The organism is Christiangramia lutea, assembly GCF_022489035.1.
Taxonomy (GTDB): domain Bacteria; phylum Bacteroidota; class Bacteroidia; order Flavobacteriales; family Flavobacteriaceae; genus Christiangramia; species Christiangramia lutea.
In genome coordinates, this window is the sequence record NZ_JAKVTV010000001.1 from 519,044 (window position 1) to 1,396,025 (window position 876,982).

Sequence of the window (876,982 nt, forward strand, 5' to 3'; positions counted from 1 at the left end):
AAAGAATCAGGTCATCACGAATTATTTCCCAAAAACCATCATCCTGCCTGTTAGAAAGACACTCAAATTGATTACTGCTTATTCCCGGGCTAAAACTCATTTGTGCGTTCTCGGTAAAAAAAGTGGCATTTTCAAAGAATTCGATACGCATATCATCGAAGCAATCGGTCTCAAGCAATAGATTCGTATTGGCTTCACCATCGGCATTGAGATCTACAGGAGTATCTGCCAACATCACAGATAGCTGCCAGTTTCCATATAATCGTTTTGGCTGAATGTTTGCATCGGAATACTGAACCGGTATTTCTTCCTCAACCGGAAGCTTAGTTCTATTACAAGAAATAAGGAGGCTTATAAAAAGGATAAAAACAGGAAATATAAAAGTCTCGTTCAGTTTCATATTCAGCACAAATACGCACTAAAATAACTAACCAATATGTTGATTTACAGTATTTTAATTAGTTTTCTATGAAAAACTGTTTTTCATCCTGAAAAACACTGAATTATGTTAAGACTGTAAGAAAGCCCTCCTATATAAAATAAAAAACCTCACAGAACTAAATCTGTGAGGTTCTCCAACTAACACTAAAACTACAATTAGAATGGGTATCCTAAGATTTGGTATACTCCAATTCTAAAATTCTTATAGGTGAAGCCTGGGTATCTCCAGGGTCGTTCACATATTGATCAGATTCCAGTTTGGTCACTTCCAATGAAAATTTGTTCGAGGCAAGATCAATTACCTTTTTATGAGTATAGGTTTTCCCATCCATTAAAAACGTTAAAATCAAACTGTTATTACTAACCTCCCATTCACCATCATCCATCCTATCAGACAAGCAAAAGAACTCATTATTTGAGGCTCCCGATTCAAAGGTCATCTGGGCGTTGTTAGATATAAACGTACCATCTTCATTAAATGTTATACTCATTGTGTTAAAACAAGAGGTTTCATTTAAAAGATTCTTGTTGTAATGATTGTCGCTATTAAGATCTATTTCCGTATCTGCTATCATGCCGGATAATTCCCAGTGACCTATCATATCATTACTGGAAATTGCGGTAATGTTACTAACTTTTAAGGTCGAATTCAATGCAGATTCATCTTTAGTACAACCGGAGATAATGAACATTAGTGCTAGAATTACCGGTAGATAATTCATTTTAAACAGGTTATTCATAATTTAGGGCATTTAATTACAACACAAACATAAAATTAAATGTAAGAATTTTATGACTTTTTTAACATTAAAATGAACACTTATCTAGATTTAACTATTTTGCAGGATACAATCAGTTTTGTATTTAAAATTAACAGCCAGAAATTTTCAAATGTCATTGAACTAATAGTTGTATTCTAAAAAAATTATATTTGATCCTAGATTTACCTGAGGCTCAGTCCATTCAAAGCAAATAAAATAATCTTTTCGCTATTTGCTATTAGAATTTATAATTGTACATTTGCAGCCCTGTTTTCCCGATTGAGATTCGGGCAAACGGGATTGGAATGTTTAATAATAAGTAAAATCAATTGGTGTGGACACATTAAGTTACAAAACAGTATCGGCTAACAAAGCCACCAGAACCAAAGAATGGGTTGTGGTAGATGCTGACGGACAAAATTTAGGTCGTCTTGCTTCTAAAGTAGCATACCTGCTTAGAGGAAAGCACAAGCCTAACTTCACCCCACACGTTGACTGCGGAGACAATGTAATCGTTCTTAACGCACAAGGAGTCAACTTAACCGGAAAGAAATGGGACGCGAAAGAATACATCCGTCACACAGGCCACCCGGGTGGGCAAAAAAGTCTAACGGCTGCCGAATTATTCGAAAAAAGTCCTGAGAGACTTGTCGAAAAGGCAATCAAAGGAATGCTTCCAAAGAACAAACTTGGAGCAGACCTATTCAGAAATTTAAAGGTTTATGCAGGATCTGAACATGATCACGATGCTCAAAAACCTAAAACTATTAACTTAAACGACGTTAAGTAATGGAGGTAATTCACAAAATTGGCCGTAGAAAAACAGCTGTGGCCCGTGTATATGTTTCAGAAGGAAAAGGAAACATTACCGTAAACAAGAAAGACCTTAAAGATTACTTCACAACTGGTACACTTTTATATAAAGTAAACCAGCCAATGATGCTTACCGAGAACGAAGGAAACTTCGACGTTAAAATTAACGTTTACGGTGGTGGTATCACTGGACAGGCTGAAGCGATCCGTCTTGCACTTTCCAGAGCTATGGTAGCGCTAGACGAAGAAAACCATGGTGCTCTTAAGCCAGAAGGTCTTCTTACTAGAGATCCACGTATGGTAGAACGTAAGAAATACGGTCAGAAGAAAGCCCGTAAGAAATTCCAGTTCTCTAAACGTTAATCTTATTACCGGATTGGTTTCCGGGAAGTTCATTAAAAAATTAATTTTTTGTTGTTATTCTGTTCATGCCGGGCAGAAGTTAGTTTAGCATCTAAACAGTCAGGGCCGTACTTAAATGTAGCCACCTGAATGTTGCTATCTCAACAGAACGTAAACTATTACAAAAATGGCAAACAAAGTAGAAGTAAAAGAATTACTTGATGCTGGTGTTCATTTTGGACATTTAACCAGACGTTGGAATCCAAACATGGCTCCATATATCTATATGGAACGTAACGGGATCCACATCATCAACTTATATAAAAGTGCTGCTAAAATGCAGGAAGCTGGTGATGCTCTTGCAAAGATCGCAGCAAGCGGAAGAAAGATCCTTTTCGTAGCTACAAAGAAACAAGCGAAAGAGATCGTAGCTGAGCAGGCTGAAAAGGCAAGCATGCCTTATATCACTGAGCGTTGGCCTGGTGGTATGCTTACCAACTTTGTTACTATTCGTAAAGCTGTTAAGAAAATGGCTTCTATCGATAGAATGAAGAAAGACGGAACTTTTAACTCTCTTTCTAAAAAAGAGCGTCTTCAGGTAGATCGTCTTAGAGCTAAGCTAGAGAAGAACTTAGGTTCTATCGCAGACATGTCCAGACTTCCAGCTGCGCTTTTCGTTGTAGATACTACACGTGAGCACATCGCGATCAAAGAGGCACAAAAACTAAACATTCCAATTTTTGCGATGGTAGATACCAACTCAGATCCACGTGAGGTTGATTATCTAATTCCATCTAACGACGATGCTTCTAAATCTATTGGCAAAGTTGTTTCTTATGTTGCAGATTCTATCGTAGAAGGTCTTTCTGAAAGAAAGTCTAATAAAGACGCTAAGAAGAAAGAAGAGAAAGCTTCAAAAGAAGGAAAAGAAGCAAAAGCTCCTAAAGCTAAAAAGGAGAAAGCTGAAGTTCCTTCAAAAGATGCCGAAGATAAAAAGGCAATGAAAGAAGCTAAGAAAGATGTAAAGCTTGAGTCTAAAAGCGAAACTTTAGACAAGGCAAAATCATCTAACGAAGAAGAATAAATAACGTTTTCATAAAATCTAAAAGTCGTTTAGTTTCTTTCTTTATAGTGAGTTTCTAAACGACTTTTTTTAAATAAAAGACAATATTATGGCTAAGATAACCGCCGCTGAAGTAAATAAATTAAGAAAAGCTACCGGTGCAGGAATGATGGACTGCAAGAAAGCATTAGTTGAAGCAGAAGGTGATTTTGATGCTGCAATCGAACTGCTTCGTAAGAAAGGCCAGAAAGTTGCTGCCAAGAGAGCCGACAGAGATTCTGCTGAAGGAGCTGCTATTGCACAGGTAAATGGAGATAACTCTAAGGGAGTTATCATTTCTTTAAACTGTGAGACTGACTTCGTTGCTAAGAATGATGACTTCATCAAACTAGCTAACGATTTCGCTAACATGGCACTTAACTACTCTACTAAAGAGGAGTTGCTTGCTGCAGATTACAACGGGATCACTGTAGAAGACAAGCTTACAGAGCAAACAGGAGTTATTGGTGAGAAGATCGAGATTGGTGCATTCAGAACTATGGAAGCTCCATTCGTAGGATCTTACATCCACGCTGGTAACAAGATTGCTGTTCTAACAGGTCTTTCTAAGAATGTTGAAGGAGCTGAAGAAGCTGCGAAAAACGTTTCTATGCAGGCTGCGGCTATGAACCCGGTTGCTCTTAACGAAAAAGGTGTTGACCAGGCTACTATCGACAAAGAGATCGAGATCGCAAAAGACACTTTAAGAGAAGAAGGTAAGCCAGAAAACATGCTGGACAAGATCGCTCAGGGTAAACTTCAGCGTTTCTTCAAAGATAACACTCTAGTACACCAGGCGTATATCAAAGACAACAAGCAAAGCGTTGCACAGTACGTTAAGTCTGTAGACGGTGACCTTGAAGTTGTAGGGTTTGAAAGAGTAGCTTTAGGATAAGCTAATTTTTATAATTTCAATTAAGAGGTTTTATTCATTTAAAACCTCTTTTTTTATGTCCTATTTTTGCATCGTCAAGCTGAAATTGTTTCAGCTTCTCAAAGATCCTGAACCAAGTTCAGGATGACTTATTATGTCATTTCGAAGAATCGAAGGGACTGAGTAATCTAATTTTAGTATTAATATTGAAACCTTGAGATTTCTCCCGGCGGTCGAAATGACTAAATTGCGAGACCTTCATTATTTCATTGATTAATTGATTCATTAAACCCATGTCCAACAAGCCCTTCAAATTCAAACAATTCAGTATAGACCAGGATCGTTGCGCCATGAAAATAGGCACCGATGGAGTTCTCCTTGGAGCATGGTCTTCACTAGAACATCATCCGGAAAGCATTCTCGATATTGGAACCGGCACAGGACTTATTGCATTGATGCTGGCCCAGAGATCAGATGCTGAACTTATCGACGCCCTTGAAATTGAAGAAAATGCTTACGAGCAGGCTGTGGAGAATTTTGAAAAAAGTGACTGGGGCGACCGACTTTTCTGTTACCACGCAGGTTTCGATGAATTTGTTGAAGAGATGCAGGACGAAGAAGAATACGACCTGATCATCTCCAATCCTCCCTTTTATTCTGAAGATTATAAAAGCGGAATAGAAAATCGCGACCAGGCTCGTTTTGCTGATGCCCTACCTCTGGAAGAACTAATTAAAGGGGCTTCTCTTCTACTTTCAGAAAAAGGACATTTCGATATCATCATTCCCTTCACAGAAGAAACCAAAGGCATTGAATTAGCTAAAAAAAACAGACTGTTTCCTGTCAGGATAACGAGGGTAAAAGGCACTGAAAATTCTCCGATCAAAAGAAGCCTGATAAGTTTTGGTTTCGAGAATGTTGAACCAGAAATCGATGAACTCATCCTGGAGATATCAAGGCATAATTATACCGAAGATTTTAAAGAACTGGTTAAAGATTTCTATTTAAACCTGTGAGGTTTTCGAAACCTCACAGGTTTAATCCTTAAAAATAAGATTGCTTCTCATAAAAGTCTTGGTTACATTTGTTAGAAACACTACACAAAATGAAACCAGATCTTTTTCAGGCTCCCGATTATTACAATCTTGATGAGCTGTTGACCGATGAACATAAAATGGTACGTGACGCAACACGTGAATTCGTAAAACGTGAAGTTTCCCCAATCATAGAAGAAGCAGCTCAAAAAGCTGAATTTCCGAAACAGCTAATTAAAGGACTTGCTGAAATTGGTGCTTTTGGACCCTATATTCCTGAAGAGTATGGTGGAGCAGGCCTGGACCAGATCTCTTATGGTTTGATTATGCAGGAAATTGAACGTGGGGATAGCGGAATTCGCTCTACCGCATCGGTTCAGTCTTCCCTGGTGATGTATCCAATTTTCAAATACGGAACCGAGGAGCAGAAAAAGAAATTCCTTCCGAAACTGGCCTCCGGAGAAATGATTGGTTGCTTTGGATTAACCGAACCTGACCACGGATCCAATCCTGGTGGGATGACTACAAATTTCAAAGAGAAAGGAGATCATTACTTGCTAAATGGAGCAAAAATGTGGATCTCCAACTCACCTTTTGCAGATATCGCGATAGTTTGGGCCAAAAATGAAGACGGACGAATTCATGGACTTATAGTAGAACGTGGAATGGAGGGATTTACGACTCCTGAAACTCATAACAAATGGTCACTGCGTGCCAGCGCAACAGGTGAATTGATCTTCGATAACGTAAAAGTACCGAAGGAAAACTTAATGCCAAATAAAACAGGATTAGGAGCTCCGCTTGGCTGTCTTGACTCAGCTCGTTATGGAATTGCCTGGGGAGCCATTGGAGCAGCTATGGATTGCTACGATACTGCTTTGCGCTACGCTAAGGAAAGAGAACAATTTGGAGTTCCTATTGCTTCAAAACAGCTTCAGCAGAAAAAACTGGCCGAGATGATCACCGAGATCACTAAAGCTCAGCTAATGGCATGGAGACTAGGAACACTAAGGAATGAGGGTAAAGCAACCTCAGCCCAGATCTCTATGGCAAAAAGAAATAATGTGGAAATGGCTATTAAGATCGCCAGGGAAGCAAGGCAGGTGCTTGGGGGAATGGGTATCACCGGCGAATACAGCATCATGAGACATATGATGAACCTGGAAAGTGTGATCACTTATGAGGGTACTCATGATATTCATATACTTATTACAGGTTTAGATATTACCGGGCACGCTGCATTTTAAATTCAGAGGATATGAAAAAAGTTCATTACCAGGTAGAGATTGAGTGCCCAAAAGAAAAGGTATTCTCAATAATGCTGGATGAAGCACATTACCGCAAATGGACCGCTGAATTCAACCCAACCTCACATTACGAAGGCACCTGGGAAGAAGGCAGTAAGATCTTGTTTCTCGGTGAGACTGAAGATGGTGAAAAGGCTGGAATGCAAAGTGAGATTGCAAAAATGGATCCTAATACATTTATTAGCATCAAACATCTTGGGATGCTTGAAAAAGGCAAGAAAACTCCTTTTGAAAATGAGCTTTACGAAAATTACTATTTCGAAGAGCAAGAAGGAACAACCTTACTAAAAGTAGAAATGGATACGGAAGATGACTGGATGGATTACTTTGGAAAAACCTGGCCAAAGGCTCTAAAAAAGTTGAAAGAAATCTGCGAAAAGAACTTCTAGGTCAAAGAAGATCGAAACAAGGGCAACGCTTACACCGCTTGCCCTTTTTATATTTTTCGCAACATTCTTTTTTCAAAGGCTTCGGTTTTTTAGCATAAACTCCGTCTACCCTCAAATAATCTTTAGATTTATTTGAATAGAATACGATTACAAATACAGACTTCTCAGTTTTAACCCTCATATTTTTAATTTAACTCAAAAGCCTGATTTTCTGCGTTAAACAAGCGATAAAAACCTTCAAAGATTTTCTAAATACTTCTTCAGCTTTTAACTTTGCAAAAAATTAAAAGCATATATGATCAAAGAGATAAACGAAAGTTTAGAACCTCTAACCAACCAGTTACTGAATCATTCATTATATAAAAAGATAAATACCCCGGAGCAGCTTCAAATCTTTATGGAGCACCATGTATTTGCCGTATGGGATTTTATGTCTTTGCTTACATCCTTACAGGAGATCTTAACCAAAACTACGAATCCCTGGTTACCTATTGGAGATCCTGAAGTGAGATATCTTATCAATGAGATCGTATTAGCCGAAGAGACCGACATCAATATTCATGGTAAAAGGCAAAGTCATTTTGAAATGTATCTTGACGCGATGGATGCTGCCGGAGCCAGTAGAGAAAAAATTGAATATCTATTGATGCAGGTTACTCATGGAACCGATATTTTCCTGGTGATCGCCACCAGCAAACTTCCTATAAGTATTAAGCAGTTTCTAAAGCAAACCTTTGAAGTGGTTTATAGCCGGGAACCTCATAAAATCGTCTCTGCCTTTACTTTTGGACGGGAAGGGTTAATTCCTGAAATGTTTTCTTCTATCATTGAGAAAGTGCAGAAGAATTTTCCTGAAGACGATCTAAGCCTGTTCAAATATTACTTTGATCGTCATATAGAACTCGACGGCGATGAACACGGGCCTATGGCTTTTAAGATGGTAGAAGACCTCTGCGGAAAGGATGACAGAAAATGGCAGGAAGTAAAAGAAATTGCTGAAAGATCATTGCAAAGCAGACTTGAACTTTGGAATGGAATTGAAGCCGAAATTGAAGCTAAGACAGAAATGGAATATGCTTAATTTCGAATTATATTGATCAAACAAAAAAGCCTGAATTTAAGTTTCAGGCTTTTTTGTTTTAGTGTGTTTCAGTAGAGATTAGATTTCCATCTGAATCGTAATATTCCGTTTTTAGCAATCTCTGGTTGGGATCATAAAATTTGATAAAATAGCTTCCATCCTCATCAAAAATTGTAACGTTTCTTGACCAATCAGCATTTGTAATAATAATTTCTTTCAAAAAATCGGTAACGTATATTTCGTCTTTGTAATGACGCTCAGTTTCATCGAAATAGGATACTTTTTTATAATCTATATCTGAAGTTTTGGTTTCAATAACCTTATCTAAAGAATAGTTTGAATTATAAACAAATTCTGTGGTTATAATATCTTCACCTTCCGTTCCTAAAATTCTTGTTTGAGTAATTACCTCACCTATTATATTATATTCATATTCTTTAATGATAGTTGCCGGATCGTAATACGGAGTAAAATTTGTTTCCGATTTCAAATTTCCAGATTCGTCATATTCAAAGCTTGTTGTTCCAGCTTCGCTTCCCATGAGATAAAGATCCCATCCCAAAATTTTGAGACCCTCTGAACCATTAATAGTCTTTTTATATTCGTAACCACTATCTAGACTATAGCCCCTGTCTATTAAAGATTTGATTTCAGAATTTTCGTCATATTCTAAAAAATAAAATTTAGGATAATTCAATTCTCCGTCAGAATCGATTGAATAAGAAATAAAATGTGTTGGAAAGTCCCTCTGGTTATAGTCGGAATACTTCAATTGTCCAATTTGCTTTTGAGGGTACTTTTCGTAAATTTTAGATTCAACAATTCTATTTTCTTCATCAAATGAATGAACCCATAATGGTTTTCCTATGTAAGGTGACCAATAAATTCATTCTAATACGTTGAAAAAAGTAATAGACTCAAGTCCTTGAAAAGAATATTCTTCATCAAGTGTTTGAGCCAAATGAACTGTTGCCTCTTCAGGCATTACCACTTTTAGATCAGCTAGGGTATTTTTATTTATTTCTAATACCAGATTACCAAGGACCTCTATAATATTTGAACTAAAGTCAATTTGACTTTCAGGCAAAAAATCTATTGCCTCCTGACTAATTGTAATTCCATTCGATGGATCTTTATCGGCATCTAAAGTTTGTAGTAATGCGCTAATGTTTTTAACTTCTTGAGTTTCCAGAGTTGGATAGGATGCGGTAGCAATATCAATTGGTGTAATTACTTCATCACCTGCTGCACTACCTAATGTTATACCTCCTACTTTGAAACTAACAATTTCACCTTCTAAATATTCAAACTCACCTTCAGAATTGGTTATTCCCTCTCGAGTAGGAGTGGAATAAATTAAACCCTCAACTTCGGAATCCAGGAATTTACCCACTAAAACCTGTTCTTGAGGACCGGGTTGAGAATCAGGAGAATCACTTATTTCTTCCTGGGAACATGCATAAATAAATAGTAAGGAAAATGCGGCGAGTCTATTCAATAACCCCATTATATTATTTTAACGTTGGCAGCTAAAATAACCTAAAACTTTAAGTTTTTTATAACATTTGAGAAATTATTCAGAAGCCGGGGCAATCTTTACCTCAAGTCCGTCCAGACCATCTGTAATAGGTATCTGGCAGCTCAGCCTGCTATTATCTTCAACGAAAAACGCCTGATCAAGCATATCTTCTTCTTCATAACTCTTTTCCGGAAGCATATGCTCAAAATTCATAATATAACACTGGCAGGATGCACACATCGCCATTCCGCCACAAATACCAATTGTACCTTCTGGAGCAAGCTCATAAGAACGGATCACCTCCATCAAGTTCATGTTCATATCTGTGGGAGCATCTACTACATGAGCTTCTCCCTCGCGGTCTATTATGGTGATCTTTACGTCTGACATTTTTTATAAAAATAAACCTCACAGGTTTTAAAAACCTGTGAGGTTTCTGGTTAATTTATACTTTTTACTACTTCTCTTTTTGCTTCTTTTTTACTTCCATCAAATCCGCTTACACCACTTACAGTCGTATACTTCATCACATATTTCTTATCGGGATTGATTCGCTGGTAGGCGCTTTGACACATGATCGCCGCTTCATGAAAACCACAAAGAATAAGCTTCAACTTACCTTTATATGTATTTACATCTCCAATGGCGTAAATACCAGGAATATTGGTTTGATAATCGTAAGAATTATCTACCTTGATGGCGTTCTTTTCAATTTCCAGACCCCAATCACCTATAGGCCCTAGTTTTGGAGATAAGCCGAAAAGTGGAATAAAATGATGGGTATCTTTGATCTCTTCCTCTCTTGCTTTATCCTTATGACGTATCACTACCGATTCCAGTTCATCTTCACCTTTCAAGTCTACGACTTCAGCATCGGTGATCAAATTGATCTTTCCGATTTTTGAAAGCTCTTCAACTTTCTCTACTGAATCCAGAGCGCCACGGAAATCCTTCCTCCGGTGAACCAATGAGACCTCAGCAGCAACATCGGCCAGGAAAATACTCCAGTCCAGAGCAGAATCTCCACCACCGGCGATCACCACTTTTTTATCACGATAAACTTCCGGATCCCTGATAATATAAGCGACCCCTTTATCTTCGTAATTCTTAATTGAAGGGATAGGCGGTTTTCTAGGCTCAAAACTTCCAAGCCCACCAGCGATCACCACTACAGGAGCGTGATGTTTGGTTCCTTTGCTTGTAGTTACTATAAAGCTACCATCGTCCTGCTTGTCGATCGTTTCAGCCCTTTCTCCAAGTGTGAAACCAGGCTCAAAAGGTTTGATCTGCTCCATCAGGTTATCTACAAGATCTCCTGCCAGAACTTCCGGAAATCCCGGGATATCATAAATAGGTTTCTTTGGATATATTTCTGAACATTGACCTCCCGGTTGGGGTAGCGCATCGATAAGATGACATTTCAGTTTTAACAATCCTGCTTCAAAAACGGCAAAAAGACCCGTAGGTCCTGCACCTATAATAAGTATATCGGTTTTAATCATGTATCATTTCAATTAAAAAGCGGTGAAGTCTAATTCTCGACATTCACCACCTGTTCGATCTGAGGCACGTATTTTTTAATGGTCATCTCTACTCCACTCTTCAGGGTCATCTGGTTAACCGTACAACCAACGCAAGCTCCTTCAAGTTGCACCTTTACCAGGCGGTCATCTTCAATAGAGACCAAAGAGATATTTCCACCGTCACTTTCCAAAAACGGACGTATCTCTGCCAATGCCTTTTCAACATTAATTTTAACTTCTTCGCTAGTCATTTATTTTTTATTAACAGCACTACAACCAGCCATAGTGGTAATCTTAATGGCTTCAGTTGGAGGTAAATTCTTGTTTCTGTTTACGGTTTCCTGTACCATATTTCTGGTTATTTCCTCGAAGGATGATTCAAGAGGCGTCGCGGTTTGTAAAGCAGCCGGTCTTCCAATATCTCCAGATTCCCTCAGGCTTTGTACCAGTGGAATTTCTCCCAGGAAGGGCACTTTAAGATCGTCTGACAGATTCTTAGCCCCTTCCTGACCAAATATATAGTATTTGTTTTCAGGTAATTCTTCAGGTGTAAAGTAGGCCATATTCTCAATGATCCCAAGTACAGGGACATTAATGCTTTCCTGCTGAAACATTGCCACACCCTTTTTAGCATCGGCCAGGGCTACATTTTGAGGAGTACTCACTATCACCGAACCTGTGATAGGTAAAGATTGCATAATAGATAAGTGAATATCTCCCGTTCCCGGAGGTAGGTCTACCAGCATAAAATCAAGCTCACCCCAGTCGGCATCAAAGATCATTTGGTTAAGAGCTTTCGCTGCCATTGGACCCCTCCAAACCACTGCCTGGCCAGGCTTGGTAAAGAATCCAATAGAAAGGATTTTCACCCCATAATTCTCAACGGGTTTCATTTTAGACTTTCCATCCACATTTACTGAAAGAGGTCTTTCTGCTTCCACATCGAACATGATAGGTGCAGATGGACCATAAATATCAGCGTCTAGGATTCCTACTTTGAATCCCATTTTGGATAGAGTCACCGCAAGATTAGCAGTAACGGTAGATTTACCTACGCCCCCTTTCCCGGAAGCCACGGCAATAATATTCTTGATACCGGGAATTGCTTTTCCTTTAATTTCAGGTTTTTTCTTTTCGGTTGCCTGAACTTTTATATTGACCTTAACCTTGGCTTTTTCGTATACTTTTTCATGTATCACCTTCATCACATCAACCTCGGCTCTTTTCTTAATATGAAGAGCAGGTGTAGCAAGTACCAGGTCTACTACAACCTCATCATCAAAGGTCATTACGTTCTGAACTGCGCCACTTTCCACCATATTATTTCCTTCTCCTGCTACAGATATGGTTTCCAGGGCTTTTAAAATATCTTTTCTGTTTAATTTCATATATGAATTTTAATCAGATTCTTAAGCTTATATAGACTGATTCTAAATGCAAATATAGTTGGAAAAGCTAAGAATACGAAGAATTTAGCAATATTAGATTTATGTAGGAATAGGCTGGAATTATAGATTGTTTTTGCCTAAATCTCCCTGGAAAGCTCCTTCATTGGATCCCAAAAAACTGCATCAAAATTAATAATCTGGAGGTCTTTTACCTTCACCCCTTCTTCTTCCAGCAATTGCTGCATGGCATTAGTTCCGCCAAAATGATGCTTTCCGGTAAGTACGCCGTTTCTATTGACCACCCGGTGCGCAGGAACATCCTCAAGGCTATGTGAGGAGTTCATGGCCCAGCCCACCATTCTTGCACTTCTGGCGGCACCGAGATATTTTGCTATCGCACCGTAGGAAGTAACTCTACCCCTTGGTATCAACCTGCAGACTTCATATACCCTTTGAAAAAAACCGGAGTTGTCTTTCATTTCAATCAGGCATTAAAAATTCTAACAAGGGCAATAATGATCAATACAAGCATCAAGGATGCCATGAAATAATTGGAATATTTGGCAAAGGATTCTGCTCTTTTTTCAATCTTATCAAAAAGGACTACATATAAGTAAAGTGAAGTAAAGCTACCCGCACTCGCTGCTATGGCAAAGGAAACTATTAGTGACCAGTCATATTCCATACCGCCACTTAGGTCCATTGCTCCAGCAATCGCCACGAAGTAGGGAATAGGAAAAACATTGAGGGCTGCGATCAGCATTCCTTTAAAAAGGCTATGTGCTTTTGCAGTTTGCCGGTTATGCTTAACCCCTTTTTTATGTCTTGCTTTAATAAAAAAGTAGACCCCGAGGACACAAAAAACAACCAGGCCTGCTCTTAGTATCATTTTCCTAACAAAAGGGTGATCGAAAATGTATTTAGCCAGAAGAACAGCGATAAACGCCTGTATAAGGATCACAATTCCTGCACCTATAGCAACGAACAAACCACTTTTCTTGCCTTTTTCAACACAGGTTTTGGCTACCGTCATATTCACGAGTCCCGGTGGAACCACGCCTATGAATGCTGCGAAATATGTAATCAGGAAAAGCTTTGTTTCTTCCAATACCCCCTATTTTATCTTGAACCGAATATACGTAATTGGTTTTCCTTTTTCAAGGTATTGTTTTTCATAGAATGTCTGGATGCCCGTAACCTCTTTTGGAGAATATTCATTTTTGTAAATATCATGGTGGGCATATAAGATCTCATGTCCTTCACCATGGAGTAAACCAAGGGTGTAGCCATGCATAAATTCAGAATCTGTTTTTAGATGCATTACCCCATCCTCTTTCAGGATATTCTTGTAACGCTGAAGAAAATCGGTATTGGTTAGTCGATGCTTGGTCCGTTTATATTTGATCTGTGGATCAGGGAAAGTGATCCAGATCTCGCTAACTTCACCAGCTGCAAAAACATGTTCAATTAACTCGATCTGAGTTCTTACAAAAGCTACATTTTCCAGGCCTTCTTCCAATGCGGTCTTCGCCCCGCGCCAGAACCTGGCTCCCTTAATGTCTATTCCTATAAAATTTTTTTCAGGATTCTGCCTGGCCAACTCCACGGTATATTCTCCTTTTCCACAACCAAGTTCAAGCACTATTGGCTGATCATTCTTGAAAAAATCCTGACTCCATTGATTCTTAAATTTGAATGATTCATCTGTTAGCTCCTCCCTGGAGGGCTGGATCACATTCTCGAATTCTTCGTTTTCTTTAAAGCGCCTTAGTTTATTCTTACTTCCCACTAAAATTTGATATTTTGGCAAAATTAAAGAAAATAGACCACCTACCGAACTATAGACAATCGTAAAATGAGAAATAAGAGGATTTTGGTGGCTGCACTTAACTGGGGTCTGGGTCATGCAACAAGATGCATCCCCATTATAAAAGAATTAGTAGCAAATGGCTATGAGCCCATTATCGCTTCCGATGGCAAAGCACTAAAACTTCTTAAAAAGGAATTCCCGCATTATCAGGCCATAGAACTGCCCTCCTACAATATTACATATTCCAGGAAAGGTTCAGATCTGAAATGGAAATTAGCCAGGCAGGCACCGGGAATTTTAAAAACAATCCAGGAAGAACGACGACTTACAGAAAGGCTGGTTGAGCAGTTTGAACTTTTCGGAATCATTTCAGATAATCGATGGGGTGTGAGAAGTGATAAGATCAAAAAAAATGTTTTTATCACGCACCAGATGAATGTGCTTAGTGGAAAGATCACTTTTTTAAGCAGCTATATTCAGCAGCGATATATTCAAAAATTCGATCAATGCTGGATCCCGGATTTTGAAGATGAAACTAACCTTAGCGGTAAACTTGGTCATCTTAACAATACTCCGGAAAATGTAAAATATATAGGGACTTTATCCAGATTTCAGAAAAATGAATGCCCAATTATTTATGATTACCTGGTTCTTTTGAGTGGTCCTGAACCACAACGGAGCATCCTGGAATCGAAACTTCTGAAAGAATTCGGTAGAACTGATTTAAAAATCCTGTTTATAAGAGGAATTATCTCAGAAGAAAAAATTCCAAATGCACTAGCTCACATTAGCATAAAAAATTATCTCTATGGTGAACTGCTTGAAAACGCAATCAATTCGAGTGAGATGGTAATTGCAAGATCGGGCTACACGACCTTGATGGATCTTTCCAAGCTTGAAAAAAAGGCGTTTTTTATCCCAACTCCCGGGCAAAAGGAACAGGAATACCTGGCAAAGAGATTAGAGGAGCTAAAATATGCTCCCTACTGTGAGCAGGAAAACTTTACCATTACTCAAATAAAGAAATCAGGGAAGTATAAAGGTTTAAGTAATTTCGGGGATCACTCTCTCCTCAGGGACCGCCTTGCTTTTTTCGAGCGTGAATGAGAATTCACTTCCTACGCCAAACACACTTTCAACATATATTTTCTCCTCGTGAGCTTCAAGAATATGCTTAACAATTGACAAACCCAGACCAGAACCACCTTCCTTTCTGGATCCACTTTTATCTACCCTGTAGAAGCGTTCAAACAATCTGGGAATATTTTCAGATTCTATTCCCTCGCCATTATCAGTCACTCTAATAATGACCTTATTCTTAATAAGATTTTCGATACTTATTTCTGTAGTCCCACCCTTCTTACCGTATTTTATTGAATTTACTATGAGATTGGTAAGGACCTGCTGGATCCTCTCTCTGTCTGCCCTTACGTAAACTGGCTCTTCATATTCAATATCAAAGGTGAGGGTGATCTCCTTTTTAGCGGCTTTCATTTCCAGCAGATCGAAGGATGCCTGGATCAGTTCCACTATATCAAAAGTTTCATACCTAAGATGAAGATCACCTGTTTCAAGTTTGGTGATCATATCGAGGTCTTTCACGATATAAATTAAACGCTCAACACCTTTATTTGCGCGGGCAAGATATTTTTTCCTGATAGCCTTATCTTTGTGAGCTCCGTCCAGAAGCGTGAGAATATAACCCTGAACTGTAAAAAGAGGGGTTTTTAATTCGTGGGAGACATTTCCCATGAATTCCTTCCTATAGGCTTCCCTTACTTTAAGGGTTTCAATTTCCAGTTTTTTATCTTCAGCAAATCGCTTTACTTCCTGGGTTAAACTGGACATATCTGTAGTGATCCTGTTCGGACTCAAAGTTGTCGAATCCAGAAGAGAAACATTATCATAAACCTTTTTAATCCTTCTATATATAAAACGTTCTACCCGGTACTGGATAATTAAAAAAGTAAACAGATAGGAAAGCAAGGCAAAAACCAAAAGCGAAATCCAGATGTAGCTGAATTCCAGAAACAGGAAAACAGCCAATATACTAGTAAGAAATATACTTATATATAGAGATGTTCTTAAGGCAAAACGATATGAACGTTTAAATTTTTGTGGCATTAAACAATATACTTATATCCCACTCCTTTAATGGTCTTTATTTTTTCATCGCCTATCTTCTCACGTAGTTTTCTTATATGAACATCAATGGTTCTTCCTCCAACTACAATATCATTCCCCCAGACCGTATCAAGAATTTCCTCACGTTTGAAAACTTTGCCTGGTTTGGAGGCTAACAGGGACAACAATTCGAATTCTTTCCGGGGAAGGTTCATTTCATTCCCTTTCTGGGTAATCTTATACTCTTCATGATTAATGGTAATATCCCCAAGCTTCACAACACTGGAAGATTTCTCTTCTTCTTTATATCGTCTTAAGAGCGCCTTTACTTTACTTACCAACACTTTTGGTTTAATAGGCTTGGTAATATAATCATCGGCACCGGCATCAAATCCAGCCATTTGAGAATAATCTTCCCCACGGGCTGTTAGGAATGTAATAATGGTTTCCTCCATCCCGGGAATTTTCCTGATCTGCTCACATGCTTCGATACCGTCCATCTCAGGCATCATCACATCCAGAATTATGAGATGTGGCTTATTCTTCTTAGCCAGTTTTACGGCATCTGAACCATTTTCGGCGGTGATAACATTATAACCTTCAGAAGACAGATTATAACCTACAATTTCGAGGATATCTGGTTCATCATCTACCAGTAGTATTGTAATGTCTTTTTTCTTCATAATGAGTTTAAGATGTGGTTTAGCGACCATAAAATTAACCAATAATTTGGACTATAAACGCCTTAACACATTAGTAACATTAAACTAACTCTTTCATGACGAACCATTAATCCTTAGATAACATCGGGCATCTGTCTTCGTCGTTAATTTGCAGCGAGATTTTATAGCAAAAACAAAATGAAACGATTTCTATTACTATCATTACTTTTAATTGTAACAGCCATGCAGGCTCAGGATGCTACTACCGGAGCTATTGGAGGTAAACTTTCAGACAAGGAAATGGGTGGAGAGCCCCTGCCTTTCGCTAATGTTTTACTGAAGAATTCTGCAAAAGGAACCACATCAGATTATGACGGAATATACCTTTTAGACAAATTAGAACCTGGAACTTACACAGTAGTATTTAGCTTTGTAGGATATGAAACTCTTGAAATTCCTGATGTAGTTGTTGAAGCAGGAAAGGTAACAGAAATAAATACAGAACTGGGATCCAGTGCTGCGGCTTTAGATGAAGTAGTGATCACCACTGTTTCCAGAAGAGACTCACAGGTAGCTCTTCTAATAGATCAGAAAAATTCAGTAGATATAAAAGAAAGCATCGGGGCTCAGGAATTAGCCAAAATGGGAGTTTCCGATGCTGCGACGGCAACCACCAAAATATCTGGTGTAACCAGCAGTGAGGCTTCAGGAGATATCTTCGTTAGAGGTCTGGGTGACCGTTACCTATATACTACTATGAACGGATTACCAATCCCTTCAGACGATGTAGAACGTAAGAACATCGATCTTGGGCTTTTCCCTACCAGGGTAATCCAAAATATTTCTATCAGCAAGAACTATTCTTCTGAAAATTCAGCTGACCAGGCTTCAGGTAGTATTGATATTACTTCAAGAGAACTTAGAGGTAAAAGCGAACTGGACCTGGGTATGAGATTTGGTGCAAACACCAATGCTGTTGGTCAATTCAACGATTTCAAAGTATCACCAAACCAAAAGGATGTTTATTTCGGATTTTACGATCAGGCGATCCCAACACGTTTTACCTTGAACAATCAGGGATGGGATCCGGGAAATGCAGTTCTTCCAATTAACAGAAGGTATGCGCTTACCGCTGGAAAAGAATTCGGTGATCTAAGAGTATTATTTACCGCATCTAATTCGGTTGATTTTGAATATAACCAGGGAACTTTCGCGGTATACCGAAACAACGATTTTGAAGATGGATTCACCGATGCGACGAATTATAAAAAGACCGATAACAATACCGCTCTTTTAGATCTTGGTTATGAAATAAACGATAACAACAGAATTAAAGCTACCAGTCTTTTCATCAATAAAGTTTCTGATGAAGTTTTTGAAGGAGGTAGAAATGGAGAAGGTATCGTTTTTGAAGAAAGTGACCGAAATGACGATTACAGCCAGTTCGTTAGAGACCAGAATACCAAGCAAACAAGGCTTTGGGTAAATCAGCTACACGGATACCACGACATGTGGGATGAGAAGAATGAACTAGAATGGGCCGCTGGATACAACCTTGTAGATGCAGATGAGCCGAATCGTATAAGAAACGAAGTAAACCTTCACCCTACAGAGCCTATTTTACTTGGTGAGACTAATGCATACCAGCAGAGAAAATCTGTACAGCAGATAGACGATATGGAGTTTAATGCCTTTATACAGGATCAGTACAATTTCATTAAAGATGATGAGACTGAGAAAAAAGTCTTCGTAAAAGCAGGAGGAAATTACCGAAACAAACAAAGAGATTTCTTTTCCCAGTTCTTTGGAGCTGAAGAAAGAGACTTTAATACAGTAAACCCTACCTCAATAGATAACTTTGATGGAATTTTCACTACTGAAAACTTCAATAATGGATCGTTGTTATTCAATGTTCTTACTCCAGACAGGTATGAAGCAACTTTAGAGTCTCGTTCAGGATTTGCCTTTTTCAATTACGGGAACAAGAAGTGGAACCTTAACATCGGAGCGAGATACCAGGCTGATGATATAGATGTTGTTTTCGATGTAAACAACTATCCGCAGAACCTTCCAAACTTTGTTTATAAGTCTTACGACAACATTTACCCAAGTGTAAACTTCAGGTTTTCGCCTAACGAAGATTCAAACATCAGGCTTGCAGCGAGTAGAACCATTACTCTTCCGGAATTTAAGGAAATTGCTCCTTTTGAATATGTTTCTCAAACAGGATTGGTTACCAGAGGTAATCCAGACCTGGAAGCTTCCAGAAATACGAACGTAGATCTTAAATATGAGATCTTCCCAAGTTCAGGAGAAGTGATCTCACTTACAGGATTCTATAAAAACATTAAAGACCCTATCAACAAAGCCAGAGAAAGAGGATCTGCACCGGTATTCTCTTATTTCAACGCAGGGGAAGAAGCTAATATCTACGGTCTTGAACTTGAGGCCAGAATGGATGTGATCGAGAACGAGAATGAAGCAGGACTTGACTTTGCAGTATCAGGAAACGTTACCAGAATGTGGCACACACAGGATCTGAAAGACGTGTATGATGAAAATGGAACTTTCATCAGGACCTTCCGTTACAACGGGAAAGATGAGATAGGACTTCAGGGAGCCTCAGACTGGATCTTTAATGCATCATTGAATGTTTCAACAGAAACTGAAAATCCATTTACGGCAACCCTTGTTGGAGCTTATGCTTCAGATAAGATCTTCGCTTTAGGTAATCCTGAAAGCCAGAGACTGGACCAGATCGACATTCAGTTTAACGATGAGATCATTGAAAAAGGCTTTGTAACCCTGGATCTTATCATGTCTAAAGAATTGAACGACAACTGGGAACTTGAATTCAGAGGACAAAATTTATTAAATCCTGAAATTGAAAGATACCAGGCGGTTAGACCAATTTCCGGGAACGCTCCGGAAACGAACCAAACAGTGAGATCTTATGATCGTGGAGCTGTATTAAGCTTAGGAGTAAGCTATAGTTTTTAACCTAATTTTTATTAAACCATAAACCACTTAAAACTTAGATTTTTAAAATTCAGATTATGAAAAACCTAAAAAAATTCACATTAATGTCTGCAATTGCTGCAGGAGTTCTGGCAACATCTTGTAGCAGTGACAACAACATTGAACCGATCGACCCTACTGATGATGGGGGAGGAGAGGTAATCGATCTTGAACTAAATGGATCTGTTCAGGAAGACATGACTCTTGATGGTTCAGAGACTTACAACCTTACTGGAATACTTTCAGTAGAAACAGGGGCTACTTTAACTATTCCTGCAGGAACTGAGATAGTCGCTAATCCAGACACCGATGAAAGTGACGCTACCAATGTATATATCGTAGTACAAAAAGGAGGTCAGATTGAAATTCAGGGAACTTCTTCAGCTCCTGTGATCATGAGATCTTCGAACGGACAGGCTGGAACCTGGGGTGGATTGATCATCGCTGGTAACGCATCAACTTCTGAAGGTGTAAACGCAACTGCTGAAGTAGGTGGAATTCAGTACGGTGGTGAAGACGATTCAGATGATTCTGGGTCTATCAACTACCTGGTACTTTCTGATGCCGGTGCATCCATTAACTCTGAGTCTCAGTTCAACGGACTTTCTCTTTACGCGGTTGGATCTGAAACTTCTATCCAAAACGTCGCCTTGATCAACGGAGCTGATGATGGTGTAGAATTCTTTGGAGGAACTGTTTCTGCTTCGAATCTTTACCTTGAAAATAACGAAGATGATGCTGTAGACTGGACAGAGGCATGGAGTGGATCTTTAGATAACGTATATGTTCTTCATACTATCGAGAACTTTTCTACTGCGATCGAAGCAGATAAAGATAACGGAAACCCAATGATATCTAACTTCACAGCTGTTTCAACAACTGGTGGAACTGCACTACAGTTTAAGTCGGTATCTGGAGCTACTATCACAGGTCTTTCTCTTTCTGGATACGACACCGCTGTAGATATCGCTGATGACAACAGAACAGATCTTTCTGAGATCATCCTTAACGGTGCTGCTGCAGATCTTGATATGGATTACTCTGGTGACCCAACTGTAGATGTTACAATGTTCGACTGGATCACAAACAGAGGCCAGGTATCAGTATTACCTTCTACAATTGAAGGTGACCTTACTCTTGATTCAAACAACCAGTACGTGATTAGTGGTACTGTTTCTGTAGAGGACGGAGCAAGTCTTACTATTCCTGCAGGAACCCAGATCACTGCAAGAAGTGATAGCGAAACTGATGCAACTAACATCTATATCGTTGTTCAAAAAGGTGGTATGATCGATATCCAGGGAACTGAAAGCAACCCTGTGGTAATGTCTTCTACTTCCGGACAGGCTGGAAGCTGGGGTGGTCTTGTGATCGCCGGTAATGCATCTACAGACGAAGGGATTAATGCTACTGCTGAAGTAGGTGGAATTCTTTACGGTGGTGAAGATGACGAGGATATTTCAGGTTCTATTAGCTACCTTATCCTTAAGGATGCCGGAGCTTCTATTAACTCTGAATCTCAATATAACGGACTTTCTCTTTATGCAGTTGGATCTGGAACTACTATCGAAAACATTGCCATCATAAATGGAGCTGATGATGGTGTTGAATTCTTTGGAGGAACTGTTTCTGTAATGAACATCTACTTAGAAAACAACGAAGATGATGCTGTAGACTGGACTGAAGGATGGAATGGTACCATTGAAAATACATATGTAAGTCATACGATCGAAAACTTCTCAACTGCGATCGAAGCAGACAAGAGAGATGCATCTCCAAAGATCATCAACTTCACTGCCGTATCTACCACTGGTGGAACTGCACTTCAGTTCAAAGCAACTTCTGGAGCAGAGATCGAAGGACTTTCTTTAAGCGGATATGAAACAATCATTGATATTACTGATGACACCAGAACAGATATTTCAGGTATCACAGTAGACGGAAATGAAGTAGACCTTGATGCGTCTTATGATGCTGAAGCTACTGTAGATGTTAGCATGTTCGACTGGGTTAACTAAATACTAGTTTTGTTTTTAATAGATTGAATATCAATTATTAGCCTTAAAAAAGGATTGCAACGTGCAATCCTTTTTTTTATTATATTTTATTATATTTAAGCAAATCATTTATCAAGATTTTTAAATTTTTATTTGTAAGTTTGTTTAAACCTCGACCTCGAAGAATGAAGCAAAAGTACCTGATCATCTTTTTTCTTTTCTGTTTCCTGATGGTTGCCGCACCGGCAAACGCTCAGGAATCTTCGCGTGTTCCAGATCGAACAGAGATCCCCATAGACGGTTTATCGATTTATCCTAACCCTGTTACTGGTGGAAAGGTTTATATTTCTACAACCAAAAATCAGGATAAGATAATTGAGATCTATAATGTACTTGGAAAACCCGTTCATAAGACCAGGCTTAGAGGTAGAGAAATGGACGTTTCAACTCTTACTCCCGGGATCTATATCTTAAAGATCCAGGAAGGAAAGGCCAAAGCTACAAGGAAACTCGTAGTAAAATAGGCATTTTCAATTTCAGCAAATATTCAGCTTCTGTTTCAGAGGCTTTTTTTATTCCTTAATTTTGATAAAAATTTCATCGATCTCCATGCTAGAAAAAAGAATATTTGAAATTTCAGATCAAAATGAATTTGAAAGTCTTGCCCTGGAGGTCTTCGAATATCAATACAAGCATAACAAAGTTTACCAAAGCTTTTCCACATTACTTAACCGGAAACCTGGAGAGGTTACTGAAATAAATCAGATCCCCTTCCTGCCTATAGAATTCTTTAAAACCAAGGAGATCATTAGCGATAAAAGGATGCCACAGATCACCTTTACCAGTAGCGGAACAACGGGCTCATCTACCAGTAAGCATCATGTGACTGACCTTCGGCTATACGAGAAGAGTTTCATGGAAGCTTTCATACGTTTTTACGGTGAACCTTCAGATTATATTTTCCTTGCCTTGCTGCCTTCCTACCTGGAAAGAAAAGGCTCTTCTTTGATTTACATGGCAGACCATCTTATTAAAAGTTCAAATAATAAAGAAAGTGGATTCTACCTGAACGAACTCGATTCACTTTCTGAAAAACTAAGCAGCCTTGATTCCAGCGGTGCAAAGGTGTTTCTTATAGGTGTATCCTTCGCCCTTTTAGATTTAATCGAAAATAATAAGTTCGATCTTAGTAATACCATCGTAATGGAAACGGGAGGGATGAAAGGCAGACGTAAGGAAATGATAAGAGAGGAACTTCACGAGCATTTAAAACAAGGCTTTGGGGTAGATCAAATTCATAGCGAATATGGAATGACCGAATTACTGTCGCAGGCATACTCAAAAGGAAATGGTGTATTCGATACTCCTCCCTGGATGAAATTCTTAATTCGGGACCCTGAAGATGCCTTAACCCTCCTTCCTGAAAAAAGGACCGGTGGAATAAACATAATCGACCTGGCTAACCTAAATTCATGCTCATTCATTGCTACTCAGGACCTTGGAAGAATAAAAAATGATAAAATAGAAATGCTGGGAAGGTTTGATAACAGTGACGTTAGAGGATGCAACCTATTATTACTATAAAAAAATTTCCCCTTAGTGTAAAGTATAAGAAAATTTTACGACCCAAATAATGCAGAATAGTAAATGACACCCAAGTATTTACATTCTGTGGCTAAGTGAAAATTTTTCATATTAGATTGGTTAGTTAGTTGCGAAGCCTTCAGGATCTCTCCTGAAGGCTTTCGTATTTAACCAAATATCTAGATTAAATCCCTTTTTAAAATCAATAGCTAATCGCAATAATATATATCGAAATTAAAGCAATCGCGATGATTAAATAGCTTATGATATTTTCTGAATCTGGATTTTTCATGTTGGATCACTTACTATATACGTAAATGTCCCATACATGGTTTTACAAAACAGACCGGCTCATATTAGAACCTAATTGGCTTTAATAATATATGTATTCTTTTTCCCTTTATTAAGGATCACGTATTTCCCATTGATTAGATCTGATGTAGAGATGGTATAATCCTCCTTTACCTTATCCTTATTTACAGATACAGAATTTTCCTTTAAGGCTCTCCTGGCTTCACCATTTGAATTTAGAAATCCGGTTTTTGCTGATAGAGCGCCTATCATATCCAGCCCTTCTTCAATTTCGCTCATAGCAACCTCGGCCTGTGGTACTCCTTCAAAAACATCCAGGAAAGTTGCTTCATCCAATTTCCTGAAATCATCTGCGGTACTTTTGCCAAACAGAACTTCTGAAGCAGCAACTGCGTTTTCATATTCTTCAGCTGAATGCACCATGGTAGTTACTTCCTTCCCAAGAACTTTCTGCAGCTCTCTCTGGTGAGGAGCCTCCCTGTGTTTTGCCACTAACTCTTCGATCTCCTGTTTATCTAATAATGTGAAGATCTTGATGTATTTTTCCGCATCCTCATCACTGGTGTTTAGCCAGTATTGGTAGAATTTATAAGGTGAAGTCCTTTTAGCATCAAGCCAAACATTTCCTCCTTCGGTCTTACCGAATTTAGTTCCGTCAGCTTTTGTGATCAACGGGCAGGTTAAAGCGTATCCTTTCCCATCCCCTATTCTACGTATTAGCTCGGTTCCGGTGGTGATATTCCCCCATTGATCGCTTCCTCCCATTTGAAGAGTACATCCGTTTTCTCTGAACAAGTGAAGAAAATCATAGCCCTGAACCAACTGGTAAGTAAACTCGGTAAAAGACATTCCTTCTGAAGATTCTGATGAAAGACGTTTCTTCACTGAATCCTTCGCCATCATATAATTTACGGTAATATGCTTCCCTACGTCCCTGATAAAACCAAGAAAGGAAAAATCTTTCATCCAGTCATAGTTATTAACTAGAACGGCTGAATTACCCTGATCTGAATTGAAATCAAGAAACCTGGATAATTGTTCCTTCAATGCATTTTGATTATGTCTTAAAGTTTCTTCATCAAGCAGATTTCTTTCTGAAGATTTCCCGGAAGGATCTCCGATCATCCCGGTAGCCCCTCCAACTAAAGCATAAGGCTTATGCCCGCAAAGTTGAAAGTGTTTTAGCATCATCACCCCAACCAGGTGACCAATATGAAGCGAATCTGCAGTAGGATCTATCCCTACATAAGCTGAGCGCATCTCTTCCATTAAATGTTCTTCGGTTCCCGGCATAGAATCGTGCAACATGCCTCTCCAGGTAATCTCTTCAACGAAATTCTTTTCCATATTCTGATAATTCAAATAAAAACAGCGGTAAAGATACCATAATGCTTTATTTTTCCTAAGTGCTTTAGCTATATTTACCACATGATTCTGGTAACCGGAGGTACAGGTTTGGTAGGCGCACATCTATTGTATGAACTCGCGCAGCAAAACGATAACATTAGGGCGATTAAACGCGCTTCCAGCGATATTCATCTTGTCAGGAAAATTTTTGGATACTATTCAAGCCAAGAAGATGCTGATAAATTATTTGAGAATATCCATTGGGTGCAGGCCGATATTAATGACATCCCCGCCCTGGAAAAAGCCTTTGAAAGTATAAAATTCGTCTACCACTGTGCGGCCTTAATATCGTTTGATCCTTCAGACGAAAAGAAGCTTCGAAAGATCAATATAGAGGGAACGGCCAATATTGTAAATCTCTGCATCTCCCATAAAATTGAGAAATTATGTTATGTAAGCAGTGTGGCGGCATTGGGATCGACCGGTAAGAATCCGGAAATTGATGAATCGGCAAAATGGAATCCTGAAGAAAGTCATAATGACTATGCTATCTCCAAATATGGAGCTGAAATTGAAGTCTGGCGGGGAACTCAGGAAGGTATAGATGTCGTAATTGTGAATCCTGGAATAATAATTGGCCCTGGCATTTGGGATTCAGGTAGTGGCAAGATCTTTAAAAGAATAGATAAAGGTTTAAAATATCATTTCCCTAAAGTTTCTGGATTTGTAGGTGTTCAGGATGTAGTAAAAAGTATGATTCTTTTAATGGAGTCTACTACAAAAAATGAAAAATTCATCCTGGTAAGCGAAAACCTGAGTTTCGAACACATCCTGAAAAAGACAGCACAATACCTCAGCAAACCAGAACCTTCCAAACAACTAAAAAAACGGATGATCACTCTTGGGTGGTTAATTCAAAAAGTAGGTAGCTGGTTCGGCTCCAAAAGGGAGATCACCAGGGAATCTAAAAATGGGTTATATGCTGAAACTTATTATCAGAATTCAAAAATTCGCAAAGAATTAAATTTCGAATTTACACCTGTAGACCAGGTGCTTAAAGAAACTTCAAAAAAATTCCGGCAGGAAAATTAGCTCTCAGCTTCTGAAGTAGATCCAAATTTTACCGGGGGAGCCAAACTGTCTTTTGCCCTGGTTCTGTCACCATTAGTTTTTAATTTCAAGGAGTCAACTTTAATCGAGTCAACCTCTACAGAGTCAACTGCTCTAATCGAGTCCTTTTTTGCCTTTTTGATACTATCCTCGATCTTCACCTCGATCTCCCTGATAGAATCCAGCCTGGTCTTTAAAACCTGAATCCTGAGCTTAACGCTATCATACATACGCTCGTATTGGTTATACTGCTCTGCATAATAATTATTGCTCCTTTCAAACTGAAGACTATCTATATCAAATCTTTCATAGATATACTCCTCTGGTTTGATACCGGTATTTTCAAGTTTTTGCTTGTTGTAATTCCGGGCTGCATACATGAGTGACATCTCTGTAAGCACATCTATCATCTTATCTTCCGGGATAAGATCATCTGGCTTTTCTGTTTTCTTTAGATCCTGACAGGAAAAAGAAAACATCAAAAGAAGGGAGAATATTACTCTATATCTTGATTTAACGATCAAAGCTCAGTCTTTCAGCTATTTTAGCGAATGGAGTGTGTTTGAAATTCTTATAAACCAGTTTCCCATTAACAAAAGTATGGGTGATCCTGGATTTAAAGGTAGTTCCTTCAAATGGAGACCATTGGCATTTAGAGTAGATATTATCTGGCTGTACAGCCCATGGAGAATTTAGGTCTACTAAAACCAGATCGGCTTTATAACCTTCTCTGATGAAACCACGTTTCTCGATATCGAATAATATAGCTGGATTATGGCAGGCCTTTTCAACGATTTTTTCAAGACTTATTTTTCCCTGGTGATGCATTTGTAAAAGTGCTGGAAGTGCGTGCTGCACCAAAGGTCCACCACTTGGCGCCTTGGTATAGACATTTTTCTTTTCCTCTTTGGTGTGTGGCGCATGATCTGTTGCCAGAACATCCAGCCTGTCATCATTTAGAGCTTCCAGCAATGCTTCCTGATCTGCCTTGGTTTTCACCGCTGGATTCCACTTTATAAAAGTCCCTTTTTTACCGTAGTCTGAATCGTTGAACCACAGGTGATGTATACAAACTTCAGCAGTGATTTTTTTATCTTTTAAAGGCTTTTTATTGGTAAATAAACTTAACTCCTTAGCTGTCGAAACATGAAAAACATGTAATCTGGCTCCAGTTTTCTTAGCTAAAGCAACCGCTTTGGAAGAAGATTTATAACAAGCCTCTTCACTTCTTATCTTCGGATGAAGTTCAATTGGAATATCGTCTCCATAACGCTGTATGCATTCCTCCAGATTCTTTTTTATAGTATCCTCATCTTCACAATGAACAGCAATCAGAACCGGAGATTTTTTAAAGATCTGTTCAAGGACCTTTTCATTATCCACGAGCATATTACCTGTGGAGGATCCTAGAAACAATTTTAAAGCAGCTACGGTCTTGGGGTCTATCTTTTCGATCTCCTCAAGATTATCATTCGTCCCGCCAAACATAAAAGAGTAGTTGGCGTAAGAAGTTTCTGCAGCGATTTGGAATTTTTTGTCTAGTTCTTCTTTAGTAGTTGTTTGAGGAAGAGTATTAGGCATTTCGATAAAGGAAGTGATCCCACCGGCAACTGCGGCTCTGGAACCTGTTTCTATAGATTCCTTATGAGTTAAGCCTGGTTCCCTGAAATGCACCTGGTCGTCTATAAGACCGGGCAACAAATAGGTTCCCTCGGCATCAAAAATATTAAGGTCGGGAGATTTAGCGCTGATGCTTTCAGCTATTTCTACGATTATTCCATCCTCAACGAAAACATCTCCTTCTGTAATCTTCCCTTCGTTTACAATCTTAGCGTTCTTGATTAATACCTTTCTCATCAGACTTTTTTCCTGTTAAACAGACTTTTAAGCTTCATTTTTATTACCCCAAACACGGCTTCTGAAATAATGGAGCCGCTCATTTTTGAAGTACCCCGGGTTCTATCTGTAAATATCACCGGCACCTCAACTATTTTAAATTCTTGAAGATGAGCTTTGAACTTCATCTCTATCTGGAATGCGTACCCAATAAACTGGATCCTGTCCAGATCTATTGCTTCCAGTACCTCTCTTTTATAACATACAAATCCAGCCGTGGTATCCTGAATATCCATTCCGGTAATAAACCTCACATACCTGGACGCCAGCCAGGACATTAAAACCCGGTTCATAGGCCAGTTGATCACATTTACCCCGGTGATATACCTGGATCCAATCGCAACATCTGCTCCATCTCTTTTGCAGGTATTATATAACCTGATGAGATCATTGGGATTATGAGAAAAATCGGCATCCATTTCAAAAATATAATCATACTGATTCTTCAATGCCCACTTAAATCCTTTGATGTAAGCGGTCCCTAACCCCTGTTTCCCCAGCCTTTCCACCAGGAACAGACGTTCTGGAAATTCTGCCTGTAAGGTTCTCACCCTTGTGGCAGTGCCATCGGGAGAATTATCATCTACCACCAGAATATGAAATTTACGTCTTTGAGAGAACACATTTCTTATAATGCGTTCTATATTCTCTATTTCATTAAAGGTGGGTATAATAATTATCCCATTAACCATTCCCAGATATTTTGCACAAATGTATGTAATTTAAAATTTCAAATCTTAATCTTCTAGCATAGGAATAAGGGTCAAAATTTTACATTTGTAAAAAAATCACTTCATGCAGGCAACTGAGAGAATTTATGATTATCAGGATTGGATCACCATTCTTTTCCTGGCGTGTTTAATTCTCCTGGTTATAGCAAAATCACTCTTTCCCCAACGTTTCGAGGAATTTACCTCCATGCTGAATTCAGGCAAATTTATAGCCTTTAAAGGAAAGGAGAATAAAGCTTTTCACGGTTTTAACATTTTATTACTGGTGCTTCAAGCGATCTCTGTATCTCTCTTCCTTTATATAGTATATAGTTTCTTTTCTACAGATGAAACTTCAGATATTATCATTTTCATAAGAATCTTTACGGCTTATTTCTGCTTTATTCTTATCAAGGCAGGTGTGGAAAAAATCATTGGAAATATCTTCGACATAGATGAAAAAATCGATTATTACCTTTTTCAAAAATTCAGTTACCGAAATTTTATCTCGATATTTCTTTTATTTGCGTCTTTATTCTTAATTTACACGCTCTACCCTACAGCTCTTATTATAGGTATAATAGGCGGTTTCATAGTAATCGCAAATACCATCGGTCTCGTTACCATTTATAGGAGAAATCAAAGTGTATTAAGCGGCAATTGGTTTTATTTTATTTTGTACCTTTGCGCACTTGAAATAGCACCTTATATAATTTTGTATAAGCTAATTACAAACTAAAGAGGACCTAATAAAGTTTTATATATGAAAGTGAAAACAATTTTGGTTTCTCAGCCCGAACCTAAGGTAGAAAATTCGCCATATTTTGAGCTTGAGGAAAAGCAAAAAGTAAAAATTGATTTCATCCCCTTTATTCATGTTGAAGGAGTTCCATCTAAGGAAGTAAGGCAACAAAAAGTTGATCTTTCGAAACACACGGCAATAATACTTACCAGTAGGAATGCTGTGGATCATTTCTTTAGAATTGCAGAGGAAATGAGATATAAGGTACCAGATACACTAAAATATTTTTGTTTGAGTGAGGCCGTAGCCTACTATTTACAGAAATATGTGGTTTACCGAAAAAGAAAGATCTACGTTGGAAAGAGGACTTTCGCTGAACTAGCTCCTCTTATCAAGAAATATAAGAACGAAAAATTCCTTTTGCCATCTTCCGATATGTTGAAGCCGGATGTTCCAAAAACCCTGAACAAATTGGGTGTGGAATGGCAAAAAGCTGTGTTTTACAGAACAGTTGTAAGCGATCTTTCTCACCTGAAAGACGTGACTTATGATATTCTGGTATTCTTTAGCCCAAGTGGAATTAAATCTTTATTCGAGAATTTCCCTGATTTTAAGCAAAATGACACAAGAATAGCTGTTTTTGGAAATACTACCATTAAAGCAGCGAAGGAGCATGGACTTACAGTAAATATCAAAGCTCCAACTCCTGAAACTCCAAGCATGACAATGGCGATCAACAAATACATTAGTGAAGTGAATAAAAAGTAACACTTCTTGTTTTAATCATAAAAAAATCCGGTCAATGACCGGATTTTTTTTTTCAACTAACAATTTAAAACTACTCTATTGGAGCTCCATTCATAATTTCTTCATTTGCGTATTCTTCAAATTTACTGAAGTTCTTTCTGAAAAAATTTGCCAGTTCTTTGGCTTTGCGATCATAAGCTTCCTTATCCTTCCATGTATTTTTAGGATTCAGCACTTCTGATGGTACACCTTCGCAGGTCTTAGGCATTTGTAATCCAAAGATCTCATGCTTTTCAAATTCAACCTCTTCAAGTTTTCCTTCCAGAGCTGAACTAATCATTTCACGGGTATACTTAAGTTTCATTCTGCTTCCAACGCCGTAAGGACCGCCAGTCCAACCAGTATTCACCAGCCACACATTCACCCCGGCAGCTTTCATCTTTTTACTTAACATTTCAGCATATTCTGTTGGATGTAAAGGCATAAACGGTGCACCGAAACATGCCGAAAAGCTAGGTACAGGCTCGTCTACACCAGCTTCAGTTCCAGCTACTTTTGCAGTATAACCACTAATAAAATGATACGCCGCCTGTCCAGGAGTAAGTTTACTAATAGGAGGCAAAACCCCAAAAGCATCAGCCGTAAGGAAAAATATATTCTTAGGATTCTTCCCTGAAGAAGGCTCCTGTATATTATTAATATGGTGAATAGGATAACTTACTCTTGTATTCTGAGTAATGGAAGTATTTTCAAAATCCACTTCTCCTTTATCATTTAGAACAACATTTTCCAGAATTGCTCCAGATTTTATGGCCCTATAAATATCCGGTTCGTTCTCTTCTGAAAGGTTAATAACCTTAGCATAACAACCCCCTTCAAAATTGAAGATGGTATTTTCTTCAGTCCACCCATGCTCATCGTCTCCAATTAGCTTTCTCTCCGGATCTGCAGATAAAGTAGTTTTTCCTGTTCCTGACAATCCAAAGAAAATGGCCGTATCACCATCTTCACCAACATTGGCAGAACAATGCATAGGAAGCGTATTCTTATATACCGGAAGTATGAAATTCAATGCAGAGAAGATCCCTTTCTTGATCTCACCAGTATAACCTGTCCCTCCAATTATCGCTATCTTTTTACTGAAATTAAGAATGGCGAAATTTTCCTGACGGGTACCATCCACAGCAGGATTTGCTTTAAACCCTGGAGCGTTTACAATAAGCCAGTCTTCTTTAAAGTTTTCCAGCTCATCATCTCCAGCCCTTAAGAACATATTAAAGGCAAAAAGATTAGACCAGGGATATTCATTGATAACACGAATATTCAAACGGTAAGCATTATCTGCACATGCATAGGCATCGCGAGCATAAACTTCCTTACCACCCAGGTAATCCACTACCTTATCGTATAATTTATCGAACTTTTCCGGATCAAAAGGAATATTGATGTCTCCCCACCATACTTTGTCTTTAGTTACCTCATCTTTAACGATGAATCTGTCTTTGGGAGATCTTCCGGTAAATTCTCCGGTATTAATTGCAAGAGCACCAAAAGAACTTTCAACTCCTTGATCAAGTCTAAGAGTTTCATCATGCAATTCCTTTGGACTAAGCTGATAGTGTACCCTGGCATTTTTGATCCCGTAATCCTCTAACGAAATCGTTTTCGTAATTTGAGTGTTATCGACCATAAAAAAATCAATTCTTTAGTTTGTTTAGGCGTACAAAAGTAAAAATCTTATGTAGATATCCCCTTAATCCAATTCAATTTATTTCTTTTTTAACTTTATGAAATTCAGGAGTAAAATGGTCCAGCTTATTATTAACAGGCTCCCCCCAAGTGGAGTTACTAAAGCAATACTACTAAAGTCTATTCCCGAAAGCTCTTTTGTAGCCAAAAAATAAATAGATCCGCTGAATAATATCACACCTAAAAGAAGCAGATAAAAAAGCCAGTTTGTCCTTATTCTACCTGGAAAATCTAAACCTCCTAAAATAAGCATAAGAAATGCATGATACATTTGGAAGCGTACTCCCGTTTCGAAGGAACTTAGGGATTCCGGAGAAAGATTTTCTTTCAAACCATGGGCGGCAAAGGCTCCAAGTATTACCGCAAGAATTCCGAAAATTGCTCCGGTAATCAAAAATCTTCTATTCATCATTTCAATTTTATTTAACTCAAAGTTTTAATACATTCGTCAACAACTACACAAAACTAACTTAATTTATGCGAGAAATTTTAATTGTGGGAGCAGGAAAATCTACTGCTGTTCTCATTAATTATCTGTTGGAACAGTCAGAAAAGGAAGACCTCTTTTTACGAATTGGCGATATAGATCTTGAAAACGCTAAAAAAGCATGTAATAACAGCTCAAAATGTGAAGCTTTTAGCTTAGATGTATTTAATGCTGAAAGTAGGGAACCTGCCATCAGGCGGGCAGATATTGTTATCTCAATGCTTCCGGCCAGGTTTCATATTGAGGTTGCCAAGGATTGCCTGAAATTCGGCAAAAATATGGTAACGGCTTCCTACATAAGCGAAGAAATGAAAGCTCTTGATGAGGAAGTAAAGGACAAAAACCTTGTTTTCATGAACGAAATTGGGGTAGATCCCGGAATAGATCATATGAGTGCCATGCAGGTGATAGATCGTATTCGCGATAAAGGAGGGAAAATGCTGTTATTTGAATCCTTTACCGGTGGTTTGGTTGCTCCTGAAAGCGACAATAACCTCTGGAATTATAAATTCACCTGGAATCCCAGGAATGTTGTAGTTGCTGGTCAGGGTGGTGTTGCTGAATTCATTCAGGAAGGCAAATACAAATACATCCCCTATCACAGGCTTTTCAGAAGAACAGAATTCCTGGAAATTGAAGGCCACGGAAAATTTGAAGGTTATGCCAACCGAAATTCTCTGAAATATCAAAGTATCTACGGACTTGAGAACGCTCTTACTTTGTACAGGGGAACTATAAGAAAAGTAGGATTTAGCCGGGCATGGAACATGTTCGTTCAGTTAGGAATGACAGACGACAGCTTCCAAATGAAAGATTCTGAAAATATGAGTTATCGTGATTTCATAAACTCTTTCCTGCCATATTCCCCGAGTGATTCGGTAGAATTGAAAGTTCGTCATAACCTGAAGATAGATCAGGATGATATCATGTGGGATAAACTTATTGAATTGGATCTTTTCAATTCAAAAAAGAAAATAGGTATCGAGAATGCTACTCCGGCCCAGGCACTTCAAAAGATCCTCATGGATAAATGGTCATTATCCCAGGAGGATAAAGATATGATTGTGATGTATCATAAGTTTGGGTATGAATTAGATGGCGAAAAAAGGCAGATAGATTCTACCATGGTTCATATTGGAGAGGATCAATCTAAGACCGCAATGGCAAAAACTGTGGGCTTACCGGTCGCTATGGCCACCATTATGATTCTTAATGGAGAGATCAAAACTCCGGGAGTTCAGCTACCTATAAAAAAAGAGGTATACCAACCTTTACTCAAAAAACTGGAAGAGCATGATATTATATTTAAAGAAAAAGAGACAGAATACCTAGGATATAATCCTTTTGGTGAGGTTGGCAATTAAAATTGACAAGCATTTTTGTATTTTAGCTTTACCACCCAAAAAATCGCCATATGAAGATTGTAAATGAAAACGTCAAACTAGACGGGATAGATAAGACGATTCTTAACTTCCTGATGAAAGATGCGAAAAAGCCGATTTTAGAGATCGCTAAAAATATAGGGATTACCGGTGCGGCGGTGCATCAACGATTAAGAAAACTGGAAAAATCTGGCCTTATTGAAGGGTCTAAAATGATGCTTGATGCAAGACTTTTAGGTTATAAAACCATGGCCTTTGTTGGGGTTTACCTGGACAAAGCGGTAAGTAACCCGCAGGCAGTAAAAAAGCTAAGCGAGATTCCTGAGGTCATAGAATGCCATTACACTACAGGGAACTGGTCAATTTTTCTGAAAATACTCTGTACAGATAATGAGCATTTAATGAATGTACTTAATAAGAATATTCAGGCGATCGAAGGCGTTTCCCGGACCGAAACTTTTATATCATTGAATCAACAGATCGATCGGCAGATAAAGATCTAACTAAAAAGACCGCCCATTGAGGCGGCCTTTTTTTATATCAGAAATTCAATATTAATCTCTTCCCATGAATATTCCCACGAAGTACAATAGTGTAGCCAACGATCCAACGGCCGCAACTACATAGGTTCTGGCTGCCCATTTCAAGGAATCCTCTGCTGCATCATGCTCAGCGGAAGTAAGCATATTTTCAGTTTCCAACCAAACCAATGCACGTTTACTAGCATCATATTCCACAGGCAGTGTAATAAAACTGAAAAGAGTTCCCATAGCATACATTATTATACCTATAAGCAGAACGGTTTGCCCTACTCCAACTCCAACCATGGTCATCAGAACAAGTCCTCCAAAAATTGCCCATTGTGACAATTTGGAAGCTACACTAACTACAGGCACAAGCTTACTTCTCATTTGAAGCCAGCTGTAAGCTTTAGCATGCTGAATTGCGTGCCCACATTCATGGGCGGCAACAGCTGCTGCAGCAGCATTTCTTTGGGAGTAAACGCCTTCACTAAGATTTACCGTTTTTTTAGAAGGATTATAATGGTCAGACAACATTCCCGGGGTTGAAATAACCTTCACATCGCTAATTCCATTATCGCGTAACATTTTTTCGGCAATCTCCTTACCACTCATTCCATTTTGCAAATGAACTTTTGAGTACTTCTTAAATTTGCTTTTAAGCTTATTACTCACAAACATACTTACCAAAAAGATAAGTCCTGCTATTATATAGTATCCCATCATAGGTGAAAAGTTTTTACTTGTTTATACGAATCAAAGATATCAAAAATCTGGCCATAGCAGTTAGAATTAAAGGCCTGAAGTATCTTAAGGCAAGTTAATTTTTATTAAAGGCATCCTAATCATTTTGAAAATAATCTCATTATATTTCACAAATTCAGATATTAGCTATATTTGCAACGATTAATAAAAATCAGCTATGCATTATAAAAGAATACTTTTAAAACTATCCGGAGAAGCTTTGATGGGAAACCGCCAATATGGCATTGATCCAGAGAAGCTGGCAGAATATGCAGAGGAAATTAGATCGGTAGTTGATAAAGGTGTTGAACTGGCTATAGTTATTGGTGGAGGTAATATTTTCAGAGGAGTTGCCGGCGCCAGCCGCGGAATGGATCGTGTGCAGGGTGACCATATGGGCATGCTCGCTACCGTTATAAATGGGCTTGCCTTGCAAAGCGCTCTTGAAGATGCCGATATTCAAACCAGGCTTCAGTCAGCAATCAAAATTAATGAGGTTGCCGAACCTTTTATTCGTCGTAAGGCTATAAGACATCTGGAGAAAGGAAGAGTGGTGATATTTGGAGGTGGAACCGGGAATCCTTATTTCACTACCGACTCTGCCGCTGTTTTAAGAGCGATTGAAATAAAGGCTGATGTTATCTTAAAAGGTACCCGTGTAGACGGAATTTACACCTCAGACCCTGAAAAAGATAAGGAAGCAACTAAATTCGATTTCATTACATTTGAAGATGTGATCAAGAAAGGCCTGAAAGTTATGGACACCACAGCTTTCACCCTTAGCCAGGAAAACGAATTACCAATTATCGTTTTCGACATGAACAAACCAGGCAACCTATTGAAAGTTGCTACCGGGGAACGTGTTGGAACCAAAGTGAACCTATAAATCTGAACTAGAAAATTACTATAAAATGGATGAAGTTGAATTTATTTTAGAAGAAGCAAAAGAAGGAATGGAAAAGGCCATTTCGCATCTTAAAAAACAACTTTCAAATATACGGGCAGGAAAAGCAAACCCAAGTATGCTTGGTAGTGTAATGGTGGAATATTACGGAGCCCAGACTCCGCTTCAACAGGTTGCCAATGTAAACACTCCAGATGCAAGGACTCTTTCTATACAGCCATTTGAAAAAAGCATGATTCAGGAGATCGAAAAAGGAATCCAGATTGCCAATTTAGGATTCAACCCTATGAATAATGGTGAAAGTGTGATCATTAATGTACCACCACTAACTGAAGAGCGCAGAAGACAACTTTCCAAGCAGGCAAAAGCAGAAGCTGAAGATGCCAAAGTAGGTGTTAGAAATGACAGAAAACAGGCAATGCAGGAGTTAAAAAAACTAGATATTTCTGAAGATCTTTTAAAAAGTTCTGAAGATGATGTTCAGGAATTAACTAATGAATACATTGAAAGGATCGATAAGATTCTTACTGTTAAGGAAAAAGAGATCATGACCGTATAATGTTCTCACAACCAAATAAATTTGCCGGATTAAATCTTACAAGCTCAGGTTTTGATCCGGCATTTTTTGTTTTAATTCTCTCCTAAAATTTACCGATACCCCTTATGCGTATATTTATATTCACTTTGATCTTTCTTTTTGGTTGTGGATTATATGCGCAAACGATTCCGGGAAGGGTGGTAAACAAACAAACCAGGACTCCCCTGGCGTACGCCAATATCCAGGTTGGCGGCGAACAAATTCTTTCAAATATCGATGGGAGTTTTGAGATAAATCTCGAGAAAAAACAAGACAGTATCAAAATTTCCTATGTAGGCTTCAGAACAATAAAAACCACTGTAAGCAGAGACACAAGATACCTGCAGGTTGGAATGACCCCCATCCAGGAACAGCTAGAGGAGGTAATGATCTCAGACGGAATTGATCCTGCTGAAATCCTTATTGAAAAAGCCATCAGGAAAAGAGGTGAGAACGATCCCGAGAAGGCTCTGCAGGGATTCAAATTTCATTCCTACTCTAAATTCATCATAGACAATCAATTCGGAAACCTTCAAATGTCTGCCGATTCTACATCGGTTTCCATGAAAACAATAATCAACGAGGGAAGAGCTTATTTATCAGAAAAGGTTTCAGAACATACATTCAGCGAAAAACATGGCAGTAAGGAACTTGTGACCGGCATCAATACAGCAGGATTTGAAGAACCTGTTTATGAAGTGCTGGCAATGGATCTTCACCCGCTTTCACTTTATAAAGAGAACTACAAGCTATACAAATCTGAATATGCCGGGCCGCTGGCAAAAAGTGCCCTGAAAAATTATGAATACCAGATCCTGGATACAATTTCTTCAGAAAGACCTGCCTATATGGTCTATTTTAAACCCAAACGCGAAAAAGTGGTCGCAGGACTGGAAGGAATCCTTTACCTGGATACCCTAAGCCTGGCCATTCAGAAAGCAAAAGCGCAATTACTTGGAGCCATAAAACTGGAGGTAGATCATAATTTCGAATATTATCCTGATGAGGATATCTGGTTCCCTTCAGAACAAATAACAGAAATAAGACCTGGTTCAGGAGGAAAGGAAGTTGCTGTTTTCGGCGGAAACATCAGGCTGGGCACCCTGCAGCAAAAAAAAGGAGTCTTTGATATTCTTTTAGGTTCTGAGGAAATTCCCGAAAATCTATACCTGAACTCAGTGGTGAGAAATTACAAGGTCAATCTGAATTATAATGAAGGGATCAAAAATCCCGGTGCAGAGATCGATGTTGCCATCAATGCCACTGACCAAGAACCTGAATTCTGGAAAACGAATAGAGAACTGGACTACACGTCCAGGGACGAGGCAACTAAAGTAAAGGTTGACAGCATACTCAATTCAGGAAAAACCAAAAGGAAAATTGAAGTAAAGAAAGCGATTGCCGCAGGTTCATATCCGGTTGGTTTCTGGGACATAGATCTTAGTAAGATTTTCAAATTCAGCAATTATGAAGGTATAAGGCTGGGTTTTGGTGGCAGAACCAATGATAAGTTTTCGGAATCATATAATTTAAACGGATATACCACTTACGGCTTCAAAGATGAAGTTTTGAAATACGGCCTCGGTACACAGATCTATCTCAATAGAAAAACAGGTACTTTTCTAAACTTTTCTATCGAAAAAGACATTCAGGAAACCGCTTCATTTAATTACCTGAAAGGAGAAAACACCTTTGCCATTCTTATACCCAGGTTTGTTAACATCAATTTTTTCTACGGATACCGGAAATATTCCTCCAGCCTTGAACACAGGATCAGTCCAAAATTCGATGCGGAATTTGAGGTAGCAAGGCAGGAGATCTGGCAAACCAGACCATATAGTTATATTAATGATGGTAAGCAGTATACAAATTACGATCTCTCCACAACAACTCTTTCGTTTATCTGGCGGCCATTTTCTAAATTCCTGAACACTCCTAAAAGTAATATCATACTTGAGAGAAATTTTCCTCAATTTACAGGACAGATACAGCAATCATTCGATATTCTAGGAGGTGATTTCAATTTTACCCGCATTGGCTTAAAAGCCGAACATGAGATAAAAAGGCTGGACCGGTCCAGAACAGAATTCATCATGGAAGGGAATTACGGGTTTGGCGACCTTCCTCTGACTCATGCATTTCATGCAAATCCCAATAATCCTGACAGGGATAATCTTTTCAGAAGGTTCTCTGTTGCCGGGAGAAACAGCTTTGAAACTATGTATTACAATGAATTCTTCAGCGATAAGCAGGTGAGCCTTCATGTAAGGCATCAATTGCGACCATTCAGGATTTCAAATTACTTCCAGCCGGAATTGGTCTTCATCTCACGCTATGTTATTGGAGACTTCGAAAACCCGGAAGCTCACCAGGACATCATTTTTGACACCCTCAACCATGGTTATGCTGAATCTGGAATAGAATTAAACAAGATCCTTGCAGGCTTTGGACTTGGAGCAGCATATAGATATGGAGCTTATCACCTTGATGATTTCAAAAAGAACTTTGCCTTTAAGTTCACCTTACAATTGCAGCTTTAAGACAGAAGATTAATCGTTTAATACGAACTATTTAAAGTAGGTTTTTCTAACTTTGCGCCGCTAAATTACAGCCATGCATAAGATATTCAGCTTCGGATTCTGGAATTCCATCGCCAGCCTTATTCTTAGAAACAGGATCGCGATTATCATCCTGATAGGCGTTGCTACTTTTTTACTTTCCACGCAATGGAAAAATATGCGCTTCTCTTATACTGAAGCCAACCTGATGCCAGATGATCACCCGGTTAACATCAGTTACAATGATTTCCTGGATAAATTCGGTGAGGAGGGCAACCTTATTTTACTAGGGGTTCAGGATTCAGCGCTTTTTACTCCGGAAAAATTTGCCGCATGGAATGAGCTCACAAACAAGCTTACCACTTATCCGGAAGTAGATCATATCATTTCTCCGGCTAGTCTGCAGGAACTTAAAAAGTTCGAGGATCCGAAAAGATTTGAAATGGTGCCCGTTTTAAAAGATAGTATTCCGTCCAGCACCGAACTAAAGGAGTTCGAAAACAAGCTTTTTACGGAATTACCATTTTACGAGAACCTTGTTTTCAGCTCTCACTCTAATACCATTCAATCTGCATTATACCTGAACAAGGAACTGGTAAACACAAAAGCCAGGAAGATATTTGTTCTGGAAGAACTGGATCCATTGATTCAGCAATTTGAAAAAGAGCATGGTATCGACATTAGGGTTTCAGGAATGCCATATATCAGAACCCTAAACGCTCAGAATATCGTGGACGAAATTGGTCTTTTTATTCTGGCGGCTTTATTGGTCACATCTCTGATCTTCTTTTTCTTTTTCAGGTCTATTCGTGCTACGCTTATCTCTATGATCACCGTATGTATCGGGGTAATGTGGGCCTTTGGAGTCATCGGGCTTCTGCATTATGAAATTACGATCCTGACGGCACTTATCCCACCACTAATTATTGTTATAGGGATTCCTAACTGTATTTTCCTTATCAATAAATACCAACAGGAGATCAAGAAACATGGTAACCAGGCGAAATCTCTGCAAAGGGTGATCACCAAGGTTGGGAATGCCACCTTAATGACCAACCTGACCACGGCTTCAGGTTTTGCAACTTTTATCTTAACAGACAGTCAGCTGCTGAGAGAATTCGGGGTAGTAGCTTCGATTAACATTGTTGCAATTTTCATACTTAGTCTGTTGATCATCCCAATCATCTATAGCTATTTAAGACCTCCCAAAGACCGCCATTTAAAACACCTTAATAAAAGATGGATTGGTGGGTTTGTAGACTGGATGGAGAACATGGTTAGAAATCACAGAATTGCGATCTATATTTCATCGGTTGTACTTCTTGCAGCCAGTATTATTGGAATTTATACCATCAAGATCTCTGGAAGTATTCTGGAAGATATGCCTAAGAACACTACTTTTTATAAGGATGTAAAGTTCTTTGAAAGCGAGTTCGATGGAGTAATGCCTATGGAAATACTCATCGACACCAAAAGGCCTAAAGGTGTGATGAAACTTTCTACCCTGAAAAGGATGGATGAACTGGAAGAATTTATTGTGGATGTTCCTGAGCTTTCTAAACCACTTTCGGTTAACCGCCTTGTGAAATATTCTAAACAGGCATATTACAATGGAAATCCAAAATATTACCAGTTACCGTCCTCGCAAGAGCGTAACTTTATAATGCCTTACGCCAAGAGTCTTTCTTCCAACGAAGGCATCATGCAATCTTATGTAGATTCAACAGGTCAGTATGCCCGCATCACCACTTTTATGAAAGATGTTGGTACCGAAAAAATGGAAGAGATCGAAAACGATCTTTTGCCACAAATAAAAAAGATATTCCCTGAAGAAAGATATGATGTTTCTATTACTGGAAAGGCGCTGTTATTTCAAAAAGGAACCAACTACCTGGTAAGAAATCTTATCATTTCACTAGGCCTTGCGATCATATTAATAGCATTATTAATGGCCTGGATGTTCAGAAGTTTTAGAATGATCATTATTTCTTTGGTACCGAATTTACTCCCTTTATTGGTTACGGCCGGATTAATGGGCTTCCTGGGAGTTCCAATAAAACCTTCAACAATCCTGGTCTTCAGTATCGCCTTTGGTATTTCTGTGGACGATACTATTCATTTCCTGGCTAAATACAGGCAGGAATTAAAGGCCAATAACTGGAAGATCAAACGCTCGGTTTATGCAGCTTTAAGAGAAACCGGGGTAAGTATGTTCTACACCTCTATTGTATTGTTCTTTGGATTCTCTGTATTCATGATAAGTAGCTTTGGCGGAACGGTAGCACTCGGTGGGCTGGTTTCAGCAACTTTACTATTTGCCATGCTGGCAAACCTGCTATTGCTGCCTTCCCTGTTACTTTCTCTGGAACGTAGTATCGCCAATAAAAAGGTATTAAAAGAACCTTCTATGAAGATCATAGAGACCGAAGAGGACGAGAAAAATTTTAAAGCTGAAGAGCGAAAGAATTAAAAATGTTAATAAAACAGCCTGCTTGCTAAGCTTCAGGCGAAAAACTATCTTTGTTTTTTCTAAATTTCAACTAAATGATACAAGCAAAAGTCGCTGAAATACTGGAAAGCGATCAGTTTTTACAGGAACACCATATTAAAGGATGGGTACGCTCTTTCAGGAGCAATAGATTCATCGCCCTTAATGATGGTTCAACCCTAAAAAACCTTCAGTGTGTTATCGATTTTGAAAATACCGATGAAGACCTTATTAAAAGGATTAATGTTGGTGCTGCGATCTCTGTGAAAGGAACTTTAATAGAAAGCCAGGGAAGCCAGCAACGTGTGGAGATCGAGGTTACAGATCTTGAGATCCTTGGAGATGCAAATCCTGAAGAGGTTAAATTAACCATCTTATCTCCTAAGAAACACAGCATGGAGAAACTTCGTGAGCAGGCTCATTTAAGAGTTCGCACCAATACTTTTGGAGCGGTGATGAGAGTTCGAAGCAGGCTGTCTTTTGCTGTGCATAAATATTTCCAGGACAGGAACTTTTATTATGTAAATACTCCAATAATCACAGGAAGTGATGCTGAAGGAGCCGGCGAAATGTTCAAGGTTACGAATATGGACCTGAAAAATCCGCCAAAGAATGAAGACGGAAGTATCAATTATAAAGAGGATTTCTTTGGTAAGGAAACCAATCTTACCGTATCAGGACAGTTAGAGGCTGAAACTTTTGCTTTAGGATTAGGACAGGTTTATACTTTTGGACCAACCTTCCGTGCTGAAAATTCCAACACTTCCAGGCATCTTGCTGAATTCTGGATGATAGAACCCGAAGTTGCCTTTTGTGACCTTGACCAGAATATGGATCTTGCAGAAGATTTTATAAAATATGTCCTGAAATATATTCTGAAGCATTGTAAGGATGATCTCGAGTTTCTTGCCCAGAGACAGGAGAATGAAGATAAGCTTAAGCCAAAGGCTGAAAGAAGCGATATGAACCTTCTGGATAAATTGAACTTCGTTTTGGAAAATAACTTCAAGCGTGTAAGTTATACCGAGGCTATCGAAATACTAAAAAATTCCAAGCCTAATAAGAAAAAGAAATTCAATTATATCATTGAAGAATGGGGTGCCGACTTACAGAGTGAGCACGAAAGATATCTTGTGGAGAAGCATTTTAAATGTCCGGTGATCTTATTCGATTACCCAGCAGATATCAAAGCTTTTTACATGCGTCTGAATGAAGATGGCAAAACTGTAAGGGCGATGGATATTCTATTCCCGGGAATTGGAGAGATCGTTGGTGGAAGCCAGCGGGAAGAACGCCTGGACGTGCTTAAGGAAAAAATGGCCGAACTGGACATTCCTGAGGAAGAACTCTGGTGGTACCTGGACACCCGTAAATTCGGAACCTGTGTGCACAGTGGCTTCGGACTTGGTTTTGAAAGACTGGTTCAGTTCACTACAGGAATGGGAAATATTCGTGATGTAATTCCTTTCCCAAGAACTCCGCAGAACGCAGAATTTTAATTACTTGAAAATACTTGAAACCCATATTGTTCCTGCAATCTTTAAGAAAATAAGATTGCAGGAATATGCGGTTTCTGTTTTTACTTCCATACAAACCCGCAGCGGACTTAAAAAAGCGATCAAAAAGGGTTTGCTCCTCATTGATGGTCGAAAAGCAACTACTGCCGACTGGATTAAAGAAGGCCAAAAAATAGATCTGCTTCAAACCGAAAACACCTCCAAAAAGATCTTCCGTTTAAATATGGAAATAGTCTTCGAGGACAACCATATTGCGATAATTAACAAACCTACAGGTTATCCTACAAGTGGTAATTATTTCAGGACTATAGAGAATGCCCTTCCCCATAATTTAAGTCCTTCCAAAGATATTGGATCACTTCCTTATCCTCTTCCAGCCCATAGATTAGACAATCCTACTTCCGGAATTTTACTCTGCGCGAAAACAAGAAATTCACTGGCGAATCTTCAGAAGAGTTTTGCCTCAAAAAATATCCAAAAGACCTATTTCGCCCTGGTACATGGAAAAGTCTTTTCAAACAGGGTAATAGATTCAGAAATAGATGGAAAACCTGCAAAAACAGTAATCGGGCCAATTAATTTTTTTAAAATTCAGGAAGCATTTTATACGTTGTTAGAAGCAAAACCGTTAACAGGTAAAACACATCAAATAAGGATACATCTACATAGAGGTGGCTATCCTATTGTTGGTGATAAAATTTACGGTAAAGGTGAAAAAGGTTATTTTAAAAATAAAAATCTTTTCTTGTTCTCGGGGAAAGTAAAATTTTTACATCCGGTGACAACACAGGAAATGAACTTCAGCCTTCAACTACCAAAAAAATTTAGGGTCCTTGAAAATTACAGGATCTCTTAACAAAATTTTACCACAAACATGGATAGTGCCAAAGCGAGGTTGGCCTGTATTTTCCTTATTTTTGTTAGAGACGCAAAATTTTATGCTGAAGCAACAATTAAATTTTAAACTATCACAGAAGCTATCTCCACAGCAGATTCAGCTTATGAAACTCATTCAATTGCCCACCCAGGCATTCGAACAAAGGATTAAGCAGGAACTTGAAGAAAATCCGGCGCTGGAAGATGGAAAGGAAGAGAAAATTGATGAGTACGAAGATCTGGGAAATGAAAATTCGGCTGAAGATGATTATGATAGTGAAACCATAGAAACTGAAATAGATGTTGATGAATATTTAAGCGACGACGAAATTCCAAGTTATCGACTCAACACCAATAATTACAGTCCAGACGATGATGACAAACAGGTGCCTTATGCCGCAGGAACTTCGTTTACACAACATTTAAAAACCCAGCTTAGTACGGTAAGGCTTGATGAAACTGAAGAAGAGATCGCAGAATTTCTGGTTGGTAGTGTGGACGAAAGTGGATACATACGCCGTAGTGTTCAGGATATAGTTGACGACCTGGCTTTTACCCAGAATATTTATACCGACGAAGAAACTGTGGAAAAAGTGCTTCAGAAGGTACAAAAACTAGATCCTGCAGGTGTTGGTGCAAGAAGTCTTGAAGAATGCCTTCTTATTCAATTGAATCGTAGAGAACAAACGAAACAGGTTGAACTGGCAAAAGACATTATGGAACGCTCTTTTGATCATTTCAGCAAGAAACATTACTCAAAACTTCTATCCAGGCATGACATTACTGAGGATGAGCTGCGCGATGCTATCGAGGTGATAGAACATTTAAATCCTAAGCCCGGTGGAGCTTATTCAGGTAACACCAGAATGGTTGAACATGTGATCCCAGATTTCACCATTAAGATCGAAGATGGTGAACTACAGCTTTCTCTCAATGGACGAAATGCTCCGGAAATGCACATTTCCCGGGATTATAACAATATGCTTAAAGGTTATAAGGAATCAAAAGAAAAGACTAAAGCTCAGAAGGATGCGGTGATGTTCATCAAGCAAAAACTGGATGCTGCAAAATGGTTCATAGAAGCTATTAAGCAAAGACAACAAACTCTGATGGTAACCATGAGTTCTATCATGAACTACCAAAAAGAATACTTCTTAACAGGTGATGAGCGTAATCTAAGGCCAATGATCCTGAAAGATATCGCAGACGAAATAGAGATGGATGTATCTACGGTATCGCGGGTGGCAAATTCAAAATATGTTGATACACCCTATGGCACTAAGTTGATCAAGGAATTCTTTTCTGAATCAATGAAAAATGACCAGGGTGAAGATGTTTCGACCCGCGAGATCAAAAAGATCCTGGAAATGTCTATTGAAGAAGAGGATAAAAGAAAACCCTTAACGGACGAAAAACTCGCCAAAGTTTTAAAGGGAAAAGGTTATCCAATAGCAAGAAGAACTGTAGCAAAATACAGGGAACAGCTAGACATTCCAGTAGCCCGTTTACGTAAAGAAATTTAATGAAAGTATTACTTAAGGTTGCCTCCTACTTATTTCATCCACTGTGGATGCCGTTTGCAGGCAGTTTATTCTATTTCCTGTTTACTCCAAGGTTCTTCCCGGAAGAGATCATAAAAGCCAAGTTAATGGCTATTGCCATTATCACGATTTTTATTCCGGTTGTATTTTATTTCTTATTAAAAAATCTAGGGAGGGCCGAGAATATTTTCCTGGATAAAGTAGGTGAAAGAAAGTGGCCTCTATTCTTTTTTATTTTACTCAGCTTAATGGTACTGAACCAGGTACTAAACATATACAACTATCCGGCACTTTTCTATTACTTCGCAGGAATCCTCATTTCATCGGTCATTGCATATATATTCACCTGGTTTAGAATTAAAATAAGTCTGCATATGGTTGGGATTGCCGGACTGCTCATGTTCGTAATCGGTTTCTGTATTTATTTTCACCTGTACTTCATTTATACCATTAGCTTTTTAATAATTGCGGCAGGATTAAGTGCTTCTTCCAGGCTATATTACAAGGCACATACCAGGTTTGAACTTACTCTTGGCTTTTTTACAGGATTAGCACCACAATTGGCAATGTTCAGCCTGTGGTTTACAGAATATAGAATGTCAGACCTATTTTTAAGGTAGAAAGGCCTAGCTCCTCATTATCTACCGTTGCATCCTTAAAGAATGGGTTTAGCGCGTAATAGAATTGAAAGTTGAACGTATTATAGCCAAAAGTAAAGGTAGCTCCCATTCGAAATCTATCCAATTCTGAAAGATTATTCACAATAATCTCTTGCGTATTGTCCCTATACCGGCTTTTGAAATGGTATACATAGCCAAGACGAAAGCCTCCATAAATTCTCCAAAACTTATAGGAATCAAATGTGGAAGTTCTCCATCTAAACTCAATAGGCGCTTCAATTAGCTGGGTGGTAAACCGATTAGTACTGTAATCATCTTCTCCATCAAGGGATTCAAAAATTGTATTCCCCTCGCTATCCTTTCCTATAAAAAGATTTTGCCCGTAGGTGTTTATAGACCATCCAAGACCAACTCCCAAGGCTATATTCCGCCTTCTATTTAGAGGAAAGTCACGAATAAAACCAAGGTTTAGACCACCGGAAAAACTTTCCTGGGAAATATTGGATGGCCTTTCTGTAACCAAATTAAAATGAAAACCTGCATAGAATTGATCTTCCCGGTAAAGGCTATCAATAGTAAAAGGGACGGTATCTGGTATTTTATACTGTTCCTTTTCCTCCTGCGATTGTGAAAGGAAAGGCACTAAAAAGAAGAAGAAGAGAAATAAATTCTTACAGTTCATTACTGGTTGGATCTAAAGTTTAAATATAAAAAAACATCCTGTCTGGATTACCCAAACAGGATGTTTTATATAATTAAATAGAAAAGATTATTCAACGTTTTGCCGGGCATCACCTACAACGGTCGTGTAGTTGATTTTAAGCGCCTCAGCTTTTCTTAATTCCTGTTTAATATCAGAAACAAGTCCCATGTTCGTCTCTTCATCTACCTTTAAAGCAGTAGTTAGATAGGGAATTAATTCCTCTCTTTTAGACTCTCTTTCAGAATAGATAAACTGCTGTACTTCTTCAACACTCGCAAATTTATCGTTTAACTGAATTCGGGCTTCTGTTCCATATTGAGCCTGATATCTTTTGCTCGGTTTTCCGGCATAGATATACATGATCAAATCTTTCTTATCAAGTTTTTCAACCTGGTCAGCAAATGGTAATTTGTTTTGTACCATCAGGGTATTCTGACGCATTACCGTAGCAACCATAAAGAAAAATAAGAGCATGAAAACGATATCAGGTAAAGATGCCGTACTAATTGCAGGCAAATCTCCAGATTTCTTCTTTTTAAATTTAGACATAATTAAAGTCGTTTTCGTTTGTTAATGCTCTAGCTTGTTGGTTCGGCTTCAGATAATTTCTGCGGGATCATATTGGTAACCACATCGATCTTCTCTTTCAGAGCATCTTTGTCTCCGTTAAATTGCGGATCGTTGTATTTGTCTTCCATTTCTGTAAAAGACATCCCATACATACGCTGTGCTTCCCGATCTCTTAGCTGATTATAAGCAGCCACAAGTTCATTCTGTACTGCTATATAAGTACCATATTCAGTACCCCTGTTGTTTACTAACGAAATAATGGCCTTTTGAGGATTCACAGAAGAGTTTGGATCTTTCGCTCCCTGGCAGAAGCTACATGCTTCATCACCAGTTCCAGCTCCATTATCCAGGAATTCTACTGCTGCATCTCTAAGGTCAGAAATTTCCATTTCCTCATCTTCAACAAGTAATTGGTTATTACTATTAACCAGCACTGTAAAGATGTTACGCTGTTTAATTACCGGCGGCTCAACGTCTTCGGGTTGCCATGGCGGTAATTTCCTACTTATCCCGCTATCTGTCTCAATGGTAGTAGTTACCAGGAAGAAGATAAGAAGTAAGAAGGCGATGTCTGCCATAGACCCGGCGTTAACTTCCGGTGCTGATCTCTTTGCCATATTATTTAGCCAATTTTTTAATTCCAGAGAATACCATCGAAGCGATAGCGATTCCGGCAAGGATGTAGAAGGTAATTAAACCTGCTCCAACCCAGTGATCTCCAGATGCTGAAAGCATGCTACCGTCCTTAAGTTCCTTTGCTGTACCATCACTTAGTACATAAGCAATGATTACGATCACTAGAAATGATCCTATAGCAATTATCGTGTTCTTAATATTACCTCTGAACAAACCTACGATCACAAATATTGCAACTAGTACTACAACTGCAGCCAGTACCAAATAAGCAATCCACATGTAAGGGTCTAGATGACTCCCCTGAAGGTCTGCCGAGGCTTTAATGGCATCGTCTCCGGTGGCGATGATCCTTCCCAGAAGGATCATACCTATCACACCAAGAACAAGTGCCAGATATTTTAATATTTTATGTAAGGTCATAATTTACTTTGTCTTAGATTCGTTTTTTATTCTTGTAAGCTACTAGCATATCAATAAGAAGGATAGAAGCATCTTCCATATCGTTAACGATACTATCGATCTTAGCAATGATATAGTTGTAGAAAATTTGAAGAATAATCGCAACGATCAAACCAAATACTGTAGTAAGAAGTGCTACTTTAATACCTCCTGCCACAAGTGATGGCTGCATATCTCCTGCTGCCTCAATACGGTCGAAAGCCTGAATCATCCCGATTACAGTACCCATGAACCCAAGCATAGGAGCAAGTGCGATAAATAAAGAAACCCAAGATACGTTCTTTTCAAGTTGTCCCATTTGAACACCTCCGTAAGCAACAACCGCTTTTTCAGCAGCCTCAATGCTTTCGTCAGCTCTGTCCAGACCTTGATAGTAAATAGAAGCAACAGGTCCTTTTGTATTTCTACAAACTTCCTTAGCTGCCTCGATACCTCCACTGTTAAGAGCATCCTCAACATTCTGAGCAAGCTTCTTAGTGTTGGTAGTTGATAGGTTTAAAAAGATAATTCTCTCAATGGCGATAGCCAGACCAAGAATTAAACACAATAGAACGATCCCCATAAAGGCAGGACCGCCTTCGATGAAACGTTTTTTAAGCTCCTGGTGAAAACCAAGCTCTTCTTCTTCCATATCACCGGCTGCTGCTTCCTCGTCTTGTACAAAGGTCACAATCGTTCCTGGCAAAGTATTCGCGCTGTTAGCCGCCTTTAGATTGTAGGCCCCAAGAACCGTAATCGCGGCGATTACCAAAATAGAAAATAATCTTTTCATTACTGTTTGTCTTAATTTAATTAGTTAAAGGGTTAAAGATATAAATTATTTTTAATAAAACACTTAGCAGAGAGGAAGGGATTCGAACCCTCGATACGCTTGTGACGTATACACACTTTCCAGGCGTGCGCCTTCGACCACTCGGCCACCTCTCTGTTTATTGTTTAGGGCCGGCAAATAACAAAAAAAAAACTTTCCCGTCAAGTACCAACCGTTAATTTTAGGACATTTCACCTCTTAATGAGGTTTCGTAAATGGTCTTAAATACTTTAGGTGATAAATCTTTTCCTAAAAGATACATCAATTTTGAAACTGCAGCTTCAGTTGTTATGTCTTTTCCAGATACTACACCAATTTTCTTTAATCCCACACTGGTTTCATATTGACCCATGGTCACGCTTCCTCCAATACACTGGGTAACATTCACAATTCTAAGCCCTTCCTTGATCTTATTCTTTAAAATATCAAGAAACCACGGTGCATTAGGTGCATTACCGCTTCCATAGGTTTCAAGCACCACACCTTTCAAATTCTCCTTGGAAAGAATATGCTCTACAGTACTTGCTGTAATTCCAGGGAACATTTTTAAAACCAGCACTTCATTATCAAAACCCGTATGCAATTTCGTCTTTTGCTTACGGTTTGGCTTCCACAATGACTTATAATTCACAGATAAGTAAACCCCAGATTCGGCCAGAGCAGAATGATTCATGGACGCAAATGCCTGAAAATGTTCAGCATTCACCTTGGTTGTCCTGTTCGCACGGTATAGCTTGTACTCAAAATACAATCCTACTTCTGAAATCACAGGCTTCCCGTTTTTCTGTAATCCAGCAATCTGGATGCTGGTAATAAGGTTTTCCTTAGCGTCTGTTCGAAGGTCTCCAATAGGTAACTGTGAACCGGTAAAAATGATAGGTTTGGTTAAGTTCTCAAACATAAAACTTAAAGCAGATGCGGTGTAAGACATAGTATCACTTCCATGTAAAACCACAAAACCATCATAAAGATGATAATGATCATTTATGGTTCTGGCGATCATCTCCCAGTAAGCAGGATTCATGTTCGACGAATCTATAGGATCCTCAAAACTTAAGGTTTCAATTTCGTGCTCAAGGATCTTTAATTCGGGAATATTCTGGAGCAATTCATCAAAATTGAAGGCTTTGAGGGCTCCTGTCTCATAATCCTTGATCATACCAATGGTACCACCGGTATATATCAGCAGTATTCTTGACCTATTCTTCATCCAGAGCCATTTTATTGATCACAGGGTTTGCGTACATCAATAAATAACTATTTAAAGCCAGCGGATTTTTCACATCTACCCTTCTGCTTATCCTTCTATCGAACTGCCTTTTTTCCTTTTCGGTATATTCATCTTCGAACTTGTTATCGTTTTTCAACAGATCGAAGGCTATATAGTTTGCCGGCCATAATTTATAATTTCGATGAATGGAATTATCGATGAGTGTAGCCACTTCTTTCAACTGATCGTTTACAGACAGTCCTTTTTCTCTAATTGTATCAAAATCTTCAGCAGTCAGAACCTGCCCGGCATCTATCTGAATACGTCCTTTTTGGCCCATCGCCCCCTGCATGATACTATTAAAATCTTCATTAGCCGATTTCTTATACTCTTCCTGCATTCTTTTTGCCATAACTTCTGGCATCTTCAACATATCGGTAGGATCGAATTCGTAAGAGATTGCTACAGGCACGATCTTCAATTTGGCGAAATAATCCAGGATATCATCCTTAGCCTTGGCCATTCCCAGCATCTTCAACACTCCTTGCTGGGTAAAGTCATTTCCATCTTTAGTCCTTCCTTCTCTTTGAGCCATCCACACCGATCTATTATCCTCATCAAGAAGCTTTTTAATATATTCTGAAAGCTTCATGGAACTTTTCAGCATTTCCCGGGGACTCTGACCTCGAAGTACAAGAAAATTCCTGTTCAATCTGGAAAGGGCCATCAAAAACGGCTTCTGTACCAAATTATCACCAATGGCAGAAGCTGTCATGATCAAATCATGATTATGAAGGGTATAATTTAAAAGACAGGTATCAAGAATAATATCCCTGTGGTTTGAGATATAAAAATAGGAATCATCCTTATCGAGATCTGCAAACCCATTATCGCTAAGACCTTCACTTGTTTTTTCCAGAACCTTCTCCACACTTAGGTAGATCACTTTGGTTTGAAAATCTGCTATGGAATGACATTCCTGAACGATAGCTTCGATATCTGAAGTTCCAAGCTCAGGAAAAGTAAATTGCAGCAAGGCCTTAACCATAGGATGTTTCACATACTCCTGCAAGGCAGTATGCACCTCATCATCCTTATAAAATCTTATATCATCAAAATTTTGCACCTATATCCAAATTATTTTGACAAATGAACAAAAAATCTGATTAACAGCTTCAAATTCCGAAAACTTCCTTAGAGTTTTTTGTGGTGATCTCGGCCACTTTCTCAACCGGAATTTCATATAACTCAGCAAGCTTTTCAGCTACCTTAAGTATGTAAACCGGATCGTTCCTTTTACCCCTAAAAGGCTTCGGTGCGAGATATGGTGAATCTGTCTCCAGAACAATTTCCTCAATTGGAATCTGAGGCATAAACTTGTCTATACCTCCATTTTTAAAAGTAACCACCCCGCCAATTCCAAGTTTCATATTATAAGACAAAGCTTGCTTTGCCTGCTCATGGGTTCCGGTAAAGCAGTGAAAAATACCAAAAAGTTTATCGTCCTTAACAGATTCCAGGACCTCAAAGATCTCATCAAAAGCATCCCTGCAATGTATCACAATTGGTAATTCACGATCTTTTGCAAACTGGATCTGCCTTTTAAAAGCTTCCTTTTGTATTTCCAGGGTTGATTTATCCCAGTAAAGATCGATCCCTATCTCACCAACCGCGTAAAACTTTCTTTTATCCAATTCTTCCTCTACATGCTTAAGCTCCTGCTCAAAATTCTCCTTTACATGCGTGGGATGTAAACCCATCATTAAAAAAACATTCTCAGGGAACGCTTTTTCCAGCTCGTACATACTTTTAGTAGTTTCTGAATCTATCGCCGGAATGAAGAACCTTTTTACGTTATTATTAATAGCTTCCTGAATTGCCTCATTCCGGTCTTCGTCAAATGAATCACTGTATAAATGCGTATGAGTATCGGTAATTATCATTCGTTTCCGTTCTTTTTAATATAGTCAGATAAATATTTTGCGTCTTTTTTTATTCCGCCTAAAGTTGCCGAACCACGAGTATGTAACCACGGAAGGCCAATAAAATAAAGTCCTTCAATATTACTCACACCACGATAATGACGGGGGTATCCATCCTTGGTGAGTTCCAGGCCTTCGATCCAGCTGAAATTTGGCCGGTAACCGGTAGCCCAGATAATATTTTTAAGGTCCTTTATTTTTTTCTTTTCGGTCACTACGAGTTCACCTTCGGCATTTTTTGTTTTGCCCACGGTTTCCACATTCTGTCTTTCCAGAATTTCTTTTACCGGAGTTCCAATTACAGGTTGCCTGGATTTGGAGATCTTTCTTCCCAGCCAGGTATCTCGGCTAAAACTTAAAAATCCAGATTTCGTAAACCACCACCAGAGTGTTTTTCCTAATATTTCCTGCGGAAGCACTTTTACATCGGTATCTCCAGAAAAGTAGACCTTCCTGCCGTTCTCACTGGAAACCTCGTCCAGGATCTGGAATCCGCTATCCCCGGCACCCACAACCATTGCTTCTCCTTCCTTAAGTTGTTCAGGATTTTTATAATAATTACTATGTATCTGGAAAATATCTTCGTCTATCTTTTTTGAAAAAGGAGGAGTATATGGAATATGAAATGGACCGGTAGCAATAATTACATTCCTGGCTTTCATTTCTCCTTCAGAGCTTTTCAAAATAAAATAATCGTCATGATGAGATATATTTTCAACCAGAGTATTCAACTGTACCGGGATATTGAACTTTTCCGCATAGTCCTTAAAATATGCGGCAACTTCGGTTTTGGAAGGATAATGTCCTTTTTGAGCAGGAAATTTCATTCCAGGCATGTTGTTGAATTCAGACGGAGTGAAAAGGGTAAGAGAATCCCAACGGTTCAGCCAGGAGGCACCAATTTCAGACTCCTTATCAACAACCAGGAAATCTTTCCCTTGTTTCCGCAGATAATAAGCCATAGCCAATCCCGCCTGAGCTGCTCCAACAACTATAAAATCCAACATTCCTTTCTTTTTTTGCAAAAGTAAGGTTATTTAAAGGTTTCTGAAAATGAGGCAGGTTTATAAAATAAAAGCTTTGTAAGACCAGAATTGATAAAGAAATAGAATTAGAAAGGCAAAGGTAACCACGAACTCCATAAAACTTGAAGCCAGCAGCCCAACGAAAGAACCGAATGCAGCCCTCCCGGCAACTTTAGAATTACTTTTATTCATGATCTCCCCTATAAAAGCTCCAATAAATGGGCAAATTAATATTGCGAAGGGAAAAGGAGCAAAGATTCCAATTATCAGACCAATGGTTGCGCCTATCATTCCTTTCCTGCTACCCCCGAATCTTTTGGTTCCCATGGCCGGAATTACCAGGTTCAAAATATAAAAGAGAACTGCCACTGCCAGGGTTATACCCAGGAAAAGATAGTTCATAGTAACTCCAGGAATCAAATAGAAGATCAGAAGACCTATCCAACTTAGGGGCACTCCGGGCAATACAGGCAGAAAACTCCCCAATATTCCCAGGATCATAAAAATGCCCGCTACTACCAATAACAATATTTCCATGCTCTTCAATTCAGTTTAAAGAACGAATATAATCAAGAATTTTTCAATTTTTAACTAATTTATTAGTTTGAACTAAAAACTTAGTTTATATTAGCAGAACTAAATTCATTAAGAATGAAACAATTAACGAAAGCGGAAGAAGAGATCATGCAGATCTTATGGAAACTAAAAAAGGCAAATGTAGCCAGTATCATAGAGGCGATGCCCGAACCTAAACCTGCCTACAATACCGTTTCCACCATTGTGAGAATCCTTGAGTCCAAAGGTTTTGTAGACCACAAACAAAAAGGAAAGGGATATATCTACTTCCCAATTCTTGAGAAGGAAACTTACAGCGACCAGAGCATGAAACAATTGATGAATAATTACTTCAACGGCTCCTTCAAAAGCATGGTTTCATTTTTTATGAAAAAGAATGACATGAGCACCGATGAGCTTGAGAGCATCCTGAAGGAGATCAATAAAAATAAAGAATCATGATACATTATATATTACAGGTACTGTTTTTCCAGTTACTTTTTTTAATGATTTACGATCTATTCTTAAAAAAAGAAACTTTCTTCAATTACAACAGGCTTTACCTATTAATTACTCCCGTTCTGGCATTTATAATTCCGTATTTAAAATTGCAATTTATTGTTAACTCCGTACCGGAAAATGCAAGGTTAATAATTCCTCCTTCTCTAACTACACAACCGGAATTATATGTTCAGAATTTACCGCTTGTGATAATAAATACCGAAGGAGCCTGGGAGCCAAACTGGTGGGTCCTCTCCTACCTTACAGGTTTTATCATTTCTTTGGGTTTTTTTGGCTGTAAGTATTTCCATTTAAAGAAACTTAAAAATTCAGGTAGTTCAGCATATGAAAATGGAATTAGGATCATAAATGTTCCCGAATCCAAGATCGCATATACTTTCTTTAACACCATTTACCTGGGAAACGATCTAAGTAAAAAAGAAAAGCAGCAGATCTTATCACATGAATTGGTTCATGTAAAACAGAAACACACTTATGACCTGGTATTTTTTGAATTCCTCAAGGTCGTCATATGGTTCAATCCGCTTGTTTATATATTTCAATCCAGGATCGCGGGAGTTCACGAATATATTGCAGATCATGAGGTTGTAAAAACCGTATCCCGGAAAACCTATTTTGAACAATTACTTAATTCCGCTTTCAATACAAAAGACATCTCATTTACAAATCAATTTTTCAATCAATCATTAATCAAAAAACGAATCGTTATGTTACAAAAGAACAAATCATCGAAACTTTCAAAATTCAAATTTCTACTTGTTGTTCCACTCATGCTGGCCATGCTTACTTATGTGGCTTGTTCAGATGATCAAAAAATTGAGAATATTACCGAGCAGTCAAATGCTGAGAATTTCTTAACTGTCGAGATTGAAGATTTCGAAAATCGAACGCCTGAAGAGAAAGCAAAAATGAAAGAAGCATTTGATGAGCTTGCAAATTCTGAAGGTTATACGGCTGTAAAAATCATAGATAAAAAAAAGACAATTATTTATAATAAAAATGCACCGGACGGAACCCCTTCTATTACTGTAGAAAACAATAATGGAAAAACGAGCAAACTAAATTCGAATAACTCTCAAGAAGGACTGGAGAAGTACGGAGACGAAATACCCTATGCTGTCATAGAAAAAACTCCGGCTTACAAAGGTTGTCAGGAATATACCGGGGAGGTAAGAAAGAAGTGTACATCTACAGAAATTTCATCTTTCGTAAATGAAAATTTCGATACTTCTTTAGGAAAAAAATTAGGACTTACCGGAATAAACCGGGTGATTGTCCAATTTAGGATCGATGAAACCGGTGAAATTCAAGACGTAAAAGCCAGAGCTCCACATCCTGAGTTGGAGGCTGAAGCTATAAGAGTAATTGCAAGTATTCCACAAATGGAACCTGGAAAACACAATGGCAAGCTGGTAAGTGTAATGTATTCTTTGCCAATTGCATTTAAAGTCAATTAGTAAACTAAAAAATAGGATTTTGAAAATACGAATGAAACAATATACTTTAAGTTTAATTTTTGCATTAATAGGAATTACCGGTTTTGGCCAGGAAACCGATGCTCTACCGTTTGAAGTAGTAGATCGCGTACCGGGATATCCAGGTTGCGAAGAACTTCAAAGTGCATTTGTCAAGGATTGCACGGTACAAAAAATATCGAATTTTGTGAACAAGAACTTCGACACCTCCCTGGGAAAAGAATTAAAAATCGAGGGGGTCACTCGAATTGTGGTTCAATTTAAAATCGATGAGAATGGGAAGGTGACAAATGTTCGTTCTCGTTCTATGGACGAAAAAGCTGAAGTAAGAAAAGCACTTCAAGCCGAAGCAAACCGGGTAGTGAGCAGTTTACCACAAATGCAGCCCGCCCAGAATGACGGCAAAAATGTAGCGATAATGTATTCATTACCTATTGCACTGGCTGCACCAAATATTGATGAAGAGAAAGAGGAAATTAACAAATAACACCTATGAAGTTTTTGTTAGTACTCTTAGTTCTAGTCTGTTCGCCATCGGTTAATTCCCAGGAGGAAAAAATCAAGATAGCGGACAGTCTTTATTCCTTCGGAAAACAAGCAGAAGCGATAGAACTTTTATAGTCTAAGGCCAAAAAACGAGCAGGTTCATTTAAAACTTGCCCATTTTTATAAAAATTCGGGTTATAAGAATTATGCACTTGAGCAATACAGAATTTTGCTGAAACGCAATCCGGGAAAGATCCTTGCAACTATCGAATTTGGAGAATTACTTCTGGAAACAAAGAATTTCAAAGAGGCAGATAGCCTTTTCAGCAAGCTCACCGCAAAATACCCGGATAATGCGAGTTTGACCTACCGACTCGCCTTGGCTCGTGAAGAACAAAAGGACAGTACGGCCATGGATCTATATTTTAAAACTGTTAGATTGGATTCCACACACCAGGGAGCCCTATATAAAACGGCAAAATTTGAATTGATGCGCAGAAATCGTCATAATGCGATCCTGTTAAGCCAGACCGGTTTAAGAACCAGACCAGAAAATGCTTCCCTGTTATCGATTCTTGGTCAGGCATACCTGGCCAGTCTTCAGTTCGAAAAAGCAACTGTTCCCTTTGAAAAATTAATTGAATTAGGCGAGGGTTCAGAATTCGTCCTGGAAAAATTAGCTTCGGTATATCGAAGATCCGGACAGATAGAAAAAGCGATAGCCACCTATGAAAAGCTGCTGGAAATGGATAATATGAATGGTGCAGTTCATACGAATTTGGGGGCGCTATATCTTAAAATAGATAATGCCAAAATAGCCCAAGAGCATTTTATGATGGCGTTATTCATCAAGAACCGGCCGGCCGATTCAGAATATATTAACCTTGGTCTCGCCTATAAAAGGCAGGAAGATTTCAGAAGTGCTTATATAAGTTTTCAAAAGGCACTCAAAGAAAATCCAGATAGCGAAAGAGCCCAAATTGAGTTAGCCCTTGCCGCAGATGCACATTTTGAAGATAAGGAGGCTGTGTTGAAACTTTACCAGAATTTTGTAGAAAAGCACCATAAAACCGGACGTAACGATATGCTTTCCATAGCAGAATACAGAATTAGAGAACTGAAAATTGAGGTTCACATGTTGGAGAAGTAAATAAGACCGAACAGAAAATTAGATAAGAAGACGCATTTTCACAATTATTGGTCAAGTAAGGAAATCATTGAATTTACCGAATTCATTAGTTCATCTTTATCAGGTTTTATTTTAGCAATTACCTTTAGACCGCTATAGAATGTAAACAGAACTTTAGCAATTGTGCTCAGATCCTTTTCAATAAGGATTCCCTGCTTTTCGGATGCTTTCAGCAAATATTCGTAAAATATTCCTTCCATAAAACCCTTATTTTCCAAGAGCTTTTTTTGAATTTCGATATCACCAGGAATCAATTCAGTAGTAGTATTCACGACAAAACATCCTTTTCTACATTCATCCTTAACAGATTCGTCAATAGCCATCTCAAAAAGTCTTCGGAAAGCTTTTTTTGGGTCAGGCTGCGTCGCCAGGAATTCTCTGATTCTGTTACTATTTATTTCTCGATAAAACTCAAATGAGCGGTTAAATAATTCATATTTACCCCCATAAGTATTATATAGACTTGCACGATTAATACCTAATTTATCTACAAGATCCTGAATGGAAGTTGCATGGTATCCATTTTCCCAAAAAAGTTCCATGGCTTTATTTAAAACCTCCTTTTCATCAAATGTCTTAGTACGTGCCATATCAGAATTATAAGGCCACTTTTTAAGGATATAAGTGACCTTACAATATTACAAATTCTTTATAACCTTAAAAAAGGCATTAACCTACCAAGGGATTAATGTTTATCCCACCATCAATATTATACTCAGCGCCTGTTATAAACGAAGCTTCATCAGAAACTAAGAACGCTATCAGGTTTGCAATATCTCCAGGTTCTCCGAATCGTTTTAAAGGAACTCTTTCCTGCATGGCTTCGGCAAAACTATTTAATTGCTCTTCTGGCATTCCGGTTTTACTGAAAATTGGTGTGGATACTGGACCAGGATTTACAGAATTTACCCTTATTTTTCTACCTGCTAATTCTGTAGCCGCTACCCTGGTGTAAGCATTTAAAGCCGCTTTTGAAGCAGAGTAGATAGATGTATTACTCATCCCGGCGTTAGCATTTACTGAAGAAAGGCTAATAATCGATCCACCTTCATTCATTAAGGGTAAGAATTTTTCAATAGTAAAAACGGCGCCCTTAAAGTTAATTCCCATTTGCTTGTCAAACTCCGGTTCCAAAATATTCCCTACTTCTCCTGGAGCAAAAATCCCCGCATTCACGAAAAGGATATCAATTTTTTCAAAAGTTTCCTGGACTTGACTCACCAAAGAATCTATAGCCTCAACCGAAGATACATCTGCGATCACACCTTTGACTCCCAATTCATTTGCTGCTGAATTGATGCGATCTTCAGATCTCCCGGTAATAATTACTTCAGCGCCCCTTTCCTTAAGGCGGGCTGCTGTTGCAAACCCAATTCCACTGTTTCCGCCTGTTATCACCGCCTTTTTTCCTTCTAAATTCATAATTATACAGTTTTTAAGTTATCTGGAACAATTGTTCCAAAAACAAAAATATAAATATTAGAATGATCGTTCCATTAATTAAATGTTAAATAACTTCATAGCAATTTTTCGCAACCTGCTATATTTCACTATTTTTGAAGTCCGAAAGCGGATTTCCAATGAGAAAAGTTTTACTTTTTGTATTTACTTTAATACTAACATCCTGCAATTTTGAGACGAAAAAGATCTCTTCAGAAGAAGTCCTGGAGCAGGAATCCCGTTCTCTAAACTGGAAGGAAGTAGATGAATATCCCGCTTTTGAAAAATGCCAGGAAGAAACCGGTCTTGCTGCAGCGAAGAATTGTTTTGAAAGACAGGTGGCCACAACCATTTACACATTTTTGGCAGGTCAGCAACCGGTAGTAACAGAAAGTATAAATGATACTCTATTTATTTATTTAGAGATCACCAAGGAAGGAAAGCCACAAATAGACTCTGTTAAAGTAGACTCTACTGTAACAAAACAGTTACCGGAAATCGAGCAATGGCTCCGACAAAGTATAGATTCACTTCCAAAGATTTATCCTGCCAGCAAAAGAGGTATTCCAGTTTCCACTGTTTTCAAGATGCCGGTAGTGGTCAAGGCAGAATAAGCTGCAATTAGAATTTAGAAGGAAGAAACTATAGACTGCTTCGTTTCACTCGAAGTGACTTTCTAATTAAATGCTGCCATGCTGAACTTGTTTAACTTCGTTGAATCTTCGATTTCAACATCTCAAGAATGAGACCCGGAAACAAGTTCAGGGTGAAGATATCTTTAAATTTCACTTGATTTAATTATCGATCTTACTTCCCACAACTGCGTTCCATTTTCTCACTTCCCATTGCTTAACCAATCCGTTTTTCACATAAGGATCACTTTCAGCAAAGCCTTTTGCAATTTTATCATTTTCACTTCTGAAAATAAGTACAGCTTCGTCTGCGGGCTCATCCATGGCACCGCCAAGAATAAGTTCTCCTTTTTCAGCGGCTTCCTTGGCCATTCCAAGATGCTCCGCGCGATATTTTCCACGGTCATTCAAATAACTATCTGCCAGTTTGTAGTTTAGGATGTAATAGTTCATATCTAAAATTTTAAATTTCGAACGTCATGCTGAACTTGTTTCAGCATCTCAAAATACCCAGAACCACGTTCAGGGTGACGTAAAAGTATAAGCCTGCTTCAGTCGCAAGCTCCTTTGCACTGACCATACTAATAAAAATATCAGTCTGAGCACAGGTAAGGAATACCATTGCCAATTTTCCATTCTTAATTGTTAATTACTTTTTAAACCGTCTTCCCTTCCATTCATAACCACTGAAAAAGGACAAAATCGCAACGTAAACGCTAAAAAATGGATAAACAATACTGCTCCATAAATACTGGCGCATTAGGCTTTCTCTATTCATAAATTTTGCAGCTCGATAGATCAGGATAAAATCTGAATTAAATTTTACCAGAAAAACAAGCATCAAATATTGAGAAGGAAAAATGTTTAAAAAAGCCAATACGGTAAAAATGATCAGGGATAAATTCATCAAAAGAACGATTAACCCGGTAAACTTCGCGAAAAAACTGGTATAGGCAGAAGTCTTAGCCGCCCAGCGAATACGTTGGTTGACAAGGTTTTTTAAGCTTTTTTGATAGTTGGTCCTCACTGTGGCTAAATCAGATTTGACAAATGAAACCCCAAAGTCTTTTTTTCTTAATTTCTGAAGCAAGAAAACATCATCCCCACTCGCAATTTCCCAGTTGTCTTCAAAACCAGATTCTTTAATAAACATCTTTTTCTCATAACACATGTTCGCCGCATTGCACATAAACGCTTTTTCGAGTCCGAAAGCTCCAACGGTTGAAGCCTGCAAGCTCATAAAATCCATCTCCTCGAAATTCTGAAAATATGTTTTTTTTACTCCTCTTGTTTGAATAAATCCAACCGGGCCGGCGATGAATTTAGAATTTGATCTTTGAATGCATTCATCAAAAAATAGCAGCCATTTTGGAGGCATCACGCAATCTGCATCCGTAGTCACGATGTAATCGAATTGGGAACTTTCAATAGCTGTTTGAATAGCGTCTTTTTTAGGAGAACCGGTTCTTCGATCATTATCCAGAAGATGAATATTCATTTCGGTAAAATCTGATCTGAATTTTTCAGCCAGCAGGACAGAATCATCTCCAGACTCGTCATTAACCAGCAAAATTTCATATTTGCTTCGGGAATAATTGAGACTGGTGAGCGATTTAAAAAGTTGCGGCAGGTTTTCAGATTCATTCCGATAGGGAATGATGATCGAAAATGTGTTCTCTGAAGCCATGCCTTCCAGCTCGAATTCTGGCACTTTTTTCCAACCTACTATAAATGCAATGATAAGCCCCAAATAGGCTGCCGTGATCACTCCTAAAATAACTGGCAAAAGCAAGGTTGATTAGTTTAATGCTGCCAAAGCAGAATTGATTAGCTTTGTGAAAGTCCCAAATTAGGTAATTTTTGTGAGCAAATCTTCGGAAAAAACGGTTTTGAAAAGTGAAAGGATCATCCTCGGCATCGACCCAGGAACTACAATCATGGGGTTTGGTCTCATTAAAGTGGAGAATAAAAAGATGAGTTTCATTCAAATGAATGAACTTCAGCTAACCAAATATAAAGACCATTATAAAAAGTTGAAACTGATCTTCGAGAGAACCATTGAGTTAATTGACAATTACCATCCCGATGAGATCGCGATCGAAGCACCCTTCTTCGGAAAGAATGTTCAGTCGATGCTGAAATTGGGCCGTGCCCAGGGAGTCGCTATGGCTGCGGGACTTTCAAGAGAAATCCCGGTTACAGAATATCTTCCGAAAAAGATCAAAATGGCCATTACCGGGAATGGAAGTGCCAGTAAGGAACAGGTTGCAAAAATGTTGCAGAGCCAGTTAAATATTGGCAAACTTCCTAAAAACCTGGATGCAACCGACGGACTTGCCGCAGCGGTCTGTCATTTCTATAATTCCGGAAAAACAGAAATAGGCAAAAGCTACACAGGCTGGGATGCGTTTGTGAAGCAGAATCCGAAAAGAGTCAAATAACAATTACCAATAAACAATTATCAATGGCTGATTTTGAGAAAAAGAATGTTCTGGCTGACAAATCTTATCAGTTTGCATTGAAAATTGTTTTTCTCTGCAAAAAATTAGATAATCAAAAAGAATACATTTTATCCCGACAACTATTAAAATGTGGCACTTCTATAGGTGCAAATGTCGCTGAAGCAAATGGAGCTATTTCAAATGCCGATTTCTCTTCAAAAATATCGATAGCGTACAAGGAAAGTCTCGAAACTAAATATTGGCTTAAACTGCTAAAAGATTCTGACTCCATCGAGGAAAATGAGTTCAGTAAACTTTTCAGTCTTGCAGATGAATTATCGAAAATCCTGTTCTCTATCTTAAAATCAACTAGATTGAAAAAATCTGATAATTGATTATTGTTAACTGATCATTTTTATGAGCGGAATTTATATCCATATTCCATTTTGCAAACAAGCCTGCCATTACTGCGATTTCCATTTTTCGACCTCAACCAAAAAGAAATCTCAGTTAGTGGAGATGCTTTGCAAGGAAATGGTTTTGAGAAAAGGTGAATTAGGGGAAACAATTAAAACCATTTATTTTGGCGGGGGAACACCTTCTCTGTTGAATGCTGAAGAATTAGATTCCATTTTCAAAACTATATTTGAAAATTTTGAAGTTTCAGAGGATGCCGAGATCACTCTGGAAGCCAATCCGGATGATCTTTCCGAAGAAGTCATCAAAATGCTGGATGCTTCTCCGGTGAATCGTTTAAGCATTGGCGTACAGTCATTTTTTGAAGATGACCTGAAATTGATGAACCGGGCACATAATTCTGAAGAAGCTTTAAAATCGCTACAATTTGCTAAGCAATATTTTGACAATATCAGCATCGATCTTATTTACGGCATTCCGGGGCAGGCAAACGAACAATGGAAAGAGAACCTGGAGATCGCGTTAAAACTCGATATTCCGCATATTTCCAGCTATGCGCTCACCGTGGAACCAAAAACCGCCCTGGAAAAATTCATTGAAAAGGGTAAAGTTAAACCCGTGGAAGACGAAACCTACCGGGAACAATTCGACATACTCGTGGAAAAGCTTACCTCAAACGGATTTGAGCATTATGAATTTTCCAACTATGGAAAATCCGGTTACCATTCTCAGAATAATATGGCTTACTGGTTAGGCAAAACATATCTCGGTATTGGGCCTTCTGCGCATTCTTACGATGGAACTTCTAGAAAATGGAACATTAGCAATAACAATCTCTATATCAATGCTATCGAATCCGGGATACTGCCCCGGCAAACCGAGGAACTTTCAACTACCGATTCTTACAACGAATATGTAATGACCCGACTACGTACTAAATTCGGCGTTTCGGTTGAAGATATTCAGCAGAAATTTGGCGAAAAATACCGCTCTCATTTTTTAAAGGAATCTCACAATTTCCTGGAAGATGGCCTAATGCAAAAAATCGAAAATACTTTTCATATCACCTCCAAAGGCAAATTCCTGAGCGACGGGATCGCAGCAGATCTTTTTTATATAGAATAAAACTCCGTCATGCTGAACTCGTTTCAGCATCTCAAGAAATGACCTTGAAATCGAAGATGCAACAAAATTAAACAAGTTCAGGGTGCCAAAATTTAGATTTCTCCCTCTGGTCGAAATGATTAAGAATGGGTCATTCCGAGCACAGCGAAGGAATCCCAATAATCTAAAGACTGCTTCGTTTCACTCGCAGTGACTATATTCATCTTAATTGAGCTAAGAATTACCAATTATCAACTAACAATACTACATTTGTTAGCACCAATCAAATAAAATGCTAGCGAACATCAGCCATAAGGGCAATTCCTATAAAATAGATTTTTCAAATCCGCTGGATATTTCTATCAGCCTTCGTGGAGATAATAAGAATCCGATGGCCTGGTATTTAAAGCACCCGGAAATAGAACCGGTGGTTGATGGCGATTTCATAGGGAAGGTAAGCAAGGGATCTTCAGTGAATTTCAATAATATCTGGTTCAATCCGCATGCTCATGCCACGCATACCGAGTGTGTTGGTCATATTAGCAATGAAGCGCATACTATTCAGAAACATTTAAAAACCTTCTTTTTTAAGGCCAAACTTATTTCGATTGAACCTCAGAAAAAAGGAGAAGATCTGGTGTTCACAAAAGAACAGGTCCGGAATAAATTAAAAGATTTTGAGGGAGAAGCGCTGGTACTTAGAACCCTGCCGAATTACATTGGTAAAATTTCCAAAAATCATTCGCATTCGAATTGGCCTTATATCGAGGAAGATGCCATGGTTCTGATAAGAGAAGCTGGAATTAAACATTTTCTTACAGACCAGCCTTCAGTGGATAAGGAGAAGGATGAAGGGAAATTACTCGCGCATAAAGCTTTTTGGGATTATCCTAAAAATACTCGTTTCGACGCAACGATCACAGAATTGATCTATGTTCCGAATAAAATTGAAGATGGAGAGTATTTCTTAAGTCTTCAGCCTGCTTCTTTTGAGAACGACGCGGCACCATGCAAACCGGTTCTATATAAAATAATAGACTGATGAAAAAGATCATTAAAACTGAAGAACTGGCCATGTTGCTTTTGGCGGTTTGGGCCTTTAGTCAGTATCAAATAAGCTGGTGGTGGTTTACAGGTTTTTTCTTTGTTCCCGATATTGGGATGCTGGGCTATCTCATAAACAATAGATGGGGCGCTTTTTTATACAATATCTTCCATCACAAAGCGATCGCCGTAGGTATTGGCTTACTTGGATTTTATCTTAAATTGCAGGTACTGGGAATAGCCGGAATCATTTTATTCGCGCATTCTAGTTTCGACCGTATGTTCGGTTACGGATTAAAGTATGAAAAAGGCTTTAAATTTACTCATCTGGGTGAAATAGGAAATTAATATGGAATTACTTTTTATAGGACTGGCCGTGGGGGCCGTTATCGCTTACTTTATTTTCGCTGGCTTTCACAAAGGCCGCAATCAAATGAAGACCAACGAACAATCGGTAGTCCTGATGGATAAGATAAAAAGTGTTTGCAAGTTTATTACCGTGGAAGGTGATTTTTCGGAGATCTATCATTACGAGAATTTAAAGGAAAAATACCTGAGTCTTATCCTTGGAAAGAAAAAAGCAATTGTTCTGGTTACTGCCAAGGCCCATGTTGGATTCGACCTTAGCAAGATTCAGATGCAAAGCGATAATGAGGAAAAAAAGATCATCCTCACCAATTTTCCGCAGCCGGAATTGTTAACTATTGAAACAGATTTTAAATATTACGACAAACGCGAAGGATGGGCGAACCCTTTTACCACTTCAGATCTTACCGATATTAACCGTGATGCGAAGAAAGCTATCGTAGATAAAATTCCGCAAAGCGGATTGCTGGACAAAGCAAGATCTGAAGCCCTGGAAACTATTTTATTAATGGAAAAGATCGTGGAAACCATCGGCTGGAAACTGGATTATACGGCATTGACGATTGAAGATACCGAAAATAAGAAGATCGAAAATCAATAGATGCTGAAACGAGTTCAGCATGACGGTGTTCAATAGTTCTATCATGAACCCAACGTTGCCCTGAACATTTTTATGCTAATATCAAGGCTCTAAAAAAAATAGGGCTCACATAAAGTAATTTAAAAAAGTTAATCGTTAATAATTACGTCACCCTGAACTTGTTTCAGGGTCTTTAGTTTATTAAAATGAAGGAAGGTTACACCTATATTTTGGCTAATAAGAACAGAACAGTCTTTTATATTGGTGTAACTTCTGATTTGAAGACCAGACTAATTCAGCACAAAAGAGGTGAAGGATCAATTTTCACCAGAAAATACAATATTAACGATCTGCTATATTTTGAAGAATTTACCAATATAAGTCAAGCGATTTCAAGAGAAAAGCAATTAAAAATTGGCATAAAGACTGGAAGTTGAACTTGATTAGAACTAAAAATACAGAATTGAAAGATTTGTTTTCCGAACTTTGAGATGCTGAAACAAGTTCATCATGACGGTATTTGATGATTTTTGTAATATAAGGTTGCATCACCCTGAACTTGTTTAACTTCGTTGAATCTACAATTTTAGGGTCTAAAAATAAATAATGAACATCGACACATTCAGAGATTATTGCCTTGCGAAAAAAGGTGTAAGCGAAGGCCTTCCATTTGGTCCGGATAATCTTGTGCTTAAGGTGATGGGAAAGATTTTTTCGATTATTTCCCTGGATGAAGTGCCGCTTAGAGCCAATTTGAAATGTGATCCTGAAAGAGCTATTGAGTTACGTGAAGAATTTGAGGACAATATTCTGCCAGGCTATCACATGAACAAACAGCACTGGAACACTTTGATTCTAGACGGAAGGTTAGATCCAAAACTCGTTTTTGAACTGATCGATCATTCTTACGATCTGGTGGTAGACGGACTTACCAAAAAATTGAAAAAGGAACTTGAAGATTTATAATGACAGAAGCTGAAGATTTTTACTCCTCGCGAAAGGCGAAATATTCTCAACAAAAAAAACAGATCACCAAAAAGCTCGCTTTCTCAAGTACGCTTAGACTTATCGTCTTTTTAGGAATATGCGCGGCTGTATATTTTTTCTTCGGAAATATCAACATCCTGCTTCCTCTGGGCATTGGGCTCATCGCCCTGTTTATCTTTCTTATTTCCCGGCATACTGATCTCAAGAAGGAAAAAGAAAAACTGAAAGCTCTAATCAAGATCAATGAATTGGAATTACACATTCTCAAAACCAGAGATTTTTCTGATCTACCAGATGGAAAGAAATTCGATCCCGAAGATCATGAATACTCCAGGGATATTGATCTTTTTGGCAAAAAATCCTTTTTTCAGTTCCTCAACCGAACGGCTTTAAAAGAAGGGAAAGCACGGCTTGCAAAGATACTTCTGGCAAATAAAACGGTCGATATTCTTAAAAAACAAGAAGCAGTTAAAGAACTTTCTTCAAAAGCCGACTGGAGACAGAATTATTCAGCCACCGCCACCCTAGTAAAAACCGAAACCGATTCCAGGTTCATCCTTAACTGGATCAGAAACTATAAGAGTTTCATTCCAAAATATATTAAATGGCTTCCTGCGGTTTTTTCTATTTTATCAATAGGCGTTCTTGTCATTTTTTACCTCGGTATCATTGGTAGCTTCCAAGTATTATTATGGTTTTTGATCGGGGTCATGATCACTGGGGTTTTCCTGAAAAAGACCAATGATCTGTCAGCTACGGTGAGTAAGGTACAGGACACATTTCAACAATATCATCAACTGCTTGATTTCTTGGAAACTGAAAATTTTGACTCGGAATTGATGAGGGAAGTGAAAGAATCTATCACCTCCGAATCTAAAAAAGCCTCTGTTATTCTAAAAGAATTTTCCCGGGCTATAGATGCCCTGGACCAACGAAATAATTTTCTGTTTGGAGTAATCGCTAATGGTTTTTTCCTTTGGGATCTTAGACAATGTTACCGATTGGAAAAATGGATTCAACATCATCATACCGCTGTAGAACACTGGTTTGAAGCGGTGGAAAGAACCGACGCTTATAACAGCCTGGGGAATTTTGCATTTAATCACCAGCATTATACCTATCCGGAGATCCTTCCTGAAGGACATGGCATAATTGCAAAGAACCTGGGGCATCCACTCCTAGAACCCTCCAAAAGAGTAAATAATGATTTTAAAATCGATGGAGAACAGTTCTTTATAATCACCGGCGCCAACATGGCTGGAAAAAGCACATTTTTAAGAACGGTTGCGCTTCAAATCGTAATGTCCAATATTGGTCTTCCGGTTTGTGCGGAGCGTTGTGAATATTCTCCGATTAAACTCATCACCAGTATGCGTACCAGTGATTCCCTGGGAGACGATGAATCATATTTCTTTTCAGAATTAAAAAGGCTGAAATTCATCGTAGATAAGATCCAGACCGAGAATTATTTCATCATCCTGGATGAGATCCTGAAAGGAACCAACAGCACAGATAAGGCCAGGGGTTCCCGAAAGTTCGTACAGCGACTTGTAGGCACCAATTCTACCGGAATCATTGCCACGCACGATCTTAGTTTATGCAAAATAAGCGAGGAACTTAAACAGGTAAAGAATTATTATTTTGATGCTGAAATAGTAAATGATGAACTTCATTTCGATTATCATTTAAAAGATGGTATTTGCCAGAATATGAATGCTTCATTTTTACTTAGAAAGATGAAGATTGTGGAAGAATAAGATGCTGAACTCGTTTCAGCATGAAGGAAGGCCCAAAAATCCATAACCCAATTACCAAAAAATCGTCACCCTGAACTTGATTCGGGGTCCTTACTTATGAAAAAAAGTTATATCTATATCCTATCAAATAAGAATAGAACAGTTTTATACATAGGTATGACTAATGATTTAATTAAAAGAATTACTGAACACAAAAATGGAATAAGTTCTGATTTCACTAGAAAATATGACCTTGAAGACTTGCTTTACTTTGAAGAATTTTCTGATATCAATCAGGCTATCTACAGGGAAAAACAATTGAAAAACTGGCGTAAAGACTGGAAATGGAACTTAATCAAAGATTTAAATCCAGAACTAAAAGATCTGTTTCTAGAATGATGAGATGCTGAAACGAGTTCAACATGACGTGGTTTCGATTAATTATTTTTTTTTCATCCTGAATATGTTTCAGGGTCTATTCAGGAGGTAAAACTCTAGAATTCTCTGGACAGCATAAAGCTGTTTCAAATTGACGCCACCCTGAAATTAATTCAGGGTCTCAAGTAAAACCTATATTTGCCAATTATGGATTCATTAACCCAGATAGTATTAGGAGCAGCCGTTGGCGAAGCCGTACTTGGTAAGAAAGTAGGTAATAAGGCAATGCTTTATGGAGCAATTGCCGGTACCATTCCAGATCTTGACACATTTGTCGGCAATTTTTTCGATACCATTACGGCTATCGAGATTCATCGCGGCTTTTCACATTCCATCGTATTTGCAGTACTTTTCGCTCCTGTTTTTGGCTGGATCATTTCAAAGATCGAATCAAATTCCTCGGCTACCTGGAAAAACTGGTCCTGGCTTATGTTCTGGGGATTGTTCACCCATCCCTTGCTCGACGCCCACACTACCTGGGGAACTCAATTATTCTGGCCTTTAGACCTACGATTGGCCTATAAGAATATTTTTGTGATAGATCCGCTCTACACTTTGCCATTTTTGGTTTTTCTTATCATGTCGATGCGATTGAAAAGGTCTAATCCAAAACGAAGAAAATATAACCGTTTAGGACTTATCATTAGCAGTGTCTATTTACTAATGGTCACTCCGGCTCTAAAATTCTATACTTTTCAGAAATTTGAAAATGCTCTGGAAAATCAGAATATTTCCTACGAACGAATGGACACGAGGCCGACTCCGCTGAATTCCATCCTTTGGACGGCCAATATTGAAACTGAAGATGCCTTCCTAATTGGTAACTATTCAATTTTCGACTCACAGCCAATTGAATATTACTCTGTGCCGAAGAATTATTCTCTGGCCAAGCCAATAGAAAATGATCCTAATCTTGAAAGGTTGAAGAAAATCAGTGAAGGCTGGTACACATTCTCAGAAAATAATGGAGACTTGTATTTTAACGATCTTAGATTCGGGACTATGGATATTGAAGATCCTGATTCCGAATTTATATTCAGCTACAAATTAACCAAGGAGCACGGTGAATTGACCGCTACCGAAACTGAAAAGGAAATGACCGATGCCAAAAACCTTCTACCGAGACTTTGGGCGCGCATCCTGGGTAATTAATTATTAAAAACGTCATTCTGAACTTGTTTCAGAATCTCCAATTTTGAGACCCTGAACTGAATTCAGGGTGACGAATTTGAGATTATTCTGAACCTAAAGTTTTTACAATTATTATATTTAGGGAAAATTCAGTTTATGCGAGCCCTACCGGCGTTTCTTGCCATTTTCATACTTTGTTCAAGTTCAGTATTTGCACAAAAAGATTCAATAGCTCTTGAAAAGATCATTAACAAATTCCAGAATCATAAAGCTTATGACCGCGAAGAGTATCCATTGGGACTTTACACGGAAGCATTTTATGAAAGTGAAGCCGATTTTGCTGAAGAGCTCCTTCAGGAATTAAATGAACTTGAATATTCTGAACTCTCTGAAACTCAAATGATCTCGGCAGATCTTCTGAAATATGACCTGAAGAACACAGTGAAAACTTATGAATTCAAGGCCTATCTGAATCCGCTTCTATCTGATTCCGGATTTCACCTCAGCCTTAATTATCAAATCCGTGACCTGAACAATTATGAACAGGTAAAAGCTTATTTAAATAAACTAAATGCGATACCTACTTATGTTGATCAGCATTTTAAACTTTTACGTGAAGGTTTAAAAAAGGGAATCACGCAACCGGTGGTGATCTTCGAAGGTTATGAGAGTACATATGACAGTCAGATCGTTGATAATTATAAGGAAAGTTATTTCTATCAGCCTTTCGAGAATCTACCTTCCAGCCTCTCTGAAAAACAAAAGGACTCAGTTTTAACAGCGGCTGAAAAAGCGATCACTAAAAATGTGATCCCTGAATTCATGCGTATAAAAAAATTCTTTGAGACTGAATATCTCCCGAAAACCAGAAAATCTTTAGGAGTTTCAGAAACTTCAAATGGCGAGGAATATTACGATTATTTGCTGGAGTATTACACAACCTTGGATATGAGTGCCGATGAGGTTCATAAAATTGGGCTATCTGAAGTGGAGCGCATCAATAAGGAAATGCGAAAAATAATGGCTGAAACTGATTTTGAAGGCACATTTTCAGAATTTTTTGATTTTCTAAGAACTGACGAACAGTTCTATGCTCAAACGCCTGAAGAATTACTTATGTTCGCCAGGGATATTGCCAAAAGAATAGATGCTAAATTACCGGCTTATTTTACCAAACTTCCGAGAAAACCTTATGGAGTGGCCGAAGTTCCAGCCGCTATTGCTCCAAAATATACTACGGGAAGATATATTGGAGCTTCAGATGAAACCCAACCTGGCTATTACTGGGTGAATACTTATGATCTACCCAGCAGACCAAAATATGTATTACCATCACTTACAGCACATGAAGCCGTTCCCGGACATCATTTACAGATCTCTCTGAACAATGAGCTTAGCGAGGAAATTCCTGAATTCAGGAGGAATTTTTATATCTCTGCTTTCGGAGAAGGCTGGGGATTATATTCAGAATTCCTGGCAGAAGAAATGGGTATTTATCGTAATCCCTATGAGATCTTTGGAAAACTAACTTATGAGCAATGGCGTGCCTGCAGATTAGTTGTTGATACGAGCATCCATGCTTTGGGCTGGACACGTGAACAGGCGGTTGATTTTATGAAAAAGAATACTGCCCTATCCATTCATGAAATAAACACCGAAGTAGACCGCTATATTTCCTGGCCCGGCCAGGCGGTTTCTTACAAGATCGGGGAATTAAAGATTAGAGAACTCAGAAAAAAAGCCGAAGAAGCCTTAGGCGGAAATTTCGATATTAGGAAGTTCCATGAGGTGATCCTGGAAGAAGGTGTGGTCACTTTACCAATACTGGAAGAAAGGGTGATGGATTATATCAATTCCAAGTCCGATCTGGAAAAGTAATTTCTGATTATTAACAGCCCAGGCTGACTTTAGATTATCTTAGCAGCCAAATTACCAAGTATGACCTTAGAACAAAGCTTAAGACAGCGTAGCGATTCCACCTGTGAATTATGCGGAAATAACGACAATCTGAATGTCTATGAGATACCAGATTCTCCTGAGGAAGTTCTTCTAAACAGTATTCTTATCTGTGATATCTGCAACGACCAGATCGAAGATCCTGAAAAGATAGAAGCTAATCACTGGCGCTGTTTAAATGATTCTATGTGGAGTACCGTACCTGCAGTTCAGGTGATGGCCTGGAGAATGTTATCCAGATTAAAAGCTGAAGGCTGGCCGCAGGATCTCCTGGACATGATGTATATGGCAGATGAAGTTAAGGATTGGGCAAAAGCTGGAATTCAGGAAGAGAAAGCTGAAAATGCTATAATTCACAAAGACAGCAACGGGGCGGTGATCGAAGCTGGTGATACCGTTGTACTTATCAAAGATCTTAATGTAAAAGGATCCAGTCTTACTGCAAAACGTGGAACAGCAGTAAGAAGAGTTTCGCTTGTTCACGATAATGCTGAACAGATCGAAGGTAAAGTAGAAGGTCAGCAGATCGTGATCCTCACTAAATTCGTTAAAAAAGTGTAGACTCAATTGAAAATTGAGAAGGGATAATTGATAATTATTCACAGAGATCCTGAAACAAGTTCAGGATGACGTGACAAAATTATATTATGCGTCAAGGTGAACTTGTTTCAGCTTCTCATTTTAAGACCCGAAATATGAATTCTGGGTGACGCTAAGCATTTTAAAGTCATTTCGAAGAAGCAACGCGACTGAGAAATCTAATATCAAAACAAATTTCTCCCAAAACCTGTACTGAGCGAAGTCGAAGTAGTCGAAAAAACTATGATAAAATTTAGCTAAAAAGCAACTATGGAATCACAACCCAATAATCTTTTACACGGAGTAAATCTGGCCACGATCGTTGAAAAACTTCATGATCATTATGGCTGGGAAGGACTGGCCGACAGGATCAACATCAATTGCTTTAAAAGCAATCCCTCGGTAAAATCCAGTCTGAAATTTCTTCGAAGAACTCCCTGGGCCCGGGAAAAGGTTGAAAGGCTTTATTTGAAGACGGATTTCAGATAGAAGAGATCCTGAATCAAGTTCAGGATGACCTGCTAAAATGATCTAGCGCGTCAAGCTGAACTTGTTTCAGCTTCTCATCTTTAGACCCTGAAATAAATTCAGGGTGACGTTTATGGCCATAAATTCATTTCGAAGAAGTGAAACGACTGAGAAATCTCTCGATCAATAGATTTCTCCCTACGGTCGAAATGACAAAAGATTCTGAATCAAGTTCAGGATTTATAAAAATTAACTTTCAAGTCGTCAAGCTGAACTTTTTTCAGCTTTTCAAAAGATAAAAAACAAAAAAAGCCCGGCGATTGCCGGGCTTTTTTTGTTTCAGAAAAGAAGTCTTACATCTCTGCTTCAACAGCTTCTTCTTTAGTTTCTTTCTTTTCAGTTAAAAAACTAAAGTTCTTAGCATAATCCATCATCTGCTTTTCGAAAGATTCAGGTTGAGTCACTTTTATCGCAGTGATCTCTCCATTCTCATCCATTTCAGGAACAAGAACAGGATTAATGAATCCGCTGTATGGAGCCGACTTGAATTTCGCATTTCTTTCAAGAACTTCCTTATGTAGTTTCTGGTCTACTTTTACTCCGTAGTTTTCTACAAGATTCCTAGCAGCTTCGTAATCACCTTCAGATTTGATTCTCTGAGTCTCTTTTAGAAGCTCTCCAAAAAGTTCTCTTAATTTCTGGTAATCCTTGATATCGTAATACGTTTTACCATCCTTTTCAACTTTTTCAATAACTCCTTCTTCCTTTCCTTTTTCAAAAACCCATGCACTCACCCACTGGCGGTTTCTCATATGAGCCTCTTCAACATCATCACCAAGCTCCAATCTTACTAATTGAGTTACGAGTCCGTTTCGGATATAATCATTATACGCAGCTTTTCCAAGCTCATCAGCATTATCAGTTAGTCCAAGTTCTTCAAGTTTTGGATCCATCAGGTAATAAAGCCCAACGAGATCTGCACGTCCTTCTTCCAGGGTAGAAGCGTAACTTTTCAAAGTTTCCTTTGTGGTACCAACACCCTGGTTTAATTGACCAGATGCATGACCAACCACTTCGTGAAGTGCTGTATGAAGTTTATCTGCCTGATTTCCATATTTTTCTGAAAGAGCAATTTCTTCTTCGTCATGAGCGAATTCCTTCAACTTATCGGTACCTCCGGCGTTCTCATAAGCGTTTATGATATTACCAAGAGATACAGATTTACTTCCATGAGCTTTTCTGATCCAACTTGAATTAGGAAGATTCACCCCGATTGGTGTACTTGGAGAAGCATCTCCAGCCTCACCCGCAACGATCACGGTTTTGTACGTAACACCTACTACTGAATCCTTCTTATGCTCATCCATAATTGGAGAATTATCTTCGAACCACTGAACGTTCTTTTCTACTACGCTCATTTTCTCAGACATATCAAAATCCTTGATCTGGATAATGCTTTCGTAAGAACCAGTGTATCCTTTAGGATCATTATATACTTCGATGAAAGAGTTGATATAATCGATGTTTCCTTCAGTAGCTTCTACCCAGGCAACGTTATAATCATCCCATGTTTGAAGATCTCCGGTTTTGTAATATTCGATCAAAAGACCTAAAGCGTTCGCCTGCTTTTCATTTTCAGCAACTCCTTTTGCTTTTTCCAGCCAGCCAACGATCTCATCGATAGCCTCACCGTAAAGCCCACCACTCTTATAAACTTTTTCTACTAGCTTTCCATTTTCCTTCACCAGTTTGGTATTAATTCCGAAAGCGAGTGGTTTTTCAGGATTCGGAGATTTCTTGTTCGCATAGAATGCATCCACCTCCGCGGCGGTTACCTCTTCGCCATACATATTTACCGCAGAACCTTTGATAAGTCCATCAGCTTCATTAAGATTTACTTTTTTAGCATCTTTCTCATTAAAGATTACTTCGTATGCTTCACCAGTTAAATCGGTATTGGTTTCCTTCAATAAAGTGTCGAAATACTCCTTGCTGAATTCCGGCTTCAACTTAGCGTTTGAATAATGATGGTGAATACCATTGCTAAACCATACTCTTTTCAGGTAAGTTTCGAAAGCATCCCAATCTTCTCCCGATTTCTCTCCTTCATAATTCGCATAGATATTCTCCAATGCCTCACGAATTTTAAGGTTATGCCGATAGTTCTGATCCCAGATAATATCACGTCCTGACAGTCCGGCCTGAGTTAGATAGTAAACCAGTTTTTGCTCTTTAAGGCTTAAGTTTTCCCATCCCGGGATCTGATAACGCAGAATCTTAAGATCTGCAAATTCATCAGCTTTAAAATTGAAATCTTCCTGTGAAGTTTTTTCTGTCTTAGCCATATCTGCCTCTTTTTTATCCTCGTTACAGGACACAAAAGAAAGCGCTGTAGCTAACAAACAGGTGCTTAATATTTTGTTCATATTGTTAAAAAATTTGAGGCGCTAAGATATAAAATCGGGGAATCAATTCTTAAAAAAACTGATTCCCCGGTTTTTATAAATTTCGGATGTCATTTCGAAGGCGCGAAGCAACTTAGAAATCTAATTCTTCCAAGAGATTTCTCCCTGCAGTCGAAATGACTTTTTACTCTAATATTATTTTTTTCGTCAAGCTGAACTTGGTTCATCTTCTCCACTTAAAGACCCTGAAATGAAATCAGGGTGACGTTTTATAGGACTATTTTTTACTCATCTCGGTAAAATGCTTATAGAACCACGGAATGGTTTCAATTCCTTTCAGGTAATTCCAAATCCCGAAATGTTCATTTGGGGAGTGTATCGCATCGGTATCCAGACCGAAGCCCATTAAGATGATCTTGCTTTCCAGCTCTTTTTCGAATAAGGAAACGATAGGAATACTTCCACCACTTCTCTGCGGAATAGGTATCTTACCAAAAGTCTCTTCATAAGCAGCACTAGCTGCCTGGTACCCAATAGTATCTATTGGGGTTACGTATGGATAACCACCATGATGAGGTTTCACCTCTACTATTACAGAATCTGGTGCAAGGCTTTCAAAGTGTTTCTTAAATAATTCAGTGATCTCTTTCCAGTCCTGGTTTGGAACCAAACGCATGGAGATCTTGGCATATGCTTTGGAAGGAAGAACCGTCTTTGCCCCTTCTCCAATATATCCTCCCCACATTCCATTCACATCTAAAGTAGGTCTTATAGACCCTCTTTCAAGCGTAGAATAGCCTTTTTCACCATGCACATCCTTTATGTCCAGTTTCTCTTTGTACTCCTTCAAGCTGAAAGGTGCTTCAGCCATTTTCGCTCGCTCTTCATCGCTAAGGTTCTTTACATTATCATAAAAACCTGGAATGGTGATATGGTTGTTTTCATCGGTTAATTGAGCGATCATCTGGCTTAGAATATTCAACGGATTCGCTACCGCACCGCCATATAATCCTGAATGCAGATCACGGTTTGCCCCGGTAACTTCAACTTCCACATATGAAAGTCCGCGAAGTCCGGTAGTGATAGAAGGAGTATCTTTAGAGATCATTCCAGTATCTGAAATAAGAATAACATCGTTCTGTAGTTTCTCTTTATTCTCCTTGATAAACCAGTCCAGATGTTCGCTCCCAACTTCCTCTTCACCTTCGATCATGAATTTCACATTACAAGGTAGCTCATCGTTTTTGGTCATATATTCCAATGCCTTAACATGCATATACATCTGGCCCTTATCGTCACAGGAACCTCTGGCATAGATTGCTCCTTCCGGGTGAATTTTGGTTTCCTTGATCACCGGTTCAAAAGGTGGCGAATTCCAAAGATCTAACGGATCTGGCGGCTGCACATCATAATGTCCATAAACCAGTACCGTGGGAAGATTTTTATCTATAATTTTTTCAGCGTATACAACGGGATGACCAGGCGTAGGAGAAACTTCTGCCATATCGCATCCAGCTTCCAGAAGCCTGGCTTTTACCGCATCAGCAGCTTTCAGCATATCTCCTTTATATGCAGGATCGGCTGAAATGGATGGGATCTTTAAAAGATCTACCAGTTCATCCAGAAACCTGTCCTTATTTTTTTCTAAATATTCTTTGATTGAATCCATGAATTTAATTTCAAGTTTGCGTAAAGTTACTAAGTTCTCTTTGGAAAACTATAATCGAATTCCTGTCTCTTTCTTAAGCAGAAGCCAAAATTTTTCGGGTTTTCTAAAAAAATTATAATTGCAGGAAAAACTGAAAATCAACATGTTGAAAATATCGGTTTTTACAGCCCGTTTTTTTCGGTAATTTTTTTGAATATTTTCTTCGATCACTGTTTGAAATTTAAAAACTATAATTATATTTGCACCCGCTTAGGTAATTAAGCAGGTATCACAACGAGTCCTAAGTGTTGTGAAACTTAAAATGCGGGCGTGGTGGAATTGGTAGACACGCTAGACTTAGGATCTAGTGCCGCGAGGTGTGAAGGTTCGAGTCCTTTCGCCCGCACGAAAAAAGCCGACTTTTTTAAGTCGGCTTTTTTATTTTACGGAATTATGAACTAAGAAAGTCTATTCCGAAAAATCAGGGTTTTCACCCAAATCATTTCCTACAACAAAAATCTAAATTTAAGGTCTCTACTTAAGCTCCTGATTAAAATTTACCCCCGGTTTACCTGAAAAAAGAACAACCAATCTTTTTTTTAAACCAATAAATGATGAAAAATTTCCAATTGAGGCTATTATGCTTCCTATTTTCTGCGCTGCTAATATCAGCCTGCAGCGGGGAAGACAATAATGCAATTGAAACTAACCAAACCGAAGAATTAGTCAATCTTTCCTTAAATATTAGCCTGATGGACCTAAACCGGGGCCAGGTAACGAAACAGGAAAATGGAGAATTCCCAGAATGTATCGTAGCAACGCCATATTATGTAGAAATATGCATAATGCAGGACGATGTTGAAGTTGTAGGTAAAATGGACGACCCTTTCAGAATAGACCTGGCTCCAAACCAGATGTTTACTCAGAATGTTCCTGAGATGGAGCTGCCAGCGGGATCCTATACTTTAGAATATTGTTCAGTATATGCCGAGGACGGAACTATTCTTTGCCTTGCTCCTAGAATAGACAGTCCAATGGCATTATTATCTGATGCTCCCATGCCAATGGCCATCAACCTAATTGCCGGAACCAAACCGTTCCCCGACGTACCTGTTTTTTGTATTGAAGACAGGGAAGTAAATGAATTCGGATATTTACTTTTCGATATTGAACCCACCATAGTTCGAAACTTCTGCTTTTTCGCCAATTATTGCAGTGACAGTGGCCGTCATTACCCGGCAAGATATTCAGTAGAAATATCTGTGGAAGGAGAAATCATTTATAATGATATTGTAAGTAATACTGGTGAGTATGAAGAAGGAAAATACTTTGCAGATCCGGTTTGCCTGGAGCTACCTGTTAAATTGGATTATGAAGAAGCTGAAGCATACATAAATTACAAACTTACCTTATTACCCTGGGACGATGTCTATGAAATTGACGAAGAAATTGAGATTTCTGGCAGCCTAAGCCGTGCAGATATTGAGGAGCATTTGGGTGAAGATGGAAATATTGAATATGAGCATATCTTTTTTAATTGTCAGGACTGAATATTGAAAGTCCCTTAATATTTTTGTACGGGATTCGGGTAAAGCTGCCCGGATTCTTCTGCTCATTTATTGTTCTGAACATGCTAATAATTGCCTTCCAGAAATTAACAATCCGGCTCTTTCCTTGTAATTTTTGTACTTTCAGCTTCAAATCCCGGTAACATGAAAATTCTTCCAGCAGGCGTTCTCAAGCCTGGTTATTTTATTGCAGCCTTGTTTTTTCTTAATTGTCTTTTGATTTATCCACAGTCTGAAAAAGAAGACCTGCCAAATGTAGTATTTATACTTGCCGATGATGTAGGTTATGCCGACCTGGGAATTGATGGAGGTACCGTTCCCACTCCCAATATTGATAGCCTGGCGAGAATGGGGATGCGATTTACCGATGCACATTCACCTGCCGCCCTTTGCGCACCTTCAAGGTTTAGCCTGCTTACCGGAAGTTATCCATATAGGAATGGCAGACCCGGCGGTTCATGGGATATAAATAATAGCTCTGGATTTAGTGCTAATGGAGATCGAACAAATGCCGGCAGGCACGTAACTGTTGCCGAGATCATGCAAAATGCAGGTTATAAAACTGCCTTTTTCGGAAAGATGCACCTGGGAGGGATTGTATACGATACACTCGGAAACGTGATCACCCAAAAGAATAAGATAAACTCCATGGAATATAGTCGCGGTGTTGATGATGGCCTAAACGAACATGGCTTCGATTACTGGCTAGGTTTGCTAAGCGGAATTCAGCATGAACCATATGCTTATTTCGAGAATGGAAATTACAAACCTATTGATCCTGAAAATCCGGCTACGAATGAAAGCACAAGACTACTAAAAGATGGATTTTATAAGGTTAGCGGAAATGGACTTTCTGAAATTGTTGAAGCTGCAAGGGTTCCCGCTCGCGGGGATGAAGATTATGATTCCAGCCAGGCCGGTATCATTCTGTCAAACGGAGCGGTTGATTTTATAGATAGACATATTCAGGAAAATGAAGAAAACGGCTCTGAAAAACCTTTTCTACTCTACTATTCTTCCCAGGCTATTCACGTTCCCCACTCACCTCCTTTCGATTTTGATGGTGATCCTGAAACCATTGATGAACAGGTTTACGGTAAAACGGGAGCCATGACCTCAGATGTTCTTTATGAACTCGATCTGCAAGTCGGCAAAATAATGGATAAGCTGAAAGATGAAGGCATCCTTGAAAACACTCTCATTATTTTTACAAGTGATAACGGAGCCCTCTGGCCCAGGATTACTCATTATGGCAACGCTTCCCACGACAACAACGGTCCTTTAAGGGATTACAAGGCATCGATTTACGAAGGTGGTCACCGAGTACCCTTCATTGCAAAATGGGGAGATGGCACGGAAAAAGGATCGGTTATCAAACCCGGCAGCATTTCAGATCAAACGATAGTTGGGCACGACTGGGTGGCAACCATGTATGAATTAACCGCTCAGAACATGGAAGAAGACCAGGCAAAAGACAGTTCCTCACTTTTACCGATACTTACCGGAAAACAATCTGAAAATGACTCGCTTCATGAATTCATCCTATATCAGGCAGGTTTTGCCAGGGACGGTGCGATTAGAGAAGGCGATCTGGTATTAATGGTTGACAGAGAGAATGAAGCTACAGAACTTTATGATCTTTCCAACGACCTGGGACAGGACAATAACCTGATAGAAAAACCGGAATTCCAGGAAACCATAAAGCGACTAAAGGCTAAATTCCTGAAGTATAACGATCACGATAATGATACAGTTGAACCAAGAACTACTAAAGCCTTCAGTATAAAATAGCCTAATCCAGATATACGGTTTTACCGGTCCTGGAGCTTTCCAAAGCTGCTCCAAGGATACGCATCACGATCATGTTGTTTTCCAGAGAACTTAAATCGTATTTTTCCAAGTTAACTTCATTCCTGATCACTGCTCTAAATAAAGAAAATGGATCGTTGAAGGGATATTCCCTTTCCTTTAGCTGAAAATTCTTTTCATTAAACCCATCATATCCTTCTGCAATTCTAAGTCTGAGATCATTGCGATTATCGGCATAGACTACACCATCAAGACCATAGATCTCCATGTCCTTTCTGCCAATTGGCCAATTCCATGATGCCTGTATCAGGGCATTGGAATCACCATAATCAAGGATAATAATAGCCTCGTCGTCTACCTTTGGATTATTCTCCTTTTGCAACTGCTGGGTGAAGGCCGTTACTGCTTTCGGAGTTTGCCCATGCTTTAACCAGGTCATCAAATTAGCGCCGTAACATCCAAAATCCATCAGGGCTCCAGCTCCATTCTCCTTTGGGTCTAGCAACCAATCCAGAAACTCCTTATTGATCCCAAGTTTTTTAGGTCCGCGATGACCGTCCCTAACAATTACTTTTTTCAATTCACCAATCTTTCCCTTTTTTATGATTTCCCTGGCTTTGTGATTGGTAGGATACCAGGTAGTTTCATAATTAGTTAAGAGGTGAATGTTGTGTTCTTCGGCAAGCTTCTGCATTTTTTCAGCGTGATCCAGGTTAACCGCCAGTGGCTTTTCCACCATCACGTGGACGCCTTCCGGAGCAAAGGTTTCCACTATCTCTAGATGATCGTATATTGTTCCAAATGCAGCAACGGCCTCAGGTTTAGTTTCGGCAAGGAATTCTTCCATAGAATTAAAAACCAGATCCATGGAATATCCATACTTTTTAGAATATCGTTTAGCCAGTTCCTGGTCTGGCTCAACGATGCCAACGATCTCAACATCGCCAATATCTTCTCTACCCAGGATCCAGTGTACATGAGTATGAGTTAAACCAATTACTCCTAATTTCAGTGGATCTTCTTTAGTTTGAGAATTAATATTGGAAATCATGGTTAGGCTTGCAAAAAGAAATAGGACTATTTTACATCTCATGTGCATTACTCTAAGTGAATAGATTTTTCTTTACTGAAAAGTGTTTTTCTAAATTCAGCAGGTTTTTTATCATTCAGTAATTCAAGATCACCCTTTATTTTCATCACTTCTGAAAAATGCTTTTCTCTCAGTTCGAACTCCGGATGGTTGGTATAGGTCGTTATCAATATAAAACTGATAGGATAATCTTCAGTTGCTTCTGTTTTTAGCATTTGAAAGGAATAAATATACCCTTTATCTAGCGCAATCTCCCTTAGTTTTTTCCAATTATTTTCATAGTAAAAAGCTGCTTCGGCATGGTTCCCATTCAATATTTCAACAAAATCCAGGGTTGAAATCTTTTCTTCTTTTTGGGCTAAACAGTTAAATCCACAAATTAGAGTGAACAATAGTATAATCCTCTTCATTTGAAATTTGATTTTGTAAGGAATCAGGAATATATTAAATACCGGAACATCCAATTTATAAAAACATCAACTATTTTAGGGCAGTTATAATCAGATCTCTAACACCAGCCTTATTTGAAGGATTTTTTACGAAATTCACTGCTTTTAACTTCATTTGATTTTCTTTTAGTGCCTCCACCAGGTATCCTGCTTCATGATAGTTTATATATAATTCTTCATCTGCCGATTCTGAACCTTCATAACCCGATTTTTCATTAGGTGCTTCCATCGTACTTATGAAAAGAACGCCATCCTTTTTTAAAATATTACTACACTTTTCAATAAAAGAGAGAGACTCATTTTTACTAAGGTAGGGCAGAAAAAAAGCGGCCACGACCCCATCATATTTTTCTCTAAGCCGAAATAACTCACGTCCATCTAAAACCTTAAATTGAGCAAATGGATTATTTTTCCGGGCCAGGTTCACCATATTCCTTGAAATATCGATGCCCTGAATTTCAAGGTCTTCTCGCTTTTCTAAAAGATAGCTACTAACATTTCCAGGACCGCAGCCAACATCCAGAATTTTCCTCTTTCCCGGTTCTATTTGTTGAAGAAATACGTCTAAATATTCAGCATACAATGAAACATCCATATATTTCTTCTCATACTTTATGGCATATTTATTAAAAATCTGTTCTGTTTTCTGAATTGATTCCATTTAGAAAAAGAGTTTAATCAAATTTAGCATATAGACTAACACTCATATATCACTCATTTACAATTATTTGATTTAATTTCATATATTTAGTTGCTTTTTGGACTGAATAATCAAACTAACAGAACAAAAGCAAGACTTCCCCCTCTTCATACCGCTGATTGTCATGATCAGTTTATTATTCCTGCTTTTTTAAAGAACTAACTAAATTCAACCAATTATGAGAATCAAGACTTTTTTTCTATTAAGCCTGAGTTTTTTTCTTTTTTCTTCCGTCACGTATGCACAGCAAATTATTGAATTAACGATCTTGGTGGAAACCAATACCATTACCCAGGATAATATCCCTGAAACATGTCGCTTTGAAAATCAACCTGAAGATACAAGTATCCTCGATTATACCACATATGTTAGTATAGGTGATAAGGTAAAGTGGAGAATAAAACGTGCTGATGATAACAAAGGTTCTGTAAAGCTCGTGAAATATAAACACGGAACAGGCCCGAGTTTTTTTAACCAGGATTCAATTCCTGAAAAAAATGGAAAAATAGAGGGAACGATCGTTTTAGGATCTGAAAATGAGGTGGATAAATATGCCATTGAAATCATGGTGAAGAAAAAAGGAGAGAACGAGTGGGTAAATTACATCATAGACCCCAAACTTCAAATCAAAGCGAGGGAATAAGGCTATATGCATAAAATTGAAGGGCATAGAAAAATGGAAGTAAGAATTTTAGCAATTCTGCTTTTCTCCTGTTTTTTTTTCACTGAATCAGTTTTTTCACAAACTCTATCTGAAGCAGACAGCCTTGAAAGTATTTATGAGAATGGCAGCAAAGAGCAAAAGAAAGATTTGAAGCTGCTTAGGAATCTTGCAGGCAAAACGAATGAACCCAATAAGAAACTCAAATATTCCCGTGAGCTTATTGAGGAAAGTAAAAATAGAGGAATAGATACTACTTTATATTTTGGTTTTCTTCAAATTGGGAACGCCTATGTTTCTAAAGCCGATTACAGTAAAGCTCTGGACAATTATTTTAAAGCCTCCAATTATGCCAGAACCGATTCTGATGCTGGTATCATAAAATTAACCATTGCAGATGTATATTCTCTAACCAATAATTATGAAAGATCTGTGGGTTATTACGAGGAAGCAATCGAATATTTTAAAAAGGCCAATGATTCCCTTGCTTTAGGATCTGCATTATTTAATGCCGGAGATGGTTATTTAAAAGCTAATCAACTGGAAAAAGCAGAGAATTATATCATTGAAGCGGAAGATATATTCAACGCTATTAACTATTCTACTGGTATAGCATATTGCACTGGTACACTTGGGTTAATTTATGCAGAACAGGGGAAAAATGATGAAGCTGAAGAGAATATTCAAAAAGCCATACAATTGCTGGAAAAAGAAGAAGATTATTCTCCAATTAGTGAATTTCTAACAGGAATGGCCGAGATCTATACTGAAAAAGACCAGGATTCCATTGCCCTGGAATTTGCCTTCATAAGCCGGGATCTAGCAAAAAGCTACGGATTTAAAAACGAAATCATTCAGGCAAATCAAAAACTTGCACAAATTTATGAGAAAACTGGAAATATACCAGAGGCTTATAAATATTACAAGGAGTATATTTTTTACAGGGATAGTGTATTAAATGTGGAAACTGCCCAGAACATCGCCGGTTTAAGGGCAGATTATGAAGTGTCTCAGAAACAGGCAGAAATAGACCTGCTTTCAGAACAAAGAAGGAACCAGCAGATCCTGGTTATTTCTATTGCTGTAGTTACTGCCCTTATAGGTTTATTAGCCTTCGGCTTATTCCGCAGAAATCGTTACATAAACAGAACGAGCAGTATTATTGAGAAAGAAAGAAATAGAGCAGAACTTCTTCTTCTAAACATTCTACCGGAACAAACTGCCGAAGAATTGAAAAAAAACGGAAGGGTAAAAGCCAAAAAATTCGCCTCAGTTACCGTTTTATTTGCAGATTTTAAAAGGTTTACCCTGGTTGCTGAAAAGTTACCACCTGAAAGACTCATTAAAACGATCGATTATTATTTCTCCCAGTTTGACAAAATCACAGACAAATATGGAATTGAGAAGATCAAAACCATTGGCGACAGTTATATGGCAGTAGGCGGTTTACCATATCCATCTCACGATCACGCCACTAGAATGCTGCTAGCCGCATTTGAAATGACCGAATTCGTAAAGGAAACTAAAGAGAAATCATTGTTTGATGATGCCGATTTTGAGGTGCGAATTGGATTGAATTCCGGACCCGTGGTTGCCGGCGTGGTTGGTACTAAAAAATTCGCATACGACATCTGGGGTGACACCGTAAATATTGCGGCAAGAATGGAATCTCATTCAGAAATAGGAAGGATCAATATTTCTGAAAATACCTATGACCTGATTAAAGATGAGTTTGAATGTGAGTACCGCGGAAAAGTAGAGGTGAAAAATCAAAGGATACTAAAGATGTATTACGTAAATGCCGTAAAGGAAGGCGTTAGAAAAAAGGCTGTTTAGATCATTTAAGGAAATAATTGGCCTTCTCAGCATATTTTATTCCGACCTTACCCTGGATTTCCTGGTTTTTCCATCAACCATAAATCTACCAGTGATCGTCCAGCCTATGCCAAGACCAATAAGCATTCCAGACAGTAAATGAACACCAGTTCTTTCAAAAAAATAACCAAGAAGAATTCCCGTGATAATACTTCCTACTCCCAGGATTCGCACTTTATTCATGATTTCTCATTTAAAGGTCCTCTACTAAAAAATGCGGAGTAGGGATAGCATTGTTAGATTAAGACCAGATTTGGATGTTAAACATAAAAATTAATTCTTGAATTCATCAGGATTAAAGCAACTTTTCGACAAAACACGCTGTTTTAACAAATGTTGACTATTTGCTTCTGAATTCCGGTTTCATATAATGATTATTATTCGGTCTTAAACTCATCCATTTTTGAAAGCCTGTACATAAGGATAGCCGCTCTTTTTGCCTGGACGGCAACTTTATCGATATTTCCTGTTTCATTTACCGTATGATTATTTGCACCGCTCAATCCAAGGCCATCGACGGCCATCTTTACGTGGCCCGAAGTGAAGGAAATATCAGCTGCCCCGGCATTTCTTGGGTTAACCGCATACACTTCACCAAAACCAAGATCCTGGCTTATTTTGTCATAAAACTCCAATATCTTTAAAGATCCATCTGTTTTAGCCAGCGGAGGGTAACCAGCATCGTCAAAGCTTAGTTCTGCTTTAGTTTGAGGATAGTTATCTGAAACTATATTTTGCATTATTTTCTTAGCCTTATCTAATTGTTGTAAAGACACTGCCCGGATATCTCCCCTAACGATCGTTCTTTCTGCAACTACATTGGTTTTTCCCAATGCAGAGCCCCCGGTTTCATCCTTTTTCAGGTCTACCGAGGTTCCGCCAAGAATAAACCCCGGATTAAAGGTGAGATTTTCTTCTTTAGCTAATTCCTGATAAAATCCAGTCAAAATCCTGGAGGCTTCATAAATTGCACCTGTTCCTACTCTATCTGTAAAAACCTGTGAAGAGTGAGCTGGATTCCCGGTGACTTCCAACTTCCAACTAGTAGATCCCCTTCTGGCCACCACTATAGTTTCATGTTTTCCATCGCCATTTTCAAACCCTAAAGCGACATCTGCACGTTTTGCTGCATCAACAAGGTCTTTTTTGGAAAGCTGTAAAGGATCTCCACTCTTTTCTTCATCTCCCGTCATCACGATTTCAATAGACATCTCATCAAGTAGACCGGCATCTTTTAAAGCTCGCATGGCAAGGATGATTATAACGTCGCCACCTTTCATGTCTCCTACACCGGGACCTTTCATAACCGTATCATTTTCCATAGAAGAATCCTGAAAAGGACTATCCAGTTCAAAGACAGTATCCAGGTGACCAATTAACAAGAGTTTCAAACCAGGTTCTCCTATATGCGTCGCTATCAAATGACCTGCTCTGCCATAGGCTTCACCTGAAGTTATTTCTGTTTTAAACCCAAGTTTATCCAGTTCTGCTTTAAAAAGATTTCCAACTTTCCGAACCCCCTCAAAATTCATGGTACCGCTGTTAATATTTACCGATTTTTCAAGTAATTCGAGAGCAGCCTTTTCATTTTCATCAATAGATTGAACGATCTTCTCTTCATTTTTATCCAGCTGAGCAGTTAAAAAGAATGGTGAGACAAATAACAAAAAGGCAAAGAATCCCTTTATTTTCATAAACCAGTTTTTTAATTTCTGCTCTAATTTACAAAAAACACCTTCTAATTTTTATGGGCGTCAATTTGTTCTTTGAATTTCAATTTATCATCAATATGCAAGGCTATAATTTTAAAATTCTTCCTTTTACCATAAAGGCTGGTCAAAGTTTCCTCTTTCTTTAAGTGAAGGATGATATTATGACTTTCCAGGTTACCAAGTAAGGATAATTTTGCAGTATCAGAGTCTAATTCAATATCCCTGCTGGAAATTTCTACGGTAACTATATTTTTCAGATCTATCACTGTTTCTTTCATAATCCCATAATTCAAAAATAATTTCTTATCAACTATATAAACAGGCCTTTTCGAAAGGGAACGGGTAAAACCAAACAACTGCATGATCGAATACAGCCCTAAAACAGTTAAAATTAATGCCAAAGTCTCATTCCACATTGCCAGTAAAATATGTAACACAACTGTTTCAACGAGAATAAGGAATATAATAGCCGAAAAAAGAGCGATGGAACCGCTTTCTTTATGATAATGAAATTCATGATCTTTCAGGTCTCTTTTTCTCCAGTTAAAAAATCCGTAATAGAATACAGCCATCTCTGTTACCATTGGAATTACAAGTGGTGCCGGAAAAATTTCTTTACAGGATTTCTTCAAAACGTTGTAAAAATCAGCATTCTCCTGGTTATTACTTCTGTAAATCTTTAAAGCCAAATACACTTTATGAACTACGAAGCCTAAAACAAAAACTTCAGCAACAGGAATCCCCCAGGTTTTAAAGAGGTCAAGAAAATATTGATTTTCAGCAGGTATAATGAATTTACAGATAATTAATCCCAGGATCATTATAGGAAGAATCGTTGTTTTAGGGATCTTCGTTTTTCTTATCAAAAGGAAATATAAAAACGGAATCAATATTAACAGGTCAAAAGTGAGGCCTATAGAAAGAAGGTCTGCGTTTTCCCTGAATCCTGCTACGGCGGTTAAGAAAACCAAACAGGTGATCAAAAATAGGGGGAGGAAAAAAATTAAAAATGTATGTTTTGAAGATGTAGCTCTCAGCATACCTATAGAGTATTTAATCTTTAGCTATAAGACGTCTTACTTCTTAAATGTTACACGTTGATTCCCATTAATTTACCCTTAGCTCATCTTTCATAAAATGATTTATATACCCGGCGATCTCCTCACCTTTTTCCTCCTGTAAAAAGTGACCGGCATTCCTGATAATGATCTTTTCTTGTTCTGAACTTGAAGGAATCAATTTATAGAAGAATTTTTCCATTCCACTGAAAACCCTGTCCTTATCTGAAAACATTACCAAAGCAGGCTTATTCCATTTTGAAAGGGTCTCCCTGGCTTTCAGCAATCTGTCAACTCCTTCTGCATCTGGCCTGGAAGGTACAAGTTGGGGAAAAGCCCTTGCTGAATCTTTATATTTTTTATTTGGAAAAGGCGCATTATAAGCTCCAACAACCTCTTTAGGTAATTTTACTACGGTCCCAAACTGGACAATATCACCAATGGGAATAGACGGATGATATTTTGAAAACCACTGCCATAATTTAAAAAACCAGGGAAGATTCTTTCCTTTCGGTAGAAACGTGTTCATGACTACTACCCTTTTAAACCTTTCCGGGTATTCCCCTAACAGGCTCAATCCTAACAAACCTCCCCAATCCTGAACAACAAGAGTGATATCATTCAGTTCAAGTTTATCTATAAAGTTTTTCAGGGACCTAAAATGCAGATCGAAAGTATAATTCTTCCTGCCGACGATCTTATCAGATCTTCCAAACCCGATCATATCTGGAGCAATAAATCGATAATCGTTCAGGACCGGGATAAATTTTCGATATAGATAAGACCAGGTTGGTTCACCATGAAGGGCGAGGATAATTTCCCCGGAACCTTCATCTACATAATGCATTTGAAGGGAACCAAAATTCACATAATTTTCCTGGTATGGGAAATCAGTGATCGATTTAAATCTTTCCGGATCGGTTTGTAAAATTTCCATCTTCATTCGGTTTTTAGCAACAAGGCAACAATGGTAAGACGGTAAATTGAGGATCTAACTTATAGGCTTCAAGTTAAATAAATAATATGGAATTGAAATAACTACCTATTCATTACAATTTAGCAATTCCTGGAACTTACTATAGAACAGCCCAAGATGATAACCATCCATCAAGGCATGGTGTACATGAACCGATACAGGCATAATCCTCCGATTATTTTCTGATGTCAGTTTCCCAAATGAAACCTTAGGGCAGCTGTCCTGAGAAGAATAGCTACGGGCATGGGAAAGGGAAGTAAATTTTAACCATGGAATGGCAGAATAATGAACTTCGTTCAAACGAACCTTCTCCAGCATTAATCCCCTTCCAGACCTGATTCGTTGAATCTCCTTTTCTGCATTCATTAAAAACCTGGAAATATCTTCATCATATATGATATGTGAAAAACCGAAGGTATTGTCTTCCCGACTTATCGTAGCCGAAGCATTGATTTTATCATAAATATAGACTTTCCCGTCGTCTATCCTGTACCTAAAAGCCTCAATTGAATTTACAGCTTTGGAAGCCAGATGTAAATAGTAGAGAAAAAATGAAATCTTCTCCTTTTTGCATCTTTCATATGCTTTAGTGCAATCTACATTCACTACCGATCCAAAGAATGGTTCTTCAAATTTGGAAAAAAATTCAAAATGCTCCTTTCGGTTCCAGGTAGAAATATCTAATTCGGTTCTCATTTCGGGCTTAAGATCTTCATTATTGAATGCACAAATCTACAGCATAATAATACTTCTGGAAATTTATAGACAAAATCCTTATAGAATAAAGGGGTTAGAATTATTGAAATTGAAATTTTGAAATTTCCGGTTTGCCTTAAGAAAAAAATCTATCAGCACGGAAACGCTAAGATTTTAAACTTAAATAGTTATTTTGCATATCAATTTTGGAAGCTATGAGAGCTATATTTGTTATACTTTTAGTGGTTTGTACTACCTTCTTGAGTGCCCAGAATGGCAAACCTCAGGACTATCTATCTTCTGAATTTCATAATAGCCGCCGGGAAGCACTTAGAGACAAAATGCCTGATAATTCCGTAGCAGTTTTTTTCGCGAATCCGGTAAGGAACAGGGCTAATGATGTAGATTATGTTTACCATCAGGATCCCGATTTTTATTACCTCACCGGTTATAAAGAACCCCATGCCGTCCTGGTCATCTTTTCTGAAAATCAAACCGACTCAAACGGTAAAACTTATGATGAGATATTATATGTTCAGGAAAAGAATGCCCGGGCTGAAATGTGGACCGGTTACAGGTTGGGAACAGAGGGAGCTAAGAATGAATTGGGTTTCGAAACCGTATTTAATGGTAAAGAATTTTTGAATAACAACATAGATTTTTCCAAGTTCGATAAGGTAATGCATAAACCATTTACGAATGACTATAGAGACACAAGAGATAAAGCCGACCTGGCAGGTTTGATCGAAAGTTTTAAAAATCAGGTTTACCTGGATAAAACTCCCGCGATTAGAAATGGCTCGATAAACGTGGAATTGAACCAGGAAGTAAGCACCAGTCCCGAGGTAAGGACAGACACCAAAAGCCTTAGAAATTTTATGGGAGAATTGAGACAAATCAAATCTCCTGAAGAGTTGAAATTGCTTAAGAAAGCAGTCCGTATTTCGGCCATGGGCCAGGTAGAAGTTATGAAAGCAATGCACCCTGGCATGTCTGAAACCGAGGTGCAAGGGTTGCACGAATATGTCTATAAAAAATATGGCAGTGAATATGAAGGTTATCCATCTATCGTTGGAGCAGGAAACAATGGATGTGTTTTGCATTATGTAGAGAATTCCAAAACAAAACTGGAAAATGACCTGGTCTTAATGGACCTTGGAGCTGAATATCATGGGTATACTGCCGATGTTACCAGAACCATTCCGGCCAATGGTAAATTCAGTGAAGAACAACGGGCTATATACGACCTTGTATATGAAGCTCAGGAAGCAGGTATCGCAGCAGCGAAGGTTGGAAACAATGCTTCAGATACTCATAAAGCCGGCCAGCAGATCATAAATCAGGGTTTATATGAACTGGGAATCATCAATTCTCCTGATGCCCAACATATGTATTTTCCTCATGGCACCTCGCATCATATTGGTTTGGATGTACACGACCTAAATACCGGTGGCAGCTTTGAACCTAATATGGTAATCACGGTTGAACCAGGAATATATATTCCCGAAGGCAGTGATTGTGATGAAAAATGGTGGGGAATAGCTGTTCGAATTGAAGACGATATCCTTATTACCGAGAACGGGCCTGTGAATTTATCTGCAGAAGCTCCACGGAAAGCTGATGAAATAGAGAAATTGATGGAACAGCCTTCGGTTTTTAACAATCTTGAATTACCTGAATTGAATTAATCTTTATCTGTTAATTCAGGCTGATGGTCTTATTGAAAATTTTATCGGCCTGGATCTTTATTCCAAGTGTAAACACGTCCTCATCAGCCACACCTATAGCATCTTCACTATTCGCAAAACGGAATTCACTGTAAATAAAAGTAAACCTGGATGGCCTGAATTCAAATCCTAATAAAACGTCCCGCGTTTTAAAATTTGCATTAAGTGGAAGGTCTTCCGCAATTCTTTCAATCTCTTCCAGATCTGGTTCATAATAATTATAGCCGGCAAGGATTCCAAATTTATTCCAATTATACCTGGCAAAGAATTCGAAACCGTAAGCATCAAATACAATGGTTGGACCCAAGCCGTCTTCCAGAGAAGCATCCCTAAAACCCCTTGTGAGATCACCATTTTCATGCTGGGTATAGATCGCGCTTAAACTCAATCCATCATTATCATAGGATAATCCTGCTCCAAAATACACGTGATCATCATTGTAACCCAGAATATTCAATTCCTCTACAAGCTCATCATTTACATAACTTCTGCTGAATGACACTCCGGCCTTGAGCATATCGATAATCTGCCACTGTAAACTAGCGCCAAATCCGTCTATAAAATTATTATTGATTGTATTTTTAGCTTGCAACTGCAATCCAAAACGCAAAGCACCAATGTCATTTCTGTAGATCAAGGCCTGGTCTGCCCTACCGGTACCACTAGCACCACCATCTGTTCCAGCAATAAAAGTTGAGGAACCACGGGCTCCAAAAACATTAAATTTATCTGTGTAGGAAGTGATATCATAAAAAACACTCCATTGTTTCCCTACCGAAATAGTACCGTATTTCCCCATTTTCAAGCCCATGTAGCCTAAGCGGGTATTAAAAACCTGGTTAGCCTGGTCATTCTGAATTATAAAGAATCCACTGGCATTATTACCATCGAAATTGAATTGAGAACTACTCTTAAATAAGTTGATACCCAGTTCTGCACCAAAAAAGAATTCATATTCCTTTTTTACAATACCTAATTGAAGGCCTATCCTGGAAGCGTTTTCCTGGAATTCAACCTCCTTATTGAAAATTGCAAAATGTCCTCTGAAACTTCCATAAGGATTAACCTTTATCTTTAAACTGTCTAATATTTCATTGTCTTGAGAAAAAACCTTCTGCGGATTCAAGAATGAAATCAAAAAACTAAAAAGAATAAATTTCAGCGTTCTCATAAAATGTTTTTAGACAAACCCATACAACTTAGCGGTTAAAATTCAGGGGTGGAGGCGATACTTCAGAGAGGTATAATTAAGAACATCAACACTTAACTGATTGAAATTTAATCATTTATATTGTTTTTTATTGATTTCGACCATAATTTTAAAAATTAGCAGAAGTCTTTTTATAAGAATTGTAATACTCTTAACTATTGTGAAGTCAAAATAATTACCGGAAATTATAATTTTGGTTAAGTCCTAATCTCATGGAAAAAAAAGACTATAAAATTCATATCATAGGCGCCGGACTAAGCGGATTGATCGCAGCCAGGGTGCTTGAGAATCATGGCTATTATCCGGAGATCTATGAAGCTGCCGGTGAACCCGGTGGGAGAATTAGAACTGATATTATAGATGGATATAAACTGGATCGTGGTTTCCAGGTTCTATTAAGTAAATATCCCAAAGCGAAACAATACCTAGATTATGAAGGTCTCGACCTAAAAAGCCTGAAACCGGGAGCGGTTATTTTCAACAATGGCAAGAAAACGAAAATTGGGGATCCAACCAGGGACACATCCATGCTGTTTTCCAGTATACTTTCAGGAATTGGGAACTTATCTGATAAATGGAAAATTCTAAGATTAAACCTGGAATTACGAAAATTAGATCCTGAAGATATCTTCAGCGAGAAAGAAACGACAACCTTAGAGTACCTGGAAAAGCAGGGTTTTTCCAAAGATATTATTCACAATCTCTTCCAACCCTTCTTTAGCGGAATATTCCTGGAACCAGACCTAAGAACCTCTTCAAGGATGTTCAGGTTCGTTTTCAAAATGTTCGGTGAAGGTGAAGCAGTAATACCTGCACAGGGAATTGGTGAGATTACAAAACAACTCGAAGATCAACTGGAACACACAAAGATTCATTTCAATTGTCCCGTGGAACAGGTAACAGATTCTAAACTAATTTTGAAAAACGGCAGGGAAATAAATAGCCATTTCAGCATTATAGCTACCGAAGCTTCTTCCCTGGTGTCCAATCTAAGAAATCAGGGGATTGACTGGAAGAGCTGCCATTGCTTTTACTTTACTGCAAAAAAAGCTGAAATTAAAGATAGAATTATTGGCCTTATCGCTGATGAAGCGGCTCTTATCAATAACATATTCTATCATTCATCATTAGTTGATTCAGATGAAAAAGAGCATCTGCTCTCGGTAACCATCGTAAAGAATTCTGATCTAAATCCTGAACAAATGGAATTCAGGATCAGGAAAGAACTTAAAAAATATTGCAGCATCGAAGTTGATAAACTGATAAAACATTATGAGATAAAGAAGGCGCTTCCAGATATCAAACCCCTGCATTACGGGATAATGCCGACTGAAACCAGGCTAAGCAACAGGATCTTCCTGGCTGGAGATCAGCTTTTAAACGGATCACAGAATGCCGCCATGCTATCTGGTGAACGAGCTGCGCTAGGTTTGATAGAAACCCTGGAAGGCGGCGCCATTACCGCTGAAATTACCAGCGAATACCGCTAAGAATTTCAGAAGAGAATTAAATTTTTAATTCCTGATCGATTAAGGAAATTACATAATCTATCTCTTGCATTAAGGGAAGGTAATGCGCCTTTTCTGTAGAATGACAGTAAAGAATGAACAATAAAACCTCATTCTCGAATTTTATGGAATCCATCAATTCGAGATTACTAAGATTCTCATCGCTTCGAGGTAATCCAACCTCTTCACTTACCCCGGTTTGATCAAGAATGGTTCTGAGACTGTAGGCATCAGATCTAAAAATATCGATCACACTTTCTCTTTGATGTTCTAGCTCCCGCTCCTGCCTGGAAATAACTTCCAATCTCGAAAACCAATTGGTAAGCCTGCCCCTTAGTTCGTTATCTTCGATATCCTTCAAGCTTCCGGAACTAATCATTTCCGTAAGAAGAGAGTTATTCGGATTGAAGGAAATGTTAGAAGAAAAGCTTTGGTAAATTATTTCAGAAAGCTCAACATTATCCTTTTCTCCTTCCTTTGCTTTTAGTTCAATTAAACGTTTTGCTCCGCGATAGTTATTTCGGTTTACCTCGATCAATTCAGCAAGTTTAATTTTACTGGTCTGAAATTCCTCTTTTAGCCCCTTTAGATAAGCCTGTTCTTTATTTCTTAAAGAACGTTCCTGATTATAATTATTAATAGCCAGAGCAATAAGGATACCTATTACTACCAGTACGATTTCTCCAATTGCATACAGTAAATATTTGGAGAATTTATTATCCACGAATAATTTCTTTCTAATCTTTCTAAAGAACCTCATCAGAATTGAGAATTGATGTCTTAGGTAAATTAAAAAGATTATTTGATAAAAATTATTACCGCAGAATAATCTAAAAATAAGAATGCAAACTCAATTATAGATAAACTCTAGCTTCTGACCCTCTCCAAATTCCGGACTCATTTGTACTACTGAAGTAGGGTAAGAATTACTGTTGTAGGTATATTCGAGGTTTATATGGTCAGTGACCCTCCCATTGGAAAAAGTATAGCTAATGGCATTATTCATTCCGCCACGATTCAGGGGTCCATTTAATAGTCCTAATAGATTTAAAACATCCCTGGCTTCAGCATTCTTAAAAATCCCATTTTTATCATCATACTCATAGACTATCTGGTAGTCTGAAGTAACTACTTTTGTGATGTTATTATTTGAATCACGCGTATAGGTGATCAAACCAACAAATTCATCTTGTTCTTCCAAATCACCATTATAATTTGAAATTTCAATTGTGTTTTCTGAATTGTAATCCAGGATCTTTTTGCTAGCCCAATTCTCAGCATTTCTACTAACCGTGTATTCTTCAAGTCTTTTATCAGAGTTGTATTCCAGATCAAAAACCTGGAAAAGAACTCCATCACCATCAAACTGATTGATCCTGGTAAGTAGGCCGTCTGTATACATAAGGTCTACACTTCCGGCACTTAATTCCTGGGCATTGCTAAAAGAAATGTTTTTTACCTGGTTTCCGTCATAATACATGGTTTTCGATCCAAAAAAATTACCATTTTTTGTGGAAGTAACAATTTTAGAGGGTAAAGTATCAACTTCCTGTATTTCTGGATTTTCATCGGTTTCACTACAAGCTATGAAAAAGAACAGGCTTAAGATTAAATAGATGTTTTTCATAATCAAGATTTATGATATTTAAAAATTGGGTGGAGAACTTTCTACTACCTGTAACCTGATCGCTTTTTAGCCTTTAAATATATTATTGGACCAAAAAATGGGAAGAAGATTGAGATCATTGCATATAGGATTTTATGCATCCCATCTTCTCCAGACCTGATGATCTTTCGTAGAGCAACCCACAATAGTACTACATGAGCTAACAATAGAGCCGGAAAAAGAAAATATAAAAATTGCCATATAGCTAAAGCTGCTCCAATTCCTTCCGAACTAACATCATATATGATCGAAAAACTATTGTCTTGTGATTCTATTTCTTTGATAAATTCATTAGCCTGTTTAGCCGAATTTACTTCGACCCTGTATTGTGCATTTTCATCGGTCTTGATGAGGACAGAATTTTCATCTTTTACAGTAACATTTTGAACATCTGCTTCCGGCAGTATAATTTTGATAAATTCAGATCTGGAAACATTCTTGTGGTCCTTGCTGCAAGACATCAGCATCATTAAAACTGAAGCAATAAATAGTAATCTTCCAGGCATTTAGTAGTTGGCTTAGGTTAGTTGGTAAAACTGCTGTGGTAGAGTTGGATATACGGTTTAATCCTTGGTTATAAAATAAAAAAATTAAAGCTCGATGAAGGATTCTACCCGATAGTATCAATTGATCTGCTCAGATTTTACCTTAGTTTCTGTTGGTTCTCCCAACAAACCTTTTTTAAAGTCACTCCAGTCATAAATGATAACAAAAAGGAGCATGGCAGTCACTCCAAGGATAAAAAATTTGAGGTCTCTGCCGGTAATTTCAAGTTTCATATGATTCAGGTATATACTTCATTATTTAGAAAGTATAAATCTAACGGTTTGAATTAATAAAAAAAATTATGGAGCAATTTTGTTAGTTTTTTTCGACATTTCACCATACATCATTTGCTCAGTTTTTTCCCATACAAATTGTTTTGCGTATTCACCTATATAGTAGTAATATTCACCTTCGGGATTTATAATCACAAAATATCCGTAGGTGAATTCAAACGGAAAAAATAATTCCGGTATTACACCCTTTTTATCTGTGAGCCAGTCTATGCGATCGCTATAAAAGTATTTCAGATTTTGTTTTTCCAGGGATGAGATCCAAAAATGGGAAACATCATCCATCCTTTTAAGTTTTCCGGTATAATTTCTATCAAAAATATTCCAGCTGGTTCTGGTTTTATGTCTTTTCTGTTCTTCTTCCGGAACCGTGGTAAGATAGTTGATAACTAAATAATCAGAAGAATCGATTTCAACTTCCTTTAATTCGCCAAGGTATTTCTTTAAATATCTATAGCTTGAATCATTTAATTTCCCGTAAGTTTCATAATGATATAAGATCCCGAATCTGGCGGTATCATTTTCCAGGTACAAAGGAAAATTATCTCTATTATATCGCATTTTATAAAATTCCTTTCTGCTTATGGGCCTGCCTTCCTCGTTGTAAAAATGGTAAGCCTTGCTTTGCGTATATCCCAGGAAGGATATAAAGAAAAGGATAAAAAGAATTGGTAATCTCATTAAAATGATTTGGTTGTTTTTTAATAACTCGGTAGAGTTTCCGCTAATTTAAATCTTTTTCCTTGGGCAAATTATATAATTCAAAATAGAAAGTGACGATATAAAAAAGCAAACCCGTGATCATTACTTCATAACCGCTTTCCATTTCCATTTCGCCACTTCGGAATATTATTTCAGAAATAGAATCGTAGATCAAAATAACGGCCCCAAAGATCATCGCTTGTTTTAACTTTTCAAACCTGATTGTATCCAGGTTCTGAATTTGGCTTTTCTCTTTAGCAAAGGCGATAAACAAAAGAGAGATCACAATCATATCTTTGGTGATAAAGCCAACAACTTCCCGGTCATAGCTCAAATCAAGCATTTCATGATCTATCCCGAACACGAAATAACACAGCGAGGATATAAGGCCCGTAATGATCCCGATCTTTTTAAAGTAATTTGGCAGTAAGACTACTTTCATTTTCGTTATAAAACTGATTTAGACAGATCTATTCTTCTCTTTCAATGAAAACATGCAAGATAGAATTTTGAACTAAAGTATAAAATGTCATTTCCATCATACCAATAAATACTGAAAAGTAATGTATTCAGGACCTTTACTTAAGTTTGAACAGGAATTTGATAGATGAATTTTTTCAAAGATCTTATATCGGCTGGTATATTTGTATTTAAACTGACGAATAAATAATATTATCAAACTCCTATAGCTCTTTGATGAAGGATAAAAAGGAACCAATAAAAAGATCCAAGAAACCCTGGCCTACAAAAGATGCCATGGAGCAGGTGTACGACCAGAACTTATGGGGTGAAAATGATACTTTATTTTATTCAGGTATTGGATCTCATCATCCGGATATTATTGAGCCTTATATCACAAGAATCTCTTCCTTTTTAAGTTCATTTGAGGAACCTCCCAGGGTATGCGACCTGGGTTGTGGTGATTTTAATGTTGGGAAAGATTTAGTGAAATATACCAGTACATATATAGCTGCAGATATTGTTGAATCACTAATCGTATATAATTCTCAAAAATTCGACCTGGAAAACGTTGAATTCCGTTGCCTGGACATTGCAACCGATCCACTTCCCTCCGGAGATATTGTTATTTTAAGACAGGTTTTTCAACATCTTTCCAATGCTGAAATAAAGTCGATTTTGAAAAAATTGAATGACTTCAAATATTTAATTCTAACCGAACATATTCCACAGGAAAATTTTGAATCCAACCTGGATATCATTTCAGGACAGGGAACCAGGCTAAAGAAGAAAAGCGGTATAGATCTAACTACTGCTCCATTCAATTTTCAGTTTATAGAGAAACAAACAGTCCTTTCTTTACCAGCAAAAGATCATATGGGCATCATTGAAACCAGCATTTTTAGATTAAAATAAAACCTATTGGTACCACAAATTATTAACCTATTTTTTAAATAATTCCTGCTCCTAAGGCTAGCGATACAACGATCAATAAAATAGCCACGATGACCTGCAAAAATCTTAAGGTCACTTTTTTCAGAAGAATATTTCCAAAATAGGATCCGGCAATACCTGAAATGGTAGCGAAAAAAACAAGACTTAAATTATCGATAAGGCCAGATTTTAAAAATCCTGAGGCATACATGCTTAACCTGGTAAAATCAACAAAGGTTGAAACAAATACAGCCGTTCCAATAAAGGCCTCTTTAGAAAGTCCGGCTTTGATAAGAAAGGCACTCCGCAGTGCTCCCTGATTACCAGACAGTCCACCAAAAAAACCGCTTAAGGCCCCTCCTAAGGGTAATTTACTTTTACCAAATTGAAGTTTATTGAAATACGGGATAAGATCCATGCTTGCAAAAATGATCAGCAGGATAGATATTAAGAATTTAACCGGGTAAACTTCGAATTGGGAACCGAAGGCATGATAGGTAAACAAGGGCTGAGTACCGGTAATGTTTATTAATATCCAGGAACCAATAAAAGCTGCGATCACAGCGGGAATCCCAAACCTGATCAGGACCTCTTTGTCCGTTTTGCCCCCTACCAAACCCAGCTTATAAACGTTGTTAAAGAAATGAACTACTCCGGTTAGGGCAATGGCCAGTTCCACCGGAAAGAAAAGCATAAAAACAGGTGTAAGTATAGTACCTAATCCAAACCCGGAAAAGAAGGTTAGTATGGCCGCCAGGAAGGCCGTTATTGAAATAATTACTATTTCCATTTATACTCTTTCACAAAATTTTCCTTTGTTAACTATGTATACACTGATATCTATTGACCGTTTTTGCAGCCAGATCCTTTTCTGAAAATTAAGCTTTTACATTTTTATGGATCCTGGCATATCCTGAAACTTTCTTTTTAATCAGGGAAATTTATTATAACTTGTTCTCAGATTTGTTTTATCACACCATAAAAACAGCTCTATTCCAGCAAATAAAAGGTCCCTACCGTGCACTCTGTTATTTAAAAATTATGATATGAAGATTTTCAGATCAACACTTTTACTATGCTCTTTTTTTATAAGTTTTAGCTTTTTCGGCCAGGCCAATGATTCTATACCAAACCTGAAGAGCAAAACATTTAGTTTATACAATACCAGTTCCAGATCCATGGATCAGCCGGTAACTTTGAAAAAGCTGGATATTGAGCCGGAAACACCTACGCTCGTACTTTATAACAACTCCACAAATCTATATGATATTTATTTCAACGTAAATGATGCATATAGCTATGGTGGTTCAAATACGATATTCGAAACCAATTCTAATTTCTTTACCACCCTGTTCCTGGGAAATGATTCTTTCACAGAAAGCAATACACTTTTACCCAACACATCTTTATTATTAGACCAGGACGTTAGGTATATAGCTCGGGATTCCTTTAACCCGAATGGCGCTTCCAATTTTTATGAAGCTGTACTAGGTGGAGTTTTAGGGCTATTATTTGATTAATTTTTATCAACTCTCAAGGTAAGCTGTTCAATTTCTCTATCTATATCTTCCAGGTATATCTTATCCATTGGATGGTTGTAGGGATCAAACATTTTTCTTCCTTTCAAATATAGCTTTCTGGCATTTTCTAAACTTATTCTACTTTCTGCCGTTTTACCCAATTTCTGTTGAGACAAAGCTAAATAATACTGATTTTCGGCTAAATCGTTATAGCCGGATTGCTTCTCAAATACTTCTATTGCTTTTTCAATTTCTCCTGTTTCTAAATAGAGAACTCCAAGATGCACATAATCATAAGCGCCAATGAAATCTTCTTCTTCATTAAGCTTTATCTGTTTTTCTATAATATCTATAGCCTTGTCTCTTTCACCAATTGCCTTGTAACATAAACCTTTAGCAATGTTTAAATGATACATGCCATTTTGAGATTGCCCAATATCATAATCAACTAACCGATCTAACTCTTCAATATCTTCTATCGCACCTTTATAATCCCTGAAAAACTGATAGCGACACCATCCTCTGTAACCTAATCTATCTTCCGGATTATACTTAACGGCTTTATCTATAAGTTTTTTCCAGGTTATAAAATCTCCACTTTTCAAATAGGCGATAGATTTTGCCCAGTAAGGATAATCGTAGGTAGGGTCGATCTCTATAGCTTCATCTAATTTTACCTGATATTCCTTACTAAACTGGTAATGACCTTTTGTCTCCATCGCCTTTTTACAAGATTCGTATTTCAACATTTCACCACGCATTTTAAAGGCCTCGCAATTTGGTTGCGCATTTATTCCGAAAAAGGAAAGTAAAAGAAAAAGGAGGATAAACTTTTTCATCAAGGTAAAATTTCTATGATTTTTCCATCTTTAATTTTGAAGATGAGATACATGTAGTAGTTAATGGGAAACTCATCTCTTTTTAAAACCTTCCACTTTTCAATTTCACTGGTGATTTTCAAAAGTTGGGAGACTATTTTTTTATCAAATTCCTTCTTAAGGTAGTTTTCGTCTGACTGTAAGACTCTATATCTTCCTGCTTCTCCCTCGCAGTTTACCACAAATCGAATCCTGATTAATCCGTTTTCATTTTTTCCGGTAACCGGTTGATATTTTGATTCAAAAAGATCTATAATTTTCGATTTTTCTCCGCTGTACACCGGTCCTTCTCCAAAATTAAAATATTGCAGAATTTTTTCGTCTCCGTTACAAATTTTGAAGTCAGGTTCATCAATTTCATCATTCTGTTCTATATCGCCTACCCAGCGTAAATATTCCTCTTCACGGCCGGTTCCTTCTTTACAACTCCAAATTATAAGACATAGTAATATGATGATTGAAAAGGATCTTCTCATTGGATTTTTATAGATTCTTAATTGAGAAACCCAAATCGTAAATTGGCTATAAAGCTTCCCTGGTCATCGGTAAATTCCCTTTCAACATAGAAGCTATCATTGTCTTTAATAGAGTTACTGGTTAACGCAATAACAATATTTCCATTTTCATCCAGGTAATTTAGAATGATCAGGTTTGAATCCCGGTTATATTCCCAATTACCAGTTTTTACACTAATTCCGCAATCCAATCCAGTATCATCATCTTCCCTTTCCATGATAATTTCTCTAAAACTGCCATCTGGATTCAATGCTAATTCGATAGTGAAACAAGAAGAATCCTCTGTTATATCGGTTGAAGTATTCCCGTCAAGATCGTAATCTATTTCTCTATCGGTTTCTGCTGAAACCACGATCCAGTCTCCGTAAAAACCTGCTTCCTGCAAGTCAACTGAATCATCTGTAGCACAGCCAAAAAGGAGGAAACAAAAACCTACATAAAAAATGTTCTTTATCATCATAGTTTATTATTAGTCTTAAATGCGAATGAAGCTCCGGTTATTTGATCAAGTTAATTATTTTATTACTAACGCTTCCGGCTATTAGCGTTGAAACGTTGTTCGGTATATTTTATTTTCCAATGGTTTAATTTACTATACATTATTTTAGAATAAGTTATAACCAACTATAACTGAAAAAGAAGAATAATCCGATTCCCAGAAAACATAATCTCCCATGATATCCTTTCCGAAATGATATCGCACCTCAGCACTAAATTTATCCAGAAGATTATATCCTAAGCCAATATCTATATTCCTGGTTGAGCTTATCTTTAAAGATTTTAAATCAGAACCATCGGCCCGGGTAAATTCAATTTCGGTATCTTCAGGAAAGCTCCAGACATATTGAATATTGGCGAAAAGTTTAGATTTCTCACTTAAAAAGAGATAGTGACGTATTCCAAGAGGGATTTCGATAGCACTATAATCTATTTTGGTTCTAAGTATTCCCCCATAAACATTATCTACTTCAATCTCATCCTCCGAATTGAAATATTGATAATTTGGTTCAAGGATAATACTCCATTTATCATTATTAAAAGGCATAATGTATTCCAATTCAACCCCTAATCGAAAATTAACCTGACTACCGTAATCATATGCTTCATGATCTCTGCTATTAGCTATTTTTATTTCCTGCATCTGTAAGCCCGGTCTAATACTTAGATTGAAGGCGTCTCTCTCTTTATTCGATTCGAATAAGGTATACTCAGAGTCTGTGCATTCATTATATTCTACGAAAAATGCTACCAGATCCTTTTTCTCATAATCCAGGCCTGCGACTTTATCAGAATTCAGGGAACCACAATTCAGGTCATTATATAACTGTCTTTTAAAGCTACTATTGCGAGCTATTTTATCATTCCTTTTAAATCGCTTATAAATAAGTTGTTTTACCCCTTGATCGCCTATAGCATAAAAATACCTAATTAGGTTTTCCCCTTTGTATAAATAAAGGGAAGCCTCACCCTTAACAAGTGCTTTAAGAAATAAAGTATCCTCTCTAAATTCAGGACCTTTTTCGTTGCTTAAGGACTGTAAAAAATCACTGGAAATATCAATACTAACCCTGTGGCGTTCAAACCTAGTACCATCATAAATACCAAATTCCTTAGTTTCAATACCAGCATTTTTAACTTCAGAATCTGATGATAATTTATAACTAAATCCGTCCGGATTATTTCGCCAGTCTAGGTTTTTTATTAAACAATCTACTTTCTCGCCAGTTTCAGTGATGAAATATCCGCTTTCAAAATCTGACTGTGAATAGGTATTTAAGAAAATAAATGCAAATACCAGGTTTAAGGTTTTTTTCATTTGGGAGAGTTTGACCGTCAAATCTAAGTATTTACACCTAAAAAATAACGTTTAGATATAAAATAAATGAAGTTGAAATAAACATTGATAATCAATATTGACTATAAAGTAATTATTTTAATTATGCGACATAAGCCTGAAACTGTCGAAAATAAATCCATATAGGCTCTTATAAAATTTCTGACCTTTACATACTACAGTTACCATCTGTAAGTTCCTGCCTGGATGGGTTAAAAGCATTATCCTTGATATCAAGGTCAATACTACTCAATCCTGCTATGTTCTCAAGACCACATAAATTCGCGAGAGATGCATTGTTCCAGATCAAGACCTTTTCACCCTCTTTTATTTGCTCTACATTGGAAATCCCGTCCAGGTTTGTAAGTTTCGCATTATCTGCAATTGAAATTTGCCCATCGGCATATTTAACGTTACTCAAACCATCTACATTCTTAAGCTTAGAGTTATCTATAATTATAATACCACCCATATTAGCTGGCAGGTTCTTAAATCCGTCAAGGTTTTCCAGTTCAGGATTAGACCATAATATGATACTACTGCCTGGTGAAAAATCCTTTAAGTTTTCTAGACCATTTACATCCTTTATCCCTGTTCCCTCTATCCAGATACCTCCATTAATTTGAGTTATTTCTTCAAAGCCTTCTATATTTTGAATATTCTCAGTTCGTAATCCCAAACTACCGTAAATGGCAGTGTAATTTAATGCCGCGAAAGAATCTACCTCTTTTTGTGTCTTAAAACTAACACTTCCATAATAAGGTTTTATACCAGATTCATCATCTCCTGAACAGGAAAACAGAAAGTTACAGAATAAGACTACAGTCAAGATTCGGAAAATTGGTTTAAACATGGATGAAAAGTAATTTTAAAATGCTACCTACCCGTAAGAGGCATGAAATAGAATTGTTGCTGATTGTTTCTTTATTGGTGAAGCAATTTAAAAATAAAATCAGACAAATCCCTTGCTATCAGGCCAATCCCGCAGCTACTCCCTCAATAGAAACCTGTAATCATTTCATTCAAAGATGATTATAGAAGTGAAAACGGAATGGGATTTTTAAAATTAAACAACTAACGTTCATGAATAAAAATAAGATTTTGAAACGCCACTTATTTATAAGGATCCATAAAAGCTTGAAGTAGTTCGGCAGAAATTTCAGGATTTGCACCTTCTTTTCCAGCTACCAAAGCTCCAATTGCACAGGCAGTATCTAATGCCCTTTGAGGTTCTTCTCCCAATAGAAGTTTTGCCAGTAGTGTTCCTAAAAATGAATCACCTGCTCCTACTGTATCCTTTACCTTCACTTTATAACCAGAATTGTAATACAACTTCTTATCATGCATCAAAACGGCACCATGTGGCCCCTTGGTTACGCAAATGGTATTCGCGTTAGATTTTACGGCCATAAATAGCAGGTTCTGCTCCAGGCTGTGGTACTTTGAACCCATTATTCCAGCAATTTCAAAAAGCTCATCGTCATTGAATTTGATAAATTCAGCATGCTGCATGAGTTCCATTAAATGCTCTTCCGAATAATGCGGTGGACGCAGGTTAAAATCCAGAACACGGTAACTGGCTTTCGGTATAAGTTCAAATAAGGTTTTCCTGCTTACCTCATCCCTGCAAACCAGGCTTCCGAAGATAAAAGCATCCGCCTCCTTAACTGAACGAGCCATGGTTTCGGTAAATTCTATTTTATCCCAGCCAGCAGGATATTTGATCTCGTAAGTTGCAGAACCACTGGAAGTGAGTTTCACCTGTACCACACCAGTTGAATTCACCTCATCTTTAATAATATTTGCAGTTCTAATATTGCGGGAATTAAGGTACTCCAGAAGTTTTTCTCCTTTTTCATCGGTTCCTACCCTGCTTATCATTTCGGTTTCCACACCCATACTGCTTAGCCTGCTGGCTACATTCAGGGGTGCGCCGCCAATACGTTCCATATCCGGAAACACATCATACAGGATCTCTCCAAAACAAACAGCCTTAACCTTTTTTGCCATAATTCTATTTTTCCATGATCTTGAACATTCCCGGCCTCGTTTCAGCCCGCTCCATATAATCGAACCGGGTGTAAAAATCTTTTACTCCTTCGGCAGCCATAAGACCTACGAATGAATTCTGATGTGAATTTTCCTTAAGCCATGATTCCAGCTCCATCATGACCATGTCGCCTAAACCCGTCTTCTGAAATTCAGGCAGTACGATCACATCCTGTATATAAAAATAGATAGCCCCGTCTCCCACGATCCTTCCGGCAGCGGCTATTTTTCCACCTACGGTAAAGCAGACCGAAAACAGTGAACCCTGCATTCCTTTTTCCACGGTATCATCGTTCAAAGACTCCCATCCTGTAGACGCCCGTAATAATTGATATTCCGGAACGGTCATATTACGATGCTCTATTTTTATATTCATAATTCTCGAATAAATGAAAATTCAAGATAGAAATAATCACTCTTTTACGAACCTCTTATCTTCCCAATAATTTCCTAAAGATCCAGTATTCATTAAGATTTAAACATTCATGTATTGCCGCTACATATTTCCTTCTTCAGTTCTGGCAGGAAAATTCAGTTCAAAAGCTTCAAAATCCTTTACCGTAAAAGACTGATTAGCCGTTGTAAATGAAAACTCTGTCCAGGGCTGATTTGGAAAGAAGATCTCGGTCATCACGGTTTTACCATTATCGAAGAACATTTCGATGGAAGTTTTATCGATTATAAGTATGACCTCAAGCTCATTGCCGGCAGATATTCTTGGAGCGGTAGATCGTTCTGTAGCAAAATTCTCTGAAAAATTTGTTTGCCCGGAATGAGATCTATCCACCACAAATTCTTTTTGAGCATGATCGTAAGATACAATGAACTCCTCCCCGGCCTCATTGCTTAGCCTGAAATTGTATGCCGTTTCCTTAAGATCTGGAATACTGAATCTGATCTCGGCTTTAGCCAGGTCTACCTCTGAAGAGTTCAGGACAACCTTATTATTATTTACTTCTATATTATTTTTGGCAATTCCAGGCCCACGGTATTTCTTCAATTCCTCCACAGGCAAGGAGGTAACCAGGTAACGGTCATCTTCCTTTATAAGTTTCAATTCACGGGCAACGGTCATAGCGCTTCTCCAGGTTTCTGTAGGAACTTTTTCCGCATACATCCAGTTAGACATCCAGCCTATAAATAGTTTCCTGCCGTCATCATCGGGAATATTAGACCAGGTAACCCCGGCATAATTATCCCTTCCAAAGTCTATCCAGAAATCATGTTTTTCCCCCAGGGCTTCCATATTCTTTTCCGGCGTAAAGGTTTTACCATCAAAATCACCTACAAAATACTGGGTCCCCGAACCACCATTATATCCGCCCGGGTTAAGGTTTTGTATCAATACCCATTTAGTTTCATCACTGCCTTCAACCTGCATCTGGAAAATATCAGGGCATTCCCATACTCCGTCATGAGCGCCGGTGTTCTCACCAAATTCAGAAAGTTTTTCCCAGTTCTTCAGATCCTGTGATGAATAGAAAAATGTTTCTCCTGTGGTGGCCAAACCCATCAGCCATTGTTTATGAACATCATCCCAGGTTACTTTAGGATCCCTGAAATCTGTTAATCCCGGATTTGAAATTACGGGGTTACCTTCATATTTGGTCCAGGTCATCCCTTCATCCAGACTGTAAGCTATTGCCTGGGTTTGATGATCTTTACCTTCTTCCGCGGCTTTCGCGTCGTGATAGGTATATATTGCCACGACCGGAGTTTTGCCATCCTCACCAAAACCTGAGGTGTTATTCTTGTCCACTACCGCACTCCCTGAAAATATATAACCCTTCTCATCTGGATACAGTGCGATCTCTTGTTCCTCCCAGGTGATCATATCCTTGCTGGTAGCATGGCCCCAGTGCATGGGCCCCCAGACATTATCATCTGGATAATATTGAAAGTATAAATGATAGATGCCATTTAGGTAAAACATCCCATTAGGATCATTCATCCAGTTCTTTTGCGGGGTAAAATGAAAATTAGGTCTGAAATCTTCATCCTGCTGTACTTCCATCTCCACAATATCCTCAGATTCTTCTTTTTTAGGATCATTCTTACAGGAGGTTAATATTAAAATCGCCATAACGGCTAAAACGGTCAAGTTTCTCATATTATAATTGTTTTATTTGGTAGAAGACATTTCAAGGCTCAATTCTTCCAGCGATTTCCCTTTGGTTTCCGGCATCATAAAGATCACAAATAGCAATTGTAAAAACATCATAAAGGCGAAGAACGCGAAAACATAACCGGGTCCTATGTTCGTAAATAAATACGGAATGGTTGAAGGGATAATTGCAGCAAGCACCCAATGAGTAGATGATCCAAAAGCCTGCCCCGAAGCACGTAATCGATTCGGGAAAATTTCAGAAATAAATACCCAGATCACCGCACCCTGGCCTATGGCATGAGAGGCAATAAACAGGAACAGGAAAATAGGAACCGACATGCCACCCCAGTTCAGAAAAAAGGCTGCTGCTACCAGGGAAAGTGAAATTATATATCCGATGGATCCAAAAAGCATCAATTGCTTCCTTCCCAGTTTATCTATCAGGAATACTCCTAATAAGGTAAAAAGGAGATTCACCACTCCAATTCCAATACTACTGAGGAAAGCCGTACTCTGCCCCAAACCAGCAGATTCAAAGATCCTTGGAGCATAATACAGAAATGCATTTATCCCGGAAACCTGGTTAAAAAATGCAATCAAAAATGCCAGAATCAATGGGAAACGATATTTTTTCATAAAGATATTCTCCCCGGTAAGTTCATTTTGATCCAGGTCTTTGATTTCCTGAAGTTTCATTTTAATGTCCATATCTGGATGGATCACCGCCAGAACTTTTTCAGCCTCCTGGAACCTGCCCTTCGATACCAGCCACCGCGGACTTCTTGGAATCATAAAAACAAAAATGATATACAGGAAAGCCGGAATGGCTTCTACACCTACCATCCATCGCCAGGGCTCATCACCGGTATTTCGAAGAAGATAGTTTGATAAAAATGCGATAAGAATACCTAAAACGATATTGAACTGGTACAGCGATACCAGTTTCCCTCTTTGATCTGCCGGAGCGATCTCAGAAACAAAAGCCGGTGCCGCAATGGTAGAAGCTCCAACCCCCAGTCCGCCTAAAAATCTGAAAACAGCGAAACTAATGGGATCATCAACCAGGGCAGAACCTAAAGCCGAGACAAAGTAAAGGATTCCGATAATTAACAATGTGTTCTTTCTTCCAAACCTATTGGTTGGAATCCCACCGAAGATCGCACCTACCACGGTTCCCCAAAGAGCCATAGCCATAACTACCGAGCCGTGAAAAGCATCAGAGGTATTCCATAATTCCTGCAGTTGCTTATCTGCTCCTGAAATGACTACCGTGTCAAAACCAAATAAAAAACCGGCTAAGGCGGCGCTAATAGACCAGATAAGGATTTTATTCATAGAAACTAATTTAAATCTTATAAAATAGTGATATAAAGGTCTATTCTTATCAATTTACAGGAATTTCAACCTGATCGTTAAAGAAGCCTCGGAAAATTTAAAGATTTTTTAAAAATTTATCTCGATTTTATTATAAAAATCAATTTTTATTTCACAACACCTTAGGATTAATAACCAATAAATAGCTTTATATTATAATCCACTTATTTTCATTCGATTAACCATCGAAATCTAAAACTTCTGAGACAAACAAAGCATATACTTATTATTCCCTTGATGAATGAAGAGACTTTTACTATTTATGCTTTTTCTGGTTCCGGTTTGTGGATTCTCCCAACCCTGGCTAACCCGGGAAGATACTTACTGGTTCGCCGGCACTGGGGTAGATCTTAGGAACGCTACCATAGGAGGAACGGTGAACGATGTAGCTTACGATGGCACTTTTAGCCTGGGCTATCGAAATGCCGGCTTTAGTCTCATCGCCTATTACGAAACATTTACAGCGATAAGATATGCTTCCCTGGGAGTAAATCCTGGGTTTGTGGTTAGGCCGGGCAAGAAACTGATCCCTGTTGCCGATATTTCACTTTCTCTTATTAGCCGTCCGTGGAAAGTCTATCCCTCTCTAGCCTTTAATGCCAGGGCTGAATATCATTTCGATCGTTTTTTCATTTACTTAAGAGGTGAAAATCGCTGGCGTACAGATTACGACTTTTACCAGTTTTCGGTTTATGGCGGGATAAGTTTTAAGTTCGGTTTTAAAGAATAAAATCATTCTTATTCCCGGTATATTTCCTTTGTAATAAATTTAACTACAACCTGTTGATTTTTGTATAATTTTGGTGCCGATCCAACCAATTTACTATGGAAATTTTTTTACAGCCCGATACCTGGGTAGCCCTGCTAACCCTTACCTTTCTGGAAATAGTTCTGGGGATAGATAATATAATTTTTATTTCGCTGGTAGCAGGAAAAGTATCAGAAGAAAATCAGAAAAAAGCAAGGCTGGGAGGATTATCCTTAGCACTGATAATGAGAATTCTTCTTCTATTAAGCATCACCTGGATTATAGGCTTAAAAGAACCAATTGTAACTTTGATTGGATTTGAATTAAGCTGGCGTGACATCATTCTTATCGCCGGAGGAATCTTTTTATTGGTAAAGAGTACGCTGGAGATCCATCATAAAGTAGAAGGTCAGGAAGGCAATCCTGAAAATGGTAAAAAATCTAAAACAATGAGTTTTAGTGCTGCGATTGTTCAGATCGTATTACTGGACCTGGTATTCTCCTTCGATTCTATCTTAACTGCTGTAGGTCTAACCGATGAGATCATTCTAATGATCATTGCCGTGGTAGTGGCAATTATTGTAATGATGATTTTTGCAAGACCCGTGGGAGAATTTGTGAATAAACACCCAACCATTCAGATCCTGGCCTTATCGTTTTTAATACTTATAGGCGTGATGTTGATCGTAGAGGGAGCCCATTATCATGTTCCGAAGGGATATATCTATTTCGCGGTTTTCTTCTCTCTGGCCATAGAAATGCTAAATATGAGGTACAGGAAAAAGAACTGATCACTCCAATATTTCGTAATGTATCGGTTTGAAACTCCCGCCATTACTGTCTTCAGCAGAACAGGCGGTTAGGCCTACGACGAGGTCCATTTGGGCTTTAAAGATCACATAATCTCCCGCTTTGCTTAAGGGCGGATCTACGCTTAGTTTACCATCGGGCTGAAACTGCACATTCATAAATATATTGAATGCTGTGGGAATATCATCTGGCTCAATGTCGAATTTCTTAAGGTTGGTATACAGGTTTTCAAAACAGCTGGGATGATAATCATTATTCCCATACATAATCTTAAAAGTTTCCGGACTGCAGGGAGCGAGTAGGAAATCATTTCTCCCATTCGTGTCTTCCAGTATCTCCATCATTTTATTGCTACGATTGCTCCATAGAAAATCTCCTTTGGTAATGAGTATATTTTCTTCAAAATCCAGGGTCTTCCCGCTCGAAATTTTCTCACGCTTATCCTTTGCATTGAACAAAACCATATCGCTCACCTGCTCTCCTTTTGGGTCGACTACTTTTAATCGCTGACCTTTCTGAATTTTAAAAGCAGCTCCGCTCTGTTTTTCTATAATGTTCATTCTAACGCCTCTTTATTTTATTTTGTGTTCTTTCTGAATTTCCTCACCCAGTTTTTGCTGCATGCTGTCATCAGAATTTTTGAGCTTATCCACCACAGATTCTACATCATGTCTTGGATAGGATTGGTGAAATTTCGCGATCCCTTCAACTTGGTAAGGCTCTAGCCAAAATCCTGTAATTAATGGCAAATGCTCTTTTAGCATTGGTTCAGGTATATCCTTGTAATAAAGTGGCTTTTGCTGATCTTTTTCAAAATAGGAAACCAGTGCCTCTAGAGATTCTTCCAGTTCTGACGAGGTCTGAATCTTTATTTTCGCATTTACATGAACCGCAGAATAATCCCAGGTACTTATATCCTTTTCTCTATACCATGAGGATGAGATATAAGCCTGGGGACCATGAAATATGACCAGAGCCTCAGCTCCGCCCTTTAAAAGTTCCTTTTGCTTATTATGATTGGCTATATGGGAGTACAGCTTCCAGTTTTTATTGTCGCCTTTTAAAAGCACAGGAATATGGGTCGCCATTAGTTCTTCCCCTTTTATCATGAAAGTCGCGAATGGATGCTGCTGAATAAACGGAACTATAAATTCCGGTTCGTCTTTGGTATATTTTTTTGGTCGGTACATCTTTCTTAATTACCGCTAAGAAAAGGACATTTCCAATCGTTCCCAACTTTTCTACCGCTATATTGTTTCGCTTCGCTGTTAGAACCAAAATCTTCCAGCATAGGATTTATACTGCCCTGCAAAGCCTTGTCTCTCTCCCTTATCCTATCCCTCACCATTTCGAAACTCCCCATTTCCCTGAGTTTCTCGAACTGCCAGTGCAGGTTAAAGGCAATAGCGGGATAAGGACTTTGCCTGGCTTTCCTGGAGGAACCGGGGTGCATACCAACAATATAAAATGCTTTTCCTGCAATACTAAAACTGAAATTATCATTTTCTGGATCTGAACTTACTGCATGATCCCATTCTTTGCTATCCTTCTTATGTAGTTTTTCCAGCTGTTTCCATAAAAGCTTTTCAAATTCAATCTCGGAATATTTTATGGATTCTGGAAATACGGCTAAAAAGGTCCTGAAATCATTAGATTCGAAATCGTAATTTTTAACATAGGTTTCAAGATCTTTAAGCAGGATTTCAGCAGTTTCAGCCGAACCTAAATCATGATAAGCCATAATTTCTAACTGATCCATACTAATAACGGTTTTAGCCATTATACAGGGATGGTCTTTATTCAAAATAAAATTCTTAAAATCACTTTTCAACCTGGCAGGATTAAATCCTTTCAGATTTGCCCTTCCTCTCTCTACCTTTTCTAATAACACACTCATCTGTATATCAATATTTTATGATTTTTTTGCAATTTGAATTATCTTTATTTCAATGGAACTATTTCAAGTCATATTAGCAGGAGTTTTAGGTACAGTTTTAATGACCGCCTTCAGCTATTTTCTTTCCAAGGTAAGGTCCAGACAATTCAAAGAGCCCAAACTGCTTAATATGATCTTAAGGCGATCCAGCCACGAACATATGAACCCCTCCAATAATTCTTTTATTGGCTGGGTGGTTCATTTTTCAATCGGTATTATCCTTATGACCCTTTTTTATCTTTTTCATCTCATCTTTTCTTTCCGAATATCTTTTCTTTCGATTTTTTTATATGGCATTATCACTGGTGCCATGGCTATTCTTAGCTGGCATTTAATGTTCTACATTTCGCCAAGACCTCCAGATGTGAACCTCAACGAATTCTATATTCAATTATTCATCGCACATGTTCTTTTTGCAGCAGGAGCGATCGCCTTTATAATGTGAGATCAAATTTCACTGAATTCCTATACTTCGGAAATTTGTAACTACTTATTTACATCCTGGATCAACCAGCCTTCTACTTCTTCATTCTCATCTTCAGTATGTAAAACAGAAATGTCACCCGTGGCCTCAAAAATAACTGCTCTTACCTCCTTTAGCCGAATTACATTTGCTTCCCTGAGCTTTGACCTAAGATCTTCCTCGGTCACCCTTGCCTTCTTCAGGTTTTCATGATAAATCTTTTCACCTTCCATCAACATTAATGGATTATTGTCTACAGTTTTTTTAATAACCCGGAATCGTCTTAGAATAGCCACAAAAAGCTGCAGAAAATAGACAATTGCCATTCCTACAACACCATCCCATAAACTGACACTTTTGGACAGTACGGTAGTGGCTATCATCGAGCCCAGGGCCACCGTCATTGCAAAGTCGAAACTCGACATTTTTGAAAAACTGCGTTTACCTGCAAGACGGGTGAAAATTATTGTAGCTAAATAGACCCCAATTGCAGTCAGGATTATTGCCAGCAGATCTGTTTCCTTAAAAGCGAACCATTTATCCATTTCAATAAATTTTAATTAGGCATAATAAGTTAAGACCTGGATGGAGTAAAGACTTATTCATTCGGTTTTTTGGTTGGTTAAGGCACTAAATTACAACCAGAGCTAATTAATTAAATGTTAAGCAGTCATAATCCTTTCTCAATTTTGAATTAATATTACCGATAGAGGTAACATTCAGATGAAATGAATTAATTGAATACATTTGAACATGAACAATTTTTTAAAGATAGGGCATCGAGGAGCTAAAGGCCATATGGCTGAAAATACCCTGGAAAGTATTCAGAAAGCCCTGGAAATTGGGGTAGATGCCATTGAAATAGATGTTCATAAATGCGCTAGCGGAGAACTGTGGGTGATCCATGATTTCACCCTGGATCGAACTACCGATGGAAGTGGCGAAATAGCTAAAAGACCTGCCGAGATCATCAAAAAATTAAGGATTGAGGGCAGATATAAGATCCCTTTATTAACCGAAGTCCTGGATCTTATCGAGGGAAAATGCATGATAAACATAGAGCTGAAAGGTCTTAACACGGCAGCGCCTGTATGTAAAATCGTAAAGGACAGGATCAAAGCAGGCAGCTGGAAATATTCAGATTTTATTATCTCCAGCTTTCAGAAAAATGAGTTGTTCGAGACCAGGAAACTAGACCCCGAAATTCCTATAGCGGTACTGAGTAAAGCCAGTGTTCCCGAAGCGATAGAATTAGGAAAAAAATTAAATGCGGTAGCTATTCACCCTTCGCTTGGCATCATCACCCGGGACCATACAAAATTGAGTCAGGATGCTGGTTTCAAAGTCAATGTATGGACTGTGAACGAAAGAGAAGACATCAGGCGAATGATAGATTTCGGGGTAGATGGGATTATTTCAGATTTTCCCAACAGGCTGCACAATCCACTTTTAAGCCTTAATTGCTAATCTAATTTCAAAAGACAGGAAGTTCTAACTATTTTTGCCCTCTAATATAAATCCTGAATTTGGACAATTACAACATTATAATTGTGGGCGGTGGAGCCGCTGGTTTTTTTACAGCTATTAATGCAGCGGAAAATAACCCGGAACTTAAAATTCTAATTCTCGAACGTGGAAAAGAAGTTCTTACTAAAGTTCGAGTTTCAGGGGGTGGACGTTGTAACGTCACCCATGCCGAATTCATTCCTGCCGAACTCGTTAAAAGATATCCCCGGGGAGAAAAAGAACTTCGGGGTCCTTTCCACAAATTCATGACCGGAGATACCATTGGCTGGTTCGAGGAACGCGGAATCGAATTGAAAACAGAAGAAGATGGGCGAATGTTCCCGGTTTCGGATAGCTCCCAAACTATTATTGATTGTTTTAAAAGAGAATGCAAAAGGCTGAATATCGAAATTAAGAATGGGCAAAGTCTAAAAAAATTGAGTCAGCAAAACGGAGAATGGCGAATAGAAACGAATACCGACAATTTCAGTTCTGAAAAGATCATGCTGGCAACGGGAAGCAATTCCAAAGTCTGGAATTTACTTCAGAAAATGGGACACTCAATTGTTCCGGCAGTACCATCATTGTTCACTTTCAATATAAGAGATCCAAGAATCGAGAACCTGGCCGGGATAGCTTCAGATGCCGAGGTTAAAATAATAGGCGAAAACCTGGAAAGCTCGGGACCGCTTTTAATCACACATTGGGGCATGAGCGGCCCGGCGATCTTAAAACTTTCAGCCTGGGGCGCAAGGGAATTGAACAAACTGAAATATAACTTTAAAATAAATGTGAACTGGTTGCCGGGATATTCAGAAAATGAGATCCTTGACCTATTAAAGGAAATCAAATTCGCCAATTCGAAACAACAGGTAACCAAAAGAGCTCAATTTGAACTTCCAAAAAGATTATGGCAAAGTTTAGTTTCCTCTTCCAGGATAAAAACTGAAATCAAATGGGCAGATCTCAATAAAGATCAGTTAATGAACTTATCTAAACAATTAACCTCAGCTATTTTCGCTGTTGAAGGTAAAAGCACTTTTAAGGAGGAATTTGTTACCGCCGGTGGTATTGACCTAAAAGAGGTGAATTTCAAAACCTTTGAAAGCAAATTGCATAAAAATCTATATTTCGCCGGAGAGATCTTAAATATAGATGCTATAACCGGAGGTTTTAATTTTCAGAATGCCTGGACCGGTGGATATTTGGCGGCACAAGCTATGAGTTAAGTCTCCAGATCGCGAAGTTAAAAACTAAGGCGAATAATACCCATACAGCGTATGGAATAAGTAAATAAGCTGCAGTAAGGCTTACAATTTTAAACCATTTAATTGTAAAGAGTATTACTATAAATAATAATAGAAGGTCAATTAAAGCTATAAACGGACTTTTAAGGGCGAAAAACAGAAGAAACCAGAAACCGTTCAAAAATAGTTGAAAACCAAAATGATACAGGGCCGTTTTCACCCACTTGTGATAAAAACCTTTACTCCAGACAATTCCTGCAGCAACGCCCATAAGCACATACATTAGAATCCAGATCGAACTGAAAAGGTCTTCCTCGATATGAAACCAGGGCTTTTCCAGCATAGGATACCAATCGGCCACACCTGTATGTGTAGCGACTGCCCCCATAAAACCGAAGACAAGGCAGATCGCAACTGCGAAGGAACTCCTTATGAACAATTTACTCGTCATAATCTGGCCGGTTGATTTCACTAAAATAGGAATTTATTTGAATTGTTATGGCCCGTATCAAACCGAGAAAAGTTTAACTTTGGCAAAAATTTTCGAGGATGACTCACACGGATTTTATCCCTAAACAGGAGCCTAAAAATGTAGAATTGGGTGAAGTGACCTGGCAATCACCAAGCAATATAGCCCTGGTTAAATATTGGGGAAAAAAGGAAAATCAAATTCCTGCCAACCCTTCAATCAGTTTTACCCTGGATAATTGCCGAAGCACAACTAAGCTTAGGTTTTCAAAAAAAATAAAAGGCGGTGATAATTTTGAATTCGACTTTTACTTTGAAGGTAAACCAAAGGAAGATTTTAAACCTAAGATCAAAAAATTCTTTCAACGCATAGAAAAGTATTGTCCATATTTAAAAAACTACAGTTTCGAGATCCATAGTGAGAATTCATTCCCTCACAGTAGTGGAATTGCCTCTTCGGCAAGCGGAATGAGTGCTATTGCCCTTTGTATTATGGACCTGGAAAAACAATTATTTCCGGAGATTAGTGAGGAATATTTCTCAAAAAAAGCATCTTTTCTTGCCAGATTGGGTTCTGGAAGTGCCTCCAGAAGTATTGATGGACGCCTGGTAGTTTGGGGAGAAAATGACAGCATAGAAGGGTCTTCAGATGAATACGCAGTGGAATTCCCTTATGAAGTTCATGAAACATTTAAAACATATAAGGACACGATTCTATTAGTTGATAAAGGTGAAAAGCAGGTAAGCAGTACTGTAGGTCATGGTCTTATGCATGGTCATCCTTTTGCTGAAAACAGGTTCGCACAGGCGCATGAAAACCTGGAAAGTATGATCCCGATCCTTAAATCTGGTGATACTTCCGCTTTTATAAGACTAGTGGAAAGTGAAGCACTTACTCTTCATACTATGATGATGAGCAGTAATCCATATTTTATTTTAATGAAGCCTAATACGCTGGAAATCATAAATAAGATCTGGGCATTCAGAGAGAAAAATGATATTCCAGTTTGCTTTACGCTAGACGCAGGAGCCAATGTACACGTATTATATCCCGAAAGCCAGGAATCAAAAGTTTTAGAATTCATTAATAATGAGTTAGTTGTATATTGTCAAAACGGGCAGTATATTTGCGACCAAGTTGGTGGTGGCGCAAAAAAATTGTAGTTTTAGTACGTTTATTGGCCAACATTTACCGGTTAGAACCATAGACGCTTATGAAAGGACCTCTATTTTATTCGAAAATCCTTCTCTTTGGAGAATACGGAATCATTAAGGATTCCAAAGGTTTATCTATTCCTTATAACTTTTATAATGGTGCTTTGAAATTGGATAAAAATCTAAGTGAAAAGTCCCGCAAATCCAATGAGAATTTAAGGAAGTTCGCAGCTTACCTGGAAGCACTACAGGAAAATGATCCCGGTCTTGTACAGTTCGATCTTGAAGAATTAAGGGAGGATATTTCTAAAGGCATGTATTTCGATTCCAGTATACCGCAAGGATATGGAGTAGGAAGTAGCGGTGCTTTAGTTGCTGCGATCTATGATAAGTATGCAACCGATAAAATTACCGTTCTTGAAAATCTTACCAGGGATAAGTTATTGAAATTGAAGAAAATCTTTGGAGAAATCGAATCTTTCTTCCATGGCAAATCCTCAGGACTGGATCCTCTAAATTCTTATTTAAGCATTCCAATCCTTATTAATTCAAAGGAGAACATCGAGCCTGCCGGAATTCCTTCTCAGACTGAAAATGGAACAGGCGCGGTATTTTTATTAGACAGTGGAATCACCGGTGAAACCGGGCCAATGGTGAGTATTTTCATGGAAAACATGAAGCAGGAACCATTCAGAAAAATGCTGAAAGATCAGTTTGTAAAGCAAACCGATGCCTGTGTGGATGATTTCCTAAAAGGTGATGTGAAATCATTATTCTCAAATGTTAAGAAACTATCCCATACCGTTCTGGACAATTTCAAACCAATGATCCCGGCCAAATTCCATAAGCTTTGGAAAAAAGGTATCGAGACAAACGATTATTACCTTAAACTTTGCGGTTCTGGCGGTGGTGGATATATTCTAGGATTCACCGAGGATATATATAAAGCTAGAAAAGCCCTGAAAGATTATAATTTAGAAGTAGTTTACAACTTCTAAATAAGGTTTATGCCAGCTTCAGCGAATAAACGCTTGCTTCTAAAAGTACTTAGTCTCTTTTCAGTAGTAAGAGGTTATAATATTCTGGTTGTTGTAATTGCTCAATACCTTACCTCTGCCTTTATTCTAGCCCACGATAAACCGCTTAGGGAAGTCTTTTTCGATCCTAACCTTTTCTTTTTGATCCTGGCTTCTTCCAGTGTGATCGCTTCGGGTTATATCATCAACAACTTTTATGATAGCGAAAAAGACCTGATCAACAGGCCCAAGAAAACGATGCTGGACCGCGTTGTAAGTCAGCGCACTAAACTTTCGGTCTATTTTATACTGAATTTTGCAGCGATATTTTTTGCCAGTTACGTTTCCTTCAGAGCGGTGGTATTCTTCTCTATATATATTTTCGTGATCTGGCTATATTCGCATAGATTAAAGAAGATCCTATTCCTGGGAAACCTCGTCGCATCCATTCTTACGATCACTCCTTTTTTCGTGATCTTCGTTTATTATAAGAATTTCGAAACCGTAATCTTCATCCACGCTACATTCCTTTACCTAATGATCGTAATGCGGGAACTGGTGAAAGACCTGGAAAACATGCAGGGAGATTTTGTTCAGAATTACCGTACCATTCCCCTGGTCTACGGTGAAAAATGGAGTAAATTCTGCCTCGCGGTATGTGCGATTTTTGCTATAATCCCCATCTATTTACTAATTACCCATTTCGAGACCGGGTATATGAACTACTACTTTTACACTTCCCTGGTTCTTCTCATCATTTTCCTTCTAATGCTTTATTTTAGCAAAGCCAAATGGCAATACCTCTTACTGCATAATATTTTGAAGCTCATTATTGTAACCGGAGTTTTCAGTATATTGCTTATAGATCTGGATGAGGTGATAAACAGGGTGTTTTAGATAAACCTCTCAGTTTAAATCTTTTCTCAAATACTTGGGCACCTCATTTGGGAAAATGTATCTTTGCAAAAATTTTAGCGATGAGCAGGCACGATAGATCTTCAGGTAAAAACAGTAAACCTTCTGGTAACAGAGGCAATAGATCTTCAGGCAAAAGTTACAGCGGAAGGCAGGGTGGAGGACAGAAAAAGAAATCCTATGCCCGTGGAAATGCACCCATCAAGAAGAACATGGAAAAAAGTCCATTATCTAATTCTGAAGGAATTCGTCTAAATAAATACATCGCCAATTCGGGGGTTTGCTCCCGCCGTGACGCAGACATGTATATTGCAGCAGGTAATGTTACCGTGAATGGGAAAACCATCACCGAAATGGGTTACCGTGTAAAGCTTGAAGACGATGTACGTTTCGACGGTAGAAGATTAAATCCGGAAAAACCTGAGTACATCCTTCTTAACAAGCCAGCCGGTTTCTTTGTTACCGGAAATCCGGAAAAAGGAGGCCGCACCGTTATGGACCTGGTTTCTAAAGCAACTTCAGCAAAAGTTAGTCCTGTTGGGAAACTAGATAACCAGGCCAAAGGTTTATTATTATTCACAAATGACGGTACTCTAGCTAAAAAACTCGCCAAGCCCAAGAATGGGATCAGGCAGATCTACCAGGTAAATCTTGACAAAAGCCTTTCTAACGAAGATTTGGAAAAGATCCAGGGAGGAGTCTATATTGAAGGTTCAAAAGTGGCGATCACAAGCATCAGCTTTATAGAAGACAAACCACACAATGAGGTTGGTATTGAACTTTATAGTATCAAGGAACATATAGTAACCAGGATCTTCAAAAGTTTAGGTTACGAAGTGGAAAGCCTGGATCGTGTTGTTTTTGGCGGACTTACAAAAAGGGACTTACCAAGAGGAAGGTATCGTAACCTTACTGAACAGGAGGTTATTAACCTTGGAATGCACTAGTAATTTTTTCTAATTTTAATTCTGTTTTTTTAATACATTTACTGCTTTAAAAACGAGGCTGAAAGCTTAGTCTCATTTCGATTTTTATGTAATTGCACAGATTTATTTTTTACAAAGCTGAAATCCTTTCAGCTACCAATATTCCTAATGCTGAGAGAACTTACCCGGGCATTGAGGATTCTTTGAACTTTATCTTAACATTAATTTACCAGTCGATACTTTCGACCTTTTAATATATTCTCTAATTTTTAGCCCTTAAACTCTTAATTAAATTGAATACCAAGTACAGCGATCTAATAGACCAAACTTACTATTTCCCTCAGGAAGAATTCAATCTGGATGGTGCACAACTTAAATTTCATGATATCGATCTCATGGAACTTGTAAAAGAATATGGAGCACCGCTAAAATTCACCTATCTTCCAAAGATCTCCCAGAATATAAACAGAGCTAAAGAATGGTTCAAATCAGCCATCGAGAAGCATGATTATAAAGGAGCTTACAACTATTGTTATTGCACAAAAAGCTCACATTTTGAACATGTTTTAAATGAAGCTTTAAAGAATGACATCCACATTGAGACTTCTTCTGCCTTCGATATTAATATTGTTGAAAAACTGAAGGAAACAGGAAAAATCTCGGATGACAGATGGGTGATCTGCAATGGTTTCAAAAGAGATCAATATATTGAAAATATCAGTAGGTTATTGAATGGCGGTCATAAGAACTGCCTCCCGGTAATTGACAATTACGAAGAACTAAACCTTCTGTCAGAAAGAATTAATGACAAATTCCAGGTGGGAATTCGAATTGCTTCAGAAGAAGAGCCAAAATTCGAATTCTATACTTCCAGGCTGGGAATTGGATACAAGAACATTGTTCCATTCTATAATAAACAGATCAAGGATAATAATCAGGTAGACCTGAGAATGCTACACTTTTTTATTAATACGGGAATTCGTGATACTGCCTATTACTGGAACGAACTCAACAAATGTTTAAAAGTTTATATCGCTCTCAAAAAGATCTGCCCTACCCTGGACAGTCTTAATATAGGTGGAGGTTTTCCGATAAAGAATTCACTCGCCTTTGAATATGATTATGCCTATATGGTAGATGAGATCATCAACCAAATCAAGCTAACTTGTGAGGAAGCAGAAGTGGACGTTCCAAATATCTTTACTGAATTTGGAAGTTTTACTGTAGGTGAAAGTGGTGGCGCGATCTATGAAGTTTTATATCAGAAGCAGCAAAACGATCGTGAAAAATGGAATATGATCAATTCCTCTTTTATCACAACACTTCCCGATACCTGGGCGATAAGTAAAAAATTCGTGATGCTGGCGGTAAACCGTTGGAACGATGAATATGAAAGGGTTCTTTTAGGCGGATTAACCTGTGACAGCGATGATTACTATAATTCGGAACAACACACCAATGCTATTTACCTGCCTAAGTTCAAAAAAGACAAACCTCTTTATATTGGTTTCTTTAATACAGGAGCTTACCAGGATACCATTGGTGGTTTCGGAGGTTTACAACACTGTTTAATTCCGCAGCCTAAGCATATCCTGATAGACCGTGATGAAAATGGCGAATTAACCACCAGGCTTTTCAGCGAACAGCAGAATTCTGAGGACATGCTGAACATTTTAGGTTATAACAGAAACAATTAATATTTTAAAGTTTTAATAATCAACTAACTATTCAATTTAATTAGCCATGAGCAAAAAGAATTATGCCGGGATACCCGATAAATACGCTCGCATAGACGAAGCAAAAGTGGTATTGATTCCTGTTCCCTACGATGGTACCAGTACCTGGCAAAAAGGCGCTGATAAAGGCCCTGATGCATTTTTAGATGCTTCCGAGAATATGGAGCTTTACGACATTGAAACCCGAAGCGAGGTTTATAAGAAAGGTATTTACCTGGCACCGCCGGTAACAGAAAATTCCTCTCCAGAAAAGATGGTGGAGGCCGTTTATAAAACCACCAAAAACTACATCAAACAGGAGAAATTTGTGACCTTATTCGGTGGAGAGCACTCGGTTTCTATAGGTAGCATTAGAGCATTTAACGAGTCTTTTGAAGATCTAACGGTAGTTCAGCTAGACGCACACGCCGACCTTAGACCAGAATATGAGGGTTCTAAATGTAATCATGCCTGTGCAATGCATGAAGCCAGCAAAACTACGAACCTTTTGCAGGTGGGAATCCGATCTATGGATATTTCTGAAAATGACCATATGGATGAAAACCAGGTATATTTTGCTCATGATCTTTATGACGACTGGCAGGATGATGCCATAGGGCAGATGACGCCGAACGTATTTATTACTATAGACCTGGACGCCTTTGACCCTAGTATAATGCCTTCTACAGGAACTCCGGAACCAGGAGGATTATTCTGGTATGAAACTCTGGAATTCCTAAAGATGATGTTCAAAAAGAAAAATGTTGTTGGTTTCGACATTGTGGAGCTTTGTCCGAACGACAAGGAAAAATCTTCAGATTTCCTTGCAGCTAAGCTTTACTATAAGATGTTGAGCTACAAATTCAAATATCAAAATTACAACGAAGACGACGAAGATGAGTAAAGGACAGATATCTCAGTTTATTGAGAAATACTATTTACATTTTAACGCGGCAGCCCTTGTAGACGCGGCAAAAGACTACGAAAAACAACTGGAGAACGGCTCTAAAATGCTGGTTTCCCTTGCCGGTGCGATGAGCACGGCTGAGCTTGGGAAGATCTTTGCTGAAATGATTCGCCAGGATAAAGTTCATATCATTTCCTGTACTGGTGCCAACCTGGAGGAGGATGTGATGAACCTTGTCGCGCATTCACACTACAAAAGAGTTCCAAACTATCGTGATCTCACTCCGCAGGAGGAATGGGATTTGTTGGAAAAAGGTCTGAATCGGGTAACCGATACCTGTATTCCTGAAGAAGAAGCTTTTAGAAGAATTCAGGAGCACATTTTCAAGATCTGGAAAGATGCTGAAGAAAAGGGAGAACGTTTTTTTCCGCATGAATTCCTTCACAAGCTTCTATTAAGCGGAGTGATGGAAGAACATTATGAAATCGATCTTAAGGATTCCTGGATGTATGCCGCAGCCGAGAAGAACCTTCCAATGGTTGTTCCAGGATGGGAAGACTCTACGCTAGGAAATATTTTCGCTTCTTACGTTTTAAAAGGCGAGTTAAAAGCAAGCACCATGAAGTCTGGTATTGAATACATGACTTTCCTTGCCGACTGGTATACCGATAATTCCAAAAACGGAATTGGATTCTTTCAGATTGGTGGTGGTATCGCCGGAGATTTCCCGATTTGTGTAGTACCTATGTTGTACCAGGATATGGAAAGAACAGATACTCCATTCTGGAGTTATTTCTGCCAGATCTCAGATTCCACAACTAGTTACGGATCTTACTCAGGTGCAGTGCCCAACGAAAAGATCACCTGGGGTAAGCTGGACATCAATACGCCAAAACATATAATTGAAAGTGACGCAACCATAGTTGCTCCCCTTGTTTTTGCATATCTGCTGGATATGTAGAAAAACTTTTAATAGCAGACCTCACAGGTTTTTAAAACCTGTGAGGTCTTTAGTTTCTACTGAATAGGGAATTAACAAATTATTGCAAAGAGTTAAAGCTGTTCCGTATTGAAAATTGATTAATATTGAACTGCTTAATTATTTCTAACCTATGCAGGACTGGCCAATTTTCGCGATCGGGTTTTTAGCCCAACTTCTGTTCTCTGCCAGGCTTATTTCTCAATGGTTCTTATCTGAAAAAGCCAAAAAAGTAGAAACTCCGGTACTTTTCTGGAAATTAAGTTTACTTGCTTCTATCCTGCTTTTCACTTATGGATATCTGCGAGAAGATTTTGCTATTATGCTCGGTCAGTTTTTGATCTATGGCATCTATTGGCGAAACCTGAACTTAATGGGCGAATGGAAGAACAGAAACATTTTTTTTAAATCACTCGTGATCGCTTTTCCAATTGGAATTACCGCTTATATTATTTTCTTTGGAACCCTTACCTGGGATGATGTATTGCTTAGCACAGGAAATATCCCCGGATGGGTAATAGGATTGGGAGTACTGGCTCAATTCGTTTATACCTCCAGATTCTTCTATCAGTGGTATTATTCTGAAAAACATCAGGAATCCGAGCTCCCCATGGGATTTTGGATCTTAAGCCTTATTGGAGCCTGCCTTTTATTCTCCTACGGAATATTAAGACATGACCCGGTACTTATCGCGGCTCACTTCTTCGGAGCGATCATTTACATAAGAGACATGTACCTACTCAAAAATTCTGACGCTCAAATAGGTGAAAAATTTGAAGCTTAAAATTTTCTTATTTTTACCATCTATTTGAAACAGATCATCAAAACCTTCTGGAACGACTATTATTAAAGGAAATGACATTAAGGTGACACCCAAATGTCACCTTAATTTCAAGGTTCGGTGTCTAAATTTGTTTCAAAACAATTTAATCATGGAAGCAAATAATTCGATTGCCAGAAACCTGATCTACCAAAGGAAATTAAAAGGGCTTACTCAAAAAGAGCTTTCAAATATAACCAATGTCACCGTTCGAACAATTCAGCGTATAGAAAAGGGTGAAACCGAACCTCATCTTCAAACGGTGAAATTAATCGCTGCTGCATTAGAAATTGAGGTAGATGAGCTAATCCCTCTTGATAATCCAAAAGAAGAAAACATTCAGAAAAAGTGGCTTATACTTTTTCACGCAACACCATTTATAGGTTTTGTACTCCCCCTATTCAATATTTTCATTCCACTGTTCCTGTGGATTCACAAGAGAGAGGATAACAAAATATACTATGAACACGGTAGAAAGGTGATCAATTTTCAGATCACTGTTGTTATTGCGATAATTCTCTCTTTTATTTCACTGGTTACCATCGAAGGTGCTGGTTTTTTCCTGTTTATAAGTGTTCTCCCTTTAGCTGTAATTATTATGCTATTGAACCTGATATTCGTAATAAATAAGGATAAATGCTATTACCCTTTTTCGATTCCATTTATTTCCCGCAAGAAATCTATTTCTAAGAAAGCCATAGCTGTTATTATTTGTTTAATAGGCATCAATTTTACAGGGACAGCTCAGGAGATTAAAAGACTGGATGATTCAGTTATAACTACAGATTCGCTTTCCAAAAAGATAAAACAGTTAATGCTGGAAGCCAATGTCCCCGGAATGAATTTCACAATTTTCAATGAAAATAAAATTGCCTTTACCGAAGCTTTTGGATATAGATTCAATAATGAAAAACTAAAGCTTACCGACAGCTCGAATATTTACGGAGCTTCTTTAAGCAAAGCGGTTTTTAGCGTTATCGTAATGAAGCTTGTTGAGGAAGACGTGATAGATCTTGATACACCATTACAATCTTATCTTCCAAAGAAGATATATGAATACGCACCTAAGGCTGATTGGCATGATGACTATTCAGATCTGGAAACAGATTCCCTGTATCACAAGATTACTGCCAGAATGTGCATGGCTCATACCAGTGGATTCCCAAATTGGAGATTTTTCGAAGACGATAAAATGCTTAGAGTGAAGCAAGAACCTGGAAGATCGTATCTATATTCAGGAGAAGGGATGGTTTATCTGCAAGTTGTTCTTGAAAAACTTACTGAAAAAAGTTTCGAGGAGCTGGCTCAAAGAATTGTTTTTGAACCTTTAAAAATGAATAGTTCAAGTTATCAATGGAAGGAAGAATTTGAGCCAGACTATGCTTATGGGCATAATGAAGAAGGACAGGCATACCAGAAAGACAAAGATAATGAGCCTCGTGCTCCCAGTACTTTAGAAACCACACTAGAAGATTACAATAAGTTTCTCCTGGCTGTTTTGAACCGAGAAATTCTTACTTCTAACTCCTGGAATGAAATCTTTACACCTCAGATAAGAATCAGATTCAAAAGCCAATTCGGGCCATTAGCCAGAGAAGTTACTTCAGAAAATGATGACATTGAGTTATCGTATGGGTTAGGATGGGGAATGTTTAAAACACCCTACGGCTGGGCCGTTTTCAAGGAAGGATATGGTAACGGATTTCAACATCATTCAGTATTATTCCCGGAAACTGGTAAAGGAATATTAATGATGACCAATAGCCAGAATAGTGGTGGTATATTCAAGGAACTGCTGGAAGTTGCTTTAAAAGATGAATACACGCCATGGAAATGGGAAAATTATATCCCTTATAACAACTAAACTATAGTTACCTTTTTGGGACCTTGTTTAAGCTCCTTCACGATATAAAACAGGACAATAAAATACTCAAGTGCAACTAACCACAAATTCTCCTGGAATTCTGGATTGGAATAAGCGAAATAGCTAATAAAGACAACTGCGGTCCATACGATCATATACCGGAATTCTGTAAAGAGACTTAACATCAATGGAATTGCCAGATACCAAGGATGCACCGTAGTGGAAAGCAAAAGATAGACCGTCACTGCAAAAAGCATATTTTCGATCAGTCTTTTAAAATCCATTTTTTTTCTGAATAAACTTAAACCAAGAATAGCTACAAAAGTAATAAGCGGCAGGACCTTTCCTGCCGTTTCGATGATATTATAGCCCTTCACCTGGAAGCCTATCCATCGAACCAGGTAATAAATACTGGCATTGAATTCAAATTTTCCGAACCAGAGGCCTATACTGGCCATAAAGTTTGAAAAGATTTCATGCGAATAAAAAGGTAAAAATGAGATAATTACGGTTATTCCAATTATTAGATAATACGCGATAAGCTTCAGAAAATTCAATGAAGTTTTATCAGAAGTAAAAAACCTGAATAATAGCGGCAATAACATTAACGGAAGAAGCTTAATTGAAATTGAAAGTCCGAAAATGATGGCACTCCAAATCCACTTTTTTTGATGTAAAAGATAGAGAGATAGTATTAACAAGAATACCATGACCGATTCGAAATGCAGGTTTCCGGTCATCTCGATAATGATAAAAGGATTTAAGATATACCAGAAGATGCGATGTTCGGGAAGTCCGATGGACTTCAATAATTTCCTTCCGAGGATAAAAGTCCCGATATCCGCAAGAATTATAATCAGTTTGAAAATAATAACTGATCCCAGTATACTCGAAGTTGAAATCCAGCCTGCAATCGCGAATATCAACTGATTTAATGGCGGATAATTGGAATAATGCCCCGCGCTTAAACTGCCCATTCCCTGGATCAATTCTTTTGCCTGTGAAATATTAAATGTCTGAAGTTGGATCAAATCATTCGGGATATACTGATAAGGGTTCCAGCCCTCAGCGATAAGTCTGCCATCCCAGATAAACCTGAAATAATCCTGCGAGAGATTCGGCAAAACAAAAAGAAATACCAATCGGAATAATACCGCAAGAATTACCAGTAATTTTAGTTTGGTTTTCAACTGTTGTATCAGCTTAAAACTCAGAAAAAACAAAGCTCCGTAGAGACCTATCAGTTTGAAAAAGTCTGATCTATTTAAATCGTAAGCAAAGGCGAAATAAAATGCAGCACAGGAAAGTGCCATTAGAATGGGAAACTTATAAAGTTTTAAGGTTCTCAGATCCATTGAAGAGCAGTAAGCTTTCGGCTAAAGTAGGAAAATTTATGCTCTCAAACTTTTAAAGAATACAAAGCCAAACCCTGTAAATAACATCAGGTGAAAGATCAGCAGGCCATAATCATTCAGTTTAAAAGCACTAAAAATTGCAAATCCGAAATAAAGAAAAAGAAGCCCCTCTATAATGACATTTTTCGAAAAACGACGGCTTAAATAGGTATTCCCTTTCCAGGAATCCTTGATTGAACTTATATTGAATTTGGGTGTTCTGATGAATTCTGAACGCTTTCCAAAATGACCTTCGAGCACCGCAAGACTGTTATGTACAGAAAAGCCCATGGCAATGGAAAAAAAGGTAAAGAACATCCCGATAAACCTAAAAAAGCTTTTGACTCCTTTACCATGAATTTTGGAATAAGCCACATAATAACAGGCAAAGAAAATAAGGGTGCTTATAGCAAAACCCGCCAGCACGTTGAAGTACCAGCTAAAAGCCGGGTTGTTATGTTTTATATAAAGCACCGGGACGCTGAAGACCGCTAGTAATAGTACGATCAGGAACATACTGGAATTAAGCAAATGGAAAAATCCGTGAAATTTTGTGCTAAACGATACTGAAGGATCCTTCAGCAGTTTCCCGTAATTCTTTCTGAAATTCTCTGCAGCACCTTTGTTCCATCGAAACTGCTGACTCCTGGCCGCGCTTATCACCACGGGTAGTTCTGCCGGAGTTTCCACATTCTCGAGATACTTGAATTCCCATTTTTTCATCTGCGCGCGGTAACTCAGGTCGAGATCTTCGGTTAGGGTATCTCCACTCCAGTTACCGGCATCCAGGATACATTGCTTACGCCAGATGCCCGCGGTTCCATTGAAATTGATAAAATTCCGCCCGAAATTTCTCCCGGTTTGTTCCAGGATAAAATGAAAATCCAATGCAAAAGCCTGAATTTTGGTGAGCAAGGAATAATCCCGGTTTAAATGACCCCAGCGGGTTTGCACCACTCCTACCTTTGGATTTTTGAAATATGGCAGTGTTTGCATTAACCAGTTTTCCCCAGGCACAAAATCTGAATCGAAAACAGCCACAAATTCTCCTTTGGCGATCTTTAATCCTTCTTTCAGGGCCCCGGCTTTAAAACCAGTTCTGTTTTCACGTCTTATATGCTGAATATTCAGTCCCTTTTTTTGAAGCTCTTTAATGATTTCAGAAGTCTTTTCGATCGAATGATCTGTGGAATCATCCAGCACCTGGATTTCCAGTTTGTTTTTGGGATAATTGATCCTGGCAATATTCTTCAGCAGTCTTTCAACTACATAATATTCATTGTAAAGTGGTAACTGAATAGTCACCAGAGGCAATTTCTCTTTTGAAAAATCGAATTTTTCAGAATCATCGGTAGATTTGACTGCTTTCAGATAGTTGATCAATAAATGTAGCTGGGAAAGACTGTAAATGAAGATAACTAGTAAAGCAAGAGTATAAAGTATGATTACCGCTAAATCTATCATTTAAAACTGTATTTAAAAATCCAACCGAGAATCTTTACGCCTGCAAAGATAGCACCTTTGATAGTTCCTGAAACTTTTGAAACACCAATCCTGTTTCTGTAATGCACGGGCACTTCGGAATAGCTTAGATTCTGTCGTAAAGCCTTTAACTGCATTTCAACCGTCCAACCGTAAGTTTTGTCTTCCATTTCCAGCTGTTGCAATTTTTCATACTTGATAGCCCGGAATGGACCAAGATCGGTAAACCTGGAGTTGAAGAATAATTTCATCAAACTTGTGGCCAGCCAGTTTCCAAAGATCTGCGGAAAAGTCATCGATCCTTTTTCCCGCCATTCATCAACCCTGGCTCCTACTACAAAATCCTTATTTTCTCCGATAATTGGCTGAAGGATCTTATCCATTTCCCCAGGATAATCAGAATAATCTCCGTCCAGGAATACGACAATATCGACTTCTTGGTCCTGTTTCGATATATAATCCATGCCTTTTAAACAGGCATAACCATAACCTTTCTGAGATTCAGTTAGAACCGTTGCTCCAGCCCTTCTCGCGTTTCCTTCGGTTTGGTCGGTAGAATTGTTACTTACCACGATCACTTCCTCTACATAAGATGGAATATCCCAGATCACATGAGCAATAGAATCGGCTTCATTATAAGCTGGAACTATAACCTTTATAATAATACTATCTGGGATCTTCAATTTTCAGAAGTTTTACGGAGGTGCGAAAATAAGTTATTTCTTTAGAACCTATTTGCTCTTCTGATCTATAAGATCAAGCAGATTTAAATTATCTCCCATCACCGCTTCCTGAGTTACAGTTCGGTTCTTTCGGGACCCATTTTCCAGCTTCAATACGCCTCTTGGGCAAACCGCTGAACAGATTCCGCAACCAACACAACTGGAGCGCACGATATTTTCACCCTTCTGGGCATAAGCCCGTACATCGATCCCCATTTCACAATATGTAGAACAGTTTCCACAGGAAATACACTGACCGCCATTGGTTGTAATCCTGAATTTAGAGAAAAGTCTTTGCTGCATCCCGAGGATTGCTGCCATTGGGCATCCAAACCTACACCAAACCCGGTTACCGAAAATGGGATAAAAACCGGTGCCAATCACCCCGCTAAAAACAGCTCCTATTAAGAAACCATAGGTCTGCCTTAAATTCTCAGCATTGAAAAGGAATAAATTTTGCCCGCTGAAATAATGCAAGCCAACTAAAGAAAGAATGATTACCAGGTAACCGATAGCTCCGTATCTCGCGTCCTTCTCCAATTCCTCTTTTTTAAAATACCAGATCCCGGCAAACAAAAGGGTCAGAAAAACAGCCACACTAATCAGAAAAACATCCTTGTTCAGCCAGTATTTATCGGCATCGTAGCCCAGGTAAGAATAGATCACTGCGGTGGTCATCAAAACCACAAATACGAGTACGCTGTGAATTACCCATCGCTCCACTTTCCAGGCAAAGAGACTTTTATCTGAAAGGTGCCTGTAGGGGTCACCGGCTGTTTCGGCGAGGCCACCACAACCACAGACCCAGCTGCAATACCAGCGTTTTCCGTATTTATAAGTTAGAATTGGCGTTATAATAAAGATCGACGCAATTCCAAGGAAGAGTAAAGCCAAACCAATATCACCTGAGGAAAGAAATCCGTCAACCCGGTATTGCTCAAAATTGTAGTAATTCAGGGGCCAGATATTCTTAAGGTCATAATAAGGAAGATTAAATCCCTCTTCTTTATTTAACCTTGACATCAATTCCGGAATCAAAAAAGCAAAACCGGTCTGGAAGAAAATCACTGAAATGGTTCGAAGCCTTTGATAAGTATTATGCCTGTATTTCCAGAAAAATTTAATCCCGAAAGCGGCAATGGCAATGGTATAAAGTGTTCCGTAGACAAACCACTGACTAGCCGGATTACCACTAAGAAGTTTACTTAAAGGATCGAAAAGAGCTATAAGACCAGTATTATCAGCGTCGGTTCTCAAACCAAGGTATTCCGGATAGAAATAGAGAATAATATAAAAACCCGTAAGGGCTATTCCGGTGATCCAGGCCAGGTAACCACGGTTGGTCATGGATTTGAACCAAACTCCGTCATTTTTGATCCCTTCATGTTTCCCGGCATAAGCTGCCCTGGCAAACCAGGCTATTCCGCCAAAAATAGATGCCAGCGAAAGGCTCAACCAAAGAGTTTTATTTGGAAAATTGACATTAAGGCTTGCCAGAAGAAGAATGATTAGCCCCGAAATTCCCAGAAACGAGGCTAGCTTTTGCTGTGTATTTATCGCTGCCGGAGCTTCCCCGGTTAATGACATGTTATGTTCTATCCTACTCATTTTATTTATTTTAGACCTCACAGGTTTTGGAAACCTGTGAGGTCTGTTCTAATCAAAATTTAAGTCCCATTTGGACTCTACTTCCGTTTGAGAATGCAGATAATCAAAATTATCTATACTATCGAACAAATCAATTACCTGATCTCTTTGCAAAAAAGTAGAAGAATCTGATACCAGTTTTGAAAAAGATGAAAATTGATATTCCCTGAAATTAGAAATTACTTTATGATTTTCAGGGTTTCGATGTATATACAGGATCAAATTTTGAAGATATTTTTCATCTTCGATCCTCTTTCTTTTGAACCGATCTTGAAACAGACTTCCTGTTCTATTATAAGCTTTATTAATGGCTTTAGCATATGAATTAAAGAAATTTGAAAATGCCTGAGAAATGGATCTATTTTCAATATCATTTTTGGTCCTAATCAGTAGATGGAAATGATTTGGCAGCATACAATATGCATAAATATCACAGACAGGTAAAAGGTATTTTTCAGTAAGCCTTAAAAAGTGGTGATAATTTCTCTCTTCAAAAAAAACCAATTGTTTATTATTCCCACGATTAAAAATGTGGTAATAAGAATCGGTTTTTATTGGTTCACACTGCATCATAGATATTTTACTAATCCTCACAGGTTTTGGAAACCTGTGAGGATTTAGTTCTTAGACATCTTGAAAATTATTTTTAAAACTGCTGAAGATCTCCTTTTCATGAGAATCATAAAATTCGGGGTCGAAATTTGCCTGCCTTAAATTGGCCAGAACCTGGTCTATGGATTTCTCTTCATGTAGCCAGCGATCGAAAACCTCATGGCGCATTCGTATTCCAAACGTATTTATACCCAAAAATTTCTTGGTTTCTGAATTAAAAGAAATAGTAATGGCTTTTGGTTCAGTTTTATTCTTCCAATAAAAATGCTGTTCATTCGATCTTGGTTCAGGCCAGACCCAACCATAGGTTTGATATTCGATATCAAAGAATTTCGCTGAATTAAACCAATTTCCGGGTTCATAAGCAGTTCTATCACCTGTTAATGTCCTGGCCAGCGTTTCGCCCATAATTCTTCCGGTGTACCAGACTGCTTCCACTGGTTTTCTGAGTCCGATAGCCTTTCTCTGCTGTGAACAATCACCAATCGCATAAACGCTAGGAATATTCGTTTCCAGATATTCATTTACCAAAACACCTCTATCGGTTTCTAAATCTGAATCCTTGAGAAAATCGATATTAGGTCGAACTCCGGCACAAAGACCTACCAACTCACATTCAATTTCTTCTCCGTTTTTGGTCTTAACAGCCCTTACCCTTCCGTTTTCATCGGGAATGATCTGTTCAAGTTCAGTATTGTGCCTTAGGTCAACGCCATGAGATTTTATATGTTCTGAGATCATTTCGGCTTCTGGCATCGGCAATACATTGTTCCAGAAAGCCTGCTCGCGAACCAGGAAAGTCACTTCAATATTACGCGTTCTAAGCATTTCTGCCAGCTCTACTCCTATTAAACCGCCACCAACAACCACTGCTTTTTTGGTATGAGCAGTATTCTCTTCCAGCTCAATGAGATCCTGTTTGGAAACAAGTCCCTGAACTCCTTTAAGGTCTTCACCATCCCAGCCAAATTTGTTATAAACCGAGCCCGTGGCAATAATTAGTTTATCATATTCTAAAGGCTCCCCGGCAGAAAAACTTAATTTTTTCTTTTCAAAATCCACCTTTTCCACCCAAGCCTTTTTCAATTCTATCCGGTTCTTTTCCCAGAACCAGTCTTCGTATGGTTTCAGGTGGTCCCACTTCATATGCCCCATGTAAACATACATTAAGGCAGTGCGGGAAAAGAAATAATCGTTTTCTCCGGAAATTACGGTGATTCTGTGATCAGATCTTTTACGAATATGCCTGGCAGCAGTAATTCCTGCAATTCCATTCCCGATAATAACGATATGCTCCATTAAATTTTCCTAATTTGGTGGTAAGCCGGAAGAACTCTAGTAAATTACGCTGAAAATAGAGAGAATCCCAAGTAGATAGTGGAATTTATATTTAAAAATAAATGTTCCGATTTGCCAAATTTCAAATACCTAACCATATACTGGTAATCATTGGAATTCTCCTGCATTCCTGCCAGGCCGAAATCCCGTCTCGAAAATACAACGGGATAAGTTTAGTGGCATCCAGGGACAGCCTGGAAGAATCACAGATCGATCGTATTTTAAGTGTCAATGCGAATGTAGTGGCTTTAATGCCATATGCATTTATGGGAAGTCCTGAGCAACCTGAACTTATTTTCGATGTAGACAGGCAGTGGTTCGGTGAAAGGGCAGAAGGAATTGAACAGGCGATATCTATTCTTCAATACAGGAAACTAAAGATCATGATTAAGCCACATATCTGGATAAGAAACGGGCAATTTACTGGCAACCTGAATTTCTCTTCTGAAAAAGACTGGTTGATATTTGAAGAGTCTTATAGAAAATATATGCTTCTATATGCAAATATTGCTGAAAAACATCAGATAGAGATGTTTTGCATAGGAACAGAACTTTTTAATTTTACTAATGAAAGACCAGAATTCTGGAAATCACTGATGAGGGATGTACGCAAAGTTTTTAATGGAAAAATTGTCTATGCTGAAAACTGGGATAAGGTAGATAAAACTGAAATCTGGAAGGAAACCGATTATATTGGTGTTGACGCTTATTTCCCAATTCACGATGCAGCCTCCCCGGAAAAAGAAGAAATAAGAGAAGGGTGGAAAGAGCATAAAAACATGCTACAGGAGTTGTCTTCAAAATATCATAAACCAATTATTTTTACTGAATATGGTTACCGAAATATTGATCATTCATTAAAAAAACCCTGGAAATCAGACAGGAATTATTCCAATATAAATAATGATCTGCAAGCCAGGGCACTGGAAATTATCTATGAAGAATTCTGGAATGAAAACTGGTTTTCCGGAGGTTTCTTATGGAAATGGCACCAGTATGAAAAAGCAGGTGGCACTGAAAATGACAGGTTTACTCCGCAGAATAAACCAGCCGAAAATATTGTGAAGGAATATTACCAAAAATTCAGGAACTAGTCCGTTTGTAGTAGTGGCTGTAGAGTTCTTCTGCAGATGCTCCAAACCTACGCTTCCAGTAAATTTCAGCAAAAAGCTTTTGTGTACTCCAGACTCCCATCTTTTCGTAGAGTCTCGCAGAGGTAGTGATCCAGCTTTTTATGACTTTAAAACGGCAATTATCATATAGCCTTTTAATAAATTCGTTGTCTTCATAAACGATATAAGATTCGTCAAATCCGTTTAGTTTTTTAAAAAGTTTTCTTTCCACAAACAAAGATTGATCACCACCCCTACAGGAAATGTGATTTATCCTGGTAAACTGACCCATCAGGTTCAACCACCAATGGTTCTTATCAAACCGCATCTGGAAACATCCGGCATTATTGCCTTTTTTAACTTCAGCTAGGATCAAGGAATCGAAATTCTCCGGGGGAAGACTATCGGCATGCAGAAAATAAAGAATTTCACTTTTTGCAAGCCCGGCCCCGGTATTCATCTGCACTGCCCTTCCTTTTTCAGAAGGTATATAAAATACTTTTGGATGATCTTTAGCAATTTGAACGGTATTATCAGAGCTTCCGCCATCTACAACTATAATTTCAGCCACAAATCCAGAAGACATTTTCTGTAAATGCCTTAATAGTATCGGGAGCTGTTCAGCTTCATTGTAAACCGGAATGATAATACTGACCATAAATACCTATTTCGCCTCGTTCAGGTTCCAGTTATACTCCTTGTAAGAAATTGAAGCACCTGATTCGATTTTAGTTTCAGAATACATATTCACGTAATCGATCAGACTTTTTCCTTTTTCAGTGAAGTCTCCTTTATACCAATCGAATATGGAAGACAATTTTACAGATGAGCCGGCAATCTCATTTTTTTCTGAATTCACAAACTCTTTAGTCACTTTTTCTAATTGCTCTTCTATCTTTTCTGCTGTATAAGCTTCATTAAGTAATTTAGGACAGGAGATCGAGGCACAATTGATCGCGAAATGAATTCTAGGTTCATTCATTTTTCTCAACAAACTATTCTCAATACCACCTAAAGAAATTTCGGTATCTCCAATCATCACAAATTCGCTTGTCCAGGCACCATTGATATCCTTGATACTTTTCACCGGATAATTTCTCAAAATTAGATCTACCGTGTAAGCATTATATAAATTGATATAGTAAGCTAACACCTCATCTGTAGACCAGCTATCATCGAGTTTTTGATCAGATAACAGGTTCAGATATTCGTTCAGCTTCTTTCGATCATTTTGAAAGCCTTTGTAATCTACCATTCCGGCATCATCTACATGCTTTTTCAAAAGCTCATCCCAAATCCCATGATCTAATTTAGCCTGCTCATCAGAGCTTCTTTCATTATTATTTACATCTGGAGTAGGCAGACCTTTACTATTGAAGCCGGCACTCGAAATCAAGTTACAGGAAGCAAACATACAGGCTCCCGAAATCAGGATCGCAAAACTTAAAATAAGCTTTTTCATAATCTCTTTATTTTAATTTTTAGCAACATCCACCACCATCGTAATGGAAAGTAGATTCACTAATGAATATATCATCTCTACCTAAAGAAGCTAAGGCTCCAGCAGTTTTATCGCATACTGCCAGTGGCTGATTCTTTAAAAGAATATGACCTTTATTATCATCAAAATGGTCATTATCTCCGAAATAGATCGCAGCTTTCCCGGTAAAAATACAAGGACCATCCTCTGGCATTGGATCTTTGATGGCTGCAACTTCTATAGACTCTATATATACGAGTTCTTCAGTAGGATAGTTTTTAGGATCCAGGATACGGTAAGGCTTTCGGGCCCTGATCTCTATGGTACCAAAACCAACATCGGTTAAAGCCTTTACATAGTCTTTAATAGACAGACTTCCGCTAAGGCAAAGTGCTCTAAGACGTTCATCGTTTCTCAAATCATCATTCATCTCCTGTTCACAAGTGGGATCGCTCATCACAAGCCTACCATGTGGTTTTAAGACGCGGTACATTTCCTTTAGAGCTTTGGTGAGTTCTTCGGTTTTAAAAATATTGAAAAGACAGTTCTGGGCAGCCACATCTATAGAGTTATCTTCTACCGGAAGATCTGTTGCATCTCCTTTTTTAAGATCAACAAATTCTGATCTAAACCAGGGATTCAACTCTTCTGCTTCCTTAAAATTCTTCCTGGAAGCTTCCAGCATTTCATCTACTACATCTATCCCTACAACACCCGATTTTTGTCTGGAAAAATAGGCGAACTGAAGCAATTCCATTCCTCCACCTACTCCTACATAAAGCGTTTTTGGGCTATTCGTTAGATCTCTTGCATGCACCGTAGTTCCACAGCCATAGTTCATTTCCTGCATAATCTTTGGGATCTTAAGACCAGGCAGCTCCCATATAGGATTTGTAGTGCAACATAATCCCACATCTGGGGTTAATGCTGCCTCTCTGTATACATCTTTGGTAGTTTCTAAATAACTCATGCTTATATCTTCTGAAGTAGTTCTTTAAATAATTTCACCATATCTGGTTCTGCTTTGGCCGCATTGGCCAGGATATCCTGAATATCCACTTTTTCCAGATTATCTGGATCGCCCTGATCTGTGATCACAGAAATTGCAGAAACAGGAATATTCAAGTGATTAGCAACAATCACCTCAGGGACGGTACTCATTCCAACGGCATCTGCACCTATAATTTTAAGGTACCGGTATTCGGCCCTGGTTTCTAATTGAGGTCCCATTACAGATGCATAAATTCCCTTGTGCAAAGTGATATCAAGCTTTTTAGCCGCTTCTTCGAAGGTTTTATTCATTTCCTTATCATAAGGCTCGTTCATATCTACAAAGCGCTCACCGAGTTTATCCACGCCATGAAATGCCAGTGGTGATCCACCCTGAAGGTTAATATGATCGTCTATAAGCATTAATTCTGCTTTCTTGAAATCAAGATTTATCGCGCCAGAAGCATTCGAGACCAACATCCTTTTAATACCAAGTCTCTTCATAACCCGAACCGGATAAGTAACATCAAACAGGCTATAGCCTTCATAAAGATGAAAACGCCCCTGCATGACAATCACCTTTTTGCCTTCAAGCGTACCGTAAATAAGTTTTCCTTTATGAAATTCTACCGTTGCTGTTGGAAAATAAGGGATATGATTATAACTAGCCTCTTTTTCGATCTCAATATCATCAAGCAGTTTTCCCAGCCCGGTTCCAAGAATAATTCCAACTTCAGGTTCTCCAAAACCTTTGGACTTTAAGTAATCTACAGATTCATCTATTCTATCTGTCATATATTTATAAATTTTTGAAATGCAGGGTGATCCTTAATATCATCCAGAACATCAATATCATTTTGAGTTTCTAATATTTTCACTTTTTGACCATTCATATTTTTTAAGGAATCATCAAAAACACTGGAGGTACTCCATTTTTTGTTTCTAAACAATTCCGAATTTAAAGATTTCATCCCTAACAAATAATATCCACCATCCTCAGCTGGCCCAATAACAAAATCGTTCTTTTCCAATTCTGAAAAAGCTAGCTCCAGGTCTGAAGTTTTTATATCGTAAAGATCTGTCCCGATAATGATGATTCTTTCGTATCCTTCGTCAAATCCAGCTTTAAAAGCATTCTCCATTCTTTCACCCAGATCTTTACCTTGTTGCTGTCTTTTTATGAATAGCTGTGAGCTCCAGATATCGATTTCAGGAATTTTATCTGAATAGTGCACCTGTTTATCTGCCTTTACTGGTTTAGTTACTTCAACAGAATGTTCGAGTAGAAATTTATAGACTTCAAGCGCCTGGTTGTTACCGAGGTCTTCGGCAAGTCTTGTTTTTACTTTTCCGGCAACCGGATTTTTGGTAAAAATGATGAGTAGGTCTTTATTCACTTAATATTCTTTTTCGGCATTTTTAAGCCATTTAGCCCAGGTTTTTGAAAAGGCATGTACTTTATTTGTTTCGTCACCTTCCGGATTAACTACGGGAAAACCTTTATTCTTCCATTCAAAAATCCCACCGTAGAGATTCTGAACATTTTTATAACCAGCCTTTTTAAGTTTTCGACCGATATTCTCGGAACGTATTCCCAAAGAGCAATAAACTACAATCGGTGAATCTTTTGCTATATCGTTTACTTTGGAAACTTCAAAATGGTTGTAGCCAACAAGAATAGCATTCTCAATATGGCTTACCTGAAATTCTTCTTTTTCCCTGGAATCGATAATGACAACCTCCTTATCCAACTGACGCATTCGGAGTTGCTCAACAGAGATATATCGCACAACTCCTGAATTGTATTTTTTCAGCAGATCTTCTACCGAATTTTGGGAGTATCCGGTAAGAATACCAGCCATTATAATTAATATGAAAATGAAGGATTTCATTTTACTAAGCTACAGTACCCTGGCAACTACTTCCTGCACCGGCTGTACAACCATAACAGTGTTGTGAGATTATAATATTTCGATCATTTAAAAGATCTTCGTTGTAATCACTTATATGCTTTACTTTACTATTCACCTTTAGATCCAGCATCTGGTTAAAATCACAATCATATAACCAGCCATCCCAGCTTATTGAAATGGTATTGGTACACATTACACTTTCTACAGCTGCAGGGTTATAGGCATCTACCAGGGCATACATATAGTCCTCATAATTTTCTGATGCGATCAAATACTCCAGAAAACGGCTGATAGGCAGATTGGTGATCGCATAAAGATTATCAAAATCTATATCAAAATCTTCTTTCAGAGCTTTTTTAAAGTCTTTCTCCATCGCATCCTGGTTGGTTGGCAAAAAGGCTCCTGAAGGATTATACACAAGATCCAGCTTTAAACCTGTTCCTTCTTGCGCATAGCCTACAGAATTCAGCATTTGCAGAGCTTTGATCGATTTATCAAAAACTCCGCTTCCACGCTGTTTATCGGTTTTTTCTCTCTTATAAAATGGTAAAGAAGAAACTACGTGAACATTATATTTTTTGAAAAATTCAGGAAGATCATGGTATTTCTTATTCGCGAGTATGATAGTAAGATTTGAGCGAACTATAAAGTCTTTGATCCCTGCTTTTGAAGCCTCTTCTACAAACCAGCGAAAATTTGGATTCATTTCAGGAGCACCTCCTGTAAGATCCAGTGTATGAGCACCCGTATTCTCTATAACTTCCAGGCATTGTTTCATGGTTTCTACCGTCATGATCTCTTTCCGATCTGGCCCTGCATCTACGTGGCAGTGGGAACAAACCTGGTTACACATATAACCAAGATTTAACTGAAGTATCTCGAGCTTTTTAGGTTTTAAAGGAAAGTTACCGGTTTCAGCAATTTTCTCCTTAAAAGTTGGAAGTTTTCCTTTTTGAAAAATTCCGTTGCTTAAAAATTTAAGTTGATTTTCGGGACTTGAAAGGTCATCCTTTCGAGCTTTAAGGGATTTAATGGTCATAAAAGATTGTTCATGCGTTGTAGGATTAGTTCAGAAAATTCGAACTAACTTACATACTTAGCTTTTTGTATTTATTCATCATTTGCACTCCGTGTACCAAAGTTGCTCCACTTTCTATAGCTGCACCTGCATGCACAGCTTCCATCATTTCTTCTTTTGTGATTCCTCGCTGCAATCCGTCCTTAGTATAAGCATCAATGCAATAAGGACATTTTACCACATGTGATACTGCAAGAGCTATCAGTGATTTTTCGCGAGCTGAGAGAGCTCCTTCTTCAAAAACCTTCCCATAGTAGTCGAAGAATTTAGTACCTAATTCTTCACTCCATTCGGTTATTTCTCCAAATTTTCGAAGATCGGCAGGGTCATAATATGTTTTAGACATTCTGTAAGTATTAAAATGGGTTATTATTTACGAGATTAACTGGCTAATAGTTTTTCAAAAATGCATTTAGCCTTTACCCTATGCGGATATTAGGCAAATTAATGATAACAATTCGTATAACAAATTATAATTCCTCCTTATAATTAATTAAGATCAAGAATTTTTCGATAGAAAAATTTCTAATTCAAATACCAGATTCAACAGTAGTAAAATTCTATTAACAATAATTCTTAATTCAGAAAAACCTTCGAAAAGCCCGTAAAACCTGATGTTATCTAGTTGTCAATAACGTTTTTCGCATTACAATTACCTCAAACGGTGATAATTGAGTTCTGAATTCCTAATATTTTCACACAATTGATAATTTTACTCCACAATTTTTTAAAAAAAATTATTTAAAAAACGCTTAACTTTAATAGCGAAGAAAAGTACGATACTTTCACATGAGAATTGACGTAAAAACCCTACCTGTAAATGAAATCCTTGAGGATATTGCTAACACTCTCGATGCAGATCTTAAATTCAAAAGCGGAGAGTTGAAAGTAACCATTCCTGAAAGTTTGGGTGAAGGTTATATTCGGGGGGTTAGTTTCGATTCAGGAATGGGCATTATTACCTATAACTGTAAGTTTTTTGAAGATGTAGAAATCCATTTTTCCCTGAATACTGTTCACCCTCTTAAATTTATATTTTGTTCTGAAGGCAGTGTGGAACATTGTTTCCAAAAAGATAGCAAAATTCACAAAATTGACACTTATCAAAATATTGTTGTAAGCAGTAGTGGTTATGACGGGCATATTCTTTATTTCAAAAAGGATGTATCCACCCATGTATCCAGTCTGGAAATCATCAGGTCGGTATTTGCTCATAGATCTAATTACGATTTCAAAGACCTAGATCCTAAGCTTAAGCAGATTTTTAAGGACGCCGTTTCAGAAAAACAGTTTTTCTACCAGGGAAATTACAGTATAAGAGCTGCTGATCTAATGGATGAGATCAACACAAAAGATTATACTGGTTTTCTTCGGAACCTCTTTCTGGAAGGTAAAGCCTTTGAAATGCTTGTAATCCAGATAGCCCAGTATGAAGATGATGCCAATGGAGATAATTTACCTAAGATCCTTAGAAAATCTGATATTGAAAAGGTAGATTATGTAGCAAAAAGAATTCAGGGAGACCTTAGCACCAACATGTCTGTTGAATCACTTGCCAAGGAAGCCGGCACCAATGTTAATAAACTTCAGGAAGGCTTCAAATATGTTTACAACCTTACCGTAAACAAATACATGCAGCATGTAAAGCTCGAGGCCGCCAAAGAGATGCTCGCTTTTTCTGAAAAGAATATTTCAGAGATTGTAACAGCAATAGGCCTGAACAACAGAAGCTATTTCTCAAAAATCTTCAAGGAAAAGTACGGGGTGAGTCCGAAGTATTTCCTGAAATCTAAAAAGAGCATGAAAGAAGAAGAGGTTGAAGAGGAGCAGGACTAGCGGCCGTTAATCATTTAACCTTTTCACTTCTTAAATTTTGATAAATCTGGTATTTCACTAATAATTTCCCGAACTTCATTTCTGAAATTAAATTTCAAAAAATGAAGGATTTAGAAATAAACGCTGCATTGCAGATAGGAAAATCAAGGGAAGAAGTTTTTGAGGCTATTGTAGATCCGGAAAAGATGGCCCATTATTTTATTTCAGAAAGTACAGGACGCTTAGAAGAAGGTGAAACGGTTCAATGGAAATTTCCGGAATTTGACATGAGGTTTCCAGTTACCACAAAAAAGGTGAATAAGCCGGCGATGATCGAAATCGACTGGGAAGGTGCACCCGGGAAAACGACAAATGTCAAGTTTCAACTGGAATCAAAAGCTGAAGAAAAAACCCTGGTAAGGATTACCGAAGGAAGTATGAATGTAGATGAAGAAGGTTTGCAATGGTTCGGAAGAAACTCGGAGGGCTGGGCCAATTTCCTGGCTTGTATGAAGGCTTACCTGGAATTCGGGATCAACCTGAGAAAAGGAGGATATGATTTTATGATAATTAAGGAATAAAATTCAAAGCAAATTATCCCATTGTCGTCATAAGTTATACCTTCTAAAACGTATATAAATTCAGGATGACGCCACTACTTAGATAGCCAGAATATAACGAACTAGTCCAGACAATAAAACCTCACAGATTTTAGAAATCTGTGAGGTTTAATATTCAACAGCTATTTAAAAAACACCTGCTATTATTTTCGATGTGGCCGTGCTACTACATCATTCCTGGCATTCCACCGCCCATACCTTGTGGCATTCCACCTCCACCGGCATTTTCTTCCGGAAGATCGATCAATGCACACTCGGTAGTGAGGATCATTCCAGCAACAGAAGCAGCATTTTCAAGAGCCACTCTGGTTACTTTCTTAGGATCGATAATACCAGCCTTCATCATATCTACATACTTATCCGTTTTAGCATCATATCCAAAGTCTTTTTTACCTTCAAGCACTTTGTTGATCACTACAGATCCTTCTCCACCAGCATTCTCTACGATCGTTCTAAGCGGAGACTCGATAGCTCTGGAAACAATGTGAACTCCGGTAGCCTCATCTGCATTTTCAGTTTTGATCTTAGCCAATACAGCCTGAGCTCTAACTAAAGCTACACCACCACCGGCAACAATACCTTCTTCCACAGCCGCTCTGGTTGCATGAAGCGCATCATCTACACGGTCTTTCTTTTCTTTCATTTCAACTTCTGAAGCAGCCCCAACATATAGTACGGCTACCCCTCCTGCTAATTTAGCAAGACGCTCCTGAAGCTTTTCTTTATCATAATCTGAAGTAGTAGACTCGATCTGAGCTTTGATCTGGTTAACTCTGTTCTCGATATCCTGGTTATTTCCTGCACCATTAACGATCGTAGTATTATCCTTGTCGATCGCTACTTTTTCAGCAGTACCTAGCATATCAATAGTCGCATTCTCAAGAGTGAATCCTCTTTCTTCAGAAATTACAGTACCTCCTGTTAGAATCGCAATATCTTCAAGCATCGCTTTTCTACGGTCACCAAATCCTGGAGCTTTTACAGCTGCGATCTTAAGTGAACCACGTAGTTTGTTAACTACAAGTGTAGCAAGAGCTTCACCGTCTACATCTTCAGCAATGATCAATAATGGTTTTCCAGACTGAGCTACTGGCTCAAGAACCGGAAGCAGGTCTTTCATTGAAGAGATCTTTTTATCGAAAAGAAGGATATAAGGATCTTCAAGATCTGCAGTCATTTTCTCTGAATTGGTCACGAAGTAAGGAGAAAGATATCCTCTGTCGAACTGCATACCTTCAACCACGTCTACGTGAGTTTCGGTTCCTTTTGCTTCTTCAACAGTGATCACACCTTCTTTTCCTACTTTTTCGAATGCCTGAGCGATAAGATCTCCAATCTTGTCGTCATTGTTAGCAGAGATAGACGCAACCTGCTTAATCTTTTCAGAAGAGTCTCCAACTTCTTTAGTTTGCTTGGCTAGATCTGCTGTAAGAGATTGTACAGCTTTATCTATTCCTCTTTTAAGATCCATTGGATTTGCACCTGCAGCAACGTTCTTTAGACCTTCTTTCACGATAGCCTGAGCAAGAACTGTTGCAGTGGTTGTACCGTCACCGGCAAGATCATTGGTTTTAGAAGCAACTTCCTTTACCATTTGCGCTCCCATATTCTCAAGAGCATCTTCCAGTTCAATTTCTTTTGCTACAGTTACACCGTCTTTGGTTACTGTTGGAGCACCAAAGGATTTACTGATAATCACATTACGCCCTTTTGGTCCTAAAGTTACTTTTACAGCATTAGCCAATGCATCTACTCCACGTTTGATCCCGTTACGGGCCTGGATGTCAAATTTTATATCTTTTGCCATTTTTATAAATTTTAGTTTTTCAGAAATCTGAAATTCTGAAAAATTGGTTAATTAATTTCTTATTGAATTTGATTTTCTGCGAATGCAGAAAAAGTTGATCGCCTTGAAACTTATACTATTGCAAGTATATCATCTTCCCGCATGATCAGGTAATCTGTACCTTCCAATTTAAGCTCAGTGCCAGCATATTTCCCATAAAGAACCATATCTCCTTCTTTTACGGTCATATCATGTTCTTTAGTTCCTTTACCTACAGCTACAACTTTACCTTTTTGTGGCTTTTCTTTAGCGGTTTCAGGAATAATGATACCAGAAGCAGTTTTATTCTCTGCAGCAACAGGTTCAATAACAACCCTGTCTGAAAGCGGTTTAATGTTTAGTCCCATTTTTTATAAATTTTAAAATTAGATTAATTTTTCAATTGTGGTAAGGGATATTTCTAAAATTATGCCACTAACTTAATCCTGCCAATACCAAATAAAAAATGCCAGCTTGTCATAAGCTGGCATTTTCAAATGATAATATTTTCTAAAAATCTACTGAGCGCTGTCAGTTGCTGCTGGTTGCTGGGCAGGAGTTTGAGCGGGAGCTTCAGTATTTACAGGTTCATCGCTTTCAAAAACCCCAGTTGCTGCTTCTCCAGGAGCATCCATAATGGTCACATTCGAAAGCAGGATTAGAACCAGTAATAATGTTGCCAAAGTCCAGGTACTTTTATCAAGAAAATCTGTCGTTTTCTTAACACCTCCCATTTGCTGACCTCCGCCACCAAAGGATGAAGAAAGCCCCCCACCTTTAGGGTTCTGTACCATAATCACAACTACCAGCAAAAATGCTACGATAATTATTAAAGCTAAAAAGATAGTGAATGTGCTCATTCTTATTCGTTGTTAGTGTCTTGTAATTTTTCTATTGCCCGAATTTGGTCTGCAAAGAAACCACTTTTTTCGGGATTTTTCAAAATTAATATTTTATATGCCTGAATTGCTTTTTTATAATTCTTTTGCTCCAGGTAAACCTTCGCTAAAGTCTCTGTCATCATCGACTCAGGAGCTGTTGAGTTCTGTTCGGCCAGATTTGCTTTATTTGCCGATTTCCCCGGTTTTATCTTCGGATTTTTGGAAATAAACTCTTCGATCAATTCAAATTTCCTCGTTCGGCTTTCGGAGTTCTCCTCTTCCTTTTTTTCTTCTCTCTCAATTGGTTGCGCCCTGGTGAGTTTTAACCATTCTGAAAATGAATGTGCTTCCTTACCATCAAACTCCAGGGGCTTTCCAATTCCAAGCTCATCTTCTGAAGATCTTTCAATTGGGTGTTCCTCAGAAGCTTTCTTATTATCGGCACTTTCAGTTCTTTCAAAAAGTCCGGGATCCATCACAAGCTCAGATTCCGATTGTTTCATTTTAATTGCCTCATCGATATCTATACTTCTTCTTCCGTGAACTTCTTCCGCTTCATAAACCGTGATCTGCTTCAACCTTTCCTCCTGATCCCTGATCTGTTTCGCGATCTGGTTTTGATTAAACTCCTTCGAGCTAATGAATTCGAAAAGTATACTTCTGTCTGTAGTATGGGCTGCGGTTTTCTTCAGGGCATCGTTATAACTGAATTCCTGATGCTCCTTTAGTCCTTTGAGCCTGATGGCCCTTGCCGCCTGAAAATAAGGAGCCCTGGCAATAATGTTTTCGATCTCCCGTGTTTGTTCTGAAGTGATCTCAGCCGGGTTCTCCAAAAGATATGTGAGCTCTTTTACTTCCATTACCAGTCGGTTAATGCTGCATTGAATATATCCTGGGTCAACCTTGTATAGATTTCATCCAAGGCCGTTTCCAAAGCTGCTCCAACCAGCTGGGTTTGGGCAGGATAATCGTAATAGAATGAGAATCTTCTTTCAAAATCCTTTTCCGGCTCCAAAGTATTATAATACCTCACATTCACAGATATCGTCAACCTGTTCTGTGCCGCCGTATTTTGAGCGGTAGCAGACATTGGAGAAATATAATATTCGGTGATCTCTCCTTCAAAAATAAGGTCCCCGTTGGTATTAGCCAGGTTCAGACTTGTTTGGTTTTGAATAAGATCCTGAAGGGAAATGGTAAAAGCACGGTCAATTCCAGGTTCTACAAGATCTGCATTATTCTGAAAAAAGTTTACCTGAAATGATTCTGCCTCACCAGTATCTGCACCGGTAAAGGAATAAACTCCACAAGCCTGGAATAATAAAGTGAAAGCGAGCAGGCCTGAGAATAAAAGAAGTTTTTTCATAAAGTAAAAACCTGAAATTATAGATTATATTGTTTGATTTTCCGGTAAAGTGTTCTCTCACTAATCCCCAGTTCTTCAGCGGCAGCTTTGCGTTTTCCGCCATGTCTCTCGAGGGATTTTTTAATAAGCTCGAGTTCTTTATCCTGCAAGGAAAGTGTTTCTTCTTCCTCAATCTCTTCCGCAAAGTAATATTTATCTTTCTCTTCCTGTCTTTGTGAAGCAGTATTTTGCTGCGGAATCTGAAGTACACTTAACTCATCTTCATCAATATCAGCTTCATCAATATCATCGCCGCTATTTCCGTAGATCTTTTGAATCAAACCTTCATTATCATCCTGAACTTGCTGGCTATCGCCTTCCTGCATTAGCTTTAAGGTGAGTTTTTTCAGGTCGTTCAGGTCACTTTTCATATCAAAAAGGACTTTGTATAGTATTTCACGCTCGTTACTGAAATCACTTTCCTGCCTCTTTTCAGAAATAACTGCTGGTAAATTACTACCAACATCTGGCAGGTAATGCTTAAGGACTTCTGCATTGATGCTCCTGTTCTGCTCGAGAACCGAGATCTGTTCGGCAATATTTCTTAACTGACGGATATTACCTCCCCAGCGATATTTTTGCATCAAAGCTACCGCATCATCCTCAAGTTTGATGGTGGGCATTTTATATTTCAGCCCAAAATCTGAAGCAAATTTTCTAAACAAAAGATGTATGTCATCCTTCCTTTCGCGAAGAGGCGGAAGGTTAATTTCTACCGTACTCAATCGATAATAAAGGTCTTCACGGAACTTTTCCTTTTTAATGGATTCAAACATATTGATATTGGTAGCGGCAACTATCCTTACGTTCGTCTTTTGAACCTTGGAAGAACCCACCTTGATAAATTCACCATTCTCAAGAACACGAAGTAATCTTACCTGGGTAGGCAATGGAAGCTCTCCTACTTCATCAAGGAAAATGGTACCTCCATCAGCCACTTCAAAATAACCATTCCTGGTTTGAGTTGCCCCGGTAAAGGCCCCTTTTTCATGCCCAAAAAGCTCACTATCTATAGTTCCTTCGGGGATCGCCCCGCAGTTTACGGCAATATATTTTCCATGTTTTCGGTGAGAAAGCGCATGAATGATCTTCGGGATACTTTCCTTCCCCACCCCACTTTCACCTGTTACTAGAACAGAGATATCTGTCGGGGCTACCTGGATGGCTTTTTCTACCGCCCGGTTAAGCTTTGGGTCGTCTCCAATAATTCCGAAACGTTGTTTTATTGCCTGAACTGATTCCATATATTCAAGTTCCTGATAAGATCAGGTATTTTTAATTATTGTCACTATAACCTACAGCCTCACCAATTAAGGTAGCACTGGTACAGTCACTGATTTTTACATTCACAAAATCACCAACCTGGTAATGTTCCTTATCAAAAACCACTACCGTATTTTGAGAATTTCGTCCACTCCAGTGAGCAGCCGACTTTTTAGATTCTTTTTCGATAAGAACTTCCACCGTTTGTCCTAAAAATCTTTCTGTTCTTAGCTTGCTATGCTTTTGCTGAAGATCTACGATCTCCTGTAATCTTCTTTTCTTGACCATTTCTGGCACATCATCTTCCAGTTTACGCTCGGCCAGGGTTCCCGGTCTTTCAGAATATGCGAACATATAACCAAAATCATATTGCACATATTCCATCAAGGAAAGTGTATCCTGGTGATCCTCCTCGGTCTCGGTTGGGAAACCGGTAATAAGATCGTGTGAAATTCCACATCCAGGGATCATTTTCTTGATATTATCTATCAGTTCAAAATATTCCTCCCTGGTATGAAGACGATTCATTTTTTTCAGAATCTTATCGCTTCCGCTTTGAACCGGTAAATGAATATAATCACAGATATTTCGGTGTTCAGCCATGGCTTCGATAACATCAAGCGTCATATCCTGTGGATTCGAGGTTGAGAAACGTATTCTCATTTTCGGCTGAGCTTCCGCAACCAGTCTTAAAAGTCCTGCGAAATTAGTAGCGGTTGCTTTTTGCATTTCAGTCGCGTTCTTAAAGTCTTTTTTAAGTCCGCCGCCATACCACAAATAACTATCTACGTTTTGCCCCAGCAGGGTTATTTCCTTATAACCTTTTGCGGCAAGTTCATTTACTTCCTCAACAATACTCTGCGGGTCACGGCTTCTTTCCCTACCTCTGGTAAAAGGAACTACACAAAAAGTACACATATTATCACAACCACGGGTTATAGAAACAAATGCAGAAACTCCATTGGTTTGAAGTCTTACCGGCGAAATATCGCCATAAGTTTCCTCCTTGCTTAAAATAACATTTATCGCATCCCGACCTTCTTCAACTTCATTTATTAAGTTTGGAAGATCCTTATAAGCATCTGGTCCAACCACTAGGTCTACGATCTTTTCCTCTTCCAGGAATTTATCCTTTAGTCGCTCTGCCATACATCCAAGCACACCCACTTTCATTCCAGGATTGATCCTTTTTACGGCATTATATTTTTCCAGTCTTTTACGCACTGTTTGCTCAGCCTTTTCTCTTATGGAACAGGTGTTCACCAGGACAAGATCTGCTTCTTCCAGCTTCTGTGTTGTATTAAAACCTTCTTTTGACAAGATGGAAGCAACGATCTCACTATCGCTAAAGTTCATCGCGCAACCGTAACTCTCGATAAAAAGTTTACGACTGTTCTCCGCCTTAGGCTCCATCACCAGGGAATTCCCCTGCTTTTTTTCATCTATTGTCTTCTCCATAAATCTGTTATAACCTGTCGGTTTTTAGATTGGCAAAGATAGGACTAAACAAGGTTCTGACAAAGTGACAGAAAAAAATTTAATGAATATTACGCAACCTTTCGCAGAAGCAAGCATCTAAAGGATAACTAACAGCCTGAAAAATGAAAAGATTTTTAATTCTACCTTTCTTAATGGCCTTGTTTTTACTCACCTCATGTGAAAAAGAGGAGGAGAAAAATCTCATCACGGTAGCAGTTCCGGTAACCCAGTCCATCGCAGATTTCCGTGCATCTGTAGATATTCAGGAACCAAGGAATATCAAAGAATCGGGCAAGATCTACGCCTGGCAGGATTTAATATTTATTAATGATCGAAATGAGGGAGTACATATTATAGATAATTCAGACCCGTATAATCCTAAAAAGATAAAATTCCTGAAGATTCCAAGGAATATGGATATTGCTATCAAGGATTCCAAACTTTACGCTGATAGCGGAATGGACCTGGTGGTTTTTGACATTTCCGACATCAATAATATTAAAGAATCGACTAGAGTTGAAGACGTATTTCCATACTATTATTACGCTACACCTGCTGGAGCACGCTATGTAGACCTTGAAAATTTTAATGCTGACGAACAGGTAATCACTGGTTTTATCATAGAGAACAGAAAAATTGAGATGGCTACCGATGACATGATAAGCTTTGATTCCGGAAATTTTGCAGCTTCGGAAGGAGGAGGAACTGGAACTGGTGGAAGCATGGCCAGGTTCAGCATAAAAGATAACTATTTATATATAGCAGACGACAGCTCCTTAAGTGTTTTTGACATTTCCAACCCATCACAACCAAACCAGATTAGTTCAGATTATGCCGGCTGGCAGATCGAAACGATATTTAATTATGAAGATCATCTTTATTTAGGAAGTGCCACCGGAATGTACATCTACAATATCGAGGAGCCTTCCTCGCCACAACAGGTTTCATTCCTACAACATGTTCTTGGATGTGACCCTGTGGTAGTAAAAGACAATTATGCTTACGTAACCATTCGAGGTGGCAATGAATGTGAACAGAATTTCAACCAGTTAGATATCGTGGATATTTCAGATAAGCAAAATCCGAAAATTGCGAAAACCTATGAAATGAATAATCCTTATGGCCTTGGAGTTAAAGATGACTGGCTCTTTATATGCGACGGAAACGAAGGATTAAAGGTTTTTGACATAAAAAACACCCCCGACCTTGAGCAGATTGATCATTTCAAGGACATCAACACCTATGACGTCATCCCCCTGGATGAGATGTTGCTCATGGTTGGGGACAATACACTCTACCAGTATTCTTATAAAGGTAAGGAGGTTAATTTAATAAGTAGTTTTACATTAAATTGATTTTCCCTTTTTGTTTGGTTTTTTTGAAAATCCCTGCCTCTGGCGGGGATTTTTGTTTTAATTATTTTCTAAGTATTTAACTGGGAATATATATCTGTTTTCATTCATTAACTCTATAAACTGGAATTTTTACTTAATAAGATTACAGGTGCAGCCTCTTTTACCTGAATTCAAGAACATTATTTAAATTCTCCGGAATTTGGATTGCCGGTTTTGATGAAATTCACTAGGTATTGCTGAATAGTATGTGAAATTTTGAAATCTGTTTTCAGTTACAAAAGGAAAATCTTTCTTCGACAGATTACCCAGGAAATATTCGATTTCAGATGCGTGAGCAGCTCCGGAAGGTTTATTATCAGAATCTGGATCTGATGGTATAATCCTGGAAAAAATATATTGTAGCCAGGTTACTTTGAATTATCTTTATACAATTCAGACCATTTACAGGTGCTATAAAAATAGACCAGGACAGGCTTTTTTTCTTCTGGTTTCGTATTTGGCTTCCAGATATTCAGGTAAAGACAATCTTCACTAAAATCTTTTCCACGATAAACCGTGTCACCAAAAACATTCGTTTGTATGGCAGCGGGTCCAAACGCTTTAGTTTCTTTAATGCCTTTCCATGAGGCCGGTTATTCAGTTGCCTTCCATCTCAAACTATCAACGGGAGGCTTGGCGGATGGAATTCCCTTAAAAATAAATAATTTCAGATCGGCATCTTTTACGCCCTGAAAAACTCCATACTTTGTTGAAAAATCAACCGGATCTTAAGAAAAATCAATAAGAGAAATGAAGAAAACGGAAAGGAGAACATAGAATTTCATCCTAATCATTTTTAATTTAGAAGAATAAATATAAGACTAGTATTTTTTCTTGGAGATCCTGTTACCGGTAATCTGTCGCTGTGCGCTACTTTTAAATCTTTTCACTTCGTCTTTCCTTAGCTTTTCGTGCTTTGTTTTACGCCCCTGAACCCGTGCCCTCCATTTTCTCCAGTTCCGGGGATGCATTTGCTCTTTCATGAATTTGATCACTTCCTTTTCTGAAAGACCGAATTGGTATTCAATAGCTTCAAAAGTTGTTCGGTCTTCCCAGGCCATAGAAATGATCCTTTCTGTTTCTCTTTCTGAAAAATTATATTCTCTAGTTACACTCATTTGTTTAATTTTTTATTTTTAAAGTTAAACAAAATAAATTGAAGCATAAAAAAACCCTCTCCAACTGGAAAGGGTTTCTTTATATACATCTGCTCAATTAAGCCTGGAAAGGCTCAATAGAAACATAAGATTTATCATCTTTCTTCTTAGTGAATTTTACAGTACCATCAACTTTGGCATGTAAAGTATGATCTTTACCAGCATACACATTATCTCCTGGACGATGTGTAAAACCTCTTTGTCTTACTAGGATGTTTCCAGCAACAGCAGCCTGTCCTCCGAAAATCTTCACACCTAAGCGTTTCGATTCTGATTCTCTACCGTTCTTGGAACTACCAACTCCTTTTTTATGTGCCATCTTATTTCGTTTTTAGTAGTTTAAATTTAGCTTAATGCAGCAATTAATTCTGCTTTCTTCATAGAAGAGTAACCTTCGATGCCTTTATCTTTAGCCATCTCTCTTAGCTCGACTACAGTGTGCTTACTAAGATCATCTGATTTCTTATCAGATTTAGTTTCAGTCTTCTTAGTTTCTTTTTTTGCTTCTTCTTTCTTAGGCTCATCCTTTTTAGTAGAAGCTTTTTTACCTCCTTTAAGGTCGATCCCTTCAATAAGAATTTCGGTAAGGGCTTGTCTGTGACCGTTCTTTACACGGTAACCTTTACGTCTTTTCTTTTTGAAAACAACCACTTTATCACCTTTTAAGTGACGGTTGATCTTTGCTCCAACTAGAGCACCTTCTATAGCCGGGGCGCCAACGGTTACATTGTCTCCATCTGCAGTTAGAAGAACTTTATCGAAAGAAATGCTATCTCCTTCTTCTCCTGCTAAACGGTTTACAAAAACCTTCTGGTCTTTTGCAACTTTAAATTGCTGCCCTGCTATCTCTACAATTGCGTACATAGCGTATAATTAATTATTTAAATACTTAAAAATTTACTCACGTTTCCACGTAAGCGGGTGCAAATATAATTCTAATTAATTAATTGACAAAGTTTTTTGTCCTGGCAACCTGATGTTATAAAGTATGTTTTTTAGCCTCTTTGGTATTCCAGGAATTTTTAAACAACTGCATATAAGCCAGCGTTAGAACGAGGCTTGTAGCAAAACCCATTACCGCAACTACGAAAAGAACGATTCCAATATTGGTATTGTAATCTGTGATCCATACTGTAATCAAATCATCCAGAAAGCCCGGATTGAATTCCGTTGCGTACAACCCAAAGAAAATCGTAAAAATTATCGTTGCATTAAATCCTGTAAGCAAACAGGCCATAAAACCTTTCTGGTACTTGAATTTATTTGCTTTTTTTAAACGGTAGTGCTTGATTGCTTCAAACATACCGTAACCCATGATCACTCCATTAAAAAGACTGAAAATAGGATTAGCATGAGCTCCAAAAAGAGAAAGAATTAAAAAATAAGCAATAAGACCAGCGGCGATCGCAACTCCATATTTTATCGGAATACTGAATTTTCCCATAGCATTTTGACATTTTTCAAAGTAAATTTCCTAAAAATGTGTCGGTTTTTACCTTAATAGCATGTTAATTTTAACACATTTCAAATAAAGGCGTTATTTCAGCTTAAAACTTGTAACTTTTCAGCCGTAAACGTTACCAATATTGGTAACTGAAAAAAAACTATTTAAAATGATTAACAAATTAAAACTTGTTGCCTGCTTTTTCTTTGTAGGAATTGTAGGTTTTGCTCAGGAAGTGGAATTCACTGAGTATGATTTAGACAACGGGTTGCACGTGATCCTGCACCAGGACAACTCTGCTCCGGTTGTTACAACTTCTGTAATGTATCACGTTGGAGGAAAAGATCGTGAAGATGGCAGAACCGGAATGGCTCACTTTTTTGAACACCTGCTTTTTGAGGGAACTGAAAATATCCCGAACGGAAAGTGGTTTGAGATCGTAAGCTCCCATGGCGGAAGCAATAATGCCAATACCAGCCAGGACAGAACCTATTATTATGAAGTATTTCCTTCTAACAATCTAGAACTAGGCTTATGGATGGAATCTGAAAGAATGATGCATCCTATCATTGGGCAGAAAGGTGTAGACACTCAGAATGATGTGGTGAAGGAAGAAAGAAGACTTCGTTATGATAATTCACCTTACGGAAATCTTTTGCAGTCTATGCAAGCAAACATGTTTGAAAAACACCCATACAAAGATCCTAATGTTGGCTACATGGAAGATCTGGATGCGGCTACTCTTGATGAATTCAAAGCTTATTTCGATAAATACTACGTTCCTAATAACGCGGTTTTAGTGGTTGCAGGTGATATTGAAATAGACGAAACCAAAAAAATGATCAAGGATTATTTTGGACCAATTGAAAAAGGTGAAGAGATAACCAGAAATTACCCGGAAGAAGATCCTATCACAGAACAGATAAATGCAAAAGCTTACGATTCTAATATTCAGATTCCAGCCTCTGTAATTGGATACAGAACTCCTTCTTTCACTAAAAAAGATTCTTATGTCCTTAATATGATCTCAGATTACCTAAGCAATGGTAACAGCTCTAAATTATACAAGAAACTTGTAGATGAACAAAAGCAAGCTTTGCAGGTAGGTGCATTCAACCTGGAGCAAGAAGATTATGGAATGTATCTGATATTTGGAATTCCGTTAGGCGAAACTTCTCTGGAAACTTTGAACACTGAAATTGAGGAAGAAATTGCAAAACTTAGAGAACAAATGATCTCAGAAAGCGATTTTCAAAAACTTCAGAATAAAGCGGAAAACAGCTTTGTAAATTCTAACTCCAGCGTTGCCGGAATTGCGAATTCACTGGCCAGAAATTATTTATTATATGGTGATACAGACCTTATTAATGATGAGATCGAGATCTACCGTTCCATTACTCGTGAAGATATCAAGAGAGTGGCCAATGATTACCTAAAGCCGAACCAGAGAGTAGTATTAGAGTATTTACCTGCTAGCGATCAAGCAGAATAATAAAACTTAAATTGAAGATAATGAGAAAAAATATATTAACTCTTGCAGCAGTATTAACCCTGTCTGTTGGAGTTTCAGCTCAAATAGACCGCAGTAAAATGCCCGAGCCGGGACCTGCACCAAAAGTGAATGTAGACGAACCTGAAACCTTTGATCTGGATAACGGATTACAGGTAATGATCGTCGAGAACCACAAACTACCTCGTGTAGCTATGTCCCTTAGATTTGACAATCCACCGCATGTTGAAGGTACAAAAGCTGGTGTATCTGGCCTTACCGGAGACCTTTTAGGTACAGGTACCAAGAATATGTCTAAAGACGAGTTCAACGAAAAGGTTGATTACCTGGGAGCAAGACTTAACTTCTATTCAGGAGGTGCAAGCGCAAATACTCTTTCCAAGTATTTCCCTGAAGTACTGGCTTTAATGGCAGACGGAATGATAAATGCTGAATTTACACAGGAAGAGTTCGATAAATCCAAAGCCCGAACTATAGATGGTCTAAAAAGTAGCGAAAAAGATGTTTCCTACAATGCAAGAAGAGTTCGTTCTGCACTTGCTTATGGCAAAGATCACCCATACGGTGAATTTTCCACCCAGGAAACAGTGAATTCTATTGAACTTGATGATGTAAAATCATACTACAGTAAATGGTTTTCCCCTAAGAATGCCTATTTGGTTGTTGTTGGAGATGTAGACGAAGACGAGGTTAAAGATCTTGTAAAAAAGAACTTTTCGAGCTGGAAAGGAAACGCTACTCCAGAAGCAAACTTACCCGAAGTTTCCAATGTAGAAAAAATGGAGATCGATTTCGTAAACATGCCAAATGCGGTTCAGAGTGAGATCGCTGTAGTGAACACGATAAACCTTAAGAAAAAAGATGATGATTATTTCCCGGTTCTTGTAGCGAACAAAATCTTAGGTGGAGGTGGTGAAGCCAGACTTTTTCTTAACCTTCGTGAAGATAAAGGTTATACTTATGGAGCTTATTCCAGTACAGGAAATGACAAATATGCTTCTACTTTCGTAGCCAGTGCAAGCGTTAGAAATGAAGTAACAGATAGTTCTGTAGTTGCTTTCCTTGATGAGATCTATAAGATTAGAAACGAACAGGTAACAGATAAGGAACTAGCGAATGCTAAAGCAAAGATTACCGGAGATTTCGTTCTTTCCCTAGAACAACCTTCAACTATTGCAAATTTCGCGATGGAAATTGAAACTGAAGACCTTGACGACAATTTCTATGAAGAGTATCTTGAAAAGATCGATGAAGTAACCAAAGAAGATGTGCAAAGAGTTGCCCAGAAATATTTTATGGTGGACAATTCAAGAATAGTAATCGCCGGGAAAGGTTCTGAGGTTTTAGAAAATCTCGAGAAAATGACCTATAACGGTAAGAATATTCCTATCAATTATTATAACAGATTTGGTGAAAAGACAGAAAAACCAGCAGAAAAAACAGTAGACGCTTCAGTTACTTCTGAAAAAGTTTTTTCAAATTATATCGAGGCTATTGGAGGAAAAGAAGCAGTAGAATCTGTGAACAGTATGCTGATGCGTGCATCTGCAGAAATTCAGGGGATGAAGTTGGATCTTGAATCTAAGCAAACCACCGATGGTAAATCTTACCAGGCTGTTTCCATGAACGGAAATGTAATGAATAAACAGGTTTTTGATGGTGAGTCTGGTTTTGTGATGGCTCAGGGACAGAAAATACCTTATAATGAAGAACAGATCGAAGCTGCTAAAGTAGACGCTAATCCTTTTCCGGAACTAAGTGTCAACGACGCAAAGGTTACCGGTATCGAGCAGGTTAATGGCGAAGACGCTTATGTAGTAAAAATGGATGAAAATAACACCAGTTATTATTCTGTTGAAAGCGGATTGAAACTGAAATCGGTTAAAACGGTCACTCAGGCCGGTCAAACCATGAGCATTCCTTCTACATTCAGCGATTACAGAGAAGTAAGCGGAGTTAAATTCCCGTTTATGATCGCTCAGAGCATGGGGCCACAATCATTCGAATTTGAAGTTTCTGAGATCAAGATCAACGAAGGAGTTTCTGAAGAAGATTTTTCTACGGAATAAATTTTTATAGGATCAATTACAAAGCCTCGCTACCAGCGGGGCTTTTTTTATTCCTTTTATTACTGAAACCAGACATCAATCGCTTGGACCTATTAACTATGAAAACACCCACCAGGATCACTAGTGCGGATATTATTTGCCAAAAACTGAATATCTCTCCGTCCAGAATTCCCCAACCTACTGCCACAACCGGGATTGTATAAGTTACTGAAGAGGTGAAAACCGGGTCTGAGATCTGCACCAGTCTGTTGAATATAATCTTGGCCAGCCCAGTATTCACAACTCCCAGAATAGAGATATAAACCAGGGAAAGTTTCGTTTCCGAGGTAAATTGCTCCATTTCAAAGAATCCGGTCAAATAAAGCACAATAAGAGCCGGAATTAGCAAAACCGTAAAACTACCGGTAGTAAGCCCCAACACCGAAACATCATTCAGGTAGGTCTTTAAAATATTCACATTAAAGGCATAGCAAACAGTTGCAGAGATCACCAAAAGAGAAAACCAATAATTCTGATCTGGGTTTATACTTGCCCCGCTCAAAATTAAACCAAGAGTACCAGCAAGCCCAATCAAAACACCTACAACCTTATTAAAGCTCAACAAGGCTCTGAAAAATAAAAATCCAAAGGTCATGGTCAACAAAGGAGTGGTCGCATTTAATATGGAAGCAATTGCACTGTCTATCTCAGTTTCAGCAAAGGCAAAGAAATATACCGGAAAGAAAGAGCCAAGAAGGCCGGAAATAGTAATCCATTTCCATTGCTTTAATTTGATGCTTTTAAGTTTTCCAAATCCGAAAATTAAAAGAAAAATAGCCGCAAATATGATCCTGAAACTTCCAACCTGAAGCGGAGTAAGGCCTACCAGGGACTTTTTTATAAGAATAAAAGAGCTTCCCCATACAATGGAGAGAGCAATAAGATAGATCCATTTCAAATTCTTCAAAGCGACCAAATTTTAATTGCGCGAAGATATACCTTCGGAATGGTTTCTAAAGAAAAAACCCCAACTCTTGTTGGGGTTTTAAAAACTTTTAAATAAAACTAGTTTAACTGCTCGGTAAATGGTGTAGGGAATGCTGAAATAATATTATCTCCGGTACGGTCTAAAGGAATGTTTTCCTGGTTCAGCATATCAAGTCTTCTTAGGTCTACCCACCTATGCCCTTCAGCGAAAAGGGAATACCTTCTTTGCTTTAAGACCTCATCAAGCAGACTGCTATCATCTGTACTTCCCGAATAATCTGAAAGTCCGGCAGCATTTCTAATTATATTGATCGCGTCTACAGCTTCATCATTGTTCACACCGATATTCGCTTCAGCATAGATAAGAATTAGTTCTTCATTCCTGATTAAATAAACAGGATCTATATTGCTATCATAAACAGCCACCTGGTAATCTGCAGACAGTCCGTCGAACATGGTTCCTCCGGGAAGCTCAACTACTTTCTCATCTACCCTGGTGTCTCCGGCTTCAGCATCTTCAACCCATGAATCATGAGCCATGAACTCCTGACCAGACTGCAACGGAACATGAAATTGATTATTAACTATATCGTTACCGGTTAAACCAAAAATATGAGCTGGTCCGGCATACAGGTCCCCATCTAGGTCCATAAATGAATCTTCCAGTAAACTTAAAGCCATCTGGTCATTCCCCTGGTAAAGCGCTACCCTGGCCGCTACCGCACGATTAAATTCATTGAATGATGAAGCAGTATCGAAGCCTTCAAACCCAGAACTAAGATCCACAAAATCTTCAGAAGCATTTGAAAGATCTGAATTAGCCTCATTTAGCAAGCTCATAATCCCGTCTAAAGCAGCATCATAATCTACATTGGGACCGAGATTGTCCGGATCTTCCACATCCAGGCGTATACCATTGGTATATTGCCTGTTTGCGACCATTAGTAAAGCATAGGCTTTTAAGGTTTTAGCATATCCGAAATAGCTATTTTTCTGCTGATCGTCAAAACCAGCTGCAGAATTTGCAACTGCCTCAATAAGGATATTAGCCGATTTTACAACCTTATACCAGGCCGCATAGGATCTTGTGGTTAAAAATCCGTTATTATCAAGGGGGCCTTTCAAAAGCTCGCCTGTATAACGCGGGTCCACCCCAGTAAGATCATAGTATTCTCTTCCCAGAATACTAACAGTGTCATAATGAAACTCTAGATCACTCCGCATAATAGCTTCTAAACCGGTTGCTAACAACTGAATATCGGCCTCACTGGCACCTTCAGAAAAACTACTAACTGTAGGCGCATTTGGATTTTCTATTTCATCCAGGTCGCAGCTCGAGAAGAGCATAACTGCAAACATAAAGATGAAGGTTATTGATATTTTATTCATAATTGTTTTCTTTTAGAAGTTTACATTTAGGTGAAAATTGACAAATTTCGAGGCTGGATATGGTGTTACCTCTACGTTGTTTGCCAGTACATTATTTCCAAAGTTGGAAACTTCAGGATCATAACTATTATAGTCGAAAATATTGATCAGGTTTCTACCTGAAATTCCAACTTTAATGTTCTTGGTATACTTGATAAGGTCATCTGGCAATGTATAGAACAGACCAACTTCCCTCAATTTAAAATAACCCGCATCTTCAATGAACGGATCTGGGTTTACAAATCCCTGACTTGCCCTGTAATCACCATTAGAAAGTTCTCCACTTGGATCTAAACCAGTATCATTATAATCCCAGGTTGTTCCAGCAAGGTCATACAACAAGGTAGTTAAATTTATATTATCCCCACCTTGCTTCCAGTGCCACAGAAAGGTAAAGTCGAAATTTTTATAGCTGATCTCATTGTACCATGACATTTGAAAATCTGGCTCAGCATTTCCATATACAAAGAAACCGTCTCCTTCAGGATCCCTTTCAGCTATCTCCTCAGCTGTAAATGCTGAAGCATCGTAGGTACCTACAATTTGAGTTGCGCTCTTTCCTTCCTGAATAAGGAAAGTACCCAGGGAAGCAGCGAAGCCACCCTCGGTAAAGGCAGGAACATCAAGACTGGTTACTTCAGATGTATTTTTCCACCACTTGAAATTCGCATTCCAGGAGAAATTATCTCTTTCCATAACAATGGCGTTAAGACCCAATTCCACTCCACGGTTTTCTAGCTCTCCACCGTTAACCACTTTAGTTGTAAAACCAGAGGACGTTGGAACATCAGACTGGATTAACAGATCTTTGATGGCCTTGTTATAAAATGAAACTGAAAAGTCCAGCCTGTTATCGAATAAACCGAAGTCCAGACCATATTCTAGTTCTGTTTGTCTCTCAGGACCAATATCTGGGTTTCCTCTTAGGTTTGCAGGACTAAGCCCTGAACTTCCACCAATAAACTGAGCGTTCATTAGAGAAAAACGGTCATTGAAGTTAGGAAAACGTCCGGCCTCTCCATAAGCAATCCTAGGCTTAAGCATACTTACCGTTTCACCGCTCCAGAAATCGAACTGATGTAGATTCACTGCCAGGTTAGCCTTTGGATAGTAATACATTTCGTTAGCATCACCGTTATTTGTTGATTTATCTCCTCGTAATCCAACCGTACCAATGATCTGGTCTCTGAAATTGATCTCTTCCTGTACAAAGAAACCTTTATCCCTTTGCGGCTGAATAGTCTGGTTAGTTGAAACATTGGTAGACTGACCTAAATTGGTTTGTGAACCATTTAAACCGGTGGCAATTGTTATAACCGTATTCCTGTTAAAATCCTGAAGAAAACTACCAGCTTGCGTGGTAAAAGAAAGTCCGTTATCTAGGTCCAGATTATGAACAAGGAATGCGGAAAGGTTATAATTCGTATTAATGGTGGTACCCGAAATAGAAACACCACCTAAAGATGTAGGATCTCTAAAATAGGTAAGCCCTCGTGGGAAAATGCTCGTGGTTCTTAAGGTATATTGATCAAAACCGCCTTCAAGCACAAGCTTTAGTCTTTGAAAATCCCCTGTTAGAAGTTTAATATTCGTCTTGGCACTTCCAATAAAACGGTTCACCTCTTCCTTGTTAGTGGTTAAAGCAACTGTTTCAAGAACGTTAGATCCTGCACCTCCAGGAGGATAAACTCCATCAACAGGATAAAGATCTTCCCATGGGTAAGTGAATGCTAAAGCATAACCAACAGTTCTGTTGGCATTACCGTTGTTAAAGAACCCTCTGTCAGACTCTGAATTAATATAATTACTGGTAATGTAAAGGTCTAACCAGTCATTAAACCGCTGACCGATATTCAATCTAACAGAACTCTTTTTATATCCAGTATTATCCACTAATCCCGGCTCATCCCTATGAGTAACTCCGAAAAAATAATCGGTCTTTTCATTTGCACCTGAGGTAGAGAAACGAGTTGTAGACGAAACAACTGTGTTATCAAAAAGTTCTGCTTCGTAATCGTTTAATACCGGGTTAACTGGACCTCCTAAAGCTGTAATTTGCTCCTGGGTGTAATCTCTCAAACCAAGCAACTGGGTAGGACTTCTAAGACCCACTACCTGAGAAAACGAAACTCTTGGCTTTCCAAGTTTACCTCTTTTAGTGGTTATGATCACAACACCTCCGGCCGCTCGTGAACCATAAATAGCTGCGGCAGAAGCTCCTTTAAGAATTTCAACACTTTCAATATCTTCTGGATCTATATCGGCAATACGGTTTGATGCATCGTCCTGATTAGTTGAAGGATTTCCTCCCCCGGCGGCCTGGCTAACAATATTGTTACCTAACCCTATGGAAGAGTTATCCACATAAACACCATCCACAATAAAAAGGGGTTGTTGATCTCCAAAAATAGAGGTTACACCTCTTAATCGCATAGAGATTCCACCTCCCGGCGCACCGGAATTGGCCTTTATCTCCGCACCATTAAATTTACCGGAAAGCGCTCCATCCAATCCAGATTGCACAGTAACGCCTGTTAATTCTTCGGCAGAAACCGATGCTACGGCATTTGCTGCATTTGCCCGTTTAGTTGAGGAAGCTAAACCGGTTACAACAACCTCATCTAAAGCTGCAGCAGATTCGCTCATTTCTACAGTTATAGGCGATGTATCACTAATACTAATCTCCTGAGTTTCAAAACCCAAATAGGAGAACACCAAAGTTGTGGGGAGTGACTCGACGCTAAGGGAAAAATTACCTTCGAAGTCACTGGTAGTTCCATTACTTGTTCCTTTCTCTATTACATTAACAAAAGGCACAACTTCTCCGGTAGCCTCGTTAATAGTTCTCCCCTCAATTACTTCTTGTGAAAAAAGCAAAGAAGGACTAAGCAGCAAGAAAAAAACTTTGAAATAACTCAAAGAAAATTGCTTCATAATTGCTATATTTTTAGTTTATATGACAATTATAAAGATTATTGTTAATACTTTAACCTATCAGTTGAATATGTTACAAACAGTCGTTGTTAATAATTCCAGCGAAGACTTTCCATTAAACGCCTGATATCTTTCTTTAAATAATCTGCAGCAGGAACAATAGAATCGAAATTTGGAAGACTCTGAAAATAAATGGATCCAGTTAGAAAATGATCGGTTGAATCTGTGAGATAGAACTGAGCCTGGGATGCAGCATCCCCGTTAACTTCATAAAACATTCCATAGGTTTTATGAATATCATTAGTATAAATATCGCCCTCAATAACATCAGCCTTAATCGTATGCTGAAGAGGCAGCTTCTGTGCATCTGTAAGCAATGAATCCAGATTATTTCTTACCGGCTGGTAAGTTATAAAAATAGAACCTTTCATATTCGTATAATCCAACTGTATCCAGCAGGGGACTCTATTTCGAGAAGGTGAAACCTCTGCAATGACATTCTTTTCAAAAGTATAAGGGCAACCAATATCTATTCTCTCATATTTGGCTTCCGGATATTCCAGAGCTAGAAATCCCTTTGGTTTCGGCCTGGGATCATCTTTGCAGGAAAAACATAAAATGGTTATTAACAAGAGGATTGCTAACTGCCTCATACCGTATCGATACTCAGTTTTATTTGCTTAATTCGTTTATCGTCGATCACTTCAATTTTAAAGGAATAATTCAGGAAAATGATCACATCGTTCTTCTTGGGGAAGCCTCCAGATATCTCCAATAGAAAGCCGGCCATCGTGTCTGCTTCACCCTTCTGATCTTCAAACACGGTTGGGTCTTCAATTTTAGCGATCTTATAAAAATCCTTTAGCGGAGTTTTTCCTTCAAAGACAAAATTATTTTCATCCAGCTTGGAATAGATCAGGTCCTCATCATCAAATTCGTCACTGATGTCACCAACGATCTCTTCGATAATATCTTCAAGTGAAATGAGTCCGCTGGTTCCTCCATATTCATCTACAACGATGGCAAGGTGGTTTTTCTTATCCTTGAATTCGTTGAGCAGATCATCAAGCTTTTTATTTTCGGGTACAAAATAAGGTTCTCTTAAAAGACTCGTCCACTCAAATTTCTTTTCATTTAGATACGGCAAAAGATCCTTGATGTAAAGAATACCGATCACGTTATCCACATTTTCCCGAAAAACCGGGATTCTGGAATATCCATTTTCAATAATTTCAGGGAATATCTCTAAAAATGAACTTTCTTCATTTAAAGCAAAAATATCCATTCTTGGCCGCATGACCTGTTTAGTATCTGTATTCCCAAAACTAACAATACCCTGCAGAATTCTTTGCTCTTCCCTGGTAGTATCTTCCTCGCTGGTAAGTTCGAGTGCCTGGGATAAGTGGTCAACGCTAATGAATGAACGCTGTTTCCCAAGTTTTTCATGAAAATAAAGGGTCACTGCTCGCATAGGAGTACTTAAAGGAGAGAACAGGCTATCAAGGAAATTAATTGGATAGGCCATGAAATTCGAAAACTGTACCTTATTCCTGCTCGCATAAACCTTAGGTAGTATCTCTCCAAACAATAAGATGAGGAAAGTCACCAATCCCACTTCAAAAAGAAAACGCAGATCTATTCCATAAAATTCTGTGTTCACATCTGCAAAAAGATCATCGGCCAGATTATCAAAAAGCAGCACAATAGCAATGTTAATAAAGTTATTCGCCACCAGAATGGTAGCCAGAAGCTTTTTTGGCTTCTCCAGCAGATTGATTACGATATTCTGGGTTTTAGACCTTTTTCCATCTTCGGTAATAAAATTAGCCGGAGTGAGGGAAAAGAATGCCACCTCTGCTCCAGAAATTAGAGCAGAACAAAGCAATAGCACGAATAAAAATATCAAGCTGATAAGATGGGTAATTCCCATTGTGGTCCACAACAAAAGCAAACTGGGAGGTTCCGAATCCAAAGACAAAGATTTTAGTTAAACTTAGAATGGCAAATCATCTTCCTCTTCTTCCTGAGAGAAAGATTCATTCTTACTGGCAAAGTTATCGCTTTTCGGCTTAGAAGGCCTTGTTCCCGCCATCTGTGAACTTGAATTTCCAGACGGTTCAGCTCCAGATTCATTCTTAGGAGTTAAAAATGTAAACTCTGTACAATGAATTTCAGTAGAATATTTTTCATTCCCTTGTTCATCCTGCCATTTACGGGTTTTAATACGTCCTTCCACGTATACCTTATCGCCTTTTTTCAGGTATTTTTCACAAACTTCAGCAGCTTTATTTCTAACTACTACGTTATGCCACTCGGTGTTGGTCACCCTCTCACCAGTTGTCCTGTTGGTATAGCTTTCATTAGTAGCCAGCGGAAATCGGCCAATTGAGCCTCCTCCTTCAAAATAATGCATTTTAACGTCATCGCCGGTATGCCCTATTAACATTACTTTGTTCAATGTACCTGTCATTACTTAACTTTTTTAAGACCGAAAAAACGGCTTTTTGGATTAAAATATACTCTAAAATACTAAAATTTTTCAGCGGGATACGCAAAAACGAGCAAAGATATAAACAAGCTTCTATTTATAGTCATCTGGAAGATATTCATTCAGAAAATTTCCAATAAGCACAGGTACCGGATATTCCAAAACATTTTCCAGCTTCACCGCTTCTTGCTGACCTTCATTTATGTTAATCAGCCAGAACCTGGTAAAAAGATGCTGATGGGAAAGCTTATGTACCACCGGTTCCTCATTATAAAGCTCCATTGAAAATTGACTATTATCGACAAGCTTCTGAAAATCTTCAAGGTTTTTTAATTCCTCCTCAGTAATTAACTTATTCGATTCTACCAGGGGAAATTGATACAATCCATTCCAAATACCTTTTCCCGAACGCTGTTCAAGGATCGTCTTGTTTTTATTAATATCAAAGACCAAATAATTAAAATAACGTTTCCTGACCTTAGTTTTCTTAAGTTTTACCGGCAGCTCTTTTATTCGATCATCCTTTAAGGCGAGACATTTGTCATTAAAAGGACAGGTCTCACATAATGGATTCTGCGGTTTACACTGAATAGCTCCAAACTCCATAAGCGCCTGGTTGAAGGTCGCAGGATCCTCTTTATCAAGTAATTCCTGAGCTAGCTTTTTAAATTCCTTGATTCCGGTAGTACTATTAATAGGGGTATCAATACCAAAAACACGTGAAAGAACGCGGTAAACATTTCCATCAACCACGGCAACGGGTTCATTATAGCAAAAGGAGGCAATTGCACTGGCTGTATAATCCCCAACTCCTTTTAATCTCAGCAGTCCTTTATAATTTTGAGGGAAGATCCCTTCTAGCTCTGAAGCTACATATTTTGCAGATTCATGGAGATTTCTTGCCCTGGAGTAATACCCCAGACCCTGCCAGAGTTTAAGCACTTCATCTGCGGGTGCGTTCGCCAGATCAAAAACTGTAGGATAAGCATCAATAAACTTATTATAATAGGGCAAACCCTGCTCTATTCGCGTTTGCTGAAGTATAATTTCACTGAGCCAAATTTGGTACGGTTCATGAGTATTTCTCCATGGCAGATCACGTTTATTTTGCAAGTACCAAAGCCTCAGTCTGTTGGAAAAAACCATAGTAAATATTGAATCTTCACAATAATAGGAGTTTATTCCGTTATTATTAGTGAATTAGGTTTGAAATATTGCAGATTTAATTCTTATATTTGCCCCCTTGAAAAATTGAAACCCCAATTAATAATTTTAAATAGCACGAAAATGACGAAAGCAGATATCGTAGCAAACATTTCAGAAAAATTAGGAATGGAAAAAGGAGACGTACAAGCTACTATCGAATCTTTTATGGACGAGGTGAAAACTTCTCTTGAAAGCGGAGATAACGTTTACCTTCGTGGTTTTGGAAGCTTTGTTGTAAAAACAAGAGCTGAGAAAACCGGTAGAAACATTTCCAAGAACACAACTATTAAGATTCCAGCACACAACATTCCGGCATTCAAGCCAGCAAAGATCTTTGTTGAAGGTGTGAAAACGAATGTTGAAGTAAAATAATTGAGTTTTCCCGCTTTGCGGGGACTCAAACAACTTTTTATTAATTTAAATGATATTGCACTATGCCAAGTGGTAAGAAAAGAAAAAGACACAAGGTGGCTACGCACAAGCGTAAGAAAAGAAGAAGAGCTAATCGCCACAAGAAAAAGTAGTGTGACAACTACTTTTTTTATTTAAATCGTTCTTTGAAATCGAAACCCCCGACAGAATTTTATGTCGTTGTGGTTTCTTCAGGATTAAAAACCTGTGAAAAAATAATGTTTAATCCATCTATGTTTGTTTAAAGACAGATATGGATAAAAAATCTGGAAGTGTGGACAAAGAATTAATTATCAGGTCCGAACCTTCTGCTGTAGATTTTGCCTTATTAAAAGATGGAAAACTTATTGAACTCAACAAAGAGGAAGACAGCAACAAATTCAATGTTGGTGATATCTATATCGCTAAGATTCGAAAAGCTGTACCTGGGTTAAACGCCGCATTCGTGAATGTTGGCTATGAGAAAGATGGTTTTTTACACTATCATGATCTGGGACCCCAGGTATCTTCTTTATTGAAGTTCATAAAACGTGTAAGCACAGGTAAATTGAAAGATTATTCTTTAAAGAATTTTTCTTTTGAAAAAGACATAGACAAAAACGGCTCTATTGCCGATGTCTTAAAATCAAATCAGTCGCTGCTGGTTCAAATCGTAAAAGAACCTATCTCTACAAAAGGCCCGAGAATTAGCTCAGAGCTATCACTTCCCGGCCGTTATATTGTATTAGTTCCTTTTTCAAACCGAATTTCAGTTTCTCAGAAAATTGAAAGCAAAGACGAAAAGGAACGCCTAAAGAGATTGGTAAAAAGCATTAAACCCAAAGGTTTTGGGGTTATTGTAAGAACCGTAGCCGAAGGCAAAAAAGTAGCAGAACTGGACAGAGATCTACAAAATTTAGTAGGCCGCTGGACAGCCATGTGTAAAAAATTGTATAAGCCGCATCATCCCTCGAAAGTATTAGGAGAATTGAACAGGGCTTCTTCCCTGTTAAGAGACATTTTTAATGACTCTTTTACCTCCATTTGCGTGGATGATGAAACGCTTTATACACAAATTAAAGATTATGTGAGCGAGATCGCTCCAGAAAAAGAATCAATCGTAAAATTGCATCAATCCAACCAACCCATTTTCGAGAAGAATGGTATCGAAAGACAGATTAAAACTTCCTTTGGGCGCACCGTTTCCATGAGTAAAGGCGCCTACCTGGTAATAGAACATACCGAAGCCATGCACGTTATAGACGTGAACAGCGGAAACCGTTCTAATAAATCCAAGAACCAGGAAGATACCGCTCTAGAGGTGAATATGATTAGTGCCACCGAAATTGCCCGCCAGTTACGACTTCGTGATATGGGAGGAATTATCGTGGTAGACTTCATAGACATGAATAAAGCTGAGAACAGAAAGAAGCTTTATGATCACCTTCGAAATGAAATGAGTGACGACAGAGCAAAACATAAAATTTTGCCTCCAAGTAAGTTTGGATTAGTACAAATTACGAGACAGCGCGTAAGGCCAGAAATGAACATCAAGACCCGTGAGGAAAACCCAAACGGTAATGGTGAAATTGAAGCACCAATAAGTTTGGTGAACAAGATCAAAGTTGACCTTGAAAAACTGATCAAGAAAGAACATAAAAAGATCACGCTAAGCGCACACCCCTTTATTGCAGCCTTTTTAACGAAAGGCTTTCCATCTCCCCGATCTAAGTGGTTTGTAGACCACAAAAGATGGGTGAAAATTTTACCTCGCGATGCTTACACGTATTTAGAGTACCACTTTCACGATAAAGACGGGAAAGTGATTAAATAACAGAAACGCCTTTCAAGCAATTGGAAGGCGTTTTTTTATGCCCTAAAACGATCCAGCTTCTTTCAAAATTTTATATTTGATCGATGAATAAATTTTCAATCCTGGCAAGTATTCTCACCCTGATCTTTGGCTTCACCTTTTACGGTGAGAAGGTAGAGCTGAACATTTTAGGCACATCTTACCTTGTTGCGGCAGAAGTGATCTGTTTCGGCCTATGGTTGATGTTTACTCTTATTTTCTGGTCTATTAGAATGAAGAAATTCCTTTCTGGAAATGAGGCATAACCAAAAATCGCATACTGTAGAAGAAGCTCTCCAAAAGCTAATGCACTTCTGTGCCTATCGCGATCGTTCTCAAAAAGAGGTTGAAGACAAACTAAATGAGATGCGAATGATACCTGAAGCCAAGGAAAAGATCATCATTTCACTCATGCAGGAGAACTTTCTGAACGAGGAACGTTTTGCCCGAAGCTTTGTACGCGGAAAATTCAGAATGAAAAAATGGGGCAGGAAAAAGATCGTAATGGAATTAAAAAAACGCGATATTTCCTCACCAATCATAAAACTTGGCCTGTCAGAAATAAAGGAAACAGATTACAGAAAAACCCTTTATGAACTGGCCGAAAAAAAGGCAGATAAAATAAGCGAACCTAATTTATTTAAAAAGAAGAAAAAACTTGCCGATCATCTACTTAGAAAAGGTTATGAATCTCAATTGGTATTTGATTGTGTAAATGATATTACAGATTAATATCATGCCTTTTATGGGTTCGTTCCACTGCCAGCCTGTTCTTGTAATCTATCCACTCCTGACCTTTTATTTTTCTCATATAGTTATCGAAATGTCTCATAAAAATGAGATTATACACGGCTTTTGAAAAATTAGTGAGCGTTCTGGGAGTTGCTCTTAGACTCATGGAGAAACCGGCAGTTAAATAGGTCATATGATGCCAGTATCCTTCAGGCATATAAAGCGTTTCACCATGGTTCAATTCAGTAATAAATCCTCTCGCCTTTTTTAAAACCGGGAATTTTTCAAAATCTGGATTATTAAAGTCGATATCTTCTCTCGAGATCAGCGAATGCGGAACTTTGTATAAGTGTTTGCTTTCAGATGGCGGAAATAAAATACATTGTTTTTTTCCGTGGAAATGGAAATGAAGAATATTAGCATAATCTATATCATAATGCATAAAAACACTAGAATCCTCTCCTCCAAAGAACAACATTGGTAACTGCTTGAGAAATCTTAGCCCTACATCCGGAAAACTAAAGTCTTTCTGAAGCGCAGGAACCTCCTTCATTAGATGATAAAGGAATATTCGATAATTGGTAGGCCCAGATTCCAGAAGGTCTACATATTCACTCATTTTCATCTCTGCATGAGCTTCATTGAATTTATATTCCGAGGTTATTGGCCTGTCATCATATAATGGAACCGTTCTATCTCCTGCTATTTGCCTTATATAACCAAGATTCCATTTTTTATAAGCCGGCCAGTCATCGATCAACTTTTCTATGACTACTGGAATTTGCGGCTGAACAAAATCCCTTTTAAAATCTGATTTTGAAATGCTTTTTACTCTCTTGATTCTCTCCAGTTCCATTTGTTCTTTCCTCAATGTTCGATTCCTGCATTCCGATGGGTCCGCTCTATAGCCAACCTATTCTTATAATCTATCCATTTCTGCCCCTTTAGTTTCCTCATAATATTGTCATAATTCCTAATGAACAATAAATTGTTCAGAACCTCTGCAATTTTCCGAGGAGATCTGGGCAGAGATCTAAGGGTCATGGACAGGCTGGCTGTCTCATATTTAATGAAATGCCACCAATGACTTGGGATATACAAAGCATCCCCGTGTTTTAACCTGGCCTCGAACCCTTTTGCCTTAGATAACGCTGGATACTTTTCGAAGTCGGGATCATCCATATCTATGATCTCCATACTCACAATAGAGTAAGGCACTTTATAAAGCAGCCCGCTTTGATCTGGGGGATAAAGGATCACCTTTTTTTCACCTATAAAGTTAAAGTGAAAATTGTTCGCAAGATCCATATCATAATGCATCACCACTTTAGAACCTTCACCACCCACAAATAGAACGGGCAGTTTTTTAAAAAATTTCACTCCCAGATCTGGATACTCAAAATCTTCAATTAGCTCCGGACAATTCTGAACCAGGTTAAAGAAGAACATTCTTAAATCTGTAGGACCTTCTTGAAGTATATCTATATATTCTCCAAAAGGTATTCTTTTAGCCACTCCATGCGAGTTCTGTCTTCCCTTGGCCGGACTACCGTCATATAACGGAACAACAATATCACCTGCCTTTTTTTTGAAGTATTCGAAATTCCATTTTTTAAAAGCAGACCAGTTTTCCGTGAGGTCTTCTATAATTACCGGTTTCTTCGGAATAAAATATTCCTTTAAAAATTCTTCTTTTGAAAGATTCTTTCGTCTGGGAATATTTTGAAGATCCAGTTTCAAAATTTAGAACCTAGGCTTTGGTTTTGGCCTTTTGCTGAGCCTCCAGGTTTCTATCGATCTTATGTGCAGGACGCGTCCATTTTGGTTTTTCACCCTGGCTTTGATATTGAGAATTTTCAGCAGCTACACTTTCCGGCTGAGATTTTTTCTCGAATGCTTTCTGCGGATTCAAACCTAACATTTTAAACATTTCCATATCCTCATTCACATCAGGATTTGGAGTGGTTAGTAATTTATCCCCGGCAAAAATGGAATTCGCCCCTGCAAAGAAACACATCGCCTGCCCTTCTCTGCTCATCTGGGTTCTTCCTGCTGAAAGTCTCACCTGGGTTTCAGGCATTACTATTCTCGTGGTCGCCACCATTCTTATCATGTCCCAGATTGGCACCGGCTGCTGCTCTTCTAATGGCGTTCCTTCTACAGGAACTAAAGCATTGATCGGTACAGATTCAGGTTGCGGATTCAAAGTGGATAGAGCCACTAGCATCCCTGCTCGATCTGCTTCGCTTTCTCCCATACCAATAATTCCACCACTACAAACCGTGACATTGGTCTTTCTAACATTTCCAATAGTATCAAGTCTGTCCTGATAACCACGTGTAGAGATCACCTCCTTATAATATTCTTCAGAAGAATCCAGGTTATGATTATACGCATAAAGTCCAGCTTCCGCCAGTCTTTGCGCCTGGTTTTCGGTAAGCATACCCAATGTGCAACAAACTTCCATATCCAGTTTGTTGATGGTTCTCACCATTTCTAATACGTTATCGAATTCCTCACCATCCTTTACGTTCCTCCAGGCTGCTCCCATGCATACGCGGGAACTTCCCGATGCTTTGGCCCTGAGAGCCTGTGCTTTTACCTGGTTTACACTCATTAGGTCGTTACCTTCAAGATCTGTATGATACCGGGCCGCCTGAGGGCAGTAGCCACAATCTTCAGGACATCCACCTGTCTTTATTGATAAAAGAGTAGATACCTGAACGGTATTAGGATCATGATGTTTACGATGTACGGTAGCCGCTTCGTAAAGTAACTCCATAAAAGGTTTATTATATATATCGAGGATTTCTTCTTTGGTCCAGTCGTGTTTTAGTGCCATGTAATTCGATTTGTATTCAAAAATAAAGAAAACTAGTGTTTATTCAGGAATGCATCACAAGATTTATAAACGGGGATGCTAACAATTTTTAATTTCTTCCTACTAAAATAGAAACAGCATTTCCACCGAAACCGACAGAATTTACCAGAATATTTTCAATTTTATCCGGTTGTTGTTGAAATTCTGAGAAAGGAACAGGTAAAAACTCCTGATTCCTAAGCATCATCACTGCCATTTGTAAACTTAATATTCCGGAGGCGGCAAAACTATGGCCAGTTTTCCATTTGTTGCTCGTCATTGCCGGAAGTTTCGTTGAAAACACTTTTTTAATAGCATTGACTTCTGCCATATCTCCGCCTATCGTTCCCGGTGCGTGCATTACCACAGCATCAATTTCATTCAAATCCAGCTCTCCCACGGCCATTTTCATAGATTTCTGAAGACATTTGCCATTTTTTGAAAGAGAGGCTCCGTGTTTTAATTTTTCGTTGGCATAACCAATTCCTTTAATGATAGCAAGAGACTTATCCTTCACACCTTTTTCCAAACCAACTATACCTGCAGCCTCACCAAGGATCATAGTATTTTCAGATTTATTCATTTCTAAAGACTTACATGGGAAATCTGTAAGTTGAGATGCATAAATTTTCATCGCTTTCATTTGAGAAAGCGTAAATCCGGTAAGTGGGGCTTCGCTACCGCCAGCCAGGAAACCATCTGCCATTCCGCTTTTAATCCAGGCAACGGCGTTCAGTATAGCATGCATTCCAGTAGAACAGGTCACACTATGAGAGAATTCGGGACCTTCTAGCTGAAGATCCTGAGCTACCCAGGATGAAATATTTCCTAAAGTGGTTGAAGGCGATGTATAGGTAGAAGACCTTCCGGTTTTTAAAAATTCAGAATGATATTTTTCAAAAAGACCTGTAGCGCCACGGCTGCTGCCAATATTAATTCCAGATGATCTGTTTGGCATCTCTCTATGCCCAAAAGCCTCTCTCGCGGCAAGAATAGCATAAAGCACAGAGTTATCAAGATACCTGTATTTTGAATTTTCACCCCTTAGATTCTCTACTTTCACCTTGATATCGGCCGGCAATGAAGCGGCCAATGATGAAACTCCATCAAAATCATTTTCGGTAAAGAAGTGTCTATCTGATCTGTAATTATTCCAGATCTCCTCAGAAGTCGCTCCCATGGGAGAAATTACACCTATGGAAGTAATAGAAATCGGATCTTTCAAAAGCGTGCTTTTTGAGCAAAAATAAGGCTGAATTAACTTCTGGCTAAATTTAAGTCACTAAATTCTGCTTTTTTCAGGTTGAAAATAGAGGTTTTTTGTAGATAACATTTTCTTTTTTCCAGCAGCGACCAGAGCAATTTCTTTCCGGATCTCCTTATCCAGTAGATCAAATAATGGTTGAGCTACTTCCAAAATTTCTGGAAATAAGGGTTTCAGGATTTCATCCCAATCTTTGTAGAAATATAAAATATCATCAGGATTCACAATTTTACGTTCAAACCCCTCGTCTTCGGGAATAAATGATTCGCTTAGATTCAAATATCCATAATCATCGGTAAGTTCTTCTCCTTCGGTAATATCCCGCACCGAAATTTCAAAATTATAGCCAGTGGAAAGGCAATTGGAATTGAAACTATGATTTATATACTTGGCCACGTCCCAGCAAAGAATATGTTCACCTTTATTATTCCTGAAACTGTATTTTTCAAATAAGCTAAGGGTTAGTGGTTTGAAACTTTCAGGCTCATTGGGAGCAAATACCATGTCCAGTTCATCCTGAACCCAGGTGATGGTTCCTTTCGGGATAAACCTGGTAGCCACTACTCCAAAACCTTTCTTCTCATTTATCCATTTCAGCCTGGTATCCGGATGCATCATAACTTTCAGATTAACCTATCTAAATTAGATAAAAATTGAATCCGAATTTTATAATTATTATGAGAAAAGGATTTTTTTTTAAAAAGCAGCAAGAGAGTCCTCGATCACCGAATAAACCCTTTCGATCTCCTCATTTGAAATAATGTAAGGCGGAACTATATAGATGGTATTCCCCAAAGGTCGCAGAAACACACCTTTGTCCATAAAGAATTTGAAAAGCTGATTCCTGAGATTTCCATACCTCTCCATTTTCACATCCAGCTCAAAAGCCATAATCACTCCTTTAGACCTGATATTTTTGACTTTTGAATGATCCTTTAATTTCTCACAGAATTCAGTGTTCAAATGGGAAATTCTCTGGATATTCTCCTGCATTTCTTCTGAAACGAGTAATTCAACTGCGGCCAGCGCTGCCGTACAGGCCAGAGGATTTGCGGTATAGGTATGTCCATGAAACAAACCTTTGGCTATATCATCAGAATAAAAGGCGTCATAAATTTTCTTTGAACAGGAAGTCAGCCCCATTGGTAGAAGACCTGCAGTTAAAGCCTTGGACATACAAACCACATCGGGTTTTTCTTCAATTTGATCTGAAGCGAAAAATGTTCCCGTTTTCCCAAAACCGGTCATTACCTCATCGGCTACCTTAATGATATCATTTTCAGTACAAACCCTTAGGATCTCGTTCAGTCCTGAGGGGTCATGAAATTTCATAGCTGCCGCCCCCTGGACCAAAGGTTCATAAATAAACCCGGCGATACTATTTTCTGAAATAATCCTGTTTAATATTTCAATTAACTCCTGATTATTTTCCCCGGTTGGAACCGGTATACGCTTCACTTTTATAAAATGATCCTCAAAAGCACCATTATAAACAGATAATCCAGATACAGACATCGCACCGAAAGTATCCCCGTGGAATCCTTCTTCAAAAGCAAGCATCACTTTACGGTCATTACCTAAATTATGGTGATACTGTAATGCCATTTTGATCCCAATCTCAGTGGCCGTGGAACCGTTGTCATTAAAGAATAATTTCTGCTGACCTTCTGGAAGTATCCTGACCAATTCCTCAGACAATTTAATGGCAGGTTCATGAGTAAAACCACTAAACACAACCTGATCCAGGTTCTGCATTTGTTCGGCAACCCTGCTCGTAATAAATTTATTGCAATGCCCGTATACCGCAGTATACCATGATGAAATAGCGTCTATATAGTTTTTCCCATTATCATCGGTTAAAAGACAGCCACTTGCCTTTTTTATAGGCAGCATCTCTGGAGATAATTTATGCTGAGTTAGTGGATGCCACAAATGTTTTTTATCCCTTTCAGCTAAGCTCAATTCCTTTAGTTCTATATCTCGCATAATTCTTTTCTGAACTTTTCGGCATATTCCAAAACTACTCTTTCATCAAAATAAGGTTCCTCTTCAATACGACCAATAACTTTTACAGCTCCCATTTTGATGATCGCTGCTTCAGTTGTAGGGTGTTCATTTCCGCTGAAAATCACCCCTATCTTTTCGATTCCCCGGTTTTTTAGAGCTTCGATACTTAGCAAAGTATGATTGATGCTACCAAGATAATGTCTGGAAACAAGGATCACCACATCATCTTTAGAAATAAGGTCGGCGATAACTTCACTCTCATTTAGAGGTACCAGGATCCCGCCGGCACCTTCAATTACCAGGTCCTTTTCAGTTTCAGGTCTTTTTATTTCCTTCACTTTGATCTCGACACCATCAATTTCTGCTGCTGCATGTGGGCTCATAGGTGTTTTTAGCGACCATGCATTATCGAAATATTGTGTTTCTTTATTACTCACCAGTTTTTTCAGTTTATGGGTATCTGAATTTTCCAGATCTCCCGCCTGTACCGGCTTCCAGTAATCGGCCTGCATAGCTTCGGTGAGTATGGCTGAAACAAGGGTTTTTCCTACTTCAGTACCTATTCCGGTAACAAAGAAAGTTTTCGGCATCATCTATTCTTTGCTGCAAAATTACCTAAGACTTTTAAGACCTCCGAAATTTCATGCGGGTAATTATAAGAATGCACGCAAAATCTTAACCTCTCGCTACCTTTGGGAACTGTAGGTGAAAGAATTGGCTTTACATTGAAACCATTTTTCTGAAGTTTCTCTGCAGCCGATTTAACTTTAGAATTTCCCTTGATTATGCACACCTGGATTGCTGAATCGCTTTCCACAAACACCTCCTTCAAATCATTGTTTTCAACCTCTATTTTAAAATGCCTGATATTCTCCTTAAGCTTTTTTAATTGTGTCTGATCAGTCTCAAGATAACTGTATGCCGCCAGTATGGTATTGACGGTATGTGGAGGCAAGGCTGTAGTATAGATAAGACTTCGGGAAAAATTTACCAGGTAATCTTTAAGGCCCTTACTTCCAAGAATTACAGCTCCATGGCAGCCCATAGCTTTACCAAAGGTATGGATACGAGCAAAGACCCGGTGCTCTATTTCCAGCTCCTGAACCAAGCCCTGACCCTTATTCCCTACGACTCCTGTAGCGTGGGCTTCATCTACCACGAGATTTGCATTATATTTTTCTGAAAGTTGCAGTAATTGTAACAGATCTGGCGAATCGCCATCCATGGAAAAAACCGATTCGGTCACTAGGTAAATTTCAGAATCGTCATTGTTTAAAGACAATCGGCTCAATTTCTCCTGAAGGTCTTGCAGATCATTATGCCTGAATTTATAGCTTTTTGCCAGGCTCATTTTTAAACCATCCCTTATCGATGCATGTGAATACTCGTCATAAAAAATAATATCGTTCTTCTGAGGAACAGCCGAGAAAAAGCCAAGATTAGCATCATATCCCGAATTAAAGATCAGGGCGGCCGGGGAATTATGAAAAACTGACAACTGGTCTTCAAGTTTTTTAAAAACCGGGTGATTCCCAGATAATAACCTGGAGCCGGTAGCTCCGTTTATGGCATTATTATCACTCATCAGTTTATTAACCCGTTGAGTTATAAACTCGGAATTCGAAAAGCCTAAATAATCGTTGGAGAAAAAATCAACTCCCTTTGTTATAGGTAATAATTTCCTAAAAGAATCATCTTCTTTTCTCTTCTGAAGTCTATTGTCTAATTTTAAGGGAAGATTTTTCATAGGGCTAAAATAAACATTCAATAGAAATATATGGATTGGACAACATTCGCACTAAGAGTTTCACTGGCAACCATTGCCGGATTAATTATTGGCCTTGAACGTGAAACCCAGGGAAAGGAAGCCGGATTAAAAACCAACGCCCTGGTAGCACTTGGAGCCTGTATATTCATCCTGATGTCTATGGAATTTGAAGGCGATAAATACGTAGACATCACCCGGGTACTCGGACAGGTGGTAGTAGGTATAGGCTTTATAGGAGCCGGCACCATACTTCAAAAAGGAAAAAAAGTTAAAGGATTAACTACCGCGGCTACCATATGGTGTAGCGCAGCATCAGGCTGTCTCGCCGGCTTCGGAATGTTTACGGAACTAGGGATCGTTAGTGGTATAATCCTTATTATAAACCTTGTATTCGGATATATTGAACATAAGATGAAAAAGAAGAAGAAAAAATCGTCTTAAGAATATTACTTATCTTCCATCTTCGTGTGATCCACGTTATCTTCGGGAGTATCGTCCACAATACTTTTCAGAATATGTGTATTCTTCTGATATTTTCCTCTTAATTCATCCATCACCGACTTATCCCAGAGTTTTACTCCAATAAAATAGGATGCCCTTCCTATAAGGTGCGCACTTACCGGTGCGGTTAAGAACAAAAATAAAATGATCACAAAAGCCTGTGAGGTAACATCGGCATTACTGAAATACACCATAGTAGACATGAGCACCAAACCTACACCAAGGGTCGCCGCCTTTGTAGTAACCGATATCCTTAAATATGTATCTGGCATTCTAACCAGTCCTATAGCTGCAAACAGAACGAATAATGCTCCAAAAGTTGCCAATATGCCTATAACAATGTCTATCATTTTCTTTTTCTTTTTTCAAGATAATAAGACAGGGCTACTGTACTTAAGAATGCGATTAATGCAAGGATCAAAGCAGTATCCATTAGCGTGGAATGATCATAGATAATACTGTAAACTGCGATCACACCAATTCCTGTGGTAATAAGAAGATCCAGTGCAACTATCTTATCGGCGATACTAGGTCCCTTGATAAACCGCCATAAAATTAGAACGGCAGAAATTACCAATACCGGTAAAATTATATAATGTAAATACTCGAATAGCGTCATGATAATACCTCCATTATTCTACGTTCAAAACCATCCTTTATCCCTCTTATAAATTTTTCTTTGTCTTTAATATACATCGCGTGCACAAAAAGCACCTTTTTATCATTAGACACATCAAGACTAAGAGTTCCCGGGGTAAGAGAGATCATATTTGCCAGAACGGTAATTCCTATATCAGATTTTACATCCAGGGGAACCATTATGATTCCCGGGGTCATATTCAATTTTGGTGTAATCACCTCGTAAGCCACTTCTAGATTGGCTTTGATAAGTTCATAAAGAAAGAAAAGAAGTAGTATGATCACTTTCGGAACGATAAGGAAATATTTACTTCGCTTTCGGCCTACCGTGATCAACCAAAGGATATGGAAATTCAGGAAGAATCCAAACAGATAATTTTCCACGGAAAAGTCGCCTGTGAGGGCAACCCAAACAAAGGTGAGTAATATGTTCGATAGAAACTTATTCTTCATCATTTTTCTAATCCTTCGAATTTAAAACCGCATCTACATATCCCTGGCTGTTCACCAGCTCATCTGCAATTCTTGCTGAAAGTTCCTGTATATGCTCAGCTCCAAATCCAATATACAAAGATACGATACTCAAAAGAGCGACCGGAACTACGAATTGAGACCTTTTAAAACTGGTCATTTTATTAAAATACCCAAAATTGCTTCTTAAGGGAAGCTCTTTATCATTCTTCCAGAAAACTTCGGCCCATAATTTTGCGATGATAACAAGGGTAATAAAACTGGCAAAAATGATAGCTCCAACGGTAATATAGGAGCCATTGGTCAAACCAGCTTTTATCAAATTGATCTTAGGCCAGAATCCTGATAATGGAGGAATTCCTACCAAAGAAAATAATGGAATAAACAATAACAAACTGATCTTGGGCCATTTCGCATAAATTCCACCAAGATCACGCATACTGTTAGTCCCCTTGATCCTGTATACCACACCGCTTACCATAAACAGGTTGGTTTTAACAATAATATCATGAATAAGATAGAAAATAGCCCCGGCGATGGCGATCTCTGTAAACATACCAATACCAGCGATCATATACCCTATATGGCAGATAATAAGATAAGAGAATACCTTCCTCATATTGTTCTGTACCAATGCGCCTACCCCACCACTAACAAGGGTAAGGATCGCAATAATCATGATAATGTTATTCAGGAAAGGATCATCTACGAATATCAGGGTAAAGACACGAATGAGTGCATAGACTCCGACTTTCGTTAACAATCCACCGAAAATTGCAGAAACTGCAAAAGGCGGAGTATGATATGAAGCAGGAAGCCAGAAATACAATGGAAAAACTCCTGCTTTTATTCCGAAACCAATAAGAAATAATAGCGCGGTGATCTGCACAAGTCCGCGATTCTCCACCATGGCCACCTGCCCGGCAAGATCGGCCATATTCAGGCTGCCTGTTATTCCGTAAAGGACAGCAATTGCGGTAAGGAAAATCATTGAGGCCAGAATATTCAGCGTAAAATACTTCACTGCCCCTTCCAGCTGGGCTTTCTCTCCACCTATGGTAATTAGAACAAATGAGCTGATAATGATAATTTCAAACCAAACATATAAATTGAAAATATCTCCGGTTAAAAAGGCTCCGTTCAGTCCTAATAACAGAAAGTGATAAATAGGAAAATAACCGAACCTTAAACGGTCTTTTAAAACAGATGCCCCTGAGAAAATGGACACGGCAAGCCCTGAAATGGCTGTTAAAAGCACAAGGGTAACCGATAACATATCGGCAACAAAGGTGATCCCGAATGGCGCTTCCCAGTTTCCTGCCTGTATGGTTTGAGTTCCATTATTCCAGATATAGCTGAATAACCAGATGGCCAGACCTAAGCCTAGCACACTACCTATAATGCTGAATACCTTCTGAAATTTTATGTTAGACCAGCCAAACAGCAGAATGATGCTAATGGCCATCTGAAGGAATAAAGGATATAATATTAACTGTTCATTCATGAATCTTCGTCGGTTGCGTTCATTTCGTCCAGATCGTCAGTTCTTACCACGGTATGTGCTCTTTTTACAAGTACTATGGCGAAAGACTGAAGACCAAAACTAATTACGATTGCTGTAAGTATCAATGCCTGCGGAACTGGATCGGCATAAGCCTCTGCGAATACTTTCGCGCTTCCGTCTATAATTGGAGGAGCTCCTTTGGTTATTCTACCTAATAGAAAAATAAGCAGGTTTGCCCCATTTCCTAGCAATATTATTCCCAGGATTAGCTTCACCATACTTCTTCGAAGCATCATATAGATACCCGTACCGTATAAAATTCCCACCATTATAGCTAAAAGGATCTCCATATCAGGCTGATTCTGAAATTGTGAAAATTATAGTTAAGGTCACTCCGTTAACTACCAGGTAAACACCTATATCAAAAAACAAAGCTGATCCCACTGTTCCCAAAATTGCCACCGGATCGTGAGACCATAATCCCGTCATAAATGGAAGGTCGTATAAAACCACTGGTGCAAATCCGCTTAAAAAAGATATAGCCAAACCAATAGGCAATAGAAAACCTGGATGCATTATTAAAAGCTCCTTGGTTTTGCTTAATCCATTCGCAAAAGAATGCAGGATAAAGGCAATCGAGGCAATTAAACCACCCACGAACCCACCACCTGGAAGATAGTGACCCCGAAGCAGAATAAAAATAGAAAACACCAACAATACCGGTAACAGATAATTGGAGGCTGTTTTTAAGATTATAGTAGTTCGCATGCTCATTTCTTCTTTTTCTCGTTTTCAACATTCAGGCTCCTGTCAGCATAACGCAATCTGTCCTTCATCTTCAACCTCAATTTCATTAACCCGAATACTCCAACTGCTGCGATAGACAATACAGAGATCTCTATAAGGGTATCTGCTCCCCTGAAATCAACCAGGATCACGTTCACCACATTCTTTCCATGGGCCTCGATATAAGAATTTGCCGCGTAGAAATCCCCAACCTCCTTACTAACTGGTTCAGATAAAACTTCCAGAGCCAGAACGGTAATGATCAATCCGAAAATGGAAGATAAGATACCATCTCTTAATCTGGTCTTATAATCTGAAAGTTTTAAATACTTTGGAAGCTTGTATAGTACGAGTACAAATAATATTACCGTTAGCGTATCTATCGAGAATTGCGTCATCGCCAGATCGGGCGCACTGTAGAATACAAATATGAGACAGATAGAAAGTCCAACCACTCCCATGGCTACTACGGCTGCCAGTCTGGATTGAGTAAATACTGTATAAAATATACCTGCGATCAAGATGAGTGTTGTAGTTATCTCGTAAACCGTGATCTTCGAGAGGGAATTATAGTCTATGGAATAACTGGTATTACCAATCATAATATACCCAACCAGCACAACCAGAAAAAGGATGATTATGGATATGTAATTACGCAGGTACCCATTTTGAAAAAAGTTCGTCCAGAAATTTGCAACTGTGACAAAGATCTCATTAAATTTTTCAAGAATATTTTCAGGAGCTATTGAATCAAATTTGGCGATACCCTGTTCAAGTTTTTCTGATGGCTTAATAATAAAATAAAGCGCAGTCCCAACTCCAATGGTGATCAAACTTAAAATGAAAACCAGGTTAAACCCATGCCATAAGGCAAGATGTATTTCAGAGGCGTCTGCACCCATTGCTTCCACTACTGGTTTGATCAATGCCGATTCGATTATAAATGGTGCAACGCCAAAAACAAGTCCCAGAAGGGCTAATAATAGTGGCGGAAACCAAAGTATAAACCCAGGCTTCTTTGTATTTGCATGCTCATCGGGCAGTTTTCCCGTAAAAGGCTTGATCCCGGCGACAAATCCGGCGTAAAGCAAAAGGATCTTGGTGAGAACAATAGCGATCATAATAATGATCACCACGGTTTCAGAATGTAAAGAGGCCTCATAAGTTAATTCCTTGCCAAGAAATCCAATTGTTGGCGGAATACCTGCACTGGAAATTGCCGCCAGTATACCCGCGATACCTACCGGTAGCATTATTTTATTTAGTCCTGATAGCCTGGTAACATCCCTGGTATGAGTCTGGTGATCTATTATCCCGGTTACAAGGAATAAAGTTGCTTTGTAAAGAGCGTGAACAATAACAAAGACTGCGGCAGCCAGAAAAGCTGCCTGTGTTCCCAACCCTGTAAGAAATACCAGTATTCCTAAAGCGGAAATAGTTGAATAGGCCAGAATTCCCTTGAGATCTGTCCTGAAAATCGTATGAACTGCCGAATATACCATGGTAATTCCCCCAATAATGATAAGGGAATTATTCCAGATACTTTCCCCTCCAAGTACTGGAGTAAAACGCATCAATAAATAAACTCCTGCTTTAACCATCGTTGCTGAATGCAGGTAGGTAGAGACAGGCGTGGGTGCTTTCATTGCGCCGGGCAACCAAAAATGAAAAGGAAACTGGGCAGATTTTGTGAATGCCGCTCCAAAAATGAATAATACGGCAAGAAAATAAAACTCATTAGCCCGTATCATTTCGCTCATGGTGAGCATTTCAGAAATACTGTAAGTTCCTGTAATATTATTTAGAAGCAATGCACCTGCCAGCAGAGACAAGCCACCAATCCCGGTTATTCCGAGGGCCGTCATCGCCGACTTCCTGGAGGCAGGATTCGTATTATTAAAACCAATAAGGAAGAATGAACTTATACTTGTCAACTCCCAGAACACAAAAAGAGTGATCATATTATCAGCCAGAACCAGACCCAGCATAGCTCCCATAAAGGAAGCCAGGTAACCATAGAACCTGTCCAGATATTCATGACCTTTGAGATAGGAAGACGTGTAAGCGAAAACTAGAAATCCTATTCCTGTGATCATCAAAGAAAACAAAAGAGAAAGGCCATCAAGCTTAAAACCAAGATCCACATTGAATGATGGGATCCATTCATAGGAGCGCATGATAATTTCTCCTCCAGATACCTCAGGAATGAATTTCAGAAAATAAAGGAATAATCCTAAAGGTACTAACGAGGATAGTATAGAGAGCTTACCTTTAAAGAATTTTCCCGCGAAAACGAGAAAAATTGAGAATAAAAAACCTGTAAGAATTGCGGTAAGCATACTTATTGAAATCTGTTTCCCGCAAATATAACAGATATTATTGAAGAATTCTTCCTGCCTTCAGACTTAGTATTCAATCATAAACTGTATTTAATACTCTTTGTTCAATTTGAGATAAAAGCAATGAGAAAACCACATGAAATCTTAAATAATTGAAATGTTTTAAAAATTAGAGGCAAAATAGATCTCTTTTTATTATCGTTTATCAATAATTTAAGTAAGTTTGTTATCGAAAAACGATAACGAAATTGAAATGAACAAAAATTTGTTGCTACGTATAGTCCAGGCACTATGTTATTTTTTCAAAGGACTAATCTCCGTCAGTATTGTCGGAATCACCATTTTATTAATTCACTTTCAATTTAATCGAAGCTCCTATGATAACTGGGAATTAGAATTTAAAGGAAGTAAATTAAAAATAATTTCAAACTCTGAAGAGAACCCGGTTTACTATTTTGGTGGTGGTAATCCGGTTTTTAATTATCATATGGATTCCAAAAAATCCATTAAAGGCTTTGAACCGGAAAGTAAAAGTTTTGATAACTGGAAAAATGGATCCTTATTTTTCAACTACTTCAAATTTCTAATCGTTTTGATCTTAGCTTATCGCATATTTCATCAAATTAGCAACATCATAAGCTCAGTAAAAGAATTCAGAACATTTCACCAAATTAATATAGTGGCTTTTAAAAAAATAGGGAAATATTGCTTGTTGATCTTCTTTTTATCCATTTTCAACTTTTGGAGAATTGGAGATTACTCCCGGGCAAGCATTTCAGTCTATTTAACACCTATCTTACTTTCTTTATTAGCTTTTTTCCTATCTGAAATTTTTAAAGAAGGGAGGGGAATTATGCTGGAAAACGAACTAACCATTTAAAAATATGCCTATTACTATCAATTTGGATAAAATTCTTAATGAACGAAATATGAAGAGCAATGAACTTGCAGAAAAAATAGGCATCACAACGGCAAACCTTTCCATTTTAAAAACCGGAAAGGCCAAAGCCATAAGGTTTTCAACTCTGGAAGCCATTTGTGAAGCTTTGGACTGCCAACCTGGGGACATCCTGGAATATCGAGCTTAGTTCCAGCAATTATTATCAATCCTATAAAAATTTTACTTTAGAGGCAAATTCAATTTTTAAACATGTATAGAATTCTTTTAGCATTTCTTTTAATCAGTTTCTACGGAAATGCACAAACCAACAATTATAAAATATCATTCGAAAATGCGGTTCACCACGAGGCCAGGGTGAATATTAGCTTTCCTGAAGTTAAAACAAGTTCATTAGATATTCGAATGAGCAGAACCTCACCTGGAAGGTATGCCCTACATGAATTTGTAAAAAACGTATACGGAGTCAAGGCAACCAATAGTAAAGGTGAAGAGATAAAAATAGAGAGAAACGATCCATATTCCTGGAAGGTAAGTGGTCATGATGGAACCGTAAATATCGAATACACACTTTTTGCCAACCGTGGAGACGGAACCTATTCCCAGATAGACGAAACACATGCTCATTTAAATATTCCCGCCACTTTTATGTATGCTGAAGAATTTGAGCATCGCCCCATTGAAGTCAATTTCGAGGTAAGGGAAGATCTTAACTGGAAGGTCGCCACGCAATTAAAAGAGGAAGGAAGTAACACCTATTCAGCTCCAAACCTCTATTATTTTATGGATAGCCCTACAGAAATAAGCGATTTTAAAATGAAAGAGTTTGAGCTCGATGGGCAAATGATACAGTTTACACTTCACCACGAAGGCACAGAAGCTGAATTTTCAGAATATTTTGAGCAGGTAAAGAAAATTGTTGAACAGGAAGAGGCGGTTTTTGGTGAGCTTCCTGAATTCGATTACGGAAAATACACTTTCCTGGCCTGCTATATGCCGAATGTTTCCGGGGACGGAATGGAGCACAGAAACAGTACGATTTTAACCGATACAGATGCGATTTCTGAAGGTGGAATGAGAGGAAATATCGGCACCGTAGCCCATGAATTCTTTCATGCCTGGAATGTTGAAAGAATAAGACCGTCAGAACTGGAACCTTTCGATTTTGCCGGAGCCAATATGACCGGATCACTTTGGTTTGCTGAAGGATTCACCAGCTATTATACCGGCTTAATGCTTTGCAGAGCTGGAGCAAGGACTCCAGAGGAATATATAGAAGGTCTTAACGGCACTTTTAACTATGTTTGGAACTCACCAGCCCTCGAATATTTTAACCCCATTGAAATGAGCTACCAGGCCACTTTTGTAGATGCGGCAACTTCGGTAGATCCCACCAACCGTGAAAATACCTTTGTTTCTTACTATTCCTACGGAAGTATTTTAGGACTGGCTTTAGATCTTTCCCTTAGACAGGAAAACCTTAACCTTGACGATTTTATGAAATTGATGTGGACGAAATATGGCAAAACTGAAGTTTCATATACCATTAGAGAAATAGAACAAACTCTGGCAGAATATGCAGGTATGGAATTCGCAAATCAGTTTTTTAAAAAACACATCTATGATAGTGAAATGCCAGACTATGATAAATTATTCGGCAGTGTTGGAATAAAACTGGAGAGATCTGGAAAACCAGATTTTGGTGCTTCGCTTTCAGAAGTAGAAAATGGATTGAAAATAGACCGAAACCCTTTTCAAACCGGAGCAGCATACAAAACCGGCCTGGATAACAGAGATGTGATCACAAAGATAAATGGAGAAAAGATCGAATCTAAAGATCAATTCGATGAGATGGTAGCAAACTCGTCAGATAATCTAAAGGTCACTTTTACCAGATTTGGCAAGGAGAAACAAACGGAAGTCGAATTAGGTGAAGATCCAACCTGGATAATTAGCATAGATGAAAATGCCTCCAAGGAAGCTTTGAAAAAACGTGAAAAATGGCTTCAGCCTGAATAATGACTATAAAAAAAAGCCTTTCGAATGAAAGGCTTTTTTTTATTTATAGGTTTGAAAAACTAGTCCGCTAAGATAATAGCTTTGTTGTCTTTCATTTCAAGAACTCCTCCTTTAATAGTATAGTAAAGCACATTAGCTTCAGAAGATTCAGTTCTGAATCCTTCCTGATCTTTCCTTTTGATCTCATTTTCACTTCCGGAAGTAAGGTTGATCTTAACCTCTCCTTCAGTTAATGTTGAAACGATAGGTGCGTGATTGTTCAGCATCTGGAATTCACCATCATGACCCGGAACTTTTACCGCATCTACCTGCGCTCTAAATACTACTGCTTCTGGAGTTACTATTTCTAAATACATCTAACTTATTTTAGTTTTCAGCAAGCATTTTCTCTCCGGCTTCGATCGCCTCTTCAATTGTACCTTTAAGGTTGAAGGCAGCTTCCGGAAGGTGATCTAATTCACCATCCATAATCATGTTGAAACCTTTGATAGTTTCCTTAATATCTACCAACACTCCCTTAAGACCAGTAAACTGCTCTGCTACGTGGAATGGCTGAGAAAGGAAACGCTGAACACGTCTTGCACGTGATACCGCAAGTTTATCTTCTTCAGAAAGTTCTTCCATACCAAGGATGGCAATAATATCCTGAAGTTCTTTATATTTCTGTAATAACTCTTTAACACGTTGCGCACAACGATAGTGTTCATCACCTAATGTTTCCGGAGTAAGAATCCTTGAACTTGACTCTAACGGATCTACCGCAGGATAAATACCTAGCTCGGCAATTTTACGAGAAAGTACCGTTGTTGCATCAAGGTGAGCAAAAGTTGTCGCCGGTGCAGGGTCAGTAAGGTCATCTGCAGGTACGTAAACCGCCTGTACAGATGTAATAGATCCATTCTTAGTAGAAGTAATACGCTCCTGCATTGCACCCATCTCGGTCGCAAGTGTTGGTTGGTACCCTACCGCTGAAGGCATACGCCCAAGAAGTGCAGACACCTCAGAACCAGCCTGAGTAAAACGGAAAATGTTATCTACGAAGAAAAGAACATCTTTCCCCTGACCTTCTCCAGCTCCATCACGGAAGAATTCCGCAATTGTAAGTCCAGAAAGAGCCACACGAGCACGTGCTCCAGGAGGTTCGTTCATCTGCCCGAATACGAAGGTAGCCTTAGACTCCTTCATAGCCGCTTTATCTACTTTTTTAAGATCCCATCCACCTTCTTCCATAGAATGAGTGAAATCATCTCCATATTTTATAATTCCAGATTCTAACATCTCTCTAAGAAGGTCGTTCCCTTCACGAGTACGTTCACCAACTCCTGCAAATACAGAAAGTCCACCGTGACCTTTGGCGATGTTGTTAATCAACTCCTGGATAAGTACAGTTTTACCAACTCCTGCACCTCCAAAAAGTCCAATCTTACCACCTTTTGCATAAGGTTCGATAAGATCGATTACCTTAATACCGGTAAATAAAACTTCTGTAGACACAGATAGATCCTCAAATTTCGGTGCTTCACGGTGAATTGGAAGTCCGTTTTTTCCCTCTTTAGGAAGATTCCCTAATCCATCAATCGCATCTCCAACAACGTTGAACAATCTTCCGTAGATATCCTTCCCAACTGGCATTTGGATAGGATTTCCAGTAGCTAGCACTTCAACTCCACGGCTAAGACCATCTGTAGAATCCATTGAAATCGTTCTTACAGTATCTTCACCAATGTGCGATTGCACCTCAAGAACTAAAATAGAACCATCTTTTCTGGTGATTTCCAAAGAATCGTAGATCTTTGGCAGTTCAGCGTTTTCTGAGTCGAACACAACGTCAACTACAGGACCAATAATCTGGGCAACTTTACCTGTGACTTTAGACATTTATCTAATTCTTTAATTTTTAATAGTAAAATTCAAAAACCTATTTCGCTGATTTTAAAAACCATAATATTGAAACAGGTCATTTTCAGGCTGCAAAGATAAATTTTTCTGGCAAAAAACATATTGAAATTTTGAGAAGTTTTCAATGTTTCTAAAAACCTCTAAAAACCTGATTTAAAAGCTTCCAATACCGTGAAATAAAAAACCCTCCAAAATGTATTTAGAAGGGTTTTTCTATAAATTTTAATAAAGTTTTACTCTACTGTAACCGATTTAGCGAGGTTACGAGGCTGATCTACATTTTTCCCTAACATTACTGCAATATGGTAAGATAGCAATTGTAACGGAATCGTAGTTAATAAAGGAGTTAAGGATTCCATGGTTTCCGGAACTTCGATCACGTGATCTGCAAGTTCTCGTACCTCTGTATCTCCTTCAGTAACAATTGCAATGATCTTTCCTTTTCTTGATTTGATCTCCTGAATGTTACTAACAACTTTCTCGTAATGACCTCTTTTGGTTGCAATTACCACTACGGGCATCTGCTCATCGATTAGTGCAATAGGCCCGTGCTTCATTTCAGCCGCTGGATAACCTTCCGCGTGAATATAGGATATCTCTTTAAGTTTTAGTGCGCCTTCAAGTGCAACCGGGAAATTATACCCACGTCCTAAATAAAGGCAGTTTGGAGCATCTTTATATTTAAAAGATACTTCCTGTATTAACTTGTCAGACTCAAGTGCAACTTTAATTTTCTCTGGAATTCTCTCAAGTTCCTGTAAATGGAACTGGAAGTCACTATGAGAAATAGTCCCTTTAAACTTTCCAAGTTTAAGAGCCATTAATGTTAGGACAGTGATCTGGGTTGTAAATGCCTTAGTTGAAGCCACACCAATCTCTGGACCGGCGTGTGTATAAGCACCTGCATGTGTTTCTCTGGAAATTGAAGAACCAACAACATTACATACTCCGAATGCGAAAGCCCCTTTTTCCTTAGCCAGCTTAATAGCTGCCATAGTATCAGCAGTTTCACCACTTTGAGAAATAGCGATCACAACGTCATTTTCCGATATTACAGGATTTCTATATCTAAATTCAGAAGCATATTCAACTTCTACAGGGATCCTGGCGATATCTTCAAAAATATATTCAGCTACCAATCCGGCATGCCATGATGTTCCACAGGCAACAATAATAAAACGTTTTGCATTAGCAATACGCTCCATATTATCATCTACCCCGGCCATTCTTATAAGACCTTGCTCAACCAGCATTCTACCTCTGTAGGTATCACTAATCGCATTAGGCTGCTCATGAATCTCCTTCAGCATGAAATGCTCATAACCTCCTTTTTCGATCTGTTCCAGGTTCAATTGAAGTTCCTGGACGTAAGGATCTACTAAAGAATCGTCATGGATTTTTCTAATCTTTACTTCTTTATGTCTTCTAATAACCGCCATTTCGCCATCTTCCAGGTAAATTGCATTATTAGTAAATTCAATAAAGGGAGAAGCATCGGATGCTACAAAGAACTCATCTTCACCAACACCAATTGCTAACGGACTTCCCAGCCTGGCAACAACGATCTCGTCTGGCTTGGTTTTATTAAAAACAGCAATAGCATAGGCTCCCACAGTCTGGTTCAGCGCTATCTGAACAGCTTTACCAAGTTTTACTTTTTCCTGGATTATTACATCTTCAATTAGATTAACCAAGACTTCAGTATCGGTATCACTTTTAAAAGTATATCCCCTATTCTTAAGCTCTTTTTTAAGAGCATCATAATTCTCAATAATTCCATTGTGAATGATCACAAGGTCACCGGAATTGGAATAATGCGGATGCGAATTTACATCGTTCGGCTCACCATGGGTAGCCCACCTGGTATGACCTATACCAACGGTACCATTGGTTGAGATCTCGCTTTCGAGCCTATCTTTAAGATCAGCGACCTTACCTTTGGTCTTACTCATCTTTAATTCATTTCCATCGTATAAAGCGATACCGGCACTATCATAGCCACGGTATTCTAATCTTTGCAGTCCTTTAAGAACAATAGGATAAGCCTCCCTGCGTCCTATATACCCAACAATTCCACACATATTTTCTTCTAATTATAATCGGTATAAAAAATCTTTAATTTTAATCTCTTGTCTTCATCATTAGACATATTCCCATGCAATACTGTACCTGTTGGCGCCAATGAATTCACAGATGGGATCAAGTCTATTAAAGCTGACATTCCTCTGGTTGCCGACATTAAAGAGCCTCCAATCTGGCCTTGAGATCCTCGAACAACCACAGAGTTGATGTTGGGTACAATTACCAGGCCTAATTTCACATTTTCAGCATCATTATTTATAATACTGCTTACGTGATTCGTAATTCTAATATTATAATACTTTCCACTCTCATCCTCTGCTACCAGTTCAGAGAAATTAGTCACGGAAATATCTGGATTTGCAACATTGAAGCTGGCATCCAGAGCATAATCACTTAAAAAAGTATTATTGTTAAGGTCGTAGAGATATAATCTTCTTGGCTGATCTCCCCCTGCTAGAATATCGTCATTCACGTAAAAAGTAAGACTGGCCTCATTAACTAATAATTCTTCATTTTTTAAATTTTCCAGCTCCTCTTCATCAGGGAACAATTCAATTACAGCCATACTCCCCTCCTGAGCATTTAGGTAAAGATTTTCTGCTCCCGTTTCAGAAGATTGAGATGAAATTGCAGCACTTATCTCTTGAGGATATTCTCCTGTAAAAGTATTGAACCTATTACCTCCTACATTTAAAGTAAAGGTCCCTCTCGTTTGTTCTTCTTCATCCTCATCGGAAGAATCTCTCTTATAATACAGCCTAATTCTAGGAGCTGAATTCTGACCGGAAAAATTTAGAAGTAACTCACTTCCTCCGGAACCATTTGATTCAGCTTTAATGAATAAGCTTCGGAAATAATCCCTGAAATTACTATTGTTTAATAAATTATCTGTTCCCTGCTGAGCAATGATCTTTTCCTGAAAGAATTCTACCGGAAGTTTAATTCGTAAAGCCGGATTATTGGCAATGGTATCATTTTCACCATCAACATTTAATTCATAAGAGTCGAATGGTAGAGCTGATGGCTCAAAATCCTCATCGACGTACAAAGGATCACCAATAATATTTTGTTCAATAGCATCCTGCTGATCTGAATAATATTTCTGACGTTGCTCGAATCCTACATCAGGATCAAGGTCATTCAGAAAATAGGACGTCTCATAAACCGAAAGCTTAAAAGATTCATCACCATAAATAGAATCCAGTTCATATATAATATTATCCTCAGTAGACTCTTCAGACTGGGTCGAAAAGTAAGGTATAACCATCACCACACTATCAAGCTGAGCGTTCTCCCCGAAATTTGGATTTTCAGAAGACAAACTCAACTGGGTTATGAGGCTGGCGGTACTTTGTCCATAAACAGGATGGTTATGCACCCCCAGAATATAATCTGATAGATTATTGGTTTGAATGGAATTTACTTTTTGCGAGTAGGCATTTACCTCAACCTCTCTCATTTCAACATTAGAAGGATTAGTTATAATCTCTCCTCCTATTTCTGAAAACTCATCATCGCATCCTACAAAAGCGAAAACAACGGCTAACGCAGCCATCGCCTGGTACAATCTGTTAAATCTCATTTAATACTTTTACTTACTGTTGTTTAAGACAATACTTTAGTGTCATAAAATTCCTGATAGGCATGTGAGAAATTTTCCTTTTCGGTATATGGCAGGACGGGTTTATTGATCTTATCAATATAGGTTTTCAAATCATCAGGAACATTGTCTCCTCCTATTACAACTGCATCTGAATTATCCACTGCAGTTTTCAATAAATTGACAAAATTAGGAGTCTTCAAATGCTTTACATTAGAATTTTCCAGTCCGTCAAACAATATTTTCTCTCTCATTTCCTCATCTAACGTTCCATCGAAGCTTTGATTGTAAACAGAGGTAACTATTTTCGAATCTCTGAACAATGGCTCGTTCCCGTAATAGTTCCTCAAATAAAGAGGCAGAAGAGAAGACAGCCAGCCGTGTACATGGATGATATCTGGAGACCAGTTCAATTTTTTAACTGTTTCTATAACCCCCTTGGCAAAGAAGATTGCACGCTCATCGTTATCAGAAAAGAGGTTACCATCCTCATCAGTTAAAGTTGCCTTCCTTTTAAAATAATCTTCGTTATCTATAAAGTAAACCTGCATTCTCTCTTTAGGAATAGAGGCAACTTTTATGATCAACGGCATATCCAGATCATTAATAACAAGATTCATCCCTGATAGCCTTATCACTTCATGCAATTGATGCCTTCTTTCATTGATGTTACCAAACCTCGGCATGAAAATTCTAATTTGCCCGCCCAGGTTATTCACCATTTTAGCAGCTTCAAATGAGGTTGATGAGATATCGGTTTCAGGTAAGTAGGGTATAACTTCAGACGAGACGTATAACACTCTCTTATCTTTCATAAATTCTTTGCTTTAGTTACGTTTCCGAATAAAAAACACGCAAAATTACAAAAATTTATGCAGATTGCCAGAGAAATATTAAGTTTGCACGCTGTTAATTTTACAACAAAATGCAGATTTTTAGGGAGAAAGATCCACTTATAAAGGCCATTCAGAAGGCAAAATCTGAAAAAAATATCGTTGGACTGGTCCCAACTATGGGAGCTTTACATGAAGGCCACCTTTCTCTTGTAAGAAATGCCTTTAAGGAATCTGATCTGGTAGTGGTTAGCATTTTTGTAAATCCTACCCAGTTCAACAACAAAGAGGATCTGGAAAAATATCCACGCAATCTGGAAAAGGATATTGAACTTCTTGAAGCTGAATTTCCCAATATCTGGGTTTTCACACCTACCGCTGAAGAGCTATATGATAATGAAATCCTTTCTGAAAACTTTGATTTTGAAGGACTGGAATCTGTAATGGAAGGAAAATTCAGGAACGGCCATTTTGACGGAGTTGGAACAGTTGTTAAAAGATTATTCCAAATTGTCACGCCAGATAAGGCCTTTTTTGGTGAAAAGGATTTTCAGCAATTGCAGATCATAAGAAAGCTCACAGAAAAGACCGGGCTACCGGTGGAAATAGTTGGCTGCCCTATTCTAAGAGAAGATTCCGGACTTGCAAGGTCGTCAAGAAATGAACGTCTAAGTAGCCAAAATCGTAAAAAGGCAGCGTTTATTTATGAAACTCTCAAAAATGTAAATATCCTATTTGGCACAGAAAGTGCTAATTACATCACCAAATGGGTAGAAAATAAATTCAGGGAACATCCATTTTTAGAATTGGAATATTTCGAGATTGCCGATTCCAGGACTCTGAAGAAAATTAATGAAAAAGAAAAAGGAAAAAATTACCGGGCATTTATCGCTGTGTATGCAGATGAAATTAGGTTAATCGATAATATCGCTCTGGACAATTAAATTTAAAAATGCAGATTCACGTAGTAAAGTCAAAAATCCATCGTGTAAAAGTTACAGGTGCAGACCTGAACTATATTGGTAGTATTACCATTGATGAAAACCTCATGGAGGCAGCTAATATTGTTGAAGGCGAAAAAGTACAAATAGTAAATAATAATAATGGTGAGCGCCTGGAAACTTATGTTATACCAGGGCCTAGAAATACCGGAGAGATCACCCTTAATGGAGCTGCAGCCCGAAAAGTTGCTAAAGGCGATATCTTAATCATTATTTCTTACGGCATTATGGATATGGAAGAAGCCAAAAGCTTTAAACCATCTTTGGTATTTCCAGACGAAGAAACAAATCTGTTGAATTAATTTTCCATTGAACAAGAAACTCATTAGAATATTAAAGATCAGTATCCCCTTATTTTTGGGGATTTTTTTGGTCTGGTATTCTCTAAAGAGTTCTACCCCAGCTGAACGGCAAAAATTATGGGAAAGCATTCTAGATGCCAATAAGTTCTGGATCGCAGTTTCATTTTTCCTGGGTACGGTTTCCCATTTTTCCCGGGCATTCCGGTGGAAATTCATGCTTGAACCAATGGGTTACAGAACAACCCAGAAAAACCGGTTTATGGCTGTAATGGTCGCTTACCTGGCCAATTTCGGGATCCCTAGGTCTGGAGAGGTTTTAAGAGCTGTCACCCTCTCAACCTATGGAAAGGTTCCCTTCGAAAAAGGCTTCGGAACCATTATTTCCGAGAGAGTTGCAGATTTATTAATCCTGATGTTCATTGTTGGAGTAGCATTGATTTTCCAAACCGACGATTTGCTGGCATACCTACAGAATCAAAACATAAATCCTCTAATCACCCTTTTTATTTTCCTTGGTCTCGTAGGAATAATCATACTCGGACTGAATATTATTCGCCGATCAAACTGGCTACCCTTTCAGAAATTAAAATCGATTGCAAGAGGCCTATTGGAAGGCATGAAAAGCATCCTGAAAATGGAGCAGAAATGGGCTTTTATATTCCATACCGTTCTTATCTGGGGATTATATCTAATCATGTTCTTCGTCATAAAATTCAGTATTCCAGAAACAGTGGACACCCCACTAGGGATCATTATGGCTGCATTTGTAGTTGGTTCATTTGCGGTTTCCGCAACTAACGGTGGAATAGGCGTTTACCCACTGGCTGTTGGAGGTATTTTGATGTTTTTTGGCATTCAGGATCATGCAGCCGAAGCCTTTGGCTGGATCGCCTGGACCACGCAAACCGCTGTTGTCCTGCTATTCGGCGGATTATCCTTTATTTTACTACCACTTTTAAACAATAAGAAATAATAATTATCTTGTAGGTCCGAATCAATACTACACCTATGAAACGATTATTACTATTGCTAATGGCAATCCTATTGCCCTTGGCCAACTTTGCACAGATAAGTTATCAGAGCTTATCCTCCCAGAAACTGGGTGAAACCAGACAGATCAAGATCCAACTTCCCCGTAATTATGAGGAAAATAAAGATAAACGATACCCCGTGGTAATTGTACTTGACGGAGACTACCTTTTTGAGCCTGTTGCGGGAATGGTAGATTATTATTCCTACTGGGAAGACGTTCCGGAAATGATAGTTGTTGGGATAAATCAGGATGGAATTCGTATGGAAGACACCTATTATTCTGAACAAAATTTTCTTCCCGAAGGAAAAGGAGCAAAATTCTTTGAATTTATCGGAATGGAGCTACTAGCCCAATTAGACCAGAAATACAGAACCGCAAATTTTAGAATTATTGTGGGTCATGATTTCACTTCTAATTTTATCAATTATTATTTATTGAAAGAGAACCCGATTTTCCAGGGATACATTAATCTTAGCCCGGATCTTGCTCCAGAAATGGCCAATAGAATTAGTAGTTCACTTAACAGATCAGCCTCCAGGAAATGGTATTACATGGCTACGGGAAGCTCAGATATTCCTAATCTAAAGGAAAAGATCATCAGCTTTGACAACGACCTGAAAAATATTGAAAATGAGCTGGTAGACTATAAATTCGACAATTTTGAAGAAACCACTCATTACTCCCTGGTTGGCAAAGCGATTCCTTCTGCTATTGAAGGCATGTTCGAGATCTACAGGCCTATCTCTACCAAAGATTATAACGAGAAATTGTTACAAACTTCAGTTTCACCTTCTCAGTATTTAGCTGAAAAGTACACTACTATTGAAGAATTGTACGGACTAAAGAGAAAGATTAGTTTAAATGATTTTATGGCTGTACATAAGGCTATTGAAAAGACAAGAAACTGGGAAGAATACAAGGAGCTTTATAAAATGGCCCATGATAATTATCCTGGAACAATGTTAGGAACCTATTTCGAAGCACGTTACGAAGAAGAAACAGGCAATCCTAAAAAGGCCATGAGAATTTATCAGAATGCCTACGGGCAGGAAAAAATTGCTTTTCTGAACACAGATTTTATGCTTGAAAAAGCCGATGCGATTAAAAAAGATTTCGGTTATTAGCATAAAATTGATCGATTAAATGGCTAAGGTTAAGACCACTTATTATTGTCAGAAATGCGGCGCTCAATATTCTAAATGGCAGGGAAAATGTAACTCCTGCGGAGACTGGAATACCATCGTAGAAGAACTGGTTCAGAAACCAGATCCAAAGGACTGGAAAACCTCAGCTAAAAAGGAGGCGAAGAAAGCCGCAAAGCCATTGTTGATCGCAGAGATCGAAAAAACACCTCAAAACCGGTTAAACACCGGAAATAATGAATTAGATCGGGTGCTTGGCGGCGGCCTCGTTCCCGGTTCTTTAACTTTGCTGGGTGGAGAACCCGGTATTGGTAAAAGTACCCTGTTGCTTCAGATCTCTCTCGGACTGAAATATCGCGTACTTTACGTTTCAGGGGAGGAAAGTCAGCAACAAATCAAAATGCGGGCTGAAAGGATCGACCCTAATCCCGCGAATTGTTTCATTCTCACTGAAACCAAAACCCAGAATATTTTCAGTCAGGTAGAGGAAGTAGAACCGGAAGTGGTCATTATCGATTCCATCCAAACCCTTTATAGTGACTATATAGAAAGTTCACCTGGAAGCATTTCCCAAATAAGAGAATGCACGGCAGAACTCATAAAATTTGCCAAAGAAAGCAATACACCAGTGATCCTTATCGGCCATATTACCAAGGAAGGTAGTATTGCCGGACCAAAGGTTCTGGAACACATGGTAGATACTGTACTTCAATTCGAAGGAGACAGGAATCATGTTTACCGAATTCTTCGCGCCCATAAGAACAGGTTTGGTTCAACTCATGAACTAGGCATCTATGAAATGCAGGGAAGCGGCTTGCGAGAAGTTATTAATCCTTCAGAAATACTCATCTCAAAAAACGATGAAGACCTTAGCGGAACTGCTATTGCTTCTACCTTAGAAGGAATGCGGCCTCTAATGATCGAAATTCAGGCTCTGGTAAGCACCGCAGTTTATGGGACACCTCAGCGCTCCACTACCGGCTATAATGCCAAAAGACTGAATATGCTCCTGGCCGTACTGGAAAAAAGAGCTGGATTCAGACTTGGTGCAAAAGATGTCTTCCTAAATGTCACTGGCGGAATTAGCGTTGATGATCCTGCAATAGACCTGGCTGTAATAGCAGCAATTCTATCTTCTAATGAAGACATTTCTTTGGAAAAAGACACCTGTTTTGCCGCGGAAGTTGGCCTTGCCGGGGAAATTAGACCTGTAACCAAGATAGAACAGCGTATCCTGGAAGCAGAAAAATTAGGATTCGCCTCCATCATGGTTTCCAAACAAAGCAAGATACCTAAAGCCGATTTTCACATTAAAATTATCAGGGTGGCTAAAATAGAAGACGTTGTCGCACACCTGTTTGGGTAGAAATGGCATAATTACTGCTATAATTGAGTAGCATGCAATTATACAGAGCCCTCTTCCTTTCAATTCTTATACTGCTTACTTCATGTTCACAAATGAAGAAGGCAGAAAATTTTATATCTGGCCTTTCACAAAAAGAAAAGTATAAGCAAGATCATAATATTCCTGATGAGATCTACAATTTATGGGAAGATCGAGTAGAAGTGGCTTTGGATGATAGCCTTGAAATTGAACTTCCCTATCAGGAGGTTGGTGAGTTTAAGCCTAGAAATTTCGCTATTTATTCTTATCAAACTTACCTAATTCCCGGAGAAGTTTTAAAAGCAGAAATTGTAACAGATAGTACTCATACGAAGGTCTTTCAGGAGCTTTACAAACAAAATTCGGATGGTTTCAAGAAGATAAAATCGGGTAATGCTGAGGGGGAAAAATTAAGTTTTGAAATTGAGGAAAAAGGCCTTTATAAAATAATCTTTCAACCGGAAATTGAAGCTCATACCAGGTTCAGTATTCGAATTTTTAAATCTCCGGGCTATTCCTTTCCGGTCCTGAACGGTAAAAATGCCGACATTGGAAGTTACTGGGGTGACATAAGGGATGGTGGACGAAGAAATCACGAAGGTATAGACATATTTGCTGAAAGAGGAACGCCGGTTATTGCGGCCACTTCCGGCAGAATAAGGTTCACCGGTGTAAAAGGTCTTGGAGGAAAGCAGGTATGGCTAAGAGACGTGAAAAGACGCCAGTCTTTATATTACGCACACCTGGACAGTATAAAACCCGATTTGAATTCTGTAGATCGTGGGGACACCTTAGGATTTGTTGGTAACACTGGAAACGCAAAAACTACTCCTCCACATTTACATTTTGGCATTTACAAAAGTGGCCGCGGAGCTTTAGATCCTATTGGATATGTATATTTACCCGATAATGAAAAGGATTTCTCTTTAGATAATGAGAAAATCACCTCCAGACTTGAGATCACTACCAGTAAAGCTAATTTTAGAAACAAGCCGGCAACAAACAATTCGAGGATTGTTAGAACCGGCCTGAAAGGTGAACTTGTTATGGTTCTGGGTAAATCTAACAGTTGGTATCATGTACGTGACGGCCTAAACCGTTCCATGTTTATACACGAAAGCCTGGTAAAACCAGTTGGTTAAGGTGCCGGATTAGGAATATTATTATGGATCTCATTGATGCCTTCTAAAATCTCTTGAGAAAGGTGGACATCAATACTCTCGATATTTTCCTTTAGCTGCTCCATACTTGTAGCTCCAATGATATTACTAGTAACAAACGGCTGCTGATTCACAAATGCCAGCGCCAGATGCGTAAGGCTAAGGCTATGTTCATCTGCCAGTTCTTTATAAGCTCTGGTTGCTTTTACTGAATTCGCATTGGAATACCGTTTATACTGTGGAAACAGGCTAAGCCTGGTATTTTCTTTAATTCCATCAAGATGCTTTCCACTCAGGGTTCCCATTCCCAATGGTGAATACGGAAACAAACCTACATTTTCACGATGATAAATTTCCGTTAGACCTACTTCATCTTTTCTATTAAGCAGATTATACGGATTTTGTACGGTTGAAATTCTGGGTAGATCATGTTTTCTGCTCTCCTCCAAAAATCTCATCAGTCCGAAAGGCGTTTCATTAGAGAGACCAATTTGCCTTATTTTTCCTTTTTTAACGAGGTCATTCAAATTCTCCAGAACTTCCCTGAAATTATCTTCCCATTCTTCATCTTCCTGATGAACATATCCTCTCTGACCGAAAAAATTTGCATTCCTTTCCGGCCAGTGCAATTGATATAGGTCAATATAATCGGTTTGCATTCTTTCCAGGCTTTTATCAACAGCATCCTGAATAGCTTCTTTATGAAAACCTAAATTTGGCCGAATATGCGACACCATATCTGAAGGACCCGCTACTTTTGAAGCAATAACAACCCTATCTCTCTTCCCTGATTTTTTCAACCAGGAACCTATCACCTTCTCGGTACTTCCCTGAGTTTTTGGATCTGCCGGAATAGAATACATCTCAGCAGTATCTATGAAGTTCACCCCTTTATCCAGGGCAAAATCTATCTGTTCATGACCTTCGGCTTCCGTATTCTGTTGCCCCCAGGTCATTGAACCCAGGCATATTTTGCTAACTTTTATATCTGTATTAGGTAGGTTAGTATATTCCATTGTCATTTCTGCTTTAACCGGCAATTTATAATAATTAAGGTAGGCATGAAACCATTGGCTTATCATTCTTCTCAATGGCATAATTGGTAGACAAATATAGAAAAAGATGATTTTTGGTTATATTTAAATACCACTATCTTTAGAAGGCTATTGAGTAAATCTCCGCCGGAACAATTTAATTTAAGCGTATGAAGAAAATTGCCATTTTAGGGCCTATCCCCAGGGACACTATTCTAACCCATAAAAATGAAATTATTGAGAAGTATGGTTGTGCTACTCACCCAGCGATAGCACTTGCCAAGCTTATGAAAAATACCGGGGAGGTTCGGGTAATTTCTCATGTTCATAAAAAAGATCTTACGGCTATCAAGGGATTATTTTCGAGCTATGATAATGTAGATGTTAGTGGAATAGATTCTGAAAGAGACCGTGGAACAGTAATAGAATTAAAATTCATAGATCAGAATAACCGTCTTGAGAAACAGACTGCTTTTATGAACCCAATTTTACCAGAGGATGTAGAACCATACCTGGATTCAGATGCTTTTGTATTCGTCCCAATTACAGATTTTGAAATTTCATTAAGTACCCTAAAACACATCAAAAAAAATAGTAAGGGTCTGGTAATTTTTGACGCACATGGCCCAACTACATCCATGAACATCAATGGCAGCCGGGAACGAAAATACTGGATAGACCGTGATGAATGGTTACCCTATATCGATGTTCTTAAGATGAACCTCGAGGAGTCTATGTGCTGCTGGTTCAAAAATGAATATCACATTGACGAAATGGGCCACTATGATGAGGAAAACACAGAACATCTGGATGAATTCGGCGAACATGTTCTCAAAATGGGCGTTAAGGTACTCTATGTAACCCTCGATTCACGGGGATGTGTTGCTTACACCATGAAAAAAGGACAAGTGCAAAAAGAATTCATCCCTTCAGTACCGGTAGACGAAGTAATAGATACCACCGGATGCGGCGATTCCTTTGCAGGCGGTCTCGCATACGGATTTGCTTATCACAATGATCTCATTATAGCGGCCCGTTATGCCAATACTTTAGGTGCTATGAGAACCCAGGGGAAAACTTATGAAGTTTTTAAGGGCCTAGAAGAAACTAATGCGATCATTAAAAAACATTACCTGGAAAAAACCAGTTAGATACTTTAAATAGAATCATTTAAAAGTTTACTGATCTCATCTAGCTTAGGAGTTAAGATCACCTCTATTCTTCTGTTTTTCGCTTTTCCTGCTTCAGAATCGTTGGTAGTCACCGGGGCGTGCTCACCTCTTCCGGCAGCGGTTAAGTTTTGGGGGTCAATATTAGAATTTTCCCGCAATATCTGAACTATTGACGTAGCACGTTTAGTAGAAAGGTCCCAGTTATCCTTAAGCTGCCCGCTTCCGCCATAAGGCACATTATCTGTATGTCCTTCGATAAGCACAGCAATATCAGGATTCTGAGCCAACACTGAACCAAGTTGTTGCACGGCCTTTCTTCCTTCAGAATTCACTGCCCAGCTGCCTGATTCAAAAAGCAATTTATTTTCCATGGAAACATAAACCTTTCCGTCTCTTTGTTCCACGCTTAAACCTTTTCCTTCAAAGTTGGTAAGAGCATTGGAAACTGCAGTCTTAAGAGCGTTCATCTTCGCATCCTTAGCCGCGATCACACTTTCCAGTTCATTTATTCTTTGGGATCTCAAGGCAAGATCTTTCTCAAGATTTTCAAGCCGGTTTCTTTCTGCGATGAGTGCCGCTTCCTTTTCGTCAAGTTGAGCCAGAAGTTCCCTGTTCTGTCTTGAATTTTCTGAGATGGCCGCAGAACTGTTCTTTTCCAGAGCATCATAAGATTTTTCAAGATTCGTATAATTTATTTCAAGAGCTTCCAGCTTTTGCATCAAATCGTTACGTTCTGTAGTTAGTGTTTTTTGATCTGACCTTAACCCGGCCAGTTCATCTTCAAGCTGCTTATTCGAACTTCGGAACTTTTCCAGGTCTTCATTCATGCTACGGTTTTCACGCAACAAATCGGCGTTCCTACTTTCCAGTTCTCCGTATTTTTTTGAAGAGACGCAGGAATTCATCAATATCAATAATGCTAAAAAACTTAAGGCTTTAATTTTCATAAGAAAGTATTATTCTATTTCTACTAGAACGGGACAATGATCACTATGGTATGCTTCAGGCAAAATAACTGCTCTTTTCATTCGATCCTTTAGTGGCTCAGCTACCAGATTATAATCAATTCTCCAACCCTTGTTGTTATTACGGGCATTCGCCCTGTAGCTCCACCAGGAATAGTTATGAGGCTCATCATTAAAATGCCTGAAAGAATCTATAAAACCGCTCTTCATAAAACCATCTATCCAGGCTCTTTCCTCTGGCAGAAATCCAGAAGTATTTTTTAAACGGACGGGATCGTGAATGTCTATAGCTTCGTGGCAAATATTATAATCTCCACAAATAATAAGGTTGGGAATTTCTTCTTTTAGCTCATCGATATAGATCTGAAAGTCATCCATAAATTTGAACTTATGCTCTAGCCTTTGAATATTAGTTCCAGAAGGCAGATACAGGCTCATTACTGAAAAGTCTTCAAAATCTGCACGGATGCTTCTCCCCTCGTGATCCATGTAATCTATATCGGTTCCGTATTTCACATCCTTAGGTTCGGTCTTGCTCAAGATAGCTACACCACTATAGCCTTTCTTGGTTGCCGGATACCAGTAATGATAAGGATAACCTGCTTTTTCGAATTCTGAAAGGTCCAATTGTTCAGGATGTGCTTTTATTTCCTGAAGACAGACCACATCCGGATTTGCCTGTTGTACCCAATCTAGAAAACCTTTACGGATCGCAGCTCTTATACCGTTAACATTATAGGATATTATGGTCATTTTAGTTCAATTTTGCTCAAAAATAAGGCAATAAGAACTAAATTCAAATGCAGGTTGAAAATTGTATAAGAATTGATATTACTTCACAATAAAACGCTGAACCTTACCAAAATCACGGGTACCTACCCTTAAAAGATAAACTCCCCGTGCGGCATAGGACATGTCCAGTTCATATACATAGGCGTCACCATCGTTTACGATCTGGTTTTCTATCATTTTTTGTCCAAGCACATTATGTACGGTAATTCTTAAAGGCTCGTCAAAACTGGTTTCCATGATCGCACGATACTGACTATTTCCGGAGGAAACAACTACCAGTTCTGCTTCATTAAGAATGAAATCTTCTGCATCCAGCGTACTATCTATAATATTCACCGAATAATCGTGAGTAGTTCCATAGGCCATTACGGAACAGGGATCGTTCAGATCTCCTGAAAAACTGGTGTCCCCGGCACGAATCCTTAACAAATGCTGACCAAGCTTTGCATCTTCCGGAAGGCTGAAATCATAAGAAAATTCGGTGTTCACTTCGGGAATCACCTCAGAGGTTATCAGCCTTTCTGAACTTTCAAAAACAGCATTATCATTAAGGTCTATCCACATAGAAAACCTCTCTACATCATCTTCGGCAAAATTGGTCTTTACGGTTACGGTGAACTCTCCTTGAGACCTGTCCAGGTCTGTAGAGCCTTCACTAAAATCTATATAACCGGTAGTACAGGGTATTCTTTCGTTTAAAAATTCTCCCAGTTCAAAATAGAAAATTCCGTCACCGGCCGTACAATCAGATCCATTAGGAATACAGTCCAGGTTGGAGATTGAGGTGGTTTCAGCATCGTTGGAAGGCTCAAAATCATCTTCAAGAATGGTTCTGGCTTCGATTGGATATCTTCCTGGATTAGCAAAATTTGCTGTTTGATCAAAAGTAAAAACTTCAAATTCCCCAACGCCAATAGCTCCTTCAAAGGTTTCTATGATCGGTGCATTATTGCCTACCTGGTAGCTTACTGGAATATCTTGCTGTGGCTCCCCACCAAAATTCTCAATGGTAACAGTTATCTGTTCACCTGCCGTTAGTTCCTCAGAAGTTACAGGTGAATCTATGGAAGTAACTCCAACATCTCTGGGAGGAAGATTTCTAACCTGAGCTTCTATAGCATCATTACTGTTATTAGAATCTATTTCCAGGTTAGTTGATAATGTAATGGTATAATTTTCTCCAATTTCAGAGAGATCGGCAGGTTCAGTAAAAGTAAAATTAGCAAAAGATTCCGGCTCCAGAATATCGGTAAATACCTCGGTAACCTCAGCCCCACCATTAATACTGTAACTTACCTCAAAATCTGATTGAGGATTTAGTCCAAAATTTCTTAATCGAACGGTGATTTGCTCGTTTGCGGTTAACGTCGAACTTTCCGGGCTTTCTAATGAAATAGCTCCAATATCGTTAGGTTCTGTAGCAGAAAAACTAAATACTCCTACTTTATTCACCCTGTCCTGGCCACGGAAAAATTCTCCATTATGCCAGAAGGTGATCCCGTCTACAGGGTCTATGCTAAGATGTGCATAATCACCGTACCTGCCTTCAGGCCTTGGCTGAGGACTTTCGCCTTCAACAATAGACTGTTCATCTATAGACATTATACCCAGAGGATCGTTACTAAAACGACCGGTATACCTGATGGAAGGAAAAACAGGTTCGCGTACATCGTCATTAACTACAGTAAACCCTAACCCAATATTACCTCTAATATCAATACCAATACTACCGCTAAACCTGTCGCTCGCATCAGGTGCGTAGGTGCCTTCCTGATAAACGGTCCAGGGTTGCCCATCTGCCTGCTGTCTTAATTCATACCAGCGTATTCCGGCATGCTTCCCGGCCGTAGGTTCCACATCTACCACAAAATTCATCACTACCGAATTGTGATCATCGAACCTGCGATATTGGGTCATATACATCATTGCACCCTGCAATGCATCGATATCCACACCTCCTCCTGGTTGAGGAAGGTTCTGAAAACTTCCCCCATCAAATGTCGCCGTAAATGGAGAAACGCCACTGGTGATCTCCTGGCTTTCAGCAATAGTGGAACTTGCCACCGCATCCCAATTGACATTAATGTGCCAAATCTTTAAGTGGTCCTGGTTAACTCCGGCCCATTCGTCATCTTGTAAGTAAATGATTGGTGCGTTACCCGGCGGAGGTAATTCAGCGCCAACAGAGCTAAATCCCGCCGGACTATAAAATCCATTATTTCTAATTCCTGGCAACGGAAAACCAAGTATCCTGACATCATCTTCCCCTTGAAGCATTTTATCTCTCTCCAGAACATATACTATTTCCTGGCCTTGCGGGGCTAATGCATCTTTATTGGTGGTGATATAATAACCGCCATTCCAGAGTGAGATCTTTGGATAATCTGGTAAAGATTCAAGATTGAATCTATAGGTATACCAACCGTCATTTACCGGGTCTGAACCCTGGGAAACAGCAAACAACAAAGCAGGAGGTGAAGATGAACCTTCGTTCACGCTGAATTGCATCAGGATAAACCTATCTGCCGGTTCATCATAGAATACAATGGGGTCACCATCGGTTTCATTCGTAAAAGTTCCGCCAATGCTGGCTAATGAAGACCCGGGCACCAAAACATTCCCGGCTTTATCCCAAATGGCAAATTCAGAATTCCAGGCATTGACGTAGTGATCTCTTCCTACAGCTCCGGTTGGATCTGATGGTGTTGCCCTGGTGATGGCACCGTCAAAGGTTAATTCAGGAGATTTTACCTGAATTTCTCCCATTTTAGTTTGTAATAAGGGATTTATCGTTTTAGGCAATCCTTTGCCAGGAACCACCCTGTTTATTCCTCGGTTTCTGGGATTATATAATTTAGGTTTCTTATCTGAAGGTATTAGCCGTGCTTTAGACAAAGCTATAGATTTCACCACATTGGCAGAGTCAATAAATGCCGGCCCGGTGACCTCATTAGTTTGTGCAATAGAATTAAGATGAAAAACAAAACTAAAAACGAATAGGACTAAGATTTTTTTCATCATTTTAGGATAAGCTTCAATAATTCCATAAAAATAGGAATTAAGATAATAACTAAAATAAAAAAGGCAATTAATAACTAATTGCCTTTTCAAAATCTAATATCTATTCAGATAAATCTAGATGAAATCTTTCATCCAGGTTTTAAAATCTGTTTCCTTCCTTACAATGCTTTCCAGTTCTTCTATTGGAACTCTTTTTTGCTCCATACTGTCACGGAATCTTACCGTAACCGAATTATCTTCAAGTGAATCGTGGTCTACAGTGATACAAAGAGGAGTTCCGGCAGCATCCTGTCTTCTATACCTTCTACCAATAGCATCCTTTTCATCATACTGCACCCTGAAGTCCCATTTAAGATCATCAACGATCTTCTGCGCAAGCTCTGGCAGACCATCTTTTTTAACTAAAGGAAGAATTGCTGCCTTGGTAGGTGCCAATACCGCAGGTAATTTAAGAACCGTCCTGGTATTGCCATCTTCAAGCTCCTCTTCTTTCAACGATGAGGAAAGTACAGCGAGGAACATCCGGTCTAAACCTATAGAAGTTTCTATCACGTAAGGCACATAGTTCTCTTTTAATTCAGGGTCATAAAAACGTAATTTCTTTCCAGAATGTTCTTCATGAGCTTTGAGGTCGAAATCTGTTCTGGAATGAATCCCCTCGAGTTCTTTGAATCCGAAAGGGAAATCAAATTCTATATCTGCCGCCGCATTAGCATAGTGCGCAAGTTTTTCATGATCGTGGAAGCGGTAATTTTCCTCTCCCAGTCCTAATGACTTGTGCCAGTTCAATCTGGTTTCTTTCCACTTTTCATACCATTCAAGCTCCTCGCCTGGACGAACAAAAAACTGCATTTCCATCTGTTCGAACTCACGCATTCTGAAAATAAACTGTCTCGCTACAATCTCGTTTCTGAAGGCCTTTCCAATTTGAGCAATCCCGAAAGGGATCTTCATTCTTCCAGTTTTCTGAACATTGAGGAAGTTTACGAATATACCCTGGGCAGTTTCCGGTCGCAGGTATAAATCTGTCGCAGAATCTGCTGAAGCTCCTAATTTAGTACCGAACATAAGGTTGAACTGTCTTACCTCGGTCCAGTTCTTAGATCCGGTCTCAGGATCTGCGATTTCCAATTCTTCAATAAGTGATTTTACATCAGCAAGATCTTCATTGGTTAGTGAACGAGCCAGGCGCTCCAGGATCTCCTTTCTTTCTCCCAGGTATCTTTTAACCCGGGGATTCGTCTCCCTGTACATTTCTTCATCGAAATCCTCACCAAACCTTTTTTTGGCTTTGGCAATCTCTTTTTCAGCCTTCTGAAGCAATTTTTCAGCGTGATCCTCTACCAGCACATCTGCACGATATCGCTTTTTAGAATCCTTGTTATCAATTAAAGGATCATTAAAAGCATCTACGTGTCCTGAAGCTTTCCAGGTTGTTGGGTGCATAAGGATGGCGGCATCTATCCCAACTATGTTCTGATGCAACTGGGTCATACTTCGCCACCAGTATTCTTTGATATTTTTCTTTAACTCCGCTCCATTTTGCCCGTAGTCGTAAACGGCGCTTAGTCCGTCATAGATCTCACTGGATGCAAAAATGTACCCATACTCTTTAGCATGGGAAATTACGTTCTTAAAAAGGTCTTCTTGTTTTGCCATGGCGCAAAAATAAAAAAACCGCCCTGAATTATATCCAAGGCGGTCTCTAATTTATTAATTAAGATTATCTAAGGTTGAAACTACCTGTACCTAGTAGTAAGGCATCATTATAAACATATACTTTATAATTCCCTTCCAGCAACCTGTCTTCGAGAGTTTTCGCAAGTATACAAACATCCAGCTCTTCATTTTCATAGAAAACACTTGAAGAAGCGCTATAAACCATGGTTCCGCCTTCATGCTGAACCACGATCTCGTCTCCCACGAGTTCGTTTTCGGGGTTGTATACCTGAACATACATATTCTTTTCACCAGCTTCGGCAAGATCATTTCCAGAAATGGTAAAACAAGTTCTTATCTGGTCTACCCTACGGTTGTTATCATTTTCAACCAGTTTACCGCTATTTCTAACGATCACTCCTTCTCCTGAAAGACTGGTGATCTTTAACCTGGATGCCTTATCAACTTTAGTAGCGAGACTCTGATTAGTGGTTTGTAGTGAATCTGAAAGCTTGGTTCTCTCCTGAAGTGCCACACTCGTACTATCTAAGGAGGTAGACAACATCTGGTTCTCGTTACTTAAACTGTCCACTACTCGGAATAAACGGTCTTTTTCAGCCTTTAAATTGCCAATTTCCCTTCTGTATCTGGAAATTAAAACCAGGTTTGCCTCATTATCTTTAACTGAATCTAACAATCTTGAAATTCGATCCCTTGCATTCACAAGGTCCTGGTCCATGATCTCATTCTCTTCAATGGCCTCGTCGTACTTAACGATAAGTTCATTGAGTTCATCCTCGATCACAGATTTTTCCTTCTGAAGGATCTCTTTATTTTCTTTTTCCTCATTATAGAATTTTATAGTATAAATGCTAAGTGCAACCAGGGCTACAGCAAGAATACCTGTTAAAATCTTTAATGCGGTATTGTTCTTTTTTTCTGTCATCATAAGTTTAATTTAGTTCGTAAATTTAGATGTTTAACCAAGTTAGGTACAAGCCATTAACAAATGTTTCACGATTTTGTAAATCTCCTATATCCCACCGTTTGTCACATTTGTGAGGCCGAATTGCTAAAGAACGAAAAATTTCTTTGCATCAATTGCCTGCACGACCTTCCGGTTACCAATTATCACCTTGATAACGACAACCCTGTTAAAAAAGTATTTTATGGCAGGGTAAAGATAGAAAATGCTGCTTCACTTTTACATTTTCGAAAAAAATCTGGTGTTCAGCAACTTATTCATGATCTGAAGTATAAAGGTCATAACAAAATAAGCAATTACCTAGGCCGCTGGTATGGAACAGAATTGTTACAGACCGATTGGAGCAAAAGTATAGACTTAGTCATACCAGTCCCACTTCACAGATCAAAATTGAAAAAGAGAGGTTTTAACCAGGTCGAGGGCTTCGGGAGGGAAATTGCAACTATGATCAATGCCGAATATGTAGATAATATCCTGATAAAGACAAATTCTACACAAACGCAAACTCTTAAAGACAGGATTTCGCGTTGGGGCCAGATCCAGGAAACCCTCGAGGTTCAGAAAATTGAAAAAGCATCTGGAAAACATATCTTACTGGTAGATGACCTGGTCACCACAGGAGCTACTCTTGAAGCTTGCTCGAATAAACTGCTTGAGATACCTGGAGTAAAGTTAAGTATAGCGACTATGGCAATTACCAATTAAGCTTTGCGTTGTAATTCAAAATAATTGTTTCTTTGCTAAAAGTTTCAGCTTTAGTTTATGAAAAAAAGGATACCGGGATTTGTAATCGTAATAGTCTTGCTTTTCACTATGGTGCAGTGCGCTAAAAAGGGAATGCCTGAGGGAGGCCCTATAGATGAGGAACCACCAAAGTTCATAAAGGCGAATCCGGAGAATTATTCCATCAACTTTGATAAAGACGAGATACGTATATATTTTGACGAATATATCAAGCTGGAAAAACCTCAGCAACAGATCATCGTTTCCCCTCCCATGGATCCCAAGCCCAATATCATGCCCCTTGGAACTGCCCGGAAAGATATTAAGATCGAGATCTTCGACACCCTGGAAGAAAATACTACTTATGCAATCAATTTCGGAAGGAGCATTGTAGACAATAATGAATCCAATCCTTACGATTATTTTAAATATGTATTCTCAACCGGAGATTATATAGATTCTCTGATGGTAAAAGGAACCGTGGAGGACGCGCAGCTAAAAGAAGTCTCATACCCGGTTTCGGTAATGTTATATGCCATGGATACTACCTATACAGATTCCATCGTATATAAGGAAACTCCCCGATATGTCACCTATTCTCAGGATAGTACTTATACTTTTTCCCTGGAGAATTTAAAGGCAGGAACTTATAAAATGGTGGGAATACTGGATAATAATGATAACTACCTCTACAATCCGAAAAAGGAGAAAATTGGTTTTATTGCCGGGAATGTTACTATACCTACTGATAGTACCTACGAAATAACCGTTTTCAAGGAAGAACTTGAATTTGAACCTAAGAGACCAACCCATTTCAAAGGAAATCAGATACTATTTGGCTATGAGGGCTCGCCAAACCTGGACAGTTTATCTTTAGATCTTCTTACTCCCAAGCCGGAAGGTTTTGCCTCAAGGCTGATAAAAGACGCTAAAACAGATAGCCTTTATTACTGGTACAATATTAAACCTGAATCTGACAGTCTTAGTTTTGAAATTGTAACTCCAACTACCAGAGACACTTTACTAGCCAGGCTTACTACCCTGGACAGGGATTCCCTTTTAGTTTCAGCCGAAACCGGTGGAATAAAGGAGAACTTTAAATTCAGAGCGAATACCCCGATCGTGGACTATGAAAAAGAGCTTATTTCTATAATGGACAGAGACTCTTCCGACGTAGAGTTTTATGCAGAATTCGATCCGCTCAAGAACGTCATCGAACTTGCATTTGAGAAAACACCTGAAAATAATTACCAGGTCACCGCTCTACCCGGTGCGATAACCGACCTGTTTGAGGAAACAAATGACACCCTGGTCCAGACTCTAAGAACAAAAGCCACTGCAGAATATGGAACCATTATTCTGAATGTTCAGAATATTGAATCCTATCCGGTAATCATCCAGTTAACTGACACTAATGGAGAGGTAATAGAAGAGCAGTATTCTGAAAGTGAAAGTAATTTCACATTCAGGTATCTTAATCCTGGAAAATTCCTAATCAGGGTGATCTCAGATCGTAATGGAAACAGAAAATGGGACACCGGTGATTACCTCAAAAAAAGGCAGCCAGAGCAAATCAAATATTTCCAGGACACCTTGGATATCCGTGCGAACTGGGACTGGAACGAGTCTATTCGTCTAGAAGATTAAACCTATCCCTGTCCTGGAGGAATTTTAGTTTATTCCTTATTTCATTCTGGGAACTTTTTTCCAGAATGATCTCGGCAGTGAATTCTTCTTCTCGATCCAGATCGGTTAAATTATTACCTAAGGTATCATACACTGCGGAATGCCCATTATATACATAACCATCCCCATCCTTTCCGGTGCGGTTAAGCCCTACGCAATAACTCATATTTTCTATGGCACGAGCTTTTAAAAGTGCGTCCCAGGCGTTCACTCTTTTCTCGGGCCAGTTAGCCACATATATAAGCAGGTCATAATCCTCGGTATTCCTGGCAAAAACCGGAAACCTCAGGTCGTAACATATTAAGGGACATATTTTCCAGCCTTTGTAATTCACAAGGAGCCGGTCTTTACCCGCAGTATAGGTTTCATCTTCCTTGGCCAGGGTAAAAGTATGCCTCTTATCGTATAATTTGTAGCTGCCATCTGGAAATACAAAGAATAACCGGTTATAGAAATTTGAACTTTCAGTGATTATAACACTCCCGGTTATAGCGGCCGACTTTCTCCTAGCCCATTTCTGCATCCACGCCAGAGTTTCACCTTCGGTTTCTTCGGCCAGTTCCTTAGCGTTCATACTAAATCCTGTAGTAAACATTTCTGGCAGAATAATAAGGTCTACTTCTTTGGATATCTTTTCAATTTCCGTTGAAAAAAGTTTCCGGTTTGCTTCAGCATCTTCCCAATTAAGGTTTGCCTGGATAAAGGCAATATTTAGTTTTTCGCTCATATCCAAAAATATCAATTTTGACCTGGCAATCCCAAATACATGTTAAATGATTGGACATAATCAAACGAATAAATAGTTTTAATCTGTAAAAATTGAAAAAGATTATGAGCATAGGAACATTTCTTCAGAAGGATTCATATATGTCTAACTCTAGCAGAAGCCTTATTTCCGGCTTTGTTGGCGGTCTTGCTGGTTCAGCGGTTAAAAGCCTTATAGAGCAATTCCTTCCGGTTAGAGAAGTAGATCAACGTTCAGCTCAGATCAAGATCGTAGATGATCTTTCTACCAAAATTACCGGAACTCCTATAAGTACCGAAAATGAAGCTCTAGCCGAGCAACTGGTGAATATCCCGGTTGGGGGTTCTTTAGGAGCTGCCTATGGTTATGGAAAAAAGGATCGCTTAGGTTTAAGACCAATGGATGGAGTAATCTTTGGCGCGACCACCTGGGCTTCTACCCATGAAACTTCGCTGCCAATTCTTGGTCTGGAACCCAAACCAACCGATGTCCCCATTAAAATGCAGCTAAATGAACTTTTTGCCCATATCGCCTTTGGGGTGACTACCGAGTTAGTAAGACATTATATGGAAAAACAGTTCCGGGAATAATTATTTTTCCAGCTGTTTCAGCATTCTTCGAATCCTGTCTTCAATTTTTTCTGAAGACAGTTTTTCCCTTAGCCTATCTGTAATTATTGGAAATGAAAAGGGTGTTGGTTTTTCGCATTTTCGCCAAACTATTTCCTGTTCCGCAATTCTTTCTAATGATATCCTTAATCGACCCTCTTCCAGCTGATGCTCGAAGGTCTCCCTGAAAGCCTGTTGATATAACAGATTATCTTCTTCGTAATCTCTAAAAACACTGAAGAGCAACTGCGAATTAGACTGCAGGTGTTTGCTTTTCACCAGTTTATTAGGATAGCCGGTAAAAACAAGACCTGTGATCACGGCAATATCACGAAATTTACGCCGGGCCATCTCGGTAGCATTCAAACTTTTATAAAGATCATCCATTAGAAAATCAGCTGAAAAAAGATCGTTATCAAGAACCTGCTGCATATCGATCTCCTGGTCTGAAAGCAATTCAAATCCATAATCATTAAAAGCTATTGAAAAACTTATAGGAGACAGCAAACTTATTCGGTAAGCCAGTAAACTACCTAAGGCTTCATGTACAAACCTACCTTCAAAAGGATAAAAAATAGCATGATATCCTTCTCTGGTCTTAAAAGTTTCGATTAGAAATTCTCCGCTTTTAGGTATGATGGATTCCTTTTTCTGTCTTTCGAATATTGGTTGTAATGCCTCTAATTCCCGGGTACTTTTTTCATGCTGTCCTGAAGTTGCTGCCAGATACATTTCTTCCCGTAGCAATTCGCTCATTTGCGCAGAAAAAGTCATTCTTCCTCCCATCCAGCTGGGAACTTTAGATGTTTTTTTAGTTGATTTTCTAACCAGAACTTGCATGTTCTTGATCCTCACCAGTTCCAGGTTTCTACCGGAAAAGGTAAAAACATCCCCGGGTTTAAGCTTGGATATAAAGAACTCTTCGATAGTTCCAATATAACCGCCCTTCATATATTTTACACTCAACGTGGCATCGCTAACGATGGTTCCAATCTGCAGCCTGTGTCGCATGGCTACTCCCCGGTTATTTATCTTGAACTTACCATCATCTTCGATCTCTACCTTCTTATACTCATCATATGCCTGTAAACTCTGGCTTCCCTTAGTGATAAAATTAAGGATCCACAACCATTCCTCTTCGGTGATTCCCTGGAAGCAAAATGTTGAAGCGATCTCAGGGAAAATATCCTTTGGATAGAATCCGTTAGATACCGCCAGGCTATTCAAATACTGAATTAACACATCGTAACTCATGAGATAGGGCACCCTGTCTTCTACAGCTTTTTTTTCTACTGCTTTTTGAAGCGCAGAAGCTTCAATTAATTCAATCGCATGAGTGGGCAGAAAATAGATAAGACTCACTTTCCCGGGTTGATGCCCACTTCTTCCGGCCCTTTGCAGGAACCTGGCCACACCCTTTGGGCCTCCAACCTGTATAATTGTTTCCACTGGAGCAAAATCAACTCCCAGGTCCAGGCTCGAAGTACAAACTACTGCCTTTAAACTCTCATTCCTTATCGCCTGTTCCACCCAAAGTCTTGTTTCCTTATTTATACTCCCGTGGTGCATGGCGACCTCACCGGCAAATTCAGGATATTTAGCCAGAAGTCTTTGAAACCAGATCTCACACTGGGACCGTGTGTTTGTGAATAATAGGGTTGTTCTGCTATTATTGATGATTGGAACTACTTCATCTAATAAGTGAAGTCCCAGATGTCCTCTCCATGGAAATTTTTCCATGGTTTCAGGAATGATCGACCTTACCTCAATTTTCTTTTTGAGGTTTGCCTTTATCAATACCGAATTTTTCATTGCTGATGAATCGGGTCCCAGAAGCACTTCTCTGGCCTGATTCAAATTCCCAATGGTAGCTGAAATTCCCCAAATGCGCAGATCTTTAGAAATTGACTTCAAACGTGACAGCCCAAGTTCTACCTGCACTCCTCGCTTGGTTCCTAATAACTCGTGCCATTCATCTACTACAATAGCCTGCAGATCTTTAAAAATTTTGTCATAATTTTTAGACGCCAACAGAAGATGAAGACTCTCCGGGGTGGTAATTAGCAAATCTGGCATAGATCTTTTCTGTGCTGCCCTTTCCTTTTGAGAAGTATCCCCTGTTCTTATGCCAACACTTAATTGAGTGCCCATACCTTCGGCAAACCTCGAGGCTGCCTGCTCGATCTCTACTGAAAGGGCCCTTAACGGTGTAATCCAGACCGCTTTTAAGCCCTTTTTATGTTTAGTCTTGAAATCAGGATTTTTTTTGATGTAATCCAGCACAATAGGAACCCACAACGCATAAGTTTTTCCGCTACCGGTAGGAGCATTTAAAAGTCCGTTCTTTTTTTGAAGATATGCCGTCCAGGTGTCTTTCTGAAACTTAAAAGGTTTCCAGTCATTTTCAGCAAACCAGTATTCAGCAAGATTCAAAAGTTGCGCTCTATTCAAGATTTAAAAGTTGAATTTTTAAAGACCTTCATTAACTAACGCTCTATTTTGAAGTTTTCCAGATTAATATCATCCATTCCCACGTTATCGAAAGGATATTCCAGTTGATCCTGAATATTATAAAGTGAAATAAGGGTGAACTGGGTTATAAAAATGATCAGGTAAACGATCCAGTCTGCTTCGCGAATTCCCAGGTTATAAATTATGGTTGGTGCGTAAACGATGGGAAAAAGATAAATGAAGATCTCACAATAGGCCATAAGACTTATTGGTGTTCTATGGGAATGTATCCCATGTAGATTTTCTATAGATTCATGCATATCCTTGGCATATTTAAAGACGCGGTCCTGAATTTTGTTGGGTACAAGATTGTCTTTTTCCAGTACAAATTTGTAAACCTCATGTGAAATCTCATCCAAAATTTTAATATCATTATTTTTTTTTGATAGATGTTCCAGGGTTTTCTCATTGATTTCAAGGAGGATATCTTCAGCCTCACGTTTTTTCTCTGGCGTTAGATCTTTACTACTTAATAAAAAATACCTTACGGTCTTTATTGAACTTACAAATCCACTTAAATGCTCCAGAGCCTTTTCCCTCCTTCTAAAAGAGCCTCTAATTGTAAAAACTAAAGGAAAAATAATGGCAATACTCAATAGAGTAAGGTCCACATTAAAGCTAATATCAAACTTTAAGGCCAGGAAAGTGATCGCAAAAGACAGTAATAAGGTTACGATCGTCCGATAATTAATTATGGAAAAATACTTTTTAATAACCTGATTTTTAATATTTTAGATAAATATATGCCATTATTATGGATAAGCGCGCTATCCTTATAATACTAATTTGCAGTTTTTACTTTTCCTACTCCTATTCCCAGGAATACAATAAAGATTTTTCCCAGAGACCCATCTCCGAATTATTTTCTGAGCAGGAGATAATGACTATATCACTACGGTACTCTAATAAAGATATTAAAAAAGAAACCAATGACTCTACTTTTATAAGTACCTATTTAAAATATAAGACAGGTAGCCCCGCTTGGGATTCTCTGGAAGTGAGATTAAGAAAGAGAGGGCAATTTCGTCTTAAAAATTGCTATTACGCACCCCTAAAGTTGAAGATCAAAAAGAAAAAATCTCTGGAAACCACCTTCCAGGGGCATAAGAATCTTAAGCTGGTCCTTCCCTGTCTTGCCCAACGGGATATGAACGATAATGTGATGAAAGAATACCTGGCTTACAAGTTATATGAGATCATTTCCCCTTATCACTTTAAAACAAGACTCGTAGAAATCAATTATGAAGAAGACCGCGGAAAGAAAATTAAACCTCATGAATTAAAAGGTTTCCTGGTTGAAGACGATAAACATGTAGCAGAGAGAATTGGAGGAAAAGTAATTCAGACCTTTATCCATCCGCTGAACCATGCGCCAAAGGAATCGGTCCGAAATGCTTTTTTCCAGTTTATGATAGGAAATACAGATTATTCAACAGCATACCTCCATAACTGTGAATTGATCTTAAGAGAAGGTGAGATCATTCCTGTTCCCTACGATTTTGATATGGCTGGAATGGTAAATACGAGTTACGCAACGGTTTCCCAAATCAATGATGAAAAACTTATAATAGAAGATGTAACCCAGCGGATGTACAGAGGTTTTAAAAGAAATCCAAATCTATTAAGAGAAGTAAGGCTGGAATTTATAGAAAACAAAACTGCGATTCTGGATGAAATCGAAGCTCATAAAGAATATTTTGAGAATAATGGCGAGTATGATAGTGTCTACGATTATATAGAAGGCTTTTTCGAAATTCTCACAAATGAGAAAAGATTTCAATCTGAAATTTTAGATATGGTTCGCACAAATTAGATCCTGAACTACGGAATTAGAGCCTTAAGATCTTCCAGGGTATTCGCTTCTTCTATCTTCTTATCGCTTCTCCACCTGAGAATTCTTGGAAATCTTGTAGCCACGCCGCTTTTATGTCTTTTAGACTCTGCAATTCCTTCAAAAGCGATCTCAAAAACATGATGTGGAGTTACACTTCTCACGGGTCCAAAACGTTCTAGCGTATTCTTTTTGATCCAGGCATCCAGTTGCCTGAATTCCTTATCTGTTAATCCGGAATATGCTTTGGCAAAGGTCACCAGTTCTTCTTTTTCATTGTCCCACAACCCGAAAGTATAATCTGTGAAGAGATTGCTTCTTCTCCCATGACCTCTCATGGCATAAGTAAGTACCGCATCTATAGTTAAAGGATCTACCTTCCACTTCCACCAGTCTCCTTTTTTTCGACCCACCAGGTAAGGAGAATCCAGCCTTTTCAGCATCAGCCCTTCAGATTTCACTTCCCTGGATTTTTCCCTTTCCATGGCAGCTTCATCCCAGTTCTTAAATTGAATAGTTTCAGACAAATGTAATGGGAGTTCTTCCGACTTTACCTCGTGATACAGCTTTTCCAGGACTTCCCTTCGTTTTCCAAAAGCCATGTCCCTGATATCCTCTCCGTTGCATTCCAGAATATCATAGGCTTTGAGGATCACCGGAGTTTTCTCCAGAAGCTTTTTTGTAACATTTTTGCGTCCAATCCTGGTTTGAAGATCTCGAAAAGTACCAATCTCTCCTTTCGGAAATGGCAGGATCTCCCCATCTATCACCGTCCCGTTTGGAATTGCTTCAAGCAAAGCTTCAAATTCGGGATATTTATCGGTTACCAGTTCTTCACCACGGCTCCAAACGAATAATTCATCATTTCTAATGATCACCTGCGATCTTATACCGTCCCACTTATGTTCGGCACTCCATTCGGAAACATCCCCCAGGTCTTTAGGTTCATCTTCTATAGCGTAGGCCAGGTAAAACGGGTATGGTTTAGAAAGAAAATCTTCTTCATTTTCTTCCAGAATTAACTTATTAAAAGTGATCTTCGATGGTTCCCAGTTCCCCATTAATTTATAGGCCAAAATATCTTCATCAATATCCGTAGCCCTTGATAGTGCCCGGGTCATTAATTTCTGACTAACCCCAATCCTGAAACTACCTGTAATTAATTTTGTAAAAACGAAACGTTCGTAATAATTCAAATTGAGCCAGTTGTCAAAGAGATATTCCTTTTTTTCCTCTTCAGATTTAGGTTTTAATTCCAGGATTTCCAGCAGGAACTGGTTCAGGCTTTTTTCTGTGGAATTATCTGAAGCCGGAATAATCAAAGCAATGGTTTCAGCCAGGTCTCCAACAATATGGTAGGATTCTTCGAATAGCCAGAGAGGTATTTTTGCAAGTTCTGATGCCCATTCACGCATTAAGGTAGTGTTCACAGGCCTGGGAGGTCTGCGATGACTAAGAATTGCAATGGTCCATACCTTGTCTTTTGGTGGAGCATTCCGGAAATATTCAGTCAGGGCCTCTACCTTTATGGTAGTCTTATTGGTGCTGTCCAGTGTTTTTATAAGATCTGCAAACCTCTTCATTCTGAATCTTTTTCCTTTTCTGCTTCCATTTGACCGGTTTCTCCTTCATATTGGGTTTCCTCAGTTCTTGCGTCGTATCCCTGTTCTCTTAAAAACCTTGAAAATATATCGGTATAACCATGGGTACAGATCACTTTTTCACAACCGGTTTCTTTAATCGAGGTGAGCAAGCCCTGCCAGTCACAATGATCGCTTAGCACAAAACCTTTATCTATAGCTCTACGCCTTCTGGCACCACGAAAGGTCATCCAGCCGCTGGCCGAAGCAGTAACATAAGGCACCATTTTTCTTATCCAGGTTGACCCGTGTGCACTCCCCGGAGCAAGTACGATATTGCCCTTTATTTCATCCTTTTTTGTTTCCCGGGTGATCCTTATGGTACTCGGGAAATCCATCTGATCTCGAAGAACTTCGGTCATATTCTCAATGGCTCCATGAGTGTAGATCTTCCCAATGGAAGTATCCAGATGTTTGAGTAACCGCTGAGCCTTACCTAGAGAATACCCAAATAATACTGAAGTTCTTCCATCCTCTTTATTTTGCTGCCACCAGTTATTTATATCCTGAAAAACCTTCTCCTGAGGTGTCCATTTGAATGCTGGAAGTCCAAAAGTACATTCTGTAATAAAGGTGTCGCATTTTACCGGTTCATAAGGAACAGCAACGCCATCATCCTCGGTCTTATAATCTCCTGTAAAAACCCATACTTCCCCTTGATGCTCAACCCTAATTTGTGAGGATCCAATAATATGCCCGGCTGGATGCATGGAAAATTTAACACCATTTACGGTAAAGCTCTCATTCCATTCCACCCCCGAAACTATAATGTCACCAAGTCTGTGTTTTATTATGGGGACATTGCTATGATGGGTGATATATTTTTTATGCCCCCACCTGGAATGGTCAGCATGGCCATGAGAAATAATGGCCTTATCTACCGGCTTCCACGGATCCAGATAGACATCTGCCGCTTCGCAATAGATTCCTTTATCATTAAATACCAGTAAGGGTGTTTTCATATTTTTTTTGAAGGAGATTCAATTTATAGATTTGATACCTCACGGAAAAAGGATTAAGAAAAGATTAGCGATTGATCAGAATTAATTTAGGTTTGCTTTGTTACTAAATAGCTGAGTGTTTGACTATATTTGTAGTATAAAACCAATATAAGAATGTCCTTTTCAGATTTATTTGGCTCGGGAGAGCACTTACGAAATCTTAGTCATTTCGCTTCTATCGTAAACCTTGCAGCGGTTGACGGAGAGATAAACGAGGATGAAGAAAATCTTCTAAAACGCTTTGCAAGAAAATTAGATATTAGTGAGGAAGAATACGCTAAGGTCCTGGAAAACCCAAAATCGTTTCCTCTTTCATCTTATAATAGTATTGAAAGAAGACTAGAACGTCTTCATGACCTCTTTAAAATAATCTTCGCCGATCATATCATTGATGACGAAGAGACCGAACTTATTAAAAAGTATGCCATAGGCCTTGGTTTCTCTAGCCAGGCTTCTGAAGGGATCATCAAAAGATCTATACAGATTTTTAGCGGGCAGTTAGGATTTGATGACTATCGCTATTTACTAGAAAAGGAGAACGACTGAGACTGACCACTTTTTTCAGCCCTTGCCATAAATTCTTCAGCCTTTTCAACCATTTTTTTGCTTCCGCAGAAAAAAGGTACACGCTGATGTAATTCAGTGGGCAGGATATCCATAATTCTTTGGAAACCATCGCTGGCCTTTCCACCCGCCTGTTCCGTTAAAAACGCCATGGGGTTACATTCATATAGTAATCTTAATTTACCACTGCTGTTTTTAGAACTTTTCGGATACATAAAAATTCCGCCCTTGATCATATTTCTATGAATATCTGAAACCATCGAGCCAATATATCTGGAAGTATATGGCCGATCACCTTCCTCTTCCTGGCAGTATTTTATATAATCTTTAACTCCCTGAGGAAAATGTATGTAATTACCTTCATTTATCGAATAGATCCTGCCATCCTCGGGAAATTTCATATCGGGATGTGAAAGATACCATGATCCCAGAGCCGGGTTAAGCGTAAAACCGTTCACCCCGAATCCCGTTGTATATACGAGCATAGTGGAAGTGCCATAAATGATGTAACCCGCAGCAACCTGTTTATTTCCTGGCTGAAGAAAATCTTCTTTCTGTACCGGGGTTCCCATAGGCGTAACTCGCTTATAGATTGAAAAAATCGTACCTACAGAAACGTTTACATCAATATTTGAACTTCCGTCCAAAGGATCCATCAAAACCACATATTTATTCTGGTTATCCCCCTTATGCCCTTTGATCTGGATAAAATCATCATTTTCCTCAGAAGCGATCCCACAAACGATCTCCCTGTTGGTTAGAGTCTGAATAAATTTATTATTAGCATAAACATCCAGCTTTTGCTGGTCTTCACCCTGAACATTGGTTTCTCCATAAGCCCCGATAATGTCCACAAGTCCTGCTTTATTCACCTCGTGATTCACAACCTTGGCCGCAAGCCTCAAAGAGTTGATCAATCTTGAAAGTTCTCCTGAAGATCCGGGAAAATGCGCTTGATTCTCGATAATAAATTCTCCCAGGGTTTGATTTGGCTTAGGCATGGACAAAGTTTATTTTTTTAGGTTGGCTAAAGTATTAAAATTTCGACTTACTACAACGTTTTCGCTTATAAAGTAAATCATTGTTTAGATTTGTGATTATAAATCAACTCTACCTGGTTAAAGGATGAACTGGATATTACTCATTATTGCGGGTTTCTTCGAAGTGGCCTTCGCCGCCTGCCTTGGAAAAGCTAAAAGTGCAACGGGTACGGAAGCTACTTTATGGTATCTTGGATTTATTATTTGTTTGGCGATTAGTATGGGTTTGCTGGTAAAGGTGACCAAAGTGCTTCCCATAGGCACGGCCTACGCAGTCTGGACCGGGATAGGTGCCGTGGGTACCGTACTCATAGGTATTCTGGTTTTTAAAGAACCAACAAGTTTCTGGAGAATGTTCTTCATTATCACTCTAATTGCTTCAATCGTTGGATTAAAATTCGTATCAAATTAAAAAATTCTAGAAACGCAATGAAAATATCTGTACGCAAAGCTAAGGAAGAAGACATGGGTGAGGTACTGAAACTCATAAATGAACTGGCTGTTTTTGAAAAGGAACCAGATGCAGTGATCATCGATGAGAATGACCTCATCAGGGACGGATTCGGAAAAAACCCGTCATTCCAGTGCTTTGTTGGGGAAGCTGAAGGAAAAATCGAAGGAATGGCCCTGGTATATTTCAGGTATTCTACCTGGAAAGGAAAGACCGTACACCTGGAAGATCTTATTGTTAGGGAGAAATTCAGAGGAAAAGGAATTGGATCTGCCCTTTATACCGAAGTGATCAAATATGCGTTCGACGAGAATGTAAAACGTGTAGAATGGGTGGTACTTAACTGGAATAAAGATGCTGCAGATTTCTACCGTAGAAGTGGTGCAGAGGTTATGGAGGTCTGGGATACGGTGCAAATGGATGAAGCAGCCATGGAAAGTTACCTTAAAGGCAAAGGCATCCTTTAAGAACATATTAATAGCCTTATAGAAAGCAATCCGTATTTTTGTTAAAAATCTGAATTATGGAATATACTATCCGAGAAGCCAAAAGAGAAGATATGAACGATGTTCTCGTTCTCATCAAAGAACTGGCAGAACACGAAAACCACCTGGAAGATGTTGAAGTTACCGTAGAGGACCTTGAACATGAAGGTTTCGACAATGGAAATTTCAAATGCTTTGTAGCCGATGTTGATGGAAAGATTGAAGGAATGGCATTGGTATATTTCAGATTCTCAACCTGGAAAGGAAGAACAGTTCACTTGGAAGATCTAATTGTTCGTGAAAGCATGCGCGGAACAGGGTTGGGAGGCGCTCTTTACCAACAAGTGGTAAAATATGGCCACGAACATGGCGTTAAGCGTATAGAATGGGTAGTTTCAGAAGGCAATAGAAATGCCATTGAATTCTATGAAAATACCGGAGCTCAAATAAAAGAAAGCTGGAAGACCGTGCACATGGAAGAAAGCGGTATTCAAAAAAATGTAAAGAAATAGTGATAAAAGTTTATAAGTTCGGGGGTGCCTCTGTAAAAGATGCCGAAGGCGTAAAAAATCTTATTAAAGTACTTAACGAAACCGGAAGCGAGAACAAGCTTATCGTAGTTTCAGCCATGGGAAAAACCACTAACGCGCTGGAAATTGTTGTAAAAGACTATCTGAAATATTCGAACATTCCAGAAAGCCTTGAGGAAGTAAAGGATTACCACCAGGCCATTATTGAGGAGCTTTTCGAAAGTAGGGATTTACCTGTTTATAGCAAAATACAAAACCTTTTTACCGAACTTGAAAATTTTCTGGAGCATAATAAATCCAATCAGTACGACTTTGTGTACGATCAGATCGTATGTTACGGAGAACTTATTTCTACAACCATTGTAAGCGAATACCTTAATTCCAAGGATTTGGATTCGAATTGGCTGGATGCTAGAGACCTGATTAAAACTGACAGCACTTATCGTGATGCCCAGGTGAACTGGACCAAAACAATAGACTTCATTCAGGACAACATAAATCCTGGAAAGCTTAATATCACCCAGGGTTTTATCGCCTCAGATCCTAATAATTTCACCACCACTCTAGGTCGTGAAGGTTCAGATTATTCTGCAGCTATCTTTGCTTATTGCATGAATGCTGAAAGCTTAACCATTTGGAAGGATGTTCCAGGTGTATTAAATGCCGATCCAAGGTATTTTAGCAATGCAGAATTACTGAATAAGATATCGTATGAAGAGGCCATCGAACTCGCTTTTTATGGGGCTTCAGTAATCCACCCTAAAACGCTTCAGCCTTTACAGAGAAAGGAAATACCCCTTTATGTTCGATCATTTCTAAATCCAAAAGGAGAAGGAACTGCGGTAAGTAAGGGAAAAACGATATTCCCGGAAATACCTTGCTTTATTGTCAAAAAAGATCAGGTTTTGATCTCACTTTCCTCACTGGATTTCTCATTTATGGTGGAAGAAAATATCTCGGAAATTTTCAAACTTTTTCACCATTACCAGATGAAGGTAGACCTAATTCAGAATTCTGCAATTAGCTTCAGAGTATGTGTTGATAATAAGTTCAACCAGCTTGAAAAGCTTATTCAGCATTTAAAAGCCAGGTTCAAAGTAGACTATAAAACCGGAGTTTCTCTCTACACGATAAGGCACTTCAATGAACAGGCCATTAATAGCCTTGAGAAGGACAAAAATGTCCTTTTAAAACAGCTTACCCAAAACACAGTTCAGCTAGTAGCTGAAAACTAATTTTTGATTTCTTATTTTTGATTGAACCAAACCAATCAAAAATGGGAATTGTAAGTGCCAAAGAAGTCGCCAAGGTAATGAACCTTCGCAAACTCGGATTTTTGGGAACGGGAATTGGTTGGCTTATTTTAAAGACCACAAAATTATCCAGGATCAATAATGAATATGACCAGAGAAAAGATCTTGAAGGCACCGATTTTATCGAATCTATCCTGAAAGAATTCGAGATCGACTATGAAATTCCCGAAAAGGACCTTAAACGAATTCCGAATGATGGCCCTTTTATCACGATTTCCAACCATCCACTGGGAGGTATAGACGGAATGATCCTTATGAAGACCGTACTTGAAAAAAGAGCAGATTATAAGGTGATAGCCAATTTTCTTCTACACCGTCTCGAACCTTTAAAACCATATATTTTACCGGTAAATCCTTTTGAAGATCATAAGGAGGCAAAATCCAGCCTAAGCGGCATGAAAAATGCCATGAAACACCTTAAAGAAGGTAAGGCTTTAGGAATCTTCCCGGCAGGAGAAGTATCTACTTACAGGGACAAAAAGATGATCGTAGACCGCCCCTGGGAACCGTCGGCTATGAAACTTATCCAAAAATCCAAGGTTCCGGTAGTTCCTATTTATTTTCATGCGAAAAATAGCCTGTTTTTCTATCGACTGGCTTCATTTAGCGATGTTTTAAGAACTGCCAAGCTGCCTAGTGAAATGCTCACTCAAAGAAAGCGAAAGATAAAAGTAAGGGTGGGACATCCAATATCTGTTGAAGACCAGCAGGAACACTCTAATCTGGAAGCATACACAGCTTTCCTTCGCCGTAAAACCTATATGCTGGCCAACGTATTTGAAAAGAAGAAGCTTTTAGGAAACCTGCCAAAAAAGATCAAGATTCCAAGATCCCCGAAAGAAATAGCAGAGGAAACCAATGCTGAATTAATGAAGTTAGAAATAGAAAATTGTCGGAAAATGGACAAGAGACTACTTCAAAGCAAGAATTATGAGGTTTTCCTGGCAAAAAGAGAGGTTATCCCCAATATTCTGAATGAGATTGGCAGATTAAGGGAGATCACCTTCCGCGAGGTTGGAGAAGGAACAAATAACAGTACAGATCTCGACAGTTTTGACGAATATTACCACCACCTCTTTCTTTGGGATAAGGATGCAGAAAAAATAGCCGGAGCTTACCGAATGGGAATGGGTAGCGAGATCTTTGCTAATCACGGAATCGATGGTTTTTACCTACAGGATTTGTTCAGGTTTGAACCCGAATTGTATAAAATGATGAGTCAGTCCATTGAAATGGGAAGAGCCTTCATTATAAAAGACTACCAGCAGAAGCCAATGCCGCTGTTCCTTCTATGGAAAGGAATTGTTCACTGTACTCTGAGGTTTCCAGAGCATAAATACCTGATTGGAGGGGTGACCATTAGTGATAAGTTCAGTAATTTTTCAAAGTCATTGATGATCGAATTCATGAAATCGAATTATTACGATCCTTATGTGGCTCAATATGTAAGGCCAAAAAAGGAATTTAAGGTAAAACTGGAAGATGCAGACAAAGACCTGGTTTTTGATGAAAGTGAAGCCGATCTAAATAAATTCGACAAGATCATAGACGAACTTGAAACTGAAAACCTGCGTCTGCCTGTACTCATCAAAAAATACATCAAACAGAATGCGAAAGTAGTGGCGTTCAATGTAGATCCTTTATTCAATGATGCTGTGGACGGCCTCATGTACATTAGAATTGCCGATCTTCCTGAAAGTACGGTAAAACCGGTTATGGAAGAATTTCAGAAAGAACTGGAAGAAAGAGCCGCCGCGAACGGGAAATAAAAATTTCATTGTTAAGATACTGTTATTACTCGGTTCATTCTGGGCAATCTTTGCATTCCTCCTTATCTTGTTAAAAGTTGAAAATTAGAATAAATACTATGGAAAATATATTGATCGCCGGGGCTACCGGACACACAGGAAAAAGAGTTATTGAGATCCTGAACAATTCAGAAAGCTTTAATCCTCTGGCTTTAATCAGAAAAGAAGAGCAAAGACAGCAATTTGAAGATATGGAGGTTGAAGCTATAATTGGAGACCTGGAAGGTGATGTAAGCCATACCATGAAAGGGATCGACAAAGTGATCTTCGCAGCAGGATCTGGAAGCAGCACCGGAAAAGACAAAACCGATGCGGTAGATAGAGAAGGTGCCAAGAAATTAATTGATGCCGCTAAAAAAGCCAAAGTCAAGAAATTTGTGATGCTAAGTTCCATGGGTGCAGATGACCCTTCTAAAAATGAAGATCTTAAGCATTACCTGGAAGCTAAAAAAGAGGCAGACGAATATCTTATGGAAAGCGGACTAAACTATACAATAGTTCGTCCTGGTGCCTTAACCGATGACCTGGGGCTGGCCAAAGTAAAAGTAGCTAAAGGTTCATTGAACGAAAGAGGAGAGATCTCCAGGGATGATGTTGCCTTTATCCTGGTAATGTCACTGGCAGATCCACTAGTTAAAAATGTGACTTTTGAAGCTATTGAAGGTGAAGAGTCGATTAAGTCTGCCCTTATAGAAATCAGCGGACTTGGATAAATTAAGCCAGAACAAATTAAAAAAGCCAGGCATTTTGCCTGGCTTTTTTGTTTCCGGTTGTCAAGCTGAACTTGATTCAACATCTAATTATAAGATCCTGAAACAAGTTCAGCTTGACACCAATTATTTTTCTTCCTTTTGATCTAGAAAAACCTTGTCTACCGGTTCCCAAAGTTCGATCTTATTACCTTCAGGATCCATGATCCAGCCGAATTTTCCATAATCATAGGTTTCCATTTCTCCCACAACCTGTACTCCTTCTTCTTTTAAGGTTTTCAGTAATTCTTCAAGATTTTCTACCCTGAAGTTCATCATGAATTGCTTTTCTGAAGGTTTATAATAATCGGTATCCTCACTCATCGGGCTCCATTGAGTAGAGCAGTCATTTCCTTCTTTATCCTTCCACCAAAAGGTACAGCCATATTGATCTGTATTCAAACCAAGATGTTCATTGTACCATCTTTTTACATTATCAGGATCTTGTGCTTTGAAGAAAAATCCGCCTAAACCTGTAACCCGTTTTTTCATGATCTTTATTTTTTATCGCCCTCACCAAATTCAGCAATGATCTTATCTGCGATCACTGTGGCCAGGCCTTCGTGAGATTCTTTTGTCCATCCAGCTACATGCGGACTCAATAAGGTGTGAGGCATGAACATCAATTCCCTTAATGCTTCCGGAATAGGATCTGCAGCACTTATAGAAACGTTCTTTTTATTGCCGAAAAGACTTTCAAAAGATGATTTTTCATATTCCAGCACATCCAATCCTGCACCAAGTACTTTCTCTTCCTTTAAAGCTTCTACCAGGTCTGCAGTAACTACGCTTTTTCCCCTGGCTGTATTGATGAACCAAAACGGCTTTTTGAATTTACTTATAAATTGCTTGTTTACCATCTGGTTGGTTCGCTCGGTTAGTGGGGTATGCAGACTTACCACATCTGCCTTTTCAAAGAATTCATCATAATCTACCTGGCGGGCATTATCATCACCAATCCCACCTTTAATATCATAGAAAATAGTGTCTACCTCAAAACCCCTTAGTTTTTTGGCAAATGCCTTTCCCATATTACCATAACCTATGATCCCAACGGTTTTCCCGTCCAGTTCCACACCACGGTTTTCTTCACGATGCCATAAACCTTCACGCACTTCCCTATCTGCCTTGTTGAGTCGGTTGAAAAGGGATAACAGCATTCCTAAAGCATGTTCTCCTACCGCGTTCATATTTCCCTCAGGAGCAGAAAATAGTTTAATACCATGTGCTTCGGCATATTCAACATCTATGCTTTCCAGACCTGCGCCAACACGGGCGATAAATTTTAAATTTGGGGCAGCATCAATAAACTCACGGTCTATCTTATAGCGGCTTCGAATCACGATGCCATCATATAAATGCTGATTTTGCAGGGTTTCTTCTCTTGATTGTTCGTAACCTTCAATATTATGGTGTCCTGCCTCTTCCAGTTTTTTCATCAGACTTGGATGATTGGTATCGGCATGAAGAATAATCATTTTTCTCTCTTTTTCAGATTAATATAAAAATAGTTAATTCCGTCTCTCAATTCATTTAGAAAAACGAGCCTACAAAGATAAAGAATGATACGGGTCCCCGAAAAAATAGAGGGATCTTTCTAAAAACCCAGGATGGTTTTAGCGAGATAAAAGAATACAAAGATCCCGAAAATATCATTACTGGTAGTAATAAAAGGACCTGTGGCAATAGCTGGGTCGATTCCCTGCTTATCAAGAATAATAGGTACGAAGGTTCCAATTAAGGCAGCAATAATAATTACAACCATTAAGGCAAGTGCGATGGTAAAACTTACAATTTGAGGTTGCCCTGCGATAAGACCGAACAAAATTACCAGTACACCTAATACTAATCCGTTGATTAGGGTAAGACCTATCTCTTTTAAAAGTCGGTTAAAAAGACTTCCTCTCAGATTATCGTTCGCCAGACCTTGCACGATGATCGCGCTGGATTGAACTCCAACATTACCTGCCATCGCCGCAATTAGAGGAGTAAAAAAGAACAATTCAACATAATTCGCCAGGGCTTCTTCAAAACCTTTCATTACGTATACTGCGCCCAGACCTCCAAAAAGTCCCAGAATCAACCAGGGTAATCGGGCTCGGGTAAGTCGCCAGATACTATCATCGGCCTCTACATCTTCCGAGATACCTGCGGCCATCTGGTAATCTTTTTCCGCTTCTTCCTTAATGAAATCCACAATATCATCGATGGTAATTCGGCCTACCAGGCGTCCCATTTCGTCTACCACAGGAATGGCTTCCAGGTCATATTTTTGCATGATACGGGCCACTTCCTCACCCTCGGTATGTACATTAACGTAATCTACACTTGGAATATAAATATCACTGATATTCGCATCACTGGATGCTGTAAGCAAGTCCTTTAAGGAAAGTCGCCCTTTAAGCTTATTCTTATCATCTACCACATAAATGGAGTGAACACGAGTAACATTTTCAGCCTGTTTACGCATTTCAGCCATGCAACCGGTAACGCTCCAGTTCTCACTTACCTTCACCAGCTCCTTTGCCATCAAACCACCGGCAGAATTTTCATCATAACGAAGCAGCTCAACGATATCATCGGCGTGTTGCTCATCGCTCATTTCAGAAATTACATCCTGCTGTAGCTCAAGGGAAAGTTCAGAGATGATATCGGCGGCATCATCGGTATCCATCTCGTTAAGCTCATCTGCGATCTCCTTTGGAGAAAGACCTTCCAGGATACGTTCTCTTCGGTCTTCCTCCAGCTCCATAAGAGCCTCGGCAGTTTGCTCACTATTGAGAAGCCTAACAATATAAGTTGCTTCCTCAACATCAAGTTCAGTAAGAATTTCAGCAATATCGGCATGGTGCACCTCTTCAAGGTGCAGAAGGATCTCCTCATCTTTCTTTTCTTCAATGAGGTACCTGATCTTGTCTATTAATTCATCACTTAGCTGAAATTGCATACGGCTCAATTTTTTGGGTCAGTTCAATAAACTGCTGGAAACTGAGTTGTTCCGGCCGAAGGCCAAATATAGCATCTTCCCTTAAATTATCGGGTAGATTAAGACTTTTTAAACTATTGCGGAGAGTTTTTCTGCGTTGGTTAAAGGCAGTTTTTACCACACGAAAAAATAACTTTTCATCACAGTCAAGGCTAAAATTCTCTTTCCTTTTTAACCTCAGCACTCCACTATCTACCTTTGGAGGAGGATTAAAAACCGAAGGCGGTACGGAAAAGAGATACTGCGCCTCATAAAAAGCCTGGGTTAATACACTTAAGATCCCATAAGTTTTATTACCCTCTTTCTCACATATTCTTTTAGCCACTTCTTTCTGGAACATACCTGAAAATTCCGGAATTTGATCCCTCATTTCAAGCACCTTGAAAACGATCTGGGTGGAAATATTGTAGGGGAAATTACCAATAATGGCGAACTGCTCATCTTTAAAGATCTTACTTAGATCATGCTTTAAAAAATCCTTTTCATGGATCCTACCTCGTAAATGGAGATAATTATTCTCTAAATATTCCACACTTTCGGTATCGATCTCGATCACATGTATCTCTGCCTTTTTATCCAGAAGATATTTGGTAAGAACACCCATTCCCGGTCCAATTTCCAGTACTTTCTCGTAACCTTCATAACTCAAAGTATCAGCGATCTTGGAAGCAATATTTTCATCGGTAAGGAAATGTTGCCCCAGATGTTTTTTGGCTCTTACATCACTTTTATCCTGCATGGATTGTTTATTATGGGAAGGCTTGTACTTTTTCATAGGAAAATATTAGGTACTGTTAGAGACTATAAAAAGTCTCACTTAGGAACCGCTAAAGTTTTTCTGAAACTACTGTTCAGTGATCACTTCCAGCTCTGTTCTGAAAGCTACGAACTTACCTTCAAAAGCTTTAGATCTGGAGCGCATCTCGTTAGCGTTTTCAGAATAATAACTTTCTAGCATTTCTTTGCTCTCGGTAGTATACTGTACAGAATAAGTGATCCCACCCATGGGCTCCTGTACCATAACTTTAGTCATCAATGCTTTCTGAAATTTCTTTGTGTCCAGCATTTCGGGAATATGCTCTTCTTTCATCCATTTTATCCATTCATCATGAATATCTTCCTGAACGTTTATGGTGACGTTGTATATGATCATTACAAAGTTTTAATTTTCGGAATTACTCTATGGTATCCCCGCGAAGCATCCGGTATTTTTTCCTGGCTTCAACAAAATAGATACTATCTGCAAAGTTAAAGATAATTTGCTCGTAAAAGCCCTTTGCCTTTTCCAGATCCTGAAGTTCGTTGGCATAAAGCTCTGCAAGGAAATAATGCGCATTATCGGCCAGGATATCATCCCCAAAAGAATTGATGATCTCCAGGTAGTTATGTTCGGCTTTTTTGAAATTCTTTTGCTCTTCGTACAGTTTCGCCTGACTCAAAAGAGCCTCATCCTCAATCTTTTCACCTTTATGATACACAAGTATGGAATCTAAGGCCTCAATAGCTTCCGGGTTTCTTTTCTGAAAAGAAAGCAGATCGGCATGGGCATATTTCTTTAAGGCTGTTTGCGTTGAATCTTCCAGGGAATTGTCACTAATCAAAAGACTTAACTCCATAGCATCGTTGGCTATCAATTGAGAAGTAGAGGATTTTAAAATATCCAGCTGGGTTTTTGCCCATTCGAAATCACCTTTGTAATAACTCGTTTTAGCCACCTTAAACCGGGCATTCTGTGCCATCACATCATTCTTCACTAAATTCTGTACCTGTGAATAATAGATCAGGGCTTCATTGAATTTTTCCTGAACCACCAGGATATCGGCTAGTGCCATTTTTATACGTGCAGTTTCAAAATCTGAATTCACAATTTCCGAAGTATTCTTCAGAAGGTCTATGGCCTGATCTTTTCGATCCAATTGAAAAGCGAGGAAATTAGCATAATCTATCTTCAGATTAATAGTTCCTTCGGTCTGAGGATATTCAGCGATAAGAGCTTTAAATTCATTTTCCAGAGTTTCGTAATCTTCAGGATTAGCCATTTCAAGTTCAAGTTTGACTAAAAAATGCCTGGCCTGAAGGTTGAAAATGGGAGAAGGTGATTCCCCGATCGCATAGGAAATGATCTCCTTAGCCGATTCATAATCCTTGGCTTCCTTAGCGACAAATGCCAGGTTCAATATTCCCTGCAGGTTATTTTCACCTCTTTTATAGATGGCTCGTTCCTGAGCAAATGCTTTGCTGAAATCCTTTTGCTGAATAAAAAGCCAGCTAAGCATTTCGTTATACAGGAGGATAGGATTTTCCTGTAATTTTTTCAGTAAAAGTTTTCTAAGGATAATATTGGGCTCAGATTCAGCATCTTCTGTGATATACCTGTTGAATTCCCTATTGGCAAGTCCATAGAACTTCATGTCATCTTCAATAAGATCCAGATAATTACTGAACATCTCTTCGATCTTACCCTGCTCCCCATATATACGGGCTAGTTGAAGATTAAAATTACGGTCTGAATTCATCTCCATGGCCCTTTCGTAAGACCTGGCGGCATAATCCAGAAGATTGTATTGTTCAAAGCCCCTGGCGATGGAATAGGCATAATTAGGTCTACCCTCGATAGATTGTAAGGCTTCCTCATAGAAGCGCTCTGCTTTCTCCTGATCTTCCTGAAGTTCAAAATTATGACCCAGCTCAATGAGAATGGCCGGATTATTTGCAGTTTTATTGAGCCTTTCCACCAGAAGCATTTCGGCTTTCTCAAACTCCTCCAGCTGCTGATGTGAGGAAACAAGCCCGTTAAATATTACAGGATTCGTTGGGTTCTCCTGATAAAGTCGCTCATAAACCTTTAGGGCTTTTTCATATTCGCCCTGATCAAAAAAATTCTTGGCCAGTTGTTCAGATTGAGCATAAAGCCCGCAACCGGCTATAAACCATAAAGCTATAAATAGAAAACAGCGCATATGTAAATATAAACATTTGCGCTGTTTTTAAATATGTTAGTGAGATTAATCTATTTTGTCAAATCCACAGTAAGGAACGAGGACATCAGGTATTTTTATTCCATCCTCGGTCTGGTAATTTTCCAGAATACCGGCAAGAACTCTTGGCAAGGCCAAAGCACTTCCATTAAGGGTATGTACAAGCTCTTTTTTATTCTCTTTGTTCTTATATCTCAGCTTTAACCTGTTTGCCTGGAAATTTTCAAAGTTAGAAACAGAACTTATTTCCAGCCAGCGATCCTGCGCAGTAGAGAAAACTTCAAAATCATAGGTAAGTGCTGCGGTAAATCCTAAGTCTCCTCCACATAATCTCAAGATCCTGTATGGCAATTTTAATTCCTTCAACAAACCTTTGATATGGCCTACCATATTATCAAGAGCAGCATAAGAATTTTCTGGAGTTTCCAGTCTTACGATCTCAACTTTATCAAACTGGTGCAACCTGTTCAAACCTCGAACGTGAGCCCCGTAGGAACCAGCTTCTCTCCTGAAACATGGTGTATAACCGGTACATTTCACAGGAAAGTCTTTTTCAGTCATCAGGTTATCACGGAACATATTGGTCATTGGAACCTCAGCCGTAGGGATTAGGTAAAGGTCATCTTCAGTCACATGGTACATCTGACCTTCCTTGTCTGGCAACTGACCGGTTCCAAAACCGGAAACTTCGTTTACGAGCAGGGGTAATTGATATTCAGTATAACCGGCTTCGATGGCTTTATCCAGAAACCAGGTGATCAATGCCCGTTGAAGCCTTGCTCCTTTTCCTTTATAAACCGGAAATCCTGCTCCGGTTACTTTATTCCCTAATTCAAAATCTATGATATCATACTTCTTGGCAAGTTCCCAGTGCGGAAGAGAACCTTCAGCCAGCACCGGCACGTCTCCTTCTTTAAACACCTCCTCGTTGTCATCTTCGCTCATTCCTGCCGGAACAGAATCATGCGGGATATTTGGAATGATATATAGCAAATTCTGAAGATCGGCAATGGTAGCGGTTAGTTTTTCAGAAAGTTCTTTAGATTCTTCTTTTAAACGACCCGTCTTTTCCTTAAGCATATTGGCCTTTTGATGCTCACCGTTCTTAAACATAAGTCCAATCTCCTTGGACATTTTATTGGAACTGGCAAGTGTATCATCAAGTTTCGCCTGGGTAGACCTTCTGGTCTCATCCAGGGTTAAAACCTGTTCGAAAATATCTGAAGCATCAAAATTCCTTTTTTTAAGGGCTTTGATGTATTCTTCTTTATGCTCTGCAATCTTTGATACCTGTAACATAAGGCCGTATTATTTAATTTGCCGTTCTACTTTTTTCTAAGCAGCAAATGTAACAAAAGCAGGGAAGAAATTTACTGGGAATTTGAAGGAAGAATCCAGTCGTGGTGTTTAAAATGTTGCCATTCCTCTGCAGCAAGGTCTACTTTTGGATCTATTAACTGACGGTACGGGCCACCGTTAACACTTATCTTACCTTCGGTATACACCTCTATCTTCTTTCCTTTCTCTGCATATTCCTCTTCCAGTCGCTGGGCAAATTGCCAGATCATATCTGGTTTAGAGGTAATAGCACGCATTTGCTTCCTCGAGAGGTAATCCTTTTTATCCACGAAAATGGTATCTGTAGTTCCTTTCTCCACAACCTTGAAAGCAACTCGACCGCTTTTTCCTCTTAACATCATACGCCAGCTTAGTCTATGTCCTTCTTCGGTCCAAAGCACATTATCCTGAAAGAACCAGTGCCTTAATGGCAAACAGACCTGAATAATAAACCATACAGACATAGCACCTACTAAAAAGTTTCTGTACGACGGAATTATTATTTCACCGTTGTCATAGTGCTCCTTTTTATTCCTCAAAAAGAACCTGTTCACCCAGGTGGTTGGAAAAAAGAAAATACAGAAGGCCAGGGACATATATGGGAAGATACCTATATGAAAAATAAAACTATTGAATAGATGAAAGAAAATAGCCGCTATAAATGCAGGAACACGGGTCTTTTTCCACAGTAGTAAAGGAATGATAAGTAAATCGAACAATATCCCAAAATAAGCAATAGCATAACGTATCCAGCCCTGCTGAAGGAATTCACCAACCAGCCAGTAATCCCGCTTAGATTTCATCAAAAGCGCCGGAAAACTACCATCAAGCCAGTCGGGGTAGATCTTTGCCACCGAAGCATAGGTATATACGATCCACAACTGAAGAACAATCCCCACCCAAACCCACCTGGGCATGGAAATCCTGCTTATGGATGGTTTTATCCTGGCATCCAGGGAAAACCACTTATGTGCAGGAAGGAAGCACATGATAAAACACAGAAGCATCAGGAGATAATAATGATTATTATAAGATGACTTCTGCATCAGGTAGACTCCAGACCACATGATCGTATACATGAGGATGGAAAGCCTGTACTTAAAACCTAGCATTACAAAGATGCCAAAAACTCCCATGATGGCGTAATACCAGATCATTCCGTTTCCAGGAAGTGGCTGAAGAAATTCAAATCCTATAAAGTTGAAGGTGAAGTTAGGCTCTATCAGGGTTCTTCTCACCCATCCCGTGAATATAGCTCCAAAAGCTTCGATAGCAATCAACAAACCGAAAAGCACCCTAAAAACCACGAGTGCTGAATTATCGACCTGTTTAAAAAGCCACCGGTTAAGCATAATTATCCTTGATGTATTGCTTTGAAAATGCCCTATCCTGTTTCATGGCGGTCTTAAGATCTTCTACGGAACTAAATTTCTTTTCGTCCCTTATTCTAACCAGCATTTCGATATTTAGCTGCTTTCCATAGAGATCTTTATCAAGCTGGAAGAAATTGGCTTCGATGGTCTTTTCTTTTCCTCCCACCGTAGGGTTCGTACCGATATTCATCATTCCGTAAATTCTCTCGCCGTCTATTTTAGTTCTCACCACATAGACCCCATTTTTAGGAATAAGTTTATAATCTTCTTCAATTTCAAGATTAGCAGTTGGAAAACCAAGGTCTTTTCCAATACCCCGTCCTCTAACAATAGTTCCCCTTAGAGTGAATGGCTTTTCCAGGTATAAATTAGCCCGTTCCACACGACCATCTAATAAGGCATTCCTTATTTTAGTAGAACTTACAGCAACCTGCTCCACGTCCTGCTGGGTAATTTCTTCCACCTCAAATCCAAAATCCAGCCCGAATTGCTTCAAGTCATTAATATCTGCAGTTCTGTTACGCCCAAACCTGTGATCATAACCAATAATAATCTTTTTGGCCTTCAGTTTATTCACCAGGATATCACGTACAAATTCAAGAGCAGTGAGCCTTGAAAATTGATGTGTAAAAGGATGAACTACCAGGTGATCTATTCCGGTATCCTCTAAAAGGTTTTTTCGTTCTTCAATGGTATTGATAAGCTGAATTCCGCTTTCTTTCTGAAGCACCATCCTTGGATGAGGAAAAAAAGTAAGTACTACCGAGTCCAGGTTGTTCGCATTTGCAGAATTCACGAGGCGTTCTATGATTTTCCTGTGGCCTGCATGAACTCCATCAAAAGTACCAATGGTAACTACGGTTTGACGTTCGCTTATGAATGAGTTTGCTCCCTTATGCTCTTTCAAATTTTCCTATTTTCCGTTAAAAGTATTCATAGTATTGGAAACTCCAGCAGTACCGAAAGATTGTATCAGCTCAGCAGATTTCTTCAATCGCTCAGGCAGCTTGCTTTCTTCGTGTTCATCCCATTCCCCTAAAACATAATTCACCTGATTACCCTTTGAGAATTCATCACTAATTCCGAATCTAAACCGGTTATATTTTGTGGTATTCAGTTGAGACTGAATATCTTTAAGCCCATTGTGCCCACCATCGCTGCCTTTGGTTTTCAATCTCAAGGTACCAAAGGGAAGATTAAGATCATCGGTCACTACAAGTAAATTTTCCAGGGAGATCTTCTCTTTCTGCATCCAGTAATTCACGGCTTTCCCGCTTAGATTCATGTAAGTGCTTGGTTTTAGCAATATAAAGGTTCTTCCCTTAAACCTAAAACTAGCTACGTCTCCCAGCTTTTGAGTTTCAAAAGTCAAATCTTTTTCCCTGGCAAGTTCATCAAGGATCTTAAATCCTATATTATGCCTGGTATTTTCATATTTTGGGCCGATATTTCCCAGGCCAACGATCAAAAATTTCTTCATGGGATCTGTTTTCTCCGCAGTCTTTGTTTTTCCTAAAATCCTTCCGAAGAATGAAAGCATCCAATTTGTATTTTGGTAAAGATAAAATTAATCAGATACTTTTAAATCAGAAAAGACAAAACTGAATTTTAAAATCTGTTCAAATAAAAAAGCATTCCGAAATCGGGAATACCGAAAGGAATGCTTTTTAAAGTTACTTAAAGAAGGTTACTCTTTATCTTCTCCCTCTTTTACTGCTGCAACATCATCAGTTTCAGTAGCTGGTACTTCATCTGCTGCTACTTCATCTTCATCATCTTCATCGTCTTCTAGTTCAACTAGGTTACGAGAAGTTCTTACCTGACAAATTACAGTGTTATCTGGATGCTGGATCACATAATCTTTGCTATCTACACCAGTTACATAAAGCTTCTGACCAATTTTTAGTTTAGTCACATTAGCTACGATGTAATCTGGAAGATCACCTGGTAAACCTCTTACCTTAAGACGACGAAGGTTGTAACGAAGTACACCACCGTTCTTCACCCCTCTGGCCACACCTTCAGTGTGAATTGGGATTTCCATAGTAATTGGTTTGTCATCGAATATCTGGTAGAAATCCATGTGCAGGATCGCATCAGTTACCGGGTGGAACTGGATGTCCTGAAGGATTGCGTCGTAAGACTCTCCACTCTTCAATTTAATTTTCACAGTGTGTACGTCTGGAGTATACACTAAGTTCTGGAATGCAATTTCCTCTGCTGCAAAGTGTAGTGGATCACCTTCTACCCCGTACAATACGCAAGGAACCTGTCCAGCATTACGTAGAGCTTTCGTTGCCTTCTTACCTACGCTTTCTCTTTTAGATCCGTTGATCGTAATTGATTTCATTTGTAAATCTTAATTTAATTGAACAAATGTTGTCAAGTTCTTCGTGAACCGCCTTCATTTGTTTAAAAATTTGTGGCTGCAAAAGTAAGTCTTTTTCTTTATCTATAAAACCCTGTAGCTGAAAAAGTTCTGATAGATCTGAGATAGGAGGTTTTAGACCTTAGACTTTAAATATGGTTTTGAGAATATAAAATTACTTTCAAATTCCTGAAAGATTTCTAATATCTCAATACTAACTTCTCTTTTTTTCACAAAGCCTTATAATTCAAAGCCATCTAATTTGAGTAAATTGAAGGATATAACCTGAAAACCTTCATCAATGGATCATTCTATAGACAACGGAACACCTACAAAAAGAATTGCCGCGATAGACCTTGGTACTAATTCCTTTCATGCGGTGATCGTTGATATTTATCCTGACGGAAGTTTTCGAACCATTGACAAGCTCAAGGAGATGGTGATCCTGGCTGAAAAAGGCATGGACAATCATCTTAGTGAAGATGCTATGACCCGCGGACTGGATGCTTTGAAAAGGATCAAATTCCTTTGCGATTCCCAGCAAGTAGAAGAGATCCTGGCCTTTGCGACCTCAGCAATTCGGGAAGCAGATAACGGCGGAGATTTTATCCAGAGAATGATAGATGAAGTTGGAATAAAAGCCAGGGCTATTCCGGGAAAGATGGAAGCTGAACTTATAGGTTACGCTATAAGACACAGTATTTCTCTTGATGATGAAATGGTGCTGATGGTAGATATTGGTGGCGGTAGCGTAGAATTCATTATTGGTAATAACCAGGAATTCCTTTATTACAATAGCCTAAAGCTGGGAGTGGCCAGAATGTCTGCCAAATTTGTCAAAGATGACCCCATCACCAAAAGTGAGATAAAAAGCCTTAAAAAACATTATAAAAGTACTCTGAAAGAGATTGCAGAGATTATGCAAAAGCACAAGATAAAAACCATGATCGGGTCTTCGGGCACTATGGAAAATATCGGTGCAATGATCGCAGACAGAACTTCTCTAACGGCCAGTATGACCCTGAACGAACTGGTCTTCCAGGCTTCAGATTTTAAGGAACTCTATAAGGATTTTATCGGTCTGAACCGGGATGAACGAAAAAACATAAGTGAGCTGGATGAAAAACGTATAGATATTATCAATGCCGGGATGGTGCTGGTAAAATACCTCATCAAAAAATTCAATATAGAAAAGATAAAAATCTCGGAAGCTGCCCTGCGGGACGGAATGATCCTTAATTTTCTAAAAAAAGAAAGACCACAACTGGATCTGGTAGCAAACTTTCCAGCCCCCCGGAAACGTAGTATTTTTGAACTACTGCGCAAATGCAACTGGCCGGAATCACATTCCAGGCATGTGGCAGGTATGGCACTTCAGCTTTTCGATGAATTCAGGAAAGAGCTGAAGCTCGATGAATTAGATCGTGAATTACTTGAATATGCCTCCTATCTTCATGACATAGGCTATTATATATCATATAGAAAACATCATAAACATGCTCTTTATATCATCAGGCATTCAGACCTGAGAGGATTTAATGAGGATGAGATCAACATTGTGGCTAATGTGGCCAGGTATCACAGGAGATCTACTCCTAAAAAACGTCATGAATTCTATAAAAAAATGGCCAAACCACTGCGTAAGAAGGTTAAAAAATTATCGGCATTACTCAGGGTGGCCGATGGTTTGGATCGCAGTCATTATCAAAATGTAGAAGATCTGGAGATAGATAATCAAAATGAAAAGGTGATCCTGCACATTTCTACCATAGGCGACCCGGAACTTGAAATATGGGGTGCTGAAAGAAAATCGAAATTATTTGAAAAAGTGACCGGTAAAAAACTGGAAATATACGCTGTGAACATAAATGAACGGGAGCGCACCCAGTCCTCTACCGGCAATAAAAATAAGATTGAATCAGTCTGAAATTACATGATGAATTTTGAACTGATGGATTCATTATCCTGAACACTTCTCATAACATCGGCGAAAAGCTCGGCACAGCTTACTACTTTTATCTTTTTACTTTCCTGTCTAAGAGGAATGGAATCTGTCACGATCAATTCCTGAAGTTTAGATTTTTCAATACGATCGTAGGCTTCTCCAGAAAGAACAGGATGTGTACAAATAGCGCGAACACTAATTGCTCCTCGCTCCATCATAACATCTGCTGCCTTGGTAAGTGTACCAGCCGTATCTACCATATCGTCTACAAGCACAACGTTCTTACCGGTCACATCACCAATCAATTCCATATGAGAGATGACATTAGCTTTAGCTCTTTGTTTATAGCAAATCACCACATCGCTTTCAAGTGCTTTTGAATAGGCGTATGCTCTTTTGGAACCACCCATATCTGGTGAAGCAATGGTAAGATTATCAAGACCTAGTTTTTTCAAATACGGAAGAAAAACAGTACTGGCATACAGGTGATCCACCGGTTTTTCGAAAAATCCCTGGATCTGGTCTGCATGCAGGTCCATAGTAATGATCCTGGTTGCCCCGGCTGTTTCAAGTATGCTTGCGATCATCTTTGCCGCGATTGGAACACGAGGTTTATCTTTTCTATCCTGCCTGGCCCAACCAAAATATGGCATAACTGCCGTAATATGTCTTGCAGAAGCTCTTTTTGCAGCATCAAGCATTAAAAGCATTTCCATAAGGTGATCACTCCCAGGATGCGTAGATCCTATAATAAAAACTCTCGATCCACGAACCGACTCCTCAAAAGATGGCTGGAATTCACCATCACTATAAGTTGAAGTAATTACATTTCCGAGTTTTGAGCCGTAATGCCCGGCAATTTTTTCCGCAAGTTCGCGACTTTGGGTACAAGTAAAGATCTTAGCTTCTGTAGCAGCCATGTTGTGTATTGTTTGTTGTGTGTTAAAATTTTGTTGCATGCAAATTTAAAAATTAATTCGGGCTGTAACAGAATAAAACCGGTATAGTAGACATTATGACAAAATAATTAGGAAAAACCCTTATTTGATAAATTTTAGCACGTAAAACCGTTTGATATTTTTAGCTCTTACAACTATAGATTAATTCCACTATTTTATTTCAAATAGGTTACGAACCAACCATTTAAAAACTTGTAACCTGTTAATTTTAAGTATTTTAAACTATATTTAAGTATAAATTAATTTTAGCCAACAATTTTAAGTGTTTAATCTAAAACCAAAAAATTATGAAAAGTTTTATAAAAATGATTGCAATTGTCTTTACGGCATCAATCTTATTTACTTCCTGCTATTAATATACCAGTGTGGTTGGAAGCGGAGCCCAGGGAGCAAATGAAACAACTCAATGGAACCATTATTTAGTTTACGGTCTTATACCAGTTGGGGTTTCAGATTCGAAGCAAATGGCTGCTGGAGATACGAATTATACCGTTCATACCAGACATTCGATTCTAAACGGACTTCTTGCAGCTATTACTGTAGGAATCTATACTCCAACAACTACTACTGTCACCAAATAATTACAAACAAAATAAGGAGAAGGTGTTAAAAACACACCTTCTCTTCTTATAAATGATCTATGAAAAAATTATTTTTCTATTTATTCATAATTATCGCCATTGTACTTCTGGTACAAATTCTTAAGATCTTAATTCTGGATCTTCCCAAGTTAACGCCTTACGGGTATGGATATCTTGGCGGAAAAGTTATTCTGTTTTTCCTCTTTTTAGGTTTTTCCTATTTGATAAGGAGAAACATCAAAGGATCAAAAACACGTTCTAAACGCCAAATTGAATAAATTTTCAAATTATAACATTCCACAAATCTTCATCAGGAAATATCCTTGAGTTCATATGCTAAATCGAAAATCTGGTAAAAGTCGAAAAATATTAACCCAATTAAATCCTGAGAGTAGTGAAACCAAGCACATTCACCCGTATCCCAGTTGGAAAATTTTTAGTATTAAATATTTTATTACTCCTACCATTCCTGGATGTACGCGCACAATCTTATTTAGACCTTCCAAAAATAAATAGTAATCAAACCGAAACCTATTATAGTGAAAATGCTAAAAACCGGGCAGCCAATATTGCCTTCCTTTTTGATAAGGTAATTGCATTTTATGAGCCTATCCTTGATTTTTCGCCAAAAGTCACCTTACTGGTGCTTTCTCCTGAAGACTGGGTTAAGCACACGAAGTTTCCTGTGTATGGAATGCCGCATTATATAGACGGCGAAACCCTGGTTATAGCTTCAGAAGACAATGATTTCTGGAAAAGTTTTATTCCTCCACTAGAAAAACTACCAAAGACTCTGGCAGACGAAATTTCCAGGGTATATATTAACCCAGACGGTTCATTAACCATGAAAGGTTTTTTCGATCTCCTGGCTATTCATGAATTAGGTCATAGTTACCAAATTCAGGCTAAATTGAACCCTCAGCGCAAGTGGATGGAAGAATTATTCAGTAATATTTTTCTACATACCTATATCGCTGAGAAAGAACCAAAGATGCTTCCGGCATTAACCATATTCCCCGATATGGTGGTTTTAACAATAAAAAGTGAAAACCTCTCCTATTCAAGCCTGAATGACCTGGAGAATAATTATGATAAGATCACCACAGAATACCCTAAGAATTATGGTTGGTATCAATGCAGGTTGCACGTAGCAGCCGGTAAAATTTATGATGCAGCGGGGATATCAGCTTTTGAAAATTTATGGAAAGAATTAAAAAAGGAACAAGAACCTTTGGATGATAAGGCATTGACGAGTATGTTAGCAGAGAAAGTCCATCCTGCCGTAGCGGAAGTACCGCTTAGCTGGGCTGAATAGAACCTGCAACCCTGGTAAAACATGAGGGAAAATATTAAACTGGGCCTTCGGGAAAACTGGAAGCAATTTTTAATACTTGTTATAGTTAATGCCTTCGTGGGAGGTATGGTTGGCCTGGAAAGGACCATATTTCCGCAATTTGCAGAATCTGAGTTTGGTGTAGGCTCCAATACCGCAATTTTATTCTTCATAGTCGCTTTCGGGATTACCAAAGCAATTACCAATTATTTTACCGGAAAGCTAGCCAACAAATGGGGAAGAAAAAATCTACTTGTTCTGGGCTGGCTATTTGCCATTCCGGTTCCTTTGATCCTCATGACTGCTTCATCGTGGAACTGGGTCATTTTTGCAAATATCCTTCTAGGAATTAATCAGGGATTAACCTGGAGCAGCACCGTGGTGATGAAAATAGACCTGGTGGGAGAAAAAAATCGTGGAACCGCCATGGGAATCAATGAATTTGCCGGCTATTTTGCGGTAGGAGTGATAGCTCTTCTCACAGGTTTTATTGCACAGAAATACGGGGTAACTCCTTACCCATTCTACCTTGGAATTGGAATTTCGATCATAGGACTTTTATTATCGTTCTTTTTTGTAAACGACACCAGGCATTTTGTTCATAAAGAACAGGTATCCACAAAAACGGAAGAACTTGAAAATGTATTTCTGGAAACTTCCTTTAAAAACAAAACATTAAGTTCTATCACGCAGGCCGGGTTGGTAAATAATCTGAACGACGGCATGATATGGGGACTTTTACCAATATTGCTGCTTTCATTTAATTTTGATTCAAAAAGTATTGGAATTATCGCGGCAATCTATCCTGCAGTTTGGGGATTAGGTCAATTATTTACCGGCAGAATGGCCGATTTTTACTCAAAAAAAATCATGCTCTTTATTGGAATGCTGGCTCAAGGGATAGCGATACTGCTAATTCCATATTTTTCTGAATTCTATCAGCTTGTTTCGATTTCAATAATTCTGGGACTTGGAACAGCCCTGGTTTACCCAACCTTTCTATCTGCTATTGCAGACGCCACTCAGCCAGGCCAGAGAGCAGAAAGCATCGGTATATTCAGGTTATGGAGGGATATGGGATATGCCATTGGAGCTATCCTTTCAGGAGTTATCGCGGATATTTTCGGAATTGAATATTCGGTTTTATTTATTGGTATTATCACGATCTTATCATCATTGATCATTAAATTTAGAATGCCGGAAACTAAAAAAATCACCATTTAAAATGAATAATATATCATACTCGAAAATACTTCTACTCTTCGGAGGAATCTTCCTAATCACTTTATTTTCATGCGAGGATAAAAAGGAAGTTCCCAAAGAAGGTTTTATTGAAGTGAAGGGCGGTAAGGTCTGGTATCGGATAAATGGAAATTCTGATAAAACTCCAGTTCTCATTTTACACGGCGGCCCGGGGTCTTCCAGTTTTGGACAGGAACCATTGAAAAAATTAAGTAAGGACCGACCTATAATTTTTTACGATCAGTTGGGAAGCGGAAGATCAGACAGGATAACCGATACCAGCTTAATGAAAGTGGAAAGATATGTAGAAGAAGTTGAGCAGGTTCGAAAGGAACTGGATCTCGAGAAAATCATTCTTTACGGTCAGTCCTGGGGCACTGCTTTAAGCCTGGAATATTACCTGAATTACCCTCAATATGTTGATGGTATCATTTTTAGCAGCCCATATTTCAGCACTAAACGCTGGATAAAAGACGCCAATTCCCTGGTAGAAACTTTACCCGATTCTATCCAAAACATCATTCGAACCAATGAAAAGAATAAAACCTTCAGCAATCAGGAATATAAAGAAGCGGTAAACCTATTCTACAGTAAATTCCTGAGGAGGAAAGAAAGGGCGGTGGCAGTAAAGGATACTGCATCAAAATACTTCGGCACCAATGTGTATGAATACATGTGGGGACCAAGTGAGTTTACAGCGAATGGAACTTTACTCAATTATGATCGAATCGATAAATTACCAGAAGTAGAAGTCCCTGTGCTTTTTATAACCGGAGAATACGACGAGGCCAAACCAGCGACGGTAAAATATTACCAAAGCCTGTTGCCTGAAAGCAAGTATGTAGAGATTGAAAATTCAGGACACGCCACCCTTAATGATAACCCGGAACAGGCATTGAAAGCAATTAGTAGATTTTTGAAGAAATTTGAATAAAAAAAGGTGGCTAAAAAAGCCACCTTTTTTTATTTATCGATCAGGCTGTTATGCTAGATCAAATCTATCCAGGTTCATTACTTTATCCCATGCTGCCACAAAATCCTTTACGAATTTTTCCTGTGCATCGCTGGTTCCATAGACTTCAGATAATGCTCTTAACTCTGAGTTTGAACCAAAAATTAGATCCACCCTGCTCGCTGTCCATTTTGAATCACCAGATTTACGGTCGCGCCCTTCAAATTGAGTTTCAGAATCTGAGGTAGCTTTCCAGGTGGTAGACATGTTAAGTACATTCTTAAAGAAATCGTTCGTAAGGGTGCCCGGACTATCTGTGAAAATTCCGGTTTCAGACCCATCGAAATTCGTATCAAGAGCTCGCATTCCACCAACCAGCACAGTCATTTCAGGGGCGGTTAAGGTTAGCAATTGCGCACGATCTACCAGCAATTCTTCTGCCGAAGCGTTTACATTATCCCTTTTCTTGAAGTAATTTCTGAATCCGTCGGCAGTTGGTTCCAGTGGCTCAAATGCTTCCACATCTGTTTGCTCCTGACTTGCATCTGCTCTACCAGGTGTAAACGGAACGTTGATATCATGGCCAGCTTTTCTAGCCGCTTTTTCGATACCAGCACAACCACCCAGAACAATAAGATCTGCCATTGAGATCTTTTTATTTCCAGATTGACTTTCATTGAAATCACTTTGGATCTTTTCGTAAATCTCAATCACTTTTTTAAGCTGTGGAGGATTATTCACTTCCCAGTTTCGTTGTGGTGCTAGACGAATTCTTGCACCGTTGGCTCCTCCTCTTTTATCTGAACCTCTAAAAGTAGAAGCAGAAGCCCAGGCCGTAGTTACCAATTCTGAAATTGATAATCCTGAATCCAGTATTTTTCCTTTTAAAGTAGAAATTTCATCTGCATTCACAAGTTCATGCTCAACTTCCGGAATAGGATCCTGCCAGATCAATTCTTCTTTTGGAACTTCAGGTCCAAGATACCTGGCAATTGGCCCCATATCACGGTGAGTTAGCTTATACCAGGCACGAGCAAAGGCATCGGCAAACTCATTCGGGTTCTCATAGAAATGTCTCGAGATTTTTTCATAATCTGGATCCTCTTTAAGAGACAGATCTGTAGTTAACATGAATGGAGCATGTTTTTTTGAAGGGTTATGAGCGTCTGGAACTGTTCCGGCTCCCGCTCCTTCTTTTGGCTGCCATTGATAAGCACCTCCGGGACCTTTGATACATTCCCAGTCATATTTAAATAAATTATCAAAGAATTTATTGCTCCATTTGGTTGGTGTATCGGTCCATGCTCCCTCTATTCCACTGGTAATGGTATATTCCCCCATTCCACTTTCATAGGTGTTCTTCCAGCCGAGTCCCATCTCTTCTATGCTTGAACCTGCAGGTTCATGACCAACATATTTCTCAGCATCAGCTGCTCCATGAGTTTTACCAAAAGTATGACCTCCGGCGATTAGAGCAACAGTTTCATAATCGTTCATGGCCATCCTGCCAAAGGTCTCACGTATATCTTTTGCAGCAGCTACTGGATCTGGATTACCATTAGGACCTTCAGGGTTTACATATATAAGCCCCATATGGGTTGCACCAAGAGGATTTTCAAGTTCGTGATCTCCTGAATATCTTTCTTTGTTACCTAACCACTCACCTTCAGATCCCCAGTAAATATCTTTCTCGGGCTCCCAAACATCTTCACGTCCACCGGCAAAGCCAAAGGTTTTGAATCCCATAGATTCCAGAGCGCAATTTCCGGCAAGGATCATAAGATCTGCCCAGGAAATCTTTTTACCGTACTTTTCTTTTATTGGCCATAATAATAAACGGGCCTTATCCAGGTTTGCGTTATCTGGCCAGCTATTTAATGGAGCGAAACGTTGAGAGCCCGAACCTGCGCCTCCACGACCATCACCAATTCGGTAAGTTCCCGCACTGTGCCAGGCCATTCTAATAAAAAATGGACCGTAATGTCCATAATCTGCAGGCCACCAATCCTGTGAGTCGTTCATTAAATCGTAAAGATCCTGTTTTACAGCTTTTAGGTCCAGCTTTTTAAATTCTTCAGCGTAATTAAAATCTTTATCCATGGGATCTGAAAGTAAAGAATGTTGACGTAAAATCCCTAGGTTTAGTTGATTAGGCCACCAATCCCGGTTAGAAGTACCTCTACCGGCTGATTTATTCAATGCTCCTCCCATAAAAGGGCATTTGCTCGATTCATTTACTTCCCAGACTTTGTGATTGTCTGAGCTTTTTGAATGATTATTTGACATTTTTAGGTAAGTTTTAATTAATTAACACTTTAAATTTAAAATAATTTTTACTTATAAATTTTGTTTTTAAATAGTTAAAAACTATGATAATTAGTCAAAACTTATGATGAGGCTCCCAATAATAATTACTTAAAGAATAAAAATCATCAAATGATTTAAAACTTTAACAGACAACATGGTCAAATGATGAATAAAGTAAATTTCTACCTGAATAACCTGGTACCTATTCTCAGGCTTATGTATATCAGAACTTTAAGTCTTATCCTTCCCTTTCTGTTTAGTCCAATTCAGGAAATCCCACTTATTTCTGATAGACAAAATGCATTAATCATCGATTTACTGTAGTCAAAAAATTTTTCAAATCAATTTAAAATAACTACTTTCCGTTTGGAATTTAAAAATGGGAAAAAAAGATACTCTACTCCTTTGCCGGACTTTTCACCCTGACTAATAACATTGAATTTCGGAGATGCTTTTGCTTATGCGGGAGTTTTTCTGAATGGCAAAGACACCCCAATTTGATTGATGAGTATTAGATCTAAAAAGGAAATACAAAGAGAACTTCTGGTTCCTTATCCCAATAATTTAGAAAACAAACTTCTTCAAAAGGTTAGGCAGGAATTTCAATTAGACTCCATAATTGATCAAAAAGAGTCTGACTTTCGGAATATATTGAATTTAAGGTTTTGGATCTATTCCAACCTGGATAAGAATGGAAATACCTTTGCGGAATCAGAAAAACATCCTAAATATCTGGCAGATATCACCAAAAAAGAAAATTTTCACATCAGCGAATATTCAAGTCTCAGTAAGCTCTTTCTGCAGGCACTTGGGTATACGGCTAGAAAGGTAAAACTTCAGAATCCGGGAAGTTTTTCAAAAAAAGATTCATTTACCCATTTCCTTTACGAAGTATATCTTAATGATCTTAAAAAATGGTTCTTCATAGACCAGCAATACGACATTATTATCACCAAGGATGGCATTCCACTGAATGCCGTTGAGCTTCAACTTGCCTTTATCAACGAAGAAGAACTGGAAGTAATAAATCCTTTGAAGAAGACCTCAAGTGAAGAATATTTGGAACTTGTAGGACCTTACCTTTATTACTTTTCAACAGATCTTAATGGAAAATATAATTTCATAACCCGGTTCTTGAGATCTAAAACAAAATTGATTCTGGTTCCACAGTATGAAGATTTTCCTCTTCCTAAGAACAATTTACCTAAAAGCAGGTCAAGCATTATAACCAGTACCATTTCTGATTTTTACCCTGCCCTGGACAACTAATATCTAAATCAATCATCTTTTTCAGGATCCTTTTCCTGATCTTCATCATCGGTCAATTTTTTCTCGTCGATCTTGACATCAGGATCGGGTTCGCGATGTTCAATAGGCGTAATCACTTCTGGAATATCTGTGTCCTCCATTTTTCTGGAAGTATCATCAGGTTTATCTTTAGGCTCCGGATCCTGAGATGAACCGGGCATACTTTTAATATAAATATCTCTTTGTGGGAAAGGGATCTGGATATTTGCTTTCTTGAATTGATTGTATATTTCAATAGAAATATCGCTCCGGGCCTGAAGCCAGTTTTCATAATGTACCCAAAACCTCAATGTGAAATTTAAGGAGCTATCGCCAAATTCTACAAAAAGCGCTTGTGGTGGCGGATTCTTCAGGGTATGTTTATATCCTTCGGCAACTGTAAAAAGGATCTTTAATACTTCATTGGGATCTGAACTATAAGTAGTGCCTACGAATATCTCAACCCGCTTGGTATTATTCGATAATGTCCAGTTTATAAGATCATTGGAAATAAGATTATTATTGGGAACGATAACTTCGGCTCCGTCAAAAGTGGTGATACTTGAAGAGCGCACCCCAATACGGTTAACGATCCCAAGAAGATTATCCACCTCAACAGTGTCTCCCTGAATAATAGGCCTTTCAAAGACCAGGATCATTCCAGAGACAAAATTTGAAATAACTGTTTGTAGGCCGAACCCAATTCCAAGACCAAGCGCTCCTGCCATTAAATTGAATTTACTCAAGTCGATTCCAAGGGACGACAAGGCCAATATTACTCCAAACCCTATGATTAAATATCTTATGATAAGAGAAATGGCCGCTGGATATCCCTTAGGCAAATGAAATATTCTCAGCATACCGTCTTCATCATTCAACAGAAAGGAAACTATGCGCGTTAGGGCAAAAGCAATAAAAAGGACTAACAGGAAGGAAAATATATCCTGAAGGGTAAAAGTTATATCGCCTATTTTATAAGGTTCACTTAAAAAATCTGAAAGAATGGTTACCAATGGTTGAAATTGGTCTATCATATTCAAGAAAGCCAGCAACCAGAAAATAATAATTAAAACCCTTATGATTCTTAATGCTTTTTTTTCTGTCTGAATTTTTTTATCTACATCATATTCATTCTTAACCACATAATGCCTGTGAATGATACTTAAAAATACTGCATTGATGATCACCAGTAAAACATAGAATAATATAACGAACACCCCACTACGAGTAGCTATTTTCAAGGAAAGATCTGTAAGGTTTGTATAGCCGAGAATATTAGAAACAATAGCTATTAGACCCAAAACAAATAAAATTGGAACCAGCTTTAGTAGAAAGGTGCCGAAATCCCCCAGGCGTCCTTTTGTTTTTTTGTAATGTGGATTTATAAAGAATATTAATACTGCAATTAATAAAATCGCCTCAATTAAAAGATAAATGCGGTATTGTTCAGAGTTGAACCACACATGGGTCTTCACTGAATTGATCACATAAAATAGTATCGCGAATAAGATTAATCTCCTATAACGCTTATGCATGAAGTTAAGCACCAGAGGAACTGCAAAAACAAGCAAAAGAAGTATGGAAATATCGAGAAATAGCTTTGGAAGAGGTACAAAATAGTACCTCGCCAGAAGTAAAGAAAGAAAACATATGGCTGAAATGTAATGACCGCTAAAAACATTTTTAGCCCTCTGTAAATCTAAATTTCTCCTTTCAAAAGGATACTTTCTCAAAGTTCTTTTGGAATACAGAATAAGAAAAGTGATCAAACCCATCAGGAAAAGAAAAAGCGGCAAGGTAGCTTTAGTATTGTCGATAAACTTACGTACCCCAAATCTTGTAATTTCTAAAGGCTTGCCGTCCTCACTTTTTGCTTCTGCCCAAATATTCCTGAAGGAGGTATTCCATAGAGCTGGATGTCTCTGATGAAAAATCCTGTAGACTTCTGAACGCTTTAAAGCCCTTAATTCATCTATGACCGAATTCGTCTCATTAATTTCCTGGTTTACCTGAGATTCCAGACTTAAAAGGTCATAATTGTTCATGAAGATGGTATCCTTAAGAGCTCTTATATCGAATATGGTTTCTTCAATACTTAAAAGCACTTTTTCAGGAATATCCTCTTCCAAAGCACTTTCGTAGCTCAATACCCAGATATCCTCTTTAGGCTCTATCGTTTCAAGTAATAATGAATTTTTCCTTTCAGATTCATTGATCTCAGATTGCCAGCTTTTGAGGTAGTTATTAAATCCCTCCCATTTAATGATGATATTATCTATCTTTTCCTTGTTGGGATTCGCGGTTAAAAAGGCCGCTACCTCTTGTTTTTGTTCGTTAAGAAATTCCTCATATATAGGGAAAAGCGAATCGGCTTCGGTAATATTCCGCTCTACCCTGTTACGATTACTTTTTATTTCCTCTCTCGTAGTTTCAAGCTCCTGAACTATCCTGCTTAGAGGAATAGCTTCAGGTTCTATTTGTCCAATCGTATCAGTTTCCCGATTATCCTGTTCCATATTAAGGACCTGAGCTGACAAACCGAACGGAAGAGCAAGGAAAAACAGGAATGGTATTAACCTAGTCATGGAGGGAAACTTCTGGAACATGAAATTTTGTAATAGTCCTTTTTACTAATATAACATTTTTATTAATCTGATTTACAGAGCCTTATATCTATACAATAAAAAGAGATTGAAACAGGTTTTCAAATACATTTAATTTCATTATTGACTTTTTGCTGATTCCAATCAAACAGTGGTTAAACCTATCACAAACCCTAATTAGAATAATGAAAACAGTCGTTTTATTAATATTTTTAATTAAGTAGAATTGAAACTTGTAAAATAATTATTCAGGAATATGAAGGAGACAAAAAAGATTTTATTGAATAGCAGGCCGGAAGGCAGACCAGGTGATTCAAATTTCAAATTTGAAACAGAACAGGTATCTGAACCTAAAGAGGGAGAAGTATTACTAAAAACAGAATATGTTTCTGTAGATCCTTATTTAAGAGGCAGGATGAGTGATGCGAAATCTTATATCCCGCCTTTCGAAGTAGGCAAACCTATTTCTTCTTTAATGGTTGCGGAAGTCCTGGAATCTAAGTCCGATAAGCTTCAAAAAGGAGATCACGTGGTTGGCATGCTGGACTGGAAAGAAAGGCAGGTTGCTTCAGCTGAAGAATTGAGAAAAGTTGATGAAGATAAAGCTCCTCTTTCTGCTTATTTAGGAATTTTAGGAATGACCGGACTTACCGCTTATTTAGGTCTCACCGAAATTGGCAAACCCAAAAAAGGGGAAACTATGGTGGTTTCAGGGGCAGCAGGAGCTGTTGGAAGTACTGTTGGACAAATTGGTAAAATCCTGGGGCTAAAAGTAATTGGTATCGCCGGAACCGATGAAAAAGTGGAAATGATAAAAAATGAATTTGGGTTTGATGAAGGAATCAATTACAATACCACCGATAATATGACCGAGGCGATTAATAAAGCATGTCCAGATGGTATTGACGTTTACTTTGACAATGTTGGAGGGGAGATATCAGAAGCCATACTTTTTAATATCAATAAATTTTCCAGGACGGTAGTTTGCGGGGCCATTTCAGTTTATAATGAAACATCATTACCTAAAAGTATCAGTGTGCAACCTTTTCTAATCAAAAAAAGCTCTATGATGCAGGGATTCGTTATTTCAGATTATTCAGATAGACACTCTGAAGGAGTTCAACAACTAGCCAAGTGGCTACAAGAAGGCAAGCTCACCTATACCGAAACGGTTAGAGAAGGTTTCGAAAATATTCCCCAGGCCTTTTTAGATCTTTTCGATGGAAAAAATAAAGGAAAAATGGTGGTAAAAGTCTAATCTAATTCTCTGTAAAAAATTTAAAAACCTAAAAAGAAAGAAATGAAAGTATTATTTGTATTGACTTCTCACGATAAGCTGGGAGACACAGGAGAAAAAACAGGATTTTGGGTTGAAGAATTTGCCAGCCCATATTATAAATTATTAGATAAAGGCGCAGATATCACGGTAGCAACTCCAAAGGGTGGTAAAGCTCCAATAGATCCCAATAGTGATACCGAGGACAATCAAACCGAGGCAACAAGGCGTTTTCATAATGATGAAGCCGCTCAAAAGGTTGTAAACAACACGTTAAAACTAGATGAAGTAAAGGCCGAAAGTTTTGATGCCGTGTTTTATCCAGGTGGCCACGGACCACTTTGGGATCTGGCCAATGACCAGACATCCATTAAACTTATAGAGAACTTTAATCGACAGAAAAAGCCAATTGCATTTGTCTGTCATGCCCCAGCCGCCTTGAAAGAGGTTAAAGGAACCGATGGCGAACCATTGGTAAAGGGTAAAAAAGTTACCGGATTTACCAATAGCGAAGAAAAAGCAGTAGAATTAACAGAGGTAGTTCCATTCCTGGTTGAAGATATGCTGAAGAAGAATGGAGGCAATTATTCTAAAGGTGACGACTGGGCAGAATATGTACTTGTGGACGGAAACTTAATTACAGGTCAGAACCCCGCCTCATCAGGACTAGCTGCCAATAAGCTATATGATAAATTGAAATAATATTCAATAATTTTTTGAAAAAGCCTGTAGATATCTACAGGCTTTTTTTGTCGCCTGGCATGAACAGCTGTTAGTACTGAAAGCATAACAAATCATTAAAAATTGACTATTTTCGCCACTCCTTTTTTCATCATAGAGAAAGGAGCTTCAAAGCGCAGAACGCCATGAATAAACTGGAGAAGATTATTAAGCACCTGGATTTAAAACCGCATCCCGAGGGTGGTTTTTTCAGGGAAACCTATAGAAGTTCAGGAAAAATAAATCCGGAAAGTCTGGACGGGTCATATTCAGGTGATAGAAATTATAGTACCTGTATCTATTTCCTGCTGACTTCTGAAAATAATTCGGCTTTTCATAGAATAATACAGGATGAGATCTGGCATTTCTATAATGGTTCTCCAATAAAGCTACATACGATCTCAGAAGAAGGAGAGTATAATTTTTATATTATCGGGAGAGACGTTTTAAAAGGTGAAATTCCGCAGTTGGTTGTTAAAGGAGGAGACTGGTTTGCCGCTGAGGTGATAAATGAAAATGATTTTTCACTGGTAGGTTGTACGGTTTCACCGGGATTTAATTTTAAGGATTTCGAATTGCCTTCAAGAAATGAATTACTTCAAATATTTCCTGAACAAAGAGAGTTAATTACCAAATTTACAAAAGGATAGAATGAACGAGAATATTGAAGAAAAGGACAGGACTGAGGTGCAGAATAAAAATCACGAGGCAAAAGAATTGCCTTTACTTTATTCTAAACGTCTTATTCTGTTATTCTCCGGATTGTTTTCGATTTTATTTGGGGCCGTATTAATGTTAAGTAACCTCAGAAAATTAGGCGAAAGAAAAGCATATTTCCAGGTTTTAACCTTTGTTATAATATATGTAACAGGACTGGTTTATACCCTAAGCTCAATAAAAGGTGGAACTAATTTTTCTCTGCCTCTAAATCTCCTTGGCGGATTCATCCTTACAGAATACTTTTGGAACGGTTATATAGGCAAGGAAACAGAATACCAAAAGAAAAGCTGGGTAAAACCAGCTCTTATTTCTCTGTGTATTAGTGTTCCTGCTTTCCTGGCTTTGGTTTATTTCGGTTGAACTGTTAGTATAAATAATTCCAATTACTGGTCATCCAGCTGAACAGATTCTGTATCTGCTCCTATGTTTTCAAGGATTTCATTGATTTCTTCTACCATTTTTGGAGGGCCACATACATAGAATCTTTTCTGGACATCATCGATCTCATTTTTCAGAAATTCTTCATTCAAATAAGCCTTCTTATGCTTTGTGTCTTCCTGGTCTGTAATTACGTAAGTTGTTTTTTTATTCAGTAGTTTATCTAATTCATCCTTTAGAATGATGTCATCATCTGTTTTATTTGAAAAAATCAGGTAGAGTCCGCTATCTTTTTTCTTGTCATATAGGTATCGCAGCATGGCAATATAAGGTGTGATCCCTGCACCACCAGCAATAATATAGCCTGGCCCTTTATATTCTATAGCTCCCCAGGAATCACCAATTATCAGTTCATCACCCGGCTTTAAATTATCCAGCTCTTCGGTCACCCCATCATGGTCTGGATAGATCTTTATCGTGAACTCCAGGAAATCATCTTCATTTAAACTTGTAAAGGTAAAAGGTCGTTTTTTGTCTTTCCAGCCTTCTTTATTGATAGAGACTTCCGTAGCATGACCTGGGGTGAAACTGTATCCTTCAGGTTTATCAACCTTGAATTGTTTCACATCATGAGTCACCTTCTCTATAGATCTTATCTTTACTGCTTCTTCCATAGTTTTTCTTTTTAAGATAAAGATTTTAAATCAGAATAGATCTTCATGAATACCTTACCGGCTAATTTTTAACCGATTTTATAATTATTTAAGGGAGTTTTATAAATGATCAGGTAGATCCGTTGAGCTCTTTCATAATATCAGCAAAAATTCGGAATGACTTTATTCTATCCTCCTGATGATAAATATGCGAGGCCACAATTATTTCATCCACCCCTGTTTCACGAAGAAAATCAATGGTTTGATTTTTCACTTTTTCACGATCCCCCACAAAAGCATATTTGAGCATTCGCTGCAAGGCTGGGTTTTCTCTAATCTGTCTTAATTCAGGAGTCATCTCTTCAGGTCTCTGAAGGTAATCAAGGTTACCTGTCATCACTCCCAGCATCATCTTAAGTGAACTTGTGGAAATCCTTTCGGCTTCTTCAGTTGTATCGGCAGCGATCACATTGATCCCGGCTATACTGTATGGTTCATCGAGATATTTAGAGGGTTGAAATTCTCTATAGTAGATCTCCATCGCCTGAAATAGTTGAGCCGGAGCAAAATGACTGGCAAATACATAAGGCAGGCCTTTTTCTGCGGCCACATGAGCGCTATCTGTGCTAGATCCTAAAACAAAAATGGGAACACTTACACCTTCAGCAACGGTAGCACGTACCTTTTTTGAAGGTAGTTGATTATTAAAATATCCCTGTATCTCCTCTATTTCATGCGGAAATTTGAAAACGGAGTTCATCCGGTCACTTCTAATCGCATGCGCAGTCACCTGATCGGTTCCCGGGGCACGGCCCAGTCCCATATCTATTCGGCCAGGATATAGCGAGCCTAAAGTTCCGAATTGTTCAGCAACGATCAACGGAGAGTGATTGGGCAGCATGATCCCACCAGAACCAACTCTGATCTTATTGGTTTTACTGGCTATATGGCTTATAAGAACGGTAGTCGCTGAACTGGCGATACTCACCATATTATGATGTTCAGCCAGCCAGAATCTTTTATATCCAAGATCTTCGGCAGTTCTTGCCAGTTCTACGCTGTTTTCAAAAACCTTATTATGAGGAATATCCTGGCCAACCACTGCAAGTTCGAGTACAGAATAATCTATATGTTTATTTTGGGGCATATCTGAAATTTAAAAAGCCGGCATTTCTGCTGGCCGGCAATTGGTCTTTGCTTTCCTAGATTCCTTACGGAACTTTTTATGAATTCCTATTAAATAAAAATCCCGGCAGAGAGCTACCGGGATTTTAAAAGTTTCATAAAAACTTCTATATAATGAAGGTTTAGAAGAATCTCGGAGAAATGTATTTATTCAGAGAATTCATGATATCGAACCTGAGAACGATCTCATGAGAACCTGAATTGTAACTTCTCAATTCGGTAGTATCGGCATCATAAGAATAGCCTACAAAAACATTTTGAAATACCTGGAATCCCGCCAGAGCACTAACTGCTGAATTCAGGCGGTAGGAGGCTCCCAGGGTGAACTTTTCAAGAAACAGGAAATTAGCCGACACATCCAGCTGAAGCGGGGCGCCGTCAGTCAGCTTTAAAAGATAGGCTGGTTTTAATTTGAGATTCTCGTTCAGATCAAACACATACCCTCCCATAAAATAGGTATGAAACCTTTCCTTTGCCAGGTAAGTTTCACGCAGTTCGTTACGCTCATAATGGCTGGTCTCCAGCATTTGAGGTACCGAAAGTCCTACATAGTATTTTTCTCCGTAATAATAAACTCCTGCTCCTATATTTGGAGTAAACCTGTTGTCTATATTATTCTGAAATTCTGTATCGTCATCAGAACCCGAAAGACGTGAAAAATCAACATCCAGAATATTCGCGCTGGCTTTTAATCCGAAGGCCAGGGAAGTGTTTTCGAAGTCTATGGTATAGGAGAAATCTGCGTTAATGATAGTTTCATTGCTGGGGCCTACTTTATCTGAAATTATAGAGCCTCCAATTCCTACATTTTTACCAATTCGGTCATTCAGACTTAAAGAAAAGGTTTCCGGAGCTCCGTCCAGACCTACCCATTGTGACCGGTAGACTCCCGAGATCTTTAAAAAATCTTCCGATCCCACATAGGCCGGATTAAAAAGCGAGGTATTGTACATATACTGGGTATACTGGGCATCCTGTTGAGCATGACCTATTACCCCAATTGCGAATATGATTATAACTAAAAATTTTTTCATGATTTTATATTATCTATTGAGGTATAAGTAACCTGATTTTGATTTCCACTCTCCGTCTTTATATCTAAGCACATAGAAATAAGTACCTGCTGGTAATTCTTCTCCTTTTCTCACGGTTAACCTCCCTTCAGAAACACCTCTGAAAAGCTTATTACTATCTCCATATTCTTCGGCTTCGTAAACCAAAACTCCCCATCTGTTGAATATTTCCAGCGTATTGGCTTCAAAGGTTTCGATTCCTGTTATTTCGAAATAATCATGGATACCGTCTCCATTTGGAGACAATTTCTGAATCACTTCAGGACCGTTGTCATAACAATCTGAAGAAATACGGTTAGGGTCACATGGATCGAGCGGATCACTTATGCCTTCAGCTACTGTAGGAGTCACGATATCATCGATCCCATTGATTTCCTCCCCATCGGTAAGACCATCGTTATCGGAATCTGGATCATTAGGATTGGTACCGGCCTGAGTTTCTTCCGCATTCGTTAATCCATCATTATCTGGATCACAATTATCTCCGGTCTGGAAAGGATCACACTCATTTAACGGGTCACTTACCACAGTAGGTCCCGCGTCGGTAATTGGATCATCTACCACCAGTACTTCTTCCCCATCGGTAAGTCCGTCACCATCAGAATCTGGATTTTCAGGATCTGTACCCAAAATAACTTCCTCTTCGTTTGAAAGTCCGTCGTTGTCCAGGTCAGAATCTCCTAAAATCGTGATCAGGATCGTCTGAATGGTGATTCCTCCTTTTTCATCGGTAGTGGTAATTTCGACACTGAACTCTCCGGCTTCTAGAAGGTTTGCATCTTCAATTTCAAAACTTCCGTCTGAATTCATCACCATTCCGGCAGGCATACTTCCAGCAGTGATCTCTGCGGCTACAATTGCTCCATCGGCATCAATCACCGTAGCGATTAGATCCCCGTCAAGATACTCATCTAATTCCCTGGCCGGTTCTACCGAATAAACGGCCTCAATATCTGAAACCGTAGTTTTTTCCTTAATTCCATCACAGTTTTCATCGATATCATTATCCGGAATCTCTGTAGCTCCAGGATTGATCGTATCATCTGAATCATCACAATCATCAGTCGCTGGCGAAGTCAAAGCATATTCTGTCCCCGGACTTTCACAGGAGGTAACCGATTCAACCGATCCGAAATAACCATCAGAATCCGCATCGATTCCTTTATACCACATGGTATCCGGATTAATCGTTTTATCAGTATCGGCACAGTCGGTGATCGCAGGTTCGGTTAAACTATAATCGGTTCCTGGAAAATTACATTGAATTTCTGAAGTTACACTTCCAATAAACCCGTCACCATCAGCGTCAACTCCCAAATACCAAACTGTGTCAGGATTAATTGCATCATCTGAATCATCACAATCGTCAATAATAGGCGAAGTCAAAGCATATTCCGCACCCGGACTTTCACAGGAGGTAACTGATTCAACCGATCCGAAATAACCATCAGAATCCGCATCGATTCCTTTATACCACATGGTATCCGGATTAATCGTTTTATCAGTATCGGCACAGTCGGTGATCGCAGGTTCGGTTAAACTATAATCGGATCCTGGAGAAGTACATTGAGTTTCTGAAGTTACACTTCCAATAAACCCGTCATCATCAGCATCGACTCCCAAATACCAGATCGTTTCTGGATTGATATTTTCATCTGAATCATTACAATCATCAGTCCCTGGCGAGGTCAAAGCATATTCTGCACCTGGACTCTCACAAGAAGTAACCGATTCAACCGATCCAAAATAACCATCAGAATCAGTATCGATTCCTTTGTACCATACAGTTTCCGGAGTGATCGCTTTATCAGTATCGGCACAGTCGGTGATCGTTGGTTCGGTTAAACTATAATCGGATCCTGGAGAAGTACATTGAGTTTCTGAAGTTACACTTCCAATAAACCCGTCATCATCAGCATCGACTCCCAAATACCAGATCGTGTCAGGATTAATAGCATCATCTGAATCATCACAGTCACCTGAAGTCGCCGTAAGTTCGGAAGCTATAAAATGATCCGCTGGACGGGTACACGAAATTGTTGAAGTTCCTTCACCGTACAGATCCCCGTCTGCATCCAGGTACCAGGTCTGACCCGGGAATTCATCTTCATCAGAATCGTCACAGTCGGTATTATCGGCTACATAGCCGGAAGGAGCTGTTTCAGCTATTTGGCTAACCGAAGCATCTCCAAAACCATCTCCGTCGGTATCAGCATAAAAAGTGTAGGTTTTAACTCCGTCGCAATTCTCGTCAATATCATTATCAGGAACTTCGGAAGCTCCAGGGTTGATCATATCAGCAGTATCATCGCAGTCACCGGAAGTCGCCGTAAGCTCAGAAGCTATATAATGATCTGCAGGACGTGTACAGGAAATTTTCGAAGTTCCTTCACCGTACAGATCGCCATCAGCATCAAGATACCAGGTCTGGCCCGGGAATTCATCCTCATCCGTATCGTCACAATCGGTATTATCGGCTACATATCCAGTAGGAACTGTTTCAGCTACCTGGCTAACCGAAGGATCACCAAAGCCATCTCCATCGGTATCAGCATAAAATGTGTAAGTTTTAACTCCGTCACAGTTCTCGTCAATATCATTATTGGGAACTTCGGAAGCTCCAGGATTGATCGTATCATCGGTATCATCACAGTCACCTGAAGTCGCAGTAAGTTCGGAAGCTATAAAATGATCAACTGGACGGGTACAGGATACAGTTGAAGTTCCTTCACCATACAGATCCCCATCAGCATCCAGGTACCAGGTCTGACCCGGGAACTCATCCTCATCGGTATCGTCACAATCGGTATTATCCGCCACATAACCGGTAGGTTTAGTACTGCTTGTCACTGAATTCGAAGCATCTCCAAAACCGTCACCGTCAGTATCTGCATACCAAATAAGAAGATCGGATCCATCACAATCCTGATCGATACCATCGCCTTCAATTTCAGTTGCTCCAGGATTGATCGTATCATCCGTATCATCACAGTCACCTGAAGTCGCAGTAAGTTCGGAAGCTATATAATGATCTGCAGGACGCGTACACGAAATTGTTGAAGTTCCTTCACCATAAAGATCCCCATCAGCATCCAGGTACCAGGTCTGGCCCGGGAATTCATCTTCATCAGTATCGTCACAATCGGTATTATCGGCTACATAGCCAGTAGGAACTGTTTCAGCTCTTTGGCTAACCGAAGCATCACCAAAACCATCTCCATCGGTATCGGCATAAAAAGTATAGGTTTTAACTCCGTCACAATTCTCGTCAATATCATTATCGGGAACTTCGGAAGCTCCAGGATTGATCGTATCATCGGCATCATCACAGTCACCTAAAGTCGCCGTAAGCTCGGAAGCTATAAAATGATCAACTGGACGTGTACAGGATACAGTTGAAGTACCGTCACTATACAGATCCCCGTCAGCATCCAGGTACCAGGTCTGACCCGGGAACTCATCCTCATCGGTATCGTCACAATCGGTATTATCTGCTACATAGCCGGTAGGTTTAGTACTGCTTGTCACTGAATTCGAAGCATCTCCAAAACTGTCACCGTCAGTATCTGCATACCAAATAAGAAGATCGGATCCATCACAATCCTGATCGATACCATCGCCTTCAATTTCAGTTGCTCCAGGATTGATCGTATCATCCGTATCATCACAATCTCCGGAAGTCGCCGTAAGCTCAGAAGCTATAAAATAATCTGCAGGACGTGTACACGAAATTGTCGAAGTTCCTTCACCGTACAGATCACCATCAGCATCCAGGTACCAGGACTGGCCCGGAAACTCATCTTCATCAGTATCGTCACAATCGGTATTATCTGCTACAAAGCCGGAAGGAGCTGTTTCAGCTATCTGGCTAACCGAAGGATTTCCAAAGCCATCTCCGTCGGTATCAGCATAAAAAGTGTAAGTTTTAACTCCGTCACAATTCTCGTCAATATCATTATCAGGAATTTCAGAAGCTCCAGGATTGATCGTATCATCGGTATCATCACAGTCACCGGAAGTCGCCGTAAGTTCGGAAGCTATATAATGATCTGTAGGACGGGTACAGGATACAGTTGAAGTGCCGTCACTATACAGATCCCCGTCAGCATCCAGGTACCAGGTCTGACCCGGGAATTCGTCCTCATCGGTATCGTCACAGTCGGTATTATCTGCTACATAGCCGATAGGAGCTGTTTCAGCCACCTGACTAACTGAAGGATCACCAAAACCGTCACCGTCAGTATCTGCATACCAAATAAGAAGATCGGATCCATCACAATCCTGATCGATACCATCGCCTCCAATTTCAGTTGCTCCAGGATTGATCGTATCATCCGTATCATCACAGTCACCTGAAGTCGCCGTAAGCTCAGAAGCTATATAATGATCTGTAGGACGTGTACAGGAAATTGTCGAAGTTCCGTCACTATACAGATCCCCGTCAGCATCCAGGTACCAGGTCTGGCCCGGGAATTCATCTTCATCAGAATCGTCACAATCGGTATTATCCGCCACATAACCGGTAGGTTTAGTACTACTTGTTACTGAATTAGAAGCATCTCCAAAACCATCTCCGTCGGTATCAGCATAATAAGTGTAGGTTTTTACTCCGTCGCAATTCTCGTCAATATCATTATCAGGAACTTCAGAAGCTCCAGGATTGATCGTATCATCCGTATCATCACAGTCACCTGAAGTTGCCGTAAGCTCAGAAGCTATATAATGATCTGCAGGACGCGTACACGAAATTGTCGAAGTTCCTTCACCATACAGATCCCCATCAGCATCCAGGTACCAGGTCTGGCCCGGGAATTCATCCTCATCGGTATCGTCACAGTCGGTATTATCGATTGCATATCCAATAGGAGCTGTCTCAGCTATTTGGCTAACCGAAGGATCTCCAAAGCCATCCCCATCGGTATCGGCGTAGAAAGTATAGGTTTTAACTCCGTCACAATTCTCGTCAATATCATTATCGGGAACTTCGGAAGCTCCAGGATTGATCGTATCATCGGTATCATCACAGTCACCTGAAGTCGCCATAAGCTCAGAAGCTATATAATGATCTGCAGGACGGGTACAGGAAACAGTTGAAGTGCCGTCACTATACAGATCACCATCAGCATCCAGGTACCAGGTCTGACCCGGGAATTCATCTTCATCGGTATCGTCACAATCGGTATTATCGGATACATAACCGGTAGGTTTAGTACTGCTTGTTACTGAATTAGAAGCATCTCCAAAACCGTCACCGTCAGTATCTGCATACCAAATAAGAAGATCGGATCCATCACAATCCTGATCGATACCATCGCCTTCAATTTCAGTTGCTCCAGGATTGATCGTATCATCCGTATCATCACAGTCACCTGAAGTCGCCGTAAGTTCAGAAGCTATAAAATGATCTGCAGGACGTGTACAGGAAGTAATCGAAGTTCCTTCACCATACAGATCGCCATCAGCATCCAGGTACCAGGTCTGGCCCGGGAATTCATCTTCATCGGTATCGTCACAATCGGTATTATCGGATACATAACCGGTAGGAGCTGTTTCAGCTATTTGGCTAAAGGAAGGATTTCCAAAGCCATCTCCATCGGTATCTGCATAAAAAGTATAGGTTTTAACTCCGTCACAATTCTCGTCAATATCATTATCAGGAACTTCAGAAGCTCCAGGATTGATTGTACCATCGGCATCATCACAATCTCCGGAAGTCGCCGTAAGTTCAGAAGCTATAAAATGATCAACTGGACGTGTACAGGATACAGTTGAAGTTCCTTCACCATACAGATCCCCGTCAGCATCAAGGTACCAGGTCTGACCCGGGAATTCATCCTCATCAGAATCATCACAATCGGTATTAACGGCTACATATCCAGTAGGAGCTGTCTCCGCTATCTGGCTAACCGAAGGATCACCAAAACCATCCCCATCGATATCGGCAAAAAAAGTATAGGTTTTAACTCCGTCACAATTCTCGTCAATATCATTATCGGGAACTTCTGAAGCTCCAGGATTGATCGTATCATCGATATCATCACAATCTCCGGAAGTCGCAGTAAGTTCGGAAGCTATATAATGATCTACAGGGCGTGTACAGGATACAGTTGAAGTACCTTCACTATAAAGATCACCATCAGCATCCAGGTACCAGGTCTGGCCCGGGAATTCGTCCTCATCGGTATCGTCACAGTCGGTATTATCTGCTACATAGCCGATAGGAGCTGTTTCAGCCACCTGACTAACTGAAGGATCACCAAAACCATCTTCATCGGTATCGGCATAAAAAGTATAGGTATCATCAACATCCGTCACATTTACCGTTAAAATTTGCGTATCGGTAAGAGATCCGTCACTTACGGTCACGGTTACTTCATATTCATTATCACCGGTACCTTCGAAATTGGGAGAAGATTTAAAGGTCAACACCCCAGTTTTCGAATCCAAATTGAATAAGCCTGCATCGGTTCCGCTTAATGAAAAAGTCAGCACATCGCCTTCCATATCGGTAGCATCCCAATCGATCACATTACCTGTTCCATTTTCGGCATAGTCTACTTCAAATGTTTTGGCGCTTCCATTATTGGTAATTTCAGGAGCCTGATTTTCGTTGATGGTAATGCTAAAATTATATACTGAACTTATACAACCTGTCGTAGAATTTCTAACCTGCAGACTGGCATTATAAATTCCCGCTGCAGCATCAGCAGGCAAGCTTATCTTAATTGGTGAAGCAGGAAGCGTATTGTTGGTCACATCCACAAAGCCTTCACTTTCAGCATCAGTATCGAAATCTATGCTGTACTGATCTGGATTATTTGTTGTGAAAGCAAATGCAAGTTCTGTAAGCGTGGTTCCAAAACTCACTTCAGGATTCGATCCCAGGCTGATTTCCGGGGTGCCTGCATTTGCGAGGCTAATAGGCCCGGACAGGGTATTAGAAGTACAGGAACTGCTATTGGTTACGGAAATATTGGTGTAATCTCCTGGTTCAAGTCCCGAAATGGCAATAGTACCTGTAGATGCCGTTATGGACTGGGTAATTGTACTACCTCCAAAATTATAGTTTACGGTATAATCTCCAGAGCTTACTCCCGAAAGTACAATTTCTCCATCTGGTGAGGTGCAATTGGTAGGATCGGTTTGCCCGGCATATGAAATCGTTGCCGAACCAGGATCGGTAAGAATAACGGCATCTTCATATGGCTCGGACAGGCAAGCATTATACTCAACTCTTAAATTTTCATAGGAACCTGCATCGAGTCCGGTAACTTCAAATTCCCCGCTAGCATTTGAAGTAAAGCTTCCAAGATTTACACTACTTCCATTATCAGTAAAACTAAGAGAGTCATAGCTTTCCGAAGCTAATAAACCTTTTATGGTAAAGCTTCCATCTGCTCCCGAACAGGTAGTAGGATTAGTTGAGTCTACTGAGGTGATCTTCGGAGCAAATACTTTTATGGTAAAGGCTTCAGAAGCGCTAGTACATAATACACTTCCGGAATTTCTTACCGTGAATACCGCAGAAAAGATGGCTTCAGAAAGGTCTTCAGGAATACTTATTGAGATTGGGCTGGAAACCCCAGTATCGTTATTTACATCTACAAATCCGGCCGCTTCAGCAGCTGAATCAAAATCGATGCTATAATCCACTGCCGGACCGTTCGCCTCTAAAGTATAGGCAAGATCAAAAGAGGTATCTCCGCTACAAATCTCAAATTCAGTTTCACTGAGGCTAATTTCAGGAAGTGGATCTACGTTGACAGAAATTGCCGGACCAAAAATCACCTCACAGGAGACTCCCACTCTAAGGGCTTTAACCCGAACACTTGATACATCTACAGATAAACCAAAAGTTTCGATATTTATGGCTGCACTGGAGTCATCGCCTAATTTCGAAGGACTAATGGCATTTCCATCCTGGTCTACCAATTCGTAAACGATAAGATCCTCGGTTGGGTTGATCTGAAAAGAAATGGTCTCATTCTCGCAAATATCGGTAGAAGTTAATACCGAAAATCCCTGACTTGAAGGCGGTTTGCACTGAACCGTAGGTCCAGAAACAACCCCACTTTCACATTGTGCTCCTTCCTTAGCGCTAACACCGGTAACGGCCCCACTGTATAGAATATCATAACCTGCGCTTGCCTCCTCCAGACCTGAAATTGTCCAGTTTCCGTCTGAATCTACAACTGCTGAATATCCATCAACGATATAGCCGTCCAGATAAAGATAAATCGTGTTGCCACTAGTACCGGTACCCGAAATACTCGCATCGCCTTCATTAATTGGATCTGAGGTAATCGCCAGGGAAGCATCTACCGTTTGATCATAAATTTCAATTTCATTGGATAATTCGCTTTCAAGCTCATCGGTATTGGTGACCGTGGCCACTACAAAATTTCCAACAGGAATATTTACACTAGCCGTCCAGCTGCCATTATAAGCCACAGTTGCGGTAGCGATTGATGTCCCGGAAGACACTGGAGAACTCGAAGAAGAGTAAATATTGATAGTTCCTCCTATTTCTGAACTAATACCACTAATTGTTGAAATCGAACCTGTTGAAGAACAATAATCGCCCTGAATTATAGGTGCTCTGGACTGTCCATAAACCGTAACTGTGGTTTCTGCCTTACAGCTACCAGTCTCAACCGAACGGAAAGTGAGTTCATCTCCGTTTACCAGATCAGAAACCGAAAAACTCCAGTTTCCACCCGTTGCTGTTACCGTCCCTTTTTCTTCTCCATTCACCAGTAAGGTTACATTGGCATCAGCGGTGGCGGTTCCTGAAATTGTGGAATCTGACTCGAGGATTGGCGTTCCCGAAACAACGGGAGCTAATGAAGTTGATGAAGTACTGTAACAAAACTCAGTTTTAGGAGATTCGCATTTACCCACCTCTTTTAACGTGAAATAATAAGCCCCTGGTGGAATTTTATTACTCCCGGAACCATATGTCCATACCCATGAACTGCCGGAATAAGTGTCTGGATTCGGGTCTATTCCATTCAGCAAGGTACCATCGGCTTTATATATTCTAATAGTATATTCCCCGCTAGCCGAACCAGACCCATTGAATTTTTTTCCTCCATTGGAAGTTGAAATAGCTGTGGGTGCAGAAGAACAAGCTACGGCAACTTCAATTTCGTTACAATCTGAATAGGATTCAGATTTTTCATCGGTTCCTGTAGTTTCTGCGGTTGCTACAGAAACTTTAGCAGAAGCTGTAAATTTTTCTCCAGCAGTGGTTTCGGAAATTCCGTTTAAGGTCCAACCACCTGAAGAGACTGTAGTAGTTCCTACAGAAATACCGTCTCTAAAAACTTCAATTATCGCACCATCCACTTCAGACGAGGTTCCGGAAACTGAAGTTTCTCCCAAATCTATCGGCCCAGTTATACCGGGACATTCTGCCCTTGCAGGTAGAGTTGAACCAGTACCGATTTCTGAAACGCTTGTGGGAGGAAAAACATCAATTAACTGCCCCCACAGGTCATCGATAATTCCAGTGGTATCATCGACACCTCCCAGATCTGAAATCCCATTATTCCCAATAGACTCCTTTGGATTAATAACCGTATTCCCTACCATTCTCAAAGGTGTATTAACGGTTACCGATGAAAACGCCGCCGTGATATCTGAAAAGGGAATATAGAAATCATAAAAATAATCATCATCACCACAAATCTCAGAGTGGGCAATCGATTTCTGAGCAAAATCGCTATAAGGCCTGTCGGTAGAAGCATTGCCTATCTCAACAGCATTCGTGGTACCATCCACATCATATAGCCCTACTCCAAAATTGGTCCTTAATACCACTTCGATTTCAAAACCTGGATTTCCCGGCATGTAATTTGGGTCGGCATTAGCCCCGCTGGATCCAAACTTCTGGTCTGTATCTATTAATATCGAGTATGCTTTGGAGTTCTCTGCCGTACCTCCCAGCCTAAACCGGAACATTAAATTCTCATTGGAATCTAGGTAGGTATAGATCGTGTTATTATCTTCAGATTTTACGAGGTCGGTAAAACTACAATTTGGTCCTGGACCAAGGTCACTGTCCGGCTCGGCCGCTCCAAGAGATGGTAGTGGAGTGTATGGAATTTCACTTTCCCGTTCATCCTCCAGGTCGAAGCCCAGGTCTGTTTCAGAGGTATAACCATCCATATTAGGATCAAGTACACTCTCCCCTGCACCGGAGGCAGGTTTGTAAATAAATCCTTTAGTTTGAGCGCTAATATTGTGGCATGCTATTAAAAGTAGAATCAGGAAAATTCCACCCTGGTAAAATTTCTTCATAGCAGAAATTCGGTTTGGTTAATTTTTAAAACTTATGGTAAAATGAAATGGGTTTGGAGACTATAGGTTCAAGGTCACAGCTTTAGATTCGTAATAGATTTCGGACAACTGTGTCAAAGTTTTAAAAAAAAGTTAAGTGGCTAAAATCTAATCGTTCAAATACCTATTATTAAGGTTGAAAAGCATAGCGATTCTACATCCTTAATATATACCCAGTTTTTTTAAGAAATCATCAATAATAGCCGTCAAGAGGTAATTTGTTACTCAGTAACATGTCTTATCCATAATAGCCCCTTTAGCTAAGAATTATGGGAAGCCGCAACATCCATGATGAAGGTAAACACTGAGCCCTTACCCTTTTCACTATCAACGCTTAATTTACCTTGGTGACGTCGCATTATTTCATTGGCGAGATAGAGACCAATACCAAATCCAGAATAGGTCTCATCATTCTTAAAATCTATACGATAAAATCGCTTGAATATGTCCTTCTGATTCTCTTTATCTATTCCAATACCTGAGTCGATCACACTCACCGCGACTTTAGACTCACCTGCTTTTTTAATTTTAATCTCAACATCACTATTCTGCGGGGAGTATTTAATAGCATTGGTAACCAGATTAATCAATACCTGACCAATTCTATCCTTATCGGCATAAACATGACAGTTATATTTTTCCGTAATTTTTATATTGGAATGAGTATTTGTATAATTAATATCCTGAATGGTTTCTGAAATGAGATCATTCAAACTGAAAATTTCCTTTTTAAGGTTCAGTTTATTTTTCTCGATCCTTGAAAGATCCAGCATTTCCGAAATAAGCCTGGTCAATCTCACCACCTGCTGGTCTATACGTTCTAAAGATTTCTCGAAAGGAATGGAAGTTAGGGGAATTTCCTTTTCCTTTTTCAACATGCTAAGCAGTAACTGCACGTAACCTTTAATGGAAGTCACCGGTGTTTTTAATTCATGACTTACCAGTTTCAGGAAGTCTTCTTTTCTTTTTTCCTCTGCTTTTATCTTCTGAATTTCGGTAGCTGTGCTTATCCATAACTGGATATTTCCATTTTCCTCTTTTATCGCTTCTGTTCTGTTCAGATGCCATTTATATTTCCCTTTTTTATTTAGGTACCGCAACTCCATTTCGAAGTCTCTACCTGTTTTCAAGGAATATTCCCAGGACCTTTGAAAATCTTCTTGCTCGGAAGGATGAATTAGATTTTCAAGGCCTTGTTTCTCGAACTCTTCTTTTGAAAGACCAGTATATTCCAGCCAACCCTGATTGAAATAGATTACCTTACCATCTGGATCTATGTTCGCAACTTTTTCAGGCATTAGATCTGCCATCTGCTTGTATCGCGCTTCGCTTTCTCTAAGAAGTTCCTTCGATTTCACCATTTCTGAAACATCTAAGGCCATATTAAGAATACCATAGATTTCCCCTTTTTCATTCCTCAGAGCTTTGTAAGTGAAATTGAAGTAGCCGGTTTTTAGCTCATTATCAATAACCAGGTCTACCGGATCTTCCTTACCCCAGTAAGTTTCTCCTGTAGCATATACTCCCTGTAGGAGATCGTGAAATGGCTGCCCCTCCAGTTCAGGTAAAGCTTCATGAAGAGTAGTGCCTATCACCGATTTTTCTTTGCCCCAAAGTTCTATCATGGCATCATTTGCCATTTCAATACGCATTTCCTTACCGGTATAAAGAGCCGTGGCCACATCGGCCTCTTCAATAATTGTTCTAATTCTGTGCTCCTTTTCCTTAATTATCTGTTCTTTGGTCTTTGCTTCATCTATATCGATTACGATCCCAATCATACCTTCGTATTCTCCGTCTACATTAAATTTAGGACTACCACTATCCAGGACCCAGATATACTCCCCGGTTTTGCTAAGCAATCTGAAACTCGTATGAAAATGCTTTCTATTATGATTGGCTTTTAAAAAGTCACTTTTCACACGCTCCCTATCTTCAGGATGTACGGCATCGAACCAGCCGAAATCAAGGGCTTCCACTTCACTTTGACCTGTGAATTCATACCACTTCCTATTGAGGTAGTAATTCTGTCCATCAGATTTTGTGATCCATATAATTGCAGGTACTGCATCGATTAGCTTCCTAAGTTCTGCCTCGCTTTTTTCAAGTTTTTTCCTTGCTTCAACCTTCTCTGTAATATCTATAGCATGAACAAAGATCCCGGTAACTTTACCAGCTGGATCCACCAGAGGCTGGTAAACGAAATCCATAATTGAATTCTTTAAGCCTTCTTTCCCAGCGTCCAGTTTTACCGAGATCTCGCTTCCAATAAAAGCTTTACCAGATTTATAAACGTTATCGAGCATTTCATAAAACCCCTGGCCTTCGAGCTCGGGAAGTGCCTCTCTCACTGTTTTGCCAATTATATCCCGGTGCCCGATAATCTTATAGTAATTCTCGTTTGCCCGATCAAAAGTATGATCAGGCCCCTTCAACAAACAAACCACTGCTGGAGCCTGTGAAAAAATGGCATCAAAATTATCAAGTTGATCGGTCTTTTTACTAAAGGAAATGATTAGCCATTCAGAGGATAACATTTTGCTCGCATTTACCAAAAATGTCCTTTTTCCTGAGTTATATTGATTTATTGAAAACTCAACATCGGTTATAGGTCTGTTCAAGGAAATTGTAAGCAGATTGTCCTTTAAAGTTTTAAAAGCGCCATCAGGATTATTTAGTTCTAAGACTAAAGAATCTTCACTTCGGAAATCAAGGGAATCATAGAAAACAGTATTTGCGGCTATAAAATTGAAATTTTCATCAAGGATTAGCATAGCCTCACGAGATACTTGCAAAATGGAATATGCAATTTCCTCTAAATTTTTGTCTTCTTTTTTTGTACTTTTTGATTTCCCGAAGTCTTCTGCCATTCTATAATGATAATGAAAATTATTGATGATCTTATAAACAGTACTAACTCCTGAGATTTCAAGGCTTTTACCCAGGTTGGAAATTCAAGGTATTTTGCAACATTTAAAGTACAATTTTTAAAACAAAAAACCCCGCATAATTATACGGGGTTTTTAAGTACTCGAGGTGGGAATCGAACCCACACTCCCGAAAGAACTGGATTTTGAATCCAGCGCGTCTACCAATTCCGCCACTCGAGCTTATGGACGGCAAAAATATAAAATTTTTACTTCAGATAAATGAAAATTTGATAAATTATCCAGAGGGAAAAAACCTTAAAATAAGGTAGAGTACGTTTGATTCTAAAAAACTAAATTTTATAAAATGAAATAAAGCGGCCTAAAGACCGCTTTATTCAGGCTAGTAAATGAGTAAACATGCTTTAGTTTCTCAGGTTCCGGCAAATTTAAATGCTAGGTCTAAATTACGAAATACCCAAAATTGGGTACTTTAAGCAAAGACTCTCTAAAAGTCGTATTTACATTCTACGGCGTAGCGAAGTAATTCCCCTGCGCCTTGCAGGTTTAATTTTCTGATCATATTCTTTCGATGGGTTTCCACGGTGGTTTTACCAATAAATAAAGCATCGGCGATCTCCTGGTTCGTCTTTCCCTGCCCTACCAGCTTAAGGATTTCCTGCTGACGCCTGGTTAGCAAGGGTTTCTTTTTAGCGGCATTCTCACTGGAATCGGCTTCTATATTTGGATCATAATAAACATCTCCGGAATGTACCTTTCTAATTGCAAAAAGGAGCTCCTTTAAGCTGGCATTCTTCAGTATATAGCCTTTCGCACCAGCGCTAAGCATTTGTTCCACGGCATTATCCTGGTCGAACATAGTAAAAGCGATAACCTTAATTTCCGGGTTTTTCTTTAGGATAAGTTTGGTAGCTTCGATCCCATCCATCACAGGCATACGAATATCAGTAATTACCACATTAGGTTTCTTTTTTTCCACCAGTTCGATGAGCTCCTTGCCATTTCCGGCAAAACCAAGAAACTCTATGTCTTCTTCGTGTTCAATAAAGACTCTGATTCCGTCGATCAAAGCAATGTGATCTTCGGCTATGGCTAATCTAATCATGATACCGGCATATTTATTATAACTGATGTTCCTTTTCCGGCAACACTATCAAAATCGACCGTGCCGCCTAGATTTTCTATTCTTTTCTGAATTGAATAAACCCCCATTCCTTCCCTTGGTTTCAGTCTGGAGATATCAAAGCCACTTCCATCATCTTCAACCAGAATATTTATGGAATCTCCATAATGAGTGAGGTGAATTATGGCCTCACTCGCGTTCGCATGTTTAATAACATTAGTGATAAGCTCCTGAATGATCCTGAAGATCATAATTTCCATTGAGTTTTCCAGGCGATCTTCCATACCGCTATCTTCTACTTCTATGGTTAGTTTATTAGAAGCTGAAACCTTACTGGCAAAGTTTTTAACGGCCGGCAACAGACCTTCCTGTGCATGAACACCCGCATTCTTGGCATGAGCAATGGTTCTCACCTGTTGGTATGCCTCATCTATCAGTTCATCGGTTTGCCTTATCAACCGGTCTTCCTCATCTTTCATCCTGTCCTTTTTAACTTTCAGGTTCTGAAAATGAAGTTTCAGAGTTGCCAGTAAACTCCCAAGGTGATCGTGCAGATCATTGGCTATTCTTTTTCTTTCTTTCTCCTGACCTTCGATCATGGCATCGATCCCGGCAAGTTCCTGTTGCTTTAGTACATTCTCAAGGTGCTGTTTCTGAACCTGTATTTCCTTATCTGCGATCTTTTTCTTGGAGCGCATATTCTTGTAGGCCAGAAATCCTATTACGATTATTAGAACTAAAGATGCCAAAGCTAGTAAAAGCCAGATCCTGTTCTGTTTAAGCCTTAGGTTCTCATTCTCCTTTTTTTCTACTTCATATTTAGTCTGAATATCAAGCATGGCTTTATTCTGCTCGCTTTGTTGAATACTATCGCTGTAAATATTCTTAAGTTTCAGGTATTTGTAGGCCTTTTCGAAATCCTTATCCAATTCATAAGCATCGGCCATATGGTCGTACAGTAGCCTTTTATTCTCTTTTTCATATTCTTTGGGAGCGATAGCCTCAGCCTTTTTATAATAGGCGATAGCCGAATCATATTTCTTTAATTGCTTAAAAACCGAAGCCTTGTTATTAAAGATATAAGAAATATAATCTGTTAGATCTCTTTTCTTATATTCTTTCAGAGCAATTTCATAATGAAATAAGGCCGAATCTTTTTCAGGGGTCATCTCACCAAAAGCTACTCCCAGGTTGTGATGCAACTTGGCATTTAGCAGGGAATCCCCGGTTTTCCTGTTCTCTCTGATCGCCTGCCGGTAGTAGCCGATGGATCTTTGCACATCTGAGCTGATAAAAATAGCGCCCAACTGCATGTAAGCCTTGGCAAGAAGGTCTGGATCGTTCTTTTCACGTGCATAATCCAGATACTCATCCATAAAAGGCTGAGGATCCAGATCCTTGTTCTTACTCGATGTAAGAATAGGAATGATCTTAAGATTGATATTAGCTACCTTTTCAAGACTATCCAGAGCCTTATATTTCTTTTTTGCGATCATCCAGTACCTGAAGCTTTTATCGGCCTGGTTTTCCTGTGCTTCCCATTTACCAAGCAAATAATAAAACCTGGCATTTTCAGCCTGGTCTAATCTGGTAGAATCGATTTCTTTAAGCAAGGCTCCTGCCTTATCGATCTCCCGGGCATCTATAAGGCTATCGATGATATTGAATTCCTGGTTCTGAGAATAGGAAATAACAGTTAGCAATAGGCTAACTGTTAATGTTATAAAATATCTCATAAAGAAGAATAAATCAACCTCCGGTACCTACTAAAATTCCTCCGCCCGCCGTTTCGGGGACAAATTTTTCATTATTACAGTTTTCCACCTTAGTTAATTCAAAAACAACATTTATTATCTCTGGGATGTTTTGTTTCAGTTGTAATTCAACAGGATAATCGTCATACTTTATATCGTTGGACTCCCTAATACTATCAGCCAGAGTACAACCACAGTAGCCTACAAAATCGACTTTAATTGTTTTCTCATCTAGAAAATAGGCTTTCAGGACTTCAAATTTATTTGGAAATCCTATACGAATTCTTACTTCCGTTAAATTTTCACCGTCAGTTTTAAACTTAAACTTTTTACCATCTAACTGAAATTGGGCATGAAAGTATTCCTTAGGCATAAAAAAATTTTATTTGGTTAGTATTAAGATTCTGTAGGGAGCTCTAATTTCTAAAAAAAATCGAAAAATCCTCATAAATACCTCAATTTTAATCCGATATACTAACACAATTAAGAAAAACTATACCAAACTAGGAGAAATTATTCCATTAGTGAGACATTTTGCTACAAGCTCTGTAGTATTACTGCAACCGCTTTTATGAAGTATGTTTTTGCGGTGTGTCTTGACGGTATGGGGTGAAAGGTGTAGTTCCTTTGCGATCTGTTCGGCGTTATGCCCCCTGGACAGCCTTATCAGGATCTGCTTTTCTCTTTCAGTGAATAATTCTGATAGATCCTTTTTTCCTCCTTCACATAATTCCGGATCAAATTTTCCAGTAGAAATATCAACATTGAAATAACACTTTCCTCCATTAATATTAATAAAGGAAACCGCATTTGTACTAGATATTTTTAAATGAGAAACATCTGTTTGAATGCAGAGCACATGCTCGGGAGCTCCATTTTCAAGAACACTTAACGGAATGGCCTGGTAAAGCATAGTTCTTATTTGACCAGAAGAATCTCTCATTCGATAGGAAAACATGTTCTTATAGGAAAGCACATCTTTCCTATCCAAATAAGTAGTATAGAAGTCACTTACTACCTTTCCCTTTAAATTGATCCCTTCAAGTTCCTCAGGCAGAATTGCCCTTAAAAGGTCCTGTAGAACTATTTCCTCCACAGGCTTAGCCACGAATTGCTCTACAGATTTTGACACATATTCCAGCTGAAAATCATGCAAATTGACGATGTATAAATAAGAATTACCAAGAGCGAACATGGAAGCGTATCTTTTAAAATCTTCAGAAATTTCGAAAGGACGGTATTTCTTCACCCGGCTGGAATAAACCTTTTTCCAGTAATCTGAGATCTTTTTCAGATCCTTATCCATAAATCTTTTCAATTTAGATAAGTAAATATAAGACATGTAATAAACCTGGAAAATATTAAGTATGTGGAAAATAAAAAGCCCTAGGAGCCATCCTAAAGCTTTTATACTAACGTCTTATAATTAGCATTGGAATATGGACACAAAATTATCTTTTTACCCCAACAAAAAAACATTCTGGATATTTGACCCTACCCAAATTTCCAGGTGTTACAGATTTCTTGACTAATCATTAATTTGGAAAGGCAAGATAGATTGGTAGGTTTGGATTCGAAATACCTTTTTAAAGGTATTTTAGAACTGTTACCTTATCCACCTAGATTTTAGCTTAGGTTTACACCTTTGCTATTATTTGAATAAATTGTACTTTCGGATCTTCCTTTTTAAAAGTTTTATATGTCTCAATTTTGGCTCTATTTCAAGCTCGGGCTGGACCACGTTCTGGACTGGCAGGCATACGACCATGTCCTGTTCTTAATTGTTCTAGTTGCGTCTTACGGCTTTAGCACATGGAAACGAGTATTATGGCTGGTAACTTTATTTACCCTGGGACATACAATGGCATTATTCCTCTCGGTCTACGAGATCGTAAGAGTAGATTCAGATTATGTAGAATTCCTGATTCCGGTAACTATCCTGGCCACTGCAGTTTTTGATATCGCCACGGCCGGAAAAAAGGTAAGGAACACAAATTACAGCGTTCTTTATTTTATCACGGTCTTTTTTGGTCTAATTCACGGGCTTGGATTTTCATCCTATTTCAAAATGATCGCTGCAGGTGCCGAAAGTAAATTTCTTCCCCTTGTGGAATTCGCCCTGGGAATAGAGGCCGCACAAGTGATCGTAGTACTTATAGTGATGATCATAGGATTTCTTTTACAGAACGTACTCAAGGTTTCAAAAAGAGACTGGATCCTGGTAACCGCTTCGATTGTAACCGGGATCATTATTCCTATTCTTATCGAAAGTTATTCTTCCCTTTAGATATTGAAATTTTCGGGGGCATTTTTACCAATAATCTTTTAATTTGCAGTCTATTATTAATTTTTAGACCTATTAGTCTTTTCCCAGATCTATGAATCAAAAAAAACAGCAAAAATTCGACAGGGCTTACTTGAGAATTGCCAGAGAATGGAGTAAATTATCACATTGTAATAGAAAACAGGTTGGCGCGTTAATTGTGAAGGATAGAATGATCATATCAGACGGGTATAATGGAACACCCAGCGGATTTGAGAACTTTTGCGAGGATGAAGAAGGATATACAAAATGGTATGTTTTGCACGCGGAAGCCAATGCGATCCTTAAGGTTGCCGGCTCTACCCAATCTTGTAAGGATGCCACTTTATATATTACAATGTCCCCCTGTAAGGAATGTAGTAAATTGATACACCAATCTGGTATAAGCAGACTGGTTTATCAAATAGATTATAAGGATAATTCCGGCCTGGATTTTTTAGAAAAAGCAGGAGTAGAATTACAGCAAATAACTGAGCTAGAAGATTGAAAGGAAAAAATAAAATATACACGCCACTTCTTTTAAGTATTGCCTGTGCGATTGGGCTCATCCTTGGTGCGCGATTGAATTTTGACCCTTCAGACGAACTATTTTCTGCCAATCCAAAAAAGCAAAAACTAAACCGACTCATAGATTACATAGACTATGAATATGTAGACGATGTTAATACAGACAGCATCGTAGATGTTACCGTCGATAAAATCCTCGAGAACCTTGATCCCCATTCCGTATATATTCCGAAGGATGAATACGACAGGGTTACCGAAAATATGAAAGGAGACTTCGTGGGAATTGGGGTTAGCTTTTATAACATTAATGATACTATAGTTGTAATTAAAGCCCTGGAAGGTGGCCCCAGTGAAAAAATGGGCATTCGCGGCGGCGACAGGATACTTTATGCGAACGGAAAAAAGCTGTTTAATTTAGCCATCAGCGATGACTCCATTACCACCCAGCTTAAAGGCAAGGCGAATACAAAGGTTACTTTAAAGGTTCTTCGCAAAGGCATTAATGACTTACTAACTTTTAATATTAAAAGAGGAAAAGTTCCTTTAAAAAGCGTTGATGCTTCTTACATGCTTACCGAAGATTTGGGTTACATAAAAGTGGACAGGTTTTCTGAAACTACCTACAAGGAGTTTAGCGAGGCAATTAAGGAATTAAAGAAAAATGGGGCTAAAGAAATAGCCCTGGATCTTCGTGACAATCCAGGTGGATATCTTTCTGAAGCCATCAACATTGCCGATGAGTTCATTAAAGACGAAAAACTTATTCTGTTCACCAAAAATAAAAGCGGGGCGATCGAAGAAACCTACTCGCAAAGAGAAGGAAGCTTCGAAAACGGAAAGGTTTATGTACTGATCAATGAAAATTCGGCTTCTGCCAGTGAAGTAGTGGCCGGGGCTTTGCAGGACAATGATGTGGGCACCATCATTGGCCGAAGATCCTATGGGAAAGGACTCGTTCAACGTGAAATGGAACTCGGAGACGGTAGCGCAGTAAGACTTACCATTGCGCGCTATTATACACCTACCGGTAGATCTATCCAAAAACCTTATAACAATGGGAATGAATCATATTTTAACGACTATATGCGACGTTATAAGAACGGCGAACTTAACAGTGAAGATAGCATTGTAGTAAATGATTCTCTTAGATATGTGACTCCAGGTGGAAAAATCGTCTATGGTGGAGGAGGTATTATTCCTGATATTTTCGTTCCCAAGGATACAGATTCTGAAAAAGAAAAACTGACCTTCCTTCTGCGCGGCGGATATATGAGTCGATTTGTTTTCAATATCCTGGAAGAGAACAGGGAATATTATAATTCAATTAGCCGGAAAAACTTCAGAAGCGAGATCAGGATCACCGATAAAATGATTTATGACTTTGACAGGTATTTAGGACAAATGAATATTGGAATGAGTTCGACCAGCGAATCTCATAAACCTCTTTTAAAGAAATATTTAAAAGCCGAAATCGCACAACAACTTTTTGGAACTAATGCATTTGAACGGTATTTAAATGAAGATGACCGAATAATTGAGAAAGTAATTGAGTTGTCCCGCGAAAAATAATATTTTGGACGGGCATGCAGAATTTCCTGGAATATTTATCTATGATCTGGCCGCTCTCCCCTCTATTTTTATTTATAATAGCGGTGAGTTTCAGGTTAATGGATAACAGTGCCTATTTGTTCCTAAAAAACGAGATCCTTATAAATTCCTCAAATGTTTCTCGTAAACTTCTAAAAAAGCATATCAACATTGCAGAAGACCCTGAATTCATAAGGAAATTAAGAAGAGCCCTTTTATACCGAAATCTTCAGCAAAGCTTTATGGTACTGGCAATTATAAGCCTGCCCTTGAGCTTAATGTTTTTCTTTTTAATTTAATTTATCGTGCACTTTTGTGTGCTCCCCATTATTCCATTCGGTAAGTATATCTGTAGCAACTGCAGCCCCACTACCACTGGCAATTGCATACTGGCTGCGCCAACCTGCAAGCGTTCCTGTTACATAAAGCCCTGGCTTTACAAGGTGATCTTCATTTTTCAGCTGCACCCTGTTCTTCGAAGCCTTCGCTTTTTTATGAGGGATCACATATTCCTCCAAACCAGCGATCCTAAACGGACTGGCATACCCAACCGTGACTACGATGGATCTGGCAGAATAAGAATTTTTATTACTTATGACCTCAAAACCACTGTCAACTTCTTTTATTTCCTTTACCTTTTCACCAGAGATCTGTTCCAGCTTCGGGTATAGATCTGAAAGCTGATTTGCACCTTCTCGAAGAAGATCCATTCCCTTAGTTTCAGGAGCGATTCCGAAGACATTTCTCAGCAACGCAGATTGCAAATGAGAGCTTTTTTGATGCAGGATTATTCCTGCTCTTTTATTTTCTGCGTAAGGCTTTTCAAGACCTGATCCAATCACTAAGGCACACGAAAGGCCGGCTGCTCCACCACCTATGATGAGAACATCAAAATTCACCTTACTCATGTTTTTTCGAAATCGTTCTTGAAACAAGCAGAATCACCATAAGCACGATCACACAAAGACTTGCCAGCATGACGATGAGAGCTTTTGCACTTTCTCCTTCGGTTAGATTATCAAAGTTGAGTTCGCCGGCACTAATCCCAATAAATACAAGAGCCAGGAATATAATGGTATAAATAAAATATTTCATTAAAATAAATTCTGAATGTTTGCAGCGAATAACTTAACCGCAATGGCAAGCAAGATCACCCCAAATACCTTTCTAATTACATTGATACCCTGCGATCCCAGGATCTTCTCGATCTTAGCGGAAGATTTCAGAACCAGGTACACAAATATAATATTGATAATTATAGCAACAATGATATTTACCGTTTCATATTCAGCCTGAAGTGAAACCAGTGAAGTCATGGTTCCCGCTCCAGCGATCAATGGAAATGCAAGTGGCACTACAGATGCGGTTTCCGGCGCATCATCCTTGTAAAGACTAATTCCCAGGATCATTTCCAGGGCCAGAAAGAAAAGAATAAACGAACCTGCAACAGCGAAGGAATTTACATCAATTCCAATAAGATTAAGGATCTCCTTTCCAAGAAAAAGAAAAACTATCATAATGATCCCCGCCACGATAGAAGCCTTCTCACTTTGAATATGCCCTACTTTCTTTCTAAGATCGATAATGATCGGGATATTCCCAATGATATCTATAACTGCAAAAAGAACCATACCTGCAGTAAATATCTGCCTGAAATCTAACACTTTAAACATAGCTACCTGTTTTCAAAATTGGCGGCAAAAATACTTCAAGATATCTGATTGACAATCGGGTAGCCAGGTTAAATTTATGTAAATTTTATTGCCGTATTTCTTCGCCTTAAAACATAGAAAATTATCTTTGTCACATGTTTCAATTAGGGAAAACTTTAGTATCAGAGGAGATCATTAAAAATGATTTTTTATGCAACCTTTCCGCCTGCAAGGGAGCTTGTTGCGTAGATGGAGAAGCGGGAGCACCGGTAGAGCCCGAGGAAAGAGAAATTATGGAAGATATCTACCCAAAGGTTAAGCCCTATCTTCGGAAAGAAGGGATAGAAGCCATCGAAAAACAGGGGGTTTATATTACTCGTGAAAATGGTGAGATAGAAACCCCGCTAATAAATGGTGCAGATTGTGCTTATGTTACTTTCGATGATAAAGGCACTGCCCTTTGCGGTATAGAAGAAGCCTACAACCAGGGTGATATCGACTGGAAAAAACCTGTTTCGTGCCACTTATACCCGGTGAGAATTCAGGAATATTCGGCTTTCTCTGCAGTGAACTACCATCGCTGGGAGATATGCGATGATGCCTGTAGTCTTGGCGCTGAATTGCAGGTTCCTATCTATAAGTTTGTGAAGGAAGGACTCATTAGGAAATTTGGAGAAAATTGGTTCAAAGAATTGGAGGAGGTAGCTAAGGATATTCAGAAAAAATAATCAAGTTTTAATTGGGTTCAACTCGCATAATTTCGAATTTAGACAGGTTTTCCCTAAATTAGTATTTCAATTTCATTCTCCAATTTTTATTGAAGTAATTATAAATGGCCTTTTGATTAAGCCTGTGGCTATTCAATAATATATCTACAGAATTTTAAATTTATCTATACCCACAAATTTTATAGATAACCAATCAAAAAATTTAATTCTGTTTTTGTTGAAAACCGGCACTAAATCGCCGGTTTTCTTCCGTTATAAGTACAAAAATGTGGAGATTTTACAGAAAATTTCAGCCTTTTCTACAACCACATTCTTTTCAATTTAATTTTCAGGTTATCAAATTATTAACAATTTATAAATATCTGTTTATCCGTATTTTATTGTTAGTTATAAACAAAAACACTAATAAAACCAGACGAAGTGCGTGTTGAAAACTTTGTTGAAAACGTTTAAGGCAAAATCTTTCATTATCTATCTCATTTTTAAATATTTGTTAAACACTTTTCAATACTAACCACAAAGACCTAAAATTTTAACAATTATGGCGCAGATTGAACCCATTTTGCAGGAGAACAAAGATCGCTTTGTGATCTTCCCGATTAAACATCATGATATTTGGGATTGGTATAAAAAAATGGAGGCTTGTTTCTGGACTGCTGAAGAGATAGACCTACATCAGGATCTTACAGACTGGTCTAATAAGCTAAATTCTGACGAGCGCTATTTTATAAAACATATTCTTGCATTTTTCGCGGCTTCAGATGGGATAGTGAATGAGAATCTGGCCGAAAATTTCGTAAATGAGGTTCAGTATTCTGAAGCCAAGTTCTTTTATGGTTTCCAGATCATGATGGAAAATATTCATTCTGAAACCTATTCTCTATTGATCGACACATATGTAAAAGATGATAAAGAGAAAGATCAGTTATTCAAGGCTATCGAGGTTTTTCCTGCGATCAAGAAAAAGGCCGATTGGGCTCTTAAATGGATCGAATCAGATTCTTTCGCAGAAAGATTAATTGCTTTCGCTGCCGTTGAAGGAATATTCTTTTCCGGAGCTTTCTGTTCCATCTTCTGGCTGAAAAAACGTGGATTAATGCCAGGACTTACTTTCTCGAATGAACTTATTTCGAGAGATGAAGGTATGCATTGTGATTTTGCAGTTCATCTGCATAATAATCACCTGGTTAATAAAGTACCGAAAGAAAAAATTAGAGAGATCATCCTTGATGCTCTTAATATAGAACGTGAGTTTATCACAGAATCCCTTCCTATTAGTTTAATTGGCATGAATGCCAAGTTAATGACCCAATATCTTGAATTCGTAACCGACAGGTTACTGGTAGAACTGGAATGCGAGAAAGAATTCAATGTTTCAAATCCATTCGACTTCATGGATATGATCAACCTGCAAGGCAAAACTAATTTCTTTGAGAAACGTGTTAGCGAGTATCAGAAAGCGGGTGTAATGAACAAAGACAAAGAATCAGATGAGATCAGCTTTGATGCTGATTTTTAAAGCCCAACTGCGCTGTGTCCCCCAACGCGGCGCAAGTTGATCTTTAATTTTTTCACTAGAAATATCACTTTATAATCGCGGTGTAAACGGCCGCACAGGATGGATAATACCTTTTCCGAAAGAAATCTTAGCCTCAAACTAACTAAAATTTAAGCAAATGTATGTATTAAAACGAGACGGGAGAAAAGAGCCTGTTATGTTCGACAAGATTACCGCACGGGTAAAAAAACTCTGCTATGGATTAAATGAACTGGTAGATCCTGTAAAGGTTGCTATGCGCGTGATTGAAGGTCTTTATGACAATGTAAGCACCAGTGAACTGGATAACCTTGCTGCAGAGATCGCTGCGACCATGACGACTTCCCATCCAGATTATGCAAAACTGGCTGCGAGGATTTCGGTCTCAAACCTGCATAAAAACACAAAGAAGACTTTCTCTGAGGTGATGGCCGATCTTTACGAATATGTAAATCCGCGAACCGAAGAAAAAGCTCCGTTATTATCAGACGAGGTATATAAAGTGATCATGGAAAATAAGGAGAAACTTGACTCCACTATTATCTATAATCGTGATTTCGGCTATGACTATTTCGGATTCAAAACTCTTGAAAGATCATACCTGCTTAAACTAAACGGCGAGATCGTAGAACGTCCACAGCATATGCTAATGCGTGTATCTATTGGAATTCACCCAGATGACCTGGATGCTGCCATAGAGACCTATGAGCTTATGTCCAAGAAGTATTTCACTCACGCCACACCAACACTTTTCAATTCTGGCACACCAAAACCTCAAATGTCGTCTTGTTTCCTGCTAACCATGCAGGATGACAGTATAGACGGTATTTACGACACTTTAAAACAAACCGCCAAGATCTCACAGTCAGCAGGTGGAATTGGCTTATCTATTCATAATGTAAGAGCTACCGGCTCGTATATTTCCGGAACCAATGGAACTTCCAACGGGATCGTTCCAATGCTTAGGGTTTTTAATGATACTGCTCGTTACGTAGACCAGGGAGGCGGAAAGCGTAAAGGTTCCTTCGCCATGTATGTGGAACCCTGGCATGCCGATATTTTTGATTTTCTGGATCTAAAGAAAAACCACGGAAAAGAGGAAATGCGTGCACGTGACCTTTTCTATGCGATGTGGATGCCAGATCTATTCATGAAAAGAGTTCAAGAAAATGGAAACTGGACTTTAATGTGTCCGCATGAGTGCCCTGGGTTATATGACACTTATGGCGAAGAATTTGAAAAGTTGTATGAAAAATATGAAGCTGAAGATAAAGGAAGAAGAACGATAAAAGCACGAGAGCTTTGGGAAAAGATCATGGAATCCCAGATCGAAACCGGAACTCCTTATATGCTTTATAAAGATGCTGCGAATAGAAAATCTAACCAGAAGAACCTTGGAACTATACGCTCATCAAACCTGTGTACAGAGATCCTGGAATACACCAGCCGAGATGAAGTGGCCGTATGCAACCTTGCTTCCATAGCACTTCCAATGTTCATTAAAGGCAAGGAATTTGACCATAAGGAATTATTCAAAATAACCAAACGGGTAACCAAAAACCTGAACAAGGTAATAGACAGGAATTACTACCCGGTGAAGGAAGCTGAAAATTCGAATATGCGACACCGTCCGGTTGGACTAGGAGTTCAGGGACTGGCCGATACATTTATCAGGCTTAGGATGCCATTCACTTCAGATGAAGCTAAAAAACTGAACCAGGAGATCTTTGAAACTCTTTATTTCGCCGCGGTCACCGCATCTATGGAACTTGCAAAAGAGGAAGGACCGTATTCAACTTTTGAAGGTTCACCAATTAGCCAGGGGGAATTTCAGTATAACCTTTGGGGAATCAAAGACGAGGACCTTAGTGGAAGATGGGATTGGGCAAAATTAAGGAAACAGGTAATGAAAACCGGGGTACGAAACTCCCTGTTATTAGCCCCTATGCCTACCGCCTCCACTTCTCAGATCCTTGGAAATAACGAAGCCTTCGAGCCTTATACTTCAAATATTTACACCAGAAGGGTACTTTCCGGAGAATTCATCGTAGTAAACAAGCACCTGCTGGAAGACCTTGTAGCCAGGGACCTTTGGACAGACGAGGTGAAAAATGCCATTATGAGAAACAATGGCTCTGTACAGGATATCGATATAATTCCAGATGATCTCAAAGAGCTTTATAAAACCGTATGGGAAATGAGCATGAAAGACATCATCGATATGTCCAGACAACGCGGTTATTTTATAGATCAGTCACAGTCGCTTAACCTGTTCATGGAAAACGCGAATTACAGCAAACTTACTTCCATGCATTTCTACGCCTGGAAAAGCGGACTGAAAACCGGAATGTATTATTTAAGAACAAAATCTGCGGTAGACGCTATTAAATTTACCCTGGAAAAAGAAAAGAAAAAAGAACCCGTCTTTGTGACTTCAGACGCTCCGACCCAGGCAGCTGAAAAACTTAAGAATCAAAGCAAGCCTGTAATTTCAAAAGAATCTGAGGAAGAAGGAGCGTTGTCTCCGGAAGAACTACGAGCGATCATCGCTCAGTCCAAAGAAGCGGAAGGTGATGACTGCCTAATGTGCGGATCTTAATGATTTGGCTAATTCAAATTTGAATTTAGAAAGGGGAAGTAGCTTTTTACTTCCCTTTTTTAATATTTTTGGCTCACAACAAAGCAATTAACATGAATTGGGAGCAACTCTTATCGCTTAAAAGATTTGGTGACACACATAAAAGGTTAAGAAAGGAACAAAACGAAACCCGGTTAGGGTTTGAAGTTGACTATGACAGGATCATCTTTTCTTCCGCTTTCCGCAGCCTACAAGATAAAACCCAGGTGATACCGCTCTCAAAAACAGATTTTGTACATACCAGGCTCACCCACAGTCTTGAAGTTTCTGTAGTTGGACGTTCTTTAGGAAGGTTAGCAGGTCAGAAATTAATAGAAAAACACCCGCATTTAAGAGATACCTTCGGGTATCGAATGAATGATTTTGGAGCTATTGTTGCCGCAGCAGCCCTGGCTCACGATATCGGAAATCCACCCTTTGGACATTCGGGAGAGAAAGCCATTGGTGAGTACTTCAGCCATGGAAATGGAAGAAGGTTTAAGGAGCAGCTTACCGAAAAAGAATTCCAGGATCTGATCAAATTTGAAGGTAATGCCAACGGCTTTAAAATACTTACCGAAAACCGCCCGGGAATTACAGGAGGACTAAGACTTTCTTATTCAACACTTGGAGCCTTTACGAAATATCCGAAGGAATCACTTCCGCATAAACCAACAAAAAAGATTCAGGATAGAAAGTTTGGTTTCTTCCAAAGCGAAAGAGCCATTTTTGAAGAGGTTGCTGAAGAATTAGGCCTTAAGAAAACCCGTGAGGGAAATGATATCGGTTATGCACGTCATCCTCTTGCCTTCCTTGTAGAAGCAGCAGACGACATTTGCTACACCATTATAGATTTTGAAGATGGTATTAACCTTGGTTTAATTGATGAGGATTATGCCCTGGAATATCTTATTAAACTTGTAAAAGACAACATCAATACCGCGAAATATAACCAGTTGAAAAGCACCGCCGATAGACTGGCTTATTTGAGATCTCTGGCCATTAACACGCTTATAACTGAAGCTGCCGATATTTTTGTGAAAAATGAAGAAGCGATCCTTAATGGAGAATTTCATGAATCTCTGTTCGACATGAGCAGCTACGAGGCCCAGATAAAAGATATCATCAAAATTAGTATTGAAAAGATCTACCAGAGTGAAGAGGTGATTAGCAAAGAGATCGCGGGGTATAGAATGCTTTCCTATTTACTGGATATTTACACTAAGGCCATGCTTCCAGATACCGAAGCCGAAGATTCAAATTTCACCAAATTGGTATTGAAATCTGTGCCAGAATTAGAGCCTTTGCAGAATAGTGATTCTGTTTATGAAAAACTGATTGGCATCTGTTCTTACACCGCTTCCTTAACCGATGGAATGACCGTGGCTTCCTTTAAAAAGTATAAGGGACAAAGCCTTTAGAACTCATAGACCACGCCAACGCCCAGCATCTGTTTTAGCTGAACACGAGGTCCTGAGGTTTCCAGCTTACCATCTCCGTTGGTGTCTTCTTTGAATTTTACATCGTCATCGTAGCGAATATGCGACCCTACATTGGCTTTAATAAATTCGTTGACCTTCATGTTCACCGTCATTTGCCAGTCTACATCGATGTTGCCGAATTTATTCAGGTAATCTGAATAAAGACTGAGCTGATTGTCCAGATCTATATTTTCCCAGACTTCCTTGCTGAAGCCGCTGGTGACGAGAAAACCGAATTCTGTTCGCACGTTTTCTCCCTCTTTCAGAATATTCCCGAGTTCATCTGTAACTGCCGGTTCAACACCAAAAGAACCTTCATTAGCCAGTCTCTGGTCAAGAACAAAAGTAGACTTAAAGGTTATGGGCGAAAGATAGACCGTAAGGTCTTCCTCTGGATGGGAGAATTCTGTTCCCGCACCAAGGAACGTATATCCCGGAGCCATGAACCTGGAAATCGCAACTTCGGTATCGGGATACTTATAACCGTTTGAAAACTGTGAGTTAAAACTGAACTTTCCCGAGTAATACCAGTTGGAAGTACTATCCTGCCTGAAACCAAATGAAGAGTTGAGTCTCAATTCGTCTTCAGTCTTCCTGATCTCTCTTCCTTCCTGCGCATTAATTCCATATCTAAGTGAAGCCGAATTTTTCCACATGGTAAGATCCTTCTCAAAATTCCGTTGAAAGTTGGCATAGAAAAGCGCCGAAACCGAGTTGTTACCACCGGCATTCCAGTTAACGAAGGCTACCTCACTAAGGTTTACCCCAAAGGTGTTCTTCTCGGTCCAGTAGATCATCATGGAATCTGTATTGGTAGTGTCCTTAACAGCTGTAGATGTAGTGTCTGACACAATAGAATACTCATAATCAGAGGCTAGAGATTTCAGTGATGTAATACAGATCAGGAATAGTAGGATTTTCAACTTCATTTAAACAGCTAGGTTTTCGGAATTGCAAAAATAAAAAAATCAGCTCATAGTTTCGAGCTTCTTCCTTATTCCTTCAACGTGAATTCCTGAGATTTCTTGTAATTGATCTACACTTCCTTGTTCAATAAATTTATCGGGCACTCCTAAAATCTCGATATCCCCTTTATATCCAGAGCTTGCCGCGAATTCCAGAACCGCACTTCCAAAACCTCCATTTTTGACTCCGTCCTCTACGGTAATGATTTTTGAATATTCTTTGAATATTACCTGAAGTAATTCTTCATCCAGAGGTTTTACGAATTTCATATCGTAATGAGCGATCTTATTCTGAAAAGAGGTTTTTTTGATAGCTTTTTCAACATTTGAAGCCATATTACCTATAGACAGCACAGCTATTTCATCACCATCCTTCAATTTTTCAGCTTTTCCAGGAATAATTCGTTTAAAAGGCAATTTCCATTCTTTTAATACACCTCTTCCCCTTGGATACCTGATGATAAGCGGAGCTTCCAATCCCAGTTGAGCTGTATAGAGAAGGTTTCTTAATTCCACTTCATTCCTTGGTGCGGCTATCATAAGGTTTGGAATTGCGCGGGCAAAGGAAATATCAAATACTCCATGATGAGTTGCCCCATCCTCACCAACAAGGCCGGCCCTGTCCAGGCAGAAGATCACCGGCAGATTTTGCAAAGCCACATCGTGTATAAGCTGATCGTATGCCCTTTGTAAAAAAGTAGAATAAATAGCACAAAATACCGTAAAACCCTGAGTGGCCATTCCGGCCGATAGTGTAACCGCATGCTGCTCTGCTATCCCAACATCAAAAGCTCTTTCGGGAAAAGCCTTCATCATGTATTTAAGAGAACTTCCGGTAGGCATGGCAGGTGTGATCCCAATGATCTTTTCATTTTTTTCAGCAAGCTCCACCAGGCTAAGCCCAAAAACATCCTGATATTTCAGCGGAAGTCCTTCCGTATCATATTTTAATAGCTCTCCTGTATCTGGTTCAAATTTTCCCGGAGCATGATATTTCACCTGGTCTTCTTCAGCTTTTTTAAGCCCTTTCCCCTTCCTGGTGATCACGTGCAGGAACTTTGGCCCCTTAATAGCTTTCATTTTGTCCAGGATATCTAGAAGGCCTTGCAAATCATGCCCGTCCACGGGTCCGAAATATTTGAAATTAAGCGCCTCTATTATATTATCCCTAGCCGGTTTATAACCAACCCTGGCTTTGGTAAGATATTCTTTTAGAGCCCCAACACTTGGGTCTATTCCTATGGCATTATCATTTAGGATCACCAGCAGGTTTGCATTGGTGACCCCGGCGTGGTTCAAACCTTCGAACGCCATTCCGCTGGCAATAGATGCGTCGCCAATCACGGCAATATGATGTTTGCCTTTTTCACCTTTCAAAGCTGAAGCTATAGCCATACCCAGTGCCGCAGAAATAGAAGTAGATGAATGCCCTGTTCCAAATGTATCAAAGACACTTTCAGATCTTTTAGGAAATCCACTAATACCATCGAGTTGCCGGTTTGTTTCAAAAATTTCCCTTCTCCCGGTAAGAATCTTATGGCCATAGGCCTGGTGTCCCACATCCCAAACCAGAAGATCTTCCGGGGTATTAAAAATATAGTGCAAAGCAATGGTAAGTTCTACCACCCCAAGGCTGGCACCCAGGTGACCCTCCTTTGTAGCAACAATATCTATAATAAATTTTCGCAATTCCTGCGCGAGCTGCGTCAACTCCTGTTTCTCGAGTTTACGCAGATCTTCAGGAGTATCGATTTTTTTCAGTATCCCGGCCATACCACACAAAGTTACATTAAGCAAACTGAATTGCGAACAGCTGGCCGTTTTGAATCTTCAAAATTTATATCTTTCCAGAAAATTCAGGAGATGCTATCACCTTTCAATGATGAATATTTTATGAAAAAGGCCCTGGAAGAGGCTGAATCGGCCTATGAAAAAGGGGAGATACCTGTAGGAGTCGTGGTAGTGGTCAACGACAAGATCATTGCCCGTGGGCATAACCTGACCGAAACTTTGAACGATGTCACTGCCCACGCTGAAATGCAGGCCATCACTGCCGCTGCAAACTTTCTTGGCGGCAAATATCTACAGAACTGCACTATGTACATTACTCTGGAACCCTGCCAGATGTGCGCAGGAGCTTTGTACTGGAGCCAGATCTCGAAAATAGTCTACGGAGCTTCAGACCCCCAAAGAGGTTATAGAAAAAACGGTGTGAAACTTCACCCAAAGACAGAGGTGAAAACTGGGATTTTAAGCGAGGAAGCCGGGGCACTTCTTAAAAGATTCTTTATAGAAAAAAGAAATCTGAATTAATTATACGCAGTCACTTCATCATGAAGATCTGGATCTATTCCCGATGGCATTCCATTTAATTTTTTACCATTCACGAACATTTCACCGTTAATGACCTCGAAATCGAACTTATTCTTTGAACCATGCTCAGGAAGCGCAGGTCTCGCGGTCCTTGGAAAAAACTCAACACTTACCGCTTTCCCGGTTTCAAGATTGATCTTAAGACCTACATCCTGAGGCGTTAGATCTGATGTGGTCCACGGCTGAATGTGGGCGATGAGAATCTTATTATTTTCATACCCCAGGTTAAAGGGATGAAAAGCATATACCGCAGATGGATAGGTTAGATCTGCCTGTGATTCGATCATACTTTTTAGATCAGAATCCTTGAAAGTATACTTCAGGGTTCTCCCAAAATTGCTGTAGATTTCCAGTTTTCCATTACTATTGCTGGTTGGACTGTTTATTTCTGCCATTCCTAAAGCCAGGTAATCGGCCTTTGGAGAAGCAGATAAAGCATCCAGTCTCCAGTTTCCGAGATCTATATTTATATTCGTAAGCTGAACACTTTCTGGAGGGTTTCCTTTATCGGAAATAGCAGATTTTACCCTGTTATCTTTTTTGAAGTAGATAAATGTAGAACCGCAGGAAGTAAAAATTACGGAGAGAATTAAAATAACGAAGATTTTCACAGATTGAAGTCTCATATCAGATTATTTTAATCTTAATATACACATTTTCAGTGTTTTAAACTTAAAAAGTTTGATTTACAAGTACATACAAGTAATCTTCGGAGCTAAAAAAAGCGAAACCTCAGCTAATCATTCACAAAAAGGTAAGCAAACCCAATAAATTCGAGATTCCGCTTGTATTTTAATTTAGATCTTCAGGAAGTTCGGTTACTTTAATATGGTCTACATAGAATTTGTCTGGTAAATCTGAATCATTGATCTCAGCGCCTCCAAGATTTCCTCCTACGGCCATATTGATAAGAAAATAGAAGTCTTTTTTAAAAGGATAATGATCTTCATCGTAAGTTTTTGGAGTGAACCTGTAAAGTTGTTCTCCATCAACGAAGAATTCGATAAAATCCTTGGTCCAAACCGCTTTATAGGTATGGTATCCTTCTTCTATATTTTCAATTTTTGTCTTATTGGTATTGATGGTATTCCCATGACTAGCTGGTGTATGAAGGGAGGTAAAAACCATTCCCGGCTCACGACCGATATACTCCAGGATATCGATCTCTCCACTACCCGGCCAGCCGGCTTCATCGATATCGGCTCCCAGCATCCAGATTGCAGGCCAAAGTCCTTTTGCTGTGGCCACCTTAGCCTTCACCTCGATCACACCATAAGTAAATTCAACTTTATCTTTAGAGTTGATCTTTCCGGAATAATATTGTCCATCCTTCTTTAAAGCGGTAATAACCAGCTTTCCATCCTTTACTTCTACATACTTTCGATCGTAGATCTGTTCTTCATTATTACCCCATCCGCAAAGATTGGGGCAACCATCGCCCTCTTCATAATTCCAGACGTTCATATCGAGGCTATCGCCATTGAAGTCCTCCTCAAAGATTATTTTCTCCTGAGCATTACCAGTGAATATCGAACCGATAAGTAAACTTCCGGCAATGAGTTTATGCGCGTAGTTTCTCATTATTTTACGTAATTAAATTTTATGGTTTTTAGGTCTTCTGAATTTCCACCTACCATAAGTTCGAATTCACCTTCCTCGGCTTCCCATTTATCTGAGGCGTTGAAAAACTCTAACATTTTTTCATCAATTGTGAATTCCACATTTTTAGTTTCTCCCGGAGCAAGTTCAACAAGTTCAAATCCTTTTAATTCCTTTATAGGTCTGGCCACACTAGCCACTAAATCATGGATATAGAGCTGAACTACCTCCTTCCCTTTTATATCTCCCGAGTTGGTTAAAGGAACGCTTAAAGTGATCCCTTCACCCGCTTGAAGTTCTTTTGAAGAAAGTTCAACATCTCCATAATCAAAAGTGGTATAGCTGAGTCCGAATCCAAAAGGAAATAAAGGACCATTTTCAATATCGGTATAATGTGAATAGGTTACGTGAAGGTCGTTAGAAGGTCTCCCGGTATTCATCCTGTTATAATACAAAGGTTCCTGCCCTACAGCTCTCGGAAATGATACCGGCAGCTTACCTGATGGATTGTATTTTCCTGTAAGTACATCTGCTATGGCATTCCCGCTTTCAGAACCCAGTTGCCAGGCTTCTACGATGGCAGGAATATTTTCTGAAGACCAGGTGATCTCAAGAGGCCTACCATTGATAAGAACAAGTACGATATTCTTATTTACTTCTCGTATTTCCTTTAATAACTCTAACTGAAGTCCGGCAAGCCCAATATTGGCCTGGCTACGTCCTTCTCCAGATTGAAAAGCATCTTCCCCAAGTGCCATAACTACCAGGTCTGCTTCTTTAGCCTTGGCCACAGCATCTGGAATACCCGAACGATCGGTTTCGTTGATCTTTAATGGCATTAGGAAACTGCGTTCACCTTCTCCTAAGGTCACACCTTTAGAATAAGTTATCTCAGCGTCTAGATCAGCATTTTTCAAGCCTTCAAGTACAGAAACAGCAGAATTAGTTTCTCCCTGGGCTCTCCAGTTACCAATAGGTGTATCCTTATCATCTGCCAAGGGCCCAATAACTGCTATTTTTTTAACCGAAGACTTTATGGGTAAAAGGTCATTCTCATTTTTCAGAAGTACGATGGATTTTTTTGCAATATCTCTAGCAGTATTTTTGTGATCCTCAAAAGGAACACTTGCTGCAAGCTCTGCATCCATGTACCTGTAAGGATCATCGAAAAGGCCCATTTTGAATTTTACGCGAAGAATCCTTCTAACCGCCTCATCGATAATAGATTCATCTATCTTTCCTTCTTCTACCAGTTGCTCTAAACCGGCTTCATAGGCACCACCTTCCATATCCATATCGCTTCCTGCTTTTGCCGCGATCTCGGCAGCATGAACTTTATCCCGGGCAAAACCATGCGGGATCATTTCTGAAATGGATCCCCAGTCTGACACTACAAATCCCTGCCAGTCCCAGGCTCCTTTCAAAATTTCTCTTTGCAATCTTTCACTTCCAGTCGCGGGAATCCCGTCGATAGTATTGAAGGAGTTCATAAATGTAGCTACACCGGCATCTGCAGCAGCTTTAAATGGTGGTAACACAGCATTATGAAGCTCATTCTTGCCAATGTGTACGGCGTTATAGTCACGTCCTGCTTCAGCAAGACCGTATCCAGCAAAATGCTTTGCCGTAGCAGCGATAGTTTTGGCATCTGAAAGATCTTCCCCCTGGTAACCCTTGATCTTAGCCACAGCAATTTTTGAAGTTAGATACGTGTCTTCTCCAGAACCTTCCATGATCCTCCCCCAACGAGCATCCCTGGAAATATCTATCATAGGAGAGAAAGTCCAGTTCACACCTTCAGCAACAGATTCAAGAGCAGCTATTCGAGCAGACTCTTTTGCTGCTTCCAGGTCCCAGCTGGCAGTTTCGCCAAGTGGAACAGGAAAGATAGTCTTGTAGCCGTGGATAACATCATAGCCAAACATCAATGGAATCTTCATTCTGGAATTTTCCATATTCAGGCGCTGGGCTTTTTCAGTAGCTTCAATTGAAAGAACATTCAGCATAGAGCCTACCAGCCCCTTTTTTAGCCGATCTTCTTTTTCTTTGTTACCAACTTCCGAGGCAGGTCCCGTGAGGTCCCAGCTTCCATTGTATTGTACCATTTGCCCAACTTTCTCTTCCAGGGTCATCAGGTTCAATACTGAATCAACTTTGGTTTCTACATTCTGAACTGAGCTTTTTATTCCTGAATTTTGAGAAATAGCGCCCATAGTCCCGAGTAAAAAGGATGAGACAATTATAAAATTTTTCCTCATGATAATTTAAAAGAACCCGGAGCCGGAGCCCCGGGAAATTAAGACCTAAACAGGATTTTTTATTGATATACTTTTACGTAATCAATTTCCATCGATGATTCCTGGAAATCATCGGCTATAGTTCCTCCAAGGGTTCCACCCATGGCAATATTTAACAGTAGATAGAAATCGCTTTGGAAAGGTGTAGATTCATCATTGTCGAATTCAAGATGTGGTACCCCATCCATAAGGAAGGTAATTTTTTCTGCTGTCCATTCAACTTCATAAATATGGAATTCAGTTGATGCATCGGTTATCCCGGTAACATCTCCAACTATGGCATTACCTCCGGAATTTCCTGGCAAATGCAGTGCAGAGGAAACACGGTCTGGTTGATTACCAACCCATTCCATAATATCCATCTCACCTACTCCTGGCCAGGCTTCTTCAGGCCATTCAGCTCCAAGCATCCAAATTGCCGGCCAGGTTCCTCCTCCTTCCGGAAGTTTTGCCCGAACCTCAACGCGTCCATAAGTAAACTCGAATTTATCCTTGGTAGTAATTCTGGCAGAAGTAAAATCGAAACCGCTTTCAGCCTCTCTCCTGGCGGTGATCACCAGGTTACCATCTTCTACTCTTACGTTGTCTTCAGAATCTGTATAATACTGGGCTTCGTTATTTCCCCAGCCATTGGTTCCATTACCAATTTCATAGTTCCAATTGTCCGTATCCAGAGCATCTCCTTCAAATTCATCAGACCAGATCTCATTGGTGAATTGAGACTCAAAGTCTGGTTCTCCACCTCCATCTCCAATAGTTCCATCTGGCGAAGTGGTTAAAATAAGATACCAGGCCAGGAAGTCATCATTTCCAGGAATTGCTCTTAAATACATAGAGTTTTCGGTGATTTCAAGAACTTCATACTGACTTGTTCCAATGTAGTAAGCCACAAAGGCATCTCCACTAAGATCGATCACGGTTTGTGTTGATTGATCTTCCGGAATCCCAGATGTTGCCGGAGCTAAAGTTGCAGTTACAGTTCCCGGTTCCGGGACTTCCAGACATTCATCGTTATTTTCCTGTCCTGCTCCACCAAACTCTGTAGTATAGGTCCAGTTTACAAAAGTTGCACCGGCACTGGAATAGTCATAAGTCAATTGATCATTGGCTCCTAAAGAGAAAGTCATTGTATCATCATAAAAACAATCAGGTCCAAATCCTGCCGCACCGGCAAAGAATCCTCCTCCGTCAACAATAGGACCTTCGTCATTCGTGTTTTGACCTACCCCAAGGTGACCAGGTACCGCTGAAGCGATATACCATGTTTTTGAACTACCTCCGGTAAGGAATTGCTTAGTTTCTGGATCATCGAAGTCACTTTGCACTGCTACCTCAATAGATTTTGAACTGCTAACCCCTCCTTTACCATAAGCAACAACAGTTACCAGGTAGGTATTCAATCCCACACGGGTAAAACGCTTGGTATAGGTTCCTCCGGCAGCAACCGCCGAAGTCCCGTCACTAAAGTTATATTCATAAGTGATCGCATCATCTGCCGTGGCAGTAAAATCAACCAGTCCGGAGCCATCATCACTAATATTAGCAGTAATATTAAGATTAGAAGGCACCACTATGGTATCCAGCGTAAGGTCATCTTCCTGGCAACTGGATAACATAAGGCTTATCGCAAATAAGCTAAATATTAATTTAAAGTATTTCATAGTTTATTTTTTCTAGTTCTGTTCGATATCGTCGATATAATAAATTGACCCATCTGCCGGAGCTTGAGCAACGTCATCATAATCTGGGAAAATCACGAATTTATCGTACACATTATTGGTATCTACGATTCCTGAAAAATCGAAGGTTAAAGTAGTCCAGGTATTAGCCTGAGAAACTGTTTGGTCTACAGAAATATTTGGACTAGCATCAGAGCCTTCTAATTCCAACTGGAACCTAACATTTACATTAGCCTTAGGTGACCAAACTTTCACTGTGAACGTAGTACCTTCGGAAAAATCGATATTATCAGGAAAAATATGGAAGATCCCAGAGTACCATGCAGCACCATTAACTTTATTGAATTCATAAACAGTAGCAGAAGCATTCCCAGTCATATCAGGATTGGCAACCGGCATTCCAGTTACACCATCACCTTCTTCAAATACTCCAGAAAAAGTTTGATTAGACTCAAAATCTATTGGGAAACCTGTAGCTACCTCAGGATCTCCTCCCCCGGTATCTTCGCCATCTCTAGAGAAATACAGGTTATCTATGTAGAAACTTCCTCCTGTATCTGGCTGAACATCAAACTTGAACTGGAATACATCAGAAATATCAAGGCCCTGGTCTGTATATTCAGATAGTGGGATTTGGATAGTGTTCCATTGGTTTGGTGCAACATTAAGATTTACCGAGTTCTCTCCTGTAGAACTGATAAGGAAAAATGGAATAGAAGTATAATCTCCAGACCACACGTCTATATTGATATAATCGTAAGCAGTTGCATCGATATTTTCACCAATATCAATTCCCTGATAATTAGCGTTGTCATACTTAATAGCATTATTCCCACCAATAGAAACCATTTCGTAAGTGGTAGATTGACCCCAATCTGGGTAATAGTTCACTCCTGCAGGATCTGAATAAGCATCACTAAAGATAGACTGAACATTTGCTGCATCTGCCATTGGAGTTGGAGCGGCCATTGTTGGATCTACGGCAACTCCACCGCCAGTTCCAGTTCCATCTGTCTGGATAAGATCATCGAAGTAATAAACATCTCCATCACATTCTGCATCTCTCTCAAAGTAAAGGATTATACTTCTGAAAGTCTTATCATCAACGTCAGAAAAGTCGAATGTTAACTCTTGCCAAACACCAACTTCAGTAATCTGGGCAACTCTATCTTCTGAAGGCTCTGTGTCTGGGAAAGGCTCTTTTTCCAATCTAAGTGTAACTTCAGCGGTTTGAGTTTCAGCAAGTACTTTTAATTTGAAGATTTTCTTGTCGGTACTTGTAAAATCTATAGCCGTTGGAATTGCTTTCCCTACTCCAGACCAGGTTGCACAACCCGTTGATTTATCTACTATCTGTACATTACAACTTGGGTTTATTCCATCTGTCTTTGGATTAGAAACGATGCTTGAAGCAATATCTCCAAAAGGTTCAAAAGCAAATGCGTCATCATTGGTCATAAAGGTCCAGTTGATCGGGCCATTAGCAGCATCAATATTTTCTTCAGTTTCTTCAGTACAATCTGGTGCAGCTTCTACTAACATAAGATCATCTACATAAAAAGTACCTGCGGCACTCCCTGCAAGGTCAAGGAATAATGAAATGGCATCATAATGTCCGGCTGGAACTATTGCATCCCCACCTGGATCGCTATCACTCTGGTAACTTGTAGTTGCATCAGTTGCGAAGTTAAAAGTTATGGTTTCCCATCCCGTACCTCCGTGATCTGCTGAAACTTCGTTTGCTCTTTCGTCGTTCACACCTGTTTCCAGTTTTAATAGTACAGGGAACGCAGTTTCAGAATAAATTTTAACACTAAAGGTCTTGCTATCACCAGAAAGGTCTACTGCCTCACTAAGGTTGAAAGTTACACCTTCGAATGCTGCACCTGCTTTTGTAATTGCTCCAACCATAGATTCGGTTGAGTTATCACCTGAAAGTTCAGGATTTGTAACAATTTCAAACATAGTGTCTTCAGATCCAAAAGAAACTACATTATATCCTACCAATGGATCGTCGAAAGTAACAGGTAATTTAAGAGGATCCTGAGCTTCCGGAACAATGATAATCTCATCTTCTTCTGCGGTAGCAGCTCCGGCACCTATTGCGATAACCGTTAATTCGTAAACCCCGGCTTCGGTATAACTGTGAGTGATACTTTCTCCCGGCATTAACTGGGTAGGCTCTTCATCTTCTACATCTCCAAAATATACCTGGAAAAGTGTCGCGTTATCTGCAGTAGCACTAACGGTGATATTTCTTGGATTAGTTTCTGGCTGATCTACATTTATAGCCAGATTCTCTGGTGCTTTAAATGAAATATTAAGCATTTGGTTATACTCACTGGTTAATCCTGTAGATCCAACAGCAACTATACTTACCTCATATTCTCCTTCAGGATAGACGGTAGTGACAGATTCTCCTGCAGCGATCTCGGCAGTCTCACCATTCCCAAGGTCAATCTGAAATACAGAAGCTCCGTCGCCGCTTGGGGTAATAGTAACTGTTCCGGTATCATCCTGTGATATATCAAAGGCGGCAGTCACATTCTCAGGAGCAGAAATATCCTGGAACGCGTAGTTGGTGATCTCTTCATTTTCGCATCCGGTAAAGACTAGGAGCGAAATGGTTAGCATTGCTAAAATTTTGAATATTTTCATCTTAATTCAGTTTAGTATTTTAATAGCCTGGGTTTTGTTCCCAGATGTTACCTGTTAATTCTATTTCGATAGCTGGAATAGGGAATAATTCATGCTTTCCGGTCTGGAAACCATCAATTTCCTCAGCTGCTCTTCCGGTTCTAACCAGGTCGAAGAAACGATGTCCCTCTCCTACCAGTTCCAGTCTGCGATCTTCATAGATCTGCTCAAGCAGTTCATTTCCAGAAAAGGCCACCTCTTCAAGCCCGGCTCTTTCTCTAACCATATTTAAATATTCCCTGGCCAATTCTTCGTTGGGGGAGGCTTTTTTATAATTTGCTTCAGCAGCCATTAACAGAACATCGGCAAGCCTGATAGCCCTGTAATTGTTCGGGTTGGTAAGGTTCGCATCACCAGTGTTAAGATCACCCTGCCTGGCGATATACTTTCGGTTGTAGTAACCAGTATGCTCATAACCTTCCACATAAGTAGCTCCGGTTTCTGCTGCCCAGGCTTCGATATCCAGAATGGCAACATCCTTTCTTATATCATCTGCCCCAAATTCATCTACCACTTCCTGAACCGGAAGATTGAAACTAAATCCAGATTCGAAAACCGGTCCGGCGTAATTCCTGATACCGTTGAATCCAACCGCTACATTTCCTTCACTACATTGCAAACATCCAAATCCAGCTCCTTCCTGATCTGTATACTGAACTTCGAATACAGATTCTGAATTGTTCTCTCCTTCAGGCTCGAATATACTTTCATAATCCTCTACTAAAGAATAAGGCCCGTTAATTACAGGTTCGAAAGCTGTACCAGCTTCTGCAAATTTTTCCTGGTATAAATAAGCTTTCCCTAAAAGTGCCTGAGCTGCCCCGGAGGTAATTCTCCCTTCCTGTTCCTGGGTTACCGGAAGATTGGAAGCGGCGAAAATCAGATCATCTTCGATCAACGTATAAACCTCCTCTTTAGGTGTTCTTGGAATATCGAATTGTTCTCCAAAATTGATCCTCTTATCTACAGCTAATGGCACATCTCCAAACCATTTTACCAGTTCGAAATAGTAATAAGCCCTTAAAAATCTTGCCTGTGCAATGATCTCGTTCTTTCCTTCAAAATCTATTTTATCCTGAAATTCAAGCACGTAATTGGCACGATTCACCCCTGCGAACATCCAGCTCCATATATCTCTTAATTGCTGGTTCACGGGAGTATGCCTCATATCGTCTATTTCCTGGATCCCAGGTACGTCGGTAGCACTCTCTCCACCGGCAAGCGTATTATCTGAAGCGATCTCTCCCAACATCACATTAAGATAGGTAGATTGCAAAAGGTCATACGCTCCAACTAACGCGAGATCGTATTCTTCTGGTGTATTAAAATAGGTCTCAGAATTCTCATCTGGGCTATCTACATACACGAAGTCATCACTACATCCAGATACTGCCAGCATAGAGAGGGCAAGTATCCAATTGATTGTATATAATTTCGTTCTCATCTAATTAAAATTTCAAATTAATTCCTAACATATAAACTCTAGGTACAGGGTAGAATCCCTGATCTATACCACCCCCAATTGGATCTCCGCTAGAAGCAGAAGGATCATATCCCTGGTATTCAGTAAGGGTAAACGCATTGTTTACCGAAGCGTAAATCCTGAATTTCTCTACACCTGTATTGTTAACCAGGTCTGAATCCAGGGTATAACCCAGTTGTATATTTTGCATTCTTAGGTATGAACCATCCTCTACATAGAAATCTGAAAACAGATTATTTGTGTTCGCACCAATGGTCACTCTTGGGAAACTATCGGTAGATCCGGCTCCTGTCCATCTTCCCAGATATGAATTCGTTCTATTGGTATTTGGCTGATTACGCTCATAATTTCTCACAATGTCATTGCCTATAGACGCGAAAGCGTAGGCGTTAAAATCGAAATTCTTATAAGTAAATCCAAGGTTAAGACCCATAGTAAAATCTGGGATAGGGTCTCCAATATTCACCCTGTCATCTGTATCTATCATTCCATCACCATTCTGATCTACGAAGCGAAGATCTCCAGGAAAGGCATCAGGTTGAGAACTAGCATTTATTTCTTCCTGTGTCTGGAAAAGTCCATCTGTTTGAAGACCGTAGAAATAACCAAGAGGCTCTCCTGCCTCCATTCTTGAAGGTGGCTCCTGTCCAATTCCGAAAGATCCACCGGTTAAGAAAGCATTATCGCTATCAACAAAAATAACTTCGTTATCCAGAGCCGTCATATTATAGTTAATATTGAACTGAAAATCATCGTTAACCGCCTGGTTATAACCAATAGAGAATTCAAGTCCTTTATTCTCTACAATACCGCCATTAATCACGGGTGGTGCAGCTCCGGGAGCTCCTACTCCAAGGATTCCAGACACCTGTGAAACCACCAAAAGATCTTCAGTTCTTCTTTTGAAGTAATCCATGGTAATATCAAGCTTATTATCAAAGAACCTGGCATCCAAACCTATATCCAGAGTTTTTTGCTTTTCCCATTTTATTTCAGGGTTACCTAAAGCTCCTCCTGCTTTACCAAAAACAAGTTCATTATCGAAAACATAAGTTCCTTCACCGTTAAGTAGGGATACAAATCTGAAAGCAGGAATCCTGTCGTTCCCTATGATCCCGTAACTCCCACGTAATTTCAGGAAGCTTAGAATTTCTGAATCAGCAAGAAATTCCTCGTCTGAAATCACCCATCCTACAGATCCTGAAGGGAACCATCCAAATTTGTTCTCAGGTCCAAAGGCTGTAGAACCATCCCTTCTAATGAGGGCTGAGAATAGGTATTTTCCACGATAGTTATATTGTAACCTGCTGAAGTATGATAGTAACCTGGAATCAAAGAAGTCACCTCCATTCTGGTAGGCATCCTGAACTTCCACCGCGTCTTCAATACTAGCACTTTCATAATCGTTGGTTGGCAGTTCAAACCCGGTAAGTGAAGATAGCTCCCCCTGGGTCTTGAATACAGACATACCCAGTAAAACCTTCAAATTATGATCGCCGAAGCTGTCATCATAAGTAAGGAAATTATCCCAGGTGTAATCCCTGTAGATATCGAAGTTTTCAGTTACGTTATTTCGATCTACGTTAAATACTTTTCCTGAACCATAGAATACTTCAGGAGCAAAAGACTTTCCATCTACTTCAGAATAGTTGAATTGAAATTGAGTTTTTGCGGTTAGTTTGTCCCACAAAGTATATTCAAGTCCACCTACACCACTAATTTTATTTATCTCAGTGTCATTATAGGTGTTCGCAATTTGAGCTAAAGGATTAATTACCTCGTTCCCTAAACCTTCTGCAAGTGTATATTCTCCATTTTCATCGAAAACACTAAGATTCGGGTTCATGTTTACGGCGTTGAAAAGAACAGAACCAAGAGCATTTTCAGCAAGAGTACTCCTGTTGCTGTTAGTATAGATTCCTGATACATTAATTTTCAGATTCTCAATAATCTCAAGATTATAGTTCATTCTGGCAGTTAGTCGGTCATATTCAGACTTTCCGCTTCCAACGATACCGTCCTGATTGAAGTAGGATGCGCCAAAAGAATATTTGGACTTTTCACCACCGCCAGAGACGTTCAGGTTAATGTCTGAAATTGGGGCAGTGGTAAATACCTCGTCCTGCCAGTTGGTTCCCTGACCCAGATTTCTGAAATTAGGATAAGGAGGATTTTCTCCTGCTGCAGCATAAGCTTCATTTACTATAACCGCATACTCTGTAGCATCGAGTAAAGGTAATTTTCTGGTAGTTTCCTGAATTCCGGTATATGCATCCAGTTCAACCGTCAAATCTGCATTATACGCACCAGATTTTGTGGTTATAAGGATTACACCGTTAGCTGCACGTACTCCATAGATACCAGCCGTGGCATCTTTTAATACGTTAATGCTTTCAATATCTTTTGGGTTAATTACACTAAGATCCTCTATTACGTTACCATCCACCAGGATAAGCGGATTATTATTCCCGTTGGTACTAATACCTCTAATAGAGATTGTAGAAGCACTACCTGGTGAACCGGAAGTAGAAGTGATATTCACCCCGGGTACTGTTCCCTGTAAGGCCTGTTCAACACGAACCGGGTTAAGGTCTTCAATGGTTTGTGAACCAACCACGCTTACGGCTCCGGTAACTTCCTTTTTACTTTGTGTTCCGTAACCAATTACCACTACTTCATCCAGAGCTTCAGAATCTGTAAGTAAGGTCACATCAATAGTTCGCTGATCAACAACTGTGATCTCCTGGGTTTGAAAACCGAGATAGCTAAACTGGAGTACATCCCCCTGGGAGATATCATCAACTGTATAATTTCCGTCAAAATCGGTAGTAGTACCTCTTGACTCATTTTTTACAATTACATTAACCCCCAGTAAAGGCATTCCGTTCTCATCGGTAACATTTCCACTCACCGAAAACGATTGAGCGTATGCACCGAAAAACCCGCTTAGAAATACAATCAAAAGACAGGTAAATTTCCTCATGTGAATAATTATTAAATTTGAATTCTCAATATATTAACATAGTCTTAGGAGAAAATGAAAAAGACCTTTACAAAAAATCTACAAATGAGGATTTTTAAAATAAATTCACCTCATTTTACACAATTCACAATAATTACAGGGGTTTCCGGGGATAAATGAAAACGCAAAGGTTTTCGTTGATTTTCAGCATAATAACTCAATGTAGTGGTAATGTAGAGTTATTTTGAAACCTTGTTAAGGTTATAAAGCAAGAATATATTCTGTTAGATTCGTTTCACGGTCTAAATCCATCTTTTTACGCAAACGATATCGTTTTATTTCCACGCTTTTAACTGAAATATTAAGTAAAGGAGCGATTTCTTTTGAAGAAAGGTTCAATCTTAAATAAGCACATAATTTCAGGTCGTTGGAAGTTAACTCTGGATGCCTTGCTTTTATCTTCTTGAAAAAATCCTTATCGGCACTATTAAAAGCCTTTTTAAAGAACTTCCAGTTATCCTCTTCGCTAATATCTTTATCTATGGTCTTTATAACTGAACTCACTTTAGATGAATCTCCCGAATTCTGAAGTTTCTCCTTTATGCTAGTGAGAAATTCGTTTTTCTTGATAAGGCTCATCGTAGAAACGGCCAGCTCCCGGTTCTTATTTGCCATATCCTGTTCCAGTTTTTCATTCTGAAGTTTAATGATCTCCTTTTCAGCTTCCAGATTCTTTAACTGCAAGGTCTGTTCACGCTTTGCGATCATTTTCTTATGATGCCTTTTATTGAATAAATGCACCATTACCAGGATCAAAACAAAGCTTAAGAAATAACCCACCAATGCCAGGTTACTCAAATAATAAGGCCGATTTATGGTAAAATTATAACTAACTGCAGGGGTTTCAAATTTGCCAACCCTGGCCCTTACCTCGAATCTATATTCCCCAAAATTAAGATTCTTAAAATTCGCTTGATTCGAATCTGTCCATTCACTCCAATTCGAACTTAATCCTACCAGGCGATAACTGTAAACAGCATTCAGATATTTATCATGAACCGGGGCACTAAAGCTGAAGTTGATATTATTATGGTCGAAATTAAAATTTCCTTCTTCACCAAATACTACTTTTTCAGGCTCGGCATCCAGCGCACTTATTTCAATGAGATCGAGGTTTATTGTAAGTTTTGGATCTTCCTCTTCGGTGTCGCGAATTCTTAGATATCCATTCGCAATTCCAAGAAGGTAATCGTTTTCTTCCAAATTTGAGATATTCTCATAACCAACGGCAATATTCCTGAAATCCTGATCTATATATATAGACCTTAGATCATAATCCCTGCTAAGAGTCCCGGGTTTAATGTAAAAAATCCCTTCATTACCAAAACCCCATAATTTGGCTTTATTTTCTTCACTCACCATTTTTCCGGAAACCCTTTCGAAACCATCCAGGGTAAAATTCAATTCATTTTGCTTAGAAAACAAATCTTTTACAGGATCATATTTATAAATATTCTCCTTAGAACTATAATAAAGTGTGTCATTAAATTCGAAAATGCTGGAGGTAATACCAGACTCCTCAGTGAATTCATAATTTTTGATATTTTCAATTTCTGCCAGGGAATCCCCTACTCGAATTTGAAATACCCCTTTATGTTCATTACCTATCCAAATCTCTCCGGTATCCTTGACTTCAATAAATTTGGAAGAATGCGGAAAATCCTTAAGCATGGGGATTACCTCAAGATCTTCGCCAGATATTCTTATAAAACTTATCCCATTATAATGCCCCTGAATAAAAACATCATCAGCATACTTTTTTACAAGCCAGGTACCTAATCTATCACATACCTTTACCGCCTTATCACCAAGGATTCGAAAAGTTCCGCTATTATGACCACACCATAGAATACCCCCCAACTTATCTATGAACCATACCTGACCTTCGGTACCATCAATGATCTGGAATTTTTCTTCATTCTCTTTCCTTAGATATAATCCCTGGTTTGTACCCAGATAAAGGTTTCCATTTTGCTGAAATGAGGCATAAACAGATCCTATTTCACCACGAATATCCTGAAATGAACGAAATGAAGATTCTAAATCTATCTGACTGATTCCATAATCAAGACCGGCCCAGATATTTCCGGAATCATCTTTGAATAGATCCAACACCGTATTATTAAGTAAAATGTTTTCCTGGTTAAAAACATTAACAGGTTTCCCTTTAGAGTCAACCCTAATAACACCCTTGCCTACTGTTCCCAGTACGAGTCCTCCTTCATCCAGGTCTATGGCATCTAGAATATTCGGAAAACCAAACTGTTCATTAAAAGAGGTATTTTGCCTGGTTAGTTTTTGCCCGTCCCAGCGAAGGAATTCAGATTTACCGGAAATAATCCTCAGTTCTGCATTATTGTAATATAGATGCATTACAGCGATCTCTCCCAATTCATCTGGTGGGATTATAATTTCCGGATCTCCATTGGTCATCTTGAAAAGTCCTTCTCCAACCAACTGAAAGTATAGTTCTTCTCCTAGTTTAAAAATGCCAGAGAATGGTTTGCTCCATATGTTTTCCATCTGGCTTAGATCATCCCTCCCGGCATCGTAGAAATAGATGCCGTTAAAACTTCGGAAAATAATTAGGTCGTCCAAATACTCGATATCCCAGAATTGTTCCCCATCCACTATTCCATTCGGAAATTTTGGAACCAGGCTTTCATATTTTAATCTGCCGAATTCATCTTTCTCCCAGTAACCAGCTTCCATGTAGGCACCCGTGTAAACACGTTCTCCTACAACTTTTAGAGACCTTACAATGGTATTATTCGGTACAGGATATAGTTCCCAGTTTTCTCCGTTGTATTCCAGTAGACCCGTACTATTTGCGAAATAAAGGTTTTTATTTTCAGCCTGGTCAATCATCCAGTTCTGGTTACCTGCCGAATATTGGTTAGGTCCAAAATTGACTACCGGAGGCAATTCCTGCCCCACTAAACTGCAAAAGGAGAAAAGAAATATTAATAAGCTGAAATATCTGATCAAAGGGCTATGAAATTATAGCCGAAAGTTAACCATCAGTGCCAAAACACGAAAATTTTAAGCCTATTTAAAGTCCAATATTATTAGTAAAATTTTTAGGCTACATTGTTAAAGTATTATAAATGCCTATGAGAATGCCTCAAAATTAAATTTTTTTGAAGGTTAAGCGAAACTAAGCCCAAGTTATCTTTAACAACCAAACAACCTAATCTTAATATGACCAATATTATAGAAACCCTACCTTTCAAATCAACCGGCTTACCATTATCACTTTTTCTTTTATTCCTAATTCCCTTTTTAGGTTCTGCTCAGCAGAATGAGATATCTCATTCGGTATATATTACTTCCAATACCGCATTAAGAACCAATGAGGAGAATAAGGCAATACTAAGCAGAATTGTAGAAGATTCTAAAGGAGGAGATTCAGCAAGCCTGGTTATTATAGGAAACATAGTACCAAAATCAGGCTATCCAGATAAGGATGGCGGAAGGGATCTGGTACAGGAAGATCTAAAAAAGAATCTTCTTGAACAGATAAAAGGTTTTAAGGGAAAAGTATTCTTCACTCCTGGATATAACGAGTGGCAAAAGGATGCCCCAGATAATATAGATGATCTAGAATCCTTTCTCCAGGATAATTCTAATGCCGATTTCAATCCAGATGATGGTTGTCCTATAGAAAGCGAAAGCCTTAATGATGATGTTCAGCTTATCATGATAGATTCCCAGTGGTATGTTGAAGACTGGGATGAACACCCATATATCAATAATAAATGTGAAATAAAAACCAGGGCTCAGTTCCTAGAAGAATTTAATGATGAACTAGAGGATAGCCAGAAAAAGACCATCCTGGTAGCTGTTCATCATCCGATAATGTCACAAACCAAACTGGGTTTTTTCCAAAAAATGATCGGTTATGGCACCCAGACACGACGGAATCCCAAGATGAAAAAGCTTTTGAATTCGCTCGAAGCCCTGGCTAAACAATATAACGATGTTATCTTTCTTTCAGGAAAGGATCAAAATTTACAGTTTGTAAGGGACGACCGGGTGGAACAGGTTATTGCCGGTGTAACTTCTAAACCGGAAAAAGCCAGGCCAGATGAAGACAATGGTGATTTCGCAGCATATGACCTTGGTTATGCAAAATTAAAGGTGAACAGGAATGGAAGCTCTAACCTGGAAATCTTCAAACTTACAGATTCCGGATCTGAGGAAATATTCAATGAAAAGATCGTGCTGGAACGCCCCACCCTGGAGGAAGTAAACTGGCCAGAAAACAAACTTGGAGCCACTACCAGCGCCTCTGTTTATACCCAGGAAGAAACTGATAAAGATGGATTGTATAGGGCTATCTGGGGAGAGCATTACCGCCCGCTTTATAGCAGAAAATTTGATTTTCCTGTGCTGTACCTAGATACCATTCCTGGAAATCTGAAGGTACTTGGTGCCGGAGGAGGGCATCAATCCAGATCACTAGGATTTATAGATGATGAGGAACACGAATTTACTCTCAGGGCCATCAAAAAAAGCGCACTGCAGTTCCTTCAAACTACAGTTGTAACTACTCATTACGTTGAAGATTACCTGGAGAACACAGTCGCTGAAAGATATGTACAGGATTTCTATACCACCGCTTTTCCGTACGGAACTTTCCCCGCTAGCAGATTTATGGACGAACTGGATATTTACCACCCTAATTCCAGTTTGTATTATGTTCCGAAACAGGAAGCTTTGGGAATTCACAATAAGGATTATGGAGATGAACTGTATATGTTCGAATGGCACGTGGGAGGCGAAAATAAAGACCTGGACATTTTCGGAAATGCAGATGATATCCTGAATACCTCAGACCTTTATCTTGAAGTAAGAGAGACTAAAGATGCCTATGTAGACGAAGATATGTTCATTAGGGCTCGCTTACTGGACATGCTTATGGGAGACTGGGACAGACATTCCGGACAATATGAATGGGCTGAGTTTGAAGATGAAGATGGCAAAAAAAGGTATTTACCCATCGCCAAAGACCGGGACCAGGTTTTCCCGAAAACTGACGGATTTGCCCTGGCCATGCTTAGGGTTGCCTTTCCACAATTCAGGGCCATGGAAGAATACAGCCCAATGGTAAAAAGGCCAAAATGGTTTAATATCGCAGGATATCCCATAGATAAGGCTTTCATAAGAAATGCCGACTGGGAAGAATGGAAAAAACAGGCAAATTATATCCAGGAAAATATTACTGACGAAGTAATTATGGAAGCTTTCAATGTGCTGCCAGAAGGAATCGCAAATGACGAATACGTGGCCGAAATCAAGGAAATCATGAAAGCCAGAAGAGGAAATCTTGAGCAAATAGCCAGGGATTACTACGAACACCTTTCAGAATTTGATGTTTTTATAGGTACAGATGATGATGACGAATTTCTTATCACCCGAAAACCAGATGGAGTTACCACTATAGAAATGACCAATGAAGATGGTGAAATTGCCGCTCAGAAATCATATAATTCAGATATGACCAGGGAGATCTGGGTTTATGGCCTGGATGGAGATGATAAATTCAAGATAGAGGGTAAAGGATCAAATCTGGTAAGACTGAAAGTTATTGGTGGAGAGGAAAATGATACTTATGATTTCCAGAATAAACGCAGAGCGAAATTATATGACTATAAGAGCAAGGATAACACCATAAAAACTCCGGGAGCTCGAAAAATGCTGGTAGATTCTTATGATATCAATAATTATGATCCCAAGAAGAAAAAGATTAGACAGTTTACACTGTTCCCGAGCGCCGATTTTAATTCAGACCAGGGTTTTAGCCTTGGGGTAAGCAACACCTATACTCTTTATGGATTGGCAAGAAACCCATTTACTGCCAAGCATAATGTAACGGCCAATTATTATTTCGCTACCAAAGGTTATGATATTGGCTATACAGGTGAATTCGCTCATTTTTTTCATAACTGGAACCTGGGTATAGATGCATATTATTCCAGTCCTAATTTTGTAATTAATTATTTTGGGTCTGGAAATGACACAGAATACGACCAGGATGATGTATCCAGAGACTTTAACAGGGTAAGAATTCAGAAATGGAGATTTTCACCTTCTCTTATTTATCGCAAGAGTGAAAACGTGCATTTCGACATTAGGCCTATGATAGAATCTTTCGAGGTTTCGTATGATGAAGGCAGATTTATCGCTGATGCCTTCGATCCCGGAAATGCAGTATTTAACAGCCAGTTGTATGCTGGGGCCGAATTAAATTATAATTACTGGAATAAAGACCGGGTTGCTTTTCCTTCCAGAGGAGTGGAACTAGACCTAACCGCGGGATACAAAAGCAATATAGATGAAAACAATAATAAATTTGGTTACGTAAGACCAATGCTGGCACTAAACTACCCACTTCATGAGAGCGGTTTTGCCACGATCGCAACCAAAATTGGAGGTGAGGCTATCATAGGTGATAATTATGAATTCTACCACGCTGCAACTTTAGGTGGCGGGAATGATAACAGCCTTAGAGGTTATAGAAATGAACGCTTCAATGGTAAATATGCCTTTTACCAGAATATTGATGTGCGAAGCGGAATCACCCAGTTTAGAACCGATTTTATTCCTATCAGGATTGGAGCCAGTGCAGGGTTCGATTATGGACGTGTATGGCTGGATGAAGATAACAGCAACGAATGGCATACGAATTATGGAGGTTCAATCTTCATTAATGCCTTTAAAGCCTTTACGGGTAATATAGGTTACTATGTTGGTGATGAAGGAGGACGATTGAATTTCACCTTTAACTTCGACTTTTAAAAATTGTAAGAGATTAAAATTGAAACCGCGTAAGTACAAACTTCACGCGGTTTTTATTTCAAGTACTTTAAACGGTTAACTCTTTCACCAGATTCAGGATATTAGAAGTTCGAATGGTAGGTTTTTCTGCCAGCGGGAATAAATATTTTCCGCTTCTTTGAATAAACGCAGTTCTCAAACCGTATCTCTGGGCACCGCTTATATCCCATGCATGGGCTGCAACCATCATCGTATGTTGCTTTTCCAATTCACCGGTCTTTAAAGCATAAGCGTAGGCATCTGGATGTGGCTTATACCTCTTTCCTCCTTCCACGCTGAGAATATGGTCAAAGAAATGCTTAATTCCGGCAAATTCAAGCTGATCATTCAGCACATCTGGTTTGCCGTTGCTGAAGGCTATTAGGTTAAATCTGGCATCTTTAAGAATACCTAAAGCTTCGGCAACCTCGGGATAAGCCTGAAGTTCTTTTATTGGACTCAAGATCTCAGTGACCTTTTCATCTGAAAAGTCTTTATCATATTTCCTGGCCTGCATTTTAAAAACAGCTGCGGCAATACTGCTAAAATCGTGATAACTTCCGGTTATGGTTTCCACCAGAGAATAATAAAGTAATTGTGAGAACCATAATTCAGAAGCACGTTGGTCTCCTAAAGCATTATTGATGCTTAAACTTAGGGGTTCAAGATCTAATAGAGTCTCATTAACGTCAAATATTAGGTTTTTGATTTGATTCTTCATGCATATAAAATAAAAAAGCCGGTCATAAACCGGCCCATATTCATTTTTAAAAGGATTACATATCCTGGTATTTAAATTTCTGCCCACCTACTGAAATCTCGATCATGGCACCACCTTTTGGCATGGTAACCACAGCCATTCCATCCTCGAAATTCACAGTTTTCGAAGCTCCCTCGGTTATGGCTACGGCAGAAACACCTCCGGTGAATTCCAGTTCACTAGACTTGAATTCGTCAAGGTCCTGTTCAGTCTGAAAGAAAATAGCTTCTCTAAAAGCCTCTCCTCCAATTTGAAGACCAACATCTACCTGCCTTAGTTTAGCCCAGCCAATTTGTTTGCCTCCCTGGTAAACTACACCATTTCCGGCTGCGCCACCTGCGATGAAAGCTCCTTTTCCCACGTTAGGAAAAATTACGTAGCCGTAGGCATCATCGGCTAGCTTAGCTACATCTGCGTTGTTTTCCTTTAGTTCCTCAAGTGCGTATTTCGCATCCACTACCAGGTTTTCCTTGTCCTTATCCTTAATAAAATCCTTTTCTTTCGTTTGTGCGTTAGCATCAAAATTCAATACTAAGGAAAAGATAAATATCAGAAGTCCGTAGTTTTTCAACTTTTTCATAATCCTATTTTTATAAATTAGAGGTAAAAGTTAGCAAAGTATCAATTAACTTACTGTTAACCAGATGTTATAAGAATCTATTTTAACATCCGAGGCATCCAGCAAATTATTAGCTGGTTCAAAAACCCGAACTATCTGTAACAATTCTGGTCTTAATTCAAAGCTTATCAGAAACCTGGAATTCTTTGCTTATGGAAACGGGTTTTCCTCCCTGAAGAAAACCTTCTACTCTTATTTCGAAAACACCACTGATATCTGAGGTATAAAATTCAATGTTACTAGATTCTATTTTTGGATTCCAGAGCAACTGATACCTGTAATCTGGGATCCTGCTTAGTTTTTCTCCCGCTGAAGTATATTCAGGTGAATAGAATTGCTTTTCATTTTCCACAGGATGCAATTCTAATTCATATCCCTCGTCTGATGGATAAAAACTCTGATTCTTGGTTCTAATGCCCAGCACACCCTGGTAGAAAGCCGGGCCATAATAATATTTATCAATTAAAACACTGATGGATTCAACCGTGTTCGGATTTAAATTATAAACATCCATATGATCTGAAATAGCTATTCCGTCAACCAGGATTAATGGAATTCCTCCTGTGGCATTCGGATTTTGAAAATCTGAGATCTTTACGACCTTTTTCCCGGCTTCATTTCTAAAGGAAACGTAATTTACGATTTCCACGAAAGTTTCGTTCATAGTGCTGAACCTGGTATATTCATCCAGAACATATTCAGTAGCTTTATTTCCATAAAACACTTTATCTATTGGGTAATTATAGACGGAATCTGCTTTTACGGATGCATAATATTGTTCGATCTGGTGATGTACTATCCTTTCACTTAACTCCTCCTCATTTAGCTGATGTAGGGGTATTTTTGGAAAATCCATATTGGTGAGATCCATGTCCAAGGAATCCCTGCTTATCCTGTAAGTTTGACCATCTTCAGCCACGACCTTAAGCCTGGCTGTTGAATAATCAATCAGGTCTGAAATTTGAAAATTGAACTTCCCGTTATCATCTGTACTATAGACCCTGAATTTATCTGGCCTGTTTGGAACCGAAAAGGTGAGATTCATCTTCTTATTCACCAGTTCGTCATTAATATTTAGAACCCTCCCGCTGATACTCTGACCACGATATTCCGGCAAATTTCTAAAGCTGAAATTCCCTGAACCCCCTTTTGATAATTCAACAGCTCGCATAGGACGGGCCATGACCGTGGAATCAATTTTTCGAACCGAAATTGACAAATTAGACCTTTTCAATTCACTCTCTGAAAGATCCAGGTTCAAACTCAGTTTTTCCCGTGTTCCAGCAGACTCACTGTTCAAATTGATATCAAAAGTTGCCGGGTTTTTATCGGTCGCTGCAGTGACGGGTCTTGTATTTTCGTCTTTTTCGGCAAAAATCCTATCCTTTTCTATTTCCAGATATGGATTTATAATGAAGATATCACCCATAAATACTCCGGGATCCTCATAATTGCTCATCCACCTTGTAAAACCAACGAGTTTATAACTTCCAGACGCAAGGGAGGACGGGATTAAAAAATCTGAATAGGCTGCTCCCGATTCCAGATCCAGTGTATGCTTAAATACCACGTTTTTATCTGAGTCAAATAAAACTACATAGGCAACCTTACTGATGTTGCTTGTTTCCAGGTTATTTCCCTGTAAGTTGTATAGGGCATATTCCAGAGTTTCCCCGGGTAGAAAAAATGAGGAATTATAATGTAAATAGATCCTTTCTGCCTTTTCCCCGGGTGCATCGATCAATTGAGACGATAATTGCTGTGCCTGGTTCAATTGTGAAAGCAAAAGGGCAAAAACGATTAGATATTTAGATATTTTTTTCATCTTATTCTGTCCAGAATTCGGGTTGTACATTGGTTCCAAAATAATTACAGTTCACACACCTGGCTGCTATAACGCTGTAAACTCCAGGTGGATCTTCTCCAAATAATTCTACCTGGTTAGATTCCACAAGTTCCCTTAGATAATTCCTGTCCTCAGGAGTAAACGGTTCACATGGCCCATAATGCTGAGGCCTCGGCTCTTCTATAGGATCAAAATAATCTGTATAGCTAAAGAATAGCCTTTGTTCATCTACGGCGGCAGTGGTAAAGAATCCAATTACTCTTTCACCAGAATTGGTTACAGACTGTATGTTCCCATCTAAAAATCCAGGCTGATATTGAGAGAAAATATTCTCTGACTCAGACAGGTTCTTTAAAGTGGTATAAAAGGCATGGGCTTCAGCAGATATCTTTAATTGTTTTACCAGGATACTATATCGGTGGGCCAGTTTAGAATCTTCCTTGGAAAGGAATCTCACCAGGTAATTATTAATATTGCTTCCTGTTAGATCTGCCGTGTTCGATAGAACTAACTCCTGGGAAGGCAGCGTGTTATAACAGATATATTCCTCATTCGCTTTGGGAACTACCTCAAATTCATCTTCCTCATTAATGATAAGATCGTTAAGGATCCTGTACCTGGAAACGATTTTATAGGTTTCTTCAAATTCATACTTGTAATAACTTCCCTGGTTTTCATCTGAGGAGCTTACCAGAATGGCCACGCCGGTTTCTTCTCTTATTTCAGTCAATGTACTGCTAATATTATCGATAAGAGTAGGCTCCTGGCCAATTGCAGCTGAGGACTCATAAGTGCCTTCCGGAGTGGTGATCTCAAGTACATATTCTATTCCCGGCTGCGCACTGAATGGAGTTTCCGAAATATATACTCCATCTGAATTTCTCTCAAAACGGAAAGTCGCGCCATTTGAAGAATTAACTTCTACACTGGCGTTCCCTACAACCGAAGGTTCATTGTCTTCAAGGTCATAACTACGGGTTAATTTAATTTCCTGGAATTCTTCCTGGTCGGTAATTATACCTTCAATTACCAGGTAGCTTTCGAAATTTTGTGAATCCAGTTCAATTTCATCAACGCATGAATTTAAAAACAACATTGAGATCAAGCCGATCATGACCTTTACAGGCATATACCTTAAAGATTTACTGGAGTTTATAAAAGCTTCAATACTTTTCATTAATTAGGTCTTCATTTTATTCAATCCAGAAATCTGGCTGCACATTAGTACCGAAATAATTACAATCTACACAGGGTGCAGAAATCACAAAATAGGTCGTGGCTGGAAAATCTGGTGGTTCCTCGGCGAAAAACTTCACTTCTCCCTCACTTATTAGTTCCTTTAGAATATCATGCGTATCGGTAAATTCTTCACAATCGTTGAGATGGGATGCTCTTTGCTCTACGATTGGATCAAAATAATCTGTATAACTAAAGAATACCCTTGCTTCATCTACTGCAGCGGCACTAAAGACACCTATCACTTTTTCTGCGTTACCCTCAACAGCCTGAACATTCCCGTTCAGTAAACCAGGCTGATACTGAGAAAAGATATTATCTGCTTCAGAAAGTTTTTTCAAAGTAGCGTAAAAGGCGTGAGCATCTGCCGAGATCTTCATTTGCTTAACCAGCATGCTATAGCGCCAAGACATTTTATAATTGTCCCTGGCGATAAACTTCACCAGATAATCGTTAATGTTGTTTTCTGAAAGTTCATTCGTGCCTGAAATAATCAGTTCTTCAGATGGCTGAGTATTATAACAAATATATTCTTCCCTGGTTTTTTCTATTACCTCCAGGTCGCCTTCTTCATTTATTATGAGGTCCCAGAGTTTTTCATAAGGTGAAACGATCTTGTAGGTTTCTTCATATAGATATTTATAAAAACTTCCCTGATTCTCATCTGAAGAACTAACCAGAATGGCTACCCCGGTCCTACCTCTAAGGTTAGTTTTCGTGGTTCTTACCTCATCGATCCCTGTTGATTCCTGGCCAGAAATAGTTGAAGAGCGATATATTGAATTTTCAGTGGCTACCTCAAGGGTATATTCTGTACCCGGAACCGCACTGAATTCCACTTCAGAAAGATATATGCCCGGGGAGGCTTCATAGAAGAGGATATCTTCACCATTAGACGATTCTATACTCACCACAGCATCGCTAACTTCGGATGGTCCGTTTTCTTCTAGCCGGTAACTACGGTTAATTTTAATCTCCTGGATTTTAACCTCATCTGTGATCACCGCTTCTACGATAAGAATACTTTCAAAATTCTCTGTATCCAGCTCAAGCTCTTCGACACACGAAGTCAATAACAACAAAATACCAGCGAAAAAACTCAGCTTTAGTGATATGTCTTTAAAAACCTTCAAAAAGAATTAAAATTTAAAGTTATAAGTAATCGTAGGAATAGGCATGGCGAAAATTGAACTTTGATAAGCTTTAACCTCCCCGTTATCGGTTACAAAGAACACCGAATATGGGTTGTTTCTTCCCAGGACATTATAAATAGAGATACTCCAGAAGCTGTGCGCCAGTTTTTCAATTTTATGATTTCCCTCGGCATTAAAGCTCAGGTCCAGACGATAATAGTCAGGAATTCTATATTGATTTCGGTCACTATAAGCCACAAACTGTGAATTATTGAAATCATATTTTCCAATAGGGTAAGTAACCGGTCTGCCTGTCTGGTAAATAAAATTGGCTGAAAAACTAAATCTTTGGGTAAGTTTATAGTTCATTACTACACTAACATCATGCGGCTTATCAAAATTGGAAGGAAAGAATTCTCCGTTATTCACTCTCTGAGTCGGGTATTCGCTGTCCAGCTTTATAAGCGACCTGGAATAGGTGTAACTCAGCCAACCGTTAAGATCTCCGAAATTCTTTCTCAGTAAAAACTCAGCTCCATAGGATTTTCCTTCACCCTGGATGATCTCGGTCTCAATATTCTCGTTCATGAATAGAGCTGCCCCAGTTTCAAAATCTATAATATCATCACTAAGCTTGTAATAGCCTTCAACGCTAAGCTCATACATATTGTCATTGAAATTCTTGAAGAATCCAAGAGAGAACTGTTGAGCCCGTTGTGGTTTGATATGGGTATCTGAAAGTTTATAAATATCGGTAGGAGAAACCAGCGTATTATTAGACAGGGTATGGATATACTGCATGGTAGAATTATACCCGCCCTTCACCGAAAAATCATCGAATATTGAATAACGTGCACCAAATCTGTATTCAAGGCCCGAATACGTTTTTACTATTTCATTGTTGCCGAATTCTTCGGTACCGGTAATACTATTCTCGCTTTTTGGAGCGTCATCGGCGTAGGAATTTACCGTTGAAGGACCCAAAGCCGAAAATGCTGAAAAACGCAAACCAGCATTTAAAAGGAACTTATCAGAAATTTCGAATTCGTCTGAAATAAATAGAGCCGATTCCAGCCCTTTTTCACGGTTCAAACTATTATTCTCTACGATAGATTCATTTCCCAGTGGACTCACGCTTCCAGGCTGGATGTTGTATAGCTTAGTGGCAAGTCCGTAATTTAATTCATGGTCCCTGCCCAGTCTATGATCCAGGTCTATTCTAAGCTTGGATTCATTGATCTCGAAACTGGAAATAAAGCTGTTATCGAACTGGCTGTCGTATTCAATATCAAATCCATAATTACTATTTGAGACATTGATAGACCCTTCCAGGTCATTGTTGAACCTGTGATTAAAAGTACCCGAAAACATCATGTTATTATAGGCATACAGGGAATCTGAAGTTATACTAAACTTATCCCGGCTATAATAACCCGTAATATTATAATCGTTATTCTCATCTATCTGGTGGCTGTAATTCGCAATAGCATCGTAGAAGGAAGCCTCGCTATTATTCAGCGCCTCTTCATCAAGCGTATTAAGTATCCAGTCTGAATAGGTTGCCCTTCCTCCTAGTATGAGTGAAGATTTATCTTTTACTATAGGAACCTCTAGCTCCAGGTTTCCGGTTACTGGGCCTACAGATCCCTCACCGGCTATTTGTTGGGTATTTCCTTTTTTAGTCCTTATATCGAAAACCGAGGATAATCTTCCTCCATATTTTGCTGGAATATTTCCTTTATAGATCTCTACACTTCCCGTGGTAAACGGATTTATAGCTGAAAAGATCCCAAAGAAATGGTTAGGATTATAAATAACCCCATCGTCAAGAAGAATTAAGTTCTGATCTTCTCTACCCCCACGGATATTGAAGCCCAGGGCTCCTTCTCCTGCCTTGGATATTCCGGGCAGAGTCGTGGCGGCTTTAAGGAGGTCTCTTTCCCCAAGTACCAGCGGCATGGTTTTGATCCTTTGAACATCTATCACCGATACCCCGGTGAAGGCTTCCTTTACATTTCGGTCAGATTTTGAATCAATTATCACTTCGCTCAACTGCTCCAGGCTTTCCGAAAGTGAAAAGTCCAGGGTCCCGTCGTTATAGATAACTGCTCTTTTTCTTACAATATCATTCCCCAAAGTCCTGGCAATTAAAATATGTGGCCCGGCTTTTAAACGCAGACTATAATTTCCATCAATATCGGTTTGAGTACCTTTGTTTTCTCCTTCCACCAGAATGGCCACATTAGATAACGGACTTTGATCCTTGTTGTTCAGCACTCTTCCGGTAAGGGTGTAATATTCATTTCCGCGGGAATCAGATTCCTTCCCGATTTTGTGGGTAGTAATTGCTCCGGCCTTATCATTTTCGTCAAGAAAATAAGGTATATTCTCTTCATTTACCCTTTCAGGAGTTTGTTCTGCGATCTCTTTTTCTTCGGTCTGGAATGAAAAGTCTTTATGAACAATGTTGTTTTCGGTAATAATAATGCGATCATCCAGGATATAGTAGTTAAGTACAGTTTCCTCTAAAATTTCTGACAATATATCTTCTAGCGGTACATCCTGAAAACTTTTAGTAATACGAGTATCTGTAATCCAGTCCTTCAGAAAGAAGAATTTATAGTCTGAATTTTCTTCAATTAGACTAAAAACTTCATCCAGCCTGGCATTTTCAAACTCCAGATCTAAACTTTCCGTTTCCTGGGATGATGAAAAAAAGAATGAAAAAACACAGATAATAAGGGTAATTATTCTTTTCATTTAGCTCTGGTTCTTTTTTGTTTTGCAATCGAACTCCTCAATGAGATTGCCCAAATCTCTAAGAAAAACCTCATAATTAGACCTTCTCTGAGACCGGTTAGACCTAAAGAAATCGTTTAAGCGATCTTTTTGATCTGGATATCTATACTTAAGATCCGAAAGATCTGGCTCAAGGAGACTGTTCGAATCAGAGATAAAATATTCGGTAGATAATTTTTCGAATTCATAGTAGACTACGCTCCTATCTCTTTTATCAAGTGGCTTCGTGCGTTCTTTTTTATAAATTTTCATGCAATCGTAGGAATACAGAACTTCATAAAAGCCCGGATCTCCGCCATCCTCCACAGATCTTAAATTTTCAAATTCATGTTTTCCAATACTGAATGAATCTACGAGGTCTGTAATTAACTCAATGATAAACACCTCCTCGCCAGATCTTTTTATGGTAGCAATTAAAATGTCCTGGTAAATATCATATCTAAGCAGAATATTAGAAAACTCTTCATCATCATAAACCAGGCTACCCAGTTGAAATTCCCTACCGTTAAAATAAGGGTGTTTTTCATTGATAGTCCTGAAATTCTCCCGGTAGGAAATACCGTTTAGAATAGCAAGGTTTTTATACCCCTGAATGGAGTCAAGTTTCGAAAAAAAGGCCTGGTTATTTGCTGAGGACTGGGAATAAAATATATTCAGGGAAAAGAAAAAGCACAGGCAAAGGTAAAATTGCTTCATATTAAGATTAACGGCTAGCCGAAAAAGGCAGGAATTTAGAATTTTAGGTCACCGAATGTAATGATAACCAGAAAACCTACAAATTAATAATTCTTAAAAATTAATCGAATTGATTTGAAAACCCATTTGGATATGCATATTTTGATGAAAAATATGAGGCCTTATTCCCAAAAAAGAACAAAAAAACGAAAAGACCCCTCCAATATTTATTCGAACAAATCATCTTCAGACTCGAACCTGTTATATCTTCCAAACCTGGTAGATAATATTGAAATTTAGAGCTACATACTTCCTGATTTGGAATTAATTAGCTATTTTTTGACCTGAAAAGTTTTCCCTATGAAAAAGTTACTTCTAATATTCTGCCTTATTGCCTTAGGATGCAAATCTGATAAGAACAAGGAGATCAAGGATCTATCTTCAGCCCAGGAAAGTACTCCTGAGATCGGTGATATTTTAGTTGAGAAACCAGCCGATGTAGATGTTCCTCCTGGCATGAAATGGGTTTCCGGTGTGCATTTCACCATGGGTGCAGACGAGTCAGATCCGTTGGCACTTCCAAGGGAAAGACCTGCACATCCGGTTGCCGTGGATGGCTTTTTTATAGATATAACCGAAGTCACCAATAAAGATTTTAAAGAATTTGTGGAAGAAACCGGTTATGTTACAGTGGCCGAAAGACCTATAGACTGGGAAGAATTAAAAAAGCAGCTCCCACCCGGAACCCCAAAACCCCACGACAGTTTATTGAGGCCGGGATCCCTGGTTTTCAAAAAAGACCTGGAAGAATTAAAGATCTTTAATTTTTCCCAATGGTGGGAATGGAAAACAGGTGCTAACTGGAAGCAACCTGAAGGCCCGGGAAGTTCAATTGAAGGTAAGGACAACTTTCCGGTAGTCCATATTTCCTTTGAAGATGCCCAGGCCTATTGCAGATGGGCCGGAAGAAGGCTTCCTACCGAAGCTGAATGGGAGGCCGCAGCACATGGAAAGAGACCCGGTGGAGTTTATACATGGGGAAATGATAAAAAAGAATTGAATTTTCTAGCCAATACCTGGCAGGGAGAATTTCCCTTGAAAAACATTCCTGAAGACGGTTTTAAATATGCAGCCCCGGTTAAATCCTTTCCAGCTAACAGCCTTGGATTATTCGATATGGCAGGAAACGTTTGGGAATGGACCAAAGACTGGTATGACGAGCAATACTATCAAAAACTTTTGGAACAGGGAGAAGTTATTAATCCACTGGGTCCCGAGAAACCCTATAATCCGGCAAATCCTTATGAGAAGGAAAAAGTGATTAAAGGCGGCTCGTTTCTGTGCAATGAATCTTATTGTGCCAGTTATCGTATCACAGCGAAAATGCCTCAGGCCCTTGATTCAGGTTCAGATCATCTAGGCTTTAGAACCGTGGCTACGGTAGAAATGCTCCGGAAATAGTTAAATCCAGAGGCTAGAGAAAGACTCTGCACATTTTAAAATGCAGTATTCTGATATTTAACATTTTAAGTGATAAACCCCTTCAATAGGCTTCGATCTTAGCAGAAATGAGGGATGAGATCTATAATTTTCATTTAATAAACACAAAAAACCACTCAAACACCTATTAAACAAACACTTATAAGGTTTAAATTACTATATTTAATAGCCGGCAGCTCTGAATTCTACATTCCTGAAGGCACCGACCTGTAACTACTATTAAATATCGATAAAAATTTTACACCTATGAAAACCAGAATTTTAAGTGTGCTATTCGTCCTGTTTTTAATTTCATGTGGAACTAATACACAAATCGTTGGAGCATGGACCAGTGAAAACATTCCCGCTGACAAATCCTATAAAAAAGTATTTATCGCTGCGCTTACACCAAATACCAATGTGCAGAATGCTGTTGAGAACAACCTTGCATCTGCAGCGCGAGAAAGAGGTATTGAGGTTAGCACCAGCGGGCAGACTTTCAGCAAAAGTTTCACTTTAGATAATCAGCCAACTAAAACAGAGATTCTGGATAAAGTAAAGGCTCAAAATGCTGATGCTATTTTTACGGTAACGCTTTTAGATAAGGAATCTGAGACCAGGTATGTGCCTGGAAGTACCACGTATTACAGACCAATGACCTATGGAGGGTATTACGGCAACTTCTACAGTTATTATAACACCATGTATCCTATGACCTATGATCCGGGCTATTACAAAACCGATAAGGTCTATTTCCTGGAAAGTAATTTGTACGACGCCAGTTCAGAGGAACTTATCTGGTCTGCCCAATCCAAAACCACCAATCCGTCCAATATTGACTCTTTTGCCAGAGATTATACTGAAGCTATGATAAAAGAACTGGTAAAAGACGGTGTTTTAAAAGAATAAACTTTTCTACCCCCAATACGAAAAACTAAATTAATGGGATATGAAAAGATCAATTATTCTATTTTTCATCAGTTTCTATTTCTCAGGAATAATCAATGCGCAGGACTCTCACTACTGGTCCCAGCAATTTGGAACAAGGTCTGCCCTACTTTCCGGTGCAGTCCTGGGAGGAACCAATGACAATACGATGATCTATTACAATCCAGGCGCTCTGGGATTACTGGATAATTCGTCCATATCTATAAATGCGAATGCATATAGATTAGGAAATATACGGGTAGAGAACGCCTTGGGGCAGCAGGCCGATTTTGAAAGCGCACAAGTTGGTTCTGTTCCATTGCTCGCTGGAGGAATGATAAATACTAAAGAACAGAAATGGAAAATAGGTTATGCCTTTATCACCCCGGTAGATTTTAGTTTTAAGGGTATAGCCAGGCTTGAAGGAAACGAAGACCTTATTCCGGCTGATGAAAGTACTGGCCTGGAAGAATTCGTTGCCGAGGCCGGAGTAACTACCAAAACATCGGAATTAATTTTCGCTATAGGCCTGGGCCGGAAATTAAATGAAAACTGGTCTATAGGGTTCAGCAACCTTTTTACTGTTCGTTCACATTCTTATCAACGAAACTTTTCTACCTATGTTTTTATGAATGATGAGGAGCGGACTCTCGTTGGTGCCAACCAGAATCAGAATGTGGAATACTATAATGTTAGGTATGCGGCTAAACTTGGAGCAGTTTATCGCAAAGGAAACTGGAGCTCCGGCCTCACTGTAACTACTCCTTCCCTTAACCTTTTTGGTAATGGCACCCTCGCCTCGAACATTGCCCTAAGGAATATATACCTTAACGATGATAATGAACGTGTTAGCGGTGTGGCAACAGCCCGGCAGGCAGAATTAAAATCTAAATTTAAATCTCCTTTCTCAGTTGCTCTGGGAACGAATTATGAAAAAGGCAGGTCCAGCGCTGGAATAGCTGTGCAGTATTTTTCCGGAATAGACATTTACAATATCATGGAACCTACACCGGGTTCTTTTGTACGGCCTGCTGAACTTGCTCCGCAGCTACAAAGTGACGCTTTCCTGAGAAACAGGGCTGCCGCAAAATCTGTTTTGAATATTGCGGTTGGGTATGAACATAAATTGAATGAGACCATTTCCCTGCTTTTCAGCGGTAGAAATGATATGTCTTATTTTGATGACCAGCTGAATGAAGGAACAGGAATAAAGACCACGATCAGCAGCTGGGATATTTACCACTTCTCTGGAGGTGTTACCATAGACCATAAGAATAGCAGTCTTAGCCTGGGATTATTGTACAGTACAGGAAATACGGGTAATTATGAACAAACTGGAAACTTTGACCCAAACAACGTAGATCTGGTAGAAGGCACCACTACTATCACAAATGCCAGGTATAGTAATATTGGGCTTTTAATAGGCTATACGTTCTACCTGAAGATGTTCAGCTTTAAAAATGAACCTGAAAACTAATCCCTGTGATTGGATCTAAAACAAGCCAAATCACTTTTTAATCCCAAAATTTTAATTGGCCTTTTCTTACGGAAAATTAGGATTTGGAAAATTGAAGCTCGTTCCATTGAACAATTTATAAAATCTGATTAAAACATTTTTATTTAACTGCTATTCAGTGTTTTATATTGTTTTTATTTTTAAATTTATAATCATAATAAAATTCCTACCCCTTTACTTATGTGAAAGTTCTGTGAGAAACTTCTTTAATGATTTTGATCTGTAATCGAGTTCAATAATGTTACAGTTATGAGAATACGTGAAATAATTTTATGCTTTAGTTTTTTTTGTCTTCAAAATGTCCATGCACAAACCTTCACCATGGGAAAGAAATGCCAGGAAATTTACCAGAAAACCCAGGCTTCTCTGGACCAGGAAGCTTATAATGATGCACTTAGCCTTCTTGATGAATTTTCTAATGATTGTAAGACCAAAGACGCACGTGAATTAAGAAGTGTTGCCAAAGCCGAAGCTTTTAATGGCCTCGGACAATATGACAAGGCAATAAACGAGGCAGATCTTGCCCTGGACGTCACCAAAGGAAAAAGTTTGAATGCATGGTTTCAAAAAGCTGTTGCTCAAAATAAAAAGGGAGATATTCAGGCTTCAAAAGAATCTTTGGGAGAGGTCATTTCTCTAACGGAGATGAATCAGAATACTCAGCAAAGAGCATCTAATTATGCTCTTATGGGAGCCTTGTACAGCCGGCAACTAAATCAACCAGACTCTGCCTTCTTTTATCTGGATAAAGCCAAGGAACTGGATCCCGGTAACCCGGATATTATGATCCAGGAAGGAGACATCTACGTGAATTTTGAAGATTATGACAATGCATTCATGGCTTACGATGAAGCCCAGGCTGCTGGAAAGAACGATATGGAGATGTATAAGATAAGAAGTGAAGCCTGGCTAAAGAAAATGGATAATAAATATGGAACCAATAATGCCCAGGAATTAAAAGCGAAAATGACTGCTCAGGAGAAAGAAGACCTGTGTACAGATCTCAATAAGGCTCTGGAAATGGGCTGGCGGGATATGAATAAGGATATGTTCGCCGCCTTGGTATGCAATTAAAACTTAGATATTATGAAAAAGACGATCACATTATTATTAGTTGTAAGCCTTTGCCTTGGCTGTGGCTCCTGGAATAAACAACAAAAAGGAACCGCTGCCGGAGCAGCCGGTGGAGCCCTTTTAGGAGCAGCCGTTTCCAAAGGTAGCGTGTGGGGTGTTCTGGCAGGAGCTGCTATTGGAGGTGCCGCAGGTAACCTTATAGGAAAACACATGGACGATCAGGCCAAAGAACTGGAGCAGGCCGTCCCTACTGCCGATGTTACCCGAGTTGGGGAAGGTATAAATATGACCTTCGATTCCAGCCTGGCCTTCCAGATCAATTCCGCAGAAATTAGTCAGTCTTATAAAGATGAGCTAAAAAGTGTTGCTGGCGTATTCCAGAAATATGATGATACGAACATCCTAATTGAAGGCCATACTGATGATACCGGGGAAGAAGCTTACAATATGGAACTTTCCAAAAAGCGAGCCCAGGCCGTTGCCGATTATTTAGTAAGCCAGGGAGTGAGCTCGTCAAGATTAACCACCAAATGGTATGGTGAGACTCAGCCTAAATATGAAAATACGGAAGCAGACCGCGCCAAGAATCGCAGAGTGGAGTTAGGTATTTACGCCAATGATGACATGGTAGCGGCAGCCAAAGAAGGAGAATTGGATTAAGTTTATTTATTAACCATTCTGGAAAAACACCGTTTCTGTTGAGCAGGCGGTTTTTTTTTTGCTCCATTTTCATTTTATTCGCTATGGGTATAATCAAAAAAAGTGTATCTTTTTTTGAATTTCGCTTCACTGCTGTTGGAATACAAATCCTTGAATCGTTAATATAAAGCTATTATATGTCTGCCCTTCTAAAAAAGCCCTGGTTTCAGATCCTGCTTATGGGTATTTCCCTGGCCGCAATTCTGTTAATCGTTTTCGGGCCTAAAACCCCCGGTGCAGAGGACAAAAAGGTGTTGATTGGTAACGCCGAGGTGGCCCAGCTTATTGCCAGCTGGAATCGTACCTGGAACCGTATGCCTACCGAAGAGGAATTAAATGGTTTGCTTGCCAATCACGTTCGCGAAGAGATCCTGTATCGCGAAGCCCTCAATCAGAATCTGGATAAGAACAATGCCATGGTTCGAAGAGGATTGATCATGCAAATGAATATGATGGCTGAATCTCAGGCTCAGGAAAAATCGGTTTCTGAAGAGGCCATCAAAGCCTATTATGATCTTAGAAAAGATAAGTTCTTCAGTTCACCAGAATATACGTTCACCCAGATTAATTTTGACGGCAGCAGGGAAGAGGAAGAAATTAAAAAGATCGCCGAAAGACTGAACTCTCAAAATATTCCGCCCAATTCCGAAAACCTTCCAGGAAAAAAGGGTATGCTTCAAAAGGATTTTAAAGAGGCCGATGATTACACTATAGTAAGGGCCCTTGGAACAAATTTTGAAAGTTCGCTCGAAGGCATGAGATTGCAGACCTGGGAAGGCCCGGTAAAGTCAGGTTTTGGCTGGCACCTGGTTTATATAACTAAAATAACAACCTCGGAAACTTTGCCTTTGGAGGTGGTACGTGAAAATATCATTACCGAACTTCAGTACGAAGAGGCGCAGGCTGCCAAGGAGCAGTTTTATACAGAATTAAGGCAGCAATATGATGTTGTCTACGAGGGTATGGCTAAAGACCTGATGAATGAATAATTCTTTCAAAAAGTTCATTTTTCTTGTTCTACTGGGGATCTGCCTGCTAAAACCAGCAGATTTCAGAGCTGATATCGTTTATCCGGCCAGGCTGGAACTCACCGAAACCGAACCCGGGGTTTTTAACGTTTTCTTTACCCTACCGGTAATAAATGGAAAGGTGATCAAAGCCAGTCCCATTTTGCCTGGGACCTGTAATAATCTAAGTGAACCGAAAATTACCGGTACGGCTTATTCCAAAAATCTTAGCTGGAAAATTTCCTGTAATGAAGAACCGTTCTATGGAAAGCAAATTGGTATCGAAGGCCTGCAGGGAAGCCAGGTAGAAATTTTACTGGTGATCAATTTATTGGATGGCAGAAGTTTTAATAAGAAATTGAGTCCCTCCATGGCCTATTTTGAAGTGCCATATCCACCAGGTTTCTTAGAATTATTAAAAACCGGAACTTTCAAGGGTGCAAGAACCATGCTTTTACAGCACTATTTTTATTTGCTGGTATTCGGACTCATTTTTTTACTGAAGGTTAAAAACAGGAAAAAATACTACCTGTTCTTATTTCTATCCATTTTAACCGGCTATTTCCTGGGAAACTTCGAGCTGATAAAAATCCCCGGCTGGATGTTCCCCGTAAGCGTTCTTATTGCACTCTTGCTGTTAGGCTTAAAAACTTCTGGATTACAAAATATCCAATTTTCATCACTTTTGATCCTGGTGCCCGGGCTATTCCTGGGGAATCTGTTGAGTATTGAAAAAATCGATTTGGTACTTACTCCAGGTGAAGAGTTAGTTTTTGCCATATTTTTTAGCCTTGGTATCGCGCTAGGGCTTTTACTGGTAGTCATACTTTTTTCGCAACTAAAAAATATCCTGAAATATTTTAAGGTTTATAAAAAGTTTTTGCCTGCGCTTTCTATCATTATAGGCTCACTGAGCTTAGGTCTTTTAATTTTTGAGCTCAGTCTGTTCTGGCGAACAACTTCCATGTTGCCGCAAATACCGGGCATAAGTCTTTTATTTATCTTGCTTATTCCCCTTCTCATTTCGAGGCGAAACTTATTGGCTTCCGGATTTAGTTTCGCTATTTTTTCAGTCTTCGGTCTGATCCTTTTAATGAATGGATTTTCCATTCCGTATGCTGAGATTATGTTACTTGGCCTGATCTTGTTAAGCCTTGTTTTCAATTTATTGAAACCGGTAACACCCCGAATATTTTTTCTGGTAAATATCACTATTGGAGCCGTATTGGCCGGAAATATCCTTGGAAGTTATGCAAACGATAATTTGTCTTTTCCACTGGCCAGATCTATTGGCTATCTCGCCATGGCAATATTTCTGATTGGGATGATAGCAGGAATTCTGCCTAAAAGGTCAACTAGTAAAATGTATCATAGAGTTTGGGGACTCTTGCTTCTGAGTTTCGGATTGATGTTTTTCGGAAACCTATTTTTGGAGGAATATTTCGATAGTTTGGCTTCAGAATATGTGAATGGAATTCTTCCAGTGCCTATTCTAAGCCTTATATTATTGATATTTACCATTATTGCCTGGCCTAGAAACCGAAGAATTCACAAGCAAATGAATCTGGAAACCCGGAAACCATTGCTTAGCATAAGTCTACTGGTACTGGCCCTAATTCTTCTGCCATTTCATTTTGGCATAAAAAATCCCTGGTATGAAGCACAAAAGCTTGATAAGCAAGGGATGAAGCTCGTTATGGAAAATGTATTATCCAATACCTATACCGCCTTTAATGAAGAAGATGAGGAGAAACTTTTCGAAGCGCTTAGCCAAAATGTAGATGCTGAACTGCTGGACAATGTTTACCTCGATAGCCGACGCAGGCTGAGCATGGGATTGAGAGAAGGTGCAGAAGTTAGCGTTGAAGAGGTAAAATTAAATGAGCTCGGAGACCCGGCACAAAAAACCGACTCTGATATTTTTGAATATCCCGTAAAATGGACCGTTACAGCTCGGGTAAGACATCTAAAACATATACATTACCGCAAGAATTCATATACCGGCACCGTTGCCTTAAAATCTATAGATAATCAATGGAAGATCTCAAAAATAAGTCTCTCCTCCGAAGATCGGAAAGTGATGGCGGCTTCGAACCTGTGATCAGGATGGACCAGGTGGGCTTTGCCTATTCCAGGGATTCTTTTAAATTAAATATCCCTAAACTTAGTGTTGGCAAATCTGAAAAACTGGGTATTACCGGGCCCAGCGGCTGTGGAAAAACGACTTTGCTGAATCTAATTTCAGGAATCATTAAGCAAGATTCAGGGAGTATCCGGATGGGAGATATAGAATTGAACAAACTAAGTTCACAGGACATGAAAGACCTCAGGCTAGTGAAGATGGGACTTATCTTTCAGCAGTTCGAGTTACTGGAATATTTGAATGTGGTGGATAACATCCTGCTTCCATTCAGGATCAATCCAATTTTAAGCCTGGAAGCCGAAACCAGAGAAAGGGCAAGAACCCTGGCTACTTCTATGGGACTTGGAGATAAGCTGAAACGATTTCCGGCCAATCTTTCGCAAGGGGAACGTCAGCGGGTTTCTGTTGCCAGGGCTTTGATCACTCAACCGGAGCTACTTATCTGTGACGAACCAACCGCCAACCTGGACCCGGTGAACCGGGATCATATTCTGGACATTATAGCTTCCTACTGCGGTGAGAACAAAACTGCTTTGGTAATGGTCACGCACGATCAAGAAATTTTGAACAGGTTCGACCGGGTACAGGACATCCTGGAATTTTCAAATTATAAAGATCCTCGCAGGCATGAATAACAGTTTTTACATAGCCTGGCGATACCTTCAATTTCATTGGGGTAAAACCCTGCTACTCATACTTTCCATCGCTTTGGTCGTTTTTATCCCGCTGGGATTGAATTACCTGGTGAATAAAGGTTCGGAAGATTTGATGGACAGGGCAGAAAAAACACCATTAATTGTTGGTGCAAAAGGCAGCGAAACCGAATTAAGCCTGAGCGCGCTCTATTTCAATAAACCGAAGAATGATGCCGTTGAATTCCGTGAAGTTGAAAGTATTAAAGAACAGGATTTGGGCATTCCTATCCCGCTGAATATCGAATACCAGGTAAAGGAACAACCTATTGTAGGTACTACTTCAGCATATTTTGAATTCAGAAATCTGGAATTAAAAGAAGGCAGAAAAATGGCCATTTTAGGCGAATGCGTCCTGGGTGTAAATACCGCAAAAAAGCTGAACGCTGAAGTTGGAGGTTCGGTGATCTCATCGCCTTCAGGAGCTTTTGATGTGGCTGGCAGTTTTCCTCTTAAAATGACCGTGGTTGGTATTTTAGAAGAGACCGGTACCCCCGATGATGAAGCTGTGTTTACCGATATCAAGACCACTTGGGTTATTTCAGGAAAAGCTCACGGTCACCAGGATCTGCAACAGGTAGTAAATGACACCTTACTGCTCAATAAAAATGAAAACCGAGCTGTAGCCAGTCCCGCAGTACTATCTTATACAGAAATCACTCCGGAAAATATCAATTCTTTTCATTTTCACGACGATCCGGGAGATTATCCTGTGAACGCCATTATCGTGGTACCCAACGATCGTAAATCGGCTTTGATGCTGCGTGGACGTTACGAAAATAACCAGAATTCAGTGCAGATGCTGGTCCCGGAGGAAGTGATCTCAGAGCTGGTAGACACCATGATCTCTATCAGGGATCTTCTAATTCTGGCCGGAGTGATTATTGGCATTGCCTGCCTGGCGATCCTGGCCTTTGTGTTTGCACTTTCCATCAAACTTAGAAAAGCTGAGATCACTACCATGAAACATATTGGCGCTTCCCGTAATTTTGTAAGCAGCGTGCTGGGAATTGAAATTGGAATTGTGCTAATTTTAGCCATCATTTTATCAGGAATCTTAACTTTAACCATGGGGAACTACGGAATCCCACTAATAGAAAAACTAATCTCATGAAAAAGACCAGTCTAATTTTAGCATTTTTGATCTGCCTTGTTTCCTGTAAGGATAAAGAAAAGGAAAGTCCGCAGGAAGAATCTAAACAGCCGGAAGAACAACCTGTAGTTTATGTAAGCAACTACCCGCTTTATTATTTTGCTGATAAAATTGGCGGGGAAGCCATAGATCTTAAATTTCCTGCTTCAGAAGAAACCGATCCTTCCGGTTGGGTTCCAGGGGCAGAACAGATCGTGGAAATGCAGGAAGCCGATCTAATCCTGTTGAATGGTGCCACTTTCGAAAAATGGCTGACCAATGTTTCGCTTAATGATGAGGATATGGTAAATTCCACGGCAGGCCTGGAAGATAAAATGCTTCCGCTGGGCGAAAAATTTACCCATAGTCACGGGGAAGGTGGCGAACATACCCATGAAGGCACGGCCAGCATTACCTGGCTGGATCTTGAGCTGGCCATCGCCCAGGCTGAGAAAGTGAACGAAGCGCTTAAAAACACGGCACCGGAAAAAAGTGAGGAATTCCAGGCTAATTTCGAACAGCTAAAGAACAATCTTACGGAATTGCACCAAAATTATCAGGACCTGGAGATAGACCCTGAAAAAGTTCAGTTGATCTATTCCCACCCGGTTTATCAATATTTACAGGATGCTTACAGATTAAAAGGTGAGAGCCTGCACTGGGAGCCTTCAGATGAATGGAACCACGATAAAAAGCATGAAATAGAACACCTGGCTAAAAAAGGCCAGAAAACCTACCTGATCTGGGAAGACGAGCCTTCCAAAGCTATGAAAGATGGCTTGGAGGAAATGGGCGTGACCTCGATTGTGGTAAACCCGCTTTTCGGACAGCCGGAAAACCTGGATTTTCAGGAGGTGGTATTTAAGAATTTACAGAGTCTGCAAAAGATTTCTGAATAAAATATTTGCTGTCTGAAAATTAGAAAATCGTCATTCTGAATTTATTTCAGAATCTCTACAACTTGATTACGGTAAAAAAAAGAGAACCTGAAACTCCCGAAGTATCGGGACAGGTTGACGTGAAACCTGAAAAGCACAAGAACCTGAAACTCTCTAAGTATGTGGACAGGTTGACGCGGCACCCTATGATTTGAATTTCGTCATTCTGAATTTATTTCAGAATCTCCACGGAACACCCGAATGGAGAGAACCTGAAAGTCCTGTAGTATCGGGCAGGTTGACGTGGCTTTAATTGATTTGAATTTCGTCATTCTGAATTTATTTCAGAATCTCAACTAATTATAAATGAGAAGAACCCGAAAAAGTTCAGAATGACGAAATATGGCTTTTTAGGCAGCCTGCATATTTAATTAGAGCCAGCCTTTTGGATCATAGAATTAAAATCACCCAGCTGAGCCGAAAAGCTTTCCTGGCTCGGGGGAAATTCTTCAAAACTCTCCAGGAATGCGGCAAGGTGTCCGCCTACCTGTCCCAGAACCCAGCTTCGGTTTTCAGCCCATTCATCATAACCACGGGATTCAATGAATCTTTCAAAGGGATCCAGTTTAAGGTTGATGACATACGGAGTCGATAATTCCGGTTGCGGAGACCTGAACCATTTTTCCTGGTCTCTGAAAAGTACTTTCCAATCGCCATAGCGCATACCGTGCAAAGTGGTTTCAGTAAAATAAAAGAACTCTTTACGTTCGGTTTTGCCATTGTTCAATAAGATCTCGCTTTGATCGTAACCATCAAGATGTACCTTATAATTTTTACCATTCTGGGTACTGAAAAAAATATATAAAACTGAAATTCAACTTTTTAGACCAAATATTTTGTATCTTAATTTCCATTTTAAAATATTCTAACCAAGTCAGGATTTCTTCTAATCAAAATTTAATGGCTATGAAAAATTTTTTTAGGCTATTGTGGGTGTTCTGCATGCTTCATTTTAATACAGCCCAGACCCAGGTTCAACCAACAGAAAATACATCTACTTCAATATATCTTAATGGTGACATTATCACCATGGAAGGTGACGCGCCTATCTATGCCGAAGCGGTGGTTGAACAGAATGGTAGGATCCTATTTGTTGGCAACAAAGCTGATGCTGTTTCTGCTTACGCCAAAGCTAACCAGATCGATCTTCAAGGCAAGACTATGGTTCCCGGATTTATCGATGGCCATGGCCATTTTTATAATACCGGGTTCGCTTCTGTTGTCGCAAATTTATTACCGCCACCCGATGGGCCGGCTGCCAGCGTTCAGGGTGTTTTAGACGCTACTAATGAATGGATGAATTCTGAAGATGGAAAGTTCATAGTCAGCAAGTTTGGCTGGATTATCGGGCATGGTTATGATGATTCACAACTAACAGAAAAAGACCATCCTAAGGCTACCGATCTGGATAAGATAAGCAGCGAACTTCCAGTAATATTAATTCATCAGTCCGAACATCTGGGAGTCATCAACACCAAAGCCATGGAACTTGTGGGCTATACCAAAGACACCAAGGATCCTGAAGGTGGTCATTTAAGAAGAAATCCCGATGGTACTCCCAACGGTGTCCTAGAAGAAAAAGCGCTTTATGCAGTATTGTTTCCTTTACTGGGCAAGGGTGATAAAGAATTCAATATGAAATGTATTGAAAAATCACAGCATGAATATGCAAGTAATGGGTATTTAACCGTGCAGGACGGACGTACTACTCCAGACCAGATGAAGATCTTTAATGAAGCTGCCAGCCAGGGTAAATTTTACCTGGATATCATCTCATTTCCGGATATAGATGATCCTGGTTTTTCTATGGATAGCAACTATTATTCTAAAGATCGCAGCTATAAAAATCATTATCGTGTGGGTGGTGTGAAACTTACCTTAGATGGTTCCCCACAAGGTAAGACGGCCTGGTTAACAGAATGCTATCATGTTAACCCGGCAGGAAAGGAAGGTTGCTATAAGGGTTTCCCCATCATGGATGATGAGAAAGCAACGAAATACCTGGAGCAGGCCTTTAAAAATCAATGGCAAATTATCTGTCATACTAATGGCGATGCCGCTATAGACCAATATTTAAAGGCTGTTGAAAATGCTGAAGCAAAGTATGGTTATTCAGACCATCGATCTACCATTATTCATGGTCAAACCTTGCGCAAAGATCAAATTCCTAAAGTCAAGGAACTAGGTATGTATTGTTCCTTGTTTCCCACACATACCTTTTATTGGGGTGATTGGCACAGGGAATCGGTCTTAGGAGAACCACGGGCCAGCTACATTTCACCTTGCAGAGATGTGATAGATGCTGGAATAAATTTAACCTCGCACCATGATGCACCCGTAATTTTTCCAAAATCGATGCGGGTATATGATGCTACGGTAAATCGCGTAACCCGCACTGGGGAAATTTTAGGTCCCGATCAAAGAATAACGCCTTATGAAGCCCTTCAATCTTTGACGATTTGGGGAGCACAGCAAAACTTTGAAGAGAACACCAAAGGTAGTTTTAAAGAAGGTAAAATAGCCGATTTTGTAATCCTGGATAAAAATCCATTGAAGATCGATCCTATGCAAATTCATACAATTGAGGTGCTAGAAAGCATAAAAGGAGGAAAAAGCGTTTATCGAAAAGAATGAAGTTTAATGTACCACATATAAGAATTCCTTTCTTGATTTGTGTCTTCATCATGGGACTCAATCTTCAGGCTCAAGATAAAGCAGACAGAAAATACCTGCTGGGAAACTGGAATGGAACCAGAGATAGCCTGGAATCAAACGGATTATACATCAATCCCCGGCTTACTGTCTTCAATCAGAACTTTGTGGCAGGCACTGGGGATAAAAAATCAGTTTTTAATGGTAAAGCCCAGATAGATTTAAAATTTAATGCTAAAAGCCTAGGACTAAGTCGCTGGACTCTGGTCACAAAAGCTGAATATAATTTTGGAAATACTCTTTTTGGAACAGGACAGGTGTTAATACCTAAGAATACCGCCATTACCTTTCCGGGATATGAGGATGGCGAACGTTTTGATATAAGTAGTGTATACTTGGTATACAGCTGGAAACCTGGAAATCAAATCCTAGCTGGAAAGATAAATATGATAGATCTGGCTTCGGGTACAACCTACAGTGGTGGGGCAGGATTAGATGCATTCTGGAGTTTGGGATTTGCTGCTCCTGTTTCAGGAATTACTCCACCTTATATTTTTGGGACCATCGCCAATATTAGTGGTGAAAAACTAAAGTGGACTTTTATGGTCTATGATCCTGTTAGCGTGGTTGGGGTATCTGGTTTAGACAATCCTTTTAATGAAGGTGTGGTACTGTCGGTTTCACCCGGATGGAAAGTAAAAATAGGTAATTCAGAGGGAAATCATGCCCTTGGTTTGGCCTATAGCTCCCAGGATGGTGACAATTTATATTCGTTGGGAGATATTAATCCCCCAACTGGTATTCCGGTTACCGACAAAAAGAATCGCTATTACGCTAGTTATAGTTTTAATCACCCACTGCAAATGCTGGATGAAAACAAATCCTGGGGTATATTTGGGCAGGTTGCTTTATCCGATGGGAATCCCAATCCTGTAGATTTTAGTCTTCTTTTAGGACTTGGAGGTAACAGTTTTATCAGTAACCGATCCCAGGATACCTGGGGATTGGCTTTTTATGATTATTCACTCAGCGGCATCATAGATGATAGAGCCGAAGCCGTGGGTATACCGCTTCGAAATGAAATAGGTATTGAGACCTTTTATCAATATTGGGCGACCCCTTGGTTTTCCATAGGTGCTGATGTCCAAATAATTAAACCGATTATCGAAGACAGTGATACAGCAGTTTTTCTGGGCCTGAGATCCTCGGTTAAATTTTAAAGGATTTTGTCATCTGCTGGCCGCTAATTTCCATGACTAATATTCACTATTGGATATAATTATGAATGCTAAACAAATGAAATACAGTTTTTTAAGAGAGTAAAATATGAGTTTTTTCGTATTTTAATGTTCACTTTTTTCAAATGATAATTTCTGTGAAAATAAAAAACTACCAACTATGAAAAATGTTTTAAAATCAACTGGGATACTATTAAGCCTTTGTCTCTTCTGGAGCTGCGGAGATGAAAAAAAAGAAGATCAGGAGGACATTGCGGAAATTAATGTAGCTGAAACAGAGGAAATCAAGTCTAATCCTTTAAAAGATGTATACTGGGGGGATACCCACCAGCATACGGGAAATTCTTTTGATGTTTATTTATTCGGAACACCCAATTCCACTCCAGAGACCGCGTTTCGTTTTGCCAGGGGTGAAGCGGTAGAAAGCCCTACCACCGGTGAAACCATGAAATTAACCAAACCATTGGATTTTATGGTAATCGCAGACCATGCCGAATTATTAGGCTCTATTGCTCTCATGTATGATGGGGTTCCTGGTTTCGCCGATACCAAAACTGCAGAAAAATTCCTGGAAATTGCTCCGGAACCCAAGGAAGAAGGAATGCAGAAGATCTATGACATTCTTAATTATGCTGCCTTTGACCAGCCAAATGAGGCAAATTTAACTTCAAAAGATCTTATTAGTGATTTTGGAGGTGATAAAAGAAAAACAGCCTGGAACAATTATCTTGAAACCACCCAGAAATTTAACGATCCAGGAACATTTACTACTCTTATAGGATGGGAATGGTCCTCGAATAACAGTGGTGCCAATCTTCACCGGGTAATATTTATGCCTGAAGATGAAAATGTAGCTAAGCAGTTCATTCCATACAGTGCATTAAGCAGTGATGATCCGGAAGATCTTTGGGACTGGCTGGACCAGACTAGTAACAAAACTGGAGCAAGTTTCGTTGCAATTCCACATAATCCAAATATTAGTATCGGGCTTATGTTTCCTGAAGTTCGCCTGAACGGGCAACCGGTAGATGAGGCCTATGCCAAACAACGAATGAAATGGGAAAAGAACATAGAGGTCACCCAGATAAAAGGAGATTCTGAAACCCACCCCGCACTTTCGCCGAATGATGAATTTGCCGATTTTGAAACCTATGATTTTGCATTAACTCCCGACGGAACCAGACCAGACCCTACTGTTGCAGATTACGTTAGAACCGGTTTAATGAGAGGTCTGGAACTCGAAAAAAAAATAGGAACGAACCCTTATAAAGTAGGACTGATTGGGAGTAGTGATTCTCATACCGGGATGAGTGCCATAGAGGAGACCAATTTTGCCGGTAAAGGTCAGCATGACGCCAAACCAGAACAACGATCACATCCAACCGGGATAGGTTCTTCAAAAGGATGGGACATGGGTGCTGCTGGTTGGGTTGGTGTTTGGGCCGAATCGAATACCCGCAAAAGTCTGGTAGACGCTTTTAAAAGAAGAGAGGTCTATGCAACTACCGGCCCAAGGATCACCTTGCGATTCTTTGGAGGATTTGATTATTCTAAAAATGATCTCGAGGATGAAAATATGGTTCAAACAGGCTATGACAAAGGCGTGCCCATGGGTGGAGATCTTCGGAATACCAATGGCAAGGCTCCGAGTTTTATGATCGCCGCGATGAAAGATCCAGATGGCGCAAACCTTGACCGAATTCAGGTGATCAAAGGCTGGCTGGGTACCGATGGAAAAGCTAAAGAAAAGGTATTTGATGTAGCCCTTTCCGGAGACCGAACCGATGGCAGCGAAAAAGTTGGAAATACCGTAGATCTGAAAACCGGGAAATATACTAACAGCATTGGAGCCTCAGAACTCTCAACCTTGTGGACCGATCCTGAATTTGATGCCAGCCAGAGCGCATTTTACTACGTTAGGGTATTGGAAATTCCAACGCCAAGGTATTCATTATTGGACGCTATAGAATTGGGAATCGATGTGAAGGAAACCAATCATCCTGCCACTATTCAGGAGCGGGTATATAGTTCACCAATCTGGTATAACCTGGAATAAGACATGAAATTTTATAAAATAAGCCTGTTATATAACCAACTACAGGCTAATTATTTTTCTATTTTACTCATATACAGTTTTTTAGTATCTTAACGCTCGCCATTGGAAAAATTTTTAACCAAAAGGTTTTGTGTATTAAAAACTACCAATTATGAAAAATGCTATAAAATTACTTGGGATACTGTTATGCATTTGTCTCTTCTGGAGCTGCGGAGATGAAAAAAAGGAAAAAACCGAAAATGAATCTTCTTCAACCCGTGCAGATCGTGAGCAGATAGAAAGAAATGAGCTTAAGGAAGCCTATTTTGGAGACACTCATGTACACACCGGCTGGTCATTTGATGCCGGCCTTGATGGAGCTACGCTTACTCCAACCGATGCTTATAGATATGCCACAGGTGAAGAAGTCACTTCAAATTCTGGAATAAAAACACAAATATCAAGACCCTATGACTGGTTTATGATCACTGATCATTCCGACGGAATGGGAACCATCAATGAAGTGATTGATGGAAATGCTGAAATGATGGAAAGTGAGGTCCTGCAAAGGTGGAACAAGGCTTTCGCCTCAGGTAGCGAACAAGCCGCTGCCGATGCCAAAAGTGAAGTGATCAATCTCCAATCAACTGGAAAATTGCCAAAACAGGTAATGGACCCCAAATGGATGAAAACGGCCTGGAACAAGACGATCGATGCGGCTGAAGAATTCTACAAACCCGGTAATTTCACCACTTTTACTGCTTACGAATGGACGGTTAATGCCGGTGGTGGCGATAATCTTCACAGGAATATCATCTATAAGGAAGGTGGCGACCAGGCCCGTGATATCTTACCACTTACAACCTTTGAGACTGAAGATCCAAAGAAACTTTGGGAATGGATGGCAAATTATGAAGCGCAGACAGGCGACAAACTGCTGGCCATTCCGCATAATGGGAATATGTCTAATGGCCGGATGTATGAAGAGCAGCAATTTGATGGTTCACCTATGACCAGTGAATGGGCCGAAATGAGGCAGAAATACGAAAGACTCATGGAATTATTTCAATATAAAGGCCAGAGCGAAGCGCATCCTTTTCTTTCTCCGGAAGACGAATTCGCCGATTATGAACTCTGGGATCGTGGCAACCTGGTGCTGAAGCCAAAAAAATCAAAGGAAGCCTGGAAATACGAATACTGGCGTGAAGGGCTTAAATCTGGAATGAGGATCCAACAGGAGCTGGGAGTTAATCCATTTATGTATGGCTCTAATAGCGCTACAGATGCACATACGGGAATATCCTCCCTAGAGGAAGATGAATTCTATGGAAAGTTCAAAACCGTGGAACCCAGCAATAAAGAGAGATGGAATTTCCCACTTATTGACGGGAACAACGACCAGTATAAGGGATGGGAAATGGCGGCTTCTGGTGTTATGGGAGTCTGGGCAGAATCTAATACTCGCGAAGATATCTGGGAAGCTATGTATAGAAGGGAAACTTTTTCCACTACCGGTCCGCGTATGAAGATCAGGTTTTTTGGAGGGTTTGACTATACCGAAGAAGATAAAAATGATCTGGCGAAAAATGGATATGAGAAAGGTGTAGCCATGGGCGCCATGCTTGGCGCTGCTATGAATGATAAAGCACCAACTTTCCTGATCCAGGCGATGAAAGATCCGGAAGGAGCAAACCTGGATAGGTTACAGGTGATTAAAGGTTGGGTAGATGCCAGTGGTGAGACCCAGGAAAAGATCTATCAGGTGGCCTGGTCTGGGGATCGTAAACTTGATAATAATGGTAAGCTACCCGCAGTGGGGAATACAGTAAATTTAGAAACGGCAGAATATACTAACGATATTGGGGATACTGAATTCACAACCTATTGGACCGATCCTGACTTCGATCCTTCATTACCAGCCTTTTATTACGTAAGAGTACTGGAGATCCCAACACCTCGATGGACATTATTCGATAAGGTAAGACATGATCTGACCCTTCCGGATGAAGTTCCACTCGTACATCAGGAACGAGGAGTGAGTTCTCCAATCTGGTATAACCCAAAATAGGATAAAACGAATTTTAAATTTAAAACCTGTAGTGAAATCACTGCAGGTTTTTTGTTAGTAATCAAAAAATAGCTCTTTTTTCTATTCAATTCAAGGTTTCTGTTGGCTAATAATTAGATAAATCATTGTTAAAAGCATGTTTTAATGTGTGGAAATTACTGTATCGATCTGTATTACAGTAGCTTGTAATGTTTGTTTGTGGTTTTTTTACTAAATTAATGCTTGTTTTATAGCCTAACCAATCTGAATATCACAGCCATTAACAATCCCCATTTAAAGATGGTAATATCCCTAATGTTGTCGGGCCATTTTAAGCTTTTTTTGAATTGGCCTTTTACATCTATGAATTTAAACTGTTACGCCTTTGATCCTATGAACCTGATCTTATGTAGCTATAGGAAGCAACCATATCAGGAAAAAAAGAGCAGTATCATTAAGAATTGTATTAACCTTTAAAATTGAAAGACCATGAAGAAATCATTTTTAAGCCTTATCCTTTGCTGTTGGTGGGTATTGGGTTTTGCCCAGGAAAAACCAAATATCCTGGTGATATGGGGGGATGATATAGGCTGGACAAACCTTAGTGCCTATGAACATGGTACAATGGCCTATACCACACCTAACATAGACCGCATAGGAGAAGAAGGAATTATTTTTACCGATCATTATGCACAGCCGTCCTGTACGGCGGGACGGGCTGCGTTTATAACCGGGCAGTACCCAATTCGATCGGGGATGACCACCGTGGGACAACCCGGAGATGCTTTAGGCCTGCAGAAAGAATCGCCCAGCCTTGCAGCGGTATTGAAGGCAGCCGGATATCGTACCGGGCATTTTGGAAAGAATCACCTTGGAGATCGAAACGAGCATTTGCCAACTGTACATGGTTTTGATGAGTTCTTCGGAAACCTGTACCACCTGAATACACAGGAAGAGGCCGAGCAAAGGGATTATCAGAATTTTGGGAAAGCTTATTCCGGTTCCCTGGAAGAATATGAAAAGAAATTTGGTACCCGTGGAGTGATACATTCGTTTGCCACCGATAAAGTTGATAATACGTCCGATCCTCGTTTTGGACCGGTAGGAAAACAGCGTTTAGAGGATACCGGGCCACTTACCCAGGAGCGAATGAAGAATTTTGACCGCGAGGAAGTGATCCCGAAAGCACTTGATTTTATTGAAGGCTCTAAAGATGCGGATGAACCTTTCTTCGTATGGCTAAATACCAGCCGTATGCACCTGTACACCAGGATCGAAGACGAATGGCTAAATAAAGTAGAAAAATATACCAGTGAAGCAGATTATTATGGAGCAGGAATGCTTCAGCATGACTCAGATATAGGTTATGTTTTGGATCAACTGGAAGAAATGGGACTTTTGGAGAATACCATCGTGTTATATTCAACAGATAACGGTCCCGAACATGCTTCCTGGCCGCATGGAGGAACTACTCCTTTCCGTGGAGAAAAAATGACCACTTACGAAGGTGGGGTTCGTGTACCATGTATGGTGAGATGGCCCGACAAGATCCCGGCTGGCCAGCAATTGAATGGTATCCAGAGCCATATGGACCTGTTCACTACACTGGCAGCTGCAGCGGGAGTAGATAATGTAGCCGATAAGATGATGAACGAAAAAAAACAGTATATCGATGGAGTAAATAACCTGGATTACTGGTTGGGTAATTCAGATAAATCGGAACGAAACCATATTTTCTATTATTATGAAAGTAAGCTTACCGCGGTGCGTATGGGGCCGTGGAAATTCCATTTCTCCACCAAGGAAGATTATTATGCAAACGTAGTTCCACGTACGGTGCCGCTGGTTTTCAATATTCGGATGGATCCTTACGAGAGTTACGATAGTACCGATGCTTACGGACATTTGATGCAAAAGGTTTCCTGGCTCATTCAGCCAATGGGCGAATTGATGGGTCAGCACCTTCAAACTTTGGCAGAATATCCGCCGGTACAGGGAGGAAAATCCTTTGATATGTCGAATGTGGTTGATGAATTTATCAACAAGGCCCGGCAATAAGGATTAATCTTGTTTGTAGGTTAAAATTGGAGATTAATTAGTTGAAAATGCCGAAGGTGATTTGAATGCGTTCAGTTTGTCTTCGGCTATTATAGCTAAAATGATAGAATTTAATAACCAATCAACTGAAGTATGAAAGCGCACAAAACAATTTTAGTGCTCCTGGCAATAAGCCTGATGGGCTTTTTGGGGAATGCCCAGGAAGAACATGAAATGGAAGGTGAAAACCATCAAGAACAACACGAGGAGCACCACAGGCACAAACATGTGATTTCACTAGGGATTGGTCATGCCCATATAAACACCGGGGTGGAAAATGGCGAAAAACAATGGCTGGTCTTACCTTCGTGGATGCTGGATTATAATTTCTGGTTTACCGAAAAATGGGCCATTGGACTGCACAGCGATATGATCATCGAAACCTTCGAGGTAGAACATGAACATGGTTCAGAATCTGTGATCGAAAGAGAAAATCCTATCGCGCTTGTTGGTGCGCTGTCCTTTCAGCCAATAGAATGGCTAAGCCTGGTGGCTGGGGGAGGAGTAGAATATGAAACCAGCGAAAGCTTTGGGCTGGTAAGGTTTGGAGTGGAGCCCCACTGGGAAATTCACGAAAAATGGGAAATTTTCGTGAACATAGGCCATGATATAAAATTCGATGCCTATAACACCTGGAATCTTTCCCTGGGAATTGGCCGCGGATTTTAAATTAGAACACCTACTAAAACCTAGCTATGAAGACGCTTAGTATTCTTTTTTTGCTTGCCTTAATGGTTCCTGATCTAAGCGCTCAGCAGCAAGAGAGCGAAAAAGAAGATTCTAAGAAAATTAAGATCGCCGCTCTTCCATACATCAATTACAGCAGAACCATCGACTTTTCTTACGGTTTAATGGGAACTGCATTCTATAAAGTAAATGCTGAAGACAGTATTTCCCCTTCTTCCTCAACGATGCTCATAGGTATTTATTCCACTTCAAAAAGTTATGTAGGAATGCTCGTTCAGCAATTTTTTTTGGCTGAAGATACCTGGCGTACTAAAATATCGGTTGGCACCGGAACCGGAAACCTGCAATTCTATGAGGAATTCTATACAGGAGGCCAGTTTGTAGATTATAGTAATAATATGCGATTTTTAGTGGGGCGTGTATCCAGAAGGCTGGTAAGTAACCTATTCGTTGGAGTTTCTGGAGGAATTTCTAACTCAAGAACCGAATTTGATCTGGAACCAGAGCAGGTGATTGATATCCCTTTAAATTTCCTTGGAGGCTTTGTGCAATCAGATTCCAGGAATAACGTCAATTATCCCTCTAATGGACATAAAATTGAAGCCGATTATAAAAATTTTGGTGCATGGCTTGGCAACGATCAAAGTTTTCACAGGTTGGATCTTACTTACGATCATTACTCGAATTTTGGTAATGAAGACCGTGTTTTTTTAGCCAGGTTTCATTCCAGGATATCCTTTGGGGATGTACCTTTTGTAGGTCAGCATACCGTTGGGGGCGAAAATATTAGAGGTTATTCTGAAGGTCGGTACCGCGATAATGAACTATACAGCATTCAGGGAGAATATCGGCATAAATTTAAATCACGCTTCGGCTTTGTTGCCTTTGGTGGTTTTGCCATGGTAACCCCAGATATTTCCGAATTATTCGACCAGTTGGTTTTACCTGGTGTGGGAGCTGGAATAAGATATAGAATACTCCAAAAAGAAAAGATCAACCTGGGCCTGGATGTAGCGGTTGGAAGAAACGACTGGAGTTTGAGTTTTCTAATTTCAGATGCATTTTCCAGATAATTTATACTTGATATCATGAGAGGAAAGCAGTTAAATACCAGAAGAAGTCCGAAAAGGATATTTTTAATTTCCCTGATACTGGTACTGGGATGCTCCATTTTTAGGCCAGCCCAGGCACAGGTTACCAAATTGAACGAGAGTGAACGAGACAGCCTGGCGGCAATTCCTTACCCTTATGTTCTACCAATCTTTGGGGGTAAGATCAGGAAACGTGGTATTGACTTTCCGCTCCCCTTCGGAATAATGACAAATTATATTTATCAGGAATCGAAATATGCCCTGGAGAACCCTCAGATTGGTTTTGGAGATACTGGCCTTGTGGGGATAGATTTCGTGGATTTTAAAACTGTAAAAAACAGAACCAATATTTTAAATTTCAGGGCAGATGCCTGGTTGTTCCCGTTTTTGAATGTTTATGGAATCTACGCAAGGTCTGAATCCCGCAGCGATATACGAATAGGATTTCCACTGAATATCGAGGTAGAAGCGAATCCAACCGGTGAAACCTGGGGTTTTGGAGGGGTGGTGGCTTACGGAATTGGGAATTATTTTGCGGTGGGTAATGTTAACTATTCCTGGACCGATATTAGTTCCCTGGATGACAAAGTTCAGGGGACAGTAGCATCTTTGAGATTCGGTAGAAATTTTGAACTCGGCAAACCTAACCGTGGCATCATTCCCACCGTTGGTATTCAATTTCAAAAGATCACGCAGGATTCCGGTGGGGAATTACCCATTTCAACCATTTTTGCAAAACTTGATCCTAATGACCTTGAAGATCTTAAAGAACAGATTGCCGATTCGGCGATTAATTGGTATGACGAGTTAAGCCTTCCACAGAAACTGGTGGTAGACCGGTTGGTTTCTGCCCTGGATAACTGGCTGGAAGGGAGAGATGTGGGTAGTACACCACTAAGATACCAATTTGATAAGGTCCCCTTGGGAGAATGGTCTTTCCAGGTTGGCTTTCAGTATAACCATAATAAACACTGGTGGTACAGGCTGGAAACCGGTTTTGGCCCCGGCAGATTTCAGTTAATGACATCCATAAATTATCGTTTCGGAATATGAGAAAAATCGGTATTAACTATTTCTGTTTTTTAATGCTGTTTTTTTTCAGCATGGAAAATTATGCCCAGGAAAAAGGCATTAAGGGCTATATGAAGCGAAGGGCGGCCAAAAAAGAAGCGGCTATTGAGGAAGGCAGGCCTTTCCTCAGTATTTTAGCCGGACCCGGCTATACCCCGGAAAACGGACTTTTAATTGGGGGCGGAATCCTTTATACTTTTAAGACCAATCCGGAAGATTCCTTAATCCAGCGCTCCTCAATTCCTATTAATACTTTTATTAGCACTAAAGGAAACTTCGGTTTTAGCTCTAAAATGGCCACTTTCTGGTTTCAGGATAAACTGCGATTCAATTTTTTGGGGAAATTTTCCAATGCTAACGACAATTATTTTGGAGTAGGTTTTTCAGAAATTAATCAGCTCTCCCAGAGTGACAGCACTACGGCCTACAAAAGAGAATCATACAAGATCGCTCCCACGATTCTCTTTAAAGTGATGAATAATATTTATACCGGTGGAGGGATCGATCTCAATCGAACTAAAGTGACTGAATTAAATCCTTACATGGCGCAAAATGCCTATTATAATCAGTTTGGTCCAGAAAATTTTAATGCAGGATTAAAATTAACCGCAAATTACGATAGTCGTGATATTACGGTAAATGCCTGGAAAGGCTGGTTTGTGAATTTTAATGCTAGCTTTTATGGTGATTACCTGGGAAGCGATAACGATTATAATATTTACGAGCTGGATATCAGGACCTATCACCAGATTGCCCGGGAAGGAAATACTCTCGCCTTAAAATTATATGGCCGTGTGGGGACGGGAGACGTCCCTTATGAGGAATTGAGCCGGATTGGTGGTACTAATGCCTTACGCGGATACATAGACGGCCAGTATCGCGATAGAACCGGCGTTTATCTAATTTCAGAATGGAGACATATGTTTCTAAAATCTAACCAGGAATTGAGTAAAAACGGAATCGCTGTGTGGCTTGGCTCCGGTAGCATCGCTAATGACCTAGGCAATATAAACGAATGGATTCCGAATATAGGTGTGGGATACAGATTAGAAATTCAGCCAAGAATGAATGTTCGAATAGATTTTGGAATAGGTCGTGAGTCCAGCGGACTCTATTTTAATTTTACGGAAGCGTTCTAACCTGGGACAACTAAAATCTGTTATCCGAAGTGATGAATCGCTCCTCCGCAATATTAAGTGTTAGATTTAATATGGTTGCGGAGGATTGGTAGCCAACATCTTTGGTATAGTCCCGCTATTTTCACTAAATTTTTCCGGCGTGTAGGTCCTTGCCGTTAGGAAAAATACCAAAAAGGCGATTCCGGTGATCAAAAAGAATTTGAAGAGAACACTAATTAAATTAACCTCAGTACCTACTCTTTCGATCAATTTGAGTTGGGGCAAAAAAAGTCTCATATAGTCGATTTTACAGCATAACATATACTGCAGGTCAAATCCAGCTATTATAAGTAGGGTAATTTGGGGTACATGCAATTTATAAAACATTCACCCCCAATTTTTTAGGGGTTGTAAATACTTTTCAACCAAACTATTAACAATTTCAAAACATAAAAAAAACCTTTCGTATCTCTACGAAAGGTCTTCCAGTAGCCTCACCAGGAATCGAACCTGGATCTAAAGTTTAGGAAACTTCTATTCTATCCATTGAACTATGAGGCCAGCCGCTCACAAAAATAAGTGGTTTCAGCTGAAAATTAAAAATGCATTATAAACTTTTTATTTTCTCCATTGTACCACAAACCTTAACTTCATCTGTGTAAAAAATCAGATCATGAGAATAATTGCGGCTACAGGGATCCTTTTTATCATGTTTTTCCTTACTTCCTGCGGTTCATCCAAAGACAATTCCGGAGTTAAAAATGAGAACCAGTATACAGGAATAATTGAACCTGCCGGAGTTACAACCTATCAATATGGCACACATAGGCTACAAACCAAAAGTACATATTATGCGCTTAGAAGTGAGTCTATAGATCTTAGTGTCTATGAAGATCAGAAGGTAACAGTCACAGCTACCGAGGTTGAAGGCTATCCGCTTGAGGGTGGACCTATCTACCTGGAGGTTGAAAGCATCGAAAAGTAGGTGATAAAGTTGGAAGGCCTGTATCCTCCGCTTATATTTACGAGCAAAAACTAGGATCTTGAAAAAACTACTCCTCTTCGGCTTCATATCTCTTTCAATTAATTTCAATGCAATTTCACAGGTTGACGATGATGAACTGGGAGGATGGTATATGTATTTCTGGGATACCGAATTCGGGGATTCAAAATTTGGCTTGCAGGGAGATGTGCAATATAGAAACTGGAATGTAATAGGCGATCTGGAACAACTTTTACTTAGAGCCGGGGTCACTTATAGCCCTAACTCTAATGTAAAGCTCACCCTGGGGTATGGAAACATTACCACCGGAGCCTTCGGCGATTCCAACGAAACTGTAAACGAAAGCCGAATCTATCAGGAAGCATTACTTCCTCACAAAATTTCAAACAGGATCTATCTTAAGCACCGCTTCAGGTACGAACAGCGCTGGGTGGAAAATCAGGATTTCAGAACCAGGTATCGCTATAATCTTTTCCTGAATATTCCATTGAACCAGCCTAACCTGAATAAGAATTCTATTTACCTGGCTTTTTATAACGAACTATTCATCAATGGTCAGAAAGATATAGGGAATGGCAGACAGGTAGAGTTATTCGACAGGAACCGACTTTACGGTGCTCTTGGCTATGCCCTGAAGGATAACCTGAAAGTTCAATTTGGTTATATGGAACAATCCCTGAACAACCTTAGTAAAGGACAGCTTCAGTTAAGCCTGCATCATAGCTTCTAATTTAATTGGGCTTTTACTACCTTTAGGCAAATAGATAAACTTACTATGAAAAAAATTACCCTTCTGTTCTGCCTGTTTTGTACAATTCCTTTAATGTCTCAGAGTGTTGGCAGTGTTTCGAAAGATGCCTTTGCTCATACCTATTCCATTGTGGCAAGGGATACGATCACTGGTGAAATGGCGGTTGGTGTACAAAGCCACTGGTTCTCTGTAGGCTCTATAGTTTCCTGGGGGAAAGCAGGAGTTGGCGTTGTTGCCACCCAGTCTTTTGTGAATCCAGCTTATGGTCCTGAAGGGCTGGAGTTGATGTCTCAGGGAGTTTCTGCGGAAAGAGCTCTTACCCAACTTATCGAAAAGGACGAAGGAAGGGCGTTCAGGCAGGTCGCCTTTTTGGATGCCCAGGGAAATGTTTCCGGATACACCGGGGAGAATTGTGTCGAGGCTGCAGAAGACCTGCAAGGAAAGAATTTCTCGGTTCAGGCTAATATGATGCTAAATGACAAAGTGGTTCCGGCTATGGCGGAAGCTTTTGTAAGATTTTCAGATTATCCACTGGCCGAAAGAGTTGTAGAAGCTTTAAAGGCCGCCCAGGCAGCAGGTGGCGATATCCGCGGAAAACAGTCTGCCGCTTTAGTGGTGGTTGGATCCGAAAGAACAGAGAAAAGCTGGGAGAATAAAAAGATAGATCTGCGAGTAGATGATCATGAAACACCAATAAAGGAACTTTCCAGGTTGCTGAAAGTTCACCGTGCTTATGAGCGCATGAATAAAGGAGACCTGGCCGTAGAAGCCGGAAATATGGAAAAGGCGCTGTTAGAATATGGTACGGCAGAAAAAATGTTCCCGGAAAACCTTGAAATGAAATTCTGGAAGGCAGTGGCGTTGGCCAACAGCGGAAGAATAGATGAAGCTAAGCCAATTTTCAAAAAGATTTTCAAAGAAGATAAGAACTGGAAGGAAATGATCACCAGGCTTCCCGCTTCCGGAATTCTAACTATTTCAGAGGAAGAACTCAAGGAAATTACCGAATAATTTAGATATATTTATAGCTACAAATACCTGATTATGAAAATAAAAGAAAGAATACTGGTCATTTTAATCTGCCTGTTCTCCATAAGCATTTTCTCCTGCAAGGATGAAGAAAAAGCATCTGAAAAAGAAGAAGCTGTTATTGAAACTTCTTCAGCTGAAGAGATGAAAAACAACATGGCAAAAAGTTCAGAACTAAAATATAATCCTGAACATGGTAAGGAAGGCCATAGATGCGACCTTCCCGTCGGTGCTCCTTTAGAAAAGGCTAGCGCAGCAAATACACCAGATATGAAGACGTCCCCGGTAAGACTCCAAAGTGCCACCCCAAAACTGAATCCTCCTCACGGCGAACCCGGCCATGATTGCAGTGTTGCCGTAGGCGCTGAGCTAAATTAAATCGGTTTCAGTAAGCTCTGAATTCCCCTGGAAATTATTCTGCTTTTAAAGCGACCTAAGCTATATGCAAAGTAAAAACGATAATTTCTATTCAAATTTAGAGGTACATGATATACCAATAAGTAAGCTTATAGGAGAAAAAGAAAGATTCTCCAGGCTTCCTGATGACTGGTATATACTGGTGGCAGATATTAGAAATTCCACGAAGGCGGTGCAAAATGGAAATCATAATCACGTGAACCTTGTGGCTACCGGCTGCGTGATCGCAGTATTGAATCTCGCCGAAGATTATAAGCTGAATATTCCCTTCTTTTTTGGAGGAGATGGTGCTACCTTCCTTATTCCGCCTGAAATTAAGGAACATGCCTTATCGGTTCTGGATAAACACGATAGGAATACACAGAAAAACTTTGGCTTCAACCTCGCCATTGGCAGCATCAGGATTTCCGAAATCTATGATTTAAACATCGATCTAAAGATCGCCCGGGCAAAAATAAATAATGCCCTGAGCATACCCGTGATCCTTGGTGGAGGCTTGAAATATGCCGAAGATCAGATAAAGGAAAATGCCAATCCTCATACTCTTACCATGGATGAAACACCACTCAACCTTAACGGAATGGAGTGTAAATGGGACCGGATTAAACCTCCCAAAAAAGAACATGAGGTATTAAGCCTAATAATTTCCGGCTGCGGAAAAAATGATTACGCCAGGATTTATTCACGGATTTTACAAATTATAGATGATATCTACGGATCGGTTGATTCACGAAAACCTATTTCGGTAGATAAATTAAGAACCAAATCTGGTTTCCAGAGAATTAAAGATGAGATGAACGCGAAATTCGGCAGATGGAGCTGGCTTGCTTTTATGCAGAATTGGTTTATGGCCAGTTTTGGAAGCATATATCTGAATAGTTCGAATTCGGGAAAAAACTATCTTAAAAAGTTAGTGGAATTATCAGACAATCTTACCCTGGATGGTAGAATTAATACGGTAATTAGCGGCACCCAGGAACAACGTGAAAAACTCCTTGCGTATTTGGATGAACTTGAGGAACTAAACCTTATAAAATATGGGTATCACGTGAGTGAGGAAAGTATAATGTCCTGTTATGTTAAGGATATACATAAAGACCAGCACATACATTTTGTAGATGGAGGAAACGGAGGTTATACAAAGGCAGCCAACCAGCTGAAAAAGAAATTTCAAGATCAGCTGCCTGCATAAATTTTATTCTTCCAGCATTCCTGCTCTTTCGGCATCGCGAGCCTCAGGCCAGGTCATTTGCTCACCTGTTCTTTTACTCACTGGTAGTTTGATCTTTTCCCTGGATGTTCTTTCCGGATCTTCACTGGCCATATAAGCAAGAACAGCGGTTAAGATCACATTATTTCTAACATCATCAAATACGATCTTATCGTAGGTATCTCGGTTGGTATGCCAGGTATAATTCCAGTAATCCCAGCTCAAGGAACTTAAATTAAAGGCCGGAACACCAGCAGCCACAAAAGAGGCATAATCTGATCCTCCTCTTCCCGGAGTACCCGGAAAATTCGTATCTATATGGCTGGTTATTTCTTCGGGAACTTCATATAGCCAGTCTCCCAGGTAATCATAAGAATGTAAAAAACCGTTTCCGGAGATATTTACTACTCTACCTGTACCATTATCCTGGTTGAAAAGAGCCTGAACATTTTCCACAATTTCAGGATGATCTTTCACAAAAGCCCTTGAACCATTTAAACCTTGTTCCTCACTACCCCAGTGTCCTACCAGAATAGTCCTTTTAGGATTAGGATATATTCTTTTCAGGATACGCATGGCTTCCATCATGACCATAGTGCCCGTACCATTATCGGTGGCACCGGTAGCACCGTCCCAACTATCGAAATGGGCAGAAAGGATCACATATTCCTCTGGTTTTTCACTTCCTTTTATCTCGGCGATAGTATTGAAAGTGGGCATCTCTCCAAGATCAGATGATTGAGCAACGACCTTGATTTCAGGCTTATCGCCATATTCGGCAAGGCGGTATAACAATCCATAATCTTCCAGCGAAATATCGATGGTTGGAACCTCTTCAGTATATGCCGAAAAGACTTTGTTCACACCAAAACCTCTAGACCAATTCGAAGTAATAACTCCAACAGCTCCGGCATTTTCAAGAGCCTTGGGTAGCTCTCTTCTATCCAGACCGGTATTTCGAATTCTGGTGTTCCATAGGTCATTTAGGGAATCACGATCCTTTTTCAATTTAGTGAAAGAATCTTCTGTAGCCCATTCCTGCCAGTTATCATCTGGCCGTCCGGTGGGTTGAGACATAGAGATCATTACGAACTTTCCCTTAACCGACTTTAATTTTTCAACAAAATCGAGAGAATCTTTTGCTTCAGGAAGGATCATTACCTCAGCAGTTACTCCTTCTTCTCCAGTGGAAGGACTCCAGGCAAGCTGTCTCGCTTCCAGGCTTTGGATCCTGGGAGTTACCAGGTCTACGTGGGTGATACCTCTCTCCCAGCCTTTCCATTTTCCCCATTCTTCATTCCTGGCAGAGATATCCCAGCTTTTATATTTTTCTACGGCCCAGTCGTGAGCGTTCTTCATTTGCGGAGTTCCTACCAGGCGAGGTCCTACCACATCTAATAGTTCATGAGCGATTTGTTCAAGTTGGGAATTTTCTTCGGCTTCTTCTACGATCTTCTTCACCATTTGCTGCTTGTCCTGGGCAGAAATCACTGAAGTCATTAAAAATAGAAATGCCAATAAAGAAAGCATTTTGATTCTCATAAAATAATAGGTTTAGTTGATAATTCAAGTTATTGCAATATCGGATTTTTTGCTAATACCTGATTTTAGACCAATGCGGGGCGATATGGTTTAAAAGACGGCTGAAATTTAGCTATATTGACATCCCAAAAATTTAGTTTAAAATTTAGATCATGCCCAGATATTTATTCGCCTTCCTTTTCTTAAGCTCTGTCCTATCCCTTAATGCCCAAAAATCAGATCTTAGTGTAAAAAAGATCATGCAGGATACAGACTGGATGGGAAATTTCCCAAGCTCGGTGAAATGGGGAATACATAGCGAAAATATCTATTTCGATTATAATCCTGAAGGAAATCCGGCAGATTCTCTTTACCGTGTAAGTATCAAAAACCCTGAAAAAATCGTTCAGGTTTCGGCAGAAGATCAAAGAAGTATGATTCCAACTTCTGGTGATTTCAACAGCTCTGGAAACAAAACAGTTTATTCCAGGAATGGCGATATTTTCATTTATGACCTCGATTCCAGGGAAGAAAAAGAACTCCTGGATTTATCATTTTCGATTGAAGACCCTCAGTTTCTTGCTGGAGACACAGCCCTTTCTTTTGAAGCAGAAATGAATGCCTTTAAATATGATCTTGAAACAGGAAGTATAACTCAGCTAACTCATTTTAAATCTGGTTCAGAAAAAAAGGAGGAAGAGAAGAAACTTTCGGATAAGGAAGAATGGTTAAAATCTGAAAATCTGGAACTTCTAAAGGTGGTGAATCAGCGAAAACTGGACAAAGAAAACTCTAAAGCATACCGTGAGTCCAATAAAGAAAAAGAAGACTTTATATTCTATCTTCAAGACAAAGAATTACGAAACCTGGAGGTTTCACCAAATGCAAAATATGCAGGTTTCAGTTTAATAAAAAGAAAAACCGGAAAAGAGACCATAGTACCAGATTATGTTGATGAGAGTGGATATACTGTAGACCTGGATGCCCGCGAGAAGGTTGGAAACATGAACTATACTGCGGAACTGGCGCTTTACGATCTCGAAAGGGATACAGCATATGTAATAGATATCTCTGGTCTTCCCGGTTTAAAGGATCTTCCAGAATATACCAAAGATTATCCCGATAAGGAATGGGAGGAAAAGGAAAGAGAAGTGATTCCCTCAAAATTTTACTTTTCTAATAATGGGGAGAAAGCCATGGTTAATTTAAGGTCCTCTGACAATAAAGACAGATGGATCGCCATGGTCGACCTTGAAAAAGGGACCTTAAAAACCATTGAAAGGCAGCATGACGAAGCCTGGCTAGCCGGCCCTGGGATTGGCTACACCTATTATGGCCTTGCCGAAATGGGTTGGTTACCAGATAATGAACATATCTATTTCCAGAGTGAAGAATCTGGTTATTCACACCTGTACATCCTGAATGTAAAAACAGGAAAAAAGAAGGACCTTACCCCTGGAGATTATGAGGTATTCGATCCAATGATTTCCAAGGATGGAAAACACTGGTATTTTACTTCTTCAAAGGTACACGCGGGAGAAAGACATTTCTATAAAATGCCGCTTATGGGAGGCAAAATGGTGCAACTTACCAAAATGACCGGAAAGAATGAGGTAAGACTTTCTCCGGACGAGGAAAACATGGCAATTCTACATTCCTATATGAATCAGCCGGAAGAATTGTTCCTTAAGAAAACAGATGAAAAGGCTGAAGCCAGGCAGATTACCAGCGGTAAGTCGCAAGAGTTTTCTTCCTATCCCTGGAGAGAACCGGAATTGATAAAATTTGAAGCTCGTGATGGAGCGATGGTTCCGGCCAGGCTTTATGTTCCAGAGGAAAGCGTGAAGAACGATGCTGCAGTAGTTTTCGTTCATGGTGCGGGATACCTTCAGAATGCACATAAATGGTGGTCCAGTTACTTCAGGGAATATATGTTTCATAACCTGCTTACCGATCTTGGCTACACCGTGATCGATATAGATTACCGTGGAAGCGCGGGATACGGAAGAGACTGGAGAACCGGCATCTATCGCCATATGGGCGGCAAAGACCTTACCGACCAGGTGGATGGTGTGAAATATCTTCTCGAAAATCATGATATAGACCTTTCAAAAGTGGGAATTTATGGGGGTAGCTATGGTGGGTTTATTACCCTAATGGCCATGTTCACCGAAGCCGAAACCTTTAAAGCCGGTGCAGCCCTTCGATCGGTAACAGATTGGGCGCATTACAATCATGGCTATACTTCCAACATTCTTAATGAGCCTTCTAAAGATCCGATAGCTTACCGCAGGTCTTCACCAATCTATTTCGCTGAAGGCCTCGAAGGAGATCTTCTTATCGCTCATGGAATGATAGACACCAATGTGCATTTTCAGGATGTAGTTAGGCTTGCACAAAGACTTATCGAACTAGGCAAGGAAGACTGGGAAATGGCAGTTTATCCAGTAGAAGGACACGGATTTGTTGAGCCAAGTAGCTGGACCGACGAATACAGGAGAATACTGGAATTGTTCAACGAAAATTTATTGGAAAAATGATGGATATAAAATATGTAAGAGAACAATTTCCTGCCCTTAGCAGAGATTTCATATTCATGGATAATGCCGGAGGCTCGCAGGTTTTAAAGAAGGTTGCAGAACGAATAAGCGGCTACCTATTGTATCATAATGTGCAGTTGGGTGCGTCTTACAAGGTTTCCGCAGAAGCCGGAAGGAAGCTAAAATACGCTACCTCCAAGATCGCTGAATTACTTAATACTTCTAAAGACGAAGAGGTGGTTATAGGTTCTTCCACCACCATGTTGCTCCGTATACTGAGTTTGACCATCAGCAAGCAGTGGGAAAATGGAGATGAGATCATCGTCACCGATACAGACCATGAGGCCAATGTTTCCCCCTGGATGGATCTTAGAGAACATGGTTTCAGGGTGAAAACATGGAAAGTGAATCGGGAAACGCTTGAACTTGAACTTAAGGATCTTAAGGAATTGATGACATCTAAAACCAGACTGGTAGCGGTAACCCATGCCTCAAATGTTTTGGGTACAATTAATCCGGTTAAAGAAATTGCGGATGCTGTTCATGCAGCCGGAGCACTTATTTGTGTGGATGGAGTCGCGTATGCACCTCATCGAAAAGTAGATGTAAAAGAACTGAATGCAGATTTCTATACCTTCAGCTGGTATAAGACTTACGGACCTCACCTGGCAGTGATGTACGTTAAATATGAGGAACTCCTGAAACTCGATAGTTTTAACCATTATTTCATTGGTAAAGATTCAGTTCCTTATAAACTACAGCCGGGAAATTTCAATTTTGAACTCACCTACGGCACCCTGGGCATTATTGAATATTACGATGAAATGTACAGGCATCATTTTAACGATACCAAGGTGAACTATTCTGAAAGGCTAAGCAAAACTTTCAAAATTATCTCTAAACATGAGGAAGAACTGGCTAGCTTGCTTCTTGATTTTCTTAAAAAAATTCCTGAAATAAGAATTATTGGAAAAACTGATGCTTCATCAACTGTTCGAGTACCAACTATATCATTTGTGCATTCAAAACTAAAAAGCGATGAGATCGTAGGAAAGGTTGACGAACATGGGATTGGTATTAGATTTGGAGATTTTTACGCTAAAAAGCTTATAGAAACCCTGGATCTTGAGGAAAATAATGGAGTGGTAAGAGTTAGTCTTGTACATTACAATACTCTTGAGGAAGTAAGAAAACTTATTAAAGTCTTCGAAGGCATATTTTAAGTTAAAATATCTAACGGTAACGCCCAAAAACCCGGTTAAACGGAACCTTTATGCCAGCGAAAATGGCATTCCTTCTAACCTGGCCATCTACGACTTCCAGTAGTTCGACCTGTGCCCCAAGTTCAAATGTTATTTCATTTCTTATCCTGTAAGAAGTAGATAATTTCATTGGAATGGTGATCACCCTGATGTCTTCTTCCTTAACAACCGACCCATAATCTGGTATTTCCTGGATAAAAGCAGCCCCTACTCCGGCACCGAAATACCAGTTCTTTATATACCTGAAAGGATCGAAATTGATATAGGGCATGAAAGTGATCGAGTTGTAATATTCACCGCTTTCCAGCTCTGAAGAAGTAGTTCTTTGGAAATAGAGCTCTGTACCTAATCCCATTTTTGGCCTGAAGTAATAAATAAAGTATAGCCCTGCTGCAAAGTTCGGCTCAAAACCTGAATTCGAATATCCTTCAGCATCGGGTCCCTGGAAAACATTATTCGCGGCATACAGAGAAGTATGCTCATAATTAACCATAGGTCCTATTTCATAATCCCGGTATCTCTGGCTAAAACCTTGAATAGAGCATAGGATCAGAAGTACGAAAATCAACTTTTTCAACATAAGTTCTTTGTTGGATTTACCATGATCCTGATATTTACAAGTATCGAATTTAAAGAATAAGCCTGAATCTGTCAAGTTGATTCTCAACAGTTCAGGCTTTTTTATTTTCTATTCAAGATTATAATTTTTCTAATCCCCTAGTTTCAGATCTCTCTGCTTCCATAATACTTATGGCGTAGCCTCCTCCCGGTGCAGATCTCTGTGACAACTGGGATTTACTATTCACCCTGTACTTCTTGATCTCATATGCCTGCGGATTGTCTTTATAGTGCGCATCTGCAGCATCAGAATAAACCGTGGCGATATACTCTTTATCATTATCCAGGAAATCGAATTTAATCTTGGAAGTCCTGGCGTCATTTCCATTCACATTTCCAACAAACCAGTTGTTACCTCCCTTTTCTTTCCTGGCCACGGTGATATAATCACCCGGCTCAGCTTCCAGGTAATCGCTATCATCCCAGTCTAAAGCTACATCTTTGATGAACTGGAAGGCATCCGGAAACTTCATATAATTTTCAGGAAGGTCGGCAGCCATCTGTAACGGACTGTACATGGTGACATAAAGTGCCAATTGATTGGCCAGCGTACTATTTACATGGGAATTATTATCAGGATTTAGTTTACTAATATCCATTTCGAAAATACCAGGAGTATAATCCATGGGTCCACCAATGAGCCTCGTGAATGGAAGTATAGTAACGTGATTTGGTTTAGATCCTCCAAATGCCTGGAATTCTGTACCACGAGCAGATTCATTTCCTATCAGGTTAGGATAAGTTCTTCTTAATCCGGTTGGTCTAACGGCTTCGTGAGCGTTCACCATAACCTTGTAATCTGCAGCCTTTTCAACCGCATATAAGAAATGGTTGATGGCCCACTGACCATAATGATGCTCTCCACGAGGAATAATATCTCCCACGTATCCGCTTTTCACCGCCGGATAATCATATTTGTTCATGAATTTATAGGCGGTATCCATGTGTCGCTCATAATTTCTGATTGCTCCGGAAGTCTCATGATGCATGATCATTTTCACTCCCTTACTTTGAGCATACTTATGAATTTCCTCTACATCAAAATCTGGATATGGAGTAACGAAATTGAAAACATAGTCTTTAGACTTCCCAAACCAGTCTTCCCAACCTTCATTCCAGCCTTCTACCAGTACCCCGTCAAATCCATGTTCAGCGGCGAAATCTATATATTCTTTCACATGTTCAGTATTTGCCGCATGCTTACCATTAGGTTTAGTCTTCGTATAGTCTGTTTCCCCAAGTTTTACCGCTGGAAGTTCATCTGTATAAGCCCAGGAACTTTTCCCGGTGATCATCTCCCACCAAACTCCAATATATTTTATTGGTTTTATCCAGGAAGTATCATCGATCTTATTTGGCTCATTAAGGTTCAGGTTCATGTTGGATGCCAGAATATCGCGGGCATCATCACTTACCATTATCGTTCTCCATGGAGATTCGGCCGGCGCCTGGATATAACCTTTATTGCCTATTGCGTCTGGAGTAAGCCATGATTCAAAGATCATATTTTCTTCATCCAGGTTCAGGTTCATCAAAGAATACTCTTTTAGAGCAGCTTCATGTAAATTGATATAAAGTCCATCTTCAGTCTTCATCATTAGTGAAGTTTGAACTCCCGTTTTCGAAAACTGTTCCTGTGAAGCATTATCGGTTAGAGCCACGTCGAACATTTCCCTGATCTCAGATAATTTCGATTCGGTATAATCATACTCCTGCGAATCATAGTCTCCCGGAATCCAGAAAGCAGTATGATCTCCCGTCATAGCGAATTGTGTACGCTCTTCTTCGATTACAAAGTAAACGAGGTTAGCCTGCTCTGGGAATTCATATCTAAAGCCAAGACCTTCATCAAAAAGCCTGAAACGAATCACCAGTTTTCTATCTGTAGAAGGCTGGTTCATAGTAACCGCAAGTTCATTGTAATGATTTCTTATCTCTTTGGTCTCACCCCAAACTGGTGTCCAGGTATTGTCATAAGTCGATTCCTTTGTTTCCAAAATTTCAAATCCGGAAAGCAGATCTTCCTGTTCCTTAAGCTCCAATCCCAGTTTACTGGTTTCGATCACCTTTTTTCCGTTAAGGGATAGAGAATACATAGGCACACTGTCCTTAACCTCAAAGCTCATCTCAAGATCACCGTCTGGAGAACTGAAATTCTGCGCCAAACTCAAATTTATCGCTGAAAGAACAAGAGCTGCGCTAATAATAAATTTCTTCATAGTTGTTTTAAACATAAAGGCCTGGTTTGCCCAGGCCATAATAATTAGATTTTTATTTAGATTTTATCCTATTGCCTGTTTCAAATCGGCTACAAGATCTTCTTCATCTTCTATCCCAACACTCAACCTGATTAGAGAATCCACCACTCCGGTTTTTGCTCTTTCTTCCTGAGGTATGGACGCATGGGTCATACTTGCAGGATGCCCGGCAAGGGATTCAACACCTCCCAGGGATTCTGCCAGTGTAAAAACCTTAAGGTTTTCCACAATCTTCGTAGCACTTTCCAAAGTGTTTTCCTTTGTAGTAAAGGAGATCATTCCCCCAAATCCAGACATTTGCTTCTTGGCAATATCGTGATTTGGATGATCTTCAAAACCTGGCCAGTATACCTTATCAATCTTAGGATTAGACCTAAGGTATTTCGCAACGGCTTCACCATTCTCACAGTGTCGCTGCATTCTTAGGTGTAAGGTCTTGATTCCACGTAAAACCAGGAAACTATCCTGAGGTCCGCAAACACCACCACTGGCATTTTGAATAAAATAAAGCTTATCTGCCAGTTCTTTATCTTTTACCACCAGGCTACCCATCACCACATCGCTATGACCTCCAAGATATTTAGTAGCACTATGCATAATGATATCGGCTCCGAGGTCCAATGGTTGCTGAAGATACGGAGTAGCAAAAGTATTATCTACTGCCAGTAACAGATCGTGCTTTTTAGCAATTTTTGAAACCGCTTCGATATCGATGATATTCATCATAGGGTTGGTAGGAGTTTCCACCCAGATAAGTTTTGTATTCTCATTGATATATTCCTCGATTCCTTCAGCATCCTGCATCCCGATAAAGTGGAATTTTATACCCAATCCCTCAAAAATACTGGTAAACAACCTGTAGGATCCTCCGTAAAGATCGTTAGTAGAGATGATCTCATCTCCGGGCTTGAACAATTTCATGACCGCATCTATAGCGGCAAGACCAGATCCAAATGCAAGTCCGAAATTCCCATTTTCGATACTCGCCAGAGACTTCTCCAGGGCTGTTCTGGTAGGGTTTCCGCTTCGGGAATATTCAAATCCTTTATGTCCTCCCGGAGTACTTTGTGAATAGGTACTTGTTTGATAAATTGGAGGCATCACCGAGCCATAAGCCGGATCTACATTATCCTGACCTCCATGTATGGTTTTAGTATTAAACTTCATTTCTGCTATAATTTTTAGTGATTTTTTCAGCTTTATTATCAACTGAAAAACGTTTTATTTTCCACCCGAACCGGGCTTCTTCCTCGAAAAAAAAATCGAAAAACAAATGTAGTAAGCCTGTTGGGCAATCACAAAATTGCCTTTACCTTTATCATGTTATTTAACACCTGATTCTCGTGAAAAGATTTTTGACCGCCTGTTTATCGATTTTATTATTAATTTCCTGTGCCGATGAGAAAAAAGGGAATAATTCTTTTAAGGAAAAAAACCTGAATTTCTTTTCCAGGACCGTCGAAAAAAACCTGGACGACTGCCTTCCGGAAGAAGGGAACTGTACCTTTATAAGTCTTAAATTTCCCTTTGCCGATGAAAGTAAACCTGAAGCCGAAAAGATCAATAAAAAGATCGAAAACTTTATTGGGAAAACTGTAGACTTCCAGGAAGATTCTATAACTAAAAAACCTGAAGCTCTCGCAGAGAATTTCATAAAGGAATATAAAGAAACAGCCAGTGAATTCCCCGAGTATGAACTACCCTGGGAAGCAACTATCAACGGAAAGATAAATTACCAATCTTCAGAAATAATATCCATCAAATTCGACACTTATATGTTCACTGGTGGAGCCCATGGTTACAGAAGCACCAATTTCCTTAATTTCGATGCACAAACTGGGGAAATCCTTACACCGGAAGATATTTTTATTGCAGAGTTTACAGACTATGTTGAAAAGGAATTCAGAAAAAAACAGGAGATCCCAATGGGAGCCAGCATAAACAGCACAGGAATGTTCTTTGAAAATGACGAGTTTCATTTACCGGAAAATATTGGTATCTCAAAAGACAGCGTGGTCATGCATTACAACGCTTATGATATCGCTCCATATTCTGAAGGAATTTTTGTGCTTACCTATTCAAAAGAGGATGTAAAACAGTTTCTGAAAATTAAGAAATAGTCATTAGCTACATTAGCAAAAAATGGAAAAGCCTTATGAAAAAAGTATACTATCTATCTACCTGTGACACTTGCAAGAGGATTTTAAAAGAACTCAATTTATCAGATGATTTCGAGTTACAAGATATCAAGGCCGATAATATTACGGAAAGTCAATTAGATGAAATGCATAATTTCTCCGGAAGCTATGAGTCGCTTTTTAGTAAAAGGGCCAGGCTTTATAAAGAACGGGATCTTAAAAATAAGGACCTTACCGAAGCAGACTACAAAGACCTGATCCTGGAACATTATACCTTTCTAAAAAGGCCTGTGATCATTAATAATAATGAGATTTTCATAGGAAATACCAAGAAAACAGTAGCATCGGCAAAAGAATCTGTTCATGAATAACAGCCGATTGCTGGCTATTCTGGCCGCCTTCCTGGCAAGCGCCATTTACGGGGTAAATCACACTATCGCGAAAGGATTAATGCCTTTATATATTGAACCCTTCGGATTCATTTTATTAAGAGTTTCAGGGGCTGCGGTCCTGTTTTGGGCAATTAGTCTATTTGCCCCTAAAGAAAAGATCGCTACCTCAGACTGGCCCCGAATACTGGGTTGTGCCATTTTTGGGATGGTTATTAACATGCTGTTCTTCTTTAAAGGACTAAGTCTTTCCACCCCAATAAACAGCTCTGTCATTATAACTTTATCTCCGGTCATGGTGCTAATCCTGGCATCCATTCTAATAAAGGAAAGGATCACGCTTTTAAAAACACTTGGGATCATTATAGGAATGGCCGGCGCCCTGGTGCTGGTACTTTTTAGTACCGGAGAGAACTTCAACGCTCCCAATGTTCCTCTAGGAAATACACTTTTTATTGTTAATGCATTTTCCTACGGATTGTACCTTATTCTGGTAAAACCTCTGACTAAAAAATACCATCCTATCACGTTGATGAAATGGCTTTTCCTTATCGCAATTTTCATCAATCTACCCGTAACTTATACCGAATTTATGGCGGTAGACTGGTTTGACCTTCCCTTTGATGCTATCTGGAAAATGGCTTTCGTTGTGATAGGCACCACTTTTATGACCTATTTGCTGAATATTTACGCTCTTAAACAACTTTCCCCATCCACCATAAGTGCTTTTATTTATTTACAACCCTTGATCGCTATTACATTTGCGATATCGGTAGGAGCAGACAAATTGACCTGGATAAAAGGACTGGCGGCAGCACTGGTATTCGTAGGTGTTTATATGGTTAGCATGAAAAAGACCCGAATAAAAGAGTAACATTACATTTTTCACCAGGGTGAAAAAATACCATCGTTAAAAGTTATGGCCGCAATGATTATGATTACCACGAATATACCTGTAATTACCAATCCAACAGTCCCTATGGTAGAAACCGTTTTATTCTTTTCCTGGATTTTCTCAATGTTTAAGGGCTCCAGCCCAAAAGCATATAATTTCCCGGTTTCACGCCCAATCAATCCCATCTTTTGTAGCTCCTTTGAGGTCTTTGATTTTAACCTGGTCAAACCAAAATAGTCACCGTCCTCCTCTTCGATACTTTTAAATTTAAATTTATCGCCACTTTCCGTGGTTATCCGAACATCCTTATTTAATTCTTCAGCCTGCTGAAGACTAATACTATCGTTATGATAAATACTGCAGCTTTGCAATAAAAAAACAAGACTAAGGATAGATGAGAGGAATCGGAAATGCTTTGAAGAACTTTTCATGATCTTGAAATTTTTGATGATTCAAGCCGGAAAGTTCAGTAGGGGAAATCACATTACTTAAAGTTAGTGATTATTTACGAATAAAGAATCAGCTCGCCTGCCTGATAAGTTGTTTCAATTCATCTTCTGGAAGTAAATTTTTCACACCTTTTTTATGCCGAAAATAATTCAAAAGTTCCTCCTCACTTATACTGTAAATATCCTTAAGTCCTCGAATAATGGTGAGTAGGTACTGTTCATCAGGCCGGTTGATCTCATCTTTCAGAAATACTTCGCTGGTAAATGTGACTATAGGTGCGCCATTTTTTTCTCCTAAATAGAGTAACAATCCATAACGCCCTTCTTCCAGACAATTATAATATCCTTTTTCCCTTAGCTCCTGAAAATCTATCTGGATCTCTCCTTGAAATTTAAGCTCCTGACTTACCAGGTCTATAAACTGTCCGGAATTAATCAGGTAAGTTCGACCAAGTGTGTTAGCAGAGATATTCTCTTCCGGATTCAGAAAACATATACCACCCCCATTCCAGGTTGGAGATTCCTTGGCAAAATACATTTCATAATCTATGGAGATAGTCCCGGTTTGCCTGGGACTGGATTTATCTTCACAACCTTTAAAATGTTTTAAAGCTCCAGGCGGCGTTCCTCCATTTATATAGCAGAGAAATCTTTCTTCCCTGATATTAGAACCATAACATGCATACCAAACTTCGCTGATCCCTTCTGTCATATAAACTTACAGGTTCTGAAGTTCTTCAGGAGAAATATTTTCAGGTCTTTTTCCAAATTTCCGCGTATCCTCCTTTGTTAGCGTTCTAAAGTCTTTTGATTTAGGAGTATGATCTAACTGCTCAAAAAGTTCCTCTGGCAATGAGGTTAGTTTACGTTTTTCCAGGTCTATCCAGGAACCCATCATCTCGCAGGTAGCGCAATTATTCCCATTATGATCGAAGATCTTATGAATAAATTCGAAATACATCCCGTCTTGAGAAAGGCCGCTTAATTCTAAGCTAACGGTCACTGGCTCTCCTGCAAAGATTTCCTTAAAATAATAGATATGTTCGTAAAAAACGATAGGACCAAGGTTATGATGAGATAGTTGTTTATGGCCAAATCCGTTTTCAGTTAAGAAACTCATCCTGGTATGGCTCATGAAATTTACAAAAGCAGAGTTCGCTAAATGCCTGTTAGCATCGAGATCGCTCCATCTAATCTCGAACTTTTTAGTATACATGATCTTCAATTTTTTCAAAACTAATAATTAAACCTGTGTGTACATACCTTATTTTCCCTAAGTTTATTTTAAAATTTGAAAGGGATGCCGTTGATAAAAGCAAATTATAATCCGCCAGGGATTTTTAGAAGTGCAGATGCATCTACCATTTATGCAGGAACAATAAGGAAAGTGGACATCCCTAATTTCGAACGTGAACGAATAGACTTAAGTGATGGTGATTTCATAGATCTGGACTGGAGCAAGACACCTTCAGGAAATTCTGAGAAATTAGTGATCCTGCTTCATGGATTGGCAGGTAAAGCAGACCGACCTTATATGAAAGGCATGGCCCGTGCTTTTAATAAAAATAAGTGGGATGCCGTAGGTATGAATTTCAGGGGCTGCAGCCAGGAAATCAATCGTTTATATCGAAGCTATCACGCCGGTGCCAGCGAAGACTTGGCAGAGGTAATGACACATGTGCTTGCCTTGAAAAGATATCAGAAGATCGCCTTAGTCGGTTTTAGTCTTGGAGGAAACATGCTGATGAAATATCTTGGTGAAGACCGTAGTCTTCCTGAGAATGTGGTTGGAGCCGTTGGAATTTCAGTCCCTTGTGACCTGGCCGGCTCTTTAGGAGCTATAAGCAGAATGAGGAATTTTGTTTACTCAAAAAGATTTGAACTGAACCTGAAACAACACCTTAACACCAGGGCTGAAAAATTCCCAGATCAGCTTCAGAAAAAAGACATTTCAGCTTGTAGCTCACTTCGGGATATAGATGACCTGTACACTTCAAAAGCTCATGGATATAAAGATGCCGCTGATTATTACGAACAAACCAGTGCACTAAATTATCTGGAAGGCATTAACAGGCCAACCTTAATGATCAATGCTAAAAATGACAGTTTTCTTTCTAATGACTGTTACCCGGTAAAAATTGCAGAGGAATCTAAACATTTTCACCTGGAAATTCCCGAATATGGCGGTCATGTAGGTTTTGTTACCCGCAATGCTCTTTACTATCATGAAAAACGTGCGGTAGATTTTATCGAATCCCTTTTATAATTGGGCTTATCCGATACTGATTCGATTGGAGATGCTATAGAATTGATTATCTTTGCCCAAGCTATTAAAATTCAGGCATGATTCAATCTATGACAGGCTTCGGGAAAAGCATCACCCAAATTCCCAACAAGAAAATCACGGTAGAGCTAAAGTCGCTTAACAGTAAGAATTTTGACCTGAATGCGCGCATTCCTTCTCAGTACAGGGAAAAGGAACTGGATCTTCGCAATATCATTTCAAACTCACTGGGTCGCGGAAAAGTAGATCTCTCTATTTATGTTGAATACACCGGGGAACAAACCTCTACGAATGTCAATACCGAAGTGGTTAAGAATTACATGAACCAGCTGAGGGACATTGTTAATGCGAGTGAGGTGGAACTTTTGAAAATGGCCGTAAAAATGCCTGATTCATTGAAAACCGAAAGAGATGAGATCGATGAGGAGGAATTCAAGGCTATAGAAGGAGCGGTTAAAGATGCTCTTACCGAAATAAACGGCTTTAGGAACGATGAAGGAAAAGCTCTTGAAAAGGACCTCAACCTTAGAATATCTAATATCAAATCCCTTCTGGAGGAGGTGATCAAGATTGATCCAGATCGTGTTGAGGCTGTGAGGGAAAGGATAAGAAAGGGTATAGAAGAGATCAAGGAACAGGCAGACGAGAGCCGGTTTGAACAGGAGATCGTATATTATATCGAAAAATTCGATATTACTGAAGAAAAGGTAAGGCTTGACAATCACCTTGATTATTTTCAAAAGACACTAAATACAGAAGACTCCAATGGCCGGAAACTGGCATTCATTTCCCAGGAAATAGGTCGTGAAATAAACACTATCGGAAGTAAATCTAATTATGCCCCCATGCAACAGCTGGTGGTGCAAATGAAGGATGAACTGGAAAAGATCAAAGAACAAATTCTAAACATACTCTAAATGAGCGAAGGTAAACTAATCGTATTTTCAGCTCCATCTGGATCAGGTAAAACCACGATAGTACGTCACTTATTAAGACACCCGGAATTGAAACTGGATTTTTCCATTTCAGCAACTTCCCGCGAACCTCGTGGAAATGAAGAAGATGGAAAAGATTATTATTTCCTGTCTTTAGAAGATTTCAAGCAGAAAATAAAGAATGATGAATTCCTGGAATGGGAAGAAGTGTACCGTGATAACTTCTACGGAACCCTGAAAAGCGAGGTTGAACGTATCTGGAAAGAAGGCAAGCATGTTATTTTTGATATAGACGTGGTTGGAGGCCTGGACATTAAAAAGATACACCCCGACAAAACCCTTGCGGTTTTCGTGAAACCACCTAGTATAGAAGAATTGAAGATACGTCTTAAAAAGAGAAAGACTGAAAGTGATGATAAGATTAACATGCGGGTAGCCAAAGCTTCTATTGAACTGGCAACCGCACCTCAGTTCGATTTCATTATCGAAAACAACCACCTTGGTACCGCTTTAAAGGAAGCTTACAGCTTGGTTTCGAATTATGTTGGCGCTGAAAAACCTGAGAAATGAACAGAAAGGTAGGCTTGTTCTTCGGAACTTTTAATCCTATTCATACCGGGCATCTGATCATTGCCAATCACATGGCCGAATATTCAGACCTGGAGGAGGTCTGGCTGGTAGTTACTCCACATAATCCTCATAAAAAGAAAAGCACACTGCTGGATAACAATCACAGGTTGGAAATGGTTTATCGAGCCTGCGAAACGTATGAAAGATTAAAACCGAGCAATATCGAATTTGGGTTGCCACAACCAAATTATACTGTGAAAACCCTTGCACATCTACAGGAAAAGTTTCCTACCAACGATTTCTGCCTAATTATGGGAGAAGATAATTTGAAGACCTTCCATAAATGGAAAAATAGTGATGTCATCCTTGAAAATCACGAGATCTATGTATATCCAAGGATAGCATCTGGAGAAGTAGACGCTAAGTATAAAGATCATCCAAAAATTAAAAGAATAGATGCTCCTATAGTAGAAATATCTTCAACTTTTATTAGAAAATCTATAAAGGAATTGAAGAATGTAAGGCCCTTACTAAATGATAAGGTATGGGAGTTCATCGACCAGATGAACTTTTACAGGAAATAAAACAAAGACTGTTTAAAAACCCTTTTTGGATCTTCATTTTAGCTGATTGAACCTACTTTTCTCATTGTGGAACTACAAGCTATAGAACGTCGACTGCTCTCAGTGTAACATCCTCAAAATTTCTAAACAGTCTTTTCTTTATTTATCTTTTGTCACCTAATGGTGGAATCCTTAATACCTGACCTGGATAGATCTTGTCTGGATCCTGCAACATTGGTTTATTAGCTTCGAATATCAAAGGATATTGATTAGGATCTCCATAATGCTCTTTAGAGATCTTACTTAAGCTATCCCCTCTTTCAACCGTGTGGAAAATAGCTTCAGGCTCAACATTTTCAACATCCATTCTATCATCTACCTGAGAAATGCCTTCAGAGTTACCAACTACCAAAATGATCTTTTCCCTCGTTGACTGGTCCAGGGCTCTCCCAGAAACCACGGCCATATCATTTTCAATATTAATTTTTAAATTTTCAGCTTTAAGATTCAGGTCATCGATAGTTTGTTCCAACTTCCTGGCAGCCTTATCATTTTCTCTTTTAACATCTTTGGTTCCCGCTTCGGCTGCAGAAGGTTTGTCAATTCCAAACACCTTTTTTCCTGCATCTTTAATAAATGAAAATATACCCATTCTTTTGATTTATAGTTAGTTATTAAATGTACAAAAGTGAAACTGGTTTAAAACTAAAAGCATTCCTAAAATTTTCCAAAAACTTCGAGTCATTGAATTAAAAAAACCGCCTCTCACGAAACGGTTTTTTCAACTAAATAACCAACCAAAAAAACTAAGTACGTTCTCCTTAAAAAGATAAACAGGAGAACAATTAAATAACGAACCTAAAGTATTTAGATTGTATATACCTGCCTACATCTAGTGTTAAAATCTAAAACTTACCATTACAATAGTTTTTGCAAGCGCTCGAAATAATTCGAAAACCTTTAAATCCCTGTAAATTTGACTATTTTTGAATCAGAGAATGAAAAGATATGAATAAAACACCCAGTTTTGGCGTAATTGGAGGCGGTAGTTGGGCTACTGCCATTGTGAAAATGTTATGTGAGAACCTGGATAAGGTTAATTGGTATATGCGTAGTGTGTATGCCTTGGAGCATATCAAAAAACAGGAACACAACCCCAATTATCTTAGCTCAGTAGAATTTAACGTTAATCAGCTGAACCTAAGTAATGATATTAACGAAGTGGTTAAAGCTTCAGATTATATCATTTTTGCAATTCCATCTGCATTCTTAAAACGTGAGCTGGATAATTTAACTGAATCATTGACGGATAAAGTTGTCTTTTCAGCAATTAAAGGGATAGTCCCAGAGTCCAGCTTGATCGTTGGCGAACATTTCAACCAGTATTTTGAGGTTCCTATGGAAAATATCGGGGTACTTACGGGACCATGTCACGCTGAAGAGGTTGCCTTGGAAAGACTTTCCTATTTAACCGTAGCCTGCCAGGACGAAAAAAAGGCCGAGATCGTTGCTGGCTATCTGGGAAGTGATTATATAACCTGTAAGATTAGTGATGATGTAATTGGAACCGAATATGCAGCGGTGCTTAAAAACATTTATGCTATTGCTGCAGGAATAGCACACGGGCTTGGTTATGGAGATAATTTCCAAAGCGTACTTATGAGTAACGCCATACGGGAAATGAAGAAATTTATCAAGAAGGTACACAAGATGAAAAGAAACATCAATGATTCTGCCTACCTGGGCGACCTTCTGGTAACCGGCTACTCTGTATTTAGCCGAAACCGTATGTTCGGAAATATGATAGGTAAGGGCTATACTGTGAAAAGTGCTCAAATGGAAATGAGCATGATCGCTGAAGGATATTATGCAACCGAAAGTGCCTATAAGATCAACAAGGAAAAGAAGGCCAAAACGCCTATTATCAATGCAGTATATGCCATCTTGTACGAAGGAAAGAATCCTAAAGCAGTATTCAACAAGCTGGTAGATAAACTTGATTAAAAATAGGTTTTTTCCTACCTAGAAATGTATAGTTGACTGATTTTTAAACTTTTCGACGATTTTATTATGAAATATATAGATTTTAGTTATACTTTTACCTTATCAAATCTATTTAACCAATCTTATGAAAACACAATTTCTTAGCCTGAGCTTAATCGCTGCACTGGCATTTACCTCCTGTCAATCTGATGTTAATTCCGAAAGTCCCGAGGAAATTAACGAAGTTCAGAAATCTCTGAAAGAAGTGAAACACGATTTTAATAAAATCCATGAGATGCCTTTAACGGGAGTCGAAGGAAACGGTGGTTTTAGATTACATGAGCCTGGTTATTTCCAGGGAGCTTTAGCCGATTGTGATACGTATCAACATTATGAAGGTGGCTCAGAGCTTATGGTGATCCAGAACCAACCTCAATCTTACCACGGTGAAGTTGAAGTAAATAACATAAAACTGAATGAGCAATTGAATATTTGTGGTACCGTGATGGTGCACAATGATGTTAAAGTAAATTATGCCGGAGTATTTAACGTTGGTGGTGAAATGATCACCGAAGGAAATGTTCACGTAATTTACGGAGGCCACCTGGTAGTTGAAGGAAAACTGATTATTGAAGGAGATCTTACTCTTGGCAACGGTGCTACTCTGGAATTTTTAGGAGATGAGAGCTCTATTGAAGTTCTTGGAAATGCCAAGATCCATAAGAAAGCTAATATTGGTGGAAAGTTCAAAGATGTATCTCAGAAGATAAAATAATTTGTCTTTCATACTTAAACGAAAAAAGCTTCCCGGTAACAGGAAGCTTTTTTTATCGTATATACCATAGCACCTTACTCAGCCAGAATCCCTTCTTCAGGAATTACCGGCAGTTTCGCAGCAGCACTTTCTTTGATGCTATTCGGCTTAAAAATGAAGGTTTTCTCCATCATTTTGGAACCTTCAAAATAACTTATCTTGAATTCGTTATTTAACTGAAGAACCTCATCCTGTAAATATTCCACCTTAGCAAAACTTTTGGCCGGAAGAACCTCCAGCTTATGTCTCATGAGCGAAGTCTCTCTTTTCTTATCGAAACCTTTTGAAACTATTAGCACCATCTCGATTGGCTTCCCGGTATTATTAATCAGGTAAACGTTCCACTCGTAAACCTCGAATTCTTCATTAAAAACCTTAACCGCAGCCAGGTGTACATTTTTAACTTCAGGTATGTCAATATCCTTTTTCAATCTGGTTCTATTTAAAGTGCCGATTTAAACTGCTCAAGAAAACGTAGATCATTTTCATAAAACATACGTATATCCTCTATTTGATACAATAACATGGCGATCCTTTCTATTCCCATTCCAAAAGCGAAACCAGAATATTCCTGCGGATCAATATTACAGTTTCTCAAAACATTAGGGTCAACCATTCCGCAACCCATAATTTCAAGCCAGCCTGTGCCTTTTGTTATTCTATAATCTGTCTCTGTTTCCAGTCCCCAGTAAACATCAACCTCGGCACTAGGCTCGGTAAACGGGAAGTAAGAAGGTCGCAACCTTATTTTTGATTTTCCGAATAGCTGTTTGGTGAAATAAAGAATGGTTTGCTTCATATCGGCGAAAGACACATCCTTATCTATATACAAACCTTCCACCTGGTGGAAAATACAGTGAGACCTCGCAGAAATAGCTTCATTACGGAAAACCCTTCCCGGAGAAATCGTTCTAATAGGTGGTTTGTTATCCTCCATATATCTCACCTGTACAGATGATGTATGAGTTCTTAGTAAAATATCTGGATTGGTTTGAATAAAGAAGGTATCCTGCATATCTCTTGCCGGATGATATTCCGGAAGATTCAGAGCTGTAAAATTATGCCAGTCGTCTTCCATTTCAGGACCTTCAGAAACATTGAAGCCTATATTCGAAAAGATCTCGGTTATCTGGTTCTTTACGATTGAAATAGGGTGCCGTGAGCCAATTTCCACCGGTTCTGCCGGCCTGGAAAGATCTCCATAAACACCTTTTTCCTCCTGAGTACTCTCCAACTGCTCCTTCAGACTATTTACCTTATCCTGAGCAGCGGTTTTTAGCTGGTTTATACTTTGTCCAAAATCCTTCTTTTCTTCGTTCGGAACATTTTTGAACTCAGCGAAAAATTCATTCAGAATTCCCTTTTTCCCGAGATATTTAATTCGGAAAGCCTCAATTTCATCTTTTGTCCTGGCATTAAAGCTTTCAACATCAGCGATATGTCCTTTAATTTTATCGATCATAGGTGATTTCGTTTCGGAAGCGCAAATTTAATAAAATTTAAAGCTTAACCTCCAATTTAAGAGGCTTATTCAATTTTATCTGTTTTCCTTTACGGTTTGCACTGGAAGCTTATCCAGGTAGATATATTTAATAAGGAAAAATACAGATAATGCCCCGAAGGCATGCCATAGCCAATGCGTTCCCATAGGAATGAGGTAGACCACCCTGTCTAAAATTCTGAAACTAATAGCCAGTCCAAAGCTTAGGAATGCCAGTAAAACGTAAACCCAGTTATGAAGTTTCGTGGTATAGAAATAGGTTAGGATTGGAAGTAATAACCCTAAAGCAGTTGCAATATATCCTATGGAAGTTTGCATTTCAGCAGGCCAGGGAATCATTCTTATCCCAAAAACGAGAAATAATATTATTAATATCAGAACTATTCTTTTTAGAAGACCCATTTTCAACTTGATACTGTAGTATACCGAAACAGCCAGGCAAAGAATAACAATTGGCAGCCAGTCCATATACATCCACACATCGTGACTTCTGGTGGCATGATAAACCGTACCTCCAATAAATCCCAAAAATAGAACCGGAAGACACCAGGCCAGGAAACGGTGATTACTATAATCTTTATAAACCTTAAGAGAAAAGTGTATTATGATTATTAAAAAAAAAATATTACTGAAAGTGTTGAACGGCTCTACCGGAAGCCTTCCAGCAAGTGTTTCCTGATAGATGGGACCGCTATCCTGCGGAAAAGAAAGTACACTTAACCACAGCATCATTTATGAAATGTATTCTTTTTCCATAAAATATTGCACAATTGCTTCTTTCATTAAAACCGACTGTTCTCCCGCCTTCAGCGTTGGCAATTGTTCCTTTACCTTGAAATGTGGCCAGCCATCTTCGTCATAAAAATCGAATTCATAATAGCCATAAGGCTCCAGTAAGGTACAAATAGCAATATGCATAAGGTCAAGTTTATGATCTTTCTTATATCTTCGGTGAAGCTGTCCTAATTCCTGAACCCCAATGAGATAAATGATAGCATCCAGCTCCATTAATTCACCATCGGCAAATTGATCAGAAAGTTTCTTCTGAACCTTATTCCATCTGTCTTTTAATTGTTCATCTCTCGCCATATTGCAAAGATACCATCTAGATTTAATAATTATTATATTTGATTTATGAATACTGTAGATATTATTTTAAGCCTTGTACTTCTCTATGGTTTGGTAAGAGGCTTTTTTCGGGGACTACTAACAGAACTCGCCTCACTCATTGGAATAGTCGCCGGAATATACGGGGCTATTCATTTCTCCCATTTTATTGGCAACTTTCTTTCTTCTCAAGTAGACTGGAAGGTGGAATATATTAATCTAATTAGCTTCGCTATCACCTTCGTCCTTATAGTTTTTCTTGTTTCCCTTGCCGGAAAAATGCTTACAAAGGTTGCAGGATTCGCAGCCCTGGGAATAGTTAATAAGCTCCTTGGAGGGGTTTTCGGCTTGATAAAATCGGCGTTTGTGGCCAGCGTGATCATTATGTTCTTTAAGGCAACCAATGAAAGGATCGAAATAGTGGAAGATGAAACCCTGGAGGATTCCATACTTTATAATCCAGTTGAAAGTATCGCTCCGGTAATTCTTCCATCCATAATCAAACAGGTAGAGGAAAGAGACCTTTTGGACGACAATTACAAACTTTCATAATGAAAAGATCCGGAACAAAGCTGAGGCTCTATCCCGGATCAGTCACAATTCAAACATTCTTATTTAAAGAGGCATTACCTTTCCTGTGGAAATCGAGTAAACACCTCCAACAATTTTTATTTCACCGTTATCTTCCATTTCTTTCAGGATCGGGCTTTTCTCCCTGATACGGTCTATGGTCATTTTTACGTTGTTTTCTACAACTCCAGCAACAAATGAATTGTTAGAAGAATTTCGTTCTCCATCAGTTTTAGTTGCTTCTACCGCTGGTTCTATATTACTTAGTAAATGTGTGATATTTCCCAGTTCTACGTGGTCACAGGCGGCTTTAACGGCACCGCATGCTTCATGACCTAATACCATTACCAGTTTACTTCCGGCAACCTTACAGGAGTACTCCATACTTCCCAGGATATCGGTATTTTCAAAGTTTCCTGCCACGCGAGCCGCAAAAATATCCCCTACTCCCTGGTCAAAGATCGTTTCTAAAGGCACTCGCGAATCTATACATCCCAGTACAACAGCCTGGGGCCATTGTCCTCCGCTTGTTTTTTCGATCTGGCTGGAATAATCTCTTTCGAGCATTTTATTTTCAGTAAACCTTTTGTTGCCCTCCATCAAATCGTTTAACACGTCGTCTGGACTTAGTTTAGATTGTTTTTCTTTATCTATAATATTTTTGATCATAATTATAATTTTTAGTGTAACACTGGTTTAATTTAAGCCGGCTTTTTCTCTAATTTAAAAAACTGCTGATAACTCTCAGGATTCTCTACGGTCCCTCTTTCTGAAACCACCTTGATATTGATATTGCGTTCTTCGGCCTTAATCTTAAAGTCATCCAGAATTTCAATAATATCATTATCCAGGTACCTGGTCTTTCTAACATCCATTATCAAATGAGAATTTTCATCCAGCTTGTTCAATTCCTTGATAATTGCACCCTTGTTAATAAAAGTAACCTCTTCAGCCAGGGTCATTTTAACTGTATGGTTTCCATCATCCTGCTTTTCAATATGAAGGAAGTAGGAGTTTTGGTAAGACTTAATAAGGATAACTACAATTCCTACGGCTAGTCCCATTCCAATTCCAATAAGCAGGTCTCCAAATACAATTCCAAGTATAGTTACCATAAATGGAATGAATTGTTTCCAACCTTTAATGTACATTTCCTTGAATAGGGCCGGTTTTGCCAGTTTATATCCTACAAGAAAAAGAATTGCAGCCAATACTGATAGAGGAATGTAATTAAGAATATTAGGAATAATCAATATTGAAATCAATAAAAGAAATCCGTGTATTATTGCCGACATCTTTGTTTGTCCTCCAGACTGAATATTTGCAGAACTCCTAACGATAACCTGTGTAATTGGCAATCCACCAATCATCCCTGATATTAGGTTACCAGTACCCTGAGCAAACAATTCCCTGTTTGTTGGGGTTGTTCTTTTATGCGGATCTAATTTATCTGTGGCTTCAACACAAAGCAGTGTTTCTAAACTGGCAACCAGAGCAATGGTAAAACCAGTGATCCATATTTGTAAAGTTCCTATCATTTCAAAGGATGGAAGCGTAAACTGTCCAACGAATGAATCGAAACTATCTGGAACCGGAACATTCACTAAATGATCCTTGGACACTGCAAGTGTTTCTGAATCCTTTGTCACGAGATAATAAACAATTCCAGCCACAACTGCCACCAAAGGCCCCTGCACCAACTTAAAGAACTTTCCTTTTTTCGATAATACGGCCTCCCATAATATAAGGATAGTCATACCAATTATTGCGATTAGGGTTGCTCCCGGGCTAATATTATTAAACATATTAAATATTTCGGAAAAGGTGTTTTCACCGTCTACCTGGAAAAATGCCCAGTCTCCCTGTGGATCGCTATCGTATCCGAAAAAGTGAGGAATCTGTTTAAGGATAATGATAATACCAATACCGGTAAGCATTCCCTTGATCACAGAATTAGGAAAGTAATAACCAATGATCCCAGCCTTAAGTAGTCCAAATCCAATCTGGATAGCACCACCAATTACCACGGCTAGAAGTAAATTTTCATAACCAAGGTTGGTAATCGCAGCTAGTACGATTGCGGCTAGTCCGGCTGCAGGTCCACTTACCCCGAGGCTTGAACCACTAATTGCTCCTACTACTATACCCCCTATGATACCAGCAATTAGGCCTGAGAATAGTGGTGCTCCACTGGCTAAAGCAATACCAAGACATAACGGGATAGCTACGAAAAACACGACAATACTCGCCGGAAAATCTTTATTAAGATGTTTAAACATAATACACTTGTTTTTACAGGCTGATAAACCTGTATATAGAATTTTATAAATAAGAATTTTGGGATCATTTATGATCCCCCGAAAACCGAATGGTTTCCAAAAAGGTCAATAGAATCGTTACCCTAACTTGGGTGGTGGAGATGAGATGGAAAGAAATACCAGATAGGCATTTTCTTTATACCAATGCCCGTCCTCCTTCTTTGTTTGAAGAAAAAGTATGCTCTCATAATTTGAGAGCATTTCTTCAATATTGTATTCTAAATTGATCTGGTTCTTGGTAGAACTCTCTTCCTCATTTACATTAAAAGCAATAGAAATATCCACATTTCTGTCTACTAATGCAATTACGGAAGGTGTAAACAAAAAGGTTATGAATATAAATGCTAATATGTATGAGAATATCTTCACAGCGTCAAAAATAAGAGAATTTTGACAATTAGCTGAAAAATATTAAATCTATTGGTTAAAGCCTTAAAGAAATTAATTATAATTTTCTCAAATCATTGGTGTTCACCCAACCCTGGACTCCGTTGGCTAACTCAATTCTGGACCATTCCTGATAATCCTCAAGAATCTTCGCTTTAGTTCCCTCATGTAGCTGAAAACTTGCATCTCCCCGTAAATTGGGCTCATCTCTTACCTCGATCTCCTCTTCAAAAATAATAGCGTATTGATTATCCTGAATGTAAGACTGTTGCTGGAAAGCAAAAACAACTGAAAAAATACAGAATGCCAGGAATAACATGGAACCGGCAAAAAACAATCTTTTGTAGATAGGGGTATATGAAAAATAATAGAGCAGGAAAAGTGCTACAAATAATATTGAAAATAGGATCGCAACTACGGCCCAGGTTGAAAAGCTGAAAATCGATATTATTCCATTAACCCACTGGCTCATCCCGGTTTGCTCTACCGCTTCAATATCATCGATAGCCATATTACGGGCAAACTCTATATTATTCCTAATATCTTCATCCTTAGGATCTAATTGTAAGGCCTTTTCATAATAGTAGATACTAGGGGCTACATGGTTCATTTTATAATGAGCATTACCAAGATTATAGTATAACTCTGCAGACATCTCTCCATTGGCCAAGATCTCTTCGTAAGACCTAATAGCAGCATCGTAATTTCCGTTCTGGTAAGCTGAGTTGGCTTTTTCAAAAATTTCCTCATTCTGGGCAATGCTGGAAAAACTTAAAAACAGACTAAATATTAAGATCAACTTTTTCATAATTACAGTTGTTTATCAAGAGTTGAAATTACATTTACGGCTTTGTCATAATCCTGTTGCATAGCATCTGATGATGCCGGTGTAAACCTGGCAAATTCACAACTTTCAAGAAGCGAGATAAATTCAGCATTTGTCCCGTCATCCACACCTTTCTGTTTGAGAATGGAAGAGATCCTGTCTTTACTCATTTCGCTAGTCTGAATACTAAGCTTAGCTTTTAAATAATTATGCATGGAACGCTCAAGGGACAAATAGAATTCTTTTTGATCTCCAAGGTTCTTTTTAGCTTCTGAAAGATACTTACGAGCAAGCTTATCGGCCTTTCTAATGCGATTTCCTTTCACATCCTTAGCCCGTTGTTCTCTCTTCTTTCCGAATAAAATGAATAAAGGAATAGCTGCTAAAGGAAGTACCAGTGCCCCCCAGAATGCAACAGAACCAAGAAAATCGTCAGAACCTATTGGTTTAAGGTTCGTATTTAGCTTTATGAATCTAAACTGGTTTCCGTCCAGTACAATTTTTTGCTTTCCAATTCCCGACATACCTGAAGGCTCATTTCCTGCCAGTGGGCCTCTGTCAACGTTAATAAGGATCTCTTCAGAACTCAATGTTTTATAAGTTTCTGAAGATGGATCGAAATAGGAGAATGAAAGTGCCGGAATAGGATATTTACCCTGACGGGTTGGTACTACAGTATAAGTCTGAGAAATGGTTCCCTGCATCCCGTTCAGGTTTGTGTTCACATTTTCCCTGCGTTCTGGATCATACATTTCAAGTGAAGCTGGTGCGGTAAGTTCAGGAAGGTCGAATAGTTTCAAATTTCCGTTCCCTCTAACCTCAACTTTCGCCTGAAGGCTTTCCCCGGCATTTAGACTGTTCTTACTGGTGGTTACCTTAAAATCAAATTTCCCAACAGCACCAGTGAAATCTGCCGGTTTACCCGCTGGTAAAGATTTAACCTTGATCTTTTTATTATTGGCGGCAACCGTTTTATTTACCGTTTTATAAATTCGGCTACCAAAAATATCCCGTCTTTCGCTCGGAACGTCCACTGCGATCGATAACGTCAAAGGCTCAATATTCAATTCACCAGTTTTCTGGGGATAAAGAATAGTTTTTCTAAGAACCACGTAGCGATAAGGCTCCCCTTCATATTCACCATTTTCAACCCTTAATTGCTGAATATCGATACTCTGGCTCCAGAAATCATTATACTTTGGACTGTCAAGTTCGCGCCAGTTACTTACACTAACCCGCGGACTTACATAGAGCTTATATACTACAGTTAAAGCTTCATTCAAATAAGGGTTAGCATTAGATACTTCTGCTACCAGATGAAGGTTATCTTCCGCGATGACCTCTGAACTATCGCCATCAGTAGGCTTATCTACTGCGGAAGTGATGGTGACATCTATGGGCGATGTCTTATAGGTTTTATCATCTATGATAATTTCAGCCTGACCAATGGTAAGATTTCCCGTTTTCTTAGGCTGAAGATAAAAACTGTAGGTTTTGGAATACTCCATTTTACCATTCAAAAAGCTTTGACTCACCTTTTGATTCGGGCCGCCTACCACGGTAAAATCTGAAAAGGACGGTGGAATAAAATTATCCCCGTCTTTATTCATTTCAAAATCTATCCTAAGCCGTTCATTAATTCCCAGCTTTTCTCTGCTTACCTTGGATTCAAACCTAACCTGGGCCTGAATTATGCCGGAAGCACACAATAAAAAACCTAAAATTAAATACTTCAATTTCATCTTTTTTCCTCCTATAAGGTCACCTCTTTTTGTCGAACATTATGCAAAAATGTTACCAATCTTTATCTGATTTCGTTTTAACTCCTTTGGCCTTTTCAGCGTTTATCTTATCCTGCACTTTCTTCTCCTCATTGTTCATCGCTTCAAGTAACCTGTTTATTTGCTGAGGAGATAATTGCCCCTGGGTTGGTCGTTGCTGTTGTTGCTTTTCTTTATCTCCTTGTTCAGGCTCCTTCTTTTCACCTTCTCCCTCGTCCTTTTGCTTATCTTCATTCTCATCACCCTCTTCCTTATCCTTTTCGTTCTCTCCTTCGTCCTTAGGCTTCTGATCCTGCTGCTCATCCTCTCCACCTTCACCATCCTGGTTCTGCTCCTTGTTCTGCTGATCCTGATTTTTGTCTTTATTATTCTCGTCCTGTTTATTCTGATCCTGATCTCCCTGCTGGTTTTGCTGCTCTTTCTCAAGCTTTTTCTTGGCCAGTGCCAGATTATACCTGGTTTCCTCATCGGTAGGATCATTTCGAAGAGCATTTTTAAAAGCATCTACTGCTTGCTGATAATTCTTTTGTTGCATGTAAGAATTACCGAGATTATGATAAATACGATGCCTTTCAGATTTTGTTGCAGCGATCTCAGCTGCCTGTTTTAGACGTTCTTCGGCATTCAGGGATTTTTCCTTGTTGTAATACAAGTTTCCCATATTATACTTTGCATTCGTATTAGAAGGATCTTTTGCTATTGCTTTTCGGTAAGAAGCCTCGGCACTGGCAAAATCGTTTTCAGACAAGGCATCCTGTGCCTCAGCAATCAAATTGTTGGATTCTTTAGCCAGTTTTTTTGGATTTTCCTGGGCTCTTAACCCAAAGGCACCTATTAGCGAAATCACCGCTAATATCAATAGTTTTTGAGTTTTATTTTGATCCATCTTTCGCTCCTTTCTTCTTTCTCTCATTGAAGAGATTCAATTTACGCAACCATGCCGTACTACGCTCAAGTACAAAGATATCAAGAAATAATAATGCCAAAGCGATTCCAAGGAATAACTGGAAATGAGATTTGAAATCGGCAAATTGTTTGGCTTCAAATTCAGTTTTTTCAATATTCTGTAATTCTTCGGTGATCCTTTCAGTCACTTCACTGGTCACATTTCCGCTGATATAACTTCCTTCGGTCGCTTCAGCTATTTCTTGTAAAGTAGCCGGATTTAGCTTAGTGATCACGGTTTCTCCCCGGTTATCCTTTTTATAGTTCTGAATTACCCCGTTTCGTTTTATAGGAATAGGCCCGCCTTTATCAGTTCCCACACCAATGGTAAAGATCCTTATACCCATTTCGGAAGCCTGTTCCGTAAACTCCTCTACATTTCCTTCATGGTCTTCTCCATCACTAATAATGATTAAAACCCGGTTGGTTTGCTGGGCATCATCATAATAGGTGGTAGCAAGTTCTATGGCATCTCCAATGGCGGTACCTTGAGAAGAGATCATATCTGTATTCAAAGCCTGAAGGAACATCCTGGCCGCCGAATAATCTGTGGTAATTGGTAATTGCGGATAAGCTCCGCCGGCATAGGCGATCAAGCCAACTCTGTCGCTGCCCAGGCTATTTAAGATCTGGCTAACCAGTTGCTTTGATTTCTCGATCCTGCTCGGTGCAATATCTTCCGCGTCCATACTTTTGGAGACATCAATAGCGAAGACTATATCCACCCCTTCCCTTTTTACAGTTTTAAGCTTGGTTCCCATTTTGGGATTAACCAGGGCAAGGGTTAAGCTAGCCAGGGCCAGCAGAAATAATACGAGTTTTATGATTGGTTTAGACCGGGACCGGTTGGGCGCCAGGTGCTTTAACAGGTTTCTGCTGGCAAATTTCTTTCGGGTCCTGCTCTGCCAGAAGATAAAGATCAGGAATAAGAAAATTATCACCGGGATAACCAGCAATAACCAAAACCATATTTTTTCTTCCAGTACAAACATCCTAAATAAAACTTCTGAATATTGTGAGTCTAAGTATAATTTCGAAGAGCAACAAACCTGCAGCCAATAACACTAGCGGTCTGAATTTTTCATCATAATTATAATATCTAAATTCTTCGATTTCGGTCTTCTCCAGGGAATCGATTTCGGCATAGATCTCTTCCAGTTTTTCATTATCGGTCGCCCGGAAATATTTTCCTCCGGTCGCCGAGGCAATATTTTCAAGAAGTTCTTCATCGATCTCCACCTGAACCCTTCCATATTGCATCCTTCCACTCGCTGACATATTGATAGGGGAAAGCGCCATTCCGTTACTTCCCACTCCAATCGTATACACCTTTATTCCAAATTCAACAGCAAGTTCACTAGCGGTATTAGGGTCGATAAAACCTGAATTATTTACACCGTCGGTAAGCAAAATAATAACCTTACTTTCCGCTTTACTGTCCTTAAGTCTGTTTACCGCTGTTGCCAGTCCGGAGCCAATGGCGGTCCCGTTTTCCAGCACATTATTATATTCAATATCTTCGAGAGCCCTGAGAACTATAGCCTTATCGCTTGTAATTGGTGTTTTGGTAAAGCTTTCTCCGGCATATGCAACCAGCCCTATTCGATCTCCGGGCCTGTCTTTCACGAATTCTTCAGCTACAGCTTTAAGCGCATCCAGCCTGTTAGGCTGAAGGTCTCTGGCCAGCATACTGGCAGAAACATCAATTGCCATAACAATATCGATACCCTGGGAGCTGCTGGTTTCAGTTGAAACATCTACAGTCCTTGGTCTGGCCATAGCGACAATGATAAATGAAAGGGCGAGAAGCCTGAGCAGAAATAGAACCGGTCTCAATTTTGGCAGAATCCCAGATTTTACCTTAAAGCCTTTGGTAGAAGATATTCTTAACTCTGCAGATTGCTTATTTCTTTTCCAGAAATACCAGGCAACCGCAAGCGGAAGCAGCAGGAATAACCAGAAGAATTCCGGATTTTCGAATGTGAAATTAGCAAACATTATTCGTTCAGATTATTTATTTCCACCGAGTTGATTATACGTTGTGTTATTTCAGGAGCATATTGATCATTTTCATTATAGATAACGATGATCTGTTCAAATCCACCTTTTTCGGCAAAGTTCAAAATCTCATATTGTTTCGGAATCGACTCACCGGTTACAGGATTTTCGGCTTCAAGGGTTCCAAAGATCTTAGTACCCTTCGTCCCGTTTACCGTGGTGAAATCTTCCTCTTTCATGATAATATTCCGAGCTCCCTGACCCTCAAGATTTGTATAAATCCCATCAATAGCTTTCTTAGCATCAAATTTCACCTCACCCTGAAACTTGATGGTACTCAGAGTTACGTAGAAATTACTAAGGAAACTTCCGAAAATAAAGGTTTCAGACCCAACCATCATCTGCTCTACATCCTGAGGCATTTCTATCTCGCCACGTACTAATACCTCTGGGGTTGTCACGGAAACCGATGGATTCCCGTACTCACTTCTTATCCATTCACCCTCCAGTAATTCTTTTGTTGGATGTCCCAGGTAAGTATCTTTCACGTAAGTATAACCCTTGGTCGCGATAAGGGTTGAAATTCCTACAATTATCACAAGCACTCCTGCAGCGACCCCAAGAATAATGCGTCGTTTTTTTCTTTTTCTGGCCTGTTCCTCGAGGAATGCTTCATCCTGAAGCAATTCTTCTTCGGTTGGTTCGGGAACAGATGCGCGAAGGTCATCTATGACATGCTGTGTTTTTGAACGATCCTCTTTTGCCGTGATCACATCGGGTTTCGATCGTGCAAATTTCGCAAGGTCGGCACGCCTTAAGATCTTTTCAAAATCCCTGATAGTTCCTTCAGATAAATTCAGTTTTCCCTTACTTTTCTGATCTTCCAGGTAAATTATCAATTCATCTGTAGTTCTCTCGAGTCCGTGATCATAAATTTTTCTATCGAGATATTTACGTACTGCAAAACTTAATTGGGAGTAATATTCCTTTATCTCCCTTTTTTCGAGGTACTGAGCTTCATCCAGCTTTTTAAGCTCGGCCATGGCATCCTCGTAAGGTGGTAATTCATATTCCTCTGCATCTTTTTTCTTCTTCCTGATAATCAAAAAAGCAACCAGGCCGGCAAGAAGCAGGATTCCCAGCAACCACAATATCCAGTCTGGAATATTAAACCCAGTTGGAACCTCCACCGAAGGTTTTATGGGATAAAGGTTCTGCTTGGTAGTATCTACAACAACATCATTCACCTTAATCTCGATAGAATCGGTATAAAATGAATTGCTCTCTATAATTACTTCCTGTCTGGGAATTACATACCTGCCAGAATCGAACTGGGTTAGGAAGTATTCCTTTAGGAGGCGGTAATTACCATTTTCTCTTAGAGTATCGGCATCCAGCGATTCTACCATCTCCAGAGGTGAAAAGGTTTCTCCCTCCGGAAAAACAACCAGCTCATCTGGATTAGAATTTACCTGAATCTGATACTTTATCTGCTCCCCAATCTTTATAGTGGTAGAATCAACCTCTGCCGTCACTTGTTGTGCAGCAGCCGACCCTGCGGTTAAAATGAAGCATAGAAAAACCAGTAAGGTCTGAAAACCGGGGGATTTTAATTTTGAATATATATCTGTAGTTTTTCTAAACATTTTCTTTTAAGCTCTTCTTTTAAAATAGCCCAGCAATTTTTTGACGTAACTCTCGTCTGTTCGGTTATTGATGGTGCCTGCACCACTCACCGAAAAACTCTGGTGAAAATAATTCACCCGATCATGATAATATTTTGAATAAGCCCTGCGAACAGATTTCGAACCGGTATCTACCGTGATATACTCACCCGTCTCCTCATCCTGCATTTGCACCATTCCCAGGTTCGGGATAGATTCCTCCATTTTATCAAAAACTCTGATACCGGTAACATCATGCTTTCCGGAAGCGATCTTGAGAGTGTGCTGGTAATCTTCTGCCATAAAATCTGAAAGCAGAAATACGATCGCCTTATTTTTCATCACATTAGATAGATATTTTAAGGCTCCGGTGATATCGGTATTTTTTCCATCAGGCTGAAATTCGAGAAGCTCCCGAATGATTCGCAAAACGTGAGATCTTCCTTTTTTTGGCGGTATATATAGTTCTATACGGTCTGAAAACAGCATCAAACCAATCTTGTCATTATTATTTGTTGCTGAAAAGGCCAGGGTGGCCGCGATCTCTGTGATCACTTCCTTCTTGATCTGTTCCTGGGTACCGAACATTTCAGAACCTGAAACATCTACCATTAACATCATGGTGAGCTCCCTTTCCTCTTCAAAGACCTTTACAAAAGGCTCATTATAGCGCGCAGTAACGTTCCAGTCTATACTTCTCACATCATCTCCAAACTGGTATTGCCTTACCTCACTAAAGGTCATTCCACGTCCCTTAAAGGTAGAATGATATTCCCCGCCAAAGACATGATCGCTCAGCCTGCGGGTCTTTATTTCGATCTTTCTAACTTTTTTAAGGAGGTCCTTTGTATTCATTTTTTTCAGTGGGCAGTTTTCAGTCTCAGTGCGCAGCCCCAGCTCGAATTTAACTGTTGAATTCACTGCATATTGTGACTGCCGGCTGCTTACTAAGTTTAAGGTACTTCAATTTCGTTTACGATCTTGTTGATAAGATCTTCTGAAGTAATATTTTCAGCTTCGGCTTCATAGGTGATCCCAATCCTGTGACGCAGTACATCATGGACCACAGCGCGGACATCTTCCGGTATCACATAGCCCCTGCGCTTTAAAAATGCATAACATTTTGAAGCAGTAGCCAGGTTAATACTACCTCGGGGAGAGGCCCCGAAACTGATCAAAGGTTTAATGTCTTCAAGATTATATTTCTCAGGAGTTCTGGTAGCAAAGACGATATCGAGGATATATTTCTCAATTTTCTCATCCATATAAACTTCACGCACGGCGCTCTGTGCTCTAAGGATCTGTTCAAGATCTACAACAGGGTTCACTTTTTCAAAGGCACCTTTTAAATTGGCCCTTATGATCAAATGTTCCTCGGCCATTTGAGGATAGTTAATCACGGTTTTTAGCATGAACCTGTCTACCTGGGCTTCAGGTAATGGGTAAGTTCCTTCCTGCTCAACAGGGTTTTGGGTAGCCATTACCAAAAATGGTTTATCCAGACGAAAAGTCTCATCTCCAATGGTTACCTGTTTTTCCTGCATTGCCTCCAGTAAAGCTGATTGAACCTTAGCGGGTGCCCGGTTGATTTCATCTGCAAGGACAAAATTTGCAAAAATAGGTCCCTTTTTAATGCTGAAATCGTTCACTTTCATGTTATAGATCATAGTACCAACTACATCGGCTGGCAAGAGATCTGGAGTGAACTGAATACGGCTGAAGCTTCCATGCACAGCCTGGGATAAAGTATTAATGGCTAAAGTTTTTGCCAATCCGGGTACACCTTCCAGTAGAATATGTCCCTGACCCAGCAAACCAATAAGTAAGCGCTCCACCATATGTTTCTGCCCTACGATCACTTTATTCATTTCGCGGGTAAGCAGGTCTACAAAAGCACTTTCCTTTTCAATTTTCTCGTTAATACTGGCAATATCAACAGATGAATCGTTTTCCATCATGATTTTCAGATTTTGATGTCGTGAATATACGTACTTGTTGTAAGCGTCGCAAATTGAAAATTTATTGGATTTTGGGTTGTTAAAAATAAGTTAAAATAAAAAGGCAGCACCCTAAGGTACTGCCTAAATCTCAAAATTCTGGTTATAGAAATATTAGAGACTTAACTCTCCAAGATCGGTTGTCTCGTTAGGTTTTACTTCAACGGTTCCAATAGCGTAGGTATCCAGGTTGGCATCTGCCTCAGGAATTACTTCAAGACTATATACTCCGGCAGGAACTCCGTTCAATGAGAAGTTTCCTTCTTCATCGGTATAGGCTGAAACCGTAGTAGACTCACCAGTAAGTACAACAAGGCTTTGAACCGACATTTCAAGATCTGCCGGCAACACAATTGCTCCAACCACAACACCGGCATCAGCTTCTGCTGAAAGTCTTATCACGGGTTTAAGGTTGAAACCACCATTACCAGTAGCAACAATAGATTTGTCTACATCAAAATCAAGAAGAAAAGCATAGTTTTCACCTTCTTCAAAATCCTGGTTTAACTGAAGCTTTAATCCAGACTGTTCAGCACTAGGTGTATTTAGTGGTTGTTCAACACCATCTACTATTACAGTGTTCTCAGACCCTAAAATTAAACGCATCTGGCTCACATATCCTGCAGGCACCTCGGTATCTGCAAGCAATTGAGAAACACCTCCGGTTAATTCCAATAGGTCATAAACACCGGTTTGTACGTCTCCAACGCTTACCCATCCGTCACCATCTACATCAGCTTCAGCATCCATTTCATTTTCTGACTGAACCTGAATTTCGATATCTTCGACATCTACGAACACTGCGTCAAAATCCCCGGGAGCATCAGTCATTCTAACTGTTAGGTTAGCGCTACCTCCGGTAGCAGTTTCACTATCATCATCACTACAACTTGTTAATCCTAAAGAAATGAAAGTTGCGATCATTACACTTTTAAAAGTTACATTTTTCAAGTATCTCATAAGTAGATTTTATTAGTTCTGGCTGGAAAACGGCAAGCACCGTGCAAGATTTCCATGAGTCTTTTTATTTAACGAAATTTAACGGAACTTAACCATGCTTTAATAGATGATCGCAATTTGATCCACAATACTTTTATACATTAGAAAACAAATTCAACTAAGATGAAAACTGCCTTGATAACCGGCGCTACCAGTGGGATTGGAAAATCTACAGCCATTAGGTTCGCTTCGGAAGGATTGAAACTTATATTATGCGGAAGACGCCAGGAACGCCTGGAAGAGCTTAAAAACTCCCTGGGTGTGGAAACTTCGGTACACATCCTCAATTTTGATGTGAGGAAAAGGGAGGAAGTTCTACAAAGCATCGATTCACTGCCTCCGGAATTTAAGAACATCGATATTCTTATCAATAACGCGGGGAATGCCCACGGACTGGAACCCATTCAATCTGGATGTATGGACGACTGGGACGCTATGATGGATATTAATGTAAAAGGATTACTTTACGTAAGTAAGGCCATTATACCCGGAATGCTGGAAAGGCAGTCTGGTCATATCATTAACATTGGCTCAACTGCCGGGAAAGAAGTTTACCCTAATGGTAATGTTTACTGCGCCAGTAAGTATGCGGTTGATGCCATTAACCAGGGAATGAGAATAGACCTTAATGGAAACGGCATTCGAGTGGGAGCTGTAAATCCTGGACTCACACAAACCGAGTTCAGCGATGTAAGATTCAAGGGAAATTCAGAAAAAGCTGAAAAAGTGTACCAGGGGTTTGAGGCTTTACAACCGGAAGATATCGCAGACATTATTCATTTTGTAGTTACCAGGCCATATCACGTAAATATTGCCGATCTTACCGTTATGCCCACTGCCCAGGCATCGAGTACGATCGTTCATAAGAATTGATTATTTTTTATTCTTATTATTTATTCAGTTATGGCTCACTACCAAAATTTTGAAGAACTGGAGATTTACAAACTGGCAAGGGCTCAATGCATGAAAGTTTGGAAATTGATAAACGAAACAGATTTATCTAAAGATTATAAGCTAAAAGATCAAATTAATGGTTCTTCTGGCTCAGTAATGGACAATATTGCCGAGGGCTTTGGAAGAGGTGGCAATAAGGAATTTATTCAATTTTTGAGTTTTGCAAGAGGATCCAATCACGAAACTATAGCCCAATTGCAGCGAGCGCTTGATAGAAATTATATTTCACTAGATGAGTATAATAAGCTATTGGACAAATCAGAACTTCTTAATGAACAAATTTCTAAATTCATGAACTACTTAAAATCTTCAGATAGAAAAGGCTCGAAATACGATTAATAAATAATGAGAATAATCAATAACTAATAATCTGTGATCAACAAACGCCTACTTATCAAAAACCTGCTCGCCCATAACGACGAGAACAGCTTTTATGATAAAAAGCGTCAGCTGAATATTGGTGAAAAAGAAGGCAAAGCGAAATTCCTGAAGCATATCTGTGCTCTTTCCAATTCAAATCCCGAAAACAATTCTTACATAGTTATTGGTGTTGAAGATGAAGATAACCGTATTGTAGGCATAGATTTCTTCGACGATAGCAAGATTCAGAATCTGGTGAACGCCTATTTAAGCAATCCACCAATCATATCCTATGAAAATATTCCTTTCCCACATCTTCCGGGCAATCTGGTAGTAGGATTGGTCACTATCAGGCCCAATTATGGTAAGATTTGTTCTTTCAGAAAAAATATATGGAAATATTATGGCGGATCGGTCTTTCTGCGGGATGGCAGCATAAGCATGCCCAAGGTGTTCGATATTGAGATCAAGGATGTAAACTCAGCTTTGGTTGCTTCCATCGAAAATCATTCTCATAATAACATTGAATACACTTTAGACGGGGTCTTCGATTTTATGCAAAAGAGGCGGGACTATAATCCAAAATATAAGGTATTCAAGGAGTATTTTGTGGTGTGCTGGGCAGGAAAGGAGAAAAAGATCAAGAACGAAACCTATTTTTCCAGGGTTGATATTGAACTTATAAACGAACAGGTAAAACTTTTCTATTCAGATCTGGATGAAGTAAGTATCGAACAGGACAAGAACCAGTTTAAGATCATAGAATATGTGCACCTGGGACTTCATGACCAGTTTAAGTATTACCCTCTCGAGGAAGTGGTAATAAGGTTTCGGGATAATGCTACTTATGAAATTCACAGTCAGTTGTTGTTCGTTCCGCCCGAATTTGACAGGAAAACCCTATACCATATCTACAACTCCAATCAGGCACTAATTAGAAAACTTAAAATGGGACAGGAACTGAACAATCTGGAAAAGAAAGACATCAAAAACCTACCTTCTACTTTTTTATTATGTTATTTAAACAATTTTACCGAAGCTTTAACCAAACTGGAGGAAGCCAAACCTTATCTTAAAGCGTATAATAAAGAAGTATACCAGTCTTATAAGGAGAGTATGCGAATTTTAAGAAAGGTAAAATATAATTAGAATGTCTAGAACACTGGTATTCGGAGATCTTCACGGCGGCCTAAAGGCTTTGATACAATTATTGGAAAAAATAAATCTTTCACCCAACGATGTATTGATCTTTCTGGGTGATTATGTAGATGGATGGAGTGATTCTGCCAATACAGTTTCATATCTAATTGAACTTGCCCGGCAAAATTCCTGTGTTTTCGTAAGGGGAAACCATGATGATCTGGTTCATAAATGGCTGGAAACGGGAGAGATGAATCAAAAGTGGCTGGAACATGGCGGGCAATCCAGCCTGGATGCTTATCGTAATTTTACTCAGGAAGAAAAAGAGAGGCATAAGCAGTTCTTCAGGGAAATGGTTAATTATTATCACGATAAAAAAGACCGTTTATTCGTTCATGCTGGATTTACCAATCTTCATGGCCCGGAACTGGAATACTATGAAACCGGTTTTTACTGGGATCGTACCTTATGGGAAATGGCGCTCTCAATTGATAAAGATCTTAAACCGGGAGATGATTTTTATCCGAAAAGATTTCAGCTTTTTAATGAAATATACATAGGGCATACCCCGGTTACAAGAATCGGAGAGACTACTCCGGTAAAAAAAGCCAATATCTGGAATGTAGATACAGGAGCAGCATTTAAAGGTCCAATTTCGGCTCTAGATATAGATACTAAAGAATTATACCAAAGTGATCCCGTCCACACTTTCTACCCCGATGAGCAGGGAAGAAATTAGGCTTTATTTATTACGTCCTCTTAAAGACTATTCATATATTTGAAGTTCAATCCGTTCCAATCCAGATAGAAGTTTAGTGAACTGGTTTAGGTAATGGAGGTTTACCCTATAAAAGAAAAGAATTAAGATGGCTTTAAGCAACATTAGATTAGAAGTGATGAATACTGTCGAAAAATCCGTGCAGGGTTTTATCGACAAATATCTTATTCCTGTTGATGACATCTGGCAACCTACAGATATGCTTCCTAATCTTCAAAGTGAAGAAGGATTTGAAGAAGTACACCAGATTAGAGAGGAAGCAAAGGAATTAGGCTATGATTTTTGGGTGGTTCTGGTTGCCGATATGGTTACTGAAGAGGCACTGCCTACATACGAATCCTGGCTTATGGATATGGAAGGTGTGGAACAGCACGGAAAACAACGTGGGGAACAGAATGCCTGGGCAAAGTGGGTTAGACACTGGACCGGTGAAGAGAACCGCCATGGAGACACCCTGAATAAATACCTTTACCTTTCTGGTAGGGTAGACATGAAGGAAATCGAAAAGACTACTCAGCACCTTATAAATGATGGTTTCGATATTGGAACCGGAAGAGACCCTTACCGAAATTTTGTGTATACAAGTTTCCAGGAACTTGCCACCAATATTTCTCACAAACGTGTTGGACAGCTGGCTAAGAAGAAAGGAAACAAAATGCTTGGTAAAATGTGTAATATCATCGCCGGTGATGAGATGAGACACTATATGGCATACCGAGAGTTTGTTAAAACAATTTTTGAACACGATCCAAGTGAGATGATGCTTGCTTATGTTGATATGATGAAGAAAAAGATCGTAATGCCGGCTCAGTTCATTCGCGAATCCGGACAGGGAATTGCTGAAGCATTTGAGAATTTCTCTAATGCAGCTCAACGTCTAGGTGTTTACACTACCTACGATTATATTGATATTCTTAAGAAACTTAACACTTACTGGGAGATCGACAAAATGAGATCCTTGACCGACGAGGCTGAAAAAGCTCGTGATTACCTGATGGCTCTTCCAGACAGGATGACCAGGATCGCAGACCGTATCGCGATTCCTCAGGATCAGCATAAATTTAAATGGGTTGAAGCAAACGGAATGGTTTAAACAACCTGGAGATATAAAATGAAAAAAGCCTGCTATATCCTAGCAGGCTTTTTTATGCTTTTATGGGAATATTAATTAAGAATTCTGCACACTTCCATCTTTCCAAAGCTTGTAGGTGGCAAGATCCTTTTCCATCAAATTCAGGCAAAATGCAACTACAGCTGCATCATCCAAGTAACCTAAAACAGGTATAAAATCAGGGATCAGGTCTATAGGTGAGAGTACATATAATAAGGCAGCTCCGGCTGCAGCAACTATATTAAAAGGAATTTCGCGATATGCTCCACTGGCATAATCTTTCACCAGTGAAAATAACAGGATCGCATCATCCATATATCTTTTTAATTTTCCTTTGCTTTCAAATTTGTTTAGGATACTCTCTTCCTTATCAATAACCTTCTTTACATCATCCTTCTCAAAATTCTCGGTTCTTTTAGAATGTTCTTCTCTTATTTCTTCTTCAGAAAATTTACCCATATCAATTGTGATTTTTCAATAATGCCGAAAATAAAAATTAATCAAACCGAAGACAAGTTTAGCCTTCCAATTTAAGTTCGATTTAACTTTGAGACATCACTTTAGAGCTCTAGAACTCAGGATAAAAAAAGCCCCGATAAAAACCGGGGCTCCAATTACACTTAATTGACTAAACTACAAGTCAAACTTTATCCCTTGTGCAAGGGGTAATTCTGTGGTATAATTAATAGTGTTCGTTTGTCTTCTCATATATATCTTCCAGGCATCAGAACCACTTTCGCGTCCGCCACCGGTTTCTTTTTCACCACCAAAGGCTCCACCAATTTCAGCTCCGGAAGTACCAATATTAACATTGGCAATTCCACAATCTGAACCTTCCGCTGAAAGGAATCTTTCGGCTTCTCTAAGGTTATTGGTCATAATTGCCGAAGAAAGTCCTTGCTTCACTCCGTTCTGAAGCTCAAGCGCATTGCTTACATCTCCCTTATATTTCATGATATAAAGCACCGGTGCGAAAGTTTCGTGCTGCACGATCTCGAAATGATTTTCAGCTTCGGCGATGGCAGGTTTTACGTAGCATCCGCTTTCGTAACCTTCACCTTCAAGCACCCCTCCTTCAACAAGCACCTTTCCGCCTTCTTCTACTACTTTATCTAAAGCAGCCTGGTAATTCTTCACGGCGTCTTTATCGATTAACGGACCAACATGGTTATTCTCATCAAGCGGATTACCAATTCTTATTTGCTTATATGCATTTACGATCGCATCTTTTACTTTATCATATACATCTTCGTGAACAATTAGCCTCCTGGTGGAAGTACAACGTTGTCCACAGGTGCCAACTGCTCCAAATACAGCACCTATCACTGTATTCTTGATATTGGCATCTGGAGTTACGATAATGGCGTTATTCCCACCTAGTTCTAGAAGCGATTTTCCAAGTCTGGCAGCAACAGCTTGTGCAACTATTTTACCCATTCTGATTGAACCAGTAGCCGAAATAAGCGGTACACGCTCATCTTTGGTCATCATTTCACCTACTTTATAATCACCGGTGATCAAGCTAGAAATTCCAGCAGGTACATTGTTTTCTGCAAAAATTCTGGCTGCAATATTCTGGCAGGCCACTGAAGTCATTGGGGTCTTTTCAGATCCCTTCCAGATACAGGCGTCTCCACATACCCAGGCCAAAGCCGTGTTCCACGACCAAACCGCTACCGGGAAGTTAAAAGCAGAAATAATTCCCACTACTCCTAACGGGTGATATTGCTCGTACATACGGTGTCCTGGACGTTCACTATGCATGGTTAGTCCATAAAGTTGCCTGGATAAACCAACTGCAAAATCGCAGATGTCTATCATTTCCTGAACCTCTCCTAGACCTTCCTGGTAAGATTTTCCCATCTCATAAGAAACCAGCTTTCCAAGTGGTTCTTTCAGTCTTCTTAGCTCATCATTGAATTGTCTTACCACTTCACCTCTTTGCGGTGCCGTCCAGGTTCTCCACTCTTTAAAGCCTTTTTCAGCAGCAGTAATTACCTTTTCATAATCTTCTTTAGTGGTTGATTTTACCTTTCCTATCAGGGCTCCATCAACAGGAGAGTAAGATTCTATTATTTCACCGTTACTAAACCAGTCGGTTCCGGTGGATGTTCCGTTATTGATGTCTTTTAAACCTAAATCTTTCAGGGCTTGTTTAATCCCGAATTCTTCAGCGATTTTGCTCATTAATTTGCGTTTTTATCGATTAATTTGTGTAGTTATTGCGAAAATAGGAAAAAATAAGCTCTATTCCACGTCTGCTGTGAATCGGGAATCTACCGGCATAACCTCCCCGCAATTATCACAGGTTCTCAGGTCATCGCTATTATAAAAATGCCTGAAATGCTTAAGAAAATCGGTTTCAATATCCTGAAGTGGAAAATACACTTCATATAATTTATGGTTACAGTTATCGCAGAACCACATAAGCCCATCCTTACCTTCTTCGCCAATACGCTTACGCTCCACAACCAGGCCAATCGAGTTCTCCCCTCGTTCCGGCGAATGCGGGACCTTAGCCGGGTGAAGGTACATGTCTCCCGGTCCCAGCTCCATGGTTCGCTTACGGCTATCTTCCTGAATATGCACTTTAATATTTCCTTCCAGCTGGTAAAAAAGTTCTTCGGTTTCATTGTAATGGTAATCCTTACGGGCATTTGGCCCGGCTACGATCATTACAATATAATCTCCCGATTCTTTGTATAGGTTTCGATTTCCCACCGGCGGTTTTAAACTCTCCCGGTTCTGCTCGATCCATTTATTTAAATTAAAAGGTCCATCTACTGGCATAATTTCCAATTTTCACTAAAATTAATCATTCCAAACCAGAAAAGGCTCATTATCACGTTAATTTGGGCGCCTGCCAGAGGCACCGCGCTATTCGCTGCAAGTCCTCGCTCCCTACAAAAAGCCGGGCTGCGGGCTTTCCGCTACTATCGCTGGCGCAAATCAACCAAAATTGCCTTGTTTACCGGCATTTACCTTCAATTTTTATTAAATTCCAGCAAATTTAAATCCCAGAACATGAAAAAACTCTTTTTCCTATTCAGTATAATCCTATTCATAGGTTGTAACGATCAAAAAGCAAGCGATTCTCAAGATAATGAAGTACAAAAGACCAAAACCGAACAGGATTCCATTCCTAATTTTGGAATTGTGATACATGGTGGAGCAGGAACCATTTTAAAGGAAAATATGAGCGATTCTCTTGAGCAGGCTTATAAAGCTAAACTTGAAGAAGCCATCAAAACCGGGCACGAGATACTCGCCAATGGAGGTACAGCGATTGAAGCAGTTCAAAGAACCATAAATGTGATGGAAGACAGCCCGCTATTCAATTCGGCTAAAGGAGCTGTTTTTACGAATGAAGGAAAAAATGAACTGGATGCTTCAATTATGGATGGAGAAACCCTCAATGCAGGCGCTGTGGCCGGAGTTACCAATGTGAAAAACCCTATCAATCTTGCTTATGAAGTCATGACAAATTCTGAACATGTATTGCTTTCTGGTAAGGGAGCCGAGCAGTTCGCAAAAGAGCAAGGTCTGGAGATCGTGGATCCAGAATATTTCTACACCAAAAACCGCTACAAATCTATGGAAAGAGCGAAAGAGCGCGAAAAAGAAAAGAATAATAAAACCGCCTTTTACGATTCGTTTATAAAAGATGAAAAATTCGGAACTGTAGGCTGTGCGGCTTTAGACAAGAATGGAAATCTTGCTGCAGGTACCTCGACAGGGGGAATGACCAACAAAAAATATAATCGCATTGGAGACTCCCCTATCATTGGTGCTGGAACCTACGCCAACAACAAGACCTGTGCTATTTCCAGTACCGGTTGGGGAGAGTATTTCATCCGCGGAGTTGTTGCTTATGACATTTCAGCTATGATGGAATATAAAGGCTTATCGCTACAGGAAGCCGCTGCTGAAGTAATCCAGAAAAAACAACCAGAACTGGGAGGAAATGGTGGAATTATTGCTATAGACCATCTAGGCAATGTGGCGATGGAATTCAATACTGCCGGGATGTACCGGGCAACAATGAATAAGAAGGGAGAACTGGAAATAGGTATCTATTCAAAATAAATTGGTTTTAAATAATAATAAGTAGGCTCGCTTTAGGCGGGCCTTATTTAATTCTACCAATCAACAATTGTCAAGGACTTTAATAATGATTAACAAAACTTTAGTTTATTTAGTTCGGTAACTTCCGAACCAATTAAATAATTTTGCAGTTCAAATTTTTAAAATGGACTGTTGCTCCCCTGAAAAACAAAAACTGATTGAAGAAGTCGGGCTGCATTTTGAGAAGACTCAGAATATGGCACCCCTGGCTGCTCGTATCTATGCCATCATGATACTGTCTCCTAACGACGGGCATACTTTTGAAGAGATCATGATGATCACAGAAGCCAGCAAGAGTTCAGTTTCCACACAACTAAATCTGCTAATGCAGACAAAAAAGGTGGATTATTTCACAAAACCCGGCGATAGAAAAAGGTATTTCAAGGCTAGCCGGGCTTATTTGAAAAATACTCTGAAAGAATATCTGGAGAACATTTCAGAAGAGATAAAAATGGTGGAAAAGATCATAAAATTTAATTCTACCTACAATACTGAAAAATTTGAAAGAGATGGTCACATTCCCAAAATGTTCAGGGAGTATCTAATTGCCCAAAAAGAAAACCTGGAAACTACCATTCAGCGAGTTTCAGAATTTGAAAATCACTAAGAATCTAAAATTGCTATGAAAAAGAGAAAGTATTTTCTAATTGTAATTGCTTTAACCAGCCTCGCTGGACTGGTTTCCTGTGGTGAGGGAAATTCAAACGAAAAGTCGGCTTCCTCCGGGCCACCTCCCACCTATCCTGTCCTGGAAGTTCCGCGTAGAACTATTACTTCTTTTAATTCTTATCCTGCGACCATTGAAGGTTCAGTGAACAGTGATGTGAGAGCGAAGGTATCTGGTTATATCACCGATGTTCTGGTTGAAGAAGGTGAAGATGTGAAAAAAGGACAGTTATTATTCAAACTGGAAACAGAATCTCTGAACCAGGATGCTGAAGCTGCCAAAGCCAATGTAAATGCCGCCCGCGTAGAAGTAGAAAAACTAAAACCTCTGGTTGAAAAAGACATAATTAGTGAAGTTCAGCTGGAAACTGCGAAGGCTCAATTGGAACAGGCTAAAAGTAACTACAACAGTATCGTAGCCAATATTGGTTATGCCAATATTAAAAGTCCGGTAGACGGGGTTGTTGGAAAAATAAATTATAGAAAAGGGGCATTGGTAAGTCCGCAGGACCAAATGTCGCTCACACAGGTCTCATCTATAGAAGATGTGTACGCGATCTTTTCTATGAACGAAAAGGATTTTCTCGATTTCATGAGTGATGCTGAAGGAAAAACAACTTCAGAAAAAATACGGAATACTCCTGAAATTAGCCTGATCATGGCTAACTCCAGGGAATATGAAAATAAAGGTAAGATCGAGACGATTTCCGGAAATATCGATGAACAAACAGGTACAGTTTCTTTCAGGGCAAAATTTGAGAATAATGGCCTTCTTAGAAACGGTAGCAGTGGAACAGTAAAAGTTCCAAAAACTTACGATAAAGCGATAGTGGTGCCCAGTCTGTCCACCTACGAAAGACAGGGACAAACCTTTGTTTATAAAATTGCAGCCGACACCTTAACCTCAAGTGCCATTGATATCCTCACAGAAGTAAAAAACCTGTATGTAATAAGTGAAGAAGACGGAGTTAAGGAAGGAGATCTTATCCTGGCCCAGGGTACTGGAAAAGTTAGACCGGGCATGAAGATAACTCCGGAAAAAGTAAGCCTGGATAGTATTACAGGTTCTTTTGAACAGGTATTCAAATAAGGAATTATGCTAAAGACTTTTATAGAACGTCCCGTACTATCTACCGTAATTTCGATCATTATCGTGATTCTGGGTGTATTGGGCCTATCTCAACTTCCGGTAACCCAGTACCCTGATATAGCACCACCAACGGTACAGGTAAGCGCCTCGTATCCTGGAGCAAATGCCGAAACCATCGTGGAGAGTGTGATCATCCCTATCGAAGAACAGATAAACGGTGTGGAAGGGATGAAATATATCACTTCCAGCGCCAGTAATAATGGAACGGCCAACATCCAGGTTTTCTTTGAACAGGGATACGATCCAGACATTGCAGCGGTAAATGTTCAAAACAGGGTGGCACGAGCAAATGCGGTCCTTCCTTCAGAAGTGATTCGTTCTGGGGTTACTACTACAAAGGCGCAGAATTCAGCACTATTATATGCCGGGATCTATTCTACAAATCCCGATTTTGATGACACTTTTCTGCAGAATTACCTCAACATAAATATTAAACCAGAGCTTCAAAGAATCAATGGAGTTGGAGATGTCACGATCTTTGGAGGTAAGGATTATGCGATGAGGATCTGGCTGGATCCGGCAAAAATGGCCAATTATGGCCTGGTTCCTTCAGATGTGACCGCAGCTATTGGTGAACAGAGTTTAGAGGCGGCTGCAGGTTCATTAGGACAAAATGCAGGTGAATCTTTTGAATACGTTCTTAAATATGGAGGTAGATATAAGACGGTTGAAGAATATGCCGATGTGATCATAAAAGCCCAGGAAAACGGAGAATTATTGCGCCTTAAAGATGTGGGAACCGTAGAACTAGGTGCGCAATCCTATTCATCGCTTTCAAAGTCCAAAGGCTATCCTGCTTTAAGTTTCGGGGTATTTCAAACTCCGGGTTCAAATGCCCAGGAGATCATCGAAGAGATCTATGTTCAGCTCGATGAGATGAAAAAAGACTTTCCAGAAGGAGTAGATTATATTGTTAATTACGATACAAATAAATTCCTTACCGCTTCGATCTCTAAGGTACAAACAACCCTTATCGAAGCCTTTTTACTGGTATTCCTGGTAGTTTTCGTATTCCTTCAGGATCTAAAATCGACACTTATACCGGCTATTGCCGTTCCGGTATCTATCATAGGTACTTTTTTCTTTTTGAATTTACTCGGGTATTCCATCAACCTGCTTACCTTATTTGCTTTAGTGCTGGCTATTGGAATCGTGGTGGATGATGCCATTGTAGTAGTTGAGGCTGTACATGCTAAACTTGAAGAAGGTGAGAAAAACCCTAAAAAAGCTTCAGTTTCGGCGATGAGCGAAATTGCAGGCGCGATTGTTTCTATCACCCTGGTAATGGCCGCGGTATTTATTCCTATTACTTTTATACAGGGACCTGCCGGAGTCTTTTATGAGCAGTTTGGAGTTACTTTGATTATAGCTATCCTTATTTCTGCCGTGAATGCTCTTACTCTTAGTCCGGCATTATGTGCGATATTTCTGAAGCCTGAAAAAGAGGAGGATAAAAAGAAAAACCTTTTACAAAAATTCTATGCAGCCTTTGATGCCGGTTTTGAAGCTACTAAAAACAAATATGTAAAGTCTCTTGGCTTCCTTACACGCAATAAATGGGTGAGTTTTGCAATCCTGGGAGTTGCCGCAGGACTCATTTTCTGGGCAAACAGCTCGATCCCTTCAGGGTTTGTGCCTACTGAAGACCGTGGTGTAATATTCGTCAACGGAGACCTGCCACCAGGTTCCTCATTAGATCGATCTTTTGAAACAACTCAGATCCTTTACGACCAGATCCAGGATGTTGAAGGTGTGAGAACGGCCACCGTAATTGCGGGAAGAAACTTTTTTTCGGGCGCGGGTAGTTCGAACTTTATGGGATTCATCATTCTTGAAGACTGGGAAAACCGGGAAACCGAAGAAACCAGTATAGATAATATCATCGCTAAGCTGAATCAGAAATCGGGAAGTATTAGTGATGCCAAAATAATCTATTTCACCCCTCCATCGGTTCCTGGGTTTGGTAGTGCAGACGGATTTGAAATGCAATTACTGGACAGGGAAGCAGGTAGCCTGGAAGATCTGGATGAGACCGCAAACACTTTTGTAAGCAACCTTATTCAACAACCGGAAGTTGCCTATGCATCCAACCCGTTTAGCACCAACTACCCACAGTTGAGAATAGATATAAATACTGCCAAGGCAATGCAGGCTGGGGTTGGAGTGAACGACATACTTTCTGCACTACAGGGATATGTTGGAGGGATTTATACGGCGAATTTCAGCCGTTTCGGTAAGCAATTTCGTGTTTTTGTACAGTCTTTACCTGAGGACAGGATCTCCACGGAAAGCCTCAACAGCATGTTTGTAAGGACTTCGGAAGGACAGATGTCCCCGGTTTCTCAATTTGTAACTCTGAATAGGATCTATGGTCCGCAAAGCATAAGCCGTTTCAACCTTTTCAATGCAGTAGCTATAAATGGTACGGCGATGCCAGGTTTTAGCTCCGGAGGTGCTATCGATGCGATTCAAAGGACCGCAAATGATGTTTTACCAAATGGTTACGATGTTGCCTTTTCAGGATTAACCAGGGAAGAGATCGCTTCTTCAGGACAGGCAGGGATCATCTTCGCCTTAAGTATTGTTTTTGTATACTTCCTGCTGGCTGCACAATATGAAAGCTATTTATTGCCATTTTCGGTGATCCTCTCTTTACCTATTGGAGTCGCAGGGGCCTTCCTTGCAACCTGGCTTACTGATAATCAGAATAATATTTATTTCCAGATCGCATTAATAATGCTGATCGGCTTACTGGCGAAAAATGCCATCCTGATCGTTGAATTTGCCCGGCAACGAAGGTACGACGGACTTTCTATTACCGAAGCAGCCATAGACGGAGCAAAGGTAAGATTAAGACCTATTCTTATGACCTCTTTTGCCTTTATCCTTGGGCTATTACCTCTTGTTCTGGCAAGTGGTGTTGGTGCTGAAGGTAACCGTTCCATTGGAACAGGTGCAGCAGGGGGATTACTGATAGGAACCGTATTCGGGGTATTCGTTATCCCGGTACTATTCATCGTCTTTCAGTGGCTACAGGAAAAGGTGGGTAAGAAACCCGAAACCGTAAAAAATGATTAATCAATTCAGGAAATTGGATAAAATGAAGTCAATATTTAATCTGAAAATACTTATTGCAGGCTTTACTCTTATCAGTCTTCAGTCCTGCTTTGTTGCGAAAGATTATGAACAACCTGAAGTAGTACAAGAAGAAAAGTTCAGGACAGATAATATTGAACAGGATACTCTGAATATGGCCAATGTTTCCTGGAAAGAAATGTTTACCGATCCGCTTCTTCAGGAATATATAGAGACCGGGCTGGAAAACAATATCGATATCAGGATCGCCCTGCAACAAATCATTGCTGCCGAAGCCTATGTAAAACAAGGGAAAGCAGGTTATCTCCCCAGTCTGAACGGAGACGCTACATTCACCCACCAGGAATTATCTGAAAACAGCCAGTTTGGATCTCTTTTTAGTTCAGTAAACCAGTACCAGCTTAGTGCAAGTCTTTCGTGGGAAGCAGATATATGGGGAAAGATCAGAAGTCAGAAACGTGCCTTGGATGCCAGTTACCTGCAAAGTATTGCGGCACATCAGGCGGTCAAGACCAGGCTTATCGCTTCGATCGCTTCCACCTATTACCAGTTGCTAGCTCTAGATGAGCAGATAAGGATCACCGAAGAAACAGTTGCCACACGAGAAAAAAGCCTGGATGCTACCCAGGCCCTTAAGGAAGCCGGCAATCTTACTGAAGTTGGAGTGAAGCAAACCGAAGCCCAGTACTATACTGCTAAAGCAATTCTTATAGACCTTAATAATGAAGAAAGATTACTTGAGAATACTCTTTCTATCCTGCTAGGTCAGGCACCTATGAAGATCGAAAGGACAGATCTAGATGAACAGGAGATCACTACAGAGCTTAATATTGGTGTTCCCGTACAACTTTTAAGGAACAGGCCAGATGTTATTGCTGCAGAATATGACCTTATGAATGCCTTTGAGCTTACCAATGTGGCCCGAAGTAATTTTTACCCGTCTCTTACCTTATCGGCCACCGGTGGACTTCAGGCACTTGAAGCCGAAGATCTATTTAGTGTAAATTCTTTATTTGCCACGGTGATTGGCGGTCTTGCCCAGCCCATTTTAAATGGAAGAAGGATACGAACAGAGTTCGAAGTTTCTGAAGCACAACAGGAACAAGCCAGGCTGGAATTCCGCAGGGCGATCTTAACCGCCAGCAAAGAAGTTTCAGATGCTTTATACTCATACGAAGCTTCCACAGAAAAAATAGAAGTAAAACAGAAAGAATTTGAAGCCTATGACCTGGCCACAGATTATTCGGAGGAATTACTGGTAAATGGCCTTGCGAATTACCTGGAAGTGTTAACGGCGAGAGAGAATGCACTTAATTCAAGCCTCGACCTAACTAATGCCAGGTATAATCAGTTAAAATCTATAGTAGATCTATATGAGGCCCTGGGTGGAGGCTGGAAATAAATTTATTGTTAGTTGTTGGTTGAATGTGACCCTAGCATTTGTGATTCTAGGGTCACTTTTTTTAACCGATCCTTAATGAAGGATTTGAAGTCTTATTCTTAAATTGTATCTACAAATTGAAAAAATATGAAAAGCAGTTTTAGTGAAATCATTAAGAGTGAAACGCCGGTTTTGATAGATTTTCATGCAGACTGGTGTGGACCCTGTAAAACCTTGGCGCCAATTCTTAAGGAAGTTAAAGATGAATTAGGTGACCAGGTGAAAATCGTAAAAATTGATGTTGATAAAAATCAAGAATTAGCTATCAGGTACCAGGTACGTGGAGTACCTACCATGATTCTGTTCAAGAATGGGGAACAAAAGTGGAGACAATCTGGAGTAGTACCTAAACATGAAATTTCCGGAATTATAAAATCGGTTTAAAGTTCGCTGAGAGGCGGAACCTTAAAACCTTCAATATCCCATTCTGCCTGTTCTGCTCCGGCAACATAGGCACTTTCAAGAAATTCTAACAAAACTTTTCGCGGGTTGTCCATTTCGAGTAGATCGGCATAGGTAAGCGCGGCCATAGGAGTGCCATTATTTATGATCCAATTTGCTTTATCTGGTTCTAAAGTTTTAGAATCCAGACCATCAGGTGATGGATAAGTATAGGAATAAAATGCAGGTTCCTGAATATTCTCGTCTCCTGCCCAGAAACCAAAACTTATACATTCATGGCTATAGGCATCTTTATCTGAAATCCTCGAATCCTTAGGCATCGGAGGTGCTTTTTTTCCGGAAAACCTGGTCACGGCGATATCCATGGAATGCCAGTAAAGATGAACGGGACAGGTCTTACCATAAAACCTGCCACTAAATTCCTTAAATACTGAGCTTACCCATAAAAAGGTCTTCCAGTAGGTCATAGCATAACTTTTACTGTAATGCTGCAAATCCTCTATTTCTGAGAACCTTTTTTCAATTCCTAAATCAAAAGGCCGTCCATTGATCTTAACATCGATATCCAACTCTTTCAAAATGCTAATTAGGTAATTATAAAAATCGGAAACACTTAGATGTTTTTCCAATCTGAAAGATCTTATTTCTGCAGTGCTGGTAAAAACCTCAACCCTGTTCTCGAGAATATTCAGGGTTACTGAAAATGATTCGAAACCATCCCGGAACGGTACAGGTCCTGTAGTAAAACCTTTTTCATTTACATAGAGAGTAGTGTACCACCAATGATTTTTACGCGGTGTAAAACACATCCTGATCTTTCCCATTATTTGAAAGAATAAATGCAGGGTAAGTTTTTTCTTTTCGTTCCCCAAATATTTTAATTCCGGTAATTGGTTGGTTTGTCTCATGATCTATTTCAATTTTCCCCCTTTGGCGACCCACCATGGATGCACCTCTACTTTCAACCTACCTGCCTTCACCATGGGATCGAGATTTGCAAGGCTATCTGCCTCTTTCAAGGTTGCAGTATTATAAACCACAATTCCACGAAGGTCACCATCATCTCCCATTGGTCCGGTAAGGCTGGTGTAACCTTCCTTATACATTCTCGACAAATGAGCCAGGTGTTGTTTTTGCAATTCTGCAGCTTCGGTCGAATCCTGGCTACGGGTAGCGCCAGATTTTAAAAATACCATATAATATTGTTGCATTAAATAGGTAGTATCCCCATCTTTATAACTAAAAGTCTGGTACCCATCCTTTTTTAACCTCTCTTCAATTGCAGCAACATCTTGTGTTGATACTGAATCTTTTTCAACCTCAATAGCCTTCTCTCCCTCTGTTGTGTTTTTTTCAGATTTTTCAGCGCAGGCTATGATTGTTGTAAACAAGATCAGGTATAGGACTCTTTTCATTATTTCCAGTTTTTGTAAGGTTTATTAATAAGGTTTGAATTATAATACTCAAGACTTCCGGTCACTTCTGTACCCAGCCAGGAAGGCTTTATAAAAGTCTCATTTTCGTCCTGTAGTTCTACTTCTGCCAGAACAAGCCCCTGGTTATCTTCAAGAAACTCGTCGATCTCATAGGTATGGTTACCATGATCTACTTCATACCTGTACTTTTCAATTTTACCTGGCTCGCAGATCTTCAAAAGTTCCCGGGCATCAACTACATCAATTTCCTTCTCCCATTCAAAACGCGACAACCCATTTTCAGAAGATTTACCTTTTATAGTCATCAAGGCAGTATCTCCGCTAATCCTGATCCTAATGGTTCTTTCAAGATGGGTGTTTAGATATGCCTGGACAAAAAGAGTCTTTTTTTTAGATTCCCTTTTATAATCATTCGATTTTACCAGGAATTTCCTTTCGATCTCAATCATTAACTTTTATATTTCTCTGCGATCATTTCTATTTCATCTGATTCTATCCTCCCACAACGATAATCATTATTGGCCAGATAGATCATGGCATCTACGATAATTTCAGGTTTTATACTTCTGTATTTTTTCAGTTTTCCAACCAGTAGATGATCTCCCCAAAGCATGATCTTTTTCCAGATATACTCCATAGGCCTGCTCTCTTCACGTTGACCTCCTATTAACGAAGGGCGTAAGATATAGGTATTTAAAATACGTCTTTCCATAACGGCGCCTTCCATTTCTCCCTTAACCCGGTTATAGAAAAACCGGCTATCCTCATTGGCTCCCATGGCAGAAATCACCTGGAAGGTCCTGATCTGGTTTTGCTGAGATAATTTTGCCGCGGTAGCGGGAATCCCGAAATCGACCATTCTATAGGTATCATTATCAGGAGTTTTTTTCTGAGTACTCCCAATGCAACAAAAAACCTCATCAGCCGTGAAAAGATTACTGAACTTTTCGAGCTCAAATAGGTCGATTAGATATTCTTCTATTTTTTCATCCTTGATCTTTACATGATTTCGGCTAAAAACTTTGATCTTTCTATACCGTTCATCCTTAACCAGTCTGTCCAGAAGAATACTGCCCGTTAAACCGGTAGCACCTAAAATTATTGCAGTTTTGGCCTGGCTCATCTGTAAGATTTAAATATTTACACTAAGATATTATATAAATTTGCAAGGTGGAAAAACTTCGCAAAATTATCCATATAGACATGGATGCCTTTTATGCATCTGTAGAACAACTGGACAACCCTGAACTTCGTGATAAGCCAATTGCGGTTGGTGGAAGTTCCCAGCGCGGCGTAGTTAGTGCTGCTAGCTATGAAGCTAGAAAGTTTGGGGTAAGAAGTGCTATGAGCAGTGTTATTGCTAAACGAAATTGTCCAGAACTTATTTTCGTTAAACCCAGATTTGAGAGATACAAAGAAATATCTCAGCAGATAAGGGAGATTTTTCACGAGTTTACAGACCTGGTAGAACCTCTGTCTCTTGATGAAGCATATTTAGACGTAACCAAAAACAAAATAGGATTACCCAGCGCTACCCTTATTGCTAAACAAATAAGGAATCGCATCAAAGAAAAGACAGGGCTAAATGCTTCTGCAGGAATTTCGATAAACAAATTCATCGCTAAGGTGGCCAGCGACGTGAACAAACCAAATGGACAGAAAACCGTTCCCCCTGAGGAAGTTCTGCAATTTCTGGAAGACCTTGATATTAGAAAGTTTTATGGTGTGGGAAAAGTTACTGCTGAAAAAATGTACCGCCTGGGAATTTTTAATGGTAAGGATCTTAAAGAAAAGACCGAAGAGTATCTTTCCGAACATTTCGGAAAAAGCGGATCTCACTTTTACAATGTGGTAAGAGGCATACATCACAGCGAGGTAAAGCCGCACAGGATAAGGAAATCTCTTGGTGCCGAAAGGACTTTTAGAGAAAACATATCTTCAGAGATCTTTATGCTGGAGAGACTTGAGAATATTTCCGAAGAAATTGAGCGAAGGTTGAATAATAGTAAAGTTGCTGGAAAAACGATCACTTTAAAGATCAAGTACAGCGATTTTACCCTGCAAACCAGAAGTAAGACCATCAATTATTATATTAGTGACAAGGATCTTATCCTGGAGATCGCAAAAGAGTTGCTTTACCAGGAAAAAATGAAAGATTCAGTACGTCTTCTGGGAATCTCTCTTTCCAATTTGAATACAGAGAAAAAGGGATCAGAAGAAGAAAAAAAAGAGATTTCGGTTCAGTTAAAATTTAAGTTTTAAGAAATTGTGAGAAGCTTCCCGGGAATTGTTTTTATTCTTTCATTAATCTTTATGTCATGTTCAGAAGAACATAAGGCTTACAATTTACCCGAGAATGCTTCATCTTTGCTTCACGGTGACAGTCTTAAAACCTGGAAAATTGCCCGAGGATATAACAACGATGTTCGAATGAATATGGGGCCTTGCTTTATGAATTACAGACAAACTTATAAATTAAATGGAGTTGTTCTGGACAATAATGAAGAAAACAGAGATTGTGGGAGCTCTCTTAAGGGACAATGGAAGTTCAAAAAGAATAAAAAAGGAGAGCCTTATTTAAAAATCACCAGTCCGGATATTCCTCAGTTAATGAATACCGATAAGGATTATAAATATTTCAAAATTCTAAAACTGACGCGAGACACCTTAAAACTATCTTTTAAACACGCACAGTACGGAAATACAAAAAGAACTATTACAGATATTCTAGTTCGGGAAGATCTTGATATTGGCGACCGATATTTTCACCACTAAAAAACCGGAAACCTATCTATAGATAAATCTCCGGTCTCATACTTTAATTGAAATCTGGTTATTCTATTTCAGAAACCCTAAGCGTATTTACCATCCCTTTAGCGGTAATTGGCATTGCTGCAAGGTTTATTGTAAAATCTCCAACCTCTACAAATTTGAAGTTTTTGGCCATAGAACTTATATCTTCAATGGTTTCATCTGTACTTACGAATTTATCGTAATAAAAGGCTTTTACTCCCCAAAGAAGACTAAGCTGATTCAATATTCTTTTATTTGAGGTAAAGACAAGTATATGAGCCTCTGGTCTCCATGCCGAGATCTGAAATGCTGTATAACCGCTATTGGTAAGGGTACATATAGCTTTGGCTTTTATCTCATTGGCCATATGTGCGGCGTGATAGCAAACCGCTTTGGTGATGTAACGTTTGGTTTTAACATGAGGCGGCTCATGAGGAACCTTGATAAGAGGTGAATTTTCTACACTTTCTAAGATCTGGGACATTTTCTGGATCACCTGAACCGGATACTGCCCAACTGATGTTTCTCCACTTAGCATCACGGCATCTGCACCATCCATTACCGAGTTTGCCACGTCGTTAACCTCAGCCCTGGTTGGTGTAAGGCTGGTGATCATGGTTTCCATCATTTGAGTTGCAATGATTACCGGGATTCTTGCTTTTTTGGCAGTTAATACCAGTTTTTTCTGGATAAGTGGAACTTCCTGAGCTGGAATTTCAACTCCAAGGTCTCCTCGAGCAACCATAAGTCCGTCGCAATAAGCCACGATCTTATCAATATTTTCAACTCCTTCAGGCTTTTCGATCTTCGCTATGATCGGGATCTTATGCTCTGTATGTTTTTTTATTAAGTTCTGAAGTTCAATAAGGTCTTCAGCATGTCTCACAAATGACAGCGCGATCCAGTCTACATCCATTTCGCAAGCGAAAATGGCATCTCTCACATCTTTTTCGGTTAGAGCTGGAAGGGAAATATTTGTATTGGGAAGATTTACTCCTTTTTTAGATTTTAGAGGTCCCCCCTGGATCACTTTTGTTTTTACCTCGTTCTTTTTATTGGTGCTAACAACCTCGAAAATAAGTTTTCCGTCATCAAGAAGAATCCTTTCCCCAGCCTTTACGTCTCGAGGAAATGAATCGTAATTCATAAACACTCTTTCGGCCGTACCTTTAAATTCTTTTCCGGTTGCAAAAACAATCTGGTCTCCTTCATTAACTACAACCTCTTCCTTCATAACACCTACCCGAAGTTTAGGTCCCTGAAGGTCTCCCAGGATCGCTGCATTAAATCCGTCCTCCTCATTAAGCTCACGAATCATTCTGATTCTTTCTTTAACATCATCGTAATTGGCATGAGAGAAGTTAATACGAAATACATTTACACCTTCCTGCAACATTTTTCTTAAGACATCCTTACTACTGGTTGCAGGGCCCAGCGTGGCGACTATTTTTGTTTTCTTGTTGGTAGGCATTATTCGAAAATTAGATTTTGTTTGGATTTTAATTTTTCTACATCAACAGCATAAGCTCCCTGTACTCCTGGGATCTGTCCAATTTTATTAAGTAACCTGGTAAATTCTTTTGGATGAATTTCTTCACCCAATTTCAGAAAGTAATCTACCTTCCCATATTCTGGTATAAGATTTACTTCCTGTGGACTTAGTTCTTCTTCTTCAAAAAGTGACCCAGAACTTAAAATTCTTTTAGGTTCTCCCTTGAATTTGTTAGACACAAGGTCCAGGCTATAGTATGAATTTGGGTCTTTGTGTGAATACAAGGCGTAAAAAGCATTATATTCTTGATGGTTAAAGTCAATATCCTGTCTTTCTCTTTCGAGTTTGACCTTGATATATTTATTTATGAAATACGCCATTTTATATCCTTCAAGAGAGGAATAAATGGCGATTAAATAAAAACTTTCATCTTCAACTTCCAGAAGCATTTTATGCGATTGCATAAATCTATACTTTAAGATTTAAAGATACTATTTGATTAACAAAATGAAGATTTTATGGCCTAAAAATTCACAAATATTTACGAAAACGTTATAGTTTAAGGCAAATCATTAAAATTATTCAATTTTGTTCTGAAGAGCATAGTAAGCTCGTTTAGAGGCCTTTTCTTCAGCCTTCTTTTTCGAGGTGGCCCTTGCTTTCGCTACAACTCTATTGTTGATTCTTAGTTTAACCGCGAAATGTTTAAGCTCATCATTCCCGGTGTCTTCGTATACCTCATAATCGAACTCCTTCTTCTCCTTCTGGCACCATTCTATCACTAAACTTTTATAACTTATAACTTTCCCTTCCAGTTGTTCAATATCAACATAAGGATCTATTACCCGTTCATAGATGAAACGTTTGCAGTATTTATAGCCCCGGTCCAGGTAAATTGCTCCTACGAGGGCTTCAAAAAGATTCCCATGGATATTCACACCAAATTGTTCTTTAGAAATATTCGTTTGAACATGATTTATAAGCCCAAGGTCTTTCCCTAGTTCGTTCAAATGCTTTCGGCTAACAACTTTAGACCTCATTTTGGTTAGATAACCTTCATTTCCCCCAGGCACCGCTTTAAATAGATGAGAAGCAACAACGGCACTTAGCATAGCGTCACCCAAAAATTCCATTCTTTCGAAGTTAATGGCATTTCCTTCCTCGTCCTTTCTATTCAGAGAACGGTGGGTGAATGCTTTCTTATAATGAGTGAGGGACTTGGGTTTAAACCCAAGAATTTGAGTTAGTATATTAAAAAAATTCCCGCCTTGTGAAGAGCGGGAATTTAATATGTTTCGAATAACACTCATTGTTTATTCGTCCAGTTTCTTAAATACAACACAGGCATTATGTCCACCAAACCCGAAAGTATTACTCATAACGACATTAACATCTCTTTTCTGAGCTTTATTTAAAGTAAGATTAAGCTCTGGATCGATATTTTCGTCGATATGTTCGTGATTTATTGTTGGAGGAACAATCCCATGTTTCATGGAAAGTATAGCCGCTATTGCCTCTATGGCTCCTGCAGCACCCAATAAATGCCCGGTCATGGATTTCGTAGAGTTGATATTGATATTTTTTGCATGCTCTCCAAAAACTTTGGAAATTGCTTTTAGCTCGGCTACATCACCAAGAGGTGTTGAAGTACCGTGCGTATTGATCGCATCTACATCTTCCGGTTTTAATCCGGCATTTCTAAGGCAATTTTTCATCACCGCTACTACTCCGTCACCTTCCGGATGAGGGGCAGTCATGTGGTAAGCATCAGAAGATAATCCTCCGCCCAGCACTTCGGCATAGATCTTTGCACCTCGGGCTTTCGCATGCTCATATTCTTCAAGTATAAGCGCACCTCCACCTTCACCTAGTACAAATCCATCCCTGGTTGCGTCAAATGGTCTGGAAGCAGTTTCCGGACTATCATTACGAGTAGAAAGGGCATGCATTGCGTTAAATCCACCCATTCCTGCGATGGTCACCGCTGCTTCAGAACCACCAGATACGATCACATCGCTGTGACCAAGTCTGATATTGTTCAGTGCATCTATCATAGCGTTTGCAGAAGAGGCACATGCAGATACCGTTGTATAATTCGCCCCCATAAATCCATGTTTGATCGAAATATTACCAGGGGCAATATCTGCGATCATCTTAGGAATAAAAAATGGGTTGAATCTTGGTGAACCGTCTCCCTCTGCAAAATTGATCACCTCATTCTGGAAGGTTTCCAGACCTCCTATCCCAGCACCCCAAATTACGCCAACGCGAAATTTGTCTACCGTATCAAGGTCTATACCTGAATCCTGAATAGCCTCATCTGCAGATACCATTGCATACTGAGCAAATCTATCTAGCTTCCTAGCTTCCTTACGATCAAAATGATCTAGCGGATTAAAGTTTTTGAGTTCGCAAGCGAATTTAGTTTTGAACTTTTCGGTATCAAAATAAGTGATAGGAGCACTACCACTTTTACCATTTACAAGTCCATCCCAATATTCCTCTAAATTGTTACCAATTGGGGTTAAGGCACCAAGGCCTGTAACTACTACTCGCTTTAACTCCATATGGTGTGTTGATTTATTTTTTAGCGTCTTCGATATATGAAATTGCCTGACCTACAGTAGCAATGTTCTCTGCCTGATCGTCTGGGATTTGAATGTCAAATTCCTTTTCGAATTCCATGATCAATTCTACTGTGTCTAGTGAATCAGCACCCAAGTCGTTGGTGAAGCTGGCTTCGTTTACAACTTCATTCTCGTCAACTCCCAATTTGTCAACGATAATAGCTTTTACTCTTGATGCAATGTCTGACATAATTTTTTATTTTAATTTTGATTAGGTGGCAAAAATAAAAAACTTTATTTTAAAACCGATTTTTAGTCCAAAAATGTGACGGTAATTTACACAAAATTCATTGAAAGCCTTTAATTTTGCGTCCTAATAAATGTTAACAACCTTATTTTGAGCGACAAAGCAAGTGCAAAAAAGAAGAAGATCGTAATTTTTGCTTCAGGTTCAGGCACTAACGCCGAAAATATCATCAAATATTTCCAAAATTCAGATAGCACTAGAGTACTCGCTGTTTTTTCGAATAAGAAATTTGCCGGCGCCCTGGAACGAGCACATAAATTAAATATTAAGGCTCTACATTTTGACAGGGATGCTTTTTATAAATCCAATGAAATTCTTAACCTTCTAAAGGACATGAATCCAGACCTAATAGTTCTGGCGGGATTCCTATGGCTATTCCCATCTAATATTATTAAACAATTCCCAGACAGGATCATTAATATTCATCCAGCTTTACTCCCAAAATATGGAGGGAAAGGAATGTATGGCTCCAAGGTTCATGAAACCATTATTGCTGAAAAGGAAAAAGAAAGCGGGATTACCATTCACTATGTGAACGAGAAATATGATGAAGGTCAAACGATTTTCCAGGCCACTACCACGATCTCTGAAAATGATACTCCAGAGACTCTGGCTGAAAAAATACACTCCTTGGAATACAGGCATTTCCCTAAGGTAATTCAGCAACTACTAGATGAAAAGAATTAGTGCAGACACCTAAAGTTCATATATATACCGATGGTGCCGCCAGAGGCAATCCAGGTCCGGGTGGTTTTGGAATTGTAATGGAATGGGTTGGAAAGCCCTACCGGAAAGAATTTGCACAGGGATTTAAGCTTACCACTAATAATAGAATGGAATTGATGGCTGTGATAGTGGCTTTGAGCAAACTTAAAAATCCTGGAACACCTGCTAAAGTCTTTACAGATTCCAAATATGTCGCAGATGCAGTGAATAAGGGATGGGTCTTTGGCTGGGAAAAGAAAAATTTCGTGAATCGCAAAAATTCGGATCTATGGCAGGCATTTTTGAAAGTTTACCGAAGGCACGAGGTGCAGTTTCAATGGATTAAAGGCCATAATGACCATCCTCAAAATGAAAGATGCGACGCTCTGGCCGTCATTGCTTCTAAAGGAAAGAATCTTCTTGAAGATACCGGCTATAAAGCTTAACATTTCACAACTAAATTGAGGTTTATACCTTGAAAAACAAACTGTATATTTGCAGCGTTATTTAAAACCTATTATGAGCAAATTACTTATTGTTGGAACTGTTGCGTTCGATGCTATTGAAACTCCTTTTGGAAAAACCGATAAGATACTCGGCGGTGCCGCTACCTATATTGGCTTGTCAGCTTCAAATTTTGATGTGGAAAGCGCGGTTGTTTCTGTAGTTGGAGAAGATTTCCCAAATGAATATATGGAGCTGCTGAAAAAGAACAATATAAACATAGAAGGTGTTGAAGTTGTTGAAGGAGGTAAAACTTTCTTCTGGAGTGGAAAATATCACAACGACCTTAATACCAGAGATACTTTAGACACTCAGTTAAATGTACTTGCAGATTTCAAACCTGTAGTTCCTGAATCCTACAAAGATTCTGAATTCGTAATGCTTGGAAACCTACACCCTTTAGTACAATTAAGCGTCCTTGAACAAGTTGAGAACCCTAAGCTTGTAGTTCTAGACACTATGAATTTCTGGATGGATAATGCTTTGGAAGACCTTATGAAGGTGATCAAAAAAGTTGATGTAATAACGATAAATGATGAAGAGGCGAGACAACTTTCTGGAGAATATTCACTGGTAAAGGCAGCAAGAAAGATCGAAGAAATGGGTCCTAAATATGTTGTGATCAAGAAAGGAGAACACGGCGCCTTATTATTCAATCAGGATAAAATCTTTTTTGCTCCGGCCCTGCCGTTAGAAGAAGTATTTGATCCTACCGGGGCTGGCGATACTTTTGCAGGAGGCTTTATAGGTTATCTTGCCAGGACTGGTGATGTTTCCTTTGAGAACATGAAGAGTGCAATTATTTACGGCTCTAACCTGGCCAGCTTCTGCGTAGAGAAATTCGGAACCGAAAGAATGCAATCCCTAACCGGTGAGCAGGTAAATGAGAGGCTTGAAGAATTCAAGAGATTGACCCAATTCGAAACACAACTAGATTAATATAACGCCCTGTAATTTCAGGGCTTTTTTTGTGACAAACACAATAAAATTCCTAAAGGAAACTTAGATATGAGTGATGCTTTAAAACACGAATGCGGAATTGCACATATAAGGCTTTTAAAACCTCTTGATTACTACAAGGAAAAATACGGCACAGCATTTTACGGGGTCAACAAGATGTATCTCTTAATGGAGAAACAGCATAACCGTGGACAGGACGGTGCCGGTTTTGCAAGCATTAAACTCAATACCATTCCCGGAGAACGATACATCAGCAGGGTTCGTTCGAACAAAGCTCAGCCTATTCAGGATATTTTTGAGCAGATCAACCAGAGGATCAACGATGAAATTCAGGCAAACCCGGAATATGCTAACGACACTGAATTGCAAAAAAGATACATCCCTTATCTAGGGGAGGTCTTCCTTGGACACGTTAGGTATGGAACCTTTGGAAAGAACAGCATAGAAAGCGTTCATCCTTTCCTTAGGCAGAACAACTGGATGCACCGTAACCTTATTGTTGCGGGTAACTTCAATATGACCAATGTTAACAGGTTATTCAATAACCTGGTAGAATTAGGTCAGCATCCAAAAGAAAGAGCAGATACGGTTACCGTAATGGAAAAGATTGGACATTTCCTGGATTCAGAAGTTCGTAAACTTTATAAAAAATTGAAAAAGGAAGGCTATTCCAAAGTTGAGGCCTCACCTATTATAGCTGAACAACTGAACGTTGCCAAAATTCTGAAAAAATCTTCCAAGAACTGGGATGGTGGTTATGCTATGGCCGGTTTAATTGGTCACGGTGATTCTTTTGTATTAAGGGATCCGGCAGGAATTAGACCAGCATATTACTATAAGGATGATGAAGTTGTTGTGGTCGCTTCAGAAAGACCGGTAATTCAAACCGTATTCAATGTAGATTTCAATGAAGTTCATGAGTTACCACCTGGAAATGCCATTATCACCAAAAAGAATGGTAATGTATCTATTAAGAAGATAATTGAACCTCTAGAAAGAAAGGCCTGTTCTTTTGAACGGATCTATTTCTCCAGAGGTAGTGATGCTGAGATCTACGAAGAGCGAAAAATGCTGGGTAGGCTTTTAATGCCAGATGTTCTGAAGTCTATTGAGCATGACACTTTAAAAACGGTGTTCTCATTTATTCCCAATACAGCTGAAACTTCTTTTTATGGAATGGTGGAAGCAGCCCAGGATGAACTGAACAAACAAAAGAACGAAGCTATCCTGGAGGAAAAAGACACCTTAACCGATGCCAGATTACAGGAAATCCTTTCTCACCGCTTAAGGACAGAGAAAATCGCCATCAAGGATGTAAAACTTAGGACCTTTATTACAGAAGACAGCAGCCGGGACGACCTGGTAGCCCATGTTTATGATGTGACCTATGGAGTGGTAAAACCAGAAGACAACCTGGTTATTATAGATGATAGTATCGTTAGGGGAACTACTCTGAAGAAAAGTATTATCAAAATGATGGACAGGCTTAAGCCCAGAAAGATCATTGTTGTTTCTTCGGCTCCGCAAATAAGATACCCAGATTGCTACGGAATAGACATGGCAAGACTAGAGGACCTAGTCGCCTTTAGAGCTGCCCTGGAATTATTGAAGGAACAGGGCAAATACGACATCGTTGATGAAGTGTATAATAAATGTAAGGAACAGGTAGACCTTGATGATAACCAAGTACAGAATTTTGTTAAAGAGATCTATGATCCATTCACCGATGAACAAATTTCTGATAAGATCTCTGAATTGTTATGTGATGAGGATGTAAATGCTGATGTAAAGGTTATCTACCAATCTGTAAAGAATTTACATAAAGCCTGTCCTAAAAATCTTGGAGATTGGTATTTTACCGGGGATTACCCAACCCCTGGAGGTAATAGGGTAGTAAACCGAGCATTTATAAACTTTTTCGAGGGAAATAAGGGACGAGCGTATTAAAAAATTCCTTTCAGCCGATAAAAATGCACTTAATCTAATATTCTTTGAGGGGCATACTTTTCTATTTACATTAGCATTGCCATAACATAAGTAGGTTAAGTTCATGGTAGATTTGGGGCAAAAAAAGGTGGATTCTTTCCGCCTTTTTTTATTTTCTGTAAAGGATAAAAAATCACTAAATCAATCCCATTTTTCTCTTTTACAGCACTTTAACTAGTATACAGGCATTTCGTCTAAAAATAAAAATTATAAAACATATTCGTTCTATATTCACAATACCATAGCATAAGTAGGTTAAGTTCATGGTAGATTTGGGGCAAAAAAAGGTGGAACTTGTTTCCGCCTTTTTTTATTTTCTGTAAAGGATAAAAAAATTACTAAATCAATCCCAATTTTATGTTTTACAGCATTTTAACTAGTATACAGGCATTTCGTCTAAAAATAAAAATTATAAAACATATTCGTTCTATATTCACAATACCATAGCATAAGTAGGTTAAGTTCATGGTAGATTTGGGGCAAAAAAAGGTGGAACTTGTTTCCGCCTTTTTTTATGGATTAAAGAAAAAAAGTCAGGATAAAAAACCATACAATTTTCTGTTTTTCAGTGTTTTACCTATTTTTTTTGCCTTTTGTCTAAAAAATTAATTCATATGAAATTTTCGTGTTATATTCACAATACCATAGCATAAGTAGGTTAAGTTCATGGTAGATTTGGGGCAAAAAAAGGTGGAACTTGTTTCCGCCTTTTTTTATGGAATATCATTAAAATTAGATATAAAAAAAAGGCCACCAATTGGTGGCCTTAAAAATTTTATCTGGATCGAGATTATTTTGCTTTTGCATATCTGCTAGAGACTTCTTTCCAATTAATCACATTAAAGAATGCGTCTATATATTCCGGACGCTTATTTTGGTAGTTCAAATAATATGCATGCTCCCAAACATCCAGTCCAAGAATAGGAGTACCACCACAACCAACACCAGGCATTATTGGATTATCCTGGTTAGGAGTAGAGCAGATCTCCACTTTTCCACCTTCATGAACACACAACCATGCCCATCCAGATCCAAACTGACCCGCTGCTGCTTTAGAAAATTCTTCCTTAAATGCTTCGAAAGACCCATAGGCGCTATCAATTGCACTGGCAAGCTCTCCTTCAGGTTTTCCTCCTCCCTCTGGAGACATGATCTCCCAGAACAAACTGTGGTTATAGAAACCACCTCCGTTATTACGAACTGCAGAATTAGACTTATCAAGATTTTTTAAAATATTCTCAATATTCTTACCCTCAAGTTCAGTACCTTCTATCGCGTTGTTCAATTTACTTGTGTAACCCGCGTGATGTTTTCCATGGTGAATTTCCATAGTTTTTGCATCTATATGTGGTTCCAATGCATCAAAAGCATATTTTAATTTTGGTAACTCAAAAGCCATAATTATCTTATTTTTTTAAGTGATTAGTATTTAAACTCACCCAAATTTAGCTATTAGCCTATGTAATGGAAATTTTTTAGTGTTATAAAATACTTAAAAGCAATGCCTATTAAAAATCCATTTTTATTTTACTTTTAATTTTTAATATTTTTTCAAAACCCAATCATAACAAGCTATTTGAAAAATTCCTTTAATATTTACAACGCCTCTGCTGGTTCGGGGAAGACCTTTACCCTGGTTAAAGAATACCTTTGCCTTCTCTTCAGGTCTAATAGAAAAGACAGGTACAAAAACATCCTGGCAATTACATTTACCAATAAGGCCGTAGGGGAAATGAAAAAAAGGATCATTGAAAGCCTGGTAGAGTTTTCGCGAATTGATGAACTTTCGAACAACAGTGCCCTCCTATATGCAATTTCAGAGGAGACCGGCCTTTCCGCGAAAGAAATAAAAAGCAGGTCTACTGAAATTCTTAAAAGCATCATCCATAATTATGCGGCTTTTGAAATTTCCACTATAGATGGGTTTACTCATCGTGTGTTGAGGACTTTTGCCCGGGACCTGGGTATTCCCATGAATTTCGAAGTTGAACTCAGCACAGATGATATTCTTATGGAAGCTGTGGAGAGTTTAATAAATCGGGCCGGAACCGATAAAAAACTTACCAAGGTTTTGATCGATTATACCTTGTCTAAAACAGATGATGACAAGAGCTGGGATATTAGCAGGGATCTTTTTAGCATCTCAAAACTTCTCATCAATGAGAATCACCAGAAGGCTATTCAGATTCTAAAGGATAAAACCCTAGAAGATTTTGAAAAATTCAGTAAAAAACTAAGATCTGATATCAAGATTGCTGAAGAAACCTTAAAACTTTCAGCAGAATCTTTTTTCGACCTTATACAGTCAAATGGAATTCAGGAATCTGATTTCAGCGGAAAATATGTCCCAAAGCATTTCGATAAGTTAAGGTCTGGCGCATCTGTAAATTTCAGTACCAAATGGGCTGAAAATATTGCTGAACAACCTCTTTACCCAAAAAAGGCAAAAGAAGTTGCAAAGGTTGCTCTCGATGGTATTCAGGATGAAATTGTTGAAATTTTTAATACCTCCAAAAAAGCCTATTTTCAGATAGAGTTTCTAACAGAAATACGAAAAAATCTCGTCCAACTGTCCCTTTTGAATGAAATTAACCGGGAAGTTGAAGAAATTAAGAAGGAAAGAAATCTGGTCTTGATCTCTGAATTCAACCCAAAAATTAGCGAGCAAGTTAAAGATCAGCCTGTTCCATTTATATACGAACGACTTGGGGAAAGGTACCAACATTATTTCATAGATGAATTCCAGGATACCTCCAGGATGCAATGGGAAAATTTGATTCCCCTGGTAGGTAATAATCTGGATTCTGCTGAACCAGCCGGATTAACTATTGTTGGCGATGCAAAACAAAGTATTTACAGGTGGCGTGGTGGCAGGGCAGAACAGCTTATAGACCTGAGTAACCTAAAATCTGCTCCTTTTCAAACTGAACAGAATGTGGTTAATCTACCAGATAATTACAGAAGCGGCTCTGAAGTGGTCAATTTCAACAATAGCTTTTTCACCTATGCTTCATCTCTACTTAACTATCCAGAATATTCTGAATTATTCAAAAACTCATCCCAGAATCCAAAAAAAGGTGATTATGGTTATGTGAAGATCGAATTCGTAGAGGCTTCCAATCGTGAAGAAGAATACCAGATATATCCACAAAAGATCCTGGAAATAATTAAAGATCTTGATTCGAAAGAATTTCAGCGCAAGGATATTTGCATACTTACCAGAACTCGAAACGAAGGTGTGGCCATAGCTGAATTCCTTAGCGAATATAGTATTCCCGTGATCTCATCGGAAACCTTACTTCTTGATCAATCTCCTGAAGTTAGATTTATAGTGAATCTGCTTCGTTTTTCCATGAATCCTGAGGAAGACCAAATAAAGCTTAGGATATTCGACTATCTTCTGGAAAGATATACTTCGGAAGAACATTTTCACAAGGTTATAATTGAGAATTTGCCTGAAAATGGCTCAAATTTCTTTAAATGGCTTAAAGATTTTCAACTGGAATTTGATTTAAATCAGCTTAAAAAATTTTCTTTATATGAATCTGTAGAATATATAATAAGGTCTTTCTCCCTAATAAAGGACTCTAATGCATATATCCAGTTCTTCCTGGATTTCGTATTCGAGACAACCCAAAAAACGGCGAATAGTTTGAATGACTTCCTGGAAAAATGGGAACAGAAAAAAGACAAATTAAGCATCGTTGTTCCAGAAAGCGATAATGCAGTACAGATCATGACCATCCATAAATCTAAAGGACTGGAATTCCCTGTAGTTATCTATCCTTTTGCAAATTCAGATCTTCAGGATACCAGGAATGATAATCTCTGGCTGGATATACACGATGAAAATATTCCTGTTGCCTATGTGAGCGCTTCCTCAAAAATGTTGAATTGGAATGAGGCTGCTTCCCAGAAATACCAGGATCTGGTTCATAAAAATGAATTGGATACGTTGAATGTCCTTTATGTTGCCTGTACCAGGGCCGCACAACAGCTTTACCTACTATCAAATTATAATGAAAGGCCGAAAAAGAATACTAATGTTTCAGATATGCTGGCAGATTTCATTAAAACTACCGGTATGTGGAACGACGGATTTATTTATGAATTTGGCGATTCGGGACAAGCTATAAATTCAAAAAAGACAGGCAATCAAAGTATTGAACCTGCAAAATATTATTCCTCTTCCACCCAAAACCAGGCCGTTAATATAGTGACCAGGTCTGGATCCCTTTGGGATTCAAAACAGCAGGATGCCATTGAAAAAGGAGAGATCACCCATGAGATCTTGGCCAGGATCAATAAAGCTGAAGACCTTACTAAAGCTATGGAATGGGCAGTTAATACGGGGATGATTAAGAAATCTTCTCAAGAGCCAATTTCAGAATTGATTTTAAAAATCATGGAACATCCAGATCTAAAACAGTTCTATTCCCCGAATTCGGAAAACCTGAATGAAAAAGAACTAATTACTATAAACGGAAAGAGACTAAGGCCGGATAGATTGAATTTCCACGACGGAAAAGTAACCGTTATTGATTATAAGACCGGGGGATTTGTAGATTCTCATAAAATGCAGGTTTCAGAATATGCCAGTTCCCTTATGGAAATGGGATATGAGATAGAGAAATGCCTGCTAATTTATACGAATAACCCTATAATCATTAAGAATGTATAAAAGAAGCTTAAATTTGTTGATCTGGTCTATAAATACAGCCTGAAGTCTGGACAATTAAGATGAGGGCTGATTAAAATAAATTACTAAAAGAAAAACTATTCAAACATGTACGGAGCTATAAAAGAAAATTTACAAAAGGAGATTGAAGAAATTAAAGAAGCAGGGCTTTATAAAAGGGAAAGGATCATAACCGGGCCTCAGGATGCGGTAATTAAGATCGCCTCTGGCCAGGAAGTAATCAACTTTTGTGCGAACAATTATCTTGGGTTATCATCTCACCCGGAAGTGATCCAGGCCGCTAAGGATACTTTAGACACTCATGGATTTGGTATGTCCAGCGTACGATTCATCTGCGGAACTCAGGATATTCATAAAGAGCTGGAACAAAAGATCTCAGATTTCTACGGAACCGAGGACACTATTCTTTATGCAGCCTGTTTCGATGCCAATGGAGGAATTTTCGAACCACTTTTAACTAAAGAAGATGCAATCATTTCAGATTCATTAAATCATGCATCCATCATTGACGGGGTTAGATTATGTAAAGCTGGAAGATATCGTTACCAAAATGGCGATATGCAAGACCTGGAAGATAAACTAAAGGAAGCAAATGAAAACGGTGCCAGATACAAGCTGATTGTGACCGATGGCGTATTTTCTATGGATGGTCTGGTTGCACCACTTGATGAAATTTGTGACCTGGCCGACAAATATGATGCTATGGTTATGATTGATGAATGTCATGCCACCGGGTTCATTGGTGAAAATGGTATAGGAACCCTGGAAGAGAAAAATGTCCTTGGAAGAATAGATATTATCACTGGAACCCTTGGTAAGGCTCTAGGAGGTGCCATGGGCGGTTATACTACTGCAAAAAAGGAGATCATTGAAATCTTAAGACAGAGATCAAGACCTTATTTATTCTCGAACTCTTTAGCGCCAGCCATTGTAGGAGCATCCATTAAGGTTTTCGATATGTTGAAAACAGATGATAGCCTTAGAAAGAAACTAAAGGATAATACTGCCTATTTTAAGAAAGGAATTAAAGATGCAGGTTTTGAAATTATAGATGGAGAAGCGGCAATCGTTCCGGTTATGCTACATGACGCAAAACTTTCCCAGGATATGGCAGATAAATTACTTGAGGAAGGAATTTATGTAATAGGCTTCTTTTACCCGGTTGTACCTAAAGGAAAAGCACGAATTAGGGTGCAATTATCTGCAGCTCACGAAAGAGAACATTTAGACAAGGCAATTAATGCTTTTAAAAATGTTGGAAAGGAATTAGGCATAATTTAGAGTTAAAAAAAGGTTTAAAATTTCATTAATATATTATCAAAATTATTGATATTCAGATATTAAAATGTTTAGAAAAGCCTTGGAAAGGCTCTGCAATTAAGAAAACTTTATTATTTTTACCTTTGTTAATATACATTAAGCGTATACTTTTGTTCACAATTAACACTTAAAACTAAACTATTAAATATGAAACATCTTAGCAAAATTGTACTGGCCTCATTACTGATATTTGGCTTTACTTCGGTTAAGGCACAAGATGCTGACAACCCATGGGCAATTGGTATTGGTACCAATGCAGTTGATTTCTATCCGGTAGGAGAGGATGCTCCTCGAGGTGACTATTTCGACGAATATTTCAACACAGGTGATCACTGGAATATTCTTCCTGCGGTCTCTAAACTAACTGTATCCAGATACATTGGAGCAGGTTTTGTTGGTGAATTAAGTGGTACCATCAACCAGATCGAAAATTACGGTGATAGATCTGTAGGTGATTTAGCCTATTATGGTTTAGACCTTAGTGCAGATTACAGCCTAAGAGCTATGCTAAATGATGGATGGTTCGATCCAGTAATTGGTATTGGTGGTGGTTACACTTGGATAGGTGATCAAGACGACGCTGATATTGAAAACGCTGATGCATTTACCTTGAACGGTAAAGTAGGTTTCAATTTCTGGTTCTCAGATCATATCGCTCTTTCGCTTGAATCTAAGTACAAGCATGCTTTTGAGCCGGAAAGTGCAAAACATTTCCAACACTCAGCAGGTATTAAATTTATCTTTGGTGGAAAAGATACTGACGGTGACGGAATCTATGATAAATATGACGAATGTCCTGAAGAACCAGGTCTAGAAGAATTTAACGGATGTCCTGATACTGACGGTGACGGAATCGAAGATCGTCAGGATGCATGTCCAAACGAAGCTGGTTTAGCTGAATTTGATGGATGTCCTGATACTGACGGTGACGGAATCGCCGATCCAGATGATGACTGTCCGGAAGAAGCTGGTCTAGCTGAATTGAATGGTTGTCCAGATGCTGACGGTGACGGAGTAAGAGATGGTGACGATAACTGTCCAGACGAAGCTGGTCCTGCTGAAAACGACGGATGCCCATGGCCTGATACTGACGGTGACGGAATCCTAGATAAGGATGATGACTGTCCTAACGAAGCTGGTCCTGCTGCATCTAACGGATGTCCAGAGCCAACTGCTGAAGTTATTTCAGAATTGAATGAATACTCTAAAACTGTATTGTTCGACTTGAACAAAGCTACTATCAGAACAGAGTCTGAAGATGCGCTACAGTCTATTGTTGATATTATGAATGAGTATCCACAAACTATCTTCCACGTGGAAGGACACACAGATAGTTCTGGTGCTGAGTCTTATAACATGAAGCTTTCAAAAGAGCGTGCTGCATCTGTAGCTACTTGGTTAGAAGAAAACGGTGTACCTGCAAACAGATTAACTTCTGATGGTTACGGTGAAACTCAACCAATTGCAACTAACAGTACTGCTGAAGGAAGACAGGAAAACAGACGTGTTGAGATCTCTCTTGATAAAGAAAGAGAGATGAAGGACACTTCTGGAGATAATGAATAATTAGATTTTAAATAATCTCAATGAGAAAACGCTCCGCATTGCGGGGCGTTTTTTTATTTTAGGCGTATGAAATCATTTATACGCGAGGTATTGCTTAAACTCCAGAAAAGCGATACTCCCCTTTCTGAAATTATCTTTGTCCTTCCAAGTAAAAGAGCAGGTTCGTACCTTCTGAAAGAACTAGCTTCTATCTCAGAAAGAACCTTTTTCGCACCTGTTGTTTATAGCGTTGAGGAATTCACCGAAGAGATCTCCGGTTTACAGTCTATAGATAACACAATTAGTCTATTTGAGTTTTACGACATATATAAAGGTTTAACTCCTAAGGAGGATTTAGAAGATTTTGAAACCTTTATAACATGGGCACAAAGTCTTATTCAGGATTTTAATGAGATAGACCGTTATTTGATAGATCACAAGCCTTTCTTTGATTACCTTTCAGGAATTCAGGATTTAAAGCACTGGTATTTACAGGAGGAGAAGACTGAACTGGTGAAACGATATTTGAAATTCTGGAAAAACCTCCCGGCCTACTACGAAGCTTTGTCTGCCAGCCTTATTGCCAAGGGAGAAGGATACCAGGGCCTGATTTACCGAAGAGCTTCAGAGAAGGTCCTTGATTACCTGGAAGAAAATACTAAAAGACATGTTTTTATAGGATTCAACGCCCTTAATACGGCGGAACAAACCATTATACAGGAATTACTGGCGAAGGAACAGGCAGAGATATTCTGGGATATGGATAAGACCTTCTTTAATGATCCTTTCCACGCAGCTTCTATTTTTATTAGAGATTATATAAATAACTGGGATTATTATAAGGATATAAACTACGAGGGCTTTTCAGAAAATTATTCGGAGGAAAAGAATATTGAGATCATTGGTGCTCCTAAAAATATTGGACAGGCAAAGTATCTCGGGGAAATTCTAACCCAGTTAGATGAAGAGCAACTGCAAAATACCGCCATTGTACTAGGAGAAGAAGAGCTTTTATTACCGGTTCTGAATTCATTACCAGATGAAATAGGCGAACTCAACATCACCATGGGCTTTCCAATAAAGAACGCTCCCTTCAATTCACTTTTTGAGAATCTATTTCAGTTACACATAAAGCATACAGGAAATTATTATTACAAAGATGTGATTTCACTTATAAATCATCCGGCTTTAAATCCCCTATTGAATCCATATGCTCAAAGCCTCATAACCAGCATTAATTCTGAAAATCGTGTTTATTTAGATTTTGAAGAGATCCTTAATTTCTTCCCAGAAGACCGGAAAAAGATCATTAAAGCCTGCCTTCAACCAAAAAAGGATTCTGTTGGAAGCCTGATCGAAGACTTCCAGACCCTAATACATATTCTAAAAGATCATCTGAAGAGAAATGAAGATAAAATAGGGCTGGAGTTTTTATATCATTTTCATATCCTTTTCAATAAACTGCAAACCCTGAATGAGAAATATCCACATCTTAAAACAATTAAATCTCTTTATAATTTCTATAAAGAGTTATTAAGTACTGAAACCCTCGATTTTCAGGGAAAGCCTTTCAATGGATTACAACTTATGGGAATGCTGGAGTCAAGGGCGCTTGATTTTGAGAACGTTATTATAACTTCATTAAACGAAGGTGTCTTACCAGCGGGAAAATCAGATAATTCCTTTATTCCCTATGACCTGAAAAAAGAATACAAATTACCCACCTACCGTGAAAAGGATGCGGTGTATACCTACCATTTTTACAGGTTACTACAAAGAGCTAAAAATGTCTACCTACTTTATAACACGGAGGCAGAAGGATTAAATTCCGGGGAGAAAAGCAGGTTTTTAACTCAGCTTGAAATAGAAAAGCAACCAGCTCATACCATAGGAAAGGCCCTTGTAAGCCCAAAAGTTCCACAGGTGAAGAACGATTTAAAGGAAGTAAAAAAGACTCCTGAAATGCTGGAACGAATTAGATCTCTGGCATTATCCGGATTTTCACCTTCGGCATTGACCACATACATCAGGAATCCCCTCGATTTTTACCATCAGTATGTTTTAGGCGTGAGAGACCAGGAGGAAGTGGAAGAAACTGTAGCGTTCAATACCCTGGGAACCGTTGTACATAACGCGCTTGAAAACTTATACAAAGAACATGAGGGTGAAGTTATTTCTGAAGGTTTCATACAGAAATTCATAAAATTAGCAGATAAACAGATTATCGATGAATTCTCGGAAGCCTATAGCAAACTCCCACTGGAAAAAGGTAAGAATCTACTGATTTTCGAAGTTGCCAAGCGTTACCTGCATAACTTCCTTAGGTTTGAACTAACGCGAATCAAGGCAGGGGAAGAGATACAAATAGTGCAGATCGAAAAAGACTTAAAAGTGGAGCTTCCTATACCAAATTTATCTTTTTCAGTTTATCTTCGCGGGAAGGTAGACCGGGTGGAAAAATCGAACGGGATACACCGGATAATAGATTATAAAACCGGAAAGGTAGAGTCAAGAAATCTGAACGTTGTGAACTGGGAGGATATAACAAAAGATTATGATAATTACTCCAAAAGTTTTCAGGTTTTAACTTACGCAAGCTTGATTGCACTTCAGAAAGACCTTAAATTTCCGGCCGAAGCCGGGATCGTTTCGTTCAAAAATCTGAAATCAGGTTTTTTAAAGTTTGAGAAGAAAGAAGCAGGAAGCAACAAAAAGGATTCGATGATTACTGAAGAAACTTTAGAGCTCTTCCAAACGGAACTAAAAAAATTAATTATGGAGATCTGTGACCCGGAGATTCCATTTATAGAAAAGGAAATCAAAAAGAATTATGGAAGTTTCTAAAGAATTAAACATCATCATAGAAGGCAAACATGATAAGCCTATAGTTATAGACCTGATTTTTAAAGACGATGGAAAACCAAAACCTGTGGTGATCTTTTGTCATGGTTATAAGGGTTTTAAAGATTGGGGAGCCTGGGAAGAGATGGGGATTAAATTTGCTAAAGAGGATTTCTTTTTCGTGAAATTTAATTTCAGTCATAATGGAACAGATCCCGAAAACCTTACCAAATTCCTTAACATCGAGGCTTTTGGAGATAATAATTACATTAAAGAATTAGACGATCTACAATCGGTTCTGGACTGGATGTTATTACCAGATTTCAAATTCATCAAGCAATTAAAACCAGATGATATAAACCTGATAGGGCATTCCAGAGGAGGCGGAATTTCTGTTATTAAAGCCGCTGAAGATAAAAGGATCACCAAGCTTATAACATTGGCTTCTGTTTCAGATTTTGGCTCACGTTTTCCAGAGGGGAAAAAGCTTGAAGCCTGGGAAAAGAAAGGAGTCCAGTATATCGTTAATTCTAGAACAGGACAGCAACTGCCACATCATTATCAGTTCTATAAAAATTTTAAAGAGAATAAAGAGCGCTTGAATATCAAAAAAGCCGCTCAGAAACTTCAAATCCCACACTTGATCGCTCATGGAAGCAGTGACACCAGTGTATCTATTGGAGAGGCAGGAAATCTTTTTGAATGGAGCCCCGCACCAAAATTACTCTTGGTAGAAAATGCCGATCATGTTTTTGGAACTCAGCATCCATGGAATGGTGAAGAGCTACCGAAAACATTCAACCACGTGATCGCTAAAAGCATCGATTTTCTAAAAACCGATTCAAAGGAACTCTGGGACGAATATGGAGATTCTGACGACGAATAGAATTAAAAAAACCACTGAAAATCAGTGGTTTTTTTGTGGAGAATATCGGAGTCGAACCGATGACCTTTTGGCTGCCAGCCAAACGCTCTAGCCAGCTGAGCTAATCCCCCAGATGGGAGCAAATGTAACAAATTTTCCTAATATAAGAAACGTTTATTTTTTTCTGAAAAATGATTAGAAAAGCCAGGATAGAAGAACTTCAAGAGATTAAATCCTTAACCGAATCCTGTGCCAGGGCAATGATTGAGAAGGGCATTTATCAATGGAACGAGCATTATCCATCCCTGGAAAAATTAAAAGCAGATATTCATAAAGGCGAGTTATATGTTCTGGAAAACCAAAACGGGATCATTGGGATTATTGTGGTCACTTCAGAAAAGGATGAAGAATATATTCCTATAAAATGGTTAAGTAAAACCGAGAATAATCTCTATATCCACAGACTGGCTACTCATCCAGATCACTGGGGAAACGGTTACGCACAACGATTAATGGCCTTTGCTGAAGAAATGGCTAAAGAATCTAATTACGAATCGGTGAGACTGGACACCTTCAGTATGAATAAGCGAAATCAACGGTTTTACGAAGCCCGGGGATACCAAAGACTCGGAAATATTTATTTTCCAAAACAGAGCGAGCATCCATTTTATTGCTATGAATTGCTAATTTAATTAAGTCCATTCTATATTTGCCATTCATTATACTGGCCATTGGAGAACTCAGTTAGTTTTAAAAATATCAACAAGATCGCAATTCCGGCAATTATTGCTGGAATCGCCGAACCCCTTATTTCCTTAACAGATATAGCGGTAATAGGTAATGTAGATGATAATTCTATCGAGGCCCTGGCAGCTGCCGGTATCGTTGGCTCTTTTCTTTCAGCCATTATCTGGATCGTAGCTCAAACCAAAACAGCCATTTCAGCCATTGTTTCCCAACATTTAGGTGCAAATAGGCTGCACGCCGTAAAAACACTTATTCCACAAGCAATTGCCTTCAATTTTTTGTTCAGCCTGGTGATCTATGCGACTACCGCCTATTTTGCTCGGGCAATTTTTAGTGCTTATAATGCGGAAGGATTAATCCTGCGGTACTCTGAAGATTATTACCAGATTCGAGCATTAGGATATCCACTAACGCTGGTCACTTTCGCTATTTTCGGAATTTTCAGGGGACTTCAAAACACTCTATGGGCCATGAAATGTAGTCTAACCGGTGCTGCGGTAAATATTGCCCTGGATTATCTACTTGTTTACGGGGTTGAAGGCTATATCCCGGCCATGCATCTTAAAGGTGCAGCTTATGCCAGCCTTGCCGCTCAGGCCATTATGCTTATTATGGCCTTCTGGTTCTTTTTCAAGAAAACACCATTTCACTTAAAGCTTAGTTTCAATATCAACCCCAGGATGAGGGGTCTGCTTATAATGGCAGCAAATCTTTTCATAAGGACCGCGGCTTTGAATTTCGCCATTTATCTAGCCAATGCCTACGCTACAGATTACGGAAAGAATTATATCGCGGCTCAAAGTATCCTTATGAACATCTGGTTATTCTTCAGCTTTTTTATAGACGGCTATGCCAATGCGGGTAATGCCATTGGCGGAAAGCTTCTTGGCGCAATGGATTATAAAAACCTTTGGGAGCTAAGTAAGAAGATCAGTAAGTACGCGGTTCTTATCGCATTGATTCTAATGGCAATCTGCGCCTTGTTCTATAACCAGATCGGGTTGCTATTTAATAAGGAGTTAAGTGTACTCGCTTTATTCTCCTCGGTATTCTGGATCGTACTTTTAATGCAGCCGGTAAATGCCATCGCTTTTATGTTCGATGGGATCTTTAAAGGTCTTGGAGAAGCAAAATACCTACGCAATGTTCTTTTGGTCGCTACGTTCCTAGGTTTCACTCCGGTATTGCTGATTTCAGACTATTTTGGTCTGAAACTTTACGGAATCTGGATAGCTTTCTTCGTCTGGATGCTGATTAGAAGCGGAACCCTGGTAATTTATTTCCGCCGAAAATACCTCAGTAAGGAAGTTTAGATTCTGTTAAGTAAAGCTCCAGATTTAACCAATATCCTTAACTTTGGTAAAAACCTGAATTTTTATGACTACCTCTCGCGAGAACGGAAGTTTATACACCAATATTGAAAATAAAGTCGCTACAGTTGAATTTGGCCACCCGGCCAGTAATTCTTTTCCCTCGGTACTTTTAGACCGACTAGAAAAAGAGATCAATGAACTGTCAGAAAATGAAGATGTAAGTGTAATCTTATTGAAATCTGAAGGAGAAAAGGCATTTTGCGCCGGCGCATCGTTCAACGAACTCATTGAGATCGATGACTTTGAATCTGGAAGGCACTTCTTCTCAGGTTTTGCCAATGTGATAAATGCCATGCGAAGTTGTAAAAAACTTATCGTTGGCCGTGTACAGGGTAAGACCGTAGGCGGAGGGGTTGGCCTGGTTGCCGCCTGTGATTATGCGATGGCCACTGAAGCTGCCTCAATAAAATTATCTGAATTGAGTATCGGGATAGGACCTTTTGTGATCGCACCGGCAGTGGAAAGAAAAATGGGTGTAGATGCTCTTGCCGAACTTAGTCTGGCGGCGCATGAATGGAAAAATGCATACTGGGCGAAGGAAAAGGGACTTTATGCAAAGGTTTTTGAAAACATGAAAGACCTCGATAAAGAGGTAGAGCTATTTACTGAAAAACTGGCTTCCTACAATCCGGCTGCCTTAACCCAGATGAAAAAGACCCTTTGGAAAGACACAGATCACTGGGCTCATTTACTTTACGAAAATGCGTCTGTTTCCGGGGAGTTAGTACTTTCAGAATTTACCAAAAAGGCCCTGGCTAAATTCAGGAAATAAGATATCTTTCAGGAAGCCTTAATATGAATAAATGATGCAGGAACATCTACCAAAGGACAAAGACCCGAGTGAAGTCCAGGAATGGGGCTGGACTTTTCAGGAATTCATTTCTGAAAATTTCTCGTATCTACTGGCTATTCTGGTACTTCTGGCCTTGTTCTTTTATGCCCGGCATCGCTGGAGAGTACGAAATTCCAGAAAATACAAGAACTAATGGATCAGGATACCTGGGAATTTTTCAGTTTTTTAAGTGGCATGGGATTTTGGTTGATCCTTGCCCTGGTCTTGATAGGTGTTTTTGTCTACAAACGTTTTAGGAAATAACTATCTCGTCTTAAGCCATCCGGTAATGCTATACCGAGGTACTTTTACAGGCTTCACCTCATGCTCCAGCTCCTGACTTTCAAAGATCACTACACGACCGGGATATGGGAAGACATCAACCTGTTTTTCCACTCCATTCTCTTCAGTATAGATCGCCAGTTCGCCACCATTTTCAGGTTTCCAGTTTTCCGTATTTAAATAGCATACCATAGATAACTTTCTTCTACCGTCATTTTGAAAAGTATCCAAATGCCTTTTATAGAAAGTTCCCTCCGGGTATACAGCATAGTGAAATTCCTTCTGCAGAATACCCATAAAACAGGTCCTGTTAAGGTATTCAACCAGAGAATTGATTTTTCTGAAATAAATCTTTTCGGCTTTTCCCGCTTCTGCTTCATTGATCCAGAGAATAAAATCTCCTCTAATAGATTTCGCTACAACTTCGTTGATTTTGTTACCAATTGCAGCCTTCTTGAAATCATCCTCTTCATATTTACCCATTAAGGAAGCCCTTAAAAGACCTACTTCTTCAGCACTAAAAAAATCATCTATAACGCTGTATTTATTTTTTAACAGGTCCTGGATAATGGCTTCATACTGCTCATTTTCCTTGAATTCTATCTGTTCAAAAAGTTCTAATTCTGTATTCACCATGGCGAAAAAAATTTGGTAAATATAATTCAGAAATCAATTTAAAAATGTTAAAAATTCAGGCTCAAAAATTCCGATTATCTTTGCAGCAAAATCAGGTTGAAATGAGCAACATTAGAATTACCAAACAGTTTTCTTTTGAAACCGGGCACGCCCTTTATGGTTACGACGGGAAGTGCAGAAATGTGCATGGCCATAGTTATAAACTTAGTGTTACGGTAATAGGACAGCCAATAACAGATAGTGATAATGTGAAATTTGGGATGGTGATAGATTTTGGTGATCTTAAAAAGATCGTGAAGACAGAGATCGTTGACCAGTTTGATCATGCTACGGTTTTCAATAAGAACACCCCACATGTAGAACTTGCAGAGGAGCTTAAAAGCCGCGGCCATCACGTGATCCTGGTGAATTACCAACCAACCAGCGAGAATATGGTGATAGATTTTTCAAAGAAGATCAAAAAACATTTGCCCTCACATATCAAACTGCATTCTTTAAAACTTCAGGAAACCGAAACTTCTTTCGCCGAGTGGTACGCCAGCGATAATAATTAGGGCGCAACCCTAACGGGTCGGGCTATCCGCTTCTAGTCCCGCAAAAGGCGGGAGCTAATCGCTGCTATCCCTTGCGCAAATATATTCCGTCAAGCTGAACTTGTTTAACTACGTTGAATCTTTGATTTCAGCTTCTAAAAACTTAGATCCTGAAACAAGTTCAGGATGACATTCGAACAAAAACCATATTTCCATATATTTACCCCGAACTATTCATTTATGAACATTCCTGAAGGCAAAAAAGTTTATTTCTCCAGTGATAATCACCTTGGTGCTCCAACCATGGAAGAAAGCAGGAAAAGAGAAGCTATTTTCGTTCAATGGTTGGATCGAATCAAAGAAGATGCAGCTGCGATTTTCTTATTAGGAGATCTTTTCGATTTCTGGTTTGAGTACAAACATGTAGTACCGAAAGGATTTGTTAGAACCCTTGGAAAGTTAGCAGAAATCAGGGATAGTGGCATTCCCGTATATTTCTTTGTAGGGAATCACGATCTTTGGATGAACGATTATTTTGAAGAGGAACTAAATATTCCTGTTTATCATAAGCCTAAAGAATTCCAGTTCAACAATAAAAACTTCTTGATTGGCCATGGTGACGGCCTGGGTCCTGGTGACAAAGGCTACAAACGCATGAAAAAGGTGTTCACCAATCCCCTTTCTCAATGGCTTTACCGCTGGTTGCATCCAGACCTGGGAGTTCCCCTGGCCCAGTATTTCTCGGTGAAAAATAAAATGATCTCTGGAGATGAAGACCAGGAATTCCTGGGAGAGGATAATGAATGGCTCATTCAGTACTGCCGAAGAAAGTTAGAATCAAAACATTATGACTATTTCCTTTTTGGCCACCGTCACTTACCACTGGAAATAGACCTAAATGGCAAATCTATGTACGTGAATACTGGAGACTGGATAAGTCATTATACTTTCGCAGAATTTGATGGAAAAGAGTTGAAGCTCAAAAAGCTCAATCCTTAAACACTTTCCCTGATATCCTTTAATTTCAATTGAATCTTAGTATTCCCGTTCCAGGTATTTTCATCCAGGCTATAAACCGCATCGAACTTTTTCCCAGATTTGATAAGGTCTAATTTAGACCCAAGATTAAACCCAATAACATCAAATTTTGGACCTCCTGCTTCATGCTGTACCTGGCATTTTAAATGCGTTTTATCTTCTCCTACGCATTTACCAAAACCTGTATCGGTTAAACCGCGACTTATGAAAACAGGAGACATATTCCCTGGTCCGAACGGGGCAAATTGTTTTAGGATTCTGTAAAACTTAGCGGTGATATCTTTGAGATCCAGGTCGGCATCTATATTTATTTCCGGAGTCAATAAATTCCGGTCAATAGTTTCTGAAACCACCTCTTCGAACTTATTCTTGAAATTCAAATATTCCGATTCCAGAAGTGTTAATCCCGCGGCATATTTATGCCCGCCAAATTGCTCAATATGATCCTTGCATCCTTCCAAAGCTTCATAAACATCAAAGCCCTTTACAGACCTTGCCGAGGCTGCTAGACGTTCCCCGCTTTTCGTGAAAACAAGAGTTGGTCTGTACCAGGTCTCGGTGAGTCTGGAAGCTACTATACCTATCACCCCTTTATGCCAGCTTTCATCATAGACCACCGTGGTTAAACGTTCTTCTTCCTTCTGTGCAATTATCTGTTGTTTGGCCTCTTCTGTAATAGATTTGTCTGTGGTACGCCTGTCTGAATTATAGGCTTCGATCTCTTCAGCATATTTTTGAGAGACTTTTTCATCTTCTTCGGTAAGTAGATTTACCGCATGCAGGCCATGCTTCATTCTTCCGGCAGCATTGATCCTAGGAGCCACGATAAAAACAACATCGGTAATACTTACATTTTTCCTATCTCCCAGAAGGCTTTTAATTCCTCTTCTGGGTGCGACATTTATTACATGCAAACCATGATAGGCCAGTATCCTGTTTTCGCCGGTGATTGGAACAATATCTGCCCCAATAGCGGTCGCAACAAGGTCAAGATACGGTAATAAGGTTTCTTCCGGCTCCTTATTCTTTTGAGTGATTGCCTGTATGAGTTTAAATCCAACTCCACAACCGCAAAGTTCATCATAAGGATATGAACAATCTAATCTTTTAGGATCCAAAACCGCTACCGCATTAGGAATTTCTGAACCAGGGCGATGGTGATCACAGATCACAAAATCTATCCCTTTCTTCCTGGCGTAAGCTACTTTTTCGATCGCCTTGATCCCACAGTCCAGGGCAATGATCAGGCTAATATCATTATCGGCTGCATAATCTATTCCCTGATAGGAAACTCCGTAACCCTCATCATAACGATCTGGGATATAAGTTGTAACGTTTGGATACCTGAATTTTAGAAATGAAGACATCAGGGCTACACTGGTGGTTCCATCTACATCATAGTCACCGTAAACCATGATATTTTCCTCATTGTCCATCGCCTGTTCAATCCTCTCCACAGCCTTTTCCATATCTTTCATCAGGAATGGGTCATGAAGCTTCTTAAGGTCTGGACGGAAAAATTCCTTAGCTTCCTCGAAAGAGGATATTCCACGCTGTGCTAAAAGTTTTGCAACCGGAATCCCGACTCCCAATTTGTCTGCTAAAGTATTTACAATGGTAGGGTCTGGTTTAGGTTTTAAAGTCCAGCGCATAGAAATAAAATGAATTGAAATTGATGCCGAAATTAGCAAAATTAAGATACAGCAAAATACTTCTTCAACTTAAAATTTCAGCAATTTTATCCTGTAGTTTTGGGACTACATTTTCTTCAAACCATGGGTTTTTCATCCTCCAGAATCGGTTTACCGGCGATGGATGCGGAAGTGGCCAGAATTCTGGCAGATAATCCGTATAATTCTTAACCTGTTCGGTGAGTTTTAAGTCTTTTCTGAGGTAATAATTCCCGGCATAAGAGCCAATTATTATCTTTAATTCCACTTCATCCATTTCAACCCAAACATCCTCATGCCATAAGGGAGCACATTCTTTCCTGGGAGGAAGATCTCCAGTTTTGGCTTTTCCGGGGTAGCAGAAACCAATAGGCAAAATGGCGAAATTTTCCGGATTATAAAAAGTCTCATCATCTACACCCAGCCATTCCCTGAGTTTTTTTCCACTCTGGTCTTTCCAGGCTACCCCAGATTGATGTACCACCCTACCCGGCGCCTGACTTATCAATACAATTCTGGAATTTTTAGTAGCCTCAATAATCGGTCTTGGGCCCAATGGCAGATGATCCTCACAAACTTTACAATCTCTTATTTTACACAGAAGATCTTCCAAAATTTTATGACTTCCCTTCTACTACCATCACGATCTCTCCCTTTGGAGGATGATCGGTATAATATTGTAATACCTCAGTTGCAGTACCTCTAATCGTCTCTTCGTGCATTTTAGTGATCTCTCTAGACACAGATACATTTCTATCTTCACCAAAGTATTCTACAAAGTGCCCTAAGGTCTTGATCAACTTATGCGGAGATTCATAAAAGATCATTGTTCGCGGTTCTTCGGCCAGCAATTTTAACCTGGTTTGTCTTCCTTTTTTCACAGGTAGAAAGCCTTCGAATACAAATTTATCATTTGGAAGTCCGCTGTTCACAAGTGCTGGTATAAATGCCGTAGCTCCGGGAAGACAATCTACCTCCACTCCTGCTTGTACACAGGCCCGGGTTAAAAGAAAACCAGGATCTGAGATCGCCGGTGTACCGGCATCACTTATAAGGGCAACAGTTTCACCAGCCTGAATCCTGGAAACTACCTGATCTACCGTCTTATGCTCGTTATGCATATGATGGCTTTGCATTGGAGTTCCAATATCAAAATGTTTCAATAATTTTCCGGAATTGCGTGTATCTTCTGCCAGTATAAGATCGGCTTCCTTTAGAACCTTTATGGCTCTAAAAGTCATATCCTCCAGGTTCCCAATGGGTGTTGGAACCAGAAACAACTTTCCCATAAATCAGATGCTGCTAGTTTGCGAATTTGTTATCGATATGCGCCATGAAACGCTCCTCATATTCCTCTTTTCCTTCCCAGTGATTATAATCTGGTTTAACGATCTTTTCCACAAACTTCTTAGCCTCGTCCAGACTATTGAAGGTATTTAATTGTGATAATACTCGATTATAATCGGCAGTGTTACCATCAAAAAGGTGTTTGATATAAGCAAGGCGTTCATTTAACCCAATATTGATTCCCTTTTTCAGGCGGTCATTCAATGATCTTGGTTTATTGCTTTTCTCAACGTGATTTACCGGCTGAAAATCTGGGAGATTATCATAATCTACACCTATATTCCTGAAATCCTTTTTAGATTTCTTCGGTGAGGTTTCCCTGGGAGTTTCTGGCACAGAATTAAGATTATTAAGAATATGGTCTACTTTTTCGGTCTCCGGCTCCATTTGTGCCACGATATCCTTGATCTTTTCGGTATTTGGTTCTGTTATCGCATCTGAATCTTTATTATATTCAGTTCCGTCAGGATAGAATTCATCATATAAATTCTTCTGTTTAGTGGGTTCAGGTTTTAGTTGATCCTCTTTTTTCTGCTTAGGCTCAGGCTTAGGTTCAGGTTCCACTTCCAGATGCTTTTCAGTAAAAGCCAGAATGGTAAGTTTTTCGTAAAGATCTTTCGCCATAGATTTTAATTGACCTGCATCCAAATCTCCTTTTTGTTCAAGGATCTTTTCTGCTATACCGATCAAATCTGCTTGGATTTTCTTTTTCATCTGCTAATAATTTTATATCATTTTCTAAGTTAGAAATGGATTTTTATATCATTCAAAAATTGTGAAAAAATTGAAATGGATCATTTCATAACTTTAAGGATTCCAACTTTACCAGGGTTGTATTTTTAATAAATTTGTTCCACCTTTATGCGAATGAGGTATTTCCCCATTTCGATTTGAAAAATACAAAATGTTTCTCGAAAATACAGTAAATCACGAAGAGCAATTTGGCTGGATTGAAGTTATTTGCGGCTCCATGTTTTCCGGTAAAACCGAAGAACTTATCCGCAGACTAAAGCGGGCAAAATTTGCCAAACAGAACGTAGAGATCTTCAAACCCGCCATAGACACAAGATATGACGAGGAGATGGTAGTTTCTCATGATTCGAATGAGATCCGGTCCACTCCTGTTCCATCTGCCTCGAATATCAGAATTCTCGCAGATGGATGCGATGTAGTGGGCATAGATGAAGCCCAGTTCTTCGATGATGAGATCGTGACCGTTTGTAACGATCTTGCAAATCGTGGTGTTCGCGTAATTGTTGCCGGTCTCGATATGGATTTTAAGGGAAATCCCTTTGGCCCGATGCCAAATCTCATGGCTACTGCAGAGTATGTAACAAAAGTGCATGCGGTTTGTACCAGGACAGGAAATTTGGCACAGTTTAGTTACCGAAAGGCAATTAATGATGATCTTGTTTTCCTGGGTGAAAATGAGGAATATGAGCCTCTAAGTCGTGGAGCCTACTACAAGGCCATGCTAAGCCAGAAGCTAAAAAAACTGGAAGTAAAGGAGCCTGAAGAACTAAAATCTAAACCGAGGGAAGAAAATGCCTAAAGCTGAAGAAACCGTTCTGGAAATAGATTTAGGCAACCTTGCACACAATTATCGATTTTTAAGATCTAAAATTGATGAGGGTGTAAAATTCATGTCGGTGGTGAAGGCTCATGCCTATGGAAGCGACTCTGTGGTTATCGCTAAGAAACTAGAAGAACTCGGCACAGATTATTTTGCCGTGGCTTACGTAGAAGAGGGGATCAGGCTTCGAAAACATGGTATTACCAAGCCCATTCTGGTACTGCATCCGCAGATTATTCATTTTGAAGAGATCATAGAACATTGCCTGGAACCAAACCTCTATAGCAAAAGAACGCTAAGTTCATTTATTTCAATTGCTGAAAAATTAAATCAGAAAGATTATCCCATACATATAAAGCTGAATACTGGTCTTAACCGGCTTGGATTCGATCAGCCTGAAGTAAATAATGTCCATAACCTCATTCAGGATTCGAAAGCAGTAAAGATCGCTTCGGTTTTTTCTCACCTGGCAGCCAGTGAAGACTGGAAGGAAAGAGATTTTACGGTGGGCCAGATAGACCTTTTCAGAAAAATGGCCTGGGAACTTATAGAAAACCTGGATTACGAACCATTACTTCATATTTGCAATACTTCAGGGGTGATCAATTATCCGAAAGCAGCTTTTAGTATGGTAAGAACAGGAATTGGTCTTTATGGATATGGAAATGACGAGAACGTAGATCCCGAATTAAAACCTATTGGCACTTTGAAAACCATCATCTCTCAAATTAGGGAAATAAAACCTGGAGACACCGTAGGTTACAACAGGGTTTTCAAGACAGAAAACATTTCCAGAATAGCAACTCTTCCCATAGGACACGCTGATGGAATCAACAGGATCTATGGAAAGCAAAAAACTGGAGTATATATAAATAAACAATTCGCCCCTATAGTTGGCAATGTTTGCATGGACATTATTATGATAGATGTTACAGGGATAGAATGTGAGGAAGGAGATGAAGTGATCGTTTTTGGCGGACCTCAACATCCAGTTCAATTCGCAAAAGCAGCCGGCACCATTTCTTACGAATTGATTACCGGAATTCAGCGTAGAGTTAGCCGAAAAGTAATTCCGGAATAAGTATAAATCCTTATATCAATTTTTTGTATAAATTAGAGTCCAGTTAACTAATCAATATCAAATATGGGCTTTTTCAAAGATTTTAAAGCATTTCTGTTTCAGAAGGATATCGTTATGCTGGCCACTGCTGTGGTAATAGGCGCAGCCTTCAATAAGATTGTTACCTCTGTGGTAAATGATGTTATCATGCCAATTATCGGCCTTTTAACCGGTGGAATCGATTTCACACAAAAATTTATTTCGTTAACCGGAGAAAGTTACCCCAGCCTTGAGGCAGCACAGGAAGCGAATGCCGCAGTGATCACCTACGGAAACCTAATTCAGGCAATCATCTATTTTATTATCATTGGCTTTTTTATATTTTTGGTTCTCAGGTCTTATGAAAAGACCAAAAAGAAGGAAAATGTCGAGGAAGCACCTGCACCAAAAGGTCCTACTCAGGAAGAGATTCTTTTGGAGATCAGGGATGAATTAAAGAAACAGAATACCTAAGAAGTACGCTTACCGCTACACTACTTGTTTTTAATAATAAACCCCGATGAGAATCGGGGTCTTTTTTTAACAAAATGTACAAATGCGTATAAAAACGTAAAAAGAACTAATTTTTCTTTGAGGTAATAATTCTGGTTTAAATTCAACCAATACCTTTGCAGTCAAATTTTTAAAAATCGCTATATAATATGAAAGTAGCTGTTGTTGGAGCCACCGGAATGGTAGGAAATGTAATGCTGAAAGTACTTGAAGAAAGAAACTTTCCGCTAAGTGAATTAATCCCAGTTGCTTCAGAAAGATCTGTAGGGAAAAAGATCAAATTTGGAGAAAAGGAATTTGAAGTTGTAGGACTGGAAACGGCTGTAGCTATGAAACCGGAGATCGCATTATTCTCTGCCGGGGGAGACACCTCTTTAAAATGGGCGCCAAAGTTTGCAGAAGTCGGCACCACTGTGATAGATAATTCTTCAGCCTGGAGAATGAACCCGGAGCACAAGCTGGTAATCCCAGAGATCAACGCATCCCTGCTTGATAAATCTGATAAGATCATCGCGAACCCTAATTGTTCTACGATACAGCTATTAATGGCTTTAAAGCCTTTGCACGATAATTACGGGATCAAACGAGTAGTAGTTTCAACCTACCAGTCAATAACTGGTACCGGGGTTAAAGCCGTACAACAACTTGAAAACGAATATTCCGGTGAAAATGGTGAAATGGCGTATCCTTACCCTATTCACAGGAATGCTTTGCCGCACTGTGATGTTTTCCAGGATAATGGTTATACCAAGGAGGAGATGAAACTTACGAACGAGACTAAAAAGATACTTGGGGATGACTCTGTGAACGTCACCGCAACCGCGATAAGAATTCCGGTAGTAGGAGGACATTCTGAATCTGTCAATATCGAATTCAGCAAAGATTTTGAAGAGGCCGATGTACGTAAAATATTAAGCGAATTCCCGGGAATTACAGTTCAGGATAATCCTGGTGTAAATACCTATCCTATGCCAATTTATGCGGAAGGCAAGGATGACGTATTTGTGGGAAGGATAAGAAGAGATCACTCACAGCCAAATACCCTGAATATGTGGATCGTTGCAGATAATTTAAGAAAAGGAGCAGCGACCAATGCGGTTCAGATTGCCGAATATCTAATTGAGCATAAGATCGTATAAAAAACATAGATATATCCATAAATATAAAAGCCTTAAAGAATTTAACTTTCAGGCTTTTTTTATTTTAAATTAGGGGCATCAAAATTCATAATATGAAAAAAATAACTACCGCTATTTGTGTTTTGAGCTTTTTAGCCTATTCTAACAGCTCAAATAGTCAAAATCAAAAGGAATTGAAATATCCTGAAACTAAAAAAGTTGATACCGTTACCGATTATTTCGGCACCAAAGTAAAGGATCCATACCGCTGGCTGGAAGATGACCGCAGCGAGGAAACTGAAAACTGGGTAAAAGCCCAGAATGAAGTAACTTTTAGATACCTTGAAAATATCCCTTATCGCGACCAGTTAAAGCAACGCCTAACTAAATTATGGGATTACGAAAAACTGAGCGCCCCCTTTACTGAAGGAGATTATATCTATTTCTTTAAGAACGATGGCCTTCAAAACCAGAGTGTTATTTACAGAAAAAAAGGTGAGGATGCTGACGCAAAAGTATTCCTTGATCCAAATAAATTCAGTGAAGACGGGACTACTTCCCTTGGAGGCTTAAGCTTTTCTAAGGATGGTTCCAAAGTCGCCTATGCCATTTCTGAAGGTGGAAGCGACTGGAGAAAGATCATCGTGATGAATGCTGAAAACAAAGAAATCATGGGTGACACTATTCGCGATGTGAAATTCAGCGGGATGTCATGGAAAGGAAACGAAGGTTTCTTTTATTCCAGCTACGACAAGCCAGATGGAAGTGAACTTTCAGCAAAAACTGATCAGCATAAACTATATTATCACAAACTTGGAACTGCCCAGTCTGAAGACAAGGTGATCTTTGGAGGGACCGAAGACCAAAAGCACAGATATGTGGGTGGTGGAGTAACTGAAGATGATCATTATCTCACTATATCTGCAAGGAATTCAACTTCCGGAGGGAAATTATTTCTAATGGATCTTACCAAAGAAAATCCGGAACTGATTACCATTCTTGATCATGAAAAGTCTGATTCTTATGTAATTGAGAATGATGATTCCAAATTGTTCATCGTGACCAACCTCAACGCTCCGAATAAAAAGATCGTAAGCGTAGATGCTGCAAACCCAACTCCGGAAAACTGGGTTGATTTCATCCCGGAAACAGAACATGTACTAAGTCCATCAACCGGTGGAGGATATTTCTTCGCAGAATATATGGTAGACGCCATTTCACAGGTGAAACAATATGATTCTGAAGGTGAACTTGTTCGTGAAGTTGAACTTCCTGGAATTGGTTCAGCTGGTGGTTTTGGAGCGAAAGAAGAAGAGGAAACTCTATATTACTCTTTCACTAATTATGTGACCCCGGGTACTATTTACAAATATGATATTGAAGAAGGAACTTCTGAAGTATACAACAAGCCTAATATAGATTTCAATCCTGAGAATTACGAAAGCAAGCAGGTTTTCTATGATTCCAAGGATGGAACAAAAGTTCCTATGATCATCACTTATAAAAAAGGAACTGAATTAGATGGTGAAAATCCTACCATCCTTTATGGATATGGTGGTTTCAACGTTAGTCTAACCCCAGGATTCAGCACCGCGATGAGTGTATGGCTGGAACAGGGAGGTATTTATGCGGTTCCAAATCTTCGTGGTGGCGGAGAATATGGCAAGGAATGGCATAATGCCGGTACAAAGTTGAAAAAGCAAAATGTTTTTGACGACTTTATTGCCGCAGCAGAATACCTTATCGACAATAATTATACCTCGAGGAATAAACTGGCGATAAGAGGTGGATCTAACGGTGGACTTCTTGTGGGAGCTACCATGACGCAGCGTCCAGACCTTATGCAGGTAGCTTTACCAGCTGTTGGGGTTATGGATATGCTTAGATACCACACTTTCACTGCCGGTGCCGGATGGGCCTACGACTACGGTACAGCAGAAGATAACAAAGAAATGTTCGAATACCTTTATGGATACTCTCCAGTACATAATGTAAAAGAGGGTGTTGAATATCCGGCAACTTTGGTTACAACCGGAGATCATGATGACCGAGTTGTACCTGCGCACTCATTTAAGTTCGCTGCAGAATTGCAGGACAAACATGCCGGTGAAGCGCCTGTTCTTATCAGGATCGAGACCAAAGCTGGTCATGGTGCAGGGAAACCAACCAGCAAGATCATCGAAGAATATGCTGATATCTTTGGTTTTACTCTATACAACATGGGTTATGAAAGTCTTCCAACCAGTGTAGGAAATACAATGGATGGGCAGTAAAAACATATTAATTAAAAAGATAAAGCGCGGATTATGTTCCGCGCTTTTTTTATTTTAAATTCGGTCTTACATCTACCATACTATGTTGAAACTTCAGAAAGTATCCTTTTCATACGACAAAGAACCCGTACTTAAAAACATCAGTTTTAAGATCGAAAAAGGTCAGAATGTATCCGTTATTGGCGAAAGTGGTTGTGGAAAAAGCACTCTTCTGAAACTTATTTACGGACTTCTTCATACCGAAGGAAAGATCACCTGGAATGGTAAAGAACTGCTTGGTCCTAATTTCAACCTGGTTCCCGGAGAACCCTTTATAAAATACCTGGCTCAGGATTTCGACCTGATGCTTCCCTTAACGGCAGCTGAAAATGTAGGCAAACATCTAAGCAATTTTTACCCAAACAAGAAGAAAAAGCGAATTAAGGAATTACTGGAAGTGGTAGAAATGGAAGATCTTGCCGATAAAAAGGCGAAACTGTTGAGTGGTGGTCAGCAACAAAGAATCGCTCTGGCCCGTGCCCTCGCAAAAGAACCAGAATTGATTCTGCTGGATGAACCATTCAGTCATATAGATCATTTCAGGAAAAATAACCTAAGGCGTCGTCTATTCTCCTACCTAAAGGAAAAAAACATTACCTGTATCGTGGCGACTCATGACAGCACAGATGCTCTTTCTTTTGCCGACAGGACCTTCGTACTTAAAAATGGAAACATCTATGCTGAAGGAAGCCCGGAGGACCTTTATCAAAATCCTCCAAATAAATATGTAGCCTCACTTTTTGGCGATGTAAACCACATCATGCTTAAGAATCTTATTGCAGATGAAAAAAGCCGTAAACGGGTTGTATTATACCCACATGATATTAGTATCAAAAATAGTTCACCGATAAAAGCAGAAGTGAAAAAAACATATTTCAAAGGAGAGAACTTTCTAATTCATGCCAGTTTGAATGGAGAGGAAATCCTTGTTGAAAGTAAAAAAGATATAAAGCCGGGCAGGAAAGTGGGTATAAGTGTTGCCCAAAAACTGATCGATCAAAGACTTAAATAATCTTATCTATTCTGAATTCCCGATTATTAAAAATTACCTCATCACCTTCCTTTTTTCCCAACAAAACCTGGGCTACTGGCGCTTTTATCCCAACGGCATAGAAATTTTCTTTATCCAGCTTGATTTCACCAGCAGGAATGGAAATAAAAAAATTTTCTTTATCGGTTTTAACCACACTTCCTAAAATTGCATTCCCTGTTGGTTTTTGATCCTCAATTCTCTTCAGAATATTTCTCAATTGTTCATACTGATTTAGCTGAATACTAAGTTTATTCCACTCGATATTGATCATTTCCCGGCCAGTTTCAAACTTATCCCCTGCACTGCTTTTCGATTCGCTTTCCATGTCTTCCTTAAGTCCGTCCATGGCTTTTTTTACCACGGCTACCTTTATTTGAAGGTAGTCATGGCAAGCCTTTATTAACTTAGATCGCAATTCAGTCATTATTCAAGGATAAATTTTCCATAATTCTGCATTTGTCTCACGATCCAGTTCTTTCTTTTCTGAATAAAATTTGATGCCGGATTTGCCCGATATTCTCTGGGATTTGGAAGTACAGCGGCAATCGCAGCAGCCTCATAAGGACCCAATTTGCCAGCATCCTTATTAAACCAGTGCTGGGCTGCGGCCTGGGCTCCATATATCCCCTTTCCCATTTCTATACTATTCAGATATACTTCCAGGATACGCTCTTTACTCCAGATCATTTCTATCATAAATGTAAAATATGCCTCCAATCCTTTTCTGAACCAGGTTCGGCTTGGCCACAGAAAGACATTTTTAGCTGTTTGCTGAGAGATGGTAGACGCTCCCCTAATCTTCCTTCCAGACCGATTGTCTTCCATAGCTTCCTGAATAGCTTCAAAATCGAATCCGCTATGCTTTTCAAAGTTCTGATCTTCACTGGCAATTACAGCCAATTGAAGATGCCTGGAAATTTCCTCAATAGGAACCCAGTCATGTTCCAGAGGTTCTTCCGGGTTCTCAAAATATCTAATGGCCATCAAAGGTGTGAATGGCACCGGCACAAATTTATAGATCACTACCATCAGGATACTGAAAAGAAAAAGTCCCAGCAGGACCTTAAAAATGAATCTGAATAATCTTTTTATCATGATTTCAATGCTAGTTCCGCGATTTCTTTCCCTGCAAGGCTTCCTATGGCTATACCCATTCCGCCAAGGCGAACACCGCAATATACATTATTGGAAAGCTTTTTAATAACAGGATTTTTTTGTGCACCTACTCCCATAATTCCACTCCATGATTGCTGAATTTCGAAATCGGTTTCTGGCAGGATACAGGCTTTTAATAGTTCTTTTAGTTTATTCTGAATTAGGTCTGTTAATCCCATTTCGTCGGTTTCTTCGGTTTTAAAATCAAGATTTCTTCCACCTCCAAACAAAACTCGGTCACCAATATTACGGAAATAATAATAACCCCTGTCCAGATGAAAAGTACCTTTAAAAGGTATGTTCTTTATCGGATTCGTAATAAGGACCTGGGCACGGGCAGGTTTTACCTCATCGATTCCCAGCCTGGAAGCAAAACCATTGATTGCAATGATAAATTTCCTGGATTTCAGACTAAAATTTTTCGTTTTAACCGTTACTCCCTGTTCATGATCAATAAAACCTGTCACTTCTACCCCATTCAGGATCTTAATGTCTTTACTAATGGCTTTTTTCACCAAAGCACCCATCATCTTCCCGGTATCAATCTGACCTTCAAATTTATTATAGATCAGTTTGGGCTGAATTTGCCTAAAGCCAAAACTGTTCTCGGCAACTTCAAATATATCTTCCTGGAAAACTTCCCAAAGTAATCTATTGATTTCAGGGAACTTTTCCAGACATTCCTCATATAGCTCCTTATCTGATCCTGTAAAGAGTTCGTAACCACCTTGGTTCTGAAAATCAATAATATCATCACCCAGGTTCTTCCGAAGCAGATCAAGGCCATCCTTGCGCTTTTTAACCAGGTTTAAAACCTCAGGAGCTGAATGTGTCCTGAGATCATCAAGGATCTCTGAAATACTTCCAAAACAGGCAAAACCGGCATTCTTAGTGCTGGCGCCTTCGGGCAGCATCCCTTTTTCCAGGATGAGGATCTTAGCCTCAGGTCTGGCTTGCTTTAAATTAATAGCGCAATTTAAGCCAGTAATTCCGCTTCCGGCAATACAGTAATCAACATCAGAAAACCAGGAGTCGGTTTCCCAAAAGGAAAAATTCATGGAGTCGTATTTTCTAGGCTGAAAATACAAAAAAAACCTCCAGGGTAAAGGCTAGCCTGGAGGTCTACTTTCAATAAATAAAAAACCCCGGAAAATCCGGGGTTGATATATTTACTCTTCCATGGGTTTCATCTTGAAATCTTCCATGAATTTCGTTGTATAATTTCCTTCAATATAATCTGGATGATCCATCAATTGTCTATGGAATGGAATCGTGGTTTTAATTCCTTCAATCACAAATTCATCTAGAGCACGCTTCATCTTATTGATCGCCTCTTCTCTGGTTTGAGCTGTAGTGATCAGTTTTGCGATCATAGAGTCATAATTTGGTGGAATTATGTATCCACTGTAAACATGAGTATCTATTCGAACCCCATGCCCGCCTGGTGCATGTAGATTTGTGATCTTACCAGGTGAAGGTCTGAAATTATGATAAGGATCCTCAGCGTTTATTCTACATTCTATGGAATGTAACTGAGGGAAATAATTCTTTCCTGAAATTGGCACTCCCGCCGCTACGAGGATCTGCTCACGAATAAGATCGTAATCTATCACCTGTTCGGTAATTGGATGCTCTACCTGAATACGTGTATTCATCTCCATGAAATAGAAGTTTCTATGCTTATCAACAAGAAATTCTACGGTACCGGCGCCTTCATATTTAATGAATTCTGCCGCCTTTACGGCTGCTTCTCCCATTTTCTCCCGAAGCGTATCAGTCATAAATGGAGATGGAGTTTCTTCAGTTAACTTCTGGTGGCGACGCTGTACGGAACAGTCTCTTTCTGAAAGGTGACATGCTTTTCCGCTGCTATCTCCTACCACCTGGATCTCGATATGGCGAGGCTCTTCAATAAGCTTTTCCATATACATTCCGTCGTTACCAAAAGAGGCTTCGGCTTCTTTTCTGGCCGATTCCCATGCCGGCTCAAGATCTTCTTCTTTCCAAACGGCACGCATCCCTTTTCCACCACCACCGGCAGTAGCTTTCAGCATGACTGGAAATCCAATCTCTTTGGCCAGTTTAAGGCATTCTTTATAATCTTTCAGGATTCCTTCAGATCCAGGAACACAAGGTACTCCGGCAGCTCTCATCGTAGCTTTAGCCGTAGCCTTATCTCCCATTTTTGAGATCATTTCAGGAGAAGCCCCAATAAATTTGATATCGTGCTCATCGCAGATCTTTGAAAACTTGGCGTTTTCAGAAAGAAATCCGTATCCAGGGTGAATCGCATCAGCATTTGTGATCTCTGCTGCGGCGATGATATTTGATATTTTCAGATAAGAAAGGTTACTCGGTGCAGGTCCTATACATACGGCCTCATCAGCAAATCTCACGTGCAGGCTTTCAGCGTCTGCGGTTGAGTAAACTGCCACCGTCTTTATACCCATTTCCTTACAGGTACGGATAACGCGTAAAGCGATCTCCCCTCTGTTTGCAATCAATATTTTCTTAAACATACCTAGTTGCTTTTAAAGTTCTGAAGCCATAATCTGGCTTGCAGTTGTTAAAACGGGCAGTAATTTATGACGGATCAACTAAAAATAATGGCTGATCGAACTCCACAGGGGAAGAATCTTCTACCAGTACTTTCACGATCTTTCCGGAAACTTCACTTTCAATCTCATTGAAAAGCTTCATAGCCTCGATGATACAAAGCACATCTCCTTCTTTCACTGTATCTCCAACCTCGGCAAAGGTAGGTTTGTCTGGAGAAGGTTTTCTGTAGAAAGTACCAATAATTGGTGATTTCACAGTGATATATTTTGAATCGTCTTCGGCAGATTCCTTCGACTCTTTTTGCGGAGCTTCGGTTTCCTGCTGTGGTGCCGGAGACTGTTGCTGAGCTGGCTGTTGAGCCGGCATTTGCGGCATCTGTTGTTGTCCGCCCACAGGTACCTGCTGTACTATGGTAGTTTCTTTTTCGTCTGAACCTGTTCTAATGGTAATTTTTACGTCACCAGTTTCCAGCTTCACCTCGCTTGCGCCAGACTTGGCTACAAATTTAATCAGGTTCTGAATTTCCTTTAAATCCATAATAATTGGTGTTGGTTTTTTTTACGAGTTATAAGCCCATTTCAGATACGTGGCTCCCCAAGTGAAACCACCTCCAAAAGAGGCAAATATTATATTATCTCCTTTTTTAAAATTCTTTTCGAAATCACTAAGCAAAAGTGGCAACGTGGCAGAAGTTGTATTTCCGTAACGTTGAATGTTCATAAGAACCTTACTTTCATCGTTAAGCCCCATCCTGTTTGCGGTAGCATCTATGATACGTTTATTCGCCTGGTGGGCCACTAGCCAGTTTACATCCTCATTAGAAAGATTGTTCCTTTTCATGATCTGCTCACTTACACCGGCCATATTTGAAACTGCAAACTTAAATACCGTTTTACCATCCTGTCTTACGAAATGAAGCTTTTTAGCTACGGTTTCTTCAGTAGGAGGGGTTATAGATCCACCTGCTTCTATTTTTAAAGATTCACGACCTATGGAATCACTTCTTAAGATCTCGTCCTGCAGACCTAGACCTTCGTTATTCGGCTCCATAAGAACTGCTCCCGCACCATCTCCAAAGATGATACAGGTTGTCCTGTCTGTATAATCGATGATCGAAGACATTTTATCTGCTCCAATCACAACCACCTTTTTATATCTTCCTGATTCTATATATGCCGCGGCGGTTGACATTCCATATAAAAAGCTGGAACATGCCGCCTGCAGGTCATAGGAAAATGCATTGGTTGCACCTATCTGGGTAGCCACATGAACACCTGTAGAGGCCACAGGCATATCTGGAGTGGCAGTAGCCATGATAATAAGATCTATTTCTTTGGGGTCCAGGTTTGATTTTTGAAGTAATTCTTTTGCTGCCTGGATTGCGAGATATGAAGTTCCTTTTTTCGGATCTTTTAGAATTCGTCTTTCTTTAATTCCGGTTCTGGTGGTAATCCATTCATCATTTGTATCCACCATTTCTTCCAACATCTTGTTGGTTAATACATCCTCAGGTACGTAAGCACCTACAGCCGTAATTGCTGCCGTGATTTTACTCATATATTTGGATTTAATTCACCTGTCACCGGCCCTCTCTTTTTCTAAAGTGTAACAAGAAAATTACTAAATTATATTATAACCGGCGTGCAAATTAAGGTCTTTTTAGGACTTAATCAACTAAAAACAAAAAACTCCCACTATGTGAGAGTTTCTGTAATTATTTGAAGCTCTAAAGCTAAACTATGCTTCTACTTCCTCGGTATTATCGATTAATACCTGACCACGGTAATAAAGTTTACCTTCGTGCCAGTGAGCTCTGTGGTAAAGGTGTGCTTCACCTGTTACAGAATCTACAGCCACTTTTGGAGCTGAAGCTTTATAATGTGTTCTTCTCTTATCTCTTCTGGTTTTAGAGATTTTTCTCTTTGGATGTGCCATGGCTTCCTATTAATTATTCGTTTAGTAAATTTTTTAATTTGTCCCAGCGAGGATCTATATCATCCTCATTTTTCTTTTTCTGATTTTTCAAACTAAGTTCTTCCAGTTTGTCGAGTACTTCAGATTTCAAGGTTCCGTCTTCTACTCCCGGATGTATCCTCTTTTGAGGCACCGAAAGTACGACCAATTCATATATATATTGCTGAATATTTACCTCATATTCTCCATGTGGCAGAATTAGTAAATCTTCATCTTCATTATTGAATTCGTCTCCAAACTTGATCACCAGAAACAATTGACTGTCTATTGGCTGATCGTAAGGCTCGTTGGTTAGATCACAGTTAACATTAACTGTTCCTGTTGCCCTGAAAGTTAACTCCATCATGGTTGTTTTCTTCTCGAACAACAAGTCGATCTTTACATCGGCTTTATTGAATTCTTCATACTCAAAATACTCAAAGAACGCGTTATCTAATTCATACTCAAACTGGTGCTTTCCAAGCTTTAATCCCTTAAAAGGAATTGTAAACTCTGCTAAATCCCTCATTTCTCCACAGTTTTGAGTGCCCACGTTTCCGTTAAGGCGGGTGCAAAGATATAAAAATTAATCAATTATGCTCTTTTTATAAACAATTTTTTGTTTATATCTTCCTTCCTTGTTTCTGCAATTGATTTTCAGTCAAAACCTTATACTCTTCCCTTGCTTTGTAGATCTCGATGCCTTTAAAAACAGCCTCCTTAAAAGAATTAATATTCGCTTCATTCTTTCCGGCAATTTCAAAAGCAGTCCCGTGATCTGGAGAGGTACGAACCTTATTTAGCCCAGCAGTGAAATTCACGCCTCTTCCAAAAGATAAGGTTTTGAAAGGAACCAATCCCTGATCGTGATAAGATGCAATTACAGCATCAAAGTTTTTATAATTTTTAGTGCCGAAGAAACTATCGGCCGCATAAGGTCCAAATATCAGATCTCCTTTATCTCTTAGTTTTTTAATGGTAGGCTTCAAGACTTCTTCATCTTCTTTACCAATCAAACCATTATCACCACTATGCGGATTAATTCCCAGAACCGCGATCTTAGGTTTTCTAACCCTAAAATCACTTTTTAATGTTTGCTGAATGGTTTTGATCTTTTTCTCGATAAGTTCCGGAGTTATAACAGATGCAATGTCTTTTAAAGCAACATGATCTGTTAACAATCCAACTTTTAAATTATCTGTGATCATAAACATAAGGCTTTCTCCTCCCAGTTCCCTGGCCAGGAAATCTGTATGTCCCGGAAATTTAAATTTATCAGACTGAATGGTCGCCTTATTTATGGGAGCAGTAACCAATACATCTATTTCATCATTTTTTAAGGAGGTCGTAGCCGCTTCTAAAGATTTAAAAGCATACTCCCCAATTTTTGGATCTTCCTCACCAAAATTGATATTTACGTTTTCCTTCCAGACATTTATAACATTCACCTTCCCGTCTATGGCCTTCGAAGGATGATCTATCCCCTGAAGATGAAGAGAAAGCTTATATTGTTTTTTTATAAAATTGAGGATCTTGGAATTCGCGAAAATTATCGGGGTACAAAAATCCAGCATTCTGGAATCATCAAAGGTTTTAAGCACTATCTCACTCCCTATTCCATTAAGATCACCAATACTAATTCCTAATTTGATCATTTCGGTTTGTTTCATAAAGTTTCCCGATATAATATTTTAATTTTACACACAAATGTAACCATTATTATAGAAAAGAATGTTCACAGGGATAGTAGAGGAGATTGGTAAAATCACGAATTTGAAAAAATCGGGTAATAATTTAGACATTACCGTAAGGGCAAAAATGACTCCTGAGCTAAAAATAGATCAGAGTGTTTCGCATAATGGAACCTGTTTAACAGTAGTTGAAATTCAAGATGAGGAATATAAAGTTACTGCTGTAAAGGAAACACTTGAAAAGACCAATTTGGGGAATCTTGAAGTTGGATCGCCCGTAAACCTGGAAAGAGGTATGAAAATGGGTGACAGGCTTGACGGTCACATTGTACAGGGTCATGTAGACCAGACAGCCATCTGCAAAAAAATTAAAGAGGCAGATGGTAGCTGGGAATTTACTTTTAAATATGATAAGGAAGTAGGAAATGTAACTATTGAAAAAGGGTCAATAACCATTAATGGGGTAAGTCTTACCGTTGTTAATTCAAAAATAGACGAATTCAGCGTCGCCATCATTCCTTACACCTATAATCATACTACGTTTAAAAACCTGAAAGAAGAAGATACCGTAAACCTGGAATTTGATGTGATCGGGAAATATGTAAAAAGGATTACTGAACTGTCTTAGTATTCTCAAAGTCCCGTAGCTTGTAACAACCATACATAGCACCAACAGCCATTAGAATATAAACATAATCATCTATTGGCAGACACAGTCCTACCGGTGGTGGTACACCCTGGCCATTTCCGTTTCCACCACCATTTCCACCGCCATTTCCATTACCATTCCCAGGATCACAAGGCGGACCTCTACGACCTCCCTGCTGTTTATTAGGTTCAGGTGGGCCTTTTCCATCCTTCTGGGAATAAGCAAATTCGCTCACCCCAAGAGAAAAGATCAAAATCAGAAATATTACTCTAATTCGGGCCATTGATAAAATGGTTAGTATTGTCGGTAAAAGCCTTAAATTTAGCGTTATAGGAAATAAAACCTGGTCTAAGGTAAGAATTTTCCACAATAACAATTAATAATAACTCATATTAAAATATTGCATTCTCAAGCATACCTAAATTATGTACGAAATATATCGATTTTTAGTTTTTCAAAAAATATTTAGGATAAGAAAAATTGGGGTGAAAATAAGTATAATTAACTAACTACCAATCACCTCAATTTTCAATAATTATTAAGCGATCCCTCCGTGATCATTTTTTTCAAAGGTTCCTCATGCTACAGAACTTACAAACCAGGATATTCAGCCGAAATCTTAAAATTTTTAAGAATTTAATTCTGAATAAAAATCAAATGTATCTAATTTAAAATCAAAAACTTAAATACCTGAAAAGTCTATTTTGCTTCCTAAAAATAGTAAAACATTTTTGTAAAACGTTAATATTTTTAACATTTTATATATAATTTGTGTTCTCTTTTTAGATGGTAGTGATAAGGAATAAAAATGAAATAAAGATCTTAACGTTTTCAATCAGCTTAAGCTTATTGGGAATATTTGTATTTATATATTACGTATTTTTTGTTTAAACAATTTTGATCTAATTGTAATACGCCTCGCAGAATTTTTAAGACTAATCTTCTTTACTTTTTTGCCTGTTCAAATTAAAATCTATTTTTCATAATAAAATACCCTTTCCTCAGGTTGGTTTCTTGTAGTATTTGCAATCAGAATCGAACCAAGTAGATCTAATACTGAATAAGTGTACCGGTTAACGATTGTATTTGATAAAGGATTTAATTCTCTCGATTTCAATATCTTTTGACCTTGCTCCTTTTAGGGTAACCAATGTAGAAATTAATTCTACATTAGTAGGAGCGTGACCCAGATTAGCAACATATGTGTTTCTTATAGTCACTAACCGCCTGGGAATTGCGATTTTCATTAAATCCCCTATAGATCTGATATCCCGGCTAAAGAGGATCTTTAATATTGGATTTAGCTCTATTAAGGAGCACTGTATTCCTATTTCTTTTAGAACTTTAGGTGCATTTTCAAAATTAAGAATGTCGGAATCTTTGTAGGCAGCAAATTGCTGATTATGAATAAGATCTTCATATAAAAGATTGAAATGTTCGTCTATTACTCCCACCTCTCTGCTTAGAATTTGTAAACGATTTTTTGCAGAAAGACTCGGCCTATGTTCGGGTTTATAGCAAAGTACATGTTCAAGCTCACACCAAAGTTCCTGGGCGAGAGTACGAACCTGGATTTCAAAAAAAGGTCTTTCCTCCTTTTTTAATGCGCTAGATTTTAATTGAAGAGTATAATGTATAGAGGAATAACCACTTTCCTTTGACTCGCTTTCAAAATGAGCCAAACCCAGTCTCTTGAGAGTGTCGGCATTCATAAATGCTTCCGGCCGATGCTCTTCTGAAATTTCAAAAACTCCTGAACTACGAATCTCTTTATCCACTAGCGGTAATTGCGAAGTAAAATATACGATCACTCTAACTCCGATAGTATCATGCATGTTTTGAATACTCTCCAGGCAAAGTCCCCCTGGAAATTGCTCAGATTTCCGGTAGATCTTATCCACCACTTTATCAGAATGTTTAATTCTAGTCATTACGATCCTTATAGGCGTAGGTGCCGCGACTCCATTACCTGCCGTATATTTTTTCCAGTAACCTGGCTCCTCCCAGGTTTTCAGGATGGTATTTAATTCCTGATGAGTTGGATTTAGAGTGTTTACCTTGTATTTCTCATACAGCTCAAGAAACTCTTTTAACTCTAATGAGTATCTCATAGTTAAGGAATGATATTATAGATAAGACTTATCAGCATTGAAAATACGGATTTAAATGTAGGCAAATAACATTTTCCTGAAAAAACGAATTTTTTTCTCCTTGCTAAGATAGTTCTCTGTTTTTAAGGATAATCAAAACCTAAAATTTCAATAAAACGTTTTCCTTGTACCCGGTAAAATTCTATTTATCATATCTTTAAACAAAAAGCTATGTTCGGATTATTCAAAAAAAAATCGGAGATCGAAAAACTTGAGATCAAGTACAGGAAATTACTTGAGGAAGCTCACCGTTTGTCTACGAGTAATAGAAGTCTAAGTGATGAAAAATCCTATGAGGCAAATGAGGTCTTAAAGGAGATCGACAAACTAAAAGCGGAAAAGGGAGGCAAATAAGAATTCGATAAAACATGAGATTTAAACCAATACTTTTCTGGGAAATTCTTCAATTATCTTTAGCCATATTTCTAGCCAGCATCGGTTTGAAAGCTTTTTTGCTGCCCAATGGATTTTTGGATGGTGGGGTCACCGGAATTTCAATTTTGCTAAACAAAACTACGGGTATTGAAATTTCATTAATTCTGCCAATTATAAGCATCCCTTTTTTTATTATAGGTTGGTTCACCGTTTCCAAAAGGATCGTAATTAGATCGGTTATTTCTGTACTTATCTTATCCCTGGTTATTCATTTCGAGAACTTCCAGTCTATAACCGATGATAAACTGTTGATCTCCATATTCGGCGGACTCTTTCTGGGAGCAGGAATAGGACTTGCCATTAAGACCGGAGCAGTACTTGACGGATCTGAGATCCTGGGAATATTTGTGAACGAACGTTCAGGGATTTCCATTGGCTTGGTTATTTTCTGGTTCAACGTTGTGTTATTTCTACTTGCCGGTATCTTGTTTTCCATGGAAGTTGTAATGTATTCGGTACTTACCTATATAATTACAGCCAAAACAGTAGATCTTATCTTAGAAGGTTTTGAAGATTATGTAGGACTTATGGTAGTAACTTCAAGATCTAAGGAAATGCAGAAAGCCCTTTTAAAAGACATTGGCCAGGGCATGACTATTTACCAGGGTTCCCGGGGTTATGGAAGTCAGGGTGAAAAACAAGATCTTGAAATCATTCATACAGTAGTGAACAGGATTGATACTAAAAAAGTATATAGAGTCCTGAAAACTGTTGATAAAGATGCTTTTATTATCGAATTCGACGTGAATAAGGTTTCTGGTGGGGTGTTGCGCAAATATCTTACAAGGCGGAAGCAACGCCAGTTATCACCAAGCCTTTTCCATGAGAATGGAATTGAGGTCTAAGAATTAAGACCGGGACAAAAATACTCTTAAACTGAAGCTGAATTTAAAATAATTGCAAAAAAATAGCAGAAGAGTCTAGTTGTAGGGCTCTTCTGCTATCTTTAATTCAGGGGCAAAAAGTATTTCTGCTGTTTAATGCAGGAATATTTAATCGTTATTGAATTCTACCTCACCGGTTTCCATATTATAAACTGCTGAAACGATCATGATCTTGCCATCGTCTTCCATCTGAGCCATGGTTGGTGAAGCTTCCCGGATATTCGCTACCGTACGCATAGCATTAGTATTGATCACATTATTAGTGAATTCAGTGTTTTTTGAACTGCGTTCTCCGTTCGGTTCGGTTTCTTCTACCGCGGGTTCGATCTCATCCAGTAGATCAGCCAGGGAATTCATGTTCATAGATTTTGCATCTACCTGGTCTATCGCTGATTTTAAAGCGCCACAGGCGGTATGTCCCATCACGATCACCACTTTGGAACCGGCCACGGCAGTAGCGAATTCCATGGAGCTAACAATGTCGGCATTTTCAATATTTCCGGCTACCCTGGCTACAAAGATATCCCCAATTCCAAGGTCGAATACATCCTCAACCGGCACACGGCTATCTACACAGGATAGTACGATCGCTTTGGGATACTGCCCGATCATCGCTCTTCTGCGCTGGGCGGAATGATCACGTTGTGTAAGATTGTTATTTACGAAATTCTCATTTCCTTTTTTCAACCTTCCAATGATCTCCTGTGGCGTCATATCTGCCTGCTCTTCGGCTGTAAGAATACTTTTTACAACACCTTCTTCAACTATTTCGGTTTGCTCCTGCACCTCTGCAGTTTCCGTCTTTTTCTCATCCTGGCAGGAGGTCAAAAATCCTGTTGCCAACATCATTAATAATGGTAATCCTAGCTTTTTCATCTTTTTTTCAATTTAAGTTAGTATTAAAAGGTATGATGGAGACTAACTTGTAATTGACCTTTCTGCCAATTTACGGTTGTTTGTTCCATCCAACCCAGCTGCATTCTTAATTTATCGTTCAGGGCATAGCCAAGCCCCAGGTAAGTACGGTTACGGTCAAAAAATTGAACTTCACGCCCATTGCCTATTTTTGGTTCCCCGTTTATAAATATCTCGTTATAAAAAGCAAAATATGGAGTTCCTTTATCAAGAGTAGTTCCTTCAAAAGGAATGTTTATGAACAGGTTATAGCGGTATCTTGTTCTGAAATCCTGGTCTTCCACCCATCGCTGTTCGTAACGAATTCTATGAGTAAGAAGAAGCCTTTTCCATATGGTTTGTCCAAAAAGTGCTTCCTGGTAGATCCTGTTCTCTGATACTGGAGCATCGATATCCCGACCATATCGTCCAGTAGTTATATTTGCGTATCCCAGTGTAAATTTAATTCCCGAATTGGTTGGTGTAAAGGTTAATCCTGTTCGTAGTAATAGTTGTTCCCTGTCTCCAAGACCTCGCCAGTCACGATATTGATAATCTCCCTGCAGCCCCCATTGGATTCACCAAAATTGGTATTCCAGAAATACATATACCAAGCTCCAAGTTGATCCTCATCTGGAGACTGGGCTCTAGCCTGGAATAAAGTAAGGCAAACTACTACAAATAGAAAAATAGATCTATTCATTTTGTTTGATTTTTATTGTTTTTCATTAAACAAAAAGCATACCCATTTTATTCAACTTCAAATTTTTAACATATTCAAAGACATTTTTTTACAATTTTAATATTCCTGACAAAAAAAACTTTCAGTTTCCTGAATGGCTTTCTATTACCACTGTGGTGACACCTGTTCTCGAACCAGGGACCTGATTATGAGAATTCGCTTTGGACAATTAAACCAGTTACGATGAGCGTATTCGGCTGGAAATAGAATTTTAATAATCCAAAATGGAATTTAATCGTATAAAGATTGTTTATAAAGATATTTCTTGGGTCTCCTTATCATTCTTCAGTGACAGGTTCTAACTCGAATTCGATAGGCTCAGCTGGCATTATTCCTTCTATCCTGTCTATCAATGTGTCTATAGCTGTAATGCCCTGTTCAGTTCCATTTAGAGAAAAATATTTTATTTGTGGTGATGGTGGAAAATATTCCGTTTTTTCCAAACAAAATATCTCAATTTCTCGTACTACCTCAAACTTCTTGAAGACTTCTATGATCTTGGCTAGCAGGCAGGCATAAGGGACTATTATCGCATCTATTTTCCCTTCCTGCACAAATTTTGCAATCGAATCTAATTCGTAGTTCGAAATTTGAAATATTATTTTTTGAAGCGATTTGGCTTTTAAGGCATTTAGATATCCTGCTTTTCTTTTCTGCAATTTACATTCCTCATCATCTCGAGAAACAAAGCCAATTTTTGAATATCCTTCAGAATAGAGTTGGAGAGTAAGTTTTTCTACCAAATAAGATTGATTAATGGTTACCTTATCTGAAGATAAATCGTCTAGAACCCGATCAAATTGTACAAGAGGCGTATTGAAATTTTTAAGCTGTCTTAAATGAGATAATTTCCTAAAGTGATAGGTTTCTATAGAGGGGGAAATAATTATTCCATCTACCTGTGATTGAATCAACCTTTGGATACATTGCACTTCCTTCTTATAAGATTCATTACTTATACATAAGACCAGGCGATAATTTTTGGAGTTCATCCGCTCCTCTATTGCCTTTAACGCATCAGAATAAATTTTAGCATCAAGTGAAGGCAAAACTACGCCTATACTTCTAGTTCTCTGGCCCTTTAAATTTCGAGCTGAAATATTAGGCATGTAATGGTTTAACCTGGCAACCTCCTGAACTCTTTCCTTTGTTCTTTCAGAAATTTCAGAACTATTATTGAGAGCTTTAGAAACAGTGCCTACAGATAAATTAAGAGATTCAGCAATGTCGCGGAGCCTGGTTGATTTTCTCATTGCTCTATAAATTAATCCTTGGTTTGCAATCCTATCATCCTAGCCTTCTTTCAAAAACTTTTCTGCCTTCTCAACCATTTCACGGTTTCCACAAATTAAAGGCACTCTTTGGTGCAACTCTTTTGGTGTGATATCGAGAATACGTTTAGATCCATCCGTTGCTTTTCCACCGGCCTGTTCAGTTAAAAAGGCCATGGGATTACTTTCATATAATAAACGTAGTTTCCCGTGAGGAGAGGTTGTACCTTCAGGATAAAGGTAAATTCCACCCAGAAGCATATTTCTATGAAAATCGGCTACTAATGAACCCGTATACCTTGAGGTAAATGGCCTGTTCTCATTTTCATCAAGTTCCTGAACCCATTTAATATATTTCTTGATTCCCTTTGGAAAGTGTATATAATTGCCCTCGTTTATAGAATAGGTATTCCCTTTCTTTGGAAATTTAATATTTGGATGAGACAGAAAGAATGAACCAATTCCGGGATCAAAAGTAAAACCGTTTACTCCATTTCCGCTTGTGTAAACAAGAATAGTAGAAGTCCCATAAATTATATACCCTGCGGCGACCTGGTTGCGGCCTGGTTGAAGAAAATCTTCTGAAGTTACCGGAGATCCTTCCTTTGAAATCCTCCTATAAATACTAAAAATAGTTCCTACGGTAATATCTACATCTATATTACTCGATCCATCCAGAGGGTCAATGAGAACTATATATTTTGCTTCACGATGTATGTCGTCATCGAAAACGATGAAATCTTCTAACTCCTCAGAACCCAGGCCACATACCTCACCCCGGTTCCTGAAGGTATCAATAAAAATATCATTAGCAATTAAATCCAGTTTTGCCTGGTTCTCTCCCTGAATATTCTGTTTCCCGATTTTGCCGAGTATCTCGGCCAGACCAGCTTTATTTATCTGTTGGTTTACCAGCTTTCCGGCTAGTTTGATGGAACTCAATAATGCACTAAGTTCTCCCTTGGCGTATGGAAAATCTTTCTGGTTCTCAATAATGAATTCTCCTAATGTAACATGTCTTTCCATAAACCTGATTTATTAATCTACCATAGAATATTTAAATCTTAAGCTGCATTCAACTGCTTGATGATTTTAAGACACTCTTTTGTGGAATTTTCAATTTTATCATAATCAAAATCTCCCGAAGCATCTTGCTTTATTAATTGAGAGCCCATTCCCACACAAATACAACCTGCCTCAAACCATTTTTTAAGGCTTTCCTTTGTTGGAGAGACTCCTCCAGTAGGCATTATACTTGTCCAGGGCTGTGGACCTTTGATCGCTTTAATAAATTCTGGACCATATACGGCTCCAGGAAATAGTTTTACGATCTCGCAACCATATTCTTCAGCCTTTGCGATTTCCGTAAGAGATCCACACCCTGGGAAAAATGCGACCTTCCTCCGGTTACAAACGATGGCGATATCCTCCCTAAACACAGGTGTTACTATAAAATCGGCTCCTAGTTGGATATACGTCGAAGCAGAAGCCGCATCAGTAATAGAGCCTATTCCTATAGCCATTTCAGGATATTTATTTCTTATGTAATCTGACATTTCCTGAAAAACCATATGTGCATTATACTCGCGGGCCGTAAATTCAATAACTCTTGCACCACCCCGATGGCACGCATCAATTATTTTTTTGGAAACACCAGTATCTGAATGACTAAATAGCGGAACTAAACCGGTAGCTCCCATAAGGTTATATACTTCTAATCGTGATAGTTTGGCCATAGTTGAATTATCTTTTGATTAAGGCTGAAAGATCACCTTTCATGATCGCATAAATTTCTTCTAATGAGGCAATATTAATGTCCCCGGTCATGGTATGCTTATAGGCACTGGTCGCCACAGAAAAATCAAGTATTTCCGGGTAATCCAGATTTTTATGCAATCCATAAATAATACCTGCCATAAATGCATCTCCGGTGCCCAGGCGATCTACTACTGGTAAAATTTCTTTTACTTCAGATGTGATCAATTTTCCAGAGGCATACATTATCCCCCCAATTTTCTGGTGAGAAGCACTTTCTGAATAACGCAGCGTTGTTGGCAGAAACTCCAGATGTGGACAGCTGTTGAGGATTTCATCATAAAAAACTTTTAAAGTCTCAGGCTTTTTATAATCCGGTTTAATTTCCTTTTTACCTAACATTTTAAATAAAGTGGCCAGGTCACCCAGTATCACATTCGTAATTCCAAGAATTTCGGGGAGAACCTCATTAGGCTGTTTACCCCATTTCCATAAAGTAGACCTGTAATTAAGGTCACAGGATATTTTGAGACCCATTTTTCTAGCAATTTTACATGCTTTCAAGCATTCTCGAGCTGCTTCCGCAGATATTCCAGGAGTTATACCAGACCAGTGAAACCAGCTTGCATTGCTAAACACTTTTGTCCAATCTATATCATCTTTTTCAATTTGAGCCACGGCACTTTCAGCACGATCATAGATAACCTTACTATGACGTATTGCACTACCCTTTTCAAGAAAATAAATCCCAAGACGATTTCCTCCCTGTACAATATGATCACTACCTACCTGATACCTGGAAATTTCAGAAATAGCTTTATTTCCAAAGTCATTATCCGGTAATTTTGTAACGAATTGCGTTGAAAGTCCCCACCTTTGCAAAGACGCAAGCGTATTAAACTCGGCACCGCTATAAGACACCTCAAATTCATTTGCCTGAAAAAACCGCAAATGTCCAGGTGGCGACAACCTCATCATCATTTCTCCAAAAGCTACAATACTTTTCATATGATCTTAATTTGAAAAAAGAAGATAGTTAATCTTCATATTTTTCAGAAATACAGCATTCCCTTTTTAAATTCCAAGAGCCTGGCCTCCACCAACCTGAATGGTTTCAGCCGTTAAGAATGCAGCATCGTCACTTACTAAAAATGATACTACTGAAGCTACATCTTCTGGTTGACCCAGCCTACCCAACATGATATTGTTTTTCCAGGAGGCAAAAACTTCCGGTTTAGTAGATTTAATTTGTGAATGAAACGGGGTATCTATAGTTCCCGGAGAAACTGCATTAACCCTAATACCATACTCAGCAAGATCTTTTGCCAGTGCCCTGGTTAAAGTGTGAACAGCTGCTTTGGAGGTCCCATAAATTCCCGCTCCGGGTCCACCAGCATTCCAACCGGCATTAGAAGTATAATTGATAATCGAGGGATGCTCTCCTTTTTTGAGGTAAGGAATAGCTGCTCTTGAAACAAAAAATGCTGAATCTAAATTTAAAGCCATTACCGACCGATAAAATTCTGTGGTCATTTCTTCAAATCTTGACCTACCGCCAAGCCCCCCGGCATTATTGATCACAGCATCTATTTTACCATATTTCTCTCCGATCTGTTTGATATTTGAAGATACTTCTTCTTCGTTGGTAACATCAAAACCATAATATTCTGCTTTGATCCCCTCTTTTTCCAGCTCTTTTACTCTTTGGGCTCCTTTATCATCTTCAATTCCGTTTAGGATCACATGATAGCCATCCTTACCAAGTCTTTTGGCTACAGCAAATCCAATACCTCCAGTGGCACCGGTAATTACTGCTATTTTTTTCTTTGAATCATTCATAGTTATTTAATTTAATAGTTATTAGATATAAAACGTTTAATTGGATTCTACTTCAACTGGCTTGATTCTTCTAATCAAAATATATATAGATAACACAGCTAATGGAGCCAGAATAGAAATAATAATAAAAGCCGGCGTATACGATACTTCAGTAATTTTTGGGATAAGCCAGTTCATTATGATCACGGAGACAGCCGCAACGGTTCCAGCCAGGCCTGCGAGTGTTCCAACAGACGGACCTTTTAGCAAATCACTTGACAATGTTTGAATGTTACCAATGGCAAACTGAAAACCAAATAGGACAATGGAAACGATATAAATGAAGGTCATTGGATTATCTCCCTGGACCAGAAAAATTATACCCATAAGGCCTAAAAAGATCAGGCTACCACCAATAAGAATAGAGAGTTTCCTGGAAAAATCTAATGAGTGCTTTTCCATTAATTTACCAGAGAACCAGCCTCCAGCAATACTTCCAGCCATTCCACCCAAATAAGAGATCCAGATTGTAGAGCCAATTTCTTCAATACTAAAACCGAATTTTGAGTTTAGATAAAGAGGCATCCAACCAACAAAAAGCCACCAGATGGGTTCTATAAAAAATCGTGAAACTAAAACACCCCAGGATTCTTTATAACTTAAAATCTTCAAAACTGGTAATCCTTTTTCCTTTTCGGCCGTCTCATCTGGTACTATCCTCCCGGAAAGAATAAGATCTCTTTCTTTCGGGGTTAACCATGGATGTTTTTCAGGTGTGGTTTTATTGATTATATACCATGGAATTATCCAAACAAAACCTACAATACCTAAAATTATAAAAGTGGTTCTCCAACCAAACTGAGCATATAAAAATGCTATTAGTGCCGGTGCAACGACACTTCCAAGTGAAGCTCCTGCATTAAATATTCCTTGGGCAATGGCACGTTCTTTTACCGGGAACCATTCACCATTACTTTTCACAGCTCCTGGCCAGTTTCCAGCTTCTCCAAATCCTAAAAATGCTCGTACTATAGATAAGGAAACCAAACCTCTTGCAAAAGCGTGAAGAATAGCGGCCGTAGACCACAAGGCTATTGAAAAAATAAATCCAAGACGTGTCCCAATTTGATCATATAGCTTACCAGATAAAAACTTACCAAGAGCATAAGTGACCATAAAAACATTCAGCATCACCGCATAATCAGCCTCATCCATACCCAGGTCCTTGCCCATTTCTGGCCACATGACTCCAAATGCTGTTCTATCTATATAATTTATAACGGTGGCAATACAGATCAATACTATTATCCACCACCTAAGTCCTCTTATCTTCATATTCACAGGTTTTCAGCTTAAAATTTCAGCCTGATTTTCAGACAATATTTACCTACAACCAATAGGGGAAACCCTATGGAGTTTTATATTTTAATAACCTGGAAAAAGATATATTCTTGAAGAAGGGTATATCCAGTAATTCCTGGTTTAAATAATTCTCTCTATTATTTATTAAACCTTAATTGGGAGCGTGCAATCCCGGGAAAGGCTATAAATCTACATTATAACAATACTTATATAAACTTCTAAAATGTATTTTCATTTGCTTTTTAGCGAGTTTAGGGTCCTTATTCTCAATAGCCTCAAGAATAGATTTATGTTCTTCTATCGCAAGGAAAGCCTGATTCTCATCACATACATGATATTTAGCAAAATTTGTAATGATTTCTGGCGTGATAGTGAGCATAAATGTATTTATGGTACTATTTCCACTTGCTTTAGCTATTGCTAAATGAAACAATAGATCTTCCTGTACAGCGTCTTCTCCTTTAAGTGCTTTAGCGGTGTACGCCTGTAATGTTTGTTTCATATGCTTAAGTTGACTTTCTGTACGTCTCATAGCAGCCAACCGAACCGTTTTTAATTCTAATAAAATTCTTGTTTCAACCAGAGACTTAAAATCTGGGTCGTCCAAACTAATTATATCTGCCATCATTCCGTCAACAGCTATAGCTCCAATATCGGCTAGGTAAGTACCACTTTGTGGTACGCTCTTTAATATCCCATAAAATTCCAAAGTTTGAATCGCTTCCCTGAGATTATTCCTGCTAACCCCAAATTTTTCAGACAACATCCTTTCTGAGGGTAATTTATCACCAGGTTCTAAATTTTTGAAATTTATGTATTCACGAATTTTGGTTAAAATTGTATTTCGTGTTTGTTTCTGGAGTTCGATTTTTGCATATCCATCTACTTTCATCTATCAATATTTAACTTTAAAAAAATTGGTTAACCAAACTGGTTTTTCAAAATTAGGAAAATTTTCTTAGTTCAGGATTAAAGTGTTCTGCTAATTCAAAACTCATAAGTTTTATTGATTCCGCCAATATTAAATTTAGCGGAATCAATGATGGCTAACTCCATTCAAACCCTTCTAGAATTAACTTCCTTGATAGCCAGGATTTTGGGTAATAACCCCATCACTGGCCAGGATTTCTGATATTGGAATAGGAAACACAAAATAATTTGGATCTACAGATTCTTCTAATTCCTGGTTAACCGTACCTGTTCTTACCAAGTCAAACCATCGTTGCCCTTCAAAAGCTAATTCCAGTCTTCTTTCTTCATAAATAGCTTCCCTTACCGAGGCCTGTGTGTTCAGATTATTATGATCTAACGGGTTCAAGCCTGCCCTTTCCCTTATGGGATCCAGTAGATCCAGAACTTCTTCTGCAGGGGCACCATTTTCATTTAAAGATTCAGCATATAAAAGAATAACATCGCCCAATCTTAATTCTATCCAGTCATGATCTGGCCCACCAGTTTGCGGATATTTAGGAGAAGCCATTAATTCTTCGTCTATCACTACACCTCTTCTTAATGTATCTTCCACTTCTCCACTTTCTTCAAAAGCAGTTATTAGATCTGGATCCAAAGGCATAAGGGCTTTAGTATCTAAACCTCCGTACCAGGACCAGAATTCTGATTCTGGATATTCATCTGTAATTGAACTCGAAATTTGTGTGGCAAAAATAACTTCGGAATTAAGATCATTTTCAAATCCAAAGATATCGCCATAATTTTCCTGTAAGGATATTCCAGCTCCAGAGGCCCCATTGATAACTTCAGCGAGTAAAGGTTCTGCACTACTAAAATCACCTCTTTGTATATGAGCTTTTGCTAACATCCCCTGGGCAGCAATTTTGGTTGCTCTACCATTTGATAATCCAGAATTATCCAAATTAGCTATTGCATCCAGGAAATCTGGAATGATTATGTTGTCATAAATATTTGCTACCGGTTGTCTTTCCAGAATAGATTTATCTGTAGTACTGGGTGAAGCAGATAGATTTACTGGAACATCCCCAAATACCTTGACCAATTTGAAATAAGATAAGGCTCTTAAAAATTTTGCTTGCCCTATATGACTTGTATTTGTGGAGTTTTCAATTACATTATTGGCGCTTAAGATCGATTTGTATAAAGCCGAATAAAACGGTCTAAAGAATTGATCTTCCATAACAACGATATCACCGTTAAACCTATCAAAAGAAGGGTAAGGTTCTTCGTCCATCAACGCATTATCTGCTCTAAAATCTCCCATGACAGCTAAAGGAGTAACTGAACCATGCTGATAATAATATGCAGCATTTAATACTCCCTCAAAATCTTGCAATGAATTTGATTTAGCTATGTTTGGCGGATTTTGATCTAAATCACTTTCACAACCTACAGCTACTAGAATTACCACTAATAATAATTTATATACTGTTTTCATTTTTCAATCTTTAAAAATTAACATTCAAACCAAATGTAAAACTCCTTACAATCGGACTTGCTCCCACCTGAACACCGTAGGTAGTAGGTCCTAAATAACCATCATTGGTAATTTCAACACCTTCCGGATTAAAAGAGGTGTAATCATCAGACCATAAGTATAATAAGTTTGATGCCGCAACATATACTCTCACAGTGTTTAACCCCACCTGGCTCATGATTTCACGATCTAAGGTATAACCTAAAGTTAGGTTCCTTAAAGCAACATAAGAAGCATCTTGCACCTGCGCATCTAATTGATTTCTAGACTGGGTGTAGAATTCACCATTATGATCAGCTATACCATCACCGTTAGCATCAAAACTATCCATTACTCTTCCTCCAAATTCTGAATTGTAATAAATGGGATCTACATTAAATATATCTCCTCCCTGAGAACCCTGGAATTGGAAAGACATATCAAATGCTTTAAATCTCATTTGGCTATTAAGACCCCAGTAAAAATCCGGGGTATTCTGACCAATCTTCACAAGATCTCCACCTTCTTCAACAGTCCTGGTTCTATCGATCACACCGTCACCGTTTTGATCTACCACGTAATATTCTGAACTGTTTACACCTATAGCCCTGGTTGGATCTTCTATAAATCTATCTTCTACTATACCGATAGTCTCTAATCCCCACATCTCACCAATCTCTCCGCCTACATAATTTCTAAACACAGGACCTCTACCACTCTGGCCGTAAATAACCTGTGGTAATTCGTCCAAGCCACCTAGATCTGTGATTTCAGTCTCTACTGTAGAAAGATTGGCTCCTAATGTCCAGGTGAAATCATTCTCATAGTCCTGAATAACAGCCCCAGATAATTCAAATTCCAAACCTGAACTCCTAACGTCTCCAGAATTTAGACGTATGGAAGTGGTACCCAGAACTTCAGAAACACTTTGATTAATTAAAATATCTTCAATATCTGAAGTATAATAATCTGCACTGAATCTTATTCGGTTATCAAAAAACCCTAGATCTATACCATAGTTGGTTTCTGTATTTGTTTGCCAGGTTAAGTTATCGTTCGCTACATCAGCTGGAATTAAATACGCATTTCCTAGTACCGAAGCCTGAGGATTTAACAGACTTAATGAATTGTAAGCCCCTAAATCTGAGGTTGTTCCTAATGACCCTGTACTAAACCTTGGCTTCAATGTACTCAATAACTCAGAATTCCAGAAAGCTTCATTATGTACATTCCAACCTAAAGAAAGAGCCGGGAATGTCTCAAATTTATTGTTCTTGCCAAATCTCGAGTCACCATCTCTTCTCACTGAAGCCGAAAACAGGTAGCGATTATCATAGGCATAATTAACCCTACCAAATACACTCCTTCTGGAAATGGTTTCATCCCTTTCAGTTACCTGAATATCAGCAGGATCCAAAAGGTTGTAGTTTATAATATCTCCAAAAGGTACATTGGTTCCATTAAGGGAGTTTCCTCTGGTATAAAGATTTTGAAATTCAAGACCAGCAACAGCAGATATATCATGCTTACCTATAACTTTATTAAAGTTTAAGGTAGTCTCACTTAAAATTGAAGACCTTTTTACATCTGTCTGGTCTAAATTTGTTTGATTTGAACGCGCCCTGGAATCAAATTCAAGTCCTCTCCAGAAATAGTCTTGAGTGTCCCTGATATCTGCCCCCAAGACGGTTTTAATATTCAAACCTTCCAAAATAGCATATTCTAGATAAGAAGTGATATTTGCGAAATACGTTTTTTGATAACGGTCTGTATTATCAAGTTTCGTTGCTGGTCCCGCATCACCAGATCCACCAATACCATTACCACTTCTACCATAATGCCATTCCTGTGCCGTATCACCCGGTTCTAAAGTATAAATACTATTATTAAATGGAGCGTCACCTCCTCTATAACCAGCATCAAACGGATCCAGCCCTAAAGATTGCGCTTGTTGATCTAATTGCTGAACGAATGCTATTGATGCTTCCGTATGATAAATAGGATGTATATTATAGGCTCTTATAAGGTCCCTCATATCCCATCCTACCATATCTCGTTTAGAGGCAAATCCGTTGAAACTTACTCCGGCTTTAAATTTATCACCCAATTTTGTATCAACATTCAAACGTGCATTTACTCGTTCAAAGGCCTGATCTAATACGATACCTTCAGTATTCTGGTAACCAACTGAAGCGAAATAATTAGCATTTTCACTACCACCACTCATGCTAAAGTCATGGTTATTACTATATCCATTTTTGAAAAGCCAGTCTTCTACTGCCACTACATCTGGAGCATTAGCATAGGCATTGATCTTATAATCTACAAAGGCTGGGTCTAATTGGGAAACATCATATCTGCCGCTGGCAATACCTTCCTCTAAAGTATTCGCCCATTCTCCAGCTGTCATATTTATATTATCATTTTTATATCTACTTGATATACTTACGTAACTATTATAGCTGAAAGTAGGCTTTCCTTCTTTTCCTTTTTTAGTTGTTACCAGTATAACCCCATTAGCTCCCCTTGAACCATAAATAGCAGCAGATGCAGCGTCTTTCAAAACTTCGATACTTTGAATATCATTAGGGTTTACCGTTGCTAAACTTCCTGAAATGGGATACCCGTCAACTACAATTAAAGGATCTGAGTTTCCATTGATCGAAGATGCTGCTCTAACCTGAATTTTTGGATCAGCACCCGGAGCTCCATCCTGATTCTGAATTAAGACACCAGATAATTTACCACCGAGGGCTTCATCCACCCTGGTTGCCTGAATTCCCGCTACATCATCACCATCTACCTGCGCGATGGCACCAGTTAAATGTGATTTTTTACGGGAACCGTACCCTATTACCACAATATCATCCAACTGCTCTGAACTTGAAACAAGTTCTACATTCTGGATTTCTTGTCCATCTACTGGGATCTCTTGGTTTTCAAATCCCAAATAGGAGAATAAAAGAACGTCACCCGGAACTACATCGATTTCGTAATTACCATCAAAATCGGTTACTACGCCCGTATTAGTTCCTTTAATAAATACATTCACACCACCCAGGGGGATATTATCATCCTGCGAAGTTACATTTCCGGAAAGCGAATAACTTTCCTGAGCAATTAAAGATAAATGGCATAAAATCGCCATCATAAAAATTGCTGTGGTTTTCCAATTCATAAGATTTCATTTAATTAAATTAATAATTCAACCTAACCAAGTAGAGTTCATTGCCCAGCCAAGAATTGGCAACCAAAATGCTTTTTTAAATTACTTATGAATTGGTATCTTTGCAATACTTGTCAATTTTAAGTAATTCGACATTAGTTTAAATAACTTCTCTCTATGAAGTTTGATTTTAAAGGATAGGCGTGCACCTATCCTTTATTTTTTTACCATTCTTAACCACACTTTTAATTGGTTATCCAAATTGGTTTCCCAAACTGGTTTACCAAATATAACCGGTTTTTATTGTTAAACAAAACTTAATTGCTTTTTTTTCGATTTTTAGGCAAAAAATTTAGTGATTATCAGTTTTAAGGCACAAAAAATTAAGAGAATGCAAGAGCCCTGTTAACTCAAGGTTAGTATCAGCAAAAAACGTAGCTTGATTTGCAACCAGAGAAATCACTAAAGAAATTATAATTTCAGTTATTACTTCCTTTGGAAAATATTAAAATAGTCTGCTTGAGAATTAAAAAAGTACAAACTCATGGTTAAGGGGTTTCCTTTTTAACCCTATCGTTTATTAATTGGTTTTATCCCCAAAATAGGATACCCCGCCACCACTTAAAAAATCCTCCCTAACCGGACTAAAGGTGTCAATCAACATTCCTTCCTCCAGGCAAACTGCACTATGCATTAAATTTGGTTCGATATATACACCGTCTCCTGCCTCTACAATTTTCTTTTCTCCATCAATTTCAAATTCAAATTTTCCGGAAACACAATAAGTAGCTTGGGTATGAAAATGTTGATGAGGTGAACCCAATGCCCCTTTTTCAAATTTCACTTGCACCATCATGATTTGGTTATCGTAACCTAAAAACTTTCTTGATACACCTCCTCCAAGTTCTTCCCATTCCATGTCTTTTGTGATGATGTACTTTTCGCTAAATCGTTTCATAATTTTAAATTTCTTTGTTTTTATTTATAATAATATGGACCTGTCCATTTATAGCCAATATCATTTATGGTTATATTATGTGTTGCATCCTTAGCAGCATTGGTATTTGCTGTAATAAAAAAGGTGGTATTTCCCTTTACATTGGTAATGGAAATACCAGTATAATCTTCAGTGTCTAAAACAACTTTTAAGTTCTTAATATTACTTTTTGAATTCCATGCAGACTCAGAAACCGGACTGTAACTACCATGGGATTCTATGGCCGAAACAAAAGTTGTATTCGTGCAATTTTTCCTTCTCAATATCAAAGCCGGATCTCGTCTTAAATTAAATTCTGGATCGTTGGCCCCAATTCTTGTAAATAAAAATTCATCGTTACTATTTGTTACTATAGTCAGAATATAAAAAGTGTTGTTATTGAACCATGAGAATTTGGAATAATCAGCATCTCTTTTTGCCGAAGCTTCAAGATATAAATGTTGGTATCCGTTTTCATTTCCTAAAGGTTTCAAAATTTCCGGTGTTTTGTATTCAAAGCTTGTTTGAAGAATTTGTCCGAAGTAATAAAACGGCAAGTCGTATTGATTGGCTGAAGTTGAATTAATCTTCATAATATCCAGCATGAATGGTTTTTCATAATCTTCACCATTTAAAATTGCCATGGTACGAAGCATCTCAGTTTCTGGATATGCATTGATTTCCTTTGCGCTTACCACTTTTACATTATCATTTTCCACATAAAAATAATGCAAGTCTGAATGATGTTTACTTCCCTTCTCATAATCAGCATTAAAATGAGAAATTTCATTTTGAATTACCGTATTATGGGCTATGCTTTGTTTTGCCCAACTAGAGTTTTCTTTTAGGTAGTTCCCTCCCCCTTTCTGTTCGATATTCACAAATCTAGCAAGACCATAATCCTGGATAATTTCATCACCTTTTTCAAAGAGCGAAAAGGATAATTTGTCATAATGACCGTGACTTGATCCCTGCGCGGTATACTTAAATACCAGTTCCAGGTCACCCTGCCTAAGAATGGCAACTCCTCCTTGATCTCCTTTTGGTCCATCAGTTAAATTAATTGATGTTTTCTGGTAAGGCTTTTCCTTTCCCTTTTTGATACTTAATGCAACTGAAAATCCTGAATCATCTAAAAGTACCTGCCCCTGTTCTTTGGCTATACTCAAAAAGCCGGCTGCATCATCACTATTATGATATGCTATATCCACTGCCGTTACTAATTCCCTCGAATAATAAGACATCCCTTTCTGAGCGTCATTCAACGGGAAAAATTCCCCATCGGCATCGGTTAGATTTAATAATGTCTGTACTGCTTTAAGTAGCACACCGTTTTTATAATTAAAGATTTCTAATTCTGGCTTTTTATTTTGAAGACTTTGTGCAAAAATTAAAAAGGGGTACATAGCATATCGCTGATAATAAGGACCCTCTGTATAATATCCATCAGGTGAAAAAGGTTCTTCTATATTCGCCAAAAAACCTGCTTTACCATCCTTGTTAATAAATCCTCCGTCATCATCCTTAGCTGTTTTATCCAGGTTAATATTTTTAATCCCATATAGAGCACGGTGGATCAGGTCATCATCGTTCATAACCAAACCAATCATACCCACAGCTGCATTTCCCCAGGTACTGTGATTATGAACCCGATTGAAAAATTGAGGATTACCAATCGAAATATAATCTGCGAAGGGTCTGAAAAGATTTGACTCTAGTTTGTAGCGTTCTTCTTCAGAAAGGTAATTGTAAACGCAGTCGTAAGCCTGACTAACATAAACCAGCCAGTTAGCATCGTTTAAACATTGCCAGAATAACTTGCCACGGGCATAGGAGCGTGTTTTAGGATGCTGAGGTAATGTTTTATATAATGCTTCATATTGCATCAACATATCCTTTACATACTTGGCATATTTTTCATCATTCAAAATCTGATAAAGGACGCCAGCCTTTTGAATTACCAGAAAATTTCGTTTATGCCTTTCATGGGTATATCCACCTGAATAATCTTCTGGTACCGGTGTATCAATCCCTTGTGAAATTTCGGCATCAATTTCTGCTTTTACCTTTTCCAGCGTTTCATCAAAAAGTGGAATACTGCCCAGATGCGCCCTGATTTGTTTTACGCCCTCTTTGGTAAGAATAAGATTGGGATGTTCCTGATCACTTGCAGCATCAGAATAATAATCAGAACCCTGACTAAAGCAGACCGCTATAAAAGAAAGATAGAAAAACAGAAAAAAAATAAATTTTCGCCTCAAAATTAATTGGTTTACCAAATTGGTTTACCAATATACAATAATTTTATACTTAACACCATTTCCTTTTCTTAAAATTTATCCCAGGTTAAGTGGGCACTACATATTGTATACTCCACCATTAATGTCTAGTGTGGCACCAGTGATAAAGCCGTCATATTCAGAAGCTAAAAATAAAACTGCACGGGCAACATCATCTGCATTCCCGGCGCGCTCAATAGGTATTCCTTCTATGGTTGCGGCAGCAGATTCTTTCGTGGTATGTGTATCATGGAATGAAGTTCCCAGAATAAGTCCCGGTGCAACCGCATTTACACGTACACCTTGTGTGCCAATTTCTGTAGAAAGCGCCCTGGTAAAAGTTAAGATTGCGCCTTTACTCGTTGCATATGCCAGGGAACCCGGATGCCCACCTTTTCTACCTGCAAGTGATGCTAAATTTACAATACTACTATTGCTATTCCTGACCAAATAAGGTACCGCAGCTCTGGTTACCAGCATCATCGATGTAAGATTAATATCCATCACTTTATCCCAGAAATCTGTTTGTATTTCGGCTAACATTTTACGCTCTACGAGTGAACCTGCATTATTTATAAGAATATCTATTCCACCTAAAGCCCTTACAGTTTCTTCAATTAATTTTTTGGCATCAGCTTCTTTTGTAAGATCTCCAGAAATAGCAACAGAATTTACCTTTTTAGCCGCAGCATAGGAAGCTAATTGGTTTGCGGTATCTGCACTGGAAAAATAGTGTATTGCTACATTTGCCCCGCTATCTATAAAGTGTTTCGTTATAGCCTCCCCAATTCCCTGCGCACCTGCGGTAATAAGTACATTCTTACCTGATAGTTTTGTTTTTTCTTTCATGATTTATCATTTTTTGTGAAATACTCTTCATTAGAAACGGCCTTATCACTCACAGTTATACGAGCATCCCTAAACCATACTTCAGCATAGTTTCCGTCTGCATATTGTTTTTCCAGATCTCCGTCATGGGTTTCTGCTCCAGAACACCAGTTTCTATTCTCCGAGGGTGATTTCCCATTAGTTTGATTGTAAGAACCTAACTTAAAGAAACACCCTTCTCCCGCGTATGCATTTTTACGTTCCACACCATCCTGACCAATGGGAACGAATAGTTCCTTAGTTTGTTCTGGAATATCAGTAGATTTTGAAAATTCAGATTCAATCAGGTTTTTGGTAAATGTCTTGGTTTCATGGCCTTCACTTGTGAATTTTAAATTCATAATCCCGTTCTTCACTTCAATTTCGTAACTGAATTCTTCACCTAATTCAATACCATTCTCTGGTTCTTCAGGATATGTATTTTCACTTGAGCCAATCACTGAAAAGTCATGTCCCCAAACTGGTGTAGAAAAATCCCATCTTTTGGAGTTATCATCACCTGCGGTATTGATCTCGTAATGCCAGAATACCGATCCTTTAGAGTGTCCAGGAAATTTTTTGTAAAAAATTTTCAGTGGTTCATTCTCATGGCCATCGGCACTATGAATCTGGCCAACCACTACCGAGTATGATGCTGCTACACGGGCATCGCCGGTAGAGGAGACATTCATAACCTTAAGAGTTGCCTCCAGTTTATCATCTGCGGTAGCGGGATACCATTTTTTAATCTGAGCCAGTTCTGTCCGGGTATTATTAGAAGTACCATGAGTATCTCCGGCATTTGGAGTCTTAAAAACTACCCAATCCCCAGAATCATCTGTAGCAGTATAAAAGAAGTTCTCGTCTTCAAAATTATTTGCGATACCAGCATTTGAACCATCTCCCAATATTAATTTCCAATGATCGAAAAATGGAATAACCTCACTGGGGTAAACAGTTTTATTAGATTCCTCTTCATCTTTACTAACTTCAGTGGAAGTAGTATTTGCATTTTTGATTTTATCATTACAACTACTACCACTTAAAATTAGTAGAGCCCCAAAAATTATTGATTTGATTTTATGATTTTTCATAATATTTCATTTAAATTTTTTTTGAAATTGATTCAAATATTCGATCATCTAGAATGAAGCATAAAACTTAAACCACACAGCTTTTCATATCATTTAAGTATTAAAAATACTCCATTAAAGCCAGGATCCCATTGTACGAAATTACACAGGCAAAGAGCAATGAGGCGAAAAGCCCTATATTCACAAATAAGCCAGTCTTATATTCTTTCATTACTTTTTTACTGTTCACTAATATTATAATTCCGAGTATTACTAAGGGTAATACGAAGACATTAAAAACCTGGGATAGAATCTGAATCTCAATAGGGTTTGCACCGAAGACGGGTCCAATTAAAGCGACCAAGCAGGCAATAAATGTTATTATTCTGAATTGTTTGGAACTCGTATCTAATTCTCCGGACTGATAATCTGCAATTAATAAGGGAGCAATCAATAAACAGGGAAAAATGGAAGATAGACCGGCACTCAGTGCTCCAAAAAAGAAGATGGTCACTGCCCATCTTCCAGCTACTGGCTCCAGAGTATTTGCCATATCCAGTACTTTAGTCACTTCTTTCCCTTCATAGAATAACGCGCCGGCAGCAACAGCCATAATAATACCGCTGATCACAAATATTAAAATAGCGGCGGTTATGGAATCCTTTTTCTGTTGGTCTAAATTTTTAATTGTCCACCCTTTTCCCTTTACAAAGAGAGGACGCGAAAGAAAGGTTGCTGAAGCCATGGTGGTCCCTACAAAAGCAGCGACTAACATTTTACCTCCCGGCACATCTGGAATTGTTGGGATCATTCCTTTAACCACATCCAATGGTAGAGGTTGTACAAAAAACAGGGATAACATGAAAGATAACCCCATAAGAGTTACAAAAATGACCAGGATCTTTTCAAAAAAAGTGTACTTCCCTACTAAAAGGAGCAAATAGAAAACTAAAATTATAACAATAGCTGTAATTAGAACAGTTTCATATTCATAACCTCTTAAACCCGTAAAATTAAGTGCCAGAATTTCGAAAATAATATTAGAGGATATCCCCAGGATTCCCATAAGAGAGTTCCATTGCCCAAAAGTGACGCCAATTATAATTAATATCCCAAGCGCTTTACCGAACTTCAAATGTTTCTTGAATCCAAATAGAGCAGTTTCCCCCGTTATCAAAGCGAAATTACCATAGGCAAACATTAATATTCCTGAAAACAGGCAGCTAAGCAATAACACCCATAGTAATTCCATATTGAATTTACTACCCGCTACGATCATAGAGGTAACACTACCAGTACCAATAGTATATCCAATTGCAAAAATACCCGGGCCAAAACCTAAGATGATGGCAATAACTTTTTGTAAAAATGATCTATTATTTGCGGTAGCATCCATGATTCTGAATTATTGTTTCTCTATTGCTCCCAGGAGGTATGGTGATTTTTTCCAGATTCGTCGTCGATCCTTTTGTAGGTATGCGCTCCAAAATAATCTCGTTGCGCCTGGATAATATTAGCAGTGGAATAAGCTGTTGTAATTCCATTAAAAAACTGAACCGATTCGCTAAATGCCGGTGTCGTAATATCTTTGAGCAAACATTCTGAAACTACTTTTTTTACTGATGGTCTAGCTTTATTTAGCTTTTCAATTAATTGGGGATTGGCCAACAGGTTAGAAGTCTCTTTATGGATTTCAACCAGATCCCGCATTAAATCAGATTTGATAATACAGCCGCCTGTCCAGATCCTTGAAATTTCACTTAGATTTAAATCCCATGAATATGATCTTGAAGCTTCTTCAATAATTTTGAAACCCTGATAATGATTTATAATCCTTGCAAATTGGTAGGCTTCCAATATTTCATTTGTACTAATATTCAATTGTGAATCGTTAACCTTTCCAAAGGTTTTATTCAATAAAAGGCGTTCTTCTTTATAGAACGATATGAATCTTGAAAATAAGGCGGAAGCAATTAATGTGCATGGCACCCCAAGTTCTGCTGAAGCAATAGTCGTCCAGTTGCCTGTCCCTTTATTGCCGGCTTTGTCTAAAACCTTCTTCACTAACCAATCTTCACCTTCTTTTTTCCTCAAAATTGTTACGGTGATACCTAACAAATAACTATCAGCTGTCTCTTTCCATCTTTCCAAACTATCAGCAATCTCATCTGGAGTTTTACCTAATCTCTCTAAAATAGCAGATACCTCAGCTAATAATTGCATTTCTACATATTCAATCCCATTATGAACCATTTTCACAAAATGACCGCTTCCTTCCGGTCCTATGTAGGTACAACATGGCAAGTCTTTCCAATCTTTAGCCGATATACTTTCAAGGTAAGGTTGTACCAGTTGGTATGCCTCTCTATCTCCTCCAGGCATAATGGATGGCCCAGATAAAGCACCCTCTTCTCCTCCTGAAATTCCTGTGCCTATAAAGTGAATATTTTTTGTTTTTAAATATTCTATACGTTCTTTAGTCTTTTTATAATTTGAGTTTCCGCCATCAATCAGGATATCATTTTCAGATAAATGAGGTAGCAGATCTTCTATCACATGATCAATTGCTTTTCCTGCATTTACCATGAGCATGATTTTTCTTGGTTGTTCCAATGAATTCACAAAAGAAGAAATATCATCGAAAGCAGATGCATTGGATAATTCCGGAAATTGGGCTTTAAAATCTTTAGCAACATTTTCTTCCACACCATCTACATGCCTGTTAAAGATTGAAATTCTGAAACCATTATTTGCCAGGTTTCTGGAAAGACTTTTTCCCATAACACCCAGACCAAACAATCCAAATTCTGAAGTTTCCATAAATTCGCTTTTTATAATTTGAGTAATTTGAGATGGAGTTAAACTTATATCCAGTTTTAAGGCTTCCTCAGGTTCTTCCAAAATCTCGAATTGGGATTCCAGTAAATTTGAAGGCATAAAATGATCTGTTCTATTCTTTACCCTTTCGAATATCTGCTCATAGGAACCTGACAAATAAATCCATTTCACCTGGTTTAAAAGGCCCCTTCTTAAAGTTTCACGATATTTTTGTTTTAAAGCTGAACAAACAATAATGCAACTGGATTCTTTGATTTTTCCCTTAGCGAACTTATTTAAAGCCTCTAACCATTCATGCCTATCGTCATCATTCAATGCGCGACCACCAGCCATTTTTTTGATATTAGATTCAGGATGAAAATCATCTCCGTCAAAATATGGGATCTTCAAGTCCTGCGCTAGCAATTTTCCTATAGTGCTTTTACCACTACCCGAAACACCCATGATATAGATAATCTTATTCATTGTTTTTATTTGGAGGAACTCCAGGACCTACGGTTGCTTCCCTAAACCAAACTTCAGCATAGCTTCCTTTCTCGTATTGCTTCGCTATATCTCCTCCATAAATTTCAGATCCTGTGCTCCAAACGAGGTTGTCTTCCGGACTTTTACCATTGGTTTGATTATAAGCCCCCTGTTTAAAAAATTGTAACTCACCAGAATAAGCTTCTTCTCTTTCCACACCATCACGGCCTATGGATCCATATAATATTCTTACCTGTTCAGGCATATCTGCTTTATTGGAATATTCAGATTTCTTTAAATTTTTTGTGAATGTTCTGGTTGGATGCCCTTCACTGGTAAAGCTTAAATACATAATGCCATCATAGACATTTACTTCATATCTAAATTCCTCCCCCAAGGCAATTCCGTCTTCCGGTTCTTCCGGAAAAGTATCTGGAGTATTTCCAACTTTAGAAATATCATATCCCCAAACTGCATTTGAATATCCCCATCTACCAGAATTATCACCTTTGGTATTGATCTCATAATTCCAGAATACGGAGCCTTTTTCATGACCAGGAAACTTTTTATAAAAAATCTTTAGAGGTTCATTTTCGTGACCTTCATCGCTATGAATCTGTCCAACCACTACAGAATATGATGCTGCAACCCTGGCATCTCCAGAAGTTGAAACATGTTGAACTTTGAGTGTACCGGTTAATTTACCTCCTTCTTCCGGCGTCCAGCGTGATTTTTGACCCAGTTCTGTTCTGGTATTGCTTGAATTTTTTGAGGTAATTCCGGCATTTGGAGTTTTATAGACTACCCAATCAATATCTCCGTCTTCTTTTACATAAAAGAAATTATCCTTTTTAAAATTAACCAGATCTTCCTTGCGCGTTCCGTCTCCTAAAAGGATGGTCCATTCATCCATAAATGCAATGACATCACTAGGGTATTTAGTTTCCTGTGCCTTAGGTTCGCTATCGCTCGCAATCTTTTCTTCCTGATTTTTACAGCTAGCCAACACAAGTATTGAGATGATGAATAAAAACTTTATTTTCATAACTATTTAGTACATTAATTTTTGTTTCAAGTTTTCCTCTACCTTGATCTCTCCAGAATTTTTAATTGTATTATTCACCGGTTCCTGCCCCTTGGCACCCCACAATATGGCAATGTATTTCACCGGATTATTGAGAAAGGTATTGTTTGCTAATTCAAGGTTTACAATACCCCGGGTTCTTAACAGAACTTCCGTTTCTTGAGCAACCCCAGAGTTTTTAACCGTATTACCTTTAAATATTAGCGTCCCTCCTATGGTAGATTCATCATAGCCTCCACGGTAATAATTTAAAACCTCTGTACTTATATTTTCAAATGAAGAATTTTTGATAATAACGAATTCAGCATTGTACTCTCCTTTATCATCGATTTCCTCTGCTAGGCTAAGGCCTCCCTTAAGGTTTTTAAACTTTGAATCGGCAATCGAAATCGTATCAGCAAAGGAACCTTTAGAGACCTGAAGCAACTCACTAAAATCAGATACCTCAGAGCCTTTGATCCATAGGTTGTAAGCAACAGACATATTATCATCCAGGGTTTGGAAAGCATTCATTCTTGAATTTCCCTGAAGTATAACATCCTGAATTTTTAGACTGGCTTTTGGTTTCAGTTTAAAAGCTGAAGAAAGGTTGGTTTCGCTAAAATCTAATATTGCTTTATCTGACTTATTTTGAGATCTAATGATAATTCCTTTTGAAATACTAATGGAACTTTCAAATTTATAATCCCCTTCGGCTAGTTCCAGGATGTCTCCAGCTTCAGCCTCCTCCAGTTTCCTGAGAAATTCCGTTGAAGTAGATACCCTTAAAGTTTTTCCTTTTTTACCAATAATTTCAGGCTGAAACCATTTAGGGCCATAATTCTCCTGTTTAAAAAGGTTTACTTGTTCCGCTACAGGTAACTTAAACGCTCCCGGACTGTTATTTCCAGTACGATCCCTGCCTAAAAGATCTTTATCGATTTTTTCGAAATCAAAACCATGATATGTAACATTAAAATCATGTTCCGGTACATATAAATATTCCGAAATCTTTTTAATCTTAAAGTCCTTCCTAACTATCCCACTGTCTTGAACTGAACCTTTATTTTCGTAGTTAAGAATGTTATTTTTAAAGGTTACACCGTCAACCGTGTCATAAGCTACGATCGGACTTTCTTGGACCTTCTCATTGTAAACTAGATTATTGGCCATTAACACTCTTTCAGGCCTTGCCGATCGAATCTCAGAAGCAGGTAACACTCCAGCCTGGTCGGTATTTGAACCAACACTAAAATGCCAGGGAGATTTCGTGTCTACAAAAGAATTATAAGCGGCGACAACATCGGTCACCTGATTATACCGATTTAAAGGAGACTTTGGAATTCCATTCATCACCGCGAGGGGACTTCTAAATTCAGTTCCTTTAAGTTTGTAAAAATAATTGTTGGTAATCCAGTGCCCGGTATTTATAACACGAATTCCACCAATAAATTCAGAATTGTCATTCCCGATAAAAATGTTTCCATCAATGCTTGCATAATTTCCATGCCTCAGCACTAAAGACCCTTCAGACTCAAAGAATACGTTATTTTTGAAGGTATTGAAGTTGGATTTACTAGATATAATCTCTACCTCACCGTTGCACCTGTAAAATAGGTTATCTGCGATATTTACATAAGCAGGAGTCATTGAAGTCTCACTGGACCCGATTTGAATGGTTTCAGCATGAGGTCCTCCTTTTCTAGGTCGAGGACCGAAGTAATTATGAACTATTTGATGATGGGTATTAATGTTTTCATTGCCCTTGAGGTAAACTCTCAAAGTTGGGCCGGAGTTTGATTTTCCGGCAATGTAAGAATGGTCCAACTGATTATTTCTACCCCAGAATTCAATCCAACGATCCTGAGTTTCCCTGCTTGGCTGAGTAAAACCTTCTATTACACAGTTAGTGACCCTGGAATTATTTGCTATATGGTCGTTATCAACCTTGAAATCTATAACAGTATTATTAGGTGTATAACCGTTCTGAAAAATTAATCCCTCCACAACGATAAAATCACCACCAATTTTTAAGAATGATTCGCCTTCGATGAATACCTTTCCCTTCTCCTCGGCCATGATTACGATAGGCAGGTTTTTTTCTCCATTGGCTATGATTTGAATTCCTACATCTGTCCATTTTCCATTGGCCATAATTATTGTATCCCCAGGATTCGAATTTCCCAAAGCCTCTTCCAGCTCAGATAAATTCTTGACCCGTATAGATAATGAGTCATTACTATTTTGAGCAGATCCCCCAAGGGAAAAAAGAAAGATTAAAAATATCGAAAGAATTCTCATATTAAACTGGTTTACCAATTTGGTTTACCAAATATAGACTTAATTATGAGTTTTCCAAAATTGAATTCAAATATTAATCATTCTCATAATAATTGCCCCAAGATTTTGAGAAGAATGTAATTTATAAATGGTATGATGAATTTTAAAGCCCTTGATTAACTACTCGTTTTGACCTTATATAAACTTAATAAAGAAGTAAATTTTGTCATTTCTAAACGATTGGTTAGTTTTGTAGTACAATTTTGAAGATGGCTCGAAAAAAGAACTATAATGAAGAAGAGGTAATAGAAAAGGCAATGAACCTTTTTTGGATCAACGGTTATAAAACTACCTCGATGCAAATGCTGGAAAAAGAAATGGGTATCAATAAATTCTCTATTTATGCGAGTTTTGGAAATAAAGATGGAGTTTTTCTGGAAAGCCTGAAGTGTTATAAGAAAAAGCTCAATGTTCTAATCGAGGATTTAAAGCAATCTCCTGATGGTATCGCCGGGATCAAACAATATTTTTATGCTTTTGTAACCTTCTCTAAAAATACGGAATTTGGAAAGGGATGCCTGGTAACAAATACCGCAAATGAATTGAATGATAAGGCCGACGAGAAAATCATGGAATCTGTTACCACATTTACAAATCAAATTAAACAGCTGTTTGCAGAAAAATTAACCCAGGAAAGAGAAAGATCAGAAGCAAAAATTGAAGAAAAAGCTGATTATTTGCTCCTTTCAATGTTCGGATTATCCACGGCTACCAGGGTATTCAGTAAAAATCAAATTGAAAATTATATAGAGAACGTTTTTAAAAACGTCTAAATTTTTTTACCTCAAAACTAAACGATTGTTTAGTTTAATTTTAATCAAAAATAAAATTATGACAGAAGAAAAGAAGTTACCAATTCACACCATCGAATCTGCACCTGAGAAAAGTAAAGATTTACTGGAAGATTCTAAAAAGACCAATGGTTTCGTGCCTAACCTGCACGGCGTACTTGCAGAATCTCCTGAGCTACTTAAAGCTTATAAAACACTTCATGAACTATTTTCTAAATCTTCTTTTAATAAAGATGAATTAACCGTGGTATGGCAAACCATAAATGTTGAGCATGAATGTCATTATTGCGTACCAGCTCATACTGCCATTGCCAAGATGATGAAAGTAGATGACGAGATCACCGATGCTCTTAGAGACAAAACTGAATTACCTTCAGAAAAATTGGAAATTCTAAGAGAAACCACCTTAGCCTTAACCAGGAATCGCGGTAATATTTCATCTCAAGAACTAGACAAGTTTTACGGCGCAGGGTATTCTCAAAGGAATTTGCTGGATATTATTTTAGGGCTATCACAAAAAGTTATTAGTAACTATACAAATCATATAGCTAAAACGCCATTAGACGAAGGATTTGAAAAATTTGAGTGGAAATAAAAAAATTAAAAACAGTGTTAGTTTGTTTCTAACACTGTTTTTCAATCCTAATTTTATACTGTAGATCAATTAGAAATTAATTATTCAACACTTAGAATTAAAAATTTAGGTGATGATATTGCTATTTTAAAAACAAAAAACCTGTCTTTAAAGAGACAGGTTTTTTTAAAAGTGGTCCCACTTGGGCTCGAACCAAGGACCACCTGATTATGAGTCAGGTGCTCTAACCAACTGAGCTATGGGACCTGATACTTGAGCGTATCGAGAGCGCAAATTTAGATAATTGCAAGTTACGCACCAAACAAAAATATTCCTATTTTTCCTGACATAGCTCTACCAGTACACCGTTCGCATCCTTTGGATGCATAAAAGCTACCAGCTTATTATCGGCTCCAGGTTTCGGACTTTCATTCAGCAACCTAAAGCCTTCTTTTTTAAGCCGCTCGATCTCAGCTTCAATATCATCCACATAAAAAGCCAGATGATGAATCCCCTCGCCTCTTTTTTCTATGAATTTAGAAATTGGACTTTCAGGATTTGTTGCCGCTAACAATTCTATCTTACTTTCACCTACTTTAAAAAATGAAGTGGTAACTCCTTCACTTTCCACGGTTTCCATTTTGTATGGCTCAACACCCATTACCGCTTCATAGGTTTTATTCGCTGCTTCCAGGTCTTTAACCGCTATACCAATATGTTCTATTCGCTTCATAAATCTTCAATTTACTCAGACAAATATCATTAAATTATGTGATATGGTTCAAATTCACTTATATGAAGATAAATCACGTTTAAAAATTTTACTTTTGTAACATGGAAGAAACAAACAGACAAAAAAAGATTGGTGGATTATTGCAGAAGGACCTTGCTGATATCCTACAGAACTCTCTTAGAGATAGCGGAAGGACAGGGATCTTGATTTCTGTTTCCAAGGTGAGGGTAACTACAGATCTATCTATCGCCAAAGCCTATGTTAGCATTTTTCCTTCTAAACATCAGGAAGAGGTGGTAAAGGAGATCAACGAGAATAAATCTAAGATAAAGCATGAAGTTGCGCAGCGCACAAAACATCAACTTCGTAAAATGCCAGATCTTAATTTTTATATTGATGACTCTCTTGAGTATATAGACGGAATCGAAAAATCCATCAAAGGCAAGGAAGACCCTATTTCCAATCCAGATCTATTAGACAAAAGGAAAAAGTCTTAATTTGAAGTTTCCCCTCTATATCGCCAAAAGGTATTTATTTACCAAAAGCAAGAACAATGCGATCAACATCATCACGATTATCGCGGCGATTGGGGTTTTTGCCGGTGCTTTTTCTCTTTTTATCGTCCTTAGCGGATTTTCAGGCCTCCGCGATTTCAGTCTTTCCTTTTCCAATGAATTTGATCCTGACCTGAAGGCTATTCCAGAACAAGGTAAGGTCCTTACTATTTCTGAAGAGCAATTAACCCAGATCAGGAAAATTCCTGAAATCGCAGAATTCAGCAAAGTTGTTGAAGAACGAGTGATCCTGAGCTACAGATCTAAAACCAACCCTGCCTTTATTAAAGGTGTTGATGAAAACTACCGGATGGTCAATAAAATTGATAGTGCGGTAGTTTTTGGAACCTGGCTAACTAAAAGTGAACCCCAGGTAGTAATTGGTAATGGTTTATCCAGATTGTTGGATGTAGGAACTTTCAATTACCAGAACCTTTTGAAGATCATGGTTCCAAAGCCAGGAAAAGGAGCTATTACCATGACCAATCTCCAGGATGCTTTTAGCACCAGGCAAACCATAGTTAGCGGTATATACAGCGTGAATGAGGAACTGGACGACAAGTACGTTTTTACCAATATCAATTTTGCCAAAGACCTGCTGGATATGGGCGAAAATGAATTTTCAGCCATAGAATTCAAATTAGCGCCTGACGCATCATCAGAAAATGTTACCGAAAAAATCAATGAGATTTTTAAGGGTGAGGCTATTGTAAAAACCAGGGCAGAACTGAATGATGCCCTTAATAAAATGTTGAATTCAGAAAATCTGTTCGTTTACCTAATTTTCACACTGGTACTCACCATTGCACTTTTCAACGTTGTAGGTTCTATTATCGTTATGATCCTGGATAAACGTGAGAATATTAAAACGCTTTACAATTTGGGTGCATCTCCAAACCAGATCAAGAATATATTTTTCTACCAGGGAATGTTGATGACAGGGCTTGGAGGTATTATAGGTCTTGCGATGGCAATAATACTTATCCTTCTTCAGTTAAAATACGACCTGGTAATGATCACACCAAACCTGCCCTACCCGGTACAAATGAAATTCGAGAACATCCTGATAGTCCTCATTACTATATTTACCTTGGGACTAATAGCTTCTTATATTGCTGCAGGAAGAAGTAAAAAGGCCTTGAAATCTACTTAGAAATCATTTTTCACATTTCGACTGCGCTCAATGTGACAAATGTTATTTTTTGTATTGAACTTGCTCCGACTGCGCTCAGCATGACATGTAATTAAGCGAACTGGTAATCTGAAAATTCTCTTTCTACCTCATCGAAAGCCTTAAAAACATCTACTGAATCATCGCTGGTCACCATTTTCATACGGTATTCCTTAAAGTGTGGAATTCCTTTGAAATAATTGGTATAGTGACGACGGGTCTCAAAAACTCCTAATTTTTCACCTTTCCAGTCTATGGCCATTTGAAGGTGTCTCCTGGCAGCATCCAATCGTTCTTTCATCGTTGGAGGTGGCAAATGTTCACCTGTTTCGAAATAATGTTTCACTTCTCTGAAAAACCATGGATAGCCAATACTTGCCCGACCTATCATCGCGCCATCAAGTCCGAATTTATCACGCATTTCCATGGCACGCTCCGGTGTATCCACATCTCCGTTACCAAATACAGGAATATGCATACGTGGATTATTCTTCACTTCAGCGATAGGCGCCCAGTCTGCTTCACCTTTATACATCTGCGCCCTGGTACGGCCATGAATGGAAATTGCCTGGCAACCCACATCCTGAAGTCTCTCGGCAACTTCAAGGATCTTAATTGAATCGTGATCCCAACCTAAACGGGTCTTTACAGTAACCGGCAACTTGGTATGTTTTACCATGGCTTCGGTAAGAGAAACCATCAGGTCTACATCCTTTAGAATCCCGGCACCGGCTCCTTTTGAAACTACTTTCTTCACCGGGCAACCAAAGTTGATATCAATAATATCTGGCCCGGATTTTTCAACGATCTCAACCGACTGAAGCATAGATTCCAGGTTAGCTCCAAAGATCTGGATGCCAACTGGACGTTCCTTTTCATAAATATCGAGTTTCATGGTGCTTTTCGCCGCGTCGCGAATAAGCCCTTCTGAAGAAATAAATTCAGTATAAACAACATCTGCCCCCTGTTCCTTGCAAAGTGCACGGAATGGCGGGTCACTCACATCTTCCATCGGCGCCAGAAGCAACGGGAAGTCTCCTACATCTATATTTCCAATTTTTGCCAAAGCTTCTCTTTTTCAGGTCGCAAAATTACTAAATTATTCCAATGCCTGAAAATAAGTTAACTAAGCTCCTGAATTACTGATTTTGAGTCTGTAATCTTTCGTTTTCTTCAGCAGTGATGGCGCGCTTATTATCACCAAGCTTGAAATTACCAAATTTATAGGTTACTCCAAATCGAACCAAACGGGATTCGGGCTTAGCGAAATATGAGTAATTCTGATCTAAGTATTGCGATCTTAAAGGTATGTTCATGGTATTGAAGACATCTTCAACATTCACGGTGGCCACTAACCTGGAGTCGAAAAAAGTCTTTCTAAGTCCTAAGTTCAATCCGAATTGAGGTTCTTCAAATTCATAGGAACCAACAATATAATCTGGAATATAAGTAGACGTCAATTCTCCTGAAAAAGTCCCGTCCTTAGACAGGGTAAAGAAATTACCGGCATATAGATATGCTCCAAAGGTATCATTGGTCACGATCTGGCCTCCACTTTCCAGGGCAGGAAAATCATTCTGCATATAAAAGAATGAAGAGTAAGCGGTTAAATACCACCAGTCGTTCAAATAAGCATAATATCCTATATCAAAACTAAATTGCTGGTAAAAATCCATGTTCAAACTGGTTGAACGAAGGTTCCTGTTCACATTATCCTGGAATGGAATGGTGGCGATCTCGTTATTTGCCCTATCCCAGTAAAGATCGAAGAACCATTTATTATTATAGCTGTAGCTAAATTTGATCATATTCGAAATAGCAGGAACGAGATTAGGATTTCCATCCTTGAAATTATTCTCATTTAGAAAATACCTGTAGGTGTTAAGGGTTTCAAATCGGGGTCGGGTGATTCGCCTGCTATATTCCAGCCCAAAGGCATGATTGTCTGATGCATTATAATTCAGGTAAAAAGTAGGAAATAGTTCAAAATAATCCTGTGAGTTCACGAGTCCCTCACTATCAGAAACTCCCAGTACTTCTGTATATTCACCACGCAGGCCTAACTTCAAAGACCATTTTTCCCAGTCTTTAGTCAAACTGGCATAAGCCGCCATAATATCCTCTTCATAATTTAAATTATCTGAAAGATTTCCTGAAAACTGTCTTGTACCCGTATTGGTGTCAAAATAATCCTGGCCACTTTCAGTTCTTAAACCGGAGTATTTCAAACCGGTTTCAAAACTGCTAGATCCCAAAGGAGTGGTAATATCAACCTGTCCTGTATAGATCTCACTATTTTGATTCGCTTCTGTAGTAAACGAGTTATCTCTAATAAAACTTCCATCTGCCTGGAAATATTCGGTCATGATATGCTGAAACTGGCCATTATCATAATTGATGTAATTTGCCACTGCAGATAACGTCCCGTTATCACCTAAAGTGGTATTATAGGTAGCTGCCAGAAGAATATTATCTGTAGTACTATGCAACTTACTGTCTGTAGTAAATAAAGAATCCAGGGAATTGTTTTGGTCATAGATATCTGTTTGCCCATCTATCTGGCTGTCAACATCGGGAATAAGCTGAATATTGGCACTCAAGCTCAAAGTACTTTTTTCACTAAGTGTAAAATCCAGGATAGTATTTAGACTGTGAGATAGTCTGTTGGTATTCCTTTCAAAATCGGTTAACCATCTTGAATCTACATCTCCATTAGGTTCATAAAATTCCAGGAAACTTTCATCAACCTTTACCAAATCTCTTTGACTGTAATTATAGCTAGCATAAAGATTTAGCCAGTCATTTTTATAATACTGGCTGGTTCCAACATCATATTTTGGTAGAATGGCAATCGTATTTGATGCATTTAGGCTCCCTTTATATCCAATAGATATATTCTTTGATGTGGTGATGTTCAAAATTGCTCCGCCTTCAGCATCATATCTCGCTGGGGGATTGGTAATCACTTCTACAGTTTTTATGTTCTCTGCAGAAAACCCTTCCAGTAACTGCTGTAATTCCTGAGAGGTCAGGTAAACCTTTCTATCATTTATATAAACTGTAGCCGGCCTGTTCTTTACCAGTAATTGCCCCTGACTTACCACCACTCCCGGGGTTCTTTTAAGGATTTCAAAGGAGTTCCCGGTAGACAAGGTGGTATTTTCCACATCAAATACCAACCGGTCTATTTTTCTACTGATCTTTGGTTTACGGGCATTTACCACCACTTCATCCAAATCATTAGATCCCTCCTGTAAAACAATAGGAGCAATATTCGTATCGCCTTTTATCTTTATTTTCTGAAGATTATCTGAATAGCCAATAAAAGACACCTTTAGTAAATAGGTGCTGTCTTCTATATTGTTAAGAATAAAGAATCCATCTTCCTCGGTTATTCCTCCTTTGTAAACACTGGTAGAATCTTCAGCGTTCAAAAGAATGACATTGGCAAATGCAACAGGGGAATTATTCTGATCAAGGACCTTTCCTTTTACTTCACTCTGTGAATAAACCGCACAGGAAAATAAGAGGAAAATAAGGGGGGCAAACTTTATTTTCAGCATAAATAGGTTAGCGTAATATTCAATAAAATATGCACAAATATAGAATTTATTGAATACTTCGGATAATATTTACAAAAACCGATATGATTTTGATATTAATTATTCCAATTACCATCATTTTCATGAGTGAAATTTAGGAATTTTAGGTGGTCACTCCAGTATCGAATCGTAGAGAGCCTGCTGTATCTTCGTTCTTGTATTTAGCTTGTACAAACGGGTGTTATTTCTGGTTGGAAGGACACGGTTAGAGAGAAAAATATATAATAGATCCTCTTTTGGGTCCATCCATACCATAGTTCCTGTAAAACCTGTATGTCCAAAACTATCTGAACTGGCATCTTTCGCGGTATTGCTATTTTCACCTTTGTATTCCAGGTAGGGTTTATCAAAAGCCAAGGCACGGTGATTATCATTTTCAGGGAACTGGGTTTTGGTAAATTCCCTTAAGGTTGCTTCATTAATATATCTTAAGCCTCCATATTCTCCCATATTTAAATACATCTGCATGAGTTTGGCCAGGTCGTTAGCATTGGCAAAAAGTCCGGCATTGGCAGAAACGCCACCCATCATAATGGCTCCTTCGTCATGAACGTTCCCGTGAATCTCTTCATTCCTGAAATTAAAATCACTTTCTGTAGGCACAATTCTTTCAATTGGAAATTTTTTGGAAGGATTATAAGTTACGGTCGTTGCACCCAGTTTATCATAGAAATTTGTATTGATATAATCTACGAAATCTTCATTCGAGATCTTCCCTACGATCTCAGGTAAGAGATAAAAAACAAGGCCGGAATACTTGTATTTTGCCTCAGCTTCCAAAGGCGACTTCTTTATGGCCTTATAAATTTTCTTTTTGTAATTACGGTGCAGCCAGAGTTCATCGCTTACCCGAACTGGGTACCTGGCTGAAGAATCCTTCTTAAAAGTATACCATTTAAAACTCCCATTATCGCGAAGGGTATTTTTCCAATAAGGGATCCATGGTTTAAATCTAGCCTGGTGAGCAAGGATCTGCCTGAAAGCAATATCCTCTTTATTCGAATTATTGAAATAAGGGAGATAATCTTCTATTCCAGCCTGAAGATCGAACTTTCCCTCGTCATAAAGTTTCATAAGTGCCGGCAAGGCTGTAGATATTTTACTAACAGAAGCGAGATCATAAATATCTGATCTTTCAACTTTGATAGTATCGCTGTATTTGTGCAGGCCATAAGCCTTATGAAAAACTACTTTTTGATCCCTTGCAACCAACACTACTCCTCCCGGTGTTGCCTTCATATCGATTGCTTCATTCATCAGGGAGTCTATTGCGTTTCCCAGTTTTTTTGAATCCATACCGGCATCCTCCGGATTTGTATATTTAAACCTTAACCCTCCATTAAGCTCCAGTCCATCTCCGGCTTTAAATTTTTCTCCCACCGAAACTGGCAGTTTTCCCGTCGCTCCAATTCCACCAAAGATCAACTGCGCAGATAATTCCTGTGAAATTTCTGTATCCTGGTATGCTTCTATTAATACAGCAGAGTTTTCTATGTTTTCCAGCTTATCGAGCACGTATGGATTTTTGAATATGCTGAAAATTGAATTTTTACTCTCTGAAAGTTCTGAAATGAATTTCTGAACATCTTCTGAAAGTTGTATCTGGTTTCTTGACCTTATGCTGAAATCATGTAAACCAACGATAACCAGATTATAATCCTCTAGCTTCTCTTTCAGGTTTTCGATGTCGGTTGTATTGGCTTCTCGATCCAACTGAAAATCATCAACCCTGGTATAGAGTTTAAGAGTCTTCTGGAACTCTGTGATTTCAGATGCTCCAATCGAAACCGAAGCTATTTTCAGGCTGTCCAGCCTTCTCAAAGGCAGTAAAGAATTTTCATTTTTTAATAGAGTAAGGGAGGCTTCAACCAGTTTTCGGTTCAATAATTTTGCTTCAGGCTTATTCAGTTCTTTTTCTATATTTTCAACCGGAAGAGGTTCATAATTATCCAATCCTACCCATTGCTTCACCGCCAGGATCTTTCTGCATCGCGCATCGATCTTTTTCTGGGTAATAATTCCCTCATCTATGGCTTTTCTAATCTCAGAGATTGCCTTTGGAATATCTTCTGAAAACTCCAGCAGATCATTCCCCGCCAGGATAGCTTCTTTATCTACCACTCCGGGTTCATTCCCTTCTGCCACACCTTTCATGTTCATAGCATCGGTTACAATAAGTCCTTTAAAGCCAAGTCTTTCTTTCAGAATTCCAGTAATTATAGGTTTGGATAAGGTTGATGGAGTTCCAGTGGAATCCAATGCGGGAATATCCAGGTGAGCGACCATCACTCCGCCAATTCCTTCATTAATCAGCTCTCTGAATGGGTACATTTCCAGGTCATCCAATCTTTCAAAAGGGTGATTAATCTGGGGCAGGGCATAATGTGAATCTGTATCTGTATCACCATGACCAGGAAAATGCTTTGCCGTAGCCAGAAGGTTCTCGCTCTGCATTCCTTTCATGTAGGCAATTCCCTTTTGAGTAACATTCAACTTGTCTTCACCAAACGATCGATAATTGATAACCGGATTTTGGGGATTATTGTTCACGTCTACTACAGGTCCAAAATTGATATGCAGCCCAGTGCGTTTCAATTGCCTGGCGACCTCAACACCCATTTCATAGATCAATTCTTCATCCTGAATTGCCCCAAGGCCCATCTGGTAGGGAAAGCTTATGGTATTATCCAGTCTCATGCCCAGCCCCCATTCTGCATCTATTGCTCCAATAATTGGAACTTTTGAAGCCTGCTGATATTCGTTCATCAATTTCAACTGAGACTTTGGATCTCCCTGCATGAAAATGAGTCCACCTATTTTATATTCCCTGATGTATTTCAGGACTTCTTTTTTATGTTCTTCATCTTTATTTGAAAAAGCCGGAATCATTAAAAGCTGGGCGATACGCTCATCAGGAGTCAATTCCGTCATGACCGAATCTACCCATTTGCTGTTCGTATATTTTAAAAACTCAGGTTCCTTTCGCTGTATTTCCTGTGCTAAGAATTCATTTCCGAAGATCAGGGCGGTGATCACCACCAGAAGGGATTTATTCAACTGCATTTAGAATTTTCTCTTTTAAACTTTTATATAAATCTTTCTTTTGTCCAAAATATAACCAATAACCCACATTAGAAGCACATAAGAAACTGCAAAAGCCAGGGAAGCATTATAATCACTTAGCCAGCTTAGATAGAACTTATTATAGATCCAGGGTTTCATTGGTTCTCCATCAAAATATATAATTGCCATAAGCATAACTACAACTCCAGACATTATAAAAATGAAAAGCGGGTTCTTCCCGAATGCCTCAAAAAAATAGGTCCATTTTTTTAATCCGAAAACCTCAATTACCAGGATTAGCGCGGCGAGGATTAACAAATCCCAACCGATGCTGTAAAGGACAAAAGTACTTGTCCAGATGCCTTTATTAATTGGGAAATATGGTGCCCATAGCAAAGCAGCTACTAATATAATAACTCCTGCAGCAGCTAAACAGATCACTGTAGTTACATTATTACCAGATCTCTGAATGAATTTTCCAGCAATATAACCGGCAACAATATTTACTATCGCAGGTAATGTGCTTAAAAGACCTTCCGGATCAAAGGGAGTCCCAAATCCGTTCCATAGATTTTCTTTTCCAAAAATTAGCAGATCCAGTTTTAGGGCGGCATTGTTTTCCAAGCTATATGGATTGGGATGTGTACCGAAATACCACATTATACCCCAATAAACCAGGAGAATCAAACTGCTTAGAAGGAGCACTTGTTTTACTTTCAAATAATGCAAAATAAGTGAAGCGAAGAGATAGCAAAGTGCGATCCTCTGCAATACCCCCATGATGCGAATTTTACTAAAATCCTTCAGCACCAGTTCCTCACCATTATGAAATACAAATGGGAATGCATTAAGTAATAAACCTATTACAAAAATCAGTGCACTCCTGCTGAGCACTTTTTTGAGAAAATCTGAATCAGACCGGTTTTCATATTTCCGCAGGCTGAAACTCGCCGCATTTCCTATAACAAATAGAAAGGTTGGAAAAACAAGATCTGTAATGGTGAATCCATGCCAGGCCGCATGCTTGAATGGCGCATATATATTAGACCAGCTACCGGGCGTATTAACAAGTATCATTAAGGCGATAGTCATCCCCCTTAACACATCCAGTGCAAGATACCTATGATTTCCAACGACGCCAGTTTTATTCATATAAGGGTAATTAGATCAAGAATCCAGAGCTATTTTCGGCAACTTTCACTATTAAAGTTTATCTATTAAACATAAAAGTATAATTTTTTATCAATTATAGAATCTTAAATAAAATTTTTATTTAATTGTTTTAAAAAATGGTTTTTTTTTATATTTTTAATTTTGGCTTTAGGAAACTTAAATAATTAGCTTATTTTGAGCTGCTTTAAAAAATTTCCAAACAATTATATGACTAAAAATCTACAAGACTTTCTTATTACTGATGATGCCCTAAAAGACATTAGTAATATTGAAAGGAAAAAGTTTCTTCAAAAGATCAAGATCATCAAATATCTTTTTTTGAATGGCAGCACTTCCAATGCTGATATTTGTGAAAAGTTCGATATAAGCCTTCCCACCTCTATGGCCCTGCTTAACCAGCTTATGGAAACCGGAATAGTTGTGAAATCGGGTCAGGGTAAATCTGAAGGTGGTAGAAAGCCAGATCTTTACGGACTCAAAGAACAGTCCTTTTTTGTATTAAGTATCCACATTAAACGCTTTAAAATAAAGATCGCAGTCACAGATAATAATCATTCCATAATAATGGAAGAATCTATCGCGACAGAGATCTCCCCGAATTCTAATATCGTCGACCTGCTTTATGAGAAATCTCAGGAAGTGATCGAAAAATCAGGGATAGACTCTGAAAAGCTTCTTGGGGTTGGTATTAGTATGCCGGGACTGGTATCTTCAACAGAAGGTAAGAACTTTACCTATTACCTTACTGAACAGGAACCAGAATCCCTACAGGATAAATTTGAAAAGAAGTTTAGGAAACCCGTGGTGATCCTTAATGACACGAAAAGTGCCTGCCTTGCCGAATATAGATTCGGATTAGCCAAAAACAAACAAAATGTACTAGTAATCTCGATGGATTGGGGTATTGGACTAGGAATTATTATGGGTGGTAAAATGCATACGGGTCATTCCGGGTTTGCCGGTGAATTCGGGCATATACCTATGACCGAGGACGGATTGCTATGTCATTGCGGAAAAAGAGGATGCCTTGAGACGGAGGCCTCTGGCTTAGCCCTGGTAAGAAAAGCCAAAGAGGGACTGGAAAAAGGACAAACCTCGATCCTGAACAACCTTAAAGGCGAAGATTTTGAAAAAATGGATCCTCACGTGATTATCCAGGCAGCAAACAAGGGAGACCAGTTTGCCATTAATCTGTTATCGGAAATTGGAATTAACCTGGGTAAAGGAATAGCAATACTTATCCAGATCTTCAACCCGGAACTTATCATCCTGGAAAGTGAGATCGCACAGGCAAAACAGTTTATCACCACCCCAATTCAACAATCTACGAACACTTATTGCATGATGCAGCTAAAAGAGAAAACGAGTATAGAACTCTCCAATCTCGGCCCTAATTCAGGTTTATTTGGCGGCACCATCGCAGTTATGGAAGAAATATTTAAAGATCAGGTAGCCATGCTAAAAGCAAGCAATGGCTAGCTGAAAGGAAAATTTATATTCAACAGTTATGGCCAGATTAAACCTATTGGAAGAGACCCGCTTCGAGAAATTAGCGGTGAATGTTTTTGAAGACGAACATATTGCGGCAAAAAAAGTTGCACGAAGAATCGCCGATATTATTATTTCCAAGCAGAAGGAAAATAAAAATGCGGTTTTAGGTTTGGCCACAGGAGCTACTCCTGTTGAGGTTTATGAAGAACTGGTTAGGCTGTATCGGGAAGAAGGTTTAAGTTTTAAAAATGTGATCACCTTTAACCTCGACGAATATTACCCCATGAAACCCGAAGCTAAACAAAGCTATGTAAGGTTCATGGATGAACAATTGTTCGACCATATAGATATTCCCCGGGAAAATATTCATATTCCAGATGGAACCCTGAAAAAGGAGGAGATTGCTGATTACTGCCTTGAATATGAAAGAAAGATAACCGATGTAGGCGGTTTAGATCTACAAGTTCTGGGAATTGGTAGAACCGGGCACATTGGTTTTAATGAACCTGGGTCAGCCCCGAATTCCGGAACCAGGCTGGTTACTCTGGACGACCTAACCCGTCGTGATGCCTCCAGAGAATTTGGAGGAAAGGAGAATGTGCCCACCAAGGCTATCACAATGGGAATTGGTACCATTTTCAAGGCCAAGGAGATCATCCTTATGGCCTGGAGCAAAAAGAAAGCACCAATAATCCGGAAAGCGGTGGAAGGAGAGATCTCCTCGAATGTTCCCGCTACTTTTTTACAGTTATCAGATAATGTTGAATTCATCCTGGACAAGGACGCCGCATCTGAACTTACCAGATTCGACACGCCCTGGTTGGTTAAAGATTGTAACTGGACCCCTGCCCTGATTAAAAAAGCGGTGATCTGGTTGTCCAGAAATGTCAACAAACCAATTCTAAAATTAACCGAAGAAGATTACAATTCCAACGGAATGGCTCAGCTGGCTACTGAGCAAGGTCCCGCATATGATATCAACATTAGTGTTTTCAATGAATTGCAACATAGCATAACCGGTTGGCCCGGAGGTAAACCCAATGCCGATGATTCTCAGCGTCCGGAACGTATGGAACCTTCGCACAAGAGATGCTTGATCTTTAGTCCACATCCAGATGATGACGTCATCTCCATGGGAGGCACGTTCATTCGCCTGGTAGACCAGGGACATGATGTTCATGTCGCTTATCAAACTTCGGGAAATACCGCAGTTTGGGATACAGACGTTTTAAGGTACATGGAATTCGCTATAGATTTCAAAAAAAGCATTGGTGAAGACACGGCCAAATTTGAGGGGATTTACGACAAAATGAGAAGTTTCCTTAAAACGAAACAACCCAATGATATAGACCTTGAAGAAATCCAGGAAGTAAAAGGATTTATAAGAAAAACTGAAGCGATCGCCGGTGCCCGGTATGCCGGGCTTAAGGATGATCAGATACATTTCATGGCGCTTCCTTTTTATGAAACAGGAAAAAAGAAAAAGAACCCGGTAACCGAGGAAGATGTGAAACTAACTATGGATCTTCTTAAAAAGATCAAACCTCATCAGGTTTTTGCAGCGGGCGATTTTGCCGATCCTCATGGCACCCATATTGTATGTTTCCGTATCATACTTGAGGCCCTCACCCGACTTAAAAAGACTGAAGACTGGGTAAAAGACTGCTGGTTATGGTTATACCGAGGCGCCTGGCAGGAATTCCAGGTTCATGAGATCGAAATGGCCGTGCCTCTTTCTCCGCAGGAAGTTCAGCGGAAAAGACATGCAATCTTCCAGCATCAGTCGCAAAAAGATCGTCCGGTTTTCCCTGGAGACGACGAACGTGAGTTTTGGATAAGAGCCGAGGAAAGAAACCGTGAAACGGCAGTGAACTATCATAAACTGGGACTCGCCAATTATGAGGCTATGGAAGCTTTTGTAAGATGGAAATTTTAGGCAATTAAAATCCTAATTAAATGAAGAAAGGACTCAAACAATTATTTTTTATAATTATCGCAAGTGCACTGGTTTCGTGTAGCTCAAATCCTTATAAGAAAACCAATAAGATCTATAAAAAGCAGGTGAAGGAGTATGCCAAACAACTCCGGGAATTCACCCCTGAAAAAGACAAGGAAACTGATACCCTTAACTACGGAAAATATGCGGTTGGAACCACAAATTTCAACCTTCGAAAACCTAATTATGTGATCATTCATCACACCGCGCAGGATTCGGTAGGCCAGACCCTGAAAACTTTCACCCTTCCCAGGGCTCAGGTAAGTTCTCATTATGTTATTTCAAAAAATGGCGAGATCTACCATATGCTGAATGACTATTATCGTGCCTGGCATGGAGGCGTAGGTATGTGGGGAACCACTACCGACCTGAATTCGACCTCTATTGGAATTGAACTCGACAATAATGGTTCTGAAAGCTTTTCTGATGCACAGATCCAGAGTCTTCTTGATGTTTTAAAGGAACTTAAAACTAAATACAATATACCGGATAAGAACTTTATTGGACATTCAGATATCGCACCTGGAAGAAAGGTTGACCCGAATGCCAATTTTCCATGGAAAAAACTTGCAGAAGAGGGCTACGGATTATGGTTTGATGAAGAAGAAATAGAAAAAATTCAACTCCAAGAAAATCTACAAAATCATGTTGATTATGAGTTAAGCGATATTTTGGACTTCAGACTCGCATTTCTGGACAAGATCCTTTTTCCTGAAGTGATTCCTGCCGGATTCGACCATAAACTCGCTTTGAAGGCTATTGGATATGATGTTTCCAACCTTAACAATGCCGTAAAATCCTTCAAACTGCATTTTGTGCAGGAAGATTATGAGAATCCTGTTTTAAGAAAAGGAGACCTCAAGATTCTCTATAATTTGTATCAAAAATACCTGTAGTTTTATTGATAGTTTATTTAAATAAAAAAGCCCGGGTCAAATGGTCCGGGCTTTTTTGATAGTTCAATTTACTTAATCGGTGGTTTCTTCGGCTACTGCTTCGGTAAAAATATCCTTCTGCTTTAGATACAACAGCTTTTCATCGTTTTCATTAAATACTCTTTTGGTACGCAGGTAACGATTGAAATTATATTCGTCGAATTCAGAATTTGTAGAGTCCAGTGTGCTTATATGAACGTCCCCCATGGAGTGAATGAATTTATTATCTCCAATCCACATTCCTACGTGTACTACTCTTTCTGAAGTGGAATCGGTCGCTGGTCTTCCGAAGAATAGCAGGTCTCCAGGAATTAGCTTCTCAAAATTTTTGGTAGTATCTATTAACTTTCCAGTATGCACCTGCTGAGAGGCATCCCTGGGGATCACGACTCCATTCAGGAAATACACCGTTTTTGTAAATCCACTACAGTCAACGCCTTTTGGTGAGGTACCACCCCATAAATATGGAAGACCCATCAATTTTTTTGAAGTTTCCACCAGATCCTCTTTTTGCATATCCAAGGAAGTAAGCCAGTCCTGGTAAGGTTGTGCCTCAGACATCTCTACAAAAGCTTTTCTACCATCTGGATATTGAACCCTATAAAATTTATTTTCGTCGCTTAGAAGTTCTAAAATGTCTCCGGCTACCAGGTCGCTTACACTTTGAGATCCGCTGTCTGGCTTCTCATAGGAATTACCGAAGGGTTTCAGGTAAATAAGCTTTTCAGCCGATTTCCATTTCGAAAATTCATCTGGAGTCATACTTGCCAGACCTCCGTAATCTACCCATCCCAGGTATCCATCTGGTGTTTGAATATAATACCAGCCTCCCTGTTTCTTATAGACATTTAAAGGCATGCCCAGGGTTGCCTGGGTAACGAGTTGCGCTGAGTGCTTAGGTTCATCTCTTAAATTGGCTACAGAGATCTTTACCACGCCCATAGTTTTTCCTTCAAGGCCTTCAGAATCTGGAAGCATACTAATACTATCAGTAAATTTGAGTTCCTGTTCCTTCATTTTTTGCTTCAGCTCGGCTACAGCATCCGGAAGATTAGATTCACCCTTCAGAACATAATTCTGGTTCTTTTTTTCGGCTTCAATATCAAAAAGAGCGACTCTTTTATCTGGTGCGTACTCGCCTCTAACCTCGGCGATCACATCTTCTGCCTGGTTATTTTCCTTCTCTTCCACTTTTTCCTCGCAGGAAGCAAATACCATAATGGCCATTATGGCCAAATACTTAATTCTGATATTCATAGTATCTCAATTTTTATTCAAAACTAATCAATTTCGCTCCGGTTCCATTTCTGTCGGGAAAATGAACCTCAGCATCATAAACTTTTACACCCTCGGCTATATCCTCCTTTATTAGAAGACCTCCATCCATATCTACATAATCCAGCATTGGCAGCAACTGTCCAATGGCCGACATGGAAACGGTAGATTCGGTCATACAACCTACCATTACTTTTAGATCTAGAGACCTGGCCATTTTGATCATTCTCCTCCCCGGGGTGATGCCGGCACATTTAGTAAGCTTAATATTCACTCCATGGAAAAATGGGGCGCAATCAGCAACATCGTTCTCTACTATACAACTTTCATCTGCAATTAAGGGTAAGCTTGATCTTTTATAAAGTTCCTGCATTCCTTCGGTATCCTCCGGTTTTAATGGCTGCTCCAGGAACTCCACATTCAGTTCTTTCATGGCATTGCTATTTTTAATTGCCTGCTCCACCGTCCAGGCGGCATTGGCATCTAAACGAAATACTGAATTTGTATGTTTACGTAATTCCTTGACAATGGCAATATCGTCATCTGTTCCCAACTTTATTTTATAAAGAGGCCAGGGAAATTCCCTGATCTTTTTCACCATATTTTCTACGGTATCGATACCTATGGTATAATTGGTAAGCGGAACATTGGAATTATCGAGTCCCCACATTTTGTAAAGCGGTAAACCATTTCTCTTTCCATGAAGATCATGCATAGCCATATCCAAGGCACATTGAGCAAACGGATTTTCTTTTAATTCAGGAAAAGTAAGTTCCCATAATTCCTCAGGTGTTCGATGAATATTTTCAGCTATTATTGACTCAACCGATTTAATGGAAGCGATCATTTTCTCAACGGTGACTCCATAATATACCGTAGCGGCAGCTTCTCCATAACCTGTAAATCCACCATCAGACAAAATAACTATAAGTGTAGGCTGAAAATCCCTTGAACCATGGCTAATGGTAAAAGTATTCTTCAGCTCTAGATTGAAGCTTTTATATGTTATTTCCATCTTGAAAACTATTTAACATCCAGGCCATTTTTATGGTTCAGCCATAAGCCCAGAAAGGTAAGTCCGGCATTGACCAGTAAAATTTCAAAACCGAACTGATACCCATTAAACCAGGCTTCAGAATTCTGGTCTACGATAACCGAAATTATGGGAGCCAGGATACATATAATTGGCACGAACCGGTCTTTCACTGCTCTTTTATTTAATAATCCGAAGGCGAATAAGCCTAATAATGGCCCATAAGTAAATCCGGCAACCTTGAAAACAGCACTTACAACACTGGTATCATTGAAGCTATTAAAAATAATGATAACCAGGAACATTAGCAGGGTAAAACCAATATGAACCCATAATCTTGTTTTTTTCTGATGGGTTTTTTTATTGGGAAGATCAAGTATATCTACACAAAAGGAAGTAGTAAGCGCGGTTAATGCTGAATCGGCACTTGAAAAGGCAGCCGCAATAATTCCCAGCAGAAAAACAACCCCGGCAAGTATTCCAAAATGATTTAATGCTAATAATGGATATAAATCGTCACTTCTTTCAGGAATCGAAATACCCTGATCTATGGCGAATTTATACAATAGCACGCCTAGCGAAAGGAAAAGAACCGTTGAAAAGAAAAAAGTAATGGAAAACCAGAATATATTCTTTTGAGCATCCTTCTGATTCTTGCAGGTAAGATTCTTTTGCATCACATTTTGATCCAGTCCGTTCATCGCAATAGTTATAAAGATTCCGGCAAGAAAGGTTTTATAGAAGTTCCTGTCTGATCTCCAGTCCCAGTCGAAAATTGTAGACATCTTACTTTCTGAAACCGTGCTGATCATTTCTGAAAAGCTTAGTCCCATCTGGTCTATGATCATAATAATACTTATGACCACAGCAAGAAGAAGAAAAGTGGTTTGTAAAGTATCTGTCCATACAATGGTTTTGATCCCTCCCCTGAACGTGTATAGCCAGATAAGGATTATGGTAGTTAAAACTGTTACATAAAACGGGATCCCGAATGCATCGAAAAAAGCTATCTGCAATACCACTGCCGCCAGGAATAACCGGAAGGAAGCCCCTATGGTCTGGGAGATCAGAAAAAAAACCGATCCTGTGTAATAAGATCTCATTCCGAACCTATCCCGTAGATATTCATAAATTGAAACGAGTTTTAGCCTGTAAAAAAGCGGAATTAGTACAAAAGCGATCACGGCATACCCCACCATATTTCCCATGACGAACTGCAGGTAGGTCCAATTAGAGTTTCCGACTTCCCCGGGAACCGAAATAAAGGTAACCCCGGAAAGGGAGGCACCTACCATTCCAAATGCCACCAGATACCATGGAGATTGCCTATTTGCTGTAAAGAAAGTTTCATTATCTGCCTTTCGGGAAGTGAAATGACTAATTCCTAAAAGCACAATAAAATAGGCGGCTATAACTCCGAAAACCAGTAATGGGCTCATTTATTCATTATTTAGATCTATTTCTTCAAAATCACTTTGATTTCCTAATCTGTCTACAGCGGTAATCCCAATCTTATCCATAAATCTCTTTTTCTCACCTACCACATTCTGCAAACTGTAATTATTCGTGTTCCCATCAAGAATTTTATAATCCCAGTTCCCTTCTTCATATTTAAACCAAAGCACATACTTTTCTATATCCTCATTTTGACCAACAAGCCAGTTCATCTTGAGTCTGTCGTTTTCTATTGTTGTAGTAACTTTTGGTGCTTCTGGTGCAGAATCATCTAACCACGGACTGGCCGGCACAAGAGCTTTTTTACGATAAGGCCCTTCAACCAGAGCCTTTGCAAGGTCATTATGTTGCAATAATGGGCCAATGCTCCAATGCACTGAACCTTTACTTTCCGGTAGCATTCCCCTGGTGATCATGATCTGGTTGATAGTTTCATCAATATTCTTCTCATCTCCTCCTAGACCTACTTTTAGACCTGGCCAGAGATGCCTGTTCATGGTGTTTTCAGATTCCCACCAGCCTAATAATTCGGGAAAACTCTGCCCATACTGATTGATCTGCCAGTATAGTTGCGGGGTAAAATAATCTATCCAGCCCTCGTTCAGCCATAATTTAGCATCTGCATACAGCTTTTCATACTGATCATATCCCTGAACAGATTCAGGATATCCAGGTCTCCAGATCCCAAACGGACTCAAACCGAATTTCACATGAGGTTTTTCAGCCTTTATCTCATCATATATCCTTTTGATGAAGCGGTTTACATTATCCCTTCTCCAATCTGACCTGGTAAGCTTTCCGTTTTCGTTTTTATATGCCGAAAAGGAGACATTATCCGGAAAATCCTTTCCATTATTATATGAATCATAAGGATAGAAATAATCATCGAAATGAACGCCGTCTATATCATATCGCTTTACTATATCCATAACAACATTTGCGGAATGATCCTGGGTTTCAGGATTTGCAGGATCCAGCCACCACATGCCGTTGGCAAGTTCTATAGCCAACTCTGGTTTCTTCTTAATAATCGAGGTTTCTGTTACTTCTCCCCCGGTGGTATGATGTGCCCGGTACGGATTTAACCATACATGAAGTTCAAGCCCTCTTTTATGAGCCTCGGAGATCCAGAATTCAAGCGGATCGTAAAAAGGTTGCGGTGCCTTCCCCTGCTCACCGGTAAGAAAATAAGACCAGGGCTCGAGTTCACTTTTATAAAGGGCATCTGCCTGCGGCCTAACCTGAAAAATAACCGCATTGAAATTATGTGACTCTAAAAAATCCAGCAATTTTAATGCTTCCTGTTTTTGTTGTTCGGTAGATAAACCGGACTTACTCGGCCAGTTGATATTAGCCACGGTAGCTACCCAGGCAGCCCTGAACTCTTCGATATTCAAAGGTGGTTGCTTGCTTTCTTTGCCTTCGATCTCAATTACCTCATCTGGAATATTTTCCTCCTTAGAAACATCCTTATCTATCTCTTTCTCCTTTTCAATTTTGATCTCCTCAACTGTTTCGGGAGTTTCTTTTTCAGCAGAGGTAGTAGGTTTAGTCGATTTACAGGAAAAAATGAAAAGCGCGAATAAAACCGGCAGGATCTTTAAAATTCTGGTCATTAGGGGCAAAATTAATTTTCGTGGTTATTTATTTCATTATTTATCACATCCAGCAAACCCTGAGGCTTGTCTCCGGACAATCTCCAGAACATGATTCCACCGAGATTATTATCCAGAGCATATACTGTTTTACCGGATACCGATAAAGAGTCGTCATAGGTAATGAAGACCTCCTTTTCGGCGTTGTAAATATAGGGAGCACTAGCTTCGTTATCCCAGAAATATTCAAATCCGTTCGATCTTTTTGCATAATTTTCTAGATCCCTATAAAGTACTGACTCTTTGAATCGTCCCTGTTGATAAAGACCATTTAAAGAATCAGTTACATTTTCCCAGACTCGAGCATAAAAGGCGGCTCCTATCACCATCTTTTCAAGAGGCACACCTAAGGAGTCCAAATATTGAATAGATCTGTCTGCTGACGATCTCTGGCCTTTTGTGGAGTATAAGGAAGTATGATGCCCTGTTTTGGTACTTCCGCCACCAACCATATCGTAGGTCATGATATTAACGTGGTCTACCAGTGGCATCACTTTATCCCATTCAACAGATTTATCCAGAAAATCTTTGAAACCGCCAGCCGCTAAACTGATAACTTTATCCTCTCCCACGCTATTTCTTAGACTTTTTACTAACAGGGTGAAATTTTCCCTGTCTTCAGGTTTAAAAGCATGCCCCTGATACCCGGCAATAGCTGGATATTCCCAGTCAAGGTCTATGCCATCGGCATTATAATCCTTTAGGATTTCCTGTACAGAATTAGTGAAATCACTCCTGCCTTTTTCAGAAGAAAAAACTTCGGAACAGGTTTCACAACCGCCCCATCCACCAAGAGAGATCAGAATTTTTAGATCAGGATTCGATTTTCTTACTGAATCAAGATGCCTTAAACTAAGGCTATCTCTTTCGGTTACCTTTAAAATGTTACCATCCAGGTGAAGAAAACTATAGATCACCTGGTCCAGTTTTTTAGCGGTCTCAGGTTTGATCTTCTCACTTCCGGTCCAGTAGGCAATAACTTTAAAATCATCATTCTTAACCGAAAATTCTTCAATTTCCGAAAGTTCAGCCTTTTCTTCAGTTTTATCCTTACAGGAAAAGCAAAAGGAAACCAGAAAAACAACAATTACCGACCTTGTTATTAGAATAAATTTTTTCATAATTCGGTTTTTAAATGCAGTGAATTAAGTTTAGTAATTATAATTATCACAAATAAAAAAGATCGCCAAAAATACATTTGACGACCCTTTTTGCTAATCCCAATATTCAATTAATTATCTGCAGACCACCATAGTTCTGTTCCCTGCTCATCAGGTCCCTGAACTCCGATTGCTTCCTGCAAATTAGCTCCGTTGGTATTATACTCAACGTTACCATATCTCATTCTTTCTGGGTATTCACCATTTAGTGTTCCTGCCGAATATAATTCGTAGTCTGATACCCCGTTAGCAAGTTCTGCCGGGTAACCGGTATCACGTACGATCGCCCAGGCCTCAAACCCATCTGTATATGCCGCGATCCATCTCTGAACGGCGATCTTTTCCAAGTTTTCTTCCATGCTACCATCTAGCAAGGCCATTCCTTCGTTAGCCAGGAATTCAGCAATTGAACCTTCATCAACATTCCATTGAAGCATTGACTGCCTGATACCTTCCTGGTACAACGCCTGAGCATCTCCAGATCCCAGTCCTTTTACAGCGGCTTCTGCCTGTAAAAAGTTTCCTTCAGCAGCCGTCATCACTACTTCAGGAGCGATTGGAGCTCCACTGTTCTTAGGGTTTACAACCAGTTCTGCAGGAGCAGAGAAAAGTTCATATTTAATATGAGGATAGACATCGCCATTTAGCCTGGTAGGCTGGCCAACATAATAAGGCCCTCCTGATACAGATATAGTAAACTCATCGGCCGAACCACTTCGGGTGTAATCGACACCGGCATTATCAAGTTGTTCCAAGATAAAATCTACGTACTTGTCAAATAAGGCTACACCGTTTCCTTCAGCGGGCCTGGTAAAGGTTACGTCTCCTCCAATAATGGGTTCGGCGTAGTAAGGAAGCCTGGGATCGTTGTTATCTCTTAAATAATCAACAAGGGTCTTTCCTATTTTCCACTTAGAACCAAGGCCTCCGAAGTTATGCCAGATATCTCCATAAGCAGCATTTCCAAACTGGTCTATCTCGGTATCCTTCTCCATAAGCGCATTTTCATCAGCTGCTGTTAGCAACGGATTTTGAAGCGCAGAAGAGATCGCGGCAGAAGCGAAATCTGCTCCAGGAGCTCCCTGAGCTCTTAAAGCCATTCTGAGCTTAAGAGTATTGGCCAGTTTTTTCCACTTCTGAAGGTCTCCGTTAAAGAAAAGATCATTTTCTGCTAAAAATTCAAGCCCTTCACCTGTGATGCTTTCTTCACCAATAATACTCATTGCTTCATCAAGTTCAGCAATCACACCCTGATAGATTTCAGCCTGTGTATCAAATTTTGGTGTTACGATATCAGGATTCGACGCCTCTGTATAAGGAACCATTCCAAAAGTATCTGTGTACATCTGGTAGTAAAGACCTTTCATGATCAATCCAATAGCATAGAATTTATCATTTTCCAGTTCTCCTCCAGGCCTTACAAAATTCTGATAGGTACTGAATTTTCCTAAATAACCGGCTAACCAGTCGTAAGCGGCATCGGTATAACCTACATTGTAACTATAAGCAAGGCCGTCTGTCCACCAGCAACCATTAAAACCGAAGGTAAACTGCCCGGCGAAACGGTCGGCATGAATTAACTGTGCTCTCCAGTAAGGGAATCTATTTGGAGCATAAAGTTCGATCTGTAAACCGGTAAGAAAATACTTAGCACTTACCTCTTCCGAGGTAAAAGCATCCGGTTGGGTATTTATTTCTTCGAAGTCTGAACATCCTGATATCAAAAAGACCAAAAGTAACAGGCTTCCACTGAAGATTTTTAATATTCCTTTCATAACTCTTTTTTAAAAATTAATATTCAAATTCAGTCCAATGCTTCTTAGAGATGGTGCGTTGTTCAAGGAAATTCCCTGACCAGAAAGACCAGTACCTATAGAAGAATCAGGATCTATATCCTCAGCATCCTTATAAAAGAAGAATAGGTTTCTTCCAATTAAACCTATAGAAGCCTGGCTTAATCCAATTTGCCCTACCATATCTGAAGGGAACCTATAATTTAAGGCAAATTCTCTTAATCTCACATTAGTTTGATCATAAATATAGTTGGAAGTAATTCCTGAATAGCTACCCCAGTATTCCTGAGCGGTGATAGATTCAGTATTTTGTGCTCCTGTTCCTTCATTTATTGCGTCTACAACAACTCCTCCATCTCTAAATTGCAGGGTTCTTTCAGATACACCGGCTGCATCAAGATAGGATGAAGTAGCAGAATAAATTTCACCACCAAATCTACCGTCTACAAGAAATCTCAAACTCCAGTTATTCAGAGTAAAGGTATTAGAAAAACCGGCTATCCAGTCTGGTTGAGCATTTCCAAGTTTTTCAACCTCACCAGCTAATGGGAATCCTTCTGCGTTTACAAGTCTTTCACCATCTTCGTTAGTTTTCCAGGTAGTACCGTAAAGGTCTCCTATTCCACCACCAACACTTGCTCTCACAGAAAAGTTACCTAATGTATTTAAAGGCAAAGTTTCCAGACCGTCGATTAAGGCAACAAGTTCGTTATTATTGGTTGAGAAGTTAAGCGATGTTTCCCATTTAAAGTTCTCTGTACGAATTGGTGATCCACCAATTAGCGCTTCAAAACCTTTATTCCTTACCTCACCAACATTTTCCTTAAAGAAGGTAAATCCTGTTCCCGGAGGCACCGGAACGTTATAGATCATATCGGTTGTTCTAATAGAGTAATAAGAGAAATCTCCGTAAAAACGATTCCCGAACATATTGAATTCAAGACCAACTTCTGAAGATTGTACACTCTCAGGTTTTAGATCTGGATTCAACCTAACTTCTGGTCCGTTAAGAACAGTAAGACCAAGATATCCTTGCGTTGGAACGCTGAAAGTCTGGTATAACTGGTAAGGTCCAGTATCGTTACCAACATCTGCCCAACTTCCTCTTAATTTCAGCATATTCAGCCAGTCTTTGTCCGGATCGATAAAACGATCTACAAGAACCGATAAACTCGCCGATGGGTAAAAATAAGAGCGGTTGTCTTCTGCCAAAGTTGAAGACCAGTCGTTTCTTCCTGTTAGGTCAAGGTATAAGAAATCATCATAGGAAAGACTTAGCTGACCGTATAATGAATTCACTTTTTTGATCTGAAGCGGATTATGCGTACTTGTTTGGATATTCGTATTACTTAAGAATACTCTTGAAGGTAATCGGAAATCCTGACCTCTAACGATCACTCCTTCTGAAGTTCTTTTTGAAAGGTTACCACCAAAATTCGCAACAAGGTTGAACTTATCGGTGATATCCTTATTTGCTGTGAAAAGGAAATCTCCATTTAGTTCAGTATTTTTAAAAGTTCCGAAGTTTAATCTACCTGTATAGAAGAAATGATGCCCATAATTCTGAACATATTCTGTTCTGGAATTGGTAATATCCCCTCCTACCCTGGCGAATAGCGATAGCCAGTCATTGAATTCATAAGTTAATTTTGTAAAACCAATAAACCTGTCTCTACGCTCATCGTTTTGATCTTCATTCAACATCCAGTATGGGTTACCTATACTTTTATTCTGGCCGGCATAACTAATCGCGGCATACTCATCAGCAAACATTGAAGGATCTTCCCAAAGTGAAGGTTTGTATCTTCTAAGGTCGGAAGTTCTAACGTTTCTAGGAGTTCTGTATACAAAAGCAAGCACACCTTCAGTACCAAGGTTCACCCTGTTATTAAGATCCTGAGTAAAATAAGTGGCTTTACTGTCTATATGAAACTTGTCTGAAAGATCAACCAGAGCTCTCAGGTTAAAGTTATGACTTTGTAAATCTGAATTTGGAAGAACTGCACTCGTATTGTTATTAGTATAAGAAAAACGAGTACTAAAATTCTCTCCTCCTTTATCTATTGCAACCGTATTAATCGCTTGTAAACCCGTTTCAAAGAACTCATCAATATTATTTGGTTGGGCCTCGTATGGGCGTTGTTCACCGGTATAATACAACTGACTGGATCCATCAAACCTTGGTCCCCATGAGGAACCTCCAAAGTTTTCAAGATCGGCATAATACGCTCCGTTATTTCCCTGTCCATATTCATTCTGAAATTCTGGAAGAAACATTGGGTTTTCAAAAACCACGTTCGAGTTAATAGAAACACCAAGACCTCTTCCCCTTGTACCTTTTTTAGTGGTAATAAGAATAACACCACTGGCTGCACGAGATCCATAAAGTGCCGCCGCGTTAGGTCCTTTTAGTACAGATACAGACTCTATATCAGATGGATTGATATCGGTGATACCTCCTCCAGTCACTGTACTGTTAAAAATACTACCACCAGATTCGTTCCCGGATGCATCGATTGGAATACCATCTACAACGATCAAAGCCTGGTTATTACCTGTTAAAGTGTTATTACCACGAATAGTGATCCTGGATCCAGATCCTACCCCTCCAGAAGAGTTAACTACCAATCCCGGAACTTTACCAACGAGAGAATTCGCAACGTTAAAGTCTTTCACCTCATTCACCTCTTCAGATTGAAGTTCGGTAACCGCATACCCCAGGGATTTCTTTTCCCTGGTTAAACCGAGTGAGGTAACCACGACTTCATCTAAGGCCTCTGCATCTTCAGACATTATTACATCTAAAGTAGTTCTACCATCCAAAGGTATTTCCTGTCTCCCATATCCAAGAATCGAGAATTCAAGGATCGCATCTGGGGACACCTCTATAGTATAGTTACCGTCAAAATCGGTAACAGCACCATTACTGGTTCCAATTTCAACAATAGTAACTCCCATAAGCGGAAGACCGGTTTCCCCATCTGTAACATTTCCTGTTACGACCTGTTCCTGGGCAACAATGCTTTGAAAAAATAAAAACATTGCAGCCAGCATGTAAGGTAATTTTTTGACCATTGGTTTTAGTTTTTGTGAATAATTCGATTGCGTTTTCTTAACACACAATTAGTTTGATTAGCTAGTTAAATTATGTTAATACTCTAAAAGACATATTTTAAGTTAATATATCAATTCCATAACCTAAAATATAATTTTCATCAGTAAATTTAAAAATTTCCATTAAAATAAGACTACTTTTTCAATTTTTTTATAGAACTAATATTGGATAGATAAAATTATATTAATTTATAATTTTATCTGTTTAAAGAATTGAATGATTATTTAAGTTTTAGTCTTAAATAATTTAACATTTAAATTGGATAGTAAAAAGTTCAGATTGTTGATCTATTTCAAGGCTTTAAGCACATCGAGATGTTCCTTTTTAAGCGCACCTCCATCAAATAACGAGATCCCTAAAGCACCGTTATTTTTAGCTTCATCTATAGCATTCTGTAGGTCGTCAGCTGTCATACTTGGAATAAAAACACCGGAATGTAATTCTGTATTCCTTCCTTTCAGATCTTCTACTCCCTGTTTAGTAGCATAGCCAATCCAATCAATATCCTCATTATAGAAGTTATGATAGATCATTGGGAGAACGGCATCGATCTTCCACTTATCCCAGCGCTGCCTTACCATATGATCAGCCATTTCAGGATAAGGAAAAACTGCCGCAGTTAAATTTTTACCATTTTCGTGCACTACGGAATAAGCCTCGTCTACAACCGATTTGATCTTATTCAACCTGAATTGTTTCCATTCCATATCCAGTGCCGGATTTTCAAAATCTCTCGGGTTTTTGCCATGCTCTTTTTCAAATTCTGAAATACAAACATCGCAATAGCAGAAATCAAATTCAGGAAGTTCTTCCTCCTGCTGTAGATCATACTTTGGTAAAAGCCCAATTGGTAGAAAAATGTCCGGTAGCCTTATATAATCGAGATGAACACTGGCCACATCCTCCACCTTGGAAAGACCTTCTACCAAACCAAGTACGTGTTCACGGGATTCCTTCCTTGTAGGGCACATCCACTGATAGTAATCTACATAAGGTCTTGTATCATGAGTAGATTTACCGTCACGGCTTACGGCATACCAGTCTGGATGCTCCAAAGCTACGCTGTCTCCAGGTCTATTCATGGCCATGATCCAGGCATGCACTTCTAAACCTTCGTTTTTTGCCAAAGGAGTAACCCTGGAAAGAAGTTCTGGATCTGTATTTGTATTGATCAATACCGCGTCTATGCCATTCTCAGCATACTTTTTATATTCTGCAGTATACGATGAATCTGTTCTCTTATTATTAGCGCCTGTCCATACCCAGATTTTGAAGCCTTCCTTCTTCTTTTCTGATACTTCTGCTGTTGAATCTTTATTTTCTTCGGAATCAGCTGATCTTTCGGCGCAGGAAAATATAGAGATCGCTAACATTAAAATGAAAAGCCTGGAGATTTGTTTCATAAGTAATTAGAGTTTAGTTAAATGACCGTCTTCTTTGATTATATAGGTTTCCCCTGTAAAAGGACTTTTTGCTAAAATATTCCAACCTGTGGAATGGTTTTCGAGTTCTGTATCCAAGACCTGATCGTTAATCTTCATAGGCGTCTTTAAAACTTCCCCTATCTCTTCTGCCCATTTGCCATTTTTACGCTTATAAGCTTTCTGAGCTCTATAAAGTTTAAAAAGTGCCCATTTTATCTGCTCATCCAGCGGAATTTTAAATCCATCTGTTTCACCGGCATTCTTAGAGGAAAAGTATACATAACCCCAATGCTCTGGTTCATGCATATTAATAACTCCCTGGGGTGACCAAACCCAGTTATATTCCGGTAGAAAATCTCCATTTTCATCGGTCTTTCGCGAATAGGTATTTCCATCCAGATCAAAATCCCAGTTAACCCTCGAAAAATTGACACGCCAGAAATTGTTAATATGGCCATCTCCAAAAACATTTGCCTCTTCAAGAACTTCCCATGGAATAGCAACCTCAACACTCCAGAAATTATCTTCATCTGAAGGATCATTCAAAGTACCATTAATGTTTACAGCAGTTCTCAATCCATTGATGGTCCAATTGTCGATAATTGGAGAAGGCTCACGGTAGGGTTTAACAATGAAAAGATCCCAAACCGTGTTCAGGGCATTCATTTCAAATTCCATGTAATTATGGGAATCACCGTCTGGATCTATAAAAATCTCGAAGTCGTTATTGTAAAAAATAACGGTATCTCTTTGTTTTAAAGTAGCCCAAATATGGGGCTCCTCCATCTTTGCATAAAAGTACAGGTAGGTGTCGTCCCATAACATTTTGACATTGGTTCTATATTTTGGAGTTTTCTCACCTTCAATATCTATGAAATCTGAACTATAATCTACCTTGGCCCAGGAAGCTTCGTTGGCAAGACCATCAACTTCAATGGAATCTATAGTTCGATATGCTATATAGCTACGCGGAGTTTTCTGGGAATAGAGTAAAGAACCTCCAAGAAATAACACAACTAATAGGAGTAAAAGTTTATTCATTGTTTACATATAAATGGCTGAATGAATAAAATTTGTCATTTCGGCCGAAAGCGGCCAAAAGATCAGTTATTCATCCTGCTTATAATTCTTAAGCACGTTACGAACACTTCCGTGTTTCATTAATAGTTTTCCAGCCTCCTCTTCTTCAATTCCAAGTTCCTCCATGATCATACGGGTTCCACGGCCTACCAGCTTAACATTGGAAAGCTGCATATCTACCATCTTATTTCCTTTTACTCTTCCCAGTTTGATCATTACGGATGTAGAGATCATATTAAGCACCATTTTTTGGGCAGTTCCTGCTTTCATCCGTGTACTTCCAGTAACGAATTCCGGACCTGTTACCACTTCGATAGGATATTCTGAAGCTTCTGCCAGCGGGCTTCCAGAACTACAGGTAATACAGCCGGTAACAATTCCCTGTTTTCTGCAGTCCTTGATCCCACCAATTACATAAGGCGTAGTTCCTGAAGCAGCGATGCCAATTACCACATCGTTTTCTGAAATATCATGTTCCTGAAGATCTTTCCAGGCCTGGTTGGTATCATCCTCTGCATTTTCTACAGCATTTCTTAAAGCAGTATCCCCTCCAGCGATTAATCCTATCACAATTCCCGGACTCACCCCAAATGTTGGCGGACACTCGGAAGCATCCAGGACTCCCAATCTTCCACTGGTTCCTGCGCCTATGTAAAACAATCTTCCTCCCTTTTTAATTTTAGGAACGATGATATCTACCAGTTTTTCTATATATGTGATCTGTTTTTTAACATTGCCAGCTATAGATTGATCTTCTTTATTAATATTCGACAATAATTCAAGCGTGTTCATCTTTTCCAGATGATCGTAATTCGATACTTTCTCTGTATCCGGATTCTTTTTATTCATCTTCTTCATTTGAAAGTTTTTCAGAGAAAACTCCTTTTTCTCCTGTGTTTCTCCATTTCACTTCCGGGCTTTTGAAATAGTTTATTCCAAGTTCATCCATTCTAAGCCCGTGTTCAGCCAGCCTTTCCGTAAAATCCTGGAAATTTCTCTTTTCAGCATTTGTCCAGGCTACTTCAGCCATGGCAATGCTTCTGGGCCATAACCTGTCGTCTGCCCGGTCATCACTTATCACCAGCTCACTCCAAACAGGAGCTTCCACACCAATAACCCGTTTATCGTTTGTATTGTAACTATAAACCTTTTCCAGGCTCACCCCTTCTTTATTACACCATTTATAAGTGTTTTCCTGGTCTTGAACGTTTCCGTGATCCAGGTAAAAGAATTTACAGAAGGAATCTATTATTTTCTGGTCTTTGGCTATTTCTGTCTCACCGTTCCATCTTTGTACTATAAAACTATCACTTAATTCAGCTTTAGCACTTTCTTCCCAGCCAATGGCAGATTTTTCATATTTTCTAACTATTGCATCTGCTTTTTGAATGAATTCCTCATATAAAGGATCCTCGATCTCATCACCACCAATATGAATCCATTTTCCGGTAGTGATTTCAGATAACTCCTTTATAATATTTTCAACGAATTCATAAGTTTTATCATCTTCCAGGCATAACCTGGTCCAGCCAACATTATAACCATCATATAATTCGGGAGGAGTTGCCCTTTTAGGCTCAATATTTTTATTGTTATCACAGTTCAATTCCGGATAAGAAGCAAGAGCGGCATAAACGTGGCCAGGCATATCAATTTCCGGGATGATCACGATATTTCTCCTGGCAGCATATTCCTGAAGCTCGATATATTCCTTTTGGGTCAAAAATCCCGATCTTCCATTTTTAACTGCACTCTTCCCTCCTGTTTCGGTAAGTTCTGGATATTTTTTGATCTCTATTCTCCAGCCCTGATCATCGCTTAAATGGAGATGTAAACGGTTCATTTTATAAAAAGCCATCCTGTCTATATGCTTCTTTATATATTCCTTTGATAGAAAACTACGGGCCACATCCAGCATACTTCCCCTCCAGGAATAAGCAGGATTATCAGTAATTTCTACAAATTTTAGTTTGATTGAAGAATAAGATTTACCGCTTTCTATTTCTGGCGGGAACATTTGTCTCAAGGTTTGAATCCCGTAGAACATACCGGCCTCGGTTGCACTTTTTATGCTAATTCCAGAAGAATTGATCACTAACTGATATCCCTCCTCACCGAGGTCTGTCTTTAATCCCGCATCTACCTGAAGATTCCAGTTACCACAATTATCACCCTCTTTTAATTCTGTCTTTGTACCTGCAGCCTGAAGTAGTTTCTGGATCCATTTAGTTGAACTAGCGGCAGTTTCATTAAAACAAATGATATTTTTGTTTGGGATACTATAACTTCCCGATTCCCAATTCAAAGTTTGAGGCATAGGAATGATCGAAGGAGTTTCTTCGGAATTTTGCATTCCAAAACCTGATAGGTTCAGGCTTAAAGCAATTCCTAGACAAATGAGATATTTGGTAAAATTTGAAATCATATTTTGGAATTTATCTGGCCAGTTAGCGAACAGGCGCGTTATTGTTCGTAGCGTTCATCAATATTAATTTCAGAAACTTCAATTATAAGTTCTGCCAATTTTCTCGAAACCAAATTAAAAAATCCTTCACCTTTTTCTGAGGTCGCTTTCCTGGGATTTCCAATTCCGGTGTCTTTAGTTACCATAGACCATTGTCTTTCGGCCCAGGCCCATCCTTCCCTGATTCCGGTAATTTTAGATTTATTCTCCTTGCCATCTCCAGCTTTTTCAAGATCTGAAACCAAATCTGGTCTCAGATGCAGCATAAGACTGCTCTCCATTTCATCTGCATGATCACCCTCCTCTTCAAAAAATTCAGTCTTTTCTGAAAACTTGAAAAAATCTGAAGTAACCAGAAACATTTTTGGAAACTTATATCCCAATTCTCTCAGTATAGGTTTGAAATTATTGCCTCCGTGACCGTTTAACAAGATAAATTTGTGAATATTTTGCCGGTCGAGAACTTCAATAATATCATAAAGTATTGCCCGTTGGGTACTTGGAAGCAGGTTAATATCAAGAGTTATATCGGCCTGCCCCGTATTCACTCCAAAGGGGATATTTGGAAGCAGTTTAACCTTAGCTCCATTTTCGAAAGCCAACTTCGCAGCTTCGGCAGCAACCGCCTCTACCTGGTAATTATCTGTTCCGTAGGGTAAATGATAATTATGCGCTTCAGTAGCACCCCAGGTGAGGACAGCAACTTCAATTTCTTCATCCTTAATAATTCTCCAGTTATTTTCAGCTAGAATATAAGGTCTCATGATCTTCTAATTTTATATCCCAATACGGCAAAATATAGGATGAACAGGTAGCATGGTATCATCACCCAGTAAGCATCCTGCGGATTCCAGGTTTCTGCCAAAGCTCCATATGCCAGCGGTATTATTGCTCCCCCGGCTATACCCATCACCAGTAGTGAGGAAGCAGCTTTCGTAAATCTACCTACATCGGCCAGGGCCATGGGCCAGATCGCAGGCCACATTAATGAATTCGCCAATCCTAATAATGCGATAAATGCTAGAGATACATAGCCTTCTGTAAAAATCGCCAGAATGGAGAATACAATTCCCAGTACCGCGGAAACTCTTAAAGCATTTTCCTGACTTATTACCTTTGGAATGGTAATTATCCCTATGATATAACCAATCACCATCGAAACCATGGTTCCGGTAGCAAAATACTTAGCTGTAGTAAGGGCGATTCCCTGTGAGGCACCATAACTTATAATACTATCTGCGGCGATCACCTCTACTCCTACGTAAAGGAAAAGCGTTATAACACCCAGGATAACATGTGGAAAATCGAAAACACTGGTTTTACCCGCGTTGGTTGTTGAAAGAGTTTCATCTTCCTCATCGGTATCTACTTCTGGAAGGCTGGATTTAAAAACCCAAAAAGCCAGTATCAAGAGAACGGCGATTATCCCTATGTATGGTGGGATCACTCTTAAAGCCATTTCATTTAATTCGTTGATCCTTTCGGCGGAAGTGAGGTTGGCTATATCCGATTGCAGTTCATCTGCCTTTTCAAGTTGAAGGAAAAATCCGATCAATATTGGAGCAATAGCCCCGGCAAGTTTATTACAGATTCCCATGATACTTATACGCTTAGCAGCACTTTCTGCCGGGCCAACTATGGTCACGTATGGATTTGATGCAGTTTGCAGAATTGCGAGTCCGCTACCCATTATAAACAAGCCTGAAAGAAAAAGCAGGTAGGTTCTGGTAATAGCAGCAGGAATAAATAACAAGGCTCCAAAAGCCATGATCACCAATGCGACAGACATTCCTTTCTTAAAGCCTAACCAATTCAGGGTTTTGGTTGAAACCGGTGCCATCACCACATAAGCTATATAAAATGCGAAAGTGACGAAAAAAGACTGGAATTTGGTTAGTTCACACGCAATTTCCAGGTAGGGTATTAATAGGGAATTTAGCCAGGTAACGAACCCGAAAATGAAAAATAAAGCTCCTATGATAATTATGGACCGGGTTGTACTTCCTTCTACCCGATTAGCTTTTTCTTCTGCAACTGAGTTTGCCATATTGATTTGAAGTGATATTTAAGATGATAAAGATTTGTTTGAGTCTTTTTTATTCTCGGCTTCTGAAATAATAAGTGCCGCAGCACCTAAGATCGAAATATTATTAGTGTATGCGGTTTGAATTACCAGCATTTCCAGAATCTTTTTGAAAGGAAAGCTTTCCAATGAGTTATATAAACTCGCTTCAAAATATTTAAATGATCTGCTTACCGAACCTCCCAGAAAAATTGCTTCTGGAGAAAGGATATAAAGTATGGTTTTTATAGCGTTGGCCAGATGTACTCCAAATTCATCCAGAATCTTTAGAGCTTCAGGATCACCTTTTTCAGCATTTTTGAAAACGGTGGTTCCGCTCAAATTATATTGCTCCCGGAAAAACTTTCCACTACAGTAATCTTCTATTGTCTTATCTAAATAAGGAATACTGCCCAGTTCTCCGGCACCGGAAAGATTACCGGAATAAAGCTTATTATTCGCTATAATACCTGTGCCAAAACCAGTTCCCATGGTGATCCCTACCATACTCCTGTAATCTTTACCTTTTCCAAAGATCTTCTCTCCGAGAGCAAAAACATTAGCATCATTGGTGATCATCACCTGAATTTTAAAATGATCTTCAAGATGTTTTTTAAGCTCCACTCTTTTCCAGGAAGATATATTCAAAAGATCAAAGACGATTCCTTTTTTCTCATCAACCAGGCCAGGAACCCCTATTCCAATACCTTGTAGGTCATGATCTCCAAGTGATTCGATACCATTAATGAGGTTATGTATTATATCTTCTTTGGAAGCATCAGGGAGGGTTGGAAATTGAACCTCCTGTATCACCTTATTACCTTCAACAACACCAAGATGAATTTTGGTAGCACCAATATCTACTCCTAAAATTTTATTATCCATTAGCTGTTGTTTATAATAATGATTTGGGTAGCTTTATTAAAATAACAAAAGAGTTTTAACAAAGTATGTATATTTTTTTAATTTAAACAAGTACTTATATAATTTTTTTATAAAAGTTGTTGACTTTTATAGAATATGGAACAATTTAGAATTATTCTCTGAAGACATACAAATAAACTATATTTGCAAACTTAATTGAGTTATTTATTGCTATTAAAATAGCTGTGAAATTTGGAGATGAAGAACATTCGGAATTTTTGCATAATCGCACATATTGATCACGGAAAAAGTACTTTAGCCGATCGCTTACTGGACTATACAGGCGCTGTGACCGAAAGGGAGAAACAGGAGCAGTTGCTGGACAGTATGGATCTGGAGCGCGAACGTGGGATCACTATTAAATCTCACGCCATCCAAATGGATTACCTGCATGAAGGTGAAGAATATGTTTTAAACCTTATTGATACTCCCGGTCACGTAGATTTTTCCTACGAAGTTTCCCGTTCTATAGCTGCTTGTGAAGGAGCATTACTTGTAGTAGATGCCGCACAAAGCATTCAGGCGCAAACTATTTCAAATTTGTACCTGGCTCTGGAAAACGACCTGGAAATTATTCCGGTACTTAATAAAGTAGATCTTCCAAGTGCAAATCCTGAAGAAGTTACAGACGATATCGTAGACCTGCTAGGTTGTGATCCTTCTGAAGTGATCCCGGCCAGTGCTAAAACCGGACTTGGAATCAAGGAAATTCTTGATGCCATCATTCAGAGAATACCAGCACCTAGTGGAAAGGTAGATGCACCCTTAAGAGCTTTGATCTTTGATTCGGTTTATAATCCTTTTCGTGGGGTTGAGACTTACTTCCGGGTTATAAACGGTTCCATTAAAAAAGGTGAGAAAATTAAGTTCGTAGCAACAGACAAGACCTATGATGCAGATGAGGTTGGAACGCTGCGCTTAAAGCAATTTCCGAGAAAAGAAATAAAGACCGGTGATGTGGGATACCTAATTACCGGGATCAAGGATGCCCGCGAAGTTAAAGTGGGTGATACCATTACCAGCGCGGTGAATCCTACTACAGAAGCCGTGGCAGGTTTTGAGGACGTAAAACCAATGGTTTTCGCCGGAATTTACCCTGTAGATACTGAAGATTATGAGGAACTGAGAGCTTCCATGGAGAAACTTCAGTTGAACGATGCTTCACTGGTGTTCACGCCAGAGAGTTCTGCCGCCCTGGGATTCGGTTTCCGTTGTGGTTTCCTTGGAATGCTTCATTTGGAAATCATTCAGGAAAGGCTGGAACGTGAGTTCGATATGACCGTAATTACTACGGTTCCTAACGTATCTTATTATGCATATACCAATAAGAATCCAGATGATATTATCCTGGTCAATAACCCATCAGACCTTCCTGAACCTTCTACGCTCAACAGAGTAGAAGAACCTTATATAAAGGCAAGTATCATTACAAAATCAGATTTTGTTGGTCCGGTTATGTCCCTTTGTATCGAAAAAAGAGGGGAGATCACTAATCAGACTTATTTAACGCCGGAAAGAGTGGAATTAACCTTCGATATGCCGTTGGCTGAGATCGTTTTTGATTTCTACGACAGGTTGAAAACAGTTTCAAGAGGTTATGCTTCTTTCGATTACGCTCCAATTGGAATGCGTGAGTCTAAACTGGTAAAAGTAGATGTTCTCTTAAATGCGAATAAAGTGGATGCACTCTCTGCTTTGTTACACGTGGATAATGCCTATGATATTGGTAAGAAAATGTGTGAAAAGCTCAAGGAACTCATACCGAGACAACAATTCGATATTCCAATCCAGGCTGCCATTGGTGCGAAGATCATCGCCCGTGAGACTGTAAAAGCCCTTCGGAAAGACGTTACTGCTAAATGTTACGGTGGAGATATCTCCCGTAAAAGAAAGCTTCTGGAAAAGCAGAAAAAAGGTAAGAAACGTATGCGTCAGGTTGGGAATGTAGAGATCCCACAGGAAGCGTTTATGGCTGTTCTTAAACTGAACGATTAATCATAGAATTTTTATAGCCTTAATCTGGGCGTTCCGCCACCCATGGTCGGCGGCGGGCTATCCGTTCTAGTTTTTGGACGCTATCGCTGCCAAAAAGCTGCCACTGCTATCCCTAACGCAAAAACTAAATAGACCTCACAGGTTTCAGAAACCTGCGAGGTCTTCTTATTCAACCTAATTCCGCAACATTTTTTTATTTTTGTGATATTGAGTTAATCGATAGAAAATCTATCGACTCAAAATAAAGACTACAGACTAAATTATGGCCGGACATAGTAAATGGGCGAATATAAAGCACAGAAAAGGAGCACAAGATAAAAAACGAGCGAAACAGTTCACCAGGGCGATCAAAGAGATCACCGTGGCCGTTAAAGAGGGTGGAGGACCCGACCCTGAAGCTAATCCATCTCTTAGAAACGCGATTCAGAATGCCAAGGGTGTGAATATGCCCAAGGATACTATTGAACGTGCTGTAAAGAAAGCCAGTGGGGCAGATGCTGATAGTTATGAAACAGTAACTTTTGAAGGTTATGGGCCCAATGGAATTGCCATTTTTGTTGAATGTACCACCGATAATACCAATAGAACCGTAGCTTCCGTAAGATCGATATTCTCAAAAAATGGAGGTAGTCTCGGTACCAACGGATCCCTGGAATTCCTGTTTGATAAAAAAGGGGTTTTCGTAATTGAGAGGGAAAAGATCGAATTGGATCTGGAAGAATTCGAATTGGAACTTATTGAAGGAGGAGCATCAAAATTTGAAAAGGATGATGAATTTCTTACCGTTTTTACAGATTTTACAGATTTCGGTTTGATGTCGTCCAAACTAGAAGAGCTCAAGATAGAGCCAAAGAATTCTGAAGTTCAAAGAATCCCGTTAAACACATTGGAATTGCCTGTAGAAGACGCGAAAAAGATTCTAAACCTGATTGAAAAATTCGAGGATGACGATGACGTTCAGAACGTTTATCATAACCTGGAAATTACAGACGAACTAATTGAGGAAATGGAAGAAGAGCAGGCCTAATCCTGCTCTATATTTTCTTCGATATTTTCCTTTTCGTCGCTTTCTCCGCTATCCATTTGTTTACCAAGGTAAACCAGCAAAAAACCTTCTTCGATCTCCACTTCCATACTGTTTGAAGGAATTATACTTAACTCTCCCTCATTGTTTTTAACGAATAAAGGAATGATATCGGAATCGGTTTTGCTTATTTCGATTAAACCTTCGTAATGCTCTTTAGAATTAAGCTCTACTTCATGAATTGAAGGGTACTTTCTGGCAAGATTGGTAAGTTTTATATAATCATCTGTCTGGGAGAACAAGCCTTCTTTAGGATTATTCTCAGGATCATACATTTCATCTGAAGATACCACCCTAAAAGAACCATTTTCACCAAAATGTTTTCTGAACTTTTCAATGGCATTGGTATTCACCTCAGTATTTCCGGTTAAAGCCATAAGATAACCAACATCACTAAGTTCAATATTATTTATTAGATCATCTGAATACACATTCTCCTGAATGGCATCCAGCCCCAGTTCCCTGGCTTTCCTAATGTTCGATCCGTTGCTATCTACAAGCACAACGTGCCGGTTATTCTTCTTCAAATATGAAGCGATAAGCCTGGAAATGGTCGAGGCTCCGATGATCAAAATACCCTGTGAATTCTTTAAAAACACTCCTACAAGTTGGGCAAAAAGCCTTGCTGTAGTGGCATTAAGAAGCACGGTCCCAAGAACGATCATAAATACAAGAGGTGTAATATATTCAGCACCCTCTACACCCTGGCTGGCCAATTCAAGACCAAACAGGGAAGCGATACCTGCCGCTACAATACCTCTTGGACCAACCCAACTAATAAACAGCTTTTCATTTATCTTCAGAGAAGAACCTATACTACTCACAAATACACCAAGAGGCCTAATTACAAGCACTACGGTAGCAAAAAGTATCAATGCCTTGATATCGTATACCAGCAACAGGTCTTCCATATTGATGTTTGCTGCCAGTAATATGAAAAGTATCGAAATAAGAAGTACACTTAAAGATTCCTTGAAATACAACAACTCCTTTAAGTTAGGAAGGTTGATATTACCCATTACCATCCCCATTACCACTACGGCTAAAAGTCCACTTTCATGGGCAAACAGGTCTGCCAGGACGAAAACTCCTAGCACCGTGGCCAGGGTGAGTACGTTCAACAAATAATGTGGAATCACATTCTTTTTTATTGCAAAGGCTAGAGCATGCGCAAAGGTAAAACCAAAGGTAAACCCAAAAAGGACTATCTTACCGAATTCCAGCAAGGCGGTTTCAGTAAATTCAGTACCTGTTCCTGCACTAATAAACTCGAACATCAAGACCGCTACAAGTGCACCGATGGGATCTATCAGAATTCCTTCCCATTTCAAAATTGCTGAAATATCTTTTTTTAACGGTATATTCCGGAGGATTGGAGTAATAACGGTAGGACCTGTTACAATGATAAGTGCAGCAAAAAGAAAACTGATTTGCCAGCTTAGATCGAATATAAAATGAGCCGCGATCCCGGCACCAAAAAAGGTGACAATAACGGCTATTGTTATTAATTTCAGAATAACCGGACCTACATTGAGAATTTCCCCTTTCCGAAGGGTAAGTCCACCTTCAAATAAGATGATCCCTATGGCAAGCGAAACAAAATAAAAGAGGCTATCCCCTGGAAATAATCCAGAACTCCCGTCCCAGATAGGTTCAATGAGCTTAGAACCATCTCCAGTATAATAAGTAGATAATGGCCCTACAGCCAGACCAATTATAATAAGCGGAAGAATAGCCGGTATCTTAAATCTCCACGCTAACCATTGAGCCAAAATACCCAAAATCACTATCCCTGCTAATTCTATCATAGGTTGAATCTTTATTTATAAAAGCTAAAAATAATTAAAATGTTTTACTCTGCGAGTCTAAAGCATAAAGGCTTTCTATAACTCCATGCTGTTAAATGAAGTGAAAAATATTCCATAAGGCTTTAACTTTTTCTATTTTGCGGTGAATTTTTAAAAAATTTAACGATGACTTTATACCCCATCGAAGCAGGAAATTTCAAACTGGATGGTGGCGCGATGTTCGGAGTTGTTCCTAAAAGCCTCTGGAACAGAACAAATCCAGCCGACGATAACAATATGATAGACATCGCAGCGCGTTGTTTGCTTATTGAAGATGGCGACAGGCTCATGTTAATAGATACAGGGCTGGGAGATAAACAAAGTGACAAGTTCTTTAGTTATTATTACCAGTGGGGTGATCATAGCATTGATAAATCACTAAAAAAATACGGTTTTCATAGAGATGACATTACCGATATTTTCATGACCCACCTTCATTTTGACCATTGCGGCGGAAGTATCCAATGGAATAAAGACAGGACAGGCTACGAACCGGCGTTCAAAAATGCCAGGTTCTGGAGTAATGAAGATCATTGGAAATGGGCTACTCAACCAAACGATCGTGAGAAAGCTTCATTTCTGAAGGAAAACATAATCCCAATGCAGCAGAGCGGAAAGTTGCATTTTATTGACAGGGAAGAGGATCAAACTTTTTCAAATTATGACGATCTGGGCTTTGGCGTATTATTTGTAGATGGACATACAGATAAGCAAATGATACCTCATATAGATTATAAAGGCAAAAAACTGGTCTTTATGGCCGACCTTCTTCCTACAGCAGGACACATTCCCTTACCCTATGTTATGGGATATGATACAAGACCGCTTCATACACTTCCGGAAAAGAAGAAGTTTCTGGAAACAGCTGCAGATGAGAATTATTATCTATTTATGGAACACGACGCCCATAACGAAATTATAACACTAAAACATACCGAAAAAGGTGTAAGACTGGATGAAGTTCACACTTTTAACGACATTTTTAATTAAAAGCAATCATGAGAATACCCTATTTTAAAACAATTCTATCCCTGTTTGCGGCAGGTATAATTACCGGATGTAGCAGTACCGCACCAAAGATTGTTTCAACTCCGGTTAAGAACATAGATTCAATTCCCTTAAAGGTTAAGGATCTTTCTGATTCTCAACTAAAGGACTGGACAAATTCAGATCTACTTACAGATACCATCCCAGGTATGAGCGTAAATAAGGCTTATGCTGAAATCATAAAAAAAACGAAGCCATCTCCAGTAATCGTTGGAGTAGTGGATAGTGGAGTAGACATTGAACACGAAGATCTTCAAGGAGTTTTATGGACCAATGCCGATGAAATTCCCGGTAATGGAAAAGATGATGATAATAATGGGTATATAGATGATATCCATGGTTGGAATTTCCTGGGTGATGCCGTTGCCGAACAAATGGAATATACCCGTATTTACAAGCGTCTAAAACCTAAATACGAAGATAAGACCGAAAGTAGCATAAGCACAGCAGATCGTGAAGAGTATAACCTTTTCAAAGCTGCCAAGGCCGAGTATGATAAAGAGTATACTGAAACTACGCAAACCCTTGAGCAATATCGCCAGATAGATCAGCAATTGACCGCTGCTCATAATGCGGTTTCAGCTGAATTAGGCACCGAAGATTACACTAAGGAGCAGCTTTCAGACTTTCAACCACAAACCGATCAAATGACTCAGTATAAATCTATGCTGACTCAAATTCAATATAATGTAGATGAAAATATTCCTGCTGCCTTAAAGGAATTAAAAGATGGTATTGAATATTTCCAGGACAGGCTGGATTCTCATTTCAATATGGATCTGGATGGCCGCGCGGTGGTTGGTGACGATCCTTATGATATTACTGATACAGATTATGGTAACAACCAGGTTTCAGGACCTGAACCAGATAAGGAAAATGTAAAACACGGAACCCACGTTGCCGGTATTATCGCAGCTGATAGAACAAATGAAATTGGTATAAAAGGTGTTTCAAATAATGCTAGGATTCTGGTGGTAAGGGCCGTTCCAGACGGAGATGAATATGACAAGGATATCGCTTTAGGAATTAGATATGCTGTAGACAATGGGGCTAAAGTCATCAATACAAGTTTTGGTAAATACTTTTCTCCGAATCCAGAATGGGTAATAGACGCTATAAAATATGCCGCTGAAAATGATGTTTTAATTGTAAATGCAGCCGGCAACGAAGGATTGAATCTGGATGAAAAAAGAGTTTTCCCTAACGACCAGGAAGTTGGAAATAGCACTGAAATAGCCGACAATTTTCTAACGGTAGGAGCCTTGAACTATGAATATGGGTCAGGTTTGATCGCAGATTTTTCCAATTACGGGAAAGCTAACGTAGATGTGTTCGCTCCGGGTACCAAGATCTGGTCTACCACTCCTAATAACGAATACGAATACTTACAGGGAACATCTATGGCTTCACCAGCTGTAGCCGGGATCGCGGCAATCATTAGAGGTTATTATCCTCAGCTTAGCGCCGCTCAGGTTAAGCAAGTGATCATGGATAGCGGCCTAACTACAAATGCAACCGTAATAGTAGGGGGAGACCGCAGCAATACCAAGAAATTTGAAAGCTTGTCCACTTCAGGCAAGATGGCCAACTTATATAACGCACTTATTTTAGCAGACCAAATCGCAAAAAACAATTAAAATGAAGAAAATACTATTTAGTATACTATTAATTAGCACTGGCCTTATTCAGGCTCAGAACAATACCTCATACTGGCAGCAACATGTAGACTACACTATGGAAGTAGACATGAATGTTGACAATTTTAAATATTCCGGAACCCAGGAACTTGTTTACACCAACAATTCCCCTGATACCTTGAACAGGGTTTTTTACCACCTTTTCTTCAATGCTTTTCAACCGGATAGCGAAATGAACGCAAGATTGGAAAGCGTTCCAGATCCAGATAGCAGAATGACCATGAACAAGGGTACTAAGGAAAACCCTGAGATTGTTAGCAGGATCACTGGTCTTTCAGAAGATCAAATTGGTTATTTAAGAGTTAATTCCCTAACCCAGAATGGAGAGGAATTAGATTATGAGGAAGTAGGTACTGTTCTCGAAGTAGAGCTTGCACAGCCAATCTTACCTGGAGAAAAGACTACTTTCAATATGAATTTTGAAGGCCAGGTTCCAGAACAGATCAGGAGATCTGGTAGAAACAGTTCAGAAGGCGTAGCGCTTTCAATGAGCCAGTGGTACCCTAAATTAGCTGAATATGATTTCCAGGGATGGCATGCAGATTCTTACATTGCTCGTGAATTTCATGGAGTTTGGGGAGATTTTGATGTAAAGATCACCATCGATAAAGATTATACCGTTGGAAGTACAGGATACCTTCAAAATCCACAGGAAATTGGGCATGGTTACGAAAAAGAAGGTACCAAGGTTAAAACCAAAGGAGACAAGTTAACCTGGCATTTTGTAGCTCCTAAAGTGCATGATTTTACCTGGGCAGCAGATCCAGAATACATTCATGATACTTTAGTTGCTGAAGACGGAACTGTTTTACATTTCCTTTATAAGGACAATGATGAAATAAAAGAGAACTGGGAAAAACTTCAACCAAAAACAGCAGAGCTTTTGGCATATTTCAATGAGCATATCGGGCCTTATCCATGGGATCAGTACTCTGTAGTTCAAGGTGGTGACGGTGGTATGGAATATGCCATGTTAACGCTTATTACCGGTGAACGTTCTTTCGGAAGTCTTGTTGGAGTAACTGCTCACGAAATGGCTCATGCCTGGTTCCAGCATCTATTAGCGACAAATGAAAGCATTCATGAATGGATGGATGAAGGATTTACTTCCTACATTTCTTCTGAGGCTGAAAATGTAGTACTTGGAAAGAATGCTGAAAATCCTCATACAGGATCTTATAGAGGCTATCAATATCTTGCCAGTTCCGGAAAGGAACAACCACAAACTACGCATGCCGATAGATATGCAATGAATGCACTTTATGGTGCAGCAGCTTACTCGAAAGGCGCAGTATTTCTTGCTCAATTAGGATATGTGATTGGAGAGGAAAATTTAGCCAAAACACTGAATAGATATTATGATGAGTGGAAATTCAAGCATCCAACCCCAAATGACTTCATCAGGATTGCTGAAAAAGTTTCCGGTGCAGAATTAGACTGGTATCTTCAGGACTGGACCAGAACTACAAATACCATCGATTACGCGATCACTTCAGTTGAAAGTGATTCAGAAGAAGACGTAACTAACGTGAAACTGCAAAGGAATGGTCTTATGCCTATGCCATTGGATATCCACGTAAGCTATGGAGACGGTTCAGAGGAGACTTTCTATATTCCTCTTCAAATGATGAGATGGGAAAAACCTGCAAAAGAAGGAGAAAAAAGGTCTGTTGAAAACGACTGGGCCTGGGGATCACCTTCATACGAGTTTCAAATACCTGTAGCTAAAAATAAAATTAGCAGTATAGAAATTGACAGTTCACAATTAATGGCAGATTTAGATCGCTCGAATAACAAATGGGAAGGATCTGAAGCTGAAAATACTTCAGAAAATTAATTTCTGCCGAATAATAATTCTAAAACCCTTTCTTAACCGAGAGGGTTTTTTTATACCAGGCCAGGTCTTTATACAAGTGGGTCTTAGAGCGCCTGTCCCTGCTTGATACCTTAATAAAATCCGGACCTAATTCCCTGCTACGATATCCCAGGAGATGAAAGATGGGCTTTGCCATAAATCTCGCTATTTTCAAGTCTATAATAAGGGCAGATTTTGCCGAATTTTGCCATTTTACTCCCGGTAATAAAGTAAGAAAACTATCAGCGTTCATATTCCTGAACAAGGCAGATAAATTCAAAAAGAAAGGTTTAATTTTCCGGATAAGATAATAACCGTCCTCACCCTTTTTCTGGTAAAGTGGCATGAATAAAGTTGCCGTTTTTGAAAGATAGATATCTCGTTCATCACTTGTGGCTAATAATGTACCTTTTTCAACTTTTTCAAAGCTCGAAAAGCCGGGTTTCATTTTAAAATGCTCCTCTCTTTTGATGTTATAACGAAATATGATCTCGTAGATCTTTTCATTTGACCTGGTTGCTTTTTTAAGAAACTTATATTCCTTCTCAATATCAATATGATCAACTATTCCGGAAAAATTTAAGGCTAATTTTATAAAAGATTCAGCATTGGTAATTGCTTCTTTGGAGGTATGCTGGCCAGATTCGAAACCTAAAGAAACATAACCCAGTTCATTTATATAACTAAGCAATGGACCTTCCAGGAATTCTTCTATTCCCAGGATCACCGGAACCTTAAAAAGCTTTGAGAATCTCCTGTTAATGATACTATCATTGATCGTTATAAAAGGAAGGCTTTTACTTGAAGTTGTATGAAGATCTATAAAATAGAGCGCAGTCTTATGCTTATCAATTATCTTGTGTAGAATAGCATCCAATTCCAGTTGTTCCAAATCTTCAGCATATACTTTCCTTTCAAAAGACCTTTTAGACATTCGGGCTGAAGTCCACATCCTGTTAAGATCATAATCAAGAAACCTTTTGTTTTTAGATAAAGCATTTAGATTCCCAGAAATAGCGTAGATACTTCCATTGAAATTCTCAGGATCCAGCTCGCTTAAAACTCTCTCCAGGGCTATTATTCCCGCAGGTTCATTACCATGAATACCTCCAAAAAAGATCATTACAGGTCCAGGGTTTTCTCCAGTTAGAACTTTCAGAAATCTAGTGTTCCCAATTTCGATTCCAATATCTTCTCTATAGAAATCAGGCATCATAAGTCAATGTCATTCTTAGTAAGTATAGCTATAAGCCGGTTTTTGTCAACTACAGGCAAACAGCCTATTTCATGTTTCTTCATTAATTCAATAGCATCTTGCAGGGGTTGTTCCTGAGTAGTAATAATAAGATCCCGCTTCATAATATCCCTAACACACATATGCTGCGATCTATCATTTCCAGCAAATTCCTCAACATCCTTCCAGCTCAAAAGACCAATGATCATCTTATTTGAATCTATTACCGGCATATGGTGAATGTTTTTCCAGAGCATCATATTAATCACCAGTTCCAGGCTATCATCTGGATCTACTGAATAAATATTGGTGTTCATATTATGCTTAACGATGCGTTGAATTTGAAAACTGGTGCTTAGGTCAGGTTCCAAAATTTCCCATTCATGAACCGGAATATCCTGAATTTGATTCTGATAAATATGAGAAGTTAAAACCTGTAAAGCTTCCAATGGTTTTTTCCTTTTCTGAAGATTCCTGTAACTTTTTACTGTCCAATCAGCTCCGGTACAGGTTTGTATTCTCTTTTCAATTATTCCCAGGTAATAATTGATGTCTTTCTCAGAAATATGGCAATTTTCAAGACCTTTTCGGGAAATGGGTAAAAGCTTCTTCAATAGAAGGTCTTTTGCGCTTATCTGTTCTTTATTCCAGGTAAAAATCGAATCCAGCCCGTTTCGTCCTGCCTTATAAAAATTAGATCTCACATTCCTGAAATCTTCCTTTTCATGGATATTTTTTAATTCTTCGGGCTGTCCCTTCATCAATCCTACCCAAAAGGCCGTGTTAGCCACTTCATCAACTACACTTGGCCCGGCGGGAATATACCTGCATTCTATTCGAACATGGGCAATATTCTTTGCTACACCATAGCAAACCCGGTTCCACCGGTAAACCGTTCCATTATGTAAATTCAAGGCTTTTAGATCTGGGATTATTCCTTCGGAGATCTTGCTCATGCTGTCATATTCAAAATCTGAGGTGAGCAGGCTTCGATATCTTGAAATATTATCCTTGAAAATATCTGAAATACCTCTGGTTTCCCAACGAGATCCAAAACTTACCCTGGCTTGTTTTTCATTCAAAACGAAAGAATTTGCCCTTGTATCGGTACTTTGATTGAAAAGAGCGATACGGGTTTCGGCCCATAATTCCTTTCCGAATAGAATAGGGGAATTTACACAAGCGCTTAATACCGGTCCCGCGATCGCCTGGGCCCAGTTATATTTTTCAATAAATTCATCTGGATCTATTTGAAGATGCATTTGAAAACTTGTATTGCAAGCCTCCAACATTACCGAATCGTGCAAAAGGTTTAATTCGTCTACCCCTTTAATATGAATCCAGAAATCCTGTTTTCGTGATTTTTTGATCGCTTCATTCAGGGCAAAATATCTCCTTATTGGCGTCATATATTCTTCGGAAATATGCCGGTGCCTGAGTGTTGGTAAAATTCCGCTAAGTACGATCCTGGAATCATGTTGTTCAGCGATTTCCGAGGCTTTAGCCAGATAGAGATTGATATTCTTATGCAGTCTGGAAAAACAATCGGAATCAAGTTCCAGGGGATCCAGATTAAGCTCCAGGTTATATTTACCTATTTCAGTAGTAAAGTGATTATCCTCCAGATCCTTTAAAATTCCCAGAGAAGTGTTCACCGGTAAAAAAGAATGATTAACCAGGCAAAACTCCTGTTCTGCTCCAATCCTGATGGGAGCCTTTTCAATTAGATCGTTCTTAATTAAATGATCCAGAGCCTCAAGATCCTTGATTAACTGGTGAATATACTTTGCCCTGTCTTTTTTTCGGCTTAAGACCGATACTTCCAGAAATCCCATAAGCCTTATTTTAGACTCCAAGTAACTGAATATCAAAAAATAAAAATATGATTACCATCATATTTGAATTATTTTAATTCGTTTAGGAATTGCTACTTTTACAGCATATTCAGCGATATGAACCAGAAGTTTGGAAAGAAAGACCGGTTAAAAAGCAAGAAGATCATAGACAGGTTGTTTATTGAAGGTAAAAGTGTAAAATCATACCCTTTAAAACTGGTCTATGTTCCCGAGGATAATTCAGATGAAACCGGACTGAATACAGCGGTTTCGGTACCCAAAAAACTAGTGAAGACCGCGGTGCAGCGTAATAGAATTAAGCGGCTTATGCGGGAAGTTTTCAGAAAAAATAAGTATCTTGTTATTAATCAATTAACTTCTTCCTACGCGTTCATGTTCATCTATATTTCTCGTGATGAAATTTCATATGAGCAACTCGAAAAGAGCATGATCAAGGTGTTGGAAAAATTCAATGATCAACATAAGGCTGCAGAAAAAGTTCAATAGGTTTTCTGGTCTATGATAGTTTATCTGAAAATCGGGCGCTCTGCTATTATAATTTTAAGTGATGAAAAAGAAAATCAGTAAAATAATTCTTCTTCCTGTAGTTCTAATCGGGATTTTTATAGGTACCGTAAGTTTTAAGTCAGACTTCTTCGAAATAGCGAAGCAGATAGAGATCTTCACCACACTTTTCAAGGAGATCAATATGAACTATGTGGATGAAACAAATCCTGCCGCATTAATGGATACTGCTATAAAATCCATGCTCACAGACCTTGATCCGTATACCAATTACTGGAATGAACAGGATGTGGAAGCTGCCAGGATCAATAGCGCCGGGGAATATACAGGTATTGGAGCACTCGTTAAAGCTGAGGAGAAGGTTATAACAGTAATTGAAGCCTACAAGGATTATCCTGCCGATAAAGCCGGTTTAAAAGCCGGAGACGAAATAATTAAGATTGGAAATATCAATGTAGCAGATTTTAAAGAAGATGCCGGAGAACTGCTAAATGGAGCTCCTAATACTGAGATTAATATCATTTACCGGCGCCAGGGCGAAATTAAAACGACTTCTTTAAAGAGAGGATCGGTAGAACTTAGCGCCGTGCCTTTCTATAAATTATTGGATGATAATTCAGGATATATCGTCCTTTCAAGGTTCAATGCCAAAGCATCTACTGAAGTTGGTAGAGCTTTAAAAGACCTTAAAAATCAGGGAGCAGATAAGGTGATCCTTGATCTTAGAGGTAATCCTGGTGGTTTGCTGAATGAAGCCATTAACGTGAGTAATATATTTATAGACCAGGGTGAACTAATAGTGACCACTAAATCTGAAATAGAAAAATATAACCGGGAATATTTTACCAAAAACGAACCTATAGATACTAAAATTCCACTGGTAATTCTGGTTGACGGAAGAAGTGCTTCAGCCAGCGAGATCGTGGCAGGAGCCATTCAGGATCTGGATAGGGGAGTGATCGTAGGAGCCAGAAGCTTTGGAAAAGGACTGGTACAAAGGCCACGGGAGCTTGCCTATGGAACCCAGCTGAAGATCACGATTTCCAGGTATTATACTCCAAGTGGCAGGTGTATACAAGCACTGGATTATAGAAGAAGAACCGAAGACGGGAAGGCGATAAGGACCAAAGTTGAAGATTACAATGAATTCAAAACCAGGAATGGAAGATCTGTTTTCGATGGGGGTGGTATTCTTCCGGATGTGAAAATGGAATCTTCAGAATTCAGCGATATTACTCAGTCGCTATTGATCCAGGATGCCATATTTGATTATGCAACGAAATATTATTATTCCCACGATATTAATGAGCCCGAGAATTTCAGTTTTTCTGATTCAGATTTTAATGACTTCAAAAACTACTTAAAAGCTTCAAATTTTCAATATCAAACCTCTACAGAAAGGGAACTGAATGAAATGATGGAAAAGGCAGAAGAGGAAGAATTGAAGAACAAAATATCTTCTGAAGTCGAAAAAATAAGGTCTCAGATCTCTAGTTTTAAAGACCAGGAATTAGATAGAAAAAGACCGGAGATCGCCAGTTTATTAACCGATGAGATCCTAAAAAGATATTTTTATAAGGAAGGATTATATGAATATTATACTGATAATAATCCTGAGATCAAAAGAGCAAAAACTTTACTTAATGATCCTTCAGAATATTCGAGGATACTAAAATAGATACCTGAATTTGGATAATTTTCTCTTATTCTTTGAAGAAATGCCAACCTGGCAAAAACTGGTATGGCTAATTTTCATTCTTGGAGGTTTCTGGATCCTGGAAGGTTATTATGCCCTGGTCAAATTCAATTATAATAAATGGGAACACGCCAAAACAAATTTATTGTTATTGGGTTTTGTATTATTAATAAATCTCTTATTCGGAATCCTTACAGCAGGAGTTTTTATCTGGATGAATAAATCTAATTTCGGCTTATTACATCTTATAGACCTACCAATATGGGCTGAACTTATTTTATCAATAATGATCCTGGATCTTGTTGCACAGTATTTTGTGCATTATTTATTGCATAAGGTAAAATGGATGTGGAGGCTTCACATAGTTCATCATTCAGATCTGCAAGTAGATACTACTACAGGTACCAGGCATCATCCCTTTGATTTTATACTGAGAGAATGTTTCGCTCTTATTGCAGTGCTTATAACTGGAATGCCCGTATCGTATTATTTGATCTACAGACTTCTAAGTGTGTTTTTTACTTATTTTACCCATGCCAATATCAAACTACCTTTGAGACTGGATAAGGCATTAAGTTATATTTTTGTAACCCCAAACGTTCATAAGTTCCACCATCATTATAAATTACCATGGACTGATAGTAATTACGGGAATATGCTAAGTATCTGGGACAGGCTCTTCGGAACTTTCGTTTATGAAAAAACAGAAGAAATAAGGTACGGTTTGGATATTCTGGAAGGTAAGGAATCTAACAGGATAGGATATCAACTTAGAATTCCTTTCAACAGGTCTATAATATCAAAGAATTAAATTATTCTTTCACCATGGCAATATGAGGAATGCCATCTTCCAGGTAACCTTCTCCCACCGTTTGGTATCCATGTGACTCATAGAATTTTATAAGATATTGCTGGGCTGAAAGTTTGATATTCGAGGTTTTATAATGGTCTTTTATGGCCATATCTGAAGCTTTCATGATCTCATGTCCATAACCGTATTTCCTTTCAGATTCCTTCACTACAACTCGACCAATAGCTGCTTCTTCAAAATAATATCCGGGAGAAAAACACCTGGTATAAGCAACAATTTGATTGTTTTTAAAACCGATAATGTGAAGGGCATTAGCATCTTTACCGTCAATATCCTGGTAGACGCAATCCTGCTCCACCACGAACACTTCAGATCTTAATTGTAAAATGTCATAAAGTTCAGTGAGCTCTAACTCACTGAACTTTTTTACTACAATGTTCAAATCCATGGGTTATGAACAATATTTTTTAGCAGGAATTTTATCTACTCTCCTTTGGTGTCTTCCACCTTCAAATTTGGTATTAACAAAGGTTTCGGTCATTTCAGCGGCAAGTTCTTCAGAAACAAACCTCGCAGGAATACTTAGAACATTAGCGTCGTTATGTTCCCTGGCCAGTTCCGCGATCTCTTTATTCCAGCAAAGTGCCGATCTAACTCCCTGGTGTTTGTTTGCAGTCATGTTTGCCCCGTTACCACTACCACATATAATGATTCCAAGATCTGCTTTTTTGTTTTCAACATCCTCTGCAACGGGATGTACAAAATCTGGATAATCTACGCTTTCGTTAGAGTTGGTACCATAATTAGTTACCGTATGGCCCATAGACTCCAGCTTCTCCTGTATCTTTTGTTTATAAACAGTACCTGCGTGATCGTTTCCAATAGATATTCTCATAGTTGAATTGTTTGCCGCAAAGTTAAAAAAAGAGGCTGTTAACCACCTTATTTTTGATTGTTAATTACTTTATTGAATCTCTTATTTTTCAGCGTTTTAAAATTGACAGCATATTGTGGAAAACATATGATGATTTACTCAAAAAGAAATTTGATTTTTAAGAAAATTATAATAATACCAGCATAAGATTGAAATAATCAAATTATAACTCATGAATTTTTTATCAAGTTATGAGCAGTTAAAAACACATTGTTGACAATTGTTAACTTCGAAGTTTTCAATAATTGATATTAAAACAATTTTATGAACTTTTGTTAAGTAAATCTTAAAACGCTAAGAATATCAATTACTTAGCAATTAACACCTATGTTGATAAACTGTTATTAAATGCTTACAACTGAAATACCAAATCTTGACTAAAAAAATTGTTCTACAAATTAACACGCCATCATATAACATCATTTAATTTTTTTAAAAAAGAAGAAAAGATAAATATGATATATACTGTTTATAACTAAACGATCCTTAGATGGGAAGATTTGTCATTTAGAGAATCTATTATTTGTTTTGCTTTAGAAATAAATGATGGATGAACCATAAGTCTTATTCCGCCGAAAGCAACTGAGGAAAGAGGTAGAAGACCTATTAGGGTTTCATTCTGGAAGTAATGGCGTATGCCGGCATTCTCGAACTCTAGTTTAATGACTAGATATTCGTGTGGATAGGTGAACGTAGCAAGGCATATATAATCCTTCATGATAAAAAGAAATTAACCTTATTAAAGATAGGCTTTATTCCTTAGAACTGTAAGCTACGGTAGAAGTATAAATCTCTGGTTGCTTTTGGAAAAATTCTGTTTTCTTATTCAGGGATTTGTTGATGCTGGTCACAAAGTAGATAATTCCGAAAATAAATATCAGAAAAAATAGGGCCGAAAACTTGACAGACTTGTTGACTTTCATAATCTTAAATCAAATGTAAGGTCTAGTAGTCGGGGGAATGTTAAAGTAAAATTAAGAAAAAATTAAGAAACAAAAACAAGTTTTTCTAAAAAAAATGTTAAATGCCAATATTTATAAGGTTTTATATATGGTTATTCCCCAGCGACTTAACAAAACTTTAAAGTGAAAATCTCATTGTATAGTTATAATGGCGTAATTTTATCGTATACTAATTGATAATGAAGAAAAAGAAGAAGAATAAACCTAAAATACAAGGTAACCTTTCCAGAAGTATCATCGATATACTTCGAAAAAATTCCGGAAAAACATATAACTACAAACAAATAGCTTCAATACTTGGTGTAAATGATGCCAGCAGTAGGAACCAGATCATAAAAAAACTTGCTCAGCTTGCGGCCAAAAAGCAAATTGAAGAAGTAGATCGGGGTAAATTCAAAATCGAGGGAAGTAAAAATTACTATACCGGCGTTCTGGACTTAACCACTAAAGGCTATGGTTATGTGATGGTTGAAGAATTGGCAGACGATATTTTTATTGCGAATAAGGACCTCAATGCCGCTTTTGATGGAGATACCGTAGAGATCTACGTCTACAATCGACGAAGAAGAAAAAGATCTGAAGGTGAGATAACCAAAATCGTAAAAAGAAAGCGTACCGAATTCGTTGGAACCCTTCAGAAAAAGAAGGATTTTGGATTTGTGGTGGTAGATGATAAATCTATGTATACAGATTTCTTTATTTCCGGAAATAAGCTAAATGATGCTGAAAATGGAGATAAAGTGGTAGTTGAATTTGAAGAATGGCCAGATAAGGCTGATTCTCCTTTCGGTAAAATAATCAGGGTTCTTGGAACTCCTGGTGAACATCACACCGAAATACATTCTATACTAGCCCAATATGGCTTACCACATGATTTTCCGGAAGAAATTGAAGAATTTGCCAATAAGATAGATACTTCCATCAACGAAGAGGAAATAAACAAGAGAAGGGACATGAGAGATGTTCTTACTTTTACGATAGATCCTAAAGATGCGAAGGATTTTGATGATGCCCTTAGTTTTCAGAAACTTGAAAACGGAAATTATGAGGTGGGTATCCATATTGCCGATGTTTCTCATTACCTGCAGCCGGGAACAATATTAGATGACGAGGCCTATGAAAGGGCTACCTCGGTTTATCTTGTAGACCGGGTAGTACCTATGTTACCTGAGATCCTTTCTAATAATGCTTGTTCATTGAGACCGAAAGAAGAAAAATTTACATTTTCTGCAGTTTTTGAGATAGATGACAAAGCCAATGTAAAAGATCAGTGGTTTGGAAGGACGGTAACCTACTCAGATGAAAGATTTGCATATGAGGAAGCGCAACATATTATCGAGACGGGTACGGGAACTATTCCTGAGGATGTTTCTATCCGGAAACATTCATATTCTGTTCGAGGAGCATTAGTTGAAGCCGTTATCACCCTGAACAGGCTGGCTAAGAAAATGCGTGCGGAAAGGATGAGGGATGGAGCCATTTCCTTTGATAAAGTGGAAGTGAAATTTCATTTGAATGAAGAAAATAATCCAACCGGTGTATTTTTTAAGACCGCTAAAGATGCCAATAAATTAATTGAAGAATTCATGCTTCTTGCAAATAGGAAAGTGGCTGAATTTATTGGAAAAAAGAAACCTCAAAAGACATTCGTTTACAGGTGTCATGATGAACCAGATGACGAAAAACTTGCTTCATTACAGAATATTGTGGGTAGGTTTGGTCATAAACTTAACCTGAAAGATAGAAAAACAACTACCTCTTCACTGAACAAATTACTTGAAGATGTACAGGGAAGAAAAGAGCAGAATATGGTGGATACGCTTGCTATACGGTCTATGAGCAAAGCTTATTATGGGACCGAAAATATTGGACATTACGGGCTGGCTTTTGATTACTATACCCATTTTACCTCTCCAATTAGAAGATATCCAGATGTTATGGTGCACAGGTTACTTCAACATTATCTGGATGGAGCAAAATCTGCCGACGAGGAAGAATATGAAAGTAAATGTCACCAGTGCAGTGAAATGGAGAACCTTGCCTCCAATGCAGAAAGGGATTCCATTAAATACATGCAGGTGAAATTTATGCAGGATCATGAAAATGAGGAATTCCTTGGAGTAATTTCAGGGGTTACCGAATGGGGAATTTTCGTCGAGATCGTTGAAAATAAATGTGAAGGAATGATTCGTCTTAGAGATATGAATGACGATCATTATGTGTTCGACCCAGAGGAATTCGCTGTGACGGGTAAAAGAACCGGGCAAACCTATACTCTTGGAGATGAAGTTTATGTAAAGGTTAAAAATGCCGATCTAGTGAAACGACATCTTGATTTCACCTTACTCGGGAATAGGGAAGAAGTAGAGGCTAGCTAATCTAAAAACTAATTCATTTGGCTTTAAGAAGACAATTTTCTGCTAAAAGAACAAAAAGTTTACATTTGTAATACAACTTAACTGTATGCTACAGGACGTTTTAGCAGCATTACCTCTCGGTTTTTTTCTGGCTTTCTTATTTGGGCCTGTTTTTTTTGTATTGCTCGAAACAGCTGCAATTAAAGGATTTAGGGCGGCTTTTGCCCTAGATACAGGGGTGGTGATTGCAGATATTGTCTTTATTGTCATCGCCTACTTTAGTACTACCAAACTCCTGGAAAGATTAAAAGATGACCCCGCATTGTTCATTTTTGGCGGAATGATACTTACTACTTATGGTGTTATGAGTTTCCTTCAAACCAAGAAGAACATGCAAACCGATGAAGAAACTCCGGAAATTAGGAAACTTGGTAAAAGCGATTACTTCAGCCTGTGTGTAAAGGGTTTTCTACTCAATTTTATCAATATTGGTGTTCTTGGCTTCTGGCTTGGAGTAATCATCGTATTTGGCCCTAAATTGGATATGGAGCCAAACAGGATATCGGTTTTTCTAAGTAGTGTACTGGCAACTTACCTGGTTGTTGATGTGGCCAAGATCCTCCTCGCAAAGAAACTTAATCGGAAACTTACGCCAAACCGAATATATGTTATGAAAAAGGCGATCAGTGTCATACTGGTAATTTTTGGTGGAGTACTTATTTTCCAGGGCCTTTTTCCGAATCAGGTAAATGAAATCAAAGATCAGATCGAAGAGATAACTCCCCAGGATTCACTTATCGGTAAACTTGAAAGTTTTTCTGAAGAAGAATCAGAGAAATAAAAAAAGCTTCCTGAAAATTCAGAAAGCTTTTTGAGGCATCGAGCGGATTCGAACCGCTGTACAAGGTTTTGCAGACCTCTGCCTAGCCACTCGGCCACGATGCCTTATACAGGTTGGCAAATGTAATAAAAATTTTAAGTTTCAAAACTAAAATCTAACGGGATTTAGTCCTGCTTACTGTAACCATAGCTACGTTTCCTCCTATTGGCGGGTTGATTTTCGAAACATCCACCTTTGCCTTTTGGACCATAATGAGCTCGTCCATAATACGTTTCAGGATTCTTTCGGCTACATTTTCAAGCAATTTAGAACGTATGGCCATTTCTTCCTTTACGATCTTATTTAAATGAACATAATCTATGGTGTCACTTAGTTTATCGGTTTTTGCAGAATGGGAAAGATCTCCATAAACCTTAAGGTCTACCCGGTAATCACTTCCTATTTTTCCTTCCTCGTCAAGACATCCATGGTAAGAGAATACCTTGATATTCTTTAATTTTATTACTCCCACATTAAATTTTTTACAAAGATAAACGCTCTGGGTTTGATATCAATTATTGAATAAGCTTTTCTCCAATCATGCCTATTAGAAATCCAAGATTAGCACCTAAAGCAGGAACCCAGGTTCGTTTTAATTTTACATTTGGCGCAATATCCTGGAAAATGAGATATAGAATTCCACCACTGGCGAAAACCATTAAAAAGGAGGTAACCTGTGGCAGGTCTCTAAGGAAAAGGTGGCCAAGCAACGCACCTATTATTCCGGCAAAACTTAAAATGAATAAAATAAGCAGACTTTTTTTAACCGAAAATCCTGTTTTAATAAGGTCTCTATAAGAATTAAACGATTCTGGAAGGTTTTGTAATCCTATAAAAAAGGCCAGAAGAATACCTGTTTTTTCACTAGTCGCAAACAGAGCACCCAGGGCAATTGCTTCGGGAACAAAATCTAATAGCATTGCCAGTAATTGTGAAAGTTTACTACCTGATTTTTCCAGTTTTTTATCTATTAAAAAGAATATAATACCACCTGAAGCGAACGCAAGAATTAAAAGGAACAGCGATAAATTTTCCAGGCCATGAGGAACCAGAACAAGGGCTATGGCAGCGATAAGTATTCCTCCCGCAAAAGCAATAATGAAATGAAGGATCTCAGATTTCTTTCTGTTTCCTTTAAATTTTTCTTTGAAATATTTTGAAAGTAGTCCACCAAAGAATACGGTGATACCTGAAAATGCTGAATAAAGAATTATCCTGAATATGTCCTGCATCGCTTATTTGAATTATAAGATGAAGTTATGAATTTTACCGATTCTATTGGTTCTAACTAGTTGTATCGAATATAAATTTGATAAATTTGCCCTTTATTTTAAATCATTTATGGCCGAAGGTAAAAAGTCGCTCAATTTCATTGAGCAAATCATAGAAGAAGATCTGCAAAAAGACTATAAAAAGGAGAATTTGAAGTTCCGTTTTCCACCGGAACCTAATGGGTATTTACACATTGGGCATGCGTCTTCCATCTGCCTGAATTTTGGTTTGGGAGAGAAGTATAATGCTCCTGTGAATCTTAGGTTTGATGATACCAATCCAATCAAGGAAGAACAGGAATATGTAGATGCCATTAAAAGGGATGTAGAATGGTTAGGCTTTAAATGGGAAAAAGAATGTTATGCTTCAGATTATTTTCAGCAGTTATATGACTGGGCTGTGGAAATGATTAAAAATGGAGATGCCTATGTAGATAGCCAGACTTCAGAGGAAATAGCTGAACAAAAAGGAACCCCAACTCAACCTGGAACTGAAAGTCCATACAGAAATAGATCTGTAGAGGAGAACCTGGATCTTTTTGAGAAGATGAAAAATGGTGAAACCCCGGAAAAAGGCCATGTTCTTCGAGCAAAGATTGATATGTCTGCTCCCAATATGCTTATGAGAGATCCTGTAATGTATAGATGCCTTCATAAGAGTCATCACCGCACCGGAAACGACTGGAAGATCTATCCAATGTATGACTGGGCACATGGTGAAAGCGATTTTATCGAGCAAGTTTCACACTCATTCTGTACTCTGGAGTTTTTACCACACAGGGAACTTTATAACTGGTTTATAAGCAAAGTAAGTAAACCAGGAGATTTTGAACCGAAACAGCGTGAATTTGCGCGTAGAAACCTAAGTCATACCATCGTTAGTAAGAGAAAGTTACTTCAGTTGGTAGAAAAGGGAATCGTTGATTCATGGGACGATCCAAGGATGCCTACAATTTCTGGTCTTAGAAGAAGAGGTTATACACCTGGTGCGATCAGAAAATTTGCAGATTCTATTGGTGTTGGAAAGAGAGAAAACTTAATCGATGTTTCTCACCTTGAATTTTGTGCCAGAGAAGATTTGAATAAAGTTGCACCTCGGGTTATGGGAGTGCTGGACCCGGTGAAACTGGTGATCACAAATTATCCTGAAGGAGAAGAGGAGTGGCTTGAAGCTGAAAATAATCCTGAAGATGAATCGGCTGGAAGCAGAAAGATTCCTTTCTCCCGTGAACTTTATATTGAAAGAGAAGATTTCAAAGAAAGCGCTAATAGAAAGTTCTTCAGGCTTACTCTGAATAAGGAAGTACGGTTGAAAAATGCTTATATCATCAAGGGAGAAGATGTGGTTAAGGATGAGGATGGAAATATTACCGAGATCCATTGTACCTACGATCCAAAGAGCAAGAGTGGTAGTGGCACAGAAGAATCTCTAAGGAAGGTTAAAGGAACTTTGCATTGGGTTTCAGTGAAGCATGCCATTGAAGCTGAAATAAGGTTATATGACAGGTTATTCACCGAAGAAGCCCCAGATGCAGTTAAAGACAAGGATTATATTAACTTTATCAACCCTGAATCTCTAAAGACAGTAACCGGATATCTTGAGCCAGGTTTAAAAGATGCAAAACCAGGGGATAAAGTTCAATTTCAACGAATAGGATATTTCTGTGTAGACCGCGATTCTACTCATGAAAAGCCTGTTTTCAACAGAACTGTAACCTTGCGTGATTCCTGGGCTAAGATCAAAAGTTAGATTTATTTCTTATTTTTAAGAATAATTTAGCAAAGGATTTTTAACATATTAACCGGTTGTTAACAACCTATAGCATACGCATCCGTTACCTTTGGTAGTTCAATAATCTAAAATTCAAAAACTTATGGCAAGTACAGGAAATACCCTTTTAGCATTAATTACAGGAGCGGCGATTGGAGCCGGTGTAGGACTACTTTATGCTCCAGATAGTGGAGAAAAAACTCGCAAAAAGCTAAAGAAGGATGCTCAAAAAGCTCAGGATAATCTCAATAAGCGTTATAATGAAACCAGCTCTAATTTAAGTGAAAAAGCTAAAAAAGCTCGGGTAGATTTTGAGGAAAGACTGGAAGAGACATTGTCTTCTGCAAGTCATAAAGCAGATGATATTTTAGCTGCCATGGAAACTAAGCTTGAAGAATTAAGAAAACAAAACGCTAAATTACAGAAAGGAAAATCAAGAAAGTCCACTGGAAATTCTCCAGACAAAGCAGTAGTATAATCTTATATGGCATTTGAAAAAATATCCAACGGTATACACGATTTAAATACTAATGTTCAGGCATTTCTGCATAGTAATTCTGAATATTATAAACTAAAAGCCTTTAAACAGGGAATGCGGGGAGCAACCTCCCTTGTTCGTTTCCTGATCCTGGCTTTTTTATTGAGTACTGCTGGAATAATGATTTCTTTTGCCCTGGCTATTGTAATTAGTGAGGCTATTGGTGTTCCTAGTTCAGGTTATTTTATTGTAGGAGGTTTTTATCTGCTAATTTTTATTCTAATACTGATTTTTGGAAAAGAACCAATTGAAAAACTTATGCTTAGGAAATTTTCTAAAGCTGTTTTCAACGATAATAAATAAAGATGAGAATATATTCTTCATTCGAGGAAATAGACAAGGATCTTAAGATTCTAAAACTGCAAACCGAAATAGACAAAGAAGAGATCAAGTTGAGTATTGATCGAACTAAACAGGGATTTTCCCCAATGTCTTTTATAGGTAGTGCTGTAGGATCTGTGATTCAAAAAGCCTTGATCCTTAAAGCTGTGACGAAAATAACAGGAGTAAAGAAAGTTTTTGCTTCTACCAAGAAGTAAAAAAAAATCTCATTTGATAAAAATTAAGGCCCGCTTTCGGGCTTTTTTTATTGATCTAAATCTTTGTTTTTATTAGATCTTCCAGCCTGTTTTCGGTTCTGTTCCTTCATTGCTTCACCAATCTGATTGGATGCAGTAAACGAAGCTACCATATTATTCAGCATGTCGCTACCAGCCTGCGGGGAGTTAGGAAGTAAGATAAGGTTACTGTTGGTTTCTTCACCAATTGCCTGAAGCGTATCATAATGCTGGGTTACAACGATCAAGGCCGATGCTTCCTGTGAATTAATACCAACATTATTCAAGACATCCACACTTTCTTCAAGACCACGGGCTATTTCTCGACGCTGATCTGCAATCCCCTGACCTTGTAGCCTCTTGCTTTCAGCTTCTGCACGGGCTTTAGCTACGATCTTAATTCTGTCTGCCTCAGCATCATATTCAGCTGCTACCTTTTCTCTTTCTGCCGCGTTAATCCTGTTCATGGCTGCTTTTACCTGTACATCAGGATCTATATCTGTAACAAGTGTTTTTATAATATCATAACCATAAGACTGCATTGCCTCGTTCAATTCGCGATTAACTGCAATGGCTATATCATCCTTGCGTTCAAAAACGTCGTCTAGCTTCATTTTAGGCACTTCTGCGCGCACAACATCAAAAACATATGCTGTTATCTGGTCGTGAGGGCTTTCGAGCTTGTAGAAGGCGTCATATACATTATCCTTTCTTACCTGGAACTGTACTGATATTTTAAGTTTGACGAAAACATTATCCTTGGTCTTGGTTTCCACCAGTACATCAAGTTGCTGAACCTTGAGATTTATTCTTCCGGCAACCTGGTCTATTAGCGGAATTTTTAGCTGTAATCCAGAGCTTCTGATACTCGTGAATCTCCCGAATCTTTCTATGATCGCTGAAGTTTGTTGTTTTACGATAAAGATCCCAGAAAATAATAGGAGAAGAGAAGCTATTATAAGCAACGGAATGAAAACTAAATTAAACATGCTGAAAATATTAAATTAACAATGCTTCAATTTAATAATAAAAGCTTGAAACCTTATAAAATAAAAATCGGCTGATAATTGAATACCAGCCGATTTTTAATAAAATGAAAATATGCTCTAGTTTAGAGTATCTACAGCTTTTTTGATCCTTTTCAGGGTTTCTTCTTTTCCGATAAATTCAGCGATCTTGTAAAGATCTGGTCCCTGTAATGCTCCAACCAGGGCGATTCTAAGTGGCATCATTACCTTGCCAAAACCAATTTCCTTCGACTTGATCCATGATTTTACAGTTTCCTGTAAATTTTCAGCTTGGAAATTCTCCACCTCCTGTAACATTTCATGTAACTCAATCATAAGGTTTCCTGTATCATCTTTCCATGCCTTTTTAGAATCCTTAGGATCGAATGAAGTAGGGGCTACGAAAAAGAAATTTCCCTGTTCCCAGAAATCTTCAGCAAATACTGTCCTTTCCTTAATTAGGGCAACTACATCCTTTATGTATTTTTTATCTGCCTTGATTTCTTTTTGCGTTAGTTGCTTTTCAAATTCATCAGCAAGAAGATCGTCATCTGCTTCCTGCATATAATGTTGCTGAAACCACTTGGTCTTTTCAGGGTCAAATTTTGCTCCTCCTTTGTGAACCCTTTCAAGTTCAAAAACTTTGGTTAATTCATCAAGAGTGAAAAATTCCTGCTCGGTTCCGGGATTCCATCCTAAAAATGCGAGCATATTCACTACTGCTTCCGGAAAATATCCTTCTTCCCGATAACCTGCGGCAATATCACCTGATTTTGGGTCTTTCCATTCCAACGGGAATACTGGGAATCCCATTTTCTCACCATCTCTTTTACTCAATTTTCCTTTTCCCTGAGGTTTTAAAATCAGGGGTAGATGGGCAAATTCCGGAGCATTCCATCCAAAAGCTATGTATAGCATATAATGAAGGGCAAGGGAAGGCAGCCATTCTTCACCTCTTATTACATGTGTAATTTCCATAAGGTGATCATCTACGATGTTTGCCAGGTGATAGGTTGGCATTCCATCACTTTTAAAAAGCACTTTATCATCAAGGATATTGGTATCAATTTCCATTTCCCCTCTTATCACATCTTTTAAATGTAGGGTTTTATCCTGTGGTGATTTAAAGCGGATCACATAATCTTCATCAGCCTCGATTTTATTCTGAACTTCTTCCTGAGATAATGAAAGGGAATTTTTCAACTTTTCACGGTTGTGCCAATTATAGATAAAGGTTTTTCCGTTTTCTTCATGCTCCTTTCTATGGGCATCAAGTTCTTCAGCAGTATCAAAAGCATAATAAGCGTTCCCTGTTTCTATAAGCTTTTCGGCGTAGGCACGATATTTATCTTTGCGTTCACTCTGCCTGTAAGGCCCGAATCCTTTTTCCTTTCCCGGCCCTTCATCAAATGGAATTCCGCACCAGTTAAGGGATTCCACGATATAATCTTCAGCTCCTTCTACATAACGGTTCTGATCTGTATCTTCTATTCTCAATACAAAATCACCGTTATGTTTTTTAGCGAACAAATAATTATAAAGCGCTGTTCTTACTCCGCCAATATGTAATGGTCCCGTTGGGCTGGGAGCAAATCTTACTCTTACTTTTGAAGACATGGTTTTGAATTTTTGGGGACAAAGATACAACCTTATTAAAGCAATCCTAAACGCTGGAGGGCTCATACATTATAAGAGCGATATTTATTGTATTTTTAAGAAAACATTGCATCGAAAATGGGGAATTTTGGATTGGTGAAGCAGAAGCTGGAAGCTTTTATTAAAAAGTATTATCTCAATTTAATACTTAAAGGAAGTATATTATTCCTGGCGACGGGACTTTTGTACTTCTTATTAATCACCGCTCTGGAATATTTTCTATGGCTATCTACACTTGGAAGAAGTATACTATTCTGGTTATTCATCCTGGTTGAATTTTTATTATTGTTCAAATTCGTAGGTATACCTTTATTCAGACTTTTGAAAATATCAAAGGGGATAGATGAATTCCAGGCGTCTGAAATTATTGGAAAGCATTTTCCTGAAGTTCAGGATAAGCTTACAAATCTTCTTCAGCTTCAGGAAAACTCAAAAAAATCTGATCTTCTTCTGGCGAGCATAGAACAACGTTCCCGGGAGCTAACACCTGTACCATTTACCAACGCCATAGATCTTCGGGAAAATAAAAAATATGTGCGCTATGTTGTACTTCCCTTTTTAATTATCCTGGGGTTAATTTTAGCAGGTGAGACCGATATGATTACGAATTCTTTCCATCGGATTATTGACTATAATACTACATATTTAAGACCGGCTCCATTTAATTTTATCATTCAGAATAACGAATTAAAAGCCAGGGAAGGGGAGAAATTTAGGATCCAGGTTAAAACGATTGGGGATTATAATCCTGAAAATGTACAGATCATTTTTGATGATGGCGGGAGTTTTATGAAACAAACCGCTCCGGGAATTTTTGAATATACCATTTCAAATATTTCCGAAGATCTTGATTTTAAATTCAGGTCTAATGATGTGTCATCAAATAATCATACCATTGAAGTGATCAGGATTCCGAAACTTTTAAATTTTGAAATGGATCTTGATTATCCAGCCTATACTGGATTAAAAAATGAAAAACTTTCTGGCACAGGAAATATTACCGTTCCTGAAGGGACGGTGGTAAACTGGAAATTCAGTACCAGGAATGTTCTCACGGTCAATTTCAAAACTCCTGACACTTTAATTGAAGTACATAGTGATAAGGATAATGCCAGCTATAATAAAAGGCTTAGATCAAATTTGCAGTATGAAGTAAGTACATCGAATGCACTTGTTAAATATTTTGAACCTCTGGAATATCAGGTGAAAGTGATTAAGGATCAGTATCCTAAGATAAAAGTGACCACTCAAAAAGATAGTTTAAATACTGATATTCAGTATTTTAAAGGTGACGTATCAGATGATTATGGTCTTAGTAAGCTACAACTGGTTTATTATACTGAAAGTGAAAAAAAGGATCCTAATACAATTGACATTCCGGTTTCAAATGAGAGTTTTGATGAATTCCATTTTAGTTTTCCAGGTAATATAGACCTGGAAGCGGGAGAAAGCTATGACTTTTTCTTCAGAATATTTGATAATGATGCGGTGAATGGCGCTAAAAGTGCAAGTTCCCAAACGTTCTCATATAGGAAGAAAACTTCTACAGAAATTTCAGATGAAAAATTAAAGGAACAGAACGATGCTATTAGAAATATTAGCGACAGGCTGGAAGAATATGAAAAATCTGATGAAGAATTAAAAGATATCTATAACCTGGAAAAAGAGAAGGAGGAGTTAAATTATAACGAAAGAAAGAAGCTTGAAGAGTTTTTGAAAAGACAGAAAAGGCAGAATGAAATGATGAAGAGTTATTCTGAAAAGCTTAAAAAAAGTCTTGAGAAGAATGATGAGAATGAATCACCAATGCAAAAGGAACTGAGCGAACGTTTAGAAAATAATGAAAAAAGGCTGGAGGAAAATGAGGAATTATTGAAGGAACTGGAAAAGTATTCTGAAAAAATACAGAAAGAGGACCTAGGTAAAAAACTTGAGGAACTGTCTAAGCAGAACAAGAATAATCAACGAAATCTTGAACAGTTATTGGAACTTACCAAGCGATATTATGTAGAAGAAAAGAAGCAAAAATTAGCCAGGGATCTGGATGATCTTTCCGAACGTCAGAAGGAATTATCTGATAATAATGATCAGAATTCTGAAGAAAATAATGTAGAAAATCAGGAAAAACTGAACGAGGAATTTGAAGATTTTCAGAAAATGATGGACGAGCTCGAAAAGGAAAATCGCGAACTTAAACAACCTCAAAATCTTGGTAGGGAAGAGGTAGAGGAGGAAAGTATTAAGAAAGATCAGGAGGACGCGAAAGAGAGTATAAAGAATAACGAGGGATCAAAAGCTAGCGAAAAACAAAAAGATGCCTCCAGGAAAATGAAACAAATTAGCCAGAAAATGCAGCAATCTTCAAGTATGCAACAACAGGAGCAACTGGAGGCCGATGCAGAAACTTTACGGCAAATCCTTGATAACCTAATTGTATTTTCCTTTGAGCAGGAATACCTTCTTGATGATTTCAAAACCATGCAACAGAATAATCCAAAATATGCGGGGAAATTAAAAGAACAGAGTAATCTCAGGGAAAATTTCAGACATATTGATGACAGCCTTTATAGTTTGGCTATGCGTAATCCCATGGTAAATGAAGTTATCACCGATAAATTGACCAATATTGAATTCGACCTTGCTAAATCTCTGGAGAGATTATCAGATAATGAAATTCCGCAAGGGACTTCTAGTCAGCAATACGTAGTTACTGGCGCTAATGATTTAGCCAATCTTCTTGACCAGATATTATCTTCTATGCAGCAAATGATGGGGATGCCTCAACCTGGATCGGGTAAGGGAGAGCAGGAATTCCAATTGCAGGACATAATTCAGCAACAAAAGGAACTTAATGAAAAGATGAATAGTAAAACCGATGGGGAGAAAACTAAAGATCGAGGTAAACCTAAGGAAGAGGGTGAAGGAATGAATGGAGAACTTTTTGAGATCTACAAAGAGCAACAAAGGCTTAGGATGCAAATGGAACAGATGATGCAGGAAAATGGTATGGAATCTGGTAATAAGGCTACCGAGGATATGAAAAGGATTGAAGAGCAATTATTGGATAAAGGATTCGATCCTGAAACCTTGAAAAGGATGCAGCAACTTGAATATGAATTACTAAAATTTGAAAAGGCCTTCAAATTGCAGGGGACCGACGACAAACGTAAATCTGCAACCAACAAAATCGATTATGAAAACAGGCTTAATAATCAGATGGATAGGGCAAAAGAATATTTCAATTCTACTGAAATTTTAAATAGACAAACCTTACCTTTGCGGCAAATTTACAAAGAGAAAGTAAAGGACTATTTTGGAAAAGGGAGAGATTAATTTTTTTAGTGAAAATGATTTTGATCTAAAAGATGAAGCTTCATTCAAAAACTGGGTGGAACGAGTTATTGGATCTGAGGATAAAATTTGTGGGGACATTAATTTTATTTTTTGTGACGATGAATATCTTCACGATATAAATGTGCAATATCTTTCCCATGACACCTATACCGATATTATAAGTTTTGATAATTCGGTTGACAACATCCTACACGGTGATATATATATTAGTACCGATAGGGTAGAGGATAATTCGCAAACTTTCGATGTAAATTTTGAAGAAGAACTAAAACGCGTCATTATTCATGGTGTGTTACATTTCTGTGGATATAAGGATAAATCTGAAAGGGAAAAGGATTTAATGCGACGCAAGGAAGAGGAAAAAATCAAATTGTTCCACGTGGAACAATCATAAAAAACCAGATCAGGATATGTTCGAAAAGCAGTATGATGTTATTGTTGTGGGTGCAGGACATGCCGGTAGTGAGGCAGCTGCATCGGCGGCGAATATGGGTAGTAAAACCCTTCTTATCACCATGAATCTTCAGAACATCGCCCAGATGAGCTGTAATCCCGCTATGGGGGGTATTGCAAAGGGTCAGATAGTTCGTGAAATAGATGCCATGGGTGGTTATAGTGGGATTGTTAGTGATACCAGTGCTATTCAATTCAAAATGCTTAATAAATCCAAAGGACCAGCGATGTGGAGTCCAAGGGTTCAGAGCGATAGAATGAGATTTGCAGAAGACTGGAGGATTAAACTCGAACAAACTCCTAATCTTGATTTTTACCAGGAAATGGTTGCCGGACTCATCATAAAAAATGATAAGGTTGTTGGGGTAAGAACTTCCCTTGGTTTGGAGATTTCTGCCAAAACCGTTGTTTGTACCAATGGTACTTTTTTGAATGGTTTAATTCATATTGGTGATAAACAATTTGGGGGAGGTAGAGCAGGAGAAAGGGCAGCAACCGGTATAACAAAAGACCTAATTGATGTAGGTTTTGAAGCTGGAAGAATGAAAACCGGAACCCCTCCAAGGGTAGATGGCAGGTCTCTGGATTATTCTAAAATGATCGAGCAACCTGGCGATGATATTCCCGGGAAATTTTCCTATTCAGACGAAACTAAACCGCTATCTAAACAGCGTTCGTGTTTTATGACCTACACTTCTAATGAAGTACATGAAATTTTGAAGGAAGGTTTTGACAGGTCTCCAATGTTCAATGGAAGAATTCAAAGTATCGGTCCAAGATATTGTCCTTCTATAGAAGATAAAATCAACCGTTTTGCAGATAAAGACAGGCATCAGCTTTTTGTTGAACCTGAAGGATGGAATACGGTTGAAGTATATGTAAATGGGTTTTCTACCTCCTTACCGGAAGATGTTCAGTTTAAAGCATTACGTTCAGTAGACGGATTCGAGAACGTGAAATTTTTCCGTCCAGGTTATGCTATAGAATATGACTATTTTCCACCTACACAATTAAAACATACCCTCGAAACTAAATTGGTTGAAGGTTTATATTTTGCTGGTCAGATTAACGGAACAACCGGGTATGAAGAAGCTGCTTGTCAGGGAATGATGGCAGGTATAAATGCTGCTTTAAAGGTTCAGGAAAATGAGGAATTTATCCTAAAGCGTAATGAGGCATATATTGGTGTTCTAATAGATGATTTAATTACGAAAGGTACGGAAGAACCTTATAGGATGTTTACCTCAAGAGCAGAATACCGAACCTTGTTAAGACAGGATAATGCCGATTTCAGACTAACGGAAAAGTCTTATAACTTAGGTTTAGCTTCCGAAGATCGTATGCGTAAGATGGAAGAAAAGAAAGAGAAATCTTTTAAATTCGTTCAATTCCTAAAAGATCTTAGTGTTGTCCCTGAAGAAGCAAATCCGGTTTTGGAGAAAAGAAAATCTTCGCCAATGAAACAAAGCGATAAAGTTTTTAAAGTATTTTCCAGGCCACAGATCACCATGGAAGATGTGAAAAATTTTAGTGGGGTAGAGGAGTTCATTTCAGAAAATGATCTTAGTGAAGAGATGATCGAGCAAACTGAAATACAGGTGAAATATTCCGGGTATATCGAAAAGGAAAAGAACAATGCCGATAAGCTAAACCGTCTGGAGGATATTCGAATTCCGAATAATTTCGATTATTCTAAAATTAAATCGATGTCTTATGAGGCGCGGGAAAAATTGCGAAAAGTTCAACCGGCAACGGTTTCTCAGGCTTCAAGAATAAGTGGAGTTAGCCCGAATGATATTTCGGTTCTTTTAGTCTATATGGGTAGATAAATTTATTATTGTTCCACGTGGAACATAGCATGATTATTTTTGATTTCAACTGAAAAAATATACCAATCGAAAATTTCTTCTGAACCAAAAATGGTTTGCAAAGATCATCTGGTTAGTGGAGAGAAATTTAATATTCTGGAATACGAAAATGGTATTTTAAAGACCGATCCATTTCCTGAAAATCTGGAAAAATATTACGAATCTGATGAGTATATTTCTCATAAAGATTCTTCTTCTTCTATTCAGGATAAGATCTATCATTTAGTAAAGTCTTATATGCTTTCCAGAAAAGCTAAATGGATTAGAAAGAATATTAAACATGGACGTATTTTAGATTTTGGCGCCGGTACCGGAGAATTTCTAAATAAGATGAAATCTTATTACTGGGATGTTGAAGGAGTGGAGCCAAATAAATTTGCACGAGACCTTGGAATTTTAAAAGGACTAAATTTAAAATCTTCAATAGTTGAAGTTGAGAATAAAGATTTTGATGTTATAAGTCTTTGGCATGTTTTGGAACATTTACCAGATCTGGATCAAAAACTAATAGAGTTTAAAGATCTCTTGGTAAAAGATGGCCTTTTGATAATTGCTGTTCCTAATTACAATTCCTACGATTCTAAATACTATAAAGAAAATTGGGCCGCCTGGGATGTACCGAGACATTTATGGCATTTTTCCAGAGATGGACTTAGGGATAAAATTTCGAAATTAGGATTTGAGCTTATAGATGAGAAACCCTTAAAATTTGATTCCTTCTATGTTAGCTTATTAAGTGAAAAAAATTCAGATTCTTCAACAAATCCTTTAAATGCATTTTATCGGGGTTATATTTCAAATCTTCGGGCGAATTCTACTGGAGAGTATTCATCCATAGCCTATTTCTTTAAAAAAGCCTAGAAAACTTAATTTAAAGCCTTTTAAGGCGTTTTAGTACAGTCTAGTGAATAATTTATAGGGTTATGTTATCCAAATAGCTCTCAACGGCTTAAAACGATTAAAATACCATAAAGCGTTCCTATTTTTAAAATGTTTTCTATAATAAAAACTTATATTATTAAAAATTAGGCTTTTGTAGAATAAATACTTTTATACATTTGCCACTCAAAACGAAAAAATTATGATCAAAAGATTTATTGGTGTTGCCGCGGTTGCAATTGTGATGGTATCCTGTAATGAGCAAAAAACTGCTTATGTAGATACAACGAAAATCGTTCAGGAATATAAAGAGATGAAAGATGTTGAGGCAGAATTCTCTTCAAAATCAGATTCTGTAAGAAAGCAACTGGATTCTGTTGCACGTTCTTTCCAGCAGGAAGTTCAGGCTTATCAGTCTGAAATGGAATCTATGTCTCAGTCACAAAGACAGGAGAAAGAGCAGGAATTAATGCAAAAGCAGCAAATGCTGCAACAGCAACAACAAATGCAAAGCAATAGACTAAGAGAGCAGTCTACTGTGGTAATGGATTCTATAGTCAATAAGATCAAAGATTATGTAAAGGAATATGGTGAAGAAAACAACTACACTTATATCTTTGGTTCAAATGAAAGCGCTAATATCATGTATGCCGAAGAAGGACTTGATATCACCCAGGATATCCTAAAAGAATTGAATAAAGATTACGGTGGAAGCTCTGAAGTGGAAACCGAAGCTGCTGAGGAAGTAGAAGAGTAGTCTTAATTATTACATCATAAAAAAAGCTTCAGGATTTCCTGAAGCTTTTTTTATATCTATATATTTTGATTAACTCATAATATATACGCCAAACATACATACAATAAAATATCCTGTTAAGGTGAAAGCTCCGGCGTAGTCTTTGGCTACCCTCTGACCAAATAAAAGCATCAGGAGGGTTACACATGCAAGAATACAGGCATATAATGCCATAGATAGATCATTATCACCTATAATTTGCCAGATACCTATAATAGCCAAAATACCGGTAATAATTTCAATGATCATAATTATAGCTACCATTAACGGAACCATTCCCGAAAGAAATGTTCCCGAGAAATGATCTTTGAGCCATCCGGTATTTCCATTCCAATCTGAAGCTTTATCGACGCCAGATTGAAGGAAAGTGATAAGAATAAATATTAGGATTAATAATTCAGTAAAATTTGAGCTGATGTTTTCCATGTTTTATGCTGCTTTTTTGTGTAAAAATCGGGTTAGTTTAATTGATAGATCGGTTAAGATGATCTTTGCATTTCCATTCCGTTCTATATGATAAATCGCTTTTTCTAAAGCTTCGGTAATATCCATGATATTGCTACCGTGTACAAAAGGGGCAAAATTTTCAAGTTTGAACTTTTCCGAAGATGGTTCAAGGTAAACCAGGTCTTTTGCTTTATAATTCATTAAAAGGGATTGACGGAAGAAGTCTATGCAATAAAGCAAAAAGCTTTTTTGAGTTTCTCGGTTCAGTGCTGCAACCTCCTCACTCCAGGCCACCAGTTCCAGAACGGTAGATTTATTCCCTTTAGCTTTAAATGCGGAACGCACCCAGCTTATAAACCAGGCTTCGAATTGCTCGTCACTGGAATCTTTTTTTAGGATATGTAAAGCTTTCGTATAATCTCCATTTGCCTGGTGTGCGATCTTCTTGGCCAGGGCGTCGTCACATTTTTCTCTTTCAACTAAAGCCGAAGATATATCAGCCTCCGTTAACGGTGGAAAGTGCAGACTCTGACATCTGGACCTGATGGTTTGAATAATGTTTTCTTCGTCTTCGGCTACCAGGATGAAAACCGTATTACTGGGAGGCTCTTCAATAAGTTTCAGTAATTTATTAGAAGCTGCAATGTTCATCTTTTCAGCCATCCAGATGATCATAACCTTAAATCCACCTTCATAAGCCTTCAGAGATAATGATTTGACTATATCCTGAGCTTCGTGTACACTTATTTGTCCCTGCTTATTTTCAACCCCAAGAGCCTGATACCAATCATATAAACTGCCATAAGGATTGGATTTTAAGAAATTTCTCCATTCATCAAGAAAATGTGAAGAAACCGGGTTCTTTTTTATCTTTTCATTCGCCGCAACTGGAAAAGCAAAATGCAGGTCTGGATGAGAAAAACTCCTGAACTTCATATTACAGGATGTAGCCTCTTCATTATCGTTTTCTCCACCGGTATTTTTGCAAAGTATATATTGGGCATAGGCTATAGCCATAGGCAGGGCGCCACTTCCCGGCTTCCCGGTAAAAAGTTGGGCATGAGGTATTCGGTTCCTGTCGGCCGTCGTTGTCAGGTGATTTTTTATGTGCGGAAGGCCAATTACGTCGTTAAAAAGCATAGGCAAATATAAAATTATATAAGCTTTATTATCTTCGGAAAAATTTATATTTGTAAGAAAGCAATACTATGAAAACTATAGAAGATTACAATTTTAATAATAAAAGGGCACTTATAAGGGTCGATTTCAATGTTCCATTAAATGAGGAGATGAAAGTTACCGATGCGAACAGGATCGAAGCAGCCAAACCTACTATTATTAAAGTACTTGAAGATGGAGGTAGTGTTGTTTTAATGTCTCATTTAGGAAGACCAAAAGGAAAGGAAAGTAAATATTCTTTACAGCATATTACAGATAAAGTATCCAGTGTACTTGGCGTAAAGGTGAAATTCGTTGAGGATTGTGTTGGAGAGGAAGTTGAAAATGCCGCTAAAAACTTAAAACCTGGAGAGATCCTTCTACTTGAAAATCTTCGTTTTCATGAAGAAGAGACAAAAGGAGATGAAGATTTCGCTCAAAAGCTTTCCAGATTAGGCGATATTTATGTGAATGATGCCTTTGGAACGGCTCACCGGGCGCATGCGTCAACCACAGTGGTGGCTAAATTCTTTGAGGATAAATGTTTTGGATACCTTCTGGCCAAAGAGATTAAAAGTTTGGATAAAGTACTACACAGTTCAGAAAAACCGGTTACAGCGGTTCTTGGAGGGGCAAAAGTATCTTCAAAGATCACTGTAATTGAAAATATCCTGGACAAGATAGATCATTTGATCATTGGTGGAGGTATGACTTATACCTTTATAAAAGCTCAGGGAGGGCATATTGGTAATTCCCTCGTTGAAGATGACAAGCAGGAACTTGCTCTTGAAATTTTGAAAAAGGCGAAGGAAAAAGGGGTGGAAGTTCATCTGCCTGTAGATTCTATAATCGCTGACAGTTTCTCTGAGCAGGCGAGCACACAAACCGAAAGAGTGGATAATATCCCTGATGGATGGATGGGACTGGACGTAGGACCTGATACTCTTAAGAACTTTGCTGAAATTATAGCTAATTCTAAGATCATTCTTTGGAACGGTCCTCTTGGAGTATTTGAAATGGACACTTTTGCCAAGGGAACCATACAGTTGGGCGAGGCAATTGCCAAAGCGACAGAAAATGGAGCTTTTTCGCTTGTTGGCGGAGGAGATTCCGTAGCAGCTGTTAAAAAATTCGGATTTGACAATAAAGTAAGTTACGTTTCTACCGGTGGTGGTGCGATGTTAGAGATGCTTGAAGGAAAATCCCTTCCAGGAATCGAAGCAATTAAGAACTAAAGAGGTACGAAGTTTGATAAGTTTTCGTTCGTTAATGTAAAATGAATTTATGCTGAAACGAAATATTTTATTGTTGTTGCTTTTAGCCGGTTTAACTTCGGTTGCCCAGGAAAAGCAGAACAAGGAAAGGGTGGAAAAGGCCAATTTCCGGGTTCAAATCTTTCAAAAGAGTGATGACACAGAGATCAAACTTGCCGAACCAGATCCTGAATTTAGAGATAAACTACCAATCTCCGCAGCTATCAGAGATTCATCCAAGGTGAAACTGGCAGATCTCCCCAAAGCCAAGACCATAGATTCCCTTTGGAAACTTGAGCTCACCAATTCAGATCTTTATGAGAAGATGCAACAAAGTATCCTTGAGCAGGATTATGAAGAAGTGGTGTATAAAGAGCTGCCTACGGATACTTTAAAGGCGCGTTTAGCGAAATTAAATGCCAGGACACCTTTCAATATTGAATATAATCCCATTCTTGAAAGTGTTATCAAGTCTTATTTAAAGAGAAATAAGCAGGGTATGGAGCGATTAATGGCTCTAAGCAACTATTACTTCCCAATGTTCGAACAGGAACTGGATAAGTATGATATCCCTCTTGAGATAAAATATCTTGCCATAGTTGAATCGGCGCTAAATCCCAGGGCTAAATCCAGGGTTGGAGCTACCGGTCTTTGGCAATTTATGTTTACCACCGGTAAAATGCACGGCTTAGACGTAAGCTCCTATGTGGATGAGCGTATGGATCCTGAAAGGTCTACGGAAGCCGCTGCAAAATATCTAGCAAGTCTTTATAAGGTTTTTGGAGACTGGGATCTTGTTTTAGCATCATACAACTCTGGACCGGGGAATGTTTCCAAGGCGATTCGAAGAAGTGGTGGAGCTACAGATTACTGGCATTTAAGAAGATATCTTCCACGTGAAACAGCAGGTTATGTGCCTGCTTTCCTGGCGACATTATACCTTTTCGAATATGCCGATGAGCATAATTTCCAACCCAAGAATCCAGATATCGTATACTTTGAAACAGACACCATTCAAGTAAAGCAGTTACTTACTTTCGACCAGGTTTCAAAAGTAACTGGTGTAGAGAAAGAGATGCTGGAGTTTCTTAATCCAAGCTATAAGCTGGATATCATTCCATTTGTTGAGGACGAAAAATACAGCCTGAGATTACCAAAACAGGCTTCGGGGAAATTCGTTAGTAATGAAAATGCTATCTATGATTTTGCCCAGACTGAAATCGAAGAAAAGAAAAAAGAACTTCCGAAGTATGTTGAAACAAACGATCGTATAAGATATAAGGTTAGAAGAGGAGACTATTTAGGAAAAATTGCAGAAAGATATGGCGTTGGCGTTAGCAGTATTAGAAGGTGGAATAATATGCGCGGTAATAACATTAGAGTAGGGCAGTATTTAACCATATATCCAAGGAAACCGGTAGAGGTAGCCGCTTCTAATAGTGATTCTGGATCTTCTAAAGGCTCCAATCCGTCATGGTACACTGTTAAGAGCGGAGACTCACTTTGGAGCATTTCAAAGAAGTTCCCGGGCGTTACGGTACAGAATTTGAAGGCTTGGAATGATATGAACACAAATAGTCTTAAACCTGGAATGAAACTTAAGGTTTCAAAAGGTTAAAGACCTTACTAAATCAAAACCGAAATCATGAAACGTAGCCTAATTCTGCTAACCAGTATTTTCCTTTTTATCGCATGTAATAATGAAAAGTCCAAGAAAGATGATAGGATACTATCAGATTCTTCAGGAAATATTAATCAATTAACCGTTGTAATAAAGAATGATCTCTGGGAAGGAGAAGTAGGTGAGGCTATAAGGGAGAACCTGGCCGCTCCGGTTGATGGTTTGCCACAGGAGGAGCCTTTGTTCAGTTTGAGTCAGATACCCCCGGAGACCTTTACAGGTTTCGTAAGAAATACCCGTATCTTTCTTAAGATCGAAGAAAATAGTACTAAGGGTATGCAGATCATTAGAGATGAATTTTCTAGACCTCAAACAGGTATTGTAATCATGGGTGAAGGACCTGAAAGTATGATTGACTTGATCAATAAACAATCAGATTCCATCATAAAGACCTATAAGAAAACTGAGCTTACCGAGAAACAAAGAAGAATTGGGAAATCTCTAAAGAAAGATGATGCCCTGGAAGAAAAATTCGGAATTGACCTGAAATTTCCTTCTGCATACAGATATGCGAAAGAAGAAGATAAGTTTTCCTGGATAAGAAAGGAAATTCCTAAAGGAAGTATGGAAATCCTAGTTTATGAGGTACCCATCAATAAGATAGAAAATGATTCGAGCGTGATCTCTAACATTATTAAAATGAGAGATTCCATTGGTGAAGCTAAGATCCCTGGACGTCTTGAAGGATCTTATATGATCACTGAAAAGGCTTATGCTCCATACCTTTTTGAAACGGAAATCGATGGTAAATTTGCCTATGAAACACGGGGAACCTGGGAAGTTTATAATGATTTCATGGCTGGCCCATTCGTGAATTATGCTGTAAAGGATGAAGAAAATAATCGGTTTGTTATCCTTGAAGGCTTTGTATTTTCACCATCCAGGGCAAAACGGGATAATATATTCGAACTCGACGCAATATTGCAATCAGCGAATTTTCAATAAATAAAAAACCCAACTTCTCAGTTGGGTTTTTTATTTTTCTATATTAGGAAATATTTACTTTTTATCTTCAGAAACTTTCTTTTTTTCGTCGGGATTAGTTCCATTTTCATCATCCTTAGATGCGTCCTTAAATTCTTTAATTCCGCTACCCAGACCTCTCATCAATTCAGGAATTTTACGCCCACCAAAGAGCAATAATATTACCACCACGATTAAAATGATCTGTGGAGCTCCTATAGCTAAAGGCAAAATAAATGCATTCATGTCTTTTTATTTAGTTATACAAACTTAACAAGAATTAAGCAATTTAAACGTTAAGATGACAATAAATTGCCTATAATAAAGGTCTTATTGAATTCGCTCTAACCAATATATTAGGGGAAATTTTTTAATTTATCTTTGTATAACCTAAATACGGCTATGACTCCAAGAAATTCAAATAAGAAGTTTGCGAAAAAGTTGCTTCATAAATATCGCATGGTCGTTCTTAATGAAGATACTTTTGAAGAACGTTTTTCCTTTCGCTTAACGAGGTTAAATGTTTTTGTGACGGTAGGACTATCTGCGATATTTCTCGTGGCGATCACCACGATCCTAATCGCTTTTACTCCGTTAAGAGAGTACATACCAGGTTATTCGTCACCGCAGTTGAAGGAAAGAGCCGCAAATCTGGCCTATGTTTCAGATTCGCTTCAAAATGTGCTAAGATTGAACGACCAATACTTAAGTTCGATAAAAAATGCGCTTACAGGTGAGCTTGATCTTGACCAGCTTAACCGGGATTCTATTTTGGGTGCACCAATTTCTGATGCCGAATATGAGGAAATAAATCGTATCAAGGCCGATTCGATACTTCGGGAAGAAGTGGAACAGGAGGATAAATACAATATTTTACCTACGGCTACAGATAATGTGAATTTTTCACTTTTCCCACCGGTAAAGGGTTCAATTTCTGATGAGTATAGTATCGAGAACAAACATTATGCAGTAGATGTGGTCACTTCACGCAACTCTCCGATAAAATCGGTGGCCGATGGAAGGGTGATCTTTGCAGAGTGGACTGCCGAAACAGGATATGTGATCATTATTGAGCATAGTTACGGATTGATCTCGGTTTATAAACATAATGCATCCATTTCAAAATCACAGGGTGATATGGTTGTAGCTGGTGAAGTGATCGCAACCGCGGGAAATACCGGTGAATTAACTACGGGTCCGCATTTACATTTTGAATTATGGAATGAAGGAAACCCTGTAGACCCTTCAGAATATATTGATTTCAACTAAAATATGTCTATAAAATCTTTTGCAGCCAGAATATTTGCTTCACACATTAGAAACAAAATTGATAAATGGGCCAGCAATCCTCATAATACCCAGCAAAAAGTATTTGAAGAACTTATAAATAAAGCTAAAGATACCAGGTTTGGGAAGGATCATGAATTTTCAGAAATAAAATCTCACTCAGAATTTGTAAAAAAAGTTCCGGTACGGGATTATGAAGAGCTTAAGGATTATGTAGATATGATGGTAGAAGGCCAGGAGGATATTCTATGGCCGGGAAAACCCTTATATTATGCCAAAACCTCTGGTACTACTAGCGGGGCTAAATATATTCCTCTAACCAAGGACTCCATGCCAACTCATATAAATGCTGCCAGGAATGCAATCCTATGCTATATAGCTGATAGTGGCAACTCTAAATTCGTAGATGGAAAAATGATCTTCTTGCAGGGTAGCCCTGAACTGGATGAAAAGAATGGTGTGAAACTGGGCAGGTTATCTGGGATTGTGGCACATTACGTTCCCGGATATTTACAGAAAAACAGGATGCCTAGCTGGGAAACTAATTGTATCGAAGACTGGGAAGATAAAGTTGATGCGATTGTAGATGAAACTCTAAAGGAAGATATGTCTGTAATAAGTGGGATTCCTTCCTGGGTGCAAATGTATTTTGAGAGATTGATTGACAAAACCGGCAAAAAAGTAGGTGAGATCTTCCCGAATTTCAACCTTTTCATATACGGTGGAGTTAATTATGAGCCTTACCGCACTAAGTTTGAAAGTCTTATTGGCCGTAAAGTAGATAGTATTGAGCTGTACCCGGCTTCTGAGGGGTTCTTCGCTTTTCAGGACAGGCAGGATGCGAATGGCATGTTGCTTCAGCTTGATTCCGGCATGTTCTATGAGTTCATTAAAGTGGAAGATTTCTATTCTGAAAATCCGGAAAGACTTATTCTTAAAGAGGTTGAGGTTGGGGTTAATTATGTGATGATCATTTCCACCACCGCCGGACTATGGGCTTATAATCTTGGAGATACAGTTCAGTTTACTTCAACCAAACCTTACAGGCTCATTGTTTCTGGTAGGATAAAGCATTTTATTTCGGCATTTGGGGAGCATGTTATCGCAAAAGAAGTTGAGCAGGCCATGAAAGAGGCAGTGGCAGAGTCTGGTGCTGAAATTAGTGAATTCACCGTGGCACCTCAAATAAATCCTAAAGGGGAAGAATTGCCATATCATGAATGGTATATTGAATTTGAGCAGGAACCGGAAGATTTAGATAAATTTGCAGAATTAATAGATAGATCTTTACAAAAGCAAAATTCATATTACCTGGACCTAATTGAAGGGCATATTTTACAGCGTCTAAAGATCACAAAAGTTCCTCGAAACGGATTTCAGGATTATATGAAATCTATTGGAAAGCTAGGCGGACAGAATAAATTACCTAGGTTATCAAACGATCGTAAGATCGCCGATAAACTTAATGAGATTATATAAAGAATATTATGTCGATACTAAAATTACAGGGGAGAACCCGCGCCCAGGAAAGTTCGGGAGCTATCGAAAGAATGTATATTACCATGAGGCACCTGTTCAACAGGGGCTTTTATAAACCAATGGGTGTTTCTGGAGACACCTTGCGAGAATCACTATTAACGCTAAGGCCGGAGATCTATGGCTCTATTGCCAATGACAAAGCAGAATTGGACGGTTTGTTATACGTAATAGACAGGTTACCTCACGGAATTGAAGAATGCAGGTTTATAAACCTAACCAGCGACGAAGGTTACGGAAATTCACATTTCAAACCAATCGTACCACCAAAAAGAAGAAGAAACTGTTACCGGATAGATGATGAACAGATGAATATCGAGATCACCAGGGGAAGGTCTGAGATCTATGATATCCTTACTCACCTTACTTTTCTTTTCATTGAATCACATAAGATCATGAAAAGAGTACTTATAGATGAGGATGGAAGTGTTAACCGCGACTGGGAAAAACTTGAGTTTGCCGTGAAAAACCAGGGTGATTTAAGCCAGACTCAGCGGGAAGTTGCATTAACCCATACGGCTAGTATTCTGGGAAGGACTTTTCATGAGATCACCAGCATTTATCCTAAATTTTCAACACCTAATAACCCTGACCGATTCTTAAAACTTATTTGGTCCCTTGGAAATATGGCCATCAAGGAAGCGGTTAAAAATCAGAAAAGGATTATCACTTTTAGTCCGGTTCTAAGAGAAAGACTGGGACATCATATTCACGGTGAGATCTGGGCAAACGATATTAAACGCTGCCTGCTGGATAATAATCTTTTGGAAAGGCCGCTTCATATCATCAGTGCCAATATGCACAGTGTGATGAATACGCTTTACACTCCGCAAGCTCTTAAAGCCGAGCTTAAAAAGAAAAAAGTTCTGGACATCTATGAAGAGCTGAGCGATAGTGGCAATGGATCCTTAAGGAATAAAGTCAACAAGGCTGCACTCGACAAAGGGATGCATTTTATTGAGGATAAAAGCGGTACGAATATAGACGTGCAGATCTTTGATACCGCTCAAATGGAAGAAGGTTTCAACGGAGCGAAATTAAAGGAAATGAAGCCCGAAGAAAGACCAGTGATCATGGTGATGGATTATGCTTTTGGAGAACAGGCTTATGAAACGATGGATGAACTCTTGAAGCCGTATAATGCCAACGGTAAAGAAATGAAAATGAATGTAAAGTCCATTTCTATCATGGGTAAAGCAGGTATTCTGGAAGGAGGCAAGGGCGATATTATGATTCCTGACGCTCACCTTTTTGAAGGAACTGCCGATAATTACCCGTTTGAAAATCAGCTAAAAAAATCTGATCTTGAAGGCCATGGGATCAAGGTGGTTGATGGAGCAATGATCACTGTACTGGGAACATCCCTTCAGAACAGGGATATTTTAAGGTTTTTCCATGATTCGACATGGAATGTTTGCGGACTGGAAATGGAAGGAGCACATTATCAAAAAGCAATTCAGGCGGCTTCGAGGTTACGAAGAAGTATTTCAGAAGATGTGGAGGTTAGATATGCTTATTACGCTTCAGATAATCCCCTGGAAACAGGAAGCACTCTTGCCTCCGGAGGTCTTGGAACTTCAGGAGTTAAACCTACATATTTGATCACGGAAAAGATCCTTGAACAAATTTTTAAATCTTAAATTCATAGAATGCAGGTAGAAGAAACACCTTTAAAAGACTGTTTTCTTGTAAAACCAAAAATATTTGAAGATCACCGTGGAATTTTTCTCGAAACCTATCACCGGCAGCGATTCTCTGAACTTACGGGTATAGATTCAGAGTTTGTTCAGGATAATCAATCTGTTTCATCTTTTGGCGTGCTTAGAGGAATGCATTACCAGAAGGGGGATTTTGCCCAGACAAAACTGGTTAGGGTGATCTATGGAAAGGTCCTGGATGTTGTTGCCGACCTAAGGCCCGATTCGCCAACCTTTGGTAAGACCTATTCTGCAATTCTTGATGATGAAAACCTGCATCAACTCTATATTCCGAAAGGATTCGCTCATGGTTTTCTAACCCTTTCAGAAAAGTCGGTTTTTGCCTATAAATGCGATGATTATTATAAACCCGGGTCTGAAGGTGGAATAATCTTCAATGACCCCGATCTTAATATTAACTGGGATTTTCCGGTGAAGGAGATGATCCTTTCAGATAAAGACAAGAACCTGCCAACTTTTAAAGATGTCTTTAAATGAAAACTGTTTTAGTGACGGGTGCCAATGGGCAATTGGGAAAATGTTTTCAGAAGCATTCTCACAAGTTTCCTGATTTTAAGTTTCATTTCTGCAGTTCAAAAGAACTCGATATCACCTCGAAAGAACAGGTGAGAAGTTTTTTTAAGAAACATAACATAGATTGTTGTATCAACACCGCTGCCTATACAAATGTTGAAGAGGCTGAAAATAAAAGGGATCTTGCATTCCTTGTAAATGCCGATGGCGTCCGGAATCTCGCTGAGATTTGTAATTTGAACTCTACTATCTTATTTCACTTTTCTACAGATTATGTTTACGATGGCGAATCAGCTAGTCCTTACAAGGAATCAGATAAAGTAAATCCTATCAACGTATACGGTGCTTCCAAATTGAAGGGAGAAGAGGAGATAATGGCCGTTAATTCCCAAAGTTTTATTTTCAGGACTTCCTGGCTGTATTCAGAATTTGGTCATAACTTTTTTCGCACGATTCTTCGGAAAGCAGATGAAAATGCAGAATTAAATATTACCACTACTCAAAAAGGGACGCCTACCAACGCTAATAATCTAGCGGTATATGTTCTGAATATAATTGCATCAGGATCAGAAAAATATGGGATCTATCATTTCAGCAACGAAGGAGAAGCTACCTGGTATGATTTTGCTGAGGAGATCCTGCAATACTCAAAAAAAAGAGACCAGGTTATACTGAATAAGACCGGTTTTTTTAAGACCTTGGCGAAAAGACCAGAATATAGCGTGCTTTCTAAAGAAAAAGCTACTAGGAATTTTGGTGCTATAAAAGGCTGGAAACAGAGCCTTTATCAGCTTATAGATGAAATTTCATAATTTTTACCAAGTTTTAATATATGGCTAAAAGAATATTGATCACCGGGGCAGCAGGGTTTTTAGGTTCTCATCTATGTGACCGTTTTATCAAGGAAGGTTTTGAGGTGATAGGGATGGATAACCTGATCACAGGAGATCTCAGGAATATTGAACATCTTACCAGGCTAAAGAATTTTGAATTTCACCATCACGATATTACCAAGTTTGTACATGTTCCTGGTGAGCTTGATTACATCCTGCATTTTGCATCGCCGGCCAGCCCTATAGATTATTTAAAGATCCCTATTCAAACCCTGAAGGTTGGATCTGTAGGTACTTTGCACTGCCTGGGATTGGCTAAGGAAAAGAATGCCAGGATTCTTATTGCTTCAACTTCTGAAGTATATGGTGATCCTTTGGTACATCCTCAGAATGAAGAATATTACGGAAATGTAAATGCGATAGGCCCAAGAGGGGTATATGATGAAGCAAAACGTTTCCAGGAATCTCTAACCATGGCCTATCACAGGTTTCATGGTCTTGAAACCAGGATAGCCAGGATCTTCAATACTTATGGTCCGCGAATGAGGCTGAATGATGGCCGGGTGATTCCTGCGTTCATTGGTCAGGCTTTGCGTGGCGAGGATCTTACCGTTTTTGGTGATGGATCCCAAACCAGATCCTTCTGTTATGTAGATGATCAAATTGAAGGAATTTACAGGCTTCTTCTAAGTGATTATTCTGAGCCGGTGAACATTGGAAATCCTCATGAAATAAGTATTCTTGATTTCGCCAAGGAGATCATTAACCTTACCGGGACTAACCAGAAAATAGTGTACAGGGAATTACCCAAAGATGATCCGTTGCAAAGGAAGCCAGATATAAGCCGGGCTAAAGAAGTACTTAACTGGGAACCTAAGGTGAGCAGGGAAGAAGGGATGAAGATCACTTATGATTATTTTCGAGAACTCGGTCCTGAAGAACTGGAGAAAAGGGAGCATAAAGACTTTTCAGAACATATTAGAAGATAAGGATGAAAAAGGACGGTATGGTATCGGTAATAATGCCCGCCTATAATGCCGAGGCTTTTATTGCTGAATCCATTCAATCTGTTCTCAACCAGGATTATCAAAACTGGGAGCTGTGGGTGATCGACGATGCTTCCACAGATTCTACCCGAAATATAGTCAGAAAGTATACTAAAGAAAATCTGAATATCCGGCTTATTGAGAATCCGTCCAATCTGGGAACTCATCATTCCCGTAATAAAGGAATTAAAGCCGCTCAGGGAGACTATATTGCTTTTCTGGATGCAGATGACCTTTGGAAGCCTGAGAAGCTCTCAAAACAGGTGAAATTTATTCAAAAACATAAACTTTCCGCATGTTTTTCCAGTTATGAACTTATCGCTGAAAATGGCAACCAATTGAATAAAATAGTCCAGGCTTTACCAAAGCTTACCTATCAAAAATTATTGAAGGCTAACTATGTTGGGAATTTAACCGGTATTTACGATTCGAGGCAGCTTGGAAAGATCTATTCTCCGGAAATATCTAAAAGACAGGATTGGGCATTATGGTTAAAAGTAGTGGAAAAAGGAGGACCAATGATGGGAATCGAGGATCCTCTGGCACTTTACAGGTTGAGAAAGAATTCCATCTCGCGAAATAAGGTGGAAATGCTCAAATATAATTTCAAGGTGTTTCACCAGGTATTGGGATACAGCTATTTTTCAAGTTTTTGGAGAATGCTCATATTTCTGAAAGAGCAGTTTCTGGTGAAATCAAAACAGGTTAAGAATCTGTCAAACGAGAAGTAAATTGCTTTAATTTTCCGCTTTGGCTACGTTTCAGAATATTCTTTCTTTCAAAATGAATATTTAGATTCTTACCAACGTAGGTTCCAACCGCTTCCAAAATTTTATTTTTCTGATCTTCCGAAAGTTCCTCTTTACTTACATATTCAATTTTAAAGGCATCTATTTTGGTTTGAATGATCACAAATTCTTTAATATTGCCATTATCCTCAATAATCGTTTTGGTTACGTAATAAAAGGTCAAGCCCGGAACCACCTTTCCATCGGGAAGTCTGGCAATATCATTGGTTCTACCTGTAAGTTTTTCCAGAATAGGCTTTTTGAGGCTGCTATCTTTAGAGAGGCATCCAATATCTCCAATATCATAGCGAATCATGGGATGGGCTTTGTTATAAAGAGAGGTAATCACCACTCTGCCTTCCTCACCATAAGGTAGGACATTGTTTTTTTCGTCAAGTATTTCGATATAAAGATCTTCTGAATTTACGATCCACTGGTTTTCTGAATTTTCAAAAGCTATTAAACCTACCTCACTAGCCCCGTATTCATTTATAACAGGCACTCCGATAGCTTCTTCAATAAGCTTTTTATCTCTTTCAAATAATTTTTCAGAAGTAACAATGCAAATATTAAGACTGGGACAGAGTTCCTTTAGAACAATATTTCGATCTTTCAGAAATCTGGCGAATAGTACGATCGCGCTGGTATAACCATTGAGGTAGTTAAAATCAGATTTTTTGAATCTATCAAGAAAGGCCTGCATTTTCTCTTCGCTGAGGTCGAAAATGTTGAATCTTCGCCTTAGACTTATTCTGTCTTTTAAACGTTCCTGGATATTTCCGTAGAAATCTAAAGGAATTCCATAAAACCTTGCCTGAAGCGATTTATTGAGATCTATTCCATACCAGCTGTACCTATCCTGGAAGCCGGCCCAACTTAAGGCATGAGCAAACCTGTCTTTGGCGAAAATAAATGGATGTCCGCTACTACCGGAGGTTTTACCAATATATGCCTTTTTTATGTTGTAGGTTGAGCTAAGTCTTTCCTTAAGGGGATGCTGAAGATCTGCTTTTTTCATGATGGGCACTTTCTCCCAATTGTCAAATCCGTCCCAATGAAAAAATTCGCGGTAAAAACTATTGTGCTGAATGTGGTAGTCTATGATAGCGTTTCTTCTTCTGCGCAGGAATTCGGCATAATCCTCTTCAGGAATTCCCTGAATTTTTTCCAAAGCCTTTAAGGCTCTTTTAATAGGAAATTTGTTAAGCTGAAGCGAAAGTTTGAACCAATCCAAGAGTAGAAAAGCTTTTTTAACGAATTTATTCGTGCTTCAATTTACAAACATTTATTTTTGAAGCAATATTTAAAAGCACAACTAATGAACATTCTTATCCTGGGCTCTGGTGGCCGTGAACATACTTTCGCTTATAAGATCGCGCAAAGTTCGAAATGTAAGAAATTATACGTGGCTCCCGGGAATGCCGGAACTTCTGAAATCGCTGAAAACCTGCAGTTAAATCCTATAGATTTTGCAGCGGTAGGTAAAACAGCCCTGGAAAAGGAAATCGATATGATCGTGGTTGGACCCGAGGATCCGCTGGTAAAAGGAATCGTCGATTTTTTTGCTAATGACGACAGACTGAAAGATATTCAGATCATTGGTCCTTCAAGCCGTGGTGCGTTACTGGAGGGAAGCAAGGAGAGAGCAAAGGAATTTATGGCAATGCACGATATTCCAACAGCGGCCTATGAGAGTTTCAGTTTTGAAAGTCTTGGCGCCGGAAAGAATTTTCTTGAAACCTTAAACCCGCCTTATGTTCTTAAAGCAGACGGACTCGCTGCCGGCAAAGGGGTTCTCATTATTAAGAATCTTGATGAAGCTAAAAAAGAGCTTGAGAACATGTTGTCGGGTAAATTTGGAGCGGCCAGTGAAAAAGTGGTCATCGAAGAATTCCTGGATGGAATAGAACTAAGTGTTTTTGTGCTCACCGATGGAAAAAATTATAAGATCCTGCCAACGGCAAAGGATTATAAACGAATTGGTGAAGGAGATACGGGTTTAAATACTGGTGGAATGGGAGCTGTTTCCCCGGTGCCATTTGCAGATGAGGCTATAATGCAAAAGATCGAAGATAGGATCGTTAAGCCAACTGTGAACGGACTTAAAGAAGAAGAAATAGATTATAAAGGCTTCATATTCATTGGACTGATAAAGGTTAATAATGAACCTTATGTGATAGAATACAATGTGAGAATGGGAGACCCGGAAACTGAAGTCGTTCTTCCAAGGATCAAATCAGATCTGGTAGAATTACTTGAGAAAACCTGGAATGCTGAACTTGATACAGCAGAACTTGAAATCGATGAAAGATCTGCAACAACGGTGATGATGGTTTCAGGAGGTTACCCTGAATCTTATGAAAAAGGAAAGATCATAAAAGGTCTGGATGAAATTGAGGATTCTATCGTTTTCCATGCCGGTACCAGGAAAGAAAATGGACAGGTAGTTACCAGTGGTGGCCGTGTGATAGCTTTGACTTCCTTTGGTGAAGATTACAGTAAGGCATTAAAAAAATCTTACCAAAGTGCAGCAAAACTGCACTTTGATAAGATGTATTTTAGAAAGGATATAGGTTTTGATTTATCCTAGGAAAGAGTGAGAAGTAGACTCTCTGTTTTCCTCATTTCTGTCGTTGAAGATCTTTAATTGCTTCATCCAGTAAAGGAAAGCAACGAAACCAACGATCATGAAAACCCAGTTAAGGATGTTCGCAAGAAACCATGAGTCTAGTTCAAGTGCTCTTAATGCATCAAGAGGATAAAAAAGTATATTTTCAAATAGCCACTGTATTCCCTCAAAAAAATCTTTCATTGTCTGAAATTTGTTTGTGAGTACAAAAATATAAAAAACCCGAATGCTAACAAGCTTTTTTAGCAAATCCAAACCTATCAACCTTTTGGTCATCATTCTCCTGATGAGTGTATTTTATATTGGGGTGAATTTTTCCAGCTGGGAAAATGGATTTACCTGGCTTGAATTCCTGGAAAAAATAGGAGTTTTGCTGGTTCTTATTTTTAGCCTTCTCGTACTCAATTTCATTGCTAAGAAAAATGAACTTACTAAGAGAAGTGCCTATAAAACCTTACTCTTTGCCATTTTTTGTATCTCTTTTTTTAGTCTGTTGAAGAATGAGTCGGTAATCATTGCTAACCTATGTGTGCTTTTAGGACTTCGACGAATTATTAGCTTGAAGTCACATATTTCAGTCAAGAAAAAGATCTTTGATGCTACTTTCTGGATAAGTATCGCCACCCTTTACCATTTCTGGTCTGTATTATTTCTCTTACTCGTCTTTTTCGCGATTCTGAATTTTTCTTCAGCGTTCAAGAACTGGTTGATCCCGATTGTGGGATTCTTTGCGGTGGTGTCACTAACTATATGTTTTCACTTGCTGGCATATGATCAATTCTATACATTTTCAAACTGGTTCCAGCTAAGTAATTTCGATTTTTCAAGATACGGAGACCTTAAAATTCTTATTCCTTTAAGCATATTTTTGAGTTTATTGATCTGGACACTTTTCCAGTATTTCGCGGCGATACAAAAGGCGAGTATAACCAGAAGGCCGGTTTTGAGCATGATATTATTCAGCCTGGCGATTTCAGCAGCAGTAGCGGTGTTTTCTCCAACCAAAAACGGGAGCGAACTTATATTCTTCTTCGTTCCTTTAAGTATTATAGCTTCAAATTATTTCGATAGCAAAAAGGATAAGATTTTTAAGGAAATTATTCTGGCCACCTTGATTTTAACCCCGGTAATTGTAGCTTTTTTCGTTTAGGGAGGGAATGTTTGCAGGCGGTTGAAGCCAAACTCTATTAAAAATAATATCTTTGCAGATGCTTTCGTTATTCAACGATTGCATGAATATCAAATACAATATTAGTAGAATATACCACATATGTTTTCAGATAAAGCCAATACCATTTTTAGAGAAGTCATTGAAAAATACCATGAAAAAGACAGCGTAGACCAGGAGTTTAAAAATCCTTATTCTGCTGAAAAAAACCTTATTGAACATCTTCTTTACAGGAAGTGTTGGATAGATACGGTGCAATGGCATTATGAAGATATCATCAGAGATCAAAATATTGATCCGGTAGCTGCGCTGGAACTGAAAAGAAAGATAGATGCATCTAACCAGGACCGTACAGACACAGTAGAATATATTGATAGTTATTTCCTTGAAAAATATAAAGATGTACAGCCAAATACAGATGCTACCATCAATTCAGAAAGCCCGGCCTGGGCAATAGACAGGCTGTCTATTCTTGCGTTGAAGATATTTCATATGGCTGAAGAAGCCAATCGCGAAGACGCTTCTCAGGAGCATCAAATGAAATGTAAGGCTAAACTGGATGTTTTGCTGGAACAGCGGGTAGACCTTTCTACAGCTATCAATCAGTTGCTTGAAGATATTGCGAAAGGCGAGAAGTACATGAAAGTTTATAAACAAATGAAGATGTATAATGATGATGAGCTAAACCCTGTTCTTAGAGGCAACAAGTAATTATGGATTATTCCGGCGACTCTTCTGCTGAAAAAAAAGGAAAAGGGAAGCATATACTTGTTATTCGCTTTTCAGCCATGGGCGATATTGCCATGATCGTCCCCGTGCTTAGTGTTCTGATTAAAAAATATCCTGAGCTTACCATTACCGTACTTACCCGGCAGTTCTTTGCCCCACTGTTCAGTCATTTACCCAACGTGAGGATTTATGAAGCCGATCTTAAAGGAGTTCATGAAGGTGTTCTGGGTCTGGGAACCTTAGCCCGTGAACTTCGTGAAGAAGAAATAGATGCGGTGGCCGATCTACATGATGTTTTAAGGACCAATGTGCTGAGGTCGCTCTTTTATTTTTACGGAATTCCTTTTAAGCAGATAGATAAAGGTCGTGGACAAAAGAAAGCTCTTACCCGGGAAAATAATAAAGAATTCAGACAACTCAAGTCAACACATCAACGTTATGCCGATGTATTTGAAGCTCTTGGCTATCCTATAGACCTTGCAGACTATGCAGCACCTCCCAGACGGGAATTATTGCCAAAAATATACGAAGTGGTTGGTAAACAGTCTCAGAAATGGCTTGGTGTAGCTCCCTTTGCACAACACGATTCTAAATGCTATCCAAAAGACCTGATGGAGGAGGTTCTAAATCAACTTTCGGAAAAAGGTAATATTAAGATCGTACTGTTTGGTGGAGGAGATGCCGAAAAAGAACAGCTGGAAGCCTGGGAAGAGAAATTTGAAAATTGCGTTAGCGTCGTGGGTAAACTTCGGTTTTCTGAAGAACTTAGCCTGATTTCCAATCTCGACGCCATGCTTTCCATGGATAGTGGAAATGCTCATTTAGCGGCGATTTTTGGGATTCCTGTAATTAGTATCTGGGGTGTAACCCATCCGTTTACAGGTTTCAAGGCTTTCAATCAGCCTATAGAAAATTGTATAATTCCAGACCTGGACAAATATCCAAAAATACCAACTTCAGTCTATGGGAATAAAGTTCCGGAGGGCTACGAAGATGTAATGCGCAGCATTCCCCCGGAAAAAGTTGTTGAAAAGGTATTAGAGATTCTCTAAAATTTAAACATCATCATAATCTACTTTGAGCGTAGGCGTTGTAGGATGTGCCTGGCAGGTTAGAACAAAACCTTCTTCGATCTCATCATCGGTAAGGATCTGGTTTTTGCTCATTTCTGCCTTTCCTTCGGTGATTCTGGCCATACAACTGCTGCAAATACCTCCCTGGCAGGAATAAGGAACATCAATATCCTGTTCCAGTGCAACATCCAGGACCACATCCTTTCTATCCATAGAAAAAGTGAATTCCTCATCGTCTACCACAATGGTTACGGCGGTAGAACCATCTGTATCACCTTCAATTTCCTTTTCTTCATCGGTAGTTGTAAATAGCTCGAAAAGGATCTGCTCCTTTTTAACGCCATTGGAAAATAATACTTCCGAAACATGGTTGATCATTTCTTCCGGTCCGCATAAATAGAATTTATCGAAAGGTTGATCCTTGAATTTATTTTTAACGATATAATTTACCGTACTGGTTTCTATACGTCCAAAATGAGCATTTTCTTCTCTGGTTCTGCTGTATATGAATTCGACAAAAAGCCGGTGCGGAAACTCTGCCTGTAATTCCAGAAGCTCCTTAAAGAAGATGGTGTCGTCTACAGATTTGTTTCCATAGGTAAGCACGAATTTGCTATGAGGCTCATCGCGCAGCACCGATTTAATTATAGAAAGCACCGGTGTAATTCCGCTTCCTGCTGCGAATGCAGCATAATTCTTTCTTTCAGACCCCGGTTGGAAGATAAATTTACCTTCTGGAGGATGAACTTCCAGAATGTCGCCTGCAACCAGCTTATTATTTGCAATTACAGAGAACTTTCCACCTTCTACTTCCTTAACCGTTACCTTGAACTCGTCTGAATTTGGAGCTGAACAAAGCGAATATGCTCTTCTTAATTCCTCACCGTCTTCGGCTTTAGTTTTTATGGTTATATACTGCCCGGCAGAAAAATCGAATTCCTGCTTAAGATTTTCAGGTATCTCAAAGGATAAACTTACCGCCTGGGATGTTTCACGGATTACTTCCTTTATTTTTAGCGGATAAAAATTGCTCATTATTTTTTATTTGTGGGCAAAAATACAAAGTATGACGGTTTTTAAAATGTAACAAAAGTTTAAATTTAGACACCAATTGAATAAATACGCCTTGTTATGTTCAGAAAGTTCCTCTGGTTAGAATGGAAATCTTTCCTTAGATCTGCTAGTTTTGGTAAAAGTCTTGGGCTTAAGATCCTCATGGCATTTCTGGCTCTTTATTTTTCAATAATGTTTCTTTCCCTTGGAATTGCCTTATTTCCACTATTGAAAGAACTATATCCGGAAAGAGATCCAGTGAGGATAGTGAACAGTTTTGCCCTGGTTTACCTTCTTTTTGAACTTATTTTCAGGTTTATGCTGCAAACACTGCCGGTAATGGACATAAAACCTCTGATGGTCCTGCCAATTCTAAGAAAGAAAGTGGTGAACTTCGTGCTCATAAAATCCTTGTTCTCTTATTATAATCTCTTACCACTACTTTTAATTGTTCCTTTTGGATTATACTGCATACTTCAGGAGGGATATTCAGCAAAAGGAATGACAGGGTGGATGATCGCCATGTATGCTTCCACATTGTGTATAAACTACCTGAACTTTATCATTAAAAAGAGGTTTACCGAAAATTTAAAAGCTTTGCTTCCGGTAGTGGCGATTGGTCTTATCCTTGCTTTACTGGATTATTTGAAAATTTTTGAGATCACAAATTATTTTGGGGAAGTACTAAATTATCTTATTCAGAATCCTTACCTAGCCATAGCGCCAATTGTAATTCTTATTCTCCTGTTTGTTTGGAACTATTATAATCTAAAAGGAAAGTTTTATTTGGATTCCGGTCTTAAAGGAAAAAGTAAGGCAGTAAACACCCGTGAATTTGGCTGGACCAGGAAATTTGGAAGCATAGCTCCTTTCCTTCAGCAGGATATCAAGCTTATTTGGAGAAATAAAAGGCCGAAAACCACGATCTATATGTCCCTTATTCTTTTGGGTTATGGTTTACTCTTCTATCCGAATGAAACATACCAGGGAATGCCTGCCTTCTTTGTTTTCGTAGGGATCTTTATAACAGGGATCTTTATGATCAATTTTGGGCAATTTGTACCGTCCTGGGATTCTTCTTATTACCAGATGATGATGGCGCAGAATATTCCCATGAAACAATACCTGGCTTCAAAACTTGGGCTTATCACTTTTAGTGTAGTGGTTTTATTTATTCTTTCCACACCTTATGTTTATTTTGGCTGGGATATCCTGGTGCTTAACCTGGCCTGTGCTTTATATAATATGGGGGTGAACGCTCCGTTGCTCATATTCGCAGGATCCTTCAATAAAAAAGCCATAGATCTTGATAAGAGTCCGTTTATGAATTACCAGGGAACTGGTGCATCGCAATGGCTTGTTGGCTTGCCGCTTTTACTTATTCCAATTTTCCTTTTCTGGATCATCAATAAGTTCATTAATTACGAAATAGCGATAGGTTTTCTAGCATTTATGGGTGTTCTGGGACTTATCTTAAGACCACATTTTTTATCATTCCTGGCCCAGAGATACCGCAGCAGGAAATACGTAATGATACAGGGATTCAAACAAAAAGGAGATTAAAATTTCAGAAAAAATGATCACAGCAACCAATCTTTCAAAATTATATAACGGAACAAAAGTTTTGGACATAGAACATCTTGATATTCCATCCGGTCAGAATTTTGGTCTTGTAGGTAATAATGGAGCAGGAAAAACCACATTTTTTAGTTTGCTATTGGACCTGATTCAGCCTACCACAGGAAATATTTTCAGTAAAGACATCACCGTAAGTGAGAGCGAAGACTGGAAACCTTTTACATCTTCCTTTATAGATGAAAGTTTCTTAATTGGCTACCTAACTCCGGAGGAATACTTTTACTTCATAGGGGAACTTCGTAACAGGAACCGGGCCGATATTGATGTGTTTCTTACTCAATTCGAGGATCTTTTCAATGGCGAGATCATTGGAAGAAAAAAATATCTTCGGGACCTTTCCAAAGGAAACCAGAAGAAGGTGGGGATCGTTGCTGCTTTGATAGGTGATCCTGAAGTAGTGATCCTGGATGAGCCCTTTGCCAACTTGGATCCTTCTACCCAGATAAGGCTGAAAAAACTTTTGAAGGAACTTTCTCAAATTTCCGGTACTACTGTTTTGATCTCCAGCCATGATCTTAGTCACGTTACCGAGGTGTGCGAACGTATTGTTGTCCTTGACAAAGGAGTGATTGTTAGGGATATGGAAACTTCTGAAGCTACACTTACAGAACTTGAGGAATATTTCTCTGCTGAGATTGCTGAAGGCTAGGAATTCTCTGTATTGGAGTTTAGAAAAAGAAGTTTACTTTTACATACTAAATCAGCTGTATCTAAGTTATTCATGATACCACAAAAGGTTCATTTTGAATAGGTTTACCCGTATTACTTTTTTTATACTGCTTTCGGCGGCAATTTTCAGCTGTTCCAGGAAGAAAGACACGTTTATCAATAGGAATTACCACGCCGTAACTGCAGAATATAACACGTTGTATAACGGTCAGGTGGCTTTCGATCAGGGCAGGGAAGAGATTAACCAGAATTATGCTGATAATTACTGGGATATACTTCCTTTAGAAAGGCTTGATGTTGATGATAAAATTCTACTTCCAGATAGTGTTCGTAATCAAAATTTCGGAAGGGCAGAGGAGAAAGCGGTAAAGGCCATTCAGAAACATTCCATGCAAATTGGAGGGAAGGAGAGAAATCCGCAGATCGACGAGGCTTATCTACTTCTTGGAAAGTCGAGGTATTTCGATCAAAGGTTTATTCCAGCGCTTGATGCTTTTAATTATATTCTGTACAGGTATCCTGCAAGCGATAATATTAATCACGCCAGGATCTGGAGGGAGAAGACGAATATCAGGTTAGGTAATGAAAAGCTCGCTATCAAGAACCTCAAAAAGATCCTGGATTCAGACAGATTGGACGATCAGGACCTGGCCGATGCCAGCGCCAGTCTTTCCCAGGCCTATATCAATCTGAATCAGCTCGACTCTGCGGTAGTGCCTTTATCCAATGCAGCCGATTTCACCGATGTAAATGCTGAAAAAGGACGCTATTACTACATCTTAGGACAACTCCATAATCGATTGGGGGATACCGCGATGGCTAATGTGGCTTTTGATGAGGTAATTGAGCTAAAAAGGAAATCTCCCCGAATTTATTATGTGAATGCATATGTTCAGAAAGCCAGGAACTTCGATTTTAATTCTGGTAACAACCAGTATCTCCTGGATTTGCTAACTGAACTGGAAGCGGATAGAGAAAACAGGCCATACCTGGATAAGATTTATTTTCAGCTGGGTGAGTATTACAACCGGCTTGATTCTACAAATATCGCCCTGGAATACTACAATAAATCTCTTAGGTCGCCTTCGAGTGATGTTTATCTGAAATCTATTAACTACGAGATCCTGGCAGGGATCGATTTCGATCGTGCAAATTACCAGGATGCCGGTAAGTATTTTGATAGTACTCTTACCTACATGTCGCCAGATCTTTTAGAATATAGAACAATCAAGAAAAAAAGAACAAATCTTGACGATGTAATTAAATATGAGAAGATCGCTGAAGAGACGGACAGTATTTTAAAACTTGCAGGTCTTTCCGAAGCTGAAAGACTGGCCTACTTTAAGGATTATACCGAAAATTTGAAAGCCAAAGCTCTGGAAAATATGGAAGCCGGTGAGCTGCCGGTTTACTCAGCAAGTATTGGTCCTCAAAATAATTTTCCAGGAGCCAATGTTCCACCGGCGGGAGAGGGAAATTCATTCTACTTTTATAATCCTTTACGGGTTTCCAGAGGCGCCCAGGAATTTCTCAGGACATGGGGAAGTAGAGAGTTGACAGACAACTGGAGATGGGGCTCAAAGGCTTTAAACCAGAGTTCGGTTAACGCTCAGGAAACCTTAATGGATATTAACCTTGATAATGATCCCAGGTATGATCCAATGACCTACATTAGCCAGATTCCTGGCGAGCAGACTGTTATTGACAGTATAGCTGAGGAGCGAAATTTTGCTTATTTCCAGTTGGGGGTTATTTATAATGAGAATTACCGTGAATATGATCTTGCCCAGAGGAGACTGGAATTCCTTTTAGATAATCAGCCTCAGGAGCGACTGGTCTTGCCTGCAAAATATAATCTTTATAACATCTATGGTGCCCAGGGAAATTTGACCGCACAGGAGCAGATCAAGAACGATATACTTCAGAATTATTCCGATTCAAGATACGCGGCATTTATTCGCGATCCGGGGAGTCTACAAAGGGATGAAAATAGTCCGGAAATTGTTTATAACAAGCTTTTTAAAAAGTATGAAGATCAGGAGTATCAGGAAGTGATAGAAAGATCTAATGAATATATATCGAATTTTACAGGAGATCCTATTGTTCCAAAATTCGAACTATTGAAAGCCCGTTCAGCTGCCAGGTTAATGGGAATAGGTGCCTACGAGCAGGCATTAAATCACGTAGCTGTCACCTATTCTCAAACTGAAGAGGGAAGAAAAGCTCAGGAAATTCTAAATACCAGTATTCCCGAATTGAAGAATCTGGAATTTGCCAGTGATAGTTTACAGTCCAGTTTTAAATTGATCTATCCAGTTGAAAATCCGTCAAGTGAAGATTCTGAAAAATTAAAAATGACAATTGAAAAAGCTTTGTCAGAATTAGACTACAATAAATTATCTGTTTCGATCGATGTTTATAACGTTGAACAGACATTTGTGGTAGTTCATGGAATATCCGATAGATCGCGATCTCTTGGCTTCCAGGAGTTATTACGTGAAAATAAAAACTATAAAATAGACCGGGTGGCCTTTGTTATGTCTGCAGAAAATTATAGAATTGTACAAATTAAGAAAACTTTAAGAAGTTATCTGGACAATTTCTAAAACCCTGCAATTATGTTCTCTGAGCCAAAAAAAAATAAGCCTGCATCCAGCCAAAATGAACAAAGTCGAATTTCTGCCGGAACCCTCATCACGGGAGATATTACGGGAAATGGTTGTTTCAGGATCGAAGGCACCCTCGAAGGTAAACTTAAGACTCCTGGTAAGGTAGTAATAAGTAAAGGTGGGTTAATTGATGGAACTCTTGAATGCGAAAATGCCGATATCGAAGGTAATTTTAAAGGAAAACTGATTGTTAAGGATATCCTTTCTTTAAGAGGTTCAGCAAAAATAGAAGGAGAAGTGATCACCGGAAAACTGGCTGTAGAGCCGGGTGCTGTTTTTAATGCGACCTGTGACATGAATGGAGGAGGGGTAAAACCTTTGAGTAAAGAAAATGAAAAAAGATCAGCGTAATAAATATTTAGGCTTCGTTAATATTGCCTTTCAAATGGGCCTTATTATCGCGGTTGGTGTATTTGTTGGTATTTGGCTTGATGGAAAATTCCCGAATAATTATTCGGCATATACCATCTCTCTATCCCTTTTGGGAGTTTTTATAGCTCTTTATCAGGTTTACCGTGCTGTAAAAGACTTGAACGAAGACGAATAAATGCAGGCAAAACTTAATCCCTTTCTTAAATCTTTTCTTCCATTTTCCCTGATTTTATTTGCCATCCAGTATGGAATGGTGAATTATATTTTTAAACTGGAGTTATATTATTCTACCCTGGCTATTTACGGCTTTCATGTATTAGCTACCTTCCTCATCTATTTATTTCTGGTATTTGTTCATAATTCATTTAGCGATAAGACGGGATTTGCCTTTATGGCTTGCAGCCTTCTGAAAATGCTCGCAGCAGTTCTATTCCTGTTACCATTGATGCTTAACGATGTAATGAAACCATTTCTGAATATTATCGCATTTTTTATCCCTTATTTTTTGTTCCTGATTTTTGAAACTGTTTATGCAGTAAAACTTATCAATACTAAATAAGTGGCTGTATTTCAGTAAAATCGTTAAAATTCCTGAAACCACTAAAAAATTATACAGGGGACTTTCAGATAAGAATTAAAAGTATACCTTTGCACGGAAATTTAGAGCCCATAATTTTTTAAGTAGAACAGGTACTATGACAGCACGGAAATCTTTAGTGATTAGCATGTACTTTGCATTAGCATTTGCTATTTTCCCTTTGTTTACCTTCGCTCAGGACCACGAGCAGGAACATAAGTCACTTCAGGAGGCTGAAGAAGAGTTTAACGCAACCGAGATGATCATGCACCATATTGGTGATTCTCACGGATGGCACTTTTTTGGAGAAGGAGATAGTTCTGTAACTCTTCCTTTACCTGTGATTCTTTATACAGACAACGGGCTGGTAACCTTTATGTCCAGTGAGTTTCACCACGATACCGAAGGGCATCATGTAGTGGAAAAGGACGGAATGCGTTTCGTAAATCTTCACGAAGATATTTACAGATTGGATGCTGGGGCAGAAGCTGTTGAGTTTGACGCAGAGCATCACCCCTTAAATGCGTCAAAACCCTGGGATTTATCTATCACCAAGAATGTGGCTGCCATGTTCTTAACAGTTATACTAATGTTACTTTTCTTTGGTGTTGGATTGGCAAGACATCATAAAAAGAATGAGCATGCGCCAAAAGGTTTCAATAATGTTCTTGAAACTCTGGTGATATTTGTAAGAGATGAGATCGCCATTCCACAGATTGGAGAGAAGAAATACATGAAATTCATGCCTTTCCTGTTAACGATATTTTTCTTCATCTGGATCACTAACCTTTTAGGTTTGCTTCCAGGTGCGGCTAACGTTACCGGGAATATCGCGGTTACCGTTTCCTTAGGTCTCTTCACGATGTTGATCATGATCTTTAACGGGAATAAAGATTTTTACAAGCATACCTTCTGGATGCCGGGTATTCCAACTTGGGTAAAGCCAATTCTAGCGGTTGTAGAAGGTTTAGGATTGCTTATTAAACCTGCTGCTCTTATGATTCGTTTGTTTGCGAATATCACTGCGGGTCACATTATCATCCTGAGTTTAATCGGGTTGATATTTATTTTAGAAAGTGCAGGCGTTGCCGGAATTTCGGTTCCATTCGCCTTATTCATAACAGTATTGGAATTGTTAGTAGCATTCCTTCAAGCGTTTATTTTTACGATTCTGTCTGCCCTGTTTATCGGGATGGCGGTTGAGGAACATGAACATCATTAATTTTAATTTTTAATTTTTTCAACTATGGAATTATTGTATGTAGGTCTTGCAGCTTTAGGAGCTGGACTAGCGGTTCTTGGAGCCGGAGTAGGTGTTGGTAAAATCGGTGGTTCTGCCATGGATGCTATCGCACGTCAGCCAGAAGCTTCTGGAAAAATCCAGACAGCTATGATTATTGCTGCTGCACTTGTAGAAGGTGTTGCTCTTTTTGGAGTGGTTGCCTCTTTATTAGGTGTATTAAGATAATTAATTTCAAAGAGTCCCTTTCGCAACGGTTGGTTGCGAAAGGACTTCTTTAAATGATGTTTCTAACTATTATTATTTAAAAATATGGATTTAATAACTCCCGAAATTGGCTTGTTCTTCTGGCAAACCATCGTGTTTTTAGTATTGCTTTTCCTTATGGCGAAATTTGCCTGGAAACCTATTCTTAGTTCAGTAAGAAACAGGGAACAGTCTATTAACGATGCATTGGCTTCAGCTGAAAATGCACGGAAGGAAATGCAGAACCTTAAGTCTGACAATGAGCAGCTAATGAAAGAAGCTCGTGCAGAAAGAGATGCAATCCTTAAAGAAGCCCGTGAGTTAAAAGAAAAAGTGATTACTGATGCTTCTGAAGAAGCTAAGGTAAAAGCTGATAAAATTGTTGCAGACGCAAAGAAAAGCATTGAGCTTGAAAAGCAATCTGCAATGGCTGAACTTAAGAATCATGTAGCTGAGCTTTCAGTGGAGATCGCTGAAAAAATAGTTCGTAAAGAACTTTCAGAGAAAAAGGAACAACACCAGATGATCGAAAAGATGATTGGTGATGCTAAGTTAAACTAAGTTATGAGAGGAACCAGAGCTGCACAACGTTATGCAAAGGCGATCCTTTCTCTTGCAAAGGATAAGAATTCAGCGGAAGCTGTAAATGAAGATATGCATTCAATATCAAAGACTGTTCTTAATAGTCCAGATCTTGAAAATATGCTTACCAGTCCAGTTGTAAAAGATAGTATTAAGAAAAGTGCCTTACTTGAGATATTCAAGGATCTTAATGCGGTTACCAAAGGTGCACTGGATATATTACTGGAGAACGGAAGGATCAACATCCTGCATGTGGTAGCCAGACAATATATTATTCAGTACAATGAAATGAATAATGTAAGGCAGGCGGTTGTTACTACTGCCATACCTTTAGATAAAGAACTTGAAGCTGTGATCCTGGCTAAGGTTAAGGAATTAACAGGTTCAGAAGCCAGTCTAAAAAGCATCGTTGATGAGAATATCATTGGTGGTTTTATTTTAAGGGTTGGGGATTTGCAATATGATGCAAGCGTATCTCGAAACCTTACCAGGCTTGAAAGAAAATTAAAAGACAACACATACGTTTCAAAAATTTAATTAAAACCGGTATGCCTCTGGTATACCATTTTATCTTGAATAATTATGGCAGAAGTAAATCCTGCTGAAGTATCAGCAATATTAAAACAACAATTATCAGGTTTTGAATCCAAGGCCTCTCTAGACGAAGTAGGTACCGTTCTAACCGTAGGTGACGGTATTGCTAATGTTTACGGACTGGCTAACGCTCAATATGGTGAATTGGTTCAGTTTGAAAGCGGTCTTGAAGGGATCGTACTTAACCTTGAAGAAGACAATATTGGGGTAGTACTTTTAGGACCTGCAAAGGAAATTAAAGAAGGTTCTACCGTAAAGAGAACTCAGCGTATTGCTTCTATCAATGTTGGTGAAGGAATTGTTGGGCGTGTGGTTGATACCTTAGGTGCTCCTATTGATGGAAAAGGTGCAATTGAAGGTGAGACATTCCAGATGCCACTTGAGCGTAAGGCTCCTGGGGTAATCTATCGTCAGCCGGTAACCGAACCACTTCAAACAGGTATTAAATCGATTGATGCGATGGTACCGGTAGGAAGAGGACAACGTGAGTTGGTGATTGGTGACCGTCAAACTGGTAAGACTACTGTTTGTATCGATACCATCCTTAACCAGAAAGAATTTTACGATGCTGGTGAGCCAGTATATTGTATATATGTAGCTATTGGTCAGAAAGCTTCTACTGTTGCAGCTATTGCTAAGACTTTAGAAGACAAAGGAGCTTTAGCTTATACTACTATCGTTGCTGCTAACGCATCAGATCCTGCTCCAATGCAGGTGTATGCTCCTTTCGCAGGTGCAGCCATCGGTGAGTACTTCAGAGATACAGGACGTCCTGCCTTGATCGTTTATGATGACCTTTCTAAGCAGGCGGTTGCTTATCGTGAGGTTTCCCTTTTACTTCGTCGTCCACCAGGACGTGAAGCATATCCTGGGGATGTATTCTTCCTTCACTCGAGACTTCTTGAGCGTGCAGCGAAGGTGATCGCCGATGATGAAATTGCAAAACAAATGAATGACCTTCCAGACAGTCTTAAAGATAAGGTGAAAGGTGGCGGATCACTTACCGCTCTTCCAATTATCGAGACTCAGGCAGGTGACGTTTCCGCATATATCCCAACAAACGTAATTTCGATTACAGATGGGCAGATCTTCTTAACTTCCGACTTATTTAACTCTGGTGTTCGTCCAGCGATCGACGTGGGTATCTCTGTATCTCGTGTAGGTGGATCGGCTCAGATTAAGTCTATGAAGAAGGTTGCTGGTACATTAAAACTTGACCAGGCTCAGTATCGTGAACTTGAAGCTTTTGCTAAGTTTGGATCTGACCTTGATGCTGCGACCATGAACGTAATTTCAAAAGGTAAGCGTAACGTGGAGATCCTTAAGCAGGGGCAAAACGATCCTTATCCGGTAGAAAACCAGATCGCGATCATCTATGCAGGTTCTAAGAACCTTCTTAGAGATGTGCCTGTAGATAAAATTAAGGAGTTTGAAAGAGATTACCTGGAATATCTTAATGCGAAGCATAGAGATACTTTAGATACGCTTAAAGCAGGAAAATTAACTGATGAAGTGATCGACACTTTAACTCAGGCTGCTAAAGAACTTTCATCTAAACACAAGAACTAGTATTGAGTACTTGGATTTGAGTATTCTCGGGTCGCAGTATTTGAATTGAAAATTATAAAGGTATTGAGTAGTTAATAGCTAACTGCTCAATACTCAATACTAAATAAAAATGGCAAACTTAAAAGAATTACGTAGCAGGATCACTTCGGTTTCCTCAACGATGCAGATTACCAGCGCCATGAAAATGGTATCGGCTTCTAAGTTGAGCAAGGCTCAGGATGCAATTACATCTATGAGGCCTTATGCTGAAAAACTGACCCAGTTGCTACAGGATTTAAGTGCTACTCTGGATGATGACTCTGGAAGCAAATTTGCTGAAGAGCGTGAGGTAAAAAAAGTACTTATCGTCGCTATATCTTCTAATAAAGGTCTGGCCGGTGCTTTTAATACCAATATCATCAAAAAGGTAAAAGCTAAAATCAAGGAAGATTATCAGGGAAAGGATGTTGCTCTTTATACTCTAGGTAAAAAGGGGAATGATATCCTTAAGAAGGATTATAATGTTCACAAGAACAATAATGCCATCTTCGACGAGCTTAGTTTTGAAAATGTTTCTGATATCGCTGAAGAGTTGATGCAGTTATTCCTTGACGGGAAATATGATAAAATAGAGATCGTATACAACCAGTTCAAGAATGCTGCGACTCAGTATGTGATGGATGAGCAGTTTTTACCTATCCAAAAATTCGAAAGTGAAGATAACAAACAGTTAGATTATATTTTTGAACCTTCTAAAATTGAAATCGTTAAGGATCTTATTCCTAAGTCTCTTAAAATGCAGCTTTTTAAAGCTTTAAGAGACTCTTTTGCGGCAGAGCACGGTGCACGTATGACGGCGATGCATAAAGCTACAGATAACGCCAAGGAGCTTAGAGATGATCTAAAACTTTCTTATAACAAAGCAAGACAGGCTTCTATTACTAACGAAATCCTTGAGATCGTTGGTGGAGCGGAAGCATTAAATGGTTAATACCAATATTATCCTATAGATCTGGGCCCTCAAATTTGAGGGCCTTTTTTATTTGGTACAGGTTTTGTTTTCTTAACTTCAAATCTTAAAACCGATCGTTATGATAAAATCTTTATTTTTCATGGTAGGATTGTTTACCCTTGTTCTATTCGCTTCCTGCGGAAGCAATAAAGGACTGCAGGAAAGATCACCTGCTCAATTCAACCAGGTTTACTATAGCTATAATTCAGATGGAATAGAATTGACCATTCCAGTGGCGTCTATTCAGGATGAACGAGTAAGCCTTGATGCTGTTTATTTTCACGGAATGAAGTCAGACCTGAACAAAAATGCCGAAAAGCCTAATCTTTATGTAGCTAATTTCCGCATGGGAAGTGGAGACATGGTCATGGATAAAGATCCGGCAAAAGAGTATGGGAATAAACCACCTCAAATGCCTGAGAAAAGTCCGTTTGATATAGACGAGGATGAGGCCATACTTGTTTTCACTCAGGACGATGAAATCAAATATTATAAGCTAACAGGAATTGTAGAAAAGGATTAAGGCTAAAGCTTTTATAATTCTTATTTATTCAGATATTTGTAAGAAACCAACCCGCTCCTGTTGAGTACTTTAAAAAGATTTTTCCAAGACACTCTTATTTACGGCTTTGCAACGGTATTCCCAAGACTTATGAACTTTGTTTTGGTGCCGTTGCATACCGATGTCTTGCCAGCCGAAGAGTATTCTGTAAATACTGTATTTTACGTTTGGGCAGCATTTTTCAATGTCTTGCTTACCTACGGGATGGAAACATCTTTTTTTAGGTTTTTCAGTAGGTCTAAGGAAAGCTCAAAAGTGTTTTCTACTGCCTTTATAGCCTTAACGGTCTCTACCGTTTTATTTGCTGTAGGGGTCTTCATATTTCAGGATCATTTAATTTCCCTGCTTGACTTGGATCCATTTTATTTCAGGTTACTCTTCAGTGTGATTGTTCTGGATACCCTGGTGGTTGTTCCCTTTGCTTATTTGAGAGCCACAGGTAGGCCAATTAAGTTTGCTGCGGTTAAAATCTTGAATATTCTTACCGTAGTTCTTCTGAATATTTACTTTCTGTGGATCGTTAGAAAATTTCCTCAATTTGCACCACAGATAGTGTTAGAAAACTATGGCCCTAAAGATATTGTAGGCTATATTTTTATCGCGAATCTGGCAGCAAGTGCCATTACTTTCTTAATTCTTCTTCCTTATTTTTTCAAAACAAAGATCGTTTTCGATTCCAAAGTCTTCGGGCAAATGTGGAAATATGGCTGGCCTATAATGGTAGCGGGGATCGCATTTGTGGTAAACGAGAACCTGGATAAATTGCTTATAAAGGATATGATCTCTGATGAGATCATGGGTGCTTATTCAGGTTGCTATAAGCTCGCGGTTTTTATGACCATTTTCGTGCAGGCATTTAAAATGGGTGCAGAACCGTTCTTTTTTAATCATGCAGATAAGGACAACGCGAAGGAAACCTATGCTGATATTTTAAAATATTTTGTGATTTCTGGAACTTTGATTTTCCTGGTTCTAGTTTGCTTTATCGATTTCTTCAAAAACCTGGTCATTAGGGATCCGGAATACTGGATGGCCATAAGTATAGTCCCGATAATACTTCTGGCTAATTTATTTCTCGGTATTTACCATAACCTTTCTGTTTGGTATAAATTGACAGACAGGACCCGCACAGGAATGTATATATCGATCTTCGGTGCGGTAATTACAATTGTTCTCAACTTCGCTTTGATCCCGGTTCTGGGATTCATAGCCGCGGCTTGGGCAACCCTTTGTGCTTATGGAGGAATGATGCTGGTTTCATATTTTCTTGGTAAGAAATATTATCCGGTACCTTACGATATTAAAAGTATTGTTGGCTATATTTTGCTGGCCGTGTTCATTGCTGCTATTTCGTTCTATATGTTCCCGGGAAATTATTTCGTGGGGATTGCGTTATTATTACTATTTATCGGGATAGTCTATTTTTCTGAAAAAGATCAAATTCTCAAAATCATACAATCTTAGATATGCAAGTTAAAGTCATCAATAAGTCGGCACATAAATTGCCGCATTACGAAACAGCTTTTTCAGCCGGTATGGATCTTCGTGCAAATATTGAAGAACCAATTACTCTAAAACCGTTGGAAAGAGCTATAGTAAAAACTGGTCTTTTCATGGAACTACCTTTGGGCTTTGAAGCACAGGTTAGACCAAGAAGTGGTTTGGCTGCGAAAAAAGGGATCACTGTGTTGAATTCTCCTGGAACAATTGATGCAGATTATCGTGGGGAGATAGGTGTGATCCTCGTAAATTTGTCGAATGACGAATTCGTGGTCAATAATGGTGAAAGAATCGCCCAGATGGTGATCGCAAAACATGAACAAATATCCTGGGAAGAAGTGGAAGTTCTCGCCGAAACATCGAGAGGTGAAGGAGGCTTCGGAAGTACCGGGCACAAATAATAATAATTTAAAAAATTGAAATGAAAATTATCGTACCAATGGCAGGCCGTGGTTCACGTCTGCGTCCACATACTTTAACCGTACCAAAACCGTTAATTCCTATAGCTGGAAAACCTATCGTACATAGATTGGTGGAAGATATCGCTAAAGTCCTGGATGAAAAAATCGATGAAGTTGCTTTTATCATAGGTGAAGATTTTGGAGAGAAGGTAGAACAGGATCTTATGAAGATCGCCAATAGCCTGGGGGCTAAAGGCACTATATATTACCAGGATAAACCTCTTGGAACCGGTCATGCGATCATGTGCGCCAAGGAGTCACTTAGTGGTCCTGCGGTAGTGGCTTATGCCGACACACTTTTCAAGGCAGATTTTAACCTGGATAAATCGGCAGATGCGGTGATGTGGGTGAAAAAGGTGGAAAATCCTTCAGCTTACGGAGTAGTGCAGCTTAATGATAACAATGAGATTACCGATCTTGTTGAGAAACCTGAGGAATTTGTTTCAGATCTTGCGGTTATTGGGATATACTATTTCAAAGATGTTGAAGTACTTAAAAATGAACTTCAAAATGTTCTTGATGCTAAGCTTACCCGTGGTGGAGAATACCAGATCAATGACGGGATCGAAGCCATGCGTAAGAACGGGTTAAGATTCGTTCCTGGAAAGGTAGATGAATGGATGGATTGCGGAAACAAGAATGTGACCGTAGAGACCAATGGTAGAATGCTCAATTTTCTGCATCAGGATGGTGAGAACCTTATCTCAGATTCTGTGAAGATCAGGGATTCTGAAATTACGGAGCCATGCTATATTGGAGAGAATGTTGAGTTAATAAATGCAAAAATAGGACCAAACGTTTCCATTGGTGACGGGACTAAAGTTGAGAACTCAACTATTAAGAATAGTTTGATACAAACTTTTGCTGATGTAAAAAATGCGAAATTAGATAACGCAATGATTGGGAATCATGCTAAATTTGATGGTGAATTCACTCAAATTAGTATCGGTGACTATTCAGTTTTAGAAAAATAAAATGAAAAACCTGCTTATCATCCTGATAATAGCCCTTCTGGCGGTTCCTGTTAGATCACAGGAGTTGCCTCAGCCATTTCAGGATGTTAACCAGGACGATCTTGGAAACGTTAGCGACGAATTCCAGGAACACTTTTTTGAAGCCTTAAAACAAAAAGGCATAGAGAACTATGAAAAGGCTATTGTTGCCTTAGAGAAATGCCTTGAACTTAATTCAGAAAAGGCGGTGGTCTATTTCGAATTAGGCAAAAATTATCGGGAACTTGAGCAGTTCGGCCATGCTATCGAAAATTTAAAAAAGGCTCAGAACCTTGAGCCAAAGGAAACCTCTATCCTGGTTTATCTTTTTCAGACCTATGGAATGACCGAGGATTACGAGGGTGCAATTTCAACGGTGAAAAAGTTGATTCCGCTTGACGAAGGATATAAAGAAGATCTTGCCAACCTTTATTTTTTGAACGAAGATTACGATCAGGCTTTAAGCTTGTTAGACGAGCTCGACAAGGATTTGGGAACCAGCACTTACAGGAACTCCCTGAGGCGACAGGTCTTTGCACGTACCAATAATACCGGGGCACAGATCAGTAATCTTCAGGAAAGCATTTCAGATAATCCAGATGTAGAGCAGAATTACCTAAACCTGATCTATATTTATAGCGAACAGGGAGAGCAGGAAGAGGCATTCAAAGTGGCTCAGGAGCTTTTAAAGACAAATCCCGGATCTGCACTGGCTCACCTGGCACTTTACAAGTTTTATTTGAACAAGGACAATACAGAGGCTGCTATAGCTTCCATGAAAATAGTCTTTGAAAGTGAGGAAATAGATGCTGAATCTAAATTTAAGGTCCTGAATGATTTTCTGAATTTTGTTCAGGAAAACCCTAGATACGAAGATGACCTCATCGAGGTTGCCGGGCAGTTGACCGAATGGGAGGACGCTCCAAAACTTTACGAACAGCTTGGGAGATATTATTTAAAAAAAGATAATCGTGAAGATGCCCTTCAGTTTTTTGAATTAGGTTTAGAAGAAAATCCTGAAAATTTTGAATTGATACGAAACACTTTGTTACTTCAACTGGAGTTTCAGAAATTTGAATCGGCTAGAGATCTAAGTGAGGATGCCCTGGAAAGTTTTCCATCGCAGCCCATGCTTTATCTTTTTCAAGCGGTAGCTCTTAATAATCTTAACGATTATGAAGCTGCGGAAGAGAGCCTGAAATATGGACTGGATTATCTTATAGATGATAAGAGACTGGAGTTCGATTTCTATACTCAACTGGCCATTAGCTATAATGGTATGAATAATGTAGATAAAGCTAATGAGTATCGCCGGAAGGCAGAAAATTTGAAAAAAGAGATAAACTGATGATGAAGAAAATTCTTGCCCTTATTTTGCTTTCCACTTTTGTTATTTCCTGTGGTAGCAGAAAAAATACAGGAAAAATAGCAACCCGTAATGCTGAAGCCGTTTCGGTGATAAAAAAACATTATTCTACCGAAACTCAATTCAATACTGTTTCCGGGAAATTACGTGCGGTTTACCAGGATGAGGAGAAGACACAATCGGTAAATTTGAGCTTCAGAATGGAAAAGGACAAGGCCATTTGGATGAGCGCTAGCATTCTCGGCTTTCCGGTAGCAAAAGCTTATATCACCCCAACCAGCGTAAGTTATTACGAAAAGGTTTCACAAACTTATTTTCAGGGAGATTTCAGCCTTGTAAGCGAATTTCTTGGTACACCACTGGATTTTAAGAAACTTCAAAATCTACTTATTGGTCAGGCTATTTATGATCTAAGGGACGAAGATTATGATTTTGAACAATCTCCACGTGGATTTCAATTCGTGAAGGATGATATGATTTTGATGAAAAAAATGTTCCTGCTTAACCCTGAAAGTTACAAGGCGGAAGCACAACAATTGGTTCAGGAGAAAAATAACCGCGGATTAACGGTGACTTACCAGGATTATCAAAAAGTAAACGGTTTGGAATTTCCTGAAAGTATCAGGATTGTTGCCAATGAAGGCAGTAATAGTACCAATATAGATCTAACCTACAGGTCTATTAGTTTTAATGAAGAAGTAAGTTTCCCATTCGACATCCCGTCAGGTTATGAAGAAATCAGCTTAAAATGATCGGAATAAATTACCCCAGAATTCTACTGTTTTTATTCGTTTTTGGTCTTGGTTTCAGCCAAGGGTATGCGCAAACCAAAGAGGAGCTTGAGAAAAGGAGAATTGAGCTAAGAAATGAGATCAGCAGGATCAATGAATTAAGAATATCTAATCAAAAGAAAGAACGTTCAGTGCTGGGCCAGGTTGAAGATCTTAATCAACAAATTAAAAGTACTGAAGATCTTATCAAATTAACCAATCAGCAGGCGAATCTGCTTAACAGGGAAATAAATACCAATACCCAGAAAATTGGGAAATTAAGAAAGGAACTGGAAGAGCTTAAAGAAGATTACGCCAGGATGGTGGAAAAATCTTATAAAAGTAAGTCTCAGCAGAGCAGGATCATGTTCCTGCTTTCTTCCAAGAACTTTCTTCAGGCTTACAAGCGACTTCAGTATATGAAACAATATACCAATTACAGGAAGCAGCAGGGTGAAGAAATAAAAGCCAATACCAGGGAATTGCAAAAACTTAATGCTAGCCTGGTTCAGCAAAAAGAACAAAAGAACAAGCTTATTGCTGAAAACCGTAAAACCAGGGCTGAACTGGAAAAGAACAGGAAATCTCAGCAGAATCTGATGGCAAACATTAGACAGAAAGAAGGCCAGTTCGCTTCCCAGATCAAACAAAAGCAAAATGAGATCGATGAGATAGACCGGGCGATAGATAAGATGATTAGGGAATCTATTGCTGCAGCCAATAAAGAAAGCGGTTCTACATCCAGAAGTACCTATAAACTTACACCAGCAGCAAAAGCCCTCGCCGCCGATTTCAATAATAACAAAGGTAAACTACCATGGCCTGTTAAATCTGGGGTGGTAACCATGAAGTTCGGGAAACAGCCACACCCGGTTGTTAAATCTGTGATGGTGAACAATAATGGAGTTAGGATAGATACCGATAAAGGTGGGAAGGCAAGAGCTGTTTTTAACGGAACCGTTAGTGAAGTTCAAGCTGTAAAAGGTGCCAACCAGGCGGTAATGGTGAGGCATGGTGATTATATTACTATTTATAATAACCTTGAAAGAGTGTATGTAAAAAGAGGAGAAAAGGTCACTACCGAACAGGAGCTGGGAGAGGTTGCCACCAGCAGGACTACCGGGAAAACTACGCTACACTTTTTACTTTATAAGAATGACCAGAAAATGGATCCCGCAGTCTGGATCTACAGAATGTAATTGTTTTTCACAAGGTTTTTGAGGTAAATTTTATACTTTTAGGTTGACTCCATGAATGATCGACCATGAGAAAAAACCTCCTGTTTATTTGCCTGCTGGCCCTCTGTTCCTGTGATGAAGTTCTTATCGAGGAGAACCGCAGAATCGAAGTGAAGGGAACCCTTAGATCAGTAGAAAATGAACCGCTAACTGGTTTTAATATCTTCGCTGCAGGTAGCCGGAACGGCGATTTAAGTATGAATACAGATAAGATTTTAGGAAGAGGAACTTCAAATAATAATGGTTCATTTGAATTCATTTCTTTGGATACTTATTCTCACGGTTTTGTACTTGCTATCAACCCTGTTGAAATTGAAAATTCTGAAAATCATGCTTCGGCTTATTTTTATGACGCGACGGGCGACCACTCCAGTAATTATGACCTGGGGGAATTTAGGCTTCCGAGAAAAATAGACTTTCAATTGGACATCAGGAATGTCTCCGGTACTTCAGATACCCTAAGGTATGTAATGGATTTTCAAAGGCCGGTATTGAGGTATATCTATCAGAATGGAGGTTTCGTGGAGAATGATGAAGGGAACAACTATATTTCTATTCGGCAGCACACTTCTGAAAGCGATCCTGTTTCTGTGAACCTTCAGCTATTAGAGGCCTCCGAATTCGAATTTGCCTACAGGATTGGGGACAGTCCGCTTCAGGAAGTTTCTATTTCTGTAGATTCTGAAAATAACTCATATGAACTTGAATACTAAACTGGTTATCTTTCTTTTTTTATTCACGGGAATTCTTTCAGCTCAGGAAGAGGAAAAAATTAATGCAAATCAATATACTGAAGACCCCGAAACAGTCTTTTTTAATGTTGAACTATTCTACCCGGTAAGTATTGGCAATTCGGTATATTCAGAATATGATTTTGATCCCGGCTATGCCATAGACTTTAACTGGTTTTTTAAACCGGAATTAACCCTGGGGGTAAGGTTCGCCGTTCATAGAGGTTACCCGAAAAATATTTCTGAAACAGGAAATATAGATCGGGGCGCTTTTCATTTAATCGGAATCGATTTCGGGTACTATAAAGCCTTCAATAGAAAATGGAATTTGAGTTCCAGGTTGGGAATCGGACTTAATTCAGCAGTCTATGTCGCTCCTGAAGATAAATTCAGCGAAGAGGGGGGAAAAGTATGGGTACATGCTGAGATCGCCCATAGATTAGATAAGACGATAGCTTTCTTTTTCAAGACCGGGATAGATCATGACTTCTGGGATATTGAAACTTCTGACGCTAAAAATTCATATTTCAACAACCATTTCCTTTTAAATGCAGGAATTGGTTTTCGTATAAACCTTCAGAATCCGGGAGGATAATTAATTCTCAAAAAGAGCTTTAAGTTCGGTTGCCTCATCTGGCTTCATCTTTCCGGCAAGAACAAGGCTAAGCTGTTTTCTCCTTAAAGCAGCTTCAAAACGTTCTTTTTCGAGATCGGTTTCAGGTTCTAGTGGTGGGATTTGTATTGGGGTTCCGGTTTCATCTACAGCTACAAAGGTGTAAATAGCTTCATTTGCCTTACTTCTGCGACCACTTTCACGGTCTTCAACCCAAACATCTATGAATATCTCCATAGAGCTCTTAAAAGCTCTTGAAACGGCAGCCTCAACTGTTACTACACTTCCTAAAGGAATTGCTTTATTAAAGGCGACATGATTTACGGAAGCGGTAACAACGATTCTTCTGCTATGTCTTCTGGCAGCAATACTCGCTGCACGATCCATACGCGCAAGTAATTCCCCTCCAAACAAGTTGTTTAGCGGATTGGTTTCGCTTGGTAAAACAAGGTCGGTTAAGGTTGTACGCGATTCGCTGGGTAATTTAGCCTCCATAAATATTTTTGTGCAAAAATAAGGAGGATTTGGGTGGTATCGCCGTTAAGAAAGTATTAAATTAAAGTTCCTGTACTAATAGCCAGGCTGCTTCATTAGACCTTTTAACCTCATAAAGCTTGTTAATCGCCTCTCTCCTGGTTTGATGACTGGAATACACGACCTGGTGAAGACCATATTTATTAGCACCGATGAGTCTGGCTTTGTGTCCCTCAACTTTTAGTTCATCAACCTTTTTCTGGGCATTTTCCTCAACTCTAAAAGCACCGGCAACTATGTGGTAATTTCCAGATTGCTTTTCAATTTCAAGGGTGACGGCAGGCAGAGGGTTGTCTATGACAAAAGTAGCCTGTTGTATCTGCTCCTGAAGCTGATTTTCAGCTTCCTGCTGTTCAGCGATATTATGCTTTGAAACCTGACTACTGTATATATTCAGTCCTGCAAAACTGGAAATACCAAGGGCAATAAGACCGATGGCGGCATACTTAAGAAGGGAAGATCTCCTTTTTTCAGGAGTAAATAACAGGGGAGTGGTCTCCTCTAATTCTTCAACCTGTTTTTTATAAACCTCACGTTGAACAGGAATCGCCTGATAAGAGCCTAATCCAAAAGACTGGGTTAGGAAATTGATCTCACTAAATGGTTCGAACTGAAGTTTATCTTCATTATCCAGGTAAAACTTACCAATATTTGCCAATTCTGCCTTGGCATCATTTTGCAAAGAATTCTCCAGGTCGAAAACGAATTCCTGGATCATATTATTGGCTACGTTATATTTTACAGATTCTACCTCGGCTATATAATTGGCCAGGAGACCATCGTTCTTGATCAACTGACGGTTGAATGAGATGATCTTGTTAGGAGGAAAGAACTCCTTTGAATTCTCGTCTATAAATGCTGATTGCTTTTGCGAAAGAAATGCACCAAATCCTGGTAAAACTACGCATTCATATCTGTAAAGCAGGTCCTGTATGTGGCTGGAAATATTCATTGGTCGCAAAAATATAGGTTATTGGTAGTGGGTTAAAGTTACCTAAAGAAATTTTATTAACAAATGTTTTTTTCTGTAATTTTAATCAAATTCACCTGAATGAATCCTGAAGACCTTTTATTTGCTCTGGCTTTGCAACACGTTCCAAATCTGGGAGATACAACTGCTAAAAAACTGATCAGAAAGTTTGGAACGCCTGAAAACATCTTCAGGGAAAAAACTTCAAATCTTCTCAAAATTGATGGAATTGGCCAGACCAGGATCAGGGAATTGAATCGTTTAGAACATATAAAGGCGGCAGAGGACGAGTTGAAATTTATTGAGAAGAATAAGATAGGCGTTCATTATTTTCTGGAGGAAGATTATCCTGAAAAACTCAAACATTGTATCGATGGACCAATTCTTCTGTTTTCAAAGGGGAATATCAACCTTAATAAGAAAAGAATTATAAGTGTGGTGGGAACAAGGAAGATCACTGCCCACGGGATGGAATTTTGTGAAAGATTTATAAACGATCTAGCTGTTCTCGAACCAGTGATTATCTCGGGTTTTGCTTATGGAGTTGATATTACAGCCCAAAAGGCCGCAGTTAAGAATGGGTTACAAACAATTGGATGTCTTGCCCATGGGTTAAATCAGATCTATCCTAAGACTCATAAAAAGTATATGAAAGAAATTGAGGAAAATGGTGGTTTTTTTACAGACTTCTGGAGCACTGATAGTTTTGACAGGAATAATTTTTTGAAGCGGAACCGTGTTATCGCAGGTATAAGTGAGGCTACCATTGTGATAGAAAGTGCTGAAAAAGGAGGAGCGCTGGTAACGGCCGATATTGCTAATTCTTACGATCGGGAAGTTTTTGCGGTTCCCGGAAGGCCTTCAGATAAGTATAGTCTTGGGTGTAATAACCTAATTAAAGCTCAAAAAGCTCACGTTCTTACCTCAGCGGCAGATCTGGCATATATTCTTAACTGGGAGTTAGATGAAAATCCGGAGCCTGTTCAGAAGCAATTATTCATTGAGCTGGAAGGTGATGAGGAAAAGCTTTACAGTTTTTTAAAATCCAGCGGCAAAACCGAACTGGATATGCTGGCTTTAAACTGTAATCTTCCCACCTTTAAAACGGCATCGCTACTTTTAAATATGGAATTAAAAGGAGCAATTAGACCTTTGCCCGGAAAGATGTTCGAAGTGATTTAATATCCAGATTTAGCCCTTACATTTTTCAGGACTTCATTGGCCACCTTACGGGCTTTTTCAGCGCCAACCTCTAAGGCCTTGTCTACTTCTTCCAGGTTATTAATATAATATTCATATTTCTCCCTGGCTTCAGCGAACTTTTCCTTTACAAGTTCAAAAAGTGCCTGTTTAGCATGACCGTATCCATAGTTTCCGCCTTGGTAATTTTTTCGCATTTCAGAAACCTGTTCTTGAGATCCCATTAATTTATACAGGGCAAATACATTACAGGTTTCAGGATCTTTTGGTTCTTCAAGTGGAGTGCTGTCGGTTTCGATACCCATTATTTGCTTCCTCAGTTTCTTGTCTGTCTGGAAAATATTGATGGTATTTCCTTTAGATTTACTCATCTTTTCACCATCGGTTCCCGGAACATACATAGTATCCTTTTGAACCTTTGCCTCCGGCATCACGAAAACTTCGCCCATTTTTGCATGGAACCTTGAAGCTACATCTCTTGTCATTTCGAGGTGTTGTAACTGGTCTTTCCCAACTGGAACGATCTCTGCATCATATAATAGGATATCTGCAGCCATCAGCATAGGATAACTAAAAAGTCCGCTGTTCACATCCTCCAGCCTGTCTGCCTTATCTTTAAATGAATGGGCCAGGGTTAAGCGCTGGTATGGAAAAAAACAGCTTAAATACCATGAAAGCTCAGTTACCTGGGGAATATCACTCTGGCGGTAAAAAACACTTCTTTTAATGTCCAAACCACAAGCAAGCCATGTTGCCGCTACAGAATAGGTGTTTTGCCTTAAAGTTGCCGCATCTTTGATTTGAGTTAAAGAGTGCAGGTCTGCAATAAAAATAAAGGAATCATTATCTGGCTGATTTGCCATTTCAATGGCAGGAAAAATAGCTCCTAAAAGGTTTCCCAAATGTGGGGTTCCTGTACTTTGTACTCCTGTAAGTATTCTGGACATCGACTTCTTGAATTTTGTGCAAAGGTAATTTTTTTATAGAATCCTATAGATTCATTTTACTACTTTTGGGCTATGAGTATTATCAAATCTGCAGGAATTCTTTTATGGAGAATCTGGTTCTATATATTAATGGTTGTTCCTATCTTGATAATGCTCCCATTTCTTCTGATCTTTACTTCTTCTGAAAAATTTTATCCTCAATTCTTTATATGTGCTCGTATCTGGGCCAAAGTGATCATTTATGGTATGGGATTCCGGTTGAAAGTTGAAGCCGACGAGCTCCCTGAAATCCATAAAAGTTATATGCTGGTAGCCAATCATACTTCGATGATGGATATCATGCTTATGCTGGTAGTGATTAAACAGCCTTTCGTTTTTATAGGTAAAAAGGAATTGAGTAAAATTCCAGTTTTCGGATTTTTTTATAGAAGAACCTGTATTCTGGTAGATCGTAACAGGCAAAAAAGTAGGTTAGAAGCTTTTGAAGAAGCCCAGCGTAGATTGAAACAGGAAAATAGTATTTGTATTTTTCCCGAAGGAGGAGTGCCAGACGATAGATCTATTGTTCTGGATCCTTTCAAAGATGGTGCTTTTAGATTAGCTATCGAACATCAAATCCCTATTGTACCCATCACCTTCCATGATAATAAAAAGCGTTTTTCCTATGAATTCTTTTCCGGTGGCCCGGGGAAATTAAGGGTGAAGATCCATAATTTTATCGATACAAAAGAGCTTGAATTAACTTGTAGGAAAGAATTGAAGGATCATACTTATGAAGTTATTCACCAGGAACTGGTCTCGCCTACAGTTCAATATTAAAACCTGAAATTTAATCCCGAGTAAACCCCGAAATTCACGGGTTGTACATTACTTACGCTATTAAATGTATTCAGCTGATATTTGAAAATAGGCTCTACACTTATACTGAATTTCTTATTAAGATTGTAATCCATTCCAAGGCCGATATTGGTGCTGAAACTGGTATTATTAATATTCGAAGCTTCTCCCAGGTTGGTTCTGCCTTCCTCAGAAATAAGTTCTACCCGGTTGTTGTCCAGGAATAAACTACTTCCACCTCCAATAATATTCAGGCCGAATTTTTTGTCAATAATAGCAAATTCAACTTCCACGGGTATTTCAATATAGCCGAATTGCTGGTTGAGTTCACCGGGTACGAAAATCGATGATGAAACAGAGCTGCTAAAATTCATTCCTGAAGGAAGATCACCTTCGGTAGGCGTGTTATCCCTGATGCTTAGATTCCCTGCCTCCGGGCCTATATTTTCGAACCCTGCAGCCATTGCAGATGGGGAATAGGAAATGTTTTCAATGTTGTTGCTGATATTCACCTTGCTGATACCTGTTCTTATCCTTAATTTTTTCGATACCTGATAAGCTACCTTAAAACCGTAGGAGAAGGTAACCTCGGATGATGAATTATTATTGGAAAACTGGTTAGAAAGTTCATTTCCACTTCCAATATTCCTATAAAAGATAGGTGCAGCAAAGGTGGACAGACTTAACCTACCTGTGTTCAATTCCTCTACATTTTCCTCAGCTTCTTCAGATTTCTTTTTTTCTTCTTCAACTTCCGCCAAAGCATTTTCTTCCTCAAGAATCGACTTTGTTTTCGTAGGATCGATTAATGTTTCCTTGTTTTGTACAATTTCACCGGAAGGTTTTACTTCAATTCCTTCCGGTTTAATTGCACTCTTCTCCTTTTCATAAATCGTTTCGGAAGAATCTGTGTCTTCCATTGCAAAAGCTGCATTCTTTTTCTTTTGATTGTCTGTTGAAAAGTCTTTTCTAGTTGGAGTATTGACAGATCTTGAAGAATTATTACTGCTGTTCTGTGAGTGAGCTTGGTTACTGGAATTTTCTGATGAGTAATCTTCCTTAAATTCCTGGTCTTCAAAAGCGACCCCTTCTTCAGATGTATTATTATTTATTGAATTTTCCTGATTTGGATTAATAGGTTCTTCTTTTTCAGCATTATCCTCATTTTCAAAAACAACTCCTGGTTCTGAAGGATTAGAATTGTTGTTATTAGTGAATAACAGGCTGGCGAAAACTAGAGCAATAACTGCGGCCACACCACCAAGCTTGAACCATAATGGAATAATGATTGGTTCCTTTTTATCCTTTTTATCAAGTTTCGCAGAAATATTTTCCCAAACCCTTTCATTGGGTTCTCTTTCAAAATCCTTGAATTTCTCCTGATAAATCCGGTCTATGTTCTTTTTTTCTTTCATGACGATTGAGCCGAATTTTGAATATTCTGTCCTTTTTCAATCTTCTCCTTTAAGGCCTTTCTTGCCCTCGCGAGATTAGATTTCGAAGTTCCTTCTGAAATATTGAGGAACTCCGCTATTTCCTTATGTGAGTAATCATCCATTACATATAGATTGAACACCTGCCTGTATCTGGATGGGAGACTTTGTACGCATTCGAGCAGAAAATCAACCGATAGATCCTCGGTTTCTATTTCTACTTCTTCCTGTTCTAATTGGTCTTCATTCGAGATCTCGTACACCTTTTGCTTTCTGTATTTTTGCAAACAGGTATTTATGAGTATCCTTTTCATCCAGCCTTCGAAAGATCCCTGGTCTTTGAATTGGTAGATTTTTTCAAAAATGGTTAAGAATCCATCCTGAAGATTATCTTCAGCCTGCTGATAATTATCGGAATATTTAAGGCAAACACCGAACAGCTTCGACGCATAGATGCGATAAAGCTGTTCCTGCGCTTTTCTATCCTGTTTTTTGCAGTTTTGAATAAGATGCTTGATCTTAACCAATAGTTATTTTTTTAAACCTTATCCAGCAGGTGTTATATCTGGTTCACCAACGGGTATCTCAATAGTTTCGAAAATTGGGTTGTCTGCACTATCAGTACCTGTCCAAAGTTTAAAAATAAAAACTTCATCTTCTGAAACATTTTCACTTACAATGAAATTTCTAATCATTCCAGACTGAATCAAATTGAGATCCTCTGAAGTACAATCGGTTAAATCCAGATCTCTGGAAGTTAGAGCGTAAATAAAGATCTCCTGGGAAGTTTCATCTTCACGGCCACCATCAAAACCGAAGAACGTATGGCAGGTGCTAGGTAACCTGTAAGTTAAACTAATATCATAACTTTTCCCTGGCTCGAAATATGCCGGAAACTCCGAATTAATAATTGAGGCCAATCCATATTCAATGTTTGGTGAATCATCCTCTGTAGAACAACTTGTTAAAAACAGCCCTAGCAAGGCAAATAACATTAACTTTTTCATTTTTCTTTTATTTGTTTTCTACTTCATAGATGAATAAAAACTGAAAAGGTTGCGTTGAGATCAAAAAAAATCCCCTTTCGGGGATGTTTTTTTATTCTTTAGCAATTTTGATCGCGTTTTTGATCTTTTCTTCCAGTTCCTCCATAAGGTCCGGATTGTCTTTTAATAAGGTTTTAACCGCATCACGGCCCTGGCCTAATTTAGTGTCTTCATAGCTAAACCACGAACCGCTTTTCTTTACGATCTCATAATCCACTCCTATATCGATGATCTCTCCGATCTTGGAAACTCCCTCTCCATACATGATATCGAATTCGGCAGTTTTAAAAGGTGGGGCTACTTTATTTTTCACCACTTTAACCCTGGTCTTATTACCCATTACGTTGTTAGAGCTATCCTTGATCTGGGTAGATCTTCTAATATCTAACCTAACTGATGCGTAGAATTTAAGGGCGTTACCACCAGTAGTGGTTTCAGGGTTTCCAAACATAACCCCGATCTTTTCCCTTAACTGATTAATGAAAATCACCGTACAGTTGGTTTTACTTATAGAAGAAGTAAGTTTTCTTAGAGCTTGCGACATTAATCTTGCGTGAAGTCCCATTTTGGAATCTCCCATTTCTCCTTCGATCTCACTTTTTGGAGTTAAAGCAGCTACCGAGTCAATTACGATTATATCAATAGCGCCAGATCTAATAAGATTATCGGCGATTTCAAGAGCCTGCTCCCCGTTATCTGGCTGTGAAATGATTAGGTTATCAATATCTACATCCAGTTTTTCAGCATAGAACCTATCAAAAGCATGTTCTGCATCAATAAAAGCAGCAATTCCTCCTTTTTTCTGAGCTTCAGCTATAGCATGAAGGGTTAGGGTGGTTTTACCGGAAGATTCAGGACCATAGATCTCAATCACTCGTCCTCTTGGATAACCTCCCACGCCAAGTGCAAGGTCAAGACCCAGGGAACCAGTGGAAATAGAATCTACATCAACTACCACCTGGTCGCTCATCTTCATAACCGTACCTTTTCCGTAGGTTTTGTCCATCTTATCGAGGGTGAGCTTAAGTGCCTTTAACTTCGCTTCTTTTTCTTTATCGTTGCTCATGAATGTGTTTTATAAATGTATAAATAAGGTGTGCTAAAATAAGACAAGTTTTTTTGCAATACAATAAAATTTAGGGGTAAAATATGGAAATATTCCAAATATTTGGAATATTGTTTTTCGAGGCCAGGGTTTATGGTCTATTTATGGAAAAATGTATCTTTGCCAAAATTTTCTTTAACACTTAAATATTAGTATAGCATGCAACTGTACAATAAATTGAGCGCTAAAGAAAGAGAAGCCCTTTTAGAAGAAGCCGGCGAAGACAGGCTTACGCTCTCTTTCTATGCTTATGCGAAGATCGGAAATCCCGAATTATTCAGAAATCATTTATTTATTGCCTGGGACCAGATGGAGGTTCTTGGTAGAATTTATGTAGCCAACGAAGGTATAAATGCCCAGCTTTCGGTACCGGCAAATCGATTTAATGAATTCAAGGCATTTCTTGATGGGATCTATTTTCTAGAAAGTGTTCGCCTGAATATTGCTATAGAGCACGATATAAAATCTTTCCTTAAACTAAAAGTGAAAGTTAGAAATAAGATCGTTGCTGATGGATTGAACGATGAGACCTTTGATGTGACCAATAAAGGCGTACACGTAGATGCCTCTAAATTCAATGAATTGATAAATGATCCAAATACGGTTCTTGTAGATATGAGAAATCATTACGAGAGCGAAATTGGTCATTTTCAGGGAGCAATTACTCCAGATGTGGATACCTTTCGTGACTCATTACCTATCATCGAAGAAGATCTGAAAGAGCATAAAGAAGACAAGAACCTGGTGATGTATTGTACCGGGGGAATCCGTTGTGAAAAAGCCAGTGCTTACTATAAGCATCGTGGATTTAAGAACGTTTATCAGCTTGAAGGAGGAATTATTGAATATACCCGCCAGGTGGAGAAGCAGAAGCTTGAAAATAAATTTATTGGTAAGAACTTTGTTTTTGATCATCGTAGAGCCGAAAGAATTTCAGAAGATGTGATCGCTCATTGTCACCAGTGTGGCAAGCCTTGTGATACTCACGTAAACTGTGCGAATGAAGCATGTCATTTACTATTCATTCAATGTGAAGAATGCGCTGAAAAAATGAATAATTGCTGTTCAGATGACTGCAAGGAGATCGCGGCATTGCCATATGAGGAACAAAAAGCCCTGCGAAAAGGCAAGGGCGCGAGCAATAAGATCTTTAAAAAAGGAAGATCTGAGGTTCTGAAATTTAAGCAATAGGTTTTTTTCTAAAATGGTGGAGCCAATTAATATTGGTATATTTACTGTTGAAATTTTTTATGAACCTCAAGGAGGTGCTTTCTAAGAGTGCATAGGCTTTAGCTTAGCCGTTGAAGATGAAGAAGATTCTGCAATTATTACCCTTGTGGTAGGACAGAATGATGTTAATATGATGCGCCTGGAAGTAACTTCCTCAATAGATATAATATATGGCTTGCAGCAGTTGCTCGACCGGGAAAGACGGTCAGCCGAAAGGATGTAAGAACAATGGAACTTGTGGAACCGACGGATGTAATAAACTTACCGTTTTCGATTGGCTCTCTAACATGTCTCTTCCGGGAGGTGTAGAACCCTTCGATTTCGTGGAAGTCCGTTTTAAAAACGGCCGCAAACATTTCTTCAAGAATACTGAAAATCTAAGTCTTAGCATTGGAGACGTGGTGGCTACAGAGGCTAGTCCGGGTCACGATGTAGGGATGGTGAGTCTTACCGGGGAACTGGTAAGAGTTCAGATGAAAAAGAAAAAGGAAGATCCAAATTCAGGAGAAGTACTTAAGATTTACCGGAAAGCCTCACAAAAAGATATCGATGTGTGGCAGGAGGCCAGGGATAGGGAAGCAAAGATTCAGCAACGATCCAGGCAGATTGCCATCAGGCTAAATCTGAGTATGAAGATCAGCGATGTAGAGTTTCAGGGAGATGGATCTAAAGCCACCTTCTATTATACTGCTGAAGACAGGGTAGATTTCCGACAATTGATCAAGGAATTCGCAAGGGAATTCAATACACGTATCGAGATGCGCCAGATAGGTCTTCGCCAGGAAGCCGCGAGGCTTGGTGGAATTGGTTCCTGCGGAAGAGAACTTTGCTGTTCTACATGGCTTACAGATTTTAGATCGGTAAGTACTTCTGCAGCTAGGTATCAGCAGTTATCATTGAATCCTCAGAAACTTGCCGGGCAGTGTGGTAAACTAAAGTGCTGTTTAAACTACGAATTGGATACTTATCTCGAAGCTTTAAAATCTTTTCCAAAAACCGACGTTAAACTAAAGACCAAGAAAGGAACGGCAGTATGTCAGAAAATTGATATTTTCAAGGGGCTTCTTTGGTATGCTTATGAAGGAGAATGGATGAATTGGCACAAGCTCACACCAGAGCAGGCCAACAAGATCATAGCCAAGAATAAAAAGAATGAAAGCGTTGGAAGTCTTGAAGAATATGAAGTTGAATTGCAGCTGGAGGAAAATGATTCTAAAGGATTTAATAATGCCGTTGGTGAAGATAGTTTAACACGTTTTGATAAACCTAAACAGCAGCGGAAGAGAAGGAATAAAAAAAGAAAAAAACGTAAAGGAAATTCTTCAAGATCTAAAAATGCGTAGTGCTTTTTTCTTTTCCCTTTTGGCTTCAGCAATCCTGGCATTTTCATCTTGTGATCGTAATAGAGTCTTTGATGAATACGAGTCTTTAAATGGCTGGCATAAGGATTCTGTAGTGACTTTCGAGCTTGAGAATATAGACTCTTCAAAGGTTTACGATCTATTCTTAAACGTTAGGAATAACAAGGATTATAAATACAGTAACCTGTTCCTGATAACGGAGATAAAATTCCCGCAAGGAAAAGTGATTAGTGATACATTAGAATACGAAATGACCAAACCCAATGGAGAATGGCTCGGCACGGGTTTTGGTGACGTGAAAGAAAGCAAGCTCTGGTATAAAGAGAATGTAAAATTCGAGGAGTCTGGTAAATACAGAGTAACCATTCAACAGGCAATGCGTAAGAATGGTGAAGTAAATGGAATTGAGGAATTGGAAGGTATTACCGATGTAGGCTTCCGAATAGAAAATAGCGATAATTAATTTTTGTGATATAAATGGCCCGCACAACAAAAAAATCAAAAAAACCTGCTCATAGCAATCGAAAATATATAGTTGGTTTCTGGACTCTTTTCGGAATAGGCATTCTTGTTGCCGTGATCATATTTTTACTGGCCGGTTGGGGAGCATTTGGGAAAATGCCAACCTTTGAGGAACTTGAAAACCCTGAAACCAACCTTGCTACCGAGATATTTTCTGCAGATGGAGAGACTCTTGGTAAATATTATAGTGAAAACAGGACCCCGATCAAATATGAAGATCTTCCAGATCATTTGGTACAGGCTTTAGTGGCAACAGAGGATGAAAGGTTTTATCAGCATGCCGGGATCGACGCCAAAGGAACCGTTCGTGCTGCCGTATTTTTAGGAACTCGTGGAGGCGCCAGTACAATTACCCAGCAGCTGGCAAAGCAGTTGTTTACTGAAGATGTGGCTCAGAATAATATTCAGCGTGTATTTCAAAAGGTGAAGGAGTGGGTGATCTCCACCAGGCTAGAACGCCAGTACACTAAGGAAGAGATCATTACCATGTACTTCAATAAGTATGATTTTGTATACCAGGCGGTTGGTATACGTTCAGCTTCAAAAATATATTTTGATAAAGAACCAAGGGAACTGAAGATCGAGGAATCTGCCGTATTGGTAGGAATGCTTAAAAATTCGGCTTTATACAACCCAATGAGAAGACCGGAACTGGTTAAATCCAGAAGAAATCAGGTTTTCGAGCAGATGAATCGTAATGGTTTTATTTCAGAAACCGAAATGGATTCTCTTCAGAAATTACCAATGAAGATCGAGTTCACCCCGGAAGGGCACGACGAGGGAATGGCCACTTATTTCAGAGCTTATTTACAAGGATTCATGAAAGACTGGATTGATAAAAATCCGAAACCTGACGGAAGTGAATACAGTCTTTACCGCGACGGATTAAAGATCTATACCAGTATTGATTCGAAAATGCAGGAATATGCTGAAGAAGCTGTGACCAAACATATCTCGCATCTCCAGAAGGAATTTGATCGCCAGAATGAAAATAATCCAACTGCACCTTTCAGGGATATCGATAATAGTGAGAAAGAAAGCCTGGTAGAAAGTGCCATGAAAAGATCCGAAAGATGGAGAAAAATGAAAGATGAGGGTAAATCTGAAAAAGAGATAAGGGAATCCTTTACCAAGGAAGCCGAAATGAGAGTATTTAGCTGGAATGGAACGATAGATACAGTGATGACTCCTCATGACTCCATTTTATATTATAAATCATTCTTACAGGCAGGGATGATGTCTATGGTTCCTCAAACCGGAGAGGTGAAAGCATGGGTTGGTGGTACCAATTTTAAACATTTTAAGTATGATCACGTGAAGCAAGGGAAGAGACAGGTAGGATCTACCTTTAAACCTTTCGTTTATGCCACGGCTATAGATCAGCTTAAGTTCTCACCTTGTGATACATTACCAAAATCAAGATTTACAATAGAAGCTGGTAAGCATGGAAATCAAAATGACTGGTCTCCAAAAAATGCGGGAGCCAATGATCCAAAAGATTATGAAGGGATGGTATCTTTAAAAGATGCCCTGGCCCAATCTATAAATACTGTTACAGCTAGATTAATAGATAAGACCGGACCTAAGCCAGTAATAAATCTTGTTGAAAAACTTGGTGTGGATGTATCCAATATTCCTGAAGTACCATCAATCGCTTTAGGAACGCCAGATATCAGTCTTTTCGAGATGGTATCAGCTTTTAGCACCTTTGCAAATCAAGGCGTTTATGTAAAGCCTATTATCGTGAACAGGATCGAAGATAAGAATGGAACAGTTCTATATCAGCATGTTCCTGAAACCAGGGACGTACTTAGTAAAGAAGCTGCTTATGTTACTGTTAATCTTCTGGAGGGTGTTACCCAATCTGGTTCAGGAGTAAGGCTTAGAGGAACATGGGCTAAGGGACGTAAAGATTATGAAAGAGCAGTTACAGGTTATCCTTATGATTTCAAAAACCCGATTGCCGGTAAAACTGGAACTACACAAAACCAGAGTGACGGGTGGTTCATTGGAATGGTACCAGATCTTGCCACTGGGGTTTGGGTTGGTGCCGAGGACAGATCAGTCCATTTCCCAGGAATTACCTACGGGCAGGGGGCTACTATGGCCCTGCCAATCTGGGGAATGTATATGAAAGACGTTTATGCCAACGAAGACCTTAAGGTGTCTAAAGAGGCCTTTGAAAGGCCTGAAAATTTGAGTATCCAGGTGAATTGTCACGAATATGGTGCTGCCAGAAAAACTGATAATTCTGTTCCTGATGAACTTGATTTTTAATTATTTCTCAATAAAATAAAAGGTTTTCTTTAATAAATTAAGGAAGTCGGCAAATAGCATTGTAACCACATTTTTATTTTCGTATTTTCGGTTAAAATTCTGAAAAAATGATCATAAAAACAGTTGATAACGTACAGGAAGCTGTTGATGGGGTTAAGGACGGAATGACGTTCATGCTTGGTGGTTTCGGTTTATGCGGAATCCCGGAGAATGCGATTTCTGAACTTGTTCGTCTCAATGTAAAAAACCTTACCTGTATTTCTAATAATGCCGGGGTAGACGACTTTGGTTTAGGACAATTACTTCACAAAAAACAGATCGATAAAATGGTTTCTTCCTATGTGGGGGAAAATGCCATTTTTGAAAAACAAATGCTTAGCGGTGAGCTTGAAGTAGAGCTTATTCCGCAGGGAACTCTAGCTGCCAGATGCCAGGCCGCTCAACAGGGTTTTCCTGCTATCTATACACCAGCTGGTTACGGTACTGAAGTTTCCCTTGGAAAAGAAACCCGTGATTTTGATGGAAAAATGTATGTACTTGAAAAAGCGTTTAAGGCCGATTTTGCCTTTGTTAAAGCCTGGAAAGGTGATAAGGCCGGTAACTTGATCTTTAAAGGAACTGCCAGGAATTTTAATCCGGTAATGTGCGGTTCTGCAAAAATCACTGTTGCTGAGGTTGAGGAACTCGTTGAACCTGGGGAATTAGATCCTAACCAGATCCATATTCCGGGAATCTTTGTACAGCGAATATTCCAGGGTAAGGATTACGAGAAAAGAATTGAGCAGAGAACGGTTCGTTCTAAATAAACCAATTAATAAATGAATCAATTAATCAATGGAATCTAGAAAGAATATTGTTCTGGAGAAATCCATTGATTTTTCACTGGAGCTCATAAATTTCTGTGAAGCCCTGAAAAGTGAAAAGAAATATGTGATTGCAGACCAGCTTTTACGTTCAGGTACAATTATAGGTGCAAATGTTCATGAGGCTCAAAATTCAGAGAGTAAATTGGATTTTATCCATAAAATCAAAATAGCTTTAAAGGAACTTGAGGAAACTAAGTACTGGATGACCCTTTGCGAGAAATCGAAAAGTTATCCTTTTGAAAATAGCTTAAAATTAAAGCTTGACGAACTAGGATTGATACTTTATAAAATTGTGAGTACCAGCAAAAATAACCTGAAGAAATAATTGATTCATTGCTTCATTATTAAATTGAAAAATTATGCTAGATAAAAACGGAATAGCACAGCGAATAGCAAAAGAAGTTAAGGATGGGTATTATGTGAACCTGGGAATTGGAATACCTACCCTGGTGGCCAATTTTGTACGTGATGATATCGAGGTGGAATTTCAAAGTGAGAACGGTATCCTTGGAATGGGACCCTTTCCTTTTGAAGGAGAAGAAGATGCCGACCTTATTAATGCCGGGAAGCAAACCATTACAGCCTTACCGGGAGCTAGCTTCTTTGACTCCGCTACCAGCTTTGGAATGATTAGAGGGCAGCATGTAGACCTAACTATATTAGGAGCCATGGAAGTTGCTGAAAACGGTGATATCGCCAACTGGAAAATTCCTGGGAAGATGGTAAAAGGAATGGGTGGAGCGATGGATCTTGTGGCTTCGGCAGAGAATATTATTGTAGCTATGATGCATACCAATAAGGCTGGTGCCTCGAAACTTCTTAAGAAATGTTCCCTGCCTTTAACTGGGGTTGGCTGTGTTACAAAGATTGTTACCAACCTGGCGGTTATCGAGGTGACCGATGATGGTTTCAAACTACTTGAAAGGGCACCGGGAGTTAGTGTAGAGGAAATCGAAAAAGCTACAGAAGGAAAACTTATAGTAGAAGGTGATATTCCTGAAATGAAATTAGGTTAAAAAGAAGCCGGGTCTCGAGATCCGGCTTTTTTTATTTAGGCAAAAGAGGTAGAGTTCTCCTGAATATCTATAAGAAACTCGATAGCATCTTCCTGGGTGATAAGCTGCCCTCTAGAATTGGCCTGTGAAAAATAACGGTACCAGCCCACATTTTCCAGGTTTGATTCAAGCACCTTCACTTCCTCTATAGAAGGCATTTTCCAAACGGTCATGTACCTGTAATCACTTCGGTAAGGAGTGAATTCGTCATTTCTGGCCCAACCCAGGTTCTCAACACCACTTGCCTTCATATTATTAATTCGTTGGTGCATATTTTTCATCAGACTTTTTCTTTCTTCCTTGCTTAATTTCATCCATTTAGTGGTGACGTTCCACATTTCGATATATAAATACATAATTTTAATATTTTGATTTTCAATAAATTAAAGTTAAACATTTATATACTGGAATGCTAGCCTGAATAGTTCGAATTCGAAAGCTTTTTAAGTTTTTAGACTGAAACTATTTCTGTTTCGCTTAGCAGTGGCTCCTGTCTAAGTCGTAAAAGAACCTGTGCTATCGCAATAACGTCTCTTTCGCAGTATTCAACGATCCTGTCTATTTCACCATTTTCATAATAGACTTCTCTAACCATAGAGCCATCTATATCTTCTTTAGGTGAAGGGATACCAAGCACATGGGTGAGTAATTTTAGCGAAGTATAATGTTTATAATCGCCGAATTTCCATAATTCGAGAGTGTCCAGATGAGGGACTTCCCAGGGCTTTTTACCGAACAGATCTAATTTTGAAGGTAGGCGAAGATTGTGAATAAGCATCCTTCTGGCGATATAAGGAAAGTCGAATTCCTTACCATTATGGGCGCAAAGTAAATGATAGGGCTGAAAGAAATATTCATCCAACAAATTGGTAAAATCTTTTAGTATTTTTTCTTCTTCTCCTTTAAAACTGGTAACTCGAAATTTTCTGCTGCCGCTTTTGAAATTGAAAAACCCTGCAGAGATACAAACGATCTTGCCAAATTCACTCCAGATACCCGCCCTTTCATAAAACTCTTCAGCCGTAAATTCGTCTTTCCTTTGGTACTTAGATTTTTCTTCCCAGAGGATTTTCTTGTCGTCGCTCAATTCAGAATAATTCCTGAATTCGGGCACAGTTTCAATATCCAGAAAAAGAATATTTTCCAGGTTTAATTTATGAAGCATGATTCAACATTTTGTAAGTCTCATCAATATACATATAAAAATCCTGGTAGTGTTTATCGTCTTTTTCCTTTCGAATTAATTTTCGACCAAGTCTAATAATCACCAGTTCATCTTCAGGAATCATTATAACGTACTGGCCTAAAATACCTCTCATGTAGAAAATTTCCTTATCCCTATGATCACTTAGCCAGAACCCGTATCCGTAATAGGGAGTCTTTTCGAATCGTGGATTTGTAGCCTTAGCGATATATGCTGAATCCAGGATCTGTTGATTGTTCCATTTTCCGTAATTGATGAATAATTTGCCAAATTTGGCAAAATTACGGGCATTGCTGGAAATACAGCAGTAGGCCTTTGCCATTTCAGATTCTTCGCTGTCTATTTGCCATAGAGCGTCATCGTTCATCCCTAAAGATTTCCAGAAGCTATCACTTAGGTAATTGCTAAGGCTTTTTCCAGTTGCTTTTTCAATTACCATTCCCAGTAACTGGGTATTCCCGCTTAGGTATTTAAATTCTTCGCCTGGCTTTTCGATAACCTTTAATTCAAGCACCTGTTCCCTTATATCATCACCAAAATAGGCCCTTGCAGTGGAAGCAAAAGGATTATAATAATTTTCGTTCCAGTTAAGGCCCGATGCCATAGAAGAAAGGTCGCCCACACTTAGCCTGGGATCAAAACCTGGAAAAAAGTCGGCTACAGGCTGATTGATGTTTTCGATAAATCCATCCTGTATCGCTTTAAATAGAAGGGCTGATACTATGCTTTTTGCCATCGAAAATGAATTTGTTTTCGACCTCTCGTCATAATCGTTGTAATATTTTTCGAACCAAATACTGTCATTCTTGATAATGAGAAAAGCTGCTGTTTCCAGCTCCTTGTTCAGGCTGTCCAGTTTTGATGTCGCCTTAACCAGATTATATTCTTCATCTAAGGGCCATTCCTGGACTTTATCAGCATTTTGAATAACATGGTTGTTGAAATATGAATAGTCGTCTATAAAGGCTGTTTTGTGGCCCGTAAAGTATGTAGTGGAAATTCCTTTAAAGATATATCCGTATCCAAAGATGTAAAGGATGAGTGAAGCAAAAAGTAAAACCCCGGCAATTAATAGAATTGCCCTGAAAAGCTTTTTCATTTATCTCAATTTTATCGATTTGTCCCTTATTCTGATACTTTCAAAGGGATCATCTGCAACCTAAAATACTATATTTTCAGAAAAGGCTTTGTTGAAGCGGAGGGTTTTCGTGTTCCAGAAGCCATTTTTTTCGATGTAATCCTCCGGCATAACCTGTTAGGGAACCATCACTGCCAATTACCCGGTGACAGGGGACAACGATCCATAATGGATTTTTTCCATTAGCCGAGGCTACCGCTCGAATGGCTTTTTCGTCTCCTAAATCTTTTGAGAGCTGCAGGTAGGAGGTGGTTTTTCCAAAAGGTATCTTTTGTAAATGATCCCATACCCGTTTCTGAAACGCAGTTCCTTCAGGATTAAGCTTCAGGTCGAAATTTTGAAGTTCTCCGGTAAAGTAATCCTGCATTTGCTTAACTGCTAATGCCAGTTCTTCCGGAATATCGGTAGAAGTTGATTGCTCATCATCAAGAACTTTTATTGAAGAAATACCCTCTGAATTTCCACAAATTTCAGCAATTCCCAGAGGTGTTTTAATTCTTACTTTCTTCACTTTTTTCCTCTTTTTCCTCTGTTTGATCGCCTTCACCGGACTCCTGATCCTGTTTTCGTTGAATAAGTCCCAGCCTTTTAGCTCTGCGTTCCCAGTTCTTCCTAGCCAGCATCTGCATATCTTCAACACTATCACTTTCGTCCATGATCTCGAGGCCTAGCAGGGTTTCGATTATATCTTCCATGGTGACGATCCCGGTTACATTACCATATTCATCCACGATCATGGAAATATGAGCCCTTTTCTGAACGAAAATTTCGAATAGTTCGGGAATTGGGGTATTGTCCTTGGTTACAAGTATATCTCGTTTGATCTCACTAAGCGCCTGGTGACCTTTTTCATCAATAACCTCTTCGAGAACATCGTCTTTAAGGATAAAACCTGAAATATTGTTGGACCTGCCTTCATAAACCGGGATTCGAGAGAACTTCAGATTTTTATGAGTCTGATGAAATTCTTTCAATGTAAGGCTTTCATCTTCGGTAATTGCTACCGAAAATGGCGTCATCACATCTTTTGCTTCTACAGATTTGAAAACCAGCAGGTTCTTAATTACCGTGGTTTCGCTTTCTTCAAAAACACCTTCCTCTTCAGCCGCATCAGTAATTGCCGCAAATTCCTCACGACTCATACTACTTACGTGAGCAGATTTCCCAATTAGTTTGGTGGTTAACATTAGCAGCCATAGAATACCCGTGTATTTTAATGGGAATATCATGAGTTGAAGAGATTTCGCCGTGAAATTCCCCAGGGATTGCCAGTAAGTGGCTCCAATGGTTTTTGGAATGATTTCAGAAAGGATCAAAATTGCTAAGGTCATTACAGCGGATACTATACCAACAGAATTACCGCCATCACCAAAAGTCTTTTCAGCCTGAACTCCTACCAGGATAGCACCTACAGTATGTGAGATGGTATTAATGGTTAATATGGCGATCAAAGGTTTGTCTATATCTTGCTTCAGGCTCGCAAGTATATTTGCATATTGTTTTCCTTCCTTTTTTTTGATCTTTATGTAGGACGGAGTGATACTTAGTAGAGCCGCTTCCAGAATGGAACACATAAAAGAAAAGAAGATCGACAAAACGGCAAAAAGGATTAATAAGCCCATATGCTTTATTAGCTGTTAGATTGGCTAATTTATAGATTCTTAGAACAAAATTTTTAAAAGAAATGATAAAAGCCAAAAAAAGCCTTCTGTTTTTAGGAGAAGGCTTTTGTGTTTTTAAGTTACCAGCCTCGGTATGCCGGCGGTTCTATACTATTTAAATTCAAATATACTATCAATTGTCCTCGGTGATGAGAAACATGATCCTGCATTAAATTAAGCAATTGCATTTTACTCATTTCCCCCGAAAAGAAATCGGCTTTTACCTTGAGATCTTTTTCATCTAAAGAGCTTACACTTTCGCTGATCTTATCAAAGGATTCGGTTAAACGGGCAATAATTTCCTCTTTACTCTCTGGAAAAGATCTTTTTTCTGAAATTTTCTTTTCAAGGAAATAATCTGAATGTATCCAGGTCATATTCCTGTTTATGTGCGCTAATTGTTGAGAAAAACTCATCTGTCTTTCCGTAGGTTTATAGGAATATTTTTCTTCAGGCATGGCTTTCGCAATTTCAAGCAGGTAATCCCTGGAGTTATCCCACTTTTTCAGAAAAGCGTTTATATAATCTGAATCTTGTGAAAATGTGTTGAAGCTTGAAAAAAGAAGGATCAATAAGAAAGCAATTTTCTTCATTACTGAGAGATTAGTTTTACAGCATCCCTGGCGAAATAAGATGCTATCATATCTGCTCCTGCTCGTTTAATGGCGGTTAGTTGTTCCAGCAACACGGCATCATGATCCAGCCATCCTTTTTCTGAAGCAGCTTTTATCATGGCGTATTCTCCGCTTACCTGGTAAACCGAAACTGGCACGTTCACCACATTTTTAATATCTCTTACGATATCCAGGTAACAAAGGCCTGGTTTAACCATCACAATATCTGCGCCTTCATCTATGTCCATCATGGTTTCCCTTATGGCCTCTTCACGATTAGAAGGGTCCATCTGGTAAGTCTTTTTATCTTTGGGAATGTCCTGTGCGTCTACTGGCGCAGAGTCCAAAGCATCACGAAACGGACCGTAAAATGCAGAAGCATATTTGGCTGAATAGCTCATGATTCCCGTATGATGAAATCCTTCATCTTCCAGCAGGCTTCTAATTTCAAAGATACGACCGTCCATCATATCGCTGGGAGCAACAAAATCGGCTCCGGCTTTAGCGTGAGAAAGAGACATTTCTGCCAGTACCGCTGAGGTATCATCGTTAAGAACTTTGCCTTTATCAATGATCCCGTCATGACCAAATTTGGAATATGGATCTAGGGCTACATCGGTCATTACGATCATTTCAGGCACTGCATTCTTAATGGTTTTTACTGCTCGTTGCATCAATCCTTCCGGGTTGATGGCTTCAGTTCCGGCATTGTCTTTCAGTTTTTCATCAACCTTAACAAAAAGCAACACCGATTTTAAGCCAAGACTCCATAACTGCCGGACTTCTTTTTCAATAAGGTCAAGGCTGTAGCGATAGTATCCTGGCATGGAAGCAATTTCTTCCTTTACATTTTTTCCTTCAACTATAAATAGCGGAACAATAAAATCATTAGGTGAGAGGATGGTTTCTCTAACCATGGCGCGTATAGATTCGTTCGTTCTAAGTCTGCGATTTCTCCTTAATGGAAACATGTGTTTAATTTTTTATTGAATCAATTTTTTCGTTGACATCGTCTGAAATGTCCAATACTTTTTTCGGAGCATCAAACCTGTAACCTATAAAGGCCTGAAAATATGGAATATTATCTTCTGTATAAGTACTTCTATCTGTATTATGATTTAAAATGAGGTAACTGTACTGGGCCCCGGCATAAAAATCTGAAAAGTCATAATTAATGGCTCCCCTGAAATTTAGATCATACAACATAGAAGTCAGGCTTTCCGAATCGGAGCCATCGGAAAAGTTTACTCCAATCCCAGCTGAACCTCCGGCTGAAAGGAGGAGGTTTATAGTGGGGACCCAGTTATAATAATACCCGGGAGAGATCGCGATGTCTACAGAATGATATTTTTCATCGATCTCCTGGCCACCACCTCCAGTACCACGAATTTTATAATTGGTATAGTAATATATTAGCTGCGGAAGAAAAGTGCCGGCACTCCTTAATTGTTTCTCATCCTGGTTGGTAATTGCCCTGAACGAGAAATTCTGGTTGAAAATATAACCTGTGCTACCTCCAATTTTGAAGGATTTGGTTCGGGGTAAATAAACCTGGTTCATATCATTTTCAACATAAAAGCCTTTTTCGCTGTACAATTCCAGGTTTTGCATCCAATTCCCGAAGTAGCCTCTAAGCCCAATATTGAACAGCCTCGAGTCGTCATTATCCTTATTTTCGGCCATAAAATCTGGGGCGAAGGAATAGGAAAGGCTAAGCCCTCTAAAAGAAACTTTAGCCCCTATCTTATTTTGCTTATTTGGAGTTAAGGATACAGTCTCCTCTGTTTGTCTGCTGCTAAATTCGAATGAATTATAAGTATTGATATAAAAAAGTCTACCCGTTATTTTGTCTGGAAACTTTTGAATGTATTGCTCTTGCTGTAGGGAATCCTGAACTGATTCCTGAGCGACCAATGTTGAGCTAATAATCCAAAAGCATATGAAAAAAGGATTTTTTATACCCATGATTTTGGTGTTCTTAGAACCTCCAGTAATTTAGCTTCAGGACTACCTGCTTCCGGATGATGATCATACACCCACTGTACATGTGGTGGTAAACTCATCAGGATACTTTCAATCCTGCCATTGGTCTTCAACCCGAATAAAGTTCCTTTATCGTGAACCAGATTGAACTCCACATAGCGGCCTCTTCTTATTTCCTGCCAGGTTCGGTTATCTGGAGTATAAGATAATGCTTTTCTTTTTTCCACGATAGGCACATAGGCGTCCAGAAAAGAATTCCCGACGTTGGTCACAAAATCATACCAGTCTTCAATCTTCATATGGCTGTCGCCTTTTAGATAATCGAAGAACAGACCGCCGATTCCCCTGCCTTCGTCACGATGGGAATTCCAGAAATATTCATCACATTTCTTTTTATATTCGGTATAAAGCGAAAAACCATGGGGTGTACAGGCATTTTTGCATACCTGGTGAAAATGCCTTGCATCTTCCTCGAAGAGATAATAAGGCGTAAGATCCTGGCCGCCTCCAAACCACTGGTCTATTACTGTTCCGTCTTTATCATACATCTCAAAATATCTCCAGTTCGCATGAACTGTTGGTACCATTGGATTTTTTGGATGAAGAACCAGGCTGAGTCCGCAGGCAAAGAAATCTACATCTCCAACCTTGAAATATTTTTGCATAGCCGGGGCTAATGGACCAAAAACGGCTGAAATGTTCACACCACCTTTTTCGAATACTGCCCCGTTTTCGATAACTCTTGTTCTTCCGCCGCCACCTTCCTTTCTCTTCCAGATATCTTCCTGGAATTTCGCTTTTCCATCGATCTCTTCCAGCTTGGAAGTGATACTGTCCTGAAGATTTTTTATGTAGCTATAGAACTTTACCTTCATCATATTTTATTCCCGGTATTCTTTAACCGCATCCACAAAAGCTTTGGCGTTATCTACAGGAATATCTGGCAAGATGCCATGACCCAGGTTTGCGATATACCTGTCTTTCCCGAAAGCTTTGATCATATCATGAACCATGTACCTTATCTCTATAGGTTTTGAATATAGCCTGGCCGGATCAAAGTTACCCTGAAGGGTGATCTGCCCACCACTGAGATACCGGGCATTTCTGGCCTCACAGGTCCAGTCAACACCCAGAGCTGAAGCACCAGATTGAGACATTTCTTTTAAGGCAAACCAGCAACCTTTTCCATAGGCGATCACAGGCACCTCATCTTTAAGGGCGTCGATGATCTGCTGCATATATTTCCAGGAAAACTCCTGGTAATCTTTAGGTTCCAAAAGTCCACCCCAGGAATCGAACAATTGTATGGCATCTACTCCAGCTTTTACTTTTTCCTTCAGGTAAGCGATGGTAGTGTCTGTGATCTTCTGAAGCAGAACATGCGCAGCCATAGGTTCCATAAAGCAAAATCTCTTGGCTTTGTCAAAAGTTTTTGAACCCTGCCCTTGCACACAATAACAAAGAATGGTCCATGGAGAACCCGCAAAACCTATTAACGGAACTTCATCATTGAGTTCCTGTTTAGTAAGTTTAATAGCATCAAAAACATAGTCCAGTTCCTCATTTACATCAGGAACGATCACGTCATTCACCTTTTTGGCAGTATTTACCGGATTAGGCAACCATGGCCCTACACCTGGCTTCATTTCCACATCTATGTTCATCGCCTGTGGTACCACCAGGATATCACTAAAAAGTATCGCCGCATCCGGGCCTATCTGCCTGATAGGCATTACTGTGATCTCTGTAGCCAGTTCCGGGGTTCTGCAACGGGTAAAGAAGTCGTATTTTTCCTTTAATTTCATGAAATCTGGCAGGTATCTTCCTGCCTGTCTCATCATCCAAACCGGTGGACGTTCTACAGATTCGCCTTTTAATGCTTTTAAAAACAGGTCATTTTTGATCATATCCTGAGGTGTTTTTTTCGTTCTTAAATTTCGAGACCACTTTGGTGATCACATTCTCGATGCTGGGTTTTGAAGCCACGATCACATTTTCAGTATGTTTTAAAGCTTCATTTGCAGTAGTTTCACCAATGCAAAAAGCAGAGGTGTTTAGAATATTATCTACGGTAAAACTTTGAACTCCGCTAGGGCTAAAGAAAAGGATTCCATCAAAATCTGAATGAAATCTTTTAGTATTTAACTCAGTTTTATAAACCTGGGTCTCTTTGTAGTTTATATTATTCTCTTTTAATATTTCAGGAAGTTCATCTCTGCGTTTATTTCCGCTGAAAAAGTGAAATTCTTTATTGCTATGTTGTTCGGTAATTTTTAAGGCCAGTTCCTTTGCGTTGTTAGCTGATTCTTTTACGTTCATGCCACAAGATCTTGCAAAAGCTGAGGTTTTCTCTCCTACACAAAAACAATTTTCAATTGCTATCTCCTCCTTACAGATTGATTTTAAAGCGTTCTTGCTGGTGAAAATAGCGTTTTCAATTTTCTTGGTTTTAAAATTTAAAGCATGGAAAATAATTGAAATGGCATCATATTCCACCAGTCCTATTCCGCTGTTGAGCAATAGCTCCTTTTGATTAAGAGCCAGCTTTTTTGTGGATAGAACAGTGGCCATAACTCAATTGTTTAAAACTGCCTTGATTTCCCGCATTAAATCCCTTCCGCCGTTCTCTAAAATTTGAATGGCGCATTCATGCCCCATTTGATTCGATTCCTCAAGCGGAAGTGACCTTTCTACTTCTATTTTCTTATTCCCATCAAGGCTGAAGAGGGCACCCTTAAAATGTACATTATTATCAACTATTCTTGCTAGGCCTCCAATAGGAGCGGTACAACCACCTTCCAGCACTCTAAGGAATTCACGTTCTATATGCACGCAAGTCTCTGAATTCTTATGGTTTAAAAGGCTTAATGCTTCACGGCTATACTCGTCATTTTCCATAGCTACGATAAGCATGGCGCCCTGAGCCGGGGCAGGGATCATCCAGTTGAGGTCAATGAAATTTTCAGGTTTTATCTCAATTCTTTCCAGTCCGGCAGCAGCGAAAATAGCCCCATTCCATTCATTATCATCCAATTTCTGCAGACGTGTATTTACATTCCCACGCAGGTCTACGACTTTATGATCTGGATATTTATGTAACCACTGAGCTTTTCTTCTCAGGCTACCTGTAGCAATAGTACCTTGTCCGTTTTCGAGAAACTCAATTCCTTTGTGTATAAGGATGTCCTTATTGCTTGCTCTTTTCATGATGGCGCCTTCTACAATTCCTTTTGGAAGGGCCGTGGGGACGTCTTTCATGGAATGAACGGCAATATCTACCTCTCCTTTGATCATGGCCACATCCAGGGTTTTTGTAAAGATTCCTGTAATGCCCATTTCGTATAATGGCTGATCAAGATTGAGGTCGCCGGTAGATTTTACCGGAACAAGTTCGGTTTTGTGTCCAGTACTTTCCAGAGCATTTTGAACCGTCTTTGCCTGCCATAGCGCTAATTCGCTGTCGCGGGTTCCAATTCTTATGGTTTTGCTCATTTCCTAACTTCTTCTAACTGAAATACCTTTTGGATAAGTTCCAGGCTCTCATCAGTGGTTTCGCTGTCTTCCTTTAAATGATTGGCAAAGTGTTTCATGATCTTCTGAATGATCCTGTTGCTTATGATCTCTGCCTGTTCATCATTAAAGTCAGTTATTTTTTTACGCTGAAAATCCAGTTCGGCGTCTTTCATCATTTTCAGCTTCATTTTTAAAGCCTTGATGGTAGGTGCAAACTTTCTAGTCTCCAGCCATTGATTAAAATCTCCCTCAACTTCTGCGATTATCTTTTTCGCCTGCGGAATGAACTGTTTACGTCTTTCCAGGGTCTCATCGGTCATTTGCGACAGATGGTCCAGGTGGATAAGTTTTACATTTTCCAGTTCATGAACGTCATCTGAAACATTCTTTGGGATAGAAAGATCAAGGATGAGAAGCTCTTTTTTCGGATAAATAAGCTCCTTTGAGATCGTAGGGTTATGCGCACCGGTAGCTACAATAAGAATGTCGCTATTTCTTATTTCCGCCTGTAGATCGGCATAATCCTTAACGATAAGATTGAATTTACCTGCGATTCTTTCAGCTTTGTTCTTGGTACGATTTATAAGGGTAATATGGTTGTTACCCGTATGTTTTACCAGGTTCTCACAGGTATTTCTTCCAATTTTACCGGTTCCGAAAAGAAGGATGTTCTTTTCTGAAATGTTTTCAATATGGTTTAGGATATATTGTACAGAAGCAAAAGAAACAGACGTCGCTCCACTGGAGATCTCGGTTTCATTCTTTATGCGTTTGCTGGCCTGAATTACGGCATTCACCAATCGCTCGAAAAAGGCGTTTACCAGACCAAGTTTTTTAGACCTGATAAAAGCTACTTTTAACTGACTTATAATTTCAAAATCTCCCAGGATCTGGCTATCCAGGCCAGTTCCAACCTTGAAAATATGCGAAATTGCCTGTTTGTTTTTATATACGTAAGCAACTTTTTCGAACTCCTCAACCGTTCCGTGAGTGTGTTCACAAAGCAATTTTATAAGCTGAAATGGATGTTGGGCGAAACCGTAAATCTCGGTTCGGTTACAGGTGGAAGTCACCAGAATACCATCAATTCCTTCCATTTTAGCCTGTTCAAGAAGTCTCTGTTTAGATTCTTCGGTAAGGCTAAAATGGCCTCTGATCTCAGCATCAGCCTTCTTATAGCTTAATCCAATGGTATAAAAGTGTTTTCCTGTAGAAATGTGATAATCTTCCATGTATCTGTTTAGGTGGACACGGCAGCAAAATTAATATATGCTTAATTGAAAAAGTAACGCTGGAAGCACTAAATGTGTCGATAGATGATAATTATCATGAAATTAGGACTGAAAAGCTTAAAATGCCATACTTTTGCAGTAATCATAGTGGGTTTAGAGCAATTAGTTTAGATTGATTCTAAATAAATGAAAATTTTATCCTATGGAAGATCACTTAAAAAATAACGCTGTAAGTATCTCTGAAGAAATTAAGATTGAAGATGGTTTTTTTATCTTAAAGTTTCAAAATGACACCGGTGATTCTCAACTGATGTCCAGGGAAATAGATAATAGTTTTATACAGTTTCACTTTAATGTAAAAGGAAAGAGTAAATTTCTCTTTAATAATGGTAATTATGAATTACCGCTTTCAGAGGAAAACTCATTATTGCTTTATAACCCGCAAAGGGACCTTCCATTGAATGTTTCACTAGAGGCTGAATCCTGGTTGATATCCCTGGTGATCTCTATCAAAAAATTTCATGCCCTGTTCTCTCAGGAAGCAGATTATATCACCTTTTTAAGCTCAGATAACAAGGATAAGAAGTATTACAAGGATGCGCCAGTTTCGCCTTCCATGGCGGTGGTGCTGAATCAGTTAATGAATTTCAACCTAACGCCTAGCATCAAAAATTTGTATTTTAAGGCTAAAGCGTTTGAATTGCTAAGCCTCTATTTCAATAAAGCTGAAAATCCCGATCTGGAACAATGTCCTTTTTTAAGTGACGAAGAGAATATAAAAAAGATAAGAAGAGCTAAGGATATTGTGATTGCCAGGATGGCCGAGCCACCTTCTCTTCAGGAACTTTCAGATGAAATAGGATTGAGCCTGAAAAAACTAAAGGAAGGTTTTAAGCAGATCTATGGAGATTCTGTGTACAGTTTTCTATTCGATTACAAAATGGAATATGCACGTAAATTGCTGGAAACCGGTGAATATAATGTGAATGAAGTGGGATTGAAGGTGGGTTACAGCACCGCAAGTCATTTTATCGCTGGCTTCAAAAAGAAATTTGGAACAACTCCCAAAAAATATACACTATCAGTAAACTGATCCTTATGCGACTATTCTTCACCCTGTTATTCACGATATTTGCTTTGAATTCTACTAATTCCCAAACCAAAGTCCTGATATTTTGTGAGACTGATGGATTTGTACATGATTCCATTGAGGCGGGTATACAGGCTTTGCAGCAACTGGGTAGACAAGATAATTTTCAGACCGTAGTGAGCAGGGACAGCAGGTTTTTTCTTGAAAATGATCTTGATCAGTACGATCTAATCATTTTTTTGAATACCACCGGGGATATTCTGAATCCCGAGGAGCAAATGCAATTTCAGAATTATATGGATAATGGCGGCAATTTCTTTGGAATACATTCCGCTGCCGACACCGAATATGACTGGAAATGGTATGGAGACCTGGTAGGAGCTTACTTCGATGGTCACCCGGAAGTTCAGCAGGCTGAAATAATCGTTGAAATGCCCGATCATGTTACAGTTGAACACTTACCCCGCAATTGGGAGAGGACAGATGAATGGTATAATTATAAGAATATTAATAAAGGCCTGAATGTATTGTTGAGTTTAAATGAAGATTCTTACGAAGGTGGTAAAAATGGTAATTTTCATCCTATTGCCTGGTATCAAAATTATATTGCCGGAGGTAAGGCGGTTTACACTGGTCTGGGTCATACCATAGAATCATATTCAGAGTCAAATTTTCTGGAACACTTAAGCAGATGTATTAGCTTCGCAGTTTCAGGCTGAAAATTATAAGACCATAGAAAACTCCAATTAAAATGGAGCGGTTGAAATTATACAGAGTACTATTTTAGATTTGAAAAAGAAAAATTATGAGTAAAGGCGTATTGATGGTCAACCTGGGTTCTCCAGACAGCACAGATCCTAAAGACGTTAAAAAATACCTTGGAGAATTCCTTATGGATGAGCGGGTGATCGATGTTCCTTACTGGGCGAGAACCTTGCTGGTAAAGGGAATAATTCTGAATACCAGACCAAAAAAATCGGCTGAAGCTTACCAGAAGATCTGGTGGGACGAAGGTTCACCGCTTATTGTCCTTTCCAAAAGATTACAATCTAAAATAGACCATAATACTTCTGTACCAATTTCCCTGGCCATGCGTTACGGGACTCCGAGCATCAAGCAGGGGCTTCATGAATTGCATGATCAGGGAGTGGATGAGGTTTTGCTTTTTCCGCTTTACCCACAATTTGCTATGGCTACTACAGAAACCATTCTGGTGCTGGCCGAAGAATTAAGGAAGGAGCATTTTCCTGAAATGAGCTTCACAACAGTTCCGCCTTTTTACAATCATCAGGATTATATTCGAACGCTTGGAAACAGTATCGCAGAAACTCTTAAAGATGTGGAATATGAACATCTGTTGTTCTCCTATCATGGAGTGCCGGAAAGACACATAAGGAAAAGCGATATCACTAATTCACATTGCAAAATAGATGGGTCGTGTTGCCAGTCAGACTCTACTGCACACCAATTCTGTTATCGTCACCAGTGTTTTGAAACTACTCGCCTTGTTGCAGAGTACCTTGGTTTAAAACCAAATACTTACAGTGTTTCTTTCCAGTCCAGGCTTGGATTTGATCCATGGTTAAAACCTTATACCGACAGGACTATCGAAAGATTTGGAAAACAGGGAATGAAGAAGCTGGCGATCGTAACTCCGGCATTCGTTTCAGATTGTCTGGAAACACTAGAAGAGATCGCGATGGAAGGTGAAGAGATCTTCCATGAAGTTGGAGGGAAAAATTTTACCGTTGTACCTTGTCTTAATGACCGGGAAGAATGGGTGAAAGTACTTTCCAGGTGGATAGACGAATGGGCTCATCAAAAGCCGGTTGAGGCCTGATGGCCGTTCGGAATTCTAAAGAGCTGGGCGAAAAGCCCATTGGTAAGCTGTTAATTCAGCAAGCCGTACCGGCATCTATCGGGATTCTCGTAATGTCACTTAATATCCTGGTAGATACCATTTTTGTTGGTAACTGGATTGGTCCTATCGCAATTGCAGCCATTAATGTGGTACTTCCGGTTTCTTTCTTTATAGCCGCGCTAGGTATGGCCATAGGGATAGGTGGTTCTTCGATCATTTCACGTGCCTTGGGAGCAGAGGATCAGATAAAGGCTTTAAAAACTTTCGGAAACCAGATCACTCTCACCATCTTACTTTCAACCTTGCTGGTGATACCTGGACTTATTTTTGTAGATAGTCTTATTCCCGCCTTTGGAGGAAAGGGTGAAATATTCGATCCGGCCAAGATCTACTATATCATTGTTCTGTGCGGAGTACCTTTTCTTGCGCTAGCCATGATGGGGAATAATGTGATAAGGGCGGAAGGTAAACCCAGGTTCGCCATGATCGCCATGATCATTCCTTCAGTAGGGAATCTTATTCTGGATTTTATTCTAATTAACCAACTGGATATGGGGATGGAAGGTGCAGCATTCGCCACAACCGCGTCTTACGTTTTGTGTCTTGGATATATCATCTGGTTCTTCCTTTCAAAAAATTCAGAATTAAAGATCAGTTTTGCTCATTTCAGACTTGATATTCCTATTCTTAAGGAAATATCCTCCCTTGGAGCTGTGACCCTAGCCAGACAGGCGGTGGTGAGTGTCACTTATCTTTTAATGAATAATATACTTTTCGATTTAGGCGGTGAGGAATCGGTAACCGTTTATGCGATCATTGCCAGGATGCTTATGTTCGCCCTTTTCCCGGTACTTGGAGTTACCCAGGGATTTCTGCCTATTGCGGGATTCAATTACGGCGCCGGCAAGTATCCAAGAGTTCGGAAGAGTATCAATACTGCAATTTTATACTCCAGTTTTATGGGCTTATTGATCTTCCTGGGAATTATGTTTTTTGCACCAGAGATCGTCCAGATTTTTACAAGTGAAGCCTCTATTATAGAACAAACACCTTCTGCCATGCGTTGGGTCTTTGCTGCGATTCCAATAGTTACCATACAGTTGATTGGAGCAGCCTATTTTCAGGCGATCGGAAAGGCGGTTCCGGCTTTTTTGCTAACCTTATCCAGGCAGGGATTCATATTCATTCCGTTGATCCTCATTTTGCCGAATTATTTCGGGGAATTGGGAGTATGGATATCATTTCCCATCGCCGATCTTCTTTCTACTATAATTACTGCATACTTCCTGAATCGGGAGGTTGTGAAAACCCTGAAATAAGGCTACTTGGAAATTCGCTTAAATCCTTATCTTTAAAACCTATCTAACCAGGAATAAAATGAACAAAAATCTACTTCAGGCAAGTGTTATTCTATGCTTGTTATTCAATGGAATTTTTATTGAAAAGACTTCAGCTCAGAACCCGGATGAAAAATATTACGAGGCGCTTGAATATCGTTTAATAGGTCCTTTCCGGGGAGGAAGAAGTGCGGCCGTTACTGGGGTTCCCGGAGAACCGAATCTTTTTTATTTTGGAGCTACCGGAGGAGGAGTTTGGAAGACGGAAAATGGTGGAAGAAGTTGGGAAAATATTTCTGATGGATATTTCGGAGGTTCGATTGGAGCCATTGAGGTAGCCAAAAACGATCATAATGTTATTTATGTTGGAGGAGGAGAAAAGACCGTTAGAGGAAATGTTTCTTCAGGTTACGGAATTTGGAAATCTGAGGACGCCGGAAAAACCTGGACCAGTGCCGGACTTGAAAAAAGCAGGCATGTTCCCAGGATCGTAACCCACCCCGATGATTATAATACGGTTTATGCGGCTGTTCTTGGGAATATTTATAAACCTACCGATAATAGGGGTGTTTTTAAATCTACCGATGGTGGAAAGAACTGGGAAAAAGTGCTGTTTTCGAATTCTCAATCGGGTGCGGTGGATCTTATCATGGATCCCAACAACCCGCGAATTCTCTATGCCTCTACCTGGAACGTCCAAAGAACTCCGTATAGTTTAAGTAGTGGAGGCGAAGGTTCAGCTTTGTGGAAAAGTACCGATAGCGGAGAAAGTTGGAAAGAGATCTCTAAAAACAAAGGCTTTCCACAAGATACTTTGGGAATTATAGGAGTAACTGTTTCTCCTGCGAATAGTGACCGCGTTTGGGCCATTGTTGAAAATAAGGAAAAAGGAGGGGTGTATAGAAGTGAAGATGGTGGAGAAACCTGGGATCATATAAATGATGACAGGAACCTGAGACAAAGAGCCTGGTATTATACACGTATCTACGCCGATTCAAAAGATGAGGATGTGGTCTACGTGCTGAATGTGAATTATCATAAAAGTACCGATGGAGGGAAGACTTTTAAATCGGATAGGGCTCCACATGGTGACCATCATGATCTCTGGATATCTCCTGAAAATCCGCAGCGTATGATCATGGGGGATGATGGTGGTGCACAGGTGACCTATGATGGCGGTGAGACCTGGAGCACTTACCATAATCAACCTACCTCACAGTTTTACCGGGTTACGACAGATAATGCATTTCCTTACCGGATCTATGCTGCTCAACAGGATAATTCTACGGTTAGAATAAGGCACAGAACCGAGGGAGGCAGTATCAGTGAAAATGACTGGGAGCCAACTGCCGGTGGAGAAAGCGCACATATTGCCGTAGATCCTGAAAATGATGATATCGTCTATGGAGGTAGTTATGATGGTTTTCTAACTAGATACAATCATGAAACCAGAACGGTGAGAAGTATTAGTGTATGGCCAGACAATCCAATGGGTCATGGTGCCGAAGATCTGAAATACAGGTTTCAGTGGAATTTTCCTATTTTCTTCTCCCCGCATGATCCGGATAAATTATATACAGCTTCTAATCATTTGCACCTAACCACCAATGAAGGTGAAAGCTGGGAAGAGATAAGTCCAGATCTTACCAGGAATGATAAATCAAAGCAAAGATCTTCCGGAGGGCCAATAACCCAGGATAATACTTCGGTGGAATATTACAGTACAATTTTCGCCGCGGCTGAATCTCCGGTAACCCCCGGAATTTTATGGACCGGTAGTGATGATGGTCTAATCCATATATCAAAAGATGGAGGTGAAAACTGGGAGAATATCACTCCTAAAGGGATGCCGGAGTGGATGATGATCAATAGCATTGAACCATCTTCCTATGATGAAGCCACTGCTTATGTTGCCGGAACAAGATATAAACTTGGAGATTTCAAGCCTTATCTTTACAAGACCACAGATTATGGAAATTCCTGGAGGTTGATCACAAATGGAATTTCTCCAGAACATTTCACCAGGGTCTTAAGAGAAGATCCTGTAAAGAAAGGTTTGCTTTATGCCGGAACAGAAACCGGAATGTATATTTCATATAATGATGGAGCTAACTGGAAACCATTTCAGCTAAATTTACCCATCGTTCCTATTACAGATCTGGCTATAAAAGAAAATAATCTTATTGTTGCTACTCAGGGGAGAAGTCTCTGGATCCTTGATGACCTTACTTTAATTCATCAATTGGAGGATGTTGATGATAGTTCCAGTATGCTATTCAAACCTAAAGATAGCTACCGAATGGATGGTAGTTCATCTGAATCCTTAACAGCGGGGAAGAATCATCCTTCAGGGGTGGTAACTTATTTTTATCTGAACGATATTGAAGATAAAAAAGTAATTATCAGTTACCTGAATAGTTCTAACGACACCATTCAGAAATTTAGTACGAATGATGAGAAGAATAAACTGGAGGTGAAAGAAGGTGCCAATATGCATAACTGGAAGATGCGCGGTAAGGCTGCTGAAAAGCTTGATGGAATGATCCTCTGGTGGGCAAGTTTAGAAGCTCCGCAGGCTGTTCCTGGAGATTATAAGGTTGTTCTGGAAATAGACGATGAGGTGCTTACCGAAAACTTCAAAATTCTACCAGATGCTAATGCTGAGACCGATGTTTCAGGAATGCAGAAGCAATATGATTTCATTAGCAGTGTGAACCAAACTGTGGACAGGGCTCATAAGTCCATCCGGAAAATGAGAAATATCGAGACTCAGCTTGATGATTTTCAAAAGCAATATAAAGGGAATGCTGAGGTGAAACCTCTATTAGAGAGAGCTGAAAAATTAAGCGAAGAATTGTCTGAAATCGAAAACGCTCTTTACCAAACCAAGAACAGGAGTAACCAGGATCCTTTAAATTTCCCAATAAAACTTACAAATAAACTGGCTCATTTGAATAGTCTGGTTGGAATGGACGATTTCCCTCCTACGACTCAGGATATAGAGGTTAAAAATATGCTCACCGCAAAAATAAATTCTGAACTGGAGAAGTTTGACAGACTTCTGGACGAGGAGGTGAAACAATTCAATAAGGAATTCAACGAAATGGATCTTAATTATTTATTCGTAGAGGCTGAAAAATAATGGAATATTACAATTATATAAAAGCACTACACTTAATATTCGTGATCACCTGGTTTGCCGGTTTGTTTTACATTCCCAGGCTATTTATTTATCAGATCGAAGCCTATGATAAGGAAGAACCTGAAAAAGGCATCTTAACCCGGCAACTCAAGTTAATGGCTAAAAGATTATGGTTTATCATAACCTGGCCTTCGGCTATTCTGGCTAGTACTTTTGCATTTATCCTTTTACTTATGATCCCGGAATGGCTTCAACAGCCCTGGATGCATGTGAAATTGGGATTTGTAGTATTGCTTTATGCATATCATTTTAAATGTCATTTGATTTTTAAAGAGCTTCAGAATGATGTGGTAAAATGGACTTCCAACCAGATGAGATTGTGGAACGAGGGTTCAACTCTTATCCTTTTTTCAGTCATTTTCCTGGTGATCGTAAGGGATGCGATTAACTGGATCTACGGTGTAACTGGTATTTTTATTCTGGCTATAATGTTGATGCTGGGAATAAGAATTTATAAAAGAATTAGAGCAAAAAATCCAGATGCCTGAAATGGTGTGATAATTGTTACAATTGAGGCAAGCTGCCAAATATGAAAGTGCTTAAACTGTCTTTACGAACCCGTATTTTTATCTCGATGATCCTATTGGTTCTGGGTGCCTCGATCCTGATCTTCGTGGTTACGGTCTACCAGTATAAGCAGGAAGCTGAAAATTACCACGAAGAAAGACTGGAGCGTAAGCAGAAAGCTATCCTGGAGAATATAAAATTTGTTCTCGCCAGTACTACCTATGTGGTGGATACAGAAAACCTAGAGCCTATTTTTAATGAGCGCAATAAGATCGATGAAATGGCCGAGGTTCATGAGATGCAGATCCATATTTATGATCTTGAGGGGAATCTTATAATCAAATCTGATGAATCTTTTTTTAAAGACACAACTAAAGTTCAGATCCCGGGTGAAGTTCTAGAGAAACTGGACCTTTCCGCAGATAAAAGCTATCTGCAAAAAGCAGAGATCAACGGGCAGAAATACCAGTCTTCCTATACTTATATTACAGATCAAAGATTCAAGCCGCTGGCGATTCTTTATTTGCCCTATCTGCAGGATGACCGAATGCTTAACCGTGACCTGAACAATTTCCTGATGAGGATGGGAGAGGTGTATTTATTCATGTTGCTAATAGCGATCATTCTTTCATTTTTCCTTTCAAAATATATTACCAAATCACTGAAAATTATTTCAGAAAAGATCAATCAGACCAGGCTGGATAAAAGAAATCAGAAAATTGAACTTTCCAACGCGACAGAGGAGATCTATGCCCTGGTTTCAGCATATAATAGTATGATTGATGAGCTGGAAGAAAGTGCCGTTAAACTTGCTACCAGTGAGCGGGAGCAGGCCTGGAGGGAAATGGCCAAACAGGTGGCGCATGAGATCAAGAATCCGCTTACCCCAATGAGGCTTAGCGTTCAAAGCTTTCAACGAAATTTCGATAAAACCGATCCAGATATAGAATCTAAGGTTAACGAGTACAGTAATACTCTCATTAACCAGATCGATACGATGAGCTCGATCGCTTCAGCCTTTTCCAATTTTGCGAAAATGCCTGCTCAACAGAATGAAACCCTTAATGTACCAAAGATCGTGAAGCTGGCTCTGGATATTTTCAATGAAAATTACATTGAATTCAAAAGTGAAAAAGAAGAGATCCTCGCCAAATTCGACCGTACTCAGTTGATTAGGGTTGTCACCAACCTGGTCAAGAATGCGACACAGGCTTTAAAGGATGTGGAAAACCCGCATATCCTGGTAATGGTAGAAGAGGATGAGAATGAAGTATTCGTTTCAGTTTCAGATAACGGCTCTGGTATTTCTGAAGAGAACAAGGGCAAGGTTTTCGAGCCAAAATTCACCACAAAATCCAGTGGAATGGGGCTTGGACTCGCTATGGTAAAGAATATTGTTGAAACTTACAATGGGAGTATCAGCTTTGTTTCTAAACAAAATAAAGGCACTATATTTAACGTACGATTTCCAAAATAAGTTTTATGAGTTATAACAACATTTTAGAAGATATAAACAACGAAATTTTAACAATCACCATCAACCGGCCTAAAAAGCTGAATGCGCTTAATCGAGAGACTATTCAGGAGCTTCATGAAGCCTTTAAAGAGGCTAAATCTAATGAGGAGGTAAAAGTGGTTATAATTACCGGAAGTGGTGAAAAAGCATTTGTAGCAGGAGCAGACATCAGTGAATTTGCCGATTATTCACCAAAGGAAGGTAAGAGTCTTGCCGCTGACGGTCAGAAAAAGCTCTTTGATTATGTGGCAAATTTCCCAAAACCTGTGATCGCAGCAGTGAACGGTTTTGCCCTTGGAGGAGGTCTTGAGCTTGCGATGGCTGCTCATTTCAGGATCGCCAGTGAAAATGCTAAAATGGGGCTTCCAGAGGTTTCTCTTGGAGTAATTCCCGGCTATGGAGGGACGCAGCGCCTTCCCCAGCTGGTAGGAAAAGGAAGAGCTATGGAAATGATCATGACCGCGGGAATGATTGATGCAAACCAGGCGCTGCAATATAATCTTGTGAATCATGTGGTGGAACAGGAAGAATTGCTTGAATTTGCTGAAAATATTGCAGGTAAGATCATGAAAAATTCCATGGTTGCCATTGGAGCTGCTATCAAGGCGATAAATGCAAATTACGAAGATGGTAAGAATGGCTTCGAAACCGAGATCAATGAGTTTGGTCGCTCCTTCGGAACCGATGATTTTAAAGAAGGAACTGCGGCATTTCTGAATAAAAGAAAAGCAGAATTTCCTGGGAAATAAATAATGAGGGAGGTAATTATCGCTTTTAATTACCTCTTTTTTATTCGCATAATATTGGAAAAAATCCAATAAAAAGGAAAAATTCCATATTTTTGTGTTATGTCGAAGGAACAGTTTATAAAAGGAAGAGGAGCTCAATTAAACGTTTCAAATCGTTTCCATGAGCATAGCCATGAGCAAAGGGATGATTTTCTGAATTATTGCGCATCAGAAGGAGAGGAGCCTGAGAAAACCAAAACAAGCATCATTGAAACTTTTCCAAAGTCTATCGTTAATAAGGTTACCAGCCCTGATGTGGGTATGGATTATTCCCTGAATCCTTACCAGGGTTGTGAACACGGCTGTATATATTGTTACGCTAGAAACTCTCATGAATATTGGGGATATAGTGCTGGACTGGATTTTGAAAAAAAGATCCTGGTAAAACGAAATGCTGTAGAGCTTCTTGAGAAAAAACTTAAAAGTAAAGGCTGGCAGGCTAAACCGATTGTTCTTTCCGGAAATACAGATTGTTATCAGCCTATTGAAAAGGACCTTAAGATCACCCGGTCTTTGTTACAAACCTTTTTAAAATACCGGCACCCGGTTGGGATGATCACCAAAAACGCTCTTATTCAAAGAGATCTTGATGTTTTAAAAGAGCTGGCCCAGGATAACCTGGTGAGTGTGGCAATTTCCATAACCTCTCTTAAAGAAGATACCCGAAGAATTCTGGAACCAAGAACCGCCACAATCAAAAAAAGATTGGAAACGGTTCAAAAACTGGCAGAGGCTAATGTGCCTGTAACGGTTATGATGGCTCCAATTATTCCATCTATCAATAATCATGAGATCATGCCTTTGGTAAAAGAGGTGGCAGAAAGAGGTGCCAGAAGAGTTGGTTATACTATAGTTAGATTAAACGGGGCAATAGGTGAAATTTTTACCGACTGGATAAGAAAAGCAATGCCAGACAGAGCAGATAAAGTATTGCATCAGATCGAGAATATTCACGGCGGAAGTTTGAACGATAGCAGGTTTGGAACCAGAATGAAAGGTGAAGGAGAATTTGCAAAACAAGTGGAGCAGCAATTCAGAATTGCCCGGAAACTATATTTAAAAGATCTGCAGCGGCCTATGCTTAACTGCAAATTACACGCCGACTATAAGGACGGACAAATGAAGCTTTTCTAAAGTAGATTTTCATCAAACCTGAAAATTTCAATAACTTCAGGAACGTTTATTAAATATTAGAAAAAATGCCAGAATTACCAGAAGTAGCTTACCAGAAAATTTATATAGATTCCACCAGTCTACACAAAAAGATCGTGGATGTTCAACTTGGTGCAGATAAGATCTTTCAGTCACCAAAAAAAGATTTTAAAGAGGTGCTTCTAGGAAATGAAGTCGTGGGGAGCCATCAAATTGGAAAATACCTGTTGTTGAAATTAGAACAGAATGATTACCTGGTGATACACTTCGGTATGACGGGTAAAATGGATTACTTCAATCATGACGAAATTCATAAACACGCACAACTAACTCTAAGTTTTGAAGACGGTTCTAAACTCTCCTTTATCTGTCCGCGTAAATTCGGAAAATTGTTTCTTACAGGTAGCCTGGAAGACTTCCGTAAGCAACAAAAGCTTGGCCCGCATGCAACTGAAGTTAGTGAAGAGCAATTCTTAGAATTATTTGAAAAGAAAAAAGGCAGTGTGAAAACTGCTCTTATGGATCAGTCTTTTATTGCGGGACTGGGAAATTTATATGTAGATGAAATGCTTTTTCATAGCGGGATACATCCAAAATCCAAGGCTGAAAATCTTTCAAAAAAAGAAATTTCAAAAATGTACCGAGACATGATGGATGTCCTCGACACCGTAACCAGATGCAAAACAGAGGGAACAAAAATACCGGATACGTACCTACAACCTCACAGGATCAAAGGTGAAGTTTGTCCTAACGGAAAAGGGAAAGTCGAAATGATCAAAGTTGGTGGCCGGAGCACCTATTTCTGCCCGGAATGCCAAAAGGAGAAGTAGCCTGTCCGCATATTGGGAATCGTTCTCGATTCGATAGTTTTGCAGTTAAGACTGTAACTATAAGGTTGTGTTTTTGACCTATAAGAGAACAGTTTTATCAAGGACTAAAGAAGCTCTACTTTCGAGAGAGATGAGGCTAACCAAATTAATTTAAGAAACCCGTGAAGAAAAAACCAGGAAATACCGAATTGCCATCTACTAAAACAGAATTAGGTAAACTGGCAGCATTAGAGACAGGCGATTATAAATATTCAGTAGAAGATTATTTTAAAACACCGGAAGCTTTTTCATTTCAATTATCTCCAGATGGTAAGTATCTAGCTTATATGAAGCGAAGAACCACCGGGGAGCGTGATTTGTATTTAAGGGAAATTTCAACTCAAAAGGAGAGTTTACTTAAAAAGCAGGAAGAAGATTTGATTCGAGGTTTTTACTGGAAAAATAACAACCGTATCTTATATCTTCAGGATAAAGGTGGTGACGAAAATTATCATGTTTTTGGTGTAGATGTTAATGGAGAGAACGATAGTGATCTAACTCCTTTTGACGGTGTTAGAGTGATTATTATTGCCGTTTTAAAAGAGGATGATGATCATGTTATTATTCAGATGAATAAAGAAAATCCTCAACAGGAAGAGCCTTATCGTCTTAATATAAATACAGGTGAGGTTACTAAGCTTTATACAGTGAAGGAAGGAGATGCACCGGTGGCAGGTTATAATTTTGATCGAAAAGGGAATTTGCGGGCAATTACACGCGTGGTAGATGGGGTAAATACTGAACTTCTCTATGAAATTGAAGGAGAATTTAAAAGAGTAAAATTAACAGAGTTTGGTGACACTTTCAGCATTTCATCTTTTAATCCTAATACCAATAACCCAGATGATGCTTATGTAGTATCAAACCTTGAAGGCGATAAAACAGAGATCCAGCTTTATGATCTTAAGCAAAACAAAAAGATAAAAACAGTTTATAGTAATGAAACTTTCGATGTTTCAGGAATTAGCCTGTCAAGAAAGCGAGACTACGAAATTGACTATTTCAAGTACACCGGGGAAAAGGCCGTAATTGTTCCCGTAAGCGATACGTATAAAAAAATCTACGCAAGGTTAAAACAGGAATTTGCTGAAAAGCAATTCTTTACCGTTGGAAAGACCGATGATGAAAGTCAGTATATGGTATTAGTCACCAGTGATAAAATTATAGGTGAGTACTATTTGTATGACAGGAACAAGGGTGATGTAAAGCTTCTATATACACTTCTGCCTCAATTAAAAGCGGAAGATATGGCTTCCATGAAGCCGATTAGCTTTAAGAGCCGTGATGGTCTGGACCTTCACGGATATATTACGCTGCCAAATAATTTTGAAAAAGGTCAAAGTGTTCCGCTTATAGTGAATCCCCATGGAGGTCCACAGGGAATTCGCGATACCTGGGGTTTCAATCCTGAAGCTCAATTATTCGCCAGCCGTGGATATGCGACCTTACATGTGAACTTTAGAGTCTCTGGAGGATATGGAAAAGAGTTCCTGAAAGCAGGTTTTGGAGAAATTGGACGAAAGGCAATAGATGATGTAGAGGATGGAATAGATTTCGCTATAGAACAGGGTTGGGTAAATAAGGACAGAGTAGCCATCTATGGTGGAAGTCATGGCGGTTATGCTGTTTTACGTGGAATGACCAAAACTCCGGAAAAATATGCTTGCGGAGTAGATTATGTAGGAGTAAGCAATCTGAATACTTTTATGGAAACAATCCCTCCTTATTGGGAAAAATACAGGGAGATATTATATAAGATCTGGTATAATCCAGGGATTCCTGAAGAGAAGGAAATTATGGATGAGATCTCTCCCGCATTACATGTTGAAAAGATCAAAAAACCTCTTTTTGTTGTTCAGGGTGCTAATGATCCGCGGGTAAATATTGATGAAGCAGACCAGATCGTAGAAAGTTTAAGGAAACGTGGAGTTGAGGTGCCTTACATGGTAAAATATGATGAAGGGCACGGATTTGCGAAAGAGGAAAGCAGGTTAGACCTATATAAAGCGATGATGGGCTTCTTTGCAGAGCATCTTAAGGATAAAAAACCTGATACGGCAAAAGCATAAATATTTCTATAAAAATAGGATAACAAAAAAGGCTGTTGCATGTGCATCAGCCTTTTATTTTTTTCCTTCCCATTCCGAATAAAACTGGTCCAGGTAATGCACCATGAAGGCATGCCTGTCTGCGGCAATTCTTCTTCCGGTTTGTGTATTCATTCTGTCCTTAAGCAATAATAGCTTTTCGTAGAAGTGATTTATGGTAGGTGCATCTGAAGCCTTATATTCTTCTTTGGTCATATGCAGATTGGGCTCTATCTCAGGATCATACAGAGCTCTGCCTTTGAATCCGCCATAATTGAAGCACCTGGCAATTCCAATAGCGCCAAGGGCATCAAGTCTGTCAGCATCCTGGACGATATCGAGTTCTGCGGAAGTAAAATTTTGCTCAGTATTTCCTCCTTTAAAGGAGATATTTTCAATGATCTTCACTACATGATCTATAATTTCTTCCGAAGCATTCTGAGATCTTAGAAAATCTGAGGCAACTTGGGGACCAACGGTCTCGTCTCCATCATGGAATTTGGAATCTGCGATGTCATGTAATAAAGCACCTAATTCAACTACCTGGAGATCGGCTTGCTCTCCTCCTGCGATTAGCCTGGAATTATTCAAAACCCGTTCAATATGGAACCAGTCATGTCCTCCTTCGGCATCATGAAGTTTTTCCTTAACAAATTTGATCGTGCTTTCGACGAGGGTATTTTCGGGCATAAATAGCTAACTAGATGATATCGGCAATAATTATTCTTTCGATCTCTGCAGCAAGAGCCTCCGGATCCTGATTTCCTACTTCTATAGGTTTATGAGTTTTAAGTTTTACACTTACACCCAGCTCTATCGGGAAGTTTCCGTGTTTAAAGAGTTTCCAGGAATTATTTATGGTAATAGGAACCACTACAGCGTCTGGAAGTTTTTTAAACAACATCATCAAACCGTTCTTTCTGAATTCTTTCGGTGCACCGGTACGGCTACGCGTACCTTCCGGGAAGATGACAGCAGATCTTTTTGTTTCCTTTAGATAATCTGCGAACTGGCTCATTTTAATAAGGGATTCTCTCCTGTTTTTTCGGTCTATAAGTACCGAACCACCGTGCCTTAAATTGAATGATATACTTGGAATTCCATGCCCTAATTCCTTTTTGCTCACAAATTTTGGATGATGTTTCCTGAAGTGCCAGATTATAGGTGGGATGTCATACATTCCCTGGTGATTCGCTACGAAAATGCAGGTTTTATCAACCGGAAGATTAAATTCATTTTCTATGCTAAATGTTGTTCCCAGTAAATTTAGGCACCTCAATAGGAAAAAATTGAAAATATCCACACTCTTTTTATGAGCCTGATATCCTCCCAGTTTTAAACAAATCCATTGAATTGGATGAAAAACCAGCATACATAGAAAAAAGCAAATGTAAAAAACGACCGATAAGGGATAGGATAGAATTTTTTTCATCTCAAATTAAAAGTACAAAAATAACCATTTAGCATTAGGCACATAAAAAAACCACGCCGGTAGCGTGGTTTAATCTACTATCTAAAATAAGATTAGCAAAATTCGTTATAAGCACCAATCAGGTTTTCTGCGATCATTTCTGCAGGTCTTCCTTCAATGTGATGACGTTCTAGCATGTGAACCAATTCACCGTCCTTGAACAGTGCCATAGATGGAGAAGAAGGAGGGAAAGGTACCATCATATCTCTTGCTTTCTCAGTAGCTTCTTTATCTACTCCTGCGAAAACTGTTACCAGGTTATCTGGTTTTTTTGCATTCTGTAGAGACAGTCTTGCTCCCGGACGAGCATTAGCTGCAGCACAACCACAAACTGAGTTCACAACTACCAAAGTAGTCCCTTCGAGAGCCATTGCCTTTTCTACATCTTCTACAGTGTGTAATTCCTGAAAACCAATTTTTGTAAGATCTTCTCTCATTGGTTTTACTAATTCCGCTGGATACATATATTTTTAATTTTTGTATTAAACTTTATTGAAGCACAAAGATACCAAATTAAGTTCAGCCTGCATATCTCAAATTACTATGTGCTAATAGGTTCAATTTATAACCGCCTGGGGGAACAGGTATCCTAAAATTGTGGTTTGAATATTGAAAATGTTATCTTAGCGGCTAAAGAAAATTGCCCGATGATCAAATGGCTTGCCGCAGTTCTGGGATATATCTACTTCAGGTTTCCCGGCGCTATTCTTGGATTTATTATAGGTTCACTCCTGGATAATTACATCCGTTCTTCTGGTGGTATCTTTAATTCTATTCTTGGCGAACAAAAGCAAAGTGTCTCGCCCGGAGATTTTGAATTGAATTTACTATCCCTTTGTTCCATCGTGATCAAGGCAGACGGAAATGTTTCCCAACAGGAGCTTGATTACGTAAGATCCTACTTTATTCAAGCTTATGGAAAAGAACGAGCTAATGCCACATTTAGGACCTTTAATGAGGTGGTTAAGAACAGGCAGGTATCCGCATCTAATATTGCCAGGTATCTCGCTGCCCGTACTAAATATCCAACCAGGTTACAGATCATTCATTTCCTCTTCGGAATTGCAAAAGCAGATGGACATGTGAGCGCTGCGGAAGCAGATGTGATCCAGGAAATCGCAGGATACCTTCAAATAGGCCGAAGGGATTTTGAAAGTATCAAAGCCATGTTCTTCAAAAAAACCGATTCGGCTTACACGATCCTGGAAATAGATAAATCTGCAACCGATTCTGAAGTGAAAAAAGCCTACAGGAAAATGGCCAAGAAATATCACCCGGATAAATTAGGCCATATGGATGAAGCTTATAGGAAAGGTGCACAAGAAAAATTTACTAAAGTTCAGGAGGCCTACGAACAGATACAGAAGGAACGCGGGTTTTAATCAATTTTTATAAGTGTTTTTAAGTTGTCTGTAGTCAGGTATTCATGGCTTTTCCGTTTAACCTGGAAATTTGCATCTAGAACCATGACTACCGGAAAAGAAATAGGTTTGTCTTTCCTGCTTGCCAGTAACAGAGGGATTTGGTGTATTCCCCTTCGATTCGTCTTTTGCTGTTCATTTGTAAAAATTTGCCCCTCGAATTCTATATTTTCCACACTTTCAGCATCCATTTTCACTGCGTAGAATTCCGTGTTGAGCTTTTGAATCACCTCCTTGTTCCTAAAGGCGTTTCTATCCATCTTTTTACAGTAAACACACCAATCTGTATAAAAGTAAATGACCACAGGTTTGTTTTCGGTTTTTAATGAGTCCTCTAGTTCTTCAAATCCTATCCAGTTGATCTCATCTTTTTGACCAAAAGTTATCTGCGGGACAATAATCATTAATAGAAAAAAGATCCTTTTCATAATTCAAACAGTTAATTATGGAGGTTTCCGAATTTTATCCCAAAGAAAAAAGTACGGGGTCTTGAAGGTCCATAGATGTAATCTGAATCCCGGGTAGGGCCGGAATCAAAGTCATCCTGATATTCATCGAACACATTCTGAACACCCGTACTTAGATTGATGTGGAAATTTTCAGTTATATCTATATGCTGACTTATTTTTAAGTTCATATCCCAGAAAGTGGGGGACTTTCTTAATTCTAATAATCCATTGCTGTTGATAACCCTCGGGATGGTCATTTTACCGGTATAAGTTCCGGTAAGGTCTACAGCAAATCCTTCAAAGGGGGAAGTATTTATATTTAAATAGCCGTAAAAATCTGGATTCCTTACAAATTCAGAAATAATAACATCTTCCTCATCCCCTGAGACTGCTTCGTACAATACCTGGTCTTCCTTATAAATAGATTGCTGGTAGGTTCCGCCTAACTGAAAGGTAAGGGCCGATGAAGGTGAAACCCCAATTTCAAAATTTGTTCCGGCCACATAGGCTCCGCTTCCATTTCTAACCTCCTTGACAATAGAGCCATTTGGTAAACTAGCCCCGGTACTTACTGTGGTGAAAGGATCATTAAGTTCAGTATAAAAACCTTCGAGAAGAAAATCTGTCTGCAACTTGTTGATGCTTTTAGAATAGTTCAGGGAAGCGGTATAGGCGTTGGAATATTCCGTCTCAAGATCTTCTGCCAGAATCACGAATTGCGGCTCTCCGCCAACCGATGAAATATGAAGGTCCTCGTTAAATGCCTGTGGAGCTCGAAATCCCCGCGCATAACCTCCTCTGAACTGTAATTCATCTGTAATATCAAAGAGGACGGTTAATCTGGGACTAAGAACTGTTTGTTTAATGTTAGAGTTTCTCTCTATATTTTCCACAGCATAAATTCCTGCTACATTTATATGGTCAAGTCTGGCACCAAGAAGAGCAGTGAAACTTTCCGCCGGTTTCCATTCATATTGGGCAAAAGCGGCATATGAATTTACCTTCTGATCTATGAATCTTTTATAACCAGAAATCACATCCTCGGTATTGCTATGGTTGAATTCAACTCCTGAAGTAAGCACATCTTTATTATCAAAGTTTCTGGTAAACTGAAATCCAGCCAGGGCAGCGAGGTCTTTTGTGTTTCCATAGGCATTGGATGCCAGTAAGCTATCCTGGGCCGTACGTCCTCCTCCAAGGCCGCCATAATAACTTTTTCGGTCTGTATGCTGTCCAGAAATATATACGGAGTAGTTATTTGTCATATCGACATTTGAAAGATCGTAGGTAAGACCGCCAATAAAAGTGTTGTGATCAAGCTGCTCTGTAATATCGGTAAGATGGGGAGGGAGTTCAAGTCGATCCCCACCCCTTCGGTATTCCTTTAAAGCCGTTAGGTCTAAACTGATCTTGCTGGTCTCATCTGGCTTTAAGAAAGCCTTTGCACCAAGCGTATTATTTGTTAGTTCGGTTATTTCGGTGAATCCATCGCCATTGGCATCATAAGCTGAACGGTCACGGTTCATTCCATAAATGGTCACTCCGCTATTAAGGTCTTCGGTGACTACAGATCCGGCGAAATTTAAGGTTCGGTCTGGAATTTCTCCATCTATCAGAGAAAGATTACTATTAATATTCCATGTATTGAGTACCGGTTCTTTTGTAATGATATTTACGGTGCCGGCAATAGCATTGGAACCAAACAATGCCGATCCTCCACTACGTACAACTTCTACTCGATCTAAAATGGAGGTTGGGATCTGTTCCAGTCCATAAACACTATTAAGCGCACTAAAAACAGCTCTGCTATTTATAAGAACCTGGGTGTAGCTTCCATCCAATCCATTCAGTCTTACCTGGGTGAAACCACAATTCTGGCAGTTTGTCTCAACTCTTACTCCGGGCTGAAAATTTAAGGTCTCAGCTACTGAAACCGATTGGGTTGCATTGAAGAGTTTGGAGTTCAGTACATTCACGACTACCGGTGCCTGTTTCAGGTTAATTCGATTCCGGGTGGCACTCACTACTACCTGGTCCAGTCCAAGGGCATCTTCTTCCAATTCTATAAAAAGTGTTTTATCTGAAAATTCCCTCAGATTTATGGAAATATCCCTGGTTTTATAGCCTATTGCCTGCACATGGATAGTTGTGCTCTGATCATTTATTTGAATACTGAATTCACCATTGATGTCTGCGCTAGTACCTTTATTGGTTCCATTTATCGAAATACTGGCAAAAGGAACCGGTCTTTCTCCATCGGTAACCTTTCCATTGATTTTCAAATTCTGGGCAGCTAAAGTGGAAGAGAGAATACATAATAAAATACCTAATATACCTTTCATCAATTAAATTTTATGCAAATCTATAAAATTAATTTAGGCTTATCTAAAAAATTGATTAATCAAATTAAAAAATGTATTTTTGGCTCAATTAAAAATGAATTATGTTCAGCTTATCTGAAGAAAATTATCTGAAAGCCATTTTTCACCTTGAAACTGCATATAAAAGCGGGGTTAGTACAAATGCACTTGCCGAGGAAATGCAGACCAAAGCTTCATCGGTAACCGATATGATAAAGCGACTTTCAGACAAGGACCTGGTGAATTACAAAAAATACCAGGGTGTAAAACTTAGCGAGGCCGGAAAAAATGCAGCTATTGAGGTAATAAGAAAGCACAGGCTTTGGGAAGTCTTTCTTGTAGAAAAGCTCGATTTTAATTGGGATGAGGTACATGAGGTAGCCGAACAATTAGAGCATATAAAATCTGAAAAGCTAACCAACGAATTGGATAAATTCCTTGAATATCCTAAACGTGATCCACATGGGGACCCTATTCCCGATGCACATGGAAATTTCTCGGTTGCCAATCGTGCACTTTTATCTGATCTCAAAAAAGGGGAAACAGGGATCTGTGTAGGAGTGAAAGATTCTTCAGTAGATTTTCTCCAGTATCTTGATAAGAATAAAATATCCTTGGGTAAGGAGATCGAAGTTCTGGAAAAAGAAGATTTTGACCAGTCGATGCTAATAAAAATAGAACAAGAAGAATTGAGGATATCCAATTTGATATCTGCCAACCTGTTTATTAAAACAATATAAAAATGGAATTAGTTTTAGATTATTTTGAAACTCTCGATCCTGTATACGCAGCTTTTTTAGCCACATTGTTTACCTGGGGACTTACTGCCCTTGGAGCTTCGCTGGTATTTGTGTTCAAAGGAATGAACCGGGCATTTTTTGATGGAATGCTTGGTTTCACTGGAGGAGTAATGGTTGCAGCTAGTTTCTGGAGTCTTTTGGCACCGGGAATTGAAATGAGCCCAGGGGAGGGTTTTGAAAAGACCATTCCGGCCCTTGTAGGTTTTGGCTTGGGTGCACTTTTCATCTTCGGACTTGATAAGGTACTACCACACCTCCATGTAAATTTCAAAATGAGTGAATCTGAAGGAATTAAAACGCCCTGGCATAAATCCATATTATTAACGCTGGCTATAACCTTGCACAATATCCCTGAAGGTCTTGCGGTTGGAGTACTTTTCGGCGGTGTCGCAGCCGGATTTGAAGGAGCGAGTATTGGTGGTGCAGTAGCATTGGCACTTGGAATAGGGCTGCAAAATTTTCCTGAAGGATTCGCGGTAGCCATGCCATTAAGAAGGCAGGGTCTTAGTAGATGGAAATGCTTCAATTACGGGCAATTATCTGCCATCGTAGAACCGGTTGCTGCCGTTCTAGGAGCCTGGGCTGTACTTACCTTTCAGCCAATTTTGCCATATGCACTTTGTTTTGCCGCTGGAGCCATGATCTTCGTTGTTGTTGAAGAGGTGGTTCCTGAAGCTCAGCAAGGTAATTTTACAGATATTTCTACAATGGGATTTATTGGAGGATTCATGGTAATGATGACCCTGGATGTTGGGCTGGGTTAAGATATTTTGCAACAATTGAAGATTAATGTCGTTTTTATAATAAAGACTTAAATGAAACTTTCTGTAATAATCCTGGCGCTTTTCCATGCGGTGTTTCTGGCAGACCAGGAACCTGTCTCATCTAAATATAGTATTCAATCCGAAACTCTTTGTGTAGGGGACAACCTGGAGTTTGGTGATTACAGTATTAAGTTTAAAAAGATAATTTCAGACTCAAGATGTCCTAAAGGCGTAACCTGTGTTTGGGCTGGGGAGGTAGAAGTCCTGGTAGAATTCTATGAGAACGGAAAGTTAAAGGGTAATAAAGTCATTACAGGTACCAATATAGAAATTGGAGGAAATGAGATCATTTCTGAAGCTGGGATTTCCCTGAAAGAATACTTTGGCGAAAAAAATCTCGGGATAACTAAAGTAGTAGTTTCTCCATACCCGGGAAAAAGGAAGATTTCCCCTGAAGAGTATAGTGTAAATTTAGGTGTTACCAGGACAATAGAGAATGATTAGTCACAGCCGCAGTCTGAAACTCCGCAAGAACCGGTTTTTTTCTTACCTCCTAAGAAAGAGGGTTTCCAAATAAATTTTGTAACCAGAAACCCGGTTGCAAACAAAAATGTGATAAAGACCAATATTTCCTGTAAAAGTTCCATAGTCATTAAGTCGTTCTTTATACTGTTCCTTACTATTCTATTTTAATAACTGAAAGGCTATAAGTGCTACTACATAAGCAAAGCCACTCATAATTACCAATTGTAAAATAGGCCATTTCCAAGTGTTGGTTTCCCGTTTTACAATGGCAAGGGTACTCATACATTGCATGGCGAAAGCATAAAATAACAACAGGCTCACTCCGCTCGCAAATGTAAATAAAGGCCCGCCGAGTACCGGATTGGTCTCCGCGGCCATCCTGTTTTTTATAGTTTCTTCCTCGTCACTTCCAACACTATAAATAGTGGCCAAGGTTCCTACGAAAACCTCCCTGGCGGCAAACGAACTAATAATCGCTATACCTATCTTCCAGTCATAACCCAAAGGAGCTACGGCAGGTTCAATTCCTTTACCCATAATTCCTATATAGGAATTCTTCAGTTTGAAAGATGCGATCTCTTCATCAAGTTCAGCCTGGCTAATATCACTTTCAGAATCATATTTGGAAGAAACTACTTCTCTGGCATTTTCAAAATCATCACCAGGACCATAACTAGCCAATACCCATAATATTACTGAAATTGCCAGAATAATCTTTCCTGCGCCAAAAACAAAGGATTTAGTCTTTTCGACCACGTTAATAGCCACATTCTTGATCATAGGTAACTTGTAATTAGGCATTTCAATTACAAAATAACTCTTGCTATTCGTTTTCATGATCTTATTAAGGATCCATGCTGAAAAGATTGCCATTCCAAAACCTAAAAGATACAGGATCATTAAAGTGAGCCCCTGCAGGTTGAACCCAATGAAATTACGGTCTGGGATCACCAAGGCGATAATAATAAGGTAAACAGGAAGTCTTGCAGAGCAGGTAGTAAAAGGAACTACGAGGATGGTTATAAGTCGTTCCTTCCAGTGTTCGATGTTTCGGCTCGCCATTACGGCAGGTATGGCACAAGCAGTTCCGGATACCAGTGGTACAACACTCTTTCCGCTAAGTCCGAAGCGCCTCATTATTCTATCCATAAGGAAAACAACCCGGCTCATATATCCAGATTCTTCCAAAATGGAAATGAACAGGAACAGGAAAGCGATCTGAGGTATAAAGATCACAATTCCACCTAATCCCGGAATTATTCCTTCCGCGATCAAATTGGTAAAAGATCCGGTGGGTAATGTATTTTTAGTCCATTCACTTAAAGATGCAAAAGTAGCGTCTATAAGATCCATGGGATAACTGGACCAGTTATAAATGGCCTGGAAGATTAATAATAAAATACCAAAGAAGATGACGTATCCCCATACTTTATGGGTTAATATTCTATCCAGTCTCGATCTAAGATCGGTCGCAGCATTTTTATCGATGGTCATGGTTTCCTTTAGAAGACCATTGATAAACTGATATCTTAAAATAGTTTCTTTTTGCTGAAGTCTTTTTAGGTCGCTTATAGATTTTGTGCTGAAATCTGAGGTTTTTTTCAGCTCTCCACGGTTGATATTACCAAAATTTACGTCCTGGGTAATTACCAGCCATAGTTTGTAAAGAGACTGATTTGGAAATGCTTTCCGAAGATTTCCGAAATATTCCGGATCTATAACCGAAGCATTTACGCAAGGTTCAATGGGAAGATGCCGGTAATTTAGAATTAACTCCTTCAAATAATCTATTCCCATCCTTTTGCGGGCACTCACCAGAGCGATCTTTGTCTTCAATCGTTCTTCAAGCAATTCCACGTCAAGACTAATTCCTTTGCGGTCCATCCGGTCTGCCATATTAATGGCAAGGATGGTAGGAATTCCCAGGTCTTTGATCTGTGTGAAAAGTAGAAGATTTCTTTTTAAATTTTCAACATCGCTAACTACGACGGCAACATCGGGATAGTCCTTATCGTTTTTGTTTAGCAATAATTCAATTACCACGTTTTCATCAAAGGACGAAGCATTTAGACTATAGGTGCCCGGAAGGTCCAGAATATGAGCTTTTAGCCCACGAGGAAGTTTACAGATCCCTTCCTTTTTTTCAACCGTAATTCCGGGATAGTTACCAACTTTCTGGTTGAGCCCGGTTAGTTGATTAAATACAGAAGTCTTACCGGTGTTGGGATTACCAATTAAAGCAACATTAATTTGCTTAGCCATATTAGCCTATTAATTCAATTTCTATTAAAAGAGCAGTTTCCTTTCTAATTGCCAGATGACTTCCGTTAATATTGAGATACATAGGATCCTGGAATGGCGCAGTTTGAACAAGCTCTACTTCGTTCCCAGGAAGGCAACCCATTTCAAGAAGCTTTAAAGGCACCATTTCTGCTGAGAATTCCTTGATGATCCCCCGCTGACCCCTTTTTAAATTAGCAACCGTCACCTTCACTTTTATTTAGATTGATTTTAAACAAGGCAAAAGTAATGGAATTTAGTCCAATACAAAAGTTAAAGGGGAAATTATTGGGTTTGCTCCTTTTTTAGAATTTCGAGGTCATGCATTAGGTCTTCAATGGCTTCAGGATCGGTGCCGTCGTAGAATCCGCGAATTTGCTTCTTTTTGTCTACCAGTACAAAGTTTTCGGTGTGGATCATATCATACTTACCCCCATCGCCGTTGGATTTCGTGGCGAGATATGACTTTCTGGCCAGGTCGTAGATCTGTTTCTTATCGCCTGTCACCAGGTTCCATTTTTCATCGATCACTCCTTTTTCTTCTGCATACTTTTTCAGTACGGGGACACTATCTGTTACAGGAAATACCGTGTGTGAAAGCAGGAGAACTTCATCGTCGTTCTTTATCTCTTCCTGGATCTCGATCATATGATCTGTCATAATAGGGCAGATGGTAAGGCAGGTTGTGAAAAAGAAGTCGGCGATATAGATCTTATCGTTGTAATAATCCTGGGTAATGGTATCTCCGTTTTGATTCACAAGTTCAAAATCGCTTATGGTATGATATTTACGAACATATTGTTTAGTAGAATCTACCAGTTCAGCATTAACCATATCTGGTTGATAAACGGGCAGTCGTTCTTCCGGTTTCAGTAAAGAATAGATAGATAAAATTATAATTACTGAAAGGATAAAGAAAACTATGGCAAAGGTTTTGTATCGTGCAAAAAACTTGAGCATAAGTTTTAAATTTCTGCAAAGTTAGAGCCTGTGGTTTAAATAGTCGAATTCTATTTGTGAATTTTTTACTGTTGGCAAATCACTTGACATTTAAACTTTTGTAGGAGCTTTTAAAAACTTACTTTTGTGCGATTTTAAATTTGAAGTTACTAGATGGATCCATTTTTAGTTAAAGCCATACAATTAATACTAAGCCTTTCTTTTCTAATTGTTTTACACGAGTTGGGACACTTTATCCCGGCAAAACTTTTCAAGACCAGGGTAGAGAAATTCTTTCTGTTTTTTGATGTGAAATTTGCCCTTTTCAAGAAAAAGATAGGTGATACAGTATACGGTATTGGATGGTTGCCCCTGGGAGGATATGTGAAGATATCCGGAATGATAGATGAGAGTATGGATAAGGAGCAGATGGCTCAACCGGCTAAAGATTGGGAATTCAGAAGCAAGCCAGCCTGGCAGCGACTTATTATTATGCTTGGAGGTGTTACGGTAAACCTTGTTCTTGGTTTTCTTATCTATATGATGATCATGTTCGTTTGGGGTACTGCTTATGTTGGGCCAGATGAAATGCCGGAAGGTTTTGCTGTTGTAGACTCATTCAAGGAATATGGTTTTGAAGATGGAGATAAGATCCTTCAGGTGAACGGAAAGGATTTCGAGAATAGCCTGGATATCAATAAACACTTGTTTATGCGAGATGTTCAGAATATCACCGTTCTGCACGAGAATGGAAAAGAAGAGACCATTACGATACCAGAGGAAATAGGAACTTCGATGTTTGAACAGGGGATCATGCAACCTTTTGTTCCTATTAATCAGCCTGTACTGGATACGGTAGTTGCTGAAATGGCCGCCGCAAAAGCCGGTCTTAAAAAAGGTGACAGTATCATTTCACTGAATGATCAGGAAATTGGGTATTGGCACGAGATCGCTCCTGTTTCTATTGAAAATAAACAGAAACAGATAGAGGTTGTTTATAAGCGAGACGGGAAGATTCTTAGCACAATGGTAAAACCTGACGATGACGGGAAACTGGGGATTGCACCAAGAACCGATATTGAAATTAAGAGAAAAAGTTATGGTTTCGTGGAAAGCATAAGCAAAGGATTCGATTATGGATACTGGACGCTTCGGGACTATGTTTATCAGTTCAAATATGTATTTACAAAAAAGGGAGCTTCTCAGTTAGGCGGATTTGGCGCAATTGGCGGACTTTTTCCTGATACCTGGAACTGGGCTGGTTTCTGGCATACTACAGCTTTGCTTTCTATCATCCTTGCATTTATGAATATTCTCCCAATACCTGCTCTGGATGGAGGACATGTAATGTTCCTGTTATACGAGATGGTAACCGGTAGAAAACCGAATGATAAGTTCATGGAAGTAGCACAAATGGTTGGATTCTTCATCCTTATTGCCCTTGTGCTTTATGCGAATGGAAATGACATTTATCGCTGGTTATTCGAATAGATATTTCAGATAAGACTTCCAAAAGCGGTACTATGGTACCGCTTTTTTTATATCCGGATGCATATTCAGGTCAATTCGAAAATAATTTTCTCTCTCGCAAACGTCTAAAATATTGATATTCTGACAGCTTCAAAAAACTATAAAAAATCTTCTAAAAAAAATCGAAAAAATCTTTTGACGGCATTTAAAAATTGATTTATATTTGCAACCGCTTACAAAGCAAAACACTCCTCCTTAGCTCAGTTGGTTAGAGCATCTGACTGTTAATCAGAGGGTCCTTGGTTCGAGCCCAAGAGGAGGAGCTTCAAATCCCTTACCATTCGGTAAGGGATTTTTTTATTTCATTTACAGAAGAAATTTCATGGATCGAACTGGGAATTCCATTCACTTATCCTTTATTTTTTACTTGAGTATTAGGTTCTTCGGTTCCAAGCTTAATTTTAATTTAATATATAATTGATAATAAGGTTAAGCTTATAAGGTTTATTTGTGCTCATTAAGATGCACACTTAAAATCGTATAAGTTTTTGTCGACTTGATTATAATTGTGTGTAGGGCCGTCTTTTGGGACGGCTCTTTTTTACTTCTATTTCCACCTGATTATTACCGAAGTCTTAACCTGAAGGAAACATTAAGTTAACGTTGAAATCGTTTCTTTGCCGCCGACAAAAACTTGAAAATACGATTTTAATGAAAAATGCAATCTACCTTGTAATTGCGTGCTTTTTTACGGCCCTTAATCTTCAATCACAGGAAATTAGTGATACAAAATTCGGTAAGGGATTAATCAATTTTACTTCTAAGGATAGTTCTTTTAGCGTTAAGTTTGCTCCCAGGATGCAATTTAGATCCTATACTTCATGGGATTATGATGGTGAGAATTATGAGGATCCTGAACAATCATTTCTTATTAGAAGAGCCAGGTTAAAATTTGACGGTTGGGCGCTTACTCCAAAACTTAAATATAAGATCGAGCTTGGGTTATCCAGCAACGATATTGGAGGAGGAAGTGTTTATACCGGAAATGCACCTAGATATATTCTCGATGCCGTGCTAAAATGGAACTTTTACGAGAATTTTGAATTATGGGCGGGTCAAACCAAGTTACCTGGAAATATCGAACGTGTTATTTCTTCCGGAAACCTTCAGTTCATAGACCGTTCTATTTTAAATAGCCGATTCAATATAGACCGTGATATTGGAATCCAGCTTCACCATAAAATAAACCTTGGTGAAAATTTCGTAATTAAGGAAAAATTCGCCCTTTCTCAGGGAGAAGGTAGAAATGTGAATGTTGGAAATATTGGCGGACTGCAATATACCGGAAGACTCGAATTTTTGCCTTTTGGGGAATTTATAAAAAAAGGTGACTATATTCAGGCCGATTTAGAAAGAGAACCCAGACCAAAATTGATGGTTGGTGCGGTTTACGATTTTAATGATGATGCGGTAAAGACCAGAAGTAACCTTGGTTCCTATATGCTTCTTGAAAATGGAGAATTCTATAGAACCGACATTTCAACCATATTTGTGGATGCTATGCTCAAATATCGCGGTTTTTCAGTGATGGCCGAGTATGCAAATCGTGATGCCGATGAACCTTTGGCAATGGTTCAGGGTGAAACCGAAAATTCAGAATATGTTGTTCTGGTTGGAAATGGTTTAAATGTGCAGGCATCGTATCTGTTCAAGAACAATTATGAGATCGCTGGGAGATATTCCAGGAATAATTATGAAGAAGTTACAGGAGTCTTAGATCCCGAGCAGTACACTTTAGGGATATCAAAGTATATTGTGGGTCATAAATTAAAAATTCAGTCAGATGTTGTTTATTCAACATTAAATGATTTGAATGACAACATTATATGGCGAGCTGGATTTGATTTTCATTTCTAAAATTAACAATTAGGTAACAGTAAATCCGGAATTAGGTTGGATACTTGCACCGCTTTTTAAACAAGATAAAATGGAAAATATTTATTTGTTGATGTTAGTAGCATTAGTGGTTCTGGCCATCGCCGATTTGGTGGTTGGAGTTAGTAATGATGCTGTAAACTTTTTGAACTCGGCAATTGGTTCGAAAGCGATCTCTTTTAAAACAATCATGATCGTCGCCAGTTTGGGTATCTTTTTCGGTGCTGTTTTTTCCAGCGGAATGATGGAAGTTGCCCGAAAAGGTATATTTATGCCGGGCCAATTCTACTTCGATGAGATCATGATCATATTTATGGCTGTCATGATCACAGATATTCTCCTCCTGGATTTCTTTAATACGCTAGGGATGCCAACGTCCACAACTGTATCTATAGTATTCGAATTACTTGGGGCTGCAGTGGTAATGGCACTTATTAAGATAAGCAGTTCAGATACGCAAACCCTTTCTAATTTGGCTGGGTACATAAATACAGATAAAGCTACTGAGATCATTTCAGGTATATTCCTGTCAGTGGTGATCGCCTTTACCATTGGTGCTTTAGTTCAGTGGTTATCCAGGCTTGTATTCTCTTTTGAATATGAGAAAAAGATTAAGAATTTCGGTGCTATTTTTGGAGGAATCTGTTTAACTGCCATTGGTTATTTTATTTTCTTCAAGGGATTAAAAGGAACTCCGTATTACGACAGTTTTAAAGATGTTCTGGCCAGCCAGTGGATGATCGTTGTAGGGGTAAGTTTTGTATTCTGGACCTTGTTCTCCTGGTTATACATGAAGATATTTAAGAGAAGTATTCTGATTATCGTAATTGCTATTGGAACATTCGGTCTTGCGCTTGCATTCTCTGGAAATGACCTGGTGAACTTTATTGGAGTGCCAATGGCTGCATATCATTCATACGAAGCATGGGCTGCGTCGGGACAGGCTGCTTCTACTTTTTCTATGGAGGTGTTAAGAACCAAAGTGCCTGCTGAACCAATCTTACTGTTTATCTCTGGAGGTATCATGGTACTTACCTTATGGTTCTCAAAAAAGGCTAGAAGCGTTGCCGATACTGAAATTGGACTTTCAAGACAGGGTCATGGTAGCGAGAAATTTAACCCGAATATACTCTCCAGAGCACTGGTTACCGGAAGTACAAAGCTTTCTGATACTTTAAAGAATATCATGCCGCATAAGGCTAAAAAGAAGATCAGCAAAAGTTTTGAAAAACCTGATGATATCCTGGTTGGTGATAAGGCTGAAGAGCAACCTGCATTCGATATGATAAGAGCCGCGATCAATCTTACCGTTGCTGGTGTTCTTATCTCTATAGCAACTTCCTATAAATTACCTTTATCTACTACCTATGTAACCTTCATGGTTGCTATGGGTACTTCTCTTGCAGATAAAGCCTGGGGTAGAGAAAGTGCAGTGTATAGAGTAGCCGGGGTGCTTAATGTTATTGGAGGATGGTTCTTCACTGCATTTAGTGCATTCACTGCTGCGGGAATTTTAACCTATATAATATTCCTTGGAAAAGGTGTTGCCATTGCAATATTGTTGATTTTGGCAATAGGTCTTCTTGTAAGGAATTATATTTCTCATAAGAAAAAGACCGACGCGAAAGCTGATACTTCAGGGCTTAAAAAGTCTGAAAGTAAAACCGTACAGGGGATCATCCAGGAAAGTGCTGATAATATTTCTAACGTGGTTTCAAGATCCAATAAGATCTATTCAGATGTTTTAACCGGTTTATCGAAACAGGATAAAAAGAAACTTAAGAAAAGTAAGAAAGGTGTAGATAAACTGGATGCCGAGATCGAAGAATTGAGAGATCATATTTTCTTCTTTATCAAAAAACTTGATGAAACCAGCGTTAGGGGAAGTAGTTTCTATATTACTATTCTTGGATACTTAACCGATATTGCTCAATCTCTGGAGTATATCTCAAAAAAGAGTTATAAGCATGTGAATAACAATCATAAGCCTTTAAGATATAATCAGATCACAGATCTTAAGGAGATAGATGACAATCTAAGCGAATTGCTGAGTAGGATCAACGATATATTTACGGAAAGGAAATTCGACGAGATGAAATCTATTGTAGACTCTAAAGAGCGTTACCTACAGAGTTTGGATGAGAAGATAGAGAAGCAGGTTTCCAGGACAAGGACCGAAGAATCAAGTCCAAAGAATACAACTTTGTATTTCAATATACTGGTAGAAACAAAGGACCTTATGAAGGCTATTATGAATCTTATGGAAGAATATAGCAACAGTTATAAGAAAGTCTAAGAAACCCTTGAAATTCATGAAAAGCCACTTTAGAAATAAAGTGGCTTTTTTTATAGACTTAATTTAAAAGGAAGTTTTCGGGGAAAGAAACACTGCCGGTCATCACAGGCCTGGTAACTAAGTTCTCCCTTAAGGATTTTGGGAGTATTTTCTATGCCTACCTCTAGGATCACCGTAAAATCACTGCTTATTACCTTATGAATGTTCTCGCCGAAAATAACGGTGTCATAACTTTTAATCACAAAGTATTTTTTAATAATATGCTTGCTTTCAGGTAAATGAAAGTTTATCGAGGTGGGTATAATATTGTCTGGTACTTCATCTTCGGCCTGAATATGAAAACCCGGTTTAACCAGGAACCTGAGTTCTATATGAAGTTTATCATCTTTACTTTCAATTATAGTTCTCTCGGGCAAAAAGGCAACGAATTCCTTTTGTGGCAGGAATATCAAAAAGGTTAGAAGAATAAAATGATACTTATAACAACTCATCAAGTTTTTTCTTAACTGCGATAAGCTCAGCGTCAAAATTCTTTGAATCCAGCAAAGACATGAACTGGATTTTACCTTCTTTGTCTATAATAATATTTGAGGCCAACATTACCTCATCCCGGGATAGGTCTGGTAAAATATTTTTTGGTGCGAAACTGCCGGCTACCTCACCATCTGGATCGAGCAATATAGGAAAACTGAGGCCATGCCTATCTTTGAGTTTTTCTTCTACTAGTTCTTTAGGTTCTTTTACATCAATTATAATTACTTCTACACCTTTGGCTTTATAATTCTGGTAAAGCTTCTCTAAATATGGTGCTTCAGCATTGCAGAAGGGACACCAGGTGGTTGCAATATGGATCACCAGTATTTTATCGTTATAATCGGTAAGATTAACGGTTTTACCATCCAGACTCAGTAGACTGAAATCTGGTGCTTCTTTTTTGTAGTCAATTTCAGATGTTTTGTTACCACTTAAAGATTTTTGAGCAAGTAAATCCTGGCTAAAACTGAAAATTGTCAACAAGAAAAAAGAGACAAGAAAGACAGATGATCTTAGGGAATTATTTGTCTTCATGATTTTATTTTTAATTTTTTGATTGATCTGAAATACAGATATTTACAAAATTAATCCAAATATACCTGACTTCGAAACTTACTAGGAAAAGCCTTGGAAAATCAATATTTTGAAAACTTTAAGAAATGTAAGTAGCCTACAGTCAAAAAGTATAATAAAAAAGTATTTCATCTATTATTAATATCATTTGGTAGAAAAGATTGAGAAATCTTTTTTAGGTAGTCCTTATAAACATATTTTCGCGCCGCCCCAAAATCTATTACGACTAGCCTATTATATCGTAAATAGAAATGACATTATTAAAAAACGTATTCTCAGAATACAGATTTGCCCCAACACTTTTTAATGGCCGTTTTATCGGTAAAATTATTAAGTCAGTTTTTTTTGTAATACTTTTCCTATGTTTTTCGGCTTGTAATCCGGTTGCATTGGTAAACCCCGACACTTACGGAGATAAATGGGATAACACCTATTTATGGTTCAAACCCGGAGAGATGAATACCATCTATATCTCTGATACTGCCGATCCAGCTTCTGCTGAGCCAATTCCAAATGATAGTGAGTTCCTTATTGAGTGGAACAAAAAGGATAAGGTGTACGACCTTAAGGTGACTTCTTATTACACAGATATCGACTTTGCCTGGTTTACCGGCTATGATGCCGAGAGTTCTTCTGAAGAAATTCCATGGGTGAAAGATGGGAATACCATCGAACTTCAAAGCGATAAGCTACTTGCTCCAACAGATGGAGATATGTACCAGATCTCGATTTCAGACGATCTGGAAAACTAGATTTGTCTGGTTTTCTGCTGGCTTTAATTTTACGTAAATTATACCACTAAAAGTATGATTTACACATTGCAGAATATAGACCTGGAAGTAGTGAAAGGCGATATTTCAGATCAGCCTGACCTTGATGCCGTCGTGAATGCTGCTAATGCTCAACTGGCGCCTGGAGGAGGAGTTGCAGGTGCAATTCATAAGAAAGCTGGTCCAGACCTTTTCCAGGAATGTACCGAACTTGCACCAATAAAGCCTGGTGAGGCCGTAATCACCAAAGCTTATAAATTACCTAATAGAAATGTGGTTCATTGTTTAGGACCTGTTTACGGTAAGGATATACCAGAGGAAGAATATCTGGCTTCCTGTTATAAAAATTCGCTTCTACTCGCAGAAAGGCATAAACTTTCTTCATTAGGTTTTCCGGCTATTTCTACTGGTATCTTCGGTTATCCACCGGAGCTCGCCGTTGAGGTAGTATTTAAAACAGTTTTAGCAGAATTGCCCAAACTGGAACATCTTAAAAAGATTAAATTTGTTTTATTCAGCGATGAAGATCTCCGGCTTTACCAGGATAAGCTGAAGAAAATAAGTTTAGGCTAACCAACCAGGAATTTCATGAACAAATTTTCAGCAACCTATACAGATCTGTACCAGATTTCGATGGCTCAGGTCTATTTCAAAAAGGGGCAAAAAGATCATCAGGCTATATTTGACTATTATTTTCGAAAACTGCCTTATAGGGGAGGTTATGCCATTTTTGCGGGACTGGAAGATCTACTGGAAGAGATCTCAAAACTAAGTTTTAATGAGACAGATCTAGAATTTCTCCGGAAGCAGGGATTTGAAGACGATTTCCTGGAATATCTAAAGGATTTTAAATTCCACGGAAATATAAATTCTGTGCAGGAAGGTGATTTTGTATTTCCCACCCGTCCTATTCTGCAGGTAGAAGGAAATCTTATTGAAGCACAGCTTGTTGAAACTATCCTGTTGAATCTACTAAATTTTCAAACCCTTATCGCGACCAAGGCGAGTAGAATCAGGTATGTCGCTGGAGAGTCTACTTTGCTGGATTTTGGTTTAAGGCGTGCTCAGGCAACAGGAGGTTTTTACGCTTCACGTGCGGCTGTGGTAGGAGGATTTGATGGAACCAGCAATGTACTTGCTGGAAAGAAATTTGATATTCCTGTTTCGGGAACCATGGCGCATTCTTTTGTTCAAAGTTATGATGAGGAACTGGAGGCTTTCAGGGATTTTGCTGAAGGCAGGCCTAATGCTTGTGTTCTTCTGGTAGATACATATAATACCTTGAAAAGTGGCCTTCCGAATGCGATCAAGGTAGCTAAAGAAATGGAAAAGCGTGGACAGCGTTTACTGGCCATAAGACTGGATAGTGGTGACCTTTCTTATTTTGCTAGGGAAAGCCGAAAATTACTGGACGAAGCCGGGCTTGATTATGTGAAGATTGCAGCATCCAATCAACTGGACGAGCACATCATTAAAAGTTTGAAAGAACAGCAGGCCCCGATTGATATTTTTGGAGTGGGAACAAACCTGGTCACCGGTGATCCGGAGGGTGCTCTGGATGGAGTGTATAAATTGTCAAGCTCGAATGGAAAACCCAGAATAAAAATCTCAGAGAGTATCGTTAAAATAACGCTTCCACATAAAAAGCAGGTGTTCAGGATCAAAGATGAAAATGGGATGTGTGTTGGAGCTGATGCTATTGGATTGCATAGTGAAGAAAGTATCCCTGAAATGATTCATCCTTTCGAGCCTTATAAGTCTATGAGACTGGATAGTTTTCAACAGGAGCCTCTGCTGAAGACGGTCATGGAGAATGGGGTGATGCAAATTGAAAAAAGAAGTCTGAAAGAGATTGCTGAATACAGTATTTCCAGGCTTGCTGAGCTTCCCAAAGAATATAAGCGATTCAATAATCCGCATATTTATAAAGTAGGTATCAGCGAGAAGTTAAGAGATGAGAGGGAAAAACTAATTACGGCTTCCAAAAATAAACTGAAATGAATGCACTTATAATCATAGATGTACAGAATGATTTTATGCCTGGTGGTGCTCTTGCAGTTCCGCAGGGCGATGAGATCGTTCCTTTGATCAATGATCTTCAGGAGAATTTTGATCTGGTGGTCGCAACTCAGGACTGGCATCCTGGAGAACATGCAAGTTTTGCCAGTTCTCATAAAGGTTCCGAAGAATTTGAAGTAATTAAACTGGAAGGGTTGGATCAGGTCTTATGGCCTGAGCATTGCATTCAGAATACCAAAGGAGCAGAATTTCATCCCGATTTGAAAACTGCCAGAATAGAAGCCATTTTTAGAAAAGGAACTAATAAAAAGATAGATAGTTATAGCGGATTCTATGATAATGCCCACCTGAAATCTACCGGGTTAGCAGGTTATTTGAAAGAAAAGAACGTGAAGAACTTGTTTTTTGCCGGACTGGCGGCTGAATATTGTGTTCATTTTTCGGTCATCGATGCCATCGGCGAAGGTTTTAATACGGTATTGATCGAGGATGCTACAAAAGCACTGCAAGTTGAAGATTTTGAAAAATCGAAATTAGAAATCTTGAGGAAAGGAGGACAAATCATTAAATCTCAAGATCTGAAATTTAATTAATTCAGGTAAACGATGTATCCCAGGTTGAACCAAAGAACGAAGTCGTTAAATTTATTCTGAGGTCCCTGAACATCGAGTCCTTCAATACTATCTGAATTGTAATAAATAGCTCGTGCCTCTAACTGAAGGTCATTATGTCTACCCAGGCGATAGCGTAAACCGGCAATTCCTTGTATGGAGAAGGTATTGTCTGGTTCCAGGAAAAGTCCATCTTCAAAAGTTTCAAAAAGTACCTTGGGGCTATCCAGCGGCCCAAGTTCAGAATAGGCATCAGGCCTGAAATGAACATAATTTGCACCTAAACCTATAAAAGGGGCAAAACGAACGGCGAAATCCCGAGCTTCCTTAATGCCGAAAATATGGTATTCCAGGGTTAATCCTCCCTGGTATAATTCTGTATTACCATGCATAGCTCTAAGTTGTCTTCCTCCTTCGGTATTCTTGGAAGCAACCGGACCATAATGTTCCAGTTTAGACCGTAAATAATCTATTTCTGCTCTAATTCTAAAGTGCTTTTGAAAGAATAGTTTGGTTGGCTTACAGTTGCAATAAGGCTTATAAGCGAAATTAACATAATACACCAGGCCAACTCCAAAACCTTCATTTTCAAGGTTGTTCTGCACATTCCAGCGCTCACCATAATCGGTAAAAAAGCCTGCGGGACCTGTGATTGCGCCTAATTCGTGGGAAATATACAGCTGGCCGTAAGTCTTGCCAGACCATAGCGAGAGAACAAGCAGAAAAAATAAGATTGCTCTAGGTTTAATCATTGGGATTGACTAGCAGTGTAAGCAAATATAGCAAAACTACAATAACGGAAATTTAATCCATGCTAGTATTATCGAGCCTTTAAAATTTAAAAGTTAATTTTATATGAAATGATAAAATGAAAGTTCTAATCATTAAAGAATATTTATATTTGCGACAATATTTGGACATAAATTTTATAATTTAATAATAGTGCCAGTCATTATGGAAGAAAACATCAAAAGTTTCCTGGATAAAGTGTCAGCCAGAAACCAAAATGAGCCTGAATTTATGCAGGCTGTTCATGAAGTTGCTGAAACGGTAATCCCTTTTATTGAAAAGAATAAAAAATACCAGAACAAAATGCTTCTGGAAAGAATGGTTGAGCCGGAGAGAATGATCATGTTCAGAGTGCCATGGTTGGATGATAAAGGAGAGATCCAGGTGAACAGAGGTTTCCGTATTCAAATGAATTCCGCGATAGGACCTTACAAAGGTGGTTTGCGTTTTCATCCTTCAGTAAACCTAAGTATCCTTAAATTTTTGGCTTTTGAGCAGGTGTTCAAAAATAGCTTAACAACCCTTCCAATGGGTGGGGGTAAAGGAGGATCAGATTTCGATCCCAAAGGAAAGTCAGATAATGAAGTAATGAAGTTCTGCCAGAGCTTTATGAGTGAGCTTCAAAGACATATAGGTTCAGATTGTGATGTTCCTGCCGGAGATATTGGTGTTGGAGCACGTGAAATTGGATATTTATTCGGTCAGTATAAAAAGATCCAGAATGAATTTACTGGAATTTTAACCGGAAAAGGACTGGCGTATGGTGGTTCTTTAATTAGACCGGAAGCAACCGGTTACGGTAATGTGTATTTCGCTGAAAATATGCTGAAGACAAAAGGAGAAAAGCTTGATGGAAAAACCGTAGTGATCTCTGGTGCCGGAAACGTAGCTCAGTATGCTGCCGAAAAAGCTACCCAACTAGGAGCTAAGGTGGTGACTATGTCAGATTCTGGAGGTTTCATCTATGATAAAGATGGAATCGACGCAGACAAGCTTGCATTCATCATGGAGCTGAAAAACGAAAAGAGAGGAAGAATTAGCGAATATGCAGATAAATATTCTTCAGCTGAATTCCATGAAGGAAAGACGCCATGGGATATTAAATGTGATGTGGCCCTGCCGTGTGCTACTCAAAACGAACTTCAGGAGGAAGATGCAAAAACACTCGTGAAAAATGGATGTATTTGCGTTGGAGAAGGAGCAAACATGCCTTGTACTCCAGAAGCTATTGCTGTTTTCCATAAAGAGAAGATCTTATTCTCTCCAGGAAAAGCGTCTAATGCCGGTGGAGTAGCTACTTCAGGACTGGAAATGTCTCAGAACTCTATGAGATATAGCTGGACGGCAGAAGATGTAGATAAAAAACTTCACGAGATCATGAACGACATTCATGAGAAATGTGTTGAATTTGGTACTGAAGAAGACGGATTTATAGACTACGTTAAAGGAGCTAATATTGCTGGTTTCGTTAAAGTTGCCGATGCCATGCTGGCTCAGGGAGTTGTATAAATTTCTCTATACTTATAAAATAGAAGAAGCCGCTTTTAAAAGCGGCTTTTTTTATAAATTCACGCCAAATTTTCCTGAATGCTTATCCACACCAAAGCGATCATTATTAGTGCTTTAAAATATGGGGAGGCCGATTTGATAGTAAAAGCCTATACGCTGTCTGATGGTCTTTGTACCTATATGTTGAAAGGTGTTCTGAAATCTAAGAAAGGAAAATTCAAGGCTTCCATGTTCCAGAGTCTTACCCAGCTGGAGGTCGTGGCGAATCATAGGGGAGGAGGTAAGCTGGAGTATCTAAAAGAGGCCAAGGTTACTGGGAATTACCTTAGTCTGCACACTCATCCTGTTAAACTGGCCATAGTATTGTTTCTGGCTGAGATTCTGCGTAACAGCATCCAGGAAGAAGAAAGCAATGAACCTCTTTTCCATTATCTTGAATACAGTTTTCAATACCTGGATACCACAGATAAAATTGCCAATTTTCACCTTCTTTTTCTGTTGAATCTTACCCGTTACCTGGGATTCCAGCCAGATCGGGGAATGGAAGATTTGCCCGTATTTAATTTGTTAGAAGGGGTTTTTCAGGAAATTCCAACCAATGACTATTGTATCGAAGGCAAAAATGTAGATTTGCTGAAAAGTCTTTTGGGCACCGATTTTGATGCTTTGCAGCATATAAAAATGAATCAGGCTTCACGAAAGGAATTTTTAAAAATGCTTCTGCTTTATTACGAACTACACATTGAAGGCTTTAGAAAGCCAAAATCTTTAAGTGTGTTAAATGAAATTTTCAGCTAAATGCGATTAATATTATTTTCCCTTTTTCTTTTAATTTTTTCGGTTTCTACGGCTCAGGAAATAACGGTATTAGATAATAATACGGGAGCGCCAATTCTGGAAGTTGAAATTTATAATAAGGACAGGTCGGTTTCCACACGAACCGATGCTTCGGGAAAGGCTGATATTTCAGATTTTTCAGATACTGAGGTCATTATTATTAATGCTGAATCTTATGTTGAAGTATACCGGAGAAAAAGAGAGATCATCAATAATAGCAATATCGTTCTTCTACATTCAAGCGAGAACCAACTTGAGCAGATCACTCTCTCTGTGGCCAGGTTTAAGCTTAAAAAAGATGAGATCCCTCAGAAGATTGTAAGTATCACTCCTTCAGAAATCCAGCTTGCAAGTCCGCAAACTTCGGCAGATCTGCTGGAAAGTACGGGCCAGGTTTATATGCAGAAAAGCCAGCTTGGAGGAGGTAGCCCGATGATTCGTGGTTTTGCAACCAATAGGTTGCTTTTAACCGTAGATGGAGTACGTATGAATTCAGCGATTTTCAGAAGTGGAAATCTCCAAAATGTTATTTCTGTAGATCCAATGATGGTGGAAAGTGCTGAGGTGATTTTGGGCCCGGGATCGGTAGTATATGGAAGCGATGCGATAGGAGGGGTGCTTAACTTTTTTACGTTAAGACCAAAGTTTAGTTTTAATGAGGGTACCTCATTTTCTGGTAATATTTATACCCGGTTTTCAACAGCGAATAACGAGAATACAGTACATGCCGATCTTAATATAGGTAGGGAAAACTGGGCCTTTAGAACAGGGATAACCTATTCAGATTTTGGGGACCTGAGGATGGGAGAGCATGGTCCAGATGATTATTTGCGTACAGATTATGCGGCCAGGCAGGACGGGATAGATGTAATGTTGCCAAATCCAGATCCCCTGGTACAAAAACCAACGGGTTACGACCAGTTGAACCTGCTTCAGAAGATAAAATACATGCCTGCTCAAAACTGGGATATCAACCTGGGGCTTATTTATTCGGAAACATCAGACTTTCCTCGTTTTGACCGACTATATCGTAAAAGAGACGGTGTTTTGCGGTCTGCCGAGTGGTATTACGGGCCACAGGAATGGTTCTTGGGAAACCTGAACGTGAACCGCAGGAGCCATTCTGGTTTTTATGATAAAGTTCAATTTACTGCGGCTTACCAGTTCTTTGGTGAAAGCAGGAACGACCGTAACTTTGGAGATCCAATATTATTCACTACCGAGGAAAATGTGGATGCATATTCTGCAAATCTTGATTTTGAAAAGGGCTTTTCAGAAAGTAAGTTTTTCTATGGTTTCGAATATGTGCTCAATAATGTTTCTTCAAAAGGTAGTTTTAGAAATATAGATTCAAATGAAACTGGCGCCACAGCAAGCAGGTATCCTGATGGTTCCAACTGGCAATCTATGGCGATCTACTCCAGTTATCAATGGAAGATTACTCAAAAACTATCCCTGCAATCCGGGATTAGGTATAATCAAGTACTTGTAGATGCCAGTTTTGATGACCGGTTTTATGATTTCCCTTTTGAAGAGGCCAATATCAATACCGGTGCTTTAACCGGTAGTCTTGGTTTGAACTGGAGAATGAATAGTTTTGTAGGCTGGAGGCTTGGCCTTTCTACCGCATTCAGAGCTCCAAATATTGATGATGTAGGTAAGATCTTCGATTCTGAACCAGGTTCGGTAGTAGTTCCTAACCCAGATCTCAAGTCGGAATATGCCTATAATGCTGAACTGGGGGCAGATTTCAAATTTTCCAATTCCATTCGTCTGGGATTAACAACTTATTATACCTACCTGGATAACGCGATGGTACGCCGTGATTTTGATCTGGATGGTGTCACTGAAATTGATTACCAGGGAGAACCTAGTAGGGTGCAGGCAATTCAAAATGCCGCAAATGCTTATGTATGTGGGCTTGAAGCAGGACTGGAAGTAGATTTTTCTGTGGCATTGAGACTTAAATCACAATTCAATTATACCTACGGAAGAGAGAATGAAGGCGACCAATATGTACCCTTAAGACATGCAGCTCCAATGTTCGGCAACACACATTTGATCTGGAATAAAAGGAGGTTGAAATTCGATCTATTCGCTGAATATAATGGTCAATTCGATTTTGAAGACCTGGCTCCTGGAGAGCAGGATAAGCCTTATCTATATGCTCTGGATGAGAACGGAAATCCTTACTCGCCGGCATGGTACACTTTGAACATTACTGGGCAGTATGAATTCAATTCCAATTGGCGCGCTACGGCTTCGGTTGAAAATATTACAGATCGGCGGTATCGAACCTACTCATCAGGGATAGCGGCCGCCGGTAGAAATTTAATCATCGCCCTTTCCTATACTTTTTAAACAAAATTCTATAAAGAGATTAAGATTCAGGTTCTTAAGTTTCAACTTAAGAATAATTACACATGTATTTTACCTTAGAATAATATCTTCTTTTGTTAAAAATCCTTATTTTCGCACATCATTTGAAAATAGGAGAAAATGAGCAGAAGGTTCCCTGAATACAAAGGTCTTGACCTGCCGAAGGTGGCAGAGGAAATACTCAATTATTGGGAAGAGAATGATATTTTCGGGAAGAGCGTTTCTACCCGGGAAGGAAAAGAACCATTCATATTTTTTGAAGGTCCTCCTTCAGCTAATGGTTTGCCGGGAATTCACCATGTGATGGCGCGTTCTATCAAGGATATATTTTGTAGATATAAAACTCAAAAAGGTTATCAGGTTAAACGTAAAGCGGGTTGGGATACTCACGGTCTTCCAATTGAGCTGGGTGTTGAAAAAGAACTTGGTATCACAAAAGAGGACATTGGAACTAAGATCAGTGTAGAAAAATACAATGAAGCCTGTAAGAGCGCAGTAATGCGTTATACCGATGTTTGGAACGATCTTACCAAAAAGATGGGTTACTGGGTAGATATGGAAGATCCGTATATCACCTACAAATCCAAATACATGGAGACGGTTTGGTGGCTGCTTTCAGAGATCTACAAGAAAGATCTTATCTATAAAGGATATACCATTCAGCCGTATTCTCCAAAAGCAGGAACCGGTTTGAGTTCTCACGAACTTAATCAGCCGGGGACTTACCAGGATGTGACCGATACTACGGTTACGGCCATGTTCAAAATCAAAGAAGAAACACTTCCGGATTTCCTTAAAGAAGTTCCGAATTTATATTTCATCGCCTGGACCACCACTCCATGGACGCTGCCTTCGAATACCGCTTTAACCGTTGGTCCTAAGATCGACTATGTGACAGTTAGAACATATAATCAGTATACTTTTGAGCCGATCACTATTATCGTGGCAAAGGAACTTGCTGAAAAACAATTCGATAAAAAGTTCAGAAAAGCAGAATCTGAGGAGGATTTGAATTCTTATTCAAAAGAAGATAAAAAGATTCCATATCTAATTGGAGAAAGTTTTTCAGGAAAAGACATTGTTGGAGTAAGATATGAGCAATTGTTGCCTTATGCTCAACCGAATGATAATCCTGAAAATGCTTTCAGAATTATCTCTGGTGATTTCGTAACAACTGAAGATGGTACCGGTATTGTACATACCGCGCCAACTTTTGGTGCAGATGATGCCCTGGTAGCGAAACAGGCAACACCTGAGGTTCCTCCAATGCTGGTGAAAGATGAAAATGGAAATTTAGTTCCACTCGTAGACCTTCAGGGTAAATTCAGACCAGAAATGGATGAGCTTGCCGGGAAATATGTGAAGAATGAATATTATGATGAAGGAGAGGCTCCTGAAAAATCTGTAGATGTCGATATCGCCATCAAGCTAAAAGAAGAAAACAGGGCTTTCAAAGTTGAAAAATATGTTCACAGCTACCCTAATTGCTGGAGAACAGATAAGCCTATATTATATTATCCATTGGATTCCTGGTTTATTAAGGTGACCGAATTCAAGGACAGGATGCACGAGCTAAACCAGGGAATTAACTGGAAGCCGAAATCTACGGGTGAAGGCCGTTTCGGTAACTGGCTGGCTAATGCCAACGACTGGAACTTAAGCCGAAGCCGATATTGGGGAATTCCGTTGCCTATCTGGAGAACCGAAGACGGTACTGAAGTGAAGGTGATGGGATCTGTAGCTCAGCTGAAGGAAGAAATGGCAAAAGCCGTTGAAGCTGGAGTTCTTGAAAAAGATATTTTCGAAGGTTTTGAGCCTGGAGATATGAGTGAAGACAATTACGAAAAAGTAGATCTTCACAAGAACGTTGTGGATACGATGACGCTGGTTTCCGATTCTGGAAAGCCGATGAAACGTGAGGCAGATCTTATCGACGTTTGGTTCGATTCTGGTTCTATGCCGTATTCACAGTGGCATTATCCTTTCGAAAATAAAGAAAAAGTAGAAGATAAATGGCGTAAAGCCGACTTTATCGCCGAAGGTGTGGATCAAACTAGAGGTTGGTTCTATACATTACATGCGATCGCAACCATGATCTTCGATGATGTTGCTTATAAAAATGTGGTTTCCAACGGACTTGTATTAGACAAAAACGGGCAAAAAATGTCCAAGAGGTTAGGGAACGCGGTAGACCCATTCGAGACCCTTTCGGTTTATGGGCCTGATGCTACCCGTTGGTACATGATCTCGAATGCGAATCCTTGGGATAATTTAAAATTTGATATCGAAGGGATCGGGGAAGTACAACGTAAATTCTTCGGCACCTTATACAATACTTATTCATTCTTTACGCTATATGCTAATATCGATGAATTCAGCTATTCTGAAGAAGATGTGGCATTAGAGCAAAGACCTGAAATAGATAGATGGATACTTTCAGAATTGCATACGCTAATTGAGAAAGTTGACAAGTTCTATGCAGATTATGAACCTACAAAAGCGACCAGGGCGATCTCTGAATTCGTTCAGGAGAATCTTAGTAACTGGTTTGTTAGGTTGAGCAGAAGAAGATTCTGGAAAGGAGATTACGAGCAGGACAAGATCTCTGCTTACCAGACACTTTATACCTGCCTGGAAACAATTGCGAAACTTGGGGCTCCTGTTGCACCATTTTTCATGGACAGGTTGTTTATGGACCTGAATGCGGCGACTGGAAAAGACCAGTCAGAATCGGTGCATACCGCTGATTTCCCGGTTTTTGAACAGAAATTTGTTGATAAATCTCTGGAAAGGAAGATGGAAAAAGCCCAGACGATCTCTTCTTTGGTGCTTTCCCTTCGTAAAAAAGAGATGATCAAGGTTCGCCAACCTTTGCAAAGGGTAATGATACCGGTACTTGACGAAGAACAGAAAAATGAGATAAAAGCCGTAGAAGACTTGATCAAATCTGAAGTAAATGTTAAAGAAGTCGAGCTTATTGATGATGCTTCAGGCCTGTTAGTGAAGCAAATAAAGCCAAATTTCAGGGTTCTTGGCCCAAGATTTGGCAAGGATATAAAGCTGGTAATCAGCAAGATAAATCAATTTGGTCCGGAGGAGATCTCTGAAATAGAGCGTAAGGGCGAGATTGAAGTAGAAATTAACAAAAATTTAATTAAATTGTCTCTTGAAGAGGTTGAAATCTCTTCGCAAGACATTGAAGGATGGTTAGTTGCCAGTAATGGTGGCTTGACAGTAGCCCTGGACGTGAGTATCAGTCCGGAGTTGAAAAAGGAAGGTGTTGCCAGAGAACTGGTGAATAGGATCCAGAACCTCCGCAAGGATTCAGGCTACGAAGTGACTGATACGATTGATATAACCCTACAAAAAAACGGCATTATCGAGGATGCTGTAAAAGATAATATAACATACATTAAGAATGAAACATTAACTGCGAACCTCGAATTTGCAGAGGTGGTCGATGAAGGAGCTGAAGTAGAATTTGATGAAGTTGCCACTAAAATGTTTATTAAAAAACATTAAGCCATGTCTACAGAAGTAAAAGAGCGTTACAGCGATGCTGATCTGGCAGAGTTCAAAACTCTGATCAAGAAGAAAATTGAAAAAGCCCAGGAGCAACTTGAGATCTATCAGAGTGCTTATAAAAACGATGGGAATAATGGTACAGATGATACCTCACCCACATTTAAGGCCTTTGAGGAAGGAAGTGAAACCATGAGTAAAGAGGCTAATTCACAATTGGCTATCCGTCAGGAGAAATTTATCAGGGATCTTAAGAATGCCCTGATGCGAATTGAGAATAAGACCTATGGAATTTGCAGAGTTACAGGAAAGTTAATTGCGAAAGAAAGATTGCTGCTTGTACCTCACGCAACTCTTAGCATTGAGGCTAAGAACATGCAACGTTAATTAAAGAATTCATATTTGTGAACGCCCATTTCATTCAATGATGGGCGTTTTTTAATTGCCTGGTGATGCTGAGGAAATGGGTGTTGATATTCGGAATTCTTATGGCAGGGTCTAGTTACGGCCAGAAGGATACCCGTGAAATTATTGATGCAGCAAAAATTGAAAAGATCAATATTGATACGGATGAGGTTTATCTTATTACGATCATCACTACAAATTCTTCCGAAATCAGGATAAGCACCCATTCTGAAGGTGAATATTTTAATGAAATATTCTTAAGGACCCGGGTAGGTGAGCAGCAGTTAGAAATCTTTTCGGAATACCCGGAAAGGTTAACCGGAGGTTTCGATAAATTAAGTGCACATAAGGTCTTTTCTCTTGAAATTTTTCTGGAGATTCCTATAGGAATGGAGATCAATGTGAATTCTAATATTGCTTCCCTTAAGGCTTCAGGAGATTATAAGGCGATCTATGCCAATTTGAAACAGGGTTATTGTGATCTTAAGAATTACACAGGTAATGCGGTGATCAACACCTATACGGGTAATATTTTGGTAGAGACCTCTTCAGGGTTAATTGAAGCTAAAAGCAGAAATGGCAGTGTAGTGATCCCAGATTTCATACCCGGCCGAAACCCGATAAAGCTCAATAGCATAGACGGAGATATTAAGGTGATAAAAAACTAATTAAAATTAGTATTTTTGACCCGTTTTCAAACAAAATAGATTCATGTCCCTTAAAAAAGCCGGATTCCTTATTATCCTGATCCTTCTTATTGATCAGATTTCCAAATTATATATCAAAACCAATTTTGCTTTAGGCGAAGAGATTGAAGTCTTCGACTGGTTCCGGATACTATTTGTGGAAAACGAAGGAATGGCCTGGGGGACCAAGATTCCGGGAGAATACGGCAAACTAGCTTTAACTCTATTTCGTCTTACTGCCATAGTAGGTATAGGTTACTGGCTTTGGGATTCGGTAAAAAAAGGAGGTTCCAGAATACTTATTACTTCCATTGCACTGATTTTTGCTGGTGCTTTTGGTAATATTATAGACTCCGTGTTTTATGGGATTCTGTTTAACGATAGTTATGGGCAGGTAGCGAGCTTTTTGCCGGAAACTGGTGGTTATAGTTCTTTATTTCACGGGAAAGTAGTAGACATGCTCTATTTCCCTTTATGGAAGGGGTATTTACCAGAGTGGATCCCTATTTGGGGAGGAAAGTATTTTACCTTCTTTGAACCTGTATTCAATATTGCCGATTCTGCTATTAGTGTAGGGGTGGCAATGCTGTTATTATTCAATAAAAGAGCATTTCCGAAGGAAAATGAAAAAAAGGCAGAAGAGAAAACGGCTTAAGCGGCAGTTTTTTCGAAGATCTTCTCAAATTTCTTTAATTCAATAGGCTTGATAAGATAATCTGTAACCAGATTAAAAGATTTTGCCCTTTCCAGGTCACGAGGATCGATAGAAGAACTCACTACGTAGAGGGTAATCTTTTTGTTCAGTTTGTTCTTGATCTTGATAAATTCATTCAGGAACTCCCAGCCATCCATTACCGGCATGTTCAGATCCAGGAAAATAATGTCTGGTAATTTATCTTCATCGGTGGTATTTTGCATGATCTCTTTGAAGTAATCAAGCGCTTCCTTTCCGTTTTTGTAAATAAGGAGGTTTTCGGATAGTTTTTTGATCTCTATGATCTTCTTAACTAAATTCACGTATATCTTATCATCGTCGATGATACACGCCAGTTCTACTTTTTGCCCCATAGTAAATAGAATCTAGAATTTGATTTTAAAGGTTGTCCCGATATTTAGGGTACTGCTAACAGATATCGTCCCCCCAAGGGCCTCTACCTGATTTTTAGTTATGAACAGACCAATTCCTTTTGCCTCGGGATTGCTGGGGTGATAGATTTTATACATTCCAAACATCTTCTCACCGTGCTCATCGAGGTCTATTCCCATCCCGTTATCGCTAACTTCCAAATACTCTTTGTCGTTCTCGATATAGGTTTGAATAAAAATAACTGGTTTACGACCCGGTTGCTTGTACCTGATCGCGTTCGTGATTAAATTTAGTAAAATACTTTCAAGATACTCAGGGATATAGCTTATTTCTTTCAAATCCTGAAACTCAGCGACGATTTTTGCATTTTCTCGATTAATCAAGGACGAAGTAGATGCTAAAACTATCTCTAGGGCTTCCTCGAATCTGATTTGTACCTTTTCTTTCTTCAATGAAGTTTGAATGCTCACAATATCATTCAACCTGGAAATTGCTGAATCCAGATTATCTGCAACATCCTCTACATTGGCCAGCAGATCTAATTTATCTCTATCAGTTTTAGATTCACGTAGTAACTCAACGATGAGGCTTAAATTGCTACTATGAGATCTTAGATGATGCGAAACTATATGGGCAAAATTGAATAACCTGGAATTCTGTGTGGCTATGATATCCAGCGAATTCTGAAGATTCAGTTCATTATTCTTATTCTCATCAATATTTTGAAGCACTCCCCGAATCCCTACTACCCGCTGTTCATCATTATAAACTGGTTTTCCGGTTAATCTCACCCAAAATTCTCTTTGCTGAAAAGAAACCATTTTGAGCTCCAGTTTAAAGGGGATCCCGAAATTCTCACATTTATCGAAAGCATTGCGCATACGGTTATGGTGCTCTTCGGCGTAGAACTTCATTCTGTCTTCGTAGGCTGGCTGGAAATTTCTAGGGCATTCCACAATTTTTAGTGAAACATCATCCCAGTAGATATTCTTGTTCATTGTATCTACATACCAGCCCCCGGTAGAGGTCATTTCAGCGGTTTCTCGGTAATAGAAGAAGTTTTCTTCTATAGTATATTGATCTCTTTTACTCTGGTGGATATTTACGAAAAGCAGTACTGCAGTTTCACGAAAATCATTGTTTCGGCTTTTCTGATTCTTGCATTCGAACCAGCGGTACTTCCCGTTTTCAAGCTTTAGTTTGATCTCAAAACTGAACGGTTCATTTTCATTGATAAGTTTTTCAAAATGAATTCTGAAATCGTAGCGGTAATCAGGATGAAGTATGTGATTTATAAAAAATTCGAACCTGTCTTCCTCTATTTTGGGACGTCCTACGAGGGAGTCAAAATGCCCAGACCAGTTAATCTCCTTGGAAAATAGATTTATCTTCCAGTAGGCTATATCGAAGTCTTCCAGTATGCTGTTTAACTGTAGGTCGTTGAGCATCAGAGCGAATTGGTTAGGTTAAAAATAAGGTATTAACCTTATCCCTACAAAATTTTATTTTAGCCGAAATCATATATTTTTTCAGGGGTGACACAATAGTCCAGTGGAATGTCACCGCTAAATACACCATTAATCTCTTCTATAGCCTCGAAAAACGAAAGTCCTATTTTAATAACATCTGTCTTGCAGCTGGAAAGGAACTTATCGTAAAAACCCTTACCATATCCCACACGGTGACCCGTTTTATCAAATGCGAGTAATGGTATAAATACTACATCCAGCTTTTGGTTTGGGATTTCTATTCCTCCCTGAGGCTCAGGAATATTCCATCTGTTCTTCTTGATTACCGTTTGATCTGTTAAAAGAAAATTTATCAGCTTACCGGATTGGGCATCTGCTTTAGGTATAATTACATCCTTATCCTTGCCTTGCAGTATATGTAGTAGATATTCTGTATTGACCTCCTTTTGCTCTGAAATACTTAAAAAAATATGGTAGTAATTATATTCCCAAATTGGTAATTTCAGGGCCCTGTTCGCGATCTCCAGGCTAAGATCATCTATTTTATCCTGATCCAGCTTCAGTCTTTGTTCCTTGAACTTTTTTCTAAGCTCCTCCTTTTTCATGGTCTTCGCTTTTGGGTTGCATGGAAATATGAAAAATAGCATCTCCCTGGTAGACTATTGGTGATTCATTTACATTGATCACATAGCCTTCACTACTACTTTTTATTTTATGCCTGAATTTTCCGTAGGGATCTGTAATGGTCGCTATATATTCTCCTTTTTCCACATGTTTTCCGCAAGGAACTTTAACATGTAAAAGTCCGCTGTATTTAGCTCTTAACCATGAGCTGTTTTCTATAAGTACCGTGTCTTTTTTTACGTCTGGATATTCGAATTTTAAACCCAGCATATCCAGGTGGCTCAGGATCCTCATGGCACCATCTACTCCATATTTGGCAATTTCCTTATTGCTGTCCAGGGATTTTCCACCCTCAAATAATAAAACGGGAATTCCTAATTTTGAACAGGTCTCACGAAAAGATTTCGTTATCGTTTTAGAATGGATGGTAAAAGGCGCATTAAAGATACGAGCGTATTTTATGCTCTGTTCGTCACCTTTCTTAACCCTGATCTGCGGAGCATTGAACCTTGCGGCTCCTCCGGTATGGAAATCCAGGCAAAAATCGGCAATTGGCAAAATTTTCTTTACAAACTGAAAAGCAAACCTACTGGCAAGTGAACCATGCTTGGTTCCTGGAAATACCCGGTTAAGATCACGTCCGTCGGGGAATTCCCGGGACATATTTAAAAAACCGAAAATATTAACTATAGGAATGCAGATGATGGTACCTATTTTGGGTTTGTTAATTCCCTTTGAAATGATCTGCCTAATAATCTCTACTCCATTGATCTCATCTCCGTGAATACCTGCAGTTAAAAGCACTACAGGACCTGGTTTTTTAGAACGTTCAATAATTACCGGAACCTCTACAGAAGTAGTAGTGTAGAGTTTGGCCATATTGAAATTAATGGTGGCTCCCTTTCCTGGAAGTACCTTTTCACCTAAAATTTCAAGAACATTGTCCTTGTCTATCCGCGGCATATATTAAACGTTTCTTTCAATATATCTAATAATGGTCTTGGCGATATCTTTTCCTGTAGCTGCTTCAATGCCTTCCAGTCCTGGAGAACTGTTCACTTCCAGAATTAAAGGACCTCTTGCACTTTGCAGCATATCTACCCCGGCAACGCCCAGCCCCATGGCTTTGGTTGCCTTGATGGCGGCAATTTCTTCCTCATCGCTTAGTTCGAAAACCTCGGCACTTCCGCCGCGATGAAGATTAGAGCGGAATTCTCCTTCTTTTCCCTGTCTTTTCATGGCTCCCACAACATGACCATCTACAACAAAGGCTCTGATATCGGCGCCTTTAGCTTCTTTAATAAATTCCTGGACGATTACTCTGGCCTGTAAGCCATTAAATGCTTCAATAACAGAAGAAGCCGCATTTTTTGTTTCAGCCAGAACAACTCCAACTCCCTGGGTTCCTTCCAGCAGTTTTATCACCAGGGGAGTGCCTCCAACCTGTTTGATGACCCCTTCCACATCCCTGGAATAATTAGTAAAAACCGTTTTGGGAAGGCCTATTTTTGCCCTGGAAAGTACTTGAAGACTTCTTAATTTATCTCTACTTCGCACTAAAGCTTCAGAATCTGTAGTAGTGAAAGAACCCATCATTTCGAACTGGCGAACTACGGCGGTACCATAAAAAGTCACCGAAGCACCAATTCTTGGAATGATCGCATCTACATCTTCAATATATCCTCCTTTATAATAGATATTGGGCTTACGTTTTTCAATAACGATATCACACTTCAAAGGGTCTATAACTTCTACGTCGTGCTTTCTTTTTTTCGCTGCCTCAACCAGTCTGCTCGTTGAATATAATTTAGGGTTTCTAGAGAGAATTCTTATTTTCATCTACTTTCTTGTTATAAGACACATCGATCAATTCTGTATCTACTATAAATTTTTTGGTTAAAAATTTTCGTCCAATCAAAACCGGATATCTCATTTCCTGCCTGTCTGATAAGGATAATGATATCTTAAAGATTTTTCCGAACAGTTTAATTTTAGACTGAACCTGGTACCTTTTCTGGATGATGCCATTGCTGCTCCTTACAAATACAACATCAAAATCCTCAAAAACGAACTTCTTTCCGTTATAAGTAGGATGTTCGTCATCAAGAAAAGTACATTCTAGAATATTTTCCTTTTCTATAATGTCTTTGCAATGTATGGAGGAAGTGTATGCACCTGTATCGATCTTTACGGCGATATCGTAAAGGTCTAAAGCGGGAAAATCTGCTTTGTCAAACCTGCCGATCACTTTTTTTTCCATAGCGCAATATACTAAAAAGCTATTGCTTCAGTAAAGGGCAAAAATAAACGATAAACATTTCAATTATGGAAAAAACCCGGCCGATATTTTCAGCCGGGTTATTTCGAAATTTTTAAAAATAGAAACTCACTTTTCCCCGAATAAAAAATGGAGTTCCCGGAGTAAAATGTATCTCTTCAACCGGAGTGGGTTCATTACTCAGCCTGCTTTCCGTAGCAAACTGGGTTTCGTTCCATTCCGTATCGAATAGGTTTTCAACAATAAAACCTAACTCAACATTATCAAACCTGTAATTAAGGTTGAGGTCTGCTACAAAATAGCCTTCGGCTGTGATGCTGAAATCTTCATTTGCCGGGCGGTCATTAATATACCGGTAAGACCAGGAACCTGAGAATCCTGATAGGTTTTCTAAGGCAATTCCGCCTGAAGAAGTGAATTCCGGAGCAAGAGGTATATAGTCTTCTCCTGAAGGTTCTTCAGTACTTCTGGCATAGGTATAATTTAAATCGCTATATAGGTATAGCCAGTCTGTTGCCTGATATCTTGCTCCAAGGTCCAGCCCCAGCCTTCTTGTTTTTCCGCTGGGTTCAATGATCGCTGCATCTCCAACATAAACAAATTCCTGGTCGAGGTAAAGTAGCCAGGCAGCGGTATTAAAGATCCATCGGCTATTTGGTTTATAAATGAGACCAATATCTGCCCCATAGGCGGCCGGCAGGATCTCTTCCCCATTTCTTTGCACAACTACACGCGTATCATTTGAATGGAAACCTATACCGGTTTTTAGATATAGCTGCAAGTCATTTGAAGCCGTATAATTGAAATTTAGTTTTGGGCTCAGGAATACCTTGTCTTCGCTTTTGTTATCGTAGGTTTCCGTTATGAGATCTTCATAATCAAATTTGAAATAATCCAATCTTAAACCAGGGTTAATGAGTAATTTACCCAGGTTGAAGTTGGTGTTTAAAAACGTATAAAGATTGGTTTCATCAATATTTCCGAAGGCCAGTCTTTCCAATAATTTATCCCGATTTTTGGTTCTGGAAAGTTCATTTAGATTACTATCGTCATACCTGAAACCTAATCCCACAGAGTAATCCATATCGAGTGGAAGCTCAGGCTTCTCATTCTGAAATACAGTTTCTGCACCAAGAATGTTCCTGTGTTCCATTTGCTTTATCTGGTCGCCGTTAACAGGATCCTCTAGAAAGAATGTGAAATTCGAATACAGCTCGAAATCATAATGGGAATAAAAAGCCCTGGTTTTTAATTTTCTATTATTGGAAAGAAACCTGGTATGATTCGCCTGCAGGTTGGTTCTACTGGTATTTCCTCCTTCAGTGTCGTCGATGGCGCCAAATCTCGTAATGGAACCATTTTCAACTGCTCTTTCCGGGATCTGCCCTGAAGCATCCCACTTGCTTTGAAAATGTGATATTGTTAGGCTTAGATCTTCATCTCCGGGAATAGAATAATTATACTTTCCCATGATATTGAACCTGTTAAAGTTTTGCGGACTTTCAAAAGGTCCATCAAAAAGGTTTAGTGAACTGGCTATATAGGCATTGCTAAACTCCCTGTCTAAAACCTTCATCATTCCAACCAGGCGTTTAGTATTGAACTGGCCTAGCTCGAAAGAGACCATATTCTGGTCCAGCTTCTCTTTAGTTCTGAAATTCACAAAGCCTGCGGTGGTGAAATTTCCGTTATCAGCATAATAAGGTCCTTTTCCAAATTCAATATTTTTAATGGTTTCAGGAATTAAAAAGTGCAGATCGCTATAACCCTGCCCATGGGCGTGAGAAACCATGTTAACCGGCATTCCATCTACAGAAAGTGAGATATCTGTACCATGATCTAAATCAAAACCTCTTAGAAATATTTGTTCCGCTTTACCGCCTCCGGCATGCTGACCAATGATAAGCCCGGGAACTTTCCGCAGGATTTCCTGGGAAGACTTAACCGGATTTGTTTTAAGATCTATCCGGGTAATTTCACTCAAAACATTCCTGTTCCCGTTTAAAACGATCTGGTCCAAGCTAAAGGAAGCTTCTTTAAGTTGAAAAAATTTTTTTGCCGAAAGATCTTCTCTGGTAATAGTGTATTCCAGTCGTTCAAAACCTAGGAAAGTGATACTTATCACATCCCCGGCAGAAACATTTTTTAGGGTAAACTCTCCTATGGAATTGGTATGAGTATGGAAGCCCGTAGAACTGTCGTAAATAGCGACATCTTCTAATGGGTTACCATCAATATCAGTGATCTGGCCAGTGAAAATTTCATTCTGGCCAAAACCAATTCCATGGAAAAGAAATATGAAAATCAATATTCTTTTCATGATAAATTTTATAAAGCACAAGCATTTAACCCGTCCTATAGTTTTATTGAGGAGCTTTTCAAATGTGCTTCTGATTAATAATATTTTTCAAGATGATCCTTGGATCAGGTCATCAAGGTCTGGGAATATTAAACTAAAAACTCCGGTGGCGGACAGGGAATTTCAAATTGGTAAGAATAATTTCTTATCTGGTAAAACTTATAATGTTTTTTATTTGTTTCTCTGAAAATTTTTATACTCGCATATTCCTGGAAAAGGTGTTTGTCGAATTTTTCTACGGCTCGCACTTTTTCCGGTAGTTGCTTTTTTTCCGGTAGTTTCAAGAACGTTCCTAAAAAATCCAGAATTTCGTGGCTGTGGGTTACGGTGTGTTTAGAGGTTTTAGAATTATGAGTAGAATGAGAATGCGAATGGGCTTGTCCGTGGCTGTGGCTATGACCAAAAGATATATTGGAAATTTTGTGTGATAGACGATGTGAAATTTTCAAGATTTCATCATTCAACGGACAAAGTAAATACAGTAATGCAAAACTTATAGAGAGGAAAACCTTTATGGAGCGGGAAATTTGCATTGCTGATCATCAGGAATAACCAAATTTAGGTAAAATAAATAGTGTCTAGTAGGTGATCATTGCTTTTTATTATTTGTGTGTGGAAAACATGAGGAAGGTTTTAAATATGTTATAAATTTGAAGCTAATGGAAAAACCTGCTCTGGAAGTACAATTAAAGACTTTGCCCAACAGCCCCGGGGTATATCAGTATTTTGATAAGAACGGGAAGATACTTTACGTGGGTAAGGCGAAGAACCTTAAAAAAAGGGTCACTTCATACTTCAACAAAAGCCATGACAGCCACCGCATTGGGGTTATGGTCAAGAAGATTCATGAGATCAGGCATATAGTTGTGTCTTCAGAGACTGATGCATTACTTCTTGAAAATAATCTTATCAAAAAACATCAGCCGCGTTTCAATGTGATGCTGAAAGATGATAAGACCTATCCCTGGATCTGTATCAAAAATGAGCGTTTTCCCAGGGTCTTTCCCACCAGGAGGTTGATCAAGGATGGAAGTGAATATTACGGCCCCTTCACCAGTTTTAAAACGGTAAATACTTTGCTTGATCTTATTAAAGGTCTTTATAAACTCAGGACCTGTAATTATGACCTGGCGGAAGATAAGATAAGGAACGGAAAGTATAAGCTATGTCTGGAATATCACCTTGGTAACTGTGAAGGCCCGTGTGAAGGATTGCAGGCGGAAGAGGAGTATAATAACAATATAGAGGCGATCCGGCAGATCGTAAAAGGAAACTTTAAGGATTCTCTACAGCGTTTCAGGAACCAGATGAAAGAGCACGCAGAGAAAATGGAGTTTGAAGATGCGCAAAGGATCAAGAATAAGATAGATGTTTTAGAAAATTACCAGTCGAAATCTACCGTGGTGAATCCGAAGATCAATAACGTTGATGTATATTCAGTCGTGACAGATGAGGGCTATGGTTACGTAAACTTTCTTCAATTATCCCATGGCTCGATCATTAGATCGCATACCATTGAAATGAAGAAGAAGCTCGATGAAAGTGACCGTGAACTCTTAGAGTTGGCCATTGTGGAGATAAGGCAGCGATTCAATTCAATGTCCAGGGAAATATATGTGCCCTTTAAAGTAGATGTAGGGGAAGAGGTAAAGATCACTGTTCCGAAACTTGGCGATAAAAGAAAGATCGTTGAATTGTCTGAAAGAAATGCGAAATATTTTCGCCAGGAACGTTTTAAGCAAATGAAGATCGTAGACCCAGACAGACATGTGAATCGCGTGATGGCACAAATGAAAGAAGATCTTCGTTTATCCAGGGAACCAAGGCATATAGAATGTTTCGATAATTCAAATATCCAGGGAAGTAATCCCGTTGCGGCCTGTGTGGTTTTTAAGAACGGCAAGCCGAGTAAAAAAGATTATCGTAAATTCAACATCAAGACCGTTGAAGGCCCGAATGACTTTGCTTCGATGGAAGAAGTTGTATTCAGAAGATATCGCCGGCTAATGAATGAAGGAGAGGAATTACCGCAATTAATTATTGTAGATGGTGGTAAAGGACAGCTTTCCAGTGGAGTCAAAGCCCTGGAAACTTTAGGTTTAAGAGGGAAGGTCGCCATTATTGGCATCGCCAAGAGATTGGAAGAAATTTTTTATCCGGGAGATTCAATTCCTTTGTATCTTGATAAAAAATCTGAAACTTTAAAGATTATTCAGCAGCTTAGAAATGAGGCTCACCGGTTTGGAATTACATTCCATCGCAATAAACGGAGCAAAACTGCGCTTAATACAGAGCTGGAGGCGATTCAGGGAATCGGGGAAAAAACCGTTGTGGAATTACTCAAACATTTCAGGTCTTTAAAGCGGGTAAAAGAGGCTTCAAAAAAAGATCTTGCGGAGGTAGTTGGGTCTTCTAAAGCCGGCATTATTTATAATCATTATCATACCGGATAAATGCGTAAAATTTTGGCACTTCTGTTTTTTTCTTTCTGTTTCCTTGTGAATGGCCAGGAAAAAGATGCACCAAAAGTAGGCCTTGTTCTTAGTGGAGGAGGCGCAAAGGGGCTTGCTCACATAGGTGTTCTTAAAGTGCTGGAAGAAGAAGGTGTTAAGATAGATTATATAGGTGGCACCAGTATGGGTGCTATTATTGGCGGACTTTATGCTTCTGGGTATTCAGCGCATGAGCTGGATTCAATATTTAACCGGCAAAATTTTGATATTCTTATCCAGGATAACCTTCCCAGGAGAGCAAAAACCTTCTATGAGAAGGAAGATGCTGAAAAATATGCCATTACCCTTCCATTCGATAATTTTGATATTTCTTTCCCAAGCGGACTTTCAAAAGGTCAGAATATTTACAATTTAATGTCCCGGCTAACCATGCACGTTAGTGGGGTAGAAGATTTCAGTGAATTACCCATCCCATTTTTCTGTATTGCGGCCAATGTGGAAACAGGTGAAGCGGTGGTTCTGGACAAAGGCTCACTCGCCAAGGCAATTTCTGCCAGTGGAGCCATACCAACTATTCTTAGTCCTATCAAGATCGATGATCAGTTGCTTACAGATGGCGGAGTAGTAAATAATTACCCGGTAGAAGAAATGCGGAGTCGGGGAGCAGATGTAATTATTGGAGTAGATGTTCAGGATAGTCTGGTGAATCGTGATAAGCTGAAAAATATTTTCGAGATTCTCAACCAGATCAGTAATTTCAGGACCATAAAGGATATGAAGATCAAACGTCCGCTTACCGATATTTATATTAAACCGGATATTACTCCTTTTTCGGTCCTTTCTTTTGAGGAAGGGAATGCGATCATAGATTCAGGTAGGGTGGCTGCCGTCGAGAATCTCCCAGATTTAAAAGAACTGGCCCTAAAAACCGGGAAAGCGGAAAAAAGACAGCCTGTTACAAAGATCGATTCTTTCAATATCAACTCCCTTAGCCTTGAAGGGAACAGTGCCTATCCCCGGTCCTACGTTCAGGGAAAATTGAAGTTGAGGTATGATGAACCTTATAATTTCGACGATCTTAATATTGGAATAAATAACCTTTCAGCAACCGGAAATTTTGATAGGGTTAATTACCGGTTAATCCCTGTAGACGATGCCGGGAATTATAAACTGGCGATGCAAATTGAGGAAAGTTCTAACAAAATGCTTCTCAGGCTGGGGTTGCATTATGATGAACTATATAAAAGCGGGGCGCTTATAAACCTAACCAGGAAAAGTTTAATTTTTACGAATGATGTTGCTTCAATGGATGTGGTTATTGGAGATAACCTCAGGTATAATTTTAATTATTACCTCGATAAGGGATTTTACTGGAGCGTTGGTTTTAATTCCCGATATAATACCTTTGAGGAACATCTGGATCTGAATACTTTAAGAGAATTAGAGCAAAGTGACGAAATTCCGGGATTAAGAGAGTTGGAGATTAAGTTACATGATTTTACGAATCAAATCTATGTGCAAACATTGTTTCAGCAGGTGTTTTCATTTGGTGTGGGTGTAGAACATAAGTACCTCAAATTAAGCAGCACTACCTTTAATGATGTAGCGAATAATACAGATGAAATTATTTTTGATAATAGTCATTATGCCAGTGCATTTGGTTTTCTGAAATATGACTCCTACGATAACAAATACTTTCCCAGTAAAGGAATAGCTTTTAAAGGTGATTTTCACCTTTACCTTTATTCGTCAGACTACAACGATAATTTTGCGGAATTCTCTATAGCCCAGGGAGAGATAGGGTACGCGGCAACTCCTTTTCGGAAGCTTTCTACCAGGATCTCTACTGAAACCGGATTTAAAATTGGAAACGATCAAACCGATGTTCTCGATTTTATGTTAGGCGGTTATGGTAACGAATTTATAAACAACATTAAGCCTTTTTACGGTTATGACTTTTTAAGCCTTTCCGCAGATAGTTATATACAGGCGTTATTCGAAGTAGATTATGAGCTTTTTAAAAAACATCATCTTATTGCCAGCGCAAATATTGCCAACGTGGAAGATCGTTTGTTCTCTACTGGAAACTGGTTAACCTTGCCTGATTATACTGGTTATGCCATGGGTTATGGTATTGAGACCTTTATGGGGCCCCTGGAAGTGAAATATACTTATTCCCCGGAAGTGCAAGAAAGCCACTGGTTTTTTAGCCTTGGCTTCTGGTTTTGATTTAGTGCTCTTGTTTTCAATATTTTAATCTCCTGATGCCCTGTTTTTAGACTAGTTTTAAGATTGTTTCGGTAAATTTTCATGATATTTGTATAAATCGAAAAATAAGGTCGAAAAAATCTTAATCTTTCAATAATTCTTAGATTTTTGATCGTTTTTAAAACAAATAATTATGCCTTTTTATCATAAACTAGGTAAGATTCCACATAAAAGACACACGATTTTCAGAAAGCCTGATGGTAGCCTTTACTATGAGCAGCTATTTGGTACCATTGGTTTTGACGGGATGTCTTCCAATCTTTATCACGAACATCGCCCAACTCAGGTGAAGGAGATCAAAGGTAGTTATGATGTGAAGCCTAAGATCGCGGTTGAGAATAATTTAAAATCCTACCGTTTAAGAGGATTTCAGATAACTCCACATCCAGATTTTCTACAAAGCAGGAAACCTGTTTTAACCAATTCAGATTGCGATATTATACTTGCTTCGCCTCAGGGTTCTACAGAAGATTATTTTTATAAGAATTCAGATGCAGATGAGCTCATTTTCATTCATAAAGGAAGTGGAAAACTACGTACGCATCTTGGAAACCTGGATTTTAAATATGGAGATTATCTATTGATCCCGAGAGGAACTATCTATAAAATAGATTTCGACGATGAGAATAACAGGTTGTTCATTGTAGAATCCAGAAGGCCTATCTACACTCCAAAGAGGTATAGAAACTGGTTTGGTCAGTTGCTGGAACATTCGCCGTTTTGCGAAAGAGACCTCAGGCAGCCTCATGAGTTGGAAACCAATGATGAAAAAGGGGAGTTTTTAATCAAGATCAAGAAGAAAGGGGAGATATTTGATATGGTTTATGCCACTCATCCATTCGATGTAGTTGGCTATGACGGATATAACTATCCTTACGCATTTTCAATCCATGATTTCGAACCTATAACGGGAAGGATACATCAACCGCCCCCTGTACACCAAACTTTCGAAACGGACGCATTCGTTGTTTGCAGTTTCTGCCCTCGAAAATATGATTATCACCCAGAAAGTATTCCGGCGCCATACAGCCACAGTAATATTGATAGTGATGAGGTGCTTTATTATGTTGATGGTGATTTTATGAGTAGAAATGATATCGAAGCAGGACATATCTCATTACACCCGGCGGGCATTCCTCATGGTCCGCATCCTGGAGCAGTAGAAAGAAGTATTGGACAAACCGATACAGAAGAGCTTGCGGTTATGGTAGATACCTTTAAACCATTGATGCTGACCGAAGATGCCATGGAAATTGCAGATGAGACTTACTATAGATCCTGGTTGGAAGAAGAGGATAAATAAAGAATGAAAGAAGATTTATCGGCACAGGACAGAGCGATGTGGTAATTTTTTGATCTTCGCTTTCAAATTTTTTATCATATCTATAATCACAATAAAAAAAAGAACAAATGTCTACAGATAACACATCATTACATTTAGAAAAAGTAGTTCCGGAAGCGGAAGATTTTTTACCGATCCTGGGAACAGATTTCGTTGAATTTTATGTTGGTAATGCCAAGCAGGCAGCCTACTATTATCAGCATGCCTGGGGGTTTCAACCAGTCGCCTACGCCGGCCTTGAAACAGGAAAAAAAGATAGCGTATCTTATGTTTTACAACAGGGAAAAATAAGAATTGTCCTTACTTCTCCACTTACGCAAGGTGGTGATATTAATGAACATGTAAATAAACATGGTGACGGCGTGAAATTCGTAGCGCTTTGGGTAGATGACGCCAGGAAGAGTTATGAAGAAACTACTAAAAGAGGTGCAAAATCTTATGTTGAGCCTTATGAACTGGAAGATGAGAATGGAAAAGCTGTGATTTCAGGAATTCATACCTATGGTGAGACCATTCACCTTTTTGTGGAAAGAGGAGAGTATGAAGGACCGTTTTTACCTGGATATCGTGTTTACGACACCAAAGCAAAATCAGCTGATACAGGATTGAAATTTATCGACCATATGGTAGGTAATGTTGGCTGGAATGAAATGAACAAATGGGTAGAATTCTACGGAAAGGTTATGGGATTTGCCCAATTGGTTTCCTTTGATGATAAAGATATTTCAACTGAATACACCGCCTTGATGAGTAAGGTGATGAGTAATGGAAATGGACGAATTAAATTCCCAATCAACGAACCTGCGGAAGGTAAAAAGAAATCACAGATCGAGGAATATATAGATTTCTATAATGGGGCAGGAGTGCAACATATCGCTCTGGCCACAGATAATATTATAGAAACCGTTACCCAGTTAAGAGATCATGGAGTTGAATTTCTTTATGTTCCGGAAACCTATTATGATGATCTTTTAGATCGAGTGGGAGAGATAGACGAAGATCTAGAGCCACTAAAAGAACTTGGAGTGCTGGTAGACAGGGATGATGAAGGTTACCTTTTACAGATCTTTACCAAGCCTGTTTTAGATAGACCAACTATGTTCTTCGAGATTATTCAGCGTAAAGGAGCTCAATCTTTCGGTAAAGGTAATTTTAAAGCTCTTTTTGAAGCTATTGAGAGAGAGCAGGATTTGCGAGGTACATTAAATTAAATTTAAAAAATTGCTAAAAATTAAATATTGAAAATAAAAATATGATAATTAGATAACCTTTTAGTTAAACTTAATTTTCGGGTTGTGAGTAAGGTAGAAATATCAGACTTTTGCACTCGCATTTTTGGAGTGGTTACCAAAAATCATATTTAAATTTTTTTCATAATTTAAGTTTTAGTTGGTTAATAAGATAAAATTCCCTGTCATTAATTTGATGGGGTTTTTTGTTTTGATACTTTTGGAATAGTAATTGTAATTAGAGTGTTAACCTCATAAATACTGATACTTAGGAACCATATTATGATAAAGAAACTCTTTGCAATTACCATTGTGTGTTTTATCACAAGCTCAGCGCAGTTGTTTTCGCAACAAGCCTTTCAATCTGGAGAATGGTTTAAATTCAGAATTCATTACGGTATGTTTAATGCCAGTTATGCCACCCTGGAAGTAACCGATTCTCAATTGAATGATAAGCCTGTTTATCATGTACAGGGTCGAGGGAGATCTACTGGATTGTTAAGCCTTTTCTTCAAGGTAGATGATGATTATCAGACTTATATAGATAAAAGGACAGGGAAGCCTTACAAATTTATCAGAAAGATAAATGAAGGTGGATATACCAAAGATCTTGAAATTGACTTCGATCACAGGGATAATGAGGCGCATGTTCTAAATCGAAAAACCAATACCAGAAAAACTTACTCCGTGCCAACTAATGTGCACGATATGTTATCTTCATTTTATTATATTCGCAACCAAATTGACAGGGATGATTTAAAGCCCGGTGAGGAGATGAGATTAAATATGTTCTTAGATGATGAGAATGTAGATTTTAAGCTTGTTTTCCTGGGCAGGGAGGTGATCAGAACCAAGTTCGGAAAGGTGGCAACTCTTAAATTCAGGCCATATGTTTTGGCTGGACGGGTTTTTAAAGAAAAAGAAAGTCTCACCTTCTGGATTAGTGATGATAAGAACAAGATTCCGGTAAAGATTGAAGCAGATCTGGCAGTTGGATCTTTAGACGCCGATTTGGAGGCGTATAAAGGACTAAAGCATCAGTTTAGTATTTTAATAAATTAAGTATGGAAATAAAACCCGAGATCGCGGAACGAATTATAAAACTTGAAGAAAAGTTTAAAAATTCGGGACAGGATATGGGGTCATATTTAGATGGTCTGCTTTATGATAGGTATTTATCCTATTGGGATTATATTGAGGTAGATACTTTGCTAAGTCTGCAAAAGACAAACACACATTTCCCTGATGAGATGATCTTCATCACTTACCATCAGATTACGGAATTATATTTCAAACTCATTATTCACGAGCAAAAGCAAATAATAGAAAGCGCCACCCTTACGCCTTCTTTTTTTATCGAAAAGCTGAAAAGGATAAACAGGTATTTCAGGATCCTTATAGATTCCTTTGATGTGATGATCAAGGGTATGGAAAGAGAACAGTTTCTGAAGTTCAGAATGGCGCTGCTCCCGGCAAGTGGATTTCAGTCTGCTCAGTTCAGAATGATAGAATTATATTCTACTGGTCTCGAAAACCTTGTTTCAGCTGAAGTGAGGGAAAATTTTTCCAATGAAGATCCGGTGGAAGATCTTTATGAAAATATCTACTGGAAAAAAGGTGGTATAGACCTGAAAACAGGTGAAAAAACCCTTACCCTGAAACAATTCGAGAAACGATACACTCCCCGGTTTTTAAGGATCGCAAACGGCGTATATGAAAATACACTTTATCATCGCTACCTCAAAATGCATGGTGAAGATCGCCATAATGAAGAGCTAATTAAAGCGATGCGAAATCTGGATGTGAATGTGAATATTAACTGGCTGTTAATGCATATGGGGGCTGCATACAGATATTTGAGCAAGGATAAGACAACCGTAAAAGCAACCGGAGGAACAAACTGGAAAAAATTCCTTCCTCCAAGCTTTCAAAGAATATCTTTTTTTCCTGACCTATGGACTCAGGAGGAGAAAGACAATTGGGGCAAACAATGGGTTAACCATACGTTTAATACAGAAAATAAAAATTGAGAAAATTGAAGAAACTAGGTTTATTGTTTTTGATGATGCTGGCACTGGTTGCCTGCAATGATGAGGAGAAGGACCAGGCTGTGAACAACGAGGTTAAAAAGGAAAAATTACCTCCGGTGGAAAAAGAATATGGGTTCGTACTTAATGATTTCGAAGTGGTGAAAGATACCATAGAATCTGGCGACAGTTTTGGTTATATCATGGATCAAAATGGAGTAGGTCACGGGAAAGTATTCGAGATCTCCAATAAAGTTATAGACACGTTTAATCCGGCAAGAATAACTGCCGGGAAAAAATATATGATCCTTAAAGCAAAGGATTCTGCCAGGACTCCGGAGTATTTTATCTACGAGAACGATAAGATCAATTATACCGTAGTAGCCCTTGGAGATAGCATTTATGCTGAAAAAAAGAAGAGACCGGTTACCATCAAGAAAAGGGAGATTTCCGGAGTGATCACTTCATCGTTATCTGAAGCCATGCAAGCCCAGGGATTAAGTAACCTTCTGGTTTATGAATTATCGAATATTTACCAGTGGAGTATAGATTTCTTCAAACTTCAGAAAGGGGATCAGTTTAAAATGGTTTATCATGAAAAATATATCGATGATACTATCTTCGCAGGGATAGATAAAGTAGATGCCGCCGTATTCAAGCATTCAGACAAACCTTTTTACGCATTCAGGTATTTGAATGACACGGTTTCGGGAAAACCAAGTTTTTATGATGATGAGGCTAAGGCTTTGCAAAGCTTTTTCCTGAAAGCACCTCTTAATTATTCCAGGATATCATCAAGATTTACCAAAAGACGTTTCCATCCTGTTCAGAAAAGATGGAAAGCACACCTGGGAACAGATTATGCAGCGCCACATGGTACACCTATTGTGAGTACTGCAAATGGAAGGGTGATCGCCTCTAGCTATACCTCAGGTAACGGAAATTATGTAAAGATCAAGCATAATAGTAAATATACTACTCAGTACCTGCATATGACCAAGAGAGCTGTGAGAAACGGTCAAACTGTGAAGCAGGGCGATGTAATTGGTTACGTGGGAAGTACAGGTTTGGCCACAGGACCTCACGTATGCTATCGTTTCTGGGTAAATGGAAGGCAAGTAGACCCTTATAGACAAAACCTACCGTCTGCCAAGCATATTGAAGAAGAACTGAAAGATGAATATTTTGCTTATATCAAGCCTTTAAAAGAAGATTTGGAGCAAATACCCTACAAAAATATTTAAATGAAAAATATTAATCCAACCACAACAAAAGCCTGGAAGGAATTAGAAGATCATTTTGGGAAGATAGAGAATGAGCATATGCGCGATATGTTTAAAAATGATGCAGATCGCGCAGAAAAATTCACCATAAAATGGGAAGATTTTTATGTAGACCTAAGTAAGAACAGGATCACAGAAGATACTCGTGATTTATTGCTCAAGCTGGCTGAAGAATGTAAACTTGAGGAGGCTATCAATAGTTATTTTACCGGAGAAGCTATCAACCAGACTGAAAACAGACCGGTACTTCATACGGCTTTAAGAGCTGGGAAAGATGCTGAAATAAAGGTTAGGGGAGAAAATGTTATTCCTGAAGTTGAAGAGGTAAAAACCAGGATTAAAAACTTCAGTAATGAAATTATTGGAGGAAATAGAAAAGGTTATACCGGTAAGCCATTTACCGATATAGTTAATATTGGAATAGGAGGATCCGATCTTGGACCGGTAATGGTAACCGAAAGCCTTGAATTCTATAAGAATCACCTGAACATGCATTTTATCTCCAATGTAGATGGAGATCACGTTCACGAAACTATTAAAAACCTTAATCCTGAAACTACTCTATTCGTTATTGTTTCCAAGACCTTTACCACCATGGAAACTTTAAGCAATGCGAGTACGGTTAGAGAGTGGTTCTTAAAATCGGTTCCTGAGGAAGAAGTATCCAAGCATTTTGTAGCAGTTTCCACCAATCTGGAGAAAGTGGAAGCTTTTGGAATAGATCCAAAGAATATCTTCCCAATGTGGGACTGGGTAGGAGGACGTTTTTCCCTCTGGAGTGCGGTAGGACTATCTATTAGTCTGGCCATTGGATATGAGAATTTTGCTTCATTGCTTGAAGGAGCGCGTAAAATGGACGATCATTTTAAGACCACAGCTTTCAAGGAAAATTTACCTGTTCAAATGGCACTGTTAACCATTTGGTATAACAATTTCTTTAAAGCTGAAAGTGAAGCGGTAATTCCCTATTCTCAATATCTGGACAAATTCCCTTCTTACCTGCAGCAAGCCATCATGGAAAGTAATGGTAAAAGTGTAGATCGCAATGGTGAAAAGGTCGATTATGAGACTGGTACTATTATATGGGGAGAGCCCGGAACAAATTCACAGCATGCATTCTTTCAACTGATACATCAGGGAACTAAGCTAATCCCAGCAGATTTCATAGGTTTCAAGGAGTCTTTATTCGGTGATAAGGGGCATCATGATAAATTAATGGCTAATTATTTTGCTCAGACTGAAGCTTTGCTCAATGGTAAAACTTCTGAGAAAGTAGAGCTTGAATTAAAATCTAAAAAATTTAGCCAGGAAGAAATAGACAGGATTAGTTCGTTCAAGGTTTTTGAAGGTAATAAGCCAACCAGTACTTTATTGGTAGATAAGCTTACCCCGGAATCAATGGGAAAACTAATTGCATTATATGAACATAAGATCTTTGTACAAGGGATTATCTGGAATATTTTCAGTTATGATCAATGGGGAGTAGAACTTGGTAAACAACTTGCTACTAAAATCCTCATGGAATTTGCTAACAGGAATGTTGATGAACATGATTCCTCAACTGGTAATTTGTTGAAATATTATCTGAGTTAAGAAGTATTTCCTACATATATTTTTTTTAAAGCGCTTGAAATAAAGCGCTTTTTTTATTTCCAATCTTGAAAACGGAAATAAAACGATTTTTTAAGGTGTAATTCTTTATTAAATAAATGTAAAATTCAATTCGCGATATTTAAAATATAAAAAACTGAAATACAATATTTTAAAAATTAAAATCAATTTCGATTTTCTCATTAAATAATTAATCTGATAAAATTTCTGCGGTAAAAGTTAAAACTCTTAACACTTAGATAATGGTAGTTATGTAGGAATTGTTTTTTTTTGCACCGAATTTAAATCAAACACAAACAATTAGAAAAATGAGGAAATTATTACTGCTAGCGATGTTATTTGCATCTGCTACAATTTTTGCTCAAGGAACTATTACTGGTACGGTGATGGATTCTGAAATGGATGGACCACTACCTGGTGCAAACGTAATGGTAGTTGGTACACAACAAGGTGCAATGACAGATTTCGACGGTAAATTCAGCCTTGATGTTGAAGATGCATCAGGAAAAATTAGAATAAGTTTTGTTGGTTACGAGCCTAAGACTGTTCAATTTAACGTGAGTGCAGGTCAAACTGTGAATCTTGGACAAATAACTTTAAGTCCAGATGCAAACGCATTATCTGAAGTCGTAGTAATGGGCGTTGCTGATTTGGCAAAAGATCGTCAAACTCCGGTAGCTGTATCTACTATTCGTTCTGCGGAAATTCAGGAGAAATTAGGTAACCAGGAATTTCCTGAAATCCTGAATACAACACCATCGATCTATGCTACAAAGCAGGGAGGTGGATTTGGAGATTCTCGTATTACCATTCGTGGTTTCGATACTCAAAACTCTGCAGTAATGATCAACGGTATTCCAGTAAATGACATGGAAAATGGTCAGGTTTATTGGAGTAACTGGGCAGGTTTAAGTGATGTTACATCAGCAATACAGGTACAAAGAGGTTTAGGTTCTTCTAAACTTGCGGTATCTTCTGTAGGTGGAACTATCAACGTTGTAACTCGTTCATCTCAAATGTCTGAAGGAGGTATGGTACAGGCAAGTGCAGGTAATGATGGTTATTTGAAAACCTTAGCTTCTTATAATACAGGACTTAGTGATAACGGTTGGTCTGGATCGTTTCTTTTAAGCAGAACTTCAGGTGATGGTTATGTTAACGGAACATCCTTCGAAGCATATAACTACTACATTGGTGTTGGCTACAAAGCAAATGAAGATCATGAATTCAATTTCATGCTAACTGGTGCTCCTCAGCAACACAACCAGAGAGGTTTCTTTACTCCGTTATCGAGCTACCTGGAATATGGTGAAAACGGTGAGCCAAATGAAAAATATAATCCAGACTTTGGATACAGAAATGGAGAAGAATTTACGTTCTCTGGAAACTTCTATCACAAGCCAGTAGCTTCTTTAAGCTGGGAATGGGATATTAGCAGTCTTTCAAAATTATCTACTTCTGCATATGCTTCATTTGGACGTGGTGGTTCTATAGGTTCTATTGGTAGAATTAATGGTAGACAGTCATTCGCTTTACCGTTGACTGATGACGGACTTCTTCCGATAGATGATATTTTTGCATGGAACTCTGGTCAGGACGTTCCTGCTTTTGGAGATCCAAGACAACCTTATTCTGGTGAAGGACAATACCAGGGAGATTTTGTTAATTCTGGTAACCAAGATCGTTCTGGAGAGAATGGTATTTCTCAGCGGTCTTCTGTAAATTCTCACAACTGGTTTGGTGTTATTTCTAATTTCGAAACTGAACTAACCGATAAAATTACTTTGGATTTAGGAGCCGATCTAAGATCTTACAAAGGTTTTCATTATCGTAGATTGGTAGATCTTATGGGAGCGGATATTTATCGCTCAGAAGCAGATCAAAACAACCCGAACAGATTCTTAAGTGAAACTTACGATCCTACAATCAGCAATACTTTAAATGTATTCAAAAGTATCGATGATGAGGAAAAGATCGATTACTATAACATTGGCTATGTAAGATGGGCTGGAGTATTTGGTCAATTAGAATATGTAGGAGATCGGGTTTCAGCTTTCGTTCAGGGATCCTTATCTAATCAAGGTTTTGCCCGTGAAGAATTCTTCAATGAAACGCCACCAGAGAAAACAGATTTCGAAAATATTTTAGGTGGTAATATTAAAGGGGGTATGAACTTTAATATTGACGAGAAACATAATGTATTTGGAAATATTGGTTATTATTCAAAACAACCATTATTTGATGCTGTTTATATCAACTTTGGAAATACTCTAAATCCGAATCTTACGAATGAGAAAGTCTTTGGAATTGAACTAGGGTATGGATTCCGTTCACAATACTTCAATGCGAACGTGAATGCCTACAGAACTTCTTGGGCTGATAGATTTGAGTCTGATGCAGCAACTTTTGTTTTCAATGAAGGTCAGCCAGATGAGAATGAAATTAGAGGTACAGCCAACCTTCTTGGAATTACTCAGGTTCATACAGGGTTTGAGTTTGATTTCTATGGTAGAATTGGAAATAAGTTAAGATGGAATGGTATGGTATCTGTGGGTAATTGGGAATACAAAGATGACGTAAGAGCTTCTTATTTCGACGAAAATCAGAATCCAATCCCTGGAGTAGATGATGCTGTACTTAGTCTTGATGGAGTAAAAGTTGGAAATGCTGCACAATTTACTGCGAGTGCAGGAGCAGATTACCAGATCATTGATAATCTAAGTGTAGATGCAACTTACAGGTTCGCAGATAATCTATATGCAGATTTTGATGCTACCGACGCACTAGATGATCCAAATTTTGAGGTTTTTGAATTGCCTTCTTTTGGACTATTAGATCTTGGAGCTTCTTATGGTCTCGATCTTGGAGAAAACAGATTGAACTTTAGAGTTAACGTGAACAACGTAACAGACAACATCTATATGTCTGAATCTAACACTAACATTCTTGCAGGTCCTGAAGATGATACTTATGATGGTGTAAACACTAGAAATAACGTATTCTTCGGATGGGGAAGAACCTGGAACGCTAGTGTTTCTTTTAACTTCTAAGAAGATTAAAAATATATAATTTTAAACGCCCCGATAATTCGGGGCGTTTTTTATGCATTTATTTTATCTTTAAAAAAAATTATAATTATATGTACGAAACGGTTCAGTTTATTCACTCATATTGGGCATACCTGGTTCTATTTATGCTATTAATCGCCACGTTTAACGGCATTATTGGCTTTGCGGCCAATAAAGAGTATTCAGCGACCAATTTTAGAATTGCTCTTTTTACCCTTATTGTATCTCATATCCAGTTATTGATTGGGATCGTATTATACTTTACCACACCTTATTTTAAAGCCTGGTCTACGGAAGGTATGGGTGGTGTAATGGGTGATTCTGTGCTAAGACTTTATAATGTGGAACATCCATTAATGATGATCATCGCCATTGCCTTGATCACTATTGGATATTCCAAACATAAAAAGAAATTGACCTCCAGGCCTAAGTTTAAAATGCTGGCCATCTTTTATGGATTTGCCTTTGTAGTAATGCTTTCAAGAATTCCATGGAGTGCATGGTTCAACTAGAATATTTTCTTGCATAATGTCAAAGCCTCATATACTAAACAGGAAACCTCCGAATAGATCGGGGGTTTTTTATATTAATTCACTTCTCTAATAAGATAAAGATAGATGGCGAAGTGATCGCTAAAGCCGGGTTCATATCCCGTACTTCCGTATGTTCTGAATGGATAGCCTCTAAACTGTCCTGTTTGTGTGATTACATAAGGTGGATTGAAAATTCCGGCCTTATAAAACTGAAAACCATCAAAATTTCTTGAAACCAGGCTTTGAGAAAGGTAGAATTGATCGAAAAGATTCCAGGAATCCCGATAAGCAAGGGTGCCTTTCCCGTTTTTTAACATGTTTTCCATCGGATTATAGAGCTCTTTTTCTTTCAATTCTTTTATTTCAGCTCTTGTTTGTAGGAACGTTTTAAAGCTCTTATTGATAGGATCATCGTTAAAATCTCCCATTCCAATAATTTTTGCGTCCTGATCTTCCCGGTATAAAGAATCAATGATCTTCCTGTTAAGTAGAGCCGCTTTTTCCCTTTTATAACTGCTTTTAGCTTCCCCGCCAGACCTGGAAGGCCAGTGATTGACAATGAAATGAACATCCTCGCCGTGAATTGTTCCGCTTACTACTAATTGATCCCTCGTGTAATCACGTTTATCAGCATCAAAGATCATTAATTTTCTGGAGTGAGAATTAAGTGGAATAAATCCTTCCTTTCGGTAAAGAAGTGCTACATCGATGCCTCTTTCGTCTGGAGAGTCGTAATGTATAATTCCATAATTTTTTTCTTTCAGATAAGGATGTGAAACCAGATCTTTCAGCACTTTGATATTTTCAATTTCACACAAACCGATTATCAAGGGAGAGTTGCCAGATTCAGATCTTCCTATTTCTGAAAGCACCCTGGCGATATTCTCTATTTTGCGATGATAACGCTCCTCTGTCCAATTATCTTTGCCTAAAGCAGTTCTGTCATCATCGAAGGTTAAAGTGTCGTCTAGGGTATCGAAAAGGTTTTCTACGTTATAGAAAGCCACAGTTTCTATCTGGTAATTTCTAATATTCTGACAATATACTTTATTGCTCACATTTTGAAGGAGGCTAACTACCAAAAAGATCGGTATAATGAATTGTTTCAAAATCACTGAATATAAATATGTGTTTAAAGTACTGATATTTTGTTAGTTATAATATTATTGATTAACATTATATCACATTTCGATGAATCGGCACTAGATGAAAATTTTTATTTTCTGGTTCCTCATAATCGCCGGCCTTGGTCAGTGTTTGGGTAATCAGCAGCCTGCTATAAAAGGCAGGTTAATAGATGCAATCACCGATGTGCCCTTACCACAGGTTAAAATTGCAATTGAAGGATCCTTTATGGACACCTTTTCAGATGCTCAGGGAGAGTTCTTCCTTGAAATGGAAAATATTGCCGAAACTGAAATAGTTCTATCGTTTTCCAGGACTGGATATGTCACCAAACGCTTTCCTGTAAAAATTTCCTTGGAGTTAAAGAATCTTGAGGTCATCAAGCTACAACCAGACCAGTTTTACGAAAGGAGTCAGCAATCTACCATAAGCCTTTCCGATTCTGAAATTCTCTCTGAAGACGGGGAGTTCGATAATATTTCAGGCATACTTCAGGCGACAAGGGATGTTTTCCTGAATGCTGCAGCCTTCGATTTTAGTCAGACCTTTTTCAGAGTTAGGGGACTGGGATCAGAATACGGGAAATTGCTTATTAATGGTATTGAGATGAACAAAATGTATGACGGCAGACCGCAGTGGAGTAATTGGGGAGGTCTTAATGATGTTCAGCGAAACCAGGTGTTCAGTGATGGTATCGCTTCAAATGACTTTTCTTTTGGAGCATTGGGAGGAACCACCAATATCCTGATGAGAGCCTCTAAATATCAAAGTGGAACACGTGTTTCCCTTGCAGGTTCAAATAGAACATATATTGGAAGGATCATGGCAACTCATGCTTCAGGCGAACAGGGAAATGGTTGGTACTATGCTTTTTCCATAGGAAAGCGTTATGCCGAGGAAGGTTACATAGATGGAACTGTTTTCGATGCCAATTCTTTTTTTGCTTCCGTCGAGAAAAAACTTGGGTCTCAACATACGATCAACTTTTCTGGTATCTATACTCCGGTGTTGAGAGGAAGATCTGCACCTCTTACTCAAGAAGTTTTAGACCTGAAAGACTCAAAGTATAATCCATACTGGGGATACCAGGAAGGTGAGATTCGAAATTCAAGAACGAGGGAAGTGAAAGAACCGGTTCTAATGCTTAATCATTTCTGGCAGATCAATGATAAAATTGATCTTAATTCTAATATTGCCTATCAATTTGGAGAAACTTCTAATTCCAGGATAGATTACGGTGGTACTTCCATATATAATCTCGATGATCAGCAAGCTTACCTCGGAGGAGGAGAAAATCCGGATCCGGCGTATTATCAGAAACTCCCAAGCTATCACATGAGATTTTCCGAAAACTGGAATTTTGAGGCTGCCTTTCGTTCCAGGGAAAGTTTTCAATCTGATGGACAGATCAACTGGAATCAATTTTACCTGGCTAATAAAACTGGTTCTGACAATGACTACAATTCTGTGTATGCTCTTTCAGAAGATGTTAATCGCGATGATCTTCTTAGCGCGAACATTATTATGAACTGGCGATTTTCAGAAAGATTTAAACTGAATGGCTCCCTGAACTATTATGATCTTAAAAGTGAAAATTTTGCCAGGATAAAGGATCTTTTCGGAGGAAATTCCTTTCTGGATATCGATGTTTTTGCTGAAGAGGATAATGAAAACTCCCTGATTTCTGCTGCACAGTCAGATCTTCAGAATATAAACCGGCTGGTTCAGGAAAATGATAGTTATAAGTATAATTATGTAGTGAATTCAGCTAGGTTTGAAGCTTTCGTCCAGGGACAGTATTCGTTAAGGAAGCTGGAGTTAAATTTAAGCGGAAAACTTGGTTCAGTAAACTATCAGCGAACGGGTAATTATCAAAATGGTATTTATCCCAATAATTCTTTAGGAGAAGGCACGCCTTTAGAATTTATCGAATTTGGTTCTAAGATTGGAGGATTATATAAGTTCTCGGGACGACATAATCTTGAATTTAACCTGGGCTATTTCGGTAAAGCTCCTGGTTTTCGAAATGTTTTTGTAAACCCAAGACAAAATAATGAAGTAGTAAACAATATTCAGAAAGAGATCATTCAAACTGCAGATCTCAGTTACCGTTACAGGTCTTCAGTTTTTAATTTACGGCTTTCAGGATTTCTATCTGAAATTAATAGTGCAACCGAGGTTTCCTATTACTTTACCAACGGATTAAGTGGATTGGGGAGCGAGAATACCGCTGCCTTTGTTCAGGAAGTCTTAAGCGATATCGATAAAAGATATATAGGACTAGAATTAGGAAGCGAATATTCTATTACTTCAACTCTTAAGGTTAAAGCTGTTGCTTCACTGGGGCAATTCACTTATTCTAATAATCCATTATTGAGTCTGAGTTCAGCGAGTTTTGAAACTCCTCAGGATTATGGAAAGGCCTATCTCAAAAATTACAGGTTGTCTGGAGGTCCTCAACGTGCCGGACTTCTGGGTTTTGAATATAGGGATCCCGATTATTGGTGGTTCGGCGGAACCGTCAATTATTTTTCTCATGCTTTTATAGATATAAATGCGCTTACCAGGACTGCTAATTTTCAAATTGATTATGACGGGATGCCATTATTGGATTATGATCCGGAGATAGCTTCGGAACTTCTGAAACAGGAACAATTTGATGACTACTACCTGGTAAACCTGGTAGGGGGAAAATCTTGGAGGATAAAGGATAAATTTCTAGGATTCTTTGTGAGCATTAATAATCTACTTGATAGGGAGTATAAGTCTGGTGGTTTTGAGCAGGCGAGAAACTCGAATTATCGTAGCCTTAAGCAGGATATGGATAGAGATATGCCAATTTTCGGAAATAAATACTGGTTGGGCTTTGGTACCAGCTTTTTCGCAAATATTTCCCTTAGATTTTAAATGGAATAATATGAAAAAAAGATTTATGATCGGTTTAATGACAGGGATGCTGGTATTTTCCTGCACTGGATTAGATGATTTTGAAACTCCAGAAATTGAGATTCCCGAGGTAATTATTGATGGGGATTTTACTTCTATCTCAGCGGTGAAGGGGAATTTTAATTTTGAGACAGGAGAGGTATATACCTTTAGTGAGACAGAAACCTGGTTCGAAGCATATGTGATTTCCACTGATGCCGGGGGAAATTTTTATAAAGAATTGATTGTCCAGGATAAATCTCAGGATCCTACCGCTGGTATACAGTTATTGCTTGATGACAATTCCCTGTTTGAAACATTTGATCTAGGCAGGAAGATCTATGTGAAACTTGATGGTCTAAGCCTTGGTTATAATAATGGTGTATTACAACTGGGCTATAAAAATGGAGGAGATATAGTTGCTATTCCCAGGTCCCTCATAGGAGATCATTTAAAAAGGTCAGATGAAAAAAGTGAAATTATTCCCAAACCATTGAAAATTGATCAGTTTTCAGATGAGTTCAAGAATATTTATATCGAGATCAATGATGTTCAGTTCGATCCTAATTTGGTTAGAGAAGAAAACAGGTTTTCTTTTGCTTCCAATCCTGTAGACAGTTACGATGGGGAAAGGCAATTAATTAGTTGCGAAACAGGTGCCATCACATTTTTAAGTACAAGCACATTTTCTAATTTCAAATCCTTGTTACTACCGGTAGGAACAGGTACAATCCAGGGTATTCTTACCCGTAATTTTTATGATGAGCACTATGTAATTATGGTGAATTCACCAGACATGCTTAAAATGGATGCGGAGCGTTGTGATCCAGATTATCTTGATTGCGGTCATCCGATGTCTACTGCTAATAAAGTGATCTTTGAAGAAAATTTTGACGGAGTAACATCCAATACAACTTTGAACTCCCGAGACTGGACAAACATAAACGTAAGCGGGGGAGAGAAAAAATTTACTCCTACCATGTCTTCGGGAAACAGAGTGCTAAGAATATCAGCCTACAACTCCAATGAAAGTCCGTTGGAAGCCTGGCTGGTGACTCCTGAAATCGACCTTGATAATTCCTCTGATGAAATTATTCTTTTTGATATCCTTTCTTCTTACGATAACGGAATGTTCTTAAGTGTCTTCATTTCGCAAAATTTTACCGGTGATCCCAGGACAACCGAATGGATCCCGGTAGATGCAAATATCCCGCTAGGTCCTTCCGGAGCGAATTCAACTATTTTCAGGGAGTCCAAGATAGATATTTCCTGTCTTGAGGGAAAAGTTTGGGTAGGGTTTCGTTATCTCGGCGCTGCGCCAGATAAAACCACAACCTATGATCTGGATAATTTTAGATTGACAGGAAATTAGGATTTAAATAATTTTTAATACCTAATAATCAATTAGTTATATGGTATACTAAATAATTTTCAGTAAATTACTATCACTTTTCTACCCTCTCCCATTTTTAGAATATTCAATACTTTTTGATCTCTACTTCCTGTCCCGGGGAAGCGTTTTACTACTACTCTTAAAAAACCACTCTAATTCTTTGATTATGAAAGCTTCTATACCAACAGCCGTCTTACCTGAAACCATTGCTGATCCTAATGCCTTGGTAAGTTACTATTCCACAAACGTTTTATACCCTAAAATAGGACCACTTGCGGTGAATCGGCAGGTTAGAATCATTGCCAGGTTATTACGAGATTATGCTGCTTCTATTAGGTTAATTGATAGAACAAAAGAATTTGAAAAGAAGTATCTGAATCCTGTACAAGTCCTTCAGCAGCCTAAAGACTGGTTAAAGGAAGAAATTGTTTTCGAACCTGTTTTAAACAATTCAAATTTATATTTAAAATCCTTTGTAGTGGATTTATCAGAATTTCGTTCGCCCAGCAGCGGAATTTCAGTAGTTCCAGATGATAAACCTTCTGCGCAGTTTAATAGTAATGTGACAGATAATACAAATACGTTACCTACCGGTATTCATCCCATTATAATTGCTGAAGGGCGGGGGAATCCGGCAATTAATGCGGTTAGCGATATTAAAGAAGGAGAGTTGCTATTAGTTAAAGATAGAGTTGTAGCGCGTCCACTTTCAATCGAATTCATGATGAAACGGGAAGACCTGGATTTCCAGGTTGACGAAGGTCAACCTGTAAAGATCAGGAACAGTGATTTGGAGAAAATGGCCGATGCTCAGGAACGTGCCTATAAGCTGGGTAATATCATGCATGGTCTTTCTCAGGTAAATGCTATAATTCCAGAAATGATAGATAGTAACCTAATTAATACAGGAGGTAATCTTTTAACCGAGGATTTGAGGAACGGTCAAAACCATTTTGATAAGATCGCAGGTATCCTTGCAGATAAGTTTGATGTGGATAATGAAAGACTAAAAAAGGCTGCAAGTCTCATAGATCAGGCTATAGCCTATCTTGAAGCCTTAGGATTAGAGAACAGTGATTTTATAAAAAGGTATCGAAGCAGCCCTACAATCAGAAAAAAGGTTCAAAAATTCATAATCGGAAAGATAGATCTGGTAAAGCCTATAGATAATAGAAGAATTCCCTTACCAGATGAATCCAATGTAATGCAATCCAGGGAATGGGCTTTTCAGAGAGGAGAGAAACTGGAACTTTTTATAAAAAAACCGGTCTTAAAAGGGCCTTTTAGTGCAGAGGCTGTCTCTCCAAATAGCGAACTGAATATTACCGAAAGTCAGTTTGAAAGCCGTTTCGAAAGAAGTGACACTGCCCAAAGTACGGCTATAAACAGGTCTGATGAGCAATCCGTATTCACTTCAGACCGATTTAAACAGGAGCTTTCCAATATGACCGAAAGCGGGGTGATGGATGAAACTTCTTTTAGTAATGAATCTACCTTGCTGGAAACTTTGAGGGAAAGAAGACGTGAGACAATCAATAGAACCCTGGCGAATATCTCAAGTGAAAATGAAAATCAGCTTACCCAGGGGTTCGTTACCGGCAGAAATTCTTCCAGGAGTTATCTTACAAAAGGTAAAGACCCGGAATTCGCAACTACCGAACTAAGTTTTCAGGTGGTAACACCAGTAGATGTTAAGGTGAGTCTTGAATCTATTAATCTGGTATGGGCACCGCATATCCCTTCGCCATTTATAGGACTTCATAGAATAATTCGTCGTCACCGGAGATTAGCAGAAAAAGATTATATCACTCAAAATTATGTAATTGACCCGGTCAGGCCTATTATTGAATACGAGCAACAAATAATTGAGAAAGAACTTGGGATTCGTGGCAAGCATCGCTACCAAACCGGGAGTTTCAGCTTTCCTTTAGACTCTACCTTTCAAACTGGGGGATGGGAACTGGATCTGCCGGCTTCTAAGGTTGATTATAGAAATGGTACTGGTGATGATTATAACTGGAATGAAGCCTGGAATTGGGATGATCTGGAAAACTGGGATACTTATTTCCAATCTTTAGCGCTGGAGGGAAACCGAATAACGGGTGTCGCCGTTCTGGAAACCACCGATCCGGAATTTTTTAATCGTGGATTCTTTACATTCAGGTTTGTAATGAGTAGAATGACTGAAGCAAGTAAAGCGGCTCTTCGCGTATATGCAAACGACCAGGAGGTAGCAGCTGCTGAAAAGCGAGCGGTGGAATCACGAGCACGCCAGTATGCAAAGCTGAAACAGGACGAATTAATTCAGAAATATACGAATAGGCTTAATTTGCGTGAAGAAGCTTTTGACGCATTGATCAATCTGGTTTTCCAGGGCCAGGATTCCGAATATTATAGTTACTATAAGGAGATCATAAGAACCTGTATAGACTGGAATTCTTCAGGAATGCATTTTGAAGCTAACAATACTGTTGGACTCCCTTATCCAGAATATAGTAGGTCCCATTTCATGAACTGTATAGGGGTTAGGTTTATTCTTCCTATTCTGCCAAATGCTGAACAGAATTTTATAGATACTTTGTTAGAAAATGGCAGTGATTATTATAAGGAATCTGTAGAAACAGTCCAGAAACTAACCAACGATTACAGAGAATTATTGAAAGGCTTCCGGGAGAACTCACCCGAGAAACTAATTCTGGATAGCTACAGTAAGGAAGTGGTTATAGGTAGACATTTAGAAGCTATAATTTCTAACCATCCATTTACAGATAAAGAATAGGCTAAATTAAAATATTAGATCGTGCTCAAGAATATTAAATATCCAGTAGAGCCCCATAATATTATTTTAATGGGGGAACCAGAGCCTTATTCCAGATCTTGAATCCTAAGCCCGTTGCAAAGAGGAAGCTATTCTTTTATTATTCATCCAAAAGGAATGTTGAAATTGGACTTTTCGGTATTCCGCTTTGATTTTTTTAGCAACGCCAGGGATTTTGAACCCGAGAGGATCTTTTTTTCAATTCCTAAATTTTTGAGAAAAATCCGAGAATGGGAATGGACTTTAGTTAAATGGGAATTCGAAATGAAACTGGAGATAAAAAAAGAACCTCCATCTACTTCTACGCTTCTCTTTGAATATAGACCAACATCAAAGGGAACATTTAAACTTGAGGATCAGGATTTCAATCGAGCTTATAAGCTGGTTGTTTGGTCTTGCAATCAACCTTTTGAAACCAATGAGAATGATCAGCCGGTGCTGCATGAATATGCTGATATCATTTTTGAATGGTATGAAAACCAGATTAAGAGTATACAGCCTAATATGATATGGGGCTTGGGAGACACCGGCTATAGTGACGGAACCATGGGGACAGACTTCATCAATCAGTATTACGACAATACCCAATTCTTAAATTTAGAGGAGGCGAAACTGAATTTATTGAAGTCTTACAGGAGGATGTACAAGGCTCACTGGAGTTTTGGTCCCCTACAAAAGGTAATGCGAAATTTTCCTCATATTACAATTTGGGATGATCATGAAATTAGAGATGGATGGGGAAGTGAAGAGAATGATTTCCTTAAAGGTAATACGATAATTTATGAACAGGCGAGACGCGCTGCAGAGGAATTTATACTGAATAATGGTCCCAGAATTCGCCCTCCTTCTCTAGAAGATCCTTTAAAAGAAGATGCTCACCAGGCATATATTACTTCTCCCGTAGCTTGCTTTGTTTTCGATGGGCGTTCAAGTCGCAGGTATAATGATCCCAAAGGGAAGGTGATATCTGAAGATCAAATGAATGATTTTAGGGATTTTTGCAACTTATTAGCCTATAGAAAAGAGGTGAAATTCTTGATTATGGGTAGTGCAGTACCCTTTATAAACCTGGTAGATTTTATAGAACGAATAGGATCTGACCTTCCTGATGAATTAAATGAACTTTTAGGGGAATTGAGAGATGATATTAGGGATAGCTGGCATTCCCCGGGGAATATAGGGCAGTTGAAGGAACTCATTGGCGTTTTGAGACAATTACACACGAACCGGCCTGATATGAATATGATTAACGTCTCAGGGGATATACATGTTGCTAATCTTTATTCGTTCCAGCCCATGGGTTTTCAAAGAGCCCTTTATCAAGTGACAACTTCTGCATTGACGAATCGCTCTCATCCTAGCGACAGGCTGAATGAATTAATTCAGGTTAGCACTGAGGTTAGCACAGAAGCACTTGGAGTGATCACGCGAATCTGGCAAACAGTTTCTGATCCAAATTTTTTAAAAATAGAACCGGATGGCCAGTTTTTAAAACTGACCTTAAAAGTATTCGATCTTGAAAAAGAAGAATTAAACCCGGAAGCCATGGATAGCGTGAAGGATCTGGTTTATGAAGTAGGGAAACACAGGTTTGTGGGTGAACATTTAATAAATGCCTAACTTACCACCTCTTCCTTTTTCTCCCTGAAATCCAGTGGTTGCAATACTTTTAAAGCTTTATCTACTGAATTAATCTTATCAAAAGTGAGCAGTAATTTTAATCCCCCACGGGTTTCTTTTTCTTTCATGGTGCAGTTTTGCCTGTGTGTTTGCACATACTGTAATACCCTGGTGAAATTGTTGGTCTGGTAGAATCTTGATTTCTGATCGGCGATGAAATATCCAACCATTTTGTTCTTTTTCATCACGACTCTTTCCAGTCCAATTTTAGCGGCGATCCATTTTATCCTTACCGAATTCAGAAGATCAACGGCCTGTGTAGGTAATTCCCCAAATCTATCTACCAGTTCAGCTTCAAATTTCTGAAGCTCTTCTTCTGTCTTCAATTCGTTAAGCTTGGTGTAAAGATTTAGTCTTTCTGTGATGTTGTTGATATAATCATCAGGGAATAGCAGTTCGAAGTCTGTATCGATCTGGGTATCTTTTACGAATTCCTTTTGTTCAAGGTCTTCAGTTTCAGCATAAAGATCGCGGAATTCATTCTCTTTTAATTCCTCGATGGCTTCATTAAGTATTTTCTGGTAAGTGTCAAAACCAATATCATTGATAAATCCACTTTGTTCTCCTCCTAAAAGGTCCCCAGCACCGCGTATCTCAAGATCTTTCATGGCGATATTGAAACCGCTGCCCAGTTCTGAGAACTGTTCCAGGGCAGTGATTCGTTTCCTGGCATCTTCGGTCATGGCCGAATATGGCGGAGTGATAAAATAACAAAATGCTTTTTTATTGCTTCGGCCAACACGACCTCGCATCTGGTGAAGGTCTGAAAGCCCAAAATTATTGGCGTTATTGATGAAAATAGTATTGGCTTCTGATACGTCCAATCCACTTTCCACGATGGTGGTGGAAACCAATACATCAAATTCACCATTAATGAAGCTAAGCATCAATTTTTCCAGCTTTTTACCTTCCATTTGTCCATGCCCAACGCCAATTTTAGCATCCGGAACGAGCCGTTGGATCATCCCGGCAACTTCCTTGATGTTTTCCACCCGGTTATGGATAAAGAAAACCTGGCCGCCACGCTGAATTTCATAGGTCACCGCATCGCGAATGGTCTCTTCAGAAAATCTTATTACATGACTTTCTATCGGGTATCGGTTCGGTGGGGGAGTGGTGATAGTAGAAAGATCTCTTGCAGCCATTAAACTGAACTGAAGCGTCCTTGGAATTGGTGTTGCTGTAAGTGTTAAGGTATCAACATTTTCCTTAATGGTTTTCAGTTTGTCTTTTACTGCGACCCCGAATTTCTGTTCCTCATCCACGATCAGCAATCCAAGATCCTTAAATTTAACCGATTTACTAACCAGTTGATGTGTTCCTATAATGATATCGACTTTTCCATCTTCAAGATCGGCCAGGGTTTGTTTTCTTTCTTTCGCAGTTCTAAATCGATTCAGGTAATCTATCCTTACCGGGAAATCCTTTAATCTTTCGGAAAAGGTCTGGTGATGCTGGAAAGCCAGAATAGTAGTTGGTACGAGAATAGCTACCTGTTTATTGTTATCAACAGCTTTAAAGGCTGCCCTGATGGCAATTTCAGTTTTACCAAATCCTACATCTCCACAAACAAGGCGGTCCATTGGGCGTTCATTTTCCATGTCGGCCTTTACTGCTTCAGTAGCCGAGCTTTGATCTGGAGTATCTTCATACATGAAAGAGGCTTCCAGCTCGTGCTGTAGATAAGAATCGGGATCATACTTAAAGCCCTTTTCCATTCTTCGCTTGGCATAAAGCTTTATCAGGTCATACGCGATATGCTTAACGCGCGCTTTGGTCTTTTTCTTGAGATTTTTCCAGGCGTTGCTACCCAGTTTATAGATCTTGGGAGCTTTTCCGTCCTTACCATTGAACTTGGAAATCTTATGCAACGAGTGTATGCTCAGGTATAAAATATCCCGTTCTCCGTAAATAAGTTTGATCGCCTCCTGCTTTTTGCCTTCTACATCTATTTTCTGAAGTCCGCCAAATTTCCCTATTCCGTGGTCTATATGGGTCACATAATCTCCAACCTCAAGATTGGTAAGTTCTTTTAAGGTGATCGCCTGTTTCTTGGCATATCCATTCTTTAAATGGAACTTGTGATAACGTTCAAATATCTGGTGATCTGTATAACAAACGGTTTTTGAATCTTCATCGATGAATCCCTGGAACATTGAAAACACCGGAGTCTGATATTTCACTTGCTTCTCCTGGTCATCAAAAATATCATGAAAACGTTTGGCCTGTTGTTCACTTACGCAGCAGATAAAATTTGTAAAACCTGCCTCCTGATTTTCTATAAGGTTCTCGATAAGCAATTCGAATTGCTTGTTAAAGGCTGGTTGAGGTTTTGTATTGAAACTGATGGTTTCATCTGCCTTTAAAAACGCCTGACTACTCAATTCAACCGCTGAATAATCTAAAAGCTGTTTTTTAATTAGTTCACCGTCGCAGAAAAGCTCTTCAGGTTTGCTATGTTTTACATCTTCAGAAAGTTCTTTAAAAGCTTCCTCTGCCTTTTTGAAAAGCTTATCTGCCTGGGCCGATAGAAGGTCCAGATTCTTAATGAAAACTATGGTCTTTGCCGAAATATATTTTAAAAAGCTTTCTCTAATTTCGTCCAGATGTTTGTTCTCAACATTTGGCATTACCGAGATCTTTTTCTTTTTATCTGTAGAAAGCTGTGTTTCCACGTCGAAAGTCCTGATGCTGTCTACTTCATCTCCAAAGAACTCTATCCTGTAGGGCTCGTCATGGCTGAACGAGAAAACATCAATTATACCCCCACGAACAGAGAATTCCCCGGGTTCGGTAACAAAATCAACTCTTTTAAACTGATATTCAAAAAGTACTTCGTTTACAAAATCTATGGAAAGTTCATCTCCAACAGCGATTTTGAGCGTACTTTTATCAAGCTCCTTTCTAGTAACCACTTTCTCAAAAAGTGCATCGGGATAAGTAACGATAAGAGCGGGTTTTCTCCTTGAATTGATGCGGTTTAGCACCTCGGCTCTTAAAAGTACATTCGCATTGTCGGTCTCTTCAATCTGATAGGGCCTGCGATAACTACCAGGGTAAAAAAGTACGTTCTTTTCGCCGACCAGCTGCTCCAGGTCGTTCAAATAATAGGCTGCTTCTTCCTTATCATTAAAGATCATCAAGAAGGGATGTTCAGAATCCTTAAATGCATTGGCCACCACAAAAGAAAGGGCAGAACCAACCAGGCCTTTCAGGTGAATATTTGAATGATTTTTTTCAGAATTGTCAATAGCATTTCGCAATTCCTGCTGTTGAGGGGACTGTGCGAATTTTTGGGCGATAAGATTTGTACTCATTGCCGCAAAGATAATTTCATCGAAATTGCCTTACAACCAGTTAATTGATTTTTAACGATTAAATAGCATTTGTCATCTTTTACCATTTTCCTAACGCAAAATGATAGCGAACTTGGCTAATTTCACTAAAAATGATTTGAAATTATGGGATTTGAGGAATTCGATGTTTTTGTGATCGGGACCGGAACAGCCGGAAAGAGTGTAGCTAAGGAATGTGTCGCTGAAGGCTTGAAGGTGGCCATTGCCGACAATCGTGAATTTGGAGGTACCTGTGCCAACCGTGGATGTGACCCAAAAAAAGTGCTGGTGGGACTTACTGAAATTCTGGACAGAGCAGAGAAAATGAAGGATAATGGAATTTCCAAAATGCCTGAATTCAGTTGGGAAGATCTCATGAAATTCAAGAAAACTTTCGTGGATGCCGTTCCGGCAGCAACTGAAAAAGACCTTAAAAAGCTTGGTATAAAAATGTACCACCAATCTCCGAAATTTCTTGATGAGAATACACTTTCTGTAGAAGGAAAAACGGTGACTGCAAAAAAAATTGTTATCGCCACTGGTAATCAACCTATGGAATTACCAATTCCGGGAAGGGAACTTTCTATAAATAGTGACGATTTTTTAAAGCTGGAGAAACTTCCAGAGAGCATGCTATTTATTGGTGCTGGTTATATTGGGATGGAATTCGCTCATATTGCTGCCAGATGCGGAGTGGATGTTACGATTCTGGATGCTGAAGAAAGACCACTGAGCAATTTTGATGAGGATATGGTAGCTCGCCTTCAAAAGGCTTCCGAAGAGATCGGCATAAAATTCCATTTTAATTGTGAAGTCAAGGAGATCGAAAAATTAAGAACAAATTACCGGGTAATAAGTAATCAGAAGGGCAAAAAGATCGAACTTAAGGCGAAATTAGTGATAAATGCTGCAGGACGAGTCCCTTCTATAGATGAGCTGGATCTGGCCAAGGGGAATGTAAAGTTTTCTAATAAGGGAATCACGGTGAATGAGAATTTGCAGAGCACCTCAAATTCCAGTGTTTTTGCCTGTGGAGATGTCTCTGCAAGTGAGGGACTGCCCTTAACTCCTTTGTCTTCTCAGGAAGCCAGGATCGTAGCGGCAAATATCCTGGATAAAGATCGGGCAAAGGAAGTGAATTATCCTCCACAGCCTTCAGTGGTGTTCACAATTCCAAATTTAGCCTCGGTTGGCCTGAATGAAAAACAGGCAAAGGATAGAGGCTATGATTTTAAAGTTGAACAAAAATCTGTTCCCTGGTGGTTTAATTCAAAAAGGATCAATGATAATTATTACGCATATAAAACCCTGGTGGATAAGAAAACTGGGTTGATCTTAGGAGCACATTTAATAGGTGCAGATGCGGGTGAAATGATCAACATGTTCGTTATGGCTATGTGCGGAAAACTGGACTGCAGGACACTGAAAGGGATGATCTTTTCCTACCCTAGTTGGGGAAGTGATATTAAGGCTATGGTCTAAAACTTTTGACCATGCATTAAGCGATAAATAGGGTTTTTCTTCCGGTTGATAAAACCGTGATAGGCAATATTCAGAAAAATCAGGATCGCTCCGGCAAGCGCAACCTTCGAAATCAACTCTTGGTTTTCCTGATGTCTTATATAAATAGCGATCAAAGCCCATACTGCTACCAGTGCGAATTCACGCATATTTCGCAGGTGAATGATCGCGAGGTTTACCATAACGGCAACTCCTATCATTATAATAGTCCAATCCACTTCAGAAAAAATTGCGCCATCCCAGCCAATACCGGTTAGCCATGCAGCCATATTCGCCACTGTCGCAATGGTGATCCAACCCGAATACAGGCAAATGGGCCACCAGTAAAAGGCGATCACTTTGAAGGGAGCGTCCCAGATCTCCATATTGTTGTTGAGGATGATCTTCAGCAATTTTGCTAATATCAGGAACATCAAAACCACTGAAAAACCTACGAATTCATAAACCCAGAATATTACCCAGAGGCTGGTGCCGATATTGGCTACTACGAACCAGAGGGATGTATCTTTAATAAAATCTGTATGTTTTCCATTGGTAAATGCCTGGTGAAGCATAAAGCCGGAAAAGACCAAAAGACTTAGGAATATCAATACCCATATGGAAAAAGCATAATCTGCAGGAGTGAATAAATTCGAATATTTACTGCTTACCTCACCAACGGTAGTATCATTTATCTGACCGGTCTGGACAAAATAATTGGTTATAATGGTAATTAGAACTGAAATAAAATTAAAAACGGCTAGTCTTTTGATCATTTAATAAATTTTAAATAACGGGTATTACTTCTTTTCCTGTTACTGCGAAGATACGATCCCCTTTTTCAGGTTGCACGAAATAACATCCGGTAAACTCTCCAAATGCGGGTAGGATCATCTGGTTTTCGCTACGGTAGAAACAGGGTAATTTCAAAAGTTGTTTTCCATCCCCTTTCATTTTAAATCCGGGGTGAACATGGCCGCATATATTAAAATGATTTTCTCTTATCTCCGGGTGGTGGCTCAAATGAAACCCTGCCACGCTAACGTCTGAATATATTTTGATGTCCAGTTCCTCGTATTTCAGTGGAGAGATGATATCATGATTCCCTGCAATTAAATGCACCCGGTTATCTATGTTACCAATCCATTCTTCGAACATATTCCACTCAAGATTCATGGAGCTATGAAAAAGGTCTCCTAGAAAAACGATATGTTCCGGGTCAAATTCCTTCCGTAACTGATCCAGTTTTATAAAATTTTGTGATGTGGCTTTCAGGGGTACGGCACTGCCGTGTTTTCTGAAATGCGAAACCTTACCCAGGTGTACGTCTGCAACAAATAATACTTCCTGCTCTGGCCAGTAGGCAGCCCCAAACGGATGCAGCACAAAGTCCTGATCCTTGATCTTGATATTTAAATTCATCTATAGCTTACAAAGTATTTCTGCAGCTTTTTCCAAAGTTTCGTCTGTCTTGGCGAAACAAAACCTGAGCTGCCTGTTATCCTTTTTGTTAATATTAAAAACTGATACCGGAATAGCAGCTAACCCCTTTTCTTTTACCAATCTTTCAGCAAAATCCACATCCTTTTCATCTGTAATTACTGAAAAGTTGAGTAGCTGAAAATAAGTACCTGAGGAGGGCGTAAAACTAAACCGTGAGTCTTTTATCAGGTTGAGAAATAGGTCTCTTTTATTCTGATAAAAGCCTGAAAGTTCTAAATAGTGTTTAGGGTCTTTTAGATAATCGGCATAGGCGACTTGCATAGGGTGGTTCACAGAAAATACGGTTAGTTCATGAATTTTTCTGATCTCTTGCATCAGGTGATCCGGAGCCACACAATAACCGGTTTTCCAGCCGGTATTATGAAATGTTTTACCAAATGATGCGCAAACTACAGACCTTTCTGCAAGTCCTGGAAATTTTGAAGCGCTTTGGTGTTCGTTCTTATCAAAAATAAGATGTTCGTACACCTCGTCGCTTAAAAGTATTATATCGGTTCGGGTTAGTATATTTTCCAACTCCTTCATGTCCTTTGTATCCAGGATGCTTCCTGTAGGATTATGAGGAGTATTTATAATGATCATTTTAGTTTTTGAAGAAATGGCTTTTTTTACTTCTTCCCAGTCTACCCGGTAATTCTCACCTGTCAACTGAATTTGCACCGGAACCCCACCATTTAATTTGATGGTTGGCTCATAGCTGTCATAGGCAGGTTTAAAGACAATTACCTCGTCTCCTGGTTTAATAAACGCAGTAATGGCGGTATATAGAGCCTCTGTAGCACCAGAAGTAATGGTAATTTCCCGGTCTGGATTATAAGATCTGCCATAAAGTGACTGAATCTTTTTTGAGATCTCTTCTCTTAATTCTAATACTCCGGCATCTGGTGGATATTGGTTATATCCACCTTTCATGGCCTGGGTGACCAGGCTCTTTAATTTCTTGTCCGTTTCAAAATTAGGAAAGCCTTGAGACAAATTTATGGCATCGTGATCATTGGCCATTTTGCTCATAATGGAAAATATGCTGGTCTTATTTCCAGGTAATTTTGAAATATGATTTGCTGTTTCCACCATTTCTTAAATTTAACAGAATTTGCATAAAAAATCCCGGACTACAAAGCCGGGATCATTATTATTAGGGAAAACAATTGTTAATTATTTCACGCTCGCTTTCAAATATTCTCTGTTCATTCGGGCGATATTCTCGAGTGAGATACCTTTAGGACATTCGATTTCGCAAGCTCCGGTATTAGTACAGTTACCAAAACCTTCCTTGTCCATTTGCTCTACCATCTGAAGAACCCTGCGATCTGCTTCTACCTCACCCTGAGGTAATAGCGCATACTGGCTCACTTTAGCCGAGGTGAATAGCATAGCACTTGCATTCTTACATGCTGCAACACAGGCACCACAACCAATACAAGTGGCTGCGTAGAAAGACATGTCTGCATTCTCCTTTTCCACCGGGATAGAGTTTGCATCCTGGGTATTCCCTGATGTATTTACAGAAATATATCCTCCGGCCTGCTGAATCCTGTCAAAGGCGCTTCTGTCTACTACAAGGTCTTTTATCACTGGGAATGCTTTAGCCCTGAAAGGTTCGATAACAATTGTATCTCCATCCTTAAACTTTCTCATATGTAACTGGCAGGTGGTAATTCCTCTATCCGGGCCGTGAGGTTCACCATTGATCTGTAAGTTACATGATCCGCAGATTCCTTCACGACAGTCATGATCAAAAGCTATCGGTTCATCTCCCTTATTGATAAGCTGTTCATTAAGAACATCCATCATTTCAAGAAAAGACATATCTGTTGAAATATCAGAAACCTGGTAGGTTACCATTTTTCCTTTCGTGTCGGCGTTTTTCTGACGCCATATTTTTAATGTAAGATTCATACTTTTAGTATTGAGTATTTAGAAATGAGATTTGAAATCCCAATTCTCAAATCTATTTATAGCTCCTTGTTTTTACCTGAATGTTTTCATAATCCAAATCTTCTTTATGGAGAACGGCATCGGCGGGATTACCCGTGTATTCCCATGCTGCTACATACATAAAGTTCTCGTCATCACGAAGGGCTTCGCCTTCTTCGGTCTGGTATTCTTCTCTAAAGTGACCACCACAGGATTCTTCCCTGTGCAGTGCATCTTTAGCAAACAATTCTCCAAGCTCAAGGAAATCTGCTACACGTCCGGCTTTTTCCAGCTCGGCGTTCATTTCCTTGGTTGTTCCAGGAACACGTACATCTTTCCAGAATTCTTCTCTAAGTTCCTTAATCTCAGAAATTGCTTCTTTTAATCCCTGGGCATTTCTAGCCATTCCTACTTTATTCCACATGATCTTACCAAGTAGTTTATGGAAATGGTCTACAGATTTTGTACCGTTATTATTAACAAGTTTTTCAAGTCTATCACGAACCTCGGTCTCAGCCGCATCAAATTCAGGGCTATCGGTTGGGATCGCTCCGGTTCTAATATCATCTGCCAGGTAATTACCAATAGTGTATGGCAATACGAAATATCCGTCAGCAAGTCCCTGCATCAAGGCAGAAGCTCCAAGTCTGTTGGCACCGTGATCTGAGAAATTAGCTTCCCCAATCGCATAACAACCAGGAATAGTGGTTTGTAAATTATAATCTACCCAAACACCTCCCATGGTGTAGTGTACAGCAGGATAGATCATCATTGGAGTTTCGTATGGATTTTGATCTACGATCTTCTCATACATCTGGAATAGGTTTCCGTATTTAGATTCCACTACCTCTTTACCTAACTCCTTGATTTTAGCATCTGAAGGATTACTTATCTTCTTGGTAGTCGCAGCTTCTTTACCATATCTCATGATCGCTGAACTAAAGTCCAGATAAACAGCTTCTCCAGTTTTATTTACTCCATATCCGGCATCGCATCGTTCTTTTGCCGCTCTGGAAGCAACATCACGTGGTACTAGGTTACCAAATGCTGGATATCTTCTTTCTAAGTAATAATCTCTTTCTTCTTCTGAAAGCTCTGTTGGTTTTTTCTTCCCTTCCCTTATAGCAATCGCATCTTCTTTTTTCTTCGGAACCCAGATCCTACCATCGTTACGAAGAGATTCAGACATCAAGGTCAGTTTAGACTGATGATCTCCCGAGACCGGAATACAGGTTGGGTGTATTTGGGTAAAGCAAGGATTAGCAAAATAAGCTCCCTTTTTATGTATTTTCCAGCTTGCTGTAACATTACTTCCCATGGCGTTTGTAGAAAGGAAAAATACGTTTCCGTATCCTCCTGAAGCGACAACAACTGCGTGTGCCGAGTGTCTTTCGAGTTCTCCGGTTACCAGGTTTCTGGCGATAATTCCTCGAGCTTTACCATCAACCTTTACAATATCAAGCATTTCGTGCCTGTTGTAAGATTTGATCTTTCCGCGGTTAATCTGGCGATTCATTGCTGAATAAGCACCAAGCAATAATTGCTGCCCGGTTTGACCTTTAGCGTAGAAAGTCCTTGAAACAAGAACCCCACCAAAAGAACGATTGTCTAAAAGACCACCGTATTCACGAGCGAAAGGAACTCCCTGCGCAACACACTGGTCGATGATGTTTCCTGAAACTTCTGCAAGTCTGTATACATTGGACTCACGGGAACGGTAGTCACCACCTTTAATAGTATCGTAGAAAAGACGGTAAATAGAATCACCATCTCCCTGATAGTTTTTTGCTGCATTGATCCCTCCCTGCGCCGCAATAGAGTGAGCTCTACGAGGAGAATCCTGGTAGCAGAATGTTTTTACGTTATAACCGAGTTCGGCAAGAGTTGCTGCGGCACTACCGCCGGCAAGTCCTGTTCCAACCACAATAACATCAATGTTACGTTTGTTAGCCGGGTTAACAAGGTCTATTTCATTTTTATGATTGGTCCACTTTTCTGCCAATGGGCCTTTAGGTGCATTAGATTCGAATATTCCCATAGCTTATATTTTTTCTAGTACAAAGTGAATATAAAAAGGTATCACGGCGAAGGCTAACGGTACCAGGACTGCGAAAGCCATTCCAAGCTTTTTGATAAACCCGTTGTATTTTGGATGATTCACTCCAAGTGACTGAAATCCGCTGGAAAAGCCGTGAGACAGGTGAAAACCTATCGCCAGCATCGCGAATGCATATGCTATTGCCCATAATAATCCGTACTGGGCATCCTGGAATGTTTTTATTGTTAAGGTATAAAGATCTTTTACTTCTTCACCATTCGCTGTGGTGTACACCGTATCGTCAAGTCCGCCGAATTTCATTTCTCCCCAGAACATCGTCATATGCACTACAATAAAAGCAAGTATAATGGTTCCAAGAATCCCCATGTTTCTTGAAGACCACATGCTGTTTGTAGAAGGTTTGAAATTCACATAACCTTGAGGTCTTGCCTTGCGGTTGTGTATGGTTAACAATACACCATCGATCGCATGGAAAATAATACTGAGATAAGTAAGGTAGGATAATACCTTTACCGCCGGGTTGGTGGTCATGAAAAGAGCGTATTCATTAAACTGGTCCCTGGCTCCTTCACTAACCGGAATTAGCAATTGTAGATTTCCAAATAAATGTCCTACTAAGAACAGGCCCAGAAAAAGGCCCGTGAAAGCCATCCAGTATTTTTTTGCCAATGATGACTTTAAAAGCGCAGATTTCGCCATAAATTTTTTGAATTATTTTGATAAAGTGCAGCAAAAATACGCTTCATTCTAATTTTTAACAAACTTTGACTGGCTTTTTCCCGTCAATTTAGAACTAATTTAAAGTACTTTATAATTTGTTGAATCTTTGAATTAGAGAGCCTTGCAGAATAGTCATTTAGACGAATCTTAAAAGTTGTTCTAAAAATGATAAACGATGGTTTTGGCAAAAGCTTAACTGCGCTAAATCTTCAATTTTTGTAATTTCATTCTCAAGCAGTCCCTACTATGAAAGAAAAAATTAATGAATTTGTCAGGTCGTTATCCGAGGCTTTTGAAGGAGAACCATGGTACGGCGATTCGGTGATGAGAAAGCTGGAAAATCTTCCTTATGAAGTTGGATATAAAACCTGTATTCCCGAGTCTCACAGTGTTTCACAGATTGTTGGTCACTTAATTGCCTGGAAAAAACTTGCTATTGAGAGGCTTAAAGATAATGAAGAATATTCCATCGAGATCGATTCTGAAATCGACTGGCCAAATATTCAAGTGCATTCACGTGAAGAATGGGAGGCTCTTAAGCGAAAATTAGTTGCGGCCCAGGGTAAGATTTATGAGCTTCTGAATGCTGTTGAGGATGATTCTTTTCTTTCTAAAAAGGTGAAAGGTAAAGGTTATGATTTTGCATATCTTCTTAGAGGAGTAATTCAGCATGATATCTACCATATAGGCCAGATTGGTTTGATCGAAAGTCAGTTAAAAAAGAAAGAGATAGAATCCGGAGTTTTTAAAACCTAAAAACCATTTTCTAAATGGAATTCATAGACTACTACAAACTTCTTGAATTAGATAAATCGGCTACTAAGGCTGATGTGAAAAAAGCTTACAGAAAGCTGGCACGCAAATATCATCCAGATCTAAATCCTAACGATAAAGAGGCTCAGGCCAGATTTCAGCAGATCAATGAAGCCCATGAGGTTTTAAGCGACCCGGAAAAGCGTAAGAAATACGATGAATACGGAAAAGACTGGAAACATGCCGAGCAGTTCGAAGAAGCTAAAAGGCAGCAGTCAGCTTCAGGAGGATTTCGCGGTGGATTTGGAGGAAGCGGCCAGCAGTATAGCTATTCCGGAAATTTTGATGATGATACCTTTTCAGATTTTTTTGAACAGATGTTTGGAGGAAGAGCCAGGTCAGAAGGAACTCAACGGGGAGGACATTTCAAGGGTCAGGATTTTAATGCTGAACTTCAACTAAGACTTAGCGATGTTTATGAAAGCAGGAAGCATACCTTAACCGTAAATGGAAAAAATATCAGGCTAACAATACCAGCCGGAGTGGAGAATGGACAGACCATAAAGATTAAGGGACACGGGGGTCCCGGTATTCAGGGAGGGCCTAAAGGAGATCTGTATATCACTTTTAAGATACTGAATGATACCTCATTCCGCAGGGAAATGGAAAATCTTTATTCAACAGAGGAAATTGCACTTACCACGGCAGCACTTGGTGGCGAGATACAGGTTAATACCTTCAACGGGAAGGTGAAACTTAAAGTAAAACCAGGAACCCAGAATAACAGTAGGGTGAAACTAAAAGGAAAAGGCTTTCCAAAATATAAAAAGGAGGGCCAGTTTGGAGACCTCTATATTACCTATAAAGTGAAAACCCCTCAAGATCTTACCTCCAGACAAAAGGAGTTATTTGAGGAACTTAAAAAAACTGGAATATGAGAAATGAAGATCTAATTCCTGCGGAGGAAATATGCGTAAGGTATAAGGTAGAGCGACAGTTTGTGAGTTCACTTTACGAGAGTGGCATCATAGAAATTGAAAGGGTAGAGGAAATAGAATATATTCACTGTGATCACCTTGCCAATTTTGAAAGGATGATGAGGTTGCATAAAGAGCTGGATATAAATCTTGAAGGTCTGGAGGCGATCAGTCATTTACTGGAGCAAATAGAAAACCTTCAAAAGGATAATCTCCAACTTAGAAATCGATTAAGACTTTATGAATAAACACAAGCAATTATAATTGCACAAAATATAGCATAAGTTCATCAGGGTCGTCGGGTAACCTAATTTTTTCCTTGAATTTAAAATTCAATTTTTTCAAAAGTTTTCGGGAGCTTTCGTTTCTTTCCAGTGTAATAGCGTTCAATTTCTCAATTCCAAAAACTTCTCTTGCTACCTTTTTTAATTCTACAGTAGCTTCAAAAGCATATCCTTTTTTTTCAAAATCGGGAAGAAAGGCATAACCTATATCAATTTCTTCAAGGCCTTCCCGGTCATATAACCCACAGGAACCAATTTTTTTCCCGTCTTCCTTTCGTATAATGGTAAAATTGGAAAAGCCTAGTCTTTCAAGCTGAGGAAGCATCCTTCTTGAGATATAATCTTCAGCGTCCTTTTCATTTTTAATATTTCTATCTCCTATGAAATTAAGCCATTTTGGAGAGTTCAGTAATTCAAAAATAAAGGCGCTGTCTTCGGTGTTCGTAGGCCGAAGAATTAGTCTTTCAGTTGCAAAGGTCTTATAGGTCTTCATTTTTATGATTGATGGATCATTTCAGAAAAAACAAACCTAAAAATACTAAATCGCTGAATTGGTCAAAATTTTAAATCGCTTTTATAGCTATTGCATTTAATTCCTTTAATTTTGAAAAAATTGAAAAGATTTACTTATGAAATATGATAGAATAGACTCTAAACTCTTTATAAAAAACCGTAAAAACTTCATGCATAAAATGAAGCCGAAAAGCCTTGCGGTTTTTAATTCAAACGATATTTATCCAATTGGTGCTGATAGTACCATGCCATTCGAACAAAACCGTGATTTATTTTATTTAAGTGGGGTAGATCAGGATGAGAGTATTTTGGTGTTGTTTCCAGATGCACCGGAAGAGAAGCATCGTGAGATATTATTTCTTACTGAAACCAACGAGCATATTGCGGTTTGGGAAGGTGCAAAACTAACCAAAGATGATGCACTTGAGGTTAGCGGAATCAAAACCGTTTACTGGATGAAGGATTTTGAAAAGATCTTTTTTGAAGTAATGACCCAGTGTGAAACGGTATATCTTAATACCAACGAGCATTATCGTGCAAATCATAAGACTCAAACCAGGGACGAAAGATTCATCAAATGGTGCAAGGAGAATTATCCGGCGCACCAGGTGGCAAAAGCCAACCCAATCCTGCAAAGATTACGGTCTGTAAAAGATCCTATCGAGCTCGATCTTATGCAGAAGGCATGTGATATTACTGAAAAGGCCTTCAGAAGGACCTTGAAATTCGTTAAACCTGGAGTTTGGGAATATGAGATCGAAGCTGAGTACTATCATGAAATGATCAGGAACAGGTCAAGAGGTTTTGCTTATACGCCTATTATCGCTAGTGGTAAGAATGCTTGTGTATTACATTATATAGAGAACAGGCATCAGTGTAAAGATGGAGATCTTATTCTTCTGGATACGGGTGCTGAATATGCTAATTATGCCAGTGACCTTAGTAGAACCATTCCGGTCTCCGGACGTTATACCGATAGGCATAAGCAGGTTTATAATGCGGTGAATAAAGTGAAGAAAGAAGCTACAAAAATGCTTGTTCCGGGAACCATGTGGAAAGAATATCATGTTGAGGTTGGGAAGATGATGACTTCTGAGCTTCTTGAGCTAGGACTGCTGGATAAAGCTGATGTTCAGAATGAAGATCCAGACTGGCCGGCGTACAAGAAATATTTCATGCACGGTACTTCTCATCATATTGGGCTGGACACCCACGATTATGGCATTTTAACCGAGCCAATTCAGGCTAACCAGGTATTTACAGTAGAACCTGGGATTTATCTGCCAGAGGAAGGTTTTGGAATTAGACTGGAGGATGACGTGGTAATTCAGGAAAAAGGAGAGCCTTTCAACTTGATGAGGAATATTCCAATTGAGATAGAAGAAATTGAGGATATCATGAATTCTTAGTTTTTAAACACTTAAAGAAAATTTAAAGACTGAAATTTGCCGCGAATCCTGGAATTGCTTTTCCTGGGTTCGCGGTTTCTTATTTTTAAATATGAGTGAGATATTATTTAAAGGAGCAAAGATTTATTTTGAAGCCCATGGTTCCGGAGCGAAGGTTCCCCTGGTCTTGCTTCATGGATTTATGGAAGATGTCAGGATCTGGGACCGAATTGTTAAGGAACTCAAAAAAGAACGGCAGGTTATTTGCATAGATTTACCCGGTCATGGAAGATCGGAAGGTGTTTCAAATGAACACTCTATGAAGTTGATGGCAGATGCGGTGAATGAGGTGGTAAAAAGCCTTGGATTGACCGAGTTTAGTATTGCCGGACATAGTATGGGAGGTTATGTGAGTTTGGAATTCCTGAAAAATTTTCCTATGATAATAAAAAGCATTATGTTGATTAATTCAACACCTCTTGAGGATACTGTGGAAAAACAGGAAATACGTGAAAGATCTGTTAAACTGGTCGGGAATAATAAAGAGGCCTATGTAAAAATGGCTATTTCAAATCTTTATTCTGAGGAGAGTAAAAAAGAACTGGCTTCAGAAATTGAAGAATTGAAAACCCGATCCTGTAAAATGAAGGCAAAAAATATACAGGCTGCTTTGATTGGTATGAAAAATCGTACAAATTATTTAGAGGAGTTGAAGGCCTTTGATAAACAGAAGGTAATTCTTGGAGGGAAGCAGGATCCAATACTTGATATTGTTGAGTTGCAGAGGGTTTCCCGTGGATGTGAGTGTGATTTCCATTCCTTAGATAATGGGCATAATTCCTACATGGAAGATCTCGATAATTTAATAAAAATTATGCATTTCATCGATTAATTAACGCTTTTTGTCGAACCATTAACAATTTTTTATAGATTAGTAACCTAGAAACCAGAATTTTAACCTTAATATGAGAAAAGAACAACCTACTTCCTTTTCATTCGCAAAGGTTTATTGTAGCATTTTCGGGCACAAATTAAGAGTGTCTAAAAACATTACCAACCATGTACATGAATACAGGTGTAAAAAGTGTGGTATGGAAATGACTGATACTGCCGATGGCCTTTTGGCGAGACTTACCCCAAAATTCAAAGAGACGAATGCTTATCTTGCTAAAATACATGAAAGACGCAAGAGGGTATTTTTGGCAAAAGCTTCTTAGTCTTCCCCAATTAAATTGAAGCTCGCTTGGTTAGTTTCGAAATCATATCGCATTGAAACCGGTTCGGGATTCTCTATTTGTTGATAAAAAATAGAATTTTCCATAAAGCTAAAATAGGTTTCACCAATTCCAATTTCGTATAGAAAGAATTCAATTCTTCCTATATTTTTCTCGGGATATACATCAACTCCAGTTAAGCGATAACGTTTTACGGCCGTCTCAAAAGTTACAAACCTACTTGTTTTACCTGAAAATCTGTTGGATTCAGTCTTAAGCTCATTGTAACCATTGGTCTTTATTTCTTTTACTTTAAATTCAATCGGTTCATCTTCGTTATTTGGATAGAACTCTATTCTATAAACAAAATCCCTGTAACCGCTTAGGTCGTGAAAATCGTATAAATTTTCTTTACTACAGGAAAGCAGAAATAAGCAAATTAGAGCAGGAATAATTTTTTTCAAAAAGCTCGGGTTTTTCGCAATATATCAAGATGTCGGAATAAATCTTTATCATTGTTGAAAATTCTTCATTATTACATACAGTTTCCTGAAAAAATCAACCATTTTTTTATCGGTTCTATTCTTTTTGAATAGTTCTGAAATTAAAGCTCAGAATTCTGATCTTGAGTCCGGGATATTTAATGTCGGGGTTGGTAGCGTTCTGGGTGGAATAGGTGCAATAATTAACAAAGAGCCTGGGGAGAAATTCGGGAATACACTTTTAAAGGGAATGGGGCAGGGTGCGCTTGGCGGATACCTGGTTTTCGAGAGCGAGAGGTTAATTCGTCAGTTTTCCAGGTCTGGAGATTATGCCTATGTCTGGCCATCAAAGATTGTTAATTCCGCCGGGACTTCCATCATTGAAAATGCTGCTGCTAACCGGGATTTTTGGGCGCGCTGGCATATGAATATCGGTTTTAACCGTATAGAGGTGAATACCAAAGAAAATTTTAAACTTAGTTACAGGATCCTTCCATTCTCATTGGTTGAAACTGTTTTTGCTGCTACATCCTCTGAATTTGACCTGAAAACTAGCGCTAAGGTTGGAACTTTCGTTTTTAGACAGGAATATATTGAAGGAGGCTCTGCAGGATATGCCCCGGCCAATGTTGTGGTTCTATTAAAGGGTTTTCGCGGGGATATGGCCTTACCTCATGAATTGATCCATACCTATCAATATGAGCGAACCTCTGGATTCAATAAATTTTTCACCAAAGCTGAAAAATCAATTTCAAGTAAGCTGGGAATGACAGAAATCTATAGCTTATACAATAAGGTTTTCTACAATGACTACAACTATATTTTAAATGGTATTCTTTATGTAATGGCTGATACCAACGGTCATGCGAACAATTTTTTTGAAGATGAAGCTAGATATTTTTCCCGGCACAGCAGAACTATGAGAATTCGCGTTGTTACTCCTCCTTATTTTCCATTGAATTCCAGCCTCTCGCGATAAGTGGTAATTTCTGATTCGCTCTTGTCACGAGGTGCATTCCTTCACTCTCCTCGGTCATATGTCCAACTACAGTTAGATGGGGGTTGCCCTTTATTTTATCATAATCGTCCTGCGAGATCGTGAAAAGTAGTTCATAGTCTTCGCCACCACTTAATGCGATCATGGTGCTGTCTATTTCAAATTCTTCACAAACGGAGATCACAGCAGGATCCAGTGGAATCTTTTCCTCAAAAATATTCGCTCCAACCTTAGAATTCTTACAAAGGTGGATTACTTCAGAGGAAAGGCCATCGCTGATATCTATCATAGAAGTTGGTTTAACTTCCAGGTCTTTTAACAACTGGGGAATGTCTTTTCTTGCTTCCGGCTTTAATTGTCTTTCAATCAAATAGGTGTACTGATCAAGATCCGGTTGCGAATTAGGATTCGCTTTAAAAACTTCTTTTTCACGTTCGAGCACCTGAAGGCCCATATAAGCCGCACCAAGATCTCCTGTTAAGACCAGTAGATCATTGGGTTTCGCACCGTCACGATAAACCACATCTTCCTTTTCGGCATGTCCAAGGGCGGTAATGCTGAGCATTAAACCAGAGGTAGAGGAAGTGGTGTCACCACCAACTACATCCACATTGTACATTTTAGAAGCCAATTGAATACCTGCGTAAAGTTCTTCAAGTGCTTCCACCGGGAACCGGTTTGAAACGGCAAATGAAACGGTAATTTGAGATGCCGTAGCGTTCATTGCATAAATATCTGAAAGGTTTACCATCACCGCTTTGTATCCCAGGTGTTTTAAAGGCATGTAAGCCAGGTCAAAATGAACACCTTCCACCAGGAGATCTGTACTTACAATAGTTTGTTTGTTTTCGAAATTAAGCACCGCGGCATCATCCCCAATAGCTTTTACGGTAGATTTTTGCTTCGGAGTGAAATGTTTGGTTAGGTGATCTATTAAACCAAATTCGCCTAATTCTGAAAGGTTTGTCTTGCTTTCCTGACTATTCTCAAACATGCAATTGAATTTTAGATTGCAAAAGTACGATTATAAAATTCAATGAAGAAGAATCAGGCAAAAGCTTTAAAGTGAGCCTGGAGGTTTAAAAATGTGGGGTTTTATATCTGGATTTTCTGATTGACGGGGTCTATCAGTCAATTCTTAAAACATATGCTTTGCCTATGGTAAAACACTTGCATTGTAGTATATTTGTGCCCAATTTAGAATTAATCTTTTTAACTTATGATTAAAGTTAGCGAAGAGGCTAAAAATAAAATTTCCACCCTGATGACCGAAGAAGGTTTCAGCGTTGATTCAGACTACGTTCGCGTTGGAGTGAAGAGTGGAGGTTGTTCTGGTTTGTCTTATGAATTGAAATTTGATAAGAGCCAGGCCGAAGGTGATAAGATCTTCGAAGACAACAACGTAAAGATTGTTGTAGATAAACGCAGTGTTCTGTATCTGGCCGGAACCATCCTTGAATATTCAGGTGGTTTGAACGGTAAGGGATTTGTTTTCAATAATCCCAACGCACAAAGAACCTGTGGATGTGGTGAGAGTTTTTCACTGTAAAAATTAAACCGTCAATACAGATTGACGTAAATCTAAATTAGAATTAGGAAGAATGGCATATACTGAAGACGATTTAAAGAAAGAGCTCGAGACCAAGGAATATGAGTATGGATTTTATACCGATATAGAATCTGAAACTTTTCCGGTGGGCTTGAACGAGGATATCGTTAGGGCAATTTCTAAAAAGAAGGAAGAGCCGGAATGGATGACCGAATGGCGACTGGAAGCTTTCCGCGAATGGCAGAAGATGGAGGAGCCAGACTGGGCGAATGTGAACTATCCAAAACCGGATTTTCAAAATATCTCCTATTATTCAGCACCAAACAAAAAGCCGAAATATGAAAGTTTGGATGAGGTGGATCCTGAATTGCTGGATACCTTTAAAAAACTGGGTATTTCTTTAGATGAACAGAAAAAACTTGCCGGTGTGGCGGTAGATGTGGTGATGGATTCAGTTTCTGTAACCACGACTTTTAAGAAAACACTTGCTGAAAAAGGAATTATTTTCTGTTCGATTTCTGAAGCTATCAAGGAGCATCCTGAATTGGTCAAGAAATACATCGGTTCTGTGGTACCGAAGAAAGACAACTTTTATGCGGCCTTAAATTCCGCAGTATTTAGTGACGGTTCTTTCTGCTACATTCCAAAAGGCGTTCGCTGCCCGATGGAACTTTCAACTTATTTCCGTATTAACCAGGCAGGAACAGGGCAATTCGAGCGTACTTTAGTAGTGGCTGAACCTGGGAGTTATGTTAGTTACCTTGAAGGTTGTACGGCTCCTATGCGTGATGAAAATCAATTGCACGCAGCAGTAGTGGAACTTGTTGCTTTAGATGATGCTGAAATTAAATATTCTACAGTTCAAAACTGGTACCCTGGGAACAGTGAAGGTAAAGGAGGGGTTTTCAACTTTGTGACTAAAAGAGGACTTTGCGAAAAAGGAGCGAAGATCTCCTGGACTCAGGTAGAGACCGGTTCTGCAGTAACCTGGAAGTATCCAAGTTGTATTCTGAAAGGTGATAATTCAGTGGGTGAATTTTATTCGATCGCTGTGACCAATAATTTCCAGCAGGCAGATACCGGAACTAAAATGATCCACCTTGGTAAGAACACCAAAAGTACGATCATTTCAAAAGGTATTTCCGCAGGGAAATCCCAGAATTCATATCGTGGTCTGGTTCAGATCAACGGTAGAGCCCAAAACGCCAGAAACTTTTCACAATGTGATTCGTTGTTGATGGGTAATAAGTGTGGGGCTCATACTTTCCCGTATATTGAGGTGAAGAACAAATCTGCACAGGTAGAGCATGAGGCTACTACCAGTAAGATCGGGGAAGACCAGATTTTCTACTGTAACCAGAGAGGTATAGATACCGAAAAGGCTATTGCGTTGATCGTTAACGGATTCAGTAAAGAAGTACTGAACAAGTTACCTATGGAATTTGCCGTAGAAGCCCAGAAATTACTTGAAATTTCACTTGAAGGTTCAGTTGGATAATTTAATCTGATATTGAATTTTGCTATGAATAAGATAATTGGATTATTGATGTTGAGCCTTGTCCTTTTTTCCTGTCAGGATGAAGGGCGTAAAGAACTTATGGATCAGCCGAAGGTTGAAAAAGTACCAGACAGCATCCAGGTTCTAGAGGGAGACTTCGTTTATATAGCAGATGCCGCCGTTTTGAGAGGAGAAAATTTCGTCTACGGAGTGACCCTGGATTCAATGATGCAGGTGCTTGCCGATAAAGTTTCTATTGTGAAGACAGATGATTTTGAAATGATACCGGTTACGGTAAAGGCCAAGATCAAACCAAATCCAGAGCAGGAAGGCTGGGAAGAAGTAATAGAGATCAGGGAAATAATCGAAGTTCCTGAAGCGAAAAAAACTTCCGATACGATAAAAAATAAATAGAAAATTAAATAATCTGTAAAGTCAGATTTAGAATTGATAGACATGCTTAAAATAAAGAATTTACACGCCAGCATAGAAGATAAGGAAATCCTTAAAGGTATCAATCTTGAGATCAATCCGGGAGAGGTTCACGCTATCATGGGACCTAACGGATCTGGAAAAAGTACTTTGTCTTCCGTGATCGCAGGAAGGGAAGAATATGAAATGACCGATGGTGAGATCATCTTTGAAGGGGAGAACCTTAGTGAGATGGATCCGGAAGAAAGAGCTCATAAAGGAGTTTTTCTATCTTTTCAGTATCCTGTAGAGATTCCAGGTGTTTCGGTTACCAACTTTATCAAGACGGCGATCAATGCCAACCGAAAAGCTCATGGGAAAGAAGATATGCCGGCAAATGAAATGCTAAAGCTTATCCGTGAAAAATCTGAAATGCTGGAAATAGACAGAAAGTTTCTTTCCCGTTCTCTAAATGAAGGATTCTCAGGTGGGGAGAAGAAGCGTAACGAAATTTTCCAGATGGCGATGTTAGATCCAAAGCTTTCAATTCTGGACGAAACAGATTCAGGTTTGGATATCGACGCTCTTAAGGTGGTCGCGAACGGAGTTAATAAACTTCGTAGAGAGGACAATTCTGTACTACTTATTACTCACTACCAGAGATTACTTAATTATATCGTGCCAGATGTAGTTCATGTACTGGTAGACGGAAAGATCGTGAAATCTGGAGGGAAAGAACTTGCGCAGGAGCTTGAAGAAAGAGGATATGATTGGGTTAAGCCGGAAAAAACAGTTTAAAATTCAGTAGATCGAATTTTGATTGTTTAATATGAAACTTGAATAAAATGGAATTAAAAGATAAATTGATCTCATCATTTTTTGCCTTTGAAGAAGGTCAGGATTCTGGTAATATAGATACTATCAGAAACCAGGCTATCAAGGACTTTGAAACACTTGGTTTTCCAAACAAAAAAGATGAGAACTGGAAATATACTTCACTGAATTCTTTGCTAAAGCATGATTATAGTGTATTTCCTAAAAAAGAAGATGCAATTGAGTATCGTGATATCAAGAAGTATTTAATCCATGATATTGATACCTATGACCTTGTTTTTATCGATGGTATTTACTCTTCGCATCTTTCTCAAACTACACATGATAAGATTGATGTTTGCCTGATGTCTTCGGCATTGAATAAGGATAAATATCGTCCCGTGATAGACAACTATTATAATAAAGTTGCTCCAAAATCGGGTCTGAATTCCCTTAATACAGCATTTGCCAGAGAGGGAGCATTCATCCATATTCATAAGAACAAGCAGGCAGATAAGCCAATTCAAATTATCAATTTCGCCACAGGGAATGAATCTTCTTTGTTACTTCAGCCGAGAAACCTGGTGGTGGTAGATGAGAATTCTCATGTTCAGATCATCGAAAGACATCAGAGTCTTACAGATCATCCGGTGCTTACAAATTCGGTTACCGAGATTTTTGCAGATCGCAGAGCTATTGTAGATTATTATAAGATTCAGAACGACAAGCATTCAGCTTCTCTTATAGATAATACTTTTATCAATCAGAAAGATGAAAGTAATGTTTCTGTACATACGTTCTCTTTCGGCGGAAAACTGACTAGAAATAACCTTAATTTCTATCAGAACGGTGAGCGTATAGATTCTACGATGAAGGGAGTAACCATTATCGAAGATAAGCAGCATGTAGACCACAATACGCTGGTTCACCATATTGAACCTAACTGCGAAAGTCACCAGGACTACAAGGGAATTTACGGAGATAGCTCTACCGGGGTTTTCAACGGAAAGGTTCTTGTGGAGAAAGAAGCTCAGAAAACCAATGCTTACCAGTCCAACAACAATATCCTGGCAGATGATAAAGCAACGATAAACTCTAAGCCTCAGCTAGAGATTTTTGCAGACGATGTTGCTTGTAGTCATGGTTGTACTATAGGTCAGCTGGACGAGGAGGCATTATTCTATCTTCAGTCTCGTGGAATTCCAAGGAAGGAAGCTCGTGGATTAATGATGTATGCTTTCGCAAATAATGTTTTGGAAAGTGTAAAGATCCCTGAAGTTAAGAAAAGGATCAATAAGCTAATTGCTTCTAAATTAGAAGTAGAGCTGGGTTTTAATAACCTGTAAATAAAAATCAATAAAAACATAAAGGATGAGTCAGGAAACTCAGGCTAAGACTTTTGAGGTTGAAAAGATTCGTAAGGATTTTCAAATTTTAAGCCGAAAGGTGAATGGCTATCCTTTGGTTTATTTTGATAATGCGGCCACAGCCCAGACGCCAACGCAGGTGATGGACGTGATCGTGGATTATTATTCAAATTATAACGCCAATATTCACCGCGGCGTTCACTCCCTATCACAGGAAGCTACCGATAAATATGAGCAGGCAAGAATTAAGATCCAAAAGCATTTTAATGCGGAAAAGGCTCATGAGATCATATTTACCTCAGGTACTACTCATGGCATCAACCTGGTTGCGAATGGCTTTTCTTCACTTTTAAAGGAAGATGATGAGATCCTTGTTTCGGCAATGGAGCATCATTCTAATATCGTTCCATGGCAAATGTTATGTGAAAAAACCGGTGCTAAGCTTAGGGTTATTCCTATGAATGAAACCGGTGAGCTTATTTATTCGGAATTTGAGAAAATGATCGGTCCTAAAACAAAGCTGGTTTTTCTTAATCATGTTTCGAATGCCTTGGGAACAGTGAACCCAATTAAATCTATTATAGATAAAGCACATTCTGTTGGAGCAGCCGTGTTGATTGACGGTGCACAGGCGGCACCACATATCAAGGCCGATGTGCAGGAGCTTGATGTAGATTTTTACGTGGTTTCTGCTCATAAAATGTGCGGGCCAACTGGAGTAGGCGTTTTATACGGAAAAGAAGAATGGTTGGAAAAGCTGCCTCCTTACCAGGGAGGTGGAGAGATGATCGCTACTGTATCTTTTGAAAAGACAACCTATGCAGGATTACCTCATAAATTTGAAGCCGGGACGCCTAATATTTGTGGAGGAATAGCCTTTGGTGCGGCATTGGATTATATGAATTCAATAGGCTTTTCAGAAATAGCGGCCTATGAACATGAGTTGCTTGAATATGCTACCAAAAAGCTGAAGGAGATCGAAGGAATGAAGATCTATGGTGAGGCAACTGAAAAGACTGCTGTCATCTCTTTTAATATCGAGGGACTTCATCCATATGATATTGGAACTTTGCTCGATAAAATGGGAATAGCGGTAAGAACGGGACACCACTGTGCCCAACCTGTGATGGATTTCTTTAAGATTCCTGGTACGGTAAGAGCTTCTTTTTCCTTTTATAATACTTTCCAGGAGATCGATCTATTTCTAGAGGCTTTGAAAAAGGCTAAAATGATGCTTCAGTAATTTTTCCTATATTTTTATTATTTTGGGCTCTTAATTAAATTCTTTTATGAGCCCTCAATTCGGATTATATCTTTGGCAGACGCATATCTTTCTTGCCCTACTTCTCGTTTTTTATATAATTCTGAAGGTTAAATCCAGTTTTAAACTGAAATTATCCTGGGTTCTGGCAATTATATTTATTCCCATTTTGGGAAGTTTTGCATATTTCAGTTTTGGCAGGAAATATTTAAAAAACTAATTCTCCGGTTTTTAGCAACCAGTATTTTCTATTCAATTTTTGCGTTTTTTAATTCCGGATTGTGAAGGTCATTATTTAATCTCTTCATTTCTTCTCATTTTTCATTTTTTGAAGCTAATCGGCCCGTTATTTATTAAAAATTACGGAAATTTAAAACTTTAACACCTTCTCTTAATCGACCAATAGCCTGAATCTAACGGTGAAAAGCATTTCAGCCTTAATAAAACATAGTTTTTACGTTAATTAAAACTTAAAAAATTGGCTATATTCGGCTCGTATTTTTCAGAAAAACAGCTGAAAAAGTGCCAAAAACTTTAATAAAAAACCAAACAATTAGAGAGTTGATAATAGTAGGAAATTGGCCAATACGTGAATCCTGTTATCAGTATTAAAACAATTTTTTTAACACAAAAACTTTATTAAATGAAAAGAATTTATCTATTGGCTTCGGCCCTAACTTTGTTCTTTGCCTCCTGCCAGAAATCTGCAGACGAAGCAACTATTGAAGACCAGGCGATTGAACAGGAAACCCTTGCAATTGCTTCAGAACAATGTGGAACCATGGGTGTTCTTGATGAAAAATTAGCTGAAAATCCTCAACTAGCAGAAAAAATGGCTGCCATAGAGCAACATACAAAACAAGCCATTGAAAGAGGACTGACTAAAAGGCTTGCTGCAGATGGAAAAATTGAAATACCGGTTGTATTTCATGTCCTTTACAGAAGCCAGAGTGAAAACATTCCATTATCTCAGCTAGAGGATCAAATCAATGCTCTTAACGAAGACTTCAGTATGAACAATCCTGGTAGAAACACAATTCCATCTGAATTTGCCGCAGTAGAAGCTAATGTTGGCGTTCGCTTTGTTTTAGAAGATGTAATTAGAGTGAAAACTAAAAAGCGTCAGTGGAGACCAGACGATAGTATGAAGTTTTCTTCTAGCGACGGTTCTGACGTAGTTAATCCACAGGAGTTTCTAAATATCTGGGTGGTGAGCAATATGCCATACCGTGGTGGTAACATTCTTGGATATGCTCAATTTCCAGGTGGTAGCTGGGCTACAGATGGTGTAGTTATGGATCACAGATTTACCGGAACTACTCAATATTCTACTGGTAGAACTGCGACTCACGAAGTTGGTCACTGGTTAAACCTTCGTCACATTTGGGGTGACGGTGGATGTGGTGCTACAGATTATGTGGCTGATACTCCAGATTCTGATGCAGCTTCTAGAGGTTGTCCTTCTTACCCAACTGTAAACTGTGGAACTGCAGATATGACCATGAACTTCATGGATTATTCTGATGACCCATGTTTAAACATGTTTACTGAAGGTCAGAAATCCAGAATGCTTTCTGTATTTGCTAACGGAGGTTTTCGTGCGACTATGGCTGACTAATCATTCAGTTAATAATATTTAAAAGAGGCACCCTTGTGGTGCCTTTTTTTGTAATATGCCTCTAATATTTAAACAATCCAACATGAAAATTACACTTATATCTTTTCTTATATTTCTTTTCGCGGCAAATGATTGTTCGAACCAGGCATTTCAATCGGTAGAATCTATAAGCTACGAAACCTTCACCAGGGGATCTTCTACCATGTATAAGGTAACTCCTGAGATTATAACAGTAAAAAGCACCGGTTTGAACGCTAGTGAAAGATCAGAAAATATTTCAGCAGGTGACTGGCAGAATTTGCTTGTTACCATTGAAAGTGTAGATGTTTCTAATATGAGCCAGCTAGAAGCTCCGTCAGATTCACGAGCGTCTGACGCTGCTCTCCATGCAATCTTAAGTCTGCGTAAGAATGATACTATTTACAAGACTAATTCCTTCGATCATGGAAACCCACCTTCAGAGGTGAAACCATTAGTTGAGGCTATCTTAAGATTGGCAGAAAATGTTGAATAGGACTTCTTCTTATTGTACTTTTGCCTAAAATTGAAATATGACGATTCAGGAAAAACAACAGGAGGTAATCGATGAGTTTTCAATGTTTGACGACTGGATGCAGCGTTATGAATATATGATAGAGCTTGGGAAATCCCTGCCTCTAATAGACGAGAAGTATAAGATTGACGAAAACCTGATTAAAGGATGCCAGAGTAGGGTTTGGGTGCATGCTGAACTGGAAGGTGACAAACTCGTATTTACGGCAGACAGTGATGCGATCATTACAAAAGGCATTGTAGCAATTCTTATCAGGGTTTTTTCCAATCAGCATCCTTCAGAGATCATCGAAGCCGATACAAAGTTCATTGATGAAATTGGGCTGAAAGAACATCTTTCTCCAACACGTGCCAATGGCCTGGTAAGTATGATCAAACAATTAAAAATGTATGCGGTGGCATACCAAACTCAATTGAATTAAGATGGAACAGGAAATAAATACACAGGAATTAGGCGAGAAGATCGTAACGGTTTTAAAAACTATTTACGATCCTGAGATTCCCGTAGACATCTATGAGCTTGGGCTTATATATGATGTGATGGTGAGTACAGATTATGATGTGAAAATTTTAATGACCCTAACGACTCCAAATTGCCCGGTAGCAGAAACATTGCCGTTAGAGGTTGAAGAAAAGGTGAAGTCTTTGGATATGGTCAAGGATGCCGAGGTTGAGATCACTTTCGATCCGCCATGGAGCCAGGATCTTATGAGTGAAGGCGCCAAACTGGAGCTCGGACTTTTATAAAATAAAATTATGGCGGAAGAGATAGTAAATCGAGTCGCTCAAAGTAAACTGGTAACCTTTAATCTTGAGGATTATTATCCGAAGGGTCAAAGGTTTCTTTTTGATCTTAGTCAATGGCTCTTTGAGGGATTCGTACTTAAGGAAAAAGATTTTAGAGAACAGGCAAAAGCTCATGACTGGTCCCAATATAAAGATATGTTTGTGGCATTAGATTGTTCTACAGATGCGATAGTTCCTGTCTGGGCTTTTATGCTCATTGCTTCTAATCTGGAACCGTATGCCAAAAAAGTGGTAGTGGGAGATCTTGAAAATCTTGAAAGTCACCTTTATCAGGAGGTGATCGAGAACATGGATATTTCAGACCTTGAGGGTAAGCCTGTAATAATTAAAGGATGTGCAAATAAGCCTGTGCCAAAAAATGCGTATATTTTCCTCATCAAAAAGCTCCAGCCTGTTGTGAAAAGTCTTATGTATGGTGAAGCATGTTCATCGGTTCCATTGTACAAACAACCAAAAAAATAAAAATGAAAAAAACTTTACTAGTCGCTTTTTCCATTCTTTTTTGCATGGGAACAGCATTGTCCCAGGAGGAAGAGGAAAAAGATACCATTCCAAATGGATGGAGAAAAGAAGGAAATGTTCAATTGCTTTTCAACCAGTCTGCTTTCAATAAAGAATGGACCGGTGGAGGTACTTCTAGTATAGCAGGAAACCTTTCTGTAGATTATCAGTTCAATTACAAAATGGACGATTTTACTTGGGATAACCGGATCTTCGCCGATTATGGACTAACCAAGGTCAAGGATGATGAGTTCACCAGGAAAACGAATGACAGGCTTGAACTTAATTCTATTGCCGGGAAGCAGATCAGGGAATCAAATTTTTATTATTCCTGGTTCCTGAATTTCAGAACTCAGTTCGACAAGGGATATGAATTCAATGAAGATCCAGATACAGGGGTGACTACCAGAACCGAAATTTCAGGTTTTATGTCTCCTGCTTACCTGCAAACGGGTCCCGGTATTATGTGGAAAAAAAGTGATGACCTTTTTGTGAATCTTGCACCTGCAACCGCGAGGTTTATTTTTGTAGATAAAGACTTTACCACCCGCCCGGGTTATGTAGACGGAGATTATTTCGGGGTAGACGAAGGTAAATCAATGAGGTTTGAACTAGGTGCTTCCCTTAGCGGATATGCCAAATATGAGATCATGGAAAATGTGGCCATGGAACATACCTTGTCACTTTACTCTAATTACCTGGATAAACCCGGGAATATCGACATTGATTATTTGCTGAATTTGGAAATGGGAATTAATGACTATTTATCAGCAAACCTGGTTTTCCAGGCTATTTATGACGATAACGCCGTTGGTGCTTTCCAGATTAGGGAAGTTTTTGGTCTGGGGATCAATTTTGGATTCTAAAACGATTTATGATATTGTGATTGAAGGGTTCGTGGCATCACGGGCCCTTTTTCAGTTAAATTTTTGTTGAAGTATTTTCAGTTTTCAACTGATAGCTTTGTATTGATTACCTTTGCATTTATGATTGAAAAGACCGATTTAGCTTACGAAAGAACTGTATTAGTAGGGATAGTGACCAAAGATCAGGACCAGGATAAACTGGAGGAATATCTTGATGAACTGGAGTTCCTTACTTATACGGCCGGGGGTGAAGTGGTAAAGCGATTTTCACAGCGTTTGGAGCGCCCAGACCCGAAGACTTTTATTGGCTCTGGTAAAATGGATGATGTAAGAGAATTTGCCAAAGAGAATGATATAGGAGCCGTGATCTTTGATGATGAACTTTCTCCGGCTCAGCAAAAGAATATCGAGAAGATCCTAAAATGCAAGATCCTGGACAGAACAGGTCTTATTTTAGATATTTTCGCCCAAAGAGCAAAAACAAGTTATGCCAGGACTCAGGTAGAACTAGCGCAATATGAATATTTATTACCTCGACTTGCCGGGATGTGGACTCACCTTGAAAGGCAAAGAGGTGGTATCGGGATGCGTGGACCGGGTGAAACCGAGATCGAGACCGACCGTAGGATTGTACGTGATAAAATATCTCTTTTAAAGAAAAAACTGAAGACCATCGATAAGCAAATGGAGGTTCAGCGAGGAAATCGCGGACAGCTGGTTCGTGTGGCCCTGGTTGGTTATACCAATGTTGGTAAATCAACTTTGATGAACGTTATTAGTAAAAGTGAAGTTTTTGCTGAAAATAAACTTTTCGCCACCCTCGATACAACGGTTAGGAAGGTGGTTATACGCAACCTCCCCTTTCTTTTAAGCGATACGGTAGGATTTATTAGAAAGCTGCCTACGCAGCTTGTAGAGTCCTTTAAATCGACCCTTGATGAGGTAAGAGAGGCAGATTTGCTGTTACACGTGGTAGATATTTCACATCCTAATTTTGAAGATCATATAGCCTCGGTTAACCAGATCCTTACTGAAATTGAAACTTTAGGAAAGCCTACGATCATGGTTTTTAATAAGATCGATGCCTATGAACCTGAAAAGATCGATGAGGATGATCTTATAACCGAAAAGACTTCCGCTCATTATACGCTCAAGGAATGGAAGAAAACCTGGATGAATAAAGTAGGAGACAATGCCTTGTTCATTTCAGCCCTGAACAAAGAGAATATGGAAGATTTTCGCAGGAAGGTATATGAGGCTGTGAGAGAAATACATATAACCAGGTTTCCTTACAACAACTTCCTTTATCCCGAATACGATAAATACGGAGAGAAGAAAGAGTAGCTTAGCAAAGCTTTAACTGAATTGTATACAGATCTTTTTAAATTTATAAGGATTAAAAACTTATAAATTATGAAAAGGCTTGTTATACTTTCCATTTTCCTTTGTTCAACCTGTCTTTTTGCCCAATCCCTGCAAGGCTCCTGGATGCTTGTTGAGGAGAATGGGAAAGAGGTAACCAACAGGGAGATCGTTAGAATTTATCAGGATAATTATTTCGCTGAAGGGGCAAAAGAAAAGGATTCCAATAAATTTCTATGGGCTTTAGGAGGAGAATATGATTATAAAAATTCAGATTATACTTCAACCCAGGATTTTAATACCAGGGCATCAGAAATGATCGGGAAGACCCTAAATCCTAAACTCACTTTTCCTGAGGAAGATAAGATCAAGATCAATAACGTAACTGAAGTCCAGGTTTGGGAGCGAATTTCAGAAGAAAAGAATGCGCTTAACGGAAATTGGGTGATCACCGGCAGAAAACGAGGTGGGGAACTTAAAACCATGAAGCCGGGCGATCGCAGGACCATCAAGATCATTGGTGGAGATAGATTTCAGTGGGTGGCCTTCAATTCGGCAACCAGAGAATTCTATGGCACCGGTGGCGGCACTTATTCAGCTGAAAACGGAAAATATATAGAAAATATAGAATTTTTTTCCAGGGATGATAGTAGAGTAGGAGCTAGCCTTGGTTTTGAATTCGAGGTTAAAGACGGTGAATGGCATCATTCAGGAAAAAGTTCCAAGGGAGAGCCCATTTACGAGATCTGGTCACCCTATGAGGAAGCATATTCCAAATAGATTCTTATAAGGAGTCGATCTTTAATGAAAAAAAGCAATTTCAGCATCTCCTTAAATTAGATAGGATTGGAAAATTGGAATTTCAACTCATTCCTTATTTTCTCTGAACTTATTTTTTTGCCTTTGCTAGGGTGTGAATTTTCGAATTCTGGAAGTTCAAGATTCCTGTCCTTCGCTATTTTTGTATAATATTCCTCCTTGGTTGGATGCTCTGGATATACTACATTCCATATCGAATTATCATTTTCCTTTTCAATAAGTTTAAAAACAGCTTTAATACAATCTTCCTGGTGAACCAGGTTTACAGGCGCAGCAGGATTCTTGATCCCGCTCTTTCCAGACAAGAATTTTACCGGATGCCTTTCAGGTCCAATGAGTCCGCCAAATCTTAAGATCGAAGCCTTGAACTTTTCATTGTTCAGAAGAAGCAACTCCACTTTTCTTAGCTGGGTTGAAATATCATTTTCATTATCGGTTTTAGAATCCTCGGTATAAACAGGGATGCTATCAGAATCTTTATATACTGAAGTTGAGCTCGTGAAAATGACCTTTTGAACATAAGATTTTTCAATATATGGAATAAGCTTCTTGATCTTTTTCACAAAGTTCACTTCCGGGTTTTTACGCAGTCCCGGCGGGATGTCAATTACAAGAACATTGATCCCTGAAAGAAATGAGCGAATATCACCCTGAATGCCTTTTTCAAATAGTTTTATAGAATACGGAACAACTCCAGCTGCCCTTACTTCCTGCATTTTTTCCATTCTGGTCACCGAGCCTCTAACTTCATGGTTATCTTTCCTCAACCTTTTTCCCAGCTCCATGCCAAGCCAACCACATCCTAATATCGCTATTTTCATCTATTCAGTTATTCTTATCGTTTTCTTTAAAATCGTTGCGTCATTTAAAACAAAAGGCCTGGGGATCATTCCCTCCGGTCGCTCTTTTACGTTTAATTCATCATGGCCTATAAGGTCGTAAGAAGACTCGTAAAGAACAAATTCTGGCTTATCTCCTTTTTCGATGCTGAATTCGATTCTTAAAGTATCCTGGTTTGACGCATAATAAGTTAATAATCTTTCTTTCCATCGGCGTTTGAACATGTGAAAGGCATTTTCACCAAGATAAATTTCGTCAGCTTCAAGCCCGTTTACCCTGAAATTCTTAAAATCTACATCCTTAAGTTCGAAAAGTTCCATTTTATTGATCTTCCTTTTCGGGGCGATCTTCAGCGAATAATTTTCGAAATTCAGGCTATCTTTCCCTGTTTTCTGGATGATAACCGCTGGTTCAGGAATTTCTATTTCAGGCGCTTCTGCTGAAAAAGTAAAACCACTTCCATATTTACTGCTGAAATTCAGTTCTGTGTGAGAGCTAATTTCCGGCTCCTCACCGAAATATTCTGAAGTCCATTCATCTGGCATTCGATCATAAGAGAACCAGGAGGAGGTTTGCCTATCCAGGTCCTGAAGATATACAAGGCTATTGGGTTTTGGCCTTTCCGGGCTGAAATCTGAATAATAATGGGCTACAAAGATGAGAACATTAAAAGTAAGGAAACAAATTACTGCAAAAGATTTCAGTCTTCTGAAATAACCGAACAATGGCAGGAAAAGAAAGAATAAAAGGCTGGTAAGTATTGCGGTGACAAATAACATTTTTAATCCTAAAGCGACCGGCAGGCTCCAGATAAAAGGCAATAAAATGAAAATTGCCGGGCAGGAAAGAAGAACCATGAGTATCCGGTTTGGTTTTTCCTGCCTAACCATGACAAATAGCTGTAGAAGCCCAAAATATACCGGAATTATAAAATAGGAGGCACCTTTTAGGTATACAGATAGCAGTCCGCATATGAACAACCATAAGACTAAAGGAGCCACAAATACAGATGCTGTTCTTAAACTTCTCCTGAGTAGATGATAGGTCATAAAACAAACCGAAAGGGCAAGGAAGATTGAAATGGTAATATACCAGTAGCCGTTATAGGTAAAGCCGTGCTCCATTTCTGAATATTCCGGATAAATGAAAATACAGAATTTCCAGAATGCCCAGGCCAGTAGACCAGATATTACCATGCTTAGTACCATAGGAATAAAACCTTTGAATATGGTGGTAACATCCAGGGTTTTCTTTTTTAACCCGTAAATGATGAGTACAATAAAAATGATGATGGCCAGGATAAGCATAGGGGAGATCCATGCAAATGGATATTTTACAAACTCACCAAAGGGAAGGTTAAAATAGATGAGGTCCCGATCGCTTGAAAGATCTGAAATATCCTCATTACTGAAATAATTAAGTAGTGGCATTAGATAACTTCCCTGATGCGCCAGGGTTTCCATATCCAGGTTTTCAGGAAGATCGTTTGCTGTATGGTAGTCAAAATGATCGTCTATAAAGGCAAAATTATAGCCATTAACATCTGCTTGCTCTCTTAATACTGTAAGATCGGTATCGTTGGGTAACATTTTGTAAATACTGTAGGCAAGTGAATTTGAGACCGGATATTTTACTCCTGCTTCCCCAAAGGCTTCGATAAGTTTCGCGTTCTTGCCGTTGGTCTCGAGTAGCATAAAGGGATTTCCACCACTGCCCCGTGCCTCAAAGTTCAGGGCAAGTTTCACATCCTGGGCCCAGGGATGATCTTTTACAAAAAGTTCTGCTCCATTAAGTCCCAACTCCTCTGCATCTGTGAACAGCAGGATGATATCATTCTTAATTTCTGATTCCTTTTCCAGGAAAGTGCGTATTCCTTCAAGTATGGTGGCAACCCCGCTACCTGCATCACTTGCACCAAATGATGAATGCATGGCAGAATCATAATGAGTCATGAGCACCAGGGCCTGGCCATTTCCAGAACCTTCGATCCTGGCCAGGATATTTTGAGGATTTACTAAAACTCCATTTTTATTGAGGGCATAACCTTCCTGGGTTTGAACCTCAAGATCCATTTCCTGAAGCTTATCCACAATATAATTTCTCACCTTACTATGTGCCAGGCTTCCCACATAGTGTGGTTCCTGAGCAATAGCTTTCACATGTTCGAAAGCTCTGGAAGTAGAGAATTCGGTCGAAGATTTATCCTTATCGGGGCTGAATTCTGGCTGGTCAAAATTGAAATTAAACCAAACCGCAATAAAGATAAGGAGGAAGGCAATTAAGCCGGTTAGTCGGTTATTCATGATTCGGATTCAAAAGTCTTAAAGTTAAATAAGTTTTTGATTTATAAGCAATGAAATTATAGAAGCAACTTATAAACTAAAAATTCTTATATTTAAGTAATTAAGAATCAAAAACTTATCATATGGGTATCAAAAGTTTTATGGGTAAGCGGGCAGCACCCGAAAAACCTGCAGAAAGACCAATTTCAGTAAAAGATTATATGGCGACCAACCTGGTGACCTTCAGGGAAAATGAGAATATCATGGATGTTATGGAAAAGCTTATCAAACATGGGATTTCCGGGGGTTGTATCGTAAATGAAAGAAATGAACTCCTGGGAATGATCTCTGAAGGAGACTGTATGAAACAGATCTCTGAGAGTCGTTATTATAACATGCCCATGAGCGATCTTACTGTTGGAAAAAGAATGAATAAAAATGTGGTAACCATTGATGGAAACATGAATGTTCTGGAGGCTGCCAATAAATTTACCGAGCTTAAATTCAGAAGATTCCCTATTGTTGAAGATGGAAAGCTTATTGGGCAAATAAGTCAGCGAGATGTATTAAATGCTGCCATTAAATTAAAGGCCTATACCTGGGGTCGTTAATTTCCATTTCGAATTTCAGCCTGCCGCATAGGCATGGAGTCTATGAGGCTGAAAAGTTTTTTGGTCTTAAGAAGTTCAGGTTGTCTTAGTTTAACTGTTCCATCCAGCCCTATGAGGATGATCTCAAAACCAGCCTCGCTGATTTCCATTTTTTCATAAAGATTCGAATTCTTCCAGGTTGATTTTTCTGGAAAAATTACCTGATATTTTCCCGGGACAGAATGTATCACCTTTAGTTTCCGATCTTCTAATTCATTTTTCTTTTTGTCGAATATCTGCACCTGCTTCTGGAGCTCTGAAGAATTTTCAGACTCTGTAAAGATCACCAGAAGTCTGTTTTGCCATTTATATTCAGATAAGGACTGGGAAAGCATAGCGATAGGCGATATTAAGAGGAATGCAAAGATGATGAATGGTTTCATGATCCTCAAATTAAGAATAATAGTCGCTAATTCTTCTCAAGGAACTACTAATTTCTTGTTGCCAAAGCACAAAAATCATTTTCCAGCTTAAGGTATACCTGGTCATCAACAAAGAAATGTCGTTTCAACAGAATGGTGCCAATTTGCAGTCTCTAATTTCTTATAGATTTCACGATAAAACCTTGCCTGGTTATAAAAAAGGCTAATTCAAAAAAATAAACTTACTGTTCATATAAGGTTCCTCCCTCTACATACCAAGTTTCCCAAACCCCACCATTACCAGTTTTCCAGTCGGTTAAATCAAAAGTATTTTCACCATCAGCAGTACCCTTTACTGCATATACTTTTAAGGCTTTTCCCTCTTTATTCCATTCTAGAGGTGTGTTTTCCTCGCAAGCTTCTGGAGTATTATTTTCTACTTCTGGATTCGGCTGAATGAAATAAGCATTATCATCATGTTCTGGTGCTCCTCCATATATATTGGCAAGTCCATTTTCATCGATACAAACGGCTGTGTATTCATCGCAGGCAATTCCTTTTCCTACAACCTCCGTTTCTTCATTTATACGCGCCAGAAAAGTAACGTGTCTTCCTTTCCTGTCAGGATTGTCATAATGCGTGTCTGTAATTACATCAGCCAATATATCATAATTACATCAGCCAATATATCATTTTCAATAAATTTTGAATTTCCTATGGTTACGTCTCTGTTATATGGGTTTTGCAAGGCCTCGTCAGATCTCACCGAGCCATTTTCAGCGGAATAATAAAAGCCTCCCATAATGGCCATTCCTGCACTTGTACCTCCAATAACGATATTTCTTTCTTTTATACCTTTATTTATAAGCTCTGCTACTTTGGTATCTCTCCAAAAAGAAACGTAATCCCATTGATCGCCACCGGCAAACCAGATGGCTTCAGCATTTTTTATTTTTTCATGTAAATCAGGGTCAGAACTTGCGTTTGCATTCTTACAAACGATGGTCTCTACAGAATTTAATTCTACGCCTAATCTGGAATACATATAATTATTATAGCCGTCGCTTCCAGAGGTTCTTAATACTAAAACATCTCCACCTTTAGCGCGTTCTAAGAACCATTTCATCGCTTCATCACTTTCTGTTGCTCCACCCATCAAGCAAATACCTCCAATAGGATCTGTTTCTTTATCGGTTTCACTTCCGGTTTTATATGAAGTATAATCTTTTGAAATGGGAGGTTCTGGTTTAATATCCGGATCGGTGGGAATTTCATCGTTTTCTCCGGAAGAACAGGAGATTAAGAAAGTACTCATCAGCAAAATCATTAATCTTAAACTATCCATCTTAAATTGTTTTATTTTTTTGATTACCATGTGAATAACAATAATGGGGGCAACATTAAGAGCATTGCCGAAATTACAAGCAGGATAAAAATGGGTAATGCCCATTTGAGCCATTTATCATATGGAATATTTGCAATGGACAGTACTCCCATGGTTACCCCGCTCGTTGGAACGATCATATTGGTAAGTCCGTCTCCCATTTGAAAAGCCAGCACAGCAATTTCCCTGCTTATCCCAAGCACATCGCTTAAAGGAGCCATGATAGGCATGGTTAGCGCAGCCTGTCCGGAACCTGAAGGAATAAAGAAATTAAGGCAACACTGAAAAAGAAACATCAGCTCTGCGGAAATATATTTAGGGGTATCTCCAGCGACTTCGGCAACCGAATTCAAAATGGTGTCAATAATAAGTCCCTCTTCGGCAATGATCAACAAGCCTTTGGCTAATCCTATTACCAGAGCTGCTTTCATCATTCCCTGTGCTCCTTCTACAAATGCAGCAATAGCTTTGGTAGCAGACATCCTGTAAATAATAGCAGAAAGAAGTCCAAGACCAATAAAAAGTGCGGCAATCTCATTGATGTACCATCCGAATTCGTTCACACCATAGATCAACAGGATCAATGCAAATAAAAGAGCATAAAGTATGGTCTTTCTAGGCAAATTCAGTTCAGGCATATCAGCCTTATCAAGTTTTTCTGCAGCTTTAATATTTAAGCCAGACAAAATACTTTTGTTTGGGTCTTTCCCAATTCTTAAGGCATATCGATATAAGGCAATTCCGGCAATAGTGGTTAGAATGAACCAGACTACTAACCTGTATTCTATGCCTCCAAATACAGGTACCTGGGCTATACTTTGCGCAATACCAATAGTAAATGGGTTGGTAATTGCACCGGCAAAACCTACTCCAGTACCAATAACCGGTATCGCTGCCCCTATCATGGAGTCATACCCGAGTGCCTGGGCCAGCGGAATTGTGATCAAAACAAATACCAAAATCTCCTCGCTCATTCCAAAAGTAGCTCCTGCCAGGGAAAACAATGCCGTTAAAACGGGAACGATTAGGTGTTTATATTTCGGATTTTTTTCAGCGAACTTTATGATACTGAATAGCCCGGCATTAATAGCCCCGGTTGCATTTAGTACTGAAAAAGCTCCGCCAACCAGAAATACAAAACCAATTACAAATGCAGCGGAAATGAAGCCCTTAATGGGGGCGGTTAAAAATGCACCTATTCCCTGAGGATTTTGTTCGACTCTTTCATAAGATCCAGGGATGATCATTTCGGTTCCATCAATCGATTCCCGATCGAACTGTCCTGCCGGAATTATCCAGGTTAGTGCAATGAATATCACCGAAATGCCCAGAATAATGGCAATAGTATCGGGAAATTTTCTTGGCAGCCTCATTGATTATTTTCCTTTAAAAAATTATAGGGCAAACTTTTCTCCAGGTAAGATGACACTTAGCTGAAGATCTCTGCCTCCAATTAAGCCATCTTTTGAAATTTTGCTTTTATTGATGTTTTTAAGCACAATAACTTGTGCGGCACCCAGCACTTTAGCGCTATCATTTTGAACCAGGATCGCGGTAGATTCATCAATACCAATACAAATTTCATCCGGATTCTCAATGGCAGTGCTTATTAAACGGTTCATCCTCATACGCTGAATAAAATGCTGATCTATGATAGCATTATCAATTAAACCAAGTCCTTCTTTCAATTCGATATTTTCAGCCTCGATGGTTTTGAAATCTCCAGTATATTCAGGATGTTTGAATTCATCCCCCGTGATCATTTTTTTGCTCATAACCGCTGCTCCTGCACTAGTCCCGGCAATTGTGGCACCATTTTGATAAGCTCTTTTTATAGCATCGGAAATTGGAGAATTCAAGACGATATCCATAAAGCGATTCTGGTCTCCACCTGAAATATATATGAGGCCGGCATTTGCCAGTGAATCCAGTTGTTCCACATTCTGCCTGTTTTTTTGAAAATTAAATCCTTTGATCTTTTCAGATTCAATTCCCAGTTCGGTAAACTGCTTTGATGCATAAAATACAGCTGAATCTGGTTCCACGCTAGCCATGGGAAGTATTACCGCGTAAGTATCATTTTTAAGGTTACTTACTTCGATCAACTCCTGAACAAGTTCTGGCGGGCGCTTACCTCCACCTATTATAAATAACTTTCCTTTAGGTAGATTAGAAACTTTTGCCATTTGCTGTTCATCTTCGAGTATTTTTTCAGACTTATCTCCAGAATTACAGGAGATCCAGCACAAAGCCAACAAGAAAAGCCCCGTAATTTTAACTAATTTCATATTCTTAATTTTCAGGGGAAGGAAGAGGAAAATTAAAGCTTTTCCTCTTCATCCCATACATATATTTTTCTTTCATTGGAGTTTACATATCCGCGGTACATCCCGGCAGAATTATAGGTCATGTTTACATTTCCTTCAGAATCCACGGCAACGAGGCCGCCATCACCACCAAGATTACCATGATGCTCATGGATGGCTTTTTCCGCAGCATCCTTTAGCGACATTCCGGCAAATTCCATGAGGTTGGAAACATAAGAGGCTACAGTAGCCCTCATAAAAAACTCTCCAATTCCCGTACACGAAACTGCGCAGGTCTTATTTTGCGCATAAGTACCGCTACCAATAATTGCAGAATCGCCTATTCTTCCTTCTATTTTATTGGTCATTCCTCCGGTAGAAGTAGCCGCAGCCAGGTTTCCTTCAGAATCCATGGCCACAGCGCCAACCGTTCCTTTCTTAAAATTAGAATGATCCAAAAAGGTTTCATCGGTATTCAGAGCTTTGGCCTGTTTCCACTGCTCTTCCCGGAAAGGAGTATCGAACCATGAATTCTCTACCAGATCGTGACCAAGTTCTGCTGCGAGCTCATCTGAATGTTTCCCGGAGATCATCACGATATCATCTCTTTCCATTAATGATTTTGCGAAATTTACAGGGTTTTTTACCCGGCTGCAATTAGCCAAGGCCCCGGCCTTAAGATTAGAACCGTCCATGATAGAAGCTTCCAGTAGATGTTTTCCATTTCTGGAATATACCGCTCCTTTACCGGCGTTAAAATGCATGCTGTTCTCCAGAACAACCACGGCAGCACAGACGGCATCTATCGCTGTCCCTCCTGCCTTTAGGACCTCTTCCCCAGCAGCAAGGCTGCCATCCAGATCTTTTAAGATAAGAGCTTTATCACTCGCTGATAAATTCTCTTTTTCTATTACCCCAGCTCCTCCATGGATACAAAGGGAATATTTATATTTTTTAGCCATTAATTTTATCTATTGATTGTCTGCCTGCAGCAAATTAGATCTGCAGGATCAAATTGTTAAAGTAGTTGTAGCCTCAGGCTGGAAGTATGGCATTAATTCAAACACTTACTCCCAGCTAAGACCACAAATCAAACACTTATTTTTTAATACCCAGGATTTTGAACCAGGGTTCCATTGGATATTACAATTTCCCTTTGAGGAACTGGATACACGGTTCGGAAAGTTTCAATTCCTAAAATAGATTCAGCTCTGCCCAATCTTACAATATCGAACCAGCGATGACCTTCAAAAGCCATTTCTCTGGCCCTTTCTTCGATTAACACATCTGTAAACGACTCAAAGTCTGAAACTTCTTCCAGGGTGATAGCCATATCTGGGAGTGATCTCGTTCTAACCATATTCAGGTCTTCGAGGGCAAGTTCAAATTCTCCCATTCTTGCTCTTGCTTCAGCTCTATTCAAATAAACCTCTGAAAGCTTCATAATAATGGCATTCCCATCAACCGTAGCATCGTTAATCCCATATTTATCTACGAAAACCACTCGGCCATCGTCGAAATATAGATCTCCCCTGGGATCATCATCGTCGCTCATTGCGGCATAAAAATCTTCAAAACTTGCTGATACTTCCGGTGGTGAAACTGAAAGATATTCGGTCAAAGTATTCCCATCGGTTTCGGTAAATTGAAGTTCAAAAATTGCTTCGGCTGAACCCTCTGTTTCATAGATATCATTGTAATTTCCGTTCAAAGCGTAATCATGGTTTTCAATGGCTAGGGTAGCATATTGTTCAGCTTCCTCATAATTCCCTGCATATAGATGAACCCTGCTTAAAAAGGCTTCCGCAGTACCTTTAGAAACAGTAAATTTCTCACTGTCATATTCCATCAGGGAAATGGCCATTTCCAGGTCTGAAATAATCTGATCATAAGAAGCAGCTACGGTAGATCTTGGAATTGTTTTCGCTGTTTCGCTGTCTATATATTGAGTAAAAACCGGAATTCCAAATTCCGAATTCATATCTCTAAACTGCCCGAATTGACGCAAAGCATCAAAAAGCCCAAGTGCTCTGAAAAAATGAGCTGCACCTTGAGATTCTGGATCGTCCAATTGCAATTCATCTACTTTTTCAAGGATTAGGTTACTTGAATTTACCAGGGCATAGGCATCTACCCAACTGCTTTCTACATAGATGCTGGATGCAGGGATTATGGCATTGTCAAGTTGGGTAAAGCGCTCCCGGAAACCTGTGGCATCTGCAATACCGCCTGTTAAAGCCTGCGCCATTATGAATTCACCTCCATAATAAGTTCCGCTTTGTGCAAGACTGTAAAGTCCGGTTACGGCAGATCTTAGTGAGATTCCATCTGTGATCGCTTCTGTAGAACGAATTTCGTCATCCAGCTCTACTTCCAAAATATCGCTACATCCGGCTAATGAACCAAGAAGTAGGGTTATGATTAAAAATTTATGTATGTTTTTCATAATTGTTGTTTAAAATGAAGCATTTAATCCTATCGTGATTGTACGTGCCTGCCCGAGAGTTCCGAAGTCTTCACCCTGCAGAACATTAAGATCGGTTTGATTGGAAGTGTTCGTAGAAACCTCTGGATCGAATCCTAGGTAATCTGTGATCGTCACGAGATTTTGTCCCTGTACATATAGATTTAGGCCATTTAGACCGATTGAATCCACCAGGTCTGACGGAAGATCATAACCCAATCTAAGTGTTTTAAGTCTTATAAAATCTCCATCCTCCAGGAATTGAGTGCTGAATCTTTGTAACTGGCCAGCTTCTGTAGAAGGCCTCGGAACATCTGTTTGCTGTCCTGGCTCTCTCCAGTAATTGTCAAAAACTCTCTGACTTATATTCGCGTAAGGAATTCCGCTACGGGTAAATCCGAAGTTTTCGTAGGCATGCCTACTCTGGTTAAAGATCTTGTTTCCACCAGAAAACTGAATATTTGCTGTCAAGCTGAAACCTTTATACCTGAAATTATTCTGCCATCCACCAAAATAATCGGGAAGGGCGCTACCTGCAATCTGTCGGTCGTCGAAATCTATTACCCCGTCGTTGTTTATATCTTCGAACATGGCATCCCCTGTTTGTGGATCTACACCTTCATATTTTATTAAATAAAGCGTGCTTACCGCCTCACCTTCTTTTAGAATGTGGTTTCTGCCTATAAGTTCACCATCATTCAGCAAGTTTATGATCTCATTATCCAGGAAGGAAAAATTCACCCCGGTGGTCCAGTTAAAACCTTCACCCTGGAAAATATCTGCATTCAGACTAAATTCGAATCCTGTATTTTCGATCTCGCCAATATTCTGAAAAACAGAACTGAAGCCCGTTAACCCCGAAACACCGGCACTAAGTAATAGATCTTCGGTTTGTTTATTGAAATAATCTGCGGTCATATTAATTCTCTGGTCAAATAATCCCAGGTCCAAACCAATATTGAGCTGCTTGGTTTTTTCCCAACCCAGATCAGGATTTTCAAGTCGGTTAGGGGCAATTCCCGGCCTGTTGTTATAATCAGCATTCAGGGAATATGTTCCCACCCAGTTGGAAGAAATTTCCTGATTTCCGGTAAGTCCGTAACTTCCTCTAAATTTGAGATTAGAGATAGATTCAATATCGAAGAAGTCTTCTTCGTTAACTCTCCACGCTATAGATCCTGATGGGAAATAACCATACTGGTTGTCTTCACCAAAACGAGAAGATCCATCTGCTCTTAGTGTAAATGCGAAAACATATCTGTTATCGAAGGAATAGTTTGCACGCCCAAAAAATGACTGTAGGCCAAACTGGTTTTTACCGGTAGTGCTATTAATGATCGTACTGGCTGCAGAAATACTGGTAGTATTATTCGTTGCAAATCCAACTCCCGCCTGATCTGAGAATTGAGCCTTGGTCTCCTGCAGGGTCCAACCCGCTAAAAGATCAAGATCATGTTTCTCTGCAAAAGTCTTGTTATAGTTAAGCGTATTCTCCAGCTGCCAGGTAGTTTCTTCGTAGGTGGCGAAAATTGCTTCCCCGTCGTCTGATTTATTGGTTCCTGCCGGCACGAAAGATTCTTCCACGAAATTGGAATATTCAGTTGAAAAGGCAGATCTAAAGGTAAGGTCTGGAATGATCTTCCATTCAGCAAACGCTGAAGCCTGGAAACGAGTACTCTGAGAGTCATTGATATACTCTTCGGCGATCAACACCGGGTTTTCTAAAGGCCACCATGTATTATAACTGAATGGATTAGTAAATTCTCCATTTTCATCCCGAATAGGCGCTGTTGGATCCCAACCCTGAGCGTTGATGATTACTCCATATTCATCGTTCTCATTGATGGTACGATCATGATTACTTCGGTTTAGAAAGATCGTTGTTCCTATTTTAACCTTGTCGTTGATAGTATGATCCAAATTTAAACGAGTGCTCAATCGGTCAAATTCCTGACCTATCTGAATACCTTCCTGTTTAAAATAATTTCCACTTAAATAGAATCTTGTTTTTTCAGATCCTCCACGGGCGCTGATATCCAGGTTTTGAGTAATCCCCGTTCTGAATATTTCATCATAAATATTTGTGTTGACACCGTTGGAAGTATCAATAAAGTCGAAATAATCTTCTCCTAATCCATCAAATTCTGCGGCGGTATTAAAAAATTCTTTGAATTGATTTGGACCTACAAGGTCTGGTGTATTTGTAATTTCAGAAAAGCCCGTATAATATCCTACGTTTACAAGAGTTTTACCAGTTTTACCTCTTTTAGTAGTAATGAGAACTACCCCGTTGGCACCTCGCGAACCATAAATTGAGGCCGCGGCTGCATCTTTTAAAATCGTAATAGATTTAATGTCATTCGGGTTGATATCTGCTAAAGGGTTTGTTGGCTGAATGTTGCTATTCAAAGCAGAGTTATTCCTAGAAACCAGAGGAACTCCATCCACAATAAACAAAGGCTGGCTACTTGCCGAAATAGAAGATACACCCCTAATATTCACATTTATCGCTGCACCAGGCGTAGCCGATGAAGTAGAGATATTTACCCCGGGAGTTTGACCCTGTAAGGCCGATTCAAAACTTGCAGCCGGTGTTTTTCCTAATTCTTCTGTTTCTATAGTCTGAATACTACTACTAATATCCTCACGTTCCTGAGTGCCGTATCCAACAATAACAACTTCATCCAGAGTTTGATCTGAAGAAAGGCTTACGTTATAAGAATTAGAATCTGTTAATGGGATTATTTTAGACTGGTAACCAACAAAAGAAACTTCGATAGCCTGAGTTCCATCGGGCACTTCAATGGAGAAATTACCATCGAAATCGCCAACTACCCCAATATTCGAATCGGGCACCAGAACGTTGGCGCCTAATAATGGTTCTCCGGTGTCTTCAGCAGTAACTGTACCGGTAATTGTTCTTTGTGCGAATGCGTATGTACCGCACGTAAACATGATTAGATATACTAATAGTTGTTTAGAGAAATTCATTTTAATAATTATTGATTAATACTCGAAATAGTCAATATTTCCAGGTATTTCCCTGGGGTAAACCCATTGGGAAACTGCTGAAAAAGGATTATTAAAAAATGTTCTCTAGCAATCGAAGATAGGCTGAAGTCCTTGTAAGGTAAGGGACTTACAACAGATGATTAAATTTTTTAACTGAATTAAATACATAATTAAGCAATTAAAGAATAGAATGATTATTGAAAATTCCGCGAAAAGATCATTCACGGTAAAAAGATTCGGAATATAAAAATGGGAAGTCTAGCAATCAAATATCGGCTGAAGCCCCATCAAGGTTAGAGGCTTACAGTAAGTGTGCGATATTTTTGAATTGCTAATCACGAATTGAATTTTGTTAAAAGTATTAAAAATTCTGAAAAAATGAAATTTTTAATGAGAAATAAGATTTTTCATAATGGAACTAATCCGTTTTCTATAGAGATGATTTCTAGTAATTCGACCAAATAAGTGGGTTTAGGCGCATGTAGGATATTTGAGAATATCAGTTTCTTCTTACCAAAGCATAAAAATCATTTTCCAGTTTCAGGTAACCCTGGTCATATACAAAAAAGTACTGATTTCCTGTTTTGGTAGTATAAATGCTGGTGAAATATTCGAAGTCAAAACCTTTAGATAATAATTTCGTCCTGGGAACAGAAGTTTTATCATTCGGATTCAGTTCTTCCAGGATCCTGTGGTTTCGTCTTAGGAGATTATTCGTATTTCGTATAAGATTTGTTGTGTTTTTATTGGCTTTATTATGATGGGCATTCCTGCAGTAATCGCTACAGAACTTCTTATCGGTACGGCCACGTAACTTTTCCCCGCATTCCGGGCATGTCTTTTCCATATTGAAATATAATTAAAAAGCTGAATACGAGGAAATGATACTAAAAAGCCCTAGTTGAAAACATGGGTTCTGTAAATTGGCATCCAAACATCTTCATAGGTACTTCTATTAAAAACTTTTTTAGATTCTTCAACCTTAATAAAAAAGCTATCGCCTTCTTCACCTACCGAAGCTTTAATTTCTACCTGCCATTCTTCATTAGAAATCTTTGTACCAGAAATTTCTCCGTTCTCGATTGGTTTTATAAAGCTGGTACTGGCTGATAGACCTATGACTGCATTGGCCTCTTCAAAATTATCCGGATCTAAAGTAAATTCTGTAGCTTCCGGGTCTATTTCAAAATATACAATTTTAGTGATTTCGTCATCTGCTATGGTTTCTTCAGGGTCATCATAGGTCAATAATTTGAAGACCAGTTTTTCACCTGCCACTACATCTATTTCAAGGGACTCTGTATTCACATGCCCTTCTTCTTCAGCTTCCATCTGCAACATTGAATTTTCAAAAAAGGCCTGATAATTTTCTAAACTTTCCCCGGTAATGAAATGAGACCTGATTTCTTTTTTGATCAGATAAATTCCTTTATCGTCATTTCTTTCAAATTTGGCTCCAACAATTTTAAGATCAGTGACGGTGGTACTGGCGCAGCAGCCTCCAGTATTCCTTTCGGCATCAGCAGTAAATGAAAAAACTTCCTCATCTCCATACATAACAGTATAATCTACATCGTTGGAAATATAAATTCTTAAGATATCCTCCTCGACTATAAAGTCATAATTAGGTTCAGCATCTGAGGTGTTATTAATAACTTCCAGGGCATATCCTGAGATTATAGACTCGGTGATATTCTCTCCAGTTTCACTATCCACGATCTGGAAATCGAGAATCGCAAAAGAAGAGTCACATGAAACAGCTGAACAATCTGGATCGTCATTGCTACTACAGGACTGTACAACGATTACGGCTAAAAAAAGAAGGTGTTTAAAGAAGGTTTTCATAAAAAGGGTTCTGGTTATTAATTTAAGTTGATGATTTATTCCGGTTTAAATGTTCCTGAATTCTGAATAGCCGTATGCTTTATTCACCATATTTTTTTCAGCTTCATTTTTAGATTTACGGCAGGATATAGGGCACGGGTCCATTCCAAAGATAAGGATCACTTTATTCATAAAAATGGTTTGTTAATAGGTAGATGGCTAAAACCGGTTTTGGTTGCGTGAGAAAAACGAATAATCTCTTTCAACTTTGCTAATTCTTATGGAATACGAATCGTACCATTTACTTTTTCCCAAATCCTGAGCAATTAAATGTTCCGAATTTTCTTTCCATATCCTGATGCTATCCAGGTCTTTCCAGTAGGATATACTAATCCCAAGTTCAGACCGGGCAGATTCAAACCCAAGGTATCCCGGCTGTTCTTCCGCTAATTCTTCCATCTTTTCAGCCATTTCTGAATATCCTTTATGATCCTCGGTCAAAATTGAAGTAAAAATTACTGCGTAGTAGGGAGGTTCTGGAAGCTTTGCAATCATGGTTTTTTAAATAACAGGCTGATTATTCTTGGTGGATCTGTGCTATCTTCATCAAACCACTCTTTAAGTTCAAATAACTGGAAACCTGCCTTTTTACCCGCATTCAGAAAATCTGAAATATGATGAGTGAAGGTTTCAAGTTCAATTAATTTATCTCCGGAATTAAACCTTGCCTTAGTGCCTTTGTACTGTTTAAAAGGATGCAATTCTGAAATAAAAAAATGTCCGCCTGTTTTCAATTTTGAGAAAGCCTGTTCAAAAATAAATTCCAGGTCTTCAATATGTTCCAGGATCAGGTTACAGGTGACGAGGTCAAAATTTTCCGTAGTCCAGTGCCAATTTTCTGTAACATCGGCTTTTTGAAAATGGACATTTTTTTTACTGATCTTTTTTTTCGCGATAGCCAGCATCTCTTCAGAAAAGTCTACTGCGAAGATCTGAGTAGCTTTTGTTTGTAACCATTCAGAATTCTTACCTGTCCCACAGCCAATTTCTAAAACGGAATTAAATTTGAGGTCTTCCAACGACTTTATCGTTACCTTTTTGTCGAGGTCCCGTGTCCTGTTCTTGTTGGAGTCATATTGAGAAGACCATTCGTTATATGCTTTTTCGATACTCATGTCTATACAAATAGTAATAAAAGGGTTAGAATTATACCTCCCACTGTAAACAGAATTCCTTTTCTAAAGATCCTGGTGGAAGGCATGAACATCCAGAAAGCTGATACCACGAAAAATAAAAGGCAAAGGCCAAAAATAATGTTCAGAAAGAAAAGTGGCCGGTTGGTATTGGCCTTATGTAGCTTTGTAAAGCTATCCAGAATAAAGGGTAATTCCTTTACCTTATAAGTAGCGATCCCGGTAGTTCTATTTAATACACCCTGTTCAAAATATACTTTATCACCTTCAGTGCGATCTATTTTAAAATCCCTGATTCGAAGTGTTTTTCCTATTTGTTCCTCGCTTGATCCTTTTGCAACTTCCTTTTCAACAGTTTTTTCAATTTTAAAAGCATCGGTGCTTCGAAATATCAAAACAATCCCGCTAATTGCATACATTGCCATGATCCCTGCCAGGAAGAAACCTAAATAGCGGTGATAAATCCTGAATTTATTACTGATCTTACGATTGTTCATTTCGAATAATTTGAAAGGCTAAAAATAAAATAACACTGCGAATTCTATTAGCTGATTTTTAGATTTATTTATTACCCGTTTTCAAACGTTTGCAAACGAAAGTAAACAGATACAAATACTTTGCAGACGAATAAAGGGTTCAAGCTATGTCATCTTTGTCCTGTTGAAATGAACGAATGATTTTCAGCTGCAAAAAATTCTATAGTTATGAGCACTTTAAGAAACACAGTACAGTTAATTGGGCATGTAGGTAACGATCCTGAAATCGTAAATCTTGAATCGGGTAAAAAGCTGGCAAAATTTTCAGTTGCCACAAATGAGAGTTATAAGAATGCAAAAGGTGAAAAGATCACTGATACACAATGGCACAATATAGTTGCCTGGGGTAAGACTGCAGAGCTTATTGAAAACTACGTGCCTAAAGGCAAGGAAGTAGGGATCGAAGGAAAGCTAACCAGCAGGAGTTATGAGGACAAAGACGGTATTAAAAGATATATTACCGAAGTTGTGTGTCATGAATTACTTCTTCTAGGCAAATAGATTATTTTTAATAAAGAAAAACCTGCCTGAAGCAGGTTTTTCTTTTTAAGATAATTCGGTTTCGGTTTAGAAATATATCTTCTGGGCAAGCCTGTAGGTATTTGCATGAGCCTCAATGATTAATTTTATCTCCTTAGAATAGCCTCCGCCCATACTGCATTCTAAAGGAATTCCAAGATCGTGGCAGGTTTGTAGCACATAGCGATCCCTTTCCTTGCAACCTGAAATAGTGCAGGAAAGTCTTCCCAGTTTATCTGTTTCCAGGATATCCACTCCGCAGAGGTAAAAAATAAAGTCTGGCTGGGTTCTATCAATAAGATTGGGTAGGGTAGACTTCAACTTTTTGAGATACTCCGCATCACCGGTACCGTCTGCCAATTCAATGTCCAAATCTGATTTTTCCTTTCTAAATGGATAATTGCCTTTTCCATGCATCGAAAATGTAAAAACCGAATCATCATTTTTAAAGATCTCGGCCGTACCATTTCCCTGGTGAACGTCTAGATCTACAATAAGGATCTTTTTAGCTTTACCGGAATTCTGGAGATAACGGGCTCCAATAGCCTGATCGTTTAATAAACAGAAAGCCTCTGCCCGGTCACTGTATGCATGATGAGTTCCACCCGCGATATTCATGGATACTCCATGTTCTAAAGCAAAGTCACAGGCTTTAATGGTGCCATCGGCGATGATCTGTTCGCGATCTACCAGTTCCTGAGAAAGCGGAAAGCCGGAAACCCTGATCTCTTTTTTGGTTAATTCAAGGTTCTTTAAACGTTGAAAATATTCATTTTCATGTACAGCGAGGAGAGGCTCACTATCCGGAAATCCTGGTTCAAAGAAATTAGCCTCATCGCAGGTACCTTCATGTAATAATTGCTTCGGTAACAAATCATACTTTTCCATAGGAAAACGATGACCCTCCGGTAATGGATGTTTGTAGATGGGATGGAAAGCGATCTTCAACATACTTTGGAGTGATTATATTTCTGTTCCTGGGGGCCTTTAGGCATCCAATATGGATCAAATTTACATTTTCCAGCAATGATTGGCCGATTGAAGGCTCTAGTTAACGTATGTTTAATCGATTCGCCAAAAATTTTAATTTCCGGCTACGAAAGATTTTGTATACCGGCTAAATGCCAGATCTTTTATTTGACCATCACCTTTTCTAAGTTTTACGTTACAAATCTCGTTGTTCGTACTATTCCTGAAGAAAAAGAAATATCCGTTATTCTCTAAGGGTTCAACAGATTTCTCTGCACAATTCCAATCCAGTTCAATTTCGGAATAATCTTTAAAAGGTACCTGACCTACAAAAACCGTGAAACAATAATCTTCTTCCTCAGGTAGACCAGCCTTCTTTTCCTTATTAATTAAAACAAAACAATGGTTCTTGTGAAACATAGGTTTGGAATCATTTCCATTTAATTTCGCATAACTTATAAGATTTTTGTTTCCATCCAGAAATCCATAATAATGGTCTTGATTTAATCTGTATATAAGGCCGGTATAGCTAGAATCAATATTTTTACTTAAAACTAGGTCAATATCCTTTATTTCTTTTGGACTTGCTTTCTGCGAATGATATTTATAGAGTATGGCTTCATATTTTTCATCGGTGTATTGACTTTTTTCATTGCAACCCATGAAAGCCATAAAAATTGAAATTATAATTACCTGGAAAAGGCTGTTTCTGTTTATGAAATTCATATAATAATTTTTAGTTGGTTTTTATGGAATATTCAGATGTTAATTTATTGAAATAGATTTCACGTCATAAATAAGATCTCCACCAGCAGTAAAACCTTCAATGATCATTTTAAAGTCTACCTTAGGTTTTTTGAAGCTAATGCTAACATTTTCATTCTCTCCTGCAACCAGCCCACTTTTCCAGTCGATCACGCCATATTGCTGAAAGAATTCATCCCTTGTATTGGAGTATTTCGGAATATAAAATTTTTTGTTCACCGCATAAGAAACCGGAAATTCAAATTTTTGAAGCCTGTTTTTGGAAGGCCCTTTAGTTGGGCTTACCTCGAAATCTGAATATATTTTTATATAGCCACCACTTCCCATAAAGCCTGCACCCATTCCGGTTTTACTATATTCTATATAATCGACTTTGTATAAAGGGTATAGGTAGAACATCGCAGTGTCGAACATGGGTATTCCATCCAGGTAGATAGTTACATTAGAACCGATTCTAGTTTGATCAGGCAACTCACTGAAATCAAAGCGATCAACTTCATCCGTTTCACTAAATATTCCAGAGCCGGTACCACGAGCCAGGGGACTTTTTACAGTTAATCCAACTGGAGTTTCCTTTACTAAAAACCCTTTAGCAATCAGGTACTGGCTAAGAAATTGATACATATAGATGTCATCCTCATTTAGAACATCAACTTTCCCGTAACTGAATGCTCCTAGTTTTCTCTCCCTTTTAATTTCTTTATCTACTACAGCATCTATCTCTACCACCTCCAATTGTTCTACGCCTTTTCCAAAATCATTGAATTGGGAGAATACCGGGTCTGGTTTTATAGAATAAAAATGTGACCGTGGACTAAGGCTTTTTCCTGAATGATTGAAATCTTCAATTTGGTTTGGGAAGAATTGTAATGAAAGTCCAGCCGGGACCAGTTGATCGTTCTTTTTGATTCTGGAAATAAATAAACTTTCACCTTCTACCGGCATGATCGCTTCAAAAGTAAATGAATCATCACCTTCGGGAACTTCTACCACGGTTGGAGGATTGGTAGGGGATGCATGGATCAGGAATCTTTGGTAGCCATCTTCTTTATTATTTGAAACGCCTTTAAAATCTACATATTTTTCGAAATCGTGGTTATACCCCTGTGTTCTATTGAATACTTTTTGCCAATCATAACTGCTCCAACCCTGGGTGAGGAGTAATAGATCGAGAGCATTCCTTTTTGTACTATCGATATCCATAAAATACCAGCTGGCATCTTCAATAGTTCCATTCACAAATGGTTGTAACATCATGTAAGAAATGATATTATGGTTTCTTTGATCTGAAATGGTGTTTTCCGGTAAAATAGATACACTCAAGAAAGTACTGTCGGCGAGTTTTTTAGTAGGTATTGTCAATCGAAGGGAATCGGTTTGATCGGCAACTACTGGTTTCTCAAGATGCTCAACTTTTAAATCATTGTAATTGAAAAACAATCGTTCTGCCACCGGTCTTTTGTTCTGGTCAAACAAGGTGATAATATTTATTCCGGGATTCAGATCAGTATAAGGGACTTCCAGGCTCATGGAGGTTTCATCGTTAAAAGTTACCTGGTAGGTGGTAGCTTTTCCCGGATTATGTATGGATAATACAAACGGGTCTGTTCCAAAATTCTCTATGGTTTCTGAATTGGTATTCAGGACAATCTCCACCGCATTTTCTTTATTCTCTGTAGCTATCAGAATGCCCTGGTTTTCGACCTCAGTTTCAATATTTTCAGTGAAATCCCGGCCTTTGTAATTTATGAGGGCAACATATTCTTGCCCTATTTTTGGGGTATAGGAAATACTGCCAATACCAAACCGATTCAATTTTGTTTCTGCTATGATCTTATTTCCTTTATCCTTTATTTTTACACTGGCATCAGCTAATCCATAGCCTAAACTATCTTTTATGGCAATTCCCAGGTTATTTACCGTATTCTTCAATAAATGACCACTTTCAGGTAAGAATTGTGCATCGATTTTCTGAAGATTATCTATCTTTTTCTCTTCAAAACCTAAATTGCTTTCAACAATTTGGATTTTTTCCGTGAAAAAATATTGCTGCTTGAAATTACGCATCCAATTAGTAAAAGCGACGATGGAGTAAGTTCCATTGGTTAAGGTAGAGTCGATATCGATGGTTCCTGCACCCGTCCCACGATCTATCAAAAGCATTTTTTCCTTTATTACAACATCGTTGGAGTCTTTAACCTGTATATACAAATTGGTAGTTTCCAGCGAAGGCTCAAAATCTTTTTGAAGCATCACATAAGCGGAAACCCCCAGCTGTTCACCTTGTAAAAGAATGGATTTGTTAAGGTGCAGATAAGCAATTTCTTTAGGGGTGGAATGAAAATCCAGTAATTCATTTAATACCTCCCGTTGATAATTCTGCCCTACAGCATTTTGAAAATTGAAAATTAAAAAGAACAGGAGAAAAGCGGGGGAGTATTTACGAATCATGAAGTTGGTTTTTAATATTCACAAAATATGAAAATATCATGTATAATTAACGGTTACTTATAAAAAAACCTCCAAAACTTCAGTTTTAGTGAAGCTTTGGAGGTTTTTTAATATAGTTATAGAAATTAATTTATCGTGGTTCCGCTTTTCACCCCGTCTTCATCCGGATTTACAAAAACCAGTTTTCCATCCGCATTTTCGGTCATCAGGATCATACCTTCGCTCTCCACTCCGCGTAATTTTCTTGGAGCCAGGTTTACCAGAACGGTTACCTTTTTTCCGATGATCTCTTCGGCCTTGAAATGTTCGGCGATTCCTGAAACCACTGTTCGTTTATCCAAACCAGTATCCACTTTTAAGACCATCAGTTTTTTGGTTTTAGGCATTTTATCAGCCTCTATAATGGTTCCTACGCGAAGATCCATTTTGGTGAAATCTTCAAAAGTAGCGATCTCCTTCTGCGGTTCTGCCCGCTGATCTTCCATTGCGTTTGCGGTTTTGGTCGCTTCCAATTTATCAAGTTGTTTTTGAATTTGCTCGTCTTCGATCTTGCTGAATAATAATTCAGCTTTCCCGATCTGTTGACCGGGTGGAATTAAAGCTTCCCTGGTTCCGATAATATCCCAGTCTGGAGTATTATCTGAATTCTCATCTGACTGATTCAGCATTTTCTTCAATTTCGCAGAAGTAAATGGCAAAAACGGCTCACTGATGATGGAAAGGGCAGAAGCGATCTGAAGCGCCACATACATGATGGTCTTCGTTCTTTCTTCATCTGTCTTGATCAGTTTCCATGGCTCCTCATCTGCCAGGTATTTATTTCCAAGCCTGGCCAGGTTCATCAATTCTCCCTGAGCTTCTCTGAACCTGTATCGCTCAATAGAACTGGCGATGACAGATGGATAAGCTTTTAATTCGGCGATGGTTTTCTCGTCAACTTCAGAATATTCTCCCGGCTCAGGAACTACTCCGTTATAATATTTATTGGTAAGAACGATGACGCGGTTGATGAAATTTCCAAAAATCGCAACCAGTTCGTTATTATTTCTAGCCTGGAAATCCTTCCAGGTAAAGTCGTTGTCTTTTGTTTCTGGCGCATTAGCCGTAAGTACATATCTTAGCACGTCCTGCTGATCTGGAAAATCTTCCAGGTATTCATGCAACCAAACCGCCCAGTTCTTTGAAGTAGAAAGCTTTTTTCCCTCCAGGTTAAGGAATTCATTGGCCGGAACATTTTCTGGCAGAATAAAATCACCGTGAGCTTTCAGCATTACCGGGAAAATGATACAGTGAAAAACGATATTGTCTTTCCCGATAAAGTGAACCAGTTTAGTGTTCTCATCTTTCCAGTAAGGCTCCCAGTTTTTGCCTTCTCTTTCAGCCCATTCTTTTGTGGAAGAAATATAGCCTATCGGTGCATCAAACCAAACGTATAGAACTTTTCCATCGCCACCTTCAACAGGAACCGGGATTCCCCATTCCAGGTCGCGGGTCACCGCACGAGCACGAAGCCCATCATCTATCCATGATTTTACCTGTCCATAAACGTTCGATTTCCAGTCGGCCTTGTGACCTTTCAGGATCCATTCCTTTAGCCAGTCTTCATATTGATCTAATGGAAGAAACCAGTGTTTGGTGTTCTTTAGCGTGGGAACAGCGCCGGTAATAGCAGATTTTGGATTGATTAGATCTGTAGCATTCAAAGAAGTTCCGCAACTTTCACACTGATCTCCATATGCTTCTTCATTTCCACATTTCGGGCAGGTACCCGTCACAAACCTATCTGCCAGGAATTGCTGAGCTTTTTCGTCATAAAGTTGCTTGGTAGTTTCCTCGATGAACTTTCCGTCCTCATACATCTTTTTGAAAAATGCTGAAGCAGTATCATGATGTGTTTTTCCGGAAGTTCTGGAATAATTATCAAAGCTAACTCCAAAATCTTCAAAGGACTTTTTAATGATTCCGTTGTATTTATCAACTACATCCTGCGGAGTTACTCCCTCTTTTTTGGCTTTAATGGTGATTGGCACACCATGCTCATCACTACCACAAACAAAGGCCACATCGTGCCCCTGCATTCGAAGAAAACGGGAATAAATGTCTGCCGGCACATAAACTCCGGCTAAATGTCCAATATGGATAGGCCCATTAGTATATGGCAGGGCCGCTGTAATCGTAAATCTCTGAGGATTTTTGCTCATTATTCTAATTCCTTTTTTAAGAGCAGCAAAGTTACGTAAAGGTGTTCGATTACGCGTTAAATTCTTGTAAAAGGCAAAAGCTGTGAAGAATAACTTTCTACTTTTACCTGAAATTGAAACATAATGCGTAAAATCTTAATCATCCTTGCCGTGGTACTTATGGCTGCCTGTAATAGTACAAAAAAAGGAACTTCCGGAAGTAGTTCAAAGTTTAATATTGAAAATCTTGGAAAGATGGATTCTGAGGACCTTTCAAGGAATTACCCTGATGCGAATATCGAGGAAGGGACAGATATGTTTGAAGAAGGGACTGAAGAAAGACCTTTCACTATCCTTTATCCGGGAACTGAAAATGAACTACATATTACCTGGCAGGATAAGGACAGAAAGGATATTCACGATCTAAGATATTCCAGCAATGGAAAATGGAGGTCTGAAACCGGAGTAAATATTGGTACTACCTATGCTGAATTAAACAAAATGAATGGAAAGAAAGTATCTTTTTATGGATTTGGCTGGGATTATAGCGGAGCGGTAGACTGGAATGGTGGGAAACTGGAAAAAAGCGGATTGAGAGTATTCTTAAAACCTGAAAATAAGCCAGACAATAAATTCTATGGGGATAAGATCATAGAGGCAACTCCGGAAGAAATAGAAACATTGGATCTTAAGGTTGGATCAATAATGATCAATTACGCGATATAAAAAACGACAGATCATGGCGCAGCATAATGAACTTGGTAGAAAAGGTGAGGAGCTGGCCATGGAGTATCTCAGACTGAAGGAATACGAGATCCTTGAGAAAAATTACCGTTTTCATAAAGCTGAGGTCGATATTATTGCAAAAAGAGGAAATCTCTTAATTGCTGCTGAGGTGAAAACGAGGAGTACTCCAGAATTTGGAAATCCGCAGGATTTCGTAAAGCCAAAACAAATAAAACAACTGGTCAAGGCTATAAATCACTACGTGGAAGAGTCGGGATTGGATGTGGAAGTAAGATTCGATATTATAGCCATTATCAAGAACAAGGCCGGAACCAGAGTAGAGCATATCCAAGACGCATTTCTCTATTTCTGATCAGACCTCTTGAATTCAAATATTATTCTTTTCCCGTCATCTGAGATCTCAGCGATCAAATTTCCATTTTCAGCTCGGTAATTTATCTCCTTTGGAAAAGGATTTTCGGGATTCACTGCGGTAAAAGAATCCTCGGAAATTGAAGTCAGCATAAAATTTGTAGTATCTGCATTTACGCCGGTAACTTCGTACACCCAATCATTTTTCTTTTTCAGAATTCTCAAATTTTCTCTGAATACCTTTTCACCATTTTTCATGGATAAACCAGTACCTTCATAAATATTAACTGAAGTTTTCTTCCAGGTTTCTGTGGTAATTAGTTCTTTCTTTCCATTCGTTCTTATCCACTCTCCAAGAATCCAGTCAAAATTTTCAGTTTCCTGGAACTGTCTTAAATCTGCTTCTTTTTTATTATTTGCGATTGAAAAAATCAGGCATAGAAATATGATTGTATATATTTTCATTATTAAACAATTAAGCAATCTATTACTGGTAATATCACCCTGAACTCGTTTCAGGGTTTACAGGAGATACTGAAACAAGTTCAGCATAATGCTGCTTTGAAAATTAGTCAATAAACTAATATGAAATAAAAAAGGCTGGTTTTTAACCAGCCTTTTTAAATATTATATTGGTGAATTACCAGATTCTAACTCTTTCCTCTGGTTTTACATACATCGCGTCACCTTCCTCAATGGCGAAGGCATCATACCAGGCATCGATATTCTGAAGCGGCACATAAGCTCTGTACATTCCAGGAGAATGAGAATCGGTTTTGATCCTGTTTCTCAATGCTTCATCGCGCATTTTGGTTCTCCAAACGGTCGCCCATGAAAGGAAGAAACGCTGCTCTGGAGTGAATCCATCGATCTCTCCCGGGTTTCCGTTTTCTTTCAGGTGTATCTGAAGTCCGTCGTAGGCAGCATTTACACCACCAAGATCACCAATGTTTTCACCTAGAGTGAACTTACCATTAATATAAACGCTATCCATTACCTCGATGGCAGAGTATTGCTCAGCCAGATCGTTTCCTAGCTCTTCGAATTGCTCAAGATCCTTATCTGTCCACCAGTTGTTAAGGTTTCCTTCAGCATCAAAACGAGCACCGCTGTCATCGAATCCGTGTGAGATCTCATGACCAATTACAGCTCCAATTCCACCGTAATTTACAGCAGCATCAGCTTTGTAATCGTAGAAAGGTGGCTGAAGAATAGCCGCCGGGAAAACGATCTCGTTGTATCGAGAATTATAATATGCGTTCACGGTTTGTGGAGGCATGAACCACTCTGTTTTGTCAACAGGTTGTCCAAGTTCAGCCATATTTTCTGCTACTCTCCACTTTTGTGCATTCAGCATATTTTGGAAATAAGAACCGCCTTCTTCAGGAGAAACTATTTCAAGATCACTGTAATCTTTCCATTCATCTGGATAACCGATCTTCACATTGAAGGTGCTTAGTTTTTCAAGTGCTTTTTTCTTGGTGTCCTCGCTCATCCAGCTAAGGTTATTAATACGGGATTCATAGGCCTTAAGGATGTTATCTACCATTTCTTTTGCAGTCTCCTTGGCCTGTGGTGGGAAATGCTCGGCAACATATAATTTACCCAGAGCCTCTCCAAGAATTCCATTAATACTACCTAGAGCTCTTTCGTTTCTAGGCCTTTGTTCCTTTGCTCCTCTTAGTGTTTTGCTATAGAATTCCCAGGATTCTTTTTCAAGCTCTGTAGTTAATGCTGATGCAGCATTATTGAAAAGATCCCATTTTAAATAGGTCTTCCAATCTTCAACTGAATTTTCAGCTAATAGCTCTTGTAAAGCTTTCATGTATTTTGGCTGAGAAACTATAACGGTATCCAGGTCCTTTGCTCCAATCCCTTCGAAGTATGAATTCCACTGAAATGCCGGGGTCATCTTTTGGATTTCAGCAACGGTCATAGGATTATAGGTATTCCTGGCATCACGGCGCTCCACTTTATCAAGACGTGGTTCTGCTAGTCTGGTTTCAAAAGTAAGGATGGTCTCAGCAGCATTGGCAGCTTTTTCTTCAGAGTAATCTATATACTGAAGCATATCTGTTATATATGTCTTGTATTTTTCTCTGGTGTCTTTTGAATCTGAATCATCAAGCAGGTAATAATCTCTTTCTGGGAGACCTAAACCTGAAGGGCTTAAGTAAGCCGCATTCATATCTGAATTCTTACTGTCTGCAAATACATTAAATGAGAAAAATCCGGCGCTCCCGTATTCGCTCATTTCAACTAAGAAGTTCTGAAGGTCTTCTTTAGACTGAATTTTATCGATCTTTGCCAGGTATGGTTTTACAGGTTCTACACCCTGCTTATTTCTGGAAACGGTGTCCATAATACTTTTGTAAAGGTATACCGCCTTACCTTGATCTGAATTGCCATCAAGGCTATCGCTATTGGCAGTTTTTTCCAGAAGGGCCAGGGCGTCCTCGTCTGTTCTCTGGCGAAGTTCATCGAAACTTCCCCATCTTGTACGGTCATCAGGGATCTCGGTGCTGTCCAGCCAGGCACCATTAACGTAACGGAAAAAATCTTCTTTTGCGGTTGTGGTGGTGTCCATGTAAGCAAGATTGATCCCATGGATTTCTTCTTTTTCTTCTACTTTCTTGTCGTCGTTACACGCGGTGAATAAACCGGCACCAACTGCAGACATTAGAAGAACTTTGTTTAATTTCTTCATTCTTTAATTAGGGTTAATAATATAGGAACGCTAAAGTAAAAAAACAGTCTTTATTTCAAAGGAATTTTTAAAGTTTTAGGTCGTAAAAAACTGTGGTTCAAATTCTGAGAAAACGGAATCAAAATCTGGAGGTTGAGAATTTAGAAAAAAAAAGAGGGCTTAAAAGTTAGTTCTTTTTGATTTCCTGGATAAGGTCTTCGTCGAACTGTTTCTTTATTTCGGTGATCTCATCCACATTGTCATTAGGAATGGTAATGGAAAGTACATAATGATCAATTTTCCATTTACCATCCTCTTTCATCAAAACACCCGAACCACGACAAATACCCATATGTGTATCCAGCAATTCATCAAACCAGGCTACTCCCAGATTTTCATGTATATACGTATTCCTCTCTAAGGTTGAGAAGCTCCATGCTTTTCCTGAATCGAAGTATGGTTTGGAGAATTTTTTGAATTCTGGCAGGCTCCAGTTTTCGGTAGCATCGGTACCAATAAAGACTGCATCCTTGGTCATCAACTGAAAATAATCATCAAAATCGGCTCTCGCGGCAGCTTTGTGCCATTTTCCAATGGTTTTATTAACCTGTTTTTTTACCGCCTTTATATTTTTCTCTGAATTCTTTACCTGAGCTTGCAAATTATAAATGGAGCATGAACCAATTAAGATAGCTGTTAATAGTATTAATTTCTTCATCGGAATAATTTGTATTAAGTTAAGGTTTTTAGATGTTGATTTAAATCAATCAGAAATGCTATCCTGCTTTTGTTCATTTTCCAGCTCCTCGAACTGTTCCAGTTCTTCCTCAAAATCTTCCAGAGATTTAAGGAAAATCTCATTCATTTGTAGTTTCAGATTATTGAATTCAAGGTGAAGTTCCTGGCTGGTTTTAGCGATATCCTCAGCGTCCGGATCCTGTCTCCCGGAATATTGCTTTAGTAACTGAGCTTTGGTGTTTACTACGTTTAACCGGGCTTCCACAGCAGTAGATTTCAGACTGTCTGGAACAGAATTCTTTAAGGATTCCATGATCTGGGCAATGGAACCTGCATTGTTCTTTATTTCATTAACGGTTGCGTTCTCCAGGTTCTTAATTTCGTTTTGAGCGGTAATATATTCGATCCATTTCAGGGCATATTCCCTGGCCTCAGGCTCAAGGATATAATCTGGGTTTTCAAAATCAAGTTGTTTTTGAAAAGCGGTAGTGTCGATTTTGTTTTCGGCCATATTATCTGCATCCTTGTCGGTTTTACAGGAAATGAGGATAAAAACAGCGATTAAGAAGATAAATTTATTCATGTGGATATCCGGTCTTCTACAAAGTTATTCATTATTTACAGATCTTAAGAAAATAAAATTCATTGAAGATTTTATAACAGAATGACCTAAGAAAATCTCAAGATTGCGATTTCCTCTCTATAATTAAATATATTTGCAAAAAATTTAATCTATGGCCGGTAGAATATTGATAATAGGTGCCTGTGGACAAATTGGTACTGAACTTACGCTGAAGTTAAGAGAGATTCATGGAGACCAGAACGTGGTAGCCAGTGACATCAGGGAAGGAGCAAAGGAATTAATGCAATCGGGTCCTTTTGAAATTTTGAATGCAACAGATGAGTCTCACCTTAAGGAGATCATTGAGAGATATGAGGTGAAAGAGGTTTATCTTATGGCGGCTATGCTTAGTGCGACTGCAGAAAAGGCTCCTATGAAAGCCTGGGAACTGAATATGGATTCTTTATTTCATGTTCTGAACCTTGCCAAAGATGGTAAAATAGACAAGGTCTTCTGGCCATCTAGTATTGCTGTTTTCGGGCCTACCACACCAAAAGACAAGACTCCGCAAACAACCATCATGGAGCCAACAACGGTTTATGGTATTAGTAAACAAACCGGTGAGCGCTGGTGCGAATATTTCTATAATAAGTTCGGGGTGGATGTGCGTAGCATCAGGTATCCAGGAATTATAAGTTATAAAACGCTTCCTGGAGGAGGAACTACAGATTATGCCATAGAGATCTTTCATGAAGCTTTAAAAAATTCTGAATATACCAGTTTCTTAGATCATGATGCGGCCCTGCCAATGATGTATATGGACGATGCCATTAAGGCCACCGTAGATATTATGGAAGCACCGGCTGAAAAGGTTAAAATAAGGTCTTCTTACAACCTGGCGGCGATTAGTTTTACTCCTGAAATCCTTGCCGAAGAGATCAAAAAACATATCGATAATTTCAAGATAAATTATGAGCCAGATTTCAGACAGCAGATTGCTGAATCATGGCCATCAAGTATAGATGATAGTTCGGCCCGTGAGGATTGGGGCTGGGACCCTGAATTCGACCTTGAAAAAATGGTGGAAACCATGCTTGAAGGAGTGGGGAATACATTAAAGGAAAATGCATAAAAAAAGCCGCTTTAAAGCGGCTTTTTAATTTCTCTCAGAAAAAATATATTATTCGATCACGCGTACTTCTGTAGCGTTCACTCCTTTTCTTCCTTCTGTCTCTTCGTACTCAACTCTATCACCTTCCTGGATAGTTTCACCGTTTAAACCAGTGATGTGTACGAAAATGTCTCTTTTGGTGTCGTCGTTGGTAATGAATCCATAACCTTTAGATTCATTGAAAAATTTTACTGTGCCTTGCATAAAAAATAATAATTAATAAAGCACAAACATACTAGATAATATTTTAGAATCCTCTGAAAATCAGATTTTTTTGTGTTTTTTTTATGTTAACGCCCTAATCAATACCCTTCTCCCTCATCTTCTTTAGATTATCTTCAGAAAGGGTATAATCCTTTAATTTTTTACCTCTCCAACGTACGTAAAGAAAGATGGGCATTAGGATAAACGCACTTGCCAGAACTGCGAGACCAATTATCCTGTCTCCGGTAAGGATCTGGTCATTAAGTCTGAAATAGAAACCAACACCAATTGCGATAAGGATGGCAATTCCTAATATTTTCATAAAAAGCTTCATTTCTGTATTATTTTTTGAATTTCCGGTTTTCGATCAAACCGTTACTTCTATTAATTTCTTGCGGTAGGCCGTAAGCATTTTCGATTTAGATATAAAACCTACATATTTTCCCTCCTTTACAACAGGTAGATTCCAGGCATTGCTTTCCTGGAATTTTTGCATGATGGCCTTCATTCGGTCTGTTTCAAGATCTATGATCTCTGGGGCCTGTTGCATGATATCCTGCACCTTAACTTCGTCATAGAGCTTCTCGTTGAACATGATTGGCCTGATGTCGTCCAGAAGTATGATCCCCATGAAATTACGATTTTCGTCGATCACCGGAAAAATATTACGGGACGATTTTACCACTCCCTGATGGATCACATCTCCAAGATTCATATCGATCTCGAGCGGAATAAAGTTCTTTTCGATCACTTGTGAGATATTCATAAGAGTGAGAACTGTTTGATCCTTATCATGCGTTAGTAAATCGCCTCTTTGTGCCAGTTCCATGGTATATACCGAATGTGGCTGAAATTTACTGGTGATCATGTAGGAGATCGCGGCAGTGATCATAAGCGGGATAAAAAGTTCGTATCCATGGGTGAGCTCTGCGATTAGGAAGATCGCAGTGAGTGGTGCATGAAGAACTCCCGCCATCAATCCTGCCATACCTACCAGGGTGAAATTACTTACTGAGATCTGGTTATCGAATAACCCCAGATTGTTTAAAAGCAACGCGAACCCGTGCCCCATGGCACTTCCCATAAACATCACAGGGGCAAAAATACCACCTATACCACCGGCGCTAAGAGTAAGGGAGGTTGCTATGATCTTAAATAATACCAGGCCGGTTAATAATATGATCACTACCCAGATGTTTTCCAGGTATGCGTTAAAAAGGTTTGTTCCGAGCGCTTCCAGATAATTTTCCTGGAGTAAATTATTCACTACACTGTAACCTTCCCCGTACAGTGGTGGGATGAAATAAATGATCAAACCCAAAAGAAGTCCTGAGGTTAGCAGCCTTAGAATTTTAGACTTGATCTGGAACATTAGTTTCATAAGCCTGAAATGAACTCTTGTAAAATAGATAGAGCAGCCGGCAGCTAGTGTTCCAAGTAATATATAATAGGGCACTTCAGAAATGGTAAACGCATCCTCAAGAGAAAAAGGCAGGATCATTTCACTTCCGTAAAAAAAATAAGAAGTAAGTACTGCCGATACTGAAGCAATAAGAAGAGGAAGCAGAGAGGTTAATGTCAGGTCCAGGCTGAAGACTTCTATGGCAAAAATTATGGCTGCGATTGGTGCATTAAAGATCGAAGACATGGCTCCGGCAGCAGCACAACCTATTAAAAGTGTACGGGTGGTTTGATTTAGCAAAAATAGTCTGGATAAATTGGAGCCTATAGATGCACCTGTAGCCACGGTTGGTGCCTCTAAACCAACCGAGCCTCCGAAACCCACCGTTATAGGTGCCGTGATTAAGGAGGAATACATCTGGAATCGCTTCATGATACCCTTTTGTCTTGAAATAGCATAAAGCGTAGAAGGGATTCCCTGGCCTATTTTCCTCCGAATGATGAACTTAATTATAAGATATACAATTAGAAGGCCTATCACAGGAAATATAAAATAAAAGGCATTATGATAATTAATAAACGGATCGCCCTTTAAAAGTACCTGAATAAAATGTGTTGAGTTCTTAATGGTGACTGCGCATATCCCGGCAATGAAACCTATGATCGCACTTATGATCATAAGGAATTGACGATGCGAAAGATTCCTGGATTTCCAGTTCAGGAATTTATGCAACAAAGATTTACCAAATTTTGCCACCTTTAGGGAATTAGCTTATGAATATAAAAAATCCCGCAATACGCGGGATTAAATATTTATAATTTCAATTGAAGATGTAATTCGGCTAATTGCTTATTATCAAGTTTTGCCGGTGCATCGATCATTACATCACGCCCCGCATTATTTTTCGGGAAAGCGATAAAGTCTCTAATACTTTCCTGCCCACCTAAGATGGCTACCAATCTGTCAAATCCAAATGCAATTCCACCGTGTGGCGGAGCTCCATACTGGAAGGCATCCATTAGGAATCCAAATTGCTCTTTAGCTTCTTCTGGAGAGAACCCAAGATATTTGAACATTTGAGATTGCGTCTCCTTGTCATGTATCCGGATAGAACCACCACCAATTTCATTTCCGTTTAAAACAAGGTCATATGCATTCGCTCTAACTTTACCCGGTTCTGTTTCTAGTAAAGCAAAATCTTCTTTTTTAGGAGAGGTGAATGGATGATGCATCGCGTGGAACCTTTCGGTTTCTTCATCCCATTCCAGAAGAGGAAAGTCTACTACCCAAAGCGGAGCAAATTCATCAGCTTTTCTAAGACCAAGTTCGTTTCCTAAATGCATTCTCAAGGCGCTAAGCTGGGTCCTGGTTTTATCTGCATTACCCGCCATAACTAGGATTAGGTCACCTGGTTTTGCACCAGAAGCTTCAGCCCAAGCTTTCAGATCTTCCTGTGAAAAGAATTTATCTACGGAAGATTTTAAACTGCCGTCTTCGTTATATTTTGCCCAAACCAGTCCGTTTGCACCAACTTGAGGCCTTTTCACCCATGAGATCAATTTGTCGATCTCTTTTCTGGTAAATGAAGCTGCTTCTGGAACCGCGATCCCAACAACTAGTTCCTGCTGATCGAATACTTTGAAACCTTTATTTTTAGCGAGCTCATCCATTTCAGCGAACTCCATTCCAAAACGGATATCTGGTTTGTCATTTCCGTATTTTCTCATGGCGTCCTCATAGGTCATTCTAGGGAACTCCGCTACGTCAACACCTTTAATTTCCTTTAATAAATGCCTGGTTAAACCTTCAAAAATATTCAGGATATCTTCCTGCTCTACAAATGCCATCTCGCAGTCTATCTGGGTGAATTCCGGCTGGCGATCTGCCCTAAGGTCTTCATCTCTAAAACACTTAACGATTTGGAAATACTTGTCCATTCCGCCTACCATCAATAGTTGTTTGAAGGTTTGGGGAGATTGAGGAAGGGCGTAAAACTGACCTTCGTTCATTCTACTTGGTACCACGAAGTCACGGGCACCTTCCGGAGTGGATTTAATCAGGTAAGGAGTTTCAACCTCGATGAAGCCTTCATTTGAAAGGTAATTTCTCACTTTCATGCCAACCTGGTGGCGGAACATTAATTTATTCTTCACCGGATTTCTTCTAATATCCAGGTAGCGATATTTCATTCTAAGATCTTCCCCACCATCTGTTTCATCTTCAATAGTAAAAGGAGGAGTTTTAGAAGAATTCAGAATTTTGAAGTCTTCTACAAGAACTTCAATTTCTCCTGTGGCGATATTTAGATTTTTAGACTCTCTTTCTATAACAGAACCTTCAACCTGGATCACGAATTCCCGGGCCAGGCTACCTGCCTTATCCATAAGCTCTTTGGAAGATCTTTCTTCATCAAATATCAGCTGGGTAATTCCGTATCGATCTCGCAGATCTACCCAGATCATGAATCCTTTATTTCTAACTTTTTGAACCCATCCAGAGAGGGTTACTTTGTTTCCAATTTGCTGAGCATTAAGTTCACCGCAGGTATGACTTCTGTACATTTTATCCTTTTAATTTAGAATGGGCACAAAAGTAAGAAGTTAAACAGTTTTACTGAACCTTTCCCACCTAAAAATTATTCGAGTAAACCTCTATGTTAACTCAGGTGAAGTTTGTAAGGTTCTGAAAGCAAGGATTTAAACCTTTCAATGTTAACTTAATGTTACGTAAATATTGATTATCTGTAAACTTTGTGTATATTTGTAATGTAAACGTTAATAAAAAGCACCTATGAAGACTATAAAGAATATATTGATGGCGGCGATATTCGTGACTGGAAGCGTTGCTATGGCCCAAGATAAAGACCCTAAACCTGTTTTTGAAAAGCAGGGAGATTTAATCAAAGGAACGTTTTATTATGAAGATGGAAGTGTTAAACAGGAAGGTACGTACAAGGACGGCAGACTCCACGGGGAGTGGGTTTCTTACGACCAAAATGGTGAAAAGACAGCCATCGCAAATTACGAGAATGGTAAGAAAAGCGGAAAATGGTTTTTCTGGTCTGAAGATAAACTTACTGAAGTGGACTATCAAAATAGCGTAATTGCTAGTGTAAATAGTTGGAAAAGCGAGAGTTCATTGGTTAGCAATCAATAGAAAAAAATAAATTTTATATTAAGAACCCCGGAGCATCGCTCCGGGGTTTTTTATTTAGTTTAGTGAAAATTCCAAAATTATCCGAAAAATAAACCTTTTATGTCTCTCCGTTTCTTGTTACTTAGCCTATTCCTAGCCTTTTTCAATCTTTCTTCAGGGCAGGAAAATGAAGATAATAGTTTTCTAGCCAAGAGCTTTTTTTCCCATGATATTAGAAATCGTGGTTTACCTGGTTTTGTGCAGGGGCAGGAAGATAAAGCAATCCTAGATTTTAGTGAACATAATTCGAAGTTTTATGAAAAATCTAAAGTGGATAGTTTAAAGATCAAAAATGTCTTCATTTCTTTTCAATCTAATGACACTTTAAAAAATCAGATAAGAGAATTAAAAAAGTTTCCTGAATTGGAATTCTTGGAAATTAAAACAGGCCTAAGCATTGGGAGAAATAAGGAGATTGAAGAATTAGTAATTCCTTCTGAAATTGGCCAGCTTAAAAATTTAAAATATCTCCAAATATCAGGTTCTTTCGAAATCGATCTTCAATCGCTATTCGAAGAATTAAAGAACTTATCAAGACTAAAATATTTGGGACTGTCGCATGTTAACGATGAACTAAAAATCCCAGAAAATATTACAGGTTTAAAAAACTTAGAGGGTTTGAAGTTATTAGGCTATACGAATATTTCTTTTCCAGATGGAATACAGGAAATGAACCAGCTAAATACGTTATTCCTGGAGCCTCAAAATATTAAAAAAGATATTGGATTATTAGCCAAATCTACTTTTCCCCGTATAAATTATCTTAAACTTTATTATACAAATCTCAACCGGGAGAATTTAACCGCTATAGATAAACTTGATAAATTGGAGAGTCTAGAATTGGTTAATTGTAATATTGATAGGATTGCAGATCTAATGGATGTGCTGCCATCTAGTTTAAAAAAAATTAAATGGACCAGCCTGAAAACCGATACCACGGAAATAAGCTTTGAGAAATTTAATAATCTTGAAGTATTAGAATTGGATGGAATTATATCATATGAGATCACTCCCTTTGCTTATGAACTTAATAATTTAAAGTCTCTTACCATACATTCCGAAAAGTTAGAGAGCATCAATTTAAGCTCGGCTCAAAATTTGCAAATTTTAGACTTAGGATATTCAAATCTTTCAGAAATGCCAGGAGGTCTAGAGGAACTACAAGATCTTAGAATTCTGAAACTAAATGAAAATCACATTTCAGAGATTCCAAGAGATATAAGTAGTTTAAAGAACCTGGAAGAACTGGACCTGGCAAAAAATAGAGTTGCAAAAATTGCGGTTGGAATAGGTGAACTTCGTAAGCTTGAGAAATTTAATTTAGCCTTTAATCAGTTAGAGAAATTACCAAATGATTTTACCCAACTTAAAAATCTGAGGGATCTCAATTTAAATGCAAATAAATTAAAAGGCTTACCGTCGGATTTTGGAGAGTTAAAAAACCTTGTAAATTTAAATCTCGGAGATAATTATTTGCAATCCCTTCCGGGGTCCATAACTCAGTTAAGAGAACTTAAAATTTTTAATATTTCTTATAATGATATTGAAGCACTTCCTGAAGATATTGGGAATATGATAGCCCTTGAAGATTTTATTCTTGGAGGAAATAAAGGTCAGGAAATTAGCTATGTATCAATTACAGAAAACAGTGATTTCAATAAAAACAGAAAAAGAGAATTTAACCGAATAAGAAAAATTCCGGAAAGTTTTTCAAAACTTGCAAATATTAAAAGGCTTTACTTTAAAGATCTAAGCACTTTAGATTCTGAAAATTTATTTCAGATTTTATTAAAACTGCCATCAAAAAAATACAGAACGGAATTGAGAGGTGTGGGAGTTCACAATTTACCGGATGTGGGCTGGGAAAATTTTCTAGGTGAAACTCTTGAGCTGGGCGGTAGCGTTATAGACTCTATTCCAGAACAAATTTTAAAAGCGCCATACCTGGAAAAAATTTCTTTTAGCTTAAGTGAAGCTGACAGACTTTCTTATTCCTTCAACAATAGTGAAGATTTTTTAGTGTTCGCTGAAGATTTCGGATATGTTGAATTTGAAGATATCAAAAGGTCAGAAAGTATGGCTAGTGCTTATTTGGATTACGCATACGCCAAGAAGTATAAAAGTGATAAGAAAAATATCATCGAGATCTTTAATAAGGCATTTATACTTGACAGTGCATATACCGCTGAGAATATACGGCCGGCAGATTATGCCCGTGCTTTAAGGGAAAATAAAGAATATGAAAAGGCGATCACCTACTACGATAAGGCTATTTATCAGGATACAATTAGGGGGCCTTATATTCTTAATTATATAATTCCTCATTTTAAAGAAAGAGCAGAATTACAATTAAAAGTTGGTGATAGCCTCGATGCTTTAGAAGGATTGGAATATTTTTCTGGAAGGTTTGATAAAAGTAGTTGGACATCTACTGGCCTTCTTGCTAAAAAGCTGGGTAAAGATGATCTGGCTCGTCGATATTTTACGAATGCAAAAGAGTATTATAGAAAAAAGATTGAACAAAGCAGAGAGAGTGATAGGATAAATTATCTGGAGCAGTTAAGCCTTTTAGAAGTATTTTATATAAGTGAAGATTTTGAAGAGGCTTCTAATTACATGGATGAATTAATGAAGTTTGAATTCATTGCTAATGACGAATTGGTTATAAGAAGGTTATTTAAAATCGTAGATTCTATTCTTCAAGATACCGTTGATAATGATTATTTAGTTTCCTTTAAAGAATATTTAGACTCGAACAGAACAGACCTTCAGAGGTGGAGTTTTGATCTGTTCGAAGATTGGCTCGCGATGACCAATAGCTTATCTAGTGAGAAGAAAACAATGATCTTTACTGCATTAAAGGAACTTTAAAAAAAAAGCCCGAAGCATCGCTTCGGGCTTTTTTTATTCTCCACATTTGATGAATTATCATTCAGCGAACTCTACTTCTGAAGGTTCTCTGGTTTCAGTGGTTTCTGAACTGGATCTTTTACTATGCACCCACATCTTGATCCTCATTGCGATATAGAACAATAATGGAACAATGATAAGGGTAAGGAAAGTGGCAACCATCAATCCATAAATTACTGTCCAGGCAAGAGGTCCCCAGAAAATAACATTATCCCCACCAAAATAGATGTTCGCATTGAACTGATCGAAAAGTGAGAAAAAGTCAAGGTTAAGGCCAATTGCCAGGGGAATCAATCCTAAAATCGTGGTTATGGCCGTTAATAATACAGGTCTTAAACGAGCCTTTCCAGCTTTAATGATCGTGAGCAGCAATTCATTCTTTGGCAAATATTCATCTTCTGGAATACCCATTCTCAACTTTTTTCGATCTATAAGGAGCTGAGCATAATCAAGAAGGACTACCCCATTATTAACCACGATTCCGGCGAGGGAAATAATTCCCATCATGGTCATCATAATTACAAAAGGAGCACCTGATATCACAATTCCGCCGAATACACCAATCAAACTCAGGAATATCGCGATCATGATAATTAGTGGTTTTGAAATAGAATTGAACTGGAATATCAAAATAAGGAATATAAGTCCAAGACCACTAAAGAAAGCACCCATCAGGAATGCCTGTTGTTTATTCTGTTCTTCCAGCTGTCCTGTATAATCAATACTAATATTATCAGGAATCCCGTGGAAATTCCTCATTTCGTTCTGAATTTGACTTACTGCGGCACCAGCATCGGTATAACCTGGAGTTAATGCCGAATATACCGTCACCACCCTTCGGGTATCCCTGTGCTTAATTGCACTAAATCCAGATTTGTTACTCTTGGAAGTGACCGCAGATAATGGAATCTCTCTTAACTGCCCTTTATTATTTCTAAAAGTTAAGGTTTGATTGAATAAGGCGCTATTGTTATAACGACTGTCTTCATCAAATCTCACATATATATCATAATCTTCGCCACCCTCTTTATAAACACCGGCTTTGGTACCAAAAATGGAGTTTCGTAGTTGTTGACCAACCTGGCCTGCGCTAACACCTAACTCTCCTGCTTTTTCCCGGTCTACTTCAACCAGCATGGAAGGCTTATCTTTGTTGACATCGATCTTTAATTCATCGATCGCAGGTATATTCTTGCTATTAATGTATTTTCGCATCTGCTCTGCAGTCGCGATCAGTTCATTATAATTTTCTCCTTCAAGTTCAATGTTAATTGGAGCTCCAGCGGGCGGACCATTTTGATCTTTTTCAACCGAAATGAGAACACCGGGATAGATTCCGTCTAAAGCTTCCTGAACTTTCTGACGAAGTACCTCACTATCCTTCCCTCTACGGTATTTATACTCTCTCATAGAAGCAGTGATCTTCCCCTTATGAGGCATTTCAGCTGCTGAACCTCCGTCGGTTTGAGGGTTTCCGGCACCTTCACCAACCTGAGAAACTGCACTTTCTACGAGGAAATTGTAACCATTGTCCATATATTCCGGACTATTCAGGATATTATATACACGGTTCTCTATCTCTTTGGTGATCGCATTTGTTTTCTCAATGGCGGTACCTTCCGGATATTCGATATATACAATGATCTGGTTAGGCTTATTATCCGGGAAAAATTCCACCTTGGTTCGCTGGGACGCAAGGGAAGCTCCAAAGGCCATAAAGGCGACGATAAGTAATAAAAATGTCGCACCAACGATCCAGTATGGACGTTTTTTTCTGAAAGATGAGGTTAGTCTTCTTTCGTACCAGTTCTCTAATTTAACCAAAGAACTTTTCTGGAAATTATTAGCCATTTTTCGAAGTACCAGCCTGTAAACCCAAACCATGATAGCCGTAAAGATCATTAGGGAGCCAAGGGCTCTGTATTCTCCTCCGAAGAAGAAGATCGCAAACCCGATTGTTACAATTATCAGGGAAACCCTAATGATGGTTTTTAATGGCATGTTCCTGTCTTCGGTTTTCATGAATTGTGAAACCAGAACCGAATTGAAAAATATGGCTACAAATAGAGATGAACCCAGAACCACCGACAGTGTAATTGGGAAATAGATCATGAACTGCCCCATTAGTCCCGGCCATAATCCTAGCGGAATAAAGGCTGCAACGGTAGTGGCTGTGGAGATTATAATAGGGAAGGCGATCTCTCCAATTCCTTCCTTGGCCGCTTCGATCCTGCTGTAACCTTCCTCATCCATGAGTCGGTAAACATTTTCAACAACCACAATACCATTATCCACAAGCATCCCGAGACCCATGATCAAACCAAATAAGATCATCGTGTTCATAGTATACCCTAATTGATTCAGGATCATCAGGGACATGAACATAGACATTGGGATAGCGAATCCTACGAAAAGTGCGTTTTTGAAACCCAGGAAGAACATCAAAACCGTTACCACTAGTATAATACCGAAAATGATATTATTAACCAGGTCATCTACCTGTCCTATGGTTTTCGAAGACTGGTCATTGGTAATCGAAATCTTAAGATTTGATGGGAAAACATTGGCCTTGGCATCTTCTACGATCTCCTCGATCTTTTCAGCAGCTTCCACCATGTTCTTTCCAGATCTTTTCTTTACGTCCAGCATCACCACGCTTTCACCAAATTCCCTGGCATAAGTGGTTCGGTCTTTTGCTTTGAAACTGATGTCTGCGATATCTTTCAAATAAACATTATCGCCATCTTCAGATTTTACAACAAAATTTTCAAGCTCTTCGGGATTTTCGATCTCTCCAAGCACCCTAATGGTACGCCTTTGTCCACTGGCGATATAGTTGCCGGCAGACATGGTCATGTTCCCATTGCTAATGGCACTTGTGATATCGTTAAAACTCACCGAGGACGCCATCATCTTGTAAATGTCAACCGCTACCTCAATTTCTTTTTCCTGGGCACCTCGAATATCAACCTTTTTGATTTCGGGAAGGTTTTCTATTTCATCTTCAAGGTATTCACCGAATTCTTTCAGCTTCATTACCGGATAATCTCCAGAAATGTTAATGTTCAGAATTGGCATTTCTTCAGATAGACTTAGCTCAAAGACGTTAGGTTCTACCTTTGCGCCGTTGAATGTAGGCCAGTCTTCACTTGAAGTTTCAGAATCTATTTCGTCCTTCACTTTTTGTTTGGCAAGTTCTACCGAAATATCCTCGTCAAACTCAACGGTGATCATCGAGTAGTCTTCCTGAGAGGTAGAGATGATCTCCACCACATTACTTACCGTCTTTAATTTATCCTCTAACGGGTTGGTGATGAGCTTTTCGATATCCTCTGCCGTGTTCCCGGGATACAGTGAACTCACATAGATCTTCGTTTCCTTAATCTCTGGAAAACTCTCACGGGGCATGCTGAAATAGGCTGAAATTCCGAAGAACAGAATAAGGATCATCCCAATATAAATGGTAGTCTTATTCTTGATAGCCCATGAAGAAAGGGGGAATTCTTTCTCTAAATGCGTTTTTTTCTTAGCCATAAATGCCTTGTTAGTAGTTGATTAATTTCACGGTTTGCCCTTCTTTTACACTTCGGGCACCTTCCTGGATCACCATGTCTCCATCTTCCAGTCCTTTCAGGATCTCGATCTTATCACCCTGGGTTTTACCGGTCTCGATAATTACCTGTTTTGCTGTCCCTTTTCCTTCATTTATATTCTCAACCACGAACAGGTATTGCTCTCCTTCTGCATTTTCTGATACGATATTTTGGGGTACCAGGATAGCATTTTCATTGGTGTAATCGTTAATTTTCAGTCTTGCCGTTAGATTTGGCTTGATATCCTTTTTCTGATTTGGAACCTCAATTTCTGCCTTAAAGGTCCTGTTGTTAGGGTTGATGTAATTTCCGGTTTGCTTCACCTTTGTTTCTACCGTTTCTCCAAGAACCGGGAAGGTTACCTGTACGTTCTTGCCTTCGGTTACATCAGATATATAACTTTCAGGTACATCGGTCTTAATATACATGTCGTTAAGATTCACCAATCTTAAAATTGGTGTTTGCCCGGGAGATACCACGTTTCCTTCTTCGGTAATTATATCGTCCACCTCTCCGGAAAATGGGGCAGTAATTACTGATTTTGCTAACTGGCTTTTCATCTGGTTCACCGCATTTACCTGGCCCTCATAATTAGACTTAGCCTGTAGGTATTGCATCTCGCTACCAATTTGCTGGTCCCATAAACGCTTTTGACGTTCAAAAGTAGTTTTAGCCAGGTCTAGCTGGGTTTCCATCTGTGCTAATTGCTGACTTAAACCTCCGTCATCAATTTTAGCAAGGGTTTGTCCTTTAGAAACGTTTTGTCCCTCAGATACATAAACCCTTTCCAGGACTCCAGCCATTTCAGCATTTAAAACCACATTCTTTTTGGTTTCCACGCTTCCCTGGAGTTCCAGGTAATGATTGAATTCTTCAGATTTCACCTCATAAGAAGTGATTAATGGGATGTTTTTTTCAGGATTTATTTCCTTGATCTTTTCATCCAGTTGCCTGATGTCTGATTCAATGGCAACCATTTCATTAGTTAATTCGTCACGTTTCTGCTGGATCTTTTCAAGGTCATTGCTTTCCAGAATCGCTTCGGTGGAATTCTTCTTAGGTTCTCCACAGGAAACGCTTAAGAAAAGAAGCGAAAGTGACAGGATGTAGAATATATTTTTCATTTCGATGAGGTTATTTTTAGTTTTCTGGTGAATAGGTTCTCGTGTCTAGTAAATTTTCAAGTTCTGCCTTGGCAGTGATCACATCCAACATAGATTGTAAATACTCCTGCTGGGCATTATATAATTGTCTTTGTGCTTCGGTCAATTCAAAACTGCTGGCGATACCTTCAAAGAATTTCGTTTGATTCTTATTTTCTATTCTTTCAGCAAGTTCAAGATTTCTCACCGAGGTCTGGTAATTTTCAATAGAGAATTCATATTCGCTCTTGGCCATATTTATCTGGCGTTTCACGTCGTTCTCGGTTTGTTCCAGGTCAAGCAGAGCCTGCTCATATTCTAGTTCTCTTTGCTGGGTTCTGGAATGTCTCATTCCACTACTAAAAATTGGAATGTTAAGACTTACTCCCAGGATGGACTGCCCAAAGTATTCCTGGTCGTCATTTAGGAAAGTGAACCTATCAGCAAATCCCTGGTAACCGTAATTCACAAAACCACTAAGTGTAGGCAGGGCTTTTGCTTTTTGAAGTTTAACCTGAATTTCAGCAGATTCGGCCGAATTCTTTGCAATCCTGTAATCAATGTTTTCCTCAATAGGGATCTCTCTGTTTAGTATAGACGGGTCGTAATATTTCATGGCCAGTCCGTCCAGGTCATCGGTAAGAATCACCCTGTTTTCAACCGGAATACCCAGGCTTAGATTAAGCAGTTCATAAGCGATATCCCTCATTCGTTCGCTGCGGCTTAAATTGTTCTTCAGCCTTAGCAGCGTGATTTCAAGTTGTTCAACATCTTCTTGTTCAGCAAGGCCGTTTTCATAAATTTTCTGGGTGTCGTTAAAGTTCTTCTGAACCGTTTCGACATTATTCTCCAGGATATCTACGCTTTCTTCAGCAAGCAGAACATTTCCATATGCACTTATAACCGCTTTTTTGATTTCCAGATCGGTCTTGGTTTTTGCATTTTTTGAAATCTGTAAAAGTGTTTTCACAGACTGAATTCCTACAATATAAGATCCGTCAAAGATTAGCTGACTCCAGGTTGCTGTAGCATTAACGCTTTGCTTGGTACCAAATCTTACGGGAATAAAACCTTCCGGTGTGTCTACCGGTGTGTCGTTCCTTTCGGCATTATCAAAATATTCTTCTACTATATCTATGGTGCTTTGGGTATTATCGAATGCAGCAGCCGGTAATAAGGTAACCGGTTGTTTTAAAAAATTCTGATAATCTACGGCGGCATTTATTTGGGGAAGTCCTTGCGCAATGATCTCCCATTTTTGTTTCAAGGCAATCTCCACATCTTTTTCGGCGATTAAGGACTGGTAGTTATTTTCTATCGCGAATTCTATCGCTTCTTCAATAGATAGCTGATAGATTTTCGGGGCTTCCTCCTGGGCCTTTAATGCCGCAGAAATAATCAGGAAAAGGCTAAATATTAAACTTGTTTTATTTCTCATTTAAAATTTCTTCTAGAATTTTTATTCCTTTTGGGGTGCAGATAGCTCTGAGGTGATATTCCAGAAAATACTGCATTAGCTCAGAATGGCTGTATTCTTCCACAGGGAAAAGATCTTTGTCCTTAACACCCATCATACCAACAAAATGAATTCGGCTTATAAAGTCGATAGGAAGATCCTCTCGGTAATAACCACTTTCGATCCCTCTCCGGATATTTTCACTAATACAACTTTCCAGTAGGTCAAATTGCCTCGTTCTGAGGCTCTCAAAAGCTTTCGGATAATATTTTTGTAATTGAAAATGAGGAGAGGCTTTCTCGTCCTTCAAGTGACGTATCACAAATTTTTTGATCTCAAAATTCTCCTGTATTGGATTTTGTTTTTTATTTCTGATCTCTTCAATTCCAGAATTAATATTTTCAAAAACATGATGGCTCGTTGCCAAAACCAATTTACTTTTAGTAGAATAATGAGTGTATATAGTCTTTTTAGATATGCCGAGTTTTTCGGCGATATCATCCATGGTTACACTTTTAAAGCCATAATTGAGGAACATCTCAGCGGCGGTATTTAAAATTGCTTCTCTCACTTGCAGAAAATTTTCGGCAAATTTAAGTCACGGAAACTTTAAAAACAATAAAAGTTTCCAAAGTTTTACGATTATTTAACATCTGCTTAAAATTTGAAATACTAGCAATTATGGTATTTTAGCGAAAAAATTTTTCCTTCATGCTTTCCATTTCCCAGTACAGAGAAGCAATTATAGACTACCTGCACGAAAAAATCAAGGTAAAAGAACCTGCAAATTTGTATGAACCAATGGTTTATATACTTGAACAAGGTGGAAAAAGACTTAGGCCTGTCCTGGTTCTTATGGCTACAGAAATTTTTGACTGCAATTATAAAAAAGCTTTGGATGCCGCTCTGGCCATCGAGATCTTCCATAATTTTTCTCTGGTGCATGATGATATTATGGATGACGCCCCAATTAGAAGGGGTAAGGAAACAGTGCATGAAAAATGGGATATAAATACCGGGATATTATCCGGGGATGCGATGCTGATTAATGCTTACCAGCTTTTTGAAAATTACGAGGGAGATACTTTTAAAGAGCTTTCCAAGCTTTTCACCAAAACGGCGATACAGGTTTGCGAGGGGCAGCAATACGATATAGATTTTGAGACCAGGGATAACGTTAGTATAGAGGATTATCTATTGATGATCGAATATAAAACTGCAGTATTGGTTGGTGCCTCACTTCAAATGGGGGCCATCGTTGCCGGTACTTCCCAGGAATGCAGAGATGCGATCTATCAATATGGAAGGTTGCTTGGAATTGCTTTTCAGCTTCAGGATGATTACCTGGATGCTTTTGGGGATCCTGAGACGTTTGGGAAGCAACCTGGTGGTGATATCATTGAAAATAAAAAGACCTTTCTTTATTTGAAAACCTTAGAGCTTGCTGATAGGAGTGAGGCTTTACAGCTTGAACATTTATATACCATTTCTCCAGCCGCTAATTCAGGAAAGATAGAAGCGGTAAAAGCCCTTTTCGAATCTAGCGGTGCGGCCGAACTTACAAGAAAGGAAATAGAAAGTTATACCGATAAAGCTTTTAAAATTCTAGACAGGATAGAATTGACCGAAGAGAAGAAGGAACCGCTTCGTAGTTTTGGAAAAATACTGATGGACCGACAGGTTTAAAAAAATTTTTCTAAAAAATTTATCCCATCTAACTTGCAGAAATGCGAGTTTCAGGCGATTGTTAAAATTCCTATAATCCAATAGAGAATTATCATAATGCCTGCAAGCTGTTTTTTTTAAAAATTGTATTTTTGCTATGTTTTTTATAACAAAAGAAACATTTGTTTCAATTCTATGGATAGATTTTCATTTCTAAATGCTGCTCATACTGCATATTTCGCAGAACTTTACGATCAATATCTAAAATATCCCGATAGCGTGGAGCCCAGTTGGAGGGCTTTTTTCCAGGGATTCGACTTTGGGATGCAACAAGATGGCATTTCAGAGGAAGTATTAAGTGAAGCTCCTGTAAATTTTGCTGAAGGAGAGATACCAACCCATGTGGTAAAAGAATTCCAGGTGATCAGGTTGATCGACGGTTATCGCACCAGAGGGCATTTATTCACAAAGACCAACCCGGTAAGGGAACGAAGAAAATATTCACCCACCCTCGATATTAGCAATTTCGGTTTAGAGGAGAGCGATCTTCAAACTACTTTCAATGCTGGTGATATTATAGGGATTGGTCCTACCACTCTAAAAGAGATCATTAGGCATCTTGAAAATATCTATTGCGAATCGATTGGGATCGAGTATATGTATATTCGAAAGCCTGAAGAGATCGAATGGATCCAGGAAAAGCTTAATGTGAATGAAAATCATCCAAAATTCGATGAGACACAGAAAAAGCAAATTTTAAAGAAACTGAATGAAGCGGTTTCTTTCGAAAGCTTTCTACACACAAAATATGTAGGTCAGAAACGTTTTTCACTTGAAGGAGGAGAAAGTTTAATCCCCGCCCTGGATGCGCTTATAGAAAAAGCAGCGGAACTTGGAGTGAAGGATTTTGTAATGGGAATGGCCCACCGTGGTAGATTGAATACACTTACCAATATCTTCGGGAAGAATGCTAAAGATATCTTTAGTGAATTCGACGGGAAGGATTATGAACAGGATATTTTTGATGGAGATGTTAAATATCACCTTGGCTGGACTTCCTGCCGAACTACCGATAATGGTAATGAAATAAATATAAATATCGCTCCCAACCCTTCTCACCTGGAAACAGTAGGAGCAGTGGTTGAAGGGATCACCCGGGCGAAGCAGGATCGTCATTTTGATCGAGACAATTCCAAAGTGCTGCCTATACTTGTTCATGGTGATGCGGCGATCGCAGGTCAGGGACTGGTATATGAAATAGTTCAGATGGCCCAGCTGGAAGGATATCAAACCGGCGGGACTATTCATATTGTAGTAAATAACCAGATTGGTTTTACTACAAATTATCTGGATGCAAGAAGTTCAACTTACTGTACAGATGTAGGGAAGGTCACTCTTTCTCCCGTACTACATGTGAATGCCGATGATGCCGAAGCGGTGGTTCATGCTATTCTTTTTGCATTAGACTTCAGGATGAAATTCAAAAGGGATGTGTTTATAGATCTTCTTGGTTATAGAAAGTACGGACATAACGAAGGGGATGAGCCAAGATTTACTCAGCCTAAATTATACAAGGCGATCGCCAAGCATGAAAATGCACGTGATATCTATTTTGAAAAGCTGAAAAAAGAAGGGGTGGCAGATGATGCTTACCTTAAAAAGTTAGAAGATACCTATAAAGCGGCATTAGAAGAAAAGCTGGAAGATTCTAGAAAAGAAGAGACTACCAGAATCACTCCTTTTATGCAGGATGAGTGGGAAGGATTCGAGAATGTCCAGGAAGATGAAATGATGAAAGAGATCGATACTACTTTCGATCTTGAGAAATTGGATGAGGTTGCCGAGGCAGTCTCTAAGCTTCCTGAAGACAAAAAGTTTATGAGAAAGATCAAAAAGCTCGTAGACAACAGGAAGAAAATGTACTTTGAAGACAATAAGCTGGACTGGGCCATGGCCGAGCATCTTGCTTATGGATCCTTGATGCGCGAAGGTTACAATGTTAGGCTTACCGGGCAGGATAGTGAGCGTGGTACTTTCTCACACCGCCATGCCGTTGTAAAAGTAGAAGATAGTGAAGAAGAAATTATTCTTCATAATAATATAAATGGCAGGGAAGGAGATTTCTTTATTTATAATTCCCTGCTATCAGAATATGGGGTTGTAGGTTTCGATTATGGTTATTCCATGGCTAGCCCTACTACTCTGGCCATCTGGGAAGCCCAGTTCGGGGACTTCGTAAATGGAGCCCAGATCATGATAGATCAGTATATTTCTGCCGCAGAAGATAAATGGAAATTGCAAAATGGTTTGGTGATGTTATTGCCGCATGGTTATGAAGGCCAGGGTGCAGAGCACTCATCGGCTAGAATGGAGCGTTTCCTTCAGCTTTGCGCTAAGGATAATATGTACGTAGCAGATGTTACGACGCCTGCTAATATGTTTCATATCCTTAGAAGGCAGATGAAAGCTAAATTTAGAAAACCTTTGATCATCTTTACACCAAAGAGTCTTCTTCGTCATCCTAAAGTGATCTCAACGAAAGAAGAATTCGCTAAGGGAAGTTTCCAGACGATTATAGATGATGCTGAGGCGAAAGTAGAAAAAGTGAAAACCCTGGTATTCTGCACGGGTAAATTCTACTACGATCTTCTGAAGCATAAAGAAGAGAATGAAAGAGATGATGTGGCCCTGGTTAGAATTGAACAATTATTTCCATTACCTACTTCAAAAATGAAGGAATTAATGGAGAAATATAAAAATGCAGACGATATAGTTTGGGCACAGGAAGAGCCTCGTAATATGGGAGCGTACGCTCATTTATTACTGCACTTTGAAGAAGCGCGCAAATTCAGGGTTTGCAGCCGTAAATTCTACGGTTCTCCTGCTGCCGGTAGTGCTGTTCGATTCAAAAAACGCCACGAACGCGTGATCAACAGTGTTTTTGATAAGAATTTAAACGAAGAAGAAAATAATTAAGAATCAATTTCCTGAAATTTCGGGAACCAAAATAGATAACAATCATGGCCTTAGAAATGAAAGTTCCTTCACCCGGGGAATCCATCACTGAAGTTGAAATAGCCCAGTGGCTGGTAGAAGACGGGGATTACGTTGAAAAAGATCAGGCAGTTGCCGAAGTAGATAGCGATAAAGCTACGCTTGAACTTCCGGCTGAAGCCAGTGGTATCATCACTCTAAAGGCTGAAGAAGGTGATGTGGTTGAAGTAGGAGAAGTGGTTTGCTTAATCGACACCGAAGCTGAAAAGCCAGGTGGAGATTCAGACGACAAATCTGCCGAGCAGGAAGAAAAGGAACGTCAGGAAGCAAAAGAAGACAAGAAAGACAGCGATAAAGCTGAAGCGAAAACTGAAGAACCTTCAAAATCAAGTACTCCTTCTCAAAAACAGGATGATACTTATGCCACCGGGAGTCCTTCCCCTGCAGCGAAGAAGATACTTGATGAAAAAGGTATCGATTCTAAAGACGTAAAAGGTTCTGGAAAGGATGGTCGCATTACTAAAGAAGATGCGGTAGAGGCTAAAGCTTCTATGGGATCTCCGGGAACCGGTTCGAGGGGAGAAGAGAAGAAGAAAATGTCTATGTTCCGTCGTAAGCTGGCAGAACGTTTGGTTAGTGCCAAGAATGACACTGCGATGTTAACTACTTTTAACGAGGTAGATATGTCTCCTATCTTTGAATTAAGAAAGAAATACAAAGAGGAATTTAAAGACAAGCATGGGGTAAGCCTTGGTTTCATGTCTTTCTTCACTTTAGCTGTAATTCGTGCTTTAGACGAATATCCTGCAGTAAACTCCATGATCGATGGAGACTACCAGGTGAGCTATGATTATAAAGATATTAGTATTGCCGTTTCCGGACCTAAAGGTCTTACTGTTCCTGTAATAAGGAATGCTGAAAATTTAAGTTTCCGCGGGGTAGAGGCAGAAGTTAAGCGTCTTGCCCTGAGAGCTCGTGACGGAAAGATCACAGTAGATGAAATGACCGGTGGAACCTTTACGATCACCAATGGAGGTGTATTTGGTTCAATGTTATCAACTCCAATTATCAATCCTCCTCAAAGTGCGATCCTGGGTATGCACAATATCGTGGAAAGACCGGTCGCTATTGATGGTCATGTAGAGATTAGGCCCATCATGTATGTGGCCCTGTCTTATGATCACAGGATTATTGATGGTAAAGAGTCTGTTGGATTCCTTGTGGCTGTAAAAGAAGCTCTGGAAAATCCTGAAGAACTATTAATGGATAATGATGTGAAAAGAGCTCTGGAACTATAGAGCGATCATAGATAAGCAAATAAAAAAGGGTCTGCAGAAGCGGACCCTTTTTTTATTCTAACAAAAATTAAAACAAAACTAACAAACGAGTAACGTTCAAAGCTAATGTTGCCACAACCAGAATGGCTAGGATTACAAAGAAAAATTGTGATATGACTTTAGCTTTGATGATATCTTTCATTATTAAAACCTTCTCAAAACTAGATTTTAATATCATATCAGTCAAAGGGGATTTTTCCCTTATTTAAGATATAAGGCTTTATTTTTATAGTCTATGATGGCTTTTCCTTTTTTCAGAATATCTGCGCCAATGATCCCATGTACTTTTTCAGCTTTGTGATTTACAAGGGCTTCATTCACATGTTTGAGATCGAAAAGCACCAGGTCTACCTTTTTCTTTTTCCAGCCTTTTATCTCAATACGATTCTTCTGGGAGATCTGGGTAAGCATGTTGGTGGCTCCCGCGCCTGCTGCTTTTATATCGCTGTCTTCTGGAAGCAGGTCAAAATGTTCAATAGCTTCCTTTCCCACACATGTACTGGAGGCACCGGTATCCAGGATAAAATTCCCTTCAATATTATTGATTTTTGCGACCACCTCGAGATGGTTGGTCTTGGTGTATTTCATCTTGATACGATGGTATCCTTTTCCTTCTAATAGCTTCCTTAAAGACATTCTTTTTTTTACAAATATATGATTTCAATATTTTGAACTAGGAGTTCAGGTTTACTTTAAAACCGGTTTCCACCAATCTAGGATCAGTTTGCGTGGTTTGCCTTGAAATCCATTTTATTTCTATTGAAATATAGCCAAGGTCATGCATCACTTTTCCATAGCATTTATAAATACCTCTACTTCTCAGTGGGTATTTTTCTGCCACCTGCGGAAAAATGACCACGTCGAAAATATCTCCGTCAATGTCATAGAAAGTACCAAAATACATGTATTTCCCGTTAGAAGTCCCCGTTTTTCTTGAGTTTATCAGGTTACCGTAGATCTCGATCTCTTTACCAATATGGTCTTTCAGCTCTTTTGCCGTAACCGAATTCTCCAGAGGTTCTTTTAGAAGATCGAAGTGACTGCATAGTGGAAATCCCAGTAATTCCATCTGGTCATAAGCCTCTATAAGATTGGAGAATTCAAATTCCGGAAGTTCAAAATCACGGTGCTGAGGTTTGAACAATAAGGCCTGATTACTCTTCGGTTTTGATTTATTCAGCTTGAAATATGCTTTCCAGAGAAGCTCATGTTTATCGATACCTGTAAACCTGAAAGCATTTATTTTGAGTAAAAGACTTATCTGTTCTATGGAAATATAGATGCGATCTATAAAATCATCCAGGGATTTAAAGGGACCAAAGAATTGACGGTTTTCCAGGATCTGCTGAATAGTTTTAGCTTCCAGCTCTTTAATATAGCCGAAGCCAAGGTAAATATCCTTTCCGAGGATGGTGTTGGGATGATCGCTTTTATTGATACATGGGGCATGTATTCTACCACCGCACCTTCTTATTTCCTGGATATAGGTTTGCAGATCATAAAAACCGCCTCCATTGTTGATCGCTGCCACCATGAATTCTAGTGGAAAATACTTTTTAAGATATAAACTCTGATAGCTTTCCACAGCATAGGAAGCCGAATGACCTTTTGGAAAGGCATATCCCGCGAAGGAGGAGATCTGCTCCCAGACTTCGTTGGTGATCTCATTGCTGTATCCCCGTTCCCTGCAATTTTGCCTGAAAGTTTCTTCGATCTTTTCCATCTGGCCTCTGGAAGTCTTTTTACCACTCATTCCCCGGCGAAGCACATCGGCGTCATCCAGATCCAGGCCGGCGAACATATGGGCTACTTTCATCACATCCTCCTGGTATACCATTACCCCATATGTCTCCGGCATGATCTCAAGCAGTACGGGGTGTGCATTTTTCCTGAGAGACGGATCCCGATGCCGCCGAATGAACTCTTCTTTCATTCCCGCGCTGGAAACCCCCGGTCTTATTACCGAACTTGCCGCGACCAGGTTCATATAATTATCGGTTTGCAGTCTGGTAAGCAGGCCTCGCATGGCCGGGGACTCCACATAAAAAACACCCATACAGTCTCCTACTTTTAAAAGATCATTGATGGCTGCGTCTTCTTTAAAGATCTTTACGTTTTCGAGGTTTTTAATTTCAGCTTCCGGCTGGTTCTGTTTTATAATTTCAATCGCATCTGTGATCTTTGAAAGACCTCGCTGAGCCAGGATGTCAAATTTATGAATACCGGCATCTTCAGCGATATTCATATCTATTTGTATGGTTCTAAAACCTTTTGGCGGTAGAAAAGTTCCGGCATAATTGTAAACAGAATTATTCAGGATCAGAATTCCGCCGGAATGAACGCTTAAATAATTAGGGAAACCGTCGATGAGCCTGCTGTACCTTAAGACCAGTTTTTCCAGGTGATCCAGTTCCCTATAGTTATAAAATCCTGCTGAGAGCTTATCGATATTCTCTTTGGGAAGACCGAAAACCTTTCCAAGTTCACGTACTACAGCCCTGCTTTTAAAGGTTACATAAGTTCCCATCAAAGCAGTGTGTTTGTAGGTCCTGAAAATATAATCGGTGACATCATTACGGTCTTTCCAGGAAAAGTCGATATCGAAATCTGGTGGTGAGCTACGGTTGGGATTTATAAAGCGTTCGAAGTAGAGATCAAGCTCAATAGGATCTACATTGGTGATGCCCAGAATATATGCAACGATCGAGTTTGCCCCGCTACCACGACCGATAAATGGATAATTTTTTGACCGGGCATAATTCACAATATCCAGGTTTATAAGAAAATAAGAGACGAAACCTAGATTTATGATAGTGTCCAGCTCCTTTTTCATCCTTTGAAGGATTTTTTCATTTTGCTCCGGATACCTTTCCGGCAACTTCTTATAGCAAAGATCAATAAGCTTTTCTTTGTCTTTCTGCTCACTATTTCCAGCTATCTGGAGATTCTGGTTCTGTCCTTTCCCGAATTCAAAATCAATATTGCAACTATCTGCAATTTTTTTAGTGTTTTCAATTATGTGTGGAAAATCTTCGAATTCCTTCAGAAGCTTTTCCATTGGAAGCATCTGGTGAGAAAAAGAGCCCTGTTCGCTTTCCGGAAGTTTACTGAGTAATGTATTATTGTCTATGGCCCGCAACAGCCGGTGAGCATTATAGTCTTTTTTGTTTCGGAAGCTGACTGTTTGCAGCACGATCAGTTTATCTTCCAGCTTTCGGTATGCTGAAAACTTTAATTTCCGGAGGCTTTCTATAGAAACTCCTATAAATTCATTTTCCCTGAAACGGGTCTTTTTTAGAGCTGCTATTTTTTCAAAGGGATAGATTATAAAACAGTCGGGGAGAAGAGGGGCTTCAAATTCAAATTCTTTTTTAGCATGTAAATGTTCCGAAAGATGTTCGTTTAACTGACGGAACCCTTCATTACTTCTGGCGATACCTACATATTGCTGATCTGCTCCATTTCTGAAATCGATCCCTACCAGTGGTTTCAGTTCTGTTTTTTTATTTGTCTTAATGAATTCAAGGCAGGCAGAAGTATTGTTAATATCGGTAACCGCGAGTTGTCGTACACCATTTTCTTTTGCGAGTTTACATAATTCTTCCACCGACATCGCGCCGTATCGTAAAGAGTAATATGTGTGACAGTTTAAAAACAATTCGGTTCTCAGTTTCCAGTTTTCAGTCTCAGTGGACAGTTATTCAGTTGTGGTGAGCTCGCAGTAACATTCATGTGTTACCTCGTCATGCTGAACTTGTTTCAGCATCTTTTTTATAGACCCTGAAACGAGTTCAGGGTGACGAACTCTGTTGTGAGCAGAGTTGAAGCCTCTACCGGAGATCTTTCTTGAATCATTTCGACCGAAGGGAGAAATCTGAAAGAGATTTCTCAGTCGCTTTGCTTCTTCGAAATGACTTGGTGTTTAACATTCATCTTTAATAGAGTGAAGCGATATTACATTTTCGTTTTGAGGTTCTTCGTTTCATTCACAGTAACTTTATTGTTTATTACCGTCATGCTGAGCGCAGTCGAAGCATCTGTTGAGACCCTGAAACAAGTTCAGGGTGACGTTGCTTTTTTTAAGTCTGATCATTGTCTCGTCATGGCAAGGCTGAATTTTCGGAGAATCAATTTTAAAGTCTAACATCTCATATTCTCAATTCTAACATCTATTCACTGTTTTCTATGCGCTAGCACTACTGGCGGTTCTCCATTAAACGGATTCCCCATCCGGCCAATGGTTTTCGCATCCATCGAAGCGGCACGCATTACGCTATGCTCACCAAAACGTTTTTTGATCTTGTCCAGCGAATTATACAGATTCAGCATCTCTTCAGAATCATCGAACAGGTTGATCTGGTAATGTCCGCCTACAAGTCCGCTGAAGCGAACCCCGATAAGCCTGATAAGCAGCCTGCGTGTATACAACTGCCGGAACAATTCCTCCACTTTGGGAATGAGGATATGATCTGCACTGGTATAGGGAATCTTCGCCTGCTTACTCTGCGTTTGAAAATCGGAATACCTGATCTTTACACTTACGTTGGAAGTAAGCTTGTTCCCACGTCTTAACTGGTAGGCGAGACTTTCAGCCATGGCTACCAGCGTACCGTGCAGGCGAACCATATCTATAGTGTCGCGATTAAAAGTTCGCTCGGTAGAAATGGATTTTCGCTCATGGAAGGGAATAATGGGCGGGTTGTCTATTCCATGGGCTCTTTTCCAGATAACCCGTCCGTTCTTGCCCAGCACACTTTCCAGTACTTCTACCGGCATCTTTTGTATGGTCTCAATTCTGCGTACGCCCAGATTCAGCAGTTTCTGAAAAGTTTTGTTTCCTATCATGGGAATTTTATTCACCGTTAACGGAGCGAGAAAGCTTTTTTCGGTGCCTGCTTCGATAATCTTTTGAGCATAAGGTTTTCCCTCGCCGGTAGCGATCTTGGAAACCACCTTGTTCTGTGAGAGTCCGAAAGAGATGGGGAGGTGAGTCTCTTTTTTAATGGTTTCCTGTAATTCCCTGGCAAACTGGGTAATGCCAAAAAAGCGATCCATCCCGGTAAGATCGGCATAGAATTCATCTACGCTGGCCTTTTCGAAGGAAGGTACTTTGCTGCGAATGATCTCGGTCACTTCGTGGGAAAATTTAGTATAGGTAGAAGCATTTCCTTTAATGACCACAGACTGCGGGCAAAGTTGCCTGGCCACTTTCATGCTCATACCAGAGTGCACGCCGAATTTCCGGGTTTCATAACTACAGGCAGCCACCACTCCACGGTCTCCAAGTCCGCCAACAATAAGCGGTTTGTCATTTAATTTTGAATCTAGGCGCCTTTCTGCCGAAACAAAAAAGGTATCCAGATCCAGGTGAATTATAGATTTTGTATTCTTCATAAATAGGAATAATTCCTTTTAATTGGAAATATTCCAAAATTAGGAAATTATTCTGGTTCGGGATGTTGAGAGAGCGTTAAAAAATGTAGAGGATAATAATTGAAATATCACCAAAAGATTTTTTTCGTACCTTAAATGCTTCCTAACCAAAAAACCAGAAATTATGAAAGGCTCTTCAGGTAAACGCAGGTTGGTAAAAAAATATGTGGCAGATTTTATCTTCTCTGAAAAGACACGTTTTGTGTTAGAGGGAACGAATTATCAATTTCCGGGCAACGATAGTGGTGGTAAATTTATCAAGTTCAGGTTTGAGGATGCCCCGCGACGGAAGAAACGGAAGTATGTTTTTAAATGTATATACAAGATGATGAAGAATTTTCAGTCATCACTCAACTAAACAAAAAGCTCTTTCAAAACGAAAGAGCTTTTTAAGTTTCAGAATGTCCATATAACCTTATTCTTCTTCGATAGCGGTAGTATCCGGTTCCTTATCGGTAATATTCAGCACCTGTAATTTCCAGTCGCTGTCCATTTTTTTCCATATAAAAGTATAAGTGCCTTCATAAGTGGTATTCAAACTGTCGTTTTTTATACCATGGCGGTAAGTTCCCGCCTCATAGGCGATATCGCCGGCGGCGTACTCAACTTCCGGATTTGTTTTAAGGTCTTTCATCATAGGTGCGGCATTATTATACCAGGACCTGATACTGTCGGCATTCATTTGCTGTCCCTGCATATAAAGCACTGCATCATCAGAGGTAAGTGTATCCAGCTCTCCCGGGTTGTTCCTATTCCATGCATCTATCCACTGGGCATTAGCTTCTGAAGGTTCACGAACCTGAGCCTGGGTCCCCATTTCCTCCTCTGTTTCCGTCTTTTGGTTTTCAGCACAGCCAAAGATAAGGAGCAGGCTGAAAAGTGGTAAAAACTTGATTAGTTTCATAATTATAGATTGTTGGTTATATCCTAATTTACTTAAAAACAAGAAACAGGCTTAAAATTCATCCTGAAATTGGATTAATTGCAGGTTTTTGCGGTTTAGAAGGTCAATTGTGTATTAGCGATCTTTTATCTAACTTTAAAAGAATCAGATTTTTATGAATATCAGGCTCATTATTTTCGTCGTGTCCGTGTTACTTTCTTCCTTCGCCCGGTCCCAGGAAGAGAAAGAATATGAATTGCTTGGAGGACCCTGCGAAGGTTGTGAAGCTGTACTGGAATTTAAAGGTGATCTGACTTCTGTAGATACTCTTCCGGAATTTGATTCCGCAGAAAGTAAGCTAAAAATCACCGGTACTATCTTTGAGAACGATGGAAAAACTCCCGCAGAGAATGTGGTTCTTTATATTCATCATACCAATGCTAAAGGGATCTATCCTACTAAGGGTGATGAAAAAGGCTGGGCAGACCGGCATGGTTATCTAAGAGGCTGGATCAAAACAGCCAATGATGGCCGCTACACTTTTTATACCCAGGTGCCGGCAAGCTATCCTAACCGCCGTACGCCAGCACATATACATCTACTAGTCCTGGAACCCGATGGGAGATATTATTATCTATCTGATTATTTCTTTAAAGGTGATCCGTTATTGACAGATGAGCACCAGCAGGATCCTCCACGTGGGGGAGATGGGGTGCTGGAATTGCAAAATTACAACGGGATGAAGCTTATTGAAAGAGATTTGATCCTGGGAAAGGCTGTTCCCGGATATGAATAAAAAAAGCCCTTTTCTTAAGAATGAAAAAGGCTTTAATCTTCTATTAACTAATTAAGCTTTTGAATCTGCGATCCAGTTATCGATCTTCTTTTCTAATAGATTGAGTGGAATACATCCGGTTTCCAGTACTTCTTTATGAAATTCTCTGATATCGAATTCTTCACCTAATTCATTACTCGCTTTTTCCCTCAAATCCATAATCTTTAGCTGTCCTATCTTGTAAGATAGTGCTTGTCCCGGGTTGGCCATATATCTTTCAATCTCACTTATCACACTGGCCTTTGGCTCTGCCTCATTATCCAGAGAATATTGAATGGCTTCCTCACGGGTCCAGCCTTTGCTATGCAAACCGGTATCCACTACCAGTCGAATGGCACGATGCATCTCGGCACCAAGCATTCCGAAATACTGATAGGGGTCTGTGTAAAGCCCAAGTTCCTCACCCAGGGATTCTGAATATAAAGCCCATCCTTCACCATAGCCGCTATACCACAAGGTTTTTCTAAAGTCTGGAAGATCCTCGTTTTCCTGGGTTAGGGAGATCTGATAATGATGCCCCGGGATTGCCTCATGCAGGAATAAAGATTCATCACTGTATGTATTATAGGCCGAAGCATCGGGAATAGGAACATAGAAGATCCCTGGTCTGGTTCCATCCAGGGAGCCAGGGTTATACTCTGCGCTGGCAGATTTCTCCCGAAATTCTTCAGTTCTTCTTACCTCAAATGGAGTTTTAGGTTTCAGGCTGAAGAGTTTATCGATGTTAGGTTTCATAGTCTCGTGGATCTTTTCGAAGTTCGCTACTACGTCCTCAGGCTTGTTGAAAGGCATTAATTCTTTATTCTCTCTTACATAATTGAAGAAAGATTTCAGGTCTCCTTCAAAACCAACCTCTTCTTTAACTTTTTCCATTTCTTTTGAAATACGCGCAACTTCATCCAATCCAAGCTGATGTATTTCTTCTGCGGTCATATTGGTTGTAGTGTAGAGCTTGATCTGGTGTTTATAGTATTCCTCTCCATTGGGAATATCAGCAATTCCGCTTGATTCACGGCCTTCGGGTAAATAGTCATTTTTCAGAAAAGAGTGCATTTTCTCATATTGCGGCACCACTTTTTCACGAATCATGGTTTTGTATTCCTCGGTGAGTCTTTGCTTTTCTTCTTCTGAAAAACTCTCCGGGAAGTTATTTATAGGTCCGTAGAATAAATGATTTTCAACACTGGTCTTCGTCATCATTTCCATTTGAGGAATCACTTTCTGAATAAGGGAAGCAGGAAGCACATAACCCTGGGTAATCCCATCTCGCATATTGTTTTCGGCTGAATCCATCCAGGTAAGAAATCCGTCAACCCGTTTCATCCAGTTCTCATAATCCTCAACCGTGTTAAAAGGTTGTGCACCCATACCGCTAGCCAGCTGACCCATAAAAAGGTTGACAGACCACATCTGGTCTATTGGCATATATTTGGCTTTTTTGAAGTCCATTCCGGCAAGGTTCATATTGCATTCCCATAGCAGAATTTCCTTGCTCATCTTCTCAGTATCGCTAAGATCTTCGTCATTTAAAGAATTCGCCTTGTTTCTGTATTTGGAATAATAACTTCTCAGGCTATCCTCGTATTCCGCAGAAAGGAAGTTCGGGAATTGATCGTTATAACGCATATCCCCTGAAGTGGTTGCCGAAATTGGGTTCAGTTTTAATCCATCTTCATAATAGTTATTGAGGATACTGTCAAATTCAGCACTCACCTTGGCTTTTTCGTTCCCGGCTATATTACTATCAGATTCATTCTTACAGCTGGAAAGACTTGCAATGACCATTAGAATAAATATTGTTTTTTTCATTTTGTCTGTTTATTTAATTCTGAAAATTGAAGTTAATACTTTTGATTATAGTTCAATTTAATGCTAATTAATTAAACCAAATTCAACGAAAAATTTCTATTAATAATAAATTTTAAAAATCTGATAAGAATATTAATACAAAAATCACCCTTGGATCTAAAAATAATCTAAATTCACGCCGAATTTTTCAAATCAAATTTTTACCAATTTAAAATGAAAAGGCTACTGGTTTTAGTATTAATGGGGCTTGCTGGTTATAGCCCGAAGATCAAATCCAATTATATAAACCCTCAAACTGAATTGACCATAGAAGATGAAATTGCTCTATTGGATATTGATCATGAGCTTCCGGAGGATCTTATTAAAGTGGGAGAACTGAAATTCCAGGATTCGGGATTTTCTACAGATTGCAGTTTTAACAGTATCATGAACAGGGCACGACAGGAGGCAAGAAAAAACGGTGCTAATATCGTGAAAGTGGTAGACAAAAAAGCCCCGGATATCTGGTACTTGTTATCGACTTGATATTGAATTATACAAATTTGAAGGCAGTGTGTCGAGTCTGCCTCAATGCAAACTAACCCTCGACTAATCTAATCTAAATTTTTACATGAGAACTTTTTTTAAAATTCTTCCAATAGCGGTTCTTTTGGCTTTGCAAAGCTGTGCCACTATTGTGTCTGGTTCCAGACAAACCATTAAGTTTAATTCCATGCCGGCTTCGGCAACTGTTCTGATCAATGAAGTTGAAATTGGTAAAACACCAGTCGAAAAAGATCTGAAGAGAAATCAGGAATACCAGGTTTTGATCAAACTGGATGGATATAAAACTTATAAAACCACTTTATCTAAAAAATTCAATGAATGGTATATTGGAAATATTGTTTTTGGAGGTATTATAGGCCTTGTGGTAGACCCAATTACTGGCGCGATGTATAAATTAACCCCAAATGAACTCACTTCAAGACTTGAAAAGGATAATTCCGATATTGTTTTTAAGGATAACGGCGACGATATTCATATTAGCGTAAGCCTGAATATTGATCCTGATTGGGAAAAAGTAGGCCAACTTGAAAAAGCAGAATAACATTTGTTTCTCTTATTAGTTTGAAGATATAAACCTTGCCAGCAGCGAGGTTTTTTAATTTTTGAAAACTTTCAAATATCTCACAAAATTTCCCATCACAAAATAATGCTGATTATATTTATAGAAGTTTAAGTTAAAAATTATGAAGTATAGATTATTGGTTCTGGCTGGAATAATTCTTTTGAGTTGCCAGAGTTTTTACGCTCAGGAAGAAAAGAGTTACCTGGATCACAGTTTTACACACGTGGTATATTTCTGGTTGAACAATCCGGAAAGTGCAGAAGATCGTAAAGCCTTTGAGCAATCTTTAAGTAAATTTCTTTCAGTAAGTAAATATCCCAAAACCAAATTTATTGGCGTGCCCGCAGGTACTCCAAGGGAAGTAGTAGATGGGAGTTTTACCTATTCCCTAATTTTGAGTTTTTCATCTAAAGAAGAGCAGGATCTTTATCAAGAGGAAAAGGCACATCTTATATTTATTGAAGAATCAGAACATCTTTGGAATAAAGTTGTGGTATATGATTCGGTAGGCATCTTGAAGACATAAAAAAAGCCTCACAATTTGCGAGGCTTTTTTTGTCTAATATCTAGAGTCTAAAATCTTAATTCTATTTTAGTACCTGTAATATTCTGGTTTGAATGGTCCTTCAACTTCAACACCAATGTATTCAGCCTGGTCTGGTTTAAGCTCTGTAAGCTCCACACCAATTCTTTCAAGGTGAAGTTTAGCCACTTTCTCATCAAGATGTTTAGGTAGCATATAAACTTCATTCTTGTATTGATCTGTATTATTCCAAAGTTCCATTTGTGCCAAAGTCTGGTTGGTGAATGAGTTACTCATCACAAAACTTGGGTGCCCGGTAGCGCAACCAAGGTTTACCAAACGACCTTCAGCAAGTAGGATAATATCTTTACCATCGATGGTGTATTTATCAACCTGAGGCTTGATCTCAACTTTAGTATTTCCATGTTTTTCATTTAACCAGGCAACAGCGATCTCATTATCAAAATGTCCAATATTGGCAACGATGGTCTTGTCTTTCATCGCTTCAAAATGCTCACCGCGAACGATATCTTTATTTCCAGTAGTAGTGATAACGATATCTGCCTTTGGTAGTACGGTTTCCAGTTTCTTCACTTCAAATCCGTCCATCGCCGCCTGAAGTGCACAAATAGGATCGATCTCAGTAACAGTTACGATTGAACCAGCCCCTCTAAAAGACTGCGCGGTTCCTTTACCTACGTCACCGTATCCACAAACAACTACTCTTTTACCGGCTAGCATTACATCGGTAGCACGTCGAATCGCATCCACAGCGCTTTCGCGGCAACCATATTTATTATCAAACTTTGACTTGGTCACAGAATCGTTCACGTTGATCGCAGGCATAGGAAGCGTTCCTTTTTTCATGCGCTCGTAAAGTCTGTGAACTCCTGTTGTAGTCTCTTCAGAAAGTCCTTTGATACCTTCAGAAAGCTCAGGATACTCATCAAGAACCATATTGGTAAGATCTCCACCATCATCAAGGATCATGTTTAGTGGCGTGCGCTCTTCTCCGAAGAAAAGGGTCTGTTCGATACACCAGTTAAATTCCTCTTCGGTCATTCCTTTCCATGCATACACAGGAATTCCGGCAGCAGCGATTGCCGCGGCAGCGTGATCCTGGGTGGAAAAAATATTACATGAACTCCAGGTTACATCTGCTCCAAGCTCCACAAGGGTCTCGATAAGCACAGCCGTCTGGATGGTCATGTGTAAACATCCCGCAATTCTCGCTCCTTTTAAAGGTTTAGATTCTCCATACTCTGCACGAAGTGCCATCAATCCTGGCATTTCAGCTTCGGCAAGTTCAATTTCACGGCGTCCATACTCGGCCAGCTCAATATCTTTAACTTTATAAGCGGTATACGGTACTGTTTTAGTAGACATATTATTATATTTGAATATTAGCAATTTGTGCCTGCAAAAATAAGGAAAAGCTTAGAAATTATATGCCTCTTTTTAAAACAATAACAGTTGATGAACGAACTAAAGTCTTCATTTGGAAGGTGGAAGAATCATTTGAGTGGCTTTCTGAAGGTATCGATCTAACGGAACATTGCCGGAAAAGAGTAGACGGGATGAAATCTGAAATTCATCGCCGTGGATTTATGAGCATCAGGCATTTGATGGCTGAAGCCGGGTATACAGATCATGATCTTTATTATGATGATCATGGAAAGCCGCATCTCAGGGATGATAAGTATATTTCTATCACTCATTCTTTCAATTTTACTGCAATCATCATTAGTGATAAGGACGTTGGTATTGATATCGAGAAGCAAAGGAATAAGATCCTTGCTATCGCCAATAAATTTACACCTTTGGATGAGTATCATACCCTGGCCAATGAAGAAGCCTTAATTCGAAAACTTACCATTGTTTGGGGGGCAAAGGAGTCTGTTTACAAGATAATCGCTCAGCCAGGAGTAGGTTTTCTACAACATATTAATGTGATAGATTTCGATTTTGATGATTCTAAAACTACCACTCATGTACGGTTTAACGGGCTTGATAACTGGTTTGATGTGAGTTTCCTGGAATTTGAAAATTTCACTTGTGTGTATGCGATGCCTTCAAATTCCAAAGCAAAAGCCTGATGATCGAAGTGCAATCCTACCTGGAGGAGATCCAGCAGGCATCCCGGGAGCAGCGGAAATTACTTTCGGTATTAATAGACCCGGATAAATTTGAAGAAAACCGCGCTTTAGATTTCTTTCAGAAATTACCAGAAAAGACTACTCACGTTTTTGTTGGTGGGAGTACGGTAGAAGAGGGCAGGACCTGTGAAGTGGTAAAGGCGATCAAAAATTTAATAAATCTGCCGGTATTACTTTTTCCGGGAGATCATTCTCAGATCTCTGCTTATGCCGATGTTTTACTTTTTTTGAGCCTTATTTCAGGAAGAAATCCAGAGTTTTTGATAGAACAACAAGTTAGATCTGTAGAGAAAATAAGGAACACTGATCTCGAGATCATTCCAACGGGTTATATTTTGATAGATGGCGGGAAAGAAACTTCGGTTGAGAAAGTGAGTAATACGAAACCACTTGATAAGGATAACATTATACAAATCGTTAATACAGCTCTGGCCGGGCAGTATTCGGGGAAAAAACTAATTTATCTGGAATCAGGAAGCGGGGCAAAATTCCCGGTTTCAGCTGATATAATTCGTTCCGTGAGATCTGTTCTGGATATTCCGTTAATTGTTGGTGGTGGAATTCGCAGCAAATCACAACTTCAGGAGGCCTACGATGCCGGCGCCGACCTGGTGGTAATAGGAACTGCCTTTGAAAATGGTTCTTTTCAATCTTAAGGGTTTTCAGGCAATTCATAGTGACCGGTCTTAGCCCAGATTTTTTTCATTTTTTGAAAAGCATAAATGACAAGAAATGAGAAAAAACTCCCCTTTACCGTCTATACCAAAATAGCTTAAATTAGAGCTGTTTAATTTCTAATCAATAAGTTATGAAAGTTGAGAATCCTGTAGTATGGTTTGAAATCTATACCAACGATCTGGACCGGGCCAAAAAATTCTACGAAACCGTATTTAAAGTTGAATTAACCGAACTTGAAAATCCTGAAGGTGATGGTTTAAAAATGTTTTCCTTCCCTGGGGATATGGAATCCAAGGGACGTGCTTCCGGAGCCCTGGTTCATGTGCAAGGTATGGAAGCTGGAGGTAACAGCACCATAGTTTATTTTGACAGTGAAGATTGCAGCATTGAGGAAGCTAGGGTGGAAGCCGCCGGCGGAAGGGTAGAGAGGTCTAAGATGTCCATCGGAGAATATGGTTTTATTAGTCTAGTTTTCGATACCGAAGGAAATATGATCGGGATTCATTCTATTAAATAGATCTTTTAAATACCATAACTAAAAATCGCTTATTAAAAATTTATCGTCACCCTGAATTTATTTCAGGGTCTAAATTTGAGATGCTGAAACAGTTCAGCATGACGTTGTGTTTTGGAAGGTTATACTGAGCGTAGAAGAAAACTTTCAGTCGTTTCTACTAGAGAGAGAAATCTATTTGGAGCCAAGATTCCCTTTGTTCCCATTGACCTGGCGTCACCCTGAATTTATTTCAGGGTCTTATTTTGAGATGCTGAAACCAGTTCAGCATGACGAGAGTAAACTATTGTCATTTCGACCGTAGGGAGAAATCTCATTTGACTTGTTTCTTCGAAAAGATTTCGCAGTCACCTTGTTTTTTCGAAATGATCGATTCAGTATTAATAGAAGTACTTCGACAGGCTCAGTGCGCCAAACTTTTTATTTCTATTTGTCAATTTTCAATTGTCCATTCTCAATTGTTCAATTTCCATTTTGTTTTGGTTATTTTTGGTCGGCAAAACAGAAAGCTATGAACATTTCAGTAGAACTAACCTTAACCCCAATTCAGGATGAGTACGAACCTGCGATCATTAATTTTATCAAAAAAATGAGGGATTCGGGATTAACCGTTAAGGAAAATCCATTAAGCACTCAGGTTTATGGAGATTATGATGAGGTAATGGGATTATTGAATAAAGAGATCAAAAACGCATTTGAAGCTATAGACCGCGGACTTATGTATGTGAAAATCGTAAAATCTGACCGTAGCGAGTATGCAGCCGATTTTTGATTTTTTCTTTGATCAGTATTCCGGGTATCCTACACTTTTTATAATTCTAGAGATCATTGCGGTGATCTTTGGTTTTTTATCTGTTTGGTATTCCAAGCAAAATAATATTCTGGTATACCCAACCGGTATAGTAAGTACGCTGATTTTTGTTTATTTACTTTGGCAATGGGAGCTCTTGGGAGATATGATGATAAACGCCTATTATTTCTCGATGAGTATTTACGGCTGGTATATATGGACCAGGAAAGTAGATCCGGAACATTATACACCCATCACGAGCACTACCAGAAAGGAGCAATTTCAGTCGGTTTTTATTTTTCTGGGCACAATGATCTTTGTCTTCGCGGTCTATGAGTACTTCGATAAATGGAATAACTGGACTGCTTATGTAGATACTGTGACCACAGGTATTTTCTTTGTGGGAATGTGGTTAATGGCGAAACGAAAAATTGAGAACTGGATCTACTGGATCATTGGTGATATTATTTCTGTTCCACTCTATTTTTACAAAGGTCTTACCTTTACAAGTCTGCAATACCTGGTATTCACTATTATTGCGATATACGGCTACAAAGCATGGAAGAAAAACTTGCGCAACGACCTGCGTCCTGCATAAAAATTGTCCTTTTTGGACCTGAATCTACCGGAAAGACGACACTTTCTGAAGACCTTGCTGAATACTACAAGGCTCCAATGGTAAAGGAATTCATGCGGGAATATTTACAGAAAGTCTGGGATGCTGAAAAACGTATTTGTCAACCCCGTGATATCATTCCCATTGCTGAAGGCCAGATGGATGCTGAAAATCAACTTTCGCAAAAGGCAGATGATCTGTTAATTTGCGATACAGACCTTTTGGAACTAAAGGTTTATTCTGAAGCATATTACGATGGGTTTTGCGAGCCTCAACTTCTTAAACATGCGTTAAACAACCACTATCATCTCTACTTTTTAACGTATATTGATGTCCCCTGGACTCCCGATGATCTAAGGGATAAGCCTCATGACCGTGAGGGCATGTTTCAAAGGTTTGAAAAAGCCCTGAAGCAAGCGAACAAACCCTACATTATTTTGAATGGAGACCGGGAAACGCGGTTAATTACCGCTGTGAAAAAGATAGACGAATTTTTAAAAAATCGATAGTGTGAATTTTAGCGAGAAGGATACTCAGCAAATAAATAAAAAAGGAATTTCTATCCAGGAGGTGGAAGAACAGATTGCAATTTTTAAAAGAGGAAATATAAAGGTAAATATTACTGAAGCTGCCACTGTTGGGAAGGGGATTAGCAACATAGAGACAGCCGAAAAACACGACCTGATAGAGTTTTATGATTCTGAAAAGGCAAAACATAGCCTTTTGAAGTTCATTCCGGCCTCCGGAGCAGCTTCAAGGATGTTCAAGGCACTGCATAACTTCGTTGGTGATTTCGATCCTGAAAAACATGAACTTCGAGAGTACCTGGATTCTACAGGAGATTCAAGCCTGCAAAGGTTTTTTAATCATCTTGAAAAGCTTCCATTTTATGAACATGCTTTGGAAAAAGCTAAAAAGAACAATAAAGATTATGACAACCTGTCCACCGATGCTCAGCATAAGGTATTGGTGAGAACCATTCTTGAATCGGACGGACTTTACTTAAGTAATTTACCAAAAGGTCTGGTGCCTTTTCATAAATATGACCAGCATATCGCAACGGCTTTTGAAGAGCATCTTTTGGAAGCAGCAAAATTCCTGGAGGTAGATGGAGTGGCTAAACTGCATTTTACAGTTGCAGAAGGCGATAAAGAAAAGTTCCAGGGAGAATGGAAGGAAATAGGGAGTAGAGTTGAAGAAAAGACCGGGGTTAAATTCGAGATAGAATACTCCTATCAGGACCCAAAGACAGATACCATCGCAGTAAATAATGATTTCGAGCCATTTAGAACCGAAAACGATAAACTTTTCTTCAGGCCGGGTGGCCATGGAGCCCTTATCGAAAATATGAACCAACTGGAAGAAGAGATAGTTTTTGTCAAAAATATCGATAATGTGGTCACTGAAGACAATGTCCAGAACGTTGTAGATTTTAAAAAAATGCTTGGAGGTAAGCTATTCCAGGTTCAGCAAAAAGTATTTAACTATCTGGAAGTTCTGGGAAAAGGCAATGTTCCTTCTGAAAAACTTGATGAAATTCAGGATTTCCTAAATACTGAGCTTAATATAAAAGGATCATCTTCCAAAGATCTTTTTATAGAATACCTGAAGGAAAAATTAAATCGTCCGCTTCGAGTTTGCGGTATGGTCAAGAATGAAGGAGAACCTGGAGGAGGTCCATTCCTGGTAAAGGATAAGAACGGTGAAATTTCACTTCAGATTATTGAGGGGGCTCAAATAGATAGTGATAATCCTGAACAGGCCAAAACTGCCAGGGAAGCAACCCACTTCAATCCTGTAGATATTGTTTGTAGCCTGAAAGATCATAAGGGCAACTCTTATGATTTGAATAAATTTGTAGACGAGGACATGAGCTTTATTGCCGATAAGACCAAAGACGGTAAGCCTCTCAAGGCTCTGGAACGACCAGGACTATGGAACGGGGGAATGGCAAAATGGAATACCATTTTCGTTGAAGTGCCTGTGGAGACTTTTAATCCCGTGAAAACGGTTTCAGACTTACTCAAAGAATCCCATCAGCCAAAATAATATGAATGAAGAGATCATTCTGAATGAACTGGACTTTAAAGCCGTAAGAAGCTCTGGTCCGGGTGGACAGCATGCAAATAAAACTGCGACCAGGGTAGAGTTGAGTTTCGAAATTTCAGCTTCCCAGGCCCTAAGTGAAAAGGAGAAAGAAAGAATATTCAAAAAGCTTTCCGGGCGTATCAACAAGGAAGGTGTGCTAAAGATGGCCAGCGAGGATTCCAGGAGTCAGCATTCAAATAAAGAACTGGTTATTCAAAACTTTCTTTTTGAACTTAAAGAGGCTCTTAAAAAACCAAAACCCAGGAAAAAAACAAAACCTACAAAGGCTTCAAAGATCAAGAGATTAAAAGCCAAAAAGAAGAAATCTGAGATCAAGGCAAATAGGAAAGATCCTTTGAAATAAAAACTGGGGAAATTTTACTCAATTTCTGAGGTGTTTCTACAGTTTTTTTGTGGAAATTAAAGAAGTGGCTTTCTTGATAAAATTCATAAATGACTGTTTTATAGTATTATCGGTTGATTAGTGCATGTTTTTTTTGAGTGGTACGATTTTTACTATTAAGTAAGTAGGTTAGTATTGGGAATGGAATAGATTATAACTAACTAATTTATTCTGTTTTATAATTTAGATTTTCGGATTGAAAAGGCTCCTTTTGGGAGCCTTTTCTATTTATGAGTGTTTTAAAGCTGAATTAAAATTATTGGAGTGAGGTGATATTTCCACATTTTATGTTTCCAAATTCATGATTTTCTACATAAAATTTTGTGAATAAATTAATGCAAGTCTCTGTTAGCTGTTTGAAATACAGCTATATGAGTGAAATTAATGAAATTGGCATAATTATTCTAATATATAAGATAAGAAACCTGATCAAATTAAAAAGATCAATAAAAACTATAATTATGAAAAGGATTGCATTAAGTATTATGACGATGGGGGCTATGTTTTTTGCTACCCAAATGCATGCGCAGGAAGAGGAAATAGCGTCTGCAGAAACTACTGCAGAGATGGTCCAGGAAGAATTTGCCAGTGTAGATGTGCAGGAATTGCCTGAGGCAGTTAAAGATGCCTTAAGTACAGACCATGCTAATGCTACTGTTACCGAAGCCTGGATAAAAACTATGGGTGAAACCCAGGTTTATAAATTAAAACTGGATGTGGAAGGAGAAACTAAAAAAGTCTATATAGACCAGGATGGATCCTGGGTAGATATGAAAGATCATTCAGGTAGTTATTAATTAAAGTCCGGTGTGGGAGAAACCAACTCCCCGGTAGCAGATAAATGAAAAAGCTTTTTGAAGTAATATCTACCCCGGCAAACTTGCAAAAAAGTGACTGTTTTCAGGATTATTCCTGATGACTTACAACCAGAAAACTAACACTATAAAAGGTCACTTTTTTGCTTGTTTACCAAAAAGTAGTAGAAAATCTGTTAAATGGGAATTAGTTTTTGGCAATTGGATAACCATAAAATTGCCTTATAAGAGAGGAACGAAAGTTACCTCTCTTTTTTATGTTTTCTTTTAAAAGCTAATGCTTTAAAGATTATTACCTTTGTTAAGCTTTTATAAAATTTTTCTATGTCTAAAGTATTGGTCGTTGAGGACGATGTAGCATTTGGAACTATGTTAAAAACCTTTTTGGAGAAAAGGGATTATAAGGTAGCTTTGGTCTATTCCGCTGAAGAAGCCTTCAAAAAGATTGCTTCAGATAAATTTGACCTCGTACTAACCGATGTAAGGCTTCCAGATAATGATGGTCTTGAAATACTTAAGAATGTTAAAGACGAGAATCCTGCTACCCAGGTGATCGTGATGACCAGTTATGCTGAAATTAGTATGGCGGTTAATGCAATGAAGGAAGGAGCTTTTGATTATGTTTCTAAGCCTTTCAGGCCGGAGTCTATCCTTCAAACTATAGAAAATGCCCTGCATACTAATGAGGTTGCTCCTAAAGTTGAAAAATCTAAGCCTGCTAAAAAAAGTACTGGTCCTTTAAATGAAAATAAGGACATGGTTAAAGGCGTAAGCGAGCCTTCACGAAGACTTAGCGATTATGTAGAGTTAGTTGCCCCAACTAATATGTCTGTACTTATTACCGGGGAAAGTGGAACCGGGAAAGAGCAGATCGCGAAAAGCATTCACCTACAAAGTAAAAGGCAGAATGCTCCCTTTATAGCTGTGGATTGTGGTGCTATTCCTAAAGAAATTGCTTCAAGTGAATTTTTCGGCCACCTAAAAGGTTCTTTTACCGGTGCAATTAACGATAAGACCGGCCATTTTGCTGCTGCGAATGGCGGAACCTTATTCCTGGATGAAATCGGGAATCTCACTTACGAATTACAGGTTCAGTTATTAAGAGCTTTGCAAGAAAGAAGGATAAAGCCTGTGGGAAGTAATAATGAGATTGAGGTAGATATTCGTGTAGTGACGGCTACAAACGAAGACCTTTCAGAAGCGGTTAAAGAAGGTGATTTCAGGGAAGATCTTTATCACAGGTTAAATGAGTTTTCTATAAAAGTTCCTGCATTAAGGGAAAGAAAGGAAGATCTTATGCTTTTTGCCAATCAATTCCTGGATGAAGCCAATGCAGACCTTGAAAAAAATATTGTTGGTTTTTCAGACGAGGCCATTCATGCTTTCAAGAACTATAACTGGCCTGGAAACCTTAGGGAGCTTAAGAATATGGTGAAACGGGCCGTACTTCTAACAAAAGATGATCTTATTCCGCTAAAAGTTCTTCCGCATGAGATCGCTACTTCCAGTCGTACCAATGAGAATGATTACGGTTTGTTCAAAAACAAAAATGAGGAACAACTGATTCTTGATGCGCTTGAGAAAACAGGCGGTAATAAGAGTAAAGCGGCGCGAATGTTATCTATAGATAGGAAAACCCTGTATAATAAACTTAAGCAATACGGGATTAAGCTGTAATACTGGTATTGAGGCTGGACATTAATTCGAAAATCTTATTTTCAAAATTATCAAATTGTTGCTCGGTGATTTCTTCCCGGGACTCAAGTTTCATAAGAACCACAATTACTTCATTCGCCCTCATCTGTCTTAACATAGGGAGCATTCTATGTGCGAGTTTGCCCATCCTATCTGTATCCTTTTCATCAAAGGCATCTCTCAATTCCTCAAGACTGTCCTGAGCGCCATTCAGAAATGCCTGTATAATAGTATGCATGGCATCCTCGTCCTGACCTGAAAATTCATAAATGTCAGTCAAATCGTAATTATCAGATTTTAACTGAATATTGGTCAATGCTGGCTCAACTTTCTCTTCTTTTTCCTCATAATTCAGATGTAACAGGTTGGCAATACTCTGTTTTAGTTCCTTGGTTTTATAAGGTTTTAAAAGTTTATTATTAAAGCCAACTTCTGTATATACTTCTCTTTCAATATCGGTTCTTCCGGAAAGTGCTATTACCGGCAGATCTTTAAAATTTTCATCGGTTCTTACCCTGTTTATTAATTCAAAACCATCTAAAATCGGCATTTGAATATCAGTAAGGATAAGGTCAAATTTATTAGATCTTAATTTTTCAAGCCCAATTTTCCCATTCTCTGCGGTCTCTATTTCGAACCCCATAGACTTAGCCACTTCTACGGTTAGAGATAACTGTCCGGGTTCATCATCTATAATAAGTACTTTTTTTCCTGAAGCATCAAGGTCCAGGCTTTCTTCAGTCTGGTCCGTCAGCTCTTCTCTTTCCGGTTCCTCACGGGTTTCAGAAATCTTAACTACAGGGATTAGAATGGTGAATTTGCTGCCCTCTCCCTGTTCACTTTCTAGGGTGATATCTCCATCTAAAAGTTTTGCCAGCCTTTTGGTGATGGCCAGTCCAAGTCCCGAACCTCCAAAACGCTTTTCTATACTACTGTTTTCCTGAGAAAATTCCTCAAAAATACTTTCCTGCATTTCTTTGGAAATTCCTATTCCGGAATCTTCTACGCTTATTTCGAGAAGGTGGTTTTTATCTGAAGTATTTTTTAATTCTGCCGAAATCACAATTTCACCTTCTTCGGTAAATTTCCAGGCATTGGAAATAAGGTTGGCCAGGATCTGTTTAATTCTAAAAGGATCACTTTGTATCTGAACATTAGTCTCATCAGATACCTCTATAATAATATCTACATCCTTTTTCTTTTCTGCCGGAATCACATTATTCACTGTATCATGAATAAGTTTTTTAGGATTGAAAGAAAGTTTTTCAATGAGCATCTTTCCAGCTTCCAGTTTTGATAGATCTAGAAGGTCGTTTACCAGTCTTAGGATGAATTCAGAAGATTTTTTTATCTGGTTCAGGTAATGTTTTTGCTTGTCGTTGAGGTCTGTTTTCTGTATAAGATCTGTATAACCCATTACGGTTGTAAGCGGACTTCTTAAGTCATGCGTAATGGCAGCCATAAATTGCTCCCGGCTGGCCAGTAAAGATTCGGCAAAATCTTTAGCCTCTTCCAGTTCTGCTCTATACCGCTGACTTCTGGTGATGTCACCAATAATGTTTATGATGAAATAGAGGATAATGAGGAGAATAATACAACCTCCAATAATGATAATATTAGAGGTTTTATTAAGCATATTCTGGAAAACCTCTGCTCTTTCTACCGTATTTTCACGTTCCTTTTGTTCCAGTCCAGCCAATAAACTTTGAAGCTGCTGGTTTAGGATCATGTCGTTATTAAGCAACTCGTTTTCTTTCTGGATTACTTCATTCTGAAATTGCCTGTTGGCAAATTCCAGATCGGTAAGTACTCGCTTAACCGATTTTACAACCGAGTCCAGCCGTTGGGTGGTGATGCGTTCGGCATTATCCTCTCGGGAATATTCCAGCCATTTAACCAAGACATCCTTTTGGTAAGGCTTTAAATTCCTGAATCGGTTTTCGTAATTATAATCTTTAAAGGAGGCATCTATGTTCTTTAGTTCGCTTAAAGCTTTAGAATAATAATTCGTATTTCTATCGGTGTCTCTTAAAGCTACCAGCTCCTTGAGGTTTTCGGTTTTCTGGTCCAGAAGTTTATTTATGCTATCGGTCTCTTTCTCAAGATCTATGTTCTCGTATGTTTCCTCCAGTTTACGTAGCTTCCCTTTGATAGAATCAATCTGGGCATTGTAGATCTTCAGTTCTTCTTGTTCACCAGATTGAATAAGCCTTCGGCTGGTATTCTCTGATTCGTTTAGATTGGTGCTTATTTCGCTTACCAGGATTAACTGCTGATTGTTTTCGGTGTTGGATTGAGCGATCTGGGAATATGCGATTACCTGATCATAAACATACCATACGGCCAGGCTCGCAAGGATGGCCACAATAACATATCCGGTAACTACTTTTACGGTGATGGAGCGTTTTGCACTTAACATTACTCAGGATTTATCTAAAATTAAGCCAAATCTGTGAAATCTCCTCAAATGTATTGGATTTCTAAAAAAGCATATTACTTTTGCGCCACAATCTCATAAGGGGTGCCACTTTTTTGTGGCTGAGATCATACCCAATGAACCTGGGCAGGTAATGCTGCCAAGGGAATTGCGCGAAAGCGCAGTGTATGCACTCCTGATATTGCCGAATGGCAGTCTCAGGATTTTTTATTTTAATCTAAAATCAAAAGAATAATCGCCCCTTTTATTCGTGAAATATTTACGAATGAAAAATGTATTATTTTTTGCAGGCTTTTTAATATTTTCTTTACAAGCCTTTGCGCAAGAATTCACTGTTTCCGGTACCGTAACTGAGAATGGAGAACCACTCGAGAAAGCATCGGTGTATCTCAGAAGCACTGGCAACGGGACGCTTACCGATGAAAATGGAAATTATGAACTCTTTTTAGAGGAAGGGAATTATACCCTTGTTTTTTCTTTTGGAAACCAGAAGACCCAAAAAATAGTCTTAGATCAGGATATTCAGATTAATATGGATCTGGCCGGAGCCGAAGAAGCTCTGGATGAAGTATTTCTATCTGCTGTAAGGGTCAATCAGCAATCACCCATCACCTATAGCAATCTTTCTAATGAGGAGATCGAAGACAGGAATCTTGGACAGGATATCCCGGTTTTGATGAACTATATGCCCAACGTGGTGACTACTACTGATGCTGGTAACGGAGTAGGATATACCGGAATTAGGGTTCGTGGTAGTGATGCTACCAGGGTGAATGTAACTATTAACGGAATTCCTTATAACGATGCCGAGAGTCAGGGAACTTTTTGGGTGAACCTGGGGGATTTTGCCTCATCTGTGGAAAATTTGCAACTACAACGAGGAGTAGGAACATCAACCAATGGAGCTGGAGCATTTGGAGCTAGTTTAAACATTTTAACCGATTCTTATAATGAAGAGGCGCAGGCCGAAATTGCCAATAGCGTTGGTTCTTTCAATACCTTTAAGCACACGGTTAAGTTTAGCACCGGCTTATTCAATGATCATTGGGCCTTCGCTGGAAGAGCTTCAAAAATTCGTAGTGACGGTTATATAGACCGGGCAAGTAGTGACCTGAAATCTTATTTTCTGCAGGGTACTTTTGTTGATGATAATACTTTAATTAAAGCTCTCACTTTTGGGGGTACAGAAAGAACATACCAGGCTTGGTATGGGATAGACGCTGAAACTCTGGAAAATGACCGGACTTTTAATCCTGCCGGGATCTACACAGATGAAGATGGAAATACGAGGTTCTACGATAATCAAACCGATAATTATTCCCAGGATCACTACCAGCTTATGTGGAACCAGGATTATGGAAGCAGCTGGTCTTCTAACATAGCTTTCCACTATACCTATGGGAGAGGTTATTATGAAGAATATGAGGAGGATGCCAGTCTCACCGATTTTGGCCTGGAACCATTTATTTCTGGTGGGGAAGAGGTTAATACTTCAGATCTAGTTGGCACTAAATGGCTGGATAATCATTTCTACGGAACTGTTTTTAGCCTGAATTATCAGAATACAAATTGGGATGTTACTCTTGGTGGTGGCTGGAATAAATATGAAGGTGATCATTTTGGAGAAGTGGTTTATACAAGATTTGCCAGAAATAACGATCCTTATGAGCCTTATTATTTCAACCAGGCAGACAAAACAGATTTCAACCTCTATGGAAAAGCAAATTTTGCTATCACCGAAAAACTGGCTGGTTATGCCGATCTTCAGATTAGAACGGTGAATTATGAAACCGATGGCCTTCTAGATGACCAAACCAGGTTCTTGAATGAGGATAGCTTTAGCTTTTTCAATCCAAAAGCCGGCCTTACGTATGAGTGGGACAACCTGAATCAGCTCTATTTTTCATATGCCAGGGCCCACCGTGAGCCTAGCCGGAACGATTATGAGAATGGCGACCCGGAGCCGGAGGAGCTGAACGATTTTGAACTTGGCTGGAGACATAAAAGCAGGTCTTTCCAGTTGAATACGAATCTTTATTATATGGCCTATGAAAACCAATTGGTGTTAACTGGAGGAATAGACGATGTTGGCGCGTTTATACGCCAGAATAGTGGGAAAAGTTACAGGCTGGGACTTGAAGTAGATGCAACAGTTAGGCTGTCAGACAGATTTACAATTAGGCCTAATATCGCCCTGAGCAGAAATAAAAATGTAGATTTTGTTTCACCTTTCAACGGGGAGCTGGTAGAGTATGGTGATACAGATATTTCATATTCGCCAGAAATCGTAGCCGGTAATATTTTCAATTACGAACCGGTAAATGGTCTGGAATTGAAACTGCTTTCAAAATATGTTGGGGAGCAATATATGAGCAATGTTGAAGCTGAAAATTCTAAACTGGAAAGCTACTTCACGAACGATTTCAATATCCAGTATAACTGGGAAAATCCCTGGATTTTTAAGGAAATCGTGATCACAGGTTTGGTGAATAATATCTTCAATGAGAAATATGTCTCTAATGGATATTATTACACCTTCGATATTTCTAATGATGACCTGCCTTCTGGGGTGCAGACTTTAGATGGGGCAGGATATTATCCCCAGGCCACTACTAACTTTCTATTAGGACTTACATTGAAGTTCTAGGAAATTGTGGGTTTTTAGCCGCCTCCTTTCTTTATTGTAGGGGTAACAGGAAGGGGGCTTTTTTAATTAAAAACTTCCAAAACATTGCCTGAGCGTTGTACTCTGTAAGGTTTCATGGTATATTGACCATCACCTTCTGAAAGCTCACCGGTAATTATATTATATTTATTGTCATCGCAGTTGCAGCTGGCAAGAACTCCATTAACGGTCATTGTTGAACAGTTGCTAGGTGGATGATTAGGATCACTAAGTTCGAATGCGGCGTATTGATTATTGTTGATATTGTAAATTACAATGCCTTTGATTCCCTGGTTGTAAGTTGAATACGAATTTCCCGGATAAGCCAGGTCATTGTATTCTGGTAAGTTCAGATTCAATTGCAGGTTGACTCTAACATCTGGCAGATTTGGATTATTACGGAAATTGTCATCAGATTGGGAACAACCTGTTACAAGCAAAAATATGGAGAATATTAGAAGAGCTTTTTTCATAAAACTTTGAATTATGGCGAAAATAATATAATTGTACCTAAAGATTAAATTTCTTACATTTGTTTAAAGAAATCCCGCTAACTATGGGATTTTTTCAGTTAATGATACAATAGTTTAAACCTGGTGAGCTAAAAACTTTTAGAACCGGGCAATCCTGCGTCCAGGGATTAATTTTATTACTAAAATCATTATAAGGTATGGTTTCCGGTTTTAGGATTATTTCTAATACCGCGGATAATAAAACGATAAAGTTATGAGTAAAGTATCTTATTATACCCCCGAAGGTTTAAAAAAGCTTCGTGATGAGCTTAATCAGCTTAAAGATGTGGAAAGACCAAAGGCTTCTCAGGCTATTGCAGAGGCAAGAGATAAAGGAGATCTAAGTGAGAATGCTGAATATGATGCTGCCAAGGAGGCACAGGGGTTATTGGAAATGAAGATCTCTAAGTTAGAGGAAGTAGTGGCCAATGCACGGGTGATAGATGAATCACAACTTGATACATCTAAAGTCCTGGTGCATTCCCACGTGAAGATTAAGAATAAAACGAACGGAGCTGAAATGGAATACAAGCTTGTAGCCCAGAGTGAAGCCGATCTAAAATCGGGGAAGATATCTGTAGATTCTCCCATAGGTAAAGGCCTGCTTGGAAAAGAAGTAGGAGACACCGCAGAGATCCAGGTTCCCAATGGAACTGTAAAGTTCGAGGTTATTGAGATCTGGAGAGAATAAAGCTCCGGGTTCTGTTAAGATTTAATCCTTTTCTTTCATTTGTATTTTCGGATTTGAGAAAAGGATTCTTTATTTTTATGAAAAATCAACCTAGTCATGTCAACATTATTTACAAAGATCGTTAAAGGAGAAGTGCCGGCATATAAGGTGGCTGAAAATAGTCAGTTTCTGGCATTTTTAGATATCAGGCCAAATGCAAAGGGACACGTTTTATGTATTCCCAAAAAAGAGGCTGATAAGATCTGGGACCTGGAAGAGGAGATGTATCAGGAATTAATGCGATTCACCAGACGTGTCTCAATTGCGCTTGAGAAAACAGTGCCTTGCAAGCGCGTGGGAATGGCAGTAGTTGGTTTGGAGGTCCCTCATACCCATGTTCATTTAATACCGCTGAATAGCATGAGAGATATGGACTTTTCCAATCATGTTGAAATGAGCGATCAGGAATTCAAAGATCTGGCAGCTGCCATTGGTGAAAATGTAGATTTGTGAGCGAATATTCAGATTATAAACTAAGTGTTGATATTAGGGTAGACTGGAGCGATCTCGACATATACGAGCATGTAAATAATGTTTCTTATATGCGCTTTCTTCAAAGCGGACGAGTGAATTTCTGGGAAGCTTCAGGGGTCTATGATTATTATAGAAAATCTAACCAGGGAACTATGCTGGTTTCTACAAAATGTGATTTCAAAAAATCTCTCTTTTATCCAGGAAAAGCAATTATAAAAACCAAACTCGATTTTATTGGAAATACAAGTTTTGGTTTAAAACATGTTATTCTCAATGAGAATGGAGAACTGTGTGCTGAAGGAAATGATGTGATTGTTTGTTTCGATTTCGATAAAAATGAAACATTTCCGGTGCCAGAATGGTTAAGGGAAAGTTTCTCGAAACTTTAAACCTTCTTCAGGCTTATTTGAAAAGTAGTTCCTTTATTAATTTCACTTCTGGCTACTTTTATCTTCCCTCTATGATATTCTTCAATGATCCTTTTAGCCAGCGATAGGCCTAATCCCCATCCTCTTTTTTTAGTGGTTTGGCCGGGTTCAAAGATCAGTTTAAATTTATTCTTGTCTATTCCCTTACCTGTATCTGTTATATAGATATGGGCCGCTCTCATATCCTGTTTAATCTCGATCATTAATTCACCTTTTCCCCGCATCGCATCGATTGCGTTTTTAACCAGGTTCTCAATGGTCCAGCTATAAAGCTGTTCATTCAGCATCACATAAATGGGCTGCCTTGGTGATCTTAGACTAAAATCGATTAGGTTAGAACTTCTTGCTTTCAGATAATTGAAGCTTTCCCTGGTGGCTGCAACAATATCGGTTTGCTGTAAATTCGGGGATGAACCAATCTTTGAAAACCTTTCTGTGATTGTTCTTAATCTGTCTATATCTTTTTCCATTTCTTCCACATAGGAAGGGTTTACGTTTTCGGTCTTGAGAATCTCGGTCCAGCCTATAAGCGAACTTAGTGGTGTTCCTATTTGATGAGCGGTCTCTTTTGCCATTCCGGCCCAAAGTTTATTTTGTTCACTATTCTTTGTAGTAGTGTAGAAAAAGTAAACCACTCCAATAAATAAAAATCCGATCAGGGTAAGGCCTATAGGGTAATATTTCAGTTTGTTCAGTGCAGGAGAGTTTCCATAATATAGATACTGAACCTGATTGTCGCCAAGGTCTACGATTATGGGTTCATTTTCGTCCTTCAGATCTTCAAGGTATTCCTGGGTTCTTTCCGGATCTTCAAGAATGGCCGGGTCTATATTCGTGGTATAATCGATTTCTCCATTTTCATTGGTGTGGATAATGGGGATAGTAGTATTGTTGTTCAGGATCTCAAGAATAAGACTAAGGTCGGCATCCTCGGGAGCATTACTTAGCTCCTCCTGTGCCTGAGCCCAGATATTCATTTTGGCTCTTTCATCCTCTTTAAGTCGCTGAAAAAAAATACTTGTATTCCAGAGCACCAGAACGATGACCACCAGGCAGGAAATTATGATAAACCAGCGATTAAAGCTGCGTTCGTCGGGTAGATTCATGTAGTTTTCCGGCTTTTAATCAAAAATAAATATAAGCGTTTTAAAACTATTTTTATTGTAATGCATTGCTTTTCATTCCCTGCGTGATTCTTTATCTTTGGCAAAAATTAATCTATGTTAAGTATAGAACCTAAGGACATAAGTGTCGGGAAATTACATCAGTATCTTTTGGGTGCCATAGGTCCAAGGCCAATTGCCTTTGCCAGCACTGTAGACGAAGATGGAAAACCGAACCTTTCTCCTTTTAGTTTTTTTAATGTTTTTGGATCTAATCCACCGGTTTTGATCTTTTCACCAGCAAGAAGAGGTCGAGATAATACCACCAAGCATACTTTTGAAAATGCGAAGAAAGTAGACGAAGTAGTGATCAATATCGTGAACTTTGATATTGTGCAGCAAATGTCGCTTTCAAGTACCGAATATGCCGAAGGAGTAAATGAGTTCGAAAAAGCTGGTTTGACCATGCAAAAGTCTGACCTGGTAAAGCCATTTCGGGTTGCTGAATCTCCAGTGCAATTCGAATGTAAGATCAAGGAAGTGATTGAAACTGGTTCTGAGGGCGGTGCAGGAAATCTTGTGGTTTGCCATGTAGTGAAAATGCACATCAAAGAAGATATCCTAGATGAAAAAGGATTTATAGACCAGTATAAAATAGACCAGGTTGCCCGTATGGGAGGAAACTGGTATTCCAGGGCCAGGGAAGGAATGTTTGAAGTGCCTAAGCCACTTTCAACCCTGGGAATAGGCGTAGATGCTATGCCGGAAGAAGTGAGAACAAGTAAGATCCTTACCGGGAATGACCTTGGGAAACTGGGTAATGTGGAAGCTTTGCCCGAAAATGGTGAAATTGAAGCATTCCTGAAGCAGAATACTCAGGAAGCAGAACTTGTAAAAACTGGCGATAAGGAAAAAATTCATAAGCAGGCACAGGTTTACCTTGAGAAGGGACAACCGGAAGATGCCTGGAAAATATTATTAGCAAAATAAAGAGACAATGGAAGTACAGGGAAAAATCAAATTAATCGGAGATACTAAGACATTCGGTAGCAACGGATTTCAGAAGAGAGAAGTTGTAGTAACTACCGAAGAGCAATATCCGCAGCATTTGCTCATCGAGTTTGTTCAGGATAAATGTAGCCTTTTAGATTCTTACCAGGTTGGGCAACCGGTGAAGATCGGTGTGAATTTAAGAGGTCGTGAGTGGGTAAGCCCACAGGGAGAAACAAAATATTTTAATTCTATCCAGGGTTGGAGAATCGAAAACCTTGCTGCACAACAGCCATCAGGTGGCTCAAATGTTCCTCCACCAGACCAGTTTGAACCAGCGAACGACCTGAATGAAGAGGATTATGATGATCTTCCTTTCTAGATTTTGTCATGCTGAACTAGTTTCAGCATCTCTCGAGAGCCCCTGAAACAAGTTCAGGGTGACGTAATTTAGGTTAGGTATCTAAAATTCTGATAAAAATCAAAGTCCGGCGGTAATTCTCCCCGGACTTTTTTATTTTCAAACTCTAAATTCGAATCCTTTGTATTTCATTTATCCAAATCAGGCGTTTCCTCCGGTAGACTTTGCAGATGAAGACGGTTTGCTTGCAGTTGGTAGAGATCTAAGTCCTGAAAGGTTAAAAGAGGCTTATTATAAAGGGATCTTCCCCTGGTATAATGAAGGTCAGCCGGTACTTTGGTGGTCGCCAGATCCCAGAATGGTGCTTTTTCCGGAGAAGTTGAAAATTGCCAAAAGCATGAGGCCATTTCTAAATCAGGAAAAATTTCAGGTAACCTTTAATCAGCAGTTTGAAAGAGTGATCGAGAACTGTGGGAATGTGGATAGAAAAGGGCAGGACGGCACCTGGATCACTCAGGATATCAAGAAGAACTACCTTCAATTATTCCTTGAAGGAATGGCATTTTCTACAGAAGTTTGGGATGGGGCTAATCTTGTAGGTGGTTTATATGGCATATATTTAAGGGATAAAAATGTTTTCTGTGGCGAAAGTATGTTTTCCACGGCTAGTAATGCTTCAAAATTTGGTTTTATTAAGCTCGTTCAAAAGCTAAAACAAGAAGGGGTGAAATTACTGGATTGCCAGATTTATACCAGTCACCTTGAAAGCTTGGGAGCTGAAGAAATTCCCCGTAACGAGTTCCTGGAATATCTTAAATAGAGATCGTAAGCCCTCCTATAAGGAACAGGCCGTGAAAAGAATTAAGATTGTACTCCTCAAGTCTGTATTGCAAACCCAGGTCGGCTTTGTTCCCGCCTCCAATATCCTTGCCCAGTGAAATATCGAACCTTTGTCCTAGTTCCGGCTTTTCTTCTTTGGTAAAGCTCCATAAGGCTTCGGCGCTCATAACCAGGAAATATTCATTTCGATCTATCCTTTCGCCATTCAGTGGATATTCAACCGAGAACTGGTATCTGCCGCGATAAATAGTTAATTCCCTAATCCTTTGTTCGAATCTGAACCGGTGTGCTACCTTAAGTGCATTATACTTGCGGGACCGGCTATACTGCTGGGTGATCCTTATTTCATCTTTTCTCCTATCCTCGAAAAGCTCATTGAAGCGGTACCTCAGGCCGAGACTTAGTTTTCCGTAAAAACCTACCTCGTAACTGGTGAAATGACTTAATTCGACAAAATTCACTCTGAACTGGCTGGTCTTATCAAAATATAAAAGATCCCGATTGGTGATCCCAAAATTAAAGGACCAACGGTTTGGGCGGTCGATATTTATGGCGATTTCGGGCTCGGCTTGAATAACGAAATTTTGCGATTGAGAGATCGTACTCACAAAAAGAAAAGCCAGAAGATAAAATAATCTAGAAGATGAGGTAGTCATATGAATTTCTGATTATTTCTCTTTCATTTTTAAAATTCCCCTTAGCATCAAAAAGCATCTCATATTTCTTCAATTTCCCTTTGTTCTTGGTCGCCACAATAAGTTCAAAGTGATCTGGGAAGTTCGAATCGAATTTTTTTGCTCGCTTCATGGTAAGTTCAGGATCTTCCTTGTTTGAGAGATATTGTGCCTGGATCTTTTCGATCTTGAACCGGTCATGCTTTGTATCTAAATAATGCTCAATTTTTTTTAGAATTTCATTTTTAAGGTCTTTTTTCTTTACCTGCACCTCGATGTCTTCCAGAATTCCATCTTCATCGAACTCAACACTAAACCTATGACGGTTAAACTTAAACTTGGCTTCATAGCTTTCCTTTTCACCGTCGGTTTCAAAATAATGCCTTAGTTTATAGATGTCTTCAGGGATGTTTAGCAATAAAAATTCCTGAGCCCTTTCAGGCATTTCTTCTCTGTCTATATCCTCTTCCTTTTCGATCTTTTTATCCTGGGACGAGGCAAATATCGGAAGCATTAGAATAATTATAAGTAACCAATGTTTCATGTAAGCTTCATTTTCTTTCCTAACTCCTTAACTTCCTTATATCGAAAACAATCTACCTGATGATCGTTTACCATACCCGTGGCCTGCATATGCGCGTAGATAACTGTGGAGCCCACGAACTTAAAACCTCTTTTCTTTAAATCTTTGCTCAGCTTGTCACTAATCTCTGTAGTGGAGGGAGCATTTTTATAGTCTTTAACCTCGTTTTGAATAGGCGCTCCGTCTACAAATTGCCAAATGTATTTGCTAAAACTGCCAAATTCCTCCTGAATTTTCATGAATTCCCGGGCGTTGGTTACGGTAGCTCTAATCTTCATCTGGTTTCTAATAATTCCGGTGTTTTGCATCAGCTCGGTTACTTTGGCATCATTATACTGAGCTATTTTTCGATAATTGAAATTATCAAATGCCTTCCTGAAATTGTTTCTTTTTCGAAGCACCGTTATCCAGCTTAATCCAGCCTGGAAGGTTTCAAGGGTTAAAAATTCAAAAAGTGTTTCATCATCCAGTACTGGAACTCCCCATTCATGATCGTGGTATGCTTCATATAGTGGATCGCCTTCACACCATCCGCAACGTTTTATTTCTTCCATAGTTTCTAGGATCTAAAATGATAGGTAATCGTTCCGGGTTGTGCATTTCGGCCGGAAAGTTTTGAGAACTTCGCTCCGGCCGAATATTCCAGCGCACGATCGGTTAAACATTCATTGGTCGTATTTGAACTCGCTTTGTTAACCGAAGAGTCTATTACATAACCATTAGCATCTACCGTGATGTTTATAACGACCTTGCCTGCGGTATCGCAGGTATACACCGGATTTGGAATTTTCACTGCTCTCCTTCCTTTTAAAGAAAAAGAAATAGAACTGTAATCGTAAACGGCCGATTTCTGTGATACTTCTTCGCCTGAATCATCACCATCTGACCGATTTTTCTTTTCGTCGGAATTCTTCCTGTTTAAAGCGTAATTTCCTTCGGAACTTTCGGAATCCTCATTTTCGGCCTCCTCCTGTTCAGTTGAATTCTTTTTAAATATCTCGTCCAGTTTATTTTTAAAATCGGCTTCGCGGGTTTCTTTATCCTGATTATAGGCCTGGTGGGTTTGAATATTTCTTCTGCTTTTTTGCTGAGGCTGTTTTTCTTCAGGTTGAACTTCTTCTTTTTCGGCAATTTTATACTGTTCCAGGTCTACGAGCATTTCAGCAGTTTCCTGGTTCCCGTTGGCTAGCTTAAAATTATAAAGGGCTAGCATCAAAACTAAAAATGACAGCGTGGTAAGGATAAGCGCCTTGTGCTTATCGAAAAAATTATCGAAAAAATCCATATCTAATTAACAGTCAGCCGACTTAATTATTCTCTCGTGAAGGTAGCAATTTTTCGAAAGATTCGATATTCATCGCATTTTCTACGGAATAATCACCAATGGCAGTTCTTCGCAATTCAGAAAGATGTGCGCCACTATTCAGGGCTTGCCCGAATTCATTGGCAAGACTTCTAATGTAAGTACCCTTGCTGCAAACCACTCTGAAATCTACTTCAGGAAAATTGCTTGTGTTAATCTCAAATTCTGAAATTTCCACCTTCCTCTTTTTAACCTCAACTTCCTTGCCTTCGCGGGCATATTCATAAAGTCTTTTTCCGTCTTTCTTTAGAGCTGAAAAAACAGGCGGAGTTTGCTCGATCTCACCGATGAATTTTTTTGTGGTTTCCTGAAGTAGTTCTTCGGTGATATGATCTGTGGGGAAATTCTGGTCAATTTCGGTTTCCAAATCGAATGATGGAGTAGTAGCTCCAATGGTAAAAGTCCCGGTATATTCTTTGATCTGTCCCTGGAGTTCGGGAATTGTTTTAGTGAATTTTCCAGTACAAATTATAAGTAATCCGGTAGCTAATGGGTCTAAAGTTCCTGCATGTCCAACCTTAATCTTTTTGATCTTGCAGCTTTTTTTGATAAGCCATCTTACCTTATTTACTAACTGGAAAGAGGTCCAGTTCAAAGGTTTGTCAAAAAGTAAAACCTGGCCGGTTTTGAATTCTTCGAGGGTTAATTCCTTATTGCGCATATGCAAAAATAATGGCCGCCAATCCCACTACAAAACAATAGATGGCAAACCATGAAAGTTTAGATTTTTTAACCAGGGAGATCATCCAGGTACAGGCAACCAGGCCGGCTATAAATGCTGCTACGAAACCAACTGCTAGAATAGAAAAACTGGTAGAGCTTTCCATCAACTCTCCGCTTAAAATATCCTTGGCGATCTTTCCGAAGATCAGGGGAACAACCATCAGAAATGAGAATCTGGCTGCTTTGGTCTTATCATTACCAAGTAAAACTGAAGTGGAAATGGTAGCACCGCTACGGGAAATTCCAGGTAGCATAGCTATCGCCTGGGAAACACCAATTACGAATGCATTTGGGTAACTTACTTTCTTCCCGGTATCCTTTGCTTTATCTGCCAGCCACAATAAAAGGGCAGTGATTAGAAGCATAAAACCTACAAATAGGATATTTCCTCCGAATAATGCTTCTAATTGTTCTTCGAATAATAGTCCCACAACTACTGCAGGGATCATCGAGATTATGATCTTTAATGAAAATTGAGTTTCCTCGTTCCATTTAAAACTTAAGAGTCCGCCAACGATCTCAAAAACATCTTTTCTGAAAACTACCAAAGTACTCAAAGCCGTAGCGAAGTGGAGGACAACGGTGAATAATAAAGATTCTTCTGGAAGACTGGTGTCACCTAAGAGCGCTTTTCCAAGTTCAAGATGGCCACTGGAAGAAACAGGTAAAAATTCGGTTAGTCCCTGGATTATTCCAAGGATCACGGCATCTAATACGTCCAAACTTTTTATTTTTTATTGGGATTCAACAAAATGGCGTATACCTCGATGGCAAAACCTATTAACACCAGGGCTGGTGCAAGTCGAATTCTCTGAAAATTATAGATCGCATCGTTGAATTCATTAGGGTCTTCGCTACCTCCGCCCGACATCAAGATAAATCCCAGGGCGATCACTGCGATCCCGATGAACATAAAAGTATAGTTCTTCTTTCCGAAAACGAAGCCGGTATTAAAACTTCCTTTTATTTTATTTTTTTCTGTCATAATTGTTTTATTTGCCACGAATGCACTAATAACTCATAGAACTATTCTCTGGTGCATTAATTTATCCGGTTCAAAATTAGCCAATATTGCCAATTTATTACCCGAAACTTTTAGGTAATTAATACATTGCGCTATATGTCGGTCATTCAATGCTGCTACAGATTTAATTTCAAGAATTATTTTGTCGAAAATCACAAAATCTGCAATAAACTGATGTGGTAGGACTATTTCTTTATAATTGACCTGATATCGCTTTTCTCTTTCAAAAGGAATATTCCTAGAATTTAATTCATACTCTATTGCATCAGAGTAAACAGCCTCAAGAAAACCACCTCCTAACTCATTATGAACATCAAATAGAACGCCTATGATCTCATAACTTTCCTGTTTATAAGTAAGATTGGCCATTTAAAATTTTTGATTTAAATCTATTTGCATAGGATGCACGAATGATTTAAATGTTAAATCCGGTTTCTTCTTATCCTTAAAATAGGGATAAAATATTCGTGCATTAGTGGCTAAAGCCTGCTAATAATAAAGTTCATCCGTTTTCAGGTTAAGAAAACGCGAGGTGGCAAAATACGTACTTATCCATGTAATTACAATTCCCATTAGGAAAATCCCGATAAAGAGGGTTGCCAGCATTTTAATATCTCCTAAAAGATTTAATTCTGAAAAACTGTTATTCAGGTAATATAAGACGGCCGCCATTCCTATTAAGGCTAGAATTGCCCCAATAAGTCCAAGTTTAACGCTTTGCCATATGAATGGTCTTCTAATAAAACCTTTGGTTGCACCAACCATTTGCATGGTTTTGATGATAAATCTTTTCGAATATACTGCAAGTCTTATACTGCTGTTTATCAATAAAACTGCAATAAAAGTAAAAACGGCACTGGCTATTAAAACCCAGAAACTGATCTTTTTCACATTGTCATTCAATAAAGCGATCAGAGGTTTGTCATAAACTACCTCGTCTACAAAATTCTTGGCGGTAAGATTTCTGGCGATTTTATCAACCTGTTCTGAAGACACAAAATCGGCATTCATAAAGACGTCGATCGAATTTTGCAAGGGATTATAGCCAAGGAATTCCATGAAATCTTCCCCAATTTCCTCACTATGTGCCTCGGCAGCATCTTCTTTGGAAACATAGTTGGTGGATTTGGTATAATCGGCCATGGCCAGGCTCTTCTTCAATTGTTCTATCTCAACTTCCTTAGCGCTGTCCTTTAGATAAACGGTTAGTGCGATCTGCTCTTTAAAATGATCAGCTACTTTTTTAGTGTTTAGGACCAAAAGACCCAGCATTCCTAAAAGGAAAAGGACCAGGGAAATACTGATTACAACTGAAAAATAGGAAGATATAAGTCGGCGTTTCTGATACCTTTCAAAAGATGTGGTCATAGAGTGACTTCAGATTTTTTGTAAAAATAATAAAGTTCAGCATTCTCAATTCTTAAAACGTTTAAACTTTTGAAAATATTGGGAATACCTTGAATTTATTCAGGATGTCATGCTGAGCGCAGTCGAAGCATGCATGAGTTTTAATTGCACTTCGACAAGCTCAGTGCAACACCAATATGTCATGTTGAACTCGTTTCAGCATTTCAACCTGGAGACCCTGAAATAAATTCAGGGTGACGAAAAGCTATTTCTTGTTTAGTCATTTCGACCAAAGCGAGAAATCTCTTTGTTTTACGAATTTTCTCAATCATTTCCCTTCTTCGAAAAGGCATAGGCATTAACCCGTCATGCTGAAGTTGAATTCAGTATCTCTTCTTGGAGACCTTGGAATCAGTTCAGGGTGAGGTTCGATTTAAGTTTCCTAAATTTGGTAAAAATCAAACGATGGAAATACTGGTTTACGGAATTGGCGGCGTTGGAGGGTATTTTGGGGGAAAGCTTGCAGAAGCGGGCCACGAGGTGAGTATGATCGCCCGGGGAGAGCACCTGAAGGAGATCCAGAAGCATGGACTTGAGGTGGAAAGTATTAAAGGGAACTTTAAGGTAAAGCCCAAAAAGGCCACATCAGATGTGTCTGAGGTTCCGACTCCAGATCTTATAATTCTTGGAATAAAATCCTGGCAAATTCCCGAAGTCGCAAAAGAGTTGGAGCCAATAATTGGGGAAAACACAATAATTCTTCCCTTACAGAACGGAGCTGATAATTATGAAAAACTGATCCAGATCCTTCCAGAGAAAAATATACTGGCAGGTTTGTGTTTTATAGTGAGTTTTATCGAGGTCCCCGGTAAGGTAAAGCATGCTTCCTATGAACCAAAGATCGTTTTTGGAGAGGCAGATAATTTACAGTCACAACGAGTAAAGAAAATTCAGGATATACTGGATGAGGCCGGTGTTGAAAATAATGTTCCAGAAAATATTCAGCTGGAAATATGGAAAAAGTTTCTCTTTATTTGTACGGTTAGTGGTATTGGCGGCTTAACCCGGGTTCCAATTGATAGAATTCGGAGTAGTGAATACCTACATGAAATGATGATAAATACGGCAAAAGAGATCATCGAGGTAGCCAAGGCTAAAAATATCCCGCTAACTGAAAAACACCTGGAAATGGTTTTTGAGATCATCAATTCCCAACCTGAAGGGACCACTGCGTCTACCCAAAGAGATATTATGAATGGAAAGCCGTCTGAACTAGAAAATTTCAACGGTTATATTGTAAAGGAAGGGGATAGACTTGGTGTTGAAATTCCGGTGAATCGCTATATCTATGAATGTCTGAAACCTATGGAAGAAGCGGCTCGAAAAAGCCGGGAATAAGCTTTACAATCATTCCGCATAAGTCCTTTAAAATTGTATTTTTGCGTTTTACAAATACCGTCAAGCTGAACTTGTTTCAGCTTCTCATTTTTAGACCCTGAAACAAGTTCAGGGTGACGTAGATTAATAAGAAAGACAGAAGATGAGTTACCACTTTAATAAGATCGAAGAGAAATGGCAGAAATACTGGGCAGAGAACCAAACTTTCAAAGCCAAGAACGATTCTGAAAAACCTAAATATTATGTTTTAGACATGTTTCCTTACCCTTCAGGTGCAGGATTGCATGTGGGACACCCGCTGGGATATATCGCCAGTGATATCTATGCCCGTTACAAAAGACATAAAGGGTTTAACGTGTTGCATCCCCAGGGTTATGATAGTTTCGGACTTCCGGCAGAACAATACGCCATTCAAACCGGTCAGCATCCCGCGGTAACTACTGAAAATAATATCGCTCGTTATCGCGAGCAACTGGATAAGATCGGATTTTCTTTCGACTGGAGTCGTGAGGTGAGAACCAGCGAGCCAGATTATTATAAATGGACGCAATGGATCTTTATCCAGCTTTTTGAAAGCTGGTATGATCAGGAGGCTGATAAGTCTCGTCCTATCTCCGAGCTGGAAGAGATTTTTGCTTCAGAAGGTAACTCTAGAGTGAATGCTGCCTGCGACGATGATGTGGAAGAATTTTCGGCTGAAGACTGGAAGGCTTATTCACACGATGAAAAGGATCAGGTCTTATTAAAATATAGGCTGACTTACCTGGCGGAAGCCGAGGTGAACTGGTGTCCGCAATTAGGAACCGTGCTGGCCAACGATGAGATCGTGAACGGAGTTTCTGAACGTGGCGGATATCCTGTGGTTAGGAAGAAAATGACCCAATGGAGCATGAGAATTTCGGCTTTTGCTGAAAGATTGCTTCAAGGCTTGAATAATATTGATTGGACAGAAAGTTTAAAGGAAAGTCAGCGAAACTGGATCGGGAAATCGGTTGGAGCAATGGTTCATTTCAATCTTTATGGAGAGACCCTGAAACAAGTTCAGGGTGATGCTAGTTCAGCATCTCAACCAAAGATTTCTGTTTTTACAACCCGACCCGATACGATTTTTGGGGTTAGTTTTATGACGCTTGCGCCAGAACATGAACTGGTTCAAAAGATCACTACGGAAGATAGAAAAGAGGAAGTTCAGGCATATATCGAAGCTACGGCAAAGAGAAGTGAACGCGAACGAATGGCCGATGTTAAGACCATAAGCGGAGTTTTCACCGGAGCCTATGCAGAGCATCCATTTACCAAAGAACCGGTGCCAATCTGGATAGGAGATTACGTACTTGCCGGCTACGGAACCGGAGCGGTGATGGCCGTTCCATGTGGTGACCAGCGAGACCATGATTTTGCGAGACATTTTGATCTGCCAATTCCGAATATTTTCGAAAATGTGGATGTCTCTGAAGAGGCTTTTGTTGGCAAGGAAGGTACTGTGATCGCTAATTCAGATTTTCTTAGCGGACTTGAATACAAGGAAGCACTTCAAAAAGTGATCCTGGAACTGGAAAAAACAGGTCAGGGTTACGGAAAAACAAATTACAGGCTTAGAGATGCGGTTTTCAGTCGCCAAAGATATTGGGGTGAACCATTCCCCGTTTATTATGTGAATGGTCTTCCGAAAATGATAGACTTAGATCATCTTCCTTTAAGACTTCCTGAGGTTGAGAAATATCTTCCAACTGAAACAGGCGAACCGCCACTTGGTAACGCGACCGACTGGGCCTGGGATACAAAAAATAATAAAGTGGTTTCAAATAAGATGCTGAAACAAGTTCAGCATGACGAAGATGGAGGTGTCACGCCGAGCGGAGTCGAGGCGTCTGAAGATAACGGAGTATATCCACTGGAGTTGAACACCATGCCGGGATGGGCAGGAAGCAGCTGGTATCTTTTCAGATATATGGATGCAGGCAATCCAGATCGTTTCGTTTCAGAAGAAGCCCAGCAATACTGGGAAAATGTAGATCTATATATTGGAGGTAGTGAACATGCGACTGGCCACTTATTATATTCAAGATTCTGGACTAAATTCCTGCACGATCGTGGATGGTTAACTGTGGAAGAACCGTTCAGAAAACTGATCAACCAGGGGATGATCCTTGGAACCAGCGCATTTGTTTACAGGCTTGAAGGTGAAAATGTATTTGTTTCTAAGAACCAGATCAAAGGAAATAATGTTCAGCCAATTCATGCCGATGTTTCCTTGGTGAATGCTTCAGATGAGCTGGATATTGAAGCCTTTAAAAAATGGCGACCTGAATTTGCAGATGCTAAATTCCTTACCGAAGATGGAAAATACATTGTTGGACGGGAAGTGGAAAAAATGTCCAAATCCAAGTACAACGTGGTGAATCCTGATGAGATCTGTAAAGATTACGGGGCAGATACTTTAAGAATGTATGAAATGTTCCTGGGGCCTCTGGATCAGGCGAAACCATGGAATACTGCCGGGATAACCGGTGTACATAATTTCCTTAAAAAGCTTTGGAAACTATATCATAATGGAGAGGAGTTTTACGTTTCAGATGAAAAAGCTTCAGCAGATTCCTTGAAAAGTCTGCATAAAACCATTAAAAAGGTGACAGAGGATATTGAGGATTTCAGCTTTAATACTTCGGTTTCTACTTTTATGATCTGCGTAAATGAACTATCCGCTCAAAAATGCGATAGCATAGAAGTTCTTGAGCCTCTTGCGGTCTTGATTGCTCCTTATGCTCCGCATATCGCGGAGGAACTGTGGGAGAAGTTAGGCAATTCTGAATCTGTAACCACAGCTACTTATCCTGTCTACGAAGAAAAGTACCTGGTGGAAAGCACTAAAAATTATCCAGTTTCCTTTAATGGAAAGATGAGGTTTACCAAAGAACTTCCTTTAGATATGGGGAAAGATGATATTGAGAAAAATGTGCTTGAAGATGAAAGAACGAAAAATCAGCTTGACGGGTCTACCCCTAAAAAAGTGATCGTTGTTCCGGGTAAAATTATAAATATCGTAATTTAACCCCTTTAAAAATATACTTTAGGGGTGTCAAATGCGAAAATATGCATTTTACACCCCTTTTTTAATTTTGTTTATTATTTTTCGGGAGCTAAAAACTTTCTATTATGAAAATTGGTATCCCTAAAGAAATAAAAAATAACGAAAACAGGGTGGGAATGACTCCTGCCGGTGTGCTTGAACTTTCCAAAAAAGGACATGAAGTATTTGTGCAATCTACTGCTGGAGATTGCAGTGGTTTCGATGATAAAGATTATCACGCGGCCGGCGCCACTATTTTACCTTCCATAGACCGGGTTTACGAGGCAAGTGAGATGATTGTAAAGGTAAAGGAGCCTATCGAGCAGGAGTACAGTTTAATCAAGGAGAATCAAATCGTTTTCACTTATTTTCATTTTGCTTCAAATCAAAATTTAACCGAAGCGATGATGAATAATAAGTCTGTTTGTATCGCTTATGAAACGGTTGAGGACGATGACGGTACTCTGCCTCTTCTAACTCCAATGTCTGAGGTTGCCGGAAGAATGGCTATTCAGCAAGGTGCGAAATATCTTGAAAAACCTGTAAAAGGTAAAGGTTTACTTCTAGGCGGCGTGCCGGGTGTACCTCCTGGAAAAGTTCTTGTTCTGGGTGCCGGAACTGTTGGTATTCAGGCAGCGAAAATGGCAGCAGGCCTAGGTGCGCAGGTTACCGTTCTGGATGTGAATATGAATAAACTCAGGTATGTGAACGATATCATGCCGAGCCATGTAGTCACAGAATTTTCTAACGAATATAATATCAGGAAACATCTCCAAACTAGCGATCTTGTGGTTGGTGGAATTTTAATTACAGGTGCAAAAGCTCCAAAATTGATTACCAGGGATATGTTAAAACTAATGCAGCCAGGTGCAGTAATCGTGGATGTGGCGGTAGATCAGGGTGGTTGTGTTGAAACCACAAGACCAACTACTCACGAAGATCCTGCTTATATTATAGATGGCGTTGTTCATTATTGCGTGGCGAATATGCCGGGAGCTGTTCCTTATACTTCAACTTTGGCACTTACTAATGTGACCTTACCTTATGTATTGAACCTTGCTGAAAATGGCTGGGAAAACGCATGTGAGAAAAATAATTCTCTTGCCAAAGGTTTAAATATTGTGAAAGGGACTATAGTTTGTGAGCCTATTCTAGCGGCCTTTGACTGGAACAAATCTTTTGCCTAGCCAAGGTAGAGATCGATAAGGCCTTCCGGGGTATTGACTTTCAGAAGTCTGTTGTTTTTGTCAACCTTTTCTATGAATTCATCATTCATGGGAATAAGGATCTGCTTGCCGTCCTTTTCAATTTCGAAAAGTGCCTGCGCGGTAGAATCATTTATAGAAACGATTTTGCCAATATTTCCATGTTCGGTATCATGGACATCGAAACCAATGATCTCATGAAAATAGAACTTATCTTCAGGAAGTTTTGGAAGCAGGTTAAGTGGAAGGTATAATTCTGCTCCTATCATATCTTCAGCATCTTCTTCAGAATCTATGTCTTCAAATTTGACGCGAAGCAGTGTGCTTTTGTGCAGGTAGGATCTTTCAATAAAAAATGGAACCAGATTATCGTTGTATTCAACGAAAACTGATTCCATTTCTGTGTAAGTTTCAGGTTCATCGGTGTCCAGTTTTATGAGCACCTCACCTTTAAAGCTAAATTTCGCAACGATTTTTCCCAGGTAGAAGCATTCTTCCTTAGTCATCGCGAGTTGCTATTTAAGCGTCTTTTTTGTCTTCAGTTTTAGCTTCTTCTGCGGTAGCAGCGCCCACTTCTTCTTCAGCATTTTCTACAGTAGCTTCATCTGTCGCTTCTGCAGTAGCAGCTTCAGCCTCAGCCGCTGCAACAGCCTCTGCTTCTTCAGCTTCTTTTACTTCAGCTTCACGCTTAGCGTTTACTTCTTTTTCGGCTTCAAGAGCCTTCGCTTTTTCAGCTTCTTTAGCTTTTTCTAAAGAATCTTTTTTAGCATCTACTTTTCCTTCTTTTTCCTCTAACCATGCTTTGAATTTCTCTTCAGCCTGCTCTTCAGTCAAAGCTCCTTTTCTCACTCCACCTGCAAGGTGTTTCTTAAGAAGGGCTCCTTTGTAAGAAAGGATAGCGCGAGCGGTATCAGTTGGCTGGGCACCGTTTTGTAACCATTTAACAGCTCCGTCTACATCAAGTTCGATTGTAGCTGGATTAGTGTTAGGGTTATAGATTCCCAATTTCTCCAAAAATTTACCATCTCTTTTTGCGCGGGTATCCGCTGCAACGATCCAGAAAAAAGGTTTTCCTTTTTTACCGTGTCTTTGTAATCTTAATTTTACTGGCATAAAAATTAAATTTTGGGGTTCTCGACCCCGGTTATTAATAAGTGTGCAAAGATACTACATTTTTCTAATTTTCAACTTTTTATCGATATAATTTTTTGTAGGCTAATTATGTGTAGTTCAGGCTCTTCTGGCAGGTTCTTTAGGAAGAATTTTAGTTAAAATACAGGTCTGCTGTTAAAAGAGGTTAATTAGTGCTAAACCCTGTTAAATAGATTGTTAGAGCAGGTTGTCGACCTTATCTTTACCTGAATGAAAAAGAAAATTATCCATGAGTTATTCAAATCAAATTGCTGAAAAATTAAACGAATTATTACAAAAGAATTATGATGCAGAGAAAGGTTATAAGCTTGCTGCTGAAAAAGTTAAGAATGAGCGGCTAAAAAGTTTCTTTTCTGAACGAGCATCTGAAAGATATGACTTCGGACATGAATTAAAGTCTGAAATAAGGAATTTTGGTGAAAATCCCGAAAAAGGTACTAGCCTGGCGGGAGATGCACATAGGTCCTGGATGAATTTAAAAGCTAGTCTTTCAAATGATAAAGATGAGGCAGTTCTTGAAGAAGCCGTTCGCGGTGAGAAATCTGCAGTTGAAGAATATGAGAACATTTTGAAGGAATCTGAATTGCCTGCCTCTACCGGCAACATTTTATTGAAACAGAAGAATGCGATCATAGCGTCATTAAACGAAGTAAAAGCACTGGAAAACCAGGCATAATTTACTACTATAAAGATCTTTCGGGAAAATCACCCCAATGACACGATACTGAAGGATTCATATACCCAAAGATGCGAGCAATGTTTGATTGAAGTAGTAGTAGTTTTTAGTGTTCGTATCAGGCCTCACAAATTATCTGATTTTTCAGAATTTTGTGAGGCTTTTTTTATGGTTAATAATTCCTGAAAACAAAGTTTTATTTCAGGAATAATGTTCCTTATTTTAGCCCGGATGGTTTAATTTTGCAAACCATATTTTTACTTCATTAAGGCATAAAATCTCTAAGGAATGTACCTCATTTTTGATACTGAAACAACCGGACTTCCCAAGCGCTGGGACGCTCCTTTAACCGATTCTGATAACTGGCCGCGATGTATACAGATCGCATGGCAGGTGCACGACGAGATGGGGAACCTGGTGGAAAATCAGGATTACCTGGTGCAGCCGGAAGGTTTTGATATTCCTTATGATTCTGAACGTATTCATGGTATTTCTACAGACCTTGCCAAGGAGCAGGGAATTCCTCTTGATGAGGTTTTGGAAAAGTTCAATGCGGCTTTGCAAAAATCGAAGTTCGTCGTAGGTCAGAATGTAGGTTTTGACCTTAATATTATGGGCGCAGAATTCATCAGGAGGGATTTTGATAATTCCTTGCAGGAAATGCCGGTTCTTGACACCTGTACAGAAAAGACTGCTGAGTTGTGTAAGATCCCCGGAGGTCGTGGAGGTAAATTCAAATTACCAACCTTAACCGAATTACACGAATTCCTATTCGACGAAGCCTTTGCAGAGGCTCACAATGCTACTGCCGACGTAGAAGCGACTACCCGTTGTTTTCTTGAACTTGTTAGGCAGAGAATCTACACTGTAGAAGAGCTGGATGTGCCTTCAGATTATTTTGAGAATTTCTCTGAGCAGAATCCAAATAGGATTGAACTTATCGGGTTGAAGCATATTAACCTTAAAAAAGCTTCAGATAAGATCAGGAAAAGGCTGGAAAAACAACAGCCTTCAGATGATATCTCAAAGGAAGAAATCCAGGAGAATCTGGAAAAACTGGATGAGGTTCCTTTTGCACACTTGCATAACCATTCACAGTTTTCAGTATTACAGTCTACTATAAGTATCCCAGATCTTGTTGCCGCGGCAGCAGAAGAAGATATGAATGCCGTTGCGCTAACCGATCATGCCAACATGATGGGGGCCTTTCATTTTGTAAAGGAAATTGGAACCTATAATAAGAGTATAAAAGAACATAATGCGACCGCGGAAGAAAATGGTGAGGACCTGAAAAAGCCATTAAAGGCCATCGTAGGTTGTGAATTCTTCGTGTGTGAAAATCATACTGACAAAAGCCGGAAGGATAATGGTTACCAGGTGGTGATGTTAGCCAAGAATAAAAATGGTTACCATAACCTGGCGAAAATGTCTTCCCTGGCCTATACAGATGGATTCTATTATGTGCCGCGTATAGATAAGGAAGTCATAAAAAAATATAAAGAGGATGTGATCGTCCTCACTGGGAATCTCTATGGAGAAGTTCCAAGTAAGATCCTGAATGTTGGAGAAAAGCAGGCGGAAGAAGCATTGTTTTGGTGGAAAGCAGAATTTGGAGAGGATCTTTACATAGAAATTATGCGTCACAACCAGGAAGATGAAAACAGGGTAAACCCTATCCTGGAAGAGTTCTCTAAAAAGCATGATATAAAAATAGTTGCGACCAATAATACTTATTACTGGAAACAGGAAGATGCCAATGCCCACGATATTTTACTTTGTGTGAAAGATGGGGAGAAGCAGGCGACGCCAATAGGTCGTGGTCGTGGTTACAGGTACGGACTGCCGAATGAAGAATATTACTTCAAATCTGGTAGCGAGATGAAGAAACTTTTCAAGGATCTGCCTGATGCGATTTCGAATATCCAGGAGATCGTTGATAAAATTGAGCCTTTTGAGCTTGCCAGGGATGTATTACTTCCAGCTTTTGAGATCCCGGAAGAATTTCAGAGTGAAGAAGATCTGGTTGACGGCGGAAAAAGAGGGGAAAATGCTTTTTTAAAACATATCACTTTTGAAGGTGCAAAAAAGCGTTATCCTGAAATCACCCCGGAAATAGAAGAACGTCTAAACTTCGAATTATCAGTAATTGAAAATACCGGTTATCCCGGTTACTTCCTTATTGTGGAAGATTTTATCCGGGCTGCACGGGAAATGGGCGTTTCGGTAGGGCCGGGACGTGGTTCTGCTGCAGGATCTGTGGTAGCCTACTGTCTCTGGATCACCAATATCGATCCTATGAAGTATGATCTGCTTTTTGAGCGTTTCCTGAATCCGGACCGTGTGAGTATGCCCGATATTGATATTGATTTTGATGATGAAGGTCGAAGCCGGGTTATGGATTACGTGATCAAGAAATACGGTGCTAATCAGGTAGCTCAGATCATCACTTATGGTACCATGGCCGCGAAATCTTCTATTCGCGATACGGCCAGGGTACTAGACCTTCCTTTAATGGAAGCTGATAGAATAGCGAAACTTATCCCGAACACAAAACTCGGAAAACTTTTCGCGATGGACGATAAGACGATCAAGTCTAAGTTCCGTGGAGATGAAGTGGAAAAGATCAATGAGCTTTTCAATATTTCAGAAGGAGATGATCTGGAAGCGGAAACCATTAACCAGGCTCGAGTTCTGGAAGGTTCCGTTCGAAATACGGGAATACATGCCTGTGGGGTGATCATTACCCCGGGTGATATTACTAATTATGTACCGGTTTCGGTTGCTAAGGATTCCGACCTTTATGTCACCCAGTTCGATAACTCGGTAGTGGAAAGCGCCGGTCTATTAAAAATGGATTTCCTGGGTCTTAAAACGCTAACCTTAATTAAGGATACCGTAAAGATCGTAAAGGGTAGACATAATATTGATCTTGATCCGGATAGTTTCCCGCTTGATGATGAGGAAACCTACAAATTATTCCAGAGAGGTGAGACCATTGGGATATTCCAGTATGAATCTCCAGGAATGCAAAAGCACATGCAGTCTTTAAAACCAACGGTTTTTGATGACCTCATTGCCATGAATGCTCTTTACCGTCCTGGACCAATGGAATATATACCAAGTTTCATTGCCCGGAAGCACGGCGAGGAAGAGATCGCTTATGACCTTCCGGAAATGGAAGAATATCTTGAAGAAACCTACGGGATTACGGTCTACCAGGAGCAGGTGATGCTTCTGTCGCAGAAGCTTGCCGGATTTACCAAGGGTGAAGCCGATATGCTTCGTAAAGCCATGGGTAAAAAGATCGCTGCGCTTCTTGCAGAATTGAAACCGAAATTTATTGGCGGGGGAGAGGAAAAAGGACATCCTACTGAAGTTTTAGAGAAGATCTGGAAAGACTGGGAGGCTTTTGCTTCTTATGCCTTTAATAAATCTCACTCCACCTGTTATGCCTGGATTGCCTACCAGACAGCTTACTTAAAAGCACATTATCCTGCGGAATACATGGCGGCGGTGCTTTCGAATAACATGAACGACATCAAGCAGGTTACTTTCTTCATGGAAGAATGTAAACGTATGAAGCTTAACGTTCTTGGGCCTGATGTGAATGAATCTTACTATAAATTCTCGGTAAATAAAGACAACGCAGTTCGGTTTGGAATGGGAGCGATCAAGGGAGTTGGAGCCGGAGCTGTGGCTACGATCGTAGAGAATAGAAAAACAAAAGAAGGTCCGTATCGTTCTATTTTCGATATGGCCAAAAGAATAGACCTTAGGGCCGCCAACAAAAAAGCCTTTGAAAATCTTGCATTAGCCGGAGGGTTTGATGGGTTTGGAAATACACATAGAGCTCAATACTTCCATGATGATGGAAGCGGAATGAGCTTTCTGGAAAAGGTGGTTAAATACGCTCAGAAGTTTCAGGAGAATCAGAATTCATCACAGGTGAGCCTTTTCGGTGAATCCAGTGATGTTCAGATCCCGGAGCCTGAAGTTCCTCCTTGTGATGAATGGGGGACCATGGAGAAATTACGCCGCGAAAAAGAAGTAGTAGGAATCTATATTTCTGGTCACCCGCTTGATGATTTCAAAATAGAGATGAATTATTTCTGTAACGGCAAACTTTCAGATTTTAGAGACCTGGAAACAATTGTGAATCGAGAGCTAACCGTTGGATGCGTAGTTGTGGATGTGCAACACAGGGTTTCTAAAAATGGAAAAGGCTGGGCCATCTTTACCGTGGAAGATTACGATGAATCTTATGAATTCAAGATCTTCGGGGAAGAGTATTTGAAGATGAAACATTTCTTTGTTCCGAATAACTTTATTCATATGAAAGCCTTTGTAAAGGAAGGCTGGACTAATAAGGATACCGGGAAGAAAGGTGAGCCACGAATACAGTTCAGGGATATGAACCTGTTGCATGATATAATGGATAAGAATGCTAAAAAGCTGACTATCCAGATGAATATTGATGATCTTAAGAATGAGAAAATAGAGTGGTTGAAAGACACATTTTTATCGCATAAAGGCGATTGTCATCTGAATTTCGTGGTGTATGAAATGAAGGAGCAGGTAAAACTGAGAATGCCTAGCAGAAAGCATAAGATCAAGATCTCCCAGGAACTTATTGAAATGCTGGAGAAGGAACAATTTATGTATAAGTTGAACTAGCTCTAATTCCTTATCCTGAACTAGTTTCAGGATCTTTTTTCTTGAGAAGCTGAAACAAGTTCAGCTTGACGGAATCTCCAATGAAAAGGAAATGATCTGGGCCAGGGATAGAGGCGAGCTACCATGTAGCGCCGAAAGCCCGACCACTCGCGTAAGCGAGGGGAGGCCCCCAAATAAGACGAACCAATATGCTCATAGTCAAATGTAATATTGGTGTTGTAAGGAATATTTATTTTATTGACTACTTTTACGAATCAAATTAAAAACAATAAAAAAATAACATATTATGGCTGTTGAAATAACTGACGCGAATTTTGAAGAACAGGTACTTAAAAGTGATAAGCCTGTAATGGTAGATTTTTGGGCTGCATGGTGCGGACCTTGTAGAATGGTTGGACCAATCATCGATGAAATTAGTACTGAATATGACGGGAAAGCCGTTGTTGGTAAGCTTGATGTTGATGCGAACCAGGAATTTGCTGCTAAATATGGAGTAAGAAACATTCCTACCGTTCTTGTTTTTCAAAATGGAGAAGTTGTAGGACGTCAGGTTGGAGTAGCTCCAAAACAAACTTATGCTGATGCAATAGACCAGTTATTGTAATAATAACTGAAATCATATAAAAATTGAGCCTCGCTATTTGCGGGGCTTTTTTTATTCATAAACTTGAATTACTTTAAGGCATCTTATGAATATTGAAAAAGAACTTCACGAAACCGGCGGGTTTTTAAACCTTGACCTCCTCGCTAAACAGGTGGTGGAAGGTTATATTTCTGGAATACACAGGAGTCCGTTTCACGGCTTTTCAGCTGAATTTGCTGAACATAAGATCTATAATACCGGCGAGAGTACCCGGCATATAGACTGGAAGCTTTTTGCCAAGACCGATAAGCTCTATACCAGGCGGTATGAGGAGGAAACCAATTTAAGGTGTCACTTAATATTAGATAATTCCGCCTCGATGCATTATCCGGCATTAAAAGTCCAAAATATCACTTCTTTAAATAAGATTGGATTTTCGGTTCTGGCATCGGCCTGTTTAATGCAGATCTTAAAACGACAAAGGGACGCTGTAGGTGTTAGTATCTATAGTGATGAATTCGAGTTCTACGCGCCGGAGAAATCCAGTGAGCGGCATCACCATATGTTGTTGAACAAGTTGAATGAGATCTTAAGATCATCTGTTAAAAAAAAGAGCACTGATACCTACACTTTTTTACATCAGATCGCAGAGAAATTAAAGCGCAGGTCACTTATCTTCCTCTTTACCGATATGTTTCAGGCAGATGCCGATGAAGAACGCTTATTTGAAGCTTTGAGGCATCTAAAATATAACCGGCATGAAGTGATCCTTTTTCATGTGATGGATGAAAAAAAGGAATTGGAATTTAGTTTTGAGAATACCCCCAGGAGATTTACTGATGTGGAAACGGGAGCTGAGGTAGACCTTTATTCAGATAATATCAGGGAAAACTATAAAAAAGCGGTAGAAAAATACCTGGCAGATCTGAAAATGCAATGTGCGAAGTATCGAATTAAGTATGTGGAGGCAGACATCAATAAAAATTTCGACAATATTATGACGGCATATTTACTTGAAAAACAAAAGTTTGGATAAGGCATGAAAAATTAGTTTGAAAAATTTTAAAAAAAGGTTTGGTGAATCTAAAAAGGGGCGTATATTTGCCCTCGCAATAACGCAACGGTCTGGTAGTTCAGTTGGTTAGAATACCTGCCTGTCACGCAGGGGGTCGCGAGTTCGAGTCTCGTCCAGACCGCAAAATTGCAAAAAAGCCTCTCTTATTAGGGGGGCTTTTTTTGGCACTAATGATTAGTTGTGTTGTTTATCCCAGGAGACTGGGATGTGTAGTTAACCGAGTTATAATCCTATGTTGTGAGGATTTGGTTAACCAATGAAAAGCTTTTTTCCATTTGATGGAAGAAGGCTTTTTTGTTTTTATAGGCTAGACGTTAATTTCTCGCTTTCGTCAAATTGTCAAGTTTTTTCTTAAAAAAGGGATTTTTAAAGGGACCTATCTACAAATAAAAAGTTGCCTCTTTTTCTTACTTTCCTTCTAGAAATATTTTAATTACCTAAATTAAGGCAAAGTTGAATTTAGAAAACTAGCAGTAAAACATTTTTTCTAATTCACAGCCTTTCTCAGGGAATAGTCAATATGTTACGTTACTGAATACTTTAGAAATTTGGAGCTTTATACGAGGGCAGTGGATATAGCCAGAATAGATGATTTCTTAATGTATATTGGAAGGTATACAACAGGTGAGGAATGTCAAGAGAAAACTTATTACGATATTGCTTATGCTACCTGGTCTAATTTATTGGAGGAAGTTCATGAATGGATTATAAGTAAGGGAGGAGAAGCAAGGATCATATCCAAATTAGCAGTACCGATAGAAAAATCGAAATTAAAGGAAGCTATAGAAAGTAATGAAAGTATTGATATGATTCTTTGTAATTGAGAACTCTAACTATATGATTTATTTAAAACTATTTTTTACCTCAATTTGTTTTACAATTGTATATTTCATGCGTCTACCGTTAATTTATTACCCACTAATTTTTGGGGTAGTTCTTAGCTTATTAAACATTAAAGAACACCGATTTAATCCAATTTTTGTTCTAATACTAGCAATTGCTGGGAGTTATCTAAGTTATTTTGGAGGTTTGTATATGATGGATCCCGTTTATAACTTTCTTAGAATTTTTGGCTTAAATTCAGCTGATTTTTTAGCTCTTCAATCAGGTATTAATATAATTCCGCCGATTATTTTATTTATATCCTATTCTTATATTTTTAAGGTAGATAGAGATAAAACCACAATTTTGATTTTTCTATTCTCCATTATTCTTTTGATTATCTTAAATAATTTATTTGATGGCAGTTCTAGTAATCCACCGAGAAAACCAAAACCTTATCTTCCCTTCCTTATCTGGCCGGTTATAGTTAGTATTGGTTTCCAAGTAGCTCTTTATTGGAAGAAACTTACTAGAGATTTACACCAGATTAGTATATTTTAAAAATGATAAAAGTGAATTTTCATCAAAAATTGCATTTTGTAGGTATATCCTAAAAGCGTCATTTGAAAAGGCCTTTTTCCATCGAGATGGAAGAAGGCTTTTTTTTAGAGTTAAGGGTTGATTCTCTTCTATTTCCGATAGCACTTCATCTTTAAATTATCTAAGATTTCGAGGGTGTACTTAATAGTTCCAATTTTCAATTTAAATTGTTGTAGTTGGTCAGTTGAAATGAGTCAAACAACTATAAATCAATTAAATAGGGGTGTAAATCCAAAAAAATTCTTAATATAATCTAATCTTTAACTAAATAGATTCGATTATGAAAAACTACATTATGTGCGTATTAGCGGGGTTTTTATGTTTTACCTCGGTTAATGCTCAGGAAGACAGTGAACCCAAATCCCTTTACGAAACCATGTATATGATACCTAAACCGGGTATGAATAAGCAATTTGAAGAAGGCGTAGCAGCCCACAACCAGAAATTTCATGCCTCAGGAAATGATAATCAGTCCATGCTTAGAAGGGTTGAATATGGTAATAAAGCTGGTTGGTATGTATGGGTGATGAATGGAACCTATGCTTCCCTGGACAATCGACCAAATGACGATGCTCATTCCAGTGACTGGGAAGATAAAGTAGGCGAGTATGTTGAGGAATATGGTACTGTAGATCTCTGGTCACTTAATAAAGAGCTTTCTTCTGGAATGGATAAATTCCGTAATCAAAAAAGATACGAGGTATGGGCGGTATACCTGAAACCCTGGGAGGGATACAGGTTCGATGAATCGATGAAGAAAATTCAGAAAGCCTTTGAGAAGATGGGGAACCGCAGTATGCTAGTGTTCGATTCTGAAGTGAGTCGCAAAGGCGGTGCCGATGTTGGTCTGGTTTGGGGATATGATAAGTTCGCAGATATGGAGAACGATAGTAAACTGGTGGACACCTACGAGGAGATCAATGGTAAAGGTTCCTGGAGACTATTCCTTGAAGAGTGGAGAGATGTGGTTGAAGATATAGATATGGAACACCGGGTGAAAGTTGGTGATATGTAATAATAGAAACCTGAAAAATAGTTAAAGCTCCTGCCTGCAGGAGCTTTTTATTTTAGTAATCTTAAGGAATTTTCTCACTTTCCAGCTAATCTTCAAAATTGTTATTTAGAGAAACTATTCCCGGATTCTCCATTAATCATTTAAAACTAGAGGTTTTCCGAAATTTTTGATTCATTAACCAGAATTGTCTTCCGAAAAATATCTTTAGAATCAAGATAATAGATCAAAAATTCTATTTTTGCCCGCGATAAAATGTGAATAAGATCAAAATTTGTTTCAAAAGAGCGCTAGCAGATTTTAAGCAATGAGGAAAATTTTATACTTATTTTTCTTAATAAGTATTTGTGCTTCTGCACAAGAGGATAAACTGACTCCGGCCGATAGCCTTTATTACTCACAATTCTACCAAAAAGCTACTCAATTAAGGGAGACTAACCTGGATTCAGCTTTATACTATTACCAAAAGCTCGAAGTTTTCCTGACGGAAAATGATTATTCTAAAAAGCGATTTCGTGTAATGCTGGACATGGGTAATGTGTACCTCACGCAGGGACAGTCAGACAGGGCTCTGGAAACTTACCTGAAAATAGCTGAAGCTTCTCAGCTTGGTGAGGACGTTCAGTTTAAACTATATGCCGAGATTAGTATTGCGAACATCTATCTCGATTCCGAAGAATATCAAAAAGCACTGGAGCGCTTTGAGAATATCCGGGAAAATCATAGCGTGACCGATTCTTCAAAGGTAAATTTACTGCCATACTGCGTAATTTATAATAATGAAGGTATTGCCAATGAAAACCTTGGTATGTATGATGCGGCCGAAGAACTCTATCATAGATCCATCTCCCTTTCTAAAAAGTTAAATGAGCCATACAATTTGGCCAATGCATTTAGTAATATGGGGTCTTTGGAAGTGAAAAGGGAGAATTACCCAAAAGCTCTGGATTGGCATAAAAAGGCATTGAAAATTAGAGAGGAGGCTAACTTAACGCTTGGGATTACTCAATCACAGACGCATATTGGTGGCATTTTACTAATTCTTGGTAAGCCGGAAGAAGCAGAGGTGTATTTAAGAAGATCCCTGGAGCGATCAATGCAAATGGGCTATGAAAAGCAAAATATTGAGAACACCGAAGCTCTAAAACAGATTTATTACCAAAAAGGCGATTATCAAAAAGCCTTTGAAATTCAGCGGCTGGAAATGGATTCCCGTGCGGCGGTTTTTGACGAAGAAAGTATCAAGAACCAGGAAAGGCTGAAAGCAAAATATGAATATGAGCTCGAAAAGCAGATCGAGGAGAAGAACCGTGAATACCGTGAGACCGTATACAAGTTCATATTTGGGTTATTGGTGCTATTGCTAATTATAGCATTTATCTTATACCGGCTTCAGACTATCAAAACCAGGCAGCAGCAATTAAAAACTGAAAACATCAGGAAAGAAAAACACCTTTTAAATCAGGAACTGGATTATAAGAATAAAAAACTGATGTCTAACCTGATGTTCCTCCTCCAAAAGAATGAGATGATCTCGGGTTTGATTGAAAAACTGCGGGAAACCAAAAAACTAACCAAAACCCAAACCGATAAAAACATTACCTCGATCATCCGGGAATTAAAGCATTCTCATAACAAGGAATCCTGGGACGAATTCGATTTGTACTTCCAGGAAGTTCATTCCGAGTTTTACGAGAAGCTATCATCCAATTACCAGCTAACGCCAAACGAATTGAAACTGGCAGCCTTCACCAAGCTCAAACTTTCCTCCAAGGAGATCTCCTCTTTAACCGGTCAAAGTATCCGAACTATTGACGTTGGCAGATACAGATTGCGTAAGAAATTAGGTATTACCAATTCAGAAACTAACCTTATCACATTCCTGAACAGTTTGTGAGTTAAAATACTGTAGATAAGACAGATGAGTCTTATTGTATAGGTATTGTAACACTAATTATGAGGCCTGTATAGATTTTGTTACGCCAAAATTTAAAGTTGTCTTAACAATATTTTTTCATTTGAGAAATCAATAACCGGTGCTATGCAAAAAGCGCTAAAAACTAAACTCAAATGAAAAAAATATTATTTTTCTTTCTCCTGATACCTTTAAGCATGAAGGTAGGATTTGCGCAGGAGAGTTCTGGGGGGCAACCTACGGCCGCACCCTTTCTTTTAATCGTACCAGATGCCCGAAGTGGAGGAATGGCAGATATGGGAGTTGCAACGTCTACAGATGCTTACTCTCAATTCTTTAATCCTTCAAAATATGCCTTCATGGAGGGTGATATGATCCTGGGATTAAATTACACTCCTTGGTTGAGGAATCTAACCAATGATGTATTTCTGGGAAGCTTTTCTTTCGCCAGAAGAATAAATGAGAGAAGTACCTGGGGAGTAGGAATGCGTTATTTTTCCTATGGGTCTATGGAACTGTCTGATGCTACCGGTAACAGCATGGGAAGTCAGAACCCATACGAGGTTGCTATCGACGGAAGTTATTCCTTGAAGCTTAGCGAGAACTTTTCTACGGCAGTAACCGGAAGGTACGTACGGTCAGATTATGCCCTGGCAGACGAAGGTTCAGACCTGAACACTTTCGTAGCAGATGTTGGAGCCTATTACCAGTCAGACCTGATGAAATTAGGGAAGAACCAGGGTATCTGGCGTGCAGGAATGGCCTTAAGCAATATAGGATTCAACGTAGAGCTTGTAGAAAATGGACCTAAATCTCAAATGCCTACCAACCTTAAACTAGGTTCTGGTTACGAACTTCTAATGGATCCAAAGAATTCCATTGCTGCCAACGTTGAGATCAATTCTCTACTGGTTAAAGACAGTGATTTTGGATCTTTGGTTTATGCACTTGGTGCAGAATACAAGTACAATAATGTTTTCGCTTTGCGTACCGGATATTTCCATGAGGCTGAATCTGTCGGAAACAGACAGTTCGCCACCGTTGGAGGAGGAGTTTCCTTTAAAAGCGCAAGGCTTGACCTTTCTTACCTGTTCAACACTTCAGATGTTGCCAGTCCTTTAGAAAATACACTTCGATTTTCTCTTAGTTATGCTTTTGGGAATCATAATAGAAGTAGTAGTGAGGTCATTGATGATGCTGAAGTAGAAGTAGCTGAAACCAAATAGAAGGAATGAAGAAGCTGGATAACGAAAGCGTGGACAGCTGGCTCAACCGAAATGCCTCTCAGCGAAAGGCACTTCAGTCTATGTTAAATGTACTGAAGAGCAAAGAGTTACCTGAGTTTGAGGCTGAGGTTAATCATGATAAGAGTATTACAACTAAAAATAAAATAATGAATAAAATTACACAGTTCTTTAAAAAACTGGGAATCCTAACAATGATGTTATGGCTAGCCGGTTCTTTAAATCTAATGGCTCAAAACAGCGATTTTGTGCCGGGAAAAGTCCGGATTAAAATTAAACCGGATAAGGTAGAATTGGTCGTTAAAGACTTGAACAAGGCTTCTGCCAATGGAGTTCTGAAAACAGGGCTAAGCAGTTTTGATAAAATCAGTGCAAGGTATTCAGCCTCCAAAATGCGTCGTCTTTTCCCACATGCCGGAAAAAATGAGGAAAAACATATAAAGCATGGTCTTCACCTTTGGTATGAAATAAATGTTCAAACCGAGGCCAATATGGAGGCTGTGGCAAGAGAATATGGCGGAAATGAATATATCATTACGGCAGAGCCCATCCGTCAAAAATCGGTGAATACATCTGGAGTAACCCTGGCAGAAAATCCTGCTGCACCAACTATGGAAACGGTTACAAATGACCCATATCTTCAGGATCAATGGCATCTTTCCAATGATGCAAGCCTGGAAGGCTCGGTTGCTGGATCTGATATCAATGCGCCCAAGGCTTGGGACATTAGCATGGGTACATCCAATGTGATTGTTGCCGTGGTTGATGGTGGTGTAGATACAGATCATGAAGATCTTAAAGATAATATGTGGATAAATACCGCAGAATTGAACGGTATACCAGGAGAAGATGATGACTTTAACGGGTATATCGACGATATATATGGATATAACTTCGCTGAGAACCAGGGAGAGATCACAGATCAGGACCATGGAACTCACGTTGCCGGAACGGTAGCTGCCACCAGCAACAACGGAAAAGGTGTAGCCGGCGTTGCAGGTGGATCTGGTAACGGAGACGGGGTTAAAATAATTTCTGCCCAGGTATTTAGCAATAACGGGTCAGGAAGCTTTGCACCTGCCATCGTATATGGTGCAGATAATGGTGCTGTTATTTCTCAAAATTCCTGGGGATATCAGTCTGCAGGTGCATTTGAGCAGGCAGTACTTGACGCCATCGATTATTTTATCGAAGAAGCAGGGCATTATCCTGGAAGCCCAATGAAAGGAGGAGTTGTGCTATTTGCCGCAGGAAACAATGGGAAGGATGAAATTCACTATCCTAGTTACTACGACCAAACAATAGCCATTGCATCTACCGGAACAAATTATGCAAAGGCCGATTATTCCAATTATGGAAGCTGGGTAGATCTTACAACTACTGGTGGAAACGTAAGACAGGGGAGTAAGAGTCAGGTTTTGAGCACCTTGCCAGATAACCGCTATGGTTATATGCAGGGTACTTCCATGGCTACGCCTCATGCCTCTGGTATTGCTGCTCTTGTTATTTCTAAGTATGGTTCGGAAACTTTCACTAATGAAGACCTGAAAAAAAGACTATTTACAGGAGTTCGTGAAATAGAATCTTATAATCCCGATTTTAAAGGGAAACTTGGACTGGGCTTCATGGATGCTTACCTGGCACTAGCTCCCAACGACGAACAGGCTCCGGCTACTATTAGTGATCTTAGCCTTTTGGGGACTTCAGAAGATTTTGCTACCCTGAATTTCACAGTACCCACAGATGCCGGAGATCTAACTCCTTACGCATATAGATTAATGTGGTCTAAAAATACCGACATGTCTGAGGCTTCTGAAATGACGATTAAGAACGATTTCAGAGAGGTAGGAGACCTTATCGAAACTACTGTGGAAGACCTTGATTTCGAAACTACCTACTATTTCTCTATCGTAGCAATAGATAGATGGGAAAATGCCTCGGCGATGTCTAACGTGGTGGAGGCAACTACCAATCAGGGACCAGATATTGCCACCGACCTGGCAAACCTAAATTTTGAAATAGATACCCAGGTAGATACAAATGCCCTGGATACCATCAAAATCCTGAATAAACAATCAGGAATTCTTAATTGGAATGCTGAAACCAGGCAGGTTTCTAATTCGCCATCGTATACCAGTGCAGCCTTGCCGGCAAGAGGAACTACGATTAACCCCAGCCAGTTGACTGTGAAAAAGGAGCCGGTAGAGCTTATTCAGAAATTCGAAACTCGCGGGGCGGTTCAAAATTCATGGGAGGCATCAGAGAAAAAATTTTTTGGTAGCAATCCAATTTATATTATCGGAGAAATTGATACTACCGCGACGAACTCTTCGGCAACACGATTTACCGTGGAGGAACCAGATGGCTTCAACCTAACTTCGGTAAAGGCCTATTTAAACCTTGATCAGGAAGATGGTCCGGCAGTTCTGGAGATCTATAAAGGAGAAGAGATAAAAGAAGATAATCTTATCTACTCAGATGATCAGTTTAGAGGTCGGGATGAAAATGATTCCAGGTTTCATACCAATAGTTTGAACGAACAGTTGTTTTTCGAACAGGGAGAAACTTTCTGGATCGTTATTCATGTTCCGGCAGGAAATTTATATCCGCTTGGTGTAGGTCCGGAACTTAGCCCGGAACATTCTGATAAGGCCTTGATGAGTTTTGATCTTGGAGAAACCTGGGTTCCACTCGCTGGCGCCATGGATAACGATCAGTTTGTTTGGGCTGTTACGGCCTTAAGCCAGATCGAACCCCTTTACAAATATGTGAACCTTACCCCTAATGAAGGACAAATCCTGGGTGAAGGTGAGTTGGATATGGAAGTGGCGGTTGATGCAAGCCAGTTGATCAATGGTAATTACAAGTCTAATATCGTGATCAATTCCAACGATTCAGATACTCCTATTCACAGAGTACCCGCAGAAGTCAAAGTTACAGGCCATAAACCTGTGCTCTCTACTAATAACATTCTTGACTTCGGAAGTGTTTTTAACGGACTTTCCTCTACGAAGGAAATGACCATTCAGAATACTGGTTTAGGAAGGTTCAGAACGCAGTCTATTACTTCTTCCAGCCCTAATTTCGTGGTTAATACTTCTGTATGGTCTTTGAATGTAGCGGCGAAGAATGAGGCTAGCATGTCTATAACCTATACACCTTCTGGGGTTGGGAACGAAAATGCAGAGATTACCCTTACCAGTTATAATGGGGATGTGCATACCTTTAATGTGTTTGGAGTAGGAACAGAGCCTGCCCAAATCGAAGCTGATCCTGCCGTAGTGAATTTTTCCGATTTAAGTGTTGGAGAAAATGCACAGGCAAGCATTACGCTTAAAAATACCGGAAAATATCCGTTACAATATGGTTTCCCGGCTTTTGCAGATGATGTAAGTCATATTGAAAACCTGCCGGAAAACGTCCAGCGATTTCCATATGTTATGGAGAAAATGCCATATGATGGCTATGAATTCAATGATATTTCTACCTCAGGTACAGAAGTAACTGAATTTTTCATTACCAATTCATTTAGTGAATTTTTCGAGGTTGATTTAGGTTTTGATTTTCCATATTTCGGTAACTCAGTTAATTCGCTTTACATTACCAAGCGTGGAATGCTAACTTTAGGAGAGGACGGTAATTTTAATACCTCTTCCCAGTTTCATGGCAAACATATGCCAGAAGGATACATTTCAGCCTTAAACAGAGAATGGGCTGTTGCCAAAGGTGGAAGTATTCATTACCTGCGTGAACAAGGAAAGTTCATTCTTCAGTATTCTAATGTTAGGCATGCTAATGATAGGGATAATGTAGCTATTACCTTCCAGATAGAACTTTATAACAATGGTGATATTAAGTTCATTTACGATAAGTTCGAAGGATTGTTTTCCTATCAGTTGAGAACATTCTATGCTGCTATCGAGAATCAGTCGAAGAATGACGGAATTATAGTTAATTCCAGTTCAGACAATGTTCTTTTACCTATGCAACCGGGCCAGATTGTTCATATCCACAGTCCGGGTCTGGGATTAATTGGAAAAGTGGAAGAAGCAAAAGGAATGATCCAGCCTGGTGATTCCAAGGAAATCACTATTAGTCTGGACGGAGAGAAATTGATAGAAGGAACGCACAAGGAATATATTTCAGTTCTTTCTAATGATCCATTTAACAGTTCTTTCCCTATCGAAGTAAATATCAACGTTGTTGACGGTGGGGAATCCAAACTGGTATTAAGTGAAACTGAAGTAGATTTTGGAGAAGTTTTCCAGACTTCAGAGGTTAGAGGTATCATTGGTGTAAAGAATGATGGATCCAAGCAAATAAGTATAGACGATATTAGCTTTACAAACGGTCAGTTGAATTATGATGGTGAGACCAGTATGGTTATTGAACCAAATCAAACCCTGTATGTTGAATATACTTTGAATACCGCAGATCGTGGACCTGTTAACGATACTCTTGTTATTACAGATGCTGCCGATGAGACTTATGAAGTAAGTTTTAAAGGAACTATTGTGAAAGCACCTGGCATTGAGGTAGTAGAGACTGCGTATTCAGAAATGATGAATTCAGATGAGGAACTGGTAAAAGCATTTAAGGTTACAAATACCGGAGAATCTACACTGGAATACGCTATTGCGGCAAGTGAGCACGTGACCGTTCAGGAGCCAGCTGCCCAGAACAACGTTCCAGAATTCACCTATGTACACCGTTCTACCTATGATGAAACCATGAAGCCTAACGCCCAGTGGATTAAACTGGAGGAAGAAGATAAAGTACAATTTTATCTATCTGAGGGTGATAATTGGGAAGTTCTTGATCTTCCATTTGAATTCGAATTCTACCAGGAAAAATATGGTAAGATCTGGATGGGTACCCAGGGTATCTTAAGCTTTGATGAAATCGAGGATGAGTCAAGTTCTTATTTTACACCTCCTAATGTTCCGCAGGATGATGAGTTAAACAACTTTATCGCTCCTTATTTCGCTGCCGGTGGACCAAATACCAGCCTTCCGGAAGATCAGTGGGGAAGATATATGAAGGCCTTTGAAGACAAGGTGGTATTCGAATGGAGAGGATATAATAACCTTTTCTACATTGGTAGTGAATTTAGTATCCAGGCAATACTTTACAAAAACGGAAAGATTAAGTTTCAATATAAGCATGATCCAAATCTGCCAATCAGAGCCTTTTATGGTTTAATTGGAATTGAGAGTAAAAATGGAGCTGATGGAACCCAAATTGCCTATTACCAGGATTATCTGGCCAATGGAGTTGCAGTAGAGTTCAGTCCTGCGGTTAAAGAAACCTTAGAAGCAGGTGAATCCAGAGAATATGATCTTACTTTTAATACAATGGGCACCAATGCAGGCACCTATGAGGAGTCATTGAAAGTGATCAATAATACGCCGTTAACTCCTGAAGTAACCGTACCTATCGATCTAGAAGTAGCTGGCGAAGCAAAACTGGTCTTTATTCCGGATACGCTGGACCTGGGCGAAAAAATGGTTAGACCAGATGCAGCTTACCTAGCCGATGTGGCGTTTAAAAATACAGGAAAGAAGACTTTTACAGTTCATAATCTTAGAACCGAAGATGGTTCAACGGCACAGCTAGACCAGCTTATCTATAACATCAGATGGGGGTGGCAATGGGTTCCGGTTAGACCTACCGATGAATTCACAATTGAACCCGGATTCGAATCTGAGACTTTCAGATTAACTGTGAGTCCTGATGGTCCAGATTCAGATTATACCAATAAAGTTCTTGTTGATACCGATTATGGGACTACCGAGGAAATGCTTGTTAAGGCAGATTTTAAATTGCCTCCAACATTTACGGTGAACAGCGAGGAAATCTATCACTTAGCATTTAATGATGATGTATATACGCATACCCTTAATCTGGGGAATGCTGAAGGACAGTCTCCACTGGTATATACTATTGGAATGAATTACCTTAGAAGTGATGTGATGCCAGCAGCAGCACCGCAAGATTCAGATAGCGATGCCATATTGTTACGTCATGATTTAGACTTTGAGCCGAATAATTTGATCACGCAACTTGATGAAGAATTTGCAACGGTTCTTAATCATGATAACAAGGATAATCCGTGGACTTCTGTTGGATTTAACGGAACTAGTGAGTTTACAAGCTCTACGAGGTTCGTGGCACCTGAAACAGGATTCAATCTTTCGCACATTCAAACCTGGTATGCCTGGGGAGAGTGGCTGGAATCTGATTTGAAAGTTGAAATTCGAGTTGGTGATAATATTGAAAATGCAGATGTACTTTATAAAGAAACATTAAGTTATGTCGCAGAGGAAGAAAATGGAGATGGAGAGCTAATTACTCTGGATTTGGGTGAAACGGTAGAGCTGAATCCTTATGAGAAATTCTATGTGGTAATAACCTATCCACTCGGAGCCGGCTTCCCTCAGGGGGTAGCCTATGTAGATGCACACCAAAGTAACCGATTCAAATATTATAGTGGTGGTTTCTGGTGGGACATTGACGGTGCTGGATTAGCCGACTCTGGTTGGATGGTTCGTGCGGCTGAAGTTGAAGTTGCTGAAAAGAACTGGTTATCAATTACCGGTGAAGCGAATGGTGATATACCTGCAGGAGGTAGTTTAGATACCAATATAGAGTTACATCCTGCAAGAGCTACTCAGCCAAATAACTATGCGATGCTTACTATCGAATCTAACGACCCAGATAGGGAGTTCGTAAGTATTCCGGTTACCCTGGATATTAACCAGGCGCCAGATCTTGTTGTTGATGACATGTACTATGTGAATGAGAACGAAACGCTTAATATAAGCCTTTCTACTTCAGATCTTGAAGGAGATGTGGTTGCCGGAGCCAGAATGGCAGAAAGCAATCCTAAGACTGAAATTAACTTCGCCGAAGGAATGGTAGACTTCTCATTCAGCCCAGATTTTGAGGATGCTGGTTTCCATACCTTTGATGTGATTCTAGAAGATGAGAATGGAATCGAAGGAACTTCTACTATCAAGGTTGAGGTGATCGATGTGAACAGGGCTCCTGAAGCTAACCTGATCGCAGACCAGACTCTTAACCTTTACACCGGGCAATATCGTCTGGATCTGAATTCAGTATTTATCGATCCAGATGGAGACCAGGTAACTACATTGACTCCTACCGCAAGTAATGGAGTGGTTGAGATCTTCGTGAACGATAATAACATGCTGGTTAGCCCATCTGCTCTAGGTACCTCTACCATAACCCTTCAGGGTGTTGACGGAAGAGGAGGAGAGATCACTACCACTTTTGATGTACTTGTAGTAAACAAGGTTACCAAAGACAGTGATCTTGAAGAAAGCTGGAAAGTTCATCCAAACCCTGTTAACGAGGTGATGTACATTAAAATGTACAGCCCTGTCATGGAAAAGATGAGCATCAAATTTTATAATACACTTGGAGCCCTGGTTAAGACTTCTCAGTCTGAAGGATCAGATTCGATGATCGAAGTGCCAGTGGCCAACCTTAGTCCGGAAATATACTTTGTAGAAATAACTACTGAGAATGCCCGTTCTGTAAAAAAGATTGTAAAAAATTAGTTTGATTTAAATTCCATTCTTTTTAACCCGGCTCTATTATAGAGCCGGGTTTTTTTTATGTGGTTTTAAATACAGAATGCAGGCTTTTCCCATATTCTTATAAGTTGCTTTAAATATCTTTTAATAAAGATTTCCTGTAGGTGTTTTGAGTAATTATCTGATATTCAGTGAGTGGAAAAATGCTGTTTAACGAAAAAATACGTGATATATCGATATTTTTATTACTTTAGTTTCATAACACTTTAATTTTTTTCCAATTTCTAAATTGAATATTAACCTAATAACTAACCAAATGAAAAAAAATTATCTATTCTGCATGCTCCTTGCATGTGGCCTTTCCTTTACCAGCTGTCAGAAAGAAGATTCGATGCCAAATCCTGAAGCCTCAGAAATGAAGGATTTTAGTATTGAGGACCTTATTGATATGAAAGAAAATGGGATTAGCGATAATGAGATCTTTCAGATTTTCAATAAAAAGGCTAAAACCTTACCTACGCTAAATTCTAATAAGAACGCTGAAGCTTCTGGTGCTCTAATTGCATACGATGATGAAAAATCATTCTCTGCTTTATGTGAAAATATGAAACTTGAGAATTTTGACAAGGCAGACGCATTCAATTTTGTTCCTTTTTCCGGCCATCTTAACTCTGCAACTTCCAATGCAATATTTTCGGAAGGCAGCATAGAAGAAGGATTAAACTTCAAATCTGAAAATAGTCAGTTGTTAATTGCCAATTTCGCACCGGCACAGCCTGCGATAGATAAGGTTCTGGCTATTGCTACTACAGATGATCTTGTAATTGAATTCAGTTCAGATGTAAATTATGTAGGATTCGAATTATACAACATAAACTTTAACGGCTTTAAAAGTTTTACTATTGAGGCCTATGGAGAATCTGGATTAATCGGTTCTGTTGTTCGAAGTTCCCAACTTCTTGGGGGAACCTATGTAGGAATTGAAGCAGAAGAAAAAATTACTTATGTGAAAATTTATTCTGATGCTAGAGGTACTCCTGGAATTGATAATGTAAGCTTTGGAGCCTGTTTCAAGGTTGCAGACACAGATGGCGATGGAATTAATGATGAGGATGATAACTGTCCTGCAGTACCAAATCCAGATCAACTGGATACCGATGGTGACGGAATGGGAGATGTGTGTGACGAAGATGATGATAATGACGGAGTCTTAGATTCAGAAGATAACTGTAGCCTTACCGAAAATAGCGACCAGGCAGATTTTGATGGAGATGGTTTGGGTGATGCCTGTGATGATGATATTGATGGTGATGGATGTTTGAACGAAGATGACGCTTTTGCTAATTCAGATACAAGCGAAACCATTGTGATCAATGGATGTGATAGTGGTGTGGCGAATCTTGTTACCTCAACTTGCGGTGTAACTATGGCCGATGTGATTTCTGAGGCATATGCTGAGGCAAAAAATCAGGGCCAGTTTGTTAAGACAGTTGCTAAACTTACCAATGACTGGAGAAAAGAAGGCTTTATTACAAATAAGGATAAAGGTCGTATCCAAAGTTGTGCAGCTGGAAAATAAGAAAATTAGAATATAGAATAGAGAATAGAATAAGAAAAGCCCTTGGAAAAGGGCTTTTTTTGTTCTAATAACTCATTGAATTGGTAGTTGTTCTTACTTTTAACTATTTCCAAACTCCATGAAACCTTTGAATCTGCTGATGTAGTATAGAATTCTCTAATAAAATATTTTAAACTCTTTAAGATTCAGCAGTTTATATTCCAGAGACATGTTAAAATTTATTAAATTATATTATTCATATTTTTTTCTTTCATTTTGTTCAATAAGCCTATTAAATGATTTAATATAAGTAAGATTTTTATTGATAATTCAAACAAAATTGGAATTTCATCTAATTTACTATTCCTCTAGGTGATTGATATTCAGAATTTTAACAGTTGTATATTTGGTAAATGGGATCAAATATTTAAATTTATCTTAAAATTAGTTTAAAACCTAGCAGACTAATTAACCCTACATTTAACATAAATTACCCAAATCTTTTTTGCTTTATTCTTTTTTCAAGGGCGATCTGTTTTGTGACTCTTGTGGCGAAGCCATAAATTTTTCAGAAGTCATTTTTAGAAAAGAATATAATTTACCCTCCCCCCGAAGATTATAAGTACTGAAAGCTGCTTTTCATTCTATTTTTTTGAAAGCTGACTTTTAGAAAAACTAATTCTAACCAAAAAATTATGTTAGTATGGGATGGTATGTTTTGTACACTAAACGTAAATCTGAAATTAGGGTAGCCAATAGTTTAGCAAATGCCAATTTTGAAGTTTACTGTCCTACCGTTAAGGAAGTAAGACAATGGAGTGACAGAAAGAAGAAGGTGGAGAGCCCTCTGTTTAAATCATATATTTTTATACGTTTAAAAGAAAGCAACCGGGCCAAGGTATTTGGTTTTCCAGGTGTGATCCGTTATCTATACTGGCTGGGAAGACCCGCAATTGCCAGGGATGAGGAAATAGATATTATTAAGGACTGGCTGGAAAATGACGATTATGATGCTTTTGAGGTCAACGGTATTTCCCCAGGGGATAGAGTGAAAATTAAATCTGGTCCCTTTCAGGACAAAGAAGGTGTTATCCAGGAAATAGGTTCCAAAAGACTCAGACTTATATTAAGAGATATGGGAATCACCATAAATGTAAGAATTAAGGAGTTATCTATACAGGGCTAACCGTTAGTCTGTTTTATGTGTTTCTTATCTGATAAAACAAGGTTTTTCCGATTAAAAATTCAGGTCCAAAAGACTTTTTGGATGTTGGGCATTATTGTTTAAACAATACTAATAGCCTCACGATATACTAAAGTTCTCTACACCCTACCAGAGAACAATTACCCAATTTATTTATTAAAACAAAGCGATATGAAAGTTGCTCTAATTACCGGAGTTACCGGTCAGGATGGCGCCTATCTTAGCGAATTCCTTTTGGGAAAAGGGTATATTGTTCATGGCCTTAAGCGAAGGTCTTCACAATTCAATACCGATAGAATAGACCATATTTATCAAGATCCGCATCTTAAGAATAGAAATTTTATTCTTCATTATGGTGACATGACTGATAGTACTTCGGTAATTCGGCTGATTCAGCAAATCCAGCCTGATGAAATTTATAATCTGGCTGCAATGAGCCATGTAAAAGTTTCTTTCGAAATTCCCGAATATACTGGAAATACAGATGCATTGGGCGTTCTGCGAATCCTGGATGCTGTAAGACTGTTGGGTCTGGAAAAAAAGACCAGGGTTTACCAGGCTTCAACTTCAGAACTATATGGGAAGGTTTTGGAAGTCCCGCAAACAGAGAAAACTCCTTTTTATCCTCGAAGCCCTTACGCCATCGCTAAAATGTATGGGTACTGGATAACAGTTAATTACCGGGAGGCATACGGTATGTTCGCCTGTAATGGAATCTTATTCAATCATGAATCACCAATTAGGGGTGAAACTTTCGTTACCCGGAAAATCACTCGCGCAGTTTCCAGGATTGCCCTGGGACTCCAGGATAAGATATACCTTGGAAATCTTGATGCCAGAAGAGATTGGGGACATGCCCGGGACTTTGTTAGAATGATGTGGATGATACTTCAAGCGGAAAAACCGGAAGACTGGGTGATCGCAACTGGTAAATCTACCAGTGTAAGAGAATTTGTAAAAATGTCGTTTGGTGAAATAGGAGTAGAACTTGATTTTCAAGGTAGGGGTCTCGAAGAAAAGGCTTTTGTGAAATATTGCTCTAACCCAGATTATCAAATTGAAATAGGTAAGGAAATTCTTTCTATTGATCCCCGTTACTTCCGGCCTGCCGAAGTAGAGCTATTAGTTGGAGATTCATCGAAAGCTCGTGAAAAATTAGGTTGGCAACCAGAATTTGATCTACATGATCTAATAAAGGAAATGATGGAAAGTGATCTTAAGCTAATGAGAAAGGAGAAATATCTGAATGAAGTTGGTTTCAAAACCTATAATTATTACGAATAGATGCGAAATAAAACAGATTATAACTGTGATTATCTCATAATAGGAGCTGGGATTATGGGTATGACCATAGCCTATGAGATCCTGGAAGAACTACCCACCGCCAGTATTGCCATTATTGAAAAGGAAGCGGAGGTAGGCAAGCACGCAAGTGGCAGGAATAGTGGAGTATTGCATGCCGGGTTCTATTATACTCCAGATTCTTTGAAAGCTCGATTTACCAGGGACGGTAACAGGCTTATGAAGGAATTTTGCAAAGCCAATGGAATAAATATCAATAACTGTAAGAAGGTAGTGGTAGCAAAGGATGAAGAGGAACTACAGTCTTTATTTGAACTCGAAAGAAGGGGAAGAAAGAATGGAGTGGATCTAGCCTTGATAAGCGAAGAAGAGCTTCATGAGATCGAGCCGAATGCAAAAACATACAGGAAAGCACTCTATTCTCCAACCACAGCGACGGTAGATCCTCTCGAGGTTTGTTTGAAGATTAAAGAAGTCCTTCAGGAAAAGGGAGTTCGATTCTTTTTAGATTGCAGGTATACTGGTAATTCTGAAGATAATGTGTTTACTACCCGTGGTATATTCAGTGCAGGATTTATAATAAATACTGCCGGTTTATATGCAGATCTAATTGCCCGGGATTTTGGCTTTTCCCGTTATTACACCATAATACCATTCAAGGGGAGGTATTTAAAATATAATGGGGATGATATGCCCGTAAAAATGAATATTTATCCCGTACCTAATCTAAAGAATCCATTTCTGGGAATTCATTATACCATCACCTCAAATAATGAGGTCAAAATTGGGCCTTCTGCTATGCCGGCATTCTGGAGAGAAAATTATGGTGGATTAAGTAAATTTAATTTAAATGAATTTCTGAACATAATATACTTCGAGTTTATCCTGTTTGTTCGAAATTCCTTCAATTTTAGATCACTTGCCTGGAGTGAAATAAAAAAATCAAATAAAAAGTATTTTTCAGGATTGGCTAAAAAACTGGTCTTGAAATGCGATATCGAAAACTTTAACCAATGGGCCCAACCGGGGATCAGAGCTCAACTGCTTAATAAACGAACCTTTAAATTAGAAATGGACTTTATTATGGAAGGCGACGAAAGGTCTCTTCATGTCCTAAATGCCGTTTCGCCAGCCTTTACTTGCAGTTTTGCTCTCGCTAAATATATAGTGAAAGAGAAGTTACCTGCAGAAATTATTGAACAGAGGACTAAGCAGGTTAAATCAGTAGAAATAAATTAGAAAGGATCCTACAAGACCAATAATTACAATTATGCTTAAGAATTCTAAAATATACATTGCCGGCCATAGAGGCCTGGTGGGGAGAGCAATTATTAAAAGATTGAAGGATAAGGGATATCGGAATTTCATTACCAGGGACAAAACCGAACTGGACCTTCGAGAGAGTGAATCTGTAGAAAAATTTTTTCAGAAAGAAAAACCAGAATTTGTTTTCCTTGCTGCTGCCAAGGTTGGCGGAATCGTTGCTAATAATAAGTACAGGGCAGATTTTCTATATGAGAATTTGATGATACAAACCAATGTAATCCATCAAAGTTACCTAAGCGGCGTTAAAAAATTAATGTTCCTGGGCAGTACCTGTATTTACCCGAAAAATTGTCCTCAACCAATAAAAGAGGAATATATGCTTACAGGAAGTCTTGAGTACACTAATGAGCCCTATGCAATTGCAAAAATTGCTGGAATGAAAATGTGTGAAGCCTATAATCTGCAGTATGGAACAAATTTTATCTCGGCAATGCCAACCAATTTATATGGTCCCGGAGATAATTTTGACCTTGAAAAATCACATGTTCTCCCCGCTCTTTTAAGAAAGATGTTTATAGGTAAGTTAATTGAAAATAAAGATTGGGATGGATTGCGTAATCATTTAGCACAAAAGCCTCTCCCGAACCTGCAATCTTCAGAGAGTGAAAAAGCGATTCTAGAACATCTTCGGAAGTATGGGATACTGGTAGATGAGGGAAGAGTTAAAGTTGAAATTTGGGGAAGTGGAAAACCCTTAAGGGAGTTTTTATGGAGTGAGGATATGGCCGATGCTTGCGTTTTTTTGATGGAAAAAATTAATTTTTCAGATGTAGTTTCTTCCATTAAATCCAAGGAAATTAGGAATACTCATATAAATATTGGTTCCGGGCTTGAAGTTTCTATTAAGGAGCTGGCCTGGCTTATCAAAGAAATTGTTGGTTTTGAAGGCGAATTATTCTTTAACACAGATAAAAAAGACGGAACTATGAGAAAAGTCACCGATACCTCTAAATTGGAAGATCTTGGCTGGACATATTCTGTCAAACTAACGGAAGGAATAAAAAGAATGGTTTCTGAAATTGAAAAAAAGGAGTTTAATACTCAGGGATCAGAAGTAATTGTACAGTGAATGAATCACCCACTTGCTTTAAATCGAGAAATTCTGGAAGAATTCATCTGCGGAAAAATCGAAGAATGTTAGAAGGCTTTGGAATTACTAACAAAAAGTTCTGGAAATTTTGGGGTCTGACTTTAATAATCATCTCGGCCATTTTCATTGCAGAAATGGATGTAGCTCCCTATCTGGATGAAGATGAATTTATGATCGTTGATCTTGGCCGGATTATCCTTCATCCCGAAACTGGATGGTCAATCACCTGGATGATGGATAGAAATGAGCCTGCTTTCGTGTTCTTTTATATTGGCCCAGTGATCTTTGAATTATCCTACCAGCTCTTAGGTGAGTTTGGCCCACGCCTCTTGGGTTTATTAGGTGCTTTATTTGCTTCTACCATGATACTTTTATGGTTAAAGTCCAGGAATACAAAATTATTATTTGCCGCCATATTGAGTTTAGTATTTCTCCTGGATCCGGTCTTTGTCCAGTCTTATACCCTGGGAAGATTAGATGGCTGGGCGATTGGATTCTGCTTGCTTGCTTGCTGTATACTTAGGTCTGGATTGGGTAAGGAAAGTGTAAATGGGCAAATAATTGCGGCCGGAGTTTGTTTTTCACTTGCATTATTTGTCTGGCCTTCAGCAGCTTTTCTGTTTCCCTTAATTCTTGGGGAGCTGTATTTTTTAATGATTTCTCAGAATGTTCATCAGAATTTCAAAGTTAAAATTCTGAAACCCTTATCGGTTTTTTCAATTACCGTGGTAATCGTAAGTGTTGCACTTTTAATTCCCATCGCCACTAAGTTTTACGCTTATTTCACGAACATTCTTGACGGAATTTTAGTAAATGTTTTTCGAGGTCAGAATGTGGGTGAACAGTCAGGTCAGATTTTAAGTTTAGACCCGGCTTTGGAACTACTTAGAGGATTAAAGTATACACCTGTTTTATTCATTCTGGCAATTACCGCGGCAATTTTAAAGAGAGATCTTGTTCTGATTTTAAGTAGCCTTGCTGCTATCTTAATGATGTATTTGACCGTTGTTTATTTGCACAGGATACAATATTTACTGCCCTATCTTGTGGCCCTTACGGCTGGATTGTACCAGGAAAGATCTTTTAATACCGGTCTCACCATACTTAAACTTAGAACTTCAAATTTAAAATATCTTTCCGGAGCTGTATTGTTATTTTGGGTTGTGGCTGTGTCTCTGGTAATTCGTTCGTTTCTGGCGATCGAAAATAGCCAGGAAAGGGATAGAGATCTTGTTTTTCAGGCCGCGGTGAATATGATAGGCCCAGGTGATCACCACGTTTATATTAGTGCTCCGGAATTTTATATAGCGGGGAGAACCCTTGGATGGAAAATGTTTCGACGCTATGGTGCAATTGGCGATCCGCTTACTTCTGAGTCCATAAAACCCATTGTGCCTAAAATGGAATATGTGATTTTGAGGGAATGGGAAGTCACCGAGAATTTTGATAGTCTTCTTGACGAAAAAGGCTTTTCTAGAGCTGAATGGTATACTTTGTATAAAGAGCCAGTATCTGGTTTTGATGGCCAAATAACTAATGAACATCGTTTGCGTAATTTGTTTTCAATTTTTGAACATCCTTATGGGCCCTATAAGTTGTATTCGAGGCAAGCTGATTAAGTAATTATTCGGGAAAATGATAGCAGCATTTTGATTAGGTTTTTTCAAAATTTAGAGAATATTCCTCGTTTTGGCTGGATAACCTGGATTCTTATACTTGTTTTAGTATTTGCTATTCAGTTAATAACCTTAGACGATCTGTTACATATTTATAAAGACCAGGTCCAGATTACAGATTATGGCAGGTTAACCCTAAACCCCGGAAGTGAGTGGTCTTTAACCTGGAGATTAGCAGAGGAAAAACCAATTTTATTATGGTCTTACTTAGGGCCTATGATCGCGGAATTGAGTTATCATCTTAGTGGAGCCTCTGGAATAGGTTCCCGGATCGCAGCTCTCCTGGGAGGGATGTTTGCGGCAACTATGATGTTTGGATGGTTGAAATCCATGAAAGTTTCAGCTTATGCTGCTTTTGGATTGAGCCTGGCAATTCTCCTTGATCCTTTGTTCGTCCTGTCTCAACGTCTAGGAAGGATGGATAGCTGGGTGATCGCTCTTTGTGTAGCAGCTTGCTGGGTATTACGGGAAACATCCAATAGAAGATCAGGCTCAGTTAAAAATCTGATACTGGCAGGTTCACTGGCTGTAATTGCGGGGATGACCTGGCCTTCAGCAGTATTTTTGTATCCGCTCATAATTCTGGAGCTAATCAAATCTGAACAGGGCGAAAGAACTTTTGGTGAGAATTGGAAAAAAGTAGGGTTGAAACTTGGCTACTTTTGTCTAGGCGGCTTAATTACTGGCATAGTTTTATTAATTCCCATTCGGGAGAACCTAATGATAATCTTTGGGGATATGTCTACGATGGTTTCCAGGAATGTGAATTCTTCTGAGGGTATTTTTAAAAGTCTATTTTCTTTTTTCGACCTTCAGGTTTGGTTCAAACTAATTAAAATTCATTTAAAAACCCTAAGTGTTTTTCTTCCCCTCCTAGCACTTGTAGCAATCGTTTTTAAAAGGAATAAAGGATTAATAATCGTAACCTTAGTAAGCATTTTTCTAATCTTTTCTTCTCTGGTTTATGAATTCAGAGCTTTATATCTACTTCCATATTTCACTGCACTTTCAGGTACAATTTTTCTTGAAAATAAAGGGGAACCAATTAAAATTAGATTTGTAAAGCTTGGAAATATTGGACTGTCGGTTCTGGTGCTATGGTCAATAGGAATTTCACTTTTTTTAAGAACGGGGATGGCTATGGATAATAAGTCTGACGGATTTCTGAATAATATCTATGAATCAGCCAGTTCTACAATTGGTGAGGGACCATTTAAAGTCTTTCTTGGTTTTAATTATGAATTTTATTTCGCCGGGCGTTCCCTGGACTGGCAATTATACAACCCTTACGTAAAGTATGAATTTGACGAGGAGGGAAACTGGATTAGCGACAATAAGTACGAACCGAAAGCTCAGTTCGAAAATCTGCTTTCAAAGATGGATTATGCCATTTTTAAAGAAAGTGAGATGAACAACGAACTGGAGAAACAATTAATAAATTCAGGATTAATTTATCGTAGAGTCTTGAATCCTGATGAAAAGATAGCCTCTAGTAAGAGGGTTTTCGAGAATCCAACGAAAGAAAAAATTCTTTGGTATCTAAACGGAGGGGATACTAAGGTCTCATATCTTCTTTATGGCAGGACAATTCTGCAAGAAAAAGAAAAGAAGGATGAGCTCAGCCATAAGCTGAACCTAGCTCAGAAAGAATAATTTAAGCTTTAAAATTTCAACGGCTTCTGTTTATTATTTAGGTAAAGGATGATTTTCTTCAAATAACATCCGGCTGCATTACTCGTCTAGATCTGAATTTAAATTAAATAACAATTAAAATTTTTCAACCATGGTAAACGTAGGTATAATTGGATATGGATATTGGGGTCCTAATCTCGTACGTAATTTTTTTGCAGCAGACGGGTGTTACGTAAAAATGGTCGCAGATGCGCGTCTGGGGAGATTGGAACAATTGAAAAAAGTTTTTCCTTCCATTCTCGCGGTTAAATCTGCAGAGGAGATCATTAAAAACCCCGATATCGATGCCGTGGTAATTGCGACGCCGGTTTCTGCTCATTTTGAACTTGCTAAAAAAGCTTTACTTCAAGGAAAACACGTGCTGGTTGAGAAACCTATGACCGCTTCCGTGGAAGAGGCTGAGATCCTTATAAATATTGCCGAACAGAAAGGATTATTATTAATGGTAGATCATACTTTCCTTTATACTGGTGCAGTTCAGAAAATGAGGCAATTAATTAATAATAATGAACTGGGGAATATAAAATACGTTGATTCTACCAGGATCAATCTGGGGCTCTTCCAGTCTGATATTAATGTGCTGTGGGACCTTGCTCCGCACGACCTGTCAATATTAAGTTATCTGGTAGATGAGACAGCTTACAGTGTAAATGCTCGCGGTATCACCCACACCTGTAACGGCATTGAAAACATTGCTTACCTCACTGTGAATTTTCCATCAGGACTTATTGCTCATTTTAATTGTTCCTGGACCAGTCCGGTTAAAGTTAGAATGATGCTTATTGGGGGAGATGAAAAGATGATACTTTACAATGATCTGGAAAACACAGAAAAGATAAAAGTATACGATACCGGATATACTTATTATAACGATGAAGAGAGGCAACAGGTTCTGGTAGATTACAGAACTGGTGATATTCATGTACCTAAAGTGAGCACCACAGAAGCTCTCCTGAATATGGCGAATGATTTTATTTCCTGCATACAAACTGGGAATAAACCAGAATCTTCATGTAATCTAGGTCTGGAGGTGGTTAAAATTCTAGAAGCTTCTACTATTTCAATCAAAAACCAGGGCCGGGAGGTTGTTGTTGAAAATCAATCAACACCAGTTGCTTTTAACGTATAAATATTATTAGTCATGGAAACGATTTCAAGCGATGAGAATTATAGGGTTCTCAATAATGTCCGGATAGGGAAGGATGTAAAGATCTTCAGTTTTGTGAATGCCTATGGTTGCAGCATAAATGACGGGAGTAAAATCGGGACGTTCGTCGAGATTCAGAAAGGTGCAAGCATTGGCAGAAATTGTAAAATATCCAGTCATACCTTCATTTGTGAAGGTGTAGAAATTGCCGACAGGGTATTTATTGGGCACAACGTAACTTTTATAAACGACAAATTCCCACGTGCTACTAATGAAGATGGCACTCCCCAAACAGAAGCCGACTGGAATTGTGAGAAAACATATGTACAGGAAGGAGCATCTATAGGTTCCAGCGCAACTATTCTTTGTGGAATCACTATAGGCAAGGGCGCTATTATCGGTGCCGGTTCTGTAGTGACCAAAGACGTTCCGGAAAATGCTGTGGTGGCAGGTAATCCTGCCAGGGTAATTAAGTATTTAGAAAAAAAACTAGTTTGAGATGATCAATTCAACTGTAAATATGCATATACCTTTTTTGGATTTAAAAGGTCAGCACCAGCAAATAAAAAATAAGGTTTTTGAAGCCTTTGAAGAGGTTTATGAAAATACGGCATTTTCGGGCGGATCTTTCGTTGAGAAATTTGAAGATCGTTTCGCAGAATTTTGTGATACCAAATATGCCGTAGGTGTTAATAATGGAACTTCCGCCTTACAGCTTGCGATCATTGCCCTTGGTATTGGTGCTGGTGATGAGGTGATAATTCCGGCAAATACATTCATTGCTACCGCCTGGGGAGTATCCTATAGTGGTGCTACTCCGGTGTTCGTAGACTGTACTTCAGATACCTGGCAGTTGGATGCCTCTAAAATTGAAGAGAAAATAAATAGTAAAACAAAAGCAATTATTGGGGTTCACTTGTATGGGCAGCCTTTTGATATCAGTGAGGTTCAGTCTATTTGTGATAAATATGGACTTTTCCTTCTTGAGGATGCTGCACAGGCACAGGGAGCCAAATTTAACGGCGTTCCCGTAGGCGGATTTGGAGAAATGGCGTGTTTCAGCTTTTATCCGGGAAAAAATCTTGGTGCTTGTGGAGAAGCAGGAGGAGTAACCACTAATCATGAAAAATATTATGAAAAGCTGAAAGGTTTAAGGAATCATGGTTGTAAAAAACGATACTATCATGATGAACTGGGCTACAACATGCGAATGGGGGGACTAGAAGCAGCTTCCTTAGCCGTAAAGATCGAATATTTACCATCCTGGAATCAACGCCGAAAAGAGATCGCAAGAAAATATAGAGAAGGTATCGTAAATCCAATGATCAAAATGCAGGCTCAGCCAGGCTGGGCAGATTCTGTTTATCATTTATTTGTGGTGACTACCCAAAATAGAAAGGAACTTTTGAATTATCTAAATGACCGGAACATATTTCCCGGGATGCACTATCCCGTTCCCTGTCATCTACAAAAGGCTTATAGTGCATTGGGGTACAAGGTAGGAGATTGTCCAAACTCTGAATTCCTGGCAGATCATTGCCTGTCTCTACCTATGTATGCCGAGTTGACCGATGATATGGTCGAGTACGTTATTGATGTTGTAAACGCTTATGGCAACCAATAGAGAAAAACTGGTCATCTTTCCGTTTAACGGAAATGGACTGGAGGCCCTTGATTGTCTGGATCCTGGGAAATTCGATTTCATAGGATTTATAGATGACGATTCTAATAAGAAGTCTGACGAATTCCAGATCTTCTCCAGGGGTATCCTTCAAAAAAATCCTGATTTGAGAATCCTTGCGGTTCCAGGAGGGCCGGAAAGTTTTATAAGAAGAAAAGAGATTATATCGTCTTTGAGAATTAATGAAGAAAGATTTGTGACTGTGGTACACCCTTCAGCTTCAATCGGCAGAAATGTAAGTTTGGGAAGGAACTGCCTGATTATGTCCGGAGTTGTTTTAACTAGTAATTCCATTATAGAAGACCATGTCTGTATTCTACCAAATTCTATAATCCATCATGATTCAAGAATTGGATCATATACCCTCATTGGAAGCAAGGTTGTAATAGCAGGAAGTACTTCAGTAGGTTCAAATTGCTACATAGGTAGTGGTTCTAATATTAAAAACGGGCTTTCCATTGGTGAAAAATCACTTATTGGAATGGGGAGCAACATTCTAAAAGATGTGCAAGCCAATTCGAAAATGGTAGGTAATCCTGCCAGGAACTTAAATCTGAGGATAGACCAGGTAATACATTAATCAGTAATTATGAAGGTTTCAGTAATCATTCCGGTTTTCAACGAAGAGGAGAATATCGAATTCCTGGTTAAGGAGTTGAATTCTTATTTTAAGAAGGAGAAAAGGTTTAGTACCGAGATCATCTTTGTTAATGATGGATCTACAGATGAAACTTACCTTCACCTTAAAAATGCAAAACATCTTAATTATTCCTATAAAATTCTATCATTTTCCAGAAATTTTGGGTCACATGCTGCGCTAAGAGCCGGGATTTTACGTGCTGAAGGAGATTTTATCACTTTTATGTATGCCGATCTTCAGGACCCCCTTACTCTGGTAAGCAGAATGTTTGATCAGGTCTATAAAAATGGAACAGACATTTGTTGGGCCTTCAGGAATTCTTCTGCCTCTACAGGTACCGAAAAATTATTTTCTCGAGCCTACGCCAGTTTAATGCGGAAATATGCTGTTCCTAATTTTCCAAAGAAAGGATTTGATATAGTTCTCTTTAGTAGAAAGGTTAAGCAATGCCTGGATAAGAACCTGGAAAACAACTCATCTGTATTTATCCAGATCCTTAGCCTTGGATTCAAGCAAACGAGCATTACCTACGACAAGCGAGAAAGAAAACGGGGGAAATCAAAATGGACATTGTCAAAAAAGATAAAACTCCTTATTGACTCTTTTGTTGCCTTCTCATTTGCACCTATTCGGCTTGTGTCTATCATTGGTTTGATCTTCTTTATTGTAGGTATCCTCTGGACGGCAATTATAATTGTTCGAAAACTGGTTTATGATGACCTCGCCAGTGGATGGCCGGCACTATTATCTATTCTATTGGTAGGATTTGGGATCACCAATATCTCTCTGGGTATTATTGCCGAATATCTCTGGAGAACCTTGGATGCGAGCAGGAAGCGCCCGGCATTCATCATAGATGAAATTACCGAAGATACGGAAGTGGTTGAGGTTAAGAAACCAGTGAGAATTCTGAAAGATATAAACTAAAATGACCAGAACATTGATATATATAATGCTTTATGCAGCCCTTAATGTTTCAGGTGCAGCCCTTATTAAATGGCAGTTAAAAGGAAAGAGCCTGGAATCTGTAAGTGAATGGTTAAGGTTAATTTTGAACCTAACCTTTGTGGCTGCCTTTGTTCTGATCATACTTTCAGCCCTTGCCTTTTTCAAAGCACTTTCTACTAATAGTTTTTCCATCATTATTCCTATTGCTACGGGTATAAATTTCATCTTAACCATAGTTGTAGGTTACTACCTTTTTCAGGATAAATTATCATCACTCTCATTTCTTGGATTCGCACTTATAATCGCAGGAATCATTTTACTAAGCATTAATACTAAAGCTCATGGATAATAAAATAGAAAACAGTAAAATCCTGGTAACCGGAGGAGCAGGTTTCATTGGATCGTATGTTGTGGAAGAGTTACTTCAGAGGAAGCCTGAAAAGGTAGTAATTATCGATAATCTAATTAGGGGAAGTTTTGACAATATGAAATCGTTTATCGATCATCCTTTGGTTGAATTTATCGAAGGGGATATTCGAAACCGTGACTTGCTGGAAAAATATATATCTGTTTCAGATTATGTTTTTCATATGGCTGCTCTAAGAATTAACTCCTGTGCTGCAGATCCTAAGGAGGGGTTTGAAGTAATGCTGAAAGCCACCTTTCATTTAGCTGAACTATGCGTCAAATATAATGTCCAAAAGGTTATCTATAGTTCGAGTGCTTCGGTTTACGGGCTGGCTCAAAACTTTCCAACTCCAGAATCTGATAATCCTTATAATAACCAGACCTTCTACGGAGGTGCAAAATTATGGGGAGAACAATTGTTTCGCAGTTATAAATTCATGTATGGGCTGGATTATGTGGCACTACGATATTTCAATGTTTACGGCGTACGAATGGATACCGATGGGAAATATACGGAGGTAATGATCCGCTGGCTGGATTGCATAAGGGATGGAAAGCCTCCCCTCATCTTTGGAGATGGCAGTGATACTATGGATTTCGTTTATGTAAAGGATGTGGCCAAGGCAAATATTGCTGCCCTGGTTTCAAATGTTTCTGATGAAACTTTCAACGTAGGTAATTGCGAAGAAACCAGTCTCATAGAATTGCTACACACATTGCTAAAGGTGAATAATTCCTCCCTTAAACCTGAATTCAGGGAAGCAAATTCTATAAATCCGGTAAGTAGAAGGCTTGCAGATATTTCAGCAGCAAAGACCAAGCTTAATTTTGAACCTAGTATCTCTCTTGAAGAGGGCCTTTCCGAATTAAGCCAATGGTATTTTAAAAAAAATGATCAAAAAAAACTGAACCATGATTCCTATCGCTAAACCATATTTAATTGAAGATGATGCATTGGCTGCCTATCATACCATCCTTTCTGGATGGATAACCCAGGGTCCAAGAGTTCAGGAGTTTGAGGAGAAATTTGCGGAATATACAGGAGCTAAATACGCTGTAGCTGTTTCAAATTGTACTACCGCTTTGCATCTTTCCATGATCGTTGCCGGGATTGGTCCAGGAGATGAGGTCATCTGCCCGTCAATGAGCTATATTGCTACGGCTAATTCCATAAAATATGTTGGTGCAAATCCTGTTTTCGCGGAAGTAAATGAATTTTATAACCTGGATCCGGCCGATGTTGAAAAAAGGATCAATCATAAAACCAAAGCTATCTTACTGGTGCATCAAATAGGGATGCCGGCTGATATAGATGCTTTTACTGATTTATGTTCAAAGTATAATCTAAAACTGATCGAAGATGCGGCCTGCGCTGCCGGTTCAGTGTATAAAGATAAAAGAATAGGTTCTCACTCAGAGTTGGTTTGCTTTTCTTTTCACCCACGAAAGATCATTTCTACAGGTGATGGCGGTATGATAACCACGAATAGAGAAGATTACTATAGCAGGCTGAAATTATTAAGACAACATGGAATGTCTGTGAACGATCGCATCAGGCATAGTTCAGATAAAGTGATATTCGAAGATCATATCGAGATTGGATATAATTACAGAATGACCGATATACAGGCTTCGGTAGGTATAAAACAATTGGAAAAGCTGGACTGGATAGTAGACCAGAGGAGAATTATCGCCATGGCTTATCATGAAGGTTTAAAAGATATTCAAAGTATAACTCTACCGCATGAAGAGGAGGGCTATTTCAGCAATTATCAGTCTTACAGCATCTATTTGAAAGAAGATTTTCCAATCTACAGAAATGAACTGATGCAAAAATTACTGGAGAAGGGCATCGCGACCCGTAGAGGAATCATGAACGCTCATAGGGAAACTGCATATAAATTATTAACACGAAAAGTTAAGCTTCCGCGGTCAGAGGATCTTCAGGACAGGTCAATTTTACTGCCGCTTTATGTCCCGATGTCACCCCAGGAAATTGACTTTATCATTGGAACCTTAAAGGGTCTTATTGAATCTAATGTCATTCATTATTAAAATTTCAGAATGAGATTCATGAAAAATTGAAATTAACCTGTGATGAAGGCATTTCTGATGCAAATTTTTACCGGCTTTAAGATCAATAATCCTATGGAATGGGGAAGATTGATTGCAATTACCGGTTCCACTCAGGCCCTTATTCAAATTATTGGTTTTGCAAGTGGAATTCTATTAGTTAGGTTCCTGCCTACTAATGAATATGCATTATATACCCTGGCCACAGCAATTTATTCCAATATGGTAATACTTGCAGATAGTGGGATAAAAACGAGCGTCCTGGCCCAGGGAGGAAAAGTATGGCAAAACAGGGAAAAGCTGGGGAAGGTTATTGCCACAGGTTTCCAGTTAAGAAGAATTTTTGCGATAGGGAGTATAATTATCTCCGGACCAATTATGCTTTATCTCCTGCATCATCACGGGGCAAGCTGGTGGATGGCGATTGCGATTACCTTTGCCATTATTCCGGCATTCTATGCTACGTTATCTGGGACCTTATATGAAATCGTCCCGAAATTACATCAGAGCATTCCAAAACTGCAAAGAATACAGGTTATCGCAAGTACGATAAGGGCAGGTATAATTTTAGTTCTACTTTATTTTTTCCCTTATACATTCCTGGCACTGCTTGCTTACGGGATATCACAGGTCTGGGCGAATAGAAAGCTGAATAAACTTGCAAATGAATTTATAGAAGTTACCAAAAGAGCGAGTTCAGCGGTACGCAGCGAAATTTTGAAAATGGTAAAAAGACTCATGCCGGAGTCAGTTTATTTATGTATTTCAGGACAGATAACAGTTTGGCTTATCTCAATTTTCGGATCTACGGCAGCGGTGGCACAAGTAGGTGCCCTGGGACGTTTGGCAATGGTTCTTAGCTTTTTTGGAGTTATGTTCGGAGCTTTGATCTCACCACGATTTTCCAGACTGGTAAAGAATAAGGAGTTGATCTTTAAACGATTCGTTCAGATACAGGTAGGATTAGTCATTTTGGGCTTTTTAGTAGTTGGAGTAACCTGGGTTTTTGCATCTGAAATGTTATGGGTGCTGGGAGAAGCCTATGCAAATCTGGAATTTGAGATCATTCTTCTGATGATTGGAAATTTTATTGGCCTTTTTGCGGTATCTAATTTCTATCTGTGCACGAGCAGAGGCTGGGTTATAAACCCCTTGATTTCGATTCCGGTGAGCGTAGTAGCCATCGTTTTAGGAGCAATTTTATTCGATGTTTCCAGCCTGATGGGAATTTTTGTCTTTAACATATTTATAAATATGGTGATGATGATCATGCATGTCTCTTATGGGTTCCTTAAGATCCATAACATCGATAAAACTCCAGATCTGAAAAGCCTCTAAATTCAGCTTATCAAGACCATCGCCCGTTTTCATTTTTGAGTTATGAAAGTTTGTATAGTATGTAGTTGTCTGGAACCAGGCCGACACGGAATTGGGGATTATACTCGAAAACTTGCCGAAGAACTCTGGCAAAGAGGAATGCAAATTTCAATTATCGCTCTCGCCGATCCTTATGTTGATTGCGCCATGAATGGAGAGGAAAAAAAGCAACTTGAAATACCTGTACTTCGACTTCCAGCAAGCTGGAGTGTGGAGAAAAGAATAGATAAAGCCAAACCATGGCTTGATAATTTCGATCCAGACTGGATAAGTTTTCAATCATGTCTGTTTTCTTTCAGCAGTAAAGGACTACCGCTTAATTTGAGGTCACTATTAAAACAAATTTCAGGAGATAGGTTGTGGCACATTATGTTTCATGAATTATGGCTGGGTGAATCTGCAAATGATCCAATAAAACATAAGGTTCTGGGAATACTGCAAAAAAGGCTGGTAAAGAGGTTGGTTCTTGATCTAAAACCAAAAAGAATTTTCACCAGCAATAAATTCTACCAGAGTTGTCTTTCTAAAATTGGTGTAGAAGCGAGAATTGTACCACTTTTCAGCAATATTCCGGAGGGAAATCCCAGAGGGAACAATTTGTTTAATCGGCTTCCTGGTGAAGTGCTGGCCAATAGAAAGGATTATATGATCGCAACTTTTTTTGGTAGTATGTATTTCTCTGATGAGTTAATTTCCAAAGTTTTGAAGTTAAGAAAAATGGTGCGAGAGGAGAATATGAAAATTTTAATAACCCACCTGGGCAGGGAAGAAAAAGTTAAGGAGAATTTTGAAATCTGGCACAGGGAATTTGGTCTAGAAACTTTTTGCCTGGGAGAATGCAAGGTTCAGGAAGTAGGAGATTATTTTCAGCAGGTTGACCTGGGACTTAGCACTTACCCAAAGATCCTTTTCGAAAAAAGCGGAAGTATTGCCGCCATGAAAAATAATGGTTTACCGGTACTTCTTTTAAGGGAAAGTTTTGAGAAAGATCCCAGGAATTTCAAATGGATTAAGGAAATAGATGAACTTTCTGAATTAGGTGATTTTTTGAACAAAGCAAAACATATTGCTTCCGATTATGATGAAAAGGAATGCATTGATGATTATTTCGAAATGTTCACAGAGGAGAAATATAAAATGTCCTGGATATGGAATTAGGAATTCTGGTGACAAATTATAATACATGGGAACTTACTTCCACTTGTATAAGGAATTGTGTGAAATATGCCGATTCAGCTATAGATCAATTCGTGGTTGTAGATGATAATTCTACTGAAAAGTTTGAAAATCATTTTGATGAAATTGAGCTTATTCAGAACAAAAGAAATTTAGGCCTTATCAGGTCACTCAATAAAGGTCTCAACCAGATAGAGACAGATCTTATCCTTATACTTGATTCAGATGCATGGCCTTTGGAGAATTACATTACACAGATAAAAAAGTTCTTTTCAGAAAATCCGGAAGTTGGGATTGCCACCTTTCAAACCGAAAATGCTAAAGGTAAACCCTCCCAGTCTTTCGAAGCTGAACCAGGCGCATTGAGCCTGATTTTAGGACAGCAACTTTACCGGATCTATATCAAATACTTTATGAAGAACCCAGATGAGATCAATGTTTTTACCTGTGCAATGGTAATTAGAAGGAAGGTTCTGGATGAGATTGGTCTTTTTGATGAGAATTTTGACTGGCTGGAGCTTGATCATGACATATGTATGAGGGCTTCAAGAAAAGGCTGGAAGATCCAGGTTATGCCTCTTCGGGCATTTCACAAAGGTAGTGGGACACCGCAACAGGTAGGAAAACGTGTGGTAAGGTTTTATAAGAATAGGTGGTACCTGTTAAGAAAGTTCAGAAAAGTTAAGTTAGAGAATCTTACCGCAATTTTGATCAGTTTCAGACTAAGCATTGAATTATTATTGATTTGGAGTATTGGTCCTCTTTATTACAAGGACAGATCTACAGTGCAAGATAAGGCTTACAGTAGGAGGAAAATGATCAGTTATTTCCTTTCAGATGAATGGAAAAACAAAGAACTGGAAAGCAGCTTTTTATAAAGGGAATGTTATTAAAAATCTTATTGATATCGCATAATTTTAGTCCGTTTGTTGGAGGAATAGAATCAATTTCGAAGGTATTCGCGCAGCATTTCACTAACAAAGGACATAAGGTTCATTTGCTAACCTGGACCCGGGATAGTAGAAATGATACCGAAAATTATCCTTACAAAGTGGTTCGGGATCCTGGAATAAAAACATTATTTAAAGAGCATAACTGGGCCGATTTCGTTTTTGAAAATAACCCTTCTATAAGATTATCCTGGCCGGCAATATTTTATAGAAAACCTTCAATAATTTCTCTCCAAACCTGGGTAGCCCAGATTAATGGTAAAATGGAAATTCAGGATAAGCTGAAATTAAAATGGCTTAAAAGGGCTGATAAAGTGGTTGCCTGCAGTACAGCGATCCGGAAAAAATGTTTTTCGGAAGCCATGGTTATTCCAAATCCCTATCAGGAGAATAATTTTCAGGTGAAACCTTCAATAATAAGAAATAAGGAATTCGTTTTCCTGGGTAGAATGGTTTCAGATAAGGGAGCAAGACTCGCTATAGAAGCCTTTCATAAGGTAGTACAGAATTTACTAGGAACTTCAGGTCTGCGACTTACCATGATTGGTGAAGGACCAGAAAAGACTAAGCTAGAAAACCTTGCTTTAGAACTTAAATTAGAAAATAGCGTAAAATTTAAGGGTTGCCTGCAGGGAGAAGCACTTGTAGATGAACTTAACCAACATAGGTTTATACTGGTGCCATCTTTATGGGAAGAACCCTTTGGAATTGTAGCCCTGGAAGGTATGGCCTGTGGTTGTGTCCCTGTAGTTTCTGATGGTGGAGGTCTTCCCGATGCTATTGGAAAAGGTGGGCTTACCTTCAGAAGAGGAGATGTAGCAGAGCTCGCATCCTGTATGCTTAGAATATTACAGGATGAGCAATTAGAAAAAGAATTACGGGCCAGGGCAGCTGAACATCTATCCAGGCATAAAACTTCGGTAATAGCTCAAAGATACTTGCAGCTTATTGAAAACATATGCCAGAAAAAAGGTTTATCCAATATCCAGAAAGTGTCGATTTAGCCCCCTTTTTTTAAAAACTGATTTTTAATGAAAGTAATTCTTTCCCATCCAACTGGAAATGCATTTGTAAGAGCTGCCGCAAAGGGGTTTCTTGATGAAGATATGCTTTATAATTTCAATACTGCTGTAGCATCATTTCCGGGAAGTCTCATTGATAAAATGGGGGGAATAAGACCATTTTCTGAAATTAGAAGAAGACGCTTTGATGCCAGATTAAGACCGTTCACAAATCTTTGGCCGTGGAAGGAAGTAGGACGACTTACAGCAATGAGAATGGGTTTGAATTCACTGGTGAAACATGAAAACGGACTGTTCTGTGTGGATGCGGTTTATAAATATCAGGATAGAAATACTGCGAGACTTATAGATCGTAAAGGGGAAAAGGTAAATGCTGTTTATGCTTACGAAGACGGTGCAGTAGCATCTTTCGAAGCGGCAAAAAAACAAGGGCTTGAGTGTATTTACGATCTGCCTATAGGTTATTGGAGAGCAGCCAGGGATTTATTAGGAGAAGAAAGGAGATTAACACCGGAATGGGCCTCCACTATAAAAGGATTTGCAGATTCTGAAATGAAACTCGCAAGAAAGGATAAGGAAATAAGTATGGCAGACAGAATAATAGTAGCCAGTAAATTTACGGCCGATACCTTGAAATATTATCCAGACTCCCTACCTCCGGTAAAAGTGATTCCATATGCTTTTCCCAAAGTTGGAAAACCAAAGAGGTACAGGAAATTATTGAAAAACGAAGCTTTAAAATTACTATTCGTAGGTGGTTTATCCCAAAGAAAAGGGATTGCTTATCTCTTCAAGGCCGTTGAGGCTCTTGGAGAAAAGGTTGAACTCACTTTGGTAGGACAAAAGCCGGTTTCCAATTGCAAAGCTCTGAATACAGCGGTCAATTCGTATAGGTGGATTCCAACCTTATCACATGAAAAAGTCTTAAAAGTAATGCGGGAACATGATATACTTGTTTTTCCAAGTCTATTCGAAGGATTTGGCCTGGTGATTACAGAAGCGATGTCGCAGGGAACACCTGTAATTACTACTCAACGAACTGCAGGACCGGATTTGATAAATAATGATGAAAATGGCTGGATCGTCGAAGCCGGTTCTGACAAAGCATTGATTTCTAAGATCGAGGAAATTTATCAGAATCCTGAAATCATTGAAAGAGTTGGAAAGGCGGCGATGGAAACTGCCAGACAAAGAACCTGGGAGACCTATGGAAAAGAATTAGCGAAGGCAGTTTCAGAGAATCATGAACATATTAATGCTTGATCTGGTTTAAATATTTATAGAAATAAGAATCACAAAGATTAGACTATTCAAAGAATTTCATGATTTCAGATAGATTCGATATTGCTAGTACTGGGGAGAGGTTTTATCCAGATGAAAATGCAAATTCCCGTTGGAAATTAGAAAGCAGAAGCCTTGAAATTCATATTAAAAAATGTATCTGGTTATATTTCTGGCTTATCATTTTTGAAGGAGCATTAAGAAAATGGGTGCTGCCTGGGCTGGCCGAACCACTTTTAGTAATAAGAGATCCCCTGGCCATATGGATAATTTACAGATCTATTTTGGGTGGTTTATGGCAGCCGAACAGATATGTGATCTGGATGCTAGCCATAAGTATGATTTCTCTGGGAATTTCCTTGATCTTGGGCCATGGCAATATAGTTGTAGCCATCTATGGCTTGAGAATATTGATCATACATTTTCCACTGATTTTTATCATCGGCCGAATCTTTAGCCAAGAGGATGTTTTAAAGCTAGGCAAAATAGTTCTTTGGTTAACTATTGGTATGACCATCCTGGTTGGAATTCAGTTTTATAGTCCGCAGTCGGCTTGGGTGAATATTGGGGTAGGAGGAGACCTAAGAGGCTCTGGTTTTAGTGGCGCCGCTGGATTTTACAGGGTACCGGGAACATTTTCTTTTACTAATGGACTCTCTTTATTTTATGGTTTTGCTGCAGCCTATATTTTCTACTTCTGGTCCTCCAAAGGAACTTTGCGTTTAAACACCTGGCTTTTGATCTTTTCCAGTCTGGCCTTACTGGCAGCCGTGCCTTTGAGTATAAGCAGGGGAGTGCTTTTTGAGATTATTCTGTCGGCGCTCTTCCTTTTTGCGATCGTAGGAAAAGATCCCAGGACTATAAAATCTATAATCGCTGTTTGTATTGCCGGAATTGTGCTATTCTTTTCACTGGGGAATTTCAGTTTTTTTGAAACCGCTACAATGGCTTTTATGGAAAGATTTACTACCGCAAGTTCTGTGGAAGGCGGACTCGAAGGTACATTGATCGATAGATTTCTGGGTGGTTTATATACAGCCGTAACAGATGCAAATGCATCATTCACAGGACTAGGATTGGGAATGGGAACCAATGCCGGAGCAAAATTAATGCTGGGGAATAGGGAGTTTTTGATCGCTGAAGGAGAGTGGGCAAGGTTGATCGGGGAAATGGGGTTCATTCTCGGAATACTTGCCATATTGATACGAGGAAGCCTGGTATTCGAATTACTCAGAAAGGCATGGAATGACATCAAATCTGGAAATAAATTACCATGGATGCTCATGAGTTTTGGAGCGGTGAATATCCTGCAGGGTCAGTGGGCACAGCCAACCGCACTCGGTTTTAGTACCCTAATAGGAGGACTTGTTATTGCTTCCTTCAAAGAAGAATAAAACCTTTTTATGCTACGAGACCTTGATATAGAGATCTCAAATTACACATTGGATTATTAAATTCTATAAAAGAATATGAATTTCAAAGTTTAAGCCGGCGCAGATTCATAATTCTACCTTCTCTTAGGGTAACCAATTTAAATGGACTAATTCGAAGGTGCGAATTGTGAGTTTACTTCCAATTGCCTCAGATGCTGGGGGGCTTCCTGGGGCATTTGGTTGGGCCGGTTTGAACTTTACTATTCGAAATTTAACCTTTATTCTGAAGATCAACCAATAAATCTGTCATCTTATTTTTCATCATGCATATTGTAATTTTCGTTCATCCAGATTTTTTAGGTTCTCAAAGCATGCCCAGGTATGCAAAAATGCTGGTTGAAGGCATGCGAAAAAGAAAACATGAGGTAGAAATATGGACAGCTAAGAGTTTCTTTTACAGATTGCCAGGTCCAGCTGCCCTGAAGAAATGGCTGGGTTATATAGATCAATTCGTTTTATTCCCAATTGAGGTAAAAATGAAACTTTTAAAATGCTCTTCCAGGACATTGTTCGTTTTCGCAGACCAGGCCCTTGGTCCCTGGGTTCCATTGGTTTCCAGAAGGCCTTTCGTGGTTCACTGTCACGATTTTATGGCCCAAAAATCTGCCTTGGGTAAAATGGTTCAAAATGAGGTGAAATTCTCGGGGAAATTATACCAGAAGATGATAAGGAGCGGTTACAAGAAAGGCAATCACTTTATTTCAGTTTCTGAAAGAACCAGAAAAGATCTCCACCGGTTTTTAGGGGCACAGCCTAAACTTTCAGAAGTTGTTTATAACGGACTGAACCAGGACTTCAAACCGGGAAATGTTATGATTGTAAGATCGGTGTTAAGCAGTAAATCTGGTTTAAAACTTAGCAATGGTTACATTTTGCATGTAGGAGGAAATCAATTTTACAAGAATAGAGCCGGGGTGATTAGAATTTATAATGCCTGGAGAAAAATTTCCGACTTGGATCTACCTCTTATTTTGGTTGGATCCTGTCCAGATAACGAATTGAAAGAATTAAAGAAGGAAAGTGATTTTTCTGAGGCTATTCATTTTATGATCAATATCTCAGATGAGGACCTCAGACTTTATTACCAGGGAGCTTTTCTATTCCTGTTTCCATCCATAGACGAAGGTTTTGGCTGGCCAATCGCAGAAGCTTTGGCTAGTGGTTGCCCGGTAGTGTCAACAGGTGAGCCTCCCATGAATGAAGTTGGCGGGGATCATGCAGTCTATATTCCCAGAATGCCTGAAAATGAGGATTTAGTTTCAGGATGGGCTAAATATTCTGCAAAGATTTTAAATGACCTGTTCGAAATGAAACAAGAGGAAAGAGAAGAATGGATAAGATCAGGTGTTGAATTTGCCAAGCGATTCGATCCGGAAACCGCACTGGAAAACATAGAAACGATTTATAAAGAAGTTCATTTGTCATATAAGTCATGAGAATCCTTAGAGTTATAGCGACTATGAACCCAAAAAGTGGAGGGCCATGCCAGGGGATCAGGAATAGTATTCCGGTTCAAAAGAAGGCAGGCATTAGTAACGAGGTGGTTTCTTTAGACATTCCTGGTGAAAATTTCCTGAAAGAAAATGAATTTAAAATCCATGCCCTGGGCCCGGTTAAAGGTCCATATGCATATTGTAAGAACCTAGAAAATTGGCTGAAAGAAAATCTTGAGCGATTTGATATAGTGATAATCCACGGGCTTTGGTTACATAATAGCTATGGGACATTCAGGGTTTGGAACACTATAAAAAGAAGGAATAAGAAAATTCCGGAATTATATGTAATGCCTCATGGGATGTTAGATCCATATTTTCAAAAAGCAAGGTCAAGGAAAATTAAAGCATTAAGGAACTGGATATTCTGGAACCTGATCGAAAAGAAAGTAGTTAACGGGGCAGATGGTTTATTGTTTACTTGTGTTGAGGAAATGGAACTGGCTAAAAGAACTTTTTCGAATTATAAACCCAAGAGAACTTTGAATGTGGGCTATGGAATTTCATCTCCTCCTGAAAAAAAGGAAGCAGATTACAATAATTTTTTGAAGAAATGCCCCAAACTTGAAAATAGATCATACTGGCTGTTTTTAAGCAGGATACATCCTAAAAAAGGTGTAGATCTTCTTATAAAATCCTATTTAAAATTGAAGGAGCAGGACAGTGAACTTCCCGATCTGGTAATCGCAGGACCGGGTCTGGAGTCAGACTATGGTCAACAAATGCAAAAATTAGGTGATAATGCCTCGATCCATTTCCCAGGTATGCTTACGGGAAAGACGAAATGGGCTGCATTTCATTATTCTGAATGTTTCATTTTACCTAGTCATCAGGAAAATTATGGAATAGCCGTCGTGGAGGCCATGGCCTGCAAAAAACCTGTTCTCATAACCGATCAGGTGAACATCTGGAGAGAGATCAAAAACGGCAAGGGAGGACTTATTTCAAAAGATAATCTGGAGGGTGTTTGTGATGTATTGAAAACATGGAGTAATCTTTCAGATAGGAAGAAGTTCGAATTAGGCAGAAATGCATGGAATGTTTTTAGAGAAAAGTTTTCAGTGGAAAATACAGCTTTAAAAATGCTGGATCATTTTAAGGTTAGCAAAGATCTCAGGAATTTTAACCCTAGACTGAAGCCTGAAAAATTTCAGGAACCTGTATCCAATTTGTGAATCATTGAAAAAGTGAAAGACTAAAATGAAAGTGTCCATCATTGTTCCAGCTTTTAATGCCGAAAGATTTATTGGAAGATGTCTTAAAAGTATAATATCCCAGACCTATTCCAATATTGAGGTTTTGGTTGTAGATGATGGAAGTACAGACAATACTGCAAAAGAAGTAAAGCAATTTTCAGAAAAAGATGACAGGATAATTCTTATCGAAAAAGCGAACACCGGGGCTTATGCTACAAGAAGAATTGGTGAAGACAGGGCATCTGGCGCAACAATTATGCATGTAGATGCAGATGATTTTCTGGAACCTGAAGCAGTGGAGCTACTAATTAAGAAATTAGAAAGTACCGGGGCAGATGTGATCATAGGTAATTACCATAAGATTATTAATGGCAGAAAGCATCTGGTTTCAAATAACCTGAAACAGAAAACAGGTAAGAAGAATTTAATGAAAGGGATCCTGGATAATGAAATTACAGGCTACCTGTGTGGTAAGTTGTTCAAAAAGGATTTATTGAGCAAGATCACAAAAACGGAAAAGCCTTTTTTATTTGAGGACCTTTATGCTGTAATCCAGGTTTTTGCCAGGAACGAACTTTATGTGGAGGCGGTAGAAACTCCAATCTATAATTATGATATCCACGGAAATAATTCCACCTCAACAAAGAATATTAAGCTTATTGAATCTGTTTTTGAGCTGAATGAGATCACACAGGAAATACTCGAGAAAGAAGGGTTATTACCCGCTCTTAAAAATGAATTTTCTGCTTTTAAATGCCGAAACTGGATCGTCTATTCGAGACTAGGAGGATCGAGATCTTATGACAGGAATTATCGCAAACAGTTCCTTAAAGAGAATTATCGAAAATATGCCAGGAAAAACCTGGTCTCCTACCAGAAACTGGAGATGTTGATCTATAATCAGAACCCTGAAATTGGTCATTTTATTACCAGGTTTTTGAAAGGAGTTCAGAAAGTTATTTCATAGAACCACGTATGGATTATGGAAAAAGTTGAAGAATCAAGCTTTAGCGCTTTGAACAAAATATCACGTGTAATATGGGGGATTACCTATTTGATCTTCTTCCTTCCATTTTTTCCGAACTTTTGCAGGATCTGGAGATGCTTTATTCTTCGGTTGTTTGGAGCAAAGATTGGTAAACAATCCAATATTCGTTCTACCGTAAGAATATGGGCGCCATGGAACCTTAAGGTGGGAAATTATTCCAGTATTGCGCCTGGGACAGACATTTATAACCAGGGCGAGATCGAAATTGGAGACAGGACCATTATTTCCCAGAAAACTTATTTGTGTGCTTCCACCCATGATTATAATCAGGCCACTTTTCCATTAGTAAAGAAACCCATTAAAATTGGAAACCAGGTTTGGATCGCGGCTGACGCATTTATTGGTCCCGGAGTTCAGATAGGAGAAGGGGTGATTGTAGGAGCGAGATCTGCAGTTTTTAAAAATATAGAGCCCTGGACAATTGTTAGAGGAAACCCGGCTCGATTTGTAAAAAGCAGGACCCACCAATTAAATGGATCTGCGAAAATAATCAACCAAAAAATAAAGGTCAAAGATCCTGATTCCGATCCGGAAATTTAAGATCGGATGGAATTGTATAAAAATTAAATTTCATGATCTCTGTAATCATACTTACCAAAAATGAGGAAGAGGATATCGCCAGATGCTTGGATTCCCTGAGCTGGACAGACGATGTTCACGTTCTGGATTCTGGAAGCGATGACCGAACCGTGAAAATCGCAGAATCCTTTAACGTAAAAGTTAGTCGTCATCCGTTTGAAAGTTTTGGTAAACAACGGAATTACGCATTAGATAAACTTGAACTGAAATACGACTGGATCTTATTTCTTGATGCAGATGAGGTAATAACTCCAGAGTTTCGAAAGGAAATTTTAAAATCAACCTCAGATGCAGATGAAAATACCGCTGGTTACTATTGTTGCTGGAAAATGATGCTGGAAGGAAGATGGTTGAAGTATTGCGATAATTTCCCGAAATGGCAGTTCAGATTGCTGAAAAAGGGAAGGGCCCGTTTCACCGATTTTGGTCATGGTCAAAAAGAAGATAAAATAGATGGAGAATTAGGCTATATCAAAAATCCTTATTTGCATTATAGTTTTTCAAAAGGCTGGACAGAGTGGATAGACAGACATAATAGATACTCAGTTCAGGAAGCTGAAGCTCGTCTATATAGAAGGCCAGATTTCAGGGATATTTTTAATAGACATTCCAGTGTGAGAAATCCGGCATTGAAATCCTGGCTTATCCGCATGCCTGGTTGGCCCTTTCTTAGATTCCTACATGCCTATTTCTTTAATCTTGGTTTCCTGGAAGGAACCCCTGGATTTATCTACTGTGTTAATATGGCTTACCACGAATTTCTTATTTCGATCAAAATGCGGGAACTAAAAAGGAAAAAACATCAAATGGAAGTTGAATCAATCAATACAATCTGAAATTATGAAAAGAATTCTAGTAACAGGAGGAGCAGGTTTTATAGGTTCACATTTGTGTGAACGATTGCTGAAAGAAGGTAATGAAGTAATTTGCCTTGACAATTATTTTACCGGTTCAAAAAAGAACATTGTTCAGCTTTTGGAAAATCCTTTTTTTGAACTGGTTCGCCACGATGTCACCATGCCTTATTTTATAGAGGTAGACGAGATCTATAACCTGGCCTGTCCTGCCTCTCCGGTGCACTATCAATATAATCCCATCAAAACGATAAAAACATCGGTAATGGGAGCCATCAATATGCTGGGCTTGGCCAAAAGAGTAAAGGCGAAGATCCTGCAGGCTAGTACGAGTGAGATCTATGGCGATCCAGAAATGCATCCCCAGCCGGAAAGATATTGGGGAAATGTAAACCCTATTGGACCAAGATCCTGTTATGATGAAGGCAAGCGTTGTGCTGAAACATTGTTTATGGATTATCATATGCAGAACGATGTGAAAATCAAGGTTGTTAGAATATTCAATACCTATGGTCCTAATATGAATCCAGATGACGGAAGGGTAGTATCTAATTTCATCGTTCAGGCTTTAAAAGGTGAGGATCTAACCATTTTTGGGAATGGAAATCAAACCCGGTCCTTCCAATATGTAGATGATCTGGTTGAAGGTATGATTCGAATGATGGGTACTTCTAATGATTTCATCGGGCCGGTTAATCTTGGTAATCAAAATGAGTTCACCATGCTGGAACTTGCTGAAAATACTATTGATCTAACCGGTTCATCTTCAGGGCTTATATTTAAGGAGTTACCAAAGGATGACCCTAAACAACGAAAGCCAGATACCAGCCTGGCAAAATCTAGACTCGACGGCTGGGAACCAGAAATTGAACTTCGGGAAGGTCTTATAAAAACTATAGCATATTTCGACAAAATACTTAAATCAGATAAGCAGGAAAAAGTCCTGACGAACGTCTGAGAAACCAGAATTCAGAATTCCTCCAGATCTCCAGCCCCTAAATCTTAGGCATTTAGAAAGACTAGGTACTATACTTACTTCACTCTTTGGTAGAATTAATTTTAGCTCTTTTAGAGTTAAAGCTAATCGTAAACCTTACCACACTCATATTTATTTAACGCAGACACCATTTAACAAAATCTGGTACTACATAGTTACTGCAAATTTCTAATACTTCCATTCAAAAAAATTTTTGCCATGAATAGGTTTTTTACACAAGTTCTAAAAGCGAAGAAAATTCTAATTCTGGGTCTAGCCCTGGTATTGTCACATTTTGCTTTCTCGGAGAACGATCTGGTTAAAGGGACCTTGTCAAATATTGAGGGACCAGGCGGACCAATTTTGGTACTTACCTCTAACTCAAATCCCTTTAGTACTTTTACTTCGGAAATTTTACTGGCTGAAGGTTTTAATGAGTTCACAACCTCTGATGTTTCCTTGCTTACCTCGGGACAGCTCGTTGATTACGACGTGGTGATTGTGGGAGATATTCCACTTACTTCATCCCAGGTTACACTGCTTACCAACTGGGTAGATGCTGGGGGTGTTTTAATCGCCTTCAGGCCAGACGAAAAATTAGCTTCATTACTTGGTTTACAAAAGCTAAGTGGAACCTTAACAGATAGCTATTTATTAATAAATAATAGTACAGGTCCTGGGAATGGACTGGTAGGAGAAACCATTCAATATCACAGTGAGGCCGATCTTTATGACCTCGACGGTGCGACCAGCATAGCAACCCTGTATTCATCGGCAAATTCATCTACATCGTATCCGGCAGTAACAATAAATAATGTTGGAGAAAATGGAGGTGTGGCAGCAGCTTTTACTTTTGACCTGAATAGGTCTATAGTTTACACGAGACAGGGGAATCCAGAATGGAACGGGCAGGAAAGAGACGGGCAAATACCCAGGCGTTCTAACGATCTTTTTTATCCGGATTGGGTAGATTTTTCTAAAATTGAAATTCCCCAGGCAGATGAGCAGCAACGTTTACTAGCCAATATCATCCTTCAAAACAGTCAGAAACCGCTACCAAGGTTCTGGTATTTTCCAAGAGGATTAAAGGCAGCAGTGGTCATGACCGGTGACGATCATGCGCGGGGAGGTACCGTAGCCAGGTTTAACCAATATATAGATCTTAGTGCAGATAATAGTCCGCAGGCGGTGGCAGAATGGCGGGCTATTCGGGGGAGTTCTTATATTTATCCAGATACTCCTATTTCTGATGCCGATGCTAAAGCGTTCGAAGATCTCGGTTTCGAAATAGCATTACATTTAAATACACTTTGTGCCAATTACAATGCTCAATCCATAGATGGAAATTTGTCTAACCAGCTGGCACAATTTAGCTTTGAATTCCCAAGTCTGGCAAATCCCGTAAGTAACCGTACCCACTGTATTGCCTACAGTGACTGGGCAACCCAGCCCAAAGCTGAAACTAATTATGGGATAAGGCTTGATGCGAATTACTATTACTGGCCCGATTCCTGGGTTCAGGATCGCCCTGGTTTGTTTACTGGTTCAGGGATGGCAATGAGGTTTGCAGACCTGGATGGTACAATAATCGATACATACCAACTGGCTACGCAGATGACCGATGAATCCGGACAGAATTTTCCATTTACGATCAACAGGTTGCTAGACAATGCACTTGGTTCCAAGGGTTATTATGGCTTTTTCTGTGCCAACATGCATACAGATGAAAATTTCTCACAGGAATCTGATGCAGTTGTGGCATCAGCAATTTCCCGGGATGTTCCGGTTATTTCAGCAAAACAACTTCTAACCTGGTTAGATGCCAGGAATGGATCATCTTTCGAAAATATGTTTTGGGATGGAAGCGCTTTAAGTTTCTCGATGAACATAGGAAGTGGAGCTCTGGACCTTGAATCTATGTTGCCAATTATTTCAGGTGACAAGCGCCTTGTAGCTTTAACTTTAAATAATGTACCGGTTAATTACAGGTCAGAGAGAATAAAAGGTGTGGATTATGCTATATTTCCTGCTACCCCTGGAAACTTTATAGCTACCTATGATATTAATGAGCCTCCGGTAGTTACAATAGATTCACCACTGAATAACGCTACTTTTCTGGCATTTGATGATATCAATATAATTGCACAGGCTTCAGACCCTGACGGAAATGTTTCCAAGGTTGAATTTTTTAATGCCAATACAAAATTAGGGGAAGATCTCGATGGTAGTGATGGCTGGGCCTTTAACTGGCAGGAGGTTAAAGATGGGAACTACACCATAACCGCTAAGGCGATCGATGATAAAGGATCTTTCAGTTTTTCAGAAGCCATCACTATAACCGTTGAGGTAGATCCTGATAATTTTAATTGTCCGTGTACGGTTTTTGAACCAGTAGTAACTCCCAATAGCCTTCTGAATGAAGGCCAGGGAATTCAATTAGGAATGAAGTTTTCTTCTGATATCGATGGATATATCAATGGCGTTAGATTCTTTAAACAAAATGGCCATTCCGGAAGCCATATAGGTCAGCTCTACGATTCGACCGGAAACCTACTAGCAGAGGCTAATTTCACTAATGAGACTGCCACAGGATGGCAGGAAGTCTCCTTTCCGTCTTCAGTGCCTATAACTAAGAATACTACATATATAATTTCCTATCATAGTAGCGAAGGTTATTACTCTGTAAGCGATTCTTATTTCAGTCTGGCAATAGAAAACCCGCCTTTGCGAGCCCTGGCGAATGGGGAGGATGGACCTAACGGAGTGTATCTTTTAAGTGAAACTCCAGGCTTTCCTCAAGCTCAGTTTGAATCTTCAAATTACTGGGTAGACGCTGTTTTTGATACGGAACCTGTTGTATCTAATAACCTGCCAATTGTAAATATTACAAGCCCAAACGATGGAGCAAGTTTTGCTGAGCCGGCAGATATACAGATTAATGTCTCTGCCTCAGATCCTGATGGCGAAGTAGTTAAAGTGGAATTTTTAGAGGGATCGACTTTACTAGGTGAAGACCAGGATGGAAGTGATGGCTGGAGTTTTAACTGGGAAGAGGTTTCAGCAGGTAACTATTCCATTATCGCAAGAGCTACAGATGACCTGGGAGCAGTTGGTGAATCTAGTATCAGCATAACAGTGACCACAATTCCGGTTACCCCAAATTCCATTGTATCAGAAAATGCTCTTCCGGGTAATCCGTCCAGTGAATGGGACATTGATGGAGCCGGAGATCTGTCTATTCAGGGGTTTGCTACCGATATGAGCTATAATGTTGGGGAGACAGCTAGGTTCAAGATTGATACAGATGCCAATGATTACGATATTAAAATCTATCGTCTTGGTTATTACCAGGGAAACGGTGCCAGGTACCAGGGAGATGCAACTATTACGGCTAGTTTACCCCAGAATCAGCCAAATTGTATTGAAGATTCTCAAACCGGGCTGGTAGATTGTGGAAACTGGGAGGAGTCGGCTACCTGGGATATTCCGGCAAATGCGGTTTCCGGAATTTATCTGGCGTTACTAACGCGAAGCAATGGTGGATCCAGTCATATTGTTTTTGTTGTAAGAGATGACTCCAGCAATTCAGATTTATTATTTCAAACCTCAGATGCAACCTGGCAGGCTTATAACATCTATGGAGGTCGAAGCCTTTATACCGGTTCCGGAGGAAAGGCAAGTAAAGTTAGTTATAACAGACCTTTTCTCACTCGTGATGGAGGTGGAGGGGGAGGCCCTGAGGAAGATTTCGTTTTTAATGCGGAATATCCAATGCTTCGGTGGCTGGAAAGAAATGGCTATGATGTCACCTACACCACTAATGTAGATAGCGACCGAAGGGGTGATCTAATTAAAAATCATAGGGTATTTGTTTCTGTAGGTCATGATGAATACTGGTCTGGACCGCACAGGAATTTTGTGGAATCTGCTCGGGATCAGGGAACAAGTCTGGCCTTTTTTAGCGGTAATGAAGTATACTGGAAGACCCGATGGGAAAACAGTATTGATGGTAATAATGATTCCTACAGAACCCTTGTATGTTACAAGGAAGGGATAGAAGGAGAAAACACCTGTAGCGGGAAATGTGATCCAACCGCTAGCTGGACCGGTCTTTGGAGACAAGGTTGCGATTATCTTACCGGTGATGCAAACCTCGATGGTTGCCGACCTGAAAATGCTTTAACCGGACAAATTAGCTGGGAAGAGTCGGACGCTTCGCTTAGAGTAACATCCGATTTTAAAGATCTGAGATTCTGGCGTAATACCAGTGTCGCAAATTTGAATGAAGGTCAGTCGGCCTCTTTTACCTATGCAACGATTGGATATGAGTGGAATTCGGAACAGGAAGCTTATCGCTCTACTTATCCAGATGGAAGAATTCTTTTGTCCAGGACAGTTATAGATGATGCGGTTCATAACCTATCCCTTTACAAGCATGATAGCGGAGCTTTTGTTTTTGGTGCCGGTACGGTTCAGTATTCCTGGTCTTTGGATGGAAATCACGATCGTGGAGATGATGCCCCAAGTCCGGATATGCAACAGGCTACTATAAATTTACTTGCAGATATGGGTGCCCAGCCAGCAAGTATACAGCCAGATATGGTTCGCGCAACTCCTTCTACAGATTTTGAAGCTCCTGTAATTACCTATTCTTCCCCGGGACAGGATACTGAAGTACCTATAGATACAGAAGTTCTTATCACAGGAACAGCAGAGGAAGACAATGTGATCGTTGCTGTTGAGGTTTCCGTAGATGGTGGAGTAACCTGGGAGCCTGCGGAAGGAAAGGCGAACTGGGTTTTCGCCTGGACTCCAACTGTGGAGGGAGATGTAGCAATTCAGGTGCGGTCTTTTGATGATTCAGGAAACTTGAGTTTGCCTGAAATTCGGAATGTATCTGTTTCAGATGAAGCAAATAATGCGGTACCCGTTGTTGACATTACTGAACCTGTTTCTAATTCAGAATTTATTGAACCGGTAACCATAAATATTGCCGCCACCGCTACAGATGCAGATGGTACCATTAGCAGAGTGGAATTTTTCAGAGATGACGTGAAACTGGGAGAAGACCTTTCCAGTCCATATAATTTCGACTGGGAGAATGTTCCTGCCGGAATATATTCTTTAACTGCCCGGGCTACAGATGATACTGGAGCTTTAACAATATCAGACCCGGTGATTGTAACCGTATACAGTGATCCTACAAATTCCGATTGTCCCTGTACAGTTTTTCAAGCCACCGATTTTCCTACCGGTGGGCTTAATAATGACGGACCAGCGATTCAGTTAGGTATGAAGTTCAGGACCAGTGTTGATGGATTTGCCACCGGGGTTAGGTTCTATAAGCAAAACGGAGATTCCGGAACTCATACGGGTCAGCTATATGATCCTTTAGGAAATGTTTTGGCCGAAGTAGTTTTTGAAAATGAAACCGCCTCGGGTTGGCAACAAGCAAATTTCACAACTCCTGCTGCTTTAACGGCCGGGAATACTTACATAATTTCATATCACAGTAGTGACGGCTATTATACCGTTGATGACGGAGGATTTAATGATGCTGTTCTGAATGGGCCTTTAATTGGTCTGGCTAATGGAGATGATGGTCCCAATGGTGTATACAGGTATACTAATACTCCGGCATTCCCTAATGCGAATTATTTATCAAGTAATTATTGGGTTGATGTGGTCTTTGAAACTGACGAAGTACCTTCAAATTTAGCTCCAACAATCTCGATTTCATCTCCCCTGGATAATGATTCATTTATTTCCCCGGCAGATATATTTATCACTGCAGATGCTGCAGATGCCGATGGGAACATTGTTTCAGTAGAGTTCTTCCAGGAAACAGTTTCACTGGGAGTAGATACTGATGGAAATGATGGATGGAGTTTAAACTGGAATGGCGTATTGACCAACGATTATAACTTAACTGCGATCGCTACAGATAATGAAGGTGCAACCACGACCTCGGAAATTATTAATATCAGTGTTACCGATCCTGTCAACGAGCCACCATTAATATCAATCACAACACCGGTTCAAAGCGAAGCTTTTGTTACCCCGGCAGATATTTTGATCTCAGCAGATGCAACAGATCCAGATGGAAATATTACTTCAGTAGAATTTTTTGAAGGAACCAATTCAATAGGAATAGATAATGATGGTAGTAATGGCTGGACCTTAAACTGGAATGGAGTTGTAACCGGAAATTATAAACTAACCGCGGTGGCTACAGATAATGACCTTTCCATAACAACTTCTGAAGTAATTTCAATAAGTGTTAATGAAACCGGAAATGCTGCTCCGGAAATTTCAATATTAACACCACTAAATGATCAAATTTTCACCGAACCAGAGGATGTTTTAATATCAGTAGAGGCTTCAGATTCCGATGGAGATATTGTTTCAGTCGAATTCTTTGAAGGAATCAATCCTCTGGGTATCGATAATGATGAAAGCGATGGATGGGGATTCACCTGGGTTGGTGCAATACCAGGAAACTATTCTTTAACTGCAATAGCTATAGATAATAGTGGAAATAGCACAGTCAGTAATACAATCAATATTATCGTGGATAGAGACCTTAGAAATAATGAGTGTCCCTGTACAGTTTTTGAAGAACCTGAAGGGCCTTCAGGCGGATTGAATAATGACGGACCTGCGATACAATTGGGAATGAAGTTTAAAACTAGTGTTGATGGATTTGCCACCGGAGTTAGATTTTACAAACAAAATGGCGATCCGGGAACCCATATTGGTCAGCTTTATGACCCTTCAGGAACTGTTCTGGCCCAGGTTACTTTCGAAAATGAAACCGCATCCGGCTGGCAACAGGCTAATTTTGCTACTCCTGCTGAAATTACAGCCGGAAACACTTATATAATTTCTTATCACAGTAGTGAAGGATACTACTCTGTAGAAGACCAGGGATTTTTAGAGGAAAAAGTAAACGGCCCGGTTACAGGTATGGTTAGTGGGGAAAATGGACCGAACGGGGTCTATAGGTATACCTCAGTTCCGGCATTTCCTAATCAAAGTTATTTATCCAGTAATTATTGGGTGGATGTTGTTTTCGATACAGATGAACTTCCACAAAACGAGTTACCAACAGTAGCGATCACGGCTCCATTAAATAATGAAATTTTTACAGCACCGGCAGATATTAATATTACCGCCGATGCTTCAGATGCAGATGGATCGGTGACCCAGGTTGAATTTTTTGAAGGAACCAATTCACTTGGTGTAGATGCCGACGGTAGCGATGGGTGGAGTATCAGCTGGAATAGTGTCGGTAATGGTAATTATGAACTGACTGCAATTGCTATCGATGATGACCTCGAAACCACGACTTCAGAAATTATCAATATCACGGTTGATGAACCGAACGTATTACCTACGGCAGCAATTACCTCTCCACTGAATAATGAAACTTTTATATCTCCGGCAGATATTAATATTACCGCAAATACTTCAGATGCAGATGGATCGGTGACCCAGGTGGAATTCTTTGAGGGAACAAATTCACTTGGTGTAGATGCCGATGGCAGCGATGGTTGGAGTATTAGCTGGAACGGAGTTGGAACCGGTAATTATGAACTGACTGCAGTTGCTACCGATGATGATTTGGAAACAACGACTTCAGAAATTATCAATATAACCGTGGAAGATCCGAACCAGTTGCCTATAATTGCGATTACTTCACCTCTAGACTCTGAGAATTTTATTTCTCCGGCAGATATTGAGATCATCGCCGATGCTTCCGATGCAGACGGATCGGTGACCCAGGTAGAATTCTTTGAAGGAACAAATTCACTTGGTGTAGATACCGACGGTAGCGATGGGTGGAGTATCAGCTGGAACAGCGTTACCACTGGTAATTATGAACTGACTGCGGCGGCCACCGATGATGACCTGGAAACTAATACTTCAGAAATCATTAATATTACCGTGGAAGATGCGAACCAGTTACCTGCGGTAGCTATTACTTCACCTATTGACTCAGAGATTTTTACCTCCCCGGCAACTATTGAGATCACCGCCGATGCTTCAGATCCAGATGGGGCGGTGACCCAGGTGGAATTCTTCGAAGGAACGAACTCACTTGGTGTAGATGCCGATGGTAGTGATGGTTGGAGTCTTAATTGGAACGGAGTTGGAACCGGGAATTATGAACTGACTGCCGTGGCTAGCGATGATGATCTTGAAACCACCACTTCAGAAATTATCAATATCACGGTGGATGATCCGAACCAGTTGCCTATAATTGCGATTACTTCACCTCTAGACTCTGAGAAATTCATATCTCCGGCAAATATTGAGATCACCGCCGATGCTTCAGATGCAGATGGATCGGTGACCCAGGTGGAATTTTTTGAAGGAACAAATTCACTTGGTGTAGATACCGATGGCAGTGATGGCTGGAGTCTTAATTGGAATGGAGTTTCCACTGGCAATTATGAACTGACTGCGGCGGCCACCGATGATGACCTGGAAACTAATACTTCAGAAATCATTAATATTACCGTGGAAGATGCGAACCAGTTACCTGCGGTAGCTATTACTTCACCTATTGACTCAGAGATTTTTACCTCCCCGGCAACTATTGAGATCACCGCCGATGCTTCCGATGCAGACGGATCGGTCACCCAGGTAGAATTCTTTGAGGGAACAAATTCACTTGGTGTGGATGCCGACGGTAGCGATGGCTGGAGTATTAGCTGGAACAGTGTTGCAACCGGGAATTATGAACTGACTGCCGTGGCCACCGATGATGACCTGGAAACCACAACTTCAGAAATTATTAATATCACGGTGGATGACCCGAACGGATTACCTACGGCAGCAATTACCTCTCCACTGAATAATGAAACTTTTATTTCTCCGGTAGATATTGAGATCACCGTTGATGCTTCCGATGCAGACGGATCGGTGACCCAGGTGGAATTCTTCGAAGGAACGAATTCTCTTGGAGTGGATGCCGATGGTAGTGATGGCTGGAGCCTTAATTGGAACGGAGTTGGAACCGGTAATTATGAACTGACTGCGGTGGCTAGCGATGATGATCTTGAAACCACAACTTCAGAGATTATCAATATCACCGTGGAAGATCAGAGTCAATTACCAACAATAGCGATCACCGCACCGTTGAATACCGATACATTTACTTCACCAGCAGATATTGAGATCACCGCCGATGCTTCGGATGCAGATGGATCGGTGGCCCAGGTAGAATTCTTCGAAGGAACAAATTCACTTGGTGTGGATGCTGACGGTAGTGATGGCTGGAGTTTTAATTGGAATGGAGTTTCCACTGGCAATTATGAACTGACTGCAGTTGCCACCGATGATGATCTTGAAACTAACATTTCAGAAATTATCAATATCACGGTGGATGATCCGAACCAGTTACCTAGCGTTACAGTCACAGCACCTTTAAATAATGAAATTTTTACCTCACCGGCAAATATTGAGATCACCGCCGATGCTTCAGAAGCAGATGGATTGGTGACCCAGGTGGAATTCTTTGAGGGGACCAATTCACTTGGAGTGGATGCCGATGGTAGTGATGGCTGGAGCCTTAATTGGAACGGAGTTGGAACCGGTAATTATGAACTGACTGCAGTTGCTACCGATGATGATCTTGAAACCACGACTTCAGAAATTATTAATATCACGGTGGATGACCCGAACGGATTACCTAGTGTAGCAATTACTTCTCCACTGAATAATGAAACTTTTATATCTCCGGCAACTTTTGAGATCACCGCCGATGCTTCTGATGCAGATGGATTGGTGACCCAGGTGGAATTCTTTGAAGGAAATAATTCGCTTGGTGTAGATGCCGACGGTAGCGATGGGTGGAGTATCAGCTGGAACAGTGTTGCAACCGGGAATTATGAACTGACTGCCGTGGCCACCGATGATGACCTGGAAACCACAACTTCAGAGATTATCAATATCACCGTGGAAGATCAGAATCAATTACCAACAATAACGATCACAGCACCTTTAAATAATGAAGTTTTTACCTCCCCGGCAAATATTGAGATCACCGCCGATGCTTCCGATACAGATGGATCGGTGACCCAGGTGGAATTCTTCGAAGGAACGAATTCTCTTGGAGTGGATGCCGATGGTAGTGATGGCTGGAGCCTTAATTGGAACGGAGTTGGAACCGGTAATTATGAACTAACCGCGGTGGCCACCGATGATGATCTTGAAACCACGACTTCAGAAATTATTAATATCACGGTGGATGACCCGAACGGATTACCTACGGCAGCAATTACCTCTCCACTGAATAATGAAACTTTTATATCTCCGGCAGATATTGAAATTACTGCTGATGCCTCCGATGCAGATGGATCGGTGACCCAGGTGGAATTTTTTGAAGGAACAAATTCACTTGGTGTAGATACCGATGGCAGTGATGGCTGGAGTATCAGCTGGAACAGTGTTGCCACTGGCAATTATGAACTTACTGCCGTGGCTACCGATGATGACCTGGAAACCACGACTTCAGAAATCATCAATATCACGGTGGAAGATCCGAACCAGTTACCTGCGGTAGCTATTACTTCGCCTCTAGACTCTGAGAATTTTATATCTCCGGCAACTATTGAGATCACCGCCGATGCTTCAGATGCAGACGGATCGGTGACCCAGGTGGAATTTTTTGAAGGAACGAATTCTCTTGGAGTAGATATCGATGGTAGTGATGGCTGGAGTATCAGCTGGAACAGTGTTACCACTGGTAATTATGAACTGACTGCCGTGGCCACCGATGATGACCTGGAAACCACAACTTCAGAAATTATTAATATCACGGTGGATGACCCGAACGGATTACCTACGGCAGCAATTACCTCTCCACTGAATAATGAAACTTTTATTTCTCCGGTAGATATTGAGATCACCGTTGATGCTTCCGATGCAGACGGATCGGTGACCCAGGTGGAATTCTTCGAAGGAACGAATTCTCTTGGAGTGGATGCCGATGGTAGTGATGGCTGGAGCCTTAATTGGAACGGAGTTGGAACCGGTAATTATGAACTGACTGCCGTGGCTAGCGATGATGATCTTGAAACCACAACTTCAGAAATTATTAATATCACGGTTGATGATCCAAACCAGTTACCAACCGTAGTAATCACATCTCCACTGAATAATGAAATTTTTACCTCACCGGCAGATATCAAAATAACGGTAGACGCTTCCGATGCAGACGGATCGGTGACCCAGGTGGAATTCTTCGAAGGAACTAATTCTCTTGGAGTGGATGCCGTTGGTAGTGATGGTTGGAGTCTTAATTGGAATGGAGTTTCCACTGGCAATTATGAACTGACTGCTGTAGTGACTGATGATAATCTCGAAACCACGACTTCAGAGATTATCAATATAACCGTGGAAGATCCGAACCAGTTGCCAACAGTAGCGATAACTTCTCCTGAAGACTCAGAAATTTTTACCTCACCGGCAAATATTGAGATCACCACCGATGCTTCAGATGCAGATGGGTCGGTCACCCAGGTAGAATTCTTTGAGGGAACAAATTCACTTGGTGTGGATGCTGACGGCAGCGATGGCTGGAGTCTTAATTGGAATGGAGTTTCCACTGGCAATTATGAACTGACTGCCGTGGCCAACGATGATGATCTTGAAACCACGACTTCAGAAATTATCAATATCACCGTGGAAGATCAGAGTCAATTACCAACAGTAGCGATAACTTCTCCTGAAGACTCAGAAATTTTTACCTCACCGGCAAATATTGAGATCACCGCCGATGCTTCAGATGCAGATGGGTCGGTGACCCAGGTAGAATTTTTTGAAGGAA

The 876,982-nt window shown here is 39.1% G+C and carries 784 protein-coding genes, 9 tRNA genes and 4 pseudogenes (1 of these 797 only partly in view); 406 read left to right on the plus strand and 391 right to left on the minus strand.

What is annotated here, in order from left to right; all coding sequences use genetic code 11:
- Both ML462_RS02315 and ML462_RS02320 read right to left on the minus strand, forming a co-directional pair.
- Window positions 1–400, minus strand: the 5' portion of a protein-coding gene (locus ML462_RS02315; RefSeq protein ID WP_240712116.1) for a lipocalin-like domain-containing protein. It extends 173 nt beyond the left edge of the window; the window shows 400 of its 573 coding nt (coding positions 1–400); its start codon is at window positions 398–400; its stop codon lies beyond the left edge, outside the window.
- Between the two features lie 211 nt (window positions 401–611).
- The gene (locus ML462_RS02320; protein WP_240712117.1) at window positions 612–1,181 is read right to left on the minus strand and encodes a lipocalin-like domain-containing protein; all 570 of its coding nucleotides are present in this window, start codon (window positions 1,179–1,181) and stop codon (window positions 612–614) included.
- A 355-nt stretch (window positions 1,182–1,536) separates the two neighbouring features.
- Between ML462_RS02320 and rplM the strand changes: the two genes are divergently transcribed.
- The 8 genes from rplM (at window position 1,537) to ML462_RS02360 (ending at window position 8,144) form a co-directional block, all read left to right on the plus strand.
- On the plus strand, window positions 1,537–1,992 hold the full coding sequence (gene rplM / locus ML462_RS02325) for a 50S ribosomal protein L13 (protein ID WP_240712118.1): 456 nt from the start codon (window positions 1,537–1,539) through the stop codon (window positions 1,990–1,992).
- Complete coding sequence (gene rpsI, locus ML462_RS02330; protein ID WP_011708062.1) at window positions 1,992–2,378, plus strand: 30S ribosomal protein S9; 387 nt, start codon at window positions 1,992–1,994, stop codon at window positions 2,376–2,378. The genes rplM and rpsI overlap by 1 nt, the downstream gene beginning before the upstream one ends.
- Window positions 2,379–2,544: 166 nt before the next feature.
- Entirely contained in the window at window positions 2,545–3,441 is an 897-nt protein-coding gene (gene rpsB / locus ML462_RS02335) for a 30S ribosomal protein S2 (RefSeq protein ID WP_240712119.1), read from the plus strand.
- Between the two features lie 88 nt (window positions 3,442–3,529).
- Window positions 3,530–4,354 carry a translation elongation factor Ts gene (gene tsf / locus ML462_RS02340; protein ID WP_240712120.1) on the plus strand — a complete coding sequence of 275 codons (825 nt, stop codon included), beginning with the start codon at window positions 3,530–3,532 and terminating at the stop codon, window positions 4,352–4,354.
- Window positions 4,355–4,626: 272 nt separating this feature from the next.
- Entirely contained in the window at window positions 4,627–5,349 is a 723-nt protein-coding gene (locus ML462_RS02345; RefSeq protein ID WP_240712121.1) for a tRNA1(Val) (adenine(37)-N6)-methyltransferase, read from the plus strand.
- Between the two features lie 89 nt (window positions 5,350–5,438).
- On the plus strand, window positions 5,439–6,614 hold the full coding sequence (locus ML462_RS02350) for an acyl-CoA dehydrogenase family protein (RefSeq protein WP_240712122.1): 1,176 nt from the start codon (window positions 5,439–5,441) through the stop codon (window positions 6,612–6,614).
- 11 nt (window positions 6,615–6,625) lie between these two features.
- Window positions 6,626–7,063: an SRPBCC family protein gene (locus ML462_RS02355; RefSeq protein WP_240712123.1), complete on the plus strand. Its 438-nt coding sequence runs from the start codon at window positions 6,626–6,628 to the stop codon at window positions 7,061–7,063.
- A 295-nt stretch (window positions 7,064–7,358) separates the two neighbouring features.
- A complete protein-coding gene (locus ML462_RS02360) occupies window positions 7,359–8,144 on the plus strand; it encodes a DUF3050 domain-containing protein (protein WP_240712124.1) in 786 nt (261 codons plus the stop codon).
- A gap of 58 nt (window positions 8,145–8,202) precedes the next feature.
- Here the strand turns inward: ML462_RS02360 and ML462_RS02365 are convergent, their stop codons facing one another.
- From ML462_RS02365 to trmB, 9 genes are all read right to left on the minus strand, one after another.
- Entirely contained in the window at window positions 8,203–8,916 is a 714-nt protein-coding gene (locus ML462_RS02365) for a hypothetical protein (RefSeq protein WP_240712125.1), read from the minus strand.
- Window positions 8,917–9,030: 114 nt separating this feature from the next.
- Window positions 9,031–9,651, minus strand: coding sequence for a hypothetical protein (locus ML462_RS02370; RefSeq protein ID WP_240712126.1), 621 nt, complete (start codon window positions 9,649–9,651; stop codon window positions 9,031–9,033).
- Between the two features lie 66 nt (window positions 9,652–9,717).
- Window positions 9,718–10,053, minus strand: a complete 336-nt coding sequence (locus ML462_RS02375; RefSeq protein WP_240712127.1) for a 2Fe-2S iron-sulfur cluster-binding family protein — start codon at window positions 10,051–10,053, stop codon at window positions 9,718–9,720.
- Between the two features lie 50 nt (window positions 10,054–10,103).
- Window positions 10,104–11,165, minus strand: coding sequence for an NAD(P)/FAD-dependent oxidoreductase (locus tag ML462_RS02380; RefSeq protein WP_240712128.1), 1,062 nt, complete (start codon window positions 11,163–11,165; stop codon window positions 10,104–10,106).
- A gap of 29 nt (window positions 11,166–11,194) precedes the next feature.
- A complete protein-coding gene (locus ML462_RS02385) occupies window positions 11,195–11,437 on the minus strand; it encodes a NifU family protein (RefSeq protein WP_240712129.1) in 243 nt (80 codons plus the stop codon).
- On the minus strand, window positions 11,438–12,574 hold the full coding sequence (locus tag ML462_RS02390) for an Mrp/NBP35 family ATP-binding protein (RefSeq protein ID WP_240712130.1): 1,137 nt from the start codon (window positions 12,572–12,574) through the stop codon (window positions 11,438–11,440).
- A gap of 137 nt (window positions 12,575–12,711) precedes the next feature.
- A complete protein-coding gene (locus ML462_RS02395) occupies window positions 12,712–13,053 on the minus strand; it encodes an MGMT family protein (RefSeq protein WP_240712131.1) in 342 nt (113 codons plus the stop codon).
- Window positions 13,054–13,058: 5 nt separating this feature from the next.
- On the minus strand, window positions 13,059–13,682 hold the full coding sequence (locus ML462_RS02400; RefSeq protein ID WP_240712132.1) for a LysE family translocator: 624 nt from the start codon (window positions 13,680–13,682) through the stop codon (window positions 13,059–13,061).
- 6 nt (window positions 13,683–13,688) lie between these two features.
- Window positions 13,689–14,363, minus strand: a complete 675-nt coding sequence (gene trmB, locus ML462_RS02405; RefSeq protein WP_240712133.1) for a tRNA (guanosine(46)-N7)-methyltransferase TrmB — start codon at window positions 14,361–14,363, stop codon at window positions 13,689–13,691.
- A gap of 66 nt (window positions 14,364–14,429) precedes the next feature.
- Between trmB and ML462_RS02410 the strand changes: the two genes are divergently transcribed.
- Complete coding sequence (locus ML462_RS02410; RefSeq protein WP_240712134.1) at window positions 14,430–15,491, plus strand: glycosyltransferase; 1,062 nt, start codon at window positions 14,430–14,432, stop codon at window positions 15,489–15,491.
- Here the strand turns inward: ML462_RS02410 and ML462_RS02415 are convergent.
- Window positions 15,429–16,508, minus strand: coding sequence for a sensor histidine kinase (locus tag ML462_RS02415; RefSeq protein ID WP_240712135.1), 1,080 nt, complete (start codon window positions 16,506–16,508; stop codon window positions 15,429–15,431). The two genes, ML462_RS02410 and ML462_RS02415, sit on opposite strands and share 63 nt — an antisense overlap.
- The gene (locus ML462_RS02420; protein ID WP_240712136.1) at window positions 16,508–17,191 is read right to left on the minus strand and encodes a response regulator transcription factor; all 684 of its coding nucleotides are present in this window, start codon (window positions 17,189–17,191) and stop codon (window positions 16,508–16,510) included. The genes ML462_RS02415 and ML462_RS02420 overlap by 1 nt, the downstream gene beginning before the upstream one ends.
- Window positions 17,192–17,368: 177 nt before the next feature.
- On the opposite strand from ML462_RS02420, the gene ML462_RS02425 reads away from it, so the two are divergent.
- The 4 genes from ML462_RS02425 (at window position 17,369) to ML462_RS02440 (ending at window position 23,769) form a co-directional block, all read left to right on the plus strand.
- Window positions 17,369–20,170 carry a TonB-dependent receptor gene (locus tag ML462_RS02425; protein WP_240712137.1) on the plus strand — a complete coding sequence of 934 codons (2,802 nt, stop codon included), beginning with the start codon at window positions 17,369–17,371 and terminating at the stop codon, window positions 20,168–20,170.
- 56 nt (window positions 20,171–20,226) lie between these two features.
- Window positions 20,227–22,206: an autotransporter outer membrane beta-barrel domain-containing protein gene (locus ML462_RS02430; RefSeq protein ID WP_240712138.1), complete on the plus strand. Its 1,980-nt coding sequence runs from the start codon at window positions 20,227–20,229 to the stop codon at window positions 22,204–22,206.
- 164 nt (window positions 22,207–22,370) lie between these two features.
- Window positions 22,371–22,709, plus strand: a complete 339-nt coding sequence (locus tag ML462_RS02435; protein ID WP_240712139.1) for a T9SS type A sorting domain-containing protein — start codon at window positions 22,371–22,373, stop codon at window positions 22,707–22,709.
- Between the two features lie 85 nt (window positions 22,710–22,794).
- Window positions 22,795–23,769 (plus strand): acyl transferase, encoded by a 975-nt coding sequence (locus ML462_RS02440; protein ID WP_240712140.1) that lies wholly within the window; start codon window positions 22,795–22,797, stop codon window positions 23,767–23,769.
- Window positions 23,770–24,132: 363 nt separating this feature from the next.
- Here ML462_RS02440 and tyrS read toward each other — a convergent pair whose 3' ends face one another.
- On the minus strand, window positions 24,133–25,428 hold the full coding sequence (gene tyrS / locus ML462_RS02445) for a tyrosine--tRNA ligase (protein WP_240712141.1): 1,296 nt from the start codon (window positions 25,426–25,428) through the stop codon (window positions 24,133–24,135).
- 81 nt (window positions 25,429–25,509) lie between these two features.
- Between tyrS and ML462_RS02450 the strand changes: the two genes are divergently transcribed.
- A complete protein-coding gene (locus ML462_RS02450) occupies window positions 25,510–26,520 on the plus strand; it encodes an NAD-dependent epimerase/dehydratase family protein (RefSeq protein WP_240712142.1) in 1,011 nt (336 codons plus the stop codon).
- Here the strand turns inward: ML462_RS02450 and ML462_RS02455 are convergent.
- Genes ML462_RS02455 through ML462_RS02465 form a run of 3 tightly spaced genes read right to left on the minus strand, consistent with a single transcriptional unit; the run spans window position 26,517 to window position 29,126 of the window.
- Window positions 26,517–27,062, minus strand: a complete 546-nt coding sequence (locus tag ML462_RS02455; RefSeq protein WP_240712143.1) for a DUF4296 domain-containing protein — start codon at window positions 27,060–27,062, stop codon at window positions 26,517–26,519. The two genes, ML462_RS02450 and ML462_RS02455, sit on opposite strands and share 4 nt — an antisense overlap.
- Window positions 27,052–28,395, minus strand: a complete 1,344-nt coding sequence (locus ML462_RS02460; protein ID WP_240712144.1) for a dihydroorotase — start codon at window positions 28,393–28,395, stop codon at window positions 27,052–27,054. Before ML462_RS02460 ends, ML462_RS02455 begins: the two co-directional genes overlap by 11 nt.
- Window positions 28,395–29,126: a polyprenol monophosphomannose synthase gene (locus ML462_RS02465; RefSeq protein WP_240712145.1), complete on the minus strand. Its 732-nt coding sequence runs from the start codon at window positions 29,124–29,126 to the stop codon at window positions 28,395–28,397. The genes ML462_RS02460 and ML462_RS02465 overlap by 1 nt, the downstream gene beginning before the upstream one ends.
- Before the next feature lie 103 nt (window positions 29,127–29,229).
- Between ML462_RS02465 and ML462_RS02470 the strand changes: the two genes are divergently transcribed.
- Window positions 29,230–29,883, plus strand: a complete 654-nt coding sequence (locus tag ML462_RS02470; RefSeq protein ID WP_240712146.1) for a DUF4271 domain-containing protein — start codon at window positions 29,230–29,232, stop codon at window positions 29,881–29,883.
- Window positions 29,884–29,907: 24 nt separating this feature from the next.
- Window positions 29,908–30,654, plus strand: a complete 747-nt coding sequence (locus tag ML462_RS02475; protein ID WP_240712147.1) for a uroporphyrinogen-III synthase — start codon at window positions 29,908–29,910, stop codon at window positions 30,652–30,654.
- Between the two features lie 70 nt (window positions 30,655–30,724).
- Here the strand turns inward: ML462_RS02475 and pckA are convergent, their stop codons facing one another.
- On the minus strand, window positions 30,725–32,323 hold the full coding sequence (pckA, locus tag ML462_RS02480; RefSeq protein ID WP_240712148.1) for a phosphoenolpyruvate carboxykinase (ATP): 1,599 nt from the start codon (window positions 32,321–32,323) through the stop codon (window positions 30,725–30,727).
- Between the two features lie 78 nt (window positions 32,324–32,401).
- Window positions 32,402–32,794: a DUF423 domain-containing protein gene (locus ML462_RS02485; RefSeq protein WP_341481567.1), complete on the minus strand. Its 393-nt coding sequence runs from the start codon at window positions 32,792–32,794 to the stop codon at window positions 32,402–32,404.
- A gap of 65 nt (window positions 32,795–32,859) precedes the next feature.
- On the opposite strand from ML462_RS02485, the gene ML462_RS02490 reads away from it, so the two are divergent.
- Both ML462_RS02490 and ML462_RS02495 read left to right on the plus strand, forming a co-directional pair.
- A complete protein-coding gene (locus tag ML462_RS02490; protein WP_240712149.1) occupies window positions 32,860–34,233 on the plus strand; it encodes a saccharopine dehydrogenase family protein in 1,374 nt (457 codons plus the stop codon).
- 50 nt (window positions 34,234–34,283) lie between these two features.
- Complete coding sequence (locus ML462_RS02495; RefSeq protein WP_240712150.1) at window positions 34,284–34,754, plus strand: Lrp/AsnC family transcriptional regulator; 471 nt, start codon at window positions 34,284–34,286, stop codon at window positions 34,752–34,754.
- 51 nt (window positions 34,755–34,805) lie between these two features.
- Here ML462_RS02495 and ML462_RS02500 read toward each other — a convergent pair whose 3' ends face one another.
- Window positions 34,806–35,498 carry a zinc metallopeptidase gene (locus ML462_RS02500; RefSeq protein WP_240712151.1) on the minus strand — a complete coding sequence of 231 codons (693 nt, stop codon included), beginning with the start codon at window positions 35,496–35,498 and terminating at the stop codon, window positions 34,806–34,808.
- Window positions 35,499–35,694: 196 nt separating this feature from the next.
- Between ML462_RS02500 and pyrH the strand changes: the two genes are divergently transcribed.
- From pyrH to ML462_RS02540, 8 genes are all read left to right on the plus strand, one after another.
- Entirely contained in the window at window positions 35,695–36,402 is a 708-nt protein-coding gene (gene pyrH / locus ML462_RS02505; protein ID WP_240712152.1) for a UMP kinase, read from the plus strand.
- Window positions 36,403–36,427: 25 nt separating this feature from the next.
- Window positions 36,428–36,979, plus strand: coding sequence for a ribosome recycling factor (gene frr, locus ML462_RS02510; RefSeq protein WP_240712153.1), 552 nt, complete (start codon window positions 36,428–36,430; stop codon window positions 36,977–36,979).
- 104 nt (window positions 36,980–37,083) lie between these two features.
- A complete protein-coding gene (locus ML462_RS02515) occupies window positions 37,084–39,537 on the plus strand; it encodes a DUF5686 family protein (protein ID WP_240712154.1) in 2,454 nt (817 codons plus the stop codon).
- Window positions 39,538–39,610: 73 nt separating this feature from the next.
- Window positions 39,611–42,025, plus strand: a complete 2,415-nt coding sequence (locus tag ML462_RS02520) for an efflux RND transporter permease subunit (protein WP_240712155.1) — start codon at window positions 39,611–39,613, stop codon at window positions 42,023–42,025.
- Between the two features lie 74 nt (window positions 42,026–42,099).
- On the plus strand, window positions 42,100–43,542 hold the full coding sequence (gene asnS, locus ML462_RS02525; protein ID WP_240712156.1) for an asparagine--tRNA ligase: 1,443 nt from the start codon (window positions 42,100–42,102) through the stop codon (window positions 43,540–43,542).
- Window positions 43,543–43,546: 4 nt separating this feature from the next.
- Window positions 43,547–44,416 (plus strand): RluA family pseudouridine synthase, encoded by an 870-nt coding sequence (locus tag ML462_RS02530; RefSeq protein WP_240712157.1) that lies wholly within the window; start codon window positions 43,547–43,549, stop codon window positions 44,414–44,416.
- Window positions 44,417–44,498: 82 nt separating this feature from the next.
- Window positions 44,499–45,959 carry an RNA polymerase factor sigma-54 gene (gene rpoN, locus ML462_RS02535; RefSeq protein WP_240712158.1) on the plus strand — a complete coding sequence of 487 codons (1,461 nt, stop codon included), beginning with the start codon at window positions 44,499–44,501 and terminating at the stop codon, window positions 45,957–45,959.
- The gene (locus tag ML462_RS02540; protein WP_240712159.1) at window positions 45,959–46,597 is read left to right on the plus strand and encodes a hypothetical protein; all 639 of its coding nucleotides are present in this window, start codon (window positions 45,959–45,961) and stop codon (window positions 46,595–46,597) included. Before rpoN ends, ML462_RS02540 begins: the two co-directional genes overlap by 1 nt.
- Here ML462_RS02540 and ML462_RS02545 read toward each other — a convergent pair.
- From ML462_RS02545 to ML462_RS02595, 11 genes are all read right to left on the minus strand, one after another.
- Window positions 46,560–47,279: a porin family protein gene (locus tag ML462_RS02545; protein WP_240712160.1), complete on the minus strand. Its 720-nt coding sequence runs from the start codon at window positions 47,277–47,279 to the stop codon at window positions 46,560–46,562. The two genes, ML462_RS02540 and ML462_RS02545, sit on opposite strands and share 38 nt — an antisense overlap.
- 87 nt (window positions 47,280–47,366) lie before the next feature.
- Window positions 47,367–47,849: an ExbD/TolR family protein gene (locus ML462_RS02550; RefSeq protein ID WP_240712161.1), complete on the minus strand. Its 483-nt coding sequence runs from the start codon at window positions 47,847–47,849 to the stop codon at window positions 47,367–47,369.
- Between the two features lie 29 nt (window positions 47,850–47,878).
- On the minus strand, window positions 47,879–48,487 hold the full coding sequence (locus tag ML462_RS02555) for an ExbD/TolR family protein (RefSeq protein ID WP_240712162.1): 609 nt from the start codon (window positions 48,485–48,487) through the stop codon (window positions 47,879–47,881).
- Between the two features lies 1 nt (window position 48,488).
- On the minus strand, window positions 48,489–48,926 hold the full coding sequence (locus ML462_RS02560) for a hypothetical protein (protein WP_240712163.1): 438 nt from the start codon (window positions 48,924–48,926) through the stop codon (window positions 48,489–48,491).
- A 13-nt stretch (window positions 48,927–48,939) separates the two neighbouring features.
- A complete protein-coding gene (locus tag ML462_RS02565; RefSeq protein WP_240712164.1) occupies window positions 48,940–49,737 on the minus strand; it encodes a MotA/TolQ/ExbB proton channel family protein in 798 nt (265 codons plus the stop codon).
- Window positions 49,738–49,804: 67 nt separating this feature from the next.
- A tRNA-Ser gene (locus tag ML462_RS02570) sits at window positions 49,805–49,892 on the minus strand.
- Between the two features lie 65 nt (window positions 49,893–49,957).
- Window positions 49,958–50,986: an asparaginase gene (locus tag ML462_RS02575; RefSeq protein ID WP_240712165.1), complete on the minus strand. Its 1,029-nt coding sequence runs from the start codon at window positions 50,984–50,986 to the stop codon at window positions 49,958–49,960.
- Window positions 50,976–52,112 (minus strand): 1-acyl-sn-glycerol-3-phosphate acyltransferase, encoded by a 1,137-nt coding sequence (locus tag ML462_RS02580; protein WP_240712166.1) that lies wholly within the window; start codon window positions 52,110–52,112, stop codon window positions 50,976–50,978. Before ML462_RS02580 ends, ML462_RS02575 begins: the two co-directional genes overlap by 11 nt.
- A 49-nt stretch (window positions 52,113–52,161) precedes the next feature.
- Window positions 52,162–52,929 (minus strand): TatD family hydrolase, encoded by a 768-nt coding sequence (locus tag ML462_RS02585; protein WP_240712167.1) that lies wholly within the window; start codon window positions 52,927–52,929, stop codon window positions 52,162–52,164.
- Complete coding sequence (locus ML462_RS02590) at window positions 52,926–53,975, minus strand: flavin-containing monooxygenase (protein ID WP_240712912.1); 1,050 nt, start codon at window positions 53,973–53,975, stop codon at window positions 52,926–52,928. Before ML462_RS02590 ends, ML462_RS02585 begins: the two co-directional genes overlap by 4 nt.
- A 57-nt stretch (window positions 53,976–54,032) precedes the next feature.
- The gene (locus tag ML462_RS02595) at window positions 54,033–54,530 is read right to left on the minus strand and encodes a DUF456 domain-containing protein (protein ID WP_240712168.1); all 498 of its coding nucleotides are present in this window, start codon (window positions 54,528–54,530) and stop codon (window positions 54,033–54,035) included.
- A 114-nt stretch (window positions 54,531–54,644) separates the two neighbouring features.
- Between ML462_RS02595 and ML462_RS02600 the strand changes: the two genes are divergently transcribed.
- The 4 genes from ML462_RS02600 (at window position 54,645) to ML462_RS02615 (ending at window position 58,181) form a co-directional block, all read left to right on the plus strand.
- Window positions 54,645–55,010, plus strand: coding sequence for a BlaI/MecI/CopY family transcriptional regulator (locus tag ML462_RS02600; protein WP_240712169.1), 366 nt, complete (start codon window positions 54,645–54,647; stop codon window positions 55,008–55,010).
- The gene (locus tag ML462_RS02605; RefSeq protein ID WP_240712170.1) at window positions 55,007–56,527 is read left to right on the plus strand and encodes a M56 family metallopeptidase; all 1,521 of its coding nucleotides are present in this window, start codon (window positions 55,007–55,009) and stop codon (window positions 56,525–56,527) included. Before ML462_RS02600 ends, ML462_RS02605 begins: the two co-directional genes overlap by 4 nt.
- Window positions 56,528–56,558: 31 nt before the next feature.
- Window positions 56,559–57,032 (plus strand): energy transducer TonB, encoded by a 474-nt coding sequence (locus ML462_RS02610; protein WP_240712171.1) that lies wholly within the window; start codon window positions 56,559–56,561, stop codon window positions 57,030–57,032.
- Window positions 57,033–57,260: 228 nt separating this feature from the next.
- Window positions 57,261–58,181, plus strand: coding sequence for a tetratricopeptide repeat protein (locus ML462_RS02615; protein ID WP_240712172.1), 921 nt, complete (start codon window positions 57,261–57,263; stop codon window positions 58,179–58,181).
- A gap of 44 nt (window positions 58,182–58,225) precedes the next feature.
- Here the strand turns inward: ML462_RS02615 and ML462_RS02620 are convergent, their stop codons facing one another.
- Entirely contained in the window at window positions 58,226–58,810 is a 585-nt protein-coding gene (locus ML462_RS02620) for a TetR/AcrR family transcriptional regulator (protein ID WP_240712173.1), read from the minus strand.
- A gap of 79 nt (window positions 58,811–58,889) precedes the next feature.
- On the minus strand, window positions 58,890–59,642 hold the full coding sequence (locus tag ML462_RS02625) for an SDR family NAD(P)-dependent oxidoreductase (protein ID WP_240712174.1): 753 nt from the start codon (window positions 59,640–59,642) through the stop codon (window positions 58,890–58,892).
- A gap of 158 nt (window positions 59,643–59,800) precedes the next feature.
- On the opposite strand from ML462_RS02625, the gene ML462_RS02630 reads away from it, so the two are divergent.
- On the plus strand, window positions 59,801–60,274 hold the full coding sequence (locus tag ML462_RS02630; RefSeq protein ID WP_240712175.1) for a hypothetical protein: 474 nt from the start codon (window positions 59,801–59,803) through the stop codon (window positions 60,272–60,274).
- Between the two features lie 180 nt (window positions 60,275–60,454).
- Here ML462_RS02630 and ML462_RS02635 read toward each other — a convergent pair whose 3' ends face one another.
- Both ML462_RS02635 and ML462_RS02640 read right to left on the minus strand, forming a co-directional pair.
- A complete protein-coding gene (locus tag ML462_RS02635; protein ID WP_240712176.1) occupies window positions 60,455–60,745 on the minus strand; it encodes a YciI-like protein in 291 nt (96 codons plus the stop codon).
- A gap of 196 nt (window positions 60,746–60,941) precedes the next feature.
- Complete coding sequence (locus ML462_RS02640) at window positions 60,942–62,078, minus strand: glycosyltransferase (protein WP_240712177.1); 1,137 nt, start codon at window positions 62,076–62,078, stop codon at window positions 60,942–60,944.
- Window positions 62,079–62,181: 103 nt separating this feature from the next.
- Between ML462_RS02640 and ruvC the strand changes: the two genes are divergently transcribed.
- The 14 genes from ruvC to ML462_RS02710 all read left to right on the plus strand — a co-directional run bounded on the left by ruvC (window position 62,182) and on the right by ML462_RS02710 (window position 73,560).
- Entirely contained in the window at window positions 62,182–62,733 is a 552-nt protein-coding gene (gene ruvC, locus ML462_RS02645) for a crossover junction endodeoxyribonuclease RuvC (protein WP_240712913.1), read from the plus strand.
- Window positions 62,734–62,756: 23 nt separating this feature from the next.
- Complete coding sequence (locus tag ML462_RS02650) at window positions 62,757–63,128, plus strand: four helix bundle protein (protein WP_240712178.1); 372 nt, start codon at window positions 62,757–62,759, stop codon at window positions 63,126–63,128.
- 22 nt (window positions 63,129–63,150) lie between these two features.
- The gene (gene hemW, locus ML462_RS02655) at window positions 63,151–64,275 is read left to right on the plus strand and encodes a radical SAM family heme chaperone HemW (RefSeq protein ID WP_240712179.1); all 1,125 of its coding nucleotides are present in this window, start codon (window positions 63,151–63,153) and stop codon (window positions 64,273–64,275) included.
- 271 nt (window positions 64,276–64,546) lie between these two features.
- Window positions 64,547–65,296: a cyclase family protein gene (locus ML462_RS02660; RefSeq protein ID WP_240712180.1), complete on the plus strand. Its 750-nt coding sequence runs from the start codon at window positions 64,547–64,549 to the stop codon at window positions 65,294–65,296.
- Complete coding sequence (locus tag ML462_RS02665; RefSeq protein ID WP_240712181.1) at window positions 65,296–65,646, plus strand: DUF4260 domain-containing protein; 351 nt, start codon at window positions 65,296–65,298, stop codon at window positions 65,644–65,646. Before ML462_RS02660 ends, ML462_RS02665 begins: the two co-directional genes overlap by 1 nt.
- A gap of 1 nt (window position 65,647) precedes the next feature.
- Window positions 65,648–66,265 (plus strand): DUF4230 domain-containing protein, encoded by a 618-nt coding sequence (locus ML462_RS02670; RefSeq protein WP_240712182.1) that lies wholly within the window; start codon window positions 65,648–65,650, stop codon window positions 66,263–66,265.
- Between the two features lie 185 nt (window positions 66,266–66,450).
- Window positions 66,451–66,681 (plus strand): GIY-YIG nuclease family protein, encoded by a 231-nt coding sequence (locus ML462_RS02675; RefSeq protein WP_240712183.1) that lies wholly within the window; start codon window positions 66,451–66,453, stop codon window positions 66,679–66,681.
- 169 nt (window positions 66,682–66,850) lie between these two features.
- The gene (locus tag ML462_RS02680) at window positions 66,851–67,210 is read left to right on the plus strand and encodes an MmcQ/YjbR family DNA-binding protein (protein ID WP_240712184.1); all 360 of its coding nucleotides are present in this window, start codon (window positions 66,851–66,853) and stop codon (window positions 67,208–67,210) included.
- Window positions 67,210–68,988 carry a MutS-related protein gene (locus ML462_RS02685; protein ID WP_240712185.1) on the plus strand — a complete coding sequence of 593 codons (1,779 nt, stop codon included), beginning with the start codon at window positions 67,210–67,212 and terminating at the stop codon, window positions 68,986–68,988. Before ML462_RS02680 ends, ML462_RS02685 begins: the two co-directional genes overlap by 1 nt.
- Before the next feature lie 96 nt (window positions 68,989–69,084).
- On the plus strand, window positions 69,085–69,366 hold the full coding sequence (locus tag ML462_RS02690; protein ID WP_240712186.1) for a GIY-YIG nuclease family protein: 282 nt from the start codon (window positions 69,085–69,087) through the stop codon (window positions 69,364–69,366).
- Window positions 69,367–69,552: 186 nt separating this feature from the next.
- A complete protein-coding gene (locus ML462_RS02695; protein ID WP_240712187.1) occupies window positions 69,553–70,557 on the plus strand; it encodes a metal-dependent hydrolase in 1,005 nt (334 codons plus the stop codon).
- 135 nt (window positions 70,558–70,692) lie between these two features.
- Window positions 70,693–72,414, plus strand: coding sequence for a DUF885 domain-containing protein (locus ML462_RS02700; protein ID WP_240712188.1), 1,722 nt, complete (start codon window positions 70,693–70,695; stop codon window positions 72,412–72,414).
- Between the two features lie 60 nt (window positions 72,415–72,474).
- Complete coding sequence (locus ML462_RS02705) at window positions 72,475–73,053, plus strand: PhnA domain-containing protein (protein ID WP_240712189.1); 579 nt, start codon at window positions 72,475–72,477, stop codon at window positions 73,051–73,053.
- Between the two features lie 288 nt (window positions 73,054–73,341).
- Complete coding sequence (locus ML462_RS02710) at window positions 73,342–73,560, plus strand: VF530 family protein (protein ID WP_240712190.1); 219 nt, start codon at window positions 73,342–73,344, stop codon at window positions 73,558–73,560.
- Between the two features lie 332 nt (window positions 73,561–73,892).
- Here ML462_RS02710 and ML462_RS02715 read toward each other — a convergent pair whose 3' ends face one another.
- Window positions 73,893–75,965 carry a dipeptidyl peptidase 3 gene (locus ML462_RS02715; protein ID WP_240712191.1) on the minus strand — a complete coding sequence of 691 codons (2,073 nt, stop codon included), beginning with the start codon at window positions 75,963–75,965 and terminating at the stop codon, window positions 73,893–73,895.
- Window positions 75,966–76,221: 256 nt separating this feature from the next.
- Window positions 76,222–77,613: a dipeptidase gene (locus ML462_RS02720; RefSeq protein ID WP_240712192.1), complete on the minus strand. Its 1,392-nt coding sequence runs from the start codon at window positions 77,611–77,613 to the stop codon at window positions 76,222–76,224.
- Window positions 77,614–77,916: 303 nt separating this feature from the next.
- On the opposite strand from ML462_RS02720, the gene ML462_RS02725 reads away from it, so the two are divergent.
- From ML462_RS02725 to ML462_RS02735, 3 genes are all read left to right on the plus strand, one after another.
- A tRNA-Leu gene (locus ML462_RS02725) sits at window positions 77,917–77,998 on the plus strand.
- 205 nt (window positions 77,999–78,203) lie between these two features.
- On the plus strand, window positions 78,204–79,142 hold the full coding sequence (locus tag ML462_RS02730) for a hypothetical protein (protein ID WP_240712193.1): 939 nt from the start codon (window positions 78,204–78,206) through the stop codon (window positions 79,140–79,142).
- A 162-nt stretch (window positions 79,143–79,304) separates the two neighbouring features.
- Entirely contained in the window at window positions 79,305–80,951 is a 1,647-nt protein-coding gene (locus ML462_RS02735; RefSeq protein ID WP_240712194.1) for a sulfatase-like hydrolase/transferase, read from the plus strand.
- Window position 80,952: 1 nt separating this feature from the next.
- On the opposite strand, the gene ML462_RS02740 is transcribed toward ML462_RS02735, so the two are convergent.
- The 3 genes from ML462_RS02740 to ML462_RS02750 all read right to left on the minus strand — a co-directional run bounded on the left by ML462_RS02740 (window position 80,953) and on the right by ML462_RS02750 (window position 83,169).
- Window positions 80,953–82,062 carry a Gfo/Idh/MocA family protein gene (locus ML462_RS02740; protein WP_240712195.1) on the minus strand — a complete coding sequence of 370 codons (1,110 nt, stop codon included), beginning with the start codon at window positions 82,060–82,062 and terminating at the stop codon, window positions 80,953–80,955.
- Window positions 82,063–82,067: 5 nt separating this feature from the next.
- Window positions 82,068–82,469, minus strand: a complete 402-nt coding sequence (locus ML462_RS02745; protein WP_240712196.1) for a hypothetical protein — start codon at window positions 82,467–82,469, stop codon at window positions 82,068–82,070.
- Between the two features lie 70 nt (window positions 82,470–82,539).
- Entirely contained in the window at window positions 82,540–83,169 is a 630-nt protein-coding gene (locus tag ML462_RS02750; RefSeq protein WP_240712197.1) for a class I SAM-dependent DNA methyltransferase, read from the minus strand.
- 217 nt (window positions 83,170–83,386) lie between these two features.
- On the opposite strand from ML462_RS02750, the gene ML462_RS02755 reads away from it, so the two are divergent.
- Together ML462_RS02755 and ML462_RS02760 are read left to right on the plus strand one after the other, a co-directional pair.
- Entirely contained in the window at window positions 83,387–83,851 is a 465-nt protein-coding gene (locus ML462_RS02755; protein ID WP_240712198.1) for a hypothetical protein, read from the plus strand.
- A 6-nt stretch (window positions 83,852–83,857) separates the two neighbouring features.
- On the plus strand, window positions 83,858–85,705 hold the full coding sequence (locus ML462_RS02760; RefSeq protein WP_240712199.1) for an adenylate/guanylate cyclase domain-containing protein: 1,848 nt from the start codon (window positions 83,858–83,860) through the stop codon (window positions 85,703–85,705).
- A 36-nt stretch (window positions 85,706–85,741) separates the two neighbouring features.
- Here the strand turns inward: ML462_RS02760 and ML462_RS02765 are convergent, their stop codons facing one another.
- The 5 genes from ML462_RS02765 to ML462_RS02785 form a co-directional block, all read right to left on the minus strand.
- A complete protein-coding gene (locus ML462_RS02765) occupies window positions 85,742–85,927 on the minus strand; it encodes a hypothetical protein (protein ID WP_240712200.1) in 186 nt (61 codons plus the stop codon).
- 194 nt (window positions 85,928–86,121) lie between these two features.
- Complete coding sequence (locus tag ML462_RS02770; RefSeq protein WP_240712201.1) at window positions 86,122–87,438, minus strand: M20/M25/M40 family metallo-hydrolase; 1,317 nt, start codon at window positions 87,436–87,438, stop codon at window positions 86,122–86,124.
- A gap of 44 nt (window positions 87,439–87,482) precedes the next feature.
- Window positions 87,483–88,496 (minus strand): hypothetical protein, encoded by a 1,014-nt coding sequence (locus ML462_RS02775; protein ID WP_240712202.1) that lies wholly within the window; start codon window positions 88,494–88,496, stop codon window positions 87,483–87,485.
- A gap of 67 nt (window positions 88,497–88,563) precedes the next feature.
- Complete coding sequence (locus ML462_RS02780) at window positions 88,564–89,451, minus strand: haloalkane dehalogenase (protein ID WP_240712203.1); 888 nt, start codon at window positions 89,449–89,451, stop codon at window positions 88,564–88,566.
- Between the two features lie 105 nt (window positions 89,452–89,556).
- On the minus strand, window positions 89,557–90,186 hold the full coding sequence (locus ML462_RS02785) for a chloramphenicol acetyltransferase (protein ID WP_240712204.1): 630 nt from the start codon (window positions 90,184–90,186) through the stop codon (window positions 89,557–89,559).
- Window positions 90,187–90,401: 215 nt separating this feature from the next.
- Here ML462_RS02785 and ML462_RS02790 point away from each other — a divergent pair, with 215 nt between their 5' ends.
- Complete coding sequence (locus ML462_RS02790) at window positions 90,402–91,874, plus strand: aminopeptidase P N-terminal domain-containing protein (protein WP_240712205.1); 1,473 nt, start codon at window positions 90,402–90,404, stop codon at window positions 91,872–91,874.
- Between the two features lie 10 nt (window positions 91,875–91,884).
- On the opposite strand, the gene ML462_RS02795 is transcribed toward ML462_RS02790, so the two are convergent.
- On the minus strand, window positions 91,885–93,084 hold the full coding sequence (locus tag ML462_RS02795) for a porin (RefSeq protein ID WP_240712206.1): 1,200 nt from the start codon (window positions 93,082–93,084) through the stop codon (window positions 91,885–91,887).
- Between the two features lie 251 nt (window positions 93,085–93,335).
- On the opposite strand from ML462_RS02795, the gene ML462_RS02800 reads away from it, so the two are divergent.
- Window positions 93,336–94,613 carry an FAD-dependent oxidoreductase gene (locus ML462_RS02800; RefSeq protein WP_240712207.1) on the plus strand — a complete coding sequence of 426 codons (1,278 nt, stop codon included), beginning with the start codon at window positions 93,336–93,338 and terminating at the stop codon, window positions 94,611–94,613.
- Between the two features lie 16 nt (window positions 94,614–94,629).
- Here ML462_RS02800 and ML462_RS02805 read toward each other — a convergent pair whose 3' ends face one another.
- From ML462_RS02805 to ML462_RS02830, 6 genes are all read right to left on the minus strand, one after another.
- Window positions 94,630–95,391, minus strand: coding sequence for a DUF6090 family protein (locus tag ML462_RS02805; RefSeq protein WP_341481568.1), 762 nt, complete (start codon window positions 95,389–95,391; stop codon window positions 94,630–94,632).
- Window positions 95,392–95,481: 90 nt separating this feature from the next.
- The gene (locus tag ML462_RS02810) at window positions 95,482–96,258 is read right to left on the minus strand and encodes a hypothetical protein (RefSeq protein ID WP_240712208.1); all 777 of its coding nucleotides are present in this window, start codon (window positions 96,256–96,258) and stop codon (window positions 95,482–95,484) included.
- A 44-nt stretch (window positions 96,259–96,302) separates the two neighbouring features.
- Complete coding sequence (locus tag ML462_RS02815; protein ID WP_240712209.1) at window positions 96,303–96,803, minus strand: PLD nuclease N-terminal domain-containing protein; 501 nt, start codon at window positions 96,801–96,803, stop codon at window positions 96,303–96,305.
- A gap of 117 nt (window positions 96,804–96,920) precedes the next feature.
- Window positions 96,921–97,076 (minus strand): hypothetical protein, encoded by a 156-nt coding sequence (locus ML462_RS02820; protein ID WP_240712210.1) that lies wholly within the window; start codon window positions 97,074–97,076, stop codon window positions 96,921–96,923.
- Between the two features lie 66 nt (window positions 97,077–97,142).
- Window positions 97,143–97,814 (minus strand): hypothetical protein, encoded by a 672-nt coding sequence (locus ML462_RS02825; protein WP_240712211.1) that lies wholly within the window; start codon window positions 97,812–97,814, stop codon window positions 97,143–97,145.
- A gap of 43 nt (window positions 97,815–97,857) precedes the next feature.
- Window positions 97,858–98,277 (minus strand): hypothetical protein, encoded by a 420-nt coding sequence (locus ML462_RS02830; protein WP_240712212.1) that lies wholly within the window; start codon window positions 98,275–98,277, stop codon window positions 97,858–97,860.
- 254 nt (window positions 98,278–98,531) lie between these two features.
- Here ML462_RS02830 and ML462_RS02835 point away from each other — a divergent pair, with 254 nt between their 5' ends.
- On the plus strand, window positions 98,532–99,209 hold the full coding sequence (locus ML462_RS02835) for a class I SAM-dependent methyltransferase (RefSeq protein ID WP_240712213.1): 678 nt from the start codon (window positions 98,532–98,534) through the stop codon (window positions 99,207–99,209).
- 34 nt (window positions 99,210–99,243) lie between these two features.
- On the opposite strand, the gene ML462_RS02840 is transcribed toward ML462_RS02835, so the two are convergent.
- Window positions 99,244–100,017: a sulfite exporter TauE/SafE family protein gene (locus ML462_RS02840; protein WP_240712214.1), complete on the minus strand. Its 774-nt coding sequence runs from the start codon at window positions 100,015–100,017 to the stop codon at window positions 99,244–99,246.
- Between the two features lie 256 nt (window positions 100,018–100,273).
- Between ML462_RS02840 and ML462_RS02845 the strand changes: the two genes are divergently transcribed.
- On the plus strand, window positions 100,274–100,747 hold the full coding sequence (locus ML462_RS02845) for a hypothetical protein (RefSeq protein WP_240712215.1): 474 nt from the start codon (window positions 100,274–100,276) through the stop codon (window positions 100,745–100,747).
- Here ML462_RS02845 and ML462_RS02850 read toward each other — a convergent pair.
- The 9 genes from ML462_RS02850 to ML462_RS02890 form a co-directional block, all read right to left on the minus strand.
- Window positions 100,744–101,586, minus strand: coding sequence for a tetratricopeptide repeat protein (locus ML462_RS02850; RefSeq protein WP_240712216.1), 843 nt, complete (start codon window positions 101,584–101,586; stop codon window positions 100,744–100,746). The genes ML462_RS02845 and ML462_RS02850 overlap by 4 nt on opposite strands.
- Window positions 101,586–102,101, minus strand: a complete 516-nt coding sequence (locus ML462_RS02855; RefSeq protein WP_240712217.1) for a hypothetical protein — start codon at window positions 102,099–102,101, stop codon at window positions 101,586–101,588. Before ML462_RS02855 ends, ML462_RS02850 begins: the two co-directional genes overlap by 1 nt.
- A gap of 17 nt (window positions 102,102–102,118) precedes the next feature.
- Window positions 102,119–102,601 (minus strand): hypothetical protein, encoded by a 483-nt coding sequence (locus ML462_RS02860; protein ID WP_240712218.1) that lies wholly within the window; start codon window positions 102,599–102,601, stop codon window positions 102,119–102,121.
- Between the two features lie 144 nt (window positions 102,602–102,745).
- Window positions 102,746–103,957, minus strand: coding sequence for a PorT family protein (locus ML462_RS02865; protein ID WP_240712219.1), 1,212 nt, complete (start codon window positions 103,955–103,957; stop codon window positions 102,746–102,748).
- 187 nt (window positions 103,958–104,144) lie between these two features.
- Window positions 104,145–104,804, minus strand: coding sequence for a receptor L domain-containing protein (locus tag ML462_RS02870; protein WP_240712220.1), 660 nt, complete (start codon window positions 104,802–104,804; stop codon window positions 104,145–104,147).
- A 284-nt stretch (window positions 104,805–105,088) separates the two neighbouring features.
- Complete coding sequence (locus tag ML462_RS02875) at window positions 105,089–105,985, minus strand: carbohydrate kinase family protein (protein WP_240712221.1); 897 nt, start codon at window positions 105,983–105,985, stop codon at window positions 105,089–105,091.
- Between the two features lie 4 nt (window positions 105,986–105,989).
- On the minus strand, window positions 105,990–106,400 hold the full coding sequence (locus ML462_RS02880; protein WP_240712222.1) for a GNAT family N-acetyltransferase: 411 nt from the start codon (window positions 106,398–106,400) through the stop codon (window positions 105,990–105,992).
- A 120-nt stretch (window positions 106,401–106,520) separates the two neighbouring features.
- Window positions 106,521–108,134, minus strand: coding sequence for a glycoside hydrolase family 32 protein (locus tag ML462_RS02885; RefSeq protein WP_240712223.1), 1,614 nt, complete (start codon window positions 108,132–108,134; stop codon window positions 106,521–106,523).
- 12 nt (window positions 108,135–108,146) lie between these two features.
- Window positions 108,147–109,466 carry a sugar porter family MFS transporter gene (locus ML462_RS02890; protein ID WP_240712224.1) on the minus strand — a complete coding sequence of 440 codons (1,320 nt, stop codon included), beginning with the start codon at window positions 109,464–109,466 and terminating at the stop codon, window positions 108,147–108,149.
- A gap of 280 nt (window positions 109,467–109,746) precedes the next feature.
- Between ML462_RS02890 and ML462_RS02895 the strand changes: the two genes are divergently transcribed.
- Window positions 109,747–110,235, plus strand: coding sequence for a hypothetical protein (locus tag ML462_RS02895; protein ID WP_240712225.1), 489 nt, complete (start codon window positions 109,747–109,749; stop codon window positions 110,233–110,235).
- A gap of 95 nt (window positions 110,236–110,330) precedes the next feature.
- A complete protein-coding gene (locus ML462_RS02900; RefSeq protein WP_240712226.1) occupies window positions 110,331–111,044 on the plus strand; it encodes a TerC family protein in 714 nt (237 codons plus the stop codon).
- Here the strand turns inward: ML462_RS02900 and ML462_RS02905 are convergent, their stop codons facing one another.
- Genes ML462_RS02905 through gntA form a run of 3 tightly spaced genes read right to left on the minus strand, consistent with a single transcriptional unit; the run spans window position 111,045 to window position 112,960 of the window.
- Window positions 111,045–111,623 carry a DUF1989 domain-containing protein gene (locus tag ML462_RS02905; protein ID WP_240712227.1) on the minus strand — a complete coding sequence of 193 codons (579 nt, stop codon included), beginning with the start codon at window positions 111,621–111,623 and terminating at the stop codon, window positions 111,045–111,047.
- Between the two features lie 12 nt (window positions 111,624–111,635).
- Entirely contained in the window at window positions 111,636–112,253 is a 618-nt protein-coding gene (locus ML462_RS02910) for an FMN-binding negative transcriptional regulator (RefSeq protein ID WP_240712228.1), read from the minus strand.
- Window positions 112,254–112,258: 5 nt separating this feature from the next.
- Window positions 112,259–112,960 (minus strand): guanitoxin biosynthesis heme-dependent pre-guanitoxin N-hydroxylase GntA, encoded by a 702-nt coding sequence (gene gntA / locus ML462_RS02915; protein WP_240712229.1) that lies wholly within the window; start codon window positions 112,958–112,960, stop codon window positions 112,259–112,261.
- A gap of 52 nt (window positions 112,961–113,012) precedes the next feature.
- On the opposite strand from gntA, the gene ML462_RS02920 reads away from it, so the two are divergent.
- The gene (locus ML462_RS02920; RefSeq protein WP_240712230.1) at window positions 113,013–113,444 is read left to right on the plus strand and encodes a hypothetical protein; all 432 of its coding nucleotides are present in this window, start codon (window positions 113,013–113,015) and stop codon (window positions 113,442–113,444) included.
- A gap of 41 nt (window positions 113,445–113,485) precedes the next feature.
- Here ML462_RS02920 and ML462_RS02925 read toward each other — a convergent pair whose 3' ends face one another.
- Window positions 113,486–114,007, minus strand: a complete 522-nt coding sequence (locus ML462_RS02925; RefSeq protein ID WP_240712231.1) for a DUF421 domain-containing protein — start codon at window positions 114,005–114,007, stop codon at window positions 113,486–113,488.
- Window positions 114,008–114,215: 208 nt separating this feature from the next.
- Between ML462_RS02925 and ML462_RS02930 the strand changes: the two genes are divergently transcribed.
- Together ML462_RS02930 and ML462_RS02935 are read left to right on the plus strand one after the other, a co-directional pair.
- A complete protein-coding gene (locus ML462_RS02930) occupies window positions 114,216–114,929 on the plus strand; it encodes a glycerophosphodiester phosphodiesterase (protein ID WP_240712232.1) in 714 nt (237 codons plus the stop codon).
- Between the two features lie 59 nt (window positions 114,930–114,988).
- A complete protein-coding gene (locus tag ML462_RS02935) occupies window positions 114,989–116,197 on the plus strand; it encodes a BaiN/RdsA family NAD(P)/FAD-dependent oxidoreductase (protein WP_240712233.1) in 1,209 nt (402 codons plus the stop codon).
- On the opposite strand, the gene ML462_RS02940 is transcribed toward ML462_RS02935, so the two are convergent.
- On the minus strand, window positions 116,187–116,666 hold the full coding sequence (locus tag ML462_RS02940) for a TspO/MBR family protein (protein ID WP_240712234.1): 480 nt from the start codon (window positions 116,664–116,666) through the stop codon (window positions 116,187–116,189). The two genes, ML462_RS02935 and ML462_RS02940, sit on opposite strands and share 11 nt — an antisense overlap.
- Window positions 116,667–116,764: 98 nt before the next feature.
- Between ML462_RS02940 and ML462_RS02945 the strand changes: the two genes are divergently transcribed.
- The 9 genes from ML462_RS02945 to ML462_RS02985 all read left to right on the plus strand — a co-directional run bounded on the left by ML462_RS02945 (window position 116,765) and on the right by ML462_RS02985 (window position 126,980).
- The gene (locus tag ML462_RS02945) at window positions 116,765–117,847 is read left to right on the plus strand and encodes a diphosphomevalonate decarboxylase (protein ID WP_240712235.1); all 1,083 of its coding nucleotides are present in this window, start codon (window positions 116,765–116,767) and stop codon (window positions 117,845–117,847) included.
- A 50-nt stretch (window positions 117,848–117,897) separates the two neighbouring features.
- Window positions 117,898–118,836 carry a mevalonate kinase family protein gene (locus ML462_RS02950; protein WP_240712236.1) on the plus strand — a complete coding sequence of 313 codons (939 nt, stop codon included), beginning with the start codon at window positions 117,898–117,900 and terminating at the stop codon, window positions 118,834–118,836.
- A 9-nt stretch (window positions 118,837–118,845) separates the two neighbouring features.
- Complete coding sequence (locus tag ML462_RS02955) at window positions 118,846–119,751, plus strand: geranylgeranylglycerol-phosphate geranylgeranyltransferase (protein WP_240712237.1); 906 nt, start codon at window positions 118,846–118,848, stop codon at window positions 119,749–119,751.
- An 80-nt stretch (window positions 119,752–119,831) separates the two neighbouring features.
- Window positions 119,832–120,716 carry a pseudouridine synthase gene (locus ML462_RS02960; RefSeq protein WP_240712238.1) on the plus strand — a complete coding sequence of 295 codons (885 nt, stop codon included), beginning with the start codon at window positions 119,832–119,834 and terminating at the stop codon, window positions 120,714–120,716.
- A gap of 272 nt (window positions 120,717–120,988) precedes the next feature.
- On the plus strand, window positions 120,989–122,392 hold the full coding sequence (locus ML462_RS02965) for an arginine decarboxylase (protein WP_240712239.1): 1,404 nt from the start codon (window positions 120,989–120,991) through the stop codon (window positions 122,390–122,392).
- A 46-nt stretch (window positions 122,393–122,438) separates the two neighbouring features.
- Window positions 122,439–123,314 carry an agmatinase gene (gene speB, locus ML462_RS02970; RefSeq protein ID WP_240712240.1) on the plus strand — a complete coding sequence of 292 codons (876 nt, stop codon included), beginning with the start codon at window positions 122,439–122,441 and terminating at the stop codon, window positions 123,312–123,314.
- Entirely contained in the window at window positions 123,307–124,278 is a 972-nt protein-coding gene (locus tag ML462_RS02975; protein ID WP_240712241.1) for a deoxyhypusine synthase family protein, read from the plus strand. Before speB ends, ML462_RS02975 begins: the two co-directional genes overlap by 8 nt.
- 151 nt (window positions 124,279–124,429) lie before the next feature.
- Window positions 124,430–125,080 carry a lipid-A-disaccharide synthase N-terminal domain-containing protein gene (locus ML462_RS02980; protein ID WP_240712242.1) on the plus strand — a complete coding sequence of 217 codons (651 nt, stop codon included), beginning with the start codon at window positions 124,430–124,432 and terminating at the stop codon, window positions 125,078–125,080.
- Between the two features lie 148 nt (window positions 125,081–125,228).
- Window positions 125,229–126,980 (plus strand): serine hydrolase, encoded by a 1,752-nt coding sequence (locus ML462_RS02985; RefSeq protein ID WP_240712243.1) that lies wholly within the window; start codon window positions 125,229–125,231, stop codon window positions 126,978–126,980.
- Here the strand turns inward: ML462_RS02985 and ML462_RS02990 are convergent.
- From ML462_RS02990 to ML462_RS03015, 6 genes are read right to left on the minus strand one after another with little or no spacing between them, the layout of a single operon-like run.
- Entirely contained in the window at window positions 126,977–128,335 is a 1,359-nt protein-coding gene (locus tag ML462_RS02990; protein ID WP_240712244.1) for an MptA/MptB family glycosyltransferase, read from the minus strand. The genes ML462_RS02985 and ML462_RS02990 overlap by 4 nt on opposite strands.
- Before the next feature lie 36 nt (window positions 128,336–128,371).
- Complete coding sequence (locus ML462_RS02995) at window positions 128,372–129,838, minus strand: cellulose synthase family protein (protein WP_240712245.1); 1,467 nt, start codon at window positions 129,836–129,838, stop codon at window positions 128,372–128,374.
- Window positions 129,835–130,539 (minus strand): glycosyltransferase family 2 protein, encoded by a 705-nt coding sequence (locus ML462_RS03000; protein ID WP_262914721.1) that lies wholly within the window; start codon window positions 130,537–130,539, stop codon window positions 129,835–129,837. Before ML462_RS03000 ends, ML462_RS02995 begins: the two co-directional genes overlap by 4 nt.
- Window positions 130,540–130,587: 48 nt before the next feature.
- On the minus strand, window positions 130,588–132,186 hold the full coding sequence (locus ML462_RS03005; protein WP_240712246.1) for a 4Fe-4S binding protein: 1,599 nt from the start codon (window positions 132,184–132,186) through the stop codon (window positions 130,588–130,590).
- 48 nt (window positions 132,187–132,234) lie between these two features.
- Window positions 132,235–132,798: a transposase gene (locus ML462_RS03010; protein ID WP_240712247.1), complete on the minus strand. Its 564-nt coding sequence runs from the start codon at window positions 132,796–132,798 to the stop codon at window positions 132,235–132,237.
- Window positions 132,799–132,849: 51 nt separating this feature from the next.
- The gene (locus ML462_RS03015) at window positions 132,850–134,136 is read right to left on the minus strand and encodes an NAD(P)/FAD-dependent oxidoreductase (protein ID WP_240712248.1); all 1,287 of its coding nucleotides are present in this window, start codon (window positions 134,134–134,136) and stop codon (window positions 132,850–132,852) included.
- 101 nt (window positions 134,137–134,237) lie between these two features.
- On the opposite strand from ML462_RS03015, the gene ML462_RS03020 reads away from it, so the two are divergent.
- A complete protein-coding gene (locus tag ML462_RS03020; RefSeq protein WP_240712249.1) occupies window positions 134,238–135,269 on the plus strand; it encodes a glycoside hydrolase family 113 in 1,032 nt (343 codons plus the stop codon).
- Here ML462_RS03020 and ML462_RS03025 read toward each other — a convergent pair.
- From ML462_RS03025 to ML462_RS03060, 8 genes are read right to left on the minus strand one after another with little or no spacing between them, the layout of a single operon-like run.
- Window positions 135,259–135,945, minus strand: coding sequence for a TIGR04283 family arsenosugar biosynthesis glycosyltransferase (locus ML462_RS03025; protein ID WP_240712250.1), 687 nt, complete (start codon window positions 135,943–135,945; stop codon window positions 135,259–135,261). The genes ML462_RS03020 and ML462_RS03025 overlap by 11 nt on opposite strands.
- A gap of 6 nt (window positions 135,946–135,951) precedes the next feature.
- Window positions 135,952–136,749, minus strand: a complete 798-nt coding sequence (locus ML462_RS03030) for a DUF547 domain-containing protein (protein WP_240712251.1) — start codon at window positions 136,747–136,749, stop codon at window positions 135,952–135,954.
- A gap of 19 nt (window positions 136,750–136,768) precedes the next feature.
- Window positions 136,769–137,737, minus strand: coding sequence for an arsenosugar biosynthesis arsenite methyltransferase ArsM (gene arsM / locus ML462_RS03035; protein WP_240712252.1), 969 nt, complete (start codon window positions 137,735–137,737; stop codon window positions 136,769–136,771).
- 2 nt (window positions 137,738–137,739) lie between these two features.
- Window positions 137,740–138,552, minus strand: coding sequence for a purine-nucleoside phosphorylase (locus ML462_RS03040; protein WP_240712253.1), 813 nt, complete (start codon window positions 138,550–138,552; stop codon window positions 137,740–137,742).
- Complete coding sequence (locus tag ML462_RS03045) at window positions 138,549–139,154, minus strand: TIGR04282 family arsenosugar biosynthesis glycosyltransferase (RefSeq protein ID WP_240712254.1); 606 nt, start codon at window positions 139,152–139,154, stop codon at window positions 138,549–138,551. Before ML462_RS03045 ends, ML462_RS03040 begins: the two co-directional genes overlap by 4 nt.
- On the minus strand, window positions 139,155–139,619 hold the full coding sequence (locus ML462_RS03050; protein ID WP_240712255.1) for a rhodanese-like domain-containing protein: 465 nt from the start codon (window positions 139,617–139,619) through the stop codon (window positions 139,155–139,157).
- A 34-nt stretch (window positions 139,620–139,653) separates the two neighbouring features.
- Window positions 139,654–140,709 carry an arsenosugar biosynthesis radical SAM (seleno)protein ArsS gene (gene arsS / locus ML462_RS03055; protein ID WP_240712256.1) on the minus strand — a complete coding sequence of 352 codons (1,056 nt, stop codon included), beginning with the start codon at window positions 140,707–140,709 and terminating at the stop codon, window positions 139,654–139,656.
- Between the two features lie 49 nt (window positions 140,710–140,758).
- Window positions 140,759–141,094 (minus strand): arsenosugar biosynthesis-associated peroxidase-like protein, encoded by a 336-nt coding sequence (locus tag ML462_RS03060; RefSeq protein ID WP_240712257.1) that lies wholly within the window; start codon window positions 141,092–141,094, stop codon window positions 140,759–140,761.
- Window positions 141,095–141,537: 443 nt separating this feature from the next.
- Here ML462_RS03060 and ML462_RS03065 point away from each other — a divergent pair, with 443 nt between their 5' ends.
- Both ML462_RS03065 and ML462_RS03070 read left to right on the plus strand, forming a co-directional pair.
- Window positions 141,538–142,584 carry a helix-turn-helix domain-containing protein gene (locus ML462_RS03065; protein WP_240712258.1) on the plus strand — a complete coding sequence of 349 codons (1,047 nt, stop codon included), beginning with the start codon at window positions 141,538–141,540 and terminating at the stop codon, window positions 142,582–142,584.
- Between the two features lie 101 nt (window positions 142,585–142,685).
- Window positions 142,686–143,144, plus strand: coding sequence for an SRPBCC domain-containing protein (locus tag ML462_RS03070; protein WP_240712259.1), 459 nt, complete (start codon window positions 142,686–142,688; stop codon window positions 143,142–143,144).
- Window positions 143,145–143,349: 205 nt separating this feature from the next.
- Here ML462_RS03070 and groL read toward each other — a convergent pair whose 3' ends face one another.
- From groL to miaB, 7 genes are all read right to left on the minus strand, one after another.
- Window positions 143,350–144,990 (minus strand): chaperonin GroEL, encoded by a 1,641-nt coding sequence (groL, locus tag ML462_RS03075; RefSeq protein ID WP_240712260.1) that lies wholly within the window; start codon window positions 144,988–144,990, stop codon window positions 143,350–143,352.
- 110 nt (window positions 144,991–145,100) lie between these two features.
- Window positions 145,101–145,376: a co-chaperone GroES gene (locus ML462_RS03080; RefSeq protein ID WP_240712261.1), complete on the minus strand. Its 276-nt coding sequence runs from the start codon at window positions 145,374–145,376 to the stop codon at window positions 145,101–145,103.
- A gap of 150 nt (window positions 145,377–145,526) precedes the next feature.
- Window positions 145,527–145,868: a preprotein translocase subunit SecG gene (secG, locus tag ML462_RS03085; RefSeq protein WP_240712262.1), complete on the minus strand. Its 342-nt coding sequence runs from the start codon at window positions 145,866–145,868 to the stop codon at window positions 145,527–145,529.
- Between the two features lie 2 nt (window positions 145,869–145,870).
- A complete protein-coding gene (locus ML462_RS03090) occupies window positions 145,871–146,749 on the minus strand; it encodes a hypothetical protein (RefSeq protein WP_240712263.1) in 879 nt (292 codons plus the stop codon).
- Window positions 146,749–147,255 carry an LptE family protein gene (locus tag ML462_RS03095; protein ID WP_240712264.1) on the minus strand — a complete coding sequence of 169 codons (507 nt, stop codon included), beginning with the start codon at window positions 147,253–147,255 and terminating at the stop codon, window positions 146,749–146,751. The genes ML462_RS03090 and ML462_RS03095 overlap by 1 nt, the downstream gene beginning before the upstream one ends.
- Before the next feature lie 17 nt (window positions 147,256–147,272).
- A complete protein-coding gene (locus tag ML462_RS03100; protein WP_240712265.1) occupies window positions 147,273–148,538 on the minus strand; it encodes a sigma-54 interaction domain-containing protein in 1,266 nt (421 codons plus the stop codon).
- Between the two features lie 31 nt (window positions 148,539–148,569).
- Window positions 148,570–150,015 (minus strand): tRNA (N6-isopentenyl adenosine(37)-C2)-methylthiotransferase MiaB, encoded by a 1,446-nt coding sequence (gene miaB, locus ML462_RS03105; protein ID WP_240712266.1) that lies wholly within the window; start codon window positions 150,013–150,015, stop codon window positions 148,570–148,572.
- 143 nt (window positions 150,016–150,158) lie between these two features.
- Here miaB and ML462_RS03110 point away from each other — a divergent pair, with 143 nt between their 5' ends.
- Window positions 150,159–151,391 carry an LVIVD repeat-containing protein gene (locus ML462_RS03110; protein WP_240712267.1) on the plus strand — a complete coding sequence of 411 codons (1,233 nt, stop codon included), beginning with the start codon at window positions 150,159–150,161 and terminating at the stop codon, window positions 151,389–151,391.
- Window positions 151,392–151,798: 407 nt separating this feature from the next.
- On the opposite strand, the pseudogene ML462_RS16145 reads toward ML462_RS03110, so the two are convergent.
- The 5 genes and pseudogenes from ML462_RS16145 to ML462_RS03130 form a co-directional block, all read right to left on the minus strand.
- Window positions 151,799–152,008 (minus strand): annotated as a pseudogene (locus tag ML462_RS16145) (carboxylesterase family protein); the annotation flags it as partial.
- 243 nt (window positions 152,009–152,251) lie between these two features.
- On the minus strand, window positions 152,252–152,548 hold the full coding sequence (locus ML462_RS03115; protein ID WP_240712268.1) for a TIGR03643 family protein: 297 nt from the start codon (window positions 152,546–152,548) through the stop codon (window positions 152,252–152,254).
- 97 nt (window positions 152,549–152,645) lie between these two features.
- Complete coding sequence (rpmA, locus tag ML462_RS03120; RefSeq protein WP_240712269.1) at window positions 152,646–152,906, minus strand: 50S ribosomal protein L27; 261 nt, start codon at window positions 152,904–152,906, stop codon at window positions 152,646–152,648.
- Between the two features lie 26 nt (window positions 152,907–152,932).
- Window positions 152,933–153,451, minus strand: a complete 519-nt coding sequence (rplU, locus tag ML462_RS03125; RefSeq protein ID WP_240712270.1) for a 50S ribosomal protein L21 — start codon at window positions 153,449–153,451, stop codon at window positions 152,933–152,935.
- A gap of 115 nt (window positions 153,452–153,566) precedes the next feature.
- A complete protein-coding gene (locus ML462_RS03130; protein WP_240712271.1) occupies window positions 153,567–154,031 on the minus strand; it encodes a DUF4199 domain-containing protein in 465 nt (154 codons plus the stop codon).
- Window positions 154,032–154,200: 169 nt separating this feature from the next.
- Between ML462_RS03130 and ML462_RS03135 the strand changes: the two genes are divergently transcribed.
- On the plus strand, window positions 154,201–155,523 hold the full coding sequence (locus ML462_RS03135) for a M16 family metallopeptidase (RefSeq protein ID WP_240712272.1): 1,323 nt from the start codon (window positions 154,201–154,203) through the stop codon (window positions 155,521–155,523).
- A gap of 20 nt (window positions 155,524–155,543) precedes the next feature.
- Window positions 155,544–157,610, plus strand: coding sequence for a M16 family metallopeptidase (locus ML462_RS03140; RefSeq protein WP_240712273.1), 2,067 nt, complete (start codon window positions 155,544–155,546; stop codon window positions 157,608–157,610).
- A gap of 16 nt (window positions 157,611–157,626) precedes the next feature.
- Here ML462_RS03140 and ML462_RS03145 read toward each other — a convergent pair whose 3' ends face one another.
- The 7 genes from ML462_RS03145 to mutY all read right to left on the minus strand — a co-directional run bounded on the left by ML462_RS03145 (window position 157,627) and on the right by mutY (window position 166,572).
- Window positions 157,627–158,556 (minus strand): DMT family transporter, encoded by a 930-nt coding sequence (locus ML462_RS03145; RefSeq protein WP_240712274.1) that lies wholly within the window; start codon window positions 158,554–158,556, stop codon window positions 157,627–157,629.
- A gap of 98 nt (window positions 158,557–158,654) precedes the next feature.
- Entirely contained in the window at window positions 158,655–159,965 is a 1,311-nt protein-coding gene (locus ML462_RS03150; protein WP_240712275.1) for a RagB/SusD family nutrient uptake outer membrane protein, read from the minus strand.
- 12 nt (window positions 159,966–159,977) lie between these two features.
- Window positions 159,978–162,938, minus strand: a complete 2,961-nt coding sequence (locus ML462_RS03155; RefSeq protein ID WP_240712276.1) for a SusC/RagA family TonB-linked outer membrane protein — start codon at window positions 162,936–162,938, stop codon at window positions 159,978–159,980.
- Between the two features lie 89 nt (window positions 162,939–163,027).
- A complete protein-coding gene (gldD, locus tag ML462_RS03160) occupies window positions 163,028–163,591 on the minus strand; it encodes a gliding motility lipoprotein GldD (RefSeq protein ID WP_240712277.1) in 564 nt (187 codons plus the stop codon).
- Window positions 163,588–164,910, minus strand: a complete 1,323-nt coding sequence (locus ML462_RS03165) for a gliding motility-associated protein GldE (RefSeq protein WP_240712278.1) — start codon at window positions 164,908–164,910, stop codon at window positions 163,588–163,590. The genes gldD and ML462_RS03165 overlap by 4 nt, the downstream gene beginning before the upstream one ends.
- Window positions 164,911–164,931: 21 nt before the next feature.
- Entirely contained in the window at window positions 164,932–165,408 is a 477-nt protein-coding gene (locus tag ML462_RS03170; RefSeq protein ID WP_240712279.1) for a single-stranded DNA-binding protein, read from the minus strand.
- A 111-nt stretch (window positions 165,409–165,519) separates the two neighbouring features.
- The gene (gene mutY / locus ML462_RS03175) at window positions 165,520–166,572 is read right to left on the minus strand and encodes an A/G-specific adenine glycosylase (RefSeq protein ID WP_240712280.1); all 1,053 of its coding nucleotides are present in this window, start codon (window positions 166,570–166,572) and stop codon (window positions 165,520–165,522) included.
- A gap of 123 nt (window positions 166,573–166,695) precedes the next feature.
- Between mutY and ML462_RS03180 the strand changes: the two genes are divergently transcribed.
- The 4 genes from ML462_RS03180 to ML462_RS03195 all read left to right on the plus strand — a co-directional run bounded on the left by ML462_RS03180 (window position 166,696) and on the right by ML462_RS03195 (window position 169,606).
- Window positions 166,696–167,004 (plus strand): HU family DNA-binding protein, encoded by a 309-nt coding sequence (locus tag ML462_RS03180; protein WP_341481573.1) that lies wholly within the window; start codon window positions 166,696–166,698, stop codon window positions 167,002–167,004.
- 313 nt (window positions 167,005–167,317) lie between these two features.
- Window positions 167,318–168,856: an Rne/Rng family ribonuclease gene (locus tag ML462_RS03185; RefSeq protein WP_240712916.1), complete on the plus strand. Its 1,539-nt coding sequence runs from the start codon at window positions 167,318–167,320 to the stop codon at window positions 168,854–168,856.
- Between the two features lie 83 nt (window positions 168,857–168,939).
- Entirely contained in the window at window positions 168,940–169,140 is a 201-nt protein-coding gene (locus tag ML462_RS03190; RefSeq protein WP_240712281.1) for a hypothetical protein, read from the plus strand.
- A complete protein-coding gene (locus ML462_RS03195; protein ID WP_240712282.1) occupies window positions 169,130–169,606 on the plus strand; it encodes a regulatory protein RecX in 477 nt (158 codons plus the stop codon). Before ML462_RS03190 ends, ML462_RS03195 begins: the two co-directional genes overlap by 11 nt.
- Here the strand turns inward: ML462_RS03195 and ML462_RS03200 are convergent.
- The 8 genes from ML462_RS03200 to ML462_RS03235 form a co-directional block, all read right to left on the minus strand.
- Window positions 169,596–170,462, minus strand: a complete 867-nt coding sequence (locus ML462_RS03200; RefSeq protein ID WP_423738470.1) for a cupin-like domain-containing protein — start codon at window positions 170,460–170,462, stop codon at window positions 169,596–169,598. The two genes, ML462_RS03195 and ML462_RS03200, sit on opposite strands and share 11 nt — an antisense overlap.
- Before the next feature lie 11 nt (window positions 170,463–170,473).
- Window positions 170,474–171,346 (minus strand): cupin-like domain-containing protein, encoded by an 873-nt coding sequence (locus ML462_RS03205; protein ID WP_240712284.1) that lies wholly within the window; start codon window positions 171,344–171,346, stop codon window positions 170,474–170,476.
- Between the two features lie 10 nt (window positions 171,347–171,356).
- Window positions 171,357–172,448: a biotin synthase BioB gene (gene bioB / locus ML462_RS03210; protein ID WP_240712285.1), complete on the minus strand. Its 1,092-nt coding sequence runs from the start codon at window positions 172,446–172,448 to the stop codon at window positions 171,357–171,359.
- Window positions 172,449–172,536: 88 nt separating this feature from the next.
- Complete coding sequence (locus ML462_RS03215) at window positions 172,537–173,691, minus strand: beta-ketoacyl synthase N-terminal-like domain-containing protein (RefSeq protein WP_240712286.1); 1,155 nt, start codon at window positions 173,689–173,691, stop codon at window positions 172,537–172,539.
- Between the two features lie 57 nt (window positions 173,692–173,748).
- Window positions 173,749–174,348: an SET domain-containing protein gene (locus tag ML462_RS03220; protein WP_240712287.1), complete on the minus strand. Its 600-nt coding sequence runs from the start codon at window positions 174,346–174,348 to the stop codon at window positions 173,749–173,751.
- A gap of 78 nt (window positions 174,349–174,426) precedes the next feature.
- Window positions 174,427–175,716 (minus strand): adenosylmethionine--8-amino-7-oxononanoate transaminase, encoded by a 1,290-nt coding sequence (gene bioA, locus ML462_RS03225; RefSeq protein ID WP_240712288.1) that lies wholly within the window; start codon window positions 175,714–175,716, stop codon window positions 174,427–174,429.
- Entirely contained in the window at window positions 175,704–176,327 is a 624-nt protein-coding gene (gene bioD, locus ML462_RS03230) for a dethiobiotin synthase (protein ID WP_240712917.1), read from the minus strand. Before bioD ends, bioA begins: the two co-directional genes overlap by 13 nt.
- Entirely contained in the window at window positions 176,327–177,484 is a 1,158-nt protein-coding gene (locus ML462_RS03235; protein WP_240712289.1) for an aminotransferase class I/II-fold pyridoxal phosphate-dependent enzyme, read from the minus strand. Before ML462_RS03235 ends, bioD begins: the two co-directional genes overlap by 1 nt.
- A 30-nt stretch (window positions 177,485–177,514) precedes the next feature.
- Between ML462_RS03235 and ML462_RS03240 the strand changes: the two genes are divergently transcribed.
- Window positions 177,515–177,946, plus strand: a complete 432-nt coding sequence (locus ML462_RS03240; protein WP_240712290.1) for an MgtC/SapB family protein — start codon at window positions 177,515–177,517, stop codon at window positions 177,944–177,946.
- 5 nt (window positions 177,947–177,951) lie between these two features.
- Here the strand turns inward: ML462_RS03240 and mnhG are convergent, their stop codons facing one another.
- Genes mnhG through ML462_RS03275 form a run of 7 tightly spaced genes read right to left on the minus strand, consistent with a single transcriptional unit; the run spans window position 177,952 to window position 183,745 of the window.
- Complete coding sequence (gene mnhG / locus ML462_RS03245) at window positions 177,952–178,356, minus strand: monovalent cation/H(+) antiporter subunit G (RefSeq protein ID WP_240712291.1); 405 nt, start codon at window positions 178,354–178,356, stop codon at window positions 177,952–177,954.
- Window positions 178,353–178,625: a cation:proton antiporter gene (locus ML462_RS03250; protein ID WP_240712292.1), complete on the minus strand. Its 273-nt coding sequence runs from the start codon at window positions 178,623–178,625 to the stop codon at window positions 178,353–178,355. Before ML462_RS03250 ends, mnhG begins: the two co-directional genes overlap by 4 nt.
- Window positions 178,622–179,098: a Na+/H+ antiporter subunit E gene (locus tag ML462_RS03255; protein ID WP_240712918.1), complete on the minus strand. Its 477-nt coding sequence runs from the start codon at window positions 179,096–179,098 to the stop codon at window positions 178,622–178,624. Before ML462_RS03255 ends, ML462_RS03250 begins: the two co-directional genes overlap by 4 nt.
- A gap of 7 nt (window positions 179,099–179,105) precedes the next feature.
- On the minus strand, window positions 179,106–180,620 hold the full coding sequence (locus tag ML462_RS03260; RefSeq protein WP_240712293.1) for a proton-conducting transporter transmembrane domain-containing protein: 1,515 nt from the start codon (window positions 180,618–180,620) through the stop codon (window positions 179,106–179,108).
- Window positions 180,617–180,970, minus strand: coding sequence for a Na+/H+ antiporter subunit C (locus ML462_RS03265; RefSeq protein WP_240712294.1), 354 nt, complete (start codon window positions 180,968–180,970; stop codon window positions 180,617–180,619). Before ML462_RS03265 ends, ML462_RS03260 begins: the two co-directional genes overlap by 4 nt.
- Before the next feature lies 1 nt (window position 180,971).
- On the minus strand, window positions 180,972–181,388 hold the full coding sequence (locus ML462_RS03270; protein WP_240712295.1) for an MnhB domain-containing protein: 417 nt from the start codon (window positions 181,386–181,388) through the stop codon (window positions 180,972–180,974).
- A 2-nt stretch (window positions 181,389–181,390) separates the two neighbouring features.
- Window positions 181,391–183,745 carry a putative monovalent cation/H+ antiporter subunit A gene (locus tag ML462_RS03275; protein ID WP_240712296.1) on the minus strand — a complete coding sequence of 785 codons (2,355 nt, stop codon included), beginning with the start codon at window positions 183,743–183,745 and terminating at the stop codon, window positions 181,391–181,393.
- A 487-nt stretch (window positions 183,746–184,232) separates the two neighbouring features.
- On the opposite strand from ML462_RS03275, the gene ML462_RS16150 reads away from it, so the two are divergent.
- The 3 genes from ML462_RS16150 (at window position 184,233) to ML462_RS03285 (ending at window position 186,662) form a co-directional block, all read left to right on the plus strand.
- Entirely contained in the window at window positions 184,233–184,625 is a 393-nt protein-coding gene (locus tag ML462_RS16150; RefSeq protein ID WP_423738471.1) for a DUF2975 domain-containing protein, read from the plus strand.
- A 4-nt stretch (window positions 184,626–184,629) separates the two neighbouring features.
- Window positions 184,630–184,833: a helix-turn-helix domain-containing protein gene (locus tag ML462_RS03280; protein ID WP_240712297.1), complete on the plus strand. Its 204-nt coding sequence runs from the start codon at window positions 184,630–184,632 to the stop codon at window positions 184,831–184,833.
- Window positions 184,834–184,895: 62 nt separating this feature from the next.
- Window positions 184,896–186,662, plus strand: coding sequence for a M61 family metallopeptidase (locus ML462_RS03285; protein WP_240712298.1), 1,767 nt, complete (start codon window positions 184,896–184,898; stop codon window positions 186,660–186,662).
- A 59-nt stretch (window positions 186,663–186,721) separates the two neighbouring features.
- Here ML462_RS03285 and ML462_RS03290 read toward each other — a convergent pair whose 3' ends face one another.
- From ML462_RS03290 to ML462_RS03310, 5 genes are all read right to left on the minus strand, one after another.
- Window positions 186,722–187,018 (minus strand): FoF1 ATP synthase subunit delta/epsilon, encoded by a 297-nt coding sequence (locus ML462_RS03290; protein ID WP_240712299.1) that lies wholly within the window; start codon window positions 187,016–187,018, stop codon window positions 186,722–186,724.
- A 10-nt stretch (window positions 187,019–187,028) separates the two neighbouring features.
- The gene (gene atpD / locus ML462_RS03295) at window positions 187,029–188,540 is read right to left on the minus strand and encodes a F0F1 ATP synthase subunit beta (protein ID WP_240712300.1); all 1,512 of its coding nucleotides are present in this window, start codon (window positions 188,538–188,540) and stop codon (window positions 187,029–187,031) included.
- Between the two features lie 254 nt (window positions 188,541–188,794).
- Window positions 188,795–190,642, minus strand: coding sequence for a glutamine--fructose-6-phosphate transaminase (isomerizing) (gene glmS, locus ML462_RS03300; protein WP_240712301.1), 1,848 nt, complete (start codon window positions 190,640–190,642; stop codon window positions 188,795–188,797).
- 8 nt (window positions 190,643–190,650) lie between these two features.
- Entirely contained in the window at window positions 190,651–192,225 is a 1,575-nt protein-coding gene (gene bamH / locus ML462_RS03305) for a BamH family beta-barrel-assembly machinery protein (protein ID WP_240712302.1), read from the minus strand.
- A 23-nt stretch (window positions 192,226–192,248) separates the two neighbouring features.
- Window positions 192,249–193,058, minus strand: coding sequence for a glycogen/starch synthase (locus ML462_RS03310; RefSeq protein ID WP_240712303.1), 810 nt, complete (start codon window positions 193,056–193,058; stop codon window positions 192,249–192,251).
- A 110-nt stretch (window positions 193,059–193,168) separates the two neighbouring features.
- Between ML462_RS03310 and panC the strand changes: the two genes are divergently transcribed.
- From panC to ML462_RS03340, 6 genes are read left to right on the plus strand one after another with little or no spacing between them, the layout of a single operon-like run.
- A complete protein-coding gene (gene panC / locus ML462_RS03315; protein ID WP_240712304.1) occupies window positions 193,169–194,020 on the plus strand; it encodes a pantoate--beta-alanine ligase in 852 nt (283 codons plus the stop codon).
- 8 nt (window positions 194,021–194,028) lie between these two features.
- On the plus strand, window positions 194,029–194,379 hold the full coding sequence (gene panD / locus ML462_RS03320; protein ID WP_240712305.1) for an aspartate 1-decarboxylase: 351 nt from the start codon (window positions 194,029–194,031) through the stop codon (window positions 194,377–194,379).
- Between the two features lie 7 nt (window positions 194,380–194,386).
- Window positions 194,387–195,352 carry a lysylphosphatidylglycerol synthase transmembrane domain-containing protein gene (locus tag ML462_RS03325; RefSeq protein WP_240712306.1) on the plus strand — a complete coding sequence of 322 codons (966 nt, stop codon included), beginning with the start codon at window positions 194,387–194,389 and terminating at the stop codon, window positions 195,350–195,352.
- 35 nt (window positions 195,353–195,387) lie between these two features.
- Window positions 195,388–196,536, plus strand: a complete 1,149-nt coding sequence (locus ML462_RS03330; protein WP_240712307.1) for an alpha/beta hydrolase — start codon at window positions 195,388–195,390, stop codon at window positions 196,534–196,536.
- Between the two features lie 19 nt (window positions 196,537–196,555).
- Entirely contained in the window at window positions 196,556–197,920 is a 1,365-nt protein-coding gene (gene radA / locus ML462_RS03335) for a DNA repair protein RadA (protein ID WP_240712308.1), read from the plus strand.
- Window positions 197,921–197,952: 32 nt separating this feature from the next.
- Entirely contained in the window at window positions 197,953–199,080 is a 1,128-nt protein-coding gene (locus tag ML462_RS03340; RefSeq protein ID WP_240712309.1) for a peptidoglycan DD-metalloendopeptidase family protein, read from the plus strand.
- Here the strand turns inward: ML462_RS03340 and ML462_RS03345 are convergent.
- A complete protein-coding gene (locus ML462_RS03345; RefSeq protein WP_240712919.1) occupies window positions 199,077–200,114 on the minus strand; it encodes an NADP(H)-dependent aldo-keto reductase in 1,038 nt (345 codons plus the stop codon). The genes ML462_RS03340 and ML462_RS03345 overlap by 4 nt on opposite strands.
- Window positions 200,115–200,302: 188 nt before the next feature.
- Between ML462_RS03345 and ML462_RS03350 the strand changes: the two genes are divergently transcribed.
- On the plus strand, window positions 200,303–201,283 hold the full coding sequence (locus ML462_RS03350) for a carbohydrate kinase family protein (protein WP_240712310.1): 981 nt from the start codon (window positions 200,303–200,305) through the stop codon (window positions 201,281–201,283).
- Window positions 201,284–201,288: 5 nt separating this feature from the next.
- Here the strand turns inward: ML462_RS03350 and ML462_RS03355 are convergent, their stop codons facing one another.
- From ML462_RS03355 to ML462_RS03375, 5 genes are all read right to left on the minus strand, one after another.
- Window positions 201,289–202,251 (minus strand): OmpA/MotB family protein, encoded by a 963-nt coding sequence (locus tag ML462_RS03355; protein ID WP_240712311.1) that lies wholly within the window; start codon window positions 202,249–202,251, stop codon window positions 201,289–201,291.
- A gap of 9 nt (window positions 202,252–202,260) precedes the next feature.
- A complete protein-coding gene (locus ML462_RS03360; protein ID WP_240712312.1) occupies window positions 202,261–203,022 on the minus strand; it encodes an exodeoxyribonuclease III in 762 nt (253 codons plus the stop codon).
- A 78-nt stretch (window positions 203,023–203,100) separates the two neighbouring features.
- Window positions 203,101–206,082, minus strand: coding sequence for a T9SS type A sorting domain-containing protein (locus ML462_RS03365; protein WP_240712313.1), 2,982 nt, complete (start codon window positions 206,080–206,082; stop codon window positions 203,101–203,103).
- A gap of 114 nt (window positions 206,083–206,196) precedes the next feature.
- Window positions 206,197–207,741 carry a glycine--tRNA ligase gene (locus tag ML462_RS03370; protein ID WP_240712314.1) on the minus strand — a complete coding sequence of 515 codons (1,545 nt, stop codon included), beginning with the start codon at window positions 207,739–207,741 and terminating at the stop codon, window positions 206,197–206,199.
- Between the two features lie 64 nt (window positions 207,742–207,805).
- Window positions 207,806–208,690, minus strand: coding sequence for a hypothetical protein (locus ML462_RS03375; protein ID WP_240712315.1), 885 nt, complete (start codon window positions 208,688–208,690; stop codon window positions 207,806–207,808).
- A gap of 60 nt (window positions 208,691–208,750) precedes the next feature.
- On the opposite strand from ML462_RS03375, the gene ML462_RS03380 reads away from it, so the two are divergent.
- Both ML462_RS03380 and ML462_RS03385 read left to right on the plus strand, forming a co-directional pair.
- Window positions 208,751–209,431 (plus strand): ComF family protein, encoded by a 681-nt coding sequence (locus ML462_RS03380; RefSeq protein WP_240712316.1) that lies wholly within the window; start codon window positions 208,751–208,753, stop codon window positions 209,429–209,431.
- Window positions 209,432–209,488: 57 nt separating this feature from the next.
- Window positions 209,489–211,096 carry an Ig-like domain-containing domain gene (locus ML462_RS03385; protein ID WP_240712317.1) on the plus strand — a complete coding sequence of 536 codons (1,608 nt, stop codon included), beginning with the start codon at window positions 209,489–209,491 and terminating at the stop codon, window positions 211,094–211,096.
- Here the strand turns inward: ML462_RS03385 and ML462_RS03390 are convergent.
- Window positions 211,077–211,862 carry an amidohydrolase gene (locus tag ML462_RS03390; RefSeq protein ID WP_240712318.1) on the minus strand — a complete coding sequence of 262 codons (786 nt, stop codon included), beginning with the start codon at window positions 211,860–211,862 and terminating at the stop codon, window positions 211,077–211,079. The two genes, ML462_RS03385 and ML462_RS03390, sit on opposite strands and share 20 nt — an antisense overlap.
- Before the next feature lie 104 nt (window positions 211,863–211,966).
- Between ML462_RS03390 and ML462_RS03395 the strand changes: the two genes are divergently transcribed.
- Window positions 211,967–212,470, plus strand: coding sequence for a DUF1440 domain-containing protein (locus ML462_RS03395; RefSeq protein WP_240712319.1), 504 nt, complete (start codon window positions 211,967–211,969; stop codon window positions 212,468–212,470).
- Here the strand turns inward: ML462_RS03395 and ML462_RS03400 are convergent, their stop codons facing one another.
- Window positions 212,471–214,939, minus strand: coding sequence for a ligase-associated DNA damage response DEXH box helicase (locus ML462_RS03400; protein WP_240712320.1), 2,469 nt, complete (start codon window positions 214,937–214,939; stop codon window positions 212,471–212,473).
- A 35-nt stretch (window positions 214,940–214,974) separates the two neighbouring features.
- Complete coding sequence (locus tag ML462_RS03405; RefSeq protein ID WP_240712321.1) at window positions 214,975–215,610, minus strand: bestrophin family ion channel; 636 nt, start codon at window positions 215,608–215,610, stop codon at window positions 214,975–214,977.
- Window positions 215,611–215,753: 143 nt separating this feature from the next.
- Here ML462_RS03405 and ML462_RS03410 point away from each other — a divergent pair, with 143 nt between their 5' ends.
- Complete coding sequence (locus ML462_RS03410; RefSeq protein WP_240712322.1) at window positions 215,754–216,812, plus strand: HipA domain-containing protein; 1,059 nt, start codon at window positions 215,754–215,756, stop codon at window positions 216,810–216,812.
- A gap of 8 nt (window positions 216,813–216,820) precedes the next feature.
- Here ML462_RS03410 and ML462_RS03415 read toward each other — a convergent pair whose 3' ends face one another.
- Both ML462_RS03415 and ML462_RS03420 read right to left on the minus strand, forming a co-directional pair.
- Entirely contained in the window at window positions 216,821–218,413 is a 1,593-nt protein-coding gene (locus tag ML462_RS03415) for an ATP-dependent DNA ligase (RefSeq protein WP_240712323.1), read from the minus strand.
- On the minus strand, window positions 218,410–219,432 hold the full coding sequence (locus tag ML462_RS03420; protein ID WP_240712324.1) for a ligase-associated DNA damage response exonuclease: 1,023 nt from the start codon (window positions 219,430–219,432) through the stop codon (window positions 218,410–218,412). Before ML462_RS03420 ends, ML462_RS03415 begins: the two co-directional genes overlap by 4 nt.
- A 153-nt stretch (window positions 219,433–219,585) precedes the next feature.
- Here ML462_RS03420 and ML462_RS03425 point away from each other — a divergent pair, with 153 nt between their 5' ends.
- Window positions 219,586–220,017 (plus strand): tellurite resistance TerB family protein, encoded by a 432-nt coding sequence (locus tag ML462_RS03425; RefSeq protein WP_240712325.1) that lies wholly within the window; start codon window positions 219,586–219,588, stop codon window positions 220,015–220,017.
- Here ML462_RS03425 and fbp (ML462_RS03430) read toward each other — a convergent pair.
- On the minus strand, window positions 219,990–221,036 hold the full coding sequence (gene fbp / locus ML462_RS03430) for a class 1 fructose-bisphosphatase (protein ID WP_240712326.1): 1,047 nt from the start codon (window positions 221,034–221,036) through the stop codon (window positions 219,990–219,992). The genes ML462_RS03425 and fbp (ML462_RS03430) overlap by 28 nt on opposite strands.
- A gap of 124 nt (window positions 221,037–221,160) precedes the next feature.
- Here fbp (ML462_RS03430) and ML462_RS03435 point away from each other — a divergent pair, with 124 nt between their 5' ends.
- The 6 genes from ML462_RS03435 to ML462_RS03460 all read left to right on the plus strand — a co-directional run bounded on the left by ML462_RS03435 (window position 221,161) and on the right by ML462_RS03460 (window position 226,375).
- Window positions 221,161–221,487, plus strand: coding sequence for a DMT family transporter (locus ML462_RS03435; RefSeq protein ID WP_240712327.1), 327 nt, complete (start codon window positions 221,161–221,163; stop codon window positions 221,485–221,487).
- A gap of 17 nt (window positions 221,488–221,504) precedes the next feature.
- Window positions 221,505–221,993, plus strand: coding sequence for a GNAT family N-acetyltransferase (locus tag ML462_RS03440; protein WP_240712328.1), 489 nt, complete (start codon window positions 221,505–221,507; stop codon window positions 221,991–221,993).
- Between the two features lie 56 nt (window positions 221,994–222,049).
- Window positions 222,050–222,523 carry a GNAT family N-acetyltransferase gene (locus tag ML462_RS03445; RefSeq protein ID WP_240712329.1) on the plus strand — a complete coding sequence of 158 codons (474 nt, stop codon included), beginning with the start codon at window positions 222,050–222,052 and terminating at the stop codon, window positions 222,521–222,523.
- A 2-nt stretch (window positions 222,524–222,525) separates the two neighbouring features.
- Window positions 222,526–223,776: an aspartate kinase gene (locus ML462_RS03450; RefSeq protein ID WP_240712920.1), complete on the plus strand. Its 1,251-nt coding sequence runs from the start codon at window positions 222,526–222,528 to the stop codon at window positions 223,774–223,776.
- Window positions 223,777–223,817: 41 nt separating this feature from the next.
- Window positions 223,818–225,623, plus strand: coding sequence for a GNAT family N-acyltransferase (locus tag ML462_RS03455; protein ID WP_240712330.1), 1,806 nt, complete (start codon window positions 223,818–223,820; stop codon window positions 225,621–225,623).
- Window positions 225,624–225,721: 98 nt separating this feature from the next.
- The gene (locus tag ML462_RS03460) at window positions 225,722–226,375 is read left to right on the plus strand and encodes an SDR family oxidoreductase (protein ID WP_240712331.1); all 654 of its coding nucleotides are present in this window, start codon (window positions 225,722–225,724) and stop codon (window positions 226,373–226,375) included.
- A gap of 123 nt (window positions 226,376–226,498) precedes the next feature.
- Here ML462_RS03460 and ML462_RS03465 read toward each other — a convergent pair whose 3' ends face one another.
- From ML462_RS03465 to ML462_RS03515, 11 genes are all read right to left on the minus strand, one after another.
- Entirely contained in the window at window positions 226,499–226,903 is a 405-nt protein-coding gene (locus ML462_RS03465) for a VOC family protein (protein WP_240712332.1), read from the minus strand.
- Window positions 226,904–226,908: 5 nt separating this feature from the next.
- Complete coding sequence (locus ML462_RS03470; protein ID WP_240712333.1) at window positions 226,909–227,889, minus strand: 2-hydroxyacid dehydrogenase; 981 nt, start codon at window positions 227,887–227,889, stop codon at window positions 226,909–226,911.
- Between the two features lie 119 nt (window positions 227,890–228,008).
- Entirely contained in the window at window positions 228,009–229,358 is a 1,350-nt protein-coding gene (gene mgtE / locus ML462_RS03475; RefSeq protein WP_240712334.1) for a magnesium transporter, read from the minus strand.
- Window positions 229,339–230,172, minus strand: a complete 834-nt coding sequence (gene rsmA, locus ML462_RS03480) for a 16S rRNA (adenine(1518)-N(6)/adenine(1519)-N(6))-dimethyltransferase RsmA (RefSeq protein ID WP_240712335.1) — start codon at window positions 230,170–230,172, stop codon at window positions 229,339–229,341. The genes mgtE and rsmA overlap by 20 nt, the downstream gene beginning before the upstream one ends.
- A gap of 69 nt (window positions 230,173–230,241) precedes the next feature.
- The gene (locus ML462_RS03485) at window positions 230,242–230,550 is read right to left on the minus strand and encodes a DUF4286 family protein (RefSeq protein WP_240712336.1); all 309 of its coding nucleotides are present in this window, start codon (window positions 230,548–230,550) and stop codon (window positions 230,242–230,244) included.
- A gap of 22 nt (window positions 230,551–230,572) precedes the next feature.
- A complete protein-coding gene (locus ML462_RS03490) occupies window positions 230,573–232,357 on the minus strand; it encodes a tetratricopeptide repeat protein (RefSeq protein WP_240712337.1) in 1,785 nt (594 codons plus the stop codon).
- Between the two features lie 45 nt (window positions 232,358–232,402).
- Window positions 232,403–233,674: a serine--tRNA ligase gene (gene serS, locus ML462_RS03495; RefSeq protein ID WP_240712338.1), complete on the minus strand. Its 1,272-nt coding sequence runs from the start codon at window positions 233,672–233,674 to the stop codon at window positions 232,403–232,405.
- A gap of 71 nt (window positions 233,675–233,745) precedes the next feature.
- Window positions 233,746–235,065, minus strand: coding sequence for an HTTM domain-containing protein (locus tag ML462_RS03500; RefSeq protein WP_240712339.1), 1,320 nt, complete (start codon window positions 235,063–235,065; stop codon window positions 233,746–233,748).
- On the minus strand, window positions 235,058–235,993 hold the full coding sequence (locus ML462_RS03505) for a bifunctional riboflavin kinase/FAD synthetase (protein ID WP_240712340.1): 936 nt from the start codon (window positions 235,991–235,993) through the stop codon (window positions 235,058–235,060). Before ML462_RS03505 ends, ML462_RS03500 begins: the two co-directional genes overlap by 8 nt.
- 6 nt (window positions 235,994–235,999) lie before the next feature.
- Complete coding sequence (pth, locus tag ML462_RS03510) at window positions 236,000–236,626, minus strand: aminoacyl-tRNA hydrolase (RefSeq protein ID WP_240712341.1); 627 nt, start codon at window positions 236,624–236,626, stop codon at window positions 236,000–236,002.
- A 147-nt stretch (window positions 236,627–236,773) separates the two neighbouring features.
- A complete protein-coding gene (locus ML462_RS03515) occupies window positions 236,774–237,436 on the minus strand; it encodes a 50S ribosomal protein L25/general stress protein Ctc (protein WP_240712342.1) in 663 nt (220 codons plus the stop codon).
- Between the two features lie 319 nt (window positions 237,437–237,755).
- Between ML462_RS03515 and ML462_RS03520 the strand changes: the two genes are divergently transcribed.
- The gene (locus ML462_RS03520) at window positions 237,756–239,381 is read left to right on the plus strand and encodes a Ppx/GppA phosphatase family protein (RefSeq protein WP_240712343.1); all 1,626 of its coding nucleotides are present in this window, start codon (window positions 237,756–237,758) and stop codon (window positions 239,379–239,381) included.
- A gap of 2 nt (window positions 239,382–239,383) precedes the next feature.
- Here the strand turns inward: ML462_RS03520 and ML462_RS03525 are convergent, their stop codons facing one another.
- The gene (locus tag ML462_RS03525) at window positions 239,384–240,319 is read right to left on the minus strand and encodes a ribose-phosphate pyrophosphokinase (protein WP_240712344.1); all 936 of its coding nucleotides are present in this window, start codon (window positions 240,317–240,319) and stop codon (window positions 239,384–239,386) included.
- Window positions 240,320–240,723: 404 nt separating this feature from the next.
- On the opposite strand from ML462_RS03525, the gene ML462_RS03530 reads away from it, so the two are divergent.
- From ML462_RS03530 to ML462_RS03550, 5 genes are all read left to right on the plus strand, one after another.
- Window positions 240,724–240,939 (plus strand): Bor family protein, encoded by a 216-nt coding sequence (locus tag ML462_RS03530; protein WP_240712345.1) that lies wholly within the window; start codon window positions 240,724–240,726, stop codon window positions 240,937–240,939.
- A 59-nt stretch (window positions 240,940–240,998) separates the two neighbouring features.
- The gene (locus ML462_RS03535) at window positions 240,999–241,217 is read left to right on the plus strand and encodes a hypothetical protein (protein ID WP_240712346.1); all 219 of its coding nucleotides are present in this window, start codon (window positions 240,999–241,001) and stop codon (window positions 241,215–241,217) included.
- 116 nt (window positions 241,218–241,333) lie between these two features.
- Window positions 241,334–242,254 carry a hypothetical protein gene (locus ML462_RS03540; protein WP_240712347.1) on the plus strand — a complete coding sequence of 307 codons (921 nt, stop codon included), beginning with the start codon at window positions 241,334–241,336 and terminating at the stop codon, window positions 242,252–242,254.
- Between the two features lie 21 nt (window positions 242,255–242,275).
- Complete coding sequence (locus ML462_RS03545) at window positions 242,276–243,496, plus strand: MFS transporter (protein WP_240712348.1); 1,221 nt, start codon at window positions 242,276–242,278, stop codon at window positions 243,494–243,496.
- Between the two features lies 1 nt (window position 243,497).
- Window positions 243,498–244,448, plus strand: a complete 951-nt coding sequence (locus ML462_RS03550; RefSeq protein ID WP_240712349.1) for a proline iminopeptidase-family hydrolase — start codon at window positions 243,498–243,500, stop codon at window positions 244,446–244,448.
- A gap of 48 nt (window positions 244,449–244,496) precedes the next feature.
- Here the strand turns inward: ML462_RS03550 and katG are convergent, their stop codons facing one another.
- Window positions 244,497–246,752: a catalase/peroxidase HPI gene (gene katG / locus ML462_RS03555; protein ID WP_279324117.1), complete on the minus strand. Its 2,256-nt coding sequence runs from the start codon at window positions 246,750–246,752 to the stop codon at window positions 244,497–244,499.
- A 183-nt stretch (window positions 246,753–246,935) separates the two neighbouring features.
- Between katG and ML462_RS03560 the strand changes: the two genes are divergently transcribed.
- Both ML462_RS03560 and ML462_RS03565 read left to right on the plus strand, forming a co-directional pair.
- Window positions 246,936–247,097, plus strand: a complete 162-nt coding sequence (locus ML462_RS03560) for a hypothetical protein (protein ID WP_240712350.1) — start codon at window positions 246,936–246,938, stop codon at window positions 247,095–247,097.
- 180 nt (window positions 247,098–247,277) lie between these two features.
- A complete protein-coding gene (locus ML462_RS03565; protein ID WP_240712351.1) occupies window positions 247,278–248,042 on the plus strand; it encodes a hypothetical protein in 765 nt (254 codons plus the stop codon).
- Between the two features lie 8 nt (window positions 248,043–248,050).
- Here the strand turns inward: ML462_RS03565 and ML462_RS03570 are convergent, their stop codons facing one another.
- The gene (locus ML462_RS03570; protein WP_240712352.1) at window positions 248,051–250,645 is read right to left on the minus strand and encodes a mechanosensitive ion channel domain-containing protein; all 2,595 of its coding nucleotides are present in this window, start codon (window positions 250,643–250,645) and stop codon (window positions 248,051–248,053) included.
- 274 nt (window positions 250,646–250,919) lie between these two features.
- Between ML462_RS03570 and ML462_RS03575 the strand changes: the two genes are divergently transcribed.
- From ML462_RS03575 to ML462_RS03590, 4 genes are all read left to right on the plus strand, one after another.
- Window positions 250,920–251,921 carry an NADP-dependent oxidoreductase gene (locus ML462_RS03575; protein WP_240712353.1) on the plus strand — a complete coding sequence of 334 codons (1,002 nt, stop codon included), beginning with the start codon at window positions 250,920–250,922 and terminating at the stop codon, window positions 251,919–251,921.
- 42 nt (window positions 251,922–251,963) lie between these two features.
- A complete protein-coding gene (locus tag ML462_RS03580) occupies window positions 251,964–252,641 on the plus strand; it encodes a type 1 glutamine amidotransferase domain-containing protein (protein ID WP_240712354.1) in 678 nt (225 codons plus the stop codon).
- 164 nt (window positions 252,642–252,805) lie between these two features.
- Window positions 252,806–253,309 (plus strand): cupin domain-containing protein, encoded by a 504-nt coding sequence (locus tag ML462_RS03585; protein WP_240712355.1) that lies wholly within the window; start codon window positions 252,806–252,808, stop codon window positions 253,307–253,309.
- Between the two features lies 1 nt (window position 253,310).
- Window positions 253,311–253,739 (plus strand): hypothetical protein, encoded by a 429-nt coding sequence (locus ML462_RS03590; protein WP_240712356.1) that lies wholly within the window; start codon window positions 253,311–253,313, stop codon window positions 253,737–253,739.
- 23 nt (window positions 253,740–253,762) lie between these two features.
- Here the strand turns inward: ML462_RS03590 and ML462_RS03595 are convergent, their stop codons facing one another.
- From ML462_RS03595 to ML462_RS03640, 10 genes are all read right to left on the minus strand, one after another.
- Window positions 253,763–254,431, minus strand: coding sequence for an FAD-binding oxidoreductase (locus tag ML462_RS03595; RefSeq protein ID WP_240712357.1), 669 nt, complete (start codon window positions 254,429–254,431; stop codon window positions 253,763–253,765).
- A gap of 109 nt (window positions 254,432–254,540) precedes the next feature.
- Window positions 254,541–255,557, minus strand: coding sequence for an LLM class flavin-dependent oxidoreductase (locus tag ML462_RS03600; protein ID WP_240712358.1), 1,017 nt, complete (start codon window positions 255,555–255,557; stop codon window positions 254,541–254,543).
- A gap of 160 nt (window positions 255,558–255,717) precedes the next feature.
- A complete protein-coding gene (locus ML462_RS03605) occupies window positions 255,718–256,629 on the minus strand; it encodes a PorP/SprF family type IX secretion system membrane protein (RefSeq protein WP_240712359.1) in 912 nt (303 codons plus the stop codon).
- A gap of 9 nt (window positions 256,630–256,638) precedes the next feature.
- Window positions 256,639–266,970 (minus strand): MopE-related protein, encoded by a 10,332-nt coding sequence (locus ML462_RS03610; RefSeq protein WP_240712360.1) that lies wholly within the window; start codon window positions 266,968–266,970, stop codon window positions 256,639–256,641.
- Between the two features lie 299 nt (window positions 266,971–267,269).
- Entirely contained in the window at window positions 267,270–269,879 is a 2,610-nt protein-coding gene (locus tag ML462_RS03615; protein WP_240712361.1) for a PAS domain S-box protein, read from the minus strand.
- A 158-nt stretch (window positions 269,880–270,037) separates the two neighbouring features.
- Window positions 270,038–270,119, minus strand: a tRNA-Leu gene (locus ML462_RS03620).
- A 265-nt stretch (window positions 270,120–270,384) separates the two neighbouring features.
- Window positions 270,385–271,002 (minus strand): response regulator, encoded by a 618-nt coding sequence (locus ML462_RS03625; protein ID WP_240712362.1) that lies wholly within the window; start codon window positions 271,000–271,002, stop codon window positions 270,385–270,387.
- Window positions 270,999–272,756, minus strand: coding sequence for a tetratricopeptide repeat-containing sensor histidine kinase (locus ML462_RS03630; RefSeq protein WP_240712363.1), 1,758 nt, complete (start codon window positions 272,754–272,756; stop codon window positions 270,999–271,001). Before ML462_RS03630 ends, ML462_RS03625 begins: the two co-directional genes overlap by 4 nt.
- A gap of 13 nt (window positions 272,757–272,769) precedes the next feature.
- Window positions 272,770–273,147: a hypothetical protein gene (locus tag ML462_RS03635; RefSeq protein ID WP_240712364.1), complete on the minus strand. Its 378-nt coding sequence runs from the start codon at window positions 273,145–273,147 to the stop codon at window positions 272,770–272,772.
- Between the two features lie 120 nt (window positions 273,148–273,267).
- Window positions 273,268–274,080, minus strand: coding sequence for a response regulator transcription factor (locus ML462_RS03640; RefSeq protein WP_240712365.1), 813 nt, complete (start codon window positions 274,078–274,080; stop codon window positions 273,268–273,270).
- A gap of 393 nt (window positions 274,081–274,473) precedes the next feature.
- On the opposite strand from ML462_RS03640, the gene ML462_RS03645 reads away from it, so the two are divergent.
- The 4 genes from ML462_RS03645 to ML462_RS03660 all read left to right on the plus strand — a co-directional run bounded on the left by ML462_RS03645 (window position 274,474) and on the right by ML462_RS03660 (window position 277,490).
- Entirely contained in the window at window positions 274,474–275,061 is a 588-nt protein-coding gene (locus ML462_RS03645) for a HupE/UreJ family protein (RefSeq protein WP_240712366.1), read from the plus strand.
- Window positions 275,062–275,152: 91 nt separating this feature from the next.
- The gene (locus ML462_RS03650; protein ID WP_240712367.1) at window positions 275,153–275,584 is read left to right on the plus strand and encodes a deoxycytidylate deaminase; all 432 of its coding nucleotides are present in this window, start codon (window positions 275,153–275,155) and stop codon (window positions 275,582–275,584) included.
- Window positions 275,581–277,173: a S41 family peptidase gene (locus ML462_RS03655; protein WP_240712368.1), complete on the plus strand. Its 1,593-nt coding sequence runs from the start codon at window positions 275,581–275,583 to the stop codon at window positions 277,171–277,173. The genes ML462_RS03650 and ML462_RS03655 overlap by 4 nt, the downstream gene beginning before the upstream one ends.
- 14 nt (window positions 277,174–277,187) lie before the next feature.
- Window positions 277,188–277,490: a hypothetical protein gene (locus ML462_RS03660; RefSeq protein WP_240712369.1), complete on the plus strand. Its 303-nt coding sequence runs from the start codon at window positions 277,188–277,190 to the stop codon at window positions 277,488–277,490.
- Here the strand turns inward: ML462_RS03660 and ML462_RS03665 are convergent.
- From ML462_RS03665 to ML462_RS03675, 3 genes are read right to left on the minus strand one after another with little or no spacing between them, the layout of a single operon-like run.
- Complete coding sequence (locus ML462_RS03665; RefSeq protein WP_240712370.1) at window positions 277,482–278,099, minus strand: FAD-dependent oxidoreductase; 618 nt, start codon at window positions 278,097–278,099, stop codon at window positions 277,482–277,484. The two genes, ML462_RS03660 and ML462_RS03665, sit on opposite strands and share 9 nt — an antisense overlap.
- Window positions 278,092–278,286 carry a hypothetical protein gene (locus tag ML462_RS03670; RefSeq protein WP_240712371.1) on the minus strand — a complete coding sequence of 65 codons (195 nt, stop codon included), beginning with the start codon at window positions 278,284–278,286 and terminating at the stop codon, window positions 278,092–278,094. Before ML462_RS03670 ends, ML462_RS03665 begins: the two co-directional genes overlap by 8 nt.
- Complete coding sequence (locus tag ML462_RS03675) at window positions 278,286–278,864, minus strand: MarC family protein (RefSeq protein WP_240712372.1); 579 nt, start codon at window positions 278,862–278,864, stop codon at window positions 278,286–278,288. Before ML462_RS03675 ends, ML462_RS03670 begins: the two co-directional genes overlap by 1 nt.
- A 134-nt stretch (window positions 278,865–278,998) precedes the next feature.
- Between ML462_RS03675 and ML462_RS03680 the strand changes: the two genes are divergently transcribed.
- The 4 genes from ML462_RS03680 (at window position 278,999) to dgt (ending at window position 285,146) form a co-directional block, all read left to right on the plus strand.
- Window positions 278,999–279,571, plus strand: coding sequence for a DUF3109 family protein (locus ML462_RS03680; protein WP_240712373.1), 573 nt, complete (start codon window positions 278,999–279,001; stop codon window positions 279,569–279,571).
- A 541-nt stretch (window positions 279,572–280,112) separates the two neighbouring features.
- Window positions 280,113–281,090 (plus strand): ribonucleotide-diphosphate reductase subunit beta, encoded by a 978-nt coding sequence (locus tag ML462_RS03685; protein ID WP_240712374.1) that lies wholly within the window; start codon window positions 280,113–280,115, stop codon window positions 281,088–281,090.
- Window positions 281,091–281,247: 157 nt separating this feature from the next.
- Window positions 281,248–283,707: a ribonucleoside-diphosphate reductase subunit alpha gene (locus tag ML462_RS03690; protein WP_240712375.1), complete on the plus strand. Its 2,460-nt coding sequence runs from the start codon at window positions 281,248–281,250 to the stop codon at window positions 283,705–283,707.
- 92 nt (window positions 283,708–283,799) lie between these two features.
- On the plus strand, window positions 283,800–285,146 hold the full coding sequence (gene dgt, locus ML462_RS03695) for a dGTP triphosphohydrolase (RefSeq protein ID WP_240712376.1): 1,347 nt from the start codon (window positions 283,800–283,802) through the stop codon (window positions 285,144–285,146).
- Here the strand turns inward: dgt and ML462_RS03700 are convergent.
- The gene (locus ML462_RS03700) at window positions 285,143–286,135 is read right to left on the minus strand and encodes a DUF3078 domain-containing protein (protein ID WP_240712377.1); all 993 of its coding nucleotides are present in this window, start codon (window positions 286,133–286,135) and stop codon (window positions 285,143–285,145) included. The genes dgt and ML462_RS03700 overlap by 4 nt on opposite strands.
- A gap of 39 nt (window positions 286,136–286,174) precedes the next feature.
- On the minus strand, window positions 286,175–287,944 hold the full coding sequence (locus ML462_RS03705; protein WP_240712378.1) for a 1-deoxy-D-xylulose-5-phosphate synthase: 1,770 nt from the start codon (window positions 287,942–287,944) through the stop codon (window positions 286,175–286,177).
- 90 nt (window positions 287,945–288,034) lie between these two features.
- Between ML462_RS03705 and ML462_RS03710 the strand changes: the two genes are divergently transcribed.
- Complete coding sequence (locus ML462_RS03710; RefSeq protein ID WP_240712379.1) at window positions 288,035–288,484, plus strand: nucleoside deaminase; 450 nt, start codon at window positions 288,035–288,037, stop codon at window positions 288,482–288,484.
- Here the strand turns inward: ML462_RS03710 and ML462_RS03715 are convergent.
- From ML462_RS03715 to ML462_RS03750, 8 genes are all read right to left on the minus strand, one after another.
- Complete coding sequence (locus ML462_RS03715) at window positions 288,481–289,170, minus strand: hypothetical protein (protein WP_240712380.1); 690 nt, start codon at window positions 289,168–289,170, stop codon at window positions 288,481–288,483. The two genes, ML462_RS03710 and ML462_RS03715, sit on opposite strands and share 4 nt — an antisense overlap.
- 166 nt (window positions 289,171–289,336) lie before the next feature.
- Window positions 289,337–290,125, minus strand: a complete 789-nt coding sequence (locus tag ML462_RS03720) for a glycoside hydrolase family 16 protein (protein ID WP_240712381.1) — start codon at window positions 290,123–290,125, stop codon at window positions 289,337–289,339.
- Window positions 290,125–292,401 (minus strand): beta-glucosidase BglX, encoded by a 2,277-nt coding sequence (bglX, locus tag ML462_RS03725; RefSeq protein ID WP_240712382.1) that lies wholly within the window; start codon window positions 292,399–292,401, stop codon window positions 290,125–290,127. Before bglX ends, ML462_RS03720 begins: the two co-directional genes overlap by 1 nt.
- Before the next feature lie 59 nt (window positions 292,402–292,460).
- The gene (locus tag ML462_RS03730; protein ID WP_240712383.1) at window positions 292,461–294,101 is read right to left on the minus strand and encodes a family 16 glycosylhydrolase; all 1,641 of its coding nucleotides are present in this window, start codon (window positions 294,099–294,101) and stop codon (window positions 292,461–292,463) included.
- A 12-nt stretch (window positions 294,102–294,113) separates the two neighbouring features.
- Window positions 294,114–296,777 carry a hypothetical protein gene (locus ML462_RS03735; protein WP_240712384.1) on the minus strand — a complete coding sequence of 888 codons (2,664 nt, stop codon included), beginning with the start codon at window positions 296,775–296,777 and terminating at the stop codon, window positions 294,114–294,116.
- A gap of 19 nt (window positions 296,778–296,796) precedes the next feature.
- Window positions 296,797–298,260 (minus strand): RagB/SusD family nutrient uptake outer membrane protein, encoded by a 1,464-nt coding sequence (locus ML462_RS03740; protein ID WP_240712385.1) that lies wholly within the window; start codon window positions 298,258–298,260, stop codon window positions 296,797–296,799.
- Between the two features lie 4 nt (window positions 298,261–298,264).
- Window positions 298,265–301,282, minus strand: coding sequence for a SusC/RagA family TonB-linked outer membrane protein (locus ML462_RS03745; protein WP_240712386.1), 3,018 nt, complete (start codon window positions 301,280–301,282; stop codon window positions 298,265–298,267).
- Window positions 301,283–301,522: 240 nt separating this feature from the next.
- The gene (locus ML462_RS03750) at window positions 301,523–304,309 is read right to left on the minus strand and encodes a helix-turn-helix and ligand-binding sensor domain-containing protein (protein ID WP_240712387.1); all 2,787 of its coding nucleotides are present in this window, start codon (window positions 304,307–304,309) and stop codon (window positions 301,523–301,525) included.
- A 213-nt stretch (window positions 304,310–304,522) separates the two neighbouring features.
- On the opposite strand from ML462_RS03750, the gene ML462_RS03755 reads away from it, so the two are divergent.
- Entirely contained in the window at window positions 304,523–308,122 is a 3,600-nt protein-coding gene (locus ML462_RS03755; protein WP_240712388.1) for a bifunctional metallophosphoesterase/BamA family protein, read from the plus strand.
- A gap of 67 nt (window positions 308,123–308,189) precedes the next feature.
- Here ML462_RS03755 and ML462_RS03760 read toward each other — a convergent pair whose 3' ends face one another.
- The 7 genes from ML462_RS03760 to ML462_RS03790 all read right to left on the minus strand — a co-directional run bounded on the left by ML462_RS03760 (window position 308,190) and on the right by ML462_RS03790 (window position 317,229).
- Complete coding sequence (locus tag ML462_RS03760; protein WP_240712389.1) at window positions 308,190–308,861, minus strand: haloacid dehalogenase type II; 672 nt, start codon at window positions 308,859–308,861, stop codon at window positions 308,190–308,192.
- A gap of 55 nt (window positions 308,862–308,916) precedes the next feature.
- Window positions 308,917–309,480, minus strand: coding sequence for a lipid-binding SYLF domain-containing protein (locus tag ML462_RS03765; protein ID WP_240712390.1), 564 nt, complete (start codon window positions 309,478–309,480; stop codon window positions 308,917–308,919).
- 157 nt (window positions 309,481–309,637) lie between these two features.
- On the minus strand, window positions 309,638–311,344 hold the full coding sequence (locus tag ML462_RS03770; protein WP_240712391.1) for a hypothetical protein: 1,707 nt from the start codon (window positions 311,342–311,344) through the stop codon (window positions 309,638–309,640).
- Window position 311,345: 1 nt separating this feature from the next.
- Window positions 311,346–312,542 carry a DUF4249 domain-containing protein gene (locus ML462_RS03775; RefSeq protein ID WP_240712392.1) on the minus strand — a complete coding sequence of 399 codons (1,197 nt, stop codon included), beginning with the start codon at window positions 312,540–312,542 and terminating at the stop codon, window positions 311,346–311,348.
- 16 nt (window positions 312,543–312,558) lie between these two features.
- Window positions 312,559–313,734 (minus strand): DUF4249 domain-containing protein, encoded by a 1,176-nt coding sequence (locus ML462_RS03780; protein ID WP_240712393.1) that lies wholly within the window; start codon window positions 313,732–313,734, stop codon window positions 312,559–312,561.
- A gap of 6 nt (window positions 313,735–313,740) precedes the next feature.
- On the minus strand, window positions 313,741–316,494 hold the full coding sequence (locus tag ML462_RS03785) for a TonB-dependent receptor domain-containing protein (RefSeq protein ID WP_240712394.1): 2,754 nt from the start codon (window positions 316,492–316,494) through the stop codon (window positions 313,741–313,743).
- Window positions 316,495–317,229, minus strand: a complete 735-nt coding sequence (locus ML462_RS03790) for a hypothetical protein (RefSeq protein ID WP_240712395.1) — start codon at window positions 317,227–317,229, stop codon at window positions 316,495–316,497.
- Window positions 317,230–317,568: 339 nt separating this feature from the next.
- Between ML462_RS03790 and ML462_RS03795 the strand changes: the two genes are divergently transcribed.
- From ML462_RS03795 to ML462_RS03840, 10 genes are all read left to right on the plus strand, one after another.
- Window positions 317,569–318,669: a formylglycine-generating enzyme family protein gene (locus tag ML462_RS03795; protein ID WP_240712396.1), complete on the plus strand. Its 1,101-nt coding sequence runs from the start codon at window positions 317,569–317,571 to the stop codon at window positions 318,667–318,669.
- Between the two features lie 285 nt (window positions 318,670–318,954).
- On the plus strand, window positions 318,955–319,596 hold the full coding sequence (locus tag ML462_RS03800) for a hypothetical protein (protein WP_240712397.1): 642 nt from the start codon (window positions 318,955–318,957) through the stop codon (window positions 319,594–319,596).
- A 40-nt stretch (window positions 319,597–319,636) separates the two neighbouring features.
- A complete protein-coding gene (locus ML462_RS03805) occupies window positions 319,637–321,091 on the plus strand; it encodes a hypothetical protein (RefSeq protein ID WP_240712398.1) in 1,455 nt (484 codons plus the stop codon).
- A 360-nt stretch (window positions 321,092–321,451) separates the two neighbouring features.
- A complete protein-coding gene (locus tag ML462_RS03810; RefSeq protein ID WP_240712399.1) occupies window positions 321,452–322,204 on the plus strand; it encodes a tetratricopeptide repeat protein in 753 nt (250 codons plus the stop codon).
- Between the two features lie 12 nt (window positions 322,205–322,216).
- Window positions 322,217–322,864, plus strand: a complete 648-nt coding sequence (locus ML462_RS03815) for a YiaD family glycine zipper/OmpA-like lipoprotein (protein WP_240712400.1) — start codon at window positions 322,217–322,219, stop codon at window positions 322,862–322,864.
- A 176-nt stretch (window positions 322,865–323,040) separates the two neighbouring features.
- Complete coding sequence (locus ML462_RS03820; protein WP_240712401.1) at window positions 323,041–323,892, plus strand: peptidyl-prolyl cis-trans isomerase; 852 nt, start codon at window positions 323,041–323,043, stop codon at window positions 323,890–323,892.
- Window positions 323,885–326,011, plus strand: a complete 2,127-nt coding sequence (locus tag ML462_RS03825) for a hypothetical protein (RefSeq protein ID WP_240712402.1) — start codon at window positions 323,885–323,887, stop codon at window positions 326,009–326,011. The genes ML462_RS03820 and ML462_RS03825 overlap by 8 nt, the downstream gene beginning before the upstream one ends.
- Entirely contained in the window at window positions 325,945–326,688 is a 744-nt protein-coding gene (locus ML462_RS03830) for an ABC transporter ATP-binding protein (protein WP_240712403.1), read from the plus strand. The genes ML462_RS03825 and ML462_RS03830 overlap by 67 nt, the downstream gene beginning before the upstream one ends.
- Window positions 326,681–327,859 (plus strand): ABC transporter permease, encoded by a 1,179-nt coding sequence (locus tag ML462_RS03835; protein WP_240712404.1) that lies wholly within the window; start codon window positions 326,681–326,683, stop codon window positions 327,857–327,859. The genes ML462_RS03830 and ML462_RS03835 overlap by 8 nt, the downstream gene beginning before the upstream one ends.
- Window positions 327,856–328,776: a metal ABC transporter substrate-binding protein gene (locus ML462_RS03840; protein WP_240712405.1), complete on the plus strand. Its 921-nt coding sequence runs from the start codon at window positions 327,856–327,858 to the stop codon at window positions 328,774–328,776. The genes ML462_RS03835 and ML462_RS03840 overlap by 4 nt, the downstream gene beginning before the upstream one ends.
- A gap of 406 nt (window positions 328,777–329,182) precedes the next feature.
- Here ML462_RS03840 and ML462_RS03845 read toward each other — a convergent pair whose 3' ends face one another.
- Window positions 329,183–329,542 (minus strand): hypothetical protein, encoded by a 360-nt coding sequence (locus ML462_RS03845; protein WP_240712406.1) that lies wholly within the window; start codon window positions 329,540–329,542, stop codon window positions 329,183–329,185.
- A 179-nt stretch (window positions 329,543–329,721) separates the two neighbouring features.
- Here ML462_RS03845 and ML462_RS03850 point away from each other — a divergent pair, with 179 nt between their 5' ends.
- The 9 genes from ML462_RS03850 (at window position 329,722) to ML462_RS03890 (ending at window position 342,872) form a co-directional block, all read left to right on the plus strand.
- A complete protein-coding gene (locus tag ML462_RS03850) occupies window positions 329,722–331,449 on the plus strand; it encodes an amidohydrolase (protein ID WP_240712407.1) in 1,728 nt (575 codons plus the stop codon).
- A complete protein-coding gene (locus ML462_RS03855) occupies window positions 331,446–332,687 on the plus strand; it encodes a carbohydrate porin (protein WP_240712408.1) in 1,242 nt (413 codons plus the stop codon). Before ML462_RS03850 ends, ML462_RS03855 begins: the two co-directional genes overlap by 4 nt.
- 178 nt (window positions 332,688–332,865) lie before the next feature.
- Window positions 332,866–334,761, plus strand: coding sequence for a DUF3604 domain-containing protein (locus tag ML462_RS03860; protein WP_240712409.1), 1,896 nt, complete (start codon window positions 332,866–332,868; stop codon window positions 334,759–334,761).
- 151 nt (window positions 334,762–334,912) lie between these two features.
- The gene (locus tag ML462_RS03865) at window positions 334,913–336,808 is read left to right on the plus strand and encodes a DUF3604 domain-containing protein (protein WP_240712410.1); all 1,896 of its coding nucleotides are present in this window, start codon (window positions 334,913–334,915) and stop codon (window positions 336,806–336,808) included.
- A 468-nt stretch (window positions 336,809–337,276) separates the two neighbouring features.
- On the plus strand, window positions 337,277–338,845 hold the full coding sequence (locus ML462_RS03870; RefSeq protein WP_240712411.1) for an arylsulfatase: 1,569 nt from the start codon (window positions 337,277–337,279) through the stop codon (window positions 338,843–338,845).
- A 132-nt stretch (window positions 338,846–338,977) separates the two neighbouring features.
- Window positions 338,978–339,553 carry a hypothetical protein gene (locus tag ML462_RS03875; protein ID WP_240712412.1) on the plus strand — a complete coding sequence of 192 codons (576 nt, stop codon included), beginning with the start codon at window positions 338,978–338,980 and terminating at the stop codon, window positions 339,551–339,553.
- A 26-nt stretch (window positions 339,554–339,579) separates the two neighbouring features.
- On the plus strand, window positions 339,580–340,644 hold the full coding sequence (locus ML462_RS03880) for a BamA/TamA family outer membrane protein (protein WP_240712414.1): 1,065 nt from the start codon (window positions 339,580–339,582) through the stop codon (window positions 340,642–340,644).
- A gap of 15 nt (window positions 340,645–340,659) precedes the next feature.
- Entirely contained in the window at window positions 340,660–341,715 is a 1,056-nt protein-coding gene (locus tag ML462_RS03885) for a hypothetical protein (RefSeq protein WP_240712415.1), read from the plus strand.
- Entirely contained in the window at window positions 341,712–342,872 is a 1,161-nt protein-coding gene (locus ML462_RS03890; RefSeq protein ID WP_240712417.1) for a BamA/TamA family outer membrane protein, read from the plus strand. The genes ML462_RS03885 and ML462_RS03890 overlap by 4 nt, the downstream gene beginning before the upstream one ends.
- 66 nt (window positions 342,873–342,938) lie before the next feature.
- Here the strand turns inward: ML462_RS03890 and ML462_RS03895 are convergent, their stop codons facing one another.
- Complete coding sequence (locus ML462_RS03895; RefSeq protein WP_240712418.1) at window positions 342,939–343,148, minus strand: hypothetical protein; 210 nt, start codon at window positions 343,146–343,148, stop codon at window positions 342,939–342,941.
- Between the two features lie 192 nt (window positions 343,149–343,340).
- Window positions 343,341–343,412 (minus strand) — tRNA-Arg (locus tag ML462_RS03900).
- A gap of 112 nt (window positions 343,413–343,524) precedes the next feature.
- Between ML462_RS03900 and ML462_RS03905 the strand changes: the two genes are divergently transcribed.
- The 5 genes from ML462_RS03905 to ML462_RS03925 all read left to right on the plus strand — a co-directional run bounded on the left by ML462_RS03905 (window position 343,525) and on the right by ML462_RS03925 (window position 347,243).
- Window positions 343,525–343,836 (plus strand): hypothetical protein, encoded by a 312-nt coding sequence (locus tag ML462_RS03905; protein WP_240712419.1) that lies wholly within the window; start codon window positions 343,525–343,527, stop codon window positions 343,834–343,836.
- Between the two features lie 58 nt (window positions 343,837–343,894).
- Entirely contained in the window at window positions 343,895–344,584 is a 690-nt protein-coding gene (locus ML462_RS03910) for a DUF2490 domain-containing protein (protein WP_240712420.1), read from the plus strand.
- A gap of 45 nt (window positions 344,585–344,629) precedes the next feature.
- Window positions 344,630–345,616: a DUF1028 domain-containing protein gene (locus ML462_RS03915; RefSeq protein WP_240712421.1), complete on the plus strand. Its 987-nt coding sequence runs from the start codon at window positions 344,630–344,632 to the stop codon at window positions 345,614–345,616.
- Between the two features lie 33 nt (window positions 345,617–345,649).
- The gene (locus ML462_RS03920; RefSeq protein ID WP_240712422.1) at window positions 345,650–346,012 is read left to right on the plus strand and encodes a hypothetical protein; all 363 of its coding nucleotides are present in this window, start codon (window positions 345,650–345,652) and stop codon (window positions 346,010–346,012) included.
- A gap of 64 nt (window positions 346,013–346,076) precedes the next feature.
- A complete protein-coding gene (locus ML462_RS03925; protein WP_240712423.1) occupies window positions 346,077–347,243 on the plus strand; it encodes a DUF3095 family protein in 1,167 nt (388 codons plus the stop codon).
- Between the two features lie 3 nt (window positions 347,244–347,246).
- On the opposite strand, the gene ML462_RS03930 is transcribed toward ML462_RS03925, so the two are convergent.
- Window positions 347,247–348,761 carry a M20/M25/M40 family metallo-hydrolase gene (locus ML462_RS03930; RefSeq protein ID WP_423738472.1) on the minus strand — a complete coding sequence of 505 codons (1,515 nt, stop codon included), beginning with the start codon at window positions 348,759–348,761 and terminating at the stop codon, window positions 347,247–347,249.
- Window positions 348,762–348,955: 194 nt separating this feature from the next.
- Here ML462_RS03930 and ML462_RS03935 point away from each other — a divergent pair, with 194 nt between their 5' ends.
- Together ML462_RS03935 and ML462_RS03940 are read left to right on the plus strand one after the other, a co-directional pair.
- A complete protein-coding gene (locus tag ML462_RS03935; RefSeq protein WP_240712426.1) occupies window positions 348,956–351,322 on the plus strand; it encodes a S9 family peptidase in 2,367 nt (788 codons plus the stop codon).
- Entirely contained in the window at window positions 351,319–352,545 is a 1,227-nt protein-coding gene (locus ML462_RS03940; RefSeq protein ID WP_240712428.1) for a cysteine desulfurase-like protein, read from the plus strand. Before ML462_RS03935 ends, ML462_RS03940 begins: the two co-directional genes overlap by 4 nt.
- 10 nt (window positions 352,546–352,555) lie before the next feature.
- Here ML462_RS03940 and ML462_RS03945 read toward each other — a convergent pair whose 3' ends face one another.
- The 3 genes from ML462_RS03945 to ML462_RS03955 all read right to left on the minus strand — a co-directional run bounded on the left by ML462_RS03945 (window position 352,556) and on the right by ML462_RS03955 (window position 356,627).
- A complete protein-coding gene (locus ML462_RS03945; RefSeq protein WP_240712429.1) occupies window positions 352,556–353,251 on the minus strand; it encodes a hypothetical protein in 696 nt (231 codons plus the stop codon).
- 31 nt (window positions 353,252–353,282) lie between these two features.
- Entirely contained in the window at window positions 353,283–355,421 is a 2,139-nt protein-coding gene (locus tag ML462_RS03950) for a glycoside hydrolase family 97 protein (protein ID WP_240712430.1), read from the minus strand.
- 63 nt (window positions 355,422–355,484) lie between these two features.
- Window positions 355,485–356,627 carry a cystathionine gamma-synthase gene (locus ML462_RS03955; protein WP_240712431.1) on the minus strand — a complete coding sequence of 381 codons (1,143 nt, stop codon included), beginning with the start codon at window positions 356,625–356,627 and terminating at the stop codon, window positions 355,485–355,487.
- Between the two features lie 176 nt (window positions 356,628–356,803).
- On the opposite strand from ML462_RS03955, the gene ML462_RS03960 reads away from it, so the two are divergent.
- The 3 genes from ML462_RS03960 to ML462_RS03970 are packed head-to-tail and all read left to right on the plus strand — an operon-like array spanning window position 356,804 to window position 358,861.
- Window positions 356,804–357,580 carry a DUF3298 and DUF4163 domain-containing protein gene (locus tag ML462_RS03960; protein ID WP_240712432.1) on the plus strand — a complete coding sequence of 259 codons (777 nt, stop codon included), beginning with the start codon at window positions 356,804–356,806 and terminating at the stop codon, window positions 357,578–357,580.
- A 35-nt stretch (window positions 357,581–357,615) separates the two neighbouring features.
- Window positions 357,616–357,969, plus strand: coding sequence for an arsenate reductase family protein (locus ML462_RS03965; protein ID WP_240712433.1), 354 nt, complete (start codon window positions 357,616–357,618; stop codon window positions 357,967–357,969).
- The gene (locus tag ML462_RS03970) at window positions 357,962–358,861 is read left to right on the plus strand and encodes a DMT family transporter (protein ID WP_240712434.1); all 900 of its coding nucleotides are present in this window, start codon (window positions 357,962–357,964) and stop codon (window positions 358,859–358,861) included. The genes ML462_RS03965 and ML462_RS03970 overlap by 8 nt, the downstream gene beginning before the upstream one ends.
- An 11-nt stretch (window positions 358,862–358,872) precedes the next feature.
- Here the strand turns inward: ML462_RS03970 and ML462_RS03975 are convergent, their stop codons facing one another.
- From ML462_RS03975 to ML462_RS03985, 3 genes are all read right to left on the minus strand, one after another.
- The gene (locus ML462_RS03975) at window positions 358,873–359,313 is read right to left on the minus strand and encodes a hypothetical protein (RefSeq protein WP_240712435.1); all 441 of its coding nucleotides are present in this window, start codon (window positions 359,311–359,313) and stop codon (window positions 358,873–358,875) included.
- Window positions 359,314–359,401: 88 nt separating this feature from the next.
- Entirely contained in the window at window positions 359,402–360,043 is a 642-nt protein-coding gene (locus ML462_RS03980; RefSeq protein WP_240712436.1) for a hypothetical protein, read from the minus strand.
- A gap of 6 nt (window positions 360,044–360,049) precedes the next feature.
- The gene (locus ML462_RS03985) at window positions 360,050–360,547 is read right to left on the minus strand and encodes an acyl-CoA thioesterase (RefSeq protein WP_240712437.1); all 498 of its coding nucleotides are present in this window, start codon (window positions 360,545–360,547) and stop codon (window positions 360,050–360,052) included.
- A gap of 84 nt (window positions 360,548–360,631) precedes the next feature.
- Between ML462_RS03985 and ML462_RS03990 the strand changes: the two genes are divergently transcribed.
- The 4 genes from ML462_RS03990 to nadD all read left to right on the plus strand — a co-directional run bounded on the left by ML462_RS03990 (window position 360,632) and on the right by nadD (window position 363,704).
- Window positions 360,632–361,597 carry a YheT family hydrolase gene (locus tag ML462_RS03990; protein WP_240712438.1) on the plus strand — a complete coding sequence of 322 codons (966 nt, stop codon included), beginning with the start codon at window positions 360,632–360,634 and terminating at the stop codon, window positions 361,595–361,597.
- Between the two features lie 77 nt (window positions 361,598–361,674).
- Complete coding sequence (locus ML462_RS03995) at window positions 361,675–362,532, plus strand: YicC/YloC family endoribonuclease (protein WP_240712439.1); 858 nt, start codon at window positions 361,675–361,677, stop codon at window positions 362,530–362,532.
- Window positions 362,533–363,120, plus strand: coding sequence for a guanylate kinase (gene gmk, locus ML462_RS04000; protein WP_240712440.1), 588 nt, complete (start codon window positions 362,533–362,535; stop codon window positions 363,118–363,120).
- The gene (gene nadD, locus ML462_RS04005) at window positions 363,117–363,704 is read left to right on the plus strand and encodes a nicotinate (nicotinamide) nucleotide adenylyltransferase (RefSeq protein WP_240712441.1); all 588 of its coding nucleotides are present in this window, start codon (window positions 363,117–363,119) and stop codon (window positions 363,702–363,704) included. Before gmk ends, nadD begins: the two co-directional genes overlap by 4 nt.
- A 142-nt stretch (window positions 363,705–363,846) precedes the next feature.
- Here the strand turns inward: nadD and lysM are convergent, their stop codons facing one another.
- Complete coding sequence (gene lysM, locus ML462_RS04010; protein WP_240712442.1) at window positions 363,847–364,335, minus strand: peptidoglycan-binding protein LysM; 489 nt, start codon at window positions 364,333–364,335, stop codon at window positions 363,847–363,849.
- A 356-nt stretch (window positions 364,336–364,691) separates the two neighbouring features.
- Between lysM and ML462_RS04015 the strand changes: the two genes are divergently transcribed.
- Together ML462_RS04015 and ML462_RS04020 are read left to right on the plus strand one after the other, a co-directional pair.
- Entirely contained in the window at window positions 364,692–365,687 is a 996-nt protein-coding gene (locus ML462_RS04015; RefSeq protein ID WP_240712443.1) for an NAD(P)H-dependent glycerol-3-phosphate dehydrogenase, read from the plus strand.
- Between the two features lie 124 nt (window positions 365,688–365,811).
- Entirely contained in the window at window positions 365,812–366,441 is a 630-nt protein-coding gene (locus ML462_RS04020) for a hypothetical protein (RefSeq protein WP_240712444.1), read from the plus strand.
- Between the two features lie 74 nt (window positions 366,442–366,515).
- Here ML462_RS04020 and ML462_RS04025 read toward each other — a convergent pair whose 3' ends face one another.
- From ML462_RS04025 to ML462_RS04040, 4 genes are all read right to left on the minus strand, one after another.
- Complete coding sequence (locus tag ML462_RS04025; RefSeq protein ID WP_240712445.1) at window positions 366,516–366,911, minus strand: hypothetical protein; 396 nt, start codon at window positions 366,909–366,911, stop codon at window positions 366,516–366,518.
- A gap of 11 nt (window positions 366,912–366,922) precedes the next feature.
- Entirely contained in the window at window positions 366,923–367,942 is a 1,020-nt protein-coding gene (pheS, locus tag ML462_RS04030; protein ID WP_240712446.1) for a phenylalanine--tRNA ligase subunit alpha, read from the minus strand.
- Between the two features lie 75 nt (window positions 367,943–368,017).
- Window positions 368,018–368,713: a hypothetical protein gene (locus tag ML462_RS04035; RefSeq protein ID WP_240712447.1), complete on the minus strand. Its 696-nt coding sequence runs from the start codon at window positions 368,711–368,713 to the stop codon at window positions 368,018–368,020.
- Window positions 368,714–369,070, minus strand: a complete 357-nt coding sequence (locus tag ML462_RS04040) for a hypothetical protein (RefSeq protein WP_240712448.1) — start codon at window positions 369,068–369,070, stop codon at window positions 368,714–368,716.
- Window positions 369,071–369,115: 45 nt separating this feature from the next.
- Between ML462_RS04040 and ML462_RS04045 the strand changes: the two genes are divergently transcribed.
- Window positions 369,116–369,640, plus strand: a complete 525-nt coding sequence (locus ML462_RS04045) for a CvpA family protein (protein WP_240712449.1) — start codon at window positions 369,116–369,118, stop codon at window positions 369,638–369,640.
- A 63-nt stretch (window positions 369,641–369,703) separates the two neighbouring features.
- Here ML462_RS04045 and ML462_RS04050 read toward each other — a convergent pair whose 3' ends face one another.
- The 12 genes from ML462_RS04050 to ML462_RS04105 all read right to left on the minus strand — a co-directional run bounded on the left by ML462_RS04050 (window position 369,704) and on the right by ML462_RS04105 (window position 382,534).
- Window positions 369,704–370,327 carry a carbonic anhydrase family protein gene (locus ML462_RS04050; RefSeq protein ID WP_240712450.1) on the minus strand — a complete coding sequence of 208 codons (624 nt, stop codon included), beginning with the start codon at window positions 370,325–370,327 and terminating at the stop codon, window positions 369,704–369,706.
- A gap of 32 nt (window positions 370,328–370,359) precedes the next feature.
- A complete protein-coding gene (locus tag ML462_RS04055) occupies window positions 370,360–371,937 on the minus strand; it encodes a SulP family inorganic anion transporter (RefSeq protein ID WP_240712451.1) in 1,578 nt (525 codons plus the stop codon).
- Between the two features lie 117 nt (window positions 371,938–372,054).
- The gene (locus tag ML462_RS04060; RefSeq protein ID WP_240712452.1) at window positions 372,055–372,300 is read right to left on the minus strand and encodes a hypothetical protein; all 246 of its coding nucleotides are present in this window, start codon (window positions 372,298–372,300) and stop codon (window positions 372,055–372,057) included.
- Between the two features lie 121 nt (window positions 372,301–372,421).
- Window positions 372,422–373,171, minus strand: coding sequence for a tetratricopeptide repeat protein (locus ML462_RS04065; protein ID WP_240712453.1), 750 nt, complete (start codon window positions 373,169–373,171; stop codon window positions 372,422–372,424).
- A gap of 2 nt (window positions 373,172–373,173) precedes the next feature.
- A complete protein-coding gene (locus ML462_RS04070) occupies window positions 373,174–374,931 on the minus strand; it encodes a BatD family protein (RefSeq protein WP_240712454.1) in 1,758 nt (585 codons plus the stop codon).
- 52 nt (window positions 374,932–374,983) lie between these two features.
- Window positions 374,984–375,883 (minus strand): tetratricopeptide repeat protein, encoded by a 900-nt coding sequence (locus ML462_RS04075; RefSeq protein WP_240712455.1) that lies wholly within the window; start codon window positions 375,881–375,883, stop codon window positions 374,984–374,986.
- Window positions 375,843–376,907, minus strand: a complete 1,065-nt coding sequence (locus ML462_RS04080; protein ID WP_240712457.1) for a VWA domain-containing protein — start codon at window positions 376,905–376,907, stop codon at window positions 375,843–375,845. The genes ML462_RS04075 and ML462_RS04080 overlap by 41 nt, the downstream gene beginning before the upstream one ends.
- A gap of 1 nt (window position 376,908) precedes the next feature.
- Complete coding sequence (locus ML462_RS04085; protein WP_240712458.1) at window positions 376,909–377,913, minus strand: vWA domain-containing protein; 1,005 nt, start codon at window positions 377,911–377,913, stop codon at window positions 376,909–376,911.
- Entirely contained in the window at window positions 377,913–379,559 is a 1,647-nt protein-coding gene (locus ML462_RS04090; RefSeq protein WP_240712459.1) for a BatD family protein, read from the minus strand. Before ML462_RS04090 ends, ML462_RS04085 begins: the two co-directional genes overlap by 1 nt.
- 6 nt (window positions 379,560–379,565) lie before the next feature.
- The gene (locus ML462_RS04095; RefSeq protein ID WP_240712460.1) at window positions 379,566–380,432 is read right to left on the minus strand and encodes a DUF58 domain-containing protein; all 867 of its coding nucleotides are present in this window, start codon (window positions 380,430–380,432) and stop codon (window positions 379,566–379,568) included.
- A gap of 98 nt (window positions 380,433–380,530) precedes the next feature.
- A complete protein-coding gene (locus ML462_RS04100) occupies window positions 380,531–381,535 on the minus strand; it encodes an AAA family ATPase (RefSeq protein ID WP_240712461.1) in 1,005 nt (334 codons plus the stop codon).
- Window positions 381,536–381,688: 153 nt separating this feature from the next.
- The gene (locus tag ML462_RS04105; protein WP_240712462.1) at window positions 381,689–382,534 is read right to left on the minus strand and encodes a DUF4382 domain-containing protein; all 846 of its coding nucleotides are present in this window, start codon (window positions 382,532–382,534) and stop codon (window positions 381,689–381,691) included.
- 162 nt (window positions 382,535–382,696) lie between these two features.
- On the opposite strand from ML462_RS04105, the gene ML462_RS04110 reads away from it, so the two are divergent.
- The 5 genes from ML462_RS04110 (at window position 382,697) to ML462_RS04130 (ending at window position 386,898) form a co-directional block, all read left to right on the plus strand.
- Window positions 382,697–383,446, plus strand: a complete 750-nt coding sequence (locus tag ML462_RS04110) for an SDR family NAD(P)-dependent oxidoreductase (protein WP_240712463.1) — start codon at window positions 382,697–382,699, stop codon at window positions 383,444–383,446.
- 30 nt (window positions 383,447–383,476) lie between these two features.
- Complete coding sequence (locus tag ML462_RS04115) at window positions 383,477–383,866, plus strand: four helix bundle protein (protein ID WP_240712464.1); 390 nt, start codon at window positions 383,477–383,479, stop codon at window positions 383,864–383,866.
- Window positions 383,867–383,899: 33 nt separating this feature from the next.
- A complete protein-coding gene (locus ML462_RS04120; RefSeq protein ID WP_240712465.1) occupies window positions 383,900–385,036 on the plus strand; it encodes an ATP-binding protein in 1,137 nt (378 codons plus the stop codon).
- A gap of 1 nt (window position 385,037) precedes the next feature.
- A complete protein-coding gene (locus tag ML462_RS04125) occupies window positions 385,038–385,766 on the plus strand; it encodes a metallophosphoesterase family protein (protein ID WP_240712466.1) in 729 nt (242 codons plus the stop codon).
- Window positions 385,767–385,893: 127 nt separating this feature from the next.
- A complete protein-coding gene (locus ML462_RS04130; RefSeq protein ID WP_240712468.1) occupies window positions 385,894–386,898 on the plus strand; it encodes an acyl-ACP desaturase in 1,005 nt (334 codons plus the stop codon).
- Window positions 386,899–387,051: 153 nt separating this feature from the next.
- On the opposite strand, the pseudogene ML462_RS16125 reads toward ML462_RS04130, so the two are convergent.
- The 3 genes and pseudogenes from ML462_RS16125 to ML462_RS04145 form a co-directional block, all read right to left on the minus strand.
- A pseudogene (locus ML462_RS16125) lies at window positions 387,052–387,375 on the minus strand (YkvA family protein); the annotation flags it as partial.
- Between the two features lie 174 nt (window positions 387,376–387,549).
- Window positions 387,550–389,103 carry an L-piperidine-6-carboxylate dehydrogenase gene (gene amaB / locus ML462_RS04140; protein WP_240712469.1) on the minus strand — a complete coding sequence of 518 codons (1,554 nt, stop codon included), beginning with the start codon at window positions 389,101–389,103 and terminating at the stop codon, window positions 387,550–387,552.
- A gap of 60 nt (window positions 389,104–389,163) precedes the next feature.
- Window positions 389,164–389,706: a 3-hydroxyanthranilate 3,4-dioxygenase gene (locus tag ML462_RS04145; RefSeq protein ID WP_240712470.1), complete on the minus strand. Its 543-nt coding sequence runs from the start codon at window positions 389,704–389,706 to the stop codon at window positions 389,164–389,166.
- Between the two features lie 234 nt (window positions 389,707–389,940).
- Between ML462_RS04145 and ML462_RS04150 the strand changes: the two genes are divergently transcribed.
- The 6 genes from ML462_RS04150 to trxA (ML462_RS04175) all read left to right on the plus strand — a co-directional run bounded on the left by ML462_RS04150 (window position 389,941) and on the right by trxA (ML462_RS04175) (window position 397,778).
- On the plus strand, window positions 389,941–391,002 hold the full coding sequence (locus ML462_RS04150; RefSeq protein ID WP_240712471.1) for an isoaspartyl peptidase/L-asparaginase family protein: 1,062 nt from the start codon (window positions 389,941–389,943) through the stop codon (window positions 391,000–391,002).
- Between the two features lie 163 nt (window positions 391,003–391,165).
- Window positions 391,166–391,648 (plus strand): GbsR/MarR family transcriptional regulator, encoded by a 483-nt coding sequence (locus tag ML462_RS04155; RefSeq protein ID WP_240712473.1) that lies wholly within the window; start codon window positions 391,166–391,168, stop codon window positions 391,646–391,648.
- A 15-nt stretch (window positions 391,649–391,663) separates the two neighbouring features.
- Window positions 391,664–392,797: an efflux RND transporter periplasmic adaptor subunit gene (locus tag ML462_RS04160; RefSeq protein ID WP_240712474.1), complete on the plus strand. Its 1,134-nt coding sequence runs from the start codon at window positions 391,664–391,666 to the stop codon at window positions 392,795–392,797.
- A gap of 6 nt (window positions 392,798–392,803) precedes the next feature.
- Entirely contained in the window at window positions 392,804–395,935 is a 3,132-nt protein-coding gene (locus tag ML462_RS04165; protein WP_240712475.1) for an efflux RND transporter permease subunit, read from the plus strand.
- 22 nt (window positions 395,936–395,957) lie between these two features.
- Window positions 395,958–397,355, plus strand: coding sequence for an efflux transporter outer membrane subunit (locus tag ML462_RS04170; RefSeq protein WP_240712477.1), 1,398 nt, complete (start codon window positions 395,958–395,960; stop codon window positions 397,353–397,355).
- A 126-nt stretch (window positions 397,356–397,481) separates the two neighbouring features.
- Window positions 397,482–397,778 (plus strand): thioredoxin, encoded by a 297-nt coding sequence (gene trxA, locus ML462_RS04175; protein WP_240712478.1) that lies wholly within the window; start codon window positions 397,482–397,484, stop codon window positions 397,776–397,778.
- On the opposite strand, the gene ML462_RS04180 is transcribed toward trxA (ML462_RS04175), so the two are convergent.
- The 4 genes from ML462_RS04180 to ML462_RS04195 are packed head-to-tail and all read right to left on the minus strand — an operon-like array spanning window position 397,775 to window position 400,355.
- Window positions 397,775–398,704, minus strand: coding sequence for a DUF5996 family protein (locus tag ML462_RS04180; protein WP_240712479.1), 930 nt, complete (start codon window positions 398,702–398,704; stop codon window positions 397,775–397,777). The two genes, trxA (ML462_RS04175) and ML462_RS04180, sit on opposite strands and share 4 nt — an antisense overlap.
- Window positions 398,705–398,707: 3 nt before the next feature.
- Complete coding sequence (locus ML462_RS04185; protein WP_240712480.1) at window positions 398,708–399,211, minus strand: YciI family protein; 504 nt, start codon at window positions 399,209–399,211, stop codon at window positions 398,708–398,710.
- Window positions 399,211–399,681: a CYTH domain-containing protein gene (locus ML462_RS04190; RefSeq protein ID WP_240712481.1), complete on the minus strand. Its 471-nt coding sequence runs from the start codon at window positions 399,679–399,681 to the stop codon at window positions 399,211–399,213. The genes ML462_RS04185 and ML462_RS04190 overlap by 1 nt, the downstream gene beginning before the upstream one ends.
- On the minus strand, window positions 399,681–400,355 hold the full coding sequence (locus ML462_RS04195) for an NAD(P)H-binding protein (protein WP_240712482.1): 675 nt from the start codon (window positions 400,353–400,355) through the stop codon (window positions 399,681–399,683). The genes ML462_RS04190 and ML462_RS04195 overlap by 1 nt, the downstream gene beginning before the upstream one ends.
- Before the next feature lie 47 nt (window positions 400,356–400,402).
- Here ML462_RS04195 and dinB (ML462_RS04200) point away from each other — a divergent pair, with 47 nt between their 5' ends.
- Complete coding sequence (gene dinB, locus ML462_RS04200) at window positions 400,403–401,494, plus strand: DNA polymerase IV (RefSeq protein WP_341481570.1); 1,092 nt, start codon at window positions 400,403–400,405, stop codon at window positions 401,492–401,494.
- A 51-nt stretch (window positions 401,495–401,545) separates the two neighbouring features.
- Window positions 401,546–402,007 (plus strand): lipocalin family protein, encoded by a 462-nt coding sequence (locus ML462_RS04205; RefSeq protein ID WP_240712483.1) that lies wholly within the window; start codon window positions 401,546–401,548, stop codon window positions 402,005–402,007.
- A gap of 58 nt (window positions 402,008–402,065) precedes the next feature.
- Here the strand turns inward: ML462_RS04205 and pyk are convergent, their stop codons facing one another.
- The 5 genes from pyk to ML462_RS04230 form a co-directional block, all read right to left on the minus strand.
- Window positions 402,066–403,496, minus strand: a complete 1,431-nt coding sequence (gene pyk, locus ML462_RS04210; protein ID WP_240712484.1) for a pyruvate kinase — start codon at window positions 403,494–403,496, stop codon at window positions 402,066–402,068.
- Window positions 403,496–403,981, minus strand: coding sequence for an IPExxxVDY family protein (locus ML462_RS04215; RefSeq protein ID WP_240712486.1), 486 nt, complete (start codon window positions 403,979–403,981; stop codon window positions 403,496–403,498). The genes pyk and ML462_RS04215 overlap by 1 nt, the downstream gene beginning before the upstream one ends.
- 114 nt (window positions 403,982–404,095) lie before the next feature.
- The gene (gene rnc, locus ML462_RS04220; RefSeq protein WP_240712487.1) at window positions 404,096–404,827 is read right to left on the minus strand and encodes a ribonuclease III; all 732 of its coding nucleotides are present in this window, start codon (window positions 404,825–404,827) and stop codon (window positions 404,096–404,098) included.
- 3 nt (window positions 404,828–404,830) lie between these two features.
- On the minus strand, window positions 404,831–406,084 hold the full coding sequence (gene fabF, locus ML462_RS04225) for a beta-ketoacyl-ACP synthase II (protein ID WP_240712489.1): 1,254 nt from the start codon (window positions 406,082–406,084) through the stop codon (window positions 404,831–404,833).
- A gap of 13 nt (window positions 406,085–406,097) precedes the next feature.
- Window positions 406,098–406,334 (minus strand): acyl carrier protein, encoded by a 237-nt coding sequence (locus ML462_RS04230; RefSeq protein WP_013069791.1) that lies wholly within the window; start codon window positions 406,332–406,334, stop codon window positions 406,098–406,100.
- 147 nt (window positions 406,335–406,481) lie between these two features.
- Here ML462_RS04230 and purN point away from each other — a divergent pair, with 147 nt between their 5' ends.
- The 4 genes from purN (at window position 406,482) to ML462_RS04250 (ending at window position 410,507) form a co-directional block, all read left to right on the plus strand.
- Complete coding sequence (gene purN / locus ML462_RS04235; protein WP_240712490.1) at window positions 406,482–407,078, plus strand: phosphoribosylglycinamide formyltransferase; 597 nt, start codon at window positions 406,482–406,484, stop codon at window positions 407,076–407,078.
- On the plus strand, window positions 407,078–407,542 hold the full coding sequence (gene rnhA, locus ML462_RS04240; protein ID WP_240712500.1) for a ribonuclease HI: 465 nt from the start codon (window positions 407,078–407,080) through the stop codon (window positions 407,540–407,542). Before purN ends, rnhA begins: the two co-directional genes overlap by 1 nt.
- A 73-nt stretch (window positions 407,543–407,615) precedes the next feature.
- Window positions 407,616–408,539, plus strand: a complete 924-nt coding sequence (locus ML462_RS04245) for a PfkB family carbohydrate kinase (protein WP_240712502.1) — start codon at window positions 407,616–407,618, stop codon at window positions 408,537–408,539.
- Window positions 408,540–408,608: 69 nt separating this feature from the next.
- Window positions 408,609–410,507: an amidophosphoribosyltransferase gene (locus ML462_RS04250; protein ID WP_240712504.1), complete on the plus strand. Its 1,899-nt coding sequence runs from the start codon at window positions 408,609–408,611 to the stop codon at window positions 410,505–410,507.
- 829 nt (window positions 410,508–411,336) lie between these two features.
- Here the strand turns inward: ML462_RS04250 and ML462_RS04255 are convergent.
- Complete coding sequence (locus ML462_RS04255) at window positions 411,337–411,945, minus strand: superoxide dismutase (RefSeq protein WP_240712506.1); 609 nt, start codon at window positions 411,943–411,945, stop codon at window positions 411,337–411,339.
- 165 nt (window positions 411,946–412,110) lie between these two features.
- Between ML462_RS04255 and ML462_RS16130 the strand changes: the two genes are divergently transcribed.
- The 5 genes from ML462_RS16130 to ML462_RS04280 all read left to right on the plus strand — a co-directional run bounded on the left by ML462_RS16130 (window position 412,111) and on the right by ML462_RS04280 (window position 421,837).
- On the plus strand, window positions 412,111–415,227 hold the full coding sequence (locus ML462_RS16130) for a UvrD-helicase domain-containing protein (protein ID WP_341481574.1): 3,117 nt from the start codon (window positions 412,111–412,113) through the stop codon (window positions 415,225–415,227).
- Between the two features lie 105 nt (window positions 415,228–415,332).
- Window positions 415,333–416,526 carry a glycine C-acetyltransferase gene (gene kbl, locus ML462_RS04265; RefSeq protein WP_240712510.1) on the plus strand — a complete coding sequence of 398 codons (1,194 nt, stop codon included), beginning with the start codon at window positions 415,333–415,335 and terminating at the stop codon, window positions 416,524–416,526.
- Between the two features lie 186 nt (window positions 416,527–416,712).
- On the plus strand, window positions 416,713–418,131 hold the full coding sequence (locus ML462_RS04270) for an OmpA family protein (RefSeq protein WP_240712512.1): 1,419 nt from the start codon (window positions 416,713–416,715) through the stop codon (window positions 418,129–418,131).
- Window positions 418,132–418,197: 66 nt separating this feature from the next.
- On the plus strand, window positions 418,198–420,954 hold the full coding sequence (locus ML462_RS04275) for a PD-(D/E)XK nuclease family protein (protein WP_240712513.1): 2,757 nt from the start codon (window positions 418,198–418,200) through the stop codon (window positions 420,952–420,954).
- The gene (locus ML462_RS04280) at window positions 420,941–421,837 is read left to right on the plus strand and encodes an alpha/beta hydrolase family protein (protein WP_240712515.1); all 897 of its coding nucleotides are present in this window, start codon (window positions 420,941–420,943) and stop codon (window positions 421,835–421,837) included. Before ML462_RS04275 ends, ML462_RS04280 begins: the two co-directional genes overlap by 14 nt.
- A gap of 36 nt (window positions 421,838–421,873) precedes the next feature.
- On the opposite strand, the gene ML462_RS04285 is transcribed toward ML462_RS04280, so the two are convergent.
- A tRNA-Ala gene (locus ML462_RS04285) sits at window positions 421,874–421,947 on the minus strand.
- Window positions 421,948–422,007: 60 nt separating this feature from the next.
- Between ML462_RS04285 and ML462_RS04290 the strand changes: the two genes are divergently transcribed.
- The 4 genes from ML462_RS04290 (at window position 422,008) to ML462_RS04305 (ending at window position 424,922) form a co-directional block, all read left to right on the plus strand.
- A complete protein-coding gene (locus ML462_RS04290) occupies window positions 422,008–422,508 on the plus strand; it encodes a GNAT family N-acetyltransferase (RefSeq protein ID WP_240712516.1) in 501 nt (166 codons plus the stop codon).
- Window positions 422,509–422,547: 39 nt separating this feature from the next.
- Window positions 422,548–423,876: an MATE family efflux transporter gene (locus tag ML462_RS04295; protein WP_240712517.1), complete on the plus strand. Its 1,329-nt coding sequence runs from the start codon at window positions 422,548–422,550 to the stop codon at window positions 423,874–423,876.
- A gap of 64 nt (window positions 423,877–423,940) precedes the next feature.
- Window positions 423,941–424,708 (plus strand): enoyl-CoA hydratase/isomerase family protein, encoded by a 768-nt coding sequence (locus tag ML462_RS04300; protein ID WP_240712518.1) that lies wholly within the window; start codon window positions 423,941–423,943, stop codon window positions 424,706–424,708.
- 31 nt (window positions 424,709–424,739) lie between these two features.
- Window positions 424,740–424,922, plus strand: a complete 183-nt coding sequence (locus tag ML462_RS04305; RefSeq protein WP_240712519.1) for a hypothetical protein — start codon at window positions 424,740–424,742, stop codon at window positions 424,920–424,922.
- Between the two features lie 110 nt (window positions 424,923–425,032).
- On the opposite strand, the gene ML462_RS04310 is transcribed toward ML462_RS04305, so the two are convergent.
- Window positions 425,033–425,686: a 2OG-Fe(II) oxygenase gene (locus ML462_RS04310; protein ID WP_240712520.1), complete on the minus strand. Its 654-nt coding sequence runs from the start codon at window positions 425,684–425,686 to the stop codon at window positions 425,033–425,035.
- A gap of 101 nt (window positions 425,687–425,787) precedes the next feature.
- Here ML462_RS04310 and ML462_RS04315 point away from each other — a divergent pair, with 101 nt between their 5' ends.
- Window positions 425,788–426,240 carry a 6-pyruvoyl trahydropterin synthase family protein gene (locus tag ML462_RS04315; RefSeq protein ID WP_240712521.1) on the plus strand — a complete coding sequence of 151 codons (453 nt, stop codon included), beginning with the start codon at window positions 425,788–425,790 and terminating at the stop codon, window positions 426,238–426,240.
- Window positions 426,241–426,459: 219 nt separating this feature from the next.
- A complete protein-coding gene (locus tag ML462_RS04320; RefSeq protein WP_240712923.1) occupies window positions 426,460–427,218 on the plus strand; it encodes a UDP-2,3-diacylglucosamine diphosphatase in 759 nt (252 codons plus the stop codon).
- Here ML462_RS04320 and recJ read toward each other — a convergent pair.
- The 4 genes from recJ to ML462_RS04340 all read right to left on the minus strand — a co-directional run bounded on the left by recJ (window position 427,215) and on the right by ML462_RS04340 (window position 430,988).
- Window positions 427,215–428,909, minus strand: a complete 1,695-nt coding sequence (recJ, locus tag ML462_RS04325) for a single-stranded-DNA-specific exonuclease RecJ (protein WP_240712522.1) — start codon at window positions 428,907–428,909, stop codon at window positions 427,215–427,217. The genes ML462_RS04320 and recJ overlap by 4 nt on opposite strands.
- 64 nt (window positions 428,910–428,973) lie before the next feature.
- Window positions 428,974–429,540, minus strand: a complete 567-nt coding sequence (locus ML462_RS04330) for a uracil-DNA glycosylase family protein (protein ID WP_240712523.1) — start codon at window positions 429,538–429,540, stop codon at window positions 428,974–428,976.
- Between the two features lie 4 nt (window positions 429,541–429,544).
- Complete coding sequence (gene rsmI, locus ML462_RS04335) at window positions 429,545–430,216, minus strand: 16S rRNA (cytidine(1402)-2'-O)-methyltransferase (protein WP_240712524.1); 672 nt, start codon at window positions 430,214–430,216, stop codon at window positions 429,545–429,547.
- A 13-nt stretch (window positions 430,217–430,229) separates the two neighbouring features.
- Window positions 430,230–430,988 (minus strand): hypothetical protein, encoded by a 759-nt coding sequence (locus tag ML462_RS04340; RefSeq protein WP_240712525.1) that lies wholly within the window; start codon window positions 430,986–430,988, stop codon window positions 430,230–430,232.
- Window positions 430,989–431,178: 190 nt separating this feature from the next.
- On the opposite strand from ML462_RS04340, the gene ML462_RS04345 reads away from it, so the two are divergent.
- From ML462_RS04345 to ML462_RS04370, 6 genes are all read left to right on the plus strand, one after another.
- The gene (locus ML462_RS04345) at window positions 431,179–431,826 is read left to right on the plus strand and encodes a thymidine kinase (protein WP_240712526.1); all 648 of its coding nucleotides are present in this window, start codon (window positions 431,179–431,181) and stop codon (window positions 431,824–431,826) included.
- Window positions 431,819–432,928: an alanine racemase gene (gene alr, locus ML462_RS04350; protein WP_240712527.1), complete on the plus strand. Its 1,110-nt coding sequence runs from the start codon at window positions 431,819–431,821 to the stop codon at window positions 432,926–432,928. The genes ML462_RS04345 and alr overlap by 8 nt, the downstream gene beginning before the upstream one ends.
- A gap of 63 nt (window positions 432,929–432,991) precedes the next feature.
- Window positions 432,992–433,420 (plus strand): large conductance mechanosensitive channel protein MscL, encoded by a 429-nt coding sequence (gene mscL, locus ML462_RS04355; RefSeq protein WP_240712528.1) that lies wholly within the window; start codon window positions 432,992–432,994, stop codon window positions 433,418–433,420.
- A 188-nt stretch (window positions 433,421–433,608) separates the two neighbouring features.
- Entirely contained in the window at window positions 433,609–434,598 is a 990-nt protein-coding gene (locus tag ML462_RS04360) for an aspartate-semialdehyde dehydrogenase (RefSeq protein ID WP_240712529.1), read from the plus strand.
- 92 nt (window positions 434,599–434,690) lie between these two features.
- Window positions 434,691–436,850: a prolyl oligopeptidase family serine peptidase gene (locus ML462_RS04365; RefSeq protein WP_240712530.1), complete on the plus strand. Its 2,160-nt coding sequence runs from the start codon at window positions 434,691–434,693 to the stop codon at window positions 436,848–436,850.
- Between the two features lie 82 nt (window positions 436,851–436,932).
- Window positions 436,933–437,901, plus strand: a complete 969-nt coding sequence (locus ML462_RS04370) for an ABC transporter ATP-binding protein (RefSeq protein WP_240712531.1) — start codon at window positions 436,933–436,935, stop codon at window positions 437,899–437,901.
- Here the strand turns inward: ML462_RS04370 and ML462_RS04375 are convergent.
- The 9 genes from ML462_RS04375 to pdxA form a co-directional block, all read right to left on the minus strand.
- A complete protein-coding gene (locus ML462_RS04375) occupies window positions 437,894–438,346 on the minus strand; it encodes a transcription elongation factor (protein WP_240712532.1) in 453 nt (150 codons plus the stop codon). The genes ML462_RS04370 and ML462_RS04375 overlap by 8 nt on opposite strands.
- Window positions 438,346–439,017, minus strand: a complete 672-nt coding sequence (mtgA, locus tag ML462_RS04380) for a monofunctional biosynthetic peptidoglycan transglycosylase (protein WP_240712533.1) — start codon at window positions 439,015–439,017, stop codon at window positions 438,346–438,348. The genes ML462_RS04375 and mtgA overlap by 1 nt, the downstream gene beginning before the upstream one ends.
- Window positions 439,014–440,135 (minus strand): NAD(P)/FAD-dependent oxidoreductase, encoded by a 1,122-nt coding sequence (locus ML462_RS04385; protein WP_240712534.1) that lies wholly within the window; start codon window positions 440,133–440,135, stop codon window positions 439,014–439,016. Before ML462_RS04385 ends, mtgA begins: the two co-directional genes overlap by 4 nt.
- A gap of 111 nt (window positions 440,136–440,246) precedes the next feature.
- Window positions 440,247–441,596, minus strand: a complete 1,350-nt coding sequence (gene accC / locus ML462_RS04390; protein ID WP_240712535.1) for an acetyl-CoA carboxylase biotin carboxylase subunit — start codon at window positions 441,594–441,596, stop codon at window positions 440,247–440,249.
- A gap of 64 nt (window positions 441,597–441,660) precedes the next feature.
- Complete coding sequence (accB, locus tag ML462_RS04395; protein ID WP_240712536.1) at window positions 441,661–442,173, minus strand: acetyl-CoA carboxylase biotin carboxyl carrier protein; 513 nt, start codon at window positions 442,171–442,173, stop codon at window positions 441,661–441,663.
- A gap of 21 nt (window positions 442,174–442,194) precedes the next feature.
- Window positions 442,195–443,193: a beta-ketoacyl-ACP synthase III gene (locus tag ML462_RS04400; protein WP_240712537.1), complete on the minus strand. Its 999-nt coding sequence runs from the start codon at window positions 443,191–443,193 to the stop codon at window positions 442,195–442,197.
- 180 nt (window positions 443,194–443,373) lie between these two features.
- Window positions 443,374–443,571 carry a 50S ribosomal protein L32 gene (gene rpmF, locus ML462_RS04405; protein WP_026932948.1) on the minus strand — a complete coding sequence of 66 codons (198 nt, stop codon included), beginning with the start codon at window positions 443,569–443,571 and terminating at the stop codon, window positions 443,374–443,376.
- Between the two features lie 13 nt (window positions 443,572–443,584).
- On the minus strand, window positions 443,585–444,118 hold the full coding sequence (locus ML462_RS04410; protein WP_240712538.1) for a YceD family protein: 534 nt from the start codon (window positions 444,116–444,118) through the stop codon (window positions 443,585–443,587).
- Window positions 444,119–444,212: 94 nt separating this feature from the next.
- Complete coding sequence (pdxA, locus tag ML462_RS04415; protein WP_240712539.1) at window positions 444,213–445,259, minus strand: 4-hydroxythreonine-4-phosphate dehydrogenase PdxA; 1,047 nt, start codon at window positions 445,257–445,259, stop codon at window positions 444,213–444,215.
- A gap of 61 nt (window positions 445,260–445,320) precedes the next feature.
- Between pdxA and ML462_RS04420 the strand changes: the two genes are divergently transcribed.
- Window positions 445,321–445,908: a riboflavin synthase gene (locus ML462_RS04420; RefSeq protein ID WP_240712540.1), complete on the plus strand. Its 588-nt coding sequence runs from the start codon at window positions 445,321–445,323 to the stop codon at window positions 445,906–445,908.
- Here the strand turns inward: ML462_RS04420 and ML462_RS04425 are convergent.
- Together ML462_RS04425 and ML462_RS04430 are read right to left on the minus strand one after the other, a co-directional pair.
- Complete coding sequence (locus tag ML462_RS04425; protein ID WP_240712541.1) at window positions 445,892–446,212, minus strand: hypothetical protein; 321 nt, start codon at window positions 446,210–446,212, stop codon at window positions 445,892–445,894. The two genes, ML462_RS04420 and ML462_RS04425, sit on opposite strands and share 17 nt — an antisense overlap.
- A 790-nt stretch (window positions 446,213–447,002) precedes the next feature.
- On the minus strand, window positions 447,003–448,040 hold the full coding sequence (locus ML462_RS04430) for a GTP pyrophosphokinase (protein ID WP_240712542.1): 1,038 nt from the start codon (window positions 448,038–448,040) through the stop codon (window positions 447,003–447,005).
- Window positions 448,041–448,250: 210 nt separating this feature from the next.
- Between ML462_RS04430 and ML462_RS04435 the strand changes: the two genes are divergently transcribed.
- Together ML462_RS04435 and ML462_RS04440 are read left to right on the plus strand one after the other, a co-directional pair.
- The gene (locus ML462_RS04435; RefSeq protein WP_240712543.1) at window positions 448,251–448,433 is read left to right on the plus strand and encodes a Lacal_2735 family protein; all 183 of its coding nucleotides are present in this window, start codon (window positions 448,251–448,253) and stop codon (window positions 448,431–448,433) included.
- A 14-nt stretch (window positions 448,434–448,447) separates the two neighbouring features.
- Complete coding sequence (locus ML462_RS04440) at window positions 448,448–449,359, plus strand: YitT family protein (RefSeq protein ID WP_240712544.1); 912 nt, start codon at window positions 448,448–448,450, stop codon at window positions 449,357–449,359.
- A 147-nt stretch (window positions 449,360–449,506) separates the two neighbouring features.
- Here ML462_RS04440 and ML462_RS04445 read toward each other — a convergent pair whose 3' ends face one another.
- The 20 genes from ML462_RS04445 to ML462_RS04540 form a co-directional block, all read right to left on the minus strand.
- A complete protein-coding gene (locus ML462_RS04445) occupies window positions 449,507–450,274 on the minus strand; it encodes a carbonic anhydrase family protein (RefSeq protein WP_240712545.1) in 768 nt (255 codons plus the stop codon).
- A gap of 23 nt (window positions 450,275–450,297) precedes the next feature.
- Window positions 450,298–450,870, minus strand: coding sequence for a DUF2490 domain-containing protein (locus ML462_RS04450; RefSeq protein ID WP_341481575.1), 573 nt, complete (start codon window positions 450,868–450,870; stop codon window positions 450,298–450,300).
- Entirely contained in the window at window positions 450,783–450,995 is a 213-nt protein-coding gene (locus ML462_RS04455; protein WP_240712546.1) for a hypothetical protein, read from the minus strand. Before ML462_RS04455 ends, ML462_RS04450 begins: the two co-directional genes overlap by 88 nt.
- A gap of 317 nt (window positions 450,996–451,312) precedes the next feature.
- A complete protein-coding gene (locus tag ML462_RS04460; protein WP_240712547.1) occupies window positions 451,313–452,287 on the minus strand; it encodes a LacI family DNA-binding transcriptional regulator in 975 nt (324 codons plus the stop codon).
- Window positions 452,288–452,326: 39 nt separating this feature from the next.
- Window positions 452,327–453,331: a class 1 fructose-bisphosphatase gene (gene fbp, locus ML462_RS04465; protein ID WP_240712548.1), complete on the minus strand. Its 1,005-nt coding sequence runs from the start codon at window positions 453,329–453,331 to the stop codon at window positions 452,327–452,329.
- Between the two features lie 38 nt (window positions 453,332–453,369).
- Window positions 453,370–454,041, minus strand: coding sequence for a bifunctional 4-hydroxy-2-oxoglutarate aldolase/2-dehydro-3-deoxy-phosphogluconate aldolase (locus ML462_RS04470; RefSeq protein WP_240712549.1), 672 nt, complete (start codon window positions 454,039–454,041; stop codon window positions 453,370–453,372).
- 7 nt (window positions 454,042–454,048) lie between these two features.
- A complete protein-coding gene (locus tag ML462_RS04475; RefSeq protein WP_240712550.1) occupies window positions 454,049–455,068 on the minus strand; it encodes a sugar kinase in 1,020 nt (339 codons plus the stop codon).
- 66 nt (window positions 455,069–455,134) lie between these two features.
- Window positions 455,135–455,899, minus strand: coding sequence for an SDR family NAD(P)-dependent oxidoreductase (locus tag ML462_RS04480; RefSeq protein ID WP_240712551.1), 765 nt, complete (start codon window positions 455,897–455,899; stop codon window positions 455,135–455,137).
- 36 nt (window positions 455,900–455,935) lie between these two features.
- Window positions 455,936–457,213: an MFS transporter gene (locus tag ML462_RS04485; protein ID WP_240712552.1), complete on the minus strand. Its 1,278-nt coding sequence runs from the start codon at window positions 457,211–457,213 to the stop codon at window positions 455,936–455,938.
- A gap of 208 nt (window positions 457,214–457,421) precedes the next feature.
- Window positions 457,422–458,132 (minus strand): FadR/GntR family transcriptional regulator, encoded by a 711-nt coding sequence (locus tag ML462_RS04490; RefSeq protein WP_240712553.1) that lies wholly within the window; start codon window positions 458,130–458,132, stop codon window positions 457,422–457,424.
- Between the two features lie 180 nt (window positions 458,133–458,312).
- Window positions 458,313–459,650 carry a RagB/SusD family nutrient uptake outer membrane protein gene (locus ML462_RS04495; RefSeq protein WP_240712554.1) on the minus strand — a complete coding sequence of 446 codons (1,338 nt, stop codon included), beginning with the start codon at window positions 459,648–459,650 and terminating at the stop codon, window positions 458,313–458,315.
- A 10-nt stretch (window positions 459,651–459,660) separates the two neighbouring features.
- A complete protein-coding gene (locus ML462_RS04500; RefSeq protein WP_240712555.1) occupies window positions 459,661–462,846 on the minus strand; it encodes a SusC/RagA family TonB-linked outer membrane protein in 3,186 nt (1,061 codons plus the stop codon).
- Window positions 462,847–463,414: 568 nt separating this feature from the next.
- On the minus strand, window positions 463,415–463,792 hold the full coding sequence (locus ML462_RS04505; protein ID WP_240712556.1) for a cupin domain-containing protein: 378 nt from the start codon (window positions 463,790–463,792) through the stop codon (window positions 463,415–463,417).
- A 20-nt stretch (window positions 463,793–463,812) separates the two neighbouring features.
- Window positions 463,813–466,071, minus strand: a complete 2,259-nt coding sequence (locus ML462_RS04510; protein ID WP_262914723.1) for a heparinase II/III domain-containing protein — start codon at window positions 466,069–466,071, stop codon at window positions 463,813–463,815.
- A gap of 96 nt (window positions 466,072–466,167) precedes the next feature.
- Window positions 466,168–466,938 (minus strand): SDR family NAD(P)-dependent oxidoreductase, encoded by a 771-nt coding sequence (locus ML462_RS04515; protein ID WP_240712557.1) that lies wholly within the window; start codon window positions 466,936–466,938, stop codon window positions 466,168–466,170.
- A complete protein-coding gene (locus ML462_RS04520; protein ID WP_240712558.1) occupies window positions 466,935–468,050 on the minus strand; it encodes a polysaccharide lyase family 7 protein in 1,116 nt (371 codons plus the stop codon). The genes ML462_RS04515 and ML462_RS04520 overlap by 4 nt, the downstream gene beginning before the upstream one ends.
- Window positions 468,051–468,150: 100 nt before the next feature.
- Window positions 468,151–469,425, minus strand: coding sequence for an Nramp family divalent metal transporter (locus tag ML462_RS04525; RefSeq protein ID WP_240712559.1), 1,275 nt, complete (start codon window positions 469,423–469,425; stop codon window positions 468,151–468,153).
- A gap of 20 nt (window positions 469,426–469,445) precedes the next feature.
- Window positions 469,446–471,332 carry an NADP-dependent phosphogluconate dehydrogenase gene (gndA, locus tag ML462_RS04530; protein ID WP_240712560.1) on the minus strand — a complete coding sequence of 629 codons (1,887 nt, stop codon included), beginning with the start codon at window positions 471,330–471,332 and terminating at the stop codon, window positions 469,446–469,448.
- Window positions 471,325–472,377 carry a polysaccharide lyase family 7 protein gene (locus ML462_RS04535; protein WP_240712561.1) on the minus strand — a complete coding sequence of 351 codons (1,053 nt, stop codon included), beginning with the start codon at window positions 472,375–472,377 and terminating at the stop codon, window positions 471,325–471,327. The genes gndA and ML462_RS04535 overlap by 8 nt, the downstream gene beginning before the upstream one ends.
- A gap of 6 nt (window positions 472,378–472,383) precedes the next feature.
- A complete protein-coding gene (locus tag ML462_RS04540) occupies window positions 472,384–474,696 on the minus strand; it encodes a chondroitinase-B domain-containing protein (RefSeq protein WP_240712562.1) in 2,313 nt (770 codons plus the stop codon).
- Window positions 474,697–474,944: 248 nt separating this feature from the next.
- Between ML462_RS04540 and ML462_RS04545 the strand changes: the two genes are divergently transcribed.
- Both ML462_RS04545 and ML462_RS04550 read left to right on the plus strand, forming a co-directional pair.
- Window positions 474,945–475,508 carry a TetR/AcrR family transcriptional regulator gene (locus ML462_RS04545; protein WP_240712563.1) on the plus strand — a complete coding sequence of 188 codons (564 nt, stop codon included), beginning with the start codon at window positions 474,945–474,947 and terminating at the stop codon, window positions 475,506–475,508.
- 58 nt (window positions 475,509–475,566) lie between these two features.
- On the plus strand, window positions 475,567–476,121 hold the full coding sequence (locus tag ML462_RS04550) for a carboxymuconolactone decarboxylase family protein (protein WP_240712564.1): 555 nt from the start codon (window positions 475,567–475,569) through the stop codon (window positions 476,119–476,121).
- 172 nt (window positions 476,122–476,293) lie between these two features.
- On the opposite strand, the gene ML462_RS04555 is transcribed toward ML462_RS04550, so the two are convergent.
- A tRNA-Ile gene (locus tag ML462_RS04555) sits at window positions 476,294–476,367 on the minus strand.
- A gap of 67 nt (window positions 476,368–476,434) precedes the next feature.
- Window positions 476,435–476,833 (minus strand): methylmalonyl-CoA epimerase, encoded by a 399-nt coding sequence (mce, locus tag ML462_RS04560; RefSeq protein ID WP_240712565.1) that lies wholly within the window; start codon window positions 476,831–476,833, stop codon window positions 476,435–476,437.
- A gap of 101 nt (window positions 476,834–476,934) precedes the next feature.
- On the opposite strand from mce, the gene rbfA reads away from it, so the two are divergent.
- Complete coding sequence (gene rbfA / locus ML462_RS04565) at window positions 476,935–477,330, plus strand: 30S ribosome-binding factor RbfA (RefSeq protein WP_240712566.1); 396 nt, start codon at window positions 476,935–476,937, stop codon at window positions 477,328–477,330.
- A 1-nt stretch (window position 477,331) separates the two neighbouring features.
- Window positions 477,332–478,540 (plus strand): ABC transporter permease, encoded by a 1,209-nt coding sequence (locus ML462_RS04570; RefSeq protein WP_240712567.1) that lies wholly within the window; start codon window positions 477,332–477,334, stop codon window positions 478,538–478,540.
- 91 nt (window positions 478,541–478,631) lie between these two features.
- On the opposite strand, the gene dusB is transcribed toward ML462_RS04570, so the two are convergent.
- From dusB to ML462_RS04590, 4 genes are all read right to left on the minus strand, one after another.
- On the minus strand, window positions 478,632–479,624 hold the full coding sequence (dusB, locus tag ML462_RS04575; protein ID WP_240712568.1) for a tRNA dihydrouridine synthase DusB: 993 nt from the start codon (window positions 479,622–479,624) through the stop codon (window positions 478,632–478,634).
- Window positions 479,625–479,697: 73 nt separating this feature from the next.
- Window positions 479,698–482,121, minus strand: a complete 2,424-nt coding sequence (locus tag ML462_RS04580; RefSeq protein WP_240712569.1) for an outer membrane beta-barrel protein — start codon at window positions 482,119–482,121, stop codon at window positions 479,698–479,700.
- A gap of 150 nt (window positions 482,122–482,271) precedes the next feature.
- Window positions 482,272–485,223 carry a serine hydrolase domain-containing protein gene (locus tag ML462_RS04585; RefSeq protein WP_240712570.1) on the minus strand — a complete coding sequence of 984 codons (2,952 nt, stop codon included), beginning with the start codon at window positions 485,221–485,223 and terminating at the stop codon, window positions 482,272–482,274.
- 15 nt (window positions 485,224–485,238) lie between these two features.
- Window positions 485,239–486,375 (minus strand): acyltransferase family protein, encoded by a 1,137-nt coding sequence (locus ML462_RS04590; protein WP_240712571.1) that lies wholly within the window; start codon window positions 486,373–486,375, stop codon window positions 485,239–485,241.
- A gap of 228 nt (window positions 486,376–486,603) precedes the next feature.
- Between ML462_RS04590 and ML462_RS04595 the strand changes: the two genes are divergently transcribed.
- The 3 genes from ML462_RS04595 to ML462_RS04605 are packed head-to-tail and all read left to right on the plus strand — an operon-like array spanning window position 486,604 to window position 490,779.
- The gene (locus ML462_RS04595) at window positions 486,604–487,875 is read left to right on the plus strand and encodes an ROK family transcriptional regulator (RefSeq protein ID WP_240712572.1); all 1,272 of its coding nucleotides are present in this window, start codon (window positions 486,604–486,606) and stop codon (window positions 487,873–487,875) included.
- A 28-nt stretch (window positions 487,876–487,903) separates the two neighbouring features.
- Window positions 487,904–489,823, plus strand: coding sequence for a glucosamine-6-phosphate deaminase (gene nagB / locus ML462_RS04600; protein WP_240712573.1), 1,920 nt, complete (start codon window positions 487,904–487,906; stop codon window positions 489,821–489,823).
- Between the two features lie 20 nt (window positions 489,824–489,843).
- The gene (locus tag ML462_RS04605; RefSeq protein ID WP_240712574.1) at window positions 489,844–490,779 is read left to right on the plus strand and encodes an N-acetylmuramoyl-L-alanine amidase; all 936 of its coding nucleotides are present in this window, start codon (window positions 489,844–489,846) and stop codon (window positions 490,777–490,779) included.
- 72 nt (window positions 490,780–490,851) lie between these two features.
- On the opposite strand, the gene ML462_RS04610 is transcribed toward ML462_RS04605, so the two are convergent.
- The 14 genes from ML462_RS04610 to ML462_RS04675 form a co-directional block, all read right to left on the minus strand.
- Entirely contained in the window at window positions 490,852–492,075 is a 1,224-nt protein-coding gene (locus tag ML462_RS04610; protein ID WP_240712575.1) for a C40 family peptidase, read from the minus strand.
- A 13-nt stretch (window positions 492,076–492,088) separates the two neighbouring features.
- Window positions 492,089–493,108, minus strand: a complete 1,020-nt coding sequence (locus ML462_RS04615; protein ID WP_240712576.1) for a dipeptide epimerase — start codon at window positions 493,106–493,108, stop codon at window positions 492,089–492,091.
- An 8-nt stretch (window positions 493,109–493,116) separates the two neighbouring features.
- Window positions 493,117–494,565, minus strand: a complete 1,449-nt coding sequence (locus ML462_RS04620) for a sodium:solute symporter (RefSeq protein ID WP_240712577.1) — start codon at window positions 494,563–494,565, stop codon at window positions 493,117–493,119.
- A complete protein-coding gene (locus tag ML462_RS04625; protein ID WP_240712578.1) occupies window positions 494,566–496,197 on the minus strand; it encodes a glycoside hydrolase family 10-like protein in 1,632 nt (543 codons plus the stop codon).
- A gap of 11 nt (window positions 496,198–496,208) precedes the next feature.
- Window positions 496,209–497,357 (minus strand): glycoside hydrolase family 18 protein, encoded by a 1,149-nt coding sequence (locus ML462_RS04630; protein WP_240712579.1) that lies wholly within the window; start codon window positions 497,355–497,357, stop codon window positions 496,209–496,211.
- Between the two features lie 110 nt (window positions 497,358–497,467).
- Window positions 497,468–499,171, minus strand: a complete 1,704-nt coding sequence (locus tag ML462_RS04635; RefSeq protein WP_240712580.1) for a SusD/RagB family nutrient-binding outer membrane lipoprotein — start codon at window positions 499,169–499,171, stop codon at window positions 497,468–497,470.
- A gap of 9 nt (window positions 499,172–499,180) precedes the next feature.
- Window positions 499,181–502,264 carry a SusC/RagA family TonB-linked outer membrane protein gene (locus ML462_RS04640; protein WP_240712581.1) on the minus strand — a complete coding sequence of 1,028 codons (3,084 nt, stop codon included), beginning with the start codon at window positions 502,262–502,264 and terminating at the stop codon, window positions 499,181–499,183.
- A gap of 327 nt (window positions 502,265–502,591) precedes the next feature.
- The gene (locus ML462_RS04645) at window positions 502,592–503,707 is read right to left on the minus strand and encodes a glycoside hydrolase family protein (protein ID WP_240712582.1); all 1,116 of its coding nucleotides are present in this window, start codon (window positions 503,705–503,707) and stop codon (window positions 502,592–502,594) included.
- Window positions 503,708–503,713: 6 nt separating this feature from the next.
- Window positions 503,714–504,769 carry a carbohydrate-binding family 9-like protein gene (locus ML462_RS04650; RefSeq protein WP_240712583.1) on the minus strand — a complete coding sequence of 352 codons (1,056 nt, stop codon included), beginning with the start codon at window positions 504,767–504,769 and terminating at the stop codon, window positions 503,714–503,716.
- Window positions 504,770–504,835: 66 nt separating this feature from the next.
- Window positions 504,836–505,657, minus strand: coding sequence for an N-acetylmuramic acid 6-phosphate etherase (gene murQ, locus ML462_RS04655; protein ID WP_240712584.1), 822 nt, complete (start codon window positions 505,655–505,657; stop codon window positions 504,836–504,838).
- Complete coding sequence (locus tag ML462_RS04660) at window positions 505,650–507,233, minus strand: beta-N-acetylhexosaminidase (protein ID WP_240712585.1); 1,584 nt, start codon at window positions 507,231–507,233, stop codon at window positions 505,650–505,652. Before ML462_RS04660 ends, murQ begins: the two co-directional genes overlap by 8 nt.
- A 38-nt stretch (window positions 507,234–507,271) precedes the next feature.
- Window positions 507,272–508,036 (minus strand): creatininase family protein, encoded by a 765-nt coding sequence (locus ML462_RS04665; protein ID WP_240712586.1) that lies wholly within the window; start codon window positions 508,034–508,036, stop codon window positions 507,272–507,274.
- Complete coding sequence (locus tag ML462_RS04670; protein WP_240712587.1) at window positions 508,033–509,319, minus strand: sugar MFS transporter; 1,287 nt, start codon at window positions 509,317–509,319, stop codon at window positions 508,033–508,035. Before ML462_RS04670 ends, ML462_RS04665 begins: the two co-directional genes overlap by 4 nt.
- Window positions 509,320–509,337: 18 nt before the next feature.
- Window positions 509,338–510,219, minus strand: a complete 882-nt coding sequence (locus tag ML462_RS04675; protein ID WP_240712588.1) for an ROK family protein — start codon at window positions 510,217–510,219, stop codon at window positions 509,338–509,340.
- Between the two features lie 237 nt (window positions 510,220–510,456).
- On the opposite strand from ML462_RS04675, the gene lepA reads away from it, so the two are divergent.
- Together lepA and ML462_RS04685 are read left to right on the plus strand one after the other, a co-directional pair.
- Complete coding sequence (gene lepA, locus ML462_RS04680) at window positions 510,457–512,253, plus strand: translation elongation factor 4 (protein ID WP_240712589.1); 1,797 nt, start codon at window positions 510,457–510,459, stop codon at window positions 512,251–512,253.
- 262 nt (window positions 512,254–512,515) lie between these two features.
- The gene (locus tag ML462_RS04685; protein ID WP_240712590.1) at window positions 512,516–513,280 is read left to right on the plus strand and encodes a YebC/PmpR family DNA-binding transcriptional regulator; all 765 of its coding nucleotides are present in this window, start codon (window positions 512,516–512,518) and stop codon (window positions 513,278–513,280) included.
- On the opposite strand, the gene ML462_RS04690 is transcribed toward ML462_RS04685, so the two are convergent.
- Window positions 513,277–515,145 carry a cation:proton antiporter gene (locus ML462_RS04690; RefSeq protein WP_240712591.1) on the minus strand — a complete coding sequence of 623 codons (1,869 nt, stop codon included), beginning with the start codon at window positions 515,143–515,145 and terminating at the stop codon, window positions 513,277–513,279. The genes ML462_RS04685 and ML462_RS04690 overlap by 4 nt on opposite strands.
- A gap of 165 nt (window positions 515,146–515,310) precedes the next feature.
- On the opposite strand from ML462_RS04690, the gene ML462_RS04695 reads away from it, so the two are divergent.
- From ML462_RS04695 to ML462_RS04705, 3 genes are read left to right on the plus strand one after another with little or no spacing between them, the layout of a single operon-like run.
- Window positions 515,311–516,174, plus strand: coding sequence for an MBL fold metallo-hydrolase (locus tag ML462_RS04695; protein WP_240712592.1), 864 nt, complete (start codon window positions 515,311–515,313; stop codon window positions 516,172–516,174).
- A gap of 8 nt (window positions 516,175–516,182) precedes the next feature.
- On the plus strand, window positions 516,183–517,868 hold the full coding sequence (locus ML462_RS04700) for a S8 family peptidase (RefSeq protein WP_240712593.1): 1,686 nt from the start codon (window positions 516,183–516,185) through the stop codon (window positions 517,866–517,868).
- A 1-nt stretch (window position 517,869) separates the two neighbouring features.
- Window positions 517,870–519,765 (plus strand): M1 family metallopeptidase, encoded by a 1,896-nt coding sequence (locus ML462_RS04705; protein ID WP_240712594.1) that lies wholly within the window; start codon window positions 517,870–517,872, stop codon window positions 519,763–519,765.
- A gap of 19 nt (window positions 519,766–519,784) precedes the next feature.
- Here the strand turns inward: ML462_RS04705 and ML462_RS04710 are convergent, their stop codons facing one another.
- Complete coding sequence (locus ML462_RS04710) at window positions 519,785–520,999, minus strand: succinylglutamate desuccinylase/aspartoacylase family protein (RefSeq protein WP_240712595.1); 1,215 nt, start codon at window positions 520,997–520,999, stop codon at window positions 519,785–519,787.
- On the minus strand, window positions 520,996–522,852 hold the full coding sequence (locus ML462_RS04715) for a glutamate-cysteine ligase family protein (RefSeq protein WP_240712596.1): 1,857 nt from the start codon (window positions 522,850–522,852) through the stop codon (window positions 520,996–520,998). Before ML462_RS04715 ends, ML462_RS04710 begins: the two co-directional genes overlap by 4 nt.
- A gap of 117 nt (window positions 522,853–522,969) precedes the next feature.
- Here ML462_RS04715 and rnpA point away from each other — a divergent pair, with 117 nt between their 5' ends.
- From rnpA to ML462_RS04730, 3 genes are all read left to right on the plus strand, one after another.
- A complete protein-coding gene (gene rnpA, locus ML462_RS04720) occupies window positions 522,970–523,359 on the plus strand; it encodes a ribonuclease P protein component (protein WP_240712597.1) in 390 nt (129 codons plus the stop codon).
- 61 nt (window positions 523,360–523,420) lie between these two features.
- Window positions 523,421–525,055: a S41 family peptidase gene (locus tag ML462_RS04725; RefSeq protein ID WP_240712598.1), complete on the plus strand. Its 1,635-nt coding sequence runs from the start codon at window positions 523,421–523,423 to the stop codon at window positions 525,053–525,055.
- A gap of 10 nt (window positions 525,056–525,065) precedes the next feature.
- On the plus strand, window positions 525,066–525,884 hold the full coding sequence (locus tag ML462_RS04730; RefSeq protein ID WP_240712599.1) for a sterol desaturase family protein: 819 nt from the start codon (window positions 525,066–525,068) through the stop codon (window positions 525,882–525,884).
- Between the two features lies 1 nt (window position 525,885).
- On the opposite strand, the gene ML462_RS04735 is transcribed toward ML462_RS04730, so the two are convergent.
- The 3 genes from ML462_RS04735 to ML462_RS04745 all read right to left on the minus strand — a co-directional run bounded on the left by ML462_RS04735 (window position 525,886) and on the right by ML462_RS04745 (window position 527,536).
- On the minus strand, window positions 525,886–526,332 hold the full coding sequence (locus ML462_RS04735; protein WP_240712600.1) for a GNAT family N-acetyltransferase: 447 nt from the start codon (window positions 526,330–526,332) through the stop codon (window positions 525,886–525,888).
- A gap of 3 nt (window positions 526,333–526,335) precedes the next feature.
- Window positions 526,336–526,779 carry a ribose 5-phosphate isomerase B gene (gene rpiB / locus ML462_RS04740; RefSeq protein WP_240712601.1) on the minus strand — a complete coding sequence of 148 codons (444 nt, stop codon included), beginning with the start codon at window positions 526,777–526,779 and terminating at the stop codon, window positions 526,336–526,338.
- Window positions 526,780–527,293: 514 nt separating this feature from the next.
- Window positions 527,294–527,536 carry a DUF2007 domain-containing protein gene (locus ML462_RS04745; protein ID WP_240712602.1) on the minus strand — a complete coding sequence of 81 codons (243 nt, stop codon included), beginning with the start codon at window positions 527,534–527,536 and terminating at the stop codon, window positions 527,294–527,296.
- A 423-nt stretch (window positions 527,537–527,959) separates the two neighbouring features.
- Between ML462_RS04745 and rnr the strand changes: the two genes are divergently transcribed.
- Together rnr and ML462_RS04755 are read left to right on the plus strand one after the other, a co-directional pair.
- Window positions 527,960–530,158, plus strand: a complete 2,199-nt coding sequence (gene rnr / locus ML462_RS04750; RefSeq protein ID WP_240712603.1) for a ribonuclease R — start codon at window positions 527,960–527,962, stop codon at window positions 530,156–530,158.
- A gap of 85 nt (window positions 530,159–530,243) precedes the next feature.
- The gene (locus tag ML462_RS04755; protein ID WP_240712604.1) at window positions 530,244–530,978 is read left to right on the plus strand and encodes a LysE family translocator; all 735 of its coding nucleotides are present in this window, start codon (window positions 530,244–530,246) and stop codon (window positions 530,976–530,978) included.
- Between the two features lie 33 nt (window positions 530,979–531,011).
- On the opposite strand, the gene ML462_RS04760 is transcribed toward ML462_RS04755, so the two are convergent.
- The 3 genes from ML462_RS04760 to ML462_RS04770 all read right to left on the minus strand — a co-directional run bounded on the left by ML462_RS04760 (window position 531,012) and on the right by ML462_RS04770 (window position 532,249).
- Window positions 531,012–531,082 (minus strand) — tRNA-Cys (locus tag ML462_RS04760).
- 50 nt (window positions 531,083–531,132) lie between these two features.
- The gene (gene folB / locus ML462_RS04765; protein WP_240712605.1) at window positions 531,133–531,489 is read right to left on the minus strand and encodes a dihydroneopterin aldolase; all 357 of its coding nucleotides are present in this window, start codon (window positions 531,487–531,489) and stop codon (window positions 531,133–531,135) included.
- A gap of 43 nt (window positions 531,490–531,532) precedes the next feature.
- Window positions 531,533–532,249 carry a ZIP family metal transporter gene (locus ML462_RS04770; protein ID WP_240712606.1) on the minus strand — a complete coding sequence of 239 codons (717 nt, stop codon included), beginning with the start codon at window positions 532,247–532,249 and terminating at the stop codon, window positions 531,533–531,535.
- 109 nt (window positions 532,250–532,358) lie between these two features.
- On the opposite strand from ML462_RS04770, the gene ML462_RS04775 reads away from it, so the two are divergent.
- The 4 genes from ML462_RS04775 (at window position 532,359) to ML462_RS04790 (ending at window position 535,136) form a co-directional block, all read left to right on the plus strand.
- Window positions 532,359–534,038, plus strand: coding sequence for a glutamine--tRNA ligase/YqeY domain fusion protein (locus ML462_RS04775; protein WP_240712607.1), 1,680 nt, complete (start codon window positions 532,359–532,361; stop codon window positions 534,036–534,038).
- A gap of 124 nt (window positions 534,039–534,162) precedes the next feature.
- A complete protein-coding gene (locus ML462_RS04780) occupies window positions 534,163–534,537 on the plus strand; it encodes a YtxH domain-containing protein (RefSeq protein WP_240712608.1) in 375 nt (124 codons plus the stop codon).
- 6 nt (window positions 534,538–534,543) lie between these two features.
- Complete coding sequence (locus ML462_RS04785) at window positions 534,544–534,900, plus strand: hypothetical protein (RefSeq protein ID WP_240712609.1); 357 nt, start codon at window positions 534,544–534,546, stop codon at window positions 534,898–534,900.
- Between the two features lie 2 nt (window positions 534,901–534,902).
- The gene (locus ML462_RS04790) at window positions 534,903–535,136 is read left to right on the plus strand and encodes a DUF6327 family protein (protein WP_240712610.1); all 234 of its coding nucleotides are present in this window, start codon (window positions 534,903–534,905) and stop codon (window positions 535,134–535,136) included.
- Between the two features lie 47 nt (window positions 535,137–535,183).
- Here the strand turns inward: ML462_RS04790 and ML462_RS04795 are convergent, their stop codons facing one another.
- Both ML462_RS04795 and gltX read right to left on the minus strand, forming a co-directional pair.
- Window positions 535,184–536,143 carry an SPFH domain-containing protein gene (locus ML462_RS04795; protein WP_240712611.1) on the minus strand — a complete coding sequence of 320 codons (960 nt, stop codon included), beginning with the start codon at window positions 536,141–536,143 and terminating at the stop codon, window positions 535,184–535,186.
- A 117-nt stretch (window positions 536,144–536,260) separates the two neighbouring features.
- Window positions 536,261–537,778 (minus strand): glutamate--tRNA ligase, encoded by a 1,518-nt coding sequence (gene gltX / locus ML462_RS04800; RefSeq protein WP_240712612.1) that lies wholly within the window; start codon window positions 537,776–537,778, stop codon window positions 536,261–536,263.
- A gap of 117 nt (window positions 537,779–537,895) precedes the next feature.
- On the opposite strand from gltX, the gene ML462_RS04805 reads away from it, so the two are divergent.
- From ML462_RS04805 to ML462_RS04825, 5 genes are all read left to right on the plus strand, one after another.
- Window positions 537,896–541,150, plus strand: coding sequence for a DUF4175 family protein (locus tag ML462_RS04805; RefSeq protein ID WP_240712613.1), 3,255 nt, complete (start codon window positions 537,896–537,898; stop codon window positions 541,148–541,150).
- Window positions 541,131–541,565 (plus strand): rRNA maturation RNase YbeY, encoded by a 435-nt coding sequence (gene ybeY, locus ML462_RS04810; protein ID WP_240712614.1) that lies wholly within the window; start codon window positions 541,131–541,133, stop codon window positions 541,563–541,565. Before ML462_RS04805 ends, ybeY begins: the two co-directional genes overlap by 20 nt.
- A gap of 16 nt (window positions 541,566–541,581) precedes the next feature.
- The gene (gene mnmG, locus ML462_RS04815; RefSeq protein WP_240712615.1) at window positions 541,582–543,453 is read left to right on the plus strand and encodes a tRNA uridine-5-carboxymethylaminomethyl(34) synthesis enzyme MnmG; all 1,872 of its coding nucleotides are present in this window, start codon (window positions 541,582–541,584) and stop codon (window positions 543,451–543,453) included.
- Between the two features lie 90 nt (window positions 543,454–543,543).
- Window positions 543,544–544,353: a class I SAM-dependent methyltransferase gene (locus ML462_RS04820; protein WP_240712616.1), complete on the plus strand. Its 810-nt coding sequence runs from the start codon at window positions 543,544–543,546 to the stop codon at window positions 544,351–544,353.
- Between the two features lie 220 nt (window positions 544,354–544,573).
- Window positions 544,574–545,128, plus strand: coding sequence for an OmpH/Skp family outer membrane protein (locus tag ML462_RS04825; RefSeq protein ID WP_240712617.1), 555 nt, complete (start codon window positions 544,574–544,576; stop codon window positions 545,126–545,128).
- A gap of 69 nt (window positions 545,129–545,197) precedes the next feature.
- Here the strand turns inward: ML462_RS04825 and ML462_RS04830 are convergent, their stop codons facing one another.
- Together ML462_RS04830 and ML462_RS04835 are read right to left on the minus strand one after the other, a co-directional pair.
- Window positions 545,198–545,593, minus strand: coding sequence for a MauE/DoxX family redox-associated membrane protein (locus ML462_RS04830; RefSeq protein ID WP_240712618.1), 396 nt, complete (start codon window positions 545,591–545,593; stop codon window positions 545,198–545,200).
- A gap of 3 nt (window positions 545,594–545,596) precedes the next feature.
- Window positions 545,597–546,754, minus strand: a complete 1,158-nt coding sequence (locus ML462_RS04835; protein WP_240712619.1) for a DNA polymerase III subunit — start codon at window positions 546,752–546,754, stop codon at window positions 545,597–545,599.
- Between the two features lie 68 nt (window positions 546,755–546,822).
- On the opposite strand from ML462_RS04835, the gene ML462_RS04840 reads away from it, so the two are divergent.
- From ML462_RS04840 to ML462_RS04850, 3 genes are read left to right on the plus strand one after another with little or no spacing between them, the layout of a single operon-like run.
- Window positions 546,823–548,007: a phosphoglycerate kinase gene (locus tag ML462_RS04840; protein WP_240712620.1), complete on the plus strand. Its 1,185-nt coding sequence runs from the start codon at window positions 546,823–546,825 to the stop codon at window positions 548,005–548,007.
- A gap of 49 nt (window positions 548,008–548,056) precedes the next feature.
- Window positions 548,057–549,643: a lytic transglycosylase domain-containing protein gene (locus tag ML462_RS04845; protein ID WP_240712621.1), complete on the plus strand. Its 1,587-nt coding sequence runs from the start codon at window positions 548,057–548,059 to the stop codon at window positions 549,641–549,643.
- Window positions 549,644–549,670: 27 nt separating this feature from the next.
- Window positions 549,671–550,651: a DUF4837 family protein gene (locus ML462_RS04850; RefSeq protein ID WP_240712622.1), complete on the plus strand. Its 981-nt coding sequence runs from the start codon at window positions 549,671–549,673 to the stop codon at window positions 550,649–550,651.
- Between the two features lie 54 nt (window positions 550,652–550,705).
- Here ML462_RS04850 and ML462_RS04855 read toward each other — a convergent pair whose 3' ends face one another.
- Window positions 550,706–550,915 carry a twin-arginine translocase TatA/TatE family subunit gene (locus tag ML462_RS04855; protein ID WP_240712623.1) on the minus strand — a complete coding sequence of 70 codons (210 nt, stop codon included), beginning with the start codon at window positions 550,913–550,915 and terminating at the stop codon, window positions 550,706–550,708.
- A gap of 156 nt (window positions 550,916–551,071) precedes the next feature.
- Between ML462_RS04855 and ML462_RS04860 the strand changes: the two genes are divergently transcribed.
- The 7 genes from ML462_RS04860 to ML462_RS04890 are packed head-to-tail and all read left to right on the plus strand — an operon-like array spanning window position 551,072 to window position 558,333.
- On the plus strand, window positions 551,072–551,938 hold the full coding sequence (locus ML462_RS04860) for a M23 family metallopeptidase (RefSeq protein WP_240712624.1): 867 nt from the start codon (window positions 551,072–551,074) through the stop codon (window positions 551,936–551,938).
- A 3-nt stretch (window positions 551,939–551,941) separates the two neighbouring features.
- Window positions 551,942–553,435 carry a GH3 auxin-responsive promoter family protein gene (locus ML462_RS04865; RefSeq protein ID WP_240712625.1) on the plus strand — a complete coding sequence of 498 codons (1,494 nt, stop codon included), beginning with the start codon at window positions 551,942–551,944 and terminating at the stop codon, window positions 553,433–553,435.
- A gap of 8 nt (window positions 553,436–553,443) precedes the next feature.
- Window positions 553,444–555,132, plus strand: coding sequence for a DUF6909 family protein (locus tag ML462_RS04870; protein ID WP_240712626.1), 1,689 nt, complete (start codon window positions 553,444–553,446; stop codon window positions 555,130–555,132).
- A 9-nt stretch (window positions 555,133–555,141) separates the two neighbouring features.
- Window positions 555,142–555,687, plus strand: a complete 546-nt coding sequence (gene rfbC / locus ML462_RS04875; RefSeq protein WP_240712627.1) for a dTDP-4-dehydrorhamnose 3,5-epimerase — start codon at window positions 555,142–555,144, stop codon at window positions 555,685–555,687.
- Complete coding sequence (rfbD, locus tag ML462_RS04880; RefSeq protein WP_240712628.1) at window positions 555,684–556,535, plus strand: dTDP-4-dehydrorhamnose reductase; 852 nt, start codon at window positions 555,684–555,686, stop codon at window positions 556,533–556,535. The genes rfbC and rfbD overlap by 4 nt, the downstream gene beginning before the upstream one ends.
- A 20-nt stretch (window positions 556,536–556,555) precedes the next feature.
- Window positions 556,556–557,545: a UDP-glucuronic acid decarboxylase family protein gene (locus ML462_RS04885; protein WP_240712629.1), complete on the plus strand. Its 990-nt coding sequence runs from the start codon at window positions 556,556–556,558 to the stop codon at window positions 557,543–557,545.
- 2 nt (window positions 557,546–557,547) lie between these two features.
- On the plus strand, window positions 557,548–558,333 hold the full coding sequence (locus tag ML462_RS04890; RefSeq protein ID WP_240712630.1) for a glycosyltransferase family 2 protein: 786 nt from the start codon (window positions 557,548–557,550) through the stop codon (window positions 558,331–558,333).
- Here ML462_RS04890 and ML462_RS04895 read toward each other — a convergent pair.
- Complete coding sequence (locus tag ML462_RS04895) at window positions 558,308–559,624, minus strand: phenylacetate--CoA ligase family protein (RefSeq protein ID WP_240712631.1); 1,317 nt, start codon at window positions 559,622–559,624, stop codon at window positions 558,308–558,310. The two genes, ML462_RS04890 and ML462_RS04895, sit on opposite strands and share 26 nt — an antisense overlap.
- An 84-nt stretch (window positions 559,625–559,708) precedes the next feature.
- Here ML462_RS04895 and purD point away from each other — a divergent pair, with 84 nt between their 5' ends.
- Window positions 559,709–560,980 (plus strand): phosphoribosylamine--glycine ligase, encoded by a 1,272-nt coding sequence (gene purD / locus ML462_RS04900; RefSeq protein WP_240712926.1) that lies wholly within the window; start codon window positions 559,709–559,711, stop codon window positions 560,978–560,980.
- On the opposite strand, the gene ML462_RS04905 is transcribed toward purD, so the two are convergent.
- Window positions 560,972–561,202 (minus strand): DUF6341 family protein, encoded by a 231-nt coding sequence (locus ML462_RS04905; protein WP_240712632.1) that lies wholly within the window; start codon window positions 561,200–561,202, stop codon window positions 560,972–560,974. The genes purD and ML462_RS04905 overlap by 9 nt on opposite strands.
- A gap of 43 nt (window positions 561,203–561,245) precedes the next feature.
- On the opposite strand from ML462_RS04905, the gene ML462_RS04910 reads away from it, so the two are divergent.
- The 3 genes from ML462_RS04910 (at window position 561,246) to ML462_RS04920 (ending at window position 563,968) form a co-directional block, all read left to right on the plus strand.
- A complete protein-coding gene (locus tag ML462_RS04910) occupies window positions 561,246–562,169 on the plus strand; it encodes a DUF6427 family protein (protein ID WP_240712633.1) in 924 nt (307 codons plus the stop codon).
- A gap of 120 nt (window positions 562,170–562,289) precedes the next feature.
- Window positions 562,290–562,898 carry a DUF4254 domain-containing protein gene (locus ML462_RS04915; RefSeq protein WP_240712634.1) on the plus strand — a complete coding sequence of 203 codons (609 nt, stop codon included), beginning with the start codon at window positions 562,290–562,292 and terminating at the stop codon, window positions 562,896–562,898.
- Between the two features lie 2 nt (window positions 562,899–562,900).
- On the plus strand, window positions 562,901–563,968 hold the full coding sequence (locus tag ML462_RS04920) for a glycosyltransferase family 9 protein (protein WP_240712635.1): 1,068 nt from the start codon (window positions 562,901–562,903) through the stop codon (window positions 563,966–563,968).
- Between the two features lie 3 nt (window positions 563,969–563,971).
- Here the strand turns inward: ML462_RS04920 and ML462_RS04925 are convergent, their stop codons facing one another.
- Window positions 563,972–565,024 carry a ferredoxin--NADP reductase gene (locus tag ML462_RS04925; protein ID WP_240712636.1) on the minus strand — a complete coding sequence of 351 codons (1,053 nt, stop codon included), beginning with the start codon at window positions 565,022–565,024 and terminating at the stop codon, window positions 563,972–563,974.
- A 96-nt stretch (window positions 565,025–565,120) separates the two neighbouring features.
- Here ML462_RS04925 and ML462_RS04930 point away from each other — a divergent pair, with 96 nt between their 5' ends.
- The 21 genes from ML462_RS04930 (at window position 565,121) to ML462_RS05030 (ending at window position 584,404) form a co-directional block, all read left to right on the plus strand.
- Complete coding sequence (locus ML462_RS04930; protein WP_240712637.1) at window positions 565,121–566,605, plus strand: DUF5687 family protein; 1,485 nt, start codon at window positions 565,121–565,123, stop codon at window positions 566,603–566,605.
- A gap of 13 nt (window positions 566,606–566,618) precedes the next feature.
- Window positions 566,619–567,329 carry an ABC transporter ATP-binding protein gene (locus ML462_RS04935; RefSeq protein WP_240712638.1) on the plus strand — a complete coding sequence of 237 codons (711 nt, stop codon included), beginning with the start codon at window positions 566,619–566,621 and terminating at the stop codon, window positions 567,327–567,329.
- Window positions 567,330–567,423: 94 nt separating this feature from the next.
- A complete protein-coding gene (gene porW / locus ML462_RS04940; protein ID WP_240712639.1) occupies window positions 567,424–569,955 on the plus strand; it encodes a type IX secretion system periplasmic lipoprotein PorW/SprE in 2,532 nt (843 codons plus the stop codon).
- Between the two features lie 12 nt (window positions 569,956–569,967).
- Window positions 569,968–570,369: a bactofilin family protein gene (locus ML462_RS04945; protein ID WP_240712640.1), complete on the plus strand. Its 402-nt coding sequence runs from the start codon at window positions 569,968–569,970 to the stop codon at window positions 570,367–570,369.
- Window positions 570,350–570,565, plus strand: a complete 216-nt coding sequence (locus ML462_RS04950; RefSeq protein WP_240712641.1) for an AtpZ/AtpI family protein — start codon at window positions 570,350–570,352, stop codon at window positions 570,563–570,565. Before ML462_RS04945 ends, ML462_RS04950 begins: the two co-directional genes overlap by 20 nt.
- Window positions 570,566–570,949, plus strand: coding sequence for a hypothetical protein (locus tag ML462_RS04955; RefSeq protein WP_240712642.1), 384 nt, complete (start codon window positions 570,566–570,568; stop codon window positions 570,947–570,949).
- Between the two features lie 136 nt (window positions 570,950–571,085).
- Entirely contained in the window at window positions 571,086–572,189 is a 1,104-nt protein-coding gene (gene atpB, locus ML462_RS04960) for a F0F1 ATP synthase subunit A (protein ID WP_240712643.1), read from the plus strand.
- A gap of 24 nt (window positions 572,190–572,213) precedes the next feature.
- A complete protein-coding gene (gene atpE / locus ML462_RS04965; protein WP_011711113.1) occupies window positions 572,214–572,435 on the plus strand; it encodes an ATP synthase F0 subunit C in 222 nt (73 codons plus the stop codon).
- An 84-nt stretch (window positions 572,436–572,519) separates the two neighbouring features.
- Complete coding sequence (locus tag ML462_RS04970) at window positions 572,520–573,014, plus strand: F0F1 ATP synthase subunit B (RefSeq protein ID WP_240712644.1); 495 nt, start codon at window positions 572,520–572,522, stop codon at window positions 573,012–573,014.
- A 3-nt stretch (window positions 573,015–573,017) separates the two neighbouring features.
- Window positions 573,018–573,572, plus strand: coding sequence for an ATP synthase F1 subunit delta (gene atpH / locus ML462_RS04975; RefSeq protein WP_240712645.1), 555 nt, complete (start codon window positions 573,018–573,020; stop codon window positions 573,570–573,572).
- Window positions 573,573–573,617: 45 nt separating this feature from the next.
- Entirely contained in the window at window positions 573,618–575,198 is a 1,581-nt protein-coding gene (gene atpA / locus ML462_RS04980; protein WP_240712646.1) for a F0F1 ATP synthase subunit alpha, read from the plus strand.
- Window positions 575,199–575,307: 109 nt separating this feature from the next.
- Window positions 575,308–576,168, plus strand: coding sequence for an ATP synthase F1 subunit gamma (gene atpG, locus ML462_RS04985; protein ID WP_240712647.1), 861 nt, complete (start codon window positions 575,308–575,310; stop codon window positions 576,166–576,168).
- A 100-nt stretch (window positions 576,169–576,268) separates the two neighbouring features.
- Window positions 576,269–576,712, plus strand: a complete 444-nt coding sequence (locus tag ML462_RS04990; protein ID WP_240712648.1) for a hypothetical protein — start codon at window positions 576,269–576,271, stop codon at window positions 576,710–576,712.
- A 60-nt stretch (window positions 576,713–576,772) separates the two neighbouring features.
- Complete coding sequence (locus ML462_RS04995) at window positions 576,773–578,215, plus strand: oligosaccharide flippase family protein (protein WP_240712649.1); 1,443 nt, start codon at window positions 576,773–576,775, stop codon at window positions 578,213–578,215.
- Between the two features lie 2 nt (window positions 578,216–578,217).
- A complete protein-coding gene (gene dut, locus ML462_RS05000; RefSeq protein ID WP_240712650.1) occupies window positions 578,218–578,652 on the plus strand; it encodes a dUTP diphosphatase in 435 nt (144 codons plus the stop codon).
- Window positions 578,653–578,672: 20 nt separating this feature from the next.
- The gene (locus tag ML462_RS05005; protein WP_240712651.1) at window positions 578,673–579,686 is read left to right on the plus strand and encodes a sugar phosphate nucleotidyltransferase; all 1,014 of its coding nucleotides are present in this window, start codon (window positions 578,673–578,675) and stop codon (window positions 579,684–579,686) included.
- 1 nt (window position 579,687) lies between these two features.
- Window positions 579,688–581,052, plus strand: coding sequence for a tetratricopeptide repeat protein (locus ML462_RS05010; RefSeq protein WP_240712652.1), 1,365 nt, complete (start codon window positions 579,688–579,690; stop codon window positions 581,050–581,052).
- Entirely contained in the window at window positions 581,052–581,822 is a 771-nt protein-coding gene (gene lolB1, locus ML462_RS05015; RefSeq protein ID WP_240712653.1) for a lipoprotein insertase outer membrane protein LolB1, read from the plus strand. Before ML462_RS05010 ends, lolB1 begins: the two co-directional genes overlap by 1 nt.
- On the plus strand, window positions 581,819–583,039 hold the full coding sequence (locus ML462_RS05020) for a murein hydrolase activator EnvC family protein (RefSeq protein ID WP_240712654.1): 1,221 nt from the start codon (window positions 581,819–581,821) through the stop codon (window positions 583,037–583,039). Before lolB1 ends, ML462_RS05020 begins: the two co-directional genes overlap by 4 nt.
- Before the next feature lie 65 nt (window positions 583,040–583,104).
- A complete protein-coding gene (locus ML462_RS05025) occupies window positions 583,105–583,791 on the plus strand; it encodes a hypothetical protein (RefSeq protein WP_240712655.1) in 687 nt (228 codons plus the stop codon).
- Window positions 583,775–584,404, plus strand: coding sequence for a hypothetical protein (locus ML462_RS05030; protein WP_240712656.1), 630 nt, complete (start codon window positions 583,775–583,777; stop codon window positions 584,402–584,404). The genes ML462_RS05025 and ML462_RS05030 overlap by 17 nt, the downstream gene beginning before the upstream one ends.
- Here ML462_RS05030 and ML462_RS05035 read toward each other — a convergent pair whose 3' ends face one another.
- Window positions 584,405–584,917 (minus strand): acyl-CoA thioesterase, encoded by a 513-nt coding sequence (locus ML462_RS05035; protein ID WP_240712657.1) that lies wholly within the window; start codon window positions 584,915–584,917, stop codon window positions 584,405–584,407. It abuts the gene before it with no gap.
- A 61-nt stretch (window positions 584,918–584,978) separates the two neighbouring features.
- Window positions 584,979–585,908: an HU domain-containing protein gene (locus ML462_RS05040; protein ID WP_240712658.1), complete on the minus strand. Its 930-nt coding sequence runs from the start codon at window positions 585,906–585,908 to the stop codon at window positions 584,979–584,981.
- Window positions 585,909–586,007: 99 nt separating this feature from the next.
- Here ML462_RS05040 and dprA point away from each other — a divergent pair, with 99 nt between their 5' ends.
- Window positions 586,008–587,108, plus strand: a complete 1,101-nt coding sequence (dprA, locus tag ML462_RS05045; protein WP_240712659.1) for a DNA-processing protein DprA — start codon at window positions 586,008–586,010, stop codon at window positions 587,106–587,108.
- Here dprA and trpS read toward each other — a convergent pair.
- On the minus strand, window positions 587,105–588,073 hold the full coding sequence (gene trpS / locus ML462_RS05050) for a tryptophan--tRNA ligase (protein WP_240712660.1): 969 nt from the start codon (window positions 588,071–588,073) through the stop codon (window positions 587,105–587,107). The two genes, dprA and trpS, sit on opposite strands and share 4 nt — an antisense overlap.
- 72 nt (window positions 588,074–588,145) lie before the next feature.
- Between trpS and ML462_RS05055 the strand changes: the two genes are divergently transcribed.
- A complete protein-coding gene (locus tag ML462_RS05055) occupies window positions 588,146–588,892 on the plus strand; it encodes a lysophospholipid acyltransferase family protein (RefSeq protein ID WP_240712661.1) in 747 nt (248 codons plus the stop codon).
- Here the strand turns inward: ML462_RS05055 and ML462_RS05060 are convergent.
- From ML462_RS05060 to recA, 4 genes are all read right to left on the minus strand, one after another.
- Window positions 588,889–590,325 (minus strand): hypothetical protein, encoded by a 1,437-nt coding sequence (locus ML462_RS05060; RefSeq protein WP_240712662.1) that lies wholly within the window; start codon window positions 590,323–590,325, stop codon window positions 588,889–588,891. The genes ML462_RS05055 and ML462_RS05060 overlap by 4 nt on opposite strands.
- Window positions 590,322–590,870 (minus strand): RNA polymerase sigma factor, encoded by a 549-nt coding sequence (locus tag ML462_RS05065; protein ID WP_240712663.1) that lies wholly within the window; start codon window positions 590,868–590,870, stop codon window positions 590,322–590,324. Before ML462_RS05065 ends, ML462_RS05060 begins: the two co-directional genes overlap by 4 nt.
- Before the next feature lie 18 nt (window positions 590,871–590,888).
- Window positions 590,889–591,350: a hypothetical protein gene (locus ML462_RS05070; protein ID WP_240712664.1), complete on the minus strand. Its 462-nt coding sequence runs from the start codon at window positions 591,348–591,350 to the stop codon at window positions 590,889–590,891.
- Between the two features lie 91 nt (window positions 591,351–591,441).
- Window positions 591,442–592,455, minus strand: a complete 1,014-nt coding sequence (recA, locus tag ML462_RS05075) for a recombinase RecA (protein ID WP_240712665.1) — start codon at window positions 592,453–592,455, stop codon at window positions 591,442–591,444.
- A gap of 198 nt (window positions 592,456–592,653) precedes the next feature.
- On the opposite strand from recA, the gene trhO reads away from it, so the two are divergent.
- The 7 genes from trhO to ML462_RS05110 all read left to right on the plus strand — a co-directional run bounded on the left by trhO (window position 592,654) and on the right by ML462_RS05110 (window position 599,766).
- Window positions 592,654–593,685 carry an oxygen-dependent tRNA uridine(34) hydroxylase TrhO gene (trhO, locus tag ML462_RS05080; RefSeq protein ID WP_240712666.1) on the plus strand — a complete coding sequence of 344 codons (1,032 nt, stop codon included), beginning with the start codon at window positions 592,654–592,656 and terminating at the stop codon, window positions 593,683–593,685.
- Window positions 593,686–593,894: 209 nt separating this feature from the next.
- Window positions 593,895–595,067, plus strand: coding sequence for a PSP1 domain-containing protein (locus tag ML462_RS05085; RefSeq protein WP_240712667.1), 1,173 nt, complete (start codon window positions 593,895–593,897; stop codon window positions 595,065–595,067).
- Complete coding sequence (locus ML462_RS05090; RefSeq protein ID WP_240712668.1) at window positions 595,060–595,548, plus strand: gliding motility lipoprotein GldH; 489 nt, start codon at window positions 595,060–595,062, stop codon at window positions 595,546–595,548. The genes ML462_RS05085 and ML462_RS05090 overlap by 8 nt, the downstream gene beginning before the upstream one ends.
- Before the next feature lie 14 nt (window positions 595,549–595,562).
- Window positions 595,563–597,884, plus strand: coding sequence for a penicillin-binding protein 1A (locus ML462_RS05095; RefSeq protein WP_240712669.1), 2,322 nt, complete (start codon window positions 595,563–595,565; stop codon window positions 597,882–597,884).
- Between the two features lie 107 nt (window positions 597,885–597,991).
- Complete coding sequence (locus ML462_RS05100) at window positions 597,992–598,690, plus strand: CoA transferase subunit A (protein WP_240712670.1); 699 nt, start codon at window positions 597,992–597,994, stop codon at window positions 598,688–598,690.
- A 28-nt stretch (window positions 598,691–598,718) separates the two neighbouring features.
- Window positions 598,719–599,075 carry a four helix bundle protein gene (locus ML462_RS05105; protein WP_240712671.1) on the plus strand — a complete coding sequence of 119 codons (357 nt, stop codon included), beginning with the start codon at window positions 598,719–598,721 and terminating at the stop codon, window positions 599,073–599,075.
- A gap of 34 nt (window positions 599,076–599,109) precedes the next feature.
- On the plus strand, window positions 599,110–599,766 hold the full coding sequence (locus ML462_RS05110; RefSeq protein ID WP_240712672.1) for a CoA transferase subunit B: 657 nt from the start codon (window positions 599,110–599,112) through the stop codon (window positions 599,764–599,766).
- Between the two features lie 35 nt (window positions 599,767–599,801).
- Here the strand turns inward: ML462_RS05110 and ML462_RS05115 are convergent, their stop codons facing one another.
- The 13 genes from ML462_RS05115 to hemA all read right to left on the minus strand — a co-directional run bounded on the left by ML462_RS05115 (window position 599,802) and on the right by hemA (window position 611,150).
- Window positions 599,802–600,161: a DUF6616 family protein gene (locus ML462_RS05115; protein WP_240712673.1), complete on the minus strand. Its 360-nt coding sequence runs from the start codon at window positions 600,159–600,161 to the stop codon at window positions 599,802–599,804.
- A gap of 95 nt (window positions 600,162–600,256) precedes the next feature.
- Window positions 600,257–600,970 carry a 3'-5' exonuclease gene (locus tag ML462_RS05120; protein ID WP_240712674.1) on the minus strand — a complete coding sequence of 238 codons (714 nt, stop codon included), beginning with the start codon at window positions 600,968–600,970 and terminating at the stop codon, window positions 600,257–600,259.
- The gene (locus ML462_RS05125) at window positions 600,960–602,108 is read right to left on the minus strand and encodes a serine hydrolase domain-containing protein (protein ID WP_240712675.1); all 1,149 of its coding nucleotides are present in this window, start codon (window positions 602,106–602,108) and stop codon (window positions 600,960–600,962) included. Before ML462_RS05125 ends, ML462_RS05120 begins: the two co-directional genes overlap by 11 nt.
- Window positions 602,109–602,184: 76 nt before the next feature.
- Entirely contained in the window at window positions 602,185–602,658 is a 474-nt protein-coding gene (locus ML462_RS05130) for a methylated-DNA--[protein]-cysteine S-methyltransferase (RefSeq protein WP_240712676.1), read from the minus strand.
- Window positions 602,639–603,769 carry a CNNM domain-containing protein gene (locus ML462_RS05135; protein WP_240712677.1) on the minus strand — a complete coding sequence of 377 codons (1,131 nt, stop codon included), beginning with the start codon at window positions 603,767–603,769 and terminating at the stop codon, window positions 602,639–602,641. The genes ML462_RS05130 and ML462_RS05135 overlap by 20 nt, the downstream gene beginning before the upstream one ends.
- Before the next feature lie 119 nt (window positions 603,770–603,888).
- Window positions 603,889–604,401, minus strand: coding sequence for a DinB family protein (locus tag ML462_RS05140; protein WP_240712678.1), 513 nt, complete (start codon window positions 604,399–604,401; stop codon window positions 603,889–603,891).
- On the minus strand, window positions 604,401–605,393 hold the full coding sequence (gene hemB / locus ML462_RS05145; protein WP_240712679.1) for a porphobilinogen synthase: 993 nt from the start codon (window positions 605,391–605,393) through the stop codon (window positions 604,401–604,403). The genes ML462_RS05140 and hemB overlap by 1 nt, the downstream gene beginning before the upstream one ends.
- Before the next feature lie 4 nt (window positions 605,394–605,397).
- Window positions 605,398–606,336, minus strand: coding sequence for a DUF4421 domain-containing protein (locus tag ML462_RS05150; RefSeq protein ID WP_240712680.1), 939 nt, complete (start codon window positions 606,334–606,336; stop codon window positions 605,398–605,400).
- 41 nt (window positions 606,337–606,377) lie between these two features.
- Complete coding sequence (gene hemF / locus ML462_RS05155; RefSeq protein WP_240712927.1) at window positions 606,378–607,280, minus strand: oxygen-dependent coproporphyrinogen oxidase; 903 nt, start codon at window positions 607,278–607,280, stop codon at window positions 606,378–606,380.
- A gap of 6 nt (window positions 607,281–607,286) precedes the next feature.
- A complete protein-coding gene (hemE, locus tag ML462_RS05160) occupies window positions 607,287–608,312 on the minus strand; it encodes a uroporphyrinogen decarboxylase (RefSeq protein WP_240712681.1) in 1,026 nt (341 codons plus the stop codon).
- Window positions 608,299–608,976 (minus strand): uroporphyrinogen-III synthase, encoded by a 678-nt coding sequence (locus ML462_RS05165; RefSeq protein WP_240712682.1) that lies wholly within the window; start codon window positions 608,974–608,976, stop codon window positions 608,299–608,301. Before ML462_RS05165 ends, hemE begins: the two co-directional genes overlap by 14 nt.
- A 3-nt stretch (window positions 608,977–608,979) precedes the next feature.
- The gene (gene hemC, locus ML462_RS05170; RefSeq protein ID WP_240712683.1) at window positions 608,980–609,897 is read right to left on the minus strand and encodes a hydroxymethylbilane synthase; all 918 of its coding nucleotides are present in this window, start codon (window positions 609,895–609,897) and stop codon (window positions 608,980–608,982) included.
- Entirely contained in the window at window positions 609,894–611,150 is a 1,257-nt protein-coding gene (hemA, locus tag ML462_RS05175; RefSeq protein ID WP_240712684.1) for a glutamyl-tRNA reductase, read from the minus strand. Before hemA ends, hemC begins: the two co-directional genes overlap by 4 nt.
- A gap of 202 nt (window positions 611,151–611,352) precedes the next feature.
- On the opposite strand from hemA, the gene ML462_RS05180 reads away from it, so the two are divergent.
- The 11 genes from ML462_RS05180 (at window position 611,353) to ML462_RS05230 (ending at window position 625,541) form a co-directional block, all read left to right on the plus strand.
- Complete coding sequence (locus ML462_RS05180) at window positions 611,353–612,243, plus strand: AraC family transcriptional regulator (RefSeq protein ID WP_240712685.1); 891 nt, start codon at window positions 611,353–611,355, stop codon at window positions 612,241–612,243.
- Window positions 612,244–612,248: 5 nt separating this feature from the next.
- Window positions 612,249–612,959, plus strand: a complete 711-nt coding sequence (locus tag ML462_RS05185; RefSeq protein WP_240712686.1) for a ThuA domain-containing protein — start codon at window positions 612,249–612,251, stop codon at window positions 612,957–612,959.
- 86 nt (window positions 612,960–613,045) lie between these two features.
- Window positions 613,046–614,080, plus strand: a complete 1,035-nt coding sequence (gene hemH, locus ML462_RS05190; RefSeq protein WP_240712687.1) for a ferrochelatase — start codon at window positions 613,046–613,048, stop codon at window positions 614,078–614,080.
- Complete coding sequence (locus tag ML462_RS05195) at window positions 614,080–615,420, plus strand: MATE family efflux transporter (RefSeq protein ID WP_240712688.1); 1,341 nt, start codon at window positions 614,080–614,082, stop codon at window positions 615,418–615,420. Before hemH ends, ML462_RS05195 begins: the two co-directional genes overlap by 1 nt.
- A gap of 58 nt (window positions 615,421–615,478) precedes the next feature.
- Window positions 615,479–618,580 (plus strand): VPS10 domain-containing protein, encoded by a 3,102-nt coding sequence (locus ML462_RS05200; RefSeq protein ID WP_240712689.1) that lies wholly within the window; start codon window positions 615,479–615,481, stop codon window positions 618,578–618,580.
- Window positions 618,580–619,128 carry a CopD family protein gene (locus ML462_RS05205; protein ID WP_240712690.1) on the plus strand — a complete coding sequence of 183 codons (549 nt, stop codon included), beginning with the start codon at window positions 618,580–618,582 and terminating at the stop codon, window positions 619,126–619,128. Before ML462_RS05200 ends, ML462_RS05205 begins: the two co-directional genes overlap by 1 nt.
- Window positions 619,129–619,169: 41 nt before the next feature.
- Window positions 619,170–620,624 carry a sensor histidine kinase gene (locus ML462_RS05210; protein WP_240712691.1) on the plus strand — a complete coding sequence of 485 codons (1,455 nt, stop codon included), beginning with the start codon at window positions 619,170–619,172 and terminating at the stop codon, window positions 620,622–620,624.
- Window positions 620,625–620,629: 5 nt separating this feature from the next.
- Window positions 620,630–621,412 (plus strand): enoyl-CoA hydratase/isomerase family protein, encoded by a 783-nt coding sequence (locus ML462_RS05215; RefSeq protein WP_240712692.1) that lies wholly within the window; start codon window positions 620,630–620,632, stop codon window positions 621,410–621,412.
- A 99-nt stretch (window positions 621,413–621,511) separates the two neighbouring features.
- A complete protein-coding gene (locus ML462_RS05220) occupies window positions 621,512–622,585 on the plus strand; it encodes a PA0069 family radical SAM protein (protein ID WP_240712693.1) in 1,074 nt (357 codons plus the stop codon).
- Window positions 622,586–622,650: 65 nt separating this feature from the next.
- Entirely contained in the window at window positions 622,651–623,433 is a 783-nt protein-coding gene (locus ML462_RS05225) for an Fpg/Nei family DNA glycosylase (protein ID WP_240712694.1), read from the plus strand.
- 161 nt (window positions 623,434–623,594) lie between these two features.
- Window positions 623,595–625,541 (plus strand): alpha/beta hydrolase family protein, encoded by a 1,947-nt coding sequence (locus tag ML462_RS05230; protein WP_240712695.1) that lies wholly within the window; start codon window positions 623,595–623,597, stop codon window positions 625,539–625,541.
- 54 nt (window positions 625,542–625,595) lie between these two features.
- Here ML462_RS05230 and ML462_RS05235 read toward each other — a convergent pair whose 3' ends face one another.
- From ML462_RS05235 to ML462_RS05245, 3 genes are all read right to left on the minus strand, one after another.
- Window positions 625,596–626,249, minus strand: a complete 654-nt coding sequence (locus ML462_RS05235; protein WP_240712696.1) for an HD domain-containing protein — start codon at window positions 626,247–626,249, stop codon at window positions 625,596–625,598.
- A 10-nt stretch (window positions 626,250–626,259) separates the two neighbouring features.
- Window positions 626,260–626,838, minus strand: a complete 579-nt coding sequence (locus ML462_RS05240) for a lysophospholipid acyltransferase family protein (protein WP_341481571.1) — start codon at window positions 626,836–626,838, stop codon at window positions 626,260–626,262.
- A gap of 245 nt (window positions 626,839–627,083) precedes the next feature.
- A complete protein-coding gene (locus ML462_RS05245; protein ID WP_240712698.1) occupies window positions 627,084–627,494 on the minus strand; it encodes a BrxA/BrxB family bacilliredoxin in 411 nt (136 codons plus the stop codon).
- Between the two features lie 183 nt (window positions 627,495–627,677).
- Between ML462_RS05245 and ML462_RS05250 the strand changes: the two genes are divergently transcribed.
- Window positions 627,678–628,412 carry a TerB family tellurite resistance protein gene (locus tag ML462_RS05250; protein ID WP_240712699.1) on the plus strand — a complete coding sequence of 245 codons (735 nt, stop codon included), beginning with the start codon at window positions 627,678–627,680 and terminating at the stop codon, window positions 628,410–628,412.
- Here the strand turns inward: ML462_RS05250 and ML462_RS05255 are convergent.
- Both ML462_RS05255 and ML462_RS05260 read right to left on the minus strand, forming a co-directional pair.
- A complete protein-coding gene (locus ML462_RS05255) occupies window positions 628,409–628,879 on the minus strand; it encodes a thioredoxin family protein (RefSeq protein WP_240712700.1) in 471 nt (156 codons plus the stop codon). The genes ML462_RS05250 and ML462_RS05255 overlap by 4 nt on opposite strands.
- An 11-nt stretch (window positions 628,880–628,890) precedes the next feature.
- Window positions 628,891–631,242, minus strand: coding sequence for a TonB-dependent receptor (locus ML462_RS05260; RefSeq protein WP_240712701.1), 2,352 nt, complete (start codon window positions 631,240–631,242; stop codon window positions 628,891–628,893).
- A gap of 101 nt (window positions 631,243–631,343) precedes the next feature.
- On the opposite strand from ML462_RS05260, the gene ML462_RS05265 reads away from it, so the two are divergent.
- From ML462_RS05265 to ML462_RS05275, 3 genes are read left to right on the plus strand one after another with little or no spacing between them, the layout of a single operon-like run.
- Window positions 631,344–632,000 (plus strand): metal-dependent transcriptional regulator, encoded by a 657-nt coding sequence (locus tag ML462_RS05265; protein ID WP_240712702.1) that lies wholly within the window; start codon window positions 631,344–631,346, stop codon window positions 631,998–632,000.
- Between the two features lie 2 nt (window positions 632,001–632,002).
- Entirely contained in the window at window positions 632,003–632,824 is an 822-nt protein-coding gene (locus ML462_RS05270; RefSeq protein WP_240712703.1) for a ZIP family metal transporter, read from the plus strand.
- A gap of 51 nt (window positions 632,825–632,875) precedes the next feature.
- Entirely contained in the window at window positions 632,876–633,328 is a 453-nt protein-coding gene (locus ML462_RS05275; RefSeq protein ID WP_240712704.1) for a hypothetical protein, read from the plus strand.
- A gap of 180 nt (window positions 633,329–633,508) precedes the next feature.
- Here the strand turns inward: ML462_RS05275 and feoB are convergent, their stop codons facing one another.
- From feoB to ML462_RS05290, 3 genes are all read right to left on the minus strand, one after another.
- Window positions 633,509–635,611: a ferrous iron transport protein B gene (gene feoB, locus ML462_RS05280; RefSeq protein WP_240712705.1), complete on the minus strand. Its 2,103-nt coding sequence runs from the start codon at window positions 635,609–635,611 to the stop codon at window positions 633,509–633,511.
- 1 nt (window position 635,612) lies between these two features.
- Window positions 635,613–635,843: a FeoA domain-containing protein gene (locus tag ML462_RS05285; protein WP_162431054.1), complete on the minus strand. Its 231-nt coding sequence runs from the start codon at window positions 635,841–635,843 to the stop codon at window positions 635,613–635,615.
- Window positions 635,844–635,914: 71 nt separating this feature from the next.
- On the minus strand, window positions 635,915–636,589 hold the full coding sequence (locus ML462_RS05290; RefSeq protein WP_240712706.1) for an SCO family protein: 675 nt from the start codon (window positions 636,587–636,589) through the stop codon (window positions 635,915–635,917).
- Window positions 636,590–636,742: 153 nt separating this feature from the next.
- On the opposite strand from ML462_RS05290, the gene rseP reads away from it, so the two are divergent.
- From rseP to ML462_RS05310, 4 genes are all read left to right on the plus strand, one after another.
- Window positions 636,743–638,059 (plus strand): RIP metalloprotease RseP, encoded by a 1,317-nt coding sequence (gene rseP / locus ML462_RS05295; protein WP_240712707.1) that lies wholly within the window; start codon window positions 636,743–636,745, stop codon window positions 638,057–638,059.
- 228 nt (window positions 638,060–638,287) lie between these two features.
- A tRNA-Asn gene (locus ML462_RS05300) sits at window positions 638,288–638,361 on the plus strand.
- A 388-nt stretch (window positions 638,362–638,749) separates the two neighbouring features.
- Window positions 638,750–639,955 (plus strand): porin, encoded by a 1,206-nt coding sequence (locus tag ML462_RS05305; protein WP_240712708.1) that lies wholly within the window; start codon window positions 638,750–638,752, stop codon window positions 639,953–639,955.
- A 70-nt stretch (window positions 639,956–640,025) separates the two neighbouring features.
- Entirely contained in the window at window positions 640,026–642,269 is a 2,244-nt protein-coding gene (locus ML462_RS05310) for an inorganic phosphate transporter (RefSeq protein ID WP_240712709.1), read from the plus strand.
- A gap of 50 nt (window positions 642,270–642,319) precedes the next feature.
- Here the strand turns inward: ML462_RS05310 and ML462_RS05315 are convergent, their stop codons facing one another.
- Both ML462_RS05315 and ML462_RS05320 read right to left on the minus strand, forming a co-directional pair.
- On the minus strand, window positions 642,320–642,760 hold the full coding sequence (locus tag ML462_RS05315) for a hypothetical protein (RefSeq protein WP_240712710.1): 441 nt from the start codon (window positions 642,758–642,760) through the stop codon (window positions 642,320–642,322).
- The gene (locus ML462_RS05320; RefSeq protein WP_240712711.1) at window positions 642,747–643,337 is read right to left on the minus strand and encodes a peroxiredoxin family protein; all 591 of its coding nucleotides are present in this window, start codon (window positions 643,335–643,337) and stop codon (window positions 642,747–642,749) included. Before ML462_RS05320 ends, ML462_RS05315 begins: the two co-directional genes overlap by 14 nt.
- Before the next feature lie 290 nt (window positions 643,338–643,627).
- On the opposite strand from ML462_RS05320, the gene ML462_RS05325 reads away from it, so the two are divergent.
- The 4 genes from ML462_RS05325 to pncA are packed head-to-tail and all read left to right on the plus strand — an operon-like array spanning window position 643,628 to window position 646,758.
- Window positions 643,628–644,128, plus strand: coding sequence for a hypothetical protein (locus tag ML462_RS05325; protein ID WP_240712712.1), 501 nt, complete (start codon window positions 643,628–643,630; stop codon window positions 644,126–644,128).
- A gap of 54 nt (window positions 644,129–644,182) precedes the next feature.
- The gene (locus tag ML462_RS05330) at window positions 644,183–644,719 is read left to right on the plus strand and encodes a macro domain-containing protein (protein ID WP_240712713.1); all 537 of its coding nucleotides are present in this window, start codon (window positions 644,183–644,185) and stop codon (window positions 644,717–644,719) included.
- A 15-nt stretch (window positions 644,720–644,734) separates the two neighbouring features.
- Entirely contained in the window at window positions 644,735–646,147 is a 1,413-nt protein-coding gene (locus ML462_RS05335) for a nicotinate phosphoribosyltransferase (protein ID WP_240712714.1), read from the plus strand.
- Complete coding sequence (gene pncA, locus ML462_RS05340) at window positions 646,144–646,758, plus strand: bifunctional nicotinamidase/pyrazinamidase (RefSeq protein WP_240712715.1); 615 nt, start codon at window positions 646,144–646,146, stop codon at window positions 646,756–646,758. Before ML462_RS05335 ends, pncA begins: the two co-directional genes overlap by 4 nt.
- Here pncA and ML462_RS05345 read toward each other — a convergent pair.
- Window positions 646,755–647,528, minus strand: a complete 774-nt coding sequence (locus tag ML462_RS05345; RefSeq protein WP_240712716.1) for a THC0290_0291 family protein — start codon at window positions 647,526–647,528, stop codon at window positions 646,755–646,757. The genes pncA and ML462_RS05345 overlap by 4 nt on opposite strands.
- Before the next feature lie 202 nt (window positions 647,529–647,730).
- Here ML462_RS05345 and gdhA point away from each other — a divergent pair, with 202 nt between their 5' ends.
- The 7 genes from gdhA (at window position 647,731) to ML462_RS05380 (ending at window position 657,558) form a co-directional block, all read left to right on the plus strand.
- On the plus strand, window positions 647,731–649,074 hold the full coding sequence (gene gdhA, locus ML462_RS05350; RefSeq protein WP_240712717.1) for an NADP-specific glutamate dehydrogenase: 1,344 nt from the start codon (window positions 647,731–647,733) through the stop codon (window positions 649,072–649,074).
- A 78-nt stretch (window positions 649,075–649,152) separates the two neighbouring features.
- Window positions 649,153–649,872 (plus strand): DNA repair protein RecO, encoded by a 720-nt coding sequence (gene recO / locus ML462_RS05355; protein WP_240712718.1) that lies wholly within the window; start codon window positions 649,153–649,155, stop codon window positions 649,870–649,872.
- Window positions 649,873–652,272, plus strand: coding sequence for a TonB-dependent receptor plug domain-containing protein (locus ML462_RS05360; protein ID WP_240712719.1), 2,400 nt, complete (start codon window positions 649,873–649,875; stop codon window positions 652,270–652,272).
- 138 nt (window positions 652,273–652,410) lie between these two features.
- Window positions 652,411–655,812, plus strand: coding sequence for an isoleucine--tRNA ligase (ileS, locus tag ML462_RS05365; protein WP_240712720.1), 3,402 nt, complete (start codon window positions 652,411–652,413; stop codon window positions 655,810–655,812).
- Between the two features lie 3 nt (window positions 655,813–655,815).
- A complete protein-coding gene (locus ML462_RS05370; protein WP_240712721.1) occupies window positions 655,816–656,199 on the plus strand; it encodes a TraR/DksA family transcriptional regulator in 384 nt (127 codons plus the stop codon).
- Between the two features lie 65 nt (window positions 656,200–656,264).
- Window positions 656,265–656,885 (plus strand): DUF4097 family beta strand repeat-containing protein, encoded by a 621-nt coding sequence (locus tag ML462_RS05375; protein ID WP_240712722.1) that lies wholly within the window; start codon window positions 656,265–656,267, stop codon window positions 656,883–656,885.
- A gap of 43 nt (window positions 656,886–656,928) precedes the next feature.
- Window positions 656,929–657,558: a lipoprotein signal peptidase gene (locus tag ML462_RS05380; RefSeq protein WP_240712723.1), complete on the plus strand. Its 630-nt coding sequence runs from the start codon at window positions 656,929–656,931 to the stop codon at window positions 657,556–657,558.
- On the opposite strand, the gene ML462_RS05385 is transcribed toward ML462_RS05380, so the two are convergent.
- The 7 genes from ML462_RS05385 to ML462_RS05415 form a co-directional block, all read right to left on the minus strand.
- Complete coding sequence (locus ML462_RS05385; RefSeq protein WP_240712724.1) at window positions 657,555–657,971, minus strand: response regulator; 417 nt, start codon at window positions 657,969–657,971, stop codon at window positions 657,555–657,557. The genes ML462_RS05380 and ML462_RS05385 overlap by 4 nt on opposite strands.
- A 12-nt stretch (window positions 657,972–657,983) precedes the next feature.
- Window positions 657,984–659,438, minus strand: a complete 1,455-nt coding sequence (locus tag ML462_RS05390) for a sensor histidine kinase (protein WP_240712725.1) — start codon at window positions 659,436–659,438, stop codon at window positions 657,984–657,986.
- Between the two features lie 59 nt (window positions 659,439–659,497).
- Entirely contained in the window at window positions 659,498–660,064 is a 567-nt protein-coding gene (locus ML462_RS05395; protein WP_240712726.1) for a 5-formyltetrahydrofolate cyclo-ligase, read from the minus strand.
- Complete coding sequence (locus tag ML462_RS05400; RefSeq protein WP_240712727.1) at window positions 660,045–661,046, minus strand: succinylglutamate desuccinylase/aspartoacylase family protein; 1,002 nt, start codon at window positions 661,044–661,046, stop codon at window positions 660,045–660,047. Before ML462_RS05400 ends, ML462_RS05395 begins: the two co-directional genes overlap by 20 nt.
- A gap of 3 nt (window positions 661,047–661,049) precedes the next feature.
- Entirely contained in the window at window positions 661,050–661,922 is an 873-nt protein-coding gene (rimK, locus tag ML462_RS05405) for a 30S ribosomal protein S6--L-glutamate ligase (protein WP_240712728.1), read from the minus strand.
- Window positions 661,900–662,343: an ATP-dependent zinc protease family protein gene (locus ML462_RS05410; RefSeq protein WP_240712729.1), complete on the minus strand. Its 444-nt coding sequence runs from the start codon at window positions 662,341–662,343 to the stop codon at window positions 661,900–661,902. Before ML462_RS05410 ends, rimK begins: the two co-directional genes overlap by 23 nt.
- A 112-nt stretch (window positions 662,344–662,455) precedes the next feature.
- Window positions 662,456–664,681: a TonB-dependent receptor gene (locus tag ML462_RS05415; RefSeq protein WP_240712730.1), complete on the minus strand. Its 2,226-nt coding sequence runs from the start codon at window positions 664,679–664,681 to the stop codon at window positions 662,456–662,458.
- Window positions 664,682–665,379: 698 nt separating this feature from the next.
- Between ML462_RS05415 and uvrC the strand changes: the two genes are divergently transcribed.
- From uvrC to ML462_RS05465, 10 genes are all read left to right on the plus strand, one after another.
- The gene (gene uvrC / locus ML462_RS05420; protein ID WP_240712731.1) at window positions 665,380–667,173 is read left to right on the plus strand and encodes an excinuclease ABC subunit UvrC; all 1,794 of its coding nucleotides are present in this window, start codon (window positions 665,380–665,382) and stop codon (window positions 667,171–667,173) included.
- A complete protein-coding gene (locus ML462_RS05425; RefSeq protein ID WP_240712732.1) occupies window positions 667,174–669,402 on the plus strand; it encodes a patatin-like phospholipase family protein in 2,229 nt (742 codons plus the stop codon). It begins immediately after the preceding gene.
- A gap of 172 nt (window positions 669,403–669,574) precedes the next feature.
- Entirely contained in the window at window positions 669,575–670,744 is a 1,170-nt protein-coding gene (locus ML462_RS05430; protein ID WP_240712733.1) for a homogentisate 1,2-dioxygenase, read from the plus strand.
- Window positions 670,745–670,851: 107 nt separating this feature from the next.
- A complete protein-coding gene (gene hppD / locus ML462_RS05435; RefSeq protein ID WP_240712734.1) occupies window positions 670,852–671,994 on the plus strand; it encodes a 4-hydroxyphenylpyruvate dioxygenase in 1,143 nt (380 codons plus the stop codon).
- A gap of 303 nt (window positions 671,995–672,297) precedes the next feature.
- On the plus strand, window positions 672,298–673,074 hold the full coding sequence (locus ML462_RS05440) for a DUF3108 domain-containing protein (protein WP_423738473.1): 777 nt from the start codon (window positions 672,298–672,300) through the stop codon (window positions 673,072–673,074).
- Between the two features lie 2 nt (window positions 673,075–673,076).
- Window positions 673,077–674,042 carry a tryptophan 2,3-dioxygenase family protein gene (locus tag ML462_RS05445; RefSeq protein WP_240712736.1) on the plus strand — a complete coding sequence of 322 codons (966 nt, stop codon included), beginning with the start codon at window positions 673,077–673,079 and terminating at the stop codon, window positions 674,040–674,042.
- Window positions 674,043–674,047: 5 nt separating this feature from the next.
- Window positions 674,048–675,283 (plus strand): peptidoglycan DD-metalloendopeptidase family protein, encoded by a 1,236-nt coding sequence (locus tag ML462_RS05450; RefSeq protein WP_240712737.1) that lies wholly within the window; start codon window positions 674,048–674,050, stop codon window positions 675,281–675,283.
- Entirely contained in the window at window positions 675,284–676,915 is a 1,632-nt protein-coding gene (gene pgi / locus ML462_RS05455; protein ID WP_240712738.1) for a glucose-6-phosphate isomerase, read from the plus strand.
- A 326-nt stretch (window positions 676,916–677,241) separates the two neighbouring features.
- Window positions 677,242–679,983, plus strand: coding sequence for a TonB-dependent receptor (locus tag ML462_RS05460; RefSeq protein WP_240712739.1), 2,742 nt, complete (start codon window positions 677,242–677,244; stop codon window positions 679,981–679,983).
- A gap of 89 nt (window positions 679,984–680,072) precedes the next feature.
- Window positions 680,073–680,513, plus strand: coding sequence for a hypothetical protein (locus ML462_RS05465; protein ID WP_240712740.1), 441 nt, complete (start codon window positions 680,073–680,075; stop codon window positions 680,511–680,513).
- Between the two features lie 74 nt (window positions 680,514–680,587).
- On the opposite strand, the gene ML462_RS05470 is transcribed toward ML462_RS05465, so the two are convergent.
- A complete protein-coding gene (locus ML462_RS05470) occupies window positions 680,588–681,592 on the minus strand; it encodes an endonuclease/exonuclease/phosphatase family protein (RefSeq protein ID WP_240712741.1) in 1,005 nt (334 codons plus the stop codon).
- Between the two features lie 148 nt (window positions 681,593–681,740).
- Here ML462_RS05470 and ML462_RS05475 point away from each other — a divergent pair, with 148 nt between their 5' ends.
- The 4 genes from ML462_RS05475 to ML462_RS05490 all read left to right on the plus strand — a co-directional run bounded on the left by ML462_RS05475 (window position 681,741) and on the right by ML462_RS05490 (window position 690,415).
- Entirely contained in the window at window positions 681,741–684,566 is a 2,826-nt protein-coding gene (locus tag ML462_RS05475) for a TonB-dependent receptor (RefSeq protein ID WP_240712742.1), read from the plus strand.
- Between the two features lie 10 nt (window positions 684,567–684,576).
- Entirely contained in the window at window positions 684,577–685,956 is a 1,380-nt protein-coding gene (locus tag ML462_RS05480; RefSeq protein ID WP_240712743.1) for a DUF5689 domain-containing protein, read from the plus strand.
- A 187-nt stretch (window positions 685,957–686,143) separates the two neighbouring features.
- On the plus strand, window positions 686,144–688,756 hold the full coding sequence (locus ML462_RS05485) for a hypothetical protein (protein WP_240712744.1): 2,613 nt from the start codon (window positions 686,144–686,146) through the stop codon (window positions 688,754–688,756).
- A gap of 252 nt (window positions 688,757–689,008) precedes the next feature.
- The gene (locus ML462_RS05490; protein WP_240712745.1) at window positions 689,009–690,415 is read left to right on the plus strand and encodes an alkaline phosphatase D family protein; all 1,407 of its coding nucleotides are present in this window, start codon (window positions 689,009–689,011) and stop codon (window positions 690,413–690,415) included.
- Here the strand turns inward: ML462_RS05490 and mfd are convergent.
- Complete coding sequence (mfd, locus tag ML462_RS05495; RefSeq protein WP_240712746.1) at window positions 690,412–693,792, minus strand: transcription-repair coupling factor; 3,381 nt, start codon at window positions 693,790–693,792, stop codon at window positions 690,412–690,414. The genes ML462_RS05490 and mfd overlap by 4 nt on opposite strands.
- A 144-nt stretch (window positions 693,793–693,936) precedes the next feature.
- Here mfd and ML462_RS05500 point away from each other — a divergent pair, with 144 nt between their 5' ends.
- On the plus strand, window positions 693,937–695,292 hold the full coding sequence (locus ML462_RS05500; RefSeq protein WP_240712747.1) for a dihydrolipoyl dehydrogenase family protein: 1,356 nt from the start codon (window positions 693,937–693,939) through the stop codon (window positions 695,290–695,292).
- On the opposite strand, the gene ML462_RS05505 is transcribed toward ML462_RS05500, so the two are convergent.
- The 6 genes from ML462_RS05505 to ML462_RS05530 all read right to left on the minus strand — a co-directional run bounded on the left by ML462_RS05505 (window position 695,289) and on the right by ML462_RS05530 (window position 701,488).
- Complete coding sequence (locus ML462_RS05505) at window positions 695,289–696,086, minus strand: tryptophan-rich sensory protein (protein WP_240712748.1); 798 nt, start codon at window positions 696,084–696,086, stop codon at window positions 695,289–695,291. The genes ML462_RS05500 and ML462_RS05505 overlap by 4 nt on opposite strands.
- A 10-nt stretch (window positions 696,087–696,096) precedes the next feature.
- On the minus strand, window positions 696,097–696,732 hold the full coding sequence (pdeM, locus tag ML462_RS05510; protein ID WP_240712749.1) for a ligase-associated DNA damage response endonuclease PdeM: 636 nt from the start codon (window positions 696,730–696,732) through the stop codon (window positions 696,097–696,099).
- On the minus strand, window positions 696,733–697,887 hold the full coding sequence (locus tag ML462_RS05515; RefSeq protein WP_240712750.1) for a methionine aminotransferase: 1,155 nt from the start codon (window positions 697,885–697,887) through the stop codon (window positions 696,733–696,735). It lies immediately after the preceding gene.
- 81 nt (window positions 697,888–697,968) lie between these two features.
- Window positions 697,969–698,712, minus strand: a complete 744-nt coding sequence (locus ML462_RS05520) for a succinate dehydrogenase/fumarate reductase iron-sulfur subunit (protein WP_240712751.1) — start codon at window positions 698,710–698,712, stop codon at window positions 697,969–697,971.
- A 52-nt stretch (window positions 698,713–698,764) separates the two neighbouring features.
- Window positions 698,765–700,768, minus strand: a complete 2,004-nt coding sequence (locus ML462_RS05525) for a fumarate reductase/succinate dehydrogenase flavoprotein subunit (RefSeq protein ID WP_240712752.1) — start codon at window positions 700,766–700,768, stop codon at window positions 698,765–698,767.
- Window positions 700,769–700,771: 3 nt separating this feature from the next.
- On the minus strand, window positions 700,772–701,488 hold the full coding sequence (locus ML462_RS05530; RefSeq protein ID WP_240712753.1) for a succinate dehydrogenase cytochrome b subunit: 717 nt from the start codon (window positions 701,486–701,488) through the stop codon (window positions 700,772–700,774).
- A 267-nt stretch (window positions 701,489–701,755) separates the two neighbouring features.
- Here ML462_RS05530 and ML462_RS05535 point away from each other — a divergent pair, with 267 nt between their 5' ends.
- Genes ML462_RS05535 through ML462_RS05545 form a run of 3 tightly spaced genes read left to right on the plus strand, consistent with a single transcriptional unit; the run spans window position 701,756 to window position 703,487 of the window.
- Window positions 701,756–702,265, plus strand: a complete 510-nt coding sequence (locus ML462_RS05535) for a DinB family protein (protein ID WP_240712754.1) — start codon at window positions 701,756–701,758, stop codon at window positions 702,263–702,265.
- A gap of 14 nt (window positions 702,266–702,279) precedes the next feature.
- The gene (locus ML462_RS05540; protein ID WP_240712755.1) at window positions 702,280–703,200 is read left to right on the plus strand and encodes a DnaJ C-terminal domain-containing protein; all 921 of its coding nucleotides are present in this window, start codon (window positions 702,280–702,282) and stop codon (window positions 703,198–703,200) included.
- The gene (locus ML462_RS05545) at window positions 703,197–703,487 is read left to right on the plus strand and encodes a chaperone modulator CbpM (protein WP_240712756.1); all 291 of its coding nucleotides are present in this window, start codon (window positions 703,197–703,199) and stop codon (window positions 703,485–703,487) included. The genes ML462_RS05540 and ML462_RS05545 overlap by 4 nt, the downstream gene beginning before the upstream one ends.
- A gap of 10 nt (window positions 703,488–703,497) precedes the next feature.
- On the opposite strand, the gene ML462_RS05550 is transcribed toward ML462_RS05545, so the two are convergent.
- Window positions 703,498–704,016 (minus strand): GNAT family N-acetyltransferase, encoded by a 519-nt coding sequence (locus ML462_RS05550; RefSeq protein ID WP_240712757.1) that lies wholly within the window; start codon window positions 704,014–704,016, stop codon window positions 703,498–703,500.
- Between the two features lie 136 nt (window positions 704,017–704,152).
- Between ML462_RS05550 and ML462_RS05555 the strand changes: the two genes are divergently transcribed.
- From ML462_RS05555 to ML462_RS16065, 3 genes are all read left to right on the plus strand, one after another.
- A complete protein-coding gene (locus ML462_RS05555; protein WP_240712758.1) occupies window positions 704,153–705,445 on the plus strand; it encodes an aminopeptidase P family protein in 1,293 nt (430 codons plus the stop codon).
- A gap of 91 nt (window positions 705,446–705,536) precedes the next feature.
- On the plus strand, window positions 705,537–706,316 hold the full coding sequence (locus tag ML462_RS05560; protein ID WP_240712759.1) for an alpha/beta fold hydrolase: 780 nt from the start codon (window positions 705,537–705,539) through the stop codon (window positions 706,314–706,316).
- 199 nt (window positions 706,317–706,515) lie between these two features.
- Window positions 706,516–706,641, plus strand: a complete 126-nt coding sequence (locus ML462_RS16065) for a hypothetical protein (RefSeq protein WP_262914724.1) — start codon at window positions 706,516–706,518, stop codon at window positions 706,639–706,641.
- On the opposite strand, the gene ML462_RS05565 is transcribed toward ML462_RS16065, so the two are convergent.
- Complete coding sequence (locus ML462_RS05565; protein WP_240712760.1) at window positions 706,638–707,102, minus strand: hypothetical protein; 465 nt, start codon at window positions 707,100–707,102, stop codon at window positions 706,638–706,640. The genes ML462_RS16065 and ML462_RS05565 overlap by 4 nt on opposite strands.
- 124 nt (window positions 707,103–707,226) lie before the next feature.
- On the opposite strand from ML462_RS05565, the gene ML462_RS05570 reads away from it, so the two are divergent.
- Entirely contained in the window at window positions 707,227–708,099 is an 873-nt protein-coding gene (locus tag ML462_RS05570) for a hypothetical protein (protein WP_240712761.1), read from the plus strand.
- Here ML462_RS05570 and thiL read toward each other — a convergent pair.
- Window positions 708,056–709,111 (minus strand): thiamine-phosphate kinase, encoded by a 1,056-nt coding sequence (gene thiL / locus ML462_RS05575; RefSeq protein ID WP_240712762.1) that lies wholly within the window; start codon window positions 709,109–709,111, stop codon window positions 708,056–708,058. The genes ML462_RS05570 and thiL overlap by 44 nt on opposite strands.
- A 225-nt stretch (window positions 709,112–709,336) precedes the next feature.
- Between thiL and ML462_RS05580 the strand changes: the two genes are divergently transcribed.
- The 15 genes from ML462_RS05580 (at window position 709,337) to ML462_RS05645 (ending at window position 721,502) form a co-directional block, all read left to right on the plus strand.
- Window positions 709,337–709,666, plus strand: coding sequence for a HesB/IscA family protein (locus ML462_RS05580; RefSeq protein ID WP_240712763.1), 330 nt, complete (start codon window positions 709,337–709,339; stop codon window positions 709,664–709,666).
- A gap of 52 nt (window positions 709,667–709,718) precedes the next feature.
- Entirely contained in the window at window positions 709,719–711,164 is a 1,446-nt protein-coding gene (gene sufB, locus ML462_RS05585) for a Fe-S cluster assembly protein SufB (RefSeq protein WP_240712764.1), read from the plus strand.
- 24 nt (window positions 711,165–711,188) lie between these two features.
- Window positions 711,189–711,578, plus strand: a complete 390-nt coding sequence (locus ML462_RS05590) for a hypothetical protein (protein WP_240712765.1) — start codon at window positions 711,189–711,191, stop codon at window positions 711,576–711,578.
- Window positions 711,579–711,620: 42 nt separating this feature from the next.
- Window positions 711,621–712,373 (plus strand): Fe-S cluster assembly ATPase SufC, encoded by a 753-nt coding sequence (gene sufC, locus ML462_RS05595; protein WP_240712766.1) that lies wholly within the window; start codon window positions 711,621–711,623, stop codon window positions 712,371–712,373.
- Between the two features lie 47 nt (window positions 712,374–712,420).
- The gene (gene sufD / locus ML462_RS05600; protein WP_240712767.1) at window positions 712,421–713,734 is read left to right on the plus strand and encodes a Fe-S cluster assembly protein SufD; all 1,314 of its coding nucleotides are present in this window, start codon (window positions 712,421–712,423) and stop codon (window positions 713,732–713,734) included.
- A gap of 25 nt (window positions 713,735–713,759) precedes the next feature.
- Entirely contained in the window at window positions 713,760–714,998 is a 1,239-nt protein-coding gene (locus ML462_RS05605) for an aminotransferase class V-fold PLP-dependent enzyme (protein WP_240712768.1), read from the plus strand.
- A gap of 46 nt (window positions 714,999–715,044) precedes the next feature.
- Window positions 715,045–715,236 (plus strand): PLDc N-terminal domain-containing protein, encoded by a 192-nt coding sequence (locus ML462_RS16155; RefSeq protein ID WP_423738465.1) that lies wholly within the window; start codon window positions 715,045–715,047, stop codon window positions 715,234–715,236.
- Window positions 715,237–715,659: 423 nt separating this feature from the next.
- The gene (locus ML462_RS05610; protein WP_240712769.1) at window positions 715,660–716,634 is read left to right on the plus strand and encodes a zinc metalloprotease; all 975 of its coding nucleotides are present in this window, start codon (window positions 715,660–715,662) and stop codon (window positions 716,632–716,634) included.
- 82 nt (window positions 716,635–716,716) lie between these two features.
- On the plus strand, window positions 716,717–717,148 hold the full coding sequence (locus ML462_RS05615) for a hypothetical protein (RefSeq protein ID WP_240712770.1): 432 nt from the start codon (window positions 716,717–716,719) through the stop codon (window positions 717,146–717,148).
- Window positions 717,149–717,185: 37 nt separating this feature from the next.
- Window positions 717,186–717,608, plus strand: coding sequence for a SufE family protein (locus ML462_RS05620; protein WP_240712771.1), 423 nt, complete (start codon window positions 717,186–717,188; stop codon window positions 717,606–717,608).
- A gap of 1 nt (window position 717,609) precedes the next feature.
- Window positions 717,610–717,933 (plus strand): iron-sulfur cluster assembly protein, encoded by a 324-nt coding sequence (locus ML462_RS05625; protein WP_026914726.1) that lies wholly within the window; start codon window positions 717,610–717,612, stop codon window positions 717,931–717,933.
- Between the two features lie 9 nt (window positions 717,934–717,942).
- Window positions 717,943–718,455 (plus strand): DUF2480 family protein, encoded by a 513-nt coding sequence (locus tag ML462_RS05630; RefSeq protein ID WP_240712772.1) that lies wholly within the window; start codon window positions 717,943–717,945, stop codon window positions 718,453–718,455.
- A gap of 2 nt (window positions 718,456–718,457) precedes the next feature.
- Window positions 718,458–719,360 (plus strand): DUF3078 domain-containing protein, encoded by a 903-nt coding sequence (locus ML462_RS05635; protein ID WP_240712773.1) that lies wholly within the window; start codon window positions 718,458–718,460, stop codon window positions 719,358–719,360.
- A 120-nt stretch (window positions 719,361–719,480) separates the two neighbouring features.
- Complete coding sequence (gene hflX / locus ML462_RS05640) at window positions 719,481–720,704, plus strand: GTPase HflX (RefSeq protein WP_240712774.1); 1,224 nt, start codon at window positions 719,481–719,483, stop codon at window positions 720,702–720,704.
- 69 nt (window positions 720,705–720,773) lie between these two features.
- Complete coding sequence (locus ML462_RS05645) at window positions 720,774–721,502, plus strand: hypothetical protein (RefSeq protein ID WP_240712775.1); 729 nt, start codon at window positions 720,774–720,776, stop codon at window positions 721,500–721,502.
- A 56-nt stretch (window positions 721,503–721,558) separates the two neighbouring features.
- On the opposite strand, the gene ML462_RS05650 is transcribed toward ML462_RS05645, so the two are convergent.
- Together ML462_RS05650 and ML462_RS05655 are read right to left on the minus strand one after the other, a co-directional pair.
- Entirely contained in the window at window positions 721,559–722,362 is an 804-nt protein-coding gene (locus ML462_RS05650) for a Rossmann-fold NAD(P)-binding domain-containing protein (protein ID WP_240712776.1), read from the minus strand.
- Complete coding sequence (locus ML462_RS05655; protein WP_240712777.1) at window positions 722,363–724,684, minus strand: M28 family peptidase; 2,322 nt, start codon at window positions 724,682–724,684, stop codon at window positions 722,363–722,365.
- Window positions 724,685–724,806: 122 nt separating this feature from the next.
- Between ML462_RS05655 and ML462_RS05660 the strand changes: the two genes are divergently transcribed.
- Complete coding sequence (locus ML462_RS05660) at window positions 724,807–725,274, plus strand: CBS domain-containing protein (RefSeq protein WP_240712778.1); 468 nt, start codon at window positions 724,807–724,809, stop codon at window positions 725,272–725,274.
- On the opposite strand, the gene ML462_RS05665 is transcribed toward ML462_RS05660, so the two are convergent.
- From ML462_RS05665 to ML462_RS05725, 14 genes are all read right to left on the minus strand, one after another.
- Window positions 725,271–725,696, minus strand: coding sequence for a DUF4174 domain-containing protein (locus tag ML462_RS05665; RefSeq protein ID WP_240712779.1), 426 nt, complete (start codon window positions 725,694–725,696; stop codon window positions 725,271–725,273). The genes ML462_RS05660 and ML462_RS05665 overlap by 4 nt on opposite strands.
- A gap of 221 nt (window positions 725,697–725,917) precedes the next feature.
- A complete protein-coding gene (locus ML462_RS05670; protein WP_240712780.1) occupies window positions 725,918–726,337 on the minus strand; it encodes a hypothetical protein in 420 nt (139 codons plus the stop codon).
- Complete coding sequence (locus ML462_RS05675) at window positions 726,325–726,990, minus strand: cyanophycinase (RefSeq protein WP_240712781.1); 666 nt, start codon at window positions 726,988–726,990, stop codon at window positions 726,325–726,327. Before ML462_RS05675 ends, ML462_RS05670 begins: the two co-directional genes overlap by 13 nt.
- A 53-nt stretch (window positions 726,991–727,043) precedes the next feature.
- On the minus strand, window positions 727,044–728,432 hold the full coding sequence (locus ML462_RS05680; protein ID WP_240712782.1) for a YfcC family protein: 1,389 nt from the start codon (window positions 728,430–728,432) through the stop codon (window positions 727,044–727,046).
- A 21-nt stretch (window positions 728,433–728,453) separates the two neighbouring features.
- The gene (locus tag ML462_RS05685; RefSeq protein WP_240712783.1) at window positions 728,454–729,347 is read right to left on the minus strand and encodes a cyanophycinase; all 894 of its coding nucleotides are present in this window, start codon (window positions 729,345–729,347) and stop codon (window positions 728,454–728,456) included.
- A gap of 32 nt (window positions 729,348–729,379) precedes the next feature.
- On the minus strand, window positions 729,380–730,327 hold the full coding sequence (locus tag ML462_RS05690; protein WP_240712784.1) for an isoaspartyl peptidase/L-asparaginase family protein: 948 nt from the start codon (window positions 730,325–730,327) through the stop codon (window positions 729,380–729,382).
- 143 nt (window positions 730,328–730,470) lie between these two features.
- Window positions 730,471–731,811, minus strand: coding sequence for a RagB/SusD family nutrient uptake outer membrane protein (locus ML462_RS05695; protein WP_240712785.1), 1,341 nt, complete (start codon window positions 731,809–731,811; stop codon window positions 730,471–730,473).
- Between the two features lie 9 nt (window positions 731,812–731,820).
- A complete protein-coding gene (locus ML462_RS05700) occupies window positions 731,821–734,784 on the minus strand; it encodes a SusC/RagA family TonB-linked outer membrane protein (protein WP_240712786.1) in 2,964 nt (987 codons plus the stop codon).
- Between the two features lie 556 nt (window positions 734,785–735,340).
- Entirely contained in the window at window positions 735,341–735,688 is a 348-nt protein-coding gene (locus tag ML462_RS05705; RefSeq protein ID WP_240712787.1) for a DNA gyrase inhibitor YacG, read from the minus strand.
- A 50-nt stretch (window positions 735,689–735,738) separates the two neighbouring features.
- Entirely contained in the window at window positions 735,739–736,686 is a 948-nt protein-coding gene (locus tag ML462_RS05710; protein ID WP_240712788.1) for a hypothetical protein, read from the minus strand.
- Between the two features lie 45 nt (window positions 736,687–736,731).
- Window positions 736,732–736,857 (minus strand): hypothetical protein, encoded by a 126-nt coding sequence (locus ML462_RS16070; protein WP_262914725.1) that lies wholly within the window; start codon window positions 736,855–736,857, stop codon window positions 736,732–736,734.
- A 27-nt stretch (window positions 736,858–736,884) separates the two neighbouring features.
- Window positions 736,885–737,220 (minus strand): antibiotic biosynthesis monooxygenase family protein, encoded by a 336-nt coding sequence (locus ML462_RS05715; RefSeq protein WP_240712789.1) that lies wholly within the window; start codon window positions 737,218–737,220, stop codon window positions 736,885–736,887.
- Window positions 737,217–737,840 carry a class I SAM-dependent methyltransferase gene (locus ML462_RS05720; protein WP_240712790.1) on the minus strand — a complete coding sequence of 208 codons (624 nt, stop codon included), beginning with the start codon at window positions 737,838–737,840 and terminating at the stop codon, window positions 737,217–737,219. Before ML462_RS05720 ends, ML462_RS05715 begins: the two co-directional genes overlap by 4 nt.
- A 2-nt stretch (window positions 737,841–737,842) precedes the next feature.
- Window positions 737,843–738,355, minus strand: a complete 513-nt coding sequence (locus ML462_RS05725; protein WP_240712791.1) for a PepSY domain-containing protein — start codon at window positions 738,353–738,355, stop codon at window positions 737,843–737,845.
- A gap of 207 nt (window positions 738,356–738,562) precedes the next feature.
- Here ML462_RS05725 and ML462_RS05730 point away from each other — a divergent pair, with 207 nt between their 5' ends.
- A complete protein-coding gene (locus tag ML462_RS05730; protein ID WP_240712792.1) occupies window positions 738,563–738,895 on the plus strand; it encodes a single-stranded DNA-binding protein in 333 nt (110 codons plus the stop codon).
- A gap of 66 nt (window positions 738,896–738,961) precedes the next feature.
- On the opposite strand, the gene ML462_RS05735 is transcribed toward ML462_RS05730, so the two are convergent.
- From ML462_RS05735 to metG, 4 genes are all read right to left on the minus strand, one after another.
- Window positions 738,962–739,864 carry a histone deacetylase family protein gene (locus tag ML462_RS05735; protein WP_240712793.1) on the minus strand — a complete coding sequence of 301 codons (903 nt, stop codon included), beginning with the start codon at window positions 739,862–739,864 and terminating at the stop codon, window positions 738,962–738,964.
- A gap of 132 nt (window positions 739,865–739,996) precedes the next feature.
- A complete protein-coding gene (locus ML462_RS05740; protein WP_240712794.1) occupies window positions 739,997–740,608 on the minus strand; it encodes a hypothetical protein in 612 nt (203 codons plus the stop codon).
- Between the two features lie 39 nt (window positions 740,609–740,647).
- Window positions 740,648–743,098, minus strand: a complete 2,451-nt coding sequence (locus ML462_RS05745) for a hypothetical protein (RefSeq protein ID WP_240712795.1) — start codon at window positions 743,096–743,098, stop codon at window positions 740,648–740,650.
- Window positions 743,099–743,223: 125 nt separating this feature from the next.
- Window positions 743,224–745,299: a methionine--tRNA ligase gene (gene metG / locus ML462_RS05750; RefSeq protein ID WP_240712796.1), complete on the minus strand. Its 2,076-nt coding sequence runs from the start codon at window positions 745,297–745,299 to the stop codon at window positions 743,224–743,226.
- Between the two features lie 123 nt (window positions 745,300–745,422).
- On the opposite strand from metG, the gene ML462_RS05755 reads away from it, so the two are divergent.
- Window positions 745,423–746,004: a hypothetical protein gene (locus ML462_RS05755; protein WP_240712797.1), complete on the plus strand. Its 582-nt coding sequence runs from the start codon at window positions 745,423–745,425 to the stop codon at window positions 746,002–746,004.
- Between the two features lie 13 nt (window positions 746,005–746,017).
- Entirely contained in the window at window positions 746,018–746,377 is a 360-nt protein-coding gene (locus ML462_RS05760) for a YraN family protein (RefSeq protein ID WP_240712798.1), read from the plus strand.
- Here ML462_RS05760 and ML462_RS05765 read toward each other — a convergent pair.
- The 4 genes from ML462_RS05765 to ML462_RS05780 form a co-directional block, all read right to left on the minus strand.
- Window positions 746,368–746,841, minus strand: a complete 474-nt coding sequence (locus tag ML462_RS05765; protein WP_240712799.1) for a DUF6265 family protein — start codon at window positions 746,839–746,841, stop codon at window positions 746,368–746,370. The genes ML462_RS05760 and ML462_RS05765 overlap by 10 nt on opposite strands.
- 175 nt (window positions 746,842–747,016) lie before the next feature.
- Entirely contained in the window at window positions 747,017–749,083 is a 2,067-nt protein-coding gene (locus ML462_RS05770; RefSeq protein ID WP_240712800.1) for a M13 family metallopeptidase, read from the minus strand.
- A gap of 166 nt (window positions 749,084–749,249) precedes the next feature.
- On the minus strand, window positions 749,250–749,780 hold the full coding sequence (locus ML462_RS05775) for a nuclear transport factor 2 family protein (RefSeq protein ID WP_240712801.1): 531 nt from the start codon (window positions 749,778–749,780) through the stop codon (window positions 749,250–749,252).
- Between the two features lie 45 nt (window positions 749,781–749,825).
- The gene (locus ML462_RS05780; RefSeq protein ID WP_240712802.1) at window positions 749,826–750,383 is read right to left on the minus strand and encodes a hypothetical protein; all 558 of its coding nucleotides are present in this window, start codon (window positions 750,381–750,383) and stop codon (window positions 749,826–749,828) included.
- A gap of 151 nt (window positions 750,384–750,534) precedes the next feature.
- Here ML462_RS05780 and ML462_RS05785 point away from each other — a divergent pair, with 151 nt between their 5' ends.
- Window positions 750,535–751,494, plus strand: a complete 960-nt coding sequence (locus ML462_RS05785; RefSeq protein ID WP_240712803.1) for an NAD-dependent epimerase/dehydratase family protein — start codon at window positions 750,535–750,537, stop codon at window positions 751,492–751,494.
- A 48-nt stretch (window positions 751,495–751,542) separates the two neighbouring features.
- On the opposite strand, the gene ML462_RS05790 is transcribed toward ML462_RS05785, so the two are convergent.
- The 4 genes from ML462_RS05790 to aspS all read right to left on the minus strand — a co-directional run bounded on the left by ML462_RS05790 (window position 751,543) and on the right by aspS (window position 755,700).
- Window positions 751,543–751,737, minus strand: coding sequence for a cold-shock protein (locus ML462_RS05790; protein WP_072553653.1), 195 nt, complete (start codon window positions 751,735–751,737; stop codon window positions 751,543–751,545).
- A 94-nt stretch (window positions 751,738–751,831) separates the two neighbouring features.
- The gene (locus ML462_RS05795) at window positions 751,832–752,059 is read right to left on the minus strand and encodes a hypothetical protein (RefSeq protein WP_240712804.1); all 228 of its coding nucleotides are present in this window, start codon (window positions 752,057–752,059) and stop codon (window positions 751,832–751,834) included.
- Window positions 752,060–752,104: 45 nt separating this feature from the next.
- A complete protein-coding gene (locus tag ML462_RS05800) occupies window positions 752,105–753,895 on the minus strand; it encodes a chloride channel protein (RefSeq protein ID WP_240712805.1) in 1,791 nt (596 codons plus the stop codon).
- Between the two features lie 56 nt (window positions 753,896–753,951).
- Window positions 753,952–755,700 carry an aspartate--tRNA ligase gene (aspS, locus tag ML462_RS05805; RefSeq protein ID WP_240712806.1) on the minus strand — a complete coding sequence of 583 codons (1,749 nt, stop codon included), beginning with the start codon at window positions 755,698–755,700 and terminating at the stop codon, window positions 753,952–753,954.
- 229 nt (window positions 755,701–755,929) lie between these two features.
- On the opposite strand from aspS, the gene ML462_RS05810 reads away from it, so the two are divergent.
- Both ML462_RS05810 and ML462_RS05815 read left to right on the plus strand, forming a co-directional pair.
- Window positions 755,930–756,295: a toxin-antitoxin system YwqK family antitoxin gene (locus ML462_RS05810; protein ID WP_240712807.1), complete on the plus strand. Its 366-nt coding sequence runs from the start codon at window positions 755,930–755,932 to the stop codon at window positions 756,293–756,295.
- A 99-nt stretch (window positions 756,296–756,394) separates the two neighbouring features.
- Entirely contained in the window at window positions 756,395–759,205 is a 2,811-nt protein-coding gene (locus tag ML462_RS05815) for a leucine-rich repeat domain-containing protein (RefSeq protein WP_240712808.1), read from the plus strand.
- Between the two features lie 57 nt (window positions 759,206–759,262).
- On the opposite strand, the gene ML462_RS05820 is transcribed toward ML462_RS05815, so the two are convergent.
- The 4 genes from ML462_RS05820 to ML462_RS05835 are packed head-to-tail and all read right to left on the minus strand — an operon-like array spanning window position 759,263 to window position 766,006.
- Window positions 759,263–762,778: an efflux RND transporter permease subunit gene (locus ML462_RS05820; protein WP_240712809.1), complete on the minus strand. Its 3,516-nt coding sequence runs from the start codon at window positions 762,776–762,778 to the stop codon at window positions 759,263–759,265.
- Between the two features lie 10 nt (window positions 762,779–762,788).
- Window positions 762,789–763,961, minus strand: coding sequence for an efflux RND transporter periplasmic adaptor subunit (locus ML462_RS05825; protein WP_240712810.1), 1,173 nt, complete (start codon window positions 763,959–763,961; stop codon window positions 762,789–762,791).
- Window positions 763,962–763,977: 16 nt separating this feature from the next.
- The gene (locus ML462_RS05830) at window positions 763,978–765,417 is read right to left on the minus strand and encodes a TolC family protein (protein WP_240712811.1); all 1,440 of its coding nucleotides are present in this window, start codon (window positions 765,415–765,417) and stop codon (window positions 763,978–763,980) included.
- Window positions 765,407–766,006, minus strand: coding sequence for a TetR/AcrR family transcriptional regulator (locus tag ML462_RS05835; protein WP_240712812.1), 600 nt, complete (start codon window positions 766,004–766,006; stop codon window positions 765,407–765,409). The genes ML462_RS05830 and ML462_RS05835 overlap by 11 nt, the downstream gene beginning before the upstream one ends.
- A 140-nt stretch (window positions 766,007–766,146) precedes the next feature.
- On the opposite strand from ML462_RS05835, the gene ML462_RS05840 reads away from it, so the two are divergent.
- The 3 genes from ML462_RS05840 to odhB all read left to right on the plus strand — a co-directional run bounded on the left by ML462_RS05840 (window position 766,147) and on the right by odhB (window position 771,392).
- Window positions 766,147–767,121, plus strand: a complete 975-nt coding sequence (locus ML462_RS05840; RefSeq protein ID WP_240712813.1) for a polyprenyl synthetase family protein — start codon at window positions 766,147–766,149, stop codon at window positions 767,119–767,121.
- Window positions 767,122–767,295: 174 nt separating this feature from the next.
- Window positions 767,296–770,076, plus strand: coding sequence for a 2-oxoglutarate dehydrogenase E1 component (locus ML462_RS05845; RefSeq protein ID WP_240712814.1), 2,781 nt, complete (start codon window positions 767,296–767,298; stop codon window positions 770,074–770,076).
- A gap of 44 nt (window positions 770,077–770,120) precedes the next feature.
- Window positions 770,121–771,392: a 2-oxoglutarate dehydrogenase complex dihydrolipoyllysine-residue succinyltransferase gene (gene odhB, locus ML462_RS05850; RefSeq protein WP_240712815.1), complete on the plus strand. Its 1,272-nt coding sequence runs from the start codon at window positions 770,121–770,123 to the stop codon at window positions 771,390–771,392.
- Between the two features lie 240 nt (window positions 771,393–771,632).
- Here odhB and ML462_RS05855 read toward each other — a convergent pair whose 3' ends face one another.
- The 4 genes from ML462_RS05855 to ML462_RS05870 all read right to left on the minus strand — a co-directional run bounded on the left by ML462_RS05855 (window position 771,633) and on the right by ML462_RS05870 (window position 777,768).
- On the minus strand, window positions 771,633–772,067 hold the full coding sequence (locus tag ML462_RS05855) for a retropepsin-like aspartic protease (protein WP_240712816.1): 435 nt from the start codon (window positions 772,065–772,067) through the stop codon (window positions 771,633–771,635).
- Window positions 772,068–772,104: 37 nt separating this feature from the next.
- Window positions 772,105–775,089, minus strand: a complete 2,985-nt coding sequence (locus ML462_RS05860) for a DNA polymerase III subunit alpha (protein ID WP_262914726.1) — start codon at window positions 775,087–775,089, stop codon at window positions 772,105–772,107.
- 515 nt (window positions 775,090–775,604) lie between these two features.
- On the minus strand, window positions 775,605–776,825 hold the full coding sequence (gene dinB, locus ML462_RS05865) for a DNA polymerase IV (RefSeq protein ID WP_240712818.1): 1,221 nt from the start codon (window positions 776,823–776,825) through the stop codon (window positions 775,605–775,607).
- Between the two features lie 454 nt (window positions 776,826–777,279).
- Window positions 777,280–777,768 (minus strand): YybH family protein, encoded by a 489-nt coding sequence (locus ML462_RS05870; protein WP_240712819.1) that lies wholly within the window; start codon window positions 777,766–777,768, stop codon window positions 777,280–777,282.
- A 154-nt stretch (window positions 777,769–777,922) separates the two neighbouring features.
- On the opposite strand from ML462_RS05870, the gene ML462_RS05875 reads away from it, so the two are divergent.
- Window positions 777,923–778,543, plus strand: a complete 621-nt coding sequence (locus tag ML462_RS05875; RefSeq protein WP_240712820.1) for a dioxygenase family protein — start codon at window positions 777,923–777,925, stop codon at window positions 778,541–778,543.
- 51 nt (window positions 778,544–778,594) lie between these two features.
- Here ML462_RS05875 and ML462_RS05880 read toward each other — a convergent pair whose 3' ends face one another.
- Window positions 778,595–780,391 (minus strand): DUF885 domain-containing protein, encoded by a 1,797-nt coding sequence (locus ML462_RS05880; RefSeq protein ID WP_240712821.1) that lies wholly within the window; start codon window positions 780,389–780,391, stop codon window positions 778,595–778,597.
- 213 nt (window positions 780,392–780,604) lie between these two features.
- On the opposite strand from ML462_RS05880, the gene ML462_RS05885 reads away from it, so the two are divergent.
- The 3 genes from ML462_RS05885 (at window position 780,605) to ML462_RS05895 (ending at window position 782,025) form a co-directional block, all read left to right on the plus strand.
- Window positions 780,605–780,916 (plus strand): hypothetical protein, encoded by a 312-nt coding sequence (locus tag ML462_RS05885; RefSeq protein WP_240712822.1) that lies wholly within the window; start codon window positions 780,605–780,607, stop codon window positions 780,914–780,916.
- 85 nt (window positions 780,917–781,001) lie between these two features.
- Window positions 781,002–781,478, plus strand: coding sequence for a PEGA domain-containing protein (locus ML462_RS05890; RefSeq protein ID WP_240712823.1), 477 nt, complete (start codon window positions 781,002–781,004; stop codon window positions 781,476–781,478).
- 142 nt (window positions 781,479–781,620) lie between these two features.
- Window positions 781,621–782,025 (plus strand): Dabb family protein, encoded by a 405-nt coding sequence (locus tag ML462_RS05895; RefSeq protein WP_240712824.1) that lies wholly within the window; start codon window positions 781,621–781,623, stop codon window positions 782,023–782,025.
- Between the two features lie 66 nt (window positions 782,026–782,091).
- Here the strand turns inward: ML462_RS05895 and ahcY are convergent, their stop codons facing one another.
- Entirely contained in the window at window positions 782,092–783,408 is a 1,317-nt protein-coding gene (gene ahcY, locus ML462_RS05900; RefSeq protein ID WP_240712825.1) for an adenosylhomocysteinase, read from the minus strand.
- Window positions 783,409–783,470: 62 nt separating this feature from the next.
- Here ahcY and ML462_RS05905 point away from each other — a divergent pair, with 62 nt between their 5' ends.
- From ML462_RS05905 to ML462_RS05950, 10 genes are all read left to right on the plus strand, one after another.
- Window positions 783,471–784,118, plus strand: coding sequence for a 4'-phosphopantetheinyl transferase family protein (locus tag ML462_RS05905; RefSeq protein WP_240712826.1), 648 nt, complete (start codon window positions 783,471–783,473; stop codon window positions 784,116–784,118).
- The gene (locus tag ML462_RS05910) at window positions 784,118–784,834 is read left to right on the plus strand and encodes a geranylgeranylglyceryl/heptaprenylglyceryl phosphate synthase (RefSeq protein WP_240712827.1); all 717 of its coding nucleotides are present in this window, start codon (window positions 784,118–784,120) and stop codon (window positions 784,832–784,834) included. The genes ML462_RS05905 and ML462_RS05910 overlap by 1 nt, the downstream gene beginning before the upstream one ends.
- A 152-nt stretch (window positions 784,835–784,986) precedes the next feature.
- Window positions 784,987–785,373: a VOC family protein gene (locus ML462_RS05915; RefSeq protein WP_240712828.1), complete on the plus strand. Its 387-nt coding sequence runs from the start codon at window positions 784,987–784,989 to the stop codon at window positions 785,371–785,373.
- A 508-nt stretch (window positions 785,374–785,881) separates the two neighbouring features.
- Window positions 785,882–786,142: a thiamine-binding protein gene (locus ML462_RS05920; RefSeq protein WP_240712829.1), complete on the plus strand. Its 261-nt coding sequence runs from the start codon at window positions 785,882–785,884 to the stop codon at window positions 786,140–786,142.
- Window positions 786,126–786,758, plus strand: coding sequence for a nicotinamide riboside transporter PnuC (gene pnuC / locus ML462_RS05925; protein ID WP_240712830.1), 633 nt, complete (start codon window positions 786,126–786,128; stop codon window positions 786,756–786,758). Before ML462_RS05920 ends, pnuC begins: the two co-directional genes overlap by 17 nt.
- Window positions 786,719–787,285 (plus strand): AAA family ATPase, encoded by a 567-nt coding sequence (locus tag ML462_RS05930; protein ID WP_240712831.1) that lies wholly within the window; start codon window positions 786,719–786,721, stop codon window positions 787,283–787,285. Before pnuC ends, ML462_RS05930 begins: the two co-directional genes overlap by 40 nt.
- 1 nt (window position 787,286) lies before the next feature.
- Window positions 787,287–788,825, plus strand: coding sequence for a DUF4301 family protein (locus ML462_RS05935; protein WP_240712832.1), 1,539 nt, complete (start codon window positions 787,287–787,289; stop codon window positions 788,823–788,825).
- Between the two features lies 1 nt (window position 788,826).
- Window positions 788,827–789,228 (plus strand): alternative ribosome rescue aminoacyl-tRNA hydrolase ArfB, encoded by a 402-nt coding sequence (gene arfB / locus ML462_RS05940; RefSeq protein WP_240712833.1) that lies wholly within the window; start codon window positions 788,827–788,829, stop codon window positions 789,226–789,228.
- A 500-nt stretch (window positions 789,229–789,728) separates the two neighbouring features.
- The gene (locus tag ML462_RS05945) at window positions 789,729–790,064 is read left to right on the plus strand and encodes a hypothetical protein (RefSeq protein WP_240712834.1); all 336 of its coding nucleotides are present in this window, start codon (window positions 789,729–789,731) and stop codon (window positions 790,062–790,064) included.
- A 342-nt stretch (window positions 790,065–790,406) separates the two neighbouring features.
- Window positions 790,407–791,759 (plus strand): sigma-54-dependent transcriptional regulator, encoded by a 1,353-nt coding sequence (locus tag ML462_RS05950; protein ID WP_240712835.1) that lies wholly within the window; start codon window positions 790,407–790,409, stop codon window positions 791,757–791,759.
- On the opposite strand, the gene ML462_RS05955 is transcribed toward ML462_RS05950, so the two are convergent.
- Window positions 791,749–794,196: a hybrid sensor histidine kinase/response regulator gene (locus tag ML462_RS05955; protein ID WP_240712836.1), complete on the minus strand. Its 2,448-nt coding sequence runs from the start codon at window positions 794,194–794,196 to the stop codon at window positions 791,749–791,751. The genes ML462_RS05950 and ML462_RS05955 overlap by 11 nt on opposite strands.
- Before the next feature lie 283 nt (window positions 794,197–794,479).
- Between ML462_RS05955 and ML462_RS05960 the strand changes: the two genes are divergently transcribed.
- Window positions 794,480–796,861, plus strand: coding sequence for a TonB-dependent receptor (locus tag ML462_RS05960; RefSeq protein ID WP_240712837.1), 2,382 nt, complete (start codon window positions 794,480–794,482; stop codon window positions 796,859–796,861).
- A 62-nt stretch (window positions 796,862–796,923) separates the two neighbouring features.
- Here the strand turns inward: ML462_RS05960 and ML462_RS05965 are convergent, their stop codons facing one another.
- Entirely contained in the window at window positions 796,924–797,352 is a 429-nt protein-coding gene (locus tag ML462_RS05965) for a hypothetical protein (RefSeq protein WP_240712838.1), read from the minus strand.
- Window positions 797,353–797,605: 253 nt separating this feature from the next.
- Between ML462_RS05965 and greA the strand changes: the two genes are divergently transcribed.
- The 3 genes from greA to ML462_RS05980 all read left to right on the plus strand — a co-directional run bounded on the left by greA (window position 797,606) and on the right by ML462_RS05980 (window position 798,984).
- Entirely contained in the window at window positions 797,606–798,082 is a 477-nt protein-coding gene (gene greA / locus ML462_RS05970) for a transcription elongation factor GreA (RefSeq protein WP_240712839.1), read from the plus strand.
- A 96-nt stretch (window positions 798,083–798,178) separates the two neighbouring features.
- The gene (locus ML462_RS05975; RefSeq protein WP_240712840.1) at window positions 798,179–798,574 is read left to right on the plus strand and encodes an HIT family protein; all 396 of its coding nucleotides are present in this window, start codon (window positions 798,179–798,181) and stop codon (window positions 798,572–798,574) included.
- Window positions 798,571–798,984, plus strand: a complete 414-nt coding sequence (locus ML462_RS05980; RefSeq protein WP_240712841.1) for an acyl-CoA thioesterase — start codon at window positions 798,571–798,573, stop codon at window positions 798,982–798,984. The genes ML462_RS05975 and ML462_RS05980 overlap by 4 nt, the downstream gene beginning before the upstream one ends.
- Here the strand turns inward: ML462_RS05980 and ML462_RS05985 are convergent.
- Complete coding sequence (locus ML462_RS05985; protein ID WP_240712842.1) at window positions 798,981–800,129, minus strand: sensor histidine kinase; 1,149 nt, start codon at window positions 800,127–800,129, stop codon at window positions 798,981–798,983. The genes ML462_RS05980 and ML462_RS05985 overlap by 4 nt on opposite strands.
- Window positions 800,130–800,243: 114 nt before the next feature.
- On the opposite strand from ML462_RS05985, the gene ML462_RS05990 reads away from it, so the two are divergent.
- From ML462_RS05990 to aat, 3 genes are all read left to right on the plus strand, one after another.
- A complete protein-coding gene (locus tag ML462_RS05990; protein WP_240712843.1) occupies window positions 800,244–801,116 on the plus strand; it encodes a flavin reductase family protein in 873 nt (290 codons plus the stop codon).
- 7 nt (window positions 801,117–801,123) lie between these two features.
- The gene (locus ML462_RS05995) at window positions 801,124–801,498 is read left to right on the plus strand and encodes a DUF3127 domain-containing protein (RefSeq protein WP_240712844.1); all 375 of its coding nucleotides are present in this window, start codon (window positions 801,124–801,126) and stop codon (window positions 801,496–801,498) included.
- Between the two features lie 160 nt (window positions 801,499–801,658).
- Window positions 801,659–802,297 (plus strand): leucyl/phenylalanyl-tRNA--protein transferase, encoded by a 639-nt coding sequence (gene aat, locus ML462_RS06000; RefSeq protein ID WP_240712845.1) that lies wholly within the window; start codon window positions 801,659–801,661, stop codon window positions 802,295–802,297.
- On the opposite strand, the gene ML462_RS06005 is transcribed toward aat, so the two are convergent.
- From ML462_RS06005 to ML462_RS06045, 9 genes are all read right to left on the minus strand, one after another.
- Window positions 802,290–802,973, minus strand: coding sequence for a DUF2490 domain-containing protein (locus ML462_RS06005; protein ID WP_240712846.1), 684 nt, complete (start codon window positions 802,971–802,973; stop codon window positions 802,290–802,292). The two genes, aat and ML462_RS06005, sit on opposite strands and share 8 nt — an antisense overlap.
- Window positions 802,954–803,535 carry a hypothetical protein gene (locus tag ML462_RS06010; RefSeq protein WP_240712847.1) on the minus strand — a complete coding sequence of 194 codons (582 nt, stop codon included), beginning with the start codon at window positions 803,533–803,535 and terminating at the stop codon, window positions 802,954–802,956. Before ML462_RS06010 ends, ML462_RS06005 begins: the two co-directional genes overlap by 20 nt.
- Window positions 803,532–804,128, minus strand: coding sequence for a DNA-3-methyladenine glycosylase I (locus ML462_RS06015; RefSeq protein ID WP_240712848.1), 597 nt, complete (start codon window positions 804,126–804,128; stop codon window positions 803,532–803,534). Before ML462_RS06015 ends, ML462_RS06010 begins: the two co-directional genes overlap by 4 nt.
- A 5-nt stretch (window positions 804,129–804,133) precedes the next feature.
- Entirely contained in the window at window positions 804,134–804,859 is a 726-nt protein-coding gene (locus ML462_RS06020; RefSeq protein WP_240712849.1) for an energy transducer TonB family protein, read from the minus strand.
- 22 nt (window positions 804,860–804,881) lie between these two features.
- Window positions 804,882–805,598: a tRNA pseudouridine(55) synthase TruB gene (gene truB / locus ML462_RS06025; protein WP_240712850.1), complete on the minus strand. Its 717-nt coding sequence runs from the start codon at window positions 805,596–805,598 to the stop codon at window positions 804,882–804,884.
- The gene (locus ML462_RS06030; RefSeq protein ID WP_240712851.1) at window positions 805,588–806,382 is read right to left on the minus strand and encodes an undecaprenyl-diphosphate phosphatase; all 795 of its coding nucleotides are present in this window, start codon (window positions 806,380–806,382) and stop codon (window positions 805,588–805,590) included. Before ML462_RS06030 ends, truB begins: the two co-directional genes overlap by 11 nt.
- 5 nt (window positions 806,383–806,387) lie before the next feature.
- On the minus strand, window positions 806,388–806,645 hold the full coding sequence (locus tag ML462_RS06035; RefSeq protein WP_156276833.1) for a DUF3098 domain-containing protein: 258 nt from the start codon (window positions 806,643–806,645) through the stop codon (window positions 806,388–806,390).
- A gap of 33 nt (window positions 806,646–806,678) precedes the next feature.
- Complete coding sequence (locus ML462_RS06040) at window positions 806,679–807,053, minus strand: GxxExxY protein (RefSeq protein ID WP_240712852.1); 375 nt, start codon at window positions 807,051–807,053, stop codon at window positions 806,679–806,681.
- A gap of 120 nt (window positions 807,054–807,173) precedes the next feature.
- On the minus strand, window positions 807,174–808,052 hold the full coding sequence (locus ML462_RS06045) for a cell division protein FtsX (protein ID WP_240712853.1): 879 nt from the start codon (window positions 808,050–808,052) through the stop codon (window positions 807,174–807,176).
- A 444-nt stretch (window positions 808,053–808,496) separates the two neighbouring features.
- On the opposite strand from ML462_RS06045, the gene ML462_RS06050 reads away from it, so the two are divergent.
- From ML462_RS06050 to ald, 3 genes are all read left to right on the plus strand, one after another.
- The gene (locus ML462_RS06050; protein WP_240712854.1) at window positions 808,497–809,429 is read left to right on the plus strand and encodes a ketopantoate reductase family protein; all 933 of its coding nucleotides are present in this window, start codon (window positions 808,497–808,499) and stop codon (window positions 809,427–809,429) included.
- Between the two features lie 142 nt (window positions 809,430–809,571).
- Window positions 809,572–812,481: a leucine--tRNA ligase gene (locus ML462_RS06055; protein ID WP_240712855.1), complete on the plus strand. Its 2,910-nt coding sequence runs from the start codon at window positions 809,572–809,574 to the stop codon at window positions 812,479–812,481.
- Between the two features lie 104 nt (window positions 812,482–812,585).
- Window positions 812,586–813,686 (plus strand): alanine dehydrogenase, encoded by a 1,101-nt coding sequence (gene ald / locus ML462_RS06060; RefSeq protein WP_240712856.1) that lies wholly within the window; start codon window positions 812,586–812,588, stop codon window positions 813,684–813,686.
- On the opposite strand, the gene rimM is transcribed toward ald, so the two are convergent.
- Both rimM and ML462_RS06070 read right to left on the minus strand, forming a co-directional pair.
- Entirely contained in the window at window positions 813,683–814,210 is a 528-nt protein-coding gene (gene rimM, locus ML462_RS06065; protein WP_240712857.1) for a ribosome maturation factor RimM, read from the minus strand. The two genes, ald and rimM, sit on opposite strands and share 4 nt — an antisense overlap.
- Window positions 814,211–814,223: 13 nt before the next feature.
- Window positions 814,224–814,817, minus strand: coding sequence for a 30S ribosomal protein S16 (locus ML462_RS06070; protein WP_240712858.1), 594 nt, complete (start codon window positions 814,815–814,817; stop codon window positions 814,224–814,226).
- 268 nt (window positions 814,818–815,085) lie between these two features.
- On the opposite strand from ML462_RS06070, the gene ML462_RS06075 reads away from it, so the two are divergent.
- The 40 genes and pseudogenes from ML462_RS06075 to ML462_RS06270 form a co-directional block, all read left to right on the plus strand.
- Window positions 815,086–815,532, plus strand: a complete 447-nt coding sequence (locus tag ML462_RS06075) for a ferritin-like domain-containing protein (protein ID WP_240712859.1) — start codon at window positions 815,086–815,088, stop codon at window positions 815,530–815,532.
- Window positions 815,533–815,820: 288 nt separating this feature from the next.
- On the plus strand, window positions 815,821–820,206 hold the full coding sequence (gene dnaE, locus ML462_RS06080; protein WP_240712860.1) for a DNA polymerase III subunit alpha: 4,386 nt from the start codon (window positions 815,821–815,823) through the stop codon (window positions 820,204–820,206).
- Between the two features lie 286 nt (window positions 820,207–820,492).
- Complete coding sequence (trxA, locus tag ML462_RS06085; protein WP_089666357.1) at window positions 820,493–820,810, plus strand: thioredoxin; 318 nt, start codon at window positions 820,493–820,495, stop codon at window positions 820,808–820,810.
- 85 nt (window positions 820,811–820,895) lie between these two features.
- Complete coding sequence (locus ML462_RS06090) at window positions 820,896–821,825, plus strand: DUF58 domain-containing protein (protein ID WP_240712861.1); 930 nt, start codon at window positions 820,896–820,898, stop codon at window positions 821,823–821,825.
- 86 nt (window positions 821,826–821,911) lie between these two features.
- A tRNA-Asp gene (locus tag ML462_RS06095) sits at window positions 821,912–821,985 on the plus strand.
- Between the two features lie 448 nt (window positions 821,986–822,433).
- Window positions 822,434–822,688 (plus strand): hypothetical protein, encoded by a 255-nt coding sequence (locus tag ML462_RS06100; protein WP_240712862.1) that lies wholly within the window; start codon window positions 822,434–822,436, stop codon window positions 822,686–822,688.
- Between the two features lie 67 nt (window positions 822,689–822,755).
- Window positions 822,756–823,247, plus strand: coding sequence for a hypothetical protein (locus ML462_RS06105; protein ID WP_240712863.1), 492 nt, complete (start codon window positions 822,756–822,758; stop codon window positions 823,245–823,247).
- Between the two features lie 319 nt (window positions 823,248–823,566).
- Window positions 823,567–824,301 (plus strand): hypothetical protein, encoded by a 735-nt coding sequence (locus tag ML462_RS06110; RefSeq protein WP_240712864.1) that lies wholly within the window; start codon window positions 823,567–823,569, stop codon window positions 824,299–824,301.
- A gap of 304 nt (window positions 824,302–824,605) precedes the next feature.
- Window positions 824,606–826,195: a tetratricopeptide repeat protein gene (locus tag ML462_RS06115; RefSeq protein ID WP_240712865.1), complete on the plus strand. Its 1,590-nt coding sequence runs from the start codon at window positions 824,606–824,608 to the stop codon at window positions 826,193–826,195.
- Between the two features lie 173 nt (window positions 826,196–826,368).
- Window positions 826,369–827,439 (plus strand): type IX secretion system outer membrane channel protein PorV, encoded by a 1,071-nt coding sequence (gene porV, locus ML462_RS06120; RefSeq protein WP_240712866.1) that lies wholly within the window; start codon window positions 826,369–826,371, stop codon window positions 827,437–827,439.
- 5 nt (window positions 827,440–827,444) lie between these two features.
- Window positions 827,445–835,040, plus strand: coding sequence for a S8 family serine peptidase (locus ML462_RS06125; protein WP_240712867.1), 7,596 nt, complete (start codon window positions 827,445–827,447; stop codon window positions 835,038–835,040).
- Window positions 835,041–835,332: 292 nt separating this feature from the next.
- Window positions 835,333–836,595: a thrombospondin type 3 repeat-containing protein gene (locus ML462_RS16160; protein ID WP_423738466.1), complete on the plus strand. Its 1,263-nt coding sequence runs from the start codon at window positions 835,333–835,335 to the stop codon at window positions 836,593–836,595.
- Window positions 836,596–837,277: 682 nt separating this feature from the next.
- Window positions 837,278–837,760, plus strand: a complete 483-nt coding sequence (gene nusG, locus ML462_RS06135) for a transcription termination/antitermination protein NusG (protein ID WP_240712868.1) — start codon at window positions 837,278–837,280, stop codon at window positions 837,758–837,760.
- A 189-nt stretch (window positions 837,761–837,949) separates the two neighbouring features.
- Window positions 837,950–839,062, plus strand: coding sequence for a GDP-mannose 4,6-dehydratase (gene gmd / locus ML462_RS06140; protein ID WP_240712869.1), 1,113 nt, complete (start codon window positions 837,950–837,952; stop codon window positions 839,060–839,062).
- The gene (lhgO, locus tag ML462_RS06145) at window positions 839,063–840,319 is read left to right on the plus strand and encodes an L-2-hydroxyglutarate oxidase (RefSeq protein WP_240712870.1); all 1,257 of its coding nucleotides are present in this window, start codon (window positions 839,063–839,065) and stop codon (window positions 840,317–840,319) included.
- 31 nt (window positions 840,320–840,350) lie between these two features.
- Window positions 840,351–841,475, plus strand: coding sequence for a GDP-L-fucose synthase family protein (locus tag ML462_RS06150; protein ID WP_240712871.1), 1,125 nt, complete (start codon window positions 840,351–840,353; stop codon window positions 841,473–841,475).
- 65 nt (window positions 841,476–841,540) lie between these two features.
- A complete protein-coding gene (locus ML462_RS06155) occupies window positions 841,541–843,115 on the plus strand; it encodes a hypothetical protein (RefSeq protein WP_240712872.1) in 1,575 nt (524 codons plus the stop codon).
- Window positions 843,116–843,145: 30 nt separating this feature from the next.
- Window positions 843,146–844,825: a hypothetical protein gene (locus ML462_RS06160; protein WP_240712873.1), complete on the plus strand. Its 1,680-nt coding sequence runs from the start codon at window positions 843,146–843,148 to the stop codon at window positions 844,823–844,825.
- A 130-nt stretch (window positions 844,826–844,955) separates the two neighbouring features.
- Entirely contained in the window at window positions 844,956–845,993 is a 1,038-nt protein-coding gene (locus ML462_RS06165; protein ID WP_240712874.1) for a Gfo/Idh/MocA family protein, read from the plus strand.
- Window positions 845,994–846,005: 12 nt separating this feature from the next.
- Window positions 846,006–846,242, plus strand: a pseudogene (locus tag ML462_RS16165) (LbetaH domain-containing protein); the annotation flags it as partial.
- Window positions 846,243–846,254: 12 nt separating this feature from the next.
- Window positions 846,255–846,485, plus strand: a pseudogene (locus ML462_RS16170) (DapH/DapD/GlmU-related protein); the annotation flags it as partial.
- Window positions 846,486–846,510: 25 nt separating this feature from the next.
- The gene (locus ML462_RS06180) at window positions 846,511–847,635 is read left to right on the plus strand and encodes a DegT/DnrJ/EryC1/StrS family aminotransferase (RefSeq protein WP_240712875.1); all 1,125 of its coding nucleotides are present in this window, start codon (window positions 846,511–846,513) and stop codon (window positions 847,633–847,635) included.
- Window positions 847,622–848,272, plus strand: coding sequence for an acetyltransferase (locus tag ML462_RS06185; protein WP_240712876.1), 651 nt, complete (start codon window positions 847,622–847,624; stop codon window positions 848,270–848,272). Before ML462_RS06180 ends, ML462_RS06185 begins: the two co-directional genes overlap by 14 nt.
- Window positions 848,273–848,281: 9 nt before the next feature.
- Complete coding sequence (locus ML462_RS06190; RefSeq protein ID WP_240712877.1) at window positions 848,282–849,259, plus strand: glycosyltransferase; 978 nt, start codon at window positions 848,282–848,284, stop codon at window positions 849,257–849,259.
- A gap of 1 nt (window position 849,260) precedes the next feature.
- Window positions 849,261–849,629, plus strand: coding sequence for a DMT family transporter (locus tag ML462_RS06195; RefSeq protein WP_240712878.1), 369 nt, complete (start codon window positions 849,261–849,263; stop codon window positions 849,627–849,629).
- Window positions 849,622–850,617: an NAD-dependent epimerase/dehydratase family protein gene (locus ML462_RS06200; protein WP_240712879.1), complete on the plus strand. Its 996-nt coding sequence runs from the start codon at window positions 849,622–849,624 to the stop codon at window positions 850,615–850,617. Before ML462_RS06195 ends, ML462_RS06200 begins: the two co-directional genes overlap by 8 nt.
- A complete protein-coding gene (locus ML462_RS06205; protein ID WP_240712880.1) occupies window positions 850,601–851,743 on the plus strand; it encodes a DegT/DnrJ/EryC1/StrS family aminotransferase in 1,143 nt (380 codons plus the stop codon). The genes ML462_RS06200 and ML462_RS06205 overlap by 17 nt, the downstream gene beginning before the upstream one ends.
- A gap of 42 nt (window positions 851,744–851,785) precedes the next feature.
- On the plus strand, window positions 851,786–853,099 hold the full coding sequence (locus ML462_RS06210) for an MATE family efflux transporter (RefSeq protein WP_240712881.1): 1,314 nt from the start codon (window positions 851,786–851,788) through the stop codon (window positions 853,097–853,099).
- A gap of 42 nt (window positions 853,100–853,141) precedes the next feature.
- Window positions 853,142–854,296, plus strand: coding sequence for a glycosyltransferase family protein (locus ML462_RS06215; protein WP_240712882.1), 1,155 nt, complete (start codon window positions 853,142–853,144; stop codon window positions 854,294–854,296).
- Window positions 854,287–855,192, plus strand: coding sequence for a glycosyltransferase family 2 protein (locus tag ML462_RS06220; RefSeq protein ID WP_240712883.1), 906 nt, complete (start codon window positions 854,287–854,289; stop codon window positions 855,190–855,192). Before ML462_RS06215 ends, ML462_RS06220 begins: the two co-directional genes overlap by 10 nt.
- Window positions 855,156–856,268, plus strand: a complete 1,113-nt coding sequence (locus ML462_RS06225; protein ID WP_240712884.1) for a glycosyltransferase family 4 protein — start codon at window positions 855,156–855,158, stop codon at window positions 856,266–856,268. Before ML462_RS06220 ends, ML462_RS06225 begins: the two co-directional genes overlap by 37 nt.
- A gap of 27 nt (window positions 856,269–856,295) precedes the next feature.
- Window positions 856,296–857,549 carry a glycosyltransferase family 4 protein gene (locus tag ML462_RS06230; protein ID WP_240712885.1) on the plus strand — a complete coding sequence of 418 codons (1,254 nt, stop codon included), beginning with the start codon at window positions 856,296–856,298 and terminating at the stop codon, window positions 857,547–857,549.
- A gap of 59 nt (window positions 857,550–857,608) precedes the next feature.
- The gene (locus tag ML462_RS06235) at window positions 857,609–858,961 is read left to right on the plus strand and encodes a hypothetical protein (RefSeq protein WP_240712886.1); all 1,353 of its coding nucleotides are present in this window, start codon (window positions 857,609–857,611) and stop codon (window positions 858,959–858,961) included.
- Between the two features lie 302 nt (window positions 858,962–859,263).
- Entirely contained in the window at window positions 859,264–860,436 is a 1,173-nt protein-coding gene (locus ML462_RS06240) for a glycosyltransferase family 4 protein (RefSeq protein WP_240712887.1), read from the plus strand.
- On the plus strand, window positions 860,433–861,668 hold the full coding sequence (locus ML462_RS06245) for a glycosyltransferase (RefSeq protein WP_240712888.1): 1,236 nt from the start codon (window positions 860,433–860,435) through the stop codon (window positions 861,666–861,668). Before ML462_RS06240 ends, ML462_RS06245 begins: the two co-directional genes overlap by 4 nt.
- A 25-nt stretch (window positions 861,669–861,693) precedes the next feature.
- Window positions 861,694–862,656, plus strand: a complete 963-nt coding sequence (locus tag ML462_RS06250; RefSeq protein ID WP_240712889.1) for a glycosyltransferase family 2 protein — start codon at window positions 861,694–861,696, stop codon at window positions 862,654–862,656.
- Between the two features lie 15 nt (window positions 862,657–862,671).
- Entirely contained in the window at window positions 862,672–863,277 is a 606-nt protein-coding gene (locus tag ML462_RS06255) for an LbetaH domain-containing protein (protein WP_240712890.1), read from the plus strand.
- Window positions 863,278–863,309: 32 nt separating this feature from the next.
- A complete protein-coding gene (locus tag ML462_RS06260) occupies window positions 863,310–864,152 on the plus strand; it encodes a glycosyltransferase family 2 protein (protein WP_240712891.1) in 843 nt (280 codons plus the stop codon).
- A gap of 4 nt (window positions 864,153–864,156) precedes the next feature.
- Window positions 864,157–865,128, plus strand: a complete 972-nt coding sequence (locus ML462_RS06265; RefSeq protein ID WP_240712892.1) for a UDP-glucuronic acid decarboxylase family protein — start codon at window positions 864,157–864,159, stop codon at window positions 865,126–865,128.
- A 237-nt stretch (window positions 865,129–865,365) separates the two neighbouring features.
- Window positions 865,366–876,982: Ig-like domain-containing protein (locus tag ML462_RS06270; RefSeq protein ID WP_240712893.1), on the plus strand; the 11,617-nt coding region annotated here is incomplete at its 3' end.

What these genes read in the sequence shown, in the direction of transcription:
- ML462_RS03345 (WP_240712919.1), bottom strand. Translation starts at nt 200,114, where the DNA reads ATGGAATATACTAACCTACCTAATACAGATATAAAAGTTAGCAAAATA.
- pth (WP_240712341.1), bottom strand. Translation starts at nt 236,626, where the DNA reads ATGCTTTCATTCTTCGGAAGGATTTTAGGAAAAACAAAGACTGCGGAG.
- ML462_RS04360 (WP_240712529.1), top strand. Translation starts at nt 433,609, where the DNA reads ATGAAAGTAGCTGTTGTTGGAGCCACCGGAATGGTAGGAAATGTAATG.
- ML462_RS05765 (WP_240712799.1), bottom strand. Translation starts at nt 746,841, where the DNA reads ATGAAAATATATACAATCATATTTCTATGCCTGATTTTTTCAATCGCA.
- purD (WP_240712926.1), top strand. Translation starts at nt 559,709, where the DNA reads ATGAACATTCTTATCCTGGGCTCTGGTGGCCGTGAACATACTTTCGCT.
- ML462_RS04085 (WP_240712458.1), bottom strand. Translation starts at nt 377,913, where the DNA reads ATGTTTGCTAATTTCACATTCGAAAATCCGGAATTCTTCTGGTTATTC.
- ML462_RS05870 (WP_240712819.1), bottom strand. Translation starts at nt 777,768, where the DNA reads ATGAAACTAATCAAGTTTTTACCACTTTTCAGCCTGCTCCTTATCTTT.
- ML462_RS03470 (WP_240712333.1), bottom strand. Translation starts at nt 227,889, where the DNA reads ATGATTATTCTTCATGCCGATACCAATCATCCAAGTCTGATGAAAAAA.
- ML462_RS02630 (WP_240712175.1), top strand. Translation starts at nt 59,801, where the DNA reads ATGAGAAAAGTTTTACTTTTTGTATTTACTTTAATACTAACATCCTGC.
- ML462_RS02755 (WP_240712198.1), top strand. Translation starts at nt 83,387, where the DNA reads ATGAGAATCAAGACTTTTTTTCTATTAAGCCTGAGTTTTTTTCTTTTT.
- ML462_RS02770 (WP_240712201.1), bottom strand. Translation starts at nt 87,438, where the DNA reads ATGAAAATAAAGGGATTCTTTGCCTTTTTGTTATTTGTCTCACCATTC.
- ML462_RS06035 (WP_156276833.1), bottom strand. Translation starts at nt 806,645, where the DNA reads ATGACAGAAAAAAATAAAATAAAAGGAAGTTTTAATACCGGCTTCGTT.
- ML462_RS03830 (WP_240712403.1), top strand. Translation starts at nt 325,945, where the DNA reads ATGGAAGATCTCAAAAATAAGTCTCTCCTCCGAAGATCGGAAAGTGAT.
- ML462_RS02475 (WP_240712147.1), top strand. Translation starts at nt 29,908, where the DNA reads ATGAAAGTGAAAACAATTTTGGTTTCTCAGCCCGAACCTAAGGTAGAA.
- ML462_RS04830 (WP_240712618.1), bottom strand. Translation starts at nt 545,593, where the DNA reads ATGGAAAACATCAGCTCAAATTTTACTGAATTATTAATCCTAATATTT.
- ML462_RS02900 (WP_240712226.1), top strand. Translation starts at nt 110,331, where the DNA reads ATGGAAATTTTTTTACAGCCCGATACCTGGGTAGCCCTGCTAACCCTT.
- ML462_RS03760 (WP_240712389.1), bottom strand. Translation starts at nt 308,861, where the DNA reads ATGAAGAATCAAATCAAAAACCTAATATTTGACGTTAATGAGACTCTA.
- trhO (WP_240712666.1), top strand. Translation starts at nt 592,654, where the DNA reads ATGCAACTGTACAATAAATTGAGCGCTAAAGAAAGAGAAGCCCTTTTA.
- panC (WP_240712304.1), top strand. Translation starts at nt 193,169, where the DNA reads ATGCAGATTTTTAGGGAGAAAGATCCACTTATAAAGGCCATTCAGAAG.
- trxA (WP_089666357.1), top strand. Translation starts at nt 820,493, where the DNA reads ATGGCTGTTGAAATAACTGACGCGAATTTTGAAGAACAGGTACTTAAA.
- atpE (WP_011711113.1), top strand. Translation starts at nt 572,214, where the DNA reads ATGGAATTATTGTATGTAGGTCTTGCAGCTTTAGGAGCTGGACTAGCG.
- accB (WP_240712536.1), bottom strand. Translation starts at nt 442,173, where the DNA reads ATGGATTTAAAGGAAATTCAGAACCTGATTAAATTTGTAGCCAAGTCT.
- ML462_RS05370 (WP_240712721.1), top strand. Translation starts at nt 655,816, where the DNA reads ATGTCTACAGAAGTAAAAGAGCGTTACAGCGATGCTGATCTGGCAGAG.
- ML462_RS03670 (WP_240712371.1), bottom strand. Translation starts at nt 278,286, where the DNA reads ATGAAATATTTTATTTATACCATTATATTCCTGGCTCTTGTATTTATT.
- ML462_RS16160 (WP_423738466.1), top strand. Translation starts at nt 835,333, where the DNA reads ATGAAAAAAAATTATCTATTCTGCATGCTCCTTGCATGTGGCCTTTCC.
- ML462_RS03445 (WP_240712329.1), top strand. Translation starts at nt 222,050, where the DNA reads ATGGAATATACTATCCGAGAAGCCAAAAGAGAAGATATGAACGATGTT.
- ML462_RS05500 (WP_240712747.1), top strand. Translation starts at nt 693,937, where the DNA reads ATGGGATTTGAGGAATTCGATGTTTTTGTGATCGGGACCGGAACAGCC.
- ML462_RS05035 (WP_240712657.1), bottom strand. Translation starts at nt 584,917, where the DNA reads ATGGAGGCTAAATTACCCAGCGAATCGCGTACAACCTTAACCGACCTT.
- ML462_RS03250 (WP_240712292.1), bottom strand. Translation starts at nt 178,625, where the DNA reads ATGACGCTATTCGAGTATTTACATTATATAATTTTACCGGTATTGGTA.
- ML462_RS03310 (WP_240712303.1), bottom strand. Translation starts at nt 193,058, where the DNA reads ATGAAAGATAAGAGAGTGTTATACGTCTCGTCTGAAGTTATACCCTAC.
- ML462_RS04215 (WP_240712486.1), bottom strand. Translation starts at nt 403,981, where the DNA reads ATGCAATCGCATAAAATGCTTCTGGAAGTTGAAGATGAAAGTTTTTAT.
- ML462_RS03025 (WP_240712250.1), bottom strand. Translation starts at nt 135,945, where the DNA reads ATGGTCAGTATTATCATTCCGGTTTACAATGAAGCTGAACAGCTCCCG.
- ML462_RS03030 (WP_240712251.1), bottom strand. Translation starts at nt 136,749, where the DNA reads ATGAAAAAGCTTATTTTAAGTTTTGCGATCCTGATTTCGGGAGCCTGT.
- ML462_RS06005 (WP_240712846.1), bottom strand. Translation starts at nt 802,973, where the DNA reads ATGACTACCTCATCTTCTAGATTATTTTATCTTCTGGCTTTTCTTTTT.
- ML462_RS04290 (WP_240712516.1), top strand. Translation starts at nt 422,008, where the DNA reads ATGATTAGAAAAGCCAGGATAGAAGAACTTCAAGAGATTAAATCCTTA.
- ML462_RS04055 (WP_240712451.1), bottom strand. Translation starts at nt 371,937, where the DNA reads ATGTTTAAACATCTTAATAAAGATTTTCCGGCGAGTATTGTCGTGTTT.
- ML462_RS02785 (WP_240712204.1), bottom strand. Translation starts at nt 90,186, where the DNA reads ATGAGAACCGAATTAGATATTTCTACCTGGAACCGAAAGGAGCATTTT.
- ML462_RS05660 (WP_240712778.1), top strand. Translation starts at nt 724,807, where the DNA reads ATGGGTATCAAAAGTTTTATGGGTAAGCGGGCAGCACCCGAAAAACCT.
- rnpA (WP_240712597.1), top strand. Translation starts at nt 522,970, where the DNA reads ATGAACCAGAAGTTTGGAAAGAAAGACCGGTTAAAAAGCAAGAAGATC.
- ML462_RS04475 (WP_240712550.1), bottom strand. Translation starts at nt 455,068, where the DNA reads ATGAAAAGTATTGTAGCTTTTGGAGAAATGATGATGAGGTTGTCGCCA.
- ML462_RS04065 (WP_240712453.1), bottom strand. Translation starts at nt 373,171, where the DNA reads ATGAAAAAGTTGATCTTAATATTTAGTCTGTTTTTAAGTTTTTCCAGC.
- ML462_RS03665 (WP_240712370.1), bottom strand. Translation starts at nt 278,099, where the DNA reads ATGAGTAAGGTGAATTTTGATGTTCTCATCATAGGTGGTGGAGCAGCC.
- ML462_RS05235 (WP_240712696.1), bottom strand. Translation starts at nt 626,249, where the DNA reads ATGCCCGAAAATACCCTCGTCGAAAGCACGATCAAATTTGTTAAGGAA.
- ML462_RS04100 (WP_240712461.1), bottom strand. Translation starts at nt 381,535, where the DNA reads ATGATGGAAAACGATTCATCTGTTGATATTGCCAGTATTAACGAGAAA.
- ML462_RS02695 (WP_240712187.1), top strand. Translation starts at nt 69,553, where the DNA reads ATGGATTCATTAACCCAGATAGTATTAGGAGCAGCCGTTGGCGAAGCC.
- atpH (WP_240712645.1), top strand. Translation starts at nt 573,018, where the DNA reads ATGAGAGGAACCAGAGCTGCACAACGTTATGCAAAGGCGATCCTTTCT.
- ML462_RS02780 (WP_240712203.1), bottom strand. Translation starts at nt 89,451, where the DNA reads ATGGAAATTTTACAAACCGATCCGGAAAGATTTAAATCGATCACTGAT.
- ML462_RS03275 (WP_240712296.1), bottom strand. Translation starts at nt 183,745, where the DNA reads ATGCTTACCGCAATTCTTACAGGTTTTTTATTCTCAATTTTTCTCGTT.
- ML462_RS03745 (WP_240712386.1), bottom strand. Translation starts at nt 301,282, where the DNA reads ATGAGGAAATTTACCTGTCTTTTGATTGTATTTCTAAGCGGGTTTTTC.
- thiL (WP_240712762.1), bottom strand. Translation starts at nt 709,111, where the DNA reads ATGTTTGAGAATAGTCAGGAAAGCAAGACAAACCTTTCAGAATTAGGC.
- ML462_RS02555 (WP_240712162.1), bottom strand. Translation starts at nt 48,487, where the DNA reads ATGGCAAAGAGATCAGCACCGGAAGTTAACGCCGGGTCTATGGCAGAC.
- ML462_RS05590 (WP_240712765.1), top strand. Translation starts at nt 711,189, where the DNA reads ATGAATAAGATAATTGGATTATTGATGTTGAGCCTTGTCCTTTTTTCC.
- ML462_RS05875 (WP_240712820.1), top strand. Translation starts at nt 777,923, where the DNA reads ATGAATATCAGGCTCATTATTTTCGTCGTGTCCGTGTTACTTTCTTCC.
- ML462_RS05385 (WP_240712724.1), bottom strand. Translation starts at nt 657,971, where the DNA reads ATGGGGCAAAAAGTAGAACTGGCGTGTATCATCGACGATGATAAGATA.
- ML462_RS04455 (WP_240712546.1), bottom strand. Translation starts at nt 450,995, where the DNA reads ATGAATAGATCTATTTTTCTATTTGTAGTAGTTTGCCTTACTTTATTC.
- ML462_RS02760 (WP_240712199.1), top strand. Translation starts at nt 83,858, where the DNA reads ATGCATAAAATTGAAGGGCATAGAAAAATGGAAGTAAGAATTTTAGCA.
- ML462_RS04835 (WP_240712619.1), bottom strand. Translation starts at nt 546,754, where the DNA reads ATGCTTTTTAACGACGTAATTGGCCTTCCGCACATAAAAAATCACCTG.
- ML462_RS03835 (WP_240712404.1), top strand. Translation starts at nt 326,681, where the DNA reads ATGAATAACAGTTTTTACATAGCCTGGCGATACCTTCAATTTCATTGG.
- ML462_RS05685 (WP_240712783.1), bottom strand. Translation starts at nt 729,347, where the DNA reads ATGAAATTAGTTAAAATTACGGGGCTTTTCTTGTTGGCTTTGTGCTGG.
- ML462_RS06185 (WP_240712876.1), top strand. Translation starts at nt 847,622, where the DNA reads ATGGCAACCAATAGAGAAAAACTGGTCATCTTTCCGTTTAACGGAAAT.
- ML462_RS05675 (WP_240712781.1), bottom strand. Translation starts at nt 726,990, where the DNA reads ATGAGTACTTTCTTAATCTCCTGTTCTTCCGGAGAAAACGATGAAATT.
- ML462_RS02470 (WP_240712146.1), top strand. Translation starts at nt 29,230, where the DNA reads ATGCAGGCAACTGAGAGAATTTATGATTATCAGGATTGGATCACCATT.
- ML462_RS03710 (WP_240712379.1), top strand. Translation starts at nt 288,035, where the DNA reads ATGCTATCACCTTTCAATGATGAATATTTTATGAAAAAGGCCCTGGAA.
- ML462_RS04505 (WP_240712556.1), bottom strand. Translation starts at nt 463,792, where the DNA reads ATGAAACGATTTAGCGAAAAGTACATCATCACAAAAGACATGGAATGG.
- gldD (WP_240712277.1), bottom strand. Translation starts at nt 163,591, where the DNA reads ATGAGGCAGTTAGCAATCCTCTTGTTAATAACCATTTTATGTTTTTCC.
- ML462_RS04770 (WP_240712606.1), bottom strand. Translation starts at nt 532,249, where the DNA reads ATGCAGGACATATTCAGGATAATTCTTTATTCAGCATTTTCAGGTATC.
- ML462_RS03570 (WP_240712352.1), bottom strand. Translation starts at nt 250,645, where the DNA reads ATGACTAGGTTAATACCATTCCTGTTTTTCCTTGCTCTTCCGTTCGGT.
- pdxA (WP_240712539.1), bottom strand. Translation starts at nt 445,259, where the DNA reads ATGAAACAAACCGAAATGATCAAATTAGGAATTAGTATTGGTGATCTT.
- ML462_RS04040 (WP_240712448.1), bottom strand. Translation starts at nt 369,070, where the DNA reads ATGGCGAGAGATGAACAATTAAAAGACAGATGGAATAAGGTTCAGAAG.
- ML462_RS03270 (WP_240712295.1), bottom strand. Translation starts at nt 181,388, where the DNA reads ATGCGAACTACTATAATCTTAAAAACAGCCTCCAATTATCTGTTACCG.
- ML462_RS03355 (WP_240712311.1), bottom strand. Translation starts at nt 202,251, where the DNA reads ATGAAAATTAAAGCCTTAAGTTTTTTAGCATTATTGATATTGATGAAT.
- gndA (WP_240712560.1), bottom strand. Translation starts at nt 471,332, where the DNA reads ATGAATAAGATTATCTATATCATGGGTGTTTCGGGTAGTGGTAAAAGC.
- ML462_RS04310 (WP_240712520.1), bottom strand. Translation starts at nt 425,686, where the DNA reads ATGGTGAATACAGAATTAGAACTTTTTGAACAGATAGAATTCAAGGAA.
- ML462_RS04165 (WP_240712475.1), top strand. Translation starts at nt 392,804, where the DNA reads ATGCTAAAGACTTTTATAGAACGTCCCGTACTATCTACCGTAATTTCG.
- ML462_RS04340 (WP_240712525.1), bottom strand. Translation starts at nt 430,988, where the DNA reads ATGAAAAAGAAAATCCAAGCAGATTTGATCGGTATAGCAGAAAAGATC.
- ML462_RS05520 (WP_240712751.1), bottom strand. Translation starts at nt 698,712, where the DNA reads ATGAATCTTACATTAAAAATATGGCGTCAGAAAAACGCCGACACGAAA.
- ML462_RS05770 (WP_240712800.1), bottom strand. Translation starts at nt 749,083, where the DNA reads ATGAAGAAATTAAACAAAGTTCTTCTAATGTCTGCAGTTGGTGCCGGT.
- ML462_RS04930 (WP_240712637.1), top strand. Translation starts at nt 565,121, where the DNA reads ATGTTCAGAAAGTTCCTCTGGTTAGAATGGAAATCTTTCCTTAGATCT.
- ML462_RS05210 (WP_240712691.1), top strand. Translation starts at nt 619,170, where the DNA reads ATGAAAGTGCTTAAACTGTCTTTACGAACCCGTATTTTTATCTCGATG.
- atpB (WP_240712643.1), top strand. Translation starts at nt 571,086, where the DNA reads ATGACAGCACGGAAATCTTTAGTGATTAGCATGTACTTTGCATTAGCA.
- ML462_RS02810 (WP_240712208.1), bottom strand. Translation starts at nt 96,258, where the DNA reads ATGAAAAACATCTATTTAATCTTAAGCCTGTTCTTTTTCATAGCTTGT.
- ML462_RS05735 (WP_240712793.1), bottom strand. Translation starts at nt 739,864, where the DNA reads ATGTTGAAGATCGCTTTCCATCCCATCTACAAACATCCATTACCGGAG.
- ML462_RS04315 (WP_240712521.1), top strand. Translation starts at nt 425,788, where the DNA reads ATGAGCAACATTAGAATTACCAAACAGTTTTCTTTTGAAACCGGGCAC.
- ML462_RS05260 (WP_240712701.1), bottom strand. Translation starts at nt 631,242, where the DNA reads ATGAAAGGTATATTAGGTATTTTATTATGTATTCTCTCTTCCACTTTA.
- hemW (WP_240712179.1), top strand. Translation starts at nt 63,151, where the DNA reads ATGAGCGGAATTTATATCCATATTCCATTTTGCAAACAAGCCTGCCAT.
- ML462_RS05705 (WP_240712787.1), bottom strand. Translation starts at nt 735,688, where the DNA reads ATGGAAAAGACATGCCCGGAATGCGGGGAAAAGTTACGTGGCCGTACC.
- ML462_RS02815 (WP_240712209.1), bottom strand. Translation starts at nt 96,803, where the DNA reads ATGCCTGGAAGATTACTATTTATTGCTTCAGTTTTAATGATGCTGATG.
- ML462_RS03930 (WP_423738472.1), bottom strand. Translation starts at nt 348,761, where the DNA reads ATGACTTCAGTGATTTCTGCCCAGGACAAGCAGCAAATGGTGAAGAAG.
- ML462_RS04525 (WP_240712559.1), bottom strand. Translation starts at nt 469,425, where the DNA reads ATGGATGCTACCGCAAATAATAGATCATTTTTACAAAAAGTTATTGCC.
- ML462_RS04865 (WP_240712625.1), top strand. Translation starts at nt 551,942, where the DNA reads ATGTCTATAAAATCTTTTGCAGCCAGAATATTTGCTTCACACATTAGA.
- ML462_RS03050 (WP_240712255.1), bottom strand. Translation starts at nt 139,619, where the DNA reads ATGGCTGGTATTCTTACCGGATACTCCCAAAATTCGGTAGAAGATCTG.
- ML462_RS03700 (WP_240712377.1), bottom strand. Translation starts at nt 286,135, where the DNA reads ATGAAGTTGAAAATCCTACTATTCCTGATCTGTATTACATCACTGAAA.
- ML462_RS04495 (WP_240712554.1), bottom strand. Translation starts at nt 459,650, where the DNA reads ATGAAAACAGTATATAAATTATTATTAGTGGTAATTCTAGTAGCTGTA.
- ML462_RS02925 (WP_240712231.1), bottom strand. Translation starts at nt 114,007, where the DNA reads ATGGATAAATGGTTCGCTTTTAAGGAAACAGATCTGCTGGCAATAATC.
- ML462_RS03070 (WP_240712259.1), top strand. Translation starts at nt 142,686, where the DNA reads ATGAAGGATTTAGAAATAAACGCTGCATTGCAGATAGGAAAATCAAGG.
- ML462_RS05525 (WP_240712752.1), bottom strand. Translation starts at nt 700,768, where the DNA reads ATGGGAATATTCGAATCTAATGCACCTAAAGGCCCATTGGCAGAAAAG.
- ML462_RS04850 (WP_240712622.1), top strand. Translation starts at nt 549,671, where the DNA reads ATGAAACGTAGCCTAATTCTGCTAACCAGTATTTTCCTTTTTATCGCA.
- ML462_RS05325 (WP_240712712.1), top strand. Translation starts at nt 643,628, where the DNA reads ATGACATTATTAAAAAACGTATTCTCAGAATACAGATTTGCCCCAACA.
- ML462_RS05610 (WP_240712769.1), top strand. Translation starts at nt 715,660, where the DNA reads ATGAAAAGAATTTATCTATTGGCTTCGGCCCTAACTTTGTTCTTTGCC.
- ML462_RS03650 (WP_240712367.1), top strand. Translation starts at nt 275,153, where the DNA reads ATGAATCAAAAAAAACAGCAAAAATTCGACAGGGCTTACTTGAGAATT.
- ML462_RS05070 (WP_240712664.1), bottom strand. Translation starts at nt 591,350, where the DNA reads ATGAAAAAGTTAATGTTATTTGCCTTGCTAGGGCTGTTTTTAACAAGT.
- ML462_RS03240 (WP_240712290.1), top strand. Translation starts at nt 177,515, where the DNA reads ATGGATTGGACAACATTCGCACTAAGAGTTTCACTGGCAACCATTGCC.
- rfbD (WP_240712628.1), top strand. Translation starts at nt 555,684, where the DNA reads ATGAAAACTGTTTTAGTGACGGGTGCCAATGGGCAATTGGGAAAATGT.
- ML462_RS04685 (WP_240712590.1), top strand. Translation starts at nt 512,516, where the DNA reads ATGGCCGGACATAGTAAATGGGCGAATATAAAGCACAGAAAAGGAGCA.
- ML462_RS03990 (WP_240712438.1), top strand. Translation starts at nt 360,632, where the DNA reads ATGCCGTTGATAAAAGCAAATTATAATCCGCCAGGGATTTTTAGAAGT.
- ML462_RS03425 (WP_240712325.1), top strand. Translation starts at nt 219,586, where the DNA reads ATGTCCTTTTCAGATTTATTTGGCTCGGGAGAGCACTTACGAAATCTT.
- ML462_RS02665 (WP_240712181.1), top strand. Translation starts at nt 65,296, where the DNA reads ATGAAAAAGATCATTAAAACTGAAGAACTGGCCATGTTGCTTTTGGCG.
- ML462_RS05680 (WP_240712782.1), bottom strand. Translation starts at nt 728,432, where the DNA reads ATGAGGCTGCCAAGAAAATTTCCCGATACTATTGCCATTATTCTGGGC.
- ald (WP_240712856.1), top strand. Translation starts at nt 812,586, where the DNA reads ATGAAAATTGGTATCCCTAAAGAAATAAAAAATAACGAAAACAGGGTG.
- ML462_RS03490 (WP_240712337.1), bottom strand. Translation starts at nt 232,357, where the DNA reads ATGCGCTGTTTTCTATTTATAGCTTTATGGTTTATAGCCGGTTGCGGG.
- ML462_RS05965 (WP_240712838.1), bottom strand. Translation starts at nt 797,352, where the DNA reads ATGAAAAAAGCTCTTCTAATATTCTCCATATTTTTGCTTGTAACAGGT.
- ML462_RS05560 (WP_240712759.1), top strand. Translation starts at nt 705,537, where the DNA reads ATGAGTGAGATATTATTTAAAGGAGCAAAGATTTATTTTGAAGCCCAT.
- ML462_RS04545 (WP_240712563.1), top strand. Translation starts at nt 474,945, where the DNA reads ATGGCTCGAAAAAAGAACTATAATGAAGAAGAGGTAATAGAAAAGGCA.
- ML462_RS03840 (WP_240712405.1), top strand. Translation starts at nt 327,856, where the DNA reads ATGAAAAAGACCAGTCTAATTTTAGCATTTTTGATCTGCCTTGTTTCC.
- ML462_RS02730 (WP_240712193.1), top strand. Translation starts at nt 78,204, where the DNA reads ATGATGAAAAATTTCCAATTGAGGCTATTATGCTTCCTATTTTCTGCG.
- ML462_RS06150 (WP_240712871.1), top strand. Translation starts at nt 840,351, where the DNA reads ATGCTTAAGAATTCTAAAATATACATTGCCGGCCATAGAGGCCTGGTG.
- metG (WP_240712796.1), bottom strand. Translation starts at nt 745,299, where the DNA reads ATGAGCAAAAATCCTCAGAGATTTACGATTACAGCGGCCCTGCCATAT.
- ML462_RS04675 (WP_240712588.1), bottom strand. Translation starts at nt 510,219, where the DNA reads ATGGATAATAAAATTTTAGGAGTAGATATTGGTGCTACCAAAATTCAT.
- speB (WP_240712240.1), top strand. Translation starts at nt 122,439, where the DNA reads ATGAGCAAAAAGAATTATGCCGGGATACCCGATAAATACGCTCGCATA.
- ML462_RS05465 (WP_240712740.1), top strand. Translation starts at nt 680,073, where the DNA reads ATGTACGAAACGGTTCAGTTTATTCACTCATATTGGGCATACCTGGTT.
- ML462_RS02950 (WP_240712236.1), top strand. Translation starts at nt 117,898, where the DNA reads ATGAAAGGACCTCTATTTTATTCGAAAATCCTTCTCTTTGGAGAATAC.
- pyk (WP_240712484.1), bottom strand. Translation starts at nt 403,496, where the DNA reads ATGCCTACCAACAAGAAAACAAAAATAGTCGCCACGCTGGGCCCTGCA.
- glmS (WP_240712301.1), bottom strand. Translation starts at nt 190,642, where the DNA reads ATGTGTGGAATTGTTGGGTATATAGGACGCAGGGAGGCTTATCCTATT.
- bamH (WP_240712302.1), bottom strand. Translation starts at nt 192,225, where the DNA reads ATGAGATTTAACAGATTGTACCAGGCGATGGCTGCGTTAGCCGTTGTT.
- ML462_RS02350 (WP_240712122.1), top strand. Translation starts at nt 5,439, where the DNA reads ATGAAACCAGATCTTTTTCAGGCTCCCGATTATTACAATCTTGATGAG.
- ML462_RS04805 (WP_240712613.1), top strand. Translation starts at nt 537,896, where the DNA reads ATGGGGAATTTTGGATTGGTGAAGCAGAAGCTGGAAGCTTTTATTAAA.
- ML462_RS03880 (WP_240712414.1), top strand. Translation starts at nt 339,580, where the DNA reads ATGAAGACGCTTAGTATTCTTTTTTTGCTTGCCTTAATGGTTCCTGAT.
- ML462_RS05930 (WP_240712831.1), top strand. Translation starts at nt 786,719, where the DNA reads ATGGAAGAAAAACTTGCGCAACGACCTGCGTCCTGCATAAAAATTGTC.
- ML462_RS03600 (WP_240712358.1), bottom strand. Translation starts at nt 255,557, where the DNA reads ATGCCCCAAAATAAACATATAGATTATTCTGTACTCGAACTTGCAGTG.
- atpD (WP_240712300.1), bottom strand. Translation starts at nt 188,540, where the DNA reads ATGTCTAAAGTCACAGGTAAAGTTGCCCAGATTATTGGTCCTGTAGTT.
- rplU (WP_240712270.1), bottom strand. Translation starts at nt 153,451, where the DNA reads ATGTACGCAATTGTAGAGATAGCAGGGCAGCAATTTAAAGTTGCAAAA.
- ML462_RS04470 (WP_240712549.1), bottom strand. Translation starts at nt 454,041, where the DNA reads ATGGCCAAACTATCACGATTAGAAGTATATAACCTTATGGGAGCTACC.
- ML462_RS02605 (WP_240712170.1), top strand. Translation starts at nt 55,007, where the DNA reads ATGATACATTATATATTACAGGTACTGTTTTTCCAGTTACTTTTTTTA.
- arsS (WP_240712256.1), bottom strand. Translation starts at nt 140,709, where the DNA reads ATGACCATTAAATCCCTTAAAGCTCGAAAGGATGACCTTTCAAGTCCC.
- ML462_RS03855 (WP_240712408.1), top strand. Translation starts at nt 331,446, where the DNA reads ATGAAGTTTAATGTACCACATATAAGAATTCCTTTCTTGATTTGTGTC.
- trpS (WP_240712660.1), bottom strand. Translation starts at nt 588,073, where the DNA reads ATGTCCAGAATACTTACAGGAGTACAAAGTACAGGAACCCCACATTTG.
- ML462_RS02550 (WP_240712161.1), bottom strand. Translation starts at nt 47,849, where the DNA reads ATGTCTAAATTTAAAAAGAAGAAATCTGGAGATTTGCCTGCAATTAGT.
- murQ (WP_240712584.1), bottom strand. Translation starts at nt 505,657, where the DNA reads ATGAATAAAAAGAATCCGGATACAGAGAAAGTATCGAATTACGATCAT.
- ML462_RS03805 (WP_240712398.1), top strand. Translation starts at nt 319,637, where the DNA reads ATGAAAAGATCAATTATTCTATTTTTCATCAGTTTCTATTTCTCAGGA.
- ML462_RS05715 (WP_240712789.1), bottom strand. Translation starts at nt 737,220, where the DNA reads ATGATTGCAAAGCTTCCAGAACCTCCCTACTACGCAGTAATTTTTACT.
- ML462_RS05580 (WP_240712763.1), top strand. Translation starts at nt 709,337, where the DNA reads ATGATTAAAGTTAGCGAAGAGGCTAAAAATAAAATTTCCACCCTGATG.
- ML462_RS06210 (WP_240712881.1), top strand. Translation starts at nt 851,786, where the DNA reads ATGAAGGCATTTCTGATGCAAATTTTTACCGGCTTTAAGATCAATAAT.
- ML462_RS04705 (WP_240712594.1), top strand. Translation starts at nt 517,870, where the DNA reads ATGAAGAAAATACTATTTAGTATACTATTAATTAGCACTGGCCTTATT.
- ML462_RS03520 (WP_240712343.1), top strand. Translation starts at nt 237,756, where the DNA reads ATGGATCATTCTATAGACAACGGAACACCTACAAAAAGAATTGCCGCG.
- bioD (WP_240712917.1), bottom strand. Translation starts at nt 176,327, where the DNA reads ATGCCGAAAACTTTCTTTGTTACCGGAATAGGTACTGAAGTAGGAAAA.
- ML462_RS05375 (WP_240712722.1), top strand. Translation starts at nt 656,265, where the DNA reads ATGCTGAGGAAATGGGTGTTGATATTCGGAATTCTTATGGCAGGGTCT.
- ML462_RS05390 (WP_240712725.1), bottom strand. Translation starts at nt 659,438, where the DNA reads ATGCTCAACGACCTACAGTTAAACAGCATACTGGAAGACTTCGATATA.
- ML462_RS03590 (WP_240712356.1), top strand. Translation starts at nt 253,311, where the DNA reads ATGAACGAGAATATTGAAGAAAAGGACAGGACTGAGGTGCAGAATAAA.
- ML462_RS02675 (WP_240712183.1), top strand. Translation starts at nt 66,451, where the DNA reads ATGAAGGAAGGTTACACCTATATTTTGGCTAATAAGAACAGAACAGTC.
- ML462_RS02685 (WP_240712185.1), top strand. Translation starts at nt 67,210, where the DNA reads ATGACAGAAGCTGAAGATTTTTACTCCTCGCGAAAGGCGAAATATTCT.
- ML462_RS05290 (WP_240712706.1), bottom strand. Translation starts at nt 636,589, where the DNA reads ATGCTCAAGTTTTTTGCACGATACAAAACCTTTGCCATAGTTTTCTTT.
- ML462_RS05060 (WP_240712662.1), bottom strand. Translation starts at nt 590,325, where the DNA reads ATGAAAGAAAAAAAGAACATAGACCGGATTTATCAGGAGAAATTCAAG.
- ML462_RS02960 (WP_240712238.1), top strand. Translation starts at nt 119,832, where the DNA reads ATGAGCAGGCACGATAGATCTTCAGGTAAAAACAGTAAACCTTCTGGT.
- ML462_RS05105 (WP_240712671.1), top strand. Translation starts at nt 598,719, where the DNA reads ATGGAATCTAGAAAGAATATTGTTCTGGAGAAATCCATTGATTTTTCA.
- ML462_RS04270 (WP_240712512.1), top strand. Translation starts at nt 416,713, where the DNA reads ATGAAACATCTTAGCAAAATTGTACTGGCCTCATTACTGATATTTGGC.
- mscL (WP_240712528.1), top strand. Translation starts at nt 432,992, where the DNA reads ATGGGCTTTTTCAAAGATTTTAAAGCATTTCTGTTTCAGAAGGATATC.
- ML462_RS05245 (WP_240712698.1), bottom strand. Translation starts at nt 627,494, where the DNA reads ATGTATCCAGCGGAATTAGTAAAACCAATGAGAGAAGATCTTACAAAA.
- ML462_RS02880 (WP_240712222.1), bottom strand. Translation starts at nt 106,400, where the DNA reads ATGAATATAAAAATAGAGCATCGTAATATGACCGTTCCGGAATATCAA.
- gmk (WP_240712440.1), top strand. Translation starts at nt 362,533, where the DNA reads ATGAGCGAAGGTAAACTAATCGTATTTTCAGCTCCATCTGGATCAGGT.
- ML462_RS04725 (WP_240712598.1), top strand. Translation starts at nt 523,421, where the DNA reads ATGAAAAAGAAAATCAGTAAAATAATTCTTCTTCCTGTAGTTCTAATC.
- ML462_RS02395 (WP_240712131.1), bottom strand. Translation starts at nt 13,053, where the DNA reads ATGAAAGACAACTCCGGTTTTTTTCAAAGGGTATATGAAGTCTGCAGG.
- secG (WP_240712262.1), bottom strand. Translation starts at nt 145,868, where the DNA reads ATGAGCACATTCACTATCTTTTTAGCTTTAATAATTATCGTAGCATTT.
- ML462_RS05605 (WP_240712768.1), top strand. Translation starts at nt 713,760, where the DNA reads ATGAGTCAGGAAACTCAGGCTAAGACTTTTGAGGTTGAAAAGATTCGT.
- ML462_RS05275 (WP_240712704.1), top strand. Translation starts at nt 632,876, where the DNA reads ATGAAACTTTCTGTAATAATCCTGGCGCTTTTCCATGCGGTGTTTCTG.
- ML462_RS03375 (WP_240712315.1), bottom strand. Translation starts at nt 208,690, where the DNA reads ATGATGACAGAAAAAAAGAACAATACCGCATTAAAGATTTTAACAGGT.
- ML462_RS04195 (WP_240712482.1), bottom strand. Translation starts at nt 400,355, where the DNA reads ATGAGCCAGGCCAAAACTGCAATAATTTTAGGTGCTACCGGTTTAACG.
- hppD (WP_240712734.1), top strand. Translation starts at nt 670,852, where the DNA reads ATGTCTACAGATAACACATCATTACATTTAGAAAAAGTAGTTCCGGAA.
- ML462_RS03525 (WP_240712344.1), bottom strand. Translation starts at nt 240,319, where the DNA reads ATGGCTGCTACAGAAGCTAAGATCTTTACTTGTACCCAAAGTCGCGAA.
- ML462_RS03350 (WP_240712310.1), top strand. Translation starts at nt 200,303, where the DNA reads ATGAAGAAAATTGCCATTTTAGGGCCTATCCCCAGGGACACTATTCTA.
- ML462_RS02385 (WP_240712129.1), bottom strand. Translation starts at nt 11,437, where the DNA reads ATGACTAGCGAAGAAGTTAAAATTAATGTTGAAAAGGCATTGGCAGAG.
- ML462_RS05505 (WP_240712748.1), bottom strand. Translation starts at nt 696,086, where the DNA reads ATGATCAAAAGACTAGCCGTTTTTAATTTTATTTCAGTTCTAATTACC.
- ML462_RS02500 (WP_240712151.1), bottom strand. Translation starts at nt 35,498, where the DNA reads ATGATGGGATACTATATAATAGCAGGACTTATCTTTTTGGTAAGTATG.
- ML462_RS05200 (WP_240712689.1), top strand. Translation starts at nt 615,479, where the DNA reads ATGAACAAAAATCTACTTCAGGCAAGTGTTATTCTATGCTTGTTATTC.
- ML462_RS05120 (WP_240712674.1), bottom strand. Translation starts at nt 600,970, where the DNA reads ATGCTTCATAAATTAAACCTGGAAAATATTCTTTTTCTGGATATTGAA.
- ML462_RS06265 (WP_240712892.1), top strand. Translation starts at nt 864,157, where the DNA reads ATGAAAAGAATTCTAGTAACAGGAGGAGCAGGTTTTATAGGTTCACAT.
- ML462_RS02620 (WP_240712173.1), bottom strand. Translation starts at nt 58,810, where the DNA reads ATGGCACGTACTAAGACATTTGATGAAAAGGAGGTTTTAAATAAAGCC.
- ML462_RS03535 (WP_240712346.1), top strand. Translation starts at nt 240,999, where the DNA reads ATGAAAAAATTATTTTTCTATTTATTCATAATTATCGCCATTGTACTT.
- ML462_RS04630 (WP_240712579.1), bottom strand. Translation starts at nt 497,357, where the DNA reads ATGAAAAAATTTATTCTAATAACAAGGTCGGTAATTGTTGTTTTTCTG.
- ML462_RS03365 (WP_240712313.1), bottom strand. Translation starts at nt 206,082, where the DNA reads ATGATGAAAAAAATCTTAGTCCTATTCGTTTTTAGTTTTGTTTTTCAT.
- ML462_RS05310 (WP_240712709.1), top strand. Translation starts at nt 640,026, where the DNA reads ATGGAAAATATTTATTTGTTGATGTTAGTAGCATTAGTGGTTCTGGCC.
- ML462_RS02600 (WP_240712169.1), top strand. Translation starts at nt 54,645, where the DNA reads ATGAAACAATTAACGAAAGCGGAAGAAGAGATCATGCAGATCTTATGG.
- ML462_RS05880 (WP_240712821.1), bottom strand. Translation starts at nt 780,391, where the DNA reads ATGAAAAAAACAATATTTATTCTAATGGTCATTGCAAGTCTTTCCAGC.
- ML462_RS05995 (WP_240712844.1), top strand. Translation starts at nt 801,124, where the DNA reads ATGGAAGTACAGGGAAAAATCAAATTAATCGGAGATACTAAGACATTC.
- ML462_RS03115 (WP_240712268.1), bottom strand. Translation starts at nt 152,548, where the DNA reads ATGAGTGTAACTAGAGAATATAATTTTTCAGAAAGAGAAACAGAAAGG.
- ML462_RS04700 (WP_240712593.1), top strand. Translation starts at nt 516,183, where the DNA reads ATGAGAATACCCTATTTTAAAACAATTCTATCCCTGTTTGCGGCAGGT.
- ML462_RS05255 (WP_240712700.1), bottom strand. Translation starts at nt 628,879, where the DNA reads ATGAAAAGGATCTTTTTTCTATTAATGATTATTGTCCCGCAGATAACT.
- ML462_RS03735 (WP_240712384.1), bottom strand. Translation starts at nt 296,777, where the DNA reads ATGAAAATATTCAAAATTTTAGCAATGCTAACCATTTCGCTCCTAGTC.
- ML462_RS02865 (WP_240712219.1), bottom strand. Translation starts at nt 103,957, where the DNA reads ATGAAAAAAACCTTAAACCTGGTATTTGCATTTATTTTCTTAAATACC.
- ML462_RS04855 (WP_240712623.1), bottom strand. Translation starts at nt 550,915, where the DNA reads ATGAATGCATTTATTTTGCCTTTAGCTATAGGAGCTCCACAGATCATT.
- dnaE (WP_240712860.1), top strand. Translation starts at nt 815,821, where the DNA reads ATGTACCTCATTTTTGATACTGAAACAACCGGACTTCCCAAGCGCTGG.
- ML462_RS04385 (WP_240712534.1), bottom strand. Translation starts at nt 440,135, where the DNA reads ATGAATTTTTCCTTTTGGGAAACCGACTCCTGGTTTTCTGATGTTGAT.
- ML462_RS03635 (WP_240712364.1), bottom strand. Translation starts at nt 273,147, where the DNA reads ATGCCTAAGGAATACTTTCATGCCCAATTTCAGTTAGATGGTAAAAAG.
- ML462_RS03065 (WP_240712258.1), top strand. Translation starts at nt 141,538, where the DNA reads ATGAGAATTGACGTAAAAACCCTACCTGTAAATGAAATCCTTGAGGAT.
- ML462_RS06215 (WP_240712882.1), top strand. Translation starts at nt 853,142, where the DNA reads ATGAAAGTTTGTATAGTATGTAGTTGTCTGGAACCAGGCCGACACGGA.
- ML462_RS03975 (WP_240712435.1), bottom strand. Translation starts at nt 359,313, where the DNA reads ATGAAAAGTTCTTCAAAGCATTTCCGATTCCTCTCATCTATCCTTAGT.
- ML462_RS04230 (WP_013069791.1), bottom strand. Translation starts at nt 406,334, where the DNA reads ATGTCAGACATTGCATCAAGAGTAAAAGCTATTATCGTTGACAAATTG.
- ML462_RS06230 (WP_240712885.1), top strand. Translation starts at nt 856,296, where the DNA reads ATGAAAGTAATTCTTTCCCATCCAACTGGAAATGCATTTGTAAGAGCT.
- ML462_RS02715 (WP_240712191.1), bottom strand. Translation starts at nt 75,965, where the DNA reads ATGAACAAAATATTAAGCACCTGTTTGTTAGCTACAGCGCTTTCTTTT.
- ML462_RS03170 (WP_240712279.1), bottom strand. Translation starts at nt 165,408, where the DNA reads ATGACAGGTACATTGAACAAAGTAATGTTAATAGGGCATACCGGCGAT.
- ML462_RS02460 (WP_240712144.1), bottom strand. Translation starts at nt 28,395, where the DNA reads ATGAGAAAGGTATTAATCAAGAACGCTAAGATTGTAAACGAAGGGAAG.
- ML462_RS03545 (WP_240712348.1), top strand. Translation starts at nt 242,276, where the DNA reads ATGAGGGAAAATATTAAACTGGGCCTTCGGGAAAACTGGAAGCAATTT.
- ML462_RS02545 (WP_240712160.1), bottom strand. Translation starts at nt 47,279, where the DNA reads ATGAACTGTAAGAATTTATTTCTCTTCTTCTTCTTTTTAGTGCCTTTC.
- ML462_RS03020 (WP_240712249.1), top strand. Translation starts at nt 134,238, where the DNA reads ATGTTCCGATTTGCCAAATTTCAAATACCTAACCATATACTGGTAATC.
- ML462_RS05780 (WP_240712802.1), bottom strand. Translation starts at nt 750,383, where the DNA reads ATGAATAAATTTATCTTCTTAATCGCTGTTTTTATCCTCATTTCCTGT.
- ML462_RS02515 (WP_240712154.1), top strand. Translation starts at nt 37,084, where the DNA reads ATGCGTATATTTATATTCACTTTGATCTTTCTTTTTGGTTGTGGATTA.
- ML462_RS06180 (WP_240712875.1), top strand. Translation starts at nt 846,511, where the DNA reads ATGATCAATTCAACTGTAAATATGCATATACCTTTTTTGGATTTAAAA.
- ML462_RS03715 (WP_240712380.1), bottom strand. Translation starts at nt 289,170, where the DNA reads ATGAGACTTCAATCTGTGAAAATCTTCGTTATTTTAATTCTCTCCGTA.
- ML462_RS06115 (WP_240712865.1), top strand. Translation starts at nt 824,606, where the DNA reads ATGAGGAAAATTTTATACTTATTTTTCTTAATAAGTATTTGTGCTTCT.
- katG (WP_279324117.1), bottom strand. Translation starts at nt 246,752, where the DNA reads ATGTCAAATAATCATTCAAAAAGCTCAGACAATCACAAAGTCTGGGAA.
- ML462_RS05840 (WP_240712813.1), top strand. Translation starts at nt 766,147, where the DNA reads ATGCTTTCCATTTCCCAGTACAGAGAAGCAATTATAGACTACCTGCAC.
- ML462_RS05095 (WP_240712669.1), top strand. Translation starts at nt 595,563, where the DNA reads ATGGCCCGCACAACAAAAAAATCAAAAAAACCTGCTCATAGCAATCGA.
- ML462_RS06040 (WP_240712852.1), bottom strand. Translation starts at nt 807,053, where the DNA reads ATGGCCAATCTTACTTATAAACAGGAAAGTTATGAGATCATAGGCGTT.
- ML462_RS04420 (WP_240712540.1), top strand. Translation starts at nt 445,321, where the DNA reads ATGTTCACAGGGATAGTAGAGGAGATTGGTAAAATCACGAATTTGAAA.
- uvrC (WP_240712731.1), top strand. Translation starts at nt 665,380, where the DNA reads ATGGAAAAACCTGCTCTGGAAGTACAATTAAAGACTTTGCCCAACAGC.
- ML462_RS05630 (WP_240712772.1), top strand. Translation starts at nt 717,943, where the DNA reads ATGGCGGAAGAGATAGTAAATCGAGTCGCTCAAAGTAAACTGGTAACC.
- ML462_RS03815 (WP_240712400.1), top strand. Translation starts at nt 322,217, where the DNA reads ATGAAAAAGACGATCACATTATTATTAGTTGTAAGCCTTTGCCTTGGC.
- ML462_RS06010 (WP_240712847.1), bottom strand. Translation starts at nt 803,535, where the DNA reads ATGAAACATTGGTTACTTATAATTATTCTAATGCTTCCGATATTTGCC.
- mce (WP_240712565.1), bottom strand. Translation starts at nt 476,833, where the DNA reads ATGAAGCGAATAGAACATATTGGTATAGCGGTTAAAGACCTGGAAGCA.
- ML462_RS05110 (WP_240712672.1), top strand. Translation starts at nt 599,110, where the DNA reads ATGCTAGATAAAAACGGAATAGCACAGCGAATAGCAAAAGAAGTTAAG.
- ML462_RS05540 (WP_240712755.1), top strand. Translation starts at nt 702,280, where the DNA reads ATGGAATTCATAGACTACTACAAACTTCTTGAATTAGATAAATCGGCT.
- ML462_RS05215 (WP_240712692.1), top strand. Translation starts at nt 620,630, where the DNA reads ATGAGTTATAACAACATTTTAGAAGATATAAACAACGAAATTTTAACA.
- ML462_RS04245 (WP_240712502.1), top strand. Translation starts at nt 407,616, where the DNA reads ATGAGCAAATTACTTATTGTTGGAACTGTTGCGTTCGATGCTATTGAA.
- lysM (WP_240712442.1), bottom strand. Translation starts at nt 364,335, where the DNA reads ATGGGTATATTTTCATTTATTAAAGATGCAGGAAAAAAGGTGTTTGGA.
- pyrH (WP_240712152.1), top strand. Translation starts at nt 35,695, where the DNA reads ATGCATTATAAAAGAATACTTTTAAAACTATCCGGAGAAGCTTTGATG.
- rbfA (WP_240712566.1), top strand. Translation starts at nt 476,935, where the DNA reads ATGGAAGAAACAAACAGACAAAAAAAGATTGGTGGATTATTGCAGAAG.
- aspS (WP_240712806.1), bottom strand. Translation starts at nt 755,700, where the DNA reads ATGTACAGAAGTCATACCTGCGGTGAACTTAATGCTCAGCAAATTGGA.
- ML462_RS02820 (WP_240712210.1), bottom strand. Translation starts at nt 97,076, where the DNA reads ATGAAACTTGAAATTACCGGCAGAGACCTCAAATTTTTTATCCTTGGA.
- ML462_RS02885 (WP_240712223.1), bottom strand. Translation starts at nt 108,134, where the DNA reads ATGAGAAACTTGACCGTTTTAGCCGTTATGGCGATTTTAATATTAACC.
- ML462_RS03280 (WP_240712297.1), top strand. Translation starts at nt 184,630, where the DNA reads ATGCCTATTACTATCAATTTGGATAAAATTCTTAATGAACGAAATATG.
- ML462_RS02425 (WP_240712137.1), top strand. Translation starts at nt 17,369, where the DNA reads ATGAAACGATTTCTATTACTATCATTACTTTTAATTGTAACAGCCATG.
- ML462_RS03875 (WP_240712412.1), top strand. Translation starts at nt 338,978, where the DNA reads ATGAAAGCGCACAAAACAATTTTAGTGCTCCTGGCAATAAGCCTGATG.
- ML462_RS03980 (WP_240712436.1), bottom strand. Translation starts at nt 360,043, where the DNA reads ATGACAGAAGGGATCAGCGAAGTTTGGTATGCATGTTATGGTTCTAAT.
- ML462_RS04845 (WP_240712621.1), top strand. Translation starts at nt 548,057, where the DNA reads ATGCTGAAACGAAATATTTTATTGTTGTTGCTTTTAGCCGGTTTAACT.
- ML462_RS03800 (WP_240712397.1), top strand. Translation starts at nt 318,955, where the DNA reads ATGAAAACCAGAATTTTAAGTGTGCTATTCGTCCTGTTTTTAATTTCA.
- ML462_RS02735 (WP_240712194.1), top strand. Translation starts at nt 79,305, where the DNA reads ATGAAAATTCTTCCAGCAGGCGTTCTCAAGCCTGGTTATTTTATTGCA.
- ML462_RS02375 (WP_240712127.1), bottom strand. Translation starts at nt 10,053, where the DNA reads ATGTCAGACGTAAAGATCACCATAATAGACCGCGAGGGAGAAGCTCAT.
- mgtE (WP_240712334.1), bottom strand. Translation starts at nt 229,358, where the DNA reads ATGCAATTTCAGCTAAGTGATGAATTAATAGACAAGATCAGGTACCTC.
- truB (WP_240712850.1), bottom strand. Translation starts at nt 805,598, where the DNA reads ATGCGCAATAAGGAATTAACCCTCGAAGAATTCAAAACCGGCCAGGTT.
- ML462_RS05030 (WP_240712656.1), top strand. Translation starts at nt 583,775, where the DNA reads ATGAACTTGAATACTAAACTGGTTATCTTTCTTTTTTTATTCACGGGA.
- nadD (WP_240712441.1), top strand. Translation starts at nt 363,117, where the DNA reads ATGAACAGAAAGGTAGGCTTGTTCTTCGGAACTTTTAATCCTATTCAT.
- ML462_RS05140 (WP_240712678.1), bottom strand. Translation starts at nt 604,401, where the DNA reads ATGAAGAAAATTGCTTTCTTATTGATCCTTCTTTTTTCAAGCTTCAAC.
- ML462_RS02745 (WP_240712196.1), bottom strand. Translation starts at nt 82,469, where the DNA reads ATGAAGAGGATTATACTATTGTTCACTCTAATTTGTGGATTTAACTGT.
- ML462_RS06220 (WP_240712883.1), top strand. Translation starts at nt 854,287, where the DNA reads ATGGAATTAGGAATTCTGGTGACAAATTATAATACATGGGAACTTACT.
- ML462_RS02320 (WP_240712117.1), bottom strand. Translation starts at nt 1,181, where the DNA reads ATGAATAACCTGTTTAAAATGAATTATCTACCGGTAATTCTAGCACTA.
- ML462_RS05855 (WP_240712816.1), bottom strand. Translation starts at nt 772,067, where the DNA reads ATGTCTTTAAGGAAGCTATTAGAAGGAAAAGGATACCATCGTATCAAG.
- ML462_RS02765 (WP_240712200.1), bottom strand. Translation starts at nt 85,927, where the DNA reads ATGAATAAAGTGCGAATCCTGGGAGTAGGAAGTATTATCACGGGAATT.
- ML462_RS04785 (WP_240712609.1), top strand. Translation starts at nt 534,544, where the DNA reads ATGGCATTTGAAAAAATATCCAACGGTATACACGATTTAAATACTAAT.
- ML462_RS02440 (WP_240712140.1), top strand. Translation starts at nt 22,795, where the DNA reads ATGCTAGAAAAAAGAATATTTGAAATTTCAGATCAAAATGAATTTGAA.
- dinB (WP_240712818.1), bottom strand. Translation starts at nt 776,825, where the DNA reads ATGAAGAATACAAAATCTATAATTCACCTGGATCTGGATACCTTTTTT.
- ML462_RS02910 (WP_240712228.1), bottom strand. Translation starts at nt 112,253, where the DNA reads ATGTACCGACCAAAAAAATATACCAAAGACGAACCGGAATTTATAGTT.
- ML462_RS04660 (WP_240712585.1), bottom strand. Translation starts at nt 507,233, where the DNA reads ATGATTTCAAATTTTACCAAATATCTCATTTGTCTAGGAATTGCTTTA.
- ML462_RS06055 (WP_240712855.1), top strand. Translation starts at nt 809,572, where the DNA reads ATGAGTTACCACTTTAATAAGATCGAAGAGAAATGGCAGAAATACTGG.
- ML462_RS04780 (WP_240712608.1), top strand. Translation starts at nt 534,163, where the DNA reads ATGGCAAGTACAGGAAATACCCTTTTAGCATTAATTACAGGAGCGGCG.
- ML462_RS04125 (WP_240712466.1), top strand. Translation starts at nt 385,038, where the DNA reads ATGTCTAGAACACTGGTATTCGGAGATCTTCACGGCGGCCTAAAGGCT.
- ahcY (WP_240712825.1), bottom strand. Translation starts at nt 783,408, where the DNA reads ATGTCTACTAAAACAGTACCGTATACCGCTTATAAAGTTAAAGATATT.
- ML462_RS05115 (WP_240712673.1), bottom strand. Translation starts at nt 600,161, where the DNA reads ATGTATTTATATATCGAAATGTGGAACGTCACCACTAAATGGATGAAA.
- ML462_RS04840 (WP_240712620.1), top strand. Translation starts at nt 546,823, where the DNA reads ATGAAAACTATAGAAGATTACAATTTTAATAATAAAAGGGCACTTATA.
- ML462_RS02485 (WP_341481567.1), bottom strand. Translation starts at nt 32,794, where the DNA reads ATGATGAATAGAAGATTTTTGATTACCGGAGCAATTTTCGGAATTCTT.
- ML462_RS03895 (WP_240712418.1), bottom strand. Translation starts at nt 343,148, where the DNA reads ATGAGACTTTTTTTGCCCCAACTCAAATTGATCGAAAGAGTAGGTACT.
- ML462_RS03100 (WP_240712265.1), bottom strand. Translation starts at nt 148,538, where the DNA reads ATGGAATCAGTTCAGGCAATAAAACAACGTTTCGGAATTATTGGAGAC.
- ML462_RS05380 (WP_240712723.1), top strand. Translation starts at nt 656,929, where the DNA reads ATGTCCCTTAAAAAAGCCGGATTCCTTATTATCCTGATCCTTCTTATT.
- ML462_RS02415 (WP_240712135.1), bottom strand. Translation starts at nt 16,508, where the DNA reads ATGCCACAAAAATTTAAACGTTCATATCGTTTTGCCTTAAGAACATCT.
- ML462_RS05945 (WP_240712834.1), top strand. Translation starts at nt 789,729, where the DNA reads ATGAAAAGGATTGCATTAAGTATTATGACGATGGGGGCTATGTTTTTT.
- ML462_RS03690 (WP_240712375.1), top strand. Translation starts at nt 281,248, where the DNA reads ATGTATGTATTAAAACGAGACGGGAGAAAAGAGCCTGTTATGTTCGAC.
- ML462_RS03195 (WP_240712282.1), top strand. Translation starts at nt 169,130, where the DNA reads ATGAGGCATAACCAAAAATCGCATACTGTAGAAGAAGCTCTCCAAAAG.
- ML462_RS03915 (WP_240712421.1), top strand. Translation starts at nt 344,630, where the DNA reads ATGAAAAAAATTACCCTTCTGTTCTGCCTGTTTTGTACAATTCCTTTA.
- ML462_RS04180 (WP_240712479.1), bottom strand. Translation starts at nt 398,704, where the DNA reads ATGAGACAAACCAACCAATTACCGGAATTAAAATATTTGGGGAACGAA.
- ML462_RS06240 (WP_240712887.1), top strand. Translation starts at nt 859,264, where the DNA reads ATGCATATTGTAATTTTCGTTCATCCAGATTTTTTAGGTTCTCAAAGC.
- ML462_RS03680 (WP_240712373.1), top strand. Translation starts at nt 278,999, where the DNA reads ATGTTTCAATTAGGGAAAACTTTAGTATCAGAGGAGATCATTAAAAAT.
- ML462_RS05745 (WP_240712795.1), bottom strand. Translation starts at nt 743,098, where the DNA reads ATGATTCGTAAATACTCCCCCGCTTTTCTCCTGTTCTTTTTAATTTTC.
- ML462_RS04990 (WP_240712648.1), top strand. Translation starts at nt 576,269, where the DNA reads ATGATAAAATCTTTATTTTTCATGGTAGGATTGTTTACCCTTGTTCTA.
- ML462_RS02825 (WP_240712211.1), bottom strand. Translation starts at nt 97,814, where the DNA reads ATGAGATTACCAATTCTTTTTATCCTTTTCTTTATATCCTTCCTGGGA.
- ML462_RS02920 (WP_240712230.1), top strand. Translation starts at nt 113,013, where the DNA reads ATGGAACTATTTCAAGTCATATTAGCAGGAGTTTTAGGTACAGTTTTA.
- ML462_RS02380 (WP_240712128.1), bottom strand. Translation starts at nt 11,165, where the DNA reads ATGATTAAAACCGATATACTTATTATAGGTGCAGGACCTACGGGTCTT.
- ML462_RS04255 (WP_240712506.1), bottom strand. Translation starts at nt 411,945, where the DNA reads ATGGCTTTTGAGTTACCAAAATTAAAATATGCTTTTGATGCATTGGAA.
- radA (WP_240712308.1), top strand. Translation starts at nt 196,556, where the DNA reads ATGGCTAAGGTTAAGACCACTTATTATTGTCAGAAATGCGGCGCTCAA.
- ML462_RS02690 (WP_240712186.1), top strand. Translation starts at nt 69,085, where the DNA reads ATGAAAAAAAGTTATATCTATATCCTATCAAATAAGAATAGAACAGTT.
- tsf (WP_240712120.1), top strand. Translation starts at nt 3,530, where the DNA reads ATGGCTAAGATAACCGCCGCTGAAGTAAATAAATTAAGAAAAGCTACC.
- ML462_RS04595 (WP_240712572.1), top strand. Translation starts at nt 486,604, where the DNA reads ATGACTAAAAATCTACAAGACTTTCTTATTACTGATGATGCCCTAAAA.
- ML462_RS04650 (WP_240712583.1), bottom strand. Translation starts at nt 504,769, where the DNA reads ATGAATAAACTTTTACTCCTATTAGTTGTGTTATTTCTTGGAGGTTCT.
- ML462_RS02790 (WP_240712205.1), top strand. Translation starts at nt 90,402, where the DNA reads ATGAGAGCTATATTTGTTATACTTTTAGTGGTTTGTACTACCTTCTTG.
- amaB (WP_240712469.1), bottom strand. Translation starts at nt 389,103, where the DNA reads ATGAGCAAAATCGCTGAAGAATTCGGGATTAAACAAGCCCTGAAAGAT.
- ML462_RS05990 (WP_240712843.1), top strand. Translation starts at nt 800,244, where the DNA reads ATGTTAAGTATAGAACCTAAGGACATAAGTGTCGGGAAATTACATCAG.
- ML462_RS05635 (WP_240712773.1), top strand. Translation starts at nt 718,458, where the DNA reads ATGAAAAAAACTTTACTAGTCGCTTTTTCCATTCTTTTTTGCATGGGA.
- nagB (WP_240712573.1), top strand. Translation starts at nt 487,904, where the DNA reads ATGGCCAGATTAAACCTATTGGAAGAGACCCGCTTCGAGAAATTAGCG.
- ML462_RS03220 (WP_240712287.1), bottom strand. Translation starts at nt 174,348, where the DNA reads ATGATGCATCCGGATACCAGGCTGAAATGGATAAATGAGAAGAAAGGT.
- ML462_RS02575 (WP_240712165.1), bottom strand. Translation starts at nt 50,986, where the DNA reads ATGAAGAATAGGTCAAGAATACTGCTGATATATACCGGTGGTACCATT.
- ML462_RS04620 (WP_240712577.1), bottom strand. Translation starts at nt 494,565, where the DNA reads ATGAGCCCATTACTGGTTTTCGGAGTTATAGCCGCCTATTTTATTGTG.
- ML462_RS03290 (WP_240712299.1), bottom strand. Translation starts at nt 187,018, where the DNA reads ATGTATTTAGAAATAGTAACTCCAGAAGCAGTAGTATTTAGAGCGCAG.
- ML462_RS04020 (WP_240712444.1), top strand. Translation starts at nt 365,812, where the DNA reads ATGAAAACACAATTTCTTAGCCTGAGCTTAATCGCTGCACTGGCATTT.
- dgt (WP_240712376.1), top strand. Translation starts at nt 283,800, where the DNA reads ATGAATTGGGAGCAACTCTTATCGCTTAAAAGATTTGGTGACACACAT.
- ML462_RS05320 (WP_240712711.1), bottom strand. Translation starts at nt 643,337, where the DNA reads ATGAAGACAAATAATTCCCTAAGATCATCTGTCTTTCTTGTCTCTTTT.
- ML462_RS04535 (WP_240712561.1), bottom strand. Translation starts at nt 472,377, where the DNA reads ATGAAAATAAAGTTTTTATTCATCATCTCAATACTTGTGTTGGCTAGC.
- ML462_RS03860 (WP_240712409.1), top strand. Translation starts at nt 332,866, where the DNA reads ATGAAAAATGTTTTAAAATCAACTGGGATACTATTAAGCCTTTGTCTC.
- ML462_RS04365 (WP_240712530.1), top strand. Translation starts at nt 434,691, where the DNA reads ATGAAAAAAATAACTACCGCTATTTGTGTTTTGAGCTTTTTAGCCTAT.
- ML462_RS03985 (WP_240712437.1), bottom strand. Translation starts at nt 360,547, where the DNA reads ATGTATACTAAAAAGTTCGAGATTAGATGGAGCGATCTCGATGCTAAC.
- ML462_RS04735 (WP_240712600.1), bottom strand. Translation starts at nt 526,332, where the DNA reads ATGGATTTGAACATTGTAGTAAAAAAGTTCAGTGAGTTAGAGCTCACT.
- ML462_RS06125 (WP_240712867.1), top strand. Translation starts at nt 827,445, where the DNA reads ATGAAGAAGCTGGATAACGAAAGCGTGGACAGCTGGCTCAACCGAAAT.
- gmd (WP_240712869.1), top strand. Translation starts at nt 837,950, where the DNA reads ATGAAAGTTGCTCTAATTACCGGAGTTACCGGTCAGGATGGCGCCTAT.
- ML462_RS06020 (WP_240712849.1), bottom strand. Translation starts at nt 804,859, where the DNA reads ATGGATTTTTTCGATAATTTTTTCGATAAGCACAAGGCGCTTATCCTT.
- ML462_RS04695 (WP_240712592.1), top strand. Translation starts at nt 515,311, where the DNA reads ATGACTTTATACCCCATCGAAGCAGGAAATTTCAAACTGGATGGTGGC.
- ML462_RS05955 (WP_240712836.1), bottom strand. Translation starts at nt 794,196, where the DNA reads ATGTTAAGTGCAAAACGCTCCATCACCGTAAAAGTAGTTACCGGATAT.
- ML462_RS03615 (WP_240712361.1), bottom strand. Translation starts at nt 269,879, where the DNA reads ATGGCAGAAGACTTCGGGAAATCAAAAAGTACAAAAAAAGAAGACAAA.
- ML462_RS05460 (WP_240712739.1), top strand. Translation starts at nt 677,242, where the DNA reads ATGAGGAAATTATTACTGCTAGCGATGTTATTTGCATCTGCTACAATT.
- ML462_RS05845 (WP_240712814.1), top strand. Translation starts at nt 767,296, where the DNA reads ATGGATAGATTTTCATTTCTAAATGCTGCTCATACTGCATATTTCGCA.
- arfB (WP_240712833.1), top strand. Translation starts at nt 788,827, where the DNA reads ATGAATGAAGAGATCATTCTGAATGAACTGGACTTTAAAGCCGTAAGA.
- ML462_RS04970 (WP_240712644.1), top strand. Translation starts at nt 572,520, where the DNA reads ATGGATTTAATAACTCCCGAAATTGGCTTGTTCTTCTGGCAAACCATC.
- ML462_RS05615 (WP_240712770.1), top strand. Translation starts at nt 716,717, where the DNA reads ATGAAAATTACACTTATATCTTTTCTTATATTTCTTTTCGCGGCAAAT.
- rpmA (WP_240712269.1), bottom strand. Translation starts at nt 152,906, where the DNA reads ATGGCACATAAAAAAGGAGTTGGTAGTTCCAAGAACGGTAGAGAATCA.
- ML462_RS03660 (WP_240712369.1), top strand. Translation starts at nt 277,188, where the DNA reads ATGCAGAATTTCCTGGAATATTTATCTATGATCTGGCCGCTCTCCCCT.
- ML462_RS04280 (WP_240712515.1), top strand. Translation starts at nt 420,941, where the DNA reads ATGGAAGTTTCTAAAGAATTAAACATCATCATAGAAGGCAAACATGAT.
- ML462_RS05690 (WP_240712784.1), bottom strand. Translation starts at nt 730,327, where the DNA reads ATGGCTAAAAAATATAAATATTCCCTTTGTATCCATGGAGGAGCTGGG.
- dprA (WP_240712659.1), top strand. Translation starts at nt 586,008, where the DNA reads ATGAATCCTGAAGACCTTTTATTTGCTCTGGCTTTGCAACACGTTCCA.
- ML462_RS03775 (WP_240712392.1), bottom strand. Translation starts at nt 312,542, where the DNA reads ATGAAAAGTATTGAAGCTTTTATAAACTCCAGTAAATCTTTAAGGTAT.
- ML462_RS03730 (WP_240712383.1), bottom strand. Translation starts at nt 294,101, where the DNA reads ATGAAATACTTTAAATTAATATTTAGCTTATTTGCGATAAGCCTTATG.
- ML462_RS03970 (WP_240712434.1), top strand. Translation starts at nt 357,962, where the DNA reads ATGAATAACAGCCGATTGCTGGCTATTCTGGCCGCCTTCCTGGCAAGC.
- ML462_RS03785 (WP_240712394.1), bottom strand. Translation starts at nt 316,494, where the DNA reads ATGAAAAGAATAATTACCCTTATTATCTGTGTTTTTTCATTCTTTTTT.
- ML462_RS03950 (WP_240712430.1), bottom strand. Translation starts at nt 355,421, where the DNA reads ATGAAGAAATTTATTATTAGCGCAGCTCTTGTTCTTTCAGCGATAAAT.
- ML462_RS03705 (WP_240712378.1), bottom strand. Translation starts at nt 287,944, where the DNA reads ATGGCCGGGATACTGAAAAAAATCGATACTCCTGAAGATCTGCGTAAA.
- ML462_RS03755 (WP_240712388.1), top strand. Translation starts at nt 304,523, where the DNA reads ATGACCAATATTATAGAAACCCTACCTTTCAAATCAACCGGCTTACCA.
- ML462_RS04515 (WP_240712557.1), bottom strand. Translation starts at nt 466,938, where the DNA reads ATGAAAGAAAAAACAAAACTATCAGGTAAGAATGTACTTATTACCGCA.
- ML462_RS02585 (WP_240712167.1), bottom strand. Translation starts at nt 52,929, where the DNA reads ATGATAATTACCGATACTCATACGCATTTATACAGTGATTCATTTGAC.
- ML462_RS05025 (WP_240712655.1), top strand. Translation starts at nt 583,105, where the DNA reads ATGAGAAAAAACCTCCTGTTTATTTGCCTGCTGGCCCTCTGTTCCTGT.
- ML462_RS05665 (WP_240712779.1), bottom strand. Translation starts at nt 725,696, where the DNA reads ATGAAACCATTCATCATCTTTGCATTCCTCTTAATATCGCCTATCGCT.
- ML462_RS05165 (WP_240712682.1), bottom strand. Translation starts at nt 608,976, where the DNA reads ATGGCCACTGTTCTATCCACAAAAAAGCTGGCTCTTAATCAAAAGGAG.
- ML462_RS05755 (WP_240712797.1), top strand. Translation starts at nt 745,423, where the DNA reads ATGCGTAAAATCTTAATCATCCTTGCCGTGGTACTTATGGCTGCCTGT.
- ML462_RS02850 (WP_240712216.1), bottom strand. Translation starts at nt 101,586, where the DNA reads ATGAAAAAGTTTATCCTCCTTTTTCTTTTACTTTCCTTTTTCGGAATA.
- ML462_RS04715 (WP_240712596.1), bottom strand. Translation starts at nt 522,852, where the DNA reads ATGGGATTTCTGGAAGTATCGGTCTTAAGCCGAAAAAAAGACAGGGCA.
- dut (WP_240712650.1), top strand. Translation starts at nt 578,218, where the DNA reads ATGCAAGTTAAAGTCATCAATAAGTCGGCACATAAATTGCCGCATTAC.
- ML462_RS02565 (WP_240712164.1), bottom strand. Translation starts at nt 49,737, where the DNA reads ATGAAAAGATTATTTTCTATTTTGGTAATCGCCGCGATTACGGTTCTT.
- ML462_RS06245 (WP_240712888.1), top strand. Translation starts at nt 860,433, where the DNA reads ATGAGAATCCTTAGAGTTATAGCGACTATGAACCCAAAAAGTGGAGGG.
- ML462_RS04615 (WP_240712576.1), bottom strand. Translation starts at nt 493,108, where the DNA reads ATGGAAATAACATATAAAAGCTTCAATCTAGAGCTGAAGAATACTTTT.
- ML462_RS03940 (WP_240712428.1), top strand. Translation starts at nt 351,319, where the DNA reads ATGATGGATATAAAATATGTAAGAGAACAATTTCCTGCCCTTAGCAGA.
- ML462_RS04860 (WP_240712624.1), top strand. Translation starts at nt 551,072, where the DNA reads ATGACTCCAAGAAATTCAAATAAGAAGTTTGCGAAAAAGTTGCTTCAT.
- ML462_RS05555 (WP_240712758.1), top strand. Translation starts at nt 704,153, where the DNA reads ATGAAATATGATAGAATAGACTCTAAACTCTTTATAAAAAACCGTAAA.
- ML462_RS02875 (WP_240712221.1), bottom strand. Translation starts at nt 105,985, where the DNA reads ATGGCAAAAAAGGTTAAGGCTGTTTGTTTTGGAGAGATCCTGTATGAT.
- ML462_RS04870 (WP_240712626.1), top strand. Translation starts at nt 553,444, where the DNA reads ATGTCGATACTAAAATTACAGGGGAGAACCCGCGCCCAGGAAAGTTCG.
- ML462_RS04155 (WP_240712473.1), top strand. Translation starts at nt 391,166, where the DNA reads ATGGACTGTTGCTCCCCTGAAAAACAAAAACTGATTGAAGAAGTCGGG.
- ML462_RS04590 (WP_240712571.1), bottom strand. Translation starts at nt 486,375, where the DNA reads ATGAATAAAACTGGCGTCGTTGGAAATCATAGGTATCTTGCACTGGAT.
- ML462_RS04945 (WP_240712640.1), top strand. Translation starts at nt 569,968, where the DNA reads ATGTTCTCTGAGCCAAAAAAAAATAAGCCTGCATCCAGCCAAAATGAA.
- lolB1 (WP_240712653.1), top strand. Translation starts at nt 581,052, where the DNA reads ATGATGAAGAAAATTCTTGCCCTTATTTTGCTTTCCACTTTTGTTATT.
- frr (WP_240712153.1), top strand. Translation starts at nt 36,428, where the DNA reads ATGGATGAAGTTGAATTTATTTTAGAAGAAGCAAAAGAAGGAATGGAA.
- ML462_RS03905 (WP_240712419.1), top strand. Translation starts at nt 343,525, where the DNA reads ATGAGAATAATTGCGGCTACAGGGATCCTTTTTATCATGTTTTTCCTT.
- ML462_RS06075 (WP_240712859.1), top strand. Translation starts at nt 815,086, where the DNA reads ATGAGTTATTCAAATCAAATTGCTGAAAAATTAAACGAATTATTACAA.
- rsmA (WP_240712335.1), bottom strand. Translation starts at nt 230,172, where the DNA reads ATGAAAAAGTACAAGCCTTCCCATAATAAACAATCCATGCAGGATAAA.
- ML462_RS05270 (WP_240712703.1), top strand. Translation starts at nt 632,003, where the DNA reads ATGGAATTAGTTTTAGATTATTTTGAAACTCTCGATCCTGTATACGCA.
- ML462_RS04790 (WP_240712610.1), top strand. Translation starts at nt 534,903, where the DNA reads ATGAGAATATATTCTTCATTCGAGGAAATAGACAAGGATCTTAAGATT.
- ML462_RS03770 (WP_240712391.1), bottom strand. Translation starts at nt 311,344, where the DNA reads ATGAAAAAAATATCTAAATATCTAATCGTTTTTGCCCTTTTGCTTTCA.
- recA (WP_240712665.1), bottom strand. Translation starts at nt 592,455, where the DNA reads ATGAGCAACGATAAAGAAAAAGAAGCGAAGTTAAAGGCACTTAAGCTC.
- ML462_RS02610 (WP_240712171.1), top strand. Translation starts at nt 56,559, where the DNA reads ATGAAACAATATACTTTAAGTTTAATTTTTGCATTAATAGGAATTACC.
- ML462_RS04490 (WP_240712553.1), bottom strand. Translation starts at nt 458,132, where the DNA reads ATGAAAGTAGATGGATATGCAAAAATCGAACTCCAGAAACAAACACGA.
- ML462_RS05920 (WP_240712829.1), top strand. Translation starts at nt 785,882, where the DNA reads ATGAACATTTCAGTAGAACTAACCTTAACCCCAATTCAGGATGAGTAC.
- ML462_RS02840 (WP_240712214.1), bottom strand. Translation starts at nt 100,017, where the DNA reads ATGGAAATAGTAATTATTTCAATAACGGCCTTCCTGGCGGCCATACTA.
- ML462_RS05330 (WP_240712713.1), top strand. Translation starts at nt 644,183, where the DNA reads ATGATTTACACATTGCAGAATATAGACCTGGAAGTAGTGAAAGGCGAT.
- ML462_RS03200 (WP_423738470.1), bottom strand. Translation starts at nt 170,462, where the DNA reads ATGGAACTGGAGAGAATCAAGAGAGTAAAAAGCATTTCAAAATCAGAT.
- ML462_RS02625 (WP_240712174.1), bottom strand. Translation starts at nt 59,642, where the DNA reads ATGAATTTAGAAGGAAAAAAGGCGGTGATAACAGGCGGAAACAGTGGA.
- rnr (WP_240712603.1), top strand. Translation starts at nt 527,960, where the DNA reads ATGAAGAAAAAGAAGAAGAATAAACCTAAAATACAAGGTAACCTTTCC.
- ML462_RS06195 (WP_240712878.1), top strand. Translation starts at nt 849,261, where the DNA reads ATGACCAGAACATTGATATATATAATGCTTTATGCAGCCCTTAATGTT.
- ML462_RS02905 (WP_240712227.1), bottom strand. Translation starts at nt 111,623, where the DNA reads ATGAACATTATAGAAAAACAGAGCGGAGCTGCTTTTAAAATTCAGAAA.
- ML462_RS03920 (WP_240712422.1), top strand. Translation starts at nt 345,650, where the DNA reads ATGAAAATAAAAGAAAGAATACTGGTCATTTTAATCTGCCTGTTCTCC.
- rimM (WP_240712857.1), bottom strand. Translation starts at nt 814,210, where the DNA reads ATGACTAAGGAAGAATGCTTCTACCTGGGAAAAATCGTTGCGAAATTT.
- hemA (WP_240712684.1), bottom strand. Translation starts at nt 611,150, where the DNA reads ATGGAAGATTATCACATTTCTACAGGAAAACACTTTTATACCATTGGA.
- ML462_RS02430 (WP_240712138.1), top strand. Translation starts at nt 20,227, where the DNA reads ATGAAAAACCTAAAAAAATTCACATTAATGTCTGCAATTGCTGCAGGA.
- ML462_RS04925 (WP_240712636.1), bottom strand. Translation starts at nt 565,024, where the DNA reads ATGAGCAATTTTTATCCGCTAAAAATAAAGGAAGTAATCCGTGAAACA.
- asnS (WP_240712156.1), top strand. Translation starts at nt 42,100, where the DNA reads ATGATACAAGCAAAAGTCGCTGAAATACTGGAAAGCGATCAGTTTTTA.
- ML462_RS02540 (WP_240712159.1), top strand. Translation starts at nt 45,959, where the DNA reads ATGAAAGTATTACTTAAGGTTGCCTCCTACTTATTTCATCCACTGTGG.
- ML462_RS06070 (WP_240712858.1), bottom strand. Translation starts at nt 814,817, where the DNA reads ATGCCAGTAAAATTAAGATTACAAAGACACGGTAAAAAAGGAAAACCT.
- ML462_RS05695 (WP_240712785.1), bottom strand. Translation starts at nt 731,811, where the DNA reads ATGAAAAACATACATAAATTTTTAATCATAACCCTACTTCTTGGTTCA.
- groL (WP_240712260.1), bottom strand. Translation starts at nt 144,990, where the DNA reads ATGGCAAAAGATATAAAATTTGACATCCAGGCCCGTAACGGGATCAAA.
- ML462_RS04745 (WP_240712602.1), bottom strand. Translation starts at nt 527,536, where the DNA reads ATGAAGGATTATATATGCCTTGCTACGTTCACCTATCCACACGAATAT.
- ML462_RS06260 (WP_240712891.1), top strand. Translation starts at nt 863,310, where the DNA reads ATGATCTCTGTAATCATACTTACCAAAAATGAGGAAGAGGATATCGCC.
- ML462_RS03235 (WP_240712289.1), bottom strand. Translation starts at nt 177,484, where the DNA reads ATGAAAAATCTTCCCTTAAAATTAGACAATAGACTTCAGAAGAGAAAA.
- ML462_RS04445 (WP_240712545.1), bottom strand. Translation starts at nt 450,274, where the DNA reads ATGAAAAAGCTAGGATTACCATTATTAATGATGTTGGCAACAGGATTT.
- ML462_RS03675 (WP_240712372.1), bottom strand. Translation starts at nt 278,864, where the DNA reads ATGTTTAAAGTGTTAGATTTCAGGCAGATATTTACTGCAGGTATGGTT.
- rfbC (WP_240712627.1), top strand. Translation starts at nt 555,142, where the DNA reads ATGCAGGTAGAAGAAACACCTTTAAAAGACTGTTTTCTTGTAAAACCA.
- ML462_RS05530 (WP_240712753.1), bottom strand. Translation starts at nt 701,488, where the DNA reads ATGGCGAAATCTGCGCTTTTAAAGTCATCATTGGCAAAAAAATACTGG.
- ML462_RS05975 (WP_240712840.1), top strand. Translation starts at nt 798,179, where the DNA reads ATGTCAACATTATTTACAAAGATCGTTAAAGGAGAAGTGCCGGCATAT.
- ML462_RS03790 (WP_240712395.1), bottom strand. Translation starts at nt 317,229, where the DNA reads ATGAAGCAATTTTACCTTTGCCTGTGCTTTTTCTTTTCCCTGAATATA.
- rsmI (WP_240712524.1), bottom strand. Translation starts at nt 430,216, where the DNA reads ATGGGAAAGTTGTTTCTGGTTCCAACACCCATTGGGAACCTGGAGGAT.
- ML462_RS03040 (WP_240712253.1), bottom strand. Translation starts at nt 138,552, where the DNA reads ATGACAGATAGAATAGATGAATCTGTAGATTACTTAAAGTCCAAAGGT.
- ML462_RS05810 (WP_240712807.1), top strand. Translation starts at nt 755,930, where the DNA reads ATGAAGACTATAAAGAATATATTGATGGCGGCGATATTCGTGACTGGA.
- ML462_RS04485 (WP_240712552.1), bottom strand. Translation starts at nt 457,213, where the DNA reads ATGAAGATAAGAGGACTTAGGTGGTGGATAATAGTATTGATCTGTATT.
- ML462_RS03820 (WP_240712401.1), top strand. Translation starts at nt 323,041, where the DNA reads ATGTCTGCCCTTCTAAAAAAGCCCTGGTTTCAGATCCTGCTTATGGGT.
- ML462_RS03765 (WP_240712390.1), bottom strand. Translation starts at nt 309,480, where the DNA reads ATGAAAAAGTTGAAAAACTACGGACTTCTGATATTTATCTTTTCCTTA.
- ML462_RS04370 (WP_240712531.1), top strand. Translation starts at nt 436,933, where the DNA reads ATGTTGAAACTTCAGAAAGTATCCTTTTCATACGACAAAGAACCCGTA.
- ML462_RS04635 (WP_240712580.1), bottom strand. Translation starts at nt 499,171, where the DNA reads ATGAAAGGAATATTAAAAATCTTCAGTGGAAGCCTGTTACTTTTGGTC.
- ML462_RS02345 (WP_240712121.1), top strand. Translation starts at nt 4,627, where the DNA reads ATGTCCAACAAGCCCTTCAAATTCAAACAATTCAGTATAGACCAGGAT.
- ML462_RS02740 (WP_240712195.1), bottom strand. Translation starts at nt 82,062, where the DNA reads ATGAGATGTAAAATAGTCCTATTTCTTTTTGCAAGCCTAACCATGATT.
- ML462_RS03415 (WP_240712323.1), bottom strand. Translation starts at nt 218,413, where the DNA reads ATGAAGAGGTTTGCAGATCTTATAAAAACACTGGACAGCACCAATAAG.
- ML462_RS04920 (WP_240712635.1), top strand. Translation starts at nt 562,901, where the DNA reads ATGGATTATTCCGGCGACTCTTCTGCTGAAAAAAAAGGAAAAGGGAAG.
- ML462_RS04645 (WP_240712582.1), bottom strand. Translation starts at nt 503,707, where the DNA reads ATGAAACAAATCTCCAGGCTTTTCATTTTAATGTTAGCGATCTCTATA.
- ML462_RS05775 (WP_240712801.1), bottom strand. Translation starts at nt 749,780, where the DNA reads ATGAAGAAATTAATACTATTAACAGCTATCTTAATTGGTTCATGCTCC.
- kbl (WP_240712510.1), top strand. Translation starts at nt 415,333, where the DNA reads ATGTACGGAGCTATAAAAGAAAATTTACAAAAGGAGATTGAAGAAATT.
- ML462_RS04625 (WP_240712578.1), bottom strand. Translation starts at nt 496,197, where the DNA reads ATGACCAGAATTTTAAAGATCCTGCCGGTTTTATTCGCGCTTTTCATT.
- ML462_RS04665 (WP_240712586.1), bottom strand. Translation starts at nt 508,036, where the DNA reads ATGAGACCTTATATTCTAGCTGAAAATAACTGGAGAATTATTAAGGAT.
- ML462_RS03825 (WP_240712402.1), top strand. Translation starts at nt 323,885, where the DNA reads ATGAATAATTCTTTCAAAAAGTTCATTTTTCTTGTTCTACTGGGGATC.
- mnmG (WP_240712615.1), top strand. Translation starts at nt 541,582, where the DNA reads ATGTTCGAAAAGCAGTATGATGTTATTGTTGTGGGTGCAGGACATGCC.
- ML462_RS05960 (WP_240712837.1), top strand. Translation starts at nt 794,480, where the DNA reads ATGAAAAATGTATTATTTTTTGCAGGCTTTTTAATATTTTCTTTACAA.
- ML462_RS05620 (WP_240712771.1), top strand. Translation starts at nt 717,186, where the DNA reads ATGACGATTCAGGAAAAACAACAGGAGGTAATCGATGAGTTTTCAATG.
- ML462_RS04090 (WP_240712459.1), bottom strand. Translation starts at nt 379,559, where the DNA reads ATGTTTAGAAAAACTACAGATATATATTCAAAATTAAAATCCCCCGGT.
- mtgA (WP_240712533.1), bottom strand. Translation starts at nt 439,017, where the DNA reads ATGATAAAAAGATTATTCAGATTCATTTTTAAGGTCCTGCTGGGACTT.
- ML462_RS03560 (WP_240712350.1), top strand. Translation starts at nt 246,936, where the DNA reads ATGATGAATAAAGTAAATTTCTACCTGAATAACCTGGTACCTATTCTC.
- ML462_RS03810 (WP_240712399.1), top strand. Translation starts at nt 321,452, where the DNA reads ATGGGAAAGAAATGCCAGGAAATTTACCAGAAAACCCAGGCTTCTCTG.
- panD (WP_240712305.1), top strand. Translation starts at nt 194,029, where the DNA reads ATGCAGATTCACGTAGTAAAGTCAAAAATCCATCGTGTAAAAGTTACA.
- pckA (WP_240712148.1), bottom strand. Translation starts at nt 32,323, where the DNA reads ATGGTCGATAACACTCAAATTACGAAAACGATTTCGTTAGAGGATTAC.
- hemF (WP_240712927.1), bottom strand. Translation starts at nt 607,280, where the DNA reads ATGAAGGTAAAGTTCTATAGCTACATAAAAAATCTTCAGGACAGTATC.
- ML462_RS03190 (WP_240712281.1), top strand. Translation starts at nt 168,940, where the DNA reads ATGAATAAATTTTCAATCCTGGCAAGTATTCTCACCCTGATCTTTGGC.
- ML462_RS03380 (WP_240712316.1), top strand. Translation starts at nt 208,751, where the DNA reads ATGTTTCACGATTTTGTAAATCTCCTATATCCCACCGTTTGTCACATT.
- ML462_RS04910 (WP_240712633.1), top strand. Translation starts at nt 561,246, where the DNA reads ATGCTAACAAGCTTTTTTAGCAAATCCAAACCTATCAACCTTTTGGTC.
- trxA (WP_240712478.1), top strand. Translation starts at nt 397,482, where the DNA reads ATGAAAAGCAGTTTTAGTGAAATCATTAAGAGTGAAACGCCGGTTTTG.
- ML462_RS05650 (WP_240712776.1), bottom strand. Translation starts at nt 722,362, where the DNA reads ATGAAAATAGCGATATTAGGATGTGGTTGGCTTGGCATGGAGCTGGGA.
- ML462_RS04690 (WP_240712591.1), bottom strand. Translation starts at nt 515,145, where the DNA reads ATGATAGAATTAGCAGGGATAGTGATTTTGGGTATTTTGGCTCAATGG.
- ML462_RS05985 (WP_240712842.1), bottom strand. Translation starts at nt 800,129, where the DNA reads ATGAATCTACCCGACGAACGCAGCTTTAATCGCTGGTTTATCATAATT.
- accC (WP_240712535.1), bottom strand. Translation starts at nt 441,596, where the DNA reads ATGTTTAAGAAAATATTGATTGCAAACAGAGGGGAGATCGCTTTACGC.
- ML462_RS04885 (WP_240712629.1), top strand. Translation starts at nt 556,556, where the DNA reads ATGGCTAAAAGAATATTGATCACCGGGGCAGCAGGGTTTTTAGGTTCT.
- ML462_RS03420 (WP_240712324.1), bottom strand. Translation starts at nt 219,432, where the DNA reads ATGAAAACACCCTTACTGGTATTTAATGATAAAGGAATCTATTGCGAA.
- ML462_RS03565 (WP_240712351.1), top strand. Translation starts at nt 247,278, where the DNA reads ATGAGTATTAGATCTAAAAAGGAAATACAAAGAGAACTTCTGGTTCCT.
- ML462_RS05535 (WP_240712754.1), top strand. Translation starts at nt 701,756, where the DNA reads ATGAAAGAAAAAATTAATGAATTTGTCAGGTCGTTATCCGAGGCTTTT.
- ML462_RS02830 (WP_240712212.1), bottom strand. Translation starts at nt 98,277, where the DNA reads ATGAAAGTAGTCTTACTGCCAAATTACTTTAAAAAGATCGGGATCATT.
- ML462_RS05700 (WP_240712786.1), bottom strand. Translation starts at nt 734,784, where the DNA reads ATGTTTACGTGCGGTACATACGCATTCGCACAAAGAACAATTACCGGT.
- ML462_RS02490 (WP_240712149.1), top strand. Translation starts at nt 32,860, where the DNA reads ATGCGAGAAATTTTAATTGTGGGAGCAGGAAAATCTACTGCTGTTCTC.
- ML462_RS05265 (WP_240712702.1), top strand. Translation starts at nt 631,344, where the DNA reads ATGTTCAGCTTATCTGAAGAAAATTATCTGAAAGCCATTTTTCACCTT.
- pgi (WP_240712738.1), top strand. Translation starts at nt 675,284, where the DNA reads ATGAAAAATATTAATCCAACCACAACAAAAGCCTGGAAGGAATTAGAA.
- rseP (WP_240712707.1), top strand. Translation starts at nt 636,743, where the DNA reads ATGGATCCATTTTTAGTTAAAGCCATACAATTAATACTAAGCCTTTCT.
- ML462_RS02855 (WP_240712217.1), bottom strand. Translation starts at nt 102,101, where the DNA reads ATGAGAAGATCCTTTTCAATCATCATATTACTATGTCTTATAATTTGG.
- ML462_RS02955 (WP_240712237.1), top strand. Translation starts at nt 118,846, where the DNA reads ATGCCAGCTTCAGCGAATAAACGCTTGCTTCTAAAAGTACTTAGTCTC.
- ML462_RS05790 (WP_072553653.1), bottom strand. Translation starts at nt 751,737, where the DNA reads ATGCAAGGCACAGTAAAATTTTTCAATGAATCTAAAGGTTATGGATTC.
- ML462_RS04955 (WP_240712642.1), top strand. Translation starts at nt 570,566, where the DNA reads ATGCAGGCAAAACTTAATCCCTTTCTTAAATCTTTTCTTCCATTTTCC.
- ML462_RS06190 (WP_240712877.1), top strand. Translation starts at nt 848,282, where the DNA reads ATGAAGGTTTCAGTAATCATTCCGGTTTTCAACGAAGAGGAGAATATC.
- ML462_RS02795 (WP_240712206.1), bottom strand. Translation starts at nt 93,084, where the DNA reads ATGAGAACGCTGAAATTTATTCTTTTTAGTTTTTTGATTTCATTCTTG.
- miaB (WP_240712266.1), bottom strand. Translation starts at nt 150,015, where the DNA reads ATGGAGAAGACAATAGATGAAAAAAAGCAGGGGAATTCCCTGGTGATG.
- ML462_RS02930 (WP_240712232.1), top strand. Translation starts at nt 114,216, where the DNA reads ATGAACAATTTTTTAAAGATAGGGCATCGAGGAGCTAAAGGCCATATG.
- ML462_RS04305 (WP_240712519.1), top strand. Translation starts at nt 424,740, where the DNA reads ATGATGCAGGAACATCTACCAAAGGACAAAGACCCGAGTGAAGTCCAG.
- recJ (WP_240712522.1), bottom strand. Translation starts at nt 428,909, where the DNA reads ATGCGCTGGACTTTAAAACCTAAACCAGACCCTACCATTGTAAATACT.
- gltX (WP_240712612.1), bottom strand. Translation starts at nt 537,778, where the DNA reads ATGTCTTCAAAAGTAAGAGTAAGATTTGCTCCCAGCCCAACGGGACCA.
- ML462_RS03850 (WP_240712407.1), top strand. Translation starts at nt 329,722, where the DNA reads ATGAAAAATTTTTTTAGGCTATTGTGGGTGTTCTGCATGCTTCATTTT.
- ML462_RS05410 (WP_240712729.1), bottom strand. Translation starts at nt 662,343, where the DNA reads ATGGAAAAAAAAGTGATCGGCAGGTTTGACAAAGCAGATTTTCCCGCT.
- ML462_RS05890 (WP_240712823.1), top strand. Translation starts at nt 781,002, where the DNA reads ATGAGAACTTTTTTTAAAATTCTTCCAATAGCGGTTCTTTTGGCTTTG.
- ML462_RS03995 (WP_240712439.1), top strand. Translation starts at nt 361,675, where the DNA reads ATGATTCAATCTATGACAGGCTTCGGGAAAAGCATCACCCAAATTCCC.
- ML462_RS03110 (WP_240712267.1), top strand. Translation starts at nt 150,159, where the DNA reads ATGAAAAGATTTTTAATTCTACCTTTCTTAATGGCCTTGTTTTTACTC.
- ML462_RS02945 (WP_240712235.1), top strand. Translation starts at nt 116,765, where the DNA reads ATGACTCACACGGATTTTATCCCTAAACAGGAGCCTAAAAATGTAGAA.
- ML462_RS02995 (WP_240712245.1), bottom strand. Translation starts at nt 129,838, where the DNA reads ATGATAGATTTAGCGGTAATCATACTTTATACTCTTGCTTTACTAGTT.
- ML462_RS05085 (WP_240712667.1), top strand. Translation starts at nt 593,895, where the DNA reads ATGGCTTGCAGCAGTTGCTCGACCGGGAAAGACGGTCAGCCGAAAGGA.
- ML462_RS04375 (WP_240712532.1), bottom strand. Translation starts at nt 438,346, where the DNA reads ATGACTGAATTGCGATCTAAGTTAATAAAGGCTTGCCATGACTACCTT.
- ML462_RS04670 (WP_240712587.1), bottom strand. Translation starts at nt 509,319, where the DNA reads ATGGCAAACTCAGTTGCAGAAGAAAAAGCTAATCGGGTAGAAGGAAGT.
- ML462_RS04825 (WP_240712617.1), top strand. Translation starts at nt 544,574, where the DNA reads ATGATCAAAAGATTTATTGGTGTTGCCGCGGTTGCAATTGTGATGGTA.
- ML462_RS16150 (WP_423738471.1), top strand. Translation starts at nt 184,233, where the DNA reads ATGGATTCCAAAAAATCCATTAAAGGCTTTGAACCGGAAAGTAAAAGT.
- ML462_RS03605 (WP_240712359.1), bottom strand. Translation starts at nt 256,629, where the DNA reads ATGAAAAAATTTTTAGTTATAATCATATTCGCAATTGGGGTAATAGGT.
- gntA (WP_240712229.1), bottom strand. Translation starts at nt 112,960, where the DNA reads ATGAGTGTGTTATTAGAAAAGGTAGAGAGAGGAAGGGCAAATCTGAAA.
- ML462_RS03440 (WP_240712328.1), top strand. Translation starts at nt 221,505, where the DNA reads ATGAAAATATCTGTACGCAAAGCTAAGGAAGAAGACATGGGTGAGGTA.
- ML462_RS05315 (WP_240712710.1), bottom strand. Translation starts at nt 642,760, where the DNA reads ATGAGTTGTTATAAGTATCATTTTATTCTTCTAACCTTTTTGATATTC.
- serS (WP_240712338.1), bottom strand. Translation starts at nt 233,674, where the DNA reads ATGTTACAGGTATCAAAGATTGCAGAGCATAAAGAAGAATACATCAAA.
- ML462_RS04915 (WP_240712634.1), top strand. Translation starts at nt 562,290, where the DNA reads ATGTTTTCAGATAAAGCCAATACCATTTTTAGAGAAGTCATTGAAAAA.
- pnuC (WP_240712830.1), top strand. Translation starts at nt 786,126, where the DNA reads ATGCAGCCGATTTTTGATTTTTTCTTTGATCAGTATTCCGGGTATCCT.
- pncA (WP_240712715.1), top strand. Translation starts at nt 646,144, where the DNA reads ATGAATGCACTTATAATCATAGATGTACAGAATGATTTTATGCCTGGT.
- ML462_RS03095 (WP_240712264.1), bottom strand. Translation starts at nt 147,255, where the DNA reads ATGAAAAAACTTCTTTTATTCTCAGGCCTGCTCGCTTTCACTTTATTA.
- ML462_RS03130 (WP_240712271.1), bottom strand. Translation starts at nt 154,031, where the DNA reads ATGGGAAAATTCAGTATTCCGATAAAATATGGAGTTGCGATCGCCGCT.
- ML462_RS03265 (WP_240712294.1), bottom strand. Translation starts at nt 180,970, where the DNA reads ATGGAGATCCTTTTAGCTATAATGGTGGGAATTTTATACGGTACGGGT.
- odhB (WP_240712815.1), top strand. Translation starts at nt 770,121, where the DNA reads ATGGCCTTAGAAATGAAAGTTCCTTCACCCGGGGAATCCATCACTGAA.
- ML462_RS03645 (WP_240712366.1), top strand. Translation starts at nt 274,474, where the DNA reads ATGTCTCAATTTTGGCTCTATTTCAAGCTCGGGCTGGACCACGTTCTG.
- ML462_RS05785 (WP_240712803.1), top strand. Translation starts at nt 750,535, where the DNA reads ATGGCCGGTAGAATATTGATAATAGGTGCCTGTGGACAAATTGGTACT.
- ML462_RS05135 (WP_240712677.1), bottom strand. Translation starts at nt 603,769, where the DNA reads ATGGGCTTATTAATCCTTTTTGCCGTTTTGTCGATCTTCTTTTCTTTT.
- ML462_RS04935 (WP_240712638.1), top strand. Translation starts at nt 566,619, where the DNA reads ATGATCACAGCAACCAATCTTTCAAAATTATATAACGGAACAAAAGTT.
- ML462_RS03720 (WP_240712381.1), bottom strand. Translation starts at nt 290,125, where the DNA reads ATGAGAAACTACGCGCATAAACTCATTGCCGGAAGTTTACTTATCGGT.
- lepA (WP_240712589.1), top strand. Translation starts at nt 510,457, where the DNA reads ATGAAGAACATTCGGAATTTTTGCATAATCGCACATATTGATCACGGA.
- ML462_RS05195 (WP_240712688.1), top strand. Translation starts at nt 614,080, where the DNA reads ATGGCCGTTCGGAATTCTAAAGAGCTGGGCGAAAAGCCCATTGGTAAG.
- pdeM (WP_240712749.1), bottom strand. Translation starts at nt 696,732, where the DNA reads ATGAATTTAAATATCAAGATCAAGGATCAGGACTTTGTGCTGCATCCG.
- porV (WP_240712866.1), top strand. Translation starts at nt 826,369, where the DNA reads ATGAAAAAAATATTATTTTTCTTTCTCCTGATACCTTTAAGCATGAAG.
- ML462_RS04425 (WP_240712541.1), bottom strand. Translation starts at nt 446,212, where the DNA reads ATGGCCCGAATTAGAGTAATATTTCTGATTTTGATCTTTTCTCTTGGG.
- ML462_RS03140 (WP_240712273.1), top strand. Translation starts at nt 155,544, where the DNA reads ATGAGAAAAAATATATTAACTCTTGCAGCAGTATTAACCCTGTCTGTT.
- ML462_RS04610 (WP_240712575.1), bottom strand. Translation starts at nt 492,075, where the DNA reads ATGAATATCAGAATTAAGTATTTGGCCATAATGGCCATTATGGTATTT.
- ML462_RS03385 (WP_240712317.1), top strand. Translation starts at nt 209,489, where the DNA reads ATGAAAAAAAGGATACCGGGATTTGTAATCGTAATAGTCTTGCTTTTC.
- ML462_RS04520 (WP_240712558.1), bottom strand. Translation starts at nt 468,050, where the DNA reads ATGAAAAATCATAAAATCAAATCAATAATTTTTGGGGCTCTACTAATT.
- ML462_RS04345 (WP_240712526.1), top strand. Translation starts at nt 431,179, where the DNA reads ATGTTTCTCGAAAATACAGTAAATCACGAAGAGCAATTTGGCTGGATT.
- ML462_RS02680 (WP_240712184.1), top strand. Translation starts at nt 66,851, where the DNA reads ATGAACATCGACACATTCAGAGATTATTGCCTTGCGAAAAAAGGTGTA.
- ML462_RS02720 (WP_240712192.1), bottom strand. Translation starts at nt 77,613, where the DNA reads ATGGATTCAATCAAAGAATATTTAGAAAAAAATAAGGACAGGTTTCTG.
- ML462_RS03885 (WP_240712415.1), top strand. Translation starts at nt 340,660, where the DNA reads ATGAGAGGAAAGCAGTTAAATACCAGAAGAAGTCCGAAAAGGATATTT.
- ileS (WP_240712720.1), top strand. Translation starts at nt 652,411, where the DNA reads ATGAGCAGAAGGTTCCCTGAATACAAAGGTCTTGACCTGCCGAAGGTG.
- ML462_RS03515 (WP_240712342.1), bottom strand. Translation starts at nt 237,436, where the DNA reads ATGAAATCAATTACGATCAACGGATCTAAAAGAGAAAGCGTAGGTAAG.
- ML462_RS02420 (WP_240712136.1), bottom strand. Translation starts at nt 17,191, where the DNA reads ATGAAGAAAAAAGACATTACAATACTACTGGTAGATGATGAACCAGAT.
- ML462_RS04905 (WP_240712632.1), bottom strand. Translation starts at nt 561,202, where the DNA reads ATGAAAGATTTTTTTGAGGGAATACAGTGGCTATTTGAAAATATACTT.
- ML462_RS05730 (WP_240712792.1), top strand. Translation starts at nt 738,563, where the DNA reads ATGAGCACTTTAAGAAACACAGTACAGTTAATTGGGCATGTAGGTAAC.
- ML462_RS06050 (WP_240712854.1), top strand. Translation starts at nt 808,497, where the DNA reads ATGGAAATACTGGTTTACGGAATTGGCGGCGTTGGAGGGTATTTTGGG.
- ML462_RS04095 (WP_240712460.1), bottom strand. Translation starts at nt 380,432, where the DNA reads ATGAATACAAAGGACCTCCTTAAAAAAGTTAGAAAGATCGAAATAAAG.
- ML462_RS03370 (WP_240712314.1), bottom strand. Translation starts at nt 207,741, where the DNA reads ATGGCAAAACAAGAAGACCTTTTTAAGAACGTAATTTCCCATGCTAAA.
- ML462_RS03455 (WP_240712330.1), top strand. Translation starts at nt 223,818, where the DNA reads ATGGGAATTGTAAGTGCCAAAGAAGTCGCCAAGGTAATGAACCTTCGC.
- ML462_RS05645 (WP_240712775.1), top strand. Translation starts at nt 720,774, where the DNA reads ATGAAAAGGCTTGTTATACTTTCCATTTTCCTTTGTTCAACCTGTCTT.
- arsM (WP_240712252.1), bottom strand. Translation starts at nt 137,737, where the DNA reads ATGAGTTATTTAGAAACTACCAAAGATGTATACAGAGAGGCAGCATTA.
- ML462_RS06110 (WP_240712864.1), top strand. Translation starts at nt 823,567, where the DNA reads ATGAAAAACTACATTATGTGCGTATTAGCGGGGTTTTTATGTTTTACC.
- ML462_RS03500 (WP_240712339.1), bottom strand. Translation starts at nt 235,065, where the DNA reads ATGCTTAACCGGTGGCTTTTTAAACAGGTCGATAATTCAGCACTCGTG.
- ML462_RS05445 (WP_240712736.1), top strand. Translation starts at nt 673,077, where the DNA reads ATGGAAATAAAACCCGAGATCGCGGAACGAATTATAAAACTTGAAGAA.
- ML462_RS04460 (WP_240712547.1), bottom strand. Translation starts at nt 452,287, where the DNA reads ATGAGAAAATCAACCAGGCTCCGCGACATTGCTGAATCTCTTAATTTA.
- ML462_RS04185 (WP_240712480.1), bottom strand. Translation starts at nt 399,211, where the DNA reads ATGAAAAGAGTCCTATACCTGATCTTGTTTACAACAATCATAGCCTGC.
- ML462_RS06235 (WP_240712886.1), top strand. Translation starts at nt 857,609, where the DNA reads ATGATTTCAGATAGATTCGATATTGCTAGTACTGGGGAGAGGTTTTAT.
- ML462_RS03630 (WP_240712363.1), bottom strand. Translation starts at nt 272,756, where the DNA reads ATGAGATATTTTATAACATTAACAGTTAGCCTATTGCTAACTGTTATT.
- ML462_RS06155 (WP_240712872.1), top strand. Translation starts at nt 841,541, where the DNA reads ATGTTAGAAGGCTTTGGAATTACTAACAAAAAGTTCTGGAAATTTTGG.
- ML462_RS04400 (WP_240712537.1), bottom strand. Translation starts at nt 443,193, where the DNA reads ATGAGTAAAATCACGGCAGCAATTACGGCTGTAGGTGCTTACGTACCT.
- ML462_RS03610 (WP_240712360.1), bottom strand. Translation starts at nt 266,970, where the DNA reads ATGAAGAAATTTTACCAGGGTGGAATTTTCCTGATTCTACTTTTAATA.
- ML462_RS03465 (WP_240712332.1), bottom strand. Translation starts at nt 226,903, where the DNA reads ATGAAAAAACGGGTTACAGGTTTAGGCGGATTTTTCTTCAAAGCACAA.
- ML462_RS03640 (WP_240712365.1), bottom strand. Translation starts at nt 274,080, where the DNA reads ATGGATAAGGATCTGAAAAAGATCTCAGATTACTGGAAAAAGGTTTAT.
- ML462_RS05005 (WP_240712651.1), top strand. Translation starts at nt 578,673, where the DNA reads ATGAAAATTATCGTACCAATGGCAGGCCGTGGTTCACGTCTGCGTCCA.
- ML462_RS06200 (WP_240712879.1), top strand. Translation starts at nt 849,622, where the DNA reads ATGGATAATAAAATAGAAAACAGTAAAATCCTGGTAACCGGAGGAGCA.
- ML462_RS03585 (WP_240712355.1), top strand. Translation starts at nt 252,806, where the DNA reads ATGAATAAACTGGAGAAGATTATTAAGCACCTGGATTTAAAACCGCAT.
- ML462_RS04755 (WP_240712604.1), top strand. Translation starts at nt 530,244, where the DNA reads ATGCTACAGGACGTTTTAGCAGCATTACCTCTCGGTTTTTTTCTGGCT.
- ML462_RS03090 (WP_240712263.1), bottom strand. Translation starts at nt 146,749, where the DNA reads ATGGAAGTAAAAGAGCTCACATATCTTTTGGAGAACCCGGCTGAGATC.
- ML462_RS05020 (WP_240712654.1), top strand. Translation starts at nt 581,819, where the DNA reads ATGATCGGAATAAATTACCCCAGAATTCTACTGTTTTTATTCGTTTTT.
- mfd (WP_240712746.1), bottom strand. Translation starts at nt 693,792, where the DNA reads ATGAGTACAAATCTTATCGCCCAAAAATTCGCACAGTCCCCTCAACAG.
- fbp (WP_240712326.1), bottom strand. Translation starts at nt 221,036, where the DNA reads ATGCCTAAGCCAAATCAAACCCTGGGAGAATTTATTATCGAGAATCAA.
- ML462_RS04710 (WP_240712595.1), bottom strand. Translation starts at nt 520,999, where the DNA reads ATGATGCCTGATTTCTATAGAGAAGATATTGGAATCGAAATTGGGAAC.
- ML462_RS02700 (WP_240712188.1), top strand. Translation starts at nt 70,693, where the DNA reads ATGCGAGCCCTACCGGCGTTTCTTGCCATTTTCATACTTTGTTCAAGT.
- ML462_RS03395 (WP_240712319.1), top strand. Translation starts at nt 211,967, where the DNA reads ATGAGCATAGGAACATTTCTTCAGAAGGATTCATATATGTCTAACTCT.
- ML462_RS05480 (WP_240712743.1), top strand. Translation starts at nt 684,577, where the DNA reads ATGAAAAAAAGATTTATGATCGGTTTAATGACAGGGATGCTGGTATTT.
- ML462_RS02450 (WP_240712142.1), top strand. Translation starts at nt 25,510, where the DNA reads ATGATTCTGGTAACCGGAGGTACAGGTTTGGTAGGCGCACATCTATTG.
- ML462_RS04275 (WP_240712513.1), top strand. Translation starts at nt 418,198, where the DNA reads ATGAAATCATTTATACGCGAGGTATTGCTTAAACTCCAGAAAAGCGAT.
- ML462_RS05100 (WP_240712670.1), top strand. Translation starts at nt 597,992, where the DNA reads ATGATCATAAAAACAGTTGATAACGTACAGGAAGCTGTTGATGGGGTT.
- ML462_RS02710 (WP_240712190.1), top strand. Translation starts at nt 73,342, where the DNA reads ATGGAATCACAACCCAATAATCTTTTACACGGAGTAAATCTGGCCACG.
- ML462_RS05550 (WP_240712757.1), bottom strand. Translation starts at nt 704,016, where the DNA reads ATGAAGACCTATAAGACCTTTGCAACTGAAAGACTAATTCTTCGGCCT.
- pheS (WP_240712446.1), bottom strand. Translation starts at nt 367,942, where the DNA reads ATGATCGATAAAATTAAAGGACATATCGCTGATGTTGAAAGCTTTAAT.
- ML462_RS04540 (WP_240712562.1), bottom strand. Translation starts at nt 474,696, where the DNA reads ATGAGAATTCTTTCGATATTTTTAATCTTTCTTTTTTCCCTTGGGGGA.
- ML462_RS03360 (WP_240712312.1), bottom strand. Translation starts at nt 203,022, where the DNA reads ATGACCATAATATCCTATAATGTTAACGGTATAAGAGCTGCGATCCGT.
- ML462_RS02465 (WP_240712145.1), bottom strand. Translation starts at nt 29,126, where the DNA reads ATGGTTAATGGGATAATTATTATACCCACCTTTAATGAAATAGAGAAT.
- mnhG (WP_240712291.1), bottom strand. Translation starts at nt 178,356, where the DNA reads ATGATAGACATTGTTATAGGCATATTGGCAACTTTTGGAGCATTATTC.
- ML462_RS03795 (WP_240712396.1), top strand. Translation starts at nt 317,569, where the DNA reads ATGAAAAAGTTACTTCTAATATTCTGCCTTATTGCCTTAGGATGCAAA.
- ML462_RS04170 (WP_240712477.1), top strand. Translation starts at nt 395,958, where the DNA reads ATGAAGTCAATATTTAATCTGAAAATACTTATTGCAGGCTTTACTCTT.
- ML462_RS02980 (WP_240712242.1), top strand. Translation starts at nt 124,430, where the DNA reads ATGCAGGACTGGCCAATTTTCGCGATCGGGTTTTTAGCCCAACTTCTG.
- ML462_RS04075 (WP_240712455.1), bottom strand. Translation starts at nt 375,883, where the DNA reads ATGAGAGAAAGAAGAAAGGAGCGAAAGATGGATCAAAATAAAACTCAA.
- ML462_RS02355 (WP_240712123.1), top strand. Translation starts at nt 6,626, where the DNA reads ATGAAAAAAGTTCATTACCAGGTAGAGATTGAGTGCCCAAAAGAAAAG.
- ML462_RS05395 (WP_240712726.1), bottom strand. Translation starts at nt 660,064, where the DNA reads ATGAAAAAGGAGGAGCTTAGAAAAAAGTTCAAGGAACAAAGACTGAAG.
- ML462_RS03580 (WP_240712354.1), top strand. Translation starts at nt 251,964, where the DNA reads ATGAAAGTATTATTTGTATTGACTTCTCACGATAAGCTGGGAGACACA.
- ML462_RS03925 (WP_240712423.1), top strand. Translation starts at nt 346,077, where the DNA reads ATGCAAAGTAAAAACGATAATTTCTATTCAAATTTAGAGGTACATGAT.
- ML462_RS03255 (WP_240712918.1), bottom strand. Translation starts at nt 179,098, where the DNA reads ATGAAGAATAAGTTTCTATCGAACATATTACTCACCTTTGTTTGGGTT.
- ML462_RS05220 (WP_240712693.1), top strand. Translation starts at nt 621,512, where the DNA reads ATGTCGAAGGAACAGTTTATAAAAGGAAGAGGAGCTCAATTAAACGTT.
- rpoN (WP_240712158.1), top strand. Translation starts at nt 44,499, where the DNA reads ATGCTGAAGCAACAATTAAATTTTAAACTATCACAGAAGCTATCTCCA.
- ML462_RS03260 (WP_240712293.1), bottom strand. Translation starts at nt 180,620, where the DNA reads ATGAATGAACAGTTAATATTATATCCTTTATTCCTTCAGATGGCCATT.
- ML462_RS04150 (WP_240712471.1), top strand. Translation starts at nt 389,941, where the DNA reads ATGAAAAAACTCTTTTTCCTATTCAGTATAATCCTATTCATAGGTTGT.
- ML462_RS03955 (WP_240712431.1), bottom strand. Translation starts at nt 356,627, where the DNA reads ATGAAGTTTAATACTAAAACCATACATGGAGGTCAGGATAATGTAGAT.
- gdhA (WP_240712717.1), top strand. Translation starts at nt 647,731, where the DNA reads ATGGAAGAAAACATCAAAAGTTTCCTGGATAAAGTGTCAGCCAGAAAC.
- nusG (WP_240712868.1), top strand. Translation starts at nt 837,278, where the DNA reads ATGGGATGGTATGTTTTGTACACTAAACGTAAATCTGAAATTAGGGTA.
- greA (WP_240712839.1), top strand. Translation starts at nt 797,606, where the DNA reads ATGAGTAAAGTATCTTATTATACCCCCGAAGGTTTAAAAAAGCTTCGT.
- ML462_RS05090 (WP_240712668.1), top strand. Translation starts at nt 595,060, where the DNA reads ATGCGTAGTGCTTTTTTCTTTTCCCTTTTGGCTTCAGCAATCCTGGCA.
- ML462_RS02360 (WP_240712124.1), top strand. Translation starts at nt 7,359, where the DNA reads ATGATCAAAGAGATAAACGAAAGTTTAGAACCTCTAACCAACCAGTTA.
- ML462_RS02860 (WP_240712218.1), bottom strand. Translation starts at nt 102,601, where the DNA reads ATGATGATAAAGAACATTTTTTATGTAGGTTTTTGTTTCCTCCTTTTT.
- ML462_RS04500 (WP_240712555.1), bottom strand. Translation starts at nt 462,846, where the DNA reads ATGAATTGGAAAACCACAGCAATTTTTATGATGGCGATTTTATGCCAT.
- ML462_RS02845 (WP_240712215.1), top strand. Translation starts at nt 100,274, where the DNA reads ATGAAGATTTTCAGATCAACACTTTTACTATGCTCTTTTTTTATAAGT.
- ML462_RS05815 (WP_240712808.1), top strand. Translation starts at nt 756,395, where the DNA reads ATGTCTCTCCGTTTCTTGTTACTTAGCCTATTCCTAGCCTTTTTCAAT.
- ML462_RS03870 (WP_240712411.1), top strand. Translation starts at nt 337,277, where the DNA reads ATGAAGAAATCATTTTTAAGCCTTATCCTTTGCTGTTGGTGGGTATTG.
- ML462_RS04035 (WP_240712447.1), bottom strand. Translation starts at nt 368,713, where the DNA reads ATGATGCTGTGGTTAAGTGTACTTTCTTTTCCGCAGGATAGCGGTCCC.
- ML462_RS02805 (WP_341481568.1), bottom strand. Translation starts at nt 95,391, where the DNA reads ATGAGGTTCTTTAGAAAGATTAGAAAGAAATTATTCGTGGATAATAAA.
- ML462_RS04435 (WP_240712543.1), top strand. Translation starts at nt 448,251, where the DNA reads ATGTTCGGATTATTCAAAAAAAAATCGGAGATCGAAAAACTTGAGATC.
- ML462_RS04640 (WP_240712581.1), bottom strand. Translation starts at nt 502,264, where the DNA reads ATGGTCAAAAAATTACCTTACATGCTGGCTGCAATGTTTTTATTTTTT.
- ML462_RS05335 (WP_240712714.1), top strand. Translation starts at nt 644,735, where the DNA reads ATGAACAAATTTTCAGCAACCTATACAGATCTGTACCAGATTTCGATG.
- ML462_RS04190 (WP_240712481.1), bottom strand. Translation starts at nt 399,681, where the DNA reads ATGATTGAGATCGAAAGGAAATTCCTGGTAAAATCGAATGATTATAAA.
- ML462_RS03340 (WP_240712309.1), top strand. Translation starts at nt 197,953, where the DNA reads ATGCAATTATACAGAGCCCTCTTCCTTTCAATTCTTATACTGCTTACT.
- ML462_RS05885 (WP_240712822.1), top strand. Translation starts at nt 780,605, where the DNA reads ATGAAAAGGCTACTGGTTTTAGTATTAATGGGGCTTGCTGGTTATAGC.
- ML462_RS05400 (WP_240712727.1), bottom strand. Translation starts at nt 661,046, where the DNA reads ATGCCGCGGATAGACAAGGACAATGTTCTTGAAATTTTAGGTGAAAAG.
- ML462_RS06045 (WP_240712853.1), bottom strand. Translation starts at nt 808,052, where the DNA reads ATGACCACATCTTTTGAAAGGTATCAGAAACGCCGACTTATATCTTCC.
- hemC (WP_240712683.1), bottom strand. Translation starts at nt 609,897, where the DNA reads ATGAGCAAAACCATAAGAATTGGAACCCGCGACAGCGAATTAGCGCTA.
- ML462_RS02890 (WP_240712224.1), bottom strand. Translation starts at nt 109,466, where the DNA reads ATGAATAAAATCCTTATCTGGTCTATTAGCGCCGCCTTAGCCGGTTTT.
- ML462_RS05205 (WP_240712690.1), top strand. Translation starts at nt 618,580, where the DNA reads ATGGAATATTACAATTATATAAAAGCACTACACTTAATATTCGTGATC.
- fbp (WP_240712548.1), bottom strand. Translation starts at nt 453,331, where the DNA reads ATGGAAAGACATGTTACATTAGGAGAATTCATTATTGAGAACCAGAAA.
- ML462_RS02495 (WP_240712150.1), top strand. Translation starts at nt 34,284, where the DNA reads ATGAAGATTGTAAATGAAAACGTCAAACTAGACGGGATAGATAAGACG.
- ML462_RS05475 (WP_240712742.1), top strand. Translation starts at nt 681,741, where the DNA reads ATGAAAATTTTTATTTTCTGGTTCCTCATAATCGCCGGCCTTGGTCAG.
- ML462_RS04775 (WP_240712607.1), top strand. Translation starts at nt 532,359, where the DNA reads ATGGCCGAAGGTAAAAAGTCGCTCAATTTCATTGAGCAAATCATAGAA.
- lhgO (WP_240712870.1), top strand. Translation starts at nt 839,063, where the DNA reads ATGCGAAATAAAACAGATTATAACTGTGATTATCTCATAATAGGAGCT.
- ML462_RS04015 (WP_240712443.1), top strand. Translation starts at nt 364,692, where the DNA reads ATGAATAAAACACCCAGTTTTGGCGTAATTGGAGGCGGTAGTTGGGCT.
- ML462_RS05515 (WP_240712750.1), bottom strand. Translation starts at nt 697,887, where the DNA reads ATGGTGGAAACAGCAAATCATATTTCAAAATTACCTGGAAATAAGACC.
- ML462_RS02390 (WP_240712130.1), bottom strand. Translation starts at nt 12,574, where the DNA reads ATGAAATTAAACAGAAAAGATATTTTAAAAGCCCTGGAAACCATATCT.
- ML462_RS16070 (WP_262914725.1), bottom strand. Translation starts at nt 736,857, where the DNA reads ATGAATAAAGTGATCCTTATCTTTGGAATGGACCCGTGCCCTATATCC.
- recO (WP_240712718.1), top strand. Translation starts at nt 649,153, where the DNA reads ATGCTTATCCACACCAAAGCGATCATTATTAGTGCTTTAAAATATGGG.
- ML462_RS05545 (WP_240712756.1), top strand. Translation starts at nt 703,197, where the DNA reads ATGAGAAATGAAGATCTAATTCCTGCGGAGGAAATATGCGTAAGGTAT.
- ML462_RS02940 (WP_240712234.1), bottom strand. Translation starts at nt 116,666, where the DNA reads ATGACGAGTAAATTGTTCATAAGGAGTTCCTTCGCAGTTGCGATCTGC.
- ML462_RS05250 (WP_240712699.1), top strand. Translation starts at nt 627,678, where the DNA reads ATGATCAAATGGCTTGCCGCAGTTCTGGGATATATCTACTTCAGGTTT.
- ML462_RS04480 (WP_240712551.1), bottom strand. Translation starts at nt 455,899, where the DNA reads ATGAATGATTCAAAGAAAAAAATAGCAGTAATTACCGGTGCCACTGGA.
- ML462_RS06165 (WP_240712874.1), top strand. Translation starts at nt 844,956, where the DNA reads ATGGTAAACGTAGGTATAATTGGATATGGATATTGGGGTCCTAATCTC.
- ML462_RS04205 (WP_240712483.1), top strand. Translation starts at nt 401,546, where the DNA reads ATGTCATGTTCAGAAGAACATAAGGCTTACAATTTACCCGAGAATGCT.
- rpsB (WP_240712119.1), top strand. Translation starts at nt 2,545, where the DNA reads ATGGCAAACAAAGTAGAAGTAAAAGAATTACTTGATGCTGGTGTTCAT.
- ML462_RS05180 (WP_240712685.1), top strand. Translation starts at nt 611,353, where the DNA reads ATGGAAGATCACTTAAAAAATAACGCTGTAAGTATCTCTGAAGAAATT.
- ML462_RS06250 (WP_240712889.1), top strand. Translation starts at nt 861,694, where the DNA reads ATGAAAGTGTCCATCATTGTTCCAGCTTTTAATGCCGAAAGATTTATT.
- ML462_RS03285 (WP_240712298.1), top strand. Translation starts at nt 184,896, where the DNA reads ATGTATAGAATTCTTTTAGCATTTCTTTTAATCAGTTTCTACGGAAAT.
- hemB (WP_240712679.1), bottom strand. Translation starts at nt 605,393, where the DNA reads ATGTTTCCATTAAGGAGAAATCGCAGACTTAGAACGAACGAATCTATA.
- ML462_RS05725 (WP_240712791.1), bottom strand. Translation starts at nt 738,355, where the DNA reads ATGAACAATCGTAAGATCAGTAATAAATTCAGGATTTATCACCGCTAT.
- ML462_RS04050 (WP_240712450.1), bottom strand. Translation starts at nt 370,327, where the DNA reads ATGATCAAAAATATTATAGATAAAGAAAAACAATCTAAACTAAGTCCA.
- ML462_RS03550 (WP_240712349.1), top strand. Translation starts at nt 243,498, where the DNA reads ATGAATAATATATCATACTCGAAAATACTTCTACTCTTCGGAGGAATC.
- ML462_RS03080 (WP_240712261.1), bottom strand. Translation starts at nt 145,376, where the DNA reads ATGGGACTAAACATTAAACCGCTTTCAGACAGGGTTGTTATTGAACCT.
- bglX (WP_240712382.1), bottom strand. Translation starts at nt 292,401, where the DNA reads ATGAGGAAAAATTTTATAATTGTCTCATCCTTTTTACTCGGGACTATG.
- ML462_RS02800 (WP_240712207.1), top strand. Translation starts at nt 93,336, where the DNA reads ATGGAAAAAAAAGACTATAAAATTCATATCATAGGCGCCGGACTAAGC.
- tyrS (WP_240712141.1), bottom strand. Translation starts at nt 25,428, where the DNA reads ATGGAAAAGAATTTCGTTGAAGAGATTACCTGGAGAGGCATGTTGCAC.
- hflX (WP_240712774.1), top strand. Translation starts at nt 719,481, where the DNA reads ATGATTGAAAAGACCGATTTAGCTTACGAAAGAACTGTATTAGTAGGG.
- ML462_RS03390 (WP_240712318.1), bottom strand. Translation starts at nt 211,862, where the DNA reads ATGAGCGAAAAACTAAATATTGCCTTTATCCAGGCAAACCTTAATTGG.
- ML462_RS05010 (WP_240712652.1), top strand. Translation starts at nt 579,688, where the DNA reads ATGAAAAACCTGCTTATCATCCTGATAATAGCCCTTCTGGCGGTTCCT.
- ML462_RS05830 (WP_240712811.1), bottom strand. Translation starts at nt 765,417, where the DNA reads ATGAGAAATAAAACAAGTTTAATATTTAGCCTTTTCCTGATTATTTCT.
- ML462_RS05820 (WP_240712809.1), bottom strand. Translation starts at nt 762,778, where the DNA reads ATGGCTAAGAAAAAAACGCATTTAGAGAAAGAATTCCCCCTTTCTTCA.
- rpsI (WP_011708062.1), top strand. Translation starts at nt 1,992, where the DNA reads ATGGAGGTAATTCACAAAATTGGCCGTAGAAAAACAGCTGTGGCCCGT.
- ML462_RS02835 (WP_240712213.1), top strand. Translation starts at nt 98,532, where the DNA reads ATGAAGGATAAAAAGGAACCAATAAAAAGATCCAAGAAACCCTGGCCT.
- ML462_RS05910 (WP_240712827.1), top strand. Translation starts at nt 784,118, where the DNA reads ATGATCGAAGTGCAATCCTACCTGGAGGAGATCCAGCAGGCATCCCGG.
- ML462_RS02990 (WP_240712244.1), bottom strand. Translation starts at nt 128,335, where the DNA reads ATGGATCTGAGAACCTTAAAACTTTATAAGTTTCCCATTCTAATGGCA.
- ML462_RS05905 (WP_240712826.1), top strand. Translation starts at nt 783,471, where the DNA reads ATGCCTCTTTTTAAAACAATAACAGTTGATGAACGAACTAAAGTCTTC.
- ML462_RS03155 (WP_240712276.1), bottom strand. Translation starts at nt 162,938, where the DNA reads ATGAAGCAATTTTCTTTGAGTTATTTCAAAGTTTTTTTCTTGCTGCTT.
- ML462_RS03485 (WP_240712336.1), bottom strand. Translation starts at nt 230,550, where the DNA reads ATGATCATATACAACGTCACCATAAACGTTCAGGAAGATATTCATGAT.
- ML462_RS02410 (WP_240712134.1), top strand. Translation starts at nt 14,430, where the DNA reads ATGAGAAATAAGAGGATTTTGGTGGCTGCACTTAACTGGGGTCTGGGT.
- bioB (WP_240712285.1), bottom strand. Translation starts at nt 172,448, where the DNA reads ATGGCACTAAAACACGACTGGACCAAAGAAGAAATCCTCGATATATAT.
- ML462_RS02370 (WP_240712126.1), bottom strand. Translation starts at nt 9,651, where the DNA reads ATGGGGTTATTGAATAGACTCGCCGCATTTTCCTTACTATTTATTTAT.
- ML462_RS05825 (WP_240712810.1), bottom strand. Translation starts at nt 763,961, where the DNA reads ATGAAAAATATATTCTACATCCTGTCACTTTCGCTTCTTTTCTTAAGC.
- rpmF (WP_026932948.1), bottom strand. Translation starts at nt 443,571, where the DNA reads ATGGCACATCCAAAGAGAAAAATCTCTAAAACCAGAAGAGATAAGAGA.
- ML462_RS03150 (WP_240712275.1), bottom strand. Translation starts at nt 159,965, where the DNA reads ATGAATAAAATATCAATAACCTTCATCTTTATGTTTGCAGTTATGCTC.
- ML462_RS03575 (WP_240712353.1), top strand. Translation starts at nt 250,920, where the DNA reads ATGAAGGAGACAAAAAAGATTTTATTGAATAGCAGGCCGGAAGGCAGA.
- ML462_RS03935 (WP_240712426.1), top strand. Translation starts at nt 348,956, where the DNA reads ATGCCCAGATATTTATTCGCCTTCCTTTTCTTAAGCTCTGTCCTATCC.
- atpA (WP_240712646.1), top strand. Translation starts at nt 573,618, where the DNA reads ATGGCAGAAGTAAATCCTGCTGAAGTATCAGCAATATTAAAACAACAA.
- ML462_RS02985 (WP_240712243.1), top strand. Translation starts at nt 125,229, where the DNA reads ATGGAAGCAAATAATTCGATTGCCAGAAACCTGATCTACCAAAGGAAA.
- ML462_RS05415 (WP_240712730.1), bottom strand. Translation starts at nt 664,681, where the DNA reads ATGAAAAGAATATTGATTTTCATATTTCTTTTCCATGGAATTGGTTTT.
- ML462_RS04605 (WP_240712574.1), top strand. Translation starts at nt 489,844, where the DNA reads ATGAAGAAAGGACTCAAACAATTATTTTTTATAATTATCGCAAGTGCA.
- ML462_RS02660 (WP_240712180.1), top strand. Translation starts at nt 64,547, where the DNA reads ATGCTAGCGAACATCAGCCATAAGGGCAATTCCTATAAAATAGATTTT.
- ML462_RS05625 (WP_026914726.1), top strand. Translation starts at nt 717,610, where the DNA reads ATGGAACAGGAAATAAATACACAGGAATTAGGCGAGAAGATCGTAACG.
- ML462_RS05125 (WP_240712675.1), bottom strand. Translation starts at nt 602,108, where the DNA reads ATGAAAAAGCTTTTCAGGGCAATTCTATTAATTGCCGGGGTTTTACTT.
- ML462_RS05185 (WP_240712686.1), top strand. Translation starts at nt 612,249, where the DNA reads ATGCGACTATTCTTCACCCTGTTATTCACGATATTTGCTTTGAATTCT.
- atpG (WP_240712647.1), top strand. Translation starts at nt 575,308, where the DNA reads ATGGCAAACTTAAAAGAATTACGTAGCAGGATCACTTCGGTTTCCTCA.
- ML462_RS04045 (WP_240712449.1), top strand. Translation starts at nt 369,116, where the DNA reads ATGAATACTGTAGATATTATTTTAAGCCTTGTACTTCTCTATGGTTTG.
- ML462_RS03010 (WP_240712247.1), bottom strand. Translation starts at nt 132,798, where the DNA reads ATGATGCAGTGTGAACCAATAAAAACCGATTCTTATTACCACATTTTT.
- ML462_RS05915 (WP_240712828.1), top strand. Translation starts at nt 784,987, where the DNA reads ATGAAAGTTGAGAATCCTGTAGTATGGTTTGAAATCTATACCAACGAT.
- ML462_RS16065 (WP_262914724.1), top strand. Translation starts at nt 706,516, where the DNA reads ATGGAAATGACTGATACTGCCGATGGCCTTTTGGCGAGACTTACCCCA.
- ML462_RS05895 (WP_240712824.1), top strand. Translation starts at nt 781,621, where the DNA reads ATGAAGTATAGATTATTGGTTCTGGCTGGAATAATTCTTTTGAGTTGC.
- ML462_RS04890 (WP_240712630.1), top strand. Translation starts at nt 557,548, where the DNA reads ATGAAAAAGGACGGTATGGTATCGGTAATAATGCCCGCCTATAATGCC.
- ML462_RS02975 (WP_240712241.1), top strand. Translation starts at nt 123,307, where the DNA reads ATGAGTAAAGGACAGATATCTCAGTTTATTGAGAAATACTATTTACAT.
- hemE (WP_240712681.1), bottom strand. Translation starts at nt 608,312, where the DNA reads ATGATCAAAAATGACCTGTTTTTAAAAGCATTAAAAGGCGAATCTGTA.
- ML462_RS03890 (WP_240712417.1), top strand. Translation starts at nt 341,712, where the DNA reads ATGAGAAAAATCGGTATTAACTATTTCTGTTTTTTAATGCTGTTTTTT.
- ML462_RS03135 (WP_240712272.1), top strand. Translation starts at nt 154,201, where the DNA reads ATGATTAACAAATTAAAACTTGTTGCCTGCTTTTTCTTTGTAGGAATT.
- ML462_RS04105 (WP_240712462.1), bottom strand. Translation starts at nt 382,534, where the DNA reads ATGAGATACTTGAAAAATGTAACTTTTAAAAGTGTAATGATCGCAACT.
- ML462_RS03740 (WP_240712385.1), bottom strand. Translation starts at nt 298,260, where the DNA reads ATGAGAACGAAATTATATACAATCAATTGGATACTTGCCCTCTCTATG.
- bioA (WP_240712288.1), bottom strand. Translation starts at nt 175,716, where the DNA reads ATGCGAGATATAGAACTAAAGGAATTGAGCTTAGCTGAAAGGGATAAA.
- ML462_RS03685 (WP_240712374.1), top strand. Translation starts at nt 280,113, where the DNA reads ATGGCGCAGATTGAACCCATTTTGCAGGAGAACAAAGATCGCTTTGTG.
- ML462_RS05425 (WP_240712732.1), top strand. Translation starts at nt 667,174, where the DNA reads ATGCGTAAAATTTTGGCACTTCTGTTTTTTTCTTTCTGTTTCCTTGTG.
- rimK (WP_240712728.1), bottom strand. Translation starts at nt 661,922, where the DNA reads ATGAAAATAAGAATTCTCTCTAGAAACCCTAAATTATATTCAACGAGC.
- ML462_RS03965 (WP_240712433.1), top strand. Translation starts at nt 357,616, where the DNA reads ATGAAAAAAGTATACTATCTATCTACCTGTGACACTTGCAAGAGGATT.
- ML462_RS04115 (WP_240712464.1), top strand. Translation starts at nt 383,477, where the DNA reads ATGGCTCACTACCAAAATTTTGAAGAACTGGAGATTTACAAACTGGCA.
- ML462_RS03625 (WP_240712362.1), bottom strand. Translation starts at nt 271,002, where the DNA reads ATGATTAGATTAGCCATAGCCGAAGATCACATTGCTTTGATCGACGGA.
- ML462_RS06225 (WP_240712884.1), top strand. Translation starts at nt 855,156, where the DNA reads ATGGAAAAACAAAGAACTGGAAAGCAGCTTTTTATAAAGGGAATGTTA.
- ML462_RS04440 (WP_240712544.1), top strand. Translation starts at nt 448,448, where the DNA reads ATGAGATTTAAACCAATACTTTTCTGGGAAATTCTTCAATTATCTTTA.
- ML462_RS03060 (WP_240712257.1), bottom strand. Translation starts at nt 141,094, where the DNA reads ATGTCTAAAACATATTATGACCCTGCCGATCTTCGAAAATTTGGAGAA.
- ML462_RS03435 (WP_240712327.1), top strand. Translation starts at nt 221,161, where the DNA reads ATGAACTGGATATTACTCATTATTGCGGGTTTCTTCGAAGTGGCCTTC.
- ML462_RS02670 (WP_240712182.1), top strand. Translation starts at nt 65,648, where the DNA reads ATGGAATTACTTTTTATAGGACTGGCCGTGGGGGCCGTTATCGCTTAC.
- alr (WP_240712527.1), top strand. Translation starts at nt 431,819, where the DNA reads ATGCCTAAAGCTGAAGAAACCGTTCTGGAAATAGATTTAGGCAACCTT.
- ML462_RS04160 (WP_240712474.1), top strand. Translation starts at nt 391,664, where the DNA reads ATGAAAAAGAGAAAGTATTTTCTAATTGTAATTGCTTTAACCAGCCTC.
- fabF (WP_240712489.1), bottom strand. Translation starts at nt 406,084, where the DNA reads ATGGAGTTAAAGCGAGTAGTAGTTACAGGCCTTGGTGCCTTAACCCCA.
- ML462_RS05345 (WP_240712716.1), bottom strand. Translation starts at nt 647,528, where the DNA reads ATGATTAAACCTAGAGCAATCTTATTTTTTCTGCTTGTTCTCTCGCTA.
- ML462_RS06255 (WP_240712890.1), top strand. Translation starts at nt 862,672, where the DNA reads ATGGAAAAAGTTGAAGAATCAAGCTTTAGCGCTTTGAACAAAATATCA.
- ML462_RS02560 (WP_240712163.1), bottom strand. Translation starts at nt 48,926, where the DNA reads ATGACCTTACATAAAATATTAAAATATCTGGCACTTGTTCTTGGTGTG.
- ML462_RS05760 (WP_240712798.1), top strand. Translation starts at nt 746,018, where the DNA reads ATGGCGCAGCATAATGAACTTGGTAGAAAAGGTGAGGAGCTGGCCATG.
- ML462_RS05950 (WP_240712835.1), top strand. Translation starts at nt 790,407, where the DNA reads ATGTCTAAAGTATTGGTCGTTGAGGACGATGTAGCATTTGGAACTATG.
- ML462_RS02520 (WP_240712155.1), top strand. Translation starts at nt 39,611, where the DNA reads ATGCATAAGATATTCAGCTTCGGATTCTGGAATTCCATCGCCAGCCTT.
- ML462_RS05055 (WP_240712661.1), top strand. Translation starts at nt 588,146, where the DNA reads ATGAGTATTATCAAATCTGCAGGAATTCTTTTATGGAGAATCTGGTTC.
- ML462_RS06205 (WP_240712880.1), top strand. Translation starts at nt 850,601, where the DNA reads ATGATTCCTATCGCTAAACCATATTTAATTGAAGATGATGCATTGGCT.
- ML462_RS05225 (WP_240712694.1), top strand. Translation starts at nt 622,651, where the DNA reads ATGCCAGAATTACCAGAAGTAGCTTACCAGAAAATTTATATAGATTCC.
- sufD (WP_240712767.1), top strand. Translation starts at nt 712,421, where the DNA reads ATGGAATTAAAAGATAAATTGATCTCATCATTTTTTGCCTTTGAAGAA.
- ML462_RS05655 (WP_240712777.1), bottom strand. Translation starts at nt 724,684, where the DNA reads ATGAATAACCGACTAACCGGCTTAATTGCCTTCCTCCTTATCTTTATT.
- ML462_RS04070 (WP_240712454.1), bottom strand. Translation starts at nt 374,931, where the DNA reads ATGAAATTGAAGTATTTAATTTTAGGTTTTTTATTGTGTGCTTCCGGC.
- ML462_RS03460 (WP_240712331.1), top strand. Translation starts at nt 225,722, where the DNA reads ATGGAAAATATATTGATCGCCGGGGCTACCGGACACACAGGAAAAAGA.
- ML462_RS04820 (WP_240712616.1), top strand. Translation starts at nt 543,544, where the DNA reads ATGGTTTGCAAAGATCATCTGGTTAGTGGAGAGAAATTTAATATTCTG.
- ML462_RS04795 (WP_240712611.1), bottom strand. Translation starts at nt 536,143, where the DNA reads ATGTTTAATTTAGTTTTCATTCCGTTGCTTATAATAGCTTCTCTTCTC.
- ML462_RS02595 (WP_240712168.1), bottom strand. Translation starts at nt 54,530, where the DNA reads ATGGAAATATTGTTATTGGTAGTAGCGGGCATTTTTATGATCCTGGGA.
- ML462_RS06015 (WP_240712848.1), bottom strand. Translation starts at nt 804,128, where the DNA reads ATGGAAGAAATAAAACGTTGCGGATGGTGTGAAGGCGATCCACTATAT.
- hemH (WP_240712687.1), top strand. Translation starts at nt 613,046, where the DNA reads ATGAGTAAAGGCGTATTGATGGTCAACCTGGGTTCTCCAGACAGCACA.
- ML462_RS04430 (WP_240712542.1), bottom strand. Translation starts at nt 448,040, where the DNA reads ATGAGATACTCATTAGAGTTAAAAGAGTTTCTTGAGCTGTATGAGAAA.
- rnc (WP_240712487.1), bottom strand. Translation starts at nt 404,827, where the DNA reads ATGAGTGTTATTCGAAACATATTAAATTCCCGCTCTTCACAAGGCGGG.
- ML462_RS04320 (WP_240712923.1), top strand. Translation starts at nt 426,460, where the DNA reads ATGAACATTCCTGAAGGCAAAAAAGTTTATTTCTCCAGTGATAATCAC.
- ML462_RS02750 (WP_240712197.1), bottom strand. Translation starts at nt 83,169, where the DNA reads ATGGAATCAATTCAGAAAACAGAACAGATTTTTAATAAATATGCCATA.
- sufB (WP_240712764.1), top strand. Translation starts at nt 709,719, where the DNA reads ATGGCATATACTGAAGACGATTTAAAGAAAGAGCTCGAGACCAAGGAA.
- ML462_RS05305 (WP_240712708.1), top strand. Translation starts at nt 638,750, where the DNA reads ATGAAAAATGCAATCTACCTTGTAATTGCGTGCTTTTTTACGGCCCTT.
- ML462_RS03015 (WP_240712248.1), bottom strand. Translation starts at nt 134,136, where the DNA reads ATGGAGCATATCGTTATTATCGGGAATGGAATTGCAGGAATTACTGCT.
- ML462_RS02895 (WP_240712225.1), top strand. Translation starts at nt 109,747, where the DNA reads ATGAAGAGACTTTTACTATTTATGCTTTTTCTGGTTCCGGTTTGTGGA.
- ML462_RS03005 (WP_240712246.1), bottom strand. Translation starts at nt 132,186, where the DNA reads ATGAGTAGGATAGAACATAACATGTCATTAACCGGGGAAGCTCCGGCA.
- ML462_RS03410 (WP_240712322.1), top strand. Translation starts at nt 215,754, where the DNA reads ATGGATAAGCGCGCTATCCTTATAATACTAATTTGCAGTTTTTACTTT.
- ML462_RS05795 (WP_240712804.1), bottom strand. Translation starts at nt 752,059, where the DNA reads ATGAAAATATTAGGAATTGCCATCCTTATCGCAATTGGTGTTGGTTTC.
- ML462_RS05360 (WP_240712719.1), top strand. Translation starts at nt 649,873, where the DNA reads ATGCGATTAATATTATTTTCCCTTTTTCTTTTAATTTTTTCGGTTTCT.
- ML462_RS02435 (WP_240712139.1), top strand. Translation starts at nt 22,371, where the DNA reads ATGAAGCAAAAGTACCTGATCATCTTTTTTCTTTTCTGTTTCCTGATG.
- ML462_RS04410 (WP_240712538.1), bottom strand. Translation starts at nt 444,118, where the DNA reads ATGAGGGATTTAGCAGAGTTTACAATTCCTTTTAAGGGATTAAAGCTT.
- sufC (WP_240712766.1), top strand. Translation starts at nt 711,621, where the DNA reads ATGCTTAAAATAAAGAATTTACACGCCAGCATAGAAGATAAGGAAATC.
- ML462_RS04950 (WP_240712641.1), top strand. Translation starts at nt 570,350, where the DNA reads ATGAAAAAAGATCAGCGTAATAAATATTTAGGCTTCGTTAATATTGCC.
- ML462_RS04130 (WP_240712468.1), top strand. Translation starts at nt 385,894, where the DNA reads ATGGCTTTAAGCAACATTAGATTAGAAGTGATGAATACTGTCGAAAAA.
- ML462_RS04080 (WP_240712457.1), bottom strand. Translation starts at nt 376,907, where the DNA reads ATGTTTGTACTGGAAGAAAAAATATGGTTTTGGTTATTGCTGGTTATC.
- ML462_RS06090 (WP_240712861.1), top strand. Translation starts at nt 820,896, where the DNA reads ATGAATATTGAAAAAGAACTTCACGAAACCGGCGGGTTTTTAAACCTT.
- ML462_RS02705 (WP_240712189.1), top strand. Translation starts at nt 72,475, where the DNA reads ATGACCTTAGAACAAAGCTTAAGACAGCGTAGCGATTCCACCTGTGAA.
- ML462_RS06105 (WP_240712863.1), top strand. Translation starts at nt 822,756, where the DNA reads ATGCGTCTACCGTTAATTTATTACCCACTAATTTTTGGGGTAGTTCTT.
- ML462_RS05040 (WP_240712658.1), bottom strand. Translation starts at nt 585,908, where the DNA reads ATGAATATTTCCAGCCACATACAGGACCTGCTTTACAGATATGAATGC.
- ML462_RS02590 (WP_240712912.1), bottom strand. Translation starts at nt 53,975, where the DNA reads ATGTTGGATTTTATAGTTGTTGGAGCAGCTCAGGCGGGATTGGCTATG.
- ML462_RS04550 (WP_240712564.1), top strand. Translation starts at nt 475,567, where the DNA reads ATGACAGAAGAAAAGAAGTTACCAATTCACACCATCGAATCTGCACCT.
- ML462_RS04110 (WP_240712463.1), top strand. Translation starts at nt 382,697, where the DNA reads ATGAAAACTGCCTTGATAACCGGCGCTACCAGTGGGATTGGAAAATCT.
- ML462_RS03330 (WP_240712307.1), top strand. Translation starts at nt 195,388, where the DNA reads ATGAAACGATTATTACTATTGCTAATGGCAATCCTATTGCCCTTGGCC.
- ML462_RS05740 (WP_240712794.1), bottom strand. Translation starts at nt 740,608, where the DNA reads ATGAATTTCATAAACAGAAACAGCCTTTTCCAGGTAATTATAATTTCA.
- ML462_RS04145 (WP_240712470.1), bottom strand. Translation starts at nt 389,706, where the DNA reads ATGCCAGTAGATGGACCTTTTAATTTAAATAAATGGATCGAGCAGAAC.
- ML462_RS04580 (WP_240712569.1), bottom strand. Translation starts at nt 482,121, where the DNA reads ATGCTGAAAATAAAGTTTGCCCCCCTTATTTTCCTCTTATTTTCCTGT.
- ML462_RS02650 (WP_240712178.1), top strand. Translation starts at nt 62,757, where the DNA reads ATGGCTGATTTTGAGAAAAAGAATGTTCTGGCTGACAAATCTTATCAG.
- ML462_RS05430 (WP_240712733.1), top strand. Translation starts at nt 669,575, where the DNA reads ATGCCTTTTTATCATAAACTAGGTAAGATTCCACATAAAAGACACACG.
- ML462_RS05485 (WP_240712744.1), top strand. Translation starts at nt 686,144, where the DNA reads ATGAAAGCTTCTATACCAACAGCCGTCTTACCTGAAACCATTGCTGAT.
- ML462_RS04300 (WP_240712518.1), top strand. Translation starts at nt 423,941, where the DNA reads ATGACTACCTCTCGCGAGAACGGAAGTTTATACACCAATATTGAAAAT.
- ML462_RS04250 (WP_240712504.1), top strand. Translation starts at nt 408,609, where the DNA reads ATGAGTGATGCTTTAAAACACGAATGCGGAATTGCACATATAAGGCTT.
- ML462_RS02775 (WP_240712202.1), bottom strand. Translation starts at nt 88,496, where the DNA reads ATGCTGAGAGCTACATCTTCAAAACATACATTTTTAATTTTTTTCCTC.
- rpiB (WP_240712601.1), bottom strand. Translation starts at nt 526,779, where the DNA reads ATGAGAATATCTATTGGAAACGATCACGCAGGTACTGTTTATAAACAA.
- mutY (WP_240712280.1), bottom strand. Translation starts at nt 166,572, where the DNA reads ATGGTTTTTTCCAACAGACTGAGGCTTTGGTACTTGCAAAATAAACGT.
- ML462_RS03595 (WP_240712357.1), bottom strand. Translation starts at nt 254,431, where the DNA reads ATGGAAGAAGCAGTAAAGATAAGATCTATAGAGAAGGTGACTCATGAT.
- feoB (WP_240712705.1), bottom strand. Translation starts at nt 635,611, where the DNA reads ATGGCTAAGCAAATTAATGTTGCTTTAATTGGTAATCCCAACACCGGT.
- ML462_RS02635 (WP_240712176.1), bottom strand. Translation starts at nt 60,745, where the DNA reads ATGAACTATTACATCCTAAACTACAAACTGGCAGATAGTTATTTGAAT.
- ML462_RS04585 (WP_240712570.1), bottom strand. Translation starts at nt 485,223, where the DNA reads ATGCAGTTGAATAAATCCCTTCTGGTGGTGATCACCGCCCTGATCTTC.
- ML462_RS05720 (WP_240712790.1), bottom strand. Translation starts at nt 737,840, where the DNA reads ATGAGTATCGAAAAAGCATATAACGAATGGTCTTCTCAATATGACTCC.
- ML462_RS05710 (WP_240712788.1), bottom strand. Translation starts at nt 736,686, where the DNA reads ATGAAAACCTTCTTTAAACACCTTCTTTTTTTAGCCGTAATCGTTGTA.
- ML462_RS16155 (WP_423738465.1), top strand. Translation starts at nt 715,045, where the DNA reads ATGAGCCCTCAATTCGGATTATATCTTTGGCAGACGCATATCTTTCTT.
- ML462_RS03865 (WP_240712410.1), top strand. Translation starts at nt 334,913, where the DNA reads ATGAAAAATGCTATAAAATTACTTGGGATACTGTTATGCATTTGTCTC.